The sequence below is a fragment of the Paenibacillus borealis genome (genome assembly GCF_000758665.1).
In the GTDB taxonomy this organism is placed as follows: Bacteria; Bacillota; Bacilli; order Paenibacillales; family Paenibacillaceae; genus Paenibacillus_AQ; species Paenibacillus_AQ borealis.
In genome coordinates this window covers 4094679-5017424 of the sequence record NZ_CP009285.1, presented here as the reverse complement: position 1 = coordinate 5017424, position 922746 = coordinate 4094679, and the positions used below count along the sequence as shown (strand labels likewise).

The window sequence follows — 922746 nt, the reverse complement described above, 5'->3', positions numbered from 1 at the left end:
GTGCCCCTTCTTACGGGTCATTTATGTCAAGATTTAAGTATAGGTGCAGGAGGAACATATGGAAGAGAAGCATGAGGAAATACCTGCGAAGCAAGTCAGGAGAAGTATTGTCAATGTCATCATTGACGGCATTTCCGGAATCTTTCTTCCAATCGTTAATATTCTGAGTGCGGCAGGCATTATGAAGGGTTTACTCGCCGGGGCGGCTGCGCTGGAAATCATCAGCAAGACGGAGGGCACATATACCGTGCTGAATGCGATGGCGGACAGTCTGTTCTACTATCTCCCGCTGCTGCTTGCCTTTACAGCCGCCCGCAAATTCGGGGCTAACCCTTTTACTGCCGTTGTGATTGCCGGAGTGCTGCTGTACCCGAGCCTGACCACGCTGTTTGACAACCAGGAAATCATACAATTTCTCGGGATGAGTATTACTCCCGTTAACTATCCTTCGAGCGCCATTCCGATCATCCTTGCGGTAGGCCTCTTAGTGTATGTAGAACGATTCTGCGTTAAAATATTGCCTGAGGTCATCCGGGAGTTTTTCACACCGTTGATCTCGATTGTTACAGTGTCCGCCGTGACGCTGCTGGTGTTCGGTCCGGTCGGCTCACTTGCCGGAGACGTGCTTGCTGAAGGATACCGCTCTGTATATAATCTCAGCTCGGCAGGGGCGGGAATGGTGCTTGGCGCGATTATTCAACCGATGGTAATCTTCGGGTTGCACTGGAGTCTCGTGCCGCTGGCGATTAACAATATCAGCGTGAATGGTTCGGATACCATCCTCGCACTGATGGGTCCGGCTTCCTTCGCACAGGCAGGAGCCGCGCTCGCCGTGTTCATCAAGGCCAAAGATAAGAAGTTCAAAACCTTATGTTTGTCCGCGTCTATTTCAGCCTTGTTCGGAGTTACCGAGCCCGCGATGTTCGGTGTGAACCTGCCCATGCGTAAGCCAATGGTCATTGTCTGCTGCGCGGGAGCGATCGGAGGCGGAATGGTCGGGATGTTCGGCTCTGCCGCGATCTCTTTCGCATTTCCGGGGCTGGCTACGTTGCCTGCTTACCTGGGGGACGGGTTCGGCGGTTTCCTGATCGCCTGCGTGACTGGTTTTCTGATCGCGCTGATTGCTACGCTGTTCGTGAAGCTGGGACCAGAGCCGTCGGTGGAGGCTAGCTCCAAGTAGAATGAAGAAGGCGGCAAGCTATTTTATCCGCTATGGGATTCGTGTAATGAATGCTATACTACTGAGGTTATTAAGTGAACAGATAAAGGGTGACAAAATGGAGACAATCAGCTTTCATTACGGGAAACATATTCAAAAGGTCGCGCGGGCACTGTATTTCCATTCGTGGAAATCCATTCTCTCGATTGGGGTTCAAGCGGTGTTTGTAGCCGTTTGTATGATTCTATACGTTAAGAACGAATCCATCATACTCCTCGGGATATCGATAACGCTTGTGCTTACGATCGCTATGTCGATTGTTATGCGTACCTTGCTGCTGCCAAAGATCCTGTCGGCAGATACAAGGTACAACAAGGAATTCGAATATCTGTTTGATGCAGAAGGGATCAACTTTAGCCCGGAAGTAGATCAGTCCATCATGAAATGGGGCTCATTCACCCGGGTGTGGGAGAATAAAGGCTATTACTTACTATTCCATGGTCAACAGGAATACTGGTTCATCGCTAAGCAATCATTCGAGGATGCAGCACAAGAGAATAAATTCAGAGCTTATGTATCGGATCACCGCAAGATTGTCACTGGGGTTATCCTGTAAAATGATATGTCATACAATGGACGTGCTATCCTGCACGTCCTTTTTTCTTGGCTGGTCCCGGTGTTTCATCCCTGGCTTCTATGCCCGCCAAAAAGTTGTACAGTCAGCCTTATCCGCAATGTTGTACTCGATCATTTGTCTGAGTATGGTGTAATCAACCGGGCTCGTCCATTTCATACGCACCAGCAGCTTGGTATGATCTAAGCCAGCCAGCTTAATGGCATCGGCAAAATGATCCATACCCGCCTTCTCGGGGGCAACGGCCATATGCGCTTTGGATACACTGAAGCCGATAATATAGGTTCCGTGATCGGTGAACATCGGCTGGTTCCAGGCAATCTTCGGCGTTAATTGGGGGAATTCCTGAATCACCCAGGCAAGTACCTCTTCGGTCGCAGCCCGGTGTACCGGATTATCGATTTTGGCTAAATACTCTGCAAACTCTTCCATGGCTGTCCCTCCTGATCTGTAATCAACTCTCATGCCATCTATCTTATAATTTCATACCTGGTTAGTCAAAAAAATGAATATGCAAATTTGGGGTTTGCCTATCCGTCAAAGAATGTTACGACTAACTGCCGCATACCATCTTTTACCTGTATTATAATAAGAATCCAATAGATCTTTATCATGAACAAAGTGGGGAAGTGAATTGGAATGATGCTCTCACATCAAGGCAAACGTCCTGCTGAAATTGGGATGACGATAAGCTTTACTTTACTGATATTATCCTGGCTAAACTTAGTAATACTATATAATAGAACTAACCGATTTGATCTTATCTTGTTCTATTTACTCATCATAATATCAGGTGGAATTATCGCGGGAATATTAATTTTTCGCTTGGTGACATGTAGCAGAGTGTTCAGCATTGAAATTAAGTCTGAAGTCCTTAAGATTAAGAATACTGAGATAGAAGCGGGCAAGGTTAAGAAGATTTTCATCAAAGGATACTTTAAGCCCGTGATCGCGGTTAAGCCCAAAGCTAATTTGCTGGTGCCGTACAAGTACTGTTTCTGTTTCTCTGACAAGGAGGATCAAGGGATAAAGGACCTGAAGGAATGGGCAGAACAGCATCAGATTGAAGTGTTGCACAAACGGTTTACGCGATGGCTGTAATTATTAGACCGTTAACACAGCTTCAAGCTGAAGATATTGCATACCATTGGCATTATGCAGGTGAATATTCTTTTTATGATATGGATTCGGACGAGGAAGATTTAATCGAATTCCTGGACCCGGCCGGACGTGGGGATCATACATACGCTGTATCGCAAGACGATGAACTTATAGGATATTTTACTGTGCAGCCTGTTGAGGGTAACATTTGTGATATAGGTTTAGGAATGAAACCCGATCTAACGGGGTGTGGCGCAGGGCAAGCTTTCCTAAGATCAATACTGCATTATGTTACTGTGAATTACAATCCTGAACGGATCACCCTTGCTGTAGCAACCTTTAATACCAGGGCTATCAAAGTGTATTTAAAAGCCGGATTTACCGCAGCAGATACCTACATGCAGAATACAAACGGAAGTTCTTATGAGTTTATGAGCATGGTATACAAGTGCTAAAATCATCTGAAGAGGTAACTATTTAAACCATAAAGGAGGCACCGCAATGAAAGTCACCGGATTTAGCCATATTACACTCAATGTACGCGACCTGCAGACCTCCCTGGATTTCTATCATGGCATTCTCGGGATGACCATTAGACACCGCGGCAGAACGGATGCTTATCTGGAGTGGGGGAGCGCCTGGGTTTGTCTGATTGAACGGGCGGGTACTGAGGAACATGCGGAAGGATTCGCCGGGATGGATCATGTAGCTTTTTATATCGCAGAGAATGATTTCAAAGAAGCCGTAGATATCCTGCACCATAATAATGTAACAATTGTCAGAGGTCCAATACAGCGCGGTACCGGATGGTCCATTAATTTCTTGGATCCGGATGGAATCCAGCTAGAGCTGCATACTTCTACTCTCGACGAGCGGATGGAGATCTGGCGCTGAGGAATGTTTCGGGTATATGATTGTAGAATATATCTATAGAAGCCAAACCAGAATCGAGGACGCGAGATGAATACTCCTTTTACAGAAATACTGACTTCGGAGGCTGAGCTTAGAGAACTTCTGGGATACCCGAGTGAAGTTGTGAAGCGCAAATCGATCCATCATCTGGATCATCATTGCCGCAATTTTATCGCTATGTCACCGCTGTTATTCCTGTCCACCGCAGATGAACACGGCTCTTGCGATGTCTCTCCACGCGGGGATGCACCCGGATCGGTAGTGGTGCTGGATGACGGTCATTTGGTGATTCCGGAGCGGCCGGGCAACCGCAGATTTGATTCCTTGCTAAATATCCTTGCTAACCCCAATGTAGGACTCATTTTTATTATCCCGGGGCTTGAAGAGACCCTGCGGATTAACGGGCAAGCTTTCGTGATCAGAGATGAGGCTATTCTGGACAGGATGAAGGCGCGGGATAAACGGCCTACGCTTGGAATCGGAGTGAAGGTGGAGGAATGCTATATGCATTGTGCCAAGGCTTTTAAAAGATCGCAGCTATGGGACAGCGGCTCCTGGCCCGCAGAAGCCTCGCTTCCGTCTCCTCCGGCGATTATCGCGGATCATGTGAATTCTGCCGAGTTTACTGTGGAAGTAGTCCGGCAAGGCATACAGGAGAGCTACGAGAAACGACTCTATTAAAGAATGGAGTGACCGGCGCAGATGGATAAGCAGAAGCTGATCCGTATTTTTGATAAACAGGCCACAGACTATGCCCGCAAAAGAGAAGATCCCAAACAGCAGCGCTGGCGCCGGAATCTTATAGGCCAGGCACAAGGAGATGTGCTTGAGCTTGCAGTGGGTGCAGGGGCTAACTTCCCTTACTATCCCCGGGAGGTCAGGATTACTGCTGCTGATTTCAGCAGCGCAATGCTTGAAAAAGCGCGGCAGGCAGCACAGCATTACCACGTGAATGCCAATTTTATATGTGCAGATATGGAAGAAATGAGCTTCCCCGGGCAATCCTTTGATACTATTGTTTCTACGTTATCTTGTTGCAGCTATCAGAATCCCCTGGAGATGCTAAAGAAGATTAACCGCTGGTGTAAGCCGGAGGGGACTATCCTGCTGTTGGAGCATGGAATGAGTTCTAACTTTATGGTGTCTACGCTACAACGGACGTTGAATCCTCTGCTGTACCGTCTCTATGGATGCCATCATACCCGGGATATCATTGGGCTGGTCCGGGAGTCCGGGATGCAGATCAGTAAGGTAGAGAGCTACTCGCTGAATATGATTCATCTGATTTGGGCCCGGCCGCAGCGGCAACTACGAACTGAACGTTAGGAGAAGTGGAATGGACAGCATTATTTTTGATCTGGATGGCACGTTATGGGACTCTTCGGATGTAGTAGTGGTGGGATGGAATAATGTGCTCAGCAATTATCAGGGACTTGTAAGCGCAGTAACCAAGGAAGATTTACAGGGGATCATGGGTCTGCAGGTCTATGAGGCTGGCCGGAAGCTGTTCCCGAATATAGATGAGGACACGCAGCAAAGAATTCTCAGGGAGTGCTGTGAGGTAGAATGTCTTTGTCTGGCGAAGCAAGGCGGGAGATTGTATGAAGGGCTGGAAGAAGTGCTCAAGGCGTTGTCTGTAAAATATAAGCTGTTCATCGTGAGCAACTGCCAGGCGGGTTATATTGAGGCTTTTTATGAATACCATCAGCTGCAGAAGTATTTCATAGACTACGAGAATCCGGGCAGAACGGGGCTATCCAAGGGTGAGAACATTAAGCTGGTGATGGAGCGGAATCACTTAAGCAGTCCTGTCTATGTGGGCGATACGGAGGGAGATATGAAGGCGGCGTGTTTTGCCGGGATTCCTTTTGTGTACGCAAGTTACGGATTTGGCGAAGTGAGCAGCTATGATTATGTGATTGATCGTCTGGATGGGTTGTTGGGGTTGTTTGATGAATAATATAGGCTGGGCGGAAACCACATCGGCACCATAGAGACTTCTTATTAAGCGCTATAGACAAAATTGTTGTACGTTTTGCAACTTTGATGGTTAGATACTAGGGTGCTGGGGAGGATTGTTGTATGAAATACAACAATAATTCTGCTAAGCTGCTTGGAAGAGGAGAAATCCTGCCTTTTGTACAACAATTTTGGATTTGGGCCGATTAAATGAGGAAAATGTTGTATTATGTGCAGGATTTCATAAGTTATCATAAGTTATCTTAGGTGATCTTACGTTCGGCCTACATAAATCCATGGGGTGAGGAACAAGCTATGGATGAGGTGGTCCATATGCCATTATTAAGCAAAGGCTCAGCAATAATCTTATCCCTGTCCCTCGCGTTTACTACATTCCCCATAACTATTAATGCTCAAAATTTACCAAAGTCTGGGGTCAGCAATCCCGAAGAGACCGCCAAACAAATGGAACAGCTGAAATTTCGCCTGAAGGAGCTTGAGCCGCCCGAACCCGTTACCATTATGAATTCGCCAGAGGAAGCAGAGGCTGCTGCACATCTGCCTGCAGATACAATATCCATTTCCCGGGTGATTCAGGAAGGCACGAGAATTCCTTTCTTCATTATAAAGAACGACCCTCTCTATCAGAGACCTATGTATGAACAGCATTGGCATAGCACCTATAGCGGAGGAAGATGGAGTTACATGCCTATGCGGATACAGTACGCACTCCACCGTTTATTTACAACCTACGACATTGGTTTATCCAGCCAATACGACTTCCAGCAGAATGTAGGCGTTCAATTTCCGCTGTTTCAGAACAAAACGGATCTGGATCTGTATATTATTGCTTTTCAAACGGAGATTACAGCTGTGTATACCAAAGGCAATCAGGTAGTTGTCACAGGTACCCCTAAACATGCTGGCGTTCAAGTCGCGACTATCAAAACAGGGAATCTGCATCCATCTGACCTCAAAAAGGTATTGCTCATTCAATTAGCCACTCCGCAGGGTGATGAACTTGACTATTCATACATCGGCTACGCGCAGCCGGATTTCTGGTCACAGCAAATACGGAAGCGAAAAGAGCGGGAAGAGTAAGAGGAGTCTAACATAACAAGCGCCGGCAAGCGGAGTTTCCGCGGTTCCGGCGCTTGCTATTTTATAAGAGGGTATAACTGAAATATAAACATAGCGAGAGTACACAGCGGACCAGCACGTGAAGCAGATGAATATGACCCTGAAGCACGTAACCGTTGTAAAGTGCGCAGCCTAATAACACAATTAGCCCAAACAGTAGAAAAAATGGATGAAAAGGTGTACAGAGCAGCGCTAATGAACCAAGAAGGTTAGCCGTTGTTAGTGATAATTGAAGGTCCCGGCGTTTGATGATGGCAGCGGCACCCATGAGCAGTGCATACAGTACAATTAGGAGATAGATCATTCTTGTTCCTCCTCGCAGTAGGATATAATTCGAGTTAATCACATGGGGTTAACCCTATGGCAAGGGGGCAGATGACGATGCAGATTGGAGCGTTTGTCAGGGAGATGGGAACGACGGCGGACACCGTGCGTTACTACATGGAGCTGTCATTGCTGGGACCGGAGCTTAAGGGGAACCGTTATTCTTTTGGAGAGAAGGAAATCCGGGATTTCCAGGCCATCGTACAGCTGAAGCAGTGGGGCTATGCGGTGAAGGAGATTCAATGTTTGTTCCGACATAAGGCGCAATCCGGCTGCGGAACGGCAGGGGTGCTCCGCTTTGCCCGTGACATGCTGCAGGAACGTGTGCATGCCATCGACAGCAGTATAGCGGAGCTAGGCAGGCAGCGGGACGGGGTTCTGGAGAATCTGGCTGAGGTGGAGGCGGTGCTAGGGCGGGTGGATGTCCCGTAAGCGGGTTGAAGAGAAGCTAATTAATTTACTACTCGAACAAGATTTTGAACAACAGGCCTTATCGAAGTATCAGGGGCTATGGACAGTTCCGGCCAGTCCCTATCACAGTATGCAAGGTGCACTGAATTGAAGAATCGTGTTCATCCGTTGATTAAGGCTTTTGTGGGTAAAGTGAGCCAGAGATAACACCTGATTCTTGAAAAGAAGAGATTCTATGTGGATTTAATAGAAATGCTCTCAATAAGATTAAATTCATTTGTTTAGCTTATTTTAAATTTGGAGTAAATGATAAATATAGCAATAATTTAGAAAAATATGCTAAGATAGACCTATCTTGAATATGAGGTGGATAATATGATACATCAGATTAGCGGGGGCACATCATCTCTCGAACTCTATGAGGATTACCTAGTAATTAAGCCAAGTAATGTACAGAAATTAGGAGGACAAACTCAAACAATTCCTCTGGATTCGGTGGTAACAATCAGTATAGTTAAACCTTTTCTAAAAGTACCTTATTTACAAGTCATTACACCGGGCCTGCAAACATCCAAAAAGGATAATCTTAAAGGGGCAAGCGCAAACGTTGTGCTGATTCAGCCTGGTAAAATGAAAACCGCCGAAAAAATTCGTGAATATATTGCAAGCTATAAATCCGGAAGAAGCAACCGCCAAGCTCCTCCTGCTCCGGCCGGATCGATCGATGATCTGAGACAGCTCGCTGAGCTTCGGGATTCAGGTATTATTACTACGGAAGAATTCGAAGCCAAGAAAAAACAGATTCTGGGGCTATAATGCACTTATAGTTAACAAGGTATCTTTGTCTAAACAAAGGTACCTTGTTTATTTATGAGTCCAGTATGAAGAATTAGATGAAGCAGCTTTCTCCCACTCCTCATTAATAAGCCCAATTCCCCCGCATCAACTTCATACACACCTGAGGTTCCTCATCAACGCTTCTGCAGGGTTCACACACTTCAAATCCAAACTTGCGCACACTGGCTATTGATGCAGCATTGTGTGGATGGGTCAGGATATAAATACAATCCACGTCAAGATGCTCGAAGCAGAGCTTGATGAGTACAGGTAAGGCTTCGGACATATAACCCTGTCTCCAATACTCTTTCCAGATATCATAGCCGATCTCGACTTGTTTCAACTCACGATCCCGGTAATGATAGCCGCAGGTCCCGATAAATGCATCCGTTTCAATATCAAACATGCCGTAACGGTGATGGCCTTTTCCCTCTGGACTGGCGTAATGTTCAATGATTTCTTTGGCTTCTTTATAATCACAGGGGGGTTCACTGAAGTAATTGCACATCTCCGGATCTGAGAATTGTCTATGTACTACATCAATATCCTCTACATTCAGCAAGCGGAAGTGCAGCCGCTCGGTCTTAAAAGCTTCTGATAATTTCATAATTTGCTCTCCTGTTCATAAAAAACCATTAATATACAATCATTATGGTTTTTTGCCTCTATATTGTCTATGATAATTCACAAGACACTCATCCATCTTAAACATCATGACACGGAGTGTCCGGGAGAGAAGAATTTGGGCGCCGGTCAGTGTGATGATGCTTATTACTAGTTTTATAGTCGCTATTGCAGTCTAACTAAGTCACCGGAGGCCTACTCGAATGGAAAAAGCTATAAAGGACATTTTTGATCAGCAAGATATTATGCGTATTGCCGCAAGCCGCTATGGAATCAACCCCGATGAGTTAACTTACATAGGCGGGTTTCAGAACTTCGTATATGAATACCAGCGGAGCGGTGGGTTGTATATTCTAAGAATTACTCCAGGGATGCACCGGACCGCAGAGCAGGTTAGAGCAGAGCTGGACTGGATTATGTATCTGACCGGAAACGGAATTTCAGCATCGGGTCCGATTCTTTCTGCGGAAGGTAACTGGACTGAGGTTATAGAAACGCCGGAGATGTGTTTTATTGCCGCCTGCTTTGACAAAGCCCATGGCAACAGGATCGGCTATCCCGAATGCCTGAACGATAACGCAACCTATGAGGAGCTGGGCCGGATTACAGGGAAGATGCATGCGCTTGCCAAGCGATATGACAATGAGGATGCCACTGTGCGGCGGCATGACTGGAATCTCAATTATTATCTGCAAAATATAGATATCCTGCCCCCCTCACACCATCGTGTAAAAGAGACTTATTATAGCATCATAGAGACTATCCATAAATTTCCTAAGGGTAGAGATGCCTACGGACTGATCCATGGGGATATGGGGTTCGGGAATTTCCATGTGAGTGAGCAAGGTGAAATAACATTATTCGATTTCGATGAGGCACAGTACAGCTGGTTTGTAGAGGATTTTGCCATTCAGTTGTATTATCTGGTCTATGTATACGGCGGGGACGAGGGCAGGGCAAGCCGTGAGGAACAAGCTCTCCGGTTTATGCATCATTTCATGGAAGGATACAGCCGGGAGAACACATTAGATGATTACTGGCTGAAGCAAATCCCTGTATTCCTCAAGCTTAGAGAACTGATTGTTTATATCGGGGCTTACCGGAATTTCGACGGAGATGAATCCTTCAGTGCATCGGATAATGAATGGTTCAAGGATTGGGTCAGAGAGAGTAGAGAGAGGCTTGAGCATAACGAACCTATTGTTAATGTATGGTAAAATGATAATTATATCTCAGGATCTCTGAAAGGTGTGTGTTCATGAGACCAACCAGGTTTACGAAAAATGTAGCAGCTGCTCTAGGCTCAGCAATGCTATTGACGAGTGCCGGTATTACTGTCCTCGGTGCCTTCCCTCAATATACAGAGGCAGCGGCGGTGAAGCCTACGGAAGCCTTCAGCTTATTTGAACAGAGGGTGAAGAAGCCTTCCTCGCTCAGTCTGGCCCAAGCGACCTTAGTTAACCGGATTAGTCAAATGACGTTGGCAGAGGCCAATCTGGCCGTTTTGCATCTGGAAAATGCCTTGAAAGCTTATCTGCCCACAGCGACCAAACGCATGAATACGCCTGCCATTCAAAAGGATATCAAAAGCATATATACCTCCGGCATGACCATGGTACTGGCACGCTCCAAGGTGAAGCAGTTCGATTCTCGCGTGGTACTGCAGGACTTGACGGCCATGGACTATAAGCTGGGAACAGACGGCGGCCGATTTGTTCCGGTTATCCAATACAAGAGCTTCAAAGTATTCAAGCCGTTCATCAGCAAAGATCTGCAGGCTTATATTGACCTGATGGCAGCAGAGTCGGAGCAGCCGTCTGTGATTAACGGGACTTTACAGATTGACTGGTACCAAGTCGTGGAACGGGCGGTGCAATATGAGACTTTTGTGCAGACATACAAGACCTCTAACCGAAATGCGGCGGTGAAAAAAGCTTTTGAAGTGTCCAAGGGGTATGTATTCTATGGAACCCCAAACACACCGTTGTTCGACCAGAAGACACAGGTCATCAAGGAAGAAGCCGTTATCGCTTATGAGAATACCCTTTCCGAAGCCGGTCCTGAGCAGACCGATGGCAGCAGGCTGCTGACACAGCTTGGTGATTTCCTGCTGCTGCTTGAGAAGAACGGCGATAAGAGAACACAGGCTGTGAATGATTTTCTGATAGCTATGTAAGTTGAGCGGTAATTAATCATGATATATTTATGGATCTATAGAGAGACCGGGCTGTTACCGTCACAGCCCGGTTTTTGCGTGTGCAATGTTTGGTTGGTAAGACCCATAATGCATAGTATCCAATAGGCCGGAAGCGTCATTAATCACAGAAAAGGAAAACGATTACAATTATAATGTAAGCGTTATCTAAATGCTGTATACATTATTACGCAAAGGGAGGAAGAAGACTTGAGTTTACACAAGGTTTCCTTTAACATGCTTGTAATTATGGGTTTTAGCATTCAGTACGCATTAATGCATCTTTTTTCTGCAGGCGAGGTCATCGCGATATCATCGGCTGAGCTTATTATTTATATGGTGTTTACTTTTGCCGGGCTGGGCCGATTCTTTCAACGCAGAAGACAGGTGCTGAATGAGCATGGATGCGGGTCAGCCGGACTCTTTTTCAGTGTGTTATGGACCGTTTCGCTCTGCTCACAGTTCCGGAAAGAGAACTACCCGGACGCACTGACGATCATTAATTCACTGGGCGTGTCTGCTGCCGGGCTGATCCTGATTACCGAAATTGTTATTTTACTTAAGGCTTGAGATACATATAGTTAGTTGTACTGGAGGCTGTGAGGTCTGCCGGATGAAGGAGCTTCTGTCATTGTGAATGACAGGAGCTTTTTTGATTTATTCTTTCCCGGTACTGTTATCCTGATTTAAGGCATTAACAAATTTCTTGCCCCATTCACAGAGCGGATCAAGAACCATCCCTAAGGACCTTCCGCTGTCGGTCAACTCATAGACCACTTTAGGAGGCACTTCCGAGAATACAGTCCGCAGAATCAGGCCGTCTGCTTCAAGCTCCTTTAACTGCTGGGTAAGCATTTTTTGGGTAACGGGTGACAGCGTGCGAAGCATCTCTCCATTGCGCATGCTTCCTTGCTCGGCCAGCAGGCAGAGAATGGCTGTCTTCCACTTGCCGCCGATCCGCTCCAGTGTGGCTTCGGTCGGATTGTGGTACTTTGTATTGCCGGGTATAGCGTTAGCATTCCCCTCGTTAGGCTCATATGTCATAATCATCGATCTCCTTCAACGTACCCGATTGGTAACTATATTACGAAAAAGTGCGTACTTTTTTGTTTTGATTATAACGGTTATATTCAATCGTGTCAGTACAACGCTAAATTAGGAGGCAATAATATATGGCTATGGAGAAAAAAACAGCATGGGGAGCAGGAATCGTCGGAGCGGGCGGCTGGGGTGGACTGGCTCATATTCCTGCACTCGCAGCGCTTGAGAATTATGAGGTGAAGGCAGTGACCGGCACGCGGGCAGAAAGCGCAAGTGCGGCAGCTGAGCTCCACGGCATTTGCTCTTCCTATACTAGTACATCGGAGATGGCCAAGCAGGACGGAATTGACGTAGTAGTGGTAACTGTAAAAGTGCCCGAACATGACCGGCTGATCCGGGAAGCCTTGGATGCCGGTAAGCATGTATACAGTGAGTGGCCGCTGGCCCGGACTACTGCGGAGGCGGAAGCGCTGCTGGAACTTGCGGAAGAACGGGGAGTGAAGCATGTGGCAGGGCTACAGGCCCGGGCCAATCCAACTGTCCGCTACATCAGAGACTTGGTCGCTGAAGGTGCTGTTGGCAGAATATTGGCTGTGAATACATTAGTTACCCTGCCTGTATTTCCAACCTCGAACGGAACAGTGGACCAGGCACATGTCTATCTGCTGGATGAAGCTAACGGGGCAGACCAACTGACGATCGGGGCAGCGCATGTGCTGGATGCCATAGAATATATGGTCGCGCCGTTTGTTGAGGTATCCGGTAAGCTGGACACGCAGTATACTGAAGTTCACGTACTGGAGACTGGTGAAACAGTGGCCGCAAATGCAGCGGATCACGTGCTCGTTAACGGCAAGCTGGCCCAGGATACACTCGTTTCGGCTCAATTCGTCAATGGCGGTGCCCCCGGATTTACGCTGCGGATCATCGGAACCGGGGGGGAACTGGTCATCAGCCCGCGGGATCAGCTGATGTTTCAGATGGACCGGCTGACGCTTCAGCTCGCCCGTCCTTCCGGTGAGGCAGAGATACTGGAAACGCCGGATGTGTATGCTTCACAGGTACATCAGCTGTCTCCCGGTCCGGGATACAATGTGGCTCATCTCTACGCCAGGCTCTCGCAGCGGCTTGAAGGAGAAGAGGTGGAATTGCCCGATTTCACCCAGGCGGTCCGGGTACATCGGCTGATGGATGCGATCCGTAAGGCAAGCGCTTCGGGTGTACGTCAAGAAGTGAGATAACTTACTATCCTCTACTCTCTGTTTGCCTGTCATTTCTCAGTCTACCATTTATATTTTTTTGGTAATCTATCTTCTGTATGCTATGATTTGAGATATGGTATTTTCTGAGAAATGATAGGGGGCTCTTATGATCACTTTTAAAAAAATTATGCAGATTATTGGCCTTAGTGTTCTTGTAACGGGTGTTGTTCATCCCCCCGCTATGGAAGCAGCAGCTACTAGTACAGCACAGACCGCGAAATTACCGGCTATTCGTATCTATTTGAACAACTCGCAGATCACCTCTTCAGCAGGGGGAGCCACCCTAATGAATGGAACGGTAATGCTCTCGCTGGACATGCTCTATGTCAGGGGGGCAACGGTCAGTTACGATGAACATTTGAAAATGATCACCATCGGGAATCTGTTCTCGAAGGGCAGTATGAAGATCGGGAGCCGCATTGCAACGGTGAACGGGAAGCAGATCACTTATTCCGCAGCCTTCCAGCAGGTGAATAAGCAGCTCTACATCCCGCTGCGGTTCGTGAATGATGCCATTGGCGGAACACTGAAATGGAATGCGGACAGCCGTGAAGCGCTCATTAGCTATCCTGAATTTGTCGGCGACGGTCTGATAAACAAGGATGCATATTTCTTAAACGGAGTAAACGGCACTTTATATAAACGGGATGCAGCCGGAGTTATTCACTCAATGGGAGCATCCACAGCCAAGCTTGAACCTTATTATATTGCGGGCACACAGCTGACATCGGTGAAGATTTCAGAAGATGCGGATTTGGTGACCATTCGGAATTCCAGCGGTGAGCCTTCGGTCAACCTGACGGTATACAATCTGTTTGTCAAAAAAGGGGCCATCCTGCGCCAATCTATAGCGCATTATTGGCAGTTCTCTCCAGAGGAATTGAAGACGTATGGCGGTAACGCCGTTATGAACGACGGCCACACGGTCCGTTTGATTGCTCCGGATGCTTCCGTCCTGCAAACCTGGAATATCTCGAAGCTGGCAGGCACACCGGAGCAAACCTACGCCATTGAAGCCATAGGCGAGAATTATCTGGTTGCCCGTTCTTCACAAGAAGGTCTGCTGACGCTGATTGATACCGGAGCCAAACAGGCGATCCTCCTTTACAAAGAGTTCGGAATTGACCCTGCGGATATGCCGGGATTCAAATATGATGGGATCAAGTTCGCCGGCAGCGGCGGTGATAAGTCAGAACTGCAGTTTGAGTTTACGAGCAGCAAGAAAGACAGCAAGACTTATACGTACCAGTTGGGTGCAGATTAATTGGCGGATAAAAGGACAATATATATGGCGTATGAAACAAGCTCCTGTGTTCATCACAGAGGCTTGTTTTTTTTCGTATTCATTTTTTCGGAATATTCCACAATGATATTAAATTTCAAACAAATAAAATTATTGTTGAAATATTATTTCAGCGATGTTATTCTTCACTTAGAGAGCGATTTCATAAACAGAAAAGGATGATGAGGAAATCATGTTAGAGCATTTGACAACAGAGACCCGCAATAAGAAAACAATGAACCTGGATGAATTAACTCCTCTTGAACTTCTGGAAGTGATGAATGAAGAAGATCACAAGGTCGCACAAGCGGTGAAACAAGAGATTCCGCAAATTGCCAAAGCAGTAGAAGTGATTACCATGGCAATTAAACAAGGCGGACGCTTAATTTATATGGGGGCTGGAACGAGCGGACGTATCGGCTTACTGGATGCTGTCGAATGTCCGCCAACCTTCGGGACGGCACCAGAGGAGGTAATCGGGCTAATTGCCGGCGGAGAGAGAGCGTTTATTAAAGCGGTTGAAGGTGCAGAGGATAATGAACAATTAGGGGTGCAGGATTTACAGGATATTAAGCTGACAGCCAAAGATGTAGTCGTCGGAATTGCCGCCAGCGGACGCACACCATATGTTATCGGCGGATTGGAATATGCCAATTCTATAGGAACACCTACTGTAGCCGTGAGCTGCAACAAGGATTCAGCAATTGGTACAATCGCCAAGATTGCGATAGAAGTCGTAAATGGACCGGAAGTGTTAACCGGGTCAACACGTTTAAAAGCCGGTAGTTCGCAGAAATTAATCTGCAATATGCTGTCAACAGCTTCGATGATCGGTACGGGCAAAGTCTATGGAAATCTAATGGTGGATGTACAGTTAACGAATGAAAAGCTTGTAGAACGTGCCAAACGGATTGTTATGGATGCGACAGACTGTGACGCTGAAACGGCAGAGAATTATCTGAAGCAGGCAGATCAGAAACCGAAAATTGCCATTGTTATGATTCTTGCAGGGCTGTCTAAAGAAGACGCTGTGCAACGACTGGAAGCATCACAAGGTTTCGTACGTCAGGCGATTCAATAATACGACAGGATGAAAGGGGCACAAACATGAGTAAATATCATGATTTAGCGGTCAAAATATTAGGGGCGATCGGTGGCCGTTCCAATGTATCCTCATATACCCATTGCATGACCCGTCTTCGTGTAACTGTTGTGGACCGCAGCCGGATCGCTGAAGCAGAGCTGAAGCAAATCGACGGGGTTCTGGGTGTGGTGGATGATGACACGTATCAAGTCATTCTCGGACCTGGGGTCGTGACCAAGGTAGCTGAAGAGTTCGGTATCGTGCTTGAAGAAAGTGCTTCAGCGGGCGAAAGTACAATTTCGGCTGAACAATTACAGGCCAAAGGCGCACAAATGAAAGCGCAGCTTAAAAAGAAGAATGATACGCCGTTCAAAAACTTTTTGCGGAAGATCGGTAATATCTTTATACCGCTTATTCCGGCATTCGTTGGAGCTGGTTTAATTGCGGGTATCGGCTCCATTCTGGCGAACAATATTACAGCGGGTAACTTAGATACCGCAACCTGGCAGCAATATGTAACGATATTGAATGTAATCAAAAACGCAATTTTCAGTTACCTGGTGATTTATGTCGGTATTAATGCCGCTAAAGAATTTGGAGCTACTCCTGCACTTGGTGGTGTGATCGGCGGGGTGACGCTCTTAACAGGGGTTACAGCTGACTTGCCAATTTTTAATATATTTACGGGTGCACCCTTAACGGCAGGGCAAGGTGGGGTTATCGGCGTTCTAATCGCCGTATGGATTCTATCCATCGTGGAGAAATATTTGCGTAAAGTGATTCCGGATGCCGTTGATATTATTGTTACGCCTACAATAGCCTTACTAGTCGTGGGTCTGATTACCATATTTTTCATTATGCCATTCGCCGGATTTATTTCCACCAATTTAATCGGAGCTATCAACTGGACGCTAGAGGTTGGCGGTGCCTTCTCAGGTTTCGTATTAGGAGCAGCATTCCTTCCGCTTGTTATGTTAGGACTGCATCAGGTATTGACGCCGATTCACATTGAGATGATCAATGATTCAGGGATGACGCTGTTGCTTCCGATGCTGGCTATGGCTGGTGCGGGTCAGGTTGGGGCTTCCATTGCATTATGGATTCGCTGCAGGAAGAATAAATCATTAACGAACATGATTAAAGGTGCGCTTCCGGTAGGTGTTCTGGGAATCGGCGAGCCATTAATTTACGGGGTTACCTTACCGCTGGGCCGGCCGTTTATTACAGCTTGTATTGGCGGAGGGATTGGCGGTGCGGTCATTGGTTTATTCGGCAACGTTGGAGCGATTGCCATTGGGCCTTCCGGGGTTGCGTTAATTCCGTTGATCGCCAATGGATTATGGCTGAAATACGTCATAGGGCTAATTGCGGCTTACGCTGGCGGATTTATCGCCACTTATCTCTTCGGCACACCCAAAGAGGCTATGGCAGAACAGGATTAACTTGAACTGAAATAATGAGGTGATTGCAGTGCTCGGAATTTCAATTTTTGTGGCGGACCGCCCGTTAGAAGACAACGTGAGGTATATGGAAGTAATGAAGGCTGCAGGCTGTACGGAGATATTCACATCCCTTCATATGCCAGAAGATGATATCGGACAATTGAAGGAGAAATTGCTGGAGATTGCAAACGCTGCCCATCGGTTAGGAATGGACCTGATAGCGGATATTTCCGGAAAAGTTTTGGAGAAATTCACGTTTCCCTTTCTATTAGATGCTGGTGTTACAGGTTTGCGGATGGATTTCGGCTTTGATGCCTCTGAAATTGCAGCCTACTCACAACAAATGAAAATCGCCTTAAACGCCAGCACCTTAACACCAGAATTCTTAGCTGCATTACAAGAGCATCATATTTGTCTTGAGAATATAGAAGCTTGGCATAATTATTATCCCCGTCCGGAGACAGGTCTGGATAAAGAAGCATTTATAGCGAAGAACAGATGGCTGCAGGCGGAAGGCATTACGACTATGGCCTTTATTCCGGGAGACGGGCTGAAGCGAAAACCTTTATTTCAAAGCTTGCCTACCTTAGAGAAGCACAGGAATCAATCTTCTTTTCTAGCCTACCTGGAATTAGAGAAGGATTGTGCGGTGGACAAAATTTTCGTTGGAGATTTAACGCTTTCAGAATGGTCCCGGCATCAATTTCAGCGGTATGAGGAAGGGATCATTTCCTTGCGGGTAACCAAAGAATTGCCTTATGCCTTATGGGATACGGTTCACCGGAACCGCCTGGATGCTGCCCGTGATGTGGTCCGGTCGGAAACTGCGCGTACAGATCAGGAGCGTTTTGTAATGACCAACAGCATTGCGCCAATGCATACGAACAAGCGGCCTAAAGGAACGGTTACCGTCGATAATTATTTGTATGGCCGTTATGAACATGAGCTACAGATCACATTAACGGACCTGCCGGCACACGAAGCTGTGAATGTGATTGGTCATGTGATAGAAGAGGACCTTCCTCTACTGGACTACGTCAGACAAGGCGGAAGGCGCTTTAGCTTCACAGCTGCTACTTAATGATTACTCCCCTCTAATTTGTTACAATAAGGAGAATAGCCTGAGGAGAGGAGTTAAGAACTTGGCAGCAGGAAGTATGATTTCCCAAATTGAACTGGTCTTGAATGAACTGCCGGAATCCGAAAAAAAAGTAGCGGAATACATTCTTGCCAATGCTAAAGAAGTGATGCATATGACCATACATGAGTTAGCGGCTAAAGCGGAGGCGAGCAGTGCGGCGGTTGTCCGTTTCTGCCGGTCGCTGGGCATCGAAGGTTTCCCTGCTCTGAAGATCCGTTTATCCGCAGAAGTAGAAAATACGAATTATGTGGGCTACTTTGATGTTGAATCGAATGAAACGGTGCATTCTATCATTGATAAAATGCTGTCCAATACCATATTGACCTTTCAGAATACGGCCAGCCAACTGGACGCGCAATCGATCGAGCAGGCTGTGCGCCTATTACAACAGGCAGAGGTTATTTATGTATATGGGATAGGCGCCTCTTTTATCATTGCAGAGGATGCAGCCCAGAAATGGCTTCGGCTCGGCAAAAATGTATATGCGATTTCAGACCGTCATTTATTGGCAGCGGCCATGGCTACGAAATCAGAGAACGCGGTCTTCTGGGGAATTTCGTATAGCGGTGAGACGAGTGAGGTCATTCAATTAACGAAACGGGCTAAGGAGCAGGGGATCAAAACGATCAGCCTTACCCGTCCCGGAAATAACAAGCTTGCTCAGCTCGCGGATGTTTCTTTATTCACATCACGTGCACCGGAAGCAAAGCTCCGCAGTGCGGCAACAAGCTCGAGATTTGCCCAATTATTCGTGCTCGATATTGTCTTTAGCGTGTATGCTTCTGCCCAGCATGATTTAACTGTGGAGCAGCTGGCGAAGACAAGGCAAATGATTGAAGTCTTGTATGATTAATGTTGGACCTCTCTATAGAAACTCCTGCTAATCTTTTAGCGGGAGTTTTTTTGTGCGTCTGCATCAAGGGAATAATTTTCATTATTCAGTGATTTACAAAATATGGGATATGTGTTATCTTTGCTATGAAAGCGCATCCAAGACTTGATAGATTAAACAAGTATTTACCATTTTATGATGGGGAGGAAAGGTGGAAATGAAAAATTTGCTCAAGAAGGCTAGCGCAATTCTGCTGGCATTTACTCTGCTGCTTGGAGTGATGACAGCGCCGCCCGTTCATGCAGACAACGCACTTTTCACAATTGAAAGCGAAAACGCTCAGCTCACCTCCGATCTTCAAGTGACGACCCAAATTTACGGACAACCTAAACCCGGATACACCGGGAGCGGTTTTGTCTGGATGCAGAATTCAGGCACCATTACCTTCAATGTGACGGTCCCGGAAACCGGCATGTACACGATCTCTACCCGTTATATGCAGGAGCTTAGCGCAGACGGCCGGCTTCAATCGTTGAACGTTAATGGCGTTACGAAAGGTTCGTATATGCTGCCTTACACGACCACGTGGTCGGATTTCGATTTTGGCTATCACAAGCTGAATCAGGGCAGTAACACCATCCAGCTGAAGGCGGGCTGGGGCTTCGCTTACTTTGACACCTTCACTGTGGATGTTGCCGATCTGGACCCGCTGGATGTGCAGCCTGTCCTCAGCGATCCTGAAGCCACACCGGAAACTCAGCTGCTGATGAATTATCTGACAGAGGTGTACGGTAATCATATGCTCTCCGGCCAGCAGGAGATTTACGGAGGAGGCAATGACGGGAATTCCGAGCTGGAGTTCGACTGGATTCACAATTTAACCGGCAAGTATCCGGCCATCCGCGGGTTTGATCTGATGAACTACAATCCGCTATACGGCTGGGAGGACGGTACAACCGCCCGGATGATCGACTGGGTGAACAACCGGGGCGGGATTGCGACTAACAGCTGGCATCTCACAGTTCCCCGGGATTTCACCGCCTATCAGCTGGGGGAATTTGTAGATTGGAAGGAAGCCACCTACAAGCCGACGGAAACTAATTTCAATACAGCGAATGCAGTAATTCCCGGGACGAAAGAGTACCAATACCTACAGCTGGCCATAGAGGATTTGGCAGAGCAGCTGCTGATTCTCCAGGATAACAACGTGCCGGTTATTTTCAGACCCTATCATGAGGCAGAGGGCAACGGCGGGTTGAACGGGCAAGGCGCGTGGTTCTGGTGGGCATCGGCAGGTGCAGAGGTGTATAAGCAGCTGTGGGATCAGCTGTATACCGAGCTTACAGAAACCTACGGCCTGCACAACCTGATCTGGACGTATAACAGTTATGTGTACAGCACTTCTCCCGCCTGGTATCCCGGTGATGATCAGGTGGATATTGTCGGCTACGATAAATATAATACGGTCTACAACCGCTATGACGGTTTGTCCGGTGTGCCCAATGAGGATGCGATTACCTCGATATTTTATCAGCTGGTGGATCTAACCGGCGGTACCAAAATGGTAGCCATGACTGAGAACGACACCGTCCCAAGCGTACAGAATCTGACCGAGGAGAAGTCGGGCTGGCTCTATTTCCTGCCGTGGTATGGCGAGCATCTTATGAGCTCTGCCTTTAATTATCCGGCTACACTGACCACGCTGTATCAGAGCAATTATGTCATTACACTGGATGAGCTGCCCGATTTGAGTGTCAATAATCCAAACCCAAGTGCGTCCATTACACCTGCAAGTATCGAATTTAACAAGTATGCAGCGGCTCAGAGCGACAAAGCCATAACCGTGAATGCTAACGGCAATACGTTAACTGCCCTCCGGACAGGGGCCAATGCCTTGACCGCGACGCAGGATTATACCGTAAGCGGAAATACGCTGCTGCTGAAAAAGTCATTCCTGGCAACGCTCCCGGTTGGCGAGCATTCGATTGTCTTGGATTTCAATCAGGGGCAGGATCCCGTATTGAAAGTTACAATTGTCGATACCACACCAAGCGCATCTATTGCGCCTGTGAGCGCGGTATTCGATAAAGCTCCGGCTCTAGCGCAGGATATTTCCGTTGCGCTTACCCTTAACGGACATCAGCTTGCTAACCTGACGAATGGAAGCTACACGCTTGTATCGGGTCAGGATTATGCGGCATCAGGCGCAAACATTGTCCTGAAGAAATCCTATCTCTCTACGCTGCCGCTCGGCCAGAATGCGATCACCTTCCATTTCAATGGAGGAAATAACGCAGTACTTACGGTAAATGTAGCGGATAGCAGCGTTCCGCTACCAACGGGCGGATTAGCGGTTCAGGCTTTTAACGGCAACACTAGTGCCTCTACCAATGGGATTTCAGCCAAGTTCAAAGTCGTCAATACCGGCAATTCGGCGGTTCAGCTCAGTAATGTGAAGCTCCGGTATTACTATACGATTGACGGCGAGAAAGATCAGAGCTTCTGGATCGACTGGTCCAGTATCGGAAGCGCCAATGTAACCAGCAAATTCGTGAAGCTGGCAACCCCGGTTACCGGTGCCGATTATGCGCTGGAAATTGGCTTCACAAGCTCGGCAGGAACGCTGAATCCCGGCCAGAGCGCAGAAATCCAGACCCGCTTCTCCAAAACCGACTGGTCCAATTACAACCAGGCTAACGATTACTCGTTCAAGGCATCCGGCAGTCAATTTGTTAACAATGAGCAGGTCACCGGATATATGAATGGCCAACTGGTGTGGGGGATTGAGCCTTAAGACAGGTAAGTGAAAAGGGCTGGATTGGGGGATACCCTGATCTGGCTCTTTAACTTGTTGACATGTGCGCACAGATGCATATAATAAGATCAGGCGGTGAAGTTATGGGACTCAAGCATGATCCGGATAAATGCAAGAAATTGATTGAAGACAATATTGATATTGAATTTTTCAGAGCGGTGTTCGACCCGGTCCGGAGTGAACTGCTGATCTTCCTTGCGGGTAACGGCGAAATGACGATTGGTGAGATCGCAGAGTATTTTCCGCAGAACCGTTCAGTGATTTCCCGTCATCTGGATTTCATGAACCGGTTCAAAATTGTGCAGAGAAGGAAAGAAGGCCGTGAAGTCTACTACAAAGCGAATAAAAAATTCATTGTCGATACCTTCGAAGAGACAGCGAATAATATGAAAGCACTCATGAATTTGCTATAGCGGGTGCTTTTCATTTTATACTATATATGCATTTGTGTGCACGAAAACACGAAAGGGGATTTTAATTTGGAACAGTCGGTTAGAAAATGGTGGGTTCTGGTCACAGTCAGCTTAGCCGTATTTATGGCCATGCTGGATATTACAATTGTGAATGTAGCATTGCCGGAGATTCAGAAGAATTTTGCATCCGATTTCTCGAATCTGCAATGGGTACTAAACGCCTATACGTTAGTGTATGCTGCGATGTTATTACCAGTCTCGAAGCTAGGGGATATCATCGGGCGTAAAAAGGTATTTCTATTAGGATTAGGCGTCTTCGTGATTGGTTCCCTTGCCAGTGGTTTAGCAGGCAGTGACCTTTGGCTGAACATTTTCCGGGGATTCCAGGGGATCGGCGGAGCCGCGATGATGTCTTTATCACTTACGATCGTTACCTCTTCATTTCCTGAACAGCAAAGAGGACTTGCATTAGGAATTTGGAGCAGTGCGGTGGGACTTGCTATTGCAGGCGGTCCGCTTGTTGGCGGTGCTCTAGTGGACAGTTTGGGCTGGCGTTCCATTTTCCTGATTAATATTCCTTTTGGTATTATAGCGATCCTATTAGGCCTGTTCTTCATTAAGGAAAGTGACCGGAACCGTGATGAGACAATTGATATTTTAGGCTTTATTTTTAGCACTGCAATGATTTTCACCATGGTATTTGCGCTCATTCAAAAAGAAATGCATGAAAGTTATTCGTGGACGGACTGGCATGTTTTAGGTTTAATGGGGTTATCGGTTATTTTATTCGTTGCTTTCATCATCACGGAAAGAACAGTTAAACAACCCATGATCGAGTTAGCGATTTTCAGAAGCTGGTCCTTTAACGGCGCAAACATTGCGGCTTTTGTTCTGGGAGCGGGACTGTATGGCGGTTTCACCTACCTGACCATTCTTATGCAGAATTATATGGGCTACTCTGCGTTTGAGACTGGAGTTAAGATGCTGCTGATCAGCGCGTTTACCATGGTCTTGGGTCCTCTGGCCGGAATGATTTCCGGAAAAATCGGCAATCGCTGGCTAATTAGCGGTTCACTGTTTATCGGAGCCATTGGGATTCTGGCCATGCGCCAGAGGATGGAAGTCCCATTTGAATGGAGGTATTTATTGCCAGGGTTTGTCCTGCTGGGAATCAGTAATGGTCTGGTAAATCCGCCAATCTCCAATGCGGCTATGAGTGCTGTTGATAAGAAACACGTGGGGATGGCCTCAGGTATTCTGAATGTATTCCGGCAAGTCGGCATTTCCTTTGGGGTGGTGCTGCTGGGCATCAAGCTGACGGAAGGATATAACCGCTCACTGGATCAGCAGATGATGGGGCTTCAGAATATCGATTCAACCTTTAAGCAGCAAATGCTGGATATCTTTCATCAAGCCGGAGCCTTTGCCGGCTCGCAAATCTTTGACAGCAAACAAGCTGAAGCATTTCAACAAAACCCGGCTTTTGAAGAGGTTAAGAATATCGTGTCTGGTGCATTCAACGCCGGGATGAAAGATGTGGATATGATCATTGCCATCTTCCTGCTTGTTGGAGCCTTGGCGAGTGCTGTTATGATTATGAGGAAGAGGGAAGTTAAGTGATAGGCTAACATGATATTGTTGGATGTAAGGGAGGTGCGGGTAATGAATCAAATCAACGCAGAACGTTACTTATATAACTTTGTTAAGAATGAGCAGGATGAGTTGTCCATTTTTAATTTTGAGCAGTGGGTGTATGAGCATGATGAACTGGAAGACATCTTTGGTAAAAAAGAATATCTTGAACTCATCTCTAGAGACTATAAGGACAAATTTGCCTATCATGAAACAGAAAAGCAAATTAGAAGATTAGTCCACTTCGGGCTCTTTGAGCAAGAGAGAATAACAAACATTTTAAATGATCTTTTAACGAATGAGGATAAATCAGAACAACTGGAGACATTAGAAATACTGTATGAGGAGTATTGCAGCGGCTACAATTTTCTGAGATACATTACTCTATCTTATATTCTAACTTCCGATGAACACAAAGAGATTATTAAAGTGAATCAATCAAAATTTGAAAGTTATATTGAAGGGATAAAGAAGGAGGCGGTCAGGTTGCTTGGCTTCCTAAGGCGTAATGAGATTCTAATAAATGAAGAATATGAATATACAGATTACCGGGCCGAGAAGGACCAGATTGAACTGCATAGTATCAATGAGATGTTAGGCGCTAATGGAACTTGATTAGCCTCTAATACAATGTGGTAAATACGTCTGTTATGTTATTCAGAGGAATCATTCAAAATTTAGTCTACATCTATTCAGATAATTCCTGGATTGCAATAATAACCACGGCTTTTTATTTATAGGAATACATATTCAATACTTCAAAAAACCGTTTATGTTAATGAATATAACCATTCCAAGTCTGACCTTTGGATGGATTTGTTTCAAACGAACAATTTGCTCGTACCGTTTCTTGTACACTTTCTTATGAATTTTGGAATCACCGTATTACTCAAATATAATGTAATTAATCCGCCTGAAAGAGAGTCGGAATAACCAGATCTAAAAAACGGCGTGAGTGGTTGTTAGCATCCAAGCGTGGAGGTCGAAATGGGTTTTAAATGTTAACTTTATAGGGTTAGAAATGAAAGCGGCTCCTCTGATGATCACAAGAGCTTCTTTTTGTTGAATACTATTTTATTTTTGCGGATAGCGCTTGGGATTATTGGTCTGCCCTAAAATGTAGTCGATGCTTACTTTATGGAAATTCGCCAGCGTAATTAAAACTGCACTCGGAACATCCAAATTCCCATTCTCGTAGCGTGAGTAGGTGGCTTGTGTGATATGTAAAAGCTCAGCCATTTGTTGTTGCGTCAGATCTTTGTCTTCGCGTAAATCGCGGATTCTTGTGTACAATGCTCATCACCCAAGCCAAGTTTACTTTATGCGAAAAATGCATATTGTTATTTATGCGGTTTTCGCATAAAATTTATACATGATAGGAGTATTAGTTTACAAAAGGAGGCCTGGTGGTAATCATTTTGGAGGATTTCTATTATGGAAGATTGCACCCGAATGAGTTGATTGAGCCAAATGATCCGGAATTGCAGAAGATTAATCAGAAAACCATTGATTTATTGCAACTGCTCAAATCGAGGTTATCCGAAGAAGATTTTGACCAAGTCGAAATGCTATATGATTTACAGAGTGACTCAAACTTGTTGCATTCAGCATTATCTTTTATCCAAGGCTATAAAATAGGAGCTTTAATGATGATCGATGTATTTAGTGACAAAGATTCTGTTTACGAAGGTCTATAGTACGTTAGTAATGGAAACCGGGGTGAAAATAAAGCTTCGGTTTTTTTGTTGGAAAAAAATCACATGGGGATGTTCTTTTGGAAGGGCAGAAGGGGATATTGCCGAATATTAAAAAGATTATGGGAAGGGTATTTTGAGAAGAGATATAAGTATGTACGGCGGGTACAATGAGTCCAATCCATTAATTTTTGGTTCAAAAGCATTTTTTGAAATAAATGAAAATCTTGATAAATTCGTTGCTTCAGTAACTATCGAAGAATCGGACACAGGGAAGGATGTTTTGAAAAACCTTCAGGAGATAAAAGGAACTGCTCCAAGCGGTTATACCTATGTCCAAATATTCTCCCAGCGTATCCGAAGGAAATCCCTTCAACGGTTGGGTTGGATTCTTAATTCCTGAAGGTCATCCATCCGGTACCAGGTCTCTTGACTCTAACGTCGCGTAAACCTGTATATTTACTCTCAGAAGGAGGGATAGTCATCGAACTGCAAACCATCAGTCAGGTGTCAAAGCACTTTTCAGTCTCCACCCGTACCCTTAGGTATTACGAGCAAATCGGGCTGATTACGCCTGCGAAAAAGGAAGATTCCGCATACCGCTCATACGATGCGGAAGCCATCACACGTCTGCGTCAGATTATCGTACTGCGTAAACTGCGTATCCCGCTCAAACAGATTGCCGAGGTTCTGCAAAGCGCAGAAGCGCGCGTTGCCATCGAAGCCTTTGAGCGTAACCTTGCGGAGATTGAGGACGAAATCACTGCGCTCTCGACCATTCGCAGTGTCATCAAAGCATTCGTCGAGTATCTGAATCTCAGAGGTACGAAATTCGCGCTGCCTGACGACGCAAGTTTACTGGAGGTTGTGGATTCCTTGACTGTTTCTAAAATCAACTTCAAGGAGGAAAAGTCAATGGAGGACTTAAACAAGGCAAATGAAAATTTAAACAAGCTGGCGGACAAAGATGTGCGGATTGTCTATCTACCGCCCATGACTGTGGCTGCTGCTTACGCAACGGGAGAAGGCTGCGAAGGCAAAGCGCTTGACATGATCACGCAATTTGTAACAGAAAGCGGATTGCTAACAATCAAACCTGATGCCCGGAGTTTTGGTTTTGACTGCTCTAAGGGGGCGGCAGGAATCGGAGAACCTTCGCATGTATATGAGGTGTGGGTATCCATTCCGGTCGACATGGAGGTTCACGCGCCTTTAGTTAAACGTACGTTTGACGGCGGGTTATATGCCGCACATGTGTTGAGAACGTGGGACTTCGAGGACTGGCGTTTTTTGAGGGAATGGGTTAACGCTAGCAATAAATATGATAATGACTGGGATTCCCCGCGCTGGATATCGCCGGAGACGGTTGCGGGGCAAGGATTTGAAGAGACATTGAATTTCTATAATTACATACAAAAAGGCGGTAAAATGGAAAATTTGCAGCTTGATTTATTGTTTCCGATTAAGGAGATATCATTCGGCGGTTAACCAAGGAGAGTGAAAATGAAGGTTTTTGTCGAAAAAGCAACTATCGATGATGCTGGATTATTAGCTAAAATTCAGAGAGACATCAGAACCAGGGGATTGGTCACCAAGTTATAAAGCTTACAGAAGCTAAATACCCTGAGGTGCAGAAATGGTGGTTGGATACGCCAAACTGGAGTATAAGTAATCAATTTTTATGAAAAAAATGATTATGTCAAAATCAAAGAAGAACATGGTTTATTCATTTACGAGAAGTGTATGCCTGGTAATTAACTAAATTGAAGCCGCGTCTCCCTGTGGAATGAATCCATGGGGGTACGCGGATTTGCTATGTTATAAGATGTTCGTATGAATCATTTGCCTTAGGCGCTTTTCTTGAAAATCCTCAGCTGTTCATTTGCAAATTTCTAATCAGCCAAGGCTTCAGCAACGGTAGAACGGTAGCGGGCTGCATCGCTTTGGTGTGGTCCATATCGTTTCCCTTTAGAATTTCTATATCCCATCCAAACTGCTCCAATGCAGATTTGTTTCGTTCAAGTTTGCCGATGATATCAACGGTTACATTACCGAAGTTTTCTCCATACACAATCGTGTCCTTTTCTCCGGCAAATGCTAGTCTTGGAATAACTAATTTATGCTGTATTTCACGGTCATCAAATTCCATCAGGCTTTGGTACATTGTAACAAACTGTTTTGTTTGATTCGTGCTGATCTTAACTTGAATATTCCCCCAATCGACCTGTTCTGGATTAATGGGGCTTTGCTCATCATCAGCAGAGAATGATTGGTTAGTTAAAGCTTGCTGGTATGTTTGGTTTGTCACTATCAGCATTTCCTGATATGGGCCTTCTAACGGCGGAAAACCGCCCATGAATAAGCTTTCGAGTCTGCCGGTACGTATGGCTAACTGCAGTCCGACTAATGCCAGCCATGAATAACCGTAATAACTAAACTTCTCAACGTTCATTTCACTGGCAATAATCAGCAGGTCTTGGACTATGCTCTCAGGTGTGAGATTATCCGGATTCGGATGTTGTAACCGTTGCCCTTCGTAATCAAAATATAGAAGCTGGAAGGTATCAGAGAGCCCATCAATAAAATGTTGTCCCAATTCGGGGTCTACTCCCCACAGCCGCAGATGATCAGCTTCTTGTCCGTATACGGATTCTTTGGCAACCGGAAGCATAATTACAGGAGAGCCGGGGTGTCCAACCAGTCCAGCCTTTAACTCTGATCCATCTGATAGTCTAATAATTTTGTCCATACCATCACTCCCAAGTAGGTTATATATTTATGATATAACATTCATGCAATCTTCCGGCTTTGAGTGCTCTGAAGCATATAGATTGCGGGTAGTCTTCGTGATATGTTATCGTAGCACTTGAAGGTTATACTTGAAGGAAGTGGCTTACTATGGAGACATATACCCCTAACCAGATTTCCGGTATCTTACAGGTCAGCACCACAACGCTGAGAAGGTATGAAGAGCAGGATCTGATTCCTCCGGTACCCAGAACTCCAAGCAATCACCGTGTTTATAGACCGGTACACCTGCAAGCTTTTACCGCTATAAGAGCCTTATTACTGGGATATGATATTCCTGTTGTCTATGAAGCAATGCGAATGATTAAGCAGGATAAGCTTGAAGGGGCACTCTGGCTAATAAATGAGCAGCAATATCAGCTTCAGGTGGAGAAACAGCGGGTTGAAGAGATACTTACAATGATAAGAAATGCGGATTTCACGAGATACAAGAATGTACAATTGAAAGAACATATGAATATTGGAGAAGCGGCCAGAATAGCAGGCGTGAATACTTCAGCGATTCGTCACTGGGAATCCGAAGGACTAATCGGCTCCGAGAGAAATGAAGAGAATGGATTCAGAATGTTCTCCACCGCTGAATTGCGTAAAATCCTCGTCATAAGCAGCTTAAGAAAGACCGTCTATTATATAGACAATATGAGAAATCTGTTACATAATTTGGATAATCAAAATAATGAAAAAATCGAAGGCTCCTTTCAGGTGGCTCTGGAAAATCTGAATAAAAAACTAACACTTCAGTTTAAGGGAATAGCAGAAGTGATGAAGTATTTAGACTGGTACTCCAAGGGGAAATAGATTTTTGAAGTAACCTAGTCGTAGCCAAAGGAGGAGGGGACTGTTTGGTCAAAATTGTCTTAACATTAATGACGCTGCTATTCAGTTTAACGGGCTGTTCCGCTCCGCAAAGCGCCACAACATTAGACCAAGATGCTACTGCGGCAAAAGATTATTTGGAATCCAAGGGTTATAAGGTCTATTCGTATGAAGGTTCCAGTGAAGTCTACACCTTAACAAAAGAAAAATTAATGAACCTACCATACTCCAATTACTGGGGGCTGCAAACCGAAGATCCCAGCGTTTATCTGGGCAAAGAGGTTAACGTACAAAAGTTCATAGTAACAAACCATCCATTGGACAACTGGAAATCCACAAGCGCCAAACCAGAGAATATCGTTAAATCTAAGGGGAAAACCGCAACATGGATTTATGTAGTGGATAACCAGGCAGTAGGCGGACATTCTTATCCAGTCATCGATCAGGCCATGGAGGGTGGAGTGTGGTCAATAGATGGAAGAACGCTAGAGGAAATTCATTCAATGAGTTATAAGGCTTGGGTAGAGCAATGGAAAGCAAAGTTTGGCAGCTAATGATTTATGGGGAACCGTAACGATTTCGTCTTACCGTGGGTGAGAAGTTCGTGAGTCAAACCTATGTCTAAGAAAGGGTGGGTTAGATGTTCTACGTTAATTCAAGAGCAATCATTGAACGATTCAATGATGGAGAACCTGAGATTGTTATCCAAAGAAGAATAAAATCAGATTCCTCCTCTAAGTTCGAGCTTCCCGGGGGAAGAATAGAACCCTTTGAGTCGTTGATCCAGGCTCTGATCAGAGAGGTTAAAGAAGAAACTGGATTAGATGTATACGAAATAGAAGGAAATGAAAAAAGAATTGATACCGTAGGCATTAATCCGGATTTTGAGGTGGAATGCCTTCAACCATTCGCAGCCTATCAAACGGTTAAAGGTCCGGTCGATTCCGTCGGATATTATTTTAGATGTAAGGCAATGGGGGAACTCCTGGAAGCAGGTGACGAAACAGCAGATATCCAATGGATTAATATTAAGGAATTAAATAAATTATATACAGCGAATCCACTGGATTTCTCTGATGTTGATCGGGCGGGGATCAAGTATTACCTGAGATATATGGGAGTAGAAGAAATGAAGTAGAGATTATATTTACGCCATATGCTTAACCGGAATGGGAACAAGCTCATGTGATTATCACACGAGCTTGTTGTGCTGAAATTATTCTTTTTTGCCGGGATAGTTTACTTTATGAAAATCCGCAAGCGTAATTAAGCTGATTAAACTAGCCTGAGATAAAACAAGCCAGTGCGTATAACCACCTACGTATGGCTTGTTTTTATTTTGTAAAGATTTCTTTTTCGATTGAACGAGTCATGCAGTCACCCTTGACAATATTTTGCAAATGGCGTACTGTAAGTAGTAAGTGATAAGTAGTAAGTAGTAAGTAATACGAATTCAAAAAAGTTCTTCATACACACGAATCACGGACCGGCATATCTAAATCATGGGTAGGGGTGGATGGCTATGATGGATTTAAAATTAGCACAAAGCTTTGCGCTGATCGCATTAAATGCACAGAATAGTCTTTACATGACTAATGCGAAGAAAGTGTCTTTGCGTTCTATGGCTGCGGCGGTTATTTTGGAGGCCTACTTAGAGGGATGTTCTACACAAGCTGATAACGGGCTAACTTTCCGCCAAGAAGTTCTTGAAAAGTCCAGTTCAACGCTATACAGAGAAACTGTTCTATTACCCTTGCTCCATAATCATGCTGAGGTACAAGGTGATCTGGAATGGTGGCTGAAAAAAGCTTCCATGCTGTCTAACAAAAAATTAAAGAAGTTTGAAATCGCGATATCAGATTATCTAAAGGCAATGAATGTGTTGGAAGAAATCCCGAGTCTGTTAGGGAGCGACATGTATTACGATTCAGCGGGCGTTGAAATGAAAGCCTATCGCAGCAACAATGGGGTGTATACAAGCATTACAGAGAACCTGCGAGCAGAAATTCTGGAAGAGGGAACGGTAACAGATGAGATCATTTGCATGCTGTGGCTGCTTCGCGAAAGCGGATGTATGCATGATTTCTTCTCACGGACTGAACTGGAGAAGATCAATACCAGAATGCACGATCTATACCGTAGTAACTTATGGGCAAAGTCATTGTTTCGGATCCAAATCCATCATGGAATTGAGTTAGGAATCAAACAGTTCCTGCAAATGAAGTCGTCGTTTGTGAAGACATATGCGGGCAGCAGTATTAATTTTTTCTTCCCTTTCCTTGAGCGGTCACAGGCTGTCTTTGTAGAGACAGAGGCTTGGTTCGATAATTCTAATAAAAGGCTAAACTCCGTCCTTACAAGACTAGAGTCCTATGGACATGAGGTTAAGGTGATTGAGAGAGGTTCAATTGCGACCATCCAAATTGATAATTTGTTATACGATGCGATGCCGCATTATGTGATGATGAGAGTACCGATTCAAGGTGTGCGTCTTGTTCCGAAGCGCCCACTGTAAAGGAGTTGTATCCATGTCTAGGCAACGTTCCATGGAGGCGATTCTGGCCTCAGAGCATGTGTCAATAGGTGAATTGGTAAGAATTACAGGCTCCCGTTATAGCACGCTGAAACATTACACCGAAGAAGGTATGCTGCCCTTTGAACAGGCTGAAGAGAATTTAACACGCAGGTATAAAAGAGAGGAAACCGTCGCACGCATTATTTGGATAAAAGAGCTGAAAGCCAGCGGTCTATCTATCCCGCAAATTAAAGAAGCTATAGATGCTTTATAATGATAAGAAAGTTGAAGGTGGCTTATATAATGAAGGTTAAGATTCTATTTGTATTATTGACAATTTCATTAGCAATAAATGCTGTGATATTTTATGGATTATCTAAATATGATTTAGTTGAAAAAGGAAGTACTCAATTACCTAATACAAGTCTGGCAGCAGATTCATTGAAATTAACAGAAAATAAAGTTGACATAGAAGCAAAAGTAAAATCTGGTTACGGATATATCTATAGTTTAACGGATGATCAAATCATGAAAGCGATCAATGAAGGGAAAAAAGATGGTGCATATTTTGGTGAAGACTTCAAATTACCCTTATTATCATCGACCAGCAACGATAGTACATTTGAATACAGGGACGTATTTATTAATACACCTTACAGATTTGTGGCAATACATTCAAGTAATCAATACACAAAATATGATAGGACGTCATCTATAGAAGAAGTGTGGAAATTTATCAGCTATGATCATATTTCATTCTCTGCTTATGTGATGCGTGGATGGGCTAAGATGTTAGCCATTGAAATGATACAGGAAGGTAGAATAATACAACCATACAAGACTGAAAATAATGCGAATGGAGATATGAAGAGTGTCAATTTTTCAGTCAATGATATAGATTTTCGGGAACCTGCTTCTTTGAAAATATTTGAAAAAAGTAATCCTGAAAAATATGCAGAGTATAAGATCGCTTTCGAGGATTATGTGAAATAATATCCATGTAGAATGAGGTGAATGATATGACGATACTGCCTGTTATAATATTTATCCTAGTATTTGTACCTTCCATTGTACTCATCGTTAGTATGCCGTATTTAACAAAAGAGACGATTAGTTTCGGAGTCACCGTCAGCGCTGTACAATTCCTCAGTGAGCCGCTGCGCCAGATGCGGAGGTCATATGCCAGGATTAGTGCTATTCTACATACCATCCTATTCATTGTTGGCATCCTATGGCTAATTTACAGTGATGAACATTCCAAGCAAGTCAGTTGGATTATTATTACCTATGCACTCGCCATGCTCGTAATCTCCCTTGTCATTAATATTAGCTATCATTTAAAAATGAAAAGTGTACTGCCCACGCTGACTATTGCTCCTGAACCATCGATCATGACCGTGGACACTGAATTGCCAAACAGAAACAGGGGCTTATCTAATTATTGGTTCTTCATTCATGTTGTCATTATGGTTGTTAATATTGTATTTGTGCTCCGCAACTACGATCTGATTCCTGATCAGCTTCCAATTCATTATAACAGCAGTTTGAGCATAGACCGCTATGCAGCTAAATCGTATACCTCTGTGTTTATGACTACGCTAATTCAAGGGCTTGTAATACTGTTGTTCCTATTTGAGAATTGGAGTATTCGCAGAGAGAAACAGCAGGTTAGAGAAGACGTAACTTACCGCCGGGCTTGGTCGTGTTTTATGATTACAGCCAGCTTCCTAATAGTGATCCTGTTAGCCGTCGGGCAGCTCAATATGATATCTCTGCTTAACATGAATTTCGCTATCCCCCTTATCCTAATCATAATAGCGTTTATCATCCTATACGCCTTCGCCTTATCGTTCTGGAATGGTCAGGGCGGAAGCCGCCTCATATGAGCAGGCGGCTTCCGCGCTAGATCAGCCACACGCTAAACGATGACGAAGCTGCTTCTACATATAGCCTAGCGCTATTTCCTCAAACATATTCCTCAATCCGCATCCCGCTTCCCCACCGGCACCCACACTTCGACTTCGGCATCCATAGGGTTGCCATTGGTCAATACCTCCGCGACGGGGTGTCCGGTATATACATACTCATAATCTTCATTCAGGATGCCACCAAAAGCCTCATCCTCCAGCCGGTCAAACGCGAGGCGCGACAATCCCCCTTGACCTGATAACACCAGATACTGTCCCCCCGGGAAAAGCACTTCACCAGCAGAATCCGGCAGAGGCTTGGCCGATTGAACGCCTGCAACATACAGAACCTTTCCATCCTCCTGAGCAATGGCGGCAAATCCGTAAGGGCTCTCAGACAGAGGGCGCAGGGAGGCCATGGAGCCGTTCTCCAGCGTGCTTTTGAAAAAAGCCGTTTTGAGTGGAGAATAGTCTGGAGCGTGAACTGCGCCACCTTCACTTAGAGTGGCCTTGAACCCAATCATGCGGAATGCTTCTTTCGTTTCAATTCTGGTCGAAATCATGACAATGTACCTCCTGGATAGTTGTTTTGGTGTATTTCAAGGTAAGCATAATCTACCAACTGTGACAGCTGTATGGCATACTTGATCTGAGGTGGTCATCATGAAAATGGATCGCTTGATTGCGCTTGTTATGATCCTGCTGGGGCATGAACAGATAAGTGCGCGGGAGTTAGCGGAGCGGCTCGAAGTCAGCCGAAGAACGATTTACCGGGATATTGATACACTGAATCGGGCCGGCCTGCCCATATATACCAAGTATGGCGCGTCGGGCGGTGTCGGCCTGATGAAGTCCTACAAAGTGGGCAAAACGGTGTTCACTCCTCAAGAAATCCAGAACCTGATGAATGGGTTGCACAGCTACAAGCAGCTATTCGGGAGACGGGAAATGGTGTATGCAGCAGAGAAGTTGAACGCTCTCTACCCGGAGAATGCAGAGGGAAGGCCAAGTGCGCCGTTCGTCATGGATCTGTCCTTGAATCAAGGAAACGAATCGTTGCGCAGCCTGTTCGGGATGATCGAGACGGCGATGAATGAGCGCTCTGTGCTCACTTTTGCGTATACGGATGCGCGGGGGCAGATCAGTGAACGGCAAGTGGAGCCGTATCAGGTGGTTTTTAAGGAGAGCAGCTGGTACTTGCAAGGCTATTGTCTGGACAGACAGGACTACCGGATCTTCAAACTGGCCAGAATGAGCGGTCTCCAAGTGACGAAGGAACAGTTCACCCCAAGAGCGTTCACACCTCTCCCCATGGATGGGAGTGATTGGCTTAACCAAGACTGGGTGGAAGTTACGATCCGGCTGGAACGCTCCGTTATGGATCGGGTAATCGAACGGTTCGGAGTCGACCATATCCTGCAGGTGGATGAACACCATTGCTTGGCCAAGTATCCCATTATTGCGAATGAATATGGCTACGACCGGCTGCTTGCTTTTGGAGACAAATGTGAAGTGCTGGGGCCGCCTGAGATCCGACGCGGGTTCAAGGCATATGTGCAGGGGATTATGAATACGTATGAGGGGGATTAGCGGTGTGAATTGGTAAACGTGGCGGGGTGAGCTTTTTGCACATGAAGGAGAATTTAAGAGAACTGGAGAATGCGGATGATGGGGATACCGGGATGGCAGAGAAGAAGGTAGGAGCAGTGATTATCTGTCTTTAGTATTGTATGCGTTTGCAGGGTTTGGTCTTGAAGTGGTCTTGAAGTGGTATTGTTGATGGTATTGCCATCCGTCTTGGGGGTAAAAAGTTCTGATTATACGCTCCATCATCAATGTATCCACTGGGGAATTACCTGCTTGTTGTGGGGTAGTATGGCCGTGTTTCTCATTAGTCTCTCCAAGCGCAAATACGATTTTGACATCATGAGGTTGAACGCTACACCGGACGCCAGGGGGGGCTCGCGGTGGTGGTTTCGGTGATCGCCATTGCAACGACAACTGTCGTATGGGAAGGCTTTAAGCCGGTTCAGGAGTACAAGGATGTTGTGAGATTCGTTTTTCAGGATATCTATTACTTGTTTGAAGCTGCACTGATCCTGCTGACGATTGCGTTTGGACAGAAATTCGGTGAAACGCTTTTCAAACGGGGCGGTCTGCCTTACGGGGGGGATGTTCCTTGCACTCACATGGGGCCTAATCCATATTCTCCTCCAAGGCGGCTCGACGGGTGTTTATGCGTTCTTCATGTCTCTTTTATACGGAACTATATACATAATGTTGAGAAAAAATGTGCGGTATTCGTATGTAGTGATTGCGGTTGTGTTTATTCTGTGAGGTGAGGAAGTGGAGAGAAGCGGATGCTTGGAATGAAGTATTCGATTTGGATTGAAGCTGAACAGTGGGCTGGAGGAGAATGAGTGTGAAGAGAGACATACAGATCAGATTCTATAGTTGGGAGGAACTCAGATGGCACCAGATCATTCCAATTTTAGCTTTGCTGACTGTATGGGTATTCAATTAAAATCAGAAGTAGAGAGGCAGTTAATAGAGGATTTGAAGTGGTATGGACTCATTCAGGATGATTATAGATTTGATTGGTCTGATTGTTGTATAGAAGGACATCGAACCCAATACTTAGATGGGGCAGTAGAAAACTTCTCTAATATCATGGTTTTTAATGCTAATGATGAATTAGTTGCTGATGGGTGGATGGAGTTTATACACGAAGATGGTCTATTTATTGCTTACTGGGATTTCCTTAGCGAGTACCTGGAGGGTCATGAAAAAGTGTTAAAGAGAGATTGTGGATTGCCAATACATATTTATAATCAGCTGCCTGATCCAATCAAATTGAAATATAACAATGAGCTGTTGTTATGATATTTAGTTTTAATGTAATGAGAGGGGGACGCCACTTATAATGTATCCTGTATTTGAAATTAAGTATGAGTTGTTTGAAGATCAGATAGAGGAACTGAGAACGATTGATATAGTCGAATTTGATAAAGAGTGGCATCAGATCTATGGCCCATTTACCGTGATTGTAGATGGACATGAATTTATTGCATACCCTTCTCCAGATATGCCTTTGTCAGCAAAAATGATTTATTCTGAACTCATTCTAACCCATTTCTATCTGCTTATTGATGCCTGCAACTCTTTAAATTCGTATAAATACATAGCCCTGAAGTATGTTGAAAATTGCTGGACCTGGTTAGAAATACAAGTTGATGATGAGGTTCTAATCTTAAGCGAGAAAAATGATGAAATACCCTATAAATATTTAATTCAAACGAATAAGTCACTATTGGAAAATGCACCATATGGGTCATTTGCAAATATTAGAATACACAAAAGTGATTTTGTGAATGAGATAAGAGCTAAAATCGTTGAATTTATTAAGGAGATTCAAGCGATAAACAGCGAACTTTTGAAATCTGTTTATTTTTCTAAGTTGTTGAGATTTTGTGACAATCAGAGCAAAGGAGATACCACATGCTGCCATCACTTGCGTTTCTGAGACATCAATTAGAGGGGATTTTGCGTAATAAATTTGCACAAGGGCACCAAACCTCCGGTTATTTAGCCCGATTGGAACAGCTTCCTGCAAGCTATGATGCTTATTTGGAATTCGCCCATAGCTTGGATGATATTCCAATGCGGGACAACTGGCCTTACTATGAGCCGGACGATTTGGAGGAGATATGGCAGGAATGCGACCCGGATAGGCCTCTAGGCCAGATCGGAGTATTGAGTCTGAAGGACAGTGCCAAGCGTGTAGAGGCAGGTTTTCTCGCTTCAGTATGTGGTTCAATGCTGGGTAAGCCAATCGAGGTCAATCCCACCTTGTCTGAATTACGTCAAGCGTTAATCTCGGCAGGAGATTGGCCACTGAATGATTATATTTCTGAAGAAGTTCTCCATGCGTTGAATCGTCGTCATTGGTCCTGGTTCGAGACGGCGCGGGGCCGGATTCGTTATGTGGCGCCTGATGATGATATCAACTACACCTTAATGGGAATGATGGCGTTAGAGCAATTCGGTGAGGGTTTTACGAAAAGGAACCTAAGAGATTTATGGATAAATCATCTTCCGATAAGTACAACATGGGGGCCGGAGAGGGCCATCCTGGTTCGATCGGGGATTAGCTATTTGGAGCATGACAGGGAATTATTCAATCCTTCTGAAATAGAGGCTTGGCCCGACTTCCTGGTGCAAGATACAGAACTATGCGGGGCGGCGATTCGTGCAGATGCTTACGGCTATGCCTGCCCTGGTCAACCCGCTCTTGCGGCTGAGCTGGCTTGGCGTGATGCCAGTTTTACACATCGCCGGACGGGGATTTATGCCACGATGTTCATTGCCGCTGCAATTGCTGCCGCACACGTGCTGCGTGATCCGCTTGAAATAATAAGTACAGCACTGCAATTCGTACCTAGAAGGAGCCGGTTCTATGAGATTACCGAGGATTGCCTGCACATCGTAGCGAATGCAGATAACTGGCTGGAAGCTTATCAGGGCATCCATCATAAATATGCGAATTATTGCCACTGTCAGGTGTATCAGGAAATCGGCACATTAATAAATACATTTCGATTTGCTGACAATGCCGGAGACGGAATATGCAAGCAGGTCATGCAAGGCAACGATACGGACAGCTTCGGAGCAACAGCCGGCTCGCTGCTCGGGGTTTATTTCGGACCGGACAGCTTGGAAGCGAGATGGCTTGAGCCTTTCAGGGACCGGATTCTTACGGGATTATCTAATTTTCATGAGCAACAACTCTCCCGATTAGCTGAGCGCATAGGGCGTTTGCCAGAGCTGTTACATACCGGCCAGCACCGAATTCAACCCAGCGAGCTGTATGTGAATGAGAATTTGGATATTTGAAGCAGGATTGGCTTGGTGGGTAGGTCTGGAAGTGTAAACTGAGGAAGGGCGAGATGCACATGAAAAATATTGTGCGACAAGTTATTCATGAATGGAATCCATACGGTTTATTACCAGAAGCACCTATCGATGAGTTTGATTCGGAAATTGAAGAAGTCCTCCTATCCCTAACACATGCTTCTACGGTCGAAGAACTGGCAAGAAGCATACAAGAAATATTTTCTTCGAGTTTTGGTGAACCGTTTGGGTATGAGGGGTGTTTTAATACGGCTAAGAAGATATGGGAGCACTCGGTTGAAGATTTGAGCTTGCCTGCAAATGTTGAAATTGTTTCTTTAACTCACTCAAACGCATATCATTCAAGAAATCTATTCTGTGGCTATAACAATTCTTCGTCTAATGGTGTAGACACAAAGACAGCTTCAATTGAGGAGCTGGAACAGAGTGGTCAGGTCATAAAAAGGATTTTGGATGCTAATCTAGCAACTTGCTATTTGGCTGAATTTGAGTCACAGTATGCAGGATTTATTATCTGCTCCTGGGGGATTTCAGTTTCAAATGGGTATCCGGTATTACGAATAGATGGATTATATGTAGCATCTGAATTTAGAAATAAAGGAATTGCAAAAGCACTAATGAATCATGTAATTGATTTGGCAAATGAAAAAAAGGGCAACCCGTATACAGCTTGAGACTGATACGGATAATATTCCAGCCAGCAGTTTATATGTAAGTTTTGGTTTTGAAAAAATTCATGGCAAAGAAGTGCATATGCTTTTTTGCAGTGAAACAGATACTCCTTTGTAATGAGTGGGAACGAACAAAAGGTTATCATTTATATTTATCCGGTATTGAATTGAAGCTATGGTGCCAACGAACAAAAAGCTCATGGGGTTCGCCACTGAGTTTGTTTGTGCTGTTTCTGTTCTTTGTCTTCATGCAAGCGGGGATTTATGCGTACAATGTTCATGGCCCAACGGGGTACAGAAGATAATCTTTCTACGCATTATACTAATTTAACTTTTGGAGTAAGGTTTCTTTTGGTTCGTTCGGTTAAGTAGATAATCAGTACTCGTCATATGGAAATCTGCCAACTTGATCAGAATAGCCGTGGGAATGTCAACATCTCCGCGTTCATAATTACTATAAATCCGCTGACTGCATTGCAAATACTCGGCCATTTGAGTTTGCGTCAAATCCTTATCTTCGCGTAAATCCCGGATACGTTGATACATATTTGAACACCTCCAACGCAAGCATATCTTAGCGAATTATTCGCTATTGATTTTTAGCGAAAAATTCGCTAAGATAATCAAGAAGATGATTTGGGAGGGGTTATATGTGAGTATTTTAGAAGATCTGTATTACGGAAAAATCTGCCCAAATGAACAAATTTGTTTGAATGATCCCGAGTATGCACAGAACTCTAAGCTAATCTCGGAGCGTATACATATTCTGCAAGCAAAGCTGTCTTCAGAAGACTTCACCGTGCTCGAATAAGTCATGGATCTTAACAGTCTGCTGATCTCTATCTCATCCGCTTCTGCCTATACTCTTAGCTTCAAAACGGGAGCTGCGATGCTCATAGAAGTATTGGAACATAAGTAAAAACCTATACACACCAAGGAGACGTTGATCTTTGAACAAATAAAGTTGGATAGGAGAGAGTTATGATAATTTTAATTCTAAGTTGCCTATGTTGATCGACGAGCTTCTCCAGGCAGAAAGTTGGGGCATTGTTCAAGAGAAGTGGATTCCTGCTATTAAGCAAGCTATTGCCTTAGGAGAGGTTGAAAAGCTGATTGAGCTTAGAGGTAAGTTTCCATACTCTTTCGAGAATTCATTAAAGCAATTGAAAAAAGCGGAGCGGGAATTTATTCGAAATAGCTTGAAGTAAAAGAAGCCAATGCGTCTAACGGTACGCATTGGCCTCTTTTTATTTTGTTAGGATTTGGACTGATAGCATTGGCGGAAGCTTTTTTGTTTGGAAGCGTAAGATTATCGTTCGTAATATTTTTCCATTTCATTGTATAATAAGTATAGCCTATAGGTGCAATTTGAGTCTCGGTAGTTCGTTTATTTAATTGTATTCTTTAGATTGACGAATTTCGTGAATATGATTATTACCAGAAATCAGATGAAATGAATAACAAAATGATACCTTCAATAGAAAACGTTGTACAATTTGATTTTCTTAAGAATCTATATCGAAAGGAAAATCAAATTTCTTTACGAACTAAACAAAGATACTTGAGTGACATTAATTATTATTTAGAAAAATATCATTGATGGATTGGATAAGTTTTTCGTACCAAGAGATATAGCATCATTTCTTAGTTATAGAAGAAGTTCTACTGCCCGAGCTACAGTAGTTAATTTTATGAACTTTCTTAAAGAGTATGGACATCTTAGTACTTTAAAGTATATTGAGTTGAATGATTATCTTAGATCTCTAAAACTAACAATAGTAGAGAAACAGATGAAGTTTTTCTCTAATGAAGAATTATCTTTTCTATTAAGTGACAAGATACATTATGGTAAAAAGGACGCCGAAGAAGACAAGACCATCCTTCATCTAATTTTAATGATGTCCTACCATTTGATATTTGAACAAGATCACTTAATAAAACTCAACTGGTCAGACGTTGATTTGGATAAAAAAAGAATCAATAACCTACGAAAAGATAGATTGGCATACAAGTGGATTTCTTTGAATGATGGATTGTGGCAAAAGCTAAGCGAAATGAAGCAGAATATTACAGATATTAACGATGATTCTCCAGTGTTAATCCATAAAGGTGAGCGTCTTAATACTAACAAGATTAATTCGTTGTTATCAATACTGAAGCGTAAACAAAATTTGAGTATTTTAGGTGGCTCAACTGATATTCAAAAAATAAATAGAAGTTAAATATTACAGGATTAATATTGAAGATTTTAGATTAGGCCTATAATCGAAAGACAAATTAACAACGGAAGACAAATTTTCACGCACCCTGCTCAGAAGGAGAACGCTTGCATGAAAAGTAAGAGGTTAGTGGTTTGTTAGTTCCCACCAAACTTAAATTATCTGAATGGTAGAGATATCGTTTTATTCTTTTGGTTAAAACTGCGTTCTTTGTTGCGCCCTCCCCCACCAAATTGGGTAAACTATCCCTAGACAATACTTTACCCAAATCATCCGAAATGAGGGGACACCCCGTGACAACTCAAAAATCACCCAATAGATTAGCCAACGAGAAATCACCCTATCTCTTACAACACGCTCACAACCCCGTGGACTGGTATCCATGGGGAGACGAGGCCTTTGCCAAGGCGCAGGCGGAGAACAAGCCAATTTTCCTTTCAGTCGGCTATTCGACTTGCCATTGGTGTCACGTAATGGAACGCGAATCATTTGAAGATTTTGAGGTCGCCCAAATCCTCAATAATAACTACGTAGCCATCAAGGTCGACCGCGAGGAGCGGCCGGATATTGATGCGCTGTATATGTCGGTGTGTCAGGCGCTGACGGGGAGCGGGGGATGGCCGCTGACGGTGCTGCTGACACCGGAGAAGAAGCCGTTCTATGCCGGGACGTATTTCCCGAAGCGGCAGATGTTTGGCCGGATCGGGCTGATGGATGTGCTGGAGCAGATCCATACGAAGTGGGAGCAGGACGGCGAGGCGCTGAATAAGCTGGGCGATGACTTGCTTGAAGAGCTGCATACACTTGACCGTAAGAATGCGTATAATTCGGTTGATGTGGACGGCGGTATCCCGGGCGATGAGCTGCTGCATGAGGCGCATGAGCTGTACCGGCGCCAGTTCGACGAGGAATATGGCGGGTTCGGCAATGCGCCGAAGTTCCCTTCGCCGCATAATTTGTCCTTCCTGCTGGCGTACAGCCAGCTGCACAATCAGCCGGATGCGCTCCGCATGGTGGAGAAGACGCTGGAGTCGATGTACCGGGGCGGCATGTACGACCATGTGGGCTTCGGGTTCTCGCGGTATTCCACGGACCGGGAATGGCTGGTTCCGCATTTTGAGAAAATGCTCTACGATAACGCACTCCTGGCGAACGTCTATCTGGAAGCCTTCCAGATTACCGGGAAACCGCTATATGCGGAGATTGCTGAGCAAATCTTCACCTATGTGCTGCGCGATATGACTTCGCCCGAAGGCGCTTTCTACTCTGCGGAGGATGCGGATTCGGAAGGGGTGGAAGGGAAGTTCTATGTCTTCTCCCGTGATGAGATTGAGGAAGCTCTGGGGCTGGAAGACATGCATTCGTATTGCCATGTCTACGGGATTACCCCGGAAGGCAACTTCGAGGGAGCCAATATCCCGAATCTGCTGCAGGGGCTGCCGGAAGAAATGGCGGAGCGCCTAGGCATGAACCCGCTGGGTCTGCGGACCCGGATGGAGGAATGGCGCGGGAAGCTGTTTGAGTACCGGGAGCAGCGCATTCATCCGCTCAAGGATGACAAGGTGCTCACCTCGTGGAACGGGCTGATGATCGCGGCGCTGGCTCAAGGGGCCAAAGCGCTGCAAAAGCCGGAATATGCCCAGGCCGCAGAAGCGGCAGCAAATTTCATCTGGGACAAGCTGCGGCGTGAGGATGGGCGGCTGCTGGCACGTTACCGTGACGGGGAGTCGGCGATTCCCGCTTATGTGGATGATTATGCCTTCCTGATCTGGGGACTCAGCGAATTATATGAAGCTACGGGTCAGGCTGTTTATCTGGAACGCGCTCTGATTCTTAAGGATGGGCTGCTGGAGCTGTTCCACGATTCTGAAGGCGGCGGCTTCTTCTTCACCGGCCATGACGGGGAAGCGCTGCCTATCCGTTCGAAGGAGCTATATGACGGGGCTATTCCATCCGGGAATTCGGTAGCGGCGAAGCTGCTCTGGAAGCTGTCGGTAATTGCCCAGGACGTGGAGCTCAAAGGCATTGCCGAACGTACCGCTGCGGTACTCTCTTCTGCGGCAGCAGAGTATCCTCCGGGTTATGCGATGTATTTGCAGGCCCATCTGGCGATGGCCTCCGGCGGCAGGGAATGGGTGCTCTCCGGCAAAAAAGAAGACCCCGCGCTGCACGGAATGCTGGCTCAGGTCCAGCAGGCCTATCTGCCTGACGCTGCGCTGATCGTCAACTGGGAAGGGGATAGCGAAGGCATTCTCCGCCTTCTGCCGCATCTGGCGGACAAACCGGCGATTCGCGGCGATGCGACCGCCTATGTCTGCCGGAACTTTGCCTGCCGTGCGCCGGTTACGAATATGGAGGCGGTCCGGGAGCTTTTGGCCTCCGGTAATCGCGAGGGTTAGTATATATAACAAAGAGCAGCCTGCGGTTTGGGCTGCTCTTTATTATATGCGCCTTGCTAAGAATATCTTACCGGACGAAAGGGGTATAGAACGAATCCGCAGGAATTGCCTGTGCGGCTCTACGCATATGTTCGTTCATGGCAGCAATAATCCGTTTACCCGGCCAATGGTCCGGCAGCAGCTCGTCCGGGAGATAAGGATCGGCCATAAACAGCCCGCTTAACTCCTCTCCCATCTGCAGATATAGCAGGAATAGCTGCAGCGGCTGACCCGCCTGGAGAGCTTCGTGCAAAGATGGAACGAATTCTTCCTGCAGCCAGACCGATTTCTTCTGATATAAGGCTTCGATTTCGTCCAGATGCCAGATCGCTTGTGCTTTGTGAGGCGTAATGGAGCCTTCCTGGAATTGGCCTTGCAGGATGGACACCTTGCCTTCCAGCTCCAGCTTCTGGATATATGCTGCGACTTCGTCGCGATAGTTCCACGGTGAAATGTACACACTGTTATATAGAAGCCCGTAGCCAAGCTGCAGAAGCGCCGTGCGGAACTGGTCGCGCTTCTTGCGTTCGGATTCAGGAACCTCCAGCATGACAACATCCCAGGTGTGGTCCCACTTTTCCTGATAACGGGCGGGCTTGCTATTGATCGCTTTAATGTAGGCGAGGCCCTCGGCAGTAACGCTGTACCAGGAGCGTGACGGGGAAGCGATATAGCCCTCTTTTTTCAGGCGGGACAGGGCATTGCGGATATAGGTGGAGGTGTACCCCCTTTGCTCATAAATCTCAACAAACTGCTGGGCGCCCATCTGCTCCACCTTGGACAACAGGAACAGCATGGTTTTCTCAACGGACAGCAATGTTCTTCACACCTCTCTTGACAGCTGGCAGGAATAGATATATCATAAAAACGAACGAACGTAATAAAAATAGTTATATTTCAAGAATTCAGTAGCATGTCTGGTTTCAGAGCAGCCTGGTGTCATTGTAACGTAAACTTTGGGCTTTTGCACGATTCAATCGCTTAATGCCCATTGAAATTAACAGCGAAGAGGAGAGACAATCTATGAAAATTATCTACCACGGCCATTCTTGTGTGCAAATTGAGGTGAACGGCAAGTCACTGATTATCGATCCGTTCATTAGCGGCAATTCCGCTGCTGTCACGAAGGTCGAGGATATTAAGACGGATGCCGTGCTGTTGACGCACGCTCATGGGGACCACATTTTGGATGCTGCACCGATTGCTGAGCGCAATAGCGCTCCAATTGTAGCCACTGTGGAATTAGCTTCTTACTTCGAAGGGAAGGGGGCCAAGACGATTGGCATGAACATTGGGGGGACGGTGGATCTTGGTTTTGCCAAAGCGACGATGATCCATGCCTTCCACACCTCCAGTATTACACTCGAAGACGGACAGCGCATCTATGGAGGCACACCTACGGGTTTCATTATTGAGGCTGAGGGACGGACTATCCTGCATGCGGGAGACACGGGGCTATTCAGTGATCTGAAAATGTTCGGGGAGCTGTACGAGATTGATCTGGCGATTCTGCCGATCGGCGGGCATTTCACCATGGGACCTGAGCATGCACTCCTTGCTGCGAAATGGCTGGGGGCCAAAAGTGTGCTGCCGGTACACTACAACACCTTCCCGCCGATCCGCCAGGATGCAGGAGCTTTCGTCCAGGCGCTGGAAGATGCGGGAATCCGTGGTGCAGCACTTGCTTATGGAGAGACGCTGGAGCTGTAAGGTTGGATACAGAAGGATTAAGGATGAACTAACTGATACGTGATTTAAAATGACTAAACAGCCGTTTTTTTGCTTCCGCAAAGAAACGGCTGTTGTTATATGGCGGATGACTCTACTTGGCGAACCGGGACAGCTCCAGGTTGAATTTATCGCGTTCGTCATAGAATAAGCCGTGTCCGCTATTCTCGAAGGGGATCAGTACCGAATTACGGATTCCTTGATGCTGTGCCTCAGCCAGCGGGAAGAAGCACACCTGATCATGAACTCCGTGCAGAATCAGCGTAGGCACCTGTATCCGGGGGAGGTCATTAAACAACTCTTCCTCGAGCCAAGCCTTGGAGACAGCGATGGTCGACCAGCTTGCGGCCTCAAGCCCTAATTGGAAGAACCAGTCTGAGAACGGCTGCGATACTTTTCGATAGAAAAAGATTTCACCGAAATCATGCAGCATCTTGGGCCGGTCGTCATAGGTTGCCTGAATAATCTGCTCAATTGCTTCTCTTGTCGTTCCGTAAGGGAAGCCCGGCCGCTGAATGACACTGGGGACTGCTGCAGCAAACAGCGCAAGCTTGGATACACCGTATCCTTGGTGCCGGGCCATATACCGGACCGCTACAGCTCCGCCGGTAGAATGTCCGCCGAGTGTGATATCCTGCAGTCCCAACGCTCCGATTACACAGCGGATATCATCGGCCAGCCGGTTATAGCCATATCCCTCAAGCGGTTTATCCGAATTGCCGTAGCCCCGCATATCCATTCCGATACAACGATACCCCATAGGCACGAGCTGGTTGTACTGATATTCGAACATCTGGTGGTTAGCAGGCCAGCCATGGATGAAGAGAATCGTTTTGCTGCCCAGCGGATTGATATCATTAACATAAATCTTCACGTTCGGTTCAACTCTGATCCAATGTTCCATATAGCTTCCCTCATTTATCCGTTGTATGGTTTAATTGGAATATATTATTCAGGTACCTGAGGAAAGTGCCTAGAATACAAGCATTTGGATTTACAGCTGCTGCATAATGACAAGTGAACAAGAATCAGTCAACGGAAAGGAAGATTCATAACCATGAATAATGTTCTAAGCAATATCCGCTGGAAAGAGCAAAGTACAGAGTGTGAGTCGATACTGGGAAACGCTGGAGAGGCGGTTATAACCCCGCTTAAGGGCGGGCTGGAAGCCGAGGTGTACAAAGTTACGTTGCCGGATAAAGAGCTTGTGTTCAAAATATGGAACCGGGATTCCCGGCCGGATATCTCTCTTCAATATAAAGTGCTGGAGCAGATGTACCGGCAGGGCCGCGCGGTGTCACAGCCGTATGCCTGGGGCTTGGACCCCGGGGACAATCAGGTGCTGTTAACCAGCTTTGACGGTGTGCCTCTTACGGAAGCAAATACCTCCGTTCTTACAGCCATAGCAGAAAATCTGCTGGATATACATAAGCTCCCGACCGATTCTTTAAGCAGTATAAATGTACCCGCATATGATTTCGCAGATTATTTCTTCCCGGAGTGGGGAGACCAGCCGGAGATAAGAGAGCTGGCGCTGGGGCTGGCGGACAAGGCGGGAATAACCTCGCATCATCTGATTCACGGAGACTATCATGCAGGAAATATCCTGGAGGCAGCCGGAGCCTACACTATTATAGACTGGACGAATGTCCAGCTGGGTGATCCGAGATATGATATAGCGTGGTCTATTCTAATCATCCGGGTCTATGCGGGGGAGCAATACGCAGAAGTCTACCGTTCAGCATTTCTTGCAAAGAGCAGTTACACAGAAGCAGAGCTTGAACTATTCGAGGCGCTGGCATGTCTGCGCTGGCTCCAGCTGTATCGAACTACAGGCATTCCGGTGTTTCAAGATACACTTTCGGTTATGCAGACTATACTGCAGCGGAATTCATATTTGCCGGAAGGCCTGCTCTGAAGCGCCGGATATGATATTCAAATTTGACTGTGGTATGATCTGGGAAGATAAGATTTCAATATCAATCGGGAGGCGGAGGCAGAAAATGAATACTAGAGTGTTAGGCGGTAAGCTGCAGGTGTCCGCATTAGGACTGGGCTGCATGGGCATGTCCGATTTCTACAGTGGCCGGGATGAAGCGGAATCTATCCGCACGATTCACCGGGCCATTGATTTGGGAGTTACTTTTCTGGATACGGCAGATATGTATGGTGTGGGAAGAAATGAAGAGCTAGTCGGCAAGGCCGTTAAAGGCAAGCGTAACTCGGTTGTTCTGGCGACCAAATTCGGCAATGTTCGCAGTCCTGAAGGGCAGATGCTTGGCATAAACGGCCGTCCGGAATATGTGAAGTCGGCTTGCGATGCCAGTCTCCTGCGGCTTGGAGTCGATCATATCGACCTGTATTATCAGCACAGGGTAGATCCGAATACACCGATTGAAGAAACCGTTGGTGCGATGGCCGATCTCGTAGCAGCAGGCAAAATCCGCTACATAGGGCTGTCTGAGGCAGGACCGGCAACCATCCGCCGCGCTCATGCGGTTCATCCGGTAACGGCGCTGCAGACGGAATACTCCCTGTGGAGCCGTGATGTGGAGGACGAGATTCTGCCGCTTGTCCGCGAGCTGGGGATTGGCTTCGTGCCGTACAGTCCGCTGGGACGCGGTTTCCTGACCGGACAGATTCAGAGCTTCGAGGATCTGGCCGAGGATGACTACCGCCGGAATTCACCCCGTTTCCAGGGGGACAACTTCAAGAAGAATCTGGATCTTGTGGAACGCATCAGGCAGATTGCTGCCGGGAAAGGCTGCGAGCCCTCCCAGCTTGCGCTGGCCTGGCTGCTGAAGCAAGGCGACGACATTGTCCCTATTCCGGGAACGAAACGGACGAAGTATCTGGAAGAGAATGCAGGTGCACTGGACATACAGCTTACAGCTGAGGAGCTGCAGCAGATTGACGAGGCTGCGCCTCAAGGTGCTGCCTCCGGCATGCGTTATCCGGAGCAGAGTATGCGAAGCTTGAATCTGTAGCACTTGCACTCTTGGGTTTATTATAAAAAAGAGGAGCCGCGAAATGAATGCGGCTCCTCTTTTTTGGATGCGGAAATATTCGGTTGCTCCTTCATATAAAGGTGAAGCTACTTATTGCGCTCGGGGTTCTGCGGTTTCACGCGGACGGGTCTGGATACCCAATTGCTGCGGTTCATCGGTTTCACTGTATCAATCCGCGGATTCAGAGTTTCCTCGGCGCTGATGTTCTCTGCCGCAGCCGTCTCTGCTGTACCTTCGGATTCTGCGTTAGCGGGGTTCTTTTTGGACAGGCCGGCACCATTATGTTTGCCTCTGTTCCACACTCTGTTCTTGCTCATCGTTACACTCCATTTCTATTCACTTATTCATAAACCATATCACAAGACGGGAAGTTAAGAAAGAACCTCATGCAGCTGTTTTGGGTCGCAGATGGTAACAATCCCTCTTGCAGATTTGTCTCTTGAGCTGTGAAAATAAACACTAAGCACAAAAAAACGCTTTTGACAAGTTATAAATTGTACTATTGATTTACAAAAAAGGTGACTATACTAGTATAGAATTGAAAGGAGAGCACTCTGATGCCCATCAAGATTATAACGGATAGCGGTTCCGATTTACCCCCAGAATACGTTGAGCAGTATGACATTTCCATTGTCCATTTGCCGGTTCATTTCGGTCATGAACTAATGCCCTATGATACGGACGCGAAGACTTTTTATGCGAGAATGCATGAAGCGAAGGAACTGCCGACAACGGCAAGCCCAAGCCCGCAGGTATTCCTGGACAATTTCAAACAAGTGGAAGCAGGCACTGACATTATGGTCATCTGCATGTCCTCCAATATCAGCAGTACTTATCAGACCGCAATGATCGCCAAGGAGATGTACGAGGAAGAAGGACATCCGAATGCGATTGAAATTATAGATTCCAAGCTTTTTTCGGGCGGACTGACCCTAATTGTGGCTATGGCGGCGAAATGGTCGCTGACGGCAGCAAGTCTGGCTGAATTGAAAGATAAAGTGATGCACAAGGTTGAAGAAACCACCGCTTATTTCACACTGGATACTCTGGAGAATGTGATCAAAGGCGGACGGCTGAGCCGGATCTCCGGTGCCGTAGCTTCTGTGCTGAACATCAAGCTGCTGCTGAAGATCAGCGAAGAGGGAACCGTTGAAGTGGTCGAGAAGACCCGTGGACTTCCTAAGGCACTGAGTCATCTGCTGGCCAAGCTTGATCAGAAGCAGCATGATTATGAACAGGCGGTAATCGCCATAGTCCATAGCAATTGCGAGATGCTGGCGCTGGAAATTAAGGCGCGCATTCTGGAGAAGCATCCGTTCAAAGAAATTCTGCTGTCTACCATGGGTCCTGTGATGGGTACTTATGCAGGGCAGGGTGGAATCGGAGTTGCTTTTTAGGCTGCTGAAACAGAATTAATGGAGATAAGTGAATAGCGAAGCCGTATACATGGAATTTCCGGTGTGCGGCTTTTTAGTATGCATTTGTATAGAAAACGAAGGGATTACAAGAAGCAGGCGAGGGACGACAGGCGGGCTAGGCACCCTGGGCTGGGCATGTGCATAGAATGTAGCAAATCCATTTATACGGAGGTCAAACATTCATGTCGACATATCATAGTGGGCCGCAATCAGCGGTTATCTACCAGGCAGACCCTGCGGTAGTCCAGCATCTGCACGGTGTCCGCGATTCTCTGCACCAGTCCTGTAAGCCTTATTTGAATCATAATGTGAAGGTGCAAACCATCGACGGACAGATGCATGAAGGCACCATCGCCGGCATGGACAGTAAGCATCTGTACCTCACCGTGACCATAACTACAGAAATGGGCCGCGGCTACTACAATCCTTACTACAAGCCTTATCCAGGTCCGGGTTATCCGTACCCTGGTCCGGTGAACAATAACGTGATCCTGCCGCTGGTGTTGTTCGAGCTGCTGGCTATTTCTTTAATCTGAGGCTGGAGCGGGTTGGTGAGCTTGCCGGACCCGGTTGTGACTGCTGTGGCTGATGTGGATTACAGGTGTAGTCTACTGTTGTAACGTTGTAACGGGTGCTGTGAGTAGAGTAGAGGGAATAACGCTTATGAAAAATAACCGGATCAGCTTGTTGCCGATCCGGTTATTCTGATTGCGTGGAGAGCCGCTAGAACCCGCAGCTTGGAATCAGGTCAAGTTCCGGGTACTGTACTTCTTATTTACCGCCGGGTCCGCCGCTGCTGAGGCTGATGCTCTCGGCCTCAGCTGTGCCTGATTTCAGCGTGTACTGAATGATATCGCCTGCCTTGAGCGTGGACAAGGCGATCGTAGTCTCTGTACGCTTGCCATCTGTAAAAGTAATAGAAATAAGCTTCGTATCCGATGCCACCGTTATAACGGTGGTTTCTTCCGAGAAGCTCATCTGCCCGCCGCCCTGTCCCTGCGGCCTGCCGCCTTGGCCGCCACTGCCCTGGCCGCCGTCTCCGGCTCCCGGCTCGGCGCTTGGTCTGCCCGAAGGCACCGCGCCTTGCGGGCCTCCCGCAGGTGCTGCTCCATCCTGGGGAGCAGCGGACGGCGCTTCGGCTGTATACAGAGTAATCTTGCTGCCGCTGATACTCTTGATCTTGCCGAAGCTCATGGCAGCACCGGGAGCCATCCCGCCGCTGCCACCACCATCTGCGTCAGCGGGCTTCGCACCCGCTGCAGGGGTTGCCGCAGGCTTCGCGCTTGCGGCAGGCTTGCTGCTAGCGCCCGCGCTGGCGCCGGGCGCAGTGGAAGTGCTGGCCGCAGGCTTGCCCGACGCGCCTGAGGGAGCGCCGCCGGTACTGCCCGGAGCAGCGCCGTCCGCTGCTCCGCCTCCGGCACCCGCAGGCGCGCCGCCCCCGGGTGCTCCGCCTGCAGGCCCGCCGTCTGGGCCTCCGGCGGGCCGTTCGCCCGCCTTGCCGTCCTGCGGCGGGGCAGCCTGTCCGTCCGGCTTGGCACCCGGAGACTGCTGCGGCTTACCGTCATCTCCCGGGCTGGGCAGCGGGAGAGGGCTGGCGCTGGCCTCCGGCGCCGCCGTCAGCCCGCCCCCGCCGGCAACAAGTCCGCTCTGCAGCTCAATCCGGGCCGCAGTTAGCGTACCTTCGATCAGCGTAACTGTGAGGATGTCGCCTGCCTGCAGATCTGCCAGAGTCAAAGCACCGGCAGCTGCTTCTGAAGAGGAGCCGGTTTCTGCGGTGTCTGATTGGGTTATAAACTCCGTACTCTCGTCAACTGTAATAACCACTGTCTCGTCAGTAAACTGGAGAGCGGGCGGAGTGAAGCCGCTGTTAGAGTTGCTTCCTGCCGTACCATTGCCCGCTGAAGAACCGTCCACTCCCTCTGCCGCATTAATCCCGCTAACCCCACTGCTGCCGGTAGATCCAGCTTCTGAAGTGTTTTCAGTAGTCTCACTTCCGCCAGTAGAACTGCCAGTACTCCCGGCTGCCTCAGAATTTCCCACAGTGCTGCTCCCGTCGGCAGCATCCCCGGTACTCCCAGTCGTTGCGGTGTCTCCGGTATTCCCGTTCTCACCAACCGTACCTTCCTTACCAGTATCATCCGCCGCCGCACCATCCGCGACCCCGTTCCCGCCATCCGCCGCAGCTTTCCCGGCCGAATCAGGTTCAGCCATCCCGGACTCCTGGGTGCCGCCCGATTGAGCCTTATTGAGCGTAATTTCGTTTCCGCTGATGCTGCTGATTTTTCCGGTGAAGCTCTGGACAGCACTAGTCTCTGTAATCTCTGCACTATCCGGACTGGCTACCGGAATAGTCCCTTCCTGTGCCTGGTTGCCGCAGCCTGACAAGAGCAGTGCAGACAGCAGCGTGCCTGTGAACAGGCATTTGGTTAATCTCGACATGATCTCTGGTCCTCCTAAACATGATGTGAGCCTAAGCCTGAACGTATGTATTCGTACACTGCTGCATCAGGGCTATAAACTCTCAGTTTGTGAGCTTCTGCAATGCCGTCAAGCTTCTTACATAACCCGCTTCAGAAGCTGTGACTTCTCCGGCAAGCAAATGTTCTGAGATAATATACCAGTTGTTCCTGAAAGAAAAATGAAAGGCGAAGATAGTTGGATATAAAGCACTTATTGCTCACGTTTCATGCTTTTTGCAGACAGTAGATGGAAATAAGGCACTTAATTCAACACATATTCCGTTATTTACGATTTTGCAGATCATTAAGTGTTGTTTATCCAACTATTCCGGCGATGATAAAGACTTCTCCTGTAATAGATGCTGTTTTTCCACTTAGCTCCAACCCCAACCCCAACCCCAACCCACAAGCACAAAAAAACCGCCCGCTGAATGGATCAGCGGACGGTGTATTAATTTTACATAGTGACAACAGCAGTGATTTCTTCATCCAGCTCAAGGCGTACATTTTCACGGTAAGCTCGGATGCCGTATTCGCTGTGCAGATAACGCAGAATCGATTCAATCAAATTGGATTCGACCAGGAACTGGCTGCGGCCCTGGACCCAGACCTCTGCGGTATAGCCGGTGTCTTCGTCCCAGCTAAGTTCCACCCGGACTTCCTCCACCCGTACAGCTTTGCGTTCAGCCATATGCAGGCAGATTGCATTGATAATCTCGTCCATACTGAGTACGGTAACACTCATTAGTAACGTCCGTCTCTTTCCTGCATTCTGCGGCGTTCCTGTCTGCGGCGGAAGAAGGTCATGATCATCATAACGACAAGATAAATGGCCAGCATATTAATAAAGAGGCCGATAATATTGCCGAAAGCGCCCATGCCGGAGAACATTCCGCCGAAGAGGAAGCCGGCGATACCGCCGATCATCAGGCCTTTCATCAGACTGCCTCCGCTGAAGAATCCGCGGTTTGCATTCGTTGTGCTTCCGGCTGTAGTACCTTTGGTGCTATCACTTTGTTTCACATTATTTGTTGTTGATTTCTTCGGAGTAGTGGTGAAGCCCCGGCTACCTGATTTGAAGCCGCCGCCACGGCGTGCATCTGCAAAGTCAGGAACTGTTACGGCAAAGAACAGGGTGAAGGCCATGACGATCATCATTACACGTTTCATTGATTTCATTTAGTACGAGAACCTCCCGGAAGTTTGGTAAATACAGACATTCCAGAATCTGCAGCGGACAAAACCAGCCTTTGAAGAATTAGCATCCGTCTTGTTCACAGTAGTTTCTGTGTGTCTGCCCGGTAATACGCAGGTTACCATCGGGAGGTTTCAATTTTTAATAATCACAAATAGAAATGTTAACTGGCTTCAAGATTCCTGCGGGCAAAAAAAGTGCGTGGATCCGGGATCCACGCAAACAGCAGTTTCAGAGAGTTGCCTTATGCTCCGCGTATCCATCCGAGACAAGCTCAAGCGCTCCGGTTGCCGGATCGATGATCATGCCGTGAATAGGTACGTTTGGGGGGAGTAAGGGATGGCGCTTGATCAGCTCCACAGTCTGAATTACCCCTTCCTCCACATTGTCAAACCCGCGCAGCCATTTGGTCAGCTTAATTCCCGAATTCTCCAAAGTGTCGAGCACCTGCTCAGAGACACCGCGTTCCTTGATGGAATTGATCATCCGGTCCGCATTCAGGGAGGCCATGCCGCATTCATAATGCCCGACGACGATAACTTCATCCGCATCCAGCTCATACAGCGCAACCATGACGCTGCGCATTACGCTACCGAACGGCTGGGAGATGACGGCCCCGGCATTTTTAATGATTTTGACATCGCCGTTCTTGAAATTCATCGCTTTGGGCAGAAGCTCAACCAACCGGGTATCCATGCAGGTGATGATCAGCATTTTTTTATCCGGAAAGCGGCTGGTCAGATAGGCTTCGTATTCTTTTTCCTCAACAAAATGCTTGTTAAATTTCAGTATTTCTGTGACCTGACTCATGAGCGTGCTGCCTCCTCTAAGGTTTGGTGGTTTTTTAGTTGTAATTCATTCTACAGCGTCTTGCGGCAAACTTAAAGTTCTTCATAATACGAATATTACTGCCCGGATCCCGATTGATGAATGCGGGTATTTCAAATTTGAAGAAGTATCTTCTGAAATTGATTATACGTATTTTAATAAACGGCCGTCAATTTAGAATTCTGAACCTGCTTTGAATAACCCGTCCGGAGACCGATTAGGTTTAATTCAACCTGCTGTATATTGTATCCATTAAAATATTTGGAGGGGACTTTATGAGTTGCAGATTTCAATTTTCGTTTAGGGGTGTATTGTTATACGCATTACAGCTGCTTCCGAATTTAATCTGGATGCTGGTGCCTCCGGCAAACAATGTGCTTACAAGAAATAGCTCTGCCTATCCTGTACTGAATATTATCGAGGGCTTGTTCGGAGTGGTAACCGTTATTCTGATGGTTGTTCTGATCAATAAAAGAGATGGAACTAACAGCAGCATTTATCTCAGATTAGCAGGGCTGTCCTTAGCCGCTTATTACATATCCTGGATTTTTTATTATAACGGGCTTGTAGCTCCGTGGTTACTCATTCTGGGGATTGCTTTCATGCCGCCTTTATATTTCTTCTTAACAGGGCTTTGGATGAAGAACTATGTGCTTCTCGTTCCGTGTACAATTTTTGGGCTGACCCATATATTGATTACCTGTATGAATTATCTGAGATTTTGAAGTGCTGGTGCAGGCGATATTTGATTATAAAGTTTAATAAAAGTATCATCAAGAGGAGTGGATAAATTAGACAAGGCAGGTGCTCATCCAATGGAACAATTGGTCAAAGAAGAGTGGGACAAATTTAAAGAGCTATTATTCAAAATCAGAGGCTATTATGAAGCCATTGGGCTCCTGGGCTGGGACTTGCGTACAGGTGCACCGCGTAAAGGTGTGGAGATGCGTTCAGCCACGCTCGGCATGCTGAGTGCAGAAGCGTTCAAGCTGCAGGTATCGGAGGAGATTGGTGCTTTTACCGAATACTTCAGCCGTCCGGAAGTGATGAGCCAGTTAAGCGATAATGAGAACAAGATCGTAAATGACACCCGCAAGGAGTACATCCGCAGCAAGAGCATTCCTTCCAAAAGATTTGAGGAGTACTCTGTTCTGGCCGCCCATGCGCAGACCATCTGGGAAGAGGCCAAGGATAACAACGATTTTGCCTCCTTCGAGCCTTACCTGACCAAGATTGTCGAGTTCAAACAGGAGTTCATCGATTATTGGGGCGTAGAAGGCTCCCGTTATGACACGCTGCTGGATATGTATGAGCCGGATCTGACGGTGGCCAAAGTGGACGACATCTTCAGCCGTCTGCGCAGCCGTCTTGTTCCTCTTGCCGAAGCGATCAGCGCGTCACCGAACAAGCCGGATACGGAATTCCTGAGCCAGATCTTCCCCAAAGAGCAGCAGGAGAAGTTCGGCCTCTTCCTGCTTGAGCAGATGGGCTACGACTTTGAGGCTGGACGTCTGGATGAAAGTGTGCATCCGTTCGCTACAGGCCTGAATCCCGGCGATGTGCGGATTACAACAAACTATCTGCTGGATAATGTGACCAGCTCGATCTTCAGCTCCCTGCATGAGGGCGGACATGCCCTGTACGAGCAGAATTTCGGTGAAGAGCTTATCGGCACACCGCTGGCTCAAGGCGCATCCATGGGGATTCATGAATCCCAGTCCAGACTATGGGAGAATATGATCGGCCGCAGCCGGGCCTTCTGGCAGCGTTACTACGGCGACCTGCAGCAGCATTTCCCGGAACAGCTTGCAAATGTGGAAATGGAGGATTTCTACCGCGCTATCAACAGTGTAGGCAATTCCTTCATCCGCATCGAAGCCGATGAGCTGACTTACAACCTGCATATTATTGTACGCTACGAAATCGAGAAGCTTATTTTCAACGAAGGGCTTGAAGTGAAGGATCTGCCGAAGACATGGAACGCGAAGTATCAGGAATATCTCGGCATAACCCCTCCTACGGATGCGCTTGGCGTGCTGCAGGATGTTCACTGGTCGGGAGGAGACTTCGGATATTTCGCTTCTTATTCGCTTGGCAACATGTACGCTGCCCAGATGCTGAATACGCTGCGCAAGGAGCTGCCGGAGTTCGAAGAGCTGATTGCCGCCGGTAACCTGCTGCCTATCAAGGAATGGCTCACGGACAAAATCTACCGCTACGGTCAGAGCCTGACACCATCGCAGATTATCGAGCAGGTAACAGGGGAACCGCTGAATCCGGATTATCTGGCTGATTATCTGGAAGCAAAGTACACTGACCTGTACAAGCTGTAACCGGAGAAGTATTCCTTGCGGCTGCCGTAAGCTGGAAGGACCCCAGGGAAAGAGCTATAATAGAAGGAAACCGCAAACGGAAGGAATAGTGGGATGGCTAATACTCACACTTACAGCCGCAAGGAAGAGGTTGCGAACGCGATTACACACGGGATTGGTGCAGTATTAAGTATTGCTGCGCTGGTTCTGCTGGTCGTATATGCTGCCCAGAATGGTACGGCCTGGCATGTTGTCAGTTTCTCCATATATGGGGCAACTATGCTGCTGCTGTATTTTAATTCAACAATGGTGCATAGTCTCAGGGACGGCAAGGCGAAGGACTTCTTTGAATTCCTCGACCACTCTTCAATTTATCTATTTATCGCTGGAACGTATACACCCTTTATGCTGGTGGCGATCCGGGGGCCACTGGGCTGGACTTTATTCGGGATCGCCTGGGGAGTAGCGGTATTCGGCGTCTTTTTCAAAGCGTTTTTCGTCAAAAAGTTCCTGTTCATGTCGACCATTTTCTACATCGCCATGGGCTGGATGATCGTGATCGCCTGGAGCCCTCTGTCTGAGGTTGTGGCCAGCGGCGGCATGACTCTGTTGATGGTAGGCGGTCTGCTGTACACGCTTGGCACAGTTTTTTATGTATGGCGCGGCTTCCCGTACCATCATGCCATCTGGCATTTGTTCGTGCTTGCAGGGACGATTCTTCACTTCTTCGTTGTATTCTTATACATCCTGCCGATTCACTAAGCAGGCCGGAATTCACCTCCGAAATGCCGGTTTCGGGCAAAGAAAAAGATGACAAGCAAAAAGGCTTGACATCTTTCTTTGTTTTCGGTATCATAAGGGACGTTGTGAAGCTGTAAAGTGTTTTTCCTTGACGAAGGGAGTGCCCTTAATGAGTCAGGAGAATAGGCTCGAGAAAACCAACCGGATCAACCTGCTATTTGCTTTCTACGAACGGCTGCTTACTGACAAGCAGCAAACGTTTCTTAAATATTATTTCCACGATGATTTCTCCCTGGGAGAGATCGCTGCGGAATTTGAAATCAGCCGTCAAGCTGTGTATGAGCATATTAAGCGGGCGGAGCAAGTTCTTGAGAATTATGAAGAGAAGCTTGGACTGCTGTCCAAACATGAAGACCGCAACAGATATTTAGAAGAACTGCGCAGACTGCCGGACAATGGGATGCTGCCTGAGCAATATAAACTGCGGTTCACGGACATCGTGGATTGTTTGCAGAGGTTAGAGTAGCAGGAAGGGAGCAAGCCGCATATGGCATTTGAAGGTTTAACCGGAAGATTGCAGAATGTGTTCAGCAAACTGCGCGGCAAAGGGAAAGTATCCGAAGAAGACGTAAACGAAGCCATGCGCGAAGTGCGGCTGGCCCTTCTGGAAGCCGATGTTAACTTCAAAGTCGTCAAGGACTTCGTGTCCAAGGTGAAAGAGAAGTCCGTCGGCAAGGAAGTGATGGACAGCTTCACGCCAGGCATGGTCATTATCGACATCGTTAACAAGGAACTGACTGAGCTGATGGGCGGAAGCCAGGCGAAGCTGGCGAAGTCGAACAAGCCGCCGACCGTCATTATGATGACGGGTCTGCAAGGTGCGGGTAAGACAACCACTTCGGGCAAGCTTGCGAAGCTGCTGCAGAAGGGCAATCACCGCCCGCTGCTCGTAGCGGCTGACATCTACCGTCCTGCGGCGATCAAGCAGCTTCAGGTGCTGGGAGAGCAAATTAAGGTTCCGGTCTTCTCGCTGGGTGATCAGACAAGTCCGGTGGAAATTGCCAGACAAGGTGTTCAGCATGCGAAGGACAATAACCTCGATTATGTCATTATCGATACTGCAGGCCGCCTGCATATTGATGAAGAGCTGATGGAAGAGCTGAAGCAGATACATAACGTCGTAACTCCTGACGAAGTGCTGCTTGTAGTCGATGCCATGACCGGTCAGGATGCCGTGAATGTGGCTGACAGCTTCAACAAACAGCTGGAGCTTACCGGCGTAGTGCTGACGAAGCTTGACGGTGACACCCGTGGTGGTGCCGCGTTGTCCGTCAAGGCCGTAACCGGCTGCCCGATCAAATTCGCCGCTCTTGGCGAGAAGATCGATGCGCTGGAGCCGTTCCATCCGGAACGTATGGCATCACGGATACTCGGCATGGGCGACATGCTGTCGCTGATCGAGAAGGCTCAGGCCAATATCGATACCGAGAAAGCGAAGGAAATGGAACGTAAGATGCGTAATGCGGAATTTACGTTCGATGATTTCCTGGAGCAGATGGATCAGGTCAAGAAGCTTGGCCCGATCGACCAGATTCTTGATATGCTGCCTGGCATGAACAAAGCCAAGGGCATGAAGGATCTGAAGGTTGACGATAAGCAGATGGGACGCGTCGAAGCCATTGTTCATTCCATGACCAAGGCCGAGAAAGCCCAGCCAGAGATCATCAACCACAACCGCCGCAAGCGTATCGCTGCAGGCAGCGGTACCAACGTCGCCGAGGTGAACCGGCTCATCAAGCAGTTCGATGAAATGCGCAAGATGATGAAGCAGTTCTCCGGCATGATGGGCGGCGGAGGTAAGGGCGGCAAGAAGAACGCCATGAAGCAGCTTAAGAGCCTTGGCGGCAAGGGCGGTATGAAATTCCCTTTCCGTTAATCTTTAGTCTCTAATCTTTGATTTTTTAAGTTTCTTATCCTTTATGGTTTACCATAGATCAGATATAGTACAACATCAGATGATCGAGAGTGGTTTTGATCTTAATCTCTTGATCTTAAGGATCTTAATTCTTTAATTCTCTTCCCCGTTTCTAGAGAGCGCCGCAGTCAAGCGTATCCCGCAGGGAGGAAAAGCGCTCTTTCATCCAAACCACCCCAGGTCCCGCCAGTCTGAACGCCTACGCTAGTTGCACTTAGACGGGTGTCCAGAGGGCAGAGCCCTTGGGGCCCTCCCTTGGAAGGGAGGGTTTGGGAGGGATCGAAAAAGGTTTGTCCCAAAGGTTAATAATAATTCCGATATTCTTATAAGGAGGTGAATTTCGTGGCAGTACGTATTCGTTTGAAAAGAATGGGAGCACATAAAGCGCCTTTCTACCGTGTAGTGGTTTCCGATTCCCGGTCCCCTCGTGACGGTCGTTTTATCGAGGAAATCGGTTATTATAATCCGATTGAAGTACCGGCAGTCGTTAAGATTGATGAGGAAAAAGCTCTTAAATGGCTTCAAACAGGTGCACAAGCATCTGATACCGTCCGCAACCTGCTTTCCAAGGCTGGCGTGATGAAGAAGTTCCATGAGCTGAAGCAACAGAAATAATGACTGATTGCGAGGGTCCTCTATGGAAGAATTAGTTGGTGTTATTGCTAAGGCTTTAGTGGATCATCCAGAGGATGTGACCGTACGGACCGTGGAGAAGGATCACCTGATTGTCTATGAGCTCTCCGTACATCCTGATGATGTCGGTAAGGTCATCGGCAAGCAGGGACGGATCGCCAAAGCGCTTCGTACCGTAGTTACATCTGCAGCAGTCAAGAGCGATAAACGCGTTACCGTAGATATTTTATCTTAAGTGTGCGTACAATGAGGGGCTAGGGATAGTATATCCCGGCTCCTTTTTGTTGAAATATATAGATATTCGAAACTTGTCAAAGGAGAGGATAACATGACGGAAGAGTTAACAGTAGGCAGACTGGTGAATACCCACGGTATCCGCGGAGAGGTCAAAATCCTGTCGCATACCGATTTCCCGGAAGTGCGCTTTGCACCCGGCAAAAAGCTGCTGCTGATTCCGGCGGACGGAAGCCCGAAATTCGAGGTGACGGTAGAATCCGCGAAAGAACACAAAGGTATGTATATAGCTAAGCTGAAGGGCTATACCAATATTAATGAGGTTGAGAAATATAAGGGCAGTATGCTTAAAGTGCCGAGTGATGACCTGGTGGAACTCCCGGAGAATGAATATTATTTCCACCAGATTGTCGGCTGTGAAGTATACACCGATGAAGATGCCAGCCAGCCGCTGGGTACAATCACGGAGATTCTGCAGCCTGGTGCGAATGACGTCTGGGTGGTGAAACCGGCCAAAGGCCAGGATATTCTGATTCCGGTCATCAACGATGTAGTGCTTAACGTGGATATCGAGGCCAAAAAAATCACGGTACACATTATGGAAGGGCTGCTTCCATGATCCGGATTGACGTGCTGACACTCTTTCCGGAGATGTGTGAAGGTGTATTCGGCACAAGCATTCTCGGCAAAGCCCGTGATAAAGGCATCGTATCGCTGAATGCCGTCAACTTCCGTGATTTCTCGGGAAACAAGCATAACAGCGTGGATGATACGCCTTATGGCGGAGGCGGGGGGATGGTACTGAAGCCGGATCCTATCTTTGCTGCCGTTGAGCATGTGCTGGCAGAGACCGGCCCTGAAGCAAGTCCTGGTGAAGCCGCTATAAGTCCACTGGTCAAGCCGCGGATTATTCTGATGTGTCCGCAGGGGCAGACCTACACTCAACAGATTGCCGAAGAGCTTGCACAGGAGCAGCATCTGATCTTCATCTGCGGCCATTATGAAGGCTATGATGAGCGGATCCGCGAGCATCTGGTGACGGACGAGCTATCGATTGGCGACTATGTACTGACCGGCGGAGAGCTGCCTGCCCTGACTGTCATTGATTCCATAGTGCGGTTGCAGCCGGGGGCACTGGGCAACGAGACTTCTGCGGTGACAGACTCCTTCAGCACCGGGCTGCTGGAGTATCCGCATTATACCCGTCCTGCGGAATTCCGCGGCTGGAAGGTGCCTGATATGCTTCTCAGCGGACATCATGCCAACATTGAGGTATGGCGGCGCGAGCAGGCGCTGCAGCGTACACTTGAGCGCAGACCGGATCTGCTGGAGACGGCCGACCTGACTGCGAAGGACAAGCAAACGCTGAAGCGGCTGCAGGAGCAGGCAAGCCTGAATGAGAAATAAATAAAATTTGGGCCCGGATAAGAGTCATAGATAGCGTCTTTTTAACGTATATTACGTTAGGGAGGCGTTTTTTGCTATGTGCTGAGAACCGGATGCGGGGACCAAATCCATAGAACAGATTAGCAGACACAGAAGTTTCACACAAAAAATAAGAGCAGATGTGCGTTAATGCCCTTTTTTTAGGGTAATGAATAGAGGTGCCGCAATCAAACATGCAGCTTTAGACGCAGCTAGCTTAAATATCGAAAGGAATGACTGAAAGTGACTACGAATACGCATGAACCATTCAAGCCAGCCGTGGACACTGTCCACAAGGAGGCGGAGCCGCTCCGCACAGTAAGCGATATTATTGATTTCTATAAGAATCGTAAATCGTAACCCTCTAACTCAAGGAATGAACAAGACCCTGGCAGCAGGTTTCATGGGCTCAGTGATACTATAGCAAAGTACACAAATAACCGCTAAATACAGACGGACCTAAGGTTCGCTGGCTTTAGCGGTTATTTGTGTCATAATGCGGGAGAACCAGGAAACACAAAAAAAGACCGTCCGAAGACGGTCTCTCTACCCGAGGCGCTAGTTTGTACCTTTGATCCGTATCCCGCGCCACCAGGGCCAGTACTTCAGCCGTTGGTCCGGGTAAGGGATACGTTCAGCATGTCATGCTTGATGTGAACGCACCTCCTTTCCTTGTGCCAAGAGTATAGCATAGCTTATATGAAAAATCCATAAAATTTGAATAATAGTTTAGGAAATAAATAAAGAATGTACTTGAAACTAAAATGATTCTGCGGTATATATAAAATATAGGCAGTAAGTAACCGCTTTCCGGCATATTGTCAGAAGAGGGCGCGTATCTTATTTCGTAGGCAAAGCATACATACATAAACGTCGGGGTATAGCGCAGCCAGGTAGCGCGCATCCTTGGGGTGGATGAGGCCGCAGGTTCGAATCCTGTTACTCCGATTATAAACACTTCTCAATCGATACAATCGGTGGGAGGTGTTTTTAAGTTGAAAAGATATTACCGGTAAAACGTTATGCGTAAACCGTTCCTTCATCAAATCCTCCACTCAGCTGAAGATTAAAAAACACCTCTGAGGGTAACTTTGGATAAGGTGCTTTTTAGAACAAGGAGGATAAGAAGATGCTATTCGAAGATTTTCAATTAAGAACAGTGGATACTGGAGAAGTGAAAATCCGCTTAAGGCACGGTGGAGAAGGGCCTCCATTACTTCTTTTGCACGGTCATCCTCAAACGCATATGATGTGGCATCACATTGCTCCTCAATTGGCCCGGAAATTCACGGTAGTTATGCCCGATTTGAGAGGTTATGGCGATAGTTCCAAACCACAAACAACAGATGATCATTTTCCTTATTCCAAACGGGCTATGGCCAGGGATCAAATTGCAGTTATGAAGGAGCTGGGATTTAAACAATTTTCAGTTGTGGGTCATGACAGAGGGGGGAGATGCGCCTATCGACTGGCTCTCGATTTCCCTGAAGCCATCACCAAGCTGGCTGTCCTTGATATTATCCCAACCGGAGAAGCCTTTAGACGCGCAAATAAAGAATTTGCCCTCGGGTTCTGGCACTGGTTCTTTCTGGCACAACCCTTCGATCTCCCGGAACGGCTGATTGGCCGCAATCCGGATGATTTTTATTTTCGGGGGGACAGAAGTCTGTTCCATCCGGAAGCCTTGGACGATTATTTACGCTGTATTCATCAGCCGGGAACGATTCATGCAATGTGTGAGGATTACCGGGCAGGCGCTTCTATCGATTGTCAGTTAGACGAGGCAGACCTGGGAATTCATAAGATTGGTTGTCCGGTTCTAGCCTTATGGAGTGAGCAAGGTGAACTTCCGAAATGGTATGATGTATTGTCGGTCTGGCGGGATTGGGCTGAAGAAGTGGAGGGCCGCGGAATAAATTGCGGACATTATTTAGCAGAAGAGGCGCCAGAAGAGACTTATGAAGAGCTGCATAACTTTTTAATAAAATAACTTCCTCTAATGTAAATGAAAAAACACTTCCGTCAGGGCTTTAAGCTCTGGTGGAAGTGTTTTTAACTTTTGATCGAACAACGCTGGTTAAGCACTGCCCCTGTCCCTATCCTGGCGGGTAAGCATGATGACCCCGGTGACCAGCGAATATACAGCAACAACCATAAGCAGTACAATAGCCCAAGTATAATTGCGCACCGTGTAGGTAAGCGATGTGAATATGATGAACCAGGCGATACGGAGTACTCCTTCATTAATGAAACGTCTGCCTGCTGTGCTCATGATTCCTGCCTCCTTATGAATTGTAGATTATTGTTCACAATCGTAAGCGCTTCAATTCCTTTTGTTACCTTAATAATACCCCTTTTCTTTGAAAAATGATACACAATGTTCACAAGTTCTTGATTTCACAGCTAAAATAATTATAGACATTTGCCTCGTGGCTATTGCCGTTGCCGGCTTATCCCTCCCCTCATAAGATACAGAAACACGATTGAGGAGGAATCAGCAGATGGAAGCTTATTATAATTGTCTCCATTGCAAAAATAAGCGGGTACGCATTATGACCACCGACGGCAAACGTCACGAAGGGATTATTGTGGATGTCGACCGGAACAATGTGTATCTGAAAACAAAAGGCAACGGCAAAATGAAAACTTCGGCATTTTATCCAGGCGGTGCGGGGAATTATTACGGCGGATATTACGGTTATGGCAGTGAAATTCTTACGCTCAGCTTGTTTACATTGCTGGCCATTGCCCTGATCTGATAACTGCACAAAATTAAAGTGGGCTCCTGAATAACAGGACGCCCACTTTTCTAATTATTAACGGATATTGCTCCAATCTGGGTGGTTAGCGATACCAGCGGACCGCCGCCGTTATAATCCTGCTGCTTGCCGCTTGCAGCACCGGCTATATGGCCCAGCTCGCTGTTAGCTTCCACAGTACATTGCACTGAACTGGCAAGATCAGCTGAAATTTTACCTATATCGCTTGTAGCTTTGAGACTGCTGCCGTTATCCATGCCGGAAATCCCTAGCTCAATACTTCCTGTGTTAGACTTGACAGAAGATTTGCCTGTAACAACAGTATCCTGAAGGATGATGCTTCCGACATTACTGGCGATATCAAAGGTACCTTGCAGACCGCGGAGCTGAGTGGACCCTACATTATTATTAATCTCAACATGGCCTACTGTATCCGGAAGCTCAACTACATAATTAATGCTGAGGTCTGAGTGTCCGTATTCCTTCTTTGACCAGTCCCAGAGGTTCTTCTTCGGGCTATCCTCGCCGTGCGTAGTGACGGTCAACACATCATCTTTATGTTCAATTGATACTTCAGCGTGGTCTAGTATCTGGGTGGCCGCATCGTTAACCGAACGTTCATGGACAATAACGGTAGCTGTAACAACAATCTCGTCACCGGAAGCAGGAACTAAGGTGATTTCACCAACTACATTATCAAGCTTAAATGCAGAAGCGGAACCTGCCGGAAGGGATGTAGTGAACTCTCTGCTTATTCCCTCCGTATTGATCTTGTCTTCAATGAAGTCCGTTGTAGTCTGGACTGCATCTCCTATAGTGACGGTTGCCTTGCCGATGCTCTGCTTAACCGCCTCTGCGGCTTCCTGCTGGAAGTTTCCGGACAGTTGCTGCTCCAGCTGCTGATCTGCAGCCTCTTTGCCGGGAAGCTCCCTGCATCCGGCCAGTAAAGCGATGGAGAAGACGGCTACTGCTGCAATAATTGCGGTGTTGTGATTTTTCTTCAATATATATACCCTCCTGAAGGTTAATAATCTGCTTTAATTATGTATATTCATTATTATATATTGTGGAAAATATATGGATAACGGGCTGGCGGCGGGTTGCTGTACTGGACCATAGTCCAGTACAGCCCGGCGACTACATTTTGACGTTACAATATGTTAAACTAGCGTTAGATCTAAAGACCGGATAATCAATCCTGGCAGCTGGAGCAGACCGGCACAGAAGGTAAGGCGGAACCCGGGTCTGTTTACTATTTTGACTGATGAAGTCAGAGGAGCGGATGAGCCAAATGCAATATGCGGCGGTCTTCATTATTTTGTTGGTAGGTGCATTTGTTTATGTAATATCCCGCAGCCGGATGAACAAGGAGCAGCCTGAGGCACCAAGAACAGTTAAGGCCAGCAACGTAATATCTATGGAAGGGCACCGCAAGGCCAAGCAGAACGCTACAGATCAGCTTTGCTCTTCCTGTAAGAAGAAGAACGGTAAGCTGGTTTTTTATGCCCAGGATAACGGAAGTGTGGTCGGGCTCTGCAAGGATTGCAAGGCCAAAGCGAAGAAACGGGATATGCTGCCACTCTAGTTGAATTTTATACTTGTCTTTATTTCTCTCGTGTGGTAATATTATTTCTGTTGTGTGGAATACGGTGGTCCTCTGCGGATAATGAGGGAGAGCAATGGCTCTCCGGAAGAGGCAAGAACACCTGTACGGAAGGAGGAAGTCCTAAATGAATATCCTACAAGCAATTACGCAAGAGCAACTTCGCAAAGATATCCCGAGTTTTCGCCCGGGTGATACTTTGAAGGTGCATGTAAAAGTTATCGAAGGAACTCGTGAACGGATCCAGTTGTTCGAAGGCGTTGTAATCAAACGTCGCGGCGGTGGTATCGGTGAGACTTTTACAGTTCGTAAAATCTCTTATGGTGTTGGTGTGGAAAGAACATTCCCAATCAACTCGCCTAAGCTCGAGAAAATCGAAGTGGCTCGCCGTGGTAAAGTTCGTCGTGCGAAGCTGTACTATCTTCGTGAACTTCGCGGTAAAGCTGCAAGAATTAAAGAAATCCGTCGCTAGAATAGCGGCAAGTGAAAGGGGCTTGAGTTCAAGCCCCTTTCGTTTATTCTTGCTATGTAATGAAAATATTGATTTAAGAAATATGTGCCTTAGGAACAGCTTCTCCGAAAAGGCCTCCTGAAGGAGTAATCGCGGGGGAGTTTTTGGCAGGAGTTTTTTTGTATTGTATAGTGGAGATAACAACATATGGAGAGGACGGTGAACTATGCAGCAGGATTTGCAGCCCGGGCAAGGTGAGATCATTGAATCTGACGGCCAAAGCCCCCGGAAGCCAAAAAATGAAGTCCTGGAATGGATTAAAGCGATAGCAATTGCATTGGTTCTGGTTATTCTGATACGCTGGCTTTTGTTCAAACCGTTTATCGTGGACGGGCCTTCCATGCAGCCTAACTTCCATACGGGAGAACGGGTTATTGTGAATGAAATTCTCTATGATATCCGTAAGCCGCAACGCGGGGAGGTTATTGTGTTCCATGTGCCTTCTGAAGGCAGAGACTTCATTAAACGTGTTATTGGTGTGGCGGGCGATACGGTAAAAGTTGAAGGGGATGTCGTTACTGTGAACGGCGAGCCGGTGAACGAAACGTATATCCAGGGCGCGATTGATAATGCGCATAATAACAACTCTTTGTACAACAATAAGAACTTCCCCAATGAAGACTTTACGGATGGCACAGTGCCGGAAGGACATGTGTTTGTGATGGGGGACAACCGCTCAGACAGTACAGACAGCCGGATGATCGGTTATGTGCCGCTGGGTGATATTGTCGGCCGTGCGGACCTTATTTTCTGGCCGGTCAAAGATATTACAGTCATTAACCATTAAGCTGACAGAAGTCAAAGGAGGTGACGGCAATGGCCATTCAATGGTTTCCTGGTCATATGACGAAGGCTAGACGGCAAATTGAGGATAAGCTGAAGCTGATTGATATTGCAATAGAACTGCTTGATTCCCGTCTGCCGCTTTCCAGCCGCAATCCGATGATTGACGATATTTTGCGGGATAAGCCAAGGCTGATTATTCTGAATAAAGCGGATCTGGCCGATCCGGAAGCAACGCGCAAGTGGCTTGCTTACTTCAAGGAACAGGGTCATGTTGCCTATCCTGTAGATGCATCTACCGGGACAGGCATTAAGGAGATTCCTGAGCAGGTCAAGCTGCTGCTGAAGGACAAGATTGACCGGCAAATTTCCAGGGGGATTAACCCGCGGGCAATGCGCGCATTGATCGTCGGCATTCCCAACGTAGGCAAATCGACACTCATTAACCGGATGGCGGGCAGAAGTATCGCGATTACCGGAGACCGTCCAGGGGTCACCAAGGGCCAGCAATGGATTAAGACAGGCGGGAATCTGGAGCTTCTGGATACCCCGGGTATCCTGTGGCCGAAATTCGAGGACCAGGTTGTAGGCTATAAGCTGGCGGTAACCGGAGCGATCAAGGAAGAAATCCTGAACATTGAGGATATCGCGTTCTATGCGGTGAAATATCTGGTGAAGGATTACGGCAGCCGGTTCCAGGAGCGTTTCGGCATCGACAAGCTGCCTGAGGATCTGGAGAACCCGGACGAAATCGTTGCCGTAATGGAAGCGGTAGGACGTAAGCGCGGCTGTCTGCTCAGCGGCGGACGCGTAGATCTGGAGAAGGCTTCACGTGCGCTGCTGCATGAACTGCGGGCCGGCAAGCTTGGACGTTTTACGCTGGAGACGCCTTAACTTATAACTTAAGAATGAATTGTGGAATGGAAGAGCCATCCGTGTTTGTGGACTGGCTCTTTTTTGCGTGGTAGGACGGGTATCTGGCGTTGAGAACGGTGAGTGCGGAGAAGTATTGTACTTAATGCAACTTTGGGTCAATGATAACTGGGTATTCTGCTGGATTGTTGTATGAAATACAACAATAATCCCGTTAAGTCGCTTGGAGGAGGGGAAATGCTGCAATCCATACAACATTTTTGGGATTGGAGCGGAACTAATGAAGGGAATGTTGTATTTGGTGCAGGAATGTTAATTGGGAGACTGTTACGATGCAGCGGCTAACCCGGCTATTTAATGGCAAGCAAGGCTAGATAGAAACGGAAAAGAATAACGAAAGCAAAAAGAAGTGTTTTGGACTTGCAGGAGCGACAGCGAGCAATTGTGTAAACCAGTTTCAACTGCGGATAGAGGATTAGATCAAGAAATCCCGTGTTATCAAGGGACTGGAAATCCAAAAAAATCATTATTATGACGGATGACCATAATGGCCGCTTATGTTAAGCTGGCTAGTAGAGGAACCGGATAAATTGCTGATTGGCAGGTGGATAGAAGTGAGCACAATAGATATGCTGTTATATGAAAAAGAAGGCTGGGAGTTGTCTTATCAGCACATTGCCGGTGTGGATGAAGTGGGCCGGGGCTGCTTGTTCGGGGATGTGGTAGCTGCTGCGGTAATTTTGCCGGCCGGGCTGATTATCGAGGGTGTGGATGATTCCAAGAAGCTGACGGCTAAGAAGCGTGACGCCTTGTATGAGATTATTATGGATCAGGCACTGGCGGTAAGTGTAGGTCATGTAGAATCGACGGTGATCGATGAAATAAATATTAAGCAGGCTTCGCGTCTGGCTATGCGCAAGGCGGTTGAGGGATTAATCCAGCAGCCGGATTATATGCTGATTGATGCGGAGAAGGTGGACTTGCCCCTGCCGCAGCGTTCAATTATCAAGGGGGATGCCAATAGCCAGTCGATTGCTGCCGCCTCGATTGTAGCTAAGGTTACACGCGACCGGCTATGTGAAGGCTTGTGGGAGGAATTATACCCGGATTACGGGATCAAAATACATAAAGGGTATGCCACCAAGCTGCACCGGGAACAGATCAAGACGCTGGGTGTAACGCCAATGCACCGGCGCAGCTTCATAGGTAATATTCTTGCCGAGCAGCAGACTTTGTTCTAGGGATAGATGCAGTTATCAAAAGGACAGATCATTCCGATATTAATATAGAAGAGACAGGAGGCGGACAACATGAATATCGGATCACTCATTCGCGGTTTGCTCGGGGACAGCAAGGCGGGAGAGCCTAAATCTGTAGAGCTTAAGGAAGGTCAGGTTGTTCGCGGCGTTGTACTAAGTGTGTCTGATTCAGGCAAGGAGGCCGTGGTGCAGATTCAAGGGACGCCTGTCCGGGCTGAACTGGAAACACCGCTTACGCCTGGACAGACACTGAACCTGCAAGTAGGTACACCCGGAGAGAACGGATTACCGGTGCTGAAGCCGGTCTCTCTTGGTGAAGCAGCCCTGGCCTCACCGCAGAGTATGGGGGAGGCCATTGAATCGCTGGGCCTTACGAATTCGAAGGCAGGACGGGAGATTATTCAGGCCATGCAATCCGGCGGATTGGCATTGACCAAAGAGACAGCGGCGAAGCTGGACGCGGTTATGAATGCCAAGCCGCCTGGTGTGCCAGCCTCGGAATGGCTGGAAGCGGCAGTCATCTCTGTGAAGCGGGGATTGCCGGTTACCGCTGAGACGGTGAAGGGGCTGCAGCAGGCGGTATTCGGGCCGAAGCTGCATCAGCTGCTGGCCACGCTGGAAGCGGAGCTGAACGTGTGGGCGCAGCAGGGTGATGGTGGTAAGGGTGCAGAAGCGGCAGGAGGGAATAAACCTGCGGCTGGAGTGCTCACAGGCGGTAGCTCAGCTCCAGTGACCGGAAATACAGTAACAGCTGGTGTGCAGCCGGGAGCCAATGCAGATGCTGACATTCCGGCAGCCAGAAGCGGCGTAGCGGGTAATGGCGCTCCTTCTGGGACTGCCGCTTCTGCAGTGGCCCAGTCTGCCTCAGGGCTGGTAAGTAACACTGGAAGTAATAACGGAAGTGCTGGCAATGCGCAAGTTGCCGGCAGTCCTGGACAGGCTGCAGCAGCTTTGAATGCAGATTCTGCTGCAGAGGGGGAGCTGCCTGGAGGGTTGACGCAGAAACTGCCGTTGTCCGAGGCGGCCTCCGGCATTAAGGCTGTGTCCGCAGGAGATGCAGAGCCTGCTGGGCCGGGTGCGGCCAAAGGAAGCGGCAGCACTGACCCGGAAAGCGCGGGAGCCGCTGCGGCTGGCCGGAACGAAGCTGCAGGAGTGCGGGAGGGCGCGGGTGTAGCAACGGCTGGCCGGAATGAGGCCGCAGGAGTGCGTGAAGGCGCGGGAGCCGCTGCGGCTGGCCGGAACGAGGCCGCAGGAGTGAGGGAAGGCGCGGGTGGAGCAACGGCTGGCCGGAATGAGGCCGCAGGAGTGCGGGAAGGCGCGGGAGCCGCTGCGGGTGGCAGAAATGAGGCCGCAGGAGTGCGGGAAGGCGCAACAATGGGGACGGCCCTGCTCGCGAAGCTGCAGGGCGTGCTCACCGAGCTGCGCGGCACGCTGCCGCAGCTCGCGACTGCCCCTGCGGCCGCGCAGCCGCCGCAGGGCAACACCGCCCCGCCAGCACCGGCGGGGCAAGAGCAGGTCCCCGCTGCGCCGCGCGGGGACGCCTCTGCTGCGGCTGCGCAGCCGCAGCAGGGCACAGCACCCGCCCAAGGCACGGAGTCGTGGGTGGGGCGGGTGCTGAAGCTGCTCGGTGCGGAGCACGAGCAGCAGGCCGTGCGCGGCGGCAGCGCCGCAGCCGCGCTGCCTGGGGCGTCCGGCGGCGCGGAGGATGCCGCCGGTACGCTCAAGGGCGTGCTGCTGCAGGTTCTCGGCAGCAGCGAGGCCCCGCCCGCGGTCAAGGAAGCCGCGGGCCAGCTGGTGCAGCAGCTGACAGGACAGCAGCTGCTGCTGAATACGGACCGCACCGCACCGTTCGCGCAGGTGACCATGTTCCTGCCGCTGCGGGGGCCGGACGGCCAGGAGACGGCCTCCGTCCACATCCAGTCCCGGCGCGGCCGCAAAGGTGAGCTGGATGCGGCGAACTGCCGCCTGTGGTTTGATCTGGATATGAAGCAGCTCGGCCAGACTATGGTGGACGTACAGGTCGTTGACCGGATTGTCAGCCTTAAGCTCCACAATAATGAACCCTGGGTGCTGGAACTCCTAGAGGGGCGCCGTGAAGACATTAAGACAGCGGTTGAGTCAATAGGGTATCAGCTGTCGAGCCTGCGCACGGAGCCGCTGCCGGAGCTGAGCGCGGCTGCGGCTCCCGCCAAGCAGTCCGATTATGTTCCGGATTCCTACAAAGGAGTCGATTACCGCATATGAGTGAGTCTGAACCTAAGGTTTCGCAGAACCGTAAAAAGGCGGTTGCCCTTAAATATATACCCGGCCAAAGCGAAGCCCCGGTTGTTGTAGCTAAGGGACAAGGCTCGGTAGCCGATATCATTCTGCAAAAAGCAAAAGAGAACGGGGTTGCTGTGCAGGAGGATGCCGCGCTGGTGGAGGTGCTCTCCAAGCTGGATCTCGATCAGCAGATTCCGCCTCAGCTGTACCAGCTGGTCGCGGAGATTCTGAGTTATGTATATCAGAGTGACCGTTCTGCCGGGGAACGGAGACCGAAATGAGTCACAGGCCCGAGAGGGCGAATTATACCCGCAGGCAAAAGGGGACAGCTGCCGAGCAGGCGGCAAGTCTGTATCTGTCCTCGCGGGGTTACATAATCAGGGAATGCAATTGGCGCTGCCGCAGCGGAGAGCTTGATATTATTGCTGAATATGAAGAGGGGATTGTCTTCATTGAAGTGCGCAGCAGGAGCGGAGCAGGTGTGCATGGAACCCCGGAAGAGTCAGTGGATGAACGCAAAATCCGCCAGGTGAGGAATACAGCCCAGGTGTATTTACATATGCAGGGTCTGCATGAAGCGGTGATTTCCTTTGATGTAATCGCCGTACAGCTAAATAGAGATTTAAGTATTGCTTCACTTCGGCATATTCGTGAGGCATTTTAGCTCTTTTTTTGCCTGTATTCAATGATTCTGCTTATTTATCCTTGACATATCATGGGCTCCATGGGTCATTTCTCGAAAGAAATGGGTAAACATTAGTGTAACTTTTAATGTCACCATGAGGAGGGCTGTCCGAGTGAGAAATCAACCGATTGATATACAGGTAAGTTTTACTTGCCAGCATTGCGAGCACAGAGTCGTAGCGGAATTGGGCGGAGAGCCTTTGTCCGTTGTCTGCTGCAGCAATTGTAATAAGACATTTACCGTTATGCGGCCTGCAATAGCGGAAGAAATATTGATTGACTGGGAGCACGAAGCATTATTCCATAAAATGCGTGCAGAAAAAACGGAAAGCAGCAACAGCAGTCTGTTGTCACTGGTCATCAATGTCATTGAGCTGCTCACCTGGAAGGATAAGGGGAACGGACAGGTTGAAGCCATTAAGGAAATGCGTCAATGGCTGATCGATCATGAGGAAGCCCCTCCTTTGGCCGAGTTGATTCAGGTTGACGTGAACCGGCGTTCGTCCAAGAGAAACTGGAATAAGTGAACTATTCTTGAAGCACTGAAATGGGGGAGCTGTATTGTCTAGTGTCTTTTTCACCTCGGATCATCATTTTGGCCATAAGCTGATTATAGATTTCGAATCCCGGCCCTTTGACAGTGCCGAGGAGATGGACCGGTCGATGATCGCCAGCTGGAACGCCGTGGTCGGCAATGGGGATACGGTATTTCATCTGGGGGACTTCTCATTCTTGAATCAAGAGGCTACCCGGACTATCATTTCCGCGCTGAACGGCTACAAAATCCTGATTCTCGGTAATCATGACCGCGGACGCGGGCGTGACTGGTGGCTGAAGGCCGGATTTGATGAAGTCAGTGAATATCCGCTAATCTATAAAGAATTTTTTATGCTCTCCCATGAACCTCTGTATATGAACAAACATATGCCTTACGTAAATGTGCACGGTCATATTCATGGACAGAAATATGAAGGTAAGAGCCATTTTAACATTTGTGTGGAGCATTGGAATTACATGCCATTGTCCTTTGAGCAGATCAGGGATGCCGTTGTGGCGAGTGAAGAAGGCTGAATTAATTGATACTCAAGTCATAGATGCGCAATTATGCAAGACGAGCGAAAATATAATTTTGTGCAGTATAGTGTGCGTAATAGTCCTTGCATGATGGAAGAGGCCATAGGTATACTAAATATAATAATGCTGACAGAAAAAAGAGGAAGCACCCTTTTTCTTGGAAATCAATGCCCGTTCCGGGCGTATTTCAGGAGAAGAGGTGTTTTTTTGTGTACGGAAAAATGCATAGTGCATGTTTGTACGGCATTGAAGGTGTAATGATCGGCGTAGAAATTGATCTGGCGAACGGGCTGCCGCAGACAATCATCATCGGATTGCCGGATTCTGCTGTAAGGGAAGCGGTAGAGAGAGTCCGGGCTGCAGTCAAAAATTGCGGCTACAGCTATCCCCAGCAGCGCGTTACGATCAATTTGGCACCTGCCGATTTGCGCAAGGAGGGATCGGCATTTGATCTGGCCATTGCCCTCGGTATTCTGACAACCAGCGGCCAGCTTGTTATGCCTGACGCCGAAAAAATGCTGCTCATCGGAGAATTGGCGCTGGACGGCAGTCTGCGTCCGGTGAATGGGGTGTTATCTATGGTAGAGGCAGCGCGCCGGGCAGGGTTTCAGGCAGTCCTCGTACCACCGGGAAATGCGGCCGAAGCGGCGCTGATTACGGGAATCCGTGTATATACGGCCGGACATTTGCGTGAGTTGTCACCGTCAGCTGCCAGTGTGCCGGCTTCTCCGGTTACGGTAGAGCCAGTTCCAGTACTGGAGCTGCCAATAGCTACAGAAGTGCCGGATTCAGCCATTCCGAAACTATCCATGCTGCAGACAGAGCTGCCGTTTCCGGTATCGGTTAGTAAGGAGCCGTCCCCGAGGAACCGCCCGCCAGTTCAGGTGCTGACGCTGGACCATCTGAGATATCAGCCGGAAGGGGACAAGATTCTTGCGCCGAGCCGGGAGGATCATCTGATGAAGGAAGATTACAGCGATGTCATTGGACAGAATCACGTGAAGCGCGCGCTCACTATTGCTGCTGCCGGAATGCATAACATCATCTTGATCGGCCCTCCGGGGACAGGCAAAACAATGCTGATTAAACGTCTTCCCGGCATTCTCCCTGACCTCAGTGATGATGAATCGCTGGAGGTGATGAAGATATTCAGTGCTGCCGGAAAGTTGAGGGACAGCAATGGGGGATTGATGCGCCTTCGTCCGTTTCGTTCACCGCATCACACCATATCAGCTGCAGGACTGATTGGAGGAGGAGGAATACCAAAGCCGGGTGAAGTCAGCCTGGCGCACCGCGGAATTCTGTTTCTGGACGAGCTGCCCGAATTCTCCCGTACCGTCCTTGAAGTTCTCCGCCAGCCTCTGGAGGACGGGGTGGTGACCATCAGCCGGGCCCGGGCGTCGTTTACCTTTCCCGCCCAGTTTCTGCTCGCCTGCTCCATGAACCCCTGCATGTGCGGATTTCTTGGGAATGGCAGCTCACAGCAGCGGTGCACCTGCAGTCCTGCGCGAATTGCCCAGTACCGGGCCAAAATCTCGGGTCCACTGCTGGACCGGATGGACATGCAGGTTGATGTACCCCGCCCCAAGGAATGGGACCGGAATGTGCCGGCGTTATCTACGGCGCAGATGCGTGAGGATGTTCTCCGGGCCCAGGCTATTCAGGCTAAACGTTACCAGCGTCTGCCGATATCCTGGAATAGTGAGCTTTCTGGTGCGGCTTTACGCCGCTACGCAGCACTGAGACATGAAGAGAATTTGCTGCTGAACAGTATTCTGGAGAGTCTTGGCCTCAGTATGCGGGCACATGACCGGATCATTAAACTGGCCCGCACCATCGCTGATTTGGAAGGGGCGGAGGAGATTAACTCTGCGCATCTTGCTGAAGCTGTCCAATACCGTAATTTGGACCGGCAGGTATTGACGGAGGAGGAGTAAGCCGGAAATGAGGCTGGAATGAGAATTAGATGGGGATCAACGCCAAACACCCTGCCCGGGGCCGCCGGACAGGGTGTTTACCTGAAGAAAGTATGGCTATATAAAGGGCGGGCAGGGGATAGGGCATGAATACCCGGACTGTAGTAATTTAGCTTTAAAGTTCCGTCTTACAGCACATTCAGTTCAACTTCAATATTGCCGCGGGTTGCGCGGGAGTAAGGGCATGCGCCGTGAGCCGCTTCTACCAGCTGTACAGCAGTTTCGTGATCTACGCCTTTGACCAGAACGTCCATCTTCACGGCAATGCCGAATCCGCCGTCTTCAACTTTACCGAAGCTTACCGTTGCTGTTACTTCACTGCCCTCAATTTTGATTTTACCCATACGGGCAACCATATTCAGTGCGCTGTCGAAACACGCGGAGTAGCCTGCTGCGAAGAGCTGTTCAGGGTTTGTGCCTTCACCGCCGGCACCGCCCATTTCACGTGGAGTGCTAATGGTAAGGTTCAGCTTAGGACTTTCAGATTCGATATATCCTTGTCTTCCGCCAACCGCCTTTACTGTTGTTTCGTACATTTTCTGTTGAATAGTCATCATTATGAATCGCTCCCGTTCGTTTTCAAATTGTATTGTACACAATTTAATTTAACACAATTAAAATAAAAGTCAATCTATTTTCCGCTATTAACATGATATTGTGAATGAATTGTGATAAACTAATGTCACAAAGGCAGGTGAAGAAGATATGCAAGAAGAAACTATGACCCCTCCGGAGCTAATGCTTGAGAACCAGCTCTGCTTTACTATTTATGCCTGTTCGCGTGAATTTACGAAGCTGTACCAGCCTCACCTGGACAAGATCGGATTAACGTATTCGCAGTACCTGGTTATGCTTGTCCTCTGGGAGAGACGGCAATGTACGGTCAAGGAGCTTGGTGAAGCTCTGTTCCTGGACTCCGGTACACTGACTCCGCTGCTCAAAAGACTGCAGGCTGCGGGATTGATTCTGCGCGAACGTTCCTTGCAGGATGAGCGGAAGGTACTGATTTCATTGACGGCACAAGGTTTGGCGCTGCAACAGGATGCGATGTGCATTCCCGGTAAAATGGCCGAAGGCACAATGCTCTCCCCCGAGGAGTTTATTGGACTGCTTGGACAGTTCAAAGACCTGCTCGCCCGGGTTCATGAAAGTAATATTAGCAACTCGAAATAGTCTATCAGCACAAAGTCAATGCAATCGTTCGCATTCCGGCATGAAATCGAGCGAAAATGTATGTATAAATAGTGAAAGTTTTTAAGGAAAGCGCTTATAAAACATGTTACAATATTCTGGGTTTCACATTCTGGCATATAGGTAATTATAGATATCACTCTGTAATATGTTCTATGTGCCACTAGCAGAAAACTGTACCGTTTGCGGTTTTAATATTCAGACGGCGGTTTTCTGCATGTGCCGGGATATTGCCAGCATTCACCGGTCTGGACCCGGCTTTGGACAATCAAAACGGAATGCGGAATGGCTGCAGGCTGCCTGCTACACGGCCACCGCAAAACTTTAGGAGGCTTCCGGTATGAATATCCACGAGTATCAGGGAAAAGAAGTACTTAAGAAGTACGGCGTAGCCGTACCGAACGGAAAAGTAGCTTATACAGTGGAGGAAGCAGTGGAAGCTGCCGCAGCGCTGAGTACACCGGTAGTTGTAGTTAAAGCTCAGATTCATGCAGGCGGACGCGGTAAAGCCGGCGGTGTCAAGGTGGCGAAGAATAGCGACGAGGTCCGCGCCTATGCGGCTGAAATTCTCGGCAAGACGCTGATCACCCACCAGACGGGACCCGAAGGCAAGGTAGTGAAGCGGCTGCTGATTGAAGAGGGCTGTCAGATTGTCAAAGAGTATTATATCGGACTGGTTGTAGACCGTGGTTCCGGCCGGGTAGTCATGATGGCTTCCGAGGAAGGCGGTACAGAGATTGAAGAGGTGGCGGCTACGCATCCGGAGAAGATTTTCAAGGAAATCATTGATCCGGCAGTGGGACTGCAGACCTTCCAGGCGCGTAAATTGGCTTACAGCATAGCCATACCTTCAGAGCTGGTGAATAAAGCGGTCAAGTTCATGCAAGCGCTATATCTGGCTTTTGTGGATAAAGATTGCTCGATCGCGGAAATTAATCCGCTCGTTGTAACGGCTGACGGAAATGTGATGGCGCTGGATGCCAAGCTGAATTTCGACTCGAACGCGCTGTTCCGGCATAAGGATATTCTGGAGCTCCGTGACCTGGACGAAGAGGATGCCAAAGAGATTGAAGCTTCCAAATATGATCTTAGCTATATCGCGCTTGACGGCAACATCGGCTGTATGGTGAATGGCGCGGGCCTTGCGATGGCTACCATGGATATTATTAAATATTACGGCGGAGAGCCGGCCAACTTCCTGGATGTAGGGGGCGGTGCAACCACGGAGAAGGTAACCGAAGCTTTCAAGATCATCCTCTCGGATGATAAGGTAAGCGGGATTTTCGTTAATATTTTCGGCGGAATCATGCGCTGTGATGTCATTGCTACCGGTGTAGTCGAGGCGGCAAGACAGCTCGGGTTAACGAAACCGCTGGTTGTACGTCTTGAAGGCACCAATGTGGCACTGGGCAAGGAAATTCTCGCCGGATCGGGACTGAATATTGTTGCTGCCGATTCGATGGCTGACGGTGCCCGTAAAATTGTTGCTCTGGTGTAATATTTGACAATAAAAGTGAGGATGTGACCTGACGCATGAGCATTCTTGTAGATAAACATACGAAAGTCATCACACAGGGAATTACAGGCGCTACGGGCTTATTTCATACTAAAGGGGCACTGGATTACGGCACCCAGATGGTGGGCGGGGTAACACCCGGCAAGGGAGGAACCTTTGTTCAGATCACACTTGAAAATGGCACGGAAGCCAGCCTTCCGGTATTTGATACGGTAGTTGCCGCCAAAGCTGCCACGGGTGCAACCGCGAGTGTGATTTATGTACCGCCTGCCTTTGCGGCGGATTCGATTATGGAAGCCGTGGATGCTGAAATGGAGCTCGTCATTTGTATTACTGAAGGCATCCCGGTGCTGGATATGGTCAAAGTCTCCAGATACATGGAAGGCCGTTCTACTGTATTGATCGGTCCCAACTGTCCGGGGGTCATCACCCCTGGAGAATGTAAAATCGGCATTATGCCGGGTTATATTCATATGCCGGGTTATGTGGGTGTCGTCTCGCGGAGCGGAACCTTAACCTATGAAGCTGTTCATCAGCTGACGGAGCGTGGCATTGGCCAGTCTTCAGCTGTGGGTATCGGCGGTGATCCGGTCAAGGGATCGGAGTTCATTGATATTCTGAAGCTGTTTAATGATGATCCGGGCACCAAAGCCGTCATCATGATCGGGGAGATCGGCGGGACGGCAGAGGAAGAGGCGGCTCTGTGGATTAAAGAGAATATGACGAAGCCGGTAGTCGGCTTTATCGGCGGCGTCACTGCACCTCCGGGCAAACGGATGGGCCATGCAGGGGCAATCATTTCAGGGGGCAAAGGGACGGCTAGTGAGAAAATAGCAGTGCTGGAGTCCTGCGGGATCAAGGTTGCACCTACTCCTGCGGAAATGGGCTCTACCCTTGTCAGTGTGCTTGAGGAACGCGGCATTCTGAATGCTTTCACCACCCACTAGAGATCTGCCCGCAGAATCACACAAAGATCACTGCTTTTAGCGCTGAATCATGTATAATCATTTTAAAGGTAAGCAACCTTTTGTCCCGGAGTAACGGGGTGAAAGGTTGCTTTTTTTGTCTGTTTTTAGCGGGTTATGTAATAATTAAGGGAGGCTGGCCCTTCCATATAGGAGAGAATGCATATGGAAACGCGGGATCTGCTGTTCGGTTTAAATGAAGTAGAAGGCATTGGATGGAAAAGCATCGATAGAATACGCCAAGCTGGACTTTTGACGAATGAAGCTTTGTCGTGTTCCGCCTCCGATTGGGAGCGGGCTGGAATCAGCGGCAAAATGTCGGCCAGGCTAAGCGCTGTCTTTAATGAAGAATGGATTCTGGGACGCCGCTCTTTAATGGAAGAAAGCGGTGCTTTGATGGTGACTTTTCTGGATGAAAGCTACCCTGTTCAATTAAAGGAAACACCCCAGCCGCCTTGGGTTTTGTATTATCGCGGCCGCCTGGAGCTGGCATCCCGTCCTTCTGTGGCTATGGTCGGTACCCGTGTGCCGACTGCCTATGGGCGCAAGATAGGTGAAATGCTGGCCGGACAGCTTAGTGCAGCCGGCCTCACGGTTGTAAGCGGTCTGGCGAGAGGGATTGACAGTGTCTGCCATGAAGCTGCCTTAACTGGAACCGGAAGCACTATTGCGGTGGTGGCAACAGGGCTGGACAAAGTCTATCCCCCTGAGAACCGTGAGCTGGAGCGGCAGATTTCGCGTGTGGGGCTTGTGCTTAGCGAGTATCCGATCGGCACCCCGAGCCATCCCGGATTATTTCCGCAGCGCAACCGGATTATCGCCGGACTGTCACTCGGAACGGTAGTAGTTGAAGCAGACAGCCGCAGCGGTTCACTGATTACCGCCGACGCTGCGCTTGAAGCGGGAAGGGATGTATTTGCTGTTCCGGGTCCGCTAACCTCGCCCAAGAGCAGAGGCGCACTGGAGCTGATTAAACAAGGAGCGAAGCTGGTAACAAGCTCGACGGATATTGTTGAAGAATACATAGCTTATCTGCCCGCAAAAGGTTCTGCTGGGCCTCCGGCAAGCGGTTCCGGACCTTCCGGCGGAGACGGGCTAATCGAAAAGAAATTGACAAGTGAGGAGTTACACCTTTACCATATACTGCATCAAGGCCCCTTTACACTCGATGAGCTGCTGGCATCCACGAGGTGGGATTTTGGACATTTGCATTCAGTTCTGTTATCTTTAATCATAAAAAAAGCGGTAACACAATTGCCGGGTGCAATTTATAAGGTAATTTAATATAGAAGTAACCGTGTTAGGCATAGACTCTTGATTTCCGGCCGGGTCAGAAGACAGGTCACGAGGATGTATGCTTACAACTTTTGGGAGGAAAACCTATGGCAGATGCGTTAGTTATTGTAGAATCACCAGCAAAGGCAAAAACGATTGGTAAATATCTGGGCAGCAAATATATTGTTAAGGCATCTATGGGACATATCAGAGATTTGCCGAAAAGCCAGATTGGCGTGGAGGTTGAGAATGATTTCAACCCCAAATATATAACGATCCGCGGCAAAGGCTCTATCTTGAAGGAACTAAAGGATGCCAGCAAAAAAGTGAAAAAAGTCTATCTCGCAGCTGACCCGGACCGCGAAGGTGAAGCCATTGCCTGGCATTTGGCGCATGCGCTGGATTTGGACAACACACAGGAATGCCGGGTTGTCTTTAATGAGATTACGAAACAGGCTGTGAAGGATGCTTTCAAGACTCCGCGCAAGATTAATATGGATCTGGTGAACGCCCAGCAGGCCCGGCGTATCCTGGACCGGCTCGTCGGATACAAGATTAGCCCCCTATTATGGAAGAAAGTCAAAAAAGGCCTGTCCGCCGGACGGGTACAATCGGTAGCTGTGAAGATTATTATGGACCGTGAGAATGAAATTTCTGCGTTTGTTCCAACAGAATATTGGAGTATTACCGCGAAACTGGGGATCCGTGATTCGCTGTTCGAGGCCAAGTTCCACAAGCTGAATGGTGACAAGAAAGAGCTGGGCCAGGAAAGCGATGTACAGGAAGTATTGGAAGCCATTAAGAATGCCGCTTTCCAGGTCAAAGAAGTTAAAGAGAAGGAAAGACAACGGCATCCGTCCGCTCCGTTTACGACAAGTTCACTGCAGCAGGAAGCTGCACGTAAACTGGGCTTCCGCGCGTCCAAGACTATGTCTGTTGCTCAGCAGCTCTATGAGGGGGTTGAGCTGGGCAAGGAAGGCACAGTCGGTTTAATTACCTATATGCGTACTGACTCCACACGGCTGTCCGTTACGGCCCAGGAAGAAGCTAAGGAGCTGATCCTCTCCAAATACGGCGAGAAATTTGTTCCTGAGACTCCGCGTCAATATTCCAAGAAAGCTGCAGGAGCCCAGGATGCGCATGAAGCGATCCGTCCTACCTCGGCGCTCCGCGAGCCTGACATGGTCAAAGAATTCCTGAGCCGTGACCAATTCCGTCTGTATAAGCTGGTCTGGGAGCGTTTTGTTTCCAGCCAGATGTCTTCAGCGCTGCTTGATACACTGTCTGTGGATATTACAGCGGGTACTGCTATTTTCAGAGCCGTTGGGTCCAAGGTTTCTTTCCCGGGCTTCATGAAGGTGTACGTGGAAGGCAATGATGACGGCACAACGGATGAGGAAAAGTATCTGCCGCCGCTTAAGGCCGGCGATGATCTAATCAAGCATGATATTGAGCCGAAGCAGCATTTCACTCAGCCGCCTCCAAGATATACAGAAGCACGTCTGGTCAAAACGCTGGAAGAACTGGGCATAGGCCGTCCGAGTACGTATGCGCCAACACTGGAAACAATTCAGAAGCGCGGATATGTAGCAATTGAAGAGAAGAAATTCATGCCGACAGAACTCGGTGAGCTGATCATTGAGCAAATGGAAGAGTTCTTCCCAGAGATTCTCGATGTGGAATTTACGGCCCACATGGAAGGTGATCTTGACCATGTGGAGGAAGGCGCTGAGGATTGGGTGAAAGTCCTGGCCCAGTTCTATGAATCCTTTGAGAAACGCCTGCTATACGCTGAAGAAGAAATGAAGGAAATTGAGATTGAAGATGAAGTTTCTGATGAGCTGTGCGAGAAATGCGGTAAGCCGATGGTTTACAAGCTGGGCCGTTTCGGTAAATTCCTGGCCTGCTCCGGATTCCCGGACTGCCGTAATACGAAGCCGATCATCAAGGATATCGGAGTAAGCTGTCCGAAATGTCATGAAGGCAAGGTTGTCGAGCGCCGCAGCAAGAAAGGCCGTGTCTTCTACGGCTGTGACCAGTATCCGGGTTGTGACTTTGTATCCTGGGACAGACCGTCGGTTAAGCCATGTCCTGTCTGCGGCTCCTGGATGGTAGAGAAGCGCAACAAACAGGGAACTAAGCTGCAGTGCACTTCTTGTGATCATACCGAGGCAGTGCTGGACAACGAAGAACTAGCAGAATAAATGTGTTACAGGAGGAAAGGAAATTGACTGATATAGCTAAAGTGACTGTGATTGGAGCCGGACTTGCCGGCAGTGAAGCCGCCTGGCAGATTGCCTCGCGCGGGGTTCCGGTCAGATTATATGAGATGCGTCCGGTTGTGAAGACTCCGGCGCATCATACGGACCAGTTCGCCGAGCTGGTCTGCAGTAACTCGCTGCGGGCCAACGGCCTTGGCAATGCGGTAGGTGTACTCAAGGAAGAAATGCGCCGTCTGGACTCGCTGGTGCTGGGTGCAGCCGACCGGCATGCAGTTCCGGCCGGAGGCGCGCTTGCCGTAGACCGCGACGGATTCTCCGGTGAAATTACATCGATGCTGCATAATCACCCTCTGGTGGAAGTCATAAATGAAGAACTTACGCATATACCGGAGGAAGGGATTGTTGTCATAGCGACGGGCCCGCTGACCTCTCCGGCACTCTCCGCAGAGATTAAAGGGCTGCTTGGCGAGGAGTATTTCTACTTCTATGATGCTGCTGCCCCGATTGTCGAGAAGGACACCATCGATATGAGTAAGGTGTATCTGGCTTCTAGGTACGATAAAGGTGAAGCTGCGTACCTGAATTGCCCGATGACGGAAGAGGAATTCGATGTTTTTTATGACGCGCTGATCTCGGCTGAGACTGCCGCGCTCAAAGATTTTGAGAAAGAGATTTACTTTGAAGGCTGTATGCCGATCGAGATTATGATGAAGCGGGGCAAACAGACGGCACTTTTCGGGCCGATGAAGCCCGTAGGTCTGATGAATCCTCATACAGGCAAGCTTCCTTACGCGGTTGTGCAACTTCGTCAGGATAATGCGGCGGGAACGCTCTACAATCTGGTTGGCTTCCAGACCCATTTGAAGTGGGGCGAACAAAAACGCGTGTTTTCACTTATCCCCGGTCTTGAGAACGCAGAGTATGTCCGTTATGGTGTCATGCACCGCAATACATTTATCAATTCTCCCAAGCTGCTGCATCCCACCTATCAAATGAAGGGACGGGAAAGACTGTTCTTTGCCGGCCAGATGACAGGGGTTGAAGGTTATGTGGAGTCTGCGGCTTCTGGTATGATTGCCGGTATGAACGCTGCCAGAGCGGCACTCGGTGAGGACGGTCTGATCTTCCCGCAGGATACCGTGCTGGGCAGCATGCCGGCCTATATCACTTCTGCAGATTCCGAGCATTTCCAGCCGATGAATGCGAACTTTGGCTTGCTGCCGAAGCTTGAAACGAGATTCCGCAGTAAAAAAGAGAAAAATGAACGCCTTGCTTACCGTGCGCTGGACAGTCTTGCTGCCTATGCTGCAGCCAAAGGCCTGGCCTATACTGAGCCGGAGGTCGTAGAACCCGGGCTTACCGAAGCGGAAAGTCCGGCACAATAAACGTAAACAGATGCATCCCAATTAGCTTTCTTCGAAGCTGATCCGGGATGCTAATGCTCACAAAACTTAAGCCTATGCTTCCGGAACAGTTTTGTTTGAAGCTGTTTCAGGATGCTAACGCTCACAAAACTTTAGGAGGGTGCCAATTATGTTACCCAGCTTTCATGCGACTACGATTTGTGCAGTAAGACATGACGGTCATGCGGCGATTGCCGGCGACGGTCAGGTTACATTCGGAGAGAGCGTCATTATGAAGACGACGGCCAAGAAGGTCCGCCGCCTGTACAGAGGGCAGGTCATTGCCGGGTTTGCAGGTTCTGTGGCGGATGCGATTACTTTGTTTGAGAAGTTCGAGGGCAAGCTGGAGGAGCATCACGGCAATCTGCAGCGGGCTGCAGTTGAGCTGGCTAAGGACTGGCGCCAGGACCGTATCCTGCGCAAGCTGGAAGCGCTCATGATCGTGATGGACAAGGAAGGCATGCTGTTAATTTCCGGAAATGGCGAAATCATTGAACCGGATGATGATGTGCTGGCGATCGGCTCCGGCGGTAACTTCGCACTGGCATCAGGGCGCGCGCTCAAACGTCATGCATCGCATTTAGGCGCAGCGGATATTGCCAGAGAAGCCCTGCAGATTGCCTCCGAGATCTGTGTATATACCAACTCCAATATTATTGTCGAACAATTATAGGCATGGTGCCATAGAAAGAGGGAGGAAGTCACAATGGTGAATCAATCGCTTACACCCCGCCAGATCGTAGCAGAGTTAGATAAATATATCGTAGGTCAGAAACAGGCCAAGAAATCGGTGGCAGTTGCACTCCGCAACCGGTATCGGCGCAGTCTTTTATCCGAAGAGCTCCGGGATGAGGTTGTGCCTAAGAATATCCTCATGATCGGTCCTACAGGTGTCGGCAAAACGGAGATCGCACGGCGTCTGGCCAAGCTGGTCAATGCACCGTTCATCAAAGTGGAGGCCACTAAATTTACCGAAGTCGGCTATGTAGGCCGTGATGTGGAATCCATGGTCCGTGACCTGGTAGAGACTTCAATCCGGATGGTGAAGCTGGAACGCACTGAGAAGGTTAAGGACCGTGCTGAAGAATTGGCTAACGACCGCATTGTAGCTATACTGGTTCCTTCCACCTCAAAGGGCAAATCGCAGCGCAATCCGTTTGAGATGATTTTTGGCGGCAATAACGGCGGTGCAGAGGAAACTAAAGAAGAGGCTGAGGACGGAAGTCTGAGCGAGCGCCGCAGAGGCATTAAGTTTAAGCTGCTCGCGGGTCAGCTCGAGGATGATATCATCGAAATCGATGTGGAAGACACAACGCCTTCGATGATGGATATGTTTGCCGGCCAAGGCAATGACCAGATGGGCATGAACATGCAGGAAATGTTCGGCAGCCTGCTGCCTAAACGTACGAAGAAGCGCAAGCTGCCTATCCGCGAAGCCCGTAAGGTACTGATTCAGGATGAAGCTGCCAAGCTGATTGATACGGATGATATGATTCAGGAGTCGGTAGCCCGTGCAGAGCAGTCCGGCATTATTTTTATCGATGAGATCGATAAGGTGGCCAGCCAAGGCAAAGGCTCCGGTCCGGATGTGTCCCGCGAAGGAGTACAGCGCGATATCCTGCCGATCGTTGAAGGTTCCACGGTAATGACCAAATACGGGCCTGTGAAAACGGATTACGTATTATTCATCGCTGCCGGAGCTTTTCATATTGCCAAGCCTTCGGACCTAATTCCCGAGCTTCAGGGCCGTTTCCCGATCCGTGTAGAGCTGAGTAGTCTTACCCTTGAGGATTTCGTCTCTATTCTGACTGAACCGGAGAACGCCCTGACGAAGCAATATGTTCATTTGCTGCAGACCGAGAACATTGAGATCCAGTTCCAGAAGGAAGCGATTCAGGAAATCGCCAAAATCGCCGCTTCCGTGAATCAGAATATGGAGAATATCGGGGCACGGCGCCTGCATACGATTCTGGAAAAGCTGCTGGAGGACCTTTCCTTCGAAGCGCCGGAGCTGACGCTGGAGACCATGGTCATTACTCCGGAGTATGTTCGCGAAAAACTGGCAGGAATCGCCCAAGATCGCGATTTAAGCCAATATATCCTTTAAAGCGACAGAGTGTTATTCCGCTAAAATAGGTATTAAGAATTATTGTTATGCAAATTTAATTAAAAAATGTTGCATGAAAAGTTAAATAATAGTAATAAAAAGAATTATATGGAATAAAAAAGGTAGAATATTGTAAAAACATGCTTTAAGCCCTCTCTTTTCAGAAAAGATAGGGCTTATTTCTTATTGTAATAATATACAAATTCTAAGAGAATCAATGTATGTGAGATTGACATAAGAATCATCCATCGACACCGTTCGACCTGCACTCGACAAAATAATGAAAATTTTAGCTTTTTTTGTCGAAAGTAAGCAGGAATTCGGGAGAAGTTGTGGAATTCTTTTCATTATGATAGGTTTGGAAGGGGGATTACCATGGGTTTGCTGAACAGTGTCAGTTTTCAAAGATTACAGGGAGGCCTAGATGCCGCCACCAAACGACAAAGTGTTCTGGCTAATAACGTAGCAAATGTTGATACGCCGAATTTCAAACGCTCTGATGTCAGTTTTGAAAGTTTCCTGAGACAACAAGAGAACGGTTTGAAACCTACGCTGAGTGCGAAAGTATCAGATTCCCGCCATTTCCAATTTGGAACAGTGACCGGCGTGCCGGCTGCTGTGGTAAGTACAGATGAAACTACTTCTATGAACAACAATGGCAATAATGTGGATATGGACCGCGAACAGGCGCTGAGCGCCGAGAACCAGCTAAGGTATAACTCTTATGTTGAACAGTTGAACAGTCAGATTACAATGATGCGTACAGTTGTGCAGGGAGGGTAATAAATAATGAACTTTGGTAGCAGCTTTGGAATAAGCGCATCGGCATTAACTGCCCAGCGCCTGCGGATGGATGTCATTTCCTCCAATATTGCCAACGCGGAGACAACCAGAGCTTCTGTGGTTGACGGCAAAGCCGTACCTTACCGCCGTAAGCTGGTAGTGCTGGAAACAGCACAGGCTGATAGCTTCTCTAACATACTCGATTCAAAAATGAGCGGCGGCAGCGAAGGTGTTAAGGTGAAATCGATTATTGAGGATAGTTCACCGCTGAAGCCCGTGTACAATCCAAGTCATCCTGATGCTGATGTTGACGGATATGTGTACATGCCGAATGTAGATCTTACCAAGGAAATGGTGGACATGCTGTCTGCCTCGCGTTCCTACGAAGCGAATGTTACGATGCTTAATGCATCCAAAGCTATGGTGGGTAAGGCGCTCGAAATCGGCCGTTAATTGATTTGACTTACTAGGAGGAGAACAATTGATACAGAATTTATTGATCGGAACTCAAGCTGTTCAGCCGCTGGCTATGAAAACCCCGGCAGCAGAAACTTCAGCCGTCTCCGGCACGGGACAAAGCTTCGGTTCATATCTGGAGAATGCACTTAACCAGGTGGCAGATCAGGAACAGCAGGCTAAAGACATGAGCAACAAATTTGTTTTGGGAGAGGTCAATATTGATGAGGCTATGATTTCGTCCCAACAGGCATTGCTGAGTTTGCAGTTGACTACACAAGTCCGGAACAAAGTGATTGAAGCCTATCAGGAAATTATGAGAACTCAAATCTAAATAATCCTAGCTACGTTTCGGATGGGGTGACACTGTGAATGAAAGATTGGCCCAGTACCGGGAGAAGATAAGCCAGTATTGGAACAGATTCAGCGGTAAACAGAAAATATTATTTTTCTCCACTCTGTTTATCATCATAATAATAATCGTAGTTTTGACCATGCAATTATCAAAAACAGAATATGAAGTTGCTTTTCAGGATTTGGATAGTACCGATTCGGCGGGAGTCATGAGTTACTTGGATACAGCGGGGATTGCTTACCGTTTGAGTCCGGATGGGAAGAGCATTTCGGTACCCAGTACTGACGCTGCGCGCATTAAGGTAGACATTGGTTCGCAGGGGATCGTGCAGGGAGGTTCCATCGGGTATAAAGTATTTGATGAATCTTCTTCGATGATCGGAACTACGGATAGTGAATTTAATGTGAAATACAACAACGCCCTGAATGGTGAAGTTGAGCAGTTAATGAGAAGGATGCAGGGGATTAAAGACGTCAAGGTTCTGATTACCCTGCCGAAGGAAACAGTCTTTGCCTCGCAGGAGGACCAGGAGAAAGCGCAGGCTTCCGTAGTACTGAGTTTCGATCCCGGATTCAGGCCTAGCCAAGAGAATATTGACGGCTACTTCAATCTGGTGAAGACTGCCGTGCCAAACCTGCCGGTTGAGAACATTACGATCACTAATAATGAAGTCGAATTGATGCCCACGGCCAAAGGCGGTCAGGCTGGTGTGTCCAGCCAGGTTGAAGAGAACTTCGCATTACAGAAGAAATTTGAAGATGATGTTAAAAAAGATGTGAAGCAATTCCTGAGTACGCTCACGGGTCCCGATAAAGTGGATGTTCTGGTGTTCTCCAAGCTCAATTTCGATAAAGAGAACCGTCAGGAAGAAATCGTATTGCCGGTAGATGCGGAGAATATGAAAGGAATTGAAATCAGCTCGCAAATTATCAGCAATACTTATTCGGGTCAAGGGAATACATCCGGAGGGGTAGCTGGTACAGGGTCGGAAGATGTCTCTGGATATCCTTCGGGGACTGACTCGGGTACTTCTTCTTCTGAGGAATCATCGGAGACCAGGAACTATGAAGTCAATCGGATCAGCAAAGATATTATTGCGAGCCCATATACTGTTAAAGATTTAACCATTAACGTTGCAGTTGAACCACCTGACGGGCAAACAACTTTGGATGATACAACTTCAGCGGCCATCCAGAATATTCTGGTCAATATTGTCCGTGCCTCCTTGGCAGATTCAGGTCTCACTTATACAGACGCAGATTTAACAAAGAAAGTTTCGGTGTTCTCGCAACAATTTGGAAGTACGGCGGCGAATGCAGCATCCGGCGGACTGGCTACCTGGATGATCTGGGCAATTGGCGGAGCCGCATTGCTGGTTGGTGCGGGCGGAGGTTACCTCATCTACCGCAGCCGCAAGAATAAGCAGGAGGAAGAAGCAGAAGATGATATTCCGCTGCAGGTTCCTACAGAGTTTCCTTCTATTAATATGGACAGCGTAACGAATGAAAGTCAGGTCCGCAAACAGCTTGAAAGTCTGGCCAAGAAAAAGCCGGATGAATTCGTAAACCTGCTGCGTACATGGCTTGCTGAAGAACAGAGGTGAAGTAATGGCAAAAGCTAGCCAGCAGGGTCTTAGCGGCCGCCAAAAGGCGGCGATCCTGCTTATCACACTAGGGCCTGAAGTATCGGCACAAATATTCAAGCATTTGAGGGATGAGGAAATTGAGCAGCTGACTCTGGAAATAGCGAATGTCCGCAAGGTGGACAGCGTGGAGAAAGAGTCAATCATGTCAGAATTCCATCAGATCTGTCTCGCTCAAGAATATATCTCTCAAGGCGGTATTAACTATGCCAAGGAGATACTCGAGAAAGCACTGGGTTCAGCCAAGGCGCTTGAGGTTATCAACCGTCTGACGGCGACGCTGCAGGTAAGACCTTTTGATTTTGCCCGCAAAGCGGATCCAAACCAGATTCTCAACTTTATCCAGAACGAAAATGTCCAGACGATTGCACTCGTCCTCTCTTATCTGCAGTTTGAACAAGCTGCCTCAATCCTGTCTTCCCTTCCTCAGGAGAAGCAGGCCGAGGTTGCCAGAAGAATAGCGATTATGGACAGCACCTCTCCGGAGGTTGTCACCCAAATTGAACGGGTTCTGGAGCAGAAGCTATCGGCTACAGTTACCCAGGACTACACAAATGCGGGCGGTATTGAATCGATTGTCCAGATTCTGAACGGCGTTGACCGTGGTACGGAACGTACCATCCTCGACTCGCTGGAAATACAGGATCCTGAGCTGGCGGAAGAAATCAAGAAGCGGATGTTCGTCTTCGAGGATATCGTCAATGTGGACAACCGTTCAATTCAGCGCATCATCAAGGATATCGACAATGCGGATTTGCAGCTCGCGCTCAAGGTGGCCAGCGAGGAAGTGCGGGATGTTATTTTCCGCAATATGTCCAAGCGTATGGCCGAAACCTTCCGCGAAGAAATGGAATATATGGGTCCTGTACGGCTGCGTGATGTTGAAGAAGCACAGACCCGCATCGTAGGCACGATCCGCAGACTCGAAGAGTCTGGTGAAATTATCATCGCCCGTGGCGGAGGAGATGACATTATTGTCTAAGCTGATCAAACATTCTCAATATGTTCCGGTAGATGTGCTGAAACGGCTGGAGCAGGCCAGACATCATGCAGGGCTTACCGAAGATCCTGTGGTCGAAGAGGCTCCAGGCGAAGTCCACTATCAGGATCCTGCCAGGGAAGCGGCAGAGCAGGCACGCAAGCAAATGCTGAAAGATGCTCAGGAGTTTGCTGAAGGGCAGGTCCGCAGCGCATCCCAGGAAGCTGAGAATATTATGGAATCAGCACGGAATGAAGCTGAAGAATGGTGGCGGCAACGCAGGGAGCAGGATGAGCATCTTGTGGAAGCCGTCAAGTCTGAAGGGTTTCAGCAAGGCTACCAGGAAGGTCTCGCTCATGCGGAACAGGAGATGTCCCAGCGGCTTGCCGAGATGATGGAGGAAGCAAGGACTGTACTTCAGGAAGCGTACCGGGCAAGAGATGTGATTATCCAGGAGGCTGAACCTTTTCTGGTAGAGCTGAGCTGCGATATTGCCGAGAAAATAGTGGACAAGCAGCTGACAGTTGAACCGCAATTTGCAATGGATCTGATCCGCAAGAACCTGGCCCGCAAGCGTGAGCAGGGATTGATTTCCTTATGTGTCTCTCCGGCGCAGTTCGCGTTTGTCAACGCAGCGAGAGAAGAGCTTTCACTCGCCGTGGACTCACAGGCTGAACTGCAGATTCTTCCGGATTCAACGGTTAAAGATCAAGGCTGTGTCATCCGCTCCTCCTTTGGCAGTATCGATGCACGGGTGGATACCCAGCTGGCTGAGATCAAAAAAGAACTGCTGAGAATCGCACTGGACGCAGGTGAACACGGAAGTGGGGAAGACGATGCTTGACAGCGGAAGGTACAAAGAACAGCTGCGTAATTTTGACCCGGTCCGGATTAACGGCAAAGTTACCCAGGTCATCGGACTAATGGTAGAGTCGGAAGGCCCGGATGCCAGCATCGGTGATGTGTGCTTTATTTATCCCGCCAAAGGAACTAAGCCGCTTCAGGCAGAGGTCGTCGGATTTCGTGACAACAAGGTGTTGCTGATGCCGCTTGGAGAGCTCCAGGCTATTGGGCCAGGCTGTGATGTTGTCGGCACCGGCAAGCCGCTGAGTGTCCAGGTAGGCTCGGAGTTGCTGGGTAAGGTGCTTGACGGTTTGGGACAGCCGCTTGACGGTTCGCTCATTCCTGCCCGTATGCCGCACAGTTCGACCTTTAACATCCCTTCCAATCCGCTTAACCGTCCGCGTGTCGCTGAGCCTATCAGCATCGGGGTCAGAGCGATTGACGGACTTCTCACCATCGGCAAAGGACAGCGGGTCGGCATATTTGCAGGCTCTGGTGTCGGTAAGAGTACTCTGATGGGAATGATCGCCCGTAACACTTCGGCAGATGTGAATGTTATTGCCCTTATCGGTGAGCGGGGGAGAGAAGTGCTTGACTTCATCGAGCGCGACTTGGGGCCGGAAGGGTTACAGCGTTCGGTGGTTATCGTCGCCACTTCCGATCAGCCGGCGCTGATCCGGATCAAAGGAGCTTTGATCGCCACTACGATCGCCGAATATTTCCGCGACCGCGGGCTGAATGTCATGCTGATGATGGACTCGGTTACCCGTTATGCCATGGCCCAGCGCGAAGTTGGACTGGCAGTAGGCGAGCCTCCTGCAATGAGAGGGTACACACCTTCTGTATTCGCCAGCTTGCCCAAGCTGCTGGAACGGGCCGGAACAGGTCCTACAGGCTCTATCACCGCATTTTATACAGTACTGGTTGACGGTGACGATATGAACGAGCCGATCGCCGACGCTGTGCGCGGTATCCTGGACGGACATATTGTCCTGAACCGGAATATCGCAAATAAAGGACATTTCCCGGCAATCGACGTTCTCTCCAGCATTAGCCGTGTTATGAAGGATATCGCACCGGAAGAGCAGATTGCTGCAGCAGAGAATGTAAAACGCCTTATGGCGGTCTATAAGGATTCCGAGGATCTGATTAATATCGGAGCTTATCAAAGAGGCTCGAACGCCCAAATCGATGAGTCGATACATTACATCGACAGCATCTGGGATTTCACCAAGCAAAAAGTGAACGAGAAGGTAACCCTTAGCGAAGTGCAGCAGTCATTAATTTCACAGTTCTCGAGGAGTTGATTGATCATGAGATTCCATTATACTTTTCAAAAAGTGGTGGACTTGAAGGGTAACGAAAAAACACAGGCAGAGTGGATGCTCTCAAGCGCGCTCGGAGAACTGCAGGCACAGGAAAAAAGCCTTGATGAATTAATTACACAGCGCAGTGCGCTGATGTCGTCCTTACAAAGTGCAGCTGAGCAAAGAACACCATTGGCTAAGCTTCGTGAAATGCAGGATTACGTCGATTACCTGGATAAGTGCATTGCCCGCAAGCATTCCGACATCAGCCGGGCGCATATTGAGGTTCAGAGCAAGCAGGATCACCTCAGTACCAAGGTTCTGGATGAGAAGGTATGGCTCAAGGCGAAAGACAAAGCACAAACAGCATTTCTGCAGAATATGAGTTTACGGGAACAAAACGAACTGGATGAGATGGCTACCGTCCGCTTCGCGATGAAATCCCTCTAACCCGGGAGGTTTCCGCTAGTGGCAAATAATCAAATGGAACTTGAAGATGAAGGGTCGGCAGGCAAATTTGAGCGTTTTTTATTCTTGATGATTCCGATCATCTTCACGCTTGTACTGCTTGGAGTACTGTTGACCCTATTTAATATGGACATCCGGAATAACGTCCTTGAGATTGCGAACAAGATTCCTGTGCTGGAGAAATGGGTGCCTGAACCGGCCCCGGATCCGGATTCTGAATCTGCCGGAGATACCGCAGAGGATCCGCAAGCTGAAAGTGAAGAGCAGGCTGCCAGTTCGGAGAGTACGATTAAAGAGCTTAAGTCACAGCTTAACGCGCAGGCAACGCAGCTGAAGCAGGCAGAAGAAGATAAAGCGGCGGAGGCTATCAAAGCTGAGGCGCTGCAGAAGCAGATTGACGGGATGAAGGAAGAAGCATCAGCGGCGGTAGCAGCCACTGAGGAAGAGGAAGATCCTTATCTCAAACAGGTGACGGCTCTGGCCAAGCTGTATGCGGGGATGAAAGCCTCCAAAGCTGCCCCTATTATGGAGAACTTGACAACTGATGAAATGGTTCAGATCTTCAGTGTAATGAGTAATGCCAGCAAAACAGCCATCCTGGAAAAGATGGATCCGAAAAAAGCTGCGGATGTGTCCATAAAGCTAAAAGAAACGACGAATTCAACCGATATGGCTATTGCAGCCCTTCAATCGAGACTGAAGCAGGATGAGGCCGGTTCAACTACGGCGTCTACCACAGCCAATCTTGATCAGGAGAAGCTCAGCCAGACTTTTGCATCCATGCCTGCTGCTGATGCGGCTACCTTGCTGGGTTCGATGTACAGCATTAGCCCGGATAAGGTCATCACCGTACTGAATTCAGTAAGTGATACTGTCCGCTCCTCTATATTGGGGGAGATGACCAAGAATGACAGCGCACAAACAGCCAAAATTGTAAACCGGCTGATGGGCGGTAAATAACACTTGAAGGGAGGTGAAAAAGATGAGTTTAATCGTACAAACCTTAAGTGCAGGTAACCTGGCTGCTACCACTGGAACGACAACAGGTGCCAGCGGAACCGCAGGTACGGGTACACCTTTTGCCCAGACGCTTGTACAAAGCATGGTAGGTACTGCTGCTAAAGGAACCGAAGCACCTGTATTGGGCAATCTGGCTTCCTTGCTGCAAGGTCTTCTGAGCGCGGTACAGGCCAAGGGTGAAGAATCCGGCAATACGGATGCCAAGAAAGCAGATCTTCTTGAAGGTCTTGCCCAGGACATGGAGAATCTCGACGCCAGCCTGGAGGCTGATCCGGCACTGCTTGCTGCTCTTCAAGGGTGGCTGCTTCAAGTATCGGCACTTATATCCGGTAATAATTCAGCAGTTCAGACTGAGGGATCAGATAGTGAAGCAGTAGCAACAGCGGGGTTGTCACCTCTTGCCCAGAACCCTGAAACCGTGCGTTTTGCAGTTCAGGATGAGCTGAACAGCCTTGTTCAACTGGTTCAGGATGCAGCGGTAAGCGGAAGTGAAGATACAGCAACTAAAGGTGCTGCACTGTTGAGTCAATTCTCAGCAATTCTGGCTGAAAGCATGCCTGCCGATAACAAAGCGAAACTCAAGCCAGTAAGTACAACTGAGACTCAGGCCGTAGCGCTTAAGCAAACATCTGGAGCAGAATCTAAACCGGATGCTGTTGACAGTAAAAGTGTGGTTTCAAACATCCGTACGCTGTTGGATGCCTCAGCTAAGACTCAGTCAGCTCCAGCGACGCCAGCAGCAACCGGTACAACCATAACTGCAGAAGAGAGTCCCCAGCTTCCTTCCACGGGCTTAGCTCCAGTGACGAAGGAGACCGCAGCTGCTGAGGAAACCTTGCCGGCGGCCAAAGCATCAGCCGGAGAGCCTGAGATCGTTACAGCAGGACAGTTGTCCCTCAGTAACGGAATTCCTGCACCTCTGAAAGCATCAGCCTCACCGGTGCCGGTTCAGCATTTCGCTCAGGAAATGAATACTTTCATCAGCGGTAAATTGGAGATCGTCAAAAAAGGCGGAGTAGCTGAAGCTACAATTACCTTATTCCCCGAGAATCTTGGACAAGTTGATGTGAAGATATCGATGCAAAATGGTAATCTGGTTGCGCAATTCCTGACCCAGCACAGCGGGACGAAGGATATTCTTGAGCAGCAGATGAATCAGCTTCGTTTAGCTTTACAGTCTCAAGGGCTTCAAGTAGAAAGACTTGAAGTAACCCAGAATAACCCATCCCCTCAGTCACAGTGGACTGGACAGCAAGGTCAACAGCCGGGTGCTGGCGGACAACAGCAAGGCAGACGTTCTAGAGAACGCCAGGAAGAATCGGCAGATGCAGTGCTTGCCGCAGAGCTTAATGGAGAATGGAAAGACTGGGTATCGGCAACGCAGCAAGATAATAATCAGAACGGCGGTTTTTCAGCCAAAGTCTAATAACTGGACAAGCGAGGTGAAATGAAATGGCAACAACGAATCCCGTTTCTGGCAGTAACTCATGGAATTATGTATCGGATAATTCAACTACCTCCAAGACAACAGGCAGCTCCACACTGGGCAAGGATCAATTCCTCAAAATACTGATTACGCAGCTGCAGAATCAGGATCCCATGCAGCCGATGGAGGATAAGGAATTTATCGCTCAGATGGCTCAGTTCTCATCTGTTGAACAGCTAATGAATATTTCAACCCAGCTTACGGCATTGAATCAGTCGCTTGGCTCTGTATCGGGTCTGATCGGTAAAGATGTCACCTGGACAGACGCCCAAACCAAATTGCCGAAATCAGGCAATGTAGAATCCATCGTTGTAAGCAGTGGTGTACAGTACGCGGTAGTAGGCAGTGAGCGGATCGCCTTAACCGATATCACGCAAATTCAGAATGCTTCTGCTGAACCGGCAACGGGCAGTGATACTTCAGCAGGCGGCGGGGAGAGCGGGGCAACCACATGAGCGACAGACTGACTATAGGCCAGCTGTATCCGGCGAGTGTACACCCTTCAACACTTCAGCGTCAGCAGTCAGCCAAGAGTTCTGTAAGCTCTGAAGCTTCATTTGAGAGTGTGCTGCAGAAGAATATGCTGAAGTTCAGCAATCATGCGGCGAAGCGGCTTGAACAGCGGGGGATCGAGCTTGGCAGCCGCCAGTTGGATCAAATCTCATCTGCGGTAGACAAGGCAGCTGCCAAGGGCAGCAAAGAATCACTGATCCTGATGAAGGACATGGCGTTAATCGTAAGTGTTGCTAACCGTACTGTAGTTACAGCTATGGATGGGAACTCGATGAAAGACAACGTATTTACACAGATAGACAGTGCAGTGATCATTTCTTGAACCGGCTGGTCCTAACTGGAGAGCCGGAATGTCCGCCGACCGACTGACGCGGGCATCACTCCAATTTCCATCATTCTAATTATAAGAGTCTGAAAGACTCTAAATCCGGGAGGACGACAAACAATGTTAAGATCTATGTATTCAGGAGTTTCAGGTATGCGCGGGTTCCAGACCAAGCTGGACGTTATCGGTAACAATATTGCCAACGTCAACACCATCGGCTTCAAATCAGGCCGCGTAATGTTTAAAGACATCATGAGCCAGACGGTGTCAGGTGTTACAGCACCGGTTGATGGAGGACAAGGCGGGGTTAATGCCAAACAGATCGGTTTAGGGGTAAGCATTGGTTCTGTGGACACTATGCATTTGGCAGGTAGTGCAATGACAACTAATAATCCTACGGATCTGCGTATTGACGGCGACGGCTTCTTCCTGGTGAAACTCTCGGATGATCAGGAGACACCTTTCCTTACCCGTGCAGGAGATTTTCATGTGGATTCTAACCGCAATCTCATTACTTCCGATGGCCTTCATGTCGTGAGTGTGGATGGGGAATCCATACAATTGCCTGAAGAAGCTACCGCCTTCTCCATCTCAAGTGACGGTACCATTGTTCAGACTATGGCTGACGGAACGACTGAACAAGGGGTTCAAATCGCTGTCGCCAAAGTTAGCAACCCGCAAGGACTTGAGAAAATCGGTGGTAATCTGTACCGGATGACGTTGAATGCGAATGCAGAGGGAGCACTCGAGCCGACTACTGCCAACAATGCTGAAGTGGGAACAGGTTCAATCGTTGCCGGCCAGCTGGAAATGTCCAACGTCGATCTGACGAATGAATTCACTGAGATGATCGTATCACAGCGTGGTTTCCAGGCGAATTCACGTATTATTACAACTTCTGATGAAGTACTCCAGGAAGTTGTTAACCTCAAGCGTTAATTTTATTTATAGTCATAAACTTGCTGTATAATAGTAACTTTCCGCCTGTGGCGGTATTGTTATTATAGTCGTGGGGGGGACTCCTCCCCCTATTTTGTTAGGAGGCCTGTTATGATTTCGGTAACAAGATTGAATGGGGCGGCAATGTGGTTAAATGCCCTGCTGGTTGAAATGGTTGAAGAATCCCCGGATACGTATATCACGCTCGTAACCGGCAAAAGGCTGATTGTGCTTGAAAAGGCTGATGAAGTCATTGAGAAGATCAAGGAATACAACAGGGACATAGGCACACATGCTGCCACCATTAAAGTCCAATCGATGGAGGAGCTTTCATGAAGAAGATGATGCCATGGCTCATTACGATTTTACTGGCGATTACACTTATTGTAGTAGCCGCATTTCTGCTAATGGACAAGTTTTTCCCGAGTGATGCGAATGATGTGAATCAGGCGGTCCAGAATGTGGAAGCTAAGAGGCTTTCTGCTGATCAGATCGTCGAATTGACAGCAGAAATCACCGATATCAAAACTAATCTTGCTGACCCCGATTATATCGTTTCAATAAACTTCGCGTTCCAGTTGGATACTGCCACGGCCAAGGAAGAATTCGAAAAGATTAAAGAAATCAAAATCAAACCGCTGATTATCAAGGCGCTTGCTGATACCAAGCCGGAAGAGCTGAACGGGGCTGACGGCAAGGATCAACTGAGCAGCAAGCTGGTGAATTTGATCAACAAGACCTTGACTGAAGGACAGCTTACACAGATTGAGGTCACCAACTTCATCTTGGCACCAATGTAGCTGCTGGCGGGTTAATTCTTTGATGGGGGGGGTGATTGAAATTGGTTGATGTACTATCACAAAATGAAATTGATGCTCTTCTTGCTGCACTATCATCCGGTGAAATGGATGCCGACGAACTTAAAAAAGAAGAAACCCAGAAAAAAATCCGCTCTTACGATTTCAAACGGGCCGTACGCTTCTCCAAAGATCATATCCGCAGTCTTACCCGGATCCATGATAACTTTGCCCGCTACCTTACAACATACTTTTCGGCCCAATTGCGCACTTTTGTACAAATCAGTGTCGTTCAAGTAGAGCAGCTCCCTTATGATGAGTTTATCCGCTCCATTCCCAAAATGACGATACTGAATATTTTTGAAGCCGAACCTTTAGAGGGCCGGATGGTCATGGAGGTGCATCCGAATATAGCCTTTGCCATGCTGGACAGACTGCTTGGCGGATTTGGTACAGCACCTTCGAAGATTAACGCCCTGACTGAAATCGAAACGACAATTATGGAGAGGATTTTCAGCAGATGTTTCGAAAGTCTCCAGGAAGCCTGGAAGACAGTTCTGGACATCCATCCACGGATGGAAGCACTGGAAACGAATCCGCAGTTTATGCAAATTGTATCGCCAAATGAAACGATTGCCCTTATCTCCCTCAGCACCAAAATCGGAGATACCACCGGGATGATCAACCTCTGTATCCCTCACGTTGTTCTTGAGCCGATTATGTCGAGGCTGTCTGTTCACCAGTGGTTTGTATCCGAGAAGAAGGTGCGGGATGAGGTTGAGCTTGAAGCCATCCGGGCAAGAGTCCACCGGGCTCAGCTTCCGATAGTAGCAGAGCTGGGTGAATCGAGGTTATCCATTGCTGAATTTCTCGGGCTCAGTGTCGGCGACGTGATTTCTCTTAACAAGACTGTGGATTCCGGACTGTCAATCAAGGTAGGGGACAAGCTGAAATTCATCGGAAGTCCTGGGATAATCAAAGAACGAGTGGCTGTGCAAATAGACGAGATTGTCAGCGAAGGGGTTGAAGAGTTTGACGAGTAAAGATTATTTGTCCCAAGAAGAGATAGATGCTCTTCTTAGACAGTCTGCGGAAGGTAACCTGGCTCCCTCGCCGAAGACAGTGGATGATTACTTAACACCTTTTGAACAGGATGCTCTGGGAGAGATCGGTAATATCACATTTGGCAGTGCAGCGACTGCGCTGTCCACTCTGCTCGGCAAAAAGGTTGATATCACGACTCCTAAGGTATCCATTATTACCCGCAGTGAGTTTGAGGAAGCATTCCCTAAACCTCATGTCGCAGTTCATGTACAGTATGTGGACGGTTTCCAGGGGATCAATTCACTGGTCATCAAGATCAGGGATGCACAGGTCATTGCCGATTTAATGCTTGGCGGTGAAGGTGAACCCAAAGACGAGGAATTGAATGAAATTCATATCAGCGCCGTGCAGGAAGCCATGAATCAGATGATGGGCTCATCCGCTACTTCCATGTCGACTATATTTAACAGATTCGTCAATATTTCTCCTCCAGGCATTGATATTCTAAATATGTCCAGTGGAGAAGGGGTTGGAAGCCTGCCGGATGATGAAACATTAATCCAGATTTCGTTCCGGCTGAAAATCGGCGATTTGATCGATTCCACGATTATGCAGCTGCTGCCGGTGCCGTTCGCCAAAGACATGGTGACCATGCTATTGGGCGATGTCAGCCAGGCTGACCAGGAAGCGGCCGTTACGTCGACCGAAACACCTCCCAAACCCGCTGCAGCACCAGAACCTGCTCCAGCTGCACCTCCGGTACAGCAGCAGATGCCGGCACCTGACCCGGGAGGGATTCCGCCTCAATATCCGCCGCAGGGGATGCCGCCATATCCGGGAATGCCTGAAGGTGGCTATTATTATCCTCCTGCCGGTATGCCAGCCTATGGTATGCCGGGTATGCCGCCTTACGGAATGCCGCCTCAAGGAATGCCATATCCGCAGGCGCCGCCGCAGAATTCTGCACCTAATCGCAATGTGAATGTGCAGCCGGTACAATTTGCTAACCTCAGTGCAGGGGCTTTTGGCAATATTGACGAAAATAATTTAAATTTATTGATGGACATACCACTGAGAGTGACCGTAGAATTAGGAAGGACCCAGAAGCAGATCAAAGATATTCTGGAAATGTCGCAAGGTTCGATTATCGAACTGGACAAACTGGCGGGCGAGCCTGTTGACATTCTGGTTAACAACAAGCTCATTGCCAAAGGGGAAGTCGTAGTTATAGACGAAAACTTCGGTGTCCGCGTTACGGATATCGTCAGCCAGTGGGACCGTATACAAAAATTACAATAAGCATACTTAGGGAGGATTTTGTAAAAATGGCTAACCGAATTCTAATCGTGGACGATGCAGCATTTATGAGAATGATGATCCGGGACATTTTGTCGAAGAACGGATTTGAGGTAGTGGGTGAAGCCCAGGACGGTTCACAGGCTATAGAGAAATTTAAGGAACTGCGTCCGGATCTGATCACGATGGATATCACCATGCCTGAGATGGACGGAATCGCCGCCCTAAAAGAAATCAAAAAAGTGGATGCCAATGCCAAAGTCATCATGTGTTCAGCCATGGGTCAGCAGGCTATGGTCATTGATGCAATTCAAGCCGGGGCGAAGGACTTTATCGTGAAGCCTTTCCAGGCTGACCGTGTAATTGAAGCTATCAATAAAACGTTGGGTGTGTAGGAATCAGGTATGTTAGCCAATTCCGGAACGCTCGGAGACGGTAGTAATGCCCTGCTGAATTTGTTGAAAGTAGTTTTTTTTCTTGCAGTAATTGTCATTCTTATCGTGCTGCTGATCCGTTTTCTGGGACGCCGCAATCAGACAATGATGAGCGGCCGTTCCATCCGTACATTAGGTGCGATGGGGCTCGGTCCGAATAAGTCGATTCAGATCATCGAACTCGGCGGCAGCCTCTATCTGATCGGAGTCGGGGAGAACATATCCATGATGGACAAAATCACCGATCCGGCAGAAGTTGCGTTAATCATTTCCGCATTCGAAGATCAGACGTCAGGAACTGACAGCTTTATGGCACCGCTTATCACCAAAATCAAATCCAAGCTGCGCGGTGAAGTCCCATCCCAGGAAATTGAACTTAGTGAGACTTCGTCTTTCTATGAGACGCTGCAGTCCAAGCTTGCGCTTGCGCCTGAGCGTAAAGAGAAGCTCGAAGAACTGCTGCGGGATGATGACCTTAAGAATGAGTCGAGGGATTTATGAAAAAAAAGCTGATTCTTTCTTTACTGCTTCTAGGTGTATTCAGTATTGTTCTTCTGCATCCGGTTCACGCCGATCCTATTCCTAACATCAGTATTCAGGTCGGTGATAATGATACGGCAAGCGGCGGTACGAGTTCAATTTCCATCCTGCTGCTGGTAACGGTGCTGAGCATTGCACCTTCATTTCTGGTGTTAATGACGAGTTTTACCCGGATAGTGATTGTGCTGGGGTTCGTAAGAACATCACTCGGCACGCAGCAAATGCCTCCGAACCAGGTGCTTGTAGGACTGGCTCTGTTCCTGACCCTGTTTATCATGTCGCCGACACTGGCAACCGTGAATGAAACGGCCTTACAGCCGTATATGAAAGGCACGCTGACCCAGAGCGAGGCGCTCAATAAAGCGCAGGAACCGCTGAAGGAATTTATGTTCAAGCAGACCAATACCAAGGACCTGCTGCTGTTCATGAACTATACCGGCAACAATGCTACGGTCAAACCGGCCAGCTACAATGATATTCCTTTGACTGTTATGGTGCCGGCGTTTGCGATCGGAGAGATGAAAAAAGCGTTTACGATGGGCTTTATGATTTTCATACCGTTTCTCATTATTGATATCGTAGTATCCAGTACGCTAATGGCCATGGGGATGATGATGCTGCCGCCGGTCATGATATCCTTGCCTTTCAAAATTATGCTCTTTGTGCTAGTGGACGGCTGGTACCTAGTAGTCAAATCACTGCTGCTAAGTTTTAACACCTGACCCTTAAGAGGAGGCGTAAGGGATGAATGCGGAGTTTATTATCGGTCTAGCCGGCCAAGCCGTATATTTGGTGCTGGAAACCAGCGCCCCCATGCTGATTCTTGGTCTGGTGGTAGGACTGATCGTCAGTATTTTTCAAGCCACAACCCAGATTCAGGAGCAAACCCTGGCGTTTGTTCCCAAAATCGTTGCCGTACTGCTCGCACTACTGCTGTTCGGTCCGTGGATTATAACGAAGCTGGTGGATTTCACCAGTCAAATCTTGGGCAGCCTCTATATGTATATCGGTTGAGATTATGAATATAGAGACCCTGCTGCAAAGTTTTCCTGTCTTTCTGCTGATTTTTTGTCGAATTACAGCCTTTTTTGTTGTCGTCCCTGTCTTTTCTTCGCAAAGTGTGCCGACAACTTTCAAAATTGGTTTGTCTTTTTTTGTATCTATGGTCATCTTCAGTTCAGGCGGGATGAACGTCACCGTTCCGCAGGATCTTAATTTTATTCTGCTGATTGTCAGAGAAGCTTTAATCGGGCTGCTGCTTGGATTTATCGCCTATCTGATGTTCATGACGATTCAGACGGCGGGTTCCTTTATCGATATTCAGATCGGGTTTGGTATCGCCAACGTAATCGACCCGATGACAGGCGCCTCTGCTCCTATCATAGGTAACTTCAAGTATATGATTGCGCTGCTGCTGTTTCTGACGATGAACGGACATCACTATTTGCTGGATGCAATTGTTTACAGTTACAAATGGGTGCCTATCGACAATGACTTATTCCTCAAAATGATCGACGGAAGCTTGTCGGAATTTCTGGTCCGCACTTTTGCACAATCTTTTATGCTGGCCTTTCAAATGTCGGCACCGCTGGTTACCGCATTATTTCTTACGGATGTCGGTCTTGCCTTCCTGGCGAGAACTGCTCCGCAATATAATGTGTTCGTCATCGGAGTTCCGCTCAAAATCATTGTTGGTCTGGCGCTACTTCTTATACTGATGCCGGGGCTGGCTGTGCTGTTCCAGAATCTCTTCGACATTATGTTTGAGTCCATGCATAACTTACTTGGCCTCGTGGGGAAGAGTCCTTAGGTAACGGTAAGGAGAGATTGTCTTGGCTAAGCCGAAACGATATCAATTAAATCTTCAGCTGTTCGGGGGAGATAAGACTGAGAAAGCCACCCCGAAGAAACGGCAGGACGCCCGCAAGAAAGGGCAGGTTGCCAAAAGCGCGGAGATGTCCGGCGCAGTGGTGCTGTTCTCGGCATTATTGTCGCTGAGCATTTTCGGCGGTTTCATGAAAGAACGCTTTGTCAAGCTGTTCACAGATGTGTTTCAGAACCGGATGATGATGGAAGTAACACCGGAGAATGTCTCTACGCTGTTTAACCAGTACGGGCTGCAGATTCTGATTCTGCTGGCTCCCCTGCTGGGCATCACCTTCCTTCTGGCGCTTGTGGCCAACTTCGCGCAGGTGGGTTTTATGGCTAGCGGTGCAGGGATTACACCTAAGTTCGAGAAGATCAATCCGATCAAAGGCTTCAAGAATATTTTCTCCATGCGTTCGTTTGTCGAATTCCTTAAATCCATCTTCAAGCTGGTACTGATTGCGTACTTGGTCTACAGCACACTTTGGGGGGAGAAGGAGAGCTTTGCTTCCCTGGCGCATGTAAATGCGGAAGGAGTGTTCGGCTTCGCTGCGAAGCTGACTATGAGCCTTGGCATCAAGATTGCAGCGGCTCTTTTTATAATGGCCGTACTCGACTATATCTATCAGAAATACGAGCATGAGAAAAGTCTGAAAATGTCCAAACAGGACATTAAGGATGAGTACAAAAAGATGGAGGGCGACCCCATCATAAAAGGTAAAATCAGGGAACGCCAGCGCAGAATGGCGATGCAGCGGATGATGCAGGAGGTCCCTAAAGCCGATGTAATCATCACGAACCCGACCCACTTTGCGGTTGCCCTGAAGTATGACGGTTCCAAAATGGAGGCTCCGCAGATTATAGCCAAGGGCCAGGATTATGTGGCGCTCCGTATCAGGGAGCTGGCCAAGGAGCATGGTGTTGTGACTATGGAGAATAAGCCGCTGGCACGGGCGCTATTCCAGAGAGCGGAAATCGGTGATGTGGTTCCGGCCGATTTGTTCCAGGCTGTTGCCGAAGTGCTGGCCTATGTATACAAGCTTAAAGGTAAGAGGAGATAAGCCGGGGGAGGTTAAGGACATTGAAAGCTAGAGATCTAACAGTTCTACTGGGCGTTATCGGCATTGTGCTTATGATGATTCTGCCCATCCCTGTCTGGCTTCTGGATGTACTGTTAATTGTCAATATCTCAATAGCTCTGACCATTATACTGGTCGCAATGAATACGAAGGATCCGCTGCAATTTTCGATTTTCCCTTCATTACTCTTAATCACTACACTGTTTCGGTTAGCCTTGAATATCTCCACCACCAAACTGATTCTTGGTGATGGTCATGCCGGTGAGGTGGTAGCTACATTCGGAAGCTGGATTGCAGGTGGACAAATCGCTATCGGTTTCATCGTCTTCCTGATTCTGGTTGTTGTGCAGTTCATTGTTATCACCAAAGGCTCTGAGCGCGTTGCCGAGGTGGGGGCACGCTTTACACTGGATGCGATGCCCGGTAAACAAATGAGTATCGATGCGGATCTGAATGCAGGGATGATCAATGAGCAGCAGGCGCGCGAACGCCGGCGTAATGTTGAACGCGAAGCGGATTTCTTCGGAGCCATGGATGGTGCGAGTAAATTCGTTAAAGGTGACGCCATTGCCAGTATTATCATCCTGCTGATCAATCTGATCGGCGGCTTTATTATCGGGATGACGATTCACGGAATGTCCTTCCAGGATGCACTTTCGACCTACTCTATACTGACGATCGGGGATGGTCTGGTCAGCCAGATTCCTGCACTGCTCATTTCCACAGCTTCCGGTCTAATCGTAACCCGTGCAGCTTCGGAAGGTAATCTGGCTGAGGATTTGACAGGACAACTGCTGTCTTATCCAAAGCTGCTTTACATTGTAGCTGTGACGATTGCTTTTCTGGGCTTCTTCACCCCAATCACGGTGATGTCTACATTGCCTCTGGCGGGTCTGATGGCTTATGCGGCCTACAGCATGGGGCAGAAGGCCAGCAGGCAGCAGATTGCCGATGAACAGCTGGTAGAGGAGAAGCAGATTGAAGAAGTGCGCAGTCCCGAAAGTGTCATTAATCTGCTGACGGTTGACCCGATCGAGTTCGAATTCGGCTATGGCCTGATCCCTTTGGCGGATACGGGACAGGGCGGCGATCTGCTCGACCGAATCATCATGATTCGACGGCAATGTGCGCTTGAAATGGGTCTAGTCGTGCCGGTTATTCGTATACGCGACAATATTCAACTAAAACCGAATGAATATGTCATCAAAATTAAAGGAAATAACGTTGGCGGCGGTGAATTATTACTTAATCACTATCTTGCCATGAGTCCCGGTTATGATGACGAGTCGATTAACGGGATTGAGACTATCGAACCATCCTTTGGATTACCTGCGCTATGGATTGATGAATCAGTTAAGGAACGGGCGGAGTTATCCGGCTATACCGTAGTGGATCCTCCTTCTGTTGTGGCCACACACCTGACAGAGCTAATCAAACGTCACGGGCATGAACTGCTCGGGCGTCAGGAGACCAAGCAGCTGGTCGACAATCTCAGGGAGAATTATCCCGTTCTGGTGGACGAACTTATTCCTTCCATACTGGCAGTTGGTGATATTCAGAAAGTACTTGGCAAGCTGCTCCGTGAGAAGATTTCCATCCGGGATCTGGTTACGATCTTCGAGACTCTGGCGGATTATGGCACGTATACCAAGGATCCTGATATTCTGACGGAATATGTCCGGCAATCCCTGTCCAGGCAGATTACGCAGCAATTCTCCCAATCGGGTGAGACATTGCGTGTAATTACTGTAGGTCCCACACTTGAGAAGAAGATTACTGAGAGTGTTCAACAGACGGAGCAAGGCAGTTATTTGGCGCTTGATCCTGTATCTACTCAAACCGTCTATCAACGGCTTACCGAGCAGATCAACCGTCTCCTGCAATCCGGACAGCAGCCCATCGTTTTGACATCTCCGACCATTAGAATGTACCTGCGGCAGGTCATTGAACGGACGATGCAGGATATCCCGGTATTGTCTTACAGCGAGCTCGAGCCAAATATTGAAATTCAAAGCGTTGGGGTGGTGAATTTATGAGAGTGAAGCGTTATGTGGTCGATACGATGCCTGACGCCATGCATTCCATCCGCAGCGAACTTGGAAGCGACGCCGTCATTCTAAGCACCAAAGAGATTAAGGTCGGCGGATTTATGGGCATGTTCACCAAAAAGAAAATCGAAGTTGTGGCAGCCGTTGAGGATACAAAGAAGCCCGCTGCACAGGAAAAGTCACCTGCTCAACCGATGAACATCCCTCGTAATGCCGTTCCGCAGGCTTACCAAAAGGCGGCGTCAGCATCTGCTCCACAGGCTGGGCAGGTGAAAGAAACAACATCAGCCCGCTCATTTGCCGAGATTGCCGCCGCACTCGCTGATCCTGTTGATCAGGGCGGCGGGGGCGTAGCGGTGATGCCGGCGCTGTCTAAGACGGAACAGCTGGATGTTATGGCAGGTGAACCTGTCAAAGAGCATCCTCCAGTTCCAAGCCCGGAGGAGAGCCGCCAGGCATTGTCAGCGATCTTTGAATCTCTTGAAACGGAAGCGCCTGCACCTGGCGGTACTCCGGCTCAAGAGAGCGATGTCCTTCGGGAGATTAGGGATATGAAGCAGTGGATGGAACGTATTGCCCGTTATTCCTCCGGGGCAGCTGAATTGCCGGATGCGCTGGAAGTGCTCAAAGGCCGTCTGATGGATCAGGAGACGGACGCCGTACTTGTGGATGAATGGATTGGAAATGTCCTGGAACGCTACCGCGAAGAAGGAAGCGGCTGGAGCCCCGGTCACTTCGGTGAGGTGCTCGAAGAGCAGATTAGTGAATTTCTGGCCGGCCGTATCGCCGGAGGCATTGCCCCCGATACAAAGATCGTGTACATTGCCGGACCTACCGGTGTAGGCAAAACGACAACCATAGCCAAACTGGCAGCGGAACAGCTGTTTAGGCAGGGCCGTAAAGTGGGCCTGATTACCTCTGATACTTACCGGATTTCAGCAGTCGAACAGCTTAGAACATACGCATCCATTTTGAATATGCCGCTGGAGGTTGTCCAATCGCCCGGAGATCTGCAAAGAGCCATGTTCCGCCTTGAGGGCTGTGATCTGGTGCTTATGGATACTGCAGGCCGGAACTACCGCAATGAAATGCTGGTAGCCGAACTGCAGAGTCTGCTTGCCAAGGAGCTCAAGAGCGAAACCTTTCTGGTGCTCAGCCTGACATCCAAAAGCCGCGACATGAAAAAGATCGCCGAGCACTTTGGGAGATACCAGCTGGATAAGGTTATATTCACGAAGCTGGATGAAACAGGCAGCTATGGCCCGCTCTTCAATGTTCTGAATGATTTTCCGCTAAAGCTCTCTTATATTACGAATGGCCAGAATGTTCCTGATGATCTTCTGATGGCTACCAGAGAGCAGATTACCGGAATGCTGCTGGGAACAGGGGGCGAGTGATGGATCAGGCGCAATCCTTAAGACGGTTAGTATCCAGCCAGGACTCCAAGCAGGTCTCCGGCAGCGGAGTCTCCGCCCGGATCATTACCGTATGCAGCGGAAAGGGGGGCGTCGGGAAATCGAATTTCACCCTTAACTTTGCACTCGCACTGAAATCCATGGGACGGAGAGTTCTTTTGTTCGATGCCGATATTGGCATGGCCAACATCGACGTGCTTATGGGTGTGTCAGCGAAATACAATCTGTACCATCTGCTTAAGCGGGAAGCCGACATCGGACAGATCATTCAACTCGGTCCGGAATCCTTACCATTTATCGCAGGCGGTTCCGGAATGGATGAGCTGTTCTCACTCTCGGAAGCTGATCTGGATTACTTTACCACTCAGATTGCGCAAATTGCCGATACGATGGACTTTATACTTTTTGACACAGGGGCTGGACTGTCTAAGGAAACGATGAAGTTTATCACTTCTGCCGATGACTGTCTGGTTGTCACGACACCTGAGCCTACCGCCATTACGGATGCGTACGCGCTGATGAAAGTAGTTCATAATTCGCATCCGGAGGTTACCTTCAGGCTGATTGTCAATCAGGCGGGGGATGAGCGGGAAGCAAGAGTGACCAGTGATAAAATCCGCATGGCCGCCAGCCGGTTTCTGCAGCTTGAACTCCCGTTTCTGGGTTATATAAGCAGTGATGCACATGTAGTTCAGGCAGTAAAGAAACAAATTCCATTCTCAGTGGCTTTTCCGAACAGTATAGCAGCCAAGGATGTGCACCGGCTAGCGCTGAGCTATCTGGCTGTTGATTCAGTAGAAACCGCTAAAGTACAAGGCATCAAGGGGTTCATCAGCAAGTGGTTGAAACGAAACAAATAATTGTTCTGAATTTGAGGGACAGAGGTGGAAATGCTATGAGGCCATATAAGGTTTTGGTTGTGGATGATTCCGCTTTTATGCGTAAAATCATATCCGATTTAATTGAAAACGATGCTGATTATCAGGTAACAGCAACGGCTTCCAACGGCCGTGAAGCTATCGAGAAAGTGAATGAGCTTCGTCCGGATCTGGTGACCATGGATGTGGAAATGCCGGAAATGAATGGTCTGGAGGCGCTGAAAATAATAATGGCCCAGCGTCCGCTTCCAGTCATTATGCTGTCAGGTATTAATGAAGAGGGGATGAAAGAAACAATTCTGGCGTTGGAATGGGGGGCTTTCGATTTCATCCGAAAGCCGTCCATTTCAAACTCCCAGGATATTATCGCAGTCGGGGAATCTCTCCGTGAGCAGATGAAAGAAGCCATGCTGGCCCGCGAACAGCGTGAAGCAAGGGCTTCTGCTTACAAGACTCCGGATCTGCCTCCTGCTGATCAGCCAGTTCTGCCGGCGCCGTCTCCTGCTCCGCGAACGGTCATAGAACCAGTGAAACGGAAGATTGAGCCGCTCAAGAAGGAAACGGACTCCCTGCGCAAGCCGGTCCAGGGGACACTGAAGCCGAAGGGCAATGCGCCTCTGGAGCTCCCGGCAGACAAGAATCCGCAAGTGAAGAGCCCCGTCAGTGAAGTTCCGAAGCGGCTGGTTAAGCCGGCTGCGGCAGTGCCTAAACCCGCTTCCGAACGCTTTAGAAGCCGGATCCAAGGGGACTCCGGAGCAGCCATTCCGGATCTGCGGTCTGCTGCCGCTGAAACGGCTGCAGGAGGTTTCTTTGAGCCTCCTGCGGCACAGGCAAATGCGGTAAGCGGAAGCAGGGGCCTGCGCAAGCTGGTTGCTGTAGGATGCTCAACTGGCGGTCCCAGAGCGCTTAAGGCGTTCCTGGAGAATATCCCCGGTGATTTCCCGGCACCGATTGTCATTGTTCAGCATATGCCGCCTAATTTCACCAAATCGCTGGCCCAGCGGCTGAATACCTTCAGCGCGCTTGACGTTGCTGAAGCGGAGCATGGCATGGTCCTGCGGCAGGGGGCTGCGTATATAGCTCCCGGCGGTTATCATCTGAAGGTTGCTCCGGCAGCCGGCGGTCAATATGTGATTGAGCTTACCAAAGAAGAAGCCCGCAACGGCCATCGGCCTTCTGTAGATACACTGTTTGAATCGGTACTGCAGCTTACCTCGCTTGAACGTCATGCGGTCATTATGACCGGGATGGGCAGCGACGGGGCCCGTATGATGAAGGCACTCTATGACTCGGGTGTGACGTCAACCTTTGCCGAGAGTGAAGAGACCTGTGTCGTTTATGGAATGCCACGGTCTGCAGTGGAGCTACAGTGCGTGAAACATATCCTGCCTTTGCAAGACATTGCTCCAAGGCTGGTGCAAGCCGTTAAATAAAGGAAAAGCGAACTCGAAGGGGAGGTGCTCGTTAGTGGACATGAACCAATATTTATCCATGTTTATTGATGAGTCAAATGATCATCTGCAGTCATTGAACGAAAGCATGATGGGGCTGGAAGCAAATCCTGAAGATCTGAGTATTGTCCAGGTAATTTTCCGCTCTGCCCATACCTTGAAAGGTATGGCGGCTACAATGGGTTTTGAGGATTTGGCTTCGCTTACGCATCAAATGGAGAACGTGCTCGATCTGGTGCGTAACAATAAACTGCGGATGCAGGATTTCATTTTTGACACCCTGTTCAAGAGTATTGACGCTCTGGAATCCATGGTTGAGGATATCACAGGCGGAGGCGAGGGTAAGGCTGATGTTTCGGCAATCGTATCTTCCCTCCAGGCTATTGTCCGGGGCGAGGTACCCGCTGCCGGCGGAGCCGCTGCAGAAGTAACTGCTGCCGCTGCCGGGAATGCTGCCGATGCCCAGGTGTATCTGGATGAATTCCAGTACTCTGTGCTGGAGCAGTCGCTGCAGGAAGGCCATCAGGTGCTGTATGTTGATGTGGCCATCCGCAAAGACTGTCAGCTCAAAGCAGTGCGTGCATATATGGTCTTCGACCTTCTGGAGCGTTCAGGAGAAGTTGTCAAGTCCTTCCCTTCGGTTCAGGACATAGAGCAGGAGAAATTCGATTACGGTTTCTCCCTCTACTACATAACCCAAAAGGATGCCGGCGAAATTCAGAAGATGATCCTGAATTTGTCGGAGATCGATACGGTTACAGCCGTAGCGCTTGATCAGGAATCCTTGCGTCAGATGGGACAGGAGAGTGTTGCAGCTACCGCAGAAGCGCCTGCCCCTGCTCCGGCGTTAGAGGCCGCTCCTGCTGCCTCTAACGCTTCACCGGCTGCTTCCGCACATGGCAGGGAAGAGAACAAGGCCGCTCCGGCCAGAGCTGGCGGAGCGCCTTCGCCTTCCCGGACGATCCGCGTGGACATCGAGCGTCTGGATGTATTGATGAATCTGTTCAGTGAGCTGCTCATTGACCGCGTTCGTCTGGAGCAGCTGGCTTCCGAAGTGCAGAACGGGGACCTTACCGAAACGGTTGAACATATGGGCCGGGTCAGCGGGGATCTGCAGAACATAGTGATGAAGCTGCGCATGGTGCCGGTGGATACCGTATTTAACCGGTTCCCGCGGATGGTCCGCGATCTAGCCAAATCGCTTGACAAGAAAGTGGATCTGATCGTTACAGGCGCTGACACAGAGCTGGACCGTACTGTAATTGACGAGATTGGTGATCCGCTTGTGCATTTACTGCGTAATGCAGTAGACCACGGTGTTGAGTCCATAGCAGACCGTGTCGCTGCCGGCAAGCCGGAGACAGGGACCGTCCACCTCCGGGCTTTCCATAGCGGCAACCATGTCTTTATCGAGATTGAAGAGGACGGCAGAGGCATCTATCCGAAGAAGATTCTGGGGTCTGCTGTTAAGAAAGGTGCTATTACCCAGGAGCAGGCCAATGCGATGTCAGATGATGAAGCTTATCAGCTTCTGTTCGCTCCGGGCTTCAGTACTGCAGAGGTGATCTCCGACGTATCGGGCCGCGGGGTCGGACTGGATGTAGTAAAAGCAAAGATCTCATCATTGGGCGGGAACGTAACCATTTACTCTACACCGGGTAAAGGGACGAATTTCTCCGTTCAGCTTCCGCTGACCCTGTCGATTATCGCAGCCATGCTAGTCCGCCTGGGTTCAGAGAAATATGCAATTCCGCTGTCTTCCATAGTAGAAACAGGCATTGTGAAACAGTCTCAGATCCGTACCATTCACGGCAACAAAATGCTGGAATTCCGGGGCAGCCATATTCCGCTCGTATCACTTAGCAAGATCTTCTCAATTCCGGACTATGATGAAAGCACGGAAGAAGAGACAGAGATTGTGGTTGTACGCAAGGGAGAGCGCCTGGTTGCCCTGGCGGTTCAGGACTTTATCGGGCAGAACGAGATTGTAATCAAGAATCTCGGCAAGTATCTGCCTGAGGTTCAGGGGATTTCCGGAGCCACTATCCTTGGTGATGGACAAGTTGCACTTATTATTGATCCGAATGCTTTTATTAAATAATCAGGATAGAACAGGGAGGTTCATTCCATGGCTGAAGATATCAAAGTCATAGTATTTAAGCTTGGCACTGAAGAATACGGCATTGAAGTGGAGAAAGTCCAGACCATCGAGCGCATGATGCCGATAACCCGCGTACCCAAGACCTATTCGTTTATCAAAGGTGTAATCAATCTGCGCGGTGTAGTCATCCCCGTCATTGATCTGCGCGGCCGTTTCAGCATTGAGGAAGCAGAGCATACAGACCAGACCCGGATCATTATAGTGAATGTGAATGAGATGGAAGTCGGCTTCATCGTCGATTCAGCGAATGATGTTATTGATTTGAACCGTGACATTATTGATATACCACCGGATGTTGTGGGCGGGATCAAAGCGAAGTATCTGGACGGGGTGGCCAAAATTGGAGAAGACCGTCTGTTGATAATGCTCAACTTGTCCGAGGTGCTTAACAAGGGCGAAATCGTGCAACTGGAAAGCCTGGAGGGCTAGCCAGTGGAGCTATTCAAAAACTTCAAGGATTTCAAAATGGATGTGCTGAAAGAAGTCGGGAATATTGGAGCCGGCAACGCCGCCACCGCGTTATCGCAGCTGCTCAATAAGCCGATTGATATGGCTGTACCTAAGGTACAGCTCCTCAGCTTTGAGGAGATTACCGATAAGGTCGGCGGAGCTGAGGAATTGGTTTATGCAGTTTTCCTGCGTGTTGAAGGTGAAGCTCCGGGCAACCTGTTCTTCATTCTCTCTCCGGAAGCAGCGACCAACCTGCTCAGCCGGATTGCCGGAATTGAGATTTCAGGCGGTGAAGAGCTCAGTGAAATGGAGTTATCCGCATTGAGCGAAATCGGCAATATCCTTGCCGGCTCCTACCTCTCCTCGCTGGCTGACTTTACCTCACTCTCCATGTATCCGACGGTACCGGCGCTTGCTATGGATATGGCCGGGGCAATTCTTGGATACGGGCTGCTGCAGTTCGGTCAGATGGGTGATGATGCGCTGCTGATCGATACGACGTTTCTGGAAGGCCAAAATGAGATTGAAGGGCAATTTTTCCTTATTCCCGATCCCGAATCATTCCCCAAAATATTCAAGGCATTAGGAGTACCGTTTGATAATGATTGAAGAACAGAGCATTATTAAAGTAGGCATGGCGGATCTTAACATAGGCAGCCAGGACAGTCTTATCCGTACGACCGGTCTTGGTTCCTGTGTTGGCCTGACACTGTTTGATCCCGGCAAAAGACTTGCGGGCATGGCACATGTCATGCTGCCCTCGTCGGATATTGCCCGGGAAGGACAGATGAATATTGCCAAGTTTGCCGATACCGCTGTGCCTGAGCTTTTATCCCGCCTGCTGGCGCTAGGGGCGGTCCGGAGCCGGATTGTGGCCAAGATGGCCGGAGGCTCGCAGATGTTCGCATTTGCCGGGGGGAGTGACACCATGAGGATCGGGCCTCGTAATGTGGAATCCTGCAAACTAGCATTGGACGCATTGAACATTCCGCTGATCGCGGAGGACACGGGTGGCAATTATGGACGTACGATAGAAATCGCCTGCAATACCGGGGTGCTCTTTATCCGCAGCGTTCAAAAAGGCCCGAAGGAAATATAGCCATGAGCAAGAAAATATTATTAAGCACAGGTCTCGGGTTGATTGGATTTCTATTTACGTTTCTTACAAACTACGGACATAATTTAGTTGGAACCAGCCTGATCCGGGGAATATATGGATTTATTATCTGGTTTGTGCTTGCTTTCCTTCTAAGATGGGTATTGGGTGTTATTATTGGGAAATCCTCTGAATCTTCAGACCTTGAAGCCGGATTTGAAGATAATGGTGAGGCACTTGGTGCCAAGCTTGATATTCAGACGCCGGAAGAGGATCAGGAATTGAAGAACCTGCTGACGCCGAAACCGGAAACAGCAAGTGCGGACAGGGATGGATTCACACCTCTGCAGCCTCCAAAACTGGTCTCTATGAAAGATCCTGAAGAATTGGCCAAGGCCGTTCGTCACCTGAAAGAAGAATAAGCGAGTGCCGCGGCGAAAGTCCGTAATCTTGCGCCGCATGGTACCGCTGACTAAACTTTGGGAAGGGTGAAAGCCGTTGAACGAGCATAAAGCTGCTCAGTCAGAAACAGATGGACTGTGGGAACAATGGAAAGAACAAGGTGATCCTGAGGCCAAAAAAAAGCTGATTGAGAGTTATCTCCATATTGTTGATTACGTGTCCAGCCGTCTGGCAGTGGGGCTGCCCAAAAATGTATCCAAAGATGATTTGGCCAGCAATGGCGTGATGGGGCTGATTGATGCCATCGAGAAATTCGACTACAAGCGGGGACTGCAATTTCAGACCTATGCTTCCTGGCGGGTAAGAGGAGCTATCCTTGATTCTCTGCGGCAAAGTGACTGGGTTCCCAGATCGGTACGTGAAAAAGCGAAAAAAATTGAGGATGCCTACCAGCAGCTGGAACAGAAATATTTGAGATCCGTTAGTGACGATGAAATGAGCCAGTATCTGAACATTACTGAAACCGAGTTTCAGACTATGCTGCAGGATGTTGCTGTTATGTCGCTCTGCTCACTGGAAGATCCTATCCGTGAGGAAGAGTCAGAGACACGGATGTCTATTCTCGTGGACGATAAGGCTAAGAATCCGGACCGCAAAGTGAATGAGTTCTATCTGCGTGATACGCTGACTAAAGGCATCGAGAAATTAACAGTGAAAGAACGGACCGTCGTGTCCCTTTTATATTATGAGGATTTATCTTTGAGCGAGATCGCTGAAGTGATGTCACTCTCTCCTTCGCGGATCTCACAGCTTCATTCGAAGGCTATTTTGCGGCTAAGAGGAACACTTGAGAAAAACCGTGATCTACTTATGCAAAATGATTAACCGGGCGACGGTGACAAGGGGGAGCAGAATTTGATCGGTCAATATGTTTTGGGCCAATACCTGAGTATTACGTTTTCGGATGATAAAGGGATTGCTTACCTCCAGTTCATCAAGAAGGATGAGAATTTCTCCTGTGCAATTGAAGATCTTGAAGGCTTCCTGGTCAGTCACAACATTCGATTTGGCATCCAGCGGGATATTGTTCAGCGGATCTGCAGCAACCCGGAAGAATATTTCTGGAACAGGGTGCCAATCGCAATTGGTCAGCCTGCTGTTAACGGCAAGGATGGACGGATGGTACTGACCGTTGATCTGGAAGAAGACCGTAAGCCTCTTGAGAAGGAAGATGGCAAGGTTGACTACAAGGATCTGGTCCGGCTTCACAATGTGAGGAAGGGCCAGCTTATTGCCAAGATTATTCCGGCAGAGAATGGTGTGAGCGGAAAGACGGTGACCGGGGAAGAGCTTCCTTATAAAGCCGGGAAGCAAGCCCATTTCAAGGTTGGCAAAAATGTACTGGTGGATCAGGAAGAGACCTCGATGTATTCGGCGATAGATGGATTGGTTACGCTGACAGACAAGGGCAAGATCAATGTATTTCCTGTATATGAGGTCAATGGTGATGTAGATTACAGTACAGGCAATATTGATTTTGTCGGCACGGTTGTCATTCGCGGCAATGTTCTTACCGGCTTCTCCGTCAAATCCGCCGGAGATATCCGTGTGGTTGGAGGAGTGGAGGGCGCCGAGCTGATATCGGGCGGTTCCATCGAAATTACCGGCGGAATTATCGGATATAACAAAGGTCTTGTAAGCGCCGGAAAAAGTGTCAAAGTCTCATTTATCCAGGATGGCAATGTGGTCGCCGGTGAAGATGTGATTGTATCGCAAAGTATTATGCATTCCAATATCCGGGCAGGCCGTGACGTGCTCTGCAACGGCGCCAAAGGTTTGATTGTGGGCGGCATAGTCCAGGCAGGGGACAGAGTTGTGGCACGGACCATCGGAAATACGATGTCGACGGCAACAGCGGTTGAGGTGGGAGTTGTTCCCGAGCTGAGAAATGAGATTAATGAGCTGCGCCAGGAGTTGCGTCACCTTCTTGAGAATGAAGACAAGACCAATAAGGCATTATACCTTCTCAATCAGTTGGCGAACAACGGTCAGCTTTCCCCCGATAAGGTGGCGCTCCGCGTGAAGCTGAATGCGACCAAGCAATCCCATATGCGTGAGGAAAAGAGAATCAAAGAACGCGTACTCGAGATCGAGCGGATGCTGGAGGATACAGGCAGAGCACGGGTAGATGTCATCAAAACGATCTATGGAGGCTCTAAGATTGTTATTGGCAGGTACACCAGATTCGTTAAGGATCCAACGGAGCGGGTTTCCTTTATTTACAGTGAAGGGGATATATCGATAACACCGTACATTTGATCAGGCAGGCAGCGGGAGCGGCCTGCTATTCCTTGATTCTAAATGGACTATGGGAGATGAGGAGCGTATGAGTCTGAAACCAGTGGAACTGCAAATCGCCCTGCCCCGGACACATGATGCGGCTAAGGTTCAGAACAGCCAGCAGCATCGTCCTGTGCTTGACCAGCAGCAATTGGCAGGCCAGAACGTCAAGCATAGCCAGGAAATCGCCATGCGCAGCAGTGAGGTGGACGAATCTTCGGAATCCGCACTCCGGGACGGAGGCAAGGGTAATCATCCGGAGGGTCATGCTGATCAGCGGAAGCCCCGGAAGCCAGAGGCTGCCCACGATGCCGAGCATCCTTTTAAAGGACACCGCATAGATTTCAGTCTTTGAGGCTGAATAAGCTATTGAAAGAGCAGGATTTCAAATGAATTGAATGGTAAAGGAGATTAGACACTTGGACCCATGGGTATATATCGTGCTGGTAGGCGCTGTCGCTATCGTTTATGCCCTGAGACTGCCGGCAAAGGCTGGCAAGGAAGACTCGGAAGAGAAGAAGAGCCTGAAGGAGACGGAGGCTGCTCTGGAGCTGTATATGGCGGATATCGAACATGAGAATACGGAACTGCTTCAGCTGGTCGGCAGTATCAAAGCGCAGTCGCAGAGCAATAAAGCAGCCCTGCAGGAAGAGATTGGCGGACTGCGTGAGCAGGTGACTGAGCTTAGTAATAGCCTGCTGCTTCTGGATGCCCGGCTGACGGCTGAGGAAAAAGGCCTGCTTCAGCTTGCCGCAACCTTCACAAGGGAGCCCTCAGCTGTCCGGCCTGCGGAGAGTCCTGCTGCAGCTCCTGCGGCGGAAGCTGATACCCCGCCTGCCAAGCCAAAGCCGGTCAGCTCCATAAAGCTGCGGTATCCGCGCCTGTTCGAACTGCATGAACAAGGCAAATCGATAGATTCCATCGCCAAGACCGCGGGTCTCCAGCGTGGAGAAGTCCAGCTGATTCTGCAGCTGGCCCATCAGGAGGAATCGGTATGATCAGGAACCGGTTCTTTATGTTCGGTTTAGGTGTCGGGCTCATTGCCGGCGCCCTGCTGCTGCAGCTGATGATCTCCGGAGGAGCGGCTCCCCTCACCAAAGAACAATTGATTAAGGAAGCGGCGAGGCTCAATTTGACTGTGGTGGATAATGCGCAGGCTGCTGATGAGGGGACTGTCAACACGGAAGAAGACACCCAGGAAGGAACTCCTCAAGGAACACCCGAGTCGTCCCCGGCACCTGCGGAGCAGGCTGCAACTGCTTCTCCGGCTCCGGCAGCTACGCCTAAGGCCGCAGTGGAGCCGAGTGCTGCAGCAGCTCCCGGCAAGCCGTCAGCGCCTGTACAGCCGGAGAGCGGTGCTGCAGACAGTGGGGCTGTGGCTCCAGCCAGCCCGGAAGCGCCTGCGGTTGCCGTCAATGGAGATATCTCTGTGCGCATTCCTACAGGAATTACTCTCGCTCAAACGGCTGATGTGCTTGCCGGTGCCGGAGTCATTCAAGATAAAGCAGAGTTTCTTAAGACGGCGAACAGCCGTAAAGTGAACAAGATTATCCAATACGGCAGCTACAGCTTTGCCAAAGGCGAGAGCATGGATTCTATTATTGACAAGCTGATCACTGTGAAGAAATAAGCTTTTTTTGATAAAAAATTATAACTTCACAGTAATCGTTGCATAGAATGTTTTAATATGGTATAGTAATTGACGGTGTTAAAACACACGCCGGTTGATTTCGACAAGAGGTGCTTTCTTCTGAAGAAAGTCTTGTAGAAAGATGACGCGCGGCGGAGGAGACACACAATAAACCAAAATTAGGAGGTGTGTGAAGATGGCAGTAATTTCCATGAAGCAGCTTCTCGAAGCTGGGGTACACTTCGGTCATCAGACTCGTCGTTGGAATCCAAAGATGGATCGTTATATCTTCACTGAAAGAAACGGAATTTACATTATTGACTTGCAGAAAACAGTCAAAAAGGTAGAGGAAGCTTACAACTTTGTAAAGAGCGTCGCTGGCGACAACGGCACAATCCTATTCGTAGGAACAAAGAAACAAGCACAGGATTCCGTTAAAGAAGAAGCTGAACGTTCGGGTATGTTCTTCATTAACCAACGTTGGCTGGGTGGTACCCTGACTAACTTCCAGACTATTCAGAAGCGTATTGACCGCCTGAAGAAATTGGAAGCTTGGGAAGAAGACGGTACCTTCGCAGTATTGCCTAAGAAAGAAGTTATCCTTCTCCGCAAAGAGAAAGATCGTCTTGAGAAATTCCTGGGCGGTATCAAGAACATGAAAGGTCTTCCAAGCGCGCTGTTCATCATTGACCCGCGTAAAGAGCGTATTGCAGTAGCAGAAGCTCGCAAATTGGGTATTCCAATCGTAGCTATCGTTGATACTAACTGCGATCCGGACGAAATCGACTACGTAATTCCAGGCAACGACGACGCTATCCGTGCCGTGAAACTCTTGACTGGTAAAATGGCTGACGCTGTTGTTGAAGCTCATCAGGGCGAAGACACAACTACTGCTTAAGTAGTATCCGGGAAATAAACAAGAACTTAAATGAAAAGGGTGGTTGGCAGGTGGATAACCTCTCACTGCCCTTTTTTTAGGATAATGGGCCCTGAGCCCCCGTATGACAACGACAATTATCTGGAGGGAATAACAATGGCAGTAGATGCAAAAGCAGTAAAGGAACTTCGTGAAAGAACAGGAGCAGGAATGCTCGATTGTAAAAAGGCGCTTGAAGAAGCAAACAACGATATCACTAAAGCAGCTGAATTGCTTCGTGAAAAAGGTTTGTCCGCAGCAGCCAGCAAAGCAGGACGTATTGCTACTGAAGGTACAGTAGAATCTTACATCCATGCTGGCGGCCGTATCGGCGTTCTGGTAGAAATCAACTGCGAAACTGACTTCGTAGGTAAAACCGATTCCTTCAAAGAATTTGCCCGCGACATCGCAATGCAAATCGCTGCAGCTAATCCGCTGTATGTTCGCCGTGAAGAAGTACCTGCTGCAGACGTAGAGAAAGAAAAAGAAATCCTCAAGGCTCAAGCGCTGAACGAAGGCAAGCCTGAGAAAATCGTTGAAAAAATGGTGGAAGGCCGCATCAGCAAGTTCTATGAAGAATATTGCCTGCTTGAGCAGTCCTTCGTTAAAGACCCAGACAAGACTGTCTCCCAATTGCTGAATGAAAAAATCAGCACGATTGGCGAAAATATCTCCATCCGCCGCTTTGTCCGTTTCGAGCTGGGTGAAGGTCTTGAAAAGAAAGTCGACAACTTCGTTGAAGAAGTAATGGCACAAGTGAACCAATAATATCTGCAAAGCATGAAGCGATAAGAACTGAATAAAGGCAAGCATCAAAAGAGCGGAACACATTTCACGTAGTGTTCCGTCTTTTGTAAGAAAGTGAGGGTATACAATTGGAACAGCCGGTATTTAAGAGAGTAGTCCTTAAGGTTAGCGGTGAATCACTCGCCGGACAGAATGGCTATGGCATCGACGCCGAAACGATCATCTCCATCGCGGAGCAGGTCAAGGAAGTTGTCGAGCTTGGAGTTCAGGTTGCTATTGTGTGCGGCGGAGGTAACATCTGGCGCGGAATCGCGGGAAGTGCAAGCGGCATTGACCGGGCGACAGCAGATTATATGGGAATGCTGGCAACCGTCATGAACTCGCTGGCACTGCAGGATGCCCTGGAACAGATCGATGTCCCTACACGGGTACAGACTTCCATTGCCATGCAGCAAATTGCTGAGCCTTATATCCGCCGCCGGGCAATCCGGCATCTGGAAAAGGGCCGTGTAGTTATTTTTGCTGCAGGAACAGGGAATCCGTTCTTCTCGACAGATACGACGGCAGCGCTTAGAGCAGCCGAAATTGAAGCCGAAGTGATCCTGATGGCGAAGAACAAAGTAGACGGTGTCTATTCCGCGGATCCTTTCAAGGACAGCACTGCCGTGAAATATGAGCAGCTTACTTACATGGATATTCTGAACAAGAACCTGGGTGTTATGGATTCCACCGCTTCCTCTCTCTGCATGGATAATAATATACCGCTCATTGTGTTTGCTATTACAGAGCAAGGCAATATCAAACGTGTCGTTCTCGGTGAAAAGATCGGGACGATTGTTAAAGGGAGTGTAAATTAATGCCACAATCGGTGAAGAAAAATGCCGAAGAGCGTATGGAAAAAGCGATTTTGTCACTGAAACGCGACCTGTCTACACTGCGGGCGGGACGTGCTTCGACGTCGCTGCTGGATCGCATTCAAGTAGAGTACTACGGTGCTCCAACTCCTCTTAATCAGCTGGCCAACATCAGCACACCGGATTCCCGGACACTGCTGATCCAGCCGTGGGACAAAACATCGATGTCTGACATTGAACGGGCAATTATGAAGTCTGATATCGGGATCACACCTGCCAATGACGGTACGATTATCCGTTTGTCGATCCCGCCGCTTACTGAAGAACGCCGCGGTGAGCTTGTAAAGTTCACTAAGAAGTTCGGAGAAGAAGCGAAGGTGGCCATCCGTAACATCCGCCGCGATGCGAACGATGATATCAAGAAGATGGAAAAGAACGGCATTTCGGAAGACGAATCACATGGACATCAGGAAGATATTCAGAAATCAACGGATAAGTTCATAGCTGAAGTCGATAAAGTGCTCTTGTCCAAAGAAAAAGAGATTATGGAAGTATAATGAAATTCAAGAGACTTCAGGCCCCTCCGTTTATGGTGGGGTTTGTCTCTTTCTGATAAGAGCTTGGAGGAAACGGAAATGATCAAACGGATTCAAGAATGGCTGAGCCGTAAAGACAGGCAGGAGCCAGTCGAGATTTCACCGGATAATATTCCCCGGCATGTAGCTGTAATTATGGATGGCAACGGACGCTGGGCGAAACGGCGCGGCTTGCCCCGTATTGTGGGTCATCAGAACGGGATGAAGGCGGTCAAACGTGCGACAATCGCAGCGAATGATCTGGGAGTAGAGTTCTTGACCATGTACGCTTTCTCAACGGAGAACTGGAAGCGGCCGAAGGATGAGGTTGATTTCCTGATGCGCCTGCCCGTGGAATTTCTGGCCATTGAACTGGATGAACTGATTGAAAAGAATGTGCAGGTACGTGTAATGGGGGATACCGAGGCTTTGCCTTCCCATACCCGCAAGGCGATGGAAGAAGCAGTCGCCCGGACCGAAGGGAATACCGGACTTATTCTTAATTTTGCGCTGAACTACGGTGGACGTAAAGAGATTGAAGACTGCATGCGCGGCTTAGGCAAGGATATCCAGGCAGGTATTCTGACACCTGATGAGATTACTTCAGAGCTGATAGACAGCAGACTCCTATCCGGCGGACTGCCTGACCCTGACCTGCTGATCCGTACGAGCGGTGAAATGCGCCTCAGTAACTTTATGCTTTGGCAGATCGCGTACAGTGAATTATGGTTTACAGATGTTTATTGGCCCGAGTTTGACAAAACGCATCTGATGCAGGCTGTGGCGGAATATCAGCGCCGCACACGCCGTTATGGTGGATTGAAGTAGCCTGATGGGAGATGGGAATCTTTGAAGCAGCGATTGATTACCGGAATTGTTGCCGGGGCCTTGTTTTTGGGCTTATGCTTTTTGGGAGGCTGGCCGTATCAGCTTTTGCTGACTGCCATGGCCCTCATCGGCTATTATGAATTTGTAAAAATGACAGGTACAGCAACCTTCGGAGGGACTGCTGTACTTGGTTATGCATCCGTATTATGCTTCATGATCCCCTGGAACCTGCTGGGGACTTCCGAGTTATTATCATGGGAGCAGGGAATCTGGCTGCTCATGCTGTTATTCCTGCTGGTTACGGTCTTCAGCAAGAACAAGCTGGATATTAAGATCACCGCTTTGATGTTCACCGGCATTGTATACATAGGGATGGGCTTCTCCTATATGGCTACCGCCCGCGGCGCAGGAGATGGACATGGGCTGTTCTGGACGTTTCTGCTGCTGTGCTGCATCTGGGGAAGTGATGCCGGAGCGTATTTTGTCGGCCGAAGCTTCGGGCGGCATAAGCTCTGGCCGGCGATCAGTCCTAACAAAACGATCGAAGGTGCTCTTGGCGGAGTGTTGATCTCTGCTGCGATTTCTATTATTTTTGCCCTATTTGTTCCTGATCTGCTGACGATCGGACGCGCATTGCTTATCGGGATTTCCTGCGCAGTACTGGGTCAGCTCGGAGATCTTGTACAGTCTGCATATAAACGGGTGTACGGTATTAAGGATTCAGGCTCATTGCTGCCTGGTCACGGAGGCATCCTGGACCGCTGCGACAGCTGGATTATCGTATTTCCTTTCGTACATATCGTAATGCTGATGCCTTACTATTAACGGCAGGAAGAAGGTTTCAACTGTGAAAAGAATCAGTATTCTCGGCTCAACGGGTTCAATCGGCACGCAGACACTGGATGTCGTAGCTATGCACCCGGAAGCCTTTGAAGTGGACGGGCTTGCTGCGGGCAGCAATACCGCGCTGCTGCTGGAGCAGGTTCGCCGCTTCAATCCGCGCCGCGTTTCTGTGTCCACACCGGAGCTTGCTGCTGAGATCAGGTCCAGTCTGCCGGCCGGTGTTGAGCTGTACAGCGGAAACGAAGGTCTTGTAGAAATTGCCGCCGGCGGTGACGCGGAGACTGTTGTGACTGCTCTCGTGGGCAGCGTGGGCCTGCAGTCTACACTTGCGGCTATTGAAGCCGGCAGACATATTGGACTGGCTAACAAGGAAACGCTGGTTACCGCCGGACACCTGGTTACAGAATTGGCTGGACGCAAAGGTGTTAAGCTGCTGCCTGTTGACAGTGAGCATTCGGCGATTTTCCAATGCTTGAACGGCGAGAACCGTGAAGATGTGGCTTCGATTACCATTACGGCCTCCGGTGGATCTTTCCGTGATTATTCCCGCGGGCAGCTTGAGAATGTATCTATAGAAGATGCGCTGCGCCACCCGAACTGGAGCATGGGGGCCAAAATCACGATTGATTCGGCAACCATGGTGAACAAGGGGCTGGAAGTTATAGAAGCGCACCATCTGTTCGCCCTGCCTTATGAGCAGATTAATGTGCTGCTGCATCCGGAGAGTATTATTCATTCCTTTGTGGAATTCCGCGACAGCAGTGTTATTGCCCAGCTGGGGACTCCGGATATGCGTGTTCCGATTCAATATGCGCTTACCTATCCGGACCGCTGGCAGTCACCGGCGGAACGCTTGTCGCTGGCCAAAGCAGCCAGCCTCAACTTCCGTGAAATGGACTATGTACGTTACCCGGCTCTAAAGATGGCGATTGACAGCGGCAAACTTGGAGGTACAGCACCGACTGCCTTCAATGCTGCCAATGAAGTTGCCGTTGCCCGGTTCCTGCGCGGCGAAATATCCTTTTTACGGATCGAAGAGATTATTGATGAGGTTCTTCAGCGCCATGAGAACGCGGCTCATCCGAATCTGGAGCAGATTCAGCACTGTGATACGGTGACCCGGGAACTTGCAGCTGTGCTGTAACTTTACCAAGCGTAGTATGAATGCTGGCAATAATTGCTGTGCCCTGAAAAATAGGGGTGGACTGTTGATTCTCTTGTGCCTTACCTTGGAATAATGATAAATTAAGAGGACATACTTCGGTCTTACACCTAAAGGGGGGAATGTTTCGTAATGGAGATGGTAAGAGTCGTTTTTTTGACGGTATTTATGTTCTTTGTTCTGGTGACTGTCCATGAATGGGGACATTATTATTTTGCCAAACGCGCCGGAATTCTTGTGAGGGAATTTGCTATCGGTTTCGGTCCGAAACTGTTTTCTTATAAACGTGGTGAAACCCAGTTCACGCTTCGTTTGCTGCCGTTTGGGGGATATGCCCGGATGGCCGGAGAGGATCCGGAAATGATTGAGATCGGTCCCGGACAGACCATTGCGGTTAGACTGGGCCAGGATAATAAGGTGAAGAATATTTACCTGGATTCCCTGGATACACGCAGAAATGTGATCCGCGGTGAAGCGCAGTTCACCGATCTTGAGAATGAGCTGAAGATCCGTCTGGATGTGGATGGTGAAGTCACCACTTACGACGTGCATCCGCAGGCGATGATGATTAAGGGCAGCCAGCAGACGCAGATCGCGCCTAAAGACCGCCAATTCGGCAGCAAAACCGTGGGCCAGCGCGCGGTGGCGATCTTAGCCGGTCCGGTGATGAACTTCATTCTGGCTTTTGTGCTGTTCGCACTTCATCTGCAAATGGCCGGTATCCAGGTGGAGAATCCGACCTATGTGAAGATCGGCGATGTAAGTGAAGGTATGCCGGCTCAGGAAGCCGGACTGCAGAAAGGCGACATTGTGGTATCCGTTAATGGCGAAGCCATCGGCGGGGATTACCAGAAGATGATCTCGCTCACCTCCGCGTCCAAGGGTAAAGAGATGAAATGGACACTGCAGCGCGGCGATGAAACGCTTAATGTAGCTATGATTCCCCGCAGTATGGAAGGGGAGGAAGGCGGTAAAGTCGGGATTACACCAGAGCTTCCTACACGCAAGGCAGGGGTTGGTGAGACTATCACCAAGTCAGGTACTGCCATGGTGGATACCACTAAGCTGATCTTCATCGGCTTCAAGCAGCTGATCAACAAGTTCAATATGGATGATATCTCGGGACCTGTGGGAACCTTCCAGCTGACCGGACAGATTGCTCAGCAGGGCATTCAGTATTTGACGTATTGGGCGGCTATTCTCAGCCTGTACCTCGGAATCTTTAATCTGCTGCCGATTCCTGCACTGGACGGAAGCAGGCTCGTGTTCCTTGGTGTGGAGGCACTGCGCGGTAAGCCGGTGGATCCGAGCCGTGAAGGCATGGTCCATTTCGTAGGGTTTGCCCTGCTGTTCCTGGTGATGATTGCTGTTACTTATAATGATATTTTACGCCTAATAAGCGGCTGATTCGTTACACAATACATTCTTTTGGGGTCCCCGCAAAGTACTTGAATTGGCTTCGTTGACTATTCGGCACTTTGCGGGGCGAATTTAGGAGGATTTCTTTACATGGCTAAAGATAAGCAGTTCGTTACGGAAATCACGCCGCAGGGCGAAGATTTCTCACGCTGGTATATTGATGTGATCAAAAAAGCGGACCTGATGGACTACTCTCCGGTCCGCGGCTGTATTGTGTTCAAACCGGATGGCTACGAGATCTGGGAACATATCCAGGAGGAGATGAACCGCCGCCTCAAGGAGACCGGACACCGTAATGCCTACTTCCCGCTGTTTATTCCGGAGAGCTTTTTCCAGAAGGAGAAAGAACATGTTGAAGGCTTCAATCCGGAGCTGCCTTGGGTGACAGAGGCTGGCGGTGATGTGCTGGAAGAACGTCTGGCGATCCGCCCGACCTCCGAAACCATGTTCGGCCATATGTATTCCAAATGGATTCAGTCTTACCGCGACCTTCCGGTGCTGATCAATCAGTGGGCTAACGTTGTCCGCTGGGAGAAGCGTACACTGCCGTTCATCCGCACTACGGAATTCCTCTGGCAGGAAGGCCATACCGCTCATGAGAATGAGACGGAAGCGCGTGAAGAAACGATGAAGATGCTGGATAACTACCGAGATTTCGTAGAAACTTTCCTGGCTATTCCGGTGGTGACCGGACAGAAGACACCATCCGAGCGCTTCGCCGGTGCGGTGGATACCTATTCCATTGAAGCGATGATGAAAGATGGACGGGCTGTGCAGGCGGCTACCTCGCATTATCTGGGTACCAAGTTCGCCGTTGCTTTTGATATCCAGTACTTAAGCCGTGATAATGTACTCGAATATGCACATACAACCTCTTGGGGCTCTACTACACGTCTGATCGGTTCCCTGATCATGGTGCATGGGGATGACCGTGGACTGGCTTTGCCGCCGAAGGTAGCGCCTACTCAGGTCATTATGATTCCAATCGGGCCGCCTAAGACCCGTGAGGCCGTTATCGGACGCACGGATGAACTGTTCGCAGAACTGAAGAGTGCCGGAATCCGCGTACGTGTAGACGACCGTGCTGATGTAACACCGGGCTGGAAGTTTAATGAATACGAAATGCGCGGTGTACCTGTACGTCTGGAGCTTGGACCGCGTGATATGGAGAACGGAGTCTGCGTACTCGTATCCCGGGTCAGCGGAGAGAAGAAGATTATCCAGCAGGAAAATCTGGTAGAAGAAGTGAAGGCTATGCTGGAGCAGGTTCATCAGGAAATGTTCGAGCGGGCGCTGAAGTTCCGTGAGGATCATTTCTACTCTGTAGACACCTTAGAGCAGATGAAGGATTCCATGGAAGAGAAGCGCGGCTTTGCGCTTGCAGGCTGGTGCGGCTCTGAGGAGTGCGAAACCAAGGTTAAGGAAGAAACAGGCGCAGGCAGCCGTAATATTCCGTTCAATCCGTCCGAAACGAAAGAGACTTGTATTTGCTGCGGTAAGCCGGCACAGCATACAGTTGTATTCGCCAAAGCGTATTAATCAGCAGCAACATTCTTATTTCATCTTTTATATTAGCTTCTGGCGAGAGGAGTCGGCGGGCCGCAAGTACCCAATGCTTTTTGAACCGGAAGCTTTTCTTACTATAATAGAATTATAGTTTAGGTATGGCTAATTATTGCCGAGTTAGGTGGGGAAACCATGGAGCAAAGCGTGGAGAGAAGAAAAAGGTTCGAGCTGTTAATGAAGCAGGGGGAAATTCCGCCGGCCATCATTGATCCCTACTTTTTGGACGGGCAGATCGAGCGTGTGGAAATCAGCCGCGGCAACCGTGACTGGCATATTGTAATTGCGAAAGACAGCCTGGTTCCGGCCCAGACCTACCGGACCTTTGTCCTTAGAATGCGTGAGAAGCTGCAGCATATTGCCAAAATCAGCTTCTTGTTCCTATATGATGACACAATCAACAAAGCAGATATTGTACAGGAGTACTGGGGAATGTTCCTCGAGTGGGTCCAGCGTGAGATTCCATCCGTCAACGGATGGCTGACGCGCTCCAGTCAGGACCTGCAGGACGGCACGCTTTTACTGAGCCTGAGCGATTCTATGTCACTTGAACTGGCCCGTAAAAAGGGCATCGAAGCAGCCATTATTAAATATTATGATAAGTATTTCGGACTTTCCCTCAAGGTGAAGCTGCAGATTGCCGAGAACGAGAGCAAAGCGGATGCCTATGAGGAATTCCAGCAGAAGCTCCAGCAGGAGCAGCGTGAACTGGTAGAAATGATGATGATGGCCAGTGAGCCGGACGAGCCTGAGGAAGTCGGTGACCCAAATGAGGTGATCAAGCTTCAGATCGGGTATGAGATCAAAGAACAGGCCGTATCGATTCTGGACATTCAGGATGAAGAGAAGAAAATTACGATTCAAGGCACGATTTTTGGCCTGGACACCAAAGAGCTTCGTAACGGCAACACACTCTACACCTTCTGCATCACTGACTTCACAGACTCTCTGCAGATGAAGATGTTTGCGAAGACCAAAGAGGATCTGAAAGTGATGGGGCAGCTGGCCAACGGTAAGTGGGTACGGGCACGCGGCAAAGTTGAATATGACCGCTTCATGCAAATCCCGGAGCTGGTGATGATCCCCTCGGATTTGTCGGAAGTGTCTGCACCGCCGGCGCGTAAGGACAATGCCAAGCAGAAGCGGGTCGAATTCCATCTGCATACTACAATGAGTACAATGGATGCAGTGGCAACCATCACTGATTATGTCAAAACCGCTGCGAAATGGGGACACCCGGCACTGGCTGTTACCGATCATGGTAATGTCCAGAGCTTCCCGGATGCGAACCATGCCGCACATAAGCATAAACTCAAAATGCTCTACGGTGTAGAAGCCAATGTCGTAAATGACGCGGTAAACATCGTGGAGAATGCGCAGCCCATGGATCTCAAAACAGCAACCTATGTCGTATTTGATATCGAGACCACCGGCCTGTCGATCACGCGCAACAATATTACCGAGCTTGCCGCCATTAAAATGTGCGAAGGCAAAGAGCTGGGCCGGTATACTACCTTCGTTAATCCGCATGAAAAGATTCCTTATCACATTCAGCAGCTGACGAATATTACTGACGAAATGGTTAAAGATGCTCCTGATCTTGAGCCTGTGCTCAAAGAATTCGTTGAGTTTGTCTCGGACAGCATTCTGGTCGCCCATAATGCACGGTTTGATATGGGGTTCATTCAGGCTTCCCTCAAGAAGCTGGGCTTGCCGCTGCTGCCTAATCCTTCATTGGATACGCTGGAGCTGGCACGCTTGCTCTTTCCGACTATGAAGAACCACCGGCTTAATACACTTGCTGACAAGTACAAAGTGCTGCTGGAGAGCCATCACCGGGCGGTGGATGATACGATTGCCCTGGGCGGCATCCTGAACGGGCTGCTGGCTGATGCGGAGAAGATGAAAGGGTTAACCCGGCTGGAACGGCTGAATGATTATGTAGGCAATGACTTGTCGAATGTACGTCCGTTTCACTGTGGCATCTATGCGCTAAATCCGGTAGGCAAAAAGAATCTCTACAAGCTGATCTCCATGTCGCATACAGAGTACTACAAACGGGTGCCCTGCATTCCCAAATCAAAGCTTGAAGAGCACCGGGACGGGCTAATTGTCATTTCCGGCTGTGAACGCGGGGAGTTTTTTGAAGCTGTGCTGAACAAGACGGTAGAGGAGGCCATTGAGGTCGCCCAGTTCTATGATGTTCTGGAGATTCAGCCGCTGACCATGTACATGCATCTCGTGGATAAAGGCTTTGTGGCCAGTGCCGAGGATTTACGCAGTGTTGTGCGCAAGATATGCGAAATCGGCGAGCAAATGAACAAGCCCGTCATTGCGACCGGCAATGTGCATTACCTGGAGCCGCGTGACAAGCTGTTCCGTGATATTACGATTCACGGGATTACCGGCTTCAGTCCGCTTAAGGACCAGCGTAAACCGGACGCCCATTTCAGGACTACCGAGGAGATGCTTACGGAGTTTGAGTTCCTGGGCCTAGAAAAAGCGATGGAGGTCGTGGTCACCAATACCGTCGAGCTCGCCGACCGTTTCGAGGAATATGATCTGTTCCCGAGCGAACTGTTCACTCCGGTAATTGAAGGTGCGGATGATGAAATCCGCAATACCTGCTATGAAACTGCCAAATCAATTTACGGAGAGGAATTGCCGGAGGTTGTAGTAGCCCGTCTGGAAAAGGAACTCGCGCCGATTATTAAATACGGGTTCTCTGCCAACTATCTGATCTCTGAACGGCTCGTTAAAAAGTCGAATCAGGACGGATATCTCGTCGGCTCACGTGGATCGGTAGGGTCATCCGTTGTGGCAACTTTCCTCGGTATTTCTGAGGTTAACCCGCTGCCGGCTCACTATATTTGCACGAATCCCGAGTGCAGGCATAGTGAATGGTTCCTTGACGGCAGCGTGCCGAGCGGATTTGACCTGCCGGATAAGGCCTGCCCGAACTGCGGCGGTAATCTGAAGGGAGAAGGCCAGGATATTCCGTTTGAGACGTTCCTGGGCTTCAAGGGGGATAAGGTTCCCGATATCGACCTTAACTTCTCAGGGGAATACCAGCCGAATGCCCATAATTTCACCAAAACGATGTTTGGACCTGACAATGTATTCCGTGCGGGCACCATCGGTACGGTAGCTGAGAAGACCGCCTTCGGGTTCACGAAGAAATATGAAGAGCATCACCAGAAGCGCTGGCGCGGAGCCGAGGTAGGCCGTCTGGCGGCCGGCTGCACCGGTGTGAAGCGCAGTACGGGGCAGCATCCCGGCGGTATCGTAGTTTTGCCGGATTATATGGAGATTGAAGACATCACTCCGGTGCAGTTCCCGGCGGATGATGTTACGGCAGAGTGGAAGACGACCCATTTTGACTATCACGCCTTCGATGCCAACCTGCTGAAGCTCGATATTCTGGGCCATGATGATCCGACCATGATGCGGATGCTGCAGGATCTGACCGGCGTGGACCCGACCACCATTCCGATGAATGATCCGAAGGTAATGAGCATGTTCAACTCCACAGATGCGCTTGGGGTAAGGCCGGATCAGATCCGTACCCCTGTAGCCACCTACGGAGTGCCGGAGATGGGGACGAAGTTTGTCCGCCAGATGCTTGTGGAAGCCAAGCCTTCCAGCTTTGCCGACTTACTGCAGATTTCAGGCCTGTCTCACGGTACAGGCGTGTGGCTGGGCAATGCCCAGGAGCTGATCAAGAATAATACCTGCAACATCAAGACGGTTATCGGCTGCCGTGATGATATCATGCTCTATCTGATCTATAAGGCGAACATGGATGCCAGCCTGGCCTTCAAGATTACGGAAAGTGTGCGTAAGGGGAAGGGGCTGCCTCCCGAATGGATTGAGGAAATGAAGAATTGCAAGGTGCCGCAATGGTACATTGATTCCTGCCTCAAAATCCAGTACATGTTCCCGAAGGCGCATGCGGCGGCGTATGTAATTTCCGCAGTGCGGACCGCCTTCTTCAAGCTGTATCATCCGATTGAATATTATGCGACTTACTTCTCTGTCCGTGCCGCTGATTTTGATATTGACCTATGCTGCAAGGGATATGAGGCTATCGGGCGTCAGATCGTAGAGATTGAGCAAAAAGGCTTCCAGGCGCTGCCGAAGGAAAAAGCGATGCTTCCGGTACTGGAAATGGCGCTGGAGATGACGGCACGCGGCTTCACCTTCAAAAACATTGATCTGTACCGTTCCGATGCCACCAAATTCACAGTTGACGGCAACAGCCTGATTCCGCCGTTCTCCTCGCTTGCGGGTATCGGCGATAATGCCGCGATCAATATTGCCGCAGCCAAGGATCTCGGAGAATTCCTCTCCATTGAGGACTTCCAGCAGAAATCCAAAGCCAGTAAAACGGTGATTGAGCTGCTGAACGGAATGGGCTGCTTCCGCGGCCTGCCGGAGAGCAATCAGCTGTCTTTATTCTAAAAAACGCTATAAATCACGCTTTGAAATAAGGGAGTCAAGGGCTGGTACTTGTCAGTGCAGACTCACTATGGTATAATTTTTTTGGTAATAATGAGATAAGTCCGTTGTGTAAAGAGTGGGGAAACCCACTCTTTATCTTTGGTATATAGCAAAAGACAAGTTCGTGGAGGTAATCTTCTTTTGAGCACACCCAAATCCAAAATTAAACAAACGGTAGAGCAGCTGCTTGGGTCCTATCTCGAGGACAATGGTTTCGAACTGGTGGACGTTGAATACGTGAAAGAAGGCTCCAATTGGTTCCTGCGCGTATTCGTAGATAAAGAAGGCGGCATCGATATTGATGACTGCGGCACCATCAGCGAATATATCAGCCAGAAGCTGGATGAGAATGATCCGTTTTCCGAAGCTTATTTCCTTGAGGTTTCCTCGCCCGGAGCTGAACGTCCGCTTAAGAAAGCTGCGGATGTTGCCAAAGCAGTTGGCAAGGATGTATATGTAACGGTGTATGAGCCGATTCAAGGACTCAAAGAATTCGAAGGTCGTTTGCTCTCGTTCGAGAACGAGGAACTGCTCATCTCCGCGGGCAAAAAAGAACATGTTGTACCGTACGCCAAGGTCGCCAGTGCGAGATTGGCCATTATTTTTTAACGTCTTGAAAGGGGGACCGGAATTTCATGAGTATGGAGTTTATTGAAGCTATGAATGAACTGGAAAGGGAGAAAGGCATCAGCAAGGATGTGCTGTTTGAAGCCATCGAAGCTGCGCTGATTTCCAGCTATAAACGCAATTTCAATGCGGCGCAGAATGTGCGTGTGGATATGAACCGCAACACAGGCGTAATCAAGGTTTTTGCCCGCAAGCTGATTGTGGAGGAGGTTCTGGACTCGCGGACAGAGATTTCTCTGCTGGGAGCCCGGGAGATCAATCCGCATTTCCAACTGGAGGATATTGCTGAACTTGAAGTGACACCGCGTGACTTCGGGCGTATTGCTGCCCAGACTGCCAAGCAGGTTGTTACACAGCGTATCCGCGAAGCGGAACGCGGACTTATCTATAACGCTTTTATCGACAAGGAAGATGATATTGTTACCGGCCTTGTACAGCGTCAGGATATGCGTAACATTTATGTGGATCTTGGTAAAATCGAGGCGGTTCTGCCGCTGGGCGAGCTTATGCCGGGCGAGAAGTTCAAGCAGAGCGAGCGTATCAAGGCTTATATCACCAAGGTGGAGAATACGACCAAAGGACCGCAGATCATGCTGTCCCGCAGTCATCCGGGTCTCTTGAAGCGTCTGTTCGAGCTGGAAGTGCCGGAGATTTTTGACGGAGTGGTTGAGATCCGTTCCGTTGCCCGCGAAGCCGGCTTCCGTTCCAAGATCGCCGTATTCTCGCGTAATCCCGAAGTCGATCCCGTTGGTTCCTGCGTAGGCCCTAGAGGCACGCGTGTTCAGACCATCGTAACCGAACTTCGCGGCGAGAAGATTGACATCGTACGGTATTCCGAGCTTGTGCAGGAGTATGTGGCCAATGCGCTCAGCCCGTCCAAAGTGCTTGAAGTTCAAGTCTTTGAAGCTGAGAAAATGGCGCGTGTCATCGTTCCTGATTATCAGTTGTCGCTGGCGATCGGCATCAAGGGGCAGAATGCCCGTCTTGCCGCTAAGCTGACCGGCTGGAAAATTGATATCAAGAGTGAAACTCAAGCGGAGCAGGAATACGGCAGACCCAGAACCTCTAATGATGAAATGCATCAGGATTCCGTCTCCATCGATTAATGAATCTGCTGACTGACGGGAGGCGCTACTATGAAGCAAAGAAAGGTGCCGCTGCGCAAATGCGTTGCCAGCCAAGAGATGATGCCCAAAAAAGAGCTGATTCGCGTGGTGAGAACGCCTGAGGGCGAAGTGCTCATTGACCTGACGGGCAAGAAGTCGGGCCGTGGTGCTTATATCTGCGGTAAACTGGAATACTTTAAGCTGGCACAAAAGACCAAAGCACTTGACCGAGCATTGAAATGTCAAGTGAGTCCTGAAATCTATGCCCAGCTTGCCCGGGATTTTGCATCCGTGGAGGAGCAATTTTTGGCAGCGAAGGATAGTGAGGACAATGAGTAAGACACTTTCTTATTTAGGGCTTGCGATGAGAGCAGGCAAGATTGTCACCGGCGACGAGGCTGTGCTTAAGGCAGTGCGGTCTTCAGAGGCGAAGCTGGTCGTCCTGGCAGGTGACGCTTCAGATAATACCCAAAAGAAGTTCCGCGATAAGTGCGGGACCTACGATATTCCACTAGTAATCGCATTTCACCGGGATGAACTCGGTGCAAGTATTGGTAAAGACCAGCGCGTAGTGCTGGCCGTTACGGATAAAGGATTCGCGGAAATGATCTCCAGAACGCTTGGAGATACTGTCGGAGGTGGAGTTATTGACTAAAGAAGACAATAAGGATAAACTGCGCGTGTATGAATACGCGAAGTCTCTGAACATGAGCAGTAAAGAAATCATTACAATTCTGAAGCGTTTGAATGTTCCTGTGAATAATCATATGAGTGTCATGGAGAATGGCTCCGTGAACAAAGTTGAACAATTCTTCAAGGACATCAAGTCAAACGCTGCAGCCAAGCGGGACACCGGCACCAGCAGCCGTCCGGTAACCACCGGCGCGGTAACAGCCGAACCCCAGAGTGCTCAGAATGCCAACAAAAATCAACCGGAAAAGCAGGTAGGTATGAACAGTAACCAAAACAACAACCAATCGACGACGTCCCCAAGGCCCCAAAGCGGACAAGATTCCCGCAGAACACAAACAACAGGTTCCACCCAGAATTCCCGCCCGCAAGGCAGCTCCACTGGCAGCCGTCCGCAGGGCAGCTCCACTGGCAGCCGTCCGCAGGGCAGCTCCACCGGCGGCAGCCGTCCGCAAGGCAGCTCTACTGGCGGCAGCCGTCCGCAAGGCAGCTCCACCGGCGGCAGCCGTCCGCAGGGCAGCTCCACCACTGGCAGCCGTCCGCAGGGCAGCTCCACCACTGGCAGCCGTCCACAGGGCAGCTCCACCACTGGCAGCCGTCCACAGGGCAGCTCCACTGGCAGCCGTCCGCAAGGCCAAGGCAGCGGCGCACCTCGTACAGGTGACCGTCCGCAAGGCCAAGGCAGTGCACCCCGTACGGGTGACCGCCCGCAGGGTCAAGGCAACGCAGGCGGAGATTTCTCCCGCGGCGGTGACAGAGGTCCGAAGAAGAATACTACTGGCGGCAGACCGAACAACAACAGCGGCCAGAAACGTTTCGAAGACGGCAAAGGCGGCAACTTCCGCGGCCGTGGCGGCAAGAACAACCGCGGCAGAAACCAGCCGATGGTACACCGTGAGAAGATTGACAACACACCGAAGAAGATTATTGTCCGCGGCAGCATGACTGTCGGTGAAACAGCGAAGCTGCTTCACAAGGATGCTTCCGAAGTGATTAAGAAGCTGATTTCGATGGGTGTTATGGCCACGATCAATCAGGAGCTTGATATCGACACGATCCTGCTTCTGGCCGGAGAATTCGGCGTAGAAGTAGAAGTGAAGATCCCTGTAGATGAAGACAGCTTCGAAACTGTGGAAGAGAACGATTCCGAAGATGACTTGCAGACCCGTCCTCCGGTTGTAACGATCATGGGTCACGTTGACCATGGTAAAACAACATTGCTCGATGCTATCCGCTCCACGAATGTAACCGGCGGAGAAGCAGGCGGAATTACGCAGCATATCGGTGCGTACCAGGTCGAAATCAACCACAAGAAAATTACATTCCTTGATACACCGGGCCATGAAGCGTTTACCGCTATGCGTGCCCGTGGTGCCCAGGTTACGGATATGACGATTATCGTCGTAGCTGCCGATGACGGCGTAATGCCGCAGACGGTGGAAGCAATCAACCATGCCAAGGCAGCCGGACTTCCGATCATTGTTGCTGTTAACAAGATCGATAAGCCAGGTGCAGACCCTGACAAGGTGAAGCAGGAGCTTACAAGCTATGAGCTGGTTCCGGAAGAGTGGGGCGGCGATACAATCTTCGTCAACCTGTCGGCCAAACAGCGCATCAACCTGGAAGAGCTGCTGGAAATGATTCTGCTCGTTGCTGAAGTGAATGAGTACAAAGCGAACCCGGACAAACGGGCACGCGGTACTGTTATAGAAGCTGAGCTTGACAAAAACCGTGGACCGGTTGCCCGTATTCTCGTACAGAACGGTACGCTGAAAGTCGGCGATGCCTTTGTAGCAGGGAACTGTTTCGGACGCGTACGTGCCATGGTCAATGACAAGGGACGCAAGATCAAAGAAGCGGGACCTTCCACACCAGTGGAAATTACCGGTCTGACTGAGGTGCCACAGGCGGGCGATCCGTTTATGGCCTTCGAAGATGAGCGCAAAGCCCGTGCGATCGCTGACAGACGTTCGACTTCGCAGCGCCAGTCCGAGCTGAACACGAACACCCGTGTAACACTGGATGATCTGTTCAAGCATATCAAAGACGGAGAGATCAAAGACCTCAACGTTATCATCAAGGGTGACGTACAAGGTTCGGTAGAGGCGCTGAAGGGCTCCCTGGCCAAAATCGAAGTTGAAGGCGTGCGCGTGAAGATTCTTCACAGCGGTGCCGGCGCGATTACGGAATCCGATATTACCTTGGCAGCAGCATCCAACGCTATTGTTATCGGCTTCAATGTTCGTCCGGATGCCCAGACGAAAGCGGCAGCTGAGCAGGAGAAAGTGGATGTGCGTCTGCATAACATCATCTACAATGTAATCGAAGAAATTGAAAGTGCCATGAAGGGGATGCTTGATCCCATCTACAAAGAGAACGTTATCGGCCATGCAGAAGTGCGTAATGTGTTCAAAATCAGCAAAGTGGGTACCATCGCAGGTTGTATGGTTACTTCCGGCAAAATTGCCCGCAATGCTGAAATGCGCCTGATCCGCAGCGGTATCGTTGTCTTCACAGGCAAGATCGACACCTTGAAACGTTTCAAAGATGATGCCAAAGAAGTGGCGCAGGGTTATGAATGCGGCATAACTTTGGAACGCTATAATGATGTCGTTGAAGGCGACATTATCGAAGCGTTCATTATGGAAACGGTAGAGCGCTAAGCGAAGAGGTGAATATAGATGTCTAAAATCAGAACCGGACGGGTTGGCGAACAGATTAAGAAAGAACTGAGCCAGCTCATCCAAAGCGGACTAAAGGACCCGCGCGTCGGGTTCGTAACTGTAACTGGCGTAGATGTGACAAATGATTTGTCACAGGCCAAGGTATACCTGAGCGTATTCGGGGACGAGGAGCAGAAGTCAGACTCGCTCAAGGCGATTGAGAAAGCTAACGGCTTTCTCCGCTCGGAGCTTGGCAAAGCAATCCGCCTGCGCCATACTCCAGAGCTGATCTTCAAGATTGACGAATCCGTTGCTTACGGAAGTCATATTGAGAAGCTGCTCGGAGAAATCGGCAAAACCGAATAGAGCTACGGAACATAAAGGAGACGGCGAATGCAGAGCTATGAACAAAGTCTCCAGCAGACCCGTAAGTTTCTGCTGGAACACGACGATTATCTTGTAGTGTCGCATGTTCAGCCGGACGGAGATGCAGTCAGCTCCACCCTCGCGGTGGGCTGGCTTCTCTCATGTCTGGGCAAAAAATATTGTATGCTGAACGAGGGCCAGATTCCGCAGCGTATGGAATATTTATGGCATGCCGATCAAATTGTCAATCTGTCTGCTGCGGGCGAACTGCCGCGCCAGTACAGCAATGTCATTTGTGTCGACTGTGCGGATTTTCAGCGTGTAGGACTTACCCAGCGTCATTTCACCAGTGATGCACTTATCGTAAACATAGACCATCATCCCACCAATAATGGGTACGGTGCCGTAACGCTCATCAAGCCGGATGCGGCTGCGACAGCAGAGATTCTGTTCGACCTGCTGAAGAGCTTTGAGGTGGAATGGGATATCGATATTGCCACGGCCATTTATACCGGACTCTTAACAGATACCGGCGGTTTCCGCTATAACAACACCTCCCCTAAAGTGATGGCGGCTGTATCCGAACTGCTGGCATTAGGCGTAAATGGACCTGAACTGGCTGAGACCCTGCTTGAAGAGATGACTCTCCCGCAGGTGAAGGTACTCAATCGGGCACTTAGTACACTGCAGCTCAGCTCGGAAGGGGATATTGCCTGGGTATATGTTACGCCTCAGGATATGCTGGATTGCGGAGCAGCCAACGAGGATCTTGAAGGGATTGTCAATTATCCGCGGAATATCCGCGGGGTAGAGGTAGGCATTCTGTTCAAGGTAATCGATGAGCATGCGGTGAAGGCGAGTCTTCGTTCGGCCGGTAAGGTCGATGTCGCGGCGCTGGCGCAGGTCTTCGGCGGCGGCGGGCACACGCGTGCTGCGGGAGCCCGAATTAACGGAAGTCTTGAAGAGGCGGTAGAGCAGGTGCTTGAGGAGGTTAAACGTCATCTATGAGTGAACTTACAGGTGTTCTGGCCGTATATAAGCCGGCAGGGTTCACTTCACATGATGTTGTGGCCAAGGCAAGGCGAATTCTGGGCATGAAGCGGATCGGACATACCGGTACGCTTGATCCACAAGTGACCGGAGTGCTTCCGTTATGTCTGGGACGGGCTACGCGGGTGGTTGAGTACATCCAGGAGCTGCCTAAGGAGTATGTGGCTACACTGCGGCTGGGACTTGCCAGTGATACAGAGGATTTAACAGGGACGATTACGGAATCAGTTGAAGAGGTTCAGGTTACGGAAGCTGAAGTGCTGGCTGTGCTGAATTCCTTCAAAGGCGTGATTTCACAGGTTCCCCCGATGTATTCCGCAGTAAAGGTGGATGGCAAGCGTCTGTACGAGCTGGCCCGAGAAGGCAAGACAGTGGAACGTAAGAGCCGCGAAGTGGAAATTTATGAGATTGAAATGCAGGATATGGTCTGGAGTGGCAATTATCCCGATATTACGTTCCGGGTACTATGCTCCAAAGGAACGTACATCCGTACCCTATGCGTGGATATCGGGCGTGCGCTTGGAGTGCCGGGTGTGATGGTGAAGCTGGAACGGACCATGTCGGCTGGGATATCTGCCAGTCATTGCCTGACCCTGGAGCAAATTGCCGAACATAAGGAAGCGGGTACGCTGGAAGAGCACTTAATTGCCGCCGATGAGGCGATTTCGCATTTGCCCAAACATACAGTAGCCGAGGAGAAGAAGAAAGCCGCCCTGCAAGGGCAGCGTCTGTCGCTCCGCTTTGTGGCACCGGAAGTGAAGGGAAGCGGAGATTTCCGGCTGTATGATCTGCAGGGGGAGTTTCTGGGCATCTATGCTTTAGAAGCTACCGGTGCGATTGCTCCTGTTAAAGTGTTTGCACAGGCTTAAACTTTAATTTATTTGTGAATGTAGGTGAGAAACAGCGTGAGAACCGTAACCTTAAGCTATCCTATGTTGCCGGAGACGGCAGCAGAGTGGGCGCAGCCTCAAGTAGTTGCCCTGGGGCAGTTCGACGGACTGCACCTCGGACATGCCAGCGTCATAACATCTGCTGTAGCTCTTGCCCGCCAGGCAGGCGTACCTGCAGCTGTCATGACCTTTTATCCCCATCCTAAGGATGTTATGGGTAAAGGTGACTATGAAGGATATTTGACACCTTCCAGGGACAAGCAGGAGCTGCTTGCCGGGATGGGCGTTGATATTTTATACATTATTGCATTTAATGAAGAACTCTCCCGGGTTAGCCCGGTGGACTTTGTCTCTGTAATGCTGCTGCCGCTGCAGATTGTAACCGCCGTGGTCGGCTTCGACTTCCGGTTCGGCTACAAGGGTGAAGGTGATGCGGATACGCTTCGGGAGCTGGGGCAGGGTGTTATGAACGTAGAAACCGTCTCCCCGTTTCTTCTCGAAGGAGAGAAGGTTAGCAGCTCCGGCATCCGCAAGTGCCTGCTGAACGGGGAACTGGATAAGGCCAATGCCTGGTTTGGACGTTGTTATCACCTGCGCGGAATCGTGGGCCATGGCGAGAAGCGGGGCAGGACCATCGGATTCCCGACAGCGAATCTTCAGCTTGAAGACCGCTATGTCATCCCGGCCAAAGGCGTATACGCCGTTAAGGTGTTTTACAAGGAAGATGTACTGTACGGCGTGATGAATGTCGGCGTGAAGCCTACATTTCATGATGGGATGATTGCTCCAAGCTTCGAAGTGCATCTGTTTGATTTCGCGGGAGATATTTACGGACAGGAACTTAAGGTAGAGCTGGTATCCTTTATCCGTTCTGAACGCAAGTTTGAGTCCATTCAGGCCTTAATCGCCCAGATCGGCGCAGATGCTGAGACAGCCAAGGGGCTTCTGGGATATCATTCCTAATCTTTCCCGGACATGCCGTTTACTTTTGTCTTTGAAGGTGCTATACTGATTAACGTTGCTGGATTGACAGCATCATAACCTTAGCTTGGTTACTTGTTCTCACCGACGGTGACGAGGCTACTGGCGATTATAATGAAGGAGGTGAACAGGATGGCATTGACTCAAGAACGTAAACACCAATTGATCGACGAGCACAAAACTCACGAATCCGATACTGGATCCCCTGAGGTGCAAGTTGCTATCCTTACGGAGAACATCGTTAATTTGACTGACCACTTGCGTACGCACAAGAAGGATCATCATTCCCGCCGCGGACTGCTGAAGATGGTTGGACAACGTCGTAAACTGCTGGCGTATTTGAAGAACAAAGACATCAGACGTTACAGCGCCCTGATCGAAAAACTGGGATTGCGTCGTTAATTTTCCATAAGATCAACCCTAAAGCAGCCTGGTTGTATACCGTATGTCCTTCTTACGAGCGACAGCGGGACAGCCGGGTTGCTTTTTGAAAATTTAGGGTAAACTTTTACAGCAGATAAGTGGATATTATTCGCAAAAAACGGCTAGATCACCTCATGGAGGACAAGCCGTTTTTGCTTGTAGAACATACAGAACAAATTACTATCATTCAAGGAGGGGTTTTATGGAACAACGTGTTGAAATGCAGCTGGGCGGAAGACGCCTTGTGCTGGAAACAGGCCGTCTGGCCAAACAAGCGAACGCAGCCGTTATGGTGCGTTACGGAGATACTTCAGTATTGTGTACGGTTACAGCATCAAGTGAGCCTAAAGATCTGGATTTCTTCCCGCTTACGGTGAACTATGAAGAAAGATTATATGCAGTAGGTAAAATCCCGGGCGGATTCATCAAACGTGAAGGACGTCCAAGTGAAAAAGCGATCCTGTCGAGCCGTCTGACCGACCGTCCGATCCGTCCTTTGTTCCCTGAGGGATTCCGCAATGACGTGCAGGTACTCAACCTCGTCATGAGCGTGGATCAGGACTGTGCGCCTGATATTGCAGCTATGATTGGTACTTCCGCTGCACTGAGTATTTCCGATGTGCCTTTCAACGGTCCAATCGGGGGCGTTGCTGTAGGCCGTATTAACGGTGAGTTCATCATCAACCCTGATGTGGCGCAGCAGGCAATCAGCGATATCTATGTCGTTGTAGCCGGTACTAAGGACGCTATCATGATGGTAGAAGCTGAAGCCAATGAAGTGACTGAGGATGTAATGCTTGAAGCGATTATGTTCGGCCATGACGAAGTCCGCAAGATCGTAGCTGTAATTGAGCAGCTCGTGGCTGTTGCCGGAAAAGAAAAAATGGCAGTGAAGCTGCACGCGGTTAACACTGATGTGAATACAGAGGTTCGCGCTTTTGCTGAGAGCCGTCTGGTTGAAGCTGTAAGAATCGCCGAGAAGCATGCCCGTCAGGATGCAATCGATCACATTAACACTGAAACGGTGGAGTATTTCGCAGAGAAATACATAGAAACACCAGAACTTCTTAAAGATGTTAAGGAAGTGCTGCATGATATCGTGAAGGACGAAGTAAGACGTCTGATCACGCATGATAAGGTACGTCCCGATGGCCGTAAGCTGGATGAGATCCGTCCGATTGAATGCGATACAGCCCTGCTGCCGCGTACACACGGTTCCGGTCTGTTCACACGCGGACAAACTCAGATTCTTAGCGTATGTACGTTAGGCGCACTGGGGGATGTACAGATTCTTGACGGTATCGATCCCGCTGAAACCAAACGCTTCATGCATCACTACAACTTTCCTCCGTTCAGCGTAGGGGAAGCCCGTCCGCTGAGAGCACCGGGACGCCGCGAGATCGGCCACGGGGCACTGGGTGAACGCGCATTGTCCAAGGTTATTCCAAGTGAAACTGAATTCCCGTACACGATCCGTCTGGTATCGGAAGCTATTGAATCCAATGGTTCCACTTCCCAGGCCAGCATCTGTGCCAGTATCCTGGCGATGATGGATGCAGGGGTGCCAATCAAGGCGCCTGTAGCCGGTGTTGCTATGGGTCTGATCAAAGACGGAGAGCATGTCTCCATCCTGACAGATATTCAAGGCATGGAAGATCACCTCGGCGATATGGACTTTAAGGTAGCAGGTACAGCAGAGGGCGTAACGGCGATCCAGATGGATATCAAAATCGACGGTATCGACCGCAAAATTCTTCAGGATGCGCTTCAGCAGGCCAAAGAAGGACGTATGTTCATCTTGGGTAAAATGAATGAAGCGATCTCCGCGCCAAGAACAAGCCTGTCCAAATATGCTCCGAAGATTATTATCATCAACATCAATCCGGACAAAATCCGTGATGTTATCGGTGCTGGCGGTAAGATCATCAACAAAATCATTGAAGAAACCGGCGTAAAGATCGACATCGAACAGGATGGCCGTGTATTCATCGGCTCCTCCAACGAAGAGATGATCCAGAAGGCCCGCGGCATTATCGAAGGCATTGTGCGTGAAGTACAGGTCGGCGAAATTTATGTGGGTACCGTTAGACGCATCGAGAAGTTCGGCGCATTTGTTGAGCTAATTCCGGGTAAAGACGGTCTCGTGCATATTTCCCAGCTGTCCACAGAACGTGTGGCTAAAGTGGAAGATGTTGTTGCCATTGGGGATACCATTACCGTTAAGGTAACCGAAATCGATCAGCAGGGCCGCGTCAATCTGTCGCGCAAAGCTGTTCTGACCTCGGAAACCGGAGCGAAGGCGTAATACAGCCTGCGTTCACTTTTCCGGCAATTTAACTAAATGTATGAAGAAGAGACAGAAGCAGTATCGTTCTGGCTCTTTTTTTTAGCAATATGGCGATGATCGATACTCCGTGCATTATGCATATTCGGGCCCTTTCATACATAGGCTGGGACAAAGCGTCCTTGCACTTCTACCCTTGTGCCGGGACGGATCAGACCGTTTCTGCCGGGGAGGAAAGACGTCATGAAGACGGACAAAGCAGCGCTTGTACTGGCCTGCATCGCTGTAGTAATCGGGATCGGCAGCACGAATGGACCGGTCAAAGAGATGATCGCCGGGCTTAAGCCGCAGGCGGATGCGGCCGTGCTAAGCTATGTGCCCAAGCAAACGAATGATGAATTACGTGCGCAGATTGCCGGCAAGGCAGCTGAGCTGAATGCGCAGCCTGTTGATGCTGTCGTTGACCGGGTATGGAAAGCCATACCGGGGTACAACGGCCTTGAGGTGGATGAGGAGGCAACCTACCGGAACGCGCTTTTGCGGGGGCCGACGGACAGCCTCAAACTGGTGTACCGCCAGACAGAGCCGAAGGTATCGCTGAGTGATCTGGGGGCGCAGCCGATCTACCGGGGCAATCCGGCCAAGCCGATGGTGTCGCTGATGATTAATGTAGCGTGGGGGAACGAGTATATAGTGCCGATGCTGGATATTCTGGATGCGGAGAAGGTCAAGGTGACCTTTTTTCTGGACGGAAGCTGGCTTAGTCATAATAAGGAACTTGCAGCAGAGATGCTGAAGCGCGGACATGAGGTAGAGAATCATGCCTATACTCATCCCAATATGAGTACACTCAGCCGTGCACGTGCTACCGCCGAGATCGAGAAGACGCAGAAGCTGCTGAAGGATAGCCTGGGAGTAACCAATAAATGGTTCGCTCCGCCTTCAGGAGACTTTAATCAGCAGACGGTAGAGATTGCAGCCTCACTGGGGCTGAAGACGGTGCTATGGACGCTTGATACGGTCGATTGGCGCCATCCTTCACCGGATTCGGTGATTGCCAAGATCAGCAGCAAAGCGGAGCCTGGAACCCTGATACTGATGCACCCGACTGCCTCCTCCTCCCAAGCGCTGAGGGGAATGATCCGCGGGATTAGAGCCAAGGGTCTGCAGCTGGGAACCGTTAGTCAGACACTCTCAACAGAGCGTATTACACCTCCGGAAGTTGAGTGAACGGACTATTTCTGATAGGATAAGAGGCGCGAATAATAAATACAGACAGATACAGGGGCTGTGCCAGGAGGATTTGACATTGGACAAAATATTATTATCGAACGGACTTCGGGTGGTTACCGAGAAGATCCCGACCGGAAGGTCCGTATCCTTCGGAATCTGGGTCAAGACGGGCTCACGCAATGAGAACCCGCTGAACAACGGGATTTCCCATTTCATCGAGCATATGCTCTTCAAGGGAACTGACCGGTATAGTGCTAAGGATATCGCCGAACAGTTTGATGCGATTGGCGGCAACGTCAATGCGTTTACCTCTAAGGAATATACATGCTATTATGCCAAAGTGCTGGATGAGCATCTGCCGATTGCTGTGGATGTGCTGGCGGATATGTTCTTCCGTTCACGGATGGACGCTGAAGAGCTGTCCAAGGAGAAGAATGTCATTCTGGAGGAAATCTCCATGTGCGAGGACACGCCGGATGATCTGGTCCATGAGCTGATGTGTGCTGCCGCTTACGGCGAACACCCGCTGGCTTACACGATTCTGGGGCTGAAGGAACGTCTGCTGGAAATGACACCGGATGACCTGCGTGCTTATATGAAAGAGCAGTATACGATCGAAAATACAGTAATCAGCGTAGCCGGCAATATTGATGACGGTCTGATCGGGCTGCTGGAGCAGCATTTTGGCTCGTTCGCGAACCATGGTGAATCGCCTTCGCTGACTGAACCTGATTATCAGGGGGAACTGGTCTTCCACAAGAAGAAAACAGAGCAGAATCACATCTGCATCTCCTTGCCTGGTGTGAAGAGCGGCGGTCCGCTGCAATATCCGATGGCACTGCTGAACAATGCCTTTGGCGGCGGCATGAGCTCGCGGCTGTTCCAGGAAATCCGTGAGAAGCGCGGTCTGGCTTATTCTGTATTTTCCTATCACAGTGCCCAGGCCGACAGCGGATTGTTCACCGTGTATGCCGGCACAGCGCCGAAGCAGACCAAAGAGGTTACCGAGCTGATCAAAGAGATGCTGCACGATCTTGCGGTGAACGGCCTGAGTGAGGACGAGCTCCGTAAAGGCAAGGAGCAGCTGAAAGGCAGTCTGATCCTGAGTCTGGAGAGCACCAGCAGCCGGATGAACCGGATGGGCAAAAACGAGCTGATGCTCGGCAGGCAGGATACCCTCGATGAGATGATTGCCAAAATAGGGGCTGTGACCATGGAGGATATCAATGCGCTGCTGGACTTTATGTTCGCACAGCCGCTGTCTCTGGCCATGGTAGGCTCAACAGATAAAGCGATAGCCAATGTTAGGAGAGATGATCTTGTCTTATTACGTTCAAATTAACAAGCTTCCCGGGAATGAGGATGTACTGCTGCCCCGCAAAATGTCCGAGCAGGCATCGGGATATGACCTGTATGCCGCTGTAGCAGAGGCTGTGATGCTTGCTCCGGGCGAGCGGGCATTAATCCCTACTGGAATCTCACTGGCTATGCCGGACGGGTTGGAGGCGCAGATCCGTCCGCGCAGCGGCCTGGCCCTGAAGCACGGCATCACCTGCCTGAATACACCGGGTACCATCGATGCGGATTACCGCGGTGAAATTAAGGTGCTGCTGATCAACCTGGGTCAGGAGCCGTTTGCAATTGCCCGCAATGAGCGGATTGCCCAAATGGTGTTCCAGGCGGTGCCTTCAGTGACACTCGTAGAAGTGGATCAGCTTTCTGAAACGGAACGCGGTGCCGGCGGCTTTGGCCATACGGGCAAATAAGCAGCAGGAATTCTTATAGATTCGTATAGAACTTAAACAAAAGCTTGCGGAAAACGCACCTTCCTGGTGTGTGACCGCAAGCTTTTTTATGTTTTTCCATATGCTGTTACATTTTAGCCTTTTATTTGGCTGTGCCCTTAGTTTGTTTTTGCCCGATTACCTCATAGAGCTTCTCCATCTGGGCATCCCGGCGGTCAATGATATCCTGGGCCGTTGTATAGGCTTCGATATCAGGCATAACTGCATTGGCCGGATCACGGCCGGGATCAGGACGGGTGAATTTTTTGTGTGAGACCATATAGCTGATTCCGGAAGCCGGAAGCTGGAACCCTAGAATATCGCCATATGAAGAGGGCTGATTCCCTGTAGCTTCTCCAATTACTTGTCCCAGCTTGTTATCCTGTACAACCAGGGCAAACCAGTTTGCCGAACTGAAGGTGCGCGGCGAAGTCAGCACATACAGATTTCCGCTGAAGGGATGCGCGGACTTCAGGATATTTTTAGCCAATACAGCCTCATTCACCACTACGCCACTGTCCGGGCTGCCGGGAATCTGCTGCTTCACCTGCGGAGAGTAACGGATCACACTTTTGAAAGTCCGGTACTGCGCGGCATCGGTAAACGCCAGAAATTCTTCAATAACCTGGGAATCCCCTCCTCCATTATTTCGTAAATCAATAGCAATATTGCGGATTCCCTGACTGTACACCTCATCGAAGAACCGCTTTACAGTTGACTTATACTCCTCAGAGGCAACGCAGGTATTCAATTGGAAAATACCTAAAGACCGGTCCTTCTCAATTTCGAAGGTGAAGTCGGCATTGTGCGCAGGATAAGGATTATATTCTTTCTGTCCGGTTGGATCCGCTAACTCAATTTCTTCGGAGATATTCTCGTTACCTCTTGTTGCAGCAATTGAGACTGAATTCTCGGAGACCAGTCCCATATGCTGCAGGAACCATTCCGTCCGGAGCAGGCTGGTTGCCTGCGATTTTACCCAATTCTCATTTTCCGCCGGAATGGTTAGTTTCAGATCCGCTTCGATATCCTTGATACTGCGACCGCCTATTGCCGTAATGATATCCCCAGGGTGCAGTTGACCCCGCTTGTCCTTCACTACCAGACCTTCCCGGCTCCAGAATAAAGGCAGGTTGAGGATTCTTTGCACAGGCGATGGAGAGAGCGTGGTATGCCCGTCATGCAGCAGAATAACAATGGTGTCTGCAATGAAATAGAATTCCGAGAGTGTATGGGCCTGCTTAATATTGTTGTAGGCCTCATCAATAACCAGCTGCTCTTCAGAGGTCCATCCGTCAATCAGCCGGGGATGTACCTGTACTAGCGTGCTAACGAGTTCATCAAGGTCTTCTTTCATTTGTGCCGGACTCAGTTTGATTTCCTCAGGAGCCGAAACAGGGACAGGAAGCGAAGAAACCGGACTATTTAGCGGAATGGGAGGGGCATCTTCACTCGAAGCAGTAGTTTGAGGAGAGGATGACACTGACAGCAGATGTTCCGTCTCACGTCCGCTAAAGCCGGTGTGCTTAATGTAGACTGCTGCGGTAATAATTGCTGCAACCGCCAATAACGGCAGGGCGTATTGGATGATTTTGTTCCTCATAAAGTACCTTCCATTTACTTTTTTAGTTGATTGTAGAATGAATAACGCTTATTATCAGTGATTTATTTCGGCTTCCCTTGAATTCATCCCCGCTCTTCACCCATCTGCACCGCACGGCATAAGATGCTCTATAGTCGAATGTGTATGTGGAAAGGAGCGTCATCCCTATGCTTACTGGCATCAGGATCGTGTTCCTGGGCGGGGACGCGAGACAAATTGAAGTGATTCGGAAATGTGTGGAAATGGATGGGACGGTAAGCGCTGCCGGTTTCGACAAGTGGGAGGCCCCAAGCCCGGGGGTTAACCTGGAACAAATGTCGGTAGAATTACTCAGTAATGCAGATGTGCTGGTACTGCCGACCGTCGGCTGCGATGATGAGGGTTATATTAATGCGGTTTTCGCTTCCGAACGTCTGCAGCTGCTGGAAGAACATATCGCTGCTCTGCCGTCCCGGGCTATCGTGTATACCGGCATGGCCAAAAGCTATTTGCGCGGACTCTGTGACAGACACTCCCTGAAGCTGGTGGAGCTGCTGAACCGGGACGATGTGGCCATTTACAACTCTATCCCTACAGCCGAGGGTGCACTTGTTATGGCCATACAGAACACCGATTTTACTGTTCACGGTTCTACCTCGATGGTGCTCGGAATGGGCAGGACAGGATTCACCATGGCCAGGGCACTGCAAGGAATGGGTGCAAGTGTAAAAGTAGGCGTAAGGAAACAGGAGCATTACGCAAGAGCAGAGGAAATGGGCTGGAAGCCGTTTATGACCGGAGATCTGCTGCTTCACGTACCGGAAGCGGATCTGATCTTCAATACCATTCCAAGCATGATTATTAACGCACAGGTTCTATCGCGCCTTCAGCGGCACTGCGTGATCATCGATTTGGCTTCCGCACCGGGCGGGTGCGATTTCCGCTATGCCGAGAAGCGCGGGATCAAGGCGATGCTGGCACCGGGACTTCCCGGTATTGTGGCCCCCAAGAGCGCCGGAATCATTATGGCTAATGCGCTGGTGCAGTCGTTATCAGGCGAGACTTTAATCAAGGGGGATGAATAAATGGATTGGCATGGAAAAACAGTAGGTTATGCAATTACGGGCTCTCACTGCACATTTGCCGAGGTGATGCCGCAGATACAGCGGTTTATGGATGGCGGGGCCAATGTGGTGCCGATCGTTTCCGCATCTGTGCTGAACACGGATACGCGCTTTGGCACATCGGAAAATTGGTTAAAACAGTTGAAAGATATAACAGGGAATGATATCATTTCTACAATTGTTGAAGCGGAACCGCTGGGTCCTTCAAAGCTGCTGGATGTACTTACGATTGCTCCCTGCACAGGGAACACAACGAGCAAGCTGGCGAATGCCATGACGGACAGTCCGGTGCTGATGGCTGCCAAATCGCAGATGCGCAACGGGCGTCCGCTTGTGCTGGCGATCTCCACGAACGATGGTCTGGGCCTGAATGCGGCGAATATTGCTAAGCTTCTGGTAACTAAAAATATATATTTTGTGCCATTCGGCCAGGATAATCCGGTTGCGAAGCCTAACTCGCTTGTGGCCCGGATGGATCTTATTCCTGAGGCTTGTTATGCAGCCCTGCAAGGCAACCAGCTGCAGCCCATGATTATCGAACGGTTTCATTCAGCATAGCATTACGGCTCTATCACAGAAACCAAGAACATAGGTAACACTTCTGCCGTCCTCATACTGAGGGCGGTTCAACACTTTATTCAGTATGTGAAGGCTGGAACATTTATCAGGGGTTGAGGAAAGGGGCATCATCCTTATGCTTACTGGCATCAGGATCGTATTCCTGGGCGGGGACGCAAGACAGCTCGAAGTGATCCGCAGATGCGTAGAGATGAATGCGGCAGTAAGTGCAGCGGGATTCGACCAGTGGGAGTCTCCGGTTCCGGGGGTGAGTCTGGAACCGTTGTCTGCGGAACTGCTCGGCACAGCCGATGTACTGGTACTGCCTGTGGCAGGATGCGATGAGGACGGGAAGCTTAACACGCTGTATTCCTCCGGTCCGCTGCAGCTGCTGGATGAACATATCGCGGCGCTGCGGGCGGATTGTATAGTATATACTGGTATAGCCAAAAGGTATTTGCGCGCCTTGTGTACCAGGCATTCACTGAAGCTCGTTGAGCTGCTGGACAGGGATGATGTGGCGATATACAATTCCATCCCTACAGCGGAAGGCGCGCTGGTTATAGCCATTCAGAATACCGATTTCACCATACATGGCTCCAATTCAATGGTGCTGGGCATGGGCAGAACCGGTTTCACGATGGCTAGAACCCTGCAAGGCGTTGGAGCCAGGGTATCCGTAGGGGTAAGGAAGCCGGAGCATTACGCCCGTGCAGAAGAAATGGGCTGGAAGCCTTTTATGACCGGGGCATTGCAGCTTCATGTGGATGAGGTTGATCTTATCTTCAATACCATTCCCAGTATGATGCTCACGGCTGAGATTATATCGCGCCTGCCCCGGCACTGTGTAATTATTGATCTGGCTTCGGCTCCGGGCGGCTGTGATTTCCGTTATGCGGAGAAGCGCGGAATTAAGGCGATCCTGGCTCCGGGCCTTCCCGGCATAGTCGCCCCGGCAAGTGCAGGGAAGATTATGGCTGGTGCATTGCTGCAGTCGATTTCGGACGAGGTTCTGCACACACAGGGCAACGAATAGTTACGGATCAACACATGGTTCTGTATTTCACGTATTAATCAGCGCTTGCTTAGAGAAGTAATGGAGGAATTATAAATGGGTATTTTGGTGCAAAAATTCGGCGGGACTTCGCTCTCCACACCAGTGGCCAGAGAACACGTAATCCGTCATGTTAAACGGGAACTGGCCAGCGGGTTCAGCCTGGTGGTGGTTGTCTCGGCAATGGGCCGCAAAGGGGAACCTTATGCTACGGATACACTGCTGGATCTGGCGGCACAAAGCGGGAATTCGCTGCCTGACCGCGAGCGTGATCTGCTGATGTGCTGCGGGGAGATTATCTCGGCAGCTAATCTCTGCGGACTGCTGGAGCAGGAAGGAATCCGCTCTACCGTGCTTACGGGGGCGCAAGCGGGATTCGTGACAGACAGCAGCTACGGCAATGCAAGAATTCTCGATGTGCGGACAGAACGCATTCTACGCGAACTGCGTGAGCATAAAGTAGTAATAGTAACCGGGTTCCAGGGTCAAACCGAAGCCGGTGATTTCACAACCCTTGGCCGCGGAGGAAGCGATACTTCGGCTACAGCGCTCGGTGCTGCACTGCGTGCGGATATGGTGGATATTTATACCGATGTCGACGGCATACTCACCGCTGATCCGCGGATTGTTGAAGATGCCAAGCAGCTTACTTATGTCAGTTATACCGAAATCTGCAATATGGCTTATCAGGGAGCCAAGGTGATTCATCCCCGGGCTGTAGAAATCGCCATGCAGGCCCAGATTCCGGTACGTGTACGGTCAACGTTCTCCGAAGCGGAAGGGACGCTTGTGACCCATCCAGAAGGCTTCAGCGATGTTTCCCACGGAGTGGTTGACCGTTTTGTCACGGGTGTAGCGTATGTCAGCAACATTACGCAAATCTCCGTGGAGTGTCCGGACGGCAATGGAACCGGCGTACAGCTGCAGATTTTCAAGAGCATGGCGGATCATGGAATCAGCGTAGATTTCATCAATGTGACTCCATCCGAGGCACTTTATACTGTGTTTGATGACAAATCGGAGAAGGCAATCTCTGTGCTGCAGGATCTGGGGCTGCGTCCTAAGAGCTTGTCCGGCTGTGCGAAGGTGTCCGTCATTGGCGGAGGCATTAATGGCGTACCGGGAATTATGGCCCGTATCGTTGAAGCGCTCAGCTCGCAAAATATTCAAATTCTCCAATCCGCAGACTCTAACACAACAATCTGGGTTCTGGTGAAGAAGGAAGATATGGTGCAGTCGGTTCGTGCCCTGCATGCCAAGTTTGAATTGCACCGCTGACAAGGAGGAATTCAAAGTGGATTTCGGAAGATTAATTACCGCAATGGTCACCCCGTTTGACGGGGACGGAGAAATCAACTGGGAAGCAACTTCAAGGCTTGTCGATTACCTGATTGAAGAACAGAAATCCGCTGCGCTGGTGGTCTGCGGAACAACGGGCGAATCGCCTACCTTAAGCGATGATGAGAAGCTGAAGCTGTTTTCTTTTGTCAAAAAGCAGGCAGGCGGACGCTGCAAAATTATCGCCGGAACCGGCAGCAACAGCACCAGACATTCCATCGAGCTCACTAAGGAAGCCGAGAAAATCGGCGTGGACGGTGTTCTTCTGGTCGTCCCTTATTACAACAAACCCAATCAGGAAGGGCTCTACCGGCATTTTTCGTCCATTGCCGCCGAGACTTCGCTGCCTTGCATACTATACAATGTGCCCAGCCGCACTACCGTGAGCCTAAGTGTAGCAACTACACTGCGTCTGGCGGAGATTCCGAACATTGTCGCGACGAAGGAATGTGTCTCGGTGGATCAGATCACCCTGATTGCTTCGGCCTGCCCGGATGATTTCCATGTCTATTCAGGGGATGATTCTGCGGGTCTCGCTACACTTGCCGTCGGCGGTCACGGGATCATCAGCGTAGCCAGCCACATTGTCGGGGCGCAGATGCTGGAGATGATCGAAGCCTTCAATTCCGGGAATGTCCGCCGTGCCGGTGAACTGCACCGGGAGCTGTTTCCTGTGTTCAAGGGATTGTTCGAATGCCCGCAGCCGCTGCCGAATCCTTCGGCGGTGAAATATGCGCTGGGTCTGCGCGGGATCGACGTAGGTTCGGTCCGGCTGCCGCTGGTTTCTCCGACGGATGAGGAAGCGGCCTTTATTGCAGCTTTACTGAAATAGGCATTGCCGCTATATTTTCAAGCAGATTTATACCGTTAACCGGCCGCTCTACAGAGCGGCCGGTTTTTTAGTTTGTCAGATCGGTATAAAGACTATGTAAAAAAACGCAAGCCATAAACCGCTTTTTTGCTTGTCTTTTCCTCAAATAAAGGCTGTTTGTTAAGGAAAGAATAGGACTAGGATCAGGATGACTTGTCTTTTGCCAAAAAAATCATGTATAATGTTCTTAAGTGATTCGGTGCGGTTAAAATAAAATATGCGGTAATCTTCCGTCAATGTAATTTTACATTGTGAGACAGGATAGGTCCTTGGATAAGTCTGTGCTAAACATGCCGGATTTTCGCGCGAGGGGCGCGGTGATGAAATTTTGACGGCGTTTGCCCGCTTCAAGACGATATTACTGCCCGGTTCGGGAGTTTCGCCTTGCGCAATTATACAGACTTATCGGAATTTCTTTGTCGAAATTAGGAAAGTTAACAGCAATTTGAAGCAAGTCTACAGCGCCGCTGAAATAATTGAAGCTCATTGTTTACAAATAAAAGTATGACGTCCAACATCATAGGAGGGTTAGATTCATTTGTCGAAAAAAAACAACAACGATAAATTGTCGATATTCGCATTAGGCGGAGTCGGCGAGATCGGAAAAAACATGTACGTTATTCAGTACGGCAACGACATTGTAGTCGTGGATGCCGGTCTGAAATTCCCGGAAGAAGATATGCTCGGTATTGATATTGTAATACCTGACATCTCGTACCTGACAGAGAATCGTGACAAAGTAAGAGGGATTGTGCTTACCCACGGACATGAGGATCACATTGGCGGTTTGTCTTATGTGCTTAAGAACTTGAATGTTCCAGTCTATGGAACAAGACTTACACTTGGACTTGTGGATAACAAGCTCAAGGAAGCGAATCTGCTGGGTGAAACCAAACGGATTCTGATCAACGAAGATTCTGAAATTGAGCTGGGTACCTCGCTTAAGGTAACATTCTTCAGAACCAACCACAGTATTCCTGATTCCGTCGGTGTATGCATCGAGACTCCGGAAGGCAATGTTGTCCACACAGGTGACTTCAAATTCGACCACACGCCAGTTAACGGTCAATTTGCAAACCTGCACCGGATGGCCGAAATCGGATCGAAGGGTGTGCTTGCGCTTCTGTCTGACAGTACCAATGCCGAGAAGCCGGGCTTTACACCTTCGGAGAAGAATGTCGGTATTGTTCTGGAAGATATTTTCCGTAAAGCTGAACAGCGTGTGGTTGTAGCAACCTTTGCTTCCAACGTGCACCGTATCCAGCAGGTGGTGAATGCAGCAGAATCGACAGGCCGTAAGATTACTGTCATCGGACGCAGTATGGTTAACGTAGTTTCCATTGCTTCCGAGCTCGGTTATCTGTACATTCCTGACGGAATGCTGATTGAACCGGAAGAAATGAACAGAATGGCCGGCAACCGTGTTGTTGTGCTTTGCACAGGCAGCCAGGGCGAACCTATGTCCGCACTGACCCGTATGGCGCGCTCCAGTCACCGTAAGGTAGACATTATGCCGGGCGATACCGTCATTATTGCAGCTACACCGGTACCTGGTAATGAGAAGTATGTAGGCCGTACCATTGATGAACTGTTCCGTCTAGGCGCCAATGTAATTTACAGCGGCTCCAACTCCGGTGTTCACGTATCCGGTCACGGCAGCCAGGAAGAGCTGAAGCTGATGCTCAACCTGATGAAGCCGAAATTCTTCATTCCGATTCACGGTGAGTTCCGTATGCAGCGCAGACATGCAATTCTTGCAGAGTCCGTCGGTGTAGAACCAAGCAACATCTTCATCACGGAGCTTGGCGAAGTGATTGAAATTTCCGGAGGAGCAGCACGCAGAGCCGGCAAGGTTACTGCAGGCAACGTGCTCATTGACGGACTTGGTGTCGGCGATGTCGGCAATATCGTACTGCGTGACCGCAAGCTCTTGTCCCAGGACGGAATTCTGGTTGTAGTGGTAACACTCAGCAAGCAGAATGGAGCGATTGTCTCCGGACCGGATATCATCTCCCGCGGATTTGTCTACGTACGGGAGTCAGAAGGTCTCCTGGACGAAGCAAACCGGATTGTATCCGGTACGCTGCAGCGTCTGATGAGCGAGAAGGTCAATGAGTGGGCTTCTCTGAAGACCAGTGTCAAAGACTCGCTTGGCCGTTTCCTTTACGAGCAGACACGCCGCAGACCGATGATCCTGCCGATCATCATGGAAGTATAAAAGAAACTTTTTCTTAAGAATAAATATATGCAGGGCAATAGCCCCTTCTTCCCGGAAATATTGGACGGTTTCCTGGGGAGGAGGGGCTTTTTGTGCAGCTACAAGATTTTTTTCGCCAGCAGACACAACATTTAAGAAGCTCAATCGTTATACTGCCAAGGGGGTGTGAAAGTGGGGGCTGGAAACAAAGAGCAGCTGCTCCAATCCAAAATGGCAGAAATACGCAGATATTTAATCCGGCTGGGTGCCGGAAGTGCAGATGCGGAAGACATCGTACAGGATACAGTATACAAAGCCTTGCTGTATGTTGACGGGATTGACGGGCATAAGTTCAGTGCCTGGCTCTATAAGGTAGCGATTAACAGCTATTATGATCTTTGCCGGAGGCAGGCCCGGTTCCGGTATTCCGAAGAAATTCATGATTATGAAGCGCCGGAGAGCGAACTTCCGGAATCCATTCTGCTGAGGCAGGAGCAAAGAGTACTGATTGAGAAGATTCTTGGCAGGATGAATCCGGCGAACCGCCAGCTGATTCTGCTGAAATATGAACTGGAGTTCTCCTACAAACAAATTGCTGCGCTCTTGGGAGTCACAGAAGGGACAGTAAAGGCTTCCCTATACCGTGCCAGGCAGCAGTTTCAACACATTTATGGAGGTGAGGCTGAATGACGGCACCATGGGAAGGACAAGAGGATGAGAATCTGGCCCAAGCACTGAAAAAAGCCAAACATAAAAGCTTAATCCGCAGTATTGTTATTTCGCTTCTGGTTACTATTCTAACATTGTCCGTAGTGTTCTTCGGTGCGGCGAAGCTTGTGGAGCGCCGGTCCGCAGAGGCCCATTACAGCGAGTGGAGATATTTAATGATCAGCAGTCCCAATGAATATCCTTCAGGCTTTAGGGATAACCGTGGATTTTTGTCGGGAGTACTGGAGATGAGCACTTACAAAATCATTGAAGGTGTACCCGTCCCCTGGAATGAGAAATGGTTCAATTACAACGAGTGGTGGTTTCCTTTTGCCACTGGCGCTTATGGCGGCACAACCAATCTGCAGGAGTCAGCGCCTCCGGGAAATCCGGACAGCCAGGCGTTCAGACGGCAGTATAACCCGCATAACGGCCAGAAGGAGATGGCTTACTACATTCCAGGTGTGAAATATAGTGGTGCTATTCTGAATGACCTTAACCTGCTCACCAGAATGGAACCGGAGGAACTGGCGGAGATGGCGCTGTCTTTTGACAAACCCTATTCCTTTGAAGAGGTGAACAGCATGCTTCCCCGGGAGGCCAGACCCGTATGGTATTGGGTGGATACCTATGATGAATCCTCCTGGTTCAATCTGAAACCCCATGAGGACGGGGAGGGTGTAATGGTGAATCCGCAGCCGATGTCATCTTCCGCAGGCGTATACGGCTTTGGAACGGGGCCAAACAGCGACGAGGTACTGCCGGAGGACTTTCTCGAAATGCTTCAAACGGGACTGCAACATAAGGATTATTACAGCGAGTACAGCCGGATCAACCAGTACCTCAAAAAGGATAAAGCTGAACCTGATACCGCAGATATCCGGATTCTGGGAGTTGTTGTCACCGGCTCTGCCGCCGGTCTGAAGAGCTTGAATGGACAACCTTATATCCGGGGGGCAGTGCTTGGTGCTGTAGCAGACCCGCATTAACTTGAACAAACACAGACTGATATTTTATAACCGGATTTGCATAAGGGAGTCCCCCGGAATGTCATACTACCAGAAGATAGTATGGCTGCAGCGGAAAGATGCTGTAAGCGGAAAGGGAGAGCTGCGCACGATGGACTTCACAGAAGCAAGCATGAACAGCGGTAAGAACGAAGAGATTCTGCCTGATGGGATTAAACCGGGGGTCAATGAACCTGTACCACCAGGGCCGGTAGGGGTGCTGAAGGAACTGGGGCAAACGGCGGTGCCTACGGGGGAGCCGGATATTTTCTGCATGACGATTATCGGCCAGATCGAAGGACATTTCGTATTGCCGCCGCATAACAAAACTACGAAATATGAACACATCATTCCCCAGCTGGTTGCCGCCGAGCAGAATAAGAATATCAAAGGGCTGCTGATTATCCTGAATACCGTCGGAGGGGATGTGGAGGCCGGACTGGCCATTGCCGAGATGATTGCCTCCTTGTCCAAGCCAACTGTGACCGTGGTAATCGGCGGCGGCCACAGCATAGGCGTTCCGATCGCCGTATCCTCCAGCTACTCTATCATTGCCGAGAGTGCAACGATGACGATTCATCCGATCCGGATGAACGGTCTCGTGATCGGGGTGCCGCAAACCTTCGAATATATGGAGCGGATGCAGGAGCGGATGGTTAAATTTGTAACTTCACATTCCCGCATCACAGAGTCGCAGTTCAAAGACCTGATGTTCAAAACCGGCGAGCTGAACCGTGACATCGGTACCGCTGTCGGCGGGCAGGATGCCGTGAAATACGGTCTTATGGACGAGGTGGGCGGCATAGGAGCTGCTCTGGCCCAGCTGAACAAAATGATTGCCGCAAACACATCACTTTCGCCTGATCATCTTCCGCCGGGAGGGCTGACTCAATGACCTTTTATACAATTCTGCCGATGGAGCAGGTGTTTGAGGGCGCTCTTAATTATGCGCTGCCGGTGCAGGAGATCAGCTATCAGGGGATGCTGATGCAGGTTGAACCGCTTGAAGGCGGTCAGGCGCGGATTGTCAGGCTGCTGCAGTGTCCGCTGCACAGATATCTGGATGCTGCCCTGTCCCCCGGGGCGGTCATTCATCTGAACAATTAAATGCGAACATACCGCCTATAAATGCATTTTCTGACAAAAGAGAACATAGGTACGCCACGCCATTATATGGTATAATGTTGTGGGGGTGGCTGGCGTGGCTAAAAAAAGAAAAAAGAAAAAGAAAAAAGCGCTGCTGGGCAGCGTTTTAAAATATGAAATCTATGGAATTCTGCTAATCACTATTTCTGTCATAGCATTGTCAGGTGAAGCGGCTGTTGGGCGCTCACTTTCAAGCATGGCGGGATATTTACTCGGCAGATTCTATTTTGTGCTGCCGCTGGCCGGCATTTTTTATGGTTTGATGGTCATGATTCACCGGAAATGGCCATCTACCTGGAACAGCAGATATACAGGCGGGCTATTGCTGCTGCTGTCCATGTGCCTGATGAGTACGATTTCGGCTATGCAGCAGAAGCTGGGGCCGATTGGAATGCTGCATCCGGGTAATGTGCTGGCCCAAATACATAATGACCTCTCGGGTTCACTGTCACCGGGCGCCGGTGAGAGCAGTGTGTACATGCTGGGCAAGGACATCAGCGGAGGATATATCGGAGCACTGGAGTATGCTGCTCTCCTGTGGCTGTTCGGCAATCTGGGCGCCAAGCTGCTTATGATTGTTCTGCTGGCGATCAGCTTCATGCTGATTACCAATCTGTCGTATGTGGAGCTGTTTACACTGCTCCGCGTAAGAGCGGTTAAGCTGGTGGAAGGAATCAAGCTCAGATCAGCTAACCGCCCTGCAGCGGTTCCGGTAGTGCCCAGAGCCACAAGGAACAGCACGCCTCCTGCACCGCAGCCGGCAGATGATGATGACTACTACGAAGACGATGAAGAAGAGAATAATCAACAGCTGCCCAGACGTGCACAGCCGAACCTGCTGGGAAGAGTGGCCGGCTGGTTCAGCGGCTCTGCCCGTAATGAGCAGCAGTCCGGGACGGAAGAGCATGGTGACGGGGAACTGCCGGATGTAATCCTGACAGAACCGCGCAACGGTCCGATTATATCCGGGCTTGCGGCTGGCAGGGGAATGCCGCCGGAGGATCTCGGCGAGGATGACTTCCCCGAGGAGGATGTGGAGCCGGTTACACCGATTATCCGCGACTTCTTCGAGCATATCCGCTCGGAAGGGCTGAATGCGGAGGACCGGGAGGAGTGGAGTGAGTTCTCTCCGGCTGCACGCGGCGGCGCTGTTATAGGCGCGGGAGATGAGGCTCTGTCCTCTGCTGCCGGATATCCTGCAGCGGAGGGTGAATCCGCTGAGGCCGGACTTCCGGTAGAGCTGGACGGGCTGCTGGAAACGGCAGAAAATGGCGAAGTGATTCCGGCAATTCCGCCACCGCCGCCTCCCAAACCGTACAAGCTGCCATCCTTCCGCCTGCTGGCGAAGCCCAACAACGGCGGCAAGGCTGGAGACCAGAATGACTACATGCAGACGGCCCGCAAGCTGGAAGCCACACTCGAGAGCTTCGGTGTCAGGGCGAAGGTGCTGGAAGTGGTCCGGGGCCCGGCTGTTACCCGGTATGAAATTCAGCCGGATATCGGTGTGAAGGTCAGCCGGATCGTCAATCTTACGGATGATATCGCGCTGGCGCTGGCAGCCAAGGATATCCGGATGGAAGCACCGATTCCGGGTAAGTCTGCCATCGGTATTGAAGTGCCGAACTCCGAAGTCTCAATTGTAACCATGCGTGAAGTAATGGAGACGCAGATTTTTCAGGAGGCAGAGTCGCGGTTATCGATTGCCTTCGGCCGGGATATATCCGGTCAGACGATTATTGGTAACCTGGCCAAGATGCCCCATTTGCTCGTAGCAGGAGCTACCGGTTCCGGTAAGTCTGTCTGCATTAACGGCATTATTACCAGCATCCTTTATAAAGCCAAGCCTAATGAAGTGAAGTTCCTCATGGTCGACCCTAAGATGGTCGAGCTGAATGTATATAATGGCATCCCACATCTGCTTGCTCCGGTGGTTACCGATCCCAAGCGGGCCAGTCTTGCCTTGAAGAAGATAGTGGTGGAGATGGAGAAGCGTTATGAGCTGTTCTCCAAGTCAGGCACGCGTAATATGGAAGGTTATAATACTCTAATGAAAGATAATCCTGCAGCGGTATTGCCCTACATTGTAGTAATTGTGGACGAGCTTGCCGATCTGATGATGGTGGCGGCGAATGATGTCGAGGACGCGATCTGCCGGCTTGCCCAGATGGCGCGGGCAGCGGGAATTCATCTGATCATCGCTACACAGCGTCCTTCCGTGGACGTCATTACCGGACTGATTAAGGCGAATATTCCTTCGCGGATAGCTTTCGGAGTGTCGTCGAATGTGGATTCACGGACGATTCTGGATATGCCGGGTGCAGAGAAGCTGCTGGGACGGGGGGATATGCTGTTCCTGCCAATGGGAGCTTCCAAGCCGATCCGTGTCCAGGGCGCGTTCATGAGCGATCAGGAAGTCGAAACGATCGTGCAGTATGTAAGCAGCCAGGGTGAAGCGAATTATGATGAATCCCTTGTCCCTGAGGTTGATGACTCCATATCGGAAGACCAGGAACCGCAGGATGAATTATATGAACAGGCCGTCCAGATTGTGCTGGAAGCCAAGCAGGCCTCGGTGTCGCTGCTTCAGCGGCGCATGCGCGTCGGTTACACCCGTGCTGCACGGTTAATCGATGCCATGGAGGCCAGAAGCGTGATCGGGCCTTACGAGGGCAGCAAGCCGCGTGAGGTGCTGATGTCCCTCGAACAGTATCAGCATAGCAGAATCAGTTCATAACCCAAAAAGAGATGGCCCGCATAATACGAGGCCATCTCTTTTTTTTGAAATGATTGATTCAGAATTACTTCACCCGGGGGGCTGCAAGCAGGTTGTCAACAATGAAATCAAGCTGGGCGTTAAGCGAATAGATATCGCTATAATAGGATAATCCGAAGTCGATCTCCAGCATTCGTCCTTCTTTGACAGCCGGAATGCTGTTCCATAGCGGGTCCCCGGTCAGATCAGCCATCCCGTCATAGGAAGAACGGAAGATATAGTCTCCGCTGTAATCGGCCAGTACTTCAAACGAGACGGATTCACCGCCAACGTCGGTCGTGCTATCGATTTTTTGCTGAACAAGCTCAGGCGCCTTCATCCCAAGATATTCATAAATGACCTGTGAACCCCGGCCGTATTGTTTGCTCATGACCACTACCATACTGCGGTCTGCGCCGCCTTCCATAATGGAGATGGTAGATCCGAGAATTCCAGCTTCCTGCAGCTTCTGCTTACTGTCTTCCACTTTGGCATTGAAGTTGTCCAACAGGCTGGCGGCCTGGTCTTCCTTACCAAAAATCTGTCCAATAAAGCCGACCCGCTCATCGGTTGTCATCTTCTCATAAGGAACCAGCACAGTCGGTGCAATGTCATGCAGCGCTTCATAGGTTTCCTCAGAAGGAACAATAATCAGATCTGGCTCCAGCGAGAGTACAACTTCAGGACTAGCCTCGAACCAGTTGCCCAGCTTCTGTACATCCTTCAGTTCGCTCTCAAAGGCCGCGCCTTCCGATACATCGGATACACCAATCGGTTTCACCCCGAGCGCGAGGACATCGCCCAGCAGATACAGTACTACCACACGCTGGGGATTGGCCGGAACCTCTATGTCTCCTTTGACTGTGGAGATGGTCCGGGTCTGTGCTTCTGCTGAAGTGTTATCCGGAGATGTTGTAGCGGCTGCCGTCGCTGCGGGAGAAGCGGAAGGCGTATTGCTGCTGCCTGCAGCGGAGTTATTGGCTGTTCCTCCGGAACATGCGCTTAACACTATGGTGAAGCATAACAACAAGGTAAGCATTAGGGATGGTCTAGCGGTTCTGAACATGGGTGACGCTCCTTTTAGATTATATTGATAATGATTATCATCATCAATATATCGGAGAGTGTCTTCCTGGACAATGTCATAAGCGGACACGGCAGTTGGCACATCCGGCCATTTATATGCTTCATGCAAGGAATTTTTGTACCTTACGGGCGAGGAGCCGAAGTACTTCTTGAACATTTTCCCAAAGGAATAAGCATCCGGGTAGCCGACAGCAACAGCAATATCATGCAGTGTGGCCTCTGTGTTCAGCAGCAGCTCACGGGCTTTGTCCATACGGATCTGAATCATATACTGGGCAGGGCTGGTCTGAAGCCTCATCCGGAATAATCTCGATAATGTTCTCGGGCTCGTTCCGAGTGCGCCGGCGAGTGCATCCAGCGTGAAGGGTTTGCTGTAACTGTCGTGCATGTAGCGTACTGCCTGGTCCAGCGAATCCGCTTTGAGGGGCTGGATATCCTGCGCATGCAGCTGACGGAGCAGCTCGTGAACCCACTGATAGAACAAGGCTTTGGCATGCAGATGTTCGAGGACGCCGCCTTTTTGCCATTCGCCATACATCCGTGTCAGGATTTCGTACAGCGGCAGCGGATTGCCCGGGGTGAACTGATAGGGCTCGGTAAAAGGCCTGCTGCGCTCCATAAGCGCTGTAAGATTCCGGCGTGCGGGAAGATTAAGTGTAGATCTGTACAAAATTAAGTAATAATTCAGGATATCCTGTGTATGGAGCACTTTAATCGTCGTGCCTTTACCGCCGTGAATCACACCGGCACCGCCGATTTCAAATGGAATTTCATCTATAAGCACACTTGCAGTGCCGCGGACGACATACATATATGTACTGGCTGGAAGGCGGTACAGCAGCGGAGGTTCTCCCGAAGTGAAAGTGGCCTTGCGGATATCAATAACTTCTATTAAAGCATGGTTCCACAGTACGATATGGTCCTTCAGATTCATGATTCTTCTCAACTCCCGTTGGTTCATAGTCCAAGTATAGTTGATAATCGTTCTCATTTGCAATGGATTTACTCTTGCCAGTCTTACGTAATGCATAGGATGTCTTGTCAGTCGTCATAATAACTTTAGCCATTCATGCAGAACTTACAAGAGAAAGGTAGAGCGAACCCCTATGACAAAACATAAGCAGTGGATCTTTGCCGTATTAACCCTGGCCTTGGCCGCCGCACCGTTTGCCGGCGTATTCTTTGAAGATCGCGGCGTGACTTACGCCCAATCGTATGCAGCAGCACCAGGTATAACTGAAATTCCTGACGAAGGAGAAGAGGCTTTGCCCGCTTTCGGGACAACGCCGCTTAAACTTGGATCTTCCGGACAGGATGTGTATGAACTGCAGGGGAGACTTAAGCATCTTGGGTATTATGCCGGTGCTATTGACAGCCAGTTCGGAGCCAAGACCAAAAATGCCGTCACCTGGTTCCAGTGGAAATTCGGCTTGAAATCCGACGGAGTTGTTGGCGCCAAAACAAAGCTCAAACTGTACAATGCAACAACAGCCTGGAAACCTACGGAGCCTAAAACTTCTACCGCCCAAAAAGATACATCTTCCGGAACGGCGGCAAAAAAGAATGATACAGCCAATACGAATACAGCAGAGCTGTCTTCCGGCAACACGATGGGGCTGTCTGAAAATGATCTGAAAATCATGGCTAATGCCGTTTACGGTGAATCGCGCGGGGAGCCGTTTGAAGGACAGGTAGCGGTGGCGGCGGTTATTCTCAACCGGGTCAAATCGCCGAGCTTTCCCAATACGCCTTCGGGGGTGATTTTTCAACCGGGGGCCTTCACGGCTGTTGCTGACGGTCAGATCTATCTGGAGCCAAATGAACAGGCGCGCAAGGCAGTGCAGCAGGCGCTTAACGGCTGGGACCCTTCCGGCGGCTGCCTCTATTACTTCAATCCCAAGACAGCTACTTCCAAGTGGATATGGAGCCGTCCGCAGGTGAAGACGATAGGTGAGCATATTTTCTGTATGTAGCTGTAGGAATGTTTTTGCACAGCAAGGCATTAATGGCAGCATGACAGCGTCCGTATAAATCTTTTCTGAGAGCAACCGGTGCACTGTCTTCCGGTTGCTTCCTTACTTTGGAATGGTTTAGAATGGATAATACTTCATAAACTTGTTGTATAGCATCTATCCACGCCGCAAAGGAGTTTTGGACTTGACAAATAATGGATTTCAACATGGCAGCGCTGCAGGCATGCGCATACACGTTCTGCCTACCAAGGCGTTCAAGACGTTCGCCATTTCACTTTATGCCGGCGTTCCGCTTGACGAAAATACCGTCACCCCTACAGCGCTGGTTCCTTTTGTGCTCCGCCGGGGCACAGCATCCTACCCCGAAACCACCCAGTTCCGCGAACGCCTTGAGGAGCTTTACGGTGCCGGTTTCGGCTTCGACATTTACAAACGCGGCGATTATCAGATCGTGCAGTTCCGGATGGACACGATCAATGATTCCTTTGTACAGAGCAAGGAGAGCCTGCTCGGAGAATCATTCGCTTTTCTGGGCGAAGTATTGACCCGGCCTTTGCTTGAGGATGGAAGCTTCCGCGCTTCTTATGTAGCGACAGAACGCGAAACCGTCCGCAAGAAGCTGGAAGCGATCGTGAACGATAAAATCCGCTATGCGGCAGAACGCTGCATTGAGGAAATGTGCCGCCGGGAACCTTATCGTCTGCATCCGCTCGGACAAAGAGCCGACCTGGATGCCATCACACCGGAATCGCTGTACCAGTCCTATAACTCCTGGCTGAATGGAGCGACACTTGATCTGTATGTGGTGGGTGATACTACACCGGAGGAAGTGGAGAAGCTGGTTATCGCCAACTTCGGCCGCGCCCATCATTCCGAATCTGCGCCGTACACCTCGGACTTCACCCCGGTAACGGTTACGGAAGTGCGGACGGTGGAGGAGAAGCTGGATGTCAATCAAGGCAAGCTGAATATGGGTCTGCGCACCTCAATCACCTACAAGGACGACAGATACGCCTCTGCGTTAATGTACAACGGCATCCTCGGCGGATATCCGCACTCGAAGCTGTTCGTCAACGTGCGTGAGAAAGAGAGCCTGGCCTATTATGCCTCCTCCCGTTATGACGGACACAAGGGGATCGGGACGATTCAGTCGGGCATTGAGACCCAAAATTACGGCAAGGCCGTTGATATTATCCGCAAGCAGCTGGATGAGCTGAAGGCCGGCAATATCAGTGATCTGGAGCTGAGCCAGACCAAGGCGATGATCCGCAACCTTTTATCCGAAATTCAGGATTCCGCATTTGAGATGATTTCGTTTGATTTCAACCGCCAGTTATCCGGCAAAGACCGTTCTGCACAGGAACTGATGGATCAGGTAGACCACATTGGAGCGGAAGAAGTGAAGGCAGCGGCCGACACCTTCCAGCTTGATACGATTTATTTCCTGACAGGGAAGGAGGAATAGCGGTGGAAAAGCTCCATTACGAAAGACTTCAAGAAACACTTTATCATGAGGTTATGGATAACGGTCTGCAGGTATATGTGCTGCCGAAGCCGTCTTTTCTCAAAACCTACGCTACCTTTGCGACCAAATACGGTTCTGTAGACAATCACTTCAAGGTAGCCGGGGGCGAAGAAACCACAGTGCCTGACGGAATTGCCCACTTCCTGGAGCACAAAATGTTCGAAGAGCCGGAAGGCGATATCTTTGCCACCTTTGCTTCAAACGGTGCATCTGCGAATGCATTTACCAGCTTTGACCAGACGGTATACCTTTTCTCGGCGACGGAGAACATTGAGCAGAATCTCAGTACCCTCGTTGATTTTGTGCAGCGTCCTTATTTCACGGATGAGAATGTGGAGAAGGAAAAAGGGATCATCGGCCAGGAAATTAACATGTACGCGGATAACCCGGACTGGCGTGTGTATTTCGGGCTGATCGAGGCCATGTATGCTAAGCATCCGGTCCATATTGATATTGCCGGAACGATCGAGTCCATTTCAACCATCACCAAAGAAACGCTGTATACCTGTTACAATTCCTTCTACCATCCCAGCAATATGCTGCTGTTCATTGTCGGCGGTGTCGATCCGGAGAAGGTATTTGAACTGATCCGCAGCAATCAGAATGGTAAAACCTACGAGAAGCAGGGTGAAATTACCCGCATCTTCGAGCAGGAGCCGCATGAGGTGGCATCGAAGCATGTGGAGAGCCGGCTCGCGGTCTCCATTCCCAAAATGATGTTCGGGTTCAAGGAAAAAGTAGATGGCCTCACGGGTGAAGCGGCAGTACGCCGTGATCTGACCACCAGACTGATGCTGGATCTGCTGCTTGGCAGCAGTACGGCGCTGTATCAGAAGCTCTATGATGAGGAACTGATCTCTGACAGCTTCGGCCATGAATTCAACAGCTCCCCGCAGTATGCTTTCTCGGCTATCGGCGGCGATACCAAAGATCCGGGCCTGCTCCTTGACCGGATCAAAGAAGAGGTTGGCCTTATTCAGGCGGCGGGCTTCGCGGAGAAGGATTTCGAGCGTGCCCGCAAAAAGAAGATCGGCGGCTATCTGCGAATGCTGAATTCGCCGGAGAGCATTGCCCACGAGTTCACCCGTTACCAGTTCCGCGGGGGAGATCTGTTCGAAGTGCTTCCGCTGTACGAGTCGATTACGCTGGACGAAGTCAACGCGCGCCTGCATGATCATGTGGACTGGGAACAGCTGGCCGTGTCGCTTGTGGTGAGCCCTTAATGGTACTGCCGGGAGAGGACAGCAAACCGATTGGTGAAATGACAGTGCTCATAACCGGAGGCAGCGGGGGAATCGGCGGAGCGATCGCTGAGCGTTTTGCTTCCGTAGGCATGAACATTGTGATCCATTATATGAATTCGCATGAAGCGGCGAATGATGTAGCCCGGCGCTGCATGGCGCTGGGGGCGAAGGTAATGACAGTGGCTGCGGACATGAAGGACCGCAGCCAGCTTGTGCGTATGGCCGAACGGCTTGAGGCCAGCGGCATGATGCCGGATATCCTGGTCAACAATGCCGGGAAGGCGCATTATGGCATGCTGGCCGACGTAACGGAGGAAGAGTGGGACGATATTATGGCGGTGAATCTGAAGGGCACCTTTATGTGCAGCCAGATTTTTATGCCTTATATGGTCTCCCAGCGTTACGGGCGGATTATTAATGTTTCTTCCGTCTGGGGGATTTCGGGCGCTTCCTGTGAAGTGGCTTATTCGGCGAGCAAGGGTGGAGTGAACGCTTTTACCAAGGCGCTTGCTAAGGAACTGGCACCTTCCAAGGTAACGGTGAATGCTGTTGCACCGGGAGCGGTCCAAACGGCCATGCTGGCCAATCTGCAGGCGGATGAGGTGAAGATGCTGGAGGATGAGATCCCTGCGGGGCGGCTTGCTTCTCCTGAAGATATTTCATCGCTGGTTTATTTTCTGGCGCTGCCTGAATCGGGTTATATTACCGGGCAGATCATTAGTCCGAACGGCGGCTGGATCACTTAAGGACGGGTAACATGAGTTCTGGAGAAATGCTCCAGCATAAGAACTTCCGGCTTGAGACATATTATAACTGTTGCTTTTAAATCTCAATATCATTACAACTTGAGGAGGATTTAAGATGTCAACAGATTCCGTAGTGAAGAACTTTGATACCTGGAAAAGCTTTCTGGGAGACCGGGTCATTCAGGCCGAAAAAATGGGGATGAGCGACGAGACCATCACCAAGCTGGCTTTTGAAATCGGGGAATTCCTCGATAAGAAGGTCGATCCTGGCAACTATTCCAACCGGGCCATCAAAGAGCTGTGGGATGTCGGAACGGATGATGAGAAGCATACCATTGCTGGACTCATGGTCAAACTGGCAAAGAAAAACGCATAAGCATGCGGAAGAAGCTCCCCTTGCGGGAGCTTTTCTGCAATTATTACAACAGTGTCCTTGCCTTTCAAATTTTTTTTATATATCATTAACATGACCCGTGTAGCGAAAGTGACATGCAGGGAAAAGGAATCTATGAGGTGCGCTAAAGTGGAATATAAACAGTGGTATATGGAGTACAAGATACATAAGAACAGACCCGGTCTCCTTGGAGATATCGCTTCGATGCTGGGAATGCTGGAAGTCAATATCCTGACCATTAACGGTGTTGAAGGCAAAACCCGCGGGATGCTGCTGGAAACAAGTGACGATGAGAAGATCATGCTGATGGGTGAAATGCTCAAAAAAGTTGATAATATAACGGTAACGGCACTGCGTTCTCCGCGCCTTGTGGATAAGCTTGCCGTCCGGCATGGACGATATATTGACCGCGATTCGGATGACCGCAAGACCTTCCGTTTCACCCGGGATGAGCTCGGGCTGCTGGTGGATTTCCTCGGCGAATTGTTTAAGCGGGAAGGGAATCAGGTTATTGGTCTACGGGGCATGCCGCGTGTAGGCAAGACAGAATCTATTATTGCCGGCAGTGTATGCGCCATGAAGCGCTGGACTTTTGTCTCGTCTACGCTGCTGCGGCAGACGGTACGGAGCCAATTGGCGGATGATGAGCTGAACCCGAACAATGTATTTATCATTGACGGAATCGTCAGTACCATCCGTTCAAATGAGAAGCATTACAACCTGCTGCAGAATGTCATGAGCATGCCGAGCACCAAGGTGATTGAGCATCCGGATATTTTTGTGCGGGAATCCGAGTACACCTTTGATGATTTCGATATCATTATCGAGCTGCGCAATACGCCGAACGAAGAGATATTGTACGAGTCGTTTACGACAAGCTACAGTGATGATCTTTAATATATACTATATTTTTAGGAGGTGATGGTATGTCGGAACTGGGCCGGCATTTGAAGGAGGCGCGTCTGCAAAAAGGGATGAGTCTTGATGATGTCCAGGAAGTAACAAAGATCCGCAAAAAATATTTGGAAGCCATCGAAGCAGGTGATTATAAAGTACTTCCGGGAAGTTTCTATGTCCGGGCTTTTATCAAAACCTATGCGGAAGCGGTCGGAGTAAATCCGGATGAGCTGATGGAGGAGCACGGCAATGTGCCTGCCGCTCCCGTCGATACCACCATGGAAACAGTGATCCAGAAGCGGAGCCGCAAGCCTGAAACGGAACGGAATGCCAAGTGGCTGCCGACCTTGCTGATGTGGACCTTTCCTGTCTTAATCCTTGTGGTCATCTATCTGTATGCATCTTCAACGATGAACAAAGAAGATGCCGAAAAAACGGATTCGGGGAGTTTGACTACTGCAACGCAAGATCCGTCGCAGGTTAAGCCCTCGGCCACAGCGGCCGGAGGCGGCACAGCTGCTACATCCACTGCGGATACCGGCGCAGCTGCGACTGTTGCACCTACTGCAACTCCGGTACCATCCCCGACTCCGTCTACGCAGTCCATAACAGTTACAGAGGACCGCAAGTCGGGCAAAACGACAATCTATAAGGTTACGGCACCTGCAGGAAGCTCGGTTCAGGTAGAGATCGCCGCAACTGGAGTCAGCTGGCTTGAAGTCTACCAGGGCGAGAACTCCAAGGGGGAGAAGCTTAGCTTCGGGAACACTAAGGCTGGCGATAATATGAGCTTTACGCTCGGAAGTGAAGGAATGTACATCAAATCGGGGTATTCCCCGGCAACGAATATTTCAGTAAATGGACAAGTCATTACGGATGGCAAAACTTCATCCCGCCTGCTCCTGGAGCTGGATGACGGAACTTCTGCCCCCGGCAGCGATGGTGCAGTTACTGATGGTGAGAGTACTACTGCCGAATAATAAATCCAATGTATAGGTTTCGGCGGATTGGAGAACCTAGAAATGATTTACAGTTCTTACTCCAAAGTGAGGTGTATTCTCTCATGACCGTCAGCTGGATCGTAACAGGGCTTGGCATTATTGTCAGTCTCCTCGGTTATTATCTGACACCGGGTGCCTGGGGCTATGGTATTCTGGGTTTCGGACTGGCACATATTGTGCTAGGGATTCTGGACATGTTCCGGGCTCCTGCACGCAGCAGATAATACCTGGATGAGAGCGTCTCCCGGAGTTTGCTCCGGGAGACGTGTTTTTAGGTCTTATGATGTAATCATTCAATACATAGCAAGGCGCTTTATCTCTGTAAGCCGAGGCCTCACTTTGTGGGGTCATTTTGTAATGCCGGCCAGAGCTTTCTTTCCAGTATTAGACTTAAGAGTCCCTTTCTCATATAATAGGGACAGACTAAATGTAAGCAAAGGACGTGGAATCATGAGTTCGGAGAGTTCATTTGACATTGTATCCAAGATGGATATGCAGGAATTGACCAATGCGGTTCACCAGACGGAGAAGGAAATTGATAACCGCTTTGATTTCAAGAACAGCAAAAGCAGTTTGAAGCTTGAAAAAGATGCGCTGATTATCGCCTCAGAGGATGAATACAAGCTGAATGCGGTGGTTGATATTCTGCAGTCCAAAATGGTTAAGCGCGGAATTACGCTGAAAAATATGGATTTCGGCAAAGTCGAACCCGCATCACTTGGCACTGTACGCCAGCGGCTGGGCCTGAAGCAGGGAATCGATCAGGAGAATGCGAAGAAGATTAACATCTTAATCCGTGACTCCAAATTGAAGGTCAAGAGCACCATTCAGGGTGATCAGATCCGTGTTACCGGCAAAAGCCGTGATGATCTCCAGCAAATTATCCAGCTCTTGCGCAAAGCTGATTTACCGCTCGATCTGCAGTTTAACAATTTAAAGTAAGCTTACGTCCCCCGCAGTGTATACGCACCTTACTTTGCGGGGTGTTTTATGTTTTTTTGACACTTATTTATGGCTATAATATACTTGCTAAAGCAGTTTTGAAGAAAATTGTGGAATATCGGATTCGTATGGATCAGGGGAGGAACTTCAGTGAATTTGCCCAACCGCATCACGCTAGCACGTATTTGTCTTATCCCGATTATGATGTTTTTTTTGCTGGTGGATTTCAGCTTCTATCCGGAACCGATACATTGGGGCTCATTTCAGCTCTCAATTAATCATTTGATTGCGGCTGTTATTTTCCTGCTTGCCGCCAGTACAGATGGAATAGACGGGTACATAGCCAGAAAGTATAACATGGTCACTAATCTCGGCAAACTGCTGGACCCGCTTGCGGACAAGCTGCTGGTCTCGGCAGTATTGATCTCGCTGGTTGAGCTGGGAAGATGCGATTCATGGATTGCCATCGTCATCATCAGCCGTGAATTCGCCGTGACCGGCCTGCGACAGGTGGCACTGCTTGAAGGTAAAGTAGTGGCCGCGAGCAAATGGGGCAAGATAAAGACAGTTATTCAGATTGTCGCCATTTCGCTGCTTCTGCTTAACAATTTCCCGTTCCAGTTCGTCAGCATCCCGGTGGATGATATTGCGATTTGGGCTGCAGCGATTATCACCATTTATTCGGGTATTGATTATTTCGTGAAGAACAAGGACTTGCTGCAGCTTCATAATGCCTGAACTCTGCCGTGCAGCTTGATTCTTGCGTGATTTCTACAATCAGGAGGAGAACGCCAGCTATGAAAGCGGAAATTATTGCCGTTGGAACAGAACTTTTGCTTGGACAGATTGTTAACAGCAATGCCCAGTTTCTTTCAATAGAGCTGGCTGCGTTAGGAATTGATGTTTATTTTCAGACCGTAGTCGGGGACAACAAGAATCGTCTTCTGGAAGCGATTGAGATTGCACGGAGCCGTGCGGATATTATCTTATTTACCGGCGGAATCGGTCCGACGGAAGATGATCTGACCAAAGATGCACTGGCTGCGGCGCTTGGCCGTACCCTCCATATCGACCAGCTTGCTATGGATCATGTGCAGCGCTTCTTCGATGACCGCAAGATTGTCATGACGGAGAATAACCGGAAGCAGGCGCTGGTGATTGAAGGGACGACGCCATTGTCTAATGAGATCGGACTTGCGGTAGGTATTGCTTTTGCGGAAGAGAACAAGTATTACATCGTGCTACCGGGTCCTCCCCGGGAGATGAAGCCGATGTTCACAGATAAAGCCAAGCCTTGGCTGCAGCAGCATGCACTGACCAGCGAAATGCCGATCTACTCCAAGATGCTTAAGTTTGCAGGTATTGGCGAATCGCTGCTGGAGGACAAGCTGATTGACCTGATCCGCGGCCAGAGCGATCCTACGATTGCTCCTTATGCCAAGGAAGGCGAAGTGACAGTGCGGATTTCCACCAAAGCCCCGTCCGAGCGCGAGGCCATGGTTAAGCTTGATGTGCTGGAGAAGAAGATTGCCGGTATTTTGCCGGAGAATCTGTATGCCAATATCGATGTGCCGCTGGAGCAGCTGATTGTCGACTGGATGGCGGATGCAGGTCTGACGCTAAGTGCTGCTGAGAGCTGCACGGGCGGACTGCTGATGGAGAGCATCACGAACATCCCGGGCAGCGCATCCATGTTCGCCGGGGGAATCGTCTGTTATTCGAATGATTTGAAGAAGAAGCTGCTGAATGTGCCTGCAGCCATGCTGGAAGGTCCTGACGCACCCGGTGCGGTCAGCCGTGAGGTAGCCGAAGTGCTGGCAGAGCAGGTGCGGATGATCGGGGATAGTGACTTTGGCTTGTCTGTTACCGGTGTAGCCGGGCCGGGATATTCCGAACGGAAGCCTGTGGGGCTTGTGTTCGTCGGACTGGCCGAACGCGGCCGGAAGACGGAGGTATATGAGCTCAATCTCAAGGGAACCCGCGAGAACATCCGCCTGCGTACAGTCAAGGCTTTGCTGTACCGCCTCTGGCGCCGGCTGGAGGAACGCAAAGTGGCAACCCCGCTTGAAGGATCGGCCTTGCAATAATTAACCGGGCCGGTATATAATTTGTTCATACGGAAGAACCGTGGCATAGAAATTCTCTGCTGCGGTTCTTTGTTTATATTCCCCGCTGGCGTGACCTCTATGATCCACCGACTGTGACCTTTTGAGGATTAAGCTTGTGTGTTCATCATCCGGAAGGAGGCTTACAATAAAAGGGAGTATTAACCCGGGAGACAAAAAAAACGAATGTATGTTCGAAAAAAAGCTTGGCAAGACCTCCAAAACACGTTATTATAATACTATAAACAGTGAAGGAAGTGGTCTGATTGTCAGATCGTCGTGCAGCGCTTGATATGGCGCTTCGTCAAATAGAAAAACAATTCGGTAAAGGTTCGATCATGAAACTGGGAGAATCCACTCACATGAAAGTGGAAGTTGTACCTAGCGGATCTTTGGCACTTGATATTGCACTAGGTATTGGCGGACTTCCCAAAGGACGCATTATTGAAGTATACGGACCGGAATCATCCGGTAAGACGACAGTTGCTCTTCATGCTATCGCAGAAGTACAGAAGCTTGGCGGACAAGCTGCTTTCATCGATGCCGAGCATGCGCTTGACCCTAAATATGCCAATGCGCTTGGCGTTAACATTGATGAATTGCTGCTATCCCAGCCGGATACGGGCGAACAGGCACTGGAAATTGCTGAAGCGCTCGTTCGCAGTGGAGCTGTAGACATCATCGTTGTGGACTCCGTTGCCGCATTGGTGCCGAAGGCCGAAATTGAAGGCGACATGGGAGATTCCCACGTAGGTTTGCAGGCCCGTCTGATGTCCCAGGCATTGCGTAAGCTGTCTGGTGCCATTAACAAATCCAACACCATTGCAATCTTCATTAACCAGCTTCGTGAGAAGATCGGTGTTATGTTCGGTAACCCTGAGACCACTCCGGGTGGACGCGCTCTGAAATTCTATTCCTCCGTTCGTTTGGATGTACGCCGGGTAGAGAGTATCAAGATGGGTAACGATGTAGTGGGTAACCGTACTAAGATCAAGGTCGTGAAGAACAAGGTAGCGCCTCCGTTTAAGCAAGCGGATGTGGATATTATGTACGGTGAAGGGATTTCCAGAGAGGGAAGCCTTGTGGATATCGGTACTGAGATGGATATCGTCAACAAGAGCGGTGCCTGGTATTCTTACGAGGGTGAGCGTCTTGGCCAAGGCCGTGAGAACTCCAAGCAGTTCCTGAAGGAACATCAGGATATTGCCCTGCTGATCGAGAATAAGATCCGCGAAGCAAGTAACTTATCTACTCTGGTAGCTGCACCAACGGAAGCTGATGTTGTTGCAGAGCAAGAGGAAGAAGAGAAATTACTGCTTGAGATTGAATAATGTAATCTTCAGGTCCTTAGTAATTTAATAATGAAGATAAGATATAAGGCGCCCTGTGATGAATGAGCAGGGCGCTTTTTCATAAATTAAACAGGCATTCTGTCTATGTTAATGAGGTGAGTAACAGTTATGGTGATTCAATTGGATTCTGAGCCGGATGACCAGGATGTGCAGGTCCTGGCCGATTTCCCCGAAGATGAAGAGCTTGTAATTACGCGTGTAGAGCGTCTGAAGAAGTCGAACTACCGTTATTTGATTCATTTCGGTGCCTATAACATGACTGTTCATGAAGATGTCATGATTAAATACCGGATGATTTCCGGAAGTACTTTTGTGAAGGCTGATCTTGAGGAGATTGTTGCAGCAGACGAACGCCAGCGGGCCTACGTAGAAGGTCTGAGATATCTGGAACGTAAGCCCAGAACGGCACAGGAAATGGCCCGCCGTTTACGGGAGAAGGAAATAGGGGAGACTGTTATTGCCGAAGTTCTGCTGCGGCTGCAGGAGGAGAGGCTTCTGGATGATCCTCTGTATGCCAAGCAGTGGGCGGAACAGCGCATAACGAACCAGCGTAAGGGCAAAATGTGGATCCGCCAGGAGCTGCGCGAGAAGGGGATTGATAAATCGCTGATCTCTGAAGCGCTGGATCAGATCACCCCTGAGCAGGAAATGGAGAGTGCGCTGCAGACCGGGCGGAAGAAATGGAATTTGCTCCGGGGAGATATAAATGATAAACGCCGGAAGACAGGAGCCTTTCTAATGCGCAGAGGATTCTCGGGTGAAATGGTGCGCCAGGTGATCCAGATTCTACGTGAGGAAGAGGATTCTGAGGGGGAAGAAGAGGAGATTTTCGATCTGGATTGATTCTCTTGACTTTAATGCGGTTATCGACTCTCTTGACAATGTCTTTTTATAAATAATAAAATATAACATGAATCGGCATAAACTAAGAATCCTTTTTCCTTCCCAAAAAGCAGACTCTTATGTTCCGGTTCGCGTACAACTCATATGAAATGTAATCGCCGGATAAGGCGGGCAGTGTGCATGTGCAGCATGTGCAGTATGGCAATCGGTGTATTACCGGTTTTTTGTATGGTGATGAACGGATAGTTTAACAACTGCACAAATACCCAAGGAGAAACCTTGGAGGAATCAACGAGGAGGTGAACAGATGGAAACAGTGATCTGGGTCATTATCGTTCTCGTTGTAGCTGCAGCATTCTTTGGATTCGGTTATTTTATTCGTAAATCCCTTGCAGAAGCTAAGATTTCCAGCGCAGAGAAAGAAGCCGTAGTCATCGTGGAGAACGCGAAGAAAGAGGCGGAGGCGCTGAAGAAGGAAACGGTACTCGAGGCTAAGGACGAAGTTCATAGAATCCGTACCGAAGCTGAGAAAGAAACTCGTGAACGTCGGAATGAAATCCAACGGCAAGAGAGACGTTTGCTGCAAAAGGAAGAATCGCTGGATAAAAAAATGGAATCGCTTGAACGAAAAGAAGAACAAGTAGCTAACAAAGAGAAACGAATTGATGAAACCCAACAGCAAATTGATGTTATTTACAAAAATCAGGTTACTGAACTAGAGCGTATCTCCAATCTGAGCATCGATGATGCAAGAAGTATCATTCTCAGTAATGTGGAACAGGAAGTTCGCCATGAAACTGCTCAGATGATTAAGGAAATAGAACAGCAGGCCAAGGAAGAAGCGGACAAGAAAGCCCGCGAGATTATTACTTTGGCTATTCAACGCTGTGCAGCTGATCATGTGGCAGAAACCACGGTATCTGTAGTTACATTGCCGAATGAAGAGATGAAAGGCCGGATTATTGGCCGCGAAGGCCGTAACATCCGCGCTCTGGAAACTCTTACGGGGATTGATCTCATTATTGATGATACGCCGGAAGCGGTTATACTGTCAGGATTTGATCCGATCCGCCGTGAAGTGGCCCGTACGGCACTTGAGAAACTGGTGGCTGACGGACGTATCCATCCGGCACGGATTGAAGAAATGGTAGAGAAATCCCGCAAAGAAGTGGATGAGCGGATTCGTGAATACGGTGAGCAGGCTACCTTCGAGGTTGGCGTTCACGGCTTGCACCCGGATCTGATCAAAATTCTGGGCCGTCTGAAATTCCGTACGAGCTACGGTCAAAACGTACTTAAGCACTCCATGGAGGTTGCTTATTTGACTGGACTTATGGCCGGTGAGCTTGGGGAAGACATCGTGCTTGCAAAACGTGCCGGTCTGCTGCATGATATCGGCAAAGCGCTTGATCATGAAGTGGAAGGTTCGCATGTTGAAATCGGCGTCGAACTGGCGAAGAAGTACAAAGAACATCCGGTGGTTATCAACAGTATCGCGTCCCATCACGGAGATGTCGAAGCTACCTCGGTGATTGCGATGCTGGTCGGAGCTGCTGATGCATTGTCAGCTGCACGTCCCGGTGCACGCCGCGAAACCCTGGAAACGTACATCAAACGTCTGGAGAAGCTGGAGGAGATCTCCGAGTCCTTTGAAGGCGTCGAGAAATCCTACGCTATCCAAGCAGGCCGTGAGGTCCGCGTAATGGTACAGCCAGAGAAGATTGACGATGCGGAAGCATTCCGTCTGGCCCGTGACATTACGAAGATGATCGAGAGTGAGCTGGATTATCCGGGTCATATCAAGGTTACGGTTATCCGCGAGACACGCGCTGTAGAATACGCTAAATAAGCAAGGAAATCGGCCCCCCTGCGGGGCCTTTTTTCTTGCATACCTCCAGCAGCCGCACGGGCTGAGCCTTAGGCTGGCGGATAAGCTGGAGTTTGGAATGAAGCAGAAACGGTGAAATTATGCTTATGAAATAGTTTTGTACGAAATTAAGATCCAAGAAGCTTATGCTTACAAAACTTAAGTGTATGCTTCCGAAGCGAGTTTTGTACGAAGTAAAATCCAAGAAGCGTATGCTTACAAAACTTAAGTGTATGCTTCCGAAGCGAGTTTTGTACGAAGTAAAATCCAAGAAGCTTATGCTTACAAAACTTTTAGGAGGAGAAAATCATTAAAGTTTTATTTATCGGTGACATCGTAGGTAATACGGGCAGAAAAGCGCTGCGTGAAATGCTGCCATCCCTGAAAAGTAAATATCAGCCGCATATTATCATTGCCAATGGTGAGAATGCAGCAGCCGGCAGAGGAATCACAGCGGCTATAGCCAATGAATTTTTCAACTGGGGTGTGCACGGGATTACGATGGGTAATCACACCTGGGACAACAAGGATATCTTTGAGTTCATCGATGACGAGCCGCGGATCATCCGTCCGGCTAACTTCCCGCCGGGGACTCCGGGCAGAGGGTACACAGTCGTTAAAGGAAACGGCAAACAGCTGGCGATTGTCAACTTACAGGGCCGCACCTTCCTTCCGGCGATTGATGATCCTTTCCGCATAGGCGAGGAGATTGTGGAAGAGCTGCGCCGAGAGCATAAATGTATTCTGGTTGATTTCCATGCTGAAGCTACCTCCGAAAAAATAGCAATGGGCTATTTCATGGATGGCCTTGCCTCAATTGTTGTAGGTACGCACACTCATGTCCAGAGTAATGACGATGTTATCCTGCCCGGGGGTACTGCCTACTTGACGGATGCCGGCATGGTTGGTTCAAGAGAAGGAATTCTGGGTATGGAAAAGGATGCGATCATCTATAAATTTACAACTCAGCTTCCCTCCCGGTTTGTAGTCGACGAAGGCAAATGGCAGCTGCACGGTTTATTTGCAGAACTTGATGAAACTACGGGTAAAGCGACACGACTGGAGAAGATCCGGCTGCGTGAAGATGAATGGGTGATGAGCTAGAGGATTTACAAAGAAATAGGATATCGGGAAAAATCGTTTGTTTTGGGTAAAGTGTGATATTTATTATATCGAAAAAGAGTATCTTTTGAACTAATTTCTCCGGAGTGGTCCGCAAAAAGAAGGAATTAATTCTTCTCTCGCGAATAACATCTACTGTAGTGGAAGAAGAACACCATCATTTTCCCAGGGGAGGTACTTACTATGGATGTATTAAAAGTATCAGCTAAATCCAATCCAAATTCCGTTGCTGGCGCACTAGCAGGTGTTCTTCGCGAACGTGGATCGGCCGAGCTACAAGCTATTGGAGCAGGAGCCCTGAACCAGGCAGTCAAAGCAGTTGCCATCGCCCGGGGATTTGTCGCACCTAGCGGAGTCGACTTGATCTGTATCCCGGCTTTTACGGATATAGTCATTGATGGGGAAGACCGGACGGCGATCAAACTTATTGTTGAACCCAGATAACTATATGACTTTATTAGATTGAGCCTGTTTACACTGTAAACAGGTTTTTGTATTTTTGGGGGACCCCGCAAAGATTCTGACTAATCATTGAAGCTAAAGCCCCACTTTGTGGGGTTATTTGGCTATCCCGTCTCTTCCCTGATGCCGGGGCATACACTTGAAAATAGGAGATCTTTCCGTTAACCGGTTAGTCAAACGAAAGGAGTTGTCCTTTAGTGAGTAACAGGAGGCTGGGCGTGGCGGATTTTCATTGCGATGCCTTAAGCAAGCTGCAGGCGAGTCCAGGTATGGATTTCAAGAATGATCCTCGTCTGGATGTGACGGCAGAACGGCTGCTGGAGGGGAATGTCGAACTTCAGGTTTTTGCGATTTATTTGTCGGCGGACCGCGGAAGAGCGAAGTTTGAGGATGTTCTCGGGCAGATTGAATTATTCCGGCAGAAGGTAGTTGTCCCAGGAGGCCTGCAGTGGCTCCGCTGGAAGGAAGAGGCAGATGAACAGATACTAACTGCCTCAGCTTCGGGGATGCTCTCTCTGGAGGGCGTGGAAGGCCTGGAGGGCAATCTGTTCTATGCACAGCTATGCTTCGAGCTGGGAGTGCGTTTTCTGGGGATAACCTGGAATTATGCCAACTGGGCGGCGGATGGTGTGCTTGAGCAGCGGAATGGCGGTTTCACCGAGCTGGGCCGGAAGCTGATTGAGTGGTGCAACGGAAGCGGCATGCTGCTGGATGTGTCCCATCTGGCCCCGGCAGGGTTCTGGGAGCTGGCGGAGCGCAGTAAACGTCCGTTCATTGCTTCACATTCTAATAGCGCTGCCATCTGCGGTCATCCCCGGAATTTGAGTGACGAGCAAATCCGGGCGCTGATTGCGATGGACGGGCGGATGGGGCTAACCTTTGTCCCGTGGTTCGTCCGTGATGGGGGAGGGGCGAAGATTGATGATATGCGGAGGCATATTGAACATGTCGGTGCGCTGGGAGGCTCGAAGCAGCTTATGTTCGGCTCTGATTTTGACGGCATTGAGACGTGGGTTGAAGGACTAGAGCATCCGGGGAAATATGCGGATTTTGCCGATTTGCTGCTGAGGTACTACCCTGAGGATGAGGTAAAAGGCTGGCTGTACGGGAATGCGCTGGCCTTTCTAAGAACACATCTGCCTTCTTCTGCGGGTTCTTAATCCGTTGTCCTCCCCATGGGGATTATAAAATGGCAAAACTATGACAATCCATTTATCGGATCGTAAAATGTCGAAAAAAAGGCGCTCATTGTGATGAGGGTCTTTTTTTTTGTGGGTAATAAGATGTATAATGTTCAGTGGCTTGTACAGATACTAGAGAAAATACAAGGAGTGACTTAAAAATGAGCAAGACTGTATCCGTAGGTGTGTCGGCCCGACATATTCACCTTACGCAGGAGCATGTGGAAGCATTGTTTGGCGCAGGTTACCAATTGACTGAGTTCAAACCCCTTTCCCAGCCAGGACAATTCGCAGCAAATGAGCAAGTCGCAGTAATCGGTACCAAAGGTAAGTTCGACAAAGTGAGAATTCTCGGCCCGGCCCGTCCGGCTTCCCAGCTGGAAGTATCGCGCACAGACGCATTCAGCCTCGGCGTGAAGGCACCTGTACGTGAATCCGGCCATATTGAAGGAACACCAGGCATTACTATCAAAGGTCCAGCCGGTGAAGTTGAACTGGAGACAGGTGTCATTGTGGCAGCCCGTCACATCCACTTCCACACTTCTGAAGCAGAAGCTTGGGGCATTGCCGACAAGCAGCTCCTGAAGGTACGCCTTGGAGGCGAACGTGGCCTGGTGCTGGAGAACGTAATCGCCCGTGTATCCGACAATTTCAAGCTTGATATGCATATCGACACCGACGAAGCTAACGCTGCAGGTGCCAATAACGGCGATACTGCTGAAATCGTAGATTAGTCTTATATATTATTGCAAGGCAACGGGCAGGGGAGAAATCCTCTGCTTTTTTTGTTGTTTGGAGGTAAATTGAAATTTTACTGAAAATAAAGAAATGAAAGTTTTCATTATTTGCTTTTCTGTGTTATCATTATGTGTTATGACTTTGACGGGCGCTATGTGGAGACGCCGCAGAAGCTATATACAGTGATTGTGATTAATGACTTACTAAATATATGTACTCAAAATTAAGGAGATAAAATGACATTTAACGATTTGAACTTGATTCCCCCGATTCTCAAGGCACTCAGCCTGGAAAACTATACATCCCCGACTCCAATCCAGGAAGAATCCATCCCTGCGGCGTTGGCCGGCAGAGATATTCTGGGTTGTGCCCAGACAGGTACCGGGAAAACCGCAGCTTTTTCATTACCGATTATTCAGCTGCTCAGCCAGCAGCCGTCCAGAACCGGCGGAGCGAAACGTATTCGTTCACTGATTCTGACACCGACCAGAGAGCTTGCTCTGCAAATCTCCGAGAATATTCAGGCATACAGCAAGTTCACAACGATCCGCTCGACAGCGATTGTCGGAGGGGTATCCCAGAAGGCCCAGGAACGGGCGCTTAGCCAAGGTGCAGATATTCTGATTGCTACCCCGGGCAGACTGATCGATCTGATCAGCCAGAGACATGTGGATCTGCAGCATGTGCAGATTCTTGTACTGGATGAAGCGGACCGCATGCTGGACATGGGCTTCATTCACGATGTGAAGCGGATTATAGCCAAGATGCCGGCCAAGAAGCAGACGCTGTTCTTCTCGGCAACGATGCCGACGGAGATTTCTCAGCTGGTGAAGACTTTGCTGGTGGACCCGGTGAAAATTGAGATTACTCCGGTATCTTCCACCGTGGACAGAATTGAGCAATCGATTTATTTGCTGGAGAACGGCAATAAGCAGAATCAGCTGAACCGTCTGCTGCAGGATCCTTCGATCGTGTCGGCGCTCGTCTTCACCCGCACCAAACGCGGGGCTGACCGGGTAACCCGGGATTTGACCCGGATCAATATTACCGCCCAGGCCATTCACGGCAACAAATCGCAGAATGACCGCCAGAATGCGCTGAGAAACTTCAAGAGCGGTGCAACACGGGTGCTGGTAGCTACAGATATCGCCGCCCGCGGGATTGATATTGATGAGCTGTCCCATGTCATCAACTTCAACCTGCCGAATATTCCGGAAACTTATGTTCACCGGATTGGCCGGACCGGACGTGCGGGAATGAGCGGAATCGCCATCTCGCTGTGCGAAGCTGAGGAAATTCCGTACCTGAAGGATATCCAGAAGCTGATCGGCAAGGTGATTCCGGAAGTGAAGGATCATGCTTATCCGATGTCCAAGAGCAATCTGGCATTGCTGGCAGACCGTCCTGGCAAAGCACCGGCCAAACCGTCGCAGAAAGCCAAAACGAACCCGGCACGCAAGCCGAAATCGGAATGGTTCACGCAAGGCAAGCAGGGTGGCGGTTATGGCAATGCAGGCAGCGGGGCGAAAAGCGCATCGGGTAACAGCTATGCAGGCAGCGGAGCGAAAAGTGCGTCGGGTAATAGCTACGCGGGTAACGGAGCGAAAAGCGCATCGGGCAGTAGTTATGCAGGCAACGGAGCTGGCAGCAGCCGTCCTGCTGGCGAATCGGGCAACAGAGCAGGCTCCGGCAGCCGTCCCGGTGAAAGATCTGCCGCCCGTCCAGGCGGCAACCAAAGTAATAAACCGGCTGGAGGCCAATACGGCCGTTCAAGCCAGTCCGGTAACAGACCCGGCGGAAGCCAAAGCGGACGCTCTGGCAGCCGTCCTGCCGCTAATGCAGGCCGGTCGCAATAAGCTGTAATAGGGGGAGAGCAAGGAGAGCTTAACAACCCAAATATATTGAACTAAACTTGCAGCCTTCCTTCCGGAAGGCTGTTTTGTTTTACGCTACTGTATCTTCCCGCTGAATTTGCCCGAAGCGGCAGTTTCTTATATATCCTATGAATAATGAAAAAACCGCCGCTTATCAGTCTCTGACTGAAAGTGGTGGTTTCTTGTTGATTAGAAATTTATAAAATACCCAAAATGTCGATAACTTTGTAGAAACGGCTAAAGAAGCTGGGAACCGTATGGGTAAAGCTGTAGCTGCGTGGGTGGTAGGAACTAGTTGGATTGTCTCCACTTGCTTATGAACGGAGGCGCCTTAGCCCGGCAACAGTTGGATAAACAGCACTTAATATACCGGGAATAGTCTACATTTGGGTGAATGCATGTAATTAAATGACGTTTATCCATCTAATTACCTCAAATACTCCCAAACCTCCAAATTAAGATACGTTTATCCAACTAATATTTGCAGAGCCAGAGCCAGCGGGATGCGGCAATGCAAGGATGACCGTCATTTTATGCAGCTACTAATTTCAACAGGGAATTTAGCCGTAAATGGAGGGCCAGATCTAGCCTTTAGTAAGGTGTTGATTCACCCTCGGGTGATCTTGTTCTGTGTTGTAGTATTAGCAGTTTGTACATAGCAGTTTGATAATAGCTATTACCGTGTGAAAGTGTTACCCGGCCAGATAAGCGCCCAGCTCTTCGCGCAGCGCAGAGCTGATCGAGGTCATCGGCAGGCGGAGGGTATCTGAGGAAATCTCGCCACGTGCGCTCAGCAGCCATTTGATCGGCGCCGGATTGGATTCCTTGAACAGCAGCTTCATGAGCGGCACCAGCTGATCAAAGGCAGCCCGGGCGGCCTCAACCTGGCCGGCTCTGTACTGCTCATAGATGCTGAGATAGGAGGCGGTATGTACATTGGCCGAGGCCAGCATGCCACCGGCGGCTCCGCAGCCCAGCATATCGAAGAAGTTCAAGTCATCGCCGCAGAGCACAGGCTTGGAGCCGTGGCGGGACAGCTCGGAGACCAGCACCGGAGAGCCGGAGCAGTCTTTTAACCCCACTACGTTATTCATCTCCAGGATCGTACGGGCGGTGTCTACGGACATGCCAACACCGGCACGCCCGGGAATATCATAGGCGATAATAGGAAGGCCGACCTCAGCTGCCTTGCGGAAATGGGCGATAATGCCTTCCTGCGAAGGCCGGCTGTAATAAGGGACAACAACCAGTGCGGCATCGGCACCTGAGTTCGCGGCAAGCTCTGTACGGGCTACGGTAGAGGCGGTATCATTCGTACCCGTACCCACCACAAGCGGTATCGAACTGGACTTCAAAAGCTCCCGTGAAGCATCCACGAGTGTCTGTAATTCCTGTATGTTGACTGTCGGCGATTCTCCAGTGGTTCCATTAACGACCAGACCATGAATACTGTTCTTGATGATGTTGTTCACATAACGCTGATACGACTCCAAATCAATCTCGCCAGCGGCATGGAACGGGGTTACCACGGGAACATAGATTCCATAAATCTGTTCTTCTGTTAACATGAATATCGTCCTCCAAAATTGTAAAATCCTTTTATCCTACTGTACCATGGATTATTGCATCGTCGTTAGCTATAATAAATGATGTAGGTTATCAATAATATTGATGTTAGGGTGAGAAGATGGACTTAACATATATGCGGACGTTCCGCGAGGTCGCGAAGCGGCAGAGCTTCACCCGCGCGGCAGAAGAACTGGGCTATGCGCAATCCAGCGTGACGATGCAGATCCAGAAGATTGAGAAGGAATACGGTGTACCGCTGATCGAACGGCATGGCCGGGCCTTGCGCCTGACTCCGCCGGGAGAAGAGCTGCTGAAGCTGTTCGTGGAGATTCTTGATCTGTACGACCGCTCCAAAGAAACGATCGCCCAGCAGATCGGCGGCACGCTGACGATTGGGACGATTGATTCACTTGCCGCTTTTTATTTGCCGCCGTTCCTGCAGCAGCTGCGGACCATGTTCCCCGGTCTGAACATTCATCTGCAAACGGAGCAGGAGGCTAATCTGGTCTCCAAAATCAGAGACGGCGAGGTCGATATTGGCCTCCTCCTGGACCGCAGCACAGCGGATACCCTGCTTGAGCGTACAATCATCCGGGAGGAGCCGCTCGTCCTCGTGGCCCCTGCCAGTCATCCGCTGGCAAGCCTGGCGCAGGTGACGCTGCAGGACCTCAATAACTGCGAGCTGATTGTCTCTGAGGAGAGCTGCATTTACCGCAGCCTGTTCGAGAACCTGCTCCGGGAGAACGGGATTGTGTTCCGGGTCGGTTTTGAGCTGTCGAATCTGGAAGCGATCAAGCGCTGTGTACGGAACGGTCTGGGCATCGCGCTGCTGCCGAGAATTGTGGCTGAGGAGGAGATCGAGCGGGGGAATCTTGCCGAGCTGTCTTTTGCCCATCCGGAGATCCATTTCGATCTGCAGCTCCTGCTTCATCCGAAGAAGTGGAAGTCGCTGCCGCTCCAGTCGCTGATCCAAATGCTGCGGGAGGATGCGAAGGCTAAGGCCGTAGCGCTGTGAGGGTGCAGGCTTGAAGGTACAGCGGTATGCATTGTTCCAATCTATACACGCGGAGGTTAATATGAACATCGTTGAGCTACCCATTCAGTTTGAATATGAAGGACAGCCTTACTATATTTACCCGAGCCTCATTGTATCCGGGGAAGAATTAACCTTAGTGGATACCGGATACCCGGAGTTCATGCCGCTAATAGAGAATGCGATGCGGAAGCATGGATACGACCCGCAGAATCTGCGGAATATCATCATTACCCATTATGACGACGACCATATTGGTGCCTTGCATGATTTCAAAGCGAAATACCCTTCTACCATGATCATTGCGAGCGAAATAGAGGCACCGTATATCTCAGGTCAGGTGAAATCTGAACGGCTGGTCCAGGCTGAAGCTCTGCTGGTGGAGATGCCGGTGGACGAGCTGGCTTCAGGAGAAGCGTTTGTCCAGCTTTTGATGGATTTGCAGCATGTTCCGGCCGATCAGACTGTCCGGGATGGCGAGTGGATTCTAGGTGGAAAGTGTCAAATCCTTGCTACCCCGGGGCATACGTCTGGTCATATTTCTCTGTATTTCCCTGAGCTGAGCAGTGTTATTACAGGTGACGCGGCAGTAAACGAGGAGAATGAACTGGCTGTCGCGAATCCGCAATACTGTCTGGACCTGGCGAGTGCAGAAGAGTCTTTGAAACGGTTAAAAGCACTTCAGGCGCGCACCTATTACTGCTTCCATGAAGGAAAACTGGTTTGGGATATTACTTCAGCCCAAGCTTAATTCTAAGCAGACTTACATCACTACCGGGATGCATAACTGGCAAAGATGATTGCGGATCATGTCTCCCGTGTATCTTTCCATAACGGGTTTATTGCTGTCCATTTGCCGTCCGCTGCCGTGCAGCGCCGGGATCAGCTCTGCCCATGCTTGCTGCATAGCCTCAGTCGTATGTTCAATGGTGACAATCGCATAGGTTCCGCCGGACAGTTGGCCGTAAAGGACTGAGCCTTCTGCTGGAGCAGCCGTCGAAGCATCCTCAGGCAGGCTAATACAGGCATCGTATCTGCATTGCTCAGGCAGTGTAGTCTCCGGGTTGTCCTGCGGAATCCCGAAGAGGACGGCTGATCCCGTGAGCAGCTGATGTTTCCTTGCCCATTGCTTTAGTTGATCCATCGCCTGCGCGTTATGAGGACCATAAGGACCTGTCTGGCGTACATAAGCAATGCGTGTTGCCGGAACCGTTTCGAGCTGAATCTTCATCATTTCATTGTCCTTTCTTTCACCATAATGAGTACATTTCGAATGCTAACATGGACTAAAATAGAATTCATTTCTTTTTTCAGCGGACCTCTGTATGCAGCAAGATATTGACATCAAAAACGAGAATATGTTATATAAAAGGTAGTGTTAGCACTCGGTCGAGTGGAGTGCTAAACCATGATCCGCAATCCGAAGGTTATTTTTGAAAGGAGATTTATTTATTCATGGCCAAAAAAGAGTTTAAAGCCGAATCCAAAAGACTGCTGGAAATGATGATTAACTCCATCTATACGCAGCGGGAGATTTTTCTGCGGGAACTGATTTCGAATGCAAGCGATGCTATCGACAAAATCTATTACAAAGCACTGGCCGACGAAGGCCTGGTGTTCAATAAAGAGGATTACTACATTAAAGTGACCGCCGACAAGGCGACCCGCACACTTACGATTTCCGACACCGGAATCGGGATGACGCAGGAAGAGCTGGAGAACAACCTGGGGATTATCGCGAACAGCGGCTCTTTTGCTTTTAAGAAGGATAATGAAGCCAAGGACGGACACAACATCATCGGACAATTCGGGGTAGGTTTCTATTCCGCATTCATGGTGGCTGACGATGTTACAGTGATCAGTAAAGCGCTGGGCAGCGACCAGGCGTTCAAGTGGGAATCCCAGGGTGCGGACGGTTACACGATTGAGCCTTGTGAGAAGGATGCTGTCGGAACCGAAATCACGCTGAAGATCAAAGAGAACACCGAGGACGATAACTACGATGAGTTCCTGGAAGAGTACCGCCTGAAGTCGATCATCAAGAAATATTCGGACTTCATCCGCTTCCCGATCAAGATGGACATCACCGGCAGACAGCCTAAAGAGGACGCCGAGAATGAATTCGTCGATGTCATCGAAGAGCAGACCGTGAACAGCATGGTGCCGATCTGGCGCAAGAACAAAAACGAGCTGACGGAAGAAGACTACAACAACTTCTATGCGGAGAAACGCTACGGCTTCGACAAGCCGCTGAAGCATATCCATATCAGTGCCGACGGCGCGGTGGTCTATAATGCGATCCTGTTCATTCCGGAGAATACTCCGTTCGACTATTACACCAAGGAATATGAAAAAGGCCTGGAGCTCTACTCCAACGGCGTGCTGATTATGAACAAATGCGGGGATCTGCTGCCGGACTACTTCAGCTTCGTCAAGGGGATGGTGGATTCCGAGGATCTGTCGCTGAACATCTCCCGTGAGCTGCTGCAGCATGACCGCCAGCTGACGCTGATTGCGAAGAACATTAAGAGCAAGATCAAGAGCCAGCTCCTGAGCCTGCTGAAGGATGAGCGTGAGAAATATGAGACGTTCTACAAATCTTTTGGCAGACAGCTGAAGTTCGGGGTCTACAATGACTATGGTATGGAAAAAGAAACGCTGCAGGACCTCCTGATGTTCCACTCCTCGAAGGAGAAGAAGTTGGTTACGCTGGCTGAATATGTGGAAAGAATGCCGGAAGACCAGAAGTTCATCTATTACGCCTCCGGTGAATCGGTTGAACGGATTGAGAAGCTGCCGCAGACGGAAATCGTGCTGGACAAGGGGTATGAGATCCTCTACTTCACGGACGATATCGATGAATTCGCAATCAAGATGATCATGTCTTACAAAGAGAAGGAATTCAAGAATGTCTCCAGCGGTGACCTGGGTATTGAAGAAAGCGCCGAGGACAAGCCTTCTGAAGCGGAAGAAAATGAGAACAAAGGATTGTTCGAAGCGATGCAGGGCATCCTGTCCGGCAAAGTGAAGGCAGTCAAAGCGTCCAAGCGGCTGAAATCCCATCCGGTCTGCCTGTCTACTGAAGGCGAGCTGACCATCGAGATGGAGAAAATCCTCAAGGCTATGCCTAACGGCGGCCAGGATGTACAAGCGGATAAGGTGCTGGAAATCAACATTCACCATGATGTCTTCAAATCGCTGAAGGCTGCTGCCGAAGGCGACAAGGAGAAGCTGGGTCTGTACACTAACCTCCTGTACAACCAGGCGCTCCTGATCGAAGGTCTGCAGGTTAACGATCCGGTGCAGTTCACGAACGATATTTGCAAAATCATGGTCTAAACCGGCGTTCGTGCTGGACAGAGGACCGATGCATACAAGAATACCCCGCTACTGGTGCAGACCAGTGCGGGGTGTTTTTATTGGTAAGTAAATGAAAATAATGTTTCACCGTTGCCGGCATCGATTACAACATTGAATTCGTTATACGTAGGCACCTTTTGCCCTTTTGCAGCATGGCCGGTACCCTGAATACCTTTGAAGTTCACGATATAGACGGGGGTTTTATTTAAATAACCTTCACGTCTTAGTTGTACATTCTTACTCAGCGCCTGTTCTGAGAAGGCAGTCAAATATGGATAGGTCATCAGCTGATATTCTATAACAACCTCTTTTGCCTCAGATGCAAACCTGGGTGCACTCTTGTGAGCTAAGGAAATAGCTTGTTTCTTTGTAATTACCATATTACTTGATGTTGGCGGATTGAGTTGTATTCCCAGTGAATTCAATCTCTCTTTGTCGAGAACGGTTACAGCAGCTTCTTCCTTACTGATCAAGTCTGAATGAGCTGCAGCTGCAAATCCATAAGAGCAAAGTATTACAGTGGAAATAACCATTGTGACTAACGATCTCTTTGCGGTAAGCATTAGCCTCAATCCTCCGGATTAATTAGTTCTAACTAAGAGGGACTTAGAACTATCACTTATGTAATCCTGCCCAAAATACAACAATTTCACGATAATTCCGGCTATAATTCAGAAATGTTGTACAAAAGGCAGCATTATCGCTCCTCCAGGCGGATTAGCGGAACATTTCTTGTATTTCATACAACAATCTGTGTGAACACCCCGGTATTCAGGAAGCCAAGTTGTAGTACGTACAACATTTAGCCTATACGTGTGAAATTTAAGCATCCAGGGTTCAGGGGGCAAAGAATCTCTAGAGAGCGGATGGAGGCGACGTGGACAACAGGATGAATGAAGCAGAAATTGGACATCCTCCAGAATATCCGGGCCGGATAACGGCTGCCGGAAGCCGGAGTGGAAAGTTCGTCCAGAGCTCAGCGTGCTCTGAAAGTCTCAATAAACTTGATAGCCAGCGAAGATAAATACTTGTCCTTGATCCAGACTGCGGCCACGCGGGTATGCAGCGATTCGCACCGGATCTCCTTATAGATCAGATTGCCGTGATTCGCCAGCTCAAAAGCAGATTTGGGAATGATTCCGATGCCAAGTCCAGCGTTGGCCCAGAGCAAGGTGGTCCGCGCATCATCGTTCATGCAGAAGATCTGGGGTTCGAAGCCATGCTCCAGACAGGTCTCCCGTATGAGCTGCTCGAAACGGCGGTAGATAATAAGCGGTTTATTCTGCAGCTCTCCAAGTTCAAGGCCCGCTTCGCCGGAATTCCAGTCATAATCAGGAGTCATAACCGCAATCATCGGTTCCGAATTAATATACAGACATTCCAGATTGCTGGTATTAAAAGGGGTGCGGATAATGCCAATTTCGACGATACCTTTGTTCAGCAGATCGATGATCATGAACGTATTGCCTTCATGGATTTCAAAAGTAACCCCCAGATAGTTCTTGTGGAATTCGCCCAGCCGGTCATGCAGCAGTGTAGCTCCGGAAGAGGAGACCGTGCCGATCGAGAGACTGCCCTTCAATCCTTTGGCAAAATCATTGATTTCTCTGGTGGTCGAATCCGTTAATTCTAGAATTTGCTGGGCCCGGTTACGCAAAATAATTCCCGCATCTGTTAACTGGATGCTGCGCGGGCCGCGTTCAACCAGCTTGACCCCGAGCTCCTCCTCCAGCAGCTTCAGCTGCTGGCTGAGCGGAGGCTGGGCCATCTGCAGCTTCCTGGCTGCTGAGGTGATTTGTCCCTCCTCGGCAATCGCCAGGAAATATTTCAATTGGCGGATATCCATCCTCTAACCTCCGGTATAGATTGTTCTGAGATACGTTAATCATATGGCATAGATACGAAACCAATATTATTAATATGTAAGCAGGTATGACATAATCATAACGGGTCTTTTGTTTTTTTCAAGAGAGAATACATACTACGTAGGTTAGGTGAGGATTACTGTGTTCAAAATTGCTGTTTATCTAAAGCCTTACAGGAAAGAAGTGATCATCGGGCCGATCTTCAAGCTGCTGGAGGCGATTCTGGAGCTGCTGCTGCCGACGATTGTGGCCCTGATTATCAACAACGGAATTGGCAGGCAGGACAGCGCATATGTCTACCGCATGGGCTCCCTGATGGTGCTGATGGCCATCCTCGGCTTCGGCTGCTCTATGATCTGCCAATATTACGCAGCACGCGCATCACAGGGCTTCGGCACATCGCTGCGCAACAAAATGTTCAAGCATATCTCATCGCTGTCATACGCAGAGCTTGATATTATCGGCACACCATCGCTGATCAACCGGATCACGAATGATGTCAATCAGCTGCAGCTGGCCGTAGCCATGCTGATCCGGCTGGTCATACGGGCACCGTTCATCTGCATTGGGGCGATTATCATGTCGATGATCCTGGATTTCCGGCTGTCGCTGATTCTGATTGCGGCTACTCCGGTATTCGGCGTCATTCTCTATTTCATCATTACGCGCAGCTCGCCGCTCTACCGCAAATATCAGGCGAAGCTGGACCGTCTGGCACTGGTGCTCAGCGAGAATCTGTCCGGTATCCGCGTCATCCGCGCCTTCGCAGAGAGCCGCCGGGAGAAGCAGCGCTTCAATGAAGCTTCCGAGGATTTGACGCAGACCGCAATCCGGGTCGGACGTATATCCGCCTGGCTCGGACCGATGACCACGCTGGTGGTTAATGCAGCGATTATCGCCATTCTGTGGGCAGGCGGCATTCATATCGATGCCGGACGGCTGTCACAGGGGGAGATTATCGCATTCATCAACTATGTGACCCAGATCCTGCTTGCGCTGATTGTGGTATCGAATCTTGTAATTCTGTTTACCAAAGCCTCATCTTCTGCCAACCGGGTCAACGAGGTGCTGGCGATGACGGCATCCGTTGCCGAAGTTGCGGCAGATGCCCCGGCCGCCCGGCGGGATGATTCAGCGCCGGTGATCTCCTTCCGCAATGTTTCGTTTGGCTATAATACAACCGGTGAGCTTGCTCTGGAGAATATCACGGTTGACATTCACCGGGGAGAGAGGGTCGGACTGATCGGCAGTACCGGCTCCGGCAAATCGACCTTCGTGAACCTGATTCCGCGGTTCTATGATGCGGTGGAGGGTGAAATTCTGGTAGAAGGTGTGAATGTGCGGGAATACCGGCTGGAGCAGCTGCGGAGCAGAATCGGTATCGTGCCGCAGAAGGCCATGCTGTTCACGGGTACGATTGCCGACAACATCCGCTGGGGCAAGGCCTCAGCAACCAGGGAAGAGCTTATGTCTGCAGCGGCTGTGGCCCAGGCGGAAGAGTTCATCACCAAGCTGCCGGAGGGGCTGGATACGCTTGTCGCGCGCGGAGGACATAATCTGTCCGGAGGACAGAAGCAGCGGCTGACGATCGCCCGCGCGGTTGTAGGGCGTCCGCCGATTCTCATTCTGGATGATTCCTCCAGTGCGCTTGATTTCGCCACGGATGCGGCTTTGCGCCGGGCGCTGAACGAGAACAGCGGGGATATGACGGTTCTGCTTGTATCCCAGCGCGTGAGTACTGTAAGACAGGCAGATCAGATTATCGTATTCGATGAAGGGCGGATTGCCGGTATCGGCAGTCATGAGGAATTGCTGGAGAGCTGCGGGGTCTACCAGGAAATCTGCATGTCCCAGCTCTCAAGCGAGGAGGCCGTACAATGAACAGTACAACGACCTGGAAACGGCTGTTTAGATATACAAGCCAATACCGGAGGATAACCATTGGTGCAGTCATCTGCGCCATTCTGAGTGTGATTGCCAGCCTGATCGGACCGCTCTTGATCGGCCGCGCAGTTGACCATATGATTGGACCGGATCATGTAGAATTCCCGGCTATTTTCCGCCTGCTGCTGATCCTGGGAGCCGTATATCTGGTTGGCAGCTTCTTCGGCTGGCTGCTCACTTACTATACGAACAAGCTGGCATACCGGACAGTCTACGATCTCCGCCGTGAGCTGTTTGACAAGCTGGATGCGCTGCCGCTGAAATTCCACGACAATCATCCGCAAGGCGACAGCATCAGCCGGTTCGTGAACGATATGGACGCTGTCTCTGACGGGCTGCTGCAGGGCTTCTCCGCGCTGCTGACCGGAATTGTTACCATTGCCGGGGCTATCGGGCTAATGCTCTATATCAGCCCCGTGATGACGCTGGTGGTGCTGCTGTCAGCACCGGCGACCTTCTTCGTCGCCCGTTTCATTACGATGCGTTCCCAGCAGATGTTCCGTGAGCAAGCCAAAATCCTCGGCGGGCTGAACGGCTATGTGGAAGAGATCGTCGGCGGACAAAAGGTTGTGCAGGCCTATCACTACGAGGACCGTTCTTTTGCAGCGTTCGCGGAGCGGAATAATGAGCTGTACAAGACAGGGATCAAATCACAGTTCTACGGCTCTCTGTCTAATCCGACTACACGTCTGGTGAACAACATCACCTTCTCGGTGATCGCGATGATCGGCAGTGCGCTTGTGATTGGCGGACACTTCTCCGTCGGGGATCTGTCCAGCTTCCTGATCTACTCGAATCTGTTCGCGAAGCCGTTCAATGAGATAACCGGGGTCATTACCCAGCTGCAGTCAGCGACGGCATCGGCGCAGCGCATTTTCACCATTCTGGATCTGCCGCAGGAAACTCCGGATGCTCCGGGTGCTACTGTGATGAAGGGAAGCCAGGGCACCATTACCCTCGACAAGGTGAGTTTCGCCTATACCCCGGAACGGCCGCTGATCAGAAACTTCAGTCTGGAAGTGAAGCCGGGCACACGCGTGGCAATTGTCGGCCAGACCGGAGCGGGCAAGACCACGCTGGTCAACCTGCTGATGCGCTTCTATGAGGTCAACAGCGGCACCATCCGGATAGACGGTAACGACATTACTTCGATTACCAGAGATAGTCTGCGGCGTAACTTCGGTATGGTGCTGCAGGATACCTGGCTGTACGGAGGTTCGATCCGCGATAATATCGCTTACGGCAAGCCGGAAGCAACGGAAGCAGAGGTTATTGCTGCTGCCAAAGCCGCGAATGCACACAGCTTCATCAAGCGGCTGCCCGAGGGCTATAATACGAAAATCAGCGGCTCGGGAGATAATCTCTCCCAAGGCCAGAAGCAGCTGCTTACTATCGCCCGTGTCATGCTCGTTGATCCGCCGATGCTGATTCTGGATGAGGCCACGAGCAGCATTGATACGCTGACGGAGGTGCGGATCCAGAAGGCTTTTCTGGCGATGATCTCCGGACGGACCAGCTTCGTCATTGCCCACCGGTTATCTACCATTCGTGAATCAGATCTCATTCTGTTCATGAAAGACGGAGATATTGTGGAGAGCGGTACGCATGAGGAGCTGCTGGGGAGCGGGGGCTATTACGCCCGATTGTATAATAGCCAGTTTGCGGCGGTTTAGATAGGGGAAGTGCAGAAAGACAGCTGCGGTCAGGACTTCTTAGGAGAAGGCTTGCTTGCGGCTGTCTTTTTTCGGCGGAGTGGTGGAGATCCGGCGAACCGGTGACTTTTTGATAATCCAGCACATAATACAACATTCTCCTCATTAGTTCGGCCCAAATCGGAAATTATTGTATAAAAAGCATGATTTCCCGACCACCAAGCGGCTGAGCGGAATAATTCTTGTATTTCGTACAACAATCCGCTTGAACACCCGGATATTAAGGGATTAAAGTTGCAATTCGTACAACAATAGTGCCCATGCCCATGCAAAAGTGAGTAAGTAGCTCAGTTCGCTGTGCCACAGCTAACGAGGGTTTTCGATGAATTAAATTGCAGTGAACAATAGACGATCATGATGGAGGTCATTCCAATGGCAATAATCGGTTTAATCAGGCATGGGCTCACAGAGTGGAATATCGCAGGAAGGGCTCAGGGACTTGCGGATATCCCGCTTAACGGGGAGGGCAGGGAACAGGCGGGCAGGCTTGCCGGAAGGCTTAGTAAGGAGCGGTGGGACATCATGATATCCAGCCACTTGTACCGGGCCAGGGAGACCGCAGAGATTATTGCTGCTGCTGCAGGGATAGGGGAGCGCCTGATTGACGAACGGATATGTGAAATGGATTGCGGACAGCTGGAAGGGTTGAATGAGGCAGAATGGTTAGGGAGATGGGCGCCGGACTGGCGCAGCCTGGAACTCGGGATGGAGAAGGCAGAGGATGTATCACGCAGAGGCGCTCTTTTTCTGGAGGAGCTCTATACCCGCTATCCGGATAAAAAAGTACTCGTTGTCAGCCACGGTGCCTTAATCGGCTTGACGCTGCAGCACCTGCTGCCGCAAGTGTTCACCACTACTTACATAGATAATACTTCGCTGACCCTGCTCACCAAAACCAATAATAAATGGAATTGCCTGCTGTACAACTGTGTGGAGCATTTGGCTTAAACATTTGCGGGCTGAACTTGTCCATGACAATTACCCCCCAATCCCCCAAGCACACCTTTGAGTCAGTTGAACTGGTTATTCTTCATACCTGGGGGGCTGCACGGCTTATGCAGTTGGTGTAACGGATGGAGCAAGTATATGCTGCTTACTCTATACTCCCGTGCAGCCGGTTCCTCATCACCCCTGGAGTCACCCCATGCGCCTTGCGGAAGACGCGGATAAAATAATTGGTGTCCATCCCAAGGTTGAGGGCGATATCCTGCACAGGACGCTCAGGGTCCTCGGTTATCATCTGCAGCGCGCGCTGCAGCCGCAGGTTCTGCAGATATTTATGCGGGGTTACGCCATATTCCTGGAGGAACAGACGCTGGAAATGCTGGACAGAGTAACCGACAGCAGCGGCCAGGTTCGTAATCAGCAGCGGCTCCGTGAAATGCTCATTGATGAGGCTGACGGCTTTATTCAGGGCTTCATTACGTACATTCTCGCTCTCCAGCCGGGTCGCCGCACCGGCGGTAGATTCGCTCCTGCGCAGCATTAACAGCAGTCTGTAGAGGGTCACGGACAGATCCTGCATCGACTGTTCCTCCTGGCGGCCAGTGCTGCTTCCATTCACCGTATGCCAGATTCCGCCGATCATATTCCAGCATTCCTCAAACCGTTCAGGATGGAACAGCGCAGACGGCAGCAGGCCGAGTCCTTCCAGCACAGATGCAGACTGGCGTCCATGGAAGCCGATGAAACCTACATGCCACGGCTCATGTGACAACGGATAGTATTCGTGCCCGCGGTCGGGTGGGAATGCATAGGCCATTCCAGGCTTCAGCACCGTTTCAGTGCCGTTCTCAAGGTCGCGGAACCGTCCGCTGCCGCTGCGGATCAGGAAAATCTGATGCACCGGGAATCCGGCCGGACGCACGTGGTGATACTGGATATGGCGGCCGACCGAATAAGGGTACAAGGGGAACGCATTCAGGTCACGCGGCATTTCGATCAGGGAGAAGGGGAGCATGTAAACACCTCATATTCATTTTGTGCTATGGAAACGCTATTATTATACTACCATTGACAGCTAATTATCCTTTATTATAAATAGTATAAACGGTTACAAGCTAAAGGGACAGGGCTGATGATGAAGTTATATCAGTGAAAAGTCCCATTCTAACATCGAACCCTATACGAGAGGATGAATGTAATAATATGAGCAGCAAAGTTCCTGCAATCAGCAGCAAGGCTCCTGTAATGCTGCATGGTGCCGACTATAATCCCGAGCAATGGCTGAAATACCCTGAGGTACTGAAAGAAGATATCCGGATGATGAAGCTGGCAGGCTGCAATGTCATGTCTGTCGGAATTTTCTCCTGGGTTTCGCTGGAGCGTGAAGAAGGCGTGTTTACGTTCGAGTGGCTGGATCAGCTGCTGGATACCTTTAAGGAAAATGGAGTTTATGCCTTCCTGGCTACGCCAAGCGGAGCACGTCCTGCCTGGATGTCGGAGAAATATCCGGAAGTATTGCGGGTTGAACGGAACCGGGTGCGTAATCTGCACGGGGTCCGCCATAATCACTGCTTCACTTCTCCTGTCTACCGTGAAAAAACCGCGCTGATGAACTCCAAGCTGGCTGAGCGTTATGCTCATCACCCGGCAGTCATCGGCTGGCATATCTCCAACGAATTCGGCGGCGAGTGCCACTGTGAATATTGCCAGAATGCCTTCAGAGAGTGGCTTAAGGTTAAATATAAGGGGGATCTGGACGAGCTGAACCATGCCTGGTGGGCGACCTTCTGGAGCCATACGTACACCTCATGGGAACAGATCGAATCCCCTGCTCCGCACGGTGAGACTCAGGTTCACGGCCTCAACCTGGACTGGCGGCGTTTCGTAAGTGACCAGACGATCAATTTCTGCCAGCATGAGATTGACTCCGTGCGCAGCTTCAATCCTGAGCTGCCGGTGACGACTAACATGCATATGATTGACGGTGTTGACTACCGTAAGATGGCCAAAATCCTGGATGTGGTATCCTGGGATGCTTATCCGGACTGGGGTTATACCGAGGACGATGATGATGCCCGGCTGGCTGCCTGGACAGCGATGCACCACGATATGTACCGCAGCTTCAAGAAGAAGCCGTTCCTGCTCATGGAAAGCACACCTTCGCTCACCAACTGGCAGACGGTCAGCAAGCTGAAGCGTCCGGGCATGCATAAGCTTTCTTCGCTGCAGGCAGTAGCGCATGGTTCGGATTCCGTGCAATACTTCCAGTGGCGTAAAAGCCGCGGCTCCAGCGAGAAGTTCCACGGGGCAGTTATCGACCACAGCGGACATGCTGAGACCCGTGTATTCAGAGATGTGGCCGAGGTTGGCCGCACACTGGCAGGGTTAACGGATGTAGTGGGTACAACCACTCCTGCCGAAACAGCGATCCTGTTCGACTGGGACAACCGCTGGGCAGTCAAGGATGCCCAGGGCATCCGCAATTCCGGCCTGAAATACGAAGAAACCGTGCTCCAGCATTACCGTGGACTGTGGGAGCTGGGAATCCCTGTAGATGTGGTCGGCTCAGGTGATGATCTGTCCGGCTACAAGCTGGTCATTGCTCCAATGCTGTATCTGATCAGCGAAGAGAACGGCAAGCGGATCGAGAAGTACGTGGAGCAGGGCGGCACATTCCTGGCCACGTATTGGTCAGGTGTAGTCGGCGAGACGGATCTGTGCCACCTGGGCGGCTTCCCTGGACCGCTGCGCAGAACCCTCGGTATCTGGGCAGAAGAGACGGAAGGACTGCACAGCCGCGATCTGAACGGCCTTGTGATGGATCCTGGCAACACCCTGAAGCTGACCGGAGATTACGATGCGCATGAAATTGCCGAACTGATTCATCTGGAAGGTGCCGAAGCGCTCGGCCATTACCGCAGCGACTTCTATGCCGGACGTCCGGCGCTGACCGTGAACAAGCTGGGAGCGGGCAAAGCCTATCATCTGGCCACGCGTGTGAAGGACCCGCAGTTCTATGTCGATCTGTACGCCGCGATTACCGGCAAGGAGCGGATCAGCCGCACCCTGAACAGCGAGCTTCCGACAGGAGTAACGGCTCAGCTGCGTAGTGACGGCGAGCATGATTATGTGTTTGTACAGAATTTCAGCGGCAACGAGCAAGTGGTAACGCTGGATGGTCAGGAGTATACGGATCTCGAATCCGGTACAGCTGCACCTGCTGAGCTGAAGCTGCCAGTCAACGGACTGGTAATGCTGAAACGGCCGACTGCTAAGGCATAAAGCAGGCTGAATAAAGTTAATAAAAGGCAGGACCCGCTGAAACGGGTTCTGCCTTTTTTGGCGATAATATGTAGAATGAACTTGCGTTTCATAGGGGCTGAACTGGTGACCCCGCAGGAATCTGTTGTATTTCGTACAGTCAAATATGGGATAATCCTATGCATTTCGCGTTCTATTGTAATTCGTACATTAGATTTTTGGATTTCACCCTCTATGAGGAGTATTCAGTAAAATCAATTGCAGCAAATACAATAGAATGCTATTTCTGGCTCTTTTAACCAGATTTTGTTGTACATAATGCAATTACCCGCTTACTTAGTTAAAAGTATTATTCATTATGCCTGCGCGGCAGATAGAATTCAGCTATATAGAGCTTCGATTCCCTCAATCACCCGCAAATAGTAAGCAGTCTCATGGGGTACGAGCTGTGCGTGGTCGACTTGTTCATCAATCTCTGCCCGTTCACCGCCCGCGGTTACCCGGAAGCCTTGCACATGGAGAGTGCTGCCGGCTCCAGCGATGAAGCTGCGGAACTCAGTGAAGCGGGCCAGGACGATCCCGGCAACCTCCTCCTGCTGCAGTATGAAGTCACTTAAGGCATAGTTGTTCTCGTAAACAAACACATTCGCCCGCTCCCGGTCCATAAACCCTGCCGTATCCATCTGGTAGGGGATGATCCCCAGCGGCTTCAACTCCGCAAAAGCAAGCTTAAGGCCCAGCTCCTCCTGTACCTCACGGACACCATCTTCCACAGTCTCGTCTGCCAGCAGATGGCCGGCGGCAGTAATGTCAAGCAGACCGGCATAATCTCTCTTGTGCCGGCTGCGCAGCTGGAGGTAGATCATCAGCCCGCTGTCATCCTTCCGGACAAACCAGCAGTGGAAGGTTTCGTGCCAGAGGCCCAGGCGGTGAACCTCATCGCGGGGAGCGGTTCCGGTTATATTGCCTTGCTCATCAAAAGTAGTTAGTATTTCTTCGCTCATACAGAAGCTCCTTCATCAATTGCGCCAGAGCAGGATGCATAATGCAGCGGGTCTTGACGATTATATTTTTTACAGCTTACCATAGAAACAGAAATACAGAAATATCCAGTGGAGTTGGCGTAGAGGGAATGTAACTGCATTCGTTTATTTAGCTATTGTACAGATACTCTCCATTTCTTAATAGCAGAGGAGCCGAAATAATGGTACCGGTAACGATGGAACGTGAGATTTTTAATATGCTAAGTGACGAACGGCTCGGCTATGCCTGTATGGAGCCAACGTTCGTGAAGATCCGAGCGAAATCTACGGCAGTGAAGAATGAGGCCATCTCACAGCTGGGCAGGGGACAGAGGGCTCTATGTATGTTCCGGATTCTGTATGACCATAGTTCTAGGTCGGCAGAAGAATACTACGGCTGGATTTGTTATCTGCTGGATCAGCCGGGGTACTGGAACAGCGTGCTGGAGGGACTGCAGTTTTTTGGAGATACTCCGCTGATTCGCCTGCTTGAGGAGTCGAAGGAGCTGTTCGAGGCGAGGAACCTGCGCGTTGGGACGGACTGGAGCGACGCGGCGATTACAGATTTGGAAGCGGACCCGGAGCTGCACGAAGCAGTAATCACCCTGTATACACAATACCAGGAGCTTACAGCACACAGCCTGCAGATCATCGCCGGTTACATCCGGGCACATCCTGAGGAGTTCATCGTGTTCAAGGACGGGCCGGTTTGAGTATACAAAGACCCCCGGATGCCGAAGCATCCGGGGTTTGTGATGTCTGGAGGAAGCTCTGAACAGCAGCCGCCAGACACCATCGGAATTGAAATCTATATGCGCTCAGTGTCTGTATACGGCGCTAATTATCTCTATATCTGGAGCAGGCCGAATCATAAATTTATGTTCCAATTCCAGCTTCAGTGCTGGAATTATCTGGCCAACCAGCCGCCGTCAACATTAAGGATATGTCCGTTCAGGTAGTCGGAAGCAGCGGATGCCAGGAACACAGCAGGACCCTTAACATCTTCAGCAGTTCCCCAGCGGCCGGCAGGAATGCGGTCAAGGATTGAATCGGAGCGGCTCTGATCCGCACGGATTGGAGCTGTGTTCTCAGTAGCCATATATCCAGGAGCGATGGCGTTAATGTTCAGGCCGGAACCAGCCCATTCATTAGCGAAAGCTTTAGTCAGACCTGCTACGGCATGCTTACTTGCAGTGTAGCCTGGTACGTTAATGCCGCCCTGGTAGGAGAGCATGGAGCAGATGTTGATGATTTTGCCGTTGCCTCTTTCGAGGAAGTGGCGGCCGGCGATCTGGGACAGCAGGAATACAGTGTTCTGGTTGAGGTTGATTACATCGAACCAGTCTTTTTCGCTGTGATCCTTGGCCGGAGTGCGGCGGATCATCCCTGCGCAGTTCACGAGTATATCTACTTTACCGGTGAAGGCAACAGCTTCGTCGAACATACCCTGAAGTTTAGTGTGATCGCTTAGGTCCGTAGCGATGCTGAGTGCTTTTACGCCAAAAGCTTCAGCAGCTGCTACAGTTTCGTCACTTGCATTAAGGGAAGCGGAAATTACATCTGCGCCGGCTTCTGCGAAGGCAAGGGCGATCCCTTGTCCAAGACCCTGGGCGGCTCCCGTTACAATTGCTGTTTTACCTGCCAAACTGAATAATGATGACATATTATAATTCTCTCCTTTGAGTTGCATGATTGAGTATCGCTTATAGGGCTTAAATTGATATTTAAACTACCCGCACTCGATGTTGACGCCGGCCTTGCGGAACAGTTCCACAGTCTCAGGCGCAAGCCCGCTGTCTGTCAGCAGCACATCGACTTCCTGCAGTGAAGCAAAGGTGCGCAGAGCGGTGTGCCCGAATTTGTGATGATCGCAGGCAGCGAATACCTGGCGGGCCGTGGATACTAGAGCTTGTTTGAAATCGATTAGATCTCCGGTATAGATGGACAGGCCATGCTCGATATGAACGGCTGTCGCCGAGAGAAAGGCTTTTTGAATATTAAGCTTCTGTACATAGGAGACCGCTTCAGGGCCGGCCAGCATATTGCGGACACGGTAACCTCCGGGAACGACCAGACGTATGTTGTCTTTGGGAACCAGTTCGCTAATGATGTACACATCATTGGTTATGACCGTCAGGGGCATATTCTCCAGCCGCCGGGCAATCTCAAGCGTGGTGCTCCCGCCGTCGAGTGCGATGATGTCATCCTTGTCGATATGTGCCAGTGCACGCAGCGCAATCTCCGATTTCTCTTCGGAATATTTATCCAGCGGGTCTTTGGAGGGCAGAATGCCGAATTGATCGCTCTGTGCCAGCACAGCTCCGCCGTGTACACGCATGATCAGTCCTTGTTCCTCCAGCTTGCTTAAGTCCTCGCGGATTGTTTTTCCCGTCACCTGGAGCTTGTCGCTCAGTTCGTTCACTGTTACATCCTTCTGGTTCAGCATAACTTCCATAATCATCTCGTGCCGCCGTATCGGGTTCATCCGCCTGCCTCATCTTTCCGTAGTTGATTTGCTTCTATTGTAATTCTTTCATGCCTACGGGGTCCATATCATCGTAACGTTTATTATCTCCGGCCATGCTCCAGATGAAAGTATAGTTATGAGTTCCTACACCACTGTGAATGGACCAGCTTGGAGAAATGACAGCCTGTTCATTGTGCATTACAATGTGGCGGGTTTCTGTAGGTTCGCCCATCAGGTGGAAGACGATGGAATCATCCGGCAGATCGAAGTAGAAATAAGCTTCCATCCGGCGCGGGTGAGTGTGGGATGGCATGGTGTTCCACATGCTGCCCGGTTTAAGTTGAGTCATTCCCATAACAAGCTGTGCGCTCTGCACGCCGTTTGTATGAATGAAACGGTGAATTGTACGTTCGTTGGAATTCTCAAGTCCGCCCATGGCACCGGATTCGGATTCAGCCAGCGTGGTCTTGGTAGTAGGGTAGGACTGGTGGGCCGGAGCGGAATTCAGATAGAATTTCGCCGGTTTGGCGCTGTCCGCGCTTTTGAAAATAACATCTTTGGAGCCTTGGCCTACATACAGGCATTCCTTGAAGTCAACTTCATATTCAGTTCCGTCTACAACAACCGAACCTTTGCCGCCGACATTGATAATACCCAGCTCACGGCGTTCCAGGAAGTAAGTCACTCCAAGCTCCTTAAGGTCCGTTGTAAGTACAACATCCTCATTGACCGGATTAGCCCCGCCTACGATCATGCGGTCTTCGTGGGTCAGGACAAGCTTCAGTTCATCCGGAGCAAAAATAACCGGGATGTGGAACTCCTTGCGCAGGCGCTCAGTGTCAAACTGCTTAACTTCATTCGGATGCGATGCAAAACGTCTTTCCATTGAATATTCAATCTCCTTAGAAAAATGTATTTTCGTTCGTATAGGTACAATTTAATCCATTTACGTTCATTTGGCAAGTGATAATCTTTTTTAGTGCGTTTATTTTAGTTTATTTGTTAGTTTTAGAGATTGCCATCTGAACTGAAAGCGTGCACAATAGAGCTGGAAAGCATTGAGTTTCCAGGGTGGAGTATACCTAATAGAAGAGGGATAGTTGTTCTATGTATACACACGCGGGCATGACTCCCGGATTAGGGGCTCGTGATACAGAAAATATATGTTGGAGGGTGAGGGAAATGGCAGACAGGCTTCAGGATCAGACTTCTTATAAAGTACGCCAGCAGGAAATTATCTATTCAATCGCACTGGAGGCGGAGCGCCGTCCGCTGCTCGGAAGCGGCCTCTGGTTCCATGATGATGTGCGGAATAACTTCTATTATGCTTCCTATTTATTTGCCGCTGCGGTAGACGATACGCTGGAGCTGCCTTTCGATAGGGAGGAAGCGAAACGGAAGGCTGAAGCCGTAATGCTGGAAACCGTCCTGCTGCAGAACCGCCAGCCCGGCACGGAACTCTATGGCCACTGGCCGCTTGGTCTGAATCCACATCCCAGAGAAGCTGCACCGCATGAATTGCCGGTAGAGATCATGGGCAGCCTGATGGTCTGGTTCTGCAAGCAATATTCCAGCCAGTTCAGCGCCGGACTGCGCATTGCCTTCCATACGGCCATCGGCCATATCTACCGCAGCGGCTTCTTCCGTAAGCCGGTAACAACATTCGGCCACCATGAAGCGAAATATACGGCGGCCAAGCTGATCTTCGGCAAGTTCTTTGAGGATGACGAGCTGCAGGAAGACGGACGGCACAGCCTGGAAATCACGCTGGCGCATATCCGCGAGAGAGGAATGCCGGAGTACGGCAGCCTCCCGTGGTTCTGGCATTGGATGCAGGCGTTCACCTGCGCCTGGGAGCTGGAGACAGACAGCGGCATTAAGCGTACCCTTGGCGAGATGCTGGATTATCTCTGGAATGAGCGGAGCCAGTGGTACCTGCAGGGTGCATGGGTAGGTGCCCATTCCCGGGGCTGGCCGCATGATGTGCCGGCTGACGGCAATGTGCTGCACGACTATGTGCAGTTCGGGGACTTCAAGCTGCCGGCGGAGATGCCGCGTACCGAATATGCCGGCTTCCTGTTCTATGAAGCGCCGGAGCAGGTGCGTTCGGCTGTCCTGAACCGCGGAGCAGCGGCAGAGGTGTTCAAGCAAACCGAGAAGGTGGTTGCCGGAGATCCGGAACGCCAGCCTCCGCTGCATTCATACGCGTATATCACCACGGATTACGCGGCAGGCGGCATGTGGGAGCGGGTTGAAGAGTTCGACAACGAGCAGCTGCGCTGGGCGTATTCGCTCCCGGTGGGTGCAGCCGAAGGCGTGAACCGGCTATACTTCTTCCATCCGGGGCAGGGTTACCATGCAGGCGATCCGCGGCACCAAAGTCCTTATATGGAAGTGCTGTATCATCAGAATACTATCATATCCTTGTTCCCGGTTCCCGAGGGAGAGGCCACAGCGATAACAGGTGTGCTTCCTAAAGGGGAATGGATCAAGCAGCCTTCAGCGCTGTTCGGTTATGCGGGTAGTGTTTATTTCGCAGTCTACTTATCGCATGGTTATGAGCTGCTGGAGCGCCCGGATTATCTTGAGGTGATCTCTGGAGGGATGCCGGGCGGAGTCGTTGTTGAAGCGCTAAGCGTCAGCCAGGCTGCGGAGCTGGGCATAAGCGGGCTTGATGAATTTGCTGCAGCCGCCGCGCAGCGGGCACCCGAGTTTGGAGCGGGAGGAATTCTGTCTGCGGAGTACACTACCTGGCTCAGCAATGAGCATCTGCAGCTCAGCATCAACGCAGGCGGCATACAGGCGCAGGCTGCATCTCAAGCGCAGGTTAACGGCAGACCGGTATCCTTTGATCATTACTCCGTGTAAGCCTGTTCCCATTTCAAATCCATGCAAAGAGCCCGGGACTTCATCCATACCTGCCGGGTTCTTTGCGTTATCTGCAGACTGCGGCGCCTATCAGCATTTGCAGGACATGATACGGGAAAAAGGGTAATATCTTAGTAGATCATAGGAAACAATAAGATCACTATTTTGGCAGCAAAGCATCTACTACGGAGACTTGGGGGGAGCAGTATGACACAGATGGAGTACCGGCTGGAGAAGGATTTCTTAGGCAGCAAACAGGTGGAGAAACACGCCTACTACGGAATACAGACGCTGCGTGCGGTCGAGAATTTCCCGATTACCGGGTACCGCGTGCATCAGGAACTGATTAAAGCTATGGGCATTGTCAAAAAATCGGCAGCGCTGGCCAATATGGAGATCGGCAGACTCTATAAAGGACTGGGAGACGTTATAGTTGCGGCAGCGGACGAGGTAATCACCGGAAAGTGGCATGACCAGTTCATCGTTGACCCGATTCAAGGCGGGGCCGGTACCTCGCTGAACATGAACGCGAATGAAGTGATCGCGAACCGTGCTCTGGAGCTGCTGGGCCGGGACAAAGGCGATTATATGCAGCTTAGTCCCAACACGCATGTGAATATGGCGCAGTCCACGAACGATGCTTTTCCGACGGCGATTCATATTGCCACGCTCTCTCTGCTGGAGCAGCTGCTGGTGACGATGCGGAGCATGCATGGCGTGTTTGTGCTGAAGGCGGCAGAATTTGATCCGGTTATCAAAATGGGGCGGACCCACCTGCAGGATGCGGTGCCGATCCGTCTGGGCCAGGAATTCGAGGCATACAGCCGGGTGCTGGAACGCGATATTCAGCGGATTGAGCATACGCGGCATCATCTCTATCAGGTGAATATGGGAGCGACTGCAGTCGGCACCGGACTGAACGCAGAACCGCGCTATATCAAGCGGGTAGTGGAGCTTCTCGCCGAGATCAGCGGACTGCCGCTGGTGAGCGCGGAACATCTGGTGGACGCTACGCAGAATACCGATGCCTACACCGAAGTCTCGGCAGCGCTGAAGGTCTGCATGATGAACATGTCCAAAATCGCCAATGATTTGCGCCTGATGGCTTCCGGGCCACGCTCCGGCTTGGGCGAAATTACACTTCCGGCCCGCCAGCCCGGCTCTTCCATCATGCCCGGCAAGGTGAACCCGGTGATGGCCGAGGTGATCAATCAGGTCGCTTTTCAGGTCATCGGCAATGATCATACGATCTGTCTTGCTTCCCAGGCGGGCCAATTGGAGCTGAACGTCATGGAGCCGGTGCTGGTGTTCAATCTGATCCAGTCGATCAGCATTATGAACAATTCCTTCAAGGTGTTTACGGACTACTGCCTGGCAGGCATCGTGGCCAATAAAGAGAAGCTGCAGCGGGAAGTGGAGCAGAGTGTCGGCATCATTACCGCCGTGAATCCGCATCTGGGTTATGAGGTGGTGTCGCGTATTGCCAGAGAAGCGATTCTGACCGGCGAATCTGTGCGCGCTTTATGCCTGAAATACAACGTACTCAGCGAGGAAGAGCTGAATCTGATCTTGGATCCGTATGAAATGACCCATCCCGGGATAGCGGGTGCGTCGCTTTTGCATAAAGAATAAAGGCATGGCTAGGGGCTTACCGTAAAATTGGCTGCAAAGGCCGGTATTATTTTGTAAACCCGGGGTAAAGGTCGTGTTATAATATACGGGAGCATTTACACCCGGAAGTATCATAAATTTGTAATGGCTTACTGGAGGCATAGAGTGGCGAAGGCAAAAGTGGCAAAACGTCCTACCCGCGACGAATTCGTGCTGGAAGAGCTGGGCAATCAGCTGGTCGAGGCGAAACAGGAGGATTCCGAGATTCTGCTGACGGTCTGGGGGAAGGAAGAACAGGTTCGCGGAGTGATTGTGGAGATGGATTCGCGTACCGGCAAGGTACACCTACGATATAACGAAGAAATTATCAAGGTTCCGTTCATGGATATTATGCAGGTGAATTATCCGCGGGATTAGCCGCTGAAGGCAATTTTTGAGGGTGAGAGAACAAAGCTCCGGCGCGCCGGAGAGTGGTTGGAGGTAGCAGGGACATGCAAGTGAACAAAACCAATGCCATGCGTATGCTTGATGCAAAAAAGGCCGGATACGCCATTCATACGTATGATAATGAGGATGGCCAGATTCACGGGAGCGCAGTTGCTGAGAAGATCGGCCTCCCGGCGGAGGTTGTTTTTAAGACACTGGTCTCGCACAGCGGGCCGCAGCCCTATGTATTTGTCATTCCGGTGGCCGAAGAGCTGGATCTCAAGAAAGCGGCCAGAGCCGCCGGGGCGAAGAAGATCGAGATGCTCCCGCTGAAGGAGCTGCTGAAGTGGACAGGTTATGTGCGCGGCGGATGTTCGCCCGTTGGCATGAAGAAGCTGTATCCCACGTTTATTCACAGCAGTGCAGAGGAGTTGCAGACGATTGCCGTCAGTGCAGGCCGGATCGGCATGCAGATGGAGCTTGAGCCTAAGCTGCTGGCAGATGTGGTGTCTGCTGTATTTACAGATCTGATCAAAGAATAGCAGCAGAGCAAGAAGCCGGAATTCCTGGAGGTCTAGGGAATCCGGCTTCTTTGGCGGTTTTTGGCTAACTCCATTCTGCGTAATGCCCGGCTATAAACCGGATCTCGTGCTCATAGTGCGCCAAATGTCCTTCCTCAACCATTTTTATAAAAGCAGCATTGCCGCTCGCGGCACCATTCTTCAGCGTTCCGCACAGGACGGTCAAACGCTCAATAATCCATGTATGCAGATCGTTAGGGACGGGAATTCCATATGCCTCAAAAAATAACTGTATCCGCTGGCGCCGGTCTGCCGCATGTACATTGGATTGGTACGCTACGGTGGACCCGGATGAGTAGTCAGGTGCGAAGCTGGCCAGCGGAACTGATGTATAGATGGAGTAGGCAATGTCCCACATCCGCGGCCCGGGTCCGGCCATGTCGAAATCAATGAATGCCACTGGTACAGCATTCTGAAAAACCACATTGTACAGGGCGGCGTCATTATGACAGATCACTTCATGTGCTTTGGTACTGGCATAGCTGAGTTGCCAGCTTCCCTCTGAATCTGACTTATAGCCTTCAGTTGCGTCATGATAGCTGCGCAAAAGGCGCGCCAGACTGGCGAGTGTCCCGTCAGACCACATATAGGCTTTGAGTTCAGGGTAATCATTGCCAGGAACTTCTCCCGGAATATAGCTCAGTATTTCACGTCCGGATGGATCCATTCCGAGAAAACGTGGCGCTCCCCCGAAGCCCTGCTTCTCTAAATGCTGCAGCAGTCCATGGACATTAGGACTCCAATCCCCTGCAGGACGGCGGACGGTGTCCGCCTTACGGACAATGTGATTCACATTTCCGCCGGTTAATATTTCTTCGTGCTGAGTCACCAGGCTATTCCTCGCTTTCACTAGGGATGTGCGTATTATAGTGCAGGATCCTTAATGCCCAGCAGCCCATCCACAAAGTAAGGATCATCGGGGTGAACGGATGCGTTCGTTCAGGAGTATGCGGACTTAGAGGCCTTTATTTGCCGGAAAAGAGGCCATTCCGGCAGTTTGCGGACTGAGATTCCGCTAAGTGATGCGGAATGGCTCTTTTCAGAGCAAATGGCCGCCAATAACGGAATCTCAGTCCGCGAGCGTTCCAAAAAGAGAGAATATAGCGAAATAACGGAATCTCAGTCCGCGAGCGTTCGGTTTGCTCCGTTCAGGGCGAAGCTCATTCCGCGAGAGACCGGATTTGTTCCGTTAAGGCTGAACAGCGGTCAGCAAGGTAATCAATGTTATTCTTATACGAGCGGATTGCAGACCACAAGCGTTCAGAGTTACTCGGTTTTGCCCTTCATGCCCGATTTGCAGTTTGAACAGTTAAGGCAACAGCTTCGCTGCCACAAGCCCCAGATACTCCTTCAGCGCCAGCCCGGTGGTTGAGACAGCCCCGGCAGAGGGAGTGAATTTGCTTACGTAGAGTGACATGGGGCGGCTGGCCTGGTAATCCACCGGGAAAGGCTGCGGCGTTAGTCCGGCGTGCTCAAACTGCACCATGCTGCGCGCAATATGGAAGGCGGAAGTGACCAGCACCGGACGGCTGAAACCGTGCTCCTGCATAAGTGCAGCGGTGTTGACCGCATTCTGCTCGGTGTTGAGCGAGCGGTTCTCCGGCAGGATGTCTTCTGCCGGGATACCGAGTCCGATCAGCTGCCGCCGGGCGATATCCGCTTCATTGCCGCTATCCGCAAACACCTGGCCGCCGGAGAAAATAACCGGCAGTCCGGTCTGCCGGTACAGCCGGGCGGCAGCCAGCAGCCGGTTCGCCGCCGGACCGGACATATTGCCCTGCCCGTCCAGATCCGGAGTGCCGGAGGTAGCGCCGCCGCCCAGGATGACAATAACATCGCCTTCTGCAGCAGAAGGCTGCTTGTACTGCCGTTCCAGACTGCCGATCAGCAAGTCACTGACCACAGGGGTCATTGACAGATAGAGCAGCAGACTCACTGCGAGCAGCACAACCGCCGGCCGGCGGCTGCTTTTCCACAGCCAGACCACCATCCCCAGCAGCAGGATCACAAAGATTCCCGGCGGCAGAACAAAGCTGTATGCGAATTTAATGAGGTAGATCAAGCAGGTCACCAACTTTTTCAAGGATTATATAAGAGTCTTAAGTTCACCTGCCCTGCATAGCAGATCAATTCTGGTTGTATTGTACCATGAGTCCGGCCGGTGTTCCCAGCTTCGCCCATGTTCAGGTGCGGTACAGATGCTTAAAAAACTGCTCTTTCTTCTTAAAAAGCTTCACCCGGCTGCCGGGGATGTCATGATACAGTATAATTGGATGAATCTCATCGCTCATGGCAATAAAGTAATCATATATATCTCAACCATGCGGAGGTGCAGCAATGAACAGACCGATACGGGTGCTGCTCGCGGATGACGAACCGGTCATTCTGCGCGGGCTGAAGAAGCTCATTTCCTGGGAGAGCCTCGGGCTTAATATAGTAGGAGAAGCATGTGACGGGATAGAGCTGAAAGCGATGATCGACAGCTGCCTTCCGGATCTGATTATCAGCGACATCAGCATGCCGGGTTATTCCGGCATCGATATTATCCGTGAGATTCATCAGGCGCAGCGGCCGATTAAGGTGGTCTTTATCAGCGCTTATCAGGAATTCGCTTATGCACAGCAGGCAGTGCAATACGGGGCACTGGATTACCTGGTCAAACCGGTGAATACGGGCCAGCTGGAGCAGGTGGTGATCCGTGCAGCTACGGCGATCCGCCAGGAATCGGAGGAGGAGCGCAACAAGGAAATGCTCAAATCCTATGAGCGGAAGAACCTGTCTGTTACGGTTGAGGAGCAGCTGGAGCAGCTGACCGACGGCAATAAGGCCGCTGCTGCTACACTTGCCCGGATGGGCAACACGGCGATTACCCGCTATGCCAGCGTATGCGTTATTGAGACGGATGAATACAGCGGCCAGCCTTCGCGCTGGGAGGAACGGGAACGCAAGCTGGTGGAATTCGCCTTGTTGAACATCATCAAGGAGACGGTGGACGGCAGAGGCAACGGGTATGTGTTCCGCAAAGGTGAACGCTTCGGAGTGCTGCTGCAGCATGAGCATCTGAATGAGCCGCAGCAATTAATGGAGGATCTGCATCACAAAATCAACAGCTTCCTGAAGCTGCAGGTGTCTATAGGCATCGGCGAACCGGCAAGCGGTATTGAAGAGGCGGCGGATTCCTACCAGTCTGCTTTGAAAGCGCTAAAATTCAGATATTTCGCCGGACTGAACCGGGTGATTTCCTATCCTGCTGAGCCGCTGGAGGCTGCTGTGCCGTTATCCGCACTTGCCGCCATCCAGAGCAGCTTCCCGGAAGCGCTCAAATCGCTCGACAAGGAGCGGGTGAAGGCATTAACCGCTGAACTGCTGGAAACTGTACGTCTGCTCTCAGGGGATAGCCGGAACCAGGCGGTGTCCTATGTGTACAATGCCGTGATCCAGCTCGAACAGGATATGGCTGATTTCGGCGCGGATGCGGGGCTGTTGAATCAAGGAGGGAAGCCGCTATTGGAAAAGCTGGCGGATGCCCCGACCTTCTGTGCCTTGCGCCAGGAATTCGAAGCGGTTCTGTCCAAAATGACCGATCAGCTGAGCTGCCGGAGCTCCGGCAAGGAAATGCCGCAGCTAACGCAGGTGAAAACCTATGTGGAGGAGCATTATGCCGAGAATATTACACTGGAGTCCATAGCTGCAATGGTGTACATGAATCCCTATTATTTCAGCAGCTTTTTCAAGAAGCATACCGGACAGAATTTCAAGAATTATGTTACCGAAGTACGGATGAGCCATGCGCAGCGTCTGCTGCTGCAGAGTGATCTGATGGTCTATGAGATTGCTGACCGGGTCGGCTATAACAATGCACGGCATTTCAGCGATATGTTCAAGAAGCAATTCGGCAAGCTGCCGCAGGAGTACAAGCAGTCGGTTAGGAACTAAGCGGACCGGAGGGTGATCAAAGAGTGAAAAGAGGATGGCCTATGCCGATTTGGGGAAGGGGACCGAAGAGTATTTTCGTTAAATTTTCTGCATCCTTCCTGCTGGTCGGGCTAATTCCGCTGTTTGCGCTGAGTTTTTTCTCCGTACAGACCTTCTCCGGTTATGTGGAGCGGTATACGACCAGCAATCTGCAGCAAATGGTGCTCTATATGAGCTATAATCTGAATTCTGCGTTCAATCAGTATAATGAAGTGTCCAAATTGATGTATACGGGCCGTTATGAAGGGTTCATCGAGAGCTATTCGCAGAACCAGACACAGAATGTGAATGAGCTGGAGCAGATCAACACCATTCCGATAGAGTCTTTCCTGAAGACGGTACTGTTCAGTGATTCATATATCTCAAGTGTCCAGTTCATCCGCCAGTCTGACGGTAAAATGTATGTACAGGAGCGCAGCAACCGGTCGCTGAATATGGAGACGGTTCCGAATGCGGAGTGGCTGTCCGCCATGGCAGATGACCCTTCGAAGGTGGCTATTTTCCCGACCCATCAGGACAGTTATTTCTATGGTTCAGACCGCCAGGTGTTCACGATCGGGCGCAGCCTGATTGATACCTCCGGACGGGTGACCAAAGAGCCGAAGGTAGTCGGAACGCTTTTTCTTGATATCGACACCTCGTTATTCCAGCAGTTCTTCCGGGAGCTGAGTCTTGGGGAGAAGGATGAGCTGTATCTGCTCGACGGGGAGGGGCGGACCTATTTCAGCAACCAGCCTGCCGGTACGGCGGGGGTTCCAACTGCTGCTCAATCCAATGATGAGATGATTGTGCTCAGTGAGAGCATCCCTTTTTTGAATGGCCAGGTCATTGCCAAAATCCACCGCGGCAACCTGTTCGAACAGCTGCTGTCGGCGCGGGCAACGGTGTATATTGCCATTGGCATCTGTGCTTTTGTAATGATTGTCATGGGTGCCTGGTTCTCCAGACGTCTCGCGGCTCCCATCCGGGAGCTGATCAGGCAGATGGCCGTGGTGGAGTCGGGCAAGCTGGATATCCAGCTCTCCGTGAACAGCAATGATGAGATGGGCAGGCTGGCCCACGGGTTCAACCGGATGGTGGAGCGGCTGCAGGTCTATATTGATGAGGCCTATGTGGCCCAGATTAAGCAGAAACAGACCGAGCTGAACGCGCTGAAGAGCCAGATCCGGCCCCATTACCTGTATAACACCCTTGAAGTGATCCGGATGAACGCCGTGGATAAGGAAGCGGGGGAAGTGGCGGATATGATTCTGGCACTTTCCAATGAGCTGAAATACGTCATCGATTACGGGGAAGACCGCGTAAGCATTGCCAGTGAGCTCGCCCATCTGCAGAATTACTTCTATATCATTTCTGTGCGGTATGAGAACCGCTTCGAGCTGCATCTGGACATTGCCCCTGATGTTAATCTGGACTGGCCTATCCTGAAGCTGTCCCTGCAGCCGATGGTGGAGAATGCGGTTCAGCATGGCCTGCGCCTGCAGGGAAAAGGGACTGTCGGCATTACGGTCGAACGGAGAGAGCAAGTGGTGGCAATTACGATATATGACGATGGCGTGGGGATGAGCAGGGAAACGCTGTCCCGCATCAACAAGATTCTGGAAGACCCGGAGGCTCCAAGTAAGAATGTCGGTATGAAAAATGTGCATGAGCGCATCCGCTCCAGCTTCGGGGAGGCGTATGGCCTGTCTGTGAACAGCAGAGAGCATGTCGGGACGTCTATTACGCTGACGTTCCCGGTTATCACAGAATGAGGAGGTCACAGGGGATGCCGATACAGAAGGTTACAAACGTGAGACTGGCGATATTGCCGCTGGTGGCAGCCCTTATCCTGTGCGGCTGCAGAGACCAGGCCGGATCAGGCGGGATTGCCGGAAATCATGCGGCTGATCCGAATAGCAGCTCAGATACGGCGCCTGGAAGCGGGAAAGTGAGCTTTACCATTGGTTACGCCTCTGGCGATGCGGCGACCAAGCAAGCCATCGAGGTTACCATCAAGGCTTTTATGGAAGCCTATCCGGATATCCTGATTCAGGATGTCAGTGAGACTAGCTCCTCTGCCTATATGGACTGGCTGAAGGTTAAGGATGCCGTGGGTGAGTTCCCTGATCTCGTAGAGATGAGGGACACCGAGGCTTTTGCCGGTGCAGATAAGATTGTTCCGCTGCCGGATGATATAGCAGACTTGTTCGACCATCCGCCGAAGATAGACGGCAAGGTATGGAATGCCCCGCTGTTTGTCTCTGCACCGCAGGGGATTATTTACAGTAAGAAAGCTTATGCCGATGCAGGCATTAAGGCACTTCCGGCAACCTATGCTGAATTTCTGGAGATCCAGGAAAGATTGCGGGCAAGCGGAATCACTCCGCTCGTCGTCGGCGGCAAAGATATTTTTCATCTGGGGTTCTGGGTCAATAAATTTCTGATTGATGATGTATATGCCGCCGATCCGGACTGGAATGCGAAACGGAATGCCGGTAAAGTCAGGTTTGCCGATGATAATGTCGTCCGGGCGATGACAGATTTCAAGCAGCTGTTCAGGAATGATGTGGATCAAGGCTGGCTTGGCACAGGGGATAACCAGACGGCGTCCATTCTGGTATCCGGCAAGGCTGCGCAGCTGTTCTCCGGCTCCTGGATGTTCTCACAGATCAAGGCAGCGGATCCCGGCTTTGAATTCGGCTTCTATGCTGTTCCGGACCGCAAAGGGAAAGTGAATGTGGTCGGCCTGCAGTCGCCTACCGGCTGGTCGCTGTCTGCCCAGGCTGCGGGGGACCCGCGCAAAAAGCAGGCGATCGAAGACTTCATCCGGTTCTTTTTCTCACCGGAGCCCTATTCCAGGTTCCTGGACAGCATCGATTCTATTCCTTCCACCAAACAGGAGCTTAAGCGTGAGCCTGGGGAACAAATGCAGGTAGTGCTTGACCTGATGGCTGACCCTAAGGTGACCAAGTCGCTGATGATCAATAACTGGTGGGGAGACAATCTGATTCCTCCGCAGTTCCGCAACTGGTTCTACAAGCTGCTGCAGGAGATGGTTGTGAAGGATGGCGATGTACTAGAATACATGAAACGGGCCGATACTGAATACGACAGGCAGGTACAGGAATACCGGCAGTGAGAGTACACAATAGCAGGTGAAGAAAACGGGGGTCTGTGGACTTTCGTTTTTTTTGCATTCCTTATCTGTCCCGGTCTGCTTCTATTCTTCTTAAATTTACCGCATATCCCCCTTAAATTAGTTCATTCAAACCCTGGGAGCTGAATGCTATTCTTGGAACACAAGGAAACGCTTACGAGCGGTGATGCACACATCGGCCGGCAGTTTCCGGGTTGTACACCAAAGGGGAGGTTACTAAAGATATGAAGAACACCATTACGAAATTATCCGTCATGCTGCTCGCAGCAACAACTGTACTTACCGCATGCGGCGGAAATAACAATAACAATGCCAGCGGCGGCAACGCAGCGGCGACTGAAGCTCCGGCAGGAAATACAGCAGCAACTGATGCTGCCAAGAAAGACGTCAGCTTCACCATCGGTTATGCGTCAGGTGATCCGGCGACCAAGAAGGCCATTGCCGATACCGTTAAGAAGTTCATGGAAGCCAATCCTAACGTGACCATCAAAGACTTAAGTGAAACTTCATCTGCCGCTTATCTGGACTGGCTGAAGACCAAGGATGCGGTTGGCGAGTTCCCGGATCTCGTGGAAATGCGGGATACCCAGGTATTCGCGGATGCCGGCAAAATCGTAGAGCTGCCCGCTGATCTGCTGGATCTGTTCGAGTCTCCTCCACAGGTGGACGGCAAGGTATGGAACGCTCCAATGCAGGTGAACGCCCCGCAAGGGATCATTTACAGCAAAAAAGCCTACGCTGACGCAGGGATCACCGAGCTTCCCAAAACCTATGACGAGTTCATTGCCATCCAGGAAAAATTGAAAGCTACAGGTATCTCCCCGCTGGTAGTAGGCGGCAAGGATATCTTCCATATGGGCTTCTGGGTCAATAAATTCCTGATCGACGATGTCTACAGCAAAGATCCGGACTGGAACTCCAAACGTACAGCCAAGACCGTCAGTTTCGCCGATCCTGATGTGGTTCAGGGCATAACCGATTTCAAAGAGCTGTTCAAGAACTATGTGGATAAAGGCTGGCTGAGCACCGCAGATAATCAGACCGCTTCGATTCTGGTATCCGGCAAAGCCGCACAGCTGTTCTCCGGCACATGGATGTTCACCCAGATCGCTGAAGCTGACCCAAGCTTCGAGTTCGGCTTCTATGCTGTTCCGGACCGTGCAGGCAAATTAAATGTCATCGGTCTCCCGTCACCGGCCGGCTGGTCCTTATCTACTGATGCCGCCAAGGATGCCGATAAAACGGAAGCGATCAAAGACTTCATCCGCTTCTTCTTTGAACCGGAACAGTACTCGGTCTATCTGGCTTCGATCAATGCCATTCCTTCCACCAAAGAGAAAGTAACCTATGAGACCAGTGAGCAAATGCAGGTTGCACTTGATCTCATTGCCGACACGAACGTAACCAAATCATTGGCCATCAACAACTGGTGGGGAGATAACCTGATTCCTCCGCAATTCCGCAACTGGTACTATAAGCTGCTCCAGGATATGGTAGTGAACGATGCGGACGTAACGGACTATATGAAGAAGGCCGATACCGAATATGACAATCAGGTCAAAGCCAATTCAATGTAAATAAAAGCGCCGGAAGATAGCCTCTGCTCCGGCAGAGGTTATCCTTCTCTAAACAAGCGCGTCCCAGGGAGGGGAGAGGAACCATGGCTACATCCATTGTTAATACAGACAAATCATTCACAGCCGCAGAGAAGCCACACAAGAAAAAGAAAAAATGGCAGTCCTACGCGCTGTTGTTCATCCTGCCGTCATTCCTTTTATATACACTGTTTGTCATCGTCCCTACAGCAGGCAGCGTCTACTTAAGCTTCACGTCATGGGACGGGATCAGCAGCGATGTCCGGTATATCGGCTTCGCCAATTTCATCGAGATTTTCCAGAGTCCGCGGGTGCATAATGCCTTGAAGAACACAATGATTATGACGGTAACACTGGTGCTGCTTGAGAATATTGCCGCGATTGCGATGGCTTTAATGGTCGACAAGGTACGCTGGTTCCGCAATTTGTTCAGAAGCATCTTCTACTTCCCGACTCTGCTCAGCGGGATCGTCATGGGCTTTGTCTGGGCAATGATTTTGAATTACAACTTCGGCGTGTTTAATCAGATCCTGACCTCCGTCGGTTTAGGCGACTATATCGTGGACTGGCTGGGCAATCCGAAATACGCTATGCTGTCGATTATTTTGTCAACGGTCTGGAAAGGCGCGGGTTATTATATGATCATCTATCTGGCCGGACTGCAGGGCATTCCGCAGGAGCTTAATGAAGCGGCCAGCATTGACGGCGCAGGTGGCTGGCAGCAGTTCCGGCATATTACGTTCCCGCTGCTTGCGGGTTCGATGACCGTGTGCATGGTGCTCTCCATGATCAGCGCGCTGAAGATATTTGACCAGATTGCCGTAATGACTGACGGCGGCCCGGGTTTTGAGACAGAGACATTAACTTATATTATCTACAAAGTAGGCTTCGGTGAACTGAGACAAGGCTTCGGCACGGCGCTGGCCATGGTTCTGTTCCTGATTATCCTGATCATTACGGTCATTCAGGTTAAATTCCTGCAGAAACGGGAGGTGCAGCTCTAAGATGACGATGCAGACCAAGCGGAGAATCACTGAAATTGTCCTGTTTGTCATTACGCTCCTGGTGGCGGTTGTTTTTTTCTTCCCGATTTTCTTTAATCTGATGTCCGCGTTCAAAAGCAACGCCGAAATTATGCGTGACGCGATCGCTTTTCCGAAGACACTGTACTTAGACAGCTTCAAATATCTGCTCACGGAGACGGAGTTTCCGCGCGCGATCCTCAACAGCCTGATTCTGACCGTTGTGGCGATTGTCGCCCAGGTGCTGATTATTCCGATGGCGGGTTACGCGATTGAACGCAGAAATGCCCGCTGGACGCGGCTGGTCTTCGTCTATTTCCTGGCCGGTATGATGATTCCGTTCCAGGCGTATATGATTCCGCTGTTCAAGGAGCTGAGAATGCTCGGTCTGTACGGCAGTCTGGCCGGACCTATCATGATCTATGTCGCCGGTGCCGTAGGCTTCGGCTGCCTGCTCTATACCAGCTTCGTCAAAGGTATACCACGGGAGGTTGAAGAGGCGGCAGAGATTGACGGCTGCTCCCGCTACGGGATTTTCTGGAGAATCGTCTTCCCGCTGCTCGGACCGGTTACGGCAAGTATGGTGGTGCTGAACGGACTGGGAATCTGGAATGACTTCCTGATGCCGATGCTGGTGCTGCCTTCCGGCCAGGCCAAGACGATGGTTGTAGAAATCTACCGGTATATCGGGGAATTCTCCTCGCGCTGGGATATGATTTTTGCCGGAACCGCGATGTCGGTGGTGCCTGTGCTGATCGTATTTATCTTCCTCCAGAAGTATTTCGTTAAGGGAATTGCGTCAGGGGCCACCAAAGGGTAAGAGGTGTGTGCTCTCCTGGGAAAATAAAAAAACTCCGCGGGCCATTATGTAATGGTTTGCGGAGTTTTTGTATATATAGGAGGGCCTTGTGATGCGCTGAGTGCCTAATCTGCCGATAATTGACCAAGTAATTCGCCCCGAATTCGCCATCTGGGTGATCTTGCTCCTCAAGTGGACTGAGATTCCGTTATTTTGCCAAAATAACGCTCCATAAGGCGGAAGCGGACTGAGATTCCGCTATCTTGTGTTTTTGGGCTCCAAAAGACACGTGGCAGGACACTTAGCGGAATCTCAGTCCGATTGGCAGGTAATTTCGCCTGATTTGCTCAAATAACGGAATCTCAGTCCTATTCACCAGCGGTTGCTGAGTAATACAATATTGTGCTCCCTCTTATACCAGTGTCATATTGGCAGCAGGATTCAGCGAATCACTTTCTATAATAATCGCAGTCATTCCCGAATCGGTCCGGGTCTCATGCCATTCATCCTGCTCCCAGAAGACAGCTTGGCCTGCCCGGACCGCTGTAAATTCTTCTTCTCCGCCCCTGACATATCCTTCACCGTTCATAATCAGCAGCAGCTGCGGACATGTCGCCTGATGATAACCGATCACTCCCTGGTGACCAAGATATACGCAGCCGATATGAGCATCTGATCCTGTATGAATGATCTTGGAGATAATGAAATCGGAATTGAAGGCTGATATGGGTTTGCCGGATTCTTGTTGGAAATTGTATATCTTCATTAAATGCCTCCCCGCGTATTAGAGAATGATGCCCCGTCGTCTGTCTTCCCAGGCTCCTCCGTAAGCTGGCGGTAGCCCATGGGAGGCAGGCCGGTCCAGCGCTTGAACTGTTTGCTGAAATGGGAGACATCGCGGTAGCCGAGCCGGTAGGCGATGCTCTCTACAGACAGGCTGTTATCCAGCAGCAGCAGCTTGGCATGGCGGATAATCAGGCCGGAGAGATACTGCCTCGGCGGAAGTCCGTAGATCTGCCGGAAGGCGCGGTTGCAGTGGTTCGGGCTGTAGCCGAGTTTGGCGGCGATGTCTTCAATGCTTCCGGCCCGGCTGCCGGTTACTGCTGCGGTGAATACGGATTCCTGCAGCAGTCCTTCAATGGCATTTGCCAGGGCGACAGTTTTCTCTGTAACCCCCGGCAGTGTTCCCCGGGCAGGCGAAGGCATTGCGGCCAGCACCCAGCCGCTGAGTGCGGTGAACAGCTGCAGCGAAGCATTCAGCGTTACCAGCCGGCTCCGCTGGGCATCGCTGGCTTCAGGGAGAATTGTCGAGCTGATGATCGCATCAAGCGACGTACGGATTGCCTGCAGCTCCGGAGTGTTGCCGGTAAGGCTGACGGTATCCATCGTCATAAGGGAACGGCGCAGGACCAGATCATCGATGTCGAAATGCAGGCAATAATAGGTCATTTCATCCTCTGAAACCGTGCCCAGGCTGGAGTGTGCAATACCCGGACGGATAAACAGAATGTCACCGCTGTGCTGGGTATAGGACTGCCCGCCGACCACCATTTGCTGTGACCCCTGCAGAACGATGTTAATCTCGAACATGGGATGGGTATGCACCGGGTATTGCCACTCCCTGTTAACCTTGCGCCAGTGGGCGGCAAAAATATGAAAAGCAGCCTGTATATCCGGGGACATCCGGCCGTCCATGGAGTGCTGTGTACCGGGATCTAATACGTTCATATTCAACCTCTTTTTCGCTAAAAGATGGCTTTATTATAGCATAGGCCGCCGTGTCCGATTGATTTGTCCAAATAATTGGCGGCTTTGCGCCTGTTGCATTAACGGGGCCGGCGCTAACATAGAGCTATGAGCCCGGTAATGCCGGGACACAGCCTGGAGGGAGTGCATTTACGTTATGCCTACGAATAATTTCTTTAATGCCCATCATTCACCGATTGGTTCATTTTCCAGCTTCACCCTGGGATTTAAGGGAGCGTCCGGCGGCTTCGACCTGGAAGCGGGCAAACCGCCGAGACAGAACATATATATTGGCCTGGAGCGCAAGGACGGCAGCGGCTTCGATACTTTGCCTTTCCATGAGCAGGGCAGCGACGACGAGAGTAAGCGTTATGACATCGAGAACCCGGATCCGAACCCGGATAAGCCGCAGATTCTCTATCATTTTGCGGACGGCGAGGTCACCCGCGATTTCCGCCTGGCTACGGACAGCTGGCAGGCGGGTGATCTGACCTTCCGTATTCTCTCACCGGTCCGGCCGGTTCCGGACCCGGAAACAGCTGCAGACGCGGAACTCAAGGAAGTACTGCTGCCGGCGGTGCTGGTAGAGCTGGAAGTTGACAATACTTCGGGTGATTCCGTCCGCCGGGCCTTCTTCGGCTTCCAGGGCAATGATCCGTATAACGCCTTGAGACGCTTCGAAGGCGGCCAGGCAGAGCTGACAGGTGTCGGCCAGGGCCGGTTCCTGGCGATTGCCGCCGAACAGGGAAGCGTGAAATCCGCCATGCACTTCACCATGGAGGATATTCTGACAGCAGAGCTGGAGGAGAACTGGACCTTCGGGCTCGGTCAGGTAGGAGCGCTGGTCATGGATGTGCCCGCAGGGGAGCGGAAGGTCTACCGGTTCGCAGTCTGCTTCCACCGGTCCGGTTATGTAACCTCGGGAATGGACGCCGGTTATTACTATAACCGCTATTACAGCAATGTAGAGGCGGTTGCAGAATATGCGCTATCCCGTTTCGATCAGCTGAAGCATCAGGCAGAGCAGGCTAACACTATGCTGGAAGGAACAGGGCTCAGCGAAGATCAGACATTCATGCTGGCTCACGCCATCCGCAGTTATTATGGCTCAACCGAGCTGCTGGAGTACAAAGATCAGCCGTTCTGGGTCGTGAACGAAGGCGAATACCGGATGATGAACACATTCGATCTTACGGTTGACCAGCTGTTCTATGAGCTGAAGATGAATCCGTGGACCGTACGCAATGAGCTGGATATGTTCGTGGACCGGTACAGCTACGTGGATACTGTCCGTTTCCCTGGAGACAAGACCGAGTATCCGGGCGGGCTAAGCTTCACTCATGATATGGGAGTAGCCAATGCTGTTTCGCGTCCCGGTTATTCCTCTTATGAGCTGTACGGTATTGACGGCTGCTTCTCGCACATGACCCATGAGCAGCTGGTCAATTGGATTCTTACTGCAGCGGTATATCTGGAGCATACAGGTGACAAGAGCTGGATGGAACGCAACCTTACGGTTCTGGAGAGCTGCCTGCAGAGCATGCTGAACCGGGATCATCCGGATCCTGCGAAGCGTAACGGTGTGATGGCACTGGACAGCTCGCGGACAATGGGCGGAGCGGAGATTACAACGTATGACAGCCTGGATGTGTCGCTGGGCCAGGCGCGCAACAACATTTACCTGGCAGGCAAATGCTGGGCTGCATATTTGGCGATGGAGAAGATCTTCCGCGATAACGGCAATACGGAGCTGTCACAGACAGCCGGCAGACAGGCAGAGCTCTGTGCGGCAACCATTGTAGCCAGCGTTACAGAGGACGGCTATATCCCGGCGGTAATCGGAGAAGGCAACGATTCCAAAATCATTCCGGCGATTGAAGGCCTCGTTTTCCCTTACTTTACCGGCTGCAAGGAGGCGCTGGAGCGCGGGGGGCGGTTCGGCGAATACATCGCGGCGCTGGACACTCATCTGCAGGCCGTGCTTGTTGAAGGGGTGTGCCTGTTCAGAGACGGCGGCTGGAAAATCTCCTCCACCAGCAACAACAGCTGGCTGAGCAAGATTTATCTGTGCCAGTTCATCGCCAGACAGATTCTTGGTTTGGAGTGGGATGACAAGGGCCATGCAGCCGATTCGGCACATGTAACCTGGCTTACACATCCGCAGCTCTCGATCTGGAGCTGGAGCGACCAGATTATCTCCGGCGAGATCACCGGCAGTAAATATTATCCGCGCGGTGTGACGGCGGTTCTGTGGCTGGAGGAGCAGCGGGGGTAAGTATTTGCAAGCTGATAAGTGGGGAAGTGAGGAAAAGTGAGAAACGTAGAAACGTAGAAACGTAGAAACGTAGAAACGTAGAAACGCAACGTAAATTCGTAAAAAGCTGAAATGGTTATCCAAACACGCGGAGCCATTATAGCATTTCGTATGTGTGGCTGTCAAAGCTTTCGCTCAGCCGCGAACGGTTAGCGTTATTTCACCTGCGAAGGTAAAATGTTGTAAGAATTACAACTTTGAACCCGAAATACCGGTGCGTTTGAGCGGATTGTTGTATGAACTGAAATGCAGGAATTTTCCTGCAAGGCTGCCTGAAAGAAGATGAATGATGTATTTTATACAACATTATTGGATTTGAGGGAATGAAATGAAGGAAATGTTGTATTCCGTGCAGGATTTCGAACCGGAATCGAATCGTGACGCTGTGACACCTGTATGATCCTGAGTGGGCTTGGCGTTACAGACAATCAGCCGATAGATGCAGCTTTGTATAATAGTAGCTGTAGAATACTTGTAGTGAATCACCATTGATCTTAAGTATCATTAGTTTAAACGGCAAACAGCGGGTCTCCCAGAGTACGGGGGCCCGCTGTTTGCGTTATGCATTAACCAGACTAGAAAATCCGGTGCTTCCAGCCGTTCAGCTTGGCAACAGCTTCAACATAGTAGTAATCGCCGTAGATCAGCGATACATCGATGAAGGAGTCGCCGCTGCCGGTGCCGTGCAGCAGAATAGCTTCATGCTCCGGCTGATCCCAGGTGGCATAGTTCTCGGTCAGCGAACGCAGGATCCGTTCTGCGGCATTGGCGTATAGGCTTTTCTCGCCAAGCGGCACGATGTCAGCCAGCTCCAGCAAGCCTGATGCAGCGATCGATGCGGCGGAGCTGTCTCTGAACATCCGCTTGTCGTCTGCCAGGCGGAAGTCCCAGTACGGTACGTGATCTTCCGGAAGGGCGGAGATGAAATAGTGGGCAATCCGCTTCGCTGTATTCGAGAAACGTTCATCCCCGGTGTGGCGGTAAGTATTAATGAACCCGTATAGGCCCCAGGCAGCCCCCCGGCTCCAGCACGATTCTGCGGAATAGCCCTGGCCGCCGAAATTCTCGATATAGGCGCCAGTCTCGGCATCGAAGGAGAGGATATGTTTGGTCGATCCATCCTCACGCACACCATACTGCATTGCAGTTTCCGCATGGCTGACCGCAATATGTCTATAGCGCGGATCGCCAGTCACCTTACTTGCCCAGAACAGCAGGGAGATGTTCAGCATACAGTCGATGATCACCCAGCCATGTTTGTCCTCATTCCAGGCGCGGATGAACTTACCGGCAGGGTTATAACGTGCGGCCAGGAAGGTGGCAGCCTCAAGACCCCGGCGCAGGCCATCCTCATCCCCGGTCAGAACGTTCTTGATTACGGCTGTAGGCAAAAACTGAAAACCTACGTCATGATGCAGCTCCACGGTCGGCTTCACGAACCATTGCTCCAATGTCTCGTCCCAGTGCCAAGCGGCTTCCTTATAGTATTCCTTGCCGGTCATATCATGCATAATCCAGAGCATACCCGGCCAGAAGCCGGTCGTCCACCAGTCGGAGGCGATATCATCGAACTTACCGTCTTCTCCGGCGAAATGCGGACATTTCCCGCCGATCTGCTTTATCATCCGCGATACCTTCGTATCCAGCCGGTTCATAACTTCCTGCCAATATGCTGTACTCATAGCTGATGCCTCCATTAATTAGAATATGGCTTCAGTATAGCGTCCTATGATTACAGAAAGTTGTGATTTGATATGACGAAATATCGTAATATTGTCATATTCAAATAAAGTCGGTGACCTGAGCGGGCTAGCAAGCAGGGATCCGAATAAGCTACTTGTTCCCCTTCCGGTATTTCAGCGGGGTGGTTCCCAGCACCCGTTTGAACAGCTGGTTGAAATAGGAGGCGTTTGGGAATCCGACAGCGATGCCAATCTGCTCCACAGGCATATCGGTCGTTCCGAGCAGCCGGCAGGCCTGCTTCAGCCGCCGGGCGGTGAGATAGTCAACCAGCCGGCCGCCTGTCTCCTGATGGAAGATCCGCGAGACATAGGATTTCGAGAGATGAGTCTCCTCCGCAAGCTGATCCAGATTAACCTCTTCCTGATAATGCGCCTCGATCCAGTTCATAATCTGCTCCGAATAGCGGAGATTCCGCCGCTCTCCGGTATGGATCAGCGATTGATCGCCTGTTCCGATACAGCTGAGCAACTGCAGGAGCAGCATAGTGATATCCTCCGGGTCTTCCTCAGATGATTTGATCCTTAACTCATTGTAATTCCGGTAGAACCACTCCATGGTTTCAATCCGGTCGCCAAGATCGAAGCCGCAATAGGTATTGCTGCCCTGCCACAGCGCTGAGAAGACCGCTTTGCGTTTGGCGAAGCCCTGCAGCAGGTTCTCGGCAGTATGGGGATCAAGATAGAAGATGGAGCGTACGAACGGACACTCGGGTGAAACTTCAGAATAGATCCGGTGCAGCTGATAGGGCTGGAAAAAAAACAGCATGCCCGGGCGGATATCATACATCTGCTGATTGACCACAATGCTGCCCTGTCCGCCGTGCACGAACATGATTTCACAGCACTGGTGCCAGTGGTAATATCCCTTGTAATGATCATCGGTATAGATGTGATAGTCCCAGATCAGAGACTGACGGTTTGCAAACAGAACAGGTTCGAATAGCTGTTTCATAACGCTATGCTAACGCCTCCAACATGACAAAATACAAACATTTTATTATAACCCATTATAACTTTCTGCTCTCTCAGGCGCTACAATAAAAGCGGGTATTCTTCTATAGAATCCTATCGGTACAATCTAATCAATCTAATCCAATCCAATCTGTGACTTACATTAACCAGGGGGTAACAATTATGGCTCCAACCATTGTCAATCCGGTGCTGACCGGCTTTCATCCCGATCCGTCTTTCCTCAGGGTGGGTGATGACTATTATATCGCAACCTCAACCTTCGAATGGTTCCCCGGTGTAGAGATTCATCATTCCCGTGACCTGGTGCACTGGCATACACTTACCCGTGTTCTGACCGAGACCTCACAGGTGGATCTGCGCGGCAACGGAAGCTCCGGCTCTATCTGGGCTCCGGCACTATCCTACGATAACGGCCTGTATTACCTGCTGTTTACGGATGTGAAGTCCCGCTCCAGCGTGTATAAGGATCTGCATAACTATCTGATTACCGCTACCTGCCTTGAAGGACCGTGGAGCCCGCCGGTGCGGCTGAACGGCAGCGGATTCGACCCGTTCCTGTTCCATGACAGCGACGGTCGCAAGTGGCTGCTGAACATGCGCTGGGATTTCCGGCAGAGTCACAGCAGCTTTTCCGGCATCGTGATGCAGGAATATGACCCGGAAAGCGGCAGACTGACCGGCCCTATTCATGAGATATACAAAGGAACTCCAACAGGGGTAACCGAAGGTCCGCAATTGTACAAGCGCGGAGATTACTACTATTTGCTGGTTGCTGAAGGAGGCACCGGAGTGAATCATATGGTCACGATGGCCCGCAGCCGCAGCATATTCGGACCTTTCGAGACCGATCCGGATTACCCGATTATGACTACGGCCCATGATCTGACCTATGCCTTCCAGCAGGCGGGGCACGGCTCGCTGGTGGAGACGCAGTCCGGGGAATGGTATATGGCTCATCTGTGCACCCGCCCGATCCCGGGAACGGGCAAGCTGAATCCGCTGGGCCGGGAGACGGCCATCCAGCGCTGTGTCTGGACAGAGGACGGCTGGCTGCGCCTCGCACAGGGCGGGAAGCTGCCGGCCTTGCGGACTGCAGCGCCGGAGCTTCCGCCGTATCCGTTCGAGGCCTTGCCGGAGCGCGATGATTTTGACGGCCCTGTGCTGGGTTATCCTTACCAGAGTCTGCGCGTGCCGTTCGATGAATCGTGGGTGAGCCTCCGGGAGCGTCCCGGCTTCTTGCGGCTGCGCGGCCGGGAATCCCTGGCATCGCTGTTTGACCAGAGTCTGATCGGGAGGCCGATTCAGCATTTTGCCTGCACCGTAACTACCTGCCTGGAATTCAAGCCGGACAGCTTCATGCAGATGGCCGGACTGGTGCTCTACTATGATGACAAGGATTACTATTATCTGCGTGTAACGGCGGATGAACTCAGAGGGGTAGCTTTAGGCGTCGTAATGTGTCAGGCCGGCAAATATGGGGAAATATCCTCCATGCAGATTTCGGTGAAGGACTGGGAGCGTTACTATTTGAAGGCAGAGATTAGCGGCAGAGATATTATGTTCTACGCTTCACCGGACGGGGAGGCCTGGACGGCGATGTGTACGCCGCTTGATTTCGGCACCCTCTCGGATGAGCATGGCGGCAAGCTGGGCTTCACCGGCTCTTATGCCGGGATCTGCGCCCAGGATCTGGACCAGCAGGCGAAGGCGGCGTATTTTGACTACTTCGAGTATACAGGACTGGACTTCTCAGGCGGGCATAGCCTATAGCTATACAGCTTAAGAAGCAGCCGTACGCTGTCTCACTTTATATACAATCAGCATAATCAGCGGCAGTACGAGCGAAAGCGTGAGATCCCAGTCTACCCAGTAGTCCGGGATCTCTTTTACATAGAATATTATGTTCTTGGCGATGAGCTGGGAGAGTCCGTAGATCAGGAAGGCCACAGGGAAGATCAGCGGCCGGTGGCTTTTTAATTTGAATAGCTGGGCGGTTCCGAGAACGAAGGCATAGAAGTAGAGTGCTGTTTTGAAATAGGTTGTGATAATCCAGGCCGTGGCCATCAGTGCTTCGAGACGCTGCAGAAAGTTGGCTATATTAATCTTCTGGGCCAGGATATAGGCTGCATAGAAATTATGCTCTGAGAAATAAGCGCCGAGAACGGTCAGTGAGAGGAACAGTATCAGATTCAGACCCAGCGCTCCAAGGATGAGGGCCAGGAGGATATCCCGGTTGATCTTACGGCTCTTGCGGGTGTAGGGATAGACCATGAAAAATACACATATTTCCCCAAACGGATAAAACACACCGAACAAGACGGCATGCAGCATATCCGGAAAAGGCGTATTCAGAATGGGCTGGATTCGCTCCAGCTGGACCTGCGGAAATAAGAGCACCATCAGGCAAACGAGGAATAAAGCGAACAGCGGAAAAAACACCTGAGCCGCTCTGCCGACCGTCTCAAGACCCAGACGCAGCCCGTAGACAAGTATAACAATACTCATGAACCGGATGACACCACCCGGAGTTCCCTCATAGATCTGAGTACACATGAAGTCCTCGATCTCTCTGACATAGGTAGAGGCCGCGATGATGAAGAAGAACAGATAATATACGCCTACCGCACTGCCAATCCACTTCCCCAGAATCTGCTGGCTGAGTTCAATAATGTTTTTGTCCGGATTAATATTCGCAACAGTGACGAACAGGAAGACCAATGCGATTCCCGGCGGAATACTGATCAGGGCAGCAATCCAGGCATCCTGATGAGCTACAGATGTCATGGCTGCCGGGTAGACCAGAGCCATATCCCCGATAAAAGTGAAAAGTCCGAGGATTACCATCTGCGCCGTACTGATCCGATCTTTTTCAATACTCATGTCTATCCTCCATTTACACCTTACTATAGCCCGCAGGTTATATCTTCCCGGAAACCATCTTAGTATGGCATCTCCTTCCAGAATTATGTGTTTCAAGCACTGGCAACGATTCAGGAATAATTATCAAGCGGTGCTACCAAACTACAACAGAGTGAATGGATAGGGAAGTGGAGGGGAACGAAATTGAAAGATGCGGTTAACGGTGAGTTATCCTGCCGGCTGGAAGACAATGATGATCACTTGTACAAGCTGCTTGGGCAGAGCTCAGATCTGGTGCGCAAACGGCTGCAGCTGGGGGAACGTACGGAGCTTGCTATATTCTATATCGATGGTCTGATAGATACACAGCTGCTGCATAACTCAATTCTGTACTCGCTCCAGGAGGGGCGGGTTTCCGGTCTGCTGGAAGAACTGGCTCCTGACGGCAAAATAGAAATGCTGAGAAAACGCGTGCTTATGGCCGGCGATCTTACTGTGATCCATGACTATAAGCATTTCGTTCACGATTTGTTATCCGGGAATGTGATGCTCATGGTGGAGGGGAGCGCTTCAGCGCTGCGGATCGGACTGCCCGGCTGGGAAGACCGCAGCGTCAGTGAGCCAACCTCGCAGTCTGTGGTCCGGGGACCCATGGAAGGCTTCACGGAGAATCTCAGAACGAACACTGCTTTAATCCGCCGCAAAATCAAAGACAGCCAGCTGTGGCTTGAGACGATCCAGATCGGCCGCGTGACCCAGACGAGTGTCTCGATTATGTATCTCAGCCATATTGCGAATGAAGAGCTGGTACAAGAGGTTAAACGCCGCCTGAATAGCATTGATACGGATAGTATTTTGGAGAGCGGCTATATCGAGGAGTTCATTCAGGATACGGCGGTGACCCCTTTTCCCACGATCTATAACAGTGACCGTCCCGATACAATTGCTGCAGGGATACTGGAAGGGAAGGTGGCGATCCTGGTCGACGGAACCCCTTTTGTACTGCTGGCGCCTACGATTTTTGTATCGTTTTTTCAGTCGGCGGAAGATTACTATCAGCGGGCGGATATCTCCACACTGCTGCGGTGTGTACGGTTCCTGGCCTTCTTTATTACCTTGTTTGCGCCTGCGTTCTATGTAGCCATTACCACCTATCATCAGGAGATGATCCCGACCAATCTGGTAATCAGTCTTGCGGCCCAGCGGGAAACAGTGCCGTTTCCGGCTTTTATCGAGGCGCTGCTGATGGAATTCACCTATGAAATCCTGCGCGAAGCAGGGGTGAGAATTCCCAAGAATGTCGGTCAGGCTGTCTCTATCGTCGGTACGCTGGTCATCGGGCAAGCGGCGGTTGCGGCAGGGTTCATCTCCTCGGCGATGGTTATCATTGTGTCGATCACAGCGATCTCAAGCTTTGTCATTCCTGAAGCAGGGATGGCCATTGCCGCGAGAATTATCCGGTTTGCCCTGATTGGGCTCGCCGGGTTCATGGGGCTGTACGGAATCTTGTGCGGAGTGTTCCTGCTGGTGCTGCATCTGGTCAGTCTGCGTTCCTTCGGCGTTCCTTACATGAGTCCGATTGGCCCGTTCAGGGCGGCAGACCTTAAGGATTCCATCTTCAGGCTTCCCTGGCCGCTGCTGAAGACAAGACCGGTGGAGAATAAAACGCAGAATCTGCAGCGGATGAACACTTCCAAACGTGAGGAACCTTAAAGATGTATACAAGAATCAGGAAAGCCTTGACCGCATGTATTCCCCTATTGCTGCTTCCCATGCTGCTCAGCGGCTGCTGGGAACGGAAGGAGTTAAATGAACTGGCTTTTGTGCTGGCTCTGGGGCTGGATAAAGCCGAGTCGGGCTACAAGGTATCCATGCAGGTCGTCATTCCTTCCTCGATTACTTCACAGGGGGCCGGGGGTTCAGGGGCTGGCGGGGTTCCCGTTGTTACTTATAATTTTACAGTGCCGACGATCTATGAATCGCTCCGCAAGTTCAATCTGGTCAGTTCGCGTTCGCCTTATCTGGGGCATATCCGTGTACTCGTTATCGGAGAAGAGCTGGCGCGTGAGGGGGTTGGTGAAACACTGGATGTGCTCAAAAGAAGCCGCGAGCCGCGGATGGACTTCTACGTAATGGTGGCACATAAGACGACTGCAGAGAATATTCTAAAGGTCCTTACCCCGCTGGACAGGCTGCCCGCGAATAAATTATTCAACGCCCTCGACAAATCCTACAAAATATCGTCCAAGACAGTCGCGGTCACGCTTGATAAGTTTATTGAGGATTTGCTCTATGAAGGGGAGAATCCGGTATTGACCGGAGTAGAGGTGCAGGGAGATCCTGAGGCAGGCGGGGAGAAAGGCAATATTGAGCGGACTTCACCAAAAGCAAGACTGCATTATGATAGTGTAGCCGTATTCAAAAAGGATAAGCTGATCGGCTGGATGGATGAAAATGAAACGGTTGGTTACAATTATGTCATTGATGGCGTAACTAAAAATACTGGACACATCAAAGATAACGGAAGCCTAGTCATCGTTGAGGGGCTGTCGTCTACAACCAGACGGAAAGTGAAAATTATCGGCGGCGAACCGCATATTTATCTGAAAGTGGAGGCTGTATGCAATGTGGAGGAAGTGGAGGGATCAGATAAGCTGGATACGGAGAGCAAGATTAAATATCTGGAGGAGGAGACGGAGGAGCGCATTGTTGCCCGGATGAAGCAATCGGTTGAGAACATGAAAGAACGGTTTAATGTTGATATTTTTGGCTTCGGCCAGTCCATTTACCGTACCAGCCCCAAGACCTGGGCCAAGCTGCAGGAGCAGAATAAGGAAGGCTATCTCCAAGCAATGACCATTCATTACGATGCCAGTGTGACAATCAACCGGATTGGTACGATAGACAATTCTTTTCTTGACGATATCAAGGAGTGAGCCTGAATGTTGCTGGTACTGATGTTTGTCATTATAGCCGCAGTCTGTATTGCAGCAGATTTGCCTTCACTGAAGGGCAGATCCAAGCGGCGTGATCTTATGGTTTACGGTGTACTCTGGATTGGCGGAATGGCGGCGACGGTGTGCACCCTGCTGCGGATTCAGGTTCCAAGCCCGCTGCTGCTCATCATGGTCATTTACAAGCCGATCAATGATCTCGTGGCTTCATGGTTCTAACCCGTTGACCCGGGAGCGGGATGAGAGTGCCGCCCAGCTGTGCAATAATTCACTTTGAAAAGGAAACAATTATAATATAATCCCAATAATTAACTTGGGCTGGAATATCAGCGAGGTGAAAGGCGGGATGCAAAGTGGAGAACAATCAGCTTCAACGGAAATACAGTGTATTTCTGGGCGTCATATTGTCGGGGTATAATGTGGCTGATAAGCTCTATGGCGCGGTTTTTATCATTTTGATGAGCTTGCGCGGCGTGGATGCCTTTCAGATCAGCATCGTGTTTGCCGTTTCTTCACTGTCCATGGCCGTCTTTGATTACCCGAGCGGGAATCTGTCCGACATCTATGGGAGAAAGCGCATGACGGCGGCCGGGTTCATAGTGTGGGGAGCGGGACTTTGGTTTTTTGCCGCTGCTGAGGGTCTCGCCTTATTCATCCTCGCCTCCATAGTGATGTCTCTGGGCGTATCGATGATCTCGGATTCTCCCCAGGCCTGGTACATTGATCAGCTGGAAGAGCTGGGAATGCCGGATTATAAAAAAATTGCCCTGCCCCGCATCAGCGGGTTTGTCTCGGCGTTTGCCATCGTCGGCGCATTGCTGGGTACGGTGGGCAGCAATATTCATTATGTTCTTCCGGTAGCCATTGCTGGCGTGCTGGCGGTAGGACTCGGCGTATATACCTGGCTCAGCTTCAGCGACAACTACGGAAGCAGAACGCAGAGCAGCATCCTCCGGGAGATCTATGCCAGCTCGGCCGATTTCGCCCGCAGCACAGAGATGCGGTTTATCCTTCTGCGCAGCATCCTGACACATACCGCGATGCTGGCCTTTCTGTTGTCCTGGCAGGTATATGGGGTGAATGAGCTGGACTTTCCGGTCAGTGCGCTCGGGCTCCTGCTGATTCTGTTCATGGGAGTAATTAGTGTATCGAGCTTCCTGGTCTCCTATCTTGCCAAAAAAGAGGTTGCTGCCGTCCGGATCATCGTCTGCGGAACTGTAATCTCTGCACTCGGACTGCTGCTGGTTGGATTGTTTCCCCATAAGGCTGTATTTATTGCCGGTCTGCTGCTGTTTGAATTCGGACTCGGGATGGATATGTCTTCTTCAGGTGTCTGGATACAGGATTTCATTCCCCGGGCCAAGCGGGCGACCTTCTCCTCCGGACTGTCAGCGCTCAAATCACTCGCCGGTTTCCTGATTACGCTGATCCTGGGAATCATGGCCAAGAATCTCGGGTATGCCTTCATCTGGTGCTTCGCCGCAGCCTCGCTGCTGGTGTCCAACATCGTACTGCTCTATTTCAACGCCAGATATGTACGGGCAGGCAGCATAGGGGACGACCAGAAGACATTGGTATCTTGATTCTGTACTGCTTGGTTGATACTGACAAAGCTAACAACAGCAGGTCTGCTTCCGCGGGACCTGCTGTTTGGCATGCTCACACAGCGGTATCAGCGGCATTACAGCCATTTCATCGCCCATGCTTCGACGGGCAGGAGCGCTGTACCCAGCTCCTGCCCTTTGGCAGTGAGCGAATATTCCGTCCTTACCGGACGGTCAGGGATGACCGCACGGCTGATCAGACCGCATTCTTCAAGCTCCTTCAAGCGCTCGTTGAGCATGCGTTTGCTCAAATCGGGGATGATATTATGCAGCTCACTGAACCGTTTAGTGCCCTCCATCAGTACATGGATAATCAGATTCACCCACTTCTTGCCGATGATATGATGGACGTGCTCGACTTTGGCGAGCAAGGGCTTAAGCTCCTGTGTCATGCGGATTCCACCTTATTTAGTTATTATAAATATCCACCTTACTATAACATAGTGAAAAGTGCGTGAAAATAAGTACTTTTCGTAAATGTCGAAATGAGGTTGACGAATGGATTCTGCAGTCGTATGATGTGTGTTATAAAGTTTGTGAGTAATAATAAGTAACCACATAAACATTTGATAATTACGGGAGGAATGAAAGTGGAATCATCATCATTCGTACTATTTGGCGCAACCGGGGATCTGGCCAAACGGAAAATATACCCCGCACTATATAACCTGTTCAAAGATGGTAAGCTTTCCGGTCCTCTTTCAGTCATAGGCCTTGGCAGAAGAGAGCTGACGAATGAAACCTTCCAGCATCAGGTGCTGGATTCACTGCGCACCTTTTCGCGGCGGCCGGTAGAAGATTCGGCGGAGCTGCAGAATTTCCTGCTGGCTTTTGAATATAGCGTGCTTGATGTCGGACGCCCCGAAGATTATGTTAAGCTGCTGGGACATGTGCAGCGCCGCGAGGAAGAGCTGGGACTTCCGCAGAACCGGATGTTCTATCTCTCTGTCGGTCCTGAATTCTTCGGCGAGATTGCCGGGAACATTAATGCCAGCGGACTTGGTAACACGAAGGGATGGAAGCGGCTGATTATCGAGAAGCCGTTCGGACGGGATCTGCAGTCGGCACGGGTGCTTAATGACAGCTTGAACGCTGCTTTTACGGAAGAAGAGATCTTCCGCATTGACCACTTCCTCGGCAAACCGATGGTACAGAATCTTGAGGTGCTGAAATATTCCAATCCTGTGCTGCGGGCGTTGTGGCAGAACCGGTATATCGAGAGCGTACAGATTACAGCCAGTGAAACGGTCGGTGTGGAAGAGCGGGCCGGTTATTATGACAAGGCTGGTGCGCTGCGCGACATGTTCCAGAACCATATGCTTCAGCTCCTCATGATGATGGCCATGCAGCTCCCCAAAGGCAGCACCCCGGAGGATGTCCGCAGCAAGAAGCGCCATGTCATCCGTTCGGTACGCCCATTGCTCCGTGAGGAAGTGACGCAGCATGTGGTGCGCGGGCAGTATGCAGCGGGTGAGATGCGCGGCCGGCAGGTGGCAGCTTATACGGCTGAACCCGGCATTGAAGCCTCCTCGCAGAATGAGACCTATATCGCCGCCCGGCTGTGGATTGATGATCCGCTATGGAATGATGTGCCTTTCTATATCCGCACCGGCAAACGCATGAAGGAGAAATCCACGCGGATTGTTATAGAATTCAAAGAGCCGTTTAATGATTTGCATAATAAGAACAGAAGCAAGCTCGCGCTGGACCCTAACCTGCTGGTGATTGATATTGGTCCGAATGAAGGAATCTCCCTTACGCTCAATACCAAAAATCCGCGCCAGCACGGACAACTCGAGCCAGTCAGCATTAAGCATGAGTCGGGTAACCCCGACCTGCCGGAAGCCTACGAGAACCTGATTTATGATGCTTTGCTCGGAGATGCGACCTTCTTTGCCCATTGGGATGAAGTGGAGTTGTCCTGGCAGTGGGTTCAGCCTATAATCGAGGCAACAGAAGAAGGGACGCTTCCGCTTCACCTGTATCCAGCCGGTTCTTTTGGACCCAAGGCAGCAGATGATTTGCTCGGGGAGCATCACTGGTGGCTCGATGAACCGGAGCACGGGGAGCATTCCCCGGTCCGCCAGACACAAGAGCTGGATCCGGAAGCCATCCGGCCTGGCGCGTGAGCTGGGGCAATACCTTCTATTTCGAACAGTACTATTTGCAGCTAAGAGCAGACAACTATAACATTCGGAGGGATTAGCAATGAAAGTCGGTTTAATTGGACTAGGCAAAATGGGCTTCAATCTCGGCCAGAATCTATTGGAGCACGAACATGAAGTCGTGGCTTATGATGTGAACGCCGCTGCGGTGCAGGAGCTTGAAGCGAAAGGAGCCGCCAGTGCGGGAAGTCTGGCAGAACTTACAGGAAAGCTGGAATCCCCGCGTATCCTCTGGATCATGGTCCCGCACACCTTTGTGGATTCGGTCATCACAGAGCTGACCCCACTGTTGTCGGAGGGCGATATCGTCATCGAGGCCGGAAATTCTCATTATAAGGAGTCGATCCGCCGTCACGATGAGCTTAGCGCCCACGGGATTTATTTCCTGGATGCCGGAACTTCCGGCGGGATGGAAGGCGCACGCAATGGCGCCTGTTATATGATCGGCGGAGATGAGGAAGCATGGGCGGTCGTCGAACCGGTCTTCCGCGATACTGCGGTCGAGAACGGGTACCTGTATGCCGGCAAATCCGGCAGCGGACACTTCCTGAAGATGGTCCACAACGGGATTGAATACGGCATGATGGCCGCAATTGGTGAGGGCTTCGAGGTGCTTGAGAAAAGCGGCTATGACTTCGACTTCGAGCAGGTGGCCCGTGTCTGGAACAACGGCTCGGTCGTCCGCTCCTGGCTGATGGAGCTGATCGAACGCGCCTTCTCCAAGGATGCCAAGCTGGATGAGATCAAGGGAATCATGCATTCCTCCGGGGAAGGCAGATGGACGCTGGAGACCGCGTTTGACCTGCAGGCGGCTACGCCGGTTATCGCTATGGCGCTGCTGATGCGCTACCGGTCACTGGAGACTGACACCTTTACCGGCAAAGTGGTTGCCGCGCTGCGCAACGAGTTCGGCGGCCATGCGGTGGAGTCGAAGTAAGAGGAAGGCGGGGGAGCTTCAGTCCCCGGAGTGTATAAAAAGTTAGTAGTAGAAGAGCAGCGGATTCCTTTGGGAACACGCTGCTTTTTTTGTCTTTAAGCTGAAGGTCCCAGAAGCCGGCTGGAGGGGAAGATCAAAGGGATAAATCCCTTTGAATCCGCCGAAAGTGGGCAGCAGGAGCCAAATGTATGCGAAAAACCGAATACAATGTGCCAACAATAGGGTAGACGAGCCAAATGTATGCGAAAAACCGAATACAATGTGCCCACGATAGGGTAAACGAGCCAAATGTATGCGAAAAACCGAATACAATGTGCCAACGATAGGTTAGAGGAGGGGGTGTAGGGGATTAGGCTGCTCCCGGAATTAGACAACCCGCACGGGGCATATAGGTACAGAAACACGAAGCAGACGGGGGATGAGCCATTGTCACCTAATCAGGAATTTAGAGTCTATCTGATCACTAAGGAAGATATCTTCCGGTTTATCATGGTCGAAATTGTCATTGGCAGCATGACGTATTCACTGGCACTGAAGATATTTCATAATGCTATTCTGGCGGGTGCAGGGGGATGGGCTTGTACTGAAGGGCTGAAAAGGCTGGGGAAACTCGGGTTTTTACTGGGACGTTAACAGTGTACCGCCAGTTCTCCCTAACCATTTCAATCCGCCGCCCCGCTTGCTAATGGTTAATAACGGGGATTCCCCCGGGCTATCAATCTGAGGTACTATATAGGAATAGTTATATAGAGAGAGATAGAGGAATGGTGATTCGGATATGGTTAACCTACTGGATGTGCTGATAAAAGAAATTGTTCCGGCAGAAGGCTGCACCGAACCGATTGCGGTTGCCTATGCAGTCTCCCTGGCGGCAGAGCTGGTTGAGGAGGAGATTACAGCAATTCAGCTGTTCCTCAGCGGAAATATTGTTAAGAATGCGATGGGCGTAGGGATTCCGGGCACCGGGCAGACCGGGCTGCCGATAGCGGCTGCCTTGGGCGCAGTAGTCCGCCGCTCTCACCGGAAGCTGGAGATTCTCTCCGGACTTACTCCGGCAGAACTAACGAAGGCTAATGCGATGATCGAGCAGAAGCTGCTGAATGTTGAACTGAAGGATACTTCTGAGAAATTGTATATTGAAGCCAGAGTGAGCAGCTTGAATCATACCGCGACTGCGATTGTAGCTAAAGAGCATACGAATGTGGTATTCCTGTCCAAAGACGGCGTTAAGCTGGAGCCGGGGAAGGACAAGGCGGATTGCGAGGAGTCTGAAACGCTGGACCCGGAGGTATATTCGGTTTCACTAGAGGAAATATATGAGTTCATTCAGACCACACCTTTCCCGGAGCTTAGTTTCCTGCTGGAAGGGGCACGAATGAATAGAGCAATCTCGGACGAGGGGCTGCGCGGGGAATATGGCCTGCAGGTTGGAAGGAAAATGAGCCAGCAATCGGCTGTCAATCTGTTTGGTAATGATGTAGCGAACCGGATTATTGCCGCGACGGCGGCAGCATCTGATGCGCGGATGGACGGCAGTGCCATGCCGGTGATGACCACCGCAGGCAGCGGGAATCAGGGCATTGCCTGCACCTTGCCGGTCATTGCCCTTGCAGATCTCCTCGGCAAGGATGAGGAGACACTGGCAAGAGCGATGGCACTCAGCAATCTGATTACGATTCACGTCAAACATTACATCGGCCGGCTGTCGCCCTTGTGCGGGTCGGGAATTGCCGGCGGAGTAGGGGCGGGCAGCGGCATTGTTTACCTGATGGGCGGCAGTCTGGATCAGATCAAGCACTCCATCCAGAACACCATTGCTTCTACGTCCGGAATGATCTGCGACGGTGCGAAACCGACCTGTGCCCTGAAGATCTCAACCGCCACGAATGCAGCGATCCAGTCCGCGACGCTGGCGATGAACGATATTTCAGCGAGTCTGAATGACGGTGTTATCTTTGAGAAGGTTGAAGATACGATTAAGAATATGGAGACTCTGGTTCAGGAAGGGCTTGCCGCAACCGACCAGGCGATTCTGAACATCATGCTCTCCAAAGGAGCGCCTTCGTAATACGTATAGTTTAGACTTAGCGGGTGTAATCCGGTTGGTCCACGGCTACCGGCTGAGGATTGGCCAGTACCCACAGCACCGCCAGTTCGCTTAATCTTGCCGGTTCATCGTAGCCAGAACCCATACGTAGCCTGCTGGCTAATGAAGCTGCTTCCTGAAGGAGGGCGGGAGGCAGCGGCGTACCTGTGCCCAAGTGCGCAATCAGGGCATCCAGCATTTTACGGTAATTGTCATCCCAGTTGCCTCCGCCGTTATCCAGGATTTCGTGAGACACCCGCCCGGTAATGCGGATAACCTCTCCCTGCACGGTTTGCGCATGTCCGGAAGCAGGGACGAGATAATCCCAGAGTTCCTGATGCTGAGCGGACCATGCAGCTGGCTTGGCCTTAATGGCCGAGGCTCCATCGTGCTTCTCCAATTTCGCTACAGGCTCGACATCAAATAGCCGGTACAGCTCCAGCAGGGCGGATGCTTTGTTATCCAGCTCCTCGTTATTGTGACTGGCTCTGACAAATTCCAAATCCTTGCCGATCCGCCGTACGGAATCTTTCATCTCCGGCGTGATTGCTGCTCCGGCATCCAGCAGAATCCGGGAGATTTCCACCATGTGGGCAATATCGATATTCCGGCATTGGGATAATCCTTTAGCGAGCGGTGTTTGTTTCCGTTTATTCTCCGCATGGATATTTGCACCATGGGCGACCAGATCCTGTATTGCCCGGGTCCGGTAATAACCCGCCGCAGCATGCAGCGGTGTCTCATTCTGATAATCAAGGGCTTCCGGGTCCGCGCCTAATTCCAGGAGTAACGGGATATTACCGGACCAGGCTGCAGCCTGGGAGTGCAAAGGGGTGTGCTCATATTTGTCCCGGGCGTTGATGTCAGCACCCTGCTCTACAAGCCAGCGGACCAGCTCATCCGGGATTTGCCGGAAGCTGAGCGCGGTTCCTTTGCTGTAGCCCCCGCGTGCATCCCATTCGCATTCCGCAAAAATGGCCTTGAGTGCAGCGAGATCATTCGATTTAACCCGCTCGCCAAAATCGGCGGGTAATGTTTTTTTCTTTTTCCCCATAGCATTTTTCCGCTCCTTTATGAATAGCAGATAATTTCTGCAAGTTTATCATATAGAGGAAGTGAACACCAATAGAGTCAGGGTCAGGAAGAGACACTGCAGCACAGCAAACAGCTTAAGCCAAAAGGCAAAACTTCTTATCCCGAATCCGGGAAGAGCGGTTTTGCCTTTTGGCGTTTACATACTCTTTTATAGGGCACTGAACGGTTTGTGTCAGCAGCAATGCTGCTTAGTACAGCACCTCCACATTGTTCTCGGCCAGCAGCTTAAGCCAGGTATCCGTCGGTTTGCGGTCGGTGATCAGCACATCGAGCCTGCTGAGCTCTACCAGGTTGGCGAAGGCAGTTTTGTTGAACTTGGTGTGATCGGCCAGCAGCACTATCTTCTCCGCTTGGCGCAGCATATATTTTTTCAGCTCACATTCCGGTTCATTGGAATCAGTAACTCCGCGGTCCATATCGATGCCTTTGCAGCTGATGACAGCGATGTCGACATTATAGCGTTGGGTGGTGTCATGGGCGACCGGACCGACGAGTGACAGGGAACGGTGGCGCAGTGATCCGCCGGTGGAAATAATGCTCAGGCTGGAATTCGCGAACTCGTGCAGAATGTTGATCGAATTCGTAATGATTGTCAGATTGCTTTTATTGCCCAGCAGCTTAAGGAATTCAAAGGAAGTGGAGCTGGGGTCCACCATAAGCGTATCTCCGTCATTAATCAGATTGAGTGCTTTGATCGCAATATTGCGTTTGATATCCGTATTGAGCGCCCCACGGGTCAGGAACGGCAGATCCTCATTGGTATGTCTGTTCAGCATGGCTCCGCCGTAGGTGCGGCTGACAATCCCGTCCTTCTCCAGCTTCTCCAGATCTCGGCGTATCGTTTCCTCCGTGACTTCGAACATCCGGCTCAAATCGGACACAAGTACACGTTTATCCTGATGGACAAGATCTATTATTTTTTTGCGTCTCTCGGCAGCAAGCATAGGTATCACCTTTCCGGTAGCTATGTAGCTATATAGATTAAATATAGACTGTTATTTCTGTGTTGTACAATAAATTCAGGAAAAACAACATTTATTCTATTATGATCTTCGCAAAACAGACAGTAAACAAATAAAAACAACATTAATAATATTTTATTTGTTGACAACAAAGATTAACGGCGATACGATGAGGATGTTAATAATCTCTTTGAAAGCGTATGCCTTTGTGGATGATGAGGAGTGCTGAGACCAGCCTGAGGCGCCACAGCCAGAATGTACGTCCCTACTTCAGCGGAAATTCTTAGCTTTCTGTAATTGTTCTATACTAATTTGCCTGGGAGGCTGGTCAAGTAATGAGTACTCATGTCTATTATGTTCCGTCTATCAACATTATGGGTAAAGGCTGTCTGAAGGAAATCGCTCCATATATTCAAGAACTGAACCTGAAGAAAGCACTCGTGGTTACCGATAAGTTCCTGACGAAGAGTGGAATCGCCGGTAAGCTGCTGGCAGTTCTGGATGAAGCGGGAATTAATTATGTGGTATATGATGAAGTGAAGCCGAACCCGACCTGCAAAAATGTCCATGACGGCGTTGATTTCCTTAATGATCATGAATGCGACTATCTGATTTCCATCGGTGGCGGATCGCCGCAGGATACAGCTAAAGCGATTGGGATTGTAGCAACTAATGGCGGATACATTGCTGATTATGAAGGTGTGCACAAGTCCAAGAACAAATCCCTGCCGATCGTAGCAGTGAACACTACTGCAGGAACCTCAAGTGAAGTTACAATTAACTATGTCATTACGGATGAAGAACGTAAGATCAAGATGGTAATGGTAGATAAGAACAGTATCGCCACCATTTCGGTGAATGATCCTGAACTGATGGTCGATAAGCCTGCTGCGCTTACAGCTGCTACGGGTATGGATGCACTGACGCATGCAATTGAAGCTCTGGTTACACCAGGCGCTTACCCTGTAACCGATGCTACTGCACTTGCTGCTGTTGAGCTGATTTTTGGCAACCTGGCCCGGACTGTAACAAACGGACATGATATCGAAGCACGTGAGCAGATGGTGTATGCCATTTTCCTCGGAGGCCTGGCCTTCAACAATGCCGGACTAGGGTATGTGCATGCAATGGCACATCAGCTCGGCGGTGTGTATGATCTGCCGCATGGCGTATGTAATGCGATGCTGCTGCCATATGTGGAAGAAGAGAATGCCAAATATGTGCCTGAGAAATTCAGAGCGATTGCCAAAGCAATCGGACTGCAGGTAGAGGGCAAAAGTGACAAGGAATGCGCGGATTTCGTCATCGAATCAATCAAAGCCCTGTCCAAAGAAGTTGGGATTCCAGCCAAACTGTCTGAGCTTGGTGTAGATGAAGTGGATTTGGATCTGCTTGCTGAGAATGCAATGAAGGATGCTTGCGCACCGGGCAACCCGTTCATTCCTACCAAAGAAGAAGTTATTGCCTTGTTCCGCAAAATTCTGTAATTTACCTTCTATAGATTAAGGAGATTCCCTATGAACAATCATATCGCCGTCGATATCGGCGCCTCCAGCGGGCGGCTAGTACTCGGAACCCTCGTGGACGGGAGTCTTAAGCTGGAGGAGATTCATCGTTTCAGCAATGGGTTTACCGAGCAGGAGGGCTCCTGCTTCTGGGACATTGATTATTTGTTTAATGAAATTGTTAGCGGCCTCCATAAAGCAAAAAGCGCAGGAATTACCGAATGTACACTGGGTATTGATACTTGGGCAGTAGATTATGTGCTGCTGGATGCGGAAGGCAAGCGGATTAAGGAAGTATACGCCTACCGTGACCGCCGCACTGATGGGGTTATGGACGAAGTCGGCAAGCTGCTCTCACCGGAGAAGGTTTACGCCAAGACAGGAATCCAGCAGCTGACCTTCAATACATTGTATCAGCTGTATGCACATGACCGGGAAGAGCTGGAAGCGGCCGATCAGATTCTGATGGTTCCGGATTATCTCTACTATAGACTAAGCGGCCGCAAGATCAACGAGGTGACCAATGCCTCCACGATGCAGCTGCTGAATCTTGCAACCCGTGATTTCGACCCGGAGCTGCTGTCCTTCCTGCATCTCCGTAGAGAGCAGTTCGCACCTCTTACGGAGCCGGGAGAAGATCTCGGCTTCATCACGGCGGATCTGGTGCAGCAGTATGATCTGCCGCAGTGCCGCCTAATCTGTGCCGCCACGCATGACACAGCTTCTGCTGTGCTCGGTGTGCCTGCGCAGCAAGGCAGATCCTCGGCATACATCAGCAGCGGCACCTGGTCATTGCTCGGTGTAGAGCTGGAGCGCCCGATTAATGACAGCAGAGCCATGGCGGCCAATTATACGAATGAGTGGGGAGCTTACGGCACCTACCGTTTCCTGAAGAACATCATGGGACTTTGGCTGATCCAGGAAGTACGGAGATTGGATGGAGGAAGATACAGCTTCGCTGAGCTGGCATCAATGGCCGCGGGCAGCGAAGGCTTCCGCAGCCTGATTCCATGCAATCATCCGCGTTTCCTGAACCCGGACAATATGATAGAAGAGATTCGCCAGTCATGTGCGGAGAGCGGCCAGCCTGTTCCAGAGACTCCGGGCGAATTAGCCCGTTGTATCTTTGACAGTCTGGCCCTATCCTACCGCAGCTATCTGGCTGAGCTTGAAGGCCTTACAGGCCAAGGGATCGAAGTCCTGCAGATCGTCGGCGGCGGCGCCAACAATGAACTGCTGTGTCAGCTGACCGCCGATATTATCGGCAGGGAAGTACAGGCGGGTCCGACGGAATCAACAGCACTGGGCAACCTGGCCGTGCAGATGATTCAATCAGGCCGTATGACTGACATCCATGAAGCCCGGAGCGTCATCGGCACTTCCTTTGCGATCAAATCGTATCTGCCGCAGCCTGTTCCCCAGCTAGATCAGCTGCTGGCCCGCTGGGATGATCTCCATTCCGCGGCAATTGCGAGTGAGAATATATAAATGAAGGTTTAGTTAAAGGCTTGCGAAGCCAATTTCGTACGAAGCTATTCATTGGAGCGGATGCTCACAAAACTAAGTGAATGCTTCCGAAATGAGTTTTGCGGAGTTTATCAAAGAAGCATATGCTATCAAAACAATTAGGAGGCAACAGCATGGATCAGAGCATCACAAACAGCTATAACGAAGCGAAGAAATTATACGCAGCCCATGGAATTAACGTAGATGAGGTCCTGGAGAAGCTGGCCAAGATCAAGATTTCAGTACACTGCTGGCAAGGTGATGACGTTCAAGGTTTCCTGTTCAAAGACAAAGAGCTAAGCGGCGGGATTGCTGTAACCGGCAGCTACCCTGGACGCGCAGGTACTCCGGATGAGCTGCGTCAGGATTTGCAGAAAGCCCTGTCGCTGATTCCGGGCAAGCACAAAGTCAATCTGCATGCGATTTATGCTGATACCGACGAGCAGGTGGATCTGGATGAGCTGGAACCGCGCCACTTCGCCAACTGGGTAGAGTGGGCTAAAGAGCAAGGGCTGGGACTGGATTTCAATCCAACCTGCTTCTCACATCCGAAAGCTGCTGACGGCTTCACTTTGAGTCATGCAGACGAAGAAATCCGCAATTTCTGGATCAGACACTGCAAGGCTTCCCGCAAAATCGCTGAGCATTTCGGCCGCGAGCTGGGACAGCCCTGTGTAACGAATTTCTGGGTACCGGACGGTTATAAGGATACGCCGGTTGACCGCCTGGCACCGCGTATGCGTCTTAAAGAATCTCTGGACGAAGTGTTCAGTGAGGAAATCGATCCGCAATACAACATCGACGCCGTTGAGAGCAAGCTGTTCGGTATTGGCTCCGAGAGCTATGTTGTCGGATCACATGAATTCTACATGGGTTATGGACTGACCCGCGGCAAAGCGATCTGCCTGGACGCCGGACATTTCCATCCGACTGAAGTGATCTCCAATAAACTGAGCTCAATCCTGATGTTCAGCGAACAGCTGCTGCTGCATGTCAGCAGACCGGTACGCTGGGACAGCGATCATGTCGTAACTATGGACGATGAGCTGCTGGAAATCGCCCGTGAACTGGTTCGCGGAGATTTGCTGCCGCGTACGAATATCGGCCTTGATTTCTTCGACGGCAGCATCAATCACCTCGCTGCTTGGGTTATTGGAACACGCAACACTATTAAGGCACTGCTTCGCGCAATGCTGGAGCCGGTAGAGGAGCTTCGCGCCATTGAGCTGGCCGGAGACTATACTTCTCGCCTGGCGCTGGTAGAAGAATTCAAGTCCTATCCATTCGGTGCAGTATGGGATTATTACTGTGCATCGCAGGGCACGCCGGTCCGCGAGCAATGGCTGGCTGAAGTGAAGAGCTATGAGCAGGAAGTACTGGCTGCAAGATAGATTAAAGTTTTTTAACAACCGAACGAACAAGTATCCGCGCACTTATAGGTGCATATAGAGGAGAGATAACATATGAGTACTTCAGTAATTGAGTCCAAAGGTTACATTGCAGGTATTGAAGCACCGTTTATCCAGGAAATGTCCGAAATCACCCACCACATGTGGTCCCTGGGCTGGGATGAGCTTAATGGAGGTAACGTCAGTTATCTGCTGGATGAAGAAGAGGTTGCCAAATATATTAACATCCGCGAGCCGCTGCGTACAATTGCCCTTACCTTCCCGGTAACTGAGCTGGCCGGCAAATACTTTATCGTAACCGGATCCGGCAAATACTTCCGCAATGTCATCAAAGACCCGGAAGCCAACCTTGGTGTACTTCGCGTAAGTGATAGCGGTGAAAGCGTAGAAGTTCTGTGGGGGCTGCGAAACGGTGCGGTACCTACCAGTGAGCTTGCTTCCCACTTCATGAGTCACATCGAGCGTCTGAAGGTAGATCCTTCGCACCGCATTGTGCTGCATACCCATGCAACGAATGTTATTGCTATGACCTTTACCCATGATCTGGACGGACTGAAGTTCACCAAGACCCTGTGGGAAATGTGCACAGAATGTCTGGTTGTCTTCCCGGATGGCGTCAGCGTCATTCCATGGATGGTTCCGGGCAGCAGTGATATCGGCCGGGCTACCGCTGACAAGATGAAGGATTACCGCGTGGTCATCTGGCCGCAGCACGGAATCTTTGTTACCGGCGCAACTATGGATGCTACCTTCGGTCTGGTGGAAACAATCGAGAAAGCAGCGATTGTCTACAACCTGATTGGCGGACGTGAAATTAAACAGAAGATCACTGATCAGCAGCTGGCAGATTTAGCTGCGGCGTTCCGTGTAACTCCGAAAGCCGGCGTTCTGGACTTGTAATATGTATAATATTTTAGGCTTGTGAACCAACAGCCGGACACCTAGAGCAGCAATGGGGCGTCCGGCTGTTTGCGTGGGAGCGGGTATCTCTGCACTGATTTGCATTTGCTGCTAAGAACAGTCATAATATGCTTACTTAAAGTAATTATATTATGAAACGGAGGCCGATCATGAATACCGATAAATTGTTTGAACCCTTTGAGGGAGGGGGCCTGTCCCTGACCAACCGCGTGGTAATGGCACCGATGACACGTGCGCAATCTCCCGGGGGCGTGGCTAGTCCGGAGGTAGCGGCATACTATCGCCGTCGGGCAGAAGGCGGCGTCGGCCTGATCGTTACCGAAGGGACGGCTATCGATCATCCTGCGGCAGTCAGCCATCCGGATATTCCAAATATTCACGGCGAAGCCTCTCTGGAGGGATGGGCGCAGGTAGTGAAAGAAGTGCACGCAGCCGGAGGCAAGATCATTCCGCAGCTGTGGCATGTAGGTATGGCCCGCAGTATTGGCGAGCTACCCAATGCTTCGGCGCTGCCTATCGGCCCTTCAGGCCTTAATCTGGCCGGTGAGCAGATTACCGAGCCGATGACCAAGAATGAAATTCAGAGCATTGTCAGCGCCTTTGCTAAAGCGGCCAAAGATGCCAAGGCTATTGGTTTCGACGGCATTGAACTGCACGGAGCCCATGGTTATCTGATCGACCAGTTCTTCTGGGAGAAGACCAACCGCCGGACCGACGAATATGGCGGTGATCTCGAGGCACGCACAACCTTCGCTGTTGAAGTGATTGATGCCTGCCGCCGCGCGGTAGGGCCGGATTTCCCGATAGTGCTCCGCTTCTCGCAGTGGAAGGGCGGCCATTATGACGCAAGGCTGGTGGAGACTCCGGAAGACCTTGCCCGCTTCCTGACACCGCTTAGCAATGCAGGTGTGGATATCTTCCACTGCTCTACCCGGCGTTTCTGGCAGCCGGAATTCGAAGGCTCAGATCTCAATCTGGCGGGCTGGACGAAGAAGATTACCGGTAAACCGACGATCACGGTGGGCTCCGTTGGACTCGACAGCGCATTCCCTAGCGTAGTCACAGAGAAGAATCAGGAAGACAATATTGAACTGCTGCTGGAGCGGCTGGACAAGGCAGAGTTCGATCTCGTCGCGGTAGGCAGAGCCCTGATCAGCGATCCGGCTTGGCCAGCTAAAGTGCAGGCCGGCACAATTGGTGAGATCATTCACTTCACATCCGATGCAACGAAGACTTTATATTAATAGATAATTTGTAATCAATAGCGCTCCATGCAATGGACATTACGATAAACTTCAGGTTTATCCGCTGATGGCTGTTGTTATGGGGTGCTTTTTGCGTTGCGAAGGATGCGATCGCTTTCAATCAAACTGTTCTATAAAATAGTGCCAACTCACCCAACCCTCTAGCGTTAATCGCGAATACTGCTATAAAGAGGAGTTTTTGAGGGGAGGAGTAAATTTTTGAATTTGGCAGGTTCATAGGAAGGAGAGTGAGAGATGGCAATTTTATCGACGGGACCTATTGAAAATAATATACCAGCCAGCAAGGGCACCCGCCCGACTCAGTCAGTAACGATCATAATCGACGGCCGCAACACATCCAATAACTTTGAAGTTCATATTCTGGGCTATAGTCTGATTGGGACCCGCACTTTATATATAGAAGAGCAAATCAATGTGGCACCCTTTCAAGTGATCAACAGGGATTACTTTGCGAACCTCGATGCTTTTGAGTTTGTATTTATTACATCAGGTATAGGTGCATCCGAAGCGCAAATCTCTGTATGGGGGAAAAATAGCGCCGAACAGCTGGTAACTGCACATCGGCTGGTCTCCCAGGAATTGCTGGATACGGTGACAGGCTTCACCGGAGCAACAGGAGCTACCGGAGTGACCGGGACAACTGGTGTGGCGGGATCGACGGGAGCCACAGGTGTGACTGGAGTGACTGGAACCACGGGAGCAACCGGGGCCGCAGGAGCCTCGGGAGCAACAGGAGTGACTGGAGCGACAGGAGTCACGGGAGCCATTGGAGCAACCGGAGCCACGGGAGCCACGGGAGCCACAGGAGTAACAGGAGCAACAGGAGTCACAGGTGTGACTGGAGTAACCGGAGCCACGGGAGCCACAGGTGTAACTGGAGTTACTGGAGTCACGGGAGCAACTGGAGCAACTGGAGCAACAGGAGCTACAGGTGTGACTGGTGTGACTGGAGCAACTGGGGCAACTGGAGCCACCGGAGTCACTGGAGCCACTGGAGCTACCGGAGCCACTGGTGTTACGGGGGCAACTGGAGCCACTGGAGCTACAGGTGTGACTGGTGTGACTGGAGCAACAGGAGTCACAGGAGCAACCGGAGTTACGGGAGCAACAGGAGGAACCGGGGCCACAGGAGCCACTGGTGTTACGGGAGCAACCGGGGCAACTGGAGCTACCGGAGCTACCGGAGTCACTGGAGCCACTGGAGCTACCGGAGCCACTGGTGTTACGGGGGCAACTGGAGCCACTGGAGCTACAGGTGTGACTGGTGTGACTGGAGCAACAGGAGTCACAGGAGCAACCGGAGTTACGGGAGCAACAGGAGGAACCGGGGCCACAGGAGCCACTGGTGTTACGGGAGCAACTGGGGCAACTGGACCTACCGGAGCTACCGGAGCAACTGGAGTAACCGGAGTTACGGGAGCAACAGGAGGAACCGGGGCCACAGGAGCCACTGGTGTTACGGGAGCAACTGGGGCAACTGGACCTACCGGAGCTACCGGAGCAACTGGAGTAACCGGAGTTACGGGAGCAACAGGAGGAACCGGGGCCACAGGAGCCACTGGTGTTACGGGAGCAACTGGGGCAACTGGAGCTACCGGAGCTACCGGAGCTACCGGAGCTACCGGAGTCACTGGAGCCACGGGAGTAACAGGTGTGACTGGAGCCACGGGAGTAACAGGAGCAACCGGAGTAACCGGAGTTACAGGGGCCACGGGAGTCACGGGAGCAACTGGTGTTACGGGAGCCACAGGTGTGACTGGAGCAACAGGAGGCACAGGTGCAACCGGAGCAACAGGACTTACGGGAGTTACGGGAGTAACAGGAGGAACCGGGGCCACAGGAGCCACTGGTGTTACGGGAGCAACTGGAGCAACCGGAGCCACGGGAGTAACAGGAGTAACTGGAGCCACGGGAGCCACAGGTGTGACTGGAGCAACAGGAGGCACAGGTGCAACCGGAGCAACAGGAGCCACGGGAGTCACGGGAGCCACGGGAGCCACCGGAGCAACAGGAGTCACGGGGGCCACAGGTGTGACTGGAGCAACAGGAGCCACGGGAGCCACCGGTGTTTTCTCATCTTCCTATGCTTATATTTACAATACCAGTGCTCAGACTGTAGCCGTCGAGGCAGATATTATTTTTGACAGCAACAGTACCCTTATCGGCTTCACCCATACTCCCAATACAGCTCAGTTAATCGTTCAAAATGCCGGAGTGTATGCGGTATTGTTCAACAACACTGCAGTTGAACCGAACCAGTTTACCCTGTTTCAGAACGGGGCTCCTGTAACCGGAGGTGTCTATGGTTCTGGGGCGGGAACGCAGTCAAACCCCGGAATGGTGATTATCACAGCATCCCCAGGCGACGTAATTACACTTAGGAATAATTCCAGTGCCGCTGCGATCACATTGCAGACCTTAGCAGGAGGAACCCAGGTTAACTCCAATGCATCGATTCTTATTTATAGGCTAGGAAGCTGAACTCGTTTATGGCAAGCAGAGCTAAAAAGTCCGGAGCCTTACTCTTAGGCCGGGCTTTTTTTGCGGTGTGCGAATTTATATGTTTTGGGGTCCCCGGAAAGTACCTGAATAAACATCGAAGCTATGGCCCCACTTTGTGGGGGTGGTTTGCCGCTGGGATATACTCCTGAATAGCCACGGCCCGCCGGAGTTGCAGCATTGAGGAGAGCAATATCATACAAGAACACAATCTTCACCTATAGTATACTAAGCTTGAAAAACGCTGGAAGGGAAGACGAATGATGAAACAGGAAATACGGACCGTAAAATACGACGCTGAATTAAAAGTTGAAGCCTACCATTTTCAAGGAATCATGCAAAAATTCCCTAACCATTTTCATGAGTATTATGTGATTAGATATATCGAACAAGGTCAGCGGTTTTTGTCCTGCAAAAATAAAGAATACACTATAGAGCCGGGTGATCTACTTCTTTTTAACCCCCGCGACAATCACGCTTGCGAACAGATTGATGGCAAAACGCTGGATTACCGCTGCATCAATATTCAACCGGAAATTATGAGTAAGGCGGTCTTAGATATAACCGGAAAAGAGTATCTGCCCTATTTTACGCCTCAGGTTATTTTTCACAGCGAATGGGTTCCTGTGCTCCGAGAGCTGCACCAAATGCTAATGGAGGAAGAAAGAGACTTTAGAAAAGAGGAGAGCTTCTTCTTCCTCCTGGAGCAGCTGATTGAAGACTACACGGAGCAGGCAGTGCCGGCGGAGAATACAGAGCAAAGTGCAGAAGTAAGGAAGGTCGGTGAATTCTTAGAGCAGCACTACATGGATAATATCTTGCTGGCTGACCTCTGCAATTTGACGGGGCTAAGTAAATACTACCTGCTTCGTTCCTTTACTAAGCAAAAGGGGATATCGCCCTACAGCTATCTGGAAACCATCCGGATTGACAAGGCTAAGAAAATGCTGGAGCAGGGAGTTAAACCTATTGATGTTGCGCAAGAGACCGGGTTCACTGACCAAAGCCATTTCTCTAATTTTTTCAAAAAATTTATAGGACTTACCCCTAAACAATATATGAATATTTTTAAAGCTGCGCAAAACTGACTTCGGGCCAATGAGAGGGTTATCATGGGTAGACAAAATGAGATTCAAGGACATCTGTTTGCATTTATTACGATTTTTATATGGGGTACAACTTTTATATCCACCAAGATACTGTTAGACGTTCTAACTCCAATTGAAATATTATTTCTAAGGTTTGCCATTGGTTTTCTTGTGTTACTCCTTATTTATCCTAATAGGCTCAAAGCCAAGGAAAGCATACATGAGTTGTATTTTGCCGGGGCGGGTTTGTCTGGCGTTACGCTATACTATCTACTTGAAAATATTGCTTTAACCTACACGTTTGCTTCCAATGTAGGTGTCATCATTTCCATTGCACCGTTTTTTACTGCGATTTTTGCCCACCGGTTTTTAGATGGAGAGAGATTGAAAATTCAGTTTTTTGCCGGGTTTTTAATCGCAGTTACCGGCATTTTTATCATTAGCTTTCATGGAAGCAGCAGCCTGAAAATAAATCCGTTTGGAGATATTTTGGCTGTTGTAGCTGCTGTGGTATGGGCTGCCTATTCTATTCTGACGAAGAAAATCAGCGGGTTTCAATATAACACAATTCAGGCAACGCGGAGAATTATCTTATATGGATTGGTATTTATGGTTCCGGCCTTATTCATATTCGGATTTAAGCCAAGCCTGAATGAACTGCTGACACCAGCCCATTTGTTTAACATCCTTTTTCTGGGGTTAGCAGCATCCGCGCTTTGCTTTGTAACGTGGAATTCTGCAGTTAAAATATTAGGCGCCGTAAAAACAAGTATATACATTTACATGGTTCCCGTAATTACCGTAGTCACGTCTGTTATTGTACTTCAGGAAAAAATGACAGGAGCCTCCGTATTCGGTATTGTACTTACGTTAACAGGTTTGTTTATATCAGAGAGAAAGAAACAAGAAAAAAGGGACTGAGAGATTTATGAACCTCAACTTCGATGAAGTGAATGAACACCATACGGTAGGGGCGGCGGTTCGCTGTAAGAAATGGGTGCTGGTGGAAACCGTCAACGGAGTGGAGAAATTTAGTATTCAGGAGCTTATACCGCATCATTAAAAGTGGGATTCAAGAGAAGCTCTGCCTTGCAGCGGGCTTTTTTTGTGATATAGCTCTGGTAACTTTTTATATAATCCTGCACAAAATACAACATTTCCTTCATCCTGCAGGCCTAAATCCAGAATTGTTGTACAAACGCTCATGACGCTGTGGCGTCACCCCCTAGAATGAAAATAGGTATTCTCTATGTTTCTACATTCTAAACCTGGAAAAACTGAAGATAACAAATCTGTGGACGAGCCTTTATTGGGGCCAAAAACCCTGTTGTACAAACTGTCCTATTGCGACTCTCAGGCACCGCCTATTGCACATCAAAGTGCGTGTATAAAATTCTACACGAATGAGCGCATGATTTGTGAATTGACAGGAAAGTAGGAATAGATTCATGGATGCTATACGCGAATGCTGTGCAGGTCTCGATGTTCATAACAAAACGGTCGTCGCTTGTATTCTAAACGGACCGCTGGATCACACTCCCCAAAAGCAAATCTCGACGTTCGGAACGACAACGCGTGAATTATTGCGGCTTCAGGACTGGCTTATCGCAAATCAGTGTCAGGCGGTGGCGATGGAGAGTACAGGCGTATTGTGGAAACCGGTCTGGAATGTACTCGAATCGACGTGCGACATCGTCTTGGCGAATGCTCGGACGATTAAAAACATTCCTGGACGAAAAACCGATATGAACGATGCCTTTTGGATTGCGAAACTCCATCGGTGCGGATTGGTTCAAGCCAGTGTAGTCCTGCCCGAGCAACTGCGGGATCTGCGGGACTGGACCCGGTACCGGGTGAAAATGGTCCAAGCGATCACGGCCGAAAAGAATCGGATTCATAAACTGCTGCAGGATGGAAATATTAAATTGTCCAGTTTCATCACGGATGTCTTTGGCGTATCGGGCCGCTTGTTGCTAGAGCAATTAATGGATGGCGAGGTGCTGGACGAAGAGCAGCTTCGCGGGCTCGTGAAGACAAAACTAAAGAAAAAAGTCCCTGAACTCATGGAAGCATTGAATGGGCGTGTGCGTCGTCATCATCGGGAGATGATGCGGCTTCACTGGGATCATCTGTTATATCTGGAGAAGCAAATCGAGCAAGTGGAAGCCCGGATTGAATGCAAGCTAGCTCCGTATGCCGAAGAGCTGGAGTGGCTAGATTCAATCCCTGGGATTGAACGCAATACGGCAGCAGCTATTTTTGCTGAACTCGGTCCGGAGGTTCACCAGCGTTTCGAAACGGAGGAACAATTGACGTCTTGGGCGGGCGTCAGCCCGGGAAACAAGGAAAGTGCAGGAAGGAAATCTAAAACGAAATGTCTGCCGGGAAACAAGTTTTTGAAACGCGCGTTAACCCAGGCGGCATGGGCCAATGAGAAATCCTCCAATCGTATCGGTCAGCACTTTAGGCGGGTTCGAAAACGGCGTGGAGACAAAAAAGCGTGTGTAGCCACGGCACATTTACTGATAAAGATTATTTATAGCTTAATGAAAAACAGATCCGGATACGAAGAAAAGGACGTGCCGGAGAGCACGTCCAAGGAAAAGGCGTTAGCTTATTACTTGAAACAAATCGAAAAGTTAGGCTTAACGGTTCAAGTGACGTCCCCCGAAACGAGCTGATTTTTAAAAATCGCTCAATAATTGGGGTAGGGGGACTTTTTGCGCCTTTAAGAGTAAGTTTATCCCGAAAGAGTTACTTTTAAAACACGTGCTAAGCTCATCCCTGCTAAAGCCTACGTTTATTTTCGTATAAAAAGGCAGCATTTTACCATTTTCAAGCGGCACGGCAGGATTATTCTTTTATTTCCTACAACAATTCTTCCGAATACCAGCTATCCGTGAATCTAAGTTGCAAAACGTACAACTTGGATCAATCAACTGGATGGTTAGATTATCCTTATATGTGATATAATTTGATATTGATTGCGTGTCTATCTGATATCATGAATTACTTATAAAGGAAGTGTAAATCTGATGACGAAGGAGAACCGGAACTCAGCGGACTTCAAATCCACCCAGGGCAAGGATTACTCCAAGTATTTTGATTTTACGGATGCCAAAGTGATCAGTGAGCAAGAGGGCAAGACCACCTACCGCATTAAAGGCAGAAATGTACAGATCAACAGCCAGCCGGATTACAGGGAAGGCAAGCGCCGCGGCAAGGAAGAGATCGAGGTGCTGTACCATTTCGAGATTCCGCCGGAGATGGAGGATTTCGGTCAGGGCAAAACCTATCATATCACCACCTACGGCTGCCAAATGAATGAGCATGATACCGAAACGATGAAGGGTATGCTGGAGCAATTAGGTTACCGGGCAGTTGAAGACCGCAGAGATGCTGATCTTATTCTATTAAATACATGTGCAATCCGCGAGAATGCGGAAGATAAGGTGTTCGGAGAGCTGGGTCATCTCAAATCGCTCAAGCTGGAAAAGCCGGGCCTGCTGCTCGGGATCTGCGGCTGCATGTCCCAGGAAGAAGGCGTGGTCAACCGGATTATGAACCGGTATGGTTTCGTGGATATGATCTTCGGTACGCATAATATTCACCGGCTGCCGGAGCTGATTAAGGAAGCGGTGTTCAGCAGGGAGCTGGTCATCGAGGTCTGGTCCAAGGAAGGCGACATTATTGAGAACCTGCCCAAGAAGCGGGAAGGCTTGCGCGCGTGGGTAAATATCATGTACGGCTGTGACAAGTTCTGTACATACTGTATAGTGCCGTTCACACGGGGCAAGGAGCGCAGCCGGCGTCCTGAAGATGTCATTGCTGAAGTGCGCGAGCTGGCCCGCCAGGGGTTCAAGGAAGTTACGCTGCTGGGGCAGAATGTAAACGCCTACGGGAAGGATTTTACGGACATTAACTATACATTCGGGGACCTGATGGATGACATGCGGGGGATCGATATTCCGCGTATCCGCTTCATGACGTCGCATCCCCGTGATTTTGACGATAAATTGATTCATGTGCTCGGCAAAGGCGGCAATCTGGTGGAGCATATCCATCTGCCGGTGCAGTCGGGAAGCACAGCAGTACTGAAGCGGATGAGCCGCAAATACACCCGTGAAGCTTATCTGGAGCTGGTCCGCAAGATCAAAGCAGGTGTGCCGGATGCGGTATTGACTACGGATATTATCGTCGGGTTCCCCGGTGAAACCGAAGAACAATTCGAAGAGACACTGTCGCTAGTGCGCGAAGTAGGGTATGATATGGCGTATACCTTTATTTATTCTCCGCGTGAAGGTACACCTGCTGCTGCAATGGAAGATAACGTTCCGGCTGAAGTCAAGAGCGCAAGACTGCAGCGTCTGAACGATCTGATCAAAGAGCAGAGCCGGCTGGGCAACGAGCGGATGCTCGGCAAGCTGGTCGAGGTGCTGGTGGAAGGCGAGAGCAAGAATAACATCAATGTGCTCGCCGGACGTACGCGTGACAGCAAGCTGGTGCATTTCGAAGGCCCGCCGTCACTGGTCGGCACGATGGTGCAGGTGAGAATCACCGGTACGAAGACATGGTACATCAAAGGGGACTATCTGGCGGAAGCCGCAGCGGTCCTCTAATTATAGAGAAATGGGGCGAGAAGAATGAGCCAGGAAGAAGCGCGTTTGAATGAATACGGCATGCAGACCCACAACACCCGTGATTTAATCGTAAGAGAGGATATTATGGGCAAAGCGAAGGAGCTGGCTACACTCATCTCCACCAGTGAAGAGGTCCGGCATTTCCAGCAGGCCGAGCAGAAGATTCTGAATCACGATCGTGTGCAGGGTCTGATTGCTACCATTAAGAAGAAGCAGAAGGAGATTGTGGCCTTTGAGAGCTTCAAGAATCAGGCGATGGTCGCCAAGATCGAACAGGAGATTGAAGTGCTGCAGGATGAAATTGACAGCATTCCGGTCGTGAATGAATTCCAGCAGAGCCAGAGCGACATTAACTATCTGCTGCAGCTGGTCATCTCCGTGATCAGGGACACCGTCTCCGACAAAATCAATGTGGAAGCAGGCACAGAAGCGCCTCCATCCACTTGCGGGGACTAACAGAATACTCCCGGGGCGGATGAGAATCCGTCCCTTTTTCATATATAGCGCGAACTGCGGTTGATTTTAAGAGGACAGGTTTGGTACATTAAAAGATACGAACAGCAAATATAGCTGCGGCAAAGGATGATCTAAAGTGAGCGAGAACGTGGAACAAACCTATAACGCCAAAAAATACCGCACTCCGGACGGCGTTCCGGCGGATATTGTCATGTTTACGCTGACCAAACGCGAACGGAAGACGGTCACGAAGACACTCCCGCTGCGGGAACTGAAAGTTATGCTGATCCGGCGCAAAAAATGGCCATATGCGGGCATGTGGGCCCTGCCGGGCGGCTTCTGCCAGGAAGACGAATCAATCTATGACGCGGCTACGCGCGAACTCAAAGAAGAGACCGGCGTGGACGGCGGCCATTTGGAATATCTCGGAGTCTACAGCAAGCCGGGACGTGACCCGCGCGGCTGGATCATCAGCCATGCATTTTTTGCACTGGTGGAGGAGTGGATGCTGGAGCAGCGGCAAGCCTCTGATGATGCAGGAGAGGTCGGCCTGTTCACCCTGCAAGAAGCGCTGGAGGAGCTGGAGCTGGCTTTTGACCACCATGATATTATTACTGACGCTTATCTGCGGATTCAGCAGCAAATGCTGCAGACGACGATTGCACGGCAGTTTCTGCCGCGCCATTTCACGCTGAGTGAGCTGTATCAGGTGATCCAGACGGTCGTGCCTGAATTCAAAGAACCGAATTTTATCCGTAAAATTACGTCAACACGCAGCCGGCAGGGTATATTAAAGGAAGTAAGTGATGAAGCGGGCAATCCGCTCAGCTCCAATCAATACTCCCAGCGTCCGGCCCAGCTGTATATGTTCACGGACCACGAGCCTTTATTATCGATCTATACCTAAGATGCTGGGAAGCTTAAGCTCACAATACTTTTAGGAGGCGGTCTGCTTATGAGAGCACTCATCGTAATTGATTTCACCAATGACTTCATTGACGGAAGTCTGCCGGTAGGTCAGCCCGGTATCGACATTGCGCCACGGGTTAGCCAGCTCACGGAACAGTTCGTGCAAAGCGGGGATTATGTTGTGATGGCTGTAGACCTGCATGAAGCGGATGATCCTTACCATCCGGAGAGCAAATTGTTTCCGCCGCATAATCTGCGGGGAAGTCAGGGACGTGAGCTCTATGGCAGCCTGAAGGCTGTGTACGAAGCGAACCGTGAAGCCATCTATTGGATGGACAAAACGCGGTACAGCGCTTTTAGCGGCACGGATCTTGCACTGAAGCTGCGTGAACGTGGCATCACTGAACTCCACCTGATTGGAGTCTGTACAGATATCTGCGTGCTGCATACGGCAGTGGATGCGTACAATCTGGGTTTCAGCATCATTGTGCATGAAGATGCAGTAGCCAGCTTCAACCCTGACGGCCACACTTGGGCACTGGGACATTTCCGGGGCAGTCTCGGGGCGACGGTCGTCGCTTCCACATAGATAAAAATATAATTGAACGAAGATAAGATCAAAAGCTGTAAGGAACGAAGGGGAAATTTGGAACTGTAGGAGCGGTAGCGACCGCCTTTGTCACCGGATTTCCACTGCGGATAGCAGTATGGAATCAAGAAATCTGGGGACAACAGCGGCCGGAAGTCCAAAGTTCACCGCAGTGACACTTTAGCTTTAAGTTAATTTCAAAGTTCAAATTATATAACACAACAGCAACTGCAGATCCCGCTACAGCAGTGCAACTATTAGGAGATGAGGACTTGAGGAGAGAACTTGCTCTACATACAGATAAATATCAGATTAATATGATGTACGCCCATTGGGTCAACGGTACCCACAAGCGCCGGGCTGTATTTGAAGCTTATTTCCGTAAGCTGCCGTTCGGCAACGGGTTCGCTGTATTTGCCGGACTTGAGCGGATTGCCCAGTACATTGCTGAACTGCGGTTTACAGAGGATGATATCCGCTACTTGTCGGAGCAGGAGGAGAATTATGCACCGGCGTTTCTGGAGGAGCTGCTGCAGTTCCATTTCCAGGGCAGCATTCATTCGATGAAGGAAGGCGCGCTTGTCTTCCCGGATGAGCCGCTGATTCGCGTGGAAGGCACGATTATGGAGGCTCAGCTGGTCGAGACAGCCATCCTGAACTTCATGAATTACCAGACACTGATCGCGACCAAGGCCTCCCGGATCAAGCAGGTGGCCCCGAATGATACGCTGCTTGAGTTCGGAACGCGGCGTGCGCAGGAAGCGGATGCGGCCGTATGGGGAGCCCGGGCGGCTTATGTGGGAGGTTTCCATGCGACCTCCAACATGCTGGCCGGCAAAATGTTCGGCATTCCTACGAAGGGAACACATGCCCACTCCTGGGTGCAGAGCTTCCCGAGCGAACAGGAAGCCTTCGATGCATATGCGAGAGTAATGCCGGATGGTGTTACCCTGCTGGTCGATACCTTCGATACCCTGCGCAGCGGTGTGCCGAATGCGATCAACACCGCCAAGAAGCTGGAGGCGCAAGGCAAACGGATGAACGGCATCCGGCTGGACAGCGGTGACTTGGCGTATCTCTCCCGCAAGGCCCGGCAAATGCTCGACGAAGCCGGACTGCAGTACGTGAAGATCGTCGCTTCCAATGACCTGGACGAGAACACGATCATGAACCTGAAGTCGCAAGGCGCGGCTATTGATACATGGGGTGTCGGAACCCAGCTGATTACAGCGTCAGATCAGCCTTCTCTCGGCGGAGTCTACAAGCTGGTTGAGATCGAATCTCCCAGCGGAGAGATGATTCCGACGATTAAGATTTCCTCGAATCCCGAGAAGGTATCGACTCCCGGCAAAAAAGCCGTTTACCGTATTATCGGGCAGAACGGTAAAGCCTTGGCGGATTACATCAGCTTCTCCGGGGAAGAAGCACCGCGTAATGGGGTCCGGCTGAAGCTGTTCAATCCGCTGCATCCTTATATGAGAAAACATGTGGAACACTACGAGGCGCTGCCGATGCTGGAGCCGATTGTAGTGAACGGCTTCCAGGTCTATCAGCTGCCGGACCTGAACGAGATCCGCCGTTATCATCAGGAGCAGCTTGACCTGTTCTGGCCGGAGTACCTCCGTAAGCTGAACCCCGAGGTATTCCGCGTGAATCTCAGCGAGCAGCTGTGGAACCGCAAGCAGCAGCTGATTGCGGAGCACATGATGCCGGATGTGGAGTAGCCTGATCGTAGCAGAAGCATAGACTTATTTATACTAAGCCCTCTCAGTTGGTGGTTGGTCCGCGACCGGAGAGGGCTTTTTGGCTGGAGTAAAGGCAGAAGGGCAGGCAGGCCCATTCCTCTGCGTATTTCTTCATAGACACTTAATACGCAGGACCATATGCTCATTGACACGAAGTCGCTGGAATAATATATTAAATATGTTCTTAAATACAATTTTCGCAGAAATGGATTTATTTTTTTGGGGCGAAAGTTAAAGCGCTTTAACTTTCGCCTGACAGACCTTTGGGCTTATACCCGGTGTGAGGGGGGTGAACTTTTCCTACGGCAGATCGTTAGTGATTGCAATGGATTCGAAGCCATATCCACCAAATCATGAGGAGTGAATGCGTTATGAACAAGCAAGGGAAACGCAAGCTGCACTGGAAAAGTCTGATTCTTCTATGTCTGGCGCTCTTTATCCTGCCTGCCGGGTCCGCCTTCGCCGCAGTGAACAAACCGTTCCCGCAGCATACGACCTATACGGGCGGAACCATCAAACCGAATAATGTCACCCAGACGGTTATGGATAATGCGGTTAAGACCAAATGGGATGCCTGGAAAGGCGCGTATCTCAAACCGGCCGGAACAGGCAAATATTATGTGAAATATAATTCGGACGGGGAGACCGTCTCTGAAGCACATGGCTACGGCATGCTGTTCACCGTGCTGATGGCCGGCTACGATACTAATGCGCAGACGTACTATAACGGACTCTACAATTATTACACAGCACATCCAAGCTCCATTAATCCCTACCTGATGTCCTGGAAACAGAACAGCAGCTTCCAGAATATCGAAGGCGAGGATTCTGCAACAGACGGTGATATGGATATAGCGTACTCGCTGCTGCTGGCTCACAGACAATGGGGAAGCAGCGGAACAGTCAACTATCTGCAGGTAGCAACCAATATTATCAACGCCATCATGGATAATGAAATTAATCAGACCCAGTGGACGATCCGGCTGGGCGACTGGGCGAACAGCGGTTCATACAATACGGCTACCCGTCCTTCAGATTTCATGCTCAGTCATTTGAAGGCCTTCCAGTCCGCTACCGGGGATGCCCGCTGGCAGAATGTAACGGATAAGACCTATACGATTATTAACAGCCTCTATACCGGTTATAGCTCTACCACCGGCCTGCTGCCGGATTTCGTAGTCTACTCGAGCAATACCTACAAACCGGCCGCAGCGAATTTCCTGGAGGATGCCAACGACGGCAATTATAATTACAACTCATGCCGCACACCGTGGCGGATTACCACCGATTATTTGCTCACAGGCGATAACCGCGCCTTATCCCAGCTGAATCAGCTGAACAGCTGGATCAAGACCAAGGTAAGCAGTACGCCGGGCAGCATCAAGGACGGCTACAAGCTGAACGGAACCACCTTCGGCAGCTACAACAGCGGTGCGTTCTATGCCCCGTTTGGCGTAAGTGCAATGACCTCATCTGGCAACCAGAGCTGGCTGAATTCACTCTGGAGCCATACGTCAGGCAGCGCGGCTGAGGATTATTATGAAGACAGCATCAAGCTGTTCTCCATGATCGTGATGTCCGGTAATTGGTGGACTTACTAAGCGTTTTTATTCTTGATATGATCAAAAGACGAAATCCGGGTGGTCACTGATCACGGGTTTCGTCTTTTTTTATAACGGGTGCCTGTGAAATTTATGATAAATACACCAATAAGCTCGGTAGAATTCTTAAGAGAAATATTGAAAAAAATCCCCGAAGTTTCCGGGGATATTACTCTGAACGATTATTATTTATCCATTACCTGCTACCGCAATTCCACTAAAACTACATGCTCCTAAAGTTGCAGTCCTAATCGCTGATGCTATGATGATATATTGAATTTGCCCCGAGAGCACATCATTAGCCGGTGGGTAGTCTACAGCGGTTATTCCTACCATTTCGTACTGGGTCGCTGTATTATTAATGTTTCCAGGATATGTCGTACTAAAGATTAATGTATTATTACGATAGATGCTAAAAGTAACATCATTTTGAACAATAACGCTAACATCAATACTAAGCCTTGCATAAGCAGTTAATGTAACTCGCACTAAGTTCACATTTTCAGGTGTAACACTTGAGGTTTGAAGTCCAATGTCACCGAAAATCGCACTCGAGCGGACCAAAGCTATACCAGGGGTATCCATTACACTAGTTTCTGAGATGCGCATATCCAAAAACTGAATACTCATTTCAATACACCTAACCTCTCTTTAGTAGATGCTATATTTTATGAGAGGAAAGATCGAACGCTTGTGCAATTAAAAAAATAGTGTGCCGATCCCGTCTTGATAAATAAACTGAGAGAACAGCGCAACCTGTCAGTGGATCTAGTTGAAGAACCTTGTATAAATAATATTCGAATTATTAATTTTTAAACGATGTTATTGATACTTAATTGATACTGTAAATACAGTGTTTAAAAGGAATAAAGATCATTGACGATGTTGCTGATGCTGTGCTTAACCCATGATTTCTGTGATAAATTTAACATCTTAATTTTTAATTTTATTGCTAAATTAAGGGTGACATTGGTTCCACATCATCCTTGGGAAAACGCGGAATTACACACAATTTTCACAATTTGTCGTTTTTATGGCAGATTACCTTCTATTGAAGTAACGCCGCGCTGTCGCGTATAAAGAAACCCACCCAAATCAATAAAGAATTGTGATTCCCAAAGCGTGGATAATGCAAGATATGTCACTTCGCGGCTTGCAATTTCAAGTTACAATCGTTGAAAAAGTCAAAAGGATGTTATTCTACTTGACACTAAGAAAGGGGTTATGTCGGTGGTACAATTGCCAAAAGTAAATGAGCTCGGCTTCTTTGAGATTCGTCTCGAATCCATTGGAGGCCTGGGAGCGAACCTTGCCGGTAAGATGCTCGCGGAAGCGGGGGTAGTCGGCGCGGGACTCAATGGCGTCAGTTTTTCATCGTATGGTTCGGAGAAGAAGGGGTCGGCGGTTAAAGCTCATATCCGTTTCTGCGATATGGACACTCATATCCGTGATACCTCCCCGGTAGAGCGTCCGCATGTTGTAGGTGTTTTTCATGAAGCACTTGCCAAGACCGTTAACGTAACCAGCGGAATTCATGAACACAGTACCGTTCTTGTGAACTCGGCCAAGACGCCGGAAGAACTCAAAGAACTGCTGAAGATGAAGGCCGGCACCATTGCCGTAATCGATGCTACCAGCATTGCGCTGAAAGAGAAGAACCGGGTGAATATGGCGATGCTCGGCGCGCTGTTCCGGCTCTGTCCGTTCCTGGATACCGATATTATGAAGGGCGTTATTGAGAAGTCCCTCGGCAAGAAATATCCGCAGGCGGTCCAATCGGCCATTACGACCTTTGACCGTGGCTATAATGAAGTGAAATTCATGCAATTCGAGCTGGCTGCCGGTGACACCATGCCGGAATATGTACGCTCCGATATCTCGGCTCTCGGTTATGAGACCCAGCCGATGGGCGGCACCATCACGAACCCGGGCGGCAGTTTCCTGAAGAACCTCAGCATCTCCCGTTCCGGTATGCTTCCGGTCTATGAGAATGAGTCCTGCATCAACTGCGCACAGTGTGACACGGTATGCCCGGATCAATGCTTCGTATGGGAAGAGCGGCTGGACCGCAAGGGCCGTTCGCAGATGTTCCTGCTCGGCATTGACTATCAATATTGCAAAGGCTGCCTGAAATGTATCGGCGCCTGCCCGACCTCGGCACTTTCAAGTAGCAGAGAGAAGGAAGGCTATGCAGACAGCCATACCGTAAAGCATACGTTTGATCTGGTAACTCAAGTCTAAATTTCGGAAGAAAGGTGGAATGAATTGTGGCTATTGATTATGAAAAAGAAGTAGGCTCCGCCAAAGTGGAGCAGAAATTCCTATATGAATCCGGCAATGAAATGGCGGCCTATGCCGCCCATCAGATTAACTACCATGTCATGGGTTATTTCCCGATCTCCCCGTCGACAGAGGTTGCCCAGTTCCTCGATACCATGAAAGCCAGCGGCCAGCATGATATTATGCTGGTGCCTTCTGACGGCGAGCACAGCTCCGCCGGGATCTGTTATGGCGCCTCTACAGCAGGCGGCCGCGTGTTCAATGCTACCAGTGCTCAAGGGTATATGTTCATGCTGGAGCAGCTGCCTGTACAAGCAGGTACGCGGATGCCTATGGTCATGAACCTGATCTGCCGTTCGATCTCAGGACCGCTGAATATTCACGGAGACCATTCAGATTTGTATTTCGCCCTGAACACAGGCTGGCCGATCCTGATGTGCCGTGATCCGCAGTCCGTCTACGACATGAACCTGATGGCGCTGAAGCTTGCAGAGCATGCCAAGGTCCGCCTTCCGGTTATGGTTGCTTCCGACGGTTATTTCACCTCTCACCAGAAGCGTCGTGTGCAGGCTTTTGCCCACCGCGAGGATGTTCATAAGTTCGTAGGGGAGCAGCCGCCAGTTGGCTTCACCGATACGCTGGACCGCAATAACCCTGTTACTGTAGGACCTTATATGAACGAACCGGATTACATCAACAACCGTTATCAGCAGTCTGTTGCTATGTACAACGCGGGTGAAGTGTTCGAAGAGATTGCCGCTGAATTTGCCGTGCTGACAGGCCGCCATTATGGGGTGATTGAACAGTACCGGATGGAGGATGCCGATGTTGCCGTGTTCCTGATGAACTCCGCTTCGGAGATTATCAAGGATGTGGTCGACCAGCTCCGCGGGCAGGGAATCAAAGCCGGCGCCATCTCCCCGAACATGATCCGCCCGTTCCCGCAGAAGCAGATTGCTGAAGCGCTGAAGAATGTCAAAGCCATCACTGTCGGTGACCGTGCGGATTCCGTCGGCGGCCACGGCGGCAACATGGTTAACGAAATCAAGGCTGCACTGTTCACTTATGGCAACACTACCACTAAGGTAATCAGCCGTATCTATGGACTGGGCGGTAAAGACTTCTATGCTGAAGACGGGCATCATTTCTTCCAGCTGGCTATGGATGCTGTGGTAGCAGACCGTGTAGAAGTGCCGTTTGATTACTACGGCCACAATCCGGGAGCACCGGAGAACGCACCGAAGCGCCTGCTGAAGCCGATGAACTTTGATCTGCTGAAGACCGGCCTGATTACGGTGAACAAGAATGAAGAAACCGGTAAGCTGGCCGTGAAGATTCCGCCGATCCGCTCCCTGATGAAGAAGCCAAGACGCTTGTCTCCGGGACATGGCGCATGTCCGGGCTGCGGTATTTTCTCCGGCCTGGAGCTGTTCTTCAAAGGTATTGAAGGGGATATCGTAGCTCTGTATCACACAGGCTGTGCCATGGTTACGACCACAGGTTATCCTTATTCCTCGCATAAATCGACGTTCATCCACAACCTCTTCCAGAACGGTGCAGCTACGCTGTCCGGTGTCGTGGAAATGTTCTGGGAACGCAAACGCCGCGGCGAGCTGGACGGTTTGGGGCTGAAGGATGACTTCACGTTCGTCATGGTAACCGGTGACGGCGGGATGGACATCGGAATGGGTCCGGCGATCGGTGCAGCACTGCGCGGCCACAAGATGATTATCGTGGAATATGATAACGAAGGCTACATGAATACAGGTGCACAGCAGTCTTATTCCACACCGCTCGGACACCGTACTTCGACTTCGAGCATCGGCAAAACCCAGCAGGGCAAGCTGACCCAGCATAAGGACACTGCGCAGATTATGGCGGCGACCAATATTCCTTATGTCTTCACCGGCTGTGAAGCTTATCCGCAGGATCTGCTGAAGAAGGCTGCGAAGGCCCAGTGGTATGCCCAGAACGAAGGTCTGGTCTACGGTAAGATCTTAATCGCCTGCCCGCTCAACTGGATGAGCGAAGACAAAGACGGAACAGATATTGTCTCCCTGGCCGTTGAGTCCTGCTTCTTCCCGCTCTATGAAGTAGAGCAGGGCATGACCAACATTACGTATAACCCGGAAGACAAGGAGAAACGGATCGAAGTATCCGCCTGGCTGAAGACGATGGGCAAAACCCGCCATCTGCTGAAGCCTGAGAATGAACCTGCGCTGCGCAGCTTCGAGAATGAGGTACAGCGCCGCTGGAGCCGTCTCAAAGCGAAACATGAGCACCCGGATTTGTAAGGCTTAACGGAACCGCAACAATAGTAAGCTATTATTCATACCCGCCCGGCAGAGATTCTCTGCCGGGCTATTTAAGTAGGGATGGATTTTTTTCAAAATATCTATTTATTAAAACACTTTAATAAAGTATTATTATAATGAGGTGAAAGCAGATGCAGAAGATTGGCGGAAACGCGCTGGTGATTCGCGAAGTCAATATGAACCTGGTGCGGCAGGTATTGAAGGAACACGGGCAGGCGACCAAACGGCAGATCGCAGCGATTAGCGGCCTTAGTGTCGTTACGGTAGGCACTGTGCTGCAGCTATTGGAGGCGCAGCATGAGGTGCTGGCGGGAGAACTCGTATCGTCCAGCGGAGGTAGACCCGCACAGCAATACATATACAACGATGAGTATGCACTGGCACTAATTCTGTACACGCATGAAGAGCGGGATGTGACCTATATTCACAGAACGGTCGTCACGCTTGCCGGACGCACGCTGTTTGAGGATAATACCGCGGTCTCAAGCATCGATCTGGCGGCCTTCGAAGCGGTGATTGACAGCTCGCTGCAGATGTATTCCCCGATCCAGGCTATCGGTCTGGGTCTGCCGGGTGCGGAGGTTGACGGACTGATGGTTGTATCCGATTACGAAGCTTTGCGCGGTGTTCCGGTAGCGGAGCATTTCCGCCAGCGCTATGGCAAACCTGTAGTGATTGAGAACGATGTCAACGCCGCAGTGATTGGCTATTGCCGCCGGATGAAGGAGGAGACAGCTTCAGTTGTTTATCTGTATTTTCCGGACCGTTTTGCTCCGGGAGCCGGGATATTTATAGGCGGCAAGCTGTATAAGGGAAAACGCGGGTTCGCCGGAGAGGTAGCCAACATACCGCTTGGTATTGCCTGGGGAGAAGGCGGACTGATTGCTTCCTTTGACGGACTTACGGATGCGATCGCCAAGCTGGCGGTTGCTGTCAGCAGTGTGCTGAATCCGGATATCGTTGTGCTATATGGCAGCTTCCTGAACGAAGGGCATCTTAAGGCAGTGGGGGATAAATGCAGTACGGCTCTGCCTTATCCGGCAGTCCCACGAATGAGAATGTCAGACGATTTTGCCGCAGATTACATTCAGGGAATGATTGTACAGACATTGGGAACTTTGGAGCAGAGACTGTATTTAACGAAAATAGAAGGTTAGGCGGGGTACAAAATGGCAACGGTATTCTTAATTATTATTTATCTGGCATTTATCAGCTTAGGCCTGCCGGATTCCATGCTGGGAGCAGCCTGGCCGATCATGAGGCTGGATTATGGGGCGCCGGTTGAGACAGCAGGGCTGCTCTCCATGATTGTAGTTGCAGGGACGATTATCTCCAGCTTAGCCAGCAGCGCCGTGCTGAAACGGCTGGGTACGGGAATGGTCACTTTTATCAGCGTGGCTGTGACGGCTCTGGCCTTGCTCGGCTTCTCTTACTCTTCATCCGTCATTTGGCTGGCTGTGCTGGCTTTGCCGCTTGGCCTTGGCGCAGGTTCGATCGATACGGGGCTGAACAACTATGTGGCCACCCACTATAAAGCGCATCATATGAGCTGGCTGCACTGCTTCTGGGGTATTGGCGCGATGCTCGGGCCGATTATTATGTCGCGTTATATTGCGGGCGGTGAATCCTGGAGAACAGGATACTTTACTGTAAGCATGATCCAGTTCGCGCTTGTGGTGCTGCTGTTCATCAGTCTGCCGCTATGGAAAAGAGCAGGCAAGAGCAGCAGTCCGCAGGTTGAAGAAACCCGGGATGTGAAGGTAAAGGCGGCAGTGGAGGCCTCTTCCGGCAATGTGCTGCGTATCAAAGGTGTGAAGCTGGCGATGATTACTTTTCTGTTCTATTGCGGAGTAGAAGCAACGGTAGGGCTTTGGGGCAGCAGCTATCTGGTTAATGTTAAAGAGGTATCAGCGGCAACGGCGGCGGGTTGGGTGTCTCTGTATTACGGAGGTATCACGGCCGGCCGGCTGATTACCGGGTTTATTACCTTCCGGTTCAGCAACCGGGAGCTCATCCGCGGGGGGCTGGCGGTTTCGCTGCTGGGTGCGCTGGTGCTGGCCTTACCGCTTCCGGCGGTCTTTTCACTGGTGGCTTTTATTCTGATAGGACTGGGCTCGGCACCGATCTTCCCCTGTATGCTGCATGAGACACCGGCAAGGTTCGGACAAGAGAACTCCCAGAAGATTATGGGCTATCAGATGGCTCTGGCGTATACCGGCGGTGCTTTTCTGCCTCCGCTTCTGGGTTGGGTGGCCGCGCGCAGCAGCTTTATGATTCTTCCGATGGTGATGATCGGTTATATCATCGTTATGATTCTAAGCTCCGAGCAGATCAACAGCATGATGAAAAAACGGAAAGAAGAGGTGAGCCGGTAATGAGAATAGTAGCGTGGCAGGACGGCGTATGGAGTAACGAGCCCGTATCCAGTAGGATTGCAGCAGGAGCGCTAGTGGCGGAAGCTGCGGAAGGCAGCGATTATTGGCAAAAAACGATGTATGGCTTCCAGCATGACAACGGGCACGCCCTGCTGACACCCTGGGAGGATTCGGAGGCTATCGAAGTCAGCTTTTCGCTGGACGGGTTCACAGAGCTGTATGATCAGGCAGGTATTATGCTGTGGCATAGTGATAAAGTATGGATCAAAGCGGGTATTGAGCTGAATGATGGGATTCCGCATGTGGGCGCCGTTGTAACCGACGGCTACTCGGACTGGTCGCTGTCTCCTGTTCCGGAATGGACGGGTGAGATAATCACCCTCCGGGCTTCACGGATGAAGGATGCCGTTATCCTCAGAGCCAGAACAGACAGCCATCCTTGGCGTACAATCAGGGTCGCCCGTTTTCCATATGAGACGGGAAAGCAGGCAGGACCCTTCCTGTGTGCTCCAACCCGGCCGGGATTTCAGGTAACCTTTACACGGTGGGCGGCTTCAGCTCCTGATACCGATGTGCATACGGACCCGCCGGTACGGTAACCTCCCCGTAGTGTGATTCATTCTGTGCATACTTTTCATACACTCAGACATCCTATAACTATCAGAAGGAATCTGAGTGTTTGAGAAGGGGGCTAATGGATATGAAGCGTCGATTGGCAGGTGTGCTGGCTGCTGCATTGACGGCCGGGACACTGCTTGCAGGCTGCTCCGGGGAGCAGGACCAGAAGGAAGCGGGCAGCTATACGATGCAGGCCTATCAGGACGGGACGATGCTGGCCTATTCGCAGGGAAAAGGGCTGGACGGCCGGTTCCGCAAGGAGATGCGCCAGGCTTTTGCCACTGAACAGCTTGCGCTGACCGATGAGAAGTTTACCGAAGACAACCGCGGAAACACCAGCTATCAGTATCTGATCAACAGCCAGCCCGCGCAGAATATTACGCTGCATGTATTCACCAGCCGCCCTGAGCGGGTCAGCCGGATTACCGATTGGTATGGCGGCATGCCGCTGGCGGAAACTTCCGGGGCGAGAACAGAGGTCTTTAACAAGGACAATACCTCACTGGTGTATACCTCCATGGGCAAGGAGAAGGGGAAGTACTCGAAGAAGGTAAAGGACCTTTTTGCCGGACTTCTGGAGCATTTGGGCACACACGCCCATTAAAAAATCACACAATATTCACCATTCAGGGGATTGATCTTTAAGCAGCGGTTAGGTATATTAATACAAAGTAATTCAATTGGTATTTGTTTATTTGCCGAGCGGTTCACCGCAGGCCGGTCTCAACATCCGCAAGCGGGTGCTGTGCCGGCCTTTTCTTTTATATACCTATGTGAACGAGTTCACAACAAAGCAATGACTGCATAACAGCTTTAAGCAGGAAGCATACACCAAGAGCATAGCGCAGCATCTGCTGAGATTGGGCCGACTGGACCACAATCCGGAGGTCAAACCATACACCTGAGAGGTGAGCGGTTTGGCCTCTTTGTGTATCGCAGATCAGGAGGAGATGGGAGTGACGTGGAAGATTGCCATCGGAAGTGTGGACGGCATTAATATCAATCAGCATTTCGGGCGGTGTGACCGGTTCCTGATCTATAGGATGGAGCCGGAAGGAAGTTACAGCATTATAGAGGACCGGAGTTATGACCGGCAAGCGGAAGCAGCAGGCCACGACACGCATTCGCTGCAGAATACCGCCGCCCTCCTCGCAGACTGTAGTATTGTCCTGGTCAGCCACATTGGACCGGGAGCGAGAGCGCTGCTCTACGAGCAGGGAATTCAGGCTATGGCGGTCGAGGCTCCGATTGAACAGGCGATGGAGCGTCTGGTGCATTTTCTCCGGTCAGGCAGGGGCGCTATTCTGCAGTGAATGATTGCATATTCCATCAAAGGAGTGTCAGACATGGTTAAGAAATTGAAGCAGATCGCGATTTACGGCAAAGGAGGAATTGGCAAGTCGACAACGACTTCCAATATCAGTGCTGCGCTGTCGGTGGCAGGCTACAAGGTCATGCAATTCGGCTGTGATCCCAAAAGTGATTCCACCAATACGCTGCGGGGCGGAGAATACATACCGACAGTGCTGGATTCATTGCGTGATAACCACGCGGTTAAGGCACAGGATGTGATTTTCCAGGGCTTCAACGGGATCTATTGCGTGGAGGCTGGTGGCCCCGCACCGGGGGTGGGCTGTGCGGGGCGCGGCATTATCACCTCGGTATCCCTGATGAAGCAGCAGCGGGTGTTTGAGGAGCTGGATCTGGATTTTGTCATCTATGATGTACTGGGTGACGTGGTATGCGGCGGGTTTGCTGTTCCGGTGCGTGAAGGCATTGCGGAGCATGTCTATACGGTAACATCAGCAGATTTCATGGCAATCTACGCGGCGAATAATCTGTTCAAGGGCATTCATAAGTATTCACAGGATGGAGGCGCACTGCTAGGCGGAGTTATTGCCAACTCGATTAATGCCCCGTATGCGAAGGAGATTGTTGACGACTTTGTCAGCCGGACGGATACAAGAGTGGTTGAATATGTGCCGCGTTCGCTGACGGTGACCCAGAGTGAGCTGCAGGGCAAGACAACGATTGAGGCAGCTCCGGATTCAGAGCAGGCCAGAGTATACCGCAGTCTCGCTCAGAACATTGCCGAACATACGGTGTCCAAGGTGCCGGCTCCGCTGGAAACGAATGAACTGCGGCAATGGGCGGCGGATTGGGGGAAACGCCTGGTCCAGCAGGATTCCGGACTGGCGGCACCTGCAGCGGCGGGAAGCCTGTAGTCACACGGTATAAGGCATATGGCATATCCATGTAACGGAATATTGGGGAGGGAGCGGCTTGCAGAATGTTCAGCGTCACCCCTGCTATGATGAGCTGGCGCACGAGGTATTCGCCAGAATGCATCTGGCTGTAGCACCGAAATGCAATATTAACTGCAATTATTGCAACATCAAATACGACTGTGTCAGTGAGAGCCGCCCCGGGGTGGTCAGCCAGGTGCTTACACCGGAAGAGGCCCGCAGGAGTGTGCAGCAGACGCTTAAGGTTCTGCCCCAGCTGACCGTAGTTGGCATCGCCGGTCCGGGAGATCCGCTGGCGAATCCGGTGCAGACCTTCGAGACCTTCCGGCTGCTCTCACGGGAAATGCCCGATCTGCAGCTGTGTCTCAGCACGAATGGCCTGAAGCTTCCTGATTATGTTGAAGAGATCACAGGATGCGGCATTAATCACGTCACGGTAACAATGAATGCCCTGGACCCGGCCATTGGCGGGCGGATCTATCACTCGATCTATTACCGGGGCAAAGCTTACCGCGGCGAGGCTGCCGCAGCCATTCTAATCTCCCGGCAGCTGGAGGGAATCTCGGCCATGGCTGCCAGAGGAATTAAAGTCAAGGTCAACTCCGTGCTGATACCGGGTGTAAATGATGATCACCTGATCGAGGTTACACGAGCTGCCAGGGAGGCTGGGGCATTCTCCCACAACATAATGCCGCTGATTATTTCACCGGGCAGCCGGTTCGAGCGGGACGGGCGGCTGGCACCGGACCCCGGTCTGACCCTCAAGGTGCAGGAGAGGTCCGCAGAGCTTATGCCGATCATGCGCCACTGCCGGCAGTGCCGGGCCGATGCCGTCGGCCTGCTGGGCGAGGACCGTGGTGGGGAATTACTGGCGGGCCTGCCGGAATACTCACCGGAAGAGCGGGAGCTGAGGCTTATGCAGCTGGACGGGGAGCTGGAGGTCCGCCGGAACCGGCAGGCGTCCGGGCGCAGCCCGGGTGCCAGTGCAACGAGAATTGCTGTTGCGACTAGGGGCGGCGGCAGGGTTAATCTGCATTTTGGCCATGCCTCTGAATTTCTGGTCTATGAAGTGGAAGAAGACAGCTACCGGCTGCTCGGGGTCCGCAAAATCCAGGCTTACTGCAACGGAACAGCTTCCTGCGGTGAGGCGGATGCTGCGGCTATTCTTAAGGAAAGTGCAGAATTACTGCGTGACTGCCAGCTTCTGCTCTGTTCAGGAATCGGCTCCTTCCCGCAGGAGGTGCTGCGTCAAGCGGACATTATGGCTGTTGTTACGAAGGATGATATTGGAGTATCGCTACTTAAATACGGACGTCTGCTGTCTTATTTTAAGATTTAACAAGCTATAACCAGGAAAGAAAGCGGGGATAACAATGGCTGATCACAATCTGGGTTTCGATACGCTGAAGGTACGGGCGGGCTATGACTCACGGGAGCATAATTATGCGGTGGCCGTGCCGATCTATCAGACGGCCTCTTATGATCTGGGCAGTGTGGGGCGGGCGGAGAAATTGTTCGGCATGGAGGAAGCCGGATATCTGTATACGCGAATCGCTAATCCGACGGTTGCGGTACTGGAGCAGCGGCTGACTGCGCTGGACAAGGGGACGGGAGCGGTTGCTGTAGCTTCCGGGATGGCGGCGGTAACCTATGCGCTGCTGAATCTGGCGGAAGGCGGAGGCCGGATTGTCACTACGCCGCGCCTGTATGGAGGATCGTTTGATGCACTTAAGCATTTATATCCCAAGTTTGGCGTTCACGTTGATTTTGTCGAGGATTCGGATGATCCTGAAGCCTTCCGCCGGGCGGTCCGGCCGGATACCAAAGCCATTCTGATTGAGAGCATCAGCAATCCTAACTCTACGATTCTTGATATTGAAGCTATAGCGGCTGTAGCCCATGAGAACGGTCTTCCGCTGGTCATTGACAACACCTTTGGCACTCCCTATTTATTCGATTCCTTCGCTCATGGTGCAGATATCATCGTCTACTCGGCTACGAAGGCTATCGGCGGTCACGGCACTACCCTCGGCGGTGTGATTGTCGAGAACGGCAAGTTCGACTGGGCGGGCGGCAGATTCCCGCATTTCGCAGAGCCGCAATACCTGCTGCGTGAGCAGGAGACAGGCCGTGAGCGCAGCATTCTGGAGGTATTCCCGGAGGCTCCTTTTACCGCAAGAGTCCGGCTGAGTTATCTGGCGTACTTCGGTGCAGCACTTAGTCCGTTTGATGCTTTTCTGCTGCTTCAGGGCACGGAAACCTTGTCGGAGCGGATATCCAAGCAGGTGGCGAACGCTCTTAGAATCGTAGATTATCTGCAAAAGAATGACAGGGTCAGCTGGGTGAGTCATCCTGCGGCGGACGGGAATCCGTACCAGGCGCTTGCCGCCAGGTATTTCCCCAAAGGGGCAGGCTCGATCTTCACCTTCGGCTTTGGCGGCAATGAGGAACAGCTTCGTACATTCCTGAATGCCGTTAAGCTGTTCAGCTATCATGCCAATGTCGGGGATGCCAGATCGCTGATCATCAACTCCCCTAAGACCACTCATGGTGAGCTGAATGCTGAAGACCAGGCGGCGGCAGGCATTACTCCGGATACGATCCGGTTGTCCATCGGACTGGAGGACGCAGACGATCTGATCCGGGACCTGGAGCAGGCCTTCGCGGCGGCATTTGTGGAGAGTCTGGTATAAAATATCGAAGCGGGAAGGGAAGTTAACGAAATGAATACTAGCAAAAAACTGCCGGCCGTTCTGCTGGTCACCTCTGCATTACTGGTGGTCACGGCATGCGGAAATAATGCGGCTAATCAAAAAACATCTGCTAACAACCATAATCATTCAACATCTGCGCCAGCAGTTGCTGCAGTAGCTCCCTCAAGCAATGCGGCAGCATCAAACAGCAGCAAAGCGGCTCCGGCCAGCTACAAATACGGCAAGCTCAAAATCCAGGCATTGAGCGGAGCTGTCTGCGGAGCGCCGAGCTATGTGGCTTACGAGAAGGGCTTCTTTGCCGAAGAAGGTCTGGATGTCGAACTGGTCAGCGGTTCGATGGATGCAATGAAGACAGGCCTGACTACGGGAGAATTCACGGTTACGAACGGCGACTTCGTCTGGTTCACCTCCATCCAGCAGGGGCTTGACCTCAAGGTAATCGGCGGGCTGCATCACGGCTGCATTAAGCTCGTAGTTCCACCGGGTTCGGACATTAAGACCGCTGCCGATCTGAAGGGCAAACGGATTGGTGTCGATGAAATCGGCGGTGTGCCGATGGCAGTGGCGAGCGTAGTAGTGACTAATGCCGGACTGGACCCGCAAAAGGATGTGCAATGGCTGGCGTATCCGCTCGATCAGCTGCAGGAAGGTGTCAAAAAAGGCGAAATTGATGTATACGCCGCCTGGGATCCGTTCGGCAAGCTGGCTGAAGTGAATAACGGTTATACGGTACTGGCCGATATTTCGACCGACAGCAATTTTGCCGGGAAAAGCTGCTGCTTCCTGTACGCCTCCGGCAAGCAGATTGAGGAAGATCCGGAGCGTGTAGCCGCTATTGCCCGTGCTTACCAGAAGGCGACGGCATGGATCGCTGAGCATCCGGAGGAAACCGCAAAGCTGGAGATTGAGAAGAAATATGTTGCGACGGATGATGTGAAGCTCGTGACGGATCTGATTGAGAGCTATCACTTCAATTACACGACCGATGCCGCTCAGGAGGATATCCGTTATTTCGTCAAGCAGTTCAGCAAGACCGGCTTCCTGAAGAAAGATACCGACCCGGACGAATTCCTGAAGAAGGCTTATTATGATGTGTTTAAGTAGGAGGCCGGCAGAATCATGAGCCTTGTAAACCGCAATCTGGTGCTGGGAGGGCGTACACGCGAAGCCTTTCGTATTCCTGATCCGCTGCGTGCGGGTTTGCCGCTTGTCTCTTTTGGAACGGCGCTAATGCTGAGCCTGGTACTGCAGTCACGCCAGGATGTGGAGCAGCTGCCTTACCGGATCACGCTGCTTGCGTTCATTGTTTATTTTGCGCTGCACTTCCTCCTGCGCGGCAGGATCAGCGGCCGGAGATGGCAGCAGGTGCTGTACAAATCCCCTTTTTATCTGGTGCTTGGGTTCGTGCTGGCAGGCTGGGATGTGCTGACGACGAAGCTGGAAGTGCTGCCGCTGCCGTTCGTTCCGGGCTTGGCCCAGATTCTCTCGGTCATGGTCAATGATGCGCAGATGCTGCTGATCAGTACCGCATACTCCTTGCGGCTGCTGGTGATTGGATTCGTGATTGGCAGCCTGATCGGGATTGTGCTGGGGGTGCTGATCGGCTGGTACCGCAAGTGGAACTACTGGCTGTTTCCGGTGCTGAAGGTAATGGGGGTGGTACCCGCAACGGCGCTGATTCCCATAGTGATGATTCTGGTTCCGTCCAGCTTCTATGCAGCAGTGCTGCTGATCGTGATCGCGGTATGCTTTCCGGTGGCTTTCATGACCAGTGTCGGGATTGCTAATGTGCAGAACACGTATTTCGAAGCGGCACGGACGCTGGGGGCGGATGAACGTTTTCTTATATTTCGAGTGGCTATTCCCGGGGCGATGCCATCCATCTTCAGCGGGATTTATACGGCGACGGGGATATCTTTTGCCACGCTGGTGGTGTCCGAAATGATCGGAGCCAGGGCCGGGCTTGGCTGGTACATTAACTGGGCCAAAGGCTGGTCTGATTATGCCAAGGTGTATGCTTCGATCATTATTATGGCGGTGACCTTTTCCATAGTGATGGCCATAATTTTCAGAGTCAGAGACAAGGTGCTCAAGTGGCAGAAGGGGCTGGTGAAATGAGCCGGAGGGAAACAGCAGGAGGTATAGCGAGAGAAGCAGATCAGGCGGGAGAGCCGGGAACCTTCGGGACTGTCAGGGGTGCTGTGAGCATCCGCAAGGTCAGCCGCAGCTATGAGGAGGACACCGGACGCAGGGTTGAAGCGCTCAAAGAGGTGGAGCTGGAGATTGAATCCGGCAGCTTCGTCTCCTTCATCGGTCCCAGCGGCTGCGGCAAAACAACACTTATGCGCCTGATCGCAGGACTGGATGAGTGTGCTAGCGGTGAAATCACGCTGGATGGCGAGCGGATTCATGGCCCGCATTATGAGCGGGGTTATGTCTTTCAGCAGGCGAACCTGTTTCCCTGGATGACGATCCGCCAGAATATTTCCGCAGGGCTGAAGGCCCGTAAAGTCTATCAGGAGAACCGCAGGAAGCCTGACGAATTCATTAGGATGGTCGGGCTGGAGGGCTTCGGCAATGCTTATCCCCATCAGGTATCCGGCGGCATGGCCCAGCGCGCCTCGCTGGCCCGCGCGCTGATCAACCAGCCCAAGGTACTGATGCTGGATGAGCCGCTGGGGGCGCTGGATGCTTTTACACGGATGAATCTGCAGGATGAACTATTGCGGCTGTGGAGGCTGCACGGCACAACAATGATCCTGGTAACGCATGATGTCGACGAGGCGGTATATCTCAGCGACAGGATCGTCATTATGTCCGCAAGGCCGGGACAGATCAAAGAGATTATTGAGGTAGAAATGGAGCATCCCCGTGACCGGGGCAGCTCGGAGTTTGTCTTTTTGCGCTCACGGATTCTGGAAACCCTGCATTTCGCCGGCAGCAGCGCAAGTCTGGAGTACTACCCTGTAGGCCATCCGGCCGCGACAAGGAAAGGGAGAAGAACATGAGCAAAGTGAATTTGAACACCCCTGAGGTTCCGGTCCGTGAGCTCCGGCTGGGGTCGATTACCGGGTTCTCCGGCACTGCCGCAGGCCTGGTAAGCTGCTCGAACGCCGGGGGCCTGAAGGACGGTTCCCGCTCCTTCAGCCAGTGCATGGGCTGCAGCTCCGGTAACGCTTTTTGCCAATTGTCCATGATTACGGACGCAGCGATGGTGAATCATGCGCCTGTAGGCTGTGCCGGAGATTTCTTCGGCTATAACTTCGTTTACCGGGTAGGGCAGATGGAACGTGATCTTCCTCCGGTCATTGGAAGATATTTCAATACGAATATTGAAGAGATGGATACTGTATTCGGCGGGGCACGTAAGCTTGAGGCGACGATCCGGCTTGCTTTTGAACGGGCGAAGCCCAAGGCCATCTTCGTAACCACCTCCTGTGCTTCGGGAATTATCGGGGACGATGTGGAGAGCGTGACGAATAAAATGACCCGGGAGCTGGGCATTCCCGTGGTCACCTGCTTCTGCGAAGGGTTCAAATCGAAGATCTGGACGTCGGGGTTCGACTCCGCTTATCACTCCATCGTCCGCAAGATCGTTAAGCCGCCGGAGAAGAAGACCAACAAAGTGAATATCATCAACTTTTGGGGCAGCGATGTGTTTTCCGGACTATTAAACAAGCTGGGTTATGAAGCCGATTATATCGTTCCGTTCTCTACAGTAGCTCAGCTGGAGCGGATCTCGGAAGCCGCAGCAACCATTCAGATATGCCCGACACTGGGAACCTATCTGGGAGCTGCGCTGGAGCAGGTCTACGGTGTGCCGGAGATCAAGGCTCCAGTTGCCTATGGCCTGGCTGGTACCGACGCCTGGATGCGGGAGCTGGGCCGGGTGCTGGACCGTGAACAGGAGATTGAGGAGATCATTGCTGTAGAGAAGGCGGCGGTTCTGCCGAAGCTGGAAGAATACAGAGCCAGGCTGACGGGGACGACCTGCTACATCACAGCCGGTTCGGCACATGGTCATGCCCTGATTGCGCTGCTGCGCGAGCTGGGCATTGATGTGCAGGGCGCGGCGATTTTTCATCATGACCCGGTGTATGACAATGGTGACCCGGCTGCAGATATGCTGGATCATACCGTCAAGACCTATGGGGATGTTCCCAACTACAATGTCTGCAATAAGCAGGCTTATGAGCTGGCGAACATTCTGAACCGGGTACGGCCCGATCTGATGATTGCCCGCCACGGGGGCATGACGCATTGGGGAGCGAAGCTCGGTATTCCTACGCTGCTGATCGGGGATGAGCATTTCAGCTGGGGATATCAGGGACTGCTGAATTACGCCGAACGTATCCTGGAGACGCTGGATAATAAGGAGTTCGTGACCAATCTGGCCAAACACAGCACCATGCCCTACACCAAATGGTGGATGGAGCAGCCGCCGTATACATTCCTGGGAGGCAACGTTCATGTCCAAGCTTATTGAACAGCCGCGCTACTCCTGTGCGCTTGGCGTACAGCAATCGGTGATCGCGATCCACCGCGCTGTTCCCGTGGTCCATGCCGGACCGGGCTGCAGCACCAAAATTCATGGGTTTCTGGGGCAGGGGGAAGGTTATGCGGGTGGAAGTACGATTCCCTGCACCAATTCCAGTGAAGCGGAGATTGTCTTCGGCGGGGAGAATAAGCTGCGTGGCGTGATTCACGGAGCCTTCAAGGTGATAGATGCGGATCTGTTTGTGGTGCTTACCGGCTGCACCTCGGATATTGTAGGGGATGATGTGGGACAGGTAACCCGTGAATTCCAGGCAGCAGGCAAACCGGTAGTCTATGCCGAAACCGGCGGATTCAAGAGCAATAATTATGTCAGTCATGATCTGATTATCAAGGCCATTGTTGAACAGTATGTCGATAAATTCGCTGCAGACAAAACCTCTGTCATTCCAGGACTGGTCAACGTCTTCGCCTCGGTGCCCTATCAGGACCCGTATTGGATCGGGAATCTGCAGGAGCTGAAGCGTATCCTGACCGGGATCGGTCTTACGGTGAGTGTGCTGTTCGGACCAGAGTCCGGCGGGGTAGAGGAGTGGCTGAGCATTCCCCGGGCCGAGTTCAACATCGTGGTGTCCGCCTGGCCCGGACTGAAGAGTGCGCAATTGCTGGAGGCTAAGTATGGCACACCGTTCTATCATTTTCCTTATCTGCCTGTCGGCGGGATAGAGACCGGCCGTTTCCTCAGGGAAGTCGCGGATTTCAGCAGTGTGGATAGAGCGGCGGCCAAAGCTTTTATTGCAGAGGAGGAACGCAAATTCTATACCCATATTGAACGGACTGCAGATTTCATGCTGGAATTCCGTTATGGCCTGCCCCGGGTGTTCTATACGATGCTGGATGCCTCTTACGCGGTCGGACTTGCCAAATACCTGCTCAATGAGCTGGGTATTCTGCCGGCACAGACGCAATATGTCGTGGATAATACACCTGAGGAATACCGCGCTGCGATTGTGGAACGGTTCCGGACCATTTCCTCCAGGCGTTCAGCCAATGTGGAATTTGTAGAGGACGGTGGGGCTATCCAGGAGGCGATCCGGCTGGATAAACCGGCGCAGCGTGCGCTTATTCTGGGCAGCGGCTGGGAACGCGATCTTGCCGCCGAGCTTGGAGCGGATCTGCTGCCGGTCAGTGTACCCATTACCTACCGGCTGATCCTGAACTGCGGGTATGCCGGTTATAACGGCGGTCTGCGGCTGATTGAGGATATTTATGACCGGGTGCTGGGGACGTACCGGTGAAGCTTCTTCCGGGTGCAGTATTATACATTCATAGACAACCGCCCGCAGGTTCAATGCAGCTTCTGCTGCTTGTAGCCTGCGGGCGGTTTTTTGAGATGGCTATGATGTGCTTCTTCGGAATTGTAATAATGTGAACAGGATAATAGGGGCGGGTATGATAATAGGCAAGAACGTGATCAGTATCAAATACTTTTTGTACAGAAGTAAGGCCGCTTTCCCCGGAATGGGCCTTTTTGCTGAAGCGGACTGAGAATCCGTTATTTCGTCAAAAAGCCCCGTAACCGGGGTGAAGCGGACTGAGAATCCTTTATCTTGTTCTAAAGACCTTGAAATGAGGCATTTCAGCGTATATAGCGGAATCTCAGTCCGGATACATCAAGATTCCTGCAGATTTGGCCAAATAGCGGAATCTCAGTCCTCCTCAGGAGCCGATTCCTTATATTGCTCCGAGAATACGGCTACCCTCTTAAGGACGCGTAGCCGTTTCTACCGGAAAGTGAAGACTTATTATGTTTGGGGATCCCCGCAAAGTGCCTGATTCATCCTCGAAGTTAAGGCCCCGCTTTGCGAGGTTATCTTGTCTAGAACAAACTCCAGTTACCCTTCAGGCGGGCATGGCGCTCTGCGCGGTACAAGATGTACCGGGTGCAACCGGCAAGCAGAAGACTGCCCGCCATCAGAACGGTCAGCGCCAGCCACCAGACCCGGCCGGTAGTGCCGTATAATGCTCCGCGTACCAGAATCAGGCTGTATGTCACCGGGAACAGGGCGGACAGCCCCGTTGCCCAGGCCGGGAAGACGGCTGGAGGTATGCGGACTCCCCCGAACAGCTCCATCGGAGTCTGAAAAATATAATAGAGGAATGAGGATTCCCGGGAGAACAGCGACACCGCGCTCAGCATTGCCCCCCAGATAATAGCGGCAATGGTAATCAGCAGCAGAGCAAGGGTTAGAGCCGCCCAATTAACTGATGCAGTATCTGAAACAAACACAAACGTCAGAATGGAGAAGGCCGCGAACATCCATATTCCATGCAATAAGGAATAGAGGGAACGGCCGTACAGGAAGGCTATTTTGGATGCCGGAGTCAGGAAGACGGTCTCAACAGTACCGTCTCTGCGTTCCTGCTCAAAAATCCAGGCCGTTTCCACCACTGTCCAGAACAGCTGGAATACTAAGTAGCCGCTCAGCAAAAACAACGGGATACGTTCATCCGGGATGATCCGTGATAACACAGAGCCTTCCCCGGTCCGGTAGGGCTTCATCGTGTAATAAGAGGTCAAGAAGCTGATGATAGGCCAGAAGAGCAGGGAGAAGAAGGTTGCCCGTCCCTTCCGGCGGTTTCTGTGCTGCTTCGTGAGTTCAGCGGCAATTGTCATCCATAGGCCGCCGGGTCTCATGAGGCCCGCTCTTCGGAGAGGAGTATAATAGCATCCTCCAAGGTTGGCTTTTCGCAGGAAAAGCTGTGGATCTGCAGACCGTGATCACTCACCCAGGGAAGCAGTTCTGTAATCAGCCTGTCCGCTGCAGGCGTTTGTACAGAGATTCTATAGGTTTCATCCGGGCTTGAAGAGATTAGTCCGGCAGCGTGTTGCCCGCCCGCCAGCTGCGCCGGATGGCCCAGTGCTCCCAGATGGGCAAGCAGCAGCGGCCGGAGGCACTCGTCCCATCCGCTTACATCCAGATGCGCGGTCTGTGAACCGGCAATCTGCGAGACGATAGCCTCGGGTTTGTCGCAGAGCAGCAGCTCGCCGCGGCGCAGGATATACACCCGGTCGCATAGCTCTTCAACCTCCTGCAGATAATGGCTGGTCAGCAGGATGCCTTTGCCTGTTCCTTGGCGAGCTTCCGTACCGTTCCGCGCAGCTGCCGTGCAATGGGTGCATCCAGCCCCAGTGTAGGTTCATCTAGGAATAAGTAAGCCGGATCATTGATTAATCCGCGGGCGATCTGCAGCCGCTGCTTCATCCCTTTGGAGTACTGCTCGACCGGCTGGTCAGCCGCTTCAGCCAGCCCAACCTCATCCAGCAGCCTGCTGCTTTCCCGGTGGATTGCCATGCTGCTGAGTCCGTACAGCCTGCCGAAATACTCCAGGTTCTCCCTGCCGGTGAGCCGCCAGTACAGCATCCGTTCACCGCCGGGAATCATGTTCACCTTCGATTGTATTGCTTTCCGGTTATCGTCCATGGAGAGTCCATCCACCTCTATGCTCCCCGAAGTCGGATCGAGCAGGGTGGAGAGCATGCGGATCGTTGTGGTTTTGCCGGCGCCGTTCAGGCCGAGCAGGCCGACAACCTCACCCGGTTCAATGGATAGCGACAGTGCCTTGACAGCGGTGTGAAGCTTGATTTCAGAGCGGAACAGGCCAAGCCTGTTTTTGGTCTGATAGATTTTGGTAACCTCATTCATGCGGATCACTTGACATCAGCCTCCCTTATTTAGAATTTCTCGAATAAACGGCGTTCCACCCTGGAGATGCACCATAACCCTACAGCAATATAGACCAGACTGAGCAGCAGTGCAGGCAGGAGGTCCGTCAAAGATACCGTCTCCCCGGTCAGCAGCGCACCGCGCAGTAGCTGGAGCGAAGTGGTAAGCGGGAAGATCTCCGCCGCAATCTGCAGGAACCTTGGCAGATACTGGCGCGGGAACTGGAAGCCGCAGAGCAGGGTCATTACGGTGAACAACGTATTCTGCACGATGTATGTATCACGTGTAAGCAGCATCACACTGCCCATCACCAGTGCCATTGCATAGGTAGACAGGATAAAGAGGAAGGCTCCGGCCAACACAGACAGCAGATGAGGGACTGGTAGCCGTAAACCGGCCAGAATGCCGAAAGCGAGAACAGCCGCCAGGATTAACCCGCTGCGGTAAAATTGCTGCACAGCCGTTCCGAGGAAATAGCCGTTCCTGCTTGAAGGCGAGAGCAGCAGCGCCTCAAGTGTGCCTTCCCTCCATTCGGTAATTAGCGACCTGGAGACATTCATCATCATGCTGACGCAGAAAATATTCAAAGTGCCGCCGATGATAGCAAATGCCAGATAGTTATGTGTTCCGGTATAAAGGGCGAATTTGTCATCCAAATCCCCCTGAATCAAATAAACATACGAGAAATAGGCGACCAGAACCAGATAGGCTCCTTCAATAATGTGACCCAGGGTGAAATTCCAGGGAAACGCCCTGAGGTTGGACCTCTGGTTTCTTACAGCGGTTGCAATCGCGGTTTGCCACACGGGCGGACATCTCCTTACTCGGGAATTAGATTCATTGTTCAAAATACTGCCTTTGCAGAACAATCAGGCTGTCAAACGCCTCCTTGCTGCTGGAGTAAAACAAATAATTCCCCTTGCGCTCCGAAGTGACGAGTCCGGCTTCGCTGAGCAGCTTAAGCTGCTTCGATACGGCGGCCTCCGAGATGCCAAGCACCGGAGCGAGCTGCTTCGTGCAGTGCGGAGCCTGCCAGAGCAGCTTAAGCATGCGCAGGCGTGTTGCATCGCCGAGCCCCCTGAACTGGCGCAGCAGATCTTCCGGCGGCGCTTCATTGAAGGCCAGCCCGGGAATATCAACAGCAAGCGGCAGCATAAGCCTTCCCTTGTCCCCGGTCCAATCGATCAGCAGATGGGGGAAAATGAAGGTGGAGGATAGCACAAAGATCTGCTGCAATTGTTCATATTCAAAATGATAGGTGACCGCTTTCTGCGCAGTAATGGTCCCTTCGGCGGCATGCAGCCGGGGATGCAGTGAATTCAGCGCTTTCTCCGCAGAGCGTGCGGCTGCTTCCTGAAACTGTGCCGCTGCGGTATGGATCCAAGGCTGAATATACTCCCACTCCTTGCGGAAGTATTCCTGTTCGTAATCCTCCAGGGTGGTGATCAGGAGGTTGCGTACAGACTCCAGATGCTTCAGCAGGTAGCGGGCAGGTTCATCCGGCGGAGTTACGGGTTTGCCGTGCCCCGGCAGCAGTCCATGCTGCCACTCCAGAATCGTACCCAGTGATATCCTGCCGTTCAGCATCACATGAATAAGCTCAGTGTCCGGCAGCGCCTTAAGCACCCGGATGCCTTCCTGGCTGGAAGAGAATGAGCCAAGGCGGTCCATAAGCGTTAGCCCTGTCCAGCTGTCGGACAGCCTCCCGATCGTCTGTATTCCTTCCGCAAGGGAAGGGGACATTCTGCTTAACAGTTCCTTAGCCCAGTGCAGGCGTTTGGGGTGATGCTCCGGCTGATGGAGCACATGCAGGCTGCACAGCATTTCGTGATAGGGGCAGACAACAGTTCTGATCTTGCGTTGCAATCGTTGGAGTGAGCTCATCTCTTTCCTTTCCGGTTAACCATATGGTTAATCAAAAACCACTTTCGCGTAAAGTGTTCAATAGTATAATTACAACTCCAGAAGTTGTCAATGCCATTTGAGGGCAGCCCAAAAAAAGGCAAACCAGCCAGCGCGCGCCTCATTAGAGACGCGGTTGGCAGGTCTGCCTTCTGCAGTTAACGGTAAAGTATAAGCGGGAAGGGAGTGTTATCTTCTTCTGCCGCGCGTAGCTGCGGAAATACCGCACATTTCATCCCGGACGGAGTAAGTGTAGATATGCTGCGGAACCGGAACACAGTGATGGCGTCTGACGACTTCGACATGATGGATAACCTGGACTACCTGCGGATGATAGTAATCTTCATAGACAACCTCTGTAGGGTCAGTGACCGTCTGGACGGGGCATTTCGGGCAATTTCTCATTACATTCAGCTCCTTCGCGGTTGGACTTATGCCAGTATACGCGCTGTACAGGAGCCTGCTTGTTCATTTGTCCCTGTCGCTGATAAATAGGTGTACGGCTATATTGTCACGGGCTTCAGGATCGCTTGTAGATCTCGCGCATTACATGGCGCAGTTCGGGAAGGATCAGCCGTTCCATGGCAAGCTTGATTGCACCGGTGGAGCCGGGCATCGAGAATACTGCCGTACTGCCGATCGTGCCGGCAATAGCCCGGCTAAGCATGGCGGCAGAGCCGATATCTTCAGTGAAGCTGAGCAGCCGGAAAATCTCTCCGAAACCCGGTAGCGATTTGTCGAGCAGTGAAGCAACCGCCTCATAAGTCGTATCGCGGGGCGAAATGCCAGTCCCTCCAGTCAGCAGTACGGCTTCAATGCCGGAATGGACGGAGTTTTTGTAGACCAGTTCGCGGATATCCTCATAATCATCCTTGACGATCGTGCGGCCGATAACGGTGTAGCCCGCTTCCTCCAGCATATTCTGGATCAGCGGCCCGCCGGTGTCCGTCTCCATGGTCCGGGTGTCCGAGACCGTAATAATATAACAAGCTACTGAATCGGGGGCTTCACGCCGGTGTTCTTCTACGGAGGTCATGCGAACCAGCTCCTCTTGTCTGTAATGAACGGCTTATAACCCCCATGATAGGGGATGAAGGAGGCAAAGACAAGTTCATGCCGGACAGGCAGCAGCGCCAGTAAGGGGCAGGTGTCTTGCACAGAGGCGGGCATTGTAGTACACTCGCTACCATAACTGATTTTTGCGGGGAGCGAGTGAACTTGGAACAGTCATTACCAGTTTATATATTGTCGGGATTTCTCGGCAGCGGCAAGACTACATTACTGCAGCGGCTGCTGGAGCATTGGAAGACGCAAGGCCTCCGGCCGGCGGTCATCATGAATGAGCTTGGCGAGGTCAACTTGGATGGTCTGCTGGTAGAGCAGTCTGTGCCGATGGCCGAGATGCTGGGCGGGTGTATCTGCTGCACAAGCCGGGGCGATTTAAGCACAGAACTAACCACTCTGGTCAAAAAAGAATCACCGGATGTAGTCGTCATTGAAGCGACTGGTGCGGCCAATCCGCTGGAGATTGTCGATGCGGTTACCGAAACCTCACTGTATCAGCAGGTGGAGCTGAAAGGCCTGATTACTGTGGTCGATGCCGCCCATCTCCTGGAGCTGTACCGTTCCCAGCAGGGGGCAACGTACCGCCTCATGCAGGAACAGATCCGCTGCGCTTCCGTGCTCATCCTGAACAAGACAGACCGGATCAACGCAGAGGAAGCTGAAGAGATAACGGCGGTGCTGCGCAAATGGAATGCTTATGCCGGGATCCTGCCTGCTGTACGCTGTGAGCTGGAGCCGGAAGCTCTGCTTGGCAATATCGGTGGAGTTTATACAGAAGACCGTGATTCGGCAGAAGAGCATGTGCACAATGCACAGGATGGACAAGCGGGGCAGGTGCATGCATCACATGATCATGTGATGGCGTATACGCATTATTTCAAGAATCCGGTGAACAGCGAGGAATTTGAACGGTTTGTTAAGGAGCTGCCGCGTGATGTGTACCGGGCTAAAGGGATTGTATCTTTTAACGACACCTCCAGCCGGTTTCTGTTTCAATATGCCTACCGGGAAGCGGATTTCATGAAAATCACTCCCCAGGGCGAGGTGCCTGATGTTGCCGTATTTATCGGTGAACATTTCTCTTCCAGCGGGCTGCGCACGGAACTTCTGCGGCTGGAGAAACGTCTGCCGGCAAGACCGGCTGCCGTCAAAAGAAGCCTGTAACACTCCGTGGAACCGGAGGGAATGGTTCGTTCCTTTTCTTGCAGGTTAATACATAGGCATATCCTATAATAATTGCAGGAGGTTTAAGGCTATGACCCGAATTCAATATCAGGAATGCATTGATGCTTGTATTAAATGTATGGATGCCTGTAACTATAGCTATGTCTCAAGCCTGAAAGAATATGATTTGGCTGCACTCCGGGAGAGCATCCAGCTGGACCGCGAATGCGCTGACATGTGTTCTTTCGCCATCCAGGCAATGACCCGGCAGAGCCCGTTCGTGGTGGAGATTCTCCGGTTATGCGCCGATATCTGTGAACGCTGTGCAGATGCAAGCAGCAGACATGAGCATAACCACTGCCAGAGCTGTATCGATGCCTGCCGCAGTGCGGCAATGGCCTGCAGACTGGTAAGCGGAGCCGTTGAGGTATACGCATAATGCAGAATTAAACACTCCCATATATCCAAACAAAAGCCAGACGGGTGCGGGTTCATTCTGCACGGTTCTGGTTTTTTTGGTTTTGAAATTCACCAATCTGCAAAATCCAAAAGGAGAAAAGGAGAGTTCCGGCGAATCTAGTAAGCAGAGAACCCTGGTTGCAGTTCATGCGGCCATAGCCTTGCACAAGATGAAGGAGGCCAGAGCCGAATGATCCTTCAGAGTACAGACAGAATCATTTTGCCGGAAGACACGGAGGTACCGCCGCTTATAACACTCACCCGGGGGAGCAAGCTGTATGGAAGCCGCCCGGTTCTAAATGAAATATCGATGATAATCCGCCCTGGCACGGCCACGGCGCTGATCGGCCGGAATGGCTCCGGCAAGAGTACGCTGCTCTCCATTCTCGCCGGACTGCTGAGGTTGTCGTCCGGTGAACTTACATACGGCCGTCATGGGCTGACAACAGGTTATGCGCCCGAAGCGTTTCCGGGTTTGAAATTAACAGCGGAAGATTACCTGCACCACATGGGACGTCTTGCCGGGCTATCCCGGGCGGTAACAGAATCCCGGGTAAGCGGACTTCTGGATACTTTTAAGCTGGAAGCATTTCGCAGCCGCCCCATGGCAGGCTTCTCCAAGGGAATGCTGCAGAAGGTCAACCTGATCCAGAGCCTGCTGATCAGGCCGCAGCTTTTGCTGCTGGACGAACCCATGTCCGGGCTGGATATTCCGGCACAGCATATCCTTATGGAACTGCTGCAGGAGCTGAAGTCGGAGGGGACAGCACTGGTCTTCTCCGTGCATGAGGTCCAGACTGTCGAAGCCCTGGCAGATACCGTGTATGTGCTGCAGGAAGGGCAGGTGATCCGGATGATTCATGGAGCGGAGAACCTGCGGCCGGCACCTGCAGTGCATATCATCTATACGGATCTGCCGCCAGTGGAACAGGAATCAGTCAAGGCATGGCCTGGAGTACTCAGTATGCTGCCAGCGCCGGAGACTGCAGGAACTGCCTGTACAAGCCTGACTGTAGAGCAGTCCGTGTCGGATGCCTGCCTGAAGCAGATTCTTGCAGCGGGCGGTTCCATAGTTTCGGTAGAACGTCTTGGGGAATCAAGCGGCATAGCGGCGTGGATGGACCCGAAGGACCAGAAGGGGAGCGGACGCGGGTGAAAGCTCTCATCGGATACTTTTTGCACAGTTACAGTGTCTCCCAGCGGTATTTCGGTCCGGTTGCCGGCATTATTATAGCCGTGTTAATCCTGTATTCCTACAAGCCCAATCCGGTAATGAACAGCTACTCCGCTACGGCAGTCTTTTTATTTGTTGCCTGCGCCTGGCTGGGATTAAGCTTTCTGAATCATGAGCATGCGGTGCAGAAACAGGTAGCCATCGTCCAGCTCCGCAGTGCCCGCCGCTACAGCATCGGCGGCATTCTTACACTCGTCCTGCTCACCTTGCTGCTGGACCTCTTCATTGTCATTTATCCGGTTGTGACCGGGAGCTTCAACGAACCAGCCGGACTGGGCCGGATCTTGCTTGCTTTTACCGGACATGCTCTGCTTGGTGTATTGGGTATTGCCATCTCCCTGTATCTGCAGTCCTCGTGGGTGTCCAGAACCAGCTACGCCGCCGGATTGATGCTCATCACGATCATTCTGTCGGTCAGCGCCGGCAAAGTTGCTGAACTGGTGCCCGGACCTATTGTTCCGGTGCTGCTGCCGCCCGTATATCCGGTCATGGACGCGATGATGAATGCGGATGCGCTGCCGTTGTCGTCCCTGCTTGGAGCCTATGCCCACGTGCTGGTGTACATAATATTGCTGACCGGATTCTACATTTACCGCTCCGGCCGCATGGACTATAACAAAACAATATGAGCTAATAACCAGATCAAGAACGGGAGGAAAGATGAAGGATACACAAGTACCGGAGAGTGAACAATCCAAAGAGCTATTTGCTTATTTCGGACTGGCCGTTTATTATTGCCAGGCACTGGAGCAGCAATTAACCAATCTTCTGCTGCTGACCAAGCTGTCACAGGGCAAAACGCCAACAGACGCAGAGATAGCAGAATTGTATCAACGCAAGCTTAGCAATTCACTCGGCCAGCTCATCAAAGAAATCCAGCATCACTTTCCATTCTCGGAGGAAGAAACAAGCCAGTTACAGGCAGTATGGAAAGAACGCAATCACATTGTCCATGATTATTTCAAGGAACGGATCCAGGAGACATTCACTCCGGCGGGAAGAGCCCATATGATCCGCGAATTGAAACGGTTCAAGAACAAGGCGAGCAGACTGGAAATTAAGCTTCAGGGCTATTGTACCGAGATGTACAGCAAGCTGGGCCTTGAAGAAGAACATATCAAGTAACGCCATCATATCTATTAATCTATAAATACTAAAGAGACTCACCTTTCGCAGAATATCAAGCGGAAGGGGAGTCTCTTTGTAGTATCCGGTTATAGGGGACCGGACAGCGCGGATTCCAGTTCCTTCAGCGCGCAGGACTGGACGGTTTCCGGTGCAAACTGGATGCCGGACGCGCCTGTGGAGCGGGCAAGTGAAGCGAGGGCCTTGACGAGCGCGGGAAGCATGCTTGGAACAAGCGATTCCCCGGTTTCCCACCACCATCGGACAATAGTAAGAATTCCGCTCTTCTTATTCATCACTGGTTCAAGCCGGCCGATAAAGCGGTCGCCATATAGAAGGGGAAGCACGTAGTAACCGTATTCCCGCTCAACCACCGGTTTATATACCTCCCAGCGGTAATGAAAGCCGAATAGCTGGCGGATCAGCTCTCTGTCCCACAGCAGGTTGTCTAGTGGAGCCAGCGCAGCTGCGAACGTAACCTCTTGTGTGCCAGCGCCCGTATCAGCGGGGTCCTCCAGCTGGATTACCGCTTCAAGCTCCGGAGCATCTATTGTCCGCATATATAGCGGGAGCTTGATACCCTCGACCTGTACCTCACGGAGCTTATCGCTTAGCAGCAGGCGCTGCACAGCCGCAGTCCGCTCCTTGCTCTTCAGGCCTGAGATTCCAAGCCAGCCGTCCCCGGATTTGTTCCATTGCAGTCCGATGCTGCCGATCCGGCGCAGCACATACCAGTCATGGTGCTGTTCCATAGTTACATTCGGATCGCTTGCACTGAGCAGCTCAGCCGGCAGCAGCTTGGCTGTGAAGTCGTAATACCGGCGGGTATGCACCCGGTGGTGAATGGAGAGCTCTCCCCAGAAATACATGCTCTCCATCGCTGCCCGGGATAGTCTCGCCGGAGCCCACGACCAGTCAATCTTCTCTTTACTCTCCAGATCAAGCGAAGAGAGCGGCCCCCGCGAATTCAACTCTTCCCGGACATGGGTGACCATGGCAGCCATAGCTTCATTGTCCTGATGTCTGGCGGCAGCATCTCTGCGGCGCTGGAAATAAGGCCAGTCTTCTGTGCAGTAGATCGACATGTTCTTGTCCCAGCCGTCAATCAGCAGCCTGTCCTTATAGAGCAGCTCCGTGGCCATTTCAGGCTGGAATCCCGGGAGTCTGGCCTGCAGCACAAGCTCATGATTATGTCCGGCTATGCTTAGCGGATCATATTGAATACAGCCCACGTGTCGGACGAACTCATGAATACTCATCTTGCCCTCTTTCAGTCCTCCCGTGACCAGCCGCTGGTGACGCAGCAGGAACAGCCGGGCTTGCCGCTTGCTCAGACTATAGGTCATCAAGTCCTTCACCCCATCCGTATGTATTGATTCCCATTATACGGAACAAATGTTCTGAACTCAAGCGAAAGAAACCCCTTGAAGCTGCTTTGGCCTCAAGGGGTGTTGTACAGGTGAAAGACAGACGGGCGGCGGATCCCCAATGATTAAATTTGTTCCAGGGATGGACGCAGTCCGGCAGCCGAAGAGGAAGCAGGGACCGCAGCAGAGACTGGTGACTCCGTACCGTTTCCGGCCCCTGCACCCAGCTGGAGCTGATACATACGGAAGTAACGTCCGCCCAGCGCCATCAGCTCATCATGACTGCCCCGTTCAACAATCTCACCCCGGTGCAGCACCAGAATCTGGTCTGCGCTGCGGATGGTGGACAGCCGGTGGGCAATGATGAACGTGGTCCGGCCTTTCTTCAGCACCTCCAGCGCCTGCTGGATGATGCTCTCCGTTTCGGTATCGATGTTGGAGGTTGCTTCATCCAGAATCAGAATCGCCGGATCGAACGACAAGGCTCTGGCGAAGGAGATCAGCTGCCGCTGGCCGGCGGACAGGGTGCTGCCTTTCTCAATCACAGGCTCGTCGAAGCCCTGCGGCAGATGGGACAGCAATTTGTCAGCCCCTACTTCACGCAAGGCACGTTCTACACGTTCCCGGCTGATGCGTTCATCGCCCAGACTGACATTCGAGGCAATCGTTCCGGTGAAGAGGTAAGGGTCCTGCAGCACAATGCCCATATGACTGCGCAGCCACTGTTTCGGCAGAGTCTTGACTTCCTGGCCGTCAATGGTGATGCTTCCGGCTTGCGGATCATAGAAGCGGAACAGCAGATTGATGATCGAGCTTTTGCCCGAGCCGGTATGACCGACCAGAGCGACAGTTTCGCCCGGACGCGCCTCGAAGGAGATATCGCGCAGGACGAAGTCTTTTTTATAAGCAAAGGATACATCCTTGAAGACCACATTGCCTTTGTAACGCGGCATCGAACCGTCGGTTACCGGCTCACCAGGCTCATCCATCAGTGTGAAGACGCGCCCTGCTGATACCATTGAGCTGTCTAGGTTCGCCAACTGGTTGACCATCCCTGTAATGGGCTGGAACATCCGTCCCAGTACATCGACGAAGGCATAAAGGACGCCCAGGGAAACGAAGGTTGAACCGTCCAGACTGCCGAAGCCGAAATACCACAGCACGAGCACGAAGGAGAGGCTGCGCAGGGAGTTCACCAGGTTGTGGGACGTGAAGGCATTCAGGTTAAGCATTTTGTTCTGGTATTTCAGATAATCATCATTCAGCTGTTCGAATTCCGCACTACTCTGCTTCTGGCGGCGGAAAATCCGGATAATGGACATCCCTTGGATGGATTCATTGATAATGGCGTTGATCTCACTGAGACGTGAGCGGATGATCGTATTGTATTTCGTTGCGATCTTGCGGTAGAGCACAATCCAGACAATGATAATCGGCACGATGAACAAGCTGACAAGACCCAGCTTCACGTCCAGCAGGAAGAGGGCAACGTAGACACCGGTAATATTAATAATCCCTGTTGCGAAGTTGGACAGTACAGCAATAAACAGGTCCTTGACCGCTTCCGTATCATTGGTTACCCGGGAGACTACCTTGCCCGCAGGCAGATTATCGAAGAAATGTACCGGGAGACGCTGGATATGGGCATACACATCCGTCCGCAGCTTGCGGATGACCTGATTGGCTGACGATTGCAGCCAGTAGGTTTTGCCGAACTCCGCTATGATCGAGATGACGAGGAACATGGCGTACAGAGCGACCAGTTTATAGATACCGGGGAACTCTGGCTTGTAAAATGAAAACAGCTCATCAGCCGACAGCCTGACGGCCGGATAGACTGTTGCCTGATCGCCATATTGGATGCGCAGGTTCCCGTCCGAGAAACTCCGCTCGCCTTCAGTCTGCGGGACAGCTTCATTAATGAAATAGAAGCTTTTGCCTGCCTGAAGAAGGCGGATTTCCTGGCCTTTAGCTTCATCTGCGGCAAACCGGTCACCGCGCTTGTAATAGTTGTTGTTATATTCAACAGCATCTTCGGGCGAAGCCGCCACGAAATAAGGCTTCTCAATCGCGAGCAGGTGATTGTCTATCATACTTTTGGCGATGAAAGGTCCCGCCAGTTCAGCCGCTACCCCGATGGTGAGGAGCAGAAGGGCTGCTATGAATGTTTTTTTGGCAGTCAGTGCGTACTGCAGCAGACGTTTGCCTGTACTCTGTGTCAACGGTGACACCTCCTATGTTTCAGAACATTAGAATGGATATGATTCACGCTATAAATTCGGTTATTCGTTCGTCAGGTTATTCTCAACCTGCTGGCGGTCGAACTGCTCACGGTACCAGCCGTTCAATTCAAGCAGCTCCTGGTGGGTACCCCGCTCCGTAATATGTCCGCCATCGAGCACAACGATCAGATCGGCGTGTTCAATGGCCGAGAGACGGTGGGTGGATATGAGCGTGGTTTTACCGCTGCGCTCTTCACGGATGTTCTCGATGATCTTTGCTTCCGTCCGCGCGTCAACAGCAGACAGTGCATCATCCAGAATCAGAATATCCGGATTCGAGATGAAGGCTCTGGAGATTGAGACACGCTGCTTCTGTCCTCCGGAGAGGGAAACACCGCGTTCGCCAACCATGGTATCGAGCCCGTCGGACAAGGTGCCGAGGTCATTCTGGAACGCCGCAGCTGTTATAGCCTGCATGATACGCTCATCACTGGCACCGGAATAACCGAACTGGATATTCTCGCGCACCGATTTGGAGAACAGAATCTGCTCCTGCGGCACATAGCCCATCCAGCTGTGCAGCTGATCCAGGGCAATCTGGCCGATCGGAACTCCTGAGATCAATATCTCACCTTGACCGGTAGGATATTCATGCAGCAGCTGTTTCAGCAGGGTCGATTTGCCGCTGCCGGTCCGTCCAACGACACCGAGTGTCTGGCCTTGCGACAAGGAAAGGCTGACTCCGCTCAGGTTGTCGATGGTTGAGGTCGGATACCGGAAAGTCACATCCTTCAGCTCAATAGATGACGGATTTACTACTGGAGTTGGATGGGGGACATCCTGCACATCAGGTTTGGCATGCAATGTCTCATCGATCCGCTCCAGCGAGGCGCCGCCGCGCTGCATAATGTTAATCAGCTCGCCGATGGCGAACATCGGCCAGACGATCATACCGAGATACATATTGAAGGAGACCAGGTCTCCAAGTGTGATCTGATTGCGGAATACCAGATAGATTCCGTAGGTCAGTGCAATAATATAGCTGAGGCCAACGCAAAAGCGGATAGTCGGCTCGAAGAAAGCATCGACCCGGGCAACAGCCATATTCTTGCGGTACACATCCTCTGTGATATCGGAGAAGCGCTTCTCATCCATACGTTCCTGCACATAGGCACGGATAACTCGGATCCCGGACACCGATTCGAGTACCTGATCGTTCATGTCACCGAAAGCATCCTGAGCCAGACTGTAGCGGTCGTGAATAGCTTTGCCATAGAAGACCATGGCTATAGCGATTAGCGGAAGCGGGATAACGGCGGCAAGCGTCAGCTTCCAGCTGACCAGGAACCCCATGGCGAACAGCACAACGGTAAGATAGACTGTTGAATCGACCAGGGTCAGCATACCAAAACCTACGGTAGCCGATACCGCACGGATATCATTGGTGGCCCGGGCCATCAGATCACCGGTGCGGTTGCGCTCGAAGAAGGCCGGTGTCATCGTCATGAGATGATTCATGAAGCGCGAGCGCAGCAGGCGCTCCACCAGGTTCGAACCTCCGAACAGCTTGTGCATCCATATGTAGGTGATCCAGTAAATAATCAGCAGCATGAGCACAATCATGCCAATATATTTCATCAGTGAACCTGTTGTAATGGCGCCGCTGACGATATCATCAATGGCGTTACCCAGGAGGCGTGGAGGCAGCAATTCAAGCACACCAACCACAATTAGCAGTATAAGGCCAATAGCATAGCGCCTTTTTTCCCGGCGGAAGAACCAGCCGAGATCGCGGAGTACGGAGAACAAGGGAAATCCCTTCCTTTCGTGTTGAGAATGTTGTTTGCCGGCTTGGTTAAGGATATTGTGGAGCTTCAGGACCATGGATAACTCTCTCAAAGCATGCAAAAAAGCGTACCATCCGAAAACGGATGATACGCCTGTCATTTACGACTATCATGTCCACGGTGCTTGTCGCAGCACAGAGACATGGAAGAGATTGCTTAGCCTGAACTCATACGGTACGCGTAACACGCATGATACTCAGGAATTATCCACTACTCGGGCTGCTTCGGTATTCAGTTGTGTGGAGTTGCCGACAATAGTTAGGAAATATGCTGGAACAATAGTAAACACCGCGCTCACCCTTTCTTTAATTTGGTAATAACTTGAAGACGCTTCGTTATGTTCCGAGTTTATCATCACCCTTCAAGGATTGTCAAATGTAATTTTGAACAAATTGCGAATAAGCTGTATGATAAAATAATACGGGAGGAGTGGAGAGAGATGAACATGTTAATTAGCCCGGAAGCTGCCGCCTGGTTCAAGAGAGAGCTGAGCCTCCAGAATGGAGCGTATGTCCGTTTGTTTCCCCGGTATAGCTCAGGGGGCGGACTGCATCCAGGATTCTCGCTGGGAATCGCTACAGAACCGCCGGGACGGCCGGCTGTGCTAGCTGAGCAGGGGAGCGTTATTTTCTATATGGAAGAGCAGGATCTGTGGTATATGGAGGGGTATAGCCTGTCGATTGTCTATTCGGAGGCTGAGGATGATATCGAGTATAAGTATGAGGCTGTGCCAGCCGCCGGAAGCATGAAGGAATAGGCGTAAGTCTGGGAAGGTGCATTTGCTGTTACGGTGCAAAATATAAAATCCCTTGCCTTATGGCAAGGGATTTTATATGAGACCGCATAGAAGACGAGCTGTCTGGTTACATAAACTGCTGCGGCATCAAGGTGAACTGCGGAACGTTTCTTCTTCCATCGCGAACTCGAAATCATCAATATCAAACACCTGTACCGGCACTCCGCCTTCGATGATACGCTGAATCAGCTCGAACTGGTCGGTCAGAATTGGCACTTTCTCACGTTGTGAGGCCAGCAGCAGCTCCGTCTCGATCGGATCGAAGGCTTCTCCGTAGGAAGCGTTGTCGATGCTGTTGATGATTGTAATCTGCGCCTGCCCGGCCAGCAGAATGCCTGAGCTTTTGGCCCACGGAATACTTAGGCAGCGGTTGATCTTCTTGGAATTGAGCGGTTCTTCGAAATAGTTGATCAGCTCGCGGATTCTGAGCTTCACATGCTGGTCATCGTCAGCGTGGCTCATCACCGGCTCATCACTGTCCCGGAGTTCATACAATTCCATGATTGTGGTATAAGGCACTATATATTCTACAGGGCTCCGCGGGACGAGAAGCTGGCCGTAAATCGCCATCATGACGGCTTCCGTCACAAATTGTCTGGGCATCATTATCCTCCTGAAATTCGGGTACTGCTATCGTAACTGTTAAAAATATCAAAACACTGCCAGGCGCAAATGTCAACAGTGCCTGAAGTGAACAAGGAAACGGGAAAGGACGTAACAGGCTGTGAAACAATGGAAATCTTATTATACCTTCGTACGGCCCTATATGAAATGGATCGTGCTCACATTAATTATCGGGATGATCAAATTCAGTATTCCGCTGACGCTGCCGATGATTCTGAAGTACGTAGTGGATGATCTGCTGGGCAATCCTGCGCTTTCCATTACAGAACGGGTGTTGAAGCTAATGATCGTGCTCAGCGGGGCATTTGTGCTGTTCGTAATTATCAGAGGGCCGGTAGAGTATTACCGCCAGTATTTTGCCCAGCTGATTACAAGCAAGATCCTCTTCGATATGCGCAATAAGCTGTACGGGCATATGCAGCGCCTGTCGCTGCGTTATTATCAGAACACCAAAGTGGGTGAGGCGATCTCCAGATTTATTAACGATGTGGAGCAGTCGAAGAATCTGGTTGAGGTCGGGATGATGAATGTCTGGCTGGATATGTTCACCCTGCTCTTCGCACTCGGGTTTATGTTCTATCTGAATCCGGTACTGGCACTGGTCTCGATTGCGATTCTGCCGTTGTACGGAATTGCCGTTAATACCCTCTATAAGCGGCTTAAGGTGCTCACCAAGGACCGGTCCCAGGCGCTGGCGGTCATTCAGGGCTATTTGCATGAACGGATTCAGGGGATTGCGGTGATCCGCAGCTTCACCATGGAACGGGTGGATCAGCAGCAGTTCAAGGACATTAACGGCCGGTTTCTGGAAAAAGCGATGGCGCAAACGCGCTGGAACGCTTTTACCTTCGCTATTATCAATACTTTGACGGACATCGCGCCGCTCCTCGTCATTGGATATGGGGGATATCAGGTGATCCAGGGGAATCTGACCCTGGGGACCTTCGTAGCCTTCTTCGGATACCTGGACCGGATGTATGCGCCGCTTCGCCGCCTGATTAACTCCTCAACGGTGCTTACCCAGGCTTCAGCCTCACTGGAGCGGGTGATGGAGCTGATGAACGAGCCCTATGATATCGTAGATGCTCCGGGGGCGAAGCCGCTGCTGTCACCGGCAGGGGAGATCGAATTCAGCGGGGTATGGTTCAAATATAACGATGAGAACGAATGGGTGCTGCAAGATATTAACCTGCGGATTGCTCCAGGCCAGACGGTGGCTTTTGTCGGGATGAGCGGGGGCGGCAAATCCTCGCTCATCAGCCTGATTCCGCGTTTCTATGATATCAGTGAGGGCAGCCTGCAGATGGACGGGCAGGATATCAGAGGGCTGACCCAGGAGAGTCTGCGCACGGCGGTGGGCATGGTGCTGCAGGATAATTTCCTGTTCAGCGGCTCCGTGCGGGATAATATTCTGTTCGGTAATCCGCAGGCAGGGGAGCAGGAGGTTATCGCAGCGGCTATGTCGGCCAACGCCCATGACTTCATCATGCAGCTGCCGGAAGGCTATGATACAGAAGTGGGCGAGCGCGGAGTGAAGCTGTCCGGAGGCCAGAAGCAGAGAGTGGCGATAGCGCGCGTATTCCTGAAGGATCCCAAAGTGCTGATTCTGGACGAAGCCACCTCAGCGCTCGATCTTGAATCCGAGCATCTGATCCAGCAGGCGCTCCAGGCCCTCTCCTCAGAGCGGACCACATTGATCGTGGCCCATAGACTGTCTACCATTACGCACGCAGACCAGATTGTTGTGCTGGAGAACGGGGCTATAACCGAACGCGGAACCCATGAACAGCTGATGACGCTGGAGGGCAGCTACGCCCGCCTGTTCAATGTGCAGCGGCTGGATGCATGAGGAGAAGTCATACGGTTATGAATATCAAACAGGCTGCATACTCACCAGCTAAGGTGAAAATGCAGCCTGTTTCATCTTTGATGCTGGGGTTAGATGCGGCCAATCAGCAGCGACAGGATACCGGCCGCAATCAGCGGGCCAACCGGAACGCCTTTGAAAAAAGCTACACCAATGACGGTTCCGATCAGTAATCCGGCCACAATGGTCGGCTGGCTGCCCATGAGCACCGCACCGCGTCCGCCAAGATAAGCGACGAGAATCCCGATTCCGATGGCAGCCAGCGACTTCCAGTGCAGGAACGATTGTCCGATCGTCTGCAGCGAGATTTTACCGCTGGCCAGCGGTGTCATCACTCCGATGGTAAGGATGATGATGCCAATGGTAAGCCCGTATTTCTCCAGCCAGGGAAAAGCCTGCTGCAGGCCCAGCACCCGGATCAGCAGCAGAACGACCATGGCAATGGTGACCGGGGAATTGCTGCTGATAATCCCCAGTGCTGCCAGACCCAGCAGCAGTAACGAGGTCATATCCATAGCTTAGAAGCACTCCTTCTCTAAGAAAGCCTTTTGCTTATAATATGATCGGCAATCAGCTTGCCGTGCCCCCGGCCGCTCTCGATGAATACCTCATTGGCATTCCGTCCGGAAGCGATAACCCCTGCTACATAGATGCCGGGAATATTGCTCTCCATCGTTGAAGGGTTGAAGGCAGGTTTATCAAGGGAATCATCCATCCGCACACCGGCCGAGGACAGCAGGGTTCTGCTCGGGCGGAAGCCAGTCATGGCGAGGACGAAGTCATTATCAAGGCTGGTGTTCTCCCCGCTGCCTGCCGTAACCACGACAGAAGCCGGTGTGATTTCCGTTACCCGGGACTCCAGATGAAGCGTGATGTGCCCTTTCTGGACCATGCTCTCAAAGATCGGGCGTACCCAAGGCTTGATATTCTCCGAAATACTGCTTCCGCGGTAGACCATATCCACCTTGGCGCCGACCCGGAGCAGTTCGAGGGCGGCATCAACCGCTGAATTGCTGCCCCCGATGACGGCAACCTTCATGCCTGAATACGGATGGGCTTCACCGAAATAGTGGGTTACTTTGGATAGCTCTTCCCCGGGAATCCCGATCATATTCGGCTGGTCGAAATAGCCGGTTGAGATGACCACATTACCGGCTCTGTGGTTCTGTTCTTCTCCGCGCTTGTTGCGTGTATGTACGATGAAGCTGCCATCCTCCTGCGTCAGAACAGACAGCGCTTCTTCATAGGCGGCGATGTCGAGGCTATGCTGAGCGGCTGCGCGGCGGTAATAGACCAGAGCCTCATGACGGTATGGCTTGTCGTTCGGTGAGGTGAAGGGCACACCTCCGATTTCAAGCAGCGGGGTTGTGCTGAAGAACTGCATATTCGTCGGATATAAATAAATGGAATGGACAATGAAGTTCTTTTCAATGATCAGGCTGGACAATCCCTGGCGCTGGCATTCTATGGCTGCAGAGAGTCCGCAGGGACCCGCACCGATAATAATAACGTCTTTCATGATAGCTTTATCCTCCCGGGTAAGTATTCTTTTCAGTAAATGGTACCTTATATTTTAGATTTATGCCATTCCCCGGCACTTTCCAGCAACAAGATCATTGCTCAAATGCTGAAAAAAGTATATAATTAGATATATATCTAAACGCAATGCAGAAGTTAAAGTGTTGTGTTTTCAAAAAGCGGCGTTTACGAATGTTCATATGTGTATAGGAGTGTGTTCCCCGATGCAGTTAGATAAAATTGTTGCTTACCATAAAGCGTTGTCCGATCCGACCCGGCTGCGGATTCTGCTGCTTTTGTCCAAAGGCGAGATTCACGGACATGCGCTTGCCGAGAAGCTGAACCTGTCACAGCCCACCGTGACCCATCATGCCGCCAAACTGCGTGAAGCCGCGCTGATCATGGAGCGCAGGGACAAGAACACCGTATATTTCAAGCTCAATCCTGAATTTATCCAGGCGGGCTCAGAGGCCTCGCTGAAATTTATTTTTGCCAAGGGGGTGGAGGAGATGGAAGAACAGTCGCCGGAGAGCAGCCTGAAGGAATCGGTGTTGCGTAATTTCTTTGCCAAAGACGGGCGCCTGCGGCAGATTCCCGCACAGTACAAGAAGAAGCTGATCGCTCTGCAGTATATGGTGGAGAAGCTGGAGCCGGGGGTAGTTTATACGGAGAAAGAGATTAACGAATTCATCAAACCGTTTCACGAGGATTATGCAACGATCCGCCGGGAGTTCATTATGCACCAGTTCATGTACCGGGAGAACGAGAAGTATGAGCTGAACCCTCCGGAGTTGTGGACTCACTGGGAAAATGTCAAATAATGCTCTAATAAATGGGGATTTTGTGTGACAAGTTCGGATCTGCTGATTAAATGTTTGAATAACGAATAAAATGGAATTGTAAGCGTTATCTGACATATGCTTCGAAAGGAGACTTTCAGTATGATATTCAAACGCGCCAAAAAAAATATGCCGTCAGCCCATCTCACCGTTACCTTGCCGCAGATCAAGCAGGCTGTTAGGCAATTCGAAGAAGATATGCCTGCGCCGATTAACCGCACTGCTCTGATTATGGAAGATAAAAGTATTGATCTAGGCCGGCTTAAACGATATTTAGGCGGGGTCCCGCAGCAGAAGTTCTATATGTCCCGCGAAACCTTTGAAATTTTTGAGGAAGCTGACAAGCTGGTACCGTATTACCTCGACATGGTGCAGTCGGCTGTAGACAATTATATCAGTGATACGGGCAAGCTCCCGCTGCTTGAAGATACCTGGCTGCCGGAGGTTCATTACCGGCTGCTCGCTACGGAACGTTACCTCAAGGAAACGCCGCCGTTCCCGCTTTACATTACGGAAGAAGAAATGATGCTTACGCATCGCGCCGAGCATTTTGAATCTTAAGCGTTACGGACCTGATCTGCAAATATAGGCCATCCTGTTGAAGAAGCGTTTGTTCTTCTTAGCGGAATGGTCTTTTCTTTGTTCCCCGGCGCATAGTACAATGAATCTCTGATGTTGTAGATCATTGAAATTGATGAAATAAGGGGATACGTAAGGATGAAGGAAGTACAAGCTATACTGTTTGATCTGGACAATACGCTGATGGACCGTGATCAGACCTTCCGCAGCTTCAGCATGAAATTCGTGCAGGATTTCCTCGGACACCTGAATAAGGATGAAGCCGCCCGGGTGATTGAAGATATGATTATCAGAGATGCTGACGGGTACCGTGACAAGGATGGTTTCTTTACGGAATTAAGCGAAGTTCTCCCTTGGCAGACAGCGCGGTCGGCAGAGGAAATACGGGATTATTACGACGAGACGTATATTCACCATGGGGCAATCATGAAGCATGCAGTAGCGGCACTTGAATATTGCCAAGGCCGCGGATATCCGCTGGGACTTGTAACCAATGGCAGCAGGGATATTCAATATGGCAAAATTGATCTGCTTGGCCTGCGCGGTTATTTCCGGACCATCGTTATTTCGGGTGAAGTCGGAATCAGCAAACCGGACCCTAAGATCTACCAGCTGGCCTTGGAACGTCTTGGTTCAACTGCAGAGAAGACCTTGTTCATAGGTGACCATCCGGTGAATGATATCTGGGGGGCAGTCCGGGCCGGAATGGATACCATCTGGCTGAAGCGTAACCATGCCTGGGATGAATCGCTGAACGTGAAGCCTATCGCCACAATTCAGGAGCTGGATGAGCTTGAAGGCATTATTTAAACAGGTATTGTTAAAAAATACAAGAGAGCCTGTTGACAAACAGCCGGCAGCGCGTTTATCATAACAGCATATTAGTTCGGAAGGAGACGATGTCAAATGACAGTTTATACCGTGTTTTCAGATTCAGTTGCAACTGTTGTGGATACGTGTCTTCCGGGAACAGCGGCTGTGGAATAAGATTCCCAGCTTAGCGGGTAAGCTCTAACATGCCTTTTAGAGCCGCCGGGAACCGTATCGGTTCCGGCGGCTTTTTTGCGTGCATCGACCAGCTTTATATTCATGCGCTTGAATGTAATCTGGTCTGCATTTCGCACAGAAACCTGAGGCAGCTCTCTCCGTACGAGGGGAGTGCTTCAGCTTTTTGTTTGGATTCCGCCGCCGGAGCCTTTGGGTTCCGGCGGTTTTTTTGTGGAAACAGCAGCCATTATATGCTGCATGCTGTAAAAGATGCTGCTGTGCTAGAAGGATTCGAAGGGGCTACTAATTCCCGGAAATACACGTGAATGATTAAGCAGGCTAGTGAAGCTATTGGTTTAGAATTGAATATTTGAGAAAAGAGAAGGAGTGACGGAGGGGGATTTTGGGCTGGAGGAGCGGTAGCGATCGCCTTTAGGTTTGGGTTTCCACCGTGAACCCGGTGTTAAATCATGAAATCCAAACCTAACAGCGGCCGGAAGTCCAAATATCCACCGCAGTGGCGACTGATCCTAAAACTCAAAAAGGAAATATTTAAAGGTCAATACGTAACAACAACCAGGAGGAAATGAATGAATATCGAACAGTATGGCTGGAATGAAGAATGGAAAATGAAATGGAATGAGAAGCTGCAGCAGCTCGAGGCCAGAATACTTGAGCCGGGCAGAATAGTCGGTGATTTCGGCAGCAAATACCGGGTAACCGCAAGCACTGGAGAGATCTGGGGAGAACTATCCGGCAAGCTCAGACATAGCCTGTCCGGGTCAGGCGAATATCCGGCAGTTGGTGACTGGGTGGCTTTGGCCATGCAGGACGGCGGGGAGCATGCCGTGATTCATGGTGTCCTGCCCCGCCGCAGCGTAATTTCACGCAAGGTGGCAGGAGTGACGCAGGAGGAGCAAATCGTTGCCTCCAACGTCGATACCCTGTTCCTGGTCAGCGCCTTAAACGATGATTTCAATGTGCGGCGGATGGAGCGGTATCTGATTATGGCCTGGAACAGTGGGGCGAATCCGGTGATTCTGCTGACCAAGGCTGATCTTTGTACGGATGCTGCAGACAAAATCGCCGAGATGCAGCTGGCGGCTCCCGGGGTAGCTGTACACGCGGTTAGCGCCCTCCTGGGGGACGGGCGGGATGAACTGCTGCCTTATATCGGCAGAGGTCAGACGGTTGCCCTAACCGGTTCCTCCGGCTGCGGCAAATCAACGATGGTCAACTGGCTCAGCGGACAGAACCTGCAGCTTACCCAGGATATCCGGGAAGGGGACAGCCGCGGACGGCATACGACTACACACCGCGAGCTGTTTGTCCTGCCGGACGGCGGCATCATTGTGGATACGCCGGGGATGCGTGAGCTGCAGCTGTGGGAGGATGATGGAGGCCTGAATCTGGCCTTCGGTGATATCAGCACGCTTGCGGCAGACTGCCGCTTCAGTGACTGCCGCCATGTACGGGAGGAAGGCTGCGCTGTGCTCGAGGCGGTCGCAAGCGGTGTGCTGGACGAGAAACGGCTGCTTAATTACCGCAAGACGCAGAAGGAACTACTGTTCCAGAACAGCAAGGAAGTGAAGCAGAAGCGTAAAACGGCAGCTGCTTCTGTAAAAGGCACCCCGCCGCGTGCCAAGGGCAACAGCTGGCAGCGGGTATTGGAGGAGTATTAAGCTATCAGGAGCACAAAGAGGCCACGCAGCTGATGTAACAGCTGCGTGGCCTCTTCTTGCAGGGTCCGGCGGTATTCCCTGAGGATGCACCGCCGGAGCTTTATATAAATAAAAGTCCGGTTAATGTTATAACAGATGCCTGATAAAAGTGCGGAGTTCTAAAGGTGAAACCGGACTTTTAATGCTGGCGGATTAGAACGATGCAGCAGCAGTTTTAGCCAGTTGCAGACCGGTAGCGATAATTTCTGCGGATTTCTGCGGGTTCTGGTTGTGTCCTTCAACGATAACTTGTGTAGTTTCCTTGAAGCCCCAGAAGTTCAGGTTACCCATGATGAAGTTAACAGCCATTTCAGCACTTGCTGCCGGGCCTTCGGAGTACACGCCGCCTCTGGCGTTCAGTACAGCTGCTTTTTTGCCTGTCAGCAGTCCTACAGGACCTTCAGCAGTATACTTGAAGGTAGTGCCGGCCTGGTTCAGGTAATCGATGTATGTGTGCAGTACAGCCGGAACAGTCATGTTCCAGAGCGGGAAGGCGAATACCACTTTGTCAGCGGCCAGGAACTGGTCCAGATATTTCTTAACGAGAGCGGCGCCGGCAGCTTCTTCCGGAGTTGCTTCGAAGCCTTGTGCTGCTTTATATACGCCGGAGATCAGCGTGTTGTCATAGTATGGAAGTTGTTCAGCGAACAAATCCAGTTCAGTCACTTCATCCTGAGGATGGGATTCCTTGTAGCTGGACAGGAATTCGTTGTAGAGCTGAACACTTACAGATTGCTCGGCCGGGCGGTTATTTGCTTTGATAAACAGGACATTAGACATTATGATTTCTCCTTAAATATATATTTAATATTAACTATATATAATATAGCATTTAATAATTTGTTTGTAAATATCCGTCGGATAAAATTTTTATTTTGCCGACATGAACAGGCTTTTTTTCGCACAGATACCATATCTCCTGCTGAATGAATCCATTCACCGGAGAACCGTCAATATGTAGTAAGACTAATTTCGTAGCCGCTCATAACACAGCATTTCAGCCTGGTTTAGGCATTCAGAGACCCGGTTATATAGGTGTTACAAGGAGACAAGGAAATGATTTCCTCTCTCTATAACGGGATTCAAACCCCATCCCAAAGGAGCGATTGACATGTCCATTGACCGTTTCATTATTAAGAAATTGGACAACTGTCACGAAGAGCATACCCGGCGCAACCTGGTGAAGTTGTTCAAACTGCGGATTCAAAAGGCGGAGAAAGAAGAAAACCGGAATCTCAGGATTGGCTGAAAGCATACGCTGATAACACAGATAACACGCATTATATAGAGAGAGCACATTCCTGGACTGCAGGTGTGTGCTTTTTTGTATGTGCCCTCCAGACAGGATCAAGCCCATTTTCCGGCAAAAAAATATCCCTCTATTAATAGAGGGATAAAGCCAGTGAATCATTTTCACTATAACTGTGCAATATAGCTTCTGAGCCTTTAATTTCGATACTGATCAGAGAATTCAAACATTTCTGCAGGGCGTTCTTACCCTTTTGAATTTTCAGCTCCAGGGTGCTGTTTAGCAGGCGAAGTACTTTTTGGGTCGGCTGTTTGTTTTCTGTTGTGAAATATACAGGTACAAGCTTGTTCTGAAATGTGATGAGCATTCTCATTTTGAAATCACCTCGCTAAAAGTATTTCATGGTATTGATCTTACCCTGCATTTCTTAATTTTACCTTAAAATTAGCTTATGATAACATAAAGATTGCAAGTTTTATAGTTTAACCGTTTTTTGAAAGCCACTCATTGACAATAAATTTCAGATTTATGGAAATAGGGAAGGATATATGGACGTGAATACTCAAGATGTGATCTGTTTGGCACAGTTTCTGTTCCCCGGTGAAACAGAGCGGAAAGTGGTGGCGGACATTCTGCAGACAGCCTCCGGTGCAGTAGGAATATGCAGGGTGAAATACCTTGAAGGCGAAACTTCGCAGGATGTCTGCATGCAAATACATAAAGACAAAATAATAGTTACTGGTATGCTTGAAGAGGACCCCTTCGGGTATGAATTGAAGGAGCCGGGTGAAATGAAGCGGGCTTGTTATTATCTTTTCAATTGCTTTGAATATGCAGAGACCCGCATGGTGTCTGTTCCTGCGCTCTTCCTGTCCAGAAGCAGGTATGAGGAGATTAATCAACAAGCGGGGTCCTGCACATTGTGTATGCTGGCAGAGTACCTGGGGGTAGAAACAGGTGATTTAGCCAGTTCTACTGAACTGGCCAAGGTCATGATAGGTCCCGAAATGGCCGGAGAACTGCGATTATGCTCCCGTGTCAGCAGCGGCTGGAGTCTTCAGCAGGCGTCGTTTCTTGAGAACGCTTCGGGTGGCTGGCTCCTGCGGATGGGCTCCGAACCCGCACAGAACTATGTAATTGCAGTTCCTCTCACGAAGGCGGAGCTATGCTGCGCTTTTTATGAATGGGTGATGCATTCTACTCCGATTTGCTCTCCAGAATAACTGTAGTGTAGGCAGGCAGCGTGAGCCCGCTGCTGCTGAGTCCGGCTTTGCCGCCAACTGTCCTGAGGATACCGGAGTATATACTGCCATCAGTACCGGGATGGAGCTGCATCGTCTGTGCCGATCCCGTTAAGTTATGAATAACGAGTAGCTGTTGCCCGGCGGTCATCCGTTCATAAGCCATAATCCCCCCGTTTCCGGAAGGGTAATCGCGTATTCCTCCGTCACGCAGGGCCGGCACCTCTTCCCGCAGCCGGATAAGCTCGCGGTAGCGTTCCAGCAGTGAATCGCTTAATTGTTGCTGGCTCTCTACATCAGTCCCGGGATTCGCAGCATTATTCCTGCCCGGCTCCCACGAAGTCTGACCAGCACTTAGTCCGTCGGCTGTCCATTTCATGGGCTCACGGATGCCTTCATCCGGCTTCACACCCAGCAGCCCGATCTCTTCTCCATAATAGATAAACGGATTACCCGGCAGGGTCAGCAGCATGGCTGCCGCCATCGCGGCATGATCAGGCTGATCATCCAGCTGGCTCATAACCCTGTTCTGATCATGATTGGTCAGGAAAATGGCATCCGTGAAAGCACCGCCTGAGATTTGCGAATACAGCTTGTAGGTCCGCTCCAGGGTGAACGCGGCTCCGCTGTCTTTTTCGGTTTGAGCCGAATGAATCAGCGTTTCAGCAAGTCCGAAGTTAAAGCCGGAATCGAAGGCCTGATTCAGATAAGCCCCTACGGACACGGCTGAATTCTCCCAGATCTCACCTACGATATACGCCTGCGGATTCACCTCATTCATGGCTGCGCGGAATTCCTGCCACCAGGCCACATTTTTGGCCGTCGTCGCCGTACTTTTGTCTGAGAGAAGATCCTCGTAAATATGCTTTGCAGCGTCCAGACGGAAACCGTCGACTCCTAGCTCCAGCCAATAGGTACCGATACTCTTCATTTCACTGCGGACCTCAGGATTATCGAAGTTGAGATCCGGCATCCCCTCCCAGAAAGTCCCCATATAATGGCTTCCCCGCAATGTATGCCACGGGCTGCCGCTGCCGGCAGCGCTGGTTCCGGTTACCGGGCGGCTCTGATCTTCGGCCCAGATATACCAGTCGCGGTATTTACTGCCCGGATTCTTGGCGGAATCCACAAACCAGGGATGAGCCTTGGACGTGTGGTTCACCACCAGATCCATAATCACTTTGATGCCCCGTTTATGTGCCTCCCTGATCAGGGTCTGCATGTCTTCAAGTGTTCCATAGTCCGGATTAATGCTGCGGTAATCTGTTACATCGTAACCGTGATAGCTGGGGGAGGGATTAAAAGGCATCAGCCAGATTCCTCCGACACCCAAATCATCATGCGTCTGCGGGTCCCCGTCATTCAAATAATCCAGCTTCTCAGTGACCCCCTGCAGATCACCGATACCGTCCCCGTTGGAATCATAGAAGGAGCGGACGAAGATTTCATAAAACACGGTGGAAGGCTGCTCGTCTACAGCTGCAGCGGAATTACCGGCAGATTGTGCAGTGCTGTTGTTCTGTATCCCTGCTCTTGATTCCTCTTCAGTACTGTGAACGGGTGAGGAAGGTTGTGCGGATGAGACCTTGGCAGCGTGATTTCCGCCTGTACTCTCATCACCGCTGCACCCGGCCAGCAGCATTGCCGCCAGACCCGTGACCGCAAAGGCATGCAGAATATAGGATTTAGGGACAAATGAAGATACATGATGCATGTGTTAATAACTCCTTTCAGGCATTTAGATTATTTCGCTTCATTAAATATGTAAATTCGTAAGCGCTTTATTGCTTTATCTTAGGGGATACACAGAAATAGGTAAAACGTTTGCACATCCTGAATACTTTGAAATACATTCCTGGGAGTGACTCCGAGCGAAGTGATTTGGATATATCGCTGTTATTCTTCAATTTACTCTACTTTACTGGTTGATATAAGGATAAATATAACCTGTGCACCTGAAAAAATAGTGGAAATGCAAATAAATGGATATTTCAACCGTTGATTTTATGTGCAAACGATAGCAATACAGGACTTTAACCATTCCGCGGGCATCCGCATATGCATAGAGCAAGGGCGAAAGACCCGGGAAGAAAGGAGAATGAAGAATGAAGTTCAGGAAAAAGCTGTCATTGTCGCTCATGCTGATTGTCATGTGTTTCGCAGTACTCGCCGGGTGTGGCGGTGATTCGGCTGCAGTGAAGGTTAAGATCGGTGAGGTTACCCGTTCTGTGTTCTATGCACCGGAGTATGTGGCATTGTCCCAGAATTTTTTCAAGGATGAAGGGCTGGATGTCGAACTGCAGACCATACCGGGCGGGGATAAAACGATGACGGCGCTGCTCTCCGGAGCTATAGATGTGGCACTGGTCGGTTCGGAAACTTCGATTTATGTGTATCAGCAGGGGGCTGATGACCCTGTGATTAATTTCGCTCAGCTCACGCAGCGGGATGGAACCTTCTTGTTTGCACGTACGCCGGACAGTAATTTCAGCTGGGACAAAGTTAAAGGATCAACCTTCCTGGGCCAAAGACAAGGCGGTATGCCGCAAATGGCCGGCGCATTTACCCTCCTGAACAAAGGAATTGACACTGCTAAGGACTTGACGCTGATTCAGAATATTGACTTTGCCAATATTGCCGGTGCTTTTGCTTCCGGTACAGGGGATTATGTGCAGCTGTTTGAGCCGCAGGCATCGATCTTCGAGAGTGAAGGAAGAGGCCAGGTTGTCGCTTCATTTGGCGTAGAGAGCGGTTATCTGCCATATACCGTGTTCATGTCCAAGGAGAGCTATATCAGCAAAAATAACGACACGGTGCAGAAATTCACCAATGCCATCCAGCGTGCCCAATTGTGGGTCAAGGATCACAGTGCGGAAGAAATTGCCGATGCGGTGATGCTTTACTTTGATAAGACGGACCGGAATATTGTGGTTTCCGCCATCAGCCGCTATAAGGAACAGGACACCTATGCATTGAATCCGGTTATTGATGACAAAGAATGGAACAATCTGCTTGATGTAATCGACAACGCAGGTGAGCTCAAGGAGCGTGTCCCATCCGGAAAGATCGTCAACAACACCTTTGCCGAAAAAGCGGAGAGCAGTATTAAGTAAGTTGTGATGCTTCCGAAGCGAGTTTGTTCGAAGCAGAATCGTGAGAAGTAATGCTCACAAACTAAGTTGATGCTTCCGAAGCGAGTTTGTTCGAGGCAGAATCGTGAGAAGTAACGCTCACAAACTAAGTTGATGCTTCCGAAGCAAGTTTTGCTGCAAAGAAGAATCGAAGATGTGATTATTACGCAAAACTTTTAGGAGGGCTGATATGCTTCCAGTAGTGGAGTTGAAGGAAATCACGCACGCCTATCTGGGAGACCGCGAGGCTTCGCTTGCAATCGAGGATTTCAATCTCAGCGTGGGGCAGGGTGAGTTCGTCAGTCTCGTCGGGCCCAGCGGTTGCGGTAAGACGACGCTTCTGTCGATCATTGCCGGGCTGCTGCGGCCCTCGCGTGGCGAAGTTCTGCTCAGCGGACGCGCTACTACAGGGCCCTCTCCTGAAGTAGGCTATATGCTGCAGCAGGATTATCTGTTCCCCTGGAGGAGCATTCAGGATAATGCACTGCTTGGGCTGGAGCTGACCGGAAGGCTGGATGAAGCATCGCGCAGCAAAACTTTGCAGCTGCTGGCCGACATGGGGCTTGCGGGCAAGGAGCTTGCCTTTCCGGCTCAGCTCTCCGGCGGAATGCGCCAGCGCGTCGCACTGGTGCGGACACTGGCGACTGATCCCGGTCTGCTGCTGCTGGATGAGCCGTTCTCCGCGCTGGATTACCAGATTAAGCTGCAGCTGGAGGATCTGGTCTCGGAGACGCTGATGCGCCGGGGAACAACAGCCATTCTGGTCACTCATGACCTGTCTGAGGCGATCGCTGTCAGCAGCCGGGTCATTCTGCTCCAGCGGAATCCGGGAAGGATCCGCAGGATTTTTCAGGTTCCGGAGGACATCCGCAGTACCCCGCCGCTGTATGCGCGGGATTTACCCGGATTCGCGGAGCTTTTTCATGAAGTGTGGAAGGAAATGGAGCTGGCAGGGAGGGAAGGCGTGTGAATACAGAATTGCACACAGAAGTCGCGGCTTCCCGTGCACTTTGGCTGGAACAGAAGCATGCGGACTACAGGAAGAAGAAGCTGCGCCGCAAGAGTCAGGTCCTGATCGTAAGAAGCAGTATCCTGCTGCTGTTCTTTGTGCTCTGGGAGGCGGGGGCCAGAATGGGCTGGATCGATGAGCTGCTCTTCAGCTACCCGACTAAGGTATTCCGGCAAATCTGGGATGACATGCTTAGCGGGAGTCTATGGCCGCATCTGGGGATGACCGTGGGTGAGACCGTGGTAGGATTTATTCTGGGAACCCTGCTCGGGACGCTGCTGGCTGTGATTATCTGGTGGTCGCCTTTTCTGTCCGCCGTACTTGATCCCTATATGGTCGTCTTCAACAGTATGCCGAAGGTGGCGCTGGGCCCGATCTTCATTGTCATGTTCGGTGCCGGCTTCACGGCGATAGTAGTCACTACTTTATCCATTACAGTGATTATTACCACTCTGGTGGTGTACAACAGCTTTTGCAGTGTAGATCCGAATCTGGTTAAGGTTGTCCGGTCATTCGGCGCTACCAGAGTACAGGAATTCAACAAGGTCATTCTTCCGGCTTCCTTTCCTACGGTGGTCTCCACGCTGAAGGTGAATGTCGGGATGTCCTGGGTCGGGGTCATTGTAGGTGAATTTCTGGTTGCCAAGTCGGGACTGGGGTATCTGATTATCTATGGCTTTCAGGTATTTAATTTCACCCTGGTCATGTCCAGTCTGCTGATCATTGCCGCGGTGGCTACAGCCATGTATCAGCTCGTTGTATATGTGGAGAAGCTGTTATTGTCACGGAGGTAGAACTATGTAATATTGTGTCTCCCCGCAAAATCTTGTACCATGACTATATCTTTACCTGAATGATGAAGCTGAACTTTGTAGGAGAGGTATTAACATGGGATTTCGTATTATCAAAACGGCGGCTGCAACTTTGCTGTCCATTCTGCTGGCCGCCGCAGCAGGCATTCCAAACGCGCAAAGTGCGGGATTGCTGGCTATTCTCGGGGTGGAAACGACGCGCAAAAGGAGTCTTCGCACGATCACGGCACGCTTCTTCGCCTCGCTTGTGGGACTCTTTTTGGGTTGTATTCTCTTCTTTACCTTGGGCTTTCATTATTGGGTCCTCGGACTGTATGTGCTGTTCGGTTTCCCGCTTATCGTCAAATCGGGCTTCAAAGAGGGGATTGTCACCAGCTCCGTTATTGTGTTCCGTGTTTTTGGACAAGCTGACATTACCGTTCATATCCTGCTGCAGCAGATTGAGCTGCTGATTATTGGACTGGGTTCGGCCGGACTTGTCAATTTCATCTATATGCCGCAGACCGGAGGCATGATTGCGGGTATCCGCAAAGAGGTGGACGGCTATTTCTCGGTCATCTTCCGGCAGATTGCCCTGACACTGCGCGATCCCGCTTATGTATGGGACGGGAAGGAACTGATCGGAGCAGGTGAAGCGGTGCAGAAGGGGCTGACCGCGGCTTCAAGGGAAATGGAGAATCATGTGATCCATCCGGATGAAGCCTGGAATGTATACTTCTACATGCGCAAGGAGCAGCTGGAGTCGATCCAGAATATGATGCAGCTCCTCTCGCAGGTATACCGCCAGCTGCCGCATGGTGATATGGTTGCCGAGCTGTTCGATCAGCTCAGCGGCGATGTGCTGGCTGAGGAGTATACCGGCCGGACCGAGAAGCTGCTGGAGGATCTGCAGCAGGAATTTCAGCAGATGGAGCTCCCGGATTCCCGTGAGGAATTCGAGATCCGCTCCGCCATTCTGCAGCTGTGCCGCGAGCTTGCACTCTATCTCAAAATCGCCAAACGCTATAAGAGTCCGGTGGAGCCGGGACCGGTGAAGGACAAGCTGTCCGCCAAGGGAAAGGCTTGAGCAAGAAGGTAAATATGTCTCAGGTATTAACATTACGGTGTGAATTAACGATAAGATATATAAGCACTTAAAGTGAGCTTATTCTCTATAGTTATGTTCATTTTCTGTTCGGGACAGAAAAACACGTTTCAGGATAAGATTGTAGATGAGGCCGCGAAGCTTCCAATTACAGCGGCGGTTCACTCCGGTGGACGGCTGCACTGGCAGGTGAGGAACATGAACAACAGCAATGAACAATATATCGGCAAACAGCTTGCAGACAACCTTTTTAATCATAGCGGTGTGTTTGTTCTGCCGGCGTTGACCTTATTAAGCGGGGAACATATCCGGCTGATCACGCAGCACAAGATCCTTTTGGAGCCGCATGATGTGCTTCAGCTGGACAGCGCGACGTTCTATCAGCTTGCGGTGGATGACTGCACGGCAGCGATGGAGAGTATTTTTGAAGAGTTGCGCTATACCAAGACCAAAAGGCTGCCGATGATAGAGCTCAGAAATGAAGTCATTCCTTTTATCCAGCAGGTAAGTGAGAAGAACGATTTCTACGGAATATTGGCTGCGCTGCAGTCCAAGGATGATTATACATACAGGCATAATGTTGCTGTCGGCATTATCTCCACGCTGCTCGGCAAATGGCTGAAGCTGAAGCCGGACGAGCTAAGTATGCTGACGACGGCTGCAACCCTTCATGATATCGGCAAAATTATGATTCCGGCCGAAATCCTCACCAAGCCGGGTCCGCTGAATGACGAAGAATATGCGCTGATGAAGAAGCATACTACCCTTGGATATGAAATGATCCGGGATACCGTTGGCACCACTCACATGCAGGCGCTTGTAGCGCTGCAGCATCATGAACGGATGGATGGCAGCGGCTACCCTTTCGGCGTACTGGGGCACCGGATTACCGATTTCAGCAAAATTGTCGCGGTGGCAGATATTTTCCATGCGATGACCTCGGACCGTTTCTACCGCACAGCAGCACCTTTATATGAGGTGCTTAGGCAGATGGACGACAATGTCTACGGCAAGCTGGACCCTTATATCTGCAGTGTGTTCATCAACAAACTGATGCAGTCGATGATTGGCAATGAGGTACTGCTCACAGACGGACGGATTGGCAAAATCATCATGATTCTGGCCCATGATCCGCTGCGTCCGCTGGTGAATATCGGTGATGATTTCATTGATCTGAGCCGTCACAGGCAGCTGGGCGTTGTGCGTGTGATACCGCAGTAAGCACGGGTTGCAATATCGTAAAATGAGAAAAAAGGTAGCGGGTCTCCATATGTTGGGGAACCGCTACCTTTTTCTTTTTTCGGACCAAAGCACTCATAACTGGCTAATTTCAGCAATAAAATGAAGCAGGAGGCTTAATTAGACTCTCAAGAGGGCTTACCCAAATTTATTTCTACTCTAACAATCAACAAATGCCCAGAACGTGCATACACTTGATAGTGAATGATTGTATGGAGGAGGTTCAAAGATGTCATTAAGCCATAAACGTCAAACAAGGGAGATCATTACGAAGGCAATTTGCGGCAAAGGTCGTAAGTTCTCTACCGCAACCCATACCGTGACTCCGCCACATCATCCGACTAGTATTCTGGGGGCATGGATTATCAACCACCAGTACGAAGCGGTTGCCGCCGGGAACGGAATCGAAGTAATCGGTACTTATGATGTGAACATCTGGTACTCGTACGACAAAAACAAGCAGACCGAGGTTGCTAAGGAAACGGTCTCCTATGTGGAGCTTATTCCCTTGTCGTATCTGGACCCGAGACACCGTGCTTCCACAGCACAGGTCTCTGCGGAGGCAACGCAGGAACCCAATTGTGTGGAAGCGGGGGTATCGCCGGGCGGCGGCAGTGTGACGCTCCGGGTTGAACGGGAGTTCGAGGCGGAACTGGTGGCTGAAACCAAGGTCCGCGTGTATGTCAGCGATCAGAGTGATGATCTGGAAGACAAGGATTATGATTTTGAAGGCGATAGTTTTGATTATGATGATCTGGACCCTGACGCCCTGGATGATGAGCTGTAAGGAAGCAAATGCGCCGCTGCCCTGCTGTTACCGTGTGGGTTATGATCCATTATATGATGAGAGGGCAGCGGCGTAGAGGGCGAATGCCCTCTTTTTTTTAAAATATTTTTGGGTTATGTTTCAGCACCGATCTACATCTGCTTGCCGCTGAAAGGAAACTTAAGTTATAGGGGGGATGCGGCAGTATGCGCGGAATAAAGAATTTCTGATGGGCGGGGGCATAAGGATGAACGAAGGGCTTAACGTATTCCTTCAGCTGGCACCGGAGCAGATTAAGCGCAGACTCCGGCGCTGCGGGATTGAAGCGGACCCCGTGGCTATCGGAGGACCTGCACGGCGGAAGGGTGCAAGAGACAGATATACATATTCTCATGGACAAGACCCTGCAAGTTACAGGCAGCACTACCGGGTGGTTATTTATAATCTGGCTGTGCTGGAATGCCAGCCTCTGGGTGCAGGAGCGGCTATGATTGCTGCTTACGGGGGAGCGGGGAGAGGCGGGGGCTCTGGCGCGGGTGGGAACAGGGATGGTGGAGCGGGAAATGGCGGGAATGGAGAGAGCGTTGGTAGTGGAGTAGGCGCTGCTGGGTATAATGAACACGGTCATGGCGTGGAGGAAGCTGTCAGGGATGGCGGGAACGGTAGTGGCGGAGCGGGTGATGGCGGCAGCAGTGAGATGCGCGGGGTGGCAGGAGCTGCCCGCGTGACAGCGGTCCGGGCGCTCTACAGCCTGGGGCTGGACAGCGGCGAGGTGGAGCTGCGGGCCATGGGCGGGCGGCGTTACGCGGTGACGGGCATCACTCCGCTGATGCCCGTTCCCGGCAAGCCGCTGCCTGAGCCGTACCGGGCAGCCTCGCGGGAGCTGGCCCGTTCCCTTGACCTTGAGCAGCCGGACCGGGCCGGGCTGCTGATGGGCATGGACCCGGAGTTCCTGCTGCTCCGGGAGTCCACCGGCCGCGTCGTGCCGGCGTCGCGGTACCTGCCCATGGACGGCGCCGCGGGCTGCGACGCCGGACCCCCGGGAACGCGCGGCGTGTTCCCGGTGGCGGAGCTGCGCCCTGCGCCGCGCGGAGAACCGCGCGCGCTGCTGGCGCAGCTGATGTCCGCCGCACGCGAGGCGGACCGGCTCATCGCCGACCGCTCGCTCCGCTGGCGGGCGGGAGGCATGCCGCTGCGGGGCTGGGCCCTCGGCGGCCACCTGCACTTCAGCGGCGTGACGCTGTGCGCGCCGCTTCTGCGCGCGCTCGACAACTATCTCGCGCTGCCCATGCTGCTGCTCGAAGACGTCCGGGCTGCGGCCCGGCGTCCCCGCTATGGCGTGCTCGGCGATTTCCGGCGGCAGCCGCATGGCGGCTTCGAGTACCGGACACTGCCGAGCTTCCTGGTATCCCCGGTCATCGCCAAAGGCGCGGTCACTCTGGCTCACCTGATCGTGAGCCATTATGAAGAGCTGCCGCTGCGCCCGCTCGACCGGGAGAAGCTGCATGCCGCCTTCTACAGCGGCGACAAACAACCGCTCCGCGAAGCCTGGCCTCCCCTGGAGGCGCAGCTTCGCGCGCTGGGCGGCTACGCAGCCGCCGCCGGCTACATAGAGCCGCTGCTGCGCTCCATAGCCGCGCAGCAGACCTGGGATGAGTCGCGTGATATCCGCGGCTTGTGGATACGCCGTGCCCCGTCCGTCTCCGGGAGTCGCTCCTCCAGGCCGGAAAATACTGTTCAATAGTGCCTGCCTATATAACGGCTGACAGCCGCCGTTCACGATTACCCCGCGCCTCCCGGTGCGGGGTAATCTGTGTACAGGCGGCTGTCTTTTATGTAAACCGGTATAGGTTGAACTTACAAGACCATTGGATTTCCTGCAGCCAAAAGTTAAACAAAATACAGTTAGTGCCCGAACAAGATGCTCAAAGCAGGCACATTTAGATCAAGCAGCGAGTCGGGAGCAACTACGGGAAATTGCAATCCTTGCGGGCAAGCAAACACGTCCATTCCTCTCATTTAGAAAATCTGGAGAGCAATAAGCGCGCTACGGTCCGTTAGCCCGGCACAAAGTTTTCCGGGATATAAAGGCTCTACAGTCCGCAAGGATTAGCGTGATAGCTCTTCCTATAATTGTCACAAGACTTGGACCACGATGTCTCCTTAATCACTGGAATAGAAATGTGTCTCAAGCACAAATCCTGCCCGAACAGGCCCCACGCTCCCACAAAGTCTGGGCTCCGGATTCCTATATGTACAACATGGACCATGTCCCGATGTCAGTGAATCCGAGCTTTTTGTAGATTAATCCCGCTTGCGGATTGTTATAGAAAATACACAGTGACTTGCCTTCTTCCAGTACATCAGCGCTTAAACGGGCCACCAGCTGCGTGGCTAAACCTTGTCCCCTGTTTTCCGGATGGGTCGCTACAGCAATGATCATCGCCGACATGGAATTTTCCGCCGCAGTGGAAGCCGTTGCAACAACTTCACCCTCTTTTTCCGCGAAATAGGTGCGTCCGGTCTTGCTCTCCAGAGCTTTGTGCAGCGTCTGACGCGAGTTTGCCGAACTGCCTGAGAATTCTTCGATCAGATCCGTAAGTGAACAAATGGCTTCCACATCATGGAGCTTCGCAATCTGGAACTCTCCCGGGGTGGCGGCCGCAGCACGAATTTGTTGATTCATTTCCTTTAGCTCGGCGAAGAACATCTGCTTCTCGGATTTACATTCCAGCACTTGGCGGAATTTCTCAATTACGTGTGATGAACCCGAGAGCATTTCGGCTTTCCCGCTCTTTCTTACCAGCTCCGCGAACCCTTCCACGTCAAAAGGACCCTCTGCATAAGGCAAAAAACTTCCATAGAACCGCAGCATTACCGCTTTGAACCGGCCGTCCGGTTCATCCATCTCGCCCCATAACTCCATGAAATCCTGTTCAAATCCGAAATTCTCTACATCGCCGATGATAAACAAATTAAGTGCAGGGTCTTTGTGCAACAGCGTCATCAGCGGAATGCGGTCAGCTTCATTCAGTTTTCTTATCACGATTTTTCCTCCTTACATAAGATAGAATGTACAGTTGTTTTCATAGGTCATATTATAGAATATTATGGCTTGAAAATATAAGTCCGTTCCAATTACCTGGAGAAAAACTGCTGCCGGCCGCCGGAAAATGTGCACACCAGCTTTTAGCAGAAGCCAAGGTGAGGCTGCGGGTAACTTTGAATGCAAAGTTTCTGCTATAATAGAGTACAGTATGAAGTAGGCATGGAGGTAAACGATGGCAAACTATACGCCGATGATTCAGCAGTATTTAAAAGTAAAGGAAGGGGCTAAAGACGCTTTCCTTTTCTTTCGTCTGGGCGATTTCTATGAAATGTTCTTTGAGGATGCCTTGCTTGCCTCGAAGGAACTTGAGATTACATTAACAGGCCGGGATGGCGGAGTCGGGGAAAAGATTCCAATGTGCGGAGTGCCGCATCATGCCGCCGAAGGTTACATACAGCGACTGATCGAAAAAGGCTACAAGGTCGCTATCTGCGAGCAGCTTGATGACCCTGCAGTAACCAAGGGCATGGTCCGCCGCGATATCGTACGGGTGGTTACTCCGGGCACCGTGATGGACGGCAAAATCATTACGGATAAAAGCAACAATTACCTCGTCTGCGTGACTGAGGAAGATGGGATGACGGCCTTGGCCGCCTGCGATTTAACGACAGGTGAGCTGTATGTCACCTCTGTACTCTCCAGCACGGAATGGCTGCGGGATGAGATAGGCATCTATGAACCGGCGGAAATTATCGGGGACGCGGCGCTCCTGGAGCTGCTGCGCAGTGAAGCTTCCCTGCTAGCTAAGCCTGTAGTCTATACGCCGTGGGACAAGCAGGAAGAAGGACTGGCCAGACGCCAGTTCGGGGAAGCGGCCTGGGTGCGGCTGGAGAAGGAGCGCGGCCGCTGTCTGGCGCTGCTGATCTCCTATTTCAGCGAGACCCAGCGCCGGTCGCTTGGGCAGCTTACCCAGATCTCGCCTTATGAGCCCGGGAATTACATGATTCTTGATCCGTTCACCCGGCGTAATCTGGAGCTGACCGAAACCGTGAGGGAGCGCTCCAAAAAAAGGCTCGCTGCTCTGGCTCCTCGACCGCACCGAAACCTCTATGGGCGGGCGTCTGCTGCGCCGCCGAATCGACAAGCCGCTGCTGCAGCGCGCACCGATTGAACGCCGTCTGGAAGCCGTCGACTATTTGTATAACCAGTTTATAGTCCGCGAGGATCTGCGCGGAGCGCTGAAAGAGATCTACGATCTGGAGCGGCTCGTGGGACGCATTGCCTTCGGCAGCGCGAACGGGCGGGATATGAACGCGCTGAAGCTGTCGCTGGCGCAGATTCCGGCCCTGAAGGAGATGTGCCTGACCTCCGGCTCGGCCACCTTGCGTGAGATCGGCGCATCGATGGATGATTGCTCAGAGCTCCGGGAGGATATCGAACGGGCCATCGTTGAGGATGCTCCGGTGTCTGTCCGTGACGGCGGAATTATCCGCGGCGGTTATCATGAGCGGCTGGACGAGCTGCGTGAAGCCAGCAGCAGCGGCAAACGCTGGATTGCCGAGCTGGAAGCGAAGGAACGCCAGGCGACGGGCATCAAATCCCTGAAGATCGGCTATAACAAAATCTTCGGCTATTATATTGAAATTACCCGCTCCAATCTGTCTGCGCTTCCGGAAGGCAGATATGAACGGAAGCAGACGCTGGCCAATGCCGAGCGTTATGTTACCCCGGAGCTGAAGGAGAAGGAAGCACTGATCCTGGAAGCCCAGGACAAAATGACGGACCTGGAATACAGCCTGTTTACCGAGCTGCGCGAGCGGATTAGCGCCCAGGTTCCGCGGCTGCAGGCGCTTGCCGAGAAGGTGGCAGAGATTGATGTGTATCAATGTCTGGCGGCGGTTAGTGCTGAGCACCGTTTCGTGAAGCCGAAGCTGTCCGACAGCTATGACCTGCGGCTCGAAGGCGGGCGCCATCCGGTGGTTGAGGCAGTGCTGAAGGATTCGGCGTTTATTGCGAACGGCAGCACACTCAGCAAGGATGAGGGCAATATCCTGCTGATTACCGGACCGAATATGGCAGGGAAGAGCACGTATATGCGCCAGGTTGCGCTCATCTGCATCATGGCCCAGATCGGCTGCTTCGTGCCGGCATCAAGTGCCGAGGTTCCGCTGATTGACCGGATCTTCACGCGCATCGGCGCGGCAGATGACCTGATCGGCGGCCAGAGTACCTTCATGGTAGAGATGGCTGATATTCAGGTCATGACCGAAAAAGCTACGTCCCGCAGCCTGATCATCATTGACGAGCTGGGCCGGGGGACTTCGACCAGCGAGGGGATGGCAATCGCCCAGGCGGTGATTGAATACGTGCATGATACTATCGCGTGTAAGGCGCTGGTATCAACGCATTTCCATGAGCTGGCCCACCTGGAGCAGAGTCTCAGTGGACTCCGTAACTATTCCATGGCGGTGCAGGAGAGCGGAGACAAGGTTAACTTCCTGCGCAAGCTCGTGCCGGGAGCGGCGGACAGCAGCTACGGTATTTACTGCGCAAGGCTGGCCGGACTGCCGGAAGGCATCATCGACCGTGCGTACGGCCTGCTTCAGAGCATTGAACAGGCTTCTCCTCCGGGCAGCGTGCCGCTGAACTATGGCACGGATTATAATGACCGTTCCGGACCTGTGATTCAGGAGAGTCAGGCGGCGGCATCAATTGCTGCGGGTCAGCTGGAAGCAGCTGTTTCACTTGCTTCCCCTGTGGAGGAAGAGGACAATGAGGTTGTACAGCTCTCGATTTTTGGCGAGGACGAGCCGCGCAAGAACCGCAAAGGCGGGGTAGCAGCACCGGCAGCTAAAGAGAACCCGCTTCTGAAAGAGCTGATCTCAGCTGTGCAGGGCGCGGATCTGATGAATATGACACCGCTGCAGGCGATGGGCCTGCTGAATGAGTTGAAGATGAAGGCCAGGGAGCTGTAGGCCTGAGAGTAATATTTTAGCGGGCTGTTTCAGACAACACTATTATTTATAAATCGCGAGGTGAACGAATATGGCCAAAATCCATGTGCTGGATGAGCATATTGCCAACCAGATTGCTGCCGGGGAAGTAGTGGAGCGCCCTGCTTCTGTTGTAAAGGAGCTTGTGGAGAACGCGATCGATGCGGGAAGCAAGCGTATTGAAGTCTCTGTGGAAGAGGGCGGACTGCAGAGCATCCGCGTCAAGGATAACGGCTCCGGCATTGAGCCGGAGGATTGCGAGACTGCCTTTTACCGCCATGCAACGAGCAAAATCGCCAACGGGCGCGATCTGTTCCTGATCACAAGCCTCGGGTTCCGGGGGGAAGCATTGCCGAGTATCGCGGCGGTATCCAAGCTGACCCTGCTGACAGCCAGCGGTGATGACGGGAAGGGCCGGTTGCTGGAAATTGAGGGCGGGAAGCTGATCCGCAATGAGGATGCGCCTTCCGGCCAGGGAAGTGATCTAACCGTACGGGAATTGTTCTATAATACCCCGGCACGGCTGAAATATATGAAGAGCATTCAGACGGAGCTGGGCCATATTTCGGATGCCATGTACCGTATGGCGCTGGCACATCCGGATATCTCATTCACCCTGCATCATAACGGCAACCAGCTGCTGCACACGCTGGGCAACGGCGATCTGCTGCAGGTTATTGCCGCGGTGTATGGCACCTCCGCCGCCAAGGCGATGCTGCCGGTCGCAGCCGAGGACCCGGATTACAAGATCTCCGGCTATATCAGCCGTCCGGAGTGGACGCGTTCGAACCGCAACGCCGTTACGACAATTGTCGGCGGACGGTATATCCGCAGCAACGGGCTGAATGCCGCGATCATGCGCGCCTATCATACGCTGCTGCCGATTAACCGTTATCCGCTGCTGGTTCTGCAGCTTGACATGCATCCGTCGCTGGTTGATGTCAACGTGCATCCGGCCAAGCTGGAGGTCCGTTTCAGTAAGGAAACCGAGCTGTACGCATTCGTGGAGCAGCAGATCCGCAGTCTATTAATGGGACAGAGTCTGATTCCACGCCCGACCAAGGAAATCATCGGGGGCAAAAACAGCAGCTCCTTCATTCAGGAGCAGTTCGCCTTCTCCAAAGGAGCGGTACCGGGTGCTCCGCAGCAAGGTACAGATGCGGCTAATCCGGCCGATGCTTCAGCTCCCCGCATTCCGGGCTCAGGGCTGTCCGCTGATGCTCTGCGCGGTGCCGGTGGCATCAGCCAGCCGCGCCCAGGCGGGAGCAGCGATGCTCCGCTCTTCGGAGGTGGAGCCGCTGCTGGGGCTCCGCAGCGTTATCCAAGCGGCGGCATTCCGCTGCCGCAGCAGCCTCAGGCCAGGGAGACGGCCGCAGCTTACGGCGGCGGTACCCCGTTGCCCGCTCCTTACCGGAGCGAGGCTGCTGGACAGCCGTCTTCCCGTCCGCGTGACAGCTACCGGCCGCAGGCGGCTGCGGCTGACCGGGGACAAATGCCCACCGCAGAGGAATTGTACGCTCCTGCTATTGCACCTGCCGGAAGCGAAGACACTGGACTGCCGCAATTTCCCGAGCTGAATTATATCGGCCAGCATCACGGAACATATATTATCGCCCAGAATGACAGCGGGCTGTATCTGATTGACCAGCACGCTGCGCATGAACGGGTGAATTATGAATTTTACTATGAGAAATTCGGCAAGCCGGAAGACGCGTCGCAGGAGCTGCTGCTGCCGATTACGCTGGAGTTCACTCCCTCGGAGAGCAAGCAGCTGAGCGAACGTCTGCACTGGTTCCAGCAGGCCGGGGTATTTCTTGAGCATTTCGGCGGCCAGACCTTTCTGGTCCGCTCGTTGCCGTACTGGTTCCCGGAAGGTGACGAGAAGGCGGTCATAGAGGAGATGGCGGAGTGGGTGCTGAGCGAACGGTCGATTGATCTGGCCAAGCTGCGCGAGAAATCTTCCATTCTATGCTCCTGCAAGGCCTCGATTAAGGCTAACCAGAAGCTAACGGAGCTGGAAGTAGAATCACTGCTCTCGCGGCTTGCGGCTTGCCGCCAGCCTTATACCTGCCCGCATGGACGGCCGATCGTCGTCTCCTTTTCTTCCTATGACCTGGAGAAGCTGTTTAAGCGCGTAATGTAGCGGCAGTACTGTACATTTGAAGAGTGCAAGATCGGAGGCAACATGATTATAACTACGGGCTTTGACCCGATACCGGAAATTGTGAACCGGGCCCGGGTCCTGGCTGAACGCACGGGCTGCCTGTATGCGCCCCGGGCCAAATTTTCCATGACGAAGCTTGTGAAGCAATATGGGGACGAGCAGATTCTCGTAGTTCTGCAGGAGGCAGTCCGGCTGATAACGCCGGAAATGCCGCCTATGGAGTTCCATCCCAGCATGGGGTTTGTCCGCGCGAAACGGATCATAAGAGGCGAGTCAGATCCTATGATTGATGCAGCAGGCATGCTGCCCGGCGACAGCGTGCTGGATTGTACGGCAGGCCTGGGGGGAGACTCCCTGCTGTTTGCCGTCACCGGAGGGGAGCATTCCCGGGTTACGGCGCTGGAAAGCTCTCTGCCGCTGTATGCGCTGCTGCTGGAGGGGATGAGCCAATATGTTTCAGGCCAGATTAAGGTGAATGAAGCCTTGCGCCGCATCGATGTCCGGCTGGGCGACCATCTGGAGTATTTGAAGGCTCAGCCGGACAACAGCATTGATATTGTTTATTTCGACCCGATGTTCCGGGTGCCGATGACGGATTCAGCGGCGATTTCACCGCTGCGCAAGTTCGCCAATCCTGCCGCGTTGTCGGCGGAGAGTGTGGCAGAGGCGGTAAGAGTTGCGCGCAAGACTGTTTTATTGAAAGAGAAGGCACTGAGCGGGGAGTTTACCCGCCTGGGCTTCACGGAGCTGCTGAGAGCGAGCGCCAAAACATCGTACGGGGTGATCACCATTGACAACAGGGACTAAACGCAAGGTGCTCGTGCTGCTGGGCCCGACAGCAGTCGGGAAGACCCGGCTGAGTCTGGAGCTGGCCGAGGCCTTCGGAGCCGAGATTATATCCGGGGATTCCATGCAGGTCTACCGCGGTATGGATATCGGCACCGCCAAGATCTCGGAAGGGGAGATGAAGGGGATTCCCCATCATCTGATCGATATCCATGATCCGGGTGATGCCTATTCCACCGCTGAATTTCAGGAGCAGGGCACCCGGCTGATCGAAGAGATCAGCCGCAGGGGCAAGCTGCCTTTTATCGTTGGAGGAACAGGGCTGTATATCGAGTCCCTGTGCTACGGCTTCCGCTTCTCCGAAGCGGTAGCGGACGAGGCTTTCCGCAGCGAGCAGGACGCTTACGCTGAAGAGCACGGGGCAGAAGCGCTGCATGCCCGTCTGGCGGCTGTAGATCCGGTCAGTGCGGAGCGGCTGCATCCTAATGACCGCAGAAGAATTATCCGCGCACTGGAAATTCATTACCAGACAGGCGTGCCTCTTTCCGAAGATCTGGCCGGCCAAACAAAGGAGTCTCCTTATGAGCTATGCCTCATAGGTTTGACGATGGACCGGAAAAAACTGTACAAACGTATTGAAGAACGGATTGATCAGATGCTGGCGGAAGGGCTCGTCGCTGAAGTACAGGGGCTCCTGGAACGCGGCTACGGCAGAAGCCTTGTATCTATGCAGGGACTGGGCTACAAAGAGATTGCTGCCTACCTGGAAGGCGAGACTACCCTGGAAGAAGCTGTAGTCCTGCTTAAGCGCGATACCCGCCGTTTCGCCAAAAGACAATTATCCTGGTTTCGCCATATGAAGGAAATTCAGTGGATCGACACCCTGGAGAGCCCCGATCATAGCGAGACTTTCGCAATAATTGAGCATAGGATTGCGCAAACCTTTGCAAAGTCAGAATAAACTTGAGGTAATACCGCACTACACATAAATATAAGATGCTTCCAAAGCGTATTGGCGCTTACCGGAAGCGTCTTTTTACATTCCGCTTTTGCCGGAGATTGTTGTACCTAATGAACCTGTTGGAGCGGGTCTGCAGCAGAAGCTGGAGGTATTGAGATTGACCGGAAGGGCTCCGAAGATTTAATATGTAGTGGAGGGAACTATAAATATAACCATTTCAACTAAAGGGGATTGGGAGAAAAATAACTGAAAAATCAGGGCTTATCTGTTATTAACTTTTTACAGGTTTTATAAATGAGCTGATTTCATCCATGTGCTAACGATTCACATACCATATTTCAACCTGTTTTATAACATTGCTGTGCTTGAAGAATGCGTGGTATAATAGCAGGAAAGTTTCACTCAGGTGTTGAATATACTTACGAACAATCTAATTGAACCATTGGGGGTACGTCATATGAACAAGTCCATTAACATCCAAGATACGTTCTTGAACCAGCTGCGCAAAGAAAATATCCCTGCTACAGTATATTTGACCAACGGGTTCCAGATCCGGGGCATTATCAAAGCCTTCGACAACTTCACCATTGTGATCGACAGTGACGGACGCCAACAGATGGTGTACAAGCATGCGATTTCCACGTTTACGCCACAGCGGAGCGTATCGCTAATGCAGGACAATAATAACGAGATTTAAGATTTTACAGTCTTGAAGCGAAACCTTTTTGTTTATCATTCGTTTGAATAGAGAGTGCGAGAGAGCAACCTGTGAAGGTTGTTCTTTTCATTCGTGAACATAATTTAATGATTTTTCCGCTAAGGGAGTCAGGAGGCAACATGGCCAGAGACAGAGACCAACTAACCAGGAACGGCGGCAATAGAGACAGAGGCAGCAATCCGCCGGGTTCCAAAGGGAAACCGAAGAAGAAAAAGAAATTTCTAACCAAAAAACGGGTGCTTTGGAGTTTGTTTTTTGCAACGGCACTGGCGATTTTTTGTGCGCTGGGCGGCTACTTGTTCATTATGCTGAACGGCCAGAAGCTGCTGGAAGAGAACCGGGATAAATTGACGGTGAACCCGCCGACCCAAATTTTTGACCGGAATGCGAATTTAATCGGGGAGCTCTCGCTGGAGAAAAGTGATCCGGTGGAGTATGAGGATCTGCCCAAAATGCTGATTACCGCCTTCGTAGCTACTGAGGATAAACGGTTCTTCGACCATAAGGGTGTGGATCTCTGGTCGATCGGACGCGCGGCTGTGAAGGATATTGCAGCACGCAGCATGGTTGAAGGCGGAAGCACGATCACCCAGCAGCTGGCGAAGAATATCTTCCTTACCCGGGATAAGACCTTCTTCCGTAAAGCGACTGAGGTATCGATTGCCGTCGCGCTGGAGAATACGGAAACCAAAGAAGAAATTATTACCATGTATTTGAACCGGATTCCATTCGGCGGGACGATCTATGGCATTAAGGCCGCTTCGATCCGTTATTTCGGTAAGGAGGATCTGAACGATCTTAAGCTGTGGGAAATTGCCACACTGGCTGCAATGCCGAAGGGGCCTTCCCGCTATAATCCGCTGCGTAATCCGGAGCTGTCCAAGGAACGCCGGGCGGTTGTGCTGCAGCTTATGTATGATCAGAAGGCGATCACCAAAGAGCAGATGGATGAGGCCAAGGCTGTTGACTATAACTACACGCCGCCTGAGAGCAGCAAACAGCGTTACCAGGCATTCATCGATTATGCTATTGACGAGGCTGAGGATAAATTCGGGCTTACCGAAGATGATCTGAATATCGGCGGATACAAAATCTATACAACGATGGATAAGCATGCCCAGGAGACAATAGAGGATGCTTTTGCCGATGATGACAATTTCGAGAAAAGTGTGGATGATGAGCTGGTTCAAGGCTCGATGACGATTATCAACCAGGAGAACGGCAGCATCGTGGCGCTAATGGGCGGCCGCAATTATGAGAAAAAAGGCTATAGCCGCGTAGACGGCAGCCGCCGTTCCCCGGGTTCGTCGTTCAAGCCGCTGGTTGCTTACGCACCGGCGCTCGAGTCCGGCAAATTCACGAATGATTCCATGCTGAGCAATGAGAAACAGTGCTTCGGCAAATACTGCCCGAACAACCTGCATGGTTATTCGACAACCATCAGTATGGCGGATGCACTGACCAAATCAGAGAATATTCCGGCGGTATGGCTGCTGAATGAGATCGGTGTAAATACCGGCTTCCAGTTCGCCAAGAAGCTCGGCATCAATCTGAAGGATGAAGACAAGAACCTGTCGCTTGCCCTCGGCGGGATGAGTGAAGGGACGAATACACTGGAGATGGCCCAGGCCTACAGCGCATTTGCCAATGGCGGAGAGCTGCGGGATGCGTACTCCATTAAGTCGATCGCCGACAGTGATGACAAGACGGTCTATAAGGCCAATACAAGCGCTGAACGGGTGATGAGCGAGGATACGGCTTATCAGATGACCGAGATGATGCAGAAGGTCGTTCAGGACGGTACAGGTAAAAAAGCCAAGATTAACCGTCCGGTAGCCGGTAAGACAGGTACCACCCAGAGCGGCTACGAAGGAATCAGCTCCAACCGCGACGTCTGGTTCGTCGGCTATACGCCGGAATGGACGGCGGCTGTCTGGATGGGTTATGACAAACCCAGCAAGACGCATCTGCTGAAGAACAGCAGTCCGCTGGCGGCAGCATTCTGGGGCAAGGTCATGGAGGAAGCGCTGGAAGGTGTTCCTGCTAAATCCTTCCCGGTTCCCAAAGGATCCGTGAAGGTTGAAGCTACACCGACGCCTGAGGCAGCTCCGGTTGTAACCGGTCTGCAGGCGGCTTATGATGCCTCGACAATGACGGTTAACCTGAGCTGGAATCCGGTTGAAGCTGCTGGGGTGGACTACCGCATTTACCGCCGGGAAACCTCGGAAGCAGATTTTACCCGACTGCTTAATACGAGTACTGGCAGTGTCGGGGATATCAGCGCCATGCCGGGGCTGTCCTATGAATATTATGTAACAGCTTATTATCCGGAGCTTGATGAGGAAAGTGAGCCATCGGATATCGTGACGGTGTCCGTGCAGGATGAACTGCAGACACCTGAACCTGAACCGACAATGGATCCGAATCTGCCAACGGATGACACCGGCAACGGCGGCAATTCCGGAAACGGGGATAACGGCGGTATTCCGGGAGACGGCGGCACTGGTAATAACGGTAATGGTAACGGTAATGGAAATGGGAATGGCAACGGAAACGGTAACGGAGGCAGCAACAATGGCGGCAGTGGCAATAACGGCGGAACAGTGACGCCACCGCCTGAAATAACACCGCCTCCGGTGCAAAGTACACCACAGCCTACACCGCCTCCTGAATCAACCGGCACTACCGGCGATCCCGTAACGGATCCCGCTGCAGATCCGGGCAGCGATCCGAATGCCGGTTTTGTAGAAGGCGTTACTACTACACAGTAAATCGTATTGCTTAAATGAAAAATCCATGGAAATTCCTGACCCCGGCCCCCCGGAAGCTCTGCAAGCTGCAGATTTTCCGGGTGCCGGGGTTTTCTGGTGCCCGGTATCACAGGGATATTTTGAGTGTATACGCGAAATGTGTTAAGCTGAAGGCACCATTATCTGAGAGGGTTATTCATATGAAACGTAAATTCGGAGACCGGGCCAACTGGCGCCGGATTACGCGCCGCCATTTTGCCTGCCGCTATGTGGAAACCCGGGAATTCAGCGGATACATTACACTGTATACTATATACGGGCTGAAGGAACCGCTGTGGAAGAGCTATGGCAGGCATACATACCGCATTGCGGACAAGGGGTATTCATGGCTGCAGTATTTTCCCAAAGACAGCCACTATATTGTGACGGCCATGTTTGACGAACGGCAGAATATTGTACAATGGTATATCGACACCTGCAAGGTTCAGGGAGTAACAGACCAAGGGGTTCCCTGGTTTGATGATTTGTACCTGGATGTTGTGGTGCTGTGGAACGGTGAAGTGTTCTTGCTGGATGAGGATGAGCTTGAGGAAGCGCTGGAACGGGAAGATATCACTGACAGTGACTATAATTTAGCCTGGTCTACAGCGAATACGATACTGCGCAGTATCGATGCTCATGCCTTCCCTTATTTCTCCCTTTCACTGAAGCACCGTGCCGAATTGTTTCATCACGGAGAGTTCAGGAGGAAATAATAATGGAATGGTATGTCTATCAAAGAGGGTCATCTCCCATTCGCAGAGTGTCCCGGAAACGCCGCTACCGTAGGAAGCGGTTCTTATGGGCTGCGCTGATCCTGCTCATCGTTGCCGGTCTTACCTGGTGCGCTGTGGCTTTTAGCAGAATTAACAGTGCAGAAACAACCGTGCCCATGGTGAAAGCGGATGCAGGTGTAATTCTGGGCATGTCGATGTGGGGCGATGAACCAAGTCCCGGGCTGAAGGAGCGGCTCGATTATGCGCTTGAACTTTACCAGGCCGGTGCATTCTCCCATTTTGTGGTCTCTGGAGGTCTGGATCAGCCGGATTACAAGTACACCGAAGCTGAAGGAATGAAGATTTATCTGGCGGCACATGGCGTGCCGGAGGATATCATCTATCTGGAGAATCGGTCTACCAGCACCTTAGAGAATTTACAATTCAGCAAAGTTGTCATGCAGCAGGAGGGCTTGTCTTCAGCAGTCATCATTACTCATGATTTCCATGGCCGCCGTGCGATAGAGATTGCCCGTGAGCTTGGGTTTGCGAACCCGGAGCTTGGGGTGACTACGTCTGAGGTTATGTCGATGCTTAAGTACAAGACACGCGAAATTCTCGCCTATACCAATTGGAAAATGCAGCAGTTATCTTTATAAATCTGCTAATTTCGGAAACTGCTAATAACACCCCGTGTACCGGAATAGACTGTTTAGAGCAAGTCAGCCCTGTATAATGAGGTGAACAAGGTGAACGGACATGTAGCGGCGGCAAGTGGACGTGATGAAGGAAGACCGTCACGGCAGATCAATATTGTGCTGAGGAATCAGGATCCGGCGCCGGTGGCCAGCTCACCCGCAGACAGCGCCAGCGGCCAGGTACCCTCCAAAAACCACAGCCACAGCGGACTGTTCCAGGAACTCAGCCGGGAACTGGACGCGTTAGTAGGTCTGGATAATATCAAAGAGCTAGTTTTTGAGATATATGCCCTGCTGCAGGTAGCACAGATGCGCAGCGAAGCGGGACTCGCCAGTGGGGGCCAGGCCTATCACATGGTCTTCAAAGGAAATCCCGGCACCGGCAAAACAACCGTAGCGCGGATTGTCGCGAAGCTGTTCCAGCGGATGGGTGTGCTCAGTAAAGGCCATCTGATCGAGGTGGAGCGGGCGGATCTGGTGGGCGAATATATCGGCCACACCGCCCAGAAGACACGGGATCTGGTAAAAAAAGCGCTGGGCGGCATTCTTTTTATCGATGAAGCCTACAGTCTGGCCCGCGGGGGAGATAAGGATTTCGGCAAGGAAGCTATCGATACCCTGGTGAAATCCATGGAGGATCACCGGAGTCAATTTGTGCTGATTCTGGCCGGTTATTCCGGTGAAATCGATTATTTTCTGATGAGCAACCCCGGCCTGCCTTCACGCTTTCCGATTCAGGTGGAATTTCCTGACTATACGATCGACCAGCTGCTGCAGATTGCCGAGCTGATGGCCAAAGACCGCGATTATATTCTGATGCCGCAGGCCATACTCAGACTAAAGCAGGCTTTGCTGCTTGAAAAAACAGAAAGTCTGCATGCCTTCAGCAATGCAAGGTACGTGCGCAACAGTATTGAGAAGGCTGTACGCTCGCAGGCTGTACGCCTGCTGAACCAGTACGAGAGCACAACTCCAGGTAAGCAGGAGCTGATGACTCTGCGGACTGAGGATTTTAAATTGTAAGACATGAATGCATAGAGATAAGGAGCACTTAATTAATGGCAATTACAACGCATGATACAGAGACGGATGTTCAGGACCGGGCAATTCTCGTCAGTCTGGTCACGGACAAAATCAAACGCACGGGCATCGATCCCGAGCTTTCCCTCCAGGAACTGGTCCAGCTGGCTGAAACCGCCGGGGTGGAGGTTCTCGATGTTATCCGGCAGAATAAGGAAACCCCGGATTCCAAATGGTTCATCGGCAAAGGTAAGGTAGAAGAGCTGCGGATGGCCGCTGACGGTCTGGGTGCCAATACGGCGATCTTTGACCAGGAGCTGTCCGGGGCACAGGTGCGGAATCTGGAGGAGTCTCTGGATCTGAAGATTATTGACCGTACGCAGCTGATCCTTGATATTTTTGCCGGCCGGGCGAAGACCCGGGAAGGCATCATTCAGGTAGAGCTGGCGCAGCTCTCCTATCTGCTCCCGCGACTGTCCGGACAAGGCAAGAATCTGTCGCGGCTCGGCGGCGGGATTGGCACAAGAGGACCCGGGGAGAGCAAGCTGGAGACCGACCGCCGCCATATCCGCGACCGGATAACCGAGCTGAAACGTCAGCTGGATGATGTCATCAAGACACGTGAGCTGCACCGTGAACGCCGCCGTAAGAGCGGCGCTGTCCAGGTGGCGCTCGTTGGTTATACCAATGCCGGCAAATCGACACTGCTGAAGCAGCTTACGGATGCAGATGTGTATATTGAGAACCAGCTGTTTGCGACTCTTGACCCGACTTCACGTGTGCTGCAGCTTCCAGGGGGAAAGGAAGTCGTCCTCACAGATACGGTTGGTTTTATCCAGAACCTGCCGCATGATCTGGTAGCCTCCTTCCGTGCAACCCTGGAGGAAGTGAATGAAGCGAACCTGGTGCTGCATGTGGTCGATTCCTCTTCTCCAATGCGCGAAGAGCAGATGGATGTTGTGCAGTCGATTCTGCAGGATCTGGGCGCCGCAGGGAAACCGCAGATTGTCTTGTTCAACAAAACCGACCTGTGCCAGCCGGAGCAGCTGGAGATGCTTCCTACAGGTCCGGGATTCCTGAAGATCAGCGCTTTTAATCCGGATGACCTGACCCGGATTACGGAGATCATCAGCGATGAGCTGGCCGGGGATACCCTGATCTTCCGGATTCCCGGCGACCGGGGAGACCTGTCATCACTGCTCTACCGGGTTGGAGAGGTCCTTGAGCAAAATTATGATGAGAATGACGTGCTCTATAATGTTCGTCTGAATAAAGAGGACTACGATAAATGGAGCTACAAGCTTGCTGAGTTCATCGAACCACAATAAGTGTGCTTGCATGTTATAGGTACAGGCATTTCAAGTCCCCGCACAGCTTCAGTATTGCTCCGGATTAGTCGGGGCAGCTGCTGCTGTGCGGGGTTTCTCGCTGAAACGGGCACCGTTCCTCTTGGAATCGCGTAGATGTGTTCAGCTTTGACAAGTAAAAGTAGGGTTAGGAGAGATTGAGAGGAAATGGCAGTATTTGCAGAGGATCTATTACAGGCAGCGGAAGCTGCAGAGCTTGAAATTGAAGTTGCAGTTAAACGGCTGGATAAAATTGTAGATCATAATCAGTGGAAGGTCATTGAAGCCTTCCAGCGCCAGCACGTCAGTGATTTTCATTTTGCCGGGTCTACGGGATATGCCTACAATGACCGGGGGCGTGAGGTACTGGATCTGGTCTATGCTGAAGTATTCGGCGCGGAGGCGGCGCTGGTACGCCCCCATTTCGCTTCTGGCACTCATACGATATCTACGGCGCTCTTCGGTGTGCTCCGTCCCGGAGACGAGCTTCTATACATTACAGGGCGGCCCTACGATACGCTGCACAAGGTAGTTGGCAAGGCCGGAGACGGGACAGGCTCTCTGGCAGACTTTGGCATCGGCTACCGCGAGACTGCACTAACGGCTGACGGTAAAATTGACTGGGACGAGGTTGCTATAGCCGTAAACGATAAGACTAAAGTCATCGGAATCCAGCGTTCCCGCGGTTATGACTGGCGTTCGTCCTTCACGGTCGCAGAGATCGGTGAGATGGTGGCGCAGGTAAAAGCACTAAAATCTGACGTAATCGTATTCGTAGACAATTGCTATGGAGAGTTCACCGAGACTCTGGAGCCCCCTCAGGTGGGCGCTGACCTCGTCGCCGGCTCATTGATTAAGAATCCCGGCGGCGGAATTGCCGAGACAGGCGGGTATATCTGCGGCCGTGCGGATCTGGTGGAATTGGCCGCGTACCGCCTTACAGCTCCTGGGATAGGCGGCGAAGTCGGTGCCATGCTGGGAACGACGCGCGGACTGTATCAGGGGCTCTTCATGGCTCCGCATACCGTCGGACAGGCAGTGAAGGGCAGCATATTCGCTTCTGCTGTATTCCAGCGCTGCGGCTTCACTACTAAGCCGGCCTGGGATGAGCCGCGGACGGATCTGATTCAGGCGGTTGCTTTTGACGGACCTGAGCATCTGATTGCTTTCGTCCAGGGAATCCAGCGTGCAGCAGCTGTAGACAGCCATGTTGTTCCCGAGCCGTGGGACATGCCTGGTTATGAGCATCCGGTCATTATGGCGGCAGGAACGTTCATTCAGGGCGGCAGCCTGGAATTATCTGCGGATGCGCCTATCCGGGCACCGTATATCGGTTATATGCAGGGCGGATTAACCTATTCTCATGTGAAGTACGGGGTACTAATGGCCCTGCAAAGTATGAGAGAACGCAATTTACTTTAATTAAATGTAAAACCTACAATAACCGGACACTCAGCAGATGACTGTCCGGTTATTTGCATTGGAGGACTGAATTAGAATTTGTGAAATTAGTCTACTTTCATTGAAGCCACATCGCCGCATCTTTTACAAATTGTCAATGTAAGCTTTGGACCAAAAGAGAAATAGTAATTTACAGGCCTTACATTGGCGTAGCCATCCAGTTTACCTTCAGCAAAAGTGTTATTTCCGCAAGCTTTACAGATGAGATTAGTCTGGTTCATAGAGGTCACCCCGTAGTTTGTTTTATACTGTGACTATGAAGTTTAAGTAGAAACGTTCCCGCAAGCTCAAAGTGAGAAGAGGAGATGATGTCTATGTTGAATGAAGCAGCGGCGGTAGAAAATTTAACACAATACAAAAATGCAAGCAAAGTTCCCGTTGTGGTGATGATGTGCGGTGTGGCTGGCTCAGGGAAAACAACCTTCGCGCTGAAGCTTGCGAAAGAGGGATTCATCCGGCTATCGGTCGATGAAGATATTTGGAGTACACATGGCCGTTTTGGTGTGGATTATCCAGAGCAGGACTATGAATCCTTTAAGGAACAATCGGAAATCAAGTTGCGTGGAGAACTGGTGAAGCTGATTCAGGCGAAACGTCATGTCGTTATCGATTTCAGCTTTTGGCAGCGGCAGAAGCGGGACGAATACAAACAACTGATTGAGCGTCATGGAGGCGATTGGGCGCTGATCCATTTAAAAGTCCATCCGGACGAATTGCGTCATAGGCTTCAGATCCGGAGCGGGCGATTTGATGCTAATGCGGCTTTTCCCATCACGGAAGAGATTCTAACCCGGTTTCTGAGCGGATTTGAGACTCCGGAGGGAGAAGGGGAACTAGTGATTGAGGCTTAAAGTACTTCGTGGGGGCTTGAGTGAAAATAAGTTTTGCAGATCGGTACTTTTGCTTACGGATTGATCTATGTGATATACTGCGGGGAGCCAGGTCCCATGTAGCTGACACTTTGTTCACTTAATCTCTCATTGATGTAAAGAAATCTTGTGAGAAAATCTCACATACCATTGACACGCCATATAAGGAAATGTACAATGAGATGAGAAAAAGATCATTGGAAGGTTGGATGAGTCATGGGTGATGAAATCCGCAGAAATATGGCATTATTCCCTATAGGAATCGTAATGAAGTTAACCGATCTATCTGCCAGACAAATTCGTTATTATGAACAGCACAGCCTGATCGTACCCGCGCGCACATCCGGCAACCAGCGTTTGTTCTCCTTTAATGATGTTGAACGTCTGCTGGAGATCAAAGCATTGATTGAGAAGGGTGTTAATATCGCCGGCATCAAGCAGGTGATGAATCCTGTCTCGAAGGAATCCGAAGAAGCTACGGTCATTACCCCTGATACAGAGGTTCGGCGTAGAGAGTTATCCGATTCACAGCTTCACCGTCTGCTTAAGCAGGAACTGGTTTCCGGTAAAAGACCGGGACAAGTGTCTCTAATCCAAGGCGAGCTATCCCGGTTTTTTAATAAATAACATAGAGATTTTGAAAGGGAGAGGGTAAAGTGAGCTTTTCTAAAGAGGATATTCTGCGCATTGCCAAGGACGAGAACGTCCGGTTTATTCGCCTGCAATTTACCGATCTGCTCGGAACAATCAAAAATGTGGAAATTCCCGTAAGTCAGCTTGAAAAGGCACTCGACAACAAAATGATGTTCGACGGTTCATCCATCGAAGGTTATGTCCGTATTGAAGAATCCGACATGTATCTGTATCCGGATCTCAGCACTTGGGTGATTTTCCCTTGGGTGACGGACAGTCGTGTTGCACGTCTGATTTGTGATGTGTATATGCCTGACGGAACACCGTTTGCCGGAGATCCGCGCGGTATCCTCAAACGTTGTCTGCTCGAAGCTGAAGAAATGGGCTTCACTGCTATGAATGTCGGACCTGAACCTGAATTCTTCTTGTTCAGAACAGATGAGAAGGGTAACCCGACCACTGAACTGAACGATCAGGGTGGATATTTCGATTTGGCGCCGATGGATCTTGGGGAGAACTGCCGCCGCGAAATCGTATTAACACTTGAAGAAATGGGCTTCGAAGTTGAAGCATCCCATCATGAAGTGGCTTCCGGCCAGCATGAGATTGACTTCAAATACGCCGATGCTATCAAGGCAGCGGATCAGATTCAAACCTTTAAGCTTGTCGTGAAGACGGTAGCCCGTCAGCACGGCCTGCATGCTACTTTTATGCCTAAGCCGCTATTTGGCATGAACGGATCCGGTATGCATGCACACCAATCCTTGTTCAATGGTAATGAGAATATGTTCTACGACGAGAGCGACACACTGGGTCTGAGCAAGACTGCCCGTTATTACATGGCGGGTATTCTGAAGCACGCACGTGCTTTTGCAGCGATTACTAACCCGACTGTCAACTCTTACAAGCGTCTGGTGCCTGGTTATGAAGCTCCTTGCTACGTGGCATGGTCTGCGAGTAACCGCAGCCCGATGATCCGTATTCCGGCTTCCAGAGGGCTCAGCACACGCGTTGAAGTCCGTAACCCGGACCCGGCGGCTAACCCTTACCTTGCCCTTGCTGTAATGTTGAAGGCAGGTTTGGATGGAATCAAACGCCAGCTTGATCTTCCGGCTCCAATCGACCGTAACATCTATGTGATGTCTGAGGAAGAGCGGATTGAAGAAGGCATCCCAAGCTTGCCGTCCGATCTGAAGGAAGCCCTGAACGAAATGATCCGCAGCCATGTCATCACCGAAGCTCTCGGCGAACATGCGCTGGCCCACTTCTACGAACTTAAAGAAATTGAATGGGATATCTACCGCACCCAGGTTCACCAATGGGAAAGAGATCAATACATGACGCTTTACTAGGATACAGCAGCCCTTGGCGCTCTAAGCGCCGGGGTTTTTTTTGTGTTTATAGGCCAGGGGGACTTTTCCTACTCAGTGCATATAAAGCTCACCATATTGAACTACTCTTCGCGATCAGTATAAAAGGATGGATAATTGACGTCTTATCTTTGAAACTTATTATGCTCTTCTTTAAATAACAAGGCTTTGTCCCTACATTAATGTGCATGTTAAAATCCACATGACAGGAAGGGAGGTGTTTATTCATAATTCAACAACAATAGACATGAAATATCGGTGGAATATTCTAATAATTGACAACTTATGGACTATGTATTAATAAAAGGGAAAGATGTATTATTTAAGTGTAATCGGCCGGTTAACAAATGAATCGAAGGGCGGAAGAATAGTGAAAATTAAAAAACTTCTTACTTTACTTATTATCTCAGCAATAGTTATGCTGCCATCGGCTTCCGCATTTGCCGAAGATGTTAACTCAACGGAAGTCACTCCTTATATAGTCGGTATAGGGGATACACAAGCTACCGCAATTTCTCTTATTTTAAATGAATATGGCGGAGTTGTTTATGATCTCTTTATTCAAAATTCTACAGAAAAAGATTGGTTTAAATGGACCAATACATCATCTGGTTATAAAAGAGTATATGCGACTGTAGGAGGCTTCTCTGGAAACGGAGTGACAAGGGCAGGCTATAAAATTAATTACAATAATGGTTTCGGTGAAACCCAATTATTTTATACAGAAAAGGCGAACACAACAGAGTCGCAAACCTTTGGTAACATTTTCGTACCAGCAGGTGCAACAGTTTATATTGTAGTAGACGCTCCAAACTTTAGCTCAGCACCTGCATACCATTTGAATTTCTCTGCATATGACGTAAATTAAGCTTAGATAAAAAGAATGAGACGTCATCAACAACATTGACGTCTCATTCTTTTTCTTATGAACGCTTAAAAGGCGTTTTTGTTTTGCTCTCGGAGCTGCTTGGAGGGCTTTTTTTTCATTATGTTTTTAATAATATTATATATCTGCTTGCTGATAGATCTGATATTAATAAGGCGGGCCGTAATGAATAATACAACATAGTCTTAGAGAGCGAGAAGGATTTCTTCGCAGCTGCAATGGCACAGTCAAAGGCATCTGTCTGGTACCGGGAAGATCCGGACCCGATCGGACAACTCATGGATTATGGTGGAATAGTAGAGGGATACACGCCAGAATACATTAAGATAGCCGGCGCCCGGTTTGTTCGGGAACGATTTAAATTCAGAGCATACATTAAAATAATCCGCCGGGCATGATATACGATTGTTGCTGCATAGCAACAGTACGACGTCCAGCTGCATGTGAGGAGAATACGCAAACCAAAAGAAATGGGGGATAGGAGATATGGAAAATGGAGAAGCGAACAAATCGGATAAAATGAAGGATTGGGAGCTATGGGAACATGAGAGAAGAAGAGCCCGAGGTATGGATAGATTATGTCTGTGTGGAATGTTAGGAATTGGACCCCGTGCCAGAGTTTGTCGTGGGCGAGTGTTATTATGGACTGAAAGCTGGCGAATCGCCGGAGTTTTTCTGTCCTCCTTGTAATGGAACCTTGGTAAGAAAAGAAGAGCCAGCAGACAAATGACCACTGGCTAGTAAGTCCTTTCACCCCTAAGGGTAAATTTGTTCTTCATATGCCAAGGGATGTGGGTGGATTCCGCTAATGCCAAGCGTTTCTTGCAGCCCAATAAAAAAAGAACCTTTATATAAAGGTCCTTAGCGGGTAATCTCAGACAATTGATTGGTATAGGCCTCTAACAACTCAACAACAATTATTTGCCCCGTGACGCCAAAATTCCTTAAGCAACGCAATTCAGCCAATGAAGCTTTCATCAAATCACCAATGGTGATGTAATTGCTCTCATATAACGAATTAAGAATACGGGAAATGCTTTTAGGGTTTCTGGTCGATCTCTGTCTTAAAGTGTGAATAGGTCGTGAGTATAATCTGCGGTCAATATCAATGTAAGACATGAGGGGAAGCGTATCTCTTGTGGTCAAACTCGTGATGTCTCCCTTCATATATCTGGTAATTATTATAAATAAATGAGAGAAAATATCAATCTATTTATTGCGAAATACATATATTTTTCACAAAATCTTAATTCGGTTAAACACCTGTACGCATGAAATCAACTTCAGTTATGTCTTGATATTTTTGTGCAGGTATGATAGTGTCGGCTGGTCATATCTTTTACATAATGTACCATATCCTATATACTGTATCTAATAGACGTTACTTGGACCTTCTGCAGGTGCTTGGTTGGACTTACAGTAAGAATAGGGAGGGTTAAAGTGAAAAGCGTATTAAGAGGGCTTGGGATTGTATTTGCTGTTATAACGGTTATTCTGGGCGTGGCTTTACTCGTTAAGGAATATACGCTGCGGAGCAAGCTAGTCACACATGGTTAATGGTAACGGTGAGCGGGACGTTAATCTTAATGGCGGATACTATTATCTGAAGGATAAGAACAGGTAAGTGAGTGTAGCGGCAGCTACTGAGTGGTGATCCTGGTCGTTGCGGTGCCGGTATTTCCTTTTTAATAAATAAGATACATAGGAGTATGAAATGAGAAATAAATATGTATCCATAATTGCGATTATGCTGTTCTTCACGCTGATTTGTTCGCAGGCTGGAGCTACAGAAGGGACTGTTATGTCTACCGAAACCAAAGAACGGATTATAGAGCAATATGGGCTGGATTCGCCGGTAACAGGTAGTCCGGAATGGAGCGGAATGGATGTGGGGATAAGCAGTCCGATTGATGTATTTGTTATGCTCTGCCGGTTTATTGTGAGTCCGTTAGTATTCACGATTCAAGAAATATTATAGCTGGAGGGAATAGGGATGAACCCGCGATATGATACACCGCAGCCTGAACGCAGAGTCCGCAAGAAAACAGCAGCAAAACTGTCTTTTGTACTAATAGTAATACTGGTCTTGCTAGCAGTTCTGAATCCGGGCAAAGAGGACTTTGGGGAATATGCTGTGAACAATCTGGAGGGAACGCTGGGTATAGAGCTTGCCAGTGGAATTACTGATCTGGTGGCACAACCGCTGGTGGAGTCATTTACTATTAGAAAAAATTACATTCTGTTCTCTACATTCAGCATACCTGATATTCAAGACGGCAAGACATTTATCGGTGATGTTAAGGCAAAGCGCAAATACCTCGGGCTGTTTAAAATCGTTTTCATCAAGCTCTAAGCTCTAAATAGGGATTACATATTGTTCCAGAACCCGGTATAATTGAATTGATTTGTATGCTCCATGAATCCTTATCATTCTTGCGTGTGCACTAAGGAGGAAAGATGTTGAATACTGCGTATAAAGTTCTTTCAAGTGATGCTGATATATTCGCGGCTGCGCTTGCCCAGGTGAAGGTCTATGTTGTTCAGTTGGTTGAGGGTAAGCCGCATGTGATTGCTGATTACGCCGGACCTGTACAGAAATGGACACCGGAGTATGTATTGCTGGCCGGAATGACCTACAGACGTGACGAATTTGAGTTCCGGGTACGTCTGCCCAAGAAGTAAAAGCAGGTAAACGCTTCCGGGTAACGAATTAGTAGTTGAGGAGGTGGTCGCAGTGAGTAAAGTTATTTTTGAGCTTCAGTATGTGAATGGGCAAATTGAAGAACTGGAATCTGTGTTTGAATCGGCGGCAGAAGCTAGAACCTATCTGACATCCGGTGGCTTAACTGGCTGGATTCCGGCGGGAGGCAAGTTTATTAATCCTGTAAATATTATCTCCATCAAGGTCAAAGAAAGCTAGTTATAATATTACTGCCAAATCACACAGTCTCCGAAGCAAATCCTTGCATTTCTTATACTATAAAACGTAAAAGAGGTGTAATGATGACGCAAAGAGAACGAAACAGAATCCGCAGAGCCATTAATGCCCTGCTCACACAAAGAGCAATTCTGCTGGAGAGACTTGAAGAAATCAATGAGAATCTGCGCAGAATTCCAAGCGGCACGCGTGCCAGAAGAGAACTGCTGGCTGCCAGAGCATCTATCCGTGAAGCGATTCGTTTAAACACTATTGCTATCCGGTTGTTACGCAGCGTGTTGTAGTCAGTCAGAGGATATGTATCCAGTCAAAGACATCCTTCCGGGATGTCTTTTTGCTTGTGATTGAGACTGTGAAAGGGGCGGAGTATAATTAAATGATGTAATGTATGCGATTACGGAAATACATATCAGGATAACATGATGAACAAGCTGCATAAGAGCTTGATTAGGAAGGTGAGAAGAATGGACGATCAATTACGCCAGCGTCTGGGATTACCGGAATTACACTATAATGAACCGCTGATTGATGGAGAAGCTGAGATCGCGGCAGGGACACCTGACTTGGAGGCAGCCGGTACGACCGTGCTGAATGTCTCCAGAGAAGATGTGGAGAAGGGACGGCTGGAGAACTATCTGCGTGAGTTCAAGAAATATGAGAAAAAGAAGCTGCAGGGCAAAATTACAATCATTTTCAATGGCTATGAGCAGGATCGCAGGGAGGTCTATCAGGTACGGGAGATTACGAATTGGGTTGACCGGCTGCTGAAAAACGTTCCCCATCTGTTCTATTTCCTCAGCAGGGACAATTACGCCATGCGGATTGCATTCTTTTGTCTGTCTGAGGTGGTGGGACGCTCCGGGATGGAAGTCTCCATCACCAAAGAGCAGGGACGCAGGCTAATCGAGAAAGTAACCAAGAGCGCAGTAGTCTATGCCAAAAAAAGCAAAGACTCATTTTCGGAGCAGTGGAGTCTGGCTGAAAGTATTCTGGAAGAGCTTGGCTACGAACAAACTGTTTAATAGGTTATCCAGAAGAACTCCTTTGGCGAATTTTGGCCAAAGGGGTTCTTCTGTTCCGCGTGGACATACAGGCAGGCGCAGCATGTTTTGCGGAACCGGCGGGTGTACACTAGGGCGGCTACTCCCTAATGGTCACACGGGTACCAATGGGGAGAATTGCAGCCAAAGCGACCACGTCCTGGTTATACATGCGGATACAGCCGTGGGAGACCATGTGGCCAATAGAGGAAGGGTCATTGGTTCCGTGAATCCCGTAATGCGGCTTGGACAGACCCATCCAGAAAGCTCCGAACGGTCCACCCGGGTTGGGCTGCTTATTAATGATCGTATATTCTCCTATGGGCGAAACGGTCAGCATCCTGCCGATGCCGACAGGGAATCCTCTGGTTACGGTGTCATTATCGAGCAGGTAAAGCATACGCTGTGAGAGGTCGACAATAATTCGATAATTGGGCATGGGGATCAGCACTCCTTTGTAATCAGGATATGTGCGGATGGCTGAAGCGGTTCGGGAGAAAAAATGCCGAAAAACCAACACGGGAACGAATGTTTGCATGTTGGTTTTTTGGCATTTTTCGCATTTTCAACAGGATAAAACCAGGAAAAAGGCTGCTTCGCTTCATGCGGAGCAGCCTAATTATGAAGGAGAAAGGATTAATGGATATCGCGGAATAATCCGATGACTCTGCCCAAAATAGTAACGCGGTTAAGGCGGAGAGGCTCATAAGCCGGGTTCTCCGGTTGCAGCCTGATATGATCACGTTCTTTGTAAAAGGTCTTAACGGTTGCTTCATCTTCTTCGGTCATCGCAACAACGATGTCACCATTGTCGGCAGTTTGCTGTTGACGGACGATGACGTAATCGCCATTCATGATACCGGCATCAACCATGCTGTCGCCGAGTACAGAAAGCATGAATACCTTGTTATCCCCTACGTAATGAGTAGGTAGCGGGAAGTAATCCTCGATATTCTCTGTAGCAGTAATGGGAACACCAGCAGTAACCTTACCAATTACAGGGATACGGGTAACCGTCTGGACGAATTGATGTACATTCTCTGAATCTTCCTGACCGAGCAATTCAATCGCACGCGGTTTCGTAGGATCGCGCCGGATCAGGCCCTTCTTCTCAAGCCGGTCCAGATGACCGTGCACTGTAGAACTGGAGGCCAGGCCAACAGCTTCGCCGATTTCCCGAACAGACGGAGGATAACCCTTGCTGCGGACTTCGTTACGTATAAATTCCAGGATCGCCAGCTGGCGACTCGAAATCTTTGACATCGGAATCAACCCCATATACTATGTTTGGGAAAATTATAACATAGAACTGCCGTTCGTACAAACATAAGTTCTAAAATGAGGAAATTGCAGGCCAGATAATTAAGGGAACAGTTGTTCGAAAAAACTATTGATCAAAACACATGTTCGTGTTATATTATTTTCGAAAGTAAGAACAAGTGTTTGGAGGTCGATATTAATGTTAAAATACAGCACATACAACAGTATCTACAACGAGGATGTCAAGGTGTCCGCTCCCGGTAATCCATTACCCCATATTCTAATGAGAAAGTTCAAAGATAAGACTCTTCATCTGCTGTCTGCACTCACAACCTTATTCCGCCAGATCAGCTTCATTAAGATTACTCTGGTTCTGTTGCTTATGATTTCCGGATTTACAATAGTGGGGAATGTGTTCGCCGGTTCTGTCTCTTTAATGAAGCCGGAGAAGCGGATCGTGGTTGAACACGGAGACACCTTGTGGAGCATTGCGCTGAAGAATAAACCGGATGATATGAAGACTGCTGTATATATAGAAGGAATTAAGAAGGCAAATGGTCTGAAGGACAGTGGAATTAAGTCCGGAGATATACTGTCCGTGCCGGTATATTAAGTGAAAGAAGCATAGTGGTGTTCGACTCGGAGAGCTTTCAGGGGGTAGACCTTGACAAGCTCTTTTTCTCATGGCAAAGTTAGAATGAATTTATAGGGGAGGGGAAAGTATTGAATATTGACGAATTGGTCGCACGCATCAATGATTTGGCACGCAAACATAAGAACGGCGGCCTGAATGAGGAAGAATTGGCAGAACGTGCCAAGCTTCGCGAGATTTATCTGGGCAACATCCGCAGCAACTTCCGGGCCCAGCTTGATACCATTGAAATTGTGGATAATCCGGAGCATGAAGAAGGCAACAACGGACGTAAAGCTTAGTCTGCAGCCTTTTCATAGATAATACAGGATGACTAGGGGGAACTAACATGGCCCGTTCTTGGGAAAGAATGGTTCAACGCAACACCAAGCAAGTTAATCAGCAAAGAAAGAAGCAGGGGAAAGAGACGATTTACGGGGCAAGCTCCAAAGCTGCTGCAAAGAGCGTCGATATTTTTAAAGGCCGGAATATTGTATTCCCAGTAGTGTTATTACTGCTTGGTATTATGTTCTGGGTAGTCGGTTCCATTGATGATGCTAAAGGAAGCGGGATTCTGGCCAACTGGCTGGGGGTTGTACTGTACTTCCTGCTTGCCGCGCTGTTATTCTTCCGCCGTCCGTTCCTTAAGGTTGAGCGTGCCCGCCTGTCTACTATTAAATACAACCGTGAACGCTTTCTGCCTGCGGCGGAAATCGAGAAGATTACCTTGTCGCGCAGCGTGGTCACCATTAAGTATAAAGGCAAGCGCAAGCAGTGGATTTTCTCCAAGCTGATTAACCGTTATGACACTGCTGCTATGGCTGAACGCCTGGAGCAATTCGGCAAGAACAACAACATTGAAGTAGTGCACGAATAGTAAGATAGACCAGCATAGGGAGTGGGAGAACGAAATGCCGATTACCGCCGTACTATTTGACCTTGACGATACACTGCTATGGGATGATCGAAGTGTGGAAGAAGCATTCCGCTACGCCTCTGAGGCTGCAGGGGATTCCGTTGATCCGCAAGAGCTTGAGCAGGCGGTGCGCAGAGAAGCACGTGCGCTGTATGAGTCTTACGAGACATTTCCGTTCACGAAGCTGATCGGGATCAATCCATTTGAGGCACTATGGGCCAATTTTACTGCTGGAGAACAGCCGGAATTCCGGCAGCTGGAGCAACTGGCTCCGGCCTACCGCATCGAATCCTGGCGCCGCGGGCTGGCTTCCCTAGGAGTGGAAGACGAAGCGCTGGCGGCACGCCTTGCTGACAAATTCGCCGCTGAGCGCCGCAGCCGTCCCTATATATACGAAGAGACGCTTCAGGTGCTGGATGAGCTGCGCGGCAAGGTGAAGCTGCTGCTTCTGACGAATGGCTGTCCGGCACTCCAGCAGGAGAAGCTTGATGGTGTACCTGAGCTTATTCCGTATTTTGACCATATTGTCATTTCCGGAAGCTTCGGCAAAGGGAAACCGGACAAGACTATCTTCGAGCATGCGCTCGGACTGCTGGATATTGCGCCTGAGCAGGGGATCATGGTCGGAGATAAGCTTACAACTGATATTCTCGGAGGACTGACTGCGGGTCTAACGACGGTCTGGATCAACCGGACTGGCAAGACCTCTGACCCGGACATTACTCCGGATCATCAGATCAGCCATCTTTCGGAGCTTCTGCCATTGGTGCACTCCCTATAACGGAATTAGATGAAGCCGGTATCCTCTCGCAGGGTATTGGCTTTTTTGATATATCCACATTGATAGGGACGAATGTAGTTCATGTATATGACTATTCTCATGAAATAGGGCGGTTAACGAAGCTTATTTCCGACAAGTTGAATAAAATGTGTATAATAAGAAAGAAAGCGATCTGACTTTCGTTGTCAGCGTTAAGATGAATCTATCGAAGAACCGGGAGGGCTCCAGATGATTAAGCCAAGATTGCGCAGAGGTCTCATTTGCATGGTTATGGGTATAACGCTTGCCGGCTGTTCAGGGAATAATGAAGAGGATATGCATATGCATGCAGCTGCTGATTCCTCAATGGTACCAATCAAGGTGGAGTTAAGCTGGAGCCCGGAAGAAATATCGGTTAACGACAAGGTTACTTTTAAAGCTGTCGTTAGTCAGGACGGCGAAGTTGTAGAGGATGCCAAAGAAGTAATTTTCGAAATTGCAGATAATGCAGAGCCCGGCAAGAGCACTCAGCTGCAAGGGGCCAGTGACGGAGAGGGAGCTTATGTAAGTGAACGTACATTTGAGCAAGCCGGCAGCTATACGGTCACTTCCCATGTTACTGCCCGGACGCAGCACTCCATGCCGTCTAAAGAACTCACGGTGCAGCCATAGTGAGTTGATGAGCCGTAGCTAAACAATCAATACTAATAATGCAGGGTGGAAAGGAAGGCTTTCCGAATTCCCTTTATTCTGCTAAACTTACTCTAATGTTTTACTGGGGGGATTGAAAGTGGCCAAATTCACACTTGCTGAAAGCTTGCAGCAACGCATACTGATACTAGACGGAGCCATGGGCACGATGATTCAACAGGTGCCGCTTACCGGAGATGATTTCGGCGGGGATGAGCTGGATGGCTGTAATGAAATGCTGGTGCTTACCCGGCCGGAGGTGATTCAGGATATTCATGAGAAATACCTGGAAGCCGGCGCGGATCTGATTGAGACCAATACATTCGGCGCCACCTCTGTGGTGCTTGCAGAATATGATATCCCGCAGCGGGCCCGGGAGATTAACCTGGAGGCTGCCAGACTTGCGCGTAACGCCGCAGATAAATATGATACACCTGATCGCCCTAGGTACGTTGTAGGGGCAATGGGGCCGACCACGAAGACGCTCTCTGTAACCGGGGGAGTCACGTTCCAGGAGCTTGTGGACAGCTATGAGGAGCAGGCGGTCGCGTTGATTGACGGCAAGGTAGATGCCCTGCTGCTGGAGACTTCCCAGGATACGCTGAATGTGAAGGCCGGAAGCATAGGCATCCACAACGCCTTCGAGAAAAGCGGAATTACACTGCCGGTGATGATCTCAGGTACCATCGAACCGATGGGGACTACGCTTGCGGGACAGAACATCGAGGCCTTCTACATTTCGCTGGAGCATCTTAAGCCGATCTCCGTCGGATTAAACTGTGCGACCGGACCCGAATTCATGCGCGATCATATCCGTTCGCTGTCGGCCATTTCTTCAGCAGCGGTAAGCTGCTATCCGAATGCCGGGCTTCCGGACGAGAACGGCAACTACCATGAATCTCCAGATTCACTTGCCCGTAAGCTGGCCGGCTTCGCCGAGAAGGGCTGGCTGAACATTGCCGGCGGCTGCTGCGGCACTACCCCGGATCATATCCGGGCGATGGCTGAAGCTCTGTCGGCCTATCCGCCGCGCGGGCTTGAGGGCAATCATCCGCCGGCACTCTCCGGCATTGAGCCAGTGTACATTGAGAGTGACAACCGTCCCTATATGGTCGGTGAACGGACCAACGTGCTGGGATCGCGGAAGTTCAAGCGGCTGATCGTCGAAGGTAAGTACGAGGAAGCTTCAGAGATTGCCCGCGCCCAGGTGAAGAGCGGAGCGCAGGTCATTGACGTCTGCGTACAGGACCCTGACCGTGATGAGACGGAGGATATCAAACGGTTCCTGGAACTGGTAGTGAAGAAAGTCAAAGTCCCGCTGATGATCGATACCACCGATCCGAAGGTAATTGATCTGGCCCTGCAATATTGCCAAGGGAAGGCGATTATTAACTCCATTAACCTTGAAGATGGTGAAGAGAAATTCGAGCTCGTAACTCCGCTGATTCATAAATACGGTGCTGCCATCGTCGTGGGCACAATTGATGAAACCGGACAGGCGATTCTGGCTAAGGACAAGCTGGAGGTTGCCAGACGCTCTTACGATCTGCTGGTGAACAAATACGGGCTGGCCGCTGAAGATCTGATCTTTGATACCCTTGTATTCCCTGTCGGAACAGGCGACGAGCAGTATATCGGTTCTGCTAAAGAGACGATTGACGGTATCCGTCTGATCAAGGAAGCTCTGCCTTCCGTTCATACGATTCTGGGCATAAGCAATGTGTCGTTTGGACTACCGGAAGCAGGCCGTGAAGTGCTCAACTCGGTATTTCTCTATGAATGCACCAAAGCCGGGCTGGATTATGCGATTGTGAATACGGAGAAGGTGGAGCGTTATGCCTCCATTCCTGAAGAGGAACGCAAGCTTGCCGAACAGCTGATTTATAATACGAATGACGATACTTTATCTGCGTTCGTAGCGGCTTTCCGTGGTAAGAAGGTCGAGAAGAAAGAGAAGATATCCAATCTCTCGCTGGAAGAACGTCTCGCTTCGTATGTCGTTGAGGGAACTAAGGAAGGTCTCATTCCTGACCTGGACGAAGCCTTGAAGTTATCCGGTCCGCTTGAGATAATTAATGGTCCGCTGATGGCGGGGATGTCGGAAGTCGGCAGATTATTCAATAACAATGAGCTGATTGTGGCTGAAGTACTGCAAAGCGCCGAAGTGATGAAGGCTTCAGTCGGTCATCTGGAGCAGTTTATGAAGAAGGATGAGACCTCTGTTAAAGGAAGAATTATGCTCGCAACCGTTAAGGGCGATGTGCATGATATCGGCAAAAACCTTGTGGAGATCATCCTCTCCAATAATGGTTATGAGATCGTCAATCTGGGTATAAAGGTTCCGCCAGAGAATATAATCGAAGCCTTCCGCAAAGAAAAAGCTGATGCCATCGGTTTGTCCGGCCTCCTGGTGAAGTCGGCACAGCAGATGGTACTGACTGCGCAGGATCTGCGGGCTGCCGGGATCGACGTGCCGATTATGGTCGGCGGTGCGGCATTAACCCGCAAGTTCACCAAGACCCGTATCCGCCCTGAATATGACGGCTTGGTATTATACGCCAAGGATGCTATGGATGGCCTGGATATTGCCAACCGGCTGATGAATCCGCTGGAGCGGGGCAAGATTGAGGAAGAGGTACGCCAAGAGGCAGAGGCTGCCGTAGCTGTGGCTCCGCAGCAGCCGCTTCCTGAGCTGACGCGTGCGGTCCGCTCCAAGATTTCGGCGGATGCTCCCGTGTTTACCCCGCCGGATCTGGAACGTCATGTCCTGCGCAATTATCCGCTCGGACATATTATTCCTTATGTGAACATGCAGATGCTGCTTGGCCATCATCTGGGGCTGCGCGGTTCCGTCGAAGCCCAGCTGGCAGCCGGAGATGCTCGTACAGTAGAACTGAAAGAAACCGTGGATGATATTCTGCATCAGGCGATGCTGGAAGGCACTATTGTCCCGCATGCCATGTATCAATTCTTCCCGGCCCAGTCGAGCGGAAATGACATCCTGATCTATGACCCGCAGAACCCTGCCAACGTGCTGCATACCTTCACCTTCCCGCGGCAGAACGTTGAACCGTATCTCTGCCTCGCGGACTTCCTGAAGCCGGTAGAGAGCGGCATTATGGATTACGTGGGATTCCTGGTCGTTACTGCCGGCCATGGTGTGCGCGAATTATCAACTGAGCTTAAGGACCGGGGGGATTATCTCCGTTCCCATGCCCTGCAGGCAGTGGCACTGGAGGTAGCGGAAGGTCTGGCAGAACGCGTCCATCATATGATGCGGGATACCTGGGGATTCCCGGACCCGGCGGATATGACGATGAAGCAGAGGCACGGGGCCCGTTATCAGGGAATCCGGGTATCCTTTGGCTACCCGGCTTGCCCGGATCTGGAGGATCAAGGACCGTTATTCAAGCTGCTGTCTCCGGAGGATATCGGAGTTCATCTTACCGAAGGCTTCATGATGGAGCCGGAGGCTTCGGTATCAGCAATGGTATTTGCACATCCTGAAGCGCAGTATTTCAATGTGGAGAAGCTGTAAACTGCCCTGATTGATCATCACCCGTCAGAAGGGCCTGTGCCCGTCATAGCGGAACCTCCCGTCACCGGGAGGTTTTTTGCTGGGTATATAAGAATTTATATGTATCGCTTATAGGCGATTCCATTTGAAAGATGCTTTCAGTGTCAAAACAGAGTAGAATTCTTTTCATAAGAACCGGCATCATAAAAATAAGGCACTTAGTACGAGAGAAGAGAGGAGGGGCAGAATGGAAATATATTTCTTGGGAACGAATGCCGGGGTGCCGACACTGCAGCGGAATGTAACCTCAATCGCCCTCAGGCTGCTTGAAGAACGGCGCACGTTCTGGATGTTCGATTGCGGAGAAGGGACACAGCATCAGGTTCTCCGTTCACCGCTGCGGCTGGGCAAGCTGGAGAAGCTGTTTATCACCCATTTGCATGGTGACCACTTGTTCGGCCTTCCGGGGCTGCTGTCGAGCCGCGGCTATCAGGGCGGTACATCACCGCTTACCGTGTATGGACCTCCGGGGATCAAAGCTTATCTGGATATTTCATTATCTGCAAGCCAGTCGCGAATCCCCTACAAGCTTGAGATTATCGAGCACAGCGGCGGGCTTGTGTTTGAGGATGACACGTTCAAGGTTGAGGCGGGACTGCTCGAGCATAGAATTGACAGCTATGGGTACCGGGTAACGGAGAAAGACAGTCCTGGAAACCTCGATGCAGAGCTGCTTAAGAGTTACGGGCTGAAGCCGGGACCGCTCTACGGCAAGCTGAAGAGAGGTGAAGATATTACAACTGAAGATGGGATTGTGATACGGGCAGCGGATGTAATCCATGCGCCGAAACGCGGCCGCATTGTTACTATTCTGGGCGACACCCGTCCTTGCCAGGGAACACTGCCGCTGGCACAGGATGCTGATCTGATCATTCATGAGGCTACCTTTGCCCATGACCTGGCCGATATGGCTTATCAGTATCATCACAGCACTGCCCGGCAAGCAGCGGAGCTGGCACGTGAGGCAGGGGGGCGTGAACTGCTGTTGACCCACTTCAGCTCGCGTTACAGCTCGCAGGAGGAGCTGATTCCGCTCCTGGAAGAGGCCCAGGCCATCTTCCCGGCTACACTGCTGGCAGAGGAATTCTGCACCTTCCCGGTCCACCGGAGAACCCCTGGAAATGCCTCCGGGGAATGAATTATTTTCCGGGAAAGCGCAGGAAATGACAGGGCTATGCCAAAAAAAGCCTGCCGGTACAGCGGTTCGCTATCGTTCGACGAAGTATGTTAAATTTTAAGTAACAGTTGGCCGCTGAGCATACGAAGCAGTAGAGAAATTGGCGAAACGAAGAAGCTGAGAAGTGAGCCTCGCGGGTAATAAACTCAATAACGGCGCGTTATTCCGGAAAGCGTTAGCGGATTTTCAAAATTGTTTATGACATTAACTATTAATATAATAAATTAAATAAACGGGATTCAAACAGGGGGAATTATGAACAATATTGGTGGTTTATTAATTGATCTGGACGGAACCTTGTATCACGGGGGCCGGATGATTCCGGATGCAGAACGGCTAATAGCGGCGCTGCGCGCAGCTGCAGTTCCGTTCCTGTTCGTCACGAATAATTCTTCACGCACAGCGGCAAGTGTTGCTGCACATCTGCGCGGGATGGGGATTGATGCGCATCCGGAAGAGGTCTGCACCTCGTCGCTTGCTGCAGCGCGGTACATTGCTGAGGAATCACCGGGAGCAACCGTGGCGATACTTGGAGAAGAGGGATTGGTGCAGGCCTGTGCGGAGGCGGGGTTGACCCGGGTCACGGAGAATCCGCAATATGTTGTCCAGGGGATCGACCGTTCTTTTACATATGAATCGCTGGCACGGGCTTCGCGCTGGATCAGGGAAGGTGCCAAGTTCGTGCTGACGAATCCGGATCTGATGTTACCCTCTGACGACGGAGTGATGCCCGGTGCCGGAACCATTGGAGCTGCGATTGAAGCGGCTAGCGGTGTTTCCCCTGTAGTAATCGGCAAACCGGAATCCCATCTGATTACTTATGCGACTTCACTGCTGGGCATTACGCCTGAGGATGCGGTTGTAGTCGGGGATAACATGCGTACAGATATTTCTGCCGGTGTAAATGCAGGCTGCCGCACGATACTGGTGCTCACAGGTCTGACCACACGCGATAATCTGGAGCACTATCAGACTATTACAGGAGTTACGCCTGATGAAATTTGTGCTGATTTAGCTGAACTTATGGTTCTGCTCGGTGTATAATGACAAAGGTATGCCTTTTACCAACCTGGAAGGGACGATGACAATATGCCGGAATTGCCGGAAATGGAGAATTACAGAAAGCTGCTGAGCCAGCATCTAATAAATGTTCCAATTACGGGGGTAACCGTAAACAGAGAAAAAACAATCAATATGGAGACAGCGGATTTCGTGAACGGTCTGGTTGGCGCGCGTATTGTGTTCGTAGAGCGCCGTGCCAAGCATATCCTCTTCCATCTGCATGACGGAAGAAGACTGCTGCTTCATCTGATGTTAGGCGGACTTTTGTTCTATGGTACAGAGCAAGAGCGTCCGGACCGGACTACTCAGGTTGAACTGGCTTTTGGAGAGCATATCCTCTATTTCATGGGCCTGCGCCTGGGATATCTGCATCTCCTGTCTGTTAAGGAAAGCGAAGCGGCAATGGGTAAGCTTGGACCGGAGCTGCTGGACCGGAGGATGACGGCTGAACGCTTCGCCGGACTGCTCAAAGGACGCCGCGGTGCGCTGAAGAGTCTGCTGGTCAACCAGCATGTTATGGCCGGAATCGGCAATTGTTATGCCGACGAGATTGCCTTTGAAGCAAGACTTCTGCCTTCTACGCTCGTTCAGAATCTGTCACCGGAGGCAGTGACCCGGCTGTATGACAGTGTGCGCAAGGTATTGACGGAGGCAACCGAGATTGGCGGTTATATGGAAATGCCTTTCATGACCGGAGATACGGTTACCGGCTCTTACAACAATGCTTGTAAAGTGTACGACCGCGGCGGCGAACCCTGCCTGCGCGGCGGGGGAACGATACTCAAGACAGAGCAGTCCGGACGCAAGGTATTCTATTGCCCCGATTGCCAGCATGACGCTTAATCCCGGTATAGGGGCACATGTCAGCATACGCGGCGGATACGGGCAGGCTGCCCGGTTCGCCAGGGAGAGCGGTGCGTCATGTTTTCAATATTTTCCGAAGAATCCGCGGAGTCTGAAGCTTAAGCCGGTGGACTACAGGGATGCGCGCAGCTGTGCCGATTATTGCCGGGATCAGGGGATGGTCTCGATTGCCCATACCCCTTATCCTACCAATCTGGCCGCAGATCCCGCAGGCAGAGCCATTATGGCTGCTTCGCTGCGCAATGATCTGGAGATCGCCGAGGCTTGCGGTTCCCTGGGCATTGTGGTGCATTTCGGCCATTTTGCCGGAATGGAGCCATTACAAGGTTATCAAAATATTATACAATGTATAAATGACACCCTGTCAGGATGGGAAGGCCAGACAAAGCTGCTGATCGAGAATATGGCTGGCAATCACGGCCATGAAGGCATGACGCTGGAGGAGCTGGTCAAAGTCCGTGAGCTGAGCCGCTATCCGGACAAAATCGGCTTCTGCTTCGATACCTGTCATGCCTTCGCATCAGGGATTTGGAATCCTCAGCATACTGATGAGCTGCTGCAGAGGGGAGAAGCACTCGGCTACTGGCCGCATCTTGCTGCCGTACATCTGAACGACTCCCTGTTCCCCTGCGGCTCCAGGCGGGACAGACATGCCCAGATCGGGCAAGGCCATATTGGCGGGAAGGCGCTCAGGGAGCTGCTGACCTCTGTTCCCCTGCGCAAGGTGGCAGCGGTTGCGATGGAAACGGAAAAAGGTCCTGACGGCACTCACAGGGCGGAAATTGCTGAAGTCAGGCATTGGTTTGAAGCGGAGGATGAATCGTGATGAATATATATATGGACGATATGAGAAGACGTCCTTCCGGTTTTGCATTGGCCAGAACCACCGGAGAATGTCTGCTGATGCTGCGCAGCGGCCCGATTGATGTTCTGTCGCTTGATTATGATATGGGTCCGGATGATTTCAGCGGCGGTGAAGTGGCCAAAAGGATGGTACTCGAAGGATTATTCCCGCGGGAAATCTATCTGCATACCTCCAGCCTTGAGGGCCGCAAGGAAATGTACGAAACCTTGTATCCGGCCGTACCTGCAAGTACACTGCTTCATAACGGCCCGCTTGGGTTTGAGAGGCTGCAGGAAATTGCTACAGGTGCGGCCGGATGAAGGACATGAATCAGGACGAGCTGATGGAGCTGCTCGGAAGACCGGGAGAACCTCTCGTAGTGTTCTTGTATACCCCGCTGTGCGGAACCTGCAAGGCCGCAAGGCGTATGCTGGAGGTTGCGCAGCATCTGCTTCCGCCAGTACTTCTGATTGCAGAAGGAAACGTAAATATGCTGCCCGGACTTGTAAACGCGTATCGTATATCCAGTGTGCCTGCACTGATGGTAGTGCCGGCGGACCGCAGCGCTGAACCGGAAATCTTGTATTCAATGGGCTCGGTAGAACGGGTACTGGATTACATAAGGAGAGTGACCTCATAATGATTTCTTTACAACATCTTTCCCTGCGCAGGGAACAAAGCCTGATTCTTGATGATGTGTCTCTGGAAATGAAGCAAGGCGAGAACTGGGTAATTCTCGGTCGTAACGGCTCCGGTAAAACCACTTTGCTGGAAATGATGACCGGATACCTGTTTCCAAGTAAAGGTTCCGTTGAAGTACTGGGTTACAAATTCGGACAGTGTGATTTACGCGAGGTGCGCAAGGAGATCGGCTATATCGGTCCTTCCCTGATGGAAAAGCTGTCGCTCACCGATCCCGTATGGGAAGTTGTTGCAACTGGTGCGTATGCTTACCTGCGTTTCTATCAGGCCATTCCGCAAAGCGTACAGGATCAGGCGCTGAAGCTGCTGGACGATATGAATCTTAGCGAACTGGCTTATCATCCGTTTGGTACCCTGTCCCAGGGAGAGCGCAAGAAAGCGATGCTGGCACGCTGCCTGATGGCCGAGCCCAAGCTGCTGATTATGGACGAGCCTTGTGCCGGTCTGGATCTATTTGAACGCGAGAAGATGCTGGCTGAGATAGACAAGCTTAAGCAGCACAATGTTGCTGTAGTGTATGTAACACATCATGTGGAGGAGATTGTACCGCTCTTCACCCATGTGGCGCTGATCCGTGACGGGAAGCTGGCAGGAGCCGGTCCCAAGGAAGAAGTGCTGACCAGGGAAATGCTGATGGACACTTTCGATATACCCGTTGATGTTGAATGGGATAGCGGCCGTCCCTGGATTAAAATAAGACCTGGAGGCACATCGAATTGAATGATTTTACGCAAGAACCCCTCGAGCCCAACATAGCTCCTGACGAAAAAATAATTTCAAGATACATCTGCACCGCGAATCACGGCTTTGCTCCCTATGCACAAGAGGAGCTGCGCCGCCTGTTCGGAGCGGTGAAGAGTACCTTGCTGCTGCCGGGGGAAGTGTTCCTGGCAACGCTGGAAGCGGAGCCCGAAGAGGTATCGCGGATGCTGGCACAGAACTTGCCGATCTTCCTGCGGCATATCCAGCCCGTACAGTTCCAGGACACAGGCGATATGTCTGCTATGGAAAGGCTGGCCGTATACTTAAGCCGCCGGACAGAGCTGGAAGGTGAGAAGGTCTCGCTGCATGTCCGCAAGGGCAGCACTTCCTTCTGGGAAGACAGCCCGGGAGAGCTGCGCGAGTGGCTGCAAGCCCGGCTTGACAGTCTGGGTGCCGAATTCACCGTGCAGGACGCTGCATGGGTGGTGTCCGTCTATGCAGACGGAGAAGCGCTATATGCCGGTGTATCCCGGCCGGAAGAGAACCTCTCCAGCTGGAACGGCGGGATGATCCGCTTCCGCAAGGAGGACGGTCAGATCTCACGGGCTAAGTTCAAGCTTATGGAGGCGGAGAAGGAATTCGCCATTCCGTTCTACAGCTTCAGGAATGCGGTAGATATCGGCGCTTCCCCGGGCGGTTGGACCTCGTTCCTGCTGGAACGGGGCCTGAAGGTAACTGCTGTGGATCCGGCGCTGATGCATGAATCGCTGCGCAATCATCCGGGACTCAAAATTCTGCGCAAAAATGCCGGAGAGGTCAAATTCCGCGAGAATGAATTTGACCTGCTGGTCTGCGACATGAGCTGGAGCCCCAAGCTGATGGCCAAGCTGGTTACCGGACTGCTCCATAGTCTGACTCCGGGCGGTACGGCCATTGTCACGGTGAAGCTGATGCATAAGAAGCCGCTGGCGATGATCAAAGAGATTATTGCCATGTTCGAAGGTGAGCGGATGCAGATTCAGCGCGCGAAGCAGCTGTTTCACAACCGCGATGAAATAACACTTTATATGATTAAATATTAATTTGGATTCATGGATAAAGGGAAAGCATCCCGTTATCTGCACCGCCGGCTGCATGCCGGTTTAAGGTGCGGATGGCGGTTGCTTTCCCTTTTTTTTGTTGTGAAAATGAGGAGGAGAAAAGATGAATTTCGCAGGTAAACTGACAACCGGTCAAATTATTGGAGGACGTTACTGTATCAACGGAATTATTGGTAAAGGAGGGATGAGTCAGGTGTATCTGGCAGAGGATTTGCGGCTGCCGGGGAAGTACTGGGCAGTTAAGGAAAGTGTGATGCGGGAAGGAGGGATACGTAGCGTTGGAACCATCCAGGCGGAGGCGGAGCTGCTGATCTCACTAAATCATCCTAAGCTGCCGCGGATTGCCGACTTCTTCCCGCCGGACCGTGACGGCTATAGTTATCTGGTAATGGATTACATTGAAGGGGTGACACTTCATCAATACATGATTGACCATCCGGCTGCCCTCCCGGGAATGCAAATCGTCCGCTATGCCAGGCAGCTGCTGGAGGTCCTGCAATATCTGCATAGTCATCGTCCGCCGATCGTCTACCGTGACCTCAAGCCATCCAATATTATGCTGACCGGACAACATGAGCTGAAACTGATTGATTTCGGTATTGCGCGTAAGCAGAGAAACGGTTCAGATGAGGACACGGAGAAGCTGGGCACCGCCGGATTTGCTGCCCCGGAGCAATATGGCGGCTTGCAGAGCAGTCCGCTGTCTGATCTGTACGGCCTGGGCGCGCTGCTGCTGTACATGGCTTCCGGCGGACAATTCAGCAGCTGGCAGCCGGGCATGGAACGGAAGCTGCACGGCAGCATTCCGGACCGGCTGATTCCGGTGATCCGGCGTCTATTACGTCATCATCCGGAGGAGCGGTACGGCAGTGCTGAGGAGGTGCTGTCAGCCCTTGAACTGCTTGAAGCCGCTGAGCTGCCGTCAGCGCCGAGGCACAAGCCGGATTTACGAGTCCGTTCTGCTGGAATACAGTCCCTGGAGACTATCGTAGTGGCTGTGCTGGGTGTAGGCCCGGGACTTGGGACGACGCATACTTCACTGGCTGTGAGCCATTATTTGTCACAGGCAGGTCTCACAGCCTGGGTGGAATGCGCTCCAGGTACGCAAGTATTTAATCGTATTAAAGGAATGGTGGAAGTGCCTGAATTAAGCGGCATCCATGGTAGGATGTTGCCGGAGTCACCCTTTACCTGGAACAACGTGGATTTCTGGAAGCTTGCGCCTGCTGACGGATTTCCTGAGCGGACGGATGAGAGGTATTCCTTCATAGTACTGGATCTGGGGATAGGTGGTTATGAAGGGGCGCTGGCCTCCTTCACGGCCTGCGACAGGCCGGTGCTGGTCGCTTCCGGGGCAGATTGGCGCCTGGAGGATACTCTGCACTGGCTGCGTCGCAGCGGGCTAAACCCTCAGCAGGACTGGCGGATCTGTCTGCCGCTGGCGGGCGGCTCTGCGGCAGCGCTTCTGGCTTCTGCTTTGGGGAAGGCCAGCGTATGCAGTCTGCCGCTACAGCGGGACCCGTTTCAGCCCAAAGGAAAGCTGGGTCAAGCGGTTGGAGAGATGCTGGGGCTGGCTTCAGGCAGACGATTTTCTGCAAAAAATAATGGAATATTTCAGAAAAAACATTGAAATCACAACTTTTTCTGCGTGTTTTGCAGGAATTAGGCTTATTTTCTATTTCGGCGCAGGACATAGGTGTGCTAGAATGGAGTGATGTATGTGCTTAACCCGTTTCGTAATATTTATAATATAGACAGGAGCTTGCGGAGAATTTATGAGTTTACTTACTGTAGAAGACGTTTCCCACAACTTTGGGGACCGGGTATTGTTCAAGGATGTATCTTTCCGCCTGCTGGATGGAGAGCATGTAGGAATTGTTGGAGCTAACGGCGTGGGCAAGTCGACGCTGATGAATATTTTGACCGGTAAATTGTTGAAGGACAGCGGCAAGCTGGAGTGGACTCCGCGTGTCCGTTACGGATATCTTGATCAGCACACCCAGCTTACGGCAGGCAAAACAGTACGAGATGTGCTTAAAGATGCCTTCCTGCCGCTGCTGGAGCTGGAGGCTGAAATGCTGGCCATCACTGATAAAATGGGTGACGCCACTCCTGAAGAGCTGGAAACGCTGCTGGATCAAATGGGCACGATTCAGGAACAGCTGGACATCGGCGACTTTTATATGATTGATGTGAAGGTGGAGGATATGGCAGGCGGCCTCGGCCTGTCGGCAATCGGTCTGGACCGTGACGTAACCAGCCTGAGCGGGGGCCAGCGGACTAAGGTTCTGCTGGCCAAGCTGCTGCTGGAGAAACCGAACGTGCTGCTGCTCGATGAGCCTACCAACTATCTGGATGTGGAGCATATTGACTGGCTGACCAATTATCTGAAGAATTATCCGTATGCCTTCATGCTGATCTCCCATGATACGGAATTTATGAACAAAATCGTGGATGTGATCTATCATCTGGAGTTCTCGAAGCTGACCCGCTATACGGCAAACTACGAGAAATTTCTGGAAATGGCGGGTATGAACAAGGCCCAGCACATTGATGCCTATGAGAAGCAGCAGGATTTCATCAAAAAGCAGGAAGACTTCATCCAGCGCAATAAAGCGCGTGCTTCCACATCGGGCCGGGCCAAGAGCCGTGAGAAGCAGCTTGGACGCCTGGAACGGATTGACCGTCCGGAAGAGGCGATGAAGCCGACCTTCCAGTTCAAAGAGAGCCGGGCCAGCGGGAAGACCGTGTTCGAAGGCGTTGACTTTGAGATCGGTTATGATCGTCCGCTGCTGCCAAGCAAGCTGAATATGATGATTGAACGCGGGGAGAAGATTGCAATTGTCGGGTACAATGGTGTCGGCAAATCCACACTACTCAAAACGATTCTGGGCGTAATCCCGACCTACAGCGGCAAAACCTATCTGGGGGATTACCTGAATTCGGCGTACTTCCAGCAGGAAATGAAGGCGGAGAATATTACCCCGATTGAAGATGTGTGGAATGAATTCTCCAGTCTCACCCAGAATGAAGTGCGTGGCCATCTGGCGCGCTGCGGGCTGAAGAATGAACATATTACCCGTCCGCTTAGCATGCTGAGCGGGGGCGAGCAGGCCAAAGTACGTCTGTGTAAGCTGCTGATGCGCGAGAGCAACTGGATTCTGTTCGATGAGCCTACGAATCACCTTGATATTGTTGCCAAGGCAGAGCTCAAACGGGCGCTGCAGGAATACAAAGGGACGATTCTGCTTGTCTCCCATGAACCGGAATTCTATGAGGATTGGGTAACGAAGGTATGGAATGTAGAGCAGTGGTCTGCTCAGACTGTATAGATGAAGACAAAAGTCCGGGGAGGAGCGCTGCAAGGCGCTATTTCCCGGATTTTCATAACATAGAGTGATAAACGGAATAAACATTTTTTATTGGATAAAGGGGGCTGTTCAGGAATGAGTCCTAATGACAATGACATACCGGCTCCGACATCAGCGGCGGGACGGGACGGAAGGTATTCAAGACAGGTCCGTTTTACTCCGTTTGGTGCTGCCGGCCAGCAGGGACTGGCGCGTTCTAGTGTGCTGATCGTTGGAATGGGAGCGCTGGGCACAGGGATTGCCGAGACACTGGCGCGCTGCGGGGTAGGACGGCTCATTCTGGTAGACCGCGATTATGTGGAGTGGAGCAATCTGCAGCGCCAGCAGCTGTACACGGAAGAGAATGCCCGTCTGCGGACGCCCAAAGCGGCTGCGGCCCAAGCGAGACTTACGGAGATTAACTCAGAAATCGTGCTCGAAGCCCATGTGCTGGATGTGCGGGCGGAGGAGATGGAGAGCCTGCTTCCGGGAGTAGATCTGATTATGGACGGGACGGATAACTTCGACACCCGGCTGATTATGAATGACTTGGCGCAAAAGCATGGCATTCCCTGGATTTATGGCGCCTGTGTCGGAAGCTATGGAATTACATACACCATTCTGCCGGGGGAAACGCCCTGTCTGAATTGTCTGCTGGGTACTGTCCCGCTGGGCGGGGATACCTGTGATACTGCCGGCATTCTGCCGCAAGCTGTGCAGATGGTTACGGCGAATGGTACGGCTGAAGCGCTGAAGCTGCTTGGCGGGTACACAGAGAAGCTGCGCGGCAAGCTGTTGACGTTCGATGTCTGGCAGAACGAGCAGCAGGAGATTGGCGTCAAGGCGGCGAAAAAGGTAGACTGTCCATCCTGCGGTGAACATCCGGTCTATCCGTATCTGTCGGCATCAAACACAGAACGCAGTGATGTGCTCTGCGGCCGGGATACGGTCCAGATCCGCCCGGCGCAGCGCAGGAGCCTCAATCTGCAGGAGACTGCCGCCCGCCTCTCCGGGCTGAATAGCGGCAAGGTAGAGAGCAATCCGTATCTGGTCTCATTTACAGAGGAGCCTTACCGCATGGTTGTGTTTGCCGACGGGAGGGCCTTGATTCATGGAACCAGTGATATTGCTGCGGCACGCAGCTTCTATCACCGGTATTTCGGGTAACGAAGGGGAGAGTAAGATGAAGCACGGTACAATCAGGCATATGGCTGTTTTTACATTGAAGCATGCCCCGGATTCTGCGGAGACTGCTGCCTTCCTGCGGGACGGAGCGGAGATTCTCAGCGCCATTCCAGTGGTGAAGAATTTCGAGGTGCTGCGCCAGATCAGTCTCAAATGTGATTTCCAGTATGGCTTCTCGATGGAATTCGAAGACCAGGCGGCTTATGATGCCTATAATAGTCATCCCGAACACCAGGCATTTGTTGCCAAACGCTGGGAGATAGAGGTGGCCGCATTCCAGGAGATTGATTTCGTGAATTAATGCATCTGGGGCCTAAGCAAAGCAAAGAGACCATTCCATGGAATGGTCTCTTTGCTTTGCGGGAACTCTAAGCTTTATCTGACGCGTCATATTAGCCGCGGCAAGGCTGAAATCTGGGGGAACACCATAGTGAATGAGATCATTGCCTGGTATGCGCCGGGTCCGGCGCCGGAGGCGCGGGAATCTGAGGCGGAACGCAATAAACGGGAAGAGGAACATGCTGAACTTGAAGCCGCAATCCTTGAGCTGGGCATGAAGACAGCAACAAGCGAAGATGTTGAGAATCTTCGCTTGTTGCTGTCTGATCAAGAACCAGTGCTGCTGCTTGCAGAGCTGTGTGAACCCGGAGGCTGGTCAGGCTGGAGGGTGGTGTCAGAAATGCGGGATGAGGGGATGGTTCTGCCGGTGATGGTGATATCCGGAGGGAATGAAGGGGAGCGTGGCCCGGCAGCTGTATCAGCATTTGATGCTGGGGGCAATGAATATATGGCGAGGCCTGTACATACCGGTGAGTTCAAATGCAGGGTGCTCAATTTATTGAAGCTTACCGGACGCCGCAGAGGAGTGGCTTCACTGCTTAAGGTGGATGGCTTATTGCTCGATCCCAGCCGCCGGCAGGTGAGCCGGGACGGGATAGAGCTGAAGATGACCCCCAAGGAATTCGACCTGCTGTACTATCTTGCTGTTAATCTGGGTGAAATCTGTCCCAGAAATGAGATTTTGCAGCAGGTCTGGGGGTATCACTTTCACGCAGACACAAATGTAGTGGATGTCTACATCCGGCATATCCGTATGAAGATAGACAAAGGTCACCGGAATAAACTGATCCATACGGTACGCGGAACCGGATATGTACTGCGGGCGCCGGAGAGCGGTGCCTGATGTTAGGGAATACTTAAGTGACTCTCCGGCTTTTTTTCAGAACTGTGCAAAGAAATTGCAACAAATTGTGAATGAAGCACGTTTAGTATGACAGAGCTGATCAGGTGCGGCTACAGTACGCGGCGTGCTTTCAGGTAGGTTTTTTTCCAGTTGCCCGAATTCAGATCTGAAATCGTTACTCCAGGTGAACCGTAGGTGTGTAGAATCTTACCGTTGCCAGCATAGACTGCTACATGCGTTACATTCTTGCCTGTTGCCCGGCTTCCGCTGGAGAAGAACACCAAATCGCCGACGCGCAGGTTGGCCTTGCTCACAGATGATCCGACTTTGGATTGGGCTACGGAAGTACGCGGCAGGTCAACGCCATATTTCTTGAAAATATATTGAGTAAATGAAGAGCAGTCAAAGTATTTTGTAGTTGAAGTGGATGCACCGAACTGGTAACGCGTGCCCAGATATTTTTTGCCGAAGCTGACAATACTGGAGCCGGTTGAAGATGCGGATACTGATTCTGCTGTGACAGCAGAAGAGGATGCGGCAGCAGCAGGGGCTGTGCCTGCTCCGGTTGCCATTAAGGTGCCGAGCCCGATTGTTGTGCACATTCCAATAGCAATTGCTTGCTTAAACCATTGATGCTTTTTCATGTAGTAATACCTCCCAGGTTTGTGTTTATCTTTCTAGTTTCCTTCTCTGATTCGTAGTATAGCAGGTTATCTGTTTCCTAAATTCTGGATCAGAGGCTTCAAATGCAGGCTGGGCCTACACTGTAAGCGTTTTATTAAAATCTCATTAAAAGTTACAAAAAATTAATATTTAGCTTACATAAATATATAAAAAAGCCGGTAAACCCTTACTGCGTAAGGAGATTCCCGGCTTTACATTTTTGAAACAAAGGTTACAGTGATGTCTCTAAAAACCTATGTAATCAGTCCTTGCTCTGGATAATCAGCAGGAGTCCGCTCTCAATAGCAACCGTTCCGCTAGCGGCGGTCAGCACATTACTTACGGCCAGAGACTGGCCCAGCTTAAGGGTGGCATTCTCCAGCGGATATTGAAAACCCTGCAGCGTAATCCCCGTAACCTCCGGTGTCAAAGGCAGCAGAGAGACATAGGTGTACCCGCGTTCCTCGACTACAGCATGAGAGCCGGTCAGCGTAATATAGTTATTCGCATCCATGATAGAACAGGCGACCTGACGCTGCAGCGCCCGGGTCATCATCTGGATGCTGGCCAGCGTATGATCCATGCGTGTTCCGGTTACACCCATGAGCAGAATGGAATGAGGCTGGGTGTTCAGAGCCAGATCGAGCGCCATTTCACTGTCTGTCAGGTCCTTGTTCACCGGATCACAGCTGATGGTTTCCTTGCTTCCAGCCTGTATCTGCATAAGTGCTTCTGGAGTGACAGAGTCGAAATCTCCTACGGCAATATCAGGAGTGAAACCGTGATTAATCAGGAATAGAGCCCCCCGGTCAGCTCCGATAATAAAATCCTCTTCATCTAATAGGTGCAAACATTCCGGCGATAGCTCACCGCCTGCAAATATAACAACACGCCCAGATGGCAATATGATCCCCTCCTTGTTGTGGCTATTAAGCTAGTCACCCTGAACAGTATAATGCAGTTTGAAAAGTTGTACAATTGCTGCCATAACGCTAAAATGAAGTCAGGTGCGTTTCGCCGTATGAATTATCCGCGGATTGGAAGGCATGAAGGTTATGGGAGGTGAGAGAGATCGTAAACGTGTTATTCGTATGTCTGGGCAATATCTGCCGTTCGCCGATGGCTGAAGCAGTTCTGCGCCACCAGATAGAACAGCGTCATTTGTCGGATCAGATCACTGTAGATTCAGCCGGAACCGGAGACTGGCATATCGGCAAGGTGCCGCATGAGGGTACCCGCAGGATTCTGGATCTGCATGGAATCAGCTATGAGAACATGAAAGCGCGGCTGGTGAGCGGCGATGATTTTGGAAAGTTTCAATATATAATCTGTATGGACAAGTCCAATGGGGATAATGTGCGGAAAATTCCCGGAGGCGAGAAATCTCAGCTGTTGTTCTTTATGGATCTGTTGCCGGACGAGGAGCTTCGCGAAGTGCCGGACCCGTATTTTACCGGAAATTTCGAGCAGGTATATGATCTGGTGAATGCCGGCTGTGAAGTGCTGCTGGAACGTATCATTACCGATAAGCTGGAGCAGGCATAGATCCGCAGCCGGACCGGTTGCCGTCCTTACATTTAAGGACGGGCACCGTATGCCCGCCCTGAACTGTAAGCGCACTCACCCGCACAACATACATAAGTTCGTAAGATGTTCACTTTTTAGGCCTTAAAAGCTGTTTCAGCGGTTAAAGAAATAGAGTAATGATTCCGGTAGCTCTTTTTGCCAGAATCCCCAGAGATGGCGGCCGTCCTTCTCGCGGTAGGATACGGTTGCTCCCCTTGACTCCAGCATCGCTTTGGTTTCCCTGTTCATTTCTACGAAATCATAGATTCCGGTATCAGTCTTGTAGTCTCTTTCCTGCAGACCGACGACCATATTGATCTGAAGCCAGGAGAGATCATCCTCCTGTTCCAGCAGCCGGCGGGTTTCGGGGTAATAGGCGCCGGAAAGACTGAGCACCCGGCTGAATAGTCCCGGATAAGCCAGGGCAAGATGCAGGGAGACACTGCCGCCCAGGGAATCGCCGGCGACGATCCGTTCCTCCGGAGTTCGCCGTACAGGATAATTATGTTCAATGAAGGGAATAATCTCTTCGGCAAAGCACGAGAGGTACTGCTTGAAGCGGCTGCCAAAAGGAGCGTACTCCTCGGTGCGGACAGCTACGTTCACTTCAACGCCCACTATAATGAAGGGTTCCACATCCTGCTCCAGAATCAGCTGTCCGGCAAGCGTGGCGATCCTGCCGAAGTTGAAGAATTCTTCTCCGTCCTGGCAGTAGATCACCGGGTAGCTGAGCACCTCATTATAGCCGGGGGGAAGATAAATGCGCAGCTTGCGTTCCTCTTGCAGATGTTCGCTCCACAGGGTTTGTTTCACTATTGTACGTTTCAGAAAAACAGGCTCGCTCATTGATGAATCGTCACCTTTCATGTCGGATTTTTGCATTAGACTAAGTATTGCGTTAAAATTACGCAAGCGGCAAATGTGGGATATATCATTTACTTGAACAATATCCTTCTATCTGTTATAGGATATTCAAACGCCTGTTATACATACAAAATTTATGGAAACATAAATTTTATGCGTATTTCTTTGACGAAACAGCTACAACAGGTGTATAATAATTCTATAACAGAGACCACTGATATTCAAATTTTTTTATTGAGGTGAAGATAATGACTAGAGTTCCTTATGAAGTGTATACAGAGGACGTTGAAGCCCTTTCGGTACTTTCTCCGGATGGAGAAGTTATCAACAAGGAAATGATGCCTGATCTTACCGATGACCAACTGAAAGAAATAATGTACCGTATGGTATTTACCCGTACCTGGGATGACCGTGCAGTCAACCTTGGCCGTCAAGGCCGTCTCGGCTTCTATGCACCGGTATCCGGTCAGGAAGCTACAATGATCGGCAGCGAGTTCGCTTTGCAGAAAGAAGATTTCGTCTGCCCGGGCTACCGTGATATTCCACAGCTGGTATGGCATGGACTTCCATTATATCAGGCTTTCCTGTACTCCCGCGGACATCAGCACGGCGGACAGATTCCAGAAGGCGTAAATGTACTTATGCCGCAGATCATTATCGGAGCACAGATCCTGCATGCTACCGGTATTGCAATGGGCTTCAAATTGAAGAAACAAGCTAATGTAGCTATTACTTATACTGGTGACGGCGGTTCTTCCGAAGGTGACTTCTATGAAGGCCTCAACTATGCAGGTGCCTTCAAACTTCCTGTCATCTTCTTTGTTCAGAACAACGGCTATGCGATTACTACTCCATTCGCGAAACAGACGGCCGCTAAATCCATCGCACACAAAGCGGTTGCTGCAGGTATTCCTGGAATCAAGATCGATGGTATGGACGTGTTCGCGGTTATCTCCGCTGTTCAGCAGGCCGCAGAACGTGCTCGTAAAGGAGAAGGCGCGACACTGATTGAAGCCGTAACTTACCGTTTCCGTCCGCATTCCCTGTCCGACGATGCCAGTAAATACCGCTCCAAGGAAGAAGAAGGACAATGGAATGAGAAAGATCCGATTGCCCGTCTTGCCAAATACCTGGAGAAAAAAGGCCTTTGGACCGAAGAGGATACTCTTCGCGTAAGAGAAGAAGCGAAAGCAACTGTAAACGAGCAGATTAAAAAAGCAGAACAGACCGAAAAAATGACCATTCCCGGCTTGATCGACAGCATGTTCGAGGTAACTCCGAAACATCTTGAAGAACAAAAAGCCGATTTTGAATAAGGGGGATATCAGGCAATGGCACAGATGAATATGAAAGAAGCAATTCGTGACGCAATGCGCGTTGAACTGACTCGTGACCCCAATGTTCTTATCTTCGGAGAGGATGTTGGTAATGTAGGCGGCGTGTTCCGTGTAACGGAAGGGCTGCAAAAGGAATTTGGCGAGGAGCGTATCTTCGATACTCCACTGGCTGAGTCCGCAATCGGCGGTTTGGCTTTCGGTCTCGGCGTGCAGGGTTTCCGTCCGATTGCCGAAATCCAGTTCGTAGGCTTCATCTTCGAAGCGCTTGATCAAATCGTTATCCAGGCTGCCCGCCTGCGCTGGCGTTCCGGGGGCAGATACAATGCTCCTGTAGTCTTCCGCACTCCATTCGGCGGCGGCGTTAAAGCAGCTGAACTTCATACCGATTCCCTTGAAGGCCTGATCGCCCAAAGCCCGGGGATCAAGGTTGTTATTCCTTCCAATCCATACGATGCCAAGGGACTGCTGATCGCATCGATCCGGGATAATGACCCTGTATTCTTCATGGAACACTTGAACCTGTACCATGCATTCCGTGCAGAAGTTCCTGAAGGTGAATATACCGTTGAATTGGGTAAAGCTAATGTAGTACGCGAAGGTACTGATGTCTCCATCATTACTTACGGCCTGATGGTACATACTGCTACCAAAGCGGCCGATCAGCTCGAAAAAGACGGCATCAAAGCCGAAATTATCGACCTGCGTACGGTTAGTCCGATTGATATCGATACGATTGTTGCTTCTATTAAGAAGACCAATCGTGCCATTGTAGTTCAAGAAGCACAAAAGAGCTCCGGCGTAGCCGCAGAAGTAATTGCTCAAATTAATGAAAAAGCTCTGCTGCATCTTGAAGCTCCTGTGCTTCGTGTAGCTGGCCCTGATACGATCTTCCCGTTCGCACAAATCGAGGATTCCTGGATTCCTACACCGGCGCGTGTCATTGCGGCAGTGAAGAAAGTAATGGAATTCTAAGAGAAATGACCTTGCCGTCCTTGCAAAAGGGCGGCACCCGTTTCTGCATTACATTGTATTGCTTACAAACTAAGCGTATGCAAACATAACTTTTAGGAGGTTATCAAGGTGGCAAAATTTGAGTACCGGTTCCCTGAGCTGGGCGAAGGTCTGCATGAAGGTGAAATTATCAAAATGCATATCAAAGCCGGCGACAAAGTAACCGATGACGATATCGTAATGGAAGTTCAGAACGACAAGGCAGTAGTTGAGGTTCCTTGTCCGGTCAACGGCACAGTGCTTGAAGTCTTCACCAAAGACGGCCAAGTATGCCGTGTAGGCGAAGTAGTGGCAATTATCGATGCGGAAGGCGACGTTCCTGAACAGGAAGGCGGCCATCCTGCAGAACAGGCTTCCCAGGAAGCGGATGCAGCTAAGGGCGGAGCAGATACAACATCATCTCCTGCAACCAGCAGCCCGGCTACTGGCGGAGCTACCAACTTTGAATACAAATTCCCTGAACTGGGCGAAGGCCTGCATGAAGGTGAAATTATCAAGATGCACATCAAGGTCGGCGACAAAATTACCGACGATGATATCATCATGGAAGTTCAGAATGATAAGGCTGTAGTTGAAGTTCCTTCTCCTGTCAACGGTACAGTGGTAGAAGTGTTCACCAAAGACGGTCAAGTATGCCGTGTAGGCGAAGTGGTGGCAATCATTGCTGCAGAAGGCGATGTTCCTCAGCAAGAAGGCGGTCATGCTGAAGCTTCTGGTGCACAGGCAGCAGCTCCGGCTCAAGCTCCGGCAGCAGTAGCGGCAGCAGCTCCGGCCCCTAACCGTGAAGTACTGGCTACACCTAGCGTGCGCAAATTTGCCCGTGACAAGAGTGTGGACATCACTCAGGTGAATGGCAGCGGCAAGAACGGCAAGATCACACTTGAAGATGTTGAAGCCTTCCTGAAGGGCGGATCTGCAGCATCGGCTCCAGCGGCATCTGCACCGGCAGCAGCTGCGGCTACAGCAGCACCTAAGGCTGCAGCAGCGGCACCGGCAGCTTCCGGCAATGCAAACCTGGAAGAAGAACGTGTACCATTCAAAGGTATCCGTAAAGCGATTGCTAACGCGATGGTTAAATCGGCATACACAGCGCCGCATGTTACCATTATGGACGAAGTGGATGTTACTGAGCTTGTTGCCTTCCGCGCCCGTATGAAACCTGTAGCTGAGAAGAAAGGCGTGAAGGTAACTTACCTTCCGTTCATCGTGAAGGCACTCGTTGCTGCTTCCCGTCAATTCCCTGCGCTTAACGCCATGATTGATGAAGCTACAAACGAAATTGTCTACAAGAAATACTACAACATCGGTATTGCTACAGATACAGATAACGGTCTGATCGTTCCTGTAATTAAGGATGCTGACCGCAAGAGCATCTGGATGATCGCTAGCAGTATTACAGATCTGGCAGTCCGCGGACGCGACGGCAAACTGGCTCCGAATGAAATGAAAGGCAGCACCATCTCGATCAGTAACATCGGTTCCGCAGGCGGTATGTTCTTCACACCAATCATCAACTTCCCTGAAGTTGCGATTCTGGGTACAGGACGCATCACTGAGAAGCCGGTTGTGAAGAATGGCGAAATCGTTGCTGCTCCGGTTATGGCCCTGTCACTAAGCTTTGACCACCGTATTATTGATGGTGCAACAGCACAGAACTTCATGAATTACATTAAGACCTTGCTTGCAAATCCTGATATGTTAGTTATGGAGGTGTAATAAATGGTAGTCGGAGACGCTTCAATCGAAATCGACACATTGGTAATTGGTGCAGGTCCCGGCGGGTATGTGGCGGCAATCCGTGCCGCCCAGCTCGGCCAAAAGGTAATCATTGTAGATAAATCGGAACTCGGCGGCGTGTGCTTGAACCGCGGCTGTATTCCTTCCAAAGCGCTGATCTCGGCAGCTCATCAGTTTGAGGCTGCACAGCACGGCGAGGTATTCGGTGTTACTGCCGAGAACGTCAAAGTGGACTGGGCCAAAACCCAGGAGTTCAAAAACGGCGTTGTCAAAAGAATGACTTCAGGTGTAACCAGCCTGATGAAAGGCAACAAAATTGAAGTATTCAGCGGTGAAGCTATGTTCATCAGCACAAACGAAGCCCGTTTGTTCAATGATCATGAATCCCCGCGCTACAAATTCAACAACTGTATCATCGCGACGGGCTCCCGTCCGATTGAATTGAAGCCTTTCCCGTTCGGCGGACGCATTTTGTCCTCCACAGAAGCGCTTGATCTGCCGGAAATTCCGAAGAGCATGATTGTTATCGGCGGCGGCTACATTGGCGCAGAGCTTGGCCAGATGTACTCCAAATTCGGCACCAAAGTAACGATTATTGAAGGTCTGGACACTGTTCTGCCTGGCTTCGACAAAGATATGACCCGTCTGGTTGCCAAGAATATGGCGAAGACCGGTATTGAAATTGTAACTAACGCCAAAGCGGAAAGTGCAGTTCAGAACGACAAGGAAGTAACCGTGAAGTACTCCGTGGGCGGCGAGTCCAAAGAAGTGACTGCCGATTACCTGCTGGTTACTGTAGGACGTCGTCCTAACACTGACGGTGAGCTGGGTCTGGATCTGATCGGTGTTGAGCTGGACGAACGCGGTCTGGTTAAAGTCGACCACCAGGGACGCACTAATATTCCTAACATCTTTGCAATCGGCGACATCGTTCCCGGTCTTGCTCTGGCACATAAGGCTTCTTACGAAGGTAAAATTGCTGCAGAAGCAATCTCCGGACACAAATCGGTTGTTGACTACAAGGTTATGCCAGCAGTAGTGTTCACAGATCCTGAATGCTCCAGCGTAGGTCTGACTGAGAAGGAAGCGAAGGACAAGGGTTATGCTGTGAAGAGCGGCAAATTCCCGTTCGCAGGCAACGGCCGTGCCGTTTCCCTGAATGCTCCGGAAGGCTTCATCAAGATTGTAGCTAAGAGCGACAACAATCAGGTGCTCGGCGCGCAAATCGTCGGTATCGAAGCTTCCAACCTGATTGCTGAGCTGGGTCTGGCTATTGAAATGGGCGCAACGCTTGAAGATATCGCCCTGACGATCCATGCGCATCCAACCCTTGGCGAAATCGTCATGGAAGCGGCTGAGCTGGTAGAAGGCCACCCGATTCACGTGATTAAATAATACCCTTACACCTGTACGGGTAAGATCATAAGAGGATGTTTCCAAGGCCATGTAGAATGGTTAAGGGGACATCCTTTTTTCGATCGGCGGCAGAGGAGAGGGGCCGGTATTTTATTTTGACGGGGAGTGGGATCATGCAAGCTGCGAAATTAAAAGCAGGGGACGAGATCAGAATTATATCACCGGCAAACAGCCTGGGGATCATAGCCAAAGATCAGCTCGAACATGCCACAAAACTGCTGGAGAAGCTTGGTTTTACGGTTTCTTTTGCCGGACATGCTTATGAACAAGATATCTTCGGCTCATCATCCGTTGCCTCCAGAGTAGAAGATATACATAATGCCTTCAGCGATCCCCAGGTCAAAGGAATATTGACAACCCTGGGCGGACATAACAGCAATCAGCTGCTGCAAGAGCTGGATTATGACCTCATTGCGGCCAACCCCAAGCGGTTGTGCGGGTATTCAGATATTACTGTGCTGAGTAACGCAATATACGCTAAGACAGGCCTGCTCACCTATTCCGGACCCCATTTCTCCACTTTCGGCATGAAGCTCGGCAATGAGTATACTGTGGAGTGTTTCAAGAAAATGATGATGGGTCATGAAGCCGTCACCGTAGAGCCCTCTGAACATTGGAGCGATGACGCTTGGTTTATAGATCAGGAGAACCGGGTTTTTGAAAAAAACAGCGGCCCCTATATCATTAACGAAGGCGAAACGGAGGGTACGCTGCTCGGCGGAAATCTGTGTACGCTCAGCCTGCTGCACGGAACGGAGTACATGCCGGATCTGGAAGGCTCGGTTCTGTTTCTGGAGGATGATTTCGAGGTCTATCCTGAAGTGTTTGACCGTGATCTGGTATCGCTGATTCAGCAGCCGGGGTTCTCAGGGGTCAAAGGACTGGCACTAGGCAGGTTTCAGCGGGGGTCGAGAATGAGCCGCGAGATCCTGCTCACCATCATCGAATCCAAAAAGGAGCTGGAGCAGCTCCCCGTGATTGCTGATGTTAATTTTGGCCACGCATCGCCGATAATCACTTTTCCTATAGGAGGAAGAGTATCACTGCAAGCATTGCAGGAGAAGGTAGAGCTTAAGATCTGGGAGTAGAGGAGGGCAGAGCATGATGAACAACGGGACAGAGCAGGTGCTGGAGCTGCAGAGGGTGCTTAAGCAAATAATTACTAAACTGATTCCTGTACATGTTGGCTGTCTGCTCTTATCGGCGGATGGATTGTATTCTCAAGAGTATTCATCATATTTAAGTGCGGGGAATTCCGATAGTTAATTCCCTCTATTATCAGGATTAGGAAAAACTTCTTTTGTCAGTATTTGCTGTCCGCAGGAAATAACATTTTCTGCGCATGAACAAGTTACAAGCACGGGCAGGTCATGGTAAACTGATAGAAGAAAAAAAGAGAGTGGGGTGCGATACTGCTTGCGTAATTACTTGGATTTATTGCAGGACATACTGGACAACGGTACAGCCAAAGGCGACCGGACCGGCACAGGCACAGTGTCTGTATTCGGGCGTCAGCTCCGTTTCGATCTGTCGAAGGGATTTCCGCTGATGACCACCAAGCGCATCCATCTGAAATCGGTGGTGCATGAACTTCTCTGGTTCCTTAAAGGGGATACCAACACTTCATACCTGAAGGAGAATGGAGTCTCCATCTGGGATGAATGGGCCGATGAGAACGGTGAGCTGGGACCGGTATATGGTTCGCAGTGGCGGGCCTGGGAGAGCAAGGACGGACGCCATATTGATCAGATAGCGAATGTCATTGAGTCGATTAAGCATAATCCGGATTCGCGCCGTCATATCGTCAGTGCCTGGAATGTAGGCGAGATTGAAGAGATGAAGCTTCCGCCATGCCATTTTGTGTTTCAGTTCTATGTAGCGGACGGGAAGCTCTCCTGTATGCTTACCATGCGTTCTGTGGACACGTTTCTGGGGCTTCCTTTTAACATTGCCAGCTACGCGCTGCTCACCCATATGGTGGCCCAGCAGACAGGACTTGAGGTTGGTGACTTTGTCTGGTCCGGCGGCGATGTGCACATATATACAAATCATATGGAGCAAGTGGCCACACAGCTGGCGCGGGAGCCGTATGCCTTACCGAAGCTTAACATCCGCAGAGTTCCTGACAGTATATTTGATTATACCTTTGAGGATTTCGAGTTTGAGGACTATGTCTATCATCCGGGGATCAAAGCACCGGTCGCTATCTAACTCTGTCCAAGATCAAATCTATGATTTCATGGAAATGAGGGCATAAATATGAGTATCACCATGATTTGGGCGATGGCCTCGAATGGTGTAATAGGTAAGAACAACGATATGCCCTGGCATTTGCCGCTGGACTTCGCTTATTTCAAAGCTGAGACTCTCGGCAAAAAAATGCTGATGGGCCGCAAGACATGGGAGTCCCTGGGCGGCAAACCGCTCAAGGGGCGCACCAGCCTGATTCTGACCCGGGACCACAGCTTTGCGCCGGAAGGTGCGGAGGTCGTGTATTCGCTGGAAGAAGCCCTGGCAGAAGGCCGTAAAGAGGAGGAGCTGATGGTTATCGGCGGGGCCGAGATTTACAGCCTGATGCTGCCTTATGCCGATAAGCTGCAGGTTACACGGATTTATGCTGATATTGAGGGCGATACGAAGTTTCCTGAGGTCGACTGGAGTCTGTGGAACGAAATCTCAAGTACACAGGGGATCCGCAATGAGCAGAATCCATATGATTACAGATTTTTTGTATATGAACGCAGGGAGTAACGAAAAAGCGTTTTCTCTGACACAAGATGTGAAATAGTACAAATAATCAGCATATTAATCCATTACAGTGCGAAAGTATTGAATGCTACTATAATTAAAATTAGAAATGATATTTCACAAGGGTAGTATAAAATATGCAGGTACTTCACCTACGCTGCATTAGATATAATTTTGCCGCGGGTATGCTATAGTGTACTATACATCAACACGAAGAGAACGGATGGGGGAAACGTATATATGTCTACACCTACTGGATTTATGGAGTATAAGCGCCAGCTCCCAGGGGACCGCGATCCCGAGCAGCGCATAAAGGATTGGGAAGAGTTCCATGAGCATCTGACCGAGGACGAGCTTCGGACCCAGGGTGCCCGCTGTATGGATTGCGGAACACCTTATTGCCATACTGGCGTGGATATGAGCGGGGGAACCTCAGGCTGTCCTGTGCATAATCTCATTCCGGAATGGAATAATCTCGTCTACCGGGGATTGTGGAAGGAAGCTCTGGAACGCCTGCACAAAACGAATAACTTCCCGGAATTTACCGGCAGCATCTGTCCTGCACCTTGTGAAGGTTCCTGTACCGTCGGCCTGATTGGCCAGCCAGTCACGATTAAGACCATTGAGCTGGCGATCGTGGACAAAGGCTTCGAAGAGGGCTGGGTTGTCCCGAACCCTCCGGAGAAACGCACAGGCAAACGGGTTGCCATTGTCGGCTCCGGGCCGGCAGGTCTGGCAGCAGCAGCTCAGCTGAACAAAGCGGGCCATACCGTAACGGTTTTTGAGCGCAGTGACCGCATCGGCGGTCTGCTGATGTATGGTATCCCTACTATGAAGCTGGACAAACGTGTTGTGCAGCGCCGTGTGGATCTGCTGGCAGCTGAAGGCATCCAGTTCGTAGTGAACACGGAAATCGGCAAAGATATCCCGGCACAGCAGCTGGTGGATGAATATGATGCCGTTGTACTCTGCGGCGGAGCGACCAAAGCAAGACGCTTCAACGTAGAAGGCAATGAGCTGAATGGCGTAATGTACGCTATGGATTACCTGAATGGAACCATTAAGAGCTATCTGAATTCCAATCTGGAGGATGGCAACTATGTATCCGCTGCCGGCAAGGATGTTATCGTGCTGGGCGGCGGTGACACGGGTTCCGACTGCGTGGCTACCTCGCTGCGTCACGGCTGTAGCAGCATTACCCAGTTCGGTACACATGACAAGGCACCGCTGGAGCGTGATCCGATTGCCAACCCGTGGCCGCAATTCCCCAATGTCTATACACTGGATTATGCCCAGCAGGAAGCCAAGGCAGTCTTCGGTGAAGATCCGCGCGAATTCTCCATCATGACTACGAAGTTTGTAGGCGATGAAGAAGGCAACCTCAAGGAGCTGCACACTGTGCAGATCCGCCGTATGGTGGATGAGACCGGACGGAAGATCTACCAGCCGGTTCCGGGAACAGAGGCTGTCTATCCCGCTCAGCTTGCGCTGATCGCGATCGGCTTTGACGGACCGGAGCAGGATATTATCGGGGAACTCAAGCTGGATACAGACCGCCGCAGCAATGTAAAGGCCCGTTACGGCAAATTCAATACCAATGTGGATAAAGTATTCGCAGCCGGAGATATGCGCCGTGGACAGAGTCTTGTCGTATGGGCCATCAATGAGGGCCGTGAAGCGGCACGTGAAGTGGACCGCTACCTGATGGGTTCGACGGTGCTTGTCTAAACTTAATAAAATGCATGAAAAAGCCGTCTCCCGCATTTTGTCTGGGAGTGGTATTATCCCCTTCAAGTAGACACTCGTAAAAAACCTAATGTTATGATTAGGAACGAGTAAACTTGGAGGGGATATTTTTATGGCCAGAAAAGGTCAAGTATTTCAACAGTATACGGAGGATTTCAAGATGGCGGCGGTCAGGGAGTATCTGGAGGGATCCGCCAGTTATAATGTAGTGGCAGAAATGTTGGGGATTCGGAACAGGACCCAACTGAAAGTGTGGGTGAGGAAGTACCAAAATGGGGAAGCGTTCGATACCCGTAAGGGCATATCCAGTCCTATAAAAGGACGCTCCCGTACGACGTTTGCCAGCATTGAAGAAGAGCGGGATTACTTGAAAGCGCAGGTCGACTACTTAAAAAAGCGGTATCCAAATCTAGTAAAGGAGAGAAATTGAAATCACAGGACAATTACCAAATTATCGAGGAGCTGCGTGACCTACACGGCGTTACACGCCTATTGGCCATTGCAGGACTCCCTAGGGCCAGTTATTACAAGTGGCGCGCCACACGATCACGACAGGTCGAAGTACGCGCGCGGGATCATGAAATTAAAGAGCACATGGTAGCCATTCACCTGGCACATCCCTTTTTCGGATACCCTCGAATGCGGACAGCTCTGTGGGAAGCAGGTTACCTCGTCAATCATAAAAAGGTAGGACGAATGATGAAAGAATTGTCAATCCAATCGGTGATCCGAAAGAAACGAAATCGTTCCAGCTATACTCCATCCGTGGTGTATCCGAACCGATTGAAGCGTAAGTTTCATGCCATTGGCCCTCAACAGAAGCTCGTCACCGATATTACGTATATCTCAGATGGCACCCAATTTTATTATCTGTCCGCCATTCAGGATCTCTTTAACAATGAGATTGTCGCTTGGCAAATTTCCGACCGTAACGATGTGAAATTGGTCCTAGATACGGTGGAGCAGTGGACACGAAAAAGAGACGTCTCGGAAGCCGTACTCCATTCGGACCAAGGCTTCCAATATACGTCTCAGGCGTACAACACACGATTAGAGGCATTCGGCGTCAAAGGCAGCCACTCTCGCAAAGCAACCTGCCTAGATAACGCATGCATCGAATCCTTCTTTTCGCATCTCAAAACAGAGAAGTTGTATCTTCACCAGTGTAAATCAGAAGCGGAGATCCATCAAGCCGTCGAGGAATATATCTACTTTTATAACTACCAGCGATTTCAGGCCAAACTCAAACAGCGCGCACCGATTGAGTATCGGCACGCGCTGGCTGCATAGCTTTTTTCATCTGTCTACTTGACAGGGGTATGACCAGGAGACGGCTTTTTTGTGCTGCTATACGGCAGAATGACAGTCGTACGATGTGCTTCTTTCCTTCTGGGTATACGTATCAAGTCAGAGTATTTAGTCCTCCAGCTTGAAACGATCGATCTTATGCTGCAGATCTCCGGCCATCTTGGACAGCTCAGTGGAGGAGGAGGAGATTTCTTCCATGGAGGCAAGCTGCTGCTCTGTTGCCGCTGTTACGCTCTGGAATGCATCTGAAGTTGAACGCGAGATGCCGGAAATCTCATGAACGGAAGCAGCGACCTCCTGCGCGCCGGCAGACATCTGCTCGGTAATGGCCGAGATGTCATGCAGCTGGCTGTTGATTTTGGTAGTGGAGTGCTCGATGCTGATGAATGCTTCTTTAGCTTCAGCAGTAACCTGAATGCCCAAATCTACATCAGCGGCTACCGTATGACGGATGGCTTCATAGGTCTGATCAATTAGCTTGGTCATCTGGAGCAGTGTGTCCTGGATATCTCCGGCTGTATTTTTCGATTGATCCGCCAGCTTCCGTACCTCTGTGGCGACTACGGCGAAGCCTCTGCCATGTTCTCCGGCCCGGGCGGCTTCAATTCCGGCGTTCAGGGACAGCAGGTTAGTCTGCACGGCAATGGCCGCAATCGCGCTGCTCATCGCCGATACATCGGTATTCAGGCCGTTTAATTGTCCGATCAGCTCGGAGGAGTGATGGGTGGATGTGCGGATGGCATCCATTTGCCGGCTGACCTGTTCGATCTTGAGGCTGCCGCTAAGCACGTCAGCTTCTGTATTTGCGGATGAATCGACAATTGTGGCTGCCGCTTCAGCGATTTTTTGAATACCTGAAGACATCTCCTCCATCGCCCGCGAGGTTTCAGCCATCGCTGAAGTCTGTGTTTCAGCACCTTCAGTTGACTGCTGGACCAGTTCGGTCACATAAGCAGTAGCTTTGGAATTCTCTTCAGTCGTAGCTGTAAGTTGCTGGCTTGAAGAAGCCAGTTGTGCTGAAGTGTCTGAAATATCAGAAACGATGCTGCGCAGTGAGCCTACCATCAAGTTATAATTCTCTGCCAGCTGGCCGATTTCATCCGACCGTTTAATGTGAATCTGTTCATTCAGATACCCTTCACTCACCCGCTGTGCGGAACGGTTGAGACTGCGGATCGGGTTCGTGATGGAGCGGATGATCAGGAACATTAAGGTCATACTGACGATCAGAGACACGGCCAGTACAATTACTCCTGTATTAATAATAGGCTGCGTGGCATCTGAGAATTCTTTGGTCGGAAGGATGCCGACAATCTTGAATCCGGTATTCGCATCAGTCGTATAGTAACCCCGCATGTCCATACCTGAATCCGGATTGGTATAGTTCAGATCCCCGCTGTCATTAACCAGCATCTCCACTACATAGTCTGCTACATCGTCACCTGCTGCTTTTACAGGATGAGAAACGAACTTATGATTCCGGTCGACAATATAGAAATAACCCGTTTCCCCTGGGGTAGTCTTGTTGATTTTCTCGCCTAAGGCTTTCAGATTGAGGCTGGTCGTAATAGCACCCTGGCCATCTTTCAGCGTTTCCGAGATAAAGAGCGTATAGTTGCCGGTTGTTGCTGAGACAAAAGGATCGATAATCGTAATTTTACCGGGATTCAGCATGGTTGCCTTATACCAGTCTCTGGTGCGCGGATCATACTCCTGCTTCCCGGGGTCCGGGGCTTTCATCCAGGCTCCCTGATTATTGCCCACCGTAAGGATTTCCAGCTCGGGATGCGCCTTCATGAACAATTCGATCAATGTACGCGTTTCTGGCGAATTGGCATCAATATCTGAAGAATTAATCTGCTGGCTTAACAGCTCTACATTTCGCATTGCGGCTGAAACATATTCGTCAATTGTACTTGCGACCAGATCCACACTGGAATGGGTAGCATCCTGCATTTTGGTCTTTAATTGCTTGTTTGCACTGAAATAGGAGAAAGTACTTACGAGCAGGATGGGGATCACCAGCATAATACTGAATAGGATCATCATTTTTCTTTGCAGCGACCCTGACTTGGATTTTCGTTTAGAACGGTTGACGGATTTGGACATTGGAATGGTTCCCCCTCGGATACATGGAAATCGGCTTCTATCTGAAATATCGCCGTTTCTCTGAATAACTCTATTCATATATTCGGTTTATCGACACAGTTTTTTCATATCTTAAACCGTTTGAAAAAAATATTTAATTGCATCATAACTTTTCGCGAATGAAAGGGGATACAATTTACAAAATGTTGAATTTCAACAGAATTGTGTTTTTTCAGTACGGGCTTGACGGGTGCCGAAATATCGTATAGATTAAGTACAATATTTATAGTGTACAAAGCGTTGACCAAGGATCTATGTTTCCGTACCCGCCAGAACAGAGAGGGGATTCACCGGCTGAAAGGTCCCTCAAGTGCGTGTGAGGCATACCCTGCCTTGGAAGCTGCAGCTTATGGCGATAGGCATAATGCTGCCGGCCCCGGCCGTTATCCGGATTTGAGGATCGCCAGGCTATGAGTGGCGGTTGAACCAGGGTGGTAACACGACGCATTCGTCCCTGACGGATGCGTCTTTTTTGCGTCCTTATGGAGTTATTAAGCTGGACACTAACAACATTTATCGAAAGAAAGAGGCTGATCACTATGCGCCAAACCAATTTATTCGTCACAACTCTCCGCGAAGCCCCTGCTGAAGCAGAGACAGTGAGTCACCAGCTGCTGCTGCGTGCGGGTTATATCCGCCAGCTGGCGGCAGGAGTGTATACATATATGCCGCTGGGGCGGCGGGTACTCCGCAAGATTGAGAACATCGTCCGTGAAGAAATGGATGCCTCTGGAGCGCAGGAGCTGCTTATGCCTTCTCTGCAGCCCGCAGAGCTCTGGAAAGAATCGGAACGTTACGACGTGTACGGCAAGGAGCTTATGAAGCTCCAGGACCGTCATGAGCGGGAATTTGTGCTGGGGCCTACCCATGAAGAAGTAGTGACAACACTTGTAAGGGATGAGATTAGCTCCTACCGCAGGCTTCCGCTTATCGTGTATCAGATTCAGACGAAGTTCCGTGATGAACGCCGTCCCCGTTCGGGGCTACTGCGGGGCAGGGAGTTCCTCATGAAGGATGCCTACTCTTTTGACACGGGCTGGGAGGGGCTGGATCTGGCTTATGAGCAGATGTACAATGCCTACGGGCGGATACTGGACCGCTGCAGCCTGACATACCGTGCAGTGCAGGCCAATGCCGGAGCCATCGGCGGAAAAGGCCAGAATCACGAATTCATGGCTTTATCAGAAATCGGCGAAGATACTGTGGCTGTCTGCTCCATCTGCGACTATGCTGCGAATATAGAACAGGCTGAAGTGCACAGCGGAGATGCATTTGAGGAGCAGGATTTCAGCGGCATTCCTGCACCGGTAAAGTTCCACACGCCTAATCAGAAGACGATCCAGCAGCTGGAGCAGGAGAGTCAGATCAAGCCTCAGGACATTATCAAAACGTTAATCTACACAGACGGCGGCAAGAACTTTGCTGTATTGGTCCGGGGAGATCATGAGGTTAACGAGCTCAAGGTGCAGAAATATCTGGGCTGCGGTGAAATCGCACTGGCCGAATATGATAGTGTGCAGGCGGCGGCCGGGGTCGGGAGCGGTTTTGTCGGTCCGGCCGGGTTATCGCTGACAATTCTTGTAGACGCGGCTGTTGCCGGTATGGCAGAGGCGGTCACAGGTGCCGGAGAGAAGGATTACCATCTGCGCGGTGTTGTGCCCGGCCGAGACTTCCTGCTTACGCATGTTGGGGATTTCCGCAATGCTGCTACAGGCGATATCTGTCCGGTGTGTGGCGAAGGGAAGCTGGTGTTTCATCAGGGGATTGAGGTAGGGCATGTCTTCAAGCTCGGCACAGTCTATAGCGAGAAGCTTGGGGCGACCTTCTTAGATGCAGCGGGGCGGAGTCAGCCTATGGTGATGGGCTGCTATGGTATCGGCATTTCGCGGCTCCTGTCATCGGTGGCGGAGCAGAATCATGATGATCAAGGTCTGATCTGGCCGGCGGCCATAGCACCTTATACGGTTCACATTCTGCTGATGTCCGTGAAGGATGAGGGCCAGCGTGAGGTTGCTGAAGCCTTGTACGCACAGCTTACTGCTATCGGCATTGAGACGCTGCTGGATGACCGGGACGAACGTGCCGGGGTCAAGTTCAAGGATTCCGAGCTGATCGGAATTCCGGTTGCTCTGGTTGTGGGTAAGGGAGCAGCAGAACAGAAGGTTGAATATATGGACCGCAGAGCGGGGACTAAAGAATTGATTGATATTAGTGAGACTGTAGCGCGGGTGAGCGTGGTCTAAGGTTTATGGGGAAAAGAGGTCGATTAGGGTTCTAACAGACCCGAATCGACCTGCTTATGTAACACAATACCTTTAGCATAAATGGATTGAGTGGATACGTAAGGAATAGTGGGAAAGATCGTATTAAAAGCGGTAATTTTAGTATCAGCTTTAAAATTTTTAGAATCTAAAGTGAAACATGCAGAAATACTTAGTAATCCTGCTATGCATCGCTTATTCATAATGATTCGATCCTCCCTTAATACAAATGTTTGGATATAGAGCGTTCAGAAAATAAGCCCCTGCGAACGGAGGGGCTTTACATATTATTAATTATTCTGTTACAACAACTGTGTAGTGCATTATATTTCCATTACCAAAATCAGCACCAATGATGCTGGTTCCCGGTCTTGAACCAACGATTAAACCTGCTTGTGAAAAATCGACACAATAGTCATCATTATATACATACCAAAAACTGTAGCCGGTTACATAAACCATTTCACCAGCTTTAAGATTGATAGTTGCCTGAAATACAGCATTTGTTGATAATTGGGTAGATTCCGAAAGCGAAGAAGTAGTTACCTGATCGGTGGAGACACTAGAGGCGAAAGAAGTTGATCCTAAAGAAAAACATGTTGCAATTGATAAAAGTCCTACCAATAGCTTTCTTTTCATGATTACAATAACCTCCTATAAATAGAATTAAATAACATATCCAATGATAGACTTAATGGATAAAAATGTATATGAGCAATAAGACTGATTTCAAATGGAGTATTATGTAAAAATAAACACATAAAAGTCGAATGCGCTAATGTAAGACGATAATAGTATATATGACCTAAGACAATTTTTTCACATTTACAAAGAAATGCAGCAGGTAAGTGTGTTTTTCGTCAGCCAGAAACCGAAATGCAGTGCGCCTTGGCCCCTGTTTTTTCACTTAATTATTACCGATTAAGAGCAGGTAATACTTTCGACAAAATGCTATAATAGACTACTGGACGTATTTTGGAAGAACCATGGGTAAGGAGCGATTATTTTTGAAGACACTCATTATTGCGGAAAAACCGGACATGGGGCGGAATATCGCCGCCGCAATAGAACCGAAGGCCAAAAATTACCGTTCCTATCTGGAAGGGGAGCAGTATATCATTACCTGGGCGATCGGGCATCTGATTGGCCTGGCCGAGCCTGAAGCTTACGACAACAAATATAAAAAATGGAACATTAACGACCTGCCGATCATACCGGAGCAGTTCAAGCTGGTGCCGAATGCGCGCACCCTGGATCAGCTCAAGGTGATTGGCGAGCTGGCGAAGCGCAGCGATCTGCTGGTCAATTCCTGCGATGCCGGGCGTGAGGGGCAGCACATCTTTTCGCTGATCCAGCGCCATCTGGAATTAAGCCAGCCTGTTAAACGGCTATGGATCTCAGACCTTACACCGGAAACGATCCGCAAAGGGTTCCAGGAGCTGAAGGACGGCTCGGAATACGAGAATCTTACCAAAGCGGCCAGAGCACGCAGTGAAGCGGATTGGCTGATCGGGATGAACGGCTCGCGGGCATTTACGACCAAGCACAATGTGCTGCTGTCTGTAGGACGGGTGCAGACACCCGTGCTTGCGCTGATCTATGACCGGCAGAAGACGATAGAGGCGTTCTCCTCACTGAAGTTTTTTGAGGTGGAGGGGCATTTCAGCCAGAATGAACTGAACTACAAGGGAATGTGGCAGGGTGACCGGCTCACTGATGGAGCCAAGGCAGAAGCTCTTGCAGCCAAGGTCAAAGGCAAGCCGGCCAGAATTGAATCCTATGAGGTCAAGGAAACCAAGGAATATCCGAACAAGCTGTATGATTTGACGCTGCTGCAGCGTGAGGCGAACGGGAAATATGCTTTCTCGGCCAAAAAAACGCTGGATATTGCCCAGGCGCTCTACGAAAAACATAAAGTGATTTCTTATCCGCGTACTAACTCCAACTATGTGACGGAGCAGAACATCCCGGAGATGCACAAGACGCTGTCGGCACTGCAGGGTACGCAGTACGATGAATGGGTGAAGGGTGCGAACCGCAATCTGGTCCACAAAGGCAATAAGTTTATCTGTAACCCGTCCAAGGTTGAGGACCACCATGCCATTCTGCCGACAAACCGTAAGGCCAACGGACTGAGCGCGGATGAAGCCAAGCTGTACGACCTGATCGTACGCCGGTTCCTCTCCCAGTTCTATCCGGCTGCTGAATATAAGGTGCATACTGTAATCACAGAAGTGGAGAATGAGAAATTCAAAACCACGGTCAAAGAGCTGCTCAGCCTGGGCTGGAAGGTGATTTACGGAGATCAGAAGAAGGACAAGTCCAAACCGGCCAAGGGCAAAGGCAAAGAGGACGAAGAGGAAGAGGAGGTTGAGGTGAACGAGCCGTTCTCGATCTCAACCACCGAAGATGTCGTCTGCAGTGATGCGATCGTTAAGGAGAAGGATACCCAGCCGCCGAAGCACTACACGGAAGGGACCTTGCTGAAGGCAATGGAGAGTGCGGGCAAGCAGATTGAGGATGAGGAGCTGCGCGATGCCATGAAGGATTCGGGGCTCGGTACTCCGGCGACACGCGCGGCCACGATTGAGCGGCTGAAGAATGTAGGATATGTGGAGATGCAGGGTAAAAAGATCGCCATCACCCAAAAGGGCCGGACGGCGATTGAGCTGATCCGCGGAGCAGGCGTCGAGCTGCTGACTTCGCCGGAAATGACCGGGCAGTGGGAGCGCCGGCTGAATGAAATTGCCCGCGGCACCGCGGCGGACGGACAGTTCATGGAGAACGTCAAACGGTTCGCCTCCATGATCGTGGACAAGGTCCGGGTGCAGTCCCGTGCAGCCAAAACCTCCTTCGAAGGCGAAACCCCTTCGCTGAACGCCGGAGCCAAAGGACGAGGTGCGGGTGCTGCGCCGCGCAAGACTGCGGACCGCAAAACTGCCGATAAACCGGCAGCGGCAAAAAAACGCAGCGAGCCGGCTGCCGCGAAAGCGGAAGATTCCGGGCCGAAGATCATCGGCAGCTGTCCGCGTCCCGGCTGCGGCGGGATGATTTTTATGGGCCGCAAGGGCTACGGCTGCTCCCATTACAAGGAAGGCTGCAAATTCGTGATCTGGAAAGAAAATCACGGCCGTACGCTCACCGACTCCCAGGTGAAGGCGCTGATCGAGAAGGGCAAGACCGGCAAGCTGAAGCTGGCTGCCGAAGACGGCTCGCCGCTGGAAGGCAAGCTCGTGCTGAGCAATATGGACACCGGCCAGCTGGCTGTGGAATAATTTATAATGAAAGAAGCGCCCCGGCCAATCTCCCGGCCGGGGCGCTATTTCTATGCTGGTTACTTGGCTTCAGTCAGTGCGGATTCAATTGCGGCACTTAAGCCTTCATAAGAGGAGTCAGGCAGCAGAACGCCATTCACCATGAACTTCGGCGTACCGTTTACACCGTAAGCACCGGCGATTTTGAAGTCTTCTTTTACATCGTACATATAAGTGTGGTTCTTGAGATCCTGCTCGAATTGTCCGTAGTCGATACCTTCAATGTTGTCCTTAACGAACTTCAGGATGAACTTCTGGGTGGCCCAGATCTTGCTCTCATCCCCTTGATTGGCATACAGCTTGTGAACGTATTCCCAGAACTTCTCGTTGCTCTGCTGATATATGGCTTCACCCGCACTGGCGGCAAGGTAGGAGTCCCGGTCAATGAAAGCAAAGTTCATGAAGAAGAACTGTACTTTTCCGGTATCCACATAGTCCTTGATGAACGTATCCAGATAGGTGGCGGTCCATTTTTTGCAGGCCGGGCATTTGAAATCGGCGAACTCAATCACCTTCACCTTAGCGTCTTCCTTGCCCAGATGAGGCTGTTTCTCATATTTCAGCCCGTCAACAACGAATGTTCCCTTCACATCTGTGTAATTGGGCAGGCCTTCAAGTTCGGCTGAACCGGATGACTTGCTGCCTGTAGTGATGAAGAACAGTAATACAACCAGAAGAACCACAATGACTGCAAGCAACATCGGGAGCAGACGTTTATTACCCGTGGAATTCTTGGATTTCATAGGTTTATTCATTACCTACCTCCTGCGCGGGATGAAAATCTACTCAAATAGTATAATCATACCCTCAGCAGGCTGCATATGTCATTTGTAACACCAATCAGTGAACGGGCATTAGCCGTGATGCTTGCGCAGGGCAGCCGAACGGATTACCGGCGGAACCTCATGGATTGCTGAAATGGTCATGACCGACTGCTGCATTTCACGCTGAAGCTCAATCAGGTTATAGAGCCACTCATTCTGCTGTTTCAGATAGATGCTGTTGATGCCGGCAGTCAGGGCGGGAAGCACATCCGTACGCAGGGAGTTGCCGATCATCCAGGTGATTTTGCGGTCAAAATTATAAGTGGTCAGGATATTCTCAAGAGCCTCCACATTCTTGTGCTGGCGGATGTAGATCCGGTCATCGAAGTAGGCGTCCAGCTTCATTTGGGCGATTTTGCGCTGCTGGATGGAATCATCTCCGCCAGTATATAGGTACAGGGAATGACCATCCTGCTTCAAGGTATCCAGAGTTTCCACCATACCGGGGTAGGCTTCAACCTCCTGGTCATATACACTGAGGCCGAGCTTCATCAGCTGCTGCTCCTCGAACGGATCAGTCTTGCGGTTAAATTTACCGGCGAAATAACGGTACGTGGCAATCAGGGATTTCGGGAAATTATCGCTGGCCAGTCCGCTTGTGCTGACCGTTTCCACATCGATTTCAACCTGCTTGCTGCGGAACTCGCTGATGGTCGGTCCATAATCACTGAACCAGTCGGACATAAGCTCGAAATACCGGCCTAGAATGAGGTCAAAATATTTGTTGCAATGCACCAGGGTGTCGTCCAGATCGAAGATTACTTGTTGTGTCAAATATTTCATACCGCTCACTCCTAAAAGAATTCTATGCTGTAAATGTACATTTATTATATACGAATATAGGACTCAAGAAACATCTGAAGTTCTGAAGCGCCATCAGGGCGTATGCTGTAACGTTCGGTGCCTTCTCCGCGCAGATGGACACGCAGCAGCCCCGCGACCCGCAGACTCAGCAGATGATGCATCAGCATCTCCCGTGACTGGTTCAGCTCGGACTGCATTTCCCACAGGGTCTTGGGCTCACCCGCAACGAAGCGGAGCAGTCGGAGGCGCGTAGGATCGGAGAGAGCCTGTGTTAAACGCAGCAGCACTGTAGGCGGCTCCTCTTCATTCTCGGAAGGTACATCCACCGGATATTGTACAAGCATCAGATTCTTATAGAAGCAATAAGTATTGATCGGCCGGTTATGTACCGTAGGAAGCAGCACAATGGTCTTCAGCTCAGGAATATCTTCAATTACAACGCCGCCCGAGGCATATTCGATCAGCGGTACCATGTCCATTTTGCTCTCCAGCATTTTTTTCTCGGATGCGTCTTCAATCAGGAGGGGCAGGATCTTCTGTTCCACATGGCGGAAATAATGCTCATACCACATCTGCAGCAGCGGCGTATAGCCGTTCTTGATCCGGGCGCATTCTTCAAGCGTGAAGTTATGAAAGAAAGGCTCGGTCCGTGCCAGGCAATCTTCAAGAGAAGAGGCTTCAAGCTCATCCAGGAACTGCACTACTTTGGAAGCTTCCCCCCGGCTGTAAGCCCAGGCATAGAGTACATCATAGTCGTCAAAAGGCCACTCGGCAGCCTGCTTCAGCGCAGCCAGCTGCATCGGCGGGAACCGGCCGTCTACATCCCGAACCCAATCGGTGCCGATCTCCAGATTGGAAATCCACTTCTTCGTCACATATAGCATAAAACTGTCCAGCAGTTCATATACGGGTGAAACATCAATTTCGAGTTCATACTTCATCAAGCCGGGTCACCTCCAGAAAATCAGTCACTTCTATATATTATCTCTTGTTTTGAAGAGGGTTGTCCACTATAATGTTCGGTGTTTGCCGCCCGGACGTCAGTTTTGATCACCGCTGGATTACATAGGAGGATTTATTCGTGTCAGATTCCAAATCTATACCGCTTGAGCACAGCAGTAAAATGAATTATATGATTTTGATTACCGTAATTATATTGGCTGGACTCAGCCAGGGGATGCTGCTGCCGGTATTATCCATTCTGCTGGAGCAAAAGGGTGTATCCTCTTCACTGAATGGATTAAACGCCGCAGCGCTATACGTAGGTTCATTCGCTATGACCCTGATTGCAGAGCGGGTACTTGGCGCAATCGGCTTCAAGAAGCTCATCGCTGCAGGCCTCAGTCTGGTGCTGGTGACGCTGCTCCTGTTCCCGCTGCTTTCCGGTGTCAAAGTCTGGTTCGTGCTCCGGCTGCTAGTAGGCATAGGCGATTCAGCCATCAACTATGCCGCTCAGCTATGGGTGCTGCTGATGTCACCCGCCGAGCACCGCGGACGCAATCTGTCCCTGTATGGAATGTCCTACGGACTGGGCTTCAGCCTGGGACCGCTGGGCATCATCCTGCTGCGCTTCGGCGCGTCCGCACCGTTTCTGATTACCGCCGGGCTGTTTGTGCTTGTACTCCTGCTTGTTGCGGTCAAACTGCCGGATTCCCGTCCGGACCCGATAGATCATAGTGAAGGGCAGGCCAGACGATTCGGACGAAGCTACAGGCTGGCCTGGTACGCTCTGATCCCGGCGCTGCTGTACGGATATATGGAAGCCAGCCTGAACAGTAACTTCCCTGTATACGGCCTGCGGATCGGCTTCAGTACGGATCAGATTGCAACCCTTCTGCCGTTTGCCGGCATTGGCGGCCTGCTGCTGCAGCTGCCGCTTGGCATATGGAGCGACCGCTATGGCCGCAGAACCATCCTGATTGCTTCAGGAGTAGGCGGGGGCCTTGCCTTCACGCTGCTTCCGCTCGCCGGAGAGCATTTTCTGCTGACTCTGCTGCTCCTGATGGTTGCCGGAGGCCTGGTAGGTTCCTTCTTCTCCCTTGGCCTAAGCTATGCCGCAGATATCCTGCCGCGCCATTTGCTCCCGGCAGCGAATGTAGTATCTTCTTTCCATTACAGCCTCGGAAGTATCGCCGGCCCCGGTGTCGGCGGTCTGTTGCTGCAATTCGGCTGGGGTGGCAGTGTATTTGCAGTAATGGGTGGTTTATATATTCTGTTCGGACTGACAGGCTTATTATTCTCGCCACGGAAGATAATTTGAGGTAAGATAAGAACGAATGCTCGCATGGAATTTGATCCCGCTTTCAGAGTACACTATAGAGTAGAGTAGTTGAAGACAGGAGAGGCTGAACTATGATTACAGTTGAACATTTGGCCAAAGCGGTCGGGGAAGATAAAGCACCGGTTCTGCAGGATATCGGGTTTCAATTAGAACCGGGTGAATTTGTGGTTATACTGGGAGCCAGCGGAAGCGGGAAATCGACGCTTCTGAAATGCCTGGCACTGCGCGAGAAATGGGATAGAGGGAATTTCCGGGTGGACGGCAGGGACATTATGAAGAGCCCTTTTGCCGGCAAACGCAAAATCCGCCGCGAATGGGCCTATCTGGAACAGAATGCGGAGCTGAATCCGAACCGTACGGCACTGAAGAACGTGCTGATCGGACAAGCCTCGCAGACACCTCTGTGGCGGATGGCTACAGGAATGGTCCGCTCTGATGATTATATGGGGGCCATGGACCAGCTTGATCTGCTGGGCCTGCTGGACAAGGCAAAGATGAAGACGAGCCACCTCAGCGGCGGTGAACGCCAGCGTGTGGCCATCGCCCGCGCATTGGTTCACGGTGCTAAAGTTATTCTTGCCGATGAGCCTGTTACCGGTCTGGATCCCAAGACAGCGGAGAATGTGCTGGAAACGCTCCGCAAGCTGTGTAAGGAAACCGGACTAACCGTGATTACCGTACTGCCGATCGAACTGGCGGAACGTTTCGCCAGCCGGTTATGGGTGCTGGAAGACGGAAGAATCAAACATGATGTGAAGGGGCGCCGGCTGACCTCACAGGAGCGGCTGCATCTGTGAATCGGCAGGGCGTGAAATAAGGAGAGAGTGATGAAGTTGAATAAACGGTTACTCGGAAGGCTTACAGCAGCCTCTTTGTCCCTGTTTGTAATATCCGGCTGCACCTTCATCAGCGATCCTGTTTCCCAGATGAGGGTGCCGCAGCTGTCCGCTGACAAAGCTTCTCTGATGACAGCGATTAATTCCTCACTGAAGCCGCTAGATGCAACGCTGATCCGTCCGGCCAATGATGATGACAGCTCTATTTTTACCGAGGATCTGGACAAGGACGGGATTATGGAGACGCTTGTCTTCTACCAGACGAAGAATGAAGCCGTAGTGATCCATGGGATGATTCTGGAGAAGCATGAGGACACCTGGGTCAAGAAGCTTGTTTTTGACGGTGACGGAACGATGCTGGATTCGGTTGATCTTAGGGATGTGACGGGTGACGGGAAGCTTGATATTGTTACCGGTTATTCACGCGGGGAAGAAAAGGGCATGGTAGTCTATAGTTATTCCGGCGGAGAGCTGGAAGAAATTCTGACGAAGCCTTACACCAAATATATACTCGATGATCTGAATGAGGACGGGATTGCCGACATTACAGTCGTGTATTTCAAGCGCAATGAATTCGCTACAATAACTACCTATCAATATAACGACAGCTTCAAGGTGCTTGACGAATTGGATGATCTGGACCCGTATTTCGATAATTATTACAATATTGTCTCAGGAAAAGTGGCGGAGAACAAAGAAGGTATAGTTCTGGACTCTGCTGTGGATTCGCGCTCTGCCTATACAACAATAGTTGTTATGGAGAATAACAAGCTGCGCGTAGCCATTCCGGGTGATGTACGGACCTTCAAGGACCGGAAGATTGTCAGTGAAGATATTGACCTGGATGGAATTATTGAGATCGGAATGCTGGAACCCCCATCGGGCTGGGAGTATTTCGACCCTGAGACCATACCTTACTTCAATTCTTATTACAAATGGGACGGAAAAGACGGATTGACCTTTAGTACCCAGCTGTATAATGATCCTTCGGACCGGTTTACCATCAATTTTTCTCCGGAATGGCATGAGAATGTCACGGTGGATACCAAGTCTGTTCAGGACAAATCGCTCAAATTCATTACGCTCGACACGGGGGAGACTGTCGCCGAGGTATCATTCTTCTCACCGGCAGAATGGGATAGGGTAAAGAACTCGGGCTGGAAGCTTCTGGGGCGCGATCTGGACAAAATGATCGGTTACCGCGGGGAACTGGAGCAAAACACCATCGGGGGAGAAGACGGAAGAGTCAAATCTTCTATAGAGAGGAAGGGAATCGATGAGTAAAGTACTGATTCTGGAGGATGAAGAATCCATCCGCAGTTTTATTGTAATCAATCTTAAGCGCAACGGGTTTGAAGTGCTCGAAGCCGCAGACGGCAATGAGGCGCTGCATAAGCTGACCACGGTTCCGGATATTGATATCGCCCTGCTGGATGTCATGGTGCCCGGTATCGACGGCTTTGAGGTCTGTAGACGCATTAGAGAAACTAACGAACGGCTCGGCATTATTTTTTTGACAGCCAAAGTTCAAGAACAGGATAAGGTATACGCCTTATCTGTGGGGGCGGATGATCATGTCAGCAAGCCGTTTAGTCCTACCGAGCTGATTGCCCGTATCCAGTCGCTGCTGCGCCGGGTCAATGTTCACCGTGAACAGTCAGCCAAAGTCTCGTTTCACTCGGGTCCGTTTACGCTGGATCTGATCTCCAAGCAGTTCAAAAAAAGCGGCGAAGCGATTGAGCTTACGCCTACTGAATTTTCGCTGGTGCAATTCTTCCTTGAGAAGGAGAATACGCCGCTCAGCCGGGATTCCCTGCTCGATCATGTCTGGGGCAAGGAGTACATGGGTGATCCCAAAATCGTTGACGTAAATATCCGCCGCCTGCGCCAGAAAATCGAAAATAATCCGTCAGAGCCTGAATTCCTGCAGACGGTGTGGGGGCACGGCTACAAATGGAAAGGTCAGGTACAATGATTAAAAAGGGGATGCGCAGACAGATCGTACTGCACTATATTCTTGTAGTCTTTGTGGCGCTTCTCCTCGTGGAGACTATTTTTCTGCTGGCGATCCGGACGTATTATTACGACAGCATCTACAGCAAAATCACCACTCATATCAGTGCGGGGGAGACTTTCGTTAAATATGAATTTTCAGCAGAAAGATCGCCGAATCAGCTGCTGAATCTGCTCGACTTCTTCAATCTGGAGTATACGGAGCTTGAAGTTCTCACATTGAATGGGGATATCATTACCAGTTCCACCGGATTTCAGCCGGACCGGACCATTACAACTAGTGATGTTCCTGAGGCTGTAGGCGGAAGTGTCGGGCGCTGGGTGGGCCGGCAGGCAGGGACGAATGAGAGTGTAATGGCCGTCTCCAAGATGGTCCAGATCAACTCGCATGAGACTTATATCCTGCGGTACCTGACTTCGATGGAGGGGGTCAACAATGATCTGCTTAATCTGACTCTGCTCTCCATCGGCATCGGGGCGGCAGTTATGATGATCGTGGTCCTGTTCAGCATCGGTCTCGCTAATTCCATCGTGCGGCCGCTCAATAATATCACGGCGGTGTCAGCGCAGATGGCCAAGGGGAAATTCACCACCCGCATCAAAGGGGATTACCGGTATGAGATCGGTGAGCTGGCTTCCACGCTGAATTATATGGCGGAGGAGATTGTCCGCAGTAATCAGATTAAGGATGATTTCATTTCTTCGATCTCCCATGAGCTGCGGACCCCGCTGACCAGCATCAAGGGCTGGAGTGAGACCCTGATCTCCGGCGGCTACGATCCTGAGGAAACCAAGCTGGGCATGGGCATCATCTCGAAGGAGAGCGACCGGCTGATCGGCCTGGTGGAAGAGATTCTTGACTTCTCCAAGCTGCAGCAGAACGAAATGAAGCTGTCGATTGCCCAGGTGGATATTAAGGTGCTGCTGCAGGAGACCCTGCTGAATATCTGGGCCAAGGCCGAGAAGAAGCGGATTCACCTGCTGCTGGAATGTGAAGACACAATCTTTATAAGAGGCGATGCGAACCGCCTGAAGCAGGTGTTCCTCAATCTGGTGGACAATGCTGTGAAGTTCTCGCCTGAGGATTCCAGTATCGTCCTGTCCGCTGAACGCTTAACGAATACCGAGATGGCCGTAATAGTAAGAGATAGCGGGATCGGCATCAGTGAAGCGCATCTGTCCAGAGTGCGGGACCGGTTCTTCCAGGTCGATGCGCTCAACGGCGGAACGGGGCTTGGGCTTGCCATCTCCCAGCAGATAGTAGAGCTTCATAACGGTAAGTTGGAAATGGACAGCGAGCTTGGCAAAGGTACACAGGTTACCGTTATCCTGCCGCTTGACGATGTACAGGAGGAGAAGGCATGAATACACAAGTATCAGGCAACTCTTTCTCCAATCAAAGGTTTGAGATGATCCGCGGTGAACGCGAACATGCAGCGGATGTTCTGAAGCTCCTCCGTGAAGCGGCAGGCTGGATGGAGAGCAAAGGAATAAACCAGTGGACGCCCGGGCAATTCAGCATCCGCGATGTGGAGGATTATTTCAGCAGCAGAGAGGTTTATCTGGCCATGGAGGGGGCGGCTCTTGCCGGGATGTTCACCCTTCAGTTCAGTGATGTCCAGTACTGGGGAGACCGCAATGACGAATCCTACGCCTATCTGCACCGGCTTGCTGTAGCCAAATCCTACCGCGGCTTGGGGCTTGGGGGGCAGATGATCCGTTATGCGTTACGGATAGCGGAAGAACGGGGATGTACCGGACTCAGGCTGGATACGGTAGCCCATAATATTAAGCTTAACCGTTATTATCAGAGCATGGGCTTTCGTTATATGGGTACGCGTGATGTTGGAGCAGGCCGGTTGGTTAACCTGTATGAGTATGAAGCGGAAACCGGTGATTCGGGCAGCGTAATTCTCCGGTACATGGGGGAAGCTGATTACACTTTAATGAGGGAATGGAGTGTTTCCCCGGAGTACTTGAAGACGTGGGCGGGCCCTTCCTTATCCTATCCTCTGGATGACCGGCAGCTTGAGCGTTATCTGGACGTAGCGAATCATCCGGGAGAGTCCAGTCTGCTGGTCTACTGCGCAGTGCTTAGAGCTACCGGCCAAGCGGTTGGGCATATTAGCTTATCCATGATTGACCGTGAGAACGGCTCGGCCAGAATAAGCCGGGTCATCGTCGATCCCGGGAGCCAAGGGCGTGGAATCGGACTGCAGATGGTCCGTGAAGTCCTGCGTATCGGCTTTGACGGGCTGCGGCTGCACCGGATATCCCTTGGAGTCTTCGATTTCAACACGGCGGCACAGAAAACCTACGAGACAGCAGGTTTTACCCGTGAAGGGGTCTCACGTGAGGCCGCTCTATTCGGAGGGCGTTATGCCGATTGCATCGAGATGGGCATTCTAGACAGGGACTGGAGAGCGAACCGCAACCCCGGACGATAATTATATGAAGCATAGACAAAAGGGATACAGCAGAAGGCCGATGGACCGTAGCTGTATCCCTTTTATGTAACAGCCCTAAGGCTGATGTTAGATTATGAAGGCATCCCTTCCGCGCGCAGACGGCCGGTCTTCTCATAGACTTCCTGAAGGAGACGGGAAGGCTGGGTACGGATGATTGGTTTGGCTGCTACGATCTCATGCGGGCCGACAACAACAATATTGTCCGCGCTGCCTTTAATCACAGCGCCGTCTTTGATGACTGCTCCCTCACCGATAATCGCATTCTCAATCAGAACACCGCGGCCGATGCGGACACCCGGCATAATTACACTCTGTTTGATCTTGCTTAGCTTGCCGATCTCTACACCGCCGAAGATCACAGAACGGTGAAGACTGCCTTCCATCGTGCAGGATTCGTGCATCAGGCAATCTGCAGGAGGTGCCTGAACCCGGGGTTTATAGGCTGCCAGCTTCGTACGGTAGGCCCGGCTGTACATCGGCCAGCGGGAGTTGTCGAGTTTGAAGCCATCCTCGGACTGCAGCAGATCCATATGTGCCTCCCAGAGGCTGTCAACAGTACCTACATCTCTCCAGTAACCCTCAAAGCGGTATGCAAACAATTCGTCGTTTGCGTCCAGCATGGACGGAATTACATCTTTGCCGAAGTCATGGCCGGATTCAGGGTTGGCGGCATCCCGCAGCAAATAGGCTTTCAGATACGCCCACTCAAACATATATATCCCCATAGAAGCAAGGTTGCTCTTCGGTACCTTTGGCTTCTCGGCAAATTCAGAGATCTGGAGATCATCATTAACGTTCATTACACCGAAGCGGCTGGCTTCATCCCAAGGCACTTCCATTACAGAAATGGTGGCCTTGGCAGCTTTGCCTACATGGTAATTGAGCATTTTGCGGTAATCCATATGATAGATATGATCTGCAGACAGGATAAGCACATGCTCCGGATTCTGGCTGTCAATGTATTCAATGTTCTTATAAATGGCATCGGCTGTGCCCGAGTAGCTGTCTCTGCCTTCAATCCCTGAAGGAAGCAGCTTCACGCCTTTGTCGCTGCGGCTGTGCAGTCCCCAAGGTTCGCCTTCACCAATATGCTTATGCAAGGAATCGGCTTCATATTGTGTTAGTACCCCAATCGTGTCGATCTTGGAATTCACACAGTTACTGAGGGGAAAATCAATGATTCTATACTGTCCTCCGAAAGGGACTGCAGGCTTAGCCATACTGGAGGTCAAGGGGGCTAATCTGCGGCCTTCCCCGCCAGCCAGGAGCATGGCGATACAATCTTTTTTACTCATTTGTTATCCCTCCCATTTTTTTGTCAATGCTTGTAATATAACCTTCGGGCAAGCGCTTGAAACGACATAGGTGAATTATATTGCTGTGAATCAGGAAAAATTACATTAATTATTTTCTTTATTCAGAAATCACTGAATTTGCCCGCAAAATCATTTTCAAACGGTACTGATTGGGGTAATGTAATAGGTGCATCCTATATACTAAGGTGGTGATGATTTGGCCGAAATACCTAAAACAGTAAACCTCCCGTCATCTGAAGATATTTATCTGTTCCATGAGGGCACGAATTATCGCAGCTATACGATGCTTGGCGCGCACATTGCCGTGGAAGAAGGGCAAGCCGGCGTTCGCTTTACCGTGTGGGCTCCTCATGCGGCATATGTAGGACTGGCTGGTGATCATAACAGCTGGGATGGAACATTGGATTCCGACTCGTTATATAAGATACCCGATTCAGGATTTTGGAGTCGTTTTTTTCCGGGTATAGAGCCGGGAACTTTTTACAAATACAGGATTACTGGTGCGGATGGAACAAGCTTCCTCAAGGCTGATCCTTACGCTTTCAAAGCTGAGGTGCGTCCGGCCACCGCTTCCGTTGTGGCCAATCTGGACGGTTACAAATGGGGAGACGCCGCGTGGCGCCGGAAGAGCAAAGCCCCTTACAATGCGCCAATGAATATTTATGAAATGCACTTCGGCACCTGGCGCCAGAAGGAAGATGGGGAACTTTATACTTATAGAGAAATGAGCAGCCTGCTGATCCCGTATCTTACGGAGATGAGTTATACCCATGTAGAATTTATGCCGCTTGCTGAACACCCGTATGATTTGTCATGGGGGTATCAGGGAACCGGTTACTTTGCGGCCACCAGCCGCTTTGGAGAACCGCAGGATCTGATGTATCTGATTGACCAGCTGCACCAAGCCGGCATTGGGGTCATCCTCGACTGGGTTCCGGCACATTTTGCCAAGGATGCCCATGGTCTGAGAATGTTCGACGGTTCACCGCTGTATGAATATGAAGATCCGATGCTGGCTGAGAAGCCGGGCTGGGGCACACTATCCTTTGACTTCAGCAAACCGGAAATTTCCTCATTCCTGATCTCTAATGCACTATTCTGGTTTGAAAAGTATCATATTGATGGTATGCGGGTAGATGCTGTAACCAGTATGCTGCGGCTTGATTTCGAGAAGCAGCACCATCAGTACAGAAAGAACAAGAACGGCGGCCTTGAGAATCTGGAAGCAATCGCGTTCATCCAGCGGTTGAATATGACGATTTTTCAATATTATCCGAAAGCGCTGATGATGGCCGAAGAATCCAGCGCCTGGCCGGGCGTAACCTCACCTGTTCATGAAGGGGGGCTTGGCTTCAATTACAAATGGAACATGGGCTGGATGAATGACACTCTTGGTTACATAGAACATGATTTCGGGGCGCGTCCCTACCATCATAATTTGTTGACCTTCCCCATCGTCTATGCCTATGCCGAGAACTACACACTGCCTCTGTCCCATGACGAAGTGGTCCACGGCAAGAAGTCGCTGCTGAACAAAATGCCCGGCTCGTATGAGCAGAAGTTCGCCGGTCTGCGGGTGCTGCTCGGTTACCAGATCAGTCATCCGGGTAAAAAGCTGCTGTTCATGGGCGGCGAATTCGGACAATTCATCGAATGGAAGGATCAGGACCAGCTCGACTGGCTGCTGTTGGATTATGAAGCCCACCGCCGGATGCTGGCCTACACAGCCGCTCTGAATAAGCTCTATCTCACAGAGAAGGCGCTGTGGGAGCTGGATCATGACATGGAGGGCTACCAGTGGATTGACGCCGATGACAGCGGCCAGAGTATTGCCTCCTACATCCGCAGAGGAAAGAGACCAGTTGATACCTTACTGGTTATTATCAATTTCCAGCCGGTGGAACGCCGCAATTACCGTATCGGTGTGCCGCGTCCAGGGACCTATGAGGAGATATTCAGCTCGGAGACCCGTGAATACGGCGGCTCCGGCATTCATAATGAACCTGTTAAGAGTGTGAAGAAGGAATGGCATAACCAGCTGAACAGCCTGGAGCTGACTATTCCGCCGCTGGGATTCCTGGTGCTCAAGAAATCCGGACGCAAAACAGTTAACTAATTCATTTATCTAAGGGGGAATCTGGATGAAAGTTCTATTTGCTGCGGCTGAAGCCCATCCATTTATCAAAACAGGGGGACTCGCCGATGTCATCGGTGCTCTGCCGAAGGCACTTAAGGCAGCCGGAGTGGATGTACGGGTCATTCTGCCCAAATACAAAGGGATCGCAGAGAAGTATTCTTCCCAAATGGAGCATATCGCAGTGGTGGATGTGCCGATTGGCTGGCGCAACCAGTATTGTGGGATTCAACGGATCATCTTTGAAGGTGTTCCTGTATATTTTATCGATAATGAGTATTACTTCGGGCGTGACGGCATCTATGGATATATGGATGACGGCGAACGTTTCGCCTTTTACAACCGGGCGGTGCTTGAATGCCTGCCGGCGATTAACTTCCAGCCGGATGTCCTGCATTGCCATGACTGGCATGCGGCGGTAATTCCGCTGCTGCTGCAGGCGCATTACCGTCATAATCCGTTCTACAGTGAGATGCGTACGGTGTTCACCATACATAATCTCCTCTATCAGGGCGTGTTCCCGTATTCCGTACTGGGAGAGCTGCTCGGTCTCGACAACAGCTATTTCCCTGGGGTGGAGTATTACGGGAATGTGAACTATATGAAGGGCGGGATTGTCTACAGTGATCATGTCACCACGGTCAGTCCGACCTATGCCGATGAAATCCGTACGCCTTATTATGGATATGGCCTGGACGGACTGCTGACATCGCGTTCAGATGCCCTGAGCGGGATTGTCAACGGAATTGATACTAAGAGCTACAATCCGGCCAGCGATCCGTCCATTTTCACCCGTTACCGTTCCAACCTGATCAAGAAGGCCGAGAACAAGCTGGGACTCCAGCAGGAATTGGGCTTGCCTGTAGCTCCTTATATTCCGATGGTTGCTATGGTTACCCGTCTCGTTGATTCCAAAGGGCTGGATTTGCTGACCCGGGTTCTCGATGAGCTGCTCTATTACGACGACATTCAGTTTGTAATGCTCGGCACGGGGGATGAGGTCTATGAACGCTGGTTCCGCGAGGCACAGTGGCGTTATCCGACCAAGCTGTCGTCACAGATTACATTCAGTGATGCCTTGTCCCGCAAAATCTATGCTGCCAGCGATATCTTCCTGATGCCGTCCAAATTTGAGCCTTGCGGCATCAGCCAGCTGCTGGCTCTGCGTTATGGAAGTATTCCGGTGGTACGCGAGACAGGCGGACTGAACGATACTGTTCATGCGTACAACGAAGTGACCGGAGAGGGCAACGGCTTCACGTTCAAGGACTATAATGCCCATGATATGATGCACACCCTCCGCCGCGCCGTATCATTCTACCACAAGCCGGAGCACTGGAAAAAAGTAGCGAAGAACGCATTCACCGGCGATTACAGCTGGAATGTATCCGCGCAGCAGTATATTGATATTTATAACAAGATTTCGGATAAAGCAGCTGTTGCAGAGCAGTAGAAGAACTATTATATAAAAAAGGCATTCCCCGATCACTTTGATTGGAGGAATGCCTTTTTTAATTATGTATATGGATAATAATGTGGTGTTTTCGATTGGAACTCTTTCACATTTACAATCAGGTTGTCCGGATTAAATTCAATTAAGGAGACCCCGTCAAAAGCTTCGGTTTCTGACTCATACTCACATTTGAAGTACCATTCCACCGCAGTCATGCTGCCTTGATGAATAAATTGTTTTATCGTCCAGACCAGAACCGTACCTCGCGTATTCCAGTCGTCAAACCATTTTGTTATTGTGTCTAATCCATGATATTCAGGTCCGTAGCATTCCGTATAGATGATGTTTGGGCCGAAGATTTTTCCTAATACTGTATTATCCTTATCTATCCAAGACCTGAAATAGTTTCTGATAATCTGTTCCCGTTCAATCATCGTAATCCCCCTCATTATATTGATAAAGGGTGCTCCGGCCATGTCATGGCTTATAGAACACCCTTTGTCTACTTACAAAGCTTTTTCCCTCAATCTAGATTCCGGTACAGAATCCGGTACCCGTACGGATCAAGCGCAACATGCATAATCCCTGCTTCCGGCACTACTGCTTCTCCCGTCAGCGCATCCAGCCAGTCATCGGTTTCCATCGGGTGGCTGAGCGTGCGGGACTGCGGTGAATTGTTCATCCAGACGGTGAAATGAATCCGCTCGTCTGCCCGCTCATAGACGATGCACGGGTCATTCTCACAGGCCTGTAGAATCCGGAAGCGGCCTTCACGGAGCGCTTTATGCTCCTTGCGCAGCGCGATCATCATCCGGTAGAAGTCATACAGCTCACGGTCCTGCTTCGATTGATCCCATTCCATACATTTGCGGCAGTCCGGGTCTTCCCCCCCGGTCAGGCCGATTTCGTCCCCGTAATAGATACAGGGAGTGCCCATGAACGTGAACAGGAAGACGACGGTCAGCTTCAATTTGCGTTTATCTTCACCAAGGACGGTGAGCAGGCGGGGGGTATCATGGCTGCCGAGCAGATTGAAAACAACCTCGTTCGTCTGCTGCGGATAACGCATGAGCAGGCCGCCGATCCGGTGGCCGAAGGTAATGCCGTCCATCCCGCCGTTGAAGAATTCCAGCACCGTACCCGAGAAGGGATAATTCATTACCGAATCAAACTGGTCTCCGAGCAGCCAGGTTAAGGAATCACTCCATACTTCGCCGACAATATAGGCATCCGGGTTAGCAGCCTTGACCACTTTGCGGAAATCGCGCCAGAAATGATGATCGACCTCATTGGCCACATCCAGCCGCCAGCCATCCACCCTGATCTCCTTGATCCAATACTCTGCAACCTCAAGCAGGTAGGACTTCACTTCATGATTGGCGGTGTTGAACTTCGGCATATTGCCATAGAAGCCGAACGTGTCGTAAGTGGGTATACCGTCAACAATCTCAGCCGGAAAAGAATTCATATGGAACCAGTCGCGGTAGACGGAGAATTCGCCTTTTTCCAGAACATCCTGGAATGGAGGGAACTTGTCACTGCAGTGGTTGAACACGGCGTCCAGCATGACGCGGATGCCCCGTTTATGGCATTCTTCAACGACATTCTTCAGCAGCTCATTATCGCCGAAATGCGGGTCGACTTTTTTATAATCCACGATGTCGTATTTATGGTTGGAAGGGGAGACGAACAGGGGAGTGAAATAGACGGCATTGATACCCAGTTCCTGCAGATCATCCAGATGATCCAGCACACCCTGAAGGTCACCGCCAAAGAAGTTATCGAGCTTCGGTCTGCCGCCCCACGGTTCAGTGCCTTCCGGATCATTCAAAGGATTGCCGTTCGCGAACCGCTCGGTCATGATCTGATAGAACACCGCATCCTTCGCCCAGGTGGGAACTTTAAATAAGTCAATCCCGTGTATATAAGGAAACTCATAGAAGTGGTTGGGCGGCTGCGGGCATTCGGAACGGATGCCGTTGTCGAGCAGATACACCGTCTCCGAACCTTTGCTGACCCTGAAAGTATAGCTGAGGCGCTTATATTTGGGGCGGACAGCCGCTTCCCAGTAGTCGAATTTATCGTCAGAGGCAGCCTTTTCCATAATAATGTCATAAGAGGTATGCTGCCAATCGTATTTGTCGCCAGTGAGCGCAACAACGTAGTCCACATCATCACGTTTGGTACGCACCCGCAGATGGATGGTTGTGGCATCGTAGGCATAAGCCCATTTATCGCGGGGAACATGGTACATCGCTTCCAGCAGCATGACTTCACCTCCTAAAAGTTTTGTGAGCCTATTCACCTTGAAAATACATCGTACATAACTCGCTTCGAAAGCATACGCTTAAGTTTTGTGAGCCTATTCACCTTATCCGTTAAATACCACCTGCAGCGGCAGCCTGAACCATTCCGGTTATTCCGGCTGCAAATGGAGATAGTAAATAGTATATACCTCTTTTCATAGGATGTGCAAAACGGGCGAATGCCAGACCCGTTCAAATGCGCGGGAATACTTTCATGAATTTAACAAGCTTTGTCACAAAATTGTCTTTGCATATTCATGCGGAGTGATTTATAATAAATCGGTCAATGGGACTACTTAGAGTAAAGAACATACAGAGAATAGGGGAGACAAGACAAATGAACAAATGGGGTAAACTTTCTATGGGACTGCTGCTGGCAGCAGGACTGCTGGCCGGATGCGGTTCCAATAACAACGACAATAATACCGCAGCAAGCGGAAATGCGAATACGGGAACTGAAGCCAAGACGCTGATTATGGGAACAAGCGCGGACTTCCCTCCGTATGAATTCCACAAAATGGTGGACGGTAAGGATACCATCGTTGGTTTCGACATTGAGATTGCCAAGGAAATCGCCGCTGATATGGGTGCGAAACTTGAGGTTAAGGATCTGCCGTTTGATTCCCTGCTGAATGAACTGTCGAGCGGAAGAATAGATATGGTTATTTCCGGACTCAGCCCGACACCGGAGCGTGCTGAAGCGGTAGGCCTGTCCGAAATCTATTACAAAGCGGAACAGGCTGTAGTTGTGCGTGAAGCAGACAAAGATAAATTTGCAACCATGGATTCTCTGAAGGGTGCCAAGCTGGGCATTCAGACCGGCTCGATTCAGGAAGATATCGCCAAAGGCATTGAAGGCGCACAGCTGACATCCCTCGGTAAAATTTCTGAAATCGTATTGCAGCTGCAATCGAACCGTGTTGATGCTTCTATTATGGAAGGACCTGTTGCCAAGTCCTTTGTGAAGAATGTTAAGGGACTGGTTATTACTGATGCCAAACCTGAAGTGGAAGATGACGGCTATGTTATCGGAGTGAAGAAAGACAACACGGAACTTCTGGAACAAGTGAATACAACTTTGAAACGCTTAGACTCAGAAGGTAAGATTGACGAGTTTGTAGCGGCAGCAAGCGAGCTTGCTGAGAGCAACTAGAACGCGAAACCGTCTATACGGTTAGCTGAGACTAAGTACAACCCGCAGCCTGCTGCGGGACAATGCTCTACTTTGCAGAAAATGGCGGTGATCCGCTGTTTTCTATTTTTTTGAGAACAGGAGGATTTGCCGACAATGAGTGTATTTGAACTTGCTTATGATTACCGCAATTTTTTCCTATCCGGTCTGAAGTATACACTGCTGCTCGCTGTGATGGGCGTATTCTTCGGCTTCGTACTGGGTATCGCGGTTTCCCTGCTGCGGATGTCCAAATGGAGAATTCTGCGCTTTATTGCCACCGCCTGGGTGGAGTTTCTGCGCGGTACGCCGATGCTGGTGCAGCTGTTCCTGATCCATTATGGTTTGCCGGAATTTGGGATATCGCTGTCTCCAATTCAGTCAGGCGCGATCACGCTCACGATTAACAGCTCGGCTTATCTGGCAGAGATTTTCCGTGCGGGAATTCAGGGGGTGGACCGCGGCCAGATGGAAGCGGCACGTTCGCTCGGGATGAAGCAGGGGATGACGATGCGTTATATCATTCTGCCGCAGGCATTGAAGAATGTATTGCCTGCAATCGGCAATGAATTTATTACCATCATTAAAGAGTCTTCGATTGTATCGATGATTGGGGTCGCTGATCTGCTGTTCGAAGCCAGAACGATTACCACGATTACCTATGAGGGACTTAGCCCGCTGGTTGTGATTGCCGTCATGTATTTCGTACTGACCTTCACGTTGTCCAAGCTGCTGGGCATATTGGAACGGAGGCTGAATACGGATGATCGAGGTTAAGAACCTGCAGAAGAGCTTTGGCAAGCTGGAGATCCTTAAGGGGATTGATCTGAATATTCACAAGGGCGAGGTTGTTGTAGTAATCGGTCCCAGCGGCTCGGGCAAAAGCACCTTCCTGCGCTGTCTGAATCTGCTGGAGCAGCCTACCGGCGGTGAGATTACGTTTGAGGGACAGTCGATTACTGCCAAAAAGCATGATATCAACGTGACCCGTGAGAAAATGGGGATGGTGTTCCAGCAGTTCAATCTGTTCCCGCACAAATCTGTGCTGCAGAACATTATGCTTGCACCATTAAAGGTGCGTAAGCAGCAGGCTTCCGAAGCGGAGAAAATCGCCATGGAGCTGCTGCGCACCGTAGGTCTTGAGGACAAGCGGGATGCCTATCCGGCCCAGCTCTCCGGGGGGCAGAAACAGCGGATCGCGATTGCCCGGGCGCTGGCAATGCAGCCGCATGTGATGCTGTTTGATGAGCCTACGTCGGCGCTTGACCCGGAAATGGTTGGTGAGGTGCTGGAGGTAATGAAGCAGCTGGCGGTAAACGGTATGACCATGGTCATTGTGACGCATGAGATGGGCTTTGCCCGTGAAGTCGGCGACCGGATTCTGTTCATGGACGGCGGGGTTATCGTAGAGCAGGGGACCCCGGATCAGGTGTTCGGCAACCCGAAACACGCCCGTACCCGTGATTTCTTGAGCAAGGTTTTATAAAATTATCCGAAACGGTCCCTGAAAATTCTTTCAGCGGCCGTTTTTTTTGGTGGTTTTTTTTGGCGGAGCGTGAAATGGGTGATATAGTATACAAATGATCAATCTACTTGAAAAGGAGTACATACAGATGAGAGATGATCTCTGCCGGATCGGCATTATTGATATTGGTTCCAACTCCATACGGCTTGTAATCTACGATACGACACAGGCAGGCGGCTACAAAATCATTAAGGAATGTAAGTACTCTGCCCGGCTGAGCGAGAAGATTACCAAGGAAGGCAGACTGGAAAAAAAGGATATGGATACGATAATTCCTGTCCTCCACCAGTTCAAGGAGATTTGCGATGATTTCGAAGTGGATCAAATCCGTGCAGGAGCTACCGCAGCAATCCGTAACGCGGCTAACTCTGCCGAGATTATAGACTATCTGTCAGAAGCATCCTCCATCCGGATTGAAGTGATCAGCGGGCATCAGGAGGCTTACTTCGGTTTTCTCGGGGTAATTAATGCCTTTGACATTCAGGACGGGTTCGTTATCGACATCGGCGGCGGCAGTACGGAGGTCACCTTATTCCGCGGGCGGCGTTATCAGCACAGCATCTCTTTCCCGTTCGGTGCGGTTAATACGAATCTGATGTTCAGTCATGGCGGCAACTGGAACGCAGATCAGATCCGCAAGCTGCAGTTATACGTTACCGGCAGACTGGTAGAGCATGATTGGCTCACTACAGGCACCGGGCTTCCGCTGTATGGACTCGGCGGAACGCTGCGTTCCCTCGGGAAGCTGGATCAGAAGAACCGCGATTATTCGCTGCCTAATTCTCATGGTTACGTGCTGGAGGGGGATACCATCGGACGGTTCATGGAGACGCTGCCTGCGACCCCTTATGAGAAGCGCAAGGATCTCGACGGGCTGTCGAAGAGCCGGGGAGATATCATTGTGTCGGGCTTGATTATTTTTCATACCGTTTACCACTATATCGGGGCCAGCCGCGCGGTAATTAGCGGAGAAGGCCTCCGCGAGGGCATGCTGCATGATTTGCTAAAGCCTGAACAGCCCGTACGGGATAGTGCGCTGGAATACAGTCTGGATACCATCATCCGCTTTGATATCCGCACCTCCAAGCGCCATCTGGATCATATCTACAAGCTGGCGCTGAGCCTGCTGGGGGCGTTTGAGCGGGAAGGAGACCGGGAAGAGCATGAAATGCTGATCTACGTAGCCATTATGCTGCACCGTACCGGCTCCAACATCAATTATTACCAGTCTAAGCGGCATACCCGTTACTGGCTGATGAACTCGCCTATCCGCGGGCTGACCCACCGGCAGCTCATTCTAAGTGCTTACATCGCTTCCTACAGCACAAAAAGCCGGAAGCAGAAACTGTCCCAGATGCATAAGGACATTTTGCTGGCTTCCGACGAAGAGTGGATTCATAAGCTGGGTACGCTGGTGCAGCTAAGCATTGCCCTGGACAGCACTGAGATCGGTATTGTCAGCGGGGTGAACGCCCGGCTGCATAACAATACGCTTGATCTGGAGCTGCAGGGAGGACAAGTGCTTATCGGGCTTGAAGACATTGAGAATGCGCTCAAAGCCTTCAGGAATGCTTGGTCGGTGAAGGTAAAGCTCGGCCTCCCTTCCAGCGGGTAACATTCATAGCGGCGAACTGGCTCCGGAAAGGGGCCTTTTTGTCGTCCGCACGTTCATAATAACCGTTAGGCTGCAGGAAGCTGGATTTCACATTATCCATCAGCGACAAATCTAATATCTTGACGATCTGCTTGCGGATGTTGCTGTCCTTCACCGGACACATCAGCTCAATCCGCCGGGTCAGGTTGCGTGTCATCCAGTCGGCACTGGACAGGTAGACCTCCGGTTTGCCGCCGTTCTCGAAATAATAGATGCGTGAATGCTCCAGGAAGCGGTCGACAATACTGCGCACTGTAATCCGTTCACTTAGTCCTTCAATGCCCGGACGCAGGCAGCAGACGCCGCGTACAATCAAATCGATTGACACCCCGGCCTGCGCTGCGCTGTACAGGTTGTCGATAACCTCCTGATTGGACAGTGAGTTCATTTTGGCAATGATCCGTGCAGGTCTGCCGGCGGCAGCATGCTCTGCTTCACGCAGGATCAGCTTCTGGAGGGACAGGCTCATGTTGGTCGGCGCCACAATGAAGGAGTTCCAGTTATAGTTCGCTGAATATCCGGTCATCTGGTTGAACAGCTCCGAGGCATCCAGGCCGATCTCATGATTGGCGGTGAACAGGCTAAGATCTGTATATGCCTTGGCGGTGCTGTCATTATAGTTCCCAGTCCCTACATGCACATAACGGCGCAGCTCAGGGCCCTCCTGGCGGACAATCAGCGTAACCTTGGCATGGGTTTTGAGGCCAACGAGTCCATATACCACATGACAGCCGGACTGCTCCAGCTTGCGTGCCCAGGCAATGTTGCGCTCCTCATCAAATCTGGCTTTCAGCTCCACAACTACCGTAACCTGCTTACCTGATTCGGCGGCATTGGCCAGGGCGGTAATCAGCGGCGATTTCCCGCTGACCCGGTACAGGGTCATTTTGATCGCCATAACCTGCTCATCCTCGGAAGCCTGAATGATGAAGTCCGTCATCGCATCGAAGGATTCATACGGATGATAGACCAGCACATCGCGTTCGCCAAGCACCTCGAAGAAGTCCTCATTCTCCTCGAATTCCGCCGGATAGAGCGGCTCGATCGGTGCATGATGCAGGTAGCTGAAGCCCTTGACGCTGCCGGCGAACCCGCGCAGGAAGCTGAGATCCAGCGGCCCTTCAATTTCAAACACGAAATCCTCAAGCTCGAATTCGGCCTGCAGCTGCTCCAGGGCATAAGGGTGAATCCCCTTCTGTACTTCAAGACGGGCAGGGACGCCGCGGCGGCGTTTGCGCAGCTCCTTCTCAATCTCCTCCAGCAGATCCTCTGCGCCTTCCTCATCAATGGTCAGATCAGAATTGCGGGTCAGGCGGAATTCACTGACCGCTACAGGATCATACCCGCTGAACAAGGTCTGAATATGCTGGCGGATCACATCTTCTATAAAGACAAACTGCCGTTTCTTGCTGTTGGAGCGGTGGGGCAGCGGGATACAGCGCGGCAGATTCGACGGAATCTGCAGGATTGCGAAATAAGGTTCTTCTTCCTGGCTGTTCTTGCGTGTCAGCACGACTGCCAGATAGATGAACTGGCTGTGCACAAGCGGAAACGGACGGCTCTGATCCACGGCCATCGGCGTTAAGACTGGATAGATGATATCACGGTAATATTGCTCAATGGATTGCTCCTGGGCATGCGTGAGGTCCTTGTAATCAACGAACACGATCCCTTCCTTGTGCAGACTCCGGGAAATGTCCTTGAAGGTACGGTATTGGTCGGCGATGATTTTGGTGACCCGTTTGATCAGACGCTTGTACAGGCCGGAGGGGGTGTAGCCGGTGAAATCCTTTTTGGTATAACCCGCCCGGATCTGATCCTGTATGCCCGCTACACGGACGCTGATGAATTCATCCAGATTGCTGGACACAATCGCCAGGAATTTGGCCCGCTCCATAAGCGGGTTCTCCGGGTCCTGTGCTTCAGCGAGGACACGCCGGTTGAATTCAATCCAGCTCAAATCGCGGTTCAGATAGGCTGTGGCGGGACTGGTGTGGTTGTTTTTTTTCTCTTCTGCATTCACGTTCATTGACCCTCCAAGTTTGCTTCAGTCTCTACATTATCTATCGTATTCTATCATTCTACTATTTGCCAAAGGGAGAAATGTTAAAACTGTGTAAAATTTTCGCGAAAACTTTAAAAAGATTAGAAAACCAGCGGATGTTCAGACTTGAAATATTAAAAATATGTAATAATTAGGTCAATGAAAACGCTATATATAGGCAAAATATTTCCAAACGTAACAAAAACATAGCCACTGGTTACAAAATTGTGATATATTCATAACTGTTAGTTTACAAAGCGCCGCAATTCCAGAGACCTGGCAACAAAAAAGTACATAGGTCCAGCGTTATCTTGACGTCTCAGGACGGAGCTTATCCGTCATATCCAGGACGCCCACTAATGAAGGAGGTACTAATGAAAATCAAGTTCGGAGCCATCACAGCCCTGGCTGCTGTACTGGGACTCGGCACCTTGCTCCAAGCCGCCCCTGTTCAAGCTGACAGCGTACATATCGCTGGAGAAGCTACTACCTATTATACTCTATCTAATCACTATGGCATCAGCATGGAAGAACTGATGAACGCCAATCCGCAAATTTCTGCGAGCAACATCTACCCGGGGCTTAAGCTGGCCATTCCGGGCACCGTTCAGGCAAAAACGGTCGCAGTAACAGAAACGGCAGCTGATTCGGTTGTAACTAATGGAGACTTGTCCGTACTAAGTGTTGAACCTGCGTCGAACACCGTTCAAGCCTGGGGCAAAGCTTTTACTTATGCCAAATCCATTCAGGTGAAGGCTTCGGCCTATTCCTCGGCTGCCAGTGAGAACGGAAAGTGGGGAGCGGTTGATTACTTCGGCAATGCGCTTAAGCTGGGAACCATTGCAGTAGATCCCAGTGTCATTCCGCTGGGCACCAAGGTCCTTGTAACCGGTTATTCTCATCCGGGTCTCCCGAAGCAGGCCTTCCTGGCCACGGCAACCGACATGGGGAGCGCGATCAAGGGCAACCGGATTGATATCTTCATTCCCGGAAGTCAGAGCTTTGTAGCCGACTTCGGCTATCAATATGTACAATTATATATTATTCAATAACCCGATAAACATATAGTGCACCATTCACCAAGGAAACAAAACCCGGCCGTTCTCCGGCAGGTTTTGTTTCCTTTTTTTATATGAGAATGAGGCAAATGAGCCAATCATTTGCTCTTGCTGACTTCGAACATTTGCGGAACGGTCACGAAGCTATAACCCCGTTTGCGCATAATACTGATGACTTCAGGAAGCGCCTGTACCGTTCCCTTCAGATCACTGCCCCGGCCGCCGCCGCCGTGCTGGAGTATAATGGCCCCTTTCCCGGCACGGGAGAGAATATTGTTCCGCACCTGGGTCTTGGATAAACCCCTCCAGTCGAGGGAGTCGACATTCCAGTTCACCAGCTTATAGCCGTGGGATTTGGCCCATTTCAGCTGCTGCTCACTGATATCACCGTACGGGGGGCGGATCAGCCGGGGCTTATACCCCGCAAGAACCTGGATAATATTTTCGGTGCGGACGATCTGGGTGCGGAATTCATTCATGCTCAGCTTGCTGAATTCGGGATGATTGTAGGAGTGGTTACCGATCGCATGGCCTTCACGGAGGATCCGTGCAACGAGACCGGGATGTTTCTCTGCCCGGCTGCCGACGACGAAAAAGGTGGCTTTGACATTATATTTATGGAGAACATCCAGCAGCTGCGGGGTAAAGCGCGGATCAGGCACATCGTCAAAGGTCAGGGCGATGATCTTGCGCCGGGGACCCTGTGTCTTGATCGTATCCGGATATTTGCGCAGCAGCTGGCTGAGGGAGAGCCCTTTATTTTTTTTGTGGCGCCGGGCTGTAGACTGGGAGGCAGTGGAACCGGCCGGAACGGCATCATCTTCTTCAACAGAGACCTCCGGCTGGGCAGAAGTGTGGGCTGCAACAGAAGCAAGCTCTGCAGACGGGAAGATGCAGGGCAGGATCATAACAATTATGAAAATGAGCAGCAAAATGCGGCGGATTCTTGCCAACTTCATGGGGGGCGCCTCCTTCAATCACTCTTCCGGTTATTTTGAAATACAACGGTTGTTATTTCCCAGCTACTGCGAATTTATGCTGGCCGGATGATCTTCTAATGATTTATCCCTTCCGTAAATACGTGTATACTTAATGAATACGGGAGTAAGCCCGCCAAATGATGAGAGAAACGGGAAGGATGGAGACAAGAATGGCAGATTTGTTTGCACCTTATGAACTGAAGGCCCTCACTTTGAAGAACCGTGTGGTTATGCCGCCCATGTGCCAATATGCAGTTGAGAAGCAGGATGGGATTCCTACGGACTGGCACTTTGTGCATTATGTCAGCCGCGCTGTCGGCGGTACGGGATTTATCATCGTAGAGATGAGCGGGATTCATCCGGACGGGCGGATTACCAATCAGGACACAGGCATCTGGGATGACGGGCAGATTGCAGCGCACAAACGGATTAGTGAGGCTGTTCATACCCATGGAGCCAGAATCGCCATCCAGCTTGGACATGCCGGCCGTAAGGCAGTAGATGCCAATCCACCGGTTGCACCTTCGGCGATCCCGTTTGATGCACATTCCAAAACGCCCCATGCGCTGACCCGGGACGAGATTGCAGAGATGGTTAATGCGTACCGGGAAGCTGCGCGCCGGGCAGTTGAGGCCGGATATGACACCGTTGAGCTGCATGGTGCTCACGGGTACCTGATCCACCAGTTTCATTCACCCCTATCCAATGTCAGAGAAGACGAGTACGGCAAAGACCCCATTCTGTTCGGTGAGCAGGTAACAGAAGCGGTGCGTGAAGTGCTGCCGGCCGAGATGCCGCTTATAATGAGAGTTTCTGCTAAGGAATATGTAGAAGGCGGATATAATGAAGCTTACGCGCTGGAATTCTGCCGCCGTTACAAAGCCGCCGGGGTGGACATGTTCCATGTATCATCCGGCGGAGAAGGTCCGATTGGCTCTAATGGCGGTCCTAACGCAGGACCCGGATATCAGGTGGATCTTGCAGAATACATACGCAGCGGACTGCAGGTGCCGGTAATCGCTGTAGGGCGTCTGGAATCCTATGAAGAGGCCCAGGCGGTAATTGCCGAAGCGAGGGCTGAGCTTGTGGCTGTAGGCCGGGGAATGCTCAGTGATCCGTACTGGGTTCTCCATGCCGAAGAGGCGCTTGGGGGAATCGATCAGGCAAGTCTGCCTAAACCGTATGTGCGCGGGTTTTGGAACAAGAAATAGAAGGCTGTGATTGTGAAGTATGTCACAGATTTTAAGCTCCTTCTAAGGCATGGTTAATAAGATTAAATTTGAAGGAGCTTGATAACGTGGCGACGGTGATTAGTAACGAGCGGCTGGGAGACGGAGTATACCACCTGGTGGTTGAAGGTGGTAACGGAGGTGCGATGGGTCAATTCTACATGCTGCGGGCGTGGGGAGCCTATCCGCTGCTGTCCAGACCGCTTAGCATACATCAGGTGAATGACAGCGGTGTTGATTTTTTGTATCACGTAGTAGGGGAAGGCACGGAGATTCTTGCCGGACTGAAGCCGGGAGACAAGCTTGAACTCGAGGGGCCATTCGGCACCGGCTTCCCGCATGTGGAAGGTAAGGTCGCGTTAGTAGGCGGGGGCATCGGAATTGCTCCGCTCTATTACTGCGCCCAGGAGCTTCCGGAGAGTGACATCTACCTCGGCTTCAGCCGGGAACCTTTTCGTACCGAAGCCTTCCGTCCGCTTGCTGCCGAACTGACCGTCGATGTGGGCGGCCACATTCTAGACAGCGTGGATTTCACAGCCTATGATCATATATTTGTCTGCGGTCCGCATCCCATGCTGAAGGCGGCACAGCTCAAGGGCATAGCAGCGGAAACAGCCGGCAAGCGTCCTGACGTATATCTGTCGCTGGAGAACCGAATGGCCTGCGGCATCGGTGCCTGTCTCGTCTGCAGTGTATCCTGCAAGGATGGACAACGGAAGGCCTGCGCGGACGGCCCCGTCTTCCTGGCTGGGGAGGTGCTGTTCCATGATTAATACAACTGCTACTATTGCCGGTGTTCATTTCAAGAACCCGATTGTTATGGCTTCGGGCACGTTTGGCTTCGGCCGTGAATATGGCAAGCTCTATAATGTATCCCTGCTTGGCGGAATCTCCGGCAAAGGGCTGACGCTCCATGCCAAAGCGGGAAATCCCGGTGTACGCGTGTATGAGACAGCTTCGGGCATGCTGAACAGTGTAGGACTTGAGAATCCGGGAGTGGAAGCCTTCCTGGCCAAGGAGCTCCCATATTGGGAGACACTGGACACGGCGCGTATCGTGAATCTGGGCGGCAACACGCTGGCTGATTACGTGCTCGGCGCCGAGCTGATCCAGCGTGATGCGGATGCCCGCCTGCTTAGAGGCAAACCGGCAGTGGATATGATCGAGCTGAACATCTCTTGTCCGAATGTGAAGGAAGGCGGCATCGCCTTCGGCGTGAAGACTCCGGCAGCGCTTGAGGTTGTCCGGGCAGTTAGAGCAGCAACCCGTCTTCCGCTGGCCGTGAAGCTGTCGCCGAACGCCGAGGATATCGCAGAGATGGCTGAGATGTGTGAGGCTGAGGGAGCGGATGCCGTCTCGCTGATCAATACGATCTCAGGAATGAAGATTGATGTGCGCCGCCGCCGCAGTGTATTTAATAATCTGTATGCCGGTCTGTCCGGACCTGCCATTAAGCCTGTAGCCTTGCGGATGGTGCATCAGGTATCCAAGCGTGTATCCATTCCGGTAATCGGTATGGGCGGAATCACTTCAGCTACGGATATTATTGAATTCATTATGGCTGGTGCCACCGTCATTCAAGTGGGGACGTACAACTTCATGAATTTACGGGCGGGCAGTACACTTGTCGAAGAGCTGCAGCAATTCATGGCCGAAGAGAATATCTCCTCACTGGATGAAATCCGCGGTATTGTATAGCTGGAAAGCTGATTCTGCATAACTTTTTGCGCAGCCTGAGAGATCTTCGCTTACCATGGTTAATATAATGGGTAGGGGGTATTCTGTTATGACATCCGATCAGCTGCATCCTGATGACATTGAGCTGTCTGAAATTACGGTTGGCCGTGACCTGCTGCTGCTGATTACCGGAGGTGTCCGTCATATCGGTGCAGCCAGTACCGCTTATATGGACGGCGACACTGCCAGGGTCATGACTTCGGCGGTCCCGCATCACAAGGAGCATACGATCAGCGAATCCGTTGCACTCAGGGCAGCTGCCGCGCTGAACCGGACGGTAACGGTTGTGATGGGGATTCATTACGACAATCTGACTAAAGAGGGCATCATGGAAGTCGTAAATATTGTGAATGCTAAAGTAGATCAATATTTATTGCAGAAGGTTTAACAATTTGTGAAACGATAATGGCACTCCCTGCGTAAAAGATACCAAATGAGCAACTAACTTTTATTTTGGAGGAATGAACCATGTCTATATTTAAAAGATTGCGTGATCTGACCATGTCCAATGTGAATGCGATTATTGATAAAGCGGAAGACCCGGTCAAAATGACCGACCAATACATTCGTGATATGACCGAGGATCTGGAAGATGCCGAGAAAGCGGTAGCTGCCCAGATCGCCATTGAGAAGAAGTTCAAGCAACTGTACGAAGAGCAGGAAGCACTGGTGAACAAGCGCAACCAGCAGGCACACGCTGCCGCTCAAGCCGGTAATGCTGATCTGGCCCGCCGTGCACTGGAAGAGAAGAAATCGGCTGAAGCCAAGCTCGTAGAGTACAAGACCAGCTTCGACCAGAACAAGGCTTCTGCGGACAATCTCCGCGGCAAGCTCGAAGAAATGCGCAAACAGCTTACACAGATGAAGAACAAACGGGAGACACTCGTTGCCCGCTACAACGCAGCGAAGGCCCAGACCGAAATCAACAAAGCTATGAGCGGGTTCAGCTCCGATTCGGCTTCAGCCGGTCTCAAACGGATGGAAGACAAGATGCTTCAGGCAGAAGCGCAGGCAGAAGCCAGCAACGAGATGAGCTCCGGCAACAAATCGCTGGATGATGAATTCGAGAAGCTGGGTAAAGACCAGGCGGTAGAGGATGAGCTGGCTGCACTGATGAAGCAATACGACAAACAATAACATATTGGCATAAGCCGGAGTTCAGGCGGTTGTCCACAGGCGAAGGGGAGACAGAACTAGCGGTTTCTCCTTCGCTTTATCTTTGCCTTACTAGGAAGGTAATCTGAACAAGCGGGGGCTAAAGCAATGGATTTCCATACCCTGGTGTCCATGGTAGTGTGGACGGTCAGCGGCGCAGTGCTGCTGTGTGTGCTGATGTTTGTGGATTCGCTGTTTACCCGTTACGATGATTTGGAAGAACTCAAAGCAGGCAATATGGCAGTCACTACGCGCTTTGTGCTGAAGCTGGGGGCTCAGGGCTATATACTATCATCATCCATTGCTGCGGCTAGCCGGCTTGGGGAAGCACTGATTGTCTCTATCGTGTCTTTTGTACTGCTGTTCGTTCTCGAAAAGACAGCCGAGCTGCTGCTGGGCAGGGTGGGCAAGCTTGATCTTGATCATGGCACTCAGCTGGGCAAAGTCGGTTATGGACTGCTTGCAGGCTCATTACATGTAATCGGGGCTTTAATTATTGCTGCATTTATTCGTGGATAATACACATATTCTGACAGAACTAAGCGGATGCTTTCGAAGCGAGTTTTGCGAAGAAAAATCGACGAAGTGTATGCTGACCAAACTTTTAGGAGGATTGATGGCTTTGGGTTTATGGAAAAGAATCGGTAATATGTTCTCGAAGCCGGAGGCGCCCGCTGTGCCTGCAAGCATGCTGAACCTGTCTCCCGGAGATATCTGTGAGGTATCCCTGGTAACCTACGAAGTAACGGGCCGTACGAAGACTAGCGGCCGCAATGCTGCTGTATTAACGCTGCGCGACGGAAGCCAGATTTCTTATCTGTATATTGAGGAGCGGGAGCAGCTGCAATACCGATTGTATCACCCGATCGACGGACGTCTGGATAGTCCTTCCGAGGTACCGGCTACACTGGAGCTGGATGACCGTACTTTTTATCTGGAGGAAGAATACGAGGGGTATGCAGCTGTTACAGGCCAGACCCCATATATGAACGGCGGAGAGCAGCATGTCTGGCAATACCAGTCGGATGATTCGCGGCTGCTGCGTGTGGAATGGCAGAATGGCCGGTTCATGCTCTATGAAGGTGAAACTGTCATTCCGGCTGATGTCAGAGTGATCCGTGCGTCTTAAGGTTGGCAGGACAAGAAAATAACAGTTTTATTTTCAATTTAATAATATTGAACTAGGGATGCCGTTGCCTGTCTCAGGCCCGTGCGTCCCTTTTTGCGTGTGAGCGAACCGGAGCTGAATTTCCCTTTGTAGTGCTGCATGTTAAAATAGGGCGTAACTCGGCAGATGCAGGAAACTGCCAACTTAAGAAGGAGGATGGACTACTTCCATGGCTAACCCAGAGAACCATAACAAGGAATATACCAATGATAAATTTCAGCGCTCAGCCCTTCAGGTGAGAGAGGCTCAGGCCCGGCTGACAGCATATGCAGCACCACTTTCGCTTGAAGAAGTGCCTTTGAATCAAAGCTACGGCCGTTTTCTTGCCCGGTCCGTTCATGCGCCGCATCCCTTTCCGGCGTTTGACCGCTCAAGTATGGATGGTTTTGCAGTTATCGCGGCAGATACAGTATCGGCTGGCGATAACAGCGTGGTGTGGCTTAAGGTTGTCGATGTTATTCCCTGCGGCGCAGTAGCGTCAAGAGAGATTACGACGGGGACGGTCGCACGGATCATGACCGGAGCGCAGGTTCCGGGTGGCGCAGACACTGTCGTTATGCTGGAGGCCACGGAGAGCCGGATGGAGGATGGTGTCACTTATGTGGGTATTCGCAAGCCGCAAGCGGCGGGACTTCATATTACGCCGCGCGGCCTGGAGCTGGGAACAGGAGAACTGGTGCTGCCTGAGGGGACAATAATCGGTGCCGGTGATATCGCTGCACTGGCTGCGCTGGGAGCCGCGAATGTTCCCGTGCGCCGCAGACCCAAGGTTGGGATCTTCGCTACCGGAACTGAACTGCTGGAGGTGGACGAGCCGCTGGTTCCTGGCAAAATCCGTAACAGCAACTCTCCTATGCTGGAGGCACTTGTACGGGAAGCAGGCGGTGAGCCTATAATGCTGGGTGCGATTGTAGATGATCTGGAGCTTGCCCGGAGTAAGGTGCAGATGGCACTGGAGAGCTATGATCTTGTAATTACCACGGGCGGAGTGTCTGTCGGAGATTATGACATTATGGGGGATCTAATCCGCGAGCAAAGCGGCGAAATGCTGTTTAACAAAGTAACCATGCGACCGGGGAGCGTTACAACGGCGGCGGTCCGCGGAGGGACAATTCTGCTGGCGTTATCAGGCAACCCGGGAGCCTGCTTCGTAGGATTCCAGCTGTTCGCCCGGCCTGTCATCGGGCTGATGCAAGGCGCTGCCCAGCCATTTTTGCCGGAATGGACCGCAGTGCTGGGAGTGGACTATAAGCGGGTAAACAGCTTTACACGTTATGTCCGGGCCCGGCTGGAGATCCGGGAGGGCGTTCTCTATGCTTTTCCTGCCGCCGTCGACGAATCCTCCGTGACGGTTACGATCAAGGACAGTGATTGTCTGATCGTGATTCCGCCGGATAGCGGACAGATGACTTCCGGGGATAAAGTAACCGTGCTTAAGCTGCCGGGGGAGATCCGGGGGTGAATAGGTGGGGCAGATAGGACTAGAATGGAACCCGCAACGCAGAGCAACATTGAAAGTTAATTATGTTATTTCAACATATGAAAAATTCACAATAAAGAATCTCCACACCTAATACGTTGCTGGCAGAACCTGAACCAACTTTAAAGTTCATACGGACTAGCTTAAATGTTGTAGTAAATACAACTCGCTTGCCTGAATATCTGGGTGTTTGGACAGATTGTTGTATGAAATACAAGAATTGTCCCGCAAAACGACGTTGAGGGAATAGAATGCTGCATTTTATACAACATTTGTGGATTATAGCCAAGATCCTGATGGAATTGTTGTATTTTGTGCAGGATTTTTAGAAAGTAATCAGATAATTAAGTAGGGTATACGTTTATTATTCCTGAGCCAACAGTGCAATGGTACAATAAGTCCAATATTCAGGCAACAACGGTTTATTTCCAATATTACAACATATGAAAAATTCACAATAGAAAATCAAAAAACTAGAGCAACCTGCCAGCAGGCTCATCCAATCGTGCTCTTGTTTTCATAATGCGGATTCCAAAAACGGGTCACAAGGGAAAAACCTCAATTCTCAGAATACTTTCTGAATGTCAAAAAGAAACTCGGGTCGAATACGTCCCGGGTTTCTTAGCAATCTGAGACCAGAAGGAGAAGTGCGCACACATCCGCGGCTTTGTTGCGTAGAGCTCGAATCAGGCGTATGAATACCCCTGATCATCCGCATGCGGCTGGAAATGGGAGAATTAGATGTATAGTCCGCTTGAATCCGCAAATGTAGGAGCAGATAGCCTCAATCAGAAGCACAAGTACTACAGCTAATTAGCCGCCTGTTGCATATTAATCAGCAGCAGAGCAGTCTGGTTAGAATTCAGCTCAAGCCCGCAGACCAGTGCTCAGGATGCGTAAGCGATCCCGGCAGCTTGGTAGCCGGACTTCCCTTCGCGGCTTGCAGCTGCGCTTGGGTAAGGAAGAGGCAGCCCCGCAGATCGGCGCCGCTCAGATTCGTGTCGCGGAGGTCAGCGCCGATCAGGTCGGCATGCCGCAGATCCGCAGCGCTGAGGTCAGCGGCGATCAGATATGCGCCGCGCAAGCTGACGCAGCGGAGATCGGCCCCGCGCAGCTTGGCGCCGATCAGATCAGCCCCGCGGCCGTAGTTCTTCTGCCGCTTGGGAGCAGGCGTCAGCTGCGCCCGCGCGGCATTACGTGCCAATTCGCTGGCGCGCAGCAGCAGTTCGTTGACTTCAGCACGATGAACGTGCACATCGAGCTTCAGCAGTTCTGTGGGGCTTAGTGTGGTTATATTCAGGGTCTGCTCCATCATCAGCATGAGCGAATCATGCAGAATTTCAGCACCGGAGAACGCTAGAGCTTCGCGTAGATACCATAGCAGCTCATGAAGCTGGCGCATCACCAGTAAGACCTCGAACATCTGCCTGGCGGTATCAGGGGCCTGCCGCCAGTCGCGTCCGCCATACGTGAGATTGGAGACCTTCTGCCCTGCTCCGAAGCAGTCATACACTGTGCAGCCCCGGAAGCCTTTCTCCCGCAGTACCGTGTGAATTCCGCAGCGGAAGTCCTCCCGCAGATTGGGGCAGGGCTGTCCGGCATTCTTATCTATAGCGAAGTCGGAGGAAGCGGCAAAAGGTAACGCCGCGCAGCAGAGGCCGAAGCAGTTCAGGCAGTCGGAATGCAGCTCAAGCAGCCTGCTGTCCCGAGTTTCAGTCCAATTTAGATTATTGTCAATCAAAGGAATAATACCTCCACATAAATAATGAGCCTCAGCTCAGAGCCTTGGCGAATATGTCAGATCACGTTGAGGGTTCACTTTCCAGACGGCGCTCAATAGCTTCTGACATCGTTTTGTCCGTGAGATGGGCATAGATTTCGGTGGTTTCAGTTGAAGCATGTCCGAGCTGTTCCTTCGTCCGGTAGATATCATTTTGCAGATAATAGTCGGTCGCGAAGGAGTGCCGCAGCTTGTGAACAGTCAAATAAGGTTTGCCAAACCGCTTGGCATATTTGATAATCATCTCTTGAATCGCCCGCTTGGTCATCCGTTTGCCCTCGGTGCTGCCATTAGGCAGGGTGATGAAGAGTGCTTTTTCCCGTTTGGGAGTCTTGTATCTGGACTGGCGGAGGCTAAGGTATAAGCTGAGATCATCCTTGGCCTGTTCGCGGAAATAGACCGGAGTCTTGAAGGTTTCGTCATTATGACCCTTGCGGAAGACATAGAGCAGCTTGTTGTTCACATCCAGATCATCCACATTGAGATTGACCACCTCGGATACGCGCAGGCCGGAGTTCAGAATCAGACTGGCGATACAGGCATCCCGCTCACGGTTCAGCTGAAAAGAATAATAAGCCTGCTTGTTGGCTTCTACATCCTTGCCATATCCTTCGTAGATATAGCCTACGAATTCCAGCAGTTCCTCATCCTCCAGAATTTTACCCTTTAGTTTGGCGGCCGTATCCTTCGGTTTGTGAATCCGTTTGATCTCCACCTTGGCCATAATATTACGCTTAAGCAGCGGGTAAAAGTTCTCATCCTCCGCGATCTGGCTTAAGTAGTGGAAAAGGGAGCGCAGCGCGGACAGCTTGCGGGACACGGTAACACGTGTGTTGGCACTCTCAGCCCGGGTAGTCAGATGCAGGCGGTAGCCGACAATACTGTCCATGTGCAGGGTCTCCAGATCGAGCAGCGTAATCTCAGCATTACTGGCAGCCACGGACAGACCTTCACCCCGCAGCCATCCGAAAAAGGATTCATAGTCACGGATATACTCCAGCAGCGTGGAGGGGGACAGATCCGGACGCTTATAATCAATGAACTGCTGCACGAACCAGGGCATCTGCGGCAGACGCTGGTCGAGATTTTTCCGGTCGGTGGTTTTTTGAATACTGATAGGAATCACCTTCTTTATAGTTTGCCGGAAGCCGATAGGGCTGTCATTCTATCTTAACATGTTTTAGCATTTTATGGCTTGAATCTGCACCCGGGAAAAGCAGTGCCCTTGCTCCTGATGTGACAAAGTTATATGATGTGAAGTAAACGTAAACGGCAGAGGTGAACCTGATGGAACTTGGAATCGAGCTGGTTCCTAAAGAGCAGAAGCAGATTATAAGCAGATTAATGCAGTTCTATTTGTATGATTTTACGCGGTACCTGGAGCTGCAGGTGGACCGTGAGGGATTGTTTCCGTCTTATCCCGGGCTGGAGGCCTATTGGAACAGCGGCATCAACAAGTTTGCCTACTTATTCACGGTGGACGGCAATATTGCCGGCTTCGCCCTTGTAGACCGGCTCCTGCGTGATCCGGAGGGACAGTTCTATATGACGGAGTTTTTTGTGATGCAGAAATACCGCCGCAGCGGCGTAGGAACCTGGGCTGCACACCGGCTGTTCGATATGTTCCCCGGCGACTGGAAGGTCTCGCAGATCCGTGCGAATACGCCTGCGCGTAACTTCTGGCACCGGGTGATCGGTTCGTATACCGGCGGCGAGTTCCAGGAGCGCTTCAACTCCCGGCAAGGCAACCCCAGTCAATACTTCAGCACATTAAATACTAATCGGATTAAAAAATAAATGCAGGATGCCGGAACATGAATGACCCCACCGGTTCATCACATACACTTACCAAAATGCCGCGCAACTTTAGGGCGTTTCCAGCGTCTGGTAAATGAGGTGATCACAAATGTCCATACGTAATAGTGTACTTGGAGCGGGTTGCATTACCATGCTATTAGCACTCAGCACAGGCTGCGGCAACGGGTCTGAGATTAATTCGCCAGATGCCGGGGGGATGGCGCAGCCGTCCGCAACCACTGCGGCAAGAGCTATAGTATCTGTTACTCCTTCTCCAGCCCCTGCGACGCCAGAAGTAATCCAGACTGAACCGCCTGCGGTTAAGTCAGTGGTACTAATTCCGGCAGTACCGGATTATACCGAAAGCGGCAGAGGATATGAGATTAAGGGAGAGGTTGTCCAAGCTTCATTCTCGGCTGATCAGACTTTGCCTTTGGGGCTGTTCATGCCCGAAACGATGGTGCGGTTTGAACAGGACGGAAGGACCGCCTGGGGCACTCCGGATAAACAGAATTATATTACTTTGATGAAACTTGATGCAGCTGATGCGGCAGCTGGTGATGGAGAATTTGAGCCAGGCAATGACCGGCAACTGCTGAAATATAAGGAATACCTCGGAAGTAAAGTAATAGGTGGCCAGACGGCCGAAGTATTCGAATTCACGGCCAAGGAGCATGCTTACAGAGCAGAACTCCACATACAGGCTGAACAACGTGCAGCGCTGCTTCCCGTGTTCATTGATATGCTTAGAGATGTGGAATATATGGAGAAGCAACCACCCATCACTCCAGGTGTGTTCTTAACAGCGCCGGATGTAGGAAGTGATCCCGGGAAAAAGCAAGCGCTGCAGGAAACGATGGACTGTCTTGAAGCCTGGGCGGCAGGGGACAAGGAGAAATTCGCTGCTACTATGCATTCACCGCAGCTGAATGAAGCTCTGCAGTTTTTCCTGGATAATAAAAATGTTTATCATTTCTACGAGTTGACAGTCCTTGGTATTCCTATACAGGGAGCCAAACGGGCTGCCTTCGCCGTCAGCTATACCCGTATGACCTCCGAAGGCTACATTATAGATGGAGGCAATGAGATCTCTCTGCTCAAGAACAAGCAGGGCGAATGGAAGATTGCTAATATTGATTAGCCTGGTGAAGCAGATTGAACTCTTAAATTAAGTGTGCTATAATTTGCACATTAATAGTGCAAAAGGAGTTACTACTTCCCATGGCAGAGCTTAAACGATTTGGTTATGGACTGCAGGCGTTAGTCGTGCTCGCTGCATCTCCGGAGCAATACTCAAGTATGGAGATTGCTGAACAGATCGGCTGCGAGCCGACTGCGCTGCGCAAAATCCTGTCCCGGCTTACAGAAGCCGGTTATATTGAAGTGCGTCAAGGCCGTGGGGGGGGCTATACACTGGCTAAACAACCCGGAGATATTACCTTGGCAGAGGTATACCTGTCTCTGCATGATGATGTACCTATGCTGGACGGCATGCTGGATACTACCGGCAATCATTTGTTTGGACAGAAGGTCCGCCAGTCCTTCGATCAGATCATGACGGATATCCGTTTTCAGGTGGAGCATGTACTGAAATCCTATACGGTTGCTGATTTGGTAGAGTAAAGGCAGAGTTACGGCAGCCGTTTGTTCAAATAGTTGCTTTTTTTTAATTTAAAATGTGCTGTATTTTGCACATTTAATTAACAATAGTCTATTTTGGAGGAGATCATATGAGAATTCATTGGTTCGGACACGCCGCATTCCAGCTCACCTCTGAGCAGGGGACGGTGATTCTGATTGATCCGTACGGGAAATTTCTTGGCTACCGGATGCCCCGGGTTCGGGCGGATATACTGGCTGTCACCCATGACCATAAGGATCACAATCAGATTCATATCGCTGAAGGAGACTACGAACTAATTAATAAACCAGGGCATTTCAGTGTAAAAGGTGTAGAGATTCATGGTGTGTCCACTTATCATGATAATGTCGAAGGGGCAAAAAAAGGCAGCAATACGGTCTTTATTTTCACAATTGATGGACTCCGTATTTGTCATGCCGGTGACCTCGGCCATATTCTGACGGCGGAACAAGTGGGGCAGATTGGTGAAATTGATGTGCTGATGATTCCTGTCGGCGGAAGAATGACTCTGGACGGTGCTGGAGCCGCGGAAGTGATGAAGCAGCTGCAGCCGGCAGTTGCCATTCCTATGCATTACAGCACCAAAGCGTTGGGACTGCTTGGCCGGTTTTATTTTGCCAAAGCGGATAAGTTCTTGCAGGCTGCAGGGCGGCCTGTTAACGTAGTAGAAGAGCTGGTCATTACCAGTGAGACTCTTGACGGACAACGTGGCGTATATACTCTTCAATATGAACCAAGCTGAATGGGCTGGAAAAGAGGATTATTGATGTCAACCCTATCTATGACTCCGCGTAAACCGCTATATGTTCTGATTACCCTGATTACCGCTTTGGCTGGCGGGGGGATCTTTGTGCTGCTGCATCTGCCGCTGCCCTGGCTGCTTGGCCCGATGATCGCTGTTCTGATCGGCTCCAATCTGCGGAAGCAAGTGTATACCTGGCCCGGACAAATACGGAATACCGGGATGATTATCGTCGGCTATACCATTGGTCTCTCCCTGACCGGTTCTGCACTGAATCAAATCGCTTTCCAGCTGCCCTCCATGCTGCTGATGACCACACTTCTGCTGTTGTTCTGCGCCGGTATTGCAGTAATTGTATCTAAGATATCGGGAACCAACTACAAGACTATCCTGCTTGGAAGTATCCCCGGCGGGTTAACCCAGATGCTGGTGCTGGCCGAAGAGTCAGAGGATATCAATCTTACGGTTGTCACGGTAATTCAGGTGGTCCGGCTGATGATGATTATTATCTGTGTGCCGCTGCTGATCTACAGCCCGCTGTTTCCCAGCCACGCTGGCGGGGGAGAGAATACACCTCTTATGGTTGAATCTGCTGCGGGATGGGGAGGGCTATTCCCGAATATCCTTTATTTTGGTGTTGCTTGTACGGTAAGCGGAATTGTAGGCCAAAAGATTAACTTCCCCACCGCCTATCTCCTTGGTCCGGCAATCATTACGGCTATTCTGCAGATTAGCGGTCTTCAGGGTCCCGCGCTTCCGGATATTCTGATCAATGCCGCGCAGCTGATGATTGGCGTATATGTCGGATTGCTGCTCGATCCGCGTAAGCTGAACAATAAACTGCTGACACTGTCGCTGGCTGTAGGCAGCGGGGCAGTGCTGATTGCCGGAGCGTATGGTCTCAGTCTGCTGTTCGCTTATCTGGATTCGGTATCATCAGCAACCGCGCTTCTCAGTCTTGCTCCCGGAGGGATGGATCAGATGAGTCTGATCGCGCATGAGGTAGGGGCGGATTTGCCTACGGTGGCCGGGTATCAGTTGTTCCGGACATTTTTCATCTTTTTTGCGGTTCCGCCACTGTTCAAACTGATTTTCCGGGGGAAAAAAAGCAAGACGGCAACGATTAGTTAACATAATAATGATTATGTTAACTAAATCTTAAGTTTGATCAGCTAAAGCGGAATTGAAGTGATAAGAGAACTTAAAATAGAACTTAAAAAGTGAACTTAAAGCAAAGCTTGGGATGCCCTCCGGGGATTGGTCCCGGGCTTTTTCTGCTCGTGCAAATGGTCGATTTCTCAAAATGTAAAAATAATCACATCATTTAAGGTTTCCCGGTGCATATAATCTATATTGAACAGTGTTAAAAAACATTACAGTGTTAAATTAAATAACGCCTTGTTAAAGGAGTCTTACAATCATGGGCAAAGAAGAAAGACAAGAGCAGGAACGGGAAGCGATGCGTAATTTGATTCTGACAACAGCTGGTGAACTAGTGGCCGAGAAGGGGATTAGGCAGCTGTCTATCCGCAAGATCGCTGAACGGATGGAGTATTCTGCCGGGATCATTTATCACTATTTTCAGGGAAAGGAGGATATAGTGGAGCAGCTTCTGCAGAAGGAATACCGGGAGCTGATAGGCGGACTAGCAGGCGGATCTCACATTCCGCAGAGTAAAGTATCGGCTGAAGACAACTTAAGCCAGTCGCTGTCACAGTTTATCCGAATGACAACCGCAGAAGGATCACAATACCGGAATGTGATGCTGAATGATTCGCCGGCTGTGCTTAACCATACTGCAGTACTGCATAAAGGGGCTGCACTGGAGCGTAATGCGATCAGCATGCTCTGCAGGACTCTTCGTCAATTCAGAGGGATGGCATCCCGCAAGGAGGAAGAAATTGAACTTACTGCCCAGGTAATCTGGAGTGCAGCATTTGGACTGATTATGAGGCTGAATGTCGAGAAGAATCTGCCGGAGGAGCAGAAGGAGGCACTGATTACCCGGCATGTTGAGGCCATGCTTCTCATTGCAGGGAGCTGGGACTAAGTTTTTTTGATTATTCGGCTAAGGGGGGGAGAAGGCGATGGGATATAGACGATCAGTTGGCATTTTAACGGGTTTAGTTATTATCCTTGCGATAGCAGCGTCGGGGTACGGATTGCTGTCAGGTCACAGGCCGGGGGAGCATGGAAAGTCTGAATCCTTTACCTCAATCCGGGGGGAGGTGGTCGAATTATACGGCAGGGGAATATACAAATATGATTCAATTTCCATAGCTGCCCAGGCTAAAGCCCAGGATGGAGTTACGCTACTCCTGGGGATTCCTTTGCTGCTCGTTTCACTGGTTATGAGCTTCAGAGGGAGGGTCAGAGGGCGACTGCTGTTAGCTGGAGCCTTGGGATATTTTACATATACTTATGCTTCTTACAGCTTCCTGTCTATGTACAATAACCTTTTTCTAATTTATGTAATATTGTTCTCAGCCAGCCTATTTGCATTTATTCTGACACTGCTGTCCCTGGAGCGGGAGAGAGTAGAACGGTTTTTTAAACACAGTTTACCGGCCCGAAGCATCGGCTTTTTCCTGCTGTTTATCGCATTTATGGTTATGATGTTATGGCTGGGCAGGATCGCTAATTCTATTCGCCAAGGGACAGCACCTGAAGGATTGGAGCATTACAGCACATTGGTGATTCAGGCACTCGATTTAGCCATTGTTGTTCCGCTTACAGCAATTACCGGCGTACTGCTTATTCGCAGGCGGTCTTATGGTTATCTGCTTGCTTCTGTAGTTATAGTCAAAGCTGCCGCTATGCTAACCGCCATCACGGCCATGATCATTGGGATGCTAAGGGCGGGAGTAAGCGTATCTACAGTAGAGCTGGTAGTGTTTCCTGTGTTCAATTTAGGTGTTGTTGTTTGCTTGTACCTTGTATTGAGCAATGTACAGGAACCGGGATAGTCGTCAGACCCTTTTACCATAGATAAGGAGCGGCGGATAATATGAGTAATAGAACACTGATTTTATATGCAGGCAAATATGGATGTACCGAGAAAGCGGCATTTCTGTTGAAATCGAGGCTTGGAGAGGCTGAGGTTGTGAATCTAAAGTATGCCAAGGTGCCGGCGCTGGCTGCCTATGACACGGTGATTCTGGGCGGATCCATTTACTACGGCAAAATCCGTAAAGAAATGGCAGTATTCACATCCAAATATGAGCAGGAGCTGTCGGGTAAGCGGCTGGGACTATTCATCTGTGCCGGGATGAAGGGGGAGAAGGCAGAGCAGGAGCTGAAGCAGGCTTATCCGGAGGTTTTGTACAAAAAGGCACTTGCCAAGGAAATCATAGGCGATGAGATTTATCCGGAGAAAATTTCAGCACTGGACAAATGGGTTCTACGGATGGTCAAGGGGAAAGGGAATGAAGCTGGAGCTGGATTATCTATGGATAAGCTGGACGGATTCGCTCGTACAATGACAGGGAAATAGAAAGGGCTGTGTCCCAAAGGCAGGGGCTGGGGCTGGAATAAGTACGCATCCGGTACGGATTTGATAAAACAGCGGCAGCTAAGAGAACTGATTCTGTTCAAAGTGCTGCCGCCGCACCGAATTTGGAAGGATATAGCATTTAAGCACAATAAGGTTAACATAAATATAATTATGTTAACCATCCTTAGGTTTTTTCAAAAAAATAACAGAAACCTTGCCATACCGTTGCCTACAACTATGTAATTTATTTGCCATCACTATAAAAATTCAGCATATGAAAAATTCACAGTAGACGAACAGGCAGCCAAACTCCACCTAGCAACTTTAATCACACGCAACATTTGAACTTCTTTTATCTACAAACACCCGGAAAAAGAATCGGAATATCATGACCAGCAGCAGAAATCAACAGAATCTTTGTGATTAACTCAATTGTTCCGTCAATTTTGACGCCATATCCAGGGACTTCAGCGCATGCTGCAGGGAAAGAATGGAGTCCGTACCGTCCTGCAGACACTGGAGAGCATGGCGTAAGCTTTTTTCATAAGGATTGTTGGGGATCAAGGGAATATCCTCTTTGCCCGTAGACGAATACGCGGTTAAGCTTGCCTCTGTATCTCCATTCGCAGCACTGCTCTCGTGAAATACCAGCTTCGCCTGCTCGAAATAAGCATCATACCCGACGGTAAAAGGATAAGATTCCGGCATCTGCGAAGAGACAATCAGCTGGGCGCTCACCTCAGGTTGAAGGAAAGAAGCATGCACCAGTGCTTGGCCACTTTTACCTCCAGAGGTACCCCAGACCGCAGAAGGTGCTGGAGAATTCAGCAGCCAATCGATGAAATCCAGTTCATGAATCATCAGGATAGCTGCGATCTTGGAAAGACCCAAATCCCCCCATAACGGGGCGGTTTCCCGGCGCAAGGTGATTTGCAGCAGTTTGCCGTATTTTTTGTCTTGAACCGCCTTATATAGGTACTCATAGGCATAATCGAATTTGATGAATTGGTTGACCAGAATTCTGCGGCCGTATTGTTGTTCAGCCTGGAGCATTTCCTGTGCATCTTCCAGCTTCTGTGCCACCGGCGTTTCGCAAAATACATGTTTCCCGTTTCTCAGCGCTTCCACAGCGTAAGTCTTATGCAGCGCAGAGGGCAGGCAGATATCTACAATATCGATTGTTGGATCAGACATAATCTCCTCTATAGACATCGTAATCTCAACTCCAAGCTCTTCCTTCAGCTTCAGCAGCTTGGCTTCATTTCGTCCGAAGACGATCACACGGTCTATGAATTCCATTTGTTTCAATACCGATGCATGATAAGCTCCAAAACCTGTTCCCAATATGCCAATATTCATTTACAGCAGCTCCTTAGATTTGATACATTCATCATAACGTTCAATTGTTGACAACAGAGTGGCAAGAATAGGTTGTTGAACTATCGGTAGGGGGATTATAATGCGGCTGCACCGCTTGATTGCGATTCTTTTATTGGTTGAATCCCGGGGCAGGATGAAGGCAGCTGCTCTGGCAGAAGCCCTGGAAACGTCTGTCCGCTCCATTTACAGGGATATCGATGTGCTGGCTGAATCGGGAATTCCTCTCGTTACAACAACCGGGCCGAACGGCGGAATTTCATTGATGGAGGGCTATACGGTGAATCTGCGGCGGCTGCATGGCGAAGAGGTGGTTCAGCTGTTTTTGACAGGGATGGGGATGCCTGCAGGCGGTTCGGGCGAGACTGGTCTGCTGCTCCGTAATGCTCTGCTGAAGCTGGAAGCAAGCTTGCCTGCTCCTTATCAGCAGGATATCCGTACTGCACAAAGCCGGTTCCTGTTCGATGATACGCCATGGTGGAGTGAACAGGTGGCAGTACCATACCTGGAGACTCTGCGCGCTGCGGTGTGGCGGGGGCGAAGGATTGAGGTGCAGTACCGCAAAGTAAATGGTGAGCTCTCTCACCGAAAGCTCCATCCATATGGGCTTGTGATAAAGCAGGGGGCATGGTATCTGGCCGCTTATTGCGAGGGCGCAGAGGCTATTCGTACGTTTAAATGCGAGCGGTTTGCCGCGGTGTCGTTAATAGAGGGGACCTATACTATTCCTGAACACTTCTCCCTCCAGGAATACTGGAAAGAAGGAGAGCTTGCCTTCATTAATGCCAGTAAAGCGCGGGAAATCTACCCTGTAGTGATCCGGACACCGGCATACTATCAGGAGATCATTAACGGCTTAGAAGTGTTGAATACGGAAACTGACGGTGAATTTCAACTCATTACTGTGAATATGTACGATTATGAATCTGCGTGCGAGAGGGTATTACCCTTGCTCGTCCAAGCTGAAATTGTGGGCCCCGCAGAGCTTCGTGAATTCATTGGCAGGCAGGCTCGTTATTGGAATAAAATGTATTGTTGAATTTGGGTAACATAATAAATGTTATGTTAACTTAAAAAACTGTGATCTATGGTGGGATAACAAGGTAAACAAAATAATCCCCAGACCTAAGCTTCTCAGCTAAGTCTGGGGATTATTGATGTCTTAAGCACTTATGTTAGCCTTATTGCCAGTCTCGGCAAGCTCTCTAATTCTGAGTCTTTTATGCGCCGTAATCAGGAAAGGAAGGCCAAAAGCCGTTGTCAAAGCCAGCGGAACGAACACGGCCGGACCATTCGCCGTACCGAATTGATCGAGTAACAGCCCCCCGAGAATCGGCGCCATTACATTGCCGAGATTATTGAAGCCGATGGTGCCGAAGTAAGTACCTTTCCACTCCGGACGGGCAATCCGGTCAATCAGCATATCCATCATCGTGAAGAGCAGCACTTCCCCGATCGTGAATAAGACAACACTGAACATCAGTAGAGCGACTCCGCCAGGCATCCCAAACAGCAGCAGACTGAGTGCGACGCAGCAATTTCCTAGGATCAGAGGAATGATTGGCGGGAATTTACTCGCTGTGCGGACGATCGGGTATTGCACCACCAGCACCGTTATTGCGTTCAGAGACAACATATAGGAGAAAAACTGTCTGCCATTGCTGAAATGGGGGTTGTTTGCCAGATATTGTGCCAGTGTTGAACTGAAATGCCCATATCCCAGCACGCAGAAGATAGTACCAAGCAGAACAGGCAGGAAGACCTTATCTCTTCCGGTGGTAGACAGTGCTTCCAGCAGCTTCGGTGTCCGGGCTTCGCCATGAACCGGCAGGCTGGCACGGTGTACAGAGAATTGCAGAAACAGTACAAGTCCATAGGCGATGTAGACGATACCGGCGATCAGGAACGGGAACGTGGATTTGGCTGAGCCCAGCTGCAGGCCAATGATCGGCCCGAAGACCACACCCAGATTCACCGCTGCATACCGCAGATTGAAGACCAGCAGCTTGTGATCCGGAGGGGTAATATCCGAGAGTAAAGCCCGTGAAGTCGGTTCGAATACTGCGCGGCATAATCCATTCAGCGTATTGACGAGGAAAAAGACCCATAAATGCTGTGCAGCCGAGAAGCCGAAGAACACACAGGCCCAGCCGAATACGGACACCAGCATAACGATTTTACGACCGATCACGTCAGAGATGTAACCGCCATAGAAGCTGATCATAACTCCTGCCAGAGAGCTGACAGCTACCGTAAATCCTGTCTGGGTGGCAGTAGCGCCAAGGACCTGCGTCAGATAAATCGATAGAAAAGGGATGCTCATGGAAGTTACCAGCCGGCCGAACATCGTTCCAATGATAATGGTCCAGGCCAGAGGGTGAATGTGCCGCAGATGCTGTTTCATAGAATCAGTTGTCTCCTAATCGGGTGGTATGAATTTGGTGAATGCTTCTTGATGCTGGATTAAGTATAATTGTATAGATAAAAGGGGGAAATAAAAGTGTAAGGTTTACATGTTACTTTTCACCTTTATAAAGGAGCTTGGATAGATGGACAATAGCAGCATGAATTATCTCTGTTTAGCCGCAGCCTTAGACCCGGCATTTATTATACAGCAGCCCATTCCGGTCACTATTGAGCAACTCACCGCCATCCTCTGCTGCACGCCGCGAAATGTTAAGTTTATTCTGCGGAAGCTTGAGGAACAGCAATTGATCACCTGGATACCCGGCAGAGGAAGAGGGCATTATTCGCAGCTGACTTTCCTGCGCAGTGTGGACGAAGTGCTGGAGGAGAAGTTTCAGGACATGGTCAGTAAAGGCCGGATTAAACCGGCTATCGAGTTAATTGGCCAATATCAGGTTAATGAGCCGCTTAAGGAACGTCTGCTGACGGTACTCGACAAACAAATGGGCTTCTGGAGTGAACCAGGCTCCACATCCGGGCAGGAGGTGCTGCGGATTTCCCGTAACCGTCCAATGGAGAAGCTGGACCCGGCGATGGTGTATACAGCTTTTGAAACCTATTTGCTGGGGCATATTTGCAGTACATTAATTACCTATGATGCAGAGAATGGAGGCTTTATGCCCGGGCTGGCTCATACTTGGGAGGCTAATGCGGACAGTACAAGTTACCTGTTCTACTTGCGCAAGGGGGTGAGGTTTCACCACGGACGGACGATGACTTCACGCGATGTCAAAGAGACTTTGCAGCGTCTGATCGGTCTGGATAGTCCGGCGATCAGCCATTTTAAGGATATCTGTCATGTCGGGCTGGAAAGTGATTATCGTATCCGGTTTGACCTCGTGCAGCCAAACACCTTCTTTCTGCATCTGTTCAGCTCAATCTATATGTCTATTCTTCCTTATGATGTGGATTTCGCCGCTAATCCGGTAGGCACGGGGCCCTATCAGGTACTGGATCTGAATGAGGATGTACTGGTGCTCGGTGCATATGATCTCTATTACGGAATACGTCCTCTTCTGGACCGGGTGGAAATCTGGTATTTACCGCACTTGGGCTCGAGTGTACGCCAGTATCAGCTTACGGACGCCGGGCACAACCCGCTTCCTGCCGGGGAAGACCAGGGTCATAGCATTGATTACCCGGCCTTGGGCTGCCGGTATATCCTGTTTAATTTTAAAAGAGAAGGCCTTCATCAGCAGCAGGCTGTAAGGCAAGCGTTACGGATATTGTATAACCAGCCGGCCATGATCCGGGAACTCGGGGGCAACCGGATTATGCCGGCGGACAGCTTTCTTCCCTGGAAGAGTAGTGACCATGAGTTCACAGAACCTCCGTTAGAAGAAGCGAGGGCATTACTTGAGGCTGGCGGCTACGGGGGAGAAGTGCTGACGATTGCCTACCGGACCCGGAAGGAGGATCAGGAGGAGGCGTCATGGCTGCTGGAACGCGGCAGGAAGATAGGACTTCAGCTTCAGCTCCATCCTCTTACTGAATACGATCTGACGGACATCATGAATCACGCAGACTTGCTGATTGCCGAAGAGGTGCTGGAGGATGACTGGCAGTGGGGGATGATCAATTATTTCCGGAATGAATCGAACTATCTGCATGATCTTCTGTTGGATCGTCAGAAAACAACACTGAAGCGGGTTCTGAATCATTTCTCCCGTCTGCCTGCCGAAGAGAGGGCGGAACTGCTGGATCTGTCGGAAAGTAAACTTCGCGACAACTGCTGGGTGCTGTATGGCTGCCATATGAACAAAAAAGCGCAGCTTAGCCAAAACCTGTTCGGACTGCAGACCGGCTCTTTCGGATTTCTGGATATTTCGAAGCTATGGGTTAAATCGGGATTCCAGTAATTCGACCTCCAACTCACCGCAACTGATAGAAAATTGCCGCATGGGGTATATAGATACATAGACCACGGCGTGAGCCGTACGAAATCAGCTGCGGAGGCGTTTGCCGGATTTCGGTATATGAGCTTAAGGAGGCTGCCGGATAATGGAGCAGACAAGCGAAAGCATAAGAAGTTTAATCAAGAAGGGCAATAAATCCTCAGGCTCGGCTGCTATCGGCAATACAGGCATTGCCATCGTTAAGGGAATCGCTTTTGCACTGACAGGCAGCGGTTCAATGTTTGCCACAATGATGCATTCGATTGCCGATGCTGTGAATCAGATGTTTGTATTTACAGGCAGTGTGCTGGCGGAGAAAAGACCGACACGCCGCTTCCCGGACGGATTCGGGCGGGTGATTAATCTGTTCTGCATGGTGGCTGTAATTGTCGTAACCATCATGGCGTATGAGACGATGCATGAAGGATTCCATCTGCTGAAGCATCCGGCGACAGATTCCCAAGGCTACTGGATCAACGTGCTGGTGCTTGTGTTATCGATCGCGGCAGACGGATTCGTCTGGGTTAAGGCCATGAACGAGGTGCTGCATGAATCACGGGTCGAGGCCAAGGGGCTGGGCAAGTTCACGGCTTCCCTCAAAAATGTGAAAAGAGCCGCCCCGCCTACACGGCTAGTCTACTATGAGGATCTGGTTGCAACCAGCGGCGGGCTGCTCGCCATGATTGCTATTCTGGTTACTGCTTTTACCAATTTTAAGCTGCTGGATGGTGTGAGCAGTATTCTGATTGCCTTCATGATGATCGGGGTGGCCTTCCGTGTAGGCTACGACAACATGGTCGGGTTGATCGGTGTGGCTGCACCGCCGGAGATTGAGGAGCGGGTGGCGAAGATTATTTTTGATGACCCGTGGGTGACGGATATTTATCAGATGCGGATTCTGCAGGAAGGGCGTTATTACCACGTCGAAGGACTTATTGAGCTGAAACGGGGACTGACGCTGGCAGATGCCGATGACATCAAGTTCAAGGTCCGGGACAAGCTGCTTGCAGACCCGCATATTTCGGATGTGACGCTCGGCATACTCGAGGATAATGGAATTCAGAACTGGGTACCGCAGCATGAGCTGCAATGAGCTAAGCTTAATCTGAATTGAAAAAATGATTAACAAAGAAACGGCTGCTGCCCGAAGGGGACAAGCAAGCCGTTTCTTTGTGCAGGCGAAGCTGCGGTTAGCTCAGACTGCAGTCTGCTGCTTGCCGTCACATTTCTTGCAGACGGTGAGCTTCTCGCCCGCCGGACCTTTGCCGAAATACAACAGCTTAATACGGGTGCTCCCGCAGATCGGGCAGGTGCCTCTTGCTCTGGAAGGGGTGCGCCAGAGTGCCTTGCCGCGCTTGTTTTTGGCCATGATACGTCCCACCTTTGTAATGTATACGCCTATCATATGCCCAGAGGGAACTTACGGTTCTGCCGGCGCTGAAATCATTTGAAGGGAAGAGACGGCCGTTGAAAAAGGGGCTGAAATGGCCGAAATTTGCCCCGGAAAAACAGCGTATAACATAAATTATACGCCGTTTTAGTTTATATGGACTTTTATATGAGTTCCGGCACTAGTGATCAGCTTAAATAGAGTCAATTAAGTAGAATAATAATATATTAATGTTATATAATCCCATTTACGAGCTTTGCTTATTCTTTCATAGTTTCCCGGCCCGGTACGCATGCTATAATAATTGGAAAACAAACGCTGGAGGTATTTCATTGATACATAGCAGCCCGGAACATAAATGGAGATCGGACAAGCTGTCTCATCTGGGGTCGTCGATTTTTGCTGAGGTGGCCGCCTGGAAGTCGGAAGCACGTAAGTCTGGACTAGAAGTGATCGATCTCGGAATTGGCAGTCCGGACCGGGCGCCTCTGCCTGAGATCCGCCAAGCCTTAAGTGAAGCGGTGCTGCGGGAGGATAGTTACTCCTATCCCGCCTCCAAAGGAAGCGAAGCATTCCGCATGCAGGCGGCGATGTGGATGAAGTGGCGGTTCGGTGTGGAGGTCGATCCGGATGAAGAAATCGTGTCTCTGATGGGTTCGCAGGACGGACTGGCGCATCTGGCACTCGCGGTCTGCAATCCGGGGAATCTGGCAATAGTTCCGGATCCCGGTTACCCGATATATTCAGGGTCACTGGCTATAGCAGGTGTTAGGGCCTGGCCGCTGCCGCTGCTGGAAGAGAATGCATTCCGGCCCGACCTGGAGAGCATACCTGATGAGGTATGGCGCGAAGCGGTATTTATATTACTCAGCTTTCCCGGCAATCCGATTTCCGTCACGGTAGATCTGGCTTATATGGAGCGGTTAGTAGAGCTCGCCCGTAAATGGGATGTACTAATCATACATGACCTGGCTTATTCGGAAATGGGCTTCGATGGCTACCGGCCGGTCAGCATCCTTCAGGTCTCTGGTGCGCAGGATACGGCTGTTGAATTTCATTCCTTCTCCAAAAGCTTCAATATGGCTGGCTGCCGCATCGGCTTCATGACAGGCAACGCTCACGCCGTCGGGGCGCTGCGGGAGCTGAAGAGCAATGTGGATTACGGTGTCTTCGATCCCATCCAGGAAGCGGCAGTCGTAGCGCTGGAGCAGGCAATGACTGCCGGACCGGAGCAGGGAGTGGCTGCGCTGTATGAGCGGCGGCGGGATATCTTTGTGGAAGCTTTGGCTCGTGAAGGCTGGAGTGTGCCATTGCCGGAAGCAACGATGTTTATCTGGGCGAGGCTGCCGGAGACCTATGGGGTGAACGGTGAAGCGGGAAGATCGCTGAATTTCGCCCATGATCTGCTGCTGAAGACCGGGGTAGCGGTTATTCCCGGAAGTGCTTTTGGGAGCCAGGGAGAGGGGTTCGTCAGAATAGCGCTGGTTGAGGATGAAGAGCGGCTCCTGGAAGCCACCCGGAGGATAGGGGAGTTTCTGCGTACGGACGTTTAAACCCGGGGACTACTGATATTCTTGTGGCAGGGCAACGGCTAGTATGTTGTGTTCAGTAGGAATCAGTGCGGTTCCATGATCGATGGTTATATTGCCGAAGTATGGAGACTTTGCGCCGCTGTTGATCATCCCCAGCAGTGCGCCGGTATCGGAATGGTTGATCGAGATATAGCCATTCTTGTAAATGGCGAATACTGCCTTGCCAACGCGCTGCAGGTGCTCAACCTTGTCTGCCGGCTGATCGAATGGAACGACACTGTCGTTGGCAAGATTTATTCCGCTAATCTGTGTCTCATGCTGAAAGAAGGCCATTCCGCCCGACGGACCGGCCAGCCAGTTGCCGAAGCTTGCATAGCTTGCGGGGGCCGTAACGGCATAGGTTCCACGCGTAAAGCGGGTCAGGATGTATTCATCTTGGTCGAGATTCCCGTCTACCGTATAAACATAGGAGTTCTGGATGGAGGTAGCGTAACTCCCCAATCTGGAGATGTCATCCAGCGGGTTATAGTTTTCGCGGCCTGAAACTTTGCCTGTAGCGGGATTTAGCTGTACTAGAGTCAGCTGGTAACCCGGCACGGCCTTTGCCGTATTCCCCGCTGCAGCTTTTGCTTGTTCGCGAAGTAATAGTTGTCCATTCTGGGAAGTCACATAATTGTATAAACCCTCAATTCTCCACAGCCGCTTCCCGGTAGCCGGATCAAGGCCGTAGAATTGGGTGCGGATATTATCGACCGTGCTGGAAACGACGAATACACCTGAATATTCTCCATAGATGGTCCCTGCATACATAGGAATATCCTTGTTCTCCCATAGTTTCTTGCCGGTAACCGGGCTATAGGCCGCGACAACGCCATACTCATTGGCGAAATAGACTTTTCCGTTAATCAGCCGGGCCTGTGCACCAATCTCTATCGGCCGCTCCGACACCTTAACCTTCCAGATCAGCTTTCCGGTTGCAGCGGATACTTTGACAAGCTGTTCCTTATTGTCGATGAAGAATACGGAGTTATTCGTGACAATTTGCGGATGCGCTCCCTGTTTGTACGACCACAGGGTTTTGCCAGTGGCTATATTTTTGGCATACAGTGTAATGCTCTCTGAGAAGTAGAGGATTCCGTTCATAATAGGCGGTATGCTGTCATACATGCCCATGCCATTCGTGGCTACCTGCCACTTCAGCGGCAGCAGCAGATCTTTGGAAATCGAAGTGACTGTATTGTTTGCGGACGCAGCATGCGCTGTACCCGGCAGCAGGTTGGGGGAAGAGATGGCGATGGCGGATGACAGCAGGGAAATGGCTAGTAAGCTGGAGAGGATAGGTTTGATTGTCGGCAATGGATTCAGCTCCTTGAAGGTTGTTAATCTAATGAATAAGACGCGGGAGAAAACGATAGGTTGCTAAAATAAGGAAGACAATATTGTAACCATAGGTGCAGACAAAACGATAACCAAAACCATAACCAAAACCATAACGTAACATAATATATATTATGTTAACCTGTTAATTCGTTAACCGGAATTTGGGGTAATAAGGAGCAACTACAGTTATCAGGAGGTTGCCTTTATGGGATTCAATTTCGGAGGCTTTGGCGATAAAATACAAGGATTAGTTGATACATTCAAAGAGGGCGGAGCCGGTGAACTGCTGCAAAAGCTGCCGTTAGACCAGCTGCCTGTTGACCAGCTGCTGGAGAAGCTGCCGCTGGATCAACTGCTGTCGGGATCTTTTCTGCAAAAGTTCACACCGTTCGAATCATTGACGGAGCTTCTGCAAAGCGGGGGATTCTCTGCCGGATCGGCAGAGGAGCTGAAGGCGCTGCCGCAGGATCAGCTGAACGAGCATGTCACGAAAACCACCTCCTTCAGTTCACTGAAGGATATGCTGGTCAAAGCGGCGGAGTTCTATTCGCAGCGGAAGTAAGAGCTTGCCCACTGTGCGGGAATAGCAAGTAAATAAAAAAGCGGCAGCCAAGGACGGATATCGTCCATAGCTGCCGCTTTTCTAATATGGGTTAGTGCTTGAGCCAAGCCGTTGCCAGCAGCAAGGCCCCTTTTTTGGCATGAGTCTCTGCCAGGGCGTTGAGCATCACGAAATCGTGGATGATGCCCTGGAACCGGACTGCCGTAACAGGTACTCCTGCTTCGCGGAGTTTGGCTGCGTAGGCTTCGCCTTCATCCCGGAGAACATCCGCTTCGCCGGTGATGATTAAGGCTTCCGGCAGACCGCTAAGCTGCTCCAGGCTGGCCCGCAGCGGTGATGCGGTAATCTGTGCCCGCTCCTCAGGATCAGTCGTATATTGATCCCAGAACCATTTCATTCCGGTGCGCTGCAGGAAATATCCTTCGGCGAACAGGTGATATGATTCTGTATCAAAGGACGCATCGGTTACAGGATAGAAGAGCAGCTGCTTGGAGATGGCCGGGCCGCTCCGCTCTTTGGCCATGAGTGTAATGGCAGCGGTCATATTGCCGCCTACACTGTCCCCGGCAACGCTAAGCCTGGACGCATCAAGTCCATAAGTGGAGCCTTCTTGTCCGATCCATTCCAATACGGCGTAGATTTCTTCAATGGCTGTAGGATATTTGGCTTCAGGGGACAGGCTGTATTCCGGGAATACGACAGCTGCTTCAGCACCAGTAGCCAGCTCGCGGATCAAGCGGTCATGCGTATGGCTGTTCCCGAATACCCAGCCGGCTCCATGAATATAGAGAATAACCGGAAGAGAAGTCGGAGCCGAGCCGATGGGGCGGACGATACGAACCTTAACCTCGCCGCTGGGACCACCGGATACGGTGAGATCCTGGATATCGGCTTCGGGTTTGAATATATCACTGGATTGGACTGTATTTACAGTTTCGCGGCCTTTCTCAGGCCCGAGATCGGGCAGAAAGGGAGGCTCGGAGTTGTCATCAGCGAATTTCTGGGCTGCGGGTTCGAGAACAATCTTCTTGTCTTCTGGCATGGTTTACAGTCTCCTTCTTAGTTCTGATTTAGGTCAGCTCTCCTTCATCCATAACCACCTGACACTTTTCTGAAACGTAAAGCGAACGGAAGCCCTTGGTCAAAGCGTATATCTAGTGAATGAAGAAGGAGGAAGAGGGAGTGAAGGATTATCCCATCACAGAGCAGCAGGCCCAAGAAATGTTCGAAGCGCACTCTTCCTACATTTACGGCATTGCGCTTCCGAACATCTGGATGGGTGCAGTGCTTGAAGATGATATTGGAACCTTGTATATGAATCAAGGAGGAGACGGGGGCACCGCAGACTACTATTACTTTAACTTCTCGCCGCTGACGGAGCTGAACCCCAAGCCGGAATATGTAACGCTGATTGTCTCTGAGACACTTCACGTTGAGGAACTGGAGCAAGGTAAAGAGCATAAGAGCCTGACCGGGTCATTCCCGGTAACTTTGTAGGGCGATCAGGGAAGAACGGTTACGGTCACCGCTGTTGATTACGAGGACAAGCAGACAGTTGTGTACTATGAGGCCAGTCAGGCGATGAGTCAGTTTACGCAGCTATCACTGCAGGGGGACAAGGTGATTAATCTTCCCCACAGGACAACCGGTTCGGACAAGCAGAGATAAGCTGGCATTTAAGCTGATTTTCCCGCCGGTGCAGCCGTCAGATAAGCTTGATATTATACCACAGCACTATTCATATCCGGCGGACAGACAGCAATTCCGGCTGCGGATTCCGCTTAAGTGGAACGAATAGTGCCAGAAACTCACCGTTTCATATCGAAAAAACAGGCTGCCTCGTCCAACTAAGGATGAGTGCGGCCTGTTTATTTAATCATTCTTATAATGCGCGCCGGGAAATCTCTTCAGCATCTGTAACTATAGCAGTATTTCCTCCACGCTTACGTCCATGTCTTAAATAATCCACCAGAACAAACAGCACGGTAATCAGCAGCGGATAGACGATTGCCCAGCCTGTAAACGGAAACACGGCTACCGTAGCGGCAAAAGAAATCCAGCTGATCGTTACGCCTGCCCGGCTGCCCCGCAAGAGGCGGATTCCTGCAGCACAACCGCCAATATAGGTGAGGATAAAAGTGGCATTGGGAAATTTAATCAATGTCGTAATCGAGAGCAGGCCGCTGCCATACAGCGATAACACTGCTGCGAAGCAGAAGGTCAGGAAGCCGATCGCTCCGACAGGTGTCTGATAGCGGTCGGATAGACGGCCCATCCATTTCGGAGCGTATCCCTGGCGAGACAAGGCATAAGCTACGCGTGATGCAGCGCTTGAATAGGCGATGATCGTGGCCGTACATATGAAGAGTCCGGTGAGTCCTGCAATGAATCCGCCCCAGGCTCCGAGCGGCTGGCTGATGATCCAGACCAGCGAAGAGTCGGCACCTCCGCGCAGATAGCTCTGCGTACCGACAGTAGCGAGTGCCGAGAGGAAATAGAGGATTCCGACAATGACCGCAGCGATGGTAACACCCTTGACTGCAGCGCGCTGCGGGTCCTTGAATTCCTCAGACAGATGCGAAACGGCCTCCCAGCCGATGAAGCACCAGAAGAGGATCGCTGCCGCCTGCCCGACGCTCATCCAGCCATGCGGAACAAATGGTGTGAAGTGGACACTCTCCATTCTTGGCAGAGCCGCAGCAAAAGAGAAGACCAGTACGGCAACAATCGCGATCACAACGGCGATTTGTACTTTTCCGGCCACTTTCATACCGATCACGTTGATAATCAGGCCAATGGCCAGCATCCCTGCAGCGATGGCAATTCTAGCCGGATCGCCCCAGCCCATGGCGGCTGTCATATAACCCGCACCGGTCAAAGCAGCGACAGGACCGCCGATCGGCACCGACATCAGGAAGAACCAGCCGACCAGTGCGCCGGCCTTCGGACCGAAGGCCAGGGTGACGAAATGGGACACCCCTCCGGCATTAGGGAATTTAGCCGAGAGCAGACCCATGGACAGCGCGAGCGGTAGGATCAGCAGGGTCATGAAACCCCAGGCGAGCAGCGAAGCGGGGCCGGCCATCTCGGCTGCCAATCCGGGTACGATTAATACACCTGAGCCGAGGACGGCTCCTATGTACAGGGCAATCGCCTGCGGCATTCCGATATTCCGTTGTAATGATTTATTTTCCTTCATATAAATAGTCCCGCTTTCCTTGTATTTAAATATAGAGTATCAGATAATAGATCCATTGGAAAAACGGAATTATCGAATGGAATCCATTCGAATAACCGATAGGTTGAAGGAGGTCCCTATGGAGTCTAAGCATCTGTTCACCTTTCTCGTTGTGGTCGAGACCGGCAGCTTTACCCGCGCAGCCCAGAAGCTTGATTACGCCCAGTCCAGCATTACTGCACAGATACAGGCGCTGGAGGCAGAACTGGAGCAGCCGCTGTTTGACCGGATCAGCAAAAAGATCATTCTCACCGATGCCGGCCGCCGCCTGCTGCCGTATGCCCAGGAAATCTCCAAGATGCACACCATGGCTGAGAACGCCCTGCGGTCTGAGACGGAAATATCCGGTTCGCTGCGGATTGGTGCGCCTGAATCTTTGGCTGCCTTCCGCCTTCCGGGAATTATTAAGGAATTCCGCAGCCGTCATCCGCAGGTGCAGATTACACTGAAGCCGGGAGCCTGTTGGGAACTGACGGAATTCGTCCGCTCAGGTGAACTTGATATGGCCTTTCTTCTCCAGCCGGAAACAGAGTACAAGGATATGTACTGCAATACTTTAATCCACGAAGCCATGACGCTGGTCGCTCCGCTCGATCATCCGCTGCTGGAACTGGCAGAGGTAGAGCCGCTTCATCTTAAAAATGTAACGATTCTGCATACCGAAACAGGCTGCACCTACCGCACGTTGTTCGAGCGTCATCTGAACAGCCATGGGGTATTCCCCGATCCGAATCTGGAGTTCTGGAGCATTGAAGCGATTAAGCAGTGTGTGATGGCCGGACTCGGCATTTCATTCCTGCCGCTGATTACGGTACGGAGGGAACTGGCCGAAGGCAAGCTGGCCCGGTTGAACTGGAATGATGAATCACAGCGGGTGGCTACCCAGATCGCTTACCACAGTAAGAAGTGGAAATCACCAGCGCTCAGTGAGTTTCTTGGAACGGTGCAGAAGCATGCTGTAATGTGGAGGGAAGAGGAGGGCAAGGGGTGACGACAGGATTGAAGTTCTTGAGTTTCCGTTCACTCAGTTTAGGCCAAAATGTTGTACGTATTGCAATTTTGAGTCCTTGATACTCGGGTGTTTGTTAAAGATGTTGTACAAAATACAAGAATTTCTCCTCCAAGCCACTTGAAGAGGTGAAAATGCTGTATTTTCTACAACAATTCCGGGTTTTAGCCGGGATAGAGAGGGAAATGTTGTATTTCGTGCAGGATTCAATAATATTAACAGATCTATCTACGATACAATAGGTAGTTTATATAAGAGGAGGAGCACAGAGCATGAATGAACTAGGGCTTGACTACGAAGAAGAGCTGGACGCCTTCCTGATCTGGATGAAGGACGCCGGTTATACAGCTTATACCCAGAAGTCCTATCTTGCCGATGTGCGGGAGTTTCTGAATAGCTTAAACGGACGTGAGCTGGGGAACGTTAAAAAGCTGCATGTTGTCTCTTACCTGACTTCCGTGCGGGAACGCGGGGTAAGTGATGCGACACGTAACCGCAAGCATGCCTCCATCAGTTGCCTGTTCAAGGCACTGACGGAGCTGGAGCTGCTGAATATTAACCCGGCTGCCGGAATCAAGAAGTCCAAGACCGAAAAAAACCGTGAACCGGTCTATCTGGATGAACAAGACCTGCAGCGGTTCTTGTCTGCGGTGGACGGCAAGTACAGAAGCCGCAATCTGGCTGTCTTCTTGCTGATGTCATATATGGGGCTACGGGTAGGGGAAGTACATACACTGAATCAGAATGATTATAATGTAGAAAGACGTTCCCTGCGTGTCTTCGGCAAAGGCCGCAAATGGCGCAACGTCCCGGTTCCGGAGGATATCGCTCCTTATCTTGACCAGGCGATGGCGGACCGACTAACACCATGGCGCAGCAAGGAGGAGGCGATGTTCATCTCGCAGAAAGGCCGCAGGCTCTCGATCCGCGGAATTCAAGGGATTGCTGCCGATACCTTCAGCCGCTTCCAGAGTGAAGTGCCTTCGTCCCAGCGCCGGCCATACTCCAGCCATAAGCTGCGGCACTCCTTTGCCACCATGCTGCTGCGTAAGGGTGCAGATCTGCGCACAGTACAGGAACTGCTGGGTCATTCCTCGATCCAGACAACCACTGTATACACACATATTACGAGCCGTGAGAAGGAAGAAGCCATGTCCAGACTGCAGATAGGTATGCCTTATAAGACAGGCAGCGGCGATAAATAAACTGCAGCTAATAGCGTTAATACACACTATGAACTTTTGTTCAAAACATAACGCATAAATCACACGTAATGTGCATTTTTATAATGACAATACCGCCGTGAATTGCTAACATGAGAAGGGGTTATTATTCAGGGTAGAAGGCAGAGAGGGACAAGCCTCGAAGTCGTATACACAAAGAGCAGAGAATGGATAATGAAGAATATGCATACCTGGCGGACTCCGGTGGAACTTGAACGTCTCCGGAAGCCCGGCCATGAGCTGGACAGTAATCCTGACTTTAATCAGTTAACGCGTCTTCGCGCGTCTGATGACAGGGAGGGCTGGAGAAGAAGGAGAGTATAATCTCTTATTCAAATAAAATAGCCGCCAATCCATAGAGGATTGGCGGCTGGCTTGTCCATGCGCAGAAATTACAGCTCCAGCTTGGCGATCTCGCCTTTGAGCTTATCGGCAGATTGCTGGAACAGAAGCTGTTCTTCGTCACTGAGCGGAAGGTCGAGCACTTCACGTACGCCGGAGCGGTCTACGACACACGGAGCACCGAGGAATACATCTGACACACCGTTGTAGTTGTTCAGCAGTGTGGATACATTCAGGACAGAGCCTTCATTGTTCAGGATGGATGCGACAATCCGGTCCAGGGCAAGTGCGATGGCATAAGAGGTAGATCCTTTGGCATCAATGATCTCATAGGCGGCATTCTTGGTGTCCTCGAAGATCTCATCACGTTCCGCTTCATCGAAGCCCAGATCAATTCCCGCGACATTGGCGAGACTCCAGACCGGCAGCTCGGAATCGCCATGTTCACCAATGATTTGTCCATGGATACTGCGCGGATCGATTTCCTTGTGAAGCCCGATCAGGTAACGGAAGCGGGCACTATCCAGTACTGTACCGGAACCGATAACCCGTCTGCGGTCGAAGCCGCTGATCTTCAGGGTGGCATAGGAAAGAATATCGACCGGATTTGTGGCAATCAGCAGGATGGCGTGATGATTGTATTTCGTGATTTTTTGGATGATATCTTTGAAGATCGAGATGTTCTTACGCAGCAGGTCGATCCGGGTTTCACCTGGCTTCTGGGAGGCTCCGGCAGTGACGATGATGATGTCGGCTTCCTTGCAATCCTCATAGGTGCCGGCCCATAGCTTCACACCGCCGACAAACGGCATGCCATGATTCATATCCAGCGCTTCACCAAGCGCCTTCTGGTGGTTAACATCGATCAGTACAAGTTCGGGCATACGCTTACGCAGCAGCAGCGTATAGGCTGTCGTGGTTCCGACTGCACCGGTGCCGATCACTACGACACGATTGGGCTTAAATGGGGCCATTGTTACATCTCCTCCAGCTTTCGAATTTTACGGTATAAGGATTTATAAGGTTCACTCCATTAATCATCCTTATATTTCTCGCTGAAACGGTACCGTCTGTCAGAAGAACGGAGAAGCCGTTTCCACTTGCGGTCCAATCTTATCCATCATAATCTCTAGGGATAGTGTTTTCAAGCTGCCCGCTTTTAATCCATTACCCCAAAATGGGTATGCTAACAAAGTATTTCTTATTATCCACTCAATCACTTGACAGGAGCGAACTTTAGAATGGATTTATTCCGCAAAAAACCGCTGGCTATTCCCCAGAATACCGGAGCGGAGAAACTTAGCAAGACACTGGGTGCAATGGATCTGACCATGCTCGGTGTAGGGGCCATTATCGGCACCGGAATATTTGTAATGACGGGAGTGGCTGCGGCGGAGCATGCCGGACCGGGACTTGTGATTTCCTTCATCCTCGCGGGCTTTGCCTGTGTACTGTCCGCGCTGTGTTACTCCGAATTTGCTTCCACACTGCCCGTATCCGGCAGTGCTTATGCATACAGCTATGTCGCTTTCGGCGAGCTGCTTGCCTGGGTTCTCGGCTGGGATCTGGTGCTTGAATACGGCGTAGCCGCGGCGGCGGTAAGCAGCGGGTGGTCCGGTTATTTCCAGGGGCTGCTGGAAGGCTTCGGCATTCATTTGCCCACCGCTTTGTCAGGGGCGTATAATGCAGATAAAGGAACCATTATTAATTTGCCTGCAGTCGTCATTATTCTGCTTATCTCCTATCTGCTGACACGCGGGGTTAAGGAGACCGCCCGTTTCAATGCAGTAATGGTTGCGATCAAAATATCGGTGGTGCTGCTGTTCCTCGTCACCGGTGTGTTCTATGTGAAGCCGGAGAACTGGACCCCGTTCCTGCCGTTTGGTTTCCATGGTGTGGTGAATGGTGCGGCCACCGTATTTTTTGCCTATATCGGATTTGATGCGATTTCGACTGCTGCTGAGGAAGTGAAGCGGCCGCAGCGCGATCTGCCGATCGGAATTATCTCGTCGCTCGCAATTTGTACCGTTCTCTATATCGCTGTATCCCTGGTACTGACAGGCATTGTTCCTTATCAGAACCTGAATGTTAGTGATCCGGTATCGTTCGCCCTGCGGTTCGTTGATCAGAATATGATCGCCGGCTTAATCTCTGTAGGTGCGATTGCCGGGATGACTACGGTTCTGCTCGTTATGCTGTTCGGACAGACCCGTCTGCTGTTTGCCATTTCCCGTGACGGATTGCTGCCGCAGAGCCTGTCCAAGGTAAGCCCCAAAACACACACGCCGGTGCGCAGCACATGGATGGTCGGCGGACTGATCGCTGTTCTTACCGGCTTCGTGCCGCTCGACCGGCTGGCGAATCTGACCAGTATCGGGACCTTATTTGCCTTCCTGGTGGTTTCGCTGGGTGTTATTGTGCTCCGCCGCACCAAAACAGATCTCAGAAGGGGCTTTAAGGTTCCCTGGGTTCCCTTTATTCCACTCCTTAGTGCGGCAGCCTGCGGTTATTTAATGTATAATCTGGGAAGAGAAACTTGGATAGGCTTCCTGATCTGGCTCGCGGTAGGACTGCTAATCTACGGACTGTACGGATACAAACGCAGTAATTTGAATACGAAGAAATAATGGATTAACGGGAAGAGGAGAGAGAACATTGTCATCCACAGCTTCAGGTTTCAAGGTTCTGAGAATGGTGCTCCTGCTTCTCATGACCTTACTTATTCTCTCGGCTTGTTCTTCTGCTCCTGCTCCCGAGCCTTCCCAGCCCCCGCAGCCGACGGAAGCGCCGGAAGAGGGGCAGATGATTACGGTTATCACACCGGATGCGAAGAACGTCGACAATGAGAATGCCCCGAAATATCAGATTCAGACCCGTCTGACGGATTTCAGGCTGCTTAACCCTTCAGCGGGAATAGCGTGGGGGGTCACCAAAAACGAGCTGCGCATGTATATGACCCTGGATAACGGCAAGACCTGGACCAATATTTCGCCGGCTAAGACTGTGCAGTTTCTGAGCAATCCGGTGTATGGCAAAGAGATTTTCTTTACGGATCCGAGTAACGGCTGGATTATGCGAAGCTCCTTCGGCACGACGGAGACGGTTGTACTGCGCACAACAGATGGCGGACAAAGCTGGAAAATATCTGCCTTTCACGACTCCAACACCTTGTCTTCCTTCTACTTCAGTTCACCTACCCATGGCTGGCTGATGACCTCGTGGGATGCCAGTTCCACCAAAGAGAGCAAAGCCCTGTATGCTACGGAGGACGGAGGGGCAACCTGGTCTCTGTTGATGCAGAATGAGCAGTATAATCCAAACCTGCCTAATAATACAATTCCGCTGCCGGGCGTAACGACCGGAATGATTTTTAAGGATGAGAGCCGCGGATTCGTAACGCTGCAGACCGGGGCGCTGCCCAAGATCTATGTGACCAAAGACGGCGGTTCGACCTGGGCTGCAGGAGCTGAGTTTCTTGTCAACGAGAGCTTCGGAGGCTGTGACCGGGTCATTGCCGGTGAACCTGAATTCTTCGGTTCCGACCATACTAGCGGATGGCTGTCTGTAGGGTGTCAAAAAGAGAAAGAAGGCAGCATGGCCTACAACGGCTATTTCACCGCAAACGGGGGAGAGAACTGGAAGTTTATCAGCTTCAGCCGGCCGGCGCTGACCGGAATTAACCGGCATGTGGCTCCTGAATTTCTCAGCTCGCAGGTAGGCTGGTCGTTAGAGGGGAACCTTTTGTACAAGACGATGAATCAGGGGGAGACCTGGACGGCACTTCCGGCCAGCAGTGTGCTGCAGTCTAAGCTGCTTGAATATCCGGAGGTAGTGAAGCTCCAATTCATCTCTAGTGATGTAGGCTGGCTGCTGATACAGAAGGAAGAAGACCGCAGATCTATCCTGCTGCAGACTACGAACGGCGGCGTGAGCTGGCGGGTTATGTAATTGTTAATTAAGAGGTTGTCCGCAATAGCGGGCAGCCTTTTCTTTTGATATCCGCGCGTAAAAGCCCTCTTAATATAAGGAAAAAACTTATTTAAAATTTTCTTTAAAAATGTGAAAAAAATCACATGACAAACTTTCATTCCTGTGATATATTTAACACATAGAGAACAAGTTCATTTTTTCACAAACTTTCATCCCGAATAGGAGAGATTATTATGAAAACATTTGAAACGGATTATATGACAAGAAACCTGCTGCAATTGTGCTACAACTGTGACGATGCTCACCTGTGTGAAACGGAAGAACAATGCAGAGCATGCTGGGCGGACAGCGGTATGCTGCCGGAAGAAACAAGCGAAACCAGACAATTGTTAGACCTCGTACATGCTTAATGTGATTGCCTCTTTTGAAATAATAAAGACCATTTAAGTTCCCGGATATAGGGGGATTTGGGTGGTCTTTTTGGCGTGCAGTCATCATTCCTGTGAAGATTCTGTCTAAGCAGCGGCTGTTGTTACACTTTTGTTATGCTGTCTTGAAGGGAAGAGGCATATACATGTAGAGCAGACCTGAATAGGCAGGAAACTTACTACATGGGAACAAGGGGGAAGAGACAATGGGAACGGGACCGGATCCATCCTGGATGTTTGATTTTACAGGAACGGTATTGCCGATATTCCTCGCTGTAGTCGTGGGGATTATCGCTGTGTCTGCAGGCAGAGGACTGCTTCAGTGGAGCCGGAACAATAACGCCCCCCTGCAGTCCATACCCGCCCGCATCGTCAGTAAACGCAGCGAAGTGCGCCAGCAGCAGGCCCAGGATGAGAGCAGCCGTACCAGCACAACCTACTACCTAACGTATGAAGCGGAGGATGGCGTCCGGAGAGAGTTCAAGGTGGATGGCCATGAATATGGCATGAGTGCAGAAGGTGACAAGGGGATGCTTACGTATCAGGGTACGAGGTATCACGGCTTTCAGCGGCGCCCGCATTACTCCACGGCAGAGTAGCTTACAGGTTTGTTCTTTTATAGTGTGATGATTATTTGAAAAGCGTTCAGTAGCACCCCCTCGTTACCGGCAGCGGAGCATGGGGGTGTTTGTATTGTGTCCACGGCTCAGAGCAGGTAATCACGGTATCCAAAAGTATTGCTGCAGACTCGCAGGAAATTGGGCTGGGACAGTCACCTCTTAGGCGAATGCACATACAATACAGCGAGCAGTAAAGAACAACGGATGCTTGGCGTTACAGCTTTGTTCCATAACTGTTAATGAAGTGATTACAAGGAGGAGAACGCGTGGCCGTCATCAAAACGAACTCGGAGGATGTAAGGGTGCTTGCGCGGCTGATGCGGGCCGAGGCCGAGGAGGATGGGGAGTCAGGTATGCTGATGGTCGGCAATGTCGGGGTCAACCGGATTCTTGGCAACTGTCTGGACTTCAACAACATCCGCAGTGTGAATGATATGGTGTACCAGAGCCCGGGCGGCTTTGAAGCTCCGCAGAAAGGGTACTTCTATCAGCGTGCACGGGAGGCCGACATCCGTCTGGCTAAACGCGCCATCAATGGTGAAAGAACCTGGCCTGCATCGAATGCGCTGTGGTTCTTCCGGCCTGTCGGGGACTGCCCGGCCAACTGGTACAATCAGCAGAACACCGGCCGCTATAAGGCACACTGCTTCTTCACTCCGACCCAGGTGGATTGCCCGTCACTATTCTAGGCAAGGGCAGCCCGGAGAAGATAGGGTTTACAGAAGCTGCAGGCAGCAACTTGTTCTCCCGGGCTGCATCTCAAGGAAGCTAATGGTCACATTACTTAGGTGTCGCTAACACAAATTTTAGGAGGTTATTCGTAAATGATCGTTCAACCCTACCGTCCCGTTACTTATATGATGGGCAGCAACCCCGCAGGTGGCATGAATAACATGAACAATATGAACAATATGAACAATATGAACAATATGAACGGCATGGGCCCGATGAGTACTATGGGTGCCATGAGCAACAAGGGCAGCATTGGAAATATGGGTACTATGGGCACCATGAGCGGTATGCCGCCTCAAGTCTCCAGCGGCAGCCCCATGACACCAAGCGGAGCAGTGGTCTCTACAACTGCACCGGTGTTCGAACAATCTTATGTGGAGAACATCTTCCGCCTTAACCTTGGCAAGGTCGGCACCTTCTACTTCACCTATGAGAATAACAAAGACTGGAACGCCAAGGTCTACACCGGTGTGCTTGAAGCTGCAGGCCGCGACCATCTGATTATCAGTGACCGGGCGACCGGACAGCGGGTTGTCCTGCTGATGGTGAATTTCGATTATGCCACCTTTGAAGAGCCGCTGGTCTATCAATATCCGGGAGTTATCGGAAATCCTGCTGTGGTGCGCAACTGCCGATAAGCTTTCCGGCCATTTATCCATAGAATAACGCAAAAACGGCTGTCCACCTTTGTTATAAGGCGGTCAGCCGTTTCTTATGCTATCGTACGTGCATATGCTGTATTTTTCGAGGGGACACGCATGCTTGCTGTTTCACCTAATATATTTATATAATAAAAGTATTATTTACAATCCGTGATTTATGTACAGGAGCTGAGGGCATTGGGAAATTGATACTGAAAGGGACAGTTGGCATGATCCAGTCTGACATTTTGAACAAACGAAGGAGGTGGGCCTATCCGCCCGCACAGGAAACGGCGGATAGGAGTATAAATTGAGCGACCCTTTACCCGGTATATTAAATGTAGGTCTTATTATTTTGATTGTGCTGCTTAACGGTTTTTTTGTTTCGGTTGAGTATGCAATGGTGAAGGTGCGCAGCGGGCGCATCGATTCACTGATTGAGGAAGGCAGCAAGAGAGCTCCTGCAGCAAGAAACATCGTTCATAATCTGGATGGTTATCTGTCCGCTTGTCAGCTCGGCATTACACTTGCCTCGCTTGCGCTGGGCTGGCTCGGAGAACCGGCGATTGCTACGATTGTAGGACCGCTTATTACGAACCTCGGCTTCGGGGAAACAACTGTTTTTGTGGTTTCGCTTATCATTGCCTTTATGTTTATCACAGTTCTGCATATTGTACTGGGCGAGCTTGCCCCGAAGACCATTGCGGTGAATAAAGCGGAGGCGGTGCTTCTGCTTGCTGCAGGTCCGATGAATGTATTCTACCGGATCATGTATCCCTTCATCTGGGTGGTCAACGGCCTGGCACGCGGCCTGCTGCGTATCTTCCGTCTGGCGCCGGCATCGGAGCTGGCTACAGCACATACAGAGGAAGAAATACGCATTCTGATGCAGGAGAGCAACAAAAGCGGATTGATCGACAACACAGAAATGACCCTGGTGGATAATATCTTCGAATTTGCCGATACCATGGCCAGGGAGATTATGATTCCGCGCACGGAGATGATCTGTCTCAATACACATTTGGAGACGGATGAGAACCTGGAAATCGCCTTTGACGGGATGAGAACACGTTATCCGGTCTGCGACGGAGACAAGGACCATATTCTCGGCTTCATTCATATCAAGGATATGATCCGGGATAATGCACCCAAGTATAACGAATTGATCCGCCCTATACTAACTGTACCGGAATCGATTCAGATTAGCAGTCTCCTCAAGGTCATGCAGCGTGCCAAGACCCAAATCGCTATCCTGATTGATGAGTATGGCGGTACCTCGGGTATGGTTACTCTGGAGGATATTATGGAGGAGATCGTCGGAGAGATTCAGGATGAGTTCGACGAGGAACGTCCCGGCATCGAGAAGCTGGGGGAGGATGAGTTCTCTATAGACGGCCTGATGCTGATCGAGGAGATCAATGATACCCTCGGAATCCACATGGAGACGGATGATTACGATACGATAGGCGGCTGGCTGTACTCCAAGCTGGAGGTCAATCCTCCCCAGAAGGGCCAGACAGTAGAGTTCGATAATCATCTGTTTGTGGTAGAAGAGACGGATAATAAGCGGATTTCCCGGATTAAACTGCTGAAGGTGCAGTTTTTGACCGAGGAAGCCGGAGCTTAATTGAGATAAGACAAGAGCATGGCGCTATTATTGCGCTGTGCTTTTTTTTGCATTTCAGGGGTCATATATTCACCTTGATCTCCCAAGGCAAAAACTGCCGGGCCCATAAGACGAAATCCACGATTCGACTGGATTCGCGCCGGGTAAGAAAGTGTAAATAGGTGGAATGTAATATCTTGAAGTCATGAAAGGAGAGAGGCCTATGGAGGATCATCATTACCATTACAATGATCTGCTTGTCCTCTTATCTGTTGCTATAGCTTTTCTATCTTGCTTCACAGCTCTGGATCTGGCGGAACGGCTCCTCCGCGGCCGCAAGGGAAATCTCTATATTCTGCTGATTTCTGTAGTGCTGGGCACGGGGATGTGGAGTATGCATTTCATTGGGATGCGTGCGATGGATATAGGCGTTCCGGTATCGTATGATCTGCTGCTGCTTGTGTGCTCGCTGATCATTCCTGTGGCGGCTTCTTACATGCTGTTCGTAATGCTCGGGAATCCCCATACCCGCAGCCGTGTATATCTGGGCCTTGGCGGCCTGCTGTTCAGCAGCGGCATCCTGATTATGCATTATAGCGGAATTCTGGCGATGAAGCTTGCGGCAACGTATGAACAAGGGGTATCGTCCATTATCTTGTCCATACTATTCGCCCTGATTGTCCCTGTAATTACCGCATCCTATGATCCGAAATGGCTGGAGAATGCGTACAATATGCTCAGCGTCAAAAAACTGCTGCTCGTGCTGACCCTGACCGGCGCATTCACTGGTATACATTATTCTGCAATGGCCGGTGCCTCCTTTACAGTAGTGGATTCATTCTTGTATACAGGACGCGCCCCGCTCTTGGATGATTCACTGCTGGGCATCATTCTGGGCGGCTCATTCCTGTTCATTGTGACGATTGTGCTTGGCCTGTTGTACAGGGACAGGCAGCGTGTGCTTAGGGCGGCAGCATTTAATGAGCAGCGGTATATGGCCTTGTTTGAGCATAGCCCGGATATGGTGTTGTGTATTGATCCCGCACTTAAGAAGATCATCAGTGCCAATCCTTCCCTGTGGAACACCACCGGATACGGAATAGAAGAACTGGGGAACTTCAAGAACGTTCTGTATAGCGACAGAGATGAATCCGCAGTTAAAGAAGCTGTGCGCCAAGCTTCATTAGGGAAGTCCTCCAAGCTGGAACTGAAGGTCATCACCAAGGACGGCCAGCAGATGATCTGCAGCGTAACGGTATTTCCATTGCTTCATAATAAGGAGCAGCTGATCTATCTCGTTGCCGAGGATGTCACAGCCCTGATGCAGTACCAGCATGAACTGATCCAGGCCAAGGATGCGGCAGAAAGTGCAGCCAGGATGAAAAGCGAGTTCCTGGCAACGATGAGCCATGAAATCCGCACACCGCTGAACGGAATTATCGGCATCAATCAGCTGCTGGCCGAAGAGCTCAGCAAACCTGAGCATCTGGAGCTGCTCAAGCTGCAGAGCAGCAGCAGCCACGCGCTGCTCCATGTAATGAGTGACGTTCTGGATATCTCCCGCCTTGAAGCAGATGGTCTCGTGCTGAACAAAGAGCCTTTTCAGCTGACCGTGCTGCTGCAGGAATGTATGGATCTGTTCGAAGTAATCACCAGAGACAAGCAATTGTCGCTTGTACTGTCGGTAGAAGAGGGGCTTCCCGGCAAGTTCATGGGAGATACTGCACGCATCCGCCAGATCCTGGTTAATTTAATCGGCAATGCGGTGAAGTTCACTCATTCGGGAGCGGTTACAGTAACTGTTGAGTCCTGTGGGATGAAGGGAGCTTCACAAACACTTCAGTTTATGGTGCATGATACGGGTATAGGCATTCCGCCGGATAAGCTGCAGCTGCTGTTTCAATCCTTCTCTCAGGTGGATGCTTCACACACGCGCAAATATCCGGGTACCGGTCTGGGGCTGGCCATTTGTAAGAAGCTGGTGGAGCTCATGCAAGGAGAAATATGGGCGGAGCCAGCGCCGGGCGGCGGTACCCAGTTCTTTTTCAGAATTATACTACAGTCGCTGGACCCATCGCCGGAGCTGGTTTACAACAAAGAAAATGAAGACAGTGAAGAGGCTGCGGCAACAAAAGCTGTATAATGTAGGGTTTGCCAAGGAGAGAACTTTAATTATATAATTTTAAAGTAACTTATCTTTTATCACGACAGTCCTACGGACGGAAAGGAACTCTCTTTGAGCAAATCGAAAAAGAACAATGTCGCGCTTCCCCAGATGAGCAAGCAGGAGAAACGCCGGGCAGAGCAGGAGCAGCAGAAGCAGAAAACGAGAATTCTGATCGTGAGTACAGTGGCCTTAGTCGTTATTATTTTTGTAGGGTTATTCATGCTAGCCTCGAAGGACAGCTCAACTGCAGGATCCACTGCGGATCCGGTGGATTTCAATTACAGTGAAATGGCGCGGCTGGGTAAAGAAGATGCTCCAGTCAAAATCGTCGAATTCGGCGATTACAAATGTCCGGCTTGTGCCCAGTTTACCGGGGTAATCAAACCGCAAATCGTTCAGGAGTATGTAAATCAGGATAAAGCAGCCTTTTATTTCGTGAACCTGGCCTTTATCGGTACGGATTCGAGAACAGCCTCACTTGCGGCACTCTCCGTGTACCATCAGAACCAAGAGGCCTTCTGGAAATTCTTCGATGCCATTTACGCTAACCAAGGCGCAGAGAAGGAAGAATGGGCAACACCGGACTTCCTGGTAAGTCTTGCACAGCAATTAGAACTGCCTATTGATTTCGACCTGCTGCGTAAAGATATTGAAGACAAGACCTACGAAAGCGAACTGGAGAGAGATATCCAGCTTGGCACAGACACTGGAGTAACCAATACACCGAGTTTGTTTGTAAATGGAGTCAAGGTGAATGAACCTTTTAATATGGAGGAAATTGATGCTCAAATCCAAGTAGCTGCGGAAGCTGTGGCTGCACAATGAATAAATTCTCTGCATTCTGCCGTCGCAACTGTCTCTACTTGGCCTGGTTCGTCTCTGTTGTTGCTGTAGCTGGAAGTTTGTATCTCAGTGAAGTACTGAAATATGAGCCCTGCAAGTTATGCTGGTTTCAGCGGATATTCATGTACCCGCAGCTGTTTTTGCTCGGAATTGCCACTTACCGGGGAGATAAACGCATTATCCCTTATGTACTTCCCCTCAGTATTATCGGCGGGAGCATTTCCATTTACCACTATGCGGAACAAAAAATTCCGGCACTCAGCAAGGTGCTTCCATGTACGATTGGTGTGCCGTGCAACACGGATTATCTGAATTTTTTCGGATTCATCACCATCCCGCTGCTTGCACTCATTGCGTTCGCTTTGATCACAATTCTGCTATGGACTGGACGCAAAGAGGAAGCAGGAGAGTAAGAAGCCGTCAGGCAGAATGAAGAGTATATATTTCCCTTAAATTAAGTGTAAATTAATCAGCAGAAACGCTGTAAAATCACGCGATAAAGGGATAATGAAAGAGAATGAAAGATCAAGACATACCGGATCATGGATTTGGTTGTTTTGGTTGTTTTTCATTCTTTTTTCATTTGTTTCAACGCTTTACGGAAGAGGCATTGTAGATTAATATTAGTCCTTGTGAGAAGTTGAATATGCGCTGAATTTTCCGGAAGGAAAAACGGGGGAACCAAACTTGGCCGAGTGCCAACGGGGTGAATCGGAAGCGGGTCAGCAGACTCGAAATCCGTAGGGCTACCACAGCCCGAATCCGCCAGCTAACCTCGTAAGCAATAGTGGGATAATGACCATGCACTTAGGCATGCGGATCATTTCCGTATGCTTATTTTTGTGCCTGCATTTATGAAATCCACTTATGAAAACAGCGCGCGGTACTGCCGATTCAACTTAACAAAGAGAGGAACTGTTACTACAATGGTAAGCAAGGTAAAACGACTATTGATCGGGCGTCCGATGAAGTCGAACGAACTCGATCATGAAAAGTTATCCAAGGTGAAAGCACTGGCTGTCCTGTCTTCTGATGCGCTCTCGTCTGTAGCCTACGGAACAGAACAAATCTTAATCGTACTCGTAGCCGCAGGTTTTACAGCTATCTGGTACTCATTGCCAATTGCACTAGCCGTATTGGGCCTGCTGGCCATTTTAATCCTGTCCTATCGGCAGACCATTTTTGCTTATCCGCAGGGCGGTGGCGCGTATATCGTCGCCAAAACCAATCTCGGTGTGCATACCGGTCTCTTGGCCGGCGGTTCTCTGCTGGTCGATTACATTCTAACCGTTGCGGTAAGCGCCTCGGCGGGGACAGATGCGATCACATCAGCGTTCCCGGGTCTTCATAATCATAGTGTACTTATAGCGGTTTCTGTTATTCTGCTCTTAACGATTGTCAATCTGCGGGGTGTTACCGAATCAGCTTCCTTCATAGCCATTCCGGTATATCTGTTCGTAGTCTCCATCTTTGTGCTGATTATTGCCGGAGTCTTCAAATATGCAACCGGCGGAGCTCATGCCCAGGTTCCGGAGATCGGATCAGCGGTATCGAATGTCAGTATGTTCCTCCTGCTTAAGGCATTCAGCTCCGGCTGTTCGGCCCTGACCGGGGTAGAAGCAGTCTCCAATGCGATCCCTAACTTTAAAGCACCTGCTGAGAAAAATGCGGCCAAAACGCTGATGCTGATGGGCCTGATTCTCGGTATTATGTTCACAGGGATTACGCTCCTGGCTTATTGGTACGGCATCATGCCGGATGAGAAAGCAACGGTTGTGTCACAGATTACCGAGTCTACTTTTGGCCGCGGCGGTTTGTACTTCTTCATTCAAGGGATCACGGCGGTAATCTTGTTCCTGGCGGCAAATACGGCCTACTCGGCCTTCCCGCTGCTGGCGTTCATGTTCGCCAAAGACAAATATTTACCGCATGCCTTCATGGTGCGCGGCGACCGGCTGGGATTCTCGAACGGCATTATTTTCCTCGGTGTAATGTCGGCTGTGCTAGTAGCTGCTTTTCACGGAAATACCGAAGGCTTGATTCCATTATATGCAGTTGGGGTATTCATTCCATTTACACTTTCACAGCTTGGCATGATGGTACAGTGGTACAGAACCAAGCCTAAGGGCTGGCAGAGCAAATTCGCCGTGAATACGGTCGGCATGCTCACAACCTTGACGATTACCCTGATCTTCATTATTACTAAATTCTCGAGCGTGTGGATGGCCTTCATCTTCCTGCCGCTTGTAATCATCGTATTCCACCGGATTCACCGCCATTATATGAACATTGCAGATCAGCTGCGCATTTGTCCGGCAACGGATAAACCTTGTATTAAAGGAAGTACAGTGGTGGTTCCCGTTGCCGGTGTTACCCGCGCGGTACTGCATTCCATCAGCTATGCGAAGTCATTGACTGAGAATGTAGTGGCTGTATATGTCGGATTTGATGAAGAAGAGATTCACAAAATGGAACAGAAGTGGGAAGAGTGGAATCCCGGGGTGCGCCTGATTGTACTCCGCTCGCGTTACCGCAGCATCATCCGCCCGCTGGTGAAATTCATCGATACGGTGGAGTGGAAAACCGCTTCAACAGACCACATTACGGTACTCATTCCGCAATTTGTTACGAAGCACTGGTGGCAGGCGATTCTGCATAATCAGACCAGCTTGTTCATCCGCTCTTATCTGATGAATCAGAAGGATATCGTTATCGCAACAGTGCCATATCATTTGCACAAATAGACATACCCTTTATATGTAAAACGGCTGTTTCTGCAGGTTGCGGACACAGCCGTTTTTTGTGTTGCGCAGCATGTTTATACAGGACTACTTATAATTTAGTTGACAGAGAGAATGAGAATCAATATCATCAGTTTATGTGAGGCGAAGGCCACAATCACCTTTGACCAATAAATGAATGTACATACAGGAGGGGTTTTTTAATGTTTTCGTTAAACCTGCATAGATCAACAAGCATGAAGCTGGCTATGGCCGGACTCATGACAACAACACTGCTATTATCCGCATGTGGAAATAACAATGCGGCCAATAACGGAACAGCTGCAACTACGGCACCTGCAGCAACTGCCGAAGCAACAACTGCACCTGCAGAAACAACAGCTCCAGCGGTAGAGCAAACAGTAACTGATGCAATGGGACATAAAGTCACTATCCCTGCGAACCCGCAGCGTGTACTTGCTTCTTATTTGGAAGATTATCTGGTCGCACTCGGCGTGACTCCGGTTGCCCAATGGTCCGTTACAAACGGTACTATGGAATACCTCACAGCTGAGCTTAAAGATGTTCCAACCATCAGCTATGACCTTCCACTGGAAGCCGTAACCAGCTTCGCACCGGACTTCCACATCGTACAATCGGAAGGTACTGTTCAGAACGGCCTGTATGACCAGTTGAACAAAATTGCACCTACGTATGTACTCGGCGACGAAGTCAGCAAGGACTGGCGCAAATCGCTGCTCAAGATCGGCGAGCTATTGAACAAAACGCCTGAAGCAGAAGCAGCAATTACAGCGTATGATCAAAAAGCGGCGGATGCTAAAGCCAAAATCTCTGCTGCGATCGGCGATGAGTCGGTTGCCATTCTCTGGCTGGTCTCCAAGAGTTTCTTCATTGTAGACGAAACCCGCAGCAGCGGAGCGGTATTGTATGGAGATCTTGGACTGAAGCTCCCGAATCTGGTCACCGAAATTCCTGCAGAGTCCAGAGCAACGTGGAACCCGATTTCACTTGAGAAATTATCTGAGCTGACTGCAGATCATATCATCCTTGTGAACAGTGACGGGGCGGATGCTGCTGAAATTACGGATGGCGCGATCTGGAAGGGGATTCCGGCTGTTAAGGCGGGGAATGTTCATGAGTTTGGCAGAGCAACCAGCTGGCTGTACAGCGGTCCTATAGCTAACTCTAAAACAATTGATGATGCCCTGAGCAGTCTTGTGAAGTAAGCGGCGCTTAACGGGCCGGTAATCAGCCTATGCCGGCAGAGAATGTGCAGGTCATTGTATCCCCGGATGCGATGATCTGCACCTTTTTTTAAATTAATTAAAGATTGAGAGAGTACAGCATAGTTTACGTGCTATCTGCTTGTACAATATTCATATATTTGCGATAATGAGAATGATAATCAATTAGAAGCAAGTAATAATCCTGTTAGGAGACGGCTTATGGTTTCATCCACACGTTCTACGCTTAATCCTTCAACTGCTGCAGGGGACAAGCCCGTCAGGTCCCGGCCGGTAGCTGCAGTCACCATTCTACTGCTGGGGAGTGCCGCGATCGTCTTTGGCCTGATGTTATCCGTATCGTTAGGGGCAGCGGATATCCGGCTGGTTACCGTATGGGAAGCTGTGTTCCGCTTCAATCCGGAGCTGGCGCAGCACCAGGTCATCCGGGAGCTGCGGATTCCCCGGGCTCTGGCCGGAGCGCTGGTCGGTGCATGTTTTGCGGTTGCCGGTTCGATTATGCAGGGAATGACCCGCAATCCGCTGGCCGATTCCGGACTGCTGGGACTTAACGCCGGAGCCGGCGTCGGCCTGGCATTGGCGTTCGCCTTTGCGCCTTCGCTCTCATTCATGTATATCATGATCTACTGCTTCATCGGAGCGGCAGTAGCATCACTGCTGGTCTTCGGCATCGGTTCGCTGTCACACAGCGGGCTGACCCCGCTTCGCCTGACCCTTGCGGGTGCAGCAGTCAGTGCCATGCTGCTGGCGGTCAGCCAGGGCGTCGCGATTCTGTTCCACCTCTCCCAGGATATCGCATTCTGGATGGCAGGCGGGATTGGCGGAGCGAACTGGACCCAGCTTAAGATTATGTTTCCTTGGGTCGCTGCAGCATTAATCGGGTCTTTGGTGCTCTCTCGTTCTATCACGCTGTTAAGCCTGGGCCGGGATGTTGCCGCAGGACTGGGACAGCGTACACGGCTGGTACAGACCGCAGGGATGATCATTGTGGTCATTCTTGCCGGAGCGGCGGTCTCGACGGTGGGGCCGATTGCTTTTGTCGGATTAATGATTCCGCATATTACACGTTATCTCGTTGGGGTGGATTACCGCTGGATTATTCCTTGCTCGGCTGTACTCGGCAGCATTCTCATTATCTTTGCCGATATCGCTGCGAGAATGATTAATGCGCCTTATGAAACACCAATTGGGGCCCTGATTGCTGTAATCGGTGTACCGTTCTTCATCTATCTGGCCAGCAAGCGCAAGGGGGAGCTGTAATGAACAGGACCATGTTAGTACCCTCTGCTAAAGCGCGCCGCACCAGAGAAGCCAGCATTTTAGCGCTGCTTGGCGTACTTATCGTTGTTATTTTTATAGTCAGTATGAATACCGGCTTCATGCGCTTATCACCACTAGATGTTCTACATACTCTACTCGGAGAAGGAACCCAACAGCAGAAGCTGATTCTGTTTGATTTCCGGCTGCCGCGTATAGTGATCTCACTGCTCATCGGGGCGGGCTTCGCAGTATCCGGATCTATTCTGCAAGGCCTGTCGCGCAATGCTCTTGCTGAACCCTCAACCTTAGGGATAAACGCCGGAGCGGGTTTTGCAGTGCTGATCTTCATCTCATTTGTCCCGGCAACCACGGCAGCACCAATCTTTGTTCTTCCGCTGCTGGCGCTGGCAGGTGCAGCTCTTACGGCCACACTGATCTACTTCCTCTCCTACCGGAGAGCAGACGGACTCTCGCCTACACGGCTTATCCTAATCGGGATTGCCGTAGGTGCCGGCATTTATGCTTTTCAGCTGATCCTGTCATTAAGGCTGGACCCGCAGAATTATCAGTTCGTAGCCATCTGGCTGGCCGGCAAAATCTGGGGCGGAGACTGGCGGTTCGTGCTGGCACTGCTCCCCTGGATATTGACCCTGCTGCCGTTCGCATTCTACAAAGCCCGGGTGCTTAACGTACTGAACCTGGGGGATGAAACCTCCAAGGGACTTGGCCTGCCGCTGGAGCGGGAACGTCTGCTGCTGGCCGCCGCTGTTGCTCTCGCAGGTGCCTGTGTCTCGGTAAGCGGGGGCATCGGCTTTGTTGGACTGATTGCACCGCATCTGGCGCGCAGGCTTGTAGGCCCGCGGCATCAGATCATGCTGCCGGCTGCTGCTTTGATCGGCGCGCTGCTGCTGCTTACGGCAGATACCATCGGACGCTGGATTCTGCAGCCTACAGAGATCCCTACGGGTATTGTTGTGGCGATCATTGGAGCCCCGTACTTTTTATATCTTTTGGCTAAATCGAAGGCTTAATATAGGCATTCATAGGCGAAGTTCTCATCAAAAATTATAATTCTAAGGAGTGAGTATCATGTCGGAACGTTTGAATACAGAACAGCTGAGTATCGGATACGCAGAGGCGATGATTGTAAAGGGGCTGAACCTGTCGCTTCCCACAGGGAAGATTACGGCACTGGTTGGAGCGAACGGCTCAGGTAAATCTACTATCCTGAAGACGATGGCGCGCATCATGAAGCCGAAGAGCGGCAGCGTCATGCTCGACGGCAAATCCATTCATAACCTGTCCACCAAAGAGGTGGCCAAGCAGCTGGCGATTCTGCCGCAGAATCCTACTGCACCTGACGGTCTGACAGTATCTGAGCTGGTTGGTTACGGCCGCTACCCGCATCAGAAGGGCTTCGGCACAATGACACCTGAAGACCGCAGCATCATCGCTAATGCAATCGAAGTTACCGGCATGACAGAGTTCCACGACCGTCCGATTGACCGGCTCTCCGGCGGACAGCGTCAGCGGGCCTGGATTGCAATGGCTTTGGCACAGCAGACAGATATTCTATTCCTTGACGAACCGACGACATTCCTGGATATGGCCCATCAGCTGGAGGTACTGCAGCTGCTGCAGAAGCTGAACGAGGAAGAAGGCCGGACAATTATCATGGTTGTACATGATTTGAACCATGCCTCCCGTTATGCGCAGCATATGGTAGCGATCAAATCCGGCAATGTAATCAGTGAAGGAGCGCCGGTTGATGTAATGACTCCGGGAGTCCTGCGTGAAGTGTTCGGCATTGAAGCTGATATTGTACCAGATCCGCGTACCGGAGTGCCGCTGTGCCTTCCTTACGAACTGGCCGCGTACAAGGCAGCCGGACTGTAAGTGTGAGCTGTACAGGCCAGTGGAGCGGAGAGGAGCAGCGCAATGAACGATCTATTGATTAAGGAATTCGGCAACAAGTTTGATCTTCATCCTGAAGAACCGGAGGGAGCCCTGCACTCTTTTGCTGCGATTGATCTGGTGCAGGAGCAAGGCATGAGGGCATTTGTGGACACTTACGGGCCGCTAATGAAAGCACTGGACGATAAAGCGGCTGCTGCATATTTCGGCGGCTATCTGTCCAATCTTGCACTTGCGGTTCAGTATTCAGTTACAGGATTATCAATCGTTCCCGATCTCAGCCTCATGAATTTGAGTATTCATCTCATACCTGCAGACGGATATTGCCGGATTGCCTTCTCCCTTCACGAGTGGAAGACGGAGCAGGGGCCTGAGGCAGAACAGGGCAGGGAAGTGTGGCGTAATGATGTATTTGCCCGTTTCTATCAAGAAACTGCCGGGCCGCTGGTACGCAGCATTTCACAGGTGAGCGGTCTATCGCTCGGCGAGATCTGGGGACAGATGCCGTCCAAATTCAATTATTATGTGGATTCCTTTGCAGCCGGACTTACAGATCCTAAGATGCTTAATCGGATTGAAGCAGATTACGGCTATCTGAAAGACGAAATGTCTGCTGAAGTATTCCAGATGCCCCGGAATCCGTTTCATGTGAAGGTGCGGAGGATTGAATCACTCACGGATCCGGAGCAGACTGTACAGATGCGCAACCGCTGCTGTATGTATTACCGGACTGAAGGCGGCCGTCTCTGCTATACCTGTCCCCGGATGAAAGAGGGGGAGCGGGCTGAGAGAAGGGAAGAATTCCGTTCAGAGCGTGCTGCGGCCGGGAAATAGGTTATAATCGGGAATAATGAAACATAATAATGCTGTATGCTGCTTCCAAACAGGCTCCTGTCATTGACAAGGGAGCCTGTTCGTTGTTAAAGTTGTGGTTGCCGCGATGCACGTGTGAGGCAGGCAGATGATCACGATCATCATTTTCATAGAGTTAGGAGCATGAAGAATGAATATTGACAACATATATGAGGACTTGCAGCAGCTGGTCACAGCAGGCTCGCTGAAGCGCCACGAGAATCTTAAGGATCTGGTATATACCCGCATGGGCGGTCGAGCGGATATTTGGGCCGCACCCGCTACTTACGATGAAATTCAGAGAATATCTACATATGCGCATGATCATCATATACCGCTTACGGTACTCGGAAACGGCTCGAATGTCATTATCCGGGACGGGGGCATCCGCGGCATTGTGCTTCAGACCTCTGACATGACGGAAATGGGCATCCGGGACGGATTGCTCTACGCGCAGTGCGGGGCGAAGATTATCGACGCTTCGAGGTATGCGCTGGAGCAGGAGCTGACGGGTCTGGAGTTCGCCTGCGGTATTCCCGGAACGGTAGGCGGGGCGCTGTATATGAATGCGGGAGCTTACGGCGGTGAGGTTAAGGATGTGCTGCAAAGTGCACTTGTAATCAACAAGGACGGACAGCTCGTGATTATGCAGGGCGATCAGCTTCAGTGGGGATACCGCAAAAGCATCTTTGCCAGCGGAGAGTATATTGTGCTGGAGGCCAGATTTGCGCTTCAGCCGGGTGATCCTGCGGCGATCAAGTCCTCCATGGATGAGCTGACCTATCTCCGTGAATCCAAACAGCCGCTGGAATATCCCTCATGCGGCAGTGTATTCAAGCGGCCGCCGGGCCGTTATGCCGGCCAGCTGATTCAGGAGAGCGGACTGCAGGGGACCCGCATCGGCGGAGCAGAGGTATCGCGCAAGCATGCCGGATTCATCGTTAATGCGGATAATGCGACGGCAAGTGATTATATCGGACTGATTCAGCATGTGCGTGCAACAGTTAAGGATAAATTCAATGTTGAGCTGGAGACGGAAGTTGAGATTCTCGGCGAAGAAGTATAATTAAGCTGATAATTTCTTATATTTGAATCAATAGACGTATGTAAGGCCATGGGTAAGCTTCACCCATGGCCTTTATGTGTCTAAGGTAGTACTAGTTCATTCAGCTCAAGGCCAGCGAATATTTCGCTCTGTCCGTCTGCAGCTCGACATTATCTTCTGCTACTGAATTCAGCTTCAGCCCGCTCACTGCGATCTCATAATTTGGCTGCGGAAGCGGCACAAGCTCACCGTCAGCATTCAGGGTATTCCCCGAACCCCGCAGAATCAGTGCACTGTCCAGGTATTCATCAAGGACATCCTCGGCGTTTCGGTAGTCTACAGTCTCCAGATTAAAGTGGACAGTATCCTGGTCATCCAGCTCCTGTTTCTTGATTACCAGGGTTGCATGTTCCTGCGCCTCCAGCCAATCTATAAGCTTCTGTACGTTTTGTTCCATATAGGATCCCATCCTTTGGTTAGTAAGAGATTGTTAATTCTAAGTTACCCGTTTCCGGGCAATTGAATCCATAGGTTCGCCACATCGTATTAATTAACGGTATTAATATTTCATGGCATAAAAAGAAAATTCGCGCTTTAATCGGGGAGCTGCAGCCGTCCGCCGGAAGATACATTGTTTGCAGTTCCCCATTAGAGTGTAAACTACATCTATGCACTTCTATTAACAATACATAAACGGGGAAGGTGAGCCTAATGTGGGGTGCATTGATGTGGGGAGCCATTTCCGGCTCTGCTGTATTACTCGGGGCACTGCTGGCGTTGTTCCTGTCCATTCCAAACAAGCTGATCGGATTCATTATGGCCTTTGGAACAGGCGTACTGATTGGTGCAGCTGCTTATGAGCTGCTGGAGGATTCCGCGAGTGACGGCGGGCTGGCCCCGACGATCATCGGTTTTACTGCGGGAGCGCTGGTATTCACGCTGTTTGACTGGTATATCTCGCGAAAAGGCGGCGCCGGCCGCAAACGCTCAGCCAGAGCTTCAGGGAAGACGGAGAGTAAAGGCGGCAGCGGCCTGGCTATTTTTGCCGGAACCGTACTGGATGCTATTCCTGAGTCGATCATGATCGGAGCAAGCCTGATTGCCGGCCAAGGTGTAAGTCTGCTGCTGGTCATCGCTATTTTTATCAGCAATATTCCGGAAGGGTTGTCGAGCACGGCAGGGCTGAAGCAGGACGGCTACGGCAAAAGAAAAATTATGCTGCTGTGGCTCGGCGTTCTGGTTATTTCCACCGCAGCTTCGGGAGCCGGCTATTCGTTTATGGACCATGCAAGCGGATATACGGAGGCGCTGATTGCTTCTTTTGCCGGGGGCGGAATTATCGCGATGGTCTCCTCCAGCATGATGCCTGAAGCCTATGAGGACGGCGGACCGCTTACGGGATTTATTGCTGCCATGGGGCTGCTGTGCTCGCTGATTCTGGATCAGCTGTGAGGGTTGTCAACCCTCCTGCAATCATGGTATAGTTCAAGACGCACCATATGTATAGTCATAAGCATAAAGAAGAAATCTGCGTGCACAAGCGCAGGAGAGGTTCGCAAACTCCCTCTATAAAAAACTAAGACCGCCAGAGGCAGGATCAGCTTACCGGATACCCGGGGGCTTAAAGAGTACGGGCATTTGCCTGTACTTATTTCTTGTTATGCCGCGTGTCTCATCTTAGTAGAGCCAGGTTTTCGGAATCTCGTTCTTCTTTCCAGTTCAGGCCTTGAGCCTAGGGAAAAGAGAGGGGTTTTTTGTCATGTCAGAAGGCAGACTGAAAGAGGAAATGCAGGAGGTTACCCTGCTGGGCAACCAAGGTACGAAGTATAAGTTCGGCTATGCTCCGGAGATTCTGGAGGCGTTCGATAACAAGCATCCCGGCCGTGATTATTTTGTCAAATTCAACTGCCCGGAGTTCACCAGCCTGTGTCCCGTTACCGGACAGCCGGATTTCGGTGTGATGTACATCTCGTATATTCCAGATATCAAAATGGTTGAATCCAAATCCCTGAAGCTCTATCTGTTCAGCTTCCGCAATCACGGGGATTTCCATGAAGACTGTGTCAACATTATTATGAATGATCTGATCTCGCTGATGGAGCCCCGTTACATCGAAGTCTGGGGCAAGTTCACGCCGCGCGGCGGCATTTCCATCGATCCTTACTGCAACTGGGGGCGCCCGGGGACCAAATATGAGGCCATGGCCGAGCACCGGCTGATGAATCATGACCTGTATCCGGAGAAAGTGGATAACCGTTAATCCGGCAGTTTCCCCGCACACAGAACAATAAGGAGGAGAGAATTACGATGAATAAAAAAGCACTGGTCGTCTTCAGCGGCGGCCAAGACAGCACGACCTGCCTGGTATGGGCTTTGCAGCAGTTCCAGGAGGTTCAGGTTGTTACTTTTAATTATAATCAGCGGCATGCCGCTGAGATTGAAGTCGCCAAGGAGATTGCCGCTAAGTTTGGGGTGAAGCAGCATATTCTGGATCTGGGACTGCTGAATCAGCTGGCCCCGAACGCTCTGACCCGGGACGATATCGAAATCGCTGCCGGTGAAGGGGAGGAGCTCCCGAGCACATTTGTAGATGGGCGGAACCTGCTGTTCCTGTCCTTTGCAGCGATTCTGGCCAAACAGCTGGGCTATAGCAACATCATCACCGGTGTCTGCCAGACGGACTTCAGCGGATATCCGGACTGCCGGGATGTGTTTGTAAAATCACTGAATGTTACCCTCAATCTGTCGATGGATTATGAGTTCGTGATTCATACCCCGCTGATGTGGCTGGACAAAAAAGAAACCTGGAAAATGGCCGATGAGCTTGGGTACTTCGACTATATCCGCGAGCAGACACTGACCTGCTATAACGGGATCATCGGCAGCGGCTGCGGCACCTGCCCGGCATGTCTGCTGCGCCAGCGCGGCCTTGAGCAATATGAGGCGGAGCGCCAGGGGGCGGGTCTGTAATGCAGGGTGAAGTATCTGTCTGCAAAATATTCACCTTCGATGCTGCCCATCAGCTGATCGGACACAAGGGGAAATGCAGCAATCTGCACGGGCATACGTACAAGCTGGAAGTTGTGCTGAAGGGCGTTCCGTCCTTGGAGCACGGCCAGTCGGATGAGGGGTTTGTCATCGATTTCAGCGATATCAAAGCGACCGTGAAGCAGCTTGTAGTCGACCGTCTGGATCATGCTTTTCTGGCCATGGGCAATGAGCCTGTATTGGAGACACTTACGGCTACCGGCTCCAAGGTGGCGCTGCTGTCGTTCCGCACGACGGCGGAGAACATGTCAGCATACATCGCTTATGAGCTGAAGCGGGCTTCATTGCCGGTGTACTCGGTTAAGCTGTGGGAGACTCCGACCTCCTGGGCAGAGGTGCTGGCTGCAGATATTCCGGAAGAGGGACCGTCTTATCGTCTGTACGGAGGCTGCGACCATGAGTAAAATACCTGTTATTGAAATGTTCGGCCCGACCATCCAGGGGGAAGGGGCAGTCATTGGCGTCAAAACGATGTTCGTCCGCACCTACGGCTGCGATTACCGCTGCAGCTGGTGTGACTCCGCCTTCACCTGGGATGGCTCGGCGAAAGATAAAGTAACGATGATGGAACCCCAGGAGATTCTCGCCGGGCTGCTTGAGCTGGCAGGTGAGAATTTCAATTGCGTAACCATCTCCGGAGGCAATCCGGCGCTGATCGGGGAGGCCATAGGCGAATTCATCACCCTGCTCCACGAACGCGGTATCCAGGCGGCTATCGAGACACAGGGCAGCCGTTGGCAGGATTGGTTTAACGATGTTGATGTGCTGACGATCAGCCCCAAGCCGCCAAGCTCAGGGATGAAGACTGACTGGGATAAGCTGCATGAGATCATGCTTAGAGTCGGTAACCATGGTAAGGCTGCTCATAGCCTGAAGGTGGTTGTATTTAACCAGGAGGATTATGAATATGCCCGGAAGGTACATTTCAAGTACCCGGAGGTCCCGCTGTTTCTTCAGCCGGGCAACGACAATGTCACGGAGGAAGGCGACATTTCAGGCCGTCTGCTGGGCCGGCTGGAATGGCTGTTCAATCTGGTAATTGCCGACCCGCAGATGAACCGGGCGCGGGTGCTGCCGCAGCTGCATGCGCTGATCTGGCATAATAAACGCGGTAAGTAGGGCTTGGCCATGATATAAACCTGAGACGGGACGTCCGCATTGCGGACGTCCTTTTCATTGTATAAATTCGGATTTTCGCAACAACAACGGAAACCTCTGTATTTCCAGCTGTAATATACTTGAAAGAATGATGAAATATTGGGGGGATTGAAATGGAAAACGGATATTACGCCGGGTGGGGGACGCTGGCACTGATCAACGCCGGAATTGCCCAAGGGAAAAACCGGAGCGGATTGAACTGGTTTCTGCTGTCATTGCTGCTGGGACCGCTTGCTACCTTTATCCTTGTGATCTCGGATAAGCTTCCGGAGTGAATTATCAGTTATAATATTAGGGAGCATTAGTGCTGGTATGCAGGAGAAGGTCTGCGGCAGGAGAATAACAGGTCATACCCTAACACTATACAAAAAGACAAGCCGAGGAGGAATTGATGATGTCAACCGCACTACTGATCATTGATGTTCAAGAGGCGATGTTTTCTTATCCCGATATGAAGCTGTATGACGAAGCAGGTGTTCTGGAGCGGATCAGCTCACTGCTGGACAAGGCCCGTTCGGCCGGGATTCCGGTGATTTACATCCAGCATACCGAAGAAGAGGGTGAATTTGTGAAGGGGACACCTACCTGGGAGATCAGCAGCCGGATCACACCTCAGGCAGGGGAGAAGGTAATCGGGAAGACAACACCGGATTCTTTTCACCTCACCGGACTTCAGGGGGAGCTTGAACGGCTTGGAGCTACGGATCTGGTCATCTGCGGGATGCAGACAGATTACTGTGTAAATGCCACCAGCAGACGCGCACATAGCCTCGGGTATTCTAGTGTACTGGTTAAGGATGCACATAGTACCTTCGATAATAACAATCTCACTGGTGAAGAAATCGTAAAGCAGCATAATGATGCGCTTGGCTCCGGGTTGGTTACGCTGCGCTCAGAAGAGGAAGTAACGTTCCGATGAATCCGGTGATTTCCGCAATGAAGCCCATCCGCCGCTCCAGACTGAGATTATTCGCAGGCAAGCGCTATTTTATCTGGAAAAGATATTGGAAATGGATCACAGCACCAGGTGTACTCGCCAAGGAACTTCACCCGGAAGCTCTGCCTTATGAGGCGGCCAGCCATGCCACCCCCCTGCTTCGGAGCCTGCGCAATGTCGATATGCAGCTTCAATACAATAAAATAACGAATCTGCGCCTGGCTGTTGCCAAGCTGGACGGGCTTGTAATACGCCCCGGCGAGACTTTCTCCTATTGGCGGAGTATCGGCAAGCCGACCCGCAGGAAAGGGTATCTGGATGGCATGGTACTGCATTATGGCGGTTTCCGTTCCGGAACGGGAGGCGGACTCTGCCAATTATCGAATCTGATCTACTGGATGGCGCTGCATACACCGCTCACGGTTACTGAACGGCACCGGCACAGCTATGATGTTTTTCCTGATGAGCAGCGGACCCAGCCTTTTGGCAGCGGGGCAACCTGTTCCTATAACTATCTGGATCTGCAGCTTAGAAATGATACGGAGTATGCATACCAGCTGAAGCTGCATCTGGATGAGACTCACCTGCACGGGGAGTGGCGTTGTGACAGCCGGCAGCTCTACAATTATGAGGTCTATGAAGACGGCCATGTAATCCGGCTGGAGCCGTGGGGAGGGTACGTACGCAGCAACGCCATCCGCCGCAGGGTGCTTACCCATACAGGGGAGCTGGCGGGTGATGAGGCCATCGCCGAGAACCATGCGCTTATGATGTATTCTCCGCTGCTGCACGGATAAAGCCGGAGGATTTAGGGTTATAACATAGTGTAGCTTGAATTGTACAGCCGGCTATGTCCATAACCCTACTTCTGAAGGAGTGACGCTCAACATGAAGGCAGTAACCTACCAGGGTAAGAAGAAAGTCGAAGTTAAGGAAGTCGCCGATGCGCGGCTTGAGAAGAAGGATGACATCCTAATACGTGTTACCTCAACTGCCATTTGCGGATCGGACCTGCATATCTATAATGGAGAACTTCCCGGAATGCATGATGATTACATTATCGGGCATGAGCCCATGGGAATTGTAGAAGATGTAGGACCGGAGGTTACCAGGGTGAAGAAGGGCGACCGTGTTATTATTCCTTTTAATGTAGCCTGCGGCCAATGCTTCTTCTGCCAGCATGAGATGGAGAGCCAGTGTGACCACGCGAACGATGCCAAGGATACCGGCGGGTATCTGGGATATTCCGATACTTACGGCGGTTTTGCCGGAGGACAGGCCGAACTGCTGCGGGTACCGTACGGTAATTTCGGTCCTTTTGTCGTTCCGGAGGATGCCGAAATGGAGGACGAGAAGCTGCTGTTCCTCTCGGATATTGTTCCTACCGCCTGGTGGGGGGTAGAGAATGCCGGTGTGAAGCCCGGGGATACCGTAATCGTGCTTGGCTGCGGGCCGGTAGGCCTGCTGACACAGAAGTTCGCCTGGATGAAAGGCGCATCCCGTGTGATAGCTGTAGACCATGTTCCTTACCGGCTGCAGCATGCGAAGCAGACGAATAATGTGGAAATTTTTAATTTCGAGAAAATTAAAGAGTTCGAGAAGCACATGAAGGAGATTACGCGCGGCGGGGCGGATGTGGTCATTGATTGTGTAGGCCTTGATGCGAAGAAGACGGTGGCAGAAAAGGTGGAGACAGCCTTAATGCTGCAGGGCGGTTCACTGGGTGCATTCCGCATTGCCACTGAAGTGGTCCGCAAGTTCGGCACGATCCAGCTCGTAGGAGTCTACGGCTTGAACTATAATTTGTTCCCGCTGGGGCAGCTCTTTGAGCGCAATATCACACTGAAGATGGGCCAGGCTCCGGTCATTCATTACATGCCGGCATTGTATAGAATGATTAAGGAGAATAAGTTCGATCCCACAGATATCATCACCCACCGGCTGCCGATCAGCAGAGCGGAGCACGGGTACAAGGTATTTCAGGAGAAGGAAGAAGACTGTATCAAGGTTGTACTTAAGCCGTAACCGAAGCTGCTTGTTAGCACGGGATATAGGCTCATATAAGGCATGGAATCCGCCGGAAGACGGAGTTCATGCCTTTATTAATGAAAAACTGCTGCTTTTTTCTGTAATTTGCGTTAAATTAACATAATGAGTCTTACACAAACACGAAGGGGCATCCCGCTATGAATCCCAAAAAACCGCCCGTTCCCGTTCCTCTGCTGATGGTAATCGGAATTGTGGCCATATCCTTTTCTTCTATCTTCATTAAATGGTCGTCTGCTCCGGTGTCCGTTCAGGGGATGTACCGGCTGCTGTTCACCTCGCTCCTGATGCTGCCGTTCGCGCGTCCTTACAGCGGGGCAGCTTGTGCCCTGCGCCTGAAGGATTGGCTGCTGCTGGGGGCTTCCGGTGTGATGCTGGCCCTTCATTTCCTGCTCTGGATGGGCTCGCTGAATTACACTTCCGTGGCCAGCTCGACGATGATCATGGCCCTGGAGCCGTTATTCATTATGCTCGGTGCGTACATACTGTATAAAGAGCGAAACAGCGCCTCTGCCATATTGGGGATGGCTATTGCAATCTTTGGGGTAGTTTTTATCGGCTGGGGCGACATCGGGCTGTCCGCCGAGAACCTGAAGGGTGATATGCTGTCTGTGGGCGGAACCGTTGCTGTAGCGGCGCATCTGTTGATCGGTCAGAAGCTGGTGGCGCGTATGCCTTCGTACTTGTACAGCCTGATTGTATTCATCTCTGCGGCTATCGTATTTGCCGTTTACAATCTGGTAACAAGTACGCCTTTCTTCAATTATCCGGCCCGGGAATGGGGCATTTTTGTACTGCTGGCAGTGGTGCCGACCGTATTCGGCCATATTCTGTTTAACTGGCTGCTGCAGTATGCGTCTGCGACTACAGTCTCAATGAATATTCTCGGAGAGCCGGTCGGCGCGAGTATTCTCGCTTTCCTGCTGCTGGGTGAACAGCTGAGCGGTCTGCAGTGGGCAGGAGGCGTGCTGGTCATGGCCGGCCTTGGAGTCTATTTGTATTCCGGACGCAGGAAGGCGCTCAAGCTTCAGGACAGTCTGCCGAACGCATCATAATAAGCGTCATACAGGCAGACCGATGACATTATTTTTTCAGAACACATATAAAGGGGCAACGAAAGCAATGAATGAACAAGATCAGAACGGACCGGCAGGTCTAAACGGTGAGGCTGCTCCTTCCAGCGAAGAGCTGTGGAATGAGGATACTTATGCGGCTTGGACAAGCCGGTTTGGAACCCCTGCAGAGGCAGCAGGTAAACTGGCCAAAGATCCGGCAGGGAAGCTGTTCCCGCTTAATGCCTATCTGGGAGAAGTGCAGGGCCGCAAGATTATGAACCTGATGGGTTCCAACGGCATGAAGGCGGTAGCGCTGGGGCTGCTGGGGGCGGAAGTCACCGTTGCCGATTTCTCCGAGGCTAATGCGCGGTATGCTGCTGAATTGGCGCAGGAAGCCGGTGTGCAGCTGAATTATATCGTCTCAGATGTACTGGAACTGCCTGAAGCTGTACTGGACAGCACGTATGACCTGGTATTTGCGGAAATGGGGATTGTCCACTATTTTACCGACCTGACTCCGTTTATGACTACGGCATACAAGCTGCTGGCACCCGGAGGGAAGTTCGTACTGCGGGATTTCCACCCGGTAACGACCAAGCTGATCTCCTCCAAGGGTTCAACCGCCAAGGTGCGCAAGCATAAGGTGAGCGGGGATTATTTCGATACGGCATTGGAAGAGAAGCAGGTGTCCTACTCCAAGTATATGCCTTCTTCCGGAGAAGCAGCGGGTTCAGACAAACCTAATGTGGTCTCCTGGCGGCGCTGGACACTCGGCGAGATTGTAACGGCTGCTGCGGCCAGCGGACTTGTTATTCAGGAGCTGGTGGAAGAGCCCAACCTGTCGTCAGATGTATATGATAAGGGAATCCCCAAGACCTTCACCCTGGTTGCGGGAAAAAGATAATAAACAAAGTGGTATGGATTCTATATTTCAATAAACGGTATCTCTTGAAGCGCGGTTACGTTCGTGCGCTAAGGGATACCGTTTTGTTATGGAAATGTAAATTTCAGTTCTGTGCATTTGAATCGTTACGGCAGAATGGAGACTTCAAAGTACGTACTTGAGAGTGAAGTGTTGTACGTTTTACAACTTTGGTGTATGGATATCGATGTGTTTAGAAGGATTGTTGTATGAAATACATGAATAATCCTGCTAGGCCGCTTGGAAAAGGAAAAATGCTGCCTTTTTTACAACAAATTTGGATTTGGGCCGATAGGATGAGGGGAATGTTGTATTATGGGCAGGATTTTATATAAAGTCACCAGATTTCTGCTCTGGATAACGGATGAATCGAGAAATTCCTGCTACAGCACCAGCCGCCCGGAAGACCAACTATACACAGGGATGAAACTACCATAAGCTTCTCACTGCGCATTCTTTCCAGGCCATCGCGCTAATTCTCCTCCTGTATTCCGACACCACCAGCCATTCCGGCAAAAGCCTTCTGTAACGGAGAGAGGGTGTAATCTTTGCGCCAGGCCAGCACAAATGCGCCATCGCCGGGATGAAGTCCCGGTAGCGGGGCATAGCTTAGAATTCCGGCTGCCACCTCAGCCTCAATCCCCGATTTGGAGAATACTCCGACCATCCCTCCTCCGCTAATCATACGTTTGACCGCCTCCGGTGAGCCGAGTACGGCATGGTTCCACACTTTTACATGATTCAGCTGCGTCCACTTGTCGGCTATTCCGCGGAGGAACGAGGCGGCTTCATGCTGTACCCAGGGTTCTCGTGCTGCCGCTTCCACGGTAATTTCCTCTGCTCCGGCAAAGGGATGTCCAGGCGCAAAGACCAGCACCGTTTCATCTCTGGCAATCACTTGAGTATGGAAGGAATCATCTTGTCCGTCCGCGCTGTGCAGCACAGCCAGCTGGATTTCCCGGCTCCGCAGACGCTCCCTGACAGCATCATCCGGCAGGATGGACAGAAACACATCAATACCGTCATGCAGACCGGTGAATTGGGACAGCAGTTTAGGCACAAGATAATTACCGGGGATATCACTTGCTGTAAGCTCCAGGTTCCCTGAGGCCAGTGACGTGAACTGCTTAACAGTCCGCTCTGCTTCTGCTGTAAGGGATACAATCCGCACTGCATATTGATACAGCGCCCGTCCGGCATCCGTCAGCAGCACCCGGCCGCTCCGGAACTGGAAAAGTGAAGCACCAAGCTCACTCTCGAGACTCTTCATATGGAAGGAAACGGTCGGCTGCTTAAGTCCCATTTCAGCGGCTACGTCCGTTACCTTTTTATATTTTTCAATCAGGACTACAATTTGTAATTTCACAAGATTCATGCTGATTCCTCCGGTTAGACCGCAATAAATTAACGTTTGTTGCTTATATATAGATTATATCTATGGCATTATTCAAAATCTATTATAACTTTTATCTTCCGTTTTACAAACTCAGTACTTTTACATAACGAACGAGCCCTAGAATAAGAAGAGTCAGATGAGAAGCTGACATGATGCAAACAAATGCTTCCAAAGTGAGTTTTGTACGAAGCAGACCAATGAAGCAGACACTCACAAAACCTTTAGGAGGAAAAAAAACAATGCAATTCAGAAAATCTTGGATCATGGCTTTGGCATTAACAAGCGTAGTAGCACTTTCGGCATGTGGCAACAACGGGGGAAATAATGCGGCAACCAATAACGGAGGCAATGCAGCTGCAACAAATACACAAAACAGCAGCGGTGCCGAATTAAGCGGATCTATCCTGGCTTCGGGCTCCACAGCACTACAGCCGCTCGTAGAGCAGGTAGCAGAGAAATTCATGGATGCTAATGCAGGTGTAGATATTCAGGTTCAAGGCGGCGGTAGCGGCACTGGTCTGACACAAGTGGCTGAGAAGCAAGTCGATATCGGTAACTCCGACGTATTCGCAGAAGAGAAATTGAAAGATGCTGATGCTGAAAAAGCGGCAGCACTCGTTGATCATCAGGTAGCCGTAGTAGCCATCGCTGCTGTAAGCAATCCGGATGCAGGTGTAGATACACTGACTAAGCAGCAGCTGATTGACATCTTCACTGGTAAAATCACGAACTGGAGCGAAGTTGGCGGTGCTGACCAGGCGATCCAGATCATCAACCGTCCGGCAAGCTCGGGTACACGCGCAACCTTCGAGAGCTTCGCACTTGGTACCAAAACTGAAGACCTGCCAGGATCAATCCAAGAGGATTCCTCCGGTACTGTTAAGAAGATCATCGGCGAAACACCAGGAGCTATCGGTTATCTGGCACTGTCTTACCTGGATGATTCCGTTAAAACTTTGAGCTACGACGGTGTTGAGCCTTCCGTAGACAATGTAATTGCAGGTAAGTATCCGGTATGGGCTTATGAGCACATGTATACTAACGGTGAACCTAATGAAACGGTAAAAGCTTTCCTCGACTACTTCCTGACTGATGAAGTACAGACTGGCGATGTTGTAGAGCTTGGTTACATTCCGGCTTCGCAGATGCAGGTATCCCGTGATGTAGCAGGAACTGTAACAGCCAAGTAATACCCATTCATTCACAGGTATCATCCATTAGAACTTCAAGTGATTAGAGGCGGATTTCTTCTGCCTCTCTTTTCACTTTAGAAAGAGGGAGCATCTTGAGGGTAAAGCCAAAGAAAACGCGGTTTGAAAAACATCATATAGAAAATATGGTCGGACGTATTTATATGTCCTTTTGTGTAATGCTATTGATCGTCATTATTGTTTCAATGGTATATTTCGTAGCGTCTAAAGGGATTGCCAACTTTGTAAACGGTGAAGTGAAGGTTTCCGAGTTCCTGTTCGGCACAAAATGGTCGCCTGAAGCAGACACACCTTCCTATGGAGCTTTTCCGTTCATCTCCGGCTCCTTCCTGGTTACGCTGCTTGCCGCGCTTATCGCTAGTCCGCTTAGCATCTGCGCCGCATTATTCATGACTGAGATCGTCCCTGGCTGGGGCAAAAAACTGCTGCAGCCGGTTATTGAGCTGCTCTCAGGCATTCCATCCGTCGTATACGGATTCGTAGGCTTAAGTGTTATTGTGCCTTTTCTGCGGAATACTCTGCCCGGTCAGGGCATCGGGGTTGCTGCAGGCGCGCTAGTGCTGTCGGTAATGATCCTGCCGACCATTACCAGCGTGGCTGCAGACGCGCTTGCTTCTTTGCCGCAAAACTTGAAAGAATCCTCCTTTGCGCTCGGTGCCACACGCTGGCAGACGATCTCCCGTGTCATTCTTCCAACGACCTTCCCGGCTATTATGACGGGTGTGGTATTGGGGATGGCCCGTGCATTCGGTGAAGCACTGGCTGTACAGATGGTTATCGGTAATGCTCCTTTTGTACCCCGTTCACTGTTTGAATCTGCGTCCACACTGACCAGTGTAATTACGCTGGGCATGGGTAACACGACGATGGGTTCACCGCAGAACAACGCGCTGTGGAGCATGGCCCTGGTGCTGATGCTGATGACCTTTGTATTCGTACTGCTTGTTAGAATGCTCGAAAGGAGAAATAAAATTTGAAGCCGAGAACTGCAGACAAAATTGCCACTGCTATTATTGTAACGTTCGCTTTACTTATCGTAGCTATTCTGGTTGGCCTGCTCGGATATATTCTCATCCGCGGCATGAGTCATATCAGCTGGGACTTCCTGACTTCGGCACCGCAGAAGATCCGTGCAGGAGGCGGGGTAGGACCGCAGCTGTTCAACTCCTTGTTCCTGCTGGTCCTGACCCTGATCATTACTATACCGCTTGGACTGGGTGCGGGAATCTTCATGGCAGAATATGCACGTCCCGGCAGGCTGACTAACTTCATCCGTCTGGTTGTGGAAGTGTTATCCTCATTCCCGTCCATCATCGTCGGTCTGTTCGGTCTCTTGCTGATCGTCAATACCTTCAATCTCGGGTTCTCGCTGATCTCGGGAGCGCTCGCGCTTACCTTCTTCAATCTTCCGCTGATGGTCCGTATTACCGAGCAGGCCTTCCGCACGGTACCTAAGCAGCAGAAGGAAGCCGGCTTCGCCCTTGGACTATCCAAATGGAAGATTGTTACCTCCGTACTGCTCCCGGTCGCTCTGCCGACGATCATCACAGGAACGATCCTGTCCGCCGGACGCGTATTCGGTGAAGCGGCAGCTTTGATGTTCACGGCGGGGATGAGCAGTCCGCGCCTGGATTTCAGCAACTGGAATCCGCTTAGTCCTTCTTCACCCCTGAACCCGTTCCGTCCGGCAGAAACGCTGGCGGTGCATATCTGGAAGGTCAACAGTGAAGGCCTGGCACCTGATGCGATTCAGATCGCTGCTGGTGCTTCAGCGGTGCTGGTAATTACTGTATTAATATTTAATTTGGCGGCACGTTACTTCGGCAGATTCATCTACCGCAAGCTTACCGCTTCCAAGAGAATGAACTAGGCTAATAAGACAAAGAGAGATGCTTCCGTAGCAAGTTTTGCGAAGGTGATGCAAGAAGCGGATGCTGACAAAACTTTTAGGAGGAGTAAGAGATGGGCATAGCGGAACCGATGGTACGCGAATCATTTCAAACTGAGGATCTGAGTATTTTTTATGGCACATATGAGGCGGTTAAGGGAATCAGTCTTCCCTTCGCCCAGAATACGGTAACGGCACTGATCGGACCTTCAGGCTGCGGGAAATCAACCTTTCTCCGTTCCCTTAACCGGATGAATGATGATATTTCCGGCTCGACAACCAAAGGCAGCATCTGGATTGACGGTATAGATATCAACGCATCCGGAACAGATGTGATCAAGCTGCGCCAAAAAATCGGCATGGTCTGGCAGAAGCCGAACCCGTTCTATAAATCCATTTATGACAATATCGCCTTTGGTCCTAAGTATCATGGAATTAAAGGCAAAAAAGCACTGGATGAAATCGTGGAGAGCAGCCTGCGCCGCGCCGCTCTGTGGGACGAAGTCAAAGACCGCTTGAAGGACTCCGCACTGGCCTTGTCCGGCGGACAGCAGCAGCGTCTGTGTATTGCCCGGGCGTTGTCGGTTAACCCGCAGATCCTGCTGCTCGATGAGCCGGCCTCAGCACTTGACCCTGTATCGACAGGTAAGGTGGAAGAGCTGATTAAGGAACTGAAGGAAGAGCTGCGTATCGTAATTGTTACCCATAACATGCAGCAGGCAGCGCGGATCTCAGATTACACAGCTTACTTCTATCTGGGCTCGCTTGTGGAATATGACAAGACCGAGAAGGTCTTCAGTAATCCCGAGAATCAAATGACCCAGGAATACATTATGGGCCGTTTCGGCTGACAGACAAGCATCACGGAAGCCGCAGAAGCCACAGGCATCATAGTAGAATAGGCACCATCCCTTGCGGATGGTGTTTATTTTATACCCTGAATGCAATGTATAATGTATATAATGATTGATATAGATTACAATATGTAAGAAATACATATCATTCCAGGAGGATTCCGCGTGGGTGAGCATAAGAACATCAGATTGAAGCTGGCGCGGGTGCAGAAAGACCTGTCGCAGGAGCAGCTGGCAGATGCGGTAGGGGTAACGAGACAGACCATCGGTCTGATCGAAGCGGGCAACTATAACCCGACGATCCGATTGTGTATTGCCATTTGCAGAGTGCTGGGTACAACGTTAAATGATATTTTCTGGGAGGAAGAAGAATGAACCGGCAGGGAATCAAGGATGAACGGATCATTACCGGGTTTCAAAAGCTTAATTCGCATGGATTCGCGATTTGTTTGGCAGGATTGATGATCAGTCTGGCGGTGAAGGTGTTTGTACTGAATTGGGATATGAAATTATGGCTGGGTACAGGTATGGAAAATACAAGCGCCTCTTGCAAAACTAATGTGATTAGTTTATATTGTAACTAATCACATTAGTTTTGAGGAGGATCCTTATGAGAGTGACTCAAGAAGGTTATCTGCACCAGCTTACCTGGCTGCCTCGCTTATTCCCCGTCAATTGTTATCTGGTTGAAGAAGAAGAGGAACTTACTTTAATAGATGCAGGTATGTCATACAGCTTACAAGGTATTCTACAATATTCTGCCAAGCTTCAGAAGCCGCTTACCCGCATTGTGCTAACCCATGGCCATATGGATCATGTCGGGGCGCTGGATGCGCTCAAGAAGCATGTTCCAGAGGCGAAGGTCTATATCTCGGAACGGGATGCCGCACTCCTTGCCGGTGACCGCTCATTAAGAGCTGGTGAGCTGCAGACCCCGATCAAGGGCAGCGTACCGGCCAAGATAGCAACCAAGCCCGATGTGCTGCTGTACGATGGGAATACCATCGGCTCACTTACCACCATTAGTACGCCGGGGCATACTCCAGGATCTATGTCTTTCCGCGATCAGCGCAGCGGAGCCCTGATTGTAGGGGATGCGTTCCAGACCTTCCGGGCAACAGCTGTGTCCGGCAAGAAGGTGCCGTTGTTTCCTTTTCCGGCTATGGCGACATGGAGTCTGGAGCAGGCACTGGCCAGTGCGTATAAGCTGATTGAGCTTGCCCCTTCAGTGCTGGCTGTGGGTCACGGCAATCTGGTGATGGACCCGGTTGAAGCCATGAGACATGCGGCTGCAGAAGCTGGCAGAGTATTACTGAAGGGAGGGAGAGTGCATGGCTAGAGCCGGTTTAGACACACATACTCTGGTGCTGGCAGCAGCAGAGCTGGCTGACGCACAGGGTGTTCAGGAGGTGACGCTGGCCGCCCTGGCGGCCAAGCTGGGCGTTCGGCCGCCGTCGTTGTATAATCACATTAACGGACTGGCGGGTCTGCGGACACTGCTGGCGATTCATGGGCTTGAGCAGCTCTATGACGCCATGTCAGCGGCAGCGGAAGGCGCACGGGGCGAAGAGGCGGTCCATGCGCTGAGCCAGGCATACATCGGATTTGCCAGACAACATCCGGGACTGTATGAAACGACCCTAAGAGCACCTGAACAAGGGGATACAGCACTGGAAGCTGCGGGCGGGAAGGTCCTGTCGCTGATTATTCAGGTGCTGTCCTGCTTCGGGCTGGATGAGGAGGGGAACCTGCATGCAGTCCGGGGATTACGCAGCATTCTGCATGGATTCTCAACCCTTGAGAATCAAGGCGGTTTCGGAATGCCGCTGGATTTGAATGTCAGTCTTACCCGGCTAATCCGCACTTATATTGCCGGAATCCGCTGTATGGGGCAGGAAGCAGATGAGCTTGGCTGATTTACATCAGCTCCATGTTTCCGAAGTGGCTTTAGTGAAGTGGAATTACAGAAGCGTATGCTATTTAAACTCTGAGGAGGCGGAATGAGTGGGGAGTCTTGAAAGCCAAGAGAGTATTACCACATTTGAGGAGATGGCTGAGGTTGTGGCCAAGCTGGGAATCGTTCCTCTTGCCCCGATGATCCCTGGGCATCCATCTGTGAATGGGCTGACCCTGGCGGAGAACTGGCATACCGGTTCCGAGCTGGACCCTTGGGGCTGGCGGGTCAGATTTCCGGGAGAAGGATTAGCCGGCTACGGAAAGTTTATTAAGAAAAAAGCCGTTCTGGTATCCCGTGAGTGGCTTCCCGCGTATCTGGCGGCGGCTGGCAGTCCGCAGTCCCTGGAGGAGCGGTATGACAGCGGTCTTGCTACCAGAGAAGCGCTGACCCTGCTGCAGATTATCCGTGAACACGAAGGTATAGAGACACGGCAGCTGCGTTCTATGGCCGATATGAAAGCCAAAGAAAAGAAAACAGCCTTTGACAACGCCGTAACCGAGCTTCAGGGCACTCTGGATATTGTAATCTCCGGAGTTAAGCAGCGGCTGAATGCGGACGGAGAGCCTAACGGGTGGAACAGTACCTCGTTTGAAACCACGGGCCACTGGATGAGCGAAGCCGGGATCGGGTCCTTTGAAGGATCACGAGAAGAGGCTGTGGAGTGGCTGCGTTCAAGGATGGACGGGAGCTGGACACCGGAAGCGGTTGCCTGGATCAGCAAGGCATTAGGCTGGAAATAAGGAAATAACGGTAGTCCTCAAGTTCTGCGGGGGCTACTTTTTTTGTACAGGCGTAGCTGCCAGAAATGAGAAGCGGATTCCAGAACCGGCATCTCCAAAATAAAACGGCTAATCCATTTCCCGCAGGAACAGACTGGCCGTAAGCGCTTACGCGAAAGCGTATATATTGAAGCAGCCTTATAGCATAGGGGCGAGATATGCAATCAGAAAGTACAAGAATCCGAACAGCAGCATGATATAGGCTGTGTACTTGATTGCATCAGAGGCTACGATACTTAAGTCTTTGGGAGCCTGGACTTCCAGACGTTCCGGTTCAGTCGAATCCACTTCTTGGTTAAAAGATTCTTTCATCAGGATTCCCTCCTAAGTGTTTGGTAAGCATAAGCTTCTTGAGACGTTTCGCAGTATTTGCTAGCGGAAGCATTCGAGATAAGGCGGGATGCTGGACTTGTAAATACAATCCTTAATTGTATTGTGACATATTTGTGAATTAAATTCAACAATATTGTGAATATTCTTTGAATATATCTTCAAATTTGGGCTATCTTTAGAATTTGCAAAGAAAAAGAGCGTTCTGTAGGCGGAATGTTATATGGCTATCTGTGGCGGCTTTAACAGAAAAACCATAAGGGATTTAATGAGGCGGCTAAGGGGTTAACGGACTGAGATGACGCTATTTTGCCAAAAATTCTGCTTTACTGCGTGTTGCGGACTCGGGAGCCCTTATCTTGTATTTTGGAGCTTAAAATGAAGGCTAATGGGTTACTAGAGTGCATCTGAGTCCGTATGGCCCTCAGAATGATGAGTTTTGCGGGAATAACGGCATTCCAGTCCGCAAGATGCTGCAGGGGGGAGATGCTGATTCATGTGCTTCTTCAAACACCCTGCTGCCCTAGGCCACACAGGAACTGGAGAAAAACACTAGAATTCTCTTATACAAAAAGACCCCGCCATTCCCTTAAGGGGACGGCGGGGTCTTATTTCAAAATATAAGGATTTATATGTTTTACACGATAACTAATCCTTCTATTTCTCGCTGAAACGGTACCGTCCTTCAGAAGGACGGCAAAGCCGTTTCCACTTGCTTAGTAACTTCAAAAACCACAATTGACAAGCAAAAGCTTAAGCCCAGTCTCCGTTGCGGAAGATCGGGTCCACGGAACCATCATCGGCAATCCCGTCGATGTTCATCTCCGGGGAGCCCATCATGAAGTCAACATGCGTCAGGCTCTGGTTCATGCCTCTCTCGGCAAGCTGTTCCTTGGTCATGTTGATGCCGTCCTGCAGAGTGAAGGCGTACGCAGCACCCAGCGCAAGGTGGCAGGAAGCATTCTCATCATACAGTGTGGTGTAGTAGAGAATGCCGCTCTCCGAAATCGGAGAGTGGAAAGGCACTAGAGCCACTTCACCGAAGTAGGCCGCACCTTCATCCATAGCCAGCAGGGAGGCTAACGCTTCTTGTCCGACCTCTGCGGTAAAGTCTGTAACCTTACCGTTCTCCAGGGTCAGGGTGAAGCGGTCGATGATGTTGCCGCCGTAGCTAAGCGGCTTCGTGCTGCTGACCTTGCCGTTAGCACCGGACTTCAACGGAGCCGTGAATACTTCCTCGGTCGGAATGTTGGCCAGGAAGGACATGCCACGGCTGTTCACCGCACCGGCCTGACACCAGATATGGCCATCGGGCAGCTCGATCGTCAGATCAGTGCCTGGTGCAGTGTAGTGAAGCTTGCGGTATTTCTTAGCATTCAGGAGATCACAGCGCTGCTTGAGGCCGCCCAGATGGCTGCTCCAGGCTGCCACCGGGTTCTCCTGGTCTGCGCGCACAGCCTTGAAGATCGCGTCCCATAGCAGTTCAATCTGCTGCTCTGGCGCAGCGTCCGGGAATACTTTGGCGGCCCAGGAAGGAGAAGGGAAGGCAATCCCGCTCCAGCTGACATGGTTAGCCATCATCATCTCCCGGTAAGGGGCCATAGCCTGGCCGGCAGTCTTCTGGTTGTCAGCGATGCGGCTTGGGTCCACACCGCTCAGCAAGTCCGGATTAGCCGAGATAATCGTCAGGAACGCGGCGCCGTTACGTGCCAGATCCTCCAGCTCATCCGCCTGCCACTTTGGCGGCTCGAGGAAGCTCTCGGATGGAGCAAGATCATAACGTGTCCGTGTGACGAGCTCATCGGTATAATTAACCTTTACCAGCTTCGCTCCTGCTTCATAGGCTTGGCGTACAATGAGCCGCACCAGTTCCGCGGAGACAATATCGGCATTGACTACAAGCGTCTGACCGGGCTGAATATTGACGCCGATCTTCACAGCGAGGAGGGCGTAGTTTTCCAGCTTTTGCTTAAAATCCAGCATGATTTCAGCTCCTTTCACTATCTTCTATTTTGTAATATGGAGTAGAGAAGGCATTAGAATGCCCAGTTTCCCTTCAGGAATACAGGCTCACGCGTACCGTCAGCCGTGATACCATAGATATCCATCTCAGCCGATCCGATCATGAAATCGACATGGGTTACACTCGTGTTGAGACCATGGGCAATCAGCTCATCCTGGTTCATCTCTTTGCCGCCTTCCAGACAGAAGGCATATGCAGTGCCAATCGCCAGATGGTTGGACGCATTCTCGTCAAACAAGGTGTTGAAATAGAGGATATTGGAATCGGAGATCGGCGAGTTGTGCGGCACAAGTGCGACTTCACCCAGGTACTTGGCGCCTTCATCCATACTGATCAGATATTCCAGGGCTTCCTGGCCTTGTTCGGCGCTTACGCTGATAATCCGTCCCTGTTCAAAGGTAATCGAGAAGCCGTCAATTATATTCCCGCCGTGGCTGAGCGGCTTCGTGCTTCTGACAGTACCGTTAACGCCGGTTTTCTTCGGAGCCGTGAACACTTCTTCGGTTGGCATGTTGGCTACAAAAGAATGACCTTTAGCATTGATGCTGTCGCCCTGCGCCCATAAATGGCCTTCAGGCAGCTCGATACTAAGGTCGGTTCCAGGTGCTATGTAATGCAGGCTTTTGTACTTCTTCGCATTGAGAACATCCGCTTTCTGCTCCAGCGTATCCAGGTGCTCCTGCCAGGCGGCTACAGGATCTTCACGGTCCAGGCGGACAGTGTGGAAGATCGCTTCCCAGAGTTTGTCTACGCGCTCTTCGGCAGGAACGTCAGGAAATACCTTGTCTGCCCAAGGCTGGGACGGGATGGCTACAATGCTCCAGCTGACTTTGTCGGACATCTGCATTTCGCGGTATTTCGTAAGTGCAGCTCCCCGGGTCTTCTGGAAATTGGCGATCCGCTCAGGATCAATGCCTTTGAGTGCGTCCGGGTTCTCGGCAATAACGTTCAGAAATGCTGCACCGTTCTCTGCGAATTCAGTCATTTCACCCGCAAACCAGGTTGGCGCTTTGGTGAACACTTCCGGTGCGGCATGCTCGAACTGCTGGCGCGTAATGAACTCGTCACTCCAGTTAACCTTGACCTGGCTGGCGCCGATGGCATAAGCTTTGGCTGTAATCAGGCGGACGAATTCGGCTGCGGTAATCGGGGCGTTCACGACCAGGATTTGTCCCGGCTGAACATTTACACCAATCTGCACAGCCAAATCCGCATATTTACTTAGCTTGGATTGTAGCTCTGTTTGAGTCATTGTGATTTCCTCCATTACCATTATTTTAGCTCGGAATAAGCATTGTATTAAATTATTAACCGCCGGATGAAAAAAGTCAATTACAGCGCAAAAGGAAAGGAATTGCTTACATATCAATGTTATACTGAATATTGTGGGCATGATCAGATGAAAGGAAGGAAAGAGTATGAACCTAGAAATCATCAAAGCAGATATGAAACGCGTAGAGGATAGAAGTTTTGTCGGGAGCACGGTGTTTACACTGGAGAATCACAGCTCCCCTTATGAGATCACTTTCTTCAGCACACGGGGAACCGAATGGGATTACAGCCTGAGCTTCGCCGGCGAACCGGGAAGTGAAGAGCAGTTCCTGGAGGTGGATGCGCTGCTGGAAAATGATGACGATGTATATAATCAGCTGCTGGACGCGGCACTCGACACCCAGGAGATTCCGGAAGAAGAAGCTTAGAACCTCTCCCGGATAGCCTTGTCATACAATAGCCTTTCTATGTACAACCTGTTATTAAAAAATGCGACCCCGTTCCGGCAGGATAACCTTGCCGCACAGGGTCGCATTTCGTATTTCACCGTATTTCACAGGCAACGCAGTATTTAGCCGATGGTAATATTGCCTTCAGGGTATCTGTAGAGCTCCTTGCTGTTCTTCGGCTTGAGCGCATAGGCCAGAGTAAGCGGTCCTGTCCGGCCGACAAACATCAGAATGATCACCAGCACTTTACCGATTGTCGTCAGCTCAGTAGTCAGTCCCATAGTAATACCTGAAGTGCCGAATGCGGATACTGCCTCGAACAGCACGGTCAGAAAATCCGCACTCTCCGTCACGGACAGCAGCATGGTCGAGATCACTACCAGCATCAATGACAGCAGGGTCATTGTAATCGCCCTGTAGACATTCTCCTTCGAGATCCGGTGGCGGAACATCACGATATCTTCTTTGCCCCGGAGCCTGGCGTAGGCTGTACTGGCCAGAATCGCAAAGGTGGTAATCTTGATCCCGCCGCCGGTGGAGCCTGGAGCTGCCCCGATAAACATCAGCAGAATCATCAGGAATTGCGTGGATTCACGCAGCAGCGGAATCTCGATGGTTGTTACGCCTCCGGAACGTGGTGTAATCGCCTGCAGGAAGGAGGCCATGATCTTGCCCCCGGCATGCAGCGGCTTAAGCGTGGAGTTCAGCTCCAGCCAGAAGAAGATAGCCGCGCCGATGACAATGAGTGCGGCGGAAGTGGACAGCACGACCTTGGAATGGAGCGTCAGACGCTTGCGCTTAGGAAAATCAATTACATCAGATAATACAATAAAGCCGATACCGCCCAGGAAAATCAGCAGCATGGAGGTAATATTCACAACCGGGTCTTCCACATACCGGGTTAATCCGCTGAAGGGCCCGTGAACATCGCCGAACAGATCAAATCCCGCATTGTTGAAGATTGAAATGCTATGGAATACTCCGTAATACGCCGCTTTGCCAAAAGGCATGTCCATCATAAATCTCGCGGCCAGCAGGATGGCCCCGGTCAGCTGAATCACCAGCGAGTAGATCAGCACCCGGCGGATCAGCTTCACAATCCCCTGCATGGAATTCTGGTTCATGGATTCCTGCAGCAGCAGGCGCTCCTTCAATGAGATCCGTTTGTTCAGCACCAGCGTGATCAGCGTCGCCATTGTAACGAACCCGAGACCGCCGAACTGGAATAACACCAGCAGTACAATCTGTCCGAAGGCCGTCAGCTGCGTGCCTGTGTCAATGACAGCAAGTCCGGTTACACAGGTTGCTGAGGTTGCCATGAACAGCGCATCAATGAAAGAGATTCTTCCGCCGGTGGAAGCAGCAGGCAGACACAGAAGCAGGGTGCCGGCAGCGATTAGTACTACAAAGCCCAGTGATAGTATTTTGGGCGGCGTCAGCCTGAGATGCCCAAAGGATAGGTTAGCCAAGTCTCATTCTCCTGACATCTGGATAGGATCTGACAAGATTATAGCATAACTTATATTCCCGTCACTAAAGAGGCAGGAAATTGACATATTTTATCGAAATGATTAAAGGCTCTACCTACTACTTGCACTATAAGAGGAGGCTCTACTTGCTGTGACAAGTCCCATACGGAATCAGGTTGGCGCTGTCTTCATCCCGGTTAGTGATATCGAAAGGTCCAAAAACTGGTATTGCAGCTTGCTCGGACTGCCGCTTGACGGTGAAATCCTGTTCGGACATCTGTATGACGTGCCGATGCAGGGTCCGGGAATCGTGCTGGACAGCAGAATTTTTACAGCCGAGGCTGTGCTGAAGGTCCCTTCCTTCCATCTGCTTACCGACGACATTGATGCTGCCTATGATTATGTCAAAGCCAGCGGAGCAGAGATCCTCACGGATATTGAGCATGACCACTGGTTTAACTTCAAAGACCCGGACGGGAATGTGCTGATGATTTGCCGTTCAACCAATTAATTAATCGTATTAACTATATTAATTAATGGTGTTAATTATAATACAGGGAGTATTGCGAATGATAAGAGAAGCGCTCTAAATGCAGGAGGAATGAAATGGATATCACACTGAGGGAACTGATTCCTGAAGACGCCGCCGCACTCTTAAGTCTGCAGCACCGGCTGGATCAGGAAACTTCGTACATGCTGCTTGCACCCGGAGAGAGGCAGACCGGAATTCCGCAGGTGGAAGAGATGATCGCAAGCTTCGCGAATGCACCAACCTCTATCCTGATTGGAGCCGAAGCAGACGGTGATCTGGCAGGCTATCTGTCAGTCAGGGGAGGAAGCGTAAGCCGCAATAAGCATAGTGCTTATATTGTCATCGGTATCCTGAAGCAATATCAGGGCATCGGAATCGGCAGCGGATTGTTCCATGAGATGGACTTATGGGCGAAGCGGAGCGGCATTGTGCGTCTGGAGCTTACGGTGATGAAGCATAATGAACGGGCTGTTGCATTATATACGACGCATGGCTTTGAGATTGAGGGGGAGAAGAGGAAGTCGCTGCTGGTGGACGGGGAATGGGTGGACGAATATTATATGAGTAAAATATTTAACCCCGCCTCTCTATAATTAATGGTATTAATTATAGGTGTGATTACTTTAGTACTCACCAAAATATGCAATTAAGGCGCTTCCCTGGGGAAGCGCCTTTCTGTATTATTGCAGCGTATCTATTCGCTTTACTCGCTGTGCACTGTAGAATCTTCGGTGACCGGAAGATCAATCTTGATCTCAACCTTACGGATACGGTGGCGGTTCATCTCACGCACAGTCAGTGTGACATGCTCATACACATGGCTTTTGCCGACCACCGGCTCTTCCAGGTGACTGTACAGCCATCCGCCGATCGTAGTGACTTCGTCGTCGTGGAAATCGAGACCTGTAAGATCTTTGATCTCCAGAAGAGATACATTGCCGTCAAACAGATAATGGGTCTCGCTCAGCATCTCTACATTTCTGCGTTCGTCACCGTCGAATTCATCACGGATCTCACCGACAATCTCTTCCAGAATGTCTTCAATCGTAATGAGGCCGGAGGTTCCGCCGTATTCATCCAGCAGCAGGGCGATATGCACCCGCTCCTTCTGCATACGGGTCAGCAGGGTTTTCACAGGTGTTACTTCCGAAACCGTAAGAATCGGCAGAATCAGGCTTTTGAAATCAAAATCCGGGTTGTTATCATATTGCAGGTACAGCTGCTTGGTATTAATCATACCGATGATATTGTCTTTGCTTCCGTCTGCTACAGGGAAACGTGTATACTGCTCCTTGCGGATAATAGCGATATTCTCCAGCAGCGAGTGGTCGGTGAACAGACATACCATATCGGTCCGGGGAACCATGATTTCCTTGGCCAGCATTTCATCAAAGGTGAAGATCCGGTTCACATAACCGTATTCAGCTTTGTTGATTTTGCCGCTCTCATAGCTCTCGGACAAGATCAGGCGGATCTCATCTTCACTGTGGGCATCGCCATGTTCACTGGCCGGCTTCATTCCGAACATACGGACGAGCAGGTTGGCGGAACCGTTCATGATCCAAATCAAAGGGTACAATACTCTGTAGAACCAAATAATCAGCGGTGCGGTAATCTGACCGATTTTCTCCGGAATGTTTATAGCGGCCGTCTTCGGTGCAAGTTCACCGACAACGACATGCAGGAATGTCGCGATAATGAAGGCCAGTGCAAAAGCAATAGGCTCACTAACGCTGTGGCTCAGGTTCGTCAGGTCGAACAATGGTATCAGCAGCTGCTCAAATGCAGGCTCTGCCAATGCCCCGATCCCGAGTGCAGTAATGGTGATTCCAAGCTGACAAGCAGACAGATATCCGTCGAGGTTAGCAGATACCCGCTGTACCGCTAGCGCATTCTTCTTCCCGTCGAGTACCATCTGGCTGACCTGGCTTCCTCTTAATCTCACTACTGCAAACTCCGTTGCTACAAAAAATGCGGTTAAAATAATCAAAATTGCCACGAGCGTCAAACTAAGTCCTATACCCATATAATCTTTACCATCCCTTTCGTCCCTAAAATAGGTTATACTCATATTATGAGTTCATATGAACCTATTGTACGAACTTTTCAATGAAATATCAAATGGTGGAGGGTTGCCATCTATGGAAGCATTTACACTTAGCCGGATAGAGATGTCCGGACTATTACTGTCTCTAAGCGAAAATTCGGAGCGGAAGCCGCTCCATATTCTGCAGGAAGCCTGGACCAAGTTCCACCGTGAAGAAGTGCGGGAGGGGACATCGCTGCCCGCTTTTCTCTCGACGGACATTCCCCCGATCCTGCAGAAACTGATTAAAGGCAGCGGCATCAAAGGGCTATCCCTTGGTGAAATCGCCTCGCTCGGCAGTCTGATTGAGTATTCCACATTATCAGTGACGGCTATGCAAAACTGGGTGAAACGTGACTTCAAGGAATATCTAGGGTCGCCGCGCCAAGGAAAGAAGTATTCGATTAATCAGGCGGCGCTTCTATTTATAATTGATGATCTCAAGGCTGCACTCGATTTCGAGAGCATCCGCCAGCTCTTCCGTATGCTGTTCCTCGCGCCTGAACGTGATGATGATGATCTGGTCGAACCGGCACAGCTGTATCACGGGTATGCTGAGCTGTTCGAGGAGATCAAGACCCGTTCCCCGATGCCGGTGCAGGGACAGGCTCAGCCTGGCAGCCCGAAAGAGTATTTGTCGAAATCAGACAGTGCGCTCAAATCGGCGATGGACGGAATGATGAAGCGGCTCAGCCATCTGACCCGGTCACAGCGGGATGCCGTACAGAATATGCTCCTGATCGCCGCCATATCGGTTCAGACCTGTTATTTTCAGGCGATGGCCCGGCAATATTTCAATGCGGTGTTATTCCTTGATTTTTGAACCGTCCGATTCTAGAATGTGTAAGTAAAACTAGTCTTACTCCGAGACTTAGCGGAATCAGGGAAGAGGGTGCTTGTTATGATGAATCAAATGTCACTGCTGCAGAATCCGAAGCAAAGAAAACTGCTCTTCAGTGCAGGACTCAGCTGGATGTTCGACGCGATGGATGTGGGGATGATATCTTTTGTGGTGGCTGCGCTTGCCAAGGAGTGGGCGCTGGGGCCGGAGAAGATCGGATATTTAACCAGTATTAACTCGGTGGGGATGGCGGTAGGAGCCGCTGCAGCCGGGATTCTCGCGGACCGGTTCGGCCGCAAATCCGTGCTCCTGTGGACATTGCTGATCTTCTCCATAGCAAGCGGCCTGTCGGCGTTCGCCGCAGGTTACGTAATGCTGTGCGTGCTGCGCTTCATTGCCGGCTTCGGGCTGGGCGGTGAATTGCCGGTTGCCTCCACACTGGTGTCCGAGAGTATGCCGGCAAAAGATAGAGGACGGGCCGTCGTGCTGCTGGAGAGCTTCTGGGCGGTAGGCTGGATTCTGTCAGCGCTGATCGCTTATTTCGTTATTCCGGATTACGGTTGGCGGATTGCCTTCGCGATTGGTGCGGTGCCGGCGCTGTATGCACTCTACCTGCGTAAGGCGATCGACGACTCGCCGAAATTCGCCGAGATCAAGAAGGCTCCGGCGGTATCCCTGCGGAACCGTATTGCGGCAGTCTGGTCTGCGGAATACCGCCGTTCAACGATTATGCTGTGGATTCTGTGGTTCACCGTGGTGTTCTCTTATTATGGAATGTTCCTGTGGCTGCCGACGGTTATGGTGCTTAAGGGCTTCAGTCTGGTCAAAAGCTTCGAGTATGTGCTGATCATGACGCTTGCCCAGCTTCCCGGATATTTCACCGCCGCTTATTTCATCGAGAAATTCGGCCGGAAGTTCGTGCTTGTGATCTATCTGCTGCTGACCGCGGTCAGCGCGGCCTGGTTCGGGAATTCCACAACCGAAGGCATGCTGATGGCAGCCGGGATCTGCCTGTCCTTCTTCAACCTGGGGGCATGGGGCGGGATGTATGCTTATACACCGGAGCTGTATCCGACTGCCATCCGTTCGACAGGTGCCGGCCTTGCGACCTCTTTTGGACGAATCGGAGGCATTATTGCACCTACGCTGGTTGGTGTAATGGTCGGCAACTCAGTAGGGATCAGTACCATATTCATGCTGTTCTTCGTGACGATTGTAATCGGTGCACTTGCCGTGCTGTTGCTGGGGAAGGAAACGAAGGGTACAGAACTGCTGTAAGCAGAAGCCGAATACATCTGGAGCTACACTCCAATCAGGCCAGCCGGATCCTTCCGGCTGGCCTTTAGCATGCTGCTGAAATTCAGGGAACCTTGCACGATCCTGCCTCCGCTATTGCAGCCCATAGGGTGAATATAGTATATTCTTAATGAAGACACAAACGAACGTTCTCATTATCCGGCAATATGCGGTGACAGACACTCTAATCTAGGATCTTGAGGAGCCAGTCTCTCAAGGTCTTTTTTTAGAATATAAGAAAGTATGCGTTTGTACAGGGCTGGAGACGGTTGCGTCGCCGGCACAGGGCATATGTTATAATGTTAGAAATTATAATGGCACACTAATGGAGCGGGTAAGTATGGCTAAAGACAGGCAGGGCCTGCATTTCACGGAGCTGGTCTGGGAGAGCACGGAGCAGAATATGGCGATTCCGCCGCGCAGTTCCGCAGAAGCGGTTATACCGAAGCCTCCGGCAGGTCCGGGCAACAAGAAGCCGTCTCAATATAACACAGTACAGCTCCAGTTATGGGATATGGAAGAGACCCAGGAGCCGGTAACCACTACGGAGAGCCAATTTGTCCAGCGGGCCCGGGAGCTTGCGGATCATAAGGAGCCTGCGGCTTTATTTGTCCCCTTTAAGAGCTATTGGCCGACTTATGGCCATATGACAGGTGCGCAGAGCAGATGGTATTTCTTCTGGCGGGATGAAGTCCGGCAAGGGAGATACCCGAAGACCGATCTCTCGTATATCTTTCTGCATATTTATGAGCTGATTAACGGTGTGGGCTGGGACGAGCCTCAGGATGGCTGCCGCCAGCTCGGCTTGCTATGGGAAGCCTACCGTGACAAGTACAAACGTCTGGATCAATATCTTGGCGGATGGATTGCGGATTTCTCTTTCGTGCATAAGTTGGATATCCCCCTCTCGGAGATTGTCGCCCGTACACGCGGTCTTGCCGGGGATTTGGCTGAAATTGAGCTTGTCCGCTGCCTGACTGCTGCTCCGGAGCAGCTAAGCATTGAGGTGCTGAGTGTGATGTCGGATTATGATATCAGCAAATCGAAGTTCTATGCCGGTGAAGGAAAAGCAGCTGCGGACAAGTATATTCCCCAAGTTGTGGCATTAATTGATGCGTATGTCGCGCGGAGGCACGGCTCGAATCTGATCACGATGTTCCCGCCCGGTCCGCCGGTTGTCCGTGAGCGGTATTTGTTCCGCAGCGCAGTATATGATATCTCCCTCTATGGCTACTCTGTTCTTGTACCCGTCGTACGAATCAGTAAATCGCCTCCGCTGCGCAGCCTGATTACACGCTTATTCCGGCTGACCGAGAACAAGCTGCGGGCGCTTATGGGTTATCGCGGACGGCTCAAGGATGTCAAAGTTGACGCGGACATGGAGGATCTGGTGACCCGGTTCCTGCAGCGTGAATTCCGCAAGGCGGAGCAGGAGGAGAAAGGTCCGGCAGTTGTGATTGACCAGCGGAAGCTGGAGCAGCTGGAGAATGACTCTGAGGTCGTGCGGTCGCTGCTTACGGTAGAAGAGGCAGCAGAGAACGAGGATGAAACGGATTCGGCGAATCAGGACGCGGATGAAGCTGAGCCGGGAAGTGCCGTGGCTGACGTGTACGCCCGGACTGAGGAGCCTGCGGCTGGGGAGAATGATCAAGAGAAGCAGAAGGCTATCGTTGAAGAGCCTGCTGTGCAGGGACAAGCCAATTCCCTGCTGCCAATCATAGATAGCGAAGCGAACAGCTGGACGCTCTTCGCTTCTGAGCTGAGTCCGTTGCAGCGGGATGTAGTCCTTGCGCTGGCCGATGATGACGGCCTGGCGAAGGTGCACCGGCTTGCAGCGGGCGGAGGAACAATGGCAGAGCTGCTGTTTGATGAGATTAATGAACTTGCCATGGACAGTTTGGGGGACCTCATCATCGATGGCGAAGAGCTGACCGAAGAAAGTATCTCCATGCTGCATTATTTAAAGAGGTGAAATTAGGAATGAACCCACTTAAAATACCGAAGCGGATGACCACCGCTCTAGTCAACTCGCTGACAGCGGGAGTCGTGCCGCGTATCGGTCTTGAACATATTGCCGTCGGCCGCCGGCCGGAGGTAGAAGCCATTCTCCGCGATATGGATAATATCGCCGAGGGCGGAGCCGCCTTTAAGTTAATTACGGGTAAATTCGGCAGCGGCAAAAGCTTCCTGCTGCAGATCATCCGTAATTATGCAATGGACCGCGACTTTGTGGTCGCGGATGCCGACCTGTCGCCGGAGCGGCGGCTCGTCGGTACGAAGGGGCAGGGGCTGGCCACCTATCGTGAGCTGATGAGCCACCTGTCGACCCGTACGCGCCCCGATGGAGGCGCGCTTGAGATTATACTGCAGAAGTGGATTATGACGCTTCAGCAGGCAGTGATGCAGGAGAAGGGCTGCGGGCCTGATTCGCCGGAGCTTGGCGAAGAAGTGGAACAGCGGATCTATGCGGTAGCCTCGGAGATGCGCGGGCTGGTGCATGGCTTCGACTTCGCGAAGGTGCTGGCCTCTTACTGGAACGGGCATAAGCTGGCCGATGACGCACTGAAGCAGGATTCGCTGCGCTGGCTGCGAGGCGAGTTCTCGACTCGTACGGAAGCGCGCAAGGCGCTGGGTGTCGGCGTCATTATCGACGACGACAACTGGTATGACTATATGAAGCTGTGGGCGGAATTCACCGGAGCCATCGGTTATAAGGGGTTGCTGCTGTTCATCGACGAGGGAGTCAATCTCTACAAGATAACGAACAGTATCTCCCGCCAGAGCAATTACGAGAAGCTGCTGACCATGTTCAACGACACGATGCAGGGCAAGGCAGAACGGCTGGGTATCTTCGTCGGCGGCACACCGCAATTTGTTGAAGACCACCGCCGCGGTTTGTTCAGTTATGAGGCGCTGCGTTCCAGGCTGGTCGCCGGGCGGTATGCCGGTGCCGGCCTGAACAACTTCACCGGACCGATCATTGCGCTGGATATGCTCTCCCACGAAGAAATTCTGATCCTGCTGCAGAAGCTGCGGGATATTCACGCGCTGCACTACGGGTATGAAGCCAGACTGACGCAGGAGCAGCTGGTGCATTTCATGGAAGAGGCTGTGAACCGGCTGGGTGCAGATGAGCTGCTTACCGCGCGTGAGGTCGTACGCGATTTCATGGATCTGCTGCATACGCTGAACCAGCATCCGGATATGTCGTTCGAGAAGCTGGTTGGGGAGCGGACTCCGCGGCCTGCCGAGGCCGGGCAGAATGAACTGGACGGCTTCCTGGCGGAGTTTGACCTATGAGCGATAACCCGTTCTACCGGCTGGCTCCGTTCATCAAAGAATTCATCTATAAGAACCGCTGGGATACGCTGCGTGAGGCCCAGGTGGATGCCTGCCGGGTGCTGTTTGACACGCCGCATCATCTGCTTATTGCTTCCGGGACCGCTTCGGGCAAGACAGAGGCAGCGTTCTTCCCTGCGCTTACCGAACTGTATGAGCGTCCCTCAGCATCCGTAGGTATCCTGTATATCGCTCCGCTGAAGGCGCTGATCAACGATCAGTTCACACGGTTAAATGATCTGCTCCGCGAAGGCAATATTCCGGTCTGGCACTGGCATGGCGATGTGCCGCAGGCAGATAAGACGAAGCTCATGCAGAACCCTTCCGGGGTGCTGCAGATTACACCGGAATCGCTGGAAGGCCTGCTGATGAACCGCCCGAATGCCATCCCGGCGCTATTCCATGATCTGCGCTTCATCGTGATCGATGAAGTGCATGCCTTCATGGGCGCGGACCGCGGCATTCAGGTGCTGAGCCAGCTGGCCCGGATCTCGCGGATGGCCGGCTGTCATCCGCGGCGGATCGGCCTCTCCGCGACGCTGAGCGACTATGCTTCCGTCACGGAGTGGCTGGCGGCAGGCACGCGCGCGAGCGTGGAGGTCAGCGCGCCGCAAGGCGGGCGCAAGCTGCGCCTGAGCGTGGAGCACTTTTCTTTCCCGGATGCGCGGAATGAGGAGGAAGCCGAACACCTGGAGCGGGCACGCCAGGCTTATTACGGCTTCATCTATGACCATACGCATGTGAAGAAGGCCTTGATCTTCACGAACAGCCGCACCGACGCCGAGGAGGCGATTCTGGAGATGCGGCGCATTGCCGCTAAGCGCGGCGAGCGGGATGTCTTCCATGTGCATCATGGAAGCATCTCCGCGATGCTGCGCGAAGAGACGGAGGCCGCGCTCCGCCAGGGTGCGGGGCCGGCTGTAGCTGCAGCGACGCTGACGCTGGAGCTGGGGATTGACCTGGGCGAGCTGGAGCGGGTGCTGCAGCTGGGCGCGCCTTACAGCTGCGCGAGCTTCGTGCAGCGGTTGGGCCGCTCGGGCAGGCGCGGGGACGCAGCCTCCGAGATGATCTTCGTCACGCCCGAGGAGGAGGACGAGGAGGCGCAGCTGCCTGCGCGGATGCCGTGGACGCTGCTGCGGGCCATTGCCGTGATTGAGCTGTACGTGCGCGAGAAATGGGTGGAACCGCTGGTTGTGCGCCAGCTGCCGGTCGGGCTGCTGTATCATCAGACGATGAGCATCCTGAAGAGCATGGGGGAGGCTGAGCCGGAGGATCTGAAAGAGGCTGTGCTGAGCCTGCCTTCCTTCCGCAGTATCGATCCCGCCGATTATGACGCCTTCATGGAATACATGCAGGGTATGGGCCATATTGAGAAGATGGATGAGGGCAGCCTTCTGATCGGCATGGCGGGGGAGAAGATCGTCAACAACTTCCGCTTCTATGCCGTATTCAAAGACGATGAAGAGCATGTGGTCTATAACGGCACCGAGGAGATCGGTTCAATTACCACAGTGCCGCCACCGGGTTACTGCTTCACTCTGGCCGGCAAGCTGTGGAAGGTGGAAGAGGTCGACAACCGCCACAAGGCGGTCTATGTCAAAGGCTCCCGCGGCAAGGTGGACACCTTATGGCTTGGAGCCGGAGGGGATGTCCATACCCGGATCATGACGAAGATCCGCGAAGTGCTGGGATCGACAGCCTTGTATCCGTATCTTGCACCTAGCGCGGCCGCCAGACTGGAGCGCGCACGGAGACTGGCCAAGGAGAGCGGATTGCTGACGCGTTCTGTTCTGCCTGCCGGAGGAGACTCCATGTTCATCCTTCCGTGGGCGGGCAGCCGCCAGTTCCGTACGCTGGAGCGCCTGCTGAAGAATAACCTGAAGGGTCCGCTCGGTCTGCGGTCCGTCGTCCCGATGGAGCCTTACTATATGGTGGTCGCCGGTAAGGCGGATGCAGAGACGCTGGAGGAAGAGATCATTGCCGAAACCGCCGCTGCAACGGATGCAATTGCGCTGCTTGGCCCGGATGAAGCACCTTACCTCGGCAAATACGATGAATTCATCCCGCATGATCTGCTGCGCAAAGCTTTCTCGCTCGACGGGCTGGATGTACCGGGATTGCTAAGCGTAATTAAACAGTGGAAGCAGCCGCCTGCACCGTAAATGCAAATCACACTAAGTAGCCGGAAGTATCCATGCTGCCAGATACACACCGCCAACTTTACACTGCAAACGGCTAACTACGCACTATATAGTCCAGCAGGCTCTCTTTGCAATAATTTGTAGAGAGGGCTTTTTACTGTCTTGTTTCTGCTTTACAGATCAGGTTATTCATGTTTCGTTTTTTCAAGGAAAATCATCAATCAACAAGAGGAGGAAACAAGAGGAGTCCTTTATCCACCTAAAATTCTCTGCGCGACTAAAATCATGAATAGAAGTGTACAAAATCCACTTATTGGGTTGGTGATGAACAGGGACGCGCCTAACGCATTAATGCACCATTAATGTGAGTAAAAATGACTGATTTATCCTCCGGCTGTTTTATTTCAGCGCAGACAATACGATTAAAGGGATTTATCCCTCTGAATCCGCTCAAAGTGGGCGGAACGGAAAAATCAAGGGGATAAATCCCTCTAACCCCCAAAGGGAGAGGGGATAAGCGAAATCAGACGTAAGCACCGCGCCAAAGCGACAGCGAAACAGCGGATTCGGGCGGTTTTTTATAGAGAAAACGGCAATTAGAACTCCAAAGTGGGCATACCTAGAAAAAACAAACCTTTATTCTGTAGTTCCCACCTTGTTGGAAGCGCTTCACCGGATGATAATAAGCATATCACGAACACAGGGGGCATCAATTAATGGTCAACAGAAAAATTAAGCAATCCGCTACCATCGCATTTACCGCAGTTATGGCATTAAGCCTTGCAGCATGCGGCAACTCGAACAACAACGCAAACGACGGCGCTAAGAACAACGCGGCACCGAACACAACGGACAGCGGAAACGCCGCAGCTACAACTGCACCAAGCGACAAGAAAGTAACGATTACTTTCCAGAACATCTACCCTGACCCTGCAACGCCAGCTTACAAAATGATCAACGAGCTGACCGAGCAGTACCAGAAAGAGCATCCGAATGTAACGATTGAGCTGGATACGCTGAACACGGACCAGCAGAAAGTGAAACTCAAAACACAGGCTGCTTCCAAAGAAGTGCCGGACATTACCATCGTTAACCCGGCTGCTCAAATGAAGCCTTTCGTAGATGCAGGATTGTTCGCACCGCTGAATGATATGCTCGATCAGAATGGACTGAAAGACACTTATCAAGAAGGCCTGCTCGACTACTACAGCTTCGACAACAATGTGTATGCGCTTCCTGACGGCAACAACATCGAAGTCGTGTACTACAACAAAGACCTGTTCGCACAGGCAGGAATTGCTGCTCCTCCGACAACCTTTGATGAATTGCTCCAGGATGTCAAAATCCTGAAAGATAAGGGAATTACGCCACTGGCTATCGGTGAAAAAGATTCCTGGACCGGCTCATTCCTGTTCATGAACATCCTGCTCCGCACCAACGGCGGCCCTGGATTCCTGCAGGACGTGCTTGACGGCAAGAAAACCTTCGAAGATCCTGCATTCGTAGAAGCAGTCGACGCCTTCCAGGCACTGGTTCAAGCCGGAGCATTCCCTGACGGTGCAACCTCCATTGACGCTAATGCCGGCGGTAACATCTTCAAAACAGGTAAAGCAGCCATGTGGTCGATCGGATCTTGGGAAACAGGCGCAATTGATGCTTCTCCTGTAGCCGGTAAAGTTGGAGCCTTCCAGTTCCCTACAGTCAACGGCAAGGGTGACCCTAACGAATTCATGCTTGCACCAGGCAGCGCATTTGCCGTATCTGCAAACAGCGAACACCTGCAAGAAACTAAAGACTTCCTGAACTTCTTCGCTTCCGAATATCCTAAGAAACAGTTCGAACTGAAAAATGCTGTAGGTATCGGTCAAAAGGTAGACGGCGACCTCAAAGCTGCCGGTTACTCTGATCTGGCTGTAAACATTGCCGGCCTGTTCAACCAAGTTAAAGGCGGCGACCTGGCGTTCGATAACACGATGAACCCTGCAACAGCACAAGTTCACCTGAGCAGCATTCAGAACCTGTTCGTTCAGAAAATGGATTCCGCTGCAGTAGCGAAAGAACACCAGGCTGCATTTGAAGCCAACAAGTAAGCAATAAGCTACAAGCAATCGTAAAGTTGTCCTTCTCGGTGCGAAGCAGGCTGATTCAGGCTTCTTCGCACCGAGTTTATCATGAAGTTTTTAAACGTAAATATCGTAAATAGACAAAGAATCTGCTTGTTTAGGAGGCGGGAAAGATGAAAGTACTTAAGGTGCCAGCACGCACAATAGCCGTCTTCATACTGCCATGTCTGCTCTTGTACGTGTGCCTTGTGTTTGTTCCCATACTGGTATCATTATATACGGGCTTATTGAAGTGGGACGGTCTTACTACTGCGCAGTTTATCGGTTTTGGTAATTTCAAAGATATGTTCTTCAATGATCCTGTGTTCTGGCCTTCTGTCAGAAGAACCCTGCTGTATGCAGTGGCTTCCATGCTGGAAATTCCGCTTTGCTTAGGAATGGCTATTCTGCTTAACCGTTATTTGAAAAAAGCGAACTCATTGGTGTCGATCTATTTCACACCGGTTATCCTGTCGGTTGTTATCATTGGACAACTCTGGAAGACCATCTATAACCCTACTTCCATGGGGGGCATGCTGAACGGCGTGCTGGTGTCACTCGGTCTGGACAGCTGGACCCACAACTGGCTCACCGAGCCGAACATCGCGATGTTCTCTCTGTATCTGGTTTCGCTTTGGCAGTATTTCGGCTACCATCTGCTGATCCAGTATACCGGCGTGCAGAATATCCCTGACGAGCTTTATGAAGCGGCCAAAATTGACGGAGCGGACGGATTCAAAGCAGATCGTTACATCACTATGCCGCTGATCGTTCCGATCTTCAAAATATCGATTATCCTGGCGTTTATCGGCTCCCTGCAGGCCTTCGATCTGGTTATGGTTATGACTGGCGGCGGTCCGGCGCATGCGACAGATGTCATCTCAACACATATGTACAACAGTTCCTTCATGTCCTTCAAGTATGGATACGGCAGTGCGATCGCAACGTTCCTGGTTGTTGTCTGTCTCATCTTTACCGGAGTGATCAATACCATCTTCAATAAACTTGAGAAAAAATACAACTAGGAAAGGAGTGCGCGAATCATGCGTAAATTTAAAAAAGGAATCGTGTATCTTCTTTTTGCAATCCCTGTGGTTACCCAGCTGTACCCGTTATTATGGCTGCTGCTTTATTCACTCAAGACCAACGAAGAAATCATGGACGGCAGCTTCTTTTCCTTCCCGAAAAAGTTCCAGTGGCATAACTACTATGAGGCTTACACCTCGGGCAGTTATCTGAAGTACTTGACGAACAGCGTCTTCGTGACCGCGCTTACGATGATTTGTGTTATCCTGCTGGCCTCCATGGCGGCGTATGCGATCTCGCGGTTCCGCTGGAAATACGGTAATGCTGTGATGACCATCTTCCTGATGGGGATGATGATTCCGATGCAGGCCACACTGCTGCCGCTGATGATTATTTTCAAAAACATGCATATCCTCAATACGCACTGGTCGCTGATTCTACCGTACATCGCTTTCTCTACACCAATCGCCGTGTTCATCTTGAGCGGATTTATGAAAGCTATCCCTCATGAGATTGAAGAATCCGCATTCATTGACGGAGCGAGCGTTTACCGGATTTTCCGCAGCATCATCCTTCCGGTATCTGTGCCGCCGGTAATGACGGTATGTATCCTGACCTTTATCAACATCTGGAACGAGTATATCCTGGCGGCAACGTTCATCTCGTCCGAGAAGCTCAAAACCCTGCCTTTCGGGGTGTACACCTTCGTCAGCCAGTATTCGGTCAACTATGGTAACATCGGCGCATTCCTCGTTATGGGCGCGCTGCCGGTCATTCTGATCTACTTCTTCCTGTCCAACCAGATTACAAAAGGCATGGTGGCAGGAGCAGTTAAAGGCTGATCTGCACAATTATGAATTCACGCGTTGCATATAAAATTGGGTTAGATTTATAATAGGAAACGGCAGGACAGGGTGTTGAAAGGAGAGAGTCCTATGAAGAGCGGCTTTCATTCCATCCATCATCGGTTGTTCTTGCTGTTTCTTTTTTGCATGTCCAGTATTCTGCTTATTGTCAGCTTGCTGTACTATAACCGGACTACGGATCAGCTGCATGAGAAGATCAGTGATTTGTCGCAAAAAAACGTCGCCCAGACCGCAGGGTTATTCACACTCCTCTACAAGGGTTATGACGCTTTGTCCAAATCGCTCAGCAATAACTTCGAGATGATTCGTCTGATTAATGAGAAAACCGATGAGCCGGCGGTGGCTTATATCAATGAGCAGACCGTGACGAATATTATCGGCTCGATTTTTTATTCACGGGATGACCTGGTGGGCATTCATGTGATCACAGACAGAGGGAAGATTTATAATTACGGTAATTATATGAACGTGGTCGACCCCGATTACGCCGATGAAGACTGGTACCGGCAGCTGCAGGCCTCCTCTGGTAAAATGGTCTGGCTGGGGGTGTATCAGCATTCCCTGATCGATCAGGTGGAAGATAGTCCGGTGTTCGCCTTCGGGCGGCAGATATACGATCTGAATGAGCATAAGCCGATCGGGATTGTACTGTACGAGACGAATCCGCAGCCGGTGCTGGATGCGCTGGAGAATCTGAAGCTCGGTGAGCACAGTCAGGTATACCTGATGTCCCCGGACGGCAAGTTTGTTACCTCCGCTACAGATCCTACGCCCGAGGTCTCCAATCTGCCTACGCTGCCGACTTCGCAGAATGTAATGGTCCAGCAGGAAAGCGACCGGCTGGTCGTAGCCTCGAAGCTGTCATTCTCCGGCTGGTGGGTCATGAGTATTACCCCGGATAAGGATCTGAATGTAGAATTGATCGAGATGAAGCGATATCTGCTGATTGTCATCTCGGCACTGATCATTGTCTCGACGCTGATTGCCTCTATTGTATCCCAGACCATCTCCTCGCCGCTGAAGAAGCTGATCCGGGAGATGAGGCAGGTGGAGGTCGGTAACTTCCGCGGAATGGTTAATGTCTCCTCCTACCAGGAGATTAATATTCTCGTCGCTTCCTTCAACCGGATGGTCCGGCGGATTGAGGAGCTGATTGAACGGGTGAAGCTCTCGTCCGTCAGTGAGAAGAATGCTGAGCTGCATGCGCTGCAGTCCCAGGTTAATCCGCATTTCCTCTACAATACACTGGATATGATCTACTGGATGCTGGACGAGGAAGGTAATGAGCAGCTGGGTGAGCTGGTCTTGTCCTTGTCCTCGATGTTCCGGTATAGCAGCCAGTGGGAAGACGGGGCTGAAGTGAGCCTGCGCGAAGAGCTGGAGCAGATTGGCCATTATCTGAAGATTATCTCGATCCGGCTGGAAGGCCGGCTGCAGATTATTACGGAAATCGATGAACGCTGGCTGGACATCCGTGTTCCCAAAATGACGGTCCAGCCTGTAATTGAAAACGCCGTCAAGCACGGTCTGGAATCACTGGGCCGCCAGGGTATATTGAAGGTATACACAAAGGAAGAAGGTTCCGTGCTGAGACTGATTGTGGAAGACAACGGAAACGGAATGAATGAGGAGCAGCTGAAACGGCTGCAGGACTCGCTGAATGGGGACGGTCCTAGTCCGAGTCCCAAGGAGAGCGGCAAAAGCGGCATCGGCCTGCAGAACCTGCACCGCCGGCTGCAGTTCATGTTCGGGGAGTGTTACGGGCTGCAGATTCAGAGTTTCCCCGGAGAAGGGACACAGGTTGCCATCGTGCTGCCGATTTCAGTGGAAGGAGAACAGACTACGTGAATATTCTTATTGCCGATGATGAACGGGTCATACGTGAAGGCATCAAGCGCACCATCGGGCAGATTAGCCCGGAGCATCAGGTATTTGTGGCAGCCCGGGCGGAAGAAGCGGTTAAGATTATGGAAGAGCAGCGTATCCATATTGTGCTGACCGATATTCTGATGCCGGGAATGAACGGCCTCGAATTCATGAAGATCTCGAAGCGCCGGTATCCGTATGTGAAATGGATTGTCATCTCTGCCCACAGCGAATTCTCCTATGCGCAGGAAGCGGTCAGACTGGGTGCAAGAGACTATCTGCTTAAGCCGATTGGCAAAACAAAGCTGACTGAGCTTATTGACAGCCTAACGACGGAGATTCAACAGGACAACAATATCTCGCGGCAAGGCGAGCGGCTGAAGGCCAGTCTGAGATTCCTCCGCGAGGGGGTATTCCAGCGGCTGGCCTCAGGGCTGGATATCGGGAATCTGGATATTGAGCCTTTTATTGAAGATTACAACCACTTCTATCTGGTAATGATCCAGCTGGACCCGGGTGACAAAAGCGTCCGCCTGGAGCATTTCATCGTCGAGAACGTGCTGTCTGAGCTGATCGACCAGCATGGACGGGGATTCGTTGTCAGCTATGACCGGCAGAGCCTGCTGGGTCTTATTACGCCGGGTGAGAACATCCGGGTGGAGCAATTCCAGGAAGAGGTCAAGGCTCATTTGACGCATTACCTGAAGATTCCTTTCCAGATCATCCACTCCGGGCTCAGTTATGATTTCAACACAGTGCCTCAGGTTGTGAAGCGGATGCGGGAGGCTTCAGCCTCCCAGGCGCTTGAGCTGGAGCCGATGAAGGGCAGCGGGGAGAAGGCCATTGATGTTGCGCTGCACTATATCAAGGAGCATTTCTACGAGGACTTGTCGCTGGAGAAAATGGCTTCCGTGGTGTTCCTGAATCCGGCGTACTTCAGCCAGCTGTTCAAGCAGAAGACGGGGCAGGGCTACAAGGAATATGTAACCTCCCTGCGGCTGGAGCAGGCGAAGCTGCTGCTGCTCAATCCCAAGCTGAAGCTCGCCGAAATTGCTGAACGGGTGGGTTATCAGGACATGCGCCACTTTACCCAGATGTTCCGTAAGAAATATCAGCTTACACCGACGGAATACCGTCAGCAGGAGAGCATCAACATTCTCATGAGCAAGGGTACTCCGCCGCAACAATAAAAGGAAGCTGATGCCGGTTATCGAAACCGGTGTCAGCTTCCTTTTATTGATTTTTTCACCATTTAGAAGCTGTTTAAATTGTTGAAATAATTGACCGTGTCAGTGTCGATGTTATTGAACAGTACAATTGCAAGAACAAACAGAAGGATTAGTACAGCGTAAATGATAGTGCCGACAATCCCGCAGACCAGCCCGGCAATCGCCAGCCCCCGGCCCTGCTCATAGCGGAGACGGATCTCCTTGAAGGCGAGTGCAGCCAGAACGATCGCAATAATCCCGAAGATAAGTCCGATATAAGGAACTACGATGGAGAGAATGCCGAGCACCAGTGCTGCGATCGCTTTGCCGTTCGTCCGCTCCTGGCGGGGCGGCGGGGGGAACTGCTGGTAAAATTCCTGATCTTGAAAGGGTGGGGGTTGATAACTCATAAGTTAACTCCTTCATAATTTGTGAGCAGAGGCTCCCTAGACAGATACATGTTTCTAACAGTATATAATATTTTGGATACAGAGATAACCGTTAATAATTAATCCAGTGCTCGAGCTTCACTGCGGGGGTAAGCCCAATCGATTCAGCCAAGCGGATGGAGGCAAGATTGTCTTCAAGTACCTGATACCTCGGAATATATCCCCTTTGCAGAGTATGGTATAACGCTGTGCGGACCACGCGCTGCGCCAATCCTTTTTTTCTTGCGGCAGCAGTCGTATGTACAGCCCCAATCTCCCAGACAGACTCCTCATTGCGGAATACCATACAAGTGCTGAGAGGCACGTCTCCCTCGAACAACGATACTGAGAAAGCCCCCTCCTTAAAATAATGGCTGATTTCCGCCAGCGTATAATCATTCGCTATCCACAGCGGCAGCAGCCGTTCATCTATTGTTTCACTTACGGTGCATCCCGCATCTGCGCTGAAGGTCTGGCCTGCGGCCGTAGAATAGGAGTAGAGACTGCGGACTTTATGCAGTGTGAAATGCGGTTCCAGCGCCACGCGGTAAGCATCCTCCTGCAGTTTGAAGACGAGCCTGGCCTCCCTTGAGAGCAGCTTCAGCAGGGCGGGGAAAACCTCCGGGCTGCTGTAATCCATAAGCACAACGGTGTCGGCCTCAGGATAGGTCCGATGATCGTAAGGGAAGGTCACGGCTGGCATCAGCAATAACACACCCCAGTGATCCTGCTGTTCGATCAGTACACTGTCAATCTGGCTGTGATACGCGGTCATCATTTTGAGCAGCGTTATATTCTTTAGGGGATTTCGGCGTAATCTCCCCATGATCGCTTCATAGTGGCTCAAGTAGTAGCACTCCTTTATCTCCGGTGATGTTAAGCAGCTGATCATAATTAATTCACAATTCATCCAGAAGTTTAAATAGGCACTGGTAATTGTCTAATGTGCAGGTATCCTCAACTTTTACACCCGACTTGAAAAAAATGATATCACCGGTGCCTTGGTTAACCTGACCTTTGTGTTCGAGGATCCGTTTCAGATGTCTGGCTGTTCCAATACTGCCTGAGATGAAGTCGACATCTGAAGGGAAAACCTTCTTAAGACTATTCTCAAAATAAGGAAAATGAGTACATCCTAGTACTACCGTGCCGTACTGCTTAAGATCAAGAGGGGAGAATTCCTGCTTCAGATAGGGTATGATTTTATTTTCATCAAATTCAAAGCTTTCAGCGAACTGCACCAATCCGGGAAGAGGCAAACTGTCCACAATTTCCCCATGATCTGTACGGTGAACTAAATCATGATACTTCTTCTCCTGTAACGTAAGCCTCGTGGCTAACACGAGAACCTTTTTCTGTTTTCCTTCGGATCGTTCAATGGCAGGCTTCACTGCGGGCTCGATGCCCAGGATAGGAAAGGCATACCGGCTTCGGAGCTCCTCAATTAAGATGCTGGTGGCTGTATTACAAGCAATAACCAAAGCTTTTATATTGTGTTTAGCGATAAAATCTACAGCATTTAGAATGTACTCTCTAACTTCTTCTTTCGTTTTCTCTCCATAAGGAACATGTGCAGTATCTGCATAAAAGAGGTAATCTTCTTGCGGCAGGAATCTGAGTGCCTGATGAAGCACCGTTAACCCGCCTATTCCGGAGTCAAAAAATCCTATTCGCATATGTCCACTCTTCCCGTGATTAATAAAATGATTGTATTATTCTATCACTACATTTACTTTATAACTACATTGCCGTTAACGTAATATACACTTTAGCCTCATATCTCATATATGAAAACCTTCAGCCTGCTGTGAATAACTTATTATTGAGAAGCGGTATTCCATCATAAAACAGAAAAAAGACCAGGGCTTACGCCACTGTTGCCAGCGGCGTAAGCCCGGTCCTGTTTAAATTCAGCTTTCGTTCTTAGTCACGCCATTTAAGCTTGGCACATAATCTTCAGCTTTATCCGGGTTCACCATTTGGGGGATTTCGGTAATGCTGGAGTGATTCTGCTGGTTGTTCTTTTTATCGGCGCGGTTATTTGCACGGTCATGCTTCGGATCTGCACTATTCTTAGGCACACTGTTCACCTCCATATCTGTTGGATAGTATGAGATAGCAGTTTGTATTTTATCCCGCCAGTCTTATCGAAACATAGAACGCTCTGAGAGGCATAGTCCCCCCGTTGACAGGTAGGCTATAATAGATTTACTCAAAAAGCTGTTCCACAAAGGAGGGAAGGATCATCGCAGAGAAAACGAAAGTCGTGGAAGTTGTTCCATATGACCCGGTCTGGAAGGATGAGTACAATAGAATTGAGGCGCGGATGCTGGAGATCGCCGGAGATCTGATCATAGCGGCTGAGCATGTGGGTAGTACCTCCATCGAGGGGTTATCGGCCAAACCCGTTATCGATATCGATCTGGTGATGGAGAGCTATGAGAAGCTGCCGGAGATCATCCGGAGATTACAGCAGTTCGGTTATGAACATCAGGGCAATTTGGGGATTGAGGGCAGGGAAGCCTTCCGGAGCTTGCAGGATGACGGCTTCATGAAATACCATCTCTATGTCTGTCCCAAAGACGGCAAGGGATATCTCGAGCATATTGCATTCCGCGATTATCTGCGTAGCAGCCCCTCTGCCCGTGAGGAGTATCAGGCGGTCAAGCAGCGGCTTGCGAAAGATTACCGTTATGATATCGACTCATATTGTGAGGGGAAGACTGCGTTCGTGCACTCTATTCTGCAGAAGGCAGCCGATCCCAGAATCCGGCTGGGGATGGGTGGTCAGGCAGAACCGCATGATATTCGCGGACTCCGGCCGGGTCGTTGAACCCAAAGGTCCTCCAGCTGTTCAACTGCGGGGAACCGAAGCAGATATGCGCCTCGCGGGCCGTATTATCAAAGACCATCGACCATAACGTTCCGAAGCCCTCACTGTAGTGATGACAGCAGACTCCCTTAGGGTATTCTGTGCCTGCGATGGCTTGCATGGCTGCCACGGGGCTTTGGAGGGCAACTTCGTCCGTAAGTGCCGACCGCAGCGCTTCATACCTTGTCCCCGAATTCTCCATCACCTGCAGATTATGAACCTGCATGGATGGAAGGGTATAATGGTTGGCTGATAGGACAAGCTGGTTGCAGTTCCCGCCAGCCGCTGCAGGATAATACTGTGCCTCTTTTTGCGTACCGGCAGTTTCAACGAGGGTGATGTCGCCTTTGGCGTCTGAGATCAGGAAATTCCGGTAGTCGGAGATAGGCATGCTGCGCATAAGCAGCGCCGCTTCTTCCGCTGTGGAGCAGTTGTCGAGCAAGGCGCGGACCACTCCCGGAAAAATAAAGCCTTCCCCGGTCATCTCCGGACGGATTCTCCCCGATGTAGTTGTTACGGTAAGTCCTGCATCATTCATTCCGTCATAACGGCCGAACAGCTGGAGCGCAAAGCCGGTATGTGCAGGTTTACCATTCACCCGGGTTGTGCTAAGAAGCAGCTGATTATAAGGCTCATCCTCCCAGCCAAAATCGTAGTTGCGCATATGACAGGTATGCCCGCTGTTATCCGGACCTGTCCGGTATACAGCCTGCGTGCAGTGGCCGGAAGGCTGAAAGTAGGAGTAATAGAACACAACCTTGCCGGGTTCAACACCGGTCTCATCGGCGAAGCCTTTGATTTCTTCGTTCATGCCGGGGCAATATTTCTCGAAGCTCTCCATGACTCTATCTGCCGCAGACGGCAGCAGCGGGGAAGCCCCCATGAATGGAGAGGATAAGAATGAGATGAGCTCTGAATTATGCTTGTAATGAGCGCCCAAGGCACGGCCGACTTCATAATGTGTGACTTCCGTAACGATATGGGAATATTGTGCGGTCCTACGTTGAATAGGGGGATTAGCATCCATTGTATAAGTTCCTTCTCTCGTTTACTCTCTGCGCAGAGTAGGCTCATTATAACGGGCGCGCTCTTCAGCCGGCAAAGTCCGTTCCGGCTGAAATACTCGCATGGGCTGCTATGCAGGGAAGCGCAACCATTATAGGGTCCTATTTTCTTGGACGGAGTAGGAAATACTTGTATTATTGTCATTTTTAAGGTAACTTATTGATATAACTTCCGGATTAACTTTTGCCGGAGGCGCAGTTCAAATGACGGTATATGTAAGCGGAAGAGGAGCATTCCCCCAATGCTCCTTTTTGCGTGGAATGAGGAGCTTAGCTTTCTCGATGACGAAGGAATCCAAAAAATCCTGCACGAAATACAACATTCTTCTCTCAATATTGAGCTTAAACGAAAAATGTTGTACAAAAGGCAGGATTTCCCTGAGTTCAAGCTTTTGAGCTGGGCAATTGTTGTATTTGATACAACAAATCTTACAAATTCCCTAATATCTATGAATCCGAGTTGTAATACGTACAACATTTCAAAGCTAAGTAGGGACTGGACATTACATAACTAACCCCTAAGGCCTAAACGAAACATTCTGAAGAAGATACCGGATAACGAAGAAGGCAATGATCAGCACAGAAGCAAATCCCAGCAGAAAAGAAACAATGTCTCTGCCTGAACGTTTGTATTTTCTCATGTATGGTCACCTCGGATTAGTGGGGTTCGTTAGACCAGAAGCATCCTTGTATAAGAATGATAAAGACCCCTGTTGAGGGGTCAACTCTGGGCAATCAGGCCGTTGCTGCATATTTCAAGAGTTCATCCGGGATTGCAATTTCACCCAGAACCGTTTCTGCGGCTGCCCAAGCCAGACTGAACTCTTTACCGCTGTATAGGGTGCGGTTACGGGTAGGGCTGGAAAGTGACATATCAAAGACGATAAACTCCCCTGCATCTACTGCAACTCTGAAGCTTACGGAGCGGTCCTGCTTCTGAATCCGTACTTCTTCCATGCGACAACAACCTCCTAAGACTTTCCTCTATTCATAGATATTATACATAATTATTCCATTCCAGGTATAGCGAAGAAGCTTACGTTGATATTATCCTCCTGCCGGTTCTGCTGCACGATTATGAACGCTGCTGAAAATAAGATAATATGAAACTACGTATAATATATGCTTAGAAATCTTTTACTTCATTGGAGGCGTCACACCATGTCAGATTTTAAAGCCCATAACGAAAATGATCCGCTCAACCGCACACTGCTGAACGAAGCCGGTCTGGAACTGAAGGAATCGCTGGACCTCACGAACTGCGACAAGGAGCCGATTCATATCCCGGGGCTTATTCAGCCGCATGGCGTGCTGCTGGCAGTGACACAGGGCGGGGATAATCTTATTGTCCAGGCCAGCCGGAACACAGATGTACTGCTGGGAATATCTGCTGAGGCATTGCTCGGAACCTCCATGGCTGATCTGGTAGGCGGCAGTCAGCTCCAGGCCCTACTGGAGCGCAGCGTGAACGCAAAGGAAACCGCAGATTTACAATATATTATCCTGAAGATCGAAGTTGCCGGAGAGATGACCGATTTCTTCAGCATCATTCACGAAAGTGAAGGGCTGATGATCGTCGAGCTGGAGCCTGCCTCGGAAGAGGAGAGTGCCGGCACTAATGATTTTGAATGGATCCGCACGTTCTTCGGCCGTATGAAGCAGACTGCGGGACGGATTGAAGCCAGTCAGGCAGCGGCTGAACAGGTCAAAGAAATGCTCGGTTATGACCGGGTAATGATCTATGAATTCGATGAGGAATGGAACGGAAAAGTGGTAGCCGAGGCGAAGGAAGAAGGTCTTGAACCGTTCCTTGGCCATCACTACCCGGCCTCAGACATTCCGAAGCAGGCGCGTGAGCTGTACTTGCGCAACTGGCTGCGGACCATCGTGGATGTTCACTATACGCCGGTACCGATTATACCTGTGCTTCAGCCCCTGACTGGTAAACCGCTGAATCTCAGCCTGTCGATCCTGCGCAGTGTGTCCCCGCTGCATATTGAATATTTGCAGAATATGGGCGTTGGAGCGACAACCACGATCTCGCTGATTCATGATAACAAGCTCTGGGGACTGATCACCTGCCATCACTATTCATCTAAATATGTGCCCCACCGTATCCGCAATCTGTGCAATTTCCTGGGTTCCTTCTTCTCCAGTGAGCTGTACCAGCGCCAGCAGCTGGATACGTATCAGACAGAGCTGCAGCTGCGGTCCAAGGCGACGCGGATTGTCGATGTATTCACAGGGAATTCAAGCTCTTTCCGCGTGATCGAGCAGCTGGGAGAGGAAGAACAGACCCTGCTTGCGCTGATGGACGCTTCCGGGGCTGCGGTGTGCTACCAGGACAAGCTGATGCTGTACGGCGATACTCCTTCGCTTGACCAAGTACGGGAGCTTGCGGGCTGGCTGGCCGGTAAAGCCAAGGATTACACTTACTGTACTTCGAGGCTCAGTCTGGAGAATGATTCAGCAAAAGCTTATAAAGACAAAGCCTCCGGCGTACTTTATCTGGCCCTGACTCCCGGTCAGCAGAACTATATGATCTGGTTCAGACCTGAGGTTGTCGAGATTGTAGACTGGGCAGGAGATCCGGCCAAGGCTGTCATTCAGGAGAATGACGGGATACGCCTGTCTCCCCGTAAATCTTTTGAGAAATGGCGTCAGGTGGTTCAATCTACCTCGCTTCCCTGGAAGGAGCAGCATCTCAACATTCTGCCTCAGCTGAAATCAATCCTGCGCGGCCAGACGGAGAACCAGCTGCGTCAGGCCGAAGAACAGGCACTGCAGAATGCACGCAGTCTGCGTCATAATGAACAGCGTTATCTGCAGCTGATGGAGCTGTCACCGGTGGCTTTCTTCATGATCACCGATGATATCATCGTTTACAGCAATAACCGTGCGCTGGAGCTGATGGCTATAGGGAAGGGCAAGTCTGTAACCGGGCAGCCATTCCTGAAATACGTACATGAATCTTACCGTCCTGCACTGCGCCAGTATTTCTCAGAGCTAAGTCTGAACAAGAGCCAGTTCGTAACCGGTAGCGGACAATTTCTGAATGCAGCCGGACAGACGCTCGACATGAATCTGACACTGGCTTCTGTAATGCACAGCGGTAAACCTTCCATTATGATTGTATTGAGTAAAGGGTCTGACGCAGAAGCGAAGGGCGAAGCCTATACCAGTGCAACTACCGAGTTGCAGGGCTTTCTGACTACAGATTCCTTAACGGATCTGCCGAACCGGCTGGCGTTCGAGCGTGAGCTCACTAAGAAATGGAATGATTGCCTGCGCGTGCAGAAGGCGCTTCTGCTGCTGTCTATCGACATCGATGATTTCCATTCCTATAATGCAGTCCACGGGTTAAAAGGCGGAGATCTGTGTATTCAGTCAGTAGCGGATGTACTGAACATCATCAGCAAGCAGCATGGCGCCTTCGTCGCCCGCTTCAGCGGGGCAGCCTTCATCCTTACCCTCTCCGGGGTAACCGCCTTGCAGGCAGAGCAGCTGGCTGAAGCCGTGCGCAAGGGCGTCTATGATCTGCAAATTCCCCGCGACCGTTATGAAGAAGAAGGTGTGGTTACTGTAAGTATTGGCGGGCTGCTGAAAGTACCCGTTACTACGGACCGTCCGTCAGAGTTTATCGCTGAGTCGGAGAAAGCGCTGTACGAGGCGAAATCCAGCGGAAAGAATCAGGTTGTATTTCATTGAATAACCGTTATGAACACAGAAGCCGGGTAAGGTCCGTCTGGACTATACCCGGCTTTTTGCCGCGCCAGTCTATGTGTCCAATCCACCATTGGCGATCCGCATACATTACAGAATAAAGCGAATGTACTTCTGCATACGTAAACGGAGGTGAAACGCGGTGTCTGTCGAGAAGCATATGCTGGCAGCAGGAACTCCCTATGCCACACCTTATTATGTCGTTAGCAGTGCAGCGCCCGGTCCTGTATTTATGATCATCTCCGGCGTTCATGGCAATGAACCGGCTAGTACCCGTGCGGCACAGGGGATCGTAAACCGGTTCAACCGCGGAGAGTGGGTTCTGCGCAGAGGGAAGCTGATTATTGTCCCGCTGGTGAATGTATCCGCACGGCGGAAGGGCATCCGCGGCAAACCTGATTTGAACCGTACCTTTCCGGTGGGTACAGGCGCTAAGGCGGGACACCCGCTGTCAGCAGCAGTGTTTCAACTCGCCAAGCGTTACCGTCCATCCTGGTATCTGGACCTGCATGAAGCGAACGGGCTGTCACAGCTTAATCCGCGGCGAGTAGGGCAGACGCTGATCATCAGCACGGGCAGCCGGGCGGCAGGCATCGCGAAGCAAATTGTGAAGAAGATGAACTTGTCGATTCCTAATAGAGCTTACCGCTTCAATATCCGCCGCCGCGAACGTGCCGGAACTTCACGGATGGCTATGCAGCGCCTGCTCGGCGCGAAGGCTGTTACGGTGGAAACCTGCTGGAGTCTCAATTTCTCCTTAAGGGTGCGGCTGCAAAGCGAAATTGTCAGCCATTTCCTGCGGGCTGCGGGTTTAACCGGTTAGTGCGTTAGTGCCCGGTGCCGTGTTGTTAAGCAGAACCGCGTACCCCTTGAGCTTCTCAGGATCGGTTCCCGGTTCCAGTGAAAAATACACTCCCGTAGCTTCCTTTGTAGACAGGAGTGCCGAGTGCTTTCACCCACTCTTGATACAGCTTCCCGGAGCTGCCGTTTCGCACAATCACATAATCCGGGTGGTCATATTTCACGATATCAGGCAAGTATTCGGAGAAGCCGTACATCGAGCGTTCGAAAGCATTCCAGCCCATGATCCCAATCGAAGCCTTGGTGATAAAAGGGTCCTGGCGCCCGTCACAGAGCACATCCCCGCCGCGGAACATCACATATCCTGAAGACCCATAGCTGGACAGCACCTTAGGCCGCCTGCCTGCCGGTGTATGCTCCAGTACATAGTTCATCTCTAAATCCGGGTAATCTGCAGCAGCTACCACCGGCGGAACCGCGAAGATATATACAGTGTTGATCAGCAGCCCGGCGGCAAGTCCAAGGGCAACCGCTCTTCTGCTTGTCCGCAGCCTGAGTTTACCCGGAAGCGGAACTGCTTCGAAGAAGACGGCCGCGAAATAAGGAATGAACAGCCACATGAACAGATTCTGCTTGAAATTTGATACTCCGAGATAGAGAATGCCGGTCATCAGGAAGAAGCGGAACGGCTTCCGCTGCAGGGAGAAGGGCAGGGTGGCCGCGAAAAAGAGCAGCAGAAGCAGAATCGGCAGCTGGTCCGGCCGGCTGAAGGAAAGAGGCTGCCATTCATTAATGAGCAGATTGTAGTTATTGCGTGTGACGGTGAAGATAAACAGCAGTCCTTGAAGTCCTCCCGGATTCGGAAGGCCGGCCAGCAGGACCAGCAGGAAGACGGCAGCCCGCTTCCAGCTGAGACTGCGTGCAATCAGCGATTCCAGCGCAGCCATGCCCGTAAATACGGCAATCACCAGCCATACTCCGGTGTGGACATTGGCAACTGCACAGGAGAGGAGGATCATCGCCGCCGCATATCTGGTTCCGGGCTTCAGCTGATATTCCCGCAAGCAGATGAAGAACCAGATGATTAGCGGAGAGGAGACCATCTGCGGCCGCCCTTTGAAATAGTTATAGTAGATCCAGCAGGAGATCAGCAGGACAAAGGGCAGCAGCAGAATATGCTCCTCCTGGAGACCCAGCTCTTTGCGCGATACTTTTCCCAGACGGATAAGCCCCATAATTAATCCAAACAAGCATAAGGCGGTCAATAGGTAGATTCCCGGCCATCCGAACCACTGATACAGTGGTGTGATCAGCAGCTGAAACCCGGCTTCATGGGGGATATACGGCAGCTTGTCTCCATAAAAAGTATGTATCGCATGATGCAGCACCTTCCCGTGCTCAAGCATGTAGCGTCCGACCTCCAGATGCCAGAACGTATCCGGATCATTAAAAGAGTATTTAGGCTGCAAGAGCAGGATAACGACAGCCGAGAGCAGCCCGCAGGCGAGCGGGTATACGGCAGTTTTTCTGGACATATGAACTCCCCTCTGTGTAGGCACCGGTTTCTGCCTCCCTATAGCTTCACCACTTCCCATAAGTGTATCGATCAATACGTTACCGGAGTTAATAAGTGCGAAGCAGAGGATTGACACAACTGCACATATTGTATATATTAGATATATACATTAAATACAACTAACCCAAAGGACGCTGGTGCTGCTGCATGAATATTTTGATATCAAGTACGTCCGGTGAACCGATCTACGCCCAGATTGTGGGACAAGTCCGACAGATGATTCTGCAAGGGGAGCTGGTCTCCGGTACACCGCTGCCATCCATCCGCTTATTGGCCAAAGAGCTGCAGATCAGTGTCATTACCACGAAACGGGCTTACGAGGAGCTGGAGCGAGAAGGGCTGATTAACTCTATTGTCGGCAAGGGCTCTTTTGTCTCCGGGGCAGATCAGGAATATATCCGGGAACAGCGGCTGCGGATTGTGGAGGGCAAGCTGAAAGAAATCATTGATGAGAGCAGGCTGCTGGGCATGGAGTACGCCGAACTGGCGGAGATGCTGAAACTGCTCTATGAGGAGGAACAGGAATGAGTGATGTAATTCGGCTAGACCACTTAAGCAAGAGTTACGACCGGTTTGAGCTGCGGGATATCTCATTGTCCCTCAAGGAGGGATTTATTACGGGGCTGATCGGCCCGAACGGCGCAGGCAAGACCTCGCTGATCAAAATGATGATGGGCATGATCTACCCGGATCAGGGCAATATCCTCATGTTCGGCCAGAATAACCAGCTTAATCAGGCAGCGGTCAAGGAGCGGATCGGGTACGTCTCGGATGAGAATATCTATTACGAGAATCTTACGGTCAAACAGATGAAGAAGGTTATGGCCCCGTTCTACACCCAGTGGAATGAAGATACATATATGAAATATCAGGAGCTGTTCAAGCTTCCGCCCGGCAAGAAGATCAAGGACTTGTCCAAGGGGATGAAAATCAAATTCTCGCTCGCAGTTGCCCTGTCCCATGATGCAGACCTGCTGATTATGGATGAGCCTACCTCGGGGCTTGATCCGATCTTCCGCAGAGAGATGCTGGAGCTGCTCAGTGAGCATATTCAGGACGAGAAGAAGTCGATTCTGTTCTCCACCCATAACACAATGGATCTGGACCGGATTGCTGATTATATTGTATTCATCAACGAGGGACGGATTGTTTTTAATGAGATGAAGGAGAGTCTAAGCGAGCAATATCTGCTGGTCAAAGGCGGGAAGGAGCTGCTCGACCGGGATGTCCGGCGCTGGTTCGTCGGCATCCGCGAGAGCGGGCTGGGCTTCGAGGGTCTTATCAGCAACCGTACAGAGGGTGAACGTTATTTCAGGGATACCGCTATCTGCGAGACCCCTACACTTGAAGAGATTATGTATTTTACGGTAAAAGGAAGTGAAACGCATGTATAGCTCCCTGCATCTGATCCGCAAAGACTTCATGCTTACCCGGAAATTCGTACTGCTGCTGATCCCGTATTATGTGCTTATGGGATATACGAATGCGGAGGCTTATACCTTATTCTCCCTGTTTCCGGCAATGCTGCTGATCATCAACTCCTGTACAATCGATATGCAGCATAACAACCAGAAGTTTCTCGTCAGTCTTCCGGTACCGAGGCAGCGGCTGATTCTGGCTAAGTATTTATCGCTCATTCCTTTCTCGATGTTCAGCCTCATCTGCACTCTGATGCTGTATGTGTTTGCGATCGCGACGGGCAAGCTGGATGCCCCGCTGCGCTGGAGGGAGCTCGGACTTTCGATGGCAGCTTTTCCGCTGATCGCTTCTTTCTATTTACCGCTATACTACTGGCTGGGCCAAAAAGGGATGCAGGTGGTAAATTTCGTCTTTATTATGCTGATCATGCTCAATTTAACAGCATTACATAGTGTGATTGAGCGGTTTCCGGCACTTTCAGATTGGATTCAGACCGGCAGGGTGGACAATGTCCTGTCTGCTGTCATCGGTGTGTTGGCTTATCTTGTTATCATCTATGGCTCATATCTGCTTTCCCTGCGGATTTTCGTGAAAAAGGATGTATAGCCCCAACCGTTAGCTCCCCGGATGATCTCGGAATATTCAGAGATCATCTTTTTTTTGTCATAAAATTCGGATCTAAAGTCATTTACAATATGCCCCCCAGGGGGATATATTATGATAATAGTTCTCATTAACTACAGAGGAACGGGAGTGGAGGTAATGGTGGAATATATGCTGGAGAAACCTGAGAAAGCAGCGTCCTGGAAGACTATTTGGGATAAGAACGGCGGGATTCTGATTGCTGCTGCCTGTCTGGTGTTGATCGGTCTTGCCTGGAGTCTGGAGCATATGGGTTATGGGGCAGGCGCGGTGGTCATATTCGTGCTGGCTTATGCCGTCGGCGGATACCGTAAAGCCTGGGAAGGGCTGGAGACATTGATTAAAGAGAAGGATCTGGATGTAGATCTGCTGATGGTGGTGGCGGCTGTCGGGGCGGCAAGCATCGGCTACTGGTTGGACGGCGCAGTGCTGATCTTCATCTTTTGTCTGAGCGGTGCACTGGAGGATTACTCCATGGAGAAGACCAATCAGGATATCGCTGCCATTCTGAAATACCGTCCGGAAGAAGCGGTGCGGCTGATTAACGGGCAGGAAGAGAAGATTCAGGCTTCCGTACTGCAAAAAGGAGATATCGTGCGGGTCCGGCCCGGTGAGCGCATTCCCTGTGATGGCATCATCACTGAAGGGAGCTCCGGGGTCGATCAGGCGACGATAACCGGTGAAGCGAATCCCGTAGACAAGACGCTGGATGATGCTGTATTTGCCGGAACGATGAACGGACAAGGTGCGCTGTGCATTAGGGTAACTCAGGCGGCGGAGGATACATTGCTCTCACGGATTATACATATGGTACAAGAGGCGAAGAATGAACTTCCGCCAAGTCAGCTGTTTGTGGAGCGGTTCGAAGGAATATATGCCAAAAGCGTTGTAGGTATCGCCATCCTGCTGATGGTGCTGCCTCCATTTCTGCTGCACTGGACGTGGGAGGCTACAATCTACCGGGCGATGATCTTTCTCGTCGTCGCTTCACCCTGTGCGCTCGTTTCCTCGATTATGCCGGCCATTCTCTCAGGTATTTCTAATGCCGCACGCAAAGGTGTGCTGTTCAAAGGCGGGATTCATCTGGAGCAGATCGGCAATGTCAGTACAGTCGTTTTTGACAAAACCGGTACCCTCACTGAAGGCAAACCCAAATTGACCGATATCCGTCCAGCGGAAGGATTCGCGGTAGAGGAGCTGCTGCTTCTGGCGGCTTCGCTGGAGAAGCTGTCACAGCATCCGATTGCCAAGGCGGTCGTTGATTATGCTGAGAACAAGGGGATTACGCTTGAACCGGCTTCCGCCATGCAGGCTGTAACAGGTATGGGAGTCAGCGGACAGGTGAACGGCATCCCCTGCAGACTTGGCAAAAGAGAGCTGCTGCTTGGCCTTGCTCTAACAGACGAACAGCTGAAGCAAGCGACCGCACTGGAATCTGAAGGCAAGACGGTGGTGTTCGTTGAACTGGGCGGCAGGTATGCAGGCATGTTCGCCGTCCAGGATATTCTCCGCTCCCAGGCCTTAGATGCGGTCCGTCAGCTGAAGCAGATGAACAAGCGCGTCGTAATGCTCACCGGAGATGCACAGCATACAGCGGAGGCTATTGGAAGATTAGCCGGAATTGAGGAGATCTATGCGGGGAGGCTGCCGGACGGCAAGCTCGAAGTGATCCGCAAGCTCAATCAGGCGTATGGCAAGGTGGCGATGGTCGGAGACGGTGTCAATGACGCTCCGGCACTTGCTGCGGCGTCTGTAGGAATTGCCATGGGGGCTGCCGGGAGCGATGTGGCACTGGAGACAGCAAATGTGGTGCTCATGAACGATGATATTACCTTAGTCCCTTACGCCATTATGCTCGGCAGACGTACCAGCCGGGTTATTAAGCAGAATATCTCCTTTGCCTTGGCCGTTATTCTAATTCTGGTCTTATCCAATTTCGCCGGTGGGATTAACCTCCCGTCAGGGGTGGTCAGCCATGAGGGCAGCACCCTGGCAGTCATTCTGAGCGGGCTACGGCTGCTGCGGTAACAGAAGCCGGATAAGTATACCTCTTCAAGGTAGATTCAGTTCCCGCTTTCTTGTTATAATACACAGGCAGGGTACGCTCACCTTATGAAGACAGAACAGAAGCCGGGGTGTAACTATGGAACAGGAAGCAAGCGAATCCCACCAGCATGACGAGGATTATGAACATAAATACCGCAAGCAGATCGTTAACCGGCTGGCCCGCATTGAAGGCCATGTCCGTGCGGTGAAGGAGATGACCGCTGAGGATCGTGACTGCTCCGAGGTGCTGCTGCAGATTGCAGCGGTTCAGAAGGCGCTGGACAAAGCGGCAAAGCTGCTGTTGAAGGATCACTTGGAGAACTGTGTGGTCAAAGCGGTTCATCACGGCAATCAGGATAAAGTGCTCGAAGATCTGAACAAGGCGCTGGACAATTATATCCGCTGAACAGATATGCTAACACAAATGACCTCAGCTTCCACACTCAAGTGGAGGATGAGGTCATTTCTGCGGGACTCAGCGGAAGGTGCCGCCCTGTTCCAGATTGTCGATGAAGTCCTTGGCATCCTTCAGGGATAGATTCCGAGCTTCCCGCATCACCTTAATCGCCTGAATCTTCTTGCCCTCGGCGAGCAGCAGATGCAGCCTCCGCTCCAGGTCAGGAGCGATCTCCGGATTCTGCACGAACAGCGGGGTCGGAATGCCGGCCATCCGGTTTCCCGCAGCCATAGTATTCCCTGCAGATCCCCCATATGCGTCCCTCTGCGCCAATTGAGACTCAAGCTCTGCTACACGCTTTTTTAGGCTGAACACGCTTAACATAAGCAGCAATGCAAGAACCAAAGCCAGAATCGCGATAATATCCGTATTATCCATTGGTGATGCTCCTTCCTGCCATTCATAAGCATCGATCGAAGTACAAATGCTATCATATCTTACTACCCGATAAGGAGAAGAATGAACACTTCACTCCTGAATGTTGCAGCCTGACTCATGCAGAATGTCATATCCTTCTCCATAAAATTATGATATTTTTATGCGAATTTCAAATATTCATGCAGACGAGGGGGTTTACCGGTGATCACTCCGCACAATCTTGAAAAGTATTATGTAAGAATCGGCCGGCTGAAGCAGCGCTATCTGTCAGAGCGCTTTGAGCAGGATCTTCCGGCATTCGGCTCTCACCTGGAAGCAGCCCAGTGGTTTCGCGGGATGTTCCCGGGCGAATTCATCTTCGTAGAGGAGATGGAAGCCGCTAACGCTGAGAGCTACTACTTGTATGACATCATTCACGACCGGGAGCTGTGGGAACGCAGACAGCAGGATCTGAAGGTCAAAGGCACCGCTTCCGGACTTGGGATGCTGCTATGCACCCAGCGGGTTGATATTTACGAGGACGGCTCAGTGCAGATCGCTTTTTAACAAGATAATGTTGCACGCAAACGAATCATATGTAAGATTAGATGGTGTATAATCATGGAGAAGGAGGTGATCACATGACTGACTTCTTTAATCCGGGACCTCACGCGAATTCGACTGATCCCGGCGGGCATAAAGCCAACCATGACGTGAATGCGCAGAAGTATCACACTGAAGGCCCTCCAGGCTTATGGAGACAGATATCCGATCTGGTTATTGCAATAGCTGTCATTGCCTTTTTCATTTTTGTGATCATGTGGATCTTTTGATCGTTCTTCCCAATAAGCGGCAGTCCAGGACTGGTTTCAGGCTCGTGGTGCATCCGCTTTTTTGTTGTTTTGCAAATCACTTCAGTCAAGCATTAGCGAATAAATCCAGAGAGAATGGAAACGACAATATTTTCAATAATAGATAAATATACGTTTTAATTTGAAAAGTCTGCAATATAAGGGTGCAGGCTTTTTAATTATTTCAATTTTGTGAAAATTAGCAGATTAAGGAACCTAAAAGGCGGAATTTATTAAAAAAAAGTAACAAAATTAATAGTCACACTATATTATTGATAATAGCCTATAAACAAGTAGTAAAAACCTATTATTGTTAATTATGTAAACTTGCATTTGGGAATAATGCAGCCGCGCGATTCTGTTAAATGAGATGAACGAGAGGACGATCCGATGAAAGCTCTAATGATGGGTAATGAGGCAATTGCCAGAGGCGCTTATGAAGCAAATTGTAAAATCATTTCATCCTATCCCGGTACACCGAGCACGGAAATTGTCGAGAGCATCAGTGTCTACGAAGGCGTATATGCCGAATGGGCACCTAACGAAAAGGTAGCCCTGGAAGTAGCAGCAGGCGCCTGTATCGCCGGTATCCGCAGTCTGACCACTATGAAGCACGTAGGGGTGAATGTGGCGGCAGACCCGCTGTTCAATATGACCTATGAAGGTGTGAATGCCGGTCTGGTTATTGTTTCGGCAGATGATCCGGGGATCCATTCCTCCCAGAACGAACAGGACAACCGCATTTATGCCAGTCATGCCAAGATGCCGCTGCTCGAGCCGACCAGCTCCCAGGAATGCAAAGATATGATTCTCGAAGCCTACGAGATCAGCGAGCGCTTCAACACCCCCGTCCTGTTCAGGACGACAACCCGGGTGTCCCATTCGAAGGGGATTGTTCATTTCCGGGAAGACTTGGCGGTGGAGGAGAAATTCAAGACCTATAAGAAAAATAAACTGGACAGGCTGCTCCTTCCGGCCATCTCCAGAAAGCGGCATCTGGAAATTGAAGCGAATCTTCTGGACATTCAGGCCTACTCCAATTCTTCCCCTCTAAATGTAATAGAGTACAGCTCCCCGGAGATCGGCATTGTGACAAGCGGAATATCCTATCAATATGTCAAGGAAGTGTTCGGAGATACGGTATCCGTGCTGAAGCTGGGCATGAGTTATCCTTTTCCGGACGAGAAGGCCAAAGAATTCGCTGCATGGGTCAAAACAATCTATGTGGTCGAGGAAGGCGAGCCATTCATCGAAACCTCACTTAAAGCGATGGGGATTGCCTGCACCGGCAAGGATATCATTCCTGTCTGCGGCGAGCTGAATCCGGAAATTATCAGAAAAGCGATCACCCGCGAAGAGATCGGCTGCTATGAGGGAGTGAACGTGCCGCCAAGGCCGCCAAGGCTGTGCGCAGGCTGCGGTTATCTCGGATTGTACAGCGCCGTCAAGCAGCACAGGGACATCATTGCCGCCGGAGATATCGGCTGCTACACGCTGGGCGGCACCGAGCCGATCAAGGCGCTCGACACCGTACTCTGCATGGGCGCTTCCATCTCAATGGCAACGGGCATGCAGCGGACACAGGATTTCAAACCGATGGGCAAGAAGGTGTTTGCCTTCATTGGGGATTCCACCTTTTTTCACTCGGGTATGACCGGACTGCTGAACGCAGTCTACAACAAGACCCCGATTGTCATCTGTATCCTGGACAATCGCTCCACATCTATGACCGGCAATCAGGAGAACCCGGGCACCGGACGCACGCTGCAGGGCAGCACGTCGGAAGCTATACGGATTGAAGATATCGTGCTCGCACTGGGCATTAAACCGGACAACCTCAGAATATTAGACCCCACCAACCTCCAAGAAACACAGCAGTGTGTGGACACAGCCAAGCTCAGCACTGAACCATTCGTAATCATCTCCAGACATCCTTGTGAACTTCTCAAAAGCAAAGCGGAACCCAAAAATAAATACGTCATTGACAATGTTACCTGTGTAAATTGCAAAAAATGCACCATGCTGGGCTGCTCGGCAATCAAAATCGTGGACCGGCAAATCATCATCGATCAGATGGATTGCAAGGGCTGCAGCATCTGCCAGCAGGTATGTCCCTATGACAGCATTAAGGAGGCTTAAGCAACCTATGACAGCAGCTACAAGCATAATTTTGGCCGGTGTGGGCGGAAAAGGTGTCATCACTGTAACCAATGTTTTGTCCCAGGGACTGGTTGCGCTCGGGTATGACGTGAAGGTCTCCGAGGTGCACGGCATGTCGCAAAGAGGCGGAAGCGTACATGCACAGGTTCGTTTTGGCGACAAAATTTACTCTCCCCTGATTGAAATGGGCACAGCGGACTATATTGTCGGCTTCGATCAGATCGAAGCGCTGCGCTGGGGGAGCTTCCTGAAACTGGAAGGGCGGATGCTCGTCAATCTGGCAGAGCTGAATGAAGATACATACAAGGGAAAGTACGATGACAGCTTCAGCCGGTACAAGCATGTCACTTATGTCGAAGGAACAGCCATTGCCAAGGAAACGGGAAATGTGCGGAATGAGAATTTTGTCATGCTGGGCGCGCTGCTGCAGGCGCTTGGCTTTGAATTCGATGTCTGGAAGAGCACGATGGAGAAGTATATCAAGAAGCAGTACCAGGAGGACAGCATTCTCTCTCTGCTTAGAGGGATGAGGGAACAACGGGCCGTGGAAGAAAAGGAGACGGTATATGAGCTCTAAGGCTTCGGCAAGCAAGCTTAAGCCGCGGGGGGCTGCAGCAGGGCAGGATGTGGCGATTGTCGGCATCGGCTGCAGATTTCCGGAGGCGGAGGATTACAGCAGCTATTGGAATAACATGATCAATCATGTGAATTCAGTCAAGCCTATCAGTTATGAGCGCTGGCAGAACGGCAGATACGGGCTGAAGAATGAGGCGGACCTCGGCTGGGATAATGAGCAGTTTGTGAAATACTGCGCTTCATTATCCGGTATCGACAAGTTCGACAATGCCTTCTTTAACTTGTCGCCCCGGGAAGTGGCGAGCATGGACCCCCAACAGCGGATTCTGCTGGAAGAAACATGGCATTGTCTTGAGGATTCTGGAATTCCGCTGGCGGAGCTCCAGAAGGAACGAACTTCTGTGTATGTCGGAGTTACCGGCAATGACTACGGTCTGATTGCTCTGACCGGGGGTGAGCAGGTCGATCATTATGCGGGCCTCGGCAACTTCGAGTGTATTGCGGCGAACCGCATCTCGCATTATCTGGGCCTGACCGGAGAGAGCCTCTCTCTGGATACCGCTTGCTCCTCCTCACTGGTTGCTGTTCACAAAGCAAGACAGAATCTCCAGGCCGGAGAAGCAAAGTATGCCATAGCGGCAGGTGTGTGCCTCGCCTATCATCCTTGGCGTTACGTGACCTTCTCCAAGTCGAATATGATGAGCCGGGACGGACAATGCAAGGCTTTTGATGAGAATGCGGACGGATTCGTGCAGGGAGAGGGCGTTGGCGTCCTGCTGCTGCAGAAGCTGGAGGACGCAGTCCGGGACGGCAACCATGTCTACGGCATCATCCGGGGAACGGCAGTGAACCACTGCGGCGCCTCACAGACCATCGCTGCACCGAGCATGAAAGCGCAGAGGGAATTGGTTGAAGCCGCTTTGCGGCAAGCCCGGGTTGACGCTTCGACCGTCAATTATATTGAGGCGCATGGCACCGGAACCGCTCTAGGCGATCCGATTGAAGTCGAAGCGCTGACCCAGGTGTTCAGACAATACACCGATCAGGAACAGTTCTGCACTATTGGCTCGGTCAAGACCAATATCGGCCATTTAGCAAGTGCCTCTGGCGTTGCCGGGATCATCCGGGTGCTGTTGATGATGAAGCATAAGACCATTCCCAAGCTGCTCAATCTCACCGGCCTGAATCCGCTGCTGGACTGGGAGCATACCCCGTTTAAGGTAGCCACGGATAACACGGAGTGGGTTCCGGTCAATGAACAGACCCCGCTGCGTGCGGGTGTAAGCGGCTTTGGCTTCGGAGGAGTCAACGCCCATGTGATTCTTGAGGCTTACGAGCCGCCGAAGCCGGCCAGAGCCGGCAGAAATCCCGCGTCAGGCGCGCAGCTCTTCACCCTCTCTGCTCTGAACAGAGATAGCTTGAACGGGAGTATAGCAGCCTGGAAGTCTTACATGAATTCGCCGGAGGTTACGGATGCATCCATCGGTGAATTATGCAAAACACTGCTTGCAGGCAGACGCCATTGCCGGGAATTCAGAATCGGTGCTGTCGTCCGGAGCAAGCAGGAGCTGGCAGAATTTCTGCAATCCGCTGCCTCCGCTGTCGAGAGACTGGAACCGGGCCGCAACAGCTGGTCGGTTCATTTCACCAATGTCATCTATACGGGATACACAGAGATTAAGAGCGTAATGGAAGAGCCATATATCCGCGAAGTTCTTGAAGAGGTTATTGCCGAAACTGAGCTGCGCGGAGGGCAGGCCGCTATCCGGAGTGGCATTTCAATTGCCAAATGGAACAAGGATAAGCTTGCTGCCTACTCTTTCTTGATTAATTATACGCTGGCTAAAGTCCTGATTAACCTGGGAGTAGAGGTTGCGTCCGTGAGCGGTGAGCAGCAAGGAACGCTGCTCGCTATGGCGGTCAGCGGAATGATTACGCCTGCTAAGGCTTTTGATATTCTGACCGGCAGGGCTACTCTTGCGGAGTCAGTGCTGCAAAGACCGGAGCTGACCTTCATAGATCCTGTTCATCAAGTGAAGATCCGTCCTATTAATATCGGCACAGCTTACATTGCTGAGCTGCGCAAGGTATGCATCACAGGTGCTGACGTTGCGGCATTCAGGCATTATGTGGAGAAAGCCAGGATACTCAGCCGGACCCAATTCACCTTTAAGAAATATTTGCGGGATTGGGATCAAGTCCCGGCACTGCAGGCAGCGAATCTGTCCGCAGACTCGCTGCTGCATCAGGAGAAGTTGTTAGTTGCCGGTGAAGGCGGACCGGAGCTGGAGCGGCAGCGTGTTCTGCTGCTGTTAATCGCCTACGGCTCACTGCTGAAGCTGAATCAGAAATGGGATTTGTCGGAACGAATCACCTTAAGCGATGAGCGGCTGAATGAATGGGTCCAGCTTGTTCTGGATGATGTGATATCCAAAGAAATGGCAGTCCGGCTGTTAACTTCTACTGATGAGGAAGAGGCAGGAGTGCTTGAAGCTGTCCGTGATCTGCTCAACGAACGGCAGGAGCAATTAAATCTGAAAACCCCTTACACCTGTCTGCGTGAAGCCAATCATCACATGGCGGAAATTGCCGATTTCGCAAGCTGGAGAGAACAGCTTCAGGAACAATGTGCCGGGCAGAGCGTCTTGCAGTCTGAGGTTATCAGGCTGTATGCAGGGAATAAGGAAACGGCTGCGTTATCGCTTCCGAATGGCGGAATCTTTGGATTCCAAGAGGTTCTGCTGAAGCTATGGCAAGCTGGAGCGGATTTGGAATGGAGCAGGCTGTATCCCGGCGGCAGCTTCATGAAGCGGCCATTACCCGGCTATGCCTTTAACCGTTCTTCGCATTGGATGGCGGCCCCTCAGGCCGCTCCGGCTCAGAGCCATCCGATGATTGATCTGGCGAAGTCCAGTCCGGAGCGGCTGCTGTTCGTGAAGACACTTAAAGTGAGCGATTTCTATGTTGGCGAGCATATTGTGGATGAACGGGTGATATTGCCGGGAGTCGCTTATCTGGAGATGGTCAGGGCGGCCGGCGAATTCGCGGCCAGGACGCAGGTGCATTCGATTAAGGATGTGCTGTGGGTAAACCGGCTGGAAGTGGCTGATACACGGGATGCCTATATTCAGCTCACTCCCGAATCAGGGTATTTGAAGTTTCAGGTATACACCGCTGAGAAGGGTATCCAGCTTATTCATTGCACTGGCAAGCTCTATACCGGGGTTGGACCGCAGACGGAACGGCGCAGCTTCAATCTTGACGATATACGGGCCAGAGGCGGAGCCAGAATTGCTAAGGATTTCTGCTATAACGAGGTGTTTGCCGGCTCCATCGGCTTTCAGTATGGGCCAAGCTTCCAGGCAACGACCGAAGCCCTCTGCGGAGGCGGAGAATCGCTGGAGCAGCTGGATCTTCCTCAGGACCTGCTGCCTGCATTTAGCCAATATGTGCTGCACCCGTCCCTTGTCGATGCCGCGCTGCGGGCAGTGACCTGGATCGGCGGAGCCGAGGCATACAAGCAGCTAAGATTGCATATCCCGTTTGCGCTCGGTGAAGTCCGCATCTTCGGCAGTCTTACGCCAAGCTGCTATTCCTACGCGGAGATCGTGCCGGAAACCGCAGGCAAGGCAGCGGGCATGAAGCGGTTCAATGTCTATATTCTGAATGAGCAGGGTGAAGTGCTGGTGGAAGCCAGAGATTTCACGATCCGGGCCATTCAGGGCAAGAATCCGGTGAATGCGGCAGGCCGCATCCACCTGTATACCGAGCGCTGGCAGGAAGCTCAGCTTCCGGAAGCCGGGAGGTTTGCTGTCCACAGTGAAGTGAAGAGTAGGGCCGAAGTGAAGAATGTGCTCTACTTCGCACGGGACAAAGGGAACGTTCACCGGCTGGCAGAAGCATTCGCCCGGGAGCATACGATGCTGGACAACATCATTATTGTGAATCCGGGAGCGGACTACAGCGCAGCAGCAGAAAGTCTGGAATATAGCATCCGGCCTGCACGGGAAGCGGATTATGGCAAGCTGCTCACTGAGCTGCTGGCTAAGGGGATAAAGATTGACGCTTTTCTGTATGAGTGGGACTGGGAGCAGACAGATATCCTGAACGCTTTTTATCCGGTTCTGTATCTGTTCAAGGCGGTTACACAGCTCTATTCACAAAATCAGGTCCGCTTCCTGCTGGGCGCGGTCCGTGGCGGCAGTCAGCCGGAAGCAGGGATGCTGCGGGGGTTGTCTAAGGCCTTTCAGGCCATCAACCACAGCTTCATCCCGTCCGTGATATATTGCGAACATGCTGATGAAATACCGTTCAACGCGGCGCAAGAGCTGCTGTACCACAAGCAGGCGTCCTTTGTGGAAGCTTCTTATGCAGGCGGAGCCAGAGCCGGCCGCGCGATCCTTCCGCTGGAATCGTTGCCGGTAGCTGAATTCAGCGGTTTCCGCAAGTATGGAACCTACCTGATTACCGGCGGCATGGGTAAGCTGGGACTTGCCGTGGCCGAATTTGCCCTGCGGCATTATGAAGCCAATGTGGTGCTGACCGGAAGATCCGCGCTTGATGAACCGAGAAGCCGTGAGCTTGAACGGCTGCAGAGTTATCCCGGGCAGGTTATTTACTTGCCTGGCGATATCGCGAATCGGCAAGCTGCCGGAGAGATCGTGGCGCAGGCCAAGGAGGCTTTTCATTCCATTAACGGCGTCATTCATTGTGCCGGAGTGCTTGGTGAGCAGCCGCTGCTGGAAGCCAGTCCTGAACAGATGGCCGAAGTGCTGCTGCCCAAAGTCCAGGGAGCAATCAATCTTGATGAAGTTACGCAGCAGGATAAACTGGATTTCTTCGTGCTTTTCTCGTCTATTTCCGCAATCATTGGAGATTTCGCCAGAGGCACTTATGCGGCGGGCAACAGCTTTCTGGACCGTTTTGCCGTGCTGCGGACAGAGCAGGTTAAGGCGGGTATCCGCTCAGGTGCATCGCTGTCCATCAACTGGCCGGTGTGGAATGACGGCGCGATGCAGTTGTCCGGAGCGGAAGCCGTACAATACCGTCAGCAAGCCGGAATGGAGCAGCTGGATACACAGGCCGGTCTTGAACTGCTGGAGCAGCTGGTCACTACGGGCGAGTCCCGCATTATTGTTGCCTGCGGGGAGCGGCAGCAGCTGAACCGGGTACTCGGGGCAGTTACCGCAGCCGTTACAGAAGAGAGGCCGCAGCATGAGAGGGTGCTGAATTCTTCCGCGCGGAGTGTTCATGAGCGGCAGCAGGGAGTGGTGCCGGTTGTTCAGGAGCAGCAGAGAGCAGCCGCACCGGGCGGGGCAACAGCTCCGGTGAAGCTTCCGGTTCTTTCGGTCCAGCAGCAGCCACAGAGCAGTCTTGTCAGCACTGTTCGGGTAGAGGAGGCTGTTCAGCAGTATCTGAAGGGAGTCGTATCTCAGACGACCGGGATTCCGGCAGCGCAGCTTAACATCTCGGCTGACTTCTCCAGCTACGGTATCGACTCCATCATGATCATGGAACTGAATGGAATACTGGGCAAGGATTTCTCAGATTTGCCAAGCACGCTATTCTTTGAATACAGCACAATTGCAGAATTGACAGCTTTCTTTATGGATAACCATACGGAATTCTTTCAGAAGTCCGCCGGAGCGTCTGAACATAACCGGGTGGCGGAGCAGCAAGGAGCGATTGTGGAAGTAGCGGCGGAGGAAGTGATGCCAGTGGTGGTGTCTGACGAGGAGATTATTGTCCGCGAAGCGGCGGTGGAAGAGGAAGTGGAAGTGGCTCCTGCTATTTCCCGGCATCCGGCTGCGGAAGCAGTAAGCGGAGACATTGCAATTATTGGACTAAGCGGACAGTACCCGATGGCGGATACGCTGGAGGAATTCTGGGAGGTGCTAAGCCGGGGCCAGGATTGCGTCACGGAGATTCCGCCGGAGCGCTGGGATTACCGCAAGGATTACCATCCTGAGAAAGGCAAGCCGGGCAAAGTGTACACCAAGTGGGGCGCTTTCATGAAGGATGTTGAGAAGTTCGATGCCGGCTTCTTCCATATTTCCCCGCGGGAAGCGGAGCTGATGGACCCGCAGGAGCGGCTGATGCTCCAGTCCACCTATCACACGCTGGAGGATGCGGGAACTGCCCCGGATACGCTCTCCGGCAAGAAGGTTGGCGTATTCATCGGCGTTATGAATTCCCATTATCAAATGCTCGGCGCCGAGCAATACATGAACGGGCGGCTGATGGATGTACGTTCTTCGTTCGCGTCCATCGCCAACCGGATCTCATATCATTTCAACTTCAAGGGACCGAGCCTGGCCATTGATACGATGTGCTCGTCGGCACTGGTAGCCATTCATATGGCCTGCGAGAGTATCCGGCATGGCGAGAGTGAAATGGCGGTGGCTGGAAGTGTCAACACTATTGTGCATCCGGCCAAATATATCTTCCTGGCCGATCAGAGGTTCGGCTCCACGGAAGGCAAGTGCCGGGCCTTCGGCCAAGGCGGCGACGGCTATGTTCCCGGCGAAGGCGTCGGTGCGGTCCTGCTGAAGCCGCTGGAGGCGGCGCTCCGCGACGGTGACCCTGTATACGGTTTAATCAAAGGAACAGCGGTCAATCACGGCGGCAAGGTCAGTTCTTATACCGTACCTAATCCAAATGCCCAATCCGAGCTGATTGAGGAGGCGCTGCGGAGGTCGGGGGTGCATCCCGAACAGATCAGTTACATTGAGGCCCATGGCACCGGAACTGCGCTGGGAGACCCGATCGAGGTAGCCGGGTTAACGAAGGCCTTCAAGAAATTCACCGCCAAAACGCAGTTTTGCGCCATTGGCTCGGTCAAGAGCAATATCGGCCATCTCGAATCGGCAGCCGGTATGGCCTCCTTGACGAAGGTGCTGCTGCAAATGAAGCATAAGCAGCTGGTGCCTTCAATTCTCGCGGAGCAGCTGAATGAGAATATCGATTTCGCCAAAACGCCGTTCTATGTGCAGCGTTCTCTCCAGCCGTGGGAACCGCTCACGGAGGAGACGCCGGATGGGCTGAAGGTTCAGCCGCTTAGGGCGGGCATCAGCTCCTTCGGGGCAGGCGGCACCAACGCCCACATCATTATTGAGCAATATGAGCCGGACGTAACCCCTGCGGCACGGAATGAGGAGCAGCTCATCGTGCTGTCCGCCAAGAGCAAAGACAAGCTGCAGGCGCAGGCCCGGCAGCTCGCGGCATTTATCGGCCGGCACCGGAAGCAGGGCAGGGTTTCGAACACAAGTGAGCTAATGGCAGCCCGATTGCAGGCTGTTCAGAACCGCTGTCTGAGCGCCGTCGCGGAAGTGCTTGGCGTGAACCCGGGGCAGATCGACAGCGACGAAGACCTGACAGAGCTGTGCACGGATGCTATACACCAGGTTAGGCTGGCCGCCGCCATCAAGGAGCTTTTCCCGGAAGACGCTGCCGATAATACGCTGCGGGCCAACCGGTCGCTGCGTGAGCTGATGAATCATCTGGAGGCGGCTGAGTTTAGCCGGAGGAATGCCGGAGCCGGCTCTGACACCGGGACTCATGCCGAGAATATTGCGGCTGATGCGGCGGGAATGGATGCCGGTACGGACGAATATACCCTTCGGCTTGAAGATGTCGCCTATACGCTGCAGGTTGGGCGGGAAGCTTTTGCCGAGAGAGTGGCTATTGTCAGCCGGAATATCGGGGAGCTGAGGGAAGTATTGATCCGCTTTGCCGCCGGAGAACCGAATTTGCCGGATGTATACACAGGCAGCCTGGACCCTCAGCGTGATATTGCCGCTGTTTTGTTCCAGAACGAATCCGGGCAGCAATTTATCGGCAGCGCTGTACGCAACAGACAATTGCCGCAGATTGCGCAGCTGTGGCTGCTGAAAGCGAAGATTGACTGGAAGCTGCTGCATGATGAACGAAGCCGTGCACGGGTGATCCCGCTGCCGAATTATATTTTTGACAAGAAGAGATATTGGATCGGCAATAGCTTCTCGGAGGCTGCCGCCGAGGCAAGCAGATACACGCCCGAAGCAGAGCCGGAATGGAAACCGGAACCGGCCAATGATAAGCAAAACAAGAGCATTCGGCCACAAACTCCACAAACTTTGAATATGGCGGAACCGGTTGAATCTGCACAAGCTTTTGAGAGTACGGTGGAGCAAATCCTGAACCGCACGCTGGAGGAAGTCATTTACATGGAGTCCGAAGGGATTAACGCCGATCTGCCCTTCTCAGAACTAGGCGTGAATTCTGTGCTTACGCTGGAACTGGTAGACAAGCTGAACGACCGGCTCGGCCTTGCGCTGCATTCCAATGATCTGTTCAACTATAATACGGTACGGCTGCTGACGGCCCATATTCTGGAGACAGCAGGAACCGTAGCAGCATCCTCCGGGAACGCCGGGCTGGCGGTGGATGGCCCTATTGATCTGAATGAACTTGAACTCTTACTGGAGGGGAGCTGATGCTTATGCAGAGCAGAACACATACACCGGACTTCTCACAAAATAATGGCAATGTGCTCAGCGATGACATCGCCATTATCGGACTCTCCGGCAGATTCTCCGGCGCCCGTAATGTGCAGCAATATTGGAACAATCTTGTGCAGGGAGTGAGCAGTCTTCAGGAAGCGCCTGCTGAACGCACAGAGCTGTCCAGGCTGGCCCCGGTGCAGAAGGCACATATCCGGTATGGGGGCTTTATCCCCGGAGCGGATCAATTCGATCCCTTGTTCTTCCACATCTCTCCCAAAGAAGCGGAGCATATGGACCCCAGACAACGGCTGTTTCTGGAGGAATCCTGGAAGGCCATTGAAGACGCGGGATATTCGCTGCAGGACATGTCAGGAAGCAAATGCGGCATCTTCGTGGGCCTTCAGCAAGGGGAGTATCTGGAGCGTTTCCAGGGTGAGACGAACGAGCATGTGCCTACAGGAAACAGCCTGTCGGTCATTCCGGCGAGAATTTCTTATCTGCTGAATTTGAAGGGGCCGAGTATCGCCCTGGATACAGCCTGCTCTTCATCTCTGGTGGCTTTGTCGCTCGCTTGTGACAGCCTGCACAGCGGCAGCAGCGAGCTGGCGATCGCCGGAGGTGTCCAGCTCATGCTCACGCCTTGGATTTATATGTCGCTGGGTAAGCTGGGGATGCTGAACACCGACGGAATCTGCAAGCCGTTCGCCGAGGAGGCGGACGGCATTGGCCTGGGCGAAGGCGTGAGCGCGGTGCTCCTCAAGAAGTATGTTGCCGCGAAGCGGGACGGGGACCATATCTACGGAGTCATCAAAGGCATCGGGGTGAATCAGGACGGCAAAACCAATGGCATCACCGCCCCGAACGGCCTCTCGCAGGCAGCGCTGGAACGGGAAGTCTATGAGAAATTCCGGATTAATCCTGAACATATCTCCTATGTAGAGGCGCATGGCACGGGCACCCGGCTGGGGGATCCGATCGAGGTCGCTGCCCTCACGGAGACCTTCGGCGCATTCACGGACAGGAAGCAATATTGCCATCTCGGCTCGGTCAAAGGCAACATCGGGCACACACTGTCCGCCTCCGGCATGGCGGGTCTCATCAAGGTCCTGCTGAGCTTGCAGCACGGCAGAATTCCCGCTACGCTCCACTCCGGTGAGGGGAACAAGCTGATTGATTTTAAGAATAGCCCTTTCTACGTGGGAAAACAGACCGAGGAATGGCGCAGAGAAGCCGGACGGCCCCGGATGGCGGCGGTCAGCTCGTTTGGAATGAGCGGAACCAATTGCCATGTGGTTGTTGCGGAGCATATTGAGCCTGAGGATGAAGCGGGTACCGGCACAGCCGGGGACAATGAAGGGAAGGTGCTATTATTCCCTTTGTCAGCGAAAAGCGATACGGCACTTGAAGCCAAGGTCCAGAATCTGCTGGATTATCTGCAGGAGCACACAGCTTTGCGCGGACTTACCAATATATCGTACACGCTGCTGGCCGGAAGAGACCATTACGCATACCGCAGCATGTTCGTTGCCGCAAGCAAGGAGGAGCTGATCCGTGAGCTGGAAGCTTTTCTCCATAAGCGGCCTGGATCAGGCTGGTACAGCGGCGGCTCGGGCAGCAATGAAGTAGTGAATCCTGCACTAAAGGCCAAGATGGAGCAATTGCTGGTCCAGTTTCACCAGGACCGTCTTACCTCTCAGGAACGGGCGAAGGCGGCGCAGTTGATCGCCAATTATTACATTAAAGGCTATGCTGCCGATTTCAAAAGCCTGCTGACTGCCGGGAGCTTCAAGAGAGTGCCGCTGCCAGGCTACCCCTTCGATTATATGCGCTGCTGGATTGAGGCAGGGGAAGCGAAGGGAAGCGCGGAGAATGGCGGAGCTGACGGAAGTACGGTAGCTGCCGGAGGAACTGGAAGTGCCGGAGTATACAGAAGTACCGAAGCTGATGGAGGAGCTGGAAATGCCGGAGGATTCAGAAGTGCCGAAGCCGAGGGAGGAACTGGAGCAGCCCAAGGATCTGGAAGTGGCAGAGCGGCCGGGGCCGCCGGAATCATTGAATCGGCGGCAGAGGGGCTGCTCCATCCGCTGGTTCACCGCAATGTGTCAACGGTGCAGGGAATAAGCTTTGTGACCGAACCGGAGACAGCCGGAATGGCCATGTTCGGCAAGTCCATATATGGGACAGCGGTGTTCAGCGAAGCTATTCTGCTGGCGATGGGCGCGCAGGCTGCAATGCTTGGAAGCGGCGGCCCGGGTATTACCGCCCTGGAGCAGGTACAGTTCTATCATCCTGCTGCTGCTGACAAGAAGCAAGTGAAGCTGAAAATCCAGCTTCAAGGGGAGGGGGACTGCCTCCGGTTCGCTGTCCTGCCCGAAGGAGCACAGCAGGAGATTCTGGCCGCAGGTACGGCCAGAACAGGCTTGGCTTATCCGTCTCACGAACCGGCTGTGGTGGATGTCGGCAAGGTCAAGCGGGAAGCGGCACAGGTTCGGACCGGGGATGAAGTCTACCGCGTACTGGAGAATCAAGGTATAGCTTATGAGGCACAGGCCCGCATCATAACGGGCTTGTACAGCAGCCTGACAGATCACTTGGTGGAGATATCACAAGGCCCGCTCCATTCGGCGGACGATATTCTGTCAGCTCAATTGATTGAAGCCGTCCTGCAGGGGCTGAACATGGACATTATCAGTAATGGCGGCACGGCGTCTGCAGTTTATGAGATCGGTGAAATACAGCTTGCACGGCAGGCCGCAGCGGCCCAATACCTTTATTTTCAATCGGGAGGTCTGGATAGCGGGAGCAGCGAGCAGCATTATGACGTTCATGTGCTGAATGAGTCGGGCAGAGCTGTGCTGACTTTTAAGAACATTCATATGGTACCCGTCAGCACCCGTGAAGTTATCACCGGGGAGCAATACGGTCTGCTGAAGAAGGAATGGGTGAAGTCGGAGCAGCCGATTGAGCACAAACCGCCTGAAGGGCAGTATCTCATCGTCGTAAATGAAGAGCTGGATGATGCCGCTCTTGCAGTGGTCAGGGCAAGCTTTGAAGCGCCGATAATTCTGTGTGACGGAAGAGCGCAGCAAGCCCGTGACTCCGTGTTGCCCGTTGACTTCACTCTTACAGTGGATAGTGAGCAGACGATTGAGGCCGTACTCGGAACGAAGCTGAAACTGAAGGGAATCGTTGATTTCTCCGATCTTCATGTACAGCCGCAGCACAAGTCCAAGGGGAGCTACGGTAAAATCATGCTTCTGCAAGCCCTGGTCAAGCAGGCGGGCAGGGATTTTCGGATCATTCATTTGACCGGCGGGGTTCAGGGTCAGGAGAACCGCACGGTTACGCTGGCCGGAGCCGATATCGCCGGGATCGTCCGCACGCTTGGTGCAGAATATAGGCAGGTCACCGCCCGCACCGTGGATATCGGCCCGTCAGCGGCAGATATTAACCGTCAGCTCCAGATTGTTCATGGCGAATTAAGTATGGAATGCGATACCGCAGAAGCGGTCTATGATGGCGAATTCCGATATGAGCCGGTTATTACTGCCCTGAAGCTGCAGAATAAATGGATTAGCCGAGAACTGCATAACCGGTTGAACTTAGACCCCGATAAGATTTATGTCATTACCGGAGGCACGCGGGGGATCGGGGCCGAGGTGGCCCGTCTGCTGGTCAGAAGAGGAGCACGGAAACTGGTGCTTATGGGGGTTCAAGCTTTTCCGGCACGGGCGGACTGGCCGGACATCTTGTCCGGTGCAAGCCGTGACCCGGGGAATCAGGCGCGCATCAAGCGGGTCGTGGAGCTGGAGGCCTCCGGCGCCCAAATCGAGGTGTACTCCGGATCGTTGACCGATGCCGGACAGCTCACTCCGTTTGTTGAGAACATCAGGCAGCAATGGGGCGAAATAGGCGGTGTCGTGCACTGCGCAGGCTCCAATCTGAATCAGCACCCGGCTTTTGTTCATAAAAAAATCGCCGATATCCGGCAGGTCTTTGAACCTAAGGTTGAAGGGATAGCGGCACTGCAGCACATATTTGCCCAAGATACACTGGAATTCTTTATTCTTTTCTCCTCCATTTCAGCTCTGGCGCCGCTATTGTCTGCCGGGCTTAGTGATTACAGCGCCGCCAACTATTATCTGGACTTGTATGCACAGCATCAACATACTATCGGCAACACGCATTATCAGTCGATTATCTGGCCGAGCTGGTCGGAGGTCGGGATGCTGGCGGATTCCGGGTTTCAGCTTAGCCCGATCTATACACAGTCAGGACTTACCGCGCACAGCCTGGCCGATGGTCTTTTCATGCTGGAGGACATCATCTGCAGCAGTGATTCGCCAAGCGTGATCCCCGCTATCCTTCACATGGACCTTTACCGTCCGGAATTATTGATCCGGGCAAGCGCTGAACGGGCTAAGGGTTTACCTGGGGAGAAGGCCGTTATAAAGGGCCAGAGCAGTCATGAAGCTGTGGCGCCCGGAGGGAGTGCTCTGAATACACAGAGTACCCCGAGTACCCCGAGTACTCCGAGTACCCCGAGTACCCAGGGTGAGCTGCAAAAAGCGTCCGCGCTGGTCATGGATATTTTCTGTGCAGAGCTGAAGCTGCCGAGGGACCGTGTGCGGGAGAATGTTCCGTTTGCCGAAATCGGCGTGGATTCCATTCTGCTGATCGAGGTCATTAAGAAGCTGGACGCTGCATTTCAGACCCGTATGGATCCGGCACTGTTCTTCGAGCTTAGAGACATGCGCGCGCTGGCGGAGCATCTCTGCTTGAACCGAACAGATAGTGAAAGCGAGCCGGAACAGGAGCTGGAGCAGAAGGTTCCGCCGGTGCAGACAAACAGCACGGTCAGATTCGCTGAGCCGTACAGCCGGGTACCGGAATTTCACAACGGCCGAGGCAGTGAAGCAAGGAAGCAGGCGGCATACACTGCACCGGATGAGACACATGGCCCTGAATTCAGACATGACGAACGGATAGCCGTTATCGGCATGGGCTGCCATTTCCCGGGGGCCGGGGACAAAAACGCCTTCTGGAACAATCTGCGGCAGGGACTGGATAGTATTACTGAGGTTCCGGCGAGCCGCTGGGATCAGGAGGAATTGTACGCTCCCGTCTATGCGGAAGGCAAAAGCATCAGCAAATGGGGCGGCTTCCTGGAGAATATTGAATACTTCGATGGCGGGTATTTCGACATTAAGGAGAATGTGGAGCAGATCAGTCCGCTCATGCGGCAGTGTCTGGAGGTTACGGCGGAGACCCTTCTGGATGCGGGCTATGAACGGGAGGAGATCAGCGGGAAGAAGGTCGGCGTATTCATCGGTGCCCATCCCGGTTCTTATCCTGGTTGGGTGCAGGAGATCAACAAGAATACGATCATCGGCATCGGGCAAAATTTCATCGCAGCGTATGCTTCCCACTTCTTCAATCTAAAGGGTCCGAGCCTGACGGTGGACAGTGCCTGCTCTTCCTCGCTCCTCAGTCTGCATCTGGCCTGCCAGAGCATCCGCTCCGGCGAATCGGAGATGGCCATTGCGGGAGGGGTGGACCTGCTTCTGGATGAGCGTCCCCATCTCGTATTCAGCGCCTCCAAAGCCATGTCGCCGGATGGCAAATGCCATACCTTTGATGAAGATGCGAACGGCATTGTGCCGGGAGAAGGCTGCGGAGCAGTGCTGCTCAAGCCGCTGGCCAAGGCCCTCGCTGACGGGGACAGAATATACACAGTTATTGAAGCTTCGGCAGCCAATAATGACGGCCGTACTATGGGAGTTACCACTCCAAGCATGCAGGCTCAGGAAGAGGTTATCGCTGAAGCGATCCGCCGTTCCGGCATCGACCCGCGGACGATTGGTTACGTGGAGACGCACGGCACGGGCACGATGATTGGCGATCCTATTGAACTGAAGGCCCTGACCTCGGTATACAAAAAATATACCGGTGCCACCGGCTTCTGCGGTGTGGGCAGTGTGAAGACCAATATCGGCCATTGCCTCAGTGCGGCGGGCATTGCCAGCTTCATTAAGACGGCGCTGTGCGTCCACCATAAGACGCTTGTTCCTACGCTGAACTGCAGCCGGCCCAATCCGCGCTTCGACTTTGGGCATTCGCCTTTTTATCCGGTGCTTGAAGCCGCGGCCTGGGACAGTCACGGGGAGGCCCGGCGGGCAGCCGTCAGCTCCTTCGGATTCGGCGGCACCAATGTTCATATGATCATCGGGGAGTGCGGGGAGGAGGCGCTCAGCGGCTATACTCTGCGCAGACAGCCGCTGCCTGCGCCGGTGTACAGCAGGCAGCGGGCCTGGGTAGACCGCGTGAAGGAAGAGCGCAAGCAGACACAGGAAGTGCAGGATCAACTGTCCTTTCTGCAATTCGTGGAAGAGTAAGCTTGAATACGGGAGAGCGGAGAGGGTGCATGCATGGACGCTTTAAACGGTGTGAAGTTCAGTACAGTAATAAAAAACAGCAATTATATCGTCAGAGATCATCGGGTTCACGGTGTACGGATTATGCCCGGTGTCACGCTGCTTGACATGATCTACCGGTTCCTGCAGACCAAAGGCATTAACCTGCGGGATGTCGAGCTGCGCAAGGTGCTGTTCAGCGAGCCGGTCTCCACCAGCGGGCAATACGATAAAAAAATCCGAATCTCGTTCACGAAAAAAGCGGATGGTTACGAGGTTGTGGCACAGAGCCAGAAGGTTAAGGAACATAAGGTGCTGGACAATATCTGGGATGAAAATCTGCGCTGTGAGCTGCATTTGTCCCCTCCGCGCACCGGTGAGCGAAAATCGATCGACATTCAGCAGATTAAGAGTCTGAGCCACCGCGTGGAAGATATGGACCATGCCTACAGCTATGTGCGGAGAATCGATATCCGCCACCTGGAATTTATGAAGGGTCTGGGAAAACTGTATTACGGCGATCAGCGCATTCTGGCTGAAATTACCCTGGGCGAGCTCGCCAGGGAATATATGGACCAGTTCTACATGCACCCTTGTTATCTGGATGCAGCAACGCTGGTTCAGGGATTTGTTGTATTGCAGGAGCTGGATTTCTCCCGGGAGATCCAGGCTTCCATTCCGATGTTCATCGAATCCTTCCGTTCCTATGAACCGATGAAGGAGCAGATCTATGTCTATATCAAGGATGAGGGTTATCCGGATGGAGACATCAAGGACCTGATGTATTTCGATATCGAAGTATACAACGGGCAAGGAGAGGAGATCGCCAGCTTCAGACGCTGGGGCCTGAAGAAGATCCGCTCCAAGGAGCTGATCAGCGGACCTCAGAAGGTTCAACATCCTGCTGCAGCACCGGTGGTTTCGTCCGTTGCTGCGAAGCTGGAGCCAGCCCAAGTCAAAGCCCAAGCTCCGTCGGCCCGCAAGGGAGCTCCAGCCGAGGAAAGTGTGCGCAAGGAAGCCGTCACCTCCTATCTGAAGCGGCTGGTAAGTGGCCTGTCCGGAAGGGACGAGTCCGAGCTGCGGACAGATGAGGGTTTTTACAATCAGGGGCTGAATTCACAGCATTTGCTGGATATCGTCAAGCGGCTGGAAGAGAAGCTGGAATGCTCTCTCTACCCGACGCTGCTGTTTGAATACGCCACGATGGACGAGTTAAGCCAGTATATTCTTCGGGAACATTGCGATTCGTTTTTCAGTTTCGCTACAGCGCTTGGGGATGTGAACCAATCTGCTAAGCCGGAAACGGCCGCTGCGGCCATTCATGCCTATACCCCTACTTGGGTCAACAGCCCGCTGACGCTCCGCGGCAAGGCGGAACAATTGGGGCAGCAGGAGCAGGTGCTGGTTCTGTGCGGGCAACAGGATGAGCTGCTTGCTCTAGCGGGATCGGAGGCAGGCAGCCGCTTCAGCTTCGTGCTTCCGGGAGAACAATTTGCCGCAGCCGGAGCAGGTATTTACCGCATGAACTTTAACCGCGAGGGCGATTACAAGCAATTGGCGGTTGAATTACAGGCAGCGGACCGCATGCCCACGGTTCTGGTCAACAGCCTGAATTGCGGCGGGCGGAGCCAAGGCGGTCTGCCGGATTCGGAGCAGCAGGTGATTCCCATGTTCTATATCCTGCGGGAGCTGCTGAGAAGCAAAATAAAATCGGCAGTAAAGATGCTCTATTTCTTCGATCAAGAAGGTTTGGCCGCTCATCCGGGCGATGCCGCTATGGAGGGATTCCTGCACTGCATCCAGTCCGAAACGGATAAGGTGGCGTATAAATGTATCGGCATTGATGCAGAGAACCGCAGGCAGCTCCAGACTATTTTCCTTGATGAACTCTTCAGCGGTTGGGACAGCGGGCGCCGTGTGGTTTATGAACAGGGTCTCCGGAGAATACAGACATACCGCAAGGCCGGACACGCAGAAGGCGGCGTTACAACGGCTATTCGCAGCAACCATGTCTACTTGATTACCGGCGGAGCCGGAGGCATTGGACAAAAGCTGGCAGCGCATGTTCTGCAGCAAGGCGGGGCAGCCATTCTTTGCGGAAGAGCGGCCAAGCTGCCGGATGAGGTCGGTGCCGGGTTAGACGCGCATCCGCGTCTTGAATATGTAGCTTGTGATGTAACGGACCGGACATCGGTCGAGTCTCTGCACGCTTTTGTGAAGGAGAAGCATGGAAGGCTGGACGGGATTTTTCATTGTGCGGGACTTACTCGTGATTCGTTACTGGTGTATAAGGACAGTGAGGATCTGCGTCAGGTGCTGCGGGTGAAGGCGGAGGGTACAGTCAATCTCGATGAAGTGTTTAAGGAGGAGCCGCTCACCTTTTTTGCCGCATTTTCCTCAGTGGCGGGGATTCTGGGCAATCCAACGCAAAGCGACTACGCGTATGCCAATTTATATATGGACGGCTATATGCAGCAACGGGAACTCTTGCGGGCGCAGGGGCTCAGAAGCGGCAAATCCCTGTCTATCAATTGGCCTCTCTGGCGCGATGGCGGCATGAAAGGCGACGAACATACGGAGCTGGCGCTAAAACACAGATTTGGCATCACGCTCCTGGAGACTGCCGCAGGGATAGAGGCGCTGGAATGGGCGCTGCAGCGGGAAGAAACCCAACTGCTCATGGTTCCGGGGGAAGAAATCAGGATTGACGATGTTTTGGTCCGGGACGGGGATTCAAGTGAGCAGAAGGCTGTTCCGCAGCCCGGGATCGCTCTGAGCCATCTGACAAGCTCTACCGGAAATACGGATGAGGATGACTTGGCGATTATCGGAATCAGCGGGAGATTTCCGGGTGCGGACAATCTGCCGGAGTATTGGGAGCTGCTCAAGGCAGGCCGGGACGCAGTATCGGAGGTCGATCCGCAGAGGTGGAATCATGAGGAGCAGCAGCGGATTGCCCAGGAGAGCTGGGGCAAGGACAGCTCCCGGTGGGGCGGCTTCCTCCGCGATGTGGACAAGTTCGATTCACTGCTGTTCAATGTGGCACCTTATCAAGCCGTGTTGATGGACCCGCATGAGCGGGTATTTCTGGAGCTGGCCTGGGAAGCGTTCGAGGATGGCGGGTATATCCGGTCTGCGCTCAAAGGCCAAAAGGTAGGCGTATTCGCCGGAGCCATGTGGATGCAGTACCAGCTCTACAATACCAGCCGGCAGGTGGCAACTTCCACCATCTCGTCGATTGCCAACCGGGTGTCTTATTATTTTGGACTGACCGGACCTTCCCTGGGCATTGATACCATGTGCTCGTCCTCGATGACGGCACTGCATATGGCCTGCCAAAGCGTGAAGAACCGGGATTGTGCCATGGCCCTGGTTGGAGGGGTTAATCTCTCCGTGCACCCGGATAAGTACCTGCTGCTGTCGCAGGGTAATTTCGCTTCCTCGGAAGGCAGATGCCGCAGCTTCGGCGAAGGCGGAGATGGTTACGTGCCCGCCGAGGCAGCAGGGGCGATCCTGATCAAGCCGCTGAGGCAGGCGGAGCGGGACCATGACCGGATCTATGCGGTCATTAAGGGCAGCGCCATTAATCATGGCGGGGAGGCCAGCGGATTTACCGTTCCCAATCAGCGTGCGCAGGAGGAAGCCGTGTCCGAAGCGATCCGCAGAAGCGGCATCGATGCCGGCACCGTCAATTATATTGAAGCACATGGCACGGGGACCTCGCTCGGCGATCCGATTGAGATCAAGGCGCTGATGAATGCTTTTGCCCCCTGTAAAGATCAATCCTTCAGTTGTGCCATTGGTTCAGTCAAGTCCAATATCGGCCATGCCGAAGCGGCAGCAGGCATATCCTCCATCGCCAAGGTGATTCTGCAGATGCAGCACGGGCAGCTTGCGCCTTCGATTCATTCGGAGCGGATCAACCCGCATATCCGGCTTGGCGATTCAGGCTTCTATATTCAGCAGAAGCTGGAGGAATGGAAGCCGGTCACACGTACCGCTAACGGGCAGACAACGGTGTACCCGAGACGCGCCGGCATCAGTGCTTTTGGTGCAGGAGGGTCCAACGCCCATGTCATTCTGGAGCAATATACAGGCAGCAGAAAGAATGGAGATCAGGATCAGCAGACTGGCAATAATGGTCCTTATATCTTTGTATTATCCGCGCAGACCCCGGAGCGGCTGCAAGCCTATGCCCGGCGGATGAGAGCTTTCATTGAACAAGGACAAGCAGGAATCCACGAAAGTCATAAGGAAGTGACAGCCGCCCTGCAAGAAGTGATCGCTCAAATGCTGGACCTTCCGGTCACCGGGATCGGACAAGATCACACTCTGGATGAGCTGGGCCTCGGGCCTGTCGAATTCCTCCAATTGTGTGACAGACTCCAGGGAAGCTTCGGTATACAGGCAAATGCTTCAGCGGTAAGCGGTGACTTAACAGTGCAGGAGCTTAGCAGCCAGCTCGTAACCGGATTTGCAGGTATGGAAGGGTATGGGACTGCTGAGCCTAAGGCCGGGGCTGTGCAGGAACTATCGCTGTCGGGGCTTAGCTATACACTTCAGGTGGCCCGGGAACCCATGAAGCACCGGTTGGCTGTCGTGTACCACACGCTAAGTGAACTGCTGGCGACTATAGATGATTACTTGGAGCAGCGGGCTTCCGTTCAATTGTTCACATCAGAGGCAGGCGTGGCCGCAGAAGGGCGGACAAGCAAGGCGCAAATACACGGCAATGTTCAAATCCAGGCCAATCTGTATACATTGCGTGATGCTGAACTGCTGGCCCGGGCATGGGCGGAAGGCGCAGCTATAGACTGGCGGATGTTATACGGGAAAGACGCACCTGAGCTTCTTTCGCTGCCGCATTATCCGTTTGCCCGCAAAAGCTATTGGATCGAGCCGGTTAACCCAGTAGAACTTATAACTAATATACAAGAGTATGCAGAACCTGCTCCAACTTCCGGATTCGCAGCGCCTAAAGCATTTGCGTATACGGGGAATGAAGTTGTGCTGGAACGTGTGGAAGGCGGCGTCGCCATCATTCGGATTCAGGACGCGATGCATAACAATACATTTACCCATGAGGTTATACAGGGGCTTACCCACTGCTTCCAAACCGCCCAGCAGGACGAGCAGATCAAGGCGATTGTGGTTGCCGGGAATGACAGGATCTTCTCCATGGGCGGAACGCAGGAGCAGCTGCTGGATATTTCCGACTCCAAGCTGAGCTTTACGGATGCGCCGATTTTGTACAGGGGAATGCTGGAGTGCCCTATTCCTGTGATCTCCGCGATGGAAGGCCATGCTTCCGGCGGCGGCATGCTGTTCGGGCTGTATGCGGATATTGTGGTTATGGCTGAGGAGAGCGTGTATTCCGCTGCTTTTGCCAAATACGGTTTCACCCCGGGGATGGGCGCGACCTTCATTCTGGAGGATAAGCTGGGCAAGAATCTTGCTGTCGAGATGATGTTCACGGCCAGTATGTACTCCGGCGAACAGCTCAAAAGCAGATCTGCCTCTGTTATCTTCCGGGCCAAGGACAAGGTGCTGCAGGAGGCTGTGTCGATTGCCCGGCTGATTGCCGAGAAGCCAAGAACCACGGTCAGTGTATTGAAGCAGGAGCTGGCCAGCAGGGTGCTGGATTCACTGCTGCACTGCGTGGACCGCGAGAATGAGATGCACCGCATCACCTTCACCACGCCGGAGGTCAAAGCAAAGATCCGCCACCTGTACCGGGCTTCAGAGCCAGTGATGGAAGAACGGGAAGCAGTAAAGGCGGCAACACTGTCCGCACCTGAGGGTACAGTTAACAAGCCGTCCCGGTTGAACGCTGGCACCGTGGCTAACGTCGGTTCAACAGGTCTTGCCAGTTCAACAGACTCTGCTGTCTCCATTCCTTCCATATATGCTGCAGAAGCTGATCGGAACATTGAACGGAACATCAAGGACGAACTGACCCAGATCATCGCAGACCGGATTCAACTGGATGAAGCAGAACTGGACGAGGATATGAATTTCAAGGATATGGGTGTGGATTCCATCAGCGGCGTCGAGATTGTGCGTGATCTGGGTGAGAGCTTCAGCCTGCAGCTCGACACCATCGATATTTATGATTACTACACCATTAACCTTCTGGCAGCGCATATCGGGCGTAAGCTAAGAGCGAATTTCCAGGCTCAGGAAGCGGAAGTACCGGGAGTATTGTCAGCATCCGCAGTCACAGGAACATCATCAGGTATAAGAGAGGGTGCAGCAGCAGGAGCTTCAGTGGGGCATGCCGGTTCAGGAGTGCCAGAAGCATCAGTCAGCACTTCCGCCTCTTCGGCTAACCAGGAAGACCGTGATCTGCTGGAGCTGTTGTCGAGGCTGAACGAGGATGAGCTGGATGTAGACGAAGTGGCCCAGTTTTTGGAGGTGTACTATGAGTAACGGCGAGACGATCAAGGACATATTGCAGCAGATCAAGGACCATAAGCTGGAGGCCCGCGAAGGCCTGAGACGCATCAATGAGCTGAAGCAGCGGGGAAATGCGGTTTCCGGCGCACAGCAGGCATACTCTCCGGAAGCCGTGGAGCAGCTGGTCAAGGATGTGCTGTGCCGGGTAGTGAAGCTTCAGCCGGAGGAGCTGAGCCATGAGCTTTCTTTTAAGGAAATGGGCATCGATTCAATCAGCAGTGTGGAAATTGTCCGCGATCTGAATGAAGCGCTGCATATCCAGCTCGACGGCATTCTCCTCTACGATTATCCGACCATCCCGGAACTGGCCCGCTATATGGTGAATGAGATTCAGAAGAACAGCGGCGCAGGTCTGGTGAAGAAGGTGATGGAGGCTACGGGTCACAATCCGGCAAAGGGTCTGCAAGAGCTGCGTGAACCTGTCCAGTCCCAGCGGTTGAACCACAGATATGAATATATGAATGATCTGATCGACCAATTCTCTACTAACAAACCGGCAGCAGCATCGTCCAAACCGAAAGCGCCAATGAAGGAGCCAGTGAACTTTAAGGAGCCGGTAAAAGCTTCTGAGCCTGCCACAGCTACGCCGCGCGCCGCGCGCTCACTGAGTCCGGTAACCGGGCGTCAGGCCAAGGAGGAAAAAGCACCTGCGGCGCAGGCTCCCTTATCCGCTGGACAACCGGCCTCTGGAGCGCCCAAGCTGACACTGAAAACTGGCCCGGCTCCCATTGCTCCCGCAGTGCCAAGTGCAGAGACTGCAGGCAAGATCAAACTGGGTTTTGCCGCCTCCCGTCCTGCGGAAGAACCAGTTAAGGTCAAGCTGGAAGCTTCGCCAAAAGTTCCCGCTGTCCAAGCCTCTGCCGCTGCGGCAGAAGGCATTGCAATTGTCGGATTATCGGGCCGGTTTCCCGGTGCCGCTTCGGCAAGAGAGCTGTGGCGCAATCTCCGTGACGGCGTATCCAGCACTGGGGAAATTCCCGCCAGCCGATTCGATATTCGGGCTTTGTATGACGAAGACCGGAAAGCGGATCAGAAGACCTATTGCACGGTTGCAGGACTGCTCGACCATGTGGATGAATTCGATCCGTTATTCTTCAATATTTCCCCCAAAGAAGCGGAAATTATGGACCCGCAGCAGCGGATTTTTCTGGAAGAGGCCTGGAAGGCGCTGGAGGATGCCGGATATTCCGACCAGGCGGTGCAGGATACCCGCTGCGGCGTATTTGTCGGCTGTGCGCCAAGCGATTATACCAAGCATCTGGAAGCGAACCGTCTGGGCAATACCGCAGATGCGTTTACAGGGACTTCTTCGTCGATCCTGGCTGCGCGAATCTCGTATTTTCTGAATCTGAAAGGCCCGAGCATTTCGATAGATACCGCCTGCTCCTCGTCGCTGGTAGCCGTCCATCAGGCGTGTACGAGCCTCTGGAATGAGGAATGCGACATGGCGCTGGCCGGAGGCATCCGGCTGATGATTACCCCGGACAGCATGGTGCAGAGCAGCCAGATGGAGATTTTGTCGGCGCAGGGTGTATGCAGACCCTTCGATCAGGCCGCAGACGGAACCTTGCTAAGCGAGGGGGTAGGGGTTGTGGTGCTGAAGCCGCTGAAGCAGGCGCTGGAGAACAGGGATCATATCTATGGTGTGATCCGGGGCAGCGGTGTGAATCAGGACGGCCGGACCAATGGTATTACCGCACCAAGCGTGAACTCGCAGATTCAGTTGGAGAAACGGGTGTACGAGAAGTTCCGCATCGACCCGGCCGAGATCAACTATGTCGAAGCGCATGGAACGGGCACCGCTTTGGGTGACCCCATTGAAGTAAAAGCACTGATCGAAGCGTTCCGCGAATTTACGCAGGACAGCCAGTATTGCGCACTCGGGTCCGTGAAGGCCAATATCGGACATGCCACGATGGCCGCCGGTGTCGCCGGGATGATCAAAATCCTGCTGGCCCTGAAGAACAGGCAGATCCCGCCGCTGATCCACTATAGCCGGCTTAATGAGAAGATCAGGCTGGACGGAAGCCCCTTCTACATCAACACTGAGCTGGTAGATTGGCCGGAGAACAAACGGGGCTCCAGAATGGCTGCAATCAGCGGGTTCGGCTTCAGTGGCACGAACTGCCATATCGTCATCGAAGAATACCGCAGGGGAAGCTAGAAGCTGTAAGAGCGGCCGAAATTCATACATTCATTAGGAAGAGAAGTGGAGGCTAAACAGATGAGCAATAATGGCATACATAGCGGCGAACGCCCTTTTTATCTGTTTCTCTTTTCAGCCAAGACCCGGGAGGGCCTGATTCGGAGACTTGCGGATCTAAAAGAGTGGATCAAGGAAGAGGCGGACGCCAGTACGGATGTCGGAAATATCGCCTACACGTTATCCGTCGGCAGAAGCCACTTTCCCGAGCGGGCGGCCGTGATTGCCGGTGATCTGCAGGAGCTGGAAACGGAGCTGCTGCGCACCCTTGAGGCGCTTGCTGCGGATACTGGCAGTGCCTCCCGCGTGCTGCGGCGAAGCCAGAACGGGCGTGAGGATCAGCGAAGGCTGGACGGGATTATGGTGAAAAAAACAAACGGGGCTCCAGTCTCCCGGCAAGCGCTGGATGAGGCCGCAGGACTGTATATGGAAGGCTGCATTTGCAGCTGGAACGTCTTGTACAGCGATCGCCAATATAACAAAACACCGCTGCCAACTTATCCGTTTCAGAAACACAAGTATTGGCTGGAGCTTAACACAGCAGCGCCTTTAGCTGCAACAGGAGGCGCTGCGGTACAAGCGATAGGCCCGGTATTGGATAGCAACCAGTCTACGGTGCATGAGCAGTGTTTTGCGAAAAAGCTGACCGGCACAGAGTTCTACCTGAACGATCATATCGTATCCGGCCATAAGCTGCTTCCGGGTGTGGTCCAGCTGGAGATGGCCTTGTCCGCTGCGGCCGCTTCCCTGCCGGGTACAACGGTCCGCGGGATAACCGGTGTTGTCTGGGCTTACCCGATTCAACTGGAAGACGGCGAAGCCGCTAAGACTGTGCAGGTGCGCCTGTATCCGGGGGAAGCGGAAGCTGAACTAGATTATGAGATTACAAGCCTGTCCGAAGGAAATCCGGTCGTTCATAGCCAGGGCAGTATCAGTTACACAGCGGAAGAACCGTCTGGTAATCTGCTGGACACCTTGGATATTACCGCGCTAAGCCAAGGGAAGACGCGCGTCAGCGGAACCCAAATCTATGACAAGTTCAGACAACATCAGCTGCTGCTCGGCCCGTCCTTTCAGTCGATAACTGAAATGTTTGCCGGGGAGACAGAAGCGTTAGCTTTCATCGAACTGCCTGCACATTTGCGCGAAGGCTTCAAGGAATATACGCTGCATCCCACCGTGGTTGACGGAGTACTGGAAGCGGTCATCGGGCTGGTCAGCTCTCAGGAAGAAATGGAGGATGCGGTGGCACTGCCGTATTCTTTTGACAAGCTGGAAATCTTCGGGAGCCTGCCGGCGAGCTGTGTATCCTATGTGAAAAAGCTGGAGTCCGCCAATAGCGGCGGTGACCAGGAGTTCGACGTCGTGCTGGCCGACGGGAAGGGCCGGGTCCTGCTGAAGTTCACCCGCTTTGTACTGAAGGTCTTCCATCAGGGAAGACAGCAGAGCACCGAGGAGATGAGCTTTGCCTACGAGTGGAAGGAGAGCGGTACGTCCCTTCCGCAGCAGGATACTATTCAAGGCGATGTGCTCTTATTCACCGGGCAGTCCGAGCTATATAAGGAATTTGCCAAGGCCAATAATCATGCTGATTCAGGGCAGTTAACTATTGTAGAAGCCGGTGCCGAGTATCATCAGGACGGAGAAACGCATTACCGGATTAACCCGGAGCAGCCGGCCGATTATACCCGCTTGATTCGTGAATTGAAGAACAGAGGCTGTACGCTGGAGACCATCGTGTATGAACAGCCGGAGGTCGCTGCTGCTTCTGCCGGGGCAGCTGCCGCCGGAGCTTACCTGCACCAGCTGTATCTGGCCCAGGCGCTGATGGCTGGCCAGGAAAACCGGCATACCCGGGTGATCCAGTTATGCCGGGGCGGGGAGAAAGAGGCTGTACCACCGGAGCTGGGAGCACTGAGAGGCTTCAACAAAACGCTCAAGCTGGAGCATTCCAAGCTGCATTTCAGCACGCTGTTCACCGGACAGGCCAGCACGGAGGAGATATACCGGATGGTTGCCGCCGAGGTACAATCAGCTGACGATGAAGTGCTGTACCAGCAGGGCAGAAGGTATGTTCATGCACTGAAGGAGATTGCACTGCCGGAGAAGGAAGCCACGCGGGATATCATCCGGCCGCAGGGCGTTTACCTCATTACAGGCGGACTGGGCAGGCTGGGGCTGATTGTGGCGGAGCATCTTGCCGGGCAGGTTCAGGCCAAGCTTGTGCTGATCGGCAGATCCGCTCTTCAGCCGGAGCAGGAACAGCAAATCATCCGTTTACAGAAGCTCGGGGCAGAAGTGCTGTATGTGCAGGCGGATATTTCGCAGGAACAGGCAGCAGCAGCGGCTGTTGCCGAAGCAAGGAGCCGGTTCGGCAGCCTGCATGGCATCATTCATGCGGCGGGAGTCACCCGCGATGCACTTATCCAGGTGAAGGACGCGGAGCAGGCCGGCGAAGTGCTGGGGGCAAAGGTTCAGGGGCTGATCTATCTCGACCAGTCAACGCAGGAGGATAAGCTGGATTTCATAGCGGCATTCTCCTCAATAGCTGCGGTCACGGGAAATACCGGGCAGAGCGATTACGCGTATGCCAATGCTTTTATGGACGAATATATGCTATCCCGACATGCCTTGGTGCGATCGGGTCACAGATACGGAAAGTCCATCTCCATCAACTGGCCGCTCTGGAAAGACGGAGGGATGCAGGTGGAGGAACAGACGCTCTTGTTCTTCCGGAATACCGTGGGTCTGAAACCGCTGGAGTCTGCGGCAGGACTGGGCTATTTCGAGGCAATCCTGAACGGGAATGTATCACAAATATTGCCGCTTCAGGCAAATCGCAAGAAAATCAGCGGCATTCTGGGCCTTGAATCAGCGGCTGCGGGTGCAGCTATAACCGGAGAACGAGCTGGTCACCGGGCGAATCTGGCGGCCGACTTACTGGAGCAGACTCAGCAAGCCATTACCGGAGTCATCAGCCGCTTGATGAAGCTGGATGAAGCTGTGATCCATCCCGATCAGGATTTGGGCGAATACGGAATGAGTTCCATTACGTTCACGGATGCGGCGGGTGCGGTCAATGATACGTTCCAGGTGCGGATGACACCGGCGGTCTTTTTTGAATATCCGACGGCCCGTGCATTATCTGCCCATCTGGCGGAGAGCTATCCGTACGAACTGGTTGAATATTTCAGTCAAGGAGCCGCGCAGGCAGCTGTAGCCTCTGTTGATTATGGGCCGGTTAAGGCGGGGAGCTCCGGTACGAAGGTCAGACAAGGGTGGAAGGTGCCTCAGCCGGAGTCAGCTGTAACCGTCAAACGCGAACCGGTTGCCATTATCGGGATCAGTGGAGCTATGCCTGAGTCGAGAGATCTGGAGACATTCTGGGAGCAGCTGCGGCAGCAGAAGGATATGATCTCGGAGATTCCCGGCGACCGCTGGGATATTCAGGAGCTGAACCGGCTGAAGGGCCGCGGCCCGGACAAGCCGATCTCCGGCTGGGGCGGCTTCATGAAGGACATCGACAAGTTTGACCCGGGCTTCTTCGGCATTAACCCGCGTGAAGCCGATCTGATGGACCCGCAGCAGCGGATTTTCCTGGAAACCGTGTGGTCGACCCTTGAGGATGCGGGATATCAGGCTTCGGCGCTGTCAGGCAAGAAGGTGGGGCTGTTCGTCGGGGTCTCTACGAATGATTACAGCACTCTACTGCAGGACAACGATATCGAGATAGAGGCTTATTCTTCCACAGGCAGCTCTCACTGCGTACTCGCCAACCGGATTTCTTACCTGCTCAATTTCCACGGCCCAAGCGAGCCGATTGATACGGCCTGCTCCAGTTCCCTGGTGGCCGTGCACCGGGCGGTGGAGAGTATTCAGAACGGCGACTGCGAACAGGCGATTGCCGGCGGTGTGAACGTGATTGCCGCCCCAACCCTGCACATCTCCTTCAGCCGGGCAGGCATGCTGTCACCGGACGGACGCTGCAAAACCTTCGATCAAAGCGCAAACGGCTATGTGCGCGGAGAAGGTACAGGAGCCGTTCTTCTGAAGCCGTTAAGCCAGGCCGAAGCGGACGGGGATTATATTTATGCGGTTATCAAAGGAACGGCGATCAATCATGGCGGCAAGGTCAGCTCGCTGACGGTGCCGAATCCGAAGGCGCAGGCTGAGGTGCTGGTAGAAGCCTATGAGAAGGCGGGCATCTCCCCGGATACCATCGGTTATATCGAAGCGCATGGCACCGGCACCAGCCTGGGTGACCCGGTGGAGATTAATGCGCTGAAAAGCGCTTTTAAGGAGCTGTATCACAGACACGGAATCCCGGTGAGCCGTGAGCAGTATTGCGGACTGGGTGCGGTCAAGACTAATATCGGCCACCTGGAGGCCGCCGCAGGCATTGCCGGAATCCTGAAGGTTGTGCTGGCGATGAAGCATAAGACCTTACCGGGCAACGTTCACTTTAACCAGCTGAATCCGTATATCGAGCTTGAGCATTCGCCTTTTTATATCGTGGAGAAGACGCAGGAATGGACAACGCTTGAAGATGCGCCAAGACGGGCAGGGGTCAGCTCCTTCGGCTTCGGCGGAGTGAACGCCCATGTGGTATTGGAGGATTATACGACTGCAGCCGCCAGCGATTCTTCCGGTTCTGGTTCCGGTTCCGGGCAATCCGGGGAGTCGGGGCAGGGGAACGTGATTATCCTGTCTGCCAAGACCAAGCCCCAGCTTCAGCAAAAAATGCAACAGCTTCTCAGCTACCTGACGCTTCATGGCGATAAGGAAGAGCTTACACTGCATAACATCGCCTTCACGCTGCAGACAGGAAGAGAGGAAATGGCGGAGCGGATGGCTTTTGCCGCCTCCGGCAAGGAGGAGCTGGTGAACATTCTGCGCAGCTGCCTCGCCGGGCAGGAACAAGTATATGCAGTGTGCTACGGTCAGGTATCCGCACAGCCTGCGGCAACGACTTCGCTAACTGTCAAAGCGGGGAATCAAATACCGGCGCAGCCGTTTACAGCCCTGGAGCTTTCGGAGCTGGCGGAACAATGGACCTCCGGAGAGGCGGTGGACTGGAGCCGCCTATATGTGAACCGGAAGGGCAGACGCATTCCGCTGCCGGTGTACCCTTTTGCCAGAGAAGTCTGCTGGGTCCGTAAAAATACGCGCCGCATCGCTCCCAAGCTGTCGTCCGCAGAAGCGGTTGCCGCCGTACTCCATCCGATGGTTGATAGCAATGTCTCCACTATGGAAGAGGAGAAATTCCGAACGGTGCTGCGGCTGGACCAGTTTTTTGTGAAGGATCACGTGGTCGGCGGCAAGGTTCTGCTGCCTGGTGTAGCCTATCTGGAGATGGTACGAGCCGCTGCCGATTTGGCGGGAATCACCCCGGTAACGGGGCTGAAGGATGTCAGATGGATTAAGGCTGTGGAGCTGGAGGAAGACCGGAAGGAAATTTACACCTCTTTCCGGCTTGTTGAATCAGGAGAGCTGGAATACCGGGTGTTCAGTGAAGCCGGGGATCAGCGCGTTCTGCATTCCTCGGGGATTATTTTGCAGGAGACACCGGCTTCCGCCCAAACGCTGGAGATTGCGAAGATCAAGGAGAGAAGTACATCCACCTTCGATCATGCACAGTGTTATGACCATATCTTCAAGGGCGTCGGCTTCGATTATGGCCCTGCTTTCCGGGTGACGAAGACTGCTTACTGCTCTGTACAGGAAGGCTTGTCCGAAATTTCTCTGCCACAGCATCTTGAGGCGGATTACGCCGACTATGTGCTGCATCCGTCGATCATCGACGGTGCGGTGCGGTCGCTCTCATGGGCAGGAAGACGCAGCGATGAGGACTTGACGCTCCGGGTGCCGTTCGCCCTGGACCGTATGGAGCTGGTCGGTGAGGTTCCCCGGCAGTGCTACGCCTATGCGAAGCCTGCAGAGGGGGCAACCGGCACGGATGATGAGGGAACGCGGAAGTATGATATCCGGATTACCGACATGGAAGGCCAAGAGGTTGTGCGGCTGTTCGGTTTCTCGATTAAGCAGTACGCATCAGCCAAAGGAGCCGCACCCGTGCAAGCTGCCGGTTTATCGCTGTATGCACCGGAATGGGTAGAAGCTGCTCTGCCGCAGGAATCCGCTGCGTTGTCCTCGATTGTGGTGTTTGGCTCAGCGGCTTTGACTGATTCTATCCGGGAGCAGGCTACGCAGCAAGGCTTGGCGCCAGACCGCTGCATTCAGGTTCAGGCCGGGGCCGAATATGCCCGGCTGAGCAGCACAGAGTATGTGATCAACCCGGGACAGGCAGCGGATTACCTCCGGTTACTGGAAGCTTTGAACACTCAGGGCGTGGAGCTACAGCATATTGTGCATGGCTGGAATGTGAATGGCGGTGCCGGGGCTGGGGCTGGGGATGCGCTGGAAGATACGGATAGTCTGCAAGAAGGGCTGGCTGAATTTCTGGAGGCGCAAATGGATCAAGGGCTGTATTCACTGCTGCATCTCTTGCAGGCGGCGGCAGCATCGAAGCCGAAGTCCAGAATCAGATGCTTATATGCCTATGACAGTGCAGAACATGTGCTGACGCCGCTGAATGAAATGGCTGCCGGATTGGCCCATTCAATCTCTGCCGATCATCCGTTGTTCCAATTGAGTCTTGTTCAGCTAAATGCAGAGGCCCCGGCAGAAGCCGCAGAGCGGTTGGTCCAAGAATTACTGCCGCCGCAGCTTGCTGGCGGGACAGAAATCAGATACGACGGCGGAGCACGTTATCTGCGGAAGCTCCTTCCGCAGCCCATGCTTCACCAGGCCGGAGAATCCAGGTTCATCAGAGGCGGTGTCTATATTATTACCGGCGGCACCGGAGCACTCGGCATGCTGGTGGCGGCTGAACTGGCCGCTACGGTTCAAGCCAGGCTGGTGCTGGCCGGAAGGCAGCCGGTGGATGCGGCCATTCAGGCGAAGCTGGAGCATTTGGCGGGTCTTGGCGCAGAAGCGGTCTACCTTCAGGCAGATGTTGCCGACATGGATAGCTCAGTCCGGTTAATCGGACAAGCCAAAGCTCGCTTCGGCGGGATTAACGGCATCCTTCATTGTGCCGGAATCGGCGAGACGGTGAAGGCAGCGGAGAGCAGCAAAGCCGGCTTTGCCCGTATTCTCGGCCCCAAAGTCAGCGGGACCCTGAATCTGGATCTGGCCAGCAAGGATGAAGCGCTGGATTTGTTCATCCTGTTCTCGTCCACCTCTGCACAGATCGGGGATATGGGAGCGGGCAGCTATGCGGCTGCCAATAGCTTCTTGGACCGCTTTGCCGTCTATCGTGACCGTCTTGCCGCACAGCATCAGCGGCAGGGCAAGAGCGTATCCATCAACTGGCCGCTCTGGCAGGATGGAAGATATCAGGTTGTTGCGGCCCAGCAGCAGGTGCTGGCCGATTATTACGGCATGCACCTGCTGGACAGCAGAACAGGCCTGGATATTCTGGAGGCTGTGCTAAAAGAGGATGTCGTGCAGGCCTTCGTCGGCTACGGCGATCCGCACAAAATCGCCCGGGCGCTCGGTATAAGCGGAGCAGGTCAAACTGGTCAAGCTGGTCAGGCGGCCACAGCGGCGCAGTCAGCAAGCAGCAGCGTTGACAGCGGGGAACTGCTGGTACGGACGCAGGCTTATCTTGTCAGCCTGCTTGCCAAGACTCTGGGCATCTCGAAGGAACGGATCGGCCAGGCTTCGCCGCTGGATGCCTTTGGTCTGGATTCGATCATGATTCTGGAGCTGAATGAGTCGCTCCAGCGCGAGTTCAGCGGACTGCCGACGACATTATTTTACGAATATAACACGGTAGAATCGCTTGCCGGTTACTTCACCGGGCATTACGGAGCCCAGCTTGCTTCCCTATTGAAGCTTGAGCAGCCGCAGAACCCGGAGGCGGTGAAACCGCCGGTACAATTGTCGATAGACCCGCAGGCTGCGGCCTATACAGCACCGCAGGGCGGACGCTTCATGCCGAAGGCAGGAGAAGCCGCGCTTCCGGCAAGAAACGCAGTGAACAGCGGTGCTATGGATATCGCGGTCATCGGCATGGACGGCAGATTCCCGATGGCGGGCAATATCTCCGAGCTGTGGGACAACCTCAAGGAAGGGCGGGACTGCATTACCGAAATTCCCGCTGACCGCTGGGATTACACTCGCGACTACGATCCGGAGAAAGGCAAGAAGGGCAAAATTTACACCAAGTACGGCGGCTTTATCGACGATGTGGACAAATTCGATCCGTTATTCTTCCAGATGACACCGCGGGATGCCCAGTTGACGGACCCGCAGGAACGGCTGTTTCTGGAATGCGCCTACCACACCGTCGAGGATGCCGGATACACCCGGGAGAAGCTCGCCCGCTCTAAAGTCGGTGTTTTTGTCGGCGTCATGTATGGCCATTATCAGCTCATCGGGACGGAAGGCTACGCCTCAGGCAATCTGGTGGCACCCAACTCGTCCTTCGCGTCCATCGCCAACCGGGTGTCGTATTTGTTCAACTTCCAGGGGCCGAGTATGGCAATTGATACCATGTGTTCGTCCTCGCTGACCGCAATTCATCTGGCCTGCGAGAGTATCCGCAGCGGTGAGAGCGAGGCCGCAGTTGCCGGAGGCGTCAACGTGACGATCCACCGCAACAAATACGTGTTCCTGTGCAGCCAGCGCTTTGCCTCCAGCGAAGGCAAATGCCGGGCCTTCGGCGAAGGCGGAGACGGTTATGTGGCCAGTGAAGGCGTGGGGGCAGTTCTGCTGAAGCCGCTCAGCAAGGCCATAGAAGACGGAGATCATATCTACGGAGTCATCAAGGGCACGGCGGTGAATTCCGGCGGCAAAACCAGCGGCTACACCGTACCGAATCCGGGTGCCCAGGCTGCGGCCATTGCCGAGGCTCTCCGCAAGTCGGGCGTGCATCCCAGAACAATCACCAGCCTTGAAGCGCATGGCACCGGCACCTCCCTGGGCGACCCGATTGAAATTGCCGGGCTGTCCAAGGCCTTCGGCCAGTACACGGACGACAAGCAGTTCTGCTCGATCAGCTCGGTTAAATCCAATATCGGACATCTGGAATCTGCCGCAGGGATTGCTTCTGTAGCCAAGGTCATGCTGCAGATGAAGCACCGGATGCTGGCACCGTCGATTCATACGGAGGAGCTGAACAGCGGTATCCATTTCGCGGATACGCCGTTCTATGTGCAGCGCAGCCTGGACCGCTGGGAGCAGGACACTAACAGCGGAGGCACGCGCAGAGCCGGCATCAGCTCCTTCGGAGCAGGCGGGGCCAACGTGCACCTGATTGCCGAGGAATACGTACCGGCACAGGCCGCTATAGAAATTCCCGGAAGCAAGCTGATTGTATTGTCCGCCAAGAACCGGGAACGTCTCATGGAGAAGATTCGTGAGCTGGACCGCTTCCTGGAGGCACCGCTTGCCGAAGAATATACACTGGCGAATATCGCCTATACGCTGAGCACAGGCCGGGAGGAAATGGAGGAACGGCTGGCGTTTGCCGCCTCGACGCTGGATGAACTGAAATCAGTCCTGCAAGCTATTGCCGCAGGTACTGTACACGAAGGGGTACACCAGGGCAATTCGGCGGCGGCGCTGACAAGCGGAGCCGCAATTCTGGGGAATGACCCTGAGGATGCCGCTTATATCGCCGCTCTGGCCCGCAAGAATCAACTGGAACGGATCGCGAAGCTATGGGTCCTCGGCACGCCGATCGACTGGAATCTTTTCTTTGCAGGATATAAGCCGCAGAAGATTTCCCTGCCGCTGTATCCTTTTGCCAGAGAAAGATATTGGCTGGAGAACACGGGAAGCGGCACGGGGATAACTACTCCGGCAGTGAACGGGCAATGGACGGAAGGGATGACTTCCCTGCACCCGCTGCATCCGCTGGTCGATGTCAATATATCCACACTGCGTGAGCAGCGTTTCCGCAAGCGCCTCTCTGTGGAGCAGTTCTACCTGCGGGATCATATCGTTGCGGAGCAGATGCTTCTGCCCGGGGTGGCTTACATTGAGATGGCCAGAGCCGCCGGTGAAATCGCCGCCGAAGCCACGGTCAGCGCGGTCCGGGACATTGTGTGGCTGAAGCCGGTGGTGATGACGGAGGATTTCATGGACCTGGATATCGTTCTGGAGCCTGCAGCGGATGCTGTGCATTATGAAATCTTCAGCAGTGCCCGAAGCGGCAAGGTTGTGCATTCCAGGGGCGTTCTGGAGTTCGCTGAGGTGCCTGCTTCCCGAAGCAGCCGGAGCTTTAACCTGGACGGCATCAAGGAGCGCTGCCCCGGCCGCAAAGATAAACACGAATGCTACCAGCATGTATTTAAAGGAATTGGATTCGATTACGGTCCTTCCTTCCAGGTGACGGAAGAGGTGCTGAGCGGAAACGAAGAGACGCTGGCCCGTTTGTCCCTGAACGAAGCTTACAGATCCGCATTGCCTGAATTTGTACTGCACCCGGCGTTATTCGACGGAGCGGTGCGTTCGGTGGCTGCAGGCAGGGATGAAGCAGGCAGAGCCACGCATATTCCGTTCTCGCTGGGGAACATCGAGATATTCGCGCCGATTCCTGCCGACTGCTATGTGTACACCCGGGTGAAGGAGCAGCCGGGAGAGAACAACCAGGGACTGAACATTTTCGATATTGCCATTCTCGATCTGGACGGCCATGAATTGGTCAGAATCGAGGATTTCATTGTCCGGCCATTTGCCGGCAAGCCGGAAGGCGGCCGCACGGAGGATGAGATATTCTACTATACTCCGGTCTATGAAAATGAGGCGCTTGTTCCGGTTAGAACCGCAGAGCGGCGGAATGTTCTGGTCTTTGGCGAACCAGGGAGCTTCGGTGGGGTCAACGGCGATATGGAAACCGCGCATCCGATGTTCAGCAGCATGCCAAGCGGAGCCGATGCCTGCATCTGGATTACACCGGATACGGAATACCGGGCACGCCAGGGAAATCATATAGCGATCAACCCGCACAGGGAAGCGGATTATGTGAGACTGCTGCAGGAATTGCGGGAGAGTGGCTTCCACGCTACCCATGTCCTGCATCAGTGGGCAGGCACGGCAGCACCACTGCCGCTGGCCGCGCTGCGCGAAGATACGATCCAGCCTGTGCTGACACAGATGCTGGAGAACGGCGTATTTTCCGTCGTCTCACTGTTTAAAGCCTTTGTCCAAGTGTATGGGCAACAGCCGCTGAAGCTGCTGTTCGCCTACCAGGCAGAGCCGGGAGGCTTCTCGGCTCCGCATGAACTGCTTGCCAGCTTCGCGAAGTCAATTGTAACGCTGCATCATAAGTTCCAGATTGCCAGCGTAGCAGCGGACTACAATGCCATCCACGCTGCGGGCTTTCAGGAGAGACTTTATCAGGAACTGTTCGCTGCGGAGAATACAGGCCAAGCGGATATCCGCTATACCGAAGGACAGCGGCGGGTGCGGAAGATTAAGCCGCTGGAGCTTGGCGGCAGGACGGCAGCGGCGGCAAGCACCGTAGCTTTTAAAGAGAACGGTGTCTATCTGATTCCCGGCGGTACGGGCGCGCTGGGCATGATTTTTGCCAGATATCTTGCCCGCACTTACCGGGCCACCCTGATCTGCACAGGCAGACAGCCGGCAAGTGAGCGGACGGATGCATTCATGGCGGAGCTGGAGCGGCTTGGAGGAGAAGGACGTTATCTTCAGGGCGATATCTCCATTGCGGGGGATGTGCAGCGGATCATGGGCCGCATCAAGAGCGAGTTCGGCGTGCTTAACGGCATCATTCACTGCGCAGGCCAGGGCGGCTCCGTACCGGTAACGGAATCGGACCGCGCAGCAGGCCGGGAGATCATGAATTCCAAGGTACAAGGCCTGATTCACCTGGACCTGTTCAGCACAGGCTTTGATCTCGACTTCCTGATCCTCTTTTCCTCCATTTCGGTGGAGCTGGGTGATCTGGGCGTCGGTTATTATGCGATGGCCAACAGCTTCATGGACCGTTATGCACAGCTCAGAGATGAATCCGTGTCGCAAGGGAAGCGCAAAGGCCGGACGATTTCGGTCAATTGGCCGCTGTGGAAGGACGGGGGATTTGAAATTCCCGAGAGCGAGTCGGCGTTCTATTCCAGCTATCTGGGCATGAGCATGATGGATGAAGAGACAGGCATCCGGGCCTTTGAAGCCATCTGCCAGGCGGGCAGCGGCAATATCATTGTTGCTGCGGGCAGCAAGTCCAAGATTGACCATGCGTTCAAGCTGGAAAAAAACACGCCGGTTCAAGAAATACCGCTTGAGGATAAAGAGGCCATTGTTGACCTGCTGACCCGGCTGCAGGCCGGAGAGATGAGTGAAGCGGATGTCGAACAGTGGATGGGGGGCCTACGATGAGTGACGCAAATCTGGAGATGGGCAGAATTCTGGAGCAGATCAAGCGGGGAGAGATGGATCCCGAGCAGGGCTACACACTGATCCGGCAGCTGAAAAGCCTGCCCGCAGCGCAAGCAGACACCAAGCGGGCAGCGGGATCAAATGCAGTGGCGCAGGGAGGCCAGGGGCTTCATGACTATGCCGTTCAGTATTTGAAGGGACTGCTCTCCCAGGTCATCGGCCTGGAGCCGGAGAGGATCAATGCGGGGCAGAGCCTGGAGGATTACGGGGTGGATTCGGTGGCGATTATGGAGATCAACTCGCTGCTGGACAAGGATTTCCCGAATCTTCCGAAGACGTTGATGTTCGAATACGGTAATTTGGCTGAGCTTGCCGGGTATTTTGTGCAGAATCAGCGTGAGCTGCTGGAAGGGCAGGCCGGCTACCGGCAGACCCAGCAGATTCACCAGATTCACCAGAACCACCAGAATCACCAAGCGGCTAAGCCCGCCGTACCGGCGGCAGACCCTGCACCGGTCCAGAAGAAGGCTGATGAAGCTTCGAAGAAGTACAGATCCTTCGTGACGCCCGGCAAGAGCCGGGACCAGGCCGAGGAGCAGGCTCACCCGGCGAAGGATGAGGGCATTGCGATCATTGGCATCAGCGGCGCTTTTCCGGGTGCCCGGAACCTGGATGAATTCTGGAACAATCTGAAGAACGGTGTGGACTGCATCTCTGAGATTCCGCCGCAGCGGTGGGATCACAGCCGCTACTACGATCCAGAGAAGGGCAAGAGAGGCAAGGTGTACAGCAAGTGGGGCGGTTTTATCGATGAATACAACTGCTTTGATCCGCTGTTTTTTCAGTTGACACCAAGAGATGCGGAGCAGCTTGACCCGCAGGAGCGGCTATTCCTGGAGAGCGCACACAGCGCAATTGAGGATGGCGGCTATACCCGGCAGTCCCTGTGGAACACCAAGACAGGTGTGTTCGTCGGTGTCATGTACGGCCACTATCAATTGTACGGAGCGGAGGAGACCGCCAAAGGAAATACCATGACACTCAGCTCGTCGTATGCCTCCATCGCCAACCGGGTGTCCTATTTCTTTAACTTTAATGGCCCCAGTATTGCGCTGGATACGATGTGTTCTTCGTCGCTGACCGCGCTGCATCTCGCCTGCGAGAGCATTTACCGCGGAGACAGCGAGATTGCGATTGCGGGGGGAGTGAATGTCACCATTCACCCGGATAAATACCTGTTCCTCTGCAATCAGCGGTTCGCTTCGAGTGAAGGCAAATGCCGCGCCTTCGGCAGCGGCGGAGACGGGTATGTACCCGGCGAAGGGGTCGGTGCGCTGCTGCTGAAGCCGCTCGCCAAAGCGGTTGAGGACGGCGACAACATCTATGGCGTTATCCGGGCCACCTCGATCAACCATGGCGGCAAAACGAACGGCTACACGGTTCCGAGTCCGAACGCCCAGTCGAATATTATCGCGGAGGCGCTGCGCAAATCGGGCGTCCATCCACGGAGTATCAGCTATATGGAGGCGCATGGAACGGGAACCGCGCTCGGCGATCCGATTGAGATCAGCGGCTTGACCAAGGCCTTCAGAACGCAGACGGCAGATAACCAGTACTGCGCGATCGGCTCGGTCAAAAGCAATGTCGGCCATTTGGAATCGGCGGCTGGGGTGGTCTCCATCATTAAGGTGCTGCTGCAAATGAAGCATAAGCAGCTTGTGCCCTCGCTTCATTCCGAGGTGCTGAATCCGAACATTAACTTTGAGGAGACTCCCTTTTATGTTCAGCGCCGTCTGGAAGAATGGAAGCCTGCCGTTATTGAAGAGGGAAGCATGACCAGGGAAGGCCCGAGGTACGCTGCGGTAAGTTCATTCGGCGCAGGCGGCACGAACGTGCATGTCATCCTGGAGGAATATAAGGGTCAGCAGGAAAGTACCTTGTCCGCACCACACATTGACCATCGTTCCGGGCCGCACATCTTTATTTTATCCGCCAAAAACAAGGACCGGCTGAACGCCTATGCCAAGCATGTCCTTGATTACATTGATCTGCATACGGTTCAGCAAGGGAATGCGGCTGAAGAGATCAGCAGCGCCGAACTGAGAAAATATGTGATCGCCGATATCACCGCCTGTTTCCTGCAATCGGCCCTGCTGCCGGCACACATCAGCGCCCAGGAAGCCATTGAGGAATACGGTATGTCCAAAGAAGAGCTGATGGCCGCAGCGGACGCTCTTTATGAGGTCTATCCGGTCCGGCTGCCTATGGGCCTCTTGACGGGCAGCGCCACGATTGAAGGCATTGCCGGTCATGTGCTGGAGCAGCTTGGTTCCGCAACCATTGCGGCCAGACATGGACTTGGAGCAGCCAGCGAAGGTGAAGCGGAAGCTGCAACAGATGCAAACCGTCCGGCCGCCTATGATTTCCGCCTGGAGGAGCTGATCTACACGCTTCAGGTCGGCCGGGAGACCATGGAAGAAAGACTGGCGATCGTGGTATCCGGGACGCAGGAGCTGAGGGAGAAGCTGAGCCAGTTCCTGGCCGGCAACCGCAAAGTTTCCGACTTGTATGCGGGAAATATCAGCTCTGGCAGCGAGATCCGCGATGTCTTCACGGAAAGTGAGGAAGGGGAAGCCTTCCTGCTGTCCCTCGTGCAGTCCGGCAAGCTGGGCCAGCTCTGCAGATTGTGGATCAGCGGGGTGAACTTCAACTGGCAGCTGCTGTATACGCAGAGCAAGCCGGGCAGAATCTCCTTGCCCACGTATCCGTTCGACCGGACACGCTACTGGTATAACTCTACGGAAGCCGCAGCAGTGGTATACAGCAGCAAGCCCGCGGCCTTGGCGGCGGTGATCGACACCAATGAATCCGTATTTGAAGAGCAATGCTACAAAAAAAGCCTAAGCGCAGCGGATGCCTACCTGCACGATCATGTGGTTCAGGGCAAGATGGTGCTGCCGGGCGTGGTTTATCTCGAAATGGCCTGGCGGGCAGGGCTGCTCTCCAGCCGGGAGTGGAGGGTGCAGTCGGTCACCGATGTGACATGGCGCAGAACGCTGGAGCTTCCGGCAGATACGGATGTCCAGGACGTCTATATCGGGCTGGTTGCCCAGGAAGACGGCATCGGGGCCAGCATCTATTCCCTGAACGGGAACGGGCAAAGGGTGCTGCACTGCACCTGTACGGTGAATTATACGGACGGTGAAGCCGAAGCGGGTGAGATGGAGGCTGTGGATATTCCGCACCTCCTCCAAACGGCCAGCCGCAGCATTAACCGCGAGGACTGTTATGAGCTGTTCGCGGCACACGGAATGAACTATGGTCCGAATCTGCGGACCATTGAAGCCGTGTATACCGGGGATTACGGCACCTTGTCCAAGCTGGCGCTGCCAGTACACACGCAAATGCCGCTTCAGGAGTATATCCTTCATCCAGGATTTGCCGATGGAGCAATGCAGACGGCACTGTATTCGGTGCTGAGCGGCCAGCGGCAGAATGGAACCTTTGTTCCGTTTGCCCTGCAGGCTGTAGAGGTCTACAGAACGTTGACTCCTGTAAGCTATTGTCTGGTAACGCCTGCTGCTTCTGGGAAGGAGCAGGGCATGCAGTTCGATTTGCTGCTGCTTGACAGCTCAGGCCTGCCGGCGGTGCGTTTCTCCTGTCTTTCGGGAAGAGATTTGATCTCTGCGGAGCAGAACACCAAGGTGGCGGACGCAGAGACGGGCGCTTCGGCCGGGACTGCGCTGCTGGATGAGATGCTGAACAAACTGCTGGCCGGAGAAGCCGGGATAGACGAAGTTGAGAGAATGCTGGGGGGAATCTAAGTGAGATCAATTATTGAAAGGATTGCCAGCGGAGCCATCTCCAAGGAGGAAGGCCTCCGGCAGATTGCGGCGCTGAAGCGCTCGGATAAGCAAGTGCTCTTAACTTTCACCAAGACGTTGGCGGAACAGCCGCTCACAGCCGCTAAAGGGGACTCCCTCGGACATGTGCTCGTTCTGGCTGCCGATGGGGGCCTCGAACCCAAGCTGCGGAGCCAGTTTGCCTCCTTGTTCCGTTCACTTACGTTTGTAGTGGCGGATGAAGCTGCTACCTGGCCGGAAACAGGACATGACCGGCTTCCTCTGCAGAGTCAGGAGGATTATACGCGGCTGCTGTCCGGCCTGGAGCAGCAGGGACGTTTTCCCGGCAGCATTCTTCATCTCCTATCACAGGAGGAAGTAGGCGATGGTGAGGCGGATGCTGCCATGGAGAGCGGCGTATATTCAATGTTTGCGCTGACCAAAGCCCTTCTGTCCTTCAAAAAACGCGCAAAGGTTAATATCCTGTTTCAATATAAACAGGCGGAGAATCATGCGGTCCATGCTGCACTGGACGGTTTTGTGAAAAGCGTCATGATTGAGAACCCCAGCCTGCTGTACAAGGCAGTATCCACCGATCTCAGCCGTGAGGCTTTTGACCCGCAACTGCTGGAGCAGCTGCTGCTGGAGCTTGGCTCCATGCAGAACGGTCACCGGGAAATCCATTACCGGGGTTCCCGGCGGTATGTGCCGTTTTTTGAAAGGCATACTGCTCCGGCAGATCCAATTCCTGTCCGGCAGCAAAGTCCCGCAGCCCGTCCGGCTTACCTCATCACAGGCGGGCTAGGTGCACTCGGCTACACGCTGGCCCGGCATTTGGCGGATACCTGCGGGGCCAGCCTTATTTTAACCGGCAGAACGCCGCTGAACCGTGCGCTGGAAGAGAAGCTGCAGGCGCTGCACAGAAACGGCAATCAGGTGTTATATGTCCGTGCCGACGTGGCAAATCCAGCCGATACCCAGGCGCTGCTCTCCGAAGTCAAAGCCGGCTTCCCCCGGCTGCATGGCATCCTGCACTGTGCCGGAATGACCAGCGATTCCTTCATCCTGCATAAGGAGCAGGAAGAGCTTGAGCGGGTGCTGGCAGCGAAGGTTGCCGGTACGCGGAACCTGTATGAAGCTTTCGGGCAGGAGCCGCTGGACTTCATGCTGCTGTTCTCCTCCATCTCCGCCGTGACCGGCAATATGGGGCAGAGTGATTATGCTTACGCCAACAGCTTCATGGACCATTTTGCCAATGAGAAAAGAGCCGCTGCCGGTGTAAACATCCTCTCGGTCAACTGGCCGCTGTGGCAGGAGGGCGGGATGACGACGACAGCGGACAGCCTGGACATCATGCAGAGGAACCTGGGGATCTCGGTACTGCCTACGGCTGAGGGATTGGATGCCTTCGATAGGATCAGCCGCCACATGACGGGAAATGCTGTGGTGCTCTATGGCGATGCAGCGCGGATTGATCAGGCGGTGAAGGCGATGAATTATCCGGAGCAAGAGGACAAGGCAAGTGCCGCCACTGAGGTTGACGCTGCCGGACCTGCATCCTTGCCGGAAGGTTCATCCACTATCTCTATAGATACGGAGGCGCTGAAGCAAGGCGCGGAGCAGTATTTGAAGAATATTTTCATCAAGGTAACCAAAATTCCGCCGCATGCGCTGGGCCTGGACGATTCGTTCGAGAAAATCGGCTTTGATTCCATTATGGCGATGAGCATCAACGAGGAATTGGAGGCCGTCTTCGGCGAACTGTCCAAAACACTGTTGTTCGAATACCAGACGCTGCGGGAATTAAGCGAATATTTCACTGAGCAGCATGGAGATACACTCGCCGGATTAATCGAACCTCCGGCTCCCAAAAAAGCTGCCGCGCCGCAAGCTCTTCGTTCAGATGCGCGTCCGCAGCTCACGGGTAAAACGCCTGTTCCGCCCAAGCGGATCCAGCCGTCCGCAAACGCCGGGCAAGCTGCCAGGCAGCGGGACCGCAGCCGGGTGAATGAGGATATTGCGATCGTTGGCGTCAGCGGGAAATTCCCGATGTCCCCGGATCTGCAGGCGTTCTGGAACAACCTGCTTCAGGCGCAGGACTGCATTACCGAGATTCCCGCAGACCGCTGGAGCATTGACGAATTTTACACTACGGATAAGAACCAGCTCGGCAAAATGTACTGCAAATGGGGCGGCTTCCTTGACGATGTGGACCGCTTCGACGCTTTGTTCTTCAATATATCCCCCCGGGAAGCGGAGATTATGGACCCGCAGGAACGGCTGTTCCTGGAGTGCGCCTACAGTGCCATTGAGGATGCCGGATATACACCGGGTACGCTGGGCAGCCGCAAGGTCGGTGTTTTTGCCGGTGTGATGTACGGCCAGTATCAGCTCCTGGATGCAGAGGTCGACGGCAATAAAATCGCCTTGTCCTCCGTCTACGCGTCGATTGCCAACAGGGTGTCCTATCATCTCAACCTGAATGGGCCCAGCATCGCGCTGGATACGATGTGCTCCTCGTCGCTTACTTCGATCCATCTGGCCTGTGACAGCATCCGCCGGGGCGAGAGCGATTTTGCAATTGCGGGGGGTGTGAATGTCTCGATTCATCCCGATAAATACATATTCTTAAGCCAGCAGAAGTTCGCGGCCAGCGACGGGCGATGCAGAAGCTTCGGCGAAGGCGGAGACGGATATGTTCCCGGGGAAGGTGTTGGCGCCGTTTTACTGAAAACCGTGGACCGGGCAGTACAGGATGGCGATCATATCTATGCCGTAATCAAGGCCAGCTCGATCAACCATGGCGGCAAAACCACAGGCTATACGGTGCCGAATCCGTCCATGCAGGGTGCGGTGATCCAGGAAACCTTGCAGGCTGCGGGAATCCATCCGCGTACGGTCAATTATATTGAAGCCCATGGCACCGGAACCTCGCTCGGTGATCCGATTGAAGTCAGCGGCCTGGTCAAGGCCTTCAAGGAAGGGACAGGTGACAAGCAGTTTTGTGCCATCGGCTCGGTGAAGTCGAACATCGGACACTGCGAATCTGCCGCCGGCATCGCAGCTATTACCAAGGTGCTGCTGCAAATGAAGTACGGTGTGCTGGTTCCCTCGCTTCATTCCGAGGAGCTGAACGGCCACATTAACTTTGAGGAAACGCCTTTTTATGTGCAGAGAGAGGTTGGCCCGTGGGAACGCGTATCGGTGCGGGAAGGCGGAGGGCAGAAGGAATATCCGCGCCGGGCAGGAGTCAGCTCATTTGGGGCAGGCGGAGCCAACGCGCATATTATCCTGGAGGAATACATCCCTGCTCCCGAGAGCCGTATGCAAGACGGCGGCGGCAGCGAAGAACCGCACATCATTGTCTTATCCGCCCGAGCGGAGGACCGGCTGAAGGCTTACGCGCTGAAGCTGGCACAATATCTGGAGTTGCCGGAGGCTGAAGCGGTCAGTCTTAAGGACATCGCCTATACCCTGCAGGTGGGACGGGAGTCTTTTGCGGAGAGGCTGGCGATTATTGCCGGTTCGGTCTCCGAGCTGAAAGCGCTGCTGGACGAATTCAATCAGGGCGGCCTGCCTGCAGGCAAGGTATACCGGGGCAATGTCAAAGGCTTCAAGGATTATATAGAGCTGTTCAACGCGGGCCAGGCGGGAATCTCTTATGTAGACCTGCTGCTGGACGGCGGCAATACCGATAAAATAGCCCAGCTCTGGTCCTTGGGACTGGATGTGGACTGGCGGAAGCTGTACGAAGCAGGCAGCTGCACAAGAGTGCCGCTTCCGACCTACCCCTTTGCCCGGAACCGTTATTGGGTCCAAGAGGTGAAGCGGCGGGAAATCCGCGTTCCGGCTCTGCTCCCGGAGACTGCGGGTATGGGAGAACTGGTAGAGCATAATCTGTCCACCATCGACGGCTACCGTTTCTCTTCCCGGTCTGCGGTGATCGGCAGCAGCTATGAGCCCTACATCTGGCAGGGACAAGAGTATATGAACGGGCTCGGGCTGCTGGCGTTTGCGCGGGAAGCACTGGAGCTGGCCGGCTATAAGCAGGAAGAGCTGCTGCTGGAGAATCTGGTGTGGTCGGGTCTGATTGACCGGCAGCAGCTTCCGCCGGCGCTGGACGTTCACATTTTCCCGGACAAGGGAACCGGAGCAGCCGAGATACGGATCGGGGAGCAGGCCGTCTTTCAATGCGGGGCCGCTAAGGGAGCGGACCTGACTATAGATGCAGCCTATGCCACCCAAGATATTCCAGCTGCGGGTCAAGGTGTACCGGTCCTGAAGCAGGCCCGGCAGGCACTCCGCTCACTCTATGGTATGGAGGCCGGACTGAAGAATGTCACCGGCCTGCGGCAAGAGAAGAACCTGTTGCTGGCCTTCGTTGATCTCGGTGACGCCCCGGCTGATTCACTCTCCGCCGCAGCCGTGAATTCAGCCTGCCACACCCTGCTGGCCCTCGCCGCGCTGGAGCAGCCGCAGCGTCCCGCAGTCCTGCATTCCATCCGGCAAATGTCATTCCTGCACAAGCCGCTGCAGCAATTCGCGGTTCGTGCCGAGCGTACTGCCGGGGATGAATATACACTGGCTGTATTAAGCAGTGATGGAGCAGTGGTCTGGACGCTGCAAGGCATCCGGCTTGCTGATCTTCAGGTACAGGAAGTACAGGAACGGGAAACCACCCAGTATTACACCACGGAGTGGACACCAAGTCCGCAGGCGGCGGCCGGAAGTCTGACGGGTGATATTGTGCTGTTCCTGGACGATGTGCAGGAGCTGCCGCACTTCAAGCGCAGCTTCGCAGCAGGTGCAAGGCTGATCTTCGTCACCGCCGGGGAGCAATATGCCCAGCTCGGCGACAATCTCTACAGCTTGCGCTTTGACAACAAGCAGCATATCCATACGCTGCTGGAGTCCCTGCAAGCGCGGCGTGTAAGCCTGACGCAGCTTATATATTTGGCAGCTTCGGCTGTAATGAAGCCACAGGACAAGCTGAATCACAGCATATATCCGCTGCTGTTCCTGACCCAGGCGCTGATGGAGAGCAAGGCAGCGGCTGCCATCCGGCTGCTGTATGCCTTCAGGGACATCGGGGATGCAGGCAGTCTGCTGGATGCCTCAATGGGCGGATTCATCAAGACGCTGCACCTGGAGAGCCCGAATTACAGCTTCAAGACCGTCTCCCTGGCGTCTTCGCTGCCACAGGAGGAGACTCATTCCATCCTTGAACAAGAGCTGCTGCTGGACCCTGGTGAGCAGGAGGTGCGATATACCCGCGCGGGCCGGTTCGTCAAGCGGCTCGTTCAAGCCGGAAGCGTAGTGAAGCCCGGCAATCCGGTAACCGTCAGAGCAAACGGTGTGTACATCATCACAGGGGGGCTTGGCGGGCTGGGACGTGTGTTCGCCGCTTATTTGGCGGAAACGGCGCAGGCGCAGCTTATCCTGACCGGCCGTTCCCCGCTGGACCAGGAGAAGGCGGCGAAGCTCGCGGCACTCCGGGCGCACGGAGGTTCTGCGGAATACCTCGTATCGGATGCCGCTGAAGAGCAGGAGGCACGGGAGCTTATCGGCTATGTGAAGCAGAAATACGGCCGGATTGACGGCATCCTGCACTGTGCGGGGATTCACCGGGACGCTTTCATTCTGAACAAAGACCAGGCTGAATTTGATCAGGTCATCTCTTCCAAGATCATCAGCACACTGAATCTGGATCAGGCTGCGCAGGAGGAGAAGCTCGATTTCATCCTGCTGTTCTCTTCCCTTACCGGAGAGACGGGCAACCCCGGGCAGGCGGATTACGCCTATGCGAACAGCTTCATGAACGAATTCGCGCTCTACCGCGAACGGCTGGCCGCAGCAGGCGCCCGCTCCGGGCGCACCTTCTCCGTGGCCTGGCCGCTGTGGGAAGCGGACGGCATGCAGCTGACCGCAGAGCAGCGGAGAATTCTGGAGCTGCAGACGGGGCTGACACCGCTCCCTGTGCAGCAGGGTATTGCAGCTTTTGAATTCTTGCTCCGGCAAGGCAATATCAATCCGCTGATCGTCGGATACGGGCAGCCAGAGCGTGTAAGCAGGCTGCTGGACCGGATTAACCGCGCCGATCAGGCGGAGGCGAAGGCCTCACCGGAGGAGCTTGAAGACGACAGCCTCTCTGGCACTGACTTGCTGGAACCGACGCTGCACTACCTGACAGAGCTGTTCAGCGGACTGCTTAAGCTTCAGCCGGGAGAAATCGACATCACCGCCGAATTTGAGGAATACGGCATTGAGTCGGTGATGGTCGGCTACTTCAACGGCAAGCTGGAAGAGGATCTCGGTGAGATTTCCAAAACCCTGCTGTTCGAATACCAGACCCTTGAGAGCCTCGCGGCACATATGGTCAGCCGCTACAGCAGTCCTTTGAACAAGCTGTTCCGCTCTCACGGGACAGGCACGAAGCTCCAGGCACCGGTGGGGGAACAGCCGGAATATAAGCTGCTGTCTCCTCTGTTGCCGAATGGGGCTGGTTCTCCTTCAACCGCCGATTTTGCAGGCCAGCCGGTAACCTCTGCTACCCGGCCGCTGGTATGGAAAGAGCTTACCTCCTTCGCGGGACAAAGCGGGTATAGAGGCGCGGCTCATGCGGCAGCGGGCAGCAGCGAAGAGATCGCGATTATCGGTCTAAGCGGGAAATATCCGCTGGCCGGAGATATTTACGAATTCTGGGACAATATCGCAGGCGGAAGAGACTGCATCAGCGAGATTCCCGCAGACCGCTGGGATTATAAGAAATATCAGGGCGGAAGCTTCGAGAAGGTGCAGGAAGGCAAGATGTACAGCAAATGGGGCGGCTTCCTCGATGATGTGGACAAGTTCGATCCTGCATTCTTCAATATTGCACCGCGGGAAGCGGTGATTATGGACCCGCAGGAACGGATGTTTGCCGAAACGGTATGGTCGGCGCTTGAGGATGCGGGCTACACCAAGAAGAAGCTGCAGCGGGAAGGCGAGGAGCATGGCGCGAATGTCGGCGTTTTTGCCGGAGCGACCACCTATTCATACCAGCTGTGGGGACCGGAGGAATGGGAACGGGGCAATCTTTCGGCCATGCCGAACGTATCGCCCTGGTCCATCGCCAACCGGATTTCCTATATGTTCAACTTCAGCGGTCCCAGTCTGGCGATAGACACGGCCTGCTCATCGTCGCTTGCGGCGATTCATGCGGCGTGTGAGAGCCTGAAGAACAAGGAGTGCCGCCTCGCGGTAGCGGGCGGAGTGAACTTATATCTGCATCCTTATAAATATGTGCTGATGTGCCAGACCAAAATGCTGTCTCCGACGGGGAAATGCCACAGCTTCGGAGATGACGCCGACGGTTTTGTTCCCGGCGAGGGAGTAGGCGCGGTTCTTTTAAAGCCACTGAGCGAAGCCATTAAGGATAAAGATCATATCTATGGCGTGATTAAGGCGACGGGAATCAACCATGGCGGCAAGGTCAGCGGTTATACCGTTCCGAATCCGAATGCCCAGGTCAGCCTGATCTCCAAGGCGCTGAAGCAGGCGGGCGTGGATGCCGGCAGCCTCTCTTATGTCGAGGCGCACGGCACAGGAACCAAGCTGGGAGATCCCATTGAGATCAATGCGCTCAATCAGGTATTTGCTGAAGCGAATCCGCCCAAGCAGTCCTGTGCCATCGGTTCGGTCAAATCCAATATCGGCCATTTGGAAGCGGCAGCTGGCATTGCCTCCATTACGAAGGTGCTTCTGCAGATGAAACACCGGCAGCTTGCCCCTTCCATCCATGCGGAGCAGACCAATGCCAATATTGATTTTGCCAATTCTTACTTCCGTGTACAGCATGAGCCGGCGCCTTGGACGGCTGCTGGAACGGACGGTTCAGCAGTAAGGCGGGCCGGGATCAGCTCCTTCGGTGCCGGTGGAACCAATGCCTATGTGCTTATCGAGGAATACAGCGCTGACGTTCAGGCGGGAGTAACCGCGGCGCAGTCTGGTTCCGGCAGCGGCGCACAGGTCATCGTGCTGTCATCCAAGACACCGTATTCCCTGAAGCAAATGGCCGTGAAGCTGCGCTCGTTCCTGGACCGTAGCCCGGATACCGCGCTTGCGGATGCCGCCTACACCTTACAGACCGGACGGGAAGAAATGGCCTGCCGCCTGGCCTTTGCCTGTGCCAGCATCGCGGAATTACAGGCCAAGCTGGACAGCTATCTGGCCGGTGAGCATCCGGAAGACATCTATTCCGGCAAGGTGTCTAAGCGGACGAAAGGGACAGTGCTCACGGCCGGAGATGCCGCAGAAGTGGCGGCTGAATGGGTACAGGGGGCAGAGGTCGATTGGACGCAGCTGCATTCGGGTCAGGAGGTGCGGATTATACCGCTGCCGACCTATGCTTTTGAAAGAGAGCGTTACTGGATTTCCCGGACCGAATCGCCGCTTCCCGCACAGGGCGGGGAAGGACGCAAGCTGCATCCGCTGGTGGACCGCAATCTGTCCAGCTTCAGCAAGCAGCGGTACGAGACTGTCCTTAAGTCTGATATGAACAGCGTATTGGTGAACACCGCCTTTATCGAGCTGTTCCGCATCACCGCAGAGCTGTCACTGGAGTCGCCCTGCCATGTGATCGAAGATGTGATATGGGGAGTGCAGCCGCAGCCTGGGGCAGCGGACAGCCTAGTGACTTCGCTGTATGAAGCTGGAGCGCACATTGAATGCGAGACAGGCTATGACAACGAACAAGGCGAGTATGTCATTTGTGCCCAGGGTAAAGTCGCAGCGGCCTCTTCCGGGCATGAAGCAGCAGCAGTTCCGTTCCGTATGGCTGAACTGGGTGCGCCCGTTGCCTGGCCGGAACATCATGCCGCCGCTTTTCAGCATATCGGGGCTGTTCACGAGCTGCGGACCGGCGCGCATCAGGCGGCAATCCGCGTTCGCCTTAAGGAAACTCCGGACTCCGAGCGGAATCAGGCGCTGCTTCACTATTCGGCTGTTGATGAACTGCTGGCATGCCTGCTGCGGCTGGCCGTACAGGCTGACCGGGTGGAATACCGCAAGCTGCTGAGATGTACGGTGCTTGGTCCGCTGACCCGGGATGTCCAGGTACACGCCAAGTGGCGGACGATGAGTGACGGGCTGACGGCGGTTGACCTCTCTATCGTTGATCCGCAGCAGCGGGTCCTTGTGACCATGGAAGAATTGACCCTGAAGCTCACAGGAGTATCGGGAATAAATGTTGTACGTCCGGCAATATCCGCATCCGTCTGAACAGGGCAAGCGCAGGAACACAGCATATCAAACATAGGTTGGTGGTCAGCACAATGAGCATGGATAAACCGGAAGACCTTAAGGAATTAATCTATTTCCGGGAGCAGTGGGCGGAATCCGCCCCTGTTCCGCAAGCCTCGGCGATTCCCGATAAGGAAAAGGCTAAGTCAATGCTGCTGTTTATGGAAGCGGAGGACATGGAAGGCCAGGCGTCAGCCAGGGAATTAAGCCAGGATTTCACCGTGATTACCGTCCAGGCGGGAAGCTCCTTCCACAAACAAGCGGATCATACTTACATCATCAATCCTGCGGAAGAGCAGGATTATACCGCTGTGCTGGCTGAAGCTGCCAAGGACAAGCTGCAAATCGCCTATATGGCGATGCTCTGGAAGAATGCCGCGCCGCCCGAAGATTCATTGATGATGCCGGATACCGCTGCCATTTTCACTGTTTTTCATTGGGTCCAGGCCTTCCATGCCCTGAAGCTGCGGCTGAATGTCCGTTGGCTGTCCATCTCCCGGAACGGCGGAGATCAGCCTGCAACCCAGGCTCTGGGAGCCTACGGCAGCTCGCTGCAGCGGGTATATCCGCGTCTTCGCTTCTCCCATATCGAGCTTCAGGATGGAGATGCGAATCTGGCGGAACTCATCCGGGAGGAAAGCCTGCTGACCCGCTTTGCTTTTGCACACGAGGTGAGATACAGGCAGAGCCGCAGATATGAGCAGCAGTTCAGCGAGCTTGATCTGAAGACCGGCGGACCCGCTCTGCTGAAGCAAGGCGGCGTGTATCTGATCTCCGGCGGAGCCGGCGCGCTGGGCATGATCCTGGGCACTCATCTCGCGGAGAATTACCGGGCGAAGCTGGTTCTGCTGGGAAGAAGTCCGCTTACCGCCTCCGTGGAGGATAAACTGGCGGCTTTGCGTGCCTCCGGCGGAGAAGCGCTGTATCTGTCCTGCGATATGGCGAAGCCCGCTGAAGTGCATTCGGCTATCCGGCAGGCCAAGCAGCATTACGGAGTCATTAACGGTGTGATTCATGCGGCGGGACAAGCGAGCCACCGGCTTATTTTTCAGAAAAGCACGGCCGGCTTCGCAGAGATTCTTCAGCCGAAAATTGCGGGCATTGCCGCTCTGGATGAAGCCACGCAGCAGGAGCCGCTGGATTTCTTTGCCGCCTTTTCCTCGACTTCATCCCTGCTCGGGGATTTCGGACAATGTGATTATGCGGTAGCGAACCGGTTTTTGGACCGGTTTTGCCGCCGCAGGCATGAACGGGTGGAGAAGGGCGAACGGCAGGGCAGAAGCATCTACATAAACTGGCCGCTATGGGAAGCCGGCGGAATGCACCTGGACAATCAGGGGGAACAGCTCTATTTGCAGACTTCCGGGATGGGTTATTTATCGGCGGAGCTGGGCATTGGCGCTTTTGAGGCCATCCTGGCAGGTCAGGAGCAGCAAGCCGCAATGGTATACGGGGAACGAACAAGGCTGGAAACGCAGCTGAGGCTGAAACCGAAGGAGGCCGTGCAGGCCAGAGGAGGAAGAGCGAAGGTGGAGCATACGGGGAATACAACGGAGTCCATGGAAGAACAGGTGATGCAGGATGTGCTGCACCTGGTGGCGCAAATTTTGCAGACACAGCCCGGAAAACTGAACCCGGATGAGAACATGGGCGATTTCGGCTTTGATTCGATTTCACTGAAGGAATTTGCCGATGGGTTAAGCGAGCTGTATGAAATTGAACTGTCTCCGGCTGTCTTTTTCGCTAAAACCACACTGAGCGAGCTGACCCCGTTCCTGCTGGAGGAATTCTGCCAGGAGATTCAGGCGCATTATGCCGCCGGGATTCCGGCAGCTGATTCACCAGAGCAGCAGACACGAATTGCACCGCTGACGGTGCAGGCGGAAATCCAGTCGAATCCACAGATTGATCCTGCTGCACTATCTGGTCCGGCAGCACAATCCGTTCCGCAGGAAGTTCCTGCGGGTCTGCCCCGCTCCATTGGAGCAGGTGCAGGGACAGGCGAAGCACAGCCGCCCGGGCTGCTGCCGCTGGCCCAGAAATTCTCAGGCCGCAGCAAGACCAGCCGCACAAAGGCCGCGCCGAACGCGGCGGCGCTGCGGGAAGTGGCGGTGATCGGCATGAGCTTCAAGCTGCCGGGCGCGGACACGGCGGAGGAGCTGTGGCAATTCCTTGAGCGCCAGGAGAATCAGATCCGGGAAATTCCCGCAGACCGCTGGGACTGGAAGGCCTATTACAGCACCGACCTGCAGGCTGAGAACCGGACCAATTCGCGCTGGGGCGGCTTTATCGGCGGCCATGATACCTTTGACGCCAAGTTCTTCCAGCTGTCGCCCCGCGAAGCCGAGCTGATGGACCCGCAGCACAGATTATATATTCAGGCTGTCTGGAAAGCGGTGGAGGACAGCGGATATAAAATGTCTGCCCTCGCCGGGAAGCCGGTAGGCGTATTCTCCGGCGTACAATTTACCGATTACCAGCAGTTATTGTCCGCAAATATGGACAAAATTCAGGCCCAGTCCAGCATCGGCAACGCAACGGCCTTGCTCAGCAACCGCGTCTCCTACCTGTTCAATTTCAAAGGACCCAGCGAATCGATCGATACCGCCTGCTCCAGCAGTCTTGTCGCCCTGCACCGGGCGGTGAAATCCATCCAGCACGGTGAGAGCAGCCTTGCGCTGGCAGGCGGGGTGAGCCTGATGCTTGATCCCAATACCTATGTAGGTGCGGGAGTCATGGGCGTATTCTCACCGGAGGGCCAGTGCAAAACCTTTGACCGCAGTGCGAACGGCTATGTCAAAGGAGAAGGCGTCGGCGTCGTAGTGCTGAAGCCGCTGGACCAGGCCGTGGCGGATGGCGACCACATTTACGGCGTGATCAAAGGCACGGCCGAGAATCACGGCGGGCGGGGCCATTCCCTCACAGCCCCCAATTCGGATGCGCAAGCGGAGCTGGTGGTGCAGGCCTTCACAGAAGCGGGCGTTGATCCGGCTGCGGTATCGTATATCGAAACGCATGGAACGGGAACGGAGCTGGGGGACCCGGTGGAAATCAACGGGCTGAAGAAAGCCTTCTCCGAGCTGTACCGGAGCTGGGGCAAAGCTCCGGCTCCCGGCCCGCAGATCGGTCTGGGCGCGTTCAAGACGAACATCGGTCATCTTGAACCGGCTTCCGGCATTGCCGGAGTGATTAAGGTTCTGCTGTCCCTCTCCCGGGGCAAGCTGCCCGGCAACCTGAATTTCCGGGAGCTGAACCCTTACATTCAACTGGAGGGCTCGCCGTTCTACGTGCTGGAACGCACGAAGACCTGGGAGGCGAAGGTGGACGAGTATGGCCGGTCCTTACCGCGCTGCGCCGGTGTCAGCTCCTTCGGCTTCGGCGGCACCAACGCCCATGCCGTCATAGAGGAGTATGTACCTTCTGCGGCTCCTGTGCGAGTTGCGGATGAACCTGTGGTCTTCCTCCTGTCGGCCAAGAACCGTGACCGGCTGCGCGAATATGCCGCACTCTTCAGCGGCGCACTTGCTGAAGATGCAGATGCGGATGTGCGCGGGATCGCCTACACCCTCCAGACAGGACGCGAAGAGCTGGAGGAACGGCTGGCTATCGTCGCATCTACTTCAGAGGAGCTGCGGGACAGGCTTGCCGCCTACTGCGGCGGATATGAAGCACCCGGCCTGTATACGGGCAGCGTCAAGAAATCCCGTCCGGAGGCGGGAGCTGCGGACTATTCCCCGGCGGAAATCGCCCATGCCTTGAAGGCTGCGGATCATGCATTCCTCGCCAAGGCATGGACGGCCGGAGGCAGCATTGCCTGGCCGGAGCTGTACGGGAATCAGCGTCCGGCGAGAGTGTCCTTGCCGGGCTATCCTTTTGCACAGACCCGGTATTGGATGCCGCTGAAGAAGACAGACCCCGCTTCCGCTAAGACTGTAGCCTCGGAGCCAGCTCTGCATGCGCTGATCGACCGCAATCTGTCGACGCTGTATGAACAGGAGTTTGCGAAGACCTTTCAGGGCGATGAGTTTTATCTGGCCGACCATGGGCATGTCCTGCCGGGCGTTGTCTATCTGGAAATGGTTCGGGCAGCCGGAGCATTGGCCGATCCCAAGCATGCTGTAACCGGAATCCGCAATGTGGTCTGGTCGGCTCCGGTGCTTGTGGACAAGGAAGCGTTACAAGTCAAAACCGCCGTGCAGCCCGGACCTCAAGGGATCGATTTCCGGATCTACTCCGAGCAAGGCGGACTGCGGGTGGAACATGCCCAGGGCAAGCTGGAACTGAGTTCTTCCGGGGACTTCCGACCGGAGAGCCTGGATATCAGCGCCATAATCGGCAGAAGCAGCGGGGGCGAGCAGGAAGCGCGTGCCTATTATGAACTGCTGGGCAGTCTGGGCGCTGAGCTGGGCAGCCGGTTCTCGGGGATTCAGGCTTTGTACTGCAATCCGTCCGAAGCCGTCTCCAGGCTGGCTGTTCCGGACAGTCTTCTGTCCACACTGGACAATTATCAGCTGCACCCGACCCTGACCGATGGAGGCCTGCAATCTGCGGTGGCTTTTGCCTATCGGACAGGATTGATTGACCGGCAGGTATTGTTTGTGCCGTTCGTGCTGGGGCAACTCGAAATACTAGAAGCTTCAGCTCAGCCTGCCTATGCCTATGTTCAGCGCTCGCCGGGCCAGGGACTGAAATTCGATATCGCTTTTCTGACGGAAGCCGGACAAGTGGTTTCAAGAATGAAGGAGCTCTCCATCCGTCCGTTTCAGGTGAACCAGCTGGCGGGAGCTTCCGCAGCACTGCCGCAGCCGAAATCCGCCGGAAGTGAGCTGGTCTATTTGACCCCGGACTGGGTGGAGAGTCCCATAGAGCCACTTGCAGTGCCGTCCGCTTCGGGAGCCAGACTACTGCTCATAGGCGGCGCTCCGGCGGAGAAGGAGGCGAGTCTGGCAAATGCACTTGCGGACGCTGCCATACGGGTAAGCTTTGGCTCTTCGTACAAGTCATTAGCCGTTAATCAGTTTCAGATAGATCCGGCTGACCCGGAGAGTTATACAAGACTGGCCGAAGCCTGCGGCATTGCTGAAGATACGAAGCTGCAGATTGTCTATCTTCTAAACGGCACAGGCGCCCGGACGGTCAGAGAGTGTGTGGCTCAGGATGTCTATCCGGTGTTCCACCTGTGCAGATGGCTGGCTTCCTTCCGGTTCAGAATTCCGGTCCGCCTGTTCTGCATATACCGCGATGAGAAAACGGTGGCCGCCTATAGCGCACTGTCCGGTTTCTTCCGCTCAGTGGCGCTGGAGAATCCCAAATTACAGGGAAGCCTGATCAATATTAAGGATCACAGCAGGTTGAATCTTGTGCTGGAACAGGAGTTTTCAGGCAGCCATTCTGAACATGAGGTGAAATATGAAGCGGGCAGCAGATATACCCGCCAGTTAATCACTGCACAGCCGCCACGGGACCGCACGCGCCAGCTGAAGGCCCGCGGTGTCTATATGATCGTCGGCGGACTGGGCGGACTGGGCTATAAGGTTGCCGAGCATCTCGCGGAGAATTACCAGGCACGCTTGGTGCTGTGCGGCAGAAGTCCGAACGGTGACCCGGGCAAGCTGGAGAGGCTGAATTCGCTGGGTGCAGATGCGGTCTATCTTTCTATGGATCTGGCCGATGCGAAAGCAGTTGAGCTTACGGTAGCTGAGGTTAAGAATCTGTTTAACCAGTTGGATGGAGTCATTCATTGCGCAGGTGTAATTAAGGATTCGCTGCTGGTCAAGAAGAACATGGCGGATATTGCGGATGTGCTCAGTCCCAAGGTATACGGAACGGTTTATCTGTACCGGGCGCTGTCGAGGGAAAATCCGGAGCTGCTGTTCGTACCCTTCTCCTCCTCAACCGCATTAGTCGGAAATATCGGTCAGAGCGATTACGCTTATGCCAATAGCTTCTTGGATCACTATGTGGCGCTGATGAATGAGAAGCGGGGCAGAAGCGATACCGCTGTGAACTGGTCCCTGTGGGAAAATGGCGGAATGCAGGTAGACAGCGGTACCAGGGAATTGCTGTGGTCCAGATTCGGGATGTGCCCGCTGTCCGATGAACAGGGACTGCTGGCCCTGGAAGACAGCCTGTCCTTCCGGCAGGACCAGGTGATGGCGGTGTCAGGCGATAAGGAGAAGATCATCCGTACCTTCACCGGCCAAGTTCGAGAGGCCAGCCGGCAAATCCGGCAGCCGGAAGGCAGTTTCACCGCTGCAGCCGCAGTGCCTGCGGATACCGGAGTAAGCCATCAGCTGGAGGAAGCGCTCATCGGCATCATGGCGGATATTCTCAAGAGCAGCCGGAGCGAGGTCAGCCGGGATTCTGATCTCAGTGAGCTTGGCTTTGATTCGATCTCGTTTACTGAGCTATCGAATGCCATCAACCGGGCCTTAGGAGTGGAGATTACACCAACGCTGTTCTTCGAGCAGTCTACTCCGGCGGCCATTGCGGAAGCGATTTACGGTGAATACCGGACGGTGATTGACCTTCATTTTGCACCGCCGGAACGAGGCGGCGAACGCCTCCCGGTTCAGGCCCTGCAAGCGGAAGCACGGCAACCCTACCTTCAGCCGGAGACTGCATTCAGGCTGCTGCACCGCAAACCGGATACCTCCTTGTTCCCGGACCTGGCGGATCGATCAGGGCGGAACACCGGTGCCCTGCCGGACACCAGGGAGCCTATCGCTATCGTGGGCATGAGCGGGATGATGCCCGGAGCGGACAATCTGGAGCAGTTCTGGTCTAATCTGGAAGCACAGAAGGACATGGTCACGACCATTCCTGAAGACCGCTGGAGCTGGCAGAACCGCTACGGCGACCCGCGCCGGGAGACGGGCAGAACCGATGTGAAATACGGTGCCTTCCTTAAGCGCATCGACACCTTTGATCCGCTCTTCTTCGGCATTTCGCCGGTGGAAGCGGAGAAGATGGACCCGCAGGAAAGACATATGCTCCAGACCGTATGGCATACGCTTGAGAATGCGGGCTACAAGCCGGAGGAGCTGTCGGGAACCCGGACCTCGGTGTTCATCGGGGTATCGAACGGGGATTATCAGGAGCTGCTGCTGAAGGATGAGATTGCCACCACGCTGACCCGCACGATGCTGACGAACCGGATTTCTTATTTCTTCAACTGGAGCGGACCGAGCGAGCCGATTGACACGGCCTGCTCAAGCTCACTGGTAGCCATCCACCGGGCGGTGGAGTCGATCTGGCATGAAGGGTGCCCCTATGCAGTCGCAGGCGGAATCAATCTGATCGCCAGCCCGAACCTGTTCATCGCCGGCAGCAGCCTGGGGATGCTGAGCAAGGACGGGAAATGCAAGACCTTCGACAAGGACGCCGACGGATACGTGAGAGGCGAAGGGGCTGGGGCTCTGCTGTTGAAGCCGCTGTCTGCCGCGCTTAGGGACAAGGATTATATTCATGGTGTGATCCGGGGAACAGCGGTCAACCACGGCGGGAAATCGAATTCGATTACTTCTCCGAATGCCAAATCCCAGGCGGAAGTTATTATCCGCGCACATGAACGGGCGGGGATAGATCCTTCCACGGTCACTTATATTGAGACGCACGGAACAGGCACCAGCCTGGGGGATCCGATTGAAGTAGAGGGACTGAGGAAGGCGTTCAAAGCTCTGTACCAGGAGTGGGGCAAGCCGGAGTCCGTGCTGCCGCAATGCGTAATCGGTTCGGTCAAAACAGCGATCGGCCATCTGGAATCCGCGGCAGGCATAGCGGGGGTAAGCAAAGTTCTGCTGTCCATGAAGCACGGGAAGATTCCGGGCAATATCCACTTCAAGGAGCTGAATCCCTATATCAAGCTGGAAGGCAGCGGCCTCAGCATTGCAGCGCATACAGCCCCATGGAAGCCGCTCACCGGCAGCGGTGGCAGCGAGATTCCGCGCCGGGCGGGCATCAGCGCTTTCGGTGTAGGCGGCAGCAATGCGCATGTCATTCTGGAAGAATTCCGGAATCCGCCGGTGGACCTGCCTGCAAAGAGCCGTGCCCGGCACATCATTATCCTCTCTGCCAAAAGCCAAAGCAGTCTAAGAGAGAACAGCCGCAGACTCCAGGCCTTGATCGCCCGCAGCCTTGCGGGAGAGGCTGCCCTTCCTGCGGAGAACAACGCCCACAGCCTGGAAACAAGCTTGCGGCGCGATGTCATTGCCTTGTTCAGGCAGGTGATGGTTCTTGACGGGGAGGACATTGACCCGGCGGCAGAGCTGGAGGAATACGGACTTGACGCAGTCAAGAATGTGCAATTGCTGGAATTGCTGAAGGACAAATTCAGTCTCGAATTCAAGGACGCCGTGTACGGCTTCTCGTCGCTGAACAGTCTGGTGATGTTCCTGCTGCAGCATGACCCTGCCGGGATCAGCAATTACTATGCGGAGGGACGCAGCAGAGTGCACCTGGATGGAACTGTCCTGCCGGACAGCCTCAGCCTGGAGCAGTTGGCCTACAGTCTGCAGACCGGACGCTCCGAGATGACGGAGCGGCTGGCCATTGTGGCCGACAGCCTGAGCATGCTTCACGGGAAGCTGGAGATGTACCTGTCCGGGCTGCAAGGTCAGCCGGGCATCTATGAAGGGCAGAGCAGCCAGCGCTCGGCGCTCAGCAAGCTGTTCGACGGCGAAGAGAGCCGCTTGTTCATGAATGAGCTGCTGCTTGCAGAGAAGCTGGATAAGCTTGCCCAGCTATGGGTGCAGGGAGTGGCCATAGACTGGACGGCCTGGTATACGCAGCCGCTGCGCAAGACGCCGCTTCCCGAGTATGCCTTTGATGAGGAAAGATACTGGCTGCCCGGACCGGACCGCCTAAGCGTCCAATCCTCTGCCATAAGCCCGGTTCATGCTCCGGAAGCAGAAGCACTAATGGAAGAAGAGCCTGTTGTCTTGGACGACGATCAGCTGCTGCTGTGGCTGAACAAGGTGCATAAAGGGGAAATAAGCGCCGAGAATTTAAATCTGTTAGTGGGGGATCTCTTGGAATGAGCACCTATTCGAGAATGCAGTTGTTAAAGCTGGTGGAGAATCAGCAAATGTCTCCGGAGGAAGCATTGAAGATCATCAGGGAGAACAGTCAGCTTCCGGCAAGCAAGCCGCAGCCACAGCCGCCGCAGGAGGAGCCGCGCCAAGCGGCTTCTGCGGACCGGCAGGATTTGGCCGGGCAACTGAACAAGCTGCTGGTGGAGGGAGTCGCCACGCTGCTTAAGGTTCCGGCGGGCAAAATTCACCCGGATGCCGACTGGAAAAGCTTTGGGTTTGATTCCATCAGCTTTACGGCCTTTCACAGCTATCTGGTAGAGAAGCTGGGGTTCAGCTTTCCTCTGGATGTCTTCTTTGAATACAGCACAATCAACATGTTAAGCGGGTTTTTGTTAACCCAGTCTGCCGGTGCAGACATCAGCTTCAGCGGAGAGCCTGCTGTACAGCATACAGGCCACCTCCTTTCTCAAGGCTCCAATGAGCCAGAGAAATTCAAAGATGCCTCCCAGCATTCCCTGTGGCTGGTCAACAGCGCGGACCGCTTTTTCCTCGACTTCTGGAGCAGGCTTACCGAGTCCTCCGGCGATACCGCCGGCACAGGCTATCGTCCGCTGCTGTCCGCAGCGGAACTGGACAAGGTGCCGCACAAATATATTCAACTGCTGGTGAATACCTCGTCCGGGCAGAAGATGGAGGTGGTGGTCTCCGGCCGGGGCAAGCCGCTAGTCATTGTCGGCGGTGTGGGTATGGCCTCGCCGATGATCCTGCATCAGCTCGATTATTTCTCCAGCCGCTGCCGGGTCATCAGCATCCATAATCCGGGCTGCGGGCTCAGTGAGGATATCGACAACTATTCGCTGGAGCACAGGGTCAAGGTGATAGCAGAGGTGCTGGACAATCTGGGTGTGAGCGAGGCGGTGGATTTTGTCGGTATTTCCTGGGGGGGGCTCGTCGGGCAAACATTCAGCGTGGAGTACCCGGAGCGTGTCTCCAGTCTGATTCTGGTCAGCTCCATCTATGAAATCGTCAATGAGAACCCGCAGATGAATGCCGACGCAGCGATGAAGAAGGATCTTGAAGCAGTCGAACACGGGCTGGATTCACTGGAGCTGATGGAATACGGGAAGAGCATCAACAAGCAGATTTTCACGAAGTATATGGAATATTATCTGCCCGGCAATAACAAGAGCTACTCCACCATTCAGCTGATCGGCCGCATTCCGGTTCCGGTACTGATCGTATACGGCAAGAACGATACCATTATCAATACCCGGCAGTCCAAAGAAATGGCAGCCGCCATTCCCGGTGCCCGCTGTATTGAAATGGAAGACGCCGCCCACTTCTTGTTCATGACGCATCATGAACAGCTGCACCGGGCGATGGAAGAGTTCATCTTCCGGCCGGAGGCTGCACGCCACTTCAGTCTGCGGGACAGCTACGCGCAAATTCTGGACGCTGAGCAGCTGCGCAGGTCGGAGCTGGATATACGGGGAATCGAAGGCCACGAGGGACTGGAAGAGCGGCTGAATGAGCTGTGCATGAGCTATGCCTACCGGTATATCAGGCAGTGCGGAATTGACACCACTCCCGGTGCGATTCACAACCGGACAGATTGGGTGAAGCAGCTGAAGATCCTCCCCGGGTATACCAAGCTGCTGGACTGCATGATCGACATGCTGGCGGAAGACGGGGTCGTGAAGCTGCTGAACAGCCGCGTCAAATTCATCAAGGCCGAGGCGGAAATTCCGGAGCCGGGGCAGCTGTATGAGGCCTGTCTGCAGGACTTCCCTGAATTCAAAGGGATGCTCCAGTTTCTGGATTATTGTACCGGGAATTATAAGGATGCGCTCAGCGGAGTGATCCCTCCGGTCAGTGTACTGTTCCCTAAGGGCAGCTCGGATGCCCTGGAGCGGAGCAACCGGGATACCGTGGAGCATGGCAGGGAACGGGTCTACGCCCGGGTGGTGCATGATATTCTCTCCTTGCTGATCTCCAGGGGCGAAGGCGGCGGGCCGCTTAATATCCTTGAAATTGGCGGTGGAACCGGACTGCTGACCCGGCAGCTGCTGGATCTGGCAGACCTCCCGAATGTGAACTACTATTTCACCGATATCGGTGAATATTTTATCAACAAGGCGAAGGATAATCCCGAATTCACTTCTCTGCGCTTTAAGACCTTTGATATCAGCAAAAATCCGGCAGAGCAGGGTCTGGCATTGAACAGCTTTGATGTCGTGCTCGGGCTGAATGTGGTCCATGCCACCAAGGATATAGGAGGAACGCTGGCCAATTTGCGGCAGCTGCTTGTACCGGGCGGCCAGATGATGCTGATCGAGGCCTGCAAACGCCTGCGCTGGGTGGATATGGTCTGGGGGCTGGCCGAAGGCTGGTGGATGTTCGAGGACCGGAGCCTGCGCGATAAATCCCCGATTATTGACCCGTATGCCTGGGAAAAAGTATTCGTGGACTCCGGTTATCAGGACATCCATGTCTTCCCCGGCGACGATGAACGGCGCTTTATAGCCGACTGTGTTCTCGTCGCAGCCCACAAACGGTAAAAATTCAAAAATATGAAACTAATTTTAACATTATACAGCATAAACAATCATTGACATTCAAGGAAATCGTAGAAGATAATTTAGTAGATTCATAAAGAAAATTGTGGAAATACGGCAGACCAGATTTTCGAGGAGGCGGACATGGAAGCAACGTATGATCTGTTTACCATCAAAACGCAGTGTATGACTTTTTCTAACTACGCTTATCTCGGAATTGACAAGACCTCCCGCAAAGCTTTTGTTGTTGATCCATCCTGGGATGTATCGCAGATGATTCAGATTTTGGAGAAGCATGGGGCTACCCTGGAGGCCGTACTGCTGACCCATTCTCATTTCGATCATACCAATATGGTCAAAAAACTGGAAATGCTCTACCATCCGTCAGTCTATATTTCCAGAACAGAGGCGGATTACTACAGATACCGCTGCACCCGGCTCAGAACTGTCGAAGACATGGACCGGATCCGCATCGGCGAGACCCAGATTACTTGTCTGGTGACTCCCGGGCATACGCAGGGAAGTGTCTGCTACTGGGCCGAAGACAACCTCTTCTCCGGGGATACGGTGTTTATCGAAGGCTGCGGCTTATGCGACAGCGAGGGGGGATCGGCGGAGGATATGTATTACAGCATCCACCGGCTGATCCGGCTGATTCCGGCGAACGTGCGGGTGTTCCCGGGCCATTCCTTCGGCGATCCGCCGGGCAAAGAGATGAGCTATCTCTATAAAAGAAATCTGTATTTCCAGATTGATGACATCAATCATTTTGTGAAATACAGAAACAGAAAGAACAATGCCAGGGTATTTGATTTCAAATAAGCTGCTCACATTCAGGAGGTACCGTAATGCACAGCGAAATGGTGTTTATGTTCTCCGGGCAAGGCTCGCAATACAACAAGATGGGTCTCGAATTGTACGAGAATCAGCCGGTGTTTCGTCAATCCATGGAACAGCTGGACCGTATTTTTCAGGATCTGACCGGCAAAAGCGTGATAGAAGAGCTGTATCTCAACACGAAGCGCAAGGGTTCCAAATTCGAAGATATCTTCTATACCCATCCCGCAATCTTCATGGTTCAATATGCGCTGGCGGAGACTTTGCAGGCTGAGGGAATTGCTCCCCGCTATACGCTGGGGGTCAGCCTGGGCGAATATGTGGCGCTGGCGGTGGCCAAGGTGCTGACGCCTCAGCAGGCGCTGGAGCTGATCGTGAAGCAGGTCGAGCTGCTCAAAAAGACCTGCAAAACCGGCGCGATGATTGCCATTTTGGACAATGAACAGCTGTACCACGGGAACGCGGAGCTGAACACCCGCGCGGAGCTGATTGCCGTGAACTTTGAGAAGCATTTTACAATCGCCTGCAAACGCGAGCACATCAAAGAAATCCAGCAGTTTATCAAGGAACGCGGCATTGCCAGTCTGAAGCTGCCTGTGAATTATGCCTTCCATTCCGCGTCCATCGATGAACTGGAGGAGCCTTACCGTACATATTTGCAGAAGGTTGACTATAAGACTCCTGCCCAGGGAGTCAGTCTCGTATCGGCAATGGCCGGAGGAAGCGTACAGACAGTGGAAGCGTCCTTGTTGTGGGATGTGCTGAGGAAGCCGATGAATTTCCGCGATGCGCTGGAGAGCCTGTCCTCCGGTGGGCAGCGGCTGTTTCTCGACCTGGGCCCGTCGGGTACGCTGGAGAATTTCAGCAGATATATTCTGGGACAGCCGCAGGCTCAGAATATCCGGTCTGTGATTACGCCCATGGGCAGCGAACTGAAGAAGTTGAATGAGCTTGTAGCCGAGTTTGGGCAAATGAACCTTAAGAAGGAGGCGTGGGAGCCGAAGATGAACATGAAGGCTTATTTATTTCCGGGGCAGGGCGCGCAGTTCATTGGCATGGGAGGCACGCTGTTCAAGGAGTTCCCCGAATACACCGCGATTGCCGACCGGGTGCTGGGCTATTCCATCGAAGAGCTGTGTCTGAAGAACAGCAGCAAGCTGCTGGATAATACCGCTTATACGCAGCCAGCGCTCTATGTCGTTAATGTATTGTCGTATCTTAAGGAGCTGCAGAATTCCGGCGAGGCCCCCGATTTCGTGGCCGGGCACAGCTTAGGCGAGTACAGTGCACTGTATGCGGCAGGCGTGTTCGATTTCGAGACCGGACTTAAGATTGTGCAAAAAAGAGGCGCGCTGATGAGCACGGCGACCGGCGGCGGCATGGCCGCTGTCATCGGACTGACCGAGGAAGCCATCCTCCGGATACTCGCCGACCACCGCCTCGATAAGCTGGATGTGGCCAACCTGAATACCCCTACGCAGATTGCCCTTTCCGGGCTGATGGAGGATGTGCAGGCCGCCAAAGAAATTTTCGAACAGAATGGAGCTTCCGCTTATGTCATTCTGAATGTCAGCGGGGCCTTCCATTCCCGCTATATGCGCAGTTCAGCGATGCAATTCCAGGAGTTCCTCAGCCAGTTCCAGTTCGCGCCGCCGTCCATTCCGGTCATTGCCAACTTGACGGCGCGGCCTTATTCCATAGGCGAAGCCGTACATTATATGACTGAACAGATGGTCAGCAGCGTGAAATGGGCCGAATCCGTCCGCTACCTCATGGGCAGACATCCCGAAATGGAGCTGACCCAGATCGGCCCGGGTCACGTTATCGCAGGCTTAATCAGCAAAATCAAACGGGAAGCGGAGCCGCTGTTCGTAGATGATGCCGCCGAGGCCAAGCTGTCCTTTGCCGAATCGGCATCAACTGCCGAAGCAGAGACGGCACCGGAAGCGGCTGAGCCCGTTGCAGCAGTTGAAGCTGCGTACACGGCTGAAGCCGTGAAACAGGCCGTGAAAAAACCGGAGGAGATTTCCGAAGAGGCTGCAATCGTTCACGCTGCAAATGCTGAAAATGCACTAAATGCGGTATATGAGGTAACTGAGGTAACTGAGGTGAATGCGGTTGAGGTCTCAGAGGTTTCAGAAATCTCAGAGATCCCTCCAGGAATTGAACCGCCAGCAGCCGGGGAAACTTCGGCCGCAGATTTCACAGTGGAGCCGGAGGCCGTCCAGGCGCAGATTCAGGCGGAGACTGCCTTCACCGGCACCCGGCTCGGCAGCGCTGCATTCAAGCAGCGCTACGGACTGGACTATGCGTATTTGCTGGGAGGGATGAATGACGGAATTTCCTCCCCAGAACTGGTCGTGGAGGCCGGGAAAACAGGCTGTCTCGCTTTTCTGGGAGCAGGCGGGATGAAGGCGGTAGAGCTTACGAACGCTATCCGCCATATCCGCCGGGAGCTGGGGAACAGCAAACCTATTGGAGTTGCCGTAACCTATCATCCGATCTATCCGAACCGGGAAGAAGAACAGATAGACCTCCTGTTGAGAGAGAAGATTCAGCTGGTTGAAGCCTCCTCGTATCTAACCTTGACACCGGCGCTTGTAAAGTACCGTTTGCTGGGACTTACGAGAGCAGAGGATGGAACCGTGCGCCGTGCCAACCGGATCATTGCCAAGGTATCCCGGCCGGATATCGCCAAGCTGTTCATGCTGCCGGCTCCGGCACGAATCGTGGACAAGCTGCTGGCCGACCGGCAGATTACGGCAGAGCAGGCAGAACTGGCCCGGCTTGTTCCGGTGGCGGATGATCTCTGCGCGGCAGGGGATTCGGCAGGCCCGACCGATCAGGCCAACCTCATCAGCCTGTTGCCGACGCTTCTTCGTCTGAAGAAGGAACTGTCGGGCACCTTCGCTCCGGTGCAGGAGATGCACATCGGTGCCGCCGGAGGGATTGGAACACCGGAAGCCGCGGCAGGGGTGTTCCTGATGGGCGCGGACTTTATTTTGACCGGATCGATTAATCAGTGCACGGTGGAGAGCGGCGCAAGCCCGGAGGTGAAGGAGCTTCTGGAGCAGGTGAATGTCTACGACATGGCCTATGTGCCTTCACTGGAGTTGTTCGAACTGGGCGGCAAAGCCCAGGTGCTCAAGAAAGGGCTGTTCTTCTCCGCAAGAGCCAACAAATTGTATGAGGTGTACCGCAATACCGGCTCCATCGCGCAGCTGGACAGCAAGACGAAGGCTCAGCTCGAAGACAAATATTTCGGCCAGCCGCTGGCGGACGTTCTGGCGGCATGCCAACACGGGATGTCTGCAGAGGAGCGGGCTGCGGTCCAGGGAGATTCGAAGCAGCAGCTTGCAGCCGTCTTCAAATGGTATATCGCCAATGGCAAAGCATCTGCCATCGCCGGTGAATCCGGCAATAAGGTCAATTACAGCATTCATTGCGGCCCGGCCATGGGAGCCTTCAACCAGTGGGTGAAGGGCACACCGCTGGAAGCCTGGAGAAACCGCCGTGCCGGAGACATTGCCGTCAAGATGATGGACGGGGCAGCCCAGATTATAAAAGGAGAGGTTCTTGTATGAGCAAAGATCAGGTACTGGAAATTATGAAGAGTAAAATGATCGATATCCTGCCGGATTTAACCCCGGACCAGATCCAGAGAGAAGTAAGCATGAAGGATCTCGGCGCGAACTCCATTGACCGCTTTGATATTATTTCCGACACCATGGACGAACTCAAGATCAAGATCCCGCTGCTGCAGTTCGGGAGCCTGAAAAATATCGGAGAGGTCGTAGATTTCCTGCATGAGAACCTCTAGCGGCGCAGCAAGCTGGCGGTTTGGGGATTTCCGCCCGGTGACCGTCACCGGGATGGGCATCCTCAGCCCGGCGGCAAGCGGTGTGGAAGCCTTCGGCCGAACCCTGAAAGACGGCCGCAGCGGAGTTGGCTACCTTCAAGGATTAACCTATCCAGGCGGGCAGCCGCTGATCGGCGCAGAGCTGAGCGGGGAAGGGCTGCAGGAATCCTTCCGCCGCTATGAAGGGGAATTATCCCGCAATGCCGGCCGTTTGTTCAGAATCTCCGGCAAATCGATTCAGGCCTCCGCGCTGGCCGGAGCCGAGGCTTGGCAGCAGGCGAAGCTGAACATACGCAAGCCGGAAGCAGAGCGGATTGGCCTGATCGTTGCCGGAAGCAATATTTCACCTGCTGTCAGCTATGCAGCCATGAAGGAATGCGGGGAGCGGCCGGAGCTGCTGCATCCCAGATATGCGCTGAATTACATGGATACCCATCAGCTCGGGGTGCTGAGCGAAATGTTCGGCATCCAGGGAGAAGGAGCGACGGTCGGTGGAGCCTCAGCCAGCGGCAACGCGGCGGTGCTGAAGGCGGCGCAATTAATCCAGCTCGGGATTGCCGATGTCTGCATGGTCATTGGACCTCTGGCCGATCTGTCCCCGCTGGAGCTGCAAGGCTTCATCAATATCGGTGCGTACGGAGGCCGCAGCTTCCATGATGCACCCGCCGCAGCGTGCCGGCCGTTTGACAGCAGGCATGAAGGCTTCATCTTCGGGCAGGCTTCCGCCTGCCTGATCCTGGAGGGGGCGGACGGCGCGAAATCCCGGGAAGCGGAGGTGCTGGCGACCATAGCCGGAGGCGCAGCAACTCTGGACGGGCACAGCCTGTCTGATCCGAGTGAAGACGGGCAGGTGCGGACGATGGAGCAGGCGCTCCGCTCCGCCGGACTTACCCCCTCTGACATTGATTACATCAATGCGCACGGCACCTCTACACCGCTGGGAGATGTGACGGAGCTGAAATCAATCTCACGGGTGTTTCGCAGCCATGTCAGTCACATCCGGCTGAATTCGACCAAAGCGCTGACCGGACACTGCCTGTATGCGGCCGGAGTGGTGGAAGCCGTGGCGACGATCCTCCAGATGCAGGGCAATTTCCTTCACCCGCTGCCCTCTCTGGAGAACCCGATCAGCCGGGAGCACCGTTTTGCTTCCAGCCAGGCGGAACAGGCGAGCATTACCTATGGGCTTAGCAATTCCTACGGTTTCGGAGGAATCAATACCGGAATTATTATCAGAAAAGGAGCAAGCTGAATGCGAGTAGGAATTGAGAGCATCAACTTTTACGGGGGACCGGCGGTAATTCCGGCCCGGAGTATCTTTGAAGGCAGAGGGCTTGACCTCAGCCGGTTCGATAATCTGATGATGGACCGGAAATCAGTGGGCGTAGCCTGCGAAGATGCCGTAACGGGCGGGGTTAATGCGGCGAAGCCGATCATCGACGCCTTAAGCGAAGAGGACAAAAGCCGGATCGAGCTGGTGATTACAGCCAGCGAGTCCGGTGTGGATTTCGGCAAATCGCTCAGTACATATATCCATGACTACCTGGGGCTGAGCCGCCATTGCCGGTTGTTCGAGCTGAAGCAGGCCTGTTACGGCGGAACGGCCGGGCTGCACATGGCTGCCTGCTTCATCGCCTCGGGTGCTTCTCCCGGAGCCAAGGCGCTGGTCATTGCCACAGATGTAGCGAGAGCAGCAGCTAAGAGCACCTACGGGGAGCCGACTCAGGCTGTTGGAGCCGTGGCCATGCTTATCAGTGACAATCCGGAGATTCTGGAGCTGGATTTCGGCGCAACCGGACAATACAGCTATGAGGTGATGGATACCTGCCGGCCGCTGCCGGAGATCGAGACCGGGAACCCGGATTTGTCGCTGCTGTCCTATCTGGACTGCCTGGAGAACGCCTATAAGAATTATAAGGAAAAGGTGGACGGCGTCCATTTTCAGGAGACCTTTGATTACCTTGCTTTCCATACGCCATTCGGCGGCATGGTCAAAGGCGCGCACCGCAAGCTGATCCATGATGAGCTGAAACTAAGAGGCGCAGCAGTCCAGCAGGATTTTGACAAAAGAGTTGCCCCGTCCCTTACTTACGGCATGCAGGTGGGCAATGTCTATTCCGCAGCTCTATACCTTAGCCTATGCAGTCTGATTGACCAGGCAGACATCGCCGATTACCGCAGAGTCGGGTTATTCTCCTACGGATCAGGCTGCTCTTCGGAATTTTACAGCGGGGTGATTACGCCGGAATCCGTAAGGAAGCTGAGCGCGATGAACATTCAGGCCCAGCTGGACAGCCGCTACGAACTCAGCTTCGAGGAATATGACGACATCCTGGACCAGAACGTGGAATGGCTGTTCGGGATCCGGGACAAGAAGGTGGATTTCTCCGCTTTCAGCCAAGTCTATGACCATTTCTTTAAGGGCAAAGGCTATCTTGTTCTGACTGAAGTCGATGACTTTCACCGCAAATATGCGTGGAGCTGACCAGTGACTATGGACTATCGCTCCATTGCCGTAAGTCACTTGGGCGAAGGGCTGTACAGCATCCGGATGAACCGTCCGGAACACAAGAACAGCATCACCGCCTCCCTGGTGTCAGAGCTGCAGCACGCCTTAGGGATGCTGGAGGAGCTGAGCGCCTGCCGGGTGATTGTCCTTGAAGGCACTGGCGGTTATTTCTGTACCGGGATGAACTTTCAGGCGTTCACGGACGAGGGTGCCGGAGAACCCGGGGATGCTGCGGCACCACCTTCCGTAGACTTTATGCAGACAATGAAACGGATTGGCGAACTGTCCAAAATGGTGATTGCCAAGATAGACGGGCAGGTGCTTGCCGGTGGTGTCGGACTTATGGCTGCCTGTGATTATGTGGTCGCCACGCCGCGCTCCACCTTTGCCCTGCCCGAAGCGATCTGGGGGCTTGTTCCCGCACTTGTCAGTCCTTATCTGATCCGGCGGACCGGGTATTGGCAGGCGTACAAGATGACCTTGACCACGCTGCCCATGTCCTCAAATGAAGCACTGCAGTGCAGGCTAGCCGATGAAGTGGCCGCTGATCCGGATGCCAGCATTCTGCGGCTGTACCGGAGAATCAGCCGGATCACGCCGCAGACAGTCAGGGAGATCAAGAGCTATTTCCGGCAAATGTGGATTATTAACGAAACGATGGAGCATGCCGCCGTGGCGGAGATCGACAAGCTGACCGCTTCTGCAGAAATCAGGGAGAACATTCAGAATTATGTGCGGTACAAAAGATTTCCTTGGGAAAAAGAATAGGGGCGCAGAGATGCTGTATACAACCTTCGCAAGGCAATACGAACCGTTTCTCTCCAGCACGGTAAGAAAAATCAGCTTTGAGCTGGAAGGCCCGGAAGAACGCTATGGGCTGAAGCTGAGTGTGGTTTCCCTGCCGCCGGAGGACGGGCCTCTTGATTATCTGAGCGCGGCGGAGAAGGAGCAATACTTCGGCTTCAAATACCCCAGACGCCGCAACAGCTATCTGCTCGGCAAGCTGGCCGCCAAAATGGCCGTGGCCGAGGAACAGGACGATCTGTCCGAAATAAGGGTTGATCACGGGATTCTATGCCAGCCGATGGTGGCCGGAAGGGACCGGAAGATTACCATTACCCATTGCGACACTCTTGGAGCGGCGGTTGATTATGACCCGCGTCTTCTGATTGGCGTTGACATGGAGCTGGTGGATGAGAAGGCTATGGATGCGTTAAGAAGAATTACCTCCAAGGAGGAAGAGGGGCTGATGGTAGGACTTGAACCGCCGCTTGCACCGCCGCTCTTCCTGACTCTGCTCTGGACGGCCAAGGAAGCGATGTCCAAAGTGCTTCAGACCGGCTTCACCGTTCCCACCGAGCTGTTCGAAATCAAAACGTGTGCCCGCAGCGGACAGAGTGTGATCAGCCAGTTCAAGAATTTCCCGCAATTCAAGGCTATATCCATTCTGCGCCGCGAATATGTTTTTACCATTGTGCTTCCGGCCAAGGCCATGACCGACAGCTCGGAAGCCCGGTTTTTGCAATGTCTGCAAGAGATGCTGCCGTATTAACCTGTGGTGGGTAACCAAAATTTCAGGAGGTGCTTTATGAAAAGTCTCGTCCTTTACACAAGCGTCTATGGAAGTACGAAGCAGTATGCGGAATGGATCGCGGAGGAGCTTGGAGCCGATCTCGCGGACATCGACGTCTTTGACATTAAGCAGGCAGGCCAGTATGACACAGTCATTATAGGTACCTATGTCCGGGTTCAGAAGCTGGTCATCGCCGACTATCTGAAGAAAGTCTGGGATCAGCTGCAGCATAAGAAGGTCATCCTCTTCTCCGTCTCCAAAACACCAGTGCAAAGCGAAGCCTCCATTAAAAACTACAATAAAAGCATCCCCGAAAAAATCCGTGCCGGGCTGAAATACTTCCCGCTGGAAGGCCGGTTTAACTTTGAACAGCTCGCCGACAAGGACAAAACCATGATGAAAGTCGGCCAGAAAATGACCCGGCTGTTCATGGGCAAGGAAATGGCGGAAGAAATGGTCAGAAACTGCGACGATGTGCGCAAGGAAAATATTTCGCCGATTCTCCAGGAGCTGCGCCAGCTCACATGAGCAGCCCCGGAGCCTGGAAGGAGTGGGCGGATTGGAAATAGCCGTATGTGTCAAGCAGGTGCCGATTGCTCACATGGGGCAGGCTATGAACCCGGCGGATGTCTTTGCCCTGGAAGAGGCACTGCGGATCAGGGAGCGCAATGGCGGGAGCGTAACCGCTGTAAGTATGGGGGCAGATTCCGCAGCCAAAATCTTGCGGAGCTGCATCGCACTTGGAGCGGATGCAGGCGTGCTGTTGACCGACAGGCTGTTCGCGGGTGGAGATACGCTGGCTACGGCCACCGTGCTCGCCCGGGGACTCGGGCTAACGGGCAAGCCGGATCTGATTATATGCGGCACACACTCGACTGACGGGGAGACCGCCCAGGTCGGTCCCGCCCTGGCGGAGAAGCTGGGCGTTGCGCACACCACGCATGTGCTGGAAATTCTCGCCCTGGATGAACAGCACATCACCTGCAAGCGGATGACGGAGACCGGCTATGAAATTGTGCAGCTAACCCTCCCGGCCCTGATTACGGTGCATAAAGGCATCAATCAGCCGCGGATGGCTACCGTTAAGGGGATTCTGAATGCTAACCGGTGTGAAATCACCAGGCTGTCTGCTCAGGACCTTAACCTGGACAAGCAGGCTTGTGGGCTTGCCGGTTCGCCGACCCGCGTAGTGGAAACACGTAATGCGGCGGACCGGCAGGAGCCCTTTACCGTCAGCGGCAGGAGCCTGCAGGAGCAAATTGCAGAGATAGCGCAGCTTTTGACAGATAAGAATGTGTCACGGGTATAAGATCCTTTGTCAAAATATAAGAATTTATATCCTTCACGCTACCTTGATAAGGAGGCTTTCATGCCGATTCAGAGCCTGCGGGCCAGAGAATATGAGGGACTCATGATTATAGGCAATCACGCGGACGGACGGCTGGACCCGGCTGTATATGAGCTGCTGGGCTCAGCCCGTGAGCTGAACCGGAAACTGCAGACGGACATTGCCGTCGTGCTTATCGGAAGCGGTACATCAGCCTATGCGGCTTCCTGCATCAGTCATGGCGCGGACACCGTCTATGTGCTCGATCAGCCCGGCCTCAGTCCGCTGAGCGAAGAGGTTCATACGGAGCTGCTGCATCAGCTGGTATTGGAGGCTAAACCGGAAATCCTGCTGCTTTCCTCCACTATACATAGCAAATCCATCGCCGCTAGATTAGCTGCAAGGCTTAACACCGGCTTAACTGCGGATTGCACAGAGCTTGACATTGATCTGCCTAGCCGGGTGCTGCTGCAGATCCGGCCAGCCCGGGAAGGGGCGTTAATGGCGACCATTTGCTGCCCGGAGGCCAGACCGCAAATGGCGACAGTCCGGCCCGGGGCCATGTCCCCTTGCGAACCCGATCCGTGCCGGACCGGACGGATTATTCATCCGCAGCTACAGCTTCCATCCGTGCTACGCACCTCTATCCTTGAGGTGATCCGAAGCAGAGAAGTTTCGGGCTCCGCCGCTTCAGATATAATCGTTGCCGCAGGGCGGGGCGTGTGCAGCAAGGAAGGGCTGGATCTGGTCAGAGAGCTTGCTGCATGCCTAGGGGCAGAGCTGGGTGCAACAAGACCCGTGATCGACCAGGGCTGGCTGGATTATTCCCGGCAGATTGGCTTAACAGGCCGGAATGTAAGCGGCAGAATCTATATCGCCATCGGTATTTCGGGAGCGGTTCAGCACACTGTAGGCATCCGCAGGATGGATACCGTGATTGCCATCAACAGGGACCGGACAGCGCCTATTTTGGGACTGGCTGCGCATGGCATTGTTGCCGATCTGTTCGAGGCCGTGCCGCTCCTGATTGACCAGGTTAGACAAAACATAACAGTAGGCAGGTGAGCATATGGAAGAACGGATAAGCTTTGCGCAGTTCCAGGGCATCTTTTCGGAATATTTGGGAATTGAAGCTTCCCGGCTGACCCCGGAGGTCAATCTGCTGCTGGAGCTGGGGGTCGATTCCTTATCTTTGGTCAACGTGATGCTAAGGCTGGAAAGAGAGTACCAGGTCATGTTCAATCCCGAAGACCGGGTAATGACCCGGACACTGGGCGAAGCCTATGAGCTGTTTGACAAATATAGAAGTTTGGGCGAGGAAGCGCAGACCAGCGGTTAATCATCTTGATGTAGAGGAGCATGACCATGTTGAATCTGTCTATAAGCGCTTTATCGTATTACATCCCCAAGGGGCGGATGACTAACGGGGAGATCGTAGATTTGTTCGCGGAGAAATATTTCCGCCATCTGCCGAAGGATGATCTGGAGCAGCTGGTATACGGCAGCAAGCGCAAGCTCGATTTCCTGGAGATCACGACCCGGTCCTGCTCAGCGGACTACCGGGAGGAGAGCTCTGTGCAGATGGCTGTTAAGGTCTCGCAGGAAGCGATCGGCAAAGCGGGCATCACAGCAAGCGACATTGATCTGCTGCTGTTCGTGGGGGTGTGTAATCCCTTCCGCGAGCCGTCTTACGCGATTATCCTGGCGCATGAGCTGGGAATGACCCGGGGTAATTATTATGACATCAACGATACCTGCAACGGGTTCCTGAAAGCGATGGAGCTGTCCAGCCTCTACATTTCTTCAGGCAAGTACCGCAATATCCTCGTTGTAACCAGTGAGAATCCGCTGGAGCTGCTGGAGGCTTCCAATTATGCAGGCAAGGTCGGCAGCCTGGAAGAAGCGGATTACAAAATGAATCTGCTGTTTGCGGGCGCCGGAGCCGCCGCCATGCTGCTGAGTGCCGATACTGGCGAGAAGTCCATCCAGTACTACGGGGAGCAGAGAAATCATGCGGATTGGGAGCTGTCGCTCTATGTATCGCCCAAAATCCACATGCCGGCACCAAGGTTCGAGGGAATGGATTTCATGAGCTGGGCGGACGGGCGCGGGATTGCCGCCAATGTCATCCGCGATATGCCCGGCTTTGTCTATGAATTCCTGGACGAGCATGGACTGCGCAAGGACAACATCGATTATATCTTCTCCCATCAGCTGGGCCGCAATATTACCAACTCGCTGCTGAACAAGCTGGAGGTCAAGACGGACAAAGTATTCCCCGTCAATACCTTCCCCGAGAACGGCAACATGGGCAGCGCCAATATTCCCGCCGGACTGGCGATCGCCGAGGAGCAGGGGCTGCTGCATAAGGGGGACTCGATCCTGCTGCTGGGCAGTGCCTGCGGCTTGACCTATGCGGCGGCGTACCTCATATGGTAAGGGAGGGACGCAGACCATGACGGCCACGAATTTCCCTGTTCCCAAGCTGATCGTCAGAGAACCGCTCGACAAAGAAATCATCCGCAAAAAGGTCGCCTACGGCAACTATTCCTGCACGGACAAGATAGTGCCTATGATTCGGGCGCGGGGCACCAATCTGCAGACGGATGGTGATGGGAATCTGCACATTATCGGCTGGCAGCGGGACATCACCCGCATGCGCAAGCAGGATGTCTCCTTGTCCTTCATGGTTCATCTCACCGTCAGTCCGGACGGATTCATTCTGGAAGCGGCGGTGGACGATCTCTTTAACGGCGGCAAGGGTGTGCTCTGTTCAAGGGATTATCTGGAGCAGAAGCTGAAGGAGGAGCTGGAGGGCCAGATGTTTGATAAAAAACTCGCTGCCCGGCTCCGCTTTGACCGGTTTAAGTGTTTTCATATTTTTGAGATTATGAGCGGGATATACAGCTCCTATTTCATGCATAAGCAGCAGGGGAACACAGGCCCCGGCGCTTTATTTTACGAGGAAGATATCGTGGACATCTATGCTGCAGAAGGCAATCTGTATTTGACCGGGCTTCAGGCGTTCAGCGGTAAAGAGGACATTCAATATACGGTCGTTCTGTACGATGTGTTCAATCATATCACCTTCGACCAGGAGGGTTATATGAAGCTGAAATCTCCGATTCTGGCAGAGTTCTACCTGAACGGGGAACTGGTCCATGCGGACGAAATCTATCAGAAGGAGAAGGATTATATCTTCATCCGTATGCAGAAATTTCTGTTTGTATGCGTGGAGAAGCTGAAGGCGGAGCTGTTTCCGGATTTAGCGGACAAAATGATGAACACCAACCTGGCCCCCGGCGCTTTCATCGGAATCATCATGCAGGCCATCGGCATCCGTTCGTTCTCGAACAACTTCAATTATATCCAGTATATTATGACGGCCATGCAGCGCCCCCGCAGGCTGCCGGGCTGTATTGGCGCCATTCTGAATGAAGAAGAGGCGGCCCAGCATTTCGAGGGCTTTGATCTATCCTATTTGGGCTAACAAAGGAGACTAGAGCACACCGATGATCCAATATGAACGTTTGACCATTGACTGCGTGCTGGACACATTACAAAGGGATTTTCCGGACAAGCCTGCGGTGGTGTTCGAGCAGGAGACTGTCACCTTCGCGCAGCTGTATGACTATTCCATCACCATTGCCGGCAATCTGCTGGACCTTGGGATTAAGAAGAACGATAAGGTGGCCGTGCTGCTGCCCAACAGTCTGGAATATCTGTACGTCTACTTCGCCCTGTTCAAAATCGGCGCCTGGATTGTTCCCGTCAGCACGCGTTATGAGCCGGATGAGATCCGGCGGATTCTGGATAATTCCGATGCGGAGACGATCATTTATCAGGACCGGCTGGGCATTTTTAATTATGAGGAGATTCTCTTGTCTGAGCTTCGGCCCGAACTGCCTATGATCCGCAATTATATCGTGCTTGGCGATGAGCCTGCGGCGGGCAGCCTGTCTTTTGCCGGGCTGCTGAAGCCGCTGACGGTCCCTTTTCAGGACAGGCAGCTTGAAGCTATTGATCCTGAGGATATTGCGATTCTGGGCTATACCTCTGGTACCACAGGCCACCCCAAGGGCGTGATGATCACGCACCGCAATCTGGTGGCAACCTCTTATTATGGCGGACAGCTGCTGGATATTCACGATGATATCGGCTTCTCGATTGCTCCTCTCTATGCGGCGCAGGGCTTTAATGCCGTGCTGGTCTACTTCGTGTCCTGTATTACGATGAAATGGATCTCCAACTTCAACCCGAATGATATTCTGACCCATGTCGCCAAAAACGGCATCAACCTCTTCCACACCCAGCCGACAATGTGGAGTCTCATCCTGGCCATGCCTTACTGCAAGCCCGGGCTGTTCAAGGAACTGCGCAAGGTTGTGGTCTCCGGTTCCCTCTGTACCCCGTATTTAGCCCGCTCCATTGAGGAAACGACCCGCTGCACGCTAATCAATGCCTACGGCATTATTGAAGCTACGGGTCTGGTCACAATGACCCGGCTGGATGATCCGCCGGAGGTCCGGCTCAATACAGTCGGCAGGCCGATTGAGGGCTTCGAGGTCAAGATTGTGGACGGGGAACGCAAGGAGCTGCCGAAGGGCGAGATCGGGGAACTGGCGATCTGGGGCTATCTGATGAAGGGTTATTACAAGAACGAAGCCAAGACGCGTGAGGTGATTGATGAGGAAGGCTGGCTGTACACCGGGGATTTGGCCTGCTATTACAAGGACGGGGTCAATATTTGCATTGCCGGCCGCATCAAGGATATGGTCATCCGCGGCGGCTTCAATGTCTACCCGGTAGATATTGAAGAATGTGTGCTGAACATGGACAAGGTCGAGGATGTATCGGTTGTCGGGGAGCCGGACGAGATTCTGGGCGAGGCGCTGGCCGCTTTTGTGATCCCAAGGCCCGGAGTACAGCTTACCGAAGGCGAGATCAAAGCCTATTGCCGCGGCAAAATCGCGAACTATAAGGTCCCGGACCGGGTACATCTCGTCTCCCAGCTGCCAGTGCTCGAATCTGGGAAGGTACAGAAGAATATTCTCCGAAGTTGGGCCGTTGAAGGAATTCCGGCGGAAAGCCAATTTTTACTCAATGACACCATCGTCAGAGGCATGGCCGGAGAGCTATAAAAATCACAGGGTCAAGGGGCGCTTATTGTGGATTTCAGCTATACCGAGGAGCAGCGGCAGATAGGCGGCTTAATGGAGGAATGTTGTGAGAGGTATTTGAATGACGGGGTGTATGCGGATGATGAGAGCTGCACCTTCCGCAGGGATAAATGGTCCAGAATAGCCGATACCGGCTTGCTGGGGCTTCCCTTTCCGGCAGCGTATGGAGGAGCGGAGCAGGGAATGCTGACCACGGCGCTGGCGATCCGCTCGCTGGCGCTTCACTGCCATGACGAAGGCCTGATCTTCTCGGTATGCGCCCAAATGTCGGCGGCCCAAGTGCCGCTATGGTTGTACGGCAGTGAGGAGCAGCAGGCCAGATATCTGGCACCGCTCATTGAAGGAAGATTCATCGGCAGCAGTGTAATCACGGAACCTGGGGCCGGCTCTGATTCTTCTGCCATGACCACTTCGGTAGAGAAGGAGCCTGAAGGTTACATCCTGAACGGCGTCAAAACCTTTGCCACACTCGCCCCGGAGTCCGACATCCTGCTGGTGTATGGCAAGCATGCGAATGGACTGCCCATGCTGGATGTTTCGGCCTTTATTCTGGAAGGGCGGCAGCAGGAATACGAGATTGGACAAGTCTTCGAGAAGATGGGCCTGCGGACCAGCCCGATGAGTGAGGTTCTCCTGAACCGTACCCGCATTCCGGCCAATAGGCTGCTGGGACGGGAACGTCAGGGGATGGGCATTTTTTTCAAGGCGATGCTGTGGGAGAGGATTATAGTCAGTGCCTATCATGTCGGAGCCATGGAACAGCAGTATGAACAGACCTATCAATACGCAAGCCAGAGGAAGCAGTTCGGGCAGGCCATCCTCTCTTTCGAGGGTGTCTATGACAAGCTGGTCCAGATGAGAATCCGGATGGAGACGAGCCGGCTGATGCTGTATAAAGTGTGTGAGGACTTTGATCAGGGCCGCTGCGGGATGCACAACGCCTCCATGCTGAAGCTGCATACCTCTGAATCCAAGGTGCAGAACAGCCTTGCGGCTGTGCAGATCTGGGGTGCTTACGGCTATGTGAAGGAGAGCCCGCCGGAGAAGCAGATGCGCGATTCGCTTGCCTCCAAGCTGTACTCGGGAACAAGCGAGATGCAGAAGAAAATCATGCTGGAAGGTCTGGGGGAAGCGCATGAGTGATTTCCTGCTTCAGCATTACCTGATCCGCACCGCTGAACGCTGCCCGGACCAGACTGCGCTGCGCTTTGAAGGCCGGGAGGTAAGCTATGGCGAGCTGCACCGGTGCAGCATTCAAATCTCCGATGCACTGATCGAAACCGGCATGGAACCGGGGGAAACCGCTGCAATCTGTCTGGACAAGTCGCCGCAGGCGGTATGCGCCATGTTCGGCGTGCTGTTCACCGCAGGTGCGTACATCCCGCTGGATACAACCTATTCACCCGTCCATAGAATGCTGACCATCCTCGAGCAGAGCGGGACGCGGTTCCTGATTATTGATGGTGCGAACCTGCAGAAGCTGCTGAAGGGTGCCAATCCGGAGCAGTTAGAGCGGCTGAGGCCGCTTCATGTGCTGTTGGTGGACGGGAGTGCTGAATCGGGCGAAGCGGACGTTGGTAATATCGTTCAGGTTGCGCCGGAGCAGCCCCTGCGCTATTTGTACAGGAGCAGAAGACAGGCGATCAGCGAGGATCTGGCTTATATTCTGTACACCTCCGGTTCCACCGGAGTACCCAAAGGCGTGATGATCACCCATCTGAATGCCAGAACCTTCATTGACTGGTGCTGCAGTTACTTCAAACCGGAAGAGAATGAACGCTTCGCTGCCATCGCGCCTTTTCATTTTGACCTTGCGGTATTCGATATTTTCGTGTCGGTTGCCGTGGGGGCGACGCTCGTCCTCCTGACGGCCGAAGTCATTCAGAATCCGTCGCGCTTTACTGCAGCTATCAGGCAAGAGGCGATTAACTGGGTCTACTCCGTACCTTCACTGTGGGCTGCCGTGGTCAAATACGCCCGCTTGCCCGCTGAGGGGCTGCCTTCGCTGCGGGGCGTGCTGTTTGCGGGAGAGGTCCTGCAGCCGAAGCTGCTGCATCGGATCATGGAGCTGCTGCCGCTGGCAGATTTCTACAATCTGTATGGGCTGATTGAAACCAACGTCTGCACCTATTATCCGCTAAGTGAGCAAGACGGTCTCCGGGACGCCCCCGTGCCAATCGGGTATCCTTGCGGCAATACCGGAGTTGTGGTGGTAACCTCTGACGGACGCCTTGCCGGTTCGGGTGAAGAGGGGGAAATCTGCGTAAGAGGCGCGATTGTCATGAAGGGCTATTACCGCAATCCCCGGCTCACGCAGCAAAGCTTCCGCAGCATACCGCCGGACTGGGGTCTTGGAGACAAGATCTACTGTACCGGGGACCTGGCTATGGTTAATGAAGACGGAGCACTCGTCCTGGTTGGCCGCAAAGACGCCTTGATTAAGCGTTCCGGCTTTCGGATTGAGCTGCCTGAGATTGAGCGCGTGCTGCATGACATGGAGAATATCCTGGATGCCGCTGTGGTGGATATCCCGGACGCTGAAGGCCAACCGCTGATCTGCGCTGCCGTGGTTGTGCATGACGCTGGCAGCTTCACCGTCCTTGGGCTGAAGCAGGCTGTCGGCAAGCTGCTGCCCCAATATATGATTCCCGATATGGTGCATGTCTTTGACAGCTTCCCTACAGGGGGCAGCGGCAAGGTGGACCGGCAGCAATTGAAGCTTGAGTTCCGCAAGCGGCTCTAATGGAAGAAGAGGAGAGAGGAGACTATGCAGATGCAGGACAAGCTGTATGAGATTATCGCCGGTGTATGCTACTTCGACAAGGAGGAGCTGCATCCCGGCTTGTCGGTTGCCGATGATCTGGCCATTACCTCGGTGATGATTGTAGAGATTATCGCTTTGGTTGAGAATGAACTGGGCGTGAACCTGGAAGAGCATGTAGATGAGCTGCTAGGCTGCGAGACGCTGGGCGAGCTGACTGAACTGACCGCAGAGCTGAACAGGGAACATTCGCTGGATAGCCTGCCGGGGAGGTGAAACCTTTGGCCAACTCCCATTCCAAGCGGTCCCTTTCTGCTGCTGCCACGCTTCACGAAGGATTCGAAGCCCGGGCAGCGCTGCATCCGGAGCATCCGGCCATCGTTTTGGCAGGAGAGTCCATGAGCTACCACGAGCTGAACCGCCGTGCCAATGGTCTGGCTCATGAGCTGATCGCCCGGGGCATTCAGCCGAATGACCATGTTGGTGTAATGGTGAAGCGGAATATGAATCTGATCATTGCCCTGCTTGCCGTGTTAAAAAGCGGCGCGGCCTATGTGCCGGTGGATCCCGGCTATCCGGCCGGCCGCAAAAACTATATTCTGCAGCATTCCGGGGCCTCTGCCGCTGTCTGTGAAGACGAAGAACCTCTCGCTGTGCCGGTTCAGATCCGCCTGGGGTCTGCCGAAGCGGCGGCTACCGCTGCTCCCAATTCAGCAGACTATCCGGCAGACAACCCGAATATCTCTATTGACGGCAGCGATCTGGCCTATATTATGTACACCTCCGGCTCTACCGGCATGCCCAAAGGCGTAATGATCGAGCATCGTTCCGCTGTAAATTTAATCTCCTGGGTGAACCGCGAGCTGGATATGGGCAGCCGTGACAGAGGCTTGTTCGTAACCTCGGTGTGCTTTGATCTGTCTGTGTACGATATTTTTGGCCTGCTGGCTGCCGGAGGCACAATTGTCCTGTGTCCGGAGTCACAGATTACTGATCCGGTCAGCTTAACACGGCTGCTGCTGGAGCAGAGGATCACCTTCTGGAATTCCGTTCCGACGACGCTGCATTATCTGGTACGGCACTTGACTGAATATCTGCCTGATTTCGCTCAATCAGAATTGCGGCATATCTTCCTGAGCGGGGACTGGATTCCCCTGGAGCTGGCGCGGACCTACTCCCGTTATTTCCCCCGGGCGAAGCTGACCGCTCTCGGTGGTGCTACGGAAGCTGCGGTCTGGTCGATCTATTATATGGTTAAGGAGGTCCGGGAGGACTGGACAAGCATTCCCTACGGGAAACCGATAGAACAGAATTATTGGTACATTCTGGATGATGACCTGCAGCCGGTTGCGGCGGGGGAGACGGGAGAGCTCTATATCGGGGGCATCGGAGTAGCGCAGGGCTATATCAAGGACCCGGTGAAGACCGCCCAAGCCTTCATGCCCGATCCCTTCCGTGAACCTGAGACGGACAGGATGTACAAGACAGGCGATCTGGGACGGATGAGGGAAGACGGGAATATCGAGTTCCTCGGCCGCCGCGACGATCAGGTTAAGATCCGCGGCTTCCGCATCGAGACGAAGGAAGTGGAGAAGCGGCTGCTGGAATATCCGGGCATCCGGGATGCTGCCGTTACGGCCAGGAGCCATAGTTCAGGCGATAAATACCTCTGCGCTTATCTAACCGCAAGGCAATTCATTTCCAGCAGCGATCTTAAGCAGCACCTGAGTGCCCGCCTGCCCGCTTATATGATCCCGTCCGTCTTCGTCCGGCTGGAGCAGTTCCCGCTGAACGCCAACGGCAAGGTCGACAAAAAGCAGCTGCCTGAGGTATCACTGCACAACATGCTTACAGACAGTGTATTCACTCCCTGCACCACTCCGCTGCAGAAGTCGATTCGCCAGGCATGGGAGGCAGTCCTGGAGCTTGAACCAATCGGAGTGGACCATGACTTTTTCGAAATTGGCGGAAGCTCGATTGAGGCGGTTACGCTGCAAAGCGAGCTTGCCCGCTGGGGCATTCACCTTTCTTACGAAGCGCTGCTGAGCTGCCCTACGATTAGAGCACAAGCGGATTGTGTGGAATCGGGACTTGCAGTGCCATCAGGTGCAGCCTGCCTTCCGCAGGTTCATATTCACTGCGGGGAGGTCGCAGCTGCCTCCAGTCTTACGGCGAGAAGCTTCCCGGAACCCTTGGAGCCGAGGCCCTTCACACAGCCGCAGCCGTTTAACGATCTCTATTACAAAAGCTGCTTATATAACTCACTATTTCCTGTACTGAATGTCTTTGGCCGGAATATCAACACGTTTCTGTGCAGCGATATGTTTGTGTACCGCCCAGGCCCTGAACAGTCTGAGCTGTACCTCTCTGCTGACTGCATTGAATCCGCAACACCGGAAGCGATTCTGGAGCAGCTGGGGCTTACGGTCCGGTATGAGTCCCCGCAGGGCGGGCCTGAGCTGAAGAAGCGGCTTACTGCCGGACTGGCCCGGCAGAGCCTGTTCATTCTCTGGGTGGACAGCTTCTATGAGCCAGCCCGCAGAGATGCTTATAGGAAGAAGCATCTTGCCCACACGCTGCTGGTCTATGGCTACAGCGAAGCGCAGGATCAGTTTATTGTGCTGGAGCACAGCCATAAGGATGCGCTGAACTACAGGGAACGTACCCTCGCAGCAGAGGATCTGCTGAACAGTTATCAGGGATACCGCCAGCATTTTATGCCGGCGGCGCAGAAGTACACCTTGATGGAATTCCCGCGTGCCCAGCAGCCCTACACCTATGAATTGCAGTCAGATGTTAATAAGCTTAACTGCCTGTACCGCACACAGGAAGATGACCTTACGCAGAGCCTGCTGGCGTTGTCTGCCTTCAAAGATCACTATACTTCACAGCATATGAACCTCACAGCGAATTACGCCATCCGGCTGATCGCAGGCCTGAACACTATCATTGATTTCAAGCGGGCCGAAAAATACCGGCTGGAGCGTCTATTCACAGATCGGCAAGCAGCAGCGGCTATGCTCGGAGAAATTGCCGGTGCATGGCTGGACATCCGCAGTGACCTGATCAGGTACAGCAAGGGCATTGCGCTGACGGATACATGGAGAATTGTTCATGGCCGTTTATTGGATGACATTGCACACAAGGAGCAGGAACTCATGGAGATGATGTGCCGCCCGGCAAGCCGGGGCAAGGAGGGGGCTTGGCAGTGAATCAGACCATTCAGAATCAGCTGCATTATTTATCGCAAAAGTACAACGAATACAACCTTCCCATGTATTTAAGTTATCCGGTGGACAGCCACTGGCGCCAGCCTGCAGACGAGTCCGCTATAGCTCTGGAGCTTAACGAAATCGAAGAGGCACAGGTGTATGTGCATATTCCGTTCTGCAAGTCCATCTGCTACTACTGCTGCTGTGACCGGGTACTGAGCGGTAAGGATGAAGACAAGGATCATTACATTGATGCGCTGGAGCAGGAGCTGTCACTTAAGCTCTCCGGCCGTGCCCGGAAGCTGAAATCCGGCAATCTTCACTGGGGCGGGGGGACTCCGGCTTATTTAAATGAACGGCAGATCGAGCGGCTGTACGGAATTATAACTCATTATGTGGATTTTGAAGATAACGCCAGAATAAAGCTGGAGGCTTACCCGGACAAGCAGATTGTTACCGAAGGCAAGCTGCGGCTGCTGAAGACACTAGGGTTTAACTATATCAGCTTTGGCATTCAGGACTTTGATCCCCGGGTGCTGAATGCCATTCACCGGGAATGCGATCTTGAGGATACGCGGGAAATTATCGGCCTTGCCCGGAGCATGGGCTTCACCGTCAATGTGGATTTATGCTATGGCCTGCTTTTTCAGGGACTGGGGGAATTCGAGCGCACATTGCAGGAGATCGTACGGATCGCCCCCGATAAAATCGTGGCTTTTCCCTATGCCCATTATCCGGCCATTTACCCGCTGCAGCGCAAAATCCCGCATCTCAGCCTGCCTAACAATTATATGGTGTCCCGCCTGTTCGAGCTGGCCCGCCAGTATTTATCCCGGGACTACACCGAGATGGGCAGTGATACCTTTATCCGCAACAACGGGCGGGAGAAGCATCCCGGAACGCATGTGGTCCGCGATTTCATGGGCTCCTCCGAGAGAAGCAGCCAGCAACTGCTCGGTCTGGGCAAGTCGGCGGTCAGCAAGATCGGCGGGCTCTATTATAAGAATGTCGCGGCGATGGATCGTTACCATGCAGCGCTTGAGCTGAGCAGGCTTCCTGTCGAGACCGGCAGGACCCATCGTTTGACCGGAGACGATGCCCTTCGCGAGGAGGTCATTTTGAAGCAGCTGCTCGGCGGTAACCCGATTGACAAGATAGCGCTCCAGGACAGCTTCGGTATCGATTTTGACTCTTATTTTCAGGAGGAGCTGATCGTGCTTAGGGGCATGGAGAAGGATGGCCTGCTGCTGGGTGCGGACTCTCCGCGAATTACAGTAACCCTTACCGGTACGTACTTTATCCGGGCTATTGCCCATGTTTTTGATCCCTACTACAAATCCACCAGGAATGGAGAAAATAGTATATGAAAATCACAGAACAAGTTACAATGATCGTAGCGGGTCTGACCCGTATTCCGGCCGGGGAGCTGCGCCTGGACACCGATATTTTCGAGTCCAGATTATTGACCTCCCTGGGTCTCCTGGATCTGGTTGCCAGATTGGAGCAGGAATTCAAGATTATTATTCTGCCCGAGGAACTGATACATGACCACTTCGCGAGCATTGCCACAATTATCGGGTTTATCGATAATAAGCTGGCGGAGGCATCATAACTGCGATTGTCTCAGGACTGCCCGGGCTGCTAAGAGGTGAGCCAATTGTTCAAGATCATGATCGTCGAGGATGATATCAAAATCAGAACCCTGATGACCGATATCCTGCGCAAATACAGCTATGAAGTGGTGGAGGTTGCAGATTTTCAGCAGGTGGAGAAGATCTTCGAGCAGGAAGCGCCGCAGCTTGTGCTGCTTGACCTGAATTTGCCTTATTATGACGGGTTCTACTATTGCCGGGTATTCAGAAGGAAGACAACGGTGCCGATTATTGTGATCTCTGCAAGGGATGAGGAATCCAGCCAGGTGCTTAGCATGGAGCTGGGGGCGGACGATTATATCGTGAAGCCGCTGAATATTCAAGTGCTGCTGGCGAAGATTATGGCGATCATGCGCCGGAATTACGGGGAATATGCAGGCAAGCCGGAGCCGGAGAAAGAACCGCTGCCGATTCATCTGGATGACCGCAATTTTAGCATTTCCTGCAAGGGAGCCGTAGAAGAGCTCAGCAAGAATGAATATAAGCTGCTGAAGAAGCTGATGGAGAATATGGATACCATTGTCACCAGGGAAGAACTGCTGGGAGAGCTGTGGGATGATGTGCATTTCGTCGTGGATAATACGCTGACAGTCAATGTCACCCGGGTCAAAAGCAAGCTGGCCAGTCTCGGCTTTCAGGATGTGATCAAAGTCAAACGGGGCGTGGGTTATATTTTTGATTCGGCTATGATCGGAGGGACCCGCCAGTGAGCATTAAGCTGTTTCGGGATTTCATGCGCGATCATCTGGCGTTTACCCTTGTCTATTTTCTAAGTCATATCCTGGTGAGTGTATACTGCAATTTCTTTATCAGCAGCAATATCCAGCTCATGTACCTGCTCAGCATTTATTTTTACGTTTTTATCATATTTATGTGCTTCCGCTTGATCAAATATATCTCCACCAACCGGGAAATTCAGCGGTTATCCGAGAATATCGAGATTGAAGAGAAGAGCTTTTCGTGCGAGCAGCAAGCTGCCATTCAGCTCATTCACCGGATACACCATAGCTATCAGGACCAGATCTATGAGGTCAAAGCCCAGGCCGACAACACCCATAAATTCATCTCCCAGTGGATACATAATCTCAAAACTCCCTTGTCAGTCATCGACCTCATTCTGCAGAACTACAAGCTGAATCCCACGGGCTATGCCCTGGCCCTGCAGCATGTGGAGGAAGAGAAGGATAAGCTCCTCAGTATGCTGAACCAGATGCTTAAGTTTTTCCGCCTGGAGCATTTCACCCGGGATTATAATCCGGAGCCTATCAACCTGCTGGAATCACTCAGAAGCCTGATTAACAGTAAGCGGAATCAATATATCTACAATCATGTCTACCCGGTTATCGAATGTGAGGACGAGCGTATCACGGTCATGACGGACAGCAAATGGAACACGGCGATGCTCGATCAGATCATCTCCAATGCGATCAAATACTCCAACCCTGGCGAAGAGGCGAAGCCCATCCACTTCCGCATTGGGCAGCGGGGCGACCAGGTGGTGTTGTCCATCAAGGATGAGGGCATCGGCATTGAGCCCGTCGATCTTCAGCGGGTCTTCCAGCCCTTTTTCACCGGAAAAAACGGCCGTACCCACCATCAGGCGACAGGCATCGGCCTCTACGTCTGCTCGGAAATAGCCAGGAAGCTGGGCCACCGCCTCACGATCACCTCGGAAGTCAACCAAGGCACTGAGGTGCAGATTTCTTACCTTTCAAAAATGAAAGAAAACGTAAGGTAAATGGATGGATATGGATTCCAGTGTCTACTACAATGAAGCTATAAGCTGTAATTGAGGATAAATACACGACAAACGGGAGATGAAACTGTGAGCGTAGTACTGGAAGTCAAAGAGGTTAAGAAGGTTTATGGTGTGCAGAACGGTGAGAATTCCACAGTGGCGCTGGATTCGGTCAGCTTTAACGTAGAGAAGGGGGAGTTTATCGGCATCATGGGTCCTTCGGGCAGCGGCAAAACCACATTGCTGAATATCCTGAGCGGCATTGGTAAGCCGAGCTACGGCGAGGTTTATATCGGGGGCAAGAACATCACCTCCCTGGATAAGAATGAAATGGCGCTCTTCCGCAGACAGCATCTCGGCTTTGTCTTCCAGGAATTCAATCTGATGGACAGTCTGACACTGAAGGAGAACGTCATGCTGCCCATGATCCTTGATAAGCGGGACAAAGCGCAAATGGAAGCCAAAAGTGAAGAGATTATGAAGCTGCTGGGCATTGAAGAAATTGCCGGCAAGTATCCCTACAACATTTCTGGCGGTCAGCAGCAGCGGGTGGCGGTCAGCCGGGCGCTCGTGAATGATCCGGATATTATTTTCGCCGATGAGCCGACAGGCAACCTGGATTCCAAGTCCTCCACTGCGGTAATGAAATGCATCGAGAAGATGAACCAGGAACGGGAGAGCACCATCCTGATGGTGACCCATGACGCCTTCGCCGCGAGCTTCTGCAAAAAGATCATCTTCATCAAGGATGGCGCAATCAGCATGGAGATTGTCAGCAGCGGGGTCCGCAAGGAGTTTTTTGATCAAATCCTCGACTGCCTGGCGATCATCGGAGGGGAACGAAATGACCTTTAGAGATGTCACGATTAAGAACTTCAAACGCAATGTGCGGAATTTCTTCTCCTATTTCATTTGCAGCGCCTTTGCGATTACGATCTTTTTCCTCTATGCGGCCTTGCTGTTCAATAACAGCATCCGGGAAGGGGCGACAGAGGATGTGATCCAGATTGTGCTGATGCTGAGTCTGGCTGCACTGACCCTGTTCTCGGTGTTCTTCATCAACTATGCGCATTCCTCGTTCATCAAGTCGAGAAGCAAGGAATTTGCCATCTTTATGTCGCTCGGGATGCATAAGAACGATCTGCAGAAGATTATCCTGCTGGAGAATCTGATTATCAGTGTCTCCTCGCTCATTGCGGGAATTATCACTGGCGCGATCTTTTCACGGCTGTTCCAGAATGTGGCGATCGATCTGCTGGATCTGCAAGGCGTGTCCTACTCACTCAGCGCGGCAAGCTTCATCGTCACTGCGGTTGTATTTACCGTGATTTTTGCCGCCTCACAGATGATTTCAAGTGTAAAGGTCGGTAAGCTGGACATCGCAGACCTGATGAAGGATTCCCGAAAGCAGGATAACCAGGCGAAGACAAGTGACACCCGGCTTGGGCTGGTGGGAGTGGGGCTGGTTGTGGCCTCGATCATCTTCCTGGTGGTAATCTCAAATCACGAAAGTCTGAATACGAATCCCTTTATGATTATTACCTATATCCTGCTTAGCTTCATCGGGATCTACATGGTCATCTCCCATCTTGGGAACACATTGATCAGCTTCCTGAAGAATAAGAAATTCTATTACCGGCATATCCTGTCCATCACCGAAATCAATCACAAATTCAATCAGAACAAGCGGATTATGTTCATTCTGAGCATTCTCAGCGGGATGACAATCTTTCTTGTTGCTTCGCCATTCTCGCTGCTGCAGCTGTCGGAGAGCATCGCGGAACGAAATAAGTATGATATCGAGTATATCTCGGTAGCCGGCGTGCATGTGCTGGAGAGCGGACAATTGGAGCAGGTGCTGAAGCAGTCCTCCGAGCCGCTGAAGTCGATCCAGGAGACCAGCTTCCTGAATCTCAAAATGAATCTGGAAGGAGATAAATACGATATCCTGAAGACGAAGCCGATTGTGTCACAGGACATGTACAACTCTCTGACCGGGGAGAAGGTAACGGTCGGTGCCGGGGAAGTACTTAATATTGTTACGGCCTGGGAGCCGGGCACCCATGGCATTGGCGAAGGGGAGGCGATTCAATTCACGGATGGCACACAAACCTTCAATTACAAGGTGAAATCATCCTATCACGGGGATTGGTTTGCCACAGCGAGCTCTTATCCAACTAGCTCAGGGATTGTAGTAAGCAATGAGGATTACAAGAATATGGAGTCCAAGGTAAGCCCGAATGCAATGGGTACCCACTACGGAATTGATTTTACAGCCTGGAAAGGGACAGAAGGGGTTGTCCAAAAGCTCAAGGATACGCTGAATGCTACGGATAAGGATGGAAGCGGGCAAATGTTTGCGGTAGCCTCCAAAGTGGATGCCTACAAGGAGCTGAAGAAGAACTATTCACTCTTCGTGTTCGTCACCTCGCTAATCGGCGTGCTGTTTTTTGTAGCAGGGGGAATGGTGCTGTATTTCAAGCAATATACCGAAATCGGGAACGCCACCGTCTTTTTCCGCAAGCTGTATAAGATTGGAATCAGTGATAAGGAGATAAGGTCGGTAGTATCGGCAGAGCTGCTCATCACCTTCTTTGTTCCGCTGCTGCTGGGCAGCATCTTCGGCTACTGCTTCATCTATCTGATCACCCACGTCATGAGCGGGTCAGACATCATTGGGGAATTCATGAAGAACACAACGATTGTGGTCGCCATCTATTTCGTATTCCAGCTCAGCTTTTACTTCATTACCAAGCGCAAGTACAGCCAGGAGGTTGTCCGAAAGTTGACCCGTGCGGCATAAGTATTCTTTATTTTAAGTATGGCTGGCAATAAAGCAGGTTAGGAATCATCTCTGATTCTTGGCCTGTTTTTTCATTTTAGGAGGTGTTTATTTCAATTATTGCAGGCTATTCATTTGCCATAAATGAGATTAAATGGTGTATAATCATGGAAAAGGAGGTGATCTCATGGCAGAATTCTTTAATGGGGGGCCCCCCATGAATTCAAATGATCCTGGCGGTCATAAAGCCAACCATGACGTGAATGCGCAGAAGTATCACACCGAAGGACCTCCGGGTCTATGGAGACAGATATCCGATCTGGTTATCGCAGTAGCTGTCATTGCCTTTTTCATTTTAGTGATCATGTGGATCTTTTGATTTGTTTCACCAAAAGCGGCAGTCTAGGGCTGGTTTCACGGTCCTGGTGCATCCGCTTTTTTGTTTGTATCAATCTAAGGAGAAATGGCCATGAACTATAACCGTATAGACCGCACCGTTGAAACGGACAGATTGCTTCTGCGTTTATTTCAACCGGAGGATGCGTACGAAGTTAGAGATTATTGTAATAATTACAATATATACCGGAGTACCTTGACCTTGCCGTATCCGTATCCACTAGAATGCGCTGTGTCCTGGATGGCAACTCATGAGCAGAACTTTGACCTGGACCGGATGTATGAATTTGCGATTACAGACAAGACCAGCGGCCAGTTGTATGGAGCAGTAGGCATTTCTAACCATCAGTCTTATCATAATGGCGAGCTCGCATACTGGATCGGAGAGGCACACTGGGGGCAAGGTTACGGAACCGAAGCGGCCCGGGCAGTTATTGAATTTGTGTTCACAGAAAAGAATTATCACCGGGTATACGCACGCCATTTCGCATCCAATCCGGCATCCGGCAAAATCATGCAAAAATGCGGGATGAGCTATGAAGGTACACTGAAGGATCATATTTACAAGATCGATTCTTATGAGGATATTGTTTATTACGGGATTGTTAATCCAGAGGCGCAGAGATGAGCGAAAGCGAATAAATCAGAGTATCCAACACATACTTACAGATAAATATTCTATTTGTAACAGGAGGATACGCAGGTGGAGGCAGATGCAGTCTTTGAAGGCGGCGGCGTAAAGGGAATTGCTTTTGTAGGAGCCATTGAGGTGATGGAGGCAAGAGGATACACCTGGAACAAACTTGCAGGGACTTCTGCTGGTGCGATCGTTGCAACGTTATTAGCCTGCGGCTTCAACAGTGCTGAAATCAGAGAGCTAATGAACTCGCTGGATTATATGAAGCTGCTTGGACGTACAAGAATGAACAGCCTGCCCATCTTGAACAAAACGCTTCCGTTAGTGATGAAGTCAGGCATTTACAGCAATCACATTTTAGAGCAGGTAATGACCGAGTGGCTGAAGCGCAAGAAGGTTGTAACGTTTGGAGATATTCCCGAGGGAAAGCTTTCGATTATCGCCTCAAATATCAGCAACGGACGAATTGTAGTTTTCCCTAATGATTTGCCTCAATATGGTCTGAAGGCGTCTGATTTCCCCATCGCTGCGGCAGTACGGATGAGCACAACGCTGCCTTTCTTCTTTCAACCTTATATTTGGCATACGCCGCTACAGAAGAAGCCGTACTATATGCTGGACGGAGGAATGCTTAGTAACTATCCGATCTGGCTATTCGACGTAGATGGAGTTCCGCGGTGGCCAACATTTGGTTTCAGACTATCAGAAAAGCGTACGTATGCCCAATCCATAGACATTAATGGACCGCTTTCATTACTCAAAGGGATGTTCAAAACGATGCTGCAGGCTCACGATCAAAGACATGTAGACAAGCATGCGGAAGTGCGGACGGTATTTATTCCCACTGGAAAAGTAACGACGACCAAGTTCGAATTGACGGAAGAGGATAAGCATTTCTTACTTACATCCGGCCATACTGCGGCAGATAAATTCCTCGAGACGTGGGATTTCGAAGCGTACAAGCATAAATTCAGAGAGAATCATGCAGCGATACCAGCTCAGCCTTTCTCGGATGAATTCCAACAGGAGTCCGGGATTTACCATTGAATAAAAGCTACTGCCTCTGAACTCAGAAGCGGTAGCTTTTTTTGATTGAGGTTCACAAATTTGCCAACAGCACCACCGGGCGTATGAAGGTTTTATTAAATCGGTTCAAGAATATAGATACAATACCAAATGATGAGAAAAAAGTTAGTGCGGAGATAAATGAATCCCGCGGCGGAGTAATAGGATTGGAATAGATACAAACCCGATTTCCTCTTGTAGGGCAATCGGGTTTTTGATTACGCATTTGGATTAGTAACCGCTATCTCCTGTAGTTTCGTAACCATAGTCGAAGGTTTCTGTAGTACCGTCATCATATTGAAGAGTAAGCTGGTCAATGATAATCCGATCCAGGGTGTTCTGGTATGTAAAGTCACTGTAAATAAATAAAGTCTCATCAGGCCCAACCGGCCCCACGTATTTAACGAGAAAGTTGCTTTTGCCGCTCAGCTGATCATAAGAAGGATCGCCCACCGGATTATACGTACTGATATGTGCTGTGTAATAATTGATCGTCTTTCCGGTTAGGTTGTAGGCTTCCCAGGTAAGCTTAATAGCATCAGCAGAATTCATGCTGTACTTGAATTCTATTGGTTCTCCAACGCCTTCGCCCGATGGAGTGCCTTCATCCGGCAGATCTTCAAAGTCATAGCCGGCAGAGTCATTATCGATGAGACCCGTATCATTGTCCGAAGGCATATCATCCAGGACGGCTGATTCGGGGGAAGGTTCAGGATCAGGAGCGACGGCTTCAGCAGTAGCAGGGGTATCCTCTGCAGTGCTCGGCGGTAATTCCCCGGTAATGGGACTGCTTGCTAAAGTCTGCCCGTTCAAGCGTGTTTCAACGCTCGGGCCACATAAATCCCCAGCAGAAAAGCTATCATGATAGATAAAACAAAAATGAGGACTAGATTAAAACGACTCAAATTCACACTCCCTTTAATGTTATATATAATACGAACCTACTTATAATGACATGAGTGTTAAGGATTTGACAATATTTTTCTGTAAAATCAGATGGATAACGTCTTCTGCAATGGGCAGGTGAAAAGGAGATAATATAAGATAATGAGAACAGCGACAGCAAAGGAAGAGAACATAGAGTCTTCTAAAAATTTCTATCTAACAAAATCCCCGCTTGCTCTGCTATAACTTTCGAAGGTTCTGATAATCCATCAGTAATCCAGGCTATTACTGTCTCTACGATGGCAGCTCCAAAAAATTTTAGAATTAATTCCTTACTTAATCCTTGATTTATTCCTTCAGTTAATTCTACTTCCCCATCCAGCTCCTCGATTACAAATTTCAGGAACTGACTACGAAAAGCTGGAGCCCCATTACTGGATAATATGGTCGAAAAGAAGGAATAATGGCGCTCAAAGTATTCAAACCATATCAGATTCCCTTCCACAAAACTTAAATCTGCTGCTGATTTGCACAGGTTTCTCAGTTCGTTTAGATGCTCTTCGATGAGCTTATCCAGTAAATCAAATTTATCTGTGTAATGGTCATAAATGGTTCTCCGACCGACATTTGCTTTATCAGAAATGTCTTGTATTGTAATTTGATCGAATTTTTTTTCAGCCATTAGCTCTATAAGGGCATTTTTGATTGCTTCTTGAGATTTTTGTACCCTTCTATCAATCCTGGACATTTTAGTCACCAAGCTTTCTTTAAGTTTCCGTACAATTTCAATGTACTTGTGCAATAACATACAAGTTAGCGTGTTTTGATTATTGAGGATTTCATTTATTCATCTTATATTATATACAGATGTGCGATAACGCATCAACATGCGGATTTAGTAAGAACAAAATGAATTGGAGGAATTAAAGTGGCAAAATTCGAAGAAGTAAAAAATGGTGTTATTTTCCCGGTTGGCGATAAGAATGAAGCGTATGCCCAATATTTTGTAGGACAAAGCTATCTTAAATCTTTGATTGCTGACCCAAAGTTGAATGTTGGGGTTGGTAATGTAACTTTTGAACCGGGATGCAGAAATAACTGGCATATTCATCGTAACGGGTTCCAGCTTTTATTAGTGACCGGTGGAGAGGGCTGGTATCAGGAGGAGGGTAAACCTGCTCAATTCTTGCAGGCTGGGGATGTTATCGTTACCCATGATGGCGTCAAACACTGGCATGGCGCAACCAAAGACAGCTGGTTTGAACACATTGCAATCACTGCGGGTACACCTGAATGGCTGGAAGCCGTATCCGATGAGGAATATAACAAAATTTAACGGGTAATTTTAATAGGTAATGATAAGAAGCTCCCTGTTGTTCATTTAGAAAGGAGGGGCCTTTTTTGGAAAGACCCTATATCATTTTCCATATGCTCACATCTTTAGATGGAAGGATTACCGGTAATTTCCTGGAAGAGGAACGCTCCCCATATTTTATTGAAGAGTATGAAAAAATTCATGAACGGTACGGAAGCACAGCATGGATGTGCGGCAGAATTACCATGGAGGAACACTTTACGCTGGGATATACATTAGAGTTGGCGCATGGAACTCATTCGCCTATCCCTAGAACCGACTATGTGGCACCCACAGCTTATACAACGTATGCGATAGCTATAGACCCTTCTGGTAAATTAGGCTGGACACAAAACTTCATTTCAGCATGGAACGAGAATAGGTTAGATGATCATATTATTGAAGTGCTTACAGAGCAAGTATCTGATGCATACCTTGCTCATCTGCGAAAAATAGGTATATCTTATATTTTCGGTGGACGGGAACAGTTAGATTTTACGGTAGTTGTTCAAAAGCTAAAACATTTATTCTCAATAGACAAACTCATGCTGGAGGGAGGAGGCGTTTTAAACGGGGCCTTTTTGCGTGAACAGCTGATTGATGAATTAAGCTTAGTAATAGTTCCCATCACTGAGGGTAAGTCTGAATCTTTGACACTCTTTGAAACAAAGCCTAATCTTGGTGAGGTTATGCCAGTCAATTTCTTGTTAAAGCACGTCGAGAAACTGAATGACGGCGGATTATTGATAAATTATGTTGCAAATAAGGATTAAGTCACAGCAGGCTAAGGACTGATGGATTCAATTTGATCTTTGAAGTTAACAGGATAGTTCTGTGAAAGAAATAACATGAATCCTGAAGAGACACAATAAAATACATTTGGATGTGAATCATAAATTTGCTGCTGCTCATGGGTTATGCAGAAATTGACAAGAGTTAAATAAATCAGCATCGTAAATGGCCGTATTTACTAAATGAAAAGTGAGCGCCGAAAAGAATAAAGATCTTTAAAAAGATAAAGAGGATTAGCGCAGTAATAAACATTAAAAGTATAACAAGTAAATAAGCCGGCTCAGACACAAAAAAGGCCTGATTTAGGCTGGTCCTGTTTATTCACTTACTACTACTTCACAAAACCCGTATTTTGTACATATGTACATGACTAAGTTAGTCCCTTTATTTTGTAGTTTGATTGGCAGCATCAATCCTTAACGTAGCTAAGTTTGGCTTGCTCTGCCTCTAGCCTGTGGATTCGCACCTTCTGCTTCTGTTCCAGAGGGACTGCTTTCAGCATTTCTTTTTGCTGCCGCTGGTCGCCAACACCCATGACGCTATACTTCTTCAGCCGGGCACATGAGATTACGTAAACACTCTTTGAGCAGGCCGCCTATCTCCTACGATAGATCAATAATCTGTCTTAAAGTTTCATCCTTATCCGAACATTCTAAGGAATGTGTATATATTACTCTGTTACCGGGAAAACGCAGCGAATATTCCATAATCTTGTTTGCGGCTAGCAGCATCTTCTCTTTTGTACTGCAGGCTTCATTTTGTAATATTGACAATACAGTTAGGATATTTTGAATGTGAAATTCTTTTACCAGGTTGAGCATTTCGTCTTTACTTCTGAAAATAATTGATGGCACTTACATCTACATTAGCTTCCTTGGCAATTGCCCGAATCGCGATATTGCAGCTTTTATTCTTTCCCATTGGGTACAGTGCGCGTTCCAGAATACATTCTTCAATATTTTTTAGTTCTCTCATATGATCCCCTCCAATACTTCTCTCTTAGACACTTACACGGATATCCTGCAGGAATTACGGCTTGCCATTGAAATACAAAAGAAACCCAGAGTCTTTAAAAGACCTGGGGTTCTCGACAATCTGAGAAATCCGTTTAGTGTTCCTTCCATGCAGTGAAGTTCAGGCGAGGAATTGCCACGTCTCTGGAATCAGTGGGTTTCCCCGCGGTGCAGAAATTCATCAATCATCGCTTTGTATTTGTCCAGACTGTATACGTTATACATTCGGGAAGAAAGCGTACGGGTGTTTCCAAAGAAAAAGCGCTCAAACTGTTTCTGTCTGCCGCCGAAGGGACCGACACCCAGTTCCCAGGTCAGTCGGAAAAGAGAAATCCGGTCGCAGGCTGATGTATCCTGTCCTTTAAGATAAAGACGGATAAAGTCACCGGCATCAGATTCGAAGTCTGTCTCGGAAGGAAGCATAACAAGGCTGCTGGAACTGATGTCCTGGAGCATACCCAGCATCTCCTGATAAAAAGAGGAATACTGCATCGTAGCAGCAATCAGCGGCTTTTTGGCCGGCACATAATAGCCTTTGGAATCCGGTTCTGCCATAATTTCCGAAGCCAGACGAAGGGATTTCAAATTTTCAAGCATGGTCAAAATCCGGGATATCCGCTCCATAGTAACTGCTTCGAGAGCGATATTCTGTTCATCCGACAATTTAGAGATCAGGCCAAGAAGAAATTCCGTCTTGGCAATGTAACGTGTAAGCACCTGATGACCTGCATGGCTGTGAAAATTCCCTTCGCTGAACAGCCGCTCTCCAATCTCTTCATTCCCTAAGTAAAAGATTCGGTTGCGTGGTATGAACACGTGATCGAAGATAACCATGGCGTCCATTTCTTCAAATCTGCTGCTCAGCGGATGATCATAATGAGATGAGCCTGAATAACTCTCACGACAAATGAAGGTCATCCCTTCCAGATCATTGGGAACGGCAAATGCAAAGGCATATGGATTATCCGGTTCCAGCATGGAAGGGAGAGGTGAAGGGAACACCAGTATTTCATCACAGGTTGCTGCCTGCGTAGCCATCATAAAAGCACCGTTTACCACAATTCCGTTCTCCTTGCGATCGATAACTTTAGCTGTAATTGAATCATCAACCTCGTCCACCAGTTCGGACAATCGGCTGGCAAACGGTTGAATGAATGCATGGGATAATGTGATGTCCTGACTGCGGCAGTATTCATAGTACTTTTTGAGATTATCTTCATATTCCGGATTGTATTCTTGTAACAGATGAGCCGCGGTATATAAAGACATCAGCGTCGTATTCATATAATCTGGTGATCTCCCTAAAAACCCATGGTGCTTCTCTGCCCACAATTCCATCATGATTCTCCTGCGAACTAGGTCTTCCTTGCTTCTTGGTGCCAGGAAGGAAAGTCCGTAACGCTCCCCGTCAGTCCCGCTTTGAAAGGTCATTTGTTCCATGATTTTCTTCTGATGCTGCATATCATACATTTCAGCTTGGGTCTTTATTAATCCGTTGAAAGCAGGATGGCTGGATAAAGGCCTTTTGATGGTTTTACCTTGATACCATATATTGATTTGCTGGCGGTTGATACGATCGGTATATTCTTTGCCGTTCTTAATTGCCATAGCCCACCACCCCATTCATGAACATTCAACGGGTCAACCAATTTGACTAATCCAGTTTCTCTAAAATACGTTGTACCGTTAAAAGAAGTACATTGTCCATGTTCAAACATTTACTTTCCATATAAAAGAGGATTATCGGATATAACGCCAGTAGTCAATTTTCCTTCACGCATATCTTCCTCTTGACCTACTCTCAGGTTAGTTCCAATCACATTAGTATACTTTAACTTCACTATTATCTTAAGGTACAGTCTCGTCATTACTCTGAGACATTACCTTTATGATCATGATAGCTTTCTTCATCCAACCTCGAGTCAAACATATTACTTAGCACAAATAACTTTAGATTATTATCAAATCGGCAATGGGATCAAGTTCTTGTCCTCCTACATTTGACAACACAACAACATGTTTGTGAACAAGAATATAGTCCCTTGTAGGACAAGAACTTAGTCCCATTGCCGACAAAGCCCCTATTCTAGCCATAAAAAAACAACTCAATTGGAGTTGTTTTTAATAATCATGCTTCTTAATATATGAACTTACGTAATTAATCAGTTGATAATTTTTGGATAATCCATGGATATCCGTGCCGGTACATATGATTTCATTTTTTAAATAGAAAAACATCAGACAAAATCGATATGACCATTGTTCTTGAATCCACTCCAATGTATCTTTATTTACCTAATTCCCCTACCATCATATTTGGCTCAAGGCATACAGACATTACGCTGTGATCCAAAGACCAGCCATGCAAAATAACTACCGGGAATCCTTCACCTACAATTTTGCATTAATGGACAATGAAATACACAGCCTTTCCCGTTGTTGGGTTGATTACGACACTCCATCCATCAAGTCAACAGGCATAACTCTCGCTTGCCCGGAAGACAACAACTGCTTGGATCACTGCAGCCCTCACTCTCTCGACGACGTTTCTGTCCAGCACTGCAGGAAATGGTGAATCCGGTGGTGTCCTTCATCTCCATGAGAGGAATGCCCAATCTCCAACAATCGGTCTGTCTGGGACCATCTATCGGATCAAAGGAGACTCTTCCTCCATGGGCTGCGAGATAAGAGATTTGCTCCCCGATATGACCGATAATGTGTTCAGTGGATACTCCGCGGTTGAACGTAGCCGCATGCGCTGAGAAGAAGCCCAGTCACACCCAAATCAAGAGCGCGGTCAAGCATTGATCTCCAATCGGCATCTGCCTCGGCAATCATGATTTCCGTCTCCACATCCAGGTTCGCTTCATCTATCGCCTTAAGAATCAACTTGATGTCTTGAGTATTAGCGGTAGTCCCGATTTGAATCTAAGTGCATTAAAATGATTTATCAGTTCAAGATTGGCTACTCGCTCGGCTGAGTCTCTGCCTTCCGCATCTTCACCATGCTCCCTGTACCAGGCATGTCAATAAAAAATAATGACAAAATCGTAATCTTTTTTTAATAAACGGCTTGTAAGCCTTGAAGGAGAAGTGAAATCGCAGCCATTAGCAATTAATGTTAATAAATTCTGTGTTAGAGTTGAATCAGACAATTAACCAGACTGCAACAACAGGAGGTAACATATGAATACAATTCACGGCACAAGACGTTTCCGCAACTTAAGTATCGTAGTCAGCTTAGGTATGGTCTTGCTTACTGGCGCAACCGGCTTGATCGGCAGCAGCAGTACAGCATATGCGGCAACAAGTACATCTGCCTCAGACTCCGCATCTACGAGCGTTGCCGATCAGGTCATTGCAACAGGATTGAAATATCAGGGCGTCCGCTATGAATACGGTGCAGAGTCGGGGGATTCGAGTTCTTTTGACTGCTCTTCATTCACGCAGTTTATTTTCGAACAAAATGGAATCACACTCCCCCGTTCTTCCAAAGACCAGTCTACAACTGGAACATTTGTGTCAAGAAATGAGCTTCAGCCTGGCGATCTTGTATTTTTCTATTCCCCGATTCATCATGTAGCGGTATATATGGGCAACGGTAAAATACTTCATACGTACGGAGAAGATGGAGTGACCATTACTGCTCTGGATACAGGCTGGTGGGATTCACATTATACAACAGCACGCCGCGTATTACCTGCTAACGGACAAGCTGTTTCAGATAGCGGATCTGCTACTCCGGACACACTCTCCCCAACTTCTCCTTCCGCTGATTCGTCTCAGGATCAGACGATCGGTGATGCTTGGGATTGGCTTAACAGTATTAAATAAGCTGCTTAATCATAAGAAAAAAGAATTTATCTTAAACGTTGGAGTATGCAGTTTTACTATAATATGAAAACTCCTTAACCGTGTACTTGGTGAAGGAGTTTTTAGTGTGAAGCTTTACAAAAATGAATTAGCGCTGAATTAAAAAACTCCGGAAACTCCATGTTGTACCCTAAGCGTCAAATGAAACCCCGCGGGTAAACTCATTTTTTTTGCTCTTTATTTAATTTGGCTGCTTCAATTGTAATGACTGGCATAAAAACTCCTTTAGGTGAAAAACGAGTTATAAATGGCCTCTACAGAAAATAGTGAGGTCAACGTACGGCAAGTGGCGCAACTTTAAGTTCGATGCACAAGTAAAAGTTTGTCAATGTTAACAGCAATACGATTTTTTGTGCTAATGCATCGAATTTTCCCACTCGCCTTTGACCTCTACGCCGGTCTCTTTTGCTGCCGCTTCAAGATCGGTGATTTCTTGCTCGGTCAGACTGATTTCTGCTGCTTTTATAGCATCCTCAATGTGGGAAGTTTTCGTAACGCCGATAATCGGCACGGTTCCTTTCGCCATGGCCCAAGCTGTTGCAATTTGTGCAGTGGATGCATTGTGTTTACTTCCGATGTTTCTCATAGCTAAAATTAAGCCTTCCAGCTTGGTGAGCGTGTCAGAATCAAATGCTTCGCCTCTACGGGTACCGCTTGGTAAAGGATGTTGCGCACTGTACTTGTCAGTCAATGCCCCTTGTTCCAAGACCATATATGAAAAGAACACAATATTTTGCTCTTTGCAGTAATCTATAATTCCTGCTTCTTCTGATGAACGGTACAGCAGACTGTAATGGTTTTGTACTGCTGAAATTTCCAGTCCTTCTTCCGCCAAGATACTGGCTGCCAATTTGATTTCTTCCAGATTATGATTAGAGACACCGGCATATTTTACTTTTCCGCTTTTCATCAGAGGGATCAGTTTTGACGTCCATCTTTTCACATCTGCCGGATTGTGGATCCAATAAATGTCTGAATGCTCAACACCAAGCCGATTTAAGCTTCCGTCCAAAAGTTCCTCAACCGTGTTGTCATTATTACCGGCCATTTGAGGTGTGAATTTCGCTGAGATCAGTACATCATTGCGGCCTTTAGTGAAGCTTCCCAAAATAGTTTCTGAAGCACCCATTCCGTATACAGCTGCTGTATCCCATAGATTGAATCCGGCATCCATCGCGGCTTCAAATACCGGCTTCAGATCCGCTGCCGAAAGGTGATTTCCAAAAATGGCATCACCGCCGGCTGAGCCGGTACCCCAAGACCAAGTACCAAGAGCGATTGAAGGAATCATCTCATTTTTCATTTTCACCAATTTCATTATCGTTCACGCCTTTCTATTCTGCGGCTGGTTTCAGTGCATGTTCCAAATAGTCTTTCACAGTTTGTTCCATTTGTTCAACGGTTAACTGCATGACTCCAAAGGCTGCGTAAGGTGTCAAATAACGTGTACCAATCATGTTGCTTGTTGCATGGAACGGCCGAAGCAGTTCTGTAAGAGTGAAGCTGAACGCACCTTCAGCCGTATAGGAGTCTTCTGAAGCACCTACGCTAACGGCAAGCAGGAGTTCTTTGCCATGCAGTTTGTTTCCTGTGCTTCCATAAGCCCATCCGTAAGTGAGTACAGTATCCTGCCATTTTTTCAGCAATGATGGTGAGCTGTACCAATAAATAGGGAATTGCAGAATGACCCGATCATGCTGCTCCATCAACTTTTGCTCGGCAGCAACGTCGATTTCCTCATTGGGATATGCTTCATAAACGCGGTGAATCGTTACATCAGACTGTTTCTCCATTTCTTCAGCCCAGCGGCGGTTGAGACGGGAATCAGCCAGATTAGGGTGGAATACAAGGACCAGTGTTTTCATATGGTATCTCTCCTTATTTCTTTTAGTGGATCAAGCTGTATTGCATGAATTAAGAATATCAAGAAAGACCCATTGTTTCTTTGCTGACAGGCCCATTTCATTTGTTCATTTAGCCCAAATATTTTGATATAAAAAAACGTTTCACGGAAACAACCGTGAAACGTTATACGACTGAAGTGCGTTTTTCAGGTTTTCATTAGCTTGTACTTACCCTGTTCTTCACTCTATCGTCCCTTAGCCTGGATTGTTGTCTATATTCCGACGGAGACTGTCCAAACCGAAGCTTGAACACTTTGGAGAAATGAGCGATGTTTTCGAATCCCACGGAGTAACAGATATCAGTGACGGAAATCGTCGTTTCTAATAAAAGGTTCTCGGCTTTATCAAGCCTCCGGTTGCGAATCCACTTCAACGGAGATGTATCATACGTTGCCTGGAAATCACGCTTGAACGTAGACAGGCTTCTTCCCGACAAATAAGCCAGATCGTGAAGAGAAACTGGATTAGTGAAATTCTCCTCCATGATTTTACCGATACCGGTACTGTCATTATTGCCCGGCTGCAGCAACTGGTATAGAAATCGTTCATTTGAATCTGCAATATGAAACAGCAGCTCCATTAACTTGACTCGAACCAAGCCGTCGTTGATATGATCCGGTTTGTCGAAATAAGGTTTTAAGGATTCAATATAAGATGTAATGAGGTTATTGACTGGAATAATGGACACCGGAACTATATCGCTCACGGGGTAGATGGGCTTCATCTCTGCGAACTTGACGAAATCCTCCAACGTTTTTTCGTTTAGAAAAAACATCATATAATCAAGTAAGTACTTGGAACCAGGTTCCCCTGATTTCTCGTATTCAATCACAATCGATTTGTGCAGGAACACCATCTCATTACTACGTACAGTATACTTCTGGTCTCTGAAACGAACAGTATATATCCCTGACTTCACGTACAGCAAAAGGTGTTCCTTCAGAAAATAGGATCCTATTCTGCCTTGGGTGTGCAGGCAAAATGTAATGACAGACATCCCATTTAGTTTTAAGTTCCCGTTTTGGTCTGGCGCGTTGTCCAGTTGCTCGGGCACTCTGATTAATCTACCTGTACTTTTCGATTTAGGTGAACCTACGTTTTCTTGGGCTTCCATTTCCATTCAGTTTCCCCTCTAATCCATTCGTTCAATTGTAACTGTAAAAGCCTCATTCATACCTGCAAGGGCTTCAATTCCGGAATCAATGCTGCCTAATGGAATCAGTCCGCTGGAGTATCCAAAATCCTTATAAAATATAGCTATATTACTTCCTTTCATTTTGACGGCCAAGGCGCATAAGAAATGGATACCATGTCGCCGCGCAGAAAATCATTGTTGTCTGTGATCGCTGGCAATAGACCAAGTTCATCCGCTGCATCTATTGCTGTCTGATACGAAAAGTCATTTCCATAACCCAGCGCGCGCAGCACAAAGGTAGCGTACATCTGAAGACTGCATAACCCGCCGGGATTAAACTTGTCGCGACTAATGCCTTGGGTAAAGTTTGAGCTGTACATATAAGCAACAGCAGCATCTGCCCAGGCGGGTACATCGGTAAAAGGATGGCTGTATCTGCCCTCCCTCGCTTCATTTTTCTGCACCTAGCAGACGGACCATTATGACCGCCGCCTGAGCCCGTGTAACCTGCTGGTCGAGCTCATAACCATTATTAGTGCCTTGAAATAATCCCAGGCTATGGAGAGTATCTGCCTCAACATTGTTGTCAGCGGCATAAGTAGTTTGTCCGAGAATGCCTGATATTAGAACTATGACGAGTACAACGGCAATTCGTTTTAAGTATTATTTCATTTAAATCCTCCCGTTACTAGCTCAGTCTGCAAGTGACCATGAAACCTGTACATAATCTGAACCAAGAGCAATAGCAAGGTTGGACGGATCGTCCACCTTTCCCAGCAGTACATAACCGCCGTGAGAATTAGAGAAGGTTTGATAAAAAAGCACCAGAGTGTTTCCTGACCAGATCATAATATCACCGGCATGAATGGTTGCAGGACGCTCCGCAGATGGAGCAGGAAGATCCTCAGACAGATTATAATACTTCTCGAGTCTATTGAGTTCATTCATCCGGAGGGTCAAAGGAAGTTGTGCGACTAACGCCTGAGATGTTTCGTTGTCATGAAGTGTTGCTGTAAATGTAGTGCTGCCTACAGTAATATGGATGGGAATTATGCCGGTTTTCATGGAATCATTACCCCCTGTTTCATCTAATGCGATCTCCGAAGGTAATGCAGATGGTGGTAGTGTTAAAGTCGGTGCGCTCTCCGCAGGTACTTGTGAATTTGTACTTTCCGCGCTTCCGCCGGGAAAAGCAGAGTCGGAATATTGTTCATTATGTGTTTTACTGCAGGCTGCCAATGCAAATATAAACCAAGTGCATAACAGTACACTTAAGACTTGACGCATGTTGCACCTCCTTTCAAAAAATTACCCGTTCGAGCTAACCGTTCACGGCTAGCTCATGAAGGAGAGGTACCCATTAATCTGCCAGTTCGATCAGTACATCATAGCTTCCGGTCAGTTGGCTTATTACCGATAATTCAATGTCAATTTTTCCGATGTTCACCTGGTAACCATATTGCTCAGACTTCTTTCCATCATCTTCAAAAAGAATAGTGAAATAATCTGCATCAGTGGCAAAGTCAATGTCACCATTGAGCCACCCGTAATGAACATCTTCTTCACTGAACTCCAGCGGATCATCCATTACGCCGCAGAAGTCGTGGGAATAGCGGTTTACATGCACGGTATAAGGCAGCTTGGATATTAAGTCCTGTGCTGTAATGCTGTCGTTCAGTGTGCCAGGGATGATCACATCACCGAAATGCATATTGATTTTTGTGCCGTTCTCCAGAACTCGAGAGGGAGCGCAAAAAGTTATTTCACAATACTCTTTTACTTTCTAATCTATCTGCTTTATCATTTTTGCCGGAACGCCTGCCACAACCGTATTCGGCGGAACGTCTTTCGTGACCACAGCGCCGGCGGATACGATCGAATTTTCTCCAATCGTAACACCAGGCATCACCATGGCACCGATGCCTATCCAGGCATTTCTTTTTATTACGATAGGGGTGCAAATTGTAGATTGTCTTTGAGCGGGATTCAGCGGGTGGTTAATGGTAATCAAATTCACTTTCGGTCCGATGAGAACATGATCTTCGATTGTAATCCCACCTCTATCCATAAACGAACAAGCGTGATTGATAAATACATTTTTCCCTACCCTGATATTTCTGCCGAAGTCGGTGTAGAACGGCGGAAGGAGATCGAATGTGTCATCGATTTCTGCTCCCGTTAACTTCGAGAATAAACTTCTAACCCTTTCAGCTTCATAGGATGAGCTATTTAATTCAAAGGTGATTTGTTGTGCTTTGTTAATGACCTCCCGGATTTTATAATATTCCGGATCATCCAGAGAAATCAGTTCACCTGATTTCTCACGTTCAAAGATATCTTTTGGATTCATTTTGTTAGACCTCTCTTTGATTTAAGAATAGTTCAATGGTAATCTCTGCAGCATATCGTTGACTTCATTCAGTTAGACAACTTGGTTCGTTGGGCGAATCAGGATTTCGCTTACCGCGACACTATCTGGTGTGCTAATGGCATAGGCTACAGCATCGGTGATGTCGCTGGACTTCAATCCAACCCCTTCAATTTTCCCGTTTTTCTTTACCCACTCAGGATTCTCAGGGTCGTTGATCGTTGTATACCCTCCTTCTGCTGCTGGCCCAAATCTACAACCGTGTCATAATTGGCCGGGAATTTATTTGCAGTTGAAATGAGGAACAGCTCTCCGCCTATCGCTTTCTGGATCATATCCGCGATAATTTCCGTATTCCCAGCAAGCACGCTGTCTTGGAGGTTTAGACTTGCGCTGGTAACGGCATCTATATTTGAATCGAAATCTGTATTACCGACGCGGGAAAAGTACGCTATGAGTATTTTCTGCTCACCTGTAACGAGTGGAGTGGCATTGTTATTTTCAGCAGGAATAATACCAGCAGATACACAAGTGTTTTTTTCATGTATGATTCTCCCCTCTATGAATTACAGGTTCCCTGATAAATTGCAGTGAATTGATTTCACAACCTGCTCGAGTCTTTCTAGTCCCTTATGCAATAGCACTCTTGGACAAGCAATATTTATGCGGATAAATCCCTCTCCTGTATCGCCATAGATGAGGCCTTCATTTATTCTTAGTTGTCCTTCTTCCAATAGCTTCTTACTCAACTCTGTTGAAGGGATACCAAGACTCCGGCAATCGATCCAGATTAAATAAGTTGCCTCTGGGAGTAGAGCCCTTAAGTCAGGCAGTCTTTCTTTTATAAAAGACATGATGTAATCCCTGTTCCCTGCAAGATAATCCAGCAATTGATCTAACCATTCTTCCCCATTGTTATAAGCGGCAATTAAAGCTTCAATTCCAAAAACATTAGGTTCAATGGCCTCATTAACATTAAGTGACCGGTTGACTTTTTTTCTGAATTCTTCGTTTGCCGATATAATATTAGATGTTTTAAGTCCAGCAAGATTGAAGGTTTTGCTAGGTGCCGTGCATGTTATTGAGTTCATTAGAAACTCTTCACCCATTGAGGCAAAAGGAGTGAAATGATTATCTGTATATACCAAATCCCTATGAATTTCATCAGACACAACTACTACGTTATGCCGTAAACATATTTCGGCTAATCGCAGCATCTCCGCTCTGCTCCATACTCTTCCAACAGGATTGTGAGGATTACAGAGAATAAAGAGTTTAACTTTTTCATGGGAAGCCTTTTGTTCAAAATCATCGAAATCAATTTCATAGGTATCGCCATTGTGCTTGAGTTCATTGACAACGACATGACAGCCGTTATTCGTTATAGAGGTATTGAAATAGTTGTAAATAGGGGATTGAATCAATACTTGATCTCCAGCCTCTGTAAAGGCTTGAACGATCGCTGAAAGCGAGGGTATAACACCGGTACTAACTTCGATCCATTCCTTATGGATTGTGAAATGATGGCGTCTCTCCCACCAGTGAACCTCCGCTTCATAATAAGCATCCGGTATACTTGCATATCCAAAAATCCCATGCCGCGCTCGTTCTTCTAGAGCTTTTATAATCGGTTCTGCGGTTGTAAAGTCCATATCGGCTACCCACATCGGTAAAGTATCGAATCCGTTGTCCGTATCCCATTTCGCACTATTTGTATGTTTCCGATTAATTATTTGGTCAAAATCATACTTCACACAATTAGCCTCCTTAAAGTGACTCGATCTTAGCATTTGTTATAATTTGCAGGTTTGATAGGTTTAGTTCCGGATCGTCTAGTACCAATGTTTTAATGCCTTCTGCCTTTATGACGCCGCTAATGGGATTCTTCACACTATCCAGGGTATTTATGATTTCAGCCTGAACGGTTGTATACTCAAAGCTCAAGTCGGTATTGATCATCTCACAGTTTTCTAAAATCAGGTTTTCTGCATAGCACAAAGGCTGTGTCCCGATAATTTTACAATTTACGAGTCTCAAATTTTTGGAATACCACCCTAAGTATTCTCCTTCGAGTATGGAATCATATACCGTGATATCTTCTGTGTTCCAAAGTGCATCCTTGGATAGGATCATGCTATTCCTAATCACCCCTTGTTTCACATGCTGAAAGGAGTAATCACCGTCTAATCTGAAGTTATTAATTTCGATATTGTTGCCATGCAATAACAAATAGTTGCCCTTGAATTCCGAATCAAAAATGCTCACATTGTAACAGTCCCATAAGGTTGCATTCGTATCCATAATTGTTTTGACAATGTTGATATTGCTGGCATCTCTAAATATCTTGGGGGCATCCACTTTGCAGTTGTTCATGACGACCCCATTTGTATACCAAATAGCTGCGCGGCTACCTTCAGAGAAATAGCTATCCTTAATTTCTATATTTTTATTATGCCAAAATGGATATTTACTTGAGAAACGACAACGAGATACGTGCACATTGCTACTTTCTTTTATTGCAGATTCCCCAGGCAGAAACTCGCTGTCTTCAATGTGTATATCGGAAATTTTGAATAACGGCCGTTCACCCTCAAATGTTCTATTTTCGATTAATCTCATGATGTTAATTCCTCTCTTATTGTTTATTTCTATGAAATTCGATTGATTTGGAATGAAAACAACATTTCCAGTATATAATCGATATTGATCGATTAGACGACATGTGTATAATAATATATAGAATTGAGCTGGTTACAATCGTTAAAATAATGATATCTGTCGATTAATCTACAAATTATCATTAAATGTCGATTATTTAAGAAAGAATGGTGAGCCTAACCATGTCAAAAGTAGATAGAAGAATACTCAAATCGCAGGAAGCGATAAAGAAAGCTGTTATTGGACTGATGTCTGAAAAAAGTTTTGATAGCATTACCATTCAGGATATTTCTGATAGGGCAAATGTTCACAGGGCAACAATATATCTTCATTACACGGATAAATTCGATCTATTGGATAAACTCATTGAAGAATATATTAACGAAATGCGGGAAATGAACGGATATGTATGTGAATTGGATTGGCGAGATGCTAATCTGGTCTACTTCGAATACTTTGAGCGTAATTATTTGTTTTTTTCAACGATGTTAGCGAGTAAAGGAGCCCCTTCTTTTCGTACGCGGTTCCTTGAATTTCTAATTGAAGAATACAAAGCTGAGGTAGATGTAAACGAAGAGAAAAATCACGGATTAAATGAAGAGATTATGGGCTGCTTTATGGGAACCGCATTCGTAGGGATCGTGGAATGGTGGATCTCGAAAGGAATGCCTTATCCGCCTGAAGTCATGGCAAGTCAAGTGGGGATCTTGCTAGAGAGGGTTGTATAAACGTCAATAATCTTTCAGGATACTGTAGCTCAGGAAAGAACATTGATGGAATGAACCTTACCAGAATCGCTATCCCAACAGACATTAATTAAATCGGCAAAGAGACCAAGTTCTTGTCTGGAGTAAAGGGCAAGAACTTGGTCCCTTAATGATTAATCTCGTTAATTCCACTATGAAAATTCGTTGATCGGATCCGGTGCGTTGGCTACACTTGGAATGTTAATTTGATCGAGCCCATTGTTATATTAATAATGGCTAATATTTAATCGTTATTTGTTATGGTTCGTTTCGTGCAGCCCGCCATACAACTTGATTTATATAAGTTAAAATGGTTGGTTTTTTCACAAGCAAATAACTGTAGAGATAAACACTGCGGTTATTACTTGTGCTTTTTTGTTTGTGCTTTTAGTATAAATAATAAAAACTCTGTTTGTCGCCTTAAATGGATAACATTTAAAATGTCCCGGAATTTAAACTGATTAGATGAATATCAAATCGGAAATAGTACCATGTTCTTGTCCATTGCCGATAAAGCCCCTTTCTGGCCATAAAAAAACAACTCCTAATGATTTGTTTTTAATAATAATGCTTCTTTATATAGGAACTCACGTAATTAATCATTTGATAATTTTTTGGATAATTCATGGATATCCTTGCCGGTACTAATATATCATCTGCATATTTTAGACACTCATAAAAAAACTAAACTAAATCGATATGGCCATTGTTCTTGAATCAACACTCTTATGTATCCTTATTTACCCGTTTCCCCTTACTCCTAAGAACATATTCTTCCAATTGATGTAATCAGTTATTGCATTAGTAAGCAGCTCGTATCCAAGTCGTCCCCGCTCCTGGCTAGATCATTGCTTCGAATATCGGAACGATAAAAACGTTCTGTCTTTAAAAGTGTTTTACGCCAGTTAACATAAGCATAAGCGTATGGACAAATATCAGGAAAGTCTTCCCCATTATTTTTTAATAACTGCCAACGCTGCAGAAACCCCATGTTCCTTTCTCAACTCCGCGAATAGCTCAAATAACATTTTCGCTTCGTTTTCTAATCTTTCCTTCCTTCTGTAACCTTCTGGAAAAAAGTACTGACTTAAACTACACCTATTCATGTGTCATAAAACGACCAATAATTTGAGATCTCTTTTGCTCCAGAAAAAAAGTTCGTCTTGCAGGGAGTTCTTCTTGGCCAACAGATATAACAGTCATTGAAATTTTTTTCTGAACAAGCGCATTATAGCTATCTCTATCAACCAATAATAATGTGCCTTTGTGAGCCGGTGTGCCTCGTCAATGATTAGAACCAAACGCCGTAGCTTTGATTTTTCTGCTTTTTCAATCATGAAATTAACGATCTGTCTCCGGCAGGAATTACAATTGGCTAACAGAATAGGCAATGGTGCTCCAAAATTTGTAGGTAAATGTTCTAACAGCAAAACGTAAAGCCCATGTCTTCCCCATTCTCGGTCTACCGTAAACAATCATTTTTGAGAGACGATTGTTTATGATTCTCATCATACTACCCATTAGGCGTAAAACTTCTTTAGTCGGAATTATGTAGTCACCCGTTTCAATTGGTTGTGTAAAATAGGGTCATCCCAAGTAGTAAGATAAATTATGCGGTGTAGGACTAAAGAGTTTATTGTCTTTCGTATCTTTATGAATGCGGAGTAATAGACCACTTACCGGCTGCAGTTAGATAATCAAATTCACTCCAGGCTGGCTGAAATGTTCAGATCGTACGGCTGTGGGTGATTTCCGTGAAGAGTATATTTTTGAAAACAGTGCAAACAATATTAATCATTAGTTCAAAACATGGCAACGCCACCTGTCAAAGGAGGAGATTTGATGAATAAGGTACTGAATAAAGGCATCCTTATTGAAGAATTGGCTACAGAGGCGTCACGCTCCCTAGGTGAAAAAGTAAGATTAGAGAACCTAATCAATGGCAAATGTTTCAACGAAACCGATATGCATGTAGTCATCTATGGCCCAAACAATAAAAATGATGGTTTTCATAACTCCTTATATGTCTTGAAAAGCAGGAGTGCAACTCCCAGCGATTTTGATTGCGACGGAGTATACATCCCGCAGGGATTTCGGGCTAAATTTCCCGGCGGGACCATTCTTGACGGACCATTCGCCGCAAAATACGACGATCTCAAAAGAATTCAAGTTTCTTCTTATGAAGGTATTCCAGGATATCCGACATACACCATACTCACGGCTCCAAACGCTATATTTAAACCCGAAAAATCCGGTTGTAATGACAGTGATAAAGTTTGCTGGGCGATCCCCTCGACTTTCAATGAATTACAAACATATGGACCTGCTGACGCCCCAACGGCTCCGCTAGAATAAGATCTCGCATAAATATGATCGTTCAGCATCGTAAATGTGAAGAGTAATGACAAGGGAGGGTGAGTAAGTGAGCATAGAACTGAACACTATATTCTTGAAAAAGCGGCGATATTCAGACATATCGGTCCCTTCTCCGATGCCAGAGGAGATTCCGGAAGTAAGAATTGAGTCGCCGAAACGGGTTGTATTTCTACTCGGGGGCGAGGAGCGATGGGTGATTGACGAATCACATTTTGACGGAACTCCTAAACTTATGGTGGATGACTCTATCCCGAACAGGATCCGTGTGGAACTTAAGAACGCATTTTTCCCTGGAACCAGTCTTTCGGCAAATCTAATTTGTGAGATTAACTCAGACAACGGTAGCCATGTAATGGATTTAAAACTTGATTTTGGGGAACTCCAAAGTCAGGTTTCGTTGGCTAAATGGTTAACAGGAGAACATCCAATTAGGAGTGAATGGGTTGAGCTTGATACAGCTTCGATCTGTAAACTTGGAAAGCACGGAGAAGTGCTCCTTGATGGGGACGCACAGATGGAGTTTTTCCCTGGTTGGATCTTCTGTCTGAAAGGTCAGACTATAGCTTGGTTACACTATTTAGGTACATCCGTCTATTCCGATCAAATTGTTTTTGGGATGGCAGATCAACATCACGATAGTCTATTTGCAGTGACACCAGCTCGGCGCACCATATTCTCATTTCACCGATTATGGGGAACCTCATCCTTAACCCCTGCAATCACGCTACCAGAAGGTTGGCAAGTGGAATCGCCTGAATTTCCGGATTATCTATATGATGAATTACATTTAGAAACAGCGGTCAATGGAAACGGGAGTAAGGAACAAGCATTTGTTGCCCAGCCAGCTCAAGAAGATAAGAGAATCTGGAAACTTAGACTTCACGGTATGCCAAATCCATTCCTTCTCTACAACGTACGCTATGCCATGGGTTTTGATGAGAGTACGATACAAGCTGCCCAATTTGGACATTTCAGTTCAGAGCCCATCTGGTACCACCTGAGCGGGTGCAGCCTTCTCTTAGGTGACGGACAGAATGCCAGTTTTGAGCTAGTCGCCAGGGACAAGCGTATTGAGTCTGCCGTTGTTGCACCGGCCCTGTTATCCTTTGCAGCGCCTCTTAAGGGGATTATTGTAGAGGCAATTCCAACCGAGCCTTTCAATGTATTAGGCATATATCCGGCAGGAGTCGAGCGACATCCAGGTTTTGCCAATACTGAAGCATTAGGACTGCCTGCTTTGCAGATCGACCCGGACCTTCCATCGCCGATTCTGGCTATGTCGGAGCTCACGATTTCATTGCTTCGTCCAAAAGATTTGCTGTTGCTCCGTATCGCTTTTGTGAATATGGCCTTTCGAACCGGCGGAGGCAAGCACGCCCATTGGGAACAAGTATCTCTCGACACACCTGCCTATCTGGTTGTCTATTTCCCCCCACAACACATCGCAGAGCAAGCATTCAAGGAAGGCTCACCATTTCCAAACCCACCAGTAGCTGTACGCATGGCCGGACCTAGCCGACTAGCCTTCCGTGTTCCGAGAATGGTGAGCGAACTTCCTTATGCATTGGAGACGCTTCTCAATTGGAGCAGCTTTGAACAGAGCGTCGTCCCATCGGCCATGCCATCACCAGTCGCCCCTAACCTCTTACTAAGTCACCTAACAGGATATAACGTAGACGAGTCTAACCCTCTGTTAATGCCAGAACTACCAGCGCAAGAAACAGAGGCTCCGGGCGTGGAGCATACGGCAATCGAGGCTCCTTACCGGCTCATCCTCTCTCCCAACTGGTTTGCAGGATGGGGACATGCAGCTAAACCAGTCACCCATGGAGGGATGACCGAACTCTGGCATACTCGCTTGGGGGTGCGAACAAAGGATGGCATCGATGAACAGGAGACTACTTTGCGTACCGTGCGTGCAATCTGGTGCAAGGACAAGGACGGAGTAAATCCTTTCCAGATGTCGCTGGAAAAAGAAGATCGCAGAGATATTGTTATTAACTCATCGAACTATCTTGAGGCTATCAAGGTTAACAACATGATGCTTTCTTCGCTGGGAGCTTGGTTAGACATCGAGGGAAATTGGCCATATGATCCGATTTCTCCAGTCACTAATTTAAGTAATTGGACCCACAGAGCTGCTATGGGACGCGATAACTATGTCAAAATAGTTCGTGAGGGCTATTTATTCCCTTTTGGCCATCGCGCGGCCCATATCACTGTCACCGAGCGCAGATGCGAGCTCTCCTCTTCTCAGGAGATGGTAGCCTATCTTGTATCTTGGGATATTGTGGTCGTTCGCGAGCCTGAACGGTTCTATCCGGCACCTGGCATGCCGAATGAAGGACGTAATTTCCCATTCACGCAAGTTAGGGTGAAGACTCTCCAAACACCTCACATCGTTTTGACACCATGGATCCAGGTGGGTGAAAAAGGGTTTGAAAAAGACTTTTTATTCCAACTGGAGGGGAAAGATTACGAAGACAATTGGAAACCGTTCACTACCGCAATTGCTTTCGTTGAAGCACCTACTGAGAAAATCACACCCGAACAGTATAAAAAAATTATTGAAGAACGTATTAAAGAATATACTCCAGAACGACAAAAACGATCAATGGATGGGCAAAAATTAGCCTTTGCACCCACGAGCAAACCTGGGGACACTGAGTTCGTTGTGAATTTATTAACTTTTGGAGCAGAAATTACCGAGAAAAATGAGCTACCAGGATTTTACCCCCATATGAGCACGGCAGATGTCAAGATTCCTGCAGTAGAACAGATCACAGGTGCAGATAGTAACAATCTCTTGAGTAATAACAATGAATTACTTTTTCAATATGATGATATCTACCGTAGATCGGGTTTCGATAAGGAAATCAATCCGGGAGAAGTGTTTTTAAATCTGACTAAAGCTGTTTCAAAGACTTTTCCAGGGGACAAGGCAGGCGCTATAATTACGCCTGATTTATCCATTAAAGGTCTGTCCCGAACGTATGGCCCAGTAGCAGTAAATGCTATTAAGAAATTTTTAGATGAGGATCTTATTGGAAGTATTCTAGGAGAAGCCAAATTACTGGGTGGAATACTACTCAAAGAGATTGTTGAAAAAGTAAAGCTTTCCGAATATCCAGGCAGCATCCCCCAATTGACCAACCGTGTGATCTATCCGAAGGTTAATGGACAAGAAGACAAAAATAGAGCGCCTGAAGCCATTGAGACCCTCTATAAGTTGGAGCCCCTAATGAAGTCCGATCCGGAAAATATCTTTGAGGCAAACAAAGATACCACAATGAAACTCTCTGCCTTGATTTACACCAAACTGTCTCCCCCAGAGTCTACGTATGATGTCACTGGGGAGCTGCGTAATTTCAAGGTTAATCTGATCGGTACTGACCAGACAACTCAATTCCTGACTCTACATTTCAACGAATTGACCTTTAAAGCAAGAAGCGGTCAAAAACCGGTAGTCACCCCTAAGATCGAAAACGTTGAATTTGGTGGCGCGCTTCAATTTGTAATAAGCCTTCAGGATTTCTTGAAGTCTGTTGGAGAGGATTCAGGGATTGATGTAACACCGTTAGGAGTTTCTGTAAGTTCCAGCATGGCCATTCCTAACGTGACATTGGGTATTCTGGCGCTTCAGAACCTTACATTTTTCACCAGGTTTAATCTTCCCTTTGACGGCTCTCCCGCTACTTTTTACTTTGCTTTCGCATCGCGGGAGAATCCGTTTGTGCTTACGGTCGGAACATTCGGCGGCGGCGGCTTCTTCGGCATTATGTTGTCGCTCGACAAAGATAATCCGGTCAAATTGCTTGAAGCCTCCTTGGAATTCGGAGGTAATCAAGCGCTCGATCTAGGAGTGGCTAGTGGCGGAATCTACCTAATGGCTGGAATATACTACAGGATGGAGAACGACGCCGCCACAAATAAGCGCATTTGTCAACTCACGGGCTATGTGCGCTGCGGCGGAGTGCTACAAGTACTCGGGTTAGTCACAGTTTCTGCTGAGTTCTACCTTAGTTTAAATTATCGTGACCCTGGTAAAGCATGGGGACAAGCGACGTTGACAGTGAAGATACACTTGCTATTAACAAGCAAGAGTGTGGACCTGACCGTGGAAAAGCAGTTCTCGGGCTCTGACGGAGACCCACTCATTGAAGAGATGATCGATGAAGATGACTGGTACGCATATAGTAGTGCTTTTGCTTAATACAAGGAGGATTTTATATGCTTAAACAGACTGTGCTGTGGACGGCTCATCCGAATGGGATAATTGCCGGCCATCATCCGAGACTACGTCTTTCAGCCGTAGTCTCACCGAGGTTGATGAGTGATGCTACAGAACCAACTCATTCAGATGGTACTTTGGAGCTTCAGCAGTTTCCTGATTTCCTGAGTTGGCCAGAAAAAAACCCAAAATTCTCTATTCGCTTTACTAACGGCCCTACACTGAAAGCAACTGTTGTGAGTACGACTACACCTCGATTGGAATTATGGAAAGCTTTGTTTCCAGCAGAAACATCTGTGCTGCCCTATGAGTTTAACCCTGACGATTTTCACACTCGGAAGATCCGATCCTATCCTGTTGGCAACATCCTTCAAATGATTAAACGTGTATACCAAGATGTGGTGCTAAAACATCCAACTGAGAACCCGCGGTTCGATGAAGAAGGATGGTATTATCTGAGACAACTCATTCCCACCAATCAGGACAAAAAAGATATAGAAACAATGCTTAAAGAACAATTGGCCCTTCCACGAGAATCAATTAAGGAACGGGATATTGATCAATGGCGAAAAGATCTATATCAGTTGCAGCAATTTTATCCGCAACTTGATCCACAAACCAGAGTAGAGCCTAAAATCCCGACACTCGATTTTCACCAAGTCATCTCAAGTCTCGGAGATTATCCGCTATTGCTTCGTGAATTGGGCCTGACATTCGATCTAGAAGTGGATCTCGAAGCAGGGATTCCTTTAACCGGAAGCGTAGCTATCGTCCCCAACTGGTCATCGGCACTAGGCGATAGCATAGACAGGTGCCCCGAGACCATGTATTCGATCGACCCTGCCCATAACATCTTTACAGCAACTCCAGCCAATTTGGGGATTTCAGAAGGATATGTGCAACTTGTTAATATGCGAAATAATCCTTTAGAGGACGTTGAACCTTACTCAGTCATTCAGGTAGATGCGGACAGTACTTCACTTAAGTTTCTGGAATTTCTCCGGAACATTGAGGGGATTCGAGAGTGGGATCAATCCGCGGGAAGCGCCCTCCCCTCTTTCCGTTCCAATGGCATCTCTATTGTGCATGCAGATCGAGCCTCTGAATTGTCCCAATCCCTTAATGATAGCGTTGGATTAAACACCGATGTCGAAGGTGGAGCAGGTATACTGTTTGCGGAACAGTTGGTACGCGGGTATCGCGTCGACGTGTGGGATTCTGAGTCTGAGGCTTGGCATTCTTTGTGCCGCCGGGAGGGCAAATATGACTTCGGCAATCATGGGATTAGGCTCACCGACGAGGGGTTTATATCCATGGGTCTAACAACGGCCGCAGACAAAACTTCGCTAGATCTTTATCTCCATCAGTCACTCTTTACTTGGGGAGGTTGGAGTTTGGTAGCACCGCGACCCGGTAAGGTCATCGACCCACAGGATGCTGTTGCATCGGCGAGCAACAATGCGAGCAGCAATTTTCAATTGGAGACCCACTTCAAACCTGTTGCTGGCTCTCTCCCCAGACTACGATTCGGCCGGGCTTATCGTTTTCGGATGAGGACTGTGGATCTGGCCGGCAACAGCCGGGATTGGAATGAAGAGCTACCGAAGTCAGTTACGGACACCGCTCAGACGCGAGAGCAGTTCTATAACCGCTATGAACCTGTGGAATCTCCCGTTGTCGTTTTAAGAAAGGACACTGGTCCAGGTGAGTCGGTACACCATCTGATCATACGAAGTAATTACAACTCGTCTGTTGAGGCCTATAATGAGCGCCACATTGCGCCGCCAAAAGTATCTCAAGTAATGGCGGAACAACACGGATGTTTTGATATTTCGTCAGGTTTGGATCCTAATGCATACCAGCTTATGATCAATAAAGACGGCAGTTTTTCAGACAAGCCACACGAAGAGTCACAGCTCCGTCTACCCTATTTGCCTGATCCAATTTCACGAGGGGCCGCGTTTCTAGGACTACCTGGGTCAGGAATGGACAAGATCATGATGGTGCCATTTTCTACTGAAGGTGACTGGTTCGAGACATTGCCTTTCCGCCTGCGGCTTGAAGATGGTACCGGAAAACCGAACTGGGACCCACACCGCCGATTATTAAAGGTGTATTTGCCAAAGGCGGAAACAGCTACCATCCGTCTAAGCTCCTACCTGTCAGATGAGGATTATAACTTGATGGGAATTCGCCAAATGATAGAAGAAGCGGATCCCGCGCTTGCGTCAGCGGCTACTCGCGATTATCTACGAAGACTAGCACTTGAAGGCCGACTATGGATGTTAACACCCAACCGAGAATTAACACTAGTGCATGCTGTTAGGCAGCCACTGATTGAGCCTGTTTTTCAACAAGTTATGGCAAATCGAGAAAAGAGTCAGACCTATGTAACTTTAAATGGCTCCATTGGGATGGATGGCAAATCAACCGTTAAACTCGATATTAACGCTTGCTGGCAGGAGCCTGTAGACGCTTTATCCGAGCCCAAATGTATGACGATATCTCACAAAGCTCATGTCTGTGAGATTAAAGTAGACGCCGCTAAGAATGAAGCTAACTTGGGCTACCGGCATGAATTTGGCGACACCAAGTACCGTCAGGTGACCTATACCGCCGATGCCACTAGCCGGTTTAGTGAATACTTTCATAAGCGTTATGAAGATTGGTGTACGCTGAATCGTTCTCAGGGTACAGAACTGAGACACACGCGTATCGTTGAGAACACAGAGAATGTGCTTAGCAAAGACAAGAAAATCAAGTACGAGCGAATAAAAGATTATACAATTGATTACGGCAGTGGAACCATTACCCGAACCACTACTGGCGCTATACGAAAAGGAGAGTCGGTTCATGTTCTGTATTCGTATCTCCCCGGTGAAATCACTCGATCGTCAGAAAGTGTGACTGTGGATATTTATAATTCGGCCCCTCCTGCTGCTCCTAAGGTGCTCTATGCCGTTCCCACGTTTGAATGGGAGCATGAACACGACATGAGTGAAACGAAAATCCATCGAAAGGGCGGCGGATTGCGAATATATCTGGACCGACCATGGTTCTCATCTGGTGAAGGAGAATTGCTTGGAGTCATTCTCTGGCCCGGCCTCACTGGCACCTCAATTCCAGTACCTTATATTACGCAGTGGGGCAAAGATGGTATCCGAAACGGCGAAGCACGAGCATTCCCTGCCCTGCCCCAACTTAAAGATTTCAAGCTAGCAGTTGCTAGGGATACTGTGAATGATCTACAAGAATTACCGAACGAGGACTTCCATGTGGCGGGCCATACCGTACAATATGACCAAGATCACAAACGCTGGTACTGTAATGTGGATATAAACACTTACGATGAGTATTATCCTTTTGTTCGTTTGGCGCTGGCAGGCTACCAACCAATGTCTTTAAATGGCGCTCATCTTTCACCGGTGGTGCTGTTGGATTTTATCCAGACAACCTCGAACCGACTGGTTACTTTCCAGGAGGATCCAACCGATTCACGCAAGATAAATATCAGTTTGAGCGGACCTGCTCCGAGTGGCGCATTAGTCGGGGCAGTTGTGGTAAAGCTTGAAACGATGGATCCGTATAAACATGAGCAGGGATGGTTGCCGGTTCCCAACTTTACTTATTATCTAGCGCCAATTGAGAATCCAGAAACATGGATTGGCCAGGTTACATTGCCAAGTCCCCGCGGGGACAAACCGTACCGTTTGATTGTATGCGAGTATGAGCGCTATGAGATCGATGGGGATGCCCCTAATAACAGTGACATGCGTCTCGTCTGTACGGTGGAATTTGAGATGTGAAAGAAAGCTGCGAGCCTACCCGGCATCGCAGCTTTTCTTCGGCTTGAGATCGGTCCCTCCGCCGTCGCGTAGTAAAATTCATATATTCGTTATACAGTGTATTTGTATAGGGAAAATTTAAATTCAAAAGCGGGCATTGCCACAGTTCTAGCCGTCGTTTTGTCTTCTTCGTGAAGCACCGACAGCCCGCAATTATTTAGCCTCATTGTAATAACTCAAGAACTTTTTTTATAGCGTGAGCGTGAGCTTGACACAATCCATCAATAAATGTTTCAGTTTTTAACAAAACAGAATCATTAGGGTCATCAATAAATAAATTTTCAGTGAGTATATTTGCAATATTTGTTTCTCGTAAGACCTGTAGATCCTTTTTCTTTTTTCCTCTATCAGTTACATTTGCCGTACTAAGAAATATCATCATTTCATCATGAAAAACCGTTTGATATTTTTCGGCAAATTCAATGTCTGGATAATCAGGGTGGATATAATCTTCGTAACCAGCTCCCCCACCAGAATTAATGTGGACGGAAACAAAAAAATTAGGGAATCCTGTATTTGCAATATTTGCACGATCTTCTAAAGTGACAAAAGTATCGTCGGTTCTAGTTTGGCGAATATCTACTTCAGGTTGAATCGATCTTAAATGATTTTCAATACCTAAAGCGATTTTTAGCGTTAAATCTTTCTCGACTAACCCATTTGCAGATGCTCCAGGATCATGTCCACCATGACCTGCATCTATAACAACTTTTTCCAACTGTGTTCTCCTCCACATAACAAGATGTGTAATTACAAAACTTGCATAAGTTTCTGAGATTTCAGGCAAAGCGTTTTAAAGTTTAATGCTTCATGCAGTTCCATTGATTCGTGCGGCGCTAGTGTGGGCGTATCCATGAAGGTATTATCATCTCCTTTTCCATTAACTTTTTTCTTTTTTCATCAACGTTATATTTTCCGCCGTTATCGGATCTTATACTAAAATGGATTGCCGGAAATCAGGGACTCGTATTTTCCCACGCAGTCCCATGAATATAAATAAAATGTCAACCACATACTTATTTCTGTTCAAATTAATGATCTTTACTCAAGGGAGGAGGACTAGCTTTGACCAACGAGAATAAAAGTAACCTTGCCAATGAAAATACAAGAAAACCGGCAGAAGATTCACTTAACTCGAGCGGCAATACGCTGGAGCAACATGCATCTAACGCGGTTTCTGAGGTGAAAACGGCTTTAAATCAGGCGATAAGCTCGATAAGTGAATCTAATGCAGCAACAAATTCACAGGCTTTGGAGGCGGCCCGGCAGCAAATAATTCAAGCTGAAGGATTTATAGATCAAGCACAAACTTCAGCAAATGCATTACGTCTGCCGGACCAACAATAAAACGGTCTTAACGCAGTTATGCAGAGATATCCTGCTTATTCGGGTACACACGGAGAGTCACCATAGAAGGCTTCGGCTTACGCCGAGTTCAAATTGTAGATAAACCCTGGTCTTTCAAAGACCTTGGGTTTCTTTTCGTTTGCAGTTGCTTACCCGGTTTGCTGAGCAGGTTGTCTACAAAATCAAAATACGTGTTCCCTACAGCATAATCGCCTACAGGCTCAGGAAGTGTCTTTACGTTGCCAAACATGCTTATTCCTCCTCAAGTAAAATGAATCTTTGATTATACCTTAACAAGCATTTCGTAAATCCCCCGGATATGCTGGGCGCGGGCTTTTATGGGCTATGTTCTTGTCCACCGACGCAAAAACACCTCCAAGATTATCTCCCCAACTTACGATTGCTCAGGGTTCATTCTCTTAAAGGTGTTTTGATCAGCATCATAATCATAATTATAATCGGCCGGATTTGTTTTAAAAGTGTAAATGACGCTGTAACTAAACCAGTTATTAGATGGAGCTTATTTTGAGCAAAATTCTTCCCCGTCCATGTCTGGCTTCGCTCTTCTCCAGTGCTTTATCCGCTTGGCTTAACGGGAATATGGAATCAATCTCCGCTTTTATTACACCTTCGGCAATTAATTTCGTTAGATTTTGCAAGTCTTCCCGGTTAGGGAATTTGGTATTGAACTTAGCTGTAATGCCATATTTATCAGCGTTTTCTTGGGATGGATCCTGAGTTAAGGAAACCAGGGTTCCGCCTTTTTTCAGCACCGGCCAGGAACTGGTTTCTGTCTCGCCTCCAACGGAATCAACCACCAGATCTACATCTTTTGCGATATCTTCGAATTTGGTTGTGGTATAGTCAATGACTTGATCAGCTCCAAGTGATTTAACAAAGTCCACGTTAGAGGATGAAGCCGTGGCGATCACGGTTGCCCCCTTCCATTTAGCCAGCTGTACTGCAAACTGTCCAACACCGCCTGCCGCCGCATGGAGGAGAACGGTTTGCCCGGACTGGAGTTCACCTTCGGTGAACAAGGCTTTCCAAGCGGCTTCTGCTCCGGCTTTAATTGTTGCAGCATGCTCAAAAGTGAGGCTCTCCGGCATCGTCATCAGTTCTTGTTCCTTCGCAACTCCATATTCCGCATAAGATCCTCTGATACCGCCAAACACACGGTCACCGGACTTAAATTCTGTTACAGCTTGCCCCACCTCTTCGACAACTCCTGAAGCGTAGAAACCAGGGATGTAGGGAAATGTTACAGGAAATACAGTTTGAAGCCAACCATTACGGATTTTAAAATCAAGCGGAATGACCGTAGCATACACGATGCGGACCAGGACTTCATCCGCTTGCGGTTGAGGACGATCCACAGTTTCTGCCTTCAAAACGTCTGGACCTCCGTATTCGTTGACCAGAACAGCCTGCATAGATTTTTCGGACATGCTTATCTCTCCTCCTATATGATTCATTGTTTGGTTTACTTCCATTTTACTTTTCCAGATTTGCGGCTATTTTTTTGGCCAAAGCTGCAAACTGTACTTTTTCTTCATCATTAAGATGTTCCGTTGTAATCTCCTCCAGCTTGCGCCAAGCCTGATCGACTCTGGTTTCTATATCACGCCCTTCTTGGGTGAGTGACACGATGGTTACCCTTTTATCCGCTTCGGAACGGCTGCAGGTGACGAGACCCGCAGCTTCCAAACGGCGAACGGACTTCGCTATGGTAGAGTGATCAAGCCGCAACGATTTTGTGAGATCATTCTGAGATTGGCTGTCCCGGTGCCATAGTTGCATCAGCACCAGTTCCTGTCCCGGGTATAGGCCTGCTTCCCGAAGCAGTTGTCCCGCAATTCGGTGATGGGAACGAGCCAGACTGAAGATCGAAAAATTTACGGGGAAATTGGTGACCGCACGGATCTCTTCCTCCGTGGTTTCGCTGTTTTCACTATGCTTCAATAAAGTCACTTCCTTTTATGTGGTCGTCAACATATCTACACACTCACAGTAACATTTAAATATGTTGCCGTCAACATAAATGCAATCAGACAAATTAAAAACAGAACCCTTAAAGTGCTCTAAGGGTTCTGTTTATTAAATTATTTATTTGATATATTTACTTTTATACTTATCAAGAAGCATTCCGGCTTTGTCCAATTTCTTTATTCCTTCTGCCCCCTTCTTTTCACCTGCATTGAATTTGGAATAATTTATTTTGGTCGTCTTCAGGCTATCCCGCATTATAGTGAACCCTTCCAGCTGGAGTTTTGCACCTGCCAGAAAGTAGTTATGTATTTCTTTCAACTCTGCATTATTAGGTTTGAGGTTTTTTAACCCGGATACAAACTTAGTATAATTGGGCACTACAGTATTGTTTAAAGTAAGAAAGAGTGACTTTCTTGTTGAATCGTTCAGGAGTCTATTTTGATTAAACGTATCTATGGCTTTATCTTCATAGCTTGCAATTGACTGCAACTGTTCATTGTAATCTTCCATATCCTGTAACATGATTTCTTCACGGGTAGGTTCCTTTATAATTACCGGCTTTGTTGGCTCAGAAGTTGGTTCAGGAATGACTGTATACTCATCCACCACTTGAACAGTGAATACATAAGGTTCAAACTTATCTCCAATATTGACAGTTAAGGTAGCAATCCCTTTATTTATTGCATGAAGTTCAGAAACCCAATTCGTTTTCCGTACGACCTTGACAACATTCTCATCTGAAGAGATTGGAGTGAAGTCATGTTCCGTAACGTCTGCATCGGTCCAGTCAGTGATGGCTATTTCGTAGGACTTCCATTCTCCAACTTTAATCTCAGCAGGTTTGGTCACTTTGACAATGTCGGTGATGTTCCGTGCAGCCGCATGAATACTGCCACCCCCTGATACAACTGATACTATAATTGCTAGTATTAACGAATAAATCAAACTCTTTCGTTTCATATAACCTTATCCCCGCTTAATTATTAATAGTAAAGCATCTACCAATTTTGCTAGAACATTTCATGAATAGGTTGCAGGTAGCAAACAGCAAAATGCTTTCCTCTGATATTATATAACTTAGCAGGTAAAATTGTCCTGTGTTTTTTGCTGCTGCCCCATTAAGGTTCTTAATTGTCATACTCATAAAAGAGTGATTTTCTGTCCGGGTCCATTCTTATCCGCTGACAAAAATACCGGCCGCCAGAAATCTGCTGGCAGCCGGTTATTCAGCTTGTTATTTAATGCAATTATAAATAATCTGTGCTGCCTCTGCCCGGGTTGTGGCAGCCCTTGGGCTCAGCTCTTTCCCCATGCCCGTGAGTATTCCAGCTTCCACAAACTGCTTCATGGCTGTCTGGGCATATCCGGCTACCGCACTGACATCAGTAAAACTGTCATAGCTCTGATTGTTGCTGCCATCCGGCAGACGGTTCTGCTGCTTCATGATATTGTACAGAATTACCGATGCCTCTTGTCTGCTGATGACGGCCTCCGGCATAAAGGAGTTGCCGCCCACACCGGAAATCAAGCCCAGTTTCTTGGCTGTACCGAGATAGCTTGTGTAGTATTTATTCCCTGCATCTGCAAAGTTATCAGCGCTATCTGCATCAGGCTTAATGCCGAAAGCATTCATGACCATCATCAGAAAGTCAGCCCGCTTCACCTGGGCCTCGGGTGCAAACACAGAGCTGCTTACCCCTTTAACCACCTCTCTCGCCGCCAAGTAGTCGACTGCACTGGAATACCAGTTGCCCGGTGCAACATCAATGAATTTGATTTCGTTATACCCTACAGCATAATTTGAAAAATGGGCGGTCTGGAAATTAACCTTTCCGGCTGCTGCATCGTAGCCGCCATTAACCAGCTGAAGGTTTCCTGTCTGATCAATATAATACACCACAATGGCATTTGACTTTTCAGTTGCTTTTGGCGTATAAGGTACACTGATCTTAACTGTTTCGCCGTTGAATGTTGTAATTTCATCATTTCCGGATGTTACAGAGAAGTCTACAACCGTTCTGTCTCCAATCTTGCTCCGGGCTTTGTCCGGCAAGCTTAAGGGGTCAAGCTTCTTAATGCTGATTGTACTATCTGCTGCTGCACTTCCAATTGCTGCTACTGCTTTGGACGTAAAGGTAATATCAGCAATGCCTGTATTCAGCTTCAGCTCTGCCCCGGCAACCTCCATTAACTGTTTGAGAACATCCTTGGCAATAACTACATCAACAGATGATTGGCCTGCCTCCGGATCCATCTGAATCTCCATGACAACCTTTTGACCGGCCGCTGCGGCTTGCTTGACCTTGCTGACCAGATCACTGATTATAGTGGAATCAAGCTTGACGATGGCAGTTCCTGCTTCCTTGCCTGCCGTTGCTTTGATCCTCATACTATATGAAGTGGTGCCGTCAGCAGCGGTGCCAGAGGTCACGGCCACCGGAATTGCCGCCGGAGTACTGGTTGCAGCACTGACGCTACCTGTTGAAGTCAGCCCGTTATCTTCACTGGCAGCTGTTGGGCTTGGTGTTGGTATTGGTGTCGCCGTTGGTATTGCCGTTGGTGATGATGTAGGAGTTAGTGTCGGTGTAGGCGTCGGCGTCGGCGTTGGCGTAGGTGTTGGTTCTACTGGAATGTCACCAGTCTTAACCAGCACAATATCATCATAAGAGCCCCAGTCCTTTGCATTCCCCTCAAGTGAAATCCCGATCTTCAGTGTTCCATCCGTAACCTTGATATTCTCAACAACCGCTTGGTTCCATACATTCCAGCCTTTGTTCGCGAAGCTTGAGCTCAGTAGGGTCTTCTCGCCATTCAAGGCATACAGCTGATTCTTCGTCTCATCCCCGGCGCCCTGCGACCAGGCCGTCAGCGTGTAGATTCCATTCTCCAGAGCGGTAAGCGTCTGATAGGCGTCCAGTGTAAAGGCGGAATCCTTCCAGAATCCCAGTGATCTTGCACCGGTATGGCCATCCGAACTCGCGGTCAGGGCAGCAGGATCAGGAATGGTCCAGCCAACAGGCAGACCCGCTTCATTCACCTGCTCGAAGCCGAAATTAACCACAGGGTTCGAATCCACCGTGAAGTGAAGGGTGTAGGTTCTCACTACATCTCCCTTGACAACAACGGTTGCACTGCCAGGCAGCGCAGCCGTTTGCGTAATTTCTGCCGATATGCCTTGTTCTGCAACCGCTTCAACGGCTGGCAAAGCAGTTGTGCCATACGGCAGAACAACATTGTAGTCCTGAACGGCCGGATCAAATCCGCTAACCGTAGCGCCGTTCACCCTCAAATCCAGCAGCTTGCTGGTATCCTTCTTAATCAGCTCGAAATCGTCAATATTCCCCCACTGGCCATCAGCAAGCTTAAGATGAGCGCCTAGGGTCAAGGTTCCATCCGTAACTTCAATTTGATCCAGAACCGGCTTACTCCATTTCTGCCATCCTGTATTTGTAAACTGTTGTGTTCTGCTGCCGGCAAAAATTTCTGAAATCTCTTCACCGCCCCCGCCGGATACCCAGGCCGACAAAGTATACGTTCCATTCTCCAGACCAGTGATCGTCTGCGAAGTCCTGAACTCGGCAGGAGTCGTACTATAGTAATGCAGGGCTGACGAACCCGAATGAGCATCTTTTTCAATATTGACTGCACTTGTATCTCCCGAAAGCTCCCATGCGTTCAACTCATCTTCAAACCCGGGATTCTGTATCAGATTTGAGCTTGGAATTACGGTGATCTCGCTGAATGCGGAGAAACCCCCGTCATAGGTAACTGCAGTCACGGTGGCACTTCCCACAGAAACTCCGGAAAGTATTCCACTATAAGGATCTACTTTAACAACCTCCGGCTTAGAGCTTGTAAAGCTTACTCCTTTATAGGTTGCATTCAACGGTTCGAAAATGGCTGTTAATTTATCCGTCCCGCCAACTTCAATAGCGGTTACAGGCTTGTCCAGGGACACCGCGGTAACCGGATGGCGGTTGATTTCGGCTGCGCCGTCGATGAAGGCATCCATAGCCAAGGTCGGCGAGCCGTCAATATTCCATGCCGATAACGGATAGCCGAACAATACACCGGTAGGCTCCCAATAAAAGATACCGGTTCCCTTATTGTCCGGAACAGCCTTCAGTTTATTCTGAACCGCCACGAGCATATTGTATACGCTGTCAACATCCTCGGAAACATTCCCTCCGACCTCAACGATCATCACTTCTTTGCCATATTTGGCTTCCAACGCATTCATATTGTTGCTCAGATCATTGATGGTAGAGGTGAAAATAGCATCAGGATAATAGGACAAGCCGATGATATCGTAATCCGAATCCTTAAGACCGGCAGCTGCCAGACCGGCAAAAAATGGCCCGACCCCTGCTTCAGCTCCGCTGGCCCGATGGATGATGACCTTAATGTCCGGGAACACCGCCTTGGCAGCATGTGAGCCGGCCTGGATCAACTGAACGAGGTTGGTTGTATTACTGTAGCTTCCTAAAGGATGCAGCATTCCATTATTAATCTCATTACCGATCTGCACCCATTCCGGTGTTACATTTGCATCTTTGAGCGCCTGCATCACTTCCGTAGTGTACTGCGAGACATGCGCCTTCAGCTGTTCTATATTATCGTCCTTCCAGGCTTCAGGGGTAACCTGTTGACCAGGGTCAGCCCAGCTGTCGCTGTAGTGCAAATCGATCATCACACGGAACCCGTAGGCACTTACCCGGGAAGCCAGTGCAACAACTTCTTGTGTACTGTTATGACCATTGGCCGGATCATCTGACGGATTAACCCAGGCCCTGATTCTGATGGAATCGATGCCGTGCTCCTTAAGTATTGGTAAAAGCTCCTGCTCTTGGCCATTATCATTATAGAATTTATAGCCTAAAGCCTCCATTTGCGGCAGCCAGCTGATATCTGCCCCTTTGGAAAAGCTCCCGGAAACAGATGAAGCGTTTACATTTGCTGGCAAACCAATTGATACTGCTGACAGAATCATTGCCCATGTAAGAACGATTACCACAATCTTTTTGCTGATTCTCATAGTTCAACCTCCATTATTCATTTAGTAGCTGCAGTTTCCAGCCTTTAACATCCTTATTGTAAAGAAATATAACTCAGGTGTGGATGGAGCAGATCAACTATAAATAATACTTCTGCAACAAATCTCATATGAATTTGCGATTTTTCTAAGACTGGCACAGTTCCAGCCTACTTGTTCAAAAAAAAAGGCAAGCCATAATGGCTTGCCTTAACACTGCTGTCAGTTAGTGAGAGTTTAGTCCTCATTTGTCTAACATTTTTGAAAAGTACTTAGGAGCCTCCTTAAAACCTTGTCTCTCATAAAATTTATGAGCCTCTATTCTTCTGGAATGGCAATGAACTTGGATATGGTCACATCCCCGTTTTCTTGCAGAGGCAGAGGCAAATTCCTCTAATTCCTAATTGCTGGATATAATGAAGGGGAATACAGGCGATAACACGTCCTTCATCTTCATAAACCATTAACTCTTCGTTGGGGTGCAACTTTAACCCTTCGCTATAATCATGTCATTATATTAGCGAGATTACCAGAACCACGGTGTGACTATTTCAATGCAGGTGTGGTTTATTTAAGTTACACTGCACGTTCGTTGAACAAAGGCAGCTGATCATGTTGATCGGCTGCCTTCTTGTTGTTATTGAGCTAACGGTCATCTTATCGTCTGGTACACGAGACCTATGGCTCCAGAATCAAAGGTTTTGTTTTCGATTAGCTTAAGATTAATCTTCTCCTTGAGGCCTTGGAATAACGGCAATCCGCTACCGATCAGGACAGGAGAAACCGTAATTTTATACTCATCAATTAAATCCAGCTGCATAAGGTGGTGTGCGAACCTGGGACTGCCGAGGATGACCATATCCTTGCCTGGCTGCTGCTTGAGATTGTTGATCTCTTCCTCGATATTTTCTTTCACCAGTCTGGAATTGTTCCATTCGACGTTCTCCAGCGTCGTGGAAAAAACGATTTTGTTTGTCTTTTCGATCCACTCGGCATGATTCCGTTCATGCTCCGAAGCAGACGGGTTCGAAGGCACGGATGGCCAGTAACTGTGCATCATCTGATAAGTCCCGCGTCCCCAAATGACTGTGTCGGCAGTACTCAGAATTTCCTTCGCATGTTTCTCCAAATCAGCATCATAGGAAACCCAGCCAATATCCATTTCACCATTCGGTCCTTCCACATAACCGTCAAGCGATGCGTGCAGAAATAGAACGAGTTTTCTCATTTTCAGTTCTCCTTTGTTCATAAGGGATATCTACTCTATACATTAACTGCATCATGGCATCAGCACAAGCAGCAGCATGGTTATCGTTCTGCATTTTGTCAAACTGGCAGCCTCCTTCATTATTGTCTCCATTGAATATCATCCTTCTGACCGCACAACCGAATGGCCACGGCTTAAGGATAACACGGCAATTGCAGCTGCAAACCCAAGCTGTACGAACGAGCTGTTAAGGCTAAGTACAATGCTGGAGGCTTCAGGAGCCAGTGAGACCACATTGAAATTCTGAGTTGGGCCAAATGTCCATACAGCGATCTCCCAGACCACAAGGAATATGATGATTCCGGTTACCCAGCCGAGAACGGAGGATAACAGAACCAATGCGAGAACTTGAACAGCCATCGAACAGAAGAGCGTACGGATAATGCCGCCTATCCGGTCCGCCTGAAGCCGCCCAATCTGGATTTCCTCCAATTTCGATTATGTCCTAATCTAATTATGCAGGAAAAAGCATATAACCGTTATCCTGATCGTATTAAATGGTTGCCTATTCCTGTCATTGGCTCATCGAATTTTTGAACCGGCCGGAAGAGATTACGTTCCTTGCTCTACTGCTCGCAAAAGAAATTCTTTATACCCTTTTGAAGGGGCCTTATGGTGTTACATTAGGCCAAATAGCCATGGAAGGGAGCAATACTTACCGGATCAGAGAAGCCATAGAACATATTAGTTCGAAATTCAATCCATCCATGCGCGCTGAAGAGCTTGCCGAAGCAGCGAGCATGAGTCTGTCCTCATTCCACCGTGACGGGTATGAGCCCTATTCAATTTCAGAAGCAATTAAAGGAATTGTATGATCCTGCTAATAGTATCGTTTTCCTGGGGGATTAAATGATCTGAAATCTCTGCCAGCCATGTATAAAAATCCATTGAAAAAGGCAAGCCAGAGCTCGTCCTTTTCCGTGATATGAAACCGTTCAGGGACACACAATTGCTTATCCAATTGAGGCTCTGTAAAGATGGTTAGCGGTAATTCATGACTAATTGTACAGATAACAATTTGTACTGTAATCAGTATTAGACGCCAATATACTATCACCTTGCGCCAAGGGGACGCAGAGGCAGTAGTTCATTTGAAGCTGCTATGTTCAATTTTGCTGTTGCATAATTATCATTTATTAAATTTATTGCATTAATTGTGATTCTAATCACAGTTGATATTTAAAAACCTAAATATAATAAAAATACTATAATTACATTATTTTCATTTATATCCATTTTGGAGGTCTGTGAACAAGGATGTAGTTGTAAATTTCATGAAAGGGGTTTTGCCGTCTCACACTCTCTCCCTCCGTACATTTAAGGTTGTTCGCCGCTTAAGTCCTTGCACCCCAGATCGCAGCTTGAGTGAGTACACAGGCTAGATAAAGGATGTCTATAAGAACCCGGCATACCTCAAAACCAACTATTTTGATCGGAGGAGTATTAATTATGAAAAAGACTGTAGCTTCACTTCTTGCAGGTATTGTAGCACTTGGGTCCTTTGCCTCGGTGGGCACTGCCGCTGAAAACAATGAGCGCAATAATCCTGTCGAGCTCTTCTCAGGCTCGTCCCCTATTTCGATTACGGGCCAATCCTGGAAAGCCCCTGCAGGCTCCGCTTCTGAGGACAAAGTATGGGGATATCTCGAAAGTGTAAAAGGGAACCTGCATCTGTCGGCTAAAGAGGATATCCGGGGAAAATTCAAAATTACAGAGCAAAAAACAAACGACAAGACCGGCAGCCAGCATTACCGGTTAAGCCAGTATATCTCGGGGATACCGGTATATGGAGCCGATCAAACGCTGCATATCGACAATGCCGGCAACGTTACCTCCCTGCTGGGAAGTGTAGTTGAAGATGTCTACCAGACGATCCCGCAGCCGCTAATTCAGCTCCAGACCATTTCCGGAGCCGATGCCATTCTGGCAGCCGAGCAGGATGCCACGCTGGAACATGGACCGCTTGGTGAGCCCCAAGTTACTCCTGCAGCGGATTTGTATTATTTTATCGTTGACGGAGAACCAAAATTAGCTTATAAAACGGAAGTGAACGTTCTGGAACCCGAGCCTTTGCGGATACGGTACTTCATTTCTGCGGAGAATGGCAGCGTACTGTTCAAATATAATATCTTAGAGAACCTGACGGGTACGGGCACTGGAGTATTTGGAGATACCAAAACATTCGAGACACGTCTCTCGGGTTCAACGTACCAGCTCTATGACAGTACCCGCGGCAAGGGCATTGTGACCTATACCGCCAAGAACAAGACCTCTCTTCCGGGGACGCTCTTAACCAGCACCAACAATGTCTGGACAGACAAAGCCGCGGTTGATGCCCACACGTATGCTGAGAGAACCTATGATTACTATCTCCAGCATTTCGGCCGCAACAGCCTGGACAACAACGGACTGCAGATCCGTTCCACCGTCCATTACTATACTTCCTATAACAACGCATTTTGGAATGGCGCGCAAATTGTTTTCGGTGATGGAGATGGATCTACCTTTACACTGCTGTCCGGGGATTTGGATGTGGTAGGCCACGAGCTGACGCATGGTGTGACTGAGAAAACATCCAATCTTGAATACTACGGAGAACCAGGGGCACTCAATGAGTCCTTCTCCGACATCATCGGAAATTCAATTGAAGGTGCGAACTGGCTGATCGGCGATAAAGTATATACACCGGGTGTAGCGGGTGACGCACTCCGCTCACTGGCTAATCCGCCATTGTACGGCCAGCCTGACAAGTACAGCGACCGTTATACCGGTACCAGTGACGAAGGCGGTGTGCATACGAACAGCGGCATCAATAACAAAGCTTTCTATCTGGCTGCTCAAGGCGGTACGTTTAACGGTGTAACGGTCACAGGTATCGGCCGTGAGGATGCCGTTCAAATCTATTACAATGCACTTGTATATTACCTTACAACCTCATCCAACTTCTCTGCTGCACGCACAGCAATCATTCAATCGGCTACTGAATTGTTTGGAGCAGGCTCGGCTCAAGTAACTGCCGTAACCAAAGCTTATAATGCGGTAGGCGTCTACTAAGAACAGAATAACAGGCCAATGATCCTCATGATCATTGGCCTGCATAATGTAAATCAATGAATAAGTGTTGAAGTTCTTAAAATCGTGTTGTATGAATTCTTTATATTATTCTTTTACTTTTGTAAGTACACCATCTTTATTTTCGTATATTCTTTTTTCGTTTTTTTCCATTTTATGCATGATCTCTTCTTCCAGGTTAATCCCTAGAAGCTCCGAGAGTCCTATTAAATAGAGTGCAACATCAGCCAATTCTTCACCCAAATCGTCTTTCTTTTTCAGATAAGCATCGCAGGCTTCTGATAATTCGCCATACATAAAACAAAACTCTTTGAAAATATCTGTAACATTAAATCCTTTCGCAACTTTGTTCTGATAAACTCTTTTTTGTAATTGTAATAAATCAATCATTTAATCTCACCTATCCTATATATAATTTTGCATTCCTTTTACAAAAAACCGGATAAATTAGAGTGAGCACTAATCCTGAAGCTGCCATTAGTATTCCTGCTAAACCGAGCGTCCATCGCACGTTCCGCCATGAAAGTCTATTACATATTCTACTTTATAACTAAATTACCTTTGTTGACCTTACCTCAACAAGAACTGAAATCCTTGGCGTTGCAGGATGGCTATAAAAAAAGGAGCGGTCCTTTAAGTCACTGAAGTGGCTTGAAGAACCGTCCCTTTTGAATTGCTGCCTCTCTATATCACAGTAACTATCGTGATCTATCGTAATCCGGTTCGCTGCTTCAATCCTATAGCTGACCCATTGAATGTATCGGCTACTGCTGCACCTCTGTCAGCACCAGATCGTCGAAATGGACTTCGCCGCCGGCGCTGCCTTTATACAGATAAATCGTGGCGCTGGTGCTGGCGCTTCCTGTTGTGAATTCAATTTCTTTCTGCACATATCCAGTGCCCTGCTCGAAGCCCCAGGCATCCGTGAACGTGCCGCCGTAATTCTTGACCCCAAACACCGCAACCCCGCCGCTTACACTTTGTCCGAAGCCGGACAGCCTGTAGGCCGTGCCAGGAAGCAGGCCGGAAACCGTCTGCTCCATGCCCGAAGCCGACCCGCTTAGCTTTGCGGAGTAGTCTCCTGTGTGCGGGGCAGTGTCCGAGAGCGAAGAGCCGTTATAATGGACTGCCCAGCCGGTGAAGTCCCCGCTCTCGAAACCGGGGTTCTGCAGCAGGTTGACCGGCTCCGGCTCCGGCTCCGGTTCGGACTCTGCCGGAATGAACCGGAAATAGTCATAGTCTGCGGTGAATCCGGTACCGCCTCCCGTGAACAAACCGATCTTTGGCTCTGCAATTTCCACTGTCTGATCTGCTCCAGCCTGCTGGTAGCTCACACCGTCGGCGGAATAGAAGCCGCTGTAAGTATCGCCTGTCTTGACCAGTCGGAGGTATACGGCCGATCCCAGAGTATCGGCGGTTTCGACATGCTGCCGCACGGTATTTTTTTGCGCAGTGAACTGGAATTCGTTGCCGGTGCCGTACATCCTGGTGATCCGGACGAAGGTAGCATCGCTCTCATAGACAATCAGTCCGCCCTGGGCCCATGGGGACGCCGGTAACCCTGTAAGCCTCGTTTCAAGGGTCCAGTCCCCTTCAGGCGCTCCGGTGAGCAGAATATTCTTGGCAGTTGCAGCGCCCTCAGCGATTTCTCCGCTCTCTGCCGTTATCCGCATGGAGCCGGGATTTGCCGTCAGCGACCAGGCTGCGCTGTTCTCCCTAACCCAAGTCCACTGACCATCCAGATCGGGCCCGGCGAATTCGTCACTTCCGCCTTCAGTGAACACCGGGTCGGCAGGACCGGCGGGGGATGCGCTGAATTGAATCAGCTCCAGATCGTCGAACGTCACCTGTCCGGACCCTCCGGCTTTGTATAGAAAAATCGTAGCGCTGGTGCTGGACGCCCCTGTCGTAAATGTAATTTCCTTGCGGGTATAAGCAATTGAAGTCATATAGACACTCTGTTCGGCATTGCCGTGGTTCTTCACTCCGAATACGGCCGAGCCGCCGCCGCTGGCTGCGCCAAAAGCATACAGCTTATACATGGTGTTCGGATGCAGGCCGCCAATGTTCTGCTCCATTCCTGCATAGTTGCCGGTAAGTGCGGCAGCGTAGGTCCCGGTATGTGCTCCGGTGTTCACGATAGAAGCTCCATTGTAATGAAGCGGCCAGTTGCTGAAATCGCCTGTCTCAAACCCCGGATTGAGCAGCAGATTATTCTGGGAGGGCGGCTGCGGCAGCGGAGGCAGATTGTTCGGGTCCAGTCCCGCTCCCTGGTATGCCCCGATATTGGGGGCAGTGCCTGCCGGAACCGGATTGCCGAAATAATCGCTGCCGCCGTTGCCGCTGATGATTCTGCCGCTACCAATGGCCGGAGAGGTATTCAGCAGCTGATAGCCGGCCAGCGTGTCACGGCCGATGCCGCCCGAGCCGGGTGAAGCGAGCTTCGGATCAGCGGTGATTTTGTGCGGGTCAGCCGGTTCGCTGGATGGATGGTTGCCGTAGAACAGATTATTATCGAAAATGTTGCCGGTGCTGGAACCGAACTGGTATCCCCCGGTGCCCAGATTATAAATCAGGTTGTTGTAAAAGGCCGTATTTGAAGCATAACCATCCCAAAAGCCGTAATTGACCACCTTGGTGCTGGATGTGAGCGGCAGATAGACGGTATTGTTATAGAACTTCGCGCTGCTGACCGGGCCGTTCAGATTGAACACCGCCTCTCCGTCATTCTCGCTGATATTATAGCGGACGACCGTATTGGTATTGTAATTGGAGGCAGTTGTCCCGTCATTGACGACCAGTACCATCCCTCCTGCGTTATGGTGACTGTAGTTGTACTGGATAATAGTGCCGTCACTGTTATAATCCGCATCGTAAGCCATCGCATCTCCGCCGGGGGCGGTGTTGTACACTTCATTGTACTGGATGACTGCATCCTTCGTGCCCCATACCCACAGCGGCACGTGATACCCGGACGCGCGTACATGGGTATCGTACACCACATTATGCTCGATGACCCCGCCCGTCGTATTGAGCACAACCGCCCCGTCGGCAGCCACATCATTAATCACATTATTCTGCACCTTAAGCCCGGTGGAGTAGGTGCGCTGTGCTCCATTCAGATAGATCCCTACACTGTCGAGCGAATAGATATGGTTGTTCTTGATGACCACATCCGATACATGCAGATCCCAGTCCGGACCCCAGACGATAATTCCGCCATTATGCACATAATCGGTGGCCGTTGTCCCTTTGACCTGATGGATATCGAGATTCTCGAACACGAAATGCTTATAGACCTTGGGATTCGTCCAGCTTCCGCTGCTTCCGCTGACATGAATGCCTCTGCGCTCGCCCGGACTGGCCGCATTATTGGTAATCTCGAGATTACGGACCTCCCACTGCTCCTGATTGTAGAAATATACGGCAGCGGCGGCACCTCCACCCGCAATCAACGGCTTGGCCCCTTCGCTGTAGCGGTCAATCTGAATCGGACTGCCTTCGCTGCCCGAGCCCTGGGGTGACAGTGTCCCCGTCCAGACCCCGCCCGCCTTGAACAGAATGCGGTCTCCAGGCTGAAACACTGTAGCGTTCACTTTGTCCAGCGTCTTCCAGGCCTGGGTTTCGGAGCTTCCTGTGTTGCTGTCGCTGCCCCCTGCAGCATCGACATAATAGGACGTACCGGCCGCGCGGACCGTTGACGGGACCATTACGGACAGGACGGATGCCAGAATCAATATTGCCGCCAAAATCAGCTTGTTCATCTGATGCCATGGTCTTCTTGTCATCTTCGCTTAAACCTCCCGATGTGAATGGTATGCTACTGCATTTGCAGGCCGGAATATCCCGGCTCCGTTAGCTCAATCCGGGCGGAACGGATTCGCTGCTCCAGTTCCCGCCCGAAGCCTGTCTCCGCCGCCGCTTTCCCTTTCCGCTCCTCCGCTGTTGTTTCTGGCTTCTGCGGTTTTACATCACCAAGCACCGCGATTACCCATTCCCCTGTAAAGCCTTCATCTATGACTGGGCTGATCTCGCCGGACTCCCGCTCTCCGGTCAGCCAGGCATAGAGCTGGCCCTGCTCGCGGAAATACACTCTGGCGTTGGCGCTGTCCAGCCTTTCACTGCTGAGAGTCAAGCCAGAAAAGGAAGCGTTGTCATTTCTCAGCTCTGAAACCGCTTCTTCCGGGCTTCTGCCATCCAGCAGAAGCTGCCGCATCTCAGACAGAAGTTGTTGTGTTCCTTGCTTGTTCTCTGCTGCACTCTCCCTTTCGCTCCGGTAGGCTATGGAAATGCGGGTAAACCTAAGCTCTTGTTCCTCAGGAATGCTGCTAACCTGATCCTCCGCTGCCGGTTCTTCTTCCCGTCCGGTCTCTCCGGCCCCTGGCGTCTTCTCCCGAAGCGCAATCTCCAGATTGCTCAGATAGTAGGGAATGAAGCTGCCTTCATCCAGCTCGGCCGGACCAAACACCGCTCTCCCGGCAGCAGCTGCCTGAGTCCGCCGTTTGTTCTCGCGTTCCATCTCAGTGAGCAGCCCGCCAAAGTCCGTGCTGTCAACAAGCCCTTCTTCATGGCCCATCTCCAGCAGAATCCGGCTTCGTGTCCAGGAGGTAAGCGCCTCGCGCTTGAGCAGCTCGAGCGGATTCTCACCGCCAATCTCCAGCTTCCAAAAGTTCTCTTCATACGCCTGATGGTAAGTATCCCGGAAGTATTCAATCACCTGCGTGCGCTGGAGTCCCATCGCATACTGCAGTTCCGCCGCGGTCACTGCATGCCCGTTAATCCGTGCCACCTCAGTGTCCATTGCCATCCGCTCCGGTATGCCCAGTTGAGCCTTGGTGGAAGCAGCTTCTTTCTCCTCAAGCCCAAGAGGACCTTCCGGGACACCCCCTCCGCTTAGCAGAAGGATAACGGCCAGACACAGCGGGACACCTGAAGCTGCGGCAGCTCTGCTTTTTGTCCATTTCACCGCATTCTCCCACCTTCCTTTACAGGTATACACTGCATATTCACCAGGCAGCAAAAAGGAGGAGTTGATCCCGGCTTCCCGTCCGTTTCTCCTCCTCCTTCCGGCTAGCCTCCGGCAGATGCAGCCGGCAGCTTTAGTCCTGATGATTCCTGCTGTGTTCCCCCGTCACTTCGTGCTGTCAAACCATTCATTGGCTTCCTTCGTCATCTGCTCTCCGCCAATGCTGTACCATTCCTTGACGAATTTATCGAAATCCTCCAGCGGCTTGCGGCCGTAGATGATCGCCATGATTGCCTCCCCTTCAAGCTTCGTGGTGATGCCTCCCTTGGACTGCATCGCCGGTGTACTGGCACCAAGGAACTTGGGAGCCCAGTAACTCTCCTTAGCCCATCCATCGACGACAATTTGCGCCGCCTTCAGAATATCGGGATTGCCAAGAGCCGCAGCTTCGGCCTCTGTAAGATTTCCCTGTTCCAGCAATTTCCCTTTGTCTGCGGATTGCTGCAGCACACTGAACGGATCCTTCGGCTCATACAGGAAGTATTTGTAGACCCCTACCGAGCCTTCGGGGATATCCTCGCTAACCGTGGAGACCGTTCCGTCCGCCTTGAGGGTATAATCATAGTCTTCGGCCCAGCCGTGCTCGAATTCGCTGCCTGGTTCTTTGTCCACTCCGGCGAACAGACGGTTAAGATACAGGAACAAAGCGTCGGTATGCTCAAAGCCTTCCCTTACCAGCATCCCTCCCTTCAGGAACGTGGTATCCCGTGCTCCCGCCTTGCCGTTCTCAGTTGGAATCGGGTAAGGCTTCATCGTCGCTCCCGGCACGTTCTTCTGCAAGTCCGGAACCGGCCAGCTGCCCAGCCAATACGGAGCCACCACAACACCTACCCGCCCCTGGCCAATCAGCTCGGCGAGCTTGTTCTCATCATGCAGCCCGGCCTCCTTGGAGATATAGCCCTTCTCGTACCAGTCCCGCATGACCTCAAGGCCCTTCTTCATCTCGGGCACGGTCGAGCCATGCACCAGCTTGCCGTCCGCACCCTGGTTCCACTGGTAAGGGACGGTGCCGAACGGCCCGAAGATCCAGGTGCTCTCCCCGAGCCAGCCTGCCAGCGGATTCGGGTGGCCGCCGCCCGAGCCAAGACTCACGCCCAGCGGAATGATAGAATCCGTATTGCCCGGCTTCTTATCAAGCAGCGCCTGCATGAAGGCCTCCAGCTCCTCAAAGGTCGCCGGTGCCTGCATGCCCAATTCGTCCAGCCAATCCTGGCGGACCCACATGACAGCATTATCGTTCCCGGCGTTGGCGAAGTAAGGCAGGCCCATATGCTTGCCTTCAAAGGTCACCTGGCTCCAGATCAGCGGGTGGGAGCTGAAGATCTCCTTCATGCGGTCCGAAGCATACTTATCGAAATCCGCTGAAATATCCTTGTAGGCTCCGGATTGGATCAGCTCATTCATCAGCCCGATATCCATCGTTGTGACGACATCCGGCAGCTCCTGCTTGGCTGTCAGCATCAGCCGCATCTTGGTGGCGAACTGCTCGCCGGGCACCTCCCACAGATGCTGGATATCGATTCCCAGCTGCTCCTTCGCCCAACGGGTATGCACATTGTCGCTCAGCGTCTCCCCGTTTTTGTACTTGAAGCTGGAATCCGTGGCTGTAACGGTAGTGATGGTGACCGGGGTCTCGAAGCGGTATGTCCCGTCCCGGATCCCTTCAATCCGGGCAGCATCCCCCTCCGCCTCCGCAGGCGCAGACGGCTGGGCGGATGACGGCGGCGCTGTACCGGCAGCCCCGTTGCTGCCGTTCGGTGAACAGGCGGTGAGCAGCGACAGCAGCAATGTTGCCGACAGCAGCAGCGCGAACCTTTTTTTTGTCCTCTTCATGCAAGAGCCTCCCTGTGTTCCTGTAATCTCTGACGCATTCATCTTATTACAACGCTTTCACAGGAGTAAGAGAGAAAGATTTAAGGTGATATGCTAAAATCTTAAGCTTTGTTAGAGCAGGCGTTCCCGGTATTCCTGCGGCGTGATCCCGTAATAGTTCTTGAACAGCTTGCTGAAATACGGAGGATGCTGGAAGCCCAGCCGGGCGGCCAGCTCATAAATCCGGATCTCCGTGGAGCGCAGCAGCACCGCCGCCTGCTCCATCCGGTAGCGCATGATGTAATCGCTCAGATTCTCACCGGTCTCCTGCTTGTACATGGAGGACAGATACACCGCATGCAGCTTCACGTGGTCGGCAATGCTCTGGAGGGAGACATCCCGGGCAAGATTCTCCTCGATGAAGCGGTGGATTCTCGCCAGCAGCTGGCGCTTGTGATCGTTGTACTCCGCATTCTCCGACTGCGAAAGACAGGACAATATCCCTTCCGCCCAGTCCGCAACAGTACCGGTACTGCGCATGATCCGGGCAGGTTCGCCCAGCTCCCCCTTCCCGGCCGTCGCTTCCATCAGGGTCTTTCCCTGCTGGTGGGCAATGGCCAGGAAAGCGCTCACCAGCGTATGGTACAGCTCGGCCAGATGCTCCCCGGAATCCAGCAGCTTCTCCTCCATTTCGAGGACAATGGCAGCCAGCTTGCTGCGCACCTCATCCCACCGGCCTCCCTCCATCAGCCGCAGGAATGCCGGCGGCGCATAGAGTGAAGTCAAGGTACGGTCTACTGTCCGGGTGCCGCCCGCAAGAGCCAGGAATTCCTGCTCACTGCGCGGGATTTTGCGGAATTCGTTCAGCGACTTGCGGTAGACCTGCGCCAGCTCCATGGGGAAGCGCAGCGGCTCACTGAGCAAGAGTGAGACCTGTCCCTTGAGCAGTCCGGACACCTTCAGCTGCAGTTCGTGCGCCTTGGTATGCAGAGCCATCACATCCATTTCGCCCATCTCCTGAGGTTGCTTCCGGCTGCGCAGAGCAAAGACAAGATAGCCATAGGGATCGCAGCAGTGCCAGACATCACAGTCCGGCTCCAGTATCTCAGCGGCAATATTCTGCACCGCATATTCAAACAGCAGGGCGTCCGGCTCTTCTCCGCTGCCGAATACCTTCTCGGGCCGCACCATCACCAGCAGCAGCGAGTCCCCCGCATGGAACGGAAGCTGGTACTCCTTCAGCCGCTCGGCCAGCGCTCCGGGCTCCGGCAGCTGGCCTGACAGCAGATCGTTGAGAAATCCCGACCGCAGCATCGGCATATGCAGGTGCAGGGTCCGCCGCGCCCGCTCCTGGGAAGCAATCTGCTCCCATTCGCCGCGGATGCCGCCGGCAACCCGCTTCACTTCAGCGAGCAGCTCTTCATCCTTGACCGGCTTCAGCAGATAGCCCACTGTCCGGTGCTCGATAGCCTGCCGGGCGTATTCAAATTCGCCGAAGCCCGACAGCAGCACGCAGCGGGTTCTTGGATAATGCTCATGCACATGCTTGCATAAGGCCAAACCGTCCATCCCGGGCATGCGGATATCCGTGACCACAATATCGACCGGATGATGCTTCAGCAGCTCTGCCGCCTCCAGACCGGATGCTGCCGGATACACATGCTCCACACCGGCGGAAGCCCAGTCATTCTGGACCATGCTCTTAAGAATCATCGGCTCGTCATCGACGAGCATCAGCTGCATTTTCACTTGGCTGTCCTCCTTCATGTTCCCTTTTCCAGCGCAGGGTGACCCGTAAACCGCCGAGACCCGGCGAGGCGTCCAGCCTGATGCCGGACCCCGGACCGTACTGCTGCTTCAGACGCTGATTGACATTCCACAGGCCGCAGCCTGTCTGCTCATTCATGGGCAGCTCCAGCTCTTTCATATAGCCGGCGATCTGCTCCTCCGTCATGCCCGCCCCGCTGTCCTCAACCCGCAGCAGATTATACGGCCCTTCTTGTACACCTGTGACCCGTATCGTTCCCGCTTCCGGCTGCGGCTCCACACCATGGATAATGGCATTCTCCACTACAGGCTGCAGAAACAGCCGGGGGACCGGCTCAGCCAGCATGTCCGGCGGAATATTCAGCACGAAATCCAGACGCTCCAGTCTGAATGCATAGATGTGCAGATAGTTCCTGGCCTGGTTCACCTCTTCCTCCAGGAGCGGACGCTGGTTCTCCACCCGTGTCGTGTAGCGGTAGTAATCACCCAGATGATAGACCATCTCCCGGATCGTTTCTGTTTCCCCAGCCTTGGCGCAGGCGGCGATGAAGGAGAGGCAATTGTACAGGAAGTGGGGATGGATCTGCGACTGCAGCTGCTTCAGTGTTGCAAGCCTGGAACGGTTCTGTTCCTCGTAGACGTCATTGATCAAATGCTGGGTCTGCTCGGCCATCTCATTGAACCGCAGGCGCATATAATCAAACTCGTTATGAAAGCGTTCTCTAATACGAAAGGAATAATTGCCCCGCTCAAAGCTCCGCAGGCCCTTGACCACCTCTGTGACCGGCTTCTGCACATGCTGGTACAGCAGATAAGAGGCAATAAGCGCCAGCAGGGCCAGCACAACAAAACTGAGATAGAACATTCTGCGGCTCTGCACCACCGGTGCGTGAATAACATCAAGCGGGACATAATCCACCAGATAGGCGCCCAGGGAGGGCAGATATGCATAGCTGATAAAAGTATCCTCCCCGCCGATTTCAAGGCTCCGGTGTCCGGATTCCTTCAGCGGGCCTTGGAGCAGCAGACGCCCGGTCTCCCTTGCGGTGGCATCGTCTGAGGATACGGCACCGTAAGCTGTACCGTATGCCGTGAGCAGAAAGGATTTACCGGGATTATCCTGCTTGTAGTCACCCAGCATCCGCCGGATGTTGTCGACCGCGAACCGCACCTCGAATACAGCGACGGGCTCCCGGTTCTGCTCCTTCGCCAGGTAAGGGTCCCACACGAACATTTGATAATACGGATTCGCTGTACCGCTGCCCGGATGCAGTCTCCAGACGCCTGCAGGAGACAGCTTCATCTCCTTCATGTCGAACGTGTCGCCCGGATTGGTGGAGATACGGCGCCGGCTCTCCGGCAAATAGACGGACAGATCGTTGCGCCAGTTGCTGGAAAGACTCTGAAGCTGCAGCTTTTCCTTGACCTGTGTCTGGTAGTAAAGCGTCTGATAATAATCCTCCGTGAGCAGATTGAGCTGCAAATCCATGATCGAGGAATCTCTCGTCAGCACACTGGAGGACAAGGACAGGCGGTCAATGTTCGATTCAATCTGATTCTTCAGGAAAAACAAGCGGCTTTCATTGTTATCTGTAATCTGTCCATCGATGACTTCAAGACTCTTCTCACTGTAGTACGTATAGAGCAGAGCCATTGGCATAATCAGCATGAAAATAACGGCAGTGATTTTGACAAATACCGGCCGGTATCCCCGCATGGCAGCACCCCCTTAACAAATTGACAGTTACCTTAAATATCTATATCTGTACACTTCAGGATTGTCAAGCCTAAGATAATTATAGAATCCGCTGAGCGGCGGACATTTAGGAGGAGAACCGTATGAAGCCAGGCACAGATATGGCGGCCAATGCCGCTCCCAAGGCCAATCCCGGAACCGGCACGACAGCCCGGCAGTTTGCCGCCACATGGAGGCTGCATCTTATGCTGCTGCCGGCCGTGCTCGTCGCGCTTATATTCAAATATGCCCCTATGCCGGGCATCGTCATCGCTTTTCAGGACTTCAAGCCCTGGCAGGGCATTTCCGGCTCATCGTGGGTGGGCTGGAGCAATTTCGAGCTTATTTTCTCCATGCATGATTCCAGGCAGGTCATTCTCAACACACTGATTATCTCCTGTCTCAAAATCGCCTTCGGACTCGTCGTCCCGGTGATATTCGCCCTTCTGCTCAACGAAATCCGCCAGATGGGGCTTAAGCGCTCGGTGCAAACCCTGGTCTATCTGCCCCATTTCATGTCATGGGTGATTCTGGGCGGTATTCTCCTCGATCTCTTGTCCCTGGAAGGAATTGTGAACCAGCTGCTCAGCTTCTTCCACATGCAGCCCGTGATGTTCCTCAGTGAAGGGAACTGGTTCCGCTTCACCGTCATTCTGAGCGACTTGTGGAAGGAATTCGGCTTCAGCGCCATCGTCTTCCTGGCCTCGCTGTCCGGCATCAATCCCGCGCTCTACGAAGCGGCGGAGATTGACGGGGCGGGCCGCATGAAGCAGACCCTCTACATCACGCTCCCCTCAATGCTGCCGATCATCGTCGTGGTCTTCACGCTGTCGCTGGGCAACATGCTGAACGCCAACTTCGACCAGATCTATAATCTGATCAATTCTCTGGTGCTGGACAAGGGCGACATTATTGATACCTATGTCTACCGTTCCTTCCAGGAAGGCCAATACAGCCTGTCCACCGCCGTCGGCCTGTTCAAGTCAGTGATCGGCTTCATCATGATCGGGGGAGGCTACTATTCAGCCTACAAGTGGGCAAATTACCGGATTTTCTGAGATGCTTGTCAATTTGAAGGAGGAAAGGCCTCATGTACCATAAAAACCCCACCTACCGCGTATTCTATCTGTTCAATATCGCTTTCCTTGTGCTGATTTCCGTTGTCTGCGTGCTGCCGCTGCTTCATATCTTTGCGGTGTCCCTAAGCGGTAAATCGGCAGCTGATTCCAATCTTGTCGGACTAATCCCGGTAGATTTCTCGCTGGATGGGTACCTGCGCACCTTCGAAAACAGCAATTTCCTGTCGGCACTACGAATCTCGGTGCTGCGGAGCGCTGTCGGCACAGTACTGGCCATGTGCGTAACGGTGCTGGCCGCCTTCCCCCTCTCGCGGAATTCCCGGGAATTCAGGGGCCGGAACTTCTATGTATGGTTCTTTCTGATTATTATGATTTTCGACGCCGGGCTTGTCCCGCATTATATCCTGATGGAGAAGATCAATCTGATCAATTCCTTCTGGATCTTCATCCTCCCTGGCCTGGTCAATGTCTGGAATATCATCCTGATGATGAATTTCTTCCGGGCATTGCCGCGTGATCTGGATGAAGCCGCGATTATGGACGGGGCAACCTCCTTTCAGATTATGTCCAGGATTTATCTGCCAGTATCGCTCCCGGCCATCGCCACCCTGTCCCTGTTCACCCTTGTGGGCCATTGGAATGCCTGGTTTGACGGCATGCTCTATATGACCTCGCCCGACCGCTGGCCCCTGGCCACGCTGCTGCAGACCATCGTCGTTGTGCAGGACTTCAGCAAGACCGGCATCCGCTTCGAGGATCTGCAAACGCTCTCCAACCGGAGCGTCAAATCCGCGCAGATTTTCATCGCCATGCTGCCCATCCTGCTGGTCTATCCGTTTCTTCAGCGCTTTTTCGTCAAGGGTATCGTGCTTGGTGCCGTTAAGGAGTAGGAGTCGCACGTCAATGAGGCAGCGAGCCTCCAATAACAGGAGAATCGCTGCTTCGCATCTAACCTATTAACAAGGGGGAGCTCTCTCGGCCGTTTCACGGCTTTTGAGACTCCCCCTTCGTGGCAGCTACTGACATTCAGTTGTCAGTAGTAGTCTTGTATAATCAGGTATTAGAGCGGCAAAGATGATTTGAACTGAACTTTGCTTAAAGTGATTACTGAGGAGAACTTACTATGGAAACTAATAACTATTCATTTGTTTTTGAAACACCCCTAATTGAAGGTATAATTTGCAGACGGCGAAACCGGTTCATTATGGAAGTTGAGGTGGACGGAGTCATATATGATTGCCATTGTCCCACTACAGGCCGTATTGGTGACATCGTTTTTCGTAATGTCCCCTGCCTGCTATCCAAAAGCGATAATTTATCAAGAAAGACTCTTTATACAGTAGAAGCCATTTCAGTTGATTTACCATCCAATGCCAATAAATCCTGGATAGGAATTAATCAGAATGCAGCAAACAGATATGTAGAACATTTTATAAAAAGCGGCCAGCTTTCTAGCATGGTGATTAATGGTGAAGCAATAAAAAGAGAACAAACCGTAGGCAACTCCAAACTTGATTTTCTTGTTGGTAATACTTACATTGAGGTCAAAACACCCCTTACGCAATTGCAGGTCGAGGTTAAGGAACATATCGAAACGAAGAAAGGAACCAGTTTCACCTCATTCGAACGATTCATAAAACACATTGGGGAATTGGCCCATAGCTTGAATGAAAATGACAAAGCCATCCTACTGGTATGTTTCATCTATGACAGTTCTAAATATATTGGCTCATCGAGCGGGAAACACAACAGCTATATCCGGAATTCTGTGCATTCATCAATACACCAAGGGGTTGAGGTGTGGCAGGTTAACTTCCAAATAACCCCTACGGAAGTAAATCTCATACGTTATTTTGAAACCACAAAAGATATTATAAATGCTTGAATTCTAAGCAAGGGAGTGCAGCTTCAATTGAATAAAACAGAACGTCTCTTAGCAATTGTGATGGAATTACAGCGAAGCAAATTGCAGACAGCTGATGAATTAGCTGAGGTCTTAGGGGTCAGTGTAAGAACGATCTATCGTGATATGATGGCTTTGAGTGAAGCGGGTGTTCCCATAATTGGGGAGACCGGATTGGGATACTCTTTAATGGAAGGCTATTTTCTTCCGCCCATTAGCTTTACTGTAGATGAGGCAGTATCGCTTCTTCTTGGAACTGAATTTATAGAAAAACGGTTTGATCCGACTTTTCGCAAAAGTGCCCGCTCTTCCCGCAGGAAAATCGAAGCCATTCTTTCCCGGCCCATCCGTGAGGAGACAGACCGGATACAAGGAAGCATCCGTCTGCTCCAAAAAGATGAAATGGTCCTAATGATGCGGGAGAAAGTAAACCTGGGAATTATTCGAGAAGCCATGACGGAGGACAAGAAACTTCGTTTCACCTATCACAAGCGGGTTGCTGAAGCTGATGGGAACAGGGTAACTGTGCGGACGGTATCTCCATACGGATTGGCACATGATGAGCAGAATGGCTGGCTGTTACTTGCATCCTGTGACCTGCGGGAGGATATTCGCCATTTCCGGGTCTCCCGAATGAGTGACCTTACCGTGACTGAGGATACGTTTCAGACTCCCGATAACTTCGACCTTCAAGCCTATCGGCCGAAGGATACCCGCAGTACACAGGTCTGCGCAATCTTTAATCCGGAAATCGCTGATAAAGTTGAAGAAGCCAATAGCTATTATATGGAGACTGCCGAATCTAAAGAGGACGGTTACCATGTCACTTTTCGTGTCCGTGAGCCGGAAGAATTGCTGTCCTGGATTCTTGGATGGGGGGCAGATGTGGTAGTCACTGAACCTGAATCCTTCATAAACCGGGTAAGAGAAGAAATCGGAAAAATGAAAGAACACTACTGACATACTGTTGGCAGTAGGGGGCTTGTATAATCAAGATATACCAAAAGCATAAACAATCCCATTTACAAAGGAGAACATTACATTATGTCAGCTATTGGACCTGATTTCATCTCACTTCAGGTGAGTAATCTTGAATACTCTGCCGAATTCTATCAAAACTATCTCGGACTGGTGCGCTCACAGGCTGGCCCCCCTCATGCTGTGGTTTTTGAAACAAAGCCTATTGCATTTGCTCTTCGTGACCTATTGCCAGGAATCGGACTCGGTTCAGGTACTCAGCCGGGACTTGGTATCGCTCTATGGCTTCATGCCCCGGATACGCAAGAGATCCACGACAAGCTTGTTGCAGCAGGCGTAAAGATTACATCTGCACCAATAGATGGGCCATTCGGGCGAACCTTTACATTTGCCGATCCGGACGGTTACCAGGTTACCCTTCACAGTAAGGCCTAATGCGCAAATGTATCGTGAAATGCTCCCCATACGGTAGACAGGTGAGATAATAAACCCTGTTGCTGTAAGGGGAGTTTTTCTTCATGTCGGCGAATTGAGGTTAAGGCTTCTTAATCATGTCTACGCCGTCAAAGGTAAGGCTTTCAATTTCCGTTTCCTTATTCAACATATATCTATCAAAAAACGCCTTGGTATAGGAGGTAATAATGCTGCGCTGCTCCATGGCGTCCCGGGTTCCTCTGGCGGCTCCATTAGTAGCAGTGAACAAGGAATCGGAGAAGTCACTATGAATTACATTATCTATAATGGCAAAGTAGCTATCCTGACTATTGGATTCAAGAAGAAAGGCATTCGTATTATAGGCAAGCACGGTGCCAAGCTGCATGAAGGGTTTCTTAAGGTCGCTATCCAGGGCACCTAACATATTACCGTCAAAATTTACACCGCCGACAAAACGGTCATCGTCCCGGCTAACAATTGCCGCTGTAGTTCCTCCAAAAGAGTGTCCAAATACCCCCATACCGATTTCAAGCTGCAATCTGCCTTTAAATATGGATTCAATGTCTCCTGTATTCATTTGGTACAGTTGATCTGCAACATATCTAATATCCTCACTCTGTAGAACGGCATATTTCGCAAACTTGACTGCTTCAGGCGCTGAGGTCAATTTGCGGGAAACCTCAATTGCCTCTTCTTCCCCGAGCTTCTCTGTCACAAGCTGAGGCGTAATTAGGGTTGCCGCTTCCATACCATATTTCACTAAGTCGTCCATGAATTCCGGTGACATACTCATAGTTCGTCCATCCTTGAGTTTGTACACGCCGCTGTCCGCATGGCCGATGGATACCACTATATAGCCGGAGCTTGCCAGATCTTGAGCGTACAAAGTGCCTTGCTGCGGATAGGCGCCTGCACCATGAACATAGAATAGAACCGGATATTGTTGTGCCCTCTGAGATAAGGCCAGATCGTTGTAAGACCATGTCTTAAAATCCGGTTCAAAAAGCTGCTCCCCCGCTGTAGCCCCCAGTTTAACCAGAAGCTCATCCCTCAGTGACTGAAACTCCGGAAATGCATATTCTGCGGTTGGCTTGCCTTCAGTGCTATCCGATGGATAGAAAAATAACGCCGTCAGTTCCCTGTCTGAATTATTTGATGCTCTGTACTTGAAGTCCATTTGTGTACGACCGACCGTATAACTCCCGACCGGTTTCGGGAATTCCCCTTGTGCGGGAGTGACGCTATTCTCCGGTTTAAGAGATTCCTCTTGTACGGGATTTCCGCTATTTTTGCTGCAGGCGGAAAGCATGGTCATTGATAGAATCATAGCCAGAATCGTTGCCAGTAGTTTTTTCATAATTTCTCCTCTGAATTAGTTATTGAATAGTGTTGTATTCATGTATTCATCATAAACGGAGGAGAACAATAAAAAATCGTACAAAAGGGCAAGCCCCAAGTGTACGATCGGGCAAATCTATACAAGGACCGGTCATAAGTGCAGGATTCCGCGCTCCACTGCGACGGCAACGGCCTGGGGTCTCGAATCTACACCTAATTTATTGTAGATACTAGTTAAATGAGATTTTACTGTACGTTCGGATATTCCCATATCGAAGCCGATCTCTTTACTTCGGGATCCTCGGGCAACTGCTTGAAGCACGATCAGCTCTTTGTCTGTAAGAGAGAGCTTCGCCGGGGATGCCTCTTTCGCCTTTTCAGCCAGCCTGTTAGCGAATACTTTCCCGGTGATCTCCGGAAGCAGCAACGTTTCCCCCCGCACCGCTGCATCAATCGAGCGAAAGATCATCTCCCTTCCCGTATCCTTAAGCAAATACCCTTTGGCACCTAACTCCAGTCCGCGGATCATCATTTCATCCTCGTTATAGGTAGTCAGAATAATAACCGGGATATCGAATCCTTTAGCCCGGAGCGCTTCCATGGTGTCCAAGCCGCTCATTTCAGGCATATTTAAGTCCAGCAGGATAACGTCCGGTTTGTTAGCGTCCACCAGCCGGAGCGCTTCCATACCGTTGGAGGCTTCTACGGCTACCGCGTACCTTGGATTGGTTTCCAGGATCAGCTTCAGCCCCTCTCGAACGACCAGATGGTCATCCACGATTAGAATACGAATTGTCATAAGTCAGTGTCCTCCTGATGTAATGGAATGCGAACAGAAACTTTGGTTCCTTGCCTTCCGCTTTCAATTTCGATATCCCCGCCAATAATTCTGGCTCGTTCATATAGGCCAAGTAAACCATAGCTGCCGGACTGCTTCTCAATCAGCTTGGTATCGAATCCTCTTCCGTCATCCGTAATTTTTAGCTCGATAACGTTTTCGCGTGCCGCCACCACGATGGCTACATTCGAAGCATTAGCATATTTAGCTGTATTGGCCAGGCATTCCCGGATCATATGTAAGCTATGTTCAAAGATCAGCTTAGGTACCACCGGATGGGGAATCGACAACTGAGTGGATATACGGATCCCTGTCATATGTGAGAAATGTTCAGCTTCATCCTCTACCGCTTTTGAAAGATCTATGACCTCTGCAGAATACGAACGCAAGTCGTCAATTGCGCTTCTCGCCTCTGCAAGCGTACGCTTTGCCTGGGTCTGTGACAGCTGGACAATCTCTTGGGCACGATGGATATTATCGTTCTCTAGATGTGCATCCACGGCATCAAGCTGCATGATGAGACCTGCCAGCCCTTGGGCCAAGGTATCGTGCAAATCACGGGCTATCCTTTGACGTTCGTTGGCAATGGTCAGATCCTCCACCTTCCTGTGCGCCCGTTCCAATTCACGCAAAAATGACTGGGTCCGCAACTTAGCACGAACTTGTTTATAGAACAGAGAAGCATAGCCGATGACGAAGAACATTACGAAGAAGAGAGAGGGCAATGTCGATGGCAAATCACCGGTCGTCCTGGGCCAAACCAGCGAAACAGAAAACAAGGTACAATAGAAAGTACATACCCAAAGCACCTGCTTCCGTTGAGCGTATATACCAATACTTTGTCCGGCCAAAGCCGTCAATAGACTTACAAGGATGACAGAATGAGCATTAGGCATGAATAACGCACACCCCCAGACAATCAACCCTTGCATCACAAAATAAATCCAGGGCCTTTTATCAACAACAGAGCCGGCATACCCGTGCAGCAGCATGTGAATCAGAATGAGACCTGTAAACATAATGAATTCGAACCATGTGGGAAGTATGGGAAGCTGGAAGAACAATGCGGAAAAATAAATCAGAATGACCCAGATTAAAGCAGGCAGGCGGGAATCACGCAGAACATTTTGGATATCAGATCGGGAGATTTCATCCGGTTGGTTGCTCGAATATTCACTCATGCATAATCACCTCTATCAGATACTATTATAACAGTCTCCCTGGACGCAAAAAAACGGCACATAATGTACCGGTTATTGTTATCGGAATTATATCATCAATCTGCATAGTCGTGTCATACTCAGTCTAAAATGTGTCAGAAATATGGTAATTGATCTCAGAATAACTAACTTGTTCTATGCACACGTGTTCCGAATATCTTAGATATCGGGTGTTGGGCAGAGGTGCACATCTGTTCAAGAAACCCGCAAGGTTCCGGTGACCGGACCTATACTTTAATATTGAAGGGCGGAATATTATTGAAAAAGGTTTTGGGAATGCTCCTGTCGGTTGTTATGCTGTCTTCGTTCTATGTTGCCACTCCTGCCAAGGTATCTGCTGCAACACCTATTGTTGTCAGTACGACGATTGTAGTTGCTGAAGGGGAGACCTTTAACGGCAACGGCCAAACTTATATCGCCAATGCCAGTACACTAGGAGACGGCAGCCAGGCTGAGAACCAGAAACCGATCTTCCGGCTGGAGAAGAATGCTACACTTAAAAATGTAATTATAGGCGCTCCCGGCGCAGACGGTGTGCACTGTTATGGAAACGCTACAATCTCCAATGTCACCTGGCAGGATGTCGGCGAGGATGCATTGACGCTGAAGGCTTCCGGTACAGTCAATATTACAGGCGGCGGTGCGTACAAAGCATACGATAAAGTGTTCCAGGCAAACGCTGCGGGCACAATTAACATTAAGAACTTCAGAGCTGACGACATCGGTAAGCTGGCCCGCCAGAACGGCGGCACCTCCTACGCCGTGAACTTCACACTGGACAGCTCTGACATCTCGAATGTCAAAGACTCCATCTTCCGCACCGACAGCAGCAGCAGCGCGGCCAAAATCACCAACACCCGCTATCACAGTGTACCGACTCTGTTCAAAGGCTTTGCCTCAGGTAAAACCAGCCAGTCGGGCAATACGCAATATTGAAGCAAGGGTAAGGCTGACGCCAGACTGATCCAGGGCTAGGCCCAGTTAATCCCAGGCTCCTCCGGTTGTCAGATCCAGTAACCGCCTCCATTTCAGCTATCCCGGGATAGAGGCGGTTTCAGTCCTGAACGTATTGACTTCTACTATCTCAATCGGGTTATCGAGTCCAAGTTATGCTTCGGCGGACTTAAGTGCCTATGCTTTTTTTACCGTGAAGTACACCTGATAGGGTTCATAACCGATGTCGCGGATTCTTCGCAGCTGAATACCCGGGTCCTGATTGGCTGTCTTGAAGAAATAGCGCCAGCTGCCCCACTCCCGTTCATTCTCCATGGTTAATTCAGAGGCCGCGTCCTCGTTAGATGTGAAGAGAATCCGTTCCTGCTCACAAATCCCGGCCAGCACTTCAGGACCAAACCGGAACGCTCCGGTCTGTTCGTCGTCCGGCAGAGGAATGAACCGGATGCCGACAGGTAGGATGATGCTGATCCGGTCTCCGTCCTTCCAATTCCGCTGCAGGGTATAGAATGCATTGTGATCCGCAGTTCTGCCGTGAAGCTGGTCATTCACATAGATGACGGCTTCCGACACGATCCAGTCCGGAATCCGCAAATGGATGGCAAACTCATTAGCAGAGTCAGTATGGACGACGTAATCATACTTTTTATAGTTAGGCAGATTCTCGTGAAGCGCTGTAATCTCATTCAATTCCTGCTGTCCTGCCGTATTCGAAGAGTTCAGCATGCTTCCGCTCATATGATCCTGAGATTGATGAATTTGGACGTTCTCTCCGTTGATCTCTGTTGTCAGCTCAGACTGGAAATACTGGCATACAAAGATATCATTATGTTCCTGATAATATATGCCTCTGTTTAATGCTGCGTTTGCTTGTACCATCGTTCCGTGGCAACAGAAGAAGCTATCGGTCTCCGAGCTCCAATCCTTCCGGAGGCCTGCCTTCATCGGCAGGAAATAGGTGAGCAGCCCTGTTGCGGAATTATTGTGCTTATTGCCGGTCAGATGATATTCCTGGTAGTAGGCTTGAGCCATAATACCGTTGTACAAATTATATTCGATGTACTGCGCATATGCCGGATGTGAGGTATGCCGGAAGAGAAACTCTGCCAGCCGAATCATATTATACACCGTACAGTGCTCCTGATTCTTATCACCGAGGCGTGCCTTGATCTTCATCTTCGGCATCCACACCTCACCGGCTGTATTTCCGCCAGTTGCCAGAGTCCCTCTCTCGGTGACAGCGCATTTCCAGTAGGCAGTGACGATGTCCATCCATCTTTGATCGCCGGTTACCTCGTAAGCTCTGGCACAACCGAGTACTTCAGGAATGGTGGTATTGGCATGCATGTTGGTCAGCGGGTCTTTGTTCTCCAGTAACGGGCGGAACAGTCTGCTGCGGTAATAACGTTCCAGCAAGGCCGTGTATTTATCATTCCCTGTAATATGAAGCAGGTCCGCCCAAGCTTCCAGCATTCCGCCTGTCTCCATGTCCAGAATGTCATCGAATTGCTCTCTGGTGAAGGTACTGCTCCACGTTACGAACCAGTCTGCGAATCTATCGGCTACCTCAAGCGCCTTCTGACTGCCGGTGAATTGGTACATATCCACAAGTCCCATAAATAACTTATGAATATTATACTGCGGAGCCCATATTGATTTGCCTTGTGCGATCCAGTGTAAGTATTTCTCCGGAATGGGTGCAGCCCACTGTCCGCCGTTATCCTTCTGGCATTCGGCAAGCTCGTCCACAATGAGATCCGCTTTGACTTTGAGCTCCAAATCACCAGTTTCATGAACCCTTATAGCTGCGGCAGACAGCCAGTGTCCAAGAAAATGTCCCCGGATCTGGCAGACTGGTGTCTCCCATCCCCCATGTGCATCCTCCGGGATATCCCGGCCATGATATCTTCCCGCCTCCACTTTATAGTTAAACAAGAGATTATCATTCGTCAGCTTCATTAAATACCGCCGGTTTGCTTCTTCCCTTCGTTTCAGATCCCCATCATGAAGAACGACATGCCTGCCCTTCAGTTCTATCATCGCCTGCAGCCCCTTAATCTAGTTGGATTTTACAATGAAAGTATATAGCAGCGCTTCCAACAATCCAATGATTAATCCTAATATATAATTGATCCATACTGATTAATCAGGCAAGCCGGTCAGGATATGCAAAAACACCTCCGGAAGCATCGGCCATCGTGCAGCAGACTTCTCCGGAAGGTGTTCTTTGTTCCGTCCTATAAAATATAGTAGCGCTCTAAAATGTACCTCCAGTGTTAAGCGTCTGTTTCAGTCCCCTGAATCAACACTTCTACCAGCGCCTTAAGCGAATAATCAGAGGTGGAGCACAGCAGAATGCTTCCGGCATTCTGCGGCAGGTAAGCATCGTCGTAGGGATTGCGAAGTACAAGGTTCAACAGGGGCGCTACGGCTGCGAGCTGCTCGGCAAGCTGCAGCTGCCCGCTGAACAGATGGGCGTTCAGCGTCCCCTGAATCACCACGTGACCGGCAGCCTGACTACACAAGGCCGCGATTTCAGCGGCTTCGGGCTTCATGCTGCAGTACTGCACCTGTACGGACAAGCCCCCGGCCTCCAGCAGGGAGGCCAGTCCGATGTCGGTACCGCCCGTATTGTCGGCAATCGTCAGCTGCTCCTGCTGCGGCAAGATCAGCATATATTGCCGTGAGGCAGACAGCGGCAGCAGTTGAAGCGGGTCACGCCTTACCTTGACCGTTCTGCGTGCGAGCTGCAGCGCCGCCTCATTCCAGCCCGCTCGTGGAATGGGCTGGGCTCCGGCTTGGTATTGCTGGAATTTCGTATAGAGCCGGCGGATACGGATGACCGATTCGTCGATCCTGGATTCGTCGATGATGCCATCCAGGACGGCCTTGTGGATTCCGGCGATGACCCGCTGCTGAAATTCCGGGGTATGGCACATCAGAATCATGTCGTTACCGGCCAGCACGGCCAGCACACCCACCTCATCCGGACTGAAATGCTTACGGATCGCTCCCATCTCTATATCATCGGTGCAGATGATCCCTTCAAAACCAAGTCTGCCGCGCAGCAGTTCTCCGGCAAAGAAGGGGCTCAGGGAGGCGGGCAGGCCTGCCGACTCCGGGATGCCGGGGAACACCAGATGTCCCATCATGATGGAATCGGCCCCGGCTTCTATGGCTGCAATGAAGGGAAGCAGCGGTCCGTTCATTAATTCTTCAATCGTCAGTCCGCACTCAGGAAGGACGACATGGGAATCGCCGCTAACCTGTCCGTGACCGGGGAAATGCTTGGCTGTCACAGCCACGCCTGCCTCGTGCATCCCCTGAATATACGCTTTGCCGAAGGCAGCCACCACTTCAGGATCTTCGCCGAAGGAGCGCACCCCCACGACCGGATTGTCAATGTTCGTATTCACATCCAGCACAGGGGCCCAGTTCATCGGAATGCCCAGGGAATGAAGCTGGCTGCCGATGATTTTCCCCTGGAGATAAGCAGTTTCGGCATCTTCGCTTAGCCCTGTTGCCCGGTTGCCGGGGATGTAGGGATAGAAGGTTCTGAACTTGGAGAGCGTGCCGCCTTCTTCATCTATCGAGACATAGTAAGGCTGGGGGCTGCCATAATCAGCGGCAATGGACCGGACTTCCGCCATCAGCTTCAGCGTCTGCTCCTCACTCTGTACATTATGGGGGAAAAGTCCGATCCCCCCGAACCGGTTCCGGGACATCCGCCCGCGGAATTCCGGCTCTGCTGTCGTGGATGGGGTTCCCACCACACACATCAGGGATATTTTGTCTTCCAGGCTCATAGCGGCCGGATCTTGCGGCGAATTCACTTCATTCAGCTGCATAACTGCTCCATCCTCCTGTCGTTCTGATTGCTAACCTTCCGTGTGGACAAGCCCCAGCTCCTGATAGAGCGTCCGCTCCAGGTAATCATGCAGATGGAACCGGGATTTCACGAAATGCTCGGCCATATCCTGTGGCTGATACTGCAGAAGAGACGCCAGCATCCGGGGCCGGACAGCTTCGCGTCCGCTATGGTTGCGCGTGTAGTTGTTCAGCAGGGAGCGCCATTCCGCGCTGTCGCCCGGATACAGTTCCCAGCGGTAGGCATATTTGTGGATTGCCCTGGAGCGGTCTGTCGCTACCTCGAACTCATGCATAATTGCGATCAGCTCGGCGTAATCCTTGTTCTTCGTGACATCATCCAGCAGCTTCCAGATAACATCATAGTAATCCTCCAGCTGATAATTTCCGAGCCGCGCATGCCCCGTCTCTGGAGTGATCCCATGGAACAGCTCCAGGAAACGGTCAATGAAGGCAGAGGAATCGGCTTTGCGGTTCCAGGCCAGATCGGCATGCAGCAGCATCGGATACCAGGTAGTCTCGAATACGCCGTAAGGAACGCCAAGACTGAACGGTCCGGTCCAATTCGTGGCTACCATGCAGCCGATATCCAGCTGCTCTGCGGTCTCCGCCCACTGCAGCAGGTTGTCCGTCCGGTTCCCGAGCACCGGATAGTTCTGATGCTCCGCCCAGTCGAAGCTGCGGACCGCCGGTGCACCCATCACCTCGATGCCAAGCGCCCTGAATTTATTCGTTAAGGATGTGACCTCTGCTTCAATGTTGCGCCCGTTATAGATCCAGATCATCGCCGCACTCCTCGGATCAAGCTTCGCCAGCTCCTCCGGCGGACATTTGTCCAGCATGTCATGCCAGAAGATCGGCTGTCTGCCCCGGCTGGCCGTGAATTCAATCAAGCGGTTCAGGAAGGAGATGAAGGCCCGCTCCCGCACTCCTCCGAACTGATTCTTGCACACATCACATTCACACAGGCTGTACACCTCGTCACAGCCCAGATGGATATAGCGTGACTCCGGATGAGCCTCCATCATTTCTTCGAGCAGACCGGTGATCAGTTCATAAGTCTCCGGGCGTGAAGGGCAGATCTCCCCGGTAGACTCCTCGGTTTCCCGCAGATGCTTCCAGGCTTCATGCCGCAGCACGTACTCCAGATGGCCGAAGCTCTGCTGCAGCGGAATAATCTCGATGTAATGCTCATGGGCCGCAGCCTGGAGAGCCTCCAGCTGCTCCCGGCTAAGCGCGTGCTGCGGATGGGCGAATTCCCTGTGCACCAAGAACGGGAATTTGTCCTCGTATTCAATGAGCACCGCGTTTGTCTTGCAGCGGGAGAATTCGGCCAGATACTCGATCAGCCGCTCCGGCTTCGAGAAGGTCTGGCGCAGATCGAAATTCATCACCCGCAGGGCGGTATCCGGCCAGTCCGTAATGGACACGGCTGGAACATCGCCATAGAGGCTTTGCAATTGCAGCAGTGTCTGCAAGCCGTAGTAGAGTCCGGGCGCATCCAGCGCGCGGATCACAGCCCCACTTGCACCGACCTCCAGCAGGTACCCTTCTGTCCGGCCGTTCAGCACAAACAGGTCCGCCTCTTCAACAGCCGGTGCACTGCCGGTAGCCTGCCTGGTTTCTCCTGGTTCTGCATGTGGCGGAATTCCCTCAATAATCAGTGAATATCCCTGTCCTGATACTGCGCCGGTAAATTCCTGATCCGGAAATGCCCGCCGGCAATGAAGCTCCAGCCGGGGATCGTCCTGTTCCATCGTAAGACGAAGACCTACCGCACCGCCGCTCTGTAACGGCTTCTCTTCTCTAATCCTCACCTGCTTCGGCTCGGGTATCAAGCTAAGCATCGCTCTCTCCTCCTAATCCTTATCGGCCGTTGTAAGCCGGCCGTTCTTCCATACCGCCTGTATGTCCATGGCCCCGCCGTCCAGGCGGAAGCTGATCAGATCCGCAGGGGCACCGGCCGCAAGACCGGCTGCCTGCTCCAGTCCCAAGAGCCGCGCCGGATGAACCGAGGCGCACTCGATGGCCTCTTCCAGCGGTGCCAGCCTGGCCTCCGCCAGGTAGGCCACCTGGTCAGCCAGCATCATGGCCGAGCCTGCCAGCAGCTGCGGATTGCCGGCCAGATGCAGCCGGCCCTCGGCTGTCAGCACAACGTCGCCGCCGATATGCAGCCGGTAGGCGCCCGGCGGCATGCCGCTCAGCGATACGGCATCGCTGACCAGAATGGCCTGGCTGCGCTTCATCCGCAGAATCACCTTCAGCAGCGAATCCGGCAGATGGCAGCCGTCCGCAATCATACAGCCGAAGAGCTCATCGGCTGCCAACTGCTCCCACAGATAGTGGGGATGCCGCGGAAGCGTAAGATGTGTGCCGTTGCCCAGATGAGTGGACATCACCGCTCCTGCGGCGACGGCTTCCCGAATCTGCTCCGGCGAAGCCGCCGTGTGTCCGATGGAGACCCGGACGCCGGAGTCGCTGCACCTGGAGATGAAGGCTGCGGCTCCCGGCCATTCGGGGGACACCGTAATGATCCGGATGAGCCCCTCCGCCGCCTCCTGCCAGCGGCAGAAGGCCTCCCAGTCCGGCGGGCAGATATGCTCCCTTGGATGAGCCCCGCGCGGCCCATCCTCCGGCGACAGGAAAGGTCCCTCCAGATGGATGCCTGCGATCAGCCCGGCTATATCAGACTGTGTCCGCACAGCTTCAGCAATGACAGACGCTGCCTGGGCAAGCTGCTCTGCTCCGTTCGTAATCAGGGTCGGACAGTAAGTGGTTACCCCCTGTGCAAGCAGGCGGCGCGAGAGTCCGGCTACCGTCTCCGGCTGCAGCGGCAGCGTGTTAAGATCCAGGCCCCAGCCGCCGTTCACCTGCAAATCCACCAGCCCAGGCGCCAGCCAGGGCCACTCGGCCGTGAGCAGGCTTTCCTCCCGTGTAAAGACTTCGGCAATGACCCCGTCCGTTATTCTTACCTCAACCGGCAGGCCGGTTCTGTAATGTCTTCCTGCAATGACACCGCTCATGAGCCGTAGGCATCCCGGTCCGTGAACAGCGTAATGCCCGGATGTGTACGAAGTATACTCGCCGGGCACGCAGTGCTGACCGGATCATGGAGAGCCGCCTGCAGAGCCTTATGCTTGGCCTTGCCGGGAACAATGGCGAACAGATGGCGCCCTGCCATCAGGGCAGGCACCGTCAGGGTCAGCGCATGGGTCGGAACCTCATCCAGGCTGGCGAAGCAGCCGTCATTCACCTGCTGCTGACGGCAGGCTTCGTCCAGCAGAACCGCTTTTACAAGATACGGATCTGCAAAGTCCGCCACAGGCGGGTCGTTGAACGCAATATGCCCGTTCTCCCCGATGCCGAGGCAGACGATATCAATAGGCGCTTCATTCAGCAGAGCCGTGTATCTCCGGCACTCCTCTCCGATATCGCCTGTTCTGCCGAGCAGCTCGATCCGTCCGGGCTTCACCCGGCTGAACAGCCGTTCCTGCAAGTAGTTCCCGAAGCGCTGGGGGGCGTCAGCCGGCAGGCCGATGTATTCATCCATATGAAAAGCACAGACCCGGGACCAGTCGATCCCCTGCTCCTGCACCAGTCCCTCGTATAGCTCATTCTGTGACGGGGCCGCTGCAAACACAATGCGGACCGGAGCTGAGGACTGCTCCAGCAAGGCTCTGATTCTCTGCCCGACCTGCCCGGCTGCCGCCGCTCCCATCTGGCTGCGGTGGTTATAGACCAGAACACGCATACGTTCCACGTGATGCTCCGCAGCCGGAATCATGATGTCATTCATAGTTATGCCTCCCTCCTTGCAGGGGCGAAGCACTCGCCCCTGTCTGTTGCGCTCTATTTGCTACGTTCTGTCTGTTACACTCTGTCTGTTGTGTTCCGTCTGTTAAGTTCCGCTGTTCACCAGCAGATATGACTTGTTATCCGAATTCTCTGAACTGGCCAGCAATACAACGATGCCGGAAGTATTGGGATCACTCCACTGGAAGGTCGGCTGCAATCCGGCAGCGGCGGCAGCAGTAACATAAGCTGTGACATCGATGCTGTACCAGCCTGCCCCGTTCACCCGGACCGTCCCGAGACTGGTCCCGCCGCTGACAGGGCGGTTATTCCACGTAAGGCCGCTCTCGGTCCACGGCACTCCGGTGTAGCCCTTCAGAGCAAGCGTAACCGGTGAGGCTGGCGCTGCGGTAACATATACGTTCAGCGTGACAGACTGCACCTGAATTCCAGCCAGATTCAATTCAGCCTGCATTAAGGTGATACGGTCTCCTCCGCCCTGGGCGTTCGGAATGTCAGCCACCTCCAGAACGGGCATCTCGCCGAAATTAGCCGATGGCTGATGTTCATGGACATAAGCATCCATTGTTATTGGGACCACCGGATCTGCCGGAACACTTCTGGCGAGATGTAGAAGATACAGATCCGCCGTTCCATCCTCGTGATACACCAGGATGGACAGATCAGACGGCTGCGAACCGATCGGGACAGCTGCTGCTGTTCCTGAAGGAACGGGCTGGCCGTTAATACGCACCGCATCGGATACCTTAGCTGCAGCCGGAGTGACCAGCAGCTCCGTTACATTGCTATCGACAGTTACGGTATAGACTTTGTCATGAGCGGTAAATGGTTTGTCCCATTGACCTGCCGATAATGTTAAACCGCCAAGCCCGCCATGCGGCAGCAGCGCCGTGGTGTGCGGCAGGTCATGGGCACTGGCATAGTAATACCCGGCTGCCTGAACTCTTCTCGGCTCGAATCCGGCCTGCCTGTCCGGGGCAACCGCTTCTGAAGTAAAAGTGGCGCGTCCGTCGGCTCCCGTGACGGCCGTAGAGTAACGGCCTGCGGAATTCGTGAACCGGCCTTCCACAGCGGCGCCTGCAAGCACTTCTCCTGTAGCATAATCACGCACCTTCATGGAAGCTGTCGTCGCAGTACCGTTGTACGAGAGCAGCATATCTGTCACTATCATCGGCTTAAGCGCCGTGCTGCCGGTGACCGCAGACACCACACTGGATACCGGCCCGATATTGCCCGCCAGATCGCGGGCCGCGATGCGGTAATAGTAGGTGGTCTCCGGAAGCAGGCCCTTGTCCTGGTAATTCAGGCCGCGGGCGAGTCCGGCAATATCCGCAGAGGTCGGCGTGAAGCCGGGGACCGTGCTGCGGTAGACAATATACCGGTCTACCTCAACATTATCAGAGGCCATGCCGTAATTCAGCTTTACGCTCTGATAGTCAGCGGCAACAGCGGACGGTGCGCCCGAAGGTGCGGAAGGCGCCTCATGGTCTTCCGGCGACGTCCAGAATACGCCTCCCGGTCCCCAATACGAAGGCAGCGCCCGGTAGGAATCATAATGATGTACTGCTATTCCGCCGAAGGCACTGCTCTGACCGGAAGCTGCATACACCTTATCCAGCTCAGCTTCCATGTGGCTGCGGCCTTCCTCCTGAAAGGTGATGGTCTCCGGGTCGCCGCTGTTCGCAATATCCAGCGTCTCCACCCCGATGACTACGGAATTCGGCTTGCCTATGGCCTCAGCATAGGCAAGCTCACCGGCAGCTCCGGCAATGATGCCTGCTGTTCCTTCTGCGGAATCCCGGTAATCCATGATCGAGATATAATCGGAGATATCCTGGATATGCTCGGACAGCCATTTCGTCGTGCCGTTCCACTGGATACTAGCTCCCTGCTCGGAGGAATCGTACCATTTCGGCACAGCCGGGCCGAAGGGCAGCCGGATGCCTGCCGTATCGCGGCGGTCAATCATCTTCTGCAGACCATCCAGGTACTCCTTCTGCAGGAATTTGCTTGGATCTTTGAAATCCGGGGAAATATACGGCTCGATGTCCACATTAATTCCGTCGAACTTCTCATCCCCGGCAACAGTGAGGTTGTAGTTAATAATCTGCTCGATCTCCCGCACCGCATGACTATGGTAGCGCTCATAAGCGCCCATATAAGCCGGAGAGGTTCCGCCCGCCACAAGGGCATGGACACTTAAGTCCTGCTCATGCGCCCAGCGCATGAAGGAGCGCAGCTCGTCCTCCTGCTCCTCCAGCGCCCGGTATCCGGCATAATTGCCTACAGCCAGATACAGCGTCGTGACCGGCTCTGACCCGAAGGTCTCGGTATCCGTTACGAAGGCTTCCAGCACCTCCCGCGAGCCCGGATTCAGCAGCAGCTTGTAGCTCTCCGGCTCCCAGATCCACATCGCCCGGTCCTGATCCGGCAGGGGAAGCGCCGGCTCATGGGTACCGGCACCGACCTGTGCATAGACGGTCGGGCTGTAGCCGTAACGTCCGGGCGCATTCGTTGCCCGGGCCTCAAGGCTGACTGTCCGGTCGCCGGTTCCCGCCGTATTCCAGAGATAGGCATATTCCGTGCCGTTATAGGCTGCCTGCTGCCAAGGTCCACGGTTCACCCGGACCTGCACGCCCGAGACCGGCGCGGCAGACTCCGCCTGGACGGTGATCTCCACCTGTCCGCCTAAGGGAACTCCTTCATCCGGCCCGGTAATCGTCACTACAGGAGCAATGCCTGCGGGATTGTTCACCTCAAGGCTTACGGATGGGCTCCATACCCCATAGCGGGTAGAGGTATCCAGCCCCCTGGCCACCAGCTCCACACTGCCGTTATAACGGGAGGTGTCCAGCGTGTAAGACCAGCTTCCGCTGTCATCCCCGTCCGGGTCATCCAGCAGCGCTTCGAATTGAGCTGTCCCGTTCACATATAAACGGACATCATACAGTCCGGTATAGGTTCCGCTGATCTCCACCAGCCCGCCGGAGGATACGTATCCCCCGGGAGGCTCGTCCAGCGTAATCGAGCCTGCGGCCCGGGCAATGCCCGGAACCGCCGTTCCTAAGATTACAACCAGCAACATCACAGACAGCATCCATCCAAGCCGTTGTCCAGAGCCTTGCAGCCTTTGCGTCATAAGCGGCGCCTCCTTTTGGTGGTCACGAGAGTATGGGATAACCTTTCACAGGGTTCAGAGGTTCTGTCCGTTACTTACTGCCTAATTGAATATTCTGAACGCGGTCGTAAGCTTCCTTATACGTCGCCAGCAGCTTGTCTACTCCGAGATTGTTAATCTCCTCTACATATTTATCCCAGTCCGCCAGCTTGCGGGAACCGGTAACGAACTTGGCAAAGCTCTCGTCACGGTGCTTCTTGATCGCCTGTCCGGTGATTGAGATGACTTCATTCTCCTTCTCCGTGAAGGCCGGACGCGGCTGCATATTGGCCGGATCATATTTGACAGCCTCTTCATAGGCGTGCTTCAGGTCGTCCGAGAACAGGGACAGATGGGCATTGAAGTCAATCCAGGTATACGTTCCGCTGGTCTGCAGCCCTGTCTGCTTCCGCATCTCAATGACATCGGTGAATTCCGGCTTGAATTTGATCGTGCTGCCTTCCTTCACATAAGTCTCGCCTTCCACTCCCCAGCTGCTGAGCGTACGTCCTTCTTCCGAATAGAAAAAGTCCATGTAAGTCATAATGTCATCGATATTCTTCGAGGTGGAAGCTACAGTCAGACCGCCCTCCATATAATGGAAGTACGGATTCAGCTGTTTACCGCCGGCAAGTCCTGCAGGAGGAGCCATGAACTGCATGCTGAATTCAGGATTCTCCTTGCGCATCGCATTATTGAAGAAGTCCACCCGGCTGATGTAATCAACGGTCACGAACGACTTGCCGGTGGAGACCATGTCCTGCCACTGCTTGGTCTGCAGAGAGAGGAAATCCGGCGGAATCAGCCCTTCATCATAGAACTGCTTCCACATGCCGACCATTTCCTTGTAGCTGTCCTCCGTCGGACCATAGCGCCATTCCTTACTGTCAAAATCATAGTAAGCCCCTTCGCCTGTCCCATAGTTGACCGTCATATTCGTGTTCATCTCATCCGGGATCTGGCCGTAACGGACAGACAACGGATAGCTGTCCGGGTATTTCGCCTTGAGCGTCTTGAGGGCTGTATGCAGCTCTTCATACGTTGCCGGAGCCTGAATGCCTTCCTTCTCAAAAATATCCTGGCGGTACATCCAGATCATGCGGTTCGTTTCACCGAAGCCCTGATTCGGGAACATATACATTTTGCCGTCGGCAGAGAGTGCAGCCTTAGCCTCATCCGGATATTGCTTCATCCATGCGGTCAAATTCGGCAGCTTGTCCATATGCTCCATCAGATCCACGAGTGCACCCTGCTGCCCGAACTTGTTCGATTCCTTGCGGTTGGGCATATACATCAGATCCGGCAGCGCATTGGAGGCTACCGCCAGATTCAGCGCTTCGGCAAGCTTCCCGGAAGGCGTCTGCACCTCCAGCGTTACGCCGGTCTTGTCCTTAATCCAGCCCCAGACGGGCCAGTCCTTGGAATACGGAAAGGTGGCATTGTTGTCTAGGAGTGCGGTGAAGGTGTGCTCCTGCTTCGCTTCAGCAGTGGCAGCGGCGGCATCTCCGCCCGGTGCTTCAGCCCCGGGTGAGGAGGTATTGTTGTTGCCTCCGCTACATCCGGTCACCAGCATGGCCGCAGCCACGAGGGGCAGCATTACAGACTTCCATTTGTTCATTCATCATCTCTCCCTTAATAGTAGTTATGGTGTAAGCCTGATCAGCCTTTCACTGCACCGATCATGGCGCCCTTCACAAAATACTTCTGAACAAACGGATACACAGTGAGAATCGGAAGGGTCGATACCATAATCGTTGCATATTTGAGTGATTCTTCAACGACCTGATTATCTCCCCCGATTCCGGTCACATCCCCGGAGCTTGCGCTCCCCGCCAGCACCAGATTGCGGAGCAGAACCTGCAGCGGGAACAGATCGGGTGTGCGCAGATACAGCAGCGGGTAGATGAAGTTATTCCACATGCCCACTGCGTAAAACAAGGCAATGGTGGCGAAGGAAGCCTTCGACAGCGGAACAATGATGCGCATAAATATGCCGATATCATTCAATCCGTCGATGCGGCCGGATTCCTCCAGCTCCTTGGGAATACCGGAGAAGAAGGTCCGCATCAGAATCAGATTCCAGGTACTGACCGCGCCCGGCAGTACCATGCCCCATACGGTATCCACCATGTCCAGGGACCGGACGACGAGGAAGGTCGGGATCATCCCTCCACTGAAGAACATCGTAATGACGATCAGCATGGTGAAGCTCTTACGCAGCGCCATATCCCGTCGGGAGAGCGCATACGCTCCTGTAGAGGTAACCACCAGCGAGATCAGGGTGCCGAGTACAGTGTATATAATCGTATTTTTATAGGCCGTCCAGATCTTCGGGTCTCCAAGCACAAGCTCGTACATATTCACATTGAAGCCCTTCGGCCAGAACGAAATGTTATTCTTAATGACATTGACATCACTGCTCAGGGATACCGCAAGCATGTGCAGGAACGGATAGAGCGTAATCACCACAACCACCAGCAGAAAGATCGTACTGACTACGTTAAACAAGGAAATCTTCGGTGATCTCATCACCACACCTCTTTTCTACCATAGACTTGTCTCACTGACACGGCGGCTGATGTAATTGGCGCTATAGATGAAGATCAGGCTGATGATGCCCATGAACAGGTCAATGGAGGCACCGTAGCTGAAATTCCCCTGCTCCATCCCGACTCTGTAGACATACGTACTGATGATGTCGGCCGTATCGTAGATCGCCGGGTTCTGCATAAGGAAGACCTTCTCGAAGCCGATCTCCAGCACCTTGCCGATATTCAGAATCAGGGTGATGACGATGGCCGGTGAGATGCCGGGCAGCGTGACATGCCATATTTTGCGCATCCGGCTGGCTCCGTCCATGTCTGCCGCTTCATAGAGCTGCGGGTCAATCGCCGTCAAAGCTGCCAGATAGATGATCGTCTCCCAGCCGATGTGCTGCCAGATCTCCGACAGGACATAGATCCCCCGGAACATCCCCGGCTCATTCATGAAGTTAATCGGTCCAATCCCGAATGTGCCCAGCAGATTATTAATCAGGCCTCCGGTCGGTGACAGGAACATAATGACCATGCTCGCCACAATGACATTGGAGATGAAATGCGGCAGATAGCTGACCGTCTGCACGAATTTTTTGAAAGCGGCCTTGCGCACTTCGTTCAGCAGTATAGCCAGGATGATCGGAGCCGGGAACCCGAACACAAGCTTGTAGAGCCCCAGAAGAAAGGTATTCTTCATCAGCGGCCAGAAGTCAGGGTTCTCAAAAAACATCCGGTAATACTTGAGCCCTACCCAATCGCTTGCCCAGATTCCTTTGAACAGATTGTAATCCTTAAACGTAATGACGAGGCCGAACATCGGCGCATACCGGAAAATAAGATAGTACAGCAGGCACGGCAGGAACAGCAGCCACAGCGCTTTGTTATGGTTCCAGGTCCGCACAAGCCGCCCTTGCCGCCGGTAGGGAGCCTTCACTTCCTTTCGCATGTTGTCCTGTACTGCGCTCGTTTGAGCCATAGGCATTCCCCTCTTGTTCTTAATGATAGCAGCTCACTTGAATGTCAGCTAACTTCCCCTCTGCTTCCGGGGTTTGTCTCCGAATTATAGCGGCAAGTCTTTGGGAAGCGCTATCAGCATGTTATATAACTTTTCGCCCAATCTTCATATTTCCCGGTACCTGCGTATAAATCGGTAAAAGTGCATATTGTGCGTGTCAGCTTTATGCCGCTATGATAGGATAAAAAGATAGACAAGCGGCTGCTACCTGAAGGGGGAATACATATGAAGAGACCGCTCACGAGCCAATTTGCACGCAACGGCCTGTTCGTCAGGCTCATGCTCAGCTTCCTGAGCATCATCCTGCTTCTGGCTTCATTTAATCTGTTCTCACATCTATATTTAAGCGGCAAGGTCTACCAGGAGGTGGTCCGGCAGAATGAGCAGGCGCTGAACCAGACGGTGGAGGGATACGAGAATCACTTCCGGCTGACCCAGAATATGATTCTGGCACTTACCCAGTCGGATACGTGGACAGCCAATCTGGGCATTCTCAGCCATCTGAAGGAGAACCGGCGTTACGATATTCTCAGCGAGGTCAAGTCGGATCTGATGACGCTGTATGGTAATCCTTTTCTGCATATTGAGAATTTCATTCTGTACTTCAAGGCGGAGGATTATGTACTGGAAAAAGAAGGGCTTAGCAGCACCAGCGACATGTTCGGCAAATATTATTACAGCCAGGAGTATACGGCAGACTTCTGGCGCAGCCAGACCATGGACAACCAATATCTGAAGGTGATGCCTGCCGCCTCCTTTACAGAGACTACGATGAACTCCACGCGTCCGCTCGGACAGCTGATGCCGGTGCTGATCAAAGCCATTCCTTACGAAGAGGTATACGGTCTGGTGATGCTGAATCCGCAGCGGCTGGAGAAGGCTTACGGGGATGCCGGCAAGAATCCCTTCTATATAATGGATGCGCAGGGCCGTCTGCTCTTCTCCACAGCGGAGAAGGCATTGCCGGCTCTGGAGTATCCTGTGAGTACAAGCTCTCATGAGCGGATCGGGGATCAGTATTATTTCTATGAAAAAGGGGCGCAGACCGGCTTCACCTATGTCAGGGTGACCGAAGTTGCTGCCATTGCAACCGGGCTGCGCGGCATGCGGCTGCTGCTGGCCGTACTGCTCACTGCCGCAGTGCTGGTCAGCCTGCTGTTCTCCTTCTTGTTCAGCTTCAGGCTGAACCAGCCGCTCCAGCGCCTGATCGCCGCGCTTGACCGCACAACCGGCAGCGGCCCCGGCAAGCTGAGCAGTGTCAAGGAATTCGCCATCATCGGCGACCGCCTGAGCTCCATTCTGGAGAACAACCGGTTCATCCAGAACGATCTGAACCACAAGAATTCGCTGGTCCGCCAGTATGCATATACCCATAAAGTGAAGAATATTCCGCTGAACGCTAAGCTCGGCGATCTGGAGGATGCCCTGCATTCCGAGCAGCCTTACGCGTCCATCCTGTTCAAGCTCAGCTTCACCGGCTTGCCGGAGGAGCCTGAGCAGCACACGCTGGCCTTGTGGCAGCTGATTCAGCGCCTGTTCGCCGGGGGCAGGGCAGAGAGCGAGAGCGTCGTGCTTCAGCCGGAGCAGGATCTGCTCTTGCTGCTGCTCTTCAATCCCGGTCCGCAGAGCGGAATTCTTCAGGTGCTGGGTACGCTGCAGGAGCTGCTGGCCGAGGAGCATTCCCTCTACCTCACCATTGCGGTCAGTCCGGTATACTCCGGGGAAACCCCGTTTACCGATGCTTACCATAACCTGTCGGTACTGCTTACGGAACGCAGACTAAATGGAGAAACCCAGATTATCGTGGAGCCGCGGGCCTCGTCGGCCAAAGCGTTTCATATGAAGGTAACCTACGGGGAAGAGCTGCATAACCTGCTGCAATCCGGCAGCGAGGAAGCGGTCCTTGGCTGGGTGGACCGCCAGCTGGAGCAGCTCCGGAACAAGGATGCCACCGCGGAGGATTTCCGGACGTTTGCCCGCGGGGTTGCAGAGCAGGCAGGCAAAACGGTCATGAAGCAGAATCTGCCGGAGCTTGAAGTGGGACTGCTCTCTGCGCTGTCCGGTGAGCCATTCGCCGCCTTCTATTCCACCGGTCAATACCGGGAATGGCTGACGGGGCTCCTCACACCTGTGCTTGCGGCCATCCGCAGCGGCTCGGAGACACGGGATCCGGTTATCAGCTTCGTGCTGGAGTATCTGGACAAGCATTACGGGGAAGACATCAATCTGAACATTGTAGCGGACAAGCTGAATCTGACCTCCGGTTATTTGTCGAGCATCTTCAAGGAGAAGACCGGCATCAACTTCAGCGAATATCTGAATACGTTGCGGATCGAGCGGGCCAAGGAGCTGCTGATGAATATCGACCAGCGGATTCAGGATATCGCGCTGCAGGTCGGCTATCAGAATGTGAATTCCTTCATCCGCATGTTCAAGCGCAGCTCCGGCTTGACGCCGGGTGAATACCGCAAGCGGTATGTGGGGGAAGATCACAGTTAAGTCTGGAGTTTGTATCTAAAATAGCATACCGGACACACGGTTTCCGCCACGCGTTACGGGAACATAAAACCGGCGGTGTCAATGGCAGCAGGCTGGCGGTCAGATGCTTGGAGATGTGCCCTGCAGGTGATATTGTTTTATCGTTTCGTCGCTTCAATCGCCTTATAGGTTATCTCCGAATGACTTACAATAATGTTCTCCGTGTTCCCGGCAACGTGCCCTTGGCGGTCTGCAGTAACGGCTGCATCAGGAGGCATGGACTTAGAACGACTTCCCTGCTTCTTGTTCTTCACATCATAGAGGAAATAAGAAGCATCCTTCAGCTCCGGTGCTGCATCGCTTCTGGACCCGGGCTTCAGAGTATATGATTTCATCACAGCAATGTTGGCATCCATCCAGCCTGCAACCTCCACTGCCGCCCCTTCTGTTCCGTCTTGGGCCTGAACGGATGCAATAGGAAGTCCGTCCGGGTCAAAAAAACGGATCTCCTGAGGAGCAATCTTCAAATAATCAATATCTATTCCAAGAATCCGGTTCTGATCCATCGGGGCCTGATCCATCCAGGCAATGGTTCCCGCCGGATTCCACTTTATTTTCTCAGACGGCACATATTGATCTGCTGGCAGCGCTATTGTTCGAAGCTGTACGCCTTTATTATTGAAGAAAGTCAATTGGCCGCTCTCATCATCATGCACGAACCTCTCCAGCGTTGGGGAAAGGAACAGGGATGGCGCTCCGGTCGTGGAATGAGGGATTACCGGATATTTCAGAAGGTGGAGTTCATCGTCTCCTGTCTTCAGATCAAAGATCCATACATTCCCGAGGTAGCTCTGCAGGAACAACTGCTGCTTATCGGCGTTCCACTGGTGCATATAGATGTAATCGTATTCTTGCGTAAGCGGCCAAAAGTCTTCCCGGAGCCGTTCAACGGCCCCCGTAACTACATTATATGCAGACAAGTGATATTGTCCGGCTTCCTCGGTCAGCTCCGATTCCAGGAATAACAAATGCTCTTCATCCCAAGGAATCAGCAGATTATAACTGCTCATAAAAGCATTGTTCCACCCATTATCCGAGGAGTGCAGCTCGTCGCTCCATCCTACATGCACCTCATCCGTAGTTGGATCATGGGCGACCAAGGCGTTGATTGCGTTGTGATCGCCATAAAAGAGATGAATCGTATGATACATAACTCCCTGCAATTCAGCCGCAGGGCCGCCGCTAAGGGAATAGTTGTTTTCCGGCAGACCTTTAGGTACAGCCACAAGATCTCCGGCAGAGTTCCGCTTAGCACTAAATGCAAGCTCTTCAAAGCTGGATTCAGCAAACATCAACATCATCAGCTCGGCAGTGGATTCCTGGGTAAGCGCATAGCCGGTATGTGTATCACTCTTGTCCATAATCATCGCCTGCTCGCTGCTCTCGTTAATCCATAGCCGGAGAGCATATTGTTCCTGTTCCGAAGCCAACACCATATCATAGTCAGGAGCAGTTATATTTAAAATTCCCGGTATTCGCACTGCGCTATGCACGGCCCGGACAAACAGGTCTATGGTTTCAGGATCTGTGTATTCAAGCGGAGCTTCAGGATTCACTGCGTCTTGGTTGAGTGACCAAGTGAGTGTGATCTGCCGGATATTCTCCAGGCTGCGGTCGGTTATGGCGGATGATTCTACCCCTTCGTCCCGGCTGGATATGGAATCAACAGAATCAACAGAGTTGACAGAGTTCAGCCCGGCCGGAGCCGGAGCCTCGCTCTGATTGCTTCCATCTGTACATCCAGCCAGGATTCCCGAAATAAGAGTCACCAGGACCAGAAGATTGTTCTTTCTCACAAGCTTTCCCCTCCTGTCTTTGCTACCTTATTGGACGACTGGACTGGGATAAAGTTGCAAATTCATGCAAATACAAGAAAAATTTAAAAGGCGCTCTTTGTACAAAGAGCACCCCGTTCCTATAGCCGGTATGCGGCCTGTAGCCTTATGCTTCTTGGGCAGCAGGAGCATGATCCGGCGCTTTCTGATTCATGATCGGCAACATCATTAGTGCGCCGAGGAGAAATAATAATCCTGCTCCGCTAAAGATCGTACTGAGTGAAAAGGAATTCTTAAGTGCACCTGCCAGGGACATGGACACGACCATCATCCCGACAAACATCGGATTCAGCACCCCGTTGACCCGGCCGACAATGGAGGTATGTGACCATTTCAGAATCATTGTACTGATCCCGATATGGATGCAAGGGAAAACAAGGCCATTCAGAAACTGGATGGTCAGCGTGAGTGGAACACTTGTCGAAAACCCGACAATCGTGGTACAGACGGCGCCTGTCAGCATGCCTATGGCCAGGAGAAGCTGGGGCGGAACCTTTTTGGCAAAGACGGCTACTATACCTCCCCCGATCAGCATGGCGGCTCCATTCACCATCAGCATGTACTGCAGGAATTCCTCACTTCGGCCCAGCCGCTCTGTGACGATGAACAGATTCAGCGCTTGGGCTACGCCAACCGATAGTCCCGCCAATATAAATGCGAGTCCGAGCATACGCAGCACCTGGCTCTGCCAGACATAACGAAAGCCTTCGATGAAGTCTTTACGGAATTGCCCTTTGGCTGTGACTGTCTGAGCTTCCATATGATCCTCGGGCAGACGTACAAGGACGAGTGCAGACAGCAGAAACACCACGCCCATTACAGCGATTGAGGTCTCAAGCCCAAAGGTGCTGTACACGAAAGTGCCCAGCATCGGCCCGAGCACCATGAAGATGGCCATCAGCGATTGAAAGAGCGCCATGCCTTGCTGCAGCTGTTCTTCAGGCACATGGTACTTAAATAAACGCATGCTGGAAGGCTGTGAGAACTGGGAAAGAATGGCCGAGATGAAGGCAACCAGGTACACGGATTCCCAAGAACCGAAGTGAATGCTCATAAGAACTGCGAACACCGATACTGCGGACAGTGAATCACACCAGATCATGGTCCGCTTCGGCCGCCACCGGTCGGCAAAGGTACCTCCGATGAATGAAAAAACAAAGATAGGCGCGAATTCAGCTACGCTGATCAGGGAAATGGCGTAGGGATCATTGCTGGTCCTGTCCGCCACATAGAGGAGAATCGCAAAATTGCGCACCCAGATGCCGATCTGCAGCAGCACGCTTGATAAAAGAATCGTCTGCAGGAACCGGTTACGGAGCAGGCTTGGCGGTTTTGCGCTTGTGACATGCCTCATCAATCTAATTAACCCCCTATTGATCCATAAAATACACTCGTGTTCATTCCAGGCATGGTTCTCCTTTCCCTTCCTAATTATACGGACCGGACGTAGATCAATAAAGAGTTTCGGAAAGAAATAGGAGTACTAAATTTTCTATGGGAGTAGTGGTTAAAGTTCGGATTTCGGGATCAGGAGATCCCGAAATATTCCTTACGATTAATTTTTTAGACTTGACCTTCCGGTCTGTAAAGCCGGTTGCCCCCTGCAGATGCTTATGCATCACATCGGCCAGAGTTTTACTGTCTTCGCTGTAATAATACGTTTCGGTTCCCGCACATTAGGTTTGTCTTTGACGGAGTTGGCATGAATAGACACGAAGGCATCCGCTTGAAGTTCGTTGGCCATATCCGCGCGTCTGCTATTGGCATGGTAGGTATCATCGCGGCGTGTCATCACAATGTGGAAAGCCGGCTCCTGCAGCAGCAAACGCTCCACCTTCAAAGCCAGGCTAAGATTGAAGTCCTTCTCCAGCGTCTTCGCGGTGCCGGCCGTTAGCGCCTGGATCGGAGCCGCCATGTCCTGCATCAATCACAATGGTCTTTTTCCCGCTCCCCGGATGGACAGGCTTCTCCCCTACGCCCATGGCTTCGTTAATGAATCTTAGCGGCACGAGCGTGGTTCCGTTAGGGTTCCTGGGAGCTGCGGACAGCGGATGGGAGGCCCCATCGATCAGAGCATTTTTTTGGCCAATCGTCAGCTCTACGCTGCCGATTCCTTTTGAATGGTTACGGTGCCATTCTGTTCGTTTATAGGTGCATCTCATCCATTTCGTCTAGTTTTATAATTTATAGTTCAAAATTTAGACGCCAATAATTGGTAGAACCCCAAGCAAAAAAACCACGGCACCCAGCCCGGCGCCGCAGTCTAATTATTAATCTGCTATTGGAGTTACTTCAATTGGATTTGCTTCATATATTCTTTGAATTCTCCGGCGATTTCTTTGTACATGGTATGATGCAGGTAATGGGAGCCTTCCATCGGAATCATTTTGCCCTGTGCAGATTGTTTGGCTTGCTCCTCATGCAGCGGAATCCACTGCTTATTATGCTCGTTAAAACGCAAGAACTTCATACGGATAGGCTTTCACATAAGACACCCCGTATAGCCCCGTGATGGAGTGTCCCATCAGAATATAACGGTCAATCCCCAGCTGCTGCACAGCCTCGTGAACTTCGTTGATGATATTCTCGGTGGTTCTTTCTTTATCCGTCTCATCACTCAAGCCATAGACGAGAGGCTCGACCGCCACCACATTGTAATCCGGGGTTAATTCATCAATGAGCAGCTTGAAATCAAGCACAGGCGAAGCGGTGCCTTGATACCTCCAATTATTTTTAGCCATAACTTCCCTTTCTTACGGCTCTTGATCCCCCTTTATGGTGTTGCCACTGTTTCTGCCACGTTCATCTTCTCCTGACCTTGTATCTGTAAAGCCGCCTTGACGACATACCTGAAGTATAGTCAAGCAACATGTCCGCTTCATGACAGCAATATGAACGGAGTATGAACACAGAATAATTATCGTATGAGCTTTATATTCAAAAACGTTACATCATCTATTTGATCATCCGGTCTTCCATTCGCCTTAACGGGAGCAGGCGTCCCTTGGTAGAGAATACGGCCGTCAGCAATGTCAGCTACTGCTGTAATAGGCATGCTGTTGTTCGCAAAATGTTCGCCGGTTTGCAGCAGCAGATAAATCCGGCCGTTCGCTGCCCGAGCTTGACTGATTTTCCCCTTGCTGAGTTGACCTGCTGTAATAGTTACTTGAGGATGAACAAGGCCGGTTGATAGGTCATAGCGGTCCACAGTCACCGCTTCCTCCGATACGCGCAATGTAGTGTAGGTAAGTCCCTCCAGGATATGTTGAGTCGAAAGCCCCTTTATGTTTTCTTCTTCCCCAGCGGCAAGCGGCAATTCCTTTACTTCTCCAGAAGCGTAATGGTACTCAAAAATTCTTTCAGAGAATACTTCAGGAATAGTATCGCTTACTGATACTCTACCATCAGTCCAGTGCTTGCTGCTCTCTTTCACCATAAACAGCACTCGGGGGTTGGCCGCTGTCGGCTTCTCTTCAGCGATGATCTGTTTTTGCAGCTCACGATCGTTTCTGGAGGATTCACCTAATGGCACTTGAACACTGCGAATGGGCGAACCCGTTTCGGCGTTAAACACCTTGTCGATGATCTCATTATCTTGGTTTACTCTGTTAATGTTGGTAAGAACGTGTATTTCTGAGCCAGTCTTCTGTACATCTATCACGTTAGCATATTGCACGGAGTCAAGCAGTTCATCTGTGTAACGGATTTGCTTGCCGGTTGCCAAATCCAGCGAATCGATACTCCAGCGAATCTTTCCCTCCTGATCCGTATCTTTCGAATGGATATAACTCGCTTTCGCAAAAATGAGTGAGTCTTGATCCGAGTAATAGCCATCCGTGCCCTTCTTCCCCCTCATGAACCCTGGATGCTCCTTATACAGCGCTTTAAACTCTGAAAAAGTCTGCTCGTCCAATGATCCCTTGCTTTTCATCCATTGATCCCAGGATGTCTGATCAGTTCTCTTGCTGCCCGCTGTGGATACTTCAATGGGATATGAGCCTTTGCCACCTACATAACTCCCCAACAGAGTCAATTTGGATGCTTCGGCCAGATCCCCTTCTATAGTCTGCAGCTGATATTCCGGCAGGCGCAATTCTGCACCATAAGCATAATAAGTCCCGAGGGAAGCCATTATTAACAGAATAAGTGTGCTCGTGATCGTATAACGTTTCATAAGTCATTCACTCCCTACACGGTAATCTTCTTCGAAACGAGCCTGAAACCGAGTGTGAGCGTAAGGCTCATCACAATAAGGTAAATGCAGAACCGGATAGCTGTTATCTCTCGAGGATAGAAATAATCATACAGATTAAGATAAACTGCGCCTCCGATTGCAGCCCCGCATACGGCAACATACAAGATCGCATAGACAATGCCGAGCAGTTGGTAGCTTCGTTCTAGTAATACTGCCGTAAAGACAACAAAGACAGCCAGAATACCGATTCCATAATACACAACAAATCGCAACCCATCCAGCGGCAGCAAGAAAAGGACGAACACCCGGTTGGATGCAACCGCTTCGGCAAGCAGGGAGGACATCCGGTATTCGGAGGGAACCATCCAGTTAAACAGCTGGCGTTCCAGCAGTAGCATCAACAATTGGAATGTGACCATGGCAAAGACGAATACAAAGATAGCAGTGGCTTTGGCCATGTACACGTTCCGCCTTGCCGTCGGCAGGGTAAACAACCGATAAGCAAACTTATCTCTACCGGTCCAGTCACGGTACCAAATCAAAAAGACATATAAACCCAATACTATAATGCTGATCAAAATAGGTACGGCAAACAAGAACTGCGAATCTCCGATGACATCGGCAAATGAAAAGTTACGTAAAGGATGCTCTCCCAGGCGGGCTGCCTCTCTCCACCCCTTAACTCTTATCTGCGTAGTATGCACAAGTCCGATGATCTGAATGGCCGCCGTCAAGAACATCAGGCTGAAGAGAGCGTACCGGAAGCGATGAACCTCCAGATGGACGAGCTTTAGATATCTATTCAAGTCAGGAGCACCTCCTTCATGACGTCAACGACAGATTTGCTTTCCTCGCTTCGGACCTGTTCGCATTCAAAAGAACGGGCAACAACCCCATCACGCAGCAGCACTGCTTTGTCTATGAGATACTCGACCTCTCTCACTTCGTGAGTAGTCAGTAGAACGCCGCGGTTGCCGACCAGTTCACTGGAGAACACCTCCGCGATTCTCTCCCGGTTGAACAAGTCAATTCCAGCAAAGGGCTCGTCCATGATTACATAGTCGGAGTCTTGAGCCAAACCGAGCACCAGATTGAACTTAGCGGCAGTCCCCTTCGACAAGCGGCCCGCACGTTCCTTGAAATCAAGATCAAAGAAACGCATAAGTTCGTTCGCTCTATCCTTGTTCCAGCGGCTATAAAAGTCTTCCATGAACCGAAGAGCGTCAGAGAGCTTCATGGAAGCCGGAATAGCCAAATGGTCAGGGATATAGGAGACCCGCTCATAAGTATTTCGGCTAATCGGCTCCCCATCAATCCGAATGCTTCCCCCATGAATCGGTGTTAGTCCCATAATCGTTTTGAGTACGGTTGATTTTCCCGCTCCATTAAGTCCGATTAGACAAGTGATTTGTCCCTTCTCGGCAGTGAATGTGACATCATTAAGCACATCTTTGTATGTGTATCTTTGGCTGACACGTATGAGCTCAATCATCGTTATTTCCTCCTTGTCCACTCTCAAAGGGGGCTTCCGGGGGCACTTGTCTTTTCCCCGCCTGTGCCTCTGTGTATATTTGTTGAACCACATCCAGCAGCTCGTCCAAAGGAACGTCTATGTTGTGAATGGAAGCCACGAACGCCTCAACGGCTGTGCCGAGCAACTCCGACCGAATCTGTCTCAACACATCCAGCTCCAAAGTGATGCGGCTGGGGGAGTTGCCTTCCGTTACAATCAATCGCTGATCCTCCATTTCCTTGTATGCTCTCTGAGCAGTATTAGGGTTAATCTTTAGCAGGGCTGCCAGCTCTCTTCTAGACGGTATGGTCTGACCAGACTGAATAACGCCAGTTACGATCTTCTCTTTGAAAAGGCGGACGACTTGAGAATAGACAGGCTCACGGCTGTTAAAGGAGATACCGGCCCATTCGTTGACTTTGTTCAAAGGTGACACCCCTTATGCTCGCAAGTGTGTACTAATCGGTTAATACACTACAAGGTGTATTATGGGGTTAATACATTGAGTTGTCAATTATTTAATTGTTACTCTCCATTCAAAAAACATAATCATTGCAAATAACCCCGAACGAGCCTCCTCTTTCAGAAGAGGCTTTGCATGGGGTTATTACTAGTGAATATTTTGTATATGGCTAGGTGAATCAGGAGATTTTTGTTTGAAAACATGCCGTTTAATCACATTTTTTGACTTCGCCACGATAATTGGCCATTCTGAAGCTGGCACCACATCCACATGACACCTTAGCATTAGGATTGTTCATGGTGAAGCCGCCAACCATTCCACTCTCTTCATAGTCAATTTCAAGACCGTCAATGTATGGAATACTATTGTTGTGAACCAATATTCTGAAATCCTTTTTATTTAATACAATATCCTCTTCTGCCTGCTGCTCATCCACGACAAGGGTGTAGGATAAACCGCTGCATCCCCCTTCATCAACGCCCACTCTAAGGAAGGGATTTCGGAGATCCGCACTTCGTAAGATTTCGGAGATTTTTTCTGATGCTTTATTACTGACCCCGATGATCATCGTCATTCCTCCTTGGTTTATTTGATCTTCACACCTACAGACGGGATACCCGTGCTTATTTGTTCAGCGAGTGGCGAAATCCGGGTGCTGGCACACAGACTCATGACGATCAACAAGAGATGGAAGCCCATGGCTACCACTAATCCGGATTGAAGTGACATGCCGCCCGCCTGACATACCACAAGGATGGAACCGCCGATTCCGATAACTACACCGGGGGTGAAAGAATCTGCAAATTGCAGATTTGCCGAAGTTTGCCCCGCGCCTCCTTCTCCTGTCTGGGAAAAAGCCACCACACCGCTTATCGGATGCGCCAATCCAATGCCGATTCCAGCGATAATCTGGCCCACAACTGCAACCGTAACGGTCACAACAGGTACCCAAAATACGATGGCAATCCCTGCGGCAAGCAGCAATACACCCAGAACAATTCTCGTATGACGCCCACGGCCCAGATCTGCCGAATCCCAGCGTCCCTGCAGATAGGCAATGATACACCAGCTGAGCGCAGCACTTGCCACGATTAATCCGGCCTGAGAAGGGGTAATTCCTTTAACCTCAATCAAAGCCAGGACCAGGAAATTCTGTGTGCTGGCATAGGCAGCGAAGAACAGCCAGCGTGATGCCAGAATAGCCGGCATGCCTCTTCGGAACGTAAGTGTTCCCTTCGGCAGCAGTTTGCGGAGCGGAAATACCATAAGTACTAGGCCGATAATGACTGGAACAAATCCCATAATGCCCGGAAGCTTGCTTAGGCCAACCAGGAAAATCCCTGTACCCAGCGTTAACAGTAAGGCCATCCAAGTCGATGAAGACCCGTTGTCCCCTTTCGTCTTCTGCGTTTTTAATTTCGTAAACGCAGGTAAGCTAAGTAGAAGAAGCCCGTCCCATGGGCCGACCCGCCAAGCTGTGGATATTAACTCCTGCGGCTAATCGTTTTTTTCCAAACGGCTATTCGGATTTATCCGTCAGTCTGATCAATTCCATGAAGGACGCCTTCGGAATTGAGGGGCTGGACCAGCTGCTGGCTGTCCGGAATAAGAAGATGCAAGAACAATATCTTCAGCATCTGGGCGATTCATCTGACGTTAGAGAGAGGCTGGAGAAACTGGCCGAGATTCGGACAAATGAAGGTTATATGGCCGAGGTTAAGGAGCAGGAGGATGGCAGTCTTTTATTCATAGAGAAGCACTGTCCGATCTGTGTAGCTGCCGCTGCATGTACCGGGTTATGCAAGAATGAGATGCATTTATTTATGACTGTGCTGGGAAATAATGTTGATATTGAACGGGAAGAGTACATTCTGGCGGGAGGAAGAAACTGCGTGTATAGGGTTAGGCAAAAATAGGAGCTTCTGCTCCGGGTTTGTATCAAAAAAGGGACTGTCCTAAGTCATGAAATGACAGCTTAGGACAGCCCGCAATAGAGACCAGAAATAGCAGTTGGATTTTCTACACTTGCTAATGAGACAATGCCTCCTGTTAAATCAGGAGTTGGAAAAACAGCACTTAAATCATTCCGTTTCACCCAAATTAGTGAAACCACCAATATTAGATGTTGTTTTTCCACTTGCTTCCTTACATCGCTCAGAAATTGACGAATTAAGATACCTTTTTCCACTTGCTTGTTGCAAGACTTTCCGTTTCCAGCAAATGAAGGCGATCCATGAAACGGTATTTACCGCCGTGCTACGGGACAGCCTTTTTACTTCAACGACTGGTATCCGTGATTATTGACGAATCGATTTGAAAGACTCGGTCTGCTGTGTAATGCCCTTCTCTGCTGCAAATCGTTCAATGCTCGACGCGCCGAAGAATCCATCGATGCCCTTTGTTCTCTGAATAACATAAGCGGCGTCCTCCGGCTCGGCAATGGGTCCGCCATGGCAAATAATCATGATGTCCGGGTTCACAGCCCGGCCGGCTTCAATAATCGCTTCAATTCGTTCAACACAGTCATCCAGCGTCAGCGCTGTTTTGGCACCGATCGTGCCCTTGGTCGTCAAGCCCATGTGGGCAACCAGAATGTCAGCCCCTGCCTCCGCCATGGCTTTGGCCTGCTCAGGATCAAAGACATAAGGGGTGGTCAGCAAATCCAGCTCATGGGCAATGCGGATCATCTCGACCTCCAGATCGTATCCCATCCCGGTCTCCTCCAGATTCTGTCTGAACACCCCATCAATCAAGCCTACCGTAGGGAAGTTCTGGACACCGCTGAAGCCCTGCTCCTTCAATTGCTTCAGATAAACCTCCATCACCCGGAACGGGTCGGTTCCGCATACCCCTGCCAGAACAGGCGTATGCTTGACGACAGGCAGTACCTCGGCACCCATCTCAACGACGATTTGATTGGCATCTCCATAGGACAGCAAGCCCGCCAGTGAACCGCGGCCTGCCATTCTGTAACGGCCGGAATTATATACAATCAGCATATCCGCTCCGCCCGCTTCACTGCTCTTGGCTGTAATCCCTGTGCCTGCCCCGACACCGAGGAGAATTTTACCCGCCTTCACCTCATCCTTGAATTTGGCCATAATTTCTGTTCTGCTCAGCTTATTCATTCATGTATCCTCCTTAATGTGTTGTTCAGGAATTGGATGTCTGCATGAGTGCGATCAGCTTATTCGCTGCAGCCTCTGAAAAGGCCGGATCGTTGATGGCGCAATCCATTTCAATCACTTCAACTCTAGTGCGGTCAACATGCTGACGCAGGGTATCGAATAACATCCGGTCCTCTTCCGGGCCGTAGAAGGGCTGCCCCTCTACATCAATTGCGGAAATGCCCCTAAGCGGCAGCATCAGCACGGTGCTCTCCACGGCCAGGTTCAGCTTCTCCGCCAGCTTCCTGCCGATCTGTTCATTCTCTGCCACCGTCGTTCTCATCAAGGTAACGGTCGGGTTATGCTGGTAAAAGGTATGATCCTTGAATTTCTCCGGTACGGTATCTGCCGGTCCGAAATTGCACATATCCAAAGCGCCCACCGAGACCACCTGCGGAATACGCTTGCGGCCTGCAGCCTCTAACCGGTGCGGCCCCGCATTCAAGACGCCGCCAATGATCTCATCCGCCCACTCGGTCGTCGTCAAGTCCAGTACCCCTTCAATGAAACCTGCCTCGATCAGTGCCTCCATCGATTGACCGCCGATCCCTGTGGCGTGGAACACGAGCACCTCGTAGCCCCGTTCCTCCAGGTATTTTCTTGCCGCTGTTACACAGGGCGTTGTTACCCCGAACATCGTGGCTGCCACGAGCGGCTTCTTCTCGGGTGTATGCGTATGCTCAAACTTGAGCATTCCCGCCATCGCAAATAATGCGTTTGTAAATATCGTCGTGGAAATTGAATTCAAGCCTGCGACATCCACCACAGACGGGATCATGATAATATCACTTGTGCCTACGTATGGAGCTGTATTTCCGGATGCAACGGTCGATACCAGCACCTTCGGAACACCAATGGGCAGAGCTCTCATAGCCGGAGCGACCAGTGAGGTTCCGCCGGTACCCCCAAAGGATATGATACCGTCAAATTTCCCCTGCTTGTACAACAGGGGGACCAGCTTCTCCAATCCTTGGGACAACAGTTCTGTAGCCAGAGCCCGGTCCTTCCTTGCTGCAAGCTCCTCTATGTCCATGTTTGCGGCGTACGCGACCTCCCGATTGGACACATCCGGAACAAAGGCCGGCTCGAAGACGCCCGTATGGATCATCAGGGTCCCCAGCCCAAGCTCCTCAGCAATTTTCTTGATGTACAGGTATTCCTCACCTTTCGTATCAAACGTTCCAGCTATTGCGATGGTCTTCATTCTGCTGCCTCCTCATATGGATTCATCTGGAACAGTGCTCAATCACCGGTAGCCGAGCGCTATAGATTCATCATACTGGGCTTGTTTAAGAATGAAAACGCTTTTATGTACTATGTTTTTGTGTTTAGGTTAGATCTGTAACGCTTGGGAGAGCAGCCCTTCAGCTTTTTAAACATTTTACTGAACTGGGCATAATCCGGATACCCAGCCATCGCGGCCACCTCGGATAATTGAAGCTGAGGTGCCTGGAGCAACGTGGCAGCTTTATTGATGCGGAAGTTCACCAGATATGCCTGGAAGCTGCAGCCGACCTCTTTTTTGAACAAGCTGCTCAAATAACTGCGCGAAACATGGGCCACCTTGGCCAGATCCGCAAAAACAACCTCATCGCTGTAGTTCTGTGCCACATATTCCTTAACAAACTCAACGTAATCATAATGCCTGGTGATGCCGCTGAGCATTTTGACCATGAAATCATCCTCATTGAGCTTGCCCAGGCGCTTGAAATCGCGGGTAATTGCCGTAAGCGACTGCTCGGATGGAATCCGTTCGAAGGCAGAGCCGCCAATGTAACCCATAATCTGTGTGTTATTGCTGTACATGTACTGGACATCTACAGGTGTCTTCACCGGACCGCCGTAAATCATCTTGATCACATCCGGCTTAAGCTGCCCGCAGGCAACAAAAATGCGCAGTGCTTTTGCTTTGGCAGCTTCTAAGGAGACAACCTTCCGCGCCCCCAATAATCCGCCTTCAGTCAGGCCGAGATGAGCACAGATTACATCTGCACCCGCTTCGAGCATCTGAACCGCTTGGAATTCGTCAAATACGAAGGCCACCGTAAACAGCTCCTGCCGATGGGCCAGGCGTATGGCCTCTACCTCCTTGTCATAGCTGATTCCGTCTTCCTCCAGAGCCTCTCTGAACAATCCGTCTATCAGGCCGACTGTCGGATAATTATTGACTCCCGCAAAGCCTCTGTCCTTGATATCCTTTATATAACCGGCCATTTCTCTGGTGGGATCATTCGCATTCAATCCAAAGAGCACGGGAGTATCCCTCACCAGCGGCACAATTTCCCTTGACGCAAAGTCCATCACCATATCATTGCTGTTGCAGAACGGTAAGAAGCCTGCCAGAGAGCTTCTCCCCATTTGCCGAAACTTGCCGGAGTTCAGCATTAAGATAAAGTCCGCCCCGCTCTGGGCGGCAACCTTGGCTGTAATCCCCGTACCTGTCGAGACACCAATGATATGATTCCCCTCATGCAGCTGTGAGTGAAGGCGCTCCAGTATGGCTGTCCTGTTCAAGCTCTATCGCTCCTCATTTATCCGGATTCCTCTATGCTAACTGTCTTCGCCTTCTATTATAACAATGTACCGGAGCTATAAAGAGCGCCTTTGGAATCTAACTTTTGGCATGGGCGAAATCATTGCTCCGCAAGGGGCGGCTTAAGTTCAGCTTATATGACTGTAATTTGTACAGCTATAATCCTGCACGAAATACAACATTCCCCTTCAAGATAAAGAGCTCATGCATTTCATACAACAATCCTTATAAGTATCCCAGTATGTATGATTGGCCTTTCTATAAAACAGATTACCCAAATGATTAATCCAGCTTGGCTATTTACCTAAAGCCATCAAACCATTCCGGGTGCCGGAAATATCGCTGCCTGATGGAAACGCGAGTAAGGTGCCCCGCCAGCGGGGCACCCTCATTCTGCTCTTGCCAAGCTTCGTCCATACTGCAGCCGGATCAGGACGGAGCTTGATTATGATGTACGTAGGTGTACGTAGATGTACGTAGATGAAACAGAGTCTGCGCGTGGCTTCTCCGCTCCTGCAATGTCCAGATTAGCCTTGCCCGGCCGGGGAACTTAAGATTCCAGCTCCTCTGCGGTCCAGTGCAGCTGGACCCCGAGCGCAATCAGCTGCTCCTGATAGGCCTGAAGATGCTCCGCAGTTCCCCTGACCGCTGCCGGTTCTACCTGCTGCCTGATAGCATAAGCCGCGAGAGTACCGGCAGCCTCGCCAATATTCCATTCCGTCGGATGCAGCCGGTAGCAGCCGTTCGCGATTTGGGTCATGGAAATATTTTTGCAGGCCGGGAGCAGGTTCTTGACCCGGACCGGGATCAAAGCGCCGAGCGGAATCTCATAAGGGTGGTTCGGAATATAAAAGGTCCGCTGGCTTACCGTCGTGGGATGAAGATCCAGATGATAGCTGCCGACTCCCACGCTGTCCTCATAACGCCGCGGTCCCGCCGGGCCGCGCAGCTCCTTGCTCACATCCTGCTCGGCAACGGTGTACAGTCCCCGGATGCGGCGTGATTCACGGATATACGGGGCTTTGGCCAGGCCGTCTTCCGTACCCAGCACATCCCCGCGCAGCCGTACGCCCGGATAGCCCTTCCCGCCGTCCAGACGGGGAGCTTCGGTCTGGAGCCAGTACACGAGTGAGAGGGTCAGCTGTCTGGCCCCCTCCAGATGCCGTTCCCGTTCCTCCGGGGACACTCCGATGAGAGATCCGTCATAATAATCGTTCAGCGCCCAGTTCAGCAGTGTGACTTCCCCGTCATTCAGCGACTCTGTCCAGATGCTGGGGTCCACGATCCGCCGGTAATCCCACAGGGAGACAATGCCCTGCTCATTCGGAAACATCGTGAACTGCTTCAGCTTGCTTGTATCCTCCGCATCGGAAGCGAACCAGCTGAGAATCGGATACTGCGAGAACGAAGGGACATATTCGCGCCAGTAATCATAATCCCTTGGGCGTGGGATCGTATAATCCCCGCCTGGCACATAGTCTACTGCTGCCACATGGGTAATGGATTGCATATCGAGCGGGTCCGCTTCCTCCAGGGCATGTGGCTCTCCCGTCTCGTTGCGCGCCTCCGCGCCGCTGACATACTCCACCCCGGCCAGCGGCAGCAGATCGCCGCATTCCGTGGCATCCAGATAATAGGCACCATGCAGCCGGATCAGCTCTCCGCCCGGCCCCTGAACCGTGACCCCGGTCACCAGATCGCCCTCGGTATCGGCAGCGACCGGCACCGTATGGTAGAGCACCTCGATCCGCCCGGTGTTCACATACGGGGCTAACATCTCCTGTAAGACGGCCAGCGCCACCTTCGGCTCATGCGCGAGCCGGCTGACCCAGCCGTTGCCGGGATTCAGTATAGGATTGCTCCTGGCTGCTTCCGTAATCGGATAATTCCGTCTGTAATAGTCCCTGACCCTGCTGCGAAATTCGCGGTATGATGCGGTACTACCCGATTGCTCAATCCAGCGGTGCTCATCAGGCGGAACAGCCTGCGAGGTCAACTGCCCCCCAAGCCAATCCGTTTCTTCCGTCAAAAGCACCCGCTGCCCCGCCTTGGCTGCGGCCAGTGCTGCCGCCACTCCGCCAAGGCCACCGCCGATAATCACTACATCCGATTGTTTCTCCTGTCCGCTAGCCATACTCCATCTCCTCCTTGTCGCTGCCGTAAGACTCCACGCTGCTATCCCGGCGCAGCCGTTCCAGGGCCAGCCGGGCCGCGCCAAAGCAGCCTGCCCGGTTGCTGAGTTCCGCTGCCGCGACCCGGCGGGCTAACCCGCTTTCCAGCTTCCCGGCAAGCAGCGGCCACCATACAGCCCGGGCCTCAATCACTCCGCCGCCGATAATAACCAATTCGGGATCTATCGAGGCACCAATATTGTCAATCACCTGGGCCAAATCGGCAGTGAAGCGCTCCAGCACAGCCAGCGCCGCCGCGTCGCCCCGGCCCGCAGCGGCCATAATCTCCCGGCCGTGCGTATAGGTGCTGCCTGTCTGCTCCCGCGCCAGCCGCAGCAGCGCACTGCCGGACACATATTGCTCCGCGCAGCCCCGCTTCCCGCAATTGCAGGGCCGTCCGCCGGGCACAAGCACGCTGTGCCCCCAGTCGCCGCCGCTCCAGCCCGCTCCGCGCAGCAGCCGGCCATCCGCCATGTTGGCCCCGCCGACGCCGGTGCCAAGCGTAAGCATGACCAGGCTTGGCTTGCCGCGCCCGGTCCCCAGCCACGCCTCACCCAGCAGTGCGGCATTGGCATCGTTATCGGCGGCGGCAGGCAATCCGAACTCTGCCGCCGCCCACTGCGTTAACTGCAACCCTTGCCATCCTGGCAAATTGTCGGTGGCGTAGACCACCTCGCCCGAATCCGCATTTATCCTGCCCGCCGAGGCAATGCCCAGCGCTCCCACTTCAGGATGGCCTGTCAGCAACTCCTTCACCAGTCTGTGCAGCTGGCCGAGAATGACCTCCCGGCCCAGCCGGGCCTCTGTTTCGCGCCCGGCTTCCGCCAGAACCGTTCCGCCTTCATCAACCACAAGCCCCTTGATTCCGGTACCGCCAATATCCACACCTATCACTTGCCGCATCCGCGCCGCCTCCATTCCCGCCCCCACATCGTCTAATAAATCCGGTCAATGACCGCTCTGGCTGTCAGTTCCTTCATCTTCTTGGTCTCTTCGGCATGCAGGCGCTCCAGCCCCTGGCAGAGCAGGTCGATAATGAACAGCTGGGAGATCTTGGCCCCAACGGAGCCGCCCTCCAGCGGAGATTCCTTCCCGGCAGTCAACAGCACGATGTCGGCAATAGAAGCAATCGGGGACTTGGCGTAGTTGGTCATGGCTATTACCTTGGCCCCGTTCTGCTTGGCCTTCATCAGCATGTCATTCGTATCCAGCGTGCTGCCGGAGACGCTGATGCCAAAAGCGACATCGCCTGCCCCCATCGTCACTGCCATCATCGACTGGATGTGACTGTCGGAATTGGCTTCCACACGCCGCCCGATGCGCAGGAAGCGGTTCTTGGCATCCAGTGCGCTGATGCCCGAAGAGCCTACCCCAAAGAACTGGACATACCGGGCCTGATCAAGAGCGTCCACCGCCTGCTGTAATTGCTCCCGGTCGAGCATTCCCAGACTGGAATGCAGAACCCCCACCATCGAGGCATACAGATGGTCGGCGTAATCGCCTTCCCCTGCCCCTTGCTCGCCATCCTGCTGCAGCTGCCGCTTCGGCAGCCCCTGGGCCAGCATCAGCTTGAAATCCTGATAGCCCTTGAAGCCGATTTTACGGCAGAAGCGCATGACGGTGGTCTCCCCCGTTCCGGCAAAGTCAGCCAGCTCGGTTACGGACAGATAGATCAGATTGTCCGGATGCTCAAGTACACACCGGGCCACCTTTTGCTCCGATTTGGTCATGGAAGGATAATACGTGTTAATTCGGTCGTTCATTTCCATTGTTATTCATCCTCACTTTTCTCGCCGCTGCTGCGAACTGCCGGGTGATTAACTGCGGCCGGGTGATTGCCGAGCCTACTACTACCGCATAAGCCCCCAGGCCCAGCGCCGCTTCCACTTGGGCGGGCTGGCTGATCCGGCCTTCGGCTATGACCGGAATCTTCAGGCGCTGTGCAGCCAGCTCCAGCAGCTCCAGATTCGGCCCCTCCTGCTGCCGGGAATACGGCGTATATCCCGACAGTGTAGTCGAGACACAGCCGACTCCCAGTGACTCTGCGTATAGCGCTTCCTCCAGGGTGGAGATGTCCGCCATGGAAGCAGCCGGGCTTGCGTTCAGCAAGTCTATGATTTGCTCCAGTGTACAATTTCCCGGCCTGCTCTGCCGGGTCGCATCAAAGGCGATAATATCCGCACCGGCGTCCAGCAGCTCCTCAATCTCTCCCAGTGTTGGGGTGATATAGACGGCAGAATCCGGGTAATTGCGCTTCACGATGCCAATAACCGGCAGCGAGACCGCCCGCTTGATCGCCCGTACATCCGCCGCCCCGTTCGCCCGGATGCCGACTGCTCCGCCTTCCGCCGCCGCCGCCGCCATGCGGGCCATAATCTCAGGCCCGTGCAGCGGTTCATCAGGCAGCGCCTGGCAGGAGACAATCAGCCCCAGATGCAGCTTCTCCAGTATAGTATTGCTCAGGGTCCCCACCCTCTCTCTTATATTCTAATAGACCTGCCCGCTTCAAGATGGCAGAAACCGCACAGACAGTCCCACCTCGAACATGCGGTTCCACGGCATATAGCAGTCGGTAATCCGGACGCTCCCCGCCGGACTGTCAATCCGCACAGCCAGCTCCTGGCTCAGACGTTCCTGCACGCGCGCGGCCACACGGCCACGCGGTCCATCCAGCTCGTATTTGCCGTAGCCCATCTCCTGCACGGGCCCCTCGCTGAGTTCCCCCCGCACTACAGAACAATAGCAGACATCTTCGGCATACCGCAGAGCTAGAAAATCCAGATGCGCTTGTGTACGCCCGTAGAGCAGATAGATCATCGCTTGCGAGATTACGGTGCCGAGCGAGTTGGAGCTGGTATTCCAGGCGGCGTATCCAGCCAGGTCGAACAGCATGTTTTTGTGCCGCAGCATCTTGACCAGCTTCTGATCTCCGCCATTGGCATATCCGACGTCCGCAACCGCAACCGGCATTCCCTTGATTCGCAGCAGAAATTCTCCATACTCTACCAGTTCCATCAAGTTCCGGTATACATCATAGCTGTGAAAAGCGTGCTTCTGCGACACCGCCTCCTCCATCGTCTCCCCCGGTGTGCTGATCAGCAGCACCAGGTCCGCCTCGGCAGCGCTAGACGCAATCAGTCCGCCTGCGGCCAGGATCTGATATTTCAGCGTCTCGTAGAAGAAACGATCCTCGAACAGCGGTGTAACAAACGCCCCCTGTACGGATGACAAGCGGGGATACACCAGCGGCATCCGTCCGGCAGCCTTGTTCATCATCCGGGTAAGCAGCGTGCAGCCGACCTCGTCAGCACCTGGGTACATATAGACCTTAAGCTCCAGATCGAGCGCAGTGATTCGTTCCCGCACCTTCTCCTGATCCTTGGCCGTATGCCCGTATGGTGCCGAATCATCCTGCGGAACAATCATGAAGTCGATGATCCCGTCACGAACCAGCTCCAGCACCAGCTTATTCGCCTCAATATTGACCGCTCTGCGCCCGAGATAATCCTCCAGCACTCCGGCCGGCAGACGAAGATCAATCTCGGCCAGCTCGCGGATTTCCTCACCGGTGGCAATCCCCAGCTCCAGCCGGTGCTGGATGAAGCCCTTGCGGAAGATCTCCCGGCCCCAGTCCGCATAATAGTCCGGCTCCTCGTCCGACAGTGAGTACTGGGGACAACGCATAATCAGCTGGAACGCATACAGCTTCAGCTGCGGGTAGCGCTGCTTGATCTCCCGCAGCCGCTCCAGGCGCGCGGTCAATTCCTCAAGCTTCAGCACGTGCAGCCGCGAGGGAATAATGCCCCCGTAGAGCAGGGTATCCAGCGCGACTACCGCGCCGTCCGCACCCGCACAGCTTGCCTCGAACCAGGACCAGAGCTGATCGGCATCACCCGGCCGTTTTTTCAGCCCCATCATCGTAAGCGGAGGGCGCTCCACAAGATATTCCGTCTCCTTGGCCAGCAAATAAGGAAACTCATAATTGCAAGGCCGCTCATCCAGCGGGACAAAGATCAGCTTACTTTGCTCAGACATGTCCGTCCTCCTCTTCTGTCTCCTTCGGCAGCTCCACTCCCAGCGCCTCGGCTGCACGCAGCGCCGGATTACTGCCCAGACGGACATCATAGCTGCGGCAGGCTTCCAGGCATTGGCGGACTTCCTCCCGGGCCCCGGGCTGCAGCGGGTCCTCCAGCTGTCTGCGGACGGCCCGCCACAGGGCAGCATCCGCTATCGCCCGGCGCAGCCATGGCCCCGCTTCTTCGGTGAACTTGGCGTTACCTGACCCGCCAAGCCGCTTCGCCGTCTGCTCCAGCCGGGTGAAATAGGCATCAAGCTGCGCCAGATCACGCCGCGCAAGCGCATCGTCCAGTTCCGGATACCCTCCGGAATACAGGCGGCTGTTCAGATTCTGGCGGCAGAAGAACATCATCTCGTCCGCCAGCTCTCCGGCGAATTCACGGACGGCCAGCTCCCAGGACAGCTCAGGCATGTACCGCTCACTGTTCCACATATAATGGGACATTGTTGTGAGTGTAATCTTGGAGCATTCCCATTGGTTCATGGGATTGGCAACGACTGCGGTATGCCCGTATTGCCCGAGCCGGGAGCTGCGCCCGCGCACCGGATCGAGGAACAGCCGGTCCTTATCGCAGTCATTCACCGGAACATTGTCCCATAGCCACAGCTCATGCCCGTAATAGCTGCGGTTATCCTCCGCATGCTTCCGGCCAATCTCCGGGGCGAAGACGAAGTAGCCGGTCCAGAATACTTTTACAGCAGGATGAAGCTGCTCCCGGATGTCCTTCTTGTACTCCGTGTTCCAATACGACCAGTATTCCGAGGGACACATAGCCAAGGTGAAGTGGGGCAGACATGCGGCCAGATAATCGTAGACCCGGTTCGTCACATAGGCATGGGCGGTGCCGGAGCGCTCCAGAAACTGCCTGTTGTCGCCTTTAAGCACATAATCAATATCATCCATCAGCAGCGCAAAATGCCGCACCCCGACCGCGATCATCGCGGCCAGCTTCTCTTCAAGCTTCGCGAAGTCCTCCCGGCTGCGGAATTCCAGATCATTACCGGGACTAATACAATAGTAGAAATCCACCAGATGGTTGTCGCATTCCTGCTTAAGCGCATGAATTCCGGCGAAAATGTCGTCCGGATACGGCTCACGCCACAGCTCCCGGTGATAGGGATCATCCTTCGGCGCGTAGATGAAGGCATTCATGCGGTGCTCCCCCATATACCTGACCGCATCCATGCGGTCCGCGAAGCTCCATGGTGTTCCATAGAAGCCTTCAATAATTCCCCGTACCGGAAAAGAAGGCTCATCCTCCACCGTGACCACCGGCAACCGGCAGCAGTCTTCCTCTACGGTGAGCAGCTGCTTCAACGCATCCAGCCCATATTTTAAGCCCCGTCGGTTAGCAGCGGCTATAACAAGCTTCGCGTCCTTACCGATCACAAGCCGGTAGCCATCCGCAGCAAGTGAACCATCGTACTCCAGCAGCAGCTCAGCATTGCCCTTGTCTGCAGTGGCTACGCCCGGACCGGCCGGCTTCAGAATCTGTATTCCTCCGCCATCGTCCAGCAGACCCTGTACGTCCTGATTCATGGCATACCGTGAGGCCAGCTCACAGCGCAGCTGCGGGCCTTCCAGCACAAGCTCTTCCCCTCCGGCATAATAATCGCGGAACAAATACTGGCAGTCCCGTAACGAAATCCCCATTGAATAGTGCCTCCCTTGTTACCCTTTAATTGCACCTGCAATACCTTCCATATAATATTTCTGCGTGAACAGGAACACGATGATGATCGGCAGCACCGAGATCATGGTTCCGGCGGCAATCCAGCCGAAGTTGTAAGAGAATTGCCCGTTCAGATAAGTCAGGGCAGCCGCGAGCGGATACTTCTGCGGGTCATCCAGCACCACAATCGGCCACAGGAAATTGTTCCAGAACGCCATCACCTCAAGCAGGCCGATGACGGCAATCCCCGGTTTGACGAGCGGCATGACGAGCTGAATGAAGATGCGCAGCTCGGAGGCCCCGTCCATTTTGCCCGAATCCCGGATATCTGCAGGTATGCCCAGGAAAGTCTGCCGCATCAGGAAAATATTGAACACCGACACCGCAGCCGGAAGGACCACGCCAAGGAACGTGTTGCCCAGATGAAAGGCCTGAATGGTCAGATAATGCACAATCATTGCGGTGGCCGACGGAATAATCATGGTCGAGATCAGCAGCGTGAAGACCAGGTTCCGCCCCTTGAACCGGAATGCCGCCAGCGGATAGGCAGTCAGACAGGACAGAAAGATATTGAATGCTACCCCAAGCAGCGTAATGACCACAGTATTCATAATGTAGCGCGGAAAATTCATGAAGTTCCACACCTGCACATAGTTATCGAAAGCGATGAAGGTCGGCAGAATGGCAGGCGGGTTCGCAAACACATTGCGTCCCGGCATCAGTGATACACTCAGCAGCCACAGGAACGGCCCCATCATGAACAGGGCAAGCAGAATCAGCAGTATATAGGTTATCAGATAACGCAAGCTACGCGGCATCAATAGGAATTCACCCCGCCTTTCCGGTTCAGCCGGAATACCAGCACACTAAGCGCCCCAACCAGCACACTGACGATCAGCCCAAGCGCTGAGGCATAGCCGAAATTGAACTGCTCCAGCCCTTTTTGAAAAATATAGACGCTTGAGGTCAGTGTGGACGTCCCCGGTCCGCCCTTGGTCAGAATATAGACCTCGTCGAACACGCGGATAGCCCCCATCACTGAAATCAAGGTGCAGAAAAGAATATGCGGACGCAGCAGCGGAAGCGTCACATGCACAATCAGCCGCAAGGGCCCTGCCCCGTCTACCCGTGCAGCTTCATATAGGTCTGCCGGGATGCCCTGAAGCCCTGCGAGATAGAGCATCATGTAATAGCCGAGACCCTTCCACATCGTTATAAACATCAGAACATACAGTGCCGTGCTGCTCGTGGAGAGCCAGGAGACCTGCTCACTGAGAAGCCCTACCTTGAGCAGCAGATAATTGACAACCCCATTATTGCCCAGCAGCCAGCTCCAGATCAGCGCCACCGCAACCATTGAGGTTACGACCGGTATATAGTAGGCGGCCCGGAACATTTTGATGCCCGGAATCCGGCTGTTGACCAGAATCGCCATTAGAATCGCAATGATCTGGATCACCGGCACAATCAGCACGTACACCAGTGAATTCCACAGCGAAATCAGGAAATTGTGATCTTGGAAGGCCCGGGTGAAGTTATCCAGACCCACATAACGTGTCTCTGCAATGACAGAATAATCGGTTAATGATAGCGGAATCCCGTAAATAATCGGCCAAAAGGTAAACACCGCCAAAAACAGCAAGCCCGGTGCCATAAACGCCCATGCTGTAAAAGTTTCGGATCGAATCGCCTTGTACACCCGCTACGCCTCCCTCTCCTTCAAATACCCCCGACAAAGTGAGGCTTTAGCTTAGATGTTTATTCAGGTACTTTGCGGGGGCCCAAAAACATGTAAATTGGGGGAGTATTCCCCCTCATCAAGCTGTACCTCAACAGTCTAGGAATCCTGGCTGATAATATTGTTGACTTCCTTCTCCACCTTGTTCAGCGTTTCCTTGATATCTGCATCGTTCAGCAGAATTTCCTGCAGACCCCGTGCCAGCGCGGAGTTGATATCCCCGGCACTTGGTACGCCGACCATGTAATCGGTAGCCTTATCCAGACTCTGCGAGGAAGCGACCTTGGCTTCGGCTTCCAGTGAGCCGTCGGACTCGGTGAAGAACGGATCTTCAATAGAAGCCTTACTTGACGGCAGCGTGTTGGCGACCTTGGAGAAGGCCGTCTGGTTCTCGGCATTCGTAATGAAGGCGGCGAATTCTACTGCCTGCTGCGGGTTCTTCGACTTCTGCGGCACCACCAGATTCATGGAATTGGAGAGCCGCAGGTTTGCTTTGCCGGTTGGAAGCGGTACGGCAATCGTATTCTTGTAGACGTCCGGCGCGGAGGTCTTAATGAAGTTGATGAAGGTTGGGCCCGACAGCTGGAAGGCTACCTGCTCACCGGAAAAATACTGGATCTGCTTGCTGAAATCTGCATCCTCCTTCAGCACCACGCCTTCCTTCATCAGATCGCGCATTTGGGCGATCATGGCCTCGGCTTCCGGCGTGTTGAAGGCCGCCGCTGTCTTATCCTCATTCAGAATCGGGATACCGTCGATGGGGAACAGCTTGGAGACCAGCTGCTGCGCATAACCGGCGGCTCCGGTTTTCTCGTGCACCTGGCGGGCCCATTCCACCAGCTCCTCGCGGGTCTGCGGCGGATTAGCCGGATCGAGGCCCGCCTTTTCCACCAGCTTTTTATTCATGAACAGCACTTCGGTGCCTGTATACCAGGGAAGCGCATAAGCTTTGCCGTCAAACACAGTAGAATTATAAATGCCGTCAAAGTAACTCTTCGCATCCTCGTCCGTCAGGTATTCGCTCAGATTCAGCAGCGCTCCCTTACTGCCCAATTGACTGGCGAACTCGGTGTTAAGATTGACGACATCAGGGCTTTTGCCGCTGGCCGTACTGGTCAGCAGCCGCTGCGAAATGGCATCATACGGGTAATCCTTCCACTCCACCGTTACCCCGGGATGGCTGTCCTCATACTTGGCGATCAATTCATTGAAGTAATCGTTGAACGTCGGCTGCAGTGCAATCGTCCAGAACTCCAGCTTTACCGGCTCCGCAGCAGGCGTGGCCTCAGTTCCCGCACCTGCCTCCCCGGTGCTTCCTGCATTCGGTGTGCCCTTCGTGTTGCCATTCCCTCCGCAAGCCGCAAGCAGCAAAGACATCATCATGACCATCAGCAAGGATACCGTGAAGCTCTTTCTGTTGATTCCCACACAACATTCCCCCTCAGTATTAGTGTAAGGCGGGCGCCCGTTCTTGCGTCAGGTTTCCTGACTTAAGGCTCCCTCTTTGCATAGAGTATAGCAGAATTTATTTTTAAATAAAGTATTTTTCCTAAAATAAATTAATAAAAGAAATATTTTTTCTTTTTCGCTTCTCATTTACGCCTCCTGCCTGTTTTTGGCAGAATCAGAGGGATAAATCCTTTTCGTTTCTACGCATCGCCCACTTTTGGTGGAATCAGGTGCACTTCTGCTCTTCATTCGCGCTTCCCGCCCACATCCCGTGGAGTTAAGAGGCTCTTTACATTCCACATCTTATCAGCTTATTTTCCTGAAAAAACAAAAACCACAACCTGCAAAATTACTTTTGCGGGCTGTGGCTTCTATTAGGGTCTGTGTTTATAGTGTCTGTAATTGTACTGTCTATGCTAGAGTGTCTGTATCTCCCCTGTCTCTGTCAACAGTATCTATCTCCATATAAAGCCATTACTTCTTCCCCTGCGCCTGCTGGGTAGGACCATAATTGGCGGCTCCGGTGAAGTGAACGTCATCCGCTGACGGATAGTACTTCGGGATCTGTAAATCCCGCTGGTACAGTCTCAAGTGTTCTCCGCGCGGAACAATATCGACGACATCACAGCCTCTCCAGGATACCGAATATTGTTCGCCGCGCACCGTTTCTTTCACCACCGCCGTCTCCACAGGATGCTCCAGCTCCACCACATCCCCTGCTGTTACATTGCGGAACACCAACAGATTGCCCTCTCTTGAGGGTGCGCAGGCTATTCCATTAATCCTTCCTTCGAGGTGCTGCCCCATCCAGTCGTAGACCCGTACCGCAACATCCCCTGTCTGCTTGGGCTTGATGGAAATATAGCCTGTATCAGGGTAATTCATGCGTACCGTGGCTTCCTCTGTTTCTTTATCGACAGGGATATTGACGAGAACCATTCCATCATCGAATTCCACCGCCCGGTTCCATATGATCTCCAGGGCTACCGGAGCCATGCCGACACAGCAGCCCGCAATGGAGCGGAACTTGGACAAGGAATTACGCCGTAGATCGGCGCATATTTAAAAATGGCAATATATAAAATAGGCATCAGCAGAAGGGCGTACAGGGTGGCATCTCTTTTTATCCTGATCCAAAACATGTTTCTTCTCTTGATTCCGACATGGTTTCGCTGATTGTCTAAAACCGCTTTCATTTCTCTCATCCCTCCGGCTGTATTAAGGAGCGCTCATGTCCTTCATTATACCTGCCGCAGCCGGGAAGAAAATGTAATCCCTTAAATGGATTTGGTAATAACTTAAAAGGCTAATAATGAAGAAAAGCGCCCTCCGGTTACGGAAGACGCTGCTCTTAGTTTACATTGAATATTAACATTGTTACATGCATTTTTAAACCTGCTTCAATGACTTGACGAGGTTAGACCAGAACGCTGAATAGTGCTCCCATTCCATGAATTCCGTGGAGCCCCAATGCGGTGAGCAGTCGCTGGCAAAAGCAGCGGTTCTGCCTTTGCCGTACGTGCCAACAGTAAGAATGGCGTCACCGTTGTGGCTCAGCAGCTCTTCGGCATCTGTCTTGGCTGCGAGTTTGTTGTATCCCAGCAGCTTCGGCCATTCGCCGTAGCCTGCAAGCGGATGTTCTTTGGCGATTACGGGAGAGAATCCGGACGGCATCTCCACCCGGTCGTCACCGCTCTGCATAATAACCGGCAGCACCTCAGCCAGAACTGTATTCGTGTAGTTCGCCTTACCCTCAATCCCCATAAATGTCAGGTAGCCGCCGACCATCAGCAACCCGCCGCCTTCTTCTACATATTGCTTAATATTGTCCAGGGCGTTAGGGATGATCTGCATCTGATAGAAGGTCGGGTTCTGCAGCAGGAACGTGTTCGCTCCTACATCGCTGATCACGATGGCATCATACGCTTTAAGCTCTTCCAGTGACTGGGGGAACCGGACTTGTACTTCATGTGCGGGCATATAGGTTACCTCAATACCCTCTTTGCGCAGACAGGACAGCAGGTATGTTGCCCCTTCTTCATACTTGGTGGATGTAAAGCTGTCATACCCCTTGGTATGAATCATATGCACTACCCATGATTCTCCGACAAACAAAATCTTCATATTATGATGGCACCTCCGTATTCCTCATATTATCAATAAGGCCTGAACGGCCTGTAGATTGCATATTTAAGCCTTCTCTGTCCCGCACCAGTCGATAATCGTCTTGGCCATCATTTTGACAGCCTGGATCACTTCATGTACGGGTGTGAATTCGTCGCTGTGATGAGCCAGGCTCGGGTCACCGGGCCCGAAGTTAATCGTCGGAATGCCAACATTAACCGGCCAGCCCATATCGGTATGGAAGCCAAGCCCTTCGATGGTGCCTGTCTCGCCAATCGCCTGCAGCGACTGGACGCAGGTCTGCACAAAGGGATGGGCTACATCCGTTTCCGCACAGTCCGCGTCAACCATCCACTCGATTTCCGGCAGATGCTCACTCAGCCATGGATCCTGCAGGGCAGCCTGGCGCAGGAAGTCCGTCAGTTCTTTCTTCACATTCCCCCCGACCAGCTTCTCGTCGCGCTCGGACGGGAGGTACTGTGCATTAAAGACAATCTCTGCCTCATTTGCAAAGGAGGTCGGATATTCACCTGCATTAAGCTGGGCCACATGCACCTGGCAGGGAATCGATAAGTAAGGATGAGTCTTGCTTACTGCCCACTCCTCATTCAACCGGTCGAACGCATCCAGGATATAGCGCGCTTTCTTGATGGCGTCCACTGCACCGCCGTCTTTCCAGTCCGCCTGCGGCATTTCGATATGGCCGCTGCGGCCCTGAATCCTGATTTTGCCCCACAGAATTCCTCTGCACAGCGGAGCAATCGTCAGCGAGGTCGGTTCCGTCAAGATGCAGGCATCGGCCCGGTAGCCGTGATGGATGAAATCAAGTGCGCCCATGCCGCCAGCTTCCTCATCCACGACTGTTCCAACTACGACAGGTCCCTTCAGCTTGAGGCCGCTGCGCAGAACAGCCTCGACTGCCATAATCATTGCGGCAACGCCGCCCTTCATATCTACAGTACCTCGCCCATACATGTTGCCGTCAATGATGGTGCCTTCGAACGGATCAACCGTCCATTTCGAGCCGGCCATAACAACATCGATATGACCGAACAACAACAATGACTTACCCGGTGTTCCTTTTCCAAACGTAGCTGCCAGATTCGGTCTGCCGGTGAAATCACGTCCCGGGTAATAACCCGCCATTCCTTCATACTGCTTCAGGTCATCGGCATTCGGCTCCCACATCTCGGTCTCTGCACCGAGGCTCTCCAGCTTACGGGAGATAAATTCCTGAACCTCCTTCTCCCTGGAAGGACCCGGTTCGTCGAAGAACCAAGGGTTGACGCTGGGGATTTGGATCAGCTGCTGCAAAAATTCAAGGATTTCCTCCTGATGATCTTCAATCCATTCCATGACCTGCTGTTCCTGATTCATCATCTCTGCTCCTTCTTGGCCGTCTTCACCGGGAAGGTTCCCGGCGGAACGGCATCAGCTGTAGTCTTAACGTTTATGCAAACCGGATGGTGTCACCGCCGATGAAATCTACCCACGGATTGACCATCTCATCTCCAAATTTGTCCTTCTTCTTCTCGATGGCGAAGAGATAACGGGCATCTTCGGACGCCGGATAGGCCGGGCTGTGCCAGACTCCGCGGCCGATGACAATCGCTTGTCCCGGCTTAATGCGGAAGCATTTCACCGCCCTAGGATCAGGCTGCTCCTCCGGGTCGTCGATGTCGTTGCAGCAGGCAACGGGCTGAATAATCTCCCGGTCGAAGGTGAGCAGCAGCTCTTCACGGCTTACATGCCGCTCCATCGCAGTGACTACGAAGGCACGCTGCTGTGTTTCAACCAAGCCGAAGCCGATGGGCTCCGACACATCCAGCATCTGAATATAACTCCAGCAGTTCCAGCCGTCACCTGTCTTGGACGGCTCATCTGCGGGCAGATCAATAACTTTGCCATACGGGGCAAACGCGGTTCCTGTCAAATCTTCTATGATGACTTTATGTTCCATATAAGCTGCCTCCATTCCGGCTTTGACTAGAAGTCAAAGCTGTCCACATTTTCACTGGTGACTTCAAGCGTGCCGATGAATACATTCTGTCCGTCCACTTTGACAGCGCCCACGGTCGGAATTTCCATCCCGTCCTTAATTTCATTGCCCTGTGCCAGCTGGTCCAGAATATAAACGGTAGTATAAGCAAGCTTGGCCGGGTCCCAGATAATATCTGTTTTGATCGTGCCGTTAGCGATATAGTTCTTCACAACACTTGGAACAGCAATGCCTGTAATGGCGATCTGCCCCTGCTCAATGGTGCCCGCCTTCACCGCCTGTTCAACGACCTCAGCTGCTGCCGGCGGTTCACCGCCCGCAAACCCGATAATCCCGCTGAGATCCGGATAGGTCTGGATTAAGTTCTGCGCATTGGCATAGGCCTTTTGCTGGTCATCATCGCTGGATACCGTTGTTACCAGTTCGATGTCAGGATAGTTAGCTGCGAAATAGGCTTTGGCCGCATCCGATTTGGCAATCTGATTCTGGGAGCCGAGACCTGCCACCATGAAGGCAACCTGCCCCTTGCCGCCCATCTCTTCACCAATGGTCTTAGCCAGCAGTTCTCCGACTTCTTCGTCAGTGGCCGGGGCTACATAATATTGACGGTCGGTATCCGGTGCATCGCTGTCCCAGGTGACGATCTTCACATCCTGGTCAGCCGCTTTCTTGAAGACAGGCCCCACTGCCTTGGCATCGTTCGGAGATACACCGATTCCGCTCACCTTACGGGTCAGCATGTCCTGGATCATGTTGATCTGTTTGGACGAATCCGCCTCGGTTGGTGCATTGAATACAACCTCAACACCCATTTCCTCAGCCGCCTGCTTGGCCCCTTTCTCCGCAGCAGCCCAGTAAGCGGGCCCGATCGATTTCGGGTTGATGAAGTAGGTTCTAGTGCCGGAAGCCGCAGCCCCATTGTTGCCCTGGGACCCGGTATCCGTCGGAGAATTCCCTGCATTTCCACAAGCAGTCAAGCTCAAAGCAAGTACGCCAGTCAGTAACGCCAATGTCATTTTTTTCATAGGGTTCACTCTCCACTAATTTTTTTATTTCCTACCGCAAGCAGCAGCAGGGCTCCTAAAATGACTGCCTGATACAGCACCGAAACGCCCAGCAAATTCAGACCGTTACGCAAGAACACAATAATCAGCAGACCGACGAATGTGCCGGTAAGACTTCCCCTCCCTCCAAAAATATGAGTGCCGCCTATCAGAGTAGCTGTGATGACATCCAGCTCTATATTGGTACCCGATGTCGCTTCGGCGCTTGCCAGCCGTGACACCAGGAATACACCCGCCAGTGCAGAGAACAACCCGCTGAGCATAAAGAGTGCAAAACGGATACGGACTACCGGAATACCGGAATAGCGTACGACCTCTTCGTTATTGCCGATTCCGTAGATGTAGGTGCCGTACTTCGTTTTCTTCATTACAAAGCTGGCAATCAGGAACAACACGACCAGAACAATTGCATTAAATGGAATGCCGGCAATGTAATGCTGTCCAAGGAAGTAGAAGGAATCGGGATAGCCGCTGATCGGTCTGCCTTCATTGATGACATAGACCAGACCCCGGAGCATAACCAGCATCCCGATGGTGACGACAATTGCCTGCATCCTATGCCTTGCAATAAGATAACCGTTAACGGCTCCGCACATCAGACCCGCCAGCAGGCCGAATATGACGCATATCCAGATGTTGAAGCCGCGCTCAAAGGCAACTCCCATCGTGACAGCAGAGAAAGCAAGAATCGACCCGACCGACAGATCCATCGCACCGGAAATAATGATCAGCGTCATCGGTATGGCGATAAGCCCGACCTCCACCATCTGGTTCAGCACATTCATAAAGTTGGTGACAGATAAGAAATAGGGGGAAAGGAAGCTGAACAGGATTAGGATGAACAACAGCAGGGATAGCTGAACGAGCAGCGTATTCGATTTGAGCGGCAGACGGCTTGTCCAGGTTTTCATACCAGATCCCCTTCTTTCCCTTTATTTTGTCGAGCCCGCTGCAGCGTATTGATAACGATAGCCAGGATGATCAGGAACCCGGTCGTTGCATCTACCCAGAACGGAGATACCTTCGCAATAATCAGGCCATTCTTGACGATGCCCATGAAGAGTACGCCGAGCATCGTTCCGCCGATGGTGCCTACGCCGCCAAAGATGCTGCCTCCGCCAATCAGCACAGCAGCCATGACTTCGAAGGATAGGCTGTTGCCTGCGGTCGATGCCTGAACACTGCCTACCTTGGCTGCAAAGATAACGGAGGCGATTCCGACCAGCATTCCGGTTAACACATATACTTTGAACTTGGTACCGGCCACATTAATGCCCGCCAGCTTGGCTGCGGAGCTGTTGCCTCCGACGGAATATATTCTTCTTCCTCCCCGGGTGTATTTCAGCAAATAGATAAATACGGCGATCAGCAGCAGGGCTATAATCAGCGGAAACGAAATCCCCAGCACTATCCCTTGACCGAAAAAGCGGAAGCTGTCCGGGAAATTGTTCATCCACGTTCCGCCGCTTATCCCGACAGCGACTCCCCGGAAAATATACATGGTAGCCAAAGTGACAATAATGTCGGGGATTTTCCTTACAGCGATAAAATATCCGTTCACCATTCCGCAAAGCACACCGATAACTACACCAAGCAGGGCTGCTATTATGGGGGGGACACCTTTACTTAGAAACAGCCCGACTGAAGTTGCCGTCACAGCCAGGACAGAGCCTACAGATAAATCCATGCCTCCCAGCAGAATGACCATGGTCATCCCGATGGCTACAATAAACATGGTCGTATTCTGATCCAGAATAAGCTTGAGATTATTAATGGCGAAGAAGTCCGGTGTAATGATGGAGAAAAGCACGATGACTAGGACCGTGAATATCATGATAGGTGCTTCATGTATATTAGAAATGCGTTTCATAAGGCGCCTCCCTTCCCGCGCGGATGTGATGCCCGCTGCAGCAGCTGCTCCTGATCGGCTTCTCCGTGGGCAAATTCATGTACAATATCACCTTGGTACATTACCAGCACCCGGTCGCTGAGCCCGATAACCTCCGGCATTTCAGAAGAAATAAGCAATATGCTTAACCCTTCACGGGCGAGCTCGTGAATAATGCTGTATATTTCCGCTTTGGCACCCACATCTACGCCCCGCGTCGGTTCTTCAAGAATGAGAATATCCGGATGGGCTGCAAGCCATTTGCCGATCACAACCTTCTGCTGATTGCCTCCGCTTAAGAAATCCACGGTCTGGCTATCGTCCGGCGCCTTGATCCGCAGCTTCCCCATATACTCCGCGCTCACACGCTGAATGGCATTGCGGTCCAGCACCAGCCCCTTGGACAGCTCGGGCAGCATGGTAAAAGATATATTCTGCCTAATGGACATCGGCTTAATAATGCCCTGGCGGTGCCGGTCCGGGGGTACATAGGCCAGTTTTTTAGCTTTGGCATCACTGGGACTTGTAATTTTAACGGGTCGTCCATTAATTTCGATCTCCCCGGTTCCCCGCTTCAGTCCGAATAGACGCTCGGCAACCGTATGCGAGCCTGACCCCGGAATACCGAACAGCCCTACGATTTCTCCTTTCCTAAGCTCAAACGAGATCTTGTGGCTGGCATCCAGGGACAGATCTTTTACCTTCAACACTACCTCTTTCCCATACGGCTGCTTGCGGACAGGATACAGCTGCTGGACCTCTTTACCGACCATCATCTGAATTAAGCTCTGTTCCGTGACTTCGCCGATAGGCTGAGTAGCAACTTTGCGGCCGTCTCTCAGAACTGTGACTTTATCTGCGATTTCAAAGATTTCCTTCATCCGGTGGGAGACATACACGATGGCTACACCCTGTGACCGCAGCCGGCGGATGACTTCAAACATCTTCTTGACTTCATTCTCGGGCAATGCGGCAGACGGCTCATCCATAATCAGCACATCTGCCCTGAAGGACAGCGCCTTGGCGATCTCGACCACCTGCTGGCTATGCACACCGAGATGCCGCACCTCTTCACGGACATCGATGTCGCCGCCGCCAATGGAATCGACCAGTGCTTGGGCCTCTTCAACCATTCTGGACCATTTGATCCTGCCGAATCTGCCGGCCATTTCCGGCCGGTCGATGAATATATTCTCCGCTGCGGACAGATTCGTAAACAGGTTGAATTCCTGGTGGATGATCGATACGCCTTGGCGCTGGGCATCCAGCGGGCTGCCGAAGACAGCTTCCGTGCCTTTTAACCTGATGGTTCCCCCTGTTGGCGGATATACACCGGAGAGAATTTTCATCAGCGTGGATTTACCGGCACCATTCTCACCCATAAGTGCGTGAACTTCACCCGGATACAGCTCGAAATCAACATCTGCCAAAGCTTTTACACCCGGGAATTCCTTACTGATTCCCTCCATGGTCAATACTGGACGAGTCATGCTAAGACCCCCTTTTTCATTCGATACTGAAACATGGTTTGATCAATACTTTAATAAATAAAAGCGTTAATTCGTGAAAGCGGATGGATATACAGATCTCTTTTTCATCAAGAAACTCTGTATTTCTACGGTAAGTGCTGAATATCTTCGACTAGGAACCGGCCTGTTCAAGAAAAGCATAAACCTGTTCTTTGACAGGAATAGAGCTTTGAGCCCCGGAAGCGGAGACGGTTAACGCTGCAGCCGCTGCAGCATAATGCAGACTGTCTGCCAATTCTTTGCCCGCATAGTAGACAGAAGCGAAAGCTCCGATAAATGTATCCCCTGCAGCTGTAGTGTCCACGGCTTCAACAGGATAAGCAGGAACCTCGATGATCTTCCCGTCACCATCCATATAGAGAGAGCCTTTGCTGCCCAGTGTAATAATTAACTCCGGAATCCCTTCTTCCAATAACATCCGGCCTGCGCTGATAGCCTCTCTGAAATCTGCAATCCGTATCCCGCTCAGTACCTCCGCCTCGGTTTCGTTCATAATCAGTAAGCGGATTCCTCTGAGCTGGTCACGGTCAAATCCGGTTACCGGAGCCGGGTTCATGCATACGGGGATGCCTGCTGCTTCAGCCATAGCGATTACCCTGCGATTTACGGTGCCGGGAATTTCATTCTGCAGGAGGATGACATCGTATAGGGACAGATTCAGAGCTTCCAGATCTTCAACGCCATAACTATAGTTAGCTCCCGGTGACAAGATAATGCTGTTCTCTCCTGAAGAGTCAGTGGTAATGAGTGCGATCCCGGTCGTTTCCGGCTTAGCGGCAATAGCTGCGGTATCAATCCCTTGCGCTTCGAGCTTCCTGCATATCTCTAAACCAAAGGAGTCGGAGCCTACTCCTCCAGCCATGGCTACCTTGGCCCCGGATCGTGCGGCGGCATATGCCTGATTACTTCCCTTTCCTCCGGCATGAAAATCAGTCCCCAAACCATGTATCGTTTCACCGGGAACAGGAAGCCGCCCCACCCGTGTCACAATATCCATATTCATGCTGCCTACGACAAGAATGTTGGTCATAACGCTTCCTCCCGGCTGCTCTACTTTAGTTTCTTAACTGAACCCCGCTTAATCAGCTCCACATCCAGGATCACTTTTTTCAATTTGGATGAGTCGATTGGCGGAGCCTTGATCTTCTGAATAAGCATTTCCGTCGCTTGAATTCCCATCTCTCTCATCGGTCTGCCGACAACAGTCACTTGGGGCTGTACAAACTGGGCGAGCTCATTCTCGTCAAAGCCTATTAAAGAAATGTCTTCCCCAATCTGCAGATTCAAATCCCGTATCGCTTTAATCGCACCAGTACAGATCACATTGTTGGTGGCGAAGATGGCTGTGGGCGGCTGTTCAGACTGCATAAGCTCTATCGTGAACTTGTATCCGTCTTCCTCCAGCCATCTTCCTTGCTTATGATAACTGGAATCTGGTGTGATCCCCTTCTCGTGTAGTGCCTGATGATAGCCCCAATACCGGTCCTTGCCGTCATTGAAGTCATGCGCTCCGTCGATGATGGCGATACGATCATGACCATAGTCGACAAAATGTCTGACCGCCTCGTAAGCTCCGCGAAAATTATCAATCAGGACACCGTCATGTCCGCAATCGTTGATAAAACGGTCTACCAGAATTGTAGGCTTGCGGATATTGCGGTAGAACCCGGCGTCTTTATGCGTACCGATAAGTATAATTCCGTCAACATTGCGCCCCAGAAAACCTTCGAAGAACTCTTCCTCCTCTGCTTCATCGTTATATGTAGAAACAACGAGCGTAGAGAATCCCTCTTTCTTGGCTGCTTCAACGGTTCCGCCAATGACGGCCGTATAGAACGGATTCTGGATTTCCGGGACAACAACTGCAATCATATGGGTCTTCTTGTTGACCATGGACGCAGCCATCGTATTCGGAACGAAATTAAGCTCCTCGATGATCTTCAGGATTCTTTTACGGGTTGCATCACTTACGCGATCCCGTCCATTCATGACCCTGGAGACCGTTGCCACCGAGACACCGGCAAGTCTGGCCACATCTTTAATTGTCAGTTCTTTCTCCGCCATATTTTTCCTTTCTGTCATAACGTTTACGCAAGAATTAGAGCTTTATATCAACGTTATAATCAGTGATATTTTGTTTATTTGCAAAAACGTTTACGCAATTTCTAGGTTCATTTTAGTACAAGATATTCCGGATTACAATAGGAAATATATAAAATTTTAAATTAAAAACGCTTTCAATTCGTATATATAACATGGTTGAGTTATGTATGGGGTTTATAATTTCATTATAATGGAAATTATCAATTTAAAGTGTCATATAATATGACATTAGACGGTTTTATAGCTATCAAATTTTGAAGGTGAATCTTTAGGGGGAAATAAGAGAATCTAAAATGGTATGTGGCTGAAATTGGAATTTTTAATTTGTAAAAACGTTTACGCAAATCGGCACAAAAAAAGCGAACCGGATAAACGTTTCGCTTTGCTCACTCTCATTCAAACAACTGCTTATGCTTATTGAAATTACCTTAAGTAACGTGGATTTGCCGCTGCCGTTATTGCCATAGAGCACCGTGATCCGGTCAAACAACAACACCTCTCCGGCGATATGTTTAAAAACATGGTCAGGGTAGATGTTGGGATTGCGCTCGATTTCATCAGACAGCTTAAAGCTCCGCAAATAAATCATGGCTGTGCTCCTTCCCCTATTGCTTCCCCGTTCAACGCAGGAGAACCCGGCTCCAGCCGGAAGTCATCACGGGCGGCATCTTGGAACAGCGGATCGGCAAAGCGTGAGCCGGAATCATTCCCTGTGCCGCGCTGGTAATCGGCGAAGCCGGTGTAGGCTTTCTTTTTCCAAACCCAGAAACCCTCATCCGCTCCAGCCTCAGCATAATAAAGATTGCCGTCCACCGTGTTATTGGTGTTGCTCGTGTACTCGTTGCTGATAAAGACGCTGGAACTACCAGCCACAATAATGTTCTTACTAATCGTATTGCCGCTTAAATTAGCCTGCAGATACAATTGTCCATTACCGTCGCCCAGCAGGTCATTCTTATACAGCGTATTGGATACAACCGTACTATCGCTGGTGCCACCGCGCTCCCCGTCATAACCACCCATTGCAATGCCGGTCAGGCGATTGCGGTAGATCAGGTTGTCTTGTACCGTGATGCTGCTGGTTAGACTTCCCTTATGCTCGGAAGCAAGCTCAATCCCAATGTCATTGTCGTATACGCGATTCTCCACCACTAGGATTGACCTGCCCCCGTCGATGTATATTCCGCCCGCCGCATTGCTGCCGTTCGGCACAGAAGCGCCATATGACGGATTATTGTTGGAAGAAATCCCGTAGACTATATTGCCCCGTACCGTTCCGTTCCTTGCCTGATCTGCCGCCCTGTCTCCAGCCGTACCCTCAAAGCCGATCAGGTCAATTCCGATGTTATCATTGTCATGAATGATATTGTTCGTAATCGCAAAAGTATCCACATTGCCATTCACAGCCAGCGCTTCACTGGAACCGAGGACCAAATCATACACTTCATTGCCGTTAATGGTCAGGTCATATATGGCTTCTTCTGATTCGGTACCGTACACGGCTATACCGTGGGCATCTCTCCCGGAAAGCTCGTCCCCTTCAGGTGTGGCGGTATTGGCGATGGAATGAATGCGGTTATTCAGTAACGAGATAGACTTCCCTGAGCCGTGAATATAGATGCCCGCAGGCACCTCACCACTGTTACCCGTCTTATAGTTGCGAATTTCAAGGTCCCTAATGATTACATAGCTTGCCTGATCAATCTCGATAAGTCCATCCAGCCCGTTAACAGGCAGACCTTCCCCGTCAAGGACTGCTGTCTCATTAGGATAACTGGTGAACACGACAGGACCCGCCGCCGCCGAGCCTCCTCTTGAGATACGCAGCTTCTGATGATACACGCCGCCGCGAATATAGACGTAACTGCCCGGATCGGCATGATCGGCAGCATACTGAAGGGTCTTCCAGGGTGAATCTTTCGTTCCCGGGTTAGTATTATCTCCAGCTGCAGATACGTAGTGGGCATTAAAAGCATCCTCCGGGTGTTCGTTTACAGTTGGCGAAGCTGGTGCAATTGGCGGAATTGAAGAGATTGGGGAGGTTGTATCCGGCAGTGCTGGATTCTGGTTGCTGGAACATCCTGATAAAATAAGCAAACACAGTATAATGGCGGATCGCCGGAAGTTTCTGAGCATATTTGCCGTCCTTTCAACAAGCTCAAATGAGCTTTATTCTTCTGAATCTACTGCATTTCTATATAATTGCGATAATCAATTCCATTGATCATCATAAAGGATAACCTTAGTCAAGACAAACCATGATGAGCGTATTCTATGTAAAAGGGCTACATAGCAAAAAAACAGACCCGGATAGGATCTGTCATCTGCATAATCGCTATGGAACTGGCGGAAGCGGAATTACTTCAATATCTTACATTTGTTTCGTTGCCGGCCGAATGGACACTTTCTAGCAAACACTATCACTATAATTGTTGTACGTTTTGCAACTTTGATTCATAAATAACCGGGTATTCGGAAGGATTGTTGTATGAAATACAAGAATAATCCTGCTAAGCTGCTTGAAGCAGATGAAATCCTGCAGTTTATACAACAATTTTGGATTTGTGCCGATATGGGAAGGGGAATGTTGTATTATGTGCAGGATTTTATGAATAGTTAAAGAGCTCTCAGTCTGTCGCTGTGCCGGAAGCGCCGTATTCTTCGATTTGAAGTTTAACCTCAAGGTGTACCGGAAGCCCGCTGAACGTCTGATCCCAATGGTCCTTCACTTTGCCCCATACCTCAGGATGCTGAATTCTCAGGGATTTACCGAATCCGCCGACATCGGCATGCAGCTCATGCTGCATTTTGGCAACCACTGCCTCTACAAGTTCCCTAACCTCCTTCTCCAGCTCCACAGCATCCCGTCTCATAAAAGCCGTATCCAGACGGTCCCCGTCCGTAGAGAAGGTTTCAGCATATCTGCCTTTCGATTCAATCTTTACATTGAACGAAATTTGACCATCCTCCACGACCGCCTTGATCCTGCTGACCATCGTTTTCACTTCGTAGGTGATCAGCCTCCCGGTATCATCCTTGTGGGTTTTGAGCACACCGCCTTTACCCTTGCCTGTAAGCCAGACTACACCCTCCAGCTCCTTCTCATTCAAAAAACCGCTGAGCTTGCCTGACTCTCCGTCAATGATTCCGGCTCCGGCAAACTTCATTTCATTCTCTGCAGCAATGACATTCTGGAGCAGAAAGCTCTTCTTGCTGTGTAGAGGGCCAACGATCTTGGTAATTGTGACCGGATCCCAGATACGCAGGCTCCGGTTACGGTTGCCGAAGATGCCTTCGAGCACAAAGGCCGGTGTCTGGCCGGGCAGCACATTGTTCAGTACATCCTTGGCTTTTCCCTTGCTGACCAGGACCAGCACACTCGGGCGAATATCATTGTCCCGGCTGAAGAAATCTAACAGCTCCGACAGCTTGGTGGAACGGGCCAGCTTCTCGCCAATGACAATCACCTTCAGGTGATGTCCGATCGGCTGGCGGTTTGTACGCAGCGAGAGCTCACGTATGGCCTCGAAGATGGAATCGCCGGTCTCGGTCATATTGTAGAAATTTCTTGAAGCTGCCCCCTCTTTTTTGGAACCGACGGCACCTTGCGGCACAATAAATTGATAAGTCGCCGAGATCCGCTCACGCTTGGAATAATCTCCGCCCTCAGCCTCGAACTTCTCCTCAATCCTACTCTCATCCGCTGCATCAAGCGCTACCGCCACTTCCATATTCAAATTCTCAATAGGTGCGCTGCTCCAGCAGGCCGTTAACAGCACGATTTGAGCTATCGACAGAATCAACAGTATAAATCTCTTCATGAACCGGCTCTCCTGATATAGGCAATGAGCAGCAGCGGCAGCGGAATCAGTCCAAACAGCACAATCGCCACATTGCCAAGCCCTGTGCCGAAGGCAAATAAATTGTTAATGTTATGGGGGGCCTCCGTGATGAGATATGCAACCGGCAGCAGCAGGAATAAGCAATGATCCAGCTTGAGGTTGAAGATTTGCGAGACTCCCAGCGCCGCTCCATAAAAAGAGATGCAGAACGTACAGAAAATCTGCATAATCCAGATTACCAGCAGCAGCGACTCAAACCGTTCGAACAGCAGATTCACTTCAAAGCTGCGGATCAGGTCAATAAATGGCCAGGTCCGGGTAACCACTCCTTCTACAGAAAAAGCCCCGATCGTCAGCACAACAGCCAGCAAATAAAAAATCATTGAAATCAGCGTTCCGATTACGAGAACTCTGCCTGCCCGTTTGGGCTTGTCCATAAAAGCAACAATAAACAGCAGAGCTTCGCCCGCTGTATAGGTTAGAGCCGTTGGCTTAACTCCTCTCCAGACCGGAGAGAGCCCTTCTCCAAGCACAGGCCGCAGATTGTCCAGATCGAACACCTTCAGGCTAAGCAGGCAGACGCCGAAGAATATGGTACCTGCCAGCGGAGCAACTAGTCTGCTTAGCCGTGATAAAGCATTGATTCCCCCTCTGCACAGGTAAAGGGCGACCCACAGGAACAAGCCTGCTACTGCCCATGCAGGGGTACCTTCCAGGAGGAAGAACATGGTTACCTCCTGCATGGTTCGCAGCTCATAGCCGGACACTGCGAGGAAATAGCCGATGATAACCAGTCCGAGCAATACGGCCAGCGGTTTGCCGGTAATACTTGTGCTGTATTGATAAAAGGTCTGGCCCGGAAACCGCTGGCTGAGTCTGGCGATAATCACGCCTGTTACCATCGAACAGAGCGCCCCCAGGATAATAGATATCCATACATCGGGCGTGCCTGCAGCCTGGACGGTGGTCCGGGGGAGACTGAATATCCCGGCTACGAGAATGTAGTTCACCATAATAATAGTCGCTTGACTCGTTGTAATTTTGTCATGGGCTTTAGTGACCACATGCTCACCTCCCTTTCACTGTGGCTTATCTTTTACGCAGCTTCTCTTTCGGCTCCAATAGGGAAGGACGGCGCTTCATCAACTGCAGCGGGACCCTGACAATAAAGTCGCGAAGGTCACTCATCCGGTTAGGGGTGATCATGCTCAGATAAGGCACACCGAAGCTCTTGAGCTTAATCAGATGACTGCTCAGCAGGAGGAAGAACAGCACTACACCGTACAGCCCGAAGGTAGCGGCGAAGAACATCGCGAAGAAGCGGAGAAATCTCAAGGTGATCCCTGCACTGTACATCGGAACCGAGAAGGAAGAGATCGCCGTAACGGCAACGACAATGACCAGAATCGGGCTGACAATTCCCGCTTCTACCGCAGCTTGGCCGATAATGAGACCGCCAACGATACCCATTGCCGGGCCAATGGGCTTGGGCAGACGCAGGCCTGCTTCACGCAGGATTTCGATTGAAATCTCCATAATGAGTGCTTCAATTAAGGTCGGAAAAGGAACCCCCTGGCGTGAACTCATGATCGAAATCGCCAGCTTGGTCGGAACCAGACCGGGATGGAAGGACAGGAAGGAAATATAGAGCGCCGGAGCAAACAGCGATACGGAAGCGGCGAAGAAGCGCAGCATCCGCAGCAAGGAGCCGGAGAACCAGCGGTCGTAATAATCCTCCGGGGATTGCAGCAGCATTCCGAATGTCACCGGCATGATCAATGCAAACGGCGTGCCGTCAAGTATAATGGCAGCCCTTCCTTCCAGTAGAGCCGCCATCACCCGGTCCGGCCGTTCTGTATTCTGAACCTGCTGGAATGGGCTTAGATAATTGTCTTCTATCAGTTGTTCGATATAACCGGATTCCTGAACATCATCGATATTAATCGTATGAATTCTCCGGGTGATTTCTTTAATCAGTTCATCATTGGCAATTCCCTTAATGTAGGTTAGCACCAGATCTTTCTCAATTCGTTCCCCTACTGTAAAAGAGATCATCGCAAGATCTGTATTCTGCCCATGCCTGCGCAGCATAGCCGTATTATCGCTCAGCGTTTCCGTGAATCCGATCCGCGGGCCGCGCAGCAGCGCTTCCGAGATCGGTTCCTCTACATTTCTCGTATTGCCCTTGGACGTTCCCAGGATGAAGACCTCGCTCATCCCTTCAATCATCAGCACTGCCGAGCCGAATAACACTTTCTTCAGCGACATCAGCGGTTGATCGGTGAATTCAATTTCCGAGACCAGAACCACCTGGTGTATAATAATTTCTTTCAAGCTCGCCGGATCCGGCGGACCCTCCAACCCTTCGAACGGACGCTCTGCATTCATCAGCGGCCTTAGGATATTGCGGTCCATCCCATCCTTGTCGGTAAGACCGTCCAGGAAGAACAGCGCTGCCTTCAATTGCATGGTGCCTACACGCAGCTCCCGTACATTTACATCCGACATGTCTGCACTGATTTCCCTAAAGGTCTGCAGATCCTGCTCAAACTGACCGGTATAGGTCACCGTTGGCTGTTGTCCTTTTCCCGAAGGGGTTGAGGCAGCTATTTTATTATATTTAACGGCTTCACTGGTTTGCTCCGCATCACCGGTATCCTCGGAGCTTGGAACGCCTCCGCCCTTCTGGCCTTCAGCCCGTCTGCCCCGGGTACTGGCCTTGCCTTCCTTAGCGCGAAGCCACAGCATGAACCTGGTCAGAATGACGGGACCGATAAAAATGATAAGTGCCTGCACAAACACACTCCAGCCGGGAATGTAGCCCGTAATGCTCCTCCACAACACAAACACCCCCTCTGATCGTAACCCTTATTTTGGCCCAAGCTGGATAATTCATGCACACCTGCTAATTAAAACTGAAGAGTGCTGCTTCCAGCATCTCCGCAATTTCCGCATACACAAAAACAGCCGGATGATCCCGTTCGGGGACCACACAGCTGTTTATAAGGTGCTTATGATAAACGTTTCGTAAGGAAACTGCGGATAAGACTTACACTGAGTTCCAAATCTTCTTCGAGCGGGAAATGCCCCGTATTGAGTAAATGAACCTCCGCATCTTTTAAATCCTTTTGAAAGGCTAGGGCTCCCTCCGGTCCAAAGAAAAAGTCGTTCTTGCCCCATGCCGCCAGCAACGGTGGCTGGTAGTTCCGGAAGTACTCCTGCCAGACCGGATATTTTTTCAAATTGTTCTGATAATCGTAGGAGAGAGCCAGTTGAATGTCTTGATTGCCCGGACGGTCAAGGGTAATTTGGTCCATGTTCCAGTTATCAGGGCTTATGGCCTCAGGATTACGGGTTCCATTCACATATTGATACTTCGTCAGTTCCGGTGTCAGCAGATTAAGCATACCTTCAAGACTGGCCGGATTCTCGGGATCATTCCAAAAGGCACGCATCGGTGCCCACGACTCTCCGATTCCTTCTTCATAAGCATTTCCGTTCTGTGAAATAATGGCTTGAACCCGTTCGGGATGCATACGGGCTAAACGGAAGCCTACCGGAGCACCGTAATCATGAACATAAAGGATATATTGATTCAGGTTCAATTGTTCAACGAATGCATTAATCAGCACGGCAAGATTGTCGAAGGTATACGTGAATTCTGAAGTTGACGGCTGATCGCTGTTCCCGAAACCGGGATAATCCGGAGCTACGATATGGTAATCGCCTTCGAGTTCACGAATAAGGTTCCTGTACATGTGCGATGACGAAGGAAATCCATGCAACAGAAGTAGGGTTGGATTCTCCCTGCTTCCTGCCTCCCGGTAAAAAACATTCAAACCTTTAACTTGTGCATAGCTGTATTGTATGGTCATTGAACTAACCTCCCCGTTTGTTACCGGTTAACAGATTGCCTGTTCCGATACTCAATAGTATACATACAGGTCTGTATAGTTACAAGATATTTTTTTTAGGTTTATCATTTGCGAACCAGCCGTGAGCCATTTATAATAGATAGACTGATCTGTATATATTTGAAATATTGCGAAGCGGAGTGAATCCTGTGGCTAATAAAAGTAAAAAAGAACATATCCTAACTGTCGCCTCCGACTTATTTAACAAACAGGGAATCCGGGCTACCGGTGTAGACCAGGTTGTCTCTGAATCGAACATAGCCAAAATGACGCTCTACAATCATTTCCGTTCCAAGGATGAGCTTGTGCTTGCTTATCTCATGAAGTACGATGACCAATGGAGAAAACGGTTCGAAGACTCTGTCAACAAGACCGCAAAAACGCCCAGGGATAAATTATTAGCTGTATTCGATATGCTCGGAGAATGGTTCGCGGAACCGGAATTTAATGGCTGCGTGTATATTAAGACTGCATCGGAATTCATGGATCACTCCCATCCTTATTATGAAGCAGCCCGTAATTACAAATCTTTTATGAAAAAATACATTGATTCCGTCATCCATGAATGCCATTCGTCGGATCCGGAAGCCCTGTCCAGTGGTCTGTCTCTATTAGTGGAAGGCGCCATTACTTCAGCTATGCTGCAGACCGATCCCAAGCCTGCTGAGCATGCCCGGGATACCGCCAGGGTGATCATTGATTACTATCTGCAAAGCAAATAATGAATAAGCCGATCCCCAAGGGACCGGCTTATTGTTAACTTTAGTAAGATTAATCCCGTTTGTTCTCTACAGATTTCATACGGTTCTGATCGTCAGGCACGCGGTCAACACTAAATTCCTGGCCGGCTTCTGCCTCGCCATGGGCGCTGACACTCCGGGCAAAATTGGTAAACTGCTTTTTGTGCTCATCTTGCTCGTGTTTTAGACGAAGAAGCTCCTGCGGATCCTGATTTGTCATAGTCTTAACCTCCCGTGGAATTCAAAATGCCGCGATTTACGATCATCTGTTATCAACTTTCCATTGATTACAATGCCCTTATTCGTATGATTTATTCGTATTTCATCCTGCTCTCAATAGCCCTCCAGCTGTCCGAAAGGCCAGCTGCTCACCTCACATTGCCCATATGTATTATTACCGGCCGCCACCACTGTGCCATCCGACTTAAGCCCGACACTGTGAGCACAGCCTGCTGCAACCGCCACGATACCACGCCAGTCACTTATATTGCATTCGCCGTGTTTATTCCAGCCTTGAACTTCCACTGAACCGTCTGCCCTCAGCCCTATAGTATGATGACTCCCGGCTGCTATCGCCACTATGTCCTGCCAGTTGTTTACATTACATTGGCCTTCATGATTCCGGCCTGCTGCGACTACCGTGCCATCCGCTCGAAGTCCGATGGTATGAAGATAACCTGCCGCAACCGCCACTATATCGCGCCAGCTGCTTACATTGGATTGGCCATACCGGTTATTACCCGTAATTGTCACCGTGCCGTCCCGTTTAAGTCCGGCGGTATGCCAGTCGCCAGCTGCAACTGCTATGATATCCTGCCAGCCGCTTACATTGCACTGCCCTTCATTATTCCTGCCCACAGCCACCACTGTGCCATCCGATTGAATCCCGGCCGATCGGCGCCAGCCCGCAGCCACTGACACGATATCCTGCCAACCGCTTACATCGCATTGATTATACTTATTCCATCCGACTGCCACCACCGTACCGTCCGCTCTGAGTCCGAGGGTATGTGAATTCCCCGTATGGGCATTAGCTGCAGCAATTGCCACCATATCCTGCCAGCCGATTACGTCACATTGACCATATTTATTGCCGCCCACAGCCAATACCGCCCCATCCGGCCTAAGCAGGACAGTATGACGGTAACCAGCTGCTATGGAAGGCAGACGTTCCACAACATTCATGAATTTCGCTCCTTAAATTCAGATTTTCAGTATGATTGCGACTCCTTCTATAGAGATTGAACTTGTATTTTTTCTATTTTAGGATTGCCGTGACTCCAAAGAATGTTTGGTCCTCCGGCCGCTGTTGTCTGCAGATTTCTTGATTTATACCGCTATTCGCGGTGGAAATCCGCAGACAAAGGCGGACGCTATCGCTCCTACAGTTCCAAAATTCTCCTCCGCCACTTTTCCCTGTTCGATATTTTTAAGTTCAATCTATATAGATTATCTGTCCATGCCTGCCTTATCAAGCACGGATTGTATATCCTACTGCGCTAGATTCACCAAGTCCGGCTGCAATTTGTTCCGCAGAACATACAGCATGACGGCACCAACTAGAAACGCAACAACATCGGAAATGACGAGCGACCAGACTACCCCGTGGAAGCCGTTCAACCGGTTGGCGATGTAGAGCACAGGAATCAGGGTGGCGCCTTGGATAACTGACATAATAAAAGCTGCAGTTCCCTGCGCAGTTGCTTGGAAGATCCCCGTAAACAGTGTCGTCATTCCTGTAATGAATAAGGATAAGAACGTTACATGCAGGATGTAGCTGCCCATTTCAATTAATTGCGGATCATTGGTGAATAAACCAATTAAGTGGTCAGAGATCAGATAGACGATAACGCCGAACACGATGGCTAGCGCCAGTATGGTTTTGATTGTGAATTGAATAGTATGCTTCATGCGCAACCGGTTGGCTGTAAAAGAGAAGGCAATAAGCGGCACAACTCCCTCACTTAAGCCCATCAGAATTAGTTCAGGGAATTGCAGCAAACGTGAGGAGATTCCGAAGCCCGCGATAGCCTGCTCCCCATACTCTACCAGATAACGGTTAAAGATGAGTGACATGGCACCCATGAAGAGACTCATTACAAAGACGGGAACCCCGATTTTGAATACATTGCTTAGAATGACCTTAGTGGCCTTGAATTGTTTCAGTGAGACCGTTAAGAATTGACTCTTAAATCCTATATGATAAGCGTAATATGCACTCGCAACCATATTGGAAATGACCGTAGCTGACGCAACGCCGATCACATCCCAGTGTAAGACGAAAATGACTAGCGCATCCAGAATAATATTCACTACCACACTGAGCAGCATGCCGATCATTGACGTAATTGCAGCACCCTCCGAGCGGACAATACTCTCCAATGTGAAGAATAATACAACGAAGGGTGAGCCAATAAGCATAATGGTTACGTAGTCCTTGGTATACCCAAACGAGTCTGGTGTTGCCCCCAATCCATGAACGATGGAATCAATAAGCGGGAGACAGACGGCCATGGCGATAAGACCGAGAACCAGGCTGCTGTAAAAGGCGAATGCAGATACATGTTTTACATCGGCCATATTTTTCTCTCCCAGCAAACGGGAAATGAAGGCACTGCTGCCGACTCCAATCAGGTTGCCCAGCGCCATAATGACGGCGAATAAAGGCAAGGTTAAGGCGAGTGCGGTTAACATGGCCGTGTTATTAAGCGTTCCAATGAAAAAGGCATTTAAAATGGAATAGATGACACTCATTGACGTTCCAAGCATCATGGGTACTGCGAAGTGTGCTACGGCTTTTGCGACCGGTGCTTTCTCAAAGTAATGGAGGTTTTCTGTATCCATACGGGTCACCACTTTCTTAAGTTATGTTGGCTTGTAATATAGTTAGAGTTCTAACTATCGATTGAATACGGACTTTGCGCCGCACCAAATAGACCCGTAACAAGGACATTGCGGGCTTGGTGTGCGGGAATGGACTTAACCTTAATTCAAATTCATTACTTACGCTGAAAAGGTATTGCGCTGCCTCTGCCCTGCTCTTGCGGAAAGACAGCGCCTATGCTTCTTATAGAAAATGTTCTGCTTACTTATCTTCCGGTTGGTCTGAGTTGTCTTTCGGGGCATCTCTTCCATCTCTGGAAGGCCAGCCGAACCCGTTCATGCCGCCGCCATGACCTTCCCTGCCAAATCCGGGGAATCTTCCGCTAAAGCGTCCGTCATCCATATTTCCCCACATTCTGCTCATTTGTCCGCGCATGGCCATCAGCTTGTCGAATTCCTCTGTCCCGATGCGCTCCTTGGCGGCTTCCATCCACATGGCCATTACGTCACGATCTGCATCTGTTCCAAGCTCTTCCTCTAGGGCTGTAATGACGCGGACCAGGTATTCACCGAAAGCTGCCTGTTCTTCTGGAGACAGGACTGAAAATATGCTGCCGCCCTCAACCTCTTGTCCCTCTTCCGCCTGTCCTTTGGGCGTGAGATAGATCAGCATGATACGTTTGTCTGTCTCTGAAGGTCTGCGGGTGATATATTCGGCCTTCTCCAGTTTGGCCAACAATTCATTAAGGGATGATACACGGATGTCCAGCATATAGGATAAATCTTTAGTGCTGATTCCGTCCTTCATCCGCAGAAAAGCCATAATCCTGCCTTGCCCGCGTGACGTATCAGCCATGGGACCCACAGCGGCGTGGTTCTTCAGGTGTTGTCTCTGCAACAGCCATTGCAGCTTGGCAAGCTTGTCGTACAATTCAGCATTCATATTCATTATGAATCCTCCCCGGGATATATTAACGGTACCTGTCAATCAATATAACGGTACCTGTTGGATTTATTATAACGGTACCTGTTATACTTGTCAAAGATTTTCTACAGGTGCCGTTAATAAATTTTCCGCTGGAAGCATTGCTGGTCTTTCAGGTAATCAAGCAGCAGCTGGTTGAAGTGCTGCGGCTGGCATAAATGGCTGGGATACATGGCGTCTTCCAGTATTGCCAGCGTGGCGAGCGGATATTTGGCCGCTGTTTGTCTCACCTGCTCCAGAACCCGCTCATTCTGATTGCCTGATACACAAAGAACGGGAACCTGCAGCCTTAGTGCAAACCCGTAGCTGTCCGTATGTCTTAGTGCCAGACGCTGTTTAATCAATTCTGTTGTCCGTTCATGGACAAGCTCTCTTCTCAGAATATGATACGCAGACAGCCATTTGTTATATGTAATGCGCAAAGACCGGATGAACATTTCAGCCGGAAGATAATGGGCGACCCATGCGCAGATTTGAAAGAGCTCCAGCACTTTGCTGCCTTTGGCCGTATAATCTCCTTGGAAGTAATTGTCCACCAACACCAGATTAATTACCCGTTCCGGATTCAGATAGGCAAATTTCTGGGCGAGCACAGCGCCGCTGGAGCAAGCTACGATGACGGCCCGTTCTACGGACAGCCCATCCAACAATCCCTTCAGATCTTCACACTGCGTGTCTACGATCCGGCTGATCTCCACATCCATTTTACCGGATTGTCCATTCCCTCTTAAGTCAAACAAGATTACTTTCGCCCGCTTGCTGAAATACTCCGCCTGAGGCTCGAACAGATGATGTGAAGTCGAATAATCATGAATAAAAACAATGGGCAGACCACTGCCCGACACCTCGTAATAGAGGGTGGTTCCATTGACGTCAATATACGGCATTACCTGTGCATCCTCTCATGTCGCTTACGGGGTTAGCTGCCGGATTCGGGCTTGAAGAGTAGCCCTACTCGATTTCTCGAGATTCACCCCTGAAAACTTGGTTTCCCCGCTTCCATTACGGAATTCAGCGATTACATATATTTTTGCGGATATAGATTAACAGAAACTTCAGTATAGCCCATATTCGTCAAAGAATGAATAGCATAGGTGAATTTGCCCATGAGGCGCAGAAGCCAGCGGCAGTGAACCCAAAAAACAGAGCAGCGATTCTCCCGTTTCCGGAGATTCACTGCTCTGCTTGTTTAAACATCATCCCTCATTAGCGGTTTAGAATGTCATCCACCTCTTTGGCGAGGGTGTCCAGGCTTTCCTGGATTGGCAGGTTCTCCAGCCAAATATCGTTAATGCGCGTGCCCATCAGATCTTCAATCTCATGGTAGGTGCCGGTCATCGGACGCATTTTGCTGAATTCCAGCTCATCGGAAGCGACCTTGTAGCCAGGGAAAGCAGCTATGGTCTCTTTCATCAAGTCTGTGTCCAGGGAAGTAAGGCGGGTCGGAAGATATCCGGTATTGGCGGAAGCATACGCCGCCTGTTCGGTATCCGACAGCCATTTCATGAATTCGAAAGCGGCCGCCTTCTCATTATCCGTTCCCGTATTCGCCAGATACGTATTCGATCCGCCGACCGGGACGCCCCGTTTGCCGTCTTCTCCGGCAGGGATCATCGATACGCCAAGATCAATTCCACTCTCTGCGGCCATGCCTGCGAAGGTTTTGTAGCCGCCGACACTGGAGAAGATCAGCGCTGTGCCAGGATTGGCAATGGAGGCATAGTAGGCATCCTTGTCCGTGACCCCGAGTACTTTGATCAGACCCTTGGATTCCAGATCCTCAATGAAGGTGATTAGCTTCACTGCGCCTTTGCTGTTGATATTGGACTTCGTCTCATCCTCATTGACCACACTGGTATCCGAGTACGAATGCAGCAGCGCCTCCATCACCCAGAAATCATAGTTGAACAGGTACATCGGCGGCTGGCCGGTAGCATCGTATGCGGTCTGCAGATAGGCCTCCAGTTCGGCAAAGGTCGCCGGACCGTTCGGATCCAGCCCCTCTTTAGCGGCGAGCGTCTTGTTTACATACATCACGGGTACACTCCGCATATGCGGAAATGCGTACAGGTCATCGCCCAGATACAGGTTGCCAAGGTCGCCGATTTTGAAATCCGAGGTGTCGAACTTGTCCGTTTCAATGAACGGTTCCAGATTGGCAATAATGTCACTGTCGGCAAAGCCCTTAGTCATGGCTACTTCATCAATAAAAACATTCGGCAGCGTACCCGCTATGGCTGCGGCGTTGATCTTCTGCTGCATTTCCCAGTAATCGCCCTGATATTCGGCATTCACATGGATGTTCAGCTCGGCTCCCTTGGTCTCGTTGAACTGGTCCACCAGGTTCTGGTTCACATCCTCCACGGCGGAGGTCCAGAAGTTCAGTTCGAGGACGGAATCACCTTTCTCATAGGCCGCTACACTGGATTCGGCTTCGGTGGTGGCACAGCCTGCAAGTACGGCGGTCAGGGCAATAGTGGCGAGCAGCGGAGTAACTCTTGTTCCCCATACATTCATTATTCGTTTCTCCTCCATGAACTGCTGTATTTGGTATTCAACATGCAAGGCCGCAGGCTCAATCCCGCTACTTCACTCCCATGTAGGTGAACGCTTTGATAATCTGTTTGCGCGCAATCAGGAAGACGAGCAGAATCGGCACGATCAGCATCATATTCCCGGCCATCACGATCTGCGGGCTGAGTCCCTCCACATCCTGAAGCTTCTGAATTCCGAGCGGCAAGGTACGGACAGCATCCGTTGTGGTCCATACCAGCGGGAAAAAGTAACTATTCCACGTCCCGATGAACGTCAGCAGCGCGAGTGTGGACAAGGTGGGTACAGCCGCAGGCATCATGATCGTGTAGATGATTCTGAATTCACTGGCATTATCGAGACGGGCAGCCTCCAGCTGGGAATCCGGCACCTGCATGAAGGTCTGACGCAGCATGAAGATAGCCGTACCGCTGGCAATGAAGGGCACGATGAGCGATACATAAGTGTTCAGCAGCCCGGACTTCGCAAACATGACGAAGATCGGCAGGAAGATCAGCTGGCCCGGAATCATCATGGTGGCGAGTACGATGCCGAACAGCGCATTTTTACCTTTGAACTGATATCTTGCGAACGCATAAGCCGCCGGCACTACAACAACCAGCTGGCCGATCATCGTCCCGAGCGTAATAATCAGGGAATTGCGGGTATAATGCAGGAAATTAATCCTTGTAAAAGCATCCCGGAAGTTCTGCCACTGCAGCGAGTCCACCCAGAATTTCGGCGGCATCCGGAGCACCTCGCCCAGCGTCTTGAACGCGGTGAGGATCATCCAATAGAATGGCATCAGGAAGATCACGATCAGCAGCACCGATATTATGATCCGCAGTCCTGCGCCCGGCAGCCGGAGCCAAACTCTCATTGTCTCACCCCTTTAGCGGTAATGAACCCGTTTATTCAGTGCTTTGAAGTAGAAAATCGTAATCAGCCCCACGATACCCATCAGCACCACCGCCATCGCGGAAGCGTAGCCGACCCGGTAATATTCGAAGCTCTGCTTATAAATGCTGAAAATCAGAGTGTTCGTGGCATTGGACGGACCGCCCTGCGTCATGATATTGATCGTCTCGAACACCTGAAAGGAGCCGATGATATTCATCAGGATCAGGAAGAACAAGGTCGGTGAGATCATTTTCAGCGTAATTTGAAAGAAAACGGAACGCTTGGACGCATTGTCCAGAGCCGCAGCCTCATAGAGATAACCCGGAATAGAGCCCAAGGCGGAGCAAATGATCAGCGCATTGAATCCGACGGATTTCCAGACGGAGACCAGCACCAGTGAGAACAGCGCCACATCCTTATCGGTCAGCCAGCCCACCGGCGCTGCTCCCAGCACAGACAGCAGATAATTGAACAGCCCCGTATCCGTGTTCATGAGCCACATCCAGATAAGGGAGACAGATACCAGTGAGATGATGTTGGGCGTGAAGCTCAGCGTCTGGATGAACCGGTTCAGCGGCGTATTTTTCTGTAAAAAGAGCGCCAACCCCATCGCCAGCACCATTACCAGTCCAACGTCCATTACCATGTACAGCAGCGTATTGAGCAGGGTATGGAGGAAATCCCGGCCGCTGAACAGCTCTGCGTAGTTGCTAAGCCCTGCGAACTTCATCGGCCCGCGCATATTCCAGGTGAAGAAGCTCAAATAGATGTTGTACAGAATCGGATAGAGATAAAATACGGTCAGGATGATTACTGCCGGTGCCACCAGCAGATAGGGAAGCACCTGCACGGACGGGCGCAGCCGCTTCATGCCGATTCACCGGTGTTTCCGGCTGCACCGTCCCCGGACGTTGTAGCTTCCCGTATCCGCTGCTCCTGCGCGTCGAAGAATGCCAGATGCTCCTTCTTTACATAGAGTCTAACGGCTTCCAGCTCGCGTTCCGGACGGTCAAAGCATTTCACGGAGATGCTGAGCCCGTTCTCCAGCTGCACCTTGTAGATAATCTCCGATCCGAGCAGCTCCCGGCCGCAGAGCATACCCGCCAGGCTAACGGTATTGTCCGGCTCCATTCCCGGCTCCAGGGCAAATTTCGCCTTCTCCGGGCGGAAGCCGAGAACCTTGGCCTGCGGCGGAGCCAGCTTACGGATGTCTTCCCCGCAGCGGTCCAGGGCGAGAATATTCATGGGCGGGGTGCCGATGAAACGGCTGGAGAACAGGTTAGCAGGATTGTAATACAGGTTGTGCGGGTTATCCTCCTGCATGACCTTCCCGCCATCCATCAGCACGATCCGGGTGCCCATGCTCATGGCCTCCACCTGATCATGGGTCACATAGACAAAGGTCGCGCCAAGCTTCTTATGCAGCTCGATCAGCTCCGCCCGCATCTGCTGCCTCAGCTTGGCATCCAGATTGGACAGCGGTTCGTCCATCAGGAACACGGCTGGTTTCTTCACCATGGCCCGCGCCAAGGCGACCCGCTGGCGTTCCCCGCCGGAGAGAAACTCCGGCTTTTTGTGCAAATGCCTGGTGAGTCCGACGGTCTCCGCAATTTCAGCAATCAGCCGCTTGCGTTCCTCCTTCGGGACTTTATTATTTTTCAACCCGTACTCGATATTCTTCTCGACTGTCATGGTCGGGTACAAGGCATAATTCTGAAACACCATGGCCAGATTCCGTCTGCCCGGCTCAACCTGATTCATATTTACACCGCCAATGTGAATCGATCCCTCCGAGGAATGCTCCAGTCCGGCAATCATTCTAAGCGTTGTCGACTTGCCGCACCCGGAAGGGCCGACCAGCACCGTGAAGCTGCCGCTCTCAATCGTCAGATTCAAATCCTCAATAATCAGCTTATCGCCGTATTTCTTGGTTACCTTCTCCAGAACGATGCCGCTCATATTCTCCTCCTCCAGCCGTATTCTTCCGCCTGCTTCCATTCATCTCTCAGTTCTTCAGGCACTCCCGGGCAAGGTCCGGTTTATTGGTCATAATCCGGGTAACCCCCAGATTCCGCAAGCGGATCATCTCCGCCTCATCATCCACCGTCCAGGGATTAACCTCGAACCGGCTGCGGTTTGCCAGCTCCATGAAGTCTTCATCTACGCCCTGATAATACGGATGCAGCACGTCCGCCCGGCAATTCGCCGCATATTCCTCCAGCCGATAGAAGCTCTCCATGAACGCAATCGCCGTCCTGAGATCCGGGTAGTCACGCTTCAGCCGGGCTACGGCATTGTGATTGATCGAAGAGATCAGCGTATTCTCTGTGTAGCCATAGCGGCACACCAGCTCCGCTGTCCGCATATTCACTTCACCGTAAGGCCGGGAATAATCCTTCGTCTCAATGTTGATGTACAGCCCGTGGTTCATCGCGAACTCCATCACCTCGCCAAGCTCGGGCAGGCGGCTTCCGTCCGTTCCGTATTTCCCGGCAAAAGCATACGAGAAATCATATTGACGCAGTTCCTCCAGTGTCAGCTCTCCAACCAGACCTGTCCCGTCCGAAGTCCGGTCAATGGACAGGTCATGGATCACCACCAGCTTCCCGTCCCGGGTCAGCTGCACATCCAATTCAATGCCATGCGCCCCCATGTCGAGGGCCAGCCCGAATGCGGCCATCGTATTCTCCGGTGCATAGGCGCTTGCACCCCGGTGAGCCAGTATCTGTGTCTGCTTCATGCGTTTACCTCTCTAAGCGGATAGCAGACATCCGGACGGTCAGTGATGATCGCGTCTACACCGGCCTCCAGCATCATGCGGATATGCTCCAGATCATTCACTGTCCAAGCGTTGACCTGAACACCTGCTGCGTGTGCTTCTTCGACAAGTTCGCGGTTGACCCCGATGTATAAGGGATGAAGAGCATCGGCACCGGTCATTTGCGCATATTTACCGCCCTCGTACAATCCTGCAATGTAGAGCAGCGCTGTCCGCATCTCCGGGCAAGACTCCTTGAGCCGCACCATGGACGAATGATTGAAGGAAGAAAAGATTACTTGTCCGCTGAGGCCATACTCCTCGACCAGCTTCGCCGCCTCTTTCCCGAGTCCGTTATACAGCTCCGACTTGGAGAGAATATCCTTCACTTCGATGTTCAGATATAGATCATGCTCCTTCACCAGTTCCAGCACTTCGCGCAGAGTAGGAATCTGAGCTTCCGGGTATTGCTCCTCGAAGCCCTTATTGAAGCGGAAGGCCTTCAGCTCAGCTAGCGTGTAGGCCATAATATCCCCTTTACCGTCTGAGGTGCGGTCGATGGTATCATCATGAATCACTACGATCTCTCCGTCTTTGGTCAGGTGAATGTCGATTTCCAGACCGTCGGCATGCTGCTGCACCGCGAGCCTGAAGGCTTCCAGTGTATTCTCCGGTGCATAGGCGCTTGCGCCGCGGTGGGCGAGTATTTTACAATCCTGCATAGTTTCTCATCCTCCTGTTATTGGGGTTCGGCTTGCTTGTTGAACAGATCGGCCAGCGAGTTCAGTACATAACCCGGAACAATCTGCTGCCGCCCGATATCCGCTCTTGTGCTCACTCCGGTAAGGACTAGGGCTGTTTGCATGCCGCTGCTGTTTCCCATCAGAATATCTGTCTCCAGCCGGTCGCCCACCATCAGGCATTGCTCCGGGGGACAAGCCAGCAGGCGAAGCGCCTCCTGCGCATAATAGGGGGAAGGCTTGCCAATAATCAGCTCAGCCTCTGTCCCGGCCGCAGTTTCCAGCGCTTTTACAATCGCCCAGGTATCCGGGATATAACCTCCGGGCACCGGGCAGGCCGGATCGGGATTGACCGCCACCAGCCTGGCGCCTCCTCTTGCCGCTCTCATTCCTAGCACCAGCTTCCCGTAATTGAAATCCCGGTCCATGCCTACCAGTACATGGGTTGCTGCCTCCGGGTCCTCAGTGACGTCCACTCCAGACTCCTCCATCTGCCTTCGCATCACCGCTTCTCCAACCAGATACACCCTGGCTTCCGGCTCTTCCCGCGCGAAGTAGCTGCCGCTGACATACAGTGCCGTCAATATTTCATCTTCTGCACAGGCCAGCCCCATGTGTTCCAGCCTGCGCCGGCAATCCCGGGGAGAATGGACCGAGCTGTTGGTCAGAAAAAGAATTCTCCTGCCTCTTCGCCGCAGCTCTGCAATCGTCTCCCCCACGCCAGCAAGCAGCTGATCGCCAATCAGCACAGTACCATCCAAATCAAAGCAGTAGGCTTCATATGAAGCGATGTCCATCAGCGCTTGCTCCTTTCATTCAGGTTCACTGGTTCTCTGCGCCGGAATTTCCGCACAAAAAAACCAGCTTCAGAAATTAAGCCTCCAATTACAGCCTGACAAGGCTCCATCGAATGCTAATGACTGACCGCTGGGTTTTCTCATCGTCTCCACCCCGGGGTACTTTATTCACTTGTTTCACGCTTCCACTGCCACAGGGCCGCGTCCCCAATGGAGACATAATCGGCACCGCTGTCCAGCGCACTGCTGATTTCCTGCTTTTCCCTAATCAGTCCGCCCACGATCAGCGGCTGCTTAATGCGCTGCTTCATGTCCCTGATAATCCTCGGCATCAGTCCGGGCATCAGCTCGACCTCGTCGGGGTTACAGTTCTTGATCATACGCAGGGCAGTCTCTACCGCTGCCGTATCAATGGCGAAGACCCGCTGGATACTGGCGAGCCCGTGCGCTCTGGCTGTGGCGATCGCATTGCTCTTGGTGGTAATGATCCCGTCGATCCGGAAGGCTTCGGCCAAATACTGAATGGCCGCCGCATCTCTGCCAATTCCGCCGACCATCTCCACATGGACAAAGACCTGCTTGCCTGCATGCCGCAGCGGCTTCACAATCTGCTCCAGGTTATTGATGTTGCCGGTCATCAGATTCACACGCTTCACTCCGCAGGCAACCGCCTGATCAATCTGTGACTCCTCGGTGATCGAGGCAATAATGGGGTTATGCTTCAAGTAAGCATCCTCCCTTCACTTATAGCTTGCTGCCTCCAGCTTGTTTTCCTGCTGGTCCTAGACTCTATGTTACAGAGCTTTTATTCGCTTAATATCAGAGCGCTGTAAAAGTTACAGTTAACATTCCGGCAAGGAATCCCAATCCCGGACGTTACTGGGAGGACCTGTATAGTAAAAAAGCCGCCAGTTTGGCGGCTTTAGGCAAATATGATCTTGTCTTTCAGTGCTGCTCCACAAAAGGGATGGCCAGTTCAGCACCGCTTACTACGGGTTACGTACAAATCTGATGGCATCGGCGGCAACATAGCCGGTGGTCCCATTGTTGCGGATCGTTACACTTCCCGGGGTGCCGGCAGTGAAGGTGTAGGTTCCGATTAAGTTCCATACCCCGCCATTGGAGGTCTGGTCGATATTTAGCGTTGCCGTTCCACCAGCATGAACGATTTCAATAGGAATCGCAGTGGAGCGGTTAAAATGCTCCGGCCACATCATATAGACGCTATAAGTGGCGGTGACGGGCAGGACGGGTGTGAAGGTAACACTTTTGCTGCCTTTACCGCTGTTGTCATCATGTAAATAGTTGATTCCGTACCGGTCCGTCTGTACCGCAGCGGTTTTCCAGCTTCCGGTCTTCAGTACACCGGTCGTATCATTATTGTCCACAATAATCTCGTCCCCGGGGAGCGTTGGTGGTATGCCGCTGCCCGGTTCAAAGGAGGCCTTGAACGACTTGCCCTTCGCTCCGTTGACATTCACCGTTAATTTGATGGTCGGGCTGAGCTGTGTCACGGTAATTCCGGGATCAGCGGTATATCCGCTTGCCGAACGGTCAAGTTCAACCTCAATAACGCCGTTGTTTGCCTGTGTCGGATCGCTGAGCGATAGTTCCAGACTGCCCTCTTCAGCTTCTCTGGTCATCACCGATGCTTTCTTGTTCACTGTGATCAGATCAACAGTGCCCCCTCCATCTTCCCAGAAATTCGCCCCAATGATACCCAGATTCGTTTCTTTTACCGCTTGAACTGAGGAGGAATTCGACAGCACTTCAATGTCAGGCGCAGCAGCATAAGCAGCCACTTGAGCAGCGGTCTTGCCCGGCAGCAGGACATATTGATATTCACCGCCACTTGGATTTACGCCATGATTCAGCCAAAAGGTCATATAATTGCGGGTTATTGATGTGGACGGGGTTACCGGACGGGGGTTGATTTGCTTCCAGTTCCCTGTTCTGGCCTCTCTCTTGGCTGCAAGCGATACATTCCGGGGAAAATAATATCCGGTATCAGCACCGGCAGTGCTGCCGGACAGATGAGCCCAGTCCACCTGGTCTAAGGTATCCGACCATCCCAAAGCTGAAGGCTGCACTTCCCCGTTCACAGTGAGCGTATTGCTGCCTGCCGTGTTCAGCTTCCGGTTCTCCACGATGGTTTCAACGGCAATATTGTCCGTGCTGATGATGCCTGCACCCAGGGATACGATTTCGTCGTCAAACATAAACCATGATTTTCGGGCTCCGAGCGTGTGATCCGCATATTGCAAATCCATACCTGAGATGCCGTATAGGTTCTGAATGTCAGTGCCGCCGGTCCAAGTATTTGCACTGGTATGGCTGCTTGATGGGGTCTGGGACAGCACGGTTGTTCCCGGCAGGCGGTAATTATCGACAGTTGGCCAGAAATCATCGCTGTATTGTCCAAGATCACTGTTATACAAGCTGGTCATACCGGCCGAGGTATACCAGGCTTTGGCGTTCTCGCTGTTGATCGCTTCAAAGCTGCTGATGCGCTTCGAATACATCGCTAGTCCGATGCTGTAGCCCGGCCGGTGCTGGACTGCCCGGTCCATCGCCGGGAACTGCTTATAGACAATAAGCTCTTCCGCCGGCACAATCAACGGGTCCGCGCTTATGCTCTTGGCCAGAACGATGGATGGGATTGGTGCACTGGTATAGAAGGACTTGAAGGTATCTGCGGCAATCCACCCTTTAAGCATCCGCTTAAAGTCGGCTGCTTGTGTGGGCGGCGCGATCCCGGACAGCAGAAGGATGCCTTGCACCGCTTTATGTCCCGCGTCATGATCCTGGCTGTAATTTCTCGATATTTCTCTGCCGCGGACCATATCCATCATCGCGCCTTTATACATCAGCGGCTGATAGCTGTCGTACACCCATTTCCAGACATTGGACTGGTTGTTATCGGTGACCTGCCATGAAGAGCCGTGAAGCATCACCATCAGATCACTGACGGCAAGCAACAGGTCAAGTCCATAACCGCCAGTGTAAGGAATATTATTGTGCTGTATAAAAGAACCATCCCGATAGAAACCGTCTCCGCTCTGACTGTAATTGAAAATGGAGGAAAGCCCGTCACGTGCAGCGGCAATCTTCGTACCGTCTTTGACGAGAATGCCCCGGACGCCTACGACTATCGCTTTCCAGGAACGGTTGGCTCCTGTTAAGGTGACGGTTGGCGAGAAACGTTCCACGGCTTTCATATAATTCGTAATTTGAGCCGGACTTAGGGAGTCATACATCAACACTGCCGTATCGTTCAATTCCATAGGTATGCCAATCTGCCAATCCCACCAATTGCTGGTTCCGCTTGGGGTTGTCGTTACCGCCTCATGGTATCTGGTTGCGTACATGTAATCGAGTGCAGTAATTATGTCGCTCTCAAGCTGAGGATCTTCGTACAACGCTGAACCGATGGTTGCATAAGCGAGCGCCATGATCTTCAGCCGTTCATAGGTCACCCGGATGTGAATCGAATTCCCGGTGCCGGCATTATCGCTCCACAGATAGGTACGGCTGGGCGAGGTGTTCATCGTCTGCCAATAGCCGTTCGCTTCAGTGGTCAGCTTGGTAGTTGCAGCGGCTATATCAACATCCGCCGTGTTCAGTGAAGCTCCTCCGGTCAGCATCACCTTGCGGTGCTCCCTCATCCCGTCGAATTCGTCCGCAGCACGGGCACGATCCATACCCGTTATTCCTCCAAAGCTGCCGACAGACAGGAGCAGAATTAACATAAACATGCAGCTTTTCATTAGCATTCTTCTCATCCATAATCCTCCTTTTTCATTCATTTCTTTGTTTGCTTCGTTTACTTCGTTTTCGTAATCCAAACACTTCTTTTTCCAGCCATAATTCTTCCGTTCCCGACTCTAATTCTTCTTCCCCAGACTCTAATTCTTCTTTTTCCTAACATAATTCTTTCTTTACCACGCCTAGAATTCCGCCTTACTATGAAGCGCTTTCATTTAATAGTGTGATATGGAAGGTCCGCTAAAGAAACTACGTGAATTCGAGAAAAAGTATGATATTTCGAGCAATCTTGAAAGGCTACCTTTCATTTCCCCATCTGACCAGCTTCGGGCGGAATGAGGAGCACAAGTGCCCCTGATTTCCTCATTTAGCTCGTTTCGGGCGGAATGAAGAGCATTAGTGCCCCTGATTTCCTCATTTAGCCTGATTTGGGCGGAATGAAGAGCACGAGTGCCCCTGATTTCCTCATTTAGCCCGTTTTGGGCGGAATGAAGAGCATTAGTGCCTCTGATTTCCTCTTTTAGCCCGCTTCAGGCGGAATCAATGATTTATCCCTCTCATTCTTCAAGAAGAAAGCCGCAACTCTGGCGGCTTAATACATTTCATAGATTCGCTAGGTCCCAAGCTCAAGGTGAAACGAGGCTCCCCCGGCACCCTCCGGGTTAAACCACAGTCTGACCTTCCCGGTTCCACTGTGTTCAATAGCTATCCGGTCTGACTTGTTCATCACACGGGTAACAGGGAGACTGAATTCAATTTCGATTTCTATCGGTTGGCTCTGAATTTGTGTCGGATCGGCTATAGCCAGGCTCCAGCCTGCCGGATTTTTTTGCAGCACAATGGAGGCTTGGCTGCTGCAAGCAATACTCCCGCTTTTGTACCAGCCTGCCTTCCAGAATTGCGCTGCTGTTATTCCCAGTTCCGAATCTTCAACCGCATGCACCTGAGCATTCAATTCCAGGATTCTCACCCTTGGTTCCTCAGCGAAACAAGCAGTCTCTTGCTCACTGTAGCCAGGCAGGAGCACATATGCATAGGTATCCCCCGCCGGGACTTCTCCATGACCGAACCACAACGTCTGATAGAATCGTTCCATCTTCTCAGGTGAACCGGCATCATTGATTTCCTTCCAGCTCCCCTGGCGCTGTTCACGCAAGGCATGTACACGGCATTGTTCAGGAAAAAAGAAGCCCACATCCGCTCCCCTGTCACTGCCCGCCATATGAATCCATTTGGGGTGAAGGGTCTCTGTCTCGGCATATCCAGGCTTCCGGCAGATCCTTCTTCCGTCTGTAGTAATCGCATTATCTCCGAACGGGTTCAATTTCCGGTTATCGATGATCGTCTCTACTCTGGCGGAATTACGGCTCTTAATATCCGAACCTAAGGCAACGATGCGGTTTCCGAGCAAAAACCAGCTTTTGAGTGCTGTCAGTCCATCGGCTTCGTTGACCACATCCTCGAGCTCCATGGCAATGGCTCCGTACCTGTTATGAAGCACAGCCCCGCCGACAAAATCCCGGTTGCTTAAACGGCCTTGCCCGGCTCCATCCTTCTGAAGCGTGTTTGTTACTGTTGTTCCGGGCAATCGGCAGGGATCAACCGTCGGCCAGTAGGCATCGGCATATAGTCCCAAGTCACTGTTGTACAGATGGCTCATGCCATACGAAGTATACCAGCCCTTTAGATTTTCCCCATTAATAGATTCATAGCTATAGATCCGGCTGGAGAACATACTAATGGAGTAAGCAAAACCCGGACCCTGCAGCACCACCCGGTCCATATGCGCAAACAGCTTACAGAAGGCCTCGTCCCGGGCAAGATGCACGAGTTCATTGTCCAGCAGAGCTCTGGCTTGAGCCGCAGTATCCGGCGGTGCATCGGCTAAATACAATTTGTACGTGTTAGCCACAATCCACCTTTTCACTCTGGAGAGCAGCCTTACCTGCTCCGCTTCATCTAGTATGCGCGAGAAGCGTAAGCAGGAGGTGATCACCGAATGCCCGCTTTCATGATTCTGCGAATCCGCCCGCGAGATTTCCCTGCCGCCCGCCATATCCAGCAGGAACCCCTTGAACATAAGGGGCACAAATGAATCTTCAATCCACCTGGCCGTTAAATCGCGGGCTTCACCCGGCAATTCCCAAGGAGTATCATGCAGCCACACCATCAGCCGGACCACATCCTGCAGCAGTGAGACCCCATATCCGCCGGTGTACGCGTATTTATCATGCTGAATGAAGGAGCCATCCTCATAGAAGCCGTCCCCTGCGCTAACATTCCTGAATACCGGAAGCAGCGCACTCCGGGCGGCGGACAGTTTCTGCTCTTCGCCCTGAATAACGGCAGCAAGTGCAACCGCCGTAGACTTCCAGACCAGATTCGCTCCGGTGGACGGCGGAGCCTTAGCCACGAACCACTGCGCATGAAACGCCGGATCACCCACATATTTGTTTACCGTAAGGAGCAGACGCTCTATAAGTTCTGTATCCAGCAGTTCCTCCATGAGCAGCAGGGTTTCCAGCAGAGCTATCGGCACACCAATCTCCCAATACCACCAGTTTCCATAGGGACGGCAGCTTTCATTGTATCTCTGCGCATATAGCCATTCCAATCCATAGGTCACCTGCTGCCTTAATGCAGAGTCCATATAATAGGGACATTTGGATGACTTCAAAGCGATTGCCATCCCTCTTAATCTGCCGATGATCACAAATACATCCGAAGCATTTTCAGCAAAAGGAACATCAGCCCACAGCAGCTCCTGTTGATAGAGCAACGTTTCCTGATCATGCCTGACTCTCTGCAGCGATTCATGTCTAAGCGTATCTCCCGAGATATATTTCAGCCATTTGTTTTTTAAGTTCTGCATGGGAATTCTCTCCTTCAGCCAACGGTTCGCCCTTTATGCGAATGTGCGCGGTTCCCACTCCTTGAGCGGGGAAGGTGGAATCATGCTTCCCCACTCTCCGGGTTCAGAACCAAGCTTCAGCAGAAGCGTGCCTCCTCCGGCGATTTCTTCATGGCGGACCCAGGCACGATTCAAGGCCTTGCCGTTGATGGAAGCAGACCGGATATACCGGTTGCCGGATCCGCTGCATTCACCCTGAGTCTCGATCGTCAGAGGAACAGGAGTCTCCTTCGCTCCCAGCATCAAGGTTACCTTATTGAACAACGGTGGGACGAGGAAATAGATGTCCTGACCCATCAAAGGGTACAAGCCCATGGCTGAACAGATGAAAAAGGCACTCTGGCAGCCCATATCTTCGTTATCACCCAATCCGTCACGTTCAGCCCTGAAGTATTTAGTCAGACATTCCCGGACCCGGTCAGCCGCCCGGTCGGGTCTTCCCGCATAAATATATAAATAAGGAATATGCAGCATGGTTTCTTTGGAGTTATAGAATCCGCCGTCAAAGAAACGGTCTAAATGTCCAATAAATGCATCCTTTCCCCCATGGCGCTCAACCAGTTCATGAAAGTCGTGGTGCGTGCTGAACGACCATTGCAGGCTGGTTCCCTCGTAGAAGTAAGGATCATTCCAGGAGTCCGGCAGGCAGGATGTGGGGTCAAAGGACCCTGCCCATTCCCCGCCCGGAAGCCGGGGCGCAAAGCATTTAAGATCCTCCCGCCATAGGTTCCATAGCTTCTCCGAGCTTGCATAGTACGTCTCAGCCGTCTCTTCCTCACCAAGAACCTCGGCCAACCGTCCAATACACCAGTCCTGATAGGTATACTCCATATGACGGGATACACAGTTTTTCTTAACATCCGTCGATAAGTACCCCAGGGCATGGTAATCCTTCAGGTGACGGCCATAGAGCCAGGTGTCCGGAGACGGAACCTCATTATTCTTGCGCATTTGCTTCAGGGCCTTAGCATAATCGATCCCCTCCAGGTTCTTAAGCGCCGCTTCACAGAACAGCACATCAGCGGAGCTTCCCCCTTGAATCATCGCACTATGTCCCATAATCCAGGCGTCCGGCAGCCAGCCGGTATGATCCGCGATATCCAGCAGACAATTGAGGATATCCGCTTCAAGCTGCGGGTCCAGCAGTGTAATTAACGAGTTGGCATTTCGGACGCTGTCCCACAGTGCGTACAGATCGGTGAAATGCCGGACCCCGGATTCCCAGGCGAAGTTCTCATCGTCTACACCCAAGTCACTCGGCATACAGAACAGCCGGGTCATCAGGGTATAGAAGAGCCGCGTATGCTCCTCGCTACCCCCTTCCACCGTGACTCTGCTGAGTTTATCCTCCCAGATGCTACTGGCCGCTTGCCGGATTTCATCGAATCCGGCAGACGCTTCCCGGTCCACACTGGCCCTGGCCTTGCCGACACTTACATAAGAAATACCAGTCTTCGCCACCAGAACTCCGCAGTCACCGAAGCTAAGGGAAGCCTTACAATTCGGGCCATCCACAGACGGGCTGCGGCGAACCCCGCCGGCGTCCGCCAGCAGGCTGCTCTTCATCGGCTGATCGAAGCGGATATAGAAGTAGACGGAATAAGGAAACTCATGCCCCCAACCCCCGCGCAGATCAGAACGGCCGGCAATCTCGTACTCCGATATCACTTCAAGGTAACCGCCCGTGGAGACGCCGGTAGTCTTTCCCGGCTCATCTCCGCCTACCTGAATGACAGATCCTGCATCAATCAACAGATTGGCAGCGTCCCTGGCACTGAAGCTGTAACGGTGAATGCCTGTGCGCGCTGTGCTGGTCAATTCAGCCTGTATGGAAGCGGGCATTAATTGCACGCTGTAATAGCCTGCTTCGGCATGCTCATTTTCCTTAAGGTAAGGATCAATATGGAACCGCTGCATGCCGGTATAAGGGGTGAAGCCCACATTGCCGTAACGGCCTCCGCCTCCCGTCCCGCTGACATGCGTATGACTGAATCGGATAATCGGCCTCGAACTGTCGTAGCCGTGGGATAGCTGCGGCGGCAGCGTATCCGGGCCAAGCCTTACGATGCTGCCCGGCAGATAAGGCCCGCACAAGCAATTATTTTCCCCATCCACACCTATAAACGGATCGACATACTCCACTCTTCTTCTCATCAACGTTGTACCTCCTTCATTGCCGGTAAAGCCTTCCTTCTACCAAAAGATTTCACTCTCTCCCTTTAACTTCAGCAAGGCTTCCAGAAAGAAAAAGTCGCCGTAGATGATAGGCACCTCTACTTCGGCATTGGACGGGAAGCTGCCGGTTCCCTTGGTAATCAACGCCTCTTCTGCCGGGTCCTCCGGCGAGTAATGGCGGAACAGCGATTCCGTTATTGCCGCACCGAGCTTCCGGTAGCGTGCTGCTTCTTCGCCTTCCAGCAGAAAGGCGATTTCCAGCATTCCGCTGGCTGCGCAGGCAGCAGCTGTTGAATCTTTGGCCCATAGCTGATCAGCAGGTGCCCGGAAATCCCACGGAGGCACAAGATCCTCCGGCAATTGTGCGGCGAAATAATCCGCTGCCGCTTTGGCCGCATCCAAGAACCGGATGTCGCGCGTGTACCGGTACCCTATAGCGAAGCCGTAAATCGCCCAAGCCGATCCGCGGGACCAGGCGGAATCCGGGCTATACCCTTGTCCGCCAAGCGCCTCTATCCGCTCTCCCGTTCCGGGATCGAAGCGGACGATATGGTGCACCGAGCCGTCCTGACGGATGAATTCACGGAGAGCCATCTCAGAATGTGCAGCGGCTATATGCCGGTACCGCGGGTCCTTAAGCTCTTCGCTGGCCCAGTACAGTAAGCCAAGATTCATCATGCAATCTATAATAGCCAGGCCTTCGCTGCCCTCATACAGCCAGGCACGGATGAAATGCCCTTTGAGATTAAAGCGGCTGGCTAAATGGCTGGCTGCGATCAGCCCTCTTCTTCGGGACAGCATATTGCCGGTGAGCTTGTAGTCGGCCACCGCTGACAGACTCCAGAGGAATCCGTTATCATGATGGAGCTGTTCGTATTCCTGAAGAGGCGCATCCAGCTGCTCTTCACAGTTCTCGGCGATACTCCGGTATTCCTCATCGCCGGTAGCACGATAAGCCAGCCACAGGATGCCGGGCCAGAACCCGTTAGTCCAGCAATCGGGGTCACGCGCATCATATTTTCCGCCGTAAGAGGCATTAGGGAAGGTTGCTCCGATTCTGTGGCGCGTGTTGCTTAATTTGCCCAGGGCATAATCCCGGGCCTCATTGATCCAAGTCTCCATCATGTATGATCTCCTTTTCTCTTGTACAGTTAAATGGCAGGACGCCCTGAAACAACAGACCTCCTGCCATGCTTCAATCCGTTAATTATTGAGCTGCTTTCCAGGCATCAATTTGGGTCTGCAATTCTGTTTGGACCTTCTCAATGCCCGCCTTTTTCAGTTTTTCATTTCTTTCCTCAAGCATTTTGGCAGGGTCAGGAATTGCACCTGTGCTTGCGGCCCGGTACTCGCCAATCACCGAGGTGAGCTGAGTAATCTCGTTCTTGACGGATGACTCATCGAATACGAACCCTAACAGCGGTGAACGTTTGGCCTCATTGTTGAATTCCTGCCAGCTTGAATACAAATCATCAGGCTGGCCCGGCTTGAGATAATTGATGAGCTGATTACCGATCACCCAGAACAGGGCGCTGGTGCCATATCCGGAATCGGCAATCGGCTCGATGCGGTTCTCGCTAATCTTCTTATAGTGGGTGCCTTCAATTCCGTTAACGAACAGATTCACGGCGTAAGGATCGGTATGCAGCGCATTTAATACCATCATGGCCCGTTCCGGATCTTTGGAGGTGCGGGAGATGGAGAACATCGATCCGGCGGCAAGGTCCGTGGTCACGATAGGTTCTTCGATAACCTTAGAGATGAAATCATATTTATTGTCGGTGGCAATTTTCAGTTCAATATCAGCCCCCGGCTTCCAGACGGCCTGCTGCATCCAGATTTTACCCTGTTTTCTTAAATCACCGATGTCAGTCGTTGTTGTAGCTGCATCGCTATTGATGTAGCCCTTCTCATAATAGCTGCGGTTCAGCTCATACTCCGCTTTGGCAATCGATGAGATTTCCGGATCAACAACCGACTTTATCTCGATGTTATCTGTATTCGTATAGTCATATAAGAACAAAGGAATCTTGTTAGGCGTCGGACCGATGACGCGGAAGTCCGAGCGGGTCTCATACATCATGCCCTCACCCGACTCCTTAATGAAATCCAGAATCAATTCCGGCTCCTTCTCCTTCAGCAGCTTGAACCAGGGTTCAAAGTCCGACATCGTCTTAATATCCTCAATAGGAATATTATATTTGTCGACTATATCTTTCCGGTAGGTGTAGGCCTTGCCCTGGGTAATCTCTTTGTTTGTGGGAATTCCGTACAGCTTCCCTTTGTAGCGTGGAGCCTCCAGGTAAATCGGATTCAGATTCTCCGAGATGCCCTGCCCGTATTTGGCCAGCAGATCATCCAGATCCAGGAAGGCACCCTTGGAGACGTTGCCGAAGAAATTAAGCCATGAGGCTGTGAACACAAGATCCATCGGCTCACCGGCATTTAACATCAGCTCGGTCTTCTGCTTGTATTCGCTGGAGGCGATCGGCTGAAGATCAACGGTGGCATTAAATTTCTCTTTGAAATATTCACTGAGCTTGGCTTCCACCAGCGCATCATCCCGCTGCGGCGCACCGAAGTAGATAATTGACACCTCGTAAGGCTTCAGTGATTCCGGACTGTCAGCAGGTGCCGCAGTACTCGTGCTCTCCGTGCCTTTTGATGCTGCCGGTTCAGAAGTACCCCCGTTATTACCGCCAGAGCATGCCTGCAAGGATAACGCAAGAACCAGAATAATCGCTGTGAATAGCGGTTTGCGCCCTTTTAACTTTTTCATATTAACCCTCCCTAGATTATTAAGCTTATATATAGAACGGCAGACAGAATATGCTGCTTGCCGGTTCCACCGCTGCTTTAGCCCTTAACAGCCCCTACTGTGAGGCCTTTGACGAAATATTTCTGAAAGAAAGGATAAGCGATCAGGATCGGCCCCATCCCAATGACGGCCATTGCCATCTGCAAGGATTCATTCGGCAGGTTCTTCATCATCGTTGGATTCTGGGCGGCCAGCTCTACGTTATTGCGCAGATACTGCACATCATTGAGGACACGCATCATCAAATACTGGAGCGGATATTTGTCCTCACTGCTGATATACAGCAGCGCATTGAACCAGTCGTTCCAATAACCGATAGTGCTGAACAAAGCCATGGTCGCCAGGACAGGCAACGAGAGCGGCAGAACGATCCGCAGGAAGATTCTTAGTTCACCTGCACCGTCAATTCTTGCCGATTCGATCACTGCAGGATGAATGGTCGTCTGGAAAAAGGTCCGCATAATGATTACGTTGAATGGCACAATCAGCATAGGCAGGATCAGCGCCATATAGGAGTCTTTGATATGCAGCACCTGAGTGTAAATTAAATATCTGCTGACCATCCCGCCATTAAACAACATCGTGAAGAACAAAAAGAACGTAAATGCATTACGGAACGGATAATCCGCACGTGAAATGGGATAGGCATATAGTGCCATGAGCAGTACACTGAGCGCTGTGCCAAGAATGGTTATGGTAAAGCTCACCCGGTAGCCCGACAGAATCGTCTGAAAATCCTTAAAGATGGATTCGTACGCAATCAACGACCATTTATCCGGAACAAAGCTGTACCCCTGAGTCAGAATGGACTGCCCGTCTGTGAAGGATACAATAATGACTAGCAGAACAGGCAAAAAGCAGATTAATGAGAGGATTACAAAAGCAATGTTTAAAATCATACTGGAAGCTACAGAAATTCCGCCGATGCGGCTGCCGGAGTCGTTGGCCATGATTGTTCTCCTTTGTTTAGAATAATGCCTGTTCCCGGTCAATTTGTCTGACCGCGCTATTGGTTGCAATCACCATGATGAATCCTACCACCGATTGTACAAGCGCCGTAGCCGAGGACATCCCGATATCATTTAATTGCATTAAGGCGCGGTATACATACGTATCCACGGTATCCGTTACCGGATACAGAGCCCCTGAGTTCATGGGCACCTGGAAGAACAGCCCGAAGTCTGAACTGAAGATACTTCCCATCGACAGAATCGTCATAATAATAATGACCGGCCGGATAAAAGGGATCGTTATGTTCGTAATCTGCTTCCACTTGGAAGCCCCGTCGATAAGCGCAGCCTCATAGTATTCGGGGTCAATTCCGGCGATCGCCGCAATGTAGATTACAGCACCGAAGCCGGCATGCTTCCAGGCGTTCACGAACACCAGGATATAAGGCCAGTATTCCTTCTCCGAATACCAGAACACCGCATCCTGCCCGAAGGCTTTGAGGACGGTGGCATTAATGAAGCCATGATCCGGCTGCAGGAAAGCGTATACGAGATAACTCACTACTACCATTGACAGGAAGTGCGGCAGGATAATAAAGCTTTGGTAAGCTTTTGCCAGAAACCGCCGCCGGATCTCATTGATGGCCACCGCGATCGATACCGACAGCACTAGGTTCAGTATCATAAAGGTCAAGCTGTACAGCAGCGTGTTTCTTACAATTCTCCACATATCTCCCGAGGAGAACAGGAATTTGAAGTTATCAAATCCTACCCATGGACTCCCCCAAATTCCGTCAATGTAATTCACATTCTTGAACGCAATGAATATACCGAACATCGGCAGATAGCTGTGCGCCAGAAGGACAAGCACGGCCGGCAGCATCATTAGTGTCAGCGCCTTGTACTTCCACATGGCATGGATAAATCTTGAGAATCCAGTGGCTCTAGTCATGTCCATTACTCCTTTCATGGACTTATTATAGAACCATCTCTACACGGCTACGATGATGCATTCCCGTAAAAACGTGATCTTTTAAACGCCCATAGCCGGTAGTCCCTCATTCAGGCCTGCGCAAAGGCAGGGTGATGATTGCCCGTGTCCACCCGTCCACACTTCGTTCAAAGGTCAAACCATACGCCTCCCCGTAGTGGAGCTGGATCCGCTGATGCACATTTCTGATGCCGTACCCCTTCGGACTATGCTCTGCCTGCATAATGGCTGAGAGTTCATCCGGATCTACAGGCAGATATCCGTTGTCCTCTACGATGAAGCGGAGTGTATCTTCACTTTGAACGGCAGATACCCGTATCTCGCCTTCTCCATCCATTCCGCGCACGCCATGAATAATGGCATTTTCGATCAGAGGCTGAATAATGACCTTGGGAGTTTCATAACCGCTCACTGTTTCATCGATCTGCCAGCAGACCCCGAAGGTGTCAGGGTAGCGTTTCTCTTGCAGCCGTGTATAGGCCTGGGCATGCTCCAGCTCTTCCCCGGCTGTAATCATTTTACGGCCTTTGCTTAGCCCAATACGCAGCAGCATGGATAAGTCACGGACCATTTCGCCTACCTCGGTATTTCCGCTATCCAGCGCATACCAGTAAATCGAGTCCAGGGTATTGTACAGATAATGGGGGGTGATCTGGGATTGAAGCATCAGCAGCTCATACTCCTTTTGTTTCAGCTGCATCACATAATTTTCTTCAATCGAATAATCCAGCCTTTTGGTCATTTTCACAAATGATCCATACAGAATGCCGAATTCATCATGCCTGAGCGGCTCCTCCGTCCATGACAGCGCTTTGCCGGGTTCATAAATTTTCATAACCGAGACGAGCTTCACTACGGGCTTGACGACAAGCCGTACTAAATAGAGAACAAACGTGAGGACAAACGCTAAATAAACGACGGAGATAATTACGAGCATATTTTGCAGCCAGATTTGTTTACCGGTAATGGACGCTAAGGGGATTTTGTACAATAATCTGGTATGGAATTTCGAGCTGTCCGAATAGGCATACAGCCACTCTTCCCCGCCTTCTTCAGCGAAGGTGAAGCCGTAAGGCCCCGCAGGTCCGATATTCTTGTCAATCTCGGCCAGTGAAATGCTGCCGGAACCGGCTGTCATTAACAGCTCATCCTGGTCGTTGAATAAGAAGATACCGGCAGCAGAAGGTACCTCAACAGACACCATATCCCGGGTTAAAAGCACCTCTACCTTGTTGACCACCAGCAGGCCGATTGCGTCATTATAATCCCGGGGATTGAGGATACTGCGCATGAACGAGATTGTTTGCTCACCGGTCTCTGCATGCGTGATGCGCAGTGCCCCGCCGCCGCTGACATCCATGTTGCTTACCATAGCGTCAGGCAATCCGCCCGCATCATTATCCAAATACTTGAATCCCTTCGTCTTATGGGAAAGATCAAAAGGCGTATCTCTACGCTCAATATTTCTCATATAAATCGCATATTCCGTGCCCCCGGTAGACCAGCTTTCCAGAATATTATCGGCCTGCTGGATTTCATTCAGTGTGTCGATTCCGGTCCAGAAGCTGTACCCTGCCGGATTACTGAAAAAGTGATTATCCAGCAGCGTGACCGTCCTGTCATTGATAGCGGATATGGTCTTGTCTATTGTCACATGATTTTGTTTAACCAGCTGCAGCGTGGTACTTCCGACTTCTTCCTTGATGGTGTTCACAGCCACATAAGCTGAAATCCAGCCTACTACTATAAAGGGGAGGACAATAAATACGAGGAATGCCAGGGTGACTTTATGTTTCAGTTTCAGCTTCAGTCCGGTCCCCTCCTCTGGCTTGCTTGCGGAATTCAGCCGGTGTGAGCCCCAGCATTCTCTTGAACATCCGGCTGAAGTGCTCAGGCGACTCATACCCTACCGCAAAGGCGATTTCATACCGTTTCTTGTCCGTGGTAATCATCAGCCGCCTGGCCTCCTCCATCCTGAGTGCCGTCACATAGTCCCAGAGGTTAGTTTTCATATCGCGTTTGAAAATATAACCCAGATGGGCAGCACTGAAATGGACCTCCTCAGAAATATCCTGAATTTTCAGTGCCGGATTACGGTAATTCTTCTGGATGTAATTCGTAATCCGTGAGATCACGTTCTGATCTCTGGCCTTAGAGAGCTGCTGCAAGAAAGTAACCGAATCTTCAATGTACCGGTGCAGCCGTTCCAGCTTCTGCTGTCCGGTCAGGCCCTGGAACACCATATCCGGGTTGAAATCATAGAGGGAAACCCCGTTCCCCTGTCCGTATTCTACCAGCAGCCCGTAAATCCGGTAGATCAGCATCCCGCAATAGCTGTTCATGACCTCCTGTGACTGATCAGACACCGGCAGCTGGCTAAGAATGCTTTGCGGATTCAAGTCCCCTGAGGATTCTACCGCTGATTTCATCTGCTCCATGAACGCACTGACCTTGCTCATCCAGACCACCATACTCAGATTATCCTGCACGGCTATATCGTGATAATAGAAGACTCTTTGTCCGGGATGAACTTTGGTCCACTCCGCCGCAGTATCTGCTTCTTCCATCAGCCTAGGGAGCATCAATACATCCCCGTCTAAAGTGCTGAGGCCTATCGTTGCCTCCACATTCAGATACTGCTTCATGTTCATGGCGATCATCTGCCCGATCATATGGATCTGCGAGTGTACTCTAACCTGGGGATCGCCCATTTCTTCGGCAGATAACTGGATAATGCTGATGATGGAATGGCCGAAACCGTTGAAGGTCAGACCCTTCCACTCCAATAAGGTTTCATTCATAATATTGATCGCCGCATATTTCAATAGTTTGCGGTCATGGAGCGTGACCTTCTGATGGCTGAAGCCGGCCTCGCTATAATCAATGCGGCTGGAGATCACGCCGAAGAATTGTCCCTGTAATAGCTCGCCCAGCTCACTGGTTACATCTTCGATATCCTTCCGGGTCAGATTCCGCTGCGTAACCAGCTCCATCAGCCACTCATTACGCCTGGATTGCTCCTGTATCTGCCTGCTTTCCGCTTCCGGGCTCTTGCCCGTAAGCTCTTTCTGGGTTAAGGCTTTGCGGACAACACGGAGCAGCTCTGTTCGCTCTACCGGCTTGACCAGATAATCCTTTGCCCCCAGCCGGAGCGATTTTTTGGCGAAATCAAACTTCTCATGAGCGGAAATGACAATCACCGGGACATTCCACTGCTCCATATAGATATTTTCCATTAATTCAATACCGCTCATCCGGCCCATCTGTATATCGGTAAGCACCAGATCAAAGCGGTCCATCCGCAGATAATCAATCGCTTCGAATCCATTGATTGCCGTTTCAACATAAGTGATGTTCATATCCGAAGCGAGCAGGAAATTTTTGATCCCCGCACTCACTCTCGGCTCATCATCCACAACGAGAATTTTATACATGATGCCCCCCCTTTTGTATCACAGTACACTCGCTGCAAATTACGGTAGATGATCTATTTCATCAAGTGTGTGATCTATATCAGGATTATTGACCGCCAGTCTCTGAAAGATCTCTGTTTCATAGGTTCGAAGCCGTTACAGCCCTAGTATAGATCACATATTTCCTGTAATTCATCATCGATTAGTGATAGTAACTCTTTTATGCTCTTTTTGCAAGCGTTTACATAAACGAGGGAAGGAGATTAGGGTTCACACTATCTGACTATGAGGAGGTTAAATAGATGTTCAGATCAAGCCTATTCCCCCTGAGACTTAAAAAGTTATTATCTGTCTGCCTCTGTCTGTTGTTAATTATAGGTACTGTTGCTCTGTCTCCCCGGCCTGCCGCAGCAGCGGTTAACCCCTTGCCAGGACCCGGACACCCTCTTTTGTATGATGATTTTGCCGGCGGGGGGCTGTTCAAACAAAATTGGACGAACTGGTATAATCAGAACGGCGGCAGCGGTACTTTCACCAAGACGGTACAAGGCACCCGCACGATTGGAAAGTTCACACAAACCCCAGGCTCCTCCACCTCCTGGGCCAAGTTTCAGCCGATGAACGAGACCTTTGACCTCTCGGGCTACCGTTATATGAATCTGTCTTTGCAAAATGCGGGTTATGCCCAGTCACTCATTCGTGTTGTCATAGGCGATGGTATTACCAATTACAATCTTACCGGTGGTTATGTACCCGCAACGGATACCTGGACCGGCCTGCAGTTTGATCTGGATGCCTTGTCGCCCAAGATTCAGAAGGAGAAAGTCAAACTGGAAATATGGCTTAGACAAGCCGGCGGGACTTACGGGGAAATGCTGATCGATGATATCGTGTTTACCACGGCCTCCGGCGGTACTGCGCCTCAGTTAAGCCCGGCTGTGATGAGTGCGGATACGGATGGCAGCTATAACCAGAATACTAATTTTACCTTTGATGCCACTTATACCGACCCGGATAATGAGGCGCCCTATGCTGTCCAGGTGATCATTGATGACACGGCCTATACTATGCGCGAAACCGATCAAGCCGATGTTACCTACACGGACGGAAAAGATTACAGGTTCATGACCAAGCTTCCGGCAGGAACCCATTCCTACTATTTCCGTACAACAGATACGACTTCAAATGAAGTCACGACCGGAATTCACAATTTGAGCGTAACCAATTCCTCTTCTGTGATTGATATTGTAGTCAGCCAAGCCGGCTACAGCGCAGACGATATCAAGAACGCCAAATTCATCTCAACCACCACAGTCACAGACACCACCTATGAAATCTTGGATGGAGCTAATGTCGTGTCTTCAGGCACCATGACTTATGAGGGCTTCTACTGGAATAAGCATGTTTACTCTATCGGTTTCTCCTCCGTCACGGATGCCGGGAACAACTACAGGGTGCGAAGTAATCAGCAGTATTCATATCCTTTTGAAATTACGCCTAACCTGTGGGATCAATACAAGGATGAAATGACTGCCTTCTACCGTCTTCTGCGTGCCTCAGTAGCCACCAGTGATGCTTATCCGGAGGGTTACAGCAGTATAGCTCCTTCCGCCAAGCTCTACCATGCCGCAGGACACCTCGATGATGCCCAGTCTGCGGACGGCCTTACCCATTATGATCTGACAGGCAGCTGGTATGATGCGGGTGATTACGGCAAATATGGCGGTAACCAATGGGTCGGCGCGGAGATCGCACTCGCTTATACGCGTTATGCTGACAAGGAGAGTGTCAAGTACGATAACGACAGCAATGGCATCCCGGACCTGATAGATGAAGCGGTCTTCGGCAGCGAATATCTCATCAAGTTCGCGGATCAGCTCGGCGGGGAAATGTATAATCTCAGAAACAATGCTTCTTTCGTCCATCCGGAGAAATCTACCGACAATATATCAGGCACAGCGGATGACCGGAAGCTGACCGATTTAAGTGTTGGTGGCTCAGCCAAGTCAGCGGGTACACTTGCTGCTACAGCGCGCGCGATCCGCACGGCTATTATCGAAGGCGATATCGCGTCAGCCCGGATTGCAGAACTCACGGATTTTGCCGACCAATGCGAGAGCGCAGCTGTTATCTTTTATGATTATGTAGTTGCCAATCCTGACGGTCCCATAGGCTCCTACTCTACCAGAGGAGGCATCCCCAATTCCAAGCTGCTTGCTGATGTCGAACTGTACTTGCTGACCGGAGATATCCGGAATTGGAATGCAGCCTCGGCTACAATTAACGCCTTAACCCTGGGTGACATCTCCTCCACGAACTACTGGGATATGAGCCCAATGTCCATGGCTGAGTTCTATCCGGTTGCCGATGCTGCAACCCAATCTCATATTCATAGTTTGTTAAAAGGACAAGCGGATTTCTTCCTCTCCTCGTCAGATGATACACCGTATGGTGTACTGAACCAGTTCAAAAACTTCGGCGTAAACGAGCCTCATGCTTCTTATTTAGGGGATATGCTGCGGTACTATGAATTGTTTGGTGACCCGGCAGCACTAGAGGCGGTGGTGAAAGGCATGTACTGGCTGTTCGGAGAGAATCCGTGGAATATCAGCTGGGTCTCCGGCATTGGCACCCATCATGTAATGTTCCCGCATACCCGCTACAATGAGGATTCCAATACTGCGGGTGATACCGGAATTATCTTTCCCGGCGCCATGGTCAGCGGACCGAATATGAAAGATCCTAAGAATAGAAACAGTATAAGCCCCTGGTACGAGGACCGTTCCCTCTATCTGGATGATACGAATCAGTGGCGGTATAACGAGTTCAGCATCAGCATTCAGGCAGGACTCCTGTACACAGTCATGGGACTGAGTGCAACTGCGGGAACAGGTGCGGACAACACGGCGAAGCCGCCCGCCTTGCCGGTACTCTCTCCGGTGATTGGAGAATGGGTCCGGGGAAATGTAACTGTTTTTGCTGAGGCTGGGGATGATCTGAACCAGGTAGAGTATGCGGCAGCCGGATTGCCTTATCAGCCGATGACGGTATCCGGTAATGTATATTCAACTGTAAGCGGTGCGGTTTACGCTGCTGTCATCGACGAGAGCCAATCCTTACCCTACGTAAGCCGGAGAGTAGATGTTCGTGCTACGGATTCTTCCGGCGGATACACCTACAGCTCGACTCATTACACTGTTGCTCCGGCGTTGCCGGACCCCTCCACTCCGCTCTTATATGATGATTTTGGAGGCGGCGGCTTCTGGGGTGGCTCTGCGGCCAACACGACTTGGGTCAACTGGTATAATCAAAACGGCGGCACGGGAACATTCACCAAGCTTACAGCAGACGGACGTTCGGCCGGCAAATTCGCCCAGACTCCGGCAAGTGTGACTTCAGCGGCTAAATTCCAGCCTTGGAACGATGTGGTCGATCTGAGCGGCTACCGGTATTTGAATATTACGCTTAAGAATCCGGCCTCTCCTGACCTCAGAACCCGGATTGAAATCAATGACGGCAAAAGAACGTACAACCTGACCGGAGGCTGGGTAGAGGTTCCAGCGGACTGGAGCGATCTGCAATTTGATCTGAATGCACTTAGTCCGGCTATTGATAAAAAGGCGCTGAAGATGTCCATTTGGCTGAAACAAAATACAGTCACTGCCGGAGAAATGCTGATTGATGAAATTAAGGCAACCAATCAGGTCAGCGGAAGTGCGCCAACCTTAACTTTAGGAGGAGTAAATCAAACAGAAGGCACACCACAGACTGAGTTTACTTTCACTGTCACTTATACCGATGCGGATAATCAGGCCCCATTTGCCATGGAGCTGGTCTTGGACGGCGTTGTCCGAATCATGCAGCCATCTAATCCGAGTGACACTATTATATGGACGGCAGAATCTATGAATACACCGCCAAGCTGCCTCCCGGCCGGCATTCCTACTACTTCCATACAACTGATACTTTTACCGATGCCATAAGTACAGAGGTTCAGAGTGGTCCTTTAGTTGGTTGGGGTAACTAATAAGCCCCTTATTTTTGGAGTAGGATCAACGTTAGCACTTTAGTGAACGCTGCGCGAACGGACCGTTGTTCCAATCGCTGTGCTCTCCAGATTTTTATTTATTCCCCTTAGCGGTGAAAATCTGGAGACCAAGGCGACCGCTGTCGCTTTTCCACAATCGTTCCGTCCTCTCCGCTGTTTAAGCGGGAATTTGGAACTGCAATCTTAAAAACACATTAAGAAACCTCTCTTTTAGTAAAATGGAAGTAAGACCAACCATTTCAAAAGAGAGGTTTCTTTGTACATTCAATAGTACATGGAGCCACTTTGCCTGCCGTTCAAATCCGTTCCAGAAAAGGGATAACCAGCTCAGAAATCCGCTGAAAGCCTGCCTCGTTCGGATGAAGGCCGTCAAGGGTGAAATAATCGAGGGTTAACCGGGTAATCCCGCTTTCAGCATACACGTCAAGGACGGGCAAGGCATAATAGGCTCCGATCCTGCGGACCGCTTCAGCGTAATCCGGCAGACGGAAGCCTGCATCGTTAATGAAGGTCGTGTCCCATCCGTCCTTATCCCGCTGAAGCGGGGTCCACAGATTCAGCCGGGCATCCGGCCTGCGGGTTAACAGCTCCTCAATTAATGTGGCGTAGGCACCACAAAACGTATGAATGTCCCGCTCTTCTATATTCCCCAGCGGTTTGTCGAGCCTGAAATCGTTGGTTCCCGCAAAGACTGTAACACAGTCAGGGATTTCAGTTAAGGAACGGCCCGCATGTACGGTTGCTCCGTAATCACGGTCTCCGCCCGCTGCCATCGGACAACCGCTGACTGCGGGGTTGACCATTGTTCTGAAACCGGCTTCTGCACACACCAGCGGCTGATAGCCACCCGCGGCGCTGATGCTGTCTCCAAGCGTAGCCCAGCTTTTGCCTGCCCATCTGCCGGCTGCTTTCAACAGGATCCCCCCTCACTTCACTTGCTGAATCTCACGTATTAGCTCATACAGCACGGACATAAACGTTCCTCTTGAAACACTGGATTCGCGGCTAGGCTCTATATCCGCGATCTCTCCGGTGGAGAGGCCAAGCGCCCTTGATGCAACCTTAATCCAATTTGCCGTCATCGCCCTGTTTAGCAGCGGCTGTTCACGCCAGTACTCCCGTGGTCCGGATTCCTCCAGGGGCAGCCTTGGCCCCATATCTGTACCCACCGGAATGAGGTTATCTGTCGCCGGAAGTACGGGGAGGCTGCGGCATTCGGGTAAGCTGCGTGCCCATGCAATCAGCCTGGAGGCTTCCGATACCGGCATCGGATCGTCCAATCCGGCAGCATAACCTGTGAAGAAACCCTTCGTTCCCAAGTATTCCGCAGCCTTCCTTGCAGGATGATCCCAGGCAACATCCTCGAAGCAGGTAATACGCTGCTCTCTCTCAAGCAAGCTGATCTGCAAGGCATCGATAGGTACAAGACGCACATCCGTATCCCTTGCAATGGCAAGGTCTGCGGCTATACCGGCCGCGAAGCCGAGCTGCATCCAGCATGGCTCCATCCGGATCGTCCCGAAGCCCATATGGCTGGCGGACACGGCGACCGGTACAAGCAATCCGTCAATAGCTTGCGGGACAATAACCCCGTAGGGAATCTGATAGATTTCGGACAGCCAGTTGAGACCGAGGAATCCCTCAAGCGCCTTATTCTGACCCTCCTGCTCCCGTTTCTTCACGGCATGTGAATCAATCGGATAATCCCCGACCGCAATGCTGTCGAACTGAACCGGCGCACGTTCAAGGCCGGGAGCGAGCCTTGCATCATTCTCTGTAAACGTGTACTCCCCCTGTATCCGTCTGGCTTCACGCACATATAGCTGCGGGGGGAAATACCCATAATCGGTAAATTCATCTGCTGCATAACCCCAGCTTAACGCATCCTGGCGAAAGTCCTCCGGCAGCTCCTCATCGTGCTGAACAAACCATAGCAGCCCTTGAATATAATGCCTCTGACGCTTGCCAAATTCCTCTCTCGTCCTGCGGTCTCCATCGGCATAAGCAGTATTCTCCTCCGGGAGATCCGTTGAGCACATGCAGTAATGGTGGTTATTGCAGTCTGTCTTGCCGTTCGGTACGGCCAGCATATTGAGTACATCGCCAATTGACTTGACTCGTTTCTCCGCTACATCGGTTGCTAACGTAGTGTAGTCCTCGCGGTCGTACTCCTCAGGTTTGGTAACAGCAATGAAATTATCCCGGTTTCGGGTTAGGCACAGCCGGTAATTATAGGCTTGTATCCGGTCATCCCCCTCTCCAGTGCTGCCGGGATACACTTCCTTGGACTCATCGAAGTTCATATATAGCCTGCCGGCATACTCCTCATTCCATTCTTCCCTGGATTCGCGCCCCAGCCCGTAAGGAACACCTGCCATCGCTGCCAAATCGCCTTCATATGTCCCGTCCACGAATACCTTGCCGCCGGTCTCCCATTCCCCGGCATCCGTTTGTACCCGAATGGCTGACAGGCGGCTGCCTTCTGCCCGGACGCTCTTCAACTCCGCGCCCATGCGGATCTGCAGATGATTTTCCTTGCTTATCATCTCAATCAGGATCCGCTTGGCGACGGACGGCTCGAAGAACAATCCCTGATTGCATTCCTTGACCTGGATGGATTCTTCACCGTACGTGCTGCTGTAATAAGCATGCACACGAGCCGCAAATTCACGGAATACGGCGCCGGATGCATCATGCGAGAGAATGTCGGTTCTGCCTAGTCCGCTTGTCAGCATTCCGCCCAGATGATCCGTCGGCTCCAGGAGTAAGGTCTTACGGCCCTGCCTCGCCGCGGCGATCGCTGCGCCGATTCCGCCTGGTGTTGCTCCGTATATGACAACCTCATAGCTTTCCATTGGTCCTCTGCTCCTTCAGGTGGTTATTAGCCCTTGATTCCTGTGAAATTAATCCCTTTCTCCACGAACCGTTGTGTGGACATGAATAAGATGAGGAGTGGAATCAGCGATATGACACCGCTCGCACTGATCAGGTTCGGCCGTACGATGGTATTCCGGTCGGTCGTCTGCTGCATGTCGTTCATGGCGACCGGGAACGTCCAATGCTCCGGTGATTTCGTTACGATGTAAGGCCACATGAATTCATTCCAGACGGGGACGAAGGTCATGACAGCGACGATGGTGAACACAGGAATTGACATGGGGACGACAATCCGCAGAAAGGTCTTGAACTCCCCTGCTCCGTCAATCCGTGCCGCCTGCAGCAATTCCTTGGGCAGCTGATCGAAGAAGCCCTTGAACAGGAAGATTACGAAGCCCCAGGCGAAATGCGGCAGGATAATGGCCCACAGGGAATCGCTAAGGTGCAGGTTCTTGATCAGAATATATTGGGGAATCAGGACCGATACCCCGGGAATCATAATCGTCGCCAGGAAGAACATCAACAGCCAGAATCTTAGGCGGCTGCTGCGGATGAGCTGGGACAAGGCATAGCTGCCGATACCCGCGAAGATCAGCTGCCAGATGATGACGGTGAACGTGACAATTCCGCTGTTGATGAAGTAACGGTAGAACCCGAGATCCCCGGCTTTCCCAATTGCTATATGCTGCAGGCTGGCGAAGCTGTCGAACAGCCTTAGCTTATTGCGGGAATGCTCGACACTCGTTATTTTTCCGGCTAACACGTCATGGGACACGAAGAAATCGCGATAGAGCTTAGCTAACTCATGATCAGAGGAGGCTTCCGGAGCTGGGGCTGGCCTCAATTCCGCTCCATACCACTCGAAATCACTCAGCTTCCTCTCCGCAATGGTTGGCAGCTTCAGCTTCATGACCTGATCGTTGACTACGCGGGTAGGTACGATGGACATCTGGCCCACATAGAATTGCGCTGAAGTGGCCTTAGCCCGGAACAGCTGATGGCCGTCCTTCGTTCCGTTCACGATAATCTCCCCGATATTGTTGCGGATGAATGAAGCCCAGGGGAACCAGATGGCCTCCATGGCTTCTTTTTTGTAGAAATTCTCATCCCCGCTGCCGGCACCAGTGAAATCTACTGTGACGGTAAGGGTATGAGGCACATCGGGAATGAATTTGGGCGTAGCCGACTGAAGCGACTCGTTGTCCATGATGGAGGTGAGAAACAGCCACACGAGCGGCAGCGTGCCGAACAGGAGGAACAGGATCGTCACGGTATAGGAGGTGATCTTGAGCCCCTTCTCACCTCGCTCAGAGATGCGGTTAGATTTCATAAGGATCAGTTATCCTCCTTCTGCAGCTTGAATTGAATGACCGTCAGCAGGGCAATGACCAGAAACATGAAGAATGACAAGGCTGCCGACATGCCGAAATTCGATTGTTCGAAGGCGGAACGCTGAATGAGCAAGGATACGACGAGTGAAGCATCCGCAGGACCGCCCCTCGTCAGAATGAAGATATTATCGAATGCAAGCAGCGCGCCGGACATGAACGAAATGAACTGGATCAGGATCACGAAGCGGATATTAGGGATTACGAGCGACAGGATACGGCGCCAAGGGCCGCAGCCGTCGATTTTGGCCGATTCGAATAATTCCGCAGGAATTGACTTGATCGCAGCATAGTACAGCAATACTCCGATTCCGCCGCTGGCGAAGAACCCGGGCAGGACAATGGCGAACTTGGTCATAGCAATATCGTTAAGCCAGCCGTAGGGACCCAGGCCGATCTTGCCGAGCAAGTAATTGAACAGCCCGCTGTCGGGGTTGTACATCCACTTCCACAGCAGCGCGCCTGCCACGACCGGCAGAATGCTCGGAATCTGATACAGCACCCGGTACACCCCGTTCGCCCTACGGATCTCGCTCAGGAAGATTGCCTGAACAATCGGAACCCAGAACGTCAGCGCGACGGACAACAGGAAGATGATGAAGGTGTTCTTCAGCGCAAGCCAGAATGTCGATGTCTGCAAAAAGACGAAGTAATTCTCTAACCCTACGAACTTGCCGGGCGGGTTCACGATATCGTAGTTAAATAGACTGATTTGAACGGCCGAGAAGATCAGATAATACTTAAACACGATGAAGACGATAATGGAGGGCAGTAGAAACAAGACCGGCGTCCACCGGATACGGAAGCGGTTCCGCCTGGTGTGAAGGGCCTTTAGGGGAGGACTGGATTCGAGCTTCATCTTTTCACCGCCTGCACAAGAATAGATGCCGGGATCACCGATCCGGAAACCCCGGGCATCTTAAAAATCTGTTGTTAGTTGCCGGTTTTGCTCAGGATGTCCTTGTTATACTTATCGATAACTTCCTTCTGTGCCAGTTGCTCCGCAGCCTTAAGTTCTGTCAGCGGGTCCGCATTCTTATCCAGCAGTACCTTCTGAATCGGCTTTACCACGTAAGGGCTCAGGCTCGACTTCAAGTAATATTCCAGCTGCTGCGTCTCTGCTGCCTTGCGGATGGCGCTTAAGAAATCGGCCGGCATACCCTCGACATATCGTGACGGATCCACATCTTTAACAACGGTGAACGGGTTGATGCCGAGGCCGTTATCTTTGTTGAACTGCAAACGGGTCTCGATGGCTTCCTTGGAGGACATGAACATAATGTAATCGAAGGCTGCCTGCCGCTTCTCCGGGGTCGCCGACGGGCTGATTGCCCAGAAGCTGCCGCCCACCTGGGATGGTCCTACACCCGCTGGACCGACCGGATAAGGCATGAAGCCGATCACGTTTGGATCCATACCCTGGCTGACGAAGGTGTTATAGGAATCGGATGCGCCAAGGATCATCGCCGATTTGCCGCTGTAGAAGTCTTTGTTATTCTCCTCAAAGGACTGAAGAACATTGCTCTGGACGACTTTGTGCGTCCACTTCAAGTCCTTGTAATACTGCAATGCCTTCACCGTCGCATCCGATGTGAAACTGAGCTTGACGGTGCCGTCCGGCTGCAGCTCCGTCAAGTCTCCTCCGGCCTGCCAGACATAATACTCGAAGTGCCAGTCGCCCCAGTCCATGCCGAGAATGTCGAACCCGACGCTCCCGGGATTTTTCTCCTGAACGGTCTTGGCCGTGGCGGCGAATTCATCCCAGGTGGCCGGAAGGCTCGTAATTCCGGCATTCTCGAACAGTTTCTTGTTGTAATATACGCCTGTCGAATACATGGATAAGGGTACGCCATAGATCTTATTATCCTGGGTAGCCATGTTGAAGGCGCCGTCGATAAAGCGGTCCTTCTCGGGAGAGGCGTTAATCAAATCTGTAATGTCTGCCACAATCCCCGCTTGAACGTATTCCTGCATCTTGGGGAACGACGGCCGGAACACTTCCGGCTGCTCTCCGCCCGCAACCGCTGCCAGGAATTTCTCCGGCGTCTGCGTCTCATCCTCATGAGTGACCTTGATGTTCGGATAGGCAGCATCGAACTTAGCCTGCAGCTCTTCGGCGACCGCTTTAGTCGAGGCATCCGGCGCCGGCTTATCCCAGACTGTAATCTCGACGATCGCCGCTTCCTTTGAAGGCTCTGCCGAATTCGCTGCTGCCGGAGTGTTACTGGCCGGCTGCGCCGTCTGTTCGGCTGCCGGAGCACTCCCGTTGTTGGAACCGCATGCCGCCAGCATACTGAAGGCTAACGATATTGTTAACAGCGCAGCCCGTTTTTGTGTAGAACTCCTATAACGCTTCATTTCATATCCCCCCGTGAAGTGTGGTTGCTGTACTCTTTCATCATAAAGGTTTGCAACCGCTTACTTAATAGAAATAATTAACCGGATAAACATAAATATTTCACCTCGAGGACAGCAGCGGTTCGATGCCCCAGCGGAGGATTGTTTGCTCAATACACAATCGGATTTTAGGGAACATGTCGTACGGAATATGAGATGCACCCGGCAGGGTCACATTAAGCCGGAGGTCCTTTCTTTGCAGCAGCTGGCGGTAAGCTCCGGCTGTTGCTTTCCGTGTATCGGAGTGGCGGTCTCCGATTCTTGCCAAGGCAGTCACCGCGAACGAGATGTATTGAAAATGAACTTCGGAACATGTCTCCGACAATTCGCTTGAGTCAGGTTCGGGGAAAGCTTCTGCCGGCTCTTCCAATAAGGCGTACAACAAATCCGTTGCCTCCTTGTCCGCAAGCAATCCAAGCAGGAAAATCGCCGAATAGCCCCGTCCATGATTACGCTTATGGACGAGACGGCTCTGCGGAACAAACGGATCCTTATCGCGTGCGATCGTTCTCAGCGCCGCAGCGGATGTGGTGTCTCCAAGGAGTGCAAGCGCGAACGCGCTGTGCTTACAGAGGTTAATATCCTGGTCCTGGGCCATCCAGGACCGCAAAGCAGCGCAAATCGGCTCGCCCATTCTTACCGCCGACCAGATTGCAGGACCCGGATGCGCACTGGACATGCCTTCCCGTATGGCCTCCGGCTGATCGAGCCAAGGCGGCCCCGCACCCGCAGGCTGCCCGCTTATCGGCAGGCAGCCCGTTGCGGCGAGCAGCGCGGATAGCTCCGGATAAGGAACCTCCCGGAGCGGTACTTTCCCGGTTATGGAGAGATAGGCGGCATAGGCGGCGGCCTCCCCCGTCTTTTGCATATCGCGTTTCATCCGTATGCAGGTGGCCAAATCATGATCAACGGCCAAGCATCTGCCCGCGGCGAGCAGGCCCTCCAGTCCTCTTGGAATGAGGGCGCCCAGCGGAACCGGAACGGATATTGTATGTCCCCACATGCTACAGGCAACGGTCCATTTCTGCAGGATCTCGCTCTCAAATGCGATATCCTTGCTGTGCATATCCACATGGGCATAGGCGTAAAACAAAGGCTCTGCCGTATAATCATCATTCAGGAAGCGTTCGAGTGTCACCTGTTCTTCCCCCTTAATCAACCGTCCCTCCCTTACTCCGGTCAGAGGCGCCAGGCGGAGCCACCGGTCCTGCTCCTCGTACACAGCCTTCAAGTGCGTAGAGACGGTCGCAGATTGCAGATTCGCCCGTGACATTGTTAAAGCATCGCCTTGAGTGACATAACCTGAATCAGTATGCCGGGAGCTCACCTGCCCGTTCTCCAGCTGCAGCCATACATTCGAGAACGGCTGCGTCTGGCCGTCCAGCGGCCGGCCGTAATACACGCCTGCTCCGGCATGCGCACACACATGCGCGTCTCCCGTGCAATCAATAACGACCTCACTGCCTGCGGCTAATCTGCCTTCCGCGGAAATCCATTCGATTCCGCATACGCGGCTGCCCTGCATAAGAACGCCTGTAATCGTACTTTCATAACGGATAACCACTCCAAGCCGGATCGCTTCCTGCTCCATCACGATCATTTTGGCTTCTCCGTTCACGCCTTGCGAAGGTGTGAAGCATCCGGCAGCAAGCCTCACAGCCTTTTCGTCAAGACTCTCAGATAAGCCGCCCCTGGAACCGTAATAATAGCTCCATATGGCACCTATTGTACCCGTGCCGCCCATGCCATGCAGACGCTCAACCGCAAGCACCTTCAGTCCCTGTCTGGCAGCGGTGACCGCCGCTATCGCACCCGCTGTCCCCAGCCCTGCTACGATGACATCATAATATCCCGCATGAACTCCCTCGAAGGGTAATTGGTTGACCCTGCCGCCGCTATACCTTTCAGCGCACTCCATCCGCTTCCGCCTCCCATCTTCTCCGGTGTACATAACCTTGGTCAATGGCTTCAACCGGCTGTCTGTACCCTTTCGATGGCAGCCAGAACCAGTCGTCCATGAAGATCTGCAAGCCCCGGGGCACATCGGAATCAAAGACGGAGGCGATGGCCGCAATTGTCCAGGGGAGAAGTACACTTGGACGATTATGCCAATAGCTTAATAGACCCTTCCTTGCGGCTGGCCAATCATCGTCTGCCTCCAGTGTCCACTTGATGATATGCTCTGCGCTGAAACGGCCTTGAACGAGCTCCACCCCGGGATCGCTGGCAGCAGGCAGGCCCTGACCTGCAATATCGGTGTGAATATACGCATTAAGACTGCGCTTATCCGGTTGGAAGCGATCCGCCGGCCGGGATACCCGGCTTGTGGTTGTATCGAGAATGCGTCCGGCAGTTACCGTACGGATGCCGGACGCATTGTATAGCTCAACTTCAAAGCCTGAGGAGTGCTGCCGGATCTGCAGAATCTCCGTCAGCAGCAGCACATGGACCCGGGCATCCAGCAGTCTCCGGCACAGGACCGGGTGAAGACCCGGCAGGTGGACCGGTGCTATAGCCGGTCCCGTCAAATTGCGTTGCCGGAGCTCAGCAGCGAACGAATATCCGAATCCGGACAACGAGGGCGCGTCCCCGTTCCGTCCCGGGTTGAAGCTCTCGATGAACTCTTGCCCTACCGCTGCGGACCGCTCGACCACCAGAGCCGATTCCGGTGCCGCTAACGCTGCTCCGATTCCGCTGAGAGTCGCGCCGCAGATTAGTGTCTTATAGTGATCGTGCCCTTCCCTCTTCAATTAAAAATCTCCTCCTCTGTAAGCGCACGGGTTCTTCATGCACTCTTCTGCCTCCTGTCACCTCACCGGCCTTCCTCCGGGGAAGCCTGCACATTCAAGCGATACTGGACCGGAGTCGTCCCTGTCGACTTCCGGAACACGCTGCTGAAGTAAGCAGCATCGGGGAAGCCTACCAGGACGGCTATTTCCTGAATTTGCAGTTCCGTCCTCTTCAAGAGCTGTTCAGCCTTGTGAATCCGTTCGTCCGTCATGTAGGTAATAAAGCTACTCTTAAACCTCTCTTTGAACCGTCTGGAGAAATAATTCGGATGGATATAGAACCGCTCCGCGATCATCTGCAGACTGACAGGTTCATGCAGGTTGTTGTCTATATATAACTTGATCTCATCCATCAGATCGGGATTGGACGAATGCCTCATCCTGTTCAAGTGCTCGATGATATTATTCGTCATTGCCGCAAGCCTGCCCTCAATCTCCTTCCAATCCTCCACTTCGTGGAGCCAGCTCAGCATATCTCCGACCTCACCAATGATCCATTCCGGGATACTCGTTTTTAGAAGCAGATATTTACGGTAGAGAAGATGGTAATCGATGCAGAAGCTCTCTAATTGATTGAAGCTGGATTCTTCGTATTGAACGAGCGCCTCCAGGCGGGGGCCGAGCCACTTGGTCAAAGCTGCCGCATTGCCATCATTCAGGAGACGGAATACGAACCGTTCATCTTCTTCCGCAAGAACCGAGCTCCCGTTCCCTTTGCCGCCGGCCGCCGGGGTCAGACCATATACTTGATTCCGCCCGTGAATGATCCGGTCCCGCAGGGCCTGCTTCGCTTGCTGATAGGACTGATGGATTTGACTGATGCTCTGCACCGGCATGCCAACCCCAATGGTCGCCTCAAGCTTGAGATAGCCGTTAATCCATGTCAGGGCCTCTTCGAGCTCCCGCTTGATGGCAGTCCGTTCAATAGATTCGCCGTCTCCGAGCACGTAGACAAGCTCATTGTCATAGAGCGAATGGCGGAACAGCGTTCCTTCCCGCCCTTTGGATTCAAGCACCTGGGAGATGACGTTGGAGATTGCGAACCGGAGCAGGGCTTCGTCTCCCTTAAGGAAGGAGCTGTAGGGCAAGCCGGGCATCACGACTTCGAACAGGACTACTACAAACTCACGGCAAAAAGTATTCATTGAAGCAAGCTTTCCGTCCTGCTCGATGGCGGAGCTCCCGCCTCCTTGCTGGATCAGCTTGGTCAACAGCCGTTGGCGCGAGATCTCCTCGCTTCGTTGCTGCAGCAGCTGGAGCTCATCGCCGAGAGAGGAATGCCGGCGGTCCTGCTCAATCTTCGCCATGATCCGCATCAGGCAGGCCCGGAGTTCTTCGGGTTCTATCGGCTTCAGCAGATAGTCGGCAACTCCGTATTGAATACCTCTCTTGGCGAACTCGAATTCTTCATATCCGCTGACGAGAATGAATTGCAGCTTCCCGTCCAGCTCTTTGGCCTCGCGGATGAAATCCAGCCCGTTCATCTCCGGCATCCGGATATCCGTAACTACGATGTCCGGCTGTAGCTCCGCAAGACACTGCAGGCCTTCAAGTCCGTTCGAGGCTTCACCGATCTCATCAATCGGCAGCCCCATCCGTTCGATCGTCCGGATTATCCCTTGCCGTAAGATGGGCTCATCTTCAATTAGAAGCAGCTTCATCGGATTGCTCCTCCTCTCCAAGCTTTCTTAGAAGAATAACGACTTCTGTTCCCTTCTCCCATTCGCTGGTGATCGTAAGACCATACTCTGTGCCATACAGCAGCTTGATCCGGTTCTGCACATTCATCAGCCCGATGGAGGATGGAGGCGTCTCGTCACGCCGCTGCTGGATATCTTGACTTAGCAGCATGTTCAGCTCCGCTAGTCTTGCTGCAGCGACCGGCGGGCCATTATTCCAGATCGAGAGATAGATCTGTTGATCGGACCTGCTCCAGCCCCGGATCCGCAATTCGCTCTGTGCGGACATTCTATCGAAGACATGTACGAAGCAATTCTCAACCAGGGGCTGCATTAACAGCTTCGGAATGGGGATATCATATAAAGTTTCCTCCACCTCGACTGTGTATTTGAACCGGTTCCCGTATCGCTGCTGCTGGATGTAGAGGTACAATTCGATCTGACGAAGCTCAAGCTGTATCGTCGACATCCGGTCGGCGCTAATGTTGTAACGGAACATCTTCGCCAGTGAACGGCTAATCAGGCTGATCCGGTCGTCATCGTGCAAGGTAGCAAGACTATCGATAATACCTAGAGTGTTGTATAGAAAATGAGGATTGATCTGCGATTGAAGTGCCTTGATTTCTGCCTCTTTCCTTACCCGGTCCGTTTCGTACACTTTGAGGATAAGCGCTTTGATCTCCTCCGCCATATGATTAAACCGGTGAATGATGTAACCGGTTTCATCTTTGGTGCGGATAGGCAGAATAATATTGTAATCGCCCTTCTCGACGGCCAGAATCCCCTTCTTGAGCTCCTTAAGGGGGGTCAGGATCCGTGAGGACAGAAGAATTGCGATCAGCATGGCCCCCAGCAGGCAGGCAATCCCGATTAAGATTGTATCCCGCGCCAATCCGTTTACCTCTTTGAGCAGTGTGTGGACATCAACGATCCCGACGAGAACCCATGACGTTTTGGCCAGGGCCTGGGAGACATACAGCACTTCTGAGTCCTTATGGCGTTCCACAGGCTTGCCCAGCAAGGAGGAATCAGCCGATATCTTAACCGTCTTGGTCTTGGAATCCATCAGAAGGAAATCCACGCCTTCGGTCTCTCCAAGTCCCGCGAGCCATTCCTTCAGATACTCGTAGGACAGCTGGACCATCAGGACACCGATGATGGGGAACTTGGTAAGAGTGCTGATATTTTTTACCGCCTGTACGAACGTCAGCGTGCTTACTTTCTCCCCTGTACGCCGGTCGAACGCTATTGAAGGGACCCAGACGCCTCTGCCGTTATTCGCCACCGCGATCTCCTTCAAATCCTCGAAGTCGATCACATCGGTGTTGTTGAGATTGCCTTTGATCAGGCGGTTGCCCTCCAGCTGTGTGACCACGATAAATTCCACCGCCGAATGATCGGTCACGAACTGGCTGAAGTTGCCGGAGAACTCACTATAAGCCAGCGGGTCGGAGCCTAACGTCTGTACGAAGCTTTGGAATCTCGGGTCCGAAAAGTAGTTCCAGGCTGTACTTTTGATGTTCGCCATCTGCGTCTCCAGGTTGGAGGCCGACTGCGAGCTGAACAACTCCATGTTCTTGATCTCGCGCTGCTTTATATCGGAGGAAGTATGGTCGTAAGTATACAAGCCCAGCACAGATACCGTAACCGTGATGACGGCGAATAAGGCAAGCAGCATTTTGCGGAAAAGAGAGCGTGAAATATAGGCGAATACAGCCATAATCCCCTTTGTGACGGATTGGATTAACGAGAGTATGGCCATCGCCCCCAGATCATAATTTTTTCCATAATTCATTATAATCCGATTATTACTCTAAAGGGAGTTCTCCCTGTCCGGTCCTCACATAAACCACCGTCACAATCTCGGCAGACCGGACCGGTAACTGAACCCGTCCATCCTGCCCTGGGGTCAGCCGATGCAGCCGTTCCTCCATAATGTTGCTTTTGTTCCATACGCCCCCGGCCCCGGAAGGTGCATCCAGCGTTAAGAACGCAGGCTGCTTTGTGGCATTGAACCAGCGGACGACGAGATCGCCGGTTTCTTCCGAAACCTTGACCGATGTCAGTAACAGTCCGTCTCCCTCCCATTGCAGCCAAGAATGGGTAGGGGGAAGTTCTCCGGATTTCAACCCGGTTGGACTTACCGTAAAGGGGACCGACCGGCGATAGGCTTCCACCGCCGCTTCAGTCCGGAACGGCTTACCCGAATACGGAATGAGGCTGAGCTGGGCCGTATGCTCTCCCAGGCACTGCGCCTCCGGCGTGCGGAACACGCCCCAGTCCCCTAATTCCCCCACAGCCCGGAGCAGCGTGACGGCAAGTGTGTTACGGCCGTCCTGCAGCACTTCATACTCGTGCAGCCCGAGGCCTGCCGCCATCAGACCGGCCTCCCCGGAATCCATGCCGCAGAACGATTGCTGATGATGGCAGTAGCTCGGATTGACCCATTCGGAGTAAGGAGCATTACTGCGCTCCGCAATCTCGAAGACCGATTCCGCGTAATGGCTGTCCTCCTGAATGCCGGCCGGGAAGCAGATACGCAGCCGGTGATCCTTCGCCTGGTTGTCGTAATGGACCGATAGCTTTAAGCTTCTCGCTCCCCGCTCCAGCGTCACCTTCATCCTGAGGATGAGCGGAACCTCACGCTTGCCGCGCTGTGCTTGCCGCTCCATGAAGGGAACCATCGCATCGGTTTCTTCCTGCAGCATCGAATCCGCTTCTGCCGGAATAGCCCACCGGTGAACGATCTCGAACGTGGCTGCTCCGGCCCAGTTCTCCACCAGTTCGCAGGAAGACATCGGGCTGTCTTCTGTCGTCAGCGCAGAATGTCCTTGCGGTGCGGCGTATACGTATTCATTGCCGATATCGCCCGTATCCTCGAAATAGCCTAATCCGGAATAGTTTGTCTGCGACGCCTTATCCAGCATAGTGAACGTTCCGTTATCTGCAATATCCACACGAATCCATTCATTCTCCATTGATCGCGGACCTGTAACAAGCGGAGACGGGGTGAAAGATGCAGCAGGAGGCGTACCCGTTGCCCAGGCGAATGTCCGGTATCCGAGAGCCGGAATTTGACCGGCGAAGAAGGTCAAGCGGATGATACGGGCGTAATAAGGCTCGCGGAACCGGTCCTCCGGCAGCTTGTAGCCGAAGCGGACGCCGAGGTCCTCCACCTGCGCTTCAAGGCTCCCGCCCGAATCCGTAATGACGTATCCCGGCCGGAAGGGCAGGCTGCTGAGTCTTTGCTTCAGCTCAGCCGGCTTGCCTTCAGCCAGATACAACCGCTGGGTCTCCAGTTCAACCGTGACGACACCGTGCTTGGGCCAGCCGGTCGTGTTGAATACGATGAACGGCAAGGCGTTACCGTAGGCAGCGAAGCAAGAGGTATCCACCTTGCCCGCCAGCGCCTCCGCGCTGTCCAGGGCGATCGATTCGGCCACCTGGAAGCTTTTGTCGAACCGTGTTACCATCTCCCGGTGAACCTCATCAATGCTGCAGCCGCAGATGCTATCGTGAGGATGATTCTGCATCAGCGTCTTCCAGGCATAAGCAAGCAAGTGGTGCGGATATGCAACCTCCTGCAGGAAAGCGAAGGCTGCGAGCGGCTCTGCGACCCGCTCCAGCTCTAATTGGCCCAGGGCGTTCTGCCGCTTCAGATTAATCCGGCTTGAAGCCGTATTGACGAGTGTATACCAGCCGTCACTGCGCAAGCTGCGCAGTTCTCCATGGATGACGTTAAGCTTCTCCGGTGCGGCAGCCCGGACTTGTTCGATATAGGTCTCGAAGTTGGAGTGTACAAACCTGGCATCCGGATATAGCCGACGTGCGGCCGCAAGCGCTGCGGACAAATCGGCCTGGACCGGCTGATGGTCACAGCCGTTCATTAGCAGCAGGTGAGGTGTCGAGGCAAACTGCCCGGCCGCTGCTATACGTTCGTCCCAATAGGCCGTCGCCTCTTCGTCCCGTACCGGTATCTCCATCCCGTTGTTGTACCAATTTGCAAATAAGATGCCCAGGACTTTCGTGCCGTCAGGTGACTCCCAGTACATCTCGGAATAAGGCGATTCGTAGCTGTCCGATTGCCGGACGTAATTATTGAAGCCTGTCGGCTTCACCCCTCTACCGAATACCGCCGCTGTCATGCCCGCTTGCGCGATCAGCTGCGGCGCCTGTCCGATATTCCCGAAGGAGTCCGGGAAATAACCAACCCGTGTCCAGCGGCCATAGGGCTTCGCGGCCTGCCAGCCGGCCAGCAGGTTCCGCACGTTGGCTTCCGGACTGGTCAGGAACTCATCCTGCAGGATATACCAGGGGCCGATCAGGATGCGGCCCTCTCTTATACGCTGCTCAAGCTCTTCCCTGCGGTCAGGACGCACTTGTAAATAATCGTCCAGGATGATCGTCTGGCCGTCGAGATGGAAGCTGCGGAATTCCGCGTCCCGTTCCAGCACGTCCAGCAATTCATCCATCAAAGTGACCAGTCTCACGTGATGCTTCTCAAACGGCATATACCATTCCCGGTCCCAATGGGTATGGGATATGACATGTACAATGTTATTCATCGAGGCACTCCCCTTGTCGTTTCTTCGATAGACTCAGCGTAATTGTATAGAGTTTCGCTATAAGCGGGAATGGAATATCTGTACTTCCTCGCTATGAAAATTCAAACGGCATACCAAACAACGGTACGGAGATCACTCCCCGCACCGCTGTTGCCTGCTTGGTTCTATATACCGCTAATCTTGAAATTATCCAGATAAACACGATGATCCCGCTGGGAAGTAGAGCCGATCAGGACGACGGCATAAGCAGTAGCGTTCCCGGTGAATCCGTCTGTCGTGAAGCTATAATTGCTTGTGCTGCCCGTAAAGGTTATGCCGGAGATCTCACCCGTTGAGGTATCAACCGTATAGGCTAGATGCAGAAAACTGCTCTCAGGATTCCATGTACCGGTATATGCAATCTCTGAACCTATGGTTTGACCGTTCACCTTAAGTGTAATAGCTCCCGTCCGGTTATCGATGCTGAGGCCTGTGAAATAGGTCTCGGCAGTCTCACCGCTGCTCTGGGAAGGAAGAGCAGCGTAGAATCCGAGTCCCACATGCTCGGTAGCTTTCACCGGGAAGGAGAGATCCGCCTCGATGCGCATTCTCGCCGGCTTGTGATCGCTGCCGGAGCCGGTGAGCGGAATGGCAATGGCGCCGCGTGAATTCCCTGCCGCATTGATCTGTGCTTGCGGCAACGGATTTCCCTGGCCGCTATTCACAAAGGCGGAGAAATTTCCGTTCGAAGGAAAGCTTGCCAGCGACCAAGTCCCTCCGGGAAGATTAGCCGTGTCCGGTGTTCTTCCGGATATCCCATTCCCGTTGCTTCCGCTGAAACCATCGGAGATCAGGGTGACTTCTTGAACCGTCACGGCGACGTCTGAGACTAAGCCCTCATAAGTGGCCTGCACGACGGACGTGCCTGCGGACACCCCTGTAATCGTCCCCGCCGCATCGACTGCGGCAACCGCGGGGTTGCTGCTCGACCAGGCGACCTGGACACCGCTCATGACCGCATTATTCTCATCATAGACTACAGTCGTTACAGAAGCTGTACCCCCGACGGGCAAGATCACTTCTGCCTGACTGACCGTAATCGACGCCGGCCCGGGCAGGTCTGCTCCAAGCTTCGTCCGATCGGTCAGGATCAGGTCACCGAAGAGATTCGGATTCTTGGAGAAGCCGATTCCGCTCATATACTCCATCCATCCGCGTCTGCCTGTTCCGTCATTATCATTGACAAGCAGAGAGAACCCGATGGCGTCCGTGGCAGACGGCGTCATTCCCGCCGGAAGGATATCCTGCCATTTAACTTCCAGCTCATAGACGGTTTGAGTTCCTTCCCGGTGGATCGCAACAGATGAATTCTGCAGATTATTACCGCCGATGCCGCCTCTTTTCATGACCGCATTAGTCTCCGGGTTCAAGGCGACGATGTTCTCGCTCCAGCCCAGTTTGCCCGGCTCGATAGAACGCCCCGGATCAATCGCGAACTGGATGGAATCCCCCTTCCAGGCGTCGCCCGGCGGGTTATTGTTGAAATGGGTATTATCCGTCACCTGAACAGCCAGGTACAGCTGCTCCGCGTCCCACTTGGTGTAGGCGGTGGCGCTCAGATCTCCAGTCCCTCCCCAGTCGGTCATGAGCCGGACCTGTGAGGCCTGGTCAAGTGCGAAGGATTCCGCATTACTCCACTCTGCAGCGTTGATAACCCCATCGATTACAATGGTATTGTTCGACTTGACTGCCGTCAGAGCGCTGATATTCCGTTCGATGAGCTGCGAGAACCCGTCGTCCCGGTCCACCTTGAGCTTGACAGATAATGGGGTATCCTTGCTTAGGGACGGTGCCGGAATAGCAAGAGTTGTGCTTGAATGAGGCGCAATAGGCGCAAAGGTAGCCGCTCCGGCCATATCAGATGGCTCCAGCACGGTAACCGTTCCTCCGCTCATCGTTTCGGCTGCATTCTGGTTGTCGATCGTGACCGCCAGATCCCAGCCGTCCCCTGCTGCATTCACTACGGGTGACACGTGTACGGCAACTGCTTCCTCCATCAGAACTTGCAGCGTCAGGCTGCCGTACTGTTCGCCTGCCGGACCGGACGGGTAGATCCGTGCGACTCCGGTGGAGGTGGTGCCCGGGGCTCTGACGGTTAAGATATCCGTTGCCGATCCCGCGGCGAAGGAACTTCCCGATACCAGCACCCAGCCAGCCGGAAGGGCCAGCTCATAAGTGCCGGATAGCGATTCTGCCCCGCCCGCGCGGGTGATCCTGATCTGGATTTCTTCCCCGGGAGCCGCCGTAATTACAGAGGCATCCGCCTTAAATGTCGGAGTATCCAGCACGGGCACCGCAGCGGAATTTCCGATGAGGTAGACGGGCTCCTGCGAAGCCGTGAATGTCGTCGTGCCACCGATCGTATTGAAGGCACGGGCATTGCCGAACATATCTCTCAGCTCTACCCCGGCGGTTCCCGTATGCAGACCGATCTGCTTATCGGCATTTGACCAGATTACGGTGATATCCTGGTTGTCGGACGCACGGTGGAACTTATAGGCTCTGACGTCATTGTCCGCCAGGGTATATGCCTCAATGAAGGTGGCTCCGCCCAGCAGATCCGACACGGCATTGAGCCCGACAAATGAAGGTTTCGGCGAATTATCGACATACAGCACGCCTTGGCTGCATTCATAGAAGGTGCTGTCGGTACAGTCATTCAGGAAATCATACCAGTAAATCCGATCGATCAGCTTATCATTCGCCAGATTGGCCACGTACAATTGAACCGCATATGAAGCCGATTCAACCTCTGTGAACCCTCCCCACTTCTGATCCATCGTCGGCCAGCCAATTTCTGTCAGCCACAATTCAATTGTCTTCGTGAGCCCGTGGTTACTCTGATACGCTTCGATATAATTGTTCAAATCCTGGAATTCAGCGAGGGTCTCCCCTTGTTCAGGATTATAAGAGGGGTACACATGGAAGGACATCACGTCCAGATATTGCGTCGCCCCCAGGTCGACCAGCTGTTTCAGCCAAGGCTCGTCATAGTTCAAGGTTACCCCGCCGACTACCTTCAGGCTTGGATTCACACCTTTGATAATCGTATACGCGTTCTGCAGAACAGCCAGATATTGCGCGGGCGTCAGTTGGGTACTGAGTTCATTGCCGATTTCAAAAGCGTTCACCTTGCCCTGCAGACTCGTAACTGTCTGCTCTATGACAACGGGGTCCGTGCTCGTCACGATAAATGTGCTCAACCCGTTCGCAGCGGCGTTATCGATATAAGTCGTCGGATTACCCGGGTTATAACCGTCCCGAATGGATACTGCGCCAGCCTGGGCTGCCAGCGGAAGCCGTATATCCGAGCCGCCATACGCTTTGCTGAAGTGGGTGTTCATCCCCAGGAAGGATTGCACAGGCTTCCCCGTCAGATCGGCAATCGTTCCAAGGTGCAGATCTTCATGAAGCTTAATCGTTCCATCCGCACTGACAGCGTCCACAGATACTGTGTACGTCCCTTTATCCAGAATGCCGAAGTTCAGCGGCTTGACGAAGCCCTTCTGCTCCGCGTTCAGGCTGACATCGAACGCTCCTTCATCCACTTTGATGTTCGAATAGTCAAGCAGGCTGTACGTCACATGCAGTGCTCTGGCTGATTCGAACTGATTGTCGAAAACCAGGTTGACGCTGGACGCCTCCGTATCCTTGAAGACGCTGCCCGTCTTAACCTGAGCCCCGCGCATGGACACGGTAGGAATGAGTTCAGCAGTTACCTTGGAGAAGCAGACCGGTACACTGGTCTCGATCCGGAAGTCGGCACCATTATTCAGACGGTTGCTGAACTGGGCATCCTCAACAATGTAAGTCACCTGCTTCCAGGTATTGCTTCCGGTCAGCACAGTCAAGTCTGTATAAGCGTACTGCGTCTGCGTGGAATCATAAGCAAGCTTGAAGCCCTTCTCACCGGTCACGGCGCTGTCGTAGTAGTCTACCGTTACCTTGACCGTATTTTTACCGCCATAAATGTAATTGTCAGTTACCTTGAAATAGATATAATGCGCGCTCGCGGCAGGATTCGTCTGCCAGCCGGTAATGCCATTATAAGTTTGGATGGTCTTGGCGTTCGTATCTCCGGCAAACGGCGTCAATCCGTTTTCCTGAGGGACAGCCCCTAAGATAACGCTTACAGGTCCGGTTACCTTTGTCACTATAACGGGAACGCTCTTCGTGAGCGTACCGTACTTCGCCGTGACGACGGCGCTTCCGAGCTGCTGGGCTGTTATTTTACCTGTGCTGTCGATCTTGGCAACAGCAGCATTACTGCTGGTATAGCTGATGGTGAGCTTGTTCATCAGGTAGCCGTTCTGGTCCAACACGGCTGAGGCAATCGTCTGTGTTGATCCGATAGGCAGATTAACGGCAGCCGGAACAGCCTGCACCCCTGTAGCTACGGAAGTAGCCGCACTTTTCGCGACAGTTATGCTTCCGAACAGGACGGGGACGGAGGTGTCGATCCGGATGTCGGCCCCATTTTCCCTGTTTGCTAAGTTAGCGTCCTTCAAGGTATAGGTGACGGTCTTCCAGGAGTTGCTGCCTGTCAGATACGTCTTAGGTACGTTATAATCCCAGGCACTCGTTGCGGAGTCGTAAGAGAACCCGAAGGTATTGTCCGCGCTGCCGGCCGGATCATAATATTCGAATGTGACCGTGACCGCATTGGTTCCGCCTTGGATAAAGGCATCCGACACATTCAGGTATATATATTTCCCGCCTCCTGCCGGATCGGTCCGCCATCCTGTTTTGCCCTGGACCGTCTCTTTGATAACCCCTCCCGGGCCATCTCCGTTCCAGGCCGTTATTCCATTCTCCGTATTCGTCACTCCCAGAACAATACTCACCGGACCCGGCGCCGGATCAGCACCTGCATAAGACGGAACGACTGCGACAATCAGCATCCATACAAGCAGCAAAGACATAACGAACTTCCTCTTCATTAATACCCCCACCTCACCTCATCATTAAGGTAATTGCACCTTCATTATAATGACGGAGAGCAAAGGACCCTATGAATATCCTAATGTAAGCACTATTAAAAATTGAACGAGTCATGAGATACGGCTTGCTGCACAACGCAGAAGAGGCATTCCCGTTCATCAAGAAATGATGGGGAACGCCTCTTGTGAACCAGGCTAAGACAGCTTTTTTAACAAATTAAATCGTAATCAGATCCTTGATCCGTACCGGGAGTCCGGTACGAATGGCCTGGTTGGCGGCGATTCCGGTCATAATGGAGCGGGCTCCGTCCCGGTGGTCGGCCGCACGGTGGTAAATATCCTCGTCCGGGGTTCCGAACAGGTCGTTCAGCAGCACAGGATCTCCGCCGCCGTGGCCTCCCGCCCCTTCATCCACCTGGACTTCATAAGGCGCTCCAAACATGGGGTGTACTACAATATGCTTGCCTTCCACAGCTCCTTCCAGGGCACGGTCCCCCCCGGCATTGACATAGGATTTCTCCACGATGCTCATTTCGATTCGTCCTTTAGATCCGTTAAAGGCTATCCGGTAACCCTCCCAAGGCATGTAGGCATTCAATGAATACGTAAGAATCGCCTTATTGCTGTACCGGACCATGACGCCCATCGTATCCTCAATGCTGATTCCGTCACCGAATACGCTTTGATCCCGCTGATAGCCATCCTCTGCTTCCGCATCCAGATACATCTCCTTCAGGACGGGATTCTCATCCAGCCGCAGGGCAAAGGGATCGTCCTTGGCTGCCGGATTTCCGGTGGCACGCTGATAGAATGAAGTCACGCCGCGGTTCTCGGCATTCTCCCGGCCATAGAATCTCAGATCGCCGAAGGCAAACACCGTTTCGGGCTCCGCACCGATCCAGAAATTGACCAGATCAAAGTGGTGAGTGGATTTGTGAACAAGCAGTCCTCCGCTGTTGCGTTTGTCCCGGTGCCAACGGCGGAAATAATCCGCCCCATGCTCTGTATTCAGCAGCCATTCGAAATGAATGGAATGCACCTCCCCGATCACCCCGGAGGCAATGAGCTCGCGGGCCTTCGTATGATGGGGGGCATAGCGGTAATTGAAGGTGACCCTGACCTTGCGTCCGGTACGCTCCACCGCATCGTATATCTCCTTGCATTTCTCCACATCCACCGTCATGGGCTTCTCTGTGATGACATCACAGCCAAGCTCAAGCGCGCGGATAATATATTTGTGATGGGTCCGGTCGACACTGGTGACAATGACAATATCCGGTTTCTCAGTCTCGATCATGGTGTCAAACTGTTCAGCCAGGTAGGTGTTCACCTGCGGATACCCGTGTGTTTCCGAGAGCAGCTTGTTGGCATAATCCATACGTGTCTGATTCACATCGCAGACAGCGGTAAGCTCCGCAGAATCCCTGTACTCCTTCGCGATAGCTTCATAGAAAAATTGAGCCCTGCCGCCAATGCCTACCTGTACATAACGCTTCTTATCCAATTACGTGCGCCTCCCAAATTTTGCTCTTAGATTGTCTTCCAGCTATAGAAAATTACTGCTTTTATTATGTTGAGCGCCGCCGCGCACCCGCTCAGTTTACCGTCTCAGCCGGAAAGTCCAGCCTGAACAAATAAGGGGTCAGCGGCTGAAGCTCCAGGGTCTGCCCTGCAACGTTTTGATCTGAGATCAGGTCCGTGAAGCCGCTTGCTGCTGCTCCATTGCGGACCGCTTTCACCTCGACGGGTTCCGGGCCATAGTTAACCACATTCACCAGTGTTTGTCCGCCGTACTCAACCGTCCTCCACTCCACATTGTATACGGGAGTATTGTCTGCCGGATCAATCAGCAGCAGTTGCCCCGGATTCAAGGTCTGCAGGACAGGCAACAAGAAATCTCTGATTTGGCCTGCGGTCCAGTCCGTTGCCGATATCTTGTCCGCATGGGTGAACACATAACTTCTGTCTGCGGCTGGGAGTGCCACGCCATGCGGCGTAAGCTCCAAGGCGTGGGAGCCGATCAGCAGTACCCGTCCGCCCTGCTCCATAAACTGTCTGATGCCGGTCAGCGTCTCCGGATTGACTCTTGAAGCATTTGGCACAATCAGCAGCTTATAAGTGTCCAGCCAGCCATTGTCCACCTGCTTTTCAGATACATATCCCGCCTTATAGCCGCTGTAAGACAATGCTTCATAAGCGCGGAGCGAGACTGCCGAGTAATCGCCGGAGAAGACACCCGAGGCGGTAGAATACAGAATCGCCGCTTGCGGCTGTTCATTCTGGAAGGCGGTAACCTGACCGGACAGCCGGTTCAGGTCCAGATTGGTCCGCCCTGCCTGCGCTATAACATCCGGCCGGTGCAGAATGCTGCCCTCGGTGCTGGCCGTCTCATTGTAGGTCCGCTCCCATACCCAGATTGTTGATCCGCCCCGGCCATGAATTGCGCTTTGCCACAGTACGGAGCGGACATGCTTCGCTTGTTCCGGCGTATACATTTTGTCCCCGTCAGCGATCAGGTGATGCTCTGAATTAAAGACCGGAGCTTCTTTGAAGGAAGCCTGCATATCGTAGAAGCTGAGTTCTTCCATGAAGCCCTTCGGGCCTTCGTTGATATAATTCCAGTTATCATTGCCGTTGATCTGGCTGAACTCCGAGAAGCGCTCGATATCCACGCCCCACGAGAGGCTGCCCCGGGGATCACCCATAATTTTGGCCTGTACGGGCAATCCGGGAGCGAGCTCATGGATAATTCCAGCCATCCATTCATGCCAGCCGGCGAAGTAATCCTGGTTAAACAGAACATAGTCATAGGACGCCGGAGTAGCTGTAATATTCTCAGGCATAGGCACTTCGGTGAAAGAGCTGTAGGCCGTTTGATAAACGCTGTTCAGCTGCCCGATATCACCGCCATAGATTCCTTCAAGATACTCCTGCCAGGCCGGCAGCGCATAGGCATCCTTATTCGACGTATAGACAGACTCGTTGGTGAGCGTAAGACTCTGCAGCGAATCATAATCCTTGATGGCGGGAATCAGAGCCCGCAAATAATCCTCTATAATAGCTTGGGCCATAGGCTGGTACAGGGAGAATTTGATGGAGCCGTTGTTCTCCACCTTCAGCTCAGGCCACTTAGCCAGCACCCAGTCCGGGAAATAATGCGGGGAAATCAGAAGATTGACCGCCACGTTATGATCTTCGGCCCGCTGCAGCACCGGCAACAGATCGGATTCGATTTTGCGGGTGGAGACAACGTACTCCTTATCAGCGGAATAGCCGCCCAGCTCCTCGAAGCCGGGATTCTGAATCAGATTCACCGTGCTCCCGGCCTTGACGACACTTATGTCATCCACCCAGACCGTCCCCGTATTCTCGGATAAAATAACCAGCGGGTAGGATACCTCCCCCTTCGCTGTGGTGTATTCGTACGTCACCTCCGTCCAGTCATAGGTTCCGCTTGGCAACGGCTGGCGCTGCTTCCAGCCCGTTCCGCCCGGGAACCAGACATTCCTGGCATTGTCACCCTTCACCCATACCTTGAATTCATAGGTAGTCTCGGGCTCTACCGCTAAAGTCTGAGCGACATTGATAAATACATTCGACTGCCGCGGCGATGCATTGACAATCTTCAGGGAATGGTTGCCGGAATGGCTCACCCCGTCTGTAATAGCCGCAGTAGCAGACACTGCGCCGGAGCGGTTGACCGTGTAGCGGTTAACGAAATCCTGTTTATCCAGAATGACATCCCTTGGCCCCAGTTCAATCTGGATAACGTTGGCTCCGAGATCCTGAAGCTTCGGAATATCCCGCTTCACCTGGTTGAAGTGGCCGTAGCCCGTGAAGAAGATAGGCCGTTCTTCGGTGGCGCCTGTACTTCTCACAATGGTGTCTCCAACGAAGGAATATCCGGAGATTTCCGGCCGTCCGGTGACATAGCGGGGAGCGGACTGCGGACTCAGGCTGCCGTCCAGATAACCTTCCAGCTGATGCTTGCTGCCCGCAAGCATCCTCTCAAGCTCAGCCGCCACATAATGCGCTCTGCCGAGCCGCCCTTGCACGATATCCTCCTTGCCGTAACCAATGAAGTCCTTGATCACGGTATAATCGATCCGCTCATAGTCTGTTGACAGTCCCTGTGCCTCACATTGCAGCAGCAACTGCTCCAGACCGGGCAGTTGTGCATTCACACTGTCCAGCATGGCCTCAATCTCTGCGGGATCGAGTACTGCAGTCACCTTCAGCTCCTGGCGTTTGCCGGCAGTGCCCCCTTGCTCTGCAAGCGTGAAGTCAAGCAGCTGCTCTCCGGGGTCTGCCGTGGTGAACGGCAGGCTCCATCCGGCTGCCGAGCCTGCAGGCAGCGTGAAATCTGCTTCCACACCCGGAAGGCTGGACGACAGATGGAGGTTATAGGGTTCATCAGTCGTGTTCACAGCGTACACCGAATAAGAGACCGTAGCATTCACATTGATCTCCTTGGGGCCTTCCACCCAGAAGCTCCAGGGATCGGCGGAAGGAACCAGATGAACTACTGCATGGTCGGCCGGACTTTTAGCTTTGCCGATGCCTGGTGTCCATTCCAGCCAGCCCCGCCGGCCCGCGCCGTCATTGTCGTTGAACAGCAGCGTGAACGGAAGCTCCCCGTTCTCCGGCATACCTGTGGAGATGGCAGACCACGGCATCCGTACTTCATAGAAGGTCTCCTGTCCGGTCCGGCTGGCTGCAGCAGTGATCACTTCCGCTCCTGCTGCGGCCCCGCCTTCGCTGAACTGCCAGACATGCGCCTGCCCGTCCATGTAATTAATGCCATATTCCGGCCCGTAGCTGCCGCCGGGACTGAAGGCGAACTGGATGCTGTCTCCTCTCCACATGGTGCTGTCGGAGACAGGAACATGCACATTATCTGTCACCTTCGCCGCATAGTAGAAGTAGTTCTCATCATAAGCGAGATAGACGCTGGCGGACACATCCGCAGGCCCTCCCCAGCCGTCGACCAGCACCTGTCCGGCAGCTTCCGGCAGCTTGATCTCTGCATAGCGGCTCCACTCGTCCACTGTACCGTCAATGACGATATCCTCCGCTTCCAGTGCCAGTGCATGCGTATGCTTACCGAAGCTGCTGCGGAAATCATCTTCCCAGTCTGTAATGACCGGGGAGCCCGGTTCTTCGTAGACGGACTCCGCCACGCTCACTGGAGTATTTAAGGCGTCCGGCGGTTTGATTCCCCCGATAGATGCAATCTCTCTCAATGGTTCTCCGTAGACTGCAGAAGCAGAACCTTCTGCCGTCATGGAGAATACCAGCACGATGATCAATGCCCATAATGCTTGCTTGCTGCTTCTCCTATTCATCGTCGCTTATTCCTCCCTTCTGAAATGTCAGTCATGATTTGACTTGAAGTTCGGTTCAACGGATACAGGCGGTTCCTGCTGCGGACTTGCCGGAAGCGGAATCCGCTCCACTTCGCCTTCTGTGAATTGCCCCCGCAGCTGAAGCACATAACGGATATGCGCAGGCCTCACCTCCCTTACATCCTTCTTCCGCTGAATCACGGCCAGCGAGGCAGCGACACCCGCCGCTTCGCCGATGGCGCTGACCGACGCCATGATCCGGTAGGAGCTGTGCGCCTCATGGGTTCCGCTGATGCAGCGGGAGGCGAGCAGCAGATTGGAGCAGCCCACAGGGATCAGGGAACGATAGGGGATATGGTAATAACCGTCCCCGGGAATGCTCTCGAGTCTGGTTGCCCCTCCATCTGGACTATGAATGTCCAATGAATAGGCGCAAGCCGCAATCATATCCCCGAAATGCCGGGTGTTCAGACAATCCTCTGCCGTCAGGATGTACTCACCTGTGATCCGCCGGCCTTCTCTGACGCCGAGTCGCGGCGCGATATAATCCAGCCTGGCTTGCCGGAAGGCCGGATGACCGCAGATAGCCCCGAACAGTTCATTGGCTTGACGGGTACCCTCCTCCATGCCCCGGCTTACGGAATCCGGACGGGTAGGGTCCACCCCCAGCACAGAGGTGGAGTTGAAGAGCAGCGCCTTGCCGTCCGGATACGGAAAGCAGGTGATGCTCTGCCTTGGATTAGCGGTCTTCCCCTCGTCCTTCAGCGCCTGATAATACGGCAGCAGCTCAAGCCTCAGCGAATGAATTGCCGGCCAGGTCTGGATATCCGGATTCTCCAGCTTCAAGAGATCGAAGCCGCTCACACGGAAGGTTGCGGTGGCTGACTGCAGCTTGCCGTCACCCTCGCGGCCGATTTCGTATTGCATACCTGCCATTGCAGAGAGATTGCCATCCGCCGTCGCATCCAGAAACACCTCAGCTGCAACCGTGCCAGCCTGTTGTCCTTGAAGGTGAAGGCGCTGAATCCGCCCATTCTCCACATCGGCGCTCTCCACCGTGCAGCCGGTCCATACAGTCAGCGTCGGCTCAGCTTCCAGGAGCTGCTGATAGGTGGACTTCAGGGCCAGCTCATCATAGGTCGGCACCCGCTGTTCGTTGTAATGGGTATACGCAGCCGGGAACAGTTCACGGTGAATGCCGCTTGTAATTGGACGTCCCCGGCTGTCTCGGAAATTGCAGATCAGCGAGACACTGGAGAAGACGCCGGTGCCGCCGACCTCCGGCCCCGCCTCAATCAGCAGCACGCGCCTGAATAATCTCGCCGCGGCAAGGGCGGCGCTGATCCCGCCGACTCCGGCTCCTGCTACCACCAGTTCAAAATTCCAGTCTTCCTTCTCATAGTGCACATAGTTCCCTCCCTTCGCTTCCAGCGGCTCACCGGGATTTAACGACCTCACACAGGCTGGGCACACCGCTGTAGATTACCTTGTCATCACAGATGATTTCGCACCACTCCGGGCTCATCCGCACATCGATGATATGCCCCCGGAAAGCGAAGCCTGAAAGAGATACCCTCCCTTCAGCAGGCGGACGGGGGTGAATCCATAAGCTGCCATCCAGCCGGGGATCGAGGCCGGTAAGGCCGAACAGAATGGCTTCCGCGCCGGACAGCCCTGCGACTACATTTGCCCGCTTATGCACGGGAACAGCCGGACGGTCGCAGTAATGCTCCTGCGGATAATACGGCAGATGCTGCCCCATCCAGAAATGGCGCTTCAGCACATCCCAGGCCAGCTCAGCGCTGCCGGATTCCCACAGCGTCAGCGCAAGCATCGGTCCATCTCCGGCATAGGCTCCGCCTCCCGACCAATCCGGATCGTTCTGCTCATAATGCAGCTCATCTTCGGCCGAGATACTGCTTACGCCGTATTTGCCTAGGAAAGCACCGTCCCTGATTTGGGCGAACATTCCCTGCTTCATCTCCTCCGTGCAGGCACCGAAGCGAAGGGCGTCATAATATTGAATTGAATAGATCCATTCCTCATGACCTTCGGGATAAATGGCCTTGAACCAGGCTTTGTCCTCATCCCACAGATGGGTGCGGATCGACTGGCGGATACGCTCCGCCTTATCCCGCCATTCCTGTGCGGGCTGATCCCGCAAATCCAGATGTTGCGCCAGATCGGCCAAGCGGTCATAGCTCCAGGCCCGCTCGGCATTCGGACTGGCTACGATATGCTCATAGCCTGCGCCCCGCATTTCCAGCAGGTTCGGCTGAAGGCCATAATCCAGCAGCTCCCTCCACTCCGGCAGCCGGTTATCGTCATATAAGGCCAGTGTCCGCATGGTCGGAAATAGCTTTGCCCCTTCCCCATGCAGCACAAAGATCGACCAGGCAAAGTTCAGGAACGACCATAAGCTATACGAGTAGGGCACATGGGCGCCTTGTCCGCTGGGGGCAAACCGGGAGTGCCGTTCAATGCCGCTGGCTGCTATAAGACTAGCCAGTTGTGCCGCTTTATCCTTCCCCAGCATCAGCGCCAGCGTTCTTGCACCGTAGCCCCCGGCATCCCAGGGGTAACAGCAGATTCCGGCACCTTCCAGGCCGGAGACGGCGGGAAAGGGCTGAATGGCGAATTCCGGATTCTCCCACAGACAGACCATCCCGCTGATCAATGAGCGGCGGTAATAGTCTTCCAGACCCGGAATATCCGATTGCAGCACCGGCAATTCCCGGCAGGCTTCCTCAAGCCGGCGTTCCCAGACTACGGTTGTCCGCCGCCCCAGCTCTTCCAGGGTCTGCCCTTCTTCCCTACGGAACTCTTGCCCCGCAGGAGTCAGAACCGCAGCCAGCCGGAACACGGCCTCCTCCCCTTCTCCAAGGCTAAGCTCCTGACCCCCTTCCCGAAGCAGGGTAATGCGGACCTGTTCATTCTCCCAGATTCCTTCCTCAAGCTGCAGGGCAGGACTGGCAGAGGTCAGCGGTGCTCCATAGTCCCACTCGTCCAGCGGAACCATAGCCGGGCTTCCCGGCAACAGCTCCGGTAGTACCGCAACCGTTACCGTTCTAAGACTGCGGTTCTTGATCCGCTGGGTCAGGAGGAAACCATGGGCATCCGCCAAAGGCGTCAATTCACTGGACACCGCCAGTGATAACAAGCCTCCCTCCACCAGATGATGGTATGTTCCTTGCCTTTTGATCTGATCGGGCTGCCAGACGCCTTTCGCATAGAGTACGCCACAGTCTCCTTTGCCTAAGTTTCCATCATCGCGAACAGGGTGTCCGTCCGCTGTTATATGAAGTTTCACAGCCAGATCCTTGGCGGCAAAAGGCGGCGAATAGCAGCCCTTAACTCCGCTGACCGTTCGTGCGGACGGCGCTACAGTACTATAGCCGCTGCACACCCAGAGATGTTCAGCAGGTGCCAGGCTGTTCCGTAAATCAAACGCAAATGAACCGAGTGTATAGTTTGCAGTTGCCTTCATGGGTTACCTCCGGAAATGGAATTCTGCCCGTCAGCCCTTCACTGAGCCCAGCAGAACCCCTTTGATAAAATGCTTTTGCAAAAACGGATATACGCAGAGGATCGGCAGCACCGTGATGATGATTGCCGCCGCCTTCAGACCCTCCGGCTGAATGTATTGGGAGGAATCCCCGCCCGCAAGGAGGGAATCAATCGGCGTCTGCAGCATCTGGTACAGCTTGACCGTTACAGGCAGCAGCTGCGATTTGCTGATGAAATACAAGGCGTTGGAATACGTGTTCCACAGAGCCACCGCGTAGAACAGCGAAATCGCAGCCAGGATAGGCTTGGATAAAGGCAGCGTCAGCTTGACGAACACCGTCAGGTCCGTTGCGCCGTCAATCGTCGCCGACTCTTCCAGCTCAGCCGGCAGGCCTTCAAAAAATGATTTCATGACAAACAGATTGTAAGCACTTACCAGCCCGGGCAGCCAGATCGCCCAAAAGGTATTGATCAGGTGCAGCTGCTTAACGAGCAGGAACAGCGGGATCAGCCCAGTGCCGAACAGCATGCTGAACATCACCATAAACGTAAAGATCTGCCGTCCTTTTAATCTCCGCTTCGAAAGCGTATACGCGGCTAGCGTGGTTGCGATCATCTGGAGTACAGTCCCTACGGCTGTGATAATCACTGTATTCTTGAGGGCAATGAGCAGCTGCCCGTCGATGAACAGCTGTTTATAGGCCTGAACGGTAATCTCCACCGGCCACAATACCACTTCGCCCGAGATAATTGCCCGGCTGCTGCTCAGCGACATGGCCAGAATATTCAGAAGCGGAAATACCGTGATGAAAGCGCACAGGGCGAGGAACAGATACAGCGGCATACTCTTGAGTCGTTTTACCATAATCCGCCTTCTCCCAGCTTTTTCACAATTTTGTTGACAGTCAGCACCAGAATCAGCCCGATCAGTGCCTGAAATAATCCCACTGCCGTTGCCAGACTGTATTGCGCGTTCTGCAGCCCTGTGCGGTACACGAACGTGCTGATTACATCGGATACACTGAAGACAGCGGCATTCTGCAGATTAAAGATATGTTCGAAGCCCACATCCATCATCTTCCCCATCTGCAGAACCAGCAGGACGCCAATGGTTCCCCTGATGCCCGGCAGCGTGATGTGCCAGATCTGGCGCAGCTTGGTGGCTCCGTCGATTTTGGCCGCTTCATATAAGCCGGGATCAATGGCGGAGATGGCAGCCATATAGATAATCGTGCCCCAGCCTGCGCTCTGCCAGATGGTCGAGACAATGAACACCACAGGCCACCATAACGTGCTGGTCATGAAATAAATCGGATCGATCCCGAACAGGCGCAGTGCCGCATTCACCACTCCGGTGGAAGGCGACAGCAAAGAGACGATGATCCCCGCCAGAACCACCCATGAGATAAAAAAGGGCAGATACAGCATGTTCTGCACAGCCCGCTTGAACCAGTTCACCCGCAGCTCATTCAGCAGCAGCGCAAGCAGAATCGGAGCTGGAAAGGCAAAAACAAGATTGTACAAATTCAGCAGCAGGGTATTACGAAGAACATTCCAGAACTCCGAGCTGCTAAACAAGGTATGAAAGTGCTTCAGTCCCACCCAGGGACTGCCCCATACACCGTCAAGCAGACGGAAGTCCTTGAAGGCAATCAGCTCGCCGTACAGGGTGACAAATTTGAACAGGAAGAAATAGGACATCGCCGGAATAAGGAACAAGTACAGATACCGGTCCCGGTAGAGATAAAATAACAGGCCCCGCCCCGGCTTGTTCAGGCTTTTGGAGCGTATGGCCGCCGGACCGGAAGGCTGGTGCAGTGTTTTTGGCATATAGCTCTTTCTCACTCCTCTATAAATGTCGGGAGCCTGGAATAGGGTTCATTCCGCAGCTCCCTTATATCACAGAATCATTACTTCAGCTTATCTTTGTTCGCATCGTACCAGGCCTGCACCTTGGCGGTCACATTGTCTCCGTCCAGGCTGTTCCAGGCTTGGCGCAGCTCTTCCACAGCTTCATCCGGTGTCTGGCTGCCCATCGCCATACGGGTATTGATTTCTTTCCATTTGGTCTCAAACGAGCCGGCGATGGAGGCGTATTCCGCAACAGGCGGGATATAAGGCAGATCCTTGCGGAAGGTATGGTTCTCCGTGAACTTAATAATGGTACTTTTGAGGGCAGCCATATCCTGATCATCCTTGCTGTCCCCAGCCCGGGTAATCAAATATTCCGGCGTCTGCTGCTCCTGCTGTACCAGCCGGTATTCGGAGGCGTAGCCGACCTCCGTCTTCCATTTGTCATAATCGGTCGTGACCGGAATGCTGTCCTTCATCTGATAATGGACGCCTTCGGTTCCGTAGGTCAGCGGCTCCCAGCCTGAATCCAGCATCCAGTCGATAAATTCCATTGCAGCCTGCGGGTTCTTCATATTCTTATTGAAGGCAGTCAGCAGATGATTGGGAACTTCGACCTCATAGCCGTTCGTTCCATATTTCGTGGACAGTGGCGGAATTGCGGCCAGCTTAGCCTCCGGGTTATTCTTCCGCAGCTCGGTAATGGTATTGTCCATATTCAGGTTGCTGAAATAGATGCCGGAGCGCCCTGTGGTCCACAGTTGCTTCTGCCGGGAAAATTCCTTGTCTGTGGCAAATTCCTTGTCAACGAGACTCTCATGGTAAGCCAGCTGGCGGAAAGCAAGAGCGTCTTTATAACGTTCGGTGAAGAAGCTCTGGGTGAGCTTCCCGTCCTCCACGAACCAGGCTGCACTGCGCGCCATATACCAGTCATCGGTGATTGCGGTATAGGCTGTTGACATCGCCATTGGAATGGTATCGGCCGCACCGTTGCCGTCGGGGTCATTATCCCGGAAGGCTTTGGCGACCTCCACCAGCTCATCCACCGAAGTCGGCATAGCCAGCCCCAGCTTATCCAGCCAGTCCTGCCGGATGAAGATGGCGGTATTGGCACGGGCGGGCCGCATGCTGGCGATGGCATAGATTTTACCGTCGTCCAGTGTCAGGTAAGGCTTCAGCTCGGGATGCTCCTGCAGATATTTTTTGTAGCTGGTGCTGTACTTGTCGATATACTCATCCAGCGGCTGAATGGCTCCTTCATCGGCCCAGCGGACAATAAAGTCGCGGTTGAAGGTCGTCATCATATCCGGCGCCTGATCGGAAGCAATCAGCACATTGAACTTATCGGCCTCCTGATTGCGCGGGATCGGTACCCAATTCACCTTCACTCCGGAATTCTCATTGATATACTTCGTCCACCGGTTCTCCTCATAGGAGCCTTCTCCGGTGGCCACCTGTCCTCTGTCATAAATGGAGCCGGATATCTCCTTGGGCAGCGAAGCATACGGATCTGCGCTTGGCGGCTGTGAGGCTGCAGCCGGAGATGACTCTGCGGTTGTGCCGGCGTTTCCATTACTGTTGCCGCAAGCGGACAACGCCGCCGTACCGAGCAGCAGGACCGCGAGAAGCGCGGGGGTGAGCTTTCTGTTTCTGTACATTCTTGTGACCTCCAATGGACTTGTGATGTTGGGCAGATCATGTCTTGCTATGACGGTGAAGCCTGGCGCCTGGCCTCCACCTAACTATAGCTGGCTCCGCTGCAGGCTGAACAGTTGCAGAACCTACAATGAACTCTCATTTCCCGCTATCCGGGGAATAATTGTAGATAACGCTACATCAGAATGGAAAGTGAAACCCGCTTACCGCTTCGTTATATCATATAATGAAGGGAACATCCGCCGGATAAGGGAGCGATAGCAAGTGAAGAGAAGAATATCAGCCAAAGTACAGCTCATTTATACCGCATTATTCATCCTGATTATCCTGACAACCGTAGCCATCAGCTATATTAGCTCTATCCGTCAGTTAGAAGCGCAGGTGATTGGTTCGAATCAGAATGTGCTGAGCCAGATCAGCAAACGTGTAGACAGCACGCTGCAGGAGATCGATTTAACCACAATTAATCTGCTGCGGAGCAATGACACCCGATCCTTTTTTGAAGATTCCGGCCTCGATACACCGCAGCATTTGCTGGGCCTCTCCATGCTCCAGGATCAGCTGGGTAACAGTCTCGGAGCCAATTTTAATATGAAGGGTATCTATCTGTATTCGGAGAACAGCGGCAAGCTCCTCTCTGCTTCCGACTATTACCCTCTGGAATCTGCGCCCTCGATGGGCTGGATCAAGTCCTTCACCGGAAGTGCCCAGGCCGGGAAGTGGAACGCCTCTCCTCCCGCTGCCCAGAGCAGCGATTTCCTGCTTGTCCGCAATTACCCTTTTACCGCCGGACCCAAAGACAGAAGCGGTGTAATGGTCACGCTGATTAATGAAAAGAGTATTTCGAAGATGTTCGACGATCTGCAGTTCAGCGACAGCTACAATGTATTTCTGGTCGACGGGAACGGGAATGTTCTATCCCATAAGGACCCCAAGCAGATTCATCAGAGCATTCTGGACAACAGCTACGCTTCCCGGGTGCTCGCGCGCGATGGGCGTGGTTATGTGGCAGAGAAAACCGCCAACGGCAGAAATCTCATATTCTACGATAATTCTTCCTATACCGGCTGGAAGCTGATCTATATCGTATCCCAGCATCAGCTCAGCACGCTTTCACTCACTGTGCGGTATATTCTGATCGGCATGGCCTTGCTCATGGTGATCATCGCGGTTTCCGCAACCCGGTTCGTCAATCACCGCTGGTATGCTCCTATGGAGTTTTTCATCGGGAGGCTGGAAGAGATTACAGAGCGCACTCCCTCCGGGTTCCAGAGCGGAGCATCCTCATCTGCACTCTCCTATAATGATCTGCATAACAGAATTGAGCAGGTATTCACCGGCTATTCCAATGCAGAGAAGAAGCTGCACGAGAGCATTCCGGCGCTGAAGCTGCAGATCATGTTCGATATTCTGACCGGCAACCGGACGAAATTCGCTTCCGTAGAGCCGATGCTGAAGCATGTGGGCATTGAACTGTATCCGGAGCATTATATCGTACTCACCATAGAATTCGATAATAAGGCGATGCTGGAGAAGGTCGGAGACATGAACCTGTACCTGTACGCGCTGTGCAATGTAGCTGAAGAGATGATCCGCTCCCGGCAGGATAAGGTGAAAGGGGCAGCAATTCAGATGAACGACGAACAGGCGGTAATGATTCTGAGCTTCAGAGCTGGAGGAAATGCGGAGAATACTGCGGAAGCCAGATCTCTAAGCGAAGATTTCATGGCTTATGTTGAGGTACAGTTCAGACGGACGATCTCTATCAGCATCGGCGGGCATTACGACCACTTCCATGACATCCGTAGATCCTATCTGGAGTCGGCCGGACTGATATCCTGCAAGATTCTCCTGGGGCACAACGCGCTCATTACCTCCAGTGATGTTGGTGCATGGGACAGCGGCAGGCTGCTTGAAGTCTTCGAATCCGTTGATGCCGTGCAGGAAACGGTCAAGCAGGTGAACGCGGAGAAGACCGGAATCGTGCTGGAGGAGCTGTTCAAACGGGCAGCCCGCTGCAATCTGTCTAAAGAGATGATGGTTCAGCTCTGCCTGCAGGTCATTCTGAAAGCGCTGCGAACCGCGGCCGACTCCAGCTTGAACGAACAGTTTCAGACGGAGCATGAAGCGGTGTTCATCCGCCTGCAGCAATGCGAGACCCTGTACGAGATGCGGATGGTCTTAAGCTCGCTGATGGCTGAACTGATTCAGTCGCTGCAGGAGAAACGGAGCATGAAGAAAAAAAGCGGCGAATTAATTGAAAGCGTTCTCTCCTATGTCACGGAGCACTACGCCGAGAGTGATATTTCCGTTAATTATTTGGCCGACCGGTTCAACATCAGCCCCAATTATTTAAGCAAGCTGTTCAAGGAATATACCTTCAGTAATTTTGTCGACTATCTGATTGAAGTACGCATGAAGGCCGCCCACCGGCTGCTGCTGGAAACTCCCATGAAGCTGAATGATATTGCCGAGCAAGTCGGCTACACGAACTTCTCCAGCTTTCTGCGCAATTTCAAGAAACACTATGGCATGACCCCAACAGAATACCGCCAGCTGCATTTGAAAAGATAACCTTGTCATCTCATTAAAACAAAAAGCCGCCTCTTCGGCGGCTTCCTGTGCGCATATGTTCTTGTCCGTCATGTCAGCATTATTTAGAATACGGCGTTATCCCCGTTGTGAACAGATTATCCACTAACCCGAAAAAATCTTCCGGCGCTAAATCCTTTCCCCGCTGAAGCCATAGACGGAATAAAGAAAGTGATGTTGAGATGTGAAACTCAATTAAATATGGTGTTAATGAATCGTTGTGCGGAACGTTCAAATCCAAGTTGTTAAGAGTGATTTCCCTTTTCAGGCGTTCCAAAAAACGGATACTGCCATAATCACCCAAGAGTGCCTTGAGGACGGAGAGATATCCCGGCTTCTCCAAACAATGAAGCGCATCCTGAACAGTATAGGTAGGCAGCTCTTTCTTCGCCAATTCTTCTTTTATATAATTCAATAAATCATTTTCAACAGAGTCCAACAAATCGTAAATATCAGTAAAGTATTGATAAAATGTGCTGCGGTTATACCCCGACTTCTTCGCAATCTCTTGAACCGAGATTTTTTCAATCGGCTTTTGGCTGTATAGCTCACAAAAAACATCGATAAAATTTTGTCTGGTTTTTTCCGTGGTTTCGGGCTGCTTTTTCAATGTAACCTCCTATTCCGAACAAGATTATCATCCGACAAATCATAAAAAACTGATGGTTGATGAAGGAATACCAAAGCTTTATGATCACATCATACAACACGTTGTCTGATAGTCAAGAGATGATGTTTAAACATAGGGGGGATTTGTATGTCAGCAAGACCATATAGGATTTTAATTTTTGGTGCAGGTGTTATAGGGAGCGCATACGCAATCAAATTCTTGGAAGCAGGGGTGGATGTTACTCTGTTTGCACGTTCTAACCGGTTTACAGCCTTGAAAGAGAAAGGTCTGCAATATAATGAGAAAGGTGCCGTTAAAGCGGTACAGGTAAAAGTCATAGATAAGCTTGAAAATGATGATGTATACGATTTTATTTTTGTAACCGTTCGTTACGATCAATCCGAATCCGCGTTGCTGGCACTCAAAGACAATCAAAGCAAAAATATTGTTACCATGACTAATAATTCGATTGGATTTACTTCGTGGCTGGATATTGTTGGAGACAGACTTTTACCAGCTTTTCCCGGGGCAGGCGGACAGATTAAAGAGGGGATTTTGTATGCCCGGTTCCCTCCAAAGATTCTGATAGCTACTATGTTCGGCGAAATAAACGGTGTAGTGACAGAACGTGTAGAGAACCTCGCTCAATTATTCAAAACAGCAAAGCTTCCTTACACAATGAATAAGGATATGAAGGCCTATCTCATAACACATTCCGTATCGGACATTGCATTGCTTAGTGTTTTACACTCTGACCATAAGGTCATTGACGAACAAACAATCAGAACCAGACAAACGGCACACCAAATAACAGTCACCTTAAAAACGTATTTAAGGGCAATTCAAAAAGCTGGCGTTGCAATTCATCCATCTGTATTTAAATTTGTGCTTTTATGCCCAAGCCTGATTTTGGATTTATTCTTTATGATGTGGCTGCGGACTAGAATGGTACGGGATATGCTGCTGCCGGATTATGCGGATAGTGCAAACAGGGAAATTGTACGGCTGAGAAACGATTTATTGAAGCTCTTAAGTTAAAATAATTAGCTCTTCAGCTTAATATAGGGACGAAGCAGATAACTTGCTATTTTTAAAGGATTAAGGGTTGTGCTTGTAAGCAATTTTTTGCCCAAGTAGCTGTCGAGATTACGGATAATGAGATCCAGGCTCTCATTCGAGAGATGCTCCATCGTTCGGCGCAGGACAAGCGAGTTCTCATAACTCTTTCTGATTGGCTTGGTAAGCTCCTCATAATTACCCAAACCGCATAAATCCTGGGCGGCATAAATTCCTGTCATCCAGGAGGCATGCTGCCCGAAGCCCATGAAGGGCATCATTGCGCCAAAGCAATTACCGACATAAAATGTATTGCCGATCCTCCCGGAGTGACATACCCCAAGGGGGTAACCGGTAATTTGAAACTGGTCCGTGACGGGCAGCGCTTGCCCCAGCTCCGCTTGTACCTTGAGATAATAACGGTCCCATAAGGTTTCGATACCGGTATTAATCTCAGGGATATCTGGAATGGCAATGACAAGGTTAGCCTCTTTCTCCGAGAAGGGGATCAGGTATCCGTATCCGAAAGGAGCGAGCTCGTAGTCCAGCCACGCTTTAACCTCATAAGGATCAAATTGCCCCTCCACCGTTGCTCCTTTTACTGAAACCGTCAGGTCTTCCCTGAAATTCCCGGTCTTCTTCGCGTAATCGCTGTCCCCCGTTGCCATCACCACATGCGTGTAGTCTGCTAGCAGTTCTTCATACGTTTTTTCAGATTTATAATGGATTTTCGACTTCACCTGCCGCCCCAGCTGCGCTTCGAATGAATTCTTCTGTCTTCCACGAACGTTCGTGAAGCCAAGCTGCCCTTCCAGAATAGCCTGCTCATGCTTCGAGTAAAAGGTGAACTTTGAAATCCCGGCAGCCGGATGAAGAAAAATACCAAATTGCTCGGATAAGTAAGCGATGCTGTCGTTAACGGGACGGGTGAACATGGAGAGCAGCACTTCGGCATTCACAAACCGGTCTCCAATCATACTGCGGCTTTCAAAAATCACTGGTTCTATTCCATGCTGCTCAAGTGTAATGGCACAGGCAAGCCCCGAAATTCCTGCCCCCATGATTGCAACTTTCATCAAGCGCTCACTCCTTCCAGACATTCTCTTTCATACATTCTTCCCGTAACAGCGGAGTGAGTATTCACTTAGGCTTGAGCGAATTTACACAGGATTACCCAATTTAATAGTTTATCTGGAATTAATTGCAACGTCTATCTTCTATTTCATATGAAGGATGGTATTTTTTAGCATATAATCGCTTTAATTAGCTAAAGGAGGTGAATTTACATGAAAAAGGAAGAACAAGAATTGCTTGCAGTCATCTTAGAAGTCACTGAAGAATTTGATAACGACGTTACACGTGAGAACAATGTGAATAACATTCACTAACAGTTCTCTGCAGCCCGGCCTCCTCATTGAATCACCAGATGAGGAGGTATTCTTTTCATTATGGAGGTCTTGAAATGGTAAAAACTGCGCTTATCTACCCTCCGATCAGCGATCCTACTTCGGGATATCACAGCCTTTGTTGCTTGGCGGGCTATGCGCGGCAATTCGGCTTTGAAGATATTGATATTATTGACAGCAATATTGACGCATGGCTGTACAACGTAACGCCTGAGCAAATCGGAACAACAATGCAATATATCAATGAACGTTATGCGCAGCTTCAAGCACTGGAAGAACCTACGCCCATTGAACAAATGGAGCTTTATTATGCGCTCAAAGTACGAGGCATGAATTTTGCCAGGGAGCTGCCAGCCGCGCTGCACACTTTCCGTGATGAAACAGAATTTTTTGACTACAGGCTGTATACAAGCGCCGTTGAGACCGTAATGCTCTGGATGGATGCCTTATCCTTAAAGGGCTTCCCGGGGCAATTCAGAGGGTTCAGCTTAGCCACCAGCGGATTCTTCAATATATTTAGCTCCCTGGATATGCGCGATACCCGAATCACCGGAGTAATCTCAGAGCCTTTCGCCGACTACTACAGGAACGAATTGATTCCCGGCATCATCACTGGCGGTTATTCCCTCGTTGGTATCAGTATCACCTATGTTGCCCAAATTCCTTTCGCACTGAGCATGGCACAGCACATTCGGAAGAGCTGCCCGGAAATCCGGATTATATTCGGCGGTACCGCTGTCTCAGATTACTGGAAATATATTTTGAACAAAAACGATTTCTATGCGGTATTCGACTCTGCAGATGCCTGCATTATCGGCGAAGGTGAAAGTGCACTGGTCTCTATCCTCCAGGCAATGGAGCATGATAGGCCGCTGCCTGCGTCTCCGAATATTGCGCTGCATCCAAGAGTTCAAGCCGTATCTGATACCTCCCCGCTGGAGATCAAATACGAAGATATCTGCTCCTTTCCGGCGCCGGCGTACAGCAAGCTGCCCTGGGAGAAATACCTGTCCCCTTATCCGTTCATCTACTATTCCCCTTCGCGGGGATGTTATTGGAACAAGTGCACCTTTTGTGATTACGGCCTCAATACCGATTCGCCTACCAGCCCCTGGCGGCAATACCCGCTGGATAAAATTATGGAAGATTTGAGGATGCTCGCCGTCACCTACAAATATATTTATTTCTCAGTAGACGTATTGTCTCCGGCTCTGCTGCTCAAGCTGGCTGCGGCAATCCTGGAAGAAGGCCTCGACATCCGCTGGGGAGCAGAGATCCGGCTTGAGGAATACTGGACACCGGAACGCTGTGATTTGCTGCATCAAAGCGGATGTACCGCCATCTCGGTCGGATTTGAATCCGGGAACCAGCGGATATTGAATCTGATTCATAAAGGAACCAAGGTCGACCGGCTGCAGGAAACCATTCAAATGTTCAGCGAAGCCGGCATCGGCGTGCAGATTATGGGATTTACCGGATTCCCTACCGAAACGGTTGACGATGCCTTGAGTTCCGTCCATTTTCTGCAGCAGAACAGCAGGTATTGGACTTTTGGCGGACTTGGCCAGTTCGTCTTAACCAAAGGCGCGATTATAGCCAAAGAACCGGAGCGTTTCCGTATTCAGGATATCCGGCCTTTTGAGGGTGAAGATGTCGCCTGGAGGCTGTATTACAGTGAGCAAGAGCACTTGCTTGCCAATTCTTCACGCTGCGGGTCTAAGGAGCTGACTGAGGCCAAAACATCCTTGCGGACCAATCAGTTTGACCGTCCTTGGGTGGGGGGAGTGGATACTGCGCATTCGATGTTCTATCATGACCGGTTCGGAAGCAATATCCTCGAAGTCATCAGCGGGGATAATTCTGCGGCAGCTAATGAGAACGAAATCATGGAATTGAATGGGCATCTTATTGAGGATCACTATTACCTTCCTGTCCACAAGCTGTTTAACAAAAAAAGCCTGGATAACATTCTTGACGCATCCGACCGCGAAGGAAAGGCAGTCACCGCGCAAAATATAACTGAACTTCTTGGGCAATGGACTTCCGAGCATTCCAGTTACCCGCAGCCCAAAGAGCAGCAGCTGTTCGTCCGCCGGGATGGCACTCTGTTTCCGTTTCCTGTACCGATGATTGAATTTCTGCGGAAGTTCGAACACGGCTTGAGTCTGACGGAACTACTGGAGCAATCGGGGCAGCATGAGTTTCATACCAAGCTATGGCAACACTGTATCTCGAGCCGGTTTCTGCGGCCGAAACGGCCACCGGCAGCAGAAACTTGAAGATCTTGGACAAAGGAGGTGTTCTCAGTTGAATTCCACAATCAGTAAACCTAATTACAGGCTTCTGCTAAAGCAGAATGCCGACTTCCGCTATCTGTGGCTGGCCCGGGCAAGCTCCTGCTTCGGGGATTCTTTATACAATCTCGCAATCAGCTGGCTCGTGTACTCGATGACCGGCTCCTCGCTCCAGGTAGGGCTGGTGATTGTCACCAAGTTCCTGCCGGAAATGATTCTCGGTTTATTCATTGGTGCCTGGGTAGACCGCTTGAACAAAAAGATTCTGATGCAAATCTCCGACGCCGCTCAAGCTCTGCTCACCGGAGCCCTTGCTGTATTGATGTTAACCGGGCAGCTTCAGCTGCTGCATATCTATCTGATCACAATCGGCCTATCGATTATGGGCAATCTGTTTGCAACTTCGCAGAGCTCCTTCCTGCCGGAGCTCATCAGGGATAAAACCTACCTCATCTCAGCCAATTCACTGCTGTCCGTTTCCCTGCAAATCACCCGTATTCTCGGCACGGTTGCTGGGGGGATATTGGTAGCCTCCATAGGAAATTCAGGGGCCGTGATTGTGGATGCGGTAACGTTTATCGCCTCACTCGCCCTGATTCAGCAGATTAAGAGGCGCGGCAAGGCCCCGAAGGATTCCCGCGCCGCCACCGGCTTGTCCATCTTCGAGGAGATCCGGGAGGGCTGGGGATGGCTGCGGGGACAAACGGCTATGCTCCTGCTCATCCTCCTCGGTACGCTCAGCAATATTGCCTTAGGGCCCAGCAATGTGCTTCCCCCCATGCTGATTGGGGAGCTGCTGCAAGGCGGTTCCAGCGAGCTCGGTATTTTCAATGCCGCTATAGCTGCCGGACTGCTTCTGGGCGGACTGTTCGTCGGCAGCAGATCCCCCCGGAGAATTGGTATCTGGTTTTCCTGTGGACTGGGTGTTCAAGGCCTTGGCATGTGTGTTATCGCATTATCTCCTGCACTCTGGTCCGCTTGCTTCGGCAACCTGATCTTAGGCTTTGGTGTGACAGTCACTGTGATCCCGATGAGCACCTTATTCCAGCTGCTTGTCCCGTCTGCGCTTCGGGGACGCGTCAACAGCATCAGCTCCATGGCCTTTAATATCTCCATCCCGTTAACCTATGGCGGAGTAGGTATTCTGGCCGACAGCATCGGTGTGGAGGTATGCTTCGGTCTTGCCGCCGCCTTGTTTGCCGTCTGTCTGATCATCGGGCTGACCAATCATCATCTGCGCAGCCTCGACATCCAAGCTCCTCAGTCCTCCCCTTCACCTCAAACCGGTCAATCCGCATAAATAATTCAAACAAAGACTGCAACTCATTTAAGAGTATACAGTCTTTATTTTAGCAGTAAGCTTCACGAGTTTTTCATAATCGCTCTTAAGCTTCCACTTCAACAATGATATTAATAATAGAAGCATCATGGTCTTTAATACGAAGGGGGGCTGCGAAGGCGGAGATGAGTTTTTTATCAATTAACGGCGCTGGATTTATGTCTTCGTAAATGAGCATCGTCGGCTCTTCATACTTCTCATGGTCTAAAAAGGCATGATGGACAAAAAAGCCGGTTCTTTTGGCTTCCGCCATATTTTCAATGCTTAAGGTATCAATAGCTACGGCTTTGCAGTTTGGCAGCTTCGTCCGGATGTATTCAGCAGCTTCGGGAGAGACGGCCGGGAAATGGTTGGCGTATCTTTCGAAATCCGTATCCCTGTATTTCCAATAGCCCGTATTGAAGATTAGAATATCTGCTTCATGAAGCTTTTCGTACGCCTCAAGCATAGCGATTGTAATGAAACCGTCAGGTCCTAGCGGGCAGTCAATCAATAGCGGGCTTCTGTAGATGAAGTCTTCAATTGGAACAGCATCTATGCCCTTACCGTTATTCAAATGATGCCATGGTGCATCCACATGGGTACCTGCATGAAGATAAATGGTTAATACACTTCCGTTCCATTCATCTCCTTTACTCAAGCGCTCACGAGGATCTAATTTCACTTCTGGCAACCCTGGGAAAACCGGCATTCCTGCATAAATCGGGTAACCGATTTCGACGTATTTTGAAATAGTAACACCCTCCTGTAGTTTCTTAGGCAGAATATATACCGGTAATATTACAGCTTAAAAGCTGATGGCAGATAGTACATTATTGCAGCAATTATTCTTAAGCTTATTGGGCAGTTAGAATCAACGGTCCGTCTGCCGTGATTGCGATCGTGTGCTCATACTGCGCCGACAGCTTGCCATCGGCTGTTCTTGCCGTCCACTCATCATCATCGATCGTGATACGATACGTACCTTCATTGATCATGGGTTCAATTGTGAACACCATGCCTTCCTTTAACCGGATGCCTTTGCCGGCCACACCGATATGCTCATAGCTAGGCTCCTCGTGCAGGCTCCGCCCGATCCCGTGCGCCAGCAGATCACGTACGACCGAATACCCGTGCGCTTCCGCGTGCTGCTGAATGGCCGATGTGATATCGCCAAGCCGGCCTCCGGGAACCGCCCGGGCGATCCCCAGATCCAGGCATTCTTTCGTCACCTTCATTAATTGCTGCACCTCCGGCCGGATGCTGCCCACCGCATAGCTCATGCATGAATCGCCGAACCATCCGCCGTATTCCGCAACGATGTCGAGCTTCAGCAAGTCCCCGTCGATAACCACCCGGTTCGAAGGAATGCCGTGAGCCACCACATCGTTGATTGAAATACAGGTTTCTGCGGGGAACCCGTTATAACCTTTCGTAAACTGCTTGCCGCCCAGCTTGTTTATGTGTCCTGCAACAAAGTCATTGATCTCCCGGGTGGTAATCCCAGGCTCGATCAGTTTGGCCACTTCACGGTAGCAATCGGCAACGATTTGCCCAGCCGTCTTCATCTCTTCGATTTCCCTGGTTGATTTGAGAATAATCATCTTTGGTTTATTCGCTCCTTATTCATTCATTCTGGAATTTCAGAAGCCGGGTGATATCCCCGGCCTCTTCGTGCAGCTTACCGCGGCGAAGCGAAAGCGAGGCGCAGCCGGCCAAGGCGGCCAGCAGCATTTCCGCACGCTGCAGCCGATACGGTGATTCCGCTTCGTTTCCTCCGGAAGTGGAATCACCGTCCGCCAGCAGAGCGGCAAACGGCGTAAGCACCTCCTGGAGAAACGCGGCCGAGAGCGGAGATGAACGCGCTTCGGGCAGCGAAGCAAAGCCTTCCCCGGCCTGCTTATACAGCAGGTATACAGCGTGATCCTCTGCCCAAAGCTCCAGCAGCCGGACGCTGGCGGTGTCGGGGCTAAGCTCTGCGCCACCCATCCATCCCCCGGCCCGGTCCAACGCATCCCATAGCAGATCGTTGAGCAAATCTCCCTTATTGCTGTAATAATGATATACCGTACCATAGCCGAGTCCCGCTTGCGCGGCCACATCGCGGATTTCCAGTAATGGCCCTTTATCCAAAAAAACATCGGCTGCGGCTTTGCGGATTTGCGCCAGCCGGCGCAGCCGGATATCCTCATTTTGTTCCTTCGTGCGTGGAGTCATCTAGTCCGTCCACCTCTTTTATTTTTGACCTGCTGTTATGTCAATATAAAACATCGGAACAGGAAAAACAAGTACCTTTTGAAGTTGGATATACATATGAAGTATGATTATTTAAGGAACCCAATGTGGTAGACCATAGACGGGAGGCATTCTAATTATGAGTGATGAGAAGAACATAGCTTATATTCCAGAGGACCATCCGCTGGGTATTTCGGTAATTACAGCGGTTCATACCGGCGATATCCCAGCCTTAAGGCAGCTGCTTGAAGAGAACGCCGGGCTGGCCACATCAAGAATTGTAAGTAACGGGGAATTGCGTTCAATGCTGCATATTGCAACCGATTGGCCCGGACATTTCCCTAACAATTCAGCGACAGCTGCACTGTTGATAGAAGCCGGTGCCGGGGTGAATGCCCGGTTCACTGGACCGCACAGCGAGACCCCGCTTCATTGGGCTGCAAGCTGCGACGACGTCGAAGTGCTTGATATCCTTCTCGATTCCGGTGCTGACATCGAGGCATCCGGCGCCGTCATAGCCGGCGGAACGCCGCTGGATGACGCAGTGGCATTTGCGCAATGGCGGGCAGCCCATAGATTGATTGAACGTGGAGCCAAAGCTGCTCTTTGGCATGCAGCCGCGTTGGGTCTGGTAGATGCTATGGAAGCTCACTTCGCCGGAGACCCGCTCTCGCAGCAATACCCTTGGGGAGCGGGACACTCATCGCCTCCGGACGAGGTGAACGTCGCTTTCTGGTGCGCCTGCCACGGCGGACAACGAGAAGCTGCCGAATACCTGCTCGGCCGGAAGGCGGATATAAACTGGATTTCTGTGTGGGACGGCCTCACTCCCTTGGACGCTGCTCAGCGCAGTGCCTCCCCTGATATGGTACAGTGGTTGCACGGATTGGATGCTAAATCCTCCATGAGTTAGGTTTATAAACAAAACAAAGACTGCAACTCAGATTCTGAGTAAACAGTCTATGTCTTAGCAGCAAGCATCCCCTATTAGATGGTTCTATACTAAAGTATATTCAACTCTTGTTAATCATATACCTGAATCAGTAGATTTCACGATCCGCAGCCTGCTCATTTATGCTTCTAATACAACGATGATATTATCTTATTCCCTTCACTTATTAATGTTTCTCCGCCAAGCTTCTGTATTCAGCTCATTATTCATGACAGCGGCCACAAATGAGCCCGCCGAAGCCGAAGCGATTGCCTGATGCATCATAGATGCTGCATCCCCGGCGCTATAAATGCCTGGGATATTTGTTTGTCCGGATTCATTAACGGCGAGTACTCCTGTTTCTGTAAATTCGCATCCGATGGTGCGTGGAAGGTCAGAGCCCATCACCAGCTCGGGTTTAAAAAAGATTCCCCTGGCTGGAATCACCGTTCCGTCTTCCAGTACAACTTGTTGAACGATTCCATCCTTCGAGTCGATATGCCGGATCGGTGAGTTGAACAAGGGAATATGATTGTGCTGGAACTCCTGGCGCTGGGCCTCCGTCAGTTCATCTGGACCATTCGTACAAACCGTAAGCTGGCTTGTCCATCCCGAGATAACCGGAGCGAAATGCATTAGGACAGTCCCCTTCGATATGACGACGAGCGGCTGGTCCCTTAATTCCCAGCCGTCACAATACGGGCAGACGAAGGCGCTTTTTCCGTATACCTCCTTAAGTCCCGAAATGGAAAGCGGCTGATCCTTCATGCCGATGGCAAATAATATTTTTTGGCTTGATATCATTTGTCCTTCCATCGTGCTCAATTCAAACTGACCGTTGGTTCCTGCGATCGATATCACTGTATCCGCTACGAATGATGCCGAAGGATAAGCCAGGATCTCTTCTTGTGCAATTCGCCGGAACTCCCCCGGTGGGATCCCATCGCGGGTAATAAACCCGTGAACCGCACCAGTTACAGCATTACGCGGACGCCCCTCATCGATTACCACTACCCTTTTCTTTGCCCTTGCCAGCACTAAAGCGGCATTCAGACCAGCCGGTCCGCCACCGATAATTACTACATCAGCATATTGTTTTTCCATAATGAATAACCTCCTTCATAGATTCTAAATGTCTATAATTAGACAGCAAGAAGCCAGCGACTTCTTATTTGATTCGATAAAACAGATATCAAAGAGCTTCTTTATCCACAATAGATGGTTTATTACTATTTTGCAATGATTATTTTTTAAATTAATATTAGCTTTCAGTGGTGGTATCAGCTCCGATTGGCCGCTTGGATCAGCCCGGCAAGGTATTGCTTCTGCTCTCCCTCAGCTTTGTCAGCAAGCTTCTGCAGCTTGTTCTTCCCGCCCCAGATCAGGTAGACGAGATGTTCCACCTGGTAGTAATGCAGGCCGCGTACCTGATCGAGCAGCACTCTCAGCAGCCTGGTATCCTCCAGTTCACCCTTCATCTTGAGCTTCAATGAATCTGTACAGTACAGCATACACGTCAACATCACGGGAAGCATCTCTCTGTAAATGCCGTATTGTTCGATTAACGCAGCTGTGAATCTATTCTGGACAGACTGATGTTCAACATCTACCTTCTCCATATATTGAACGACCAGCGGGAAATATGCCTGATCTGTGAGACCCAGTCCAAAGACCGCATAACTGCCCGGCATGCAGCACTTCTCCCCTTCCGCATCCGTATACCATTCGAAGGTTTCCATCGCCGCCTTGGCGTATTCTTCAAGCAACGGGTGTACTCCCGGGTAATCAAGCGCGTTGGCAAAAAAACGGTGCGTGCCCGTCTTGCCCAGTCCTTTGAGCGGCAGCCAGTGCTTAACTGTGGAGTTAAACTTAATCTGGTAGCTTTTCGGAAAGCCCAATTTCAACAGATTCGTCAGGAAGCGGAGCGCAAACGCATAACTCTCCTCTGACTCCTGATGAATACGGATGCGTACCTCGGCAAATACATCATTAGCGCTACATTCCACCTGATCATTGCATAATCTCATAACCTCTTCTGCAAAGGCACCGCTGCCATGATTAATTAGCCGTGCAGCCTGGACACTGCCGAGTTCGAGCGCACATTGCAGGAAGGCAAGCCCCGCACTTCTGCTGTAGGAAGGCTCATATTTGAGGATGCAAACTGCAGCAAAGATCACGAGCTCAACCGTTTCTTGCCCGGCATTTTCAAGTACAGCATCTATCTTCTTCGTAAATCCCGTCTGCCACTGGGTTCCTGTGTTCTCGAAATAACGCGGCAGCCAATGATCTTCTACCCAGTTCCTGAGTGCTATGGTGATAGTATTGCGGTGCTCAGCCAGATGCTTGTTCCCTTTATTCAGCTCCAGGATCTTCTCATACACAGCGATGATTCTGCCGAAATCCAAGACGGGATACAGTCCTTCATCCAGGAGTTGCCGGGCCAGGAAAAAGGTTTCCAGCGGCTTGGTCGGATATTTGCCGGCTTCAAGCTTGTTAGAGATATAGAAGCTGATACGTTCCAGAAGCTGTTGCCTCTTCGCCTCATCTGCATATTCAAGAATACGCACATTAACAACACCGCTGCTCACCTGGAATTTCCCGTCAAACCTGAAGCGGTAATCCAATACTGCCGGCGGTAATGCTTTTAATTTGTCCAGCATATACGAAGCGAGCTCAGGGATAATCTGCTCCCGCACTTGCACCTCTGTCAGCTGCTCAGGGGTATTCTGCTTCCTTTTACCCGGCTCTGTTAAACCAAGTAAATTATCTGTCACATCCACCCTGCCATCCGCATATTCGAGGAGAGCATACCCGTGAATGCCTGCCTGCAGCGTGGTCCGTTTTACAATTTTCTCTGCTTCTTTATCACTGATAAAGATGAGCCACTTGTCTATTTCCATTTTCATTTCTTCAAGAATTGCTTCCAGCGTATACTCCATGTCTATTACATGCTCCTTTACACAGCGATATCGGCAATGAAATTGTTCATGCCCACTCTATTATTATCTACACTAGATATTACCGTATCATGATTTACCGTTCAAATTTTAACATTGGATAGTCAACATTTCCCTTACTTCTAAAGTGACGGTATAAATGACTAACGGCTTTCTCTTCATATGGAATAATAATGTTATTCATAAGAACGCATGTGCTATAATAATTTTGTGGATGTTTAGAAAAGAGAACGTCTACCCGAATGAGAGAGATTGGAATGCGGCTGCCAATCTTCTAAAACTGACTATGTAAATGGCACCATGGGTTAGGAGCTAACCAGTAAACTTGGACAAACTGGGAGTGTTAGCTCCGTTGACTAGAAGCACCTACCTCTTAGGTGATGTGTAGTTCACTGCGCCTATTTTGGCGCTGTGCTCGACTTGGTCTATTGCTACTGTCGATGCTCCATCCCACGCATATAGATGTATAAATACATAATTTACCTATATTTTCAATCCCTTTAATCAATGGGAGGTGGTCTCGTGTTAATACATATCCAGAGCGGAGAGACATATCCTATTTCATTTCATTATTTGCAACCTCATGATATCGTGGATCAGATGTATGATTGGGAAGAAAACTTCGACTGGTCAGTATATTTCGGGCAGCATGGCATCGCAGTGTATAAGATGGTTATACATGGTGATGATGTAATTCAAGGAGCGATAGCCCTTGAGCATAGAGAGGATCATGTGTGGGTACATCTTATTGAAAGTGTCCCTAGAAAGCGTAAAGAGTTCGATTTAATTGGTGAGCACCTGATGGTGTTTGCATGCAAATGTAGTATGGAGGTTGGCTTTGAAGGTGCAGTTGCTTTCCAGTCAAAGATGAAAGCACCACTTATTCAATATTACATTAATGTCATTGGAGCAAAGAGGATCACTTCTACCTTCATGCTTATCGATGAATCTGTCGCAGAACGCCTGGTTATGCTATACTTATGCTAAGAGGTGATTGTCATGAAGAAGAAAATGAGTCTTGATGATGCTGCTCGTCGATTTGCAAGTGGTCACTACGTTGAGCAATCGATGCCTGGCGCCAATCCCGAGCGTGACAAAATGGTTAGTGATGCAATAGCTAAATTAAAGCAGGTTCGATCTGCTGCCAAGGTTCGCCAATAGGGCGAGCCTTTTTTGTTGGAGATGCACCTTGAGGTAAATTCATACTTAGTTGTACAGCGATATCGGCAGTGAAGTTGTTTATGCCAACTCTAAAGATTCAAAGGGTCGTACGGGAGGGGAACTGGATGGAATTTGAATTGCTGGGCCGGGTAGTATTAGCGGGTTTATGTGGGATCTTCATCGGATTCGAGCGGAAGAACCGCATGAAGGAAGCCGGAGTACGTACACATTTTGTTGTAGCTGTGGGTGCGGCGCTAATGATTATCGTCTCGAAATACGGATTTCAGGATCAGATCGGCTGGGAGAATCTGTCCGTTGATCCATCGAGAATTGCTGCGGGTATCGTTAGCGGTGTAGGTTTCCTGGGAGCTGGAATGATCTTCATGCAGAACAATACGGTCAAAGGATTAACTACAGCCGCAGGAATTTGGACTACAGCAGGAATTGGGATGGCAGTTGGTGCCGGTATGTATCTCATCGGTATAGGAGTGGCCTTGATCATTTTTGTGGGACAGATCATTCTGCATGGGCATATCAGCTGGCTAAGTTCACCACAGACCGAGCGGGTCACCCTTGTAACAGATTATTATGAGCAGACAACGGAACAAATGCTGAATCTGTTGCAGAGACATGATATATCTGTGCTGGCTTTCGAAGCGGAACGCGAAGCTGAGCTTACCACTATAGTTATGACGGTGAAATTTCAACGCAAAGCTCACTTGGAGACACTGCTTGCGGTTATGAATCAGGATTCCCATATTATCCGAATGCAGGTGGAATAATAAGAGCCTGACCTAAACAAACTGTTTATGGTCAGGCGTCTAATTGCCGAAAACATAAAGTAACTTATTATTTAGTTCATCATATTCTTTCATGAGATCTACAGCGTTTCTAGAATAATTACTTTGGATATAGAACCTGCTGCAGGTATATAAAAGAGACCATACTAATTCTTTAGAAACCATTTCTTCTTTATGGATCGTTTCTTTGTAGGCATCCAATGTGGTATGAAGTTGTTGAATCAAGTCGTGATCAATTAACGCATTCCCATTCCCGCCGCCATTCCCTCTTAACTTCACAGAAAGTTCTATACAAATTTTCTTTAGCTCTTTCTCAAGGTTAAGCTCCACATGATCCCTCCATTCTCGAATTAATTATTAAGTTTATCTTACCATTGAACGGAATTATCCTGCTCGTTAATTTAATGAAGTATCGGCTAGATTTTTTTTCTTTTACACTGATGAAGGGTTACAGGCAAAGTTAAGCATCCTTGATCCTGTTGAATTCGGGCTAAGACTTCACACCTTTTCTAAAGACAAAAAAATACCCTGCCAGCCTAAGCTAACAGGGCGATTTTGCCGATTCTTTCACACGACGATAATTTTTCCTTCTATTTCTCGCTGAAACGGTACTGTCTTTATAAGTGACGGCAAAACCGTTTCTACTTGCGTGTCTTAAATCTCTTCGAGAGTACGAACCCAAGGATGATCAGACCAATGCCGGCTAGGTACATGCCTATCGGACTTTCTTCACCGGTCTGAGGCAGCTTACCTGGCAGACCGCTTTGATTCTGTGAAGGTTCATCAATTGTTCCTTTAGGCACTTCATCTACCACTACTTCGATTTCGATTTCCTGGTCCTCTCCATTATTGCTAACGATAATAGTGAACTTGTCTTTTCCGGTATAGCCAGGATCAGGTGTGTACTTCCATTTCCCGTCTGGTGTAATCACGACGGTTCCATGTTCAGGCTCTTCACCAAGGCTAGGAATCCCCCCAAGCGGGATTTCACCCTCGACCGGAATATCCTCTATTGTGTTGACAGCTGTAGGCTGAGGACTAGGCGGACTGCTAATTACAGGTGTCGCTGTCGGTGCGTTTGTAGGTGCACTTGTAGTTTCTGGTGAAGCCGATGGTGAAACTGATGGTGTCACCGTTGGAACTACTGTCGGACCCGGTGTGACTATGACTCCTGGTATTGAAGGAGTTGTTGGTGTCGATGACGGTGTTGAAGGTACATATGGTACATATGGTGTTGCTGTTGGCGTCGCTGGTTCTGTTGGAGCTGGTGTCGCCGTTGGTGCAACAGTCGGTGTGGCCGTTGGTGCTTGTGTTGGCGCAACAGTCGGCGTCGCCGTTGGTACTGGTGTTGGTGCAACAGTTGGAGTTGCCGTTGGTTTCACTGTTGGTACTGGTGTAGGCGCAACAGTTGGCGTTGCTGTTGGTGATGGCGTTGCTGTCGGCGATGGTGTCGGTGCCACTGTTGGTGTTGCTGTCGGCGATGGTGTTGGCGCTACTGTTGGTGTTGCTGTCGGCGATGGTGTCGGTGTTGCTGTTGGTGCTGGTGTTGCTGTCGGTGATGGCGTCGGCGCTACAGTCGGCGATGGTGTCGGCACAACAGTCGGCGTCGGTGTGGCCGTTGGCGATGGTGTTGGCGTCGCTGATGTTATGTTTTTAATTTTCAGATCAATACCCGTAGTTGAATTAATTTTAACTGCATGAGGTGTCGTATCTAACAGATAACCTGCAGGTGCAATTTTTTCAACTACTGCATAATCGCCACCGAGCAGTTTTGTGAATTCAAGCTTACCTGAATCATCTGTTACTCCCTCATTAATCCAAATCTGCTCATTGCCAATGACGCGGAATAAGTCAAAGGCAGCTCCTTCGAGCGTCTTGTTCTGATTATTCGCATCAATCTTTTCAATGCTGAGTGTGCCTCTCACACCGCTGCCTGTGCCTGATCCGCTGGAGAGCTTGACCGTGACTTCAGAATTACTTTCTTTGGTAACCTCTTTGACATTCTTGCCTGCGAGATTCACTTCGTTGCTGACTGTTTCATTATTTTGTGCAGTGATCACAGATTGGTATTGAAGAATATAAGCTTCCGAGATTTCTTTGGTAAACTTCAGTTCGAAGCTTTCTTTGCCTTCATTGTCCTTCTTGAAGGTCAGCGTATAATCTGTGCCGCGAATCAGTTCCACTCCGGAAGAGGTGATCTTCCCGTCGCTTCCAACATTTGTCTTAAAGAGATGATAGGTGTTGGTGAGCAGAATTTGATTCTCACTAGGAATATCTGTTACTATTGCATCCCTCACAACGGATTGATTACGGTTGATATAAACCGTCCAGTCAATCTTATTGTTGTTTTGTGCACCTGTCTTGGCGATATATTCGCCTCCATTAGGAATGTTGACAGAAGCTTTAAGGTCTGCGGATTCCTTGGTTGTGCCGTCATACAGCACTGCAGTGTTATCGACATCCTTCAGATCAATGACCTGATCTTTGAAAGTAGTCTTAAAGGTAACGTAAAAGGCATAATTGATTGTTTTGTTAAAGCTTACCTCCAGCTTATCGCCGGTTAGAGTTACCTTGTAATCTTCTTCATCGACGTTTACATCCACCGAAGGGTTTCCATTGGTGCCGTAGATCCATTTGAATACCTTAACGGAATCCAGATCCACAACTTGACCACTGGTAATCGTATCCACCAATTTGGCATTGGTCAGTGTTTTCATGTTGTAGTTGGCCCCGATATTCCAGGTAATCTTTTTGTTGAAGGCATCATAAGATCCATTCTTGAGTCCGTTATTCTTCACTTCAGGTCTTGGATCAAATGTGGATGTTGCCGTAATGGTCCGTGTTGTAGATTCCCCAGTCTCTAACCAATCCAGCACTGCCTGATTGATAAACCGGTCTTTCCCCACCGTCAACCAATCATAGTTGAACTTAGTTGTGTAGGTGATAATGTAGGGTTCATTGATCGGAGCTTTAAAAGTAATCGTGAACCCGTCATTCGCCGCTACAGGATCATGTTCGGTATTAACAACCTCATGATCGACAGCCGTACCTCCCCCGGAAGGTTTAATCAAAAGACTACCAGGTACAAGCTTGAGCCCTGCGTTAACGAAGGTATCCGTGACTATTAGATTATTCATTGTTTTGGAATCTTTATTGATCGTAATCGTCCAATTTACCGTCTTGTTCAGATAATCTGTATTGCTGTTACTCTTGGTCAATATTTGTTGGGAGATATCCCGGGTAGCTGTGCTTGTATGTTCACCGAAAATCACTTCATTAGTGACCTTACCATTTTTGAATACACGGTCAGGTGCCTTTGTCTTGTATTCGATGCGGTAAGCTGAATCAATATCATCTTTGAATTTGATTTCAAAATGATATTTACCATCTGCCACTGAATCTGTAACCGTGTATTTATTATCCGGAAGCGGCTGGGCATCTTTGACCCCTTTACCATCGGCCGCAATAGTCACCGGGTACACCTTCAGCGAATCTGGAATGAGTTCCTGTTGGAGGTCGATGGTATCCTTCAGAACCGCGTCGTTTGCCGGAATAAACTTTTCATTGTAATTGAAATCAATGGCCCAGCCAATAATCTGGGTTGCCGGGTCATAGCTGGTGGTTACCTTATTAAGCGGCTTGCCCCGTCCTACGGTTACGGTAGCCTTCGATTCTTTGGATAACCCGTTATCTCCCGTAAATACTGCTGTATTCTCATAGCTTGTTGCGTCCTCACCGCTGGCTGTAATATCGGTGGTGAATTCTACACGATACGCCTTGGTGATCGGACTCTGATTGAATTTCAAGTCCAGCTTCGCCGGAGTGGACCCGGAAGCATCATAACTGCTGCCCGGAACAATGGCTCCAGGTGTTACTGTGCCATCCAGCTTCACTTCAAGTTCACGGACAACAATGGTGCCTGTGTCAAGCGACAAACCAGCCGGGATCGCATCGGTGACGGCAGCATTACCGACACTTTCCAATGTCTTGTTGACATCGACGGTCCAGCCGATTTGCGTCGGATTGTAGAATTGAGGCAAGGGAGTACCTTTCTTCTCTACAGTTGAACTGACGTTAGGCTTGAAATGAAGTTCAATCACCTGGGTGCCGCCATTAATAGGAAACGCCACAAGCTGTGTGGTCGACCCTTTTATTTTTTTGGAGCTAAGCAGTGAACGGACAGTAAATGTCCCTCCTACTTGATCATATTGTTCAATAAATTCATTAAACGTAAAGACAACATGATTATTATTCTTATTGACATGATAGGTGCCTACTGTATCCCCGCCAAATTGAAGATCCCCATCCAAATCGTTATAAAGCTCAAATTGGTCAGGAATATTAAATTCAAACGTGGAGCCTGCTTCATAACCGTGCCCATCTGATAATGACCACGTGTAGTTCAGCTCAGAATAGGAATCCAGCTGATATACATTTCCGGTGACTGTCTCTGAGTAGTGCTCATCCGTATACACGGCCAGGGAAACGCTGGTGATCAGATTCTCCGTAATGTTACTGGGTTCTGCATGAGCACGTTCAGTGAAAGAGCCAAAGCTTGTTGTCCATTGGGTAACCAACAGAATAAGTACGAGCCAAATGCTAATCTTTTTCATTTTCATTGATGAATACTTCCTCCTTTTTCGTCATCGATTGTGTTTGAAGCTTCATGCATTGCCTGCGCAACTTGTGGGAGAACTGCGCTGACAGCAGTTTAAGTTACTGTAAACCTGACATATGAACAATTTCTGAACAGCTTCCTGATTTGCGTGTGGAAAAACAAAATAACCCGCCAAGTTAAGCTCGGCAGGTTAATTTATATATGTATGTAATATTAGTTACGGGTTACAAAGTGCTCAATCCCATCTGCTAAATTCGAGATTTTATACTGAAGAAACTCAGGGTAAACCTTATACTCCTGTAATTCATTGATATCAACCCACTGGAAAATCAATCTGGATTCATCTGTTTCTAAAGACTTAAAAAGTCCGCTTAAAGGAATCTGCGAAGCACTGTTTAAACGAACCATATGATAATGACATAACGTATGCGCTTCTTTCAATCCCCACTTCCAAAAGGTTTCCTCAACCCAAATTAGCCGCTCTACTGATATGGTTACGCCGAGCTCTTCCTTATACTCGCGGATGAGAGCCTCTGCACTTGTCTCCCCCCAAGCCACATGCCCACCTGGAAGAGCATATTCAGTATCTTCGACTCCTCTTTGAAGAAGAATTTTACCCTCATGAAGCAAAACTGCGGCGCTCCGGAAATTATGAATTCGATTCTCTTCTGCGAATAACCAATCTCTGTTTTTCATGATTAAATTCCACCAATCTCTAAATAATAACTAAAATTTGGCCGTGCCCCAGCTATTCCCCTCTTCTCAGACTGGCCCGGTACTCACTCGGCGGCATGCCGGTGTGCTTGCGGAATTGCTTGGAGAAATACAGCGCATCATTGAAGCCGACGGACGATGCCACCTGCTCAATGGTCAGCGTCCCCCCGAGCAGATCTCTGGCTTTGTCCATCCGAATTTTGAGCAAAAACTGTTTAGGTGACAGACCTGTTCTCTGCTTGAAGGCTTTGGACAGATGCACCCGGTGGTAGCCGAGGGAGGACGCCAGATGATCAATACTGATCTGCTGATGGAACTGCAGCGAAATCCAGCGGATCGCCTGGTCGATCTGCCGGTCAATAATCTCGGGCATTTCGGCAGGGTGCAGGGGTAGCGCACTTACATTGCCCAGCCCGAATTGATGAAGCAGCAGCCGTGCCCAGCCTGAAGCCTCCAGACTCTCCAGCTGCGGGTAGGCGGATTGCATGAAAGAATTCCGGATCCTCTCGTACAGACTATGCAGCTCTGCGACATTAGCGGAATGCATGAAAGGCATTTCCCTTGTAATCCCTACAGCCAAGAAAAGTTCCTGAACACCTATCCCCTGCAAGGCTACCCATGCATAATGCCATGGGGCATCCCGATCTGCCTGATAACTGAAGAGCGCGCCCGGGAAAATAATGAAAGTGTCGCCGCTCTTACACTGCGCAGAGAACGTCCCGCTTTGAAACAGACCTTCACCTTCCAGAACAGTATGTATTAAGTAATAATCGTGTACAGAAGGTCCGATGGTATGGCCGGGATGCGGTCTCGCTTCTCCGCTGAACAGCACAGACAGCTCCTTCTCCTCGGGTGTGAGGTTAATGCCTATAACAAAATCATAGTGCTCCGGATTCATATGCAACATTCCTCCATATCCATCTTGTCTTTCTCCATAGCCGCGCCTTCTGTTCTATTCTATAGTGATTATAGAAGAAAACAGCGAAAAAAGCTTCTACAACAACGATTATCATAAGGAATAGTGTTCCTATTCCCCATATGAATGAAGCGTATTCCGCAACTTACAGGAGGAGAACATCCAATGTCGAAAATTACATTTATCGGTGCCGGAAGTACTGTTTTTGCCAAAAACGTCCTGGGAGATATCATGGCTACACCTGCCCTGCAGGGGTTCGAGCTTGCCTTGTATGATATTGATCTTCAGCGGCTCAAAGATTCCGAGAATATGCTGAACAACCTGAAGCACAGCGGCGGCAGCACCTGTACCATCATCGCCTATACCGACCGTAAGGAAGCGCTGCGCGGTGCCAAATATGTGATCAATGCGATTCAGGTCGGCGGGTATGATCCGTGCACCATTACAGATTTTGAAATTCCGAAGAAATACGGCTTGCGTCAGACCATTGCAGACACCGCAGGCATCGGCGGAATATTCCGCAATTTGCGCACGATTCCGGTCATGCTTGATTTCGCTGCGGATATTCGTGAAGTCTGCCCGGATGCGCTGTTCCTGAACTACACGAACCCGATGGCTGTTCTAACGAATGTGATGAATACTTACGGTGGCGTGAAGACGGTGGGATTATGCCACAGCGTGCAGCAATGTATTCCCGGATTATTCAGTCACCTCGGGATCGATCAGGAAGGTGTGCAGGCGACAATTGCCGGTATTAACCACATGGCCTGGCTGCTTAAGGTTACCAAGGACGGCAAGGATTTGTACCCGGAGATCAAGCGCCTCGCCGCAGAGAAGCAGCTTGAGCCTCACGGCGATATGGTCCGCTATGAGATGATGCTGAAATTCGGCTACTATATTACGGAATCCTCCGAGCATAATGCGGAATACCATCCTTACTTCATCAAAAGAAATTATCCTGAGCTGATCGACCGGTTCCAGATCCCCCTTGACGAATATCCGCGCCGCTGTGTAGAACAGATCGGACGCTGGGAGCAAATGCGTGAGGAGCTGGTGAATAATCAGGAGCTGAAGCATGAACGTTCCCATGAGTATGCCTCATATATTCTGGAAGCGATTGAAACTAACGTACCGTTTAAGATCGGCGGCAACATAATGAACACCGGACTGATTACGAATCTGCCAAAGGAGGCCGTTGTCGAGGTCCCTTGCCTGGTGGACCGCAGCGGAGTCACTCCAACCTACGTAGGCGATCTGCCTCCGCAATGTGCGGCGCTTAACCGGACCAATATCAATACACAGCTGTTGACAATTGAAGCCGCCATCACACGCAAGAAAGAGCATATCTACCATGCAGCCATGCTGGACCCGCATACCGCAGCAGAGCTCTCGATGGACGATATCGTTAACATGTGTGATGAGCTGATTGCTGCCCACGGCGACTGGCTGCCTGAGTATCAATAGAAGGCGGGATTTGATTTATCGTCATAAACCAAGAAGCCGTCTTATTGGCGGCTTCTTTAATTTGAATTAAATATTATTTTAACTCATACCATTCGCTTAAGTTATCTTGATTGAAATCCAGCTCCTTGCCGCTTTGATCAATGATATACATCTTATCCGGCGGACTCTCCAGGCTTCTACCCGTAAGTACAAGCTGGTGCCCTCCTTCGATAGGATAACTCCTTATATATAATCCCGAACCGGTGTCCTCAAAAGAGTACTTGTTGAGATCGCTCCAATCCAGTGAATCGCCTTTTTCCGTTAAGCTTGTTAATTCATTCAGTGAAATATATTCGCCTGTCTCTCCTTCCTTGTTATTCTGGCATGCTGAGCAGATCATTAGAACGAACAACAGTGTTATTGATAACTTTAATAATTTTGCTAGTTTCATATACAACCCTCTCCTAAGTACCATAATTCTGCTGGCAATTAATAGGGATAATATACCATAATTAAGCAGTCAACAATAAGTTTGCAATCCGGGTCACCTAGTTGTTAATGATCTCAATAATCTTCCGCCGGGCATCTACGGCTTCGGGGATGGGCATCACGACAAACACATGATTCATTTTGGGATATACAAAAGTATTGATTTCAATTCCCTGCCCGGTTAGCTTGTCGTCCTGTTTCATAGTCGGCATTTGCTTATGGCCTTCTCCAATTCCACTAGAAAAACTAATTTTCGATATTAAACCACGGACCTGAAGCTTGAATGACATCCCAAAGTTTTTCCGGAAGCTCAATCTTATTAATATTGGAAGCCTTTATAGCAGTTTGAATTTCTGATTCCTGTCCTCTTTGAACCTTTTCAATCCAATCAGGATCTGTAATTAACGCATGTCCGATCACAGCCAGGTTAAGTCCCTTATCTAAACCTGTTGCAACATCATCTGGTGTTGCCATAGAACCCGCAGCCAGCAGGGGAATCCGGCTATTCACATGTTCAACGATCAACTCAAGATAAGTCTTATCATCTTGGCTGTCGACTGGCTTAGAGGAAAGAGCATCAGGTAGTGAAGCATGCACATAATCAACTTCTGCTTCAATTAGCCGTTCAATCAGTACATAAGTATCTTTCATTCTTATGCCGCCTATTTGATGTTCATCAGGAGAAATCCGGTAGCCGAAAATAAATGGTTTAGCAGCATGTTTTTCTATAACTTTTTTCATTTCCTTAACTATTGCCAGTGGAAAACGAAGGCGGTTCTCAAGTGATCCTCCCCAATCATCCTCACGTCTGTTGAAGAATGGAGAGAAAAAGTTTTGAACTAAAAATCCGTGTGCGCCATGAATTTCAACCCCATCAAACCCTGCTTCAATAGCTCGTCTTGTTGTTTCTCCAAATGCATGAATGACTTCCAGTATTTCATCGTGCGAAAGTTCTCTCGGTGTAACGGAAGGAGCAAATCCAGTAGCTTCCGTCTCAACAGCACTGGAACTAACTACATCTCCATTTGGTGTAAGATCCGGGAGTGCTTTGTTTCCTGCATGAAAAATTTGAAGCACAGCAGCAGCTCCGCCGCTTTTGGCCGCATCCGCCAATCTGCGTAAACTTGGAATAAATTTATCGTCATAAGCTGCAAATTCATTCGTAAAACCAATTCCATTAGGTTGAACATGTGTACAGCCTGTTATAACCAGACCTACACCTGCTACTCTTCTTCTGTAATAGTTCACTTCATCATCTGAAATTGTATAATCGTCATTACTGGCCCAAGTGGTCATAGGTGACATTACAACGCGATTTCTAAGAGAAATACCATTTTTAAATGAGAAAGATTCGAGCAGGTTGTCATAATTTGTGTTCATTTTCTTACCTCTTTCTAATTATTCATTTATAAACTTTAGTAATTGTTGTCTTATGATGAAGCCTTTATTCGTAAGATGATTACCAGTTGATGAGCGGCAACAAGCTTGTTACAATGACACCATAAAGTATTCGAGTTACTCGAAGTCAATATCATGGAGGTATGGAATTTTGAATCAGTCATTACATGAACCCAAATATACGATTAAAGATGTATCTGAAATCACTGGACTAACAAAACATACGATCCGCTACTACGATGACCAACAATTAATCCCTTTCGTTTCAAGAGATGGCAGAAACAACCGCCTATTCTCTGACCATGATCTGGATTGGTTACGAATGGTACACTCCTTTCGTATTTCAGGATTGCCGGTTTCAGAGGTCAAGCATTACGTTGCTATGTGTTTGCAAGGTGATGAGACGATTCCTGACAGGGCTGAGCTTGTTGCAAAGCAGGAAAAAGAACTAGAGACAAAGATACATGAGTACAACCTTCAATTAATGCACATCAAGGCAAAGAAGGCTTATTACAAAAATGTTTTGGCTGGTCAATTGAATGATACCTGGAACCCGGTGAACAATAACCCGGAATGCGGTGAGAAATATGTTATACCTGAACATATCAATTCAGCATCAAAGGTCCATGTATCACCCTGAAAGATAGTCTAGGGCTTCGTGTGCACACGAAGTCAATATTTTTCTTTTCACAATATCTCGACATACCCCTCGGTTCCATGCACACGGATGCGTTGCCCGTCCTGGATCAGTCTGGTGGCATTCTCCACTCCGACCACTGCCGGTAAGCCATACTCCCGTGCGATGACAGCTCCATGGGTCATCAGTCCGCCGACTTCGGTGACTAAGGCCTTAATGGAGACGAACAATGGGGTCCAGCTGGGGTCGGTGAATAAGGTCACCAGGATATCCCCCTCCTCCAGATTAGCCTCTTCCATGTTGAAGATTACACGTGCCCGGCCTTCTATTACACCGGAAGACACAGGCAGACCTGCAATTGCTCCTGGCGGGAGATGCTCCCGTTTGTACTGGCCGGATAGGATTTCTCCATCAGACGTGATCACGCGCGGGGGAGTGAGCTTATCATATAATTTATAGTCATCTTTACGTCTATTAATGAGCTGGTAATCGATTGTATTCGTGCGCACGACTTGGTGAAGCTCTTCGAAATTGAGGTAGAATATATCTTCTTTATCGTCGATAACACCTGCTTGAACAAGCCGTGCGGCTTCCTTCATGATCGCCTGCTTGTAAACCAGGTAGCGGCTAACCATGCCGTATTTGGGATATTCCCGGTAACCAATGAAATTCCGGACCAGGTCAATCATTTGTTTGGTTTCGCGGGCTTTGTGTTCCCCCTCCGGTAACTGCTTCAGGCGGTCTAACAGCTCCTGTTCTTTATCCCAGGCTTCCTGCCGCCCCTGCTCAAATTTCTGCCTGCTGGCATTAGGCGCAAAGTTCCTGATGTTACTTAGAATCATAGGAATCAGGATTGCCGGCTTCTCGCTCCACCGGGTTCTGGTAATGTCGATTTCGCCGGTGCAGCGCATTCCGTACGTGCTGAGATAATCCGTCAGGGCGTCACGGGTTTCTTGTCCACCCTCTAAGGTAATCAGTCCGTCCATGAAGTTATCCTCTTGCACACTCTGTAAATAATCAATGACCTGCGGGTAAGGACGAATCACATCAGCGACATCCATCAGCGCCAGACCCATTTCCGAAGTAATATTGTTCTGCACGGATTGCGAAAGTGTATCTGCCGCGTTTATTTCCCCTAACCACTCGTTAATATGGTCATTGATCCATGCAGAAGCATCCATTGCGGCCATGAACACCGCCGTACTTTGCGGGTCAAACAGAACCTTCTTTAGCTCCTGGATATCTTCCCGGATAAAATCAAATAAATCTGATCCTGATTTCGTCCGGATATTGTATTTCAGCTCTTCTACCGATGCTTCATTGCTCTTAATCAGCTTTGTAACGATGGTCGGATCGCTTCCGATCGGTACCAGATCAACCGCCGGCAGCTTACCGGAGCTTTTACCAGGCCCGGCTGCTGATTCAACCTCCGGTGACAAAGGTATAAAATCACCCCGCTCCACGATAGTCATAAGCGCGTCTTTAACAAGCGGATCGGATTTCCCCAGGGTATCGATGATTGTCTTTCTGGCGGCCGAAGCCAAATGGGCGGTGACATCAACAAACAGTCTTCCTCCGGCTATACGCATGGGCGCAGGAGTAATTAACAGGTGAAAAGACAGTCCCAGCGGTTTCATGGCATCGGTCATCATTTGTCCATGACCGACAGATACATAAGCGCGGTTCTTTTGATCAATGGCTTCGGGGATCGGGAATAGAGTAGTAATAGGCCGGCTCTGCACAATATAGAAGGTATCATCAGCTAGACACCATTCAATATCCTGGGGGGAGCCGAAATAAGCCTCGATTTCTCTTCCGATCTGTGCGAGCTGTAAAATCTGTGGCTCTGTAAGGGTCTGAGCCTGTTGCTGCACGGGATCGAGCTGCCGGGTCTCGGTACCGCCTTCCGGTAGTCCGTAGATGGCCAGTTTTTTGGCTGCTATCCGCTTATCCACGATTTCCTTGTTCTTCACCTTATATGAATCGGCAGACACCAGACCTGAGACCAATGCTTCTCCAAGTCCAAAGCTGGCATCGATGGACAGCAGCTTGCGGTTATTCGTTACCGGATCAGCGGTAAATAGAATACCTGAAGCCTGCGGGAAGACCATCCGTTGAACGATAACAGATAAATAGACCTGACTGTGGTCAAAGCCATTCTGCATCCGGTAGATTACCGCGCGGTCCGTGAATAGTGAAGCCCAACATTTGCTGATATGCTGAAGGATGGCGTCAACGCCGATAATATTTAAATAAGTGTCTTGCTGACCGGCAAAAGAGGCGTGCGGCAGATCCTCAGCAGTCGCACTGGAACGTACCGCGTAAGCCTGTTCACTCCCTAGCCGGGAGAGAGCCTGTGTAACTGCAGTTACAACCCCGGAAGGAATTTCTGCTTCCGTAATGGTCTGGCGGATCTCCCTGCTGATTGCCGCAATCTGCTCCCGTTCATCCACCCGCAGTGTTGTCAGCCGGCTTAGCAAAGCATGATAGGTTTCGTTATGCAAGATTGCTTCCTGATAACCCGCCGTAGTAACACAGAAGCCTTCGGGGACTTGGACGCCTTCTATTCCAGTTAACATCCCCAGATTTAACCCTTTGCCGCCAACAAGCAGCAGCTGCGTATTATCCATTTCCTCAAAACCCAGAACCCAAGAACCCATTCCGTATCTCCCCTAACTATTGAGTTGAGAAAAAAAATTGACAAGAAATTTCCGGCATGTTATATTAAATATATAGGATGCGTTATCTTTGCGAACCTAAAATTAAGTCAGTTGTTAAGTGATTATATCATCGTGTATGTTTATATGCAATATGAAGAACCTGGGCAGCCGCTCAGGTTCTTTTTTTGCAGTCTAATTGTTACGCCCGTAGTAGAGCTTCAGATTCGTCACGTCCACCAGATACAGGATATCAATGCCTTTAGGACTGCGGTCCACCGCCAGCCGCTCGACCGGAATGCCCGGCGCAAGCGATGTTTCGGTCCAGCCTCCGCCCGTATTTACGGCCATGAACGCACGGTCGCTTCCGCTGCTTTTCACGTAATAGATTCTTGCGGCATTGCCTGCCCAAGTCACATCAATCGCAGCCGTAGTCGGAGCTGCATTATAGACCGTTTGCAGCGTCCAGCCTCCTGTGCCATACGTGGCCAGCTTGACCGAGAAGCTCGTGGCGCTTTCTTCACGATAGCGGTAAGCAATAACCGGACGGCCAAGAGTATCGAGCGTCATCTTGGCGCTCTGAACGCCCGGTCCGCCGGGATCACTGCCGCTCTGTACATAGGCTTCCCCTGGAGCCAGAGGCTGCACAATATCCGCTGTTGTCAGTGAGACAGGCGCTGAAACTGTTGTTCCGTCCGCTTTGGAGAATATTCCCGTGGAAGGACTATATTTCAGATAAGACAACTGGTGGCGCAAGGGGCTGGCGGCGAAATACGCCCACTCGAACAAGATATGAAGATCTCCGTTGGCATCAAAGACCAGATCGTCAGGGTATACAGACCGGTTAAGATGTGCTGCAATCACCTTCACCTGGGTCCATACCGATTCGGCATTATTCCAGCGGAACAGAACGGCCTCTCTTTTGCCTGCCGGATCTTTATCTATACGTACCATCAGATACAAATCCCCGTTAGGGGCTGTCGTCAATACCGGGTAGGTTACTGTCATGCCTAGGGGCAGTTCATCGGAGTGATTCTGCGGAATCCCGCCTACCGTATCCGAGCGGAAGTACTGCCATGGATTGCTGTGCATGGAGGCAAATACGTGAAAGCGGCCGCTCCCGTCTCTGGCCATCGAGGGCTGATTATGCCCGAGATCGTCGAGATATTCTGCCGGCACGGTGCCGTTCATGAGCGGCAGCTTACTCCAAATCCCGTCGTTATCCCGTCTGGCTATCGCTACCGTGTGTTTACCGGCAATAGTTCCCGGTGCATTATAGGCCATATACGCATACTCATAACCAAGTCCATACGTGGCAAGGGGAGACCACCATCCGGCCTGGTTGCTGGAATCCATCGGAAATGGCACCTCTTCCAGCACAGGGGCTGCACTTCCTGTTCCCGCCGGCAGCATCAGCATCAGCACCGCCGCCATAACGAGTCCGAGCTTCCATTTTTTGATCTTGTTCATTCATTCTGCCTCCAATCAATAAATGAGATTTAATCAACAGCATTAATTGTAAACGCATTCAAAAATGTCTGCTGCCCCTCCTTTCCTATCGGTCCATCAAGTATTTCTGGCCAAGGATATCATGCGGCTGAAGGGATTGTTACTGTACTTTTGCAAGATTACTGTATAGGAGAACAAAATCACCCTAACGCGTGAATCAACACCTTACTAAAGGTTCGATCAGGTCCTCCGTTCCCGACCACCCACTCAACCACGCCCTTGCCAATGCCGTTTGTTCCCAGCTTCTGTAACCGCTTCTTCAAAGTTATCCGCATTTTGGGGAATTGAATTATTTCCTAAATGATAAAAAAAGAAAAGTCCGGGATCCGGACTTTCCTTTTTTTGAAGCTGAAGCATCTGCGTGGCTATCGCCTGTACGGTCTACTTCCGCACTGTGACAATCATCTTCGGCGTTCTGGTTTCTCCCGCCGGGTTGCGTAACACAACCTCATATTCATAGGTTCCAGGCGTTTTCCCGGAGATTGCAGTGACTGCCGATTGTGCACCTGGTGTATGTGCCTGCAAGGCTTGGGAATCTACCAGCACTCCATTCTCATAGAGCTCATATCCGGTAGCATTCGTTCCCCACCACAGATTCATACTTACATTATAGCTGCCGTCTCCGTCCCAGTTGTCGTTAGATAATACCGCTTGGCCAGGAGAGGCATCTGTAACAGTCACACTCAGCGGTGTGCTTTTCGTTGTACCGAGTGAATTAGTCAGTTCACCGGTATAGATATAGGTACCATTCCGCTTGCCGGCAATGTCGATCTGTACGGACTGGGCGGACGGTGACTGGTCTGCCAGAGACACTTCTTTGATCAACTCACCGTTCTCATACAGCTTAAATTTGGTGCCGTTATTGCCCCACCAGAGATTCATTGTGATGGTGTAATCTCCGTCTCTCAGCCCTGTATCATGTCCGTTATTGTCGGACAATACAGGAGTGCCGGGGGCACTGTTCGCAAGTGGTGTGCCTTGGCTGATCCATGCTGCCCACGTACTCAGCACATCTGCCTGTTCCGCTGTAAATACCGTATTCCTGCCGGCATTGACATCATTGCCATAGGCTGCGAGCAGCTGGCGTGCCTTCGCACCTTCATGCGCACCCGCTGCTTGTTCTGCCTGTTGCAGCTTGCCGCCCAGCTGTTCGGCAAGTGCCCCTGCGCCGGGATCTTCTGATTCTGCTGCGAAGGCACGTGTCAGTTCAGCCAGACTTGCAAAGGTAGCGGTGACACCGAAGCTGAAGTCTACGCTAGTTTCCCTGCCTGCTAAGTCGGAGACCGTAGCGGTTACTTCATGCAGTCCGGGCTCCAGCGTATAAGCTGGAGCATTCAGCAGCACTCCGCTTGGCTCCGCTACGCCGGACACCGTATCAAATGCTGTGTAGGTAATCTCTATCTGCTGGTCAATCGTGTATTCCGGCTGCCCCTGAATTTCGATGGCCGGAGGTGCGAGGTCAACCGGCACCTTAAGCGTCTGTTCTGTCTCCTTATTGCCGTCCAGGTCAACACTCCAGTAAGTCACAGTGTGCTTGCCCTCATCACTTAACGTCAGCTTCGTACCGGTCTGAATCTCACCGCTGTCGACTTGGTAGTAGGTTGCATCAACGCCGGAATCTTCATCCGTTGCGGTAAACGTTACTTCAACCGCTGAAGTATACCACCCGTTCTGTGATGATCCTTCCACTGCCGCGCTTGTATGCGGCGCGGTCTCATCCGAAGGCTCACCTTCAATTGTAACTAAGGCAGAGAGCGGAATATTCAGCTTCTGTACAAGCTTAGCAACCATTCCGGATACCTTAACCGCACCGTTCATCTGGAGATGTGTATTGTCCTCAGTTGTACCTACCCACATAAATATGGATTTGGTGCCTTCCGGCCCAAGCTCCTGGAAATATTCCCAGCTGACTTGATTCAGATCGATCAGCAGGGCTCCAGTTTCCTGTGCCGTTTCTTTCATCGCCTGCACATATTCCGGGAAGCTCTTGTTCAATACTTCTCCGGTGAAATCGCGCCGGTTCACCGGCGTGACCAGCACCGGAATTGCGCCTCTCTGCACAGTGCCGTTAATGTAATCTTTCAGATACACCTTGAACTGCTCCGGTGTAAGATAACGTTCCGGCCGGGACGGTGTGGAATCATTATGCGACCACTGCATGAACAGATAATCCCCTTCATGAATGCCCAGCAGGATGTCATTAAGATATCCGCCAACCAGGAAGGTTTTGCTGCTTAAACCGCTGACTGCACGGTTATCAATTCGAATCTGATCCAGATCGAAATAACCGCCCAGTGTCTCGCCCCATCCGGCCTGCGGGCGATAGCTTTCTGCGTAATTGGCTACCGTAGAATCGCTTGCCAGATACAGGGTTGGCTGGTCAGCTACGCCAATCTCCGGCAGGCGCTCGATCTTAAGCGCATTGATCTTCGGTGTATTGCCGGAGAACGTAAAGTCAAAGACACCGTCAATCAGGGCAATGTCATAAGACACTTCGGTGAACTGGCCTTTGGCGACGGTTGTAACCGGAACTTTGGTCATTTGTTCTACAACTACAGCAGCATTGGTCGCTTCCAGTGCATCACCAATGGTCATAGTTACACGGTAATTGGCTGGCTTCATCTCCACCAGGAGGCTGCTGCCGTTCATGCGGATGAAATCCTCTGTCAGCGCATTTCCGGTTTCACGGTTCTCATCCTCTACCAGCGTGGTGTCCGTAAAGCCATAGCCATTCCCTTCGATATATGCTCTCTTGGAATCTACTTTGGTGTATCCTTGAGCAGCGGTGCCGGAGCCGAAATCAAATTTGTACTCGCTGATGTCACCTGCCGGTTCGCGGGTCAGCGAATCCCTCGCGACCGTCAGCACATTAACTGCATGGTCGACTTGGGCTTGTGTAGCAGCAGCTGTAGCCATAACCGCCTCCACAGACGTCAAAGCTTTATTCAGTACGGCTATGGATGCATCCGAATAGGCTGACAGATCCAAGGCTTTCACTTCATGATGCAGCGCAATTAATGCTGTCTGATCGCCTGCAACCGGTGGAAGCTTCGTGCCTTCGAGCTTCACATTGTCGATCTGGGTGGTCCAGCTCAGGGTGCCGCCTCCTCCCTTTCTCGTTCCCAGGAACCGGAATCCCCTTACGTTATTGGCATAAACGCCGGAGCTCATCGGAATATCCTTGATCGTCTGGGTGATACTTGGGTCAGCCAGACTCGTCAGCGTCAAATCAATCTTCTTCTCAGCGAAGTTAATCTTCACATTGGCATTGACCCACTGGTTCTTCAGGATGTCCGTAGCTATTCCGCCTTCCGGAACAGCTGTGGTGCCGGTTCCATAGTCAGGTGTATACGGGCCTACAAAATAATGGATTTTCGTGTTGGGACTAGCGGTTCCCGTCTTTGTTAATAGCGTGAAAATGGTATTCTCATTCGAATCCTGCAGGGTCAGATGTCCTTCTGACGGGGTTGCGCCTACATTACCGGAATGCCAGTTGAAATTGACATTGACGATGTCGCCGTTCACCGCATCGAACAACCGGAACACTTTCGCGCGATTCCCGGAGCCGGAACCGGTAACTGACATCACCTTGTTTCCGCTTTGCTCGGTGACTGTGCCCGTCATTGTCCCGGCTATACCCGTGGCGTTCACCATCGAATATTGTGCGGCAGCCGGATCTCCCTCGAAATTCTCTTCATACACCTGAGCTTCCGGCTCTGGCTCCGGTTCTGAAATATCCGGATCGATCACTAACGGTGATATGGTTAATCCCATCTCTTTCACCGCTCCTGCTACCAGACCGGCAATAACCTGCGCACCGTAGCTGCTGAAATGCGTATTATCGCCGACGCCGTTCGGGTACTTCGGATATTCACCGGGATTAGCGTACAGGAAGATTTTCTCCGTTGCCGCCAGACCGACACGATTGTAATCCGCAATGCTTAACTGGCTTAAATCGATCAGCGGCACGTTCAGCTCTGCCGCCACTTCCTTGGCTGCCTTTACGTATTCGGGGAAGCTTACGTTAAATTCCTGAGTAACCGTGTTAAAGTCTCTGCGCCCTACCGGCGTAAGCAGTACAGGTGTTGCACCGCGCTGCTTGGCTCCGTTCACATAACGGGTCAGATAGGTTTTATAATCTGCAGGAGATGCATAACGGTCCGGAATTCCTATACTGGCATCGTTATGGCCGAAGGAGATGAAGAAGTAATCCCCCGGTTTGATCCGCTGCAATATCGTATCCAGACGGCCGTCAACCATGAACGATTTGCTGCTTCTGCCGCCGATCGAATCGTTCTGGACCACCACGCCATTCGCGAAATATCGTCCGAATTGCTGGCCCCAACCTTCCTGCGGAGCCTGCGCACTGCTATAAGACTGCATGGTGGAATCACCGGCCATATAGATTGTCTTCGCAGTTCCCGGCGTCTTCTCCGGGTACTTCCCGATGATAATTTCCTGCACATCAATGGCCGTGCCGGAGAAGTTGAACTCCAGCTGACCGTCGACCAGCGCCACGTCGTAGGAATAAACCAGCGGCGCACCTGCGCTAATGCCCGTTACAGCCAGCTTTTGGACAAATTCAGATTTGACACCCATATTGCTGTCCCGGGCATCAGCACCAAGCTTGAGCGTTACCTTGTAATTGGCATTGGGCAGGTCAACTGCAAATTTCGCATTGTCCGGAAGCGAAACATGATTTGCGTCCATTGTAATTCCGCTTGTACTCTCAAAACCGTACCCGGTTGCTTGTGTATATAGTGTATCCTGAATAGCTGTTGTTCCGGCTGCCGGGTCCGTACCGAAAGCAAAGTGATGGACCTGCTCAGTTGTTTCTTGTGCTCCTGTAAGAGTTACGTTCGCCTTAGGGAATTCCGTTGCTTCCGTCCCGAGATAGAATCCGGTGTGCGGCGGCTGGTTGTAGGCGACATTCTGCCAGGCTATACCCAAACGGTATACCGGATCCTGCATCAGCGCGGGAATCTTGTAGCTTGTAGGAATAGTTGTTGTATAGAGTCTGTACTCCGAGCTGTCTTCGCTGCGCAGCAGCAGCTCCTCGCGCCAGTCGCCCAGGATATCCGCCTGAAGGGCAGGATTGCCTTTGGTGTGGTTATTAGTCAAAGTGCCGGTTGCCCGGAAAATCTCCTTCAGCTGCTTATTCTCATAATCCCACTTATAAACGAGCGGAATGCCTTTCGCTGTAGTGTTATTCCATTCGTGGTCGAACAGCTCCCGCTGAAGATCGCCGTCCCACCAGACCGCAAAGTTGGCGCTTCGCGGCACTTCATTCTGTTCATAAATGACTTCTCCGTCAGCCGAGTATCCGCGGGATAAAGGGTCCATCTGACCATCGACAATCGTAGATGCCCAGGATTCATATCCCGGATAGTTCGGATCAATATCCGCTGACATACCGCGTCCGGTATCCTTGCCGGTATACTGGCCCCAGATAATCTCTCCCGTTCCGGCATCGCGCATCTCCAGCCCGTATTCGGCATTCGTGTGTTCATGCACGCTGACGATCTGGTAACCTTCCCGGTTAGGATCAAGCTTGCCGGCATGCATGGCATCTCCATGGCCGAGTCCGGTGCTATAGATCAGGGTTCCATCATCGTCAATCGCAAGGGACCCATACATGATTTCGTCTTTACCGTCACTGTCAACATCAAGCACGCTTAGATTGTGATTTCCTTGTCCTTCATATTGTGATCCGGCTTCATTGGTATCGAAGTTCCAGCGCTTCACCAGTTGACCGCCAACATAGTCGTAAGCTGTGAGCGTCGTTCGTGTGTAGTAGCCGCGGGCCATCACTACGCTTGGCTTCACGCCATCCAGATAGGCAATCCCCGCCAGGAATCGGTCTACACGGTTGCCGTATCCATCCCCCCAGGCGCTCACATCCCCTCTTGGAGGGTCGTAATTCACGGTGGATACTGCTGCTCCGGTCTGACCGTCAAATAGCGTCAGATATTCTGCTCCAGAGAGGATGTATCCGCTCTCATTGCGGTAATCCTTCGTGCCGTCGCCGATGACTGTGCCTTGGCCGTCCTTCGTGCCGTCTGCTGTTTTGACAACAACTTCAGCTTTGCCGTTGCCGTCCAGATCGTACACCATCAGTTGTGTATAATGGGCTCCGGCGCGGATGTTGACACCCAAGTCGATTCGCCATAACTTCGTACCGTCCATTTCAATGGCATCGATATAGACGTTGCCGGTATAACCGGCTTGCGAATTGTCCTTGGAATTACTCGGACTCCATAAGAAAACGATTTCATAATCGCCGTCGCCATCCAAATCTCCTACAGAAGCATCTCCTGCATAATAGGAGTATGTGCCTCCGTCTTTGGTCCGGCCGTCAGCCGGCTTATCGAGCGGGATGGGCAAATACCCGTTATGCAGCACCGATACTGTCTCCGCCTGCATTTCTTCCTTACCGGCTATTACGGTAGATATCTGATACTGGGAACTGTCTGCACCTGTCGCATCCACATAATTGGTGGAGTCGCTGATTGGGGCCGAATTAACCTTATAGCCATTCTTGTATACGTTGAAAGCGATATCATTTGAATCCGTGTTCAAGTACCGCCAGCTCAAATAAACACCATTATCAACGAGGACCGCAACTAATCCGCGGTTCAGATACTCTGCCTGACGGGCCGGAAGACTGCCGGTTGATTCAGCATGTACCGGGGATGGCGGAATGGCAAGCGGGATAACCAGCATTAATGATAATAAGAATGCGAACATTGATTTTTTGAAGAAAGCCATTTTTCTGCGCATGTACTTAACTCCTCCTATTATTCTAAAATCATTTAGAAATCGGGGGAAACTTGTACGTTCATATCATAGTTGTCATTCAGCAGACTTGCTGTAAGCCTCTTAACTTCAATATGCTATTCCCTTTCAGCCTGAGAACATCAACCCCTTTCATTGTGTTCACTAAATATGCACAAGTGTATCAAATAATGGGAATCAATTCTGCTCAAAAAAACGCACTTTCAACCCAGAATCGACTATTTTAAAATATAAGGATTTATATATTTCACGATATAAAGCATCCTTACAGGAATCGCTAGACCATAGCCGATCAGCTTCATAATTTAGAGCACAACACAAAGAAATCCCGATAGCCAACCGCCTGTCGAGATTTCTGCAATGTTATACCTATCCTCTTACTGTCTGCTCTTTCATCGGCAAGATCAGCGCCGTCTGACAGCTCCTTCATCATTCCATATACAACTCAACCAGCTTATAACAGCGGTCACGGGTAACACCGGCCAGCGTGATGGCATACTCCAGTCCCTCCGCTGTCCCGCCTTCGTATTTGGCTGCCTCCTTGGCCGCCGTCTCATCGCGGAGTGTAATCCAGTTCCGCTGCTCCTCTTTCAGCTTAGCCATTTCTGCTTCGGGGAGCTGCTGTTTGAGCACCTGGTAGATCTCATTCAGCGCTTTGTCCCACCGTTCGTTCTCCTGAACGGCCGCTGCTGACATTGCAAGCGTTGTGCCTTTATCCGATATAGCCTTCAGGTCTGACAAACCCTCTTCAATCTTATCCAGTTTGTCAAAATAGGCCTGACGCATGGACGCTTCCGGTTCCGGGGTAGCTTCAGCCGTTGTCTCCGGCGAGGGAGCTGCCGGCGCCGTTGTTTCGGCAGTGGGCTGCACTGTGGCAACCGCTGTCGCCGCTGGTGTTGTCTCCGGTGCTGCAGAAGTTTCTGCACCGGTCGGCCCTGGGGCAGCCGCATTCCCGTTGCCGGCCTCATTATTGCCGCAGCCGCCTATCAGCAGACTGGAGATCAATAGTGTCGTCATAATCGCTTTTTTCATAAGTCCTCATCCTGTCGGTTTGGTATAGTAGATAGCTTACCTTACAGACCCAGCTGGGATCAATGGCCTCTAGAGTTATTACCTGTAACTGCCGCTTACTAATCATTACCGTTCTTGGATCGTAACAAAGAAGAGCCTGAACGGCATTATGCCATTCGGGCTCTTCTTCCTTCCTTACGACCTGCTTCAGATCCTGAGAAGAATGCACCACTTCAGATAGGATATCCTACTGGCCGGTCACTTCCGAATTAGCTGAAATGACTAAGGTTGAAATAGATTCAGCGCCGCTGGTTAACTCATTCATGGTTGCAGCAACCTTTTGGGATGACGCAGACAGCTGCCCTGTTACTGCTGAGGCTTCATGCAACTGATTCCGTCTCCACCTGAAGATATTTCTGGATTGCTCAGTTGCTACCTTCTTTCGTATGTATTCTCTCTACTATATAACTGTAACTATTGCCGGTGATAAACCACTGACAAACAGCTCTATTCCACAAATAACGGCCCTGATCCTGAAGGTTCAGGACAAGGCCGCTTTAGTTTCACATCCATATCACATTGAAATTGCTATTGCTTAGATTAAGGTCTGATCAGTACTTTCAAGGCTTCCCTGTTGTCCATTGCGCGGTAACCTTCCGGAACGCCATCCAGATCAACGGTGACATCAAAAACACGTCCAGGTTCAAGGGTACCGTCAAGAATGTCAGGTAATAATTCTTCCATGTATGCGCGCGTCGGTGCCGGCCCACCGGTAAGGGTAATATTACGTCCGAACAGACTGGCGAAACCGACAGGAGCCTCCTCATACTGCGGAACACCTACACGGCTAATGACGCCTCCGGCCCGGACTGCTCCTATACTCATCTCGTAAGCAGGCATCAGCCCGACACATTCCAGAACAACATGTGTTCCTTCCCCGTTCGTCAGCGCGTGTACTCGTGCTATGCCTTCTTCGCCGCGTTCAGGGACAACATCTGTAGCGCCGAACGCAATCCCGAGATCCGTCCGCACTTTATGGCGGCCCATCAGGATGATCTGCTTAGCTCCCAGCTTCTTCGCCGACAGAACAGCCAGCAGACCCACAGCACCATCGCCGATTACGGTTACGGTTGTGTTCTCATTCACGCGCCCCATCACCGCCGCATGATAGCCGGTACCATAAACGTCAGACAATGTAAGCAGAGACGGCAACAAAGGAGAGTCATCACCAATGTCATCCGGCAGCTTGAACATGCTTCCCTGTGCTTGCGGTACCCGGACATACTCTGCCTGGCAGCCGGTCATGAAGCTTCCATGCACACAGGAGGTCATCAATCCTTCCTGACAGAAGGGACAGGTGTTATCTCCGACGGCAAATGGCACAATCACCAAATCACCTTGTTTGAATCCGGAAACCTTTGAACCCATTTTCTGAATCCGTCCAATCACTTCATGTCCCATGGCATCACCTTCGCCATGCTCATGGGCATGCATGCTGTGATAAGGATGCAGATCGCTACCGCAAATACAGGCAGCCACTACCTTGATAATTGCATCCGTCGGTTGTTGCAATTCCGGGAGGGGTAGCTCTTCTACGCGTACATCACCGGCAGCGTACATAATATTTGCTTTCATTTCTAAGTTCCACCTTTTCACTTAAGTTATCTGTATATTGTACTTACTGTGCTCCAACTACGTTGTGTGGAACATACAGCTCTTCAAGGAAATTAATCTCTTCTGATGTTAATTTCACCTGCAGAACACCGGCAGCATCTTCGAGCTGCGACAGCTTCGTTGCACCTATAATAGGGGCAGCTACAGATTCTTTCTGCAACAGCCAGGCCAAAGCGATATGAATGCGCGGTACACCGCGCTCTTCGGCAAGAGACGCCACGCGCTGGACGATCAGACGGTCGGCATCAGCGGTAGAGTCGTATTTCCATTTCTGGACATGGTCGGTCTCGGACCGGTGAGTGCTCTCTGACCAATCACGAATCAGTCTGCCTGAGGCCAGGGGGCTGTAAGGGGTGACCGCAATTTTCTGGTCCTTGCATAGCGGCATCATCTCCCTTTCCTCTTCACGGTATATAAGATTCAGGTGATTCTGCATCGATACGAACCTTGTCCAGCCGTTTTTCTCTGCGGTATGCTGCGCCTTTTGAAATTGCCAGGCGAACATTGCCGAGGCGCCAATATATCTGGCTTTCCCGGCCTTTACCACATCATGCATGGCTTCCATCGTTTCTTCAATCGGCGTGTTGTAATCCCAGCGGTGGATGATGTAGAGATCTACATAATCCGTGCCCAGCCGCTTCAGGCTTTTATCAATTTCACTCATGATGGATTTCCGGGACAACCCTGCACCATTCGGACCTTCATGCATACGACCCCAGACCTTCGTAGCGAGAACCAGTTCATCACGGTTTGCATATTCCTTCAATGCCCGTCCGGTAATCTCTTCGCTGGTTCCATTGGCATAAACGTTCGCGGTATCGAAAAAGTTAATTCCGAGTTCCAGGGCTCTTTTGATAATCGGCCGGCTGTGCGCTTCATCCAGTACCCATTGATGGCCTCCCGGCAGCACCTCACCGAAGCTCATACAACCCAGACAAATCCGTGAGACATCCATCCCCGTATTTCCGAACTTCACATATTCCATAGTGAACACCTCCGTTAATGTACTCTCGTTCATTATTATAACAGCATTCAGTAACTTTCCAATTGCTGATTTCACTGTTTTAGTACAATACTGAAAAGAATGCAGGAATTTGTTCATTATCGTAAGAATTCGTTTGATAAAATAATATACAATTGTTTATAATTATAACTAAGTATAAATATTAGAAAGACCGGTGAGTGATATGACCAAGATCGACAGGAGAATCCTTAAAACTCAGGAAGCCTTAAAGGCTGCAATCATTGACCTGATGAAGGAAAAGAGTTTCGATGATATTACGATTCAGGATCTTTCGGATCGGGCTAACGTCAGCCGCGGAACGATATACCTGCACTATATGGATAAATACGACCTGCTGGATAAACTGATAGAGACTCATATCGAAGAGCTCCGGGAAAGATGCGCAGCCGCCGCAGATCTGGATTTTGCAACAGGGTCTGTACTGTGGACGGAATACTTCGAGTCTCATTACGCCTTTTTCTCCACGATGCTGGCCAGTAAAGGGGCTCCATTCTTCCGCAGCCGGTTCATGGAGTTCCTTGTGGATGAGTTCCATGATGAAGTGGACAACACCCAAGGGAAGAATGAAGGATTAAACCGGGATCTGGTCGTGAATTTTGTAGCCGCTTCGTATGTAGGCGTTGTCGAATGGTGGTTCAAGAACGATAGACCGGTAACTTATCTTGTATTAGCTGAGCAGCTGGGAGCCTTACTGGATAGAATTTGTGAGTAGTCCGTTTGTTCCCGGCATACGTTTTGCGTGATTGCCCGAGGTTCCAAAGAGATGAATATAGAAAAGGAGCAGATTGCCGTTGCATTCTGATCCTTTTTCTGATGCTTTGTAGTGCTATGTATTATTCAAAACACTGTCTCGGTCCGATCGTATGGAACAATTGTACCCGTTAATGGTTCAGGGCATCTGCGTTATCCGCTATGAACACAAAATGATGCATATCATGCGCCGCTTCATAATACACCCCTATTAATTCATGGATGCGAACTTCCAGACCCACTTCTTCGAAGACCTCTCTTCGGGCGGTTTCCTCCGCAGACTCATTGTCCTCCCCTTTTCCGCCGGGCCGTTCCCAGTTGTTTTTGACTATTATCTCCAAAATGATAACTCCATAGGCAGCGCAGCACAAGGCCTTGCCAAGTATTGCGTTCAGCAGTTAATGCAGGTAGAAGCTCTATAATCAAAAAAGTCCCGCTGATCTGAATAAGCATCATCCGGGACGTTCTATTTACGCTCTATTCTTTTCGAACGGATTACTTCTTGCTGGCCAGGAATTCATCCAGCTGTCTCTGCTTCTCGGCGATGACTTTGTCGAGTCCGGCCGATTTCTGGGCGGCGATATACTTCGGCAGCATTTCGTCCAGGTCAACCGAGCCTGTCTCAAGCGCCTTCTGATATTCTCTTAAGACGTTAGCCAGTGCACCGACCTCCGATTTGACCGGTTCGCTGTCGAAGGTGAACCCGAGGGCCGGTGATGATTTGGCGCCTTCGTTGAACTTTTTGAACTGCTCCCACTTGTCCGGTGCTTCTGTGTTCCAGACATAGTTCAGGAATTGGTTCCCCAGTTCCCAGGCAACACCAGGCGCGTACTGGCCGGATTTATCCGTCTGTGTCATGACATTGCCGGCAAGCGTAAAGTGTGTACCTTCAATACCAAAGTTCAGCAGATTGATAATCTCAGTATCCGTATGAAGCAGATTAATGAGCATCATGGCACGTTCCGGGTTCTTAGACGTCGATGAAATGGCCAGCATGGCACCGGTGGTCTCCGAGGTCGCGACCGTTTTGCCCGTCAGTGTGATCTGGGCAAGCTTACCCTCAAGAGCGGTTGCTGAGGCAATTTCTTCAGCCTTTCCTGGCTTGAGCGGCTCTACGGTGGAGAATACATTGCCGGTCTTGTAAGCGTCGAGCGATGAGGTCTGGGAAGTGGCCGCGTCTTTATTGACATAGCCCTTCTCGAAGTAATCACGGGTTACCTTCAATGCATTTAAGTACTGAGGGAATTCTTCCGCCGGTTTGACTACCGCATCCGCCCCATTCTTATCGATTGCACCAGGTATGGTTGTATCCCCCAAAAAGTCCAGCTCCACAAAGGAATGCGCGGCAAACGTTCCGCCTGTCGTGTACAGCGGATACATGTTCGGCTTCTTCTCCTTGACGATTTTATAGACGGCTTCGAGATCTTCGATCTTTTGGACTTTGCTCATGTCGATGCCAAGCTCATCGGCGATGTCCTTCCGGTACACGATACCGCCTGACGATGCCAGCTCTTTATTGGTCGGGACACCATAGTTTTTGCCGCCGATTTTGGAGCCGTTCAGGAAAGCGGGGTCCAGACTCTCCTTAATTCCCTGGCCGTATTGATCGAGTAAAGAACCCAGATCCAGATAAGCGCCCTTGGCAACATTCTTCGCATATCCGTTCCATGAGGCGGTGAATAGAACATCTACCGGCTCGCGGGAAGCAATCATGAGGTTAATCTTATCGTCCCAGGCTCCCCAGTCGATCGGAGCGAGATCGATCGTTGCATTGATTTTCTCGGTCAGGAGCTTATTCAGCGCTTCCTCAACGATGGCTTCATCTGCCTGCGGTGCCCCTTCGTAGACGAGCTTCAGCTTATAAGGCTCGAGCTTCGAAGCATCCGTGGACGTGCCGCCTGTGGCTGTGTTTGAGGAAGAACCAGGTGCTGCGGTGCTTGAGTCATTGGAATTTCCGCAAGCCGTGACAGCGATTGACGAGACAATTAATATTGTTAGAAGAAGTGCAGCTTTGCTTTTCATATGTTTCATTTACAGGTAATCCCCCCATGAATTAGATTAAAATATGGTAGCCGGCCGCCGCAGCCTTAGCCTTTGACAGAACCGACAGTCAAGCCTTTGATGAAGTACTTCTGGAAGAACGGATAGGCAAAAATGATCGGTCCGACGCCTACAACCACCATCGCCATCCGCACCGTCTCACTCGGGAAGTTGACCATTCCGCCAGCCCGGGTAATCTCGGCCATTGCATTAGGGTTGCTGGAGAGGTACTGAATGTTGACCATCATTTTGTACATGAAATACTGCACCGAAATATTATGATTGTCCGTAATAAACACCAGACTCAGGAACCAGTCGTTCCAGTAGGTCAGCGTCTGGAACAGCGCGACAGTTGCCAGAACCGGGAGTGACAGCGGCAGTACGATCCGGATGAATATCCGCAGCTCTCCGGCTCCGTCGATTTTGGCTGATTCCAGGACGGCTTCTGGTACGGTCTCCTTAAAGAAGGTACGCATGATCAATACCCAGAACGCCGACATAATCAGCGGCATGATCAGTGACCACAGCGTATCTCTCAAGTCCAGCATCTGCACATATACCAGATACCAGGGGACGAGGCCGCCGGATATCAGCATGGTCAGAAAGACGAAGAAAGTGAAAAACTTGGCCTGCGGGAAGTTACTCCGCGAAATCGGATACGCATAAAGCGCAATTACTATGACGCTTAGGATCGTACCAGTCACCGTTACGGCGATCGAAATCCCGTAGGAATGAACAATCTGATCGATATCCTTAATCAGAAATTTATAAGCTGCCAGATTAAAGTTTGCCGGTAAGAAGCGATAGCCATGTGTCATAACTGATTGCTCATCAGAAAGCGATACCGAGATAATCAGAAGCAGCGGCAGAATGCAAAGCGCCGAATAGATCACGAAGAAGGTATTAATGAGAACTGATGCCCGTCCCGAGATCTGATTCTTCGAATTGGAGCCGGATATCAATTCACTTGTTGGTTTAGCCATGTCGGCTCCTCTCTTAGAACAGCGCGTTCTCGGGATTAATGCGGCGGACGATCCAGTTGGATACAAATACCAGCACGAAACCGACTACCGATTGGAAGAGTCCTGCCGCCGAGGAGAGTCCGATATCTCCAACCGTCAGGAACGTACGGTAGACATAGGTGTCGATAACATTCGTCACGGGGAATAACGCCCCTGATTCACGCGGCACCTGGAAGAATAGGCCAAAGTCAGCATTAAAGATCTTGCCGATCTGCAGTAAAGTCATAATCGTAATTACCGGCGTAATTAACGGGATCGTAATTTTCTTCATCTGCTGCCACTTATTCGCTCCGTCTATCGTCGCCGCCTCGTAGTACTCTTCATCGATACCGATGATTGCCGCCATATATACGACAGTGTAGTAACCCATGTTCTTCCACGTATTAATGATCGGCAGGATAACCGGCCACACTTCTTTCGTGAAGTACCAGCGTACAGGCTCAAGACCCATAGCTGGGAGTAGTGTCCCGTTGAAGTATCCCCGCTCATCGCTAAGGAACCCATAGACCAGGTAGGAGATTACGATCATTGACAGGAAGTACGGCAGAAACATAATTGTCTGATGAAGCTTTGAGAGAAAACGGTTCTTCATCTCGTTAAGCATCAGGGCGAAGGCCAGCGGAAGCCCGAGATTCAGTACGATGAACAGAGAGTTATACAGCAATGTGTTACGGATGATGATATAGGAATCTTTGGAAGCGAACAGGTATTCGAAATTTTTCATCCCTGACCACGGGCTTCCCAGAATCCCGTCCTGATAGTTGATCGTCTTGAAGGCAATAATGATCCCTAACATAGGGATATAGTTATTGATTACAAGCAGAATGACCGCCGGCAGCATCATCGCATAGAACATCCAGAACGTCCGAAGATTTCTCACAATGGAAGACTTGCGGCTTATACGTACCGGTTTCTGATTTGCAGGAAGTGGCATGGCTTTCAATAGAGTTGTTTCATTCCTTTCAATGCGCCCCCTCTACTCCGCTAATGAAGCAGGAATAGAGGGGACAAATGTTCCGCCATCTAACAATAATCGTAATCTCGTGGTTCCTTAAGGCTCAATTCCCCACTGAAGAGTGCCCGCAATATAACCAGTTGTTTTATTCCAATCGGTGTATGCAGTATCGGCCGGGTCAAAAGAGTAATCTCCTGTCTGCGTGTAGTTCGACCAGTCGTTCTTACTTACGCGGATCTGAATTTCAGTGCTGGCTCCTGCAGCCAGACTTCCGGCTCCGCTTGTAAAGCCAATCTCCAGATAAGAATCAGCCCCGCTCACGGGAGTTGCCAGCTTGCCGAAGGTGCCGGTCACGTTGCTGCTGCCGGCAGTTGACCAGTCACACCAGAAGCTCTGGTCCTTCTCCCCGTCAATGGTGTAATAATAGCGCAGCTTCACATCGGCCAGATTAACAGCGGTAGTACCGGTGTTCACTAGTTTTATCTTCGGATTCAGTGTATTAACCGTTGCCGCAGTGCTGGAATTATACTGTTGTACCTTGAGCGTTGCGCTGCCGCCGGAGGTGGTATCCGTCACGGAGACCGCCAGATTCGACCCCGCTCCTGCACTGAAGCTGAACGTCAGTGTCGTTGTTCCCGCCGGCTGTGCAGCCAGGTAAGTCTTCAGGATGGTAACCGTTGTGCCCGATACGGTATAATCCGTACCGTCAACCAAGGAAACCGCACCGTTGTTAATCCCGGTGAATGTATTACCGTTCAGAGTCAGGGTCACCGGAATATCGGCCTGATTGGCGGTTTTTTTGTCAAAGGCAGCAGACCCTGGACTGATCACCGAATTTGTAACCGATGAATCGCTCACTGCTACGGACAGTGCAGCAGCCGAACCCGCATTAAACCGGAAGGCGAGATGTGTCGTCCCGATGGGCTGCTGTGCGAGATAGCTTCGTTGCAATGTGACCGTACTTCCCGATAGCGTGTAATCCGTACCTTCAATTAGGGATGCTGTACCGTTCGTAATTCCGGTGAGATTATTGCCGTTCAGGGTCAACGTCACCGGAATATCGGTCTGATTAGCGGTTTTCTTATCAAAGGAAGCTGCAGTTGGACTAATCGACGAGTTACTGCTGTTCCCCGTTGCATAGGCAGCTACGAATACCAGCCCAGAATTCCAGTAGACGGTATGCTCATTTGTTGTCCATTCCTGGAAGTTGTCGGTATAGTTTTTGCCGGCAAATCTCGATATCTGGTTCCCTACAGTAATATCGTTGGAGAATTTATTCGGCCCTCCGACCAGATAACCCTTAGGGACTCCAGGCAAATTATCTGTTCTGTACATAATACTGAACGGATACTGCACGCTGTTATCACCATAGCCCGATACGAAGGATACGCCTACCGGGTTCTGGCCGAGAATCCAGTCCAGCTGGCTGTACGTAACTTTATTAATAATTGCACGGTTGCTCTCGAAGGTTCCAAGCAGCTTCGTTCCGATAATCATTTCCATCGGTGTATCTGCAACCTGCATGGTGATGCCCCAATAATAGTTACCGTCTTTAATGATGCTCTTCCAGGCGCTTTCGTTATATCTGCTTACCTTGTCATTGAACCATTGCTGATATTTGGTGGTATACCAGCTTACAACAGCGGAATTGGGATTAGCGGCTTTCAGATAACTGAAGAAGCCGGTATTCCAGGTATTCGCCCATCCGCTGGCGAAATCAAGGGTATCCTCGAAATAGATTGCCATATTCGTGTAGTTTGCAAGAAAGTAATTATTGTATTTGGCTGTCCCTGTTGACCTGTACAGGGAGCCGGCAGCCCATAGACGATTAGACGCGTCATCTGTGACATCATAAGGCCATCTGCCTGTGTTAGGCGTCCGGATATTCTCAGGATGTGCCTCCAGATATCCCCACGCTGCTTCGGCCGCATTCAAACAACTCTGGGCAAAGGCCGGGTCGATATTCTGATAAATCAGGTATGCATGTGCCAGTACACCGGCTGCGGTAGCCGTATCGGCGGTTGTCTTGATGCCGGTCCGCGAACTTACTGTATCCTTATCAATAATCTGTCTGTCAACCATATTGTCATCGTCCTGGAAGGTTACACGCGCATAGAACCCTCCGGTTGCCGCATCCTGCATCTTCAGCATCCATTCCAGTTCCCATCTTGACTCATCCAGGATATCAGGAATGCCATTTCCGCTCTCAGGGATATTGAATTGGCTGTCCGTGAATTTCTCCGGCATGATTTCATAGGCCCAGAAGAGATCCGACAAGGCTTTGGCACCAGCGTTGACGTACTTGCCTTTATCACCCGCATCATACCAGCCTTTGGACACATCCTTCTTAATTGAAGGATTAGACATTAGAGGCACCGAGGTGTCCGGAGTGAAATCAGTTCTCTGATAATTCTGAGTGTATGGACTGGTAATATTTATACCGGTTCTCTGGTAATAGAAATATCTCGATACGTCAGTCAGAAAAGGCTCATAGATGCTGTTCGCATCCCCGATGGAGAACTTGGGCGAATTCTGTAGACCCTGCACGGCCACATAATATTTGCCCGGAGCCGTTAGATTGGTGAAATCGGCGGTGAATACCCGCTCACCGCTGTCGATAGCATCATAATTCTTGGTGAGCACAAGACTTCCGGAGAACGCCGCAGCATTAGTAGCGGTGTTAATAATGGTGAACGGAGTACCTGCATCCACCGTGAGGACATCCTCAAATCCGGTCACTAGCGCCTGCTTCACGCCATCCGCAGGATACCCTAGTTGATTGACCTTGATAGGGGCATACTCTTTCTCCTTATCGGGAGAGGTAACCCTGATATCATTGAGCCAGACCTTTAACGGCTGAAACCCGTTGTTCTTAAGGGATAACGCATCAATCGAAGCAATGTTAATGCCTTGCGAGACCTGCATCAGATCCTTTAAGGGAATCTTCACATGCTTCCAGCCCGTTGTGATGCTGGTGTAGCTGGTAATATTAACGGTGGTTGTAATTTCATTGCCTGCAGCCCGTTCGAATACTCTGTCTTTGAAGCCCAGAAGGAAGGACTCGCCGCCTGCATTCCCCTTAATGTTGAACTCAAGGAAGCCGTTGGGATAATATGAGGTGAAGTCATACGCTTTCCAGCCCGCTACTGTAATCAGTGCGTTGTACCAGGACGGACTGGTTGGAGTCTTCGCATTCAGCAGCAGTGAAGGCAACCCATTGTAGGTGGTTGTCGTGTCGACCGGCAGCTTGCTGTCTACGGTCTCCAGTCCAAATCCACTGTCCCCTGCCCAGCCGTCTGACAGGGTACTGAAAATACGGTAGTCCACTAAGTCTCTCCACCCTGCGGGGGCTTCGCTTGCGGCTGCATCCGCCCTCAGCGGAATCGATACAAGAATGGTCACAAACATCGTAAACGCCAGGATTAAACTTATTTTTCTCCTCATTTCTTCTCCTCCTTTAAAATTAGTGAGTGATGCTTCTGTCATTTGATAACGCTTTCCACCTTTTTATTTTAGTTCATGAAGTTAACGTTCATATATAGAAGAAATAAGTGTATATAGAAGAAAACAAGCCACAATATCATGGCTTGTTATCTTCGTACCAATCATTCACTTCCCTCGTAATCACGTCGCCGCCATTCTTGTAAAATTGGGCAACGAACTCATCGAAATAGGAGAGCGGCTTCTCTCCATAAATAATGCTCACGTAGCTCTCCGTTGCGAGTTTCTGCAGGAACACTCCATTCTTCTCCATCCCATCCGTTAACGGTCCATGGTAACGGTTCGGGATTTCGAGCTCCTGTTCTGCAACAGCAATTCCGGCTGCCGCAAGCTGGGCCGAATTTAGCCCCTTGATACTCTGTTCAATCGGCGTACTCATTTCAGCATCCGATCTCTCAGACAATTTCCTGATCGCATCCGTGCTCATATAAGGCAGCACAGGAGCTCCGCCTGTCAGCGGATAGAGCATCCAGCGCATATCGATGGATGAGCCGTCAGCAAGCGGCCACTGGGCACTCGGAACCCCTTCGGAAGCGAAATTAACGGTGATCACTTTACCATCCTTGATTACATAATCATAGCCTTCGTGATACCCCAGGGCGAAGCGGGGATCAAAGTAAGGATCCTGCGGGCCGAAATTTTTGGCGAGCAGCTTGTTATAATAGGCGAACCAGGCTTCTATATTCTTAAAGTCTTTGCTGAACACTGTATAGATGCCGTAGAGCGGCTTCTGTGCTTTGCCTTTCAGCCCGTCCGGTCCGGCAGGGAGGGGATATGCTTGCCAATCCGCCTCCGGATCGGATTTCACTGTGTCACCGAGCGGCCAGGCTCCCATCCAGAACGGGCCGAACATAACTCCGGCCATTCCTTTTACGGCCAGCTCGGCGGCTTTACTTGAGTCCTTCATACCGGCATCCCGGTCAATATAGCCTTTGGCCATCCAGGAAGCCATCGTCTCGAGGTATTTCTTTGCATCCGGGTGAACGGCGCCATAGACCAGACCGCCATTCCCGTCGTCATTCCAGAACAGCTTGATATCCGATGTACAGAGCATCTGACCCGAGAAGGCACCCGCGATCGGATCCGTCTGTCCCATCCAGCTCCATGGTCCTTCCTTCAGCGGAACCGCCAAGCCGACTTCATCATCTTGACCATTTCCGTTAGGATCTTGCTCCGAGAATGCCTTGAGCACGTTCTCAAGTTCATCTATCGTCTCCGGCGGGTTCAGTGACAGCTTACCCAGCCAGTCCTTGCGGATCCACATGACCGTGCCCTCGTCACCCGCACCCAAGCGGGGAAGTCCGTAAATCTTGCCGTCTTTGGTCACCTCAGTCATGGTATACGCGTACTTCTCCAGTGCCGCCTTCAGCTTGGGATGCGCCAGCTGCTCAATCGCATCATTCAGCGGAAGCAGCCTGTCCGCTTTGAGCAGATTCTTCAAGATATCTCCTTCTGCGTTAAAGGTATCAGGCAGCTTGCCGTTCATGGTCAGCGCCAGCCGGATTTTGGTGTCGGCATCCTCAAACTTACTGACAATCCAGTCAAACTTCGTAATGATGCCCAGATTATCTTCCATCCAGCGGGTGTGTACATTATCCGTAAGGCTCTCGCCGGGCTTGAACGCGTTAGGCCGGTTCTCGTCGACAATTGCCGTTGTAATCGTTATCGGCGGATCGTATTTAAAATCCCAAGCCGGCTGCTTCCCTTTCCCCCCATACTCCTGACTCTCCCTGGCCGTCTTTCCCCCGCTGTCCAAACATCCGGCAAGCAGCAGAATTGCTGTCAAAACCAATAATAGAAGGCTTCCTCTTCTTCTGTGCCTCTTCACCAGCCCCATCACTCCATTCCCGATCGGTATCTGTCCCTGAATTCCTGCGGCGTCACCTGATAATAATCTCGGAATTTCCGGATGAACCAGTTGGTATTGGGGTATCCGATGCTTTCTCCAATATGATAGATTTTATGATTCGTCTGCTTGAGCAGTTCACTAGCCTTAAGCATGCGCTGCTCGTAGATGTACTGCGATAAGGTAGTATCGGTACATTGCTTAAAGAGCTTCGACAGATGACTGGGATGTACGAAGACCAGTCTGGCCAGCAAAGTAAGCGACAAGTCCTTGTCCAATTCCATCCGGATATAACTTTGCGTCTTTCGGACAATGGCCTGGCTGTGGTCCTCGCTTACCTCTCCCAGCTTATCCCGCAAGGTGTGCAGCGAGTCCAGCGCCCAGCTCTCCAGCTGTGAGGCATGCAGCATCGATTTCCCTTTAATAAAAGCGGATTGGCCGGGATTCAGCATCTGGGCCAGCGTCCTGCCGCTGCGGTTCGCGATATACTGGAAGCTATTCGACAGAAAGAAAAAAACGTCCCGCATGAGATCAGGAGATCCCGTATGCATTAGCGGAGACACAAATGCGCGGATCTTTGCTTCCGCCTTCTCCCACTGCTCAGCTTCCAGGAGATGCGTCAGAAGCGGCGCTTCATAAAGCTTGCGCATGAGATGCACTTCCTCCTCGCTGCTCTCCGGCAGCTGTCCGGACAAGCTGCGGTCCATGTCAAGGCAGGATTTGGCCTTCATATAACTGGCTTGCAGCCCTTCCGGGAAGAGACATTCAGCTTGCCCGGCGGATATTTCTCCCTTAAGCAGGTTGCGGACTTCATCCTTTAACCGTTCTAACTGCTCCTGTACCCACTGCGGCTCCGGTGGCGCACCCGATAAATCGTATATCAGTACAAGCAGGGTTCCCTCATCATCCGCGGCCGGCCAGCAGTCATACCGCTCCATCAGCAGTTCTTCCAGCATGTTCGTTACCGCGAAGCGGATCAGGGACTGCGAATACAGATCATGTCCTTCAAAGGGTGAGCCCAACCGGATGAGACACAACGAGGCCGTTCCCGGTATCTGCAGAGGAAGGTCATACAGCTTCAACTTATCTGCAAGCGCCTTGCCAGTCAGCGTGCCGCTTATCGTCTTGAGCAGCAGTCCCGCCTTCAGCTCTATACTATTATCCCGGTAAATACGGAAGCCTTGTTCAATTGACCGCTCCTGTTCGAGCTGTTTAACAATCTTGCCCATGGCTGTAAGCAACTGTTCATCCTTAGCCGGCTTCATCAGATAATCCAGCGCCTGAAGCTCAATGGCTCGGCGGGCATAATCGAAGTCCGCATAGCCAGTGAGCAGCAGGCACTTCAATCCTGGAATACGCTGTCTGGCCTGCTCGATCAGCTCCAGGCCGGTCATACGCGGCATACGGATATCAGTCATGAGAATATCGACTGGGAATGACTCCATCAGGGCAAGTGCCTCACTCGCGCTGTAAGCCTTAAGAACACGGGAGATGCCAAGGGTTGTCCATGGAATTGTATCCGCCAGACTATCCGCATAATGCTTCTCGTCATCAACCACCAGCAGGCTGTTCATGATACTTCCTCCTTCGTTTCATCCTGTATTCCCGGCTCCCACACCAAACTCACGGATAGCCCGCCCAGTCTGGAAGGGCTGATCACAATTTGGGTGTCAGGGCCGAAGTTGCCTTGCAGCCGTTGATACACGTTCCATAGCCCGCACCCCGTGTATTCGCCAGCCGGAATAAGCAGCTCCATGTACAGCTGGCCGATCTGCTCCTCATTCAACCCTTTGCCGTTATCCTCTACTTGAAGCTGCAGCAGACCCTCCTGAAGAAAGACGCTGATTTCAACCCGGCCCGCATATTCAACATCCTCAAGTCCATGCACAATCGCATTTTCCACGAGGGGTTGGAGAAGCAGCCGGGGAATTCGCAGCTCCGCCAATCCCTCCGGCAGCACGATACTGAAGGTTAGCGTCTCGTTGCGAAGCTGGAGAATCTCCAGATAAATACGGACGAATGCAAGTTCCTCCTTCAAGCTGACTCCCTGGTTGTCCATCCGCGTCGTATACCGGTAATAGTCGGACAGATGATATGCCATATCCATGACGGCCCGGTCTTGTTTCATTTTGGTCATATTGATGATGTAACCGAGACAATTGTACAGAAAATGAGGATGGATCTGCGCCTGCAGCTGCTTCAGCGTGGCATCGCGGGCATGGATACGGGATTGCAGGACATTCTCAATGAGATCTTGAATCTGTGTAGCCATCTCATTGAAGTTCTGCATGAGAAAGGCGAATTCATTGTTCGACTTCTTCGGCAGCCTGTAGGCGTAATCCCCTCCCTTAATCCGCTGCACCGCGCGTACAAGATGGAAGATAGGCCTGTGTACATTCCAGTACAAGGCAGAGGCGGCGGCGATACCGGACAGAAGCAGAATGACCGAGGAAGCCCCGAACAATAACCTCTGCTGCCTGATCGGTCCGATGATCTGGTCGAGCGGAACGGAATCAACGAGATGCCAATCAAGCAGACTGGAATAATAATAGGTAATCAGATACGGCCTGCCGTCAAAAGCATGGATTAAAAAGCCTGAATCCCGGCTGTTCACCCTATCGCCCAGTTCTGCAATGATCCTGTCCATTTCAGGCCCTTCCGCAGACCGGCTGGCGATGATGGCATGCCCCTTTTTGTAAAAAAACGGATTGTCGGAGTGCCCGGACTTGTAGGTGTCGAGCAAATTCTCGAAGCTCCACTTGTAGAGATTAATGCGGACGGCAACATCCAGATCATCCGGACGGGCGGGCGTATAACCCGTGGCAATATAGGTCCGGGTGAAGCCGGAGCCGATCTCCAGATCTTCGCTGTAGCTCCAGCCCAGTGAGAACCGGCTCTCGAACTCTTCAAGATCATACTCATAAGAGGGAGAAGATGAGATACTATCGCCGCGTTGCGGGAAATAGACGGTTACGTCATTCCGCCAATTGCCGGATGCACTGGCCAGCGACAGCTTCTCCTGAATCAGCAGCCTTGTTTTCATGAGGGAATAATCAGTCATTTCGAAGTTATACAGATAATCCAGTACGTTAGTGTCAACGAGCATGGGTGCAGAAGCCAGATCAAACTTCTCAATACTGGCATCCAGCTGCGCCACGAAAAGCTCCATCCGGTTCAGACTCGCTTTGATAAGCTCCTCCTGAATGATGTTGATGCTCTTGGATGTGGAATAATAGTATAGCGCTACGACTGGCGTCAGCAGAATCAGCAGCAACACCAGCATTTTCTGAAAAATGTTGAATTTGATCCGCATTCCATTCCCATCCCTGCTTCGTAATCACACTTTAACCTGTATATTACAATATATTGTAAGCGTTTACTATAATAATCCTTTTTATCGTCAGATCATAAGAAATAACACTGATCTCAATCATCAGTGTTTACACCTTTATTATAAAGATGGGCTATATTCCTCATAGGATTGCACAATATGTTCGTGTGTTAGCGGGCTATGCTCTATGATCGCCTTGCATTTGGCTTTGAGGACTATCTGTTCAATATCTGCGAAGCTGCATCCTGCAAGGCGCCCGCATATCTCTTCAGTCAGCCCTGCTTCCCCTTCGAATCCATTAATCAACAGCTCAATATATTGACGCCTGCTGGATTCATCCGGCAGTGAATAGGTCATTTTCGTATCAAACCTTCTCCAGATCGCCCGGTCCAATTCATTCTCCAGATTCGTTGCCGCTATAAATATACTGCCGTCGCCAAAATCATCCAAACACTGCAGTAAGGTATTTACCGCACGCGCCATTTCTTTGACTTCATCATTACTCTCCCGTGTTCTGGCAATAGCATCAAACTCATCCAGGAACAAGACGCAGGGCGTTGCTTTGGCATACTCGAATATTTTGCAGATTTGCTGCCGGTCTCCCCCAAATGACTGTGAATAACCGCATCCAGCCTTCTGGCACATTCTTTAGGCGTGTAATACGTTCCCATATCAATCCCTTTAGCTCTGGGAAGACGCTGATTGCTGCTGTTTTTATTCATTGTTGTCTGAAAGCTCCTTAACGGGGTTAGTGTCGATTGATCCGGTTTAACGGATTCTTTAGACTGGCGTTTATTTATTCGTAATAATTACTATAAATTAACTATACCTGCTTACTCTCTGCATTATCAACCGGCGGTGCTCAAGAGGGCCTTATATTCCCTCCACTGAGTTTCTTTACGAACTGGGATATAAAAATTATGATGAGGCAGTCTTGACAGCCACCCAGGACAGGAGTAGTTTTTTAAAATACTTCTATTAATCCTGGTCGATTATAGAATGCAAAGGAGGTCCCATATGATTGAAGCTCTACGGAAACTCGGCTTATCCGATCTTGAAGCCCGCTGTTATCTGGCGCTGCACGGTCAGCTCCCTTCTTCAGGCTACGAAGTCTCTAAGCAGGTGTCAGTATCGCGCTCCAATGTCTATGCTGCGCTGCGCGGCCTGGTGGAGAAAGGTGTCTGCCGTGCCGAAGAAGGGGATCCGATTACATTCGCGGCGATCCCGATCGGACAGGTTGTGAAGCTGCTGCAATCCGAATTCGAACGTACTGCCCGCCTGCTGGAGAGTGAGCTGACCACTCTGCCGGATACCCCGCCTTTCTTCAGTAACTGGAAGGGAGACCAGCAGGTTGATCTGGCGATCCGCCGGCTTGCCGCCAATGCCAGAGAGGAGATTCTGGTTGATCTCTGGGCAGAGGACCTGCATTGGGTCGAAGAATCGCTGCTTGCCGCAGAGCGCCGTGGAACGTCCGTTCATCTGATGGTCATCGGTGAAGCGCCAACGGAGCTTGAACGGGTAATCGTACATAGCGTGCCCCCCGGGGGGCCGCACCGGTCACGCAATTTCTCTATGCTGCTGGACAAGGAGACGGCGATTCTCGGCAGCTTCAGCCGGCACGCGCCGGTATCGGCGCTGGAGAGCAACCACCCGGCAGTGCTGAACGTCCTTCAGACCTCTTATTTCCACGATGTTGTGATGATGCGGATTGAAAGTGATTTTGCCAGGGAGCTGGAGGAACAATACGGGAAGGATTATGCCCTTATCCGGCGTGAGCATCCTGAGATGCACTCGAAGAACACGAAATACCTGTTAACCAGAGAGGATGACTTACATTGAATCACAACGGCTCGTCCGTGCTGCATAACCGCTCTTTCCTCCGTCTGTGGATCGCGCGGATATTCTCGACCAGCGCTTTTCAGATGCTGTCTGTCGCCATCGGCTGGCAGATGTACGCGCTGACTGACAGCGCCTTCCAGCTGGGCCTCGTCGGCCTGGCGCAATTCCTGCCCATGCTGCTGCTGACACTGCCGGCCGGGCAGACCGCTGACCGTTACGACCGCCGCACTATCGTCTATCTCTGCCAGCTGATGGAGAGCGTAGTCGTCCTGCTGCTCGTCCTCGGCAGTCTGCAAGGCTGGCTGGGCTCGCTTCACCTGCTGATCGCCGCCGCCATTCTCGGCGCCTGCCGCACCTTCGAAGGCCCAGCCTCTGCTGCGCTTGTGCCGGACATCGTGGAACGGGAACAGCTGCCGAAGGCCGCAGCCTGGTCCGCCTCCGCGATGCAGACCGCGATGATCGTCGGCCCGTCACTCGGAGGAGTGCTCGTCGTCTGGGGTACCGCCGCTGCCTACATTGCCTCGCTGGCTGCGCTACTGATCTCGACCGTGCTGATCTTCTTCGTCAAGACAGTTCACTTCGTGAAGAAGCTGGACGCCGTCAATATGGACACGTTCCTCAGCGGTCTGAAGTTTGTATTTGCCCGCAAAATCATTCTCGGCACCATATCACTTGACCTGTTCGCCGTGCTGCTTGGCGGTGCGACGGCCCTGCTGCCGATCTTCGCCGAAGATATCCTGAAGACCGGCTCGCTAGGTCTTGGGCTGCTCCGTTCTGCACCAGCAGTCGGGGCGATCCTTGTCTCGCTGATCCTAACCCGTTATTCAGTGGAGAAAGCAATCGGCAAGACCCTGTTCGCCTCCCTCGTTGTGTTCGCCTTGGCGACGATTCTGTTCGGTGTGTCCCACAGCTTCTGGCTCTCGCTCTTCGCGCTGTTCCTCATCGGCGCTTCCGACGTCGTAAGCGTCGTAATCCGTTCGACGCTCGTTCAGGTCAACACGCCGCAGGAGATGCAGGGCCGGGTCAATGCCGTCAACTCCCTGTTCATCGGCACCTCGAACCAGCTGGGCGAATTCGAGTCCGGGACGATGGCCGGTCTGGTCGGTGCTGTACCGGCGACAGTTATTGGCGGGCTTGGCACACTCGTCATCACCGTGATGTGGATGTATTGGCTCTTCCCGGTCCTCCGGACGCAGAAGACCTATATGGCGGAGAAAGGGTAATAGAGAGCGGTTATTGGAAAGTATTCACCTTAGATCATAATCTAAATAAAGTTAAGGCTGCCCATTTGGGCAGCCTTATTTGTGCGTTTATAAACACTCTTTATGCTTCAATACAATTTAGCCGCCGCCTCAGGAGTAAAGGCTTGAATCTCCTCCGCCCTGCCCTCACGTATTTTCCTCGCCCATGCCGGATCACCCAGCAGCGCGCGTCCGACCGCTACCAGATCAAACTCCTGGTTGTCCAGACGTTTGAGCAGCTCATCCATGCCCTGATGATCCGCTTCCTCTCCTTCAGCGGGATCATTGTCCATGCCTACGGAACCAACGGCAATCGTTGTCTTCCCGGTGAGCTTCTTCACCCATCCGGCGAGACCCAGCTCCGAGCCCGCGAATTCCGGGTCCCAGAACCGGCGGGTCGAGATGTGGAAGATATCCACACCTGCCTGTACCAGCACATCGAGGAATTGCTCCAGCTGCTCCGGTGTATCCACCAGCTTCGCTGTGTAATCCGCCATTTTCCATTGCGACAACCGGATAGCAATAGGATAATCCGGGCCGACTGCAGCGCGGACGGCCGCGACAACTTCGGCTGCGAAGGTGGTGCGCTTCAGGAAATCGCCGCCATAGCGGTCCGTCCGCTGATTCGTTTGTTCCCAGAAGAACTGGTCAATCAATAAGCCGTGTCCGCCGGAAAGCTCTATCCCGTCGAAGCCAGCCTGCTGTGCATTCACTGCTGCATCGGCATAGGCCTGAATGACGCCGGCAATTTCTTCTTCTGTCATCGGCTCGCTTATCTTGTTCCCCTGCATGTCTAGACCCGATGGACCGACCGATGGGGCATCCGGGATTGGCCCGGAGCCTGCGGGACGAATCATTCCCATATGTGACAACTGCGGAAAAATCATCGCGCCTGCTTCATGAACCTGTCTGACCACTTCCCTCCAGCCGTCCAGAGCGGCTTCACCGAAGAGATTAGGAAGTCCCGGATCAACGCTTGCAGCAGGATGGTCAATCATGCCAACGGTGATGATAAGCCCAACCCCATTCTCGGCACGGCGGCGGTAATAGGCTGCCATATCTTCACCCGGCACACCCTCCGGTGCAAAAGCACGCGCCATCGGTGACATTACAATCCGGTTCGGTATAGTTAATTGTTGAACCGTGTACGGTTCAAATAAGGACTCCAGGGTATGAATTTCCTCCTGTTGTTTAGTCATGGTTAACGCCTCCTGTAGTTGAATGATTAATCTCAAAGCGGGGTATGAATGCAATAGTAACAAGCTCCAGCCCCCCCTTCAACCAACAATCTGTCCAAGTTGTTGCTTAAGCTAGAGGCCGGAAAAACTGTCGTTTTGGATAATCCTATTTGTCGTCTGCCAAAAAGCTGATTATAATAAAGGGATTCTAATCTCTACTGAAAGGGGTGTTCACAGGATGGCTGGCGTACTTCCCCCCAATCCGAACGACCCGCGGGTGATCCGGACCCGTCAATTAATTCTGGACGCCTTCGTCCGGCAATTGAATATCATGGACTTCAACTCGATCACCGTCGGTGATATCACCAAGGCAGCGACGATTAACCGGACGACCTTTTATGCACATTTCCAGGATAAATATGCGCTGTTCGAAGCCTTTTTGTTAGATGCCTTTACAAATATGGTCCTCCATAAAGTCGATGCTCAAGGGCCGTTAACCGAGAAGACCCTACAGGAGCTTATCGTCGCATTATGTAATTATCATGAAACCAGCCACCGCTGTTTCAAAAGATATGATTCCGTAGCGCTCCTGCTTGAGGAGAATATCAAGCTGCATCTTGAGACCCTTATCCTGCAGCTGATTACCGGATCAGACACGGCTCCGGATTCGAAGCCGCTTGCCACTGCCGCCACCCTGCTAAGCTGGTCCTTATACGGCGTAACCTACCGCTGGAATGTGGAAGGCAGAGCAGAGTCTTCCTCCGAGCTGGCAGAGCGGGTGATGCCGCTGATCACGGGCGGATTTCCTATGTTCAATCCGCAAATTTCCTAATCAGACTGGCCCCAATTGTAAAAACAGCGGCAGCCGCAGATGAGAAAAATCAAATCCTGCACAGAATACAACATTTGCCTCGATATCTCGGCTCAAAACCAAGATTCTTGTATAAAAGGCAACAATTCACCATTTCAAAGCGACTTTGGTGGAATATTCTTGTATTTCATACAACAATCCTCCCGAACACCCGGCAATCCAGGAATCAAAGTTGTACAACGTACAACATTTATGCTTACAGCGCGTACGTGCGTACCTATGTCTCTCCAATCTGCCGGCACCCACTTCCCCAACCCTCACTTTTATAATTAATCAGCAAAAAGATGCCCCACCCGCCGGAATTCTCCAGCGGCGCAGGGCATCTTTTATCCAAACAACTATTCTAATTCAACGGTCTTATTCCCATCCGACTTCTCCGTGTCCTGATTGGTGATTCGTTTGAACATATAAGTCGCCATCTCCGCCAGATTACCGCTCTTCCAATATTCAGCGGCTTCGGCATGAACCTGAATCAGGATCACGTTCGGGTCATCATAGGTAGTCTTCAGGAACGTGTTATAGCCTGCACTCCAGAATTCTTTCTTCTTCTCCAGATCCTCGACAATCCTGGCGGTTCCACGAATGGAGACATAGGATTTGTCAGCGTACACTACATTAACCCTCGGATCATGGAGGATCTCATCGAACTTGCTGGTGTCCTTCTTCGTCAGGAACCACAGGTCTCCGTCAAACTCAACCTCCTGTGTCTTCATGGGACGGGATACCAGGCCTTCGGGTGAGATTGTTGTGAACATCGCTGTATCAATACCTTTGATAAGGTCTCTGACCGTCTCGACAGCTTCCTGATGACTTTTATCCAACGTTGACATGCTTATCGCCTCGTTTCTTCCGGGTTATGGGAATAGGATATCCAAATACGTACCTATTATTAACCCGATTAGGCGGTAATCTATCTCTAAAGGTTCAGTCACAGCTCACCGCCAGGTTTAGTATTCTCCTTTAATGACGAAGAATGAGCCCCGGATCGTTCCGGCCAGCTTAGACTTCTGCCTGGCGAATTTGAACTTCGTTTCTAACTCCTTAGGAATCTCCATGCCCTCAGAGAGCTTGAATCCGACAGCCCGCTTCTTGGGATCATCCACGGTATACATCACGTTAAGTGCCAGACCGTCCTCATAAAAGACGTAAGCAAACCGGATATTCTCTACCTGAAAACGCGAGGTTTCCAAAGGCTTGGCCGAAAATTCAAGATCACGCTCTTTTTTCAGAATTCCATTCACATAATCCAGGGTATCCTGGCTTTCGCTGGCCGGGACAACCGTGAACTCATGCTTGTACTTATTCATGAAGTAACGCGCTTCATTCGCACGCAATCCTGCAAGTGCCTCCACTACAGGCGACGACTCCAAACCAGCCGTAGACACCTCTTTGAAATCAACGATATTAGACATTTTCATCGCTCCTCTTATGTCCCGTTATTTACTTACAACAGGAATCCACATTTCACCTACGACCTGTCCGTCCTGCTGCCCCATCTCAACCGATGTATTGGGTCCGCCCACATAGGCGAAATCCTTCGCTTCCGGCAGGGCTTGACCAAAAGCAACTCCGGCAAGCTTATTATTCAGTTCATCAGCCGTTGCCGCTTCCCCTCTAACCACCAGGTATTTCCCCTTAGGAAACTGGATGACTCTAGCCTCTTCCGGCGCAGCTGCTTCGGTCATGACACCCGCATAATACATCATTTTGCTGTTTACCGCTTCACTCACGGCAAAGATATAGTCGTTGGCAGCCATCGCCTTCAACCTGTCGAGCCTACCATCTTCGCTGACAGCTTGCCAGAAGTCTGACTTTTCTTTGTTAATACCGGCATAATCCGTGTAATCGCTCTTAAGCTCTGTGCCCAAACCGATAACGATGAAGCTGTCTTTTTCCTCTAATGTGTAATTTGCCATGTCTGCAACCATCCTTTGTATTTGAAATTTGTCTTCTTGTCTTGATATGTATATGATAGCCTTAAATCATGTCATAAAATGAAACTGTTTAGGAGACGCGATGAAAAAAGTTGAACGGGTTAATGTCATCATGCGGTATATCAACAACCGGGCCCGCTTTACCATTACGGAAATCATGCAGGAATTTAACATCTCCCGCTCGACTGCGATCCGGGATATCCGGGAAATCGAGGCCTTGGGAATGCCGCTTGTCGCTGAAGTTGGACGGGATGGCGGGTATTCGGTCATGCATAATTCTGTCCTTCCAGTGGTCCGCTTTACAGATAATGAGGTCAAAGCTCTGTTCATTGCCTTCATGGCCACAAGAAACGGGCAGCTCCCTTATCTCAAGAGCCGTCAGTCTCTGACAGAGAAATTACTGGGCCTCATCTCGGAGAACCAGCAGGAGGACCTGGTCCTTCTGAATCAAATCCTGCTGTTTGAAGGGACTAACCCCAGCAATCCTGACTTGCTTGATTTGTCTGACCTCCCCCACCCCATGCTTGAAAAACTGATCCAGACCCTGCTGGTGGACCGCTATTTGCTGATCACCAGTGAAGAAGCGAAGAACATCCAAGCTTATCCCGTTTATCTCTTACGCCTCTATCGGGAGAAAAGCCTGTGGCTGATCGAGGGCTTTGACTTAAATGAAGAAAGGAAGCGGATAATTCCTGTGGACCAGCTCACGAGTGTTACCCCCTACCCGGACAAAAAGCGAATTAGCCAGAAGAAGATAATGGAAATACTAAGCAAACAGGAAGAAGAAAGCAACCTCGTCCTTGAGCTCGGCCCTAAGGCGATTGCCCAATTCAAGAAATATCATCCGTTGAAGGTATCCCTATCTTATACGAATCCTTACCAGACTACAGCTATTCTACGGACGTATATCCATGTGAATATGCCCGAAGAACTGACGGAAATGATCAATTGGCTGCTTTTTCTCGGCGGGGATATCAGAGTTAAGAAGGCGCCGGAAGAAATTTGGAAAGGGTTAAAAGAGAGACTGCGTATGTTATGCCTATAATCAGTTTGCCACCAAGTTCACCGGATATTCAGACCACACTTCTGGCCTCTATACAACCTGTCCAAAAGAGTTTAATATTTTGAAGTAGTGAAATGACAATATCTGATTTAGCTTCAGGGAACTTATCCGGAAAAGGAGACTTAAGAAACATGCTGGATTCAAACACAACCAACCTATTGAAAAAAACATTAAGAGCAAGTATCGGTAACCAGGAAATCGCCGGTGCGAACCTGATGGTCATTAAGGATGGCCGCGAGCTGTTCTATCACGAAGACGGCTTAGCCGATGTCGAAGCGGGACGGCCTATCGCCCGGGATTCGATCTTCCGTTTATACTCCATGACGAAACCGGTTACATCGGCCTCAGTCATGCTGCTGCTTGAGCGCGGAGAGATCGATTTGTTCGATCCGGTAAGCCGCTATATTCCAGGGTTCAAGAACCAGCTGGTCGAAAAGAACGGTGAACTGGTACCTGTCAGCCGGGAGGTTGTCATTCATGATCTGCTGAATATGACCTCGGGACTGGTATATGGAGGAGGAACTGACAAGGCCGCTCTGCATACGGAGGCTTTGTTCCAGGAGCTGGACAGCCGCTTGCACGGCGATAACCGGATGAGCACCATGGAATTCGCCACCCGTCTGGGTGAAGGCCCGCTTTCGTTCGAGCCGGGATCGTTCTGGCAGTACGGGACATCAGCGGATGTACTGGGAGCCGTTGTGGAAGCGGTTAGCGGGATGCGGTACGGGGAGTTTTTGGAGAAGGAAATATTCAGCCCGCTGCAAATGCAGGATACCGGCTTCTGGCTGCCTGAAGACAAAAGAAACCGCCTGGCGAAAGTATACCAGGATGACGGCGAAGGCGGACTGAAGCTGTATGCGGAGAGCCATCTGGGCATCTACCACCATATGGACCGGGAACCGGCATACGAGTCCGGCGGAGCGGGACTTGTCTCCACGATTGACGATGCTGCCAAATTCACCACCATGCTGATGAACCAGGGCAGCTTGAACGGCGTTCAGCTGCTCAAGCCAAGAACGGTTCAGTATATGACCACAGCTGTTCTAAGCGATTGTCAGCAAAAAGGCTTCGACACCTGGCATTCCCTGCAGGGATATAGCTATGGCAACCAGATGCGCATCCTGAAAGACACCGGAAAAGCCGGAGTGATCGGCGGCCAGGGTGAATACGGCTGGGACGGATGGCTTGGGGCTTACTTCACCAATAGTCCGCAAGACGGCCTAACCTTCCTGTTCATGATCCAGAAAAGAGATGCCGGCACTCTGCCTGTTACACGCAAGCTGCGTAATATTGTGTTCAGTTCCTTGTAAGGAATCATATATTCTTCGGCACTATAACAATAAAGGGTCCAGCTCTTGTCCTGAATACAGAACAAGAGCTGGACCCTTTATTATGAAATAAACCTGCGTCTTCTCCACGCTCTCTGCTGCATTACCAATTGGCGTTTTTCCTGTTCGTCTCAATGACTTCATGGAAACGGTCTGGGAAATTGGTATACACTCCATCCACACCCCAAGAATAGGCTTTATCCATATTGAGCTGATAATTAATGGTATAGGGCATGACCTTAAGTCCCGCCCGCTTTATCTGTGCCACATAAGATGCGCTGATTCCCTGGAAATTCGGGCTGATGCCGACCGCATAGGACTTGACGTCCGCCAGATAAGCTTCGGTAACTCTCACCGCGGTATAATCATTCCATACAAGCTGGTACAACGGAATATCCGGGTTGATGGAATGGAACTTCCGCAGACTGGCAGCGCTGAATGAATGGATAGCCACCACTTTTTCCAGATTATATTTCTTAATGTATTCGTTCAATAAGACTTCAATATTAATCTTGGGTGTAGACTCCTTGATTTCAAGGACATAGTTGATATCCTTGCCGAAGGTTTCGAATACCTCATCGAGGGTAGGAATGGTGGTCCCTGCATATATTTCTCTGGCAAACATCGGATACGCCTTATTGAACCACGACCCGGCATCCAGCTGTTTGATCTGCTCCAGAGTCATGTTCTTTACATACCCTTTGCTATTGGTCGTGCGGTTGACCGTATCATCATGGATGACGACAGGAATCTGATCCTTGGTGAGGTGGATATCGAGCTCAATCGAGTCGGAATCCATTTCACGTGCCAGCTCGAAGGCCGGCATTGTGTTCTCAGGAGCATATCCGGACGCACCACGGTGGGCAATCGTATATACTTTTTGCGCAGGATCGATAATTTCTTTCACTATAACCTGGACGGAGGGGAAAGAAGTGTACAGTGTTATAAGCAAGAGAATAAATATAAGCACATGCATTGCGATAAAATAAGCTTTATGGCTGACAATCTTCTTCATTCCGTCGTCCTCATTTTCCCGTAACCTTTACTTTTGCAAATATTATTATATTAACAGTTAGGGTCATTGAAATCCACATTTTTAATTACAGCACAAATCTAACAGCATAATTCTAAACAATCTCCTTGCCCGCCAGCAAGTTCAGCTTCACGTACCGGGATCCAGAAATAGTCAAAGGTCAGACCCGAGTCTTCTCCGGATGCTTCTATAGTATGTACCCAGTGAGCCGGACGCTCTTGGATTAACTCTAACTGATATACATGTCTTTCATGATATTGTTGTTTATACTCCGCGTAGTACAGATAAGTCTTCAAATGCTTGACTAACCGCAGCTCATCCTTCGTAATTCCTGATTCCTCCAGTATTTCCCGGAATAATGCCGATTCTATACTCTCGCCCGATTCTACAGTTCCGGCAGGAACTTGAACACCAGCTTCGGAGTAATCCCTGTGCCTGAACACGAGCAGCTTATCGTTATATATAATGTAGGCCAGTACTTTGGTGTGATACTGCATTAGGCCATTCCTCCATATTCCAGGAAACGGATTATGGCATTGTTTATGATATTGTGTGTCTTACGGGTTGTATTTGCCAGCACTAAATCTTCTTCGAACAGAGGTAAATCACTAAAAGTCATATGTGAAGCATTATGTACTTTGATGAACTCGCCAATTCCAGCTAATGTTCGGGATACGCGTTCTTGGCCTTCAATAAATTTGTCTGTAAGCTCTTCTCCCAATTTAGGGATGAGTTGTTCAAGATTCGATGCTTCTTGTTGTAACAAGAGCGTTAGAGGTCTATTTCCACCCTTCATATTTTCTTCTCTGAATAAATGCATGCTGGGATCTAATAGAATACATGCTTGTATCCGGTCATCCTGCAGTGCTATTTCTAATGAAGCAATACCGCCTAATGAATGGCCGGCAACTATGATTTTATCAAGTTCAAGGCATCCTATAAACGTATCATCTGTTGCATTCAGAGCCGGGAGATAGTCCAGCAGAAATTGAATGTCCTTTTTTCTTATCGAAACCAAATGATGTAAGGCCGGGTAATTAGTTGAACCTATTAGTCTCATTGCTTCGGATTGCTCCACAAATTCTCCTGTCGGGAGAATAGTGAACATTGCTTCATGGGACGCACTAATTGTAATGACAACCGAACCTTGCTTGACCAATTCTTCTATATTGTACATATACATATCCCTGTCTAATCCCAGAGCGGGAGAATAGATGATGACCGGACAGGTCCCGCTCAATTTCTGCGGGAATTTGGATGGCCGCACATGGGTTATACAGGAATCAAGCAGCTCCATATTCATTCCTATATCCTTAAGAATCCCCATAGCCCTCTGTTCGCAAGGCTGAAACAATTCGCTGTATTTCATCCCGAGATCGTTCATATCGGACTGATCAGGAAATGCACGATAATATATGCTTATTACCAATGTTCTTGTTGAGCCTTCTTCCTGAAATGTAACTGGCCTGTCCTCGTCTTTCAATACCCTTACTTCCCGGAAAATATGCATTACACTATTCCTCCTAATTATGATAATCCCAAACCGTTCATCACATAAGGACGTACCATGTCTACAAGCAAATCCTTACGTTCCCTCTCCCCGGCTTTAAACCATTGATACGCTGCGCTATAGATCGCTGAACCGGTCATGGCCGCAAGGATTGTTGTCTGATTGGGGTCTGCGGAATGAGGATAATCACCTTTTACAAAAATGCGCTCAATGATTTGCTGCAGCAGCCGTTTGATCTTCTCATCCACCAGCGTAGCAATCGATTTGGAATCCATCCGGCATATTTCATAAAAATCTAAGATGTACCGGTAAGTCATCAGGATCAGCTCGTTACATATTTCATCCGTGAACTTCAGCGCATGCTCCACGGGTCCGGGAATCATCTTGCGGAAAGCCTGTTCGATGATTTCATCCAGCAACGCATATTTATCTTCGTAATGGGTATAAAATGTTGCGCGGTTAATGGTAGCTCTCTCTGCGATATCTTTAATAGTAATGTCATCGAAGCCCTTTTGCCTCAGCAATTCCCGGAAGGCCTCCCTGATCAGCTGCCCTGTGCGCACAACCCTTGGATCTATCTGGTTTACCATAGCTAACTCCTCTGCTTAGACATCACATCTCAGCTTATGTTGTTTATCCGACTTATCGCTGAGTCTGCCGATTGAACTCCTATATAAACCGTACTATGATCTATCGTATCAGACATGTATTGTTTAAACAATGTGTGTCACCTAACTGAGAGGACAGATGAACTTGAATACACAACCAGACAGAATACTGATAGTTGGCGCCGGAGTGATTGGCAGTGTGTACGCACTCCAATTTGCCCGGTCAGGCCTGGACGTTACATTGCTGGCCCGGGGCAAGCGGCTGGAGACTCTTCAGAAGGAGGGTCTGCGATATCATGAGAATGGCGCAACACAGCAGATCCCGGTGAAGACGATTGCGGAGCTGGCTGACGATGACATCTATGATTTCATCTTCGTTGCGGTACGTTATGATCAGGCGGAGTCTGCCCTTAAGGCGATTAAGGATAACGGAAGCGAAACCATGATTACGTTGACTAACACGATTGGTTATGACTCCTGGCTTGATATCGCAGGTACGCGGCTGCTTCCAGGCTTCCCGGGTGCAGGCGGAGACCTCAGAGAGGGAGTGCTCTACGCCCGGTTTGGAACGGAGCCAGCGCAAGGGACTATATTTGGTGAAATCAGCGGGCAGACGACCGAAAGAGTACATCGTCTTGCCGGACTACTTGAGCAAGCAGGTCTAAATCATATAATCGAACCGGATATTAAGGCCTTTCATATCTCCCATGCAGCCTTGGCAGCAGTCAATAAGCACTTCTATACAGATGACGGTATGGGTATGGTGGATCTGGAGACGGCCAGAAGTGACAGTACGCTAAGCAAGCTTGCTGCTGATATTAAACGCAATATCCAACTGGTTGAGCAGTCTGGAATTAGAGTCATCCCGCCGGAAACGAAGCAGATGGCTGAATTGCCGGAAGAGGAGATTATCGCCCGGTACCGGCAGATGCTGAGCAACGACTTCATCATTGATGTTAAGCTTGGAAATCAGGCTGTCAGCAGAAGAGCGGAGATCATGTTACTGGACAAAGCGTTTGGGGATGGACAATTGTTGCAGCAAACTACATCCTAACTATTTCATGCTTAAAAAGCGGCATTTCCCCAGTATCAAATGGTGGAATGCCGCTTTATTTGTGATTCAACTTCCCATATATCTCTCCACACCGGCCGGATCCATGAGCACCATCTGCTTGTTTCCAATCAGCTTGATAAGACCTGAATCTTCAAACCTGGAGAACTTCCTGCTGATGGTCTCTCGTGTTACTCCGACATAACTAGCGAGTTCCTCACGGGATAGCGGAAGGTCGATATGAATACGGCTGCCATGCCTTTTACCGTATTTGTCACTGAGTTCCATGATCATGCAGGCAATCCGGATCTCCGGGTCTTTGGTTGCCAGGCTCTGCGCCAGATTCTCCGTGTGGGCGAGTCTTTTGGTTAGACTTTTCAGCAGCCGGAGAGAGATATCCGGATTATCAGTCATTAACTGCTCCATATCCTTCCGGGTCAGCATACAAATATTAGTGTCTTTCAGTGCATATGCGTTAAAGTTACTTCGCTCATCACTGTTAAAAATACTAAGCTCCCCGAAGAAATCCCCATTCGTCAGGATGTGCAAGATTTGTTCCTTGCCTTCAGGAGTCATTTTGGATAGCTTCACATGCCCCTGTTGAATAATGTGCAGCGTATCTGAAGGCGCCCCCTCGAGAATTAACGGCTGACCTTTGGTATACTTGCGGTGCTTTATCATAGCACTAATTCTGGTGAGATCATCGTCCGTCAATGCAGCAAAAATCGGTACCTTGCGTGTACAAGGTTCTGCGGCGTGCTGGCAGGAGTGCTCTTTCATACCGTTCCCCCTGAAATGTAATGTAGAAGCCCTTTATGGTTTAATGTGTGATGGATTTTTTGTCCTCAACCGCTACGAAATGACTTGTGTCCTCCCCGCAGACCGGACATACCCAGTCCTCAGGCAAATCTTCAAATGCGGTGCCTGCTTCTACGTCCTCATCAGGGTCGCCTATTGCCGGGTCATAGATATAACCGCAAGGTGTACAGATGTATTTCTTCATTCTTATCAGCTCCTAATAGGTTGTGGTCTAGTTCAATCGGAATTGTACTTCAGTCATAATGGCATCGATGTTATTGCGGGCAAGAGAAATCCCGGTCAGGCTGATTCCCTGCTCTACAGCCGATTTATACGTCAGGGAGGCAGCAGCTCCCTGCCAGGATATCGCACCGGTGATTGTATTATCTTTCACATAGATTCGCGTATAGGCTCCATTCTCTTCTCCGCTTACCGCCACATCGCATTGCCGTTCATCTGTGTTGCCAATGGAGAACAGAGAAATCCCAAAAGCATTAAACAAAGTAACCGGTACCGCTCTGCGGTAAACGGTCAGACTGTCAGTCATGTTGCTGCCGGCAATCCTGCCCTGTTCTATTGCGCCGCCCCATAGTCCTTCAACATGCCCGTTAATTTCAGCAACATCACCGGCAGCATAGATGTTCGGATCACTGGTTTGCATTTGTTCGTTTACAATAATGCCGTTCCGGACTTGAATAGCCGATCCGCTTACAATCGCCGTGTTCGGGACAATTCCGATAGAGTATACAACATGCTCACACGGGAAGTTAGAACCATCGTCCAGCGTAATCCCGGTAACATAATCCGTACCCGCAATAGAGGTTACCCCAGCTTGCAGGATCACCTTCACTCCGGATTGCTCCAGAGTTTCCTTAAGCAGGCTGGATGAGTGCCCGTCCAGCTGTCTGCCCATCAAGGATGGGGCTGCTTCGATCACGGTGACCTCATAACCTGCTTCGAACAAGGCCCAAGCCGTCTCGATGCCCTGCACGCCGCCGCCAATTACGGCTACACGGCTGCCCTCCTGCAAGCTGTCTTTTAGCCGGTCCGCATCGTTCATGTCTCTGATGGTGTGGACATTGTGAAGTCCGGCACCTTCGATAGAGAGTGCGCGGTTCCTCGCGCCCATACATAACAGCAGCTTATGATACCCCACCCGCTGGCCGTCTTCTGTCTCTATCATTTGACGATCCGGGTGAACAGCTGCTATCCGGGTCGAGGTCTTGACGGTGATACGGTTATCGCGGTACCATTTCTCCTTCTTGATCAGCACCCTCTCGCTGTGCAGGTCGGTGAACAGGCCTTTGGTCAGCTTAATCCGGTTATACGGAAGCCCGCTTTCCTCCCCAAGGATCGAAATTTCCGCTTCAGCGTCCTGATCCCGTATTGCTTTGGCGGCATGGACGGCGGATACGCCGCCGCCGACGATTACATAATGCTTCGTCATGAGTTGTTCCTCCCCCTAGATTGAGCTCAGCAGCAGATCCGATACAAATTCAGCCGCATTTTTAATTTTCTGGACCTTCTCCGGCTCTTTAGGGGAGAATCTTACTCTTACCGGGAACTCAATATGTGTCATGCCCGTGGTTTTGATCACCTCTGAAGTGCTTTGCACGGTCATATTCGTTCCGTTCAGATAGTCCTGAATGACCTCAATAGCTTCTCCGCTCCAGCCGTACGAACCAAAGGATGCAGCAAGCTTGCCTTCCAGATTCATATGCTGCAGCTCTTTGAGAACAGCCTCCAGGTTCCCGATCATATCCGCATATTTAGTAGAGCTGCCGATAAAGACCGCGTCTGCAGAAGCAATACTGTTCAGAATATCCGCAGTGCTGCTTTTATCCGCATCCCAGACTTCTGTTCCGATATTATTCTCCTGCAGGCAATCCTGGATGATTTTGGCCATCTTCTTCGTGCTGTTCTTGATGGTGGTATATACAATAACTGCTTCTTTACCTTGAGTCGTTTCGCGGCTCATCGAGGCATATAGATCAATAAATTTAGGGATGTCCTGCCGGATCAGGAATCCATGGGATGGGGCAATCATACGGATATCCAGATCCCTGACCGCTTCCAGCAGTGTTCTTACATATCTTCTGTGCGGATGAATAATGGCAGCATAATAACCCTTGTAATCTTCGGTGATATCAAATCCCGCTTCATCACTGAACAGATTCTCCACAGCTACATGCGTACTGAAGATATCGCAAGGGAACAGGATTTGATCCTCGATACAATACGTGATCATCGTCTCGGCAGTATGAAGGTACGGCGTTTCTTTAAACAGCAGTGTTTTCCCGCCGATATCCAGCGTATCGCCATCTTTAACGACCAGGAAGTTCCGGCTGTGCAGCTTATACATTTCCTGCAGCTCCGGTACAGCGATTTCGGTGCACACGATCGTGGCATTTAGAGCCTGGGAAGCCAGGGCTGCCAAGCCGCCGGAATGGTCAGGCTCCGTATGGTTAATTACGATGTAATGAATATCCATGAGGTCAATCATGCCCGCGAGACACTCGGCATATTCCCGGCCGAACTCCATATCTACCGTATCAATCACGGTCGGCTTGCCCGTTTTTAACAGATAGGAATTATAGGTTGTTCCTTTAGCCAGAATCAGGCGGTGGAACGGAACCTGACGATTATCTATTTTGCCTACCCAGTAAGTATCTCCGGCGATTTGTTTGAATTGTGTGCTCATTTGCTAACCTCCATTGTTTGATTGATAATCCTTATCAGCAACCTTATTCTATTACGGCCGCCAACCAAAAAGGAGGATTCAAATCAAATTCCGGAAGTTTATGAAAAAGCTTAACGGTATACTTTTAATTTAGCTGATGGAGCAGAAAGGATGGTGCGCCTGGTCACAGTTGGACAGAAATAATGAAATTTCTCTTGCTTGTCAGCGGTCAAAATAAAAAGCCGAACCCCATGGGATCAGCTTTTCTTAGCGACAAACGTTATACAATCCGAAGTCAGCCTGACAGGCTCACCCTTTCTGCTGATTTCATATTCCAGCGGTTTTACGAACCGTTGTTCAATTTGCCAGCCCGCATAGTGATGATCTAACAGCTCAAACATTCTTGTTGTAGACAGATTCACTTCAAACATGGGATCCAGCTCTTGCGTATGTACGAGGTTAACTTCACGAATGTTCGACGCAATAATGATACAGTTCGCTCCATTCATTCTTGTCCCTGCATTCATTTCCCGCAGTTTCCGCTCCAGCGCCTGCTCTGAACTGACATGCTCCAAAGACGATACGGCTACGATAATATCATACTCATCTTGTTCAATGGTGAACTGCTCAATATCAGATAACCTAGGTACTATGTATTGTTCGACTCCAAATTCCTGACTGTAACGATACAGTTTATCTATAGCCGATTCCAGCAGATCTACGCATACCACTTTACCATTTCTGTGCTTCAAAGATTCAGCAATAGGAATGCTGTTCCGGCCGATCCCCGATCCTAAATCTAGCACACTTAAGTATTCCTGCTCCTTATATTTCTCTAAAAGGTTGATCACCGTCGCAACGGGCCTGTGCAGCCAGGACCCTGGCTTGAATAAGTCATATGTATCGTAACAATAATCATGATATTGCTTCTCTTCGGACCTGATATGGGCTATTCTGTCCATTGGTTCACCTCAAGTTTTCTACGATTCTAGTTCATTCTGTATTTGCTTTATTCAGGAACTTCAATATATTCGGATACTCTGGATTTCAGGATTTCTATTAGTTCTTCATCCATATATCTATAGTCGTCCTGAATATCGAGACAGATCACCCGTGTGTTCTTTAGGGAGTGTGGAAATTTATCTTTCAGCCTTCTAGTATGCTTCTTCTCCATTACGAATATCAGATCAGACCATCCGATATGTCCTTCGGTCACCTTTATTCTTGCTCCTTCTTCCGTGCCTGCCGACCTCACTTCGTAACCGTTGTATCCGTTAAAAATCTTCTCAGCAGTCAAACTGCGCCACTTATTCCGGCTGCAGATAAAAAGTAGTTTAATGTTGTATCACCTCTATTATTAACTTTGGGTTTCCTAGTAATGTGCTCTTATTAATTTATAGTTTATATTTTCTATGAATTGTTCAATCCTAACCACTTCATCTTCTTCAGGATTCATGATCTCAATAACATATTTTGCAAAACCCATCGGCCAAATATAATGCAATTCATTTAATGATAAGGCCGAGGCGCAGCAAGGTGAAATTATTGATAATTCATTAAAATGGGTTGAACTTTTTATATCCATTTGCTCAGCCCACCAATCGGGTTCTAAATACGTCAGGCAATGATTGCATCTAATCCCTTCAAAATTTGATCCACTATCTATAAATGTTACTTCATTAAACAGCTGTTCACTTATTTCTTTATTAACAGCCATTATTCTCAATTGATTTCTAATTGTATTTCTCTCTTTTTCGCCGGGGATGGTTTTCTCATGCTTTGGTATGATTTTTACAATGTAATTAGACAATATGATTCCTCCTATTCCCTGCTTGAACTGCAGGTTGTCCGTAACGAGAGCCGCATGTAAGCTTTAACTGTGTTATGTACAACTAAAGCGATCGATTATTGCGTTGAGAGTGTTTTAATTGTATTTTCTACAATTAAAAATCATCATATTTCGTAAGAGAAGACTTCCCGCTATCTTTAGTTGTACAGAATACAATTAACCCCTTAAATCTGGTTTCTCACCATTATTAAACTGTACGAAGTACAGTTATTTGTATGCACTCCACACTAGTTACTTACTCTCAATAGATTTGGAGGCATAGGCTTCTAAAGAGCAGGTCATTTTTAAGTTCGATTTATTTAGTGAATTAGAATTATACTTCATGTATTAACGTCTAACATAACCACATTTCCAAGAAAAGCTGATTGCATCAAATCTATGGTATCTTTCTATTTATCTACGGTCAATCTCATTTCTGGCTCTCAAGATGGTGTTATCTATAATAATTTATAACATTATAAAGAAAAACCCGCATATAATGCGGGTTACAAACAACACCTAAACCAAATATCTCCCCGTGATCGAATGCTCCGCATCAATAATCTGCGAAGGTGTGCCCTCGAACACCACTTCGCCGCCCTTGCTGCCTCCGTCCGGACCCATGTCGATGATCCAGTCTGCCTGGCTGATCACATCGAGATTATGCTCGATGACGATCACCGTATTGCCGGCATCCACAAGCCGGTTCATGATCTCCAGGAGGTGGCCGATGTCGGACATATGCAGGCCGGTCGTTGGCTCGTCCATCACATAGATGCTGCCCTTCTTATGCAGCTCGCTGGCCAGCTTAATGCGCTGGCATTCTCCGCCCGAGAGCGTGCTGAGCGGCTGGCCGAGTGTAATATAGTTCAGCCCCACATCACTCATAGCCTGAAGCTTGCGCACCACCTCTTTGAGCTGCAAGAACTCAAGGGCCTGTTCAACAGTCATCTCCAGGACCTCGGCAATGGATTTGCCGTTCAGCTTGTAGGCAAGCACTTCCTCCTTGAACCGTCTGCCTCCGCACACTTCACAGGGCAGCTTCACACTGTCGAGGAAACCAAGGTCTGTATACACGACACCAAGTCCCTGGCAATTCTCGCAGGCGCCCTTGGAGTTGAAGCTGAACAACCCCTGATTGACTTTGTTGGCCGTTGCGAAAGCCTTGCGGACATCATCCATGATTCCTGTATAGGTGGCAGGATTCGAGCGTGTTGAGACGCCTATTGCCGATTGGTCAATAACGATCGTATCCGGATGCTGACTGAGAAAGACATCATTAATCAGCGTGCTTTTGCCAGAGCCTGCGACACCCGTAACCACAGTCAGCACACCGGTTGGAATATCTACACTGACATTCTGCAGGTTGTGCAGAGAGGCATTCTGAATCGGCAGCTTGCCGGAAGACGGTCTGCAATCCTGCTTCAGCTGAAGCGGCCGTTTCATATGGGTGCCTGTCAGCGTACCAGATTCCAGCAAGCCATGGAAGCTTCCTTCGTACACAATGTTGCCGCCGCGGCTGCCGGCATGTGGTCCTACATCGACAATATGATCTGCGAGCTTGATCACATCGGGATCATGTTCAACGACAATTACCGTGTTTCCTTTGTCACGGAGCTTCTCCAGCAGCTCATTTAACCGGTGGACATCGCGCGGGTGCAATCCGACGCTTGGCTCGTCGAAGATGTAGGTAACATCCACCAGGCTGCCGCTCAGATGCTTCACCATCTTGACCCGCTGCGATTCTCCGCCGGATAGCGTATCTGTCTCACGGTCCAGCGTCAGGTAGTCCAGCCCGATATCCGCCAAGTGCTGCAGACGTTCCGCGAGCGACTGAACAACCGGAGCAGCGGCAGGATCCGTTATCTTCCGGATGGTGCGGATTAGCTGACCGACTTCCATCGCCGACAGCTCCGCAATGTTCCTTCCATTGATCCGGCAGCTGAGTGCAGCCTGACTGAGTCTTGCCCCATGGCAGCTGGGGCAGGTTCCTTCAGTGATGAACGGGGCAACCATTTTTTGCGTGCGCTCGGATTTGGTCTTCACGTCCTGCCGGATATACTTGCCCGTGAACTTCTCTATAACGCCTTCCACAGTAATATTGGTTGCTTTTCCGGCAAAATCCATCTTCACTTTCCTTGCTTTGCCATACAGCAGCTCCTCCAGATCCGCCTCTGAATATTCGCTCAGCTTCTTGTCCAGATCGAAGTCACCAGCCTGTACGATCATGTTCCAATCCCAGCCGCCGACTGCATAGTCCGGCAGCATAAGGGCTCCCTCATTCAACGATTTGGACATGTCCACTGCCCGGCTCATATCGACGCCGAGCTTGCGGCCGATCCCGTTACATTCGGGACACATCCCCTGCGGATCGTTGAACGAGAACATGTTCACACCGCCTACATGAGGCTGACCCACTCTGGAGTACAGCAGACGGAGAATAGGCGAGATGTCAGTGATCGTCCCCATCGTAGAATGAGAACCGCCGCCCAGCCGCTTCTGATCTACGATAACAGCCATGCTCAGGTTCTCGATCCCGTCTGTATCCGGTTGCGGATAACGCGGAAGGAAGGTTCGCACGAACATGCTGAAGTTCTCATTGAGCAGCCGCGTGGATTCTGCAGCAATCGTATCGAAGACGATGGATGATTTGCCGGAGCCGGATACTCCGGTGAAGATGGTGATTTTCCGTTTCGGGATACGCAAGGACACGTTCTTAAGGTTGTTCTCCCTTGCACCGGATATCACGATATACTCCTGATTCATTTCGTTCATGTTTAACATCCCTCCAGGTGGTAAAGATTTCTTTTGTTTCTATTATCCTTAGCATTATCCTTAGCATTTGATTACGGCATTGCCTCATCATTTTGAAAAGATATATTATAGTTATATCGTTGCTGTAGCTACTACACTTAAGGAGAGAGCAATATGCCAATTGAACGTTTTCAAATCCAGGTGTCAGATGAAATCCTTGAAGACCTGAAATACAGGCTGGAACATGTCCGCTGGCCTGATCAATTAGAGGACTCTGACTGGGAACGGGGTACAGATCAGGGTTATTTACGGTCGCTCGTTACGTATTGGCGGGACCAGTTTGATTGGCGTGCCAGGGAAGCCGAGTTGAACCGCTTGTCACATTTTCGCTGTAACGTCGATGGAATCGATCTGCATTTCGTGCACGAGCGCGGCAAAGGCCCTAACCCGCAGCCGATTATCCTCACGCACGGATGGCCGGACAGCTTTGTACGATACGAGAAGATTATCCCTATGCTTACGGACCCTGAACGTTATGGCGGGAATCCCGAAGACTCCTTCGATGTCATTGTCCCTTCCGTGCCCGGATTTGGCTTCTCTAATGGCCTGAAGCACGTTGGTGTGAATAATGCCTATGTTGCTGAGCTGTGGGCCAGACTAATGACTGAACATCTGGGCTACCCGAAATTCGCTGCAGCAGGCGGGGATGTCGGCTCTGGTGTTACACGGTATCTGGCATTCAACCATCCTGAACTTCTTACCGGTATACATCTTACCGACATCGGTATCATCCGGAATCTTCTGACTGTCCAGGATAAATCGGCGTTGACTGAAGAAGAACTCCTGTACATCAAGGATACTTCGAAATGGATGGCTGATGAAGGCGGGTATATGTCGATTCAATCGACGAAACCACAGACGCTTGCCTACGGACTGAACGACTCACCTGTAGGATTAGCAGCTTGGATTATTGAGAAATTCCATGCATGGAGTGATTGCAAGGGTGATCTAAGGAACAGCTTTAGCGAGGATGAACTGCTTACGAATATTATGATCTATTGGGTTACTAATACGGTAGGGTCAACAGCGAATATCTATTATGAGAACACGCATACATTGCCGCCACTCGGGCGTATTGAGGTACCTGCCGGTATAGCTATTTTCCCTGGAGATGTCGCCTTGCCGCCGCGGGAATGGGCTGAACGCAATCTGAATATCACCCGGTGGACAACCATGCCCCGCGGCGGACATTTCACAGCTATGGAAGATCCGGCGCCTCTTGCGGAAGACATCCGTGAATTCTTCAGAGCATTAAGAGTATAAAAGATTTCACTACTTCACCAGCACAGACAGCTCGCCCTCAAAAACCTGATTGTCTGCGCTGGTGAAGGTTGATAATAACACTGTAACCAGTCCAGTTCCATTCCTCTTCTCTTCTGCTCCGGTCACTTCAACCATAGTGTACAATTCATCACCCGGATATACGGGCCGCATGAATTTAATGTTGTTCATCGCAGTTCCGGCAATAACCTCATCCCCATAACTTCCTGTCTCCACCCACAGCTTGAACGACACGGCTAAGGTCTGAATTCCTGAAGCGATGATTCCGTTGAACCGGCCTTGCGCTGCCTTCTCTTCATCCAGATGCATATATTGCGGGTCAAATTCACCAGCAAATCTGGTGATATCCTCTTTCGATAAGGTTAGCGTTTTGGTTCTAAATACTTGTCCGATATAAAATTCATGAAACCGCATCATTGCACCTCTTGAAGTAATTAAGTTCGTTTATTTTAGAGTAGGATTATATCACAGATCGTGAATTTTGGTTAGGCAGGGGTAAACTAATCATCGTCCGGTCTAATAATGCCCATATCTGTTCGGCCATCACTGAAGCTGGATAAGGCATAGAATTGCTAATCCACCATTCGAAAGAGCTTATTACAGCAGAAGCTAGAAACTGTACGGTTATTTCCTTGTTAAAATTTGGCCCGGAAGCGATTAAATCGAATTGTCTGCTAAGACTTTCCCGGACAACGACAAGCAAACGATTTCTAAAAGCAGGTACTCCCCGGTTTCTCAGCATCTTAGAATACAACCCGGAATTCTGTTCCAAATATTCAAAAACCCGAAGCAATGTGGATTTCGAAGTGAATTTACCGGTAACCTCACTGTCAGGCGCGCATTTGTCGATTAAGCGGTTAATTTGTTCTTCCAAACAATGATCAAGCAGATCATATTTATCTAGAAAATGTAAATAAACCGTTCCACGGTTAACATTGGCCAGCTCAGCAATTTTATTTACAGTGATATTTTCAATATCTGTTTCCGACATTAATGCTAAAAAAGCATCCATAATAGCCTGTTTGGATTTCTGTATCCGTCTATCCATATATTTCTCCTTCATGAGTCAGAATTGAACATTTCTAAGATGTGTGTTGATTAATCAACACAAGGGATCGCTTTGGGGATTGTACAATTCTCTGCTTTTTTGTAATGTGATTTTAACAAACAAACGTTGATTTTTCAACGAATGTTCAATAATACAAATGGAGGCTGCGCCATGAAAGCAATTGGTATAACCGGCTTTGGAATCCCTGAGTCTTTCGAAGAGTATGAACTAGCTGTTCCTGCAATTAAGGAAACACAAGTACTGGTGGAGGTGTATGCCTCCTCAATTAACCCTGGAGATAATCATTTACGTTCGGGTGAACTATTACAGAGCCCGGTAGGCGGGCAATTTACCATTCAATTCCCGTATTTTCTTGGAGGTGATGTTGCCGGTGTGGTAAGAGGTGTGGGTACCGGGGTACAGCACTTTAAAGCAGGTGACCGCGTTATGGGGATGGTCCGTGGAGGTTCTTATATGGATCAAGTGGCAGCAGATGAGGATACCTTAACGATGATACCGGACAATGTATCCTTCGAAGAAGCCGCTGCTGCGCCTACGGTAGCCTTGACGGCCTGGCAGGCACTTTTTGAGCACGGTAAGCTTCAGCCAGGTCAGCGTATTCTTATTCATGGGGGTGCCGGTGGTGTTGGACATGCAGCCATTCAACTAGCCAGACATTATGGTGCTTATGTAATTGCAACTGCAAGAGAGCATAATCATGGCTTTGTCCTGGGTTTAGGCGCAGATGAAGTCATTGACTATTATTCACAACCGGATTTCGTGACAAGGTTATCCGCACCTGTAGATATAGTTCTTGATACAGCTATGCTAGGGAATAAAGAATTAGAAACTGGACTTCCAGGCGAGTTCGGGGATTACAGCTATGACATATTAAAGGATGGCGGAAAATATATTTCCATAACCTCATTCGGTATTGGAACTTATCCAGGCGTTCGCAATATTGACTCGCTATTTTTCCGTGCCCATCCAAATCAGGCTGACCTTAATGAAATTTCCACTCACATGCAGGAGGGGAAGCTCAACATTCATGTAGACCATAGGTATCCATTTACCACTCAAGGTTTATTTGAAGCGTACCGCACAAGCGAGAAACAACCCAGACGGGGAAAAATCGTGATTTCAAAAGAAATATAAAAGAAGGGCAGCTTCCCATTAAGAAGCTGCCCTTCTCTTTTAACTGCCCATGTCTGGCTATCTATACTGGATCTGCGTTTTACTCCAGACCCTGTTTCCCGTAACCAGTGAGATTCTCAACGACTTGCGGGTCGTAGTGGGAGAAAAATGCGCTTACGCCTGTATCGAGTGCTGCGATTCGAGCCATATCCTCCGGCGTCAGCTCGAAATCAAATACATTCATGTTTTCTTCCATTCGGTTTCGGCTAACCGTTTTGGGAATAACTACCACGCCTCTCTGAATCAAATAGCGCAACGCCACCTGGGCTGTGGATTTATGATATTGATCGCCCACCGTTTGTAAGGTGGTGTTGGTGAACAAATTGTTTTTCCCTTCTGCAAAAGGACCCCAGGATTCAATCTGCGTATGGTATTTCTCCATGATTTCCTGAGCTTTGACCTGCTGGTTGAAGACATGGGTCTCCACCTGATTGACGGCCGGCACCACTTCAGTAAACTGCACAAGGTCGATATATCTGTCCGGATAGAAATTACTTACACCAATGGCTCTGAGGGTACCGGCCTTATACAGCTCTTCCAGTGCCCGGTACGTTCCATAATAATCTCCAAACGGCTGATGAATCAGGACCAGATCCAAATAATCCAGCTGCAGCTTTCGCAGGGACTCTTTAATAGAGGCTTTAGCTTGTTCATAGCCTGCATTAGAGATCCATACTTTGGTTGTGATAAACAATTCTTCCCGGGGAACTCCACTCTTTTTGATAGCACGGCCTACGGCTTCCTCATTCCGGTATGCTTGTGCGGTATCGATGGAACGGTAGCCCACGCTTATGGCATCCAGCACACATTTCTCACATTCCGCCTGATCTGATATCTGATAGACTCCATAGCCCAGAATCGGCATTTGTACTCCGTTGTTTAAGGTTACATACTCCATTCGTAATTCCTCCTAAGTTTATGGTTACAAGCGGTTTTATCCCCGTCTGATTAGTGCCGGTTATTCACCAGCCGGAAAGTCCGTAGAGGCAGCCAACTCCGTCTGCTTCTCGAAATCAGCAACTCGTTTCTTGAGGGTCGAAAGGGTGGTTGCCAATGCCTGGGAGCCTAACACCATACGCATCGGCGCAGGTTCTACGTCGACACTCTCAATCATGCGGGCAGCCATTCGTGCCGGATCGCCGGGAGCCAGCCCATTCGAACCGTCCAGCATGCTCAAAAAGCCGTGCGCAGGATTCCCCTCATATTCCGGCATTAATGAAGCAACCTGTGCGCTGCCATAGCGGAATTCGGTACGGGCGCCTCCCGGCTCCACCAGTGTAATACCGATGTTAAAAGCAGCGACCTCCTGGGCCACCGATTCACAGAAACCTTCAATGCCGAACTTTGTAGCATGGTACATCGAGTTTCCCGGGAAAGCAACCTGTCCGCCGTAAGAAGACAGCTGAATAATGCGGCCGCTGCCCTGAGCGCGCAGATGCGGAAGGGCGGAGCGGATCAGCTGGATCGGGCCGGTCAGATTCGTGGCGATAATATGATCCACCTCAGCGTCAGACAGTTCCTCGGCTGCGCCGAACAGACCGTAACCTGCGTTGCTTACGATCACGTCGATCACTCCGGATTTGTCAAAAGAATCATCGACCAGCTTCCGGATGGCAGGAACATCGGTCACATCCAGCAGCTCGCATATGAAAGTATCGGGATAATTCTCAATAAGACCGGCTACCTTATCTTTGTTGCGGACCGTTCCGATTACCTTATCGCCTTTCTCTAGGAGCTGCTGCGTCATCACATAACCAAAACCGCTGCTGACACCGGTAATCAGCCATGTTCTTTTTTGCATAATCATTCAATCCTCCTGTACACTATGATTTCGCGGCTGCTTCATTCACACACCGGAGCGCGTTCAGACTGCGCGGATAACCGATGAAAGGCAGGCATTGAGAAATGACCTTGATCAAGAACTCCTTATCATTTCCAAGCCTGAAATTTGCTGCGGCATGACTGGTTGCCTGCGGTTCACATCCGCCTTGGGCATACAGGAAGCAGAAGGTAATCATCTCTCGTTGTTTGAGGTCCAGTCCCTTCCGGGTGTAGTAATCGCCGAAGCAATTCGCTGCAAGCCATTGATTGATGTGCCGGCTCTCCTCCGGGCCTGATTTCCAGAATTCCTGCATGCTCTCGCCAAAAATATCCACCTGCGCCTGAATCCCCGCTTCAAGACGCGTTTCCATAGTTGTTGTGGCCTGCCCCGGTAGAGGAAGCTCCACACCTCCGGCAGTTAATACATCATTCAGCACATTCAGGAAGGGTAGAACTCTGCCAATGCCGAGATAAGCGACGGACTGATAGACAATTTCCTTGGCCTCCACCGGTGTAACGCCAAAGTTCAGGGCTGCTGGCAGCATAGCTTTGAACTCATCAATTCCCTGACAGCCGATTAATACAGATAGAATGGCCATCACACGGGTCCGGTCATCCAAATCATCCTGATGAACTACTTCATCGAATGCAAAATTATCAAACCGCTCAATAAACTCGGGATCTGTTACCTCAAGCTTGGATTCATAGCCCGGGAACATTCTTTCATGGTATTTCTTTGCGGCTTCTGTAATGTCCATAGTGTGCTCCTCCTGCTCATTTCTAGACTCTTCTTAATCTCCTGCTAAAAAGGGTCAACCAAACAAGTTGGCTAACCCTTTATTTACAATTGGATTCATGTCTATTATTATACTCGCGTCTCTTTATAATACAATTTATGATTTCGCGTAAAAAGTACAATACTGTACTAATTTAACGACATTGTCTATTAAATATTAACTTTCAGGTACAGTGCCAATCTCCAGTCGTTGCACCGGATCATCGTCCCTAAAGGATATTCAAAATCACATTCACCCATTAATGTGAAGCCCAGCTTACGGCAAATGGCGTTTGAAGCAGAATGGATGACTTTGGGAAAAGCATGAATATACCTGTGCTTCTGTTCTGAATGGATCATAGCTATGGCCTTAAAGGTTGCTTCTGCAGCTATGCCTTGTCCCTGATAAGCAGTTAACACGCTCCATCCCAGCTCATACACCGGCTCCCCTTGCCAAGTCCGATCCCAGTAGCCCACACTGCCGACAACTTCAAGCTCTGGCAGCAAGAGGATCTTGAACATTCTCCCTGTTCCAGTTCCGGCAATCTCACAGTAACGTTTATGACGGGACTGGAGCTTCTCCTCCGTTTCCGGTCCTCCAAGGAACACAGTCATCTCGGGAGAATTCAATTGCTGCAGCAATCCGAAATCTCCGGCATCCCAAGGTTCAATGCCTACCTCAGGCCTTTTCTTCTGTTCTGTCATTACAACACACACCTCCACATATTAATGCTGACGGGCCCTAAGCTTCTATTATACGATTGGATAAAAAAAAGCCCGAGGGATTAACCTCCGGCAGCTCCTACCATAATAAACCGTACTTTAGACTGAATCAGCATATTGTTGTACGGATTACAACTTTGATTGGGGGATATCCGGGTGCATTGGAGGATTGTTGTATAAAATACAAGAATTATTCCACTAAGCCGCTGGGAAGCGAAGAAATGCTGCATTTCATACAACAATGGCGGATTGGCGCCAGAAAAATGAGCAAATTGTTGTAATTTGTGCAGGATTTTTCAATGATATTGGATCTTCACCACTTACCAGGGCAGCGTATTACCGGCATAGTCGATCAGAGTGAGCTCTTCCTGCCCGTAATCCGGCTTCAGGCGATTCTCTATCTGCTGCATAATAGATTCTGCAGATTCATCAGCCGTGAGGCTTCCGGTTGTATCCAGCTGGCCTTGCATATAAGTCTGGACATGTCCGGGATGAACAACCATTACTTTGCCGCCCTGCGCTGAAATCTGATTATGAATCAGCTGAGACTGCATATTAAGCGCAGCCTTGGACATGCAGTAAGCGTACCAGCTGTTGCGCCAGCAGGTTCCAATACTTCCTGCTTCTGATGAAATGTTGACGATCAGCTTGCTGTCACTCCGGAGAATAGATTCGATTAAGCCGTTCGACATCCGCAGCGAGCCTAGTGTGTTCACCCGGAAGACCTGCTCCATTTCTTCGAAATCCAGCGTATCCTGAACCGTCATCTTCATATCACCCAGAATGGCCCCGTTGTTAATCAGTATTTCCACCCGGTCCGTGCAAGCTGCTATAGCCTCCACTGCTTGTTGGACACTATCCCCGTCGCTTATATCCAGCGTCAGCACCTGCAGCTGCTGATCATAAACTGTCTTCAGTTGCTCCAAGTGTTCATTGTTCTCCTGCAGATATTGCCCGGCAAACACATGATAACCCTGCTCAAGCAGTGCCTTAACCAGACTCAGTCCAACCCCCCGGTCAGCACCCGTAACCATAGCCCATCGATTCTCCAACAGGCTCACCTCCTGCCCTAGTTTCACATAGCTAAAATACATTACACCAGTTGATTATACGAGTCCAGACATGGCATATCCATAACTGAATGCCTGTAATTCATGTAATAATGTCCGCAAAATAATGTCCGCGCAAAAAAAACGGAAGCCGGGTAATTGCAGCATTACCTCGCTTCCGTTCTTCTAATCTTATAGTACCCCGTTCACTTAATAACCAGCTCCTGCCCGACAGCAACAACCTTATCCGGCATCCGGATCTCCTTGATGACTCCGTGCTCCAGCCTGATTTGCCGTTCGGCCAGTTCCCCGACCTCCGGCGCATGGGTCACCATAATAATCGTGTGCCCTTCCTGATGCAGCTCCTGGAACAGATCCAGCACAATCTCTTCATTAGCCTCATCCAGGTTCCCTGTCGGCTCATCGGCCAGAATCAGCGCCGGGTAATTGATCAGCGCTCTGGCGATACATACCCGCTGCTGTTCCCCGCCGGACAGCTGGCGCGGCAAATGCTTGGCGCGCCCTTCCAGACCTACTCTGGCCAGGGCCGCCGCTGCCTCCTTCTCGTCAGGCATACTGTGATAGTACTGGGCAACCATAACATTCTCCAGTGCCGTAAGATGCGGGATCAGGTGAAACTGCTGGAAGACCAGTCCGATTTTATCTTTGCGGATCTCCGTCAGCTTCCTGGAGCTCATTGAGCTGGTGGCTATGCCGTCTATCTTCACCTGGCCGCTGCTTGGTTTGTCCATAAGACCGATCATATTGAGCATCGTGCTCTTTCCTGAACCGGAGGAGCCCATGATCGACAGCCATTCCCCCGGCTCCACACTGAATGTGATATCCTTCAAGGCATGCAGACTGCCATATTTCTTACTCACTCCGGAGATTTCCAGAATACTCATTATCCTTGCCCCTTTCTGCCTTATTCCCCTTTGAGTACTACAGCCGGCTCAATACCGATGACGGATCTGAGCGGAATCAGCGAAGCCAGACCGGCTACCAGCAGCGCAGTAACCGTGACAAGCGGAATGACTGCCCAGCGGAAGGATATAGAGGAATGGAATACACTTTGCCCGATGACCTGGGCCAGGAAATAGCCGAACACCAATCCTACAAGGGTTCCTGCCAGCGCCAGCACCCCGGCTTCGCTCAGAAACTCCAGAGACAGAGCTTTATTCTGGGCGCCCAGCACCTTTTTCAGGGCAATTTCCTGTTTGCGCTCCATCACCATCGTCATCATCGTGGTGGCTACGCATAGTAGAGTAGATAAGAGAATAATGATCACGACGATATAGACCAGCGAGCTGATTTTGTCCAGCATGACCGTCTCAGAACCGGAAATCTGCTTGATCGGACTAAGCTTCATATGTGGATAGTTCTGATTGACCGCTAAGGCTGCTGCATCCAGTCCCTCCCCGGTAATACTGAAGTATGCCGCATTTGCTTGGCCTTCCTGATGAAACAGCTTCTGGGCATCTGCTAGATTAATGAAAATTTGATTATCCTCTGTCCCGCCGCTGCTGATCGTCCCGGTTACCGTAACCTTCTGCTCGTTACCTGAGACTTCATCCTGAAGCGGAAGCACCGTTCCGATCTTGTAGCCCAGCTTCTCGGCTAAGTCCTTCCCGACTAGCACGGTACCGGAGGCATTCCGGTCTGTGTCCATAGTTCCGGTAATTTCCCAGTAGGGTGTGATCTTCGGAATCTGATCGAACCAGGTACCGACAACCACCAGTCTGCGGGAATTGATCTTCACCAGACCATAGAGGTTAGACGTATATCCGACGACATCCTGCTGCGGGAATATACCGGCAATCTCCTCTGCAGTACTCTCTGGAAATACCTTGTTCTGCGATTCGGACGTTGGCGTGAGGATCAGATTCGCGCCATACGAGCGGAATTCCATCCCCATCTTGATATTGATATCATAATACACGCTTAGCAGGCCCGAGATTACCGCGGTTCCGACAATGATAGCGAATAGCGCAATTAACATTCTTGATTTCCGCAGTTGAAAGGAGCTGATCAGCATTCTAATGAACATCGTTGATTTGCGCATACTTATCTCCCGCCCCTCATTACATTAGCTGGCTGCAGACGGATAACCATCCGCATGGCCGAGAAGCTTCCGGCCAGGGTGAGCAGCACGGAGAGCAGCAGGACAAGCGGCAGAACCAGTCCTTTGAACGAAAGTGAGGTATCGAATACAGTGCGGTCTATAATCTGGGCGAAACCAAGTCCCGCACCGTAACCGAGGAGTCCACCCGCAAGCCCGGAGATAACGGCTTCCATCACAAATAACAGCAGTACGGCGGAGCTCTGTGCCCCCAGCGCTTTCATGAGGCCGATCTCCTTGCTTCTTTCCAGCACTTTAGTTGTCATCAGGCCGGAGATTCCGAGACCGGAACTGATTAACGCAGCAGCTGTAAGAATGAACATCAACAGCTGGATTTTGGTCAGAATCATCCCTTCGGATTCAGCAACCTGCCGGATGACCTTAGCTTCCGTACCAGGCAATGCCTTCTCAATCTGATAGGCAATCGCACTGACATACGCGGTGCAATACCAGGTCTCATAATCCTTCGCGGACAGCCGGTCCGGATTCAGCGCCGCCCTGCGGGCCAGCTCGTTCTCCGGGGTGGTCAGCGCACTTACTTCAACTCTGCCTACCTTGCCGGCAAGACCGGTTGTCTGCTGCAGTGTGCTGAGAGAGACGAAGATTTTGTCATCATCCGTTCCTCCGCCGCTTAAGATTCCTGCTACTTTCAGCGGTACTCTCTTGCTGACACCGCCAGCTTCAATATTGACGTCCACGGTCTGTCCGGGTGTTAACCCAAGCTGTCCAGCCAGGGCTGAACCTACAAGCGCAGTGCTGCCGTCATCGTCCTTCACCCAATCTCCATCCACCTGCCACCATGTTTTGAGCTGCCGGATGCCTGTGTTAATCTGTTCCCCCGTAGGAAGATCCAGATCTTTATTGAACCAGGTGCCGACCACCGCTACAGGATGGTTCACGTTATCCAAGTTGGCGGAAGCCTCCAGATACGGAGTAAAGGCTACTATATTATAGGCCCAGAAGATCGTCTTGATCTTGGGCAGCTCTTGCTCATCAATGAACTCTCTGTCGGCCAGCGGATTGAAGTCCACTCCGTCGATTTCCGCAGGCAAGGCATCCATTTTCGGGAGAACCTGCAGGTTGGCGCCGTAGGTTTTGAGTTCCCGGTTCATTTTATCGCCGACATCCAGAGATACGTTCAGCATAGCCGTCGCAAGGGACGCTCCGAAGGCAATGGTGACAATGAGCAGAATCTTGCCCTTGAAGCCCACAGTAAACGCTTTGGCGAGCATTCGAACAAACATATTCCCATCCCCAATCTAATAGCAACGTCATCGCTTAATGCTGGAAAAGATCCTCCTGATGAAACGTAGCGGTTTCCTTCTCGAGGTCACTGCTGGCAATAACGAGATTGCCTTTATCCATGTGATAGGCCAGCGGGATCGGATTACAGCCGCCCTCGAACCCGATGGTCGGAATATTCATAATGACATCGCATTTCCGGCAAATGACCTTGTTCCCCTTCTGATAGTATCCTGATGATCCGCAGATTTTACAGGCATCGAAGCCGATCCCGTACATCGTTTCGGACTTGCGGATAATAATGAAGCGTACAATCGTACCATCTGCGGCGGTGTATCCGAATCTGTGCAGATTCCGGTCATCTACTGAAGCTTGCGGAATCACGATCTGGTGGCTGGCATCAGGAGTAACCGGCTCTGCCGGAGACAATTCGATGACTTGGTTTGCCAGCACCGCCTCAACACTGAGTAAAGCAGGAACAAGCACCATAAGAGCGGCAATGGCTGCCAGCCAGCGCTTGTCATTGCGTACCCGGGCTTTGAATTTGCGCTGGACTGCAGGATTCCACGTCTCCGACAGCTTTTCTTGTCTCCGGATAAACGACAATAAGACCGTTACGGTCCAGATAAAAGAAGCTCCCAGCAATACATACAGGTATTTATCCATGTTGTTAATGATCGGCACCAGAATTTTCATCGTCAGCGGAGTTAACGGGAAGATCCCTCTGGCGAACAAAATTTGCGCAACAGTAAACAGCTGGTTAAGCATCATCGCGGACAGAAGCAAGACACTTCCAGCCACAGAGCTGCGGGCTGAAAGTGTTCGTGTGCTTCTTAGAAAAGACAGGCCGAACATTAAGCTGCATACCAAGCCGAGTAAGCCGCCAGTGAACGTAAGAATAAGCTCCGTGTTGACTACACTGTATGTCTGGATGAAGATGCTGCTTGGAAACTGCAGAATGCGCATCACGGGCAGCACGGTCAGGCAGACAGCGGTGAGGAAAATGAATACAGTCCTCGAGCCGCCTCTGCCCCACAGCAATTGTGCTGCATTGTTCTTCCGGGCGTGAAGCTTTCTTTCCCTGAGCACCCAGATTAGCAATGCAATCTCCAGGATGAAGGACACAGCCATGGTCCAGCCGGTGAAGCTTTCTTTCTTCGGACCGGACCATTTCAGCAGGTATAGTACTGCCCAGCTGATAACGGCTGAAGCAGCTGTCCCGGAATAGATCCATTTGCTGAAGCGGCTGTTTCCGGTATGGCGGAGCCATACAATAAGAACGGATATAATCAGCGCGATCTCAAAACCGTTGCTGAGTGTAATCACAGTAGCTTTTAACATGTCTTCCTCACCACACTATTCTCCGATTGAGCTTGCGAAGGTTCGTTCCGGTCCGGCTTACCAGGTTCTTGGTACCCAGGAGAATTCCCAAGTCAAGTCGATCGGCTCCTGCCAGAAGCGGCCGGTAACCCCAGTCGCATCATCCGTGTGCAGCAGATAATCCATTTTCTCGGGTGATTCTACTACATAGTTCAGAACATAAGTACCTGCGCCCGGCAGTTTAACGTTAGCTCCATAGTGCGCGCCGTCCGAAGCATTCATCGGCATGAAGGTGCCTTCAGAGACAACGGTGTCTGTATCTTTGGCTTTGATCTGATAATGAACAGTCAGGTAAGGAATGAACTCGCCGATGCCAAAGCCCGTTTCATTCCCTTCGAGTGCAGCAATATCTGCTTCAAGGTGGAAGTCAGACTGTGCGGCTGGCAAGCCAGCTTTATCCATAGGCTCCATATCTACCGGCTGCAGGTACAAGGCGCCAATCTTAATGCCATCCACTTCCTGCTCTTCCCCAATCGGGAATTCTTCAAAAGCCGGCGCTTCATCCGCCGGAGCATTGACTGCCGTATTATTGCCTGATGCCGCGGCATTGCTGCTGCTGTTGTTGTCCGAACTACAACCTGCCATTATGGAAGACATTGCGAGTACAATTCCGGTAACCATCAATACATTTTTAATTTGTTTCATTCTCTGCACACCCCTGATTAATTATTTATTTATGAAGCATTGCAAACTACATCCTAACGCTTAGCCCTGTAAAGGCTTGCCTTGCGGTTTGACCGTTCCTTTGCGGGAAGAGATCAGGTACCAGATTAGCCCTATGGCGGTAGCCAGAAGCAACAGGCCTTGCGCCGATAAGCTCTCGACCGTCGGATAGATTCCGAAGAAACTGATAATCGGGAATCCGGAGACCGAAGTTGCACTAATCATTGCTCCGGCTTGAAGCTCAGTGATGGCTTCCCCGGCGAACACGAAGGCCAGATAGTACATCAGAATGCTGGTTCCGATGAAGAACGGCTTCAGCGGAATCCGCAAACTTCCAAGCCGGATCACCAGGAAGATGACGACCAGCGCCAAGGCGCCTACCAGAATTCCCAGCCCGATCATGCTGATTCCTTGTTTGTCTTGTCCAGTCACTAGAGCCTGGTAGAAAAGCACAGTTTCTGCGCCTTCTCTGTATACAGCAAGAAAGGCTGCAAGCCACAGAGTTACCGTGTTACCTGTCGTAATGGATGTCTGAATCTTGCCTTCGATGTAATTTTTCCACCGTTTGGCATCCGCTTTGCCGATTAACCAGAAGCTCATCGAGAACAGCACGGCGACGGCCAGCAGCATCGTAATCCCTTCCAGGTTCTCCTGGCTGGCTCCGCTGATGTTGAATAAATATTTGAGCCCGATGGCAGTCAGCACGCTTGCCCCCAGTGCCACTAATGCGCTCTGATAGATAATCTTAACCTTGTCCTTATTGCCTGACTTGAGCAGATAAGCAATGATCGCGGCGATGACCAGAATCGCTTCAATACCTTCGCGCAGGATAATGACCAGTGACGATAAGAAAATACCCCATGGTGTACTATCGGACTTACTCAGCGTTGCCGCATCCTCCTGCAGCATGTCTACCAGCTCGGACATCTGCTGATTGACCTGGGCCTTGCTCGCCCCTGCCGTCATAGACTTCCGGATCTGGCGGAACTCTTCCTCAATGAGGGCATTCCGCTTCGATGAAATATTATATTTCACCGCCTTCTCCATCTGTCCGGCTTCATAGGGGCCATAATACGCATTATTGACCTGATTCTTGGCCTCTGCGACATCCCCGCTTACATAAGTCTTCAGCGCTTGCTGCAAAGTGTCATCTATCTGTTCTACCACCTTGCGCCAATTGCCGTCCGCTGCATGAGCTTGACCTGGAATGATCAATAACATCAGCAGAAATACTGCCAATACAGTCCGCCAAAAACGACCCTGCAACCGAATCCCCCCCACTAGTAGTCAACGTAAAAGTTAACCCTTAACTATTGATAATGATTATCACTTTCATTCTTGTGCTTTAGTGTAATGAATAAGTCATAGCAAAAATATGATATTTGTCATTTCTATTTAGTTTTCATCCATTTATAGACAAAGTGTAAAACAAAAAAGAGTGTTCAAGAAGCGTAATACGCCTTTTGGACACTCTTCGTGTGCATTTACCTTCATTTATCCGGTGACAGCCCTTCGATGACCTTGTCGATATTCCATTGAATCATCTTAATGTAGGTGTCGCCGTCTTCCCCTTTTTTAGCTAAGGAATCAGTGAAGATCTTAGAATGTATAGGCACTCCTGTCTCATTAGAGATGGTCTCCATCGTCTTGGGGTTCACGCTCGTCTCCAGGAATAATGCAGGCACCTGATTCTCTTCAATAATACTAATGATCCGTTTCATTTGCTCCGGCGTCCCTTGGCTGTCCGTATTAATCTCCCAGATGAAAGCCGATTCGAAGCCGTAAGCCTTCGAGAAATACTTGAATGCCCCTTCGCTGGTAACGAGAATCCGTTGTTCCTGCGGGATCTTATTTACTTCCTCTTTGGCGTATTGGTCCAGCTTATTCAGTTCCTCCACGTAGGCGGTCTGATTGTTAAGATAATACTCCTTGTTGTCCGGGTCCTGTTCAATTACACGTTTGGTGATCACATCCACGTACTTAATGGAATTCTGGATATCCAGCCAGGCATGAGGGTCCACTTGCGTTTCCTTGCCTTTTTCAGTCAGGTACATCGGGGTCACTTCATCGGAGACAGCAAAGGCAACCTCGTTCTTGTTCGTCACCTTCAGCAGGTCCTGGAACCAACCTTTTCCCGTCTCCAGATTCAGGCCGTTATAGAAAATCAAATCTGCGCTGGACACCTTGCCCGTATCGGCAGGTAATGGATCATACATATGCGGGTCTGTTCCGATGGGAACCATACTGTATACTTCAGCTTTGTCCCCGACAATATTCTCGGTCATATCCGCGATGATGGAGTACGTGGCAACAATCTGCAGCTTATCCTCACCCGCTTCCCCCTCATTAGTATTAGAACAAGCAGTGAGCAGTGAGATCAGTACGATAAATGATAGCCATTTGAGTTGTTTCATCCTTGCTTCAGCCCTTTCCTTAAGAAATTATTTTTGGGTGACAGTATGAAGGAGCCCGCGAACAGGCTCACACCCACCAGTACTATCGTGGCACTTGTCGGGAGATTAAAGCCAAAGCTGAGATACACACCTACAATTCCCGATACCGCACCCACCGCAGAGGCTAATACAATCATGTGGATCAGCGTATGGGTCCATAAATAGGAGGTGGCTGCCGGGATCACCAGCATCGCAATGACCAGCACAATCCCCACTTGCGATAACGAGGATACCGTAACTACAGACAGCAGCATCATCAGCAGATAATGGTAGAAGCCTGTTTTTAAACCATAAGCCTTGGCAACTACCGGATCGAACGAACTGATCAGCAGCTCTTTATACAGCAATACAATAATGGCAATCACAACGAGCATGATGATGAAAGATTGCGTTAACTCAGACTGCGGAACAGCGAGGATATTCCCGAACAGAATATGAGTCAGATCCAGACCGCTTTTGGCAAAAGTAATGAGGACAATCCCCAGGGCGAAAAATGAACTGAGTATAATGCCGATGGAGGTGTCGCTTTTGATCGTACTGCGGCTTGTAATGAATTGAATGAGGATGGCGGCTAACAGGCCAAACAGGGATGCGCCCAGCAGGATGTTGATCCCCAGTATGTAGGACAAGGCTACACCAGGCAGTACAGCATGAGATAAAGCGTCGCCCATCAGCGACATCTTCCGGAGAACAATGAAGCTGCCCAGCGCCCCCGATACAATGCCCAGGATGATAGCGGATAAGCCGGCGTTAAGCGCGTAGACCGGGATGTTGAACAAGTCTGACATAACATTAATCATGTTCGGCCCCTCCTGCCCCTTTGATGATCACATTGCCCAAGGAGGCACCATATGCTGCGCGGATATTGCCGGTAGTGAAGGTATCTTTCACATCTCCAAAGGCGATCAGTTTTTTATTCAGGATAATAATTTTGTCAAAATACTCTTCCACCTCATGCAGATCATGGTGAACGACGAGAATGGTTTTCCCCTCTTCACGCAGTTGCTTCAGCAGATTCACAATAATCTTCTCACTGACCATATCGATGCCGACAAACGGTTCATCCAGGAAAAAGACGTCCGCTCCCTGGGCGAGTGCCCGGGCAATAAAGACTCTTTGCAGCTGGCCGCCGGATAAATTGCTGATTTGTTTATTCGCTAGGTCGCTTATGTCCACCATCGCCATACATTCTTCGGCCCGTTCCCGCTCTTTCTTGCCGGGTCGCCGGAAGATTTTCAAGTTCGGGTACGTTCCCGTCAGCACCGTATCCTTCACCGTGATTGGAAACGTGAGATCAATATCGTTTTTTTGCGGCACGTAGGCAATCTTCCGTTTGTACTCCGAAATATCCCTGCCCTCAACCCTGACCGAGCCAGTTCTCTTCTTAATCACTTCTAATAAAGCCTTAATCAGTGTTGATTTCCCTGCGCCATTCGGTCCGATGATACCCACCGTATGCCCGAAGGGGATCGAGAGATTTACATTCTCCAGTGCAGAATTGCCGAAATAATCAACGTTCAGGTCTTTAATCTCGATCATATACAAGCTCCTTATCTGTTAATAGCTGTCTGAAATCCGCTGTAGTATTGGTCTTGATATTTTGTTTCCCAAACGAAACAATGGGTTCTTCGTACATAATTGTTTCCCGTGGGAAACATTTATTCTTATGAACAATATATTTAACTACAGGCAAATTGTCAATAATAATTAATATTTGTGTTACAATTTCAGCAGAAGGAGTGATTGGGTTGAGAATCGAAGAGTTAAATCAGGAGCAGAATCAGCAGGAAATCTCGGGATTACTGGAGGAACATAGCCGGCGTATGGACGACAGCATTCCGCCTTATGAGCGCGAAGTCATCTCGCTGGCAGCGTATGAAGGCGATACATATGTTGGGGGCATTACTGGAGATATGGTCTGGAAGATTCTAAATGTTCATCTGCTGGCCGTCGATCCCGTCTATAGAGGCAATGGACTAGGCGCAATATTGCTCAAGGAGCTGGAAGACAGGGCCCGGTCGCGCGGCTGCAAGGTGAGCGAATTAACGACTATGAGCTGGCAGGCTCCGCACTTTTATCAGAAGCAGGGGTATGGGATCTTCGGTGAGATCCATGATTGTCCCCAGGAAGGCCAGACGAAATATTATTTGAAGAAAAGTCTTGAATAGCAACGCAAAAATGCTCCCAAACTGCCTGGGAGCATTTATTATATCTGCGGGAATTATGAGTTCACTTAATTAACCGACTTATCATATTGTAGATAGACTACATGTGTCTGCAGATATTCGTTCAACCCGTGTTTGCCGTCCGCTCCACCGATCCCGGACTTTCTCCAGCCTGCGTGGAAGCCCTGCATCGCCTCGAAATTCTCGCGGTTGATATAGGTTTCACCATATTTCAGGCGTTTAATCACTTTCATGGCTACGTTAAGATTCTGGGTATATAAGGACGAGGTTAAGCCGAATTCACTGTCGTTGGCAAGCGCGATCGCTTCATCCAGAGTTGAGAACGATATGACCGGGATGACCGGTCCGAAGATTTCATCCTGCACAATCTCCATGTCGTTGGTTGCATTCGTAATGACCGTCGGCTCGAAGAAGCTGCCTGCACCTTCCACCTTTTTGCCTCCGAGCGCAATTGTGGCGCCCTCTTGTACTGCCCGGTCTACCTTCTGCTGAACTGAATCTTGTGCGGCCTTATTAATCAGAGGTCCCATCTGAATATCCTTATCCTTGAGCGGGTCTCCGTATTTCACTGCCTTCATAACCTCTACCAGGCGGGAGGTGAATTCATCCTTAATGGACTCATGCACATAGACGCGCTCTGCACAATTACAGACTTGGCCTGTATTAATCACCCGGGAATCCACAATCGCTTTGATCGCCAGGTCCAGATCGGCATCCTTCATGACAATGGCCGGTGCCTTGCCCCCAAGCTCCAGACTGACCTTGATGATATTCTCGGCGGCTGCCTCCATCACCTTTTGTCCGGCGGGTACGCTGCCTGTAAGACTGACCATTCCGACTTTCGGGTTACTGGCCAGTTCATGGCCCACTTCTCCGCCCCTGCCTGTTACCAGGTTGAATACCCCTTTGGGCAGACCGGCTTTATCAACAATGCGGCTGAAGGCCACTGCATTATTCGGAGATTCCGCACTTGGCTTGACGACAATCGTATTGCCGGTAATCAGCGCCGGAGCCATCTTTCTCGCGATCAGGAAGAACGGGAAATTCCAGGGGAGGATGCCTGTTGTTACACCAATCGCCCGTTTAAACACAAAGATATTCTCATTATCACGGTCGCTCTGAACGATCTCCCCTTCATACCGCCGTGCCCATTCCGCCATATAATCCAAATAATCAGCTGTAAAGTTAACCTCTACCGTAGATAATTCAAGTGTTTTGCCTACTTCTTCCGAGATCAGCCTGGCGATGCTGTCCGCTTCCGCGCGAATCCCGTCTGCAATGGCATGCAAATATCTGCCTCTCTCCACCGCCGGGGTCTCCTCCCAGGCCGACTGGGCTTCCTCTGCTGCATTAATGGCACGTATGACATCATTCCTTGTAGCCTTGGGAACCTGTGAGATTACTTCATCTGTTGCCGGGTTGGTTACTTCGATCCATTCTTTGCCTTCGGATTCCGTAAATTGGCCATCGATATACATCAAATGCTTGGTCACTGTTTCTCCCCCTCAAGGTAGATTATTACAATTGCCCCACCATAGTGTAAACGCTATCAATATTTATTGTCAATAAGATTCACATTTACTATTTGTTTTTGTGTTGTTTTTCATTGACTTTTTGAGTTAAGCTATAATTATAGGGTTACATTGATTGGAGGGATCGGTCGTGAAAGTCAGTATTTTCTCTACTTGTTTAGTAGACCTTATGACCCCAGATGTCGGTATTGCTATGGTTGAAGTTCTTGAGCGGCTGGGTTGTGAGATTGATTTCCCGGCTTCGCAGGTCTGCTGCGGGCAACCCACATATAACAGCGGCTATCTGAAGGATTCCAAGCTGGCTATGCAGAATATGATGCTTGCCTTCGAGCACTCCGATTATGTTGTGGGTCCGTCCGGCTCCTGTATCGCTATGTTCCATGAATACCCGAAGATCTTCAAGGGTGACCCGCAGTGGGAGTTGAAAGCGGTTGCTTTGAAGGAGAAATCCTATGAGTTCACACAGTTCATCGTCAAGGTGCTAGGCGTTACCGATGTTGGTGCAAGCCTGGAAGGAACCGCCACCTACCACCGTTCCTGCCACATGACAAGGCTGCTGGGTGAGAAGGAAACTCCGTACCAATTACTAGAACAGGTCAAAGGACTGCAGCTGGAGCCGCTCAAGAACAGCGATAACTGCTGTGGCTTTGGAGGAACCTTCTCGGTGAAAATGCCTGAGATTTCCGAGCAGATGGTGGACGAGAAATGTGGCTGTATCAAGGATACCGGAGCTGATATTCTGATTAGTGCGGATATGGGCTGCCTGCTGAATATCGGGGGCCGATTGTCCCGCAAGGGTGAGCCTGTCCGGATCATGCATATCGCGGAAGTGCTGAATCAGCATCAGTCTGTTGTAAGCAGAGGGGGAAGCCGTACATGAGCCTGCAAACCGATAAACGTGATTTCAGCGAACGGACATTGGACGGCCTTGGGGATTCGTTCATGCGTAATGCTGTCGGTTCAGCACAGGACAGTCTCAAGACGAGACGTCTGTCTGCCGCCACCACACTAGGGGATTGGGAGCAATGGCGGAACGTGGGCCAGCTCATCCGCCAGCATACCCTGCAGAACCTGGATTATTATCTGGAGCAGCTCGCTGATAATGTTGAGAAACAGGGCGGGCATGTCTATTTTGCTGCTACCAAAGAAGAAGCCAGCAGTTATATACGGGATGTTGTTGTGCGTAAACAGGCCACCAAGGTCGTTAAATCCAAATCCATGGTTACGGAGGAAATTGAGCTGAACCGGGTCTTGATTGAAGCCGGCTGTGAGCTGATTGAGACGGATCTTGGGGAGTATATCCTCCAAATGGATGATTGGGACCCTCCCTCGCATATCGTCGCTCCCGCATTGCATAAAGACCGGAGACAAATCCAGCGGGTGTTCTCAGAGAAGCTTGGATATACAGGCGATGAAACGCCGGAGAATCTGGCCGGATTTGCCCGGACGGTCCTGCGCCAGAAGTTCCTGGAAGCGGAAGTCGGCATCACGGGCTGCAACTTCGCCATTGCTAATCTGGGAGCGATCAATCTTGTAACCAATGAGGGCAACGGTGATCTTACGGCTGCCATTCCGAAGACACATATTGCGGTGATGGGTATGGAGCGGATTGTTCCGACCCTGGAGGAAATGGAGGTGCTGGATAACCTGCTCTGCCGCAGTGCTGTCGGACAGAAATTAACCAGCTACATTACCGTAATGGGTCCATCTGCTGCCGGAGAGACAGACGGTCCCGAGGAATTCCACCTGGTTGTCGTCGACAACGGCCGGTCCGATATTCTGGGAAGTGAATTTAACGAGGCGCTGCAGTGTATCCGCTGCGGAGCTTGCCTTAATGTCTGTCCGATCTACCGTCATATCGGCGGGCATGCTTACGGTTCGATCTACCCCGGTCCGATCGGCGCGGTAATCACCCCGCTGCTTGGCGGCTACGATGACTATAAAGAGCTGCCTTTTGCATCCAGTCTCTGCGGCGCTTGCACAGATGTCTGCCCGGTGAAGATTCCGCTGCATGAGCAGCTGATTATGCACCGTCAGAACATTGTGCAGCAGCGGAGAACAGGTGCCGGAGACCGGCTTCAGATGAAGGCAGCCAGCCGGCTGCTGTCCTCCCCTGCCCTATTCGGCCGAAGCCTGCGGTTTGCACACTCTGCCAGCCGGCTGATGAGCAAGCGCGGACGAATCGTAAGAGGGCCCGCCTTGATTCACGGCTGGATTCATGCCCGTGACCTGAAGCAGCCCGTCAAGCAGCAGGACAGCTTCCGGGCATGGATGGAGAAACGTAAAGGAGGGGCAGAGCAATGACAGTATCCTCGAATAAGGAGGCTTTTCTGAATACAATTGCCTCTAAGCTGGGCCGGGAACGTAAGACTCATGTTCAGCGTCCTGTTATACAGGACCTGATTCCGGACAGCTATGGCCAGCTAACTAACGACGATTTGGTAGAGATTCTTAAAGAGCAGTGTTTCTTCATTCATACTCAGGTGATTGAATCGAATCCGGAGATTCTGCAGCGGACGTTGGACGATCTTATAGAAGCGAATGGCGGCGGGATCGTAATGACTTCCGGAGATTCCCGTTTTGAGGGTTACGGGCTGGCGTTCCCGGAAGCATTCGTATGGGAGGAAGCAGCAGGAAGAGAGGCGAATATTAAGCGTGCCGAATCGGCGAATACAGCGATTATCTTCGCCGACTGCGCACTGGCCGAGTCCGGAACGGTTGTGGTGGAGAGCCGCCCGGATCAGGGCCGCTCCCTCCACTTCCTGCCTGCCCATTATATTGCGGTGATTGAGCGGCAGAGGCTTGTGCTCCGCTCCACTCAGGCAGCAGCAGCGTTTAACCGGAGAATTCAAGCCGGTGAGCCGGTGGGCTCATCCATTAATTTCATCTCCGGTCCCTCCAATTCGGCCGATATTGAAATGAAGCTCGTAGTGGGTGTACATGGACCGCTGAGAGCCACCTATGTACTTATCTAGTAATCCGTAACATCAAATTCTCTGTCTTTATAATAATACTTCCGGTCTTCTTCGGTGATCTCACGGATAATTCTGCAAGGGCTTCCTACAGCGATCACGTTATCCGGTATATCTTTGGTCACTACACTGCCAGCCCCAATTACTACATTGTTGCCAATGGTTACGCCGGGATTCACAATGACATTGCCGCCTATCCAGACATTATTGCCGATTGTTATAGCAATACCGTACTCATATCCAGAATTTCTGGAGTCCGGATGGATGGGATGACCTGCTGTATAGAGCGATACATTCGGAGCAAACATGACATTATCACCGATGACGACTCTGCCGACATCAAGAATGGTACAGTTGAAATTAGCATAGAAATTATTCCCTACGGAGATATTCGTTCCATAATCACAGTGGAAGGGCGCTTCGATATGAATTACCTCTCCTGTCTTGCCGAAGATCTCCCGGATCAGTGCTGCTCTCTCCTCTTCTTCATCGGGACGGAGCAGATTGAACTGGTGGACCTTCAGTCTCGCAGCTGTTCTCTCTTCCGTTAATCCATCGAGCCAGGCTTTATAAGGAAGTCCTGCAAGCATTCTTTCTTTCTGGTTCATTGTTTGTTCCTGCCTTTTCCTGTAGGGTTGCCGGCTATGCTGCACTTCAGCCAGAACTTATTAAACGACTTATAATAAGTTATACCATAATTATAGCTGAAGAACAAGCAGCCCCGCCGGCTGGCGGGGCTGCGGGACATTTTACATTGTCACATGTGCTCTCTTATATAGAACAGGTATTGCTGCTGCAATAAGGATGATCCCCATAACAGCAGGTGCGGCGTGTCCAAGAGAAACGTAGATTTGCCCTCCAATGAGAGGTCCGATCATTCTGGCCAGCGCCTGAATTGATTGGCTGCCGCCTTGAATCCTTCCTTGTTCACTCGAATCCACAGACTTGGAGAGCATCCCGTTGAATGAAGGCCCGAAGATCGAATCGCCAAAGCCGAAGATGAACATCCCAACGATGAACAGCGGATAGAAAGCTAAGAGAGACGAGACGGCAATGAAACCATAGCCTATAATTTCCGAGACCATTCCAAGCACGGCGATCTGCTGATCACTTAATTTCTTCAGAAGCTTGGGCATGATGAAGCCTTGTGACAGGATATCCTGGAAGCCCATAATGGAGAACATTAGCCCGATGATTACCGGCTTCCAGCTGAAGGAATCCATTGTGAATTGTGAGAACACAGCCTGCATAGATCCATTAGGTATCCAGAGCAGGAAGGCGGAAATAAGCAGCCTGTTCAAGTTTTTCATGGAGAGCAGACTGGCCAGCTGTGAGAATGGATTCAGTCTAACAATGGTAATCTCTTTCAGTCTATTATTCTTGCTCAGACTCTCCGGCATGAAGAATAATCCGTAGATAACATTCAATAAAGTAATGGCCGCACCAAAATACATCGGTACAGCATAGCCAAACTTGGCAAGTAATCCGCCTACACTCGGCCCAATAATAGTGCCTGCACCTACTACCGCACTCACCCAGCCAAAGTACTTGGTTCTTTGCTCTGGAGGAATAATGTCGGCAAAATAGGCGAAGATCGTGCTGATGCTCCCGCCTGTTATACCTTCTATGATCCGTCCGGCGAACAGTACCCATAGGGCTCCTCCTATCCCGAAGACGAAGTACCCGATCGCAGAACCGAGCAGACATAGTATGAGCAATGGACGGCGGCCAAATTTGTCGCTTAGTGCTCCAAGTACCGGGGCCGCAAAAAACACGCAAAATGCATAAACGGAGGTCAGCAGCGTAACCATTACCGCTTGTTCTCCCGGATTATGGGTATACGGCTGCACTAAGAATGGAACGACAGGCGCTATGATAGTGAAGCCTATTCCGCACAGAAATACAGAGATAAGGCCGAAGATCAAAGCGTGTCTGTCTACGGTTTGTTCTGTGTTCTGTGTAGGTTGTGATCTGGATTTGAACATGTAATTCTCCCCTCAAACGCTATGATTATGTTTCCTAGGAAACATAATCATCCTACCTCACTTTTGTGTCCTCGTCAACAAAAATCGCAATAACAAAATCTCCTGGGCCGCCCCTCAGTCCGCCTCACCCGCAGTTTTCTATGCAATAAAAAGACAGCCGCTCTCAATAGAGCCCGGCTGCCTTTGGTTTCATATCATTATTCAATTCATTCTGATTTCAAATCTGCACTGAGCTTCGTGATTTCTGTATCCAAATGCCTGCTATACTTCTCAATGAAGCCAAGCATGTTGTCATATTGCTCCTCGGTTACCTGCTCGAATACGGCTTTATCCCGCTCCCGGAATTCCTGGTGCAGTTCCTCATGGACTTTGCTGACTGCTTCCCCTTGCTTAGTAAGCCTGAAATAGATTTCTTTCTTATTATCCGGCTTCTGGTAACTTTCAATATAGCCCTTTTCCATGAGCTTCTTGGTTATTTTACTTATGGCACTTCTGGTCATATAAAAATGCTCTGCAAGTATAGTCACGTTGGAATCCGCATTTTGCCCGATATATTCGATGCAATGTACCTCAGAGGGCTTGTACCCCTTAAGACTCTCTTCCATCTTGGATTTATTCAGCCAGCTCAGCTTGTTAAATAAATCCCTGAAACTCATCAGGACCTGTTCTTCTTTATTCATGGCCTGTCCTCCCAACGCCTTAGTGCATTTTCATTATTATTGTAGCACTTATTCCACCCGGTAGGTCCAAAAGGATTCCCGCCCGAAGCGGATTTGAATCTCCTCCGCTGTCAGCTCCCGGCTTCCAACAAGCTCCGCCGCCTGATATTGCGAAGTGTGAGCCTGAATCGAGGCCATTTTCCTCGCAAGGAATGCAGTCACATCTACATTCACATCCGGCGGACCGATCATCTGCTCATGGTTGCTGGAGAATGCAATGCAGTGAACCATCGGCCGTTCCGCAGCCGGGAGCCTGCTAACCGCCCGGATAACAGCGGCTCCGGTGGCATCGTGATCGGGATGTACACTATATCCAGGATAAAAGGTAATGACCAGTGATGGGGTCAATTCTTTGAGCAACGCCAGCAGTGTATTGTCCAGCAGCTGCGGATCTTCGAATTCGATCATTTTATCGTGGAAACCAAGCATCCGTAGGTCTTGAATGCCAATCGCACGGCAGGAGGCTATCAATTCTTCCTTACGAATCTCCGGCAAAGTAACCCGGTTCGCAAACGGCGGGATTCCCATGTTCCGCCCCATCTCCCCTAAGGTCAGACAGGCATAGGTCACTTCAGCACCGCCGTCTATATACTTCGCCAGGGTACCTGCGGCAGCGAAGGCTTCATCATCGGGATGCGGAAATACAACTAGAATGCGTTTATGTTCATACTGATTAGTATCCATGGATTACAACCTCCTTCACTTTTCATTGTTTCCATTGAAGTATTCAATAACGACGTCACGGAATATCCGTCCAGCCTGTGAAATGTAGCGGTCTTTATGCCATAACAAGGCGATCTCCCTGACCAGACCCTGATCCTCGATAGGGATCAACAGGATATTATCCTGTGAATTCTTGGCCGTGCCGGGGATGAAGGCTAAGCCGATTCCGGCTTCCACCAGGGCAACCAGCCTTGCCGGCTCATCCCCTTCATACGCATAGCGGGGTGTAAAGCCTGCAGATTGGCACACTGAGTCCACTAAATCGCGGATACCATAGCCTCTTTTCACACCGGCAAACCATTCATCCTTGAGTTCAATTAGCGATAAGCTCCGGCGGCCTGCCAAAGGGTGACCTACTGGAACGGCAACATATATAGGGTCGTTGCAGACGATTTGACATTCCATATCATCTCCCCATACCGGCGGTGAAGACAAACAGAAATCGACCTCTCCCCTTCGAAGAAGGGTAATCATCTCCTGCATGGACAGCATTTGTACGTGGAAATGGACAGCAGGCAGCTTTTTGCGGAATTCCCGGAGGATATTAGGCAATGTGCTTGCAGTGGTTACGGCTAATTCAAGTGTATCCGGCTCCAGGCTGGACAGATCTCTAAGCTCCTGCCTCCCCTGCTCCAATTCAAACAAGGCCTTCTCCGCACGTGGAAGGAATCTGCTGCCGGACTCATTTAAGCGCAGCTTCCTCCCGGTCCGGTCAAACAGGGGAACCCCAAGATCCTCTTCCAGGCGCTGAATGGTCTTGCTGAGTGAAGATTGAGTCACGTGCAGAGTGAGTGCAGCCTCGGTCATATGCTCCAAGCGGGCCACAGTGATGAAATATTGTAATTGAAGAAGCTCCATACCCCGCCTCCATTCATTCCCTCAAGTCTATGAAATCATAACATAAAATGCGTTGGAGTAAATAACTCGTTTCAAGTACGATATCCTTAAAGAACTTACAGGGGGAAAATATAATGAATGCCCGCAGCTGGTGGTTAATGATATCCGTTGGGCTGGGAATCCTGCTAAACCCGCTCAACTCTTCGATGGTTTCTGTGGCTATACCACGATTACAGCATCAGTTCCAGCTTGATTACACCGCAGTCTCCTGGATCATCTTCTCATTCTATATTGCCAGTGCTGTTGCTCAACCCGTCATGGGCAAAGCCAGCGATCTATTCGGCCGCAGGACCATCTTTCTTACCGGGCTGGTTATCGCCTTCGTTGCTTCTATATTAGCCCCCTTGTCCCCGGGCTTCGGGTGGCTGATCGTATTCCGGATTGTACAATCCATTGGAACGAGTATGGTGGTTGCGGTAGGAATGGCTATTGTGCGGGTGCATATTACGGAGAAGCAAGCAACCGCGCTGTCTGTGCTGTCCATGTTTACCTCGGGAGCCGCAGCCATTGGACCTTTTTTCGGAGGGGTACTCATTCACTTATGGGGCTGGTCGTCCATCTTCTTCATCAATGTTCCCTTTGTGACGGCTAGCTTTGTGTTAGCCTGGAGGACTATTCCGAAGGACCAGCCACCGGCTTCACCTGCCAATAAGCTTTCAGTAAGACAATGGATGAACCGGATGGATGTGCCGGGTATTCTGCTGTTCACTGTAGGCCTGATTGCCCTGCTCGCCCAATTACTGTCTGCCAAATCCTCCGGGCATGTCTCCTTATTTAATGTTATTGCCGGCTTGGCCGGAATCGTTCTCCTTACAGTCTTCGTGCGGCATGAGCTCAGCGCAAAGTCGCCTTTTATTCCGCTGCGGACTTTCGCGAGCTATCCTGCACTGACCTGGGTCAATCTTCAGTTCATGCTGGTTAATCTTCTGTTTTATTCTGTCTTTTTCGGCTTGCCGTCTTACCTGCAGCTGGTTAGACATGTCAGCGAGTTCCACACAGGAATTCTTATGTTAAGTCTGGGACTATGCTCGCTGATTATTTCACCGCTGGCAGGAAGATGGATTGATAGATCCGGACCAAGACCGGCAATGATAATCTCCGCAATCCTTATGACACTTGGGTCGGCATGGCTCGTGATTTTGAATCCTTCATCACCGGTAATCAGCGTATGTCTGGCCCTGGCGGCCTTCGGAATCAGTAACGGACTGAACAATGTTGCGATGCAAGCCGCCTTATTCAACAGTTCACCGAAAGACATTATCGGTGTATCCTCCGGGCTATTCAGTACGTCCAGATACTTCGGGACTATCCTCTCTTCACTGCTGATCGGCATCGTGATGGGAAACCAGTTCAGCTTCGAAGGATTCCAGGTACTGGGCATCATCCTCACCATTGTTGCTCTGTCTCTAGTGTTTATGAGCCGGCGGCGTATGGATTCAGCGCAGCAACTATAGAATCTTATAAAAAGGCTCCTCCGCAGTCCTATTGACTGTAAGAGGAACCTTTTTATGTTCTTGTGGTGAGTATCTGCACACGTCTATGCTTCTGCCATAAGCCCCTTCAATCTTCCCGAAACAGATTCACTATCAGGGAAGATTGCGGCGGCACAGGTAAGAACGCGGATAGCTTCTTCACGGTGGCCCCTCCAGCTTAAGGTATCGGAGACGCGCACAAATTCAAAATCAACAAAATAATGCTTGTCCTTCTCCAAACTATTGATACGCTGGTATTCTTCAAGTGCAATATCGATTCCATTCGTTACAGCAGCTTTGGCAACAAGATGTGCCATCGACTGCTTGAGCTGACTAATATCCGAACCCAGCAGCAGATCAAGGATTGGATAGGTTGCACTGCCAAGCCATACATAGTCACAGTTGGTCATTATTGAGATGCCTATATTGTTATCCGGGAACAGGATCAGGTCACTCAGAAAACCGGTATCCCATCCGGAATGCGAGAGAATCCGGGAGCCTTTATACTCACCCAGGAACCAGCCCAACCCGACATGCTTATGTTCAGGTCCCCAGCCTGTAGCCATAGTAGGATTCCACATCTGATCATAGCTGCCGGGCTGTAAGGCATTATACCGATTCTTGGCCTTCCCCTGACCCAGCTGCATCAGCATATAATGGCACATATCTTGGGCGTTGGTATACAGCGTGGAACTGGGAGCATGCGCCCTGTTGTAAGGAAACACTTCACTTACGCTGGGGCCGTACCCTGCTGAATTCTTCAGCACATGAGGAGCGGCCAGAGCCGTTTCCACCTCCTGCTTCAGAAATGAACTGGATGTCATCCCCGCCGGTTCAAGAATATGCTCATTCATATACTGCTCAAAGCTCAGTCCGCTGACCTTGGCGATCAAATCGCCCAGAACTTCATAAGCGATATTACTATAAGCAAAATGAGTGCCGGGTTCGCTCAGCAGCTTGTGACGGCTGACACTTTTCACGTACCGTTCGAGACACTCTTCGTCATATTCAGGCCGGTCCCAGGCATAATCCTCTTCATCCGGCATGCCGGACGTATGGTTGAGCAGCTGTCTTACAGTAACCTGGAGATAACGTTCATCCTCCATTTTGAAATACGGAAGATAGTTCGTGATAGGCGAATCCAGCTCTACCTGTCCGCGTTCCACCAGCTGCATAACGGCTGTAACTACGAATGTTTTGGAGACGGAGGCTTGATGAAATAAAGTGCTGCTATCCACTGGCTCACCTGTCGCCACATTGGCTGCTCCATACTCACCTGTGAAGATAACCTCGTTATCTTTAACAATGCCTATAGCTAATCCCGTAAACGGTCCATTCTCAACAAAATCGCTCAACATCGCGTGCAGCGGACTTACTCTGGTCTTATCAATATTCATTCAGTTGCCCCCCTAAATGTGCCGTACTCATTGGATAAATATAACATCACCAGGGGTTACTTAATGTATAATAAACAGATTAAGCTGAACTTTCCCTAAGCTATCCTTCAACCACGTCAGCCCGCAGGGCGGTGGCAATTTCGAGCATTACAGGAACGATAGCTTCCGTAGAAAGAGCAACGTACAGATCTCCCATGTACAACCGGAAAGGGAATTCCATCCCCTCATAGCTCCACATGAAAAAATCACCATCGATGGACATCGTACTCTCGGGTCCTTTTACAGTTAAGACTTGCGAATACGAGAAATCGGGTTTGTCTGCAAAATACTGTGTGCACTCTTCCAAAGTAATAGCTTGCTCTTCATTATCCTGTTGCATGGAACGGGTGATACGCAAACGCTGACTCATAGATGAACCTCCGGAATTTTGATTATGAATGCTATGAATGCATTGCTCTTGCTAGATCAGATCTGACGGATTAAGAATAGCCAGAATCTGATGATCCTCCCATACTCCCTTGATCTTCACGTTGCGCTGGGCAATTCCTTCCCTGTGGAATCCGGCATTCTCCAGAACACGGATCGATCCGGGATTTCCGGGGGAAGCTTCCCCTGTGATCCGGTGGAACTTCAGCTCCTCGAAGGCATAGCGTACTACTTGCTTCACCGCCTCCGTCATGTAGCCTTTTCCATTATACTCTTTATCCAGGCTGTATCCGATCATACTGCTCTGCAGCGGTCCCCGCACCACAAAAGACAAGCTTACAGTGCCTATAATCCGGTTATCCGCCTTATGACATACCAGGAAATCGTATCTATCGTCCGCAGCTCTGTCTTCCTTATACTTCAAAATCCTGTCGCGCTGATACTCTTCTGTATAGAACTCATCAGGAACGTCCGGAGAATGCTCTTCGAAAAACTCCCGGTTGCGCTTGTACATCGCCGTCAGCTCAACAGCATCTGTATCCTCAGGGAACCGTATGTAAACTTGTTGTTCTGTCATCAGTAACACTCCTATCCAGCTAAATTCATCACATAATTCACTGCATCTTCGAGATTAACGGCTATATAATCCGGCTCCGTGACGGACCATTTCTCTCTATACTTTTACCTCATCTGAACCGCCTATCGTTCCATCCCGGTCAATGAATATTGCACTTACATCTGCGCACAAACTAAATCTCCTCTCGGTTTCGCTGCAATGACATCCCCGAACTGGTAGGTCCAGAACCGTTCTGTGCCGAACTTGCTGCGGATAATATCATCTGTTATATCACGCCCGCCAAGAAGCTTGTCCTCCTGGAACTGGGAGCTGTGCGACAGGATAGACTTTATTTTAGTAGCGAGGAATCGGGTCACATCTATACTTACATCCGCCTTCCCGATCACCTTCTCATGATTGTTAGAGAAAGCAGAGCAATGTACAACTGGCCTTTCTGTCAGAGGTAACCGGGCAATTGTGCGAATAACAGCAGCTCCTGTGGCATCATGATCGGGATGAACGCTGTAACCGGGATAAAAGGTAATGACGAGCGACGGAGTCAGTTCCTGAATCAGCTTCATAATCTGACTATCCAGCAGATCCCGGTCTTCGAACTCGATCATTTTATCATGGAAGCCGAGCATTCTTAAGTCTTGAATACCTATGGACTGAGCGGACGCAGCCAGCTCCAGCTTACGTATGGCCGGCAGGGTGACACGGTTCGCGAACAGCGGCACCCCCATGTTGCGGCCCATCTCGCCTAAGGTCAGGCAGGCATAGGTAACCTGAGCACCTTCTTCTATGTACTTAGCCAATGTCCCGGAGACAAAATACGCCTCATCATCAGGATGGGGTAACACCACTAAGATTTTCTTATTTGTCATAGTTCTACTATTCACGGTTGCTTGATCCTCCATTTGCATTAAAAAGGGTTCCGGCTAAGCTGCAATGCCACAATCAGCTTGCCCTGATTATCATGTCCGGCCAGGATTAGCCGCTCGGTTTCGTTCTCATCCACATGGGTAAGCCCTTCCGCATAAATCCAGCCCTGCTCTGTCTTCAGGCCGACCCGGTAAGGCCCAGTTCCGGAAATCGAACCATGTGTGTAGCGGATAACTGCATTACTGATGAACGCTGATCCCGGCGGACGCGAACTGTCGATGTGACTGGCGTAAGCGCCTGTTGTAAGTTCGAGATGAATATATAGGTCCAGACCGGTAAACCGGTCGATATGGGACTGGATTTCTTGGGGTTGAATTAGCTGCATATTGTCCTCCTACAGTGTACGATTGTATTTCTCTGCGACATGATTAATGACCGGAATAATCAGATGATCATCGATGAGCCCCATCTTCTCCGGCCGGAACAACTGAACTTTCTTAAACTGATAGTAGTCCGTCAGTACCTGCTGAATAGAGGTCTGATTCTGCAGTAAATACTTCGTATTCATAATCTCACGCAGCAGCAGCTCATCTTGAAGCAGAATGAATCTTTCGTTGATCGGCTGGAATATGCCTTGGTCTATACCGTGGCGGTAAAACTCTAACGATTGCGACTCGCGCTGCAGTAGAGCCGACTTCAGGCTGTCCGACAGCTCCGGGTAAGCGCCCTGCAGTTCCTTCAGGAAAACCTCTGATATTTTACCGGCGAGCGAAACCGACTGCTCAAACAGCTGCTGAAAGGAAACCCCGAATAATTCTCCCTCCACCTGCACGGAAGGAAGCTTTAATTGATCTATGTAGTCCACAAAAATGTACACTACACCGGCAATGACCTCTTCTTTAGAGGAAAAATGCTTGTACATAGTCGCACGGCTGACATCCATCAGTTTCGCGATTTCTTCCATTTTTAACTGCTGAAAGCCATCCTTCATAACGGCTGGAATGATTTTTTTCAAAAGCTTGCTTTGCGTCAGGGACTTCTTTGGGTCTAAGGACATACTGTTTTTTCCTCCTGTTGGCCAGTCAATCCATTATACATGAAAATTACAAAGGACGAAACACAATGCACATATTAGACACTTTATGTTCTTTTTGTTTACTTTGAATACTTATCGTGATATTATTTCCTCGTCATCAAACTAATCCATCTTAAGAACAGGAGATGTCTGTATGTTTACAATAGACAGGTTATACGTGAATGGTGAGTTTATTGAGCCGCAAGGAAAGGAACTTCAGCAGTTGATCAATCCGGCTACCCAGGAAGTGATAGGTCAGGTTGTACTCGGTAATGAAGAGGATGCCAGACTGGCTATTGCTGCAGCTAAGGAAGCTTTCGCCACCTTCTCTCAGACTTCTGTGGAAGAGCGCAGTGAAATGCTGCAGCGGCTGCATGATGCTGTTCTGGCGAACATGGATGCAATGGTGGAAGCAAATATTGAGGAATATGGTGCCCCGAAAAAATCAGCCATCGGCCGCGTGAAGCTGGCTGCTGCTAATTTCCTCGATACGAAGCAGGCGCTGGACAACTTTGAATTTGTCCGTTATATCGCTTCTGCCAAGGTAGTCTCTGAGCCCGTTGGTGTCGTCGGGATTATTACGCCCTGGAATGCAAGTTATTCACAAATCACCGCGAAGCTTGCGGCAGCCATTGCTGCGGGATGTACAGTCGTCATCAAGCCGAGTGAGCTTAGTGCTATGCAGACCGGAAGAATTACGGAAGCATTCCACAATGCCGGACTCCCCAAAGGAGTCATTAATGTCGTGAATGGTTACGGCCATACCGTGGGTGCCGAACTCACCCGTAATCCGGATGTGGCGCTGATTTCTTTTACCGGCTCGACCCGTGTCGGCAAAGAAATCCTGAAAAGCGCAGCAGAAACCCTGAAACGGGTTACCTTGGAGCTCGGGGGTAAGTCACCGAACATAATTCTGGATGATGTTGATTACACCAAAGTGATTCCAGTAGCGATAGCTCAAGGATTTATGAATAATGGGCAGGCTTGTGTGGCAGGTACGCGAATTCTTGTTCCGGAGCATCGTCTCCAGGAAGTGAAGCAGCTGGCACAATCAGCAATCGGGGCAGTGAAAGTCGGTAATCCCTGGGATGAAGACACGGTGCTTGGCCCAATTGTTACGGAGAAGCAGTTCCTGAACGTACAACGCTATATTCAGATAGGTATCGAGGAAGGCGCGGAATTGGTGACTGGAGGCATAGGCCGGCCTGCTGGATTAGAGCATGGTTATTTCGTTAAACCCACTCTATTCGTAAATGTTACTGAGGATATGACAATTGCCAGAGAGGAAATTTTCGGACCTGTATTAGTGGTTCTCACCTATAAGACCGTGGAAGAAGCGGTTGCTATCGCCAATAACACCAACTATGGGCTTGGGGCCTATGTGCATTCCGCGGATCTGGATCAGGCCAACCGGGTTGCATCCAGAATTGCCGCCGGCGTTGTGAGCATCAATGGTGCCAGCCCGGAAATGAAAGCCCCCTTCGGTGGTTATAAACAGTCCGGATTAGGAAGAGAATACGGGGAATATGGTATTGCGGAATGTCTGGAGACGAAGACGATTACGGGATACAGTATAAAATAACTAAAGTTGCTCAAGGAATTCAGCTGAAATCCTTGAGCAATTCTCTTGCTGTAATATGGACTTCTTCAAGTTCCTCACCCTTGGTTGGGTTATAGGCTATTCGCTGAATCTGCGTCTCTAATGGATGTCTGAATTCTTCAGGCAATTGACTTACATAACACTGCAGACACCATTCCTTCCATATGTCATCTCCTCCATTTAGAACCTCCGCTACGTATGGAACCGTCTCTTTAGGCACTGTCAGCAACAAATTGCATACTTTTCTGCTATAGGCCAGTTTATATCCTGCAGCCATTGTAACAACTCCGGGATTAATGGGATGAGGTCAGTTGGTCACCAACATCCCTCCTTGTGCATATGCTAAAGCCATATTGCTTACAGGAAGGAAGTTGAATGAATTGCTACGTACGGACCCGGTATATCAGATTCTGAAGTTGCTTGAAGAAGAGAAGGAACCCCGCTTCAATCAAATAGGTATGGACGAAAGGGATTTCAATATTACCCTGAACCATATTTACGAAGCTGGTTATGCTAAATCAGGTGAGTTAACTCACTCAGGCCTCAACTATATTCATGGGTATGAACAAAGGTTGAAATTCAACCAGTCCCTGCAGAATTCTTAGTATTGTATTACAAAAGAAAAAGCCTCAACGGTGAGGCTTTTTCAGTAAAGTACCGTTTACGAATGATTTAGGCGCAATCCTCTACAGCTCATAGTAATATTTCAGCTTGTTATTAATGAAATACAGATATTGATGGCCGTAAACGATATATCCCAAATCTTCGTTGTAGCTGTCGGGCTCTCCCCACGACAGATAGACTTGTTCAAACGTCATGTCGGTAATGATCCGCTCATCCCGGATAGCAGCCCATACGGCATCACTGCTGGGATAAGCTGTTCTAGGATTCTTAAAGTAGAATAGCTCCTTAAGGTAATCAACAGGGTTAACGGTCGTGTCTAGACTGATATAGATTTCCTGGCCGTTCGCCCGGCGGATCAGTACCTCTAGACCGCCATCCCCGGGACTGGAACGGAAATCTTTGACCGTAACCTTCTCCATGTTCTTAAAAGGACTGTCCGGAATCTTTGCATTTACAGCCCATGCCGGATCACCGTTGAAATTTTCTTTGAAAGCAAAGAGATTCTCTTCGGTGTACAACGTGTCGGTCTCACTGTCGTCCAGATCCAGCGTCCAAGTTATTCCAGCTTCGCTCAGTAGGGTGAAAGTAGAAGTATTTGTATCGTCCGCGTATTGAACATCTGTCACCCAGTGGCTGCCGGGATGTGCATATAGATAGACCTTCTTGCCCACAGCCTGGCCCATGGTTCCTGGCAGCTTGCTGATGGCGTAGAGCATACTGTTGCTCTTTATTTTGCCATCTTCCGTACTCCAGATGAACAGAGTATACGAGCTGGTGGCATATTTGCCGTCTATAGCTCCAAGCTTAAGCAGTGTTTTGAACGCGACATAGTTGGAGTTTTTGTACAGTATAGAGTTGTCCTTGTTCAACTTCGCGCTTCCCTTACTTCCGGTGATGGTCACAGCAGAGGCTGCGGTAGCAACGGTAAAGCCGGGAATCTGATTCAGCAGCTTCACAGGTACATAAGCCGAACCATTGACAAGTACAGACTTGGATGCCGAGATCATAAGTGTCCCGTCTACAAATGTGGAAATCTCCGTGTACTTCGGTGCTGCGGCTGCAGCTGCATTTCCGGCTCCTCCTGGATACCCTAATCCGATCATGAGCAACAGCGTGGTGAGCAGTAATACAAGCTTTTTCATAGTTGTTCTAATTCCTTCCCCCAATGTATGTAAGCTGCTCCGGCTGCACGCCGGATTAGCCCAAACCAGTAAATTCGACAATAAGTTAATTATTTCCTGCTAAATTCCTTGAATCATCGGCTTTCTGTGACAGAGATCTGGTGACTTTTATAAAATCCTGCACAGAATACAACATTTCCCTCGTCATATCGTCCCAAATCCAAAATTGTTGTATAAACTTCCATGACGCCTCGGCGTCACCCCCTAGAATGAAAATAGGTACTCCCTATGTTTCTATACCTAAAACCTGGAAAAACTAAAGATAACAAATCTGTGGACGAGCATTTATTGGGGCCAAAAACCCTGTTGTATAAACTGTCCTATTGCGACTCTCAGGCACCGCCTATTGCACATCAAAGTGCGTGTATAAAATTCTAAACGAATGAGCGCATGATTTGTGAATTGACAGGAAAGTAGGATAGATTCATGGATGCTATACGTGAATGCTGTGCGGGTCTCGATGTTCATAACAAAACGGTTGTCGCTTGTATTCTAAACGGACCGCTGGACCACACTCCCCAAAAGCAAATCTCGACGTTCGGAACGACAACGCGTGAATTATTGCGGCTTCAGGACTGGCTTATCGCGAATCGGTGTCAGGAGGTAGCGATGGAGAGTACAGGGGTATTATGGAAACCGGTCTGGAATGTACTCGAATCGACGTGCGACATCGTCTTGGCGAATGCTCGGACGATTAAAAACATTCCTGGACGAAAAACCGATATGAACGATGCCTTTTGGATTGCGAAACTCCACCGGTGCGGATTGGTTCAAGCCAGTGTGGTCCTGCCCGAGCAGTTGCGGGATCTGCGGGACTGGACCCGGTACCGGGTGAAAATGGTCCAAGCGATCACTGCCGAAAAGAATCGGATTCATAAACTGCTGCAAGATGGAAATATCAAATTGTCTAGTTTCATCACGGATGTCTTTGGCGTATCGGGCCGTTTGTTGCTGGAGCAGTTAATGAATGGCGAGGTGCTGGACGAAGAGCAGCTTCGCGGGCTCGTGAAGACAAAACTAAAGAAAAAGGTCCCTGAACTCATGGACGCGTTGAATGGACGTGTGCGTCGTCATCATCGGGAGATGATGCGGCTTCACTGGGATCATCTGTTGTATCTGGAGAAGCAAATCGAGCAAGTGGAAGCCCGGATTGAATGCAAGCTAGCCCCATATGCCGAAGAACTGGAGTGGCTCGATTCGATCCCTGGGATTGAACGCAATACGGCTGCGGCTATTTTTGCTGAACTCGGTCCGGAGGTTCATAAGCGTTTCGAAACGGAGGAACAATTGACGTCTTGGGCAGGCGTCAGCCCGGGAAACAAGGAAAGTGCAGGAAGGAAATCTAAAACGAAATGTCTGCCGGGAAACAAGTTTTTGAAACGCGCGTTAACCCAGGCGGCATGGGCCAATGAGAAATCCTCCAATCGTATCGGTCAGCACTTTAGGCGGGTTCGAAAGCGGCGTGGAGACAAAAAAGCGTGTGTAGCCACGGCACATTTACTGGTAAAGATTATTTACAGTTTAATGAAAAACAGATCTGGATACGAAGAAAAAGACGTGCCGGAGAGCACGTCCAAGGAAAAGGCGTTAGCTTATTACTTGAAACAAATCGAAAAGTTAGGCTTAACGGTTCAAGTGACGTCCCCCGAAACGAGCTGATTTTTAAAAATCGCTCAATAATTGGGGTAGGGGGACTTTTTGCGCCTTTAAGAGTAAGTTTATCCCGAAAGAGTTACTTTTAAAACACGTACTAAGCTAATGCCTACTAAAGCCTACGTTTATTTTCGTATAAAAATGCAGGAATTCACCTTTTTCAAGCGGCTTAGCCGGATTATTCTTGTATTTTATACAACAATCTTCCCAAACACCCCGCTACCCATGAATCAAAGTTGTAATACGTACAACATTGTTGTCTAAGGCCAATAAAAAGCAGACCCCAGCTGAAATTTCACCGGGGTGCCTGCATTTTTATCTGCTTCGTTAGTTGAAATCTACTTCTCCATTACACTCTGCCTTGAACCGTTCCTGGAACTGCTGCTCAAACTTCAGCTTGGCATCAAAGATGCTCTTCGAACGGTCGTAATTCAACTGGCCTCGTGACTTCTTAAGATAACTATTGTACTCTTCACTCTCCCAGAACTGGACTGCTTCCAGTACATGCTCTTCACCATGCGCACTATTGAGGAATTTCATCCATATCTCCATGGTACCGAAATGATCCAGCATATCAGCATCTTGTACAAGCTTTATGTAGTAAGGGAGCTCCTCATGATTGCGGATATTATGAAGTGCAATAATGTCAGATATGAATTCCAGCTGCTCTTGGGAGCATTCATCCTTAAGCAAGGATTTCACCAGAACAGAGCCGGTCTCCTGGTAGGGTTCAATCCCTTTGGTCACATCATGAAATACTGAGGCAACATAAATGATATCGTCCATTGCTTCTTCATCCGGGAACAATTTTTTTCTTTTATAGGTAGCGAAGCCGCTAACCATTGTATACCAATTATTATGTAATAACTAGATATAATTGAAATTACAGGGCATTGATGAATATGCTCTGCTCATTCCCCTCATCTCCCTATGTGCAGAAGCGCCAAAAAGCCGCCAACCGGCGGCTTCTTCTGTATATAGGTGAACTTTTACATCCCGCGGTCTGATCCAAACACAAGCCCGGCGCTCGACTTCGCCTGTTCAATGACCCGCATCACACGCTCACTGTGCGCGAGCCTATCCGCAGCATGCTTCCGGTCCTGCTCTCTAATGAATCGTTCAAAGTAAATGAATTCATCATACATCCGGTGGGGGTGATCCTTGTGATTCACACGGACGGGATGCTTCCTAAGCGCAACATAATCAAAGGAGTCACACCCGTTCGCGGAGCCGTTAATGTGTATATACCCTTCCGTCCCCTGTATATTTACTCCGCTGGGAGCTGAGCTGTCTTTGGCGCCAATGCAGACACATTTGAAATCTCCGTAATCCAGCAGCAGCACCCCCGACGTATCGATTCCCCGTTCCATGTTCGCCCGGTATACGACGTTCCGTGGACTTCCGAAGAAGCCGACGACCAGATGGATATTGTAGATATTTATATCCATCAAGGCTCCGCCGGACATCTCCGGATTGAACGCAGGCAGGATCTCGCCGCGTTTGAAGGCATCATAGCGGGAGGAGTATTGCGAATAGTTGCACTCCACTATTTTGATCACACCCAGACCCGGCAGATGCTCCTTCACCGCCGCGACATTGTTCAAATATTGATTAGAGATGGCTTCAAGCAGGATAAGCCCGCTTCGCTCAGCGATCTCTTTCAGCTCCAGAAACTCCGCGAGATTGGACGTGAACGGCTTCTCACAAATAACATGCTTACCGCATAATAACGCCTCCTTAGTGAAGGCATAATGCAGATGATTCGGCAATGCCACATATATGGTATCCACATCTGTATCCTGAAGCATTGCACTGTAATCAGTATATAGCCTGGCTATCCCATATTGGTTCTGCAGCTCCTGCAGTGCGTCTTCCCTGCCGGGTCTGGCGAAGATCGCTGTCAGGGAAATCCCCGGAATCTCTCCGATGAAGCTGAGCAGATCCTTGACGATCATCCCGGCTCCGGCTATTCCTAAGTTCATTTAGCGGCACCCCTTCATTCCCTGCTCCAGAATCTGCATAACACCTATGGTCTCTTCATCCTTAATCACTTTGTCCTTGCCGAGCACGATTGCATCATAGATACCGTCATATACACGGGCATAATCGCCTATGGCTGAGATGACCTTCTCTTCATGGTACTTGCCCTCATCATCGAGATAAGTTAGAATACCATAATGCTCCGGCAGGTCGATACCGAAATCCACATGCCCCTTTGGCAGGTAAAATAACTTCAAATGCTCCTCCTGACGGTCCTTCGTCTGCTTGACGAACACGCCTTTTTTACCGTATATCACAAAGCTAGGCCGCTCTTTGAGCCGGAAGTAACTGGATTTGACCGACACTTTTAGCGAAGGGTAGAAGAAATCCAGATCAAAGTAATCGTTCATCTGCTGCGGTCCCAGCAATTGGCGGACGTCATAATGGATAGTCTCCGGTTTACCGAAATAGGACAGGACCTGATCGATGGTATGACAACCATGACCGTACAAGTAGCTGTAGTATGTAGAGAACGGGGTTGAAGCCGGAACCTCTGGACGATAGTAATCATAGTGCATTTCCACTTCCAGCAAATCTCCGAGCTTACCGGATTCTATGACCTGCTGCGCAGTGAGGAAGTCCGAGTCATAACGTCTGTTCTGGTAGCACTGAATGATCAGATTTCTCTCTTTGGCGTATTGAAAGATGGAGACCGCTTCTTCTTCCGTCAGCATAAAAGGCTTCTCCACCAGAACATGCTTGCCGTGGTCCAGCGCCATTTTGGCATAATGATAGTGGGAATCGGTGTTTGTGCACACTACAATCAGCTGAATCTCCGGGTCGTTCATCATAGTTTCAAGATCGTCCGTATATTCAATCCCGGGTACTCTGGGCCATTCCGTTTTGGACAGTGAGCGGGCATAGATCGTCTTGACCTTCAAGTGATCACGGTTCATGGAAAATGGAAGGTGATAGCGGTTGGTGCTCTTGCCGTTGCCGATATAGCCGAGTGTTAACATTATAGTTCCTCCTCTTCTCTTTTGTTCATTATAGAAAAAAAAGACCCGCTGTGAAGGCTTAGCAGGCATAACGGTACAATTATCCGTACATATGTATTTACCGGTGCAGTTTCTTGAACATAATGTTCAGAGATGCATCTGTTAAAACGCAGAAATTCAATTCCCGAGGTGAATCATAGTCATGAAGCTGCTGCTGCAATTAAAGGAAATGCACCATTTTACAACCAACGAACGAAGCATTGCTGCCTATATCCTGACCCATAAGGATAATATTCTGCCGATGTCCATACAAGAGCTCGCCAAAGCTACCTATACCTCGCATTCGGCCATTAACCGCCTGACGCATAAACTCGGCCTTGCGGGCTATAAGGAATTCATTCTAAAGCTGGCCCGGGAGTTCCAGCAGGATGTCCATAGCATTTCTAATGTGGATGTGAATTATCCGTTTGCTCCAGGTGAAGCTCCGATTCAGGTGGCCAAAGAAATTGCGGAATTAATGAAGGCAACCATCGAGAAGAATTTTGCTTTTCTGGAGGATGCCCAGTTAGCCAAGGCCGCTGACATCCTGGACCGGTCCGACAAGATCTTCATCTATGCGCTGGGTGATTCGGAAATCCGGGCGAAGAGCTTTCAGAATAAATTAATCAAAATTAATAAATACGCCGTGATTGCTACTGAGCTGTCTGAGTGGGAATATCATACGGTTAATCTTACGCAGAATGACTGTGCCATTTTCTTAACCTACCATGGTCTAACAGCTAATAATTTGAAGGCCGCGAAATATTTTGTACGCAAAAACATCCCTTTTATTACGATCACCGCGGCTCACGGGACGGAATTGGCCAAGCTCAGCACGCTCTGCATCCAAGTGCCTGAGGATGAAGTGAAGCATGCGAAGATCGGCACCTTTTCATCGCAGATTGCTTTTGAATATGTCCTGAATGTCATCTATTCCTGCATCTATAGAATCAACTACTCGAAGAACAAGCTGGCTTCCCGGGACGTATTGAATGATTTCTATATGGATGACGTGAAGACGGAGCTATAGGTTGGGAAAAGCAAGCTTATCGACCTTAATATTCACGATAGGCGGAGACAGACCCAGCATGTGCTCAACGGCCTGATGGACGTTATCCTTAAGAATCTGGCATACCTCAGGAATCTTGTAGCCGTAATTAATAATGATATCCAGCTGAATCGCCACGGCTTCATCCGTAACATCCACTGACAATCCATTGGTGCCAATCTTACCGCTTAGACGCCGGGCCAGATTTCCGCTGACCGGGTTGCCGGACATTCCGGCAATGCCCGGCGTTTCGGTAACCGCATAGCGGATTATACTTGAAATTACCCGGTCTGAAATCTCCACAAGCCCCTTGAACGTATCCTGCTTCATCATTATTCCTCCTAAGGTATGCGGAACATCCGCTTCTTCGAATTCTCTTCAATAATGTTTATCTGGGAATCCGGATAATGAACACCGTCGGCTCCCCTTCCCGGCTCTCCAGCATCAGGGAACCGCCCATCTTCTCAACGTTCTTCTTGGCAATGGATAATCCAAGTCCTGTCCCTCCGCTGGCTGTCGTCCGGGCTTCATCTCCCCGCACGAACGGATCAAAGATCGTGGACCAGAGCTCCTTGGGAATGCCTATCCCATTGTCGGCAATCTCAATCCGGACATCTGTATCCTCCGGAATGACCGTCACGCGGATGCGTGTACCTTCTGGGTTATAGGCCAGAGCATTGGAGATTAGATTGTTGATCACGCTGGCGAACAGCTCCGGATCATAACGGGCGTAGACTTCCTCTTCAGGTACCTGAAGCTGCAGCTCGAACTCTTTCTGCTCAATTTCACCGTAGGTGTCGGCAATGATCTCCCGCAGCTGATCCCCCAGCTCCAGCCGCTCTACGCGAAGAATGAAATCCGGTGAATCCAGCTTAAGCAGGTCCAGCATATGCTGAATCAGCTTCGTCACCTGCACGGATTTGGTGTAAATGTAATTCAGGTATTTGGTCTGCCGTTCAGGGTCTGTAACCCGCCCTTCGATAAGCGCCTGTGCATAACCCTGAATGCTGGTAATCGGTGTCTTCAGATCATGTGACAGATCTACCATCAGCCGCTGCTTGCTCTTCTCGGCCTGCCGCTTCTCTTCCGTAGTCCGCTCAATGACATCCGCCATGTAATTGAAGCTATTGCCAATCCGCAGAAACTCCGTCTCCGCATAAAGGGCAATCCGTGTATTGTAGTGTCCTTCCATCATACGGTTCATCCCCAGATTTAGAACCCGCAGCGGCTTCTTGATCCGTCTGGAGACCCAATAGCTATATACAAAGATCAGCATCAGAATCATTCCGCTGACCACAAACACATAAAAGAACACCGAATGGTTCAGATAGGCAAATAGCATTTCGTTGTTAATGGACACGCTGACCACATCGCGGGGAATCTTGAGCAGCAACCAGGCCACTCCGCTGTTACTATCCACCTGGGAAATGGAGTAGTAGTAGGGCTGGTCGCTGCGGTTCTCCAGTCCCTTGAACAGACTGTTCTCATCATAACCCATGGTTTGGTCCTGCTTGTCTCCAATGACACGGATGACCTGTTTGCCGGAGTTGAGCAGCTCCAGCCAGCCTCCGCTCTGCAGCAGCCGGTCACTCTCCGGCCCCTGACCCAGCTCGTGGCGATAATCTCCGGCTTCAACCGAAAGGTCGGGATCGGGAATCATCCGGTCCATGATGACGTGAGTGATATCCTTCTGGATAAACAGATAGACCACCAGTACAAGCATCAGCAGCATACAGTTAAACAGCAGAAAGTCGATGGTCAGAGACGTTTGCAGCGGGCGGTTATCCCTACTTTTCCACGGGTGCTTCAATTTTGTACCCCAATCCCCTGATCGTCTTCAGGTATTCCGGTTTCTTGGAATCGCGCTCGATCTTGTCGCGGATATTGCTGATATGCACCATGATGCTGTTGTCCTCGTAGACATAGAAATCTTCCCAGACCGCCTCATAAATCTTCTTGCGCGTAAATACCCGGCCCGGCTGCTCCATCAGCAGTTCAAGAATTTTGTACTCTGTAGAAGTCAGAGCTACCGGTTTACCGGACACCTCAACCTGACAGCTGCTCCGGTCAAGCGTTAACCGTCCAAGCACAATCTGCTCCTTCGTCTGCTCTTCTTCTACAGCCTTGGCATCGAACTGGTGCACCCGCCGCAGCAGGGCCCCGGCACGGGCAACGATCTCCAGCGGATTGAAGGGCTTGGAGATATAATCGTCTGCTCCCAGCTCAAGGCCGAGGATTTTATCATGATGCTGGCTCTTGGCCGACAGGAACAGCACCGGGAAATGCTCATGCTCACGTATCCGCTTCAGCAGCTGCAGCCCGTCCATCCCCGGCATCATAATATCCAGAATGGCCAGATCTATCTTGTTGCCCTGCATTAGCTTCAGTGCTTCAATTCCGTTCTGTGCTTGCAGAATATTGTATTCCTTCTCCAGATACAGCTGCAGAAGCTCTACAATCTCCGATTCATCATCAGCTATGAGAATGGTATACATGGTGAATCCCCCTCTATCTAGTCATGCAAGCTGCGCTAACTGTAACTATAGCCTGCCATTCTTAATCCAGTCTAAACCAAATCTAAAGAAAAGCTAAAGATTTAAGCACTAATCTTAAGAAATGATATCCTGAAACAGACAAAAAGAACAGCCTGGAGCAGCCATAAGTGGCTTGCCGGGCTGTTCTTTATCTTTTAGCGCAGATCCGATCCTGCTTGGCAGTGAAGGTACGGCTGCTGCTTATACCGTAGGCACGGTTCCTCCGTCAATCACATATTCAGCCCCCGTAATGGAAGCAGCACGGTCGGAGGCCAGGAATGCCACCAGTTCGCCTACTTCCTCCGGGAATCCGGGACGGCCCAGCGGAATCCCGCCCAGCGCATCTATTACGGACTGGAGTGCGTTTTCCACACTGCCCGTAACCTTCGCAATACTCTCCATCATGGCATCCGCCGCTGTCGTTTGAATGAATCCCGGAGCTACGCGGTTTACACGGATGCCTTGCGGGGAGAATTCTTTGGAGAGGCTTTTACTGTAATTGCTTAGCGCAGCCTTGGCGGCAGCATAAGGAATGGTGGACTCGATTAACGGCAGCACTCTTTGAATAGATGAAATGTGGATAATAATGCCCTTACCCTGTTCCAGCATCAAGGGGATCAGGCCCCGGTCGAGCCGGACGGCTGCAAGCAGGTTCAAGTTCAGCGCATCCATCCAGTGTTCATCGCTTGCCGCCAGGAACCCGCCGGGAGGCGTAGAATTACCTCCGATGTTATTCACTAGGATATCGATGCTGCCGAAACGTTCCTTAACTGCGGTAATTACCTTCTCTACGCCTTCTTTTGCAGACAGATCAGCTTGTACGAATAAATCAGCATCTGCCAACCCGGACGGGAGCGTGCGGGCAGTAGTCATCACTGTAGCGCCAGCAGCTTTAAACCGGTTAACGATGGCCTCCCCCATGCCTTTAGTTCCGCCTGTCACGAGAATTTTTTTGCCTTCATACTCAGTCATTGGATTTGCGTAAGTAATCGTCATTGTTTGGTTCCCCTTTTCTTTGTTTGTTTCTTCATTTTAAGCTTGATTAACTTGAGCGTCTAATTTATTATTTTCATTAAATTCATTACTAATATTAATATAAGAGGGTGCCCTGAAATGGAGCTTACGCAATTGGAGTATTTCCTGACGGTGGCCCGGCTTGAGCATATGACTTCGGCATCCAAGGCGCTTAGAATTACACAGCCCGCACTGAGTCATGCCATCTCCAAACTGGAGAATGAGCTGGGTGTTCCTTTATTTGAGCGAAGAGGACGTAACGTCCAGTTGAACCGGTATGGGATAACGTTCAGCAAATGGGTGGAAGAGGCAATGAAGAACATCGGTAACGGCATTCGTGAAATTGATGAATGTTCGAATGCGGAGACAGGCGTGATTCACATCTCATATCTGAATATTCTCGGAGTCGATCTGGTGCCGTCACTAATCCGAGATTATCAGGCGGACAATCCGAAGGTGCGGTTCGACCTGTATCAGGGGAATCACGGGGATATCGATGAAGCACTGGAGACCGGTACCTCGGACATGCTGATCACTTCAAGAGAAACTACAATGAACGATGAAGAATGGATGATTATCCGGCGGATGCCGATCTTTATTGTGGTCTCCAGCCAGCACCGGTTCGCTTCACGCTCCAGCTTGAGTTTATTTGAGCTGTCCGGGGAACCTTTTGTCGGGTTGAAGACGAACTGCGGACTTAAATCTACGATCACAACGTTATTTAAAAACACTAATTTCGAGCTGGCTTCAACGTATGACGCAGAAGATCTGATTACGGTAGCAGGCTTCATCAAAGCCGGACTGGGAGTCTCTGTACTGCCGCAGACGCTGGGCTTGATGCTGGACGGCCTGGTCTGGATTCCGATTGAGGAAGAGGGCTGGGAATGGGAGGTCGGCTTGAAGTGGCGTCGCGACCGTTACCTGTCCCCTGCCTCCAGGCGGTTTCTGGATTATCTTCAGCAGACTTCACTCGAGCCTGTACGGGGATAGCGGAATAAGGGATTGCAGAAAGGTTCATATTAGCAGACACAAATAAAGAGCGGTCTCCCTATACGGAGAACCGCTCTCTTTTGTTTGGCTATTGCCAGTGTCATCATTTCCTAGGATAAGGCTCTGGTCACCTCTCCGCCAGCGCTGCCGGCCGGCAAGGAAGCAAGGTCAATAATGGCAGCGACAACCGAAGCCGGATCTTTCGCGCCTCCCGGGTTCTGCTCCGTTTGCAGATTACCGGGATCGAACATGTTGACGATGATTCCGTGCTTCGCTTCCTCCACTGCCACCGTTCTCATCAATGCCTCCAGACCAGCCTTGGCAGCCGAATAGGCACCTAGTCCCGGATAGACCAGATTGGCCATCACCGAGGTAATGGATACGATACGTCCATATTGCTGCTCTCTCATCACAGGCAGGAACGCATTGGTTACGATATAAGGGCTGTACAAATTAAGCTGGAGGGTGTGATCCCAAGCCCCAAATGTTAAGTCGTGGATGTGGGTTGGGGCTCCTGTTCCGCCCGCATTGTTGATCAGGATGTTCGCCTTCCCTGCCTGCGCGATTACCTGATCACGCAGGCGCTGAACCTCTTCCAAATTCGTAACATCTGCGGGAATGATTAACGCTCTGCCCTCCGCCGCTTCAATGATTGAAGCTACCTCTTGCAGTTTGTCCGGACGTCTGCCCACCAGAACGACAGTCGCCCCGTGCTCTGCCAATTTTACCGCTGCAGCTTTGCCAAGCCCTGTACCCGCACCAGTGACTACAGCTACCTGATTTGTTAATGAACCCATAATATTGCCCTCCTCCTGTTACTAAGAACTCCGTGTCTACTACTCTTGAGTCAAAGAATTCGCCCAATCCTCTACCGTCAGCACATCAGCTTGGGCGGGAAATACCTTCCCGGTAAGCACACGGTGAACCTCAGGATCGGAGTCGATACAAGCATCTGACAATACGGTAAGACCGTAATCCTTATCTGCCGCCTCGCGCAAGGTAGACAGTACGACTCCGCTTGTTGCGATGCCGCTCAGAATCAGCCGGTCTATGCCGCGGGAACGAAGCAGATTCTCCAGGTCACTCCCGGAAAATGCGCTGACACGGTATTTGCCGACAAAGGGCTCGTCCGGCAGTGGTGAGAGTGATGCATGAATCTGCATCGACGGGTGCTCCGCGGTAATTCCGCTATTGGCGGGCATTCTGCCGAACATTTTGTTGAGCGGGCTAATCTGAATACCTTCGCGCATGGCTACACCTACATAAATGACCGGTATGCCATGTTCGCGGGCTGTCATTATTGCCGTCTGAAAAGGTAGTAAAGCACCTTCCTCCGATACATATCGCGACACAATAGCATTCTGCATATCCATCACCAGTAGTGCACTCTGGTTCTGTTCCTTCGTCACGGGTTGCACACTCCTTCGCAATCTAATAGTATGAAGTGGAGAACTCTCCTCTTATCCTTGCCTTGATATTAAACGGAGACCTCTCCACTTGTCAAGGCTAACCATAGAAGAACAGGAAGTGATGTTTAATGGATCAACCGGTATATAACTGCCGTCCCGAACGCAAAGACGCCGCCGAGAACCGGCAGCGTATTCTGGATGCAGCTTTACGGTTATTTGAACAGCACGGCGTTGAGCCGGTCAGTATGAATCAGATTGCTGCTGAAGCACAGATTGGCGCGGGCACATTATACCGCCGGTACCGCAACAAAAACGAGCTGTGTCTGGACTTAATCAGAGACCCCGTGGATCAGCTGTCCAAGGACATTACAGCTTATCTGGAAGATAACCCTTCTATGCCGCCTTCCGAACGGTTACGGGGACTGCTCACCCTGTTTCTGCAGTTCAAAGAAATCCATGCCGGGCTTATTGCAGGTGTGGAGCACTCCTCTGCCGCACTTGGTGCGCACTCCAGGACAAGCACTTCCCTATATGAAGAATTCCATCAGCAGCTGGTTCAGCTTTTTGCAGAAATGAATGTGGAAGACCGGCAGTCCGGTCCGGACAGTGTGTTCAGAGCAGATATGCTGATGATCGCCCTGAGCAGTGATTCGTATCTGTTCCAGCGCAATGTGCGCGGCAACTCCCAGGAAAGCATATTGGAGCAGCTGTGCCGGACATTTATTTAGAGCATAGTAAATAGAATAAAGGAGCGACTCTCCGGTAAGGGAGAATCGCTCCTTTGTTATAGAGTTCGTTACCTTTATTGAATCAGTGCCTGAAGCTCTGCCGCAGTTGCCTGATATTGCGGTTTGAATTCAGCAGATTTCATATAATTAGCCACGCTGGTCAAGAACTGTCTGCCTTCAGGTGTCTCACTTACTTTGCCTGCATCGAGTGCACATATCAGAAGATTACCATTACCTAGACGGCATTCCGTAAGGAAACTAAGCTTATGATTACGCTCGAAATTATCGATGGTCTGCACAACGGGATTCCAGGTGCGGTCAGCATCATCCATGATCAGCGATTTCGAATTCTCCACAATGCTCCACCATGGATAGGTCGAATGTTCCTCACTCGGGAACTCCCGGAGCACCGGATGGCTGTTATCGATCAGCAGTCCCATCGTACCGACAGGTACCGGCCGGTTCATGCTCTCCGAGATGGAACGGAACATCGGATAACACCAGAAATCCGTGCAGTAATACCCTACAATTGCATTCTGCAGGGATTCCGGCTTCGGCATCAGCAGCACATTGCCGCCATTCTCCAGCAGACCGAGCGCCTCTTCGGATAACTCCGTGAATACATGAATGTCCTCAAGCGGGTTGCTGCTCTGCTCAGGGTATACCCACAGATCGTAGCTCTTGCGGATATCCGTTCCCTGGATCGAAAGGGATAATACAAGCTTACTCATCCGGTCTACGACAGGAAGATTTACTGCCAGATCACAGATGTCAATATAAGGGCTTCCGGCCGGAATGGCTGCTAAGGTTGTTCCTTCGGCAATTACGTTCCCTTCTGCTGCAAGCTGCCATAGCAGCTGAGCGGAAGCCGGCATACCGCTGCGGAAGCAGCTAAGCTCCACATGGGCAGTGAACAATTCACCTGCGGTATAATTATACTTAGGGAATCGTGCCATCAGCACTGCATCATTGCAGAACGTGCGCCATTCCTCGGCACTGACCAATCCTTTGGAATCCATGAAGGCATCAAGCACGCCAACCAGTGCAGTTCCCTGGCCGCTGAAATCCTGCAGGTCCAGGAGCTGGAAGCCGGCAAGCCGGCGTGAACGGAAGGCGGCCTCAAGCTCTTCCTTGTAACAGGCTACAGCAAGCTGGCCGGAGGCTTCGAAGTATTTGGCGGCCAGATGACCCAGTCCCTTGCTCTCCAGCCGTTCACGGAAGACTACGAAATTCTCCGCTTTGAGCGAACCCGTGTATTTCTTGATTTCCTCGAAATTAGGGAACGTAGCATATTGTCCGATCTCATGCGAGACCACCGGAACCTGCGGAATCCATTCGCCGGACTCTCCGCCGGCTTGTACGGTTTTGGCTTCAGTGCCGTACTGGATTTGAATCTCCCCGCCAGCTGCAGCAGCCTGTCCCCCTCCATTCAGGAAGTCCGGAGGAACGATCTGGTCGTCATAATCCTTCATCGTGCCTGGCACGGCTGTCTGGACATGTCCCAGCGGAGCATCGCACATCGCATAGGAGCCTCTGAACAACCGGTCCCGGGTGAAGCGCACCCCGCTGAAGAAGTCGTCATGCTCCAGAACCTCCGGTACCCATTGGTGGTTATTGGAGCCCTGGGTGTATAAAGGCCGGTCATCGAAGGCTTTGTAATCCTTCAGGAAGGAGTCAATTTTCTCCTTGCTGCCCCACAGCTCATTGCCGAGGGACATCATTACGAAGGATGGATGATTGCCGAATTCCCGCAGAATGGCGTACCCTTCGCTAATCAGGTAATCCTGCTCAGCCTGATTATGTCCTTCATCGGTTTCAACGGTTATCGTTCCCCAGAAAGGGAGCTCCGGCTGCATGTAGATCCCGAGCATATCCGCAGCTGTGAAAGCAGCCTCCGGCGGACAGCAGGTATGGAAACGGTAATGATTGATCCCGTAGGACTTGGAAATGCCAAGTATTCTAACCCATTCTTCCACATCTGTCGGAGCATAGCCGGTCAGCGGGAAGATCAGACCGTCATGTTTGCCGCGGAGGAATGTCTTCTCCCCGTTAATCGTGAACTTATCGCCTTCTGCCCGGAATTCCTTCAGTCCGAAGATAACCTCCTGCCGGCCGATGGCTTTGCCTTCACTATCCTTCAGAACCAGGAGGATATTATACAGATTGGGAGCGGATTCACTCCAGAGCAGTGCATCTTGACCAAGCGCATAGTCTACTGAGAACTTACCAGGTGATACTATGTACTCCTGCTCTTCTACCGTGTGTGAATCCTCACTATTGAAGCTCTTGGCAGATACTACAAGTGTAGTTTCGCTCTTACTCTCCAGAGTTGCTGCGATGCGGACAGAACGTGCAGCCAGCTCTGAATCCAGGCGGATGCCGCTAAGCTGTGACTCTCCGTAGAATTGCAGCTCCAAACGGCCGGTAATTCCATTCCAGTTCGTCTGGGTATCCGGCGAAGTCAGATGTCCGCCTTTGGTCGGGTAACCCGTGTTGTCTACCCGGATCGTGATTGTATGCGTACCCGGTTCCAGCTGCGGCAGCTCATATACATGGGCGGTGTTCAGACTGTCACGGCTGCCGATCTCCTGCCCGTCCAGCCAAAGCGTGGTAAGCCGTGTACGTTCCAAATATAGATAACTGTTCTTGCCGGCCAGCTCATCTGGGATGTCAATCTCCCTGGAGTACCAGACGGATCCTTCGAACAGATATTCATCCGTTAGAGCGCTTACCAGAAACTCCTCATTCTTCGGTCCTTTGCGTGCATGGGAGGTTGTTCCCGGCAGCGTGATTACATCTGTAAAAGGTAATACCAGTCCCTGTTTACTCTCATCCAATTGCAACTTCCATTCGCCTTCGAGGCTGATCTTTGTCTGCAAAATTATCACTCCTAATAATGGTAATCTCTGAACTCCTGCGGTGTGGTGCCGGTAGTTTTCTTGAACAGGAAGGTGAAATAAGCCGCAGTTTGAAAGCCTACCTGCTCTGCAACTTCATAGACCTTAATATTCGGGTCCCGGAGCAGCTCCTTGGCCTTGTTCATTCGTGCTTCCTGCGTGAAGTCAGAAATCGTCCGGCCCATTTCTTTCTTGAAGAGAACACTCAAATAACTGTGATTCAGGTGAAACTGCTCGGCTAGCTGCTTCACTGTTATATTCTCCTGGAGACGTTCCTCCAGCTGGCGGGCAACCCGCTGGATCAGGTTATGCTGCTGGACGACTTGTTCTCCCTGACTAAGCTTAGCATATTGCGCCAAATATTCCAGTACTACCTTCCTGACTTCATTCACTCCGGTGCAGTCAATCAGCCGCTGCCACATGAGAATGTTCATCTCCGTATCCGTCTCTTGGAGCCGCTTCGTCTTACGCGCCAGCTCACTGAGCAAGCCCATGCCGAAAGCCTGCACATAAGAGAAGGATACGGGCTCACGCGCCAGCAGCATTTCGAAAGCATGATTGAAATAAGCAGCAGCCTTCTCACTCTGCCCGCTGTCCAGCAGCTTCACGATCTCCGGAATATATTCTTCACGCAGCCGGAAGTCCTGATATTCGTTCATCAGGCTCTGGTCAAAATATAGGATTTGCCCGTACCCGGCTAGTCTGGCACCGGACATCATATGCCTCACTTCCTTATACAGCAGCGGTATTTCCGTCCATGAACGGCACTCCCTGCTGATTCCGACTGTAACGGAAGCAGTGTACTGCTCCCTAAGAATATCTTGGATGAACGTGAGCTGCTTCTCAAGTCTGGCCCGGGCCAAGGGCGTTGCATTCAGCACAATGACCGCCAGTTCATCCGCCCCTGTCTTCCCGATATAGGCAGTAGAGAACCCGGCAAGCCCAAGCTTCACACAGTTCAAGAGCCCTTCGCTATACATAATCCGCTCCTTGGCATCATGCGGATTATCCCGGAACAGACGGTCATAACCGAAGAGGAATAACGAAGTCTGCCATTCCCCTCCCGGCAGATCCAGGAGCCGCCGCCAGGATTCAAGCAGTTCATCACTATGAATCCAGCCTTCGATCATATCCTTGACGAACCGCTCCTGCAATACCTCATAGCTCTCTGTAACCTTCTCCTTAAGCAAGGCGGTTTCCTGTTCTATCTGTTTTTTCTTCTCATACACTTCCCTGAAGCCCGCAAGCTTCATCTCTAGCTCTTCTGTTCTGACAGGCTTCAGAACGTAGGCTTTGGCCCCCAGGTGTATAGCCTCCTGCACAAATTCAAATTCGTCATATCCGCTTATCATCACTGTCTGCATAGACTGCAGTGCCGGATAATCCGCTTTGCATCTGGCCAATAGCTCAATTCCGGTCATACCGGGCATGGAGACATCCGTAATCAGTACATCTACGGGAGTTTCCCGCAGGATCGCCAGTGCTTCCTTACCAGACTGCGCGGTTAGCGGTTCCTCGTACCCCAGGGCTTTCCAGCTGATATGCCGGACAAGCCCCTGAATCTGCATAGGCTCATCGTCAACAATTATTGCCCGCATGAAGCACCCCCTATTTTATCTCAGGACTATCCGTGCAAACAGGGATATATATGGTTACCTTAGTCCATTCGTCTTCTGTGCTGTCAATTTCAAAGCGGCCCTCCGGACCAAAATACAGCGCCAGGCGCTCCCGGATATTGTTCATTCCGAATCCGTTTTGGGTACCCCTGTAGCTGCCGGAACGAATCTGTTCCAGCTTCTCCCTGCTGATCCCCTGGCCATTATCAAAAATCTGGAACTGAATTCGATTACCCG

At 50.9% G+C, this 922746-nt stretch carries 791 protein-coding genes, 1 tRNA gene, 5 pseudogenes and 3 riboswitches (1 of these 800 cut by a window edge); of the genes and pseudogenes, 489 read left to right on the top strand and 308 right to left on the bottom strand.

Translation table 11 applies throughout. The annotated features are described in order from the left end of the window. Positions 1–58: 58 nt before the first annotated feature. Positions 59–1180 carry a PTS transporter subunit EIIC gene (locus PBOR_RS21170; RefSeq protein ID WP_042215086.1) on the top strand — a complete coding sequence of 374 codons (1122 nt, stop codon included), beginning with the start codon at positions 59–61 and terminating at the stop codon, positions 1178–1180. 97 nt (positions 1181–1277) lie between these two features. Continuing rightward, positions 1278–1775 carry a YcxB family protein gene (locus PBOR_RS21165; RefSeq protein ID WP_167549559.1) on the top strand — a complete coding sequence of 166 codons (498 nt, stop codon included), beginning with the start codon at positions 1278–1280 and terminating at the stop codon, positions 1773–1775. 78 nt (positions 1776–1853) lie between these two features. Here PBOR_RS21165 and PBOR_RS21160 read toward each other — a convergent pair whose 3' ends face one another. Continuing rightward, the gene (locus PBOR_RS21160; protein WP_042215081.1) at positions 1854–2225 is read right to left on the bottom strand and encodes an iron chaperone; all 372 of its coding nucleotides are present in this window, start codon (positions 2223–2225) and stop codon (positions 1854–1856) included. Positions 2226–2636: 411 nt separating this feature from the next. Here PBOR_RS21160 and PBOR_RS37450 point away from each other — a divergent pair, with 411 nt between their 5' ends. The 9 genes from PBOR_RS37450 (at position 2637) to PBOR_RS35610 (ending at position 8456) form a co-directional block, all read left to right on the top strand. Beyond that, positions 2637–2894, top strand: coding sequence for a hypothetical protein (locus tag PBOR_RS37450; RefSeq protein ID WP_167549558.1), 258 nt, complete (start codon positions 2637–2639; stop codon positions 2892–2894). Next, positions 2885–3349, top strand: coding sequence for a GNAT family N-acetyltransferase (locus tag PBOR_RS21150; protein ID WP_042215078.1), 465 nt, complete (start codon positions 2885–2887; stop codon positions 3347–3349). Before PBOR_RS37450 ends, PBOR_RS21150 begins: the two co-directional genes overlap by 10 nt. A gap of 46 nt (positions 3350–3395) precedes the next feature. After that, positions 3396–3788, top strand: a complete 393-nt coding sequence (locus tag PBOR_RS21145; protein ID WP_042215077.1) for a VOC family protein — start codon at positions 3396–3398, stop codon at positions 3786–3788. A 66-nt stretch (positions 3789–3854) separates the two neighbouring features. Then, entirely contained in the window at positions 3855–4487 is a 633-nt protein-coding gene (locus PBOR_RS21140; RefSeq protein ID WP_042215075.1) for a pyridoxamine 5'-phosphate oxidase family protein, read from the top strand. Positions 4488–4508: 21 nt separating this feature from the next. Beyond that, positions 4509–5132: a class I SAM-dependent methyltransferase gene (locus PBOR_RS21135; protein WP_042215069.1), complete on the top strand. Its 624-nt coding sequence runs from the start codon at positions 4509–4511 to the stop codon at positions 5130–5132. 10 nt (positions 5133–5142) lie between these two features. Continuing rightward, positions 5143–5766, top strand: coding sequence for an HAD family hydrolase (locus tag PBOR_RS21130; RefSeq protein WP_042215068.1), 624 nt, complete (start codon positions 5143–5145; stop codon positions 5764–5766). Between the two features lie 464 nt (positions 5767–6230). Then, a complete protein-coding gene (locus tag PBOR_RS21125; RefSeq protein ID WP_042215066.1) occupies positions 6231–6866 on the top strand; it encodes a hypothetical protein in 636 nt (211 codons plus the stop codon). Positions 6867–7265: 399 nt separating this feature from the next. After that, complete coding sequence (locus PBOR_RS21115) at positions 7266–7661, top strand: MerR family transcriptional regulator (RefSeq protein WP_081972134.1); 396 nt, start codon at positions 7266–7268, stop codon at positions 7659–7661. A 354-nt stretch (positions 7662–8015) separates the two neighbouring features. Continuing rightward, positions 8016–8456, top strand: coding sequence for an SHOCT domain-containing protein (locus PBOR_RS35610; protein ID WP_052429583.1), 441 nt, complete (start codon positions 8016–8018; stop codon positions 8454–8456). Between the two features lie 103 nt (positions 8457–8559). On the opposite strand, the gene PBOR_RS21105 is transcribed toward PBOR_RS35610, so the two are convergent. Continuing rightward, positions 8560–9084 (bottom strand): GNAT family N-acetyltransferase, encoded by a 525-nt coding sequence (locus PBOR_RS21105; RefSeq protein ID WP_042215058.1) that lies wholly within the window; start codon positions 9082–9084, stop codon positions 8560–8562. A gap of 220 nt (positions 9085–9304) precedes the next feature. On the opposite strand from PBOR_RS21105, the gene PBOR_RS21100 reads away from it, so the two are divergent. The 3 genes from PBOR_RS21100 to PBOR_RS21090 all read left to right on the top strand — a co-directional run bounded on the left by PBOR_RS21100 (position 9305) and on the right by PBOR_RS21090 (position 11865). Further along, positions 9305–10318 (top strand): phosphotransferase enzyme family protein, encoded by a 1014-nt coding sequence (locus PBOR_RS21100; RefSeq protein WP_042215057.1) that lies wholly within the window; start codon positions 9305–9307, stop codon positions 10316–10318. A gap of 92 nt (positions 10319–10410) precedes the next feature. Further along, a complete protein-coding gene (locus PBOR_RS21095; protein ID WP_157764091.1) occupies positions 10411–11277 on the top strand; it encodes a hypothetical protein in 867 nt (288 codons plus the stop codon). Between the two features lie 267 nt (positions 11278–11544). Then, a complete protein-coding gene (locus PBOR_RS21090) occupies positions 11545–11865 on the top strand; it encodes a hypothetical protein (protein ID WP_218918844.1) in 321 nt (106 codons plus the stop codon). An 87-nt stretch (positions 11866–11952) separates the two neighbouring features. Here PBOR_RS21090 and PBOR_RS21085 read toward each other — a convergent pair whose 3' ends face one another. Next, on the bottom strand, positions 11953–12339 hold the full coding sequence (locus PBOR_RS21085; protein WP_042215050.1) for a winged helix-turn-helix transcriptional regulator: 387 nt from the start codon (positions 12337–12339) through the stop codon (positions 11953–11955). A 128-nt stretch (positions 12340–12467) separates the two neighbouring features. On the opposite strand from PBOR_RS21085, the gene PBOR_RS21080 reads away from it, so the two are divergent. The 10 genes from PBOR_RS21080 to PBOR_RS21035 all read left to right on the top strand — a co-directional run bounded on the left by PBOR_RS21080 (position 12468) and on the right by PBOR_RS21035 (position 24854). Further along, complete coding sequence (locus tag PBOR_RS21080; RefSeq protein WP_042215048.1) at positions 12468–13577, top strand: Gfo/Idh/MocA family protein; 1110 nt, start codon at positions 12468–12470, stop codon at positions 13575–13577. 127 nt (positions 13578–13704) lie between these two features. After that, the gene (locus tag PBOR_RS21075) at positions 13705–14862 is read left to right on the top strand and encodes a copper amine oxidase N-terminal domain-containing protein (RefSeq protein WP_042215047.1); all 1158 of its coding nucleotides are present in this window, start codon (positions 13705–13707) and stop codon (positions 14860–14862) included. A gap of 211 nt (positions 14863–15073) precedes the next feature. After that, positions 15074–15961: an N-acetylmuramic acid 6-phosphate etherase gene (murQ, locus tag PBOR_RS21070; protein WP_042215045.1), complete on the top strand. Its 888-nt coding sequence runs from the start codon at positions 15074–15076 to the stop codon at positions 15959–15961. Positions 15962–15987: 26 nt separating this feature from the next. Further along, entirely contained in the window at positions 15988–17406 is a 1419-nt protein-coding gene (locus tag PBOR_RS21065) for a PTS transporter subunit EIIC (RefSeq protein WP_042215043.1), read from the top strand. Positions 17407–17425: 19 nt separating this feature from the next. Beyond that, a complete protein-coding gene (locus PBOR_RS21060) occupies positions 17426–18487 on the top strand; it encodes a DUF871 domain-containing protein (RefSeq protein ID WP_245647852.1) in 1062 nt (353 codons plus the stop codon). 61 nt (positions 18488–18548) lie between these two features. Further along, positions 18549–19400 (top strand): MurR/RpiR family transcriptional regulator, encoded by an 852-nt coding sequence (locus PBOR_RS21055; RefSeq protein ID WP_052429582.1) that lies wholly within the window; start codon positions 18549–18551, stop codon positions 19398–19400. A gap of 196 nt (positions 19401–19596) precedes the next feature. Continuing rightward, positions 19597–22173, top strand: a complete 2577-nt coding sequence (locus tag PBOR_RS21050; RefSeq protein WP_042215039.1) for a glycosyl hydrolase — start codon at positions 19597–19599, stop codon at positions 22171–22173. Between the two features lie 104 nt (positions 22174–22277). After that, a complete protein-coding gene (locus PBOR_RS21045; RefSeq protein ID WP_042215036.1) occupies positions 22278–22607 on the top strand; it encodes an ArsR/SmtB family transcription factor in 330 nt (109 codons plus the stop codon). 66 nt (positions 22608–22673) lie between these two features. Beyond that, the gene (locus tag PBOR_RS21040; protein ID WP_042215033.1) at positions 22674–24227 is read left to right on the top strand and encodes an MFS transporter; all 1554 of its coding nucleotides are present in this window, start codon (positions 22674–22676) and stop codon (positions 24225–24227) included. Between the two features lie 42 nt (positions 24228–24269). Continuing rightward, positions 24270–24854 (top strand): hypothetical protein, encoded by a 585-nt coding sequence (locus PBOR_RS21035; protein ID WP_052429581.1) that lies wholly within the window; start codon positions 24270–24272, stop codon positions 24852–24854. Positions 24855–25313: 459 nt separating this feature from the next. Here the strand turns inward: PBOR_RS21035 and PBOR_RS36360 are convergent, their stop codons facing one another. Beyond that, positions 25314–25532 (bottom strand): helix-turn-helix domain-containing protein, encoded by a 219-nt coding sequence (locus PBOR_RS36360; RefSeq protein ID WP_042138254.1) that lies wholly within the window; start codon positions 25530–25532, stop codon positions 25314–25316. Between the two features lie 113 nt (positions 25533–25645). On the opposite strand from PBOR_RS36360, the gene PBOR_RS21025 reads away from it, so the two are divergent. From PBOR_RS21025 to PBOR_RS21015, 3 genes are all read left to right on the top strand, one after another. Next, positions 25646–25936, top strand: coding sequence for a DUF6809 family protein (locus PBOR_RS21025; protein WP_245647850.1), 291 nt, complete (start codon positions 25646–25648; stop codon positions 25934–25936). Positions 25937–26069: 133 nt separating this feature from the next. Further along, complete coding sequence (locus PBOR_RS21020) at positions 26070–26336, top strand: hypothetical protein (RefSeq protein ID WP_157764090.1); 267 nt, start codon at positions 26070–26072, stop codon at positions 26334–26336. Positions 26337–26440: 104 nt separating this feature from the next. Next, on the top strand, positions 26441–27421 hold the full coding sequence (locus PBOR_RS21015) for a MerR family transcriptional regulator (protein ID WP_245647848.1): 981 nt from the start codon (positions 26441–26443) through the stop codon (positions 27419–27421). Between the two features lie 382 nt (positions 27422–27803). Here PBOR_RS21015 and PBOR_RS21010 read toward each other — a convergent pair whose 3' ends face one another. Beyond that, positions 27804–28682 (bottom strand): alpha/beta fold hydrolase, encoded by an 879-nt coding sequence (locus PBOR_RS21010; protein WP_042215025.1) that lies wholly within the window; start codon positions 28680–28682, stop codon positions 27804–27806. A 149-nt stretch (positions 28683–28831) separates the two neighbouring features. Between PBOR_RS21010 and PBOR_RS21005 the strand changes: the two genes are divergently transcribed. The 7 genes from PBOR_RS21005 (at position 28832) to PBOR_RS20975 (ending at position 33958) form a co-directional block, all read left to right on the top strand. Beyond that, positions 28832–29539: a MerR family transcriptional regulator gene (locus PBOR_RS21005; protein ID WP_042215022.1), complete on the top strand. Its 708-nt coding sequence runs from the start codon at positions 28832–28834 to the stop codon at positions 29537–29539. A gap of 44 nt (positions 29540–29583) precedes the next feature. Continuing rightward, positions 29584–30111, top strand: a complete 528-nt coding sequence (locus PBOR_RS21000; protein ID WP_052429580.1) for a hypothetical protein — start codon at positions 29584–29586, stop codon at positions 30109–30111. A gap of 86 nt (positions 30112–30197) precedes the next feature. Beyond that, positions 30198–30695: an NUDIX hydrolase gene (locus tag PBOR_RS20995; protein ID WP_042215019.1), complete on the top strand. Its 498-nt coding sequence runs from the start codon at positions 30198–30200 to the stop codon at positions 30693–30695. A gap of 384 nt (positions 30696–31079) precedes the next feature. Then, the gene (locus PBOR_RS20990) at positions 31080–32072 is read left to right on the top strand and encodes a hypothetical protein (RefSeq protein ID WP_042215017.1); all 993 of its coding nucleotides are present in this window, start codon (positions 31080–31082) and stop codon (positions 32070–32072) included. A 31-nt stretch (positions 32073–32103) separates the two neighbouring features. After that, positions 32104–32346 (top strand): helix-turn-helix domain-containing protein, encoded by a 243-nt coding sequence (locus tag PBOR_RS20985; RefSeq protein WP_245647847.1) that lies wholly within the window; start codon positions 32104–32106, stop codon positions 32344–32346. A gap of 29 nt (positions 32347–32375) precedes the next feature. Continuing rightward, positions 32376–33065: a hypothetical protein gene (locus PBOR_RS20980; RefSeq protein ID WP_042215013.1), complete on the top strand. Its 690-nt coding sequence runs from the start codon at positions 32376–32378 to the stop codon at positions 33063–33065. 26 nt (positions 33066–33091) lie between these two features. Beyond that, positions 33092–33958 carry a DUF1648 domain-containing protein gene (locus PBOR_RS20975; protein ID WP_042215011.1) on the top strand — a complete coding sequence of 289 codons (867 nt, stop codon included), beginning with the start codon at positions 33092–33094 and terminating at the stop codon, positions 33956–33958. A gap of 92 nt (positions 33959–34050) precedes the next feature. On the opposite strand, the gene PBOR_RS20970 is transcribed toward PBOR_RS20975, so the two are convergent. Then, entirely contained in the window at positions 34051–34542 is a 492-nt protein-coding gene (locus tag PBOR_RS20970) for an effector binding domain-containing protein (protein WP_042215008.1), read from the bottom strand. A gap of 100 nt (positions 34543–34642) precedes the next feature. On the opposite strand from PBOR_RS20970, the gene PBOR_RS20965 reads away from it, so the two are divergent. The 5 genes from PBOR_RS20965 to PBOR_RS35605 all read left to right on the top strand — a co-directional run bounded on the left by PBOR_RS20965 (position 34643) and on the right by PBOR_RS35605 (position 39564). Further along, the gene (locus PBOR_RS20965; protein WP_042215006.1) at positions 34643–35569 is read left to right on the top strand and encodes a helix-turn-helix transcriptional regulator; all 927 of its coding nucleotides are present in this window, start codon (positions 34643–34645) and stop codon (positions 35567–35569) included. An 879-nt stretch (positions 35570–36448) separates the two neighbouring features. Beyond that, entirely contained in the window at positions 36449–36862 is a 414-nt protein-coding gene (locus PBOR_RS20955; RefSeq protein ID WP_042215001.1) for a hypothetical protein, read from the top strand. A gap of 40 nt (positions 36863–36902) precedes the next feature. Beyond that, positions 36903–37502 (top strand): hypothetical protein, encoded by a 600-nt coding sequence (locus PBOR_RS20950; protein ID WP_042214998.1) that lies wholly within the window; start codon positions 36903–36905, stop codon positions 37500–37502. Continuing rightward, positions 37478–38872, top strand: coding sequence for an ADP-ribosylglycohydrolase family protein (locus PBOR_RS20945; protein ID WP_042214995.1), 1395 nt, complete (start codon positions 37478–37480; stop codon positions 38870–38872). The genes PBOR_RS20950 and PBOR_RS20945 overlap by 25 nt, the downstream gene beginning before the upstream one ends. A 59-nt stretch (positions 38873–38931) precedes the next feature. Further along, a complete protein-coding gene (locus PBOR_RS35605; RefSeq protein WP_167549557.1) occupies positions 38932–39564 on the top strand; it encodes a GNAT family N-acetyltransferase in 633 nt (210 codons plus the stop codon). A 324-nt stretch (positions 39565–39888) separates the two neighbouring features. Here the strand turns inward: PBOR_RS35605 and PBOR_RS20935 are convergent, their stop codons facing one another. Beyond that, the gene (locus PBOR_RS20935) at positions 39889–40107 is read right to left on the bottom strand and encodes a helix-turn-helix domain-containing protein (RefSeq protein ID WP_036733492.1); all 219 of its coding nucleotides are present in this window, start codon (positions 40105–40107) and stop codon (positions 39889–39891) included. A gap of 85 nt (positions 40108–40192) precedes the next feature. Here PBOR_RS20935 and PBOR_RS38625 point away from each other — a divergent pair, with 85 nt between their 5' ends. From PBOR_RS38625 to PBOR_RS20915, 4 genes are all read left to right on the top strand, one after another. Continuing rightward, a complete protein-coding gene (locus PBOR_RS38625; RefSeq protein WP_425415548.1) occupies positions 40193–40372 on the top strand; it encodes a DUF6809 family protein in 180 nt (59 codons plus the stop codon). Between the two features lie 196 nt (positions 40373–40568). Next, on the top strand, positions 40569–40769 hold the full coding sequence (locus PBOR_RS20925; protein ID WP_042214991.1) for a hypothetical protein: 201 nt from the start codon (positions 40569–40571) through the stop codon (positions 40767–40769). A 483-nt stretch (positions 40770–41252) separates the two neighbouring features. After that, the gene (locus PBOR_RS20920; protein WP_042214989.1) at positions 41253–41783 is read left to right on the top strand and encodes a hypothetical protein; all 531 of its coding nucleotides are present in this window, start codon (positions 41253–41255) and stop codon (positions 41781–41783) included. 290 nt (positions 41784–42073) lie between these two features. Then, positions 42074–44179: a thioredoxin domain-containing protein gene (locus PBOR_RS20915; RefSeq protein WP_425415500.1), complete on the top strand. Its 2106-nt coding sequence runs from the start codon at positions 42074–42076 to the stop codon at positions 44177–44179. 67 nt (positions 44180–44246) lie between these two features. On the opposite strand, the gene PBOR_RS20910 is transcribed toward PBOR_RS20915, so the two are convergent. Further along, positions 44247–45035: a PaaX family transcriptional regulator C-terminal domain-containing protein gene (locus PBOR_RS20910; RefSeq protein ID WP_042214984.1), complete on the bottom strand. Its 789-nt coding sequence runs from the start codon at positions 45033–45035 to the stop codon at positions 44247–44249. 206 nt (positions 45036–45241) lie between these two features. On the opposite strand from PBOR_RS20910, the gene PBOR_RS20905 reads away from it, so the two are divergent. Then, positions 45242–45928 carry a metal-dependent hydrolase gene (locus PBOR_RS20905; RefSeq protein WP_042214982.1) on the top strand — a complete coding sequence of 229 codons (687 nt, stop codon included), beginning with the start codon at positions 45242–45244 and terminating at the stop codon, positions 45926–45928. 112 nt (positions 45929–46040) lie between these two features. On the opposite strand, the gene PBOR_RS20900 is transcribed toward PBOR_RS20905, so the two are convergent. Continuing rightward, positions 46041–46850: an alpha/beta fold hydrolase gene (locus PBOR_RS20900; protein WP_042214980.1), complete on the bottom strand. Its 810-nt coding sequence runs from the start codon at positions 46848–46850 to the stop codon at positions 46041–46043. A 153-nt stretch (positions 46851–47003) separates the two neighbouring features. Between PBOR_RS20900 and PBOR_RS20895 the strand changes: the two genes are divergently transcribed. Both PBOR_RS20895 and PBOR_RS20890 read left to right on the top strand, forming a co-directional pair. Next, positions 47004–47864, top strand: a complete 861-nt coding sequence (locus tag PBOR_RS20895) for an aminoglycoside phosphotransferase family protein (RefSeq protein WP_052429578.1) — start codon at positions 47004–47006, stop codon at positions 47862–47864. 85 nt (positions 47865–47949) lie between these two features. After that, positions 47950–48933: an aldo/keto reductase gene (locus PBOR_RS20890; protein ID WP_042214977.1), complete on the top strand. Its 984-nt coding sequence runs from the start codon at positions 47950–47952 to the stop codon at positions 48931–48933. A gap of 107 nt (positions 48934–49040) precedes the next feature. Here the strand turns inward: PBOR_RS20890 and PBOR_RS20885 are convergent, their stop codons facing one another. Then, the gene (locus PBOR_RS20885) at positions 49041–49271 is read right to left on the bottom strand and encodes a hypothetical protein (RefSeq protein ID WP_042214975.1); all 231 of its coding nucleotides are present in this window, start codon (positions 49269–49271) and stop codon (positions 49041–49043) included. 240 nt (positions 49272–49511) lie between these two features. Between PBOR_RS20885 and PBOR_RS20880 the strand changes: the two genes are divergently transcribed. Further along, the gene (locus PBOR_RS20880; protein WP_042214973.1) at positions 49512–50351 is read left to right on the top strand and encodes a DegV family protein; all 840 of its coding nucleotides are present in this window, start codon (positions 49512–49514) and stop codon (positions 50349–50351) included. 203 nt (positions 50352–50554) lie between these two features. Continuing rightward, positions 50555–50908, top strand: a complete 354-nt coding sequence (locus PBOR_RS20875) for a hypothetical protein (protein ID WP_042214971.1) — start codon at positions 50555–50557, stop codon at positions 50906–50908. A 235-nt stretch (positions 50909–51143) separates the two neighbouring features. Here the strand turns inward: PBOR_RS20875 and PBOR_RS20870 are convergent, their stop codons facing one another. From PBOR_RS20870 to PBOR_RS20855, 4 genes are all read right to left on the bottom strand, one after another. Beyond that, positions 51144–52811, bottom strand: a complete 1668-nt coding sequence (locus tag PBOR_RS20870) for a hypothetical protein (protein WP_042214969.1) — start codon at positions 52809–52811, stop codon at positions 51144–51146. A gap of 477 nt (positions 52812–53288) precedes the next feature. Then, entirely contained in the window at positions 53289–53576 is a 288-nt protein-coding gene (locus tag PBOR_RS20865; protein ID WP_039309385.1) for a YxcD family protein, read from the bottom strand. After that, positions 53576–54001 (bottom strand): membrane protein, encoded by a 426-nt coding sequence (locus PBOR_RS20860; RefSeq protein WP_042219722.1) that lies wholly within the window; start codon positions 53999–54001, stop codon positions 53576–53578. Before PBOR_RS20860 ends, PBOR_RS20865 begins: the two co-directional genes overlap by 1 nt. A 256-nt stretch (positions 54002–54257) precedes the next feature. Then, entirely contained in the window at positions 54258–54836 is a 579-nt protein-coding gene (locus PBOR_RS20855) for a beta-class carbonic anhydrase (RefSeq protein ID WP_042214966.1), read from the bottom strand. Positions 54837–55165: 329 nt separating this feature from the next. On the opposite strand from PBOR_RS20855, the gene PBOR_RS37740 reads away from it, so the two are divergent. The 11 genes from PBOR_RS37740 (at position 55166) to PBOR_RS20800 (ending at position 64164) form a co-directional block, all read left to right on the top strand. Further along, a complete protein-coding gene (locus tag PBOR_RS37740) occupies positions 55166–55579 on the top strand; it encodes a hypothetical protein (protein ID WP_245647846.1) in 414 nt (137 codons plus the stop codon). A 90-nt stretch (positions 55580–55669) separates the two neighbouring features. Next, positions 55670–57187: a carboxypeptidase M32 gene (locus PBOR_RS20845; protein ID WP_042214961.1), complete on the top strand. Its 1518-nt coding sequence runs from the start codon at positions 55670–55672 to the stop codon at positions 57185–57187. A gap of 93 nt (positions 57188–57280) precedes the next feature. After that, positions 57281–57928 carry a PAQR family membrane homeostasis protein TrhA gene (gene trhA, locus PBOR_RS20840; RefSeq protein WP_042214959.1) on the top strand — a complete coding sequence of 216 codons (648 nt, stop codon included), beginning with the start codon at positions 57281–57283 and terminating at the stop codon, positions 57926–57928. A 148-nt stretch (positions 57929–58076) separates the two neighbouring features. Further along, positions 58077–58433 (top strand): putative DNA-binding protein, encoded by a 357-nt coding sequence (locus PBOR_RS20835; protein ID WP_042214956.1) that lies wholly within the window; start codon positions 58077–58079, stop codon positions 58431–58433. Positions 58434–58454: 21 nt separating this feature from the next. Further along, positions 58455–59843: a signal recognition particle protein gene (ffh, locus tag PBOR_RS20830; RefSeq protein ID WP_042214955.1), complete on the top strand. Its 1389-nt coding sequence runs from the start codon at positions 58455–58457 to the stop codon at positions 59841–59843. A 381-nt stretch (positions 59844–60224) separates the two neighbouring features. Beyond that, positions 60225–60497: a 30S ribosomal protein S16 gene (rpsP, locus tag PBOR_RS20825; RefSeq protein WP_019910363.1), complete on the top strand. Its 273-nt coding sequence runs from the start codon at positions 60225–60227 to the stop codon at positions 60495–60497. A 22-nt stretch (positions 60498–60519) separates the two neighbouring features. After that, on the top strand, positions 60520–60750 hold the full coding sequence (locus PBOR_RS20820) for a KH domain-containing protein (RefSeq protein ID WP_019910364.1): 231 nt from the start codon (positions 60520–60522) through the stop codon (positions 60748–60750). A 93-nt stretch (positions 60751–60843) separates the two neighbouring features. Beyond that, positions 60844–61368, top strand: a complete 525-nt coding sequence (gene rimM, locus PBOR_RS20815) for a ribosome maturation factor RimM (protein ID WP_042214951.1) — start codon at positions 60844–60846, stop codon at positions 61366–61368. Then, a complete protein-coding gene (gene trmD, locus PBOR_RS20810) occupies positions 61368–62156 on the top strand; it encodes a tRNA (guanosine(37)-N1)-methyltransferase TrmD (protein ID WP_042219721.1) in 789 nt (262 codons plus the stop codon). Before rimM ends, trmD begins: the two co-directional genes overlap by 1 nt. A gap of 892 nt (positions 62157–63048) precedes the next feature. Further along, positions 63049–63122 (top strand) — tRNA-Pro (locus PBOR_RS20805). A gap of 181 nt (positions 63123–63303) precedes the next feature. Continuing rightward, complete coding sequence (locus PBOR_RS20800; RefSeq protein WP_042214948.1) at positions 63304–64164, top strand: alpha/beta fold hydrolase; 861 nt, start codon at positions 63304–63306, stop codon at positions 64162–64164. Between the two features lie 87 nt (positions 64165–64251). Here the strand turns inward: PBOR_RS20800 and PBOR_RS20795 are convergent, their stop codons facing one another. Further along, the gene (locus PBOR_RS20795) at positions 64252–64446 is read right to left on the bottom strand and encodes a hypothetical protein (protein ID WP_042214946.1); all 195 of its coding nucleotides are present in this window, start codon (positions 64444–64446) and stop codon (positions 64252–64254) included. A 229-nt stretch (positions 64447–64675) separates the two neighbouring features. Between PBOR_RS20795 and PBOR_RS20790 the strand changes: the two genes are divergently transcribed. Further along, positions 64676–64933: a hypothetical protein gene (locus PBOR_RS20790; protein WP_042214943.1), complete on the top strand. Its 258-nt coding sequence runs from the start codon at positions 64676–64678 to the stop codon at positions 64931–64933. Between the two features lie 50 nt (positions 64934–64983). Here PBOR_RS20790 and PBOR_RS20785 read toward each other — a convergent pair whose 3' ends face one another. Next, positions 64984–65937, bottom strand: a complete 954-nt coding sequence (locus tag PBOR_RS20785; protein ID WP_042214941.1) for a hypothetical protein — start codon at positions 65935–65937, stop codon at positions 64984–64986. Positions 65938–66215: 278 nt separating this feature from the next. Here PBOR_RS20785 and PBOR_RS20780 point away from each other — a divergent pair, with 278 nt between their 5' ends. The 11 genes from PBOR_RS20780 to PBOR_RS20730 all read left to right on the top strand — a co-directional run bounded on the left by PBOR_RS20780 (position 66216) and on the right by PBOR_RS20730 (position 75919). Then, positions 66216–66518, top strand: coding sequence for a hypothetical protein (locus PBOR_RS20780; protein WP_167549556.1), 303 nt, complete (start codon positions 66216–66218; stop codon positions 66516–66518). 145 nt (positions 66519–66663) lie between these two features. Further along, positions 66664–67008 (top strand): 50S ribosomal protein L19, encoded by a 345-nt coding sequence (rplS, locus tag PBOR_RS20775; RefSeq protein ID WP_039309361.1) that lies wholly within the window; start codon positions 66664–66666, stop codon positions 67006–67008. 205 nt (positions 67009–67213) lie between these two features. Further along, positions 67214–67834 (top strand): signal peptidase I, encoded by a 621-nt coding sequence (lepB, locus tag PBOR_RS20770; RefSeq protein WP_042214937.1) that lies wholly within the window; start codon positions 67214–67216, stop codon positions 67832–67834. A gap of 29 nt (positions 67835–67863) precedes the next feature. Beyond that, positions 67864–68724: a ribosome biogenesis GTPase YlqF gene (gene ylqF / locus PBOR_RS20765; protein WP_042214934.1), complete on the top strand. Its 861-nt coding sequence runs from the start codon at positions 67864–67866 to the stop codon at positions 68722–68724. 608 nt (positions 68725–69332) lie between these two features. Then, complete coding sequence (locus tag PBOR_RS20760; protein ID WP_245648284.1) at positions 69333–69944, top strand: ribonuclease HII; 612 nt, start codon at positions 69333–69335, stop codon at positions 69942–69944. A gap of 69 nt (positions 69945–70013) precedes the next feature. Beyond that, positions 70014–72206 (top strand): hypothetical protein, encoded by a 2193-nt coding sequence (locus tag PBOR_RS20755; RefSeq protein ID WP_042214932.1) that lies wholly within the window; start codon positions 70014–70016, stop codon positions 72204–72206. Then, the gene (locus PBOR_RS20750; RefSeq protein WP_042214930.1) at positions 72203–72505 is read left to right on the top strand and encodes an EscU/YscU/HrcU family type III secretion system export apparatus switch protein; all 303 of its coding nucleotides are present in this window, start codon (positions 72203–72205) and stop codon (positions 72503–72505) included. The genes PBOR_RS20755 and PBOR_RS20750 overlap by 4 nt, the downstream gene beginning before the upstream one ends. Continuing rightward, positions 72502–72888, top strand: a complete 387-nt coding sequence (locus tag PBOR_RS20745; protein ID WP_042214929.1) for a YraN family protein — start codon at positions 72502–72504, stop codon at positions 72886–72888. The genes PBOR_RS20750 and PBOR_RS20745 overlap by 4 nt, the downstream gene beginning before the upstream one ends. 328 nt (positions 72889–73216) lie before the next feature. Then, positions 73217–73435: a hypothetical protein gene (locus PBOR_RS37735; protein WP_218918843.1), complete on the top strand. Its 219-nt coding sequence runs from the start codon at positions 73217–73219 to the stop codon at positions 73433–73435. Between the two features lie 34 nt (positions 73436–73469). Then, positions 73470–73979 carry a metallophosphoesterase gene (locus PBOR_RS20735; RefSeq protein WP_042214927.1) on the top strand — a complete coding sequence of 170 codons (510 nt, stop codon included), beginning with the start codon at positions 73470–73472 and terminating at the stop codon, positions 73977–73979. 212 nt (positions 73980–74191) lie between these two features. Further along, complete coding sequence (locus tag PBOR_RS20730) at positions 74192–75919, top strand: YifB family Mg chelatase-like AAA ATPase (RefSeq protein WP_042214925.1); 1728 nt, start codon at positions 74192–74194, stop codon at positions 75917–75919. Positions 75920–76086: 167 nt separating this feature from the next. Here PBOR_RS20730 and PBOR_RS20725 read toward each other — a convergent pair whose 3' ends face one another. After that, entirely contained in the window at positions 76087–76515 is a 429-nt protein-coding gene (locus tag PBOR_RS20725) for an organic hydroperoxide resistance protein (RefSeq protein ID WP_042214922.1), read from the bottom strand. A 148-nt stretch (positions 76516–76663) separates the two neighbouring features. Here PBOR_RS20725 and PBOR_RS20720 point away from each other — a divergent pair, with 148 nt between their 5' ends. The 69 genes from PBOR_RS20720 (at position 76664) to dut (ending at position 146166) form a co-directional block, all read left to right on the top strand. Beyond that, a complete protein-coding gene (locus PBOR_RS20720; protein ID WP_042214920.1) occupies positions 76664–77131 on the top strand; it encodes a MarR family winged helix-turn-helix transcriptional regulator in 468 nt (155 codons plus the stop codon). 358 nt (positions 77132–77489) lie between these two features. Further along, positions 77490–78647, top strand: coding sequence for an ADP-forming succinate--CoA ligase subunit beta (gene sucC, locus PBOR_RS20715; RefSeq protein WP_042214918.1), 1158 nt, complete (start codon positions 77490–77492; stop codon positions 78645–78647). Positions 78648–78682: 35 nt separating this feature from the next. After that, complete coding sequence (gene sucD, locus PBOR_RS20710) at positions 78683–79612, top strand: succinate--CoA ligase subunit alpha (RefSeq protein WP_039295139.1); 930 nt, start codon at positions 78683–78685, stop codon at positions 79610–79612. 183 nt (positions 79613–79795) lie between these two features. Continuing rightward, complete coding sequence (gene dprA / locus PBOR_RS20705) at positions 79796–80914, top strand: DNA-processing protein DprA (protein WP_174479825.1); 1119 nt, start codon at positions 79796–79798, stop codon at positions 80912–80914. A 98-nt stretch (positions 80915–81012) separates the two neighbouring features. Next, positions 81013–83109, top strand: a complete 2097-nt coding sequence (gene topA, locus PBOR_RS20700) for a type I DNA topoisomerase (protein ID WP_042214914.1) — start codon at positions 81013–81015, stop codon at positions 83107–83109. 23 nt (positions 83110–83132) lie between these two features. Beyond that, positions 83133–84512 (top strand): FADH(2)-oxidizing methylenetetrahydrofolate--tRNA-(uracil(54)-C(5))-methyltransferase TrmFO, encoded by a 1380-nt coding sequence (gene trmFO / locus PBOR_RS20695; protein ID WP_042214912.1) that lies wholly within the window; start codon positions 83133–83135, stop codon positions 84510–84512. A gap of 148 nt (positions 84513–84660) precedes the next feature. Then, on the top strand, positions 84661–85203 hold the full coding sequence (gene hslV, locus PBOR_RS20690; RefSeq protein WP_039295147.1) for an ATP-dependent protease subunit HslV: 543 nt from the start codon (positions 84661–84663) through the stop codon (positions 85201–85203). Positions 85204–85236: 33 nt separating this feature from the next. Beyond that, on the top strand, positions 85237–86637 hold the full coding sequence (hslU, locus tag PBOR_RS20685) for an ATP-dependent protease ATPase subunit HslU (RefSeq protein WP_042214909.1): 1401 nt from the start codon (positions 85237–85239) through the stop codon (positions 86635–86637). Between the two features lie 375 nt (positions 86638–87012). Further along, complete coding sequence (gene flgB / locus PBOR_RS20680; protein WP_042214906.1) at positions 87013–87420, top strand: flagellar basal body rod protein FlgB; 408 nt, start codon at positions 87013–87015, stop codon at positions 87418–87420. Positions 87421–87426: 6 nt separating this feature from the next. After that, on the top strand, positions 87427–87873 hold the full coding sequence (flgC, locus tag PBOR_RS20675) for a flagellar basal body rod protein FlgC (RefSeq protein WP_042214904.1): 447 nt from the start codon (positions 87427–87429) through the stop codon (positions 87871–87873). A gap of 28 nt (positions 87874–87901) precedes the next feature. Further along, entirely contained in the window at positions 87902–88210 is a 309-nt protein-coding gene (gene fliE / locus PBOR_RS20670; RefSeq protein WP_042214902.1) for a flagellar hook-basal body complex protein FliE, read from the top strand. Between the two features lie 34 nt (positions 88211–88244). Then, complete coding sequence (fliF, locus tag PBOR_RS20665) at positions 88245–89834, top strand: flagellar basal-body MS-ring/collar protein FliF (RefSeq protein ID WP_042214899.1); 1590 nt, start codon at positions 88245–88247, stop codon at positions 89832–89834. A 4-nt stretch (positions 89835–89838) separates the two neighbouring features. Next, positions 89839–90855 carry a flagellar motor switch protein FliG gene (gene fliG, locus PBOR_RS20660; RefSeq protein ID WP_042138160.1) on the top strand — a complete coding sequence of 339 codons (1017 nt, stop codon included), beginning with the start codon at positions 89839–89841 and terminating at the stop codon, positions 90853–90855. Beyond that, the gene (locus PBOR_RS20655) at positions 90848–91696 is read left to right on the top strand and encodes a FliH/SctL family protein (protein ID WP_042214896.1); all 849 of its coding nucleotides are present in this window, start codon (positions 90848–90850) and stop codon (positions 91694–91696) included. Before fliG ends, PBOR_RS20655 begins: the two co-directional genes overlap by 8 nt. Further along, complete coding sequence (gene fliI, locus PBOR_RS20650) at positions 91689–93002, top strand: flagellar protein export ATPase FliI (protein ID WP_042214893.1); 1314 nt, start codon at positions 91689–91691, stop codon at positions 93000–93002. The genes PBOR_RS20655 and fliI overlap by 8 nt, the downstream gene beginning before the upstream one ends. A gap of 6 nt (positions 93003–93008) precedes the next feature. Then, a complete protein-coding gene (gene fliJ, locus PBOR_RS20645) occupies positions 93009–93452 on the top strand; it encodes a flagellar export protein FliJ (RefSeq protein ID WP_042214890.1) in 444 nt (147 codons plus the stop codon). A gap of 18 nt (positions 93453–93470) precedes the next feature. Continuing rightward, a complete protein-coding gene (locus tag PBOR_RS20640; protein ID WP_245647844.1) occupies positions 93471–94430 on the top strand; it encodes a MotE family protein in 960 nt (319 codons plus the stop codon). 22 nt (positions 94431–94452) lie between these two features. Next, a complete protein-coding gene (locus PBOR_RS35600) occupies positions 94453–95916 on the top strand; it encodes a flagellar hook-length control protein FliK (protein ID WP_052429576.1) in 1464 nt (487 codons plus the stop codon). A gap of 26 nt (positions 95917–95942) precedes the next feature. Further along, complete coding sequence (flgD, locus tag PBOR_RS20630) at positions 95943–96431, top strand: flagellar hook assembly protein FlgD (protein WP_042214885.1); 489 nt, start codon at positions 95943–95945, stop codon at positions 96429–96431. Next, a complete protein-coding gene (locus tag PBOR_RS20625; RefSeq protein WP_042214883.1) occupies positions 96428–96811 on the top strand; it encodes a TIGR02530 family flagellar biosynthesis protein in 384 nt (127 codons plus the stop codon). Before flgD ends, PBOR_RS20625 begins: the two co-directional genes overlap by 4 nt. Before the next feature lie 123 nt (positions 96812–96934). After that, the gene (gene flgG, locus PBOR_RS20620; protein ID WP_042214880.1) at positions 96935–97753 is read left to right on the top strand and encodes a flagellar basal body rod protein FlgG; all 819 of its coding nucleotides are present in this window, start codon (positions 96935–96937) and stop codon (positions 97751–97753) included. A gap of 111 nt (positions 97754–97864) precedes the next feature. After that, entirely contained in the window at positions 97865–98089 is a 225-nt protein-coding gene (locus tag PBOR_RS20615) for a flagellar FlbD family protein (RefSeq protein ID WP_039295177.1), read from the top strand. Further along, positions 98086–98553: a flagellar basal body-associated FliL family protein gene (locus PBOR_RS20610; protein WP_042214877.1), complete on the top strand. Its 468-nt coding sequence runs from the start codon at positions 98086–98088 to the stop codon at positions 98551–98553. Before PBOR_RS20615 ends, PBOR_RS20610 begins: the two co-directional genes overlap by 4 nt. 41 nt (positions 98554–98594) lie before the next feature. Continuing rightward, positions 98595–99593 (top strand): flagellar motor switch protein FliM, encoded by a 999-nt coding sequence (fliM, locus tag PBOR_RS20605; protein WP_039295181.1) that lies wholly within the window; start codon positions 98595–98597, stop codon positions 99591–99593. Beyond that, complete coding sequence (fliY, locus tag PBOR_RS20600; protein ID WP_039295184.1) at positions 99583–100893, top strand: flagellar motor switch phosphatase FliY; 1311 nt, start codon at positions 99583–99585, stop codon at positions 100891–100893. The genes fliM and fliY overlap by 11 nt, the downstream gene beginning before the upstream one ends. A gap of 26 nt (positions 100894–100919) precedes the next feature. Beyond that, on the top strand, positions 100920–101285 hold the full coding sequence (locus PBOR_RS20595; protein ID WP_019910416.1) for a response regulator: 366 nt from the start codon (positions 100920–100922) through the stop codon (positions 101283–101285). Between the two features lie 9 nt (positions 101286–101294). Next, positions 101295–101825 carry a flagellar biosynthetic protein FliO gene (locus PBOR_RS20590; protein ID WP_052429575.1) on the top strand — a complete coding sequence of 177 codons (531 nt, stop codon included), beginning with the start codon at positions 101295–101297 and terminating at the stop codon, positions 101823–101825. Beyond that, the gene (fliP, locus tag PBOR_RS20585; protein WP_042214875.1) at positions 101822–102586 is read left to right on the top strand and encodes a flagellar type III secretion system pore protein FliP; all 765 of its coding nucleotides are present in this window, start codon (positions 101822–101824) and stop codon (positions 102584–102586) included. The genes PBOR_RS20590 and fliP overlap by 4 nt, the downstream gene beginning before the upstream one ends. Before the next feature lie 22 nt (positions 102587–102608). Beyond that, positions 102609–102878 (top strand): flagellar biosynthesis protein FliQ, encoded by a 270-nt coding sequence (gene fliQ, locus PBOR_RS20580; RefSeq protein ID WP_036692523.1) that lies wholly within the window; start codon positions 102609–102611, stop codon positions 102876–102878. Positions 102879–102882: 4 nt separating this feature from the next. After that, complete coding sequence (fliR, locus tag PBOR_RS20575; protein WP_042214872.1) at positions 102883–103674, top strand: flagellar biosynthetic protein FliR; 792 nt, start codon at positions 102883–102885, stop codon at positions 103672–103674. 22 nt (positions 103675–103696) lie between these two features. Next, positions 103697–104791 carry a flagellar biosynthesis protein FlhB gene (gene flhB / locus PBOR_RS20570; protein ID WP_042214869.1) on the top strand — a complete coding sequence of 365 codons (1095 nt, stop codon included), beginning with the start codon at positions 103697–103699 and terminating at the stop codon, positions 104789–104791. A gap of 71 nt (positions 104792–104862) precedes the next feature. Then, positions 104863–106845, top strand: a complete 1983-nt coding sequence (gene flhA / locus PBOR_RS20565) for a flagellar biosynthesis protein FlhA (protein ID WP_425415547.1) — start codon at positions 104863–104865, stop codon at positions 106843–106845. Further along, the gene (gene flhF / locus PBOR_RS20560) at positions 106842–108254 is read left to right on the top strand and encodes a flagellar biosynthesis GTPase FlhF (protein WP_042214865.1); all 1413 of its coding nucleotides are present in this window, start codon (positions 106842–106844) and stop codon (positions 108252–108254) included. The genes flhA and flhF overlap by 4 nt, the downstream gene beginning before the upstream one ends. Further along, a complete protein-coding gene (locus tag PBOR_RS20555; RefSeq protein WP_042214863.1) occupies positions 108251–109132 on the top strand; it encodes a MinD/ParA family protein in 882 nt (293 codons plus the stop codon). Before flhF ends, PBOR_RS20555 begins: the two co-directional genes overlap by 4 nt. A 35-nt stretch (positions 109133–109167) precedes the next feature. Continuing rightward, entirely contained in the window at positions 109168–110583 is a 1416-nt protein-coding gene (locus PBOR_RS20550; RefSeq protein ID WP_042214860.1) for a protein-glutamate methylesterase/protein-glutamine glutaminase, read from the top strand. 34 nt (positions 110584–110617) lie between these two features. Further along, positions 110618–112702: a chemotaxis protein CheA gene (locus tag PBOR_RS20545; RefSeq protein WP_042214858.1), complete on the top strand. Its 2085-nt coding sequence runs from the start codon at positions 110618–110620 to the stop codon at positions 112700–112702. A 27-nt stretch (positions 112703–112729) separates the two neighbouring features. Beyond that, a complete protein-coding gene (locus PBOR_RS20540; RefSeq protein WP_042214855.1) occupies positions 112730–113191 on the top strand; it encodes a chemotaxis protein CheW in 462 nt (153 codons plus the stop codon). A gap of 36 nt (positions 113192–113227) precedes the next feature. Further along, a complete protein-coding gene (locus PBOR_RS20535; protein ID WP_216626453.1) occupies positions 113228–113821 on the top strand; it encodes a chemotaxis protein CheC in 594 nt (197 codons plus the stop codon). Then, positions 113814–114311 (top strand): chemotaxis protein CheD, encoded by a 498-nt coding sequence (locus PBOR_RS20530; protein ID WP_039295222.1) that lies wholly within the window; start codon positions 113814–113816, stop codon positions 114309–114311. The genes PBOR_RS20535 and PBOR_RS20530 overlap by 8 nt, the downstream gene beginning before the upstream one ends. A 2-nt stretch (positions 114312–114313) precedes the next feature. After that, positions 114314–114730: a hypothetical protein gene (locus PBOR_RS20525; protein ID WP_042214853.1), complete on the top strand. Its 417-nt coding sequence runs from the start codon at positions 114314–114316 to the stop codon at positions 114728–114730. Between the two features lie 76 nt (positions 114731–114806). After that, entirely contained in the window at positions 114807–115595 is a 789-nt protein-coding gene (locus PBOR_RS20520) for a FliA/WhiG family RNA polymerase sigma factor (protein ID WP_042138136.1), read from the top strand. 30 nt (positions 115596–115625) lie between these two features. Further along, positions 115626–117029, top strand: coding sequence for a flagellar assembly protein A (locus tag PBOR_RS20515; protein WP_042214850.1), 1404 nt, complete (start codon positions 115626–115628; stop codon positions 117027–117029). A 67-nt stretch (positions 117030–117096) separates the two neighbouring features. Further along, a complete protein-coding gene (locus PBOR_RS20510; protein WP_042214848.1) occupies positions 117097–117405 on the top strand; it encodes a hypothetical protein in 309 nt (102 codons plus the stop codon). 64 nt (positions 117406–117469) lie between these two features. After that, positions 117470–118048, top strand: a complete 579-nt coding sequence (locus tag PBOR_RS20505; protein ID WP_042214846.1) for a hypothetical protein — start codon at positions 117470–117472, stop codon at positions 118046–118048. Beyond that, positions 118045–118680, top strand: coding sequence for a hypothetical protein (locus PBOR_RS20500; RefSeq protein ID WP_042214843.1), 636 nt, complete (start codon positions 118045–118047; stop codon positions 118678–118680). The genes PBOR_RS20505 and PBOR_RS20500 overlap by 4 nt, the downstream gene beginning before the upstream one ends. Before the next feature lie 196 nt (positions 118681–118876). After that, on the top strand, positions 118877–119578 hold the full coding sequence (rpsB, locus tag PBOR_RS20495; RefSeq protein WP_036692565.1) for a 30S ribosomal protein S2: 702 nt from the start codon (positions 118877–118879) through the stop codon (positions 119576–119578). Between the two features lie 135 nt (positions 119579–119713). Then, complete coding sequence (gene tsf / locus PBOR_RS20490) at positions 119714–120364, top strand: translation elongation factor Ts (RefSeq protein ID WP_042214839.1); 651 nt, start codon at positions 119714–119716, stop codon at positions 120362–120364. Between the two features lie 107 nt (positions 120365–120471). Continuing rightward, entirely contained in the window at positions 120472–121200 is a 729-nt protein-coding gene (pyrH, locus tag PBOR_RS20485; protein ID WP_039295247.1) for a UMP kinase, read from the top strand. After that, entirely contained in the window at positions 121200–121754 is a 555-nt protein-coding gene (frr, locus tag PBOR_RS20480; protein ID WP_042214836.1) for a ribosome recycling factor, read from the top strand. The genes pyrH and frr overlap by 1 nt, the downstream gene beginning before the upstream one ends. Before the next feature lie 78 nt (positions 121755–121832). Next, complete coding sequence (locus PBOR_RS20475) at positions 121833–122600, top strand: undecaprenyl pyrophosphate synthase (protein WP_042214833.1); 768 nt, start codon at positions 121833–121835, stop codon at positions 122598–122600. 21 nt (positions 122601–122621) lie between these two features. Beyond that, positions 122622–123425 (top strand): phosphatidate cytidylyltransferase, encoded by an 804-nt coding sequence (locus PBOR_RS20470; RefSeq protein ID WP_042214830.1) that lies wholly within the window; start codon positions 122622–122624, stop codon positions 123423–123425. A gap of 22 nt (positions 123426–123447) precedes the next feature. Continuing rightward, on the top strand, positions 123448–124587 hold the full coding sequence (locus tag PBOR_RS20465; RefSeq protein ID WP_042214828.1) for a 1-deoxy-D-xylulose-5-phosphate reductoisomerase: 1140 nt from the start codon (positions 123448–123450) through the stop codon (positions 124585–124587). 150 nt (positions 124588–124737) lie between these two features. Beyond that, positions 124738–126012, top strand: a complete 1275-nt coding sequence (gene rseP / locus PBOR_RS20460) for an RIP metalloprotease RseP (RefSeq protein WP_042214826.1) — start codon at positions 124738–124740, stop codon at positions 126010–126012. 102 nt (positions 126013–126114) lie between these two features. Continuing rightward, a complete protein-coding gene (gene proS / locus PBOR_RS20455) occupies positions 126115–127563 on the top strand; it encodes a proline--tRNA ligase (RefSeq protein WP_042214824.1) in 1449 nt (482 codons plus the stop codon). 159 nt (positions 127564–127722) lie between these two features. Continuing rightward, a complete protein-coding gene (locus tag PBOR_RS20450) occupies positions 127723–132048 on the top strand; it encodes a PolC-type DNA polymerase III (protein ID WP_042214821.1) in 4326 nt (1441 codons plus the stop codon). A gap of 180 nt (positions 132049–132228) precedes the next feature. Next, positions 132229–132696, top strand: coding sequence for a ribosome maturation factor RimP (gene rimP / locus PBOR_RS20445; protein ID WP_036724721.1), 468 nt, complete (start codon positions 132229–132231; stop codon positions 132694–132696). 26 nt (positions 132697–132722) lie between these two features. Beyond that, positions 132723–133820: a transcription termination factor NusA gene (gene nusA / locus PBOR_RS20440; RefSeq protein WP_042214817.1), complete on the top strand. Its 1098-nt coding sequence runs from the start codon at positions 132723–132725 to the stop codon at positions 133818–133820. 30 nt (positions 133821–133850) lie between these two features. Continuing rightward, positions 133851–134159 (top strand): RNase P modulator RnpM, encoded by a 309-nt coding sequence (rnpM, locus tag PBOR_RS20435; protein ID WP_036692616.1) that lies wholly within the window; start codon positions 133851–133853, stop codon positions 134157–134159. Further along, a complete protein-coding gene (locus PBOR_RS37445; protein ID WP_036724725.1) occupies positions 134152–134475 on the top strand; it encodes a YlxQ family RNA-binding protein in 324 nt (107 codons plus the stop codon). Before rnpM ends, PBOR_RS37445 begins: the two co-directional genes overlap by 8 nt. Beyond that, positions 134468–137173, top strand: coding sequence for a translation initiation factor IF-2 (gene infB, locus PBOR_RS20425; RefSeq protein WP_042214813.1), 2706 nt, complete (start codon positions 134468–134470; stop codon positions 137171–137173). Before PBOR_RS37445 ends, infB begins: the two co-directional genes overlap by 8 nt. Positions 137174–137191: 18 nt before the next feature. Next, positions 137192–137539, top strand: a complete 348-nt coding sequence (gene rbfA, locus PBOR_RS20420) for a 30S ribosome-binding factor RbfA (protein WP_042214811.1) — start codon at positions 137192–137194, stop codon at positions 137537–137539. Positions 137540–137566: 27 nt separating this feature from the next. Next, positions 137567–138547: a DHH family phosphoesterase gene (locus PBOR_RS20415; protein WP_042214809.1), complete on the top strand. Its 981-nt coding sequence runs from the start codon at positions 137567–137569 to the stop codon at positions 138545–138547. Then, positions 138544–139458, top strand: a complete 915-nt coding sequence (gene truB, locus PBOR_RS20410; RefSeq protein ID WP_042214807.1) for a tRNA pseudouridine(55) synthase TruB — start codon at positions 138544–138546, stop codon at positions 139456–139458. Before PBOR_RS20415 ends, truB begins: the two co-directional genes overlap by 4 nt. Before the next feature lie 36 nt (positions 139459–139494). Continuing rightward, positions 139495–140442, top strand: a complete 948-nt coding sequence (locus PBOR_RS20405; RefSeq protein WP_042214806.1) for a bifunctional riboflavin kinase/FAD synthetase — start codon at positions 139495–139497, stop codon at positions 140440–140442. A 150-nt stretch (positions 140443–140592) separates the two neighbouring features. After that, the gene (gene rpsO, locus PBOR_RS20400; protein WP_019910460.1) at positions 140593–140862 is read left to right on the top strand and encodes a 30S ribosomal protein S15; all 270 of its coding nucleotides are present in this window, start codon (positions 140593–140595) and stop codon (positions 140860–140862) included. A gap of 223 nt (positions 140863–141085) precedes the next feature. After that, the gene (pnp, locus tag PBOR_RS20395; RefSeq protein ID WP_042214804.1) at positions 141086–143188 is read left to right on the top strand and encodes a polyribonucleotide nucleotidyltransferase; all 2103 of its coding nucleotides are present in this window, start codon (positions 141086–141088) and stop codon (positions 143186–143188) included. 222 nt (positions 143189–143410) lie between these two features. Beyond that, positions 143411–144397, top strand: coding sequence for a polysaccharide deacetylase family protein (locus tag PBOR_RS20390; RefSeq protein WP_042214802.1), 987 nt, complete (start codon positions 143411–143413; stop codon positions 144395–144397). Positions 144398–144476: 79 nt separating this feature from the next. Then, complete coding sequence (locus tag PBOR_RS20385; RefSeq protein WP_042214801.1) at positions 144477–145742, top strand: M16 family metallopeptidase; 1266 nt, start codon at positions 144477–144479, stop codon at positions 145740–145742. Continuing rightward, positions 145720–146166 carry a dUTP diphosphatase gene (dut, locus tag PBOR_RS20380; RefSeq protein WP_174479824.1) on the top strand — a complete coding sequence of 149 codons (447 nt, stop codon included), beginning with the start codon at positions 145720–145722 and terminating at the stop codon, positions 146164–146166. The genes PBOR_RS20385 and dut overlap by 23 nt, the downstream gene beginning before the upstream one ends. 121 nt (positions 146167–146287) lie before the next feature. Here the strand turns inward: dut and PBOR_RS20375 are convergent, their stop codons facing one another. Beyond that, positions 146288–147787 (bottom strand): S41 family peptidase, encoded by a 1500-nt coding sequence (locus tag PBOR_RS20375; RefSeq protein ID WP_042214797.1) that lies wholly within the window; start codon positions 147785–147787, stop codon positions 146288–146290. 167 nt (positions 147788–147954) lie between these two features. Between PBOR_RS20375 and dpsA (PBOR_RS20370) the strand changes: the two genes are divergently transcribed. From dpsA (PBOR_RS20370) to PBOR_RS20320, 11 genes are all read left to right on the top strand, one after another. Then, positions 147955–148851, top strand: a complete 897-nt coding sequence (dpsA, locus tag PBOR_RS20370) for a dipicolinate synthase subunit DpsA (RefSeq protein ID WP_042214796.1) — start codon at positions 147955–147957, stop codon at positions 148849–148851. Beyond that, entirely contained in the window at positions 148852–149448 is a 597-nt protein-coding gene (locus PBOR_RS20365; RefSeq protein WP_042214794.1) for a dipicolinate synthase subunit B, read from the top strand. Between the two features lie 136 nt (positions 149449–149584). Next, positions 149585–150484 carry a dipicolinate synthase subunit DpsA gene (gene dpsA / locus PBOR_RS20360; protein WP_042214791.1) on the top strand — a complete coding sequence of 300 codons (900 nt, stop codon included), beginning with the start codon at positions 149585–149587 and terminating at the stop codon, positions 150482–150484. Positions 150485–150559: 75 nt separating this feature from the next. Further along, positions 150560–151780, top strand: coding sequence for an aspartate kinase (gene dapG / locus PBOR_RS20355; RefSeq protein WP_042214790.1), 1221 nt, complete (start codon positions 150560–150562; stop codon positions 151778–151780). Then, entirely contained in the window at positions 151755–152672 is a 918-nt protein-coding gene (gene dapA, locus PBOR_RS20350) for a 4-hydroxy-tetrahydrodipicolinate synthase (protein WP_245647842.1), read from the top strand. Before dapG ends, dapA (PBOR_RS20350) begins: the two co-directional genes overlap by 26 nt. 577 nt (positions 152673–153249) lie before the next feature. Continuing rightward, a complete protein-coding gene (locus PBOR_RS20345; RefSeq protein WP_039294807.1) occupies positions 153250–154929 on the top strand; it encodes a ribonuclease J in 1680 nt (559 codons plus the stop codon). 171 nt (positions 154930–155100) lie between these two features. Beyond that, positions 155101–155598, top strand: a complete 498-nt coding sequence (locus PBOR_RS20340) for an RNA polymerase sigma factor (protein ID WP_245647840.1) — start codon at positions 155101–155103, stop codon at positions 155596–155598. Further along, positions 155595–156605, top strand: coding sequence for an anti-sigma factor (locus PBOR_RS20335; RefSeq protein WP_042214784.1), 1011 nt, complete (start codon positions 155595–155597; stop codon positions 156603–156605). The genes PBOR_RS20340 and PBOR_RS20335 overlap by 4 nt, the downstream gene beginning before the upstream one ends. A 130-nt stretch (positions 156606–156735) precedes the next feature. Further along, the gene (locus PBOR_RS20330; protein ID WP_042219711.1) at positions 156736–157518 is read left to right on the top strand and encodes a ClpP family protease; all 783 of its coding nucleotides are present in this window, start codon (positions 156736–156738) and stop codon (positions 157516–157518) included. After that, complete coding sequence (locus PBOR_RS20325) at positions 157515–157730, top strand: YlzJ-like family protein (protein WP_042214782.1); 216 nt, start codon at positions 157515–157517, stop codon at positions 157728–157730. The genes PBOR_RS20330 and PBOR_RS20325 overlap by 4 nt, the downstream gene beginning before the upstream one ends. A gap of 94 nt (positions 157731–157824) precedes the next feature. Beyond that, positions 157825–160503 (top strand): FtsK/SpoIIIE family DNA translocase, encoded by a 2679-nt coding sequence (locus tag PBOR_RS20320; RefSeq protein ID WP_042214780.1) that lies wholly within the window; start codon positions 157825–157827, stop codon positions 160501–160503. Positions 160504–160567: 64 nt separating this feature from the next. Here the strand turns inward: PBOR_RS20320 and PBOR_RS20315 are convergent, their stop codons facing one another. Further along, positions 160568–162541 (bottom strand): AraC family transcriptional regulator, encoded by a 1974-nt coding sequence (locus PBOR_RS20315; protein WP_042214777.1) that lies wholly within the window; start codon positions 162539–162541, stop codon positions 160568–160570. Positions 162542–162713: 172 nt separating this feature from the next. On the opposite strand from PBOR_RS20315, the gene sleB reads away from it, so the two are divergent. The 19 genes from sleB to PBOR_RS20225 all read left to right on the top strand — a co-directional run bounded on the left by sleB (position 162714) and on the right by PBOR_RS20225 (position 181855). Then, complete coding sequence (gene sleB / locus PBOR_RS20310; RefSeq protein WP_081972132.1) at positions 162714–163580, top strand: spore cortex-lytic enzyme; 867 nt, start codon at positions 162714–162716, stop codon at positions 163578–163580. Between the two features lie 184 nt (positions 163581–163764). Continuing rightward, the gene (gene yfmF / locus PBOR_RS20305) at positions 163765–165045 is read left to right on the top strand and encodes an EF-P 5-aminopentanol modification-associated protein YfmF (protein WP_042214775.1); all 1281 of its coding nucleotides are present in this window, start codon (positions 163765–163767) and stop codon (positions 165043–165045) included. A 2-nt stretch (positions 165046–165047) separates the two neighbouring features. Continuing rightward, entirely contained in the window at positions 165048–166328 is a 1281-nt protein-coding gene (gene yfmH / locus PBOR_RS20300) for an EF-P 5-aminopentanol modification-associated protein YfmH (RefSeq protein WP_042214773.1), read from the top strand. Then, positions 166328–167095 (top strand): elongation factor P 5-aminopentanone reductase, encoded by a 768-nt coding sequence (ymfI, locus tag PBOR_RS20295; RefSeq protein WP_042214772.1) that lies wholly within the window; start codon positions 166328–166330, stop codon positions 167093–167095. Before yfmH ends, ymfI begins: the two co-directional genes overlap by 1 nt. 115 nt (positions 167096–167210) lie before the next feature. Beyond that, positions 167211–167471: a DUF3243 domain-containing protein gene (locus PBOR_RS20290; protein ID WP_036692667.1), complete on the top strand. Its 261-nt coding sequence runs from the start codon at positions 167211–167213 to the stop codon at positions 167469–167471. Positions 167472–167618: 147 nt separating this feature from the next. Continuing rightward, the gene (locus PBOR_RS20285; RefSeq protein ID WP_042138084.1) at positions 167619–168386 is read left to right on the top strand and encodes a DUF3388 domain-containing protein; all 768 of its coding nucleotides are present in this window, start codon (positions 167619–167621) and stop codon (positions 168384–168386) included. Between the two features lie 29 nt (positions 168387–168415). Continuing rightward, a complete protein-coding gene (locus PBOR_RS20280; protein ID WP_042214769.1) occupies positions 168416–169366 on the top strand; it encodes a RodZ domain-containing protein in 951 nt (316 codons plus the stop codon). Between the two features lie 83 nt (positions 169367–169449). Beyond that, positions 169450–169611, top strand: coding sequence for a hypothetical protein (locus tag PBOR_RS37440; RefSeq protein ID WP_167336664.1), 162 nt, complete (start codon positions 169450–169452; stop codon positions 169609–169611). Positions 169612–169837: 226 nt separating this feature from the next. Next, positions 169838–170329, top strand: a complete 492-nt coding sequence (locus tag PBOR_RS20275) for a YajQ family cyclic di-GMP-binding protein (RefSeq protein WP_042214766.1) — start codon at positions 169838–169840, stop codon at positions 170327–170329. Positions 170330–170479: 150 nt separating this feature from the next. Then, entirely contained in the window at positions 170480–171067 is a 588-nt protein-coding gene (gene pgsA / locus PBOR_RS20270) for a CDP-diacylglycerol--glycerol-3-phosphate 3-phosphatidyltransferase (protein ID WP_042214763.1), read from the top strand. A 59-nt stretch (positions 171068–171126) separates the two neighbouring features. Continuing rightward, positions 171127–172416: a competence/damage-inducible protein A gene (locus PBOR_RS20265; protein WP_042214762.1), complete on the top strand. Its 1290-nt coding sequence runs from the start codon at positions 171127–171129 to the stop codon at positions 172414–172416. Between the two features lie 284 nt (positions 172417–172700). Then, positions 172701–173765: a recombinase RecA gene (gene recA / locus PBOR_RS20260; protein WP_042138075.1), complete on the top strand. Its 1065-nt coding sequence runs from the start codon at positions 172701–172703 to the stop codon at positions 173763–173765. A 129-nt stretch (positions 173766–173894) separates the two neighbouring features. Further along, the gene (locus tag PBOR_RS20255; protein ID WP_042214760.1) at positions 173895–174629 is read left to right on the top strand and encodes a regulatory protein RecX; all 735 of its coding nucleotides are present in this window, start codon (positions 173895–173897) and stop codon (positions 174627–174629) included. Between the two features lie 307 nt (positions 174630–174936). Next, positions 174937–176478, top strand: a complete 1542-nt coding sequence (rny, locus tag PBOR_RS20250; protein ID WP_039294762.1) for a ribonuclease Y — start codon at positions 174937–174939, stop codon at positions 176476–176478. Positions 176479–176805: 327 nt separating this feature from the next. Then, complete coding sequence (locus PBOR_RS20245) at positions 176806–177600, top strand: TIGR00282 family metallophosphoesterase (protein ID WP_042214758.1); 795 nt, start codon at positions 176806–176808, stop codon at positions 177598–177600. A 201-nt stretch (positions 177601–177801) separates the two neighbouring features. Then, on the top strand, positions 177802–178062 hold the full coding sequence (locus PBOR_RS20240) for a stage V sporulation protein S (protein WP_019910496.1): 261 nt from the start codon (positions 177802–177804) through the stop codon (positions 178060–178062). Positions 178063–178292: 230 nt separating this feature from the next. After that, the gene (locus tag PBOR_RS20235) at positions 178293–179240 is read left to right on the top strand and encodes a dipeptidase (protein WP_042219707.1); all 948 of its coding nucleotides are present in this window, start codon (positions 178293–178295) and stop codon (positions 179238–179240) included. Positions 179241–179422: 182 nt separating this feature from the next. Beyond that, entirely contained in the window at positions 179423–179995 is a 573-nt protein-coding gene (pduL, locus tag PBOR_RS20230) for a phosphate propanoyltransferase (protein WP_039294751.1), read from the top strand. A 240-nt stretch (positions 179996–180235) separates the two neighbouring features. After that, positions 180236–181855, top strand: coding sequence for a DEAD/DEAH box helicase (locus PBOR_RS20225; RefSeq protein WP_042214752.1), 1620 nt, complete (start codon positions 180236–180238; stop codon positions 181853–181855). Positions 181856–182565: 710 nt separating this feature from the next. Here PBOR_RS20225 and dapA (PBOR_RS20220) read toward each other — a convergent pair. Then, positions 182566–183441 (bottom strand): 4-hydroxy-tetrahydrodipicolinate synthase, encoded by an 876-nt coding sequence (dapA, locus tag PBOR_RS20220; RefSeq protein ID WP_042214750.1) that lies wholly within the window; start codon positions 183439–183441, stop codon positions 182566–182568. 119 nt (positions 183442–183560) lie between these two features. On the opposite strand from dapA (PBOR_RS20220), the gene PBOR_RS20215 reads away from it, so the two are divergent. After that, the gene (locus tag PBOR_RS20215; RefSeq protein ID WP_042214749.1) at positions 183561–184457 is read left to right on the top strand and encodes a LysR family transcriptional regulator; all 897 of its coding nucleotides are present in this window, start codon (positions 183561–183563) and stop codon (positions 184455–184457) included. A 61-nt stretch (positions 184458–184518) separates the two neighbouring features. Continuing rightward, positions 184519–185226 carry an MBL fold metallo-hydrolase gene (locus tag PBOR_RS20210; protein ID WP_042214747.1) on the top strand — a complete coding sequence of 236 codons (708 nt, stop codon included), beginning with the start codon at positions 184519–184521 and terminating at the stop codon, positions 185224–185226. A gap of 12 nt (positions 185227–185238) precedes the next feature. Here PBOR_RS20210 and PBOR_RS20205 read toward each other — a convergent pair whose 3' ends face one another. Beyond that, the gene (locus PBOR_RS20205; RefSeq protein WP_342671069.1) at positions 185239–185709 is read right to left on the bottom strand and encodes an AraC family transcriptional regulator; all 471 of its coding nucleotides are present in this window, start codon (positions 185707–185709) and stop codon (positions 185239–185241) included. A gap of 221 nt (positions 185710–185930) precedes the next feature. Here PBOR_RS20205 and htpG point away from each other — a divergent pair, with 221 nt between their 5' ends. Continuing rightward, entirely contained in the window at positions 185931–187814 is a 1884-nt protein-coding gene (htpG, locus tag PBOR_RS20200; protein ID WP_042214745.1) for a molecular chaperone HtpG, read from the top strand. Positions 187815–187891: 77 nt separating this feature from the next. Here htpG and PBOR_RS20195 read toward each other — a convergent pair whose 3' ends face one another. After that, positions 187892–188398 (bottom strand): hypothetical protein, encoded by a 507-nt coding sequence (locus tag PBOR_RS20195; protein ID WP_042214743.1) that lies wholly within the window; start codon positions 188396–188398, stop codon positions 187892–187894. Positions 188399–188811: 413 nt separating this feature from the next. Further along, positions 188812–189681: a LysR family transcriptional regulator gene (locus PBOR_RS20190; RefSeq protein WP_042214741.1), complete on the bottom strand. Its 870-nt coding sequence runs from the start codon at positions 189679–189681 to the stop codon at positions 188812–188814. 160 nt (positions 189682–189841) lie between these two features. On the opposite strand from PBOR_RS20190, the gene PBOR_RS20185 reads away from it, so the two are divergent. The 3 genes from PBOR_RS20185 (at position 189842) to PBOR_RS20175 (ending at position 194304) form a co-directional block, all read left to right on the top strand. Continuing rightward, positions 189842–191581, top strand: coding sequence for an ABC transporter ATP-binding protein (locus PBOR_RS20185; RefSeq protein WP_042214739.1), 1740 nt, complete (start codon positions 189842–189844; stop codon positions 191579–191581). Then, positions 191578–193317 (top strand): ABC transporter ATP-binding protein, encoded by a 1740-nt coding sequence (locus tag PBOR_RS20180; RefSeq protein WP_042214737.1) that lies wholly within the window; start codon positions 191578–191580, stop codon positions 193315–193317. The genes PBOR_RS20185 and PBOR_RS20180 overlap by 4 nt, the downstream gene beginning before the upstream one ends. A 411-nt stretch (positions 193318–193728) precedes the next feature. After that, the gene (locus PBOR_RS20175; protein WP_042214735.1) at positions 193729–194304 is read left to right on the top strand and encodes a histidine phosphatase family protein; all 576 of its coding nucleotides are present in this window, start codon (positions 193729–193731) and stop codon (positions 194302–194304) included. A gap of 145 nt (positions 194305–194449) precedes the next feature. Here the strand turns inward: PBOR_RS20175 and PBOR_RS20170 are convergent, their stop codons facing one another. Continuing rightward, entirely contained in the window at positions 194450–195316 is an 867-nt protein-coding gene (locus PBOR_RS20170; protein ID WP_081972131.1) for an AraC family transcriptional regulator, read from the bottom strand. A gap of 188 nt (positions 195317–195504) precedes the next feature. Here PBOR_RS20170 and PBOR_RS20165 point away from each other — a divergent pair, with 188 nt between their 5' ends. After that, complete coding sequence (locus PBOR_RS20165) at positions 195505–197583, top strand: beta-galactosidase (RefSeq protein ID WP_042214733.1); 2079 nt, start codon at positions 195505–195507, stop codon at positions 197581–197583. A gap of 359 nt (positions 197584–197942) precedes the next feature. Here PBOR_RS20165 and PBOR_RS20160 read toward each other — a convergent pair whose 3' ends face one another. Then, positions 197943–198566, bottom strand: coding sequence for an NUDIX hydrolase (locus PBOR_RS20160; protein WP_042214731.1), 624 nt, complete (start codon positions 198564–198566; stop codon positions 197943–197945). Between the two features lie 200 nt (positions 198567–198766). Between PBOR_RS20160 and PBOR_RS20155 the strand changes: the two genes are divergently transcribed. Continuing rightward, positions 198767–199297: a DMP19 family protein gene (locus PBOR_RS20155; RefSeq protein ID WP_042214729.1), complete on the top strand. Its 531-nt coding sequence runs from the start codon at positions 198767–198769 to the stop codon at positions 199295–199297. A gap of 194 nt (positions 199298–199491) precedes the next feature. Here the strand turns inward: PBOR_RS20155 and kduD are convergent, their stop codons facing one another. From kduD to kduI, 3 genes are all read right to left on the bottom strand, one after another. After that, positions 199492–200247, bottom strand: coding sequence for a 2-dehydro-3-deoxy-D-gluconate 5-dehydrogenase KduD (gene kduD, locus PBOR_RS20150; RefSeq protein WP_042214728.1), 756 nt, complete (start codon positions 200245–200247; stop codon positions 199492–199494). 66 nt (positions 200248–200313) lie between these two features. Beyond that, a complete protein-coding gene (locus PBOR_RS20145; protein ID WP_042214727.1) occupies positions 200314–201069 on the bottom strand; it encodes a DeoR/GlpR family DNA-binding transcription regulator in 756 nt (251 codons plus the stop codon). 34 nt (positions 201070–201103) lie between these two features. Beyond that, entirely contained in the window at positions 201104–201937 is an 834-nt protein-coding gene (gene kduI / locus PBOR_RS20140) for a 5-dehydro-4-deoxy-D-glucuronate isomerase (protein ID WP_039294695.1), read from the bottom strand. Between the two features lie 296 nt (positions 201938–202233). On the opposite strand from kduI, the gene PBOR_RS20135 reads away from it, so the two are divergent. The 4 genes from PBOR_RS20135 (at position 202234) to ybaK (ending at position 206498) form a co-directional block, all read left to right on the top strand. Then, complete coding sequence (locus tag PBOR_RS20135) at positions 202234–203919, top strand: hypothetical protein (protein WP_042214725.1); 1686 nt, start codon at positions 202234–202236, stop codon at positions 203917–203919. Between the two features lie 207 nt (positions 203920–204126). Further along, positions 204127–205551 carry an aspartate ammonia-lyase gene (gene aspA / locus PBOR_RS20130; protein WP_042214723.1) on the top strand — a complete coding sequence of 475 codons (1425 nt, stop codon included), beginning with the start codon at positions 204127–204129 and terminating at the stop codon, positions 205549–205551. A 144-nt stretch (positions 205552–205695) separates the two neighbouring features. Then, a complete protein-coding gene (locus PBOR_RS20125; RefSeq protein ID WP_039294685.1) occupies positions 205696–205947 on the top strand; it encodes a YolD-like family protein in 252 nt (83 codons plus the stop codon). A gap of 74 nt (positions 205948–206021) precedes the next feature. Continuing rightward, positions 206022–206498: a Cys-tRNA(Pro) deacylase gene (gene ybaK / locus PBOR_RS20120; protein WP_042214719.1), complete on the top strand. Its 477-nt coding sequence runs from the start codon at positions 206022–206024 to the stop codon at positions 206496–206498. A 64-nt stretch (positions 206499–206562) separates the two neighbouring features. Here ybaK and PBOR_RS20115 read toward each other — a convergent pair whose 3' ends face one another. Both PBOR_RS20115 and PBOR_RS20110 read right to left on the bottom strand, forming a co-directional pair. Then, positions 206563–207387 (bottom strand): aminoglycoside phosphotransferase family protein, encoded by an 825-nt coding sequence (locus PBOR_RS20115; protein ID WP_245647838.1) that lies wholly within the window; start codon positions 207385–207387, stop codon positions 206563–206565. Between the two features lie 459 nt (positions 207388–207846). After that, positions 207847–208599 (bottom strand): YdcF family protein, encoded by a 753-nt coding sequence (locus PBOR_RS20110; protein ID WP_042214714.1) that lies wholly within the window; start codon positions 208597–208599, stop codon positions 207847–207849. Positions 208600–208874: 275 nt separating this feature from the next. Here PBOR_RS20110 and PBOR_RS20105 point away from each other — a divergent pair, with 275 nt between their 5' ends. From PBOR_RS20105 to PBOR_RS20080, 6 genes are all read left to right on the top strand, one after another. Continuing rightward, the gene (locus tag PBOR_RS20105; protein WP_042214711.1) at positions 208875–210473 is read left to right on the top strand and encodes a response regulator; all 1599 of its coding nucleotides are present in this window, start codon (positions 208875–208877) and stop codon (positions 210471–210473) included. Between the two features lie 41 nt (positions 210474–210514). Beyond that, the gene (locus PBOR_RS20100) at positions 210515–212266 is read left to right on the top strand and encodes a cache domain-containing sensor histidine kinase (RefSeq protein ID WP_042214708.1); all 1752 of its coding nucleotides are present in this window, start codon (positions 210515–210517) and stop codon (positions 212264–212266) included. 14 nt (positions 212267–212280) lie between these two features. Further along, a complete protein-coding gene (locus tag PBOR_RS20095) occupies positions 212281–213633 on the top strand; it encodes an ABC transporter substrate-binding protein (RefSeq protein WP_042214706.1) in 1353 nt (450 codons plus the stop codon). 242 nt (positions 213634–213875) lie between these two features. Beyond that, complete coding sequence (locus tag PBOR_RS20090; RefSeq protein ID WP_042214703.1) at positions 213876–215228, top strand: ABC transporter substrate-binding protein; 1353 nt, start codon at positions 213876–213878, stop codon at positions 215226–215228. An 83-nt stretch (positions 215229–215311) separates the two neighbouring features. After that, positions 215312–216250: a carbohydrate ABC transporter permease gene (locus PBOR_RS20085; protein WP_042214701.1), complete on the top strand. Its 939-nt coding sequence runs from the start codon at positions 215312–215314 to the stop codon at positions 216248–216250. Between the two features lie 7 nt (positions 216251–216257). Next, positions 216258–217088, top strand: coding sequence for a carbohydrate ABC transporter permease (locus PBOR_RS20080; protein WP_042219701.1), 831 nt, complete (start codon positions 216258–216260; stop codon positions 217086–217088). A 391-nt stretch (positions 217089–217479) separates the two neighbouring features. Here the strand turns inward: PBOR_RS20080 and PBOR_RS20075 are convergent, their stop codons facing one another. Next, complete coding sequence (locus PBOR_RS20075; protein WP_042214699.1) at positions 217480–217833, bottom strand: cupin domain-containing protein; 354 nt, start codon at positions 217831–217833, stop codon at positions 217480–217482. Next, positions 217833–218795 carry an AraC family transcriptional regulator gene (locus PBOR_RS20070; RefSeq protein WP_042214698.1) on the bottom strand — a complete coding sequence of 321 codons (963 nt, stop codon included), beginning with the start codon at positions 218793–218795 and terminating at the stop codon, positions 217833–217835. Before PBOR_RS20070 ends, PBOR_RS20075 begins: the two co-directional genes overlap by 1 nt. 175 nt (positions 218796–218970) lie before the next feature. Between PBOR_RS20070 and PBOR_RS20065 the strand changes: the two genes are divergently transcribed. Next, the gene (locus PBOR_RS20065) at positions 218971–221088 is read left to right on the top strand and encodes a glycoside hydrolase family 52 protein (RefSeq protein WP_042214695.1); all 2118 of its coding nucleotides are present in this window, start codon (positions 218971–218973) and stop codon (positions 221086–221088) included. A 614-nt stretch (positions 221089–221702) separates the two neighbouring features. Here PBOR_RS20065 and PBOR_RS20060 read toward each other — a convergent pair. Then, positions 221703–222809, bottom strand: a complete 1107-nt coding sequence (locus PBOR_RS20060; RefSeq protein WP_042214691.1) for a glycoside hydrolase family 88 protein — start codon at positions 222807–222809, stop codon at positions 221703–221705. A gap of 151 nt (positions 222810–222960) precedes the next feature. Beyond that, the gene (locus PBOR_RS20055; RefSeq protein ID WP_052429574.1) at positions 222961–223821 is read right to left on the bottom strand and encodes an AraC family transcriptional regulator; all 861 of its coding nucleotides are present in this window, start codon (positions 223819–223821) and stop codon (positions 222961–222963) included. A gap of 182 nt (positions 223822–224003) precedes the next feature. Between PBOR_RS20055 and PBOR_RS20050 the strand changes: the two genes are divergently transcribed. Next, positions 224004–225611, top strand: coding sequence for a glycoside hydrolase family 43 protein (locus tag PBOR_RS20050; RefSeq protein ID WP_042214689.1), 1608 nt, complete (start codon positions 224004–224006; stop codon positions 225609–225611). Positions 225612–225620: 9 nt separating this feature from the next. Here PBOR_RS20050 and PBOR_RS20045 read toward each other — a convergent pair whose 3' ends face one another. Then, positions 225621–226721, bottom strand: coding sequence for a GerAB/ArcD/ProY family transporter (locus PBOR_RS20045; RefSeq protein WP_042214686.1), 1101 nt, complete (start codon positions 226719–226721; stop codon positions 225621–225623). 183 nt (positions 226722–226904) lie between these two features. On the opposite strand from PBOR_RS20045, the gene PBOR_RS20040 reads away from it, so the two are divergent. From PBOR_RS20040 to PBOR_RS20025, 4 genes are all read left to right on the top strand, one after another. After that, the gene (locus tag PBOR_RS20040; protein WP_042214684.1) at positions 226905–228413 is read left to right on the top strand and encodes a spore germination protein; all 1509 of its coding nucleotides are present in this window, start codon (positions 226905–226907) and stop codon (positions 228411–228413) included. Between the two features lie 2 nt (positions 228414–228415). After that, positions 228416–229636, top strand: a complete 1221-nt coding sequence (locus PBOR_RS20035; protein ID WP_042214681.1) for a Ger(x)C family spore germination protein — start codon at positions 228416–228418, stop codon at positions 229634–229636. Positions 229637–229642: 6 nt separating this feature from the next. After that, complete coding sequence (locus PBOR_RS20030; protein WP_245647837.1) at positions 229643–229873, top strand: hypothetical protein; 231 nt, start codon at positions 229643–229645, stop codon at positions 229871–229873. Between the two features lie 134 nt (positions 229874–230007). After that, complete coding sequence (locus tag PBOR_RS20025) at positions 230008–231237, top strand: MFS transporter (protein WP_042214680.1); 1230 nt, start codon at positions 230008–230010, stop codon at positions 231235–231237. 98 nt (positions 231238–231335) lie between these two features. Here PBOR_RS20025 and PBOR_RS20020 read toward each other — a convergent pair whose 3' ends face one another. Continuing rightward, on the bottom strand, positions 231336–231650 hold the full coding sequence (locus PBOR_RS20020) for a winged helix-turn-helix transcriptional regulator (RefSeq protein ID WP_042214677.1): 315 nt from the start codon (positions 231648–231650) through the stop codon (positions 231336–231338). A 198-nt stretch (positions 231651–231848) separates the two neighbouring features. Between PBOR_RS20020 and zwf the strand changes: the two genes are divergently transcribed. The 4 genes from zwf to PBOR_RS20000 all read left to right on the top strand — a co-directional run bounded on the left by zwf (position 231849) and on the right by PBOR_RS20000 (position 236428). After that, the gene (gene zwf / locus PBOR_RS20015) at positions 231849–233387 is read left to right on the top strand and encodes a glucose-6-phosphate dehydrogenase (protein WP_042214675.1); all 1539 of its coding nucleotides are present in this window, start codon (positions 231849–231851) and stop codon (positions 233385–233387) included. A gap of 79 nt (positions 233388–233466) precedes the next feature. Next, a complete protein-coding gene (gnd, locus tag PBOR_RS20010) occupies positions 233467–234360 on the top strand; it encodes a phosphogluconate dehydrogenase (NAD(+)-dependent, decarboxylating) (RefSeq protein ID WP_042214672.1) in 894 nt (297 codons plus the stop codon). A 426-nt stretch (positions 234361–234786) separates the two neighbouring features. Next, entirely contained in the window at positions 234787–234993 is a 207-nt protein-coding gene (locus PBOR_RS20005) for a hypothetical protein (protein ID WP_042214670.1), read from the top strand. 145 nt (positions 234994–235138) lie between these two features. Next, on the top strand, positions 235139–236428 hold the full coding sequence (locus PBOR_RS20000) for an L-cysteine desulfidase family protein (protein ID WP_042214668.1): 1290 nt from the start codon (positions 235139–235141) through the stop codon (positions 236426–236428). Positions 236429–236444: 16 nt separating this feature from the next. On the opposite strand, the gene PBOR_RS19995 is transcribed toward PBOR_RS20000, so the two are convergent. Both PBOR_RS19995 and PBOR_RS19990 read right to left on the bottom strand, forming a co-directional pair. Continuing rightward, the gene (locus tag PBOR_RS19995; RefSeq protein ID WP_042214665.1) at positions 236445–237500 is read right to left on the bottom strand and encodes an ankyrin repeat domain-containing protein; all 1056 of its coding nucleotides are present in this window, start codon (positions 237498–237500) and stop codon (positions 236445–236447) included. 229 nt (positions 237501–237729) lie between these two features. Continuing rightward, positions 237730–238485 (bottom strand): DeoR/GlpR family DNA-binding transcription regulator, encoded by a 756-nt coding sequence (locus PBOR_RS19990; RefSeq protein WP_042214663.1) that lies wholly within the window; start codon positions 238483–238485, stop codon positions 237730–237732. 353 nt (positions 238486–238838) lie between these two features. On the opposite strand from PBOR_RS19990, the gene PBOR_RS19985 reads away from it, so the two are divergent. The 16 genes from PBOR_RS19985 to PBOR_RS19915 all read left to right on the top strand — a co-directional run bounded on the left by PBOR_RS19985 (position 238839) and on the right by PBOR_RS19915 (position 258636). Continuing rightward, positions 238839–239990 (top strand): iron-containing alcohol dehydrogenase, encoded by a 1152-nt coding sequence (locus PBOR_RS19985; protein WP_042214660.1) that lies wholly within the window; start codon positions 238839–238841, stop codon positions 239988–239990. 30 nt (positions 239991–240020) lie between these two features. Beyond that, the gene (gene rhaB / locus PBOR_RS19980) at positions 240021–241496 is read left to right on the top strand and encodes a rhamnulokinase (RefSeq protein WP_042214658.1); all 1476 of its coding nucleotides are present in this window, start codon (positions 240021–240023) and stop codon (positions 241494–241496) included. 152 nt (positions 241497–241648) lie between these two features. After that, positions 241649–242905, top strand: a complete 1257-nt coding sequence (gene rhaA / locus PBOR_RS19975; protein ID WP_042214655.1) for an L-rhamnose isomerase — start codon at positions 241649–241651, stop codon at positions 242903–242905. Between the two features lie 72 nt (positions 242906–242977). After that, positions 242978–243823: a rhamnulose-1-phosphate aldolase gene (gene rhaD, locus PBOR_RS19970; protein ID WP_042214653.1), complete on the top strand. Its 846-nt coding sequence runs from the start codon at positions 242978–242980 to the stop codon at positions 243821–243823. Positions 243824–243993: 170 nt separating this feature from the next. Then, positions 243994–245088: an NADH:flavin oxidoreductase gene (locus PBOR_RS19965; RefSeq protein ID WP_042214650.1), complete on the top strand. Its 1095-nt coding sequence runs from the start codon at positions 243994–243996 to the stop codon at positions 245086–245088. Positions 245089–245343: 255 nt separating this feature from the next. Next, positions 245344–247590: a collagen-like protein gene (locus PBOR_RS38485; protein ID WP_179945458.1), complete on the top strand. Its 2247-nt coding sequence runs from the start codon at positions 245344–245346 to the stop codon at positions 247588–247590. Between the two features lie 281 nt (positions 247591–247871). After that, a complete protein-coding gene (locus tag PBOR_RS19955; RefSeq protein ID WP_042219694.1) occupies positions 247872–248696 on the top strand; it encodes an AraC family ligand binding domain-containing protein in 825 nt (274 codons plus the stop codon). Positions 248697–248720: 24 nt separating this feature from the next. Beyond that, positions 248721–249617, top strand: a complete 897-nt coding sequence (locus PBOR_RS19950; protein ID WP_042214648.1) for a DMT family transporter — start codon at positions 248721–248723, stop codon at positions 249615–249617. 7 nt (positions 249618–249624) lie between these two features. Next, complete coding sequence (locus tag PBOR_RS38380; RefSeq protein ID WP_281191765.1) at positions 249625–249759, top strand: hypothetical protein; 135 nt, start codon at positions 249625–249627, stop codon at positions 249757–249759. Between the two features lie 385 nt (positions 249760–250144). Next, the gene (locus PBOR_RS19945; RefSeq protein WP_042214646.1) at positions 250145–251377 is read left to right on the top strand and encodes an IS110 family RNA-guided transposase; all 1233 of its coding nucleotides are present in this window, start codon (positions 250145–250147) and stop codon (positions 251375–251377) included. A gap of 354 nt (positions 251378–251731) precedes the next feature. Further along, on the top strand, positions 251732–253315 hold the full coding sequence (gene miaB / locus PBOR_RS19940) for a tRNA (N6-isopentenyl adenosine(37)-C2)-methylthiotransferase MiaB (protein WP_042214643.1): 1584 nt from the start codon (positions 251732–251734) through the stop codon (positions 253313–253315). Positions 253316–253339: 24 nt separating this feature from the next. Further along, the gene (locus PBOR_RS19935) at positions 253340–253792 is read left to right on the top strand and encodes a YlbF/YmcA family competence regulator (protein WP_039304693.1); all 453 of its coding nucleotides are present in this window, start codon (positions 253340–253342) and stop codon (positions 253790–253792) included. Between the two features lie 136 nt (positions 253793–253928). Then, entirely contained in the window at positions 253929–254699 is a 771-nt protein-coding gene (locus PBOR_RS19930; RefSeq protein ID WP_039304691.1) for an NUDIX domain-containing protein, read from the top strand. A gap of 48 nt (positions 254700–254747) precedes the next feature. After that, on the top strand, positions 254748–255290 hold the full coding sequence (locus PBOR_RS19925; protein ID WP_042214641.1) for a cysteine hydrolase family protein: 543 nt from the start codon (positions 254748–254750) through the stop codon (positions 255288–255290). 272 nt (positions 255291–255562) lie between these two features. After that, positions 255563–257014: a nicotinate phosphoribosyltransferase gene (locus PBOR_RS19920; protein ID WP_081972130.1), complete on the top strand. Its 1452-nt coding sequence runs from the start codon at positions 255563–255565 to the stop codon at positions 257012–257014. 392 nt (positions 257015–257406) lie between these two features. After that, complete coding sequence (locus PBOR_RS19915) at positions 257407–258636, top strand: family 8 glycosyl hydrolase (protein ID WP_042214639.1); 1230 nt, start codon at positions 257407–257409, stop codon at positions 258634–258636. A 189-nt stretch (positions 258637–258825) separates the two neighbouring features. Here PBOR_RS19915 and PBOR_RS19910 read toward each other — a convergent pair whose 3' ends face one another. Then, positions 258826–259266 (bottom strand): hypothetical protein, encoded by a 441-nt coding sequence (locus PBOR_RS19910; protein WP_042214637.1) that lies wholly within the window; start codon positions 259264–259266, stop codon positions 258826–258828. A 600-nt stretch (positions 259267–259866) separates the two neighbouring features. Here PBOR_RS19910 and PBOR_RS19905 point away from each other — a divergent pair. The 15 genes from PBOR_RS19905 (at position 259867) to PBOR_RS19835 (ending at position 276976) form a co-directional block, all read left to right on the top strand. Then, positions 259867–260877 (top strand): 2-oxoacid:acceptor oxidoreductase family protein, encoded by a 1011-nt coding sequence (locus PBOR_RS19905; protein WP_042214635.1) that lies wholly within the window; start codon positions 259867–259869, stop codon positions 260875–260877. A 26-nt stretch (positions 260878–260903) separates the two neighbouring features. Then, positions 260904–263210 carry a thiamine pyrophosphate-dependent enzyme gene (locus tag PBOR_RS19900; RefSeq protein WP_042214633.1) on the top strand — a complete coding sequence of 769 codons (2307 nt, stop codon included), beginning with the start codon at positions 260904–260906 and terminating at the stop codon, positions 263208–263210. Positions 263211–263362: 152 nt separating this feature from the next. After that, positions 263363–264388 carry an ROK family transcriptional regulator gene (locus tag PBOR_RS19895; RefSeq protein ID WP_042214631.1) on the top strand — a complete coding sequence of 342 codons (1026 nt, stop codon included), beginning with the start codon at positions 263363–263365 and terminating at the stop codon, positions 264386–264388. Between the two features lie 12 nt (positions 264389–264400). After that, positions 264401–265606 (top strand): MFS transporter, encoded by a 1206-nt coding sequence (locus tag PBOR_RS19890; RefSeq protein WP_042214629.1) that lies wholly within the window; start codon positions 264401–264403, stop codon positions 265604–265606. After that, complete coding sequence (locus PBOR_RS19885; RefSeq protein ID WP_042214627.1) at positions 265606–266205, top strand: DUF1349 domain-containing protein; 600 nt, start codon at positions 265606–265608, stop codon at positions 266203–266205. Before PBOR_RS19890 ends, PBOR_RS19885 begins: the two co-directional genes overlap by 1 nt. Positions 266206–266306: 101 nt before the next feature. Next, positions 266307–266828: a hypothetical protein gene (locus PBOR_RS19880; RefSeq protein ID WP_042214626.1), complete on the top strand. Its 522-nt coding sequence runs from the start codon at positions 266307–266309 to the stop codon at positions 266826–266828. Between the two features lie 352 nt (positions 266829–267180). Continuing rightward, a complete protein-coding gene (locus PBOR_RS19875; protein WP_052429573.1) occupies positions 267181–267537 on the top strand; it encodes a NifB/NifX family molybdenum-iron cluster-binding protein in 357 nt (118 codons plus the stop codon). A 33-nt stretch (positions 267538–267570) separates the two neighbouring features. Further along, on the top strand, positions 267571–268449 hold the full coding sequence (gene nifH, locus PBOR_RS19870) for a nitrogenase iron protein (RefSeq protein ID WP_042214625.1): 879 nt from the start codon (positions 267571–267573) through the stop codon (positions 268447–268449). 58 nt (positions 268450–268507) lie between these two features. After that, positions 268508–269809: a nitrogenase cofactor biosynthesis protein NifB gene (nifB, locus tag PBOR_RS19865; RefSeq protein ID WP_081972129.1), complete on the top strand. Its 1302-nt coding sequence runs from the start codon at positions 268508–268510 to the stop codon at positions 269807–269809. A gap of 34 nt (positions 269810–269843) precedes the next feature. Then, complete coding sequence (locus PBOR_RS19860) at positions 269844–271163, top strand: O-acetylhomoserine aminocarboxypropyltransferase/cysteine synthase family protein (protein ID WP_042214623.1); 1320 nt, start codon at positions 269844–269846, stop codon at positions 271161–271163. A 30-nt stretch (positions 271164–271193) separates the two neighbouring features. After that, positions 271194–272288, top strand: a complete 1095-nt coding sequence (locus PBOR_RS19855) for an ABC transporter substrate-binding protein (protein ID WP_042214622.1) — start codon at positions 271194–271196, stop codon at positions 272286–272288. Between the two features lie 15 nt (positions 272289–272303). Next, on the top strand, positions 272304–273302 hold the full coding sequence (locus PBOR_RS19850) for an ABC transporter permease (protein ID WP_052429571.1): 999 nt from the start codon (positions 272304–272306) through the stop codon (positions 273300–273302). Next, on the top strand, positions 273299–274192 hold the full coding sequence (locus PBOR_RS19845; protein ID WP_081972128.1) for an ABC transporter ATP-binding protein: 894 nt from the start codon (positions 273299–273301) through the stop codon (positions 274190–274192). Before PBOR_RS19850 ends, PBOR_RS19845 begins: the two co-directional genes overlap by 4 nt. Beyond that, on the top strand, positions 274189–275670 hold the full coding sequence (locus PBOR_RS19840) for a nitrogenase component 1 (RefSeq protein WP_042214620.1): 1482 nt from the start codon (positions 274189–274191) through the stop codon (positions 275668–275670). Before PBOR_RS19845 ends, PBOR_RS19840 begins: the two co-directional genes overlap by 4 nt. After that, on the top strand, positions 275654–276976 hold the full coding sequence (locus PBOR_RS19835) for a nitrogenase component 1 (protein WP_042214617.1): 1323 nt from the start codon (positions 275654–275656) through the stop codon (positions 276974–276976). The genes PBOR_RS19840 and PBOR_RS19835 overlap by 17 nt, the downstream gene beginning before the upstream one ends. 28 nt (positions 276977–277004) lie before the next feature. On the opposite strand, the pseudogene PBOR_RS38620 reads toward PBOR_RS19835, so the two are convergent. The 8 genes and pseudogenes from PBOR_RS38620 to PBOR_RS19805 all read right to left on the bottom strand — a co-directional run. After that, positions 277005–277160: pseudogene (locus PBOR_RS38620) on the bottom strand (hypothetical protein); the annotation flags it as partial. A gap of 397 nt (positions 277161–277557) precedes the next feature. Beyond that, entirely contained in the window at positions 277558–278376 is an 819-nt protein-coding gene (locus PBOR_RS19830) for an ABC transporter permease (RefSeq protein ID WP_052429570.1), read from the bottom strand. Further along, positions 278373–278747, bottom strand: coding sequence for a hypothetical protein (locus PBOR_RS38120; protein WP_245647835.1), 375 nt, complete (start codon positions 278745–278747; stop codon positions 278373–278375). Before PBOR_RS38120 ends, PBOR_RS19830 begins: the two co-directional genes overlap by 4 nt. 41 nt (positions 278748–278788) lie before the next feature. After that, positions 278789–279385: an ABC transporter ATP-binding protein gene (locus PBOR_RS38115; RefSeq protein ID WP_245648281.1), complete on the bottom strand. Its 597-nt coding sequence runs from the start codon at positions 279383–279385 to the stop codon at positions 278789–278791. A 29-nt stretch (positions 279386–279414) separates the two neighbouring features. Next, positions 279415–280212, bottom strand: coding sequence for an ABC transporter permease (locus tag PBOR_RS19820; protein ID WP_042214615.1), 798 nt, complete (start codon positions 280210–280212; stop codon positions 279415–279417). 31 nt (positions 280213–280243) lie between these two features. Continuing rightward, complete coding sequence (locus PBOR_RS35595) at positions 280244–281272, bottom strand: ArsR/SmtB family transcription factor (protein ID WP_052429569.1); 1029 nt, start codon at positions 281270–281272, stop codon at positions 280244–280246. 225 nt (positions 281273–281497) lie between these two features. Then, complete coding sequence (locus PBOR_RS36350) at positions 281498–281713, bottom strand: hypothetical protein (protein ID WP_081972125.1); 216 nt, start codon at positions 281711–281713, stop codon at positions 281498–281500. Between the two features lie 115 nt (positions 281714–281828). After that, on the bottom strand, positions 281829–282344 hold the full coding sequence (locus PBOR_RS19805) for a MogA/MoaB family molybdenum cofactor biosynthesis protein (protein ID WP_042214611.1): 516 nt from the start codon (positions 282342–282344) through the stop codon (positions 281829–281831). Positions 282345–282526: 182 nt separating this feature from the next. Here PBOR_RS19805 and PBOR_RS19800 point away from each other — a divergent pair, with 182 nt between their 5' ends. The 5 genes from PBOR_RS19800 to PBOR_RS19775 all read left to right on the top strand — a co-directional run bounded on the left by PBOR_RS19800 (position 282527) and on the right by PBOR_RS19775 (position 286355). Continuing rightward, positions 282527–283537, top strand: coding sequence for a CobW family GTP-binding protein (locus tag PBOR_RS19800; RefSeq protein ID WP_042214608.1), 1011 nt, complete (start codon positions 282527–282529; stop codon positions 283535–283537). A gap of 91 nt (positions 283538–283628) precedes the next feature. Then, positions 283629–283976 carry a four-helix bundle copper-binding protein gene (locus PBOR_RS19795; protein WP_042214606.1) on the top strand — a complete coding sequence of 116 codons (348 nt, stop codon included), beginning with the start codon at positions 283629–283631 and terminating at the stop codon, positions 283974–283976. A 210-nt stretch (positions 283977–284186) separates the two neighbouring features. Further along, complete coding sequence (locus PBOR_RS35590; protein ID WP_052429568.1) at positions 284187–285152, top strand: ATP-binding cassette domain-containing protein; 966 nt, start codon at positions 284187–284189, stop codon at positions 285150–285152. Further along, entirely contained in the window at positions 285149–285859 is a 711-nt protein-coding gene (locus tag PBOR_RS19780; protein ID WP_042214600.1) for a hypothetical protein, read from the top strand. Before PBOR_RS35590 ends, PBOR_RS19780 begins: the two co-directional genes overlap by 4 nt. Positions 285860–285890: 31 nt before the next feature. After that, on the top strand, positions 285891–286355 hold the full coding sequence (locus PBOR_RS19775; RefSeq protein WP_042214597.1) for a hypothetical protein: 465 nt from the start codon (positions 285891–285893) through the stop codon (positions 286353–286355). Between the two features lie 89 nt (positions 286356–286444). On the opposite strand, the gene PBOR_RS19770 is transcribed toward PBOR_RS19775, so the two are convergent. From PBOR_RS19770 to PBOR_RS19760, 3 genes are all read right to left on the bottom strand, one after another. Next, the gene (locus PBOR_RS19770; RefSeq protein WP_047171599.1) at positions 286445–287701 is read right to left on the bottom strand and encodes a winged helix-turn-helix domain-containing protein; all 1257 of its coding nucleotides are present in this window, start codon (positions 287699–287701) and stop codon (positions 286445–286447) included. A gap of 146 nt (positions 287702–287847) precedes the next feature. Next, complete coding sequence (locus tag PBOR_RS19765) at positions 287848–289944, bottom strand: ABC transporter ATP-binding protein (protein WP_099052478.1); 2097 nt, start codon at positions 289942–289944, stop codon at positions 287848–287850. Between the two features lie 60 nt (positions 289945–290004). Continuing rightward, on the bottom strand, positions 290005–291753 hold the full coding sequence (locus PBOR_RS19760; protein WP_042214592.1) for an ABC transporter ATP-binding protein: 1749 nt from the start codon (positions 291751–291753) through the stop codon (positions 290005–290007). A 477-nt stretch (positions 291754–292230) separates the two neighbouring features. Here PBOR_RS19760 and PBOR_RS19755 point away from each other — a divergent pair, with 477 nt between their 5' ends. After that, positions 292231–292548 carry a HesB/YadR/YfhF family protein gene (locus PBOR_RS19755; protein WP_042214590.1) on the top strand — a complete coding sequence of 106 codons (318 nt, stop codon included), beginning with the start codon at positions 292231–292233 and terminating at the stop codon, positions 292546–292548. A gap of 126 nt (positions 292549–292674) precedes the next feature. On the opposite strand, the gene PBOR_RS19750 is transcribed toward PBOR_RS19755, so the two are convergent. Further along, complete coding sequence (locus PBOR_RS19750) at positions 292675–293190, bottom strand: hypothetical protein (protein WP_042214588.1); 516 nt, start codon at positions 293188–293190, stop codon at positions 292675–292677. A 121-nt stretch (positions 293191–293311) separates the two neighbouring features. Between PBOR_RS19750 and PBOR_RS19745 the strand changes: the two genes are divergently transcribed. Next, complete coding sequence (locus PBOR_RS19745; protein ID WP_042214585.1) at positions 293312–295060, top strand: ABC transporter ATP-binding protein; 1749 nt, start codon at positions 293312–293314, stop codon at positions 295058–295060. 89 nt (positions 295061–295149) lie between these two features. On the opposite strand, the gene PBOR_RS19740 is transcribed toward PBOR_RS19745, so the two are convergent. Then, entirely contained in the window at positions 295150–295593 is a 444-nt protein-coding gene (locus PBOR_RS19740; protein WP_042214583.1) for a DUF441 domain-containing protein, read from the bottom strand. Between the two features lie 20 nt (positions 295594–295613). Beyond that, a complete protein-coding gene (locus tag PBOR_RS19735) occupies positions 295614–296597 on the bottom strand; it encodes a YpdA family putative bacillithiol disulfide reductase (protein ID WP_042214581.1) in 984 nt (327 codons plus the stop codon). Between the two features lie 223 nt (positions 296598–296820). Between PBOR_RS19735 and PBOR_RS19730 the strand changes: the two genes are divergently transcribed. The 4 genes from PBOR_RS19730 to rsgA all read left to right on the top strand — a co-directional run bounded on the left by PBOR_RS19730 (position 296821) and on the right by rsgA (position 300683). Continuing rightward, positions 296821–297417, top strand: a complete 597-nt coding sequence (locus PBOR_RS19730; protein ID WP_042214579.1) for a DUF2087 domain-containing protein — start codon at positions 296821–296823, stop codon at positions 297415–297417. A 120-nt stretch (positions 297418–297537) separates the two neighbouring features. Continuing rightward, the gene (locus PBOR_RS19725) at positions 297538–297996 is read left to right on the top strand and encodes a DUF3939 domain-containing protein (RefSeq protein ID WP_042214576.1); all 459 of its coding nucleotides are present in this window, start codon (positions 297538–297540) and stop codon (positions 297994–297996) included. A 156-nt stretch (positions 297997–298152) separates the two neighbouring features. Beyond that, positions 298153–298824 carry an HAD family hydrolase gene (locus tag PBOR_RS19720; RefSeq protein WP_042214574.1) on the top strand — a complete coding sequence of 224 codons (672 nt, stop codon included), beginning with the start codon at positions 298153–298155 and terminating at the stop codon, positions 298822–298824. Positions 298825–299591: 767 nt separating this feature from the next. Then, entirely contained in the window at positions 299592–300683 is a 1092-nt protein-coding gene (gene rsgA / locus PBOR_RS19710) for a ribosome small subunit-dependent GTPase A (protein WP_042214570.1), read from the top strand. A 192-nt stretch (positions 300684–300875) separates the two neighbouring features. Here rsgA and PBOR_RS19705 read toward each other — a convergent pair whose 3' ends face one another. Continuing rightward, positions 300876–301502: an FMN-dependent NADH-azoreductase gene (locus PBOR_RS19705; protein ID WP_042214566.1), complete on the bottom strand. Its 627-nt coding sequence runs from the start codon at positions 301500–301502 to the stop codon at positions 300876–300878. A 331-nt stretch (positions 301503–301833) separates the two neighbouring features. On the opposite strand from PBOR_RS19705, the gene PBOR_RS37435 reads away from it, so the two are divergent. Beyond that, positions 301834–301971 carry a hypothetical protein gene (locus PBOR_RS37435; RefSeq protein WP_167549555.1) on the top strand — a complete coding sequence of 46 codons (138 nt, stop codon included), beginning with the start codon at positions 301834–301836 and terminating at the stop codon, positions 301969–301971. Positions 301972–302104: 133 nt separating this feature from the next. Here PBOR_RS37435 and PBOR_RS19700 read toward each other — a convergent pair whose 3' ends face one another. After that, positions 302105–302344 (bottom strand): hypothetical protein, encoded by a 240-nt coding sequence (locus PBOR_RS19700; RefSeq protein ID WP_039310083.1) that lies wholly within the window; start codon positions 302342–302344, stop codon positions 302105–302107. Between the two features lie 181 nt (positions 302345–302525). On the opposite strand from PBOR_RS19700, the gene PBOR_RS19695 reads away from it, so the two are divergent. Beyond that, positions 302526–303194: a hypothetical protein gene (locus PBOR_RS19695; RefSeq protein ID WP_157764083.1), complete on the top strand. Its 669-nt coding sequence runs from the start codon at positions 302526–302528 to the stop codon at positions 303192–303194. Here the strand turns inward: PBOR_RS19695 and PBOR_RS19690 are convergent. Further along, on the bottom strand, positions 303169–304926 hold the full coding sequence (locus PBOR_RS19690; protein ID WP_081972124.1) for an alpha-amylase family glycosyl hydrolase: 1758 nt from the start codon (positions 304924–304926) through the stop codon (positions 303169–303171). The two genes, PBOR_RS19695 and PBOR_RS19690, sit on opposite strands and share 26 nt — an antisense overlap. A 391-nt stretch (positions 304927–305317) precedes the next feature. On the opposite strand from PBOR_RS19690, the gene PBOR_RS19685 reads away from it, so the two are divergent. The 7 genes from PBOR_RS19685 to PBOR_RS19655 all read left to right on the top strand — a co-directional run bounded on the left by PBOR_RS19685 (position 305318) and on the right by PBOR_RS19655 (position 312997). Further along, complete coding sequence (locus PBOR_RS19685) at positions 305318–306325, top strand: ABC transporter substrate-binding protein (protein WP_042214562.1); 1008 nt, start codon at positions 305318–305320, stop codon at positions 306323–306325. 208 nt (positions 306326–306533) lie between these two features. Continuing rightward, positions 306534–307313 carry an ABC transporter ATP-binding protein gene (locus PBOR_RS19680; RefSeq protein WP_042214560.1) on the top strand — a complete coding sequence of 260 codons (780 nt, stop codon included), beginning with the start codon at positions 306534–306536 and terminating at the stop codon, positions 307311–307313. Positions 307314–307393: 80 nt separating this feature from the next. Then, entirely contained in the window at positions 307394–308146 is a 753-nt protein-coding gene (locus PBOR_RS19675; protein ID WP_425415546.1) for an ABC transporter permease, read from the top strand. Between the two features lie 94 nt (positions 308147–308240). Beyond that, the gene (locus PBOR_RS19670) at positions 308241–309230 is read left to right on the top strand and encodes an aromatic acid exporter family protein (RefSeq protein WP_042214558.1); all 990 of its coding nucleotides are present in this window, start codon (positions 308241–308243) and stop codon (positions 309228–309230) included. A gap of 216 nt (positions 309231–309446) precedes the next feature. Then, positions 309447–310469 (top strand): HD-GYP domain-containing protein, encoded by a 1023-nt coding sequence (locus tag PBOR_RS19665; protein WP_042219672.1) that lies wholly within the window; start codon positions 309447–309449, stop codon positions 310467–310469. 247 nt (positions 310470–310716) lie between these two features. Then, positions 310717–311274 carry an outer spore coat protein CotE gene (locus PBOR_RS19660; RefSeq protein WP_042214555.1) on the top strand — a complete coding sequence of 186 codons (558 nt, stop codon included), beginning with the start codon at positions 310717–310719 and terminating at the stop codon, positions 311272–311274. Positions 311275–311500: 226 nt separating this feature from the next. Further along, a complete protein-coding gene (locus PBOR_RS19655) occupies positions 311501–312997 on the top strand; it encodes a putative amidoligase domain-containing protein (protein WP_157764082.1) in 1497 nt (498 codons plus the stop codon). 504 nt (positions 312998–313501) lie between these two features. On the opposite strand, the gene PBOR_RS19650 is transcribed toward PBOR_RS19655, so the two are convergent. Continuing rightward, positions 313502–314299 (bottom strand): GNAT family N-acetyltransferase, encoded by a 798-nt coding sequence (locus tag PBOR_RS19650; protein WP_042214552.1) that lies wholly within the window; start codon positions 314297–314299, stop codon positions 313502–313504. A gap of 235 nt (positions 314300–314534) precedes the next feature. Between PBOR_RS19650 and PBOR_RS38615 the strand changes: the two genes are divergently transcribed. The 16 genes from PBOR_RS38615 to PBOR_RS19575 all read left to right on the top strand — a co-directional run bounded on the left by PBOR_RS38615 (position 314535) and on the right by PBOR_RS19575 (position 333694). Continuing rightward, positions 314535–315473: a MutS N-terminal domain-containing protein gene (locus PBOR_RS38615; RefSeq protein ID WP_425415499.1), complete on the top strand. Its 939-nt coding sequence runs from the start codon at positions 314535–314537 to the stop codon at positions 315471–315473. Next, positions 315412–317277 (top strand): DNA mismatch repair protein MutS, encoded by a 1866-nt coding sequence (mutS, locus tag PBOR_RS35040; protein ID WP_425415498.1) that lies wholly within the window; start codon positions 315412–315414, stop codon positions 317275–317277. Before PBOR_RS38615 ends, mutS begins: the two co-directional genes overlap by 62 nt. Before the next feature lie 70 nt (positions 317278–317347). Next, positions 317348–319438: a DNA mismatch repair endonuclease MutL gene (mutL, locus tag PBOR_RS19640; protein WP_042214549.1), complete on the top strand. Its 2091-nt coding sequence runs from the start codon at positions 317348–317350 to the stop codon at positions 319436–319438. Between the two features lie 42 nt (positions 319439–319480). Then, positions 319481–320266, top strand: coding sequence for a class I SAM-dependent methyltransferase (locus PBOR_RS19635; RefSeq protein ID WP_042214546.1), 786 nt, complete (start codon positions 319481–319483; stop codon positions 320264–320266). Further along, positions 320250–321206: a tRNA (adenosine(37)-N6)-dimethylallyltransferase MiaA gene (miaA, locus tag PBOR_RS19630; RefSeq protein WP_042214544.1), complete on the top strand. Its 957-nt coding sequence runs from the start codon at positions 320250–320252 to the stop codon at positions 321204–321206. Before PBOR_RS19635 ends, miaA begins: the two co-directional genes overlap by 17 nt. A 457-nt stretch (positions 321207–321663) precedes the next feature. After that, positions 321664–321903, top strand: a complete 240-nt coding sequence (gene hfq / locus PBOR_RS19625) for an RNA chaperone Hfq (RefSeq protein WP_039299258.1) — start codon at positions 321664–321666, stop codon at positions 321901–321903. 140 nt (positions 321904–322043) lie between these two features. Then, complete coding sequence (locus PBOR_RS19620; RefSeq protein WP_042214541.1) at positions 322044–324695, top strand: transglycosylase domain-containing protein; 2652 nt, start codon at positions 322044–322046, stop codon at positions 324693–324695. Between the two features lie 179 nt (positions 324696–324874). Continuing rightward, positions 324875–325429: a ribonuclease FAU-1 family protein gene (locus tag PBOR_RS19615; RefSeq protein ID WP_042219670.1), complete on the top strand. Its 555-nt coding sequence runs from the start codon at positions 324875–324877 to the stop codon at positions 325427–325429. A gap of 2 nt (positions 325430–325431) precedes the next feature. Beyond that, on the top strand, positions 325432–326088 hold the full coding sequence (locus PBOR_RS19610) for a YdcF family protein (RefSeq protein ID WP_042214539.1): 657 nt from the start codon (positions 325432–325434) through the stop codon (positions 326086–326088). A 90-nt stretch (positions 326089–326178) separates the two neighbouring features. Next, the gene (locus PBOR_RS19605; RefSeq protein ID WP_042214537.1) at positions 326179–327150 is read left to right on the top strand and encodes an AAA family ATPase; all 972 of its coding nucleotides are present in this window, start codon (positions 326179–326181) and stop codon (positions 327148–327150) included. Positions 327151–327185: 35 nt separating this feature from the next. After that, positions 327186–328475, top strand: a complete 1290-nt coding sequence (gene hflX, locus PBOR_RS19600) for a GTPase HflX (protein WP_042214535.1) — start codon at positions 327186–327188, stop codon at positions 328473–328475. 186 nt (positions 328476–328661) lie between these two features. Next, positions 328662–329915: a methionine gamma-lyase family protein gene (locus tag PBOR_RS19595; protein ID WP_042214532.1), complete on the top strand. Its 1254-nt coding sequence runs from the start codon at positions 328662–328664 to the stop codon at positions 329913–329915. Between the two features lie 353 nt (positions 329916–330268). Beyond that, a complete protein-coding gene (locus PBOR_RS19590; RefSeq protein ID WP_042214529.1) occupies positions 330269–330805 on the top strand; it encodes a P-loop nucleotide/nucleoside kinase family protein in 537 nt (178 codons plus the stop codon). A gap of 234 nt (positions 330806–331039) precedes the next feature. Then, positions 331040–331450, top strand: a complete 411-nt coding sequence (locus PBOR_RS19585) for a MerR family transcriptional regulator (RefSeq protein WP_019910684.1) — start codon at positions 331040–331042, stop codon at positions 331448–331450. Between the two features lie 29 nt (positions 331451–331479). Continuing rightward, the gene (gene glnA, locus PBOR_RS19580) at positions 331480–332808 is read left to right on the top strand and encodes a type I glutamate--ammonia ligase (protein WP_042214527.1); all 1329 of its coding nucleotides are present in this window, start codon (positions 331480–331482) and stop codon (positions 332806–332808) included. 388 nt (positions 332809–333196) lie between these two features. Continuing rightward, positions 333197–333694, top strand: a complete 498-nt coding sequence (locus tag PBOR_RS19575; RefSeq protein WP_157764081.1) for a hypothetical protein — start codon at positions 333197–333199, stop codon at positions 333692–333694. Between the two features lie 879 nt (positions 333695–334573). Here the strand turns inward: PBOR_RS19575 and PBOR_RS38610 are convergent. Further along, positions 334574–334831 carry a DNA-directed RNA polymerase subunit alpha C-terminal domain-containing protein gene (locus tag PBOR_RS38610; protein WP_425415545.1) on the bottom strand — a complete coding sequence of 86 codons (258 nt, stop codon included), beginning with the start codon at positions 334829–334831 and terminating at the stop codon, positions 334574–334576. 595 nt (positions 334832–335426) lie between these two features. Between PBOR_RS38610 and PBOR_RS19565 the strand changes: the two genes are divergently transcribed. The 6 genes from PBOR_RS19565 to PBOR_RS19540 all read left to right on the top strand — a co-directional run bounded on the left by PBOR_RS19565 (position 335427) and on the right by PBOR_RS19540 (position 337672). Then, positions 335427–335690 carry a hypothetical protein gene (locus PBOR_RS19565; protein WP_042214518.1) on the top strand — a complete coding sequence of 88 codons (264 nt, stop codon included), beginning with the start codon at positions 335427–335429 and terminating at the stop codon, positions 335688–335690. Positions 335691–335705: 15 nt separating this feature from the next. Then, the gene (locus tag PBOR_RS19560) at positions 335706–336065 is read left to right on the top strand and encodes a hypothetical protein (protein WP_042214516.1); all 360 of its coding nucleotides are present in this window, start codon (positions 335706–335708) and stop codon (positions 336063–336065) included. A 104-nt stretch (positions 336066–336169) separates the two neighbouring features. After that, complete coding sequence (locus PBOR_RS19555; RefSeq protein WP_342671066.1) at positions 336170–336394, top strand: hypothetical protein; 225 nt, start codon at positions 336170–336172, stop codon at positions 336392–336394. A 52-nt stretch (positions 336395–336446) separates the two neighbouring features. Continuing rightward, on the top strand, positions 336447–336632 hold the full coding sequence (locus PBOR_RS19550) for a hypothetical protein (protein WP_042214511.1): 186 nt from the start codon (positions 336447–336449) through the stop codon (positions 336630–336632). A gap of 80 nt (positions 336633–336712) precedes the next feature. Then, complete coding sequence (locus tag PBOR_RS19545) at positions 336713–336934, top strand: hypothetical protein (RefSeq protein WP_157764079.1); 222 nt, start codon at positions 336713–336715, stop codon at positions 336932–336934. Positions 336935–337114: 180 nt separating this feature from the next. Next, positions 337115–337672: a hypothetical protein gene (locus PBOR_RS19540; RefSeq protein ID WP_042214506.1), complete on the top strand. Its 558-nt coding sequence runs from the start codon at positions 337115–337117 to the stop codon at positions 337670–337672. Between the two features lie 118 nt (positions 337673–337790). Here the strand turns inward: PBOR_RS19540 and PBOR_RS19535 are convergent, their stop codons facing one another. Together PBOR_RS19535 and lexA are read right to left on the bottom strand one after the other, a co-directional pair. Continuing rightward, a complete protein-coding gene (locus tag PBOR_RS19535; RefSeq protein ID WP_042214503.1) occupies positions 337791–338129 on the bottom strand; it encodes a L,D-transpeptidase in 339 nt (112 codons plus the stop codon). A 197-nt stretch (positions 338130–338326) separates the two neighbouring features. Beyond that, positions 338327–338953: a transcriptional repressor LexA gene (gene lexA, locus PBOR_RS19530; RefSeq protein WP_039299199.1), complete on the bottom strand. Its 627-nt coding sequence runs from the start codon at positions 338951–338953 to the stop codon at positions 338327–338329. 280 nt (positions 338954–339233) lie between these two features. On the opposite strand from lexA, the gene PBOR_RS19525 reads away from it, so the two are divergent. The 19 genes from PBOR_RS19525 to PBOR_RS35585 all read left to right on the top strand — a co-directional run bounded on the left by PBOR_RS19525 (position 339234) and on the right by PBOR_RS35585 (position 357693). Beyond that, positions 339234–339563 carry a LysM peptidoglycan-binding domain-containing protein gene (locus PBOR_RS19525; protein WP_218918842.1) on the top strand — a complete coding sequence of 110 codons (330 nt, stop codon included), beginning with the start codon at positions 339234–339236 and terminating at the stop codon, positions 339561–339563. Between the two features lie 110 nt (positions 339564–339673). After that, entirely contained in the window at positions 339674–339883 is a 210-nt protein-coding gene (locus PBOR_RS19520; RefSeq protein ID WP_042214497.1) for a DUF896 domain-containing protein, read from the top strand. Positions 339884–339930: 47 nt separating this feature from the next. Beyond that, the gene (locus PBOR_RS19515; protein WP_042214494.1) at positions 339931–340458 is read left to right on the top strand and encodes a hypothetical protein; all 528 of its coding nucleotides are present in this window, start codon (positions 339931–339933) and stop codon (positions 340456–340458) included. A 34-nt stretch (positions 340459–340492) separates the two neighbouring features. After that, positions 340493–341278, top strand: coding sequence for an HAD family hydrolase (locus tag PBOR_RS19510; RefSeq protein ID WP_042214492.1), 786 nt, complete (start codon positions 340493–340495; stop codon positions 341276–341278). 228 nt (positions 341279–341506) lie between these two features. Continuing rightward, entirely contained in the window at positions 341507–341929 is a 423-nt protein-coding gene (locus PBOR_RS19505) for a FixH family protein (RefSeq protein ID WP_042214489.1), read from the top strand. Positions 341930–342107: 178 nt separating this feature from the next. Next, on the top strand, positions 342108–345485 hold the full coding sequence (gene metH / locus PBOR_RS19500; protein WP_425415544.1) for a methionine synthase: 3378 nt from the start codon (positions 342108–342110) through the stop codon (positions 345483–345485). Positions 345486–345711: 226 nt separating this feature from the next. Next, the gene (gene rnz / locus PBOR_RS19495; protein WP_042214484.1) at positions 345712–346662 is read left to right on the top strand and encodes a ribonuclease Z; all 951 of its coding nucleotides are present in this window, start codon (positions 345712–345714) and stop codon (positions 346660–346662) included. 294 nt (positions 346663–346956) lie between these two features. Beyond that, positions 346957–347745: a TIGR01457 family HAD-type hydrolase gene (locus PBOR_RS19490; RefSeq protein WP_042214481.1), complete on the top strand. Its 789-nt coding sequence runs from the start codon at positions 346957–346959 to the stop codon at positions 347743–347745. A 45-nt stretch (positions 347746–347790) separates the two neighbouring features. After that, the gene (locus PBOR_RS19485; protein WP_042214479.1) at positions 347791–348606 is read left to right on the top strand and encodes an Fpg/Nei family DNA glycosylase; all 816 of its coding nucleotides are present in this window, start codon (positions 347791–347793) and stop codon (positions 348604–348606) included. Continuing rightward, complete coding sequence (locus PBOR_RS19480; protein ID WP_042214476.1) at positions 348596–349453, top strand: deoxyribonuclease IV; 858 nt, start codon at positions 348596–348598, stop codon at positions 349451–349453. Before PBOR_RS19485 ends, PBOR_RS19480 begins: the two co-directional genes overlap by 11 nt. Further along, the gene (locus tag PBOR_RS19475) at positions 349453–349791 is read left to right on the top strand and encodes a cyclic-phosphate processing receiver domain-containing protein (RefSeq protein ID WP_342671127.1); all 339 of its coding nucleotides are present in this window, start codon (positions 349453–349455) and stop codon (positions 349789–349791) included. Before PBOR_RS19480 ends, PBOR_RS19475 begins: the two co-directional genes overlap by 1 nt. Further along, a complete protein-coding gene (locus PBOR_RS19470; protein ID WP_042214472.1) occupies positions 349788–350111 on the top strand; it encodes a thioredoxin family protein in 324 nt (107 codons plus the stop codon). Before PBOR_RS19475 ends, PBOR_RS19470 begins: the two co-directional genes overlap by 4 nt. Then, positions 350111–350893, top strand: coding sequence for an ABC transporter ATP-binding protein (locus PBOR_RS19465; RefSeq protein WP_042214469.1), 783 nt, complete (start codon positions 350111–350113; stop codon positions 350891–350893). Before PBOR_RS19470 ends, PBOR_RS19465 begins: the two co-directional genes overlap by 1 nt. Then, positions 350890–351957, top strand: a complete 1068-nt coding sequence (locus PBOR_RS19460; protein WP_042214467.1) for an SAM-dependent methyltransferase — start codon at positions 350890–350892, stop codon at positions 351955–351957. The genes PBOR_RS19465 and PBOR_RS19460 overlap by 4 nt, the downstream gene beginning before the upstream one ends. Positions 351958–352078: 121 nt before the next feature. Next, positions 352079–353605 (top strand): serine/threonine protein kinase, encoded by a 1527-nt coding sequence (locus PBOR_RS19455; protein ID WP_042214465.1) that lies wholly within the window; start codon positions 352079–352081, stop codon positions 353603–353605. A gap of 145 nt (positions 353606–353750) precedes the next feature. Continuing rightward, positions 353751–355307, top strand: coding sequence for an ABC-F family ATP-binding cassette domain-containing protein (locus tag PBOR_RS19450; RefSeq protein ID WP_042214463.1), 1557 nt, complete (start codon positions 353751–353753; stop codon positions 355305–355307). A gap of 114 nt (positions 355308–355421) precedes the next feature. Next, entirely contained in the window at positions 355422–356492 is a 1071-nt protein-coding gene (locus tag PBOR_RS19445) for a ThiF family adenylyltransferase (protein WP_042214461.1), read from the top strand. After that, positions 356437–356811 carry a Dabb family protein gene (locus PBOR_RS19440; protein WP_342671065.1) on the top strand — a complete coding sequence of 125 codons (375 nt, stop codon included), beginning with the start codon at positions 356437–356439 and terminating at the stop codon, positions 356809–356811. The genes PBOR_RS19445 and PBOR_RS19440 overlap by 56 nt, the downstream gene beginning before the upstream one ends. Positions 356812–356940: 129 nt before the next feature. Then, entirely contained in the window at positions 356941–357693 is a 753-nt protein-coding gene (locus PBOR_RS35585; protein WP_157764078.1) for a winged helix-turn-helix domain-containing protein, read from the top strand. 110 nt (positions 357694–357803) lie between these two features. Here PBOR_RS35585 and PBOR_RS38605 read toward each other — a convergent pair. Continuing rightward, positions 357804–358085 (bottom strand): annotated as a pseudogene (locus tag PBOR_RS38605) (C40 family peptidase); the annotation flags it as partial. Between the two features lie 533 nt (positions 358086–358618). After that, positions 358619–359260: a thiamine diphosphokinase gene (locus PBOR_RS19425; RefSeq protein ID WP_042214454.1), complete on the bottom strand. Its 642-nt coding sequence runs from the start codon at positions 359258–359260 to the stop codon at positions 358619–358621. Positions 359261–359427: 167 nt separating this feature from the next. Here PBOR_RS19425 and PBOR_RS19420 point away from each other — a divergent pair, with 167 nt between their 5' ends. Next, positions 359428–359901 carry a low molecular weight protein-tyrosine-phosphatase gene (locus tag PBOR_RS19420; protein WP_042219666.1) on the top strand — a complete coding sequence of 158 codons (474 nt, stop codon included), beginning with the start codon at positions 359428–359430 and terminating at the stop codon, positions 359899–359901. Between the two features lie 135 nt (positions 359902–360036). On the opposite strand, the gene PBOR_RS19415 is transcribed toward PBOR_RS19420, so the two are convergent. Continuing rightward, complete coding sequence (locus tag PBOR_RS19415; protein WP_042214453.1) at positions 360037–360768, bottom strand: alpha/beta hydrolase; 732 nt, start codon at positions 360766–360768, stop codon at positions 360037–360039. A gap of 266 nt (positions 360769–361034) precedes the next feature. Between PBOR_RS19415 and pdhA the strand changes: the two genes are divergently transcribed. The 10 genes from pdhA (at position 361035) to PBOR_RS19365 (ending at position 372071) form a co-directional block, all read left to right on the top strand. Continuing rightward, positions 361035–362102, top strand: a complete 1068-nt coding sequence (pdhA, locus tag PBOR_RS19410; protein ID WP_042214450.1) for a pyruvate dehydrogenase (acetyl-transferring) E1 component subunit alpha — start codon at positions 361035–361037, stop codon at positions 362100–362102. Positions 362103–362117: 15 nt separating this feature from the next. Then, positions 362118–363095, top strand: a complete 978-nt coding sequence (locus PBOR_RS19405; RefSeq protein ID WP_042214449.1) for an alpha-ketoacid dehydrogenase subunit beta — start codon at positions 362118–362120, stop codon at positions 363093–363095. A gap of 108 nt (positions 363096–363203) precedes the next feature. Further along, positions 363204–364850, top strand: coding sequence for a 2-oxo acid dehydrogenase subunit E2 (locus PBOR_RS19400; RefSeq protein ID WP_042214447.1), 1647 nt, complete (start codon positions 363204–363206; stop codon positions 364848–364850). 3 nt (positions 364851–364853) lie between these two features. Further along, on the top strand, positions 364854–366266 hold the full coding sequence (gene lpdA / locus PBOR_RS19395; protein WP_039299144.1) for a dihydrolipoyl dehydrogenase: 1413 nt from the start codon (positions 364854–364856) through the stop codon (positions 366264–366266). A 134-nt stretch (positions 366267–366400) separates the two neighbouring features. Beyond that, positions 366401–367375: a S66 family peptidase gene (locus tag PBOR_RS19390; RefSeq protein WP_042214446.1), complete on the top strand. Its 975-nt coding sequence runs from the start codon at positions 366401–366403 to the stop codon at positions 367373–367375. A 13-nt stretch (positions 367376–367388) separates the two neighbouring features. Continuing rightward, on the top strand, positions 367389–367553 hold the full coding sequence (locus tag PBOR_RS37045) for a hypothetical protein (RefSeq protein ID WP_157764077.1): 165 nt from the start codon (positions 367389–367391) through the stop codon (positions 367551–367553). A gap of 150 nt (positions 367554–367703) precedes the next feature. Next, positions 367704–368498 carry a thymidylate synthase gene (thyA, locus tag PBOR_RS19385; RefSeq protein WP_042214444.1) on the top strand — a complete coding sequence of 265 codons (795 nt, stop codon included), beginning with the start codon at positions 367704–367706 and terminating at the stop codon, positions 368496–368498. A gap of 48 nt (positions 368499–368546) precedes the next feature. Next, positions 368547–369038 carry a dihydrofolate reductase gene (locus PBOR_RS19380; protein ID WP_042214442.1) on the top strand — a complete coding sequence of 164 codons (492 nt, stop codon included), beginning with the start codon at positions 368547–368549 and terminating at the stop codon, positions 369036–369038. A 237-nt stretch (positions 369039–369275) separates the two neighbouring features. Further along, on the top strand, positions 369276–370763 hold the full coding sequence (locus PBOR_RS19375) for a glutamate synthase subunit beta (RefSeq protein ID WP_042214440.1): 1488 nt from the start codon (positions 369276–369278) through the stop codon (positions 370761–370763). A gap of 130 nt (positions 370764–370893) precedes the next feature. Then, positions 370894–372071, top strand: a protein-coding gene (locus PBOR_RS19365) for an IS3 family transposase (RefSeq protein WP_099052451.1) whose coding sequence is annotated in 2 segments (ribosomal slippage) — positions 370894–371182 and positions 371182–372071 — 1179 coding nt in all. Because the reading frame shifts where the segments join, the coding sequence is not laid out codon by codon here. Between the two features lie 126 nt (positions 372072–372197). Here PBOR_RS19365 and PBOR_RS19360 read toward each other — a convergent pair. Further along, positions 372198–374198 carry a methyl-accepting chemotaxis protein gene (locus tag PBOR_RS19360; RefSeq protein WP_042214439.1) on the bottom strand — a complete coding sequence of 667 codons (2001 nt, stop codon included), beginning with the start codon at positions 374196–374198 and terminating at the stop codon, positions 372198–372200. Between the two features lie 578 nt (positions 374199–374776). Here PBOR_RS19360 and PBOR_RS19355 point away from each other — a divergent pair. Continuing rightward, positions 374777–376480, top strand: a complete 1704-nt coding sequence (locus PBOR_RS19355; RefSeq protein WP_042214436.1) for a proline--tRNA ligase — start codon at positions 374777–374779, stop codon at positions 376478–376480. A gap of 312 nt (positions 376481–376792) precedes the next feature. Here the strand turns inward: PBOR_RS19355 and PBOR_RS37040 are convergent, their stop codons facing one another. Then, a complete protein-coding gene (locus PBOR_RS37040; RefSeq protein WP_157764076.1) occupies positions 376793–377137 on the bottom strand; it encodes a hypothetical protein in 345 nt (114 codons plus the stop codon). A gap of 368 nt (positions 377138–377505) precedes the next feature. Here PBOR_RS37040 and PBOR_RS19350 point away from each other — a divergent pair, with 368 nt between their 5' ends. Further along, a complete protein-coding gene (locus PBOR_RS19350) occupies positions 377506–379773 on the top strand; it encodes a type IA DNA topoisomerase (protein ID WP_042214434.1) in 2268 nt (755 codons plus the stop codon). A gap of 59 nt (positions 379774–379832) precedes the next feature. On the opposite strand, the gene PBOR_RS19345 is transcribed toward PBOR_RS19350, so the two are convergent. From PBOR_RS19345 to PBOR_RS19335, 3 genes are all read right to left on the bottom strand, one after another. Next, positions 379833–380567, bottom strand: a complete 735-nt coding sequence (locus PBOR_RS19345) for a DsbA family protein (RefSeq protein WP_042214432.1) — start codon at positions 380565–380567, stop codon at positions 379833–379835. Positions 380568–380666: 99 nt separating this feature from the next. Beyond that, the gene (locus tag PBOR_RS19340; RefSeq protein WP_042214430.1) at positions 380667–381419 is read right to left on the bottom strand and encodes an HAD family hydrolase; all 753 of its coding nucleotides are present in this window, start codon (positions 381417–381419) and stop codon (positions 380667–380669) included. A 44-nt stretch (positions 381420–381463) separates the two neighbouring features. Then, complete coding sequence (locus PBOR_RS19335) at positions 381464–382381, bottom strand: ArsR/SmtB family transcription factor (RefSeq protein WP_042214428.1); 918 nt, start codon at positions 382379–382381, stop codon at positions 381464–381466. A gap of 182 nt (positions 382382–382563) precedes the next feature. On the opposite strand from PBOR_RS19335, the gene PBOR_RS19330 reads away from it, so the two are divergent. From PBOR_RS19330 to PBOR_RS35580, 6 genes are all read left to right on the top strand, one after another. Continuing rightward, a complete protein-coding gene (locus PBOR_RS19330; RefSeq protein WP_042219665.1) occupies positions 382564–383700 on the top strand; it encodes an MFS transporter in 1137 nt (378 codons plus the stop codon). 92 nt (positions 383701–383792) lie between these two features. Then, the gene (locus PBOR_RS19325; RefSeq protein WP_039299118.1) at positions 383793–384518 is read left to right on the top strand and encodes a phosphonate ABC transporter ATP-binding protein; all 726 of its coding nucleotides are present in this window, start codon (positions 383793–383795) and stop codon (positions 384516–384518) included. Between the two features lie 36 nt (positions 384519–384554). After that, the gene (locus PBOR_RS19320) at positions 384555–385841 is read left to right on the top strand and encodes a hypothetical protein (protein WP_174479822.1); all 1287 of its coding nucleotides are present in this window, start codon (positions 384555–384557) and stop codon (positions 385839–385841) included. Beyond that, positions 385834–386532, top strand: a complete 699-nt coding sequence (locus PBOR_RS19315; RefSeq protein WP_039299112.1) for a response regulator transcription factor — start codon at positions 385834–385836, stop codon at positions 386530–386532. The genes PBOR_RS19320 and PBOR_RS19315 overlap by 8 nt, the downstream gene beginning before the upstream one ends. Continuing rightward, a complete protein-coding gene (locus PBOR_RS19310) occupies positions 386529–387935 on the top strand; it encodes a sensor histidine kinase (RefSeq protein WP_042214424.1) in 1407 nt (468 codons plus the stop codon). Before PBOR_RS19315 ends, PBOR_RS19310 begins: the two co-directional genes overlap by 4 nt. Then, complete coding sequence (locus PBOR_RS35580) at positions 387932–389017, top strand: GNAT family N-acetyltransferase (RefSeq protein ID WP_052429563.1); 1086 nt, start codon at positions 387932–387934, stop codon at positions 389015–389017. The genes PBOR_RS19310 and PBOR_RS35580 overlap by 4 nt, the downstream gene beginning before the upstream one ends. A 92-nt stretch (positions 389018–389109) precedes the next feature. Here the strand turns inward: PBOR_RS35580 and PBOR_RS19295 are convergent, their stop codons facing one another. After that, entirely contained in the window at positions 389110–390333 is a 1224-nt protein-coding gene (locus PBOR_RS19295; protein WP_042214421.1) for a glucose-1-phosphate adenylyltransferase, read from the bottom strand. A gap of 304 nt (positions 390334–390637) precedes the next feature. Here PBOR_RS19295 and glgB point away from each other — a divergent pair, with 304 nt between their 5' ends. Continuing rightward, positions 390638–392470, top strand: coding sequence for a 1,4-alpha-glucan branching protein GlgB (glgB, locus tag PBOR_RS19290; RefSeq protein ID WP_245648278.1), 1833 nt, complete (start codon positions 390638–390640; stop codon positions 392468–392470). A gap of 25 nt (positions 392471–392495) precedes the next feature. Continuing rightward, complete coding sequence (glgA, locus tag PBOR_RS19285) at positions 392496–393941, top strand: glycogen synthase GlgA (protein ID WP_042214417.1); 1446 nt, start codon at positions 392496–392498, stop codon at positions 393939–393941. A 62-nt stretch (positions 393942–394003) separates the two neighbouring features. Here glgA and PBOR_RS19280 read toward each other — a convergent pair whose 3' ends face one another. Both PBOR_RS19280 and PBOR_RS19275 read right to left on the bottom strand, forming a co-directional pair. Then, positions 394004–394375: a nuclear transport factor 2 family protein gene (locus PBOR_RS19280; protein ID WP_052429562.1), complete on the bottom strand. Its 372-nt coding sequence runs from the start codon at positions 394373–394375 to the stop codon at positions 394004–394006. An 89-nt stretch (positions 394376–394464) separates the two neighbouring features. Next, positions 394465–396210 carry an alpha-glycosidase gene (locus PBOR_RS19275; RefSeq protein WP_042214415.1) on the bottom strand — a complete coding sequence of 582 codons (1746 nt, stop codon included), beginning with the start codon at positions 396208–396210 and terminating at the stop codon, positions 394465–394467. 374 nt (positions 396211–396584) lie between these two features. Here PBOR_RS19275 and PBOR_RS19270 point away from each other — a divergent pair, with 374 nt between their 5' ends. The 4 genes from PBOR_RS19270 to PBOR_RS19255 all read left to right on the top strand — a co-directional run bounded on the left by PBOR_RS19270 (position 396585) and on the right by PBOR_RS19255 (position 400558). Next, positions 396585–397400, top strand: coding sequence for a transporter substrate-binding domain-containing protein (locus PBOR_RS19270; protein ID WP_042214413.1), 816 nt, complete (start codon positions 396585–396587; stop codon positions 397398–397400). A gap of 135 nt (positions 397401–397535) precedes the next feature. Then, the gene (locus PBOR_RS19265) at positions 397536–398195 is read left to right on the top strand and encodes an amino acid ABC transporter permease (RefSeq protein WP_042214411.1); all 660 of its coding nucleotides are present in this window, start codon (positions 397536–397538) and stop codon (positions 398193–398195) included. Beyond that, complete coding sequence (locus PBOR_RS19260) at positions 398182–398904, top strand: amino acid ABC transporter ATP-binding protein (RefSeq protein ID WP_042214410.1); 723 nt, start codon at positions 398182–398184, stop codon at positions 398902–398904. Before PBOR_RS19265 ends, PBOR_RS19260 begins: the two co-directional genes overlap by 14 nt. 127 nt (positions 398905–399031) lie before the next feature. Continuing rightward, positions 399032–400558, top strand: a complete 1527-nt coding sequence (locus tag PBOR_RS19255; RefSeq protein WP_042214407.1) for a Ppx/GppA phosphatase family protein — start codon at positions 399032–399034, stop codon at positions 400556–400558. On the opposite strand, the gene ppk1 is transcribed toward PBOR_RS19255, so the two are convergent. Beyond that, a complete protein-coding gene (ppk1, locus tag PBOR_RS19250; protein ID WP_042214405.1) occupies positions 400506–402626 on the bottom strand; it encodes a polyphosphate kinase 1 in 2121 nt (706 codons plus the stop codon). The genes PBOR_RS19255 and ppk1 overlap by 53 nt on opposite strands. Before the next feature lie 389 nt (positions 402627–403015). On the opposite strand from ppk1, the gene PBOR_RS19245 reads away from it, so the two are divergent. After that, the gene (locus tag PBOR_RS19245; RefSeq protein ID WP_081972122.1) at positions 403016–403693 is read left to right on the top strand and encodes a 3D domain-containing protein; all 678 of its coding nucleotides are present in this window, start codon (positions 403016–403018) and stop codon (positions 403691–403693) included. Between the two features lie 104 nt (positions 403694–403797). On the opposite strand, the gene PBOR_RS19240 is transcribed toward PBOR_RS19245, so the two are convergent. Next, complete coding sequence (locus PBOR_RS19240) at positions 403798–404658, bottom strand: polysaccharide deacetylase family protein (protein ID WP_042214401.1); 861 nt, start codon at positions 404656–404658, stop codon at positions 403798–403800. A gap of 191 nt (positions 404659–404849) precedes the next feature. Here PBOR_RS19240 and PBOR_RS19235 point away from each other — a divergent pair, with 191 nt between their 5' ends. The 8 genes from PBOR_RS19235 to PBOR_RS19200 all read left to right on the top strand — a co-directional run bounded on the left by PBOR_RS19235 (position 404850) and on the right by PBOR_RS19200 (position 411430). Further along, the gene (locus PBOR_RS19235) at positions 404850–405890 is read left to right on the top strand and encodes an NADH:flavin oxidoreductase/NADH oxidase (protein ID WP_042214399.1); all 1041 of its coding nucleotides are present in this window, start codon (positions 404850–404852) and stop codon (positions 405888–405890) included. 86 nt (positions 405891–405976) lie between these two features. Then, the gene (locus PBOR_RS19230) at positions 405977–406681 is read left to right on the top strand and encodes a dihydroorotate dehydrogenase electron transfer subunit (protein ID WP_042137793.1); all 705 of its coding nucleotides are present in this window, start codon (positions 405977–405979) and stop codon (positions 406679–406681) included. Beyond that, positions 406674–407606, top strand: coding sequence for a dihydroorotate dehydrogenase (locus tag PBOR_RS19225; RefSeq protein WP_042214397.1), 933 nt, complete (start codon positions 406674–406676; stop codon positions 407604–407606). The genes PBOR_RS19230 and PBOR_RS19225 overlap by 8 nt, the downstream gene beginning before the upstream one ends. A gap of 88 nt (positions 407607–407694) precedes the next feature. Beyond that, positions 407695–408033, top strand: coding sequence for a prenylated flavin chaperone LpdD (gene lpdD / locus PBOR_RS19220; protein WP_042214395.1), 339 nt, complete (start codon positions 407695–407697; stop codon positions 408031–408033). Between the two features lie 80 nt (positions 408034–408113). Then, positions 408114–408782 (top strand): PspA/IM30 family protein, encoded by a 669-nt coding sequence (locus PBOR_RS19215; protein ID WP_039299055.1) that lies wholly within the window; start codon positions 408114–408116, stop codon positions 408780–408782. Between the two features lie 126 nt (positions 408783–408908). Further along, positions 408909–409319, top strand: a complete 411-nt coding sequence (locus PBOR_RS19210) for a DUF350 domain-containing protein (protein ID WP_042214392.1) — start codon at positions 408909–408911, stop codon at positions 409317–409319. 103 nt (positions 409320–409422) lie between these two features. Beyond that, complete coding sequence (locus PBOR_RS19205) at positions 409423–409929, top strand: DUF4178 domain-containing protein (RefSeq protein ID WP_042219657.1); 507 nt, start codon at positions 409423–409425, stop codon at positions 409927–409929. Between the two features lie 208 nt (positions 409930–410137). Continuing rightward, complete coding sequence (locus PBOR_RS19200; protein WP_042214390.1) at positions 410138–411430, top strand: molybdopterin molybdotransferase MoeA; 1293 nt, start codon at positions 410138–410140, stop codon at positions 411428–411430. Between the two features lie 880 nt (positions 411431–412310). Here the strand turns inward: PBOR_RS19200 and PBOR_RS19195 are convergent. Together PBOR_RS19195 and xerS are read right to left on the bottom strand one after the other, a co-directional pair. Beyond that, positions 412311–413189 (bottom strand): pentapeptide repeat-containing protein, encoded by an 879-nt coding sequence (locus tag PBOR_RS19195; protein WP_081972121.1) that lies wholly within the window; start codon positions 413187–413189, stop codon positions 412311–412313. Between the two features lie 61 nt (positions 413190–413250). Then, positions 413251–414345: a tyrosine recombinase XerS gene (xerS, locus tag PBOR_RS19190; RefSeq protein ID WP_042219653.1), complete on the bottom strand. Its 1095-nt coding sequence runs from the start codon at positions 414343–414345 to the stop codon at positions 413251–413253. 170 nt (positions 414346–414515) lie between these two features. Between xerS and PBOR_RS19185 the strand changes: the two genes are divergently transcribed. The 8 genes from PBOR_RS19185 (at position 414516) to PBOR_RS19150 (ending at position 420902) form a co-directional block, all read left to right on the top strand. Beyond that, the gene (locus tag PBOR_RS19185; protein WP_042214387.1) at positions 414516–415025 is read left to right on the top strand and encodes a GNAT family N-acetyltransferase; all 510 of its coding nucleotides are present in this window, start codon (positions 414516–414518) and stop codon (positions 415023–415025) included. Between the two features lie 109 nt (positions 415026–415134). Next, positions 415135–416166 (top strand): hypothetical protein, encoded by a 1032-nt coding sequence (locus PBOR_RS19180; RefSeq protein ID WP_157764075.1) that lies wholly within the window; start codon positions 415135–415137, stop codon positions 416164–416166. An 80-nt stretch (positions 416167–416246) separates the two neighbouring features. Continuing rightward, positions 416247–416648, top strand: coding sequence for an Rrf2 family transcriptional regulator (locus PBOR_RS19175; protein ID WP_042214384.1), 402 nt, complete (start codon positions 416247–416249; stop codon positions 416646–416648). Between the two features lie 107 nt (positions 416649–416755). Further along, positions 416756–417409 carry an MBL fold metallo-hydrolase gene (locus PBOR_RS19170; protein WP_042214382.1) on the top strand — a complete coding sequence of 218 codons (654 nt, stop codon included), beginning with the start codon at positions 416756–416758 and terminating at the stop codon, positions 417407–417409. 24 nt (positions 417410–417433) lie between these two features. Beyond that, positions 417434–418540 (top strand): AbrB family transcriptional regulator, encoded by a 1107-nt coding sequence (locus PBOR_RS19165; protein ID WP_052429561.1) that lies wholly within the window; start codon positions 417434–417436, stop codon positions 418538–418540. Between the two features lie 289 nt (positions 418541–418829). Then, positions 418830–419459, top strand: a complete 630-nt coding sequence (locus tag PBOR_RS19160; protein WP_042214380.1) for a TetR/AcrR family transcriptional regulator — start codon at positions 418830–418832, stop codon at positions 419457–419459. 394 nt (positions 419460–419853) lie between these two features. Beyond that, on the top strand, positions 419854–420375 hold the full coding sequence (locus tag PBOR_RS19155) for a hypothetical protein (RefSeq protein ID WP_218918841.1): 522 nt from the start codon (positions 419854–419856) through the stop codon (positions 420373–420375). Positions 420376–420416: 41 nt separating this feature from the next. After that, on the top strand, positions 420417–420902 hold the full coding sequence (locus PBOR_RS19150) for a flavodoxin domain-containing protein (RefSeq protein WP_042214378.1): 486 nt from the start codon (positions 420417–420419) through the stop codon (positions 420900–420902). A 423-nt stretch (positions 420903–421325) separates the two neighbouring features. On the opposite strand, the gene PBOR_RS19145 is transcribed toward PBOR_RS19150, so the two are convergent. Beyond that, positions 421326–422261, bottom strand: coding sequence for a Gfo/Idh/MocA family protein (locus PBOR_RS19145; RefSeq protein WP_042214375.1), 936 nt, complete (start codon positions 422259–422261; stop codon positions 421326–421328). Positions 422262–422361: 100 nt separating this feature from the next. Here PBOR_RS19145 and PBOR_RS19140 point away from each other — a divergent pair, with 100 nt between their 5' ends. Then, positions 422362–423318 (top strand): helix-turn-helix transcriptional regulator, encoded by a 957-nt coding sequence (locus tag PBOR_RS19140; protein ID WP_042214372.1) that lies wholly within the window; start codon positions 422362–422364, stop codon positions 423316–423318. Between the two features lie 123 nt (positions 423319–423441). On the opposite strand, the gene PBOR_RS19135 is transcribed toward PBOR_RS19140, so the two are convergent. After that, positions 423442–424683 (bottom strand): MDR family MFS transporter, encoded by a 1242-nt coding sequence (locus PBOR_RS19135; RefSeq protein ID WP_042214370.1) that lies wholly within the window; start codon positions 424681–424683, stop codon positions 423442–423444. A gap of 145 nt (positions 424684–424828) precedes the next feature. Here PBOR_RS19135 and PBOR_RS19130 point away from each other — a divergent pair, with 145 nt between their 5' ends. Together PBOR_RS19130 and PBOR_RS19125 are read left to right on the top strand one after the other, a co-directional pair. After that, a complete protein-coding gene (locus tag PBOR_RS19130) occupies positions 424829–426604 on the top strand; it encodes an ABC transporter substrate-binding protein (RefSeq protein ID WP_052429559.1) in 1776 nt (591 codons plus the stop codon). A gap of 142 nt (positions 426605–426746) precedes the next feature. Then, a complete protein-coding gene (locus PBOR_RS19125) occupies positions 426747–427733 on the top strand; it encodes a cation diffusion facilitator family transporter (protein WP_042214367.1) in 987 nt (328 codons plus the stop codon). A 102-nt stretch (positions 427734–427835) separates the two neighbouring features. On the opposite strand, the gene PBOR_RS37430 is transcribed toward PBOR_RS19125, so the two are convergent. Further along, positions 427836–428009, bottom strand: coding sequence for a hypothetical protein (locus tag PBOR_RS37430; protein ID WP_167549554.1), 174 nt, complete (start codon positions 428007–428009; stop codon positions 427836–427838). A 353-nt stretch (positions 428010–428362) separates the two neighbouring features. Between PBOR_RS37430 and PBOR_RS19120 the strand changes: the two genes are divergently transcribed. Then, complete coding sequence (locus PBOR_RS19120) at positions 428363–429583, top strand: aminotransferase class I/II-fold pyridoxal phosphate-dependent enzyme (protein WP_245647833.1); 1221 nt, start codon at positions 428363–428365, stop codon at positions 429581–429583. Between the two features lie 9 nt (positions 429584–429592). On the opposite strand, the gene PBOR_RS19115 is transcribed toward PBOR_RS19120, so the two are convergent. Beyond that, on the bottom strand, positions 429593–430918 hold the full coding sequence (locus PBOR_RS19115; protein ID WP_042214365.1) for an outer membrane protein assembly factor BamB family protein: 1326 nt from the start codon (positions 430916–430918) through the stop codon (positions 429593–429595). A gap of 229 nt (positions 430919–431147) precedes the next feature. On the opposite strand from PBOR_RS19115, the gene PBOR_RS19110 reads away from it, so the two are divergent. Continuing rightward, the gene (locus PBOR_RS19110; RefSeq protein WP_052429558.1) at positions 431148–431504 is read left to right on the top strand and encodes a hypothetical protein; all 357 of its coding nucleotides are present in this window, start codon (positions 431148–431150) and stop codon (positions 431502–431504) included. Between the two features lie 91 nt (positions 431505–431595). On the opposite strand, the gene PBOR_RS19105 is transcribed toward PBOR_RS19110, so the two are convergent. Further along, positions 431596–432546 (bottom strand): alpha/beta hydrolase, encoded by a 951-nt coding sequence (locus PBOR_RS19105; protein WP_042214363.1) that lies wholly within the window; start codon positions 432544–432546, stop codon positions 431596–431598. A 140-nt stretch (positions 432547–432686) separates the two neighbouring features. Here PBOR_RS19105 and PBOR_RS19100 point away from each other — a divergent pair, with 140 nt between their 5' ends. Then, positions 432687–433001: a hypothetical protein gene (locus tag PBOR_RS19100; RefSeq protein WP_042214362.1), complete on the top strand. Its 315-nt coding sequence runs from the start codon at positions 432687–432689 to the stop codon at positions 432999–433001. Between the two features lie 385 nt (positions 433002–433386). On the opposite strand, the gene PBOR_RS19095 is transcribed toward PBOR_RS19100, so the two are convergent. Further along, positions 433387–434703 (bottom strand): APC family permease, encoded by a 1317-nt coding sequence (locus PBOR_RS19095; RefSeq protein WP_042214360.1) that lies wholly within the window; start codon positions 434701–434703, stop codon positions 433387–433389. Between the two features lie 118 nt (positions 434704–434821). Between PBOR_RS19095 and PBOR_RS19090 the strand changes: the two genes are divergently transcribed. Beyond that, entirely contained in the window at positions 434822–435733 is a 912-nt protein-coding gene (locus tag PBOR_RS19090) for a LysR family transcriptional regulator (RefSeq protein WP_042214358.1), read from the top strand. A 290-nt stretch (positions 435734–436023) separates the two neighbouring features. Continuing rightward, on the top strand, positions 436024–436956 hold the full coding sequence (locus tag PBOR_RS19085) for a tyrosine-type recombinase/integrase (RefSeq protein WP_042214355.1): 933 nt from the start codon (positions 436024–436026) through the stop codon (positions 436954–436956). Between the two features lie 410 nt (positions 436957–437366). Here PBOR_RS19085 and PBOR_RS19080 read toward each other — a convergent pair whose 3' ends face one another. Continuing rightward, positions 437367–438290: an L-lactate dehydrogenase gene (locus tag PBOR_RS19080; RefSeq protein WP_042214352.1), complete on the bottom strand. Its 924-nt coding sequence runs from the start codon at positions 438288–438290 to the stop codon at positions 437367–437369. 267 nt (positions 438291–438557) lie between these two features. Between PBOR_RS19080 and bcaP the strand changes: the two genes are divergently transcribed. The 17 genes from bcaP to murB all read left to right on the top strand — a co-directional run bounded on the left by bcaP (position 438558) and on the right by murB (position 457360). Then, a complete protein-coding gene (gene bcaP, locus PBOR_RS19075) occupies positions 438558–439943 on the top strand; it encodes a branched-chain amino acid transporter BcaP (RefSeq protein WP_042214350.1) in 1386 nt (461 codons plus the stop codon). Between the two features lie 28 nt (positions 439944–439971). Next, the gene (locus PBOR_RS19070) at positions 439972–441264 is read left to right on the top strand and encodes a WD40/YVTN/BNR-like repeat-containing protein (RefSeq protein WP_052429557.1); all 1293 of its coding nucleotides are present in this window, start codon (positions 439972–439974) and stop codon (positions 441262–441264) included. Positions 441265–441479: 215 nt separating this feature from the next. Further along, complete coding sequence (locus PBOR_RS37425) at positions 441480–441656, top strand: hypothetical protein (protein WP_167549553.1); 177 nt, start codon at positions 441480–441482, stop codon at positions 441654–441656. Positions 441657–441880: 224 nt separating this feature from the next. Beyond that, on the top strand, positions 441881–442273 hold the full coding sequence (locus PBOR_RS19065) for a DUF2500 domain-containing protein (RefSeq protein ID WP_042214347.1): 393 nt from the start codon (positions 441881–441883) through the stop codon (positions 442271–442273). 287 nt (positions 442274–442560) lie between these two features. Next, positions 442561–442983 (top strand): cell wall hydrolase, encoded by a 423-nt coding sequence (locus PBOR_RS19060; RefSeq protein WP_042214345.1) that lies wholly within the window; start codon positions 442561–442563, stop codon positions 442981–442983. Between the two features lie 276 nt (positions 442984–443259). Next, positions 443260–443664, top strand: coding sequence for a spore coat protein GerQ (gene gerQ / locus PBOR_RS19055; RefSeq protein WP_425415543.1), 405 nt, complete (start codon positions 443260–443262; stop codon positions 443662–443664). 313 nt (positions 443665–443977) lie between these two features. Continuing rightward, complete coding sequence (locus tag PBOR_RS19050; protein ID WP_042214343.1) at positions 443978–445294, top strand: hemolysin family protein; 1317 nt, start codon at positions 443978–443980, stop codon at positions 445292–445294. 202 nt (positions 445295–445496) lie between these two features. After that, positions 445497–447416 carry an ATP-binding protein gene (locus PBOR_RS19045; RefSeq protein ID WP_042214341.1) on the top strand — a complete coding sequence of 640 codons (1920 nt, stop codon included), beginning with the start codon at positions 445497–445499 and terminating at the stop codon, positions 447414–447416. A 93-nt stretch (positions 447417–447509) separates the two neighbouring features. After that, positions 447510–448265 (top strand): DsbA family protein, encoded by a 756-nt coding sequence (locus PBOR_RS19040; RefSeq protein WP_052429556.1) that lies wholly within the window; start codon positions 447510–447512, stop codon positions 448263–448265. Beyond that, positions 448262–448696: a disulfide oxidoreductase gene (locus PBOR_RS19035; RefSeq protein WP_042214339.1), complete on the top strand. Its 435-nt coding sequence runs from the start codon at positions 448262–448264 to the stop codon at positions 448694–448696. The genes PBOR_RS19040 and PBOR_RS19035 overlap by 4 nt, the downstream gene beginning before the upstream one ends. Positions 448697–448922: 226 nt before the next feature. After that, positions 448923–449082, top strand: a riboswitch (cyclic di-AMP (ydaO/yuaA leader). Positions 449083–449209: 127 nt separating this feature from the next. Beyond that, the gene (locus PBOR_RS19030; protein ID WP_042214336.1) at positions 449210–451027 is read left to right on the top strand and encodes an APC family permease; all 1818 of its coding nucleotides are present in this window, start codon (positions 449210–449212) and stop codon (positions 451025–451027) included. A gap of 200 nt (positions 451028–451227) precedes the next feature. Continuing rightward, entirely contained in the window at positions 451228–452250 is a 1023-nt protein-coding gene (locus tag PBOR_RS19025) for an ABC transporter substrate-binding protein (RefSeq protein WP_042214333.1), read from the top strand. A 219-nt stretch (positions 452251–452469) separates the two neighbouring features. Continuing rightward, positions 452470–453528 carry a FecCD family ABC transporter permease gene (locus PBOR_RS19020; RefSeq protein ID WP_042214329.1) on the top strand — a complete coding sequence of 353 codons (1059 nt, stop codon included), beginning with the start codon at positions 452470–452472 and terminating at the stop codon, positions 453526–453528. 11 nt (positions 453529–453539) lie between these two features. After that, a complete protein-coding gene (locus tag PBOR_RS19015) occupies positions 453540–454559 on the top strand; it encodes a FecCD family ABC transporter permease (RefSeq protein WP_425415542.1) in 1020 nt (339 codons plus the stop codon). A gap of 58 nt (positions 454560–454617) precedes the next feature. After that, positions 454618–455424 carry an ABC transporter ATP-binding protein gene (locus PBOR_RS19010; RefSeq protein ID WP_042214325.1) on the top strand — a complete coding sequence of 269 codons (807 nt, stop codon included), beginning with the start codon at positions 454618–454620 and terminating at the stop codon, positions 455422–455424. Positions 455425–455466: 42 nt separating this feature from the next. Then, positions 455467–456276, top strand: coding sequence for a (2Fe-2S)-binding protein (locus PBOR_RS19005; protein WP_052429555.1), 810 nt, complete (start codon positions 455467–455469; stop codon positions 456274–456276). A gap of 169 nt (positions 456277–456445) precedes the next feature. After that, complete coding sequence (murB, locus tag PBOR_RS19000) at positions 456446–457360, top strand: UDP-N-acetylmuramate dehydrogenase (RefSeq protein ID WP_042214322.1); 915 nt, start codon at positions 456446–456448, stop codon at positions 457358–457360. A 100-nt stretch (positions 457361–457460) separates the two neighbouring features. Here the strand turns inward: murB and ymzB are convergent, their stop codons facing one another. Then, positions 457461–457796 (bottom strand): protein YmzB, encoded by a 336-nt coding sequence (gene ymzB, locus PBOR_RS18995; protein WP_042214320.1) that lies wholly within the window; start codon positions 457794–457796, stop codon positions 457461–457463. A gap of 254 nt (positions 457797–458050) precedes the next feature. Between ymzB and PBOR_RS18990 the strand changes: the two genes are divergently transcribed. The 11 genes from PBOR_RS18990 to PBOR_RS18945 all read left to right on the top strand — a co-directional run bounded on the left by PBOR_RS18990 (position 458051) and on the right by PBOR_RS18945 (position 466487). Continuing rightward, the gene (locus tag PBOR_RS18990; RefSeq protein WP_042214317.1) at positions 458051–458791 is read left to right on the top strand and encodes a ZIP family metal transporter; all 741 of its coding nucleotides are present in this window, start codon (positions 458051–458053) and stop codon (positions 458789–458791) included. 90 nt (positions 458792–458881) lie between these two features. Further along, a riboswitch (PreQ1 riboswitch) is annotated at positions 458882–458925 on the top strand. Between the two features lie 173 nt (positions 458926–459098). After that, a complete protein-coding gene (gene queF / locus PBOR_RS18985; RefSeq protein ID WP_042214315.1) occupies positions 459099–459599 on the top strand; it encodes a preQ(1) synthase in 501 nt (166 codons plus the stop codon). Between the two features lie 47 nt (positions 459600–459646). Beyond that, positions 459647–460309 carry a 7-cyano-7-deazaguanine synthase QueC gene (queC, locus tag PBOR_RS18980; RefSeq protein ID WP_042214313.1) on the top strand — a complete coding sequence of 221 codons (663 nt, stop codon included), beginning with the start codon at positions 459647–459649 and terminating at the stop codon, positions 460307–460309. Continuing rightward, positions 460309–460791, top strand: a complete 483-nt coding sequence (queD, locus tag PBOR_RS18975; protein WP_042214311.1) for a 6-carboxytetrahydropterin synthase QueD — start codon at positions 460309–460311, stop codon at positions 460789–460791. The genes queC and queD overlap by 1 nt, the downstream gene beginning before the upstream one ends. Then, positions 460784–461506 (top strand): 7-carboxy-7-deazaguanine synthase QueE, encoded by a 723-nt coding sequence (gene queE / locus PBOR_RS18970; RefSeq protein WP_042214309.1) that lies wholly within the window; start codon positions 460784–460786, stop codon positions 461504–461506. Before queD ends, queE begins: the two co-directional genes overlap by 8 nt. A gap of 152 nt (positions 461507–461658) precedes the next feature. Next, a complete protein-coding gene (locus tag PBOR_RS37420) occupies positions 461659–461820 on the top strand; it encodes a hypothetical protein (protein ID WP_167549552.1) in 162 nt (53 codons plus the stop codon). A gap of 116 nt (positions 461821–461936) precedes the next feature. Then, the gene (locus tag PBOR_RS18965; protein WP_042214307.1) at positions 461937–462464 is read left to right on the top strand and encodes a cysteine hydrolase family protein; all 528 of its coding nucleotides are present in this window, start codon (positions 461937–461939) and stop codon (positions 462462–462464) included. Beyond that, entirely contained in the window at positions 462461–463279 is an 819-nt protein-coding gene (locus PBOR_RS18960) for a VanW family protein (protein WP_042214305.1), read from the top strand. Before PBOR_RS18965 ends, PBOR_RS18960 begins: the two co-directional genes overlap by 4 nt. Positions 463280–463370: 91 nt before the next feature. Beyond that, positions 463371–464507, top strand: a complete 1137-nt coding sequence (locus PBOR_RS18955; RefSeq protein WP_042214303.1) for a zinc-dependent alcohol dehydrogenase — start codon at positions 463371–463373, stop codon at positions 464505–464507. A gap of 161 nt (positions 464508–464668) precedes the next feature. Beyond that, the gene (locus tag PBOR_RS18950) at positions 464669–465583 is read left to right on the top strand and encodes a DMT family transporter (protein WP_042214301.1); all 915 of its coding nucleotides are present in this window, start codon (positions 464669–464671) and stop codon (positions 465581–465583) included. A 67-nt stretch (positions 465584–465650) separates the two neighbouring features. After that, positions 465651–466487 carry a class I SAM-dependent methyltransferase gene (locus PBOR_RS18945; RefSeq protein WP_042214299.1) on the top strand — a complete coding sequence of 279 codons (837 nt, stop codon included), beginning with the start codon at positions 465651–465653 and terminating at the stop codon, positions 466485–466487. 490 nt (positions 466488–466977) lie between these two features. Here the strand turns inward: PBOR_RS18945 and PBOR_RS18940 are convergent, their stop codons facing one another. Further along, a complete protein-coding gene (locus tag PBOR_RS18940) occupies positions 466978–467880 on the bottom strand; it encodes a LysR family transcriptional regulator (protein ID WP_052429554.1) in 903 nt (300 codons plus the stop codon). Positions 467881–468140: 260 nt separating this feature from the next. On the opposite strand from PBOR_RS18940, the gene PBOR_RS18935 reads away from it, so the two are divergent. From PBOR_RS18935 to PBOR_RS18895, 9 genes are all read left to right on the top strand, one after another. Continuing rightward, positions 468141–469091, top strand: a complete 951-nt coding sequence (locus tag PBOR_RS18935) for a phosphate ABC transporter substrate-binding protein (protein ID WP_042214297.1) — start codon at positions 468141–468143, stop codon at positions 469089–469091. A 146-nt stretch (positions 469092–469237) separates the two neighbouring features. Continuing rightward, on the top strand, positions 469238–470089 hold the full coding sequence (gene pstC / locus PBOR_RS18930; protein ID WP_245647831.1) for a phosphate ABC transporter permease subunit PstC: 852 nt from the start codon (positions 469238–469240) through the stop codon (positions 470087–470089). Then, positions 470086–470982, top strand: a complete 897-nt coding sequence (gene pstA, locus PBOR_RS18925) for a phosphate ABC transporter permease PstA (protein WP_042214292.1) — start codon at positions 470086–470088, stop codon at positions 470980–470982. Before pstC ends, pstA begins: the two co-directional genes overlap by 4 nt. A 92-nt stretch (positions 470983–471074) precedes the next feature. Further along, positions 471075–471851 carry a phosphate ABC transporter ATP-binding protein PstB gene (gene pstB, locus PBOR_RS18920; protein ID WP_042214290.1) on the top strand — a complete coding sequence of 259 codons (777 nt, stop codon included), beginning with the start codon at positions 471075–471077 and terminating at the stop codon, positions 471849–471851. 168 nt (positions 471852–472019) lie between these two features. Then, a complete protein-coding gene (locus PBOR_RS18915) occupies positions 472020–472229 on the top strand; it encodes a helix-turn-helix transcriptional regulator (RefSeq protein WP_042214288.1) in 210 nt (69 codons plus the stop codon). Then, the gene (locus PBOR_RS18910; protein WP_042214285.1) at positions 472226–472438 is read left to right on the top strand and encodes a DUF6773 family protein; all 213 of its coding nucleotides are present in this window, start codon (positions 472226–472228) and stop codon (positions 472436–472438) included. The genes PBOR_RS18915 and PBOR_RS18910 overlap by 4 nt, the downstream gene beginning before the upstream one ends. A 26-nt stretch (positions 472439–472464) precedes the next feature. After that, on the top strand, positions 472465–473193 hold the full coding sequence (locus PBOR_RS18905; protein ID WP_042214283.1) for an MBL fold metallo-hydrolase: 729 nt from the start codon (positions 472465–472467) through the stop codon (positions 473191–473193). After that, positions 473186–473770: a TetR/AcrR family transcriptional regulator gene (locus tag PBOR_RS18900; RefSeq protein ID WP_042214281.1), complete on the top strand. Its 585-nt coding sequence runs from the start codon at positions 473186–473188 to the stop codon at positions 473768–473770. The genes PBOR_RS18905 and PBOR_RS18900 overlap by 8 nt, the downstream gene beginning before the upstream one ends. Positions 473771–473858: 88 nt before the next feature. After that, entirely contained in the window at positions 473859–474551 is a 693-nt protein-coding gene (locus tag PBOR_RS18895) for an AlkZ-related protein (RefSeq protein ID WP_081972118.1), read from the top strand. A 177-nt stretch (positions 474552–474728) separates the two neighbouring features. Here PBOR_RS18895 and PBOR_RS37030 read toward each other — a convergent pair whose 3' ends face one another. The 3 genes from PBOR_RS37030 to PBOR_RS18885 all read right to left on the bottom strand — a co-directional run bounded on the left by PBOR_RS37030 (position 474729) and on the right by PBOR_RS18885 (position 478195). After that, positions 474729–474902 carry a hypothetical protein gene (locus tag PBOR_RS37030; RefSeq protein WP_156118649.1) on the bottom strand — a complete coding sequence of 58 codons (174 nt, stop codon included), beginning with the start codon at positions 474900–474902 and terminating at the stop codon, positions 474729–474731. A gap of 771 nt (positions 474903–475673) precedes the next feature. Continuing rightward, complete coding sequence (locus PBOR_RS18890; RefSeq protein ID WP_042214278.1) at positions 475674–476903, bottom strand: aminopeptidase; 1230 nt, start codon at positions 476901–476903, stop codon at positions 475674–475676. Between the two features lie 53 nt (positions 476904–476956). Beyond that, the gene (locus tag PBOR_RS18885; protein WP_042214276.1) at positions 476957–478195 is read right to left on the bottom strand and encodes an aminopeptidase; all 1239 of its coding nucleotides are present in this window, start codon (positions 478193–478195) and stop codon (positions 476957–476959) included. A gap of 166 nt (positions 478196–478361) precedes the next feature. Here PBOR_RS18885 and PBOR_RS18880 point away from each other — a divergent pair, with 166 nt between their 5' ends. Continuing rightward, positions 478362–478643 (top strand): hypothetical protein, encoded by a 282-nt coding sequence (locus PBOR_RS18880; protein ID WP_042214273.1) that lies wholly within the window; start codon positions 478362–478364, stop codon positions 478641–478643. A 143-nt stretch (positions 478644–478786) separates the two neighbouring features. On the opposite strand, the gene PBOR_RS18875 is transcribed toward PBOR_RS18880, so the two are convergent. Next, a complete protein-coding gene (locus PBOR_RS18875; RefSeq protein WP_042214272.1) occupies positions 478787–480133 on the bottom strand; it encodes a TrkH family potassium uptake protein in 1347 nt (448 codons plus the stop codon). A 151-nt stretch (positions 480134–480284) separates the two neighbouring features. On the opposite strand from PBOR_RS18875, the gene PBOR_RS18870 reads away from it, so the two are divergent. Together PBOR_RS18870 and PBOR_RS18865 are read left to right on the top strand one after the other, a co-directional pair. Then, on the top strand, positions 480285–480644 hold the full coding sequence (locus PBOR_RS18870; RefSeq protein WP_042214271.1) for a VOC family protein: 360 nt from the start codon (positions 480285–480287) through the stop codon (positions 480642–480644). A gap of 95 nt (positions 480645–480739) precedes the next feature. Then, a complete protein-coding gene (locus PBOR_RS18865; protein ID WP_042214270.1) occupies positions 480740–481258 on the top strand; it encodes a GNAT family N-acetyltransferase in 519 nt (172 codons plus the stop codon). 110 nt (positions 481259–481368) lie between these two features. Here the strand turns inward: PBOR_RS18865 and PBOR_RS18860 are convergent, their stop codons facing one another. Continuing rightward, on the bottom strand, positions 481369–482691 hold the full coding sequence (locus tag PBOR_RS18860) for a hemolysin family protein (protein ID WP_042214269.1): 1323 nt from the start codon (positions 482689–482691) through the stop codon (positions 481369–481371). A 115-nt stretch (positions 482692–482806) separates the two neighbouring features. Here PBOR_RS18860 and PBOR_RS18855 point away from each other — a divergent pair, with 115 nt between their 5' ends. The 10 genes from PBOR_RS18855 (at position 482807) to PBOR_RS18810 (ending at position 497418) form a co-directional block, all read left to right on the top strand. Then, a complete protein-coding gene (locus PBOR_RS18855; RefSeq protein ID WP_042214268.1) occupies positions 482807–483574 on the top strand; it encodes a DUF1836 domain-containing protein in 768 nt (255 codons plus the stop codon). An 81-nt stretch (positions 483575–483655) separates the two neighbouring features. Then, a complete protein-coding gene (locus PBOR_RS18850; protein WP_042219634.1) occupies positions 483656–484870 on the top strand; it encodes an MFS transporter in 1215 nt (404 codons plus the stop codon). 358 nt (positions 484871–485228) lie between these two features. Continuing rightward, positions 485229–486860: a TerB N-terminal domain-containing protein gene (locus PBOR_RS18845; RefSeq protein WP_052429553.1), complete on the top strand. Its 1632-nt coding sequence runs from the start codon at positions 485229–485231 to the stop codon at positions 486858–486860. Between the two features lie 8 nt (positions 486861–486868). Next, positions 486869–488188, top strand: coding sequence for an ATP-binding protein (locus PBOR_RS18840; RefSeq protein WP_042214264.1), 1320 nt, complete (start codon positions 486869–486871; stop codon positions 488186–488188). Next, entirely contained in the window at positions 488185–490389 is a 2205-nt protein-coding gene (locus PBOR_RS18835; protein WP_042214261.1) for a DEAD/DEAH box helicase, read from the top strand. Before PBOR_RS18840 ends, PBOR_RS18835 begins: the two co-directional genes overlap by 4 nt. Positions 490390–491084: 695 nt before the next feature. Beyond that, on the top strand, positions 491085–492458 hold the full coding sequence (locus PBOR_RS18830) for an extracellular solute-binding protein (protein ID WP_042214258.1): 1374 nt from the start codon (positions 491085–491087) through the stop codon (positions 492456–492458). A 146-nt stretch (positions 492459–492604) separates the two neighbouring features. Further along, on the top strand, positions 492605–493495 hold the full coding sequence (locus PBOR_RS18825; protein WP_042214256.1) for a carbohydrate ABC transporter permease: 891 nt from the start codon (positions 492605–492607) through the stop codon (positions 493493–493495). A gap of 18 nt (positions 493496–493513) precedes the next feature. After that, positions 493514–494338, top strand: coding sequence for a carbohydrate ABC transporter permease (locus tag PBOR_RS18820; RefSeq protein WP_042214253.1), 825 nt, complete (start codon positions 493514–493516; stop codon positions 494336–494338). 93 nt (positions 494339–494431) lie between these two features. Continuing rightward, the gene (locus PBOR_RS18815) at positions 494432–496210 is read left to right on the top strand and encodes a cache domain-containing sensor histidine kinase (protein WP_042214251.1); all 1779 of its coding nucleotides are present in this window, start codon (positions 494432–494434) and stop codon (positions 496208–496210) included. Then, positions 496207–497418: a response regulator gene (locus PBOR_RS18810; RefSeq protein ID WP_042214249.1), complete on the top strand. Its 1212-nt coding sequence runs from the start codon at positions 496207–496209 to the stop codon at positions 497416–497418. Before PBOR_RS18815 ends, PBOR_RS18810 begins: the two co-directional genes overlap by 4 nt. Positions 497419–497480: 62 nt before the next feature. On the opposite strand, the gene PBOR_RS18805 is transcribed toward PBOR_RS18810, so the two are convergent. From PBOR_RS18805 to PBOR_RS36345, 4 genes are all read right to left on the bottom strand, one after another. Next, positions 497481–497846: a DUF4190 domain-containing protein gene (locus PBOR_RS18805; protein ID WP_042214246.1), complete on the bottom strand. Its 366-nt coding sequence runs from the start codon at positions 497844–497846 to the stop codon at positions 497481–497483. Between the two features lie 91 nt (positions 497847–497937). Next, on the bottom strand, positions 497938–498711 hold the full coding sequence (locus tag PBOR_RS18800; protein ID WP_042214243.1) for a GNAT family N-acetyltransferase: 774 nt from the start codon (positions 498709–498711) through the stop codon (positions 497938–497940). 52 nt (positions 498712–498763) lie between these two features. Beyond that, positions 498764–499540, bottom strand: a complete 777-nt coding sequence (murI, locus tag PBOR_RS18795; RefSeq protein WP_042214240.1) for a glutamate racemase — start codon at positions 499538–499540, stop codon at positions 498764–498766. A gap of 234 nt (positions 499541–499774) precedes the next feature. Next, the gene (locus PBOR_RS36345) at positions 499775–499945 is read right to left on the bottom strand and encodes a hypothetical protein (RefSeq protein WP_245647829.1); all 171 of its coding nucleotides are present in this window, start codon (positions 499943–499945) and stop codon (positions 499775–499777) included. Between the two features lie 185 nt (positions 499946–500130). Between PBOR_RS36345 and PBOR_RS36340 the strand changes: the two genes are divergently transcribed. Next, positions 500131–500697, top strand: a complete 567-nt coding sequence (locus tag PBOR_RS36340; protein ID WP_245647827.1) for a GrpB family protein — start codon at positions 500131–500133, stop codon at positions 500695–500697. On the opposite strand, the gene PBOR_RS18790 is transcribed toward PBOR_RS36340, so the two are convergent. The 3 genes from PBOR_RS18790 to PBOR_RS18780 all read right to left on the bottom strand — a co-directional run bounded on the left by PBOR_RS18790 (position 500603) and on the right by PBOR_RS18780 (position 502757). Continuing rightward, the gene (locus PBOR_RS18790) at positions 500603–501763 is read right to left on the bottom strand and encodes a C45 family autoproteolytic acyltransferase/hydrolase (protein ID WP_042214239.1); all 1161 of its coding nucleotides are present in this window, start codon (positions 501761–501763) and stop codon (positions 500603–500605) included. The genes PBOR_RS36340 and PBOR_RS18790 overlap by 95 nt on opposite strands. A gap of 555 nt (positions 501764–502318) precedes the next feature. Then, the gene (locus tag PBOR_RS38375; protein WP_281191761.1) at positions 502319–502441 is read right to left on the bottom strand and encodes a hypothetical protein; all 123 of its coding nucleotides are present in this window, start codon (positions 502439–502441) and stop codon (positions 502319–502321) included. Between the two features lie 94 nt (positions 502442–502535). After that, entirely contained in the window at positions 502536–502757 is a 222-nt protein-coding gene (locus PBOR_RS18780) for a hypothetical protein (RefSeq protein WP_042214235.1), read from the bottom strand. A gap of 204 nt (positions 502758–502961) precedes the next feature. Here PBOR_RS18780 and PBOR_RS18775 point away from each other — a divergent pair, with 204 nt between their 5' ends. Then, positions 502962–505508, top strand: coding sequence for a diguanylate cyclase domain-containing protein (locus tag PBOR_RS18775; RefSeq protein ID WP_042214232.1), 2547 nt, complete (start codon positions 502962–502964; stop codon positions 505506–505508). Between the two features lie 157 nt (positions 505509–505665). Then, positions 505666–506346, top strand: coding sequence for a M14 family metallopeptidase (locus PBOR_RS18770; protein WP_042214230.1), 681 nt, complete (start codon positions 505666–505668; stop codon positions 506344–506346). A gap of 55 nt (positions 506347–506401) precedes the next feature. On the opposite strand, the gene PBOR_RS18765 is transcribed toward PBOR_RS18770, so the two are convergent. Then, positions 506402–507859 carry a hypothetical protein gene (locus tag PBOR_RS18765; protein WP_042214227.1) on the bottom strand — a complete coding sequence of 486 codons (1458 nt, stop codon included), beginning with the start codon at positions 507857–507859 and terminating at the stop codon, positions 506402–506404. A 188-nt stretch (positions 507860–508047) separates the two neighbouring features. On the opposite strand from PBOR_RS18765, the gene PBOR_RS18760 reads away from it, so the two are divergent. From PBOR_RS18760 to PBOR_RS18740, 5 genes are all read left to right on the top strand, one after another. Continuing rightward, positions 508048–508428 (top strand): GntR family transcriptional regulator, encoded by a 381-nt coding sequence (locus PBOR_RS18760; protein ID WP_042137658.1) that lies wholly within the window; start codon positions 508048–508050, stop codon positions 508426–508428. Continuing rightward, positions 508425–509294 (top strand): ABC transporter ATP-binding protein, encoded by an 870-nt coding sequence (locus PBOR_RS18755; protein ID WP_042214224.1) that lies wholly within the window; start codon positions 508425–508427, stop codon positions 509292–509294. The genes PBOR_RS18760 and PBOR_RS18755 overlap by 4 nt, the downstream gene beginning before the upstream one ends. Continuing rightward, on the top strand, positions 509287–509925 hold the full coding sequence (locus PBOR_RS18750) for an ABC-2 transporter permease (RefSeq protein WP_042214222.1): 639 nt from the start codon (positions 509287–509289) through the stop codon (positions 509923–509925). The genes PBOR_RS18755 and PBOR_RS18750 overlap by 8 nt, the downstream gene beginning before the upstream one ends. Positions 509926–510036: 111 nt before the next feature. After that, positions 510037–511989, top strand: coding sequence for a heavy metal translocating P-type ATPase (locus PBOR_RS18745; RefSeq protein WP_245647825.1), 1953 nt, complete (start codon positions 510037–510039; stop codon positions 511987–511989). Positions 511990–512104: 115 nt separating this feature from the next. Continuing rightward, the gene (locus PBOR_RS18740) at positions 512105–512413 is read left to right on the top strand and encodes a metal-sensing transcriptional repressor (RefSeq protein ID WP_042214220.1); all 309 of its coding nucleotides are present in this window, start codon (positions 512105–512107) and stop codon (positions 512411–512413) included. Between the two features lie 69 nt (positions 512414–512482). Here PBOR_RS18740 and PBOR_RS18735 read toward each other — a convergent pair whose 3' ends face one another. Then, on the bottom strand, positions 512483–512842 hold the full coding sequence (locus tag PBOR_RS18735; RefSeq protein ID WP_042214218.1) for a ribosomal protein L7/L12: 360 nt from the start codon (positions 512840–512842) through the stop codon (positions 512483–512485). A gap of 201 nt (positions 512843–513043) precedes the next feature. Between PBOR_RS18735 and PBOR_RS18730 the strand changes: the two genes are divergently transcribed. The 40 genes from PBOR_RS18730 (at position 513044) to PBOR_RS18530 (ending at position 606589) form a co-directional block, all read left to right on the top strand. Further along, entirely contained in the window at positions 513044–513388 is a 345-nt protein-coding gene (locus tag PBOR_RS18730) for a hypothetical protein (protein WP_042214215.1), read from the top strand. A gap of 74 nt (positions 513389–513462) precedes the next feature. Then, the gene (locus PBOR_RS18725; RefSeq protein WP_042214214.1) at positions 513463–513654 is read left to right on the top strand and encodes a hypothetical protein; all 192 of its coding nucleotides are present in this window, start codon (positions 513463–513465) and stop codon (positions 513652–513654) included. Between the two features lie 408 nt (positions 513655–514062). After that, complete coding sequence (iorA, locus tag PBOR_RS18720) at positions 514063–515811, top strand: indolepyruvate ferredoxin oxidoreductase subunit alpha (RefSeq protein ID WP_042214211.1); 1749 nt, start codon at positions 514063–514065, stop codon at positions 515809–515811. Positions 515812–515818: 7 nt separating this feature from the next. Further along, positions 515819–516409: an indolepyruvate oxidoreductase subunit beta gene (locus PBOR_RS18715; protein ID WP_042214209.1), complete on the top strand. Its 591-nt coding sequence runs from the start codon at positions 515819–515821 to the stop codon at positions 516407–516409. Beyond that, positions 516399–524882, top strand: a complete 8484-nt coding sequence (locus PBOR_RS35575; RefSeq protein WP_052429552.1) for an SDR family NAD(P)-dependent oxidoreductase — start codon at positions 516399–516401, stop codon at positions 524880–524882. Before PBOR_RS18715 ends, PBOR_RS35575 begins: the two co-directional genes overlap by 11 nt. Before the next feature lie 5 nt (positions 524883–524887). After that, positions 524888–531286 (top strand): beta-ketoacyl synthase N-terminal-like domain-containing protein, encoded by a 6399-nt coding sequence (locus PBOR_RS35570; RefSeq protein ID WP_167549551.1) that lies wholly within the window; start codon positions 524888–524890, stop codon positions 531284–531286. A gap of 33 nt (positions 531287–531319) precedes the next feature. After that, a complete protein-coding gene (locus PBOR_RS18700; RefSeq protein WP_042214206.1) occupies positions 531320–537733 on the top strand; it encodes an SDR family NAD(P)-dependent oxidoreductase in 6414 nt (2137 codons plus the stop codon). Continuing rightward, entirely contained in the window at positions 537726–539924 is a 2199-nt protein-coding gene (locus PBOR_RS18695; protein WP_042214204.1) for a type I polyketide synthase, read from the top strand. Before PBOR_RS18700 ends, PBOR_RS18695 begins: the two co-directional genes overlap by 8 nt. A 60-nt stretch (positions 539925–539984) precedes the next feature. Beyond that, a complete protein-coding gene (locus PBOR_RS18690; protein WP_042214201.1) occupies positions 539985–552371 on the top strand; it encodes an SDR family NAD(P)-dependent oxidoreductase in 12387 nt (4128 codons plus the stop codon). Continuing rightward, on the top strand, positions 552368–556195 hold the full coding sequence (locus PBOR_RS18685; RefSeq protein ID WP_052429550.1) for a beta-ketoacyl synthase N-terminal-like domain-containing protein: 3828 nt from the start codon (positions 552368–552370) through the stop codon (positions 556193–556195). The genes PBOR_RS18690 and PBOR_RS18685 overlap by 4 nt, the downstream gene beginning before the upstream one ends. After that, positions 556196–565471 (top strand): SDR family NAD(P)-dependent oxidoreductase, encoded by a 9276-nt coding sequence (locus PBOR_RS18680; RefSeq protein WP_042214198.1) that lies wholly within the window; start codon positions 556196–556198, stop codon positions 565469–565471. 53 nt (positions 565472–565524) lie between these two features. Beyond that, the gene (locus PBOR_RS18675; RefSeq protein ID WP_042214196.1) at positions 565525–574530 is read left to right on the top strand and encodes an SDR family NAD(P)-dependent oxidoreductase; all 9006 of its coding nucleotides are present in this window, start codon (positions 565525–565527) and stop codon (positions 574528–574530) included. Further along, positions 574527–577082: an alpha/beta fold hydrolase gene (locus PBOR_RS18670; protein WP_042214193.1), complete on the top strand. Its 2556-nt coding sequence runs from the start codon at positions 574527–574529 to the stop codon at positions 577080–577082. The genes PBOR_RS18675 and PBOR_RS18670 overlap by 4 nt, the downstream gene beginning before the upstream one ends. A 141-nt stretch (positions 577083–577223) precedes the next feature. Further along, complete coding sequence (locus PBOR_RS18665) at positions 577224–577901, top strand: MBL fold metallo-hydrolase (RefSeq protein WP_042214191.1); 678 nt, start codon at positions 577224–577226, stop codon at positions 577899–577901. 26 nt (positions 577902–577927) lie between these two features. Continuing rightward, positions 577928–581500 (top strand): ACP S-malonyltransferase, encoded by a 3573-nt coding sequence (gene fabD, locus PBOR_RS35565; RefSeq protein ID WP_052429549.1) that lies wholly within the window; start codon positions 577928–577930, stop codon positions 581498–581500. Next, on the top strand, positions 581497–581736 hold the full coding sequence (locus tag PBOR_RS18650; protein ID WP_042214189.1) for an acyl carrier protein: 240 nt from the start codon (positions 581497–581499) through the stop codon (positions 581734–581736). The genes fabD and PBOR_RS18650 overlap by 4 nt, the downstream gene beginning before the upstream one ends. Then, on the top strand, positions 581723–583027 hold the full coding sequence (locus tag PBOR_RS18645) for a beta-ketoacyl synthase N-terminal-like domain-containing protein (RefSeq protein WP_042214187.1): 1305 nt from the start codon (positions 581723–581725) through the stop codon (positions 583025–583027). Before PBOR_RS18650 ends, PBOR_RS18645 begins: the two co-directional genes overlap by 14 nt. Next, a complete protein-coding gene (locus PBOR_RS18640; RefSeq protein ID WP_042214185.1) occupies positions 583028–584260 on the top strand; it encodes a hydroxymethylglutaryl-CoA synthase family protein in 1233 nt (410 codons plus the stop codon). It begins immediately after the preceding gene. Positions 584261–584269: 9 nt separating this feature from the next. Further along, entirely contained in the window at positions 584270–585052 is a 783-nt protein-coding gene (locus PBOR_RS18635; RefSeq protein ID WP_042214183.1) for an enoyl-CoA hydratase-related protein, read from the top strand. Between the two features lie 10 nt (positions 585053–585062). Further along, positions 585063–585836 (top strand): 4'-phosphopantetheinyl transferase family protein, encoded by a 774-nt coding sequence (locus tag PBOR_RS18630; protein ID WP_042214180.1) that lies wholly within the window; start codon positions 585063–585065, stop codon positions 585834–585836. A 36-nt stretch (positions 585837–585872) separates the two neighbouring features. Continuing rightward, complete coding sequence (locus tag PBOR_RS18625) at positions 585873–586385, top strand: flavodoxin domain-containing protein (protein WP_042214177.1); 513 nt, start codon at positions 585873–585875, stop codon at positions 586383–586385. Between the two features lie 31 nt (positions 586386–586416). Beyond that, a complete protein-coding gene (locus PBOR_RS18620; RefSeq protein WP_042214174.1) occupies positions 586417–587166 on the top strand; it encodes an electron transfer flavoprotein subunit beta/FixA family protein in 750 nt (249 codons plus the stop codon). 60 nt (positions 587167–587226) lie between these two features. Further along, positions 587227–588249, top strand: coding sequence for an electron transfer flavoprotein subunit alpha/FixB family protein (locus PBOR_RS18615; protein ID WP_042214172.1), 1023 nt, complete (start codon positions 587227–587229; stop codon positions 588247–588249). A 4-nt stretch (positions 588250–588253) separates the two neighbouring features. Continuing rightward, positions 588254–588523 carry an acyl carrier protein gene (locus PBOR_RS18610; protein WP_042214170.1) on the top strand — a complete coding sequence of 90 codons (270 nt, stop codon included), beginning with the start codon at positions 588254–588256 and terminating at the stop codon, positions 588521–588523. Between the two features lie 26 nt (positions 588524–588549). Beyond that, a complete protein-coding gene (locus tag PBOR_RS18605) occupies positions 588550–589623 on the top strand; it encodes a 3-oxoacyl-ACP synthase III family protein (protein WP_042214168.1) in 1074 nt (357 codons plus the stop codon). Positions 589624–589639: 16 nt separating this feature from the next. After that, the gene (locus tag PBOR_RS18600; RefSeq protein WP_042214165.1) at positions 589640–590674 is read left to right on the top strand and encodes a hypothetical protein; all 1035 of its coding nucleotides are present in this window, start codon (positions 589640–589642) and stop codon (positions 590672–590674) included. A 22-nt stretch (positions 590675–590696) separates the two neighbouring features. Continuing rightward, positions 590697–592325: a class I adenylate-forming enzyme family protein gene (locus PBOR_RS18595; protein ID WP_042214162.1), complete on the top strand. Its 1629-nt coding sequence runs from the start codon at positions 590697–590699 to the stop codon at positions 592323–592325. A 27-nt stretch (positions 592326–592352) separates the two neighbouring features. Further along, positions 592353–593507 carry an acyl-CoA dehydrogenase family protein gene (locus PBOR_RS18590; RefSeq protein WP_052429548.1) on the top strand — a complete coding sequence of 385 codons (1155 nt, stop codon included), beginning with the start codon at positions 592353–592355 and terminating at the stop codon, positions 593505–593507. Continuing rightward, positions 593500–595107, top strand: a complete 1608-nt coding sequence (locus PBOR_RS18585) for an amino acid adenylation domain-containing protein (RefSeq protein ID WP_042214160.1) — start codon at positions 593500–593502, stop codon at positions 595105–595107. Before PBOR_RS18590 ends, PBOR_RS18585 begins: the two co-directional genes overlap by 8 nt. Positions 595108–595131: 24 nt before the next feature. Next, entirely contained in the window at positions 595132–595401 is a 270-nt protein-coding gene (locus tag PBOR_RS18580) for an acyl carrier protein (protein ID WP_042214158.1), read from the top strand. A 5-nt stretch (positions 595402–595406) separates the two neighbouring features. After that, positions 595407–598337: a non-ribosomal peptide synthetase gene (locus tag PBOR_RS35560; RefSeq protein ID WP_052429547.1), complete on the top strand. Its 2931-nt coding sequence runs from the start codon at positions 595407–595409 to the stop codon at positions 598335–598337. Beyond that, positions 598334–599704 carry a radical SAM protein gene (locus PBOR_RS18570; protein ID WP_042214156.1) on the top strand — a complete coding sequence of 457 codons (1371 nt, stop codon included), beginning with the start codon at positions 598334–598336 and terminating at the stop codon, positions 599702–599704. The genes PBOR_RS35560 and PBOR_RS18570 overlap by 4 nt, the downstream gene beginning before the upstream one ends. Beyond that, positions 599701–599949, top strand: a complete 249-nt coding sequence (locus PBOR_RS18565; protein ID WP_042214154.1) for a phosphopantetheine-binding protein — start codon at positions 599701–599703, stop codon at positions 599947–599949. Before PBOR_RS18570 ends, PBOR_RS18565 begins: the two co-directional genes overlap by 4 nt. A gap of 45 nt (positions 599950–599994) precedes the next feature. Beyond that, positions 599995–600699 (top strand): response regulator transcription factor, encoded by a 705-nt coding sequence (locus tag PBOR_RS18560; RefSeq protein ID WP_042214152.1) that lies wholly within the window; start codon positions 599995–599997, stop codon positions 600697–600699. After that, positions 600696–601727 carry a sensor histidine kinase gene (locus tag PBOR_RS18555; protein ID WP_052429546.1) on the top strand — a complete coding sequence of 344 codons (1032 nt, stop codon included), beginning with the start codon at positions 600696–600698 and terminating at the stop codon, positions 601725–601727. Before PBOR_RS18560 ends, PBOR_RS18555 begins: the two co-directional genes overlap by 4 nt. Before the next feature lie 87 nt (positions 601728–601814). After that, positions 601815–602582, top strand: a complete 768-nt coding sequence (locus tag PBOR_RS18550; RefSeq protein ID WP_042214150.1) for an ABC transporter ATP-binding protein — start codon at positions 601815–601817, stop codon at positions 602580–602582. Then, positions 602572–604530: an ABC transporter permease gene (locus tag PBOR_RS18545; protein WP_042214147.1), complete on the top strand. Its 1959-nt coding sequence runs from the start codon at positions 602572–602574 to the stop codon at positions 604528–604530. Before PBOR_RS18550 ends, PBOR_RS18545 begins: the two co-directional genes overlap by 11 nt. Before the next feature lie 196 nt (positions 604531–604726). Then, positions 604727–604888 (top strand): hypothetical protein, encoded by a 162-nt coding sequence (locus PBOR_RS37415; RefSeq protein WP_167549550.1) that lies wholly within the window; start codon positions 604727–604729, stop codon positions 604886–604888. A 90-nt stretch (positions 604889–604978) separates the two neighbouring features. Then, a complete protein-coding gene (locus tag PBOR_RS18535; protein WP_042214143.1) occupies positions 604979–605533 on the top strand; it encodes a GNAT family N-acetyltransferase in 555 nt (184 codons plus the stop codon). Between the two features lie 75 nt (positions 605534–605608). Next, on the top strand, positions 605609–606589 hold the full coding sequence (locus PBOR_RS18530) for a patatin-like phospholipase family protein (RefSeq protein ID WP_042214141.1): 981 nt from the start codon (positions 605609–605611) through the stop codon (positions 606587–606589). A gap of 249 nt (positions 606590–606838) precedes the next feature. Here PBOR_RS18530 and PBOR_RS35555 read toward each other — a convergent pair whose 3' ends face one another. Together PBOR_RS35555 and PBOR_RS18520 are read right to left on the bottom strand one after the other, a co-directional pair. Then, positions 606839–607420, bottom strand: coding sequence for a hypothetical protein (locus PBOR_RS35555; protein WP_052429545.1), 582 nt, complete (start codon positions 607418–607420; stop codon positions 606839–606841). Between the two features lie 274 nt (positions 607421–607694). After that, positions 607695–608240, bottom strand: coding sequence for a TetR/AcrR family transcriptional regulator (locus tag PBOR_RS18520; RefSeq protein WP_042214139.1), 546 nt, complete (start codon positions 608238–608240; stop codon positions 607695–607697). A 180-nt stretch (positions 608241–608420) separates the two neighbouring features. Between PBOR_RS18520 and PBOR_RS18515 the strand changes: the two genes are divergently transcribed. Together PBOR_RS18515 and PBOR_RS18510 are read left to right on the top strand one after the other, a co-directional pair. Continuing rightward, on the top strand, positions 608421–608828 hold the full coding sequence (locus tag PBOR_RS18515) for a cupin domain-containing protein (RefSeq protein WP_042214137.1): 408 nt from the start codon (positions 608421–608423) through the stop codon (positions 608826–608828). 65 nt (positions 608829–608893) lie between these two features. Beyond that, a complete protein-coding gene (locus PBOR_RS18510; RefSeq protein ID WP_042214134.1) occupies positions 608894–609619 on the top strand; it encodes a dihydrofolate reductase family protein in 726 nt (241 codons plus the stop codon). An 847-nt stretch (positions 609620–610466) separates the two neighbouring features. On the opposite strand, the gene PBOR_RS37025 is transcribed toward PBOR_RS18510, so the two are convergent. The 3 genes from PBOR_RS37025 to PBOR_RS37730 form a co-directional block, all read right to left on the bottom strand. Next, entirely contained in the window at positions 610467–610613 is a 147-nt protein-coding gene (locus PBOR_RS37025) for a hypothetical protein (RefSeq protein ID WP_157764070.1), read from the bottom strand. Positions 610614–610801: 188 nt separating this feature from the next. Next, the gene (locus PBOR_RS18500; RefSeq protein WP_042214131.1) at positions 610802–612259 is read right to left on the bottom strand and encodes a 4-hydroxyphenylacetate 3-hydroxylase family protein; all 1458 of its coding nucleotides are present in this window, start codon (positions 612257–612259) and stop codon (positions 610802–610804) included. A gap of 1113 nt (positions 612260–613372) precedes the next feature. Then, the gene (locus PBOR_RS37730; protein WP_218918840.1) at positions 613373–613540 is read right to left on the bottom strand and encodes a hypothetical protein; all 168 of its coding nucleotides are present in this window, start codon (positions 613538–613540) and stop codon (positions 613373–613375) included. A 297-nt stretch (positions 613541–613837) separates the two neighbouring features. On the opposite strand from PBOR_RS37730, the pseudogene PBOR_RS18495 reads away from it, so the two are divergent. After that, a pseudogene (locus PBOR_RS18495) lies at positions 613838–614350 on the top strand (C40 family peptidase); the annotation flags it as partial. A 529-nt stretch (positions 614351–614879) separates the two neighbouring features. Here PBOR_RS18495 and PBOR_RS18490 read toward each other — a convergent pair. The 10 genes from PBOR_RS18490 to PBOR_RS18450 form a co-directional block, all read right to left on the bottom strand. Further along, complete coding sequence (locus PBOR_RS18490) at positions 614880–615842, bottom strand: aldo/keto reductase (protein WP_174479821.1); 963 nt, start codon at positions 615840–615842, stop codon at positions 614880–614882. A gap of 16 nt (positions 615843–615858) precedes the next feature. Continuing rightward, positions 615859–616389 (bottom strand): NAD(P)H-dependent oxidoreductase, encoded by a 531-nt coding sequence (locus PBOR_RS18485; RefSeq protein ID WP_042214129.1) that lies wholly within the window; start codon positions 616387–616389, stop codon positions 615859–615861. Positions 616390–616585: 196 nt separating this feature from the next. Further along, complete coding sequence (locus PBOR_RS18480; RefSeq protein WP_245647823.1) at positions 616586–617548, bottom strand: helix-turn-helix domain-containing protein; 963 nt, start codon at positions 617546–617548, stop codon at positions 616586–616588. Positions 617549–617560: 12 nt separating this feature from the next. Then, the gene (locus PBOR_RS37410) at positions 617561–617704 is read right to left on the bottom strand and encodes a cyclophilin-like fold protein (RefSeq protein WP_174479820.1); all 144 of its coding nucleotides are present in this window, start codon (positions 617702–617704) and stop codon (positions 617561–617563) included. Then, positions 617701–618027, bottom strand: coding sequence for an S-layer homology domain-containing protein (locus tag PBOR_RS18475; protein WP_042214127.1), 327 nt, complete (start codon positions 618025–618027; stop codon positions 617701–617703). Before PBOR_RS18475 ends, PBOR_RS37410 begins: the two co-directional genes overlap by 4 nt. Positions 618028–618256: 229 nt before the next feature. After that, complete coding sequence (locus PBOR_RS36335; RefSeq protein ID WP_042214124.1) at positions 618257–618850, bottom strand: cyclophilin-like fold protein; 594 nt, start codon at positions 618848–618850, stop codon at positions 618257–618259. A gap of 73 nt (positions 618851–618923) precedes the next feature. Next, on the bottom strand, positions 618924–619274 hold the full coding sequence (locus tag PBOR_RS18465; protein WP_157764069.1) for a cyclophilin-like fold protein: 351 nt from the start codon (positions 619272–619274) through the stop codon (positions 618924–618926). 72 nt (positions 619275–619346) lie between these two features. After that, positions 619347–619913, bottom strand: coding sequence for a sugar O-acetyltransferase (locus PBOR_RS18460; RefSeq protein ID WP_042214122.1), 567 nt, complete (start codon positions 619911–619913; stop codon positions 619347–619349). Positions 619914–620497: 584 nt separating this feature from the next. Next, positions 620498–621685, bottom strand: coding sequence for a MalY/PatB family protein (locus PBOR_RS18455; RefSeq protein ID WP_042214119.1), 1188 nt, complete (start codon positions 621683–621685; stop codon positions 620498–620500). Positions 621686–621698: 13 nt separating this feature from the next. Further along, positions 621699–622550 (bottom strand): DUF3737 family protein, encoded by an 852-nt coding sequence (locus PBOR_RS18450; RefSeq protein WP_042214117.1) that lies wholly within the window; start codon positions 622548–622550, stop codon positions 621699–621701. Positions 622551–622771: 221 nt separating this feature from the next. On the opposite strand from PBOR_RS18450, the gene PBOR_RS18445 reads away from it, so the two are divergent. From PBOR_RS18445 to PBOR_RS18430, 4 genes are all read left to right on the top strand, one after another. Next, complete coding sequence (locus PBOR_RS18445; RefSeq protein ID WP_042214115.1) at positions 622772–623317, top strand: TetR/AcrR family transcriptional regulator; 546 nt, start codon at positions 622772–622774, stop codon at positions 623315–623317. A 1860-nt stretch (positions 623318–625177) separates the two neighbouring features. Continuing rightward, positions 625178–625690 (top strand): hypothetical protein, encoded by a 513-nt coding sequence (locus tag PBOR_RS18440; RefSeq protein ID WP_042214113.1) that lies wholly within the window; start codon positions 625178–625180, stop codon positions 625688–625690. A 67-nt stretch (positions 625691–625757) separates the two neighbouring features. Continuing rightward, on the top strand, positions 625758–629924 hold the full coding sequence (locus PBOR_RS18435) for a hypothetical protein (RefSeq protein WP_042214110.1): 4167 nt from the start codon (positions 625758–625760) through the stop codon (positions 629922–629924). A 17-nt stretch (positions 629925–629941) separates the two neighbouring features. Next, entirely contained in the window at positions 629942–633748 is a 3807-nt protein-coding gene (locus tag PBOR_RS18430) for a hypothetical protein (RefSeq protein ID WP_042214108.1), read from the top strand. Positions 633749–633950: 202 nt separating this feature from the next. Here PBOR_RS18430 and PBOR_RS18425 read toward each other — a convergent pair whose 3' ends face one another. Next, the gene (locus PBOR_RS18425) at positions 633951–634505 is read right to left on the bottom strand and encodes an N-acetylmuramoyl-L-alanine amidase family protein (protein WP_042219608.1); all 555 of its coding nucleotides are present in this window, start codon (positions 634503–634505) and stop codon (positions 633951–633953) included. A 347-nt stretch (positions 634506–634852) separates the two neighbouring features. Here PBOR_RS18425 and PBOR_RS18420 point away from each other — a divergent pair, with 347 nt between their 5' ends. Then, positions 634853–635134, top strand: a complete 282-nt coding sequence (locus PBOR_RS18420) for a hypothetical protein (protein WP_042214104.1) — start codon at positions 634853–634855, stop codon at positions 635132–635134. 88 nt (positions 635135–635222) lie between these two features. On the opposite strand, the gene PBOR_RS37015 is transcribed toward PBOR_RS18420, so the two are convergent. The 7 genes from PBOR_RS37015 to PBOR_RS18390 all read right to left on the bottom strand — a co-directional run bounded on the left by PBOR_RS37015 (position 635223) and on the right by PBOR_RS18390 (position 643854). Further along, the gene (locus tag PBOR_RS37015; RefSeq protein WP_157764068.1) at positions 635223–635384 is read right to left on the bottom strand and encodes a hypothetical protein; all 162 of its coding nucleotides are present in this window, start codon (positions 635382–635384) and stop codon (positions 635223–635225) included. Between the two features lie 259 nt (positions 635385–635643). Next, entirely contained in the window at positions 635644–636582 is a 939-nt protein-coding gene (locus PBOR_RS18415; RefSeq protein WP_052429542.1) for an NADP-dependent oxidoreductase, read from the bottom strand. Between the two features lie 46 nt (positions 636583–636628). Beyond that, positions 636629–637096, bottom strand: a complete 468-nt coding sequence (locus PBOR_RS18410) for a MarR family winged helix-turn-helix transcriptional regulator (RefSeq protein WP_042214102.1) — start codon at positions 637094–637096, stop codon at positions 636629–636631. 144 nt (positions 637097–637240) lie between these two features. Continuing rightward, the gene (locus PBOR_RS18405; RefSeq protein WP_042214100.1) at positions 637241–638083 is read right to left on the bottom strand and encodes a hypothetical protein; all 843 of its coding nucleotides are present in this window, start codon (positions 638081–638083) and stop codon (positions 637241–637243) included. Between the two features lie 274 nt (positions 638084–638357). Next, complete coding sequence (locus PBOR_RS36660) at positions 638358–642158, bottom strand: glycosyl hydrolase 53 family protein (RefSeq protein ID WP_099052477.1); 3801 nt, start codon at positions 642156–642158, stop codon at positions 638358–638360. Positions 642159–642807: 649 nt separating this feature from the next. Continuing rightward, on the bottom strand, positions 642808–643383 hold the full coding sequence (locus PBOR_RS18395) for a dihydrofolate reductase family protein (protein ID WP_042214098.1): 576 nt from the start codon (positions 643381–643383) through the stop codon (positions 642808–642810). Between the two features lie 138 nt (positions 643384–643521). After that, positions 643522–643854, bottom strand: coding sequence for an MFS transporter (locus PBOR_RS18390; protein ID WP_042214096.1), 333 nt, complete (start codon positions 643852–643854; stop codon positions 643522–643524). A 65-nt stretch (positions 643855–643919) separates the two neighbouring features. Between PBOR_RS18390 and PBOR_RS18385 the strand changes: the two genes are divergently transcribed. Further along, a complete protein-coding gene (locus PBOR_RS18385; protein ID WP_042214094.1) occupies positions 643920–644237 on the top strand; it encodes a hypothetical protein in 318 nt (105 codons plus the stop codon). A gap of 634 nt (positions 644238–644871) precedes the next feature. Then, positions 644872–646476: a M4 family metallopeptidase gene (locus PBOR_RS18380; RefSeq protein ID WP_042214091.1), complete on the top strand. Its 1605-nt coding sequence runs from the start codon at positions 644872–644874 to the stop codon at positions 646474–646476. 105 nt (positions 646477–646581) lie between these two features. On the opposite strand, the gene PBOR_RS18375 is transcribed toward PBOR_RS18380, so the two are convergent. The 6 genes from PBOR_RS18375 to PBOR_RS18350 form a co-directional block, all read right to left on the bottom strand. Beyond that, positions 646582–646884 carry a MazG-like family protein gene (locus PBOR_RS18375; RefSeq protein WP_218918839.1) on the bottom strand — a complete coding sequence of 101 codons (303 nt, stop codon included), beginning with the start codon at positions 646882–646884 and terminating at the stop codon, positions 646582–646584. 374 nt (positions 646885–647258) lie between these two features. Then, entirely contained in the window at positions 647259–650282 is a 3024-nt protein-coding gene (locus tag PBOR_RS18370) for a beta-xylosidase family glycoside hydrolase (protein WP_042214089.1), read from the bottom strand. 32 nt (positions 650283–650314) lie between these two features. Further along, complete coding sequence (locus tag PBOR_RS18365) at positions 650315–651460, bottom strand: hypothetical protein (RefSeq protein WP_157764067.1); 1146 nt, start codon at positions 651458–651460, stop codon at positions 650315–650317. A 165-nt stretch (positions 651461–651625) separates the two neighbouring features. Beyond that, positions 651626–653353, bottom strand: a complete 1728-nt coding sequence (locus PBOR_RS18360) for an extracellular solute-binding protein (protein ID WP_042214084.1) — start codon at positions 653351–653353, stop codon at positions 651626–651628. A 111-nt stretch (positions 653354–653464) separates the two neighbouring features. Then, a complete protein-coding gene (locus PBOR_RS18355) occupies positions 653465–655075 on the bottom strand; it encodes a response regulator (protein WP_042219602.1) in 1611 nt (536 codons plus the stop codon). Next, a complete protein-coding gene (locus PBOR_RS18350; protein ID WP_042214082.1) occupies positions 655053–656816 on the bottom strand; it encodes a cache domain-containing sensor histidine kinase in 1764 nt (587 codons plus the stop codon). Before PBOR_RS18350 ends, PBOR_RS18355 begins: the two co-directional genes overlap by 23 nt. A gap of 140 nt (positions 656817–656956) precedes the next feature. Here PBOR_RS18350 and PBOR_RS18345 point away from each other — a divergent pair, with 140 nt between their 5' ends. The 5 genes from PBOR_RS18345 (at position 656957) to PBOR_RS18325 (ending at position 661229) form a co-directional block, all read left to right on the top strand. Next, a complete protein-coding gene (locus PBOR_RS18345; protein WP_081972391.1) occupies positions 656957–657892 on the top strand; it encodes an ABC transporter permease in 936 nt (311 codons plus the stop codon). A 32-nt stretch (positions 657893–657924) separates the two neighbouring features. Then, complete coding sequence (locus PBOR_RS18340; protein WP_042214080.1) at positions 657925–658803, top strand: carbohydrate ABC transporter permease; 879 nt, start codon at positions 657925–657927, stop codon at positions 658801–658803. 233 nt (positions 658804–659036) lie between these two features. Further along, the gene (locus tag PBOR_RS18335; RefSeq protein WP_042214078.1) at positions 659037–659798 is read left to right on the top strand and encodes a DNA/RNA nuclease SfsA; all 762 of its coding nucleotides are present in this window, start codon (positions 659037–659039) and stop codon (positions 659796–659798) included. 27 nt (positions 659799–659825) lie between these two features. After that, entirely contained in the window at positions 659826–660776 is a 951-nt protein-coding gene (locus PBOR_RS18330) for a helix-turn-helix transcriptional regulator (protein ID WP_042214076.1), read from the top strand. A gap of 84 nt (positions 660777–660860) precedes the next feature. After that, on the top strand, positions 660861–661229 hold the full coding sequence (locus PBOR_RS18325) for a VOC family protein (RefSeq protein WP_042214074.1): 369 nt from the start codon (positions 660861–660863) through the stop codon (positions 661227–661229). A gap of 100 nt (positions 661230–661329) precedes the next feature. Here PBOR_RS18325 and PBOR_RS18320 read toward each other — a convergent pair whose 3' ends face one another. The 3 genes from PBOR_RS18320 to PBOR_RS18310 form a co-directional block, all read right to left on the bottom strand. After that, positions 661330–662586, bottom strand: a complete 1257-nt coding sequence (locus tag PBOR_RS18320; protein WP_052429540.1) for an alpha/beta hydrolase — start codon at positions 662584–662586, stop codon at positions 661330–661332. A 132-nt stretch (positions 662587–662718) separates the two neighbouring features. Further along, complete coding sequence (locus tag PBOR_RS18315) at positions 662719–663366, bottom strand: response regulator (RefSeq protein WP_042214071.1); 648 nt, start codon at positions 663364–663366, stop codon at positions 662719–662721. Further along, on the bottom strand, positions 663363–664586 hold the full coding sequence (locus tag PBOR_RS18310) for a sensor histidine kinase (protein WP_042214069.1): 1224 nt from the start codon (positions 664584–664586) through the stop codon (positions 663363–663365). Before PBOR_RS18310 ends, PBOR_RS18315 begins: the two co-directional genes overlap by 4 nt. Positions 664587–664883: 297 nt before the next feature. Between PBOR_RS18310 and PBOR_RS18305 the strand changes: the two genes are divergently transcribed. Beyond that, positions 664884–665561 (top strand): pectate lyase, encoded by a 678-nt coding sequence (locus tag PBOR_RS18305; protein WP_245647821.1) that lies wholly within the window; start codon positions 664884–664886, stop codon positions 665559–665561. A 195-nt stretch (positions 665562–665756) separates the two neighbouring features. On the opposite strand, the gene PBOR_RS18300 is transcribed toward PBOR_RS18305, so the two are convergent. From PBOR_RS18300 to PBOR_RS18260, 9 genes are all read right to left on the bottom strand, one after another. Further along, on the bottom strand, positions 665757–667619 hold the full coding sequence (locus tag PBOR_RS18300; protein WP_042214067.1) for a beta-L-arabinofuranosidase domain-containing protein: 1863 nt from the start codon (positions 667617–667619) through the stop codon (positions 665757–665759). 236 nt (positions 667620–667855) lie between these two features. Further along, positions 667856–669427 carry a glycoside hydrolase family 3 N-terminal domain-containing protein gene (locus PBOR_RS18295; protein WP_042214064.1) on the bottom strand — a complete coding sequence of 524 codons (1572 nt, stop codon included), beginning with the start codon at positions 669425–669427 and terminating at the stop codon, positions 667856–667858. A 30-nt stretch (positions 669428–669457) separates the two neighbouring features. Beyond that, positions 669458–671293 carry a family 20 glycosylhydrolase gene (locus PBOR_RS18290; protein WP_042214062.1) on the bottom strand — a complete coding sequence of 612 codons (1836 nt, stop codon included), beginning with the start codon at positions 671291–671293 and terminating at the stop codon, positions 669458–669460. A 12-nt stretch (positions 671294–671305) separates the two neighbouring features. After that, positions 671306–672469, bottom strand: a complete 1164-nt coding sequence (locus tag PBOR_RS18285) for an N-acetylglucosamine-6-phosphate deacetylase (RefSeq protein WP_042214060.1) — start codon at positions 672467–672469, stop codon at positions 671306–671308. Then, on the bottom strand, positions 672466–673242 hold the full coding sequence (locus tag PBOR_RS18280) for a glucosamine-6-phosphate deaminase (protein WP_099052476.1): 777 nt from the start codon (positions 673240–673242) through the stop codon (positions 672466–672468). The genes PBOR_RS18285 and PBOR_RS18280 overlap by 4 nt, the downstream gene beginning before the upstream one ends. A 102-nt stretch (positions 673243–673344) precedes the next feature. Continuing rightward, entirely contained in the window at positions 673345–676398 is a 3054-nt protein-coding gene (locus PBOR_RS18275) for a CBM96 family carbohydrate-binding protein (protein ID WP_052429539.1), read from the bottom strand. 70 nt (positions 676399–676468) lie between these two features. Beyond that, entirely contained in the window at positions 676469–678034 is a 1566-nt protein-coding gene (locus tag PBOR_RS18270; RefSeq protein WP_042214057.1) for an extracellular solute-binding protein, read from the bottom strand. A 41-nt stretch (positions 678035–678075) separates the two neighbouring features. Beyond that, positions 678076–678945 carry a carbohydrate ABC transporter permease gene (locus PBOR_RS18265; protein WP_042214056.1) on the bottom strand — a complete coding sequence of 290 codons (870 nt, stop codon included), beginning with the start codon at positions 678943–678945 and terminating at the stop codon, positions 678076–678078. 15 nt (positions 678946–678960) lie between these two features. Beyond that, positions 678961–679929, bottom strand: coding sequence for an ABC transporter permease (locus PBOR_RS18260; protein WP_081972103.1), 969 nt, complete (start codon positions 679927–679929; stop codon positions 678961–678963). Between the two features lie 264 nt (positions 679930–680193). Here PBOR_RS18260 and PBOR_RS18255 point away from each other — a divergent pair, with 264 nt between their 5' ends. Next, on the top strand, positions 680194–682467 hold the full coding sequence (locus PBOR_RS18255; RefSeq protein ID WP_042214053.1) for a helix-turn-helix domain-containing protein: 2274 nt from the start codon (positions 680194–680196) through the stop codon (positions 682465–682467). Between the two features lie 137 nt (positions 682468–682604). On the opposite strand, the gene PBOR_RS18250 is transcribed toward PBOR_RS18255, so the two are convergent. The 12 genes and pseudogenes from PBOR_RS18250 to PBOR_RS18200 form a co-directional block, all read right to left on the bottom strand. Next, a complete protein-coding gene (locus tag PBOR_RS18250) occupies positions 682605–684302 on the bottom strand; it encodes a YhfM domain-containing protein (protein ID WP_042214051.1) in 1698 nt (565 codons plus the stop codon). Positions 684303–684447: 145 nt separating this feature from the next. Further along, positions 684448–685695 (bottom strand): MFS transporter, encoded by a 1248-nt coding sequence (locus PBOR_RS18245; protein WP_042214048.1) that lies wholly within the window; start codon positions 685693–685695, stop codon positions 684448–684450. A gap of 264 nt (positions 685696–685959) precedes the next feature. Beyond that, positions 685960–686175 (bottom strand): N-acetylmuramoyl-L-alanine amidase family protein, encoded by a 216-nt coding sequence (locus PBOR_RS35540; protein ID WP_245647819.1) that lies wholly within the window; start codon positions 686173–686175, stop codon positions 685960–685962. Positions 686176–686188: 13 nt separating this feature from the next. Further along, positions 686189–686503, bottom strand: coding sequence for a stalk domain-containing protein (locus tag PBOR_RS36300; protein WP_081972102.1), 315 nt, complete (start codon positions 686501–686503; stop codon positions 686189–686191). 125 nt (positions 686504–686628) lie between these two features. After that, complete coding sequence (locus tag PBOR_RS38600) at positions 686629–686802, bottom strand: hypothetical protein (protein ID WP_218918838.1); 174 nt, start codon at positions 686800–686802, stop codon at positions 686629–686631. Continuing rightward, positions 686795–687055: pseudogene (locus PBOR_RS38595) on the bottom strand (alpha/beta fold hydrolase); the annotation flags it as partial. The pseudogene PBOR_RS38595 and the gene PBOR_RS38600, both read right to left, overlap by 8 nt. 203 nt (positions 687056–687258) lie before the next feature. After that, complete coding sequence (locus tag PBOR_RS18225; RefSeq protein ID WP_042214043.1) at positions 687259–688515, bottom strand: hypothetical protein; 1257 nt, start codon at positions 688513–688515, stop codon at positions 687259–687261. A 14-nt stretch (positions 688516–688529) separates the two neighbouring features. Beyond that, positions 688530–689342 carry a hypothetical protein gene (locus tag PBOR_RS18220; protein WP_042214040.1) on the bottom strand — a complete coding sequence of 271 codons (813 nt, stop codon included), beginning with the start codon at positions 689340–689342 and terminating at the stop codon, positions 688530–688532. Then, positions 689339–690028, bottom strand: a complete 690-nt coding sequence (locus tag PBOR_RS18215) for an ATP-binding cassette domain-containing protein (protein WP_042214038.1) — start codon at positions 690026–690028, stop codon at positions 689339–689341. Before PBOR_RS18215 ends, PBOR_RS18220 begins: the two co-directional genes overlap by 4 nt. Then, positions 690021–690476, bottom strand: coding sequence for a GntR family transcriptional regulator (locus PBOR_RS18210; RefSeq protein ID WP_342671060.1), 456 nt, complete (start codon positions 690474–690476; stop codon positions 690021–690023). Before PBOR_RS18210 ends, PBOR_RS18215 begins: the two co-directional genes overlap by 8 nt. Before the next feature lie 244 nt (positions 690477–690720). Beyond that, complete coding sequence (locus PBOR_RS18205) at positions 690721–691080, bottom strand: HesB/IscA family protein (RefSeq protein ID WP_052429537.1); 360 nt, start codon at positions 691078–691080, stop codon at positions 690721–690723. A 17-nt stretch (positions 691081–691097) separates the two neighbouring features. Further along, the gene (locus tag PBOR_RS18200; RefSeq protein ID WP_245647818.1) at positions 691098–691880 is read right to left on the bottom strand and encodes a hypothetical protein; all 783 of its coding nucleotides are present in this window, start codon (positions 691878–691880) and stop codon (positions 691098–691100) included. A gap of 89 nt (positions 691881–691969) precedes the next feature. Here PBOR_RS18200 and PBOR_RS18195 point away from each other — a divergent pair, with 89 nt between their 5' ends. After that, entirely contained in the window at positions 691970–692428 is a 459-nt protein-coding gene (locus tag PBOR_RS18195; RefSeq protein ID WP_042214036.1) for a helix-turn-helix transcriptional regulator, read from the top strand. Between the two features lie 59 nt (positions 692429–692487). Here PBOR_RS18195 and PBOR_RS37725 read toward each other — a convergent pair whose 3' ends face one another. The 25 genes from PBOR_RS37725 to PBOR_RS18070 form a co-directional block, all read right to left on the bottom strand. Next, positions 692488–692700, bottom strand: coding sequence for a hypothetical protein (locus PBOR_RS37725; RefSeq protein ID WP_157764065.1), 213 nt, complete (start codon positions 692698–692700; stop codon positions 692488–692490). Between the two features lie 109 nt (positions 692701–692809). Beyond that, positions 692810–693640, bottom strand: a complete 831-nt coding sequence (locus tag PBOR_RS18190) for a phosphoenolpyruvate hydrolase family protein (RefSeq protein ID WP_042214033.1) — start codon at positions 693638–693640, stop codon at positions 692810–692812. Positions 693641–693665: 25 nt separating this feature from the next. Further along, a complete protein-coding gene (locus PBOR_RS18185) occupies positions 693666–694883 on the bottom strand; it encodes a Tm-1-like ATP-binding domain-containing protein (protein ID WP_042214031.1) in 1218 nt (405 codons plus the stop codon). Positions 694884–694993: 110 nt separating this feature from the next. After that, the gene (locus PBOR_RS18180) at positions 694994–696193 is read right to left on the bottom strand and encodes a phosphoenolpyruvate hydrolase family protein (protein WP_042214028.1); all 1200 of its coding nucleotides are present in this window, start codon (positions 696191–696193) and stop codon (positions 694994–694996) included. Positions 696194–696762: 569 nt separating this feature from the next. Beyond that, entirely contained in the window at positions 696763–698346 is a 1584-nt protein-coding gene (locus PBOR_RS18175; RefSeq protein WP_042214026.1) for an FAD-dependent oxidoreductase, read from the bottom strand. Continuing rightward, positions 698339–699286: an ROK family protein gene (locus PBOR_RS18170; RefSeq protein ID WP_245647816.1), complete on the bottom strand. Its 948-nt coding sequence runs from the start codon at positions 699284–699286 to the stop codon at positions 698339–698341. Before PBOR_RS18170 ends, PBOR_RS18175 begins: the two co-directional genes overlap by 8 nt. A 32-nt stretch (positions 699287–699318) precedes the next feature. Next, on the bottom strand, positions 699319–700152 hold the full coding sequence (locus PBOR_RS18165; protein ID WP_042214022.1) for a MurR/RpiR family transcriptional regulator: 834 nt from the start codon (positions 700150–700152) through the stop codon (positions 699319–699321). Further along, the gene (locus tag PBOR_RS18160) at positions 700130–700846 is read right to left on the bottom strand and encodes an N-acetylmannosamine-6-phosphate 2-epimerase (RefSeq protein WP_245648275.1); all 717 of its coding nucleotides are present in this window, start codon (positions 700844–700846) and stop codon (positions 700130–700132) included. Before PBOR_RS18160 ends, PBOR_RS18165 begins: the two co-directional genes overlap by 23 nt. A gap of 42 nt (positions 700847–700888) precedes the next feature. Beyond that, entirely contained in the window at positions 700889–702418 is a 1530-nt protein-coding gene (locus PBOR_RS18155) for a DUF4127 family protein (protein ID WP_042214020.1), read from the bottom strand. After that, positions 702411–704114: a protein O-GlcNAcase gene (locus PBOR_RS18150; protein WP_042214017.1), complete on the bottom strand. Its 1704-nt coding sequence runs from the start codon at positions 704112–704114 to the stop codon at positions 702411–702413. The genes PBOR_RS18155 and PBOR_RS18150 overlap by 8 nt, the downstream gene beginning before the upstream one ends. An 18-nt stretch (positions 704115–704132) precedes the next feature. After that, on the bottom strand, positions 704133–704951 hold the full coding sequence (locus tag PBOR_RS18145) for a carbohydrate ABC transporter permease (RefSeq protein WP_081972101.1): 819 nt from the start codon (positions 704949–704951) through the stop codon (positions 704133–704135). Then, the gene (locus PBOR_RS18140) at positions 704951–705832 is read right to left on the bottom strand and encodes a carbohydrate ABC transporter permease (RefSeq protein ID WP_042214012.1); all 882 of its coding nucleotides are present in this window, start codon (positions 705830–705832) and stop codon (positions 704951–704953) included. Before PBOR_RS18140 ends, PBOR_RS18145 begins: the two co-directional genes overlap by 1 nt. 138 nt (positions 705833–705970) lie before the next feature. Continuing rightward, positions 705971–707299 carry an ABC transporter substrate-binding protein gene (locus PBOR_RS18135; RefSeq protein ID WP_245647814.1) on the bottom strand — a complete coding sequence of 443 codons (1329 nt, stop codon included), beginning with the start codon at positions 707297–707299 and terminating at the stop codon, positions 705971–705973. Positions 707300–707794: 495 nt separating this feature from the next. Next, positions 707795–708355, bottom strand: a complete 561-nt coding sequence (locus tag PBOR_RS18130) for a hypothetical protein (protein ID WP_167549548.1) — start codon at positions 708353–708355, stop codon at positions 707795–707797. 354 nt (positions 708356–708709) lie between these two features. Next, entirely contained in the window at positions 708710–709444 is a 735-nt protein-coding gene (locus PBOR_RS18120; protein ID WP_042214006.1) for a glutamine amidotransferase, read from the bottom strand. 66 nt (positions 709445–709510) lie between these two features. Continuing rightward, positions 709511–710824 carry a M20 family metallopeptidase gene (locus tag PBOR_RS18115; RefSeq protein WP_245647813.1) on the bottom strand — a complete coding sequence of 438 codons (1314 nt, stop codon included), beginning with the start codon at positions 710822–710824 and terminating at the stop codon, positions 709511–709513. Between the two features lie 70 nt (positions 710825–710894). Then, positions 710895–711404, bottom strand: coding sequence for an ureidoglycolate lyase (locus tag PBOR_RS18110; RefSeq protein WP_042214001.1), 510 nt, complete (start codon positions 711402–711404; stop codon positions 710895–710897). A gap of 26 nt (positions 711405–711430) precedes the next feature. Beyond that, entirely contained in the window at positions 711431–712468 is a 1038-nt protein-coding gene (locus PBOR_RS18105) for an autoinducer 2 ABC transporter substrate-binding protein (protein ID WP_042213999.1), read from the bottom strand. A 5-nt stretch (positions 712469–712473) separates the two neighbouring features. Further along, positions 712474–713418, bottom strand: a complete 945-nt coding sequence (locus tag PBOR_RS18100; RefSeq protein ID WP_042213997.1) for an ABC transporter permease — start codon at positions 713416–713418, stop codon at positions 712474–712476. Further along, positions 713415–714377, bottom strand: coding sequence for an ABC transporter permease (locus PBOR_RS18095; RefSeq protein ID WP_042213995.1), 963 nt, complete (start codon positions 714375–714377; stop codon positions 713415–713417). The genes PBOR_RS18100 and PBOR_RS18095 overlap by 4 nt, the downstream gene beginning before the upstream one ends. Then, positions 714374–715885, bottom strand: a complete 1512-nt coding sequence (locus PBOR_RS18090; RefSeq protein WP_042213993.1) for a sugar ABC transporter ATP-binding protein — start codon at positions 715883–715885, stop codon at positions 714374–714376. Before PBOR_RS18090 ends, PBOR_RS18095 begins: the two co-directional genes overlap by 4 nt. A gap of 151 nt (positions 715886–716036) precedes the next feature. After that, positions 716037–716954, bottom strand: coding sequence for a ribokinase (rbsK, locus tag PBOR_RS18085; RefSeq protein ID WP_042213991.1), 918 nt, complete (start codon positions 716952–716954; stop codon positions 716037–716039). A gap of 20 nt (positions 716955–716974) precedes the next feature. Further along, complete coding sequence (locus tag PBOR_RS18080; RefSeq protein ID WP_042213989.1) at positions 716975–717988, bottom strand: LacI family DNA-binding transcriptional regulator; 1014 nt, start codon at positions 717986–717988, stop codon at positions 716975–716977. Positions 717989–718346: 358 nt separating this feature from the next. Further along, positions 718347–718616, bottom strand: a complete 270-nt coding sequence (locus PBOR_RS38095; RefSeq protein WP_042213987.1) for an AAA family ATPase — start codon at positions 718614–718616, stop codon at positions 718347–718349. Further along, positions 718613–720124, bottom strand: coding sequence for a right-handed parallel beta-helix repeat-containing protein (locus PBOR_RS18070; RefSeq protein ID WP_157764063.1), 1512 nt, complete (start codon positions 720122–720124; stop codon positions 718613–718615). Before PBOR_RS18070 ends, PBOR_RS38095 begins: the two co-directional genes overlap by 4 nt. A gap of 391 nt (positions 720125–720515) precedes the next feature. Between PBOR_RS18070 and PBOR_RS38370 the strand changes: the two genes are divergently transcribed. Then, positions 720516–720647 carry a hypothetical protein gene (locus tag PBOR_RS38370; RefSeq protein ID WP_281191758.1) on the top strand — a complete coding sequence of 44 codons (132 nt, stop codon included), beginning with the start codon at positions 720516–720518 and terminating at the stop codon, positions 720645–720647. A gap of 7 nt (positions 720648–720654) precedes the next feature. On the opposite strand, the gene PBOR_RS18065 is transcribed toward PBOR_RS38370, so the two are convergent. From PBOR_RS18065 to PBOR_RS18050, 4 genes are all read right to left on the bottom strand, one after another. Further along, the gene (locus PBOR_RS18065) at positions 720655–721848 is read right to left on the bottom strand and encodes a Ger(x)C family spore germination protein (protein ID WP_042213985.1); all 1194 of its coding nucleotides are present in this window, start codon (positions 721846–721848) and stop codon (positions 720655–720657) included. Continuing rightward, entirely contained in the window at positions 721845–722933 is a 1089-nt protein-coding gene (locus PBOR_RS18060) for a spore germination protein (RefSeq protein ID WP_042213984.1), read from the bottom strand. Before PBOR_RS18060 ends, PBOR_RS18065 begins: the two co-directional genes overlap by 4 nt. Before the next feature lie 25 nt (positions 722934–722958). Beyond that, positions 722959–724710 carry a spore germination protein gene (locus PBOR_RS18055; RefSeq protein WP_042213982.1) on the bottom strand — a complete coding sequence of 584 codons (1752 nt, stop codon included), beginning with the start codon at positions 724708–724710 and terminating at the stop codon, positions 722959–722961. 170 nt (positions 724711–724880) lie between these two features. Next, positions 724881–725744: an alpha/beta fold hydrolase gene (locus PBOR_RS18050; RefSeq protein ID WP_042213980.1), complete on the bottom strand. Its 864-nt coding sequence runs from the start codon at positions 725742–725744 to the stop codon at positions 724881–724883. Between the two features lie 188 nt (positions 725745–725932). On the opposite strand from PBOR_RS18050, the gene PBOR_RS18045 reads away from it, so the two are divergent. Next, entirely contained in the window at positions 725933–726505 is a 573-nt protein-coding gene (locus PBOR_RS18045) for a TetR/AcrR family transcriptional regulator (RefSeq protein ID WP_042213977.1), read from the top strand. A gap of 49 nt (positions 726506–726554) precedes the next feature. Here the strand turns inward: PBOR_RS18045 and PBOR_RS18040 are convergent, their stop codons facing one another. From PBOR_RS18040 to PBOR_RS17935, 22 genes are all read right to left on the bottom strand, one after another. Then, positions 726555–726743, bottom strand: coding sequence for a hypothetical protein (locus PBOR_RS18040; RefSeq protein WP_042213975.1), 189 nt, complete (start codon positions 726741–726743; stop codon positions 726555–726557). A gap of 113 nt (positions 726744–726856) precedes the next feature. Then, positions 726857–727708, bottom strand: coding sequence for an RCC1 domain-containing protein (locus PBOR_RS18035; protein WP_042213973.1), 852 nt, complete (start codon positions 727706–727708; stop codon positions 726857–726859). A gap of 306 nt (positions 727709–728014) precedes the next feature. Then, positions 728015–729367, bottom strand: a complete 1353-nt coding sequence (locus PBOR_RS18030) for an MATE family efflux transporter (RefSeq protein WP_042213971.1) — start codon at positions 729365–729367, stop codon at positions 728015–728017. A 241-nt stretch (positions 729368–729608) separates the two neighbouring features. Beyond that, the gene (locus PBOR_RS18025; RefSeq protein WP_052429535.1) at positions 729609–730295 is read right to left on the bottom strand and encodes a MarR family winged helix-turn-helix transcriptional regulator; all 687 of its coding nucleotides are present in this window, start codon (positions 730293–730295) and stop codon (positions 729609–729611) included. 113 nt (positions 730296–730408) lie between these two features. Next, entirely contained in the window at positions 730409–731218 is an 810-nt protein-coding gene (locus PBOR_RS35535; protein WP_052429534.1) for an alpha/beta fold hydrolase, read from the bottom strand. 7 nt (positions 731219–731225) lie between these two features. Beyond that, positions 731226–731358: riboswitch (cyclic di-AMP (ydaO/yuaA leader) on the bottom strand. A 179-nt stretch (positions 731359–731537) separates the two neighbouring features. Then, on the bottom strand, positions 731538–732848 hold the full coding sequence (locus PBOR_RS18015; protein ID WP_042213970.1) for an ABC transporter substrate-binding protein: 1311 nt from the start codon (positions 732846–732848) through the stop codon (positions 731538–731540). 67 nt (positions 732849–732915) lie between these two features. Next, complete coding sequence (locus PBOR_RS18010; protein WP_042213968.1) at positions 732916–733743, bottom strand: carbohydrate ABC transporter permease; 828 nt, start codon at positions 733741–733743, stop codon at positions 732916–732918. Between the two features lie 12 nt (positions 733744–733755). After that, on the bottom strand, positions 733756–734634 hold the full coding sequence (locus tag PBOR_RS18005) for a carbohydrate ABC transporter permease (RefSeq protein WP_042213966.1): 879 nt from the start codon (positions 734632–734634) through the stop codon (positions 733756–733758). Continuing rightward, positions 734631–735722: an ABC transporter ATP-binding protein gene (locus PBOR_RS18000; protein ID WP_042219574.1), complete on the bottom strand. Its 1092-nt coding sequence runs from the start codon at positions 735720–735722 to the stop codon at positions 734631–734633. The genes PBOR_RS18005 and PBOR_RS18000 overlap by 4 nt, the downstream gene beginning before the upstream one ends. A 46-nt stretch (positions 735723–735768) precedes the next feature. Next, entirely contained in the window at positions 735769–736503 is a 735-nt protein-coding gene (locus PBOR_RS17995; RefSeq protein WP_042213964.1) for a glycerophosphodiester phosphodiesterase, read from the bottom strand. Beyond that, positions 736500–737243 carry a glycerophosphodiester phosphodiesterase gene (locus tag PBOR_RS17990; RefSeq protein ID WP_042213962.1) on the bottom strand — a complete coding sequence of 248 codons (744 nt, stop codon included), beginning with the start codon at positions 737241–737243 and terminating at the stop codon, positions 736500–736502. Before PBOR_RS17990 ends, PBOR_RS17995 begins: the two co-directional genes overlap by 4 nt. A 17-nt stretch (positions 737244–737260) precedes the next feature. Continuing rightward, positions 737261–738058, bottom strand: a complete 798-nt coding sequence (locus PBOR_RS17985) for an HAD-IIA family hydrolase (protein ID WP_052429533.1) — start codon at positions 738056–738058, stop codon at positions 737261–737263. Positions 738059–738222: 164 nt separating this feature from the next. Beyond that, a complete protein-coding gene (locus PBOR_RS17980; protein ID WP_042213959.1) occupies positions 738223–738783 on the bottom strand; it encodes a glycerol-3-phosphate responsive antiterminator in 561 nt (186 codons plus the stop codon). A 264-nt stretch (positions 738784–739047) separates the two neighbouring features. Next, entirely contained in the window at positions 739048–741840 is a 2793-nt protein-coding gene (locus PBOR_RS17975; protein ID WP_052429532.1) for a polysaccharide lyase family 8 super-sandwich domain-containing protein, read from the bottom strand. Between the two features lie 596 nt (positions 741841–742436). Continuing rightward, positions 742437–744695: a polysaccharide lyase 8 family protein gene (locus PBOR_RS17970; protein WP_042213958.1), complete on the bottom strand. Its 2259-nt coding sequence runs from the start codon at positions 744693–744695 to the stop codon at positions 742437–742439. Positions 744696–744728: 33 nt separating this feature from the next. Continuing rightward, entirely contained in the window at positions 744729–746888 is a 2160-nt protein-coding gene (locus PBOR_RS17965; protein ID WP_042213956.1) for a GH92 family glycosyl hydrolase, read from the bottom strand. A 39-nt stretch (positions 746889–746927) separates the two neighbouring features. Continuing rightward, positions 746928–748034, bottom strand: a complete 1107-nt coding sequence (locus PBOR_RS17960; protein WP_042213954.1) for a glycoside hydrolase family 88 protein — start codon at positions 748032–748034, stop codon at positions 746928–746930. A gap of 82 nt (positions 748035–748116) precedes the next feature. Further along, the gene (locus tag PBOR_RS17955) at positions 748117–749688 is read right to left on the bottom strand and encodes an ABC transporter substrate-binding protein (protein WP_042213952.1); all 1572 of its coding nucleotides are present in this window, start codon (positions 749686–749688) and stop codon (positions 748117–748119) included. 77 nt (positions 749689–749765) lie between these two features. Further along, the gene (locus tag PBOR_RS17950; RefSeq protein WP_042213951.1) at positions 749766–750677 is read right to left on the bottom strand and encodes a carbohydrate ABC transporter permease; all 912 of its coding nucleotides are present in this window, start codon (positions 750675–750677) and stop codon (positions 749766–749768) included. A gap of 16 nt (positions 750678–750693) precedes the next feature. After that, positions 750694–751629 carry an ABC transporter permease gene (locus tag PBOR_RS17945; RefSeq protein WP_216626735.1) on the bottom strand — a complete coding sequence of 312 codons (936 nt, stop codon included), beginning with the start codon at positions 751627–751629 and terminating at the stop codon, positions 750694–750696. Between the two features lie 106 nt (positions 751630–751735). After that, positions 751736–753382: a sensor histidine kinase gene (locus PBOR_RS17940; RefSeq protein ID WP_218918837.1), complete on the bottom strand. Its 1647-nt coding sequence runs from the start codon at positions 753380–753382 to the stop codon at positions 751736–751738. Between the two features lie 73 nt (positions 753383–753455). Then, positions 753456–755102: a response regulator transcription factor gene (locus PBOR_RS17935; protein ID WP_042213946.1), complete on the bottom strand. Its 1647-nt coding sequence runs from the start codon at positions 755100–755102 to the stop codon at positions 753456–753458. 281 nt (positions 755103–755383) lie between these two features. On the opposite strand from PBOR_RS17935, the gene PBOR_RS17930 reads away from it, so the two are divergent. After that, positions 755384–759064 (top strand): glycoside hydrolase family 9 protein, encoded by a 3681-nt coding sequence (locus tag PBOR_RS17930; protein ID WP_081972096.1) that lies wholly within the window; start codon positions 755384–755386, stop codon positions 759062–759064. A 361-nt stretch (positions 759065–759425) separates the two neighbouring features. On the opposite strand, the gene PBOR_RS17925 is transcribed toward PBOR_RS17930, so the two are convergent. From PBOR_RS17925 to PBOR_RS17840, 18 genes are all read right to left on the bottom strand, one after another. After that, positions 759426–760043, bottom strand: coding sequence for an SGNH/GDSL hydrolase family protein (locus PBOR_RS17925; RefSeq protein ID WP_052429531.1), 618 nt, complete (start codon positions 760041–760043; stop codon positions 759426–759428). 12 nt (positions 760044–760055) lie between these two features. Next, positions 760056–761984, bottom strand: a complete 1929-nt coding sequence (locus PBOR_RS17920) for an FAD-dependent oxidoreductase (RefSeq protein ID WP_052429530.1) — start codon at positions 761982–761984, stop codon at positions 760056–760058. A 26-nt stretch (positions 761985–762010) separates the two neighbouring features. Further along, positions 762011–763336 (bottom strand): carbohydrate ABC transporter permease, encoded by a 1326-nt coding sequence (locus PBOR_RS17915; protein WP_042213940.1) that lies wholly within the window; start codon positions 763334–763336, stop codon positions 762011–762013. 5 nt (positions 763337–763341) lie between these two features. Further along, positions 763342–764253, bottom strand: a complete 912-nt coding sequence (locus tag PBOR_RS17910) for a carbohydrate ABC transporter permease (RefSeq protein WP_042213939.1) — start codon at positions 764251–764253, stop codon at positions 763342–763344. Positions 764254–764327: 74 nt separating this feature from the next. Then, positions 764328–765752: an extracellular solute-binding protein gene (locus tag PBOR_RS17905; RefSeq protein WP_042213936.1), complete on the bottom strand. Its 1425-nt coding sequence runs from the start codon at positions 765750–765752 to the stop codon at positions 764328–764330. Between the two features lie 100 nt (positions 765753–765852). Next, the gene (locus tag PBOR_RS17900; RefSeq protein WP_052429529.1) at positions 765853–767709 is read right to left on the bottom strand and encodes an FAD-dependent oxidoreductase; all 1857 of its coding nucleotides are present in this window, start codon (positions 767707–767709) and stop codon (positions 765853–765855) included. Further along, positions 767696–768541: an FAD-dependent oxidoreductase gene (locus PBOR_RS37405; protein WP_042213934.1), complete on the bottom strand. Its 846-nt coding sequence runs from the start codon at positions 768539–768541 to the stop codon at positions 767696–767698. The genes PBOR_RS17900 and PBOR_RS37405 overlap by 14 nt, the downstream gene beginning before the upstream one ends. 62 nt (positions 768542–768603) lie before the next feature. Further along, a complete protein-coding gene (locus PBOR_RS17890) occupies positions 768604–770241 on the bottom strand; it encodes a response regulator (protein ID WP_042213932.1) in 1638 nt (545 codons plus the stop codon). Next, complete coding sequence (locus tag PBOR_RS17885; protein ID WP_042213930.1) at positions 770222–772054, bottom strand: sensor histidine kinase; 1833 nt, start codon at positions 772052–772054, stop codon at positions 770222–770224. The genes PBOR_RS17890 and PBOR_RS17885 overlap by 20 nt, the downstream gene beginning before the upstream one ends. A gap of 13 nt (positions 772055–772067) precedes the next feature. Then, on the bottom strand, positions 772068–774824 hold the full coding sequence (locus PBOR_RS17880; protein WP_042213928.1) for an alpha-mannosidase: 2757 nt from the start codon (positions 774822–774824) through the stop codon (positions 772068–772070). A gap of 164 nt (positions 774825–774988) precedes the next feature. Then, positions 774989–779803: a sugar-binding protein gene (locus tag PBOR_RS17875; RefSeq protein ID WP_081972094.1), complete on the bottom strand. Its 4815-nt coding sequence runs from the start codon at positions 779801–779803 to the stop codon at positions 774989–774991. 217 nt (positions 779804–780020) lie between these two features. After that, the gene (locus PBOR_RS17870) at positions 780021–781307 is read right to left on the bottom strand and encodes a Gfo/Idh/MocA family protein (protein ID WP_042213923.1); all 1287 of its coding nucleotides are present in this window, start codon (positions 781305–781307) and stop codon (positions 780021–780023) included. Between the two features lie 91 nt (positions 781308–781398). Beyond that, positions 781399–785148: a sugar-binding protein gene (locus tag PBOR_RS17865; protein WP_042213921.1), complete on the bottom strand. Its 3750-nt coding sequence runs from the start codon at positions 785146–785148 to the stop codon at positions 781399–781401. A gap of 27 nt (positions 785149–785175) precedes the next feature. Further along, positions 785176–786606 carry an FAD-dependent oxidoreductase gene (locus PBOR_RS17860; RefSeq protein WP_157764061.1) on the bottom strand — a complete coding sequence of 477 codons (1431 nt, stop codon included), beginning with the start codon at positions 786604–786606 and terminating at the stop codon, positions 785176–785178. Next, positions 786584–788635 carry an MGH1-like glycoside hydrolase domain-containing protein gene (locus tag PBOR_RS17855; protein WP_042213916.1) on the bottom strand — a complete coding sequence of 684 codons (2052 nt, stop codon included), beginning with the start codon at positions 788633–788635 and terminating at the stop codon, positions 786584–786586. Before PBOR_RS17855 ends, PBOR_RS17860 begins: the two co-directional genes overlap by 23 nt. A 30-nt stretch (positions 788636–788665) precedes the next feature. Further along, the gene (locus tag PBOR_RS17850; protein WP_042213914.1) at positions 788666–789520 is read right to left on the bottom strand and encodes a carbohydrate ABC transporter permease; all 855 of its coding nucleotides are present in this window, start codon (positions 789518–789520) and stop codon (positions 788666–788668) included. Next, positions 789514–790485 (bottom strand): ABC transporter permease, encoded by a 972-nt coding sequence (locus PBOR_RS17845; RefSeq protein ID WP_042213913.1) that lies wholly within the window; start codon positions 790483–790485, stop codon positions 789514–789516. The genes PBOR_RS17850 and PBOR_RS17845 overlap by 7 nt, the downstream gene beginning before the upstream one ends. Positions 790486–790565: 80 nt before the next feature. Then, entirely contained in the window at positions 790566–792164 is a 1599-nt protein-coding gene (locus tag PBOR_RS17840; protein WP_042213912.1) for an extracellular solute-binding protein, read from the bottom strand. Between the two features lie 262 nt (positions 792165–792426). On the opposite strand from PBOR_RS17840, the gene PBOR_RS17835 reads away from it, so the two are divergent. Then, entirely contained in the window at positions 792427–794736 is a 2310-nt protein-coding gene (locus PBOR_RS17835) for a helix-turn-helix domain-containing protein (protein WP_042213911.1), read from the top strand. 79 nt (positions 794737–794815) lie between these two features. On the opposite strand, the gene PBOR_RS17830 is transcribed toward PBOR_RS17835, so the two are convergent. Beyond that, positions 794816–795364, bottom strand: a complete 549-nt coding sequence (locus tag PBOR_RS17830; protein ID WP_042213910.1) for a TetR/AcrR family transcriptional regulator — start codon at positions 795362–795364, stop codon at positions 794816–794818. A gap of 147 nt (positions 795365–795511) precedes the next feature. Here PBOR_RS17830 and PBOR_RS17825 point away from each other — a divergent pair, with 147 nt between their 5' ends. Continuing rightward, positions 795512–796402, top strand: coding sequence for a ketopantoate reductase family protein (locus PBOR_RS17825; protein WP_042213909.1), 891 nt, complete (start codon positions 795512–795514; stop codon positions 796400–796402). Positions 796403–796407: 5 nt separating this feature from the next. Here the strand turns inward: PBOR_RS17825 and PBOR_RS17820 are convergent, their stop codons facing one another. Next, positions 796408–797496, bottom strand: a complete 1089-nt coding sequence (locus PBOR_RS17820) for an NAD(P)/FAD-dependent oxidoreductase (RefSeq protein ID WP_042213908.1) — start codon at positions 797494–797496, stop codon at positions 796408–796410. 386 nt (positions 797497–797882) lie between these two features. Here PBOR_RS17820 and PBOR_RS17815 point away from each other — a divergent pair, with 386 nt between their 5' ends. Beyond that, positions 797883–800105 (top strand): B12-binding domain-containing radical SAM protein, encoded by a 2223-nt coding sequence (locus tag PBOR_RS17815; RefSeq protein WP_042213907.1) that lies wholly within the window; start codon positions 797883–797885, stop codon positions 800103–800105. A 28-nt stretch (positions 800106–800133) separates the two neighbouring features. Then, on the top strand, positions 800134–801420 hold the full coding sequence (locus tag PBOR_RS17810; RefSeq protein ID WP_042213904.1) for an MFS transporter: 1287 nt from the start codon (positions 800134–800136) through the stop codon (positions 801418–801420). An 85-nt stretch (positions 801421–801505) separates the two neighbouring features. On the opposite strand, the gene PBOR_RS17805 is transcribed toward PBOR_RS17810, so the two are convergent. The 3 genes from PBOR_RS17805 to PBOR_RS17795 all read right to left on the bottom strand — a co-directional run bounded on the left by PBOR_RS17805 (position 801506) and on the right by PBOR_RS17795 (position 803655). Next, on the bottom strand, positions 801506–802174 hold the full coding sequence (locus PBOR_RS17805; RefSeq protein ID WP_281192358.1) for a cyclase family protein: 669 nt from the start codon (positions 802172–802174) through the stop codon (positions 801506–801508). Positions 802175–802295: 121 nt separating this feature from the next. Further along, positions 802296–803042 carry a type I methionyl aminopeptidase gene (map, locus tag PBOR_RS17800; RefSeq protein WP_042213899.1) on the bottom strand — a complete coding sequence of 249 codons (747 nt, stop codon included), beginning with the start codon at positions 803040–803042 and terminating at the stop codon, positions 802296–802298. Between the two features lie 22 nt (positions 803043–803064). Beyond that, positions 803065–803655 carry a TetR/AcrR family transcriptional regulator gene (locus PBOR_RS17795; RefSeq protein ID WP_042213897.1) on the bottom strand — a complete coding sequence of 197 codons (591 nt, stop codon included), beginning with the start codon at positions 803653–803655 and terminating at the stop codon, positions 803065–803067. A gap of 157 nt (positions 803656–803812) precedes the next feature. On the opposite strand from PBOR_RS17795, the gene PBOR_RS17790 reads away from it, so the two are divergent. Beyond that, a complete protein-coding gene (locus PBOR_RS17790; RefSeq protein ID WP_042213894.1) occupies positions 803813–804586 on the top strand; it encodes an ankyrin repeat domain-containing protein in 774 nt (257 codons plus the stop codon). A 198-nt stretch (positions 804587–804784) separates the two neighbouring features. On the opposite strand, the gene PBOR_RS17785 is transcribed toward PBOR_RS17790, so the two are convergent. Then, entirely contained in the window at positions 804785–805708 is a 924-nt protein-coding gene (locus PBOR_RS17785; RefSeq protein ID WP_042213892.1) for an NAD(P)/FAD-dependent oxidoreductase, read from the bottom strand. A gap of 176 nt (positions 805709–805884) precedes the next feature. Then, the gene (locus PBOR_RS17780; protein ID WP_042213890.1) at positions 805885–807543 is read right to left on the bottom strand and encodes a DUF6138 family protein; all 1659 of its coding nucleotides are present in this window, start codon (positions 807541–807543) and stop codon (positions 805885–805887) included. Between the two features lie 540 nt (positions 807544–808083). Here PBOR_RS17780 and PBOR_RS17775 point away from each other — a divergent pair. The 3 genes from PBOR_RS17775 to PBOR_RS17770 all read left to right on the top strand — a co-directional run bounded on the left by PBOR_RS17775 (position 808084) and on the right by PBOR_RS17770 (position 809504). Continuing rightward, positions 808084–808548 carry a hypothetical protein gene (locus PBOR_RS17775; RefSeq protein WP_042213888.1) on the top strand — a complete coding sequence of 155 codons (465 nt, stop codon included), beginning with the start codon at positions 808084–808086 and terminating at the stop codon, positions 808546–808548. A 12-nt stretch (positions 808549–808560) separates the two neighbouring features. Next, positions 808561–808722 carry a hypothetical protein gene (locus PBOR_RS37005; RefSeq protein ID WP_157764060.1) on the top strand — a complete coding sequence of 54 codons (162 nt, stop codon included), beginning with the start codon at positions 808561–808563 and terminating at the stop codon, positions 808720–808722. A gap of 125 nt (positions 808723–808847) precedes the next feature. Further along, on the top strand, positions 808848–809504 hold the full coding sequence (locus PBOR_RS17770) for an MgtC/SapB family protein (RefSeq protein WP_042213885.1): 657 nt from the start codon (positions 808848–808850) through the stop codon (positions 809502–809504). A 39-nt stretch (positions 809505–809543) separates the two neighbouring features. Here PBOR_RS17770 and PBOR_RS17765 read toward each other — a convergent pair whose 3' ends face one another. The 4 genes from PBOR_RS17765 to PBOR_RS17750 all read right to left on the bottom strand — a co-directional run bounded on the left by PBOR_RS17765 (position 809544) and on the right by PBOR_RS17750 (position 815752). After that, a complete protein-coding gene (locus PBOR_RS17765) occupies positions 809544–809852 on the bottom strand; it encodes a hypothetical protein (protein ID WP_042213882.1) in 309 nt (102 codons plus the stop codon). A 311-nt stretch (positions 809853–810163) separates the two neighbouring features. Continuing rightward, on the bottom strand, positions 810164–814141 hold the full coding sequence (locus PBOR_RS17760) for a collagen binding domain-containing protein (RefSeq protein WP_052429528.1): 3978 nt from the start codon (positions 814139–814141) through the stop codon (positions 810164–810166). Positions 814142–814353: 212 nt separating this feature from the next. Further along, positions 814354–814836: an NUDIX hydrolase gene (locus PBOR_RS17755; protein WP_042213880.1), complete on the bottom strand. Its 483-nt coding sequence runs from the start codon at positions 814834–814836 to the stop codon at positions 814354–814356. A 52-nt stretch (positions 814837–814888) separates the two neighbouring features. Next, complete coding sequence (locus PBOR_RS17750) at positions 814889–815752, bottom strand: AraC family transcriptional regulator (protein WP_174479819.1); 864 nt, start codon at positions 815750–815752, stop codon at positions 814889–814891. Between the two features lie 183 nt (positions 815753–815935). Between PBOR_RS17750 and melA the strand changes: the two genes are divergently transcribed. Next, on the top strand, positions 815936–817234 hold the full coding sequence (melA, locus tag PBOR_RS17745) for an alpha-glucosidase/alpha-galactosidase (protein WP_042213878.1): 1299 nt from the start codon (positions 815936–815938) through the stop codon (positions 817232–817234). A gap of 73 nt (positions 817235–817307) precedes the next feature. Here the strand turns inward: melA and PBOR_RS17740 are convergent, their stop codons facing one another. The 3 genes and pseudogenes from PBOR_RS17740 to PBOR_RS17735 form a co-directional block, all read right to left on the bottom strand. Then, on the bottom strand, positions 817308–817664 hold the full coding sequence (locus PBOR_RS17740) for a hypothetical protein (RefSeq protein WP_042213876.1): 357 nt from the start codon (positions 817662–817664) through the stop codon (positions 817308–817310). Between the two features lie 97 nt (positions 817665–817761). Beyond that, positions 817762–817905, bottom strand: a pseudogene (locus PBOR_RS36655) (alpha/beta hydrolase fold domain-containing protein); the annotation flags it as partial. 43 nt (positions 817906–817948) lie between these two features. Beyond that, the gene (locus PBOR_RS17735) at positions 817949–819082 is read right to left on the bottom strand and encodes an NADH-dependent flavin oxidoreductase (protein WP_042213874.1); all 1134 of its coding nucleotides are present in this window, start codon (positions 819080–819082) and stop codon (positions 817949–817951) included. Positions 819083–819251: 169 nt separating this feature from the next. On the opposite strand from PBOR_RS17735, the gene PBOR_RS17730 reads away from it, so the two are divergent. Further along, complete coding sequence (locus PBOR_RS17730) at positions 819252–819740, top strand: MerR family transcriptional regulator (RefSeq protein WP_052429527.1); 489 nt, start codon at positions 819252–819254, stop codon at positions 819738–819740. Positions 819741–819787: 47 nt separating this feature from the next. Here PBOR_RS17730 and ppsA read toward each other — a convergent pair whose 3' ends face one another. From ppsA to PBOR_RS17700, 7 genes are all read right to left on the bottom strand, one after another. Beyond that, positions 819788–822397, bottom strand: a complete 2610-nt coding sequence (gene ppsA / locus PBOR_RS17725) for a phosphoenolpyruvate synthase (RefSeq protein ID WP_042213872.1) — start codon at positions 822395–822397, stop codon at positions 819788–819790. A 192-nt stretch (positions 822398–822589) separates the two neighbouring features. Further along, entirely contained in the window at positions 822590–823864 is a 1275-nt protein-coding gene (locus tag PBOR_RS17720; RefSeq protein WP_042213870.1) for a BNR-4 repeat-containing protein, read from the bottom strand. Positions 823865–824110: 246 nt separating this feature from the next. Beyond that, positions 824111–824260 (bottom strand): hypothetical protein, encoded by a 150-nt coding sequence (locus PBOR_RS37000; RefSeq protein ID WP_157764059.1) that lies wholly within the window; start codon positions 824258–824260, stop codon positions 824111–824113. Between the two features lie 24 nt (positions 824261–824284). Then, positions 824285–830683 carry a rhamnogalacturonan lyase family protein gene (locus tag PBOR_RS17715; RefSeq protein ID WP_042213868.1) on the bottom strand — a complete coding sequence of 2133 codons (6399 nt, stop codon included), beginning with the start codon at positions 830681–830683 and terminating at the stop codon, positions 824285–824287. A 444-nt stretch (positions 830684–831127) separates the two neighbouring features. Next, positions 831128–831730: a lysozyme inhibitor LprI family protein gene (locus tag PBOR_RS35530; RefSeq protein ID WP_052429526.1), complete on the bottom strand. Its 603-nt coding sequence runs from the start codon at positions 831728–831730 to the stop codon at positions 831128–831130. A 579-nt stretch (positions 831731–832309) separates the two neighbouring features. Continuing rightward, entirely contained in the window at positions 832310–833344 is a 1035-nt protein-coding gene (locus PBOR_RS17705; RefSeq protein ID WP_042213866.1) for an alcohol dehydrogenase catalytic domain-containing protein, read from the bottom strand. Positions 833345–833387: 43 nt separating this feature from the next. Next, a complete protein-coding gene (locus PBOR_RS17700) occupies positions 833388–834368 on the bottom strand; it encodes an aldo/keto reductase (RefSeq protein ID WP_042213864.1) in 981 nt (326 codons plus the stop codon). A gap of 202 nt (positions 834369–834570) precedes the next feature. Between PBOR_RS17700 and PBOR_RS17695 the strand changes: the two genes are divergently transcribed. After that, the gene (locus tag PBOR_RS17695) at positions 834571–835119 is read left to right on the top strand and encodes a TetR/AcrR family transcriptional regulator (protein ID WP_042213862.1); all 549 of its coding nucleotides are present in this window, start codon (positions 834571–834573) and stop codon (positions 835117–835119) included. Between the two features lie 169 nt (positions 835120–835288). On the opposite strand, the gene PBOR_RS17690 is transcribed toward PBOR_RS17695, so the two are convergent. The 9 genes from PBOR_RS17690 to PBOR_RS35025 form a co-directional block, all read right to left on the bottom strand. Continuing rightward, positions 835289–835498, bottom strand: a complete 210-nt coding sequence (locus PBOR_RS17690) for an NUDIX hydrolase (protein ID WP_052429525.1) — start codon at positions 835496–835498, stop codon at positions 835289–835291. 154 nt (positions 835499–835652) lie between these two features. Beyond that, complete coding sequence (locus PBOR_RS17685) at positions 835653–837188, bottom strand: ABC transporter substrate-binding protein (protein ID WP_042213860.1); 1536 nt, start codon at positions 837186–837188, stop codon at positions 835653–835655. Positions 837189–837244: 56 nt separating this feature from the next. Then, the gene (locus tag PBOR_RS17680; protein WP_042213858.1) at positions 837245–838180 is read right to left on the bottom strand and encodes a carbohydrate ABC transporter permease; all 936 of its coding nucleotides are present in this window, start codon (positions 838178–838180) and stop codon (positions 837245–837247) included. A 13-nt stretch (positions 838181–838193) separates the two neighbouring features. After that, on the bottom strand, positions 838194–839075 hold the full coding sequence (locus tag PBOR_RS17675) for an ABC transporter permease (RefSeq protein WP_245648271.1): 882 nt from the start codon (positions 839073–839075) through the stop codon (positions 838194–838196). A gap of 195 nt (positions 839076–839270) precedes the next feature. Further along, positions 839271–842618, bottom strand: coding sequence for a glycoside hydrolase family 9 protein (locus PBOR_RS17670; RefSeq protein WP_052429524.1), 3348 nt, complete (start codon positions 842616–842618; stop codon positions 839271–839273). Between the two features lie 136 nt (positions 842619–842754). Further along, positions 842755–844461, bottom strand: coding sequence for a type 2 periplasmic-binding domain-containing protein (locus PBOR_RS17665; protein WP_042213857.1), 1707 nt, complete (start codon positions 844459–844461; stop codon positions 842755–842757). 50 nt (positions 844462–844511) lie between these two features. After that, on the bottom strand, positions 844512–846095 hold the full coding sequence (locus PBOR_RS17660; protein WP_042213855.1) for a response regulator: 1584 nt from the start codon (positions 846093–846095) through the stop codon (positions 844512–844514). Beyond that, on the bottom strand, positions 846092–847834 hold the full coding sequence (locus PBOR_RS17655; protein WP_042213852.1) for a sensor histidine kinase: 1743 nt from the start codon (positions 847832–847834) through the stop codon (positions 846092–846094). The genes PBOR_RS17660 and PBOR_RS17655 overlap by 4 nt, the downstream gene beginning before the upstream one ends. 138 nt (positions 847835–847972) lie before the next feature. Next, the gene (locus PBOR_RS35025) at positions 847973–848497 is read right to left on the bottom strand and encodes an AAA family ATPase (RefSeq protein ID WP_342671058.1); all 525 of its coding nucleotides are present in this window, start codon (positions 848495–848497) and stop codon (positions 847973–847975) included. Positions 848498–848869: 372 nt separating this feature from the next. Here PBOR_RS35025 and PBOR_RS17645 point away from each other — a divergent pair, with 372 nt between their 5' ends. After that, a complete protein-coding gene (locus PBOR_RS17645) occupies positions 848870–849691 on the top strand; it encodes a TrmB family transcriptional regulator (protein WP_042213850.1) in 822 nt (273 codons plus the stop codon). Between the two features lie 17 nt (positions 849692–849708). Next, entirely contained in the window at positions 849709–850914 is a 1206-nt protein-coding gene (locus tag PBOR_RS17640) for an MFS transporter (protein ID WP_245648269.1), read from the top strand. Between the two features lie 107 nt (positions 850915–851021). Here PBOR_RS17640 and PBOR_RS17635 read toward each other — a convergent pair whose 3' ends face one another. Next, positions 851022–852131, bottom strand: coding sequence for an NADH:flavin oxidoreductase (locus tag PBOR_RS17635; protein WP_042213846.1), 1110 nt, complete (start codon positions 852129–852131; stop codon positions 851022–851024). A 217-nt stretch (positions 852132–852348) separates the two neighbouring features. On the opposite strand from PBOR_RS17635, the gene PBOR_RS17630 reads away from it, so the two are divergent. Continuing rightward, positions 852349–852942 (top strand): TetR/AcrR family transcriptional regulator, encoded by a 594-nt coding sequence (locus tag PBOR_RS17630; protein WP_042213843.1) that lies wholly within the window; start codon positions 852349–852351, stop codon positions 852940–852942. 377 nt (positions 852943–853319) lie between these two features. On the opposite strand, the gene PBOR_RS17625 is transcribed toward PBOR_RS17630, so the two are convergent. The 3 genes from PBOR_RS17625 to PBOR_RS17615 all read right to left on the bottom strand — a co-directional run bounded on the left by PBOR_RS17625 (position 853320) and on the right by PBOR_RS17615 (position 854897). After that, complete coding sequence (locus PBOR_RS17625; protein WP_042213839.1) at positions 853320–853811, bottom strand: pyridoxamine 5'-phosphate oxidase family protein; 492 nt, start codon at positions 853809–853811, stop codon at positions 853320–853322. 117 nt (positions 853812–853928) lie between these two features. After that, the gene (locus PBOR_RS17620; protein WP_042213837.1) at positions 853929–854393 is read right to left on the bottom strand and encodes a DUF8821 family protein; all 465 of its coding nucleotides are present in this window, start codon (positions 854391–854393) and stop codon (positions 853929–853931) included. Positions 854394–854417: 24 nt separating this feature from the next. Then, positions 854418–854897, bottom strand: coding sequence for a GyrI-like domain-containing protein (locus tag PBOR_RS17615; RefSeq protein WP_042213835.1), 480 nt, complete (start codon positions 854895–854897; stop codon positions 854418–854420). A gap of 100 nt (positions 854898–854997) precedes the next feature. On the opposite strand from PBOR_RS17615, the gene PBOR_RS17610 reads away from it, so the two are divergent. Both PBOR_RS17610 and PBOR_RS17605 read left to right on the top strand, forming a co-directional pair. Further along, positions 854998–855960 carry a helix-turn-helix transcriptional regulator gene (locus PBOR_RS17610; protein WP_042213833.1) on the top strand — a complete coding sequence of 321 codons (963 nt, stop codon included), beginning with the start codon at positions 854998–855000 and terminating at the stop codon, positions 855958–855960. Positions 855961–856109: 149 nt separating this feature from the next. Further along, positions 856110–857288 (top strand): serine hydrolase domain-containing protein, encoded by a 1179-nt coding sequence (locus PBOR_RS17605; RefSeq protein ID WP_042213830.1) that lies wholly within the window; start codon positions 856110–856112, stop codon positions 857286–857288. Positions 857289–857409: 121 nt separating this feature from the next. On the opposite strand, the gene PBOR_RS17600 is transcribed toward PBOR_RS17605, so the two are convergent. The 4 genes from PBOR_RS17600 to PBOR_RS17585 all read right to left on the bottom strand — a co-directional run bounded on the left by PBOR_RS17600 (position 857410) and on the right by PBOR_RS17585 (position 860439). Beyond that, positions 857410–858321, bottom strand: a complete 912-nt coding sequence (locus tag PBOR_RS17600; RefSeq protein WP_052429523.1) for a glycerophosphodiester phosphodiesterase family protein — start codon at positions 858319–858321, stop codon at positions 857410–857412. Between the two features lie 98 nt (positions 858322–858419). Next, positions 858420–858836 carry an NUDIX hydrolase gene (locus PBOR_RS17595; protein WP_042213828.1) on the bottom strand — a complete coding sequence of 139 codons (417 nt, stop codon included), beginning with the start codon at positions 858834–858836 and terminating at the stop codon, positions 858420–858422. Further along, the gene (locus tag PBOR_RS17590) at positions 858836–859849 is read right to left on the bottom strand and encodes an alpha/beta hydrolase family protein (RefSeq protein WP_042213825.1); all 1014 of its coding nucleotides are present in this window, start codon (positions 859847–859849) and stop codon (positions 858836–858838) included. The genes PBOR_RS17595 and PBOR_RS17590 overlap by 1 nt, the downstream gene beginning before the upstream one ends. Before the next feature lie 17 nt (positions 859850–859866). Next, complete coding sequence (locus tag PBOR_RS17585; protein WP_042213822.1) at positions 859867–860439, bottom strand: TetR/AcrR family transcriptional regulator; 573 nt, start codon at positions 860437–860439, stop codon at positions 859867–859869. A gap of 163 nt (positions 860440–860602) precedes the next feature. Here PBOR_RS17585 and PBOR_RS17580 point away from each other — a divergent pair, with 163 nt between their 5' ends. Beyond that, entirely contained in the window at positions 860603–861511 is a 909-nt protein-coding gene (locus PBOR_RS17580; protein WP_042219552.1) for a ketopantoate reductase family protein, read from the top strand. A gap of 66 nt (positions 861512–861577) precedes the next feature. Here the strand turns inward: PBOR_RS17580 and PBOR_RS17575 are convergent, their stop codons facing one another. The 8 genes from PBOR_RS17575 to PBOR_RS17540 all read right to left on the bottom strand — a co-directional run bounded on the left by PBOR_RS17575 (position 861578) and on the right by PBOR_RS17540 (position 869589). Further along, positions 861578–862288 (bottom strand): Crp/Fnr family transcriptional regulator, encoded by a 711-nt coding sequence (locus PBOR_RS17575; protein WP_042213820.1) that lies wholly within the window; start codon positions 862286–862288, stop codon positions 861578–861580. A 40-nt stretch (positions 862289–862328) separates the two neighbouring features. Beyond that, a complete protein-coding gene (gene rd, locus PBOR_RS17570) occupies positions 862329–862511 on the bottom strand; it encodes a rubredoxin (protein ID WP_042213817.1) in 183 nt (60 codons plus the stop codon). 27 nt (positions 862512–862538) lie between these two features. Then, positions 862539–863753, bottom strand: a complete 1215-nt coding sequence (locus tag PBOR_RS17565) for an NAD(P)/FAD-dependent oxidoreductase (protein WP_042213814.1) — start codon at positions 863751–863753, stop codon at positions 862539–862541. Positions 863754–863768: 15 nt separating this feature from the next. Beyond that, positions 863769–865007: an FprA family A-type flavoprotein gene (locus PBOR_RS17560; RefSeq protein WP_042213812.1), complete on the bottom strand. Its 1239-nt coding sequence runs from the start codon at positions 865005–865007 to the stop codon at positions 863769–863771. 236 nt (positions 865008–865243) lie between these two features. Further along, the gene (locus tag PBOR_RS17555; protein WP_042213810.1) at positions 865244–865948 is read right to left on the bottom strand and encodes a class I SAM-dependent methyltransferase; all 705 of its coding nucleotides are present in this window, start codon (positions 865946–865948) and stop codon (positions 865244–865246) included. A gap of 47 nt (positions 865949–865995) precedes the next feature. After that, positions 865996–866325, bottom strand: a complete 330-nt coding sequence (locus tag PBOR_RS17550) for a low molecular weight protein tyrosine phosphatase family protein (RefSeq protein WP_042213807.1) — start codon at positions 866323–866325, stop codon at positions 865996–865998. Between the two features lie 33 nt (positions 866326–866358). Further along, positions 866359–866796: a hypothetical protein gene (locus PBOR_RS35525; protein ID WP_052429522.1), complete on the bottom strand. Its 438-nt coding sequence runs from the start codon at positions 866794–866796 to the stop codon at positions 866359–866361. 537 nt (positions 866797–867333) lie between these two features. Next, positions 867334–869589, bottom strand: a complete 2256-nt coding sequence (locus PBOR_RS17540) for an ATP-binding cassette domain-containing protein (RefSeq protein ID WP_042213805.1) — start codon at positions 869587–869589, stop codon at positions 867334–867336. 153 nt (positions 869590–869742) lie between these two features. Here PBOR_RS17540 and PBOR_RS17535 point away from each other — a divergent pair, with 153 nt between their 5' ends. Next, positions 869743–870891, top strand: a complete 1149-nt coding sequence (locus PBOR_RS17535; RefSeq protein WP_042213802.1) for an epoxide hydrolase family protein — start codon at positions 869743–869745, stop codon at positions 870889–870891. Positions 870892–870900: 9 nt separating this feature from the next. Here PBOR_RS17535 and PBOR_RS17530 read toward each other — a convergent pair whose 3' ends face one another. Together PBOR_RS17530 and PBOR_RS17525 are read right to left on the bottom strand one after the other, a co-directional pair. Further along, positions 870901–871323 (bottom strand): MaoC family dehydratase, encoded by a 423-nt coding sequence (locus tag PBOR_RS17530; protein ID WP_042213799.1) that lies wholly within the window; start codon positions 871321–871323, stop codon positions 870901–870903. Between the two features lie 46 nt (positions 871324–871369). Then, positions 871370–871957, bottom strand: a complete 588-nt coding sequence (locus tag PBOR_RS17525; RefSeq protein WP_042213797.1) for a TetR/AcrR family transcriptional regulator — start codon at positions 871955–871957, stop codon at positions 871370–871372. A gap of 171 nt (positions 871958–872128) precedes the next feature. Between PBOR_RS17525 and PBOR_RS17520 the strand changes: the two genes are divergently transcribed. Further along, on the top strand, positions 872129–873112 hold the full coding sequence (locus PBOR_RS17520; protein WP_042213795.1) for an NADP-dependent oxidoreductase: 984 nt from the start codon (positions 872129–872131) through the stop codon (positions 873110–873112). Between the two features lie 79 nt (positions 873113–873191). Here the strand turns inward: PBOR_RS17520 and PBOR_RS17515 are convergent, their stop codons facing one another. From PBOR_RS17515 to PBOR_RS17450, 14 genes are all read right to left on the bottom strand, one after another. Continuing rightward, on the bottom strand, positions 873192–874049 hold the full coding sequence (locus PBOR_RS17515; protein ID WP_042213792.1) for an aldo/keto reductase: 858 nt from the start codon (positions 874047–874049) through the stop codon (positions 873192–873194). A 60-nt stretch (positions 874050–874109) separates the two neighbouring features. Then, positions 874110–874952: an SDR family oxidoreductase gene (locus PBOR_RS17510; RefSeq protein ID WP_042219548.1), complete on the bottom strand. Its 843-nt coding sequence runs from the start codon at positions 874950–874952 to the stop codon at positions 874110–874112. Between the two features lie 22 nt (positions 874953–874974). Continuing rightward, complete coding sequence (locus tag PBOR_RS17505; protein ID WP_042213789.1) at positions 874975–875730, bottom strand: carboxymuconolactone decarboxylase family protein; 756 nt, start codon at positions 875728–875730, stop codon at positions 874975–874977. 188 nt (positions 875731–875918) lie between these two features. After that, the gene (locus tag PBOR_RS17500; RefSeq protein ID WP_042213787.1) at positions 875919–876452 is read right to left on the bottom strand and encodes a GNAT family N-acetyltransferase; all 534 of its coding nucleotides are present in this window, start codon (positions 876450–876452) and stop codon (positions 875919–875921) included. Positions 876453–876790: 338 nt separating this feature from the next. Then, positions 876791–877522: an SDR family NAD(P)-dependent oxidoreductase gene (locus tag PBOR_RS17495; RefSeq protein ID WP_425415497.1), complete on the bottom strand. Its 732-nt coding sequence runs from the start codon at positions 877520–877522 to the stop codon at positions 876791–876793. Between the two features lie 203 nt (positions 877523–877725). Then, the gene (locus tag PBOR_RS17490) at positions 877726–878424 is read right to left on the bottom strand and encodes an ABC transporter ATP-binding protein (protein ID WP_042213785.1); all 699 of its coding nucleotides are present in this window, start codon (positions 878422–878424) and stop codon (positions 877726–877728) included. Between the two features lie 20 nt (positions 878425–878444). Next, a complete protein-coding gene (locus PBOR_RS17485; protein ID WP_042213783.1) occupies positions 878445–879581 on the bottom strand; it encodes an ABC transporter permease in 1137 nt (378 codons plus the stop codon). Between the two features lie 2 nt (positions 879582–879583). Continuing rightward, positions 879584–880882, bottom strand: a complete 1299-nt coding sequence (locus PBOR_RS17480) for an ABC transporter permease (RefSeq protein ID WP_042213781.1) — start codon at positions 880880–880882, stop codon at positions 879584–879586. A gap of 34 nt (positions 880883–880916) precedes the next feature. Then, positions 880917–882221: a Fe-S-containing protein gene (locus tag PBOR_RS17475; RefSeq protein ID WP_042213779.1), complete on the bottom strand. Its 1305-nt coding sequence runs from the start codon at positions 882219–882221 to the stop codon at positions 880917–880919. 57 nt (positions 882222–882278) lie between these two features. Continuing rightward, positions 882279–882905: an iron transporter gene (locus PBOR_RS17470; protein ID WP_099052474.1), complete on the bottom strand. Its 627-nt coding sequence runs from the start codon at positions 882903–882905 to the stop codon at positions 882279–882281. Between the two features lie 60 nt (positions 882906–882965). Next, positions 882966–884162 carry an FTR1 family iron permease gene (locus PBOR_RS17465; RefSeq protein ID WP_099052473.1) on the bottom strand — a complete coding sequence of 399 codons (1197 nt, stop codon included), beginning with the start codon at positions 884160–884162 and terminating at the stop codon, positions 882966–882968. A 251-nt stretch (positions 884163–884413) separates the two neighbouring features. Then, complete coding sequence (locus PBOR_RS17460; protein ID WP_042213776.1) at positions 884414–885337, bottom strand: metal ABC transporter substrate-binding protein; 924 nt, start codon at positions 885335–885337, stop codon at positions 884414–884416. Beyond that, a complete protein-coding gene (locus PBOR_RS17455; protein ID WP_099052472.1) occupies positions 885334–886176 on the bottom strand; it encodes a metal ABC transporter permease in 843 nt (280 codons plus the stop codon). The genes PBOR_RS17460 and PBOR_RS17455 overlap by 4 nt, the downstream gene beginning before the upstream one ends. Continuing rightward, entirely contained in the window at positions 886169–886912 is a 744-nt protein-coding gene (locus PBOR_RS17450) for a metal ABC transporter ATP-binding protein (protein WP_281192356.1), read from the bottom strand. Before PBOR_RS17450 ends, PBOR_RS17455 begins: the two co-directional genes overlap by 8 nt. Before the next feature lie 212 nt (positions 886913–887124). On the opposite strand from PBOR_RS17450, the gene PBOR_RS17445 reads away from it, so the two are divergent. Continuing rightward, positions 887125–887544 (top strand): GNAT family N-acetyltransferase, encoded by a 420-nt coding sequence (locus PBOR_RS17445; protein ID WP_042213771.1) that lies wholly within the window; start codon positions 887125–887127, stop codon positions 887542–887544. A gap of 65 nt (positions 887545–887609) precedes the next feature. On the opposite strand, the gene aldA is transcribed toward PBOR_RS17445, so the two are convergent. Next, positions 887610–889055, bottom strand: coding sequence for an aldehyde dehydrogenase (gene aldA, locus PBOR_RS17440; RefSeq protein ID WP_281191755.1), 1446 nt, complete (start codon positions 889053–889055; stop codon positions 887610–887612). 169 nt (positions 889056–889224) lie between these two features. Between aldA and PBOR_RS17435 the strand changes: the two genes are divergently transcribed. From PBOR_RS17435 to PBOR_RS17425, 3 genes are read left to right on the top strand one after another with little or no spacing between them, the layout of a single operon-like run. Then, entirely contained in the window at positions 889225–889974 is a 750-nt protein-coding gene (locus PBOR_RS17435; RefSeq protein ID WP_042213768.1) for a (Fe-S)-binding protein, read from the top strand. Beyond that, entirely contained in the window at positions 889971–891398 is a 1428-nt protein-coding gene (locus PBOR_RS17430; protein ID WP_042213765.1) for a LutB/LldF family L-lactate oxidation iron-sulfur protein, read from the top strand. Before PBOR_RS17435 ends, PBOR_RS17430 begins: the two co-directional genes overlap by 4 nt. After that, positions 891395–892069 (top strand): LutC/YkgG family protein, encoded by a 675-nt coding sequence (locus PBOR_RS17425; protein WP_042213763.1) that lies wholly within the window; start codon positions 891395–891397, stop codon positions 892067–892069. Before PBOR_RS17430 ends, PBOR_RS17425 begins: the two co-directional genes overlap by 4 nt. Here PBOR_RS17425 and PBOR_RS17420 read toward each other — a convergent pair. The 5 genes from PBOR_RS17420 to PBOR_RS17400 all read right to left on the bottom strand — a co-directional run bounded on the left by PBOR_RS17420 (position 892066) and on the right by PBOR_RS17400 (position 896351). Then, positions 892066–892674: a sugar O-acetyltransferase gene (locus tag PBOR_RS17420; RefSeq protein WP_042213760.1), complete on the bottom strand. Its 609-nt coding sequence runs from the start codon at positions 892672–892674 to the stop codon at positions 892066–892068. The genes PBOR_RS17425 and PBOR_RS17420 overlap by 4 nt on opposite strands. Positions 892675–892815: 141 nt before the next feature. Beyond that, the gene (locus tag PBOR_RS17415) at positions 892816–894051 is read right to left on the bottom strand and encodes an MFS transporter (RefSeq protein ID WP_042213758.1); all 1236 of its coding nucleotides are present in this window, start codon (positions 894049–894051) and stop codon (positions 892816–892818) included. A gap of 206 nt (positions 894052–894257) precedes the next feature. Next, positions 894258–894731, bottom strand: a complete 474-nt coding sequence (locus tag PBOR_RS17410) for a MarR family transcriptional regulator (protein WP_042213756.1) — start codon at positions 894729–894731, stop codon at positions 894258–894260. Between the two features lie 48 nt (positions 894732–894779). Next, the gene (bshB2, locus tag PBOR_RS17405) at positions 894780–895454 is read right to left on the bottom strand and encodes a bacillithiol biosynthesis deacetylase BshB2 (protein WP_042213754.1); all 675 of its coding nucleotides are present in this window, start codon (positions 895452–895454) and stop codon (positions 894780–894782) included. A gap of 15 nt (positions 895455–895469) precedes the next feature. Beyond that, complete coding sequence (locus PBOR_RS17400) at positions 895470–896351, bottom strand: LysR family transcriptional regulator (RefSeq protein ID WP_042213752.1); 882 nt, start codon at positions 896349–896351, stop codon at positions 895470–895472. 113 nt (positions 896352–896464) lie between these two features. Between PBOR_RS17400 and PBOR_RS17395 the strand changes: the two genes are divergently transcribed. Then, entirely contained in the window at positions 896465–897844 is a 1380-nt protein-coding gene (locus PBOR_RS17395; protein WP_042213749.1) for an MFS transporter, read from the top strand. Between the two features lie 83 nt (positions 897845–897927). Here the strand turns inward: PBOR_RS17395 and PBOR_RS17390 are convergent, their stop codons facing one another. The 6 genes from PBOR_RS17390 to PBOR_RS17365 form a co-directional block, all read right to left on the bottom strand. Beyond that, positions 897928–899259 carry a serine hydrolase domain-containing protein gene (locus PBOR_RS17390; RefSeq protein ID WP_052429520.1) on the bottom strand — a complete coding sequence of 444 codons (1332 nt, stop codon included), beginning with the start codon at positions 899257–899259 and terminating at the stop codon, positions 897928–897930. 100 nt (positions 899260–899359) lie between these two features. Next, positions 899360–899668 carry a hypothetical protein gene (locus PBOR_RS17385; RefSeq protein WP_042213747.1) on the bottom strand — a complete coding sequence of 103 codons (309 nt, stop codon included), beginning with the start codon at positions 899666–899668 and terminating at the stop codon, positions 899360–899362. A 51-nt stretch (positions 899669–899719) separates the two neighbouring features. After that, the gene (locus PBOR_RS17380) at positions 899720–900262 is read right to left on the bottom strand and encodes a GNAT family N-acetyltransferase (protein WP_042213745.1); all 543 of its coding nucleotides are present in this window, start codon (positions 900260–900262) and stop codon (positions 899720–899722) included. 155 nt (positions 900263–900417) lie between these two features. Beyond that, positions 900418–901125 carry a bacillithiol biosynthesis deacetylase BshB2 gene (bshB2, locus tag PBOR_RS17375; protein ID WP_042213743.1) on the bottom strand — a complete coding sequence of 236 codons (708 nt, stop codon included), beginning with the start codon at positions 901123–901125 and terminating at the stop codon, positions 900418–900420. A gap of 38 nt (positions 901126–901163) precedes the next feature. Further along, the gene (locus PBOR_RS17370) at positions 901164–901508 is read right to left on the bottom strand and encodes a YojF family protein (RefSeq protein WP_042213740.1); all 345 of its coding nucleotides are present in this window, start codon (positions 901506–901508) and stop codon (positions 901164–901166) included. 9 nt (positions 901509–901517) lie between these two features. Beyond that, positions 901518–902180, bottom strand: a complete 663-nt coding sequence (locus PBOR_RS17365) for a TetR/AcrR family transcriptional regulator (protein ID WP_042213737.1) — start codon at positions 902178–902180, stop codon at positions 901518–901520. 172 nt (positions 902181–902352) lie between these two features. Here PBOR_RS17365 and PBOR_RS17360 point away from each other — a divergent pair, with 172 nt between their 5' ends. Continuing rightward, entirely contained in the window at positions 902353–903780 is a 1428-nt protein-coding gene (locus tag PBOR_RS17360; protein ID WP_042213735.1) for an aldehyde dehydrogenase family protein, read from the top strand. Between the two features lie 19 nt (positions 903781–903799). On the opposite strand, the gene PBOR_RS35020 is transcribed toward PBOR_RS17360, so the two are convergent. Continuing rightward, positions 903800–904075 (bottom strand): DUF5071 domain-containing protein, encoded by a 276-nt coding sequence (locus PBOR_RS35020; RefSeq protein ID WP_052429519.1) that lies wholly within the window; start codon positions 904073–904075, stop codon positions 903800–903802. A gap of 34 nt (positions 904076–904109) precedes the next feature. Here PBOR_RS35020 and PBOR_RS17350 point away from each other — a divergent pair, with 34 nt between their 5' ends. Continuing rightward, positions 904110–904403, top strand: coding sequence for a hypothetical protein (locus PBOR_RS17350; protein ID WP_042213732.1), 294 nt, complete (start codon positions 904110–904112; stop codon positions 904401–904403). Positions 904404–904484: 81 nt separating this feature from the next. Here the strand turns inward: PBOR_RS17350 and PBOR_RS17345 are convergent, their stop codons facing one another. Beyond that, entirely contained in the window at positions 904485–905564 is a 1080-nt protein-coding gene (locus PBOR_RS17345) for a hypothetical protein (protein WP_042213730.1), read from the bottom strand. Between the two features lie 465 nt (positions 905565–906029). Between PBOR_RS17345 and PBOR_RS17340 the strand changes: the two genes are divergently transcribed. Continuing rightward, positions 906030–907262, top strand: coding sequence for an IS110 family RNA-guided transposase (locus PBOR_RS17340; protein WP_042211610.1), 1233 nt, complete (start codon positions 906030–906032; stop codon positions 907260–907262). A gap of 321 nt (positions 907263–907583) precedes the next feature. Here PBOR_RS17340 and PBOR_RS17335 read toward each other — a convergent pair whose 3' ends face one another. The 3 genes from PBOR_RS17335 to PBOR_RS17325 form a co-directional block, all read right to left on the bottom strand. After that, positions 907584–908042 (bottom strand): HD domain-containing protein, encoded by a 459-nt coding sequence (locus tag PBOR_RS17335; protein ID WP_157764057.1) that lies wholly within the window; start codon positions 908040–908042, stop codon positions 907584–907586. Between the two features lie 203 nt (positions 908043–908245). Then, complete coding sequence (locus PBOR_RS17330) at positions 908246–909238, bottom strand: Gfo/Idh/MocA family protein (RefSeq protein ID WP_042213725.1); 993 nt, start codon at positions 909236–909238, stop codon at positions 908246–908248. Continuing rightward, entirely contained in the window at positions 909239–910255 is a 1017-nt protein-coding gene (locus tag PBOR_RS17325) for a Gfo/Idh/MocA family oxidoreductase (RefSeq protein WP_042213723.1), read from the bottom strand. Between the two features lie 181 nt (positions 910256–910436). Between PBOR_RS17325 and PBOR_RS17320 the strand changes: the two genes are divergently transcribed. Beyond that, positions 910437–911303, top strand: a complete 867-nt coding sequence (locus PBOR_RS17320; protein WP_042213721.1) for a MurR/RpiR family transcriptional regulator — start codon at positions 910437–910439, stop codon at positions 911301–911303. On the opposite strand, the gene PBOR_RS17315 is transcribed toward PBOR_RS17320, so the two are convergent. From PBOR_RS17315 to PBOR_RS17300, 4 genes are all read right to left on the bottom strand, one after another. Continuing rightward, entirely contained in the window at positions 911298–911654 is a 357-nt protein-coding gene (locus tag PBOR_RS17315; protein WP_245647810.1) for an Asp23/Gls24 family envelope stress response protein, read from the bottom strand. The two genes, PBOR_RS17320 and PBOR_RS17315, sit on opposite strands and share 6 nt — an antisense overlap. Before the next feature lie 55 nt (positions 911655–911709). Further along, positions 911710–913131 (bottom strand): sensor histidine kinase, encoded by a 1422-nt coding sequence (locus PBOR_RS17310; protein WP_042213718.1) that lies wholly within the window; start codon positions 913129–913131, stop codon positions 911710–911712. Continuing rightward, positions 913109–913816 (bottom strand): response regulator transcription factor, encoded by a 708-nt coding sequence (locus PBOR_RS17305; protein WP_042213716.1) that lies wholly within the window; start codon positions 913814–913816, stop codon positions 913109–913111. The genes PBOR_RS17310 and PBOR_RS17305 overlap by 23 nt, the downstream gene beginning before the upstream one ends. A 240-nt stretch (positions 913817–914056) precedes the next feature. Beyond that, a complete protein-coding gene (locus PBOR_RS17300; protein ID WP_042213714.1) occupies positions 914057–914851 on the bottom strand; it encodes an SDR family oxidoreductase in 795 nt (264 codons plus the stop codon). A gap of 117 nt (positions 914852–914968) precedes the next feature. On the opposite strand from PBOR_RS17300, the gene PBOR_RS17295 reads away from it, so the two are divergent. After that, positions 914969–915859, top strand: a complete 891-nt coding sequence (locus PBOR_RS17295; RefSeq protein WP_042213711.1) for a LysR family transcriptional regulator — start codon at positions 914969–914971, stop codon at positions 915857–915859. 110 nt (positions 915860–915969) lie between these two features. Here the strand turns inward: PBOR_RS17295 and PBOR_RS17290 are convergent, their stop codons facing one another. Both PBOR_RS17290 and PBOR_RS17285 read right to left on the bottom strand, forming a co-directional pair. Continuing rightward, entirely contained in the window at positions 915970–916656 is a 687-nt protein-coding gene (locus tag PBOR_RS17290; RefSeq protein ID WP_042213709.1) for an SDR family NAD(P)-dependent oxidoreductase, read from the bottom strand. Between the two features lie 39 nt (positions 916657–916695). After that, entirely contained in the window at positions 916696–917268 is a 573-nt protein-coding gene (locus PBOR_RS17285; protein WP_281191749.1) for a cysteine hydrolase family protein, read from the bottom strand. 128 nt (positions 917269–917396) lie between these two features. Here PBOR_RS17285 and PBOR_RS17280 point away from each other — a divergent pair, with 128 nt between their 5' ends. Beyond that, entirely contained in the window at positions 917397–917996 is a 600-nt protein-coding gene (locus tag PBOR_RS17280; protein WP_042213707.1) for a TetR/AcrR family transcriptional regulator, read from the top strand. Positions 917997–918070: 74 nt separating this feature from the next. Here the strand turns inward: PBOR_RS17280 and PBOR_RS17275 are convergent, their stop codons facing one another. The 3 genes in view from PBOR_RS17275 to PBOR_RS17265 are tightly spaced (at most 10 nt apart) and all read right to left on the bottom strand, a layout consistent with a single transcriptional unit that may run on beyond the window. Beyond that, positions 918071–920884, bottom strand: coding sequence for a DUF8487 domain-containing protein (locus tag PBOR_RS17275; RefSeq protein ID WP_245647808.1), 2814 nt, complete (start codon positions 920882–920884; stop codon positions 918071–918073). 2 nt (positions 920885–920886) lie between these two features. Further along, a complete protein-coding gene (locus PBOR_RS17270) occupies positions 920887–922491 on the bottom strand; it encodes a response regulator (protein WP_245647806.1) in 1605 nt (534 codons plus the stop codon). A gap of 10 nt (positions 922492–922501) precedes the next feature. Then, positions 922502–922746, bottom strand: partial view of a cache domain-containing sensor histidine kinase gene (locus tag PBOR_RS17265; protein WP_042213702.1) — the end only. 1531 nt of this gene lie beyond the right edge of the window; the window shows 245 of its 1776 coding nt (coding positions 1532–1776); the start codon falls outside the window, past its right edge; the stop codon is at positions 922502–922504.

Coding starts and splice junctions, on each gene's coding strand:
- PBOR_RS21170 (WP_042215086.1), top strand. CDS start 59: ATGGAAGAGAAGCATGAGGAAATACCTGCGAAGCAAGTCAGGAGAAGT.
- PBOR_RS21165 (WP_167549559.1), top strand. CDS start 1,278: ATGGAGACAATCAGCTTTCATTACGGGAAACATATTCAAAAGGTCGCG.
- PBOR_RS21160 (WP_042215081.1), bottom strand. CDS start 2,225: ATGGAAGAGTTTGCAGAGTATTTAGCCAAAATCGATAATCCGGTACAC.
- PBOR_RS21150 (WP_042215078.1), top strand. CDS start 2,885: ATGGCTGTAATTATTAGACCGTTAACACAGCTTCAAGCTGAAGATATT.
- PBOR_RS21145 (WP_042215077.1), top strand. CDS start 3,396: ATGAAAGTCACCGGATTTAGCCATATTACACTCAATGTACGCGACCTG.
- PBOR_RS21140 (WP_042215075.1), top strand. CDS start 3,855: ATGAATACTCCTTTTACAGAAATACTGACTTCGGAGGCTGAGCTTAGA.
- PBOR_RS21135 (WP_042215069.1), top strand. CDS start 4,509: ATGGATAAGCAGAAGCTGATCCGTATTTTTGATAAACAGGCCACAGAC.
- PBOR_RS21130 (WP_042215068.1), top strand. CDS start 5,143: ATGGACAGCATTATTTTTGATCTGGATGGCACGTTATGGGACTCTTCG.
- PBOR_RS21125 (WP_042215066.1), top strand. CDS start 6,231: ATGGAACAGCTGAAATTTCGCCTGAAGGAGCTTGAGCCGCCCGAACCC.
- PBOR_RS21115 (WP_081972134.1), top strand. CDS start 7,266: ATGGCAAGGGGGCAGATGACGATGCAGATTGGAGCGTTTGTCAGGGAG.
- PBOR_RS35610 (WP_052429583.1), top strand. CDS start 8,016: ATGATACATCAGATTAGCGGGGGCACATCATCTCTCGAACTCTATGAG.
- PBOR_RS21105 (WP_042215058.1), bottom strand. CDS start 9,084: ATGAAATTATCAGAAGCTTTTAAGACCGAGCGGCTGCACTTCCGCTTG.
- PBOR_RS21100 (WP_042215057.1), top strand. CDS start 9,305: ATGGAAAAAGCTATAAAGGACATTTTTGATCAGCAAGATATTATGCGT.
- PBOR_RS21095 (WP_157764091.1), top strand. CDS start 10,411: ATGCTATTGACGAGTGCCGGTATTACTGTCCTCGGTGCCTTCCCTCAA.
- PBOR_RS21090 (WP_218918844.1), top strand. CDS start 11,545: ATGGGTTTTAGCATTCAGTACGCATTAATGCATCTTTTTTCTGCAGGC.
- PBOR_RS21085 (WP_042215050.1), bottom strand. CDS start 12,339: ATGACATATGAGCCTAACGAGGGGAATGCTAACGCTATACCCGGCAAT.
- PBOR_RS21080 (WP_042215048.1), top strand. CDS start 12,468: ATGGCTATGGAGAAAAAAACAGCATGGGGAGCAGGAATCGTCGGAGCG.
- PBOR_RS21075 (WP_042215047.1), top strand. CDS start 13,705: ATGATCACTTTTAAAAAAATTATGCAGATTATTGGCCTTAGTGTTCTT.
- murQ (WP_042215045.1), top strand. CDS start 15,074: ATGTTAGAGCATTTGACAACAGAGACCCGCAATAAGAAAACAATGAAC.
- PBOR_RS21065 (WP_042215043.1), top strand. CDS start 15,988: ATGAGTAAATATCATGATTTAGCGGTCAAAATATTAGGGGCGATCGGT.
- PBOR_RS21050 (WP_042215039.1), top strand. CDS start 19,597: ATGAAAAATTTGCTCAAGAAGGCTAGCGCAATTCTGCTGGCATTTACT.
- PBOR_RS21045 (WP_042215036.1), top strand. CDS start 22,278: ATGGGACTCAAGCATGATCCGGATAAATGCAAGAAATTGATTGAAGAC.
- PBOR_RS21035 (WP_052429581.1), top strand. CDS start 24,270: ATGAATCAAATCAACGCAGAACGTTACTTATATAACTTTGTTAAGAAT.
- PBOR_RS21010 (WP_042215025.1), bottom strand. CDS start 28,682: ATGGACAAAATTATTAGACTATCAGATGGATCAGAGTTAAAGGCTGGA.
- PBOR_RS21005 (WP_042215022.1), top strand. CDS start 28,832: ATGGAGACATATACCCCTAACCAGATTTCCGGTATCTTACAGGTCAGC.
- PBOR_RS20995 (WP_042215019.1), top strand. CDS start 30,198: ATGTTCTACGTTAATTCAAGAGCAATCATTGAACGATTCAATGATGGA.
- PBOR_RS20990 (WP_042215017.1), top strand. CDS start 31,080: ATGATGGATTTAAAATTAGCACAAAGCTTTGCGCTGATCGCATTAAAT.
- PBOR_RS20985 (WP_245647847.1), top strand. CDS start 32,104: ATGGAGGCGATTCTGGCCTCAGAGCATGTGTCAATAGGTGAATTGGTA.
- PBOR_RS20980 (WP_042215013.1), top strand. CDS start 32,376: ATGAAGGTTAAGATTCTATTTGTATTATTGACAATTTCATTAGCAATA.
- PBOR_RS20975 (WP_042215011.1), top strand. CDS start 33,092: ATGACGATACTGCCTGTTATAATATTTATCCTAGTATTTGTACCTTCC.
- PBOR_RS20970 (WP_042215008.1), bottom strand. CDS start 34,542: ATGATTTCGACCAGAATTGAAACGAAAGAAGCATTCCGCATGATTGGG.
- PBOR_RS20965 (WP_042215006.1), top strand. CDS start 34,643: ATGAAAATGGATCGCTTGATTGCGCTTGTTATGATCCTGCTGGGGCAT.
- PBOR_RS20955 (WP_042215001.1), top strand. CDS start 36,449: ATGGCACCAGATCATTCCAATTTTAGCTTTGCTGACTGTATGGGTATT.
- PBOR_RS20950 (WP_042214998.1), top strand. CDS start 36,903: ATGTATCCTGTATTTGAAATTAAGTATGAGTTGTTTGAAGATCAGATA.
- PBOR_RS20945 (WP_042214995.1), top strand. CDS start 37,478: ATGCTGCCATCACTTGCGTTTCTGAGACATCAATTAGAGGGGATTTTG.
- PBOR_RS35605 (WP_167549557.1), top strand. CDS start 38,932: ATGAAAAATATTGTGCGACAAGTTATTCATGAATGGAATCCATACGGT.
- PBOR_RS20935 (WP_036733492.1), bottom strand. CDS start 40,107: ATGTATCAACGTATCCGGGATTTACGCGAAGATAAGGATTTGACGCAA.
- PBOR_RS38625 (WP_425415548.1), top strand. CDS start 40,193: ATGATTTGGGAGGGGTTATATGTGAGTATTTTAGAAGATCTGTATTAC.
- PBOR_RS20925 (WP_042214991.1), top strand. CDS start 40,569: ATGTTGATCGACGAGCTTCTCCAGGCAGAAAGTTGGGGCATTGTTCAA.
- PBOR_RS20920 (WP_042214989.1), top strand. CDS start 41,253: ATGAACTTTCTTAAAGAGTATGGACATCTTAGTACTTTAAAGTATATT.
- PBOR_RS20905 (WP_042214982.1), top strand. CDS start 45,242: ATGAAAATTATCTACCACGGCCATTCTTGTGTGCAAATTGAGGTGAAC.
- PBOR_RS20900 (WP_042214980.1), bottom strand. CDS start 46,850: ATGGAACATTGGATCAGAGTTGAACCGAACGTGAAGATTTATGTTAAT.
- PBOR_RS20895 (WP_052429578.1), top strand. CDS start 47,004: ATGAATAATGTTCTAAGCAATATCCGCTGGAAAGAGCAAAGTACAGAG.
- PBOR_RS20890 (WP_042214977.1), top strand. CDS start 47,950: ATGAATACTAGAGTGTTAGGCGGTAAGCTGCAGGTGTCCGCATTAGGA.
- PBOR_RS20885 (WP_042214975.1), bottom strand. CDS start 49,271: ATGAGCAAGAACAGAGTGTGGAACAGAGGCAAACATAATGGTGCCGGC.
- PBOR_RS20880 (WP_042214973.1), top strand. CDS start 49,512: ATGCCCATCAAGATTATAACGGATAGCGGTTCCGATTTACCCCCAGAA.
- PBOR_RS20875 (WP_042214971.1), top strand. CDS start 50,555: ATGTCGACATATCATAGTGGGCCGCAATCAGCGGTTATCTACCAGGCA.
- PBOR_RS20870 (WP_042214969.1), bottom strand. CDS start 52,811: ATGTCGAGATTAACCAAATGCCTGTTCACAGGCACGCTGCTGTCTGCA.
- PBOR_RS20865 (WP_039309385.1), bottom strand. CDS start 53,576: ATGAGTGTTACCGTACTCAGTATGGACGAGATTATCAATGCAATCTGC.
- PBOR_RS20860 (WP_042219722.1), bottom strand. CDS start 54,001: ATGAAACGTGTAATGATGATCGTCATGGCCTTCACCCTGTTCTTTGCC.
- PBOR_RS20855 (WP_042214966.1), bottom strand. CDS start 54,836: ATGAGTCAGGTCACAGAAATACTGAAATTTAACAAGCATTTTGTTGAG.
- PBOR_RS20845 (WP_042214961.1), top strand. CDS start 55,670: ATGGAACAATTGGTCAAAGAAGAGTGGGACAAATTTAAAGAGCTATTA.
- trhA (WP_042214959.1), top strand. CDS start 57,281: ATGGCTAATACTCACACTTACAGCCGCAAGGAAGAGGTTGCGAACGCG.
- PBOR_RS20835 (WP_042214956.1), top strand. CDS start 58,077: ATGAGTCAGGAGAATAGGCTCGAGAAAACCAACCGGATCAACCTGCTA.
- ffh (WP_042214955.1), top strand. CDS start 58,455: ATGGCATTTGAAGGTTTAACCGGAAGATTGCAGAATGTGTTCAGCAAA.
- PBOR_RS20820 (WP_019910364.1), top strand. CDS start 60,520: ATGGAAGAATTAGTTGGTGTTATTGCTAAGGCTTTAGTGGATCATCCA.
- rimM (WP_042214951.1), top strand. CDS start 60,844: ATGACGGAAGAGTTAACAGTAGGCAGACTGGTGAATACCCACGGTATC.
- PBOR_RS20800 (WP_042214948.1), top strand. CDS start 63,304: ATGCTATTCGAAGATTTTCAATTAAGAACAGTGGATACTGGAGAAGTG.
- PBOR_RS20795 (WP_042214946.1), bottom strand. CDS start 64,446: ATGAGCACAGCAGGCAGACGTTTCATTAATGAAGGAGTACTCCGTATC.
- PBOR_RS20790 (WP_042214943.1), top strand. CDS start 64,676: ATGGAAGCTTATTATAATTGTCTCCATTGCAAAAATAAGCGGGTACGC.
- PBOR_RS20780 (WP_167549556.1), top strand. CDS start 66,216: ATGAGCCAAATGCAATATGCGGCGGTCTTCATTATTTTGTTGGTAGGT.
- rplS (WP_039309361.1), top strand. CDS start 66,664: ATGAATATCCTACAAGCAATTACGCAAGAGCAACTTCGCAAAGATATC.
- lepB (WP_042214937.1), top strand. CDS start 67,214: ATGCAGCAGGATTTGCAGCCCGGGCAAGGTGAGATCATTGAATCTGAC.
- ylqF (WP_042214934.1), top strand. CDS start 67,864: ATGGCCATTCAATGGTTTCCTGGTCATATGACGAAGGCTAGACGGCAA.
- PBOR_RS20760 (WP_245648284.1), top strand. CDS start 69,333: ATGCTGTTATATGAAAAAGAAGGCTGGGAGTTGTCTTATCAGCACATT.
- PBOR_RS20755 (WP_042214932.1), top strand. CDS start 70,014: ATGAATATCGGATCACTCATTCGCGGTTTGCTCGGGGACAGCAAGGCG.
- PBOR_RS20750 (WP_042214930.1), top strand. CDS start 72,203: ATGAGTGAGTCTGAACCTAAGGTTTCGCAGAACCGTAAAAAGGCGGTT.
- PBOR_RS20745 (WP_042214929.1), top strand. CDS start 72,502: ATGAGTCACAGGCCCGAGAGGGCGAATTATACCCGCAGGCAAAAGGGG.
- PBOR_RS37735 (WP_218918843.1), top strand. CDS start 73,217: ATGCGTGCAGAAAAAACGGAAAGCAGCAACAGCAGTCTGTTGTCACTG.
- PBOR_RS20725 (WP_042214922.1), bottom strand. CDS start 76,515: ATGATGACTATTCAACAGAAAATGTACGAAACAACAGTAAAGGCGGTT.
- PBOR_RS20720 (WP_042214920.1), top strand. CDS start 76,664: ATGCAAGAAGAAACTATGACCCCTCCGGAGCTAATGCTTGAGAACCAG.
- sucC (WP_042214918.1), top strand. CDS start 77,490: ATGAATATCCACGAGTATCAGGGAAAAGAAGTACTTAAGAAGTACGGC.
- sucD (WP_039295139.1), top strand. CDS start 78,683: ATGAGCATTCTTGTAGATAAACATACGAAAGTCATCACACAGGGAATT.
- dprA (WP_174479825.1), top strand. CDS start 79,796: ATGGAAACGCGGGATCTGCTGTTCGGTTTAAATGAAGTAGAAGGCATT.
- topA (WP_042214914.1), top strand. CDS start 81,013: ATGGCAGATGCGTTAGTTATTGTAGAATCACCAGCAAAGGCAAAAACG.
- hslV (WP_039295147.1), top strand. CDS start 84,661: ATGTTACCCAGCTTTCATGCGACTACGATTTGTGCAGTAAGACATGAC.
- hslU (WP_042214909.1), top strand. CDS start 85,237: ATGGTGAATCAATCGCTTACACCCCGCCAGATCGTAGCAGAGTTAGAT.
- flgB (WP_042214906.1), top strand. CDS start 87,013: ATGGGTTTGCTGAACAGTGTCAGTTTTCAAAGATTACAGGGAGGCCTA.
- flgC (WP_042214904.1), top strand. CDS start 87,427: ATGAACTTTGGTAGCAGCTTTGGAATAAGCGCATCGGCATTAACTGCC.
- fliG (WP_042138160.1), top strand. CDS start 89,839: ATGGCAAAAGCTAGCCAGCAGGGTCTTAGCGGCCGCCAAAAGGCGGCG.
- fliI (WP_042214893.1), top strand. CDS start 91,689: ATGCTTGACAGCGGAAGGTACAAAGAACAGCTGCGTAATTTTGACCCG.
- fliJ (WP_042214890.1), top strand. CDS start 93,009: ATGAGATTCCATTATACTTTTCAAAAAGTGGTGGACTTGAAGGGTAAC.
- PBOR_RS35600 (WP_052429576.1), top strand. CDS start 94,453: ATGAGTTTAATCGTACAAACCTTAAGTGCAGGTAACCTGGCTGCTACC.
- flgD (WP_042214885.1), top strand. CDS start 95,943: ATGGCAACAACGAATCCCGTTTCTGGCAGTAACTCATGGAATTATGTA.
- PBOR_RS20625 (WP_042214883.1), top strand. CDS start 96,428: ATGAGCGACAGACTGACTATAGGCCAGCTGTATCCGGCGAGTGTACAC.
- flgG (WP_042214880.1), top strand. CDS start 96,935: ATGTTAAGATCTATGTATTCAGGAGTTTCAGGTATGCGCGGGTTCCAG.
- PBOR_RS20615 (WP_039295177.1), top strand. CDS start 97,865: ATGATTTCGGTAACAAGATTGAATGGGGCGGCAATGTGGTTAAATGCC.
- PBOR_RS20610 (WP_042214877.1), top strand. CDS start 98,086: ATGAAGAAGATGATGCCATGGCTCATTACGATTTTACTGGCGATTACA.
- PBOR_RS20595 (WP_019910416.1), top strand. CDS start 100,920: ATGGCTAACCGAATTCTAATCGTGGACGATGCAGCATTTATGAGAATG.
- PBOR_RS20590 (WP_052429575.1), top strand. CDS start 101,295: ATGTTAGCCAATTCCGGAACGCTCGGAGACGGTAGTAATGCCCTGCTG.
- fliP (WP_042214875.1), top strand. CDS start 101,822: ATGAAAAAAAAGCTGATTCTTTCTTTACTGCTTCTAGGTGTATTCAGT.
- fliQ (WP_036692523.1), top strand. CDS start 102,609: ATGAATGCGGAGTTTATTATCGGTCTAGCCGGCCAAGCCGTATATTTG.
- fliR (WP_042214872.1), top strand. CDS start 102,883: ATGAATATAGAGACCCTGCTGCAAAGTTTTCCTGTCTTTCTGCTGATT.
- flhA (WP_425415547.1), top strand. CDS start 104,863: ATGATGATTCTGCCCATCCCTGTCTGGCTTCTGGATGTACTGTTAATT.
- flhF (WP_042214865.1), top strand. CDS start 106,842: ATGAGAGTGAAGCGTTATGTGGTCGATACGATGCCTGACGCCATGCAT.
- PBOR_RS20550 (WP_042214860.1), top strand. CDS start 109,168: ATGAGGCCATATAAGGTTTTGGTTGTGGATGATTCCGCTTTTATGCGT.
- PBOR_RS20540 (WP_042214855.1), top strand. CDS start 112,730: ATGGCTGAAGATATCAAAGTCATAGTATTTAAGCTTGGCACTGAAGAA.
- PBOR_RS20535 (WP_216626453.1), top strand. CDS start 113,228: ATGGATGTGCTGAAAGAAGTCGGGAATATTGGAGCCGGCAACGCCGCC.
- PBOR_RS20530 (WP_039295222.1), top strand. CDS start 113,814: ATGATTGAAGAACAGAGCATTATTAAAGTAGGCATGGCGGATCTTAAC.
- PBOR_RS20525 (WP_042214853.1), top strand. CDS start 114,314: ATGAGCAAGAAAATATTATTAAGCACAGGTCTCGGGTTGATTGGATTT.
- PBOR_RS20510 (WP_042214848.1), top strand. CDS start 117,097: ATGAGTCTGAAACCAGTGGAACTGCAAATCGCCCTGCCCCGGACACAT.
- PBOR_RS20500 (WP_042214843.1), top strand. CDS start 118,045: ATGATCAGGAACCGGTTCTTTATGTTCGGTTTAGGTGTCGGGCTCATT.
- rpsB (WP_036692565.1), top strand. CDS start 118,877: ATGGCAGTAATTTCCATGAAGCAGCTTCTCGAAGCTGGGGTACACTTC.
- tsf (WP_042214839.1), top strand. CDS start 119,714: ATGGCAGTAGATGCAAAAGCAGTAAAGGAACTTCGTGAAAGAACAGGA.
- frr (WP_042214836.1), top strand. CDS start 121,200: ATGCCACAATCGGTGAAGAAAAATGCCGAAGAGCGTATGGAAAAAGCG.
- PBOR_RS20475 (WP_042214833.1), top strand. CDS start 121,833: ATGATCAAACGGATTCAAGAATGGCTGAGCCGTAAAGACAGGCAGGAG.
- rseP (WP_042214826.1), top strand. CDS start 124,738: ATGGAGATGGTAAGAGTCGTTTTTTTGACGGTATTTATGTTCTTTGTT.
- proS (WP_042214824.1), top strand. CDS start 126,115: ATGGCTAAAGATAAGCAGTTCGTTACGGAAATCACGCCGCAGGGCGAA.
- PBOR_RS20450 (WP_042214821.1), top strand. CDS start 127,723: ATGGAGCAAAGCGTGGAGAGAAGAAAAAGGTTCGAGCTGTTAATGAAG.
- nusA (WP_042214817.1), top strand. CDS start 132,723: ATGAGTATGGAGTTTATTGAAGCTATGAATGAACTGGAAAGGGAGAAA.
- rnpM (WP_036692616.1), top strand. CDS start 133,851: ATGAAGCAAAGAAAGGTGCCGCTGCGCAAATGCGTTGCCAGCCAAGAG.
- PBOR_RS37445 (WP_036724725.1), top strand. CDS start 134,152: ATGAGTAAGACACTTTCTTATTTAGGGCTTGCGATGAGAGCAGGCAAG.
- rbfA (WP_042214811.1), top strand. CDS start 137,192: ATGTCTAAAATCAGAACCGGACGGGTTGGCGAACAGATTAAGAAAGAA.
- PBOR_RS20415 (WP_042214809.1), top strand. CDS start 137,567: ATGCAGAGCTATGAACAAAGTCTCCAGCAGACCCGTAAGTTTCTGCTG.
- truB (WP_042214807.1), top strand. CDS start 138,544: ATGAGTGAACTTACAGGTGTTCTGGCCGTATATAAGCCGGCAGGGTTC.
- rpsO (WP_019910460.1), top strand. CDS start 140,593: ATGGCATTGACTCAAGAACGTAAACACCAATTGATCGACGAGCACAAA.
- pnp (WP_042214804.1), top strand. CDS start 141,086: ATGGAACAACGTGTTGAAATGCAGCTGGGCGGAAGACGCCTTGTGCTG.
- PBOR_RS20390 (WP_042214802.1), top strand. CDS start 143,411: ATGAAGACGGACAAAGCAGCGCTTGTACTGGCCTGCATCGCTGTAGTA.
- PBOR_RS20375 (WP_042214797.1), bottom strand. CDS start 147,787: ATGAGGAACAAAATCATCCAATACGCCCTGCCGTTATTGGCGGTTGCA.
- dpsA (WP_042214796.1), top strand. CDS start 147,955: ATGCTTACTGGCATCAGGATCGTGTTCCTGGGCGGGGACGCGAGACAA.
- PBOR_RS20365 (WP_042214794.1), top strand. CDS start 148,852: ATGGATTGGCATGGAAAAACAGTAGGTTATGCAATTACGGGCTCTCAC.
- dpsA (WP_042214791.1), top strand. CDS start 149,585: ATGCTTACTGGCATCAGGATCGTATTCCTGGGCGGGGACGCAAGACAG.
- dapG (WP_042214790.1), top strand. CDS start 150,560: ATGGGTATTTTGGTGCAAAAATTCGGCGGGACTTCGCTCTCCACACCA.
- dapA (WP_245647842.1), top strand. CDS start 151,755: ATGCCAAGTTTGAATTGCACCGCTGACAAGGAGGAATTCAAAGTGGAT.
- PBOR_RS20335 (WP_042214784.1), top strand. CDS start 155,595: ATGACGGCACCATGGGAAGGACAAGAGGATGAGAATCTGGCCCAAGCA.
- PBOR_RS20330 (WP_042219711.1), top strand. CDS start 156,736: ATGGACTTCACAGAAGCAAGCATGAACAGCGGTAAGAACGAAGAGATT.
- PBOR_RS20325 (WP_042214782.1), top strand. CDS start 157,515: ATGACCTTTTATACAATTCTGCCGATGGAGCAGGTGTTTGAGGGCGCT.
- PBOR_RS20315 (WP_042214777.1), bottom strand. CDS start 162,541: ATGAATCTGAAGGACCATATCGTACTGTGGAACCATGCTTTAATAGAA.
- sleB (WP_081972132.1), top strand. CDS start 162,714: ATGACAAAACATAAGCAGTGGATCTTTGCCGTATTAACCCTGGCCTTG.
- ymfI (WP_042214772.1), top strand. CDS start 166,328: ATGGTACTGCCGGGAGAGGACAGCAAACCGATTGGTGAAATGACAGTG.
- PBOR_RS20290 (WP_036692667.1), top strand. CDS start 167,211: ATGTCAACAGATTCCGTAGTGAAGAACTTTGATACCTGGAAAAGCTTT.
- PBOR_RS20280 (WP_042214769.1), top strand. CDS start 168,416: ATGTCGGAACTGGGCCGGCATTTGAAGGAGGCGCGTCTGCAAAAAGGG.
- PBOR_RS37440 (WP_167336664.1), top strand. CDS start 169,450: ATGACCGTCAGCTGGATCGTAACAGGGCTTGGCATTATTGTCAGTCTC.
- PBOR_RS20275 (WP_042214766.1), top strand. CDS start 169,838: ATGAGTTCGGAGAGTTCATTTGACATTGTATCCAAGATGGATATGCAG.
- PBOR_RS20265 (WP_042214762.1), top strand. CDS start 171,127: ATGAAAGCGGAAATTATTGCCGTTGGAACAGAACTTTTGCTTGGACAG.
- PBOR_RS20255 (WP_042214760.1), top strand. CDS start 173,895: ATGGTGATTCAATTGGATTCTGAGCCGGATGACCAGGATGTGCAGGTC.
- rny (WP_039294762.1), top strand. CDS start 174,937: ATGGAAACAGTGATCTGGGTCATTATCGTTCTCGTTGTAGCTGCAGCA.
- PBOR_RS20240 (WP_019910496.1), top strand. CDS start 177,802: ATGGATGTATTAAAAGTATCAGCTAAATCCAATCCAAATTCCGTTGCT.
- pduL (WP_039294751.1), top strand. CDS start 179,423: ATGAGCAAGACTGTATCCGTAGGTGTGTCGGCCCGACATATTCACCTT.
- PBOR_RS20225 (WP_042214752.1), top strand. CDS start 180,236: ATGACATTTAACGATTTGAACTTGATTCCCCCGATTCTCAAGGCACTC.
- dapA (WP_042214750.1), bottom strand. CDS start 183,441: ATGTTAACAGAAGAACAGATTTATGGAATCTATGTTCCCGTGGTAACC.
- PBOR_RS20215 (WP_042214749.1), top strand. CDS start 183,561: ATGGACTTAACATATATGCGGACGTTCCGCGAGGTCGCGAAGCGGCAG.
- PBOR_RS20210 (WP_042214747.1), top strand. CDS start 184,519: ATGAACATCGTTGAGCTACCCATTCAGTTTGAATATGAAGGACAGCCT.
- PBOR_RS20205 (WP_342671069.1), bottom strand. CDS start 185,709: ATGATGAAGATTCAGCTCGAAACGGTTCCGGCAACACGCATTGCTTAT.
- htpG (WP_042214745.1), top strand. CDS start 185,931: ATGGCCAAAAAAGAGTTTAAAGCCGAATCCAAAAGACTGCTGGAAATG.
- PBOR_RS20195 (WP_042214743.1), bottom strand. CDS start 188,398: ATGCTTACCGCAAAGAGATCGTTAGTCACAATGGTTATTTCCACTGTA.
- PBOR_RS20190 (WP_042214741.1), bottom strand. CDS start 189,681: ATGGATATCCGCCAATTGAAATATTTCCTGGCGATTGCCGAGGAGGGA.
- PBOR_RS20180 (WP_042214737.1), top strand. CDS start 191,578: ATGAACAGTACAACGACCTGGAAACGGCTGTTTAGATATACAAGCCAA.
- PBOR_RS20175 (WP_042214735.1), top strand. CDS start 193,729: ATGGCAATAATCGGTTTAATCAGGCATGGGCTCACAGAGTGGAATATC.
- PBOR_RS20170 (WP_081972131.1), bottom strand. CDS start 195,316: ATGCTCCCCTTCTCCCTGATCGAAATGCCGCGTGACCTGAATGCGTTC.
- PBOR_RS20165 (WP_042214733.1), top strand. CDS start 195,505: ATGAGCAGCAAAGTTCCTGCAATCAGCAGCAAGGCTCCTGTAATGCTG.
- PBOR_RS20160 (WP_042214731.1), bottom strand. CDS start 198,566: ATGAGCGAAGAAATACTAACTACTTTTGATGAGCAAGGCAATATAACC.
- PBOR_RS20155 (WP_042214729.1), top strand. CDS start 198,767: ATGGTACCGGTAACGATGGAACGTGAGATTTTTAATATGCTAAGTGAC.
- kduD (WP_042214728.1), bottom strand. CDS start 200,247: ATGTCATCATTATTCAGTTTGGCAGGTAAAACAGCAATTGTAACGGGA.
- PBOR_RS20145 (WP_042214727.1), bottom strand. CDS start 201,069: ATGAACCCGATACGGCGGCACGAGATGATTATGGAAGTTATGCTGAAC.
- kduI (WP_039294695.1), bottom strand. CDS start 201,937: ATGGAAAGACGTTTTGCATCGCATCCGAATGAAGTTAAGCAGTTTGAC.
- PBOR_RS20135 (WP_042214725.1), top strand. CDS start 202,234: ATGGCAGACAGGCTTCAGGATCAGACTTCTTATAAAGTACGCCAGCAG.
- aspA (WP_042214723.1), top strand. CDS start 204,127: ATGACACAGATGGAGTACCGGCTGGAGAAGGATTTCTTAGGCAGCAAA.
- ybaK (WP_042214719.1), top strand. CDS start 206,022: ATGCAAGTGAACAAAACCAATGCCATGCGTATGCTTGATGCAAAAAAG.
- PBOR_RS20105 (WP_042214711.1), top strand. CDS start 208,875: ATGAACAGACCGATACGGGTGCTGCTCGCGGATGACGAACCGGTCATT.
- PBOR_RS20100 (WP_042214708.1), top strand. CDS start 210,515: ATGCCGATTTGGGGAAGGGGACCGAAGAGTATTTTCGTTAAATTTTCT.
- PBOR_RS20095 (WP_042214706.1), top strand. CDS start 212,281: ATGCCGATACAGAAGGTTACAAACGTGAGACTGGCGATATTGCCGCTG.
- PBOR_RS20090 (WP_042214703.1), top strand. CDS start 213,876: ATGAAGAACACCATTACGAAATTATCCGTCATGCTGCTCGCAGCAACA.
- PBOR_RS20085 (WP_042214701.1), top strand. CDS start 215,312: ATGGCTACATCCATTGTTAATACAGACAAATCATTCACAGCCGCAGAG.
- PBOR_RS20080 (WP_042219701.1), top strand. CDS start 216,258: ATGCAGACCAAGCGGAGAATCACTGAAATTGTCCTGTTTGTCATTACG.
- PBOR_RS20075 (WP_042214699.1), bottom strand. CDS start 217,833: ATGAAGATATACAATTTCCAACAAGAATCCGGCAAACCCATATCAGCC.
- PBOR_RS20070 (WP_042214698.1), bottom strand. CDS start 218,795: ATGAACGTATTAGATCCCGGTACACAGCACTCCATGGACGGCCGGATG.
- PBOR_RS20065 (WP_042214695.1), top strand. CDS start 218,971: ATGCCTACGAATAATTTCTTTAATGCCCATCATTCACCGATTGGTTCA.
- PBOR_RS20060 (WP_042214691.1), bottom strand. CDS start 222,809: ATGAGTACAGCATATTGGCAGGAAGTTATGAACCGGCTGGATACGAAG.
- PBOR_RS20055 (WP_052429574.1), bottom strand. CDS start 223,821: ATGAAACAGCTATTCGAACCTGTTCTGTTTGCAAACCGTCAGTCTCTG.
- PBOR_RS20050 (WP_042214689.1), top strand. CDS start 224,004: ATGGCTCCAACCATTGTCAATCCGGTGCTGACCGGCTTTCATCCCGAT.
- PBOR_RS20045 (WP_042214686.1), bottom strand. CDS start 226,721: ATGAGTATTGAAAAAGATCGGATCAGTACGGCGCAGATGGTAATCCTC.
- PBOR_RS20035 (WP_042214681.1), top strand. CDS start 228,416: ATGTATACAAGAATCAGGAAAGCCTTGACCGCATGTATTCCCCTATTG.
- PBOR_RS20030 (WP_245647837.1), top strand. CDS start 229,643: ATGTTGCTGGTACTGATGTTTGTCATTATAGCCGCAGTCTGTATTGCA.
- PBOR_RS20020 (WP_042214677.1), bottom strand. CDS start 231,650: ATGACACAGGAGCTTAAGCCCTTGCTCGCCAAAGTCGAGCACGTCCAT.
- gnd (WP_042214672.1), top strand. CDS start 233,467: ATGAAAGTCGGTTTAATTGGACTAGGCAAAATGGGCTTCAATCTCGGC.
- PBOR_RS20000 (WP_042214668.1), top strand. CDS start 235,139: ATGGTTAACCTACTGGATGTGCTGATAAAAGAAATTGTTCCGGCAGAA.
- PBOR_RS19995 (WP_042214665.1), bottom strand. CDS start 237,500: ATGGGGAAAAAGAAAAAAACATTACCCGCCGATTTTGGCGAGCGGGTT.
- PBOR_RS19990 (WP_042214663.1), bottom strand. CDS start 238,485: ATGCTTGCTGCCGAGAGACGCAAAAAAATAATAGATCTTGTCCATCAG.
- PBOR_RS19985 (WP_042214660.1), top strand. CDS start 238,839: ATGAGTACTCATGTCTATTATGTTCCGTCTATCAACATTATGGGTAAA.
- rhaB (WP_042214658.1), top strand. CDS start 240,021: ATGAACAATCATATCGCCGTCGATATCGGCGCCTCCAGCGGGCGGCTA.
- rhaA (WP_042214655.1), top strand. CDS start 241,649: ATGGATCAGAGCATCACAAACAGCTATAACGAAGCGAAGAAATTATAC.
- rhaD (WP_042214653.1), top strand. CDS start 242,978: ATGAGTACTTCAGTAATTGAGTCCAAAGGTTACATTGCAGGTATTGAA.
- PBOR_RS19965 (WP_042214650.1), top strand. CDS start 243,994: ATGAATACCGATAAATTGTTTGAACCCTTTGAGGGAGGGGGCCTGTCC.
- PBOR_RS38485 (WP_179945458.1), top strand. CDS start 245,344: ATGGCAATTTTATCGACGGGACCTATTGAAAATAATATACCAGCCAGC.
- PBOR_RS19955 (WP_042219694.1), top strand. CDS start 247,872: ATGAAACAGGAAATACGGACCGTAAAATACGACGCTGAATTAAAAGTT.
- PBOR_RS19950 (WP_042214648.1), top strand. CDS start 248,721: ATGGGTAGACAAAATGAGATTCAAGGACATCTGTTTGCATTTATTACG.
- PBOR_RS38380 (WP_281191765.1), top strand. CDS start 249,625: ATGAACCTCAACTTCGATGAAGTGAATGAACACCATACGGTAGGGGCG.
- PBOR_RS19945 (WP_042214646.1), top strand. CDS start 250,145: ATGGATGCTATACGCGAATGCTGTGCAGGTCTCGATGTTCATAACAAA.
- miaB (WP_042214643.1), top strand. CDS start 251,732: ATGACGAAGGAGAACCGGAACTCAGCGGACTTCAAATCCACCCAGGGC.
- PBOR_RS19935 (WP_039304693.1), top strand. CDS start 253,340: ATGAGCCAGGAAGAAGCGCGTTTGAATGAATACGGCATGCAGACCCAC.
- PBOR_RS19925 (WP_042214641.1), top strand. CDS start 254,748: ATGAGAGCACTCATCGTAATTGATTTCACCAATGACTTCATTGACGGA.
- PBOR_RS19915 (WP_042214639.1), top strand. CDS start 257,407: ATGAACAAGCAAGGGAAACGCAAGCTGCACTGGAAAAGTCTGATTCTT.
- PBOR_RS19910 (WP_042214637.1), bottom strand. CDS start 259,266: ATGAGTATTCAGTTTTTGGATATGCGCATCTCAGAAACTAGTGTAATG.
- PBOR_RS19895 (WP_042214631.1), top strand. CDS start 263,363: ATGCAGAAGATTGGCGGAAACGCGCTGGTGATTCGCGAAGTCAATATG.
- PBOR_RS19890 (WP_042214629.1), top strand. CDS start 264,401: ATGGCAACGGTATTCTTAATTATTATTTATCTGGCATTTATCAGCTTA.
- PBOR_RS19885 (WP_042214627.1), top strand. CDS start 265,606: ATGAGAATAGTAGCGTGGCAGGACGGCGTATGGAGTAACGAGCCCGTA.
- PBOR_RS19880 (WP_042214626.1), top strand. CDS start 266,307: ATGAAGCGTCGATTGGCAGGTGTGCTGGCTGCTGCATTGACGGCCGGG.
- nifH (WP_042214625.1), top strand. CDS start 267,571: ATGGTTAAGAAATTGAAGCAGATCGCGATTTACGGCAAAGGAGGAATT.
- PBOR_RS19860 (WP_042214623.1), top strand. CDS start 269,844: ATGGCTGATCACAATCTGGGTTTCGATACGCTGAAGGTACGGGCGGGC.
- PBOR_RS19855 (WP_042214622.1), top strand. CDS start 271,194: ATGAATACTAGCAAAAAACTGCCGGCCGTTCTGCTGGTCACCTCTGCA.
- PBOR_RS19850 (WP_052429571.1), top strand. CDS start 272,304: ATGAGCCTTGTAAACCGCAATCTGGTGCTGGGAGGGCGTACACGCGAA.
- PBOR_RS19845 (WP_081972128.1), top strand. CDS start 273,299: ATGAGCCGGAGGGAAACAGCAGGAGGTATAGCGAGAGAAGCAGATCAG.
- PBOR_RS19840 (WP_042214620.1), top strand. CDS start 274,189: ATGAGCAAAGTGAATTTGAACACCCCTGAGGTTCCGGTCCGTGAGCTC.
- PBOR_RS19835 (WP_042214617.1), top strand. CDS start 275,654: ATGTCCAAGCTTATTGAACAGCCGCGCTACTCCTGTGCGCTTGGCGTA.
- PBOR_RS19830 (WP_052429570.1), bottom strand. CDS start 278,376: ATGAGACCCGGCGGCCTATGGATGACAATTGCCGCTGAACTCACGAAG.
- PBOR_RS38115 (WP_245648281.1), bottom strand. CDS start 279,385: ATGAATGAGGTTACCAAAATCTATCAGACCAAAAACAGGCTTGGCCTG.
- PBOR_RS36350 (WP_081972125.1), bottom strand. CDS start 281,713: ATGAGAAATTGCCCGAAATGCCCCGTCCAGACGGTCACTGACCCTACA.
- PBOR_RS19805 (WP_042214611.1), bottom strand. CDS start 282,344: ATGACCTCCGTAGAAGAACACCGGCGTGAAGCCCCCGATTCAGTAGCT.
- PBOR_RS19795 (WP_042214606.1), top strand. CDS start 283,629: ATGACCCGAATTCAATATCAGGAATGCATTGATGCTTGTATTAAATGT.
- PBOR_RS35590 (WP_052429568.1), top strand. CDS start 284,187: ATGATCCTTCAGAGTACAGACAGAATCATTTTGCCGGAAGACACGGAG.
- PBOR_RS19775 (WP_042214597.1), top strand. CDS start 285,891: ATGAAGGATACACAAGTACCGGAGAGTGAACAATCCAAAGAGCTATTT.
- PBOR_RS19770 (WP_047171599.1), bottom strand. CDS start 287,701: ATGACCTATAGTCTGAGCAAGCGGCAAGCCCGGCTGTTCCTGCTGCGT.
- PBOR_RS19755 (WP_042214590.1), top strand. CDS start 292,231: ATGAACATGTTAATTAGCCCGGAAGCTGCCGCCTGGTTCAAGAGAGAG.
- PBOR_RS19750 (WP_042214588.1), bottom strand. CDS start 293,190: ATGCCCAGACAATTTGTGACGGAAGCCGTCATGATGGCGATTTACGGC.
- PBOR_RS19740 (WP_042214583.1), bottom strand. CDS start 295,593: ATGGATATGACCTCGTTACTGCTGCTGGGTCTGGCAGCACTGGGGATT.
- PBOR_RS19735 (WP_042214581.1), bottom strand. CDS start 296,597: ATGAAAGACGTTATTATTATCGGTGCGGGTCCCTGCGGACTCTCTGCA.
- PBOR_RS19730 (WP_042214579.1), top strand. CDS start 296,821: ATGCAGTTAGATAAAATTGTTGCTTACCATAAAGCGTTGTCCGATCCG.
- PBOR_RS19725 (WP_042214576.1), top strand. CDS start 297,538: ATGATATTCAAACGCGCCAAAAAAAATATGCCGTCAGCCCATCTCACC.
- PBOR_RS19720 (WP_042214574.1), top strand. CDS start 298,153: ATGAAGGAAGTACAAGCTATACTGTTTGATCTGGACAATACGCTGATG.
- rsgA (WP_042214570.1), top strand. CDS start 299,592: ATGAATATCGAACAGTATGGCTGGAATGAAGAATGGAAAATGAAATGG.
- PBOR_RS19705 (WP_042214566.1), bottom strand. CDS start 301,502: ATGTCTAATGTCCTGTTTATCAAAGCAAATAACCGCCCGGCCGAGCAA.
- PBOR_RS37435 (WP_167549555.1), top strand. CDS start 301,834: ATGTCCATTGACCGTTTCATTATTAAGAAATTGGACAACTGTCACGAA.
- PBOR_RS19700 (WP_039310083.1), bottom strand. CDS start 302,344: ATGAGAATGCTCATCACATTTCAGAACAAGCTTGTACCTGTATATTTC.
- PBOR_RS19690 (WP_081972124.1), bottom strand. CDS start 304,926: ATGCATCATGTATCTTCATTTGTCCCTAAATCCTATATTCTGCATGCC.
- PBOR_RS19685 (WP_042214562.1), top strand. CDS start 305,318: ATGAAGTTCAGGAAAAAGCTGTCATTGTCGCTCATGCTGATTGTCATG.
- PBOR_RS19680 (WP_042214560.1), top strand. CDS start 306,534: ATGCTTCCAGTAGTGGAGTTGAAGGAAATCACGCACGCCTATCTGGGA.
- PBOR_RS19670 (WP_042214558.1), top strand. CDS start 308,241: ATGGGATTTCGTATTATCAAAACGGCGGCTGCAACTTTGCTGTCCATT.
- PBOR_RS19665 (WP_042219672.1), top strand. CDS start 309,447: ATGAACAACAGCAATGAACAATATATCGGCAAACAGCTTGCAGACAAC.
- PBOR_RS19660 (WP_042214555.1), top strand. CDS start 310,717: ATGTCATTAAGCCATAAACGTCAAACAAGGGAGATCATTACGAAGGCA.
- PBOR_RS19655 (WP_157764082.1), top strand. CDS start 311,501: ATGAACGAAGGGCTTAACGTATTCCTTCAGCTGGCACCGGAGCAGATT.
- PBOR_RS38615 (WP_425415499.1), top strand. CDS start 314,535: ATGGCAAACTATACGCCGATGATTCAGCAGTATTTAAAAGTAAAGGAA.
- mutS (WP_425415498.1), top strand. CDS start 315,412: ATGGGCGGGCGTCTGCTGCGCCGCCGAATCGACAAGCCGCTGCTGCAG.
- mutL (WP_042214549.1), top strand. CDS start 317,348: ATGGCCAAAATCCATGTGCTGGATGAGCATATTGCCAACCAGATTGCT.
- PBOR_RS19635 (WP_042214546.1), top strand. CDS start 319,481: ATGATTATAACTACGGGCTTTGACCCGATACCGGAAATTGTGAACCGG.
- hfq (WP_039299258.1), top strand. CDS start 321,664: ATGAACAAGTCCATTAACATCCAAGATACGTTCTTGAACCAGCTGCGC.
- PBOR_RS19620 (WP_042214541.1), top strand. CDS start 322,044: ATGGCCAGAGACAGAGACCAACTAACCAGGAACGGCGGCAATAGAGAC.
- PBOR_RS19615 (WP_042219670.1), top strand. CDS start 324,875: ATGAAACGTAAATTCGGAGACCGGGCCAACTGGCGCCGGATTACGCGC.
- PBOR_RS19610 (WP_042214539.1), top strand. CDS start 325,432: ATGGAATGGTATGTCTATCAAAGAGGGTCATCTCCCATTCGCAGAGTG.
- hflX (WP_042214535.1), top strand. CDS start 327,186: ATGGCAATTACAACGCATGATACAGAGACGGATGTTCAGGACCGGGCA.
- PBOR_RS19595 (WP_042214532.1), top strand. CDS start 328,662: ATGGCAGTATTTGCAGAGGATCTATTACAGGCAGCGGAAGCTGCAGAG.
- PBOR_RS19590 (WP_042214529.1), top strand. CDS start 330,269: ATGTTGAATGAAGCAGCGGCGGTAGAAAATTTAACACAATACAAAAAT.
- PBOR_RS19585 (WP_019910684.1), top strand. CDS start 331,040: ATGGGTGATGAAATCCGCAGAAATATGGCATTATTCCCTATAGGAATC.
- PBOR_RS38610 (WP_425415545.1), bottom strand. CDS start 334,831: ATGTCTTACATTGATATTGACCGCAGATTATACTCACGACCTATTCAC.
- PBOR_RS19565 (WP_042214518.1), top strand. CDS start 335,427: ATGAGAAATAAATATGTATCCATAATTGCGATTATGCTGTTCTTCACG.
- PBOR_RS19560 (WP_042214516.1), top strand. CDS start 335,706: ATGAACCCGCGATATGATACACCGCAGCCTGAACGCAGAGTCCGCAAG.
- PBOR_RS19555 (WP_342671066.1), top strand. CDS start 336,170: ATGTTGAATACTGCGTATAAAGTTCTTTCAAGTGATGCTGATATATTC.
- PBOR_RS19545 (WP_157764079.1), top strand. CDS start 336,713: ATGATGACGCAAAGAGAACGAAACAGAATCCGCAGAGCCATTAATGCC.
- PBOR_RS19540 (WP_042214506.1), top strand. CDS start 337,115: ATGGACGATCAATTACGCCAGCGTCTGGGATTACCGGAATTACACTAT.
- PBOR_RS19535 (WP_042214503.1), bottom strand. CDS start 338,129: ATGCCCAATTATCGAATTATTGTCGACCTCTCACAGCGTATGCTTTAC.
- lexA (WP_039299199.1), bottom strand. CDS start 338,953: ATGTCAAAGATTTCGAGTCGCCAGCTGGCGATCCTGGAATTTATACGT.
- PBOR_RS19525 (WP_218918842.1), top strand. CDS start 339,234: ATGAGAAAGTTCAAAGATAAGACTCTTCATCTGCTGTCTGCACTCACA.
- PBOR_RS19515 (WP_042214494.1), top strand. CDS start 339,931: ATGGCCCGTTCTTGGGAAAGAATGGTTCAACGCAACACCAAGCAAGTT.
- PBOR_RS19510 (WP_042214492.1), top strand. CDS start 340,493: ATGCCGATTACCGCCGTACTATTTGACCTTGACGATACACTGCTATGG.
- PBOR_RS19505 (WP_042214489.1), top strand. CDS start 341,507: ATGATTAAGCCAAGATTGCGCAGAGGTCTCATTTGCATGGTTATGGGT.
- metH (WP_425415544.1), top strand. CDS start 342,108: ATGGGCACGATGATTCAACAGGTGCCGCTTACCGGAGATGATTTCGGC.
- rnz (WP_042214484.1), top strand. CDS start 345,712: ATGGAAATATATTTCTTGGGAACGAATGCCGGGGTGCCGACACTGCAG.
- PBOR_RS19490 (WP_042214481.1), top strand. CDS start 346,957: ATGAACAATATTGGTGGTTTATTAATTGATCTGGACGGAACCTTGTAT.
- PBOR_RS19485 (WP_042214479.1), top strand. CDS start 347,791: ATGCCGGAATTGCCGGAAATGGAGAATTACAGAAAGCTGCTGAGCCAG.
- PBOR_RS19480 (WP_042214476.1), top strand. CDS start 348,596: ATGACGCTTAATCCCGGTATAGGGGCACATGTCAGCATACGCGGCGGA.
- PBOR_RS19475 (WP_342671127.1), top strand. CDS start 349,453: ATGAATATATATATGGACGATATGAGAAGACGTCCTTCCGGTTTTGCA.
- PBOR_RS19470 (WP_042214472.1), top strand. CDS start 349,788: ATGAAGGACATGAATCAGGACGAGCTGATGGAGCTGCTCGGAAGACCG.
- PBOR_RS19465 (WP_042214469.1), top strand. CDS start 350,111: ATGATTTCTTTACAACATCTTTCCCTGCGCAGGGAACAAAGCCTGATT.
- PBOR_RS19455 (WP_042214465.1), top strand. CDS start 352,079: ATGAATTTCGCAGGTAAACTGACAACCGGTCAAATTATTGGAGGACGT.
- PBOR_RS19450 (WP_042214463.1), top strand. CDS start 353,751: ATGAGTTTACTTACTGTAGAAGACGTTTCCCACAACTTTGGGGACCGG.
- PBOR_RS19445 (WP_042214461.1), top strand. CDS start 355,422: ATGAGTCCTAATGACAATGACATACCGGCTCCGACATCAGCGGCGGGA.
- PBOR_RS19440 (WP_342671065.1), top strand. CDS start 356,437: ATGGAACCAGTGATATTGCTGCGGCACGCAGCTTCTATCACCGGTATT.
- PBOR_RS19415 (WP_042214453.1), bottom strand. CDS start 360,768: ATGAGCGAGCCTGTTTTTCTGAAACGTACAATAGTGAAACAAACCCTG.
- pdhA (WP_042214450.1), top strand. CDS start 361,035: ATGACTAGAGTTCCTTATGAAGTGTATACAGAGGACGTTGAAGCCCTT.
- PBOR_RS19405 (WP_042214449.1), top strand. CDS start 362,118: ATGGCACAGATGAATATGAAAGAAGCAATTCGTGACGCAATGCGCGTT.
- lpdA (WP_039299144.1), top strand. CDS start 364,854: ATGGTAGTCGGAGACGCTTCAATCGAAATCGACACATTGGTAATTGGT.
- PBOR_RS19390 (WP_042214446.1), top strand. CDS start 366,401: ATGCAAGCTGCGAAATTAAAAGCAGGGGACGAGATCAGAATTATATCA.
- PBOR_RS37045 (WP_157764077.1), top strand. CDS start 367,389: ATGATGAACAACGGGACAGAGCAGGTGCTGGAGCTGCAGAGGGTGCTT.
- PBOR_RS19380 (WP_042214442.1), top strand. CDS start 368,547: ATGAGTATCACCATGATTTGGGCGATGGCCTCGAATGGTGTAATAGGT.
- PBOR_RS19375 (WP_042214440.1), top strand. CDS start 369,276: ATGTCTACACCTACTGGATTTATGGAGTATAAGCGCCAGCTCCCAGGG.
- PBOR_RS19360 (WP_042214439.1), bottom strand. CDS start 374,198: ATGTCCAAATCCGTCAACCGTTCTAAACGAAAATCCAAGTCAGGGTCG.
- PBOR_RS19355 (WP_042214436.1), top strand. CDS start 374,777: ATGCGCCAAACCAATTTATTCGTCACAACTCTCCGCGAAGCCCCTGCT.
- PBOR_RS37040 (WP_157764076.1), bottom strand. CDS start 377,137: ATGAAAAGAAAGCTATTGGTAGGACTTTTATCAATTGCAACATGTTTT.
- PBOR_RS19345 (WP_042214432.1), bottom strand. CDS start 380,567: ATGAATAAACCTATGAAATCCAAGAATTCCACGGGTAATAAACGTCTG.
- PBOR_RS19340 (WP_042214430.1), bottom strand. CDS start 381,419: ATGAAATATTTGACACAACAAGTAATCTTCGATCTGGACGACACCCTG.
- PBOR_RS19335 (WP_042214428.1), bottom strand. CDS start 382,381: ATGAAGTATGAACTCGAAATTGATGTTTCACCCGTATATGAACTGCTG.
- PBOR_RS19330 (WP_042219665.1), top strand. CDS start 382,564: ATGAATTATATGATTTTGATTACCGTAATTATATTGGCTGGACTCAGC.
- PBOR_RS19325 (WP_039299118.1), top strand. CDS start 383,793: ATGATTACAGTTGAACATTTGGCCAAAGCGGTCGGGGAAGATAAAGCA.
- PBOR_RS19315 (WP_039299112.1), top strand. CDS start 385,834: ATGAGTAAAGTACTGATTCTGGAGGATGAAGAATCCATCCGCAGTTTT.
- PBOR_RS19310 (WP_042214424.1), top strand. CDS start 386,529: ATGATTAAAAAGGGGATGCGCAGACAGATCGTACTGCACTATATTCTT.
- PBOR_RS35580 (WP_052429563.1), top strand. CDS start 387,932: ATGAATACACAAGTATCAGGCAACTCTTTCTCCAATCAAAGGTTTGAG.
- PBOR_RS19295 (WP_042214421.1), bottom strand. CDS start 390,333: ATGAGTAAAAAAGATTGTATCGCCATGCTCCTGGCTGGCGGGGAAGGC.
- glgB (WP_245648278.1), top strand. CDS start 390,638: ATGCTTGGCGCGCACATTGCCGTGGAAGAAGGGCAAGCCGGCGTTCGC.
- glgA (WP_042214417.1), top strand. CDS start 392,496: ATGAAAGTTCTATTTGCTGCGGCTGAAGCCCATCCATTTATCAAAACA.
- PBOR_RS19280 (WP_052429562.1), bottom strand. CDS start 394,375: ATGATTGAACGGGAACAGATTATCAGAAACTATTTCAGGTCTTGGATA.
- PBOR_RS19275 (WP_042214415.1), bottom strand. CDS start 396,210: ATGCTGCTGGAAGCGATGTACCATGTTCCCCGCGATAAATGGGCTTAT.
- PBOR_RS19270 (WP_042214413.1), top strand. CDS start 396,585: ATGAACAAATGGGGTAAACTTTCTATGGGACTGCTGCTGGCAGCAGGA.
- PBOR_RS19265 (WP_042214411.1), top strand. CDS start 397,536: ATGAGTGTATTTGAACTTGCTTATGATTACCGCAATTTTTTCCTATCC.
- PBOR_RS19260 (WP_042214410.1), top strand. CDS start 398,182: ATGATCGAGGTTAAGAACCTGCAGAAGAGCTTTGGCAAGCTGGAGATC.
- PBOR_RS19255 (WP_042214407.1), top strand. CDS start 399,032: ATGAGAGATGATCTCTGCCGGATCGGCATTATTGATATTGGTTCCAAC.
- ppk1 (WP_042214405.1), bottom strand. CDS start 402,626: ATGAACGTGAATGCAGAAGAGAAAAAAAACAACCACACCAGTCCCGCC.
- PBOR_RS19245 (WP_081972122.1), top strand. CDS start 403,016: ATGAAAATCAAGTTCGGAGCCATCACAGCCCTGGCTGCTGTACTGGGA.
- PBOR_RS19240 (WP_042214401.1), bottom strand. CDS start 404,658: ATGAAGTTGGCAAGAATCCGCCGCATTTTGCTGCTCATTTTCATAATT.
- PBOR_RS19235 (WP_042214399.1), top strand. CDS start 404,850: ATGGCAGATTTGTTTGCACCTTATGAACTGAAGGCCCTCACTTTGAAG.
- PBOR_RS19225 (WP_042214397.1), top strand. CDS start 406,674: ATGATTAATACAACTGCTACTATTGCCGGTGTTCATTTCAAGAACCCG.
- lpdD (WP_042214395.1), top strand. CDS start 407,695: ATGACATCCGATCAGCTGCATCCTGATGACATTGAGCTGTCTGAAATT.
- PBOR_RS19215 (WP_039299055.1), top strand. CDS start 408,114: ATGTCTATATTTAAAAGATTGCGTGATCTGACCATGTCCAATGTGAAT.
- PBOR_RS19210 (WP_042214392.1), top strand. CDS start 408,909: ATGGATTTCCATACCCTGGTGTCCATGGTAGTGTGGACGGTCAGCGGC.
- PBOR_RS19200 (WP_042214390.1), top strand. CDS start 410,138: ATGGCTAACCCAGAGAACCATAACAAGGAATATACCAATGATAAATTT.
- PBOR_RS19185 (WP_042214387.1), top strand. CDS start 414,516: ATGGAACTTGGAATCGAGCTGGTTCCTAAAGAGCAGAAGCAGATTATA.
- PBOR_RS19180 (WP_157764075.1), top strand. CDS start 415,135: ATGTCCATACGTAATAGTGTACTTGGAGCGGGTTGCATTACCATGCTA.
- PBOR_RS19175 (WP_042214384.1), top strand. CDS start 416,247: ATGGCAGAGCTTAAACGATTTGGTTATGGACTGCAGGCGTTAGTCGTG.
- PBOR_RS19170 (WP_042214382.1), top strand. CDS start 416,756: ATGAGAATTCATTGGTTCGGACACGCCGCATTCCAGCTCACCTCTGAG.
- PBOR_RS19165 (WP_052429561.1), top strand. CDS start 417,434: ATGTCAACCCTATCTATGACTCCGCGTAAACCGCTATATGTTCTGATT.
- PBOR_RS19160 (WP_042214380.1), top strand. CDS start 418,830: ATGGGCAAAGAAGAAAGACAAGAGCAGGAACGGGAAGCGATGCGTAAT.
- PBOR_RS19155 (WP_218918841.1), top strand. CDS start 419,854: ATGTACAATAACCTTTTTCTAATTTATGTAATATTGTTCTCAGCCAGC.
- PBOR_RS19150 (WP_042214378.1), top strand. CDS start 420,417: ATGAGTAATAGAACACTGATTTTATATGCAGGCAAATATGGATGTACC.
- PBOR_RS19145 (WP_042214375.1), bottom strand. CDS start 422,261: ATGAATATTGGCATATTGGGAACAGGTTTTGGAGCTTATCATGCATCG.
- PBOR_RS19140 (WP_042214372.1), top strand. CDS start 422,362: ATGCGGCTGCACCGCTTGATTGCGATTCTTTTATTGGTTGAATCCCGG.
- PBOR_RS19135 (WP_042214370.1), bottom strand. CDS start 424,683: ATGAAACAGCATCTGCGGCACATTCACCCTCTGGCCTGGACCATTATC.
- PBOR_RS19130 (WP_052429559.1), top strand. CDS start 424,829: ATGGACAATAGCAGCATGAATTATCTCTGTTTAGCCGCAGCCTTAGAC.
- PBOR_RS19125 (WP_042214367.1), top strand. CDS start 426,747: ATGGAGCAGACAAGCGAAAGCATAAGAAGTTTAATCAAGAAGGGCAAT.
- PBOR_RS37430 (WP_167549554.1), bottom strand. CDS start 428,009: ATGGCCAAAAACAAGCGCGGCAAGGCACTCTGGCGCACCCCTTCCAGA.
- PBOR_RS19110 (WP_052429558.1), top strand. CDS start 431,148: ATGGGATTCAATTTCGGAGGCTTTGGCGATAAAATACAAGGATTAGTT.
- PBOR_RS19105 (WP_042214363.1), bottom strand. CDS start 432,546: ATGCCAGAAGACAAGAAGATTGTTCTCGAACCCGCAGCCCAGAAATTC.
- PBOR_RS19095 (WP_042214360.1), bottom strand. CDS start 434,703: ATGAAGGAAAATAAATCATTACAACGGAATATCGGAATGCCGCAGGCG.
- PBOR_RS19090 (WP_042214358.1), top strand. CDS start 434,822: ATGGAGTCTAAGCATCTGTTCACCTTTCTCGTTGTGGTCGAGACCGGC.
- PBOR_RS19085 (WP_042214355.1), top strand. CDS start 436,024: ATGAATGAACTAGGGCTTGACTACGAAGAAGAGCTGGACGCCTTCCTG.
- PBOR_RS19080 (WP_042214352.1), bottom strand. CDS start 438,290: ATGGCCCCATTTAAGCCCAATCGTGTCGTAGTGATCGGCACCGGTGCA.
- bcaP (WP_042214350.1), top strand. CDS start 438,558: ATGGATTTATTCCGCAAAAAACCGCTGGCTATTCCCCAGAATACCGGA.
- PBOR_RS37425 (WP_167549553.1), top strand. CDS start 441,480: ATGAAAACATTTGAAACGGATTATATGACAAGAAACCTGCTGCAATTG.
- PBOR_RS19065 (WP_042214347.1), top strand. CDS start 441,881: ATGGGAACGGGACCGGATCCATCCTGGATGTTTGATTTTACAGGAACG.
- gerQ (WP_425415543.1), top strand. CDS start 443,260: ATGAGCAACAAGGGCAGCATTGGAAATATGGGTACTATGGGCACCATG.
- PBOR_RS19045 (WP_042214341.1), top strand. CDS start 445,497: ATGGAGGATCATCATTACCATTACAATGATCTGCTTGTCCTCTTATCT.
- PBOR_RS19035 (WP_042214339.1), top strand. CDS start 448,262: ATGAATAAATTCTCTGCATTCTGCCGTCGCAACTGTCTCTACTTGGCC.
- PBOR_RS19030 (WP_042214336.1), top strand. CDS start 449,210: ATGGTAAGCAAGGTAAAACGACTATTGATCGGGCGTCCGATGAAGTCG.
- PBOR_RS19025 (WP_042214333.1), top strand. CDS start 451,228: ATGTTTTCGTTAAACCTGCATAGATCAACAAGCATGAAGCTGGCTATG.
- PBOR_RS19020 (WP_042214329.1), top strand. CDS start 452,470: ATGGTTTCATCCACACGTTCTACGCTTAATCCTTCAACTGCTGCAGGG.
- PBOR_RS19015 (WP_425415542.1), top strand. CDS start 453,540: ATGTTAGTACCCTCTGCTAAAGCGCGCCGCACCAGAGAAGCCAGCATT.
- PBOR_RS19010 (WP_042214325.1), top strand. CDS start 454,618: ATGTCGGAACGTTTGAATACAGAACAGCTGAGTATCGGATACGCAGAG.
- PBOR_RS19005 (WP_052429555.1), top strand. CDS start 455,467: ATGAACGATCTATTGATTAAGGAATTCGGCAACAAGTTTGATCTTCAT.
- murB (WP_042214322.1), top strand. CDS start 456,446: ATGAATATTGACAACATATATGAGGACTTGCAGCAGCTGGTCACAGCA.
- ymzB (WP_042214320.1), bottom strand. CDS start 457,796: ATGGAACAAAACGTACAGAAGCTTATAGATTGGCTGGAGGCGCAGGAA.
- PBOR_RS18990 (WP_042214317.1), top strand. CDS start 458,051: ATGTGGGGTGCATTGATGTGGGGAGCCATTTCCGGCTCTGCTGTATTA.
- queF (WP_042214315.1), top strand. CDS start 459,099: ATGTCAGAAGGCAGACTGAAAGAGGAAATGCAGGAGGTTACCCTGCTG.
- queC (WP_042214313.1), top strand. CDS start 459,647: ATGAATAAAAAAGCACTGGTCGTCTTCAGCGGCGGCCAAGACAGCACG.
- queD (WP_042214311.1), top strand. CDS start 460,309: ATGCAGGGTGAAGTATCTGTCTGCAAAATATTCACCTTCGATGCTGCC.
- queE (WP_042214309.1), top strand. CDS start 460,784: ATGAGTAAAATACCTGTTATTGAAATGTTCGGCCCGACCATCCAGGGG.
- PBOR_RS37420 (WP_167549552.1), top strand. CDS start 461,659: ATGGAAAACGGATATTACGCCGGGTGGGGGACGCTGGCACTGATCAAC.
- PBOR_RS18965 (WP_042214307.1), top strand. CDS start 461,937: ATGATGTCAACCGCACTACTGATCATTGATGTTCAAGAGGCGATGTTT.
- PBOR_RS18960 (WP_042214305.1), top strand. CDS start 462,461: ATGAATCCGGTGATTTCCGCAATGAAGCCCATCCGCCGCTCCAGACTG.
- PBOR_RS18955 (WP_042214303.1), top strand. CDS start 463,371: ATGAAGGCAGTAACCTACCAGGGTAAGAAGAAAGTCGAAGTTAAGGAA.
- PBOR_RS18950 (WP_042214301.1), top strand. CDS start 464,669: ATGAATCCCAAAAAACCGCCCGTTCCCGTTCCTCTGCTGATGGTAATC.
- PBOR_RS18945 (WP_042214299.1), top strand. CDS start 465,651: ATGAATGAACAAGATCAGAACGGACCGGCAGGTCTAAACGGTGAGGCT.
- PBOR_RS18940 (WP_052429554.1), bottom strand. CDS start 467,880: ATGAATCTTGTGAAATTACAAATTGTAGTCCTGATTGAAAAATATAAA.
- PBOR_RS18935 (WP_042214297.1), top strand. CDS start 468,141: ATGCAATTCAGAAAATCTTGGATCATGGCTTTGGCATTAACAAGCGTA.
- pstC (WP_245647831.1), top strand. CDS start 469,238: ATGGTCGGACGTATTTATATGTCCTTTTGTGTAATGCTATTGATCGTC.
- pstB (WP_042214290.1), top strand. CDS start 471,075: ATGGGCATAGCGGAACCGATGGTACGCGAATCATTTCAAACTGAGGAT.
- PBOR_RS18910 (WP_042214285.1), top strand. CDS start 472,226: ATGAACCGGCAGGGAATCAAGGATGAACGGATCATTACCGGGTTTCAA.
- PBOR_RS18905 (WP_042214283.1), top strand. CDS start 472,465: ATGAGAGTGACTCAAGAAGGTTATCTGCACCAGCTTACCTGGCTGCCT.
- PBOR_RS18900 (WP_042214281.1), top strand. CDS start 473,186: ATGGCTAGAGCCGGTTTAGACACACATACTCTGGTGCTGGCAGCAGCA.
- PBOR_RS37030 (WP_156118649.1), bottom strand. CDS start 474,902: ATGAAAGAATCTTTTAACCAAGAAGTGGATTCGACTGAACCGGAACGT.
- PBOR_RS18890 (WP_042214278.1), bottom strand. CDS start 476,903: ATGCTGGATTTTAAGCAAAAGCTGGAAAACTACGCCCTCCTCGCTGTG.
- PBOR_RS18885 (WP_042214276.1), bottom strand. CDS start 478,195: ATGACTCAAACAGAGCTACAATCCAAGCTAAGTAAATATGCGGATTTG.
- PBOR_RS18880 (WP_042214273.1), top strand. CDS start 478,362: ATGAACCTAGAAATCATCAAAGCAGATATGAAACGCGTAGAGGATAGA.
- PBOR_RS18865 (WP_042214270.1), top strand. CDS start 480,740: ATGGATATCACACTGAGGGAACTGATTCCTGAAGACGCCGCCGCACTC.
- PBOR_RS18860 (WP_042214269.1), bottom strand. CDS start 482,691: ATGGGTATAGGACTTAGTTTGACGCTCGTGGCAATTTTGATTATTTTA.
- PBOR_RS18855 (WP_042214268.1), top strand. CDS start 482,807: ATGGAAGCATTTACACTTAGCCGGATAGAGATGTCCGGACTATTACTG.
- PBOR_RS18850 (WP_042219634.1), top strand. CDS start 483,656: ATGAATCAAATGTCACTGCTGCAGAATCCGAAGCAAAGAAAACTGCTC.
- PBOR_RS18845 (WP_052429553.1), top strand. CDS start 485,229: ATGGCTAAAGACAGGCAGGGCCTGCATTTCACGGAGCTGGTCTGGGAG.
- PBOR_RS18840 (WP_042214264.1), top strand. CDS start 486,869: ATGAACCCACTTAAAATACCGAAGCGGATGACCACCGCTCTAGTCAAC.
- PBOR_RS18835 (WP_042214261.1), top strand. CDS start 488,185: ATGAGCGATAACCCGTTCTACCGGCTGGCTCCGTTCATCAAAGAATTC.
- PBOR_RS18830 (WP_042214258.1), top strand. CDS start 491,085: ATGGTCAACAGAAAAATTAAGCAATCCGCTACCATCGCATTTACCGCA.
- PBOR_RS18825 (WP_042214256.1), top strand. CDS start 492,605: ATGAAAGTACTTAAGGTGCCAGCACGCACAATAGCCGTCTTCATACTG.
- PBOR_RS18820 (WP_042214253.1), top strand. CDS start 493,514: ATGCGTAAATTTAAAAAAGGAATCGTGTATCTTCTTTTTGCAATCCCT.
- PBOR_RS18815 (WP_042214251.1), top strand. CDS start 494,432: ATGAAGAGCGGCTTTCATTCCATCCATCATCGGTTGTTCTTGCTGTTT.
- PBOR_RS18805 (WP_042214246.1), bottom strand. CDS start 497,846: ATGAGTTATCAACCCCCACCCTTTCAAGATCAGGAATTTTACCAGCAG.
- murI (WP_042214240.1), bottom strand. CDS start 499,540: ATGCGAATAGGATTTTTTGACTCCGGAATAGGCGGGTTAACGGTGCTT.
- PBOR_RS18790 (WP_042214239.1), bottom strand. CDS start 501,763: ATGGATGCTAATCCCCCTATTCAACGTAGGACCGCACAATATTCCCAT.
- PBOR_RS38375 (WP_281191761.1), bottom strand. CDS start 502,441: ATGAGAAAATACAAACGTTCAGGCAGAGACATTGTTTCTTTTCTGCTG.
- PBOR_RS18780 (WP_042214235.1), bottom strand. CDS start 502,757: ATGGAAGAAGTACGGATTCAGAAGCAGGACCGCTCCGTAAGCTTCAGA.
- PBOR_RS18775 (WP_042214232.1), top strand. CDS start 502,962: ATGTCAGATTTTAAAGCCCATAACGAAAATGATCCGCTCAACCGCACA.
- PBOR_RS18765 (WP_042214227.1), bottom strand. CDS start 507,859: ATGTCCAGAAAAACTGCCGTATACCCGCTCGCCTGCGGGCTGCTCTCG.
- PBOR_RS18760 (WP_042137658.1), top strand. CDS start 508,048: ATGAATATTTTGATATCAAGTACGTCCGGTGAACCGATCTACGCCCAG.
- PBOR_RS18755 (WP_042214224.1), top strand. CDS start 508,425: ATGAGTGATGTAATTCGGCTAGACCACTTAAGCAAGAGTTACGACCGG.
- PBOR_RS18750 (WP_042214222.1), top strand. CDS start 509,287: ATGTATAGCTCCCTGCATCTGATCCGCAAAGACTTCATGCTTACCCGG.
- PBOR_RS18745 (WP_245647825.1), top strand. CDS start 510,037: ATGATAATAGTTCTCATTAACTACAGAGGAACGGGAGTGGAGGTAATG.
- PBOR_RS18740 (WP_042214220.1), top strand. CDS start 512,105: ATGGAACAGGAAGCAAGCGAATCCCACCAGCATGACGAGGATTATGAA.
- PBOR_RS18735 (WP_042214218.1), bottom strand. CDS start 512,842: ATGGATAATACGGATATTATCGCGATTCTGGCTTTGGTTCTTGCATTG.
- PBOR_RS18725 (WP_042214214.1), top strand. CDS start 513,463: ATGACTGACTTCTTTAATCCGGGACCTCACGCGAATTCGACTGATCCC.
- iorA (WP_042214211.1), top strand. CDS start 514,063: ATGAAAGCTCTAATGATGGGTAATGAGGCAATTGCCAGAGGCGCTTAT.
- PBOR_RS18715 (WP_042214209.1), top strand. CDS start 515,819: ATGACAGCAGCTACAAGCATAATTTTGGCCGGTGTGGGCGGAAAAGGT.
- PBOR_RS35575 (WP_052429552.1), top strand. CDS start 516,399: ATGAGCTCTAAGGCTTCGGCAAGCAAGCTTAAGCCGCGGGGGGCTGCA.
- PBOR_RS35570 (WP_167549551.1), top strand. CDS start 524,888: ATGCAGAGCAGAACACATACACCGGACTTCTCACAAAATAATGGCAAT.
- PBOR_RS18700 (WP_042214206.1), top strand. CDS start 531,320: ATGGACGCTTTAAACGGTGTGAAGTTCAGTACAGTAATAAAAAACAGC.
- PBOR_RS18695 (WP_042214204.1), top strand. CDS start 537,726: ATGAGTAACGGCGAGACGATCAAGGACATATTGCAGCAGATCAAGGAC.
- PBOR_RS18690 (WP_042214201.1), top strand. CDS start 539,985: ATGAGCAATAATGGCATACATAGCGGCGAACGCCCTTTTTATCTGTTT.
- PBOR_RS18685 (WP_052429550.1), top strand. CDS start 552,368: ATGAGTGACGCAAATCTGGAGATGGGCAGAATTCTGGAGCAGATCAAG.
- PBOR_RS18675 (WP_042214196.1), top strand. CDS start 565,525: ATGAGCATGGATAAACCGGAAGACCTTAAGGAATTAATCTATTTCCGG.
- PBOR_RS18670 (WP_042214193.1), top strand. CDS start 574,527: ATGAGCACCTATTCGAGAATGCAGTTGTTAAAGCTGGTGGAGAATCAG.
- PBOR_RS18665 (WP_042214191.1), top strand. CDS start 577,224: ATGGAAGCAACGTATGATCTGTTTACCATCAAAACGCAGTGTATGACT.
- fabD (WP_052429549.1), top strand. CDS start 577,928: ATGCACAGCGAAATGGTGTTTATGTTCTCCGGGCAAGGCTCGCAATAC.
- PBOR_RS18650 (WP_042214189.1), top strand. CDS start 581,497: ATGAGCAAAGATCAGGTACTGGAAATTATGAAGAGTAAAATGATCGAT.
- PBOR_RS18645 (WP_042214187.1), top strand. CDS start 581,723: ATGAGAACCTCTAGCGGCGCAGCAAGCTGGCGGTTTGGGGATTTCCGC.
- PBOR_RS18640 (WP_042214185.1), top strand. CDS start 583,028: ATGCGAGTAGGAATTGAGAGCATCAACTTTTACGGGGGACCGGCGGTA.
- PBOR_RS18635 (WP_042214183.1), top strand. CDS start 584,270: ATGGACTATCGCTCCATTGCCGTAAGTCACTTGGGCGAAGGGCTGTAC.
- PBOR_RS18630 (WP_042214180.1), top strand. CDS start 585,063: ATGCTGTATACAACCTTCGCAAGGCAATACGAACCGTTTCTCTCCAGC.
- PBOR_RS18625 (WP_042214177.1), top strand. CDS start 585,873: ATGAAAAGTCTCGTCCTTTACACAAGCGTCTATGGAAGTACGAAGCAG.
- PBOR_RS18615 (WP_042214172.1), top strand. CDS start 587,227: ATGCCGATTCAGAGCCTGCGGGCCAGAGAATATGAGGGACTCATGATT.
- PBOR_RS18610 (WP_042214170.1), top strand. CDS start 588,254: ATGGAAGAACGGATAAGCTTTGCGCAGTTCCAGGGCATCTTTTCGGAA.
- PBOR_RS18605 (WP_042214168.1), top strand. CDS start 588,550: ATGTTGAATCTGTCTATAAGCGCTTTATCGTATTACATCCCCAAGGGG.
- PBOR_RS18600 (WP_042214165.1), top strand. CDS start 589,640: ATGACGGCCACGAATTTCCCTGTTCCCAAGCTGATCGTCAGAGAACCG.
- PBOR_RS18595 (WP_042214162.1), top strand. CDS start 590,697: ATGATCCAATATGAACGTTTGACCATTGACTGCGTGCTGGACACATTA.
- PBOR_RS18585 (WP_042214160.1), top strand. CDS start 593,500: ATGAGTGATTTCCTGCTTCAGCATTACCTGATCCGCACCGCTGAACGC.
- PBOR_RS18580 (WP_042214158.1), top strand. CDS start 595,132: ATGCAGATGCAGGACAAGCTGTATGAGATTATCGCCGGTGTATGCTAC.
- PBOR_RS18565 (WP_042214154.1), top strand. CDS start 599,701: ATGAAAATCACAGAACAAGTTACAATGATCGTAGCGGGTCTGACCCGT.
- PBOR_RS18545 (WP_042214147.1), top strand. CDS start 602,572: ATGACCTTTAGAGATGTCACGATTAAGAACTTCAAACGCAATGTGCGG.
- PBOR_RS37415 (WP_167549550.1), top strand. CDS start 604,727: ATGAATTCAAATGATCCTGGCGGTCATAAAGCCAACCATGACGTGAAT.
- PBOR_RS18535 (WP_042214143.1), top strand. CDS start 604,979: ATGAACTATAACCGTATAGACCGCACCGTTGAAACGGACAGATTGCTT.
- PBOR_RS18520 (WP_042214139.1), bottom strand. CDS start 608,240: ATGTCCAGGATTGATAGAAGGGTACAAAAATCTCAAGAAGCAATCAAA.
- PBOR_RS37025 (WP_157764070.1), bottom strand. CDS start 610,613: ATGAGAGAACTAAAAAATATTGAAGAATGTATTCTGGAACGCGCACTG.
- PBOR_RS18500 (WP_042214131.1), bottom strand. CDS start 612,259: ATGGCAATTAAGAACGGCAAAGAATATACCGATCGTATCAACCGCCAG.
- PBOR_RS18490 (WP_174479821.1), bottom strand. CDS start 615,842: ATGAAATTGGTGAAAATGAAAAATGAGATGATTCCTTCAATCGCTCTT.
- PBOR_RS18485 (WP_042214129.1), bottom strand. CDS start 616,389: ATGAAAACACTGGTCCTTGTATTCCACCCTAATCTGGCTGATTCCCGT.
- PBOR_RS18480 (WP_245647823.1), bottom strand. CDS start 617,548: ATGGAAATGGAAGCCCAAGAAAACGTAGGTTCACCTAAATCGAAAAGT.
- PBOR_RS37410 (WP_174479820.1), bottom strand. CDS start 617,704: ATGAAAGGAAGTAATATAGCTATATTTTATAAGGATTTTGGATACTCC.
- PBOR_RS36335 (WP_042214124.1), bottom strand. CDS start 618,850: ATGCGTCAAGTCTTAAGTGTACTGTTATGCACTTGGTTTATATTTGCA.
- PBOR_RS18465 (WP_157764069.1), bottom strand. CDS start 619,274: ATGCATTTCGGTGATGTGATCATCCCTGGCACACTGAACGACAGCATT.
- PBOR_RS18460 (WP_042214122.1), bottom strand. CDS start 619,913: ATGAATCCAAAAGATATCTTTGAACGTGAGAAATCAGGTGAACTGATT.
- PBOR_RS18450 (WP_042214117.1), bottom strand. CDS start 622,550: ATGAGATTAATCGAAAATAGAACATTTGAGGGTGAACGGCCGTTATTC.
- PBOR_RS18445 (WP_042214115.1), top strand. CDS start 622,772: ATGTCAAAAGTAGATAGAAGAATACTCAAATCGCAGGAAGCGATAAAG.
- PBOR_RS18440 (WP_042214113.1), top strand. CDS start 625,178: ATGAATAAGGTACTGAATAAAGGCATCCTTATTGAAGAATTGGCTACA.
- PBOR_RS18430 (WP_042214108.1), top strand. CDS start 629,942: ATGCTTAAACAGACTGTGCTGTGGACGGCTCATCCGAATGGGATAATT.
- PBOR_RS37015 (WP_157764068.1), bottom strand. CDS start 635,384: ATGTTTGGCAACGTAAAGACACTTCCTGAGCCTGTAGGCGATTATGCT.
- PBOR_RS18415 (WP_052429542.1), bottom strand. CDS start 636,582: ATGTCCGAAAAATCTATGCAGGCTGTTCTGGTCAACGAATACGGAGGT.
- PBOR_RS18405 (WP_042214100.1), bottom strand. CDS start 638,083: ATGAAACGAAAGAGTTTGATTTATTCGTTAATACTAGCAATTATAGTA.
- PBOR_RS36660 (WP_099052477.1), bottom strand. CDS start 642,158: ATGAGAATCAGCAAAAAGATTGTGGTAATCGTTCTTACATGGGCAATG.
- PBOR_RS18395 (WP_042214098.1), bottom strand. CDS start 643,383: ATGAGAAAACTCGTTCTATTTCTGCACGCATCGCTTGACGGTTATGTG.
- PBOR_RS18385 (WP_042214094.1), top strand. CDS start 643,920: ATGGTTGCCTATTCCTGTCATTGGCTCATCGAATTTTTGAACCGGCCG.
- PBOR_RS18380 (WP_042214091.1), top strand. CDS start 644,872: ATGAAAAAGACTGTAGCTTCACTTCTTGCAGGTATTGTAGCACTTGGG.
- PBOR_RS18375 (WP_218918839.1), bottom strand. CDS start 646,884: ATGATTGATTTATTACAATTACAAAAAAGAGTTTATCAGAACAAAGTT.
- PBOR_RS18370 (WP_042214089.1), bottom strand. CDS start 650,282: ATGACAAGAAGACCATGGCATCAGATGAACAAGCTGATTTTGGCGGCA.
- PBOR_RS18360 (WP_042214084.1), bottom strand. CDS start 653,353: ATGAAGAGGACAAAAAAAAGGTTCGCGCTGCTGCTGTCGGCAACATTG.
- PBOR_RS18355 (WP_042219602.1), bottom strand. CDS start 655,075: ATGCAGCTGATGCTCGTCGATGACGAGCCGATGATTCTTAAGAGCATG.
- PBOR_RS18350 (WP_042214082.1), bottom strand. CDS start 656,816: ATGCGGGGATACCGGCCGGTATTTGTCAAAATCACTGCCGTTATTTTC.
- PBOR_RS18345 (WP_081972391.1), top strand. CDS start 656,957: ATGGCGGCCAATGCCGCTCCCAAGGCCAATCCCGGAACCGGCACGACA.
- PBOR_RS18340 (WP_042214080.1), top strand. CDS start 657,925: ATGTACCATAAAAACCCCACCTACCGCGTATTCTATCTGTTCAATATC.
- PBOR_RS18335 (WP_042214078.1), top strand. CDS start 659,037: ATGGAAACTAATAACTATTCATTTGTTTTTGAAACACCCCTAATTGAA.
- PBOR_RS18325 (WP_042214074.1), top strand. CDS start 660,861: ATGTCAGCTATTGGACCTGATTTCATCTCACTTCAGGTGAGTAATCTT.
- PBOR_RS18320 (WP_052429540.1), bottom strand. CDS start 662,586: ATGAAAAAACTACTGGCAACGATTCTGGCTATGATTCTATCAATGACC.
- PBOR_RS18315 (WP_042214071.1), bottom strand. CDS start 663,366: ATGACAATTCGTATTCTAATCGTGGATGACCATCTGGTCGTTCGAGAG.
- PBOR_RS18310 (WP_042214069.1), bottom strand. CDS start 664,586: ATGAGTGAATATTCGAGCAACCAACCGGATGAAATCTCCCGATCTGAT.
- PBOR_RS18300 (WP_042214067.1), bottom strand. CDS start 667,619: ATGATAGAACTGAAGGGCAGGCATGTCGTTCTTCATGATGGGGATCTG.
- PBOR_RS18295 (WP_042214064.1), bottom strand. CDS start 669,427: ATGCAGCTGAATGAAGTGAATTCGCCGCAAGATCCGGCCGCTATGAGC.
- PBOR_RS18290 (WP_042214062.1), bottom strand. CDS start 671,293: ATGCTTAGCTTGATACCCGAGCCGAAGCAGGTGAGGATTAGAGAAGAG.
- PBOR_RS18285 (WP_042214060.1), bottom strand. CDS start 672,469: ATGAGCGGTGTCATTGCAGGAAGACATTACAGAACCGGCCTGCCGGTT.
- PBOR_RS18280 (WP_099052476.1), bottom strand. CDS start 673,242: ATGAATGACATCATGATTCCGGCTGCGGAGCATCACGTGGAACGTATG.
- PBOR_RS18275 (WP_052429539.1), bottom strand. CDS start 676,398: ATGACGCAAAGGCTGCAAGGCTCTGGACAACGGCTTGGATGGATGCTG.
- PBOR_RS18270 (WP_042214057.1), bottom strand. CDS start 678,034: ATGAACAAATGGAAGTCTGTAATGCTGCCCCTCGTGGCTGCGGCCATG.
- PBOR_RS18265 (WP_042214056.1), bottom strand. CDS start 678,945: ATGAGATCACCGAAGATTTCCTTGTTTAACGTAGTCAGTACGATCTTT.
- PBOR_RS18260 (WP_081972103.1), bottom strand. CDS start 679,929: ATGGCTCAAACGAGCGCAGTACAGGACAACATGCGAAAGGAAGTGAAG.
- PBOR_RS18255 (WP_042214053.1), top strand. CDS start 680,194: ATGAAGAGACCGCTCACGAGCCAATTTGCACGCAACGGCCTGTTCGTC.
- PBOR_RS18245 (WP_042214048.1), bottom strand. CDS start 685,695: ATGAGGCATGTCACAAGCGCAAAACCGCCAAGCCTGCTCCGTAACCGG.
- PBOR_RS36300 (WP_081972102.1), bottom strand. CDS start 686,503: ATGAGATGCACCTATAAACGAACAGAATGGCACCGTAACCATTCAAAA.
- PBOR_RS18225 (WP_042214043.1), bottom strand. CDS start 688,515: ATGAAACGTTATACGATCACGAGCACACTTATTCTGTTAATAATGGCT.
- PBOR_RS18215 (WP_042214038.1), bottom strand. CDS start 690,028: ATGATTGAGCTCATACGTGTCAGCCAAAGATACACATACAAAGATGTG.
- PBOR_RS18205 (WP_052429537.1), bottom strand. CDS start 691,080: ATGATCATCGGGGTCAGTAATAAAGCATCAGAAAAAATCTCCGAAATC.
- PBOR_RS18200 (WP_245647818.1), bottom strand. CDS start 691,880: ATGGCCTTACTGTTAACGCTGGGTACAGGGATTTTCCTGGTTGGCCTA.
- PBOR_RS18195 (WP_042214036.1), top strand. CDS start 691,970: ATGGGCCGACCCGCCAAGCTGTGGATATTAACTCCTGCGGCTAATCGT.
- PBOR_RS18190 (WP_042214033.1), bottom strand. CDS start 693,640: ATGAATAAGCTGAGCAGAACAGAAATTATGGCCAAATTCAAGGATGAG.
- PBOR_RS18185 (WP_042214031.1), bottom strand. CDS start 694,883: ATGAAGACCATCGCAATAGCTGGAACGTTTGATACGAAAGGTGAGGAA.
- PBOR_RS18175 (WP_042214026.1), bottom strand. CDS start 698,346: ATGGCTAGCGGACAGGAGAAACAATCGGATGTAGTGATTATCGGCGGT.
- PBOR_RS18170 (WP_245647816.1), bottom strand. CDS start 699,286: ATGCGGCAAGTGATAGGTGTGGATATTGGCGGTACCGGAATCAAGGGG.
- PBOR_RS18165 (WP_042214022.1), bottom strand. CDS start 700,152: ATGGAAATGAACGACCGAATTAACACGTATTATCCTTCCATGACCAAA.
- PBOR_RS18155 (WP_042214020.1), bottom strand. CDS start 702,418: ATGTCTGAGCAAAGTAAGCTGATCTTTGTCCCGCTGGATGAGCGGCCT.
- PBOR_RS18150 (WP_042214017.1), bottom strand. CDS start 704,114: ATGGGGATTTCGTTACGGGACTGCCAGTATTTGTTCCGCGATTATTAT.
- PBOR_RS18145 (WP_081972101.1), bottom strand. CDS start 704,951: ATGCCGCGTAGCTTGCGTTATCTGATAACCTATATACTGCTGATTCTG.
- PBOR_RS18120 (WP_042214006.1), bottom strand. CDS start 709,444: ATGAAGATTTTGTTTGTCGGAGAATCATGGGTAGTGCATATGATTCAT.
- PBOR_RS18115 (WP_245647813.1), bottom strand. CDS start 710,824: ATGATGAATCAGGAACAGCAGGTCATGGAATGGATTGAAGATCATCAG.
- PBOR_RS18110 (WP_042214001.1), bottom strand. CDS start 711,404: ATGGAACATAAAGTCATCATAGAAGATTTGACAGGAACCGCGTTTGCC.
- PBOR_RS18105 (WP_042213999.1), bottom strand. CDS start 712,468: ATGAAAAAAATGACATTGGCGTTACTGACTGGCGTACTTGCTTTGAGC.
- PBOR_RS18100 (WP_042213997.1), bottom strand. CDS start 713,418: ATGAAAACCTGGACAAGCCGTCTGCCGCTCAAATCGAATACGCTGCTC.
- PBOR_RS18095 (WP_042213995.1), bottom strand. CDS start 714,377: ATGAAACGCATTTCTAATATACATGAAGCACCTATCATGATATTCACG.
- PBOR_RS18090 (WP_042213993.1), bottom strand. CDS start 715,885: ATGACTCGTCCAGTATTGACCATGGAGGGAATCAGTAAGGAATTCCCG.
- rbsK (WP_042213991.1), bottom strand. CDS start 716,954: ATGACCAACATTCTTGTCGTAGGCAGCATGAATATGGATATTGTGACA.
- PBOR_RS18080 (WP_042213989.1), bottom strand. CDS start 717,988: ATGGCGGAGAAAGAACTGACAATTAAAGATGTGGCCAGACTTGCCGGT.
- PBOR_RS38095 (WP_042213987.1), bottom strand. CDS start 718,616: ATGATTTATTTGCGGAGCTTTAAGCTGTCTGATGAAATCGAGCGCAAT.
- PBOR_RS38370 (WP_281191758.1), top strand. CDS start 720,516: ATGAAATACAAGAATAATCCTGCTAAGCTGCTTGAAGCAGATGAAATC.
- PBOR_RS18065 (WP_042213985.1), bottom strand. CDS start 721,848: ATGAAGAGATTTATACTGTTGATTCTGTCGATAGCTCAAATCGTGCTG.
- PBOR_RS18050 (WP_042213980.1), bottom strand. CDS start 725,744: ATGACCATACAATACAGCTATGCACAAGTTAAAGGTTTGAATGTTTTT.
- PBOR_RS18040 (WP_042213975.1), bottom strand. CDS start 726,743: ATGACAAATCAGGATCCGCAGGAGCTTCTTCGTCTAAAACACGAGCAA.
- PBOR_RS18035 (WP_042213973.1), bottom strand. CDS start 727,708: ATGAATGTTGTGGAACGTCTGCCTTCCATAGCAGCTGGTTACCGTCAT.
- PBOR_RS18030 (WP_042213971.1), bottom strand. CDS start 729,367: ATGGATACAGAAAACCTCCATTACTTTGAGAAAGCACCGGTCGCAAAA.
- PBOR_RS18025 (WP_052429535.1), bottom strand. CDS start 730,295: ATGAATATGAATGCTGAATTGTACGACAAGCTTGCCAAGCTGCAATGG.
- PBOR_RS35535 (WP_052429534.1), bottom strand. CDS start 731,218: ATGCCGTATATTGACGTCAATGGAACCACCCTCTATTACGAGGTGTCG.
- PBOR_RS18015 (WP_042213970.1), bottom strand. CDS start 732,848: ATGAATGTATGGGGAACAAGAGTTACTCCGCTGCTCGCCACTATTGCC.
- PBOR_RS18010 (WP_042213968.1), bottom strand. CDS start 733,743: ATGAGAGTTTGGCTCCGGCTGCCGGGCGCAGGACTGCGGATCATAATA.
- PBOR_RS18005 (WP_042213966.1), bottom strand. CDS start 734,634: ATGAAGCGGCTGCGCCCGTCCGTGCAGGTGCTTCCCTATCTGCTGGTG.
- PBOR_RS18000 (WP_042219574.1), bottom strand. CDS start 735,722: ATGAGCGGCATCGTTCTGGAGAAGGTAACCAAGAAATACGGCGATAAG.
- PBOR_RS17995 (WP_042213964.1), bottom strand. CDS start 736,503: ATGAAGCAGACACAGATACTGGCTCACCGGGGTGCAAGCGCCTATGCA.
- PBOR_RS17990 (WP_042213962.1), bottom strand. CDS start 737,243: ATGCAGGATTGTAAAATACTCGCCCACCGCGGCGCAAGCGCCTATGCA.
- PBOR_RS17985 (WP_052429533.1), bottom strand. CDS start 738,058: ATGGACATCGCTTCATATGAAGCCTACTGCTTTGATTTGGATGGTACT.
- PBOR_RS17975 (WP_052429532.1), bottom strand. CDS start 741,840: ATGAGAAGAATGCTAATGAAAAGCTGCATGTTTATGTTAATTCTGCTC.
- PBOR_RS17970 (WP_042213958.1), bottom strand. CDS start 744,695: ATGCAGAACTTAAAAAACAAATGGCTGAAATATATCTCGGGAGATACG.
- PBOR_RS17965 (WP_042213956.1), bottom strand. CDS start 746,888: ATGAGAAGAAGAGTGGAGTATGTCGATCCGTTTATAGGTGTGGATGGG.
- PBOR_RS17960 (WP_042213954.1), bottom strand. CDS start 748,034: ATGATGGAGACTTGGATCAATGAGGCCCGGGATTATGCCCTGGGCAAA.
- PBOR_RS17955 (WP_042213952.1), bottom strand. CDS start 749,688: ATGAAAAAGTTAAAAGGGCGCAAACCGCTATTCACAGCGATTATTCTG.
- PBOR_RS17950 (WP_042213951.1), bottom strand. CDS start 750,677: ATGGCCAACGACTCCGGCAGCCGCATCGGCGGAATTTCTGTAGCTTCC.
- PBOR_RS17945 (WP_216626735.1), bottom strand. CDS start 751,629: ATGACTAGAGCCACTGGATTCTCAAGATTTATCCATGCCATGTGGAAG.
- PBOR_RS17935 (WP_042213946.1), bottom strand. CDS start 755,102: ATGTATAAAATTCTCGTTGTGGATGATGAGCCGAGAGTGAGTGCGGGG.
- PBOR_RS17930 (WP_081972096.1), top strand. CDS start 755,384: ATGTTCAGATCAAGCCTATTCCCCCTGAGACTTAAAAAGTTATTATCT.
- PBOR_RS17920 (WP_052429530.1), bottom strand. CDS start 761,984: ATGGAAAGCTATGAGGTTGTCATATACGGAGCAACACCAGGCGGAATC.
- PBOR_RS17915 (WP_042213940.1), bottom strand. CDS start 763,336: ATGAAATCTAACCGCATCTCTGAGCGAGGTGAGAAGGGGCTCAAGATC.
- PBOR_RS17910 (WP_042213939.1), bottom strand. CDS start 764,253: ATGAAGCTCGAATCCAGTCCTCCCCTAAAGGCCCTTCACACCAGGCGG.
- PBOR_RS17905 (WP_042213936.1), bottom strand. CDS start 765,752: ATGAAGCGTTATAGGAGTTCTACACAAAAACGGGCTGCGCTGTTAACA.
- PBOR_RS17900 (WP_052429529.1), bottom strand. CDS start 767,709: ATGGAGTGCGCTGAAAGGTATAGCGGCGGCAGGGTCAACCAATTACCC.
- PBOR_RS17890 (WP_042213932.1), bottom strand. CDS start 770,241: ATGAAGCTGCTTCTAATTGAAGATGAGCCCATCTTACGGCAAGGGATA.
- PBOR_RS17885 (WP_042213930.1), bottom strand. CDS start 772,054: ATGAATTATGGAAAAAATTATGATCTGGGGGCGATGGCCATACTCTCG.
- PBOR_RS17880 (WP_042213928.1), bottom strand. CDS start 774,824: ATGAATAACATTGTACATGTCATATCCCATACCCATTGGGACCGGGAA.
- PBOR_RS17875 (WP_081972094.1), bottom strand. CDS start 779,803: ATGAAGAGGAAGTTCGTTATGTCTTTGCTGCTTGTATGGATGCTGATT.
- PBOR_RS17865 (WP_042213921.1), bottom strand. CDS start 785,148: ATGAATAGGAGAAGCAGCAAGCAAGCATTATGGGCATTGATCATCGTG.
- PBOR_RS17855 (WP_042213916.1), bottom strand. CDS start 788,635: ATGAAGGCAACTGCAAACTATACACTCGGTTCATTTGCGTTTGATTTA.
- PBOR_RS17850 (WP_042213914.1), bottom strand. CDS start 789,520: ATGGTAAAACGACTCAAGAGTATGCCGCTGTATCTGTTCCTCGCCCTG.
- PBOR_RS17845 (WP_042213913.1), bottom strand. CDS start 790,485: ATGCCAAAAACACTGCACCAGCCTTCCGGTCCGGCGGCCATACGCTCC.
- PBOR_RS17840 (WP_042213912.1), bottom strand. CDS start 792,164: ATGTACAGAAACAGAAAGCTCACCCCCGCGCTTCTCGCGGTCCTGCTG.
- PBOR_RS17825 (WP_042213909.1), top strand. CDS start 795,512: ATGTCAGCAAGACCATATAGGATTTTAATTTTTGGTGCAGGTGTTATA.
- PBOR_RS17820 (WP_042213908.1), bottom strand. CDS start 797,496: ATGAAAGTTGCAATCATGGGGGCAGGAATTTCGGGGCTTGCCTGTGCC.
- PBOR_RS17815 (WP_042213907.1), top strand. CDS start 797,883: ATGGTAAAAACTGCGCTTATCTACCCTCCGATCAGCGATCCTACTTCG.
- map (WP_042213899.1), bottom strand. CDS start 803,042: ATGATTATTCTCAAATCAACCAGGGAAATCGAAGAGATGAAGACGGCT.
- PBOR_RS17795 (WP_042213897.1), bottom strand. CDS start 803,655: ATGACTCCACGCACGAAGGAACAAAATGAGGATATCCGGCTGCGCCGG.
- PBOR_RS17790 (WP_042213894.1), top strand. CDS start 803,813: ATGAGTGATGAGAAGAACATAGCTTATATTCCAGAGGACCATCCGCTG.
- PBOR_RS17785 (WP_042213892.1), bottom strand. CDS start 805,708: ATGGAAAAACAATATGCTGATGTAGTAATTATCGGTGGCGGACCGGCT.
- PBOR_RS17780 (WP_042213890.1), bottom strand. CDS start 807,543: ATGGAGTATACGCTGGAAGCAATTCTTGAAGAAATGAAAATGGAAATA.
- PBOR_RS37005 (WP_157764060.1), top strand. CDS start 808,561: ATGAAGAAGAAAATGAGTCTTGATGATGCTGCTCGTCGATTTGCAAGT.
- PBOR_RS17770 (WP_042213885.1), top strand. CDS start 808,848: ATGGAATTTGAATTGCTGGGCCGGGTAGTATTAGCGGGTTTATGTGGG.
- PBOR_RS17760 (WP_052429528.1), bottom strand. CDS start 814,141: ATGAAAATGAAAAAGATTAGCATTTGGCTCGTACTTATTCTGTTGGTT.
- PBOR_RS17755 (WP_042213880.1), bottom strand. CDS start 814,836: ATGAAAAACAGAGATTGGTTATTCGCAGAAGAGAATCGAATTCATAAT.
- PBOR_RS17750 (WP_174479819.1), bottom strand. CDS start 815,752: ATGAATCCGGAGCACTATGATTTTGTTATAGGCATTAACCTCACACCC.
- melA (WP_042213878.1), top strand. CDS start 815,936: ATGTCGAAAATTACATTTATCGGTGCCGGAAGTACTGTTTTTGCCAAA.
- PBOR_RS17740 (WP_042213876.1), bottom strand. CDS start 817,664: ATGAAACTAGCAAAATTATTAAAGTTATCAATAACACTGTTGTTCGTT.
- PBOR_RS17735 (WP_042213874.1), bottom strand. CDS start 819,082: ATGAACACAAATTATGACAACCTGCTCGAATCTTTCTCATTTAAAAAT.
- ppsA (WP_042213872.1), bottom strand. CDS start 822,397: ATGGGTTCTTGGGTTCTGGGTTTTGAGGAAATGGATAATACGCAGCTG.
- PBOR_RS17720 (WP_042213870.1), bottom strand. CDS start 823,864: ATGAACAAGATCAAAAAATGGAAGCTCGGACTCGTTATGGCGGCGGTG.
- PBOR_RS37000 (WP_157764059.1), bottom strand. CDS start 824,260: ATGCTTCAGCTTCAAAAAAAGGAAAGTCCGGATCCCGGACTTTTCTTT.
- PBOR_RS17715 (WP_042213868.1), bottom strand. CDS start 830,683: ATGCGCAGAAAAATGGCTTTCTTCAAAAAATCAATGTTCGCATTCTTA.
- PBOR_RS35530 (WP_052429526.1), bottom strand. CDS start 831,730: ATGAAAAAAGCGATTATGACGACACTATTGATCTCCAGTCTGCTGATA.
- PBOR_RS17705 (WP_042213866.1), bottom strand. CDS start 833,344: ATGAAAGCAAATATTATGTACGCTGCCGGTGATGTACGCGTAGAAGAG.
- PBOR_RS17700 (WP_042213864.1), bottom strand. CDS start 834,368: ATGGAATATGTGAAGTTCGGAAATACGGGGATGGATGTCTCACGGATT.
- PBOR_RS17695 (WP_042213862.1), top strand. CDS start 834,571: ATGACCAAGATCGACAGGAGAATCCTTAAAACTCAGGAAGCCTTAAAG.
- PBOR_RS17685 (WP_042213860.1), bottom strand. CDS start 837,188: ATGAAACATATGAAAAGCAAAGCTGCACTTCTTCTAACAATATTAATT.
- PBOR_RS17680 (WP_042213858.1), bottom strand. CDS start 838,180: ATGGCTAAACCAACAAGTGAATTGATATCCGGCTCCAATTCGAAGAAT.
- PBOR_RS17675 (WP_245648271.1), bottom strand. CDS start 839,075: ATGTTCTATGCGATGATGCTGCCGGCGGTCATTCTGCTTGTAATCAAT.
- PBOR_RS17670 (WP_052429524.1), bottom strand. CDS start 842,618: ATGAGGAGAAAAATAAGTTTAATCCTGGCGTTTACGATGTTTGTGACC.
- PBOR_RS17660 (WP_042213855.1), bottom strand. CDS start 846,095: ATGAACAGCCTGCTGGTGGTTGATGACGAGAAGCATTATGCGGATAGT.
- PBOR_RS17655 (WP_042213852.1), bottom strand. CDS start 847,834: ATGCGGATCAAATTCAACATTTTTCAGAAAATGCTGGTGTTGCTGCTG.
- PBOR_RS35025 (WP_342671058.1), bottom strand. CDS start 848,497: ATGTGCCAGAAGGCTGGATGCGGTTATTCACAGTCATTTGGGGGAGAC.
- PBOR_RS17645 (WP_042213850.1), top strand. CDS start 848,870: ATGATTGAAGCTCTACGGAAACTCGGCTTATCCGATCTTGAAGCCCGC.
- PBOR_RS17635 (WP_042213846.1), bottom strand. CDS start 852,131: ATGACTAAACAACAGGAGGAAATTCATACCCTGGAGTCCTTATTTGAA.
- PBOR_RS17630 (WP_042213843.1), top strand. CDS start 852,349: ATGGCTGGCGTACTTCCCCCCAATCCGAACGACCCGCGGGTGATCCGG.
- PBOR_RS17625 (WP_042213839.1), bottom strand. CDS start 853,811: ATGTCAACGTTGGATAAAAGTCATCAGGAAGCTGTCGAGACGGTCAGA.
- PBOR_RS17620 (WP_042213837.1), bottom strand. CDS start 854,393: ATGTCTAATATCGTTGATTTCAAAGAGGTGTCTACGGCTGGTTTGGAG.
- PBOR_RS17615 (WP_042213835.1), bottom strand. CDS start 854,897: ATGGCAAATTACACATTAGAGGAAAAAGACAGCTTCATCGTTATCGGT.
- PBOR_RS17610 (WP_042213833.1), top strand. CDS start 854,998: ATGAAAAAAGTTGAACGGGTTAATGTCATCATGCGGTATATCAACAAC.
- PBOR_RS17605 (WP_042213830.1), top strand. CDS start 856,110: ATGCTGGATTCAAACACAACCAACCTATTGAAAAAAACATTAAGAGCA.
- PBOR_RS17600 (WP_052429523.1), bottom strand. CDS start 858,321: ATGAAGAAGATTGTCAGCCATAAAGCTTATTTTATCGCAATGCATGTG.
- PBOR_RS17595 (WP_042213828.1), bottom strand. CDS start 858,836: ATGCAGTATCACACCAAAGTACTGGCCTACATTATATATAACGATAAG.
- PBOR_RS17590 (WP_042213825.1), bottom strand. CDS start 859,849: ATGCATATTTTCCGGGAAGTAAGGGTATTGAAAGACGAGGACAGGCCA.
- PBOR_RS17585 (WP_042213822.1), bottom strand. CDS start 860,439: ATGGTAAACCAGATAGATCCAAGGGTTGTGCGCACAGGGCAGCTGATC.
- PBOR_RS17575 (WP_042213820.1), bottom strand. CDS start 862,288: ATGAAAGAGCACTCCTGCCAGCACGCCGCAGAACCTTGTACACGCAAG.
- rd (WP_042213817.1), bottom strand. CDS start 862,511: ATGAAGAAATACATCTGTACACCTTGCGGTTATATCTATGACCCGGCA.
- PBOR_RS17565 (WP_042213814.1), bottom strand. CDS start 863,753: ATGACGAAGCATTATGTAATCGTCGGCGGCGGCGTATCCGCCGTCCAT.
- PBOR_RS17560 (WP_042213812.1), bottom strand. CDS start 865,007: ATGAGCACACAATTCAAACAAATCGCCGGAGATACTTACTGGGTAGGC.
- PBOR_RS17555 (WP_042213810.1), bottom strand. CDS start 865,948: ATGGACAGAATAGCCCATATCAGGTCCGAAGAGAAGCAATATCATGAT.
- PBOR_RS17540 (WP_042213805.1), bottom strand. CDS start 869,589: ATGAACGAAATGAATCAGGAGTATATCGTGATATCCGGTGCAAGGGAG.
- PBOR_RS17535 (WP_042213802.1), top strand. CDS start 869,743: ATGCCAATTGAACGTTTTCAAATCCAGGTGTCAGATGAAATCCTTGAA.
- PBOR_RS17530 (WP_042213799.1), bottom strand. CDS start 871,323: ATGCGGTTTCATGAATTTTATATCGGACAAGTATTTAGAACCAAAACG.
- PBOR_RS17525 (WP_042213797.1), bottom strand. CDS start 871,957: ATGGATAGACGGATACAGAAATCCAAACAGGCTATTATGGATGCTTTT.
- PBOR_RS17520 (WP_042213795.1), top strand. CDS start 872,129: ATGAAAGCAATTGGTATAACCGGCTTTGGAATCCCTGAGTCTTTCGAA.
- PBOR_RS17515 (WP_042213792.1), bottom strand. CDS start 874,049: ATGGAGTATGTAACCTTAAACAACGGAGTACAAATGCCGATTCTGGGC.
- PBOR_RS17510 (WP_042219548.1), bottom strand. CDS start 874,952: ATGCAAAAAAGAACATGGCTGATTACCGGTGTCAGCAGCGGTTTTGGT.
- PBOR_RS17505 (WP_042213789.1), bottom strand. CDS start 875,730: ATGGACATTACAGAAGCCGCAAAGAAATACCATGAAAGAATGTTCCCG.
- PBOR_RS17500 (WP_042213787.1), bottom strand. CDS start 876,452: ATGACAGAACAGAAGAAAAGGCCTGAGGTAGGCATTGAACCTTGGGAT.
- PBOR_RS17490 (WP_042213785.1), bottom strand. CDS start 878,424: ATGAGTATTCTGGAAATCTCCGGAGTGAGTAAGAAATATGGCAGTCTG.
- PBOR_RS17485 (WP_042213783.1), bottom strand. CDS start 879,581: ATGCGCAAATCAACGATGTTCATTAGAATGCTGATCAGCTCCTTTCAA.
- PBOR_RS17480 (WP_042213781.1), bottom strand. CDS start 880,882: ATGTTTGTTCGAATGCTCGCCAAAGCGTTTACTGTGGGCTTCAAGGGC.
- PBOR_RS17475 (WP_042213779.1), bottom strand. CDS start 882,221: ATGTTAAAAGCTACTGTGATTACACTCAGCAACGGTTTTGAGATCGCG.
- PBOR_RS17470 (WP_099052474.1), bottom strand. CDS start 882,905: ATGAAACAAATTAAAAATGTATTGATGGTTACCGGAATTGTACTCGCA.
- PBOR_RS17460 (WP_042213776.1), bottom strand. CDS start 885,337: ATGAAACAACTCAAATGGCTATCATTTATCGTACTGATCTCACTGCTC.
- PBOR_RS17455 (WP_099052472.1), bottom strand. CDS start 886,176: ATGATTAATGTTATGTCAGACTTGTTCAACATCCCGGTCTACGCGCTT.
- PBOR_RS17430 (WP_042213765.1), top strand. CDS start 889,971: ATGAGCCTGCAAACCGATAAACGTGATTTCAGCGAACGGACATTGGAC.
- PBOR_RS17425 (WP_042213763.1), top strand. CDS start 891,395: ATGACAGTATCCTCGAATAAGGAGGCTTTTCTGAATACAATTGCCTCT.
- PBOR_RS17420 (WP_042213760.1), bottom strand. CDS start 892,674: ATGAACCAGAAAGAAAGAATGCTTGCAGGACTTCCTTATAAAGCCTGG.
- PBOR_RS17415 (WP_042213758.1), bottom strand. CDS start 894,051: ATGTTCAAATCCAGATCACAACCTACACAGAACACAGAACAAACCGTA.
- PBOR_RS17410 (WP_042213756.1), bottom strand. CDS start 894,731: ATGAATAAAGAAGAACAGGTCCTGATGAGTTTCAGGGATTTATTTAAC.
- bshB2 (WP_042213754.1), bottom strand. CDS start 895,454: ATGGATACTAATCAGTATGAACATAAACGCATTCTAGTTGTATTTCCG.
- PBOR_RS17400 (WP_042213752.1), bottom strand. CDS start 896,351: ATGGAGCTTCTTCAATTACAATATTTCATCACTGTGGCCCGCTTGGAG.
- PBOR_RS17395 (WP_042213749.1), top strand. CDS start 896,465: ATGAATGCCCGCAGCTGGTGGTTAATGATATCCGTTGGGCTGGGAATC.
- PBOR_RS17390 (WP_052429520.1), bottom strand. CDS start 899,259: ATGAATATTGATAAGACCAGAGTAAGTCCGCTGCACGCGATGTTGAGC.
- PBOR_RS17385 (WP_042213747.1), bottom strand. CDS start 899,668: ATGAGTCAGCGTTTGCGTATCACCCGTTCCATGCAACAGGATAATGAA.
- PBOR_RS17380 (WP_042213745.1), bottom strand. CDS start 900,262: ATGACAGAACAACAAGTTTACATACGGTTCCCTGAGGATACAGATGCT.
- bshB2 (WP_042213743.1), bottom strand. CDS start 901,125: ATGACAAATAAGAAAATCTTAGTGGTGTTACCCCATCCTGATGATGAG.
- PBOR_RS17370 (WP_042213740.1), bottom strand. CDS start 901,508: ATGCAGCTAATTCAACCCCAAGAAATCCAGTCCCATATCGACCGGTTT.
- PBOR_RS17365 (WP_042213737.1), bottom strand. CDS start 902,180: ATGTCCTTAGACCCAAAGAAGTCCCTGACGCAAAGCAAGCTTTTGAAA.
- PBOR_RS17360 (WP_042213735.1), top strand. CDS start 902,353: ATGTTTACAATAGACAGGTTATACGTGAATGGTGAGTTTATTGAGCCG.
- PBOR_RS35020 (WP_052429519.1), bottom strand. CDS start 904,075: ATGGCTGCAGGATATAAACTGGCCTATAGCAGAAAAGTATGCAATTTG.
- PBOR_RS17345 (WP_042213730.1), bottom strand. CDS start 905,564: ATGAAAAAGCTTGTATTACTGCTCACCACGCTGTTGCTCATGATCGGA.
- PBOR_RS17340 (WP_042211610.1), top strand. CDS start 906,030: ATGGATGCTATACGTGAATGCTGTGCGGGTCTCGATGTTCATAACAAA.
- PBOR_RS17335 (WP_157764057.1), bottom strand. CDS start 908,042: ATGGACGATATCATTTATGTTGCCTCAGTATTTCATGATGTGACCAAA.
- PBOR_RS17330 (WP_042213725.1), bottom strand. CDS start 909,238: ATGAACTTAGGAATAGCCGGAGCCGGGATGATCGTCAAGGATCTGCTC.
- PBOR_RS17325 (WP_042213723.1), bottom strand. CDS start 910,255: ATGTTAACACTCGGCTATATCGGCAACGGCAAGAGCACCAACCGCTAT.
- PBOR_RS17320 (WP_042213721.1), top strand. CDS start 910,437: ATGAAGCTGCTGCTGCAATTAAAGGAAATGCACCATTTTACAACCAAC.
- PBOR_RS17315 (WP_245647810.1), bottom strand. CDS start 911,654: ATGATGAAGCAGGATACGTTCAAGGGGCTTGTGGAGATTTCAGACCGG.
- PBOR_RS17305 (WP_042213716.1), bottom strand. CDS start 913,816: ATGTATACCATTCTCATAGCTGATGATGAATCGGAGATTGTAGAGCTT.
- PBOR_RS17300 (WP_042213714.1), bottom strand. CDS start 914,851: ATGACGATTACTTACGCAAATCCAATGACTGAGTATGAAGGCAAAAAA.
- PBOR_RS17295 (WP_042213711.1), top strand. CDS start 914,969: ATGGAGCTTACGCAATTGGAGTATTTCCTGACGGTGGCCCGGCTTGAG.
- PBOR_RS17290 (WP_042213709.1), bottom strand. CDS start 916,656: ATGGGTTCATTAACAAATCAGGTAGCTGTAGTCACTGGTGCGGGTACA.
- PBOR_RS17280 (WP_042213707.1), top strand. CDS start 917,397: ATGGATCAACCGGTATATAACTGCCGTCCCGAACGCAAAGACGCCGCC.
- PBOR_RS17270 (WP_245647806.1), bottom strand. CDS start 922,491: ATGCGGGCAATAATTGTTGACGATGAGCCTATGCAGATTCAGGGGCTT.